We start from the raw sequence: 767,933 nt of genomic DNA, 5'->3' as shown, positions 1-767,933 counted from the left end.
GTGCCGGCCTGTCACGCCGGAGGTCGCGGGTTCGAGCCCCGTCACTCGCGCCACTCTCTCTAGAAATAGAAGAGTGGCGCACACCGCCTTCCCAAGAAGCTTCCGAAACAGCTCAAAAGTTTCGACCTGATACGCGGGTGTAGCTCAGTTGGTTAGAGTGCCGGCCTGTCACGCCGGAGGTCGCGGGTTCGAGCCCCGTCACTCGCGCCACTTCTTTTCCAGACATTGCAAAAAGAAGTGGCGCGCCCCGTTCCCGAGACGCGCCCCCTTAAACTCATCATCGGATCGCCCGCCTCAATGCAGCGGCAAGGCGGCATCCGGGTTCACGAACGCGGCTTCGCCCGTCAGCTCGCCATAGACCATGCACAGGTCCTCGAAGACACGATTCCAGGCGAACTGGCTGACCGCCTTCTCGCGCGCCGCCCGACCGATCGCCTCGATATCGCGCGCGAACAGCGCCTCGACCGCCTCGGCATAGGCCGACGCGTCGGCGCGCGTCGCCAGTTGCCCGACCGACTCATCGACCGTTTCCGCCACGCCTCCCGCGTTGACGCCGACGACGGGCCGTCCGCACGCCATGGCCTCCAGCACGATCAGGCCGAAGGGCTCCTTGTCGTTGGCGTGGACGAAGGCGTCGCAGCTGGCGATGATCTTGGCGACCGCCTTTGGATCGGTCTCATAGGGCATCGAGATCACCCGATCCTCGTCCGGCATGCCGGATCCGGCGCCCACCAGCACCAGATAGTAGGGCGCGCCCAGCTTCTGGACCGCTTCGATCAGGACATCGACGTTCTTCTCCTTGGCGGGACGGCCCGCGAAGCACAGCAGCCGGGCGTCGTCGCCCAGACCGAGTTCCTTCAGCAGCCACTGCCGGTCCCGACGCTCGGGGCGGAAGGTGTCGATCTCCACGCCCAACGGACGAATGACGATGTTCTCGACACCCGCCTCTTCCAGGCGACGCGCGATGAAACGGCTGGGCGAGACCACGCGGTCGAACTGGGAGAACAGACGGGCCCAGCGTTTCTCGACCGGCTTCTTGGCCCATTCGCCGAAATGCAGCGCTGCCAGGCCGGCGGGATCGGAATGGCAAAAGCCGACGACCGGACATCCCACGCGTTGCCCGGCCTCCAGCGCCCCCTGCCCCGGCGTGTAGGGGTCGCCGGCCTCGATGATCGACGGCTTCATCGCCGCCACCCAGGCGCTCCAGCGCTTCACCGAACTGGGCCAGCGATAGCCGTCGCCGAACGGCAGCTTGGTGGCCCGCAGACGGACTATCCCGTCCGTCGCCGCCTTGTGCCGCGCGCCGGGGACGATCAGCGAATGGCTGACGCCGGGCCGATTGGCCTCGATCCAGGCCTTCTTCGACAGCAGATAGCGCTTCACCCCGCCCGACCGCGGCGCGAACAACATGGTGGTGTCCACCAGGCGCGGCCGGTCGTCCATCGCGGCCATCTTCAGGGCCCGGAGCGTGTCCGCGACTTCGACGTCCAGCCCCGGAATCAGCCGGAGTTCGCTTTCGTGAACGTCGAGGTCGGTCATGCTCATGAAGGTGTTCTCGCCTGGTCTGGGCTGTCGAACGCCGGATGGGTTCGTTGGATGCGTCGCCCGGTCGCGGCGCTAGACCTTTCGACGGCCCTAAACCTGGGCGCGGCAAAGCTCAAGAGCGGCCCGTCGCAAATCCTTCCGTATCCGCCGCAAAGCCTTGAACGGGCGAACGTCGGTTCGTTCATAGGGGCTGCAGCCCCGGCGCGCGGCCTTGCATTCGCCTCAAATTCGATAAACTTGGAAGGCTGGCGCGGACCCTGCTAAGGGGTCGGGCGTACCATGATGCGTGACCACCAGGGGTTTCTACCGAATGCGTATTCTTCTCGCGACCGCCGTGGCGATCGCCCCCTTGATGGCCGCAACCGGGTCGCAGGCCGAGATCGTCATCTCGACCGCCCGGACGACGCCCATCCAGACGTCGAACGCCACCGGCACGGCCGCAGACAACATCCGCATCGCCAGCGGGGGCAGCATCGCCGTCGGCTCCGGCGCGGGGGTCACGCTAAACTCCAAAAACAGCGTCGACATCGACAGCGGCGGCTCCATCACCATCGCCAATGCGGCTGACGGCGCCACCGGCATTCAGGTCAACGGCGGAAACACCGGCACGGTCACCGTCGGCGGCGCGATCAACATCACCGACACCCTGACGGAACCCAAGGACGCGGACGAAGACGGCGATCTCGACGGGCCGTTCGCCGTGGGGACAGGCCGCTACGGCGTGCGTGTCTCCGGTGCGGCGCCGTTCACCGGCGACATCAACACCGAAACGTCCGGCTCCATCCGGGTCGAGGGCAACAACAGCTACGGCATCGGCATCGAAACCGATGTCGTCGGCTCGATCCAGAGTCTCGGCACGATCGGCGTGCTGGGCGACAACAGCACCGGCATCCGCGTCGCCGGCGATGTATCTGGCGACGTCGAAGTCCTCGGAAGCGTCACGGCGAACGGTGCAGGATCGCAGGGCTTGGCGGTTGAGGGCGACGTCGGGGGTGTTCTGAAACTGCAGGGCGCGATCGCGGCGACCGGCTACCGCTATACGACGCCGCCTCCCACCCGCCCCGAAACCGGCGAGTACGCCGACTCGATCGTGTTTCTCGACGAACTCGACGCCGACGATCTGCTTCAGGGCGGCCCGGCGGTTTCCGTCGCCGGCAATATCGCCGACGGCATCCTTCTGGACACAGGCCCCACCTACGCCAACGGCGTCGATGGCGACGATGACGACGACGGCGTCAAGAACGGCGACGAAGACGACGACGGCGACGGCAAGAAAAACAGCGAGGACACGGACCGCGACGGCGACGGCATTCTGGACACCGCCGAATCGACGGCGTCGATTACCTCGCTCGGCGGCGCCGCTGCGCTGCAGATCGGTTCCGCGACTCAGGCGGTCGATATCGGCGTGGTCGATGACGAATCCTTCGGCCTGATTAATCGGGGGTCCGTGACCGCCAACGGCCTGTATTCCGGCGTCGCCAGCCAAGCCTTGGTCATCGGCGTTCCAGGCGGACAGACCACGACCATTCAGGGTGGATTGTCGAACGCGGGCTCGATCACCTCCTCGGCCCTAGACGCCAATTCGACCGGCGTCCGGCTGGGCGCTGGCGCCTCGACGCCGACCATGAGCAACACCGGCACGATCCAGACGACGCTGACCAGCGACGAGGCGAGCACGGCGACCGCCCTGCAAATCGACGCAGGAGCCAATCTGCCGTCGCTCACAAACTCCGGCGTCATCCTCGCCGGGGCCGCCGGCAACCTGGTTGACGCCACAGCCATCCGCGACGCCTCCGGCACCTTGGCCAGCCTGACCAATACCGGCCGGATCACGGCTGTCGTGCAGCCGGACGCGGAAGACGACACCCCCGTCGACAGCACCGCCGTCGCGGTCGACGTCTCGGCCAATACGACGGGCGTCAACTTCGTTCAGAACGGCGTGGTCAACATTGACGAGGACGACACGACGACTGTCGACACCGACGGCGACGGCGTGTCCGACGCCACGGAGCCTGCGGTTCAGGGCAATATCCTGTTCGGCTCCGGTGCCGACACGCTGGACGTTCGCAACGGCACGGTCGTCGGCGACGTCAGCTTCGGGACCGGTGCAGACCGGCTGTCCATCACCGGCGGCGCGACCGTCTCCGGCGCGATCACCGACGCCGACGGCCTGCTGGACATCAATGTGGCGGACGGCACCCTCATTGCCGGCCAATCGACGTCGACGACGATCTCGAACCTGGACATCGGCGCGGACGGCATCCTGCTGGTCTCGCTCGATCCGGCGAACGAGACGACGCCCGGCTTCAATGTTACCGGGACGGCGAACCTGGCGGACGGCGCCGGCCTGGGCGTGCGCTTCACCTCGCTGCTCGAAGCCCCCGAACGGTTCACCATCATCGAGGCCGGCACGCTAAACGCCGGCACGATCGACCAGACGCTGGTCGAGGCGAACTCGCCCTATCTGTACGTGGTCAACGCCGCGGCCGACGAAGCCGCCGGCGAGGTCTATGTCGATGCCCGCCGCCGCACCGCCGAAGAAGCCGGTCTCATCTCCGTCGAGGCTTCAGCCTATGACGCGGTCTACGGCGCGTTGGGCGACAATGAAGCGCTGCGTAACCTGTTCTTGTCGCAGTCCTCACGTGAGGACTTCATCGACGCCTATGAGCAGATGCTGCCCGATCACTCCGGCGGCCCGCTGATGTCGCTTTCGGCTGGGGTCGATGCGGTGACGCGGGCGCTTACGGGTCGCAACGCCGCAGCAGCGCCGGGCGAGACCAGCGCCTGGCTGCAGGAGATCAATTTCTACGCCGACAAGGACAAGACCGACACCTATGGCTTCCGTTCGGAAGGCTTCGGCGTCGCGGGCGGTGTCGAAAAGGGCTCCAGCCTGGGCGCCTTCGGCATCTCCGCCGCCTTCACCTCCTCCGACATCAAGGACCCCGAGGCCGAGGCCGAAGAGGTCCTCTCAGCCAATCTGCTGGAGCTGGGCCTCTACTGGCGCGCCCAAGGCCAGTACTGGACGACCTGGGCCCGCGCGGCCGGCGGTTATGCCAGCTTCAACGCCGACCGATCGCTGGTCGCCGACGGGGTCTATCTGAACAACACCTCCGACTGGCACGGCTGGACGGCGGCGGTCGCCGGCGGGGCGTCGTATGAGCGTAACTTCGGTCGCCTGAACGTACGCCCCGAAATCTATGGCGAATATTTCCACCTGTCCGAAGGCGCCCGCACCGAACAGGGCGGCGGCGACGGCTTCGACCTGGACATCGATTCGCGCGACAGCCACATCTTCTCGGCCGTGGCGGCGATGAACATCGGCTACGGCTTCGGACGTAACCAGTGGCTGCGCCCCGAACTGCGCATCGGCTATCGCCAGAACATCTCGGTGGACGCCGGCGAGACCATCGCCCGCTTCGCCAGCGGCGGCCCGGACTTCATCCTGTCGCCCGACGCCATCGAAGGCGGCGGACCGATCCTTGGCTTCCGCGTGAACTTCGGCAACGACCTGGGCATGATCTCGCTGACCGGCGATGCGGAATTGCTCGAGGATTACGTGCGTTATTCGCTGCTGCTGCGGGCCAGCTTCCGGTTCTGATCGAAGCGATCCCCAAAAGGAAAAGGCCGCCGGAGCGATCCGGCGGCCTTTTTGTTTGGTAGGCGGCGACGGGTTCGAACCGCCGACCCTCTCGGTGTAAACGAGATGCTCTGACCAGCTGAGCTAGCCGCCCAAAATGCGAACAGGGCTTATGCCCTTGGCGCGTCAGCCGTTCAAGGCGCTTTTCAAACCTTCGCCGGGGCGAAAGCGCGCGGTGCGCGAGGCGGGGCGCGCGACGGCGGCGCCGGTCTGGGGATTGCGGGCGACGCCGGCCTTGCGATCGACCGCCACGAAGCTGCCGAAGCCGATCAGCTTGACGTCCCTACCCTGCGTCAGGGACTCGGCCACGCCGTCGGTGAAGGCCTCCAGCGCCGATTTCGCCTGGTCGCGGCTGATGTTCGCCGCCATCGCCATACGGCCGATGAGTTCCGCTTTGGTCATCTGTCCCCAAATGTCCCCCAAATGTCCCCCAAGCGAATCACTTAAGGGCAGATCGCGGGTTGCGTCAAAAGCGAAAACGCCGCCGGGAGGGTTCCCGGCGGCGCTTCGACTTCAACTCGACGTTAGTGGCTGACGGTGACCGCCGCCCCGTCGATCGGCGGCACGGGGGCCGGCAGCGGATCCGTCGCCTCGTCCCATTCCACCGGGGTCAACGTGCCGGTCAGGGCCCACTTCAGCGCCTCGTCCGCCGTGGAGATCGGCACGATCTCCAGCGCCGACTTCACATTGTCGGGCACGTCGGCCAGGTCCTTCTCGTTCTCCTGCGGGATCAGCACCGTCTTGACGCCCGAACGCAGGGCCGCGAGCAGCTTCTCCTTCAGGCCGCCGATGGCGGTGACCCGGCCGCGCAGGGTGATCTCGCCGGTCATGGCGATGTCCTTCCTGATCGGGATGCCCGTCAGGACCGAGACCATAGCCACCGTCATGGCGACGCCGGCGGACGGACCGTCCTTGGGCGTGGCGCCGTCCGGCACGTGGACGTGGATGTCGGTCTTCTCGAACACCGGCGGCTTGACGCCGAAGGCCAGCGCGCGCGAGCGGACATAGGAGGCGGCGGCGGAGATCGACTCCTTCATCACCTCCTTCAGATTGCCGGTCACGGTCATGCGGCCGCGCCCCGGCATCTTGATCGCCTCAATGGTCAGGATGTCGCCGCCGAACTCGGTCCAGGCCAGGCCCGTCACGATGCCGACCTGATCCTCCTCATCCGTCTCGCCGTAACGGAACTTCTTCACGCCCGCATAGTCCGCCAGCTTGGCGTCATCGACGGTGATCGACTTGGCGCCCGTCTTGGCCATCTCGCGCACGGCCTTGCGCGCCAGACCGCCCAGGGCGCGTTCCAGCGACCGCACGCCGGCTTCGCGGGTGTAGTAACGGATCAGGTCGCGGATCGTGTTTTCCGGCACGATCAGCTCGTCGGCCTTCAGACCGTGGTCGGTCAGCTGTTTGGGTAGGACGTGGCGCTTGGCGATCTCGACCTTTTCGTCTTCGGTGTAGCCCGAGACCCGGATGATCTCCATCCGGTCCATCAGCGGCTGCGGCATGTTCAGGCTGTTCGCCGTCGTCACGAACATCACCTGGGACAGGTCGTAGTCCACCTCCAGATAGTGGTCGCCGAAGGTCGAGTTCTGAGCCGGGTCCAGCACCTCGAGCAGGGCCGAGGACGGGTCGCCGCGCCAGTCGGAACCCAGCTTGTCGATCTCGTCGAGCAGGACGAAGGCGTTGGTGGTCTTGGCCTTCTTCATCGACTGGATGATCTTGCCGGGCATGGAGCCGATATAGGTCCGGCGGTGACCGCGGATCTCGCTCTCGTCGCGCACACCGCCCAGCGACATGCGGACGTATTCACGCCCGGTCGCCTTGGCGATGGACTTGGCCAGCGAGGTCTTGCCGACGCCTGGAGGGCCGACGAGGCACAGGATCGGCCCCTTCAGGCTGCCGGTGCGGGCCTGGACGGCCAGATATTCGACGATCCGTTCCTTGACCTTCTCCAGGCCGAAGTGGTCCTCCTCGAGGATCTCCTCCGCCTTGTTGAGGTCGATCGGCTTCTGCTTGGCTTTGCCCCACGGCACGGACAGCAGCCAGTCGAGATAGTTGCGCACCACGGTCGATTCCGCCGACATCGGCGACATGTTGCGCAGCTTCTTGACCTCGGCCTCGGCCTTGGTGCGCGCTTCCTTGGACAGGCGCGTCTTACGGATGCGCTTCTCCAGGTCCATGATCTCGTCGCGCGCGTCGTCGGTCTCGCCCAGCTCGCGCTGGATCGCCTTCATCTGCTCGTTCAGATAATATTCGCGCTGGGTCTTCTCCATCTGGCGCTTCACGCGCGAGCGGATCTTCTTCTCGACCTGAAGGACGGAGATCTCGCCTTCCATCAGGCCATAGACCTTCTCCAGCCGCTTGGGCACATCGAAGGTCTCCAGCAGGCCCTGCTTGTCGGCGATCTTGACCGACAGGTGGGCGGCGACCGAGTCGGCCAGCTTGGAGGCGTCAGTGATCTGGGGAATGGAGCTGAGAGCCTCGGGCGGCACCTTCTTGTTCAGCTTCACGTAGTTTTCGAACTGCTCGACCACGGCGCGCAGCATGGCCTCGGACTGGGAGGTCTCGCCCGGCTCATCGTCGATTTCGACGGCCTCGGCCTCGAAATACTCCTCGCGGTCGGTGAAGCGGGTCAGGCGCGCGCGGCCCTTGCCCTCGACCAGGACCTTGACGGTGCCGTCGGGCAGTTTCAGCAGTTGCAGCACGCTGGCCAGCACGCCGATGGGATAGATGGCGTCGGTCGACGGGTCGTCGTCGACGCTGTTCTTCTGGGTCGCCAGAAGAATCTGCTTCTCGCCCTTCATGATCTCGTCGAGGGCCTTCACCGACTTCTCGCGGCCCACGAAGAGCGGCACGACCATGTGCGGAAAGACGACGATGTCCCTCAGCGGCAGGACGGGCAGGATCTTGGGTTCAGTCATGATGCGTACTCCCGGGCCATTGATGATCTCCGGCCCGCCGCCACGGTCGCCCGGGCAAGAGGCCCGACCAGCGCATGACGGCCCGTCGATTCCGACGGCGTTCGGATGAGTATGTGGTTTGAAAGACCCACGGTTCAAGCGTGGCCGCCGAATGGTCCACATCTGCATGGAAAACGGCCCGATCGCGCGCTTTCGCTTCGAACCGGACCCCGCGCGAATTTGCCACACCGGCGCCAGGGGCGTAGGTCGGGCCGCTCCCATCGCTGAACGAAAGATCGAGGTATGGCGCCCCCATCCCGCGCGAGCCTGCATGCCGCCTGGCGTGAACATATCGGCCCTGTGTGGAAGAGCCGGCTGGCTGCCGGCGGCGGCGCGGTCGGCGTCGGCCTGTTCGCTTGGCTGTTCGCCATGGCCGCCGACCATGCCCAGCGACTGTTCACCGGCATGACCGATGCGGTTCCCCTGGCGCCCCTGGTCGTGACCCCGGCGGGGTTCGTGCTGCTGGCCTGGCTGACGCGGCGGTATGCGCCGCAGGCCAAGGGATCCGGCATTCCCCAGATCATCGCCGCCGCCCGGCACGTCGAAAAGGGGCGAACGGGCGGGCTGGTGTCCCTGCGCACCGGCGCCTTCAAGGCCGTGGCCACCCTGGCCGCCTTGCTGGTGGGCGGGTCGGTGGGCCGTGAAGGCCCGACGGTCCAGTTGGGCGCCTCCATCATGGTCGCCGCGCACCGGCTGCTTCGCGTGCCGGTCAACGCCGCCGTGATCATCGCCGGCGGCGCCGCGGGCGTGGCCGCCGCATTCAACACCCCGATCGCCGGCGTGGCCTTCGCGCTGGAGGAACTGGCCTCGGCCTATGAGCAGCGCCTGACCCTGCTGGTCATGGCCGCCGTCGTCATCGCCGGTCTGGTCCCCCTCAGCCTTGCGGGCGACTACGTCTATTTCGGCGTGGTCAGGGAGACGCTTCCGGGATTGCAGGCCCTGCCGGCCGCCGTGATCGTGGGGGCCGTCGGCGGCCTGGCGGGCGGGCTATTCTCGCGCGTCTCGCTGCGCCTGCTCGGCCCCGCCTCCCCGCTCGGCCGGCGCCCGATGCTGACCGCTCTGGCCTGTGGCGTGATCGTCGCCGCCATCGGCGTGGTCACGGGCCTGACCTGGGGCACGGGCTACGAAGCGGCCCGCGCCCTGGTGGAGGGCGAACAACAGCCGTTGTGGTTTGCTCCGGCCAAGTTCGTCTCGACCCTGGCCTCCAGCCTTTCGGGTGCGCCAGGCGGCGTGTTCGCCCCGTCCCTGTCGGTCGGCGCCGGTCTGGGCGGGCTGATGGCCGAACTCTTTCCGGCGGACAATCGCGGCGCCATCGTCCTGCTGGGCATGATCGCCTATTTCGTGGGCGTCGTGCGGGCCCCGCTGACGGCGGTCGTCATCATGTCGGAAATGACCGCCAATCGGACGATGATCCTGCCCCTGTTCGCCGCCGCAGTGGTCGCCGACGTCGCCGCGCGCCTGGTCTGCAAGCAGCGCCTGTATCACGGTCTCGCCGCCAACTTCGCCCCGGTGAAGACCGATGCCGAGACCGAAGCGGAACCGGCCACGAAAAAGGCCCCGGGCGACACGCCCGGGGCCTGATCTCTTGCGGTGACGACGACCGTCAGGCGGCGCCGTCAGCCTTCTTCTTGGACGCTTCGGAATAGATCAGCAGGGGCTGGGCCTTGCCGTCGATGACTTCCGCATTGACCACCACCTCTTCGACGCCCTCGAAGGTCGGCAGTTCGAACATGGTCTCCAGCAGGATGCCTTCCAGGATCGAACGCAGGCCACGCGCGCCGGTCTTGCGTGTGATCGCCTTCTTGGCGACGGCGATCAGGGCGTCGTCGGTGAAGGCCAGTTCGACATTCTCCATCTCGAACAGGCGCTTGTACTGTTTGACCAGGGCGTTCTTGGGCTCGGTCAGGATGGTGACCAAGGCCGCTTCGTCCAGGTCTTCCAGCGTCGCCAGCACGGGCAGACGGCCGATGAACTCGGGGATCAGGCCGAAACGCATCAGGTCGTCAGGCTCGACGCCCTTCAGGATGTCGCCGGTGCGACGCTCGTCGATCTCCTTGACCTGAGCGCCGAAGCCGATCGAGGCCCCTGCCCCGCGCGCCGAGATCACCTTCTCCAGGCCGGCGAAGGCGCCGCCGACGATGAACAGGATGTTGGCGGTGTCGACCTGCAGGAACTCCTGCTGCGGATGTTTGCGCCCGCCTTGCGGAGGCACGGAGGCGACGGTGCCTTCCATGATCTTCAGCAGGGCCTGCTGCACACCCTCGCCCGACACGTCGCGGGTGATCGACGGGTTGTCCGACTTGCGGCTGATCTTGTCGATTTCGTCGATGTAGACGATGCCGCGCTGGGCCCGTTCGACATTGTAGTCGGAGGCCTGGAGCAGCTTCAGGATGATGTTCTCGACATCCTCGCCCACATAACCGGCTTCGGTCAGGGTGGTGGCGTCGGCCATGGTGAAGGGCACGTCGATGATGCGCGCCAGCGTCTGGGCCAGCAGCGTCTTGCCCGAGCCGGTCGGCCCGATCAGCATGATGTTCGACTTGGCCAGTTCGACGTCGTTGTTCTTCGTCGCGTGGTTCAGGCGCTTGTAGTGGTTGTGGACGGCGACCGAGAGGACCTTCTTGGCGTGCGACTGGCCGATGACATAGTCATCCAGGACGTCGCGAATCTCCTTGGGCGTGGGAACGCCGTCGGTCGTCTTCTTGAAGCCGATCTTGTGCTCTTCACGGATGATGTCCATGCACAGTTCGACGCATTCATCGCAGATGAAGACGGTCGGGCCCGCGATGAGTTTGCGGACCTCGTGCTGGCTCTTTCCGCAGAACGAGCAGTAGAGGGTGCTTTTGGCGTCTGAGCCGGCTGCTTTGGTCATAGACCCTTATCTCACTCCCGCGGGGCGGACCGAAATGGCCCGAAACGCGCTTCCCTCACATTGATTCCAGTACTCTGGCTGCGAAGGTCTTCAAAAAATGACAATCACCCATCACACGTTCCGCGACAACCCCGAAGGCGGCATGGGATTGTTGCAGTGCGTGGATGGATCAGTGTCGGCGGGGATCAAGGCGAATGTCTGACATGGGAGGTCTGCACGATTTGCGCCAGTCCAAAACCGGCGGCCGGCCGATCGTGGCGTTCGATTTCGACGGCACGCTGACGATTCGCGACAGTTTCACCGAATTCCTGAAATGGCGCGCCGGACCGGGCGCCTGGGCGCTGGGTCTGGTCAAGTTGGCGCCCGCCGTAGCGGCCTATGCGCGGGATCGGGACCGGGGGCGGATCAAGGCGGCCTCGGTGAAGGAGTTTCTGCGGGGCGTGGATCGCGCCGCGCTGGAAGCCGACGCCCAGCGCTTCGCCGACGCGGTCTGGGACCGGTTCATGCGGCCGGATGCGCTGAAGGTCTGGAACGACTGGGGCGAACGCGGCGCGCATCGCGTAATCGTGACCGCATCGCCCGAGGCGACGGTGGCCCCGTTCGCACGCCGGTTGGGCGCGGAGGCCTTGCTGGGCACCGAACTGGTGTTCGATTCGGACGACAGGGTCACGGGGGCCTTCGCCGGTCCGAACTGTCGCGCCGAGGAGAAGGTGCGCCGGCTCAAGACCGCCTATGGCCCCGACATGGTCCTGACCGCCGCCTATGGCGACACCTCGGGCGATGCGGAGATGCTGGCGATGGCCCAGGAGCCGGGCTTTCGGGTGTTTCGCCAGAAACCGTGACGGTCAGTTGCCGTCCGCATCCACGTCAAACACCACGGCCTTGCCCCGCGATGTCGGGTCCCATCCCGCCGCGATGGCCGAGGTGATGGCGGTGCGGACGGCGTCGACGTTGACCCGCTGCTTTTCGACATCCGGTCGGCCATTGGGTCGCAGCGGCGGGGGGAACTGCACGATGGCCTCGCGCTTGAAATCGACATGGCGCAGGGACACGGCCATGCCTTCCCAGACATTGCCGCCCTTGGGCTGGGGCTGGCGACGAAGCTCCCACTCATAGGTCTCGCCGTCGACTTCGACCGTGCCGCTTGGATCTCGTGTGAATTGCATGGCGGCCTGATAGCACAAATGAAAAAGGCGCACCGGCATCGGTGCGCCTTTTCCGTTCGATCTCCGCCTCGGCTCAGCTGCCGGGCGTCTTCACGCCGTCGGCGTCGGCCTGTTCGCGGCGGTCATAGACATGGTCCACGATGCCCCAGGCCTTGGCTTCCTCGGCCGACATGAAGTGGTCGCGGTCCAGGGTCTTCTCGACTTCCTCATACGTCCGGCCGGTGTGGTGGACGTAGATCTCGTTCAGACGCTTCTTGGTGTAGCGGATGTCGGCGGCGTGCAGTTCGATGTCCGACGCCTGGCCACGGAACCCGCCGGAAGGCTGGTGCACCATGATCCGCGCGTTCGGCAGGGCGATCCGCTGGCCCGCAGCGCCGGCCGTCAGGATCAGCGAGCCGGCCGAGGCGGCCATGCCCATGACCACGGTCGAAACCGGGCTTTTGATATACTGCATGGTGTCGTAGATCGCGAGCGCCGAGGACACCTGTCCGCCGGGGCTGTTGATATACATGGAGATTTCCTTTTTCGGATTCTCCGACTCCAGGAACAGCAGCTGGGCGCAGATCAGCGACGCCATCGTGTCCTCGAACGGCCCCGTCAGGAAGATGATCCGCTCGCGCAGCAGACGCGAGAAGATGTCGAAGGAGCGCTCGCCCCGGCTGGACTGCTCCACCACCATGGGGACCAGGTTCATATTCATCAGTTCGATCGGATCGCGCATATAGCCTTCTCGAGAATGCTGGGGGCGCGCGACTCAAAGACCACACGCCTTGTTACTCTGCATATCGCGTCATGAAGGCCGCCTTACAAGGCCGGCCCTGGACACGAAAAAAGCGGAGGCCCTGCGACCTCCGCTTTTGGGATCATCAAACCCAGAAGGCGATCAGCCCTCTTCGTCTTCCTTCAGCAGCTCTTCCTTGGTGATCGGCGTGTCGGTCACCTCGGCCAGGCCGACGATCAGGTCGACGACCTTCTCTTCATAGATCGGCGCGCGCATCTGGGCGGCGGCGTTGGGGTTCTGGCGGTAGAAGTTCAGGACGGCCTGTTCCTGGCCCGGATAGTTGCGGGCTTCCTGCAGGATGGCGGCGTTCAGTTCCTGGTCGGTGACCTGGACGTTGTTGGCGCGACCGATCTCGGCCAGCACCAGACCCAGGCGCACGCGGCGCTCGGCGATCTTGCGGTATTCGGCCTTCAGATCCTCGTCCGACTTGGCGGCGTCTTCTTCCGGCAGGCGTCCGGCGGTCTTGTCGGCCTCGACCTGTTGCCAGATGCCGTCGAACTCGGCCTCGACCATCTTGGGCGGCAGCGGGAAGTCGTGGGCTTCGTCCAGTTGGTCCAGCAGGGCGCGCTTCAGCTTGAAGCGGGCGGCGCCGGCATATTGCTGGTTCAGGTTCTGGCTCAGCAGTTCCTTCAGCTTGTCCAGCGATTCCAGACCGATGCGCTTGGCGAAGTCCTCGTCGACCTTGGCTTCGACCTCGGCCTTGATGGCCTTCACCTTGACGTCGAAGGTGGCCAGTTTGCCGGCCAGGTGAGCGGCTTGATAGTTCTCGGGGAAGGTGACCTCGATGGTCTTCTCTTCACCGACCTTGGCGCCGGTCAGTTGCTCTTCGAAGCCGGGGATGAAACGGCCCGAGCCGATCACCAGGTCCGCATCCTCGGCCGTGCCGCCGTCGAAGGGTTCGCCGTCCAGCTTGCCCAGGAAGTCGATGGTCAGTTGGTCGCCCTCGGCGGCCTTGCCCTTCTTGTCCTCGTAGGACTTGGCCTGGCCGGCCAGCTCGGTCAGGGCCTCGTCCAGATCGGCGTCCGAGGCTTCGTAGGTCGGGCGGTCCAGCTTCAGGGTTTTGGGATCGACCGGGGTGAAGTCCGGCATGATTTCCAGGGCCATCTCATAGGCCAGGTCTTCCTCGCCCTTGATGACCTTGTCCATGTCGGAGGTCAGCTTCATCTCGGCCGGGGCGGCCGGACGGATCTTGGCCTCGTCCAGGGCCTTCTGGCTGGTCTCGTTCAGTTCGGCGTTGATGATCTCGCCCATGAACTCGCGGCCGAAGGTCTTCTTGACGTGGGCGACCGGCACCTTGCCCGGGCGGAAGCCCTTCAGCTTCACCTGCGGGGCGACTTCCTTGACGCGGGCTTCGAGCTTCTCGTTCAGCTCCGCGACGGGGATGGTGACCGCGAGCACGCGGCTGAGGCCTTCGTTCGACTTTTCGACGACTTGCATGGTCGGGATTTCTGACGCTCTGGGGCGCATGGACCGTCGAGACGGCCAGCGCGGAATGGATAAAGCAAGAAGGCCGCCCCTTGCAGAGCGGCGCCTCGAAGCCCGCCCTTATGTCGAGAAGGGCTCCAAAGGTCAACGCGGGCGTGGCGTCAGGCGGTGGTTTCGGTCCGGATCGGAGCTTATGTAGGGCGAATGAACCAGCCCGCCTCCCCCATCGGCGTCTTCGTCACGCCCGTCACGCCGCTTCAGCAGAACTGCACCACCGTTTGGTGCACAGCGACCAACAAGGCAGCTGTCATCGATCCGGGCGGGTCGGTCGATGCGATTCTGGGCGAGGTCCAACGGCGTGGCCTCACCCTTGACCAGATCTGGATCACCCACGGCCATCTGGATCATGCGGGCGGCGCCGCCGAGATGCAGGAGAAAACCGGTGTCCAGATCACTGGCCCTCAGAAGGCCGACCAGTTCTGGATCGATCGGATCGTGGAAAGCGGCCGGATGTACGGCCTGCCCGACGCCCGCCCCTTCACGCCCGACCGCTGGCTGGAGGACGGCGACACGGTGTCGCTGGGCGAAACGACATGGGAGGTCCGCCACTGCCCGGGCCATACGCCGGGTCATGTGATCTTTTTCAACCGCGCGGCGCGATTCGCCCAGGTCGGCGACGTCCTGTTCAAGGGCTCCGTCGGCCGCACCGACTTCCCCATGAGCGATCCGCCCGCCCTGATCCGCAGCGTCGTCGAAAAGCTGTGGCCCCTGGGCGCCGACGTCACCTTCGTACCGGGCCACGGCCCCATCTCGACCTTTGGCGAGGAACGGCGAACCAATCCGTTCGTGTCGGACGCCGCGCTTCGTCAGGCGCCGATCCAGCGGGAACCGACAGGACCTGCCTGACGGTCCTCAGCGGCGCAGGAGCATGCCGATGATCACGCCGACGCCTAGGGCGTAAAGGGTCGCCTTCATCGGGTGATCCTGAATGTCTTCCTGAGCGCGATGCAGTCGTCCTGAAACCTTTTCACGCACCAGCCCTGCGTCTTCCCGCACGGCCCGACGGATTGAGGTCGTCTTACCGAAGCTGCGGCCTTCGCCTCCAGCCAGGATGGCGTCGGCCTCCCTGTCCAGGCGTTGGGTCAGGCTGTCGTCTTCCAGAACGATGTCGTCGGGCGAAGGCGGGGCGATGGGGGTCTGTGTCATGGCGATCTCCGGGTTTGGACAATCAAACCGGCGCGGGCCTCTACAGTTCCCTTTGAACGTCGGGCTCGGGGCCGCGTTGGTTGGGCCCAAGGAGAATGCCCATGACCTATATCGAACCCACGCCCGGCGGAGCGCCCCAGCCCGAGATCCCGCCGGAGCCCTCGCCCCAACCGGAAATCCAGCCGTCAGACACCCCTGACGAGGTTCCGCCGATGGAACCGGGCGGCGGCGGCGAAGGTGATTCTCGCCCTTACGACGCGGAATGAAGTCAAGCCGCGAAAACGTTCAGACCTGCGACAGTAAAACTGGGTTCCGCACGGAACCGTCACCGAGTCACTGGGTTCAGTTCAGCAAGCGCAACGGCAGCACTGAAAGGACACCGATGGACAGTCAACCCACGCGACCCTCCGGCGTTTCCAAGCGAGGATTCGCCTCCATGGACCCAGAGCGTCAGCGCGAAATCGCAAGAAAAGGGGGCGCCAGCGTCCCCAGCGAGAAACGCAGCTTCTCCCAGGATCGCAGCCTGGCCGCACAGGCCGGCCGCAAGGGCGGAGAAGCCTCTCATGGCCCGAAGAAAGAACCCGGCTCGCCGGAGGGCGAATAAGAAGACCAAAGACGAATGAAATAAGGGCGGCTCCTTGATCGAGGAGCCGCCCTTTTTCCTGCGCGTCATCCGACGCGCCTTATGACAGCTCTAGCTACGCAGCAGGGCCACCGCGACGCTGGGCTCTGGCGAGGCGTCGAAGCGCGCCAGGGACCAGCCGGACGCGGCGGCCAACGCCTCGACCGACTCGCGGGTGAACTTGCGCGAGCTTTCCGTGTGGATCGTCTCGCCGGCCATGAAGCGGAACGGATGGTCGCCGATGCGTGCGGTCGTCGGTTCCAGCGCCTTGAGGTGCATCTCCATCCGGGACGCCTCGGCGTTCCAGACGGCGCGGTGGGCGAAGGCGTCGAGGTCGAAATCGGCGTCCAGCTCGGCGTTGGCGCGCACCAGGACATTGCGATTGAAGGCGGCGGTGACGCCCCGGCTGTCGTCATAGGCGGCGACCAGGGTCCCCGCGTCCTTGACCAGATCGACGCCCAGGATGAACAGCGCCCCCTCCCCCAGCATGCGTCGCGCGGCGGCCAGGAAACGCTCGGCCTCGACCGGTTCCAGATTACCGATGGTCGAGCCGGGGAAGAAACCGATGCGCCGACCCTGCGGCAGATCGTCCGGCAAAGGCGCCAGATGTTCGAAATCGCCCAGCACCGGCTGGACCCGAAGGCCGGGATAGTCGGCCCGGATGCGGGTCGCGGCGTCCGACAGGGCGGATTGGCTGATGTCCAGCGGCACATAGGCGGCCAGGTCGGGCGCAGCATCCAGCAGGATGCGCGTCTTCTCGCTGGCGCCCGAGCCGAACTCTATCAGAACCGCGTCCGGACCGAACTCGGCGGTCAGGGCGGCGGCGCGGTCGCGCAGCAGGGCCGTCTCCTGCCGGGTCGGATAGTATTCCGGCAGGGCGGTGATCTCTTCGAACAGGCGCGACCCCTCGGCGTCGTAGAACCATTTGGGCGGCACGGCCTTCTGGTCGCGCGACAGGCCTTCGACCAGGTCGCGCCTGAAGGCGGCGGTCTGATCGTCGTCGGCGGCGGCGGCCCGGTCGCGGGGCGCGTCTTCGGCCAGTCTCAAGCCCATGAAGGCCCACCTCTGTTGGGGATAGAAGAAATTGCGATACGTCAAACGGGCATGATCGGACGGCGTGGCGAAGGCGCCGCCGCGCAGAACCATCTGATTGGCCATGAACTTGCCGTTGTATTCCGCCGCCGTGCCCGACGTCGGCTGGAAGCCCGGGTATGGGGCGTAGGCGCTGGACGTCCACTGCCAGACCTCGCCGGACAGATTTGAAAAAGCGTCGACGGCCGTGGTCGCGGCGTGCTCCCACTCGGCCTCGGACGGCAGGCGTTTGCCGGCCCAGCGGGCATAGGCGTCGGCCTCGTAGAAGCTGACGTGACGCACCGGAGCGGCGGAATCGACAGGCGCGCGGCCGGTCAGCCCCATCACGGTCCAGTCGTCGCCGTCGCGGCGCCAGTAGAGGGGCGCGGTCCAGCCCTCGGCCTTGACCGTGGCCCAACCGTCGGACAGCCACAGGTCCGAACGGGCGTAGCCGCCGTCCGCGATGAAGGCGAGCCAGTCGCCGTTGGTCACCAGATCTGCGGCCAGGGCGAACGGCTCCAGCCAGACCTTATGCGCCGGTCCTTCGTTGTCGAAGGCGAAGCCCGCGCCGCCATGGCCGATCGTGACCAGACCGCCGTCGAAGGCGACAACGCCGCCGCGCGCCGGATCGAGCGGCTCAAGGCGCGGCTCGACCGCATAGGAAGCCGGGTCCAGCGGCGAGCGGGACATCAGGTTCAGCAGGTCCATCAGGAACAGCTCCTGATGCTGCTGATCGTGGTGCAGGCCCAGTTCGAACAGATAGCGCTGAAGCCCGCTGGACGGCCCCTCCGCCAGCCAGGCGGTCATGCGCCGGTCGATCTCGCGGCGATAGGACAGCACCTCATCGACCGATGGGCGGGTCATCAGCCCGCGCTCGGCGCGCGGCACCCGCTCGCCCAAGGCCTCATAGTAGGAGTTGAACAGCTGCTGGAAGCGCGGATCGACCGGGCGGTAATCCGGGTCCGACGCCAGGATCAGGGCTTCGAAGAACCAGCTGGTGTGGGCCAGATGCCATTTGCCGGGGCTGCAGTCGGGCATGGACTGGGCCGACAGGTCCTCGGCCGACAACCCCTCCGCCAGGGTGGGCATGGCGGCCCGAACGGCCCGAAACCGCGCCACGTCCGACGCCGCCCGCGTATCGGGCTCGAAGCGAGCATTCATGTCAGCCGATCCGTCCAGCGCAGCCCCGATGCCCCACCGGGCGTCGCATCGTTCAATGTGGTCGAACGTCACGCCACGGGCGGGGTTCCCGGTGATTTGGGAAGCGTTGCCCCAAAATCAACGGGCGGGCCGACCTCCGTGCTTGGCGTATTCCAGCCGGGCGATGGTGCGATTGTGAACCTCGTCCGGGCCATCGGCGATCCGCAGGGTACGCACCGTGGCATAGAGTTCGGCCAGGGGCGTGTCGCCCGAGACGCCGGCGCCGCCGAACGCCTGGATGGCGTCGTCGATGATCTGAAGCGCCATGCGCGGCGCCGCGACCTTGATCTGGGCGATCTCGGAACGGGCGTTTTTGGCCCCCGCCTGATCCATCATCCAGGCGGCCTTCAACACCAGCAGGCGGCACATCTCGATATTGGTGCGGGCGTCGGCGACGCGCTGTTCCCACACCGAATGTTCGGCCAGCTGCTTCTTGAACGCCGTCCGGTTCAGCAACCGCACGACCATCAGCTCCAGCGCACGCTCGGCCGCGCCGATCACGCGCATACAGTGGTGGATGCGGCCGGGACCGAGCCGCCCCTGGGCGATCTCGAACCCCCTGCCCTCGCCGGCGATCAGGTTCTCGACCGGCACGCGCACGTTTTCCAGCACCACCTCGGCGTGGCCGATGGGCCGTTCGTCATAGCCGAACACCGACAGCATCCGCTCGACGCGGAAGCCGGGCGTGTCCACGGGCACGATGACCTGCGACTGCTGGGCGTGGCTGGCGGCGTCGAAGTCGGTCTTGCCCATGACGATGGTCATGGCGACGTTCGGGTGCGCCATATTGGTCGACCACCATTTGCGGCCGTTGACGACATAGTGGTCGCCGTCGCGCTCGATCCGGGTCTGGATATTGGTGGCGTCGGACGAGGCGACCTCGGGCTCGGTCATCAGGAAGGCCGAGCGGATTTCGCCGGCCATCAGAGGCTTCAGCCAGCGGTCCTGCTGGGCGGCGTCGCCGTACATATAGAGCACTTCCATATTGCCGGTGTCGGGGGCGTTGCAGTTGAACACCTCCGACGACCACAGATGAGCGCCCATCATCTCGGCCAGGGGCGCATAGTCGAGGTTGGTCAGGCCCGCGCCCCCATTCTCACCTTCATGGCCGCCCGGCAGGAACATGTTCCACAGGCCAGCCTCGCGCGCGGCGGCCTTCATCGCCTCCATGACCGGCGGCTGTCGGGTCGAGTCCTCGCGCACCTGGGCGAAATACTCAGCCTCGCGCGGGATCACCTGTTCGTCGAGGAAACGGCGCACGCGGGCGTGCCAGTCCAGGGCGCGGTCGGAATGTTTGAAGTCCATGGCGTTATCCTCTGTCCCGTTCGCGTCTCTGCCGGACGCTCGATACGAAAACGGCGCGGCCCCGATCGGGAGCCGCGCCGCCATAATTGGTCGTTCAGACCGGCATCAGCGCTTCAGCAGCGGAGCCAGTTTCTGGGCGATCATCATGTCGCCGGCGATCTTCAGCTTGCCCTGCATGAAGGCCATCATCGGATCCAGCTTGCCTTCCGACAGGGCCATGAAGTCATCCCACTTCATCGAGACGGTGGCGTCGGCGGGCTTGTCTTCGTTCGTCACCGTGTTCGGCACCGAGGCGCCGTCGATGTAGATCTTGCCCTCGTCGCCGAGGTCGAGCTTCACGGTCTTGCCCAGACCGGAGTTGTCGCCGACGGCGCCGCGGATGTGTTCGGTGACTTGTGCGAGATCGGGCATTGGGGGCGTCTCCCTAAAAGGACGTTGTGAACTACGGGTTAGCCCGCATCGACGAGGGCGCCAAGATCACGTCGGGTAAAGCTCGCATCACTTCTCCGGATCGCCGTCCCGAAACCGCCATTTCATGGCCAGCACGGCCGAGGCCATGACCAGGGCGCAGGCGTTGGCGATGGTCACGGGCCAGGCCTGGGTCATGGCGCCATAGACGACCCACAGCGCGAAACAGGTCACCGTCAGGGAATAGGTCTTCAGACTGACCGAGGACGCATCCCGCTCCTTCCAGATCTTGATCGCCTGGGGCGCGAAACTGGTCACGGAGCAGACGGCGGCGGCTGAGCCGACCACATTGGCGATCAGGTCGCTCATTTCACGCTCGCCTGCTGGATCATGAAGGCCCAACAGCGCGCGGTCGATCAAGGTTCCTGAGCGACCGGCGCCAGCAGCGGCGCGACGTCGCGCACGCCGTTCAGCGAGGCGGGAAAGCCTGGCGCGGCCCGCTGCGGGCCCAACTGTTCGAAGGCGTGGCCCAGCGCCAGCACCCGCGCGTCCTGCCATTTGCCGCCGATGACGCTGAGCCCGACCGGCAGGCCGCCCACCTGTCCCATCGGCACGGTCAGATGCGGATAGCCCGCCACGGCCGGCAGGGTCGAGGCCGACCCCAGATAATGGTCGCCGTTGACGATGTCGGTCGTCCAGGCCGGACCCGTCGTGGGCGCGATCAGGACGACGACGTCATTGTCCTTCATCAGCCGGTCGATCCCCTCGACGCCCGCCAGGCGCAACGAGGTCTCGCGCGCGGTCACATAGGCCGGGTCGGTCAGACCGCCCGTCGCCTCGGCCTTCTCGAACAGATCCTGGCCGAACAGGGCCAGCTCGCGCGGCGTCGCACTGTTGAAGGCGATGACATCGGCCAGGGTGCGGGTCTTGACCTGGGCCGCGTCCGTGGTGGCGAGATAGGCGTTCAGATCGACCTTCAGCTCGGTCAGCAGCACGGTCAGTTCGGCGCCGCCGATGGCCCCCATGTCCGGCCCGTCCTTGATGTCGACCAGAACGGCGCCCGCCTGACGCATCCGCTCCAGATTGGCGTCGAAAACCGCGTCCGTGCCGGTGGAATAGCCGGTCAGGAAACGGGCCACGCCGATACGAACGCCGATCAGGCTCGCGCCCTCCAGCGCCGCAGCATAGTCGGTCTTGCGCGCGTCCGCCTCGACCGTCGCCGGGTCGGCGGGGTCGGAGCCGGCGATGACGTTCAGCACCAGGGCCGCGTCCCGGACCGTGCGGGTCATCGGCCCGGCCGTGTCCTGGCTGTGGCTGATGGGCACGATGCCGGTGCGCGACACCAGACCCACCGTCGGCTTGAACCCAACCAGACCGTTGATCGCCGCCGGACAGGTGATCGAACCGTCCGTCTCGGTCCCGATGGCCACGATGGCGAAGCCCGCCGCCACCGCCGCCCCCGAACCCGAGGACGAGCCGCAAGTGTTGCGATCGCGAGCGTACGGATTGCGCGTCAGCCCGCCCACGGCGCTCCAGCCGCTGATCGAGTTGGACGAGCGGATATTGGCCCATTCCGACAGATTGCTCTTGCCGATCAGCACGGCCCCCGCCTGGCGCAGGCGGGTCGTGATCGGCGCGTCGCGGTCCGGCTGGTTTGCGGCCAAGGCCAGCGAGCCCGCCGTCGTCGCCATGCCGCGCGCCTCGACATTGTCCTTGATGACCAGGGGTACGCCGTCCAGCGGCAGGGTCCGCCCGGCGATCCGCCGCGCATCCGACGCGCGCGCCTCGTCCAGCGCGGCGGGGTTGATGGCGATCAGGCTGTTGATCGCCGGGCCCGGATCGCCGAACCGGCCTTCGACGTCATAGGTGCGGATCTGGCTGAGGAAGAACCCCGTCATCTCCTCCCACGACCCATAGGGCGTGCGTTCGCGCTGCACCCAGGCGATGTCCGCGTTCGGCGGCGGAGGCGGCGCGGGAATATGCGCCGAGGCCAGCGGCGCCCCGCTGGATAGGATGACGGCGAACACGCCGGCCAGAAGCTTGGTCTTCGACATGTTCGCCCCCGCGAAGTCTTTGGCCGTCAGTCAGCCGTCTCGGCGCGCTTGCCGATGGTGCGATCCAGGAAGTCCAGATAGGTCCGCCATTGCTGCAACTGGCGCGGATCGCCCCGCACGCCGTGCCGCTGGCCCGGATACAGCATCATCTCGAACGGCACGCTCTTGGCCTGCAGCGCATCGATGACGCGGGTCGCATTGCCGAAGATGACATTGTCGTCGGCCATGCCGTGCAGGATCAGCAGATGACCCGTCATGTCGTCCAGGCGCGGCAGGATGTCGGTGGCGGCGTAACCTTCCGCGTTGTCCTGCGGCGTGGACATGTACCGTTCGGTGTAATGGGTGTCGTAAAGGCTCCACTCCGTCGGCGCCGCACCCGCCAGGGCCGCCGCCAGGTCCGCATCCTTGTCGGTCAGGGTCAGCAGGCTCAGGAAGCCGCCGAAGCTCCAGCCCATCACCGCGATATGGTCGCCATCGACGTAAGGCAGGGTCTTCAGCCATTGGGCGGCCTGGGCCTGATCCTCGACCGCCGGAATGCCCAGGCGTCGATAGATGCTGGTCTCGAACGCCTGCGACCGATCCCCCTCGCCGCGATTGTCGACGCGGAAGACGATATAGCCCGCCTCGGTCAGCAACTGGTTGGTCAGCGGCTGCCAGCTCTTCTGCACGCCCGCGCCCGTGCCCGGTCCGCCATAGACCTGCATCACCACCGGATATTTCTTGGCCGGATCGAAGTCGGGCGGCGTCGTCATGCGCCAGACCAGGGTCTGGCCGTGGCTCTGCATCGTGCCGAACTCGGGCGCGCGCAGGCGCGAGACATAGGGGGTGAAGGGGTGTGCGGCGTCGAGCCTGTTCTCCTCGATCCAGCGCACGCGCGTGCCGTCGATCCGATACAGGGCCGATTGCGGCGGGGTGGCGGGATCCGAATAGTTGCCGACATAGGCCGTCGCCGGCCCGTTGACCGACACGTTCCACCAGCCGCCGCCCGGCGTCACCGCGACCGGATCGACCGTGCGGTTCAGATTGGCGCGGAACATCTGCTGTTCGATCGGCAGTTCCTCGCCGTCGCGCATCGAGGCGGTGAAATAGACGTCGCCGGTCTGCTCGTTGACGCCGTCCAGATGTTTGACCGGATAGTCGCCGCGCGTGATCGCCCGCAGCCGCCGCCCGTTGCGGTCGTACAGATACAGGTGCCGCCAACCGCTGTCCTCGTTGGACCAGATGAACCGGCCGTCCGCCAGCACGCGGAAGTCGTTGTTCAGATCGACCCAGGCCTCGGCCTTCTGACTCAGGATCACGCGCGACGCGCCCGTGGTCGGATCGACGCTCAGCAGGTCCAGCGTCTTCTGGTCGCGCGACTGGCGCTGGACATACAGGGTCTTGCCGTCGCCGGCCCAATCGACCCGCGCCAGATAGATGTCGGTGTTGGACCCCAGGTCCACCTTGACCCGCGCGCCGCTCTGCAGATCGCGCACATAGAGTTCAACCACCGCATTGGGCCGGCCGGCGCGCGGATAGCGCTGCTCGACCATGGTCGCGCCGGCGCCGGTGATCTCGAAGCGCGGCACGATGTCCACCGAGCTTTCGTCCACGCGCGTCAGGGCGATGTAGCGTTCGTCCGGGCTCCACCAGTAGCCGGTGTCGCGGTCCATCTCCTCCTGGGCGATGAACTCGGCCGTGCCCCACGAAATCAGGCCGGCGCCGTCGTCGGTGATCGGCGTCTCCTTGGCCGTCGCCAGGTCATAGACGACCAGGTTCTGATCGCGGACATAGGAGACATAGCTGCCCTTGGGCGAGACCTTGGCGTCGATCTCGTCGGCGGGCGTCTCGGTCAGGCGACGCACCTTGCCGTCGGCCCGGTTGGCCAGGAAGATGTCGCCCTCCAGCGGCGCCAGGATGTAGCGCCCCTGCTGGTCCCACGAATATTCGACCACGCCGCGCGCGCTGATCCGCATCCGCTCGCGCCGGGCCTTTTCGGCCTCCGACAGCTCGCCTGCATCGGGAACCAGGGCCTGGGCGTCGATCAGCTTGTAGGGTTCGCCCTCGCCTGTTGGCGCCGCCCACAGATCCTGAACGTCCACATTGTCTTCGCGCGAACGCAGGAAGGCGACCAGCTGCCCGTCCGGCGACAGACTGACCCCCTTGGCCACCGGCCCGTTCAGGCTTGGGCTGGAGAACACCCGCTCGGGCGTCAATATGTTGGAGGGCGTCTCCTGGGCGAGTGCGGAACCGGCCGAGAGGAGGATGGTCGAAGCAAGAAGGACTGTGCGCATGGTCGGTGACGCTAGCGGCGCTTCTGCAAGCCGTCACGAGGAAAAGTGGTCGCCGGGCGAAAGGCTTTTCCTTCCCTGCGAAGGGTTCTCATATTAGATAGCGCACGATGACCGACGCCGCCCTCTCCCCCGCTCCCGTCAAAGCCAGCCCGTTCAACGAACTGGAGGTCCTGTGGGTCCGCCACTGGACCGACAGCCTGTTCAGCTTCGGCGTTAAACGGCCCGAGGATTTCCGCTTCCGCTCGGGCGAGTTCGTGATGATCGGCCTGCCCGGCGAGGACGGCGGCAAGCCCGTTCTGCGCGCCTATTCCATCGCCAGCCCCTGCTGGGCCGAGGAGCTGGAGTTCTTCTCCATCAAGGTCGCCGACGGCCCCCTGACCTCGCGCCTGCAAAAGATCGTCGCCGGCGACACCGTCCTGATGGGCAAGAAGCCGACCGGCACCCTGGTTCTGGACGCCCTGACCGGCGGCGAGCGCCTGTTCCTTATCGGCACGGGCACCGGCCTGGCGCCCTGGCTGAGCGTGGCGCGCGATCCCGACACCTATGCCCGCTTCGGCCATGTCTATGTGATCCACACGGTCCGCAGCGTCGCCGACCTGGCCTATCGCGACTTCTTCACCCGCGAGATCCACGACGACCCGCTGATCGGCGACGAGGCGAAGGCGCAACTGACCTATTATCCGACCGTCACGCGCGAAGATTTCGAAACGCCCAGCCCCTTGAAGAAGGGCCGCATCACCGACCGCATCAAGTCCGGCGACTTCTTCCGCGACCTGGGCCTGCTCGAAGGCTTCGACCCCGCCCGCGACCGCGTCATGCTGTGCGGCTCCATGGCCATGATCAAGGAAGCCGGCGAACTGCTGAAGACTTATGGGCTGAAGGAAGGCTCGAACGCCGAACCCGCCGACTATGTGTTGGAACGCGCCTTCGTCGGTTGACGGTCTTGGCTTGCGCGGCCTGAGCGGCTAACCCCACGGCCATGCACCACCCTGCTCTTGTCGCCGTCGATCCCCGCGTCGATCCCGCCGAATGCCAGTCCATGGCCGACGTCCGCCAGGGCGTCGACGCCCTGGACCGCGCCCTGGTCGCCCTGCTGGCCGAGCGCCAGCGCTACATGGACGCCGCCGCCCGCATCAAGCCCGACCGCGACGCCGTCTTCGACCAGGCCCGCATCGACGACGTGGTCGCCAAGGTCCTGGTCTCGGCCGAAGCGCACCATCTGTCGCCCGACATCGCCGAACCTGTCTGGCGCCTGCTCATCGACCGCTGCATCGCCCACGAATTCGCTGCGTACGACCGGACTCGCAGCTAGGCGCTGGTCCGCCAGCCATCCTATCTGCGTGAAAAGTTCGGCCTGAATTCAACCGACTAGGTCACGCCAGCGTCAATCGATCTAACACGGGTTCCGGGCGCCCTATAATGCGCGCCGGTCTTTGACATCACTGCTCGCCGCCGAAGTTGCACTTTCTTGCACCTTGCACTGTTTTTTCGAGTGCAGTGCAACTTCGAACCGCCCAGCCCCTAGCCCTTCAGGCCACGCAGCATCAGTTCGTGACGATAGGCCGCGACATCCGCCAGCGCCGCCTGGAGCGCGTCGCGGACCCGCTCCAGCGCCGGCGCCGCCAGCGTCTGATCCGCCGCTTCCGCCTCGGCGCAGATCGCCGCCAGGTCTCGCGCGCCGATGCCCGCCGCCGCACCCCGGATCGTATGGACGCCGTCGCGCCAGCCCTCGGCCTTGGGATCAAGCATGACGGACCAGAGCCCCGCCTGGTTGACGAACAGGCCCAGCACCTCCTCGTTGATGGCGTCGTCGCCGCCCGTCATGCCGTTCAGCACGGCGAAATCGACCGCCCCCGTCAGATCGCGCAACGCCATCAGGCCGCCGTCTCCTCGCCCTTGGCCAGGCGCGAGTTCTTGGACGACCACAGCAGATAGATGGCGATCCCGATCACATTCCAGACCACAAAGCCGATCTGCGTCACCGGCTTCAGGCTCAGGAAGAAGATGATACAGCCGATCACGCTGACCGCGCCCACCAGCGGCCACAACGGCGCCTTGAACACCCGCTTGCGGCCCGGCTCGCGGATGCGCAGCACGATCAGGCACACCCCGACCGAACAGAAGGCCCCCAGCGTCCCGGCGTTCGCCAGCGACGCCAACTCGTCCAGCGGCAACAGGCCCGCCAGGATCGCCACCACCACGGCGGTGAACACCGTCACCACCGCCGGTACGCCCCGGCTCGACACCTTGGCCAGGCGACGCGGCAACAGGCCGTCGCGCGCCATGCCCAGGAAGATGCGGCTCTGGCCGAACAGGAAGGCCAGCAGCACGGTCGGCAGGGCGATCACCGCCGCCGCCGCAATCCATTGGGCCGCCGTCCCCTGCCCCATCTCACGCAGAATCAGCGCCAGCGGTTCAGGGCTGTCGGCGAAGGTCGCCACCGGCCGCGCGCCGATGGCTGCAGCCGCCACGACCAGATACAGCGCCGTGCAGATCAGCATGGAGCCGACGATGCCGATGGCCAGGTCGCGCTCGGGCTTCTTGGTCTCTTCCGCCGCCGTCGAGATAGCGTCGAACCCATAGAAGGCGAAAAAGATGATCGCCGCCGCCGCCATCACCCCGGTCTGTACGAAGGGCGCGCCGAAGCCGTTGGGCATGAAGGGCGTGAAATGCTCGGGCTTGAACGCCGGCAGGGCGATGGCCACGAACACCACCAGCGCCGCGATCTTGATCAGCACCAGCACCGCGTTCAGCGTCGCGCTTTCCTTGGTGCCCAACAGCAGCAGACCCGTCACCACCCCGATGATGGCCACCGCCGGAAGGTTGATGATCCCGCCCGCATGCGGCCCGGCCACCAGCGCCAGCGGCAGGTCGATCCCCAGCCCGCTCAGGAAACCGACGGCGTAGCCCGACCAGCCCACGGCCACGGCGCTGACCACCAGCGAATATTCCAGGATCAGACTCCACCCCACGACCCAGGCGATCATCTCGCCCAGCACGGCATAGGAATAGGTATAGGCGCTGCCCGCCGCCGGCATCATGGTCGACAGTTCGGCATAGGCCAGGGCCGCGCAGGCGCAGACCAGACCCGCCAAACCAAAGCTGATCAGCACCGCCGGCCCCGCCAGCCCCGCCCCCACGCCGATCAGCGTCAGTATGCCGGTGCCGACGATGGCGCCCACGCCCAAGGCCAGCAGATGCGGCCAGCTCAGCGTCGGCTTCAGCCGCGGTCCGTCGTGCGGCGCCATCATGACATCGATCGACCGACGCCGGTTCCAGAAGGCCATGAAACGCGCTCCCCCGCCGCTTGCCGCGGCTGATTCCACGCGGACCATACCCCGTCGCAGAAAGTTTGCGAAAGCGCTTGCCAACCCTGCCCCCGCTGGGTAGTAGGAGCGCCCTTCGGCAAGGCCTCTGGCCCCCGAAGACGCAGACGATCGGTCGGGTGATTAGCTCAGTTGGTAGAGCAGCTGACTCTTAATCAGCGGGTCGTAGGTTCGAACCCTACATCACCCACCATCGTCTTTCCTTCCAACAATCCGGTTCCTGCGCCTTAGCTCTTGCTATTGGCCGTCCTGCCGCTAGGAACCCGGCTCCCCTGCCTGGAGCCCTGCCATGACGGCGACGACACCGATGACCATCGGCATCGACTTCGGCACGACCAATACGGTCGTCGCCCTGACCGATGAGCACGGCATCGCCCGGCTGGTGACCTTCGACGCGGTCGAGGGCCAGACGACCACCTTCCGCTCGGCGCTCAGCTTCCAGATCCATCAGGGCGTGGACGGTCAGCCGCCCGAGCGCGTCGTCGAGGCCGGTCCCTGGGCCATCGCCGCCTATGTCGAGGATCCGCTGGAGACCCGCTTCATCCAGTCGTTCAAGACCTTCGCCGCCAGCGCCGCCTTCACCGAGACCCGTATCGACAATCGTCGCTACGCCTTCGAGGACCTGCTGGCCGCCTTCCTGCTGCGCCTGCGCCACCATGCGGGCGACGAACTGGCGAACACCCCGCCCGCCGTTATCGTCGGCCGCCCCGTCACCTTCGCAGGCGGCAATCCCGACGAGACCCTGGCCCTGTCACGCTATCAGACGGCGTTCGAGCGGCTGGGCTTCACCGACATCCGCTATGCGCACGAGCCGGTGGGCGCCGCCTTCTATTTCGCGCGCACGCTGAAGCAGGACGCCACGGTTCTGGTCGCCGACTTCGGCGGCGGCACCAGCGACTTCTCCATCATCCGGTTCGAGCGGACGGATGACGGCCTGCGTTCGACGCCTCTGGCGCGCTCAGGCGTGGGCGTGGCGGGCGACGCCTTCGACTATCGGATCATCGACCAATTGGTCTCGCCCGAACTGGGCAAGGGCGGCCTCTACAGCTCGGTCGGCAAGCAGCTGCCGATCCCGCAGCGGTATTATTCCGCCTTCGCGCGCTGGGATCAGTTGGCCCTGCTGCGCGCGTCGCGGGATATGCGCGACATCCGATCCTTGGCCCGCACGGCGCTGGAGCCGGAGAAGATCGAACGCCTGATCGAGGTGCTGGACGACAACCACGGCCATGACCTGTACCGCGCCGTGTCCACGCTGAAGATGGCCCTGTCGGCCGAGGAGACCGCCACCTTTCTGTTCCAGGCCAGCGGCGTCCATATCGAAAAGCCGGTCGCCCGCGCCGATTTCGAACGCTGGATCGCCCCGGAACTGGCCGCCATCGAAGGCGCGGTGGATGAGGCCATGGCCCGCAGCGGCCTGGGCCCCGACGCCATCGACCGGGTCTTCCTGACCGGCGGCACCTCCTTCGTGCCGGCCGTGCGCGCCATCTTCCAGAGCCGTTTCGGCGCCGAGCGGATCGAGACCGGCGGCGAGTTCGAATCCATCGCCGCCGGCCTGGCCCTGATCGGCCGCGAGCTGGATCTGGATTTGTGGAGCGAGAAGGCGGGTTGAGCGGCCCGCCCATACCGTTGGAATTGACACCGGTGACATCAATGATCGAAGGTTGGTTCGGGACCGAGCACGCCTGAACCGGATGCAAGACCGGATGGCGGCCATGGAGGAACGCTCATGAGATCCATCGACCGCCGCACCGCCCTGACCGGCCTTCTGGGAGGCGTCGCCGCCGCCGCCCTGCCCGTCCGCGCCGCCTTCGCCCAGACCAACGAGGAGGCCGCGCCCCTGGGTCGCGAATGGGCGTCCATGAAATGGCGTCGCGGGATCGAGGGCCAGCGGATGGCCGATCTGGGGAACGGGACCTTCCTCAACCCGATCATGTCGGGCGACCATCCCGATCCGTCGATCCTGAAGGACGGCGACGACTACTACATGACCTTCTCCTCGTTCGAGTCGGTGCCGGGCATCCATATCTGGCACTCGCGCGACCTGGTGAACTGGCAGCCGGTGATCGCGGCCCTGACCACCAATATCGGCTCGGTCTGGGCGCCCGAGCTGATCAAGCACGAGGGCAGGTTCTACTGCTACATCCCCGCCCGCTTCCCCGAATACCGCTCCAACTACGTCATCTGGGCGGACCGGATCGAAGGGCCGTGGAGCGAACCCATCGACCTGAAGATCCCGGCCAACATCGATCCCGGCCATATCGTCGGCGAGGACGGCAAACGCTATCTGTTCCTGAACGGCGGCGACCGGGTCAAGCTGACCGACGATGGTCTGGCCACCGACGGCCCGCTGGAAGAGCGGGTTTATGACGCCTGGCGCTATCCAGAGGACTGGATCGTCGAAGGCCGCGCCCAGGAAGGCCCTAAGCTGCTGAAGCACGGCGACTATTTCTACATGATCACCGCCATCGGCGGCACGGCCGGCCCGCCCACCGGCCACATGGTCATCGCCGCGCGGTCCAAGTCGATCAACGGCCCGTGGGAAGACTGCCCGCACAACCCCATCGTCCGCACCGCCTCGGGCGCCGAGAAATGGTGGTCGCGCGGCCACGCCACCCTGGTCGAGGGACCGACCGACGGCGACTGGTGGATGGTCTATCACGGCTATGAAAACGCCTATTGGAGCCTGGGCCGCCAGACCCTGCTGGATCCCATCGAATGGACCGACGACGGCTGGTTCCGCGCCAAGGGCGGCGACCTGTCCCAGCCCATCGCCAAGCCCCGGGGCGGCGACGCCGTGCCGCACGGCATGGCCCTGTCGGACGACTTCTCGACCGACAAGTTCGGCATCCAGTGGAGCTTCTACGATCCGCAGCCGAACGAGAAGGATCGCCTGCGCCGCGAGAACGGCGTCCTGCACATGCGCGCCAAGGGCAAGGCGCCGGTCAACTGCTCGCCCCTGACCTTCGTCCAGGGCGAACAGGCCTATGAGATCGAGTGCGAGGTCGAGATCGATCCCGGCGCGGTCGCCGGCCTGATCCTGTTCTACGACCGCGCCCTGTATGCCGGCCTCGGTTTCGACGCGACCCGCTACGTCACCCACCAGTACGGAATCGAGCGCGGACGACCGACAAATCCGCACGGGCGGCGGATGTTCATCCGCCTGACCAACGCCTACCAGAACGTCTATTTCGACACCTCCGGCGACGGCGTGACTTGGAACCGGTTCGACCGGGGCATGGAGGTCTCGGGCTATAACCAGAACGTCCGGGGCGGCTTCATGATGCTGCGCCCCGGCATCTACGCCGCCGGCGAAGGCGAGGTCCGGTTCAAAAACTTCAAGTTCCAGGCGCTCTAAGGCCGCCTCTCAGAACCCCTGCGCCCGCGCCACCCGTTCGGCGTGGAAACCGGCGTCGCCCAGCAGTTCGTTCAGCACCCGCACCCGCTTCAGGAACAGACCGACGTCGAACTCGTCGGTCATGCCCACGCCGCCGTGCATCTGGACCGCCTCCTGCACCGCCAGTTCGGCGACGCGGCCCGCCTTGGCCTTGGCGATGGAGGCCGCCAGCGATGCATCCTCACGCCCCTCGTCGATGGCCAGTTGCGCGCCGATCGTCGCCGCCCTTGCCAGCTCCAGCTCCGAGAACAGGTGCGCGGCCCGGTGCTGCAACGCCTGGAACTCGCCGATCAGCTTTCCAAACTGCTTGCGGGTCCGCAGATAGTCCAGCGTCGTCTTGAACGCCTGATCGCCGGCGCCCGTCAGGCTGGAGGCCGCACAGGCGCGCCCCAGGCTCAGCGCGCCGTCCAGCAACGCCTCCCCGCCCCCGACCGCGCCGATCACCGCGTCCGCATCGACCGCCACGTCGCTCAGCGTAATCCGCGCGGCGTTGTGCGCATCGACCATCATCGTGCGCTCGACCGCGACGCCCGCCGTCGCCGGATCGACCAGGAACAGCGTCGTCCCTTCATCCGCCGTCGCTGCCACGATCAGGGCGTCGGCCACATGGCCGTCCAGCACGAAGGCCTTGGCCCCGTTCAGCTTGAACCCGTTGCCCGCCCGCTCGGCCCGCGTGGCGATCCGCGACGGCGCGTGCTTGGCGCCTTCGTCCACCGCCAGGGCCAGGATGGCCTCGCCGGCCGCGATCCGGGGCAGCCAAGCCTGCTGCGCCTGCGACCCGCCCTCGATCAGCACCTTGGCCGACAGAATGGACGACCCCAGATACGGCGAAGGCGTCAGGGTGCGCCCCAGGCTCTCGGCGATCACCCCCGCCTCCACAGCGCCCAGCCCCATGCCGCCCAGCGCCTCGGGAATGATGACGCCGGCGAAACCCATCTCGCCGAACGCCCGCCACAGGTCGCGCGACACCCCGTCGGCGTCGCGTCCGTCCCGCAGTTTCCTCAGATGCGCGATCGGCGCCCGTTCGTTCAGGAAGCCGTCGGCGGCGTCCTGCAACATCGTCTGTTCTTCGGTCAGGATCAGCGGCATTTTCGTCCCGGGGCTGTATGGCGGAAGATCCCCTCCACCACTTCGTGGTCCCCCTCCCCACTGACGTGGGGAGGAGACGGTCTCCTCCCTGTCGCGAAGCGATGGGGAGGTGGCGCGGCGCATCTTGCGCCGTGACGGAGGGGCTCTAGGCGCCCGGCAGTTGCAGCAGGTGTTTGGCGATGATGTTCAACTGAACCTCGCTGGTGCCGCCCTCGATGGAGTTGGCCTTGGTCCGCAGCCAGTCGCGCGCCGTCTTGCCGTCATGCGACCGCTCGCCCTCCCACTCCAGCGCATCGGACCCGCCCGCCGCCATCAGCAGCTCATGCCGCCGCTTGTTGAGCTCGGACCCATAGTATTTCAGCATCGAGGCGATGGCCGGATGCGCCTGTTTGGCCTTCACCTGATCGCCCACCCGCTCCATCGCCAGGCGGAAGGCGGCGGCGTCGATCTCCAGATCCGCGATCCGGGCGCGCAGCATCGGCTCGTCCAGCCGCCCGGTCTCGTCCGCGCCTATGGCGTCCAGCGCCACCTGCCCGACCGGCCGCCCGCCCCCGACCTCGCCCATGGCGCCGATCATCGTCCGCTCGTGCGCCAGCAGATATTTGGCCACGTCCCAGCCCCGGTTCAGCGTCCCGACCAGGTTCTCCTTCTCCACCCGCACATCGTCGAAGAAGGTCTCGCAGAAGGGCGACTTGCCGCTGATCAGGGTGATGGGCCGCGTCGTCACGCCCGGCGTCTTCATGTCGAACAGCACGAAACTGATGCCCAGGTGCTTGGGCGCCTCCGGGTCCGTCCGCACCAGGCAGAAGATCCAGTCGGCCTTGTCGGCATAGGAGGTCCAGATCTTCTGGCCGTTGACGATCCAGTGGTCGCCCCGATCTTCGGCCCGCGTCTGGATGGCGGCCAGATCAGAACCCGCGCCCGGCTCGGAATAGCCCTGGCACCATCGGATCTCGCCGCGCACGATCTCGGGCAGGAAGCGCTTCTTCTGTTCTTCGGTCCCGAACGCCAGCAGCGCCGGGCCCAGCATCCAGACGCCGAAACTGGCCAGGGCCGGCTGCGCCTTGATGCGCCGCAGTTCCGAGGCCAGCACCTTGGCCTCCTCGCGGCTCAGCCCCCCGCCGGCGTATTCCGCTGGCCATTCCGGCGCGGTCCAGCCGCGTGCGCCCATCCGCTCCAGCCACAGCCTGTGCGCCGGCGTCTTGAACGTGGCGTCGCGCCCGCCCCAGATCATCTCATCGTCGGCCATCGGCCCGCGACATTCGGCCGGGCAGTTCGCCTCCAGCCAAGCACGCGTCTCGGCGCGGAATCGCTCCAGATCGGTCATTCCTCGTCTCCCATGGCGTGCGTCGCTGACCGGCCGAAACCGATGCGAGACATCGTTGGGAGAGAGCTTATCCGCGAAATCCCCGCCTTAGAAAGCGAAACCTGAATGCCGATCACTTAGCTGACGTAACGTCAGATCAGGCCGTGCCCCTTGGGCAGTTCGGCGTAGCGGTGAACCCGCGTCGCCATCACCAGGCCGAACCCGATCATCACCGTCAGCATCACGGTGCCGCCATAGGACAACAGCGGCATCGGCACGCCCACCACGGGCGCCAGCCCCATCACCATCGCCCCGTTGATCAGCACATACAGCGCAAAGGTCGCCGTCACCCCCGACGCCGCCAGCCGTCCGAAATGGCTGTGCGACAGCGAGGCGATCCGCAGGGAAATCAGGATGATGGCGGCGTAACATGCCAACAGGGTGAAGGTGCCGACGAACCCGAACTCCTCGGCGAAGGCGGCGAAGATGAAGTCGGTCTGGCGCTCGGGCAGGAACTCCAGCTGGCTCTGGCTGCCCAGGCCGAAGCCGCGCCCCAGCAGGCCGCCCGAGCCCATGGCGATCTTGGACTGCACGATCTGATAGCCCTTGTCCGACATGTCGGCCTCGGGGTTCAGGAAGGTCAGCACGCGGTGGCGCTGATAGTCGTGCATGCCGAACATGACATAGGGCGGCACCAGCACCGCCGCCGCCACGATCAGCGGCACGATGGCCCGCCAGCTCAGGCCGGCCGCGAACATGATCGCCGCACCCGTCATGCCGATCAGCATGGCCGACCCCAGGTCCGGCTGGTGCGCCACCAGGATGAAAGGCAGGCCGATGATCCCGACCGGGAAGATCAGCTTCCAGTGGAAACTCGCCTCCTTGGCCGAGGCCCCGTGATACCAGCGCGCCAGGGCCAGCACGACGCCGATCTTCATGATCTCGGACGGCTGGATGCGGGTAAAGCCCAGGTCCAGCCAGCGCGTCGCCCCCAGGGCGTGATACCCCAGCGGCGTCTCCACCAGCGCCAGCAGCAGCAGCGCCACCCCATAGATCGGATAGGCCAGGGCGAACCAGTAGCGGATGTTGATCATCGACAGCATCAGCATCAGCGCCAGACACATGCCGAACCGGATCAGGTGTTTCGCCGCCCACGGCGACCACGATCCGCCGGCCACCGAATACAGCATCAGCGCCCCGGTCCCCGCCACGACGCACAGCAGCGCCGTCAGCCGCCAGTCGATCTGGCCGAGCTTGGTCGAGACGCGTTCGCGCTCGCCGGGGCGTGACAGGGCCGAAGCGGTCATCCGCGCGGCTCGGACAGATAGGGGCGCGGACCGCTGGTGGCGGTCGGCGCTGGGCGCGAGGGTCGCGAGGGCGGAGCCGCCGTCTCCTCGGGTTCCGGCGGGGCCACGCCTTCCAGCGCCGCCGCCTCTGCGGAGGCCGTCGGCTCAGGCGGAGGCGGCCGGGTCATGCGCGCCACCATGTCGGGATCCTTCAGCAGGGCCGTCCGCATGATCTCGCGCGCGCGCGGGGCCGCAGCCGTGGCGCCGCCCAGGCCGCCATGTTCGATGATGACCGCGATGGCGTAGCGGGGCTCGTCCACCGGCGCGAAAGCCACGAACAGATTGTGGTCCTTCAGAGCCCAGACGTTCGACTTGCGCGAACCCGTGCCATAGTTGCGGACCTGGGCCGTGCCGGTCTTGCCGGCCATCTTGATGTCGCCCAGGCCCAGCTGGCTCTGGCGATACGCCCCGCCGCCGACGTCATTGGCCACCGCCACCATGCCTTGGCGGACATATTCGATGTGGGCGGGATCGAATGGCAGATCGGGGACTTCGGCGCCGCTGGGCTGCTCCACGCCGCCGACCGACTTGATCAGCCGCGGCATGATGGACTTGCGCGCATTGGCGAACCGCGCGGTCGTCACCGCCAGCTGCAAGGCGGTCACATTGACATCGCCCTGGCCGATCGCCACCGACAGGGTCTCGCCCGGATACCAGACGCGCGAATCCGGATTGGGATTGTTGCGATTGTAATTGGCCTTCCAGGCGCGGCTCGGAATGCTGCCGGTCTTCTGATTGCCGACCCCGATATCGTAGGTCTGCATATAGCCGATCTTCTTGGCGACTTCCTGGATCTTGTCGACGCCGGCGCGGTTGCACATGTGGTAGAAATAGACGTCGCACGAGGTCTTGATGGCGTCGTGCATGTTCACCGGCCCGTGTCCGCCCGGCTTCCAGCACCGGAACGTCCGACCGCCATAGCGATAGCCGCCGGAGCAGTGCACCCGCTCGTCCGGATTGACCCCGGCCTCCAGCAGGGCCAGCGACGTCGTCAGCTTGAAGGTCGATCCGGGGTGGAAGACCCCGCCGATGGCCTTGTCCAACAGCGGCTTGCGCTCGTAGTCGGCCAAGGCGCGATAAACGTTCGACGGAATCCCGCCCACGAACATGTTGGGATCGAACGACGGCGACGACACCATGCAAAGGATGTCCCCGTTGCGGACGTCCATCACGACGCAGCCGCCAGATTCCTCGCCAAAGACCTCCAGGGCCCGGTTCTGAACGTCTGCGTCCAGCGTCAGCACGACTTCCTGCCCCGGGACAGCAGGCCGGGAGCCGCCGATGTCCTCGGCCACCACGCGGCCCCGCGCATCGACCTCGACACGATTGCCGCCGGGTTCGCCGCGCAGCGAGACATCCAGCGCCTTTTCAACACCCTGGCGGCCAATGCGGAAACTGGGATTGAACAGGAGAGCCGAAGGCTCCTCGCCTGCATCACGGATCGCCTTGACGTCGCGGTCCGACACCTTGGCCACATAGCCGATGACGTGGGCGAAGGCGCCGCCGAACGGGTAATAGCGGGCCTCGTTCATGTCGACCATCACGCCGGGCAGTTCGTTGGCGTACTGATTGACCTTGGCGAACTCTTCCCAGGTCAGGTCGCTCTTGACCGGCACGGGATTGAACTTGGACGACGCATTGACGTCGCGGATGATGGCGCGGCGGCGCTCCAGCGTGTCGGGCAGCAGCCGGCCCAGCAGGTCCAGCGTCTTGTCCAGATCCTTGGTCTCGTCGCGCACGACCAGCACCCGGAAGCTGGGGCGGTTGCCGGCGATGACCACGCCGTTGCGGTCCTTGATCAGGCCGCGCGGCGGCGGGACCATGCGGAAGTTGAACTGGTTCTGCGACGACAGGGTCGCATATTCCTGGGCCTGCACGACCTGCAACTGGCCCAGCCGGCCGATCAGCGCCGCGACCCCCAGCGCCGTCGCGCCGCCCAGTACGAAAGTCCGCCGCAGGAACGACCCCTGCCGCTCGTTGACGTCCGCAAAGAAGATGGAGGGTTCGCCGCTCATCGGAACCGAATATCCCCGTCGTCGAACCGTTCCATCATCCAGTTGGCGATGGGGAACAGGATCAGGGTGGGCAGGATCTGGCCGACCAGCGACAGGATCGACGGCGCATTGCCGGCGCGCAGCGTGACGATCACATAGGCCAGCAGGAAGCCTCCCAGGGTGCAGGCGGCATAGGCGCCGAACCGGATCACCCCCTCATGCCCCGCCAGCAGATTGCGCGACAGCAGGACCGCCCCATAGACTGCCATCAGACACAGCGGCCACAGGCCCAGCGGCGCATTCCAGAACAGGTCCAGGAACAGTCCCACCAGGAACAGCACCGCCGGCGCCGTCATCGACGGCCGGATCAGCGGCCAGGCGAAGGCCAGCACCATCGGAAAGACCGGCTCGGGCAGATGCAGGCCGAACAGCTGAAGCGGCGTGCCCAGAACGACCGTAGCGGCGATCGCCGCCAGGGCCGGATAGACGATCCATTGCAGAGGTCCGACGACGCGGACCGCGACCGGCCGTCTCAAGTCGCGCCCTCCGGCGTTTGGGCCGGGGCTGCGGCCGGGGAGGTTTCGGCGGGCGTCGCGGGCGGCGTCCGGGTCGGGGTCGGGACAGGCGTGCTGGTGCGTGCGGCAGGGCGCGCCGCGGGTGTCGCAGGCCGGGTCGCAGGCGGCGTGGCGGCGGGCGTGACCGGCGCGGCGGCCGCCCTCGCCCGCTCGGCCTGAGCCTGAGCCTGCTGGGTCGAAAGGCGACGGGCGGCGGCGTCGCCGATGGCGGCGGCCTCAGCGGCGCTGGGCTCAGGCGCGGTGGCCAGACCCGCCAGCGGCGGTGCGTTCAAGGCGTCTGGGCTGACCAGCTGGCCGAAGTTCTGGAACAGCAGCACGCGGACATAGTCCACCGCGCCGTGGTCGCTGAACAGTTTGACGCGCCATATCCCGTCGATCCCCTTGGCCGCCACCCCGACCGGCAGGCCGCGCGGCAGCCCGCCGCCGTCGCCGGAACTCAGGATGCGGTCGCCCGCCTGGATCGACCCCGCCCCGCGCACGAACTCAAGGCGCGGATTGTCCCCGCCGTCGCCGGTCAGCATGGCGCGCGCGTCGGTGCGCTCGATCATGACGGGGGTGCGCGACGCCACGTCCGTCAGCAGGACCATCCGGCTGACACCGCTGGTCACGCCGGTGATGCGGCCGACCAGACCGTGTTCGGTGATGACCGGATTGCCGATCCGCACGCCCTTGGCCGAACCGACGTCCAGCAGTTTGGCGCGATTGAACGGCCCGCGCGCGTCTGAGATCGCCCGTCCCGTCGCCATGGCCACCGCCGGTTCGGTGCGCAGCCCCAGCAGGGCCTCATAGCGGCCGTTGACGTTCTTCAGCGCGATCGCTTCATCCCGCCAGCCGCGCAGTTCGGCGATCTCGGCCTTCAGCCGGCGGTTCTCGGACACGGCGAAGAAATAGCCGCCCACATAGTCTCGAACGGCGCCGCCCCAGCGCACCGGCGCGGCGAACACGCCGCCCACCGGACCGGCCGCCTGCTCGAACCCGCCGCGCACCGCGCCGACGCTGGACCCGCCATCCGGCGTCGTCCGGTCGCTGATCAACAGCAGGATCGCGCCGATCATGGCCACGACGACGACCACCGCGGCGGTCCACGCCAGCGGCACCTTCAGGTTTTCAAAAGGGCCGTCGCGAAACGCCACGGGCGACCTTCCAGTCAGAGGGGTTGGAATCGGCAGGAGCGCCCTGCCGTCATGCCTGCCTATCGCAAAATCAGGGCCGGAATGGAACCGTCGATCACGTCAGGGGCGAAACGATTGCGGCCAGGCTTTCGCCCGGCCGCGTCATACTTCTTAGAGGGCGGAGTCGAGCACGCCCTTCATCCAGCGCGGATGCTCCAGCACGCGACCGCAGCCGATGGCGACGCACGACAGCGGATCGTCCGCCACCGAGACCGGCAGTCCGGTGTGGTCGCGGATCTCGACGTCCAGGCCGCGCAGCAGGGCGCCGCCGCCCGTCAGCATGATGCCCTTGTCGGCGATGTCGGCGGCCAGTTCCGGCGGCGTGGCTTCCAGCGCGACCTTCACGGCCTCGATGATCTGCGTGACCGGCTCGGCCAGGGCTTCAGCGGCCTGGCGTTCCGAGATGCGGACCTCGCGCGGCACGCCTTGCATCAGGTCGCGACCCTTGACCTCGATCGACAAGCCTTCGCCGTCGGCCGGGATACGGGCGGTGCCGATGTCCTTCTTGATGCGCTCGGCGGTCGTTTCGCCGATCAGAAGGTTATGGTTGCGACGCATGTAGCTGATGATGCTGTCGTCCATCTTGTCGCCGCCGACGCGGACCGAACGCGAATAGACGATGCCCGACAGAGACAGGACGGCGACTTCCGTCGTGCCGCCGCCGATGTCGACGACCATCGAACCGGTCGGCTCGTGGATCGGCAGGCCGGCGCCGATCGCGGCGGCCATCGGCTCGTCGATCAGGCCCACCCGGCGGGCCGAGGCGTTCAGGCAGCTGTCGTTGATGGCGCGACGCTCGACCGCCGTGGCGCCCGAGGGCACGCAGACGATGATCTTCGGGTTCACGAAGCCCTTGCGGTTATGAACCTTGCGGATGAAGTGCTTGATCATCTCTTCGGCGACTTCGAAGTCGGCGATGACCCCGTCGCGCATCGGGCGGATGGCTTCCATGTGGCCCGGCGTGCGGCCCAGCATCTGCTTGGCCTCGATCCCCACGGCGTGAACGACCTTGCGGCCGCCGACGTTCCTCAGCGCCACGACCGACGGCTCGTTCAGGACGATGCCCTTGCCCTTCATGTAGATCAGGGTGTTGGCGGTGCCCAGGTCCATCGCGATGTCATTGGAGATCGCGCCGAAAAGGGAAAAACTCATGGGAATTGGTACCGTTGTTAGCTGGCAGGGCGTCTTCTGTTTCGCAGTCGACCTGGCGACGCCCCAACTGCCCTGACATCCCCACGCCGGGCAGTTCCTGATCGTATGCGCCACGCCTACTCAGGCCGGTTTGCCCTCATGTTCACGCGATTACAAGCCCTGATCACCGCCTCGTCAGATGCAGGCGTGGGCCGCTTCGTCCGTCATGCGCCGCAACCCTCGAAACGCTCCGATGACGGACGCCTGGGCGGGCGTCGCGGGTCAGTCGCCGCGCGCCGCCTCGCGCCGTCTCACGACCTCGCGCACCACCAGCATCAGCGCCAGCCAGGCCAGGGCGACGCCCGCCAGTATGGCCGAGGTCCAGATCCCGTCCCCGCTGACGGCCGTCATGAACGACCCGCCGAAGAAGGCCACCAGCGCCGTCTTGGGCAGCACCCCCAGAGCGCAGCCGCCCAGGAAGCCCACGAACGAGGCCCGCGCCGCCCCGAACGCCATATTGACGACGATGAAGGGCGCCGAGGGCACATTGCGGATCATGAAGCTGGCGTAGAAGGCGTTCTTGCCGACGAATCGCGTCAACCGCCCGACCGTCCGCCCCCCGTGCCGTTCCAGCAGTCGCGCCGTCGGCCCGCGCCCCAGCCAATAGGTGACGCCCGCCGACACCACGGTGGCGATCCAGCTGTACAGAAACCCGAACCACGGCCCGAACGCCACCACGCAGGCGGCGATCAGGATGAACTGCGGCGCGCCGAAGAAGGCCGAGACCGTGAACACCACGATGGCCGCCACCAGCCCCCACGGCCCCTGTCGGAACCCGGCCAGCCAGTCCTCCAGCCGCCCCTCGGCCTCCAGCCCCAGCTGGCTCTTGCCCACGGCGAACAGGGCGATCATCGCGCCCAGCAACAGGGCCGTCGCCAGCACGGCGCGCCAGCGGCGCGCCTCCATATTCGACAGAAAATCGATGATCCAGCGCATCAGAGGCGCCGCTTATCACCCCGTCCGTGCATTGGCGAGCGTCAGCGCATTGTCCCGCGCCGCGACCGCGCGTAAACAACCCCGCCCTCCCCAGGCAAGAATCTTCCAAAACCCACGGGATAGTCATGTCCAGCCTGCAATCTTCCGCCCTCGCCCGCGTCAAGCCTTCGGCCACCATCGCCGTCACCGCCCAGGCGCGTAAGCTGAAAGCCGAAGGCCGCGACGTGATCGGCCTCGGCGCCGGAGAGCCGGACTTCGACACGCCCGAAAACATCAAACAGGCCGCCATCGACGCGATCCAGCGCGGCGAGACCAAATACACCGACGCCGACGGCATGCCCGAGCTGAAGAAGGCCATCGTGGCCAAGTTCGCCCGAGAGAACAGCCTGACCTACGACGTGTCGCAGATCCACGTCGCGCCGGGCGGCAAGCCGGTCATCTTCAACGCCCTGGTCGCCACCCTGAACCCCGGCGACGAAGTCATCGTGCCCGCCCCCTACTGGGTCTCCTATCCCGACATGGTGCTGCTGGCCGGCGGCGAGCCCGTCACCGTGATCGGTGAGGAGAAGGACGGCTTCAAGCTTCTGCCCGCCGTGCTGGAGGCCGCGATCACGCCCCGCACCAAGTGGCTGATCCTGAACAGCCCCTCCAACCCGACCGGCGCCGCCTATACCCGCGCCGAGTTGGAAGCCCTGGCCGAGGTTCTGCGTCGCCATCCGCACGTCTGGGTGCTGACGGACGACATGTATGAGCACCTCGTCTATGGCGACTTCGAATACACCACCATCGCCCAGGTGGCCCCAGACCTGATCGACCGTACACTGACGGTCAACGGCGTCTCGAAGGCCTATGCCATGACCGGCTGGCGCATCGGCTATGCGGGCGGCCCCAAGCCGCTGATCGACCTGATGCGCAAAGTCGCCAGCCAGACGACCTCAAACCCCGCCAGCATCAGCCAGTGGGCGGCGGTCGAGGCCCTGAACGGAACCCAGGACTTCATCCCCGAGCGCAAGGCCGCCTTCGAGCAACGCCGCGACCTGGTCGTGTCGATGCTGAACCAGGCCACCGGCATCACCTGCGCCACGCCGGAGGGCGCCTTCTACGTCTACCCGTCCATCGCCGGCCTGATCGGCAAGACGACGGACAACGGCGTGGTCATCGACGGCGATTCCACCTTCGCCGCCGAACTGCTGAACGCCGAGGGCGTCGCCGTGGTCCAGGGCGAGGCCTTCGGCCTCAGCCCCTATTTCCGCATCAGCTACGCCACCTCTGACGCCGTGCTGGAAGAAGCCTGCACCCGCATCCAGCGCTTCGCCGCCTCGCTGCGTTAACGCTTAAGGGCGGGGGCTTCGGTCCCCGCCCGCTGTTTACGCGGCCTTTAGGTGCTCGGCTGCGTATAGACGACCCGGCAATCGCCATCGATGGTCGTGTAGCGATTGTTCGCCGCGTCCACGAACGAGATCCGGCCGCCGTCGTCATACTCGACCTTGCCGGTCGAGCGGCCCTTGAAGTTCTCCACCCCATAGGTCCAGCAGGTGATGTCCGCCGGCTTGTCGCCCCAGGTGGCGTCGTTGCGCGCACGCTTGCTGTCGGTGCAGGCGGACAGGGCGCCGGTCAGGGCGATGGCGGTGACTGTGATGGCGAGAGCTTTCATAAGCCTAGCCTTGCATGGACGACGCCCAAGGAAAAGGCCGCCCAAGCGATGCAAGGGCGGCCTGATTTTCTTCGATGACGCCCGACCTACGGCCGGCTGGCCATGCCCAGCTTCACCGGCTTGGCGTCGTCGGCCAGCGTACCGCGTTTGACGCCCCACAGCAGGATGATCGGCGCGCCGACGTAGATCGACGAATAGGTGCCGATGATGATGCCGAACATCAGCGCGATCGAGAAGCCGAACAGGGCCTCGCCGCCGAAGATGGCCAGGGCCGCCAGCACCATGACGGCGGTCACGCCCGTGATGATCGTCCGCGACAGGGTCTCGTTCAGCGACAGGTCGATCACGTCGCGCAACGGCATGGTCTTGTATTTGCGCAGGTTCTCTCGGAGGCGGTCGAACACCACCACGGTGTCGTTCATCGAATAGCCGATGACGGTCAGGACGGCGGCGACCATGTTCAGGCTGAACTCCAGCTTGAACAGCACGATCAGCCCGAACGTCAGGATCACGTCGTGCAGCAGACCGACCACGGCGCCGAAACCGAACTGCGGCTCGAACCGGAACCAGATGTAGAGGAACATCAGGCCGATCGCGACGCCCAGCGCCAGCAGGCCCGAGGTGAACAGTTCGCCCGACACCTTAGAGCCGACGACGCTGACGCCCGAATAGGTGACTTCGCCGACCGCTTGGCTGATGGCGCCCTCGACCTGGTTGACCACCTGGGTCTGGTCGCGTCCTTCCGGCACCTGAAAGCGCAGGATGGCGGTCGAGCCGTCATCCGCATTGGTGTCGCGGCGCGCGATGCCCTGCACCTGGACGTCGCCCAGGTTTAGGCCGTTTACCGACTCGCGCACGCGATCCAGTTCGATCACCTGCCCGGCCGGCTTGGACACCTCCATCGAGGCGCCGCCCCGGAAATCGATGCCCATGTTCAGGCCCGGATAGAAGCACGACACGATCGCCGCGAGGCACAGGACCACCGACAGCACGCCGGCGAACCGGGCGTATTTGACGAAATGGAAGTTCGTCTTCTGCGGCAGCAGTTTGATGAAGGGCCATCCACGCATCGCCATCACTCCGCGATCGGCAGTTTTTTGGGCTTGGCCGTCTTGAGCCAGTAGCCGAGCAGGACCTGGGCGACCAGGACCGAAGAGAAGACCGAGGTGAAGACGCCGATGGTCAGGGTCCAGGCGAACCCGCGCACCGGCCCTTCGCCGAACACGAACATGATGCCCGCCGCGACCAAGGTCGTCAGGTTGGCGTCGATGATGGTGCCCATGGCCTTGTTGAAGCCGGCGTCCATCGAGGCGATGACGCTGCGGCCCGACCGGGCCTCATCGCGCATTCGCTCATAGATCAGCACGTTGGCGTCCACCGCGACCGCGAATGTCAGGATCAGACCCGCGATGCCCGGCAGGGTCAGGGTGGCCTGGGTCAACGACATGGCCGCCACAATCAGCACGCCGTTCAGCACCAAGCCGACCACGGACACGCCGCCGAACAGGAAGCCATAGGCCAGGATCATGAACAGCACGATGATGCCGAAGCCGACAGCCGTGGACAGGGCGCCGGCCTGCACCGCATCGGCGCCCAGCTCGGCCGTCACGGTCCGGCGTTCCTCGACGTTCAGCGGCGCCGGCAGAGCCCCGCCGTTCAACAGGTTCACCAGCGTCGCCGCTTCCTGAATGGTGAACTGCCCGGTGATCTGGCCGGATCCCGAGGTGATTGCGCTCTGGATCGTCGGAGCCGAGATGACCTTGCCGTCCAGAATGATGGCGAAGGGCTTTTGCAGGTTGGCGGCGGTCGCTTCGCCGAACCGGCGTGCGCCGGCCCCGTCGAATCGGAAGTCGATGGCCGGTCGGCCGCTCTGGTCCGAACCGACGCCTGCACGGGTCAGGTTTTCGCCCGACACCAGGACGCGCTTCTTGACCAGGTACGGCGTGCCGTCCTCGCCGACTAGCAGTTCGGAATCGGGCGGCACGCGGCCCGCCTGGGCCTCGGTGACCGAGTTTTCGACATCCACCATCTGGAACGTCAGTTGGGCCGTCTGGCCGATGACTTCTTCCAGCTTGGTCGGATCGCTCTCGCCCGGCGCCTGGACCACGATGCGGTCGGCGCCCTGACGGGTGATGGAGGGTTCGCGGGTGCCCAGGCTGTCGATCCGGCGGCGCACCACCTCGATCGACTGATCCACGGCCGTGGCGCCCATGCCGTTCAGCGCAGCATCGGTGTAGGCGAACCGGATGCGGTTGTCGCCCAGGCGCGTCGCTGCGCGTTCGACCTGCCCGCCCGCGCCGGCCTGACCGGCTAGCTGCTGCAGCGCCGTAAACGCCGCATCGTTCTGGGCCGGATTGGCCAGGGTGACGACCACGCCGCCGGCTTCACGCTGGAAACCGTTGGTGGCGATGCCTGCGCCGTTCAGCGTGACCCGAACGTCTTCGATCAGGTTGGTGATGCGCTTCTCGCGCATCGCCGGCACGTCGACTTCCAGCAGCAGATAAGACCCGCCCTGAAGATCCAGCCCCAGGTTCAGCTTGTTCTTGGGCACGAAGCCCGGCAGCGCCTCGCGTTGGGCATCCGACAGCACGTTCGGGAATGCGAACAGGCAACCGAACACGGCCGCAGCGACGACGAGTATGACTTTCCAGCGCGACAGCTGAATCATGAGGGCGGTCTCGGTTCAGCGATACGCGAGCGTATCAGGCCTTGGAATCGTTGGCGGCGATGGCGGTGCGGTTGCGCACCTCGGCGATCATGGACTTGACCACGCGCACGTTGACGCTGGGCGCGATCTCGACATTGACCTCGGCGTCCTCAACGCGCGTGACCTTGCCGATCATGCCGCTGCCCAGAACGACGGTGTCGCCGCGCTTCACGGCGGAAATGGCCGTCGCATGTTCCTTGGCGCGCTTCTGTTGCGGGCGGATCAACAGGAAGTAGAACAGGATGAAGATGCCGATGATCGGCGCAAAGCCGATCAGTTGCGCCGTCAAGCCGCCGTCAGCCGCTCCGCCCATGGGTAGTCTCCGAACATAGAGGGGGCAGCCCTCGTCGGCGCCCCCATTAAAACGAGGCGCGGAACCTAGGGCCGCGCCTCGCGGATTGCAACGCGACTAAATCGATCAGCGCGGCAATACCGTCAGGGGATCGATCGCGACGGGGTCGTCGCCGCGCATCTGGCGGGTCTCGAAGTGGATCGAGGGGCGCCCGTCGCCGGCCGTCAGGCCCACGGTGCCGATCTGCTGACCCGCCCGCACGTCGTCGCCGTCCTTCACCGTGGCCGAGCCCAGATGGCCGTAAACCGTGCGCCAGCCGTTGGCGTGGACGATCAGCACCGTCAACCCCTGCCCCACCAGATCGTCGCCGACATAGGCCACCCGCCCGGCGGCCGAGGCCACGACCTCAGCGCCGGCCGAGGCGCCGATGTTGATGCCGTTGTTGCGCTCGCCCATGCCCACGGGACCGAAGCGCCGTACGATGTCGCCCCGCACCGGCCACAACAGGTTCGGCTGCCCGGTCGCTGCGGGCGCCTGGGACACAGGCGCTTGCGAAATCGGCGGCGTCGCCGGTCGCGTCTGCACCGGCAGGGCCGCATTGCCCGAGGGCGGCGGCGGCGGCGGCGGGATCACGCCGTTGTTGGGCACCAGAACCCCGACGGGCGAGGGTCCGGTGGCATAGGGATCGTTGCCGGTATCCACCGCCGCTTCCGGCAGGATGATTCGCTGGCCCGTCGTGATGGCGCCGCGCGGCCCCAGGCCGTTCAGATCGATCAGCGTCTGCACCGGCGTCTGGAACCGCCGTCCGACGCCCGAGATGGTGTCGCCCGGCTGGATCACATAGGCCGCGCCCGGACGAACCGGCGCAGACGAGGATGGATAAGGGGCCGGCGTATAGACAGGAGGCTGCGTGGTCGGCGGCTGATAGGCGGGCTGGCTCGGCCCCACGCTGACGGTCGGCGGCAGGGCCCCGCCCTCCACCTGGCCGATCGGCGCCGTCGCCGGAGGCGGCGACTCATAGGGCGCCGGCTGATAGGGCTGGCCTTGCGGGGCGTTCGGATAGGTCGACTGGGGATAGCCCCCCGTCCCCTGGGCCGGCGCCGGATTCGCATGCGTCGAATAGCGCGGCTCGGACGGATAGCTGATGCAGGCCGCCGTGCTCAGCGACGCCCCCACGACCAGAACCGCTTTCATCCAGCCCGAAATCTTCGCCACCGGCTGCTCCTCACATGGTTAAACTCGCCCGTCGGTGTGCCCGCTCGCGCCCCATAAGCCAACCCCGCAATCATCGCGGAATTGGGGCGCGAAGGTTAACGGGGCTGCACCCGCATATCGATCCCCACCCTGCGGTTCATCCAATAGGATACGCCGTCGGCGGTCGGTCTCATGAGATTTGTCTCGCCATAAGCCGCCGTCTCGATGTCTTGAACCTGAACGCCCAGTCGAATGAAGGCGTCCGTGACAGAGTCGATCCTACGCCGGCTCAGTGCCAGATTGACCTCCGGCGATCCTGCCGTGTCGGTGAAACCATGCAACACGACCCGCATCCCAGGCTGGTAGGTCGCGGCGTAGACCCTCAAAGCCGACATCGCCTTTGGATCAACCACAGCACTGCCGCTATCGAAGAAAACGGGATAGTAGTGCCATGTTCTCAAAGACGGCGGTCGGCCGGCTTCAAGCCGTCTGACAGATATCGAAACACAGCGTGGCTCCGCGCTTTCATAGGGCTTCAGGATTTCAATCGCGGGCGAGAAGCCAGCATGAATGACTTCCAGATAGACGATAGTCAGGCGTTCTTTCGCGGCTGGATCAGCTTCATCGTAACCGGGTTGCGCATAGAGCGTAACCGTCGAAGCCCATGCAGGCCCCTGCTCGTAGGCTTCACGCGCTTCTCGAAGGGCGCGATATCCTTCCGGCGTCAGCACAGCGTTATCCTCGAAACAAACGGGCCATGTCTGCGCCCCGACGGCCGTCGCTGAAAACAGAAAAATGGCGGCGGCGAGCGATAAGCGAACCATCGGTGAACCATGCAGGCTCAACCCACGGCTGTCACCCCTCCTTCGCCGTCCCCTCAACCAAGGGCACAAAGCGCACCTCGGTCAGGCTTTCGCGATGGAACGACCCGTCGCCCTGGCCCACATAGCGGTGCAGCATCTGCACCGACGTCCGCCCCACCGGCGCGACCAGCACCCCGTTCGGCTTCAGCTGTTTCAGCAGTTCGGTCGGCTCCGTCGGCGAGGCGGCCGTGACCATGATCCGGTCGAACGGCGCCTGCTCGGCCCAGCCCAGGCCGCCGTCGCCGTGCTTGGTGATGACATTGTCGATCTGGAGCGTACGCAGTTTCGCCTCGGCCTCGACCAGCAGGCTGCGATACCGCTCCACCGAATAGACATAGCGCGCCAGCCGGCTCAGCACCGCGCACTGGTATCCGCTGCCGGTGCCGATCTCCAGCACCCGGTGGCGCGGCTGCACCTCCAGGGCCTGGGTCATCAGGCCGACGATATAGGGCTGGCTGATGGTCTGGGCGCAGTCGATCGGCAGGGCCTGATCCTCCCACGCCTGATCCAGGAACTTCTCGTGCACGAAGACCGCCCGGTCGATGCTCTCCATCGCCTTCAGCACGCGCGGGTCCGTGACCCCCTGCTGCCTCAGCGACAGGATCAGCCGCCCGGCCCGGTCGTCGCGCAGGTTCATGCAGCTGCCACCACAGTTTTAGGCGGCGCCCCGCCCAGCACCTTCTTCAGGTCATGCACGCTGGTCATATGCGTCAGGTCGATATGCAGCGGCGTGACCGAGATGCGCCCCTCCTCGATGGCCCTCAGGTCCGTGCCCTCGGCATGCTCCTGCTTCTCGCCGCGGAAGCTCATCCAGTAATAGTCGCGCCCACGCAGATCGACGCGCCGCACCGCATGCATCTCGCCCACATTTCGGAAACCCTGGGTCGTCACCTCGACCTGTTCGACCGCTTCCGGCGGACGGTTGGGGAAGTTCAGGTTCATCACCACCCCGTTCGCCCATTTCTGGTCCAGCAGCCGGCTGATGATCGCCGGCGCGAACGCCTCGGCCGTCTCCCAGTGCGCGACCACCTCGTCGTGGAACCGCTCCAGGCTCTGGCTCAGGGCGATGGAGCGGATGCCGAACGCCATCCCCTGCAGCGCGCCCGCCACCGTGCCGGAATAGCTGACGTCCTCGCCGATATTGTGCCCCCGGTTCACGCCCGACAGCACCAGATCCGGCTTGTCCGGCATCAGGTCGTTGACCGCCAGCACGACGCAGTCGGTCGGCGTCCCCGTCACCGCAAACCGCTTCTCGCCCAGGTTCATCACCCGCAGCGGCTCGGTCAGGGTGATCCCCCGCCCCTTGCCCGACTGCTCGACGGCGGGCGCGCACACCCACACGTCGTCGCTCAGCGTCCGCGCGATCCGCTCAAGACATTCAAGGCCTTCCGCCTCGATCCCGTCGTCGTTGGTCAGAAGAATTCGCATACTGTCTTTCGTCATCCTCCGGCGAGCGCAGCGAGACCGGGGGACCCAGCGGCGCCGAAGGCGAAATGGTTCAACACGACCAGCGGCCGGCCTGCGCGACAGGTTCGCGCTCTCGCGCGCCGCTGGGTCCCCCGGTCTACGCCGCTGCGCGGCTTGCCGGAGGATGACGAAAGAGAAGGGTCACCCCACATGGGTCAACCCGCCCATATACGGCTGCAACACCGTCGGCACCGCGATCCGCCCGTCTTCCTGCTGATAGTTCTCCATGATCGCCACCAGCGTCCGCCCGACCGCCAGGCCCGAGCCGTTCAGCGTATGGACGAACTCGGTCTTCTTCTCGCCAGCGCGCTTGAACCGTGCATCCATGCGCCGCGCCTGGAAGTCGCCGCAGTTCGAGCAGCTGCTGATCTCGCGATAGGTCCCCTGGCTGGGCAGCCAGACCTCCAGGTCGAAGGTCTTCTGCGCCGAAAAGCCCATATCGCCCTTGCACAGCAGCATCCGCCGGAACGGCAGCTCCAGCGCCTTCAGCACCGCCTCGGCGCAGGCGGTCATCCGCTCGTGCTCGGCGTCGGAGTCCTCCGGCCGCGCGATCGATACCATCTCGACCTTGGAGAACTGGTGCTGACGGATCAGCCCGCGCGTATCGCGCCCCGCCGACCCCGCCTCGGCCCGGAAGCACGGCGTCAGCGCCGTCATCCGCATCGGCGTCGCCACCTCGTCCTCGGACAGGATGGTCTCGCGCACGAGATTGGTCAGGGAGACTTCGGCGGTGGGGATGAGGTAGCGGCGATCAGTTTGCGTCGCAGGTTTTGCCATAAACTCAACTGGAGCGAGTGCGGCAGCGTATTCATCCTCAATCTTCGCGTTTCTCAGCTCAAGAAATTTCCTGACACCTTCCCAGATCTCAGGATCAAGTTGACGAGCTTCAGGCCGTTCGGCCATGTCTGATAGGAACTGTCGATTATGAACTTTGACTTCGCTTAGGATTTGATCGGCCAAGTTCTCAAACTTAATGTTTGTCGAGAACAAGTCCTCCTCAAACTTCGGCAACTGCCCGGTCCCGAACATCGCCTCGTCGCGCACCAGCAGCGGCGGATTCACTTCCAGATAGCCGTGCTGATCCGTCTGCAGGTCCAGCATGAACTGCCCCACGGCCCGTTCCAGCCGCGCCAGTTGCCCCTTGATCACCGCGAACCGTGCGCCCGACATCTTGGCCGCCGCCTCGAAGTCCAGCATCCCCAGGGCCTCGCCCAGGTCGGCGTGATCCTTGGCCGGACCGGTGCGACGCGGCTCGCCCCAGGTCGAGACCTCGACATTGCCCGCCTCGTCCTCGCCGTCCGGCACATCCTCGGCCGCCAGGTTCTTCAACCCCGCCAGCAGGTCGCGCAGTTCCTTGCCCACGCGCGCCTCGACCTCGGCCGCCGCCGCGATATCGCCCTTCAGCGCCTCGACCTCGGCCTTCAGCCGGTCCGCCTCGGCCATGTCCTTCTTGCCCATGGCGGCGCCGATCAGCTTGGAGGCGGCGTTGCGCTTGGCCAGGGCGTCCTGCCCCGTGGTCTGGGCGTGGCGCAGTTCGGCGTCCAGCCGCAGGATCTCGGCCACCAGCCCGTCGGCCTCCTCCACCCCGCGCGACGACCACCCCGCCACGTAAACCTGCGGGTTCTCGCGAATGGCTCTGATGTCGTGCATGGTCGGAAACTTCGGTCAGGCGTTGGAAGCCGAACGCTCTACCCGCCTGCGCAGAGTCGGGCAACGCGCCGAGGGCAGATAGCGCCGTGGCGCGAATCCCTCCGCCCCCCTATCTTCCCCATCCCATGCCCATCCGTCGCCTCTCGCCTGAAACCGTCAACCGCATCGCCGCCGGCGAGGTGGTCGAGCGGCCGGCCAGCGCCATCAAGGAGCTGGTCGAGAACGCCCTGGACGCGGGCGGTCGCAATATCGAGATCCAGGCCGACGGCGGCGGCCTGTCGCGCATCCTGATCGCCGACGACGGCAAGGGCATCCCACGGGCCGAACTGCCCCTGGCCATCGAACGCCACGCCACCTCCAAGCTGGAGCCTGACGACGCCGGCGACGTGGACCTGCTGCGCATCCACACCCTGGGCTTCCGGGGCGAGGCCCTGCCCTCCATCGGCTCGGTCGCCCGCCTGTCCATCACCACCCGCTCCCGCGACGAGACCGAGGCCTGGGCCATCACGGTCGAGGGCGGCGAGACCCGTCCCCTGGCCCCCGCCCCCTTCCCCGGCCCGCACGGCGCGCGGGTCGAGGTGCGCGACCTCTTCTACGCCACCCCCGCCCGGCTCAAGTTCATGAAGTCCGAACGGTCCGAGGCCATGGCCATCTCGGAAGAGATCAAGCGCCAGGCCATGGCGCACGAGGCCGTCGCCTTCACCCTGTCGCTGGACGGCAAGGTCACCCTGCGCCTGCCCGCCGAACACCCCGGCGACGAGGGCCGGCTGAAGCGGCTGTCGGCCCTGCTGGGCCGCGACTTCGAGGCCAACGCCCTGCTGATCGATCAGGAGCGCGACGGCGTGCGCCTGTCGGGCTATGCGGGCCTGCCCACCTATTCGCGCGGCAATGCGGCGCATCAGTATCTGTTCGTCAACGGCCGCCCGGTGAAGGACCGGCTGCTGCAAGGCGCCCTGCGCGGCGCCTACGCCGACTTCCTGGCGCGCGACCGGCACCCCGCCGCCGTCCTCTTCCTCGACATCGATCCGCTCTATGTCGACGTCAACGTCCACCCGGCCAAGGCCGAGGTCCGGTTCCGCGACCCGGCCCTGGTGCGCGGCCTGATCGTCGGCGCCCTGAGGCACGCCCTGCACGCCGCCGGCCACCGCGCCTCCACCACCGTCGCCGCCGATACGCTGTCCAGCTTCCAGCCCCACACCGGCCTGACCGCCAGCCCCGCCTACAGCCCCAGCGCCCCCTCGGCCCAGGGCTTCAGCGGCTGGACCGGCTGGTCCCAGCCCGCCGCCGCCGCGCAAGTTCTCCCCGGCCTCAACGAACGCAGCGCCCGCGTCGAACCGTCTTGGGACGGCCCCGCCTGGCCCCAGCAGCCAGCCGCAGCCCCCGCCACTCACGACTCACCCCTCACCCCTCACGCCCCCGCCGACCCCCTCGACTACCCCCTGGGCGCCGCGCGGGGCCAACTGCACGCCAACTATATCGTCGCCCAGACCCGCGACGGCCTGGTCATCGTCGATCAGCACGCGGCCCACGAGCGGCTGGTCTATGAGCGGATGAAGGCCCAGATGGCCGAGGGGTCCGTGACCCGCCAGGCCCTGCTGACGCCCGAGGTGGTCGATCTGGACCCCGCCGAGGCGGAACGCGTCGCCTCCCGCGCCGAGGAACTGGCCGAGATGGGCCTGATCGTCGAGGCCTTCGGCGCCGGCGCCGTCCTGGTGCGCGAAACCCCGGCCATGCTGGGCGATACCGACGTCCAGGGCCTGATCCGCGACATCGCCGACGACCTGTCCGAACACGGCCAAGCCCTGTCGCTCAAGGAACGCCTCGCCGCCATCTGCGGCACCATGGCCTGCCACGGCAGCGTCCGCTCCGGCCGCGTCCTCTCGGCCCCCGAGATGAACGCCCTGCTCCGCCAGATGGAAGCCACCCCGCACAGCGGCCAGTGCAACCACGGCCGCCCCACCTATGTGGAGCTGAAGCTGCACGATCTGGAGAAGCTGTTCGGGAGAAGGTGAGGCGGAAGAGGAAGTACTGACGCCATCAACCGCCGTTGTCCTTCCTCGTTTCAGTAGTCACCCATGCTAGCTTTTCGGAGCTGAAGCGGGAGGTTCTCTGTAATCCCCGGCTCTAATAAAGGCCGGGGTTTTCGTTTGATCCGGCCAAGCTTATCATCGCGGGATGACGATCAAATCGAAGACCCCTCGCTACGATGGCCAGTGGCTAGGTCGCCTCACGACTGACGACGGTGAAGCGTGGCTCGCCATCGAGTTAGAACATAAGGTCGGGGATAATCGTCTTTCTGGGTTGGCCTATTTTTACCCGGAGTCAGACGAAATCGCTTCAGGAGCCGTCGCTATTTCGATGGACGCGGGAGCAACCCACTTCGAAATGGTGCAGATGCCCGTTTCGGGCGTCGACCCGAACACCGGCTTCCTATTCCCACCGAAGGACGTCGAGAAATACTTCCCGAATTCCTACATCGCAGAGTTCGCAGACCTAGCCTTTGATCTCCATCCTGACGGGACAGCGACTATCACCCTTAGGACGGAACATCTGTTCGGTCAGGCGACACTGGTGAATGGCGACGCCAGCCCGAAATCGAAGCTCAAGGCGCGGCGGATCAGTTGGAAGAACTTCCGTGCTAAGATGTTTGAGGACAGTCGGTCGAGTTTCATCTACCGGGGCCAGTCCAAGCCCGACAAACTACGGACGACGTTTCATCGGACGAACCGCAAGACGCTTCTGGCTTATAGGGAATTGGCGATCAGCGAGGTCCACAATTTTCTGAGCGGACAACACAATCTGTCGTTCGATCTGAAAGACCCGGATGATGTCGGTGCCTTCTATAGCCTACTCCAACACCACGGTTATCCGACGCCGCTATTGGACTGGACAGAATCCCCGTTCGTGGCTGCTTACTTCGCGTTCGCCTCGATCCCGCGCCACGAAACGAAAGGGTATGTCCGTATTTTCGCCTTCGACCTTCAGTGGACGCTCGACGAAAAGCAGCGGTTCACCATCGCATTCGCGAAACCACATTTCTCGATCATGAAGCCCCGCAACACGGGCAACCCGAGGGCTGTCCCTCAACAGGCGTTGGCGGCTCTAACCAACGTCGATGACATTGAGGCATTCTTCGAAACCATTCACGTCACGCGCGGTAAGACCTACCTCCACGCCTTCGACATTCCGGTGACCGACCGGAAGGAAGCAATGGACGATCTCATGATCATGGGCATTCAGGCAGGTGCGATGATGCCGGGTCTCGACGGCTCTTGTCGGGTGCTGCGCTACAAACATTTCGGGGACTGATCGCCGGGTTAGATATCAGATGACGATCAAGATTCATCGGCCAAATCGAAGGCGAGGCACGGCCAGCAATGGGCACGCCACCAGCTTCTTTGGCCTTTCCCCACTGACGCGATCCTCTAAAATCCCTCCAGGGATAGCTAGCCGGTAGTCACTTTGATGGGTAGTTCAACTGCGTGGAGATGACCGGCAGTACGACATGCTATCCCGCAACGTGCCACTTCGCGAAGCTCCCCCCATGCCCTCCGTCCTCTTCGTCTGCCTCGGCAACATCTGTCGCTCTCCCCTCGCCGAGGCCGCCCTGCGCGCCGAGGCGGAGCGGCTCCGTCTCGATCTGATCGTCGATTCCGCCGGGACCGGGGACTGGCATGCGGGTGAGCCGCCGGACCTGCGGGCGCAGGCGACGGCGCGGCGGCATGGGGTCGAGATCTCGGGGTTGCGGGCGCGGCAGGTGACGCAGGCCGATTTCCGCCGCTTCACCCATGTGGTGGCCCTGGACCACGACAATCTGGACAACCTGCGCCGCCTGGCCCCCGCCGATGCGACCGCCGAACTCAGCCTGCTGCTCGACCACGTCCCCGGCCGCGAGGGTCAGGCCGTGACCGACCCCTATTTCGGCGACGACGCCGGGTTCGAGATCACCTGGGCCGAGGTGACGGCGGCCGCGCGCGGCCTGGTCGAAAAGCTGTAACCCTCTCCCGTTGGGAGAGGGCTTGAGGCTCGCAGAGCGCAGCGATGCGCCCAGCCGAAAGGGTGAGGGTCGGATGCTCGACTTCTGCCCCTGCGACGGCTGACGCCGACGGATGGAGCCGACCCTCATCCGGCCCTTCGGGCCACCTTCTCCCACCGGGAGAAGGACACGGAAACGCCCCACGTCCGGTTCTGACGTAGCGAGGGTGTAGGGTCCGATCCCATGGCCCATGTCTATCGCATCCATCCCGCCGAAACCTGGGTCCAGGCCCGCGACGACTATCTGGCCGGCTACAGCGCCGAGACGGTCTGCCGGCGCTATGGGCTGGGCCTGTCGGCCTTTCGCCAGCGCGCGCGCAAATACGGCTGGCGACGCAGCGATCAGGTCGCGCCGCCGCCGGGCGAGGCGGACCTGTCCCTCTATGCCGACGTCAATCTGGAGGCCCAGATCGAGATGGCGGGCCTGCGGTTCATCGAGGCGCTGGAGGTGGGCAAGGCGGTCGAGGCGCGACGGTGGCGGCGGCTATGGCTTGAACTGGACGACACCCGCGCCCAGATCAGGGCCGCGATGATGGAGCATATGACGCCGATGGAGATGGCCGCCTTCATCACCGCCGCCCCGGCCGAGGAGCCGGAGACGGAAGACGAGGCCCGGCTGCTGCCGATCCCGCCGCCCGGCTGAAAGTGCACGAAAGTGCACTCATAAAAAATGTCGCGGCCTCAGTGCACTTTGAGGAACAGCACCCGCGCCGCCCCATAGTCCCGCGCGTCCAGCCGCTGATAGCCGGGGGTGTCGATGTCCAGCTCGTCCGACCCGCGCTCGAACACCACAAGGGCGCCGGGCTTGAGCCAGTTGCCCTCGATCAGCCGCGCCAGCGTCTGCTCCCCCAGCCCCTTGCCGTAGGGCGGGTCCAGGAAGGCCAGGTCGAAGGCCTCGCCGTCCGATCCAGGCCGCACGCCCAGGTCCGTGGCGCTGCGCCGATGCACCCGCGTGCGCCCCATCACCCCATAGGCGTCGGCGTTCTCCCGGATCGCGCCGCGCGCCCCGTCGTCCGTCTCGACGAACAGGCAGAACCCCGCCCCCCGGCTGACCGCCTCGAACCCCAGGGCGCCCGATCCGGCGTACAGGTCGATGACCCGCAGCCCCTGCAGGCTCTCGGCCCACGATGCGTGCTCCAGCACGTTGAACACGGCCTGCCGCGCCCTGTCCGAGGTCGGGCGCGTGCCCTGCCCCTCCGGCGCGACGATGGCCCGCCCCTTCAGGCTTCCCGCGACGATCCGCAAGCCTCAGCTCCGGGGCGTGCGGGGCTTGCCCCCCGGCGCGCGGCCGCTGGTGCCCGACGGCCCCGCCGGCTTGCCGCCGCCGGTCCGCGGCGGCCGCGTCTCGCGCCCGCTGGGCGAGGCTGCGCCGAAGCCGCGCGGCTTGAACTCCCGCTTGCCCGCGTCGGCGCCCGCCGTGCGCGGCTTGTACTCGCGCTTGGGCCCGTCGCTGCTCCGCGCCGGAGCGCCCTCACGCGGCGTATAGGCGCGGGCCGGACGGTCGCCGTCCTCGCGGGGCTTGTAGGTCCGTGCGGGACGTTCGCCGTCGGTCGGCGCGCCCTCTCGAGGCTTGAAGGTCTTCTTCGGGTGGCCGGTCCTGGGCGTCGCCTTGGCCCAGCCCTCCTTCTTGGGCGGACGCTCGCGGCGCTCGATCGCGTCGGTCTGGGCCGTCTCGGCGGCGCGCACGCGGCTGGGCTTGCGCGACGGATCGGACATGGCCGAACCCGAGTTGCCCTTCAGGATGGGCGTGGACACGCGACGGCCGGGGATGGGCGCAGGCGTCTCGACCGTATTGCCGGTTGGCAGGTTCTCGGGCCGGATGTAGTCGGACAGCAGCTCGCGGATGACGCGCGGCCCGATCTCTTCGACCGACCCGACAGGCAGGACGTCCAGGCGGAACGGCCCATAGGCCAGGCGGATCAGGCGGTTGACCGTCAGGCCGACCGACTCCAGCACCTTGCGGACTTCGCGGTTCTTGCCCTCGGTGATCGAGACCGAGATCCACAGGTTGCTCGGAGCGCGGCCGTCCTCGGATTTGCTTTCCTTGGCCTTGTCCAGCGTCGCCACCATGGGACCGTAGGAGATGCCCTCCACGACGGCGCCGTTCTTCAGTTCGTCCAGTTGTTCCTGCGTGATCTTGCCCCGCGCCCGCGCCCGGTACTGACGCACCAACCCGGCCGAGGGCAGCTCCATCGCCCGGCTCAACTCGCCGTCGTTGGTCAGCAGCAGCAGGCCTTCGGTCGACAGATCCAGCCGTCCGATCGAGATCACGCGCGGCAGACCGGCCGGCAGGGCGTCGAACACCGTCGGCCGTCCGGTCGGATCCCTGTGGCTGGTCAGCAGGCCGGCGGGCTTGTGATAGCGCCAGACGCGCGTCGCCTGGCTCGAGCCGATGGGCTTGCCATCGACGGTTATAACGTCGTCGCGCGTCACCAGGGTGGCGGGCGTGTCCAGGATGCGGCCGTTGACCGCCACCTTGCCCAGGCCGATCAGCCGCTCGACCTCGCGGCGCGAGGCGATGCCCGCGCGCGCCATGGTCTTGGCGATTCGCTCGGCGCGCAGCGGCGCGTCGGTCTTGCCCGAACTGGACGCCGGCTTGCCGCCCTTGTCGCTGCGAGGCCGGTCCGGCTTGTCGCCGAACCGCTTGGGGCCGTCTTCGCGAGGGCTGCGCGGCTTGTCGCCGAAGGAGGTCTTCCCGTCGCCGCTCTTGCGAGGACCGGAGGATTTAAAGGGCCGGGGCGACCGTTCGTCTTGACGGGCGCGGGGCTTCTTGTCGTTGTCGTCTGTATGGCGGACCATGATGAGCGGTTCATGCGCATGGCGCTGGACCAAGCGCAAGCGGCGGCGGACGCAGGAGAGGTGCCTGTGGGCGCAATTCTTGTCGATCCTGCCTCAGGTGAGGTAATTTCGACCGGCGCCAATGGTCCCATCGCGTCACACGACCCCACCGCCCATGCCGAGATCGTCGCCATGCGACGCGCGGCGACGGCGCTCGACAACTACCGCCTTACCGGCTTGACGCTCTATGTGACGCTCGAGCCCTGCGCCATGTGCGCCGGCGCCATCAGCCACGCCCGCATCGGCCGCGTCGTCTGGGCGGCCGACGACCCCAAGGGCGGCGCCGTCATCCACGGCCCTCGCCTGTTCGAACAACCCACCTGCCACTGGCGCCCGACGACGGACTCAGGTCTTCTTGGCGAAGAGGCGTCCACCCTGCTCAAGTCCTTCTTCCGTCAACGGCGGGGAACGGCGGCAGGCGGCGCACGTTAGAACGCCGCGAAAGCTGCGCTGTTGGGCGTCGCCGTGGAGGGAATGTCGTTGTTCAAGCCGGATCTACCGCAGTCGATCGTCTTCAGCGGCCTCGCCGCCCTCGCTCTGTTGACCGCCTGCGGTCCCGACCCCGACAAGGCGCCCACCACCGGCGACGAGGTCAAGGAACGCGCCATCGACGCCCAGACCGCCCGCCAACGCACCGGCGCCGAGATCCAGGACCGCACCCTCAACCGCGTCGTCCACACCGTTTACCTGTGCGACAACGGCGAGCGCCTGTCGGTCGATTTCGACAACCCGCGCCAGATGGCGACCATCCGCAACTCGTCCGGCGAGGCCATCGACCTGTATCAGGAACGCGCCGCCGACGGCATCTGGTACCGCGCCTCCAACGTCGAACTGCGCGGCAAGGGCGTCCTCGCCACCTGGTCTGTCGAAGGCCGGCAACCGACCGAATGCCGGGCCGTGGATTAAAAGCCTAGCCCCTGCGCGACGTCGGTCGCGGCGCGAGTTGGTCCAGCGCCTCCGCATTGTCCCGCCCCCAGGCGTAGAGCAGTTCGACCGGCTCCACGAACCGCGCGCCCAGGTCCGTCAGCCGGTATTCGACGGCGGGCGGCATCGTCTCCAGCACATGGCGGCTGATCAGGCCGCTGACCTCCATCTCGCGAAGCGTCTGGGTCAGCATCTTCTTGGACACCCCCGGCAGGCTGCGCAGCAGCACGCCGGCCCTCGCACAGCCGCCGTGACGCGCATGCAGCGTGTGCAGGACCATGCTGGTCCATTTGGTCGCGAACAGCTCCAGCACCCGTCGGGGCGCGCAGTCCTCGCGCCAGTCGTCGTCTTCGCTGTTCGCCTGCATGGTGGTCGCCTTTCGGGACCCAGGTCCCCAAATGGTGCCTTCTAGCGACCCGGCGTCGCCCCCACTAGGTGATGGGCGAACGAAGAGGAGACGACCATGTCCAGAACAGCCCTTGTGGTGGGATCCAGCGGCATCGCCGGCGGCGCCGTCGCGGCCGAACTCGCAGCCCAAGGCTGGTCGGTGCTGGGCCTCGCCCGCGGTCCCGTCGCGCAGGCGGGCGTCACGCCCGTCGTCGCCGACCTGCACGATCCGCAAGCCACAGCGAAGGCCTTGGCCGACGCCCGCCCCGACGCCGTCTTCTTCACCACCTGGGCGCGTCAGGCGACGGAGGCGGAGAACATCCGCGTCAACGCCGCCATGGTCCGCACCGTGCTGGACGCCGTGCGCCCGGCGGCCTCGGTGCGCCATGTCGCCCTGGTCACCGGCCTGAAACACTACCTCGGCCCGTTCGAGGCCTATGGCCAGGGCGTCCTGCCCCAGACCCCGTTCCGCGAGGAACAGGGACGGCTGGAGATCGACAACTTCTACTACGCCCAGGAGGACGAGGTCTTCTCCGCCGCCGAACGCGACGGCTTCGCCTGGAGCATCCACCGGCCCCACACCATCATCGGCAAGGCCGTCGGCAACGCCATGAACATGGGAACCACCCTGGCCGCCTACGCCAGCCTGTGCCGCGAGACCGGCCGTCCGTTCCGCTTCCCCGGGTCCGAGGCCCAGTGGAACGGCCTGACCGACATGACCAGCGCCACCCAGCTGGCTCGTCATCTGGTCTGGGCGGCCTCCACGCCCGCCGCGGCGAACCAGGCCTTCAACGTCGTCAACGGCGATGTCTTCCGCTGGAAGTGGATGTGGGCTCGGATCGCGGACTGGTTTGGCCTGGCCTCGGCCGAGTTCGACGGATCGCCCCTGCCCCTGGAGGTCCAGATGGCCGAAGATCACGCCGTCTGGCGCCAGATCGCCGAGCGCGACAACCTGATCGAGCCCGATCTGGATCGGCTGGCCTCGCCCTGGCACACCGACGCCGACCTCGGCCGCCCCATCGAGGTGGTCACCGACATGGGCAAGAGCCGCCGCCTGGGCTTCCTCGACTACCAGCCGACCGACGACGCCTTCTTCGCCCTGTTCGAACAGCTGAGGACCGAACGCCTGATCCCCTGACGACGTCTCAGCCGAATGCCGCCAGCCGCCGATCCAGCCCGTCGCGCACCTCGGGCCAGTCGTCGTCGATCACGGCGAACATCGCCGTGTCACGCGCCCGGCCGGTCCAGGTGATCTTGTGCTTGCGCAGCACGCCTTCGGTCTTAGCGCCCAGCTTCAGGATGGCCGCCTGGCTTTGGGCGTTGACGGCGTCGGTGATGATTTCGACCCGCACCGCGCCTGCGTCGAAGGCGTGACCCAGCAACAGCCGCTTACAGCCCGGATTGATTGCCCCGCCCCGCGCCTGCGGCCGATAGAAGGTCGAGCCGATCTCGCAGCGGCGATAGGCCGGGTTGATCTCGTACAGGCTTGTCGTGCCGACCACGACGCTGTCGGACCGCCGCCGCACCGCATAGGCGATCCGCGTCCCCGCCTGCATCGCCGCCAGGGCCGCCGTCCACCAAGCCTCGAAATGCGCGCCATAGGCCGACGCGACCATGATATCCCAGGCGGCTGCGTCGCAGTCCAGCGCCGCCCGTACCTCGGCCTTCAGCCCGTCCTCGAACGGCTCCAGCCGCACGAACCGGTCCTCAAGCGGGACCGTGGCGATCCGCATCACGCGGTCGCGCCTTCCTCGATCAGGAAGGCGCGCACCTTGGCGGCGTCCACGCCCTTGGCCACGAAGGCCTGGCCGATGCCGTGCGCCAGGATCAGGGTCAGCGCCCCGCCCTCGGCCTTCTTGTCGCCCGCCATCAGGGCCAGCAGCCGGTCGGCTGTGAACGATCCCGCCTGATCCAGCCGTGTCGGCAGGCCGGCCGCCGCAACCACCGCCTCGACCCGTTCTACATCGGCGGCCGAGCACAGTCCTTCGCGCGCCGAATACCGGAAGGCCATGCAGCACCCCAGGGCCACCGCCTCGCCATGCGCCAGCGCGCCTTCGTCGAAGCCGACCTCGATCTCGACCGCATGACCGAAGGTGTGGCCCAGGTTCAGCAGGGCGCGCCGCCCGGCCTCCTTCTCGTCCTCGCCGACCACCGCGCTCTTGATCTCGACCGAGCGGATCACCGCCCGCTCCAGCGCCGCCGGATCGCCCTCGGCGCCTGCTGCGCCTTCGCTGGCCAGCCAGTCGAAGAAGGCCGCGTCGCAGATCAGCCCGTGCTTCAGCACCTCGGCCCAGCCGGACTTTACCTGGCGTTCCGGCAGGGTCGCCAGCACGTCGATATCCGCCAGCACCAGACGCGGCTGGTGAAAGGCGCCGACCAGGTTCTTGCCGCGCGGCGTATCGATGGCCGTCTTGCCCCCGACGGAGGAATCGACCTGGGCCAGCAGGGTCGTCGGGATCTGTACGAAGTCGATGCCGCGCATGAACAGCGCCGCCGCCAGGCCCGCCAGGTCGCCCACGACCCCGCCGCCCAGGGCGATCACCACATCCTTGCGGTCCAGCCCGATCTCCAGCAGCCGGTCCAGCACCCGCTCCAGCTCAGCAAAGGACTTGGAGCCTTCGCCGGCCGGCACGGCCACGATCTCGCTCTTCACGCCCGCCGCCGTCAGCGACGCCGTCAAGGCCTCGGCATGGATGCCCGCCACCGTCTCGTCGGTGACGATGACCGTCCGCCCCCTGGCCAGCGGTGCGATATGCGCGCCCGCCTGGGCCAGCAGCCCGCGTCCCACCACCACGTCATAGGCCGCAAAGGCCCCGCCGCTGACCGGAATGATCGTCACGTCTTCGTCTCCGCGCGCCGTCTGTGGCGCCAGTGCCGGCGCAGGTTCTTGTGAATGGCGTCCACCGCCTGGCCATGCGAGCCCTGGCCCACGTCCACGGTCACGTCCGCCTCGCCATAGATGGGATAGCGGGCCTCGGCCAAGCCGGTCAGCACCTCCAGCGGGTCCTTGCCACGCAGCAGCGGCCTCGTGTCGCGCCGCGCCACCCGTTCCGCGATCACCGTCAGATCGGCCCTAAGCCACACCGTGTCGGACCGCGCCTTCAACAGCGCCCGCGTTTCCGGGTTCATCATCGCCCCGCCGCCGGTGGCCAGCACGATGGGCGGCCCCTCCAGCAGGCGGCGGATCACCCGCGCCTCGCCGGCCCGGAACTCGGCCTCGCCCAGGGCGGCGAAGATTTCCGACACCGTCATCCCGGCCGCCGATTCGATCTCCACATCCCCATCGGCGAACGGCAGCCTCAGCCGACTGGCCAACCGGCGCCCCACCGACGATTTGCCCACCCCCATCAGCCCGACCAGGGCTATGGTGCGGGTCGGGCCCGGATTCGCGCGCCGCCTCATCCGGCGCCTCCGGCGGAACGGTCGGTCGAAAGGACGGCGAAGGCGGCGACGCAGGCAGGCATGATCGATCAAACCTCTACACCAAGCCCGCCCCCACGCCATCCGTTCGAAGGACGGACGGTGCGATGACGCCCCAGATCGAGGCCTTTCTGGAGATGATGGCCGTCGAACGCGACGCCTCGCTCCACACCCTGTCCGCCTATGGCCGCGATCTGGCGGACGCGGAGACGGCGCTGTCGGACGCCGGCGGTCTGATGAAGGCCGATGCCGAGGCCGTCGAAGGATGGTTCGCCGACTTGTCGCGACGCGGCCTGTCCGCCGCAACCGCCGCGCGCCGCCGGTCCTCCGCGCGGCAGTTCTATCGGTTCGCCCTGGCCGAGGGCTGGCGCACCGACGATCCGTCGCGCCGGTTAGACGCCCCGAAACAGGGCCGGTCCCTGCCGAAGGTGCTGAGCCGCGACGAGATCGACGCCCTGCTGGCCGCCTCGGCCAGCCGAGATGCGGCGGCGAGCCTGCGCCTGGTCGCCCTAGTCGAGATGGCCTACGCCTCGGGCCTGCGCGTCTCGGAACTGCTGGGGCTCAAGGTCGAGGCCATCCGCCGCGACCCCGCCTATCTGATCGTGCGCGGCAAGGGCGGCAAGGAACGGCTCGCGCCCCTGAACACCGCCGCTCGCGAGGCCATCAAGGCCTGGCTGACGGCCCGCGACGCCAAACGAAAACCTGAGACGCCCGACAGCCCCTGGCTTTTCCCCTCATCCGGCCGCACCGGCCACCTGACCCCCCGCCGCTTCGCCCAACTGCTGGACGAGGCCGCGATCACGGCCGGCATCGACCCGGCCCGCGTCAGCCCCCACGTCCTGCGCCACGCCTTCGCCACCCACCTGCTCGAGGGCGGCGCCGACCTGCGCGTTGTCCAGACCCTCTTGGGCCACGTCGATATCGCCACGACCCAGATTTACACCCACGTCGCCACCGACCGCCTGGCCCAGGTCGTCCAGCAAAACCACCCCTTGGCGCGCGACGACTGACGGCGCATATTCGGCCCATGGCCGAAGAGTTCTACGTCAAGGCGATCTGGGATCCCGAAGCGGGGGTCTGGTGCAGCGAATCGAATATCGTCGGGCTAGTACTGGAGACAGCGACGCTCGGTGAGTTCGAGAACCTCGCTCGTCATTTCGCCCCGGAACTTCTGGCGGAAAATCTTGGCGTCCACGGTGCAGTGCCTGTGCGCTTTGAAGCCGCAGGCGGCTTCGACGTCATCGCAGCGTGACATCTTTCGTCGTTGTCCGCACCGCACCACACAACAAGCGGTGCATTCTCACCTTCGCGTCGTGACGGCATCAACATTCCAGAACAACGAGTGATCTGGACATGCCCAAGGACTTCTACCCCGAACTGACCGCCCTCCTCTTCGCCGCCGGGTGGCGTCGCGTCGTTAACGCCAAGGGTAGTCACGAGAAATGGAGGCACCCGGATCAGCCGCATGCCGTCATCGTGCCGCGCTCGAAGAGCCGACACACCGCCAACACCGTCCTCAAACAGGCCGGTTTGCCAAAGGCATTCTGAACCGCCGCTTGCTCGGCGGCGTTGAGCTCTCTAGGTTCCCCCGCCTTCCCTTGGGGCGCTTTTGGCGCCCTGCTGCCCCGGACGCCTTGATGGCCACGCACTATCTCGACTTCGAAAAGCCGATCGCCGATCTGGAAGCCAAGATCGACGAGCTGTCGCTGCTGTCCGACACCTCGGGCGATTTCGACAACGAGATCGAGGGCCTGCGCAAGAAAGCCGAGCAGTTGCGCAAGAAGACCTACGCTGGCCTCGACCCCTGGATGAAGACCCAGGTCGCGCGCCACCCGCAGCGTCCGCACTTCATCGACTATGTCCAGAGCCTGTTCACCGACTGGAACGAGCTGCACGGCGACCGTCAGTTCGGCGACGACCAGGCCATCCTGGGCGGCCTGGCGCGCTTTCGCGGTCGTCCTGTCGTCATCATGGGCCATGAAAAGGGCCACGACACCGCCACCCGCATCACCCACAACTTCGGCATGGCCAGGCCCGAGGGCTATCGCAAGGCCGTGCGCCTGATGGACATGGCCGAGCAGTTTGGCCTGCCAGTCCTCAGCTTTATCGACACCGCCGGGGCCTATCCGGGCCTGGGCGCCGAGGAGCGCGGCCAGGCCGAGGCCATCGCCCGCTCGACCGAGCGCTGCCTGACCCTGGGCGTGCCCTCCATCGCCACCATTACGGGCGAAGGCGGTTCGGGCGGCGCCATCGCCATCGCGGCGACCAGCCGTGTGCTGATGCTTGAACACTCCATCTATTCGGTCATCTCGCCCGAGGGCGCGGCCGGCATCCTGTGGCGCGACGGCGCGCGGGCCAGGGACGCGGCCATGGCGATGAAGATCACCGGACCGGACCTGATGGGTCTGAAGATCGTGGATCGCCTGATCGAAGAACCCGTCGGCGGCGCCCATACCGATCGCGACGCCGCCATGGCTAATGTCGGCGACGTGCTGGCCGAAGAGCTAAGAGGCTTCGAAGGCCTGACGCCCAAGCAGATCAAGACGCAGCGCGCCGACCGTTTCTACGCCATCGGCGCCCTCTAGCCGAACAGCGTTAACGCAGCGTCCACCATCGTCTGCCACGGTCAAGCCTTCCACGGGGTTTCAGGGCGACCGGCCATGATCACGACGGCAGGACCGACCGGAGCCTTTCAGGCATGAGCGGCGGTGAATCCCTGCGCGAAAGCGCGGTCTTCAATCTGGGCGGCGCGGTGACGATGATCGTCGACGATTCGCCCTTCTCCCTGACCCTGACCGCCAACGCCTTGGCTGGGTTCGGCATTCGCCCGAACTTCACCGTCGGCAGCGGGACGGAGGCCAAGCGCCTGTTGACGGAGAAAACCATCGACCTGCTGGTGGTGGACACGGACATGCCGGACATTGACGGATTTGAGTTGGTGCGCTGGCTGCGGCGATCGGGGCCGAACCCCAACGCCTTCACCCCCGTCATCATGACCGCCAGCCATATTCGTCGCGGCCGGGTGGCCGAAGCCAGGGACTGCGGCGCCAATTTCGTCGTCACCAAACCCTTCAGCGCCGCCCTGCTGCTGGAACGCATCCTGTGGGTCGCGCGCGACACCCGCCCCTTCCTGGAGGTGGGCGACTATCTGGGACCGGATCGCCGGTTCCGACACGACGGCTACGAAGGCGTCGAGCGCCGCGCCGACATGCTGCGCAAGGCGAATGCGATGGAGACCGTGGCCCTATGACCGTCATCACCCATGTCCAGCGCCGGTCGCGCCTGTCGGAAATGGTCGATCGTCCCGGCGGCGTCAGCGTTGGCGTGGCCCTGGCCCAGGCTAAGGCCAACCTCGATGCGCTGCAGGGTCAGGCCCGGACCATCATCACCGACAATATCGCTACCCTGCTGGCCGATCCCGAACCCGGCCTGATCGAGCCGATGCGGCTGGACCTGGCCTATTCCGCCTCCAGCCAGATCATCGACGCGGCCAGCCCGTTTGCGATGGACGACCTGTGCACGGCGGCCAAGGGTCTGTGCGATCTGCTGGACGCCGCGCCGCGCCAGGGCGGATTCGACTGGCGCATCGCCACCGTTCACGCCCAGGCGATGAAGGTGCTGCTGGCCCTGCCGCCCGAGGAACAGGCCGCCCGTACCGCCATCCTGACTAATCTGCACGAGGTCCTGCGACGCAAGCTTCCGCCCAGCGATCAGACTGCGGTCTGAGGCGTCTTGCCGGCGCGGGTCTGCTTGCGCCACAGGGCGGCGTATTCCCCGCCCTGCCGGGCCACCAGTTCGTGGTGCCCGCCCCGTTCGACGATCCGGCCGGCCTTCAGCACCAGAATCTGATCGGCGTCGGCCACGGTGGACAGCCGGTGCGCCACCACCAGAGTCGTGCGGCCGTCGCGGGCCTTTCGCAGCGTCTTTTGAATCGCCGCCTCGGTGCGGCTGTCCAGGGCGCTGGTCGCCTCGTCCAGGATCAGGATGCAGGGATCGGCCAACAGGGCGCGGGCGATGCCGACCCGCTGACGCTCGCCCCCCGACAGCTTCAGCCCCCGCTCGCCCACGCGGGTCTCCATTCCGTCGGGCAGGCCGCGAATGAAGTCGGCCAGTTCCGCCGCCTCGGCCGCCGCCCAGACTTGGCTGTCGTCGGCGTCCGGCCGCGCAAAGGCAATGTTGGCGCCCAGCGTGTCGTTAAACAGGGCCACGTCCTGGGGCACCAGCGCCACCGCCGCCCTCAGCGACGCCTGGGTCACCTGTCGCACGTCATGGCCGTCGATCAGCACGCGGCCTTCCTGCGGATCGAGCAGGCGCAGCGCCAGTTTGACGATGGTGGACTTGCCCGAGCCTGACGGCCCGACCAGCGCCGTCGTCGTGCCGGGCGCAGCGAAGAAGCTGACATCCTCCAACCCGTTGGCGCGGGCGTCGTGGCGGAAGCCGACCGCCTCGAACGCCACCGAGGCGCCGCGCGCATCCACAAGTCGCGGCAGGGCGACGGCATGGGGCGCGTCGGCCACCTGCGGCGTCTGGCGTGTCACCTTCAGCATCTCCTCCATGTCGATGAAAGACTGGCGAATTTCCCGATAGGCGAAGCCCAGGATGTTCAGCGGCGCATACAGCGAGATCATGATCAGCACGGCCGCCGTCACGTCGCCCGGCCCCATCCGTCCGGCCGCCGCCTCGAACCCGGCCATCACCGCCATGACGCCCAGCCCCAGGTTCATCACCAGGGCCTGCATCCCGTTCAGCATGGCCAGCGAGCTGTTGGCCTTCAGAGAGGCCTCGGCATAGTCGCCCAGCGCCCGGTCATAGGTCTGGGCCGCGCGCGTCTCGGCGCCGAACGACTTGACCGTCTCATAGTTCAGCAGGGCGTCGACCGACACGCCGGCCGCCTCGGAATCGGCCGCGTTCATGATCCGACGATGCTCCAGCCGCCAGTTGGACATGGCGAAGGTGGCGGCGGTGTAGATGACCACCACGACCACGGCGACGGCCGCAAACCGCCAGTCGTATTTCGCGCCCAGAACCCCCGCCGCCAGTACCAGCTCGACCCCGGTCGGCACCAGGTTGAAGGCCAGAATGCGAAGCAGGAAATCGACGGCGCGCGACCCGCGATCCATCGTCCGCGACAGGGCGCCCGAGCGTTTGGTCTGGTGGAAATCCAGCGACAGGCTCAACGCATGGGCAAAGGCCTCGGCCGCTGTCGTGCGTTGAGCGGCGGCGCGCACGGGCGCGAACACCACGTCCGAAATCAGGGGAGAGGCGGCCGACAGGAACCGCACGAAAGTCCAGCCGATTGCGAAGGCCGCAAAGCCCAGTCCGACGGCGGTCGCCGCGCCCTGCCCCGCCGCCAGACGATTGACCGCCGCACCCAGCACAAGCGGCGCCATGACGCCCAGCCCCTTGCCCGCCAGGGTCAACAGGATGGCGAAGATCAGCCTCAGTTTCAGGTGCGGCGCGCCCGAACGGGCGACCAGCCGCGCAAGGTCCGCCAACGCCGTCAGCGTCGGGGGTCCGTCCGTCTTGTCCTGTGTGCTCCCGGCCTGCTGCGCCTTGACCATCGGGTCACGCCTGCCGCCGGAGCGTTCGCCTCGTATCGCCATGATCCGCATATGGAAACCCATTGCGACCGGGGAAAGGCCACGCTGGCGCGCGACCGGGGATTAGTCGCTCAACCCAGCCCGACGACCGCCTCGATCAGTTCGTCCACCACCGCCTCCTGCGTCGCCCACGAACAGACGAACCGCACCGAGCCGTCGTCGAACTGATAACAGGCCCAGCCCAGGGCGTTCAGCCGCGCATGGGCTTCGGCCGGCATTCGCACGAACACGGCGTTGGCCTCGACTGGATGAGCCAGCACGAAGGGCGAGCGCGCGGCGATCCCCGCCGCCAGCCTCTGCGCCATCAGATTTGCGTGGGCGCCGCCCGATTCCCAGTCGCCGCTTTCCAGCAGCCCGAGCATTGGTCCCGACAACATCCGCGCCTTCGACGCCGTCTGCCCGGCCTGTTTCAGCCGGTTGTCCAACCGCCGCGCCAGGCTCTTGTCGAACAGCACGATGGCCTCGGCGCAGTTGGCGCCGGCCTTGGCGCCGCCAAACACCAGCACGTCGACACCCAGCCGCGCGATGTCCTTCATGTCGAACCCGGCCGCCACCGCATTGGTCAGGCGCGCGCCGTCCATATGAACCCGATGCCCCGCCGCCTTCACGGGTTCGATCAGATGACGCAGCTCCTCCTCGGTATAGACCGCGCCGTATTCGGTCGCCTGGGTCAGCGACAGCGCGGCCGGCGGCTGGCGATGCCCGACTTCCGGCTCAGCCAGATGCGCCTTCAGAGCCATCAGATCGATCTTGCCCGAAAAACCCGGCAGGCCGATCAGACCCACGCCGTGGCCGAAAAAGGCCGGCGCGCCCGTCTCGTCGGTGCAGATGTGGGCGGCGTTGTGCGCCAGCACCGCCTCATAGGGCTGGGCCAGCATCGACAGGGCGATGGCGTTGGCGGCGGTGCCGCTGAAGACGAACCGCACCTCCGCATCCGCATCCAGCCGCTGTCGGATCTGGTCGGCGGCGCGCGCCGTGAAGTCGTCGGCGCCATAGGCGCGGGCGAAGCCGGCGTTGGCGCGCACCAAGCCCTCGACCGCGCTCGGCGCCATGCCGGCCGTGTTGTCGGATCCGAAATCGTAACGCATCAACTCTTTTTCGTCTCAAGGGGGCTGTGAGCGTCCTCGACCGTCCGCACGCGGACGACGGGCATGACGTCTTCGTCGCCATAGGGCACGGCGACCTGATGGGGGAACGGAATCTCGATGCCGGCGGTGTCCAGCGCTTCCTTGCCGGCCTGCATCAGGTCGGCCTGGGTCTGCCACCAGTCGCCGGACTGCACCCAGGCATGCAGGGTGACCTGCACCGCGCTGTCCAGCAGGCCCGTGACGCCGGTCCATGGCGCAGGATCCTCCAGCACCTTCTCGTGCGCCGTCGCCACGCCCGCCAGCACCTCGCGCGCAGGACCGATCGCCTCGCCATAGCCGATGGTGAAGTTGATCTCGATGCGGCGGGTCTGCTGGCCCGTCAGATTGGTGACGACATCACTCAGCACCTTGGAATTGGGGATGACGATCTTGTGGTTGTTGGCGTTCGACAGTTGGGTCGTGAACAGGTCCAGACGCTGCACCGATCCGGCCACGCCACCGATGTCGATGACCTCGCCGACCCGGTACGGCCGCAGGATCAGCAGCATGATGCCCGACGCCACGTTCGACAACGTCCCCTGTAGCGCAAGACCCACCGCCAGGGAGGCGGCGCCCAGAACCGCGATGATCGAGGTCGTCTGGACGCCCAGCCGCTGCAGCACTGCGATCATGCCGATGATGATGACCACGACCCGCACCACCTGTGTCGCGAAGCTCAGCACCGTCGCGTCGTGACGGAAGCCGCGCACCCGCGACAGGGCGTTGCGCGCCGCCCGGGCGGCCCACTTCGACGCGAATAGCGTGACGAAGAAGATGAGCAGAGCGATGGTCATATTGATCGCGAAGTCGCCGGCCATGTCGGTCAGCTTTGCGATCATGGCGGCGTCGACGGCGACGGCCTGTCGGCCCGTCGCCACCGCTTCAGCGATGGGGGATACATTCGAGGACATGGGTCGGGTCTAACGCCTCAGGCTGCGATTGGAACCCCGCGAACGGCAATTTCAGCCTTTCGCGATCCGTCCGCCGCCGCTTTCGATGGCGTCCAGCAGGTCCACCACGTCGTCGATGGTGTTGGCCTCTCGCGCCGGTTTGTCCCACCGGATGCGGCTGACGCGCGGGAAACGCATGGCCACGCCCGACTTGTGCCGCGTCGATCGGTTCAACCCCTCGAAGGCGATCTCCAGCACCAGGCCGAAGTCCCTCTCGGCCCGGACCGATCGCACTGGCCCGAACCGGTCGATGGTGTGATCGCGCACGAACTTGTCGAGCTGTTTCAACTCCTCGTCGGTGAAGCCGAAATAGGCCTTGCCGACCGGCGTCAGCGCCCCCTCCGGCGTCCAGACGCCGAAGGTGTAGTCGGAATAGAAGCTGGACCGTTTCCCATGTCCGCGCTGGGCGTACATCAGGACGGCGTCGATGACGTGGGGATCGCGTTTCCACTTGAACCACGGCCCCTTGGGCCGTCCCGCCAGATACGGACTGTCCCAGCGTTTCAGCATCAGGCCTTCCGCCGCCGCCCCGACCGGCGGATCGGCCCTGAGCCGCGCCAGCTGATCCCAATCGGCGTAATCGACCAACGGCGACAGATGCAGCCGCTCTCCCGTGTGACCGGCCACCAGAGCTTCCAGCCGCGCCCGGCGCTGGCGAAGCGGCAAACTCCGCAAATCCTCCCCGTCCTGGGCCAGCAGGTCATAGGCGACCACCGCCGCCGGAAAGGCTTGCATGGCCTTGGCGTCCACCGTCTTGCGGTTCAGCCGCTGCTGCAGATCCCCGAACGGCGCAACCGCCCCGTCGCGCCACACGATCAGCTCGCCATCGATAGCCCCCTGGAACGCCAGGGCCTTCATCACATCGGGAAAGGCGGCCGAAATCTCGTCGCCGGTGCGGGAGTAGAGCTTGCGGACATCGCCCTCCAGAACGGCCTGAACCCGGATGCCGTCCCACTTCCATTCTGCGGCGTAGTCGGCGGGCGACAGTTTGGGCAGATCGACCGCTTCGTCGACGGCGACGGCCAGCATGACGGGGCGGAACCGACCGGGCGCATCCGGGCTGGGCCGCTCCGCCCTGCCCTCCAGCCAGGCGAACAGATCAGCATAGGGCGGCTCGACCGCATGCCAGACCTCCTCGATGGCCGAGGCGTCGATAGCCTCCAGCGTCGTCTGAGCCTCATCCCCGTCCGGCGAGGGCGGCGCCATAACGGCGTCCGGGCGCATCATGGCCGCCGCCGTCTTGGCCAGCCGCGCCGACAAACCGACCCGCAGCCCTCCGGTCATCAGCTTCAGCAGGGCCCAGCGCGCCTTGGGCTCCAGCGCGTCGAGCCAGCCTTCCAGTAATCCCCGCACCTCGGCCCGGCTGGCGGTGCGAAGCGCCTCGACCACCTCGGCCAGCTCCGGCTCGCGGTTGGGTCGATGATCGGGCGTCACCGGCCAGATCAACGCCACCGTCTCAGCCAGATCACCGACATAGTCGTAGGACCAGCCGAACAGCACGCCGTCCACCCGCCCCTCGACCGCCTTCCTGATCATCGCCGGCTTGGCGGCGTCGAACGTCAGGTCGCCCGTCAGGGCCGCCAGCGCCCAGCCTCGGTCGGGATCGGGCGTCGCCCTCAGATAATCCCTCACCAGCACCAGTTTCGCATTGCGCGAAGCCGTCAGGGACAGGCGATCCAGAAGTTCGGCGAACGCGCGCATGCAGATCCATCTTGGGCGCTCGAAGCGTCGCCGCACCACCAGAACGAAAAACGCCCCGGAGGTTTCCCTCCGGGGCGCGTCTCCGATCCGATTGGATCAGTTGAACAGGCCGGCGATGACCGCGGTGATCAGACCCCCCGCGACGGCGGCCAGAACCACATCATTGCCGCTGCGGACATATTGATAGCCACGGGGCGGCGCGCGCAGACCATAGCGGCCGTAATCGTTCACCACATAGGTGTTCGAGCGATAGTAGGCCGGCATCGTCTGGCCATAGCGCCAGCTGCGGACCGCATAGCCGCGGGGGGCGACATAACGCGGCGCGCCGTAGCGACGCTGGGCCTGCTGCCAGCGGGCGTACTGGCGTTGGTCCTGACGATATTCCTGGCGGTCCTGGCGTTGATCCTGACGGAAGTCGCGACGATCTTCACGACGATCCTGACGATGGTCTTGGCGCTGTTCCTGGCGGTGATCATTGCGCGGGTCGTGGCGCGCTTGGGCCGAGGCGGCGCCGGCTGCGCCCAGGGCGGTGGTGGCCAGGACCGCGGCCATCGTGGCGGTGAGGATCTTGTTCATGACGATATCTCCAACTGCGGTCGAACCCGTTTCGACTTGACCCCAGTTATGGAGGACGGCGGCTGAGGCGTGTCTGAACCGCCGTCGCCGCCTGCCGTTCATCGGCGGAACACGCCTTGGCCGCAATCAGGCGGCGACCGAGGCTTCCGTCGGTTGGGCCGTCTGTCCGACCGCCTCGCGCCCGCCGCCGACGCGCCCCATCAAAGCCGCCAGGGCGGCGAAGTCGATCGGTTTGTTCAGATAGGCGTCGGCCCCGGCGTCCAGTCCCGCCTCGTGGTCCTCGGTGCGGGCCGAAGCCGAAAGCACGACAATCGGCGTCTGGGCGTTCATGCCGTCGCCTTGACGGATCAGACGGGTCGCCGTCAGGCCGTCCATCACCGGCATGTTGACGTCCATGATGATCAGGTCGAACGGCTGCGCCTGGGCGACGTCCACCGCCATCTGTCCGTTCTCCGCCGTCGAGGTGACGTGGCTCGCCGAACTCATCCAGGCTTCCAGGATCATGCGGTTGACCGGGTGATCCTCGACCACCAAGACGCGGAGCGACTCGCCACCCGCGATCTCGGCGTGGATTTCATCGGCTTCGGCCGGCTTGGCCCACTCCACCACCTCGGCTTCGATCTCGAGTGTGAAGCACGAGCCCTCGGCGAGCCTGGAGGTGACGGTGATGTCGCCGCCCATGATGTTGGCCATGCGCCGGGCGATCGTCAGGCCTAATCCCGTGCCGCCGAACCGGCGCGTCGAGGAGGTGTCGACCTGTGTAAAAGGCTGGAACAGGCGCTCCAGATCCGACGCCGCAATGCCGGCGCCGCTGTCGTTGACGATGAATTCGAACCGCACACGTTGGTCCGACACGCGGTGACCGCGCACGACATAGCGAATCTGGCCCGCTTCGGTGAACTTCACAGCGTTCGAAAGCAGGTTCTGCACCACTTGGCAGACCCGCAGGGGATCGCCGCGCACCACCGTCGGAATCTCGCCTTCGAATGTCGATACGAACTCCAGCCCCTTGGCCTCGGCCTGGGCCTCGAACGGTCCGGTGATCCGTTTGTGCAGGCTCTCGATGGCGATATCGACGACCTCGAAATTCATCTTGCCCGCCTCGATCTTGGTCATGTCGAGGATGTCGTTCAGCAAGGACAGCAAGTTGTCGCCCGAGTTGCGGATGATCGACAGATATTCGCGCTGGGTCGCCTCCAGCCGGGTGGCGCTGAGCAGCTGAGCGGCGCCTAGCACGCCGTTCATCGGCGTGCGCAGTTCGTGAGAGATCACGCCCAGGAAGTTCGACTTGGCGTCGTTCGCCGCATTGGCCTTGTCGCGGGCGGCTTCCAGTTCTTCGATCAGATGGGCCTGATGGGACTGGAAGGCCCGGATGCGCTCTTCGCGCAGCAGGGTCATGGTCACCAGCACGAACAGGCCGGCGGCCGTGAACGGCAGGACGGCCAGCATGGACCAGAACTCGCTGGTCCCCCACAGGCTGCCCAGTATGACCGCCGCCGCCGCCCCATAGGGCGACGAGATGATCAGCGCCTGGCGCGGCGAACTGCGCAGCTGGGCGAACACCAGCACATAGCCGGAGATGATCAGGGCCAGGGCCAGTGGTCGGCCGAAGTCGGAGGGGGAGAACCAGGCCAGCAAAGGCGCGATGGCCCAGGCGCCGGTCGTGACGGTGGCGACCACCGGGAACACCATGCCCCAGCCCGCGCCGACGCGGTTGCTTAGACGATGTTCGACGGCGCCCCGCACGGAGCCTGCAGCGACGGTTACGGCGAACCACAGCGCAGCCTGCCAGACGCCCACCGTGCCCAGCAGGCCCAGCGCCCATGATGCGATGATCATGTAGCGGAGGTACTGGGTCTGCAGAATGGCCGTCAGGGCCTGGGCTGCATCGCCGGCGCGTTGGTCGCCAGGAAGCGCCTTCGCGACGCCGTCCGATTCCACCATATCCCAGATCCCCACGTTCTGTTTGGTCGCGTGACGCTAGAGCGAAGGTTCTAAGACGATGTGAACGCTGCTTTTTAAGTCAGGCCGGCGTTTCGGCCTCTTGCGGCGTCAGCGCCTTGATCGACAGGGCGTGGACGGGCCCGGCCATCTCGTCCCTCAGCAAGCCGTTGACGGTTCGCTGTCGCGCCAGACGCGATTGCCCCTGGAAAGCGGCCGAGACGATCACCAGATTGAAATGGCTTTCCCCACCGGGCTTGGCATCCATCCCGCCCTCGTGATGGTGGCCGGCATGTCGCCAGCTGTCATCTTCGACCTCCAGACGTTGCGGCGAGAGCGCATCCGTCAACTTTGCACGAATAATCGCCGCCACGGGGCCTTCCGACATGATCGATTCCTTGATGCCGTCCAATTCGGCCCTACACTTCTGCTGATGTCCGCCTCCTTTCAATACAAGCCGCGCTTCACCGACATTCGGGTCAAGCCGCCCAAGCCCGAGGAAGAGGCGGCGAAGGCCGACGTCCTTCACCTCAAGCCGGGCGAGAAGCCGTGCCAATGGCCCGACTGCCGCAGGGCCGCGTCCGCCAAGGCGCCCAAGTCGCGTGAGCGGCTGAACGACTTCTACGAATTCTGTCAGGCCCACGCCGGCGAATACAACAAGGGCTGGAACTTCTACGCCGGCATGAGCGAGGGCGAGGTCCGCAACCTTCAGGAAAACGAGGCCATGACCGGCGGCCGCCCGACCTGGGAAATGCAGGCCGGCAAGTTCACGCGCGAGGCCGCCGCCTTTGCCGCCAAGATGGGCACGTCCAACACCACCGGCGCAGGCTCATGGCGCGACAGCTTCGGCCTGTTCGGGCGCAAGGGCGACCAGGCGCCTCAGTCACCGACCGAGGATCGCCGCATCGGCAAGCTGGAACGCGCCGCCCTGGCCGACCTGGATCTGGATCCCGGTGCGGACAAGACGCGGATCAAGGCCCAATATCACGACCTGCTGAAGCGGTTTCACCCCGACACCAACGGCGGCGATCGCGGCGCAGAGGCCAAGCTGCAACGCGTGATCAAGGCCTGGAAGACGCTGAAGAAGGCCGGACTGGCCTGAACTGCGCCTATTCGGCGTAGATCATCTTGCGGGTCATGCCGCCGTCCACCGTCAGCACTTGTCCCGTGATGAAGCCGGCGTCGGCTAAGTAGAGCACGGCCTGGGCGATGTCCTCGACGCGGCCGACTCTACCAACAGGATGCTGATCGTGATCGACGGGCCGCAGGTCGTCTTCGCCCGAAATCCAGCCCGGCGCGATGGCGTTCACCCGAATCTTCGCTCCCTGGCTGATCGCCAGCGCGTGAGTCAGGGCGACGATGGCGCCTTTGGACGCCGTATAGGCTTCGGTGTTCGGCTCCGACATGAAGGCGCGGGTCGAGGCCATGTTGACGATGCTTCCCCCCTCGCGCAGCAGCGGAATGGCGCCGCGGCTCATCAGGAAGGCGCCCGTCAGATGGCTGTCCACCGTCTTGCGCCAATCCTCCAGCGACAGTTCGGCCAGCGGGCCGTTGACCGGATTGGCCACGCCGCCGTTGTTCACCAGCAAATCCAGTTTCGACCAGCCGAGTTCTTCGTAGGCCTTGGCCACAGAGGATTCGTCGCCGATGTCGCACAGGATCTGGCGGGTGTCGCTCATGTCGGCCTTCAGATCGAAGGACGCCACCTCCCACCCGCGCGCAGCCAGGGCCTTGCAGACGCCGGAGCCGATCAGACCTGCGCCGCCTGTGACGATTGCTTTTCTCATGGCCTTGGAACCGGCGAAGCGGGGCTTGGTTGCGCCGCGCCTGCCCTAACCCGCCGCCCCGTCGTTCGAAGCGGTCATCAGCGGCGCGGACGGCTGGCGGAAATAGCGATCTATCCCATCTGCGACCGACTTCATCAGGCGACGCCGCGCGCGCTCGTCGGTCAGCAGCCGCTCGTCCTCGGGATTGGTGATGAAGCCCATTTCCAGCAGGACCGCCGGAACGTCGGGCGCCAGCAGAACAGCCAGACCCGCATCGCGATGGCTGCGACGCAGCAGCGGGTGGTCCGAGCCTTCCAGGTGGGTCAGCAGGACGCGCGCGAACTGGGCCGAGCGGTTCTGAGTGGCGCGCTGGGTCATGTCGAGCAGGATGCGGTCCACCGATGGGTCGCGGCCCGGCAGATGCAGTTCGCGGTGCCAGTTGTCGCCGCGCGTGAATTCGCGCACGGCCCGGCCCGCGCCCTGTTCCGACAACGTATAGACGCTGGCCCCGCGCAGCGCGGGATCGGCGCCCGCATCAGCATGCAGCGAGATGAACAGGTCGGCGTCGGCCTGGCGGGCGATGGAGACCCGGCGGTACAGGTCCACATAACGATCGTCGGAGCGGGTCAACCGCACACGATAACGGCCGTTCCGCTCCAACTCGGCCTTCAGCGCCAGGGCGGCGGCCAGGGTGACCTGTTTCTCCTGAGCGCCCGCGCCGCTGGCGCCGGGATCGTTGCCGCCATGGCCGGCGTCGATGACAATGAGAGGCCGTTCGGCGCGGCGTGGCGCGCTGGGACGGGCGGCTGGTCGGCTGGCGGGCCGCACGGCGGCTCCGGTCGCCTTCAGATCGACGACATAGCGATAGTGCCCGACCCCGTCGCCGGGCGGCAGCAGGAAGCGCCGCTCGATCTCGCTTCCGCGCGCCAGTTCCAGCTGAATCCGAGATGACCCGCCGGAAGACGTGACCTCATAGGACCGCACCAGGCCCGATCCGCCGCCGTTCAGGCCCCGTCCCGGCGCGACGCCGTTCAGGGCCAGGACCACGCGACCTTCGCCGCCCGCGTCGATGACACGGCCCTGCGCCGACTTGTCCAGATCGATGACGACGCGGGTCCGGTCGCCGTCCGCGCCGAAGCGCACGGCCAGCACATCGCTCTGCGCGCCCCAGGCGAAGCCGCGCGTCGCGAACAGACCGACCACGCAGATAACCACGAAGGCCAGGGCGGTCATCGCCCATTCCTTCGCGCCCCAGCGCCCCAGACCTGTCAAAACGCGACCGCTCATTGCGACGGCGAACCCAATTCAAGCTTACTCTGCCACCATGATGCCAGACGCTCGTATTCAGGGGGTTAAGGCGAACGCCTTTTAATTCTCCAGTTGCGTGACTATGCTGTGACCGCTCGCGAACCGATCGCGCCGATTTCGCCTCTGCGAATCTTGGCGCGCCCTCCTCGCGGCGTTGACTTTCACCAATCCTAGAACCGCCCCGGCATCGCCGATGGTTCTAAGAGCGGACCAGGGTCGCGGCCTTCCCAAGGGATTGGCGCGCCCGGTTCAGGACCGACGACTTCAATGGGCCTTTCCGCCTGCGTTCCCCAACGGCTTGATCAAGCCCGCTTCGCCGTTCTCGGCGAGGGGATGTCGCGTGCGCCGGCCCCTACCTTCATTCGGCGAGCCGCCATGACCCTGCCCAGAGATCTGGGACGGTCGGCCTGCGCGCGCCAGAGAGAGACTTTCCATGTCAAAGACAATGCTGATCGATGCGGCGCATCCCGAGGAGACCCGGGTCGCCATCGTGGACGGACGGCAAATTGAGGAATTCGATTTCGAATCCCGTGCGAAGCGCCAGCTTCGTGGCAACATCTACCTCGCCAAGGTCACCCGCGTAGAGCCCAGCCTGCAGGCCGCGTTCATCGAATACGGCGGCAACCGCCACGGCTTCCTAGCCTTCAACGAAATCCACCCGGACTATTACCAGATCCCGGTCGCCGACCGCGAAGCCATCATGGCCGAAGCGCATGACGATGAGGACGAGGACGATCTGGATCGGGAATCCACCGGCGACGACGTCGATCCGGAAGGCGCCCTGGCGGACGAGGAACGCCTGAAGCGTCGCCTGATGCGTCGCTACAAGATCCAGGACGTCATCAAGCGCCGCCAGATCCTGCTGGTTCAGGTCGTCAAGGACGAGCGCGGTGCCAAGGGCGCGGCCCTGACCACCTGGCTGTCGCTGGCCGGCCGCTACTGCGTCCTGATGCCCAACACCGGCAAGGGCGGCGGCATCAGCCGCAAGATCACCAACACCTCGGACCGTCGCCGCCTGAAGAGCGCCGTCTCGGCGCTTGAAGTGCCCAAGGGCATGGGCCTGATCATCCGCACGGCCGGCGCCAAGCGCACCAAGGCCGAAATCAAGCGCGACTATCAGTATCTGATGCGCCTGTGGGAGACGATCCGCGAGACGACGCTCTCGTCTCACGCCCCCTCGGTGATCTACGAGGAAGAGAATCTGGTCCGCCGCGCCGTGCGCGACATGTTCGACAAGGACTTCGACGGCATCCAGGTCGAGGGCGTCGAGGGCTTCAAGGAAGCGCGCGACTTCATGCGCGTTCTGATGCCCGCCCAGGCCAACAAGGTTCACCTGTACCGCGGCTCGCGGCCCCTGTTCGCCGCCAACGGCATCGAGGAACTGCTGACGCAGATCCATCAGCCGGTCGTGCCGCTGAAGTCGGGCGGCTATCTGGTCATCAACCAGACCGAGGCCCTGGTGGCCATCGACGTCAACTCGGGGCGCGCCACCAAGGAACGCAACGTCGAGCAGACGGCGTTCAAGACCAATATGGAAGCGGCCGAAGAAGCCGCCCGCCAGCTGCGCCTGCGCGACCTCGCCGGCCTGGTCGTCATCGACTTCATCGACATGGATGAGGGCAAGAACAACCGCGCCGTCGAACGTGTGCTGAAGGAGGCCCTGTCCTCCGACCGCGCCCGCATCCAGATGGGCCGCATCTCGCCCTTCGGCCTGATGGAGATCAGCCGCCAGCGTCGCCGCCTGGGCGTGATCGAGGGCGCCACCGAGGCCTGCCCACACTGCCAGGGCACCGGCCGCATCCGCTCCGCCGAATCCGCCGCCCTGATGACCCTGCGCGCGGTCGACATCGAGGCCGGCAAGAATGGCGCGGGCGTCGTGGTGCTGAAGGTCTGCACCGCCGTCGGCCTGTACATCCTGAACCACAAGCGCGCCTATCTGCAGGCGTTGCTGGAACGTCGCGGCCTGAACGTCATCGTCCAGATCGACGACAGCCTGGGCCAGGGCGAGCACAATATCGAGCGCACCGAGACCAACGAGGACTTCGTCGCGCCCGAGATCGAGATGCCCAATCTCGACGACGACTTCGACGCCTCGCTGTACGAAGACGAGGATGAGGACGACGACGAGGAGATCGTCAGTGACGATGATGACCACGACGTCGAGGCGCTGGATCGCGAGGACAGCGACGACGACGAGCCGCGCGAGCGGGCCGAACGCAGCGAGTCGGGCGGTCGTGACCGTGGTCGTGGCCGCAATCGTCGCCGCCGTGGCGGTCGTCGCGACGAGGAGACCGTCGAGGTCGCCGACACCTCGGACGCCGCTGATACGCTGAGCCTCGACGACGCCTCGGACGATGAGGAAGACGAGAACGGTCGCCGCCGTCGCCGTGGCCGCCGTGGCGGTCGCCGCGTCCGCGAGGACGGCGAGCGCGACGTCTATACCTGGGTTCGTGGCCGCACCCCGTCGCTGGACGACCCTTACGTCTGGTTCGACCCGCTGAACCCGGGCCGTTCGGAAGCTCGCCCTGAACGCACCGAGCGTCCCGAACGCGCCGCTGTGGCTCAGGCCGAGGTCGAAGGCCTGGACGCTGTCGCAGGCGAAGAAGGCGGTCGTTCGCGCCGTCGTCGTCGTCGCGGCCGGGGTCGGGGCGACGCGCCTGTCGGCCACGAGATCAAGGTCGAGAACCGCGCCACCAACGAAGGCATGCCGCCCGACGGTTCACCCGAAACGCCGATGGCCGTGAACATCGAACCGACCGAAGCGGTCGAGGCCGCTGCACCGGCGATCGCGCCCGAACCTCAGCGCCGTCGCGTCCGTCGCAAGTCGGCCAGCGCAAACGTCGAGATCGCGACCGAACCGCACCCCGAAACGGCCATCGAACCGAACGAGGCCGCGCAGGAAGGCCCGCAGGCCGAACTGGACGTGACGCCGCACGAGGCCCTGGTCGCCGAACCGGCCGAGGCCGCTCCGGTCGAGGAGCCCGTTGCGGTTCCGCTGGAACAGTCGGCCGCCGTCCTGGCCGAGCCGTTCGTGGCCCCGGCGCCCGAAATCGACGTCGAGGCGATCATCGCCGAAGACCCGAACCAGATCAGCGCCCCGCCTGAAAAGCCCAAACGTGGATGGTGGCGCCGCTGATCGGTCACGTTTAGACTGTCAGGATGCAGGCGGGGGCCGGTCGCTATTGGAGTAAAGCCATGAGGTGGCTTCCCCGATCTGCATCTCGCGTTCTGGCGGCGACGGCGGCGGGCCTTATGGCGCTCCTCGTCGCCGGCCAGGCCTCGGCCCAGAGCCTGATCCGCGACACCGAGGTCGAGGGCATCGTCCGCGAATGGATCGACCCGGTCTTCGTGTCGATGGGACTGAACCCCGGCGACGTCGAGGTGCTGCTGGTCAACGACGATGAACTCAACGCCTTCGCCACGCGGGGGCGGATCATGGGCGTCAATACGGGCCTGATCCTGCGCACCGAGACCCCCGGCGAACTGATGGGCGTGATGGCGCACGAAGCCGGCCACATCAAGAACCGCCACACCCTGCGTGACGGCGCCCAGGACGCGGGCCGCCAGCCGATGTTCATGACCATGGCCCTGGGCGCCCTGGCCATCGCCGCCGGCGCGCCGGACGCCGGTGTCGCCCTCTTGGGCTCCAGCCAGTATTTCGGCGCACTGGGCGCGCTCCATTACATGCAGAGCCAGGAAGGCGAGGCCGACCTGACCGGCGCCCGCGCTTTGGAAGGGGCCGGCGAATCGGGCGCGGGCCTGGTGTCCTTCTTCGAGAACTTCCGCTCTCAGGAGGTCTTCTCGGACGCCCGCCGCTATCCCTATTTCCGCAGCCACCCCCTGTCGTCCCAGCGCATTGAGACCCTGCGCCGCTATGTGCAGGAACAGCCGCACTATGATCACCGCGACAGTCCCGAACGCATGGCCCAGCACGCCCTGATCCTGGCCAAGATCCACGCCTTCATGGATCCGCCCAACGGCACGCTTCGGGACTATCCTTCGACCGACACCTCCCTGCCCGGCCGCTACGCCCGCGCCATCGCCTGGTATCGCGACGGCCAGACCGAAAAGGCGCTGACGGCGGTCGACGCATTGATCGCCGGCGATGTGACCAACCCCTATTTCCAGGAGTTGAAGGGCCAGATCCTGTTCGAGGAAGGCCGCGCGGCCGAGGCCGTCTCCGCCCACCGCGAAGCCGTGCGGCTGAAGCCCGACGCCCCCCTGCTGCGCATCAACCTGGCCCACGCCCTGATCGAGACCAACGACAAGGCCAATCTGGACGAGGCCATCGACCAGCTGAAACACGCCGTGGTGGCCGAGAAGGACAACACCATGGCCTGGCGCCTGCTGGCCCAGGCCTACGCCTCCCAGGGCAAGGAGGGCGAGGCGCGCCTGGCCTCTGCCGAATACTATTTCGCCGCCGGCAGCGAGCAGCAGGCGACGCAGTTCGCCCTTCGCGCCCGCTCCATGCTGGACCCCAGTTCGATCGAATGGCGCCGGGCGGTGGACATCGTCCTTGCGTCCGGCGCCACCCCGGACGATCTGCTGGACCTCGACCGACGCGACGCCGCGCGCAAGCCGGCCACCCTCAACTGACCCCCTTCCCCGACCGCGAGCCTTCATGACCGACGACGCCCCCACGCCTGCGCCCGAAACCCAGACCGCCAAGCCCGGCTGGTTCAACGGCGCGCGCGCCGGCTATGTGGCGCTCGGGGTGTCCGTCATCGCCCTGGGCCTGGCGGCCGCACCCTATGTGAGCGGCGCAAGCGACGGCACGAACGTGCGGGCCTATCTGCTGGAACATCCCGAGGTGTTGCAGGAGGTCGAGGTCGCGCTCCAGACCAAGGCCGCCGAGGCCAGCGTGGAAGAGACAAACCAGGCCGCCGCCGCCAACGCCGGCCTCCTGGCCCCCGATCCCCGCGACCCCGCCTTCGGTCCCGCGAACGCCAAGGTCACAGTGACCGAGTTCTTCGATTTCCGCTGCCCCGGATGCAAGGCGGTGGCCCACGACTATCGCGCCCTGATGGCCGCCCATCCCGAGGTCCGCTTCGTCTTCAAGGACTGGCCCATCCTGGACCGCGGCGACGACATCACCTCGCAATACGCCGCCCGCGCCGCTTTAGCCGCGCATCAGCAAGGCAAGTATCTGGAGGTCTACGACGCCCTGATGACCGAGCGCGCCCTGTCGATCGAGTCCATCGACGGCATCCTGGCCACGAACGGCGTGGACATCGCCCGCGCCAAGGCCGCCATCGCCGCGCCCGACACCACACGCCACATCGCCGACATCCACACCACGGCCGCCGCCCTGCGCCTGCGCGGCACGCCCACCTTCTTCATCAACGGCAAGGCCAGCCCCGGCATCGACCCCGCCGAGATCGCCAAACTGATCGAAGCGGCCAAGCGCTGACGCCTCAGAGGTTCGGCCGCTGTATGGCGGCCGAACCCCGAGACGGCGATCAGGCGGAGGTCGCGCCCATGCCGCCGTCGATCCGATAATAGGCGCCGGTGATGAAGGCCGCCTTGTCCGACGCCAGGAACAGCATCAGGTCCGCGATCTCGTCCGCCGTCGCATAGCGATTCAGGGGCACGGCGGCTTGGAATTTGGCGCGCGCATCGGCCTCGTGACCCGGCGCCGTATTCTTTTCGATGTCGTGGATCATGGCCGTGTCCACGCCAGACGGCGCCACGGCGTTGACCCGGATGCCATAGGGCGCAGCTTCCAGCGCGACGCTTTTGTTGATCCCGATCAGGGCGTGTTTGGAGGCGACATAGGCGCTCATGCCAGGCGACCCCAGCCAACCGCCGTTCGAGGCCGTGTTGACGATGGCGCCCGACTTCTGGGCGATCATGACCTTCATGACGTGCTTCAGCCCTAGGAAGGCGCCGATGACGTTGACGCCCAAAACCTTGGTGTAGTTCTCGACCGTTTGATCCACGATCGGGGCTGTGGCGCCGTTGATGCCCGCGTTGTTGACGAACACGTCGATGCGGCCGAACCGCTCAACCGCCTGATCGACATAGGCCTTCACGTCCGCCTCTTCGGCGACATTTGCAGCGACCAGCAGGGGGTCGCCCTCAATGCCGTCCGCAGCCTTGGTCAGGGCGTCCAGCGACAGATCGACCAACACGAGCTTTGCGCCCTCGGCAGCAAACTTCCGGGCCGCCGCAATGCCGATGCCGCCGGCCGCGCCGGTGATGAGAACGACCTGATCGTGGAACTGCATAGTCTGATACTCCGTAACGGGGGGAGTTACGGACCTATGTGCTGAACCCGTCCCTCGCTAGGCCTCGGCCAGACTCATTTGCCCGCCGATCCATTCGACGCCGGCGTGGCGCAAGGCGTCGTTCGCCGCCGGTTCGTCGCCCAACGCCTGCTCGGCGCGATAGAGCACATAGTAGCTGTAGGGATCGTTGGGCCAGTCCGCCAGCAGTTCGGCGATCTTGGCCTTGGCCCCGGCCGCATCGCCGGACGCCAGCATGGCGGCGGCCAGGCTGCGGCGCGTCGGATACCAGATCATCGGCGGATCTCCGCCCTCGGGCGCCATGGCCTGGATCGCCGCCGCCCGGCCATAGGCGGCGATGGCGGTCGGATAATCCTGATCGATCATGGCCGCGCGGCCTTCCAGCACCTTCTGGAACAGTTCGGCGAATCCGGCCTGGCGGTCCGCCATCGCGCCCTTGAACGCCTTGTCGGCCAGCAGGGCCGCGATGCCCCGGGCCTCGATCCGCACGGCCGCCGCATCGCCGCGCCGAGCCGCTGCCTCGCCACGCGCATAGCGCCAGCCGACCCGCATCAGCGGCCGCCCGACATCCGGCTCGGGCAGGGCCGCGACCTGGGCGTAAGATCCGAACCGGCCGTAAAGCGCATAGGCGTCGGCCGCCATAATCTGACGATAAACGACATAGCCGTCCTCGTCGGCTTCGGGCGCGCCCAGAAGCTGCGGATAGGTGGCCATATACCAGTCGGCCAGCTCCAGCCCCCGTTCGGCCCCGCCCGCCATCAGGGCGCCGCCCATGCCGAAATGAATATTGTGGGCGTGCAGCCTCATGCCGCGAATGCCGCCTGGCGGGCTGGCCAGCCGGTCGTAGGTCTTGTCAAGCGCCACGGCGTTGACGTTGGACATCATCGCGTCCTTGTACCGCCCCACCCGATAGAAGGTGTGCGACGGCATATGCACCAGGTGACTGGCCCCCGGCGCCAGCAGCGCCAGCCGCTCGCCATAGGCCAGCGCCCGATGCGGATCGTCCGACCATTCGGTCAGGTGGATATACAGGTGGATGGCGCCCGGATCGTTGGGCTTCACCGTAAGCCCATGCTCCAGCAGGTCCATGGCGCGGGTGACGCCGGGCGCAGCCGCCTTGCCCTGGTCATCCCACCACTCGCCCTCGACCTCCAGCATCCAGGCGTCGGCGGCGATGCTGGCGATGGACACGTTGTCGGGGTGGCGTTTTGCGATGCGGTCCATGGAGCGGGCGAACCGGGTCGCGCGGCTGTCTTCCTTGCCGGAATAGCGCTGGATCAGGGCGTCGATCATCTGGCGCTGCACCGGCGTGGCGTCACGAGCCAGACGCCGCGCCTCGCGGGCCGCCCGCAGGCCCGTTGCCCCGGATTCAGGGTCGTTTCCACCGCCGTTCAGGTTCGGCCCTATGGCCCAGGCCTCGCCCCAGGCGCACATGCCGCACGACGGATCCAGCCGCCGCGCCTTGCGAAAGGCCCGCACCGATTCCGAATGTTCGAACGCCCAGCGAAGCCGCACCCCATAATTGAACCAGGCCTGGGCTTCGGCCACCTTGGTGTCGATCGGAAAGCCTTCGTCGCCGAAGCCGTCCACCATCACCATGTCCGCCGTCGGCTGGACGCCTCCGACCGCCTCTGCACGGCCGCAGACCTGCGGATTGGCGATCAGCGCCAGGGTGGCCGCCGTCGCCGTAGCGTCGGCCAGCGCCACCGGCGCCATCAGGCAGGCGATCGAAGCCGTCGCCACCCACAGACCCTTGCGCATCCCCGCCTCCGCTATTTAGCCGACCATTGTGCGCCCAAACGCGGATCGCGCCAACATCCGCCGATCAGGGCGTGGTGACCGGCAGGGTGTCCTGCGGGCGTCCGTCGCCGGCGGGCGCGACAATGCCCAGCATGCGCGCGAGGAAGGGCTGAACGTCCACGCTGTCCAGATCGGTCAACCGACGCCCGGCGACGACGCCCGGCCCGTGCGCGATAAAGAGGGCCGCCATCTCGGGGGACTGGTTGTCATAGCCGTGGGCGCCGCCCGCACGCGTCACCGGCCGGTCCCGCGTCGCCGTCAGCCAGCCGGTTTCGACTAGGCAGACGATCTGGGCCACGCGTGGGTTCGATCCATAGACAAGGCGCGCCGGCACATCGGCCTTGTTCCAGCACTCCATGTGCGGATGCCGCCCGACCAGCTTCTGCTGGACCTCGGCTTCATGCCCCGGCGCCGGGTCCGCCGTCAGGACCGCGCCGCCATAGCCCACCTGCAGCGCCGACGGATCGATGATGTCGTCGATCCAAACCACCCGGTCCGGCGAGGTCGCCGCCATGCCGTGATCCGACACCAGCACCAGCAGGGTGCGGTCATACACGCCCCTCGCCTTCAGCCCCTCGACCAGACGCCCGATGGAGGCGTCCACCGACGCGACCGCCGCACGCGTCTCGGGCGCATCCGGGCCGTTGCGATGCCCGGCCGTATCGACGATGTCGAAATACAGGGTCTCCAGCTTCGGTCGCTGATTCACCGGAAGATCCAGCCAGGACAGCACCCGATCCACCCGCGCATCGCCGGGCACGGACTGGTCGAAGGGCATCCATTGGCTGGGCCGCACGCCGTGGATTTCGACCTCCGACCCCGGCCAGAACATCGTGCCCGTTCGGACCCCCGCCTTCTCGGCCGTAACCCAGATCGGCTCGGCCTGATCCCAGAAGCCGGTTTCCTTGCTGGCCATGGTGAAGACGCCCAGCTGCGCGTCCGTGAAACGGTTGCCCACGACCCCGTGGTGATCCGGGTGCAGGCCCGTCACCAGCGTATAGTGGTTGGGGAAGGTCACGCTGGGGAACGACGGCCGCATGGGCCCAAAGGCGCCGCCTGCGACCAGCCCGTCCATCACCGGCGTCTGCCCCTTGCCCAGATAGTCCGGCCGGAACCCGTCGATCGAAACCAGAATCACCAGATCGGGCCGCGCCGCCGGGGCCGTCGAGGCCTCGACAACCAGCAGCTGTGCGATCTTTGACGGTGAGCCCGGCCCGGCGGCGCAGGACGCAACCGCAAGGGCGGCGGCCAGGGCCAGGCCGGAGGCGAGGAAACGGGACATGGGCTTGCTCCAATGCGACATCGAACCATTGCCTAAACTTAATGGACGACAAGGACACGACGGCTTGTGGGAACGGCGTTCTCGCGCCAAGCTTGCGTCATGGAAACCGTCATCGATATTCGCGCCCTGACCAAGACCTATGGGACGGTGAAGGCGCTCGACGGCCTGACCCTGTCGATCCCGCGTGGCGGGGTCTATGGCATTCTCGGTCCCAACGGCGCGGGCAAGTCCACCCTGTTCCGCACCCTGCTGGGCCTGATTCGCCCGACGGAGGGCGAGGCCACGGTGATGGGCGGCCGGATCGGCGATCCGGCGTCCATGCGTCGCATGGGCTCGATGATCGAGACGCCGCGCTTTCCCCCCTTCATGACCGCCCGTCAGGTGCTGGTCTGGCTGGCCGGCGCCCACGGCGGCGTGGCCTCGGCCGAGATCGACAGCTGGCTGCAACGCGTCGGCCTGGCCGAGGCGTCGAACCGTCGCGTGCGGGGCTTTTCGGTCGGCATGCTGCAACGCCTCGGCGTCGCCGCCGCCCTTATGACCAAGCCGGACCTCGTCATCCTGGATGAGCCGACCAGCGGCATGGATCCGCCCGGCATCCAGGAAATGCGCGCCCTGATCCGCAGCCTGGCCGACCACGACGGCGTGACCGTCATCCTGGCCAGCCACCAGTTGCAGGAGGTCCAGCGCGTCTGCGACCGCGTCGCCATCTTCAACAAGGGCAAGGTGATCACCGAGGGCAAGGTCTCGGACCTGACCGCCTCGGGCGAGCGTCTGCGCCTGTCCGTCACCCCCCTGGCCAAGGCCATGGCGGTGCTGGGCGACCGCGCCGTGCTGGAAGGCGACGCCCTGCTCGCCGCCGTCCCGCGCGCCGAGGCCGCCGCCGCCATTAGGGCCCTGGTCGAGGGCGGCGTCGATATCGAAGAAGCCCGCTGGATCGGCGCCGACCTGGAAGACGTCTTCATGAGCGAAACCGGCTGGACCGGCGTGCAGGAGCAAAACCGTGCTGGCTGACGCGATCCGATCCGAAACCTACCGCCTGTCCAAGAACCGCACCGCCGTGTTCTGGAGCGTGCTGTTCGTGCCCATCATGGGCGTCATCCTCGCCACCCTGGGCTTCATCTTCGCCAAGGCCAATGAGGGCAAGCTGGCCGGCAAACTGCCGCCCGAACTGATGAAGGGCGGTCCGCTGGACCTGGGCCTGACCCTGGTCAAGAGCGCCGGCGATTTCGCCAACCCCGCCATCCTGATGTTCGTCCTGATCGGCGCCGCCACAATCTACGCCGGGGATTATCGCTGGGAGACCTGGCGGCTCATCAGCGCGCGCAACACCCGGCCGAACCTGCTGATCGGCAAGGTGGCGGTCGTGGCCCTGGTGATCGTGCTGGCCAGTTTCGCCGCCCTGCTCTCCGACATTATCGCCAGCCTGATCCAGGCGGCGGTGTTCGGCCGGCCTCTGACCTTTTCCATGACCGGCGCAGCCTTGGCGGACTTCGGCCTGCTGACCATGACGTCCTGGGCGCGCATCCTTCAGTTCACGATGCTGGGCCTGCTCGGCGCCGTTCTGACCCGGTCATTGCTGGCCGCCCTGTTTGCGCCCCTGGTCATCGGCGTGGGCCAGTTCTTCTTGCCGCAGATCCTGATGCCAATGGGCGTGACGACGGACGGCTGGCTGCTGCCCCTGCTGTCGCCCGGCCTCGCCACCGACTTGCTCAAGGCGGTCATCGAGGGCGGCATGGCGGCCGCCGATCTGCCCGATCACGCCGTGATAAAGGGCGTCCTCGGCCTGGCCCTGTGGATCGCCGTCCCCTTCGCCGGCGCCGTCGCCTGGTTCAGCCGCCAGGACCTGTCCAAGGAATAGGCGGCGGACTGCGCTCGCCTTGCGCGACCCGCCAGTCGCGCCAGGCGCCCACCGACCTAAAGCCCCTTCTCCATGAAGACGTCGGCTCGGGCGTAGGGCGTCGGGCGGGGCGGGGCGGCAGGTGGATGAAGCCGAAGCTGTCGTATAGGGCGATGGCCGGCGTCAGGGCGCTGTTGGTCTCGAGATACAGCCGCGACGCCCCGGCCTCGCGTGCGGCGTCCTCGCAGGCCTGCAGCAGCCGCCTGGCCAGGCCCGACCTGCGCGCGGCCGGGGTCACCGTCATCTTGGACACCTCGAACCCGTCGTCGATCCGGATCAGGGCGCAGCAGCCGATCGCCTCCCCGTACCGCTCGACGATGAAGATCCGGCCGCCGTCGGCGATGAAGACGCCGTGCGGATCGTTGATGGACCGGCGATCCTTGGCCTCGATGGAGAAGCCGCCCTCGACCAGCCAGGCGGTGTTCAGTCGCGCCCAGGCGGCCGCGTGATCGGGCCGGAAATCGACGATGGCGAAGTTCATCCGCGCCTCATGCCGCAAGTCGCCGCAAAGCAAAAGGGCGGTCGGATCACTCCGACCGCCCTTCCGGCGTTTGGTCATGCGACCAAATCTTAGTCTTCGTCGCCGCCTTCGAAGGCCAGGACCGGACCGGAGTCCTTGCCCTTGGCTTCGACGTCGCGATCGACGAACTCGATGACGGCCATAGGGGCGTTGTCGCCGTGGCGGAAGCCGGCCTTCATGATGCGGATATAGCCGCCGTTACGCTCGCTGTAGCGCGGGCCGAGCGTTTCGAACAGCTTGCCGACCTGCGGCACGTCGCGAACCTGGCTGATGGCCTGACGACGCGCGTGCAGATCGCCCTTCTTGGCCAGGGTGACCAGCTTCTCGACGAAGGGACGCAGTTCCTTGGCCTTGGGCAGGGTCGTGGTGATTTGCTCGTGCTTGATCAGCGAGGCGGCCATGTTCGCGAACATGGCGGTGCGGTGGCTGGTCGTGCGACCGAGTTTACGATGGGCGGCGCCGTGGCGCATCTGGGTCTCTCCTACTCCGAGCCCGGTATCTTCGTTGAGGAAGACCTAGGCTCGTAATCTTCTAACCGCCCCGACATTCTCCCAAGGGAGACGGGCGGAGGGTTGAACTTAGATCTGGTCGTCGAACTTCTTGGCCAGATCTTCGATGTTTTCGGGGGGCCAGTTCGGCACGTCCATGCCGAGGCTGAGACCCATCGTCGTCAGAACTTCCTTGATCTCGTTCAGCGACTTGCGGCCGAAGTTCGGGGTGCGAAGCATTTCGCCCTCGGTCTTCTGGATCAGGTCGCCGATGTAGACGATGTTGTCGTTCTTCAGGCAGTTGGCCGAACGAACCGACAGCTCCAGCTCGTCCACCTTCTTCAGAAGGGCCGGGTTGAAGGGCAGGTCGGGCTTGCCGTCCGACTGCTCGACAGCCTTCTTGGGCTCTTCGAAGGTGATGAAGATCTGCAGTTGGTCTTGCAGGATGCGCGCGGCATAGGCCACGGCGTCAACCGGCGTGACCGCACCGTTGGTTTCGACTTCCAGCAGCAGCTTGTCGTAATCCAGCGACTGGCCCTGACGGGTCGGCTCGACGCGATAGGCGACGCGCTTGACCGGCGAATACAGGGCGTCGACGGCGATCAGGCCGATCGGCGCATCTTCCGGACGGTTCAGCTCGGCGGCCACATAGCCCTTGCCGTTCTGGACGGTCAGTTCCATGCGGACCGACGCGCCGTCGTCCAGGGTGCAGATGACGTGATCGGGGTTCAGAACCTCGATGTCCGCCGGCACGTCGATCTGGCCGGCCGTCACGACGCCGGGGCCCGTGGCGCGCAGGGTCATGCGCTTGGGGCCTTCGGCGTGCATGCGCAGCGCCAGTTGCTTGATGTTCAGGACGATGTCGACCACGTCTTCGCGTACGCCTTCCAGCGACGAGAATTCATGAACGACGCCGTCGATCTGGATGGCGGTGACGGCCGCGCCTTGCAGCGAGGACAGCAGAACGCGACGGAGCGCGTTGCCGAGCGTCACGCCGAAGCCACGCTCGAGAGGTTCGGCCACCAGGCGCGCCTTGCGCTGGGCGTCGGAACCGATCTCGATCTGCGGCTTCTCGGGACGGATCAGCTCTTGCCAGTTTCTTTCGATCATTTTGTCCCTCGAACGGGTTTCGCCTGCTCCGGCCTTGTCGACGAGGCCATGGTGGAGCGGACGGAGATGGGGGTGCTTTGGGCGGGGTCGCTTAGACGCGACGACGCTTGGGCGGACGGCAACCGTTGTGCGGCATCGGGGTGACGTCGCGGATGGTCGTGATCGTCAGACCGACCGACTGCAGCGCGCGCAGGGCCGATTCACGGCCGGAACCCGGACCCGAGACGTTCACTTCCAGCGTCTTGACGCCGTGTTCCTGCGCCTTCTTGCCGGCGTCTTCCGCAGCCATTTGGGCGGCGTAAGGCGTCGACTTACGCGAGCCCTTGAAGCCCATGTGACCGGCCGACGACCAGGAAATCGCGTTTCCTTGTGCATCGGTGATGGTCACCATGGTGTTGTTGAAGCTGGCGTTCACGTGGGCGACGCCGGAGGTGATGTTCTTGCGCTCGCGCTTCTTTACGCGACCCGGTTCCTTGGCCATGTGTCTGTCTTACTTCTTCTTGCCGGCGATCGGCTTGGCGGGACCCTTGCGGGTGCGGGCGTTCGTATGGGTGCGCTGGCCGCGGACCGGCAGGCCCTTGCGGTGACGCAGGCCGCGATAGCAGGCCAGATCCATCAGACGCTTGATGTTCATCGACGTCTCGCGGCGCAGGTCGCCCTCGACGGTGTGATCCTTGTCGATCGTCTCGCGGATCGACAGGACTTCGGCGTCCGTCAGCTGGTTCACACGACGGGCGGGCTCGATGCCCACCTTTTCGGTGATGTCCTTGGCGGCGGCAGGGCCGATGCCATGGATGTACTGAAGCGCGATTTCAACGCGCTTGTTGGTCGGGATGTTGACGCCAGCAATACGGGCCACGAAATTCTCCAGATACGCGTTAGTCAGACGCAACAAACGCTCCGGTCAACAGACCAGGAGCGTGGCGCCCTTCGCGGGAAGGCGCCCTTATACATGTGATTCACGAGGCGTCAACATCTAGGGCGGCGTCAGCGTGGCGGACGGCCGAAGTCCACGCCCACAGTGACCCGCTGGCCCTCGACGGGGCGGCCGTCCTCGGTGGGGGGCTGAAACCGGAAATAGCCGGCGACCTGCAAGCCCGCCGCCCCAAAGCCCAGGCCCGGCGGCGTCTCGTCCACCACCCGGCATCCATCCAGCCGGCTGTCCAGGCGAATGACGCACGACAGCTCTACACGTCCATAGCGACTGCGTGCGCCCGAGGGATGGTTGGCGCGAATCTGGCCGATGGTGGGGCCGGTGACCAGGCGCGGTCCGGTCGAACCGCTGCCGGGGCCGGATCCCGACCCGACGCCCGAACCGTCGCCGATCCCCTGCCCGCCCTGGCCGAAGCCGGGCTGGGGCGACGGCGCTGGGGCGATACCGACGACAGGCGCAGGCTCGGGCGCCTTGACGGGCGGCGCAGGAACTTCGCGCGGGCGCTCCCTGGGCGGAGGCGGCGGCGTGTGAATGACCGAGGGCGCGGCGGGCGCCCCGCCTCCCGTCTCAGGGGCCGGCGGCTCTTCGGAGATGGGCGGCGGAGGATCGTAGAGCACGACCTCGAACGGCGGCGGCTCCGTCACAGGCGTCTGAATCGGCCCCCTCACCTGTCCCAGCAACAGGAACAGGCCGATCTCGGCGACGGCGACGGCGACGAAAACGCCCGCCATGCGCCAGCGCCGCTGGCGGGTCTTCTCAGGATTGGGGTCGGCCTGTTCGGTCATCAGGCGTTCAACGCCCGAAATCGCAAATCAGGCCAGAGCCTCGTCTATGGCCTTGGCCACGGACTCGATCGAGCCCATGCCGTCGGCCTCGGTCAGCTTGCCCTGGGCTTCGTAATAGGGAAGCAGAGGCGCGGTGTTGCGGTTGTAGGCCTCGAGCCGGACCTTGAACGATTCGGGATTGTCGTCGGGCCGTCCCTGTTCGGCGAACCGCTTGGCGATCCGTTCGGTCAGGGCGTGGTCGTCGACCTTCAGCCGCACGACGGCGTCGATCTGCACGCCGCGCTTCGCCAGCATCTCGTCCAGCGCCTCGGCCTGGGCCACCGTGCGAGGGAAGCCGTCGAATATGGCGCCGCCGGCGGCCTCGGCCTCCGTCAGGCGATCCTCGATCAGGGCGATGACGATCTCGTCGGTGACCAGGTCGCCGCGCGCCAGCACGTCCTTGACCTTGAGCCCCAACTCCGAGCCAGAGGCGATCGCCGCGCGAAGCATGTCGCCGGTGGAGAGCTGGACCATGCCCTTCTCTTCCACCAGCCGCTTCGCCTGGGTGCCCTTGCCCGCCGCCGGCGGTCCAAACAGGATCAAGTTCATGCTTCAGCCCTCCCCTGGGCGTCTGTCAGCTTAAGACCTAGCGGCGCACGGGCGTGGGCGCGCCACGACCGCCACGACCGCGCAGCTTCGCCTTCTTGATCAGGCCTTCGTACTGGTGCGCCAGCAGTTGGGACTGAATCTGAGCCACAGTGTCCATCGTGACCGACACGACGATCAAGATAGACGTTCCGCCGAAGTACAGGCTGTTGCCCATCTGGGCGACCAGGAACTCCGGCAGCAGGCAGACGGCGGTGATGTAGGCGGCGCCGATCACGGTCAGGCGGGTCAGGACATAGTCCAGATATTCCGCCGTGCGCTTGCCCGGACGAATGCCCGGCAGGAAGCCGCCGTATTTGCGCAGGTTCTCGGCCGTGTCCTCGGGGTTGAAGGTGATCGAGGTGTAGAAGAAGCAGAAGAAGACGATCAGGGCGGCGTACAGCGCCATGAACAGCGGCTGGCCGTGCGTCAGCTGCGCCGTCACCAGCGGCAGCCAGCTCATCCAGCTGGGCAGGTCGGCGTTGGCCGTCATGGTCGCCACCGTCGTCGGCAGCATCAGCAGCGACGAGGCGAAGATCGGCGGGATCACGCCTGCGGTGTTGACCTTCAGCGGCAGGAACGAACGCTCGCCGCCGGCCATGCGGTTGCCTTCCTGGCGCTTCGGATACTGGATCAGAAGCCGGCGCTGGGCGCGTTCCATGAAGACGATGAAGACCACGGTGGCCACCGCCAGCACGGCGATGAACAGCAGGGCGAAGGCCGACATCTGGCCTTGCTGGGCCAGGCCCAGCAGGCGAGCGATGGTGGACGGCAGGACCGCCACGATGCCGGCGAAGATGATCAGCGAGATGCCGTTGCCGACGCCCCGCGCCGTCACCTGCTCACCCAGCCACATCAGGAACATGGTGCCGCCGGTCAGGGTCACGACCGTCGAGGCGATGAAAAAGATGCCCGGATTGTCGACCAGGCCGGCGGTGCTGTTCAGGCCCGCCGCGATGCCGAAGGACTGCGCCAGCGCCAGGAACACCGTCAGATAGCGGGTGTACTGGTTCAGCTGCTTGCGGCCGCTTTCGCCGCCTTCCTTCTTCAGCTTCTCCCACGGCGGATACACGGTGCCCATCAGCTGCACGATGATCGAGGCCGAGATGTACGGCATCACGTTCAGCGCGAAGATGGCCATACGCTCGACGGCGCCGCCCGAGAACATGTTGAACATGTCCAGAATGCCGCGCTGACCCGACGGGTCCTGGAAGAACTGCAGGAAGGCCTGCGAGTTGATGCCCGGAATCGGCACATACGTCCCGATCCGATAGACCAGGAGCGCGCCCAGCGTGAACAGCAGGCGCTTGTGCAGCTCGGTCGCTTTCGCGAACGAGCCCATGTTCATATTGGCGGCGAGTTGTTCTGCGGCCGAAGCCATTATGCGTCCCCACGACTGATTGAGTCGTCAGATAGGCGAGAAGCGGCGCTCTTGCGAGGCCGCTTCCGTTCTTTCGTCGCTGCGATGTGTTCAGGCCACGGCCTAAGCGACCGCAACGACGCGTTGATCAGGCGTTGGCGGCGGCGCGCTTGGTGCGGGCCGAGATCTTGTTCTCGTCGCCGCGCGGCGCCTTGGGAGCCGGAGCCTTGCCCTTGGCGGCGTTGCGCTTCTCGACGCGCGCAGCGGCCTTGGCTTCGGCGGCGATGCGCTCTTGCACGACCGAACCGCCAGCGGCTTCGATGGCCTTGATGGCGCCCGAGGTGGCCGACCAGACGACCAGGTTCAGGGCTTGCTTCAGCTCACCGGTGCCCAGCAGACGCACGCCGTCCTTGACGCGACGGATCACGCCGGCGGCGACCAGGGCGTCGCCCTTCAGTTCCGACTTGGCATCCAGCTTGCCGGCGTCGACGGCGTCTTGCAGGCGCCACAGGTTCACTTCCGCCAGCTTCAGAGCGTTGGCGTTGTTGAAGCCGCGCTTGGGCATACGCATGTACAGCGGCATTTGGCCGCCTTCGAAGCCGCCGATGGCGACGCCCGAACGCGACTTCTGACCCTTGACGCCACGGCCAGCGGTCTTGCCCTTGCCCGAACCGGGGCCACGGCCGACACGCATGCGCTTCTTGTGCGCGCCTTCGTTGTCGCGGATTTCGTTCAGTTTCATATGCCTGATCCTTTCGGGTGCTAGCGCCCGGACCATTGATCCGAACTCGGCTGTAAAAAATTTAAGGGCCGCTGATAGGCGACCCTCGGGGTATTCGCAAGTGCAGAAACGCCCTCCCCCGGGTTCGGGAAAGGGCGAAACGGCTTACTTTTCGACGATCTCGGTCAGGTGGGCGACCTTGGCGATCATCCCACGAACCGAAGGCGTGTCTTCCAGGGTCGATTCACGACCCAGGCGGTTCAGACCCAGGCCCACCAGGGTGGCGCGCTGGTCGTTCTTGCGGCGGATCGGCGAACCGGTCTGCTTGACGGTGACGGTCTTGGCGTCGGTCTTCTTGGACGGGGCCATGATTTAGGACTCCACAGCTTCGGGCGTCGAAGCGCCGTCGTTGCGACGGCCCATCAGATCCGCAACCTTCTTGCCGCGCTTGGACGCAACCTGACGAGGCGAGGACTGGACCTTCAGCGCTTCGAACGTCGCGCGGATCATGTTGTAGGGGTTCGACGAACCGGTCGACTTGCCCACGACGTCCTGGACGCCGAGGGTTTCGAGCACGGCGCGCATCGGACCGCCTGCGATGACGCCGGTCCCGGGAGGGGCGGCGCGCATCATGATCTTGCCGGCGCCCCAACGGCCGTTGCCGTCGTGGTGCAGGGTGCGGTTCTCGCGGAGCGGAACGCGGATCATCGTCTTCTTGGCTTCTTCGGTCGCCTTGCGGATGGCTTCCGGCACTTCGCGCGCCTTGCCGTGACCGAAGCCGACGCGGCCCTTGCCGTCGCCGACGACCATCAGGGCTGCGAAGGAGAAACGACGGCCGCCTTTGACGGTGGCGGCGACGCGGTTGATGTGGACCAGCTTCTCGACGATGTCCGAATCCGGACCATCGGCTTGGGGGCCATTGCGGTTGTCACGACGGTTGCGGTCGTTGCCGCCGCCGCCACGTTGGGGTTGATGCGCCATCTGTCGCGTCCCTTAGAAGTTCAGGCCGGCTTCACGCGCGGCTTCCGCCAGCGCCTTGACCCGTCCATGATAGATGTACTCGCCACGGTCGAAGACGACGTCCTTGACGCCCTTCTCGATGGCGCGCTCGGCGATCAGCTTGCCGATCGCGGCGGCCGCAGCGGTGTCCGAACCACGCTTGCCCTTGCCGCCTTCCAGCGACGAGGCAGACGCGACGGTCACGCCTTGGGCGTCGTCGATGATCTGGGCCGAGATGTTCTTGTCCGAACGGCTGACCGACAGACGAAGGCGACCGTTGGCGACAGCCTTCAGGCGGCGACGAGTGCGCTCCGAGCGGCGCTTGGCTTGTTGTCGAAGAGAAAGAGCCATGACTTACTTCTTCTTGCCTTCCTTGCGACGGACCTTCTCGCCCGCGTAACGGACGCCCTTGCCCTTGTAGGGCTCCGGCGGACGCAGCTTGCGGATGACCGCGGCGATCTGACCGACGGCTTGCTTGTCAGCGCCGGAGACCTTGATCTCGGTCTGCTTCGGCACTGCGAAGCTGACGCCGGCCGGCGGAGCGATATCGACTTCATGCGAGAAGCCGAGCTGCAGCGAAAGGGCGTCGCCCTTCATCGCGGCGCGGTAACCCACGCCGACCAGCTCCAGCGACTTCTCGAAGCCCGTGGTGACGCCGACGACCATGTTGTCGACCAGGGTGCGCGACAGGCCCCACATCGCGCGACCGCGTTGCGTGTCCGACCGCAGACCCAGCGACAGTTCGTCGCCTTCCTGGGTGACTTCGATTTCTTCGGCGACGGTCCAGGAGCTTTCGCCCTTGGGGCCCTTCACGGTGACGTTCTGGCCGTCGAGCGTGACAGTCACGCCCTTCGGCACAGCGATGGTTTTCTTGCCAATACGGGACATATCAGTAGACCCTGCAGAGGACTTCGCCGCCGACGTTAGCGTCGCGGGCGGAGGCGTCGGACATGACGCCCTTCGAAGTCGAGAGGATCGAGATGCCGAGGCCGTTCTTGACGGGTTTCAGATCGCCGATCGCCGAATAGACGCGGCGGCCCGGCTTGGACACGCGAGCGATCTCGGCGATGACGGGCTGACCGTCGAAGTACTTCAGCTCGATCTCGAACTGCGGAAACTCACCCGGGTTCTGAACCAGGTTGTAGCCGCGGATGTAGCCCTCGTCCTGCAGCACGTCGAGGACGCGCTGGCGCAGACGCGAGGCCGGGGTCAGCACCTTGGAACGCTTGCGGGTCGCCGCGTTCTTGATGCGAGCGATCATGTCGCTCAGGGGATCGTTGATCATCATGTCTGTTCGCTCCCCTTACCAGCTGGACTTGGTCAGGCCAGGGATCTGGCCCTGGTTGCCGAGTTCACGCAGCGCAATCCGGCTCATCTTGAGCTTGCGATAGAACGCACGCGGACGACCGGTCACTTCGCAGCGGTTGCGAATGCGGGTCGGCGCGGAGTTGCGCGGCAGTTCAGCCAGCTTCAGGCGCGCATCGAAACGCTCCTCAAGCGGCAGGTTTTCGTCGTTGGCGGTCGCCTTCAGGGCGGCCCGCTTCGCGGCATACTTCGCAACCAGGGCCTTGACGGCTTCGTTGCGGTTTACGGCGCTTTTCTTAGCCATTGTTCTCTTCCCTTCCCGCTCAGTTCTTCACGAACGGGAACTTGAACTCGGTGAGGAGAGCCTTGGCTTCCTCATCGGTCTTGGCCGTGGTGCAGACGACAATGTCCATGCCCCACATCTGATCGATCTGGTCGTAGTTGATCTCCGGGAACACGATGTGTTCCTTCAGACCCGTGGCGTAGTTGCCGCGACCATCGAAGGACGTGCCCTTCAGACCACGGAAATCCTTCACGCGCGGCAGCGCGATCGTGATGAACCGGTCCAGGAACTCGTACATCTGGTCGCCGCGCAGGGTGACCTTGCCGCCGATGACCATGCCTTCGCGCAGCTTGAAGCCGGCGATGGAGTTACGGGCCTTGGTGGCGACGGCCTTCTGACCGGCGATGGCCGTCAGATCCTTGAGGGCGGCGTTCGCCTTCTTGGAATCCGCGACGGCTTCGCCGATGCCCATGTTCAGGACGATCTTGTCCAGCTTGGGCACCTGCATTTCGTTCGTGTAGCCGAACTTGGTCTTCATTTCCGCACGGATGCGGGCCTGATATTCGGCCTTGAGGCGCGGGGTGTATTTCTCGGTAGCCATCAGATGACGTCTCCCGTCGTCTTGGCGATGCGGACCTTGGTGTCCCCATCGATCTTGAAGCCGACGCGGGTCGCCTTGCCGTTGGCGTCGGCGATCGCGACGTTCGACAGGTGAAGCGAGGCTTCCTTGTTCTTGATACCGCCCTGCGGGTCAGCCTGGCTCGGGCGCGTGTGGCGCTGAACCATGTTGCAGCCTTCGACGAGGACGCGGTTTTCGGAAGGCAGGACCTTCAGCACGTTGCCCGTGCGGCCCTTGTCCTTGCCGGTGAGGACGACGACGCGGTCGCCCTTCTTGATCTTGGCGGCCATGTTACAGGACCTCCGGAGCCAGCGAGATGATCTTCATGTGGTTCTTGGCGCGCAGTTCGCGGGGAACCGGGCCGAAGATCCGCGTTCCGACAGGCTCGTTCTGCTTGTTGACGATGACGGCGGCCGACTTGTCAAAACGAATGACCGAGCCGTCCTTGCGTTGGATGTCCTTGGCGGTGCGCACGACGATGGCGCGAACAACGTCGCCCTTCTTCACGCGGCCGCGAGGGATGGCTTCCTTCACGGAGGCGACGATTGTGTCGCCGATCGAGGCGTAGCGGCGCTTGGAGCCGCCCAACACCTTGATGCACATGACCCGGCGGGCGCCCGAATTATCGGCCACTTCCAGGTTAGTTTGCATCTGGATCATAAGATCAGATCCTTCTGATTACGAGGCGGAGGCGTTGGAAAGGACTTCCCAGCGCTTCAGTTTGGACTTCGGGGCGCACTCGACGATGCGAGCGATGTCGCCGACTTTGAGCGCGTTGGCTTCGTCGTGCGCGTGATACTTCTTCGAAAGACGAACGATCTTCTTCAGAACAGGGTGCAGCAGCGTGCGCTCCACCTTCACGACGACGGTCTTTTCGCCCTTGTCGGACACGACCACGCCTTCAAGAATTCGCTTGGGCATATTCGTTTCCTTACGAGGCCGCACGCTTCTCGCGCAGAAGCGTCGAGATGCGAGCGATGTCTTTGCGGACTTCACCAACGCGGTGAGTCTTTTCCATTTGGCCGGTGGCCGCCTGGAAGCGCAGGTTGAACTGTTCCTTCTTGAGCTTCAGCAGCTCGTCGGACAGTTGGTCGGTCGTTTGCGACCGCAGATCGGCGATCTTGGTCATTAGGCGGCTACCTCGACATGAGCGACGCCGGCGTCGATACGGGTCACGACCTTGGTGCGGACCGGCAGCTTGGCGGCGCCGAGACGGAGCGCTTCGCGGGCGACATCGTCCGGAACGCCGTCGATTTCAAACAGGATACGGCCAGGGTGGCAGCGCGCGGCCCAGTGGTCCACGGCGCCCTTGCCCTTACCCATCCGGACTTCGGCCGGCTTGCCCGTGACGGGCAGGTCGGGGAAGACGCGGATCCAGACTCGGCCCTGACGCTTCATCTGGCGCGTGATCGCGCGGCGAGCCGCCTCGATCTGACGCGCAGTGATGCGTTCCGGCTCCAGCGTCTTCAGGCCATACGACCCGAAGTTCAGCGAGAAGCCGCCCTTGGCCGAGCCATGGATCCGGCCCTTGAAGGCCTTGCGGTACTTGGTCTTCTTCGGTTGCAACATGACTTAGTTCTCACGTCCCCGGTCGCGACGCGGACCGCGGTCGCCACGGGGGCCGCCGCGTTCGCGGCCTTCGTTCGAGGACGGACCCGACGCTTCCTGGGCCCAACGCTTGTCCTGCGCCATGGGATCGTGCTCCAGCACTTCACCCTTAAAGACCCAGACCTTCACGCCGATGATGCCGTAGGTCGTCTTGGCTTCGTAGAAACCATAGTCGATGTCGGCGCGCAGCGTGTGAAGCGGCACGCGACCTTCGCGATACCATTCCATCCGCGCGATTTCGGCGCCGCCCAGACGGCCCGAGACATTCATACGAATGCCCTTGGCGCCCAGACGCATCGCCGACTGCATCGAACGCTTCATGGCGCGACGGAAGGCCACGCGGCGTTCCAGTTGTTGCGCGATGTTCTCAGCGATCAGTTGCGCATCGGTTTCCGGCTTGCGGACTTCGATGATGTTCAGGTGAACTTCACCTTCGGTGCGCGCCGAGATGTCCTTGCGGAGCTTCTCGATGTCAGCGCCCTTCTTACCGATCACGACACCCGGACGGGCGGCGTAGATGGTGATGCGGCACTTCTTGTGCGGACGCTCGATGATGATGCGCGACACGCCGGCAGCGCCCAGACGTTCCCGCAGCCACTCGCGCAGCTTCAGGTCCTGGTGCAGCAGGCGGGAGTAGTCGGCGCCCGCGGCGAACCAACGGCTGTCCCACGTACGGTTCACGCCAAGGCGCAGACCGATCGGATTGATTTTCTGACCCATCAGGCGGCCTCGCCGGCTTCACGGACCACGATGGTGATCTCGCTGAACGGTTTCAGGATGCGCGACGAACGACCACGAGCACGGCTCGCGAAACGCTTCATCACCAGGTTCTTGCCCACATAGGCCTCGGCGACGACAAGGTTGTCGATGTCGAGGTTGTGGTTGTTCTCGGCGTTCGAGATCGCCGAATACAGGACCTTGCGGACGTCGGTCGCGATACGCTTACGGCTGAATTCCAGCTCGTTCAGCGCCTTCTGGACCGGCATGCCGCGGATCGATGCGGCGACCAGGCCCAGCTTTTGCGGGCTGATGCGTACGTTGACCAGCTTGGCGCGGGCCTCGGTCGGGGCGACCCGACGCTCATTTTTTGTCTGGGCCATCAGTTACTTCCTTTTGGCCTTCTTGTCCGCCGCGTGACCCGGGAAACTCCGGGTCGGGGCGAACTCGCCGAGCTTCATGCCGACCATCTCTTCCGAGACCGACACGGGCACGTGCTTCTGACCGTTATGGACGCCGAACGTCAGACCGACGAACTGCGGCAGGATGGTGGAGCGGCGCGACCAGGTCTTGATCACGTCCTTGCGGCCCGACGATTGAACGGCGTCGGCCTTCTTGAGCAGATACCCGTCGACAAACGGGCCTTTCCAGGAGGAGCGGGCCATTCTTAGCGAGCCTTCTTAACGTGGCGGGTACGGATGATGTACTTGTCCGTAGCCTTGTTCTTGCGGGTACGAGTGCCCTTGGTGTCCTTGCCCCACGGGGTAACCGGGGTACGACCACCAGAGGTCCGGCCTTCACCACCACCGTGCGGGTGGTCGATCGGGTTCATGGCGACGCCGCGAACGTGCGGGCGGAAGCCCATGTGACGCTTGCGACCGGCCTTGCCCAGGTTCTGGTTCATGTGGTCGGGGTTCGAAACCGCGCCCACCGTGGCGATGCAGCCGTCCAGGACCATGCGCAGTTCGCCCGAGCCGAGACGGATCTGGGCGTAGCCCTGATCGCGACCCACCAGCTGGGCGTAGGCGCCGGCCGAACGGGCCAGCTGAGCGCCCTTGCCCGGCTTCATTTCGATGTTGTGGATGATCGTACCCACCGGCATCGAACGGAGCGGCATGGCGTTGCCCGGCTTCACGTCGGTCTTTTCGCCCGCGATCACCGTGTCGCCGGCCTTAAGGCGTTGCGGCGCGATGATGTAGGTCTTCTCGCCGTCTTCGTAGGTCACGAGGGCAATGAAGGCCGTGCGGTTCGGATCGTATTCCAGGCGCTCGACCGTGCCGACCATGTCCCACTTGCGACGCTTGAAGTCGATCTTGCGGTACAGGGTCTTGGCGCCGCCGCCACGGAAGCGGACCGCGATGCGACCGCCCTGCCCGCGTCCGCCCGACTTGGTCAGGCCTTCGGTCAGCGACTTTTCCGGACGGCCCTTGTGGAGCTCCGAACGGTCGACCAGCACGAGGGCGCGACGGCCCGGCGAGGTCGGATTGTAATGTTTCAAGGCCATCTGATCAGAGCCCCGTGGTGACGTCGATCGACTGGCCGTCGGCCAGCGTCACGATCGCTTTTTTGATGTCGACCCGGCGACCCAGGATACCCCGGAAGCGCTTGGTCTTGCCCTTTTGAACCAGGGTATTGACCTTCAGGACGTTGACTTTGAACAGGCTTTCGACCGCCGCGGCGATCTCGTCCTTGGTCGCCGTGTCGGCGACGCGGAAGACGACCTTGTTCTGCTCGGACAGGATCGTGGCCTTCTCGGTGATGATCGGCGAGAGGATCGTGTCGTAGTGTTTGGCGGTAGGTTGAGCGGCCATTACGCGGCTTCCTTATCGCTGAAGCGGGCCTCGATCGCCTCGATGGCGGCCTTGGTCAGGACCAGCTTGTCAGCCCGCAGGATGTCATAGACGTTCAGGCCGGCGTTCGGCAGCACGTCGATGTGCGGGATGTTGCGAGCGGCCAGGCCGAAGTTCGTGTCGACTTCGGGACCCGCGATGATGAGAGCCTTGGTCCAGCCCAGCTTGCCGAGCGTCTCGCGCAGCGAGGCGGTTTTGGCTTCCTTGACCGAGACGGTGTCGACGATGATCAGGTCGCCCGACTTGGCCTTGGAAGACAGGGCGTGACGCAGGGCCAGCGCGCGGATCTTCTTCGGCAGCGAGAAGCCGTGATCGCGAACGATCGGACCAAAGGCGCGCGAACCACCAACGAACTGCGGTGCACGGCGCGAACCGTGACGAGCGCCGCCGGTGCCCTTTTGCTTGTACATCTTCTTGCCCGTACGAGAGTTCTCGTTGCGGGTTTGAACCTTGTGCGTACCGGCGCGGCGCTTGGCCAGTTGCCAGTTGACGGTGCGGGCCAGGATGTCGCCGCGGATGTCGGAGATGCCGAAGACGGCGTCCGACAGTTCCACGTCGCCAGCAGCCTTGCCGTCGAGCTTGATGACAGAGAGTTTCATTACGCTTCACCGCCTTCGGTCGCTTCGACGGGGGCTTCTTCAGCCGGGGTCGAGGCGGGTTGAGCAGCAGACTTGCTCGACTTCAGCGCACCGGGGAACGGAGCGTCAGCCGGACGAGCCTTCTTGATGGCGTCGCGAACCTTGACGTAGCTGCCGTCGTGACCGGGGACAGCGCCCTTGATCAGGATCAGGCCACGCTCGGCGTCCACGCGGACGACGGTCAGGTTCTGGGTGGTGACGGTTTCCGTGCCGTAATGGCCGGCCATCTTCTTGCCGGGGAACGTGCGACCCGGGTCCTGACGGTTACCCGTCGAACCGTGCGAACGGTGCGAGACCGAAACGCCGTGGGTGGCGCGAAGGCCGCCGAAGTTCCAGCGCTTCATGGCGCCGGCGAAACCCTTACCGATGGTCTCGCCCTGGATGTCGACCTTCTGGCCCACCAGGAAGTGTTCGGCCGACAGCTCGGCGCCCACGTCCAGCAGACCATCCGCATCGACGCGGAACTCGGTCACATAGGCTTTCGGTTCGACTTCCGCCTTGGCGAAGGTCTCGCGTTGAGCCTTGTTAGTGTTCTTGGCCTTCTTCGTGCCAGCACCCAGCTGGAGGGCGACGTAACCGTCACGCTCCTGGGTACGTTGGCCGACGACTTGGCAGCCGTCGAGCTGAAGCACAGTGACCGGTACGTGCGCGCCGTCATCGGCGAACACGCGGGTCATGCCCAGCTTCTTGGCGATCACGCCCGTGCGCATCGGATCCCGCCTCTTTCTACTTTAAATCTTGATCTCGACGTCCACGCCGGCGGACAGGTCGAGCTTCATGAGCGCGTCCACGGTCTGCGGGGTGGGGTCGACGATGTCGAGCACGCGTTTGTGCGTGCGGATTTCAAACTGCTCACGCGACTTCTTATCGACGTGCGGAGAGCGGTTCACGGTGAACTTCTCGATCAGGGTCGGCAGCGGAATCGGACCGCGAACGGTCGCGCCGGTGCGCTTGGCTGTATTGACGATCTCGCGCGTCGAGAAATCGAGGACGCGGTGATCAAAGGCCTTGAGCCTGATGCGGATGCTTTGATCCATATCGGTGCTTACTTCCAATGCGGTCGGAGGACCGCGTCCCTGTGAACCATTTCAAAGACCGAAGGCCTTCGGGCAAAAAGCCCTCAGGGAACGCAAATCCGCAAAAACGATCGGCCCACGCAGTCGCCCGCGAAGGCCGTTGAATCCCAAGAAGCTGCAAAGAACAGTGACTTAGGTCGTTCCTGCGGACCGCGTTTGCACCGAAGTGCACAGCCGGTCCAACAAGAGTGGTGGCTTATGCCTACCGATTCTGATTTCGTCAAGCGCGCAAACCGGTGCTGACACAGGATTTCGTCAGGCCGTTTCCAACGCCGGCGCCGGGCGCGAAATCGGCCTGGGCCGCCCGGCTTCATCGACCGCCACCATGACGAACTCGGCCGCCGCAGACCGTCGCCGCTCGCCGGTCAGCAGTCCCTCGGCCCACAGTTCGACCTCTATGGTCACCGAAGTCCGACCGACCTTCGTCGCGCGCGACGCCAGTTCGATCATGTCGCCTTCTCTTATGGGAGAGGAGAAGTCGATGCGGTTCGACGCCGCCATGACCATGACGGCCCTGGCCTTGCGGGTCGCGCAGATGAAGGCCGCCTTGCCCATCAGCTTCAGCGCATCGCCGCCGTAAAGCGTGCCGTAGTGATTGGTCCAGGTCGGAAAGACCATCTCCACAGCCCGCAGCCAGCCGTCGTCCACGGGCGTGTCTTCCTGCAAAGGCGGCAGATCGCCCTGCCCTTCCCCGCGCGGCGCCACCATATTGAAGACGCCCCGCGTGCACAGCCGCCGCTCGCCGCTGACCGGCGCCTCAGCCCAGAGTTCGACCTCGACACCCATCGACGTGCGCCCGACGCGCACGACCTTGCCCGTCGCCTCGACCATCTCGCCGATCCGGGCCGGTGCGGCGAAGTCTATCCGCTCGCACCCGGCCGTCACGGTGGGCCGCCGCGCATGACGCGCAGCGGCCAGGAAGGCGACCTTGTCCAGGTGCGCCAGACCGACGCCCCCGAACAATGTGCCGTGGTGGTTGGCGTCCCCAGGGAACACCATGTCTATAAGCGTGACGCTCACGCCCGCGCCGCCTCTTGCCGCGCGGTCTTCGCGGCCGAGACCATATTGGTCAGCGCCGCCTCGGTTTCGGGCCAGCCCCGCGTCTTCAGTCCACAGTCCGGGTTCACCCACAGCCGATCCGCCGGCAGCTTGCCCGCCGCCGCCGTCAGCAGGGCCGCGATCTCTTCCACCGACGGCACGCGCGGCGAGTGGATGTCATAGACGCCGGGCCCGATCTCTGCCGGATAGCGGTAGTCGGAGAAGGCGTCGAGCAGTTCCATCCGCGACCGCGAGGTCTCGATGGAGATGACGTCCGCATCCATGGCCCCGATGGACTGGATGATGTCGTTGAACTCGGAATAGCACATGTGGGTGTGGATCTGGGTCTCGTCCCGTACCCCGGAGGCCGTGATGCGGAAGCTCTCCACCGCCCACTCCAGATACCCCGCCCAGTCCGCCCGACGCAGCGGCAGGCCTTCGCGCAAGGCCGCCTCGTCGATCTGGATCACGGCCGCGCCCGCCGTCTCCAGGTCCGTCACCTCGTCGCGGATGGCGAAGGCGATCTGGCGGCAGGTTGTGCTGCGCGGCTGGTCGTCGCGCACGAACGACCAGTTCAGGATCGTCACCGGCCCGGTCAGCATTCCTTTCATCGGCCGGTCGGTCAGGGATTGGGCGTAACGCCACCACTCCACCGTCATCGGCCTGGGCCGCGATACGTCGCCATAGATGATCGGCGGCCGCACGCAGCGCGAGCCATAGGACTGCACCCACGCCGCCTTGGTGAAAGCAAAGCCTGACAGCTGCTCGCCGAAATACTGCACCATGTCGTTGCGCTCGAACTCGCCGTGCACCAGCACGTCCAGCCCCAGGTCCTCCTGCCATTTCACCGTCCGCGCGGTCTCCTCGCGCAGGAACCGGGCATAGGTCGCATCGTCGATGACGCCCTTGCCGTGGTCCGCCCGCGCCTTGCGGACCTCCGAGGTCTGCGGGAAGGAGCCGATGGTCGTGGTCGGATAGGCCGGCAGGTTCAGCCGGCGCTGCTGCACCCCGCGCCGGATCTCGAAGCTGGAGCTTCGGTTCGCCAGCGCCGGATCGGCATCGGCCGCCCGCGCCTGCGCCCTGGGATCATTGATGCGCGGCGAGGTGCGGCGCGAGGCGACCGAGGCCGTCGAGGCGTCCAGTTCGGCCTTCACCGCCGACCGACCTTCGTTCAGGGCCCGCGCCAGGATCGCCAGTTCGCCAACCTTCTGTACCGCGAACGCCAGCCAGTCCTTGATCTCCGCATCCAGCGCCGTCTCCCGATCAAGGTCGATGGGCGTGTGCAGCAGCGAGCAGGACGGCGCGATCACCACCTGACGACCAGCGGCCACCAGCGGCTCGACCCGGTCCAGCACGGCGTTCAGATCGGCCTTCCACACATTGCGGCCGTCGATGACGCCCAGTGACAGCACCTGATCGGGACGAGCGGCCGACGCCACCTGCGCCAGCTGTTCCGGCGCGCGGACCAGATCGATGTGCAGACCCTGCACCGGCAGCTTCAGCGCCGTCTCCAGATTGTCGCCCAGCGCCCCGAAATAGGTCGTCAGCATCACCTTGATCGGCGGCGTCACGTCCGTCAGCACGCGATAGGCCAGATCATAGGCGGCCTTCGCCTCGTCGCTCAGATCGGTGACCAGGCAGGGCTCGTCCAACTGCACCCAGGTCGCCCCCGCCCGCGCCAGCGAGCGCAGCACCTCGGCATAGACCGGCAACAAACGCGGCAGCAGGCTCAGCACGTCGAAGGCCTCGCCGCGCGTCTTGCCCAGCAGCAGATAGGACACCGGCCCCAACAGCACCGGCCGGGTCTCGATCCCCTGCGCCCTGGCTTCCAGATATTCGTCCAGCGCCTTGGTCGAACCCAGGCGGAACACCTGGTCGGCCGTAAACTCAGGCGCAAGATAGTGGTAGTTGGTGTCGAACCACTTGGTCATCTCCATCGCCGGCACGCCCCCCGAGGCGGGATTGCCTCCGCCATGAGTGTGACCGTGCTTGCAGACCTGGGCGTCGCCGCGCGACCCACGGGCCATGGCGAAATAGGTGGCCAGATCGACCCGTTCTCCGCTCCAGCCGAAGGCGGCCGGCACAGCCCCGACCATGGCCGTCAGATCCAGCACCTGATCATAAAGAGAGAAGTCGTTGGACGGCACGATGTCGGCGCCCAGCTCGCGTTGCCGCGCCCAGGTCAGGCCGCGCAGCTCGGCGGCGGTGGACAGCAGGGTCTCTGCGTCGATCTTGCCGGCCCAATGGGCTTCGAGCGCGGTCTTCAGCTCCCTCTTGGGGCCGATGCGGGGAAAGCCGAGGGTGGCGACCTGGACGGTATGGCGGGTCATGACATTCGAAACCTGTGCTGTGGCCAGGTTTCGGACAGGGTCGCGCGGACGCCGTCGCGGACGCAAAGGGTCCGGCGGCGCGCATGCGGCCTGACCGGGCACCCCGCCGGAGGACGTTATCTGTCGGGGCAGGTCTCCTGGCTCACGGGTCGACGCCTCGGGCCCGGCCTTCCCGGCGCGAACGCCAGTGACACGAGATGGACCCTCGACTCGCCGCTTACAGTTGCGGGGGCAGCGCCGGTGTCTCACCGGCTTCCCTCTTAGCTCCACGCACCCCGAGGAGCGCGCGGAGACCACGACAACCCGACATGACCCCAACCAAGCGCGGCCGTCAATACATATAAGGATATGCTTATATGATTATGCGGATTACCCAGCATTAACCGCTTGCCCCATCAAGTGCGCGCAAGTGACACATTCCGACCACAACGCGTGATTTATCCGCCACATCACAGTTTCAAGACACTTATGTAACGACGATTTATTGCTCAGCTTCGTCCGCATACTGATAGCAGGCGCCCTCCCCGGACCCCCATCCGGGCACAGACTGCTAAGGACAAAAGAAAATGAAGACGATCCTCCTCGCCTCGGCCGCCGCCGCTCTGTTCGCCGCCCCGGCCTTCGCCCAGGACGCCATCGGTTCGGTCGGCGTGACCTATTCCAACCCGTCGTATGACGCCGGCCCCGTCGATGTCGACGCCGACGTCTGGACCGTGGACGGAACCGTGGCCCTGCCGGCCGCCGACTGGACTGTGACCCTGAACGGCGCCGTCGACCACGTCGAAGCCTTCGGTGAGAACGAAACCACCGGCGCCGCCGCCGCCCACCTGACCAAGATGTGGTCCTCCGACATCCGCGCCGGCGGCTTCGTCGCCGCCAACGGCATCGGCACGGGCGATGATCCCATCTGGACCGTCGGCGCCGAAGCCCAGAAGTATCTGGCCAACGCGACCCTGACCGGTCAGGTCGCCTACACCACGGCTGATGACATCGACGCCGACATCTGGACCGTTGGTGGCGACGCCGCCTTCTACGTCATGCCGAACCTGCGCCTGAACGCCGGCGTCAGCTACAACAACGTCGACGTCACGGGCGACGACGTGGACGCCTGGACCTACGGCGTGGGCGCCGAGTACGAAATAGAGAACACCCCGTTCTCGGTCGGCGCCGCCTACACCCGCGCCGACATCGACTCGCTCGACGTCGACACCTGGTCGCTGGGCGTTCGCTACTCGTTCGGCGGCGGTCTGCAAGCGCGTGATCGCGCCGGCGCCGGCCTGGGCGTTTCGTCCATCGTCAGCGTCCTGGGCGGCCTGTAAGACACGGCCTCCCTCACGGGATGAGGACAAGCCCCGGCGGAGCGATCCGCCGGGGCTTTTTCTTGCGCGGCGCACGAAAAAGGCCCCCAGGGTTCCACGACCGGGGGCCTTTCCTCTCGCGGCGGAGAGACGGGTCTTAACGCCCGATCTGCAAGGTTCCGGATCCGACGACGGTGCGCGATACGGCGCCGGTGGCCGCGCCGACGCGGACATCGCCCGATCCGGCGATGGCGACGCTCAGGTCGCGCGTGGTCCCGCCGTAGCGGACATTGCCCGAACCGCCGATGGCGACCGACAGCTTGTCCATCCGCCCCTGACGGACATTCACCCCGCCGGAACCGCCGATCGAAATGTCGCCCTCCCCGCCAGCGCTGGCGATTTCCACGCTGCCCGAGCCGCCCACGGCCGCCTTCAGGTTTCCGGTCGCGCCGGCTGCGATCGAGCCCGACCCGCCGACATTGGCCTCCAGCGAGCGCGACGTGCCCGCGCGGATCGACCCCGAACCGCCGACGCCCAGTTCCAGATCACCGTCCACATTGGCGATGTTCCAGTTGCCGCAGCCGCCGCTGTTCAGGTCGATGGACCGCGCGCCGCGCCCGACCGAGCCGAACACTGCCCCGCCCGCGCTCAGTTCCACGTTGCGCGGCGTCCGCAACACGATCAGCGGCGCGTCCTCCAGGCGGATCCGCCCCAGGTCGCGCACCTCGGCCGTCGCGCCCTGGCCCGGCTGGGACGCATCGGCCCGGCCGGCGTTGCAGTTGCGGATGCCGCTGTTGTTCCCCCACATGCCGTTGCGACGAAGCCCGCCATCGATCCGCACGTCCCGGCCGTTGCGGCGAACCTGAATGGTCGGCAGACGTGAACGGCCTTGCGTCACCTCGACGCCGATGTCCTGGCGGTCCTCGACGATGACGACCACGCGCGCCACGGCGTCGCGGATCTCGACTTCTGCGGCCGAAGCGGGCGCGGCGGCCAGGCCCGCCAGTGTGGCGGCTGCGGCGGCGATCAGTACGGTCTTCATGTGCGGCTTCCCTTTCCCGAATGTGAGGAGAAGGTGCGCGCCGCCCACGCCCAAGTCATTTTAACTCGAGGTCATGAACTCGAATTAACGGGCGGGCCTTAGCGCCCCGGCCCCGTCCGCCGCCCCGACCTCAGGCTCGAAGTCACGCTGGAAGTTCGCGATCTTGCTCTTCATCGCCCCCGTCCGCTTCAGCGCCAGCGACGCGGCCCAACGCGCCGCCAGCTCCGGCGTCGTCATGCCGTCGGTGAAGCGTGGCCGGCCGCCCCGGCTGCGGATCACCGCATTGGTGAACAGGGCCCCATTCCTGAACCGCGACGGCCAGGTCTGGAAATCCATCGACAGGCTGACGCAGAACCGGTCCAGATTCTCCACCCGGTGCGGCGCATACAGCGGCCAGGTCAGCGCCCGCCCCGGCTCCAAATCCATGACCTGAGCGTCAGCCTCGAACGCCATTGTATAGGGCAGCTCCTCGGTCGTCTGACGCGCCACCACCTGTTCCATATTGCGCTCGGGCAGATGCCCCTCGTCGCCCGGATAGACGAACAGCCGCTTGCGCCCGCGCAGGTGGAACAGCACCACCCCCGCCGCGTCGAAATGATAGGGTACCCGCGCCTTGGGCGACGACAGGATCAGCTGGCCGGCGTTCTTGACCGCCCGCATCCCCGGATAGGTCGCCTGGATCGCTGTGAAATCCTTCATCGCCGCCGCCCACAGCTCGGGCCAGCCCGTCTCGACCCCGCGCAGATTGACCCACAGCCGACCCTGTTTGATCGCCTCCAGCAACTCCTCACCCGACAGCCGCCCGCGCGCGCCGGTGCGCAAGCTGACCTGCCCCTCGTCGTCGTAGTCATACAGGTTGATATCGAACAGCTCGGCCGGATAGCGATCCAGCACGGCCGCCAGCGCCGCGTCCTCGGCGAAGCCCTGATCGATCAGCGTATGGGCGTGCGTCTTCGCCTCGGCGATCGGTCCCGGATAGCGGGTGCGGCGTTCGGTCATGCTCATATCCTCAAGCGTGGGCGACGCGCGCCGGCGTCTTCTTGCGGGCGGCGGCCTTCTGGACGGCGGATCGCGCTGCGACCGCAGCCCCCCTCAACCGCCCGACCGGCGTGGCCTCGCAGGCTTCAATGGTGGCCCAGCGCCGACGCAGAGACGACCTTACAGCCTCGCCCCGTCCGCCGGCGCGGTCCAGCACGCCCACGGCGGCGTCTCCCAAGACCTGGGTCACGCCGGGCCGCATCACAACGGCCTCGCGCACCGTCTGGCGCGCGTTGACGAAATACTTCTTGTAGCTCTCGCCCTCGAACCCGAAGTCGAACACCCGGAACCCCTCGGCCGCCGCCAGCCGCATCGTGTCCATGCTCAGCAGTATGCCGGGTGAACAGCGCGCCAGCGCCGGCTCATAGACCGGGAACCAGAAATGATAGTGCCGCCCGGCGTGCAGCGAGAACTCCACCGCCACCAGCTTGTCGCCCGCATGCATCGCCGCCATCGAGGCGCCGAAGTCCGCGCGCGGCTCGCTCATCAGCGCCTGCAGCAAATCCCGCGTCCAGCCGCAGGCGAAGATGTCGTGCAGGCCCGACCGCCGATACTGCGCCGCCTTCAGCGCGATCAGATGATCCAGCAGCGCCGGATCGCGCAGCCCCCGCTCCACCCGGATCGGCCCCAGTTCGGCCTCCAGACTGCGGCGCGCCCGTTCCTTGTCCTTGAAATACTTGCCGAAGGTCGAGCGCCGCTCGGCGTACCAGGCGTCATATCCCGGCTCCGGCATCTCCACCTGGACCGTCTCGCGCGCCTGCCCGGTCTCGCCGGCGCCGATCCAGCCGGGCACGTTCAGCCGCTTGGCCTTCAACAGCCGCGCCACCTCTTCCAGCGTGATCGTCTCGCCTGCGGGCGCGATGACGCCGTGATAGTCGTTCATCGGCGCGCCCAGCGGCTGCACCGCTCCGCCGCGCCGCTGATGCGGGAAGAAGCCGACGATCTCGCCATCCCGCCGAAACACCGCGATCGCCGCGCCCGGACAGACCCGCGAGGCGATCTCGGCATACTCCCAACGGAAATAGGGGCTGGCCAGATCGGGATTGGCAGTTGTCCACCCACGCCACAGGGCGACGGCGGCGGCGTCCAGCGCCCCCGCCTTTATGATCTCGACCTGCAGCAATCCGGTCATGCGCGTCCTCATGCGACCTCATGCAGCAAGGTCCGTTCCAGCCTCATCCTGCGCCTCGGCCCGTTTCGGCACGGTTCACCGGCATGGTGAACGCGCGTTGACGGGAGCCGCCCCGCCCCCTGCGCGTTCCCTCGTCCCAAGGAGACGACCATGACCGATTCACGCCCCGACGACCGCAAGGTCGAAAACGAAAACCTTCGCCCCGACGCGCCGGGTCAACCGCCGCGTCCCGCCACCGAGCCCAAGGGCGCGGAAGGGTCGTCCAACTCCGGCGAGACCGAAACCGATCCCGCCACCGGCGAGCAGAACTGACCGTACCCTACCCGCCTGTTCCTCCGCCCGTGCCGAAAGTCCCGAATGAACCGATCCCCCTGTCTCGCCGCCGCCCTCGCCGTCCTGGCGCTATCCGCCTGTTCGCCCCCGTCTGAAAACGCCGAGGCGCCTGCATCCGCCCAGGTCGGAGAAACCGGCCCCCTTTCGCGCGACGCCATCGAAAACACCGCCTACACGCCGCCGCCCGCCCAGCCCTCGGGCCTGGCCCAGGACCCAGCATCCGCCCAGAACGGCCAACCTGTCCAACCGCCCCAGCCCCAGCCCGCGCTGATCCGCGCCCAGGTCCTCCTGGAGCGGGCGCGGTTCTCGCCCGGCGCCATCGACGGTCTGGCCGGATCGAACATGCGTCAGGCCGTAGCCGCCTTCCAGAAGGCGCAGGATTTGCCGGTCAACGGCGAACTGAACGCCGAGGTCTTCGGCCGCCTTCGCGCCGCGGGCCAGGGCGCGATCACCACGACCTATGAAATCACTCAGGCGGACGTCTCCGGGCCCTATCTCGGCACGGTCCCGACCGAACTGGAGGCCCAGGGCGAGGCGTCGCACATGGGGTATGCCAATGTGGTCGAGGCGCTGGCCGAACGCTTCCACGTCACCGAGCCGCTGCTGCGAGCCATGAACCCCGGCGCAGATTTCGGCCGCGCAGGCCAAAAGCTGCTCGTGCCCGCCGTCAATCGGACGCCCCTGCCCGCCGACGTCGATCATATCGACATCAACAAGGACGAGGGCTCGGTCAAGGCGTTCGACGCGGACGGAAAACTGATCGCCTATTTCCCCGCCACCATCGGCAGCGGTGACAATCCGACGCCGACCGGCACGGTCAAGGTCAACGGCGTGGCCCGCAATCCCGACTATACCTTCGACCCCTCAAAGCTCAGCTATGGCGACAGCAAGAAGAAGGTCATCGTCAAGCCTGGCCCGAACAATCCGGTCGGCGTGGTCTGGATCGACCTGAACAAGCCCAGCTACGGCATTCACGGCACGCCGGATCCGGAAAAGATCGGCAAGACCGCCTCGCACGGCTGCGTGCGCCTGACCAACTGGGACGCCTGGATGCTGGCCGACAAGGTCAAGCCCGGCGTCACCGTGCGCTTCACCTGATCAGTGGACGGCGCCGAACGGCGTCCCGTCCCAGAAGGCGCACTGGTGGCGTTCGAAGAAGTCTTCGTCCAGCCGGTCGCCCTCGGGTGCGAACACCCGCACCGGCCCCGCACCCTCCACGCGGGGCCAGTCGGCACCAAAATCCTGATGACCGAACCCGGCCCATAGCGCCTGCATCCGCTCCGATAGCGCCCTTTGCTGCGGCGTGAACCGCTTCACGTCGGCGAACACCCAGCGGGTTCCGAACACATAGGCCAGTTCGCTGGCGTGATAGGCGCCCAGGTCCAGCCCCACGATCCAGGCGGGCAAGACGAACGGGGCGTCCCGGTCCGCAAACTCATAGCCCCAGGTCGGCACATAGCGCGACAGCTGCCGCCTCAGCGCCTGTGACGGGCAGGCGAACCTTTGATCAGTGAAGTTGGCGGCGATGGCGTAGGCCGGCCCGTCCTCTCCGACCGGATAGCGGTCCAGCACCCGCTGGCCCTGATCGCCGTACATCCAGACCGTTTCCTTCTGATAGCGGTCCATGTCCTGGACCTCATTGGCGAACAGTCGCCCCTCGTCGCGGTTGGTGCCGACGATGACGGGAACCCGCGTGAACCGGCCCTGGTCGAAGGCCACGGCCGGGCTTTCAGGCACCGTCCGGTCGGTATGCACCGGCCCCCACGACCCCGGTCCGTTGATGCCCGCCCGTACCGAGGCCGCCCGCGCCACCCGCCAGGCCGGCAGCGCCTTCAGACAGACGACCTGGTCGTCGCCCGTGCATCCCAGCCGCTCGGCGAACAGGGGGCCGGACGCTGCGGCCTGTTGCGCGCTGACCAGGGATGACGGCTCCAGGCAGCCGCTGCTTTGCAGGATGACCCGCTGGTACAGCCCCTCGGACTGCGGCGACGCCATCAGATAGCAGGCGGTCCACGCACCGGCGCTTTCGGCGAACAGGGTGACGTCGGCCGGATCGCCGCCGAAGGCCGCGATATTCCGATTCACCCATTTCAGCGCCGCCTGCTGGTCCAGCAGCCCGAAATTGCCGCCGTACCCCTCGCCCTCCGCCTCGAACTGCGGATGCGCCAGCCATCCCAGCGCGCCCAGCCGATAGTTCATCGTCACGACCACCCGCCCCTGGTCGCGCGCCAGTTTCGACGGGTCGTAATTGGCCCCCGCCCCCACGGTGAAGGCGCCGCCGGGCAGATAGACCATCACCGGCCGTCGCTTGGTCGCCTCGCCCCCCGGCGCATAGACGTTCAGATACAGACAGTCCTCGGAACCGACCACGATCCCGCCGCCTCCGCCCAGGATGGAGCGCCGCCCCAGCGCTTGGGTGCAGTCCGCCCCGATCCGCGTCGCATCGCGCACGCCCGACCAGTCCTCGACCGGCTGCGGCGCCCGCCAGCGCAGATCCCCCACCGGCGGCGCGGCATAGGGCAGACCCAGAAACGCCCGCGTTCCCGCCCCGTCCACGCCGCGCACCACGCCGTCTTCCGTCGTGGCCAGCGCAGGCTTCGCGTCGCTGGCGAGCCGGACGTAATCAACCTTGCCGGGATGGGTGGCGCAGGCCGAGAGCGCCGCGAGGCACGCAAGCAACGAGATCAGACGCATCGTGAACCTTGGCTGTGGGCAGACGCCCATAACGCCCGAACGCGGGCGACGTTCAAATCTCCAACCGCCCCCGCACAGCAAAACGGCCCCCGGATTTCTCCGGGGGCCGCTCTGTTACGCTACTGTATCCATTCGGCCTCAAGCAGCGCGTGAGCGCGTTAGGCCAAAAGAATGTGTCGACTACTCGATGATCTTGGCGACGACGCCGGCGCCGACGGTGCGGCCGCCTTCACGGATGGCGAAGCGCAGGCCCTGGTCCATGGCGATCGGGGTGATCAGTTCGACGTTCAGCTCGGCGTTGTCGCCGGGCATGATCATCTCGACGCCTTCCTTCAGGTGAACGATGCCGGTCACGTCCGTCGTGCGGAAGTAGAACTGCGGGCGATAGTTCGTGAAGAACGGGGTGTGACGACCGCCTTCTTCCTTGGTCAGGATGTAGGCTTCGGCCAGGAACTTGGTGTGCGGCGTGATGGAGCCCGGCTTGCACAGCACTTGGCCGCGCTCGACGTCTTCACGCTTGGTGCCGCGCAGCAGGACGCCGACGTTGTCGCCGGCTTGACCCTGGTCCAGCAGCTTGCGGAACATTTCGACGCCCGTGCAGGTCGTCTTCTGGACCGGACGGATGCCGACGATTTCGACTTCTTCACCGACCTTGACGATACCCTTTTCGACGCGGCCCGTGACCACGGTGCCGCGGCCCGAGATCGAGAAGACGTCTTCGACCGGCATCAGGAACGGCAGGTCGACCGGACGTTCCGGCTGCGGGATGTAGGCGTCGACGGTTTCCATCAGGGCCAGCACGCGCTGCTCGCCGATTTCCGGGTTCACGCCATCGGTCGCGGCCTTGGCCGAGCCCTTGGTGATCGGAATGTCGTCGCCGGGGAACTGGTAGCTGCTCAGCAGCTCGCGCACTTCCATCTCGACCAGTTCCAGCAGTTCTTCGTCGTCGACCAGGTCGACCTTGTTCATGAAGACCACCAGGGCCGGCACGCCGACCTGACGGGCCAGCAGGATGTGCTCGCGCGTCTGCGGCATCGGGCCGTCGGCGGCCGACACCACCAGGATCGCGCCGTCCATCTGCGCGGCGCCCGTGATCATGTTCTTCACATAGTCGGCGTGGCCGGGGCAGTCGACGTGCGCATAGTGACGGTTGGCCGTCTCATATTCCACGTGGGCGGTGTTGATCGTGATGCCGCGGGCCTTTTCTTCCGGCGCAGCGTCGATGTCGGCGTAGTTCATCGCCTTGGCGCCGCCGGCCTTCGCCAGCGTCATCGTGATCGCAGCCGTCAGCGTCGTCTTGCCGTGGTCAACGTGACCAATCGTGCCGATGTTGCAGTGCGGCTTCGTGCGTTCGAACTTTTCCTTGGCCATCTTCTAGCTCCTAAGGTCCCCGAACCGGGGTTCCTGCAGTTTGGGGGTTAAGGACGCCCGGTCCTTACGGTCCGGGCGCTTTTAGGTCCGCTTTCCGAAAAGGGAAAGCTTAGGCGTACTTCTTGATCACTTCGTCGGCGACGTGCTGCGGCACCGGCTCGTAGTGGTCGTATTGCATCGTGAACTGGGCGCGGCCCTGCGACATGCCGCGCAGCGTGTTCACATAGCCGAACATGTTGGCCAGCGGCACGAAGGCGTTCACGACGGTGGCGTTGCCGCGCATGTCCTGACCCTGGATCATGCCGCGACGGCCGTTCAGGTCGCCGATGACCGAGCCGAGGTATTCCTCGGGGGTCACGACCTCGACCGCCATGATCGGCTCGAGCAGCTTCGGCGCGCCCTTTTCCTTCAGTTCGCGGAAGGCGGCGCGGGCCGCGATTTCGAACGCCAGCACGCTGGAGTCGACGTCGTGGTACTTGCCGTCCGTCAGGGTCGCCTTGAAGTCGATCAGCGGGAAGCCGGCCAGCAGACCCGAGTCCTTGATGGAGTTCAGGCCCTTTTCGACGCCGGGGATATATTCCTTGGGCACCGCGCCGCCGACGATCGAGTTCTCGAACACGAAGCCCGAGCCCGGCTCGCCGGGTTCGAAGGTCAGCATGACGCGGGCGAACTGGCCCGTACCGCCGGTCTGCTTCTTGTGGGTGTAGTCGATGTCGACCTTGCGGCCCAGCGATTCACGATAGGCGACCTGCGGCGCGCCGATGGTGGCCTCGACCTTGTAGGTGCGCTTCAGGATGTCGATCTTGATGTCCAGGTGAAGCTCGCCCATGCCCTTCAGGATGGTCTGGCCCGACTCGTGGTCGGTCGAGACGGTGAAGGACGGATCTTCCGAGGCCAGCTTGGCCAGGGCGACGCCCAGCTTCTCCTGGTCGGCCTTGGTCTTGGGCTCGACCGAGATCTCGATGACCGGCGCCGGGAATTCCATCTTCTCCAGGATGACGGGCGACTTGATCGGATCGCACAGGGTGTCCCCGGTGCGGGTTTCCTTCAGGCCGGCCAGGGCGACGATGTCGCCGGCGTAGGCTTCCTTGACGTCTTCACGGTTGTTGGAGTGCATCTGCAGCATCCGGCCGACGCGCTCTTTCTTGTCGCGGCTGGAATTCAGCAGGCTCATGCCCGTTTCCATCTTGCCCGAATACAGGCGGCAGAAGGTCAGCGAACCGACGAAGGGGTCGTCCATGATCTTGAAGGCCAGGACCGACAGGGGCTCGTCGTCCGACGCCTTGCGGACAACGGGCTCTTCCGTCTTGAAGTCGATGCCCGGCGTCGGCGGGATGTCCAGCGGCGACGGCAGGTAGTCGACGACGGCGTCCAGCAGCGTCTGCACGCCCTTGTTCTTAAAGGCCGAGCCGCACAGGATCGGATAGAAGGCGCCGGTCAGCACGGCCTTGCGGATGCACTTCTTCAGCACTTCGACCGAAGGCTCGGTGCCTTCGAGGTAGGCTTCCATCGCCTCGTCGTCCAGTTCGACGGCGTTGTCGATCAGGTACTGACGGGCTTCGTTGGCCTTGTCGACCAGGTCCGCCGGGATCTCGCCGACCTTGAAGTTGGCGCCCAGGGCGTCGTTGTCCCAGACGACCGAACGCATTTCGACGATGTCGACCAGGCCGGTCAGCGAGCTTTCGGCGCCGATCGGGAACTGGATCGGCACGGCCTTGGCGCCCAGGCGGTCGCGGATCGACTGGACCGAGGCGTCGAAGTCGGCGCCGATCTTGTCCATCTTGTTGACGAAGACGATGCGCGGCACCGAATATTTGTCAGCCTGGCGCCAGACGGTTTCGGTCTGCGGCTCGACGCCGGCGTTGCCGTCCAGCACCGTCACGGCGCCGTCGAGCACGCGCAGCGAACGTTCGACTTCAATGGTGAAGTCCACGTGGCCGGGGGTGTCGATGATGTTGAGGCGCTTTTCTTTCCAGAAGGCGGTCGTCGCGGCGGACGTGATGGTGATGCCGCGCTCCTGCTCCTGGTCCATCCAGTCCATGGTCGCGGCGCCGTCGTGGACTTCGCCGATCTTATGGTTCTTGCCGGTGTAGTACAGGATCCGCTCGGTCGTCGTCGTCTTGCCCGCATCGATGTGGGCCATGATGCCGAAGTTGCGGTAGTCCTGGAGCGCGTGCGTACGTGCCATGGAAACGTGCCTTGAAAGTTTTCAGGACGCTGAGGGCGCCCACGGAAGGATGTCGGTGTTCGGATAAGCGAGTGCGGGCGATTTAGCTCAAACCGCCCGCACCGGATAGCCTTAGATAGGAACCGCCCATTACCTTTGAAAGGGAGACGGTTGTAAGACGCTTACCAGCGATAGTGGCTGAAGGCGCGGTTCGCCTCGGCCATCTTGTGGGTGTCTTCGCGCTTCTTGACTGCGGTGCCGCGGTTGTTCGAGGCGTCCAGCAGCTCGGCGGCCAGCTTTTCGGTCATGGTGTTTTCACCGCGCTTGCGCGCGGCGTTGACCAGCCAGCGGATGGCCAGGGCGCGGCGACGGTCCGGACGGACTTCGACGGGCACCTGATAGGTGGCGCCGCCGACGCGACGCGAGCGGACTTCGACCGACGGGGCGACGTTGTCCAGCGCGGTGTGGAAGGTCTCGACCGCAGTCTGCTCCTTCTTCTTGTCCGCCAGGATGTCGAAGGCGCCGTACACGATGTTTTCGGCGACGGCCTTCTTACCTTCGTACATGACGTAGTTCATGAACTTGGTGACGATCAGGTCCCCGAACTTGGGATCCGGCAGAACTTCGCGCTTCTGGGCGCGGTGACGACGCGACATGGGTTATTCCTCTTGGGTCCCGACGGTCGCCGGGAAGGTCTCGAAAAGGTCTCCGGGCGCGACGGCCCAGAGACGAAAGTGCTGAGAATGGCTTACTTCGGACGCTTGGCGCCGTAGTGCGAACGGCGCTGCTTGCGGTCCTTCACGCCTTGCGTGTCGAGCACGCCGCGCAGGATGTGGTAGCGAACGCCGGGCAAGTCCTTCACGCGGCCGCCGCGGATCAGAACAACCGAGTGTTCCTGAAGGTTGTGGCCTTCACCGGGGATGTAGCAAACGGCTTCATAGCCGTTCTTGGCCAGACGGACCTTGGCGACCTTACGCAGAGCCGAGTTGGGCTTCTTCGGGGTCGTCGTATAAACGCGGGTGCAGACGCCGCGGCGCTGGGGCGAACCCTCCAGAGCCGGCACCTTGTTACGGGTGGGCTTGGGCTTGCGCGGCTTGCGGATCAGTTGGTTGATCGTAGGCATTCGAAACTTATCTCGACTTCTGATGGAGGCGTGTGTCTTTCGACCGAAGCGCCTCTCGCCTTCTTGTGAACGGGGGACCATCCCCTCGCCCGGGTGTCATCGAGACCGAGCGCATGACCCCCAAACAGCCCCGGTTCGCCTCGGCGAACCGAGAAACACAAAGGGCCGGAACGCGCGCTTTGGGCGTTCCGGCGGGCACAGCCCGTCCGTTAGATTGTCACGATCTCAGCAACCGGCGAACCGGCCACGCCTCGAAAGTGGGCGGCTTCTACGCGCGATAGGGGCCAAGGTCAAGAAGGCGGCGTTAACGCCTCGCCGCCGCCAACTTATCACTTAAAGCTTCGCCGTCTCCAATAGAACCGGAAGTTGCCTGAAACCCGCCACGCTTCGCGCCCAGCTTGATCTGACGGAGGGGCGATGACCGCAACGGCGATCAGTCGAACGGGACAGGTGCGGCTAGACTGGCGCAAGGCTGGGCTAGCAGCGACCGCCGTGGGCCTCAATGCGGGCGTGATCGCTCTGCTTTCACTGACGGACCTCGGTCCGCGCCATCGGCCGCTGCGAAACGAACCGATGATCATCTATCTGGACGAGCCCTGGCCACGGCTGGCGCGCGCACCGCAAGCGCTGGCTGATGACGCTGATGGACCTGCGTACGCAGCCCCGCCGCGCGACAGGAGGACTACGACGCGGGACGATTCGCCAGGACCGCAGATCGCAGATGCGGCGCCAGCCTCTGCGCCCTCGACCAATGACGCCAAGGATGACGCCATAGAGACCCGATGGCGGGTCGGTGCGGTCACGCCGGGATCAAGCGCCGCGATCCTGTCGTGCGACGCCCCGCATCGATTGTCGCCAGACGCCCGACATCGCTGCGAGGATCGATGGGCTGGAGCAGCGGCCGTTCCCACTATCCGGGGCACGGGCGATCCGCAGCGCGACGCCGCATTCGCTCGCCAAGGCGCGCGCCGTTTGGCGGCGTGGGAGGCTCAGCGCGCCGACCCGTCGCGCGTCAGGTCATCGTGCGAAAATCCGAACCCCGTGGCAGGATGTGCCGACGTGGACATTCGGATTGAACTCTTTTCCTCGCGTGACGGCCTGCTGCCCAACCTCAGAAAGCGTCGAGAATGACCGCCTTTCCCCTGCCCCGGTCCAGACAGCCCGACTGGCGAAAAGCGGGTCTGGCGGCGGCCTCGGTCGTCATCAACACCGCCTTGATCGCGGTCCTGTCCTTCACGGCCCTAGGCATCGACGGCCCCGTCGTCGTCCCCGAACAGCCGCCCGTCTATGTCGATATCACGCCCCGTCCTTTGCTGCCCGACGAGCGTCCGCGTGCGCCGGTCCAGGTCGCTCCGGCCAGTGACGCGACCCCAACAGCGTCCCAGACCGTCCGACAGACCCTATCGCCCCCCGACCGACCCAAGGACCAGCGGCAGGACGCCCGCCCCGCCCCGTTCCGTCCCCGGATCGCCGCGCCCTCGCCCCAGGGCGTTCCCGCCCCGGCCGACGCTTGGACCGTCAATCCGAATGACCGCTCGAACGCCATGGCCCGCGCCCTGCGTCAGGGCCTGATCGGCTGCTCCACGCCCCAGCAACTCAGCACCGCCGAGCGCGACCATTGCCGCGAGGAGGCCGAGCGGCGCGGCCGCAACGCCGCCCCCATCGCCGGCACCGGCAACCCCGAACGCGACGCCGCCTTCGCCCGCGAGGGCGCGCGCCGTCTGGCGGAATGGGAGCAGCGTCGACGTCCCCTGTCCGGCGGCGTGGGCGTGGTGGGTCCCGCGGACTGCGTCGGCTCCAACTTCGGCACGGGCTGCGCAGGGGCTCAGTTGCCTGACGTCCCCGGCGTGGACATGCGACAGGGCGCCGAGACGACGATCAACCGGGGCGAACGCCGCCGCCAGCAATAAAAAAAGGGCGGAGCCGTCGCCGGCGCCGCCCTCTTCATGTCTTCGCGTCCGAACCCGAAGATCAGCTTTCGCTGCTCTCCAGCTCCAGTTGCAGATCGGCCGGCAACGGCTCGATCGCATCTTCGCGGGCCGAGGTCAGCTCGGCGTCGCGATCGTTGGCGATCTTTTGCAGGGCCCGCAGATAGGCGCCCGTGCCGGCCGGGATCAGGCGGCCGACGATGACGTTCTCCTTCAGACCTTCCAGCATGTCCTTCTTGCCGTGGACCGAGGCGTCGGTGAGGACGCGGGTGGTCTCCTGGAAGGACGCCGCCGAGATGAAGCTGCGGGTTTGCAGCGACGCCTTGGTGATGCCCAGCAGGACGGGCTGGGTGGTGGCCAGACGGCCGCCGCGCTTCTCGACCTTCTGGTTTTCCAGAACGGCTTCGGCCACTTCGACGGTGTCGCCGCGGATCAGGGTGGTTTCACCCGAATCCAGGACTTCGACCTTCTGCAGCATCTGACGGACGATGACTTCGATGTGCTTGTCGTTGATCGGCACGCCTTGCAGTCGGTAAACCTCCTGCACCTCGTTCACCAGATACTCGGCCAGCGCCTCGACGCCCTGGATGCGCAGCAGGTCGTGCGGATCCGGGTTGCCGTCGATGATGTAGTCGCCCTTCTGGATCAGATCGCCGTCGTGAACGGAGATGTGCTTGCCCTTCGGGATCAGGAACTCGACCGGTTCGCCCTGCACGCCGTCGGCGTTGACTTCCGGCGTGATCTTGATGCGGCGCTTGTTCTTGTAGTCGCGGCCGAATTCGACGCGACCATCCATCTCGGCGATGACCGCGCAGTCCTTGGGACGACGCGCTTCGAACAGTTCGGCGACGCGCGGCAGACCGCCGGTGATGTCGCGGGTCTTGGCGCCTTCGGTCGGGACGCGGGCGATGATCTCGCCCGGCTTGACCTCGTCGCCGTTCGACACGGACAGAACCGCGCCCACGGGCAGCAGGTAACGAGCGTCAGAGCCCGAGGCCAGCTTGGCGTAGCCGTCGCCCAGGGTGACCCCCATGGCCGGACGCAGGTCCGAACCGCGCGGGCTGGCGCGCCAGTCGCTGACGACGCGCTGGGCGATGCCCGTCGCTTCGTCGGTTTCTTCCTTGACCGACAGACCTTCGACCAGGTCCTCGAAGCGCACGACGCCGCCGACTTCCGTCAGGATCGGGGTGGTGTAGGGGTCCCACTCCGCCAGGCGTTGGTTCTTCTTGACCTCGCTGCCTTCCTTGACCCGGATCCGGGCGCCGTAAGGCGCCTTGTGGGTCTCGCGATCCTTGCCGTCCACGACCACGGTCACGATGACGTTGCGGCTCATGGCCACCAAGTCCCCGTGCGCCGCGATGACGGTCGGGCCGGTGATCTTGGCCACGCCGGCGTTGGTCGCCTCCATGAAGGAGGTTTCCGCAACCTGCGCCGTGCCGCCGATGTGGAAGGTCCGCATCGTCAGCTGGGTGCCCGGCTCGCCGATAGACTGGGCGGCGATGACGCCGACCGCTTCACCGATGTTGACGTTGGTGCCTCGCGCCAGGTCACGTCCGTAGCAGTTGGCGCAGATGCCGGCTTCCGCCTCGCAGGTCAGGCCCGAGCGGACCTTGACCGACTGGACGCCGGCGGCCTCGACGACTTCGACCACTTCTTCCACCAGATAGGTGTCGGCGGGGAACAGGACGTTATCGGTGCCCGGCTCCTTGATGTCCTCGGCCGCATAGCGACCCAGGATGCGGGCGCCCAGCGAGACCAGCACGTCGCCGCCTTCCATGACCGCCCGCAGCGTGATGCCGCGCGTCGAGCCACAGTCGATCTCGGTGACGATCGAGTCCTGCGCCACATCCACCAGACGACGGGTCAGGTAACCCGAGTTGGCGGTTTTCAGCGCGGTGTCGGCCAGACCCTTACGGGCGCCGTGGGTGGAGTTGAAGTACTCAAGGACGGTCAGGCCTTCCTTGAAGTTCGAGGTGATCGGCGTCTCGATGATCTCGCCGGAGGGCTTGGCCATCAGGCCGCGCATGCCGCCCAGCTGCTTCATCTGCGCCTGCGAACCCCGGGCGCCGGAGTTGGCCATCATGAAGACCGAGTTGATGTCGGGGTTCTCACCCTCGATCAGCACGCGCGGTTGCGCAATCTCGCCCATCATGGCGTCGGCGATCCGGTCCGTGGCCTTGGCCCAGGCGTCAACGACCTTGTTGTACTTCTCGCCGCGCGTGATCAGGCCGTCGGCGTACTGTTGTTCGTACTCCTCGACCTGGGTGCGGGTTTCGGCGACCAGCTCGACCTTCTTGGCCGGGATCACGATGTCGTCCTTGCCGAACGAGATGCCCGCCTTGGCGGCCTCGCGGAAGCCCAGGCCCATCATCTGGTCGGCGAAGATGACCGTCGCCTTCTGACCGCAGTGGCGATAGACCACGTCGATCAGATTGCCGATTTCCTTCTTGGTTAGGTTCTTCTCGAGCAGGCGATAGCCGACGTTCGGGTTGCGCGGCAGCAGGGCCGCCAGCTTCATCCGGCCCGGCGTGGTGTCGATCACCTTCGTGATCTCCTTGCCTTCGGCGTCCTGTTCCGTCCAGCGCGCCTTGATGCGGCTGTGCAGGGTGACGACCTTGGCGTCCAGCGCGGCGTCGATCTCGCCGATGTTGGCGAACAGCTTGCCTTCACCCGGCTCGCCGTCCTTGACCAGCGACAGATAGTACAGGCCCAGGACGATGTCCTGCGACGGCACGATGATCGGCTTGCCGTTGGCGGGCGACAGGATGTTGTTCGTCGACATCATCAGGACGCGCGCTTCCAGCTGGGCCTCGAGGCTCAGCGGGACGTGAACGGCCATCTGGTCGCCGTCGAAGTCGGCGTTGAACGCCGTACAGACCAGCGGGTGCAGGCGGATGGCCTTGCCCTCGATCAGCTTGGGCTCAAACGCCTGGATGCCCAGACGGTGAAGCGTCGGCGCGCGGTTCAGCAGGACCGGGTGCTCGCGGATGACCTCGTCCAGGATGTCCCAGACGGCGGGCTGCTCGCGCTCGACCATGCGCTTGGATTGCTTGACGGTGCCCGACAGGCCCTTGGCGTCCAGGCGCGCGTAGATGAACGGCTTGAACAGCTCCAGCGCCATCTTCTTGGGCAGGCCGCACTCGTGCAGCTTCAGTTCCGGTCCCACGGTGATGACCGAACGGCCCGAATAGTCGACGCGCTTGCCCAGAAGGTTCTGACGGAAGCGGCCCTGCTTGCCCTTCAGCATGTCGGCCAGCGACTTCAGCGGACGCTTGTTGGCGCCCGTGATGACGCGACCGCGACGGCCGTTGTCGAACAGCGCATCGACGGACTCTTGCAGCATCCGCTTTTCGTTGCGGATGATGATGTCCGGCGCCCGCAGCTCCATTAGGCGCTTCAGGCGGTTGTTCCGGTTGATCACGCGGCGATACAGGTCGTTCAGGTCGGAGGTCGCGAAACGACCGCCGTCCAGCGGAACCAGAGGACGCAGTTCCGGCGGGATGACCGGCACGATGGTCAGGATCATCCACTCGGGCTTGTTGCCCGATTCCAGGAAGGCCTCGATCAGCTTCAGGCGCTTGGACGCCTTCTTGGCCTTCATTTCCGACGGGCTGTCCGCCAGCTCGCCACGGTGCTTTTCAGCCTCGGCGTGCAGGTCGATGCCCATCAGCAGGTTGCGGACGGCCTCGGCGCCGATCTCGGCGGTGAAGCCGTCATCGCCGAACTCTTCCTGATAGCGATAGAACTCGTCTTCCGTCAGCAGTTGGTTCTGCTTCAGCGGGGTCAGGCCCGGCTCGGTGACGATGTAGTTCTCGAAATACAGGACGCGTTCCACGTCCTTCAGCGCCATGTCCAGCATCAGCGAGATGCGCGACGGCAGCGACTTCAGGAACCAGATGTGGGCGACCGGGGCGGCCAGGTCGATGTGACCCATACGCTCGCGGCGAACGCGAGCCAGCGTGACTTCGACGCCGCACTTCTCGCAGATGATGCCCTTGTATTTCATGCGCTTGTACTTGCCGCACAGGCATTCGTAGTCCTTGGTTGGGCCAAAGATACGCGCGCAGAACAGGCCGTCACGCTCAGGCTTGAACGTGCGGTAGTTGATGGTTTCCGGCTTCTTGATCTCGCCGAACGACCACGACCGGATCTTCTCCGGCGAGGCCAGGGCGATCTTGATCTGGTCGAAGGTCGGGGTGACCGGGACCGGGTTGAAGATGTTCAGGACTTCCTGGTTCATCTTGTTTTCCTTCTGCGGCGGGGGCCGCGAAAATTATTCAGAGGGAGAGAGCGGATCCGTGAGTCGTGAGCCGTGAATCGTGAGGGCTGAACCCAGTCACGATTCACGATTCACCCATCACGCCTCAGCTGTTCTCCAGCTCCACGTTCAGACCCAGCGAACGCATTTCCTTGATGAGCACGTTGAAGCTCTCGGGAATGCCGGCCTCGAAGCTGTCGTCGCCGCGGACGATGGCCTCGTAGACCTTGGTCCGGCCGGCCACGTCGTCGGACTTCACCGTCAGCATCTCCTGCAGGGTGTAGGCGGCGCCGTAGGCTTCCAGAGCCCAGACCTCCATTTCCCCGAAGCGCTGACCGCCGAACTGCGCCTTGCCGCCCAGCGGTTGCTGGGTGACGAGCGAGTACGGGCCGATGGAGCGGGCGTGGATCTTGTCGTCGACCAGGTGGTGCAGCTTCAGCATGTAGATGTAGCCGACCGTGACCGGACGCTTGAACTGCTCACCCGTTTGACCGTCGTACAGGATCGACTGGGCCGACTTGTTCAGCCCCGCCTCTTCCAGCAGGCGTTCGATGTCGCCGATGTGCGCACCGTCGAAGACCGGGGTCGCGAAGGGCACGCCCTTGGAAAGGTTCTTCGCCAGTTCGATCAGCTCTTCCTCATCCTGCGGCAACGGGGTTTCCGGGCCGTAGATATGCGTCAGACGATCGATCAGGGCCTGCTTCTGACCACCACCCTGCCAGGCTTCCAGCAGACCGGAGATCTGCTTGCCCAGGCCGGCTGCGGCCCAACCCAGGTGGGTCTCGAAGATCTGGCCGATGTTCATGCGCGAAGGCACGCCCAGGGGGTTCAGAACGACGTCCACGTGCGTGCCGTCTTCCAGGTGCGGCATGTCCTCGATCGGCAGGATCTTAGAGATGACGCCCTTGTTTCCGTGACGGCCGGCCATCTTGTCGCCGGGCTGAAGCTTGCGCTTCACGGCCACGAAGACCTTGACCATCTTCATCACGCCGGGGGGCAGTTCGTCGCCGCGTTGCAGCTTCTCGACCTTGTCTTCGAAACGACGGTCCAGTTGCTTGCGAGCGTCTTCGAACTGGCGCTTCATCGCCTCCAGCTCACCCATGGCCTTCTCGTCGTCCAGGGCGATCTGCCACCACAGACCACGGCTGACCTCGGCCAGCTTCTCGTCCGTCAGCTCGCCACGGCCGATGCCCTTGGGCCCGGACACGGCGTTCTTGCCCACGATCAGCGGCTTCAGGCGGCCATAGACGTTGCGCTCAAGAATCTTGAGCTCGTCGTCGCGGTCCTTGCCCAGGCGTTCGATCTCGGCGCGTTCGATCGCCATGGCGCGCTCGTCCTTGTCGACGCCGTGACGGTTGAAGACGCGAACGTCCACGATCGTGCCGGCGACGCCGGGCGGCAGGCGCAGGGAGGTGTCGCGCACGTCCGAAGCCTTCTCGCCGAAGATGGCGCGCAGCAGCTTCTCTTCCGGGGTCATCGGGCTTTCGCCCTTCGGCGTGACCTTGCCGACCAGGATGTCGCCCGGCTGGACTTCGGCGCCGATGGCCACGATGCCCGCTTCGTCGAGGTTGCGCAGGGCTTCCTCACCGACGTTGGGGATGTCGCGGGTGATTTCTTCCGGGCCCAACTTCGTGTCACGCGCCATCACTTCGAACTCTTCGAGGTGGATGGAGGTGAAGACGTCGTCGCGCACGATGCGCTCGGAGATCAGGATGGAGTCTTCGAAGTTGTAGCCGTTCCAGGGCATGAAGGCGACGAGGGCGTTGCGGCCCAGGGCCAGTTCGCCCAGGTCCGTCGACGGGCCGTCGGCGATGACGTCGCCGGCCTTCACCTGGTCGCCCACGCGCACGATCGGGCGCTGGTTGATGCAGGTCGACTGGTTGGAACGCTGGAACTTCGACAGGCGATAGATGTCCACGCCCGAACGGGCGGCGTCCACGTCGCCGGTTGCGCGCACGACGATCCGGGTGCCGTCGATCTGTTCGACGACGCCTTCACGACGGGCGACCACGACGGCGCCGGAGTCCACGGCCACGACCGCTTCCATGCCGGTGCCGACCAGCGGCGCGTCCGACTGCACCAGAGGCACGGCCTGACGTTGCATGTTCGCGCCCATAAGCGCGCGGTTGGCGTCATCGTTTTCCAGGAACGGGATCAGGGCGGCGGCGACCGAAACGACCTGTTTCGGCGACACGTCCATCATGTCCACGGCGTCGCGGTTCAGCAGCTGGGATTCGCCGTTGATCCGGCCGGGGACCAGGTCCTCGACGATGCTGCCGTTCTTCAGTTCGATGTTGGCCTGGGCGATCGTGTATTTCGACTCTTCCATGGCCGAGATGTAGACCACCTCGCCCTGGGCCACGCCGTCCTTCACGCGACGGTACGGGCTCTCGATGAAGCCGTACTTGTTGACGCGCGCGTGGGTGGCCAGCGAGTTGATCAGGCCGATGTTCGGGCCTTCCGGCGTTTCAATCGGGCAGATGCGGCCGTAGTGGGTCGGGTGGACGTCGCGAACTTCGAAGCCCGCGCGCTCACGCGTCAGACCGCCCGGGCCAAGCGCCGAAAGGCGACGCTTGTGGGTGATTTCCGACAGCGGGTTCGTCTGGTCCATGAACTGCGACAGCTGCGACGAACCGAAGAACTCGCGAACCGCAGCGGCGGCCGGCTTGGCGTTGATCAGGTCGTGCGGCATCACCGTATCGATATCGACCGAGGACATGCGCTCCTTGATGGCGCGCTCCATCCGCAGCAGGCCGACGCGGTACTGATTTTCCAGCAGCTCGCCGACCGAACGGACCCGGCGGTTGCCCAGGTTGTCGATGTCGTCGATCTCGCCGCGGCCGTCCTTCAGGCCGACCAGGATCTGCAGCACCTTCAGCACGTCGTCCTTGCGCAGGACGCGGATCTCGTCGGAAACCTCGGGGGTCTCCAGGCGCATGTTCATCTTGACCCGGCCGACGGCCGACAGGTCGTAGCGTTCGCTGTCGAAGAACAGCGAGTTGAACATGTTCTCGGCGGCTTCGGGGGTGGGCGGCTCGCCCGGACGCATCACGCGATAGACGTCGAACAGGGCGTCCTCGCGGTTGTCGTTCTTGTCCACCCGCAGGGTGTTGCGCATGTAGGCGCCGACCGTGACGTGGTCGATGTCCAGCACGTCGATGGTGGTGAAGCCGTTTTGCTCCAGCACTTCGATGGTCGGGGCGTCCAGCTCGTCGCCGGCCTCGGCGAAGATCTCGCCGGTCTCGAAGTTCACGGCGTCATTGGCCAAGTACTTGGTGACCAGGGCGTCGGCGGCCAGCGACAGCGATGTCGTGGTGTCGCCCAGCTTCTTGGCGGCGCGTGCGCTGATCTTCTGGCCGGCCTGGGCGATCACTTCGCCGGTGTCGGCGTCGACCAGGTCGAACTCCGGCTTCACACCGCGCCAGCGCTCGGCCTTGTACGGCGTGACCCAACCCTCGCCGCGCTTCTCGTAAGGCACGGTCTCGTAGAAGGTCTTCAGGATTTCTTCGCCGTCCATGCCCAGACCCATCAGGAAGGTCGTGGCCGGCAGCTTGCGGCGGCGGTCGATGCGGACATAGACCACGTCCTTGGCGTCGAACTCGAAGTCGAGCCACGAACCGCGGTACGGGATCACGCGGGCGGCGAACAGCAGCTTGCCCGAGCTGTGCGTCTTGCCCTTGTCGTGGTCGAAGAAGACGCCCGGCGAACGGTGCATCTGCGAGACGATCACGCGCTCGGTGCCGTTGACGATGAAGGTGCCCTTGTCCGTCATGAGCGGGATGTCGCCCATGTAGACGTCCTGCTCCTTGATGTCCTTGACCGAACGGGCTCCCGTTTCCTCGTCGGTCTCGAACACGATCAGGCGCAGCTTGACCTTCAGCGGCGCGGCATAGGTCATGTCGCGCTGGATGCACTCCTCGACGTCGTACTTCGGCTCTTCGAACTCGTACGAGACGTATTCCAGGATGGCGCGTTCGTTGAAGTCCTTGATCGGGAACACCGACTTGAAGACCGCCTCGATGCCCTGCTCCTTGCGGACGCCCGGACGGACCTCACGCTGCAGGAACTGTTCGTAGGAAGCGCGCTGGACCTCGATCAGGTTGGGCATCGCCACCGCTTCGGGGATACGCCCGAAGGATTTGCGGATGCGCTTCTTGCCGGTGAACGAGGTGGCGGAAGCGATCTGACCGTTAATGGCGAGATCGTGGGCGACGTCAGTCATTCAGTGTTTCCCATGACGCGCGACCCGGGGAAGTCGCGCGTGAAATGCAGCAGCCACGGCGCGCGTTTCCGCGTCCGCAGCCAGGGTTTCGGCATCCACCCTCGGCCCGCTGCCGGGCCAGGACGCCTGAAATGTACCGGCTCCCTGGGGAAGGAGCCGCGCCTTCGCACGGTCGGAGGGCGACGGACCGGGCCTCGGCGCTTGCGCGCAGACTCATATGGAGTGTTGCGGAGAGACGCACATATACGCGCATTCGCGACGAAATAAAGGCCCCCGAGGAACCTTTTCCTCCCCGTCGCTCGCGATGGGGAGGGGGACCGCCGGCGCAGCCGGTGGTGGAGGGGCTGCATCCTCATAACCGCCGTTGCAGAGGCCAACCACGTCATCTAGCGTCGCCATATGACACGCATCGCCCTGCCTCTGCTCGCCCTTCTCGCCCTGTCCGCCTGCGCCACGCACGGCGAACCCGTCACCTATGCCGAAACCGCCTCGGCCGCCGCCCGCGCCGCCGCCCAGGTCGCGGGCCAGACCTCCCAGACCCCGCAGCAGGCCTGGGACGCCGGCAACACCGCCTATCTGGCCTGGAACGGCGCCCGGCGCGGCTGGACGACCACCGAAAGCGGCCTGCAATACCGCCGCGTCGGCAAGGCCCACCCCAACGGCGCCCAGCCCATGGCGACCGACACGGTCAAGGTCCACTATCGCGGGACCTTCATCGACGGGCGCGAGTTCGACAGCTCCTATTCCCGCAACGAGCCCGCCGAGTTCCCCCTGAATCGCGTCATCAAGGGCTGGACCGAGGGCGTCGCCCTGATGCGGGTCGGCGAAATCTATGAGTTCGTCATCCCCGCCTCGCTCGGCTACGGCTCGCGCTGGGTCGGCGGCGACGAGCTTCCGCCCAACTCGACCCTGCGCTTCTCGGTCGAACTGCTTGAGGTCAAGCCGGCGGGCTGAACGGACAAGGGGTCGCGGTGCGGAACGCCGGTCCAGCCTGCACCGTTGGCCCCATCATGATCCGCACCCTCCTCCCCGCCGCCTTCGCCGTTCTGATCGTGGCGACCACCGCCTCCGCCCAAGACTTGGGCCAGGACCGTCCGACCTACGGGCCCCGGCTGGAAGGCTACGACTACCCCTTCCCGGTCCGCACCTACGCCTTCACCTCCCAGCGCCAGCCGCTGGAGATGACCTATATGGACGTGGCCCCGACCGGGCCGACCAACGGCCGCACCGCGGTGCTTCTGCATGGCAAGAACTTCTGCGCCGCCACCTGGGCGCCCACCATCCGCGTCCTGGCCGACGCCGGTTTCCGCGTGATCGCCGTCGATCAGATCGGCTTCTGCAAGGCCTCCAAGCCCGCCGCCTATCAGTTCAGCCTCCCGCAACTGGCGACCAACACCAGGGGCCTGCTCGACAGCCTAAACATCGACCGCGCCGTCATCGTCGGCCATTCGATGGGCGGCATGCTGGCGGCCCGCTTCGCCATCCAGCATCCCGACGCCGTCGAGCGCCTGGTTCTGGTCAACCCCATCGGCCTGGAGGATTGGCAGGCCGAGGGCGTCCCCTACGCCCCGCTGGACGCCGCCTACGCCAACGAGCGCCGCACCAGCTTCGACAGCATCAAGGCCTATCAGCAGAAGGTCTATTACGACGGCCAGTGGCGACCCGAATACGACGAGCCCGTCGCCATGCTGGCGGGCATGTACGCCGGCCCAGGCGGCGAGGCCGTCGCCTGGAACCAGGCCCAGACCTCGGACATGATCTTCACCCAGCCGATCGCGCATGAGTTCGCCCGCATCGCCGCCCCCACCACATTGATCATCGGCGGAACCGACCGCACCGCCCCCGGCGCCAACCGCGCCTCGCCTGAGACTCAGGCCCGTCTCGGCCAGTATCCCGCCCTTGGCCGTCGCACCGCCGAGGCCATTCCCAACGCGACCCTGGTCGAATTCCCCGACCTCGGCCACGCCCCTCAGACCCAGGATCCGGCCCGCTTCCACGCGGCCCTTCTGGATGCGCTCGATTAGGCATTTAGGATGGCGGGAGGGCGCCAACCATCACAATGTCGCTGCTGAATAGCCGCCGTTTCAATGGCTTGGCGATTTTTCAGGGCGTTTTGCCAGCCTGAGTTAAAAGCGCGCGCATGATTATCGGCATGACCGATCACATCCGCCACCTGCCCGATTCCCCACCACCCCAGACGCGCCGCTCGGCCGAGACCTGGGCCGCCGCCCGCGCCGACTATCTGGCCGGTGGTTTCGCCGTCGAGGTCTGCGAGCGCCACGGCCTCAGCCTGTCGACCTTCCGCTGGCGCGCCCGCACCGAAGGGTGGCGACGATCGGACCAGCCGCACGGCGCGGTGTTCGAGCCGCTGGACAGCTATGAGATGGAGATCATCGATCAGAGCCTGCCCTGCAACGCCGCCGACATGGCGCGCCTGGCTTGGTCGAACGCGTCGCGCGCCATGCGAGACGGCAAGCTGATCGAAGCGCGCGGCTGGTCGCGGCTGCACAGCGACCTCGTCGAAATGGCCCGACAAGACGCCGAGCGCCTACATTTCGCCAGGCTGAAGGCGGAACGGGATCAAGGCGCCAGTCTCAGCGCCGCGCCGCCGCCCCTGCGGCCGATCGAGGAGGATTGATCAAGTTGCACTTTCTTGCACCTTGCACTGTTTTTCGGGGTGCAGTGCAACTTCGGACCGCCTCCCAAGGTTGACGCGTCGCGTCCTGCGGCAGAGTGTCACGGCCGCTTTCCCGCAGTCGCCTGAAGAGTCCGTGATGATCCGATCCCGCCTGAGCGCCCCCACCCTTGGCATGGGCCTCGCCCTTCTGCTGGCCTCTGCGGCGCCCGCCGCCCTGGCCCAGCAGGCCTCGACCTATCCGCCCGCCCTGCCCGCGCCCCTGCCCCCGATCCCCGACGCTCAGGACGTCGCCTATCCCGGCGTCGTCAAGCTGGACATCGACGCCACCAACCTGGCGCAACATATCTTCGCCGTGACCGAGACGATCCCCGTCGCCCAGGCCGGTCCGATGACCCTGTTCTTCCCGGAATGGCTGCCCGGCAACCACGGCCCCGTCGGCCCCATCACCCAGCTGGCCGGCATCGAGATCACCGCCAACGGCCTGCGGGTCGAGTGGGTGCGCGACACCCTGCATCCCTTCGCCTACCACATCACGGTTCCCGCAGGCGCGACCGAGCTGAAGCTGACCATGCAGCACCTGTCGCCGACGACCGGCAATCAGGGCCGCATCACGATGACGCCCGAGATGCTGAACATCCAGTGGGAGAAGATGCTGCTCTATCCCGCCGGCCACTGGTCGCGGAACATCACGGTCCAGCCCACGGTCAAGTTCCCGACCGGCTGGCAGTTCGGCACGGCGCTGGAGCCCGAAAGCAAGGCCGGCGACGTCCAGACCTTCAAGCCGGTGAACCTCGAGGTGCTGATCGACAGCCCCGTCTTCGCCGGCGTCCACTATCGCCAGATCGATCTGGATCCAGGCGGCCGCTCCCCGGTCCGCGCCAACTTCGTCGCCGACAAGGCCGCCAGCCTGGAGGCCACCGACGAGCAGATCCAGATCCTGCGCAATCTGGTCGACCAGATGGACCGCCTGTACGGCGCGCGCCACTTTGACCACTACGACTTCCTGATCGCCATGACCGACAAGCTGGGCGGCATCGGTCTGGAGCATCACCGCAGCTCGGAAAACTCGGTCGATCCCGAGTTCTTCACCGGCTGGGCCACACATCTCGGCGACCGCGACCTGCTCAGCCACGAGATGAACCACTCGTGGGACGGCAAATGGCGCCGCCCCGCCGACCAGTATGTGCCCAACTTCAACAGCCCGATGCAGAACAGCCTGCTGTGGGTCTATGAGGGCCAGACCCAGTTCTACGGCCAGGTGATCGCGGCCCGCTCGGGCCTGCTGACCAAACAGCAGGCGATGGACTCGCTGGCCATGACCGCCGCCGCCTACGACACCCGCGTTGGCCGCGAATGGCGCGCCATGCAGGACACCACCAACGACCCGATCATCAGCCAGCGCCAACCCAAGGGCTGGCTGTCCTGGCAGCGTGACGAGGACTACTACTCGGAAGGCCAGCTGATCTGGCTCGACGTCGATACGACGATCCGGGAGAAGACCAACGGCCGCAAGTCGCTCGACGACTTCGCCAAGGCCTTCTACGGCGTCCAGGACGGCAGCTTCGATCCCGCCCCCTACACCTTCGAGGACGTGGTCCAGACGCTGAACGGCGTGGTGGCCAACGACTGGGCGACCTTCCTGCGCACCCGCCTCGACGGTCATGGTCCCGGCGCGCCGCTGGACGGCCTGACGCGCGGCGGCTGGCGGCTGGTCTACGCCGAGACGCCCAGCGACTATCAAAAGACCCTGTACGGCGAGTTCAAGCGCAACGACTTCACCTATTCGCTGGGCATCCAGACCGGCGAGAAGAACGCGATCCGCAGCGTCCAGTGGGGCAGCCCCGCCTTCAAGGCCGGCCTCGCTGCGGGCATGGAGGTCGTGGCCGTCAACGGCCAGGCCGCCGACGCCGATCGCCTCGCCGCCGCCGTCACCGCCGCCAAGGATCCCGCGACCTCGGTGACCCTGATCGTCAAGGACGGCGACCAGTACAAGACCGTCGTCCTCGACTACCACGACGGCCTCCGCTACCCCCGCCTCGAACGCATCGAGGGAACCCCCGACCGCCTCGGCGACATCCTGACGCCCCGAAAGCGTTAAACGACTGCCCTTCTCCCATTGGGAGAAGGTGGCCCCGAAGGGGTCGGATGAGGGTCGGGTCGCGGGCCAAGTCGCACCACTCGCCCCTCACCCTTTCGCCTTGCGGATCGCCTGCGGCTCTCCGAGGCTCAAGCCCTCTCCCAAAGGGAGAGGGTTCGGGTCGCGGCCATCTGTCCCTTGACGCATCGCCCCCCGCCCCCGACGGTGTGCGCCTGCTTCACCTTCGGATGACCTGATGCCGCGTACCCGCCTGACCGCCGCCTGCCTCGCCGTTCTGATCACGGCCGCCGCCGCCCCGGCCCTGGCCCAGACCTTCCAGTCCACCCCCGTCGTCGTCGATGCGACCCAGGCCCCGCTGGCCCTGCCCCGCGCCCAGCCGGCCATCCCCGCGCCCCAGGATCAGCCCTATCCGGGCGTCATCCAGTACCGCGCCGACATCACCGATCTCGACCGCCGCATCATCAATGTCACCGAGCGCATCCCGGTGGCCGGCCCCGGCCCGCTGACGCTGCTCTATCCCAAGTTCCTGCCGGGCAACCACGCCGCCACCGGTCCGATCCAGCTACTGTCGGGCCTGACCGTGACGGCGAACGGCCAGCGGATCGAATGGCTGCGCGACACCCTGGACCCTTACGCCTTCCATCTCGACATCCCGGCGGGCGTGACGACCATCGACGTCGCCTTCCAGCAACTGACTCAGCCCGACAGCTCCAACTGGCGCGTGCTGATGACGCCCGACATGGTCAATCTTCAGTGGGAGAAGGCCATCCTCTACCCGGCCGGCTATTACAGCCGCCAGATCCAGGTCGCGCCCACCGTCGTCATGCCCCAGGGCTGGAACTACGGCACCGCCCTGTCCACCGCCTCGCATGAGGCCGGCGTCGCCACCTTCGCCCCCACCGACCTCTACACCCTGATCGACAGCCCCATCTTCGCCGGCGCCCACTATCGCCGCGTCGACATCGATCCGACCGGAGAAGCGGTCCACCTCAACATCCTCGCCGACGAGGCCAAGGGGCTCGCCGCCACCGACGACCAGTTGAAGCTGTTCGAAAACCTGGTGACCCAGGCCGACCGCCTGTTCGGCGCCCGCCATTTCGACCACTACGAATTCCTGTTCGCCCTGACCGATCAGATGGGCGGCATCGGGCTGGAGCATCACCGCTCCTCCGAGAACACCGGCGCCCCCGACTTCTTCACCGCCTGGGCCAAGAGCGCCGGCGACCGGGGCCTCTTACCTCACGAATACACCCATTCCTGGAACGGCAAGTTCATGCGCCCGGCGGACGAACTGACCGCCAACCACAACGTCCCGACCCAGAACACCCTGCTGTGGGTCTATGAGGGTCAGACCGAATACTGGGGCGACGTCCTCGCCGCCCGCTCGGGCCTGCACGCCAAGGAGATCGCCCTGGCGACCCTGGCCGGCGTCGCCGCCTTCTATGACAATCAGCCGGGCCGGGAGTGGCGCGCGCTACAGGACACCAACAACCACAACCTGCTGGGCTACCGCGTCCCCGGCCAGTTCCCCTCGTGGATGCGCGGCACCGGCGACTACTACCGCGAAAGCCTGCTGGTCTGGCTGGACGCCGACACCCTGATCCGCGCCGAGACGAACGGGCGCAAGTCGCTCGACGACTTCGCCCGGACCTTCTTCGGCCACGACGACGGCTCGTGGACGCCCCAGGGCTATACGTTCGAACAGCTGGTCGCCGCCCTGAACGCCGTCCATCCCCACGACTGGGCCGGCTTCCTGCGCAGCCGCCTCGACGCCGTCGGCCCCGACGCCAAAGCGCCCCTCGCCGGCATCGAACGTGGCGGCTGGCGCCTGACCTACACCGACGCCCCGACCGAGACCGAAAAGTCCGTCCAGCGCGGCTGGACCAACGATTTCCAGTATTCGCTGGGCTTCACCCTCAGCGGCGACAAACTGGCCAACATCCGCTGGGGCGGCCTCGCCTTCGAACAGGGGATCGGCGCCGGCTGGAGTCTGGTCGCCGTCAACGGCAAGGCCGGCTCGGCCGAAGTGTTGCGCGACGCCGTCACCGCGGCCAAGGGAACCGCCGCCCCCCTCGACCTGCTGCTCAAGTCCGGCGACCGCTTCCGCACCGTCGCCTTCGACTACCACGAAGGCCTGCGCTACCCCCGCCTGGAACGGATCGAAGGCACGCCCGACCACCTGTCGGACATCCTCGCCCCCCGCCGACGCTGACCTGACATCACCTCCCCGTTCGCGCAGGCGAACGGGGAGGACAGGCGATCGCGTCAGCGAGCGCCAGGAGGGGGCGACTCGGTGTCTGAAGCCGGCCGATTCATCACCACGGTCGGAGTCGCCCCCTCCTGATCGCTAGCGCGATCTGTCCTCCCCACGCGCCTCCGCGCGCGGAGAGGTGAACCCTACTTCAACATCCCCAGCAGCGCCTCCGCCGCCTCGCGCGACGAGGCCGGGTTCTGGCCCGTCACCAGCTTGCCGTCGACGACCACATACGACCCCCAATCCGGCCCCTTGGAATAGTCGCCCCCATTGGCGCTCAGCACGTTCTCGACCAGGAACGGCACCACCTCCGTCAGGCCCACGGCGTCTTCTTCCGAGTTCGTGAAGCCCGTCACCTTGCGACCCTCGACCAGCGGCTTGCCGTCCGCCCCATGGACCGACTTCAGCACGCCCGGCGCATGGCAGACGAAGGCCGTCGGCTTGTCCGCGCTGGTGAAGGCTTCGATCAGGGCGATGGAGTCCTTGTCGTTCGCCAGGTCCCACAGCGGACCGTGCCCGCCGGGATAGAAGACCGCGTCAAAGTCGTCCGCCTTGACCGACGCCAGTTCGACCGTCGTGGCCAGCAGGCCTTGCGCCTCCGCATCCGCCTTGAAGCGTCGCGTGTCCTCGGTCTGGGCGTCGGCGTCGTCGCTCTTGGGATCCAGGGGCGGTTGGCCGCCCTTGGGCGAGGCCAGCACGATCTCGGCGCCAGCGTCCTTCAGCGCGTAATAGGGCGCCGCCAGCTCCTCCAGCCAGAAGCCGGTCTTCTTGCCCGTATCGCCGAGCTCGTCGTGCGAGGTCAGCACCACCAGGATTTTCATGAGATCGTTCCTTGTTCGTCCGGCGTCACAGATGGGCGTCGAACCGGTCGACCGCCACTGCGAACCAGCGACTGAAACGAAAACGGGGCCGGTGGTTTCCCACCGGCCCCGCGATCTTCAGCAGTGCTGAGACCCAGATTACTTGATCTGGACCTTGGCGCCGGCTTCCGTCAGCTTCTTGGCGACTTCGTCGGCGGCTTGCTTGGAGACGTTCTCGACGACGTTCTGCGGAGCGCCTTCGACCAGGTCCTTGGCTTCCTTCAGACCCAGGTCCGAACGCACGCCACGGACTTCCTTGATCACGTTGATCTTCTTGTCGCCACCGTCGATCAGGACGACGGTGAATTCGGTTTGCTCTTCGGCGGCTTCAGCCGGAGCACCGCCACCGGCGGCCGGAGCAGCCATGGCGACGGGAGCGGCGGCGCTGACGCCCCACTTTTCTTCAAGCAGCTTCGACAGTTCAGCAGCTTCGAGAACGGTCAGAGCGGACAGGTCTTCGACGATCTTGGCGAGGTCAGCCATTGTCAGTTTTCCTTCGGAGGATTGGTTTTAGAGAGTGATGCAGAGATGAAAGGCTGGGCCGCTTACGCGGCTTCCTTGGTGGCGTAGGCGTTGAACACGCGAGCCAGCTGACCGGCGGGTGCTTGCAGCACGCCAGCGATACGAGTCGCAGGCGCGTTGAGCAGGCCGATGAGTTGGCTGCGGACTTCGTCGAGCGTCGGGAGCTTGGAAAGAACTTCCACGCCCTTCTGATCGACGACGGTGTCGCCCATGAAGCCGCCGATGATCTTGAAGCGATCATTGGCCTTGGCGAACTCGGTGGCGACCTTGGCGGCCGTACCGGGGTTCTCGGCGTATGCGATGCCCACGGGGCCCTTGAACAGGCCGTGGAATTCGCTGCCTTCTTCGGCTTCGAGCGCCTTCAGCGCCAGGCGGTTCTTGACCACCTTGAACGCGGCGCCTTCTTTACGAAGGCGGCCACGCAGATCTTCCATTTCCGCAACGGTCAGACCCAGGTTGTGGGTCACGACCACGGAGCCGGCGTCGGCGAATACGCCCTTGAGCGTCTCGATCGACTCGGCTTTTTGAGCGCGGTCCATTGCGGTCTCCAGTCTTGGTATTCGCCGCCGGGCTTATTCCCGACGACGGATTGGCCAAAGCGCAATGCATCGCTGCACAGCGTTCGGGCCGGTCGTATTGTCCGAAGGATGCGTCTGACGGCGTCCATCCCGGAATGCGGGCTGACAGCGCAGGGTCGCGTCCCCATCTCCCCACGGCGCCAGAGGGCTCTCTGACAGTTATGGCCTGGGCGACCCCCAGACCCCGAAGTTCTCGGACAGGACCGTCAAAGGATGAACCTGTGACGGGAAGCGGCGCTCTTACAGGGACATTCCCGATAAAGCAAGGAGCGGATCGCATGGCCTATGAACTCTACTACTGGCCCACCATCCAAGGCCGCGGCGAGTTCGTGCGTCTGGCGCTGGAGGCGGCCGGCGCCGACTACGCCGACGTCTCACGCCAGGACGACGGCGAGGCGATGATGAAGCTGATGAAACAGGCCGCCACGCCGTCCTTCGCCCCGCCCTTCCTGCGCCTGGGCGACCGCACCATCGGACAGGTCGCCGCCATCCTGGCCTGGATCGGCCCCCAGCTGGGTCTGGCGCCGAACGGCGACAGCGACCGCGCCTGGCTGAACCAGATCCAGCTGACCCTGGCCGACCTGGTCGCCGAGGCGCACGACACCCACCACCCGGTCGATCTGATGGCCTATTACGACGACCAGAAGCCCGAGGCCGCCCGGCGCGCCGAGGGGTTCCGCAAGGAGCGGATCAAGAAGTTCCTGGGCTGGGCTGAACGGGTGCTGGAGCGAAACCCGCACGGTTCGGCCTGGATGGTCGGCGACCGCCTGACCTATGCCGACCTGTCGCTGTTCCAGGTGGTCGAAGGCCTGACCTACGCCTTCCCAACGGCGGCTGCGCGTGTCCTGAAGACGACGCCCCACGTCGTCGCCGTCCGCGACCGCGTCGCCGCCCTGCCCCGCATCGCGGCCTATCTGGCCAGCCCACGCCGCATCCCCTTCAACGAGGACGGCATCTTCCGCCGCTATCCCGAACTGGACGGCTAACGCACGGACTTGGCGGCTGTCCGGCCTTCGTCGCCACAGTCGAACTGGGCGCAGTATTTGGCCTCGAACTCGGTCAGAAAGCCTGTCATGGTGCCTTGCATCAGCGTGTCCTGAGCGACGGCCAGGTCGATCGTCTTGGCCGCGACCTGACGTCCTACCGGCGAGCGATAGAAGGCGATCTGGGCCTCAAGCTCCTCGGCGGTGAAGGTGTCGGCATAGACCGGGGCCAGGTCCGCCAACATGCGGTTCATCATCCGCCCGATCATGGCCGGCATGTTGGCGCGCACCCAGGCGGCCTCCTCCCCGTCCTCCCCTTCGGCCGCCTTGTCGATCTCGGCGGCGACATAGCGTTCGATCCCCTTGGTCAGGTTCGGGCCTGTGGACGCTGAGATCAGCTCGCGCGCCAGCACGGTGCGGCGCTCCAGATCGGCGTCTTGGGCCAGAGCGGCGCCCGCCCCAAGCGTGAACACGGCCGCCGCGACGGCGATAAGTCTGATGATGCGCATGACGCCTCCCCCGCGCGCACTATCCGAGGGCGATCAGGACATGACCAGCCGAATCTACCGTCGGTTTCTCAATCCTCGCGCGGCGTTGCGTCGAAGTCGCGGATCAGGGCGGCCAGGTCGGGTTCATGCACCAGCTCCGCCGCCTCGGCCGGCGTCATCCAGCGGCGCTCGCGCTGATGGGCTTCCGGCCAGACGCCCAGCTGGATCAGCACCTCCAGCGGATAGACCGAGACCACGCACTGACGCACGCCGCCGTCCTTCATCCCCTTGGCGTATCGGAAGACGCCAATGGACCGGGTGTCGATGTCGCCCTTGACCCCGGCCTCCTCCAGCGCCTCCTGGGCCGCGGCCTCGGGATCGCTCTTGCCGACCATCCGCCCGCCCTTGGGAATGACCCAGCGGCGCGTCTCGCGCGAGGTGATCATCAGGATCCGCCGCTCGCCGTCCTCCCGCCGCCACGGCAGGGCCGCCACCTGGCGCGTCTCGGATCGCGCGGTGCGTTTGGACCTGGCGACCGCCAACTCTAGCCCCTGACCGATCGCTGCGGACGGGTCTGGCCGGACTTCAATGATGGCCTTGGCCCGTTGGTCACGTCTGATCCCCTTGGCTTGGCGGCCCTAAGGCGCAGCCTTCGAAACGAGATCGCGAAGCCTGCGTCAAGTTGTCAGGCCACGGACGGCTCGCTTTATTTCTCACCCGGCGCCTTGGCGTCCGGATCGCCCAGCACGTCCTGGCGATAAAGCATTGTGATCAGGGTGTGCAGCACCAGGGCCAGCGGCGTGGCGAACAACACCCCCAGCGGCCCGAACAGGGTGCCGATCCCCACCACGGCGAAGATGCCCAGCACGACCGGCAGGTTGGCCACGTTCTTCTGCACCATCGGCGTGATGAAGTTGCTCTCCAGCTGCGACACCACAACATAAAGCGCCAGCGTCATCAACGCTGTCTCCCACCCCTGGGTGGCGCCGACCAGCACCGCCGGAATGGTTGAGACGATCGGCCCCACGATCGGCACGAACTGCGCCAGTCCCGTCAGCAGGCCCAGGCCCAGCGCCGACGGCACGCCGATGATCGCCAGCCCCACGCCAGTCAGAGTGCCCACCAGCAGCATCGAGAACAGCTGCGCCTTCAGCCAGCCCTTCAACGCCTTGCCGCAACTGTTCAGGACCTCGCGCAGGCGTGGCCGGCGATCCATCGGGACCATCGACAACAGACCCTCGCGCGACTTGGCCGGCTCGATGGCCAGAAAGACGCCGGCGACGACCACCAGCAACAGGGTGGTCACGCCGGACGCGAACCCCAGCGCCACCGTCTGCGCCACCTGCAGGGCCTGGCCCGCCCGGTCCCCGAGGCCCTGAAGCTGCTCGAAAATCTGCGCCGCGTAGGGTTGCGCCTGGATCCAAGACTGCACCTGGTCCCAACCCTGCGGCACCACGGCGGACAGGGCCACGACCTGTTCGGTGATCTGCGTCCCGAACAGCGTCAGTATGCCGGCCAGCACCGCCACCACGATCAGCAGCGACAGGAAGACCGCCAGCGGGTCCGGCGCCTTCAGCCAGCGCACGATAGGATCGGCCAGGGCCCGCAGCACCACGGCCACCACGATGGCGCCGAAGATCAACAGCCACAGAGTCTGCAGCGTCACGATCAGCTGGACCGCAAAATAGGCCGCCACCAGCACCACGGCGCCGAACGCCAGCCGCCCCTTCCACGGATCGCGCCCGCCTGCGCCAGGCTTGTCGCCCATCACTCTTCCCAGTCCGAACATCACGTCCCCTTCAAGATCGCGACAGGAACGCGGTCGCAGCGTGGCCGTTCGCCGCAGGCGATAATAAACTCAGTGTGCGTCCGCTGATCGCGCATCGTAGGCGACCTGGGCCGCCGCGACCTCGGGCATCCGCGTCTCGGCCCAGTCGATCATCGACCGCATGGCCGTCATCAACGTCAGGCCCAAGGGCGTCACTGCATAGGTCACCGATATGGGCGCGGTCGGCACGACGGAGCGCGACACCAGGCCGTCGCGCTCCAGGGACTTCAGCGTCTGGCTCAGCATCTTCTGCGACACGCCGTCGATCCGCTGCTTCAGCGCATTGAACCGGATCGGCCCCTCGCCCAGCACGATCAGGATCAGCGTGCTCCACTTGTCGGCGATCCGGTCCAGCAACAGCCGCGTCGGACAGTCGGCCGCGAACACGTCGCCGCGCGTCCAGGTTTCGTCGGGGTGACCAGGTGAGGAAAAGGTGCCGTCTTGCATGGTCGATATAGCTACCGCACTTGGTCACCATTGGATACCAAAAGGAGCCTTCCATGAAAGTCGCAGTCCTCGGCGCCAGCGGTCGCGCCGGCTCGGAAATCACCAGGGAACTGGCCGCCCGCGGTCATGCGGTCACCGCAATCGCGCGCAAGCCCGACGCCATTCCTAGTGCGGCAAACGTCACACCCGTCGCCGGCGACGCCTCGGACGCCGCGGCCCTGGCGACCCTGATCAGGGGGGCGGACGCCGTCATCAGCGCCCTGCACTTCGACGTGCCCGCCGAGACCTTGCTGACCGCCTTGAAGACCGCCGGCGTCCCTCGCCTTCTGGTCACCGGCGGCGCAGCAAGCCTGGAGGTCGCGCCTGGCGTCCGCCTGATCGACACACCCGAGTTTCCCCCGGAATGGAAAGCCATCGCCGAGGACGGCATCGCCTTTCTCGACGCCCTGCAGACCGAGACCCAGATCGACTGGACCTTCTTCTCCCCCGCCGCCTTCATCGAGGAAACGCCGCGCCTGGGCCGATACCGCACCGGAACCAACCAACTCGTCGTGGACGCCTCGGGCGACAGCAAGATCAGCTTCGCCGACTACGCCATCGCCATGGTCGACGAACTGGAACAGCCCAAACATAGCCGCGCCCGCTTCACGGCAGCCTACTGAGGACTGCGTATCCGGCAAAGAAAAAGGCCCCGGAGATCGCTCTCCGGGGCCTTCGTCGTTCTAGCGTTGAGCGTTTAGGCGCCCAGCGAGGACGGATCGACCTTGAAGCCCGGGCCCATCGTCGAGGACAGGCTGATGCGCTTCACATAGGTGCCCTTGGCGCCGGTCGGCTTGGCGCGGACCAGAGCGTCCACGATGGCCTTCACGTTGGCTTCCAGGGCGTCCTGGGTGAACGAGACCTTGCCGATGCCGGCGTGGACGATGCCCGCCTTCTCGACGCGGAACTCGACGGCGCCGCCCTTGGCGTCCTTGACGGCTTGCGCCACGTTCGGGGTCACGGTGCCGACCTTGGGGTTCGGCATCAGGCCGCGCGGGCCCAGCACCTTACCCAGACGGCCGACCAGGGCCATCATGTCCGGCGACGCGATCACGCGGTCGAACTCCATGAAGCCGCCGGCGATCTTCTCGTACAGATCTTCGGCGCCGACGTGTTCGGCGCCTGCTGCGGTGGCTTCGGCGGCCTTGGCGTCCTTGGCGAAGACGGCGACGCGAACGTCACGGCCCGTGCCCGACGGCAGGTTCACCACGCCACGGACCTGTTGGTCGGCGTGACGGGGATCGACGCCCAGGTTGACGGCGATCTCAAGGGATTCGTCGAACTTCGACTTGGCGTTTTCCTTGGCCAGCTTGATGGCGTCGGAGAAAGGCAGCAGGTCTTGGCTGACGCCGGTGCGGGCTTTTTGAGCCTTGGTTTGCTTGGCCATGGTTTAGCCCTCCACCACTTCGAGGCCCATCGCGCGGGCGGAGCCTTCGATGATCTTGGTCGCGGCGTCGAGGTCGTTCGCGTTCAGATCTTTCATCTTCTTTTCAGCGATCTCGCGCAGTTGCGAAACCTTGACCGTACCGGCGGTCTCGCGACCGACCAGCTTGGAGCCCGACTTCAGGCCCGTAGCCTGCTTCAGGTACCAGGTCGCCGGCGGCGTCTTGGTCAGGAAGGTGAACGACTTGTCCTGATAGACGGTGATCACGGTAGGAAGCGGGGTGCCCTTGGCTTCCTTCTCGGTGCGCGCGTTGAACTCCTTGCAGAAGCCCATGATGTTCACGCCGCGTTGACCCAGAGCGGGGCCGATCGGGGGCGAAGGCGTGGCCGAACCGGCCGGCACTTGCAGCTTGATATAGCCGAGAATCTTCTTGGCCATTGGTCTCTCCTATGAATGACCCGACGACTGAACGCAGGGCCGGTGAGCCGTGGTGCGGCATGGCTGCCTCCCACGGATTTGCCGCCCCGCGAGCCGAGGCCCGCCGAGCGAAGGCGCGCGTGTAACAGAGGGGGGGCGGAAAGGCAAACGGCGAGGTGAAACGAGAAAAGCCGCGCCCTTTCGGACGCGGCTTCAAATCTCGACAGGTCAGAAGGCGATCAGCCCGCGACCTTCTCCACCTGAGCGTATTCCAGCTCGACCGGCGTGGCGCGGCCGAAGATCGACACGGCGACGCGCAGGCGGGCCTGTTCTTCGTCCACGCTCTCGACGGAGCCGTCGAAGCTGGCGAAGGGACCGTCGATGACCTTGACCTTCTCGCCGATGTCGAAGCGGATGGTGGGCTTGGGACGTTCGACGCCCTCCTCCACCTGGCCGATGATGTTCTGAACTTCACGTTCCGAGACCGGCAGGGGCTTGGTGCCGCCTGCGGCGCCCAGGAAGCCCGTGACCTTCGGGGTGTTCTTGACCAGGTGATAGGCCTGGTCGGTCATTTCCATCTTCACCAGCACATAACCGGGGAAGAATTTGCGTTCCGAGTTCACCTTGCGGCCGCGACGGATCTCGACGACGTCCTCGGTCGGAACCAGGATTTCGGAGAAGGCGTCTTCAAGGCCCTGTTGTTTGGCCTGATCGCGCAGTTGTTCCGCCACCTTCTTCTCGAAGTTCGAGTAGGCGTTGACGATATACCACTTGTGGCGCGGATTGGCGGGCTTTGCGGGCGCTGCATCGGTCATGGGCGCGTCTTTCTCAGGATCCGAGAGCGATGATGTAGCGGAAGGCGAAGCCCAGGCCGGTGTCCACGATCCAGAAGAAGACCGAGGCGATGATCACCATGATGAAGACCATCACCGAGGTGATCCAGGTCTCCTTGCGGCTGGGCCACACGATCTTGCGGCCCTCGGCGCGAACCTGGCTGAAGAACTGGCCGGGGCTGGTGCGGGGCTTCTTGGGCTCGGGCGAATCGACCGTGATGGCTGCACCGGCGGCAGCGACTTGAGGCTTTGCGCTGGCCTGGGGCCGCTTGCCGGGAGTTTTGGCCTTGGCCATCAGTTGCTCTTCACACAATTGTTCCTGTCGCCCCAGATGGGAAGTCCCATCCGGAAGCGACAGGGGGGATTGGCAGGAGTTGGGGGACTCGAACCCACGACCCCCGGTTTTGGAGACCGGTGCTCTACCAGCTGAGCTAAACTCCTAGACAACCGCTCGAACCCAGAAGGTCCTCGCGTTCGCCAGAGGGGCGCGTATGCCCGACACCGCCCGGCATTTCAAGGGCGATGTGACACTTGCGACTAGTCTTCCAGGTGCGCGGCGATGGCGTCCCGCTCGTCCTGGGCCTTCACCAGTTCCTTGAAGATCAGCTTGTCGATGCGGCGATCGTCCATGTCGATGACCTCGACCTCGAATCGCCCGACCTGCAGCACCTCGCCCTCGTCGGGGACGCGTGAGATCTGGTGCAGGATCAGGCCGGCGACGGTGTGGAAGCCTTCGTGCTCGCCGAAGTCCTCGCCCAGCTTGTCGGCAAGTTCGTCCAGGTCCGTCTGGCCATCGACCAGCCAGCTGCCGTCGGCGCGCTGATGGATCCAGGCCTGTTCCTCGTCGTGACCTTCGTTGAAGTCGCCGGCGATCATTTCCAGGATGTCGGTCGCGGTCACCACGCCTTCGAAGGCGCCGTATTCGTCGACGATGAAGGCCATATGTACCCGGGAGCCCTTCAGGATCTCCAGCGCCTTCAGCACCGAGGTCGACTGCGGGATGAAGGCCGGCTCGGCGACCAGAGGCTCGATGTCGAACGTGCCGTCGGTCAGCAACGCATCCAGCAGGTCCTTCTTGTGGACCACGCCCAGCGGATTATCGACGTCGCTCTCGCGCGCCACCACGATGCGCGAATAGGGGCAGGTGCGGATTTCCTCGCGCAGCACTGCCTCCGGGTCGTCCAGCGCGATCCAGAAGACGTCGTGGCGCGGCGTCATGGCCACCCGCACCGGGCGGTCGCCCAGGCGCAGGATTTCCTCGATCATGACCTGCTCTTCCGGCTCGATCAGGCCGGCGGAGGTGCCTTCCGCCAATATGGTCGCCACCTCTTCCTGGGTGACGTCCGAACCGTCGCGATCCTTGACGCCCATCAGTTTCAGTATGCCCGAGGTCGAGGCCGTCAGCAGCAGCACGAACGGCTTCAGCGCGATCGCCAGGGTCGAGATCGGCGGCGCCATCTTGGCCGCGATGGTCTCGGGGAAGATCAGCGCCAGACGCTTGGGCACCAGCTCGCCCACGATCAGCGAGATATAGGTGATGCAGACGACCACCAGGGCCGTCGAAAAGATTTCGGTATAGGCCGCCAGGGCCGGAAAGCTGACCTCCAGAATGCGGTCCAGCTCGCCAGCGATCGTCGCCTGGCCGTAGGCGCCGGCCAGAATGCCGATCAGGGTGATCCCCACCTGGACGGCGGACAGGAACTGAGTCGGTTCTTCCGACAGCTTCAGCGCCTTGCGTGCGCCGCGATCCCCTTTTTCCGCCCGGCTCTGCAGCTTGGATCTGCGCGAGGAGACGACCGCCAATTCGGTCATGGCGAACAGGCCGTTGAGCACCACCAGGAGCAGAACGACGACAATAGCGATGAGTAACATCTAAAGGGTGTGGGGACCGACGCGGCGCGACATACGGCGTCCGCGAGACGATAGTATGCGACGAATGGCGTTTACGCCACGATTTCCTTGCGCCTCAGCCCGCCCGCCCAGCCTCGACCGAACCATAGGCGCCCGACACAGGCCGCCCGTCGGCGTCATACTGGCTCGCACAGGCGCTCATCCCGATCACGGTGCCGATGAAAAGACCCAAGCGTAAGGCGCGTCGCATTTGGTTACCGAAAGATTAACGTCCGTATCGAACGTAAACTCCGGTTTGCGGTTGCGAGCAAGTCGGCTCGCCTTGCGGGCGAATGCAGCGCACAGCAAAACGGCCCCCGGATTTCTCCGGGGGCCGCTCTGTTACGCTACTGTATCCATTCGGCCTCAAGCAGCGCGTGAGCGCGTTAGGCCAAAAGAATGTGTCGACTACTCGATGATCTTGGCGACGACGCCGGCGCCGACGGTGCGGCCGCCTTCACGGATGGCGAAGCGCAGGCCCTGGTCCATGGCGATCGGGGTGATCAGTTCGACGTTCAGCTCGGCGTTGTCGCCGGGCATGATCATCTCGACGCCTTCCTTCAGGTGAACGATGCCGGTCACGTCCGTCGTGCGGAAGTAGAACTGCGGGCGATAGTTCGTGAAGAACGGGGTGTGACGACCGCCTTCTTCCTTGGTCAGGATGTAGGCTTCGGCCAGGAACTTGGTGTGCGGCGTGATGGAGCCCGGCTTGCACAGCACCTGGCCGCGCTCGACGTCTTCACGCTTGGTGCCGCGCAGCAGAACGCCGACGTTGTCGCCCGCTTGACCCTGGTCCAGCAGCTTGCGGAACATTTCGACGCCCGTGCAGGTCGTCTTCTGAACCGGACGGATGCCGACGATTTCGACTTCCTCACCGACCTTGACGATGCCCTTTTCGACGCGGCCCGTGACCACGGTGCCGCGGCCCGAGATCGAGAACACGTCTTCGACCGGCATCAGGAAGGGCAGGTCGACCGGACGTTCCGGCTGCGGGATGTAGGCGTCGACGGTTTCCATCAGGGCCAGAACGCGCTGTTCGCCGATTTCCGGGTTCACGCCGTCGGTCGCGGCCTTGGCCGAACCCTTGGTGATCGGAATGTCGTCGCCCGGGAACTGGTACGACGAGAGCAGCTCGCGCACTTCCATCTCGACCAGCTCAAGCAGTTCTTCATCGTCGACCAGGTCGACCTTGTTCATGAAGACCACCAGGGCGGGCACGCCGACCTGACGGGCCAGCAGGATGTGCTCGCGGGTCTGCGGCATCGGGCCGTCGGCGGCCGACACCACCAGGATCGCGCCGTCCATCTGCGCGGCGCCGGTGATCATGTTCTTCACATAGTCGGCGTGGCCGGGGCAGTCGACGTGCGCATAGTGACGGTTGGCCGTCTCATATTCCACGTGCGCGGTGTTGATCGTGATGCCGCGGGCCTTTTCTTCCGGCGCAGCGTCGATGTCGGCGTAGTTCATCGCCTTGGCGCCGCCGGCCTTCGCCAGCGTCATCGTGATCGCAGCCGTCAGCGTCGTCTTGCCGTGGTCAACGTGACCAATCGTGCCGATGTTGCAGTGCGGCTTCGTGCGTTCGAACTTTTCCTTGGCCATGGCCAAACTCCTGATGGCCCGGGTTGAGGGGCGCGATGCTGATCAAAAAACCTGGAGCGGGTAGACGGGATCGAACCGACATCCTCAGCTTGGAAGGCTGCTGCACTACCATTGTGCTATACCCGCGCGGAGACTGCGGAAGTTCTTAAGGGAACGCCGCAGCCGGTTCCTCTCCGTCGTCCTGATCCGTCGTATCCGTCAAGGCGCGTGGTGGGGGAAGAAGGACTCGAACCTTCGAAGCTTACGCAGGGGATTTACAGTCCCCCCCCTTTGCCACTCGGGACATTCCCCCAGCGCGCCTTGTCGAACCGTCGGACCCTCGTTTCCGCCCATAAAGAAGCGGGACGAAACAAAAGCCTTCGGCTTGTCGCCTCCTCTAGGATAGAGGGGGCGCCCAGACCCGAAAGCCCTTGGGGCTCCAAATCGGAGGGCGTCTTATAGTGTCGTCGAAATCAGAACGCAACGACCGTAAAAGCGGTAAAAAACCGGTCTTCGGAAGTCGCCCTTCCGGGCCGCGTGAAAAGAGCCAAAAGCCCGCCGCGCAAGGGTTTGGCGGGCGCGACGATGCGCCCCGTCCGCCCCGTGCGCCGGACCGGAACAAGTCGGACGCCGATAATTTCCTCTGGGGTCGCCACCCGGTTCTGGCCGCCCTGGCGAATCCTGCCCGTCGCGGCACGGGTCGCCTGCTCGCCACGGCCGAGCGCGCTGCCGAGATCGAGGAGGGCGAACTCGCCCACGGCCACAAGATCGAGGTGGTCGAAGTCCAGGCCCTGACCCGAATGCTGCCTGCCGGCGCCGTCCATCAGGGGCTGGCCTTCAAGGTCCAGCCGCTGGAAGGCGTGTCGCTGGACGAACTCGCCGATCCGGCCCAGGGCGTCATCGTCATGCTGGACCAGCTGACCGATCCGCAAAACGTCGGCGCCATCTTCCGCTCGGCCCTGGCCTTCGGCGCGCGGGGCATCATCGTCCAGGATCGCCATGCCCCCGCCCTGGCCGGCGCCCTGGCCAAGGCGGCCGTCGGCGCGACGGAACGCCTGCCCCATGCGCGGGTGACGAATCTGTCGCGTGCGCTTGAACACCTCGCCGACCTGGGCTGGCGCGCCGTCGGCCTGGACGGAACGGGCGAGCAGACGCTGGAAGAGGCGCTGGACCATCAGCCGACCGTTCTGGTGATGGGCTCGGAGGGCGACGGCATCCGCCGCCTGGTCGCCGAACACTGCGACGTCCTGGCGAAAATCCTGATGCCCGGCGGGTTCGAGAGCCTCAACGTGTCCAACGCGGCCGCCGTCGCGCTTTATGAGGCGTCGCGCGCGCAACGCGGCTGACAGAAGGCCGCACCCCGTTTATGGAGCGAGAATGGAATTCCTCTCGTCTCCCGAACTCGCCAGCCAGGCCACGGCTCTGGGCCAGGTCCTGCTGATGGATCTGGTCCTCGCCGGCGACAACGCCGTCGCCGTGGGCCTCGCCGCCGCAGCCCTGCCCCAGGACCAGCGCAAGAAGGCCATCCTGATCGGCCTGGCCGCCGCCGTGGTCATGCGGATCGGCTTCGCCCTGATCACGGTCCAGCTGTTGGCCCTGGTCGGCCTGCTACTGGCCGGCGGCCTGTTGCTGCTCTGGGTCTGCTGGAAGATGTGGCGCGAACTTCAGGAGCAGCGCACCCACGACCAGGCCGAGGCCGAGAGGGAACTCGAACTGGCCATGAGCATCGAGCATGGCTCCGGGCCGTCGCCCGAGGAACTGGGTCTGAAACGTAAGTCCTTCGGCGCCGCCCTGCTCCAGATCATGGTCGCCGACATCACCATGTCGCTGGACAATGTGCTGGCCGTCGCCGGCGCCGCCCACGAACATCCGTGGATCATGGTCTTCGGCCTTGTCCTGTCGATCGCCCTGATGGGTGTCGCCGCCACCTTCATCGCCAAGCTGCTGCATCGCTTCGCGTGGATCGGCTACATCGGCCTGGTCGTCGTGCTGTACGTCGCCCTGCACATGATCTGGGACGGCGCGCGCCAGGTGGTGGTCCGCACGGGCCACATGGACGAGTTCAACGCCTCGGCCCCGGCCTTCATCGAGATCAGCCCCGAGGAGGCTGCTAAACACCTGGGCCAGAAGCGCACCGAGACCAGCCCGACCCCCGCGCCCGCTGAACCCACCGCCCCTGCTCCTGCGCCCGCAGCATGACCGTCGCCACGGTCACCGTCGAGGAGGCCGCCGCCTGGCTGCAGTCCGGCGAGGCGATCCTGATCGACGTGCGCGAGCCCGACGAGTTCGCCGCCGCCCGCATCGACGGCGCGATCCTGGCGCCCCTCAGCCAGATGCCCGCCGCCTGGGACGCGCTGGACCTGCCCGCCGACAAAAAGATCGTTGTCCAGTGTCTGAAGGGCGGCCGCAGCCACCAGGTCTGCGCCTTCGTCGGCCCGACCGGCCCCGACGGCCAGCCCCTGTTCAACCTGACCGGCGGCATCCAGGTCTGGCATGCGGCGGGGTTGCCGATCATCGAAGGCTAGGTCGCCTCGGCGAACTGATCGAACGCCCTCAGGGCGTCGGCGGCGTACATCAGGGCCGGACCGCCGCCCATATAGACGCTCATCGCCATGACCTCGGCGATCTCCTCGCGTGTCGCGCCCAGGTCCTTCAGCGCCTTGGCGTGAAAGCCGATGCAGCCGTCGCAGCGTTGCGTCACGCCGATGGCGAGCGCGATCCACTCCTTGGTCTTCTTGTCGACCGCCCCGTCCGCAGTTGCGCTTTTCGCCAACTCGGAGAAGGCCTGCATCGGTCCCGGCTGCGCCCGCCGCAGTTCGCCGACGTAGGTCGAGATGTCGCGCGTCAGCGCCGCATAGTCCTTGGCCATGAAAGGCTCCTTTTCATTTCGTTATTTTATGATATGATCGAAACATGAAATGTAAAGACGCCATCACGATGGAGATGTCGGACGCGCTTCCCCCTCGCGCGGACGAAGCGGCGGCCTTCCTGAAGAGTCTGGCCAACCCTCATCGCCTGCTGATCCTGTGCGCCCTGGTGCAGGGCGAGCGCAACGTCACGGCCCTGATCGCCGAAACCGGCGTGGCCCCGACCTCCATGTCGCAGCATCTGTCCAAGCTGAAGGACGAGGGGGTCGTGGATTTCCGGCGCGACCACCGCACCCTGACCTATTTCATCGCCCACCCGGCGGCGGTCGAGATCATGACCGTGCTCTACGCCCACTTCTGTTCCAAGGACTGACCATGACCGACGCCGTTTCGCCGCGCCAGGCGCTGGACTGGCTGATGTCGGGCCAAGCGATTCTGATCGACGTGCGCGAACCCGACGAGTTCGCCGCCGCCCATATTCCTTACGCGCTGTCGGCCCCCTTGGCCCGCGCCGCCGCCGTCCTGGGCGATATGACCCTTCCCGCAGACCGCAAGATCGTCTTCCAGTGTCAGAAGGGCGGGCGCGGCGGACAGGCCTGCGCCGCCGTGGGCGCCCTCGCGCCCGGAGGCCAGCCGGTGTTCAATCTGGAAGGCGGCCTCGACGCCTGGGCCGCCGCCGGCCTGCCGATCGTCAGCGGCGCCGATGCACCGAAGGTGTCGATCTTCCGCCAGGTGCAGATGGCCGTCGGCCTGCTGGTGGTCCTAGGCGTGCTGACGGGCTTCCTCGTGAACGCCTTCGGCTTCATCGTCGCCGGCCTGTTCGGCGCGGCCCTGGCCACGTCCGGAGCTACCGGCTGGTGCGGGCTGGGAATGCTGTTGAGCCGCGCACCCTGGAACCGGGCCTAGCGATCAGGCGTCCGCGCCGCCGAAGCGTTCGGACCATTCCGCCACCTGAGCGTCCTCGATCTTGGCGAACAGCACGCCTTGGGCAGCGACCGGCTGACCGATGGTCAACACGTTCAGCACATCCTCGTCCGCGCCGGGCCAGCTCAGGTCGGTGACGCCCACAGAGGCGGCGATCTTCTCGGCCGAGAACGGCAGGATCGGCGCCGCCAGCCGCGCGAACAGGGCCACCAGGTTCAGGCCGGTGCGCACCCCCACGGCCGCGCGATCGCGATCGGTCTTCAGCGCCGTCCAGGGCGCGGCGACCTGCAGATATTCGTTGCCCAGCACCCAGACGGCGCGCAGGGCCTGGGCCGCCTTGCGGAACTCCATGGCCTCGAACTGTTCGGTCGCCTCGGCGATACCCGCCTTGATGTCGGCTTCCAGCTGGATCTCGACCGATCCCGCCTCGCCGCCGTCGGGCACGACGCCGTCGAACTTCGACTCGGCGAATTTGACGATCCGGTTGACGAAATTGCCCAGCACATCGGCCAGGTCCTTGTTGGTCGAGGCCTGAAAATCCTCCCAGGTGAAGGCGGAATCCGCGTGTTCCGGGCCGTAGGCCGTCAGGCGCCAGCGCCAGTAGTCGGCCGGCAGCAGTTCCAGCGCCTGGTCCATGAAGACGCCGCGCTTCTGGCTGGTCGAGAATTTTCCGCCGTACCAGTTCAGCCAGTTGAAGGCCTTCAACTGGTCCACCGTCTTCCAAGGCTCGCCCGAGCCGATGATGGTCGCCGGGAACGACACGGTGTGGAAGGCGACATTGTCCTTGCCCATGAACTGGACATAGCGAACGTCCTCCGCCCCCTCGTCCAGACGCCACCAGTCACGCCACGACCCGCCGGTCGCCTCGGCCCATTCCTCGGTTGCGGCGATATATTCGATGGGGGCGTCGAACCAGACGTAGAAGACCTTGTCCTCCATGCCGGGACGCGGGAAGCCGTCCTTCAGCACCGGCACGCCCCAGGCCAGGTCGCGCGTGATGCCCCGGTCGATCAGCCCCTCGTCCAGATGCTTGTAGGCGATGGACTTGGCCAGCACCTGCCAGCCGCTCTTGCCGTCGACCCAGGCGCGGATCTGGGGCTCGATCTTGGTCTGCAACAGATAGAGGTGACGCGTATCGCGCACCTCCAGATTCCTGGACCCCGACACCGACGAATAGGGGTCGATTAGGTCGGTCGGGTCCAGCAGACGTCCGCAGTTATCGCACTGATCGCCGCGCGCCCCGACATGACCGCAGTGCGGGCAGGTGCCCTCGACATAGCGGTCGGGCAGGAAGCGCGCGTCGTCGATCGAATAGATCATCCGATCCACCCGCTCCTCGATCAGGCCGTTCTTCTCCAACGCCTCGGCGAAATGCTGGGTCAGGCGATGGTTCTGCGGGTTCGACGACCGGCCGAACCAGTCGTAGCTCAGGCCGAACGCCTGGCCGGCCGCCTTCTGGATCTCGTGCTGCTCGTCGCAATAGGTCCGCACGTCCTGACCCGCGGCGGCGGCGGCCAGCTCGGCCGGGGTGCCGTGCTCGTCCGTGGCGCAGATATAGAGCACCTCATGGCCCTGGGCCCGCTTGAACCGCCCCCAGACGTCGGCCGGCAACATCGAGCCCGCCAGATTCCCCAGGTGCTTGATGCCGTTGATGTAGGGCAGCGCCGAGGTGATGAGGATGCGGGCCATGATCGTCCAGGAGTTCGGGGAAGCGCAGGGATATAGAGAGCGGAAGCGGCGACGTCACCTCTCCCTCCCCTTCATGGGGAGGGACGATCGCGCAGCGATCAGGGTGGGGCCCGGATAGGCCTGGGCGGAATTCTAACTTTCCTACCCCGGCTGCGCTACGCTTCGCCGCCCCTCCCCATGAAAGGGGAGGGAGAATTTATGGCAGCCGCCGCGCCACCCTAATGAAACGCCCGGTCAACAGGGTCGAGGACGCCAGGCTGGCGATCACCACCGCCCAGACCAGACCATCCACGCCCATCCGGTGCGCCAGCACCCAGCCCAGCGGCATCATCACCGCGCCATAGGCGGCGAAATGCATGATGGTGGGCCACCACACATCGCCCGCCGCCCGGTTCGCCTGGGCCGCGACGACCTGGATCCCGTCCGCCACGAAGAACAGGGTCGCCAGCACCAGGGCCGGCGCCGCGATGGCCAGAAGAGCCGGATCGCGGTTGTAAGCCCCGACGATCAGATGCGCGCTGGGCCAGACCAACAACGCCACGACCAGGGTCAGGGCCGTCACCACCCCCAGCCCGACCAGCCCCGCCCGCAGGACCCCTCGCCCGTCGCCGGCGCCATAGCTGCGGCCCACCAACACCGCCGTCGCCGACGACAGGCCCATGGGCAGCATGAAGACGATGGCCGAGACGTTCAGCACCACCGCCCAGGCCGCCGTCTCCGCCGTGCCGATCTGGCCGGCGAAGAAGGTGAAGCCGGAAAAGGCCCCGACCTCGATGAAATAGGATGCGCCGGCGCCCAGACCGACCTTGACCTGTTCGCGCGCCGCCTTGGGATCGCGCTCGGGCTTGTCGAACACGCCCAGCGACCGCGCCTCGGGCAAACGCAGGATGTAGATGACCAGGAAGATCGCCAGCGCCGCCCGCGCCCCGAACGTCGCCCAGGCCGAGGCGAAGGCCCCGTTGAACCCGACGCCCAGCAGATCGGGCACCAGCACCAGGTTCAGCGCCAGATTGACCCCGTTGGCGACCCACATCGCCACCATGCCGGGCTTGGGCCGACCCAGGGCCTCCAGGAAGAACTGCCCCGTCACCGAAATCAGATAGAAGGGCATGGACAGGGCGAACACCACCAGGGCCGGTCCCGCCCCTTGCGCCAAACCATCCTCCAACCCCAGCTGACCCAGCCCCCACGGTCCGACGGCGATCAGGGCGATCATCGAGACCACGCCGATCTGCAGCGAATAGGTCATACCCCGGCGCAGCACCGAGCCGACCGCGTGCCGACGCCCCTCGCCCAGCATCCGCGCCGTCATCACCTGCACGCCCAGCATCAGCCCAACCGCCGTCGTCACCACGATCGACGTCGGCGCCCAGGCCAGCGAGTGAAACGCCAGTTCCTTGCTGGAGAAATTCCCCACCACGATGGCGTCGGTCAGCCCCATCGTCATGATGCCGATCCGCGCCAGGATCACCGGCCATGCCAGGTTAAGCAGGTCGCGAAAGGCGGAACGGGTCTGGGGGCTGAGCGCGATCATCGGAGGCGGCACAGGCCACGACGGGGCCGGCGGGTCAACATCCAAAAGCGTTTGGATGGGGATCTCCGCTGGCTTCCCAATCTGCCCTTGCGACCGGGATCAGATCATCTAGCCTGCGAGGCTTCGAAGCGCGTGTCCGTCGGGCCCCAACCCATGATGTAGACCCGCACGGGCTCTTCCTTCGTTAAGGCGAAATGCGGATCATCGGCCGCCTCGGTGTAGAAGCTGCCGGCAGGAACGGCGCGCGTCGCCTCCTCGTCGACGACCTTGCCGTAACCGAAGTACCAGACCCCGGAAATCACCACGGCGGAGCGATGGTCGCTATGTTCGTGCGCAGCGATGCGGGTGTTGGCCGGAACCCTTATTTCAATGGCGTAAGGACCGGCAACGCCGGGATCCCCCAAAAGCACCCGCGTCTCTATGCCACTAACACCAGAGCTTCCCAAACCCGCGCCTTGATGAGTCAGTCCACTGATTTCACTCGGCGTCAGACGAACCTGATTCGAACGGTCTTCGTTCCCAGCATGTGCGGACGCAGCAATCGTCAAACCGACCATCGCTGTAAACCATACGATCGGACGCGCGCAGACGGTCATGACCAGCCCTCAAGGAAACGCACGACCATTGCGGTGGTGTCGGCGGGGTTCTCCTCCATGATCCAGTGCCCCGAACCCTGCACCACGCCTTCTGTCACGTTCGACCCTGCGGCGCGCATGACCGTCGCCATCATTGGGCCAAACGACTTTTCCCCGCCGATAGCCAGGATTGGCATAGTTAACCTGTGACCTTCGGCGAGCCAGGCGCGATTGTCGATGGCGTCCTGGTCGAGTGCGGCAAACTGAAGAAAGCCGGAATGCATTGCGCCTGGCCGGGCGTATAGGGCGGCGTAGTGCGCACGCGCAGCCTCGGTGAAATGCGCAGGATCGGCCGAGAAGTCGTTCCAGAACCGGTCCAGATAGATGCGTTCCCGCCCGGCGACCAACCGCTCCATATCCGGTCCGCCAAAGCGGAAATGCCATAACAGAGGGTTCTTGAGCACCTCTTCCCAGGGCCCAACGCCAGGCACCGGAGCATCGATCAGGACGAACCGGCTGACGTGGTTTGGCTGTTGGGTGGCCAGGGCGAACCCGACCATGTTACCAATATCGTGGGTGACCAGCGCGTAGTCTTGCACCCCCAATGTCGCCAGGACGCCGGCCATATCCCTGCCCTGGTTCATCTTGTCGTATCCCCCAGCCGGATGCGACGACAGGCCCATGCCGCGCAGGTCTGGAACGATGACGGTGTGGCTCGTGGCCAAGGCTTCGGCCATCGGCGCCCACATGTCACCGGTCTCGCCGTAGCCATGAAGCAGCAGGACCACCGGTCCGCGGCCACCGACACGCACGTGTATCGTCGTCCCATTCGTCTCTATATCCCGGCTGGCGAAACTCGCGGGAAAAGTCGGAAATTCGGCATTGGAGACGGCGGTTAAAACCCCGGTCACAGGCTGGGCGTTTGCACCACCTGCGTACAGAAATACAACAGCGACGGCCGCAACAAAGGTTCGAAACATTCTGCCATCCCCTCAATCGGAAGCTCGACAGCAATCTGAACTCGTCCCACACTCGAAACTAGACGAGCAGGACCGAACTAAGTTTCCGGAAAACCCGAACAATGCTGAAGCTCGATGCTGTCGAAGCCTTCGTCGCCATCATAGAGGCCGGCTCCATAAGCGAGGCGGCGCGCCGCCTCGGACTGTCGAAATCCCTTGTCAGCGACCGGCTGGCCGATCTCGAAACCGCCCTGGGTGTCCGGCTGCTTCACCGCACTACCCGAAGACTTGACCTTACGGACGACGGCGCGGTTTTTCTTCGGCGGGCACGGCGCCTGATTCTGGATGCCGAAACAGCGGTCGACGAGATCGCATCGATGCGCGGCGATCTGGTTGGATCTTTGCGGATTGCCGGACCGGTAACCTTCGGCGTTATGCATCTTGCGCCTGCAATATCCTCGTTTCTGACTGCTCATCCTGGTGTGGACTTGACGCTAGACCTCGACGACAGGCTGACGGATCTGACCGCTGGCGGGCATGACGCCGTGGTGCGCCACGGCCCTGTGCAGGATGCCTGGCTGACGGCGATCCGGCTGGCGACCAGCAAGCGCAAGCTCGTGGCGTCCGACGCCTATCTCGCAGTTCACGGCATGCCCAACACGCCGGCAGAGCTCGAAAGCCATCACGCGGTTCTGTATACCAACCGAGCGACCGACTGGCGGTTTCAGGGCCAAGATGGACCGATAATCGTCCACCCGCGCGCGCGCCTTCGGGTCAACAATGGCTTCGTCATGCGAGACGCAGCGTCGGCGGGGCTGGGGATCACCCTCCTCCCCAGTTTCATCGTGCACGGCGGCTACGGCGCGCGAATTCCGCACGGCTTGCGTGTTCTTGACGTGGGAGCAGAGCCCGAGGGAACAGAGATCAATCTCGTCTTCCCCAAAGATCAAGGTACGTCCATCCGGCTCAAGGCTCTGATCGCTCATCTCAAGGCGGTTTTCGGCGATCCGCCTTATTGGGACAGTCCGCCAGCCTAACTCCGCGTTTTCACCAGGCGCCCAGTTCGCGCAACTGGCGCACCAGTTCCTCCGGCGCCTCGCCTGCATCCAGCTCGGTCAGATCGACGGGCGCGTCCTTGGATTCGAAATAGCGCCAGCCCTGGAACGGGCGGCGCGCCATCGGGGCCGTGCGGATCACTCTGGGCTCCAGGGTGATCTCGCAGCGGCTCTGCTTGCCCTCGCCCAGTGTGGCGATGTCCAGCACGGGCTGGCGGCAGACGATCGTCCCCTTCACCACCCAATACAGCGATCCGCCGTCCTCGATTTCCGACGCGCGCTTGGGCGTCATCCGAGTATGGACCACCAGGGGCCCGCCCTTGGCGGCGCGGGTCTCCAGCCATTCGACGTCCGGCACCCCGACGCCCAGCTTGATCATGTGAAGCGGCATGGCGCCCACCTAGTCGTCCTTGGACGCATTGGCCAGATTCTTAATCTTCGAACGGTTAGGCATGATCCGCGCGCTCCCTCGTCAGGCGCGACACAGGACCAGTATGTACGGATTGATCACCCGCCTGACGGCGCATCCCGGCCGTCGCGACGAACTGGCCCTTTGTCTGCTGGACCCCAACGTCCGGCGCTCCGGCTGCCACAGCTATGTCGCGGCCCACGATCTGCGCGACCCGGACGCCCTTTGGGTCACCGAAATCTGGATGGACGAAGCCACCCACCGCGCCTGGTCGGCCACGCTGCGCGAGACCGGCGTGATGCGCCCCGCCCTAGCCCTCATCGCTACCTGGAGCGACACCGTCTTCACCCGCCCCATCGGCGGCGTGGGGCTTTAGTCGGCGGCCTTCACGACCGCCAGCACAGCCGCCTCGACCACCTGATCGCCGACGGACGCGACGCTCTCGACCATCCCGTCGAACGGCGCCGTCAGGGCGTGCTCCATCTTCATGGCCTCCAGCACCACGACCGGCTGACCCTTGGTCACGACGTCGCCGGCCTTGACCGGCGCCGCGACGATCTTGCCCGGCATGGGTGCGCGAAGAGCGCCGTCCGAGACCGCGCCGGCCCCTGATCCCACGGCTGCGCGATAGGGCGTCACCCGCCGCGCCTCGCCATCCACAAACAGGACGAAACCGTCCTCCACGGCCTGATAGCCGAACAGCCGATCTCCGGCCTGAACCTGATCAAAGCCGACCTGCGCCATCGCCCCTTCGGCGCCGCGCCATCCCGTCTCGACCGGCGTCACAGGCCCCGATACGCCCCGGCCGTCCACGTGCGCCCAGACCGTCGTCTGTGCGGACGCGTTCAGACGAACGCCATAGGACAGTCCCGGCTGGCCGCCCCACGGGCTGAACCGGTCGCCCTCGGCCTGCGCCCCCTCGGCCGCCGCTTCCGCGATCAAGGTCAGGGCCGCCAGCGTCGCGTCGTCGCTCTCGACCGGCTGCAACGCCGCCTCCTCAGCCGCGATGAAGCCCGTATCCACGTCGCCCGCCACGAAGCGCGGATGCTCCAGGCAGCGTTTCAGGAAGCCGGCGTTGGCCTTGACCGGCCAGACCTCGACCTCGCCGGCCGCCTCGGCCAGCCGCGCCGCCGCCGCCTCGCGCGTGCTTTCATGCACGATCAGCTTGGCGATCATCGGGTCATAGAACTGGCTGACCTCGCCCCCCTGCTCCACGCCCGTATCCACGCGGATGCCGTCCGGCATGACGAAATGCTCCAGCCGGCCGATGCTGGGCAGGAAGCCGTTCGCCGGATCCTCGGCATAGAGGCGCGCCTCCATGGCCCAGCCGTTCAGTTGGATCTGATCCTGTTTCAGCGGCAGGGGTTCGCCCGCCGCGACGCGGAACTGCCATTCGACCAGATCGACGCCGGTCACGCTCTCGGTCACCGGATGTTCGACCTGCAGCCGGGTGTTCATCTCCATGAACCAGATACCGTCGGCCTTCAGCCCGTCCGAGGCGTCGGCGATGAATTCGATGGTGCCGGCGCCGACATAGTTCACCGCCTTGGCCGCCTTGATCGCCGCACCCGTCACGGCGGTGCGCACGGCCTCGCTCATGCCCGGCGCCGGCGCCTCCTCGATCACCTTCTGGTGGCGGCGTTGCAGCGAACAGTCGCGCTCATAAAGGTGGACGACATCGCCGTGCCTGTCCCCGAACACCTGCACCTCGATGTGGCGCGGGCGGGTGATGTAGCGTTCGATCAGCACCCGGTCGTCGCCGAAGGCCGCCGCCCCCTCGCGCTTGGCGCTGGCCAGGCCGGCGGCGAAATCGGCCGGATCATCGACCCGTTTCATCCCCTTGCCGCCGCCGCCTGCGACCGCCTTGATCAGCACCGGATAGCCGATCCGAGCGGCCTCGGCCGTCAGGGTCGCCTCCGACTGGTCCGCGCCCTGATAGCCGGGCGTCACCGGCACCCCGGCCTGGATCATCAGTTCCTTGGCCGCGTCCTTCAGCCCCATGGCCCGGATTGACGCCGGATCCGGCCCGATCCAGATCAGGCCCGCTGCGGCGACCGCCTCGGCGAACTCGGCGTTCTCACTCAGGAAGCCATAGCCGGGGTGGATCGCCTCCGCCCCCGTCGCCTTGGCCGCCGCCAGCACCTTGGCGCCGTCCAGATAGCTCTCGCGCGCCGCCGCCGGCCCGATCAGCACCGCCTCGTCGGCCTCGCGCACATGCAGGGCCTGGGGGTCCGCCTCGGAATAGACGGCGATGGTGCGTAATCCCATCCGCTTGGCGGTACGGAAGATGCGGCAGGCGATTTCGCCGCGATTGGCGACAAGGACGGACTTGAACATGAAGCGTTCTTAGCCGGATCGTGCGAGGCAGGCGAGAGGCTGCGCACGACCCTTCTCAGGCGCCCCCGCAGGCGTTAAGCCAATCCCATGTCCCTGCGCCCCCTCTTCGTCACCCAGGTCTATGAAGCCAGCCTCGCCGACGGCCGGGGCTGGCCCGACTTCAACGAACAGCTGATCGACGTCATCCGCATGATGGCCGAGGAGGACGAGGCCGGCCGCCATTGGTGCAAGGCCAACGCCTATCGCGGCTACACCTCCTACGGCTCGCTGAACGACCTGCCCCAGCGCTTCCCCGAGTTCGCCGAGCTGAAACGCCACCTGGACCGTCACGCCGTCGCCTACGCCAAGGCGCTGAACTTCGACCTGGCGAGGAAGCCCCGCCTCGACAATCTGTGGGTCAATATCCTCAAGCCCGGCGGCGGCCACACCGGCCATATCCACCCGCACGCCTTCCTGTCGGGCACCGTCTATATCGACGTCCCCGACGGCGCCTCGTCGCTGAAGCTGGAGGACCCCCGCCTGCCCTTCATGATGGCGCGGCCGTCCGTCACCGACGACGCGACCGAGGCCGAACGCCCCTTCGTCTATCTGAAGCCCCAGGCCGGCACGGTGCTGATGTGGGAAAGCTGGCTGCGGCACGAGGTCCCGACCAACCTGGCCAAGGCCGACCGGATCTCGATCAGCTTCAACTACGCCTGACCGGTCAACGGCCCCCAGGCCGCCATCGCAGAGCTGATCACCGAGTCCAGTTCCTGGCGCGACGTCCCGTCCCGCGCGCTGAGGCTCAGTCCCTTATGGACGGTCGCATAGAAGGCCGCGACGGCGGCCACATCGACGCCCGCGCCCATCTCACCCTCCGACACGGCCCGCTTCAGCCGCGCCTCGATCCCCACGGCCGCGCCCTGCCGATGCTCGGCCATTTCCGCGCAGGCTTCGGGCGGCAGGGCCTCCGGCTGGGCGCCGCTCAGCATGACCATACATCCGGTCGGCGCCTCGCCCGACGTGAACCGCCTCGCCGCCCCGCGCAGCACCGCCTCGACCCCCGCCCGCGCTGTCGGTTGTTCCAGCGCGCCCCATAGGGCCCGCCCCTCGGTGTTGAGATAGAGCGCCACCGCCTCGCGATACAGGGCGGCCTTGTCGCCGAACGCGGCGTACAGGCTGGGCGCCGCCACCCCCATCGCCGCCGTCAGCTCGGCCATGGAGGCCCCGGCGTACCCCTTTTCCCAGAACACGCGCATGGCGGTGTCCAGCGCCTTGGCGCGATCGAAACTGCGGGGTCGTCCACGGCCGGACACGGCGGCTCTCCTTTTTTATAGCGATCGATAGATAATGCCCTTGCGGAGCAGAGACAACCGCGCCATCTGTTCTTTATCGATCATTACAGATAAGGCCGTCTTCCCATGTCCCTCCCCTCTCCGGCAAACGCGCCCTCGTCACCGGCGCCAGCCGCGGCATCGGCGCCGCCATCGCCCGCAAACTGGCCGCCGACGGCGCCGACGTCGCCATCACCTATGAAAAGTCCGCCGACCGCGCCGAGGCCCTCGCCGCCGAACTGCGCGCCCTGGGCCGCAAGGCCGTCGCCATCCAGGCCGACGCCGGCAGCGCGGCAGGCGCCAAGACCGCCGTCGACGGCGCCGTCTCCGGTCTGGGCGGCCTCGACATCCTGGTCAACAACGCGGGGATCAGCCGCGGCGGCCTGTTCGCCGAACAATCGCTGGAAGACATCGACGCCCTGCTCAACGTCAACTTCCGCGGCGTCCTCCTGACCACCCAGGCCGCCCTGGCCCACATCGGCGAAGGCGGCCGGATCATTTCGATCGGCAGCGTGCTGGCCAGCCGCGTGCCCTTCCCCGGCGTGACCGTCTATTCCGCCACCAAGTCGGCGCTCGAGGCCTTCAACCAGGGCCTGTCGCGCGAACTGGGCCCGCGCAAGATCACGGTCAACCTGGTCAAGCCCGGCGCCACCGACACCGACATGAACCCCTCCGACGGCCCCAACGCGCCAGCCATGCTTGGCGGCATCTCGCTCGGCCGCTTCGGCCAACCCGACGACATCGCCGCCGCCGTCGCCTTCCTCGCCGGCCCCGGCGCATCCTTCGTCACCGGCACCAGCATCCTGGTCGACGGCGGCGCAGCGGCGTAACCGAGGTTCGGATCGGCGTCTCCCCCAAATCGTGGGGATAAGACCACGCGCAGCCTGATGGAGGGGCTCTAGACGTCCCACAGACGCCTCTCCCCTTTTCACCCCGTCATCCTCGGCCTTGTGCCGAGGATCCACCCGTCCGCCGCACGATCACCAGCAAGGCGCATCCACTGTGTTGCATCGTCCTTTACGTCCGCGTCCGCCTAGCCGTGGGTCCTCGGCACAAGGCCGAGGATGACGGGAGTGGGGGTGGAATGGCGGGGGCCGGCTTCTAGCCCAACCCGCACAATGACGCTGGTGCCTTCCCAACGAATCCAGTCGCTTGGCGAATTATGTCGCCCATCTCCCATCCCCCCTCCCAAACGCGCGTATTCTGATCCCGTCTCGTCGCATGGAGGGCTCGTAAGGCCTGCGACCTTGCGGCGGCGGGAGCGGAGAGAACGGGGGCGGGTCTGAGACGGCCCGTGCGAGTTCGGCGTCTTATCGGTCGGGTCCGCCCGGTGTCTGAAGCGTCGTAACGAGGGTCGGGGTGGGAACCACGGCCGGACCAGGGATCGGGGCGCGCAGCCCCGACCTGCCCGTCGTCGGCATTGGGGGGGAGGCGTAAGAACCGCCGCTTAAAAGCCCCCTGCCTGCGGCCAACCCTTCGCGCGGAGCGTCATATCCTTCGTCGAAACGGTACTACAAACTCACACTCCGGGCGAAGGCCCGGCGCTCCGCCCAGCCCTCCGCCAACTTCGCAGCCCCTGCGCCGCGAGGCTGAAGACGCCTGTCCGTCGCCTTATTTGCTCTCAGGCCTCGGGATCGCTACATCCGCCCCATCCTCCCCGTTAGACGAACCCGAAGGGCGAAACCGCACCTCATGGCGCAGCAATATATTTTCCAGATGCAGGGTCTGACCAAGACCTTCCCCGGCGGCCGCAAGATTTTCGAGAACATCTGGCTCAGCTTCTATAACGACGCCAAGATCGGCGTCGTCGGCGTCAACGGCTCGGGTAAGTCCACCCTGCTGAAGATCATGGCCGGCCTGGACAACGAGTTCACCGGCGAGGCCCGCGCCGCCGACGGCATCAAGCGCGGCTATCTGGAGCAGGAGCCCCAGCTCGACCCCAACCTGAACGTCCGCGAGAACGTCGAATCCTGGTGCGAAGAGAAGCAGTGGGTCAACCGCTTCAACGCCGTCGCCGCCGAACTGGGCGAGAACTACACCGACGAGCTGATGGAGGAGATGACCGCCCTTCAGGAGAAGATCGACGCTGGCGACGTCTGGGACATCGACAGCCGCATCGAAATGGCCATGGGCGCCCTGCGCTGCCCGCCCGACGACTGGGAGGTCGCCAACCTGTCCGGCGGTGAAAAGCGCCGCGTGGCCCTGGCCCGCCTGCTGCTGTCCAAGCCCGACATGCTGCTGCTCGACGAACCGACCAACCACCTGGACGCCGAATCCGTCGCCTGGCTGCAGCACCACCTGGAAAACTTCCCCGGCTGCGTCATCCTGGTGACCCACGATCGCTACTTCCTGGACCTCGTCACCAAGTGGACGCTGGAGCTGGACCGCGGCAAGGGCCACCCGCACGAGGGCAACTATTCCTCGTGGCTGGAAGCCAAGACCAAGCGCGTCATTCAGGAAAACTCGGAATCCGAAGCCCGCCAGCGCGCCCTCAGCCGCGAACTGGATTGGGTCCGCTCCGGCGCCAAGGCCCGTCAGGCCAAGTCCAAGGCCCGTCTGGCCGCCTATGAGCGGATGGTGGACGAGCAGGAATCGATGCGCGGCGCCCAGACCCACGCCCACATCCAGATCCCGCCCGGACCGCGGCTGGGCAATGTCGTGCTGGAAGTCGAAGGCCTGGCCAAGACCTATGGCGACAAGACCCTGTTCGACAATCTGACCTTCAAGCTTCCGCCCAACGGCATCGTCGGCGTCATCGGCCCCAACGGCGCCGGCAAGTCGACCATGTTCAAGCTGATCACCGGCCAGGAACAGCCCGACGGCGGCACGATCAAGGTCGGCGAAACGGTCAAGCTGGCCTATGTCGATCAGTCGCGCGACGACCTGAAGCCGGACGAAACCATCTGGCAGGCCATCTCGGGCGGTACCGACGTGATGATGGTCGGCAAGCGCGAGATCAACACCCGCGCCTATGTCGGATCGTTCAACTTCAAGGGCGGCGACCAGCAGAAGAAGGTCGGGCAACTGTCCGGCGGTGAGCGCAACCGCGTCCACCTGGCCAAGACCCTGGCCTCGGGCGGCAATCTGATCCTGCTCGACGAACCGACCAACGATCTGGACATCGAGACCCTGCAGAACCTCGAAGAGGCCCTGGAAGAGTTCGCCGGCTGCGCCGTGGTCATCTCCCACGATCGCTGGTTCCTCGACCGTCTGGCCACCCACATCCTCGCCTTCGAGGGCGAAGGCCATGTCGAATGGTTCGAAGGCAACTTCGAAGCCTACGAACAGGACAAGATGCGCCGCCTGGGCGCCGACAGCATCATCCCCAAACGCCTCCAGCACCAGAAGTTCGGGCGCTGATCGCCTGATCCCACCAGAGGAGCCGCTGCATGACCCAACGCCCCGCCGTTCTCATCATGCAGCGGCATCTCGCCCCGCTCTCGCCGATTCTGGAGAGCGCCTATGACGTTTATCGCTTCTGGGAAGGCCCGCCGATCGAGGCCGCCCACGACATCCGCGCCCTGGTCGTCGCCGGCGAGGCTGCGCTGGACAAGGCGCTGATCGAACGCCTGCCCAACCTCGATCTGATCGCCTGTTTCACCTCGGGCTATGACGGGATCGACGTGGACTGGTGCCGCGAACGGGGCCTGCCCGTCACCCACGCCCCCGGCGTCAATCACGAGGACGTCGCCGACCACGCCCTGGGCCTGATCCTGGCGGCGCGTCGTCAGATCGCCTCGGGCGACCGCCAGGTCCGCGCCGGCGGCTGGACCGCCGAGACCCGCACCATCACCGCGTCCATGGGCGGCCAGAAGCTGGGGATCGTGGGCCTGGGCGCCATCGGCAAGGCTGTCGCGGACCGCGCCGAAGCCTTCCGCATGGACATCAACTGGTGGGGGCCGCGTCCGCACGACGCCGAATGGCCGCGCGCCGAGAGCCTGCTCGCCCTGGCGAAGGCGAGCGACATCCTCGTCGTCGCCTGCAAGGCCGACGAGACCAATCGCGGCCTGATCTCGCGCGAGGTGCTTGAGGCGCTGGGCCCTGACGGCCTGCTGGTCAACGTATCGCGCGGCCAGGTCGTCGACGAGGACGCCCTGATCGCGGCCCTGAGATCAGGCGCGCTCGGCCAAGCTGCGCTGGACGTCTTCATCGAGGAGCCGACCGACCCGAACCGCTGGGCCGACGTGCCCAACATCGTCCTGACGCCCCACACCGCCGGGGCCACGACGGCCGGGGTGCAGGGCATGCTGATGCTGCTGATGCAGAACCTTCAGGCGCATTTCGCGGGCGAACCGCTGAAGACGCCTGTAGGGTGATCGGCTCAGCGAGCGCCGCGTTGCGGACGTTCGTCGGCGGTCACGACGCCGTCGCCGTTCTTGTCCAGCCTCTTGAACGTCGCATCGACGCTCACGGTCATTTCCGCCTCGGTGATGCGGCCGTCGGCGTTGGCGTCGGCGCGGGCCACCATCCGGCCGCCCCGGACGTTGGCCAGTTCGGCCGCGTCCACGACGCCGTCATGATTGGTGTCGATGCGGTTGAACATCTGCTCGGTGCGCGCCTTCATCTGGGCCAGGGTTTCGCGTTCCGGAGGACGCATGTCCCCCATCTGGCCGCCCATCTGGCTGCCCGACATCTGCGGCATGGGCGGTTCGGGAAAGTCGCTCTGGGCCAGGACAGGACCGGCGAGGCCGACGGCGAAGGCGGAGATCAGAAGGACGCGCATAAGGCTGCTCCAATAAGGTGACTTCTGCTTCAACGAACGCGCGAAGTTTTCCCGTCGCCCCAATCCGAAGACCACGATTTCACTTGCATAATCATATAAGGATATCTTTATATGACCGTATGAGCCTGTCCGCTGACCAGACTGTCGAAGCCTTGCGCGCCGCCGGCGAACCCACCCGTCTGCGCGTGCTGTCGCTGCTAGCCGGCGAGGAGCTTTCGGTCATGGAGATGTCGCGTATTCTGGACCAGAGCCAGCCTCGCGTGTCGCGTCATCTGAAGCTGATGACCGACGCCGGCCTGATCGAACGGTTCCCCGATGGCGCCCGCGTCTATTACCGCCTGTCGCACGACGCCCAGGCCCGCCGCCTGATCGACACCGTGCTGGACATCCTGGCCGACGATGCCGGCGAGGCCGATCACCGCCGCCTCGACGAGGTTCGCAGGGATCGCGAGGAAGCCGCCGTCACCTATTTCGAACAGATCGCGCCCCAGTGGGATCGCCTGCGCTCGCTCTATGTCAGCGAGACCGCCGTCGAGGCCGCCCTGGAAAAGGCCGTCGGCCCCGGGCCGTTCGAACGCGTCGTCGACCTGGGCACCGGCTCGGGCCGGATGCTGACCCTGTTCGGCAAGAAGGCCAAGATGTCTGTCGGGCTGGATCTCAGCCAGAACATGCTCAACATCGCCCGCACCAATGTCACCAAGGCCGGGTTGGACAAGGTCGAGCTGCGCCACGGCGACATCTTCGCCACCCGCCTACCCGCCGCCAGCGCCGATCTGGTGATCGTGCACCAGGTTCTGCACTATCTGTCCGACCCGTCCGCCGCCGTCGCCGAGGCCGCTCGCCTGGTCAGCCCGAACGGCCGCCTGGTCATCATCGACTTCGCCCCCCACGACTTCGAACATATGCGCGAGGCGCACCAGCATCGCCGCCTGGGCTTCGCCGACAGCGAGATCAACGGCTGGCTGCTGGACGGCGGCCTGACGCCGTCCGCCCCCATCGCCCTGCCGCACGACGCCGAGGGCCTGACCGTGACCATCTGGACGGCGGAACGCCGCGTCCAGGACAGAAAGACCGCCTGATGGCCTCCTTAGCTGACGCCCGCGCCCTGCTGCTGTCGCCCCTGGGCCCTGTCGCTCGCGCCGGGTCCAACCGTGACGACGTGCGCGTCTCGTTCGAATTCTTCCCGCCCAAGACGGACGAGGCCGAGGCCAATCTGTGGAAGGCGATCCGCCGTCTGGAGCCGCTGAACCCCGCCTTCGTCTCGGTCACCTACGGCGCGGGCGGCTCGACCCGTGAGCGGACGCACCGCACGGTCCAGCGCATCATCACCGAGACCTCGCTTCGCCCTGCCGCCCACCTGACCTGCGTCGAGGCCAGCCGCGACGAGGTCGATGAGGTCATCGCGGGCTACAAGACCATCGGCGTCGATCACATCGTCGCCCTGCGTGGCGACCCGCCCGGCGGGTCCGGGATCGGCGGCGTCTATCAGCCCCGCGCCGACGGCTACGCCAACGCCACCGAACTGACCCAGGCCATCAGCCGCGCCGGCGGTTTCGACGTCACGGTCGGCGCCTATCCCGAACGCCATCCCGAAAGCCCCTCCATCGACCACGACATCGATGTGCTGAAGGCCAAGGTCGGTGCCGGCGCCACCCGCGCGGTCAGCCAGTTCTTCTTCGACATCGACGCCTTCCTGCGGTTCCGCGATCGGGTCAGGGCGGCGGGCGTCACCATTCCGCTGATCCCCGGCGTCATGCCGGTGTCCAACTTCGCCGGCCTGACCCGGATGTGCGGCGCCTGCGGGACCAGCATTCCCGACTGGCTGAAAGCCCATTTCGACGGACTGGACGACGATCCCGAGACCCGCCAACTGCTCGCCGCCTCGGTCGCCGCCGAAACCTGCGCGCGTCTGCAGGAAGAGGGCTTCTCCGACTTCCACTTCTACACCCTGAACCGCGCGGACCTGGTCTATGCGATCTGCCGGGTGCTGGGCGTGCGTGAAACCAAGGCTGTGGCGTAATGACCTCCCCCCTCACCCGTGCACAACGCATCGCCGCCCTGCATCAGGCGGCCAAGGAACGCATCCTGGTCCTCGACGGAAGCTGGGGCGTGATGATCCAGCGGCGCGGCCTGTCCGAAGCCGACTTCCGCGCCGACCGCTTTGTCGCCGCCAACGGCCATGACGAGAAGCACCAGATGAAGGGGAACAACGACATCCTCTGCATCACCCGCCCGGACATCATCTCGGACCTCCACGACCAGTATTACGCCGCCGGCGCCGACATCTCCGAGACCAACACCTTCTCAGGCACCACCATCGCCCAGGAAGACTACGCCCTGGACGCCCAGGCGGTGTGGGACATCAATCTGGAAGGCGCCAAACTGGCCCGCGCCGCCGCCGACCGCTGGACGGAGAAGGAGCCGCAAAAGCCGCGCTTCGCCGCCGGCTCCATCGGCCCGCTGAACAAAATGCTGTCCATGTCGTCCGACGTGAACGATCCCGGCGCGCGGCTGGTCACCTTCGACCAGGTCTATGAGGCCTATCGCCATCAGGTGAAGGCGCTGAACGACGGCGGCGTCGACCTCTATCTGATCGAGACCATCACCGACACGCTGAACTGCAAGGCCGCAATCAAGGCGATCAAGGACCTGGAGGACGAGGGCATGGACGCCCTGCCGATCTGGATCAGCGGCACCATCACCGACCGTTCAGGCCGCACCCTGTCGGGCCAGACGGCCGAGGCCTTCTGGAACAGCGTGCGCCACGCCAAACCCTTCGCTGTCGGCTTCAACTGCGCCCTGGGCGCCGACCTGATGCGCCCCTTCATCGCCGAACTGAGCCGCGTCGCCGACACCCTGGTCGCCGCCTATCCCAACGCCGGCCTGCCCAACGCCATGGGCCAGTACGACGAGGAACCGCACGAGACCGCCCACTTCATCGAGGAATGGGCCGCCTCCGGGCTGGTCAACATGGTCGGCGGCTGCTGCGGCACCACGCCGGACCACATCCGCCACGTGGCCGAAGAAGTCTCGCCGCTGAAGCCGCGCGCGATCCCGGAACGGCCGGTGGCCCTGCGGCTGTCAGGGCTCGAACCGTTCGAGATGGTGGCGTGATGAAGGTCAAAATTCCCAGAGAGAATTTCGAAGCGTTTTCTGACGACCTCGAAAGTTTTGTCTCCAACCTTGATACTGGTTTTCGCGCACGCTTTCGTCGCTCCCATGATGCAATCTACATCTGGACCAACCCAGTCGATCCTAGACGTCCTCGCCTGGAGGTAAGCGCGTCCGAGACGGACCTATCGCTTTCTCTTGGCAGCGCCGGTGAAGATGAAATTCCGATGACTGCCGCCAACGCCCGCTGGGTACTGGCCGTCTTGGACGCCTGCCGTGATGGCCGGGTTCGATATGTAACGATGAAGTTGAGCTTAATGCCTGCCTTCGCAGTGATGTTGACGACGAGGGGCCTGAACGAATTCTCCTGGATCGGACAAGGCGAGACAGGACAACGGTTGATCAAGGCGGGGCCACGAAAAGTGCATTCCTATCCCATCACAGGTTGGCAGGAACCACTCGCCTAATGCGCCCCACCTTCATCAACGTCGGCGAACGGACCAACGTCACCGGCTCGGCCAAATTCCGCAAGCTGGTGGTCGAGGGCGACTATTCGGCCGCACTCGACGTCGCCCGCCAGCAGGTCGAGGCCGGCGCCCAGATCATCGACATCAACATGGACGAGGGCCTGCTGGATGGCGTCGTCGCCATGCGGACCTTCCTGAACCTGATCGCGGCCGAGCCCGACATCGCCCGCGTGCCGGTGATGATCGACAGCTCCAAATGGGAGGTGATCGAGGCGGGCCTGAAGTGCGTCCAGGGCAAGCCCATCGTCAACTCGATCAGCATGAAGGAGGGCGAACAGGCCTTCCGCGATCATGCGATCAAATGCCTGCGCTATGGCGCCGCCGTCGTGGTCATGGCCTTCGACGAGGTGGGCCAGGCCGACACCGCCGCCCGCAAGATCGAGATCTGCACCCGCGCCTATAATATCCTGGTCAACGAGGTCGGCTTCCCGCCCGAGGACATCATCTTCGATCCCAATATCTTCGCCGTGGCGACGGGGATTGAGGAGCACGACAACTACGCCGTCGACTTCATCGAGGCGGTGAAGGTCATCAAGGCCACTCTTCCCTACGCCCGGATCAGCGGCGGGGTGTCCAACGTCTCGTTCAGTTTCCGCGGCAACGAGCCGGTGCGCCGGGCCATCCACAGCGTCTTCCTGTACCACGCCATCCAGGCGGGCATGGATATGGGCATCGTCAACGCTGGCGACCTGCCCGTCTATGACGACATCGACCCGACCCTGCGCGAGGCGGTCGAGGACGTGATCCTGAACCGCCCGCAGCGGACGAACGTCTCGAATACCGAACGCCTCGTCGACATCGCGCCCAACTACAAGGGCGACAAGGGCGTCGCGCGCGTCGTCGATCTGAAATGGCGCGACCAGCCTGTCGCCGCCCGCATCGCCCACGCCCTGGTCAACGGCATCACCGAATATATCGACGCCGACACGGAAGAAGCCCGCCTCTCATTCGAACGTCCCCTGCACGTCATCGAAGGGCCGCTGATGGATGGGATGAACGTGGTCGGCGACCTGTTCGGCTCGGGCAAGATGTTCCTGCCACAGGTGGTGAAATCGGCCCGTGTGATGAAGCAAGCCGTCGCCTGGCTGGAGCCCTTCATGGAGGCGGAGAAGGCCGGCAAGCCGCGCGAACAGGCGGGCCGGATCCTGATGGCCACGGTCAAGGGCGACGTCCACGACATCGGCAAGAACATCGTCGGCGTCGTGCTGCAATGTAACAACTACGAGGTCATCGACCTGGGCGTCATGGTCCCGGCCGACCGCATCCTGGACGCCGCCGTCGAGCACAACGTCGATATCATCGGCCTGTCCGGCCTGATCACCCCGTCGCTCGACGAGATGGTCTTCGTCGGCGCCGAGATGGAGCGGCGCGGCTTCGACATCCCCCTGCTGATCGGCGGCGCCACCACCAGCCGCACCCATACGGCGGTCAAGATCGAGCCCGCCTATCGCCGAGGCTCGACCACCTATGTCGTCGACGCCAGCCGCGCCGTCGGTGTGGTCTCCGGCCTGCTGTCCAAGACCGACCGGGCCAAGAACGAAGCCGCCACCCGCGACGAATATATCCGCATCCGCGAGCAGTACGCCCGTGGTCAGGAGGTCAAGGCCCGCGCGACGCTGCAACAGGCGCGCGAGAACCGCTTCCGCATTGACCCGACCCAGCCCCTGCCCGGCAAGCCGTCCTTCATCGGCGTGAAATCCTTCGACGCCTGGGATCTGAAGGACTTGGCCGACCACATCGACTGGACCCCCTTCTTCGCCAGTTGGGAGCTGGTCGGCCGTTATCCGCTGATCCTGGACGACGAGATCGTTGGCGAGGCTGCGCGAGACCTGTTCGAGGACGCCAAGGTCATGCTGAAGCGGATCATCGACGAGAAGTGGTTCACGGCCAAGGGCGTCGTCGGCTTCTGGCCCGCCCGCGCCGACGGCGACGACGTCATCGTCTTCTCCGACGAGAGCCGGGACACGGAGATCGCCCGCTTCCACACCCTGCGCCAGCAGATCAAGAAATCGAACGGCAAGCCGAACCTCGCCCTGTCCGACTTCATCGCTGAAGAGGGCGAGGACTATATCGGCGCCTTCGCCGTCACCGCCGGTCACGGCGAACTTGAAGTCGCCAAACGCTTCAAGGACGCCGGCGACGACTATTCGTCCATCCTGGCCACGTCGCTCGCCGACCGCCTGGCCGAGGCTTTCGCCGAACGCCTGCACAAGGAAGTCCGCACCCAGCTATGGGGCTACGCCGCCGACGAAACAGCCGACATCGACGCCCTCATTTCCGAACAATACCAGGGCATCCGTCCCGCCCCCGGCTATCCGGCCCAGCCCGACCACACCGAAAAGGCCACCCTGTTCCGCCTGTTGCAGGCCGAAGACAACGCCGGCATGGCGCTGACCGAGAGCTACGCCATGACGCCCCCCGCCTCGGTCTCCGGCCTCTATTTCGGCCATCCGGGCAGCCACTATTTCGGCGTCGGCAAGATCGATCTGGACCAGGTCGAGGACTATGCCCGCCGCAAGGGCTGGGATGTCGCGACCGCCGAACGCTGGCTGGCGCCCATCCTCAACTACGACCCTGCCGCCAAACGCGAAACGGCGGCCTGAGCCGAAGCTCAAGCCGCCGTCGTTCTTCGCATCAAAAACGTGAACGCCGCCTAGTTGATGCCGACGCTTTCCAGCGTGGCAGGCGGTGTCGTGACATTGTTGCGGATACGTCGTGCAGCATGTTCGCAACGGCCGGGCAGACCGAAGAACAGGCCGAAGGACTGGCTGCGCGCTTCGGCATCCGTGTTCGCCATCAACGGGGCCCACTGCGCTTTCACGGCGGCGACGGCCTGCTCGGCCTCAGCCTTGGAAGCCGCCGACTGACGCGGGGCCGCGACGGCCAGGGCGCTGCGGAAATCCTGAGCCTCCAGCCGGCCCAGGCGGACCAGTTCCACATCCTCGGGCGCATGGGCCGGCAGCGTATCGCCCAGATCGGCATGACCCGTCACCAGCGCGTCACACCAGGCCACCAAGGGATAGTCGGCGCTGGGCGCCCCACGCGGCAGCGGCCGCGCATAGGCGATCGCTTCGCGGGTCTTAAGAGCTTCGGCGCTCTCGCCCCCCTGGTTCCCGGTCACTATCGGACCGTCCTGAGCTTGGCTCGACGCCTGAGCGTGAGCGGTCGCGCCCGCGAGAGTGATGACGGCGGCGAGCGCGGCTGCAGATTTCTTCAATTTTGGCATCCCGTTGTCTTGAGCCCCCCGGCCTGAACTGGTGCCTGTAACGTTTGATCGCCGGAATGGTTTTTGTGCGGCGAAAAAAAGAAAGGGCGGCGAACCCGAAGGTTCGCCGCCCCATTTTAAAGACGTTCGCTACATCAACCAGATGTGCACGCCGTCGCGTTAGAACGAGTAGCGAACACCGAGGTAGGCGCGCCGCGGCGCGACCCAGTTATTAGCTTCGCCAAAGTCATAATCGGCGTTGCCAGCCACGTCAGTGAAGACGGATGTGGCGGACTGCTGATTAAGAACGTTGAACACGTCCAGGAACAGCTCTGCCTTACCGAAGGCCAAGTCAACATCATACGATGCCCGGACATCCAGCGTATAATACGATGGCGCCTTACCTTGGCCCGTGAAACCTGGCGACAGCCAAGTGGAAGTAGTTCCCTCGAACTCGTAGGCATCGTCACGAGGGCCAGCCACATACCCATACAGGTAGCTCACGGGAGTGAAGATGATTCCGCTGTTCCAGTTGAACACGGCGGCAACCTCTAGGCCGAAATCGAACTCATACGACCCAAAGGCCTTGAAGATGTGCTCGATATTTCCTGGTTGTTTGCCCCAGATGTTAGGCGCACGGGGGTCAAGATAGATAAAGTCACCCTGAACGCCCGCGTTGCCGTCCGAAGAACTGTTACCTTGCGCGTCATTATAAGTATATGAAATCAACGCTTGCCAGTTGTCCGTCTTGAACTTCTGCAAGGTGATTTCATAACCCATATAATCGCGCTTACCACCTCGCAACGTCCCGAGCACATAGTTAATCTCTTGATTACCTACGGCTTCGATTTGGGCGTCACTTAGCCCGAAATACGAATATGGGATGTACAGAGCACTGCCTGGAACGGCTTGACCATCTTCTCCAACACCGTTCGGATCCGAATACACTGCGAGGTCGTAATCTTCCAGGATGTTCCTGGTATCACGCTTCGTCGCAGTCAGCGTCAGACCGATGTCGTTGCCGAACGTCGTGGAATAACCAAGGACAAACTCATCCGTGTAAGGCGTTTGGGTGCTTGGAGCGAAGATGGAATCAAGGACCTGCGCACCACCTCGGGTCCGGAACGTGACCCACTCACCATTAATATTGATCTGTTCTGCATCCACAGCACCCGACAGGCTGCCGGCAAAGCCAGTCATGTCGTTACGAACGGGGTCATAATAACGACCGCCGAAAGCCCACACCTTGGAGCGACCATCTCCAAACAGATCATAGACAACGCTGACACGGGGAGCGATCTCCCAGTCGAACGTGAACAGTTCTTCCCCGTTAGACGCGATGTGGGTCCACTCTTCAGCACGCAGGCCGGCGTTAACCGTCCATTGGTCCATTGTCCAAGTGTCTTGCAGGAAAGCCGATTTGCCTTCGCTACGGACATCGTTCACGCCATCTGCTGTGCGGAGCGAACGATAAGCGTTGATCTGGCCGCCGGGGTTTCCAGAAGTGTCGGTGAATTCGATCGCGCTTATTTCGCCAACCGACAGAGCACCGTCTCCGTCGGTGTCCAGGTCTGCATATATGGCTGCACGATTGCTGCTTGCGTCGATGCCAGCGATCACTCGGGCGCGGTCGTCGTCGCTGAATACCGCGCTAGTGAACGCTCCACTCGAAATATCGCCGTAGGTTGTGCCGGAATAGCGATCAGAGATCGACGTATAGGTCGCTCCACCCGCGACTTGAGAATCGACGATGCTTTGGTTTTCCGTCGAGGTGTACCCAGCCTTGAACGTGTGGGTACCGAACCGGCCCGTATCCAGATAGTATTCCGCGCGGAGGCCCCACTCTTCACGGTTCCGGAAACGTTCGGTGTTGGTGCCAGAACCACCAATATTGGCCTCTTCATACTCGTAGTCGGCACCGCGAAGGAACACGACATTATTTCGAGTAGATTGGTCTGCGGCAAGAGTAGAAAGTTCCGACTCGTGCTTATACCAGTAGCCGCCGACTGTTAGGTCACCAAAGGTGTGAGAGTAATCGACCTTGTAATTGTCCCCACCCTGAACCTGGGAGGTATCCCGATAGTTTCGGATGGAAGCGCTCGAGCTGCCGCTGATCTCAGTGGGGTCGCTGAAGTAAGTTGCGGTAAGGCGGTCGTCTTGAGTGACCTGCCAAGTCACTTTTGCGAATCCATATTCCGCGTCATTTTCAACGGTACGCTGAACTTCACCGGTATCGAGGTTCAAGACATCATCTTCACGATGCTTTTTCTGGTAGGACCCGAATACCCACAGACGGTCTTTCCAGATGGGACCACCCAAGGTGAACGCGGTATCATAGGTCGAGAAACCTGCGGACTCGCCATGCTCATCCTCTTGGACCAGCGTGTCATTTTGAAGATAATAGTTGAGCGAACCATGCCACTCATTACCACCTGACTTCGTAATGACACTCGAAATCAGGCCGGATCCGCCTTCGTATTCTGCCGGAACGCCGGCAGTGATGACTTGCTGTTCTTGGATAATTTCGGAGTTGAAGTTTGCCCCGAATGTGCCCGTGACCGGGTCTGTAACGTTCACACCGTCAAGGACGTAGATATTGTCGGATGATGCGCCAGTTGTACCCGTCACGGACGAGTTGATGCCCGATTTCGACGAGGGGTTCGAACCTGGTTTTACGCCAGGGACCAGTTGCAGATAGCTTTGATAGCTACGTCCGGTGGGAAGCGATTCCACGATGTCGAGGTTCAGCGTCGTGCTGACAGTTGCCGACGTGACATCGACCGCAGCCAGCGCCGTGCCCGTAACGACAATATCCCCCAAGGTCGAAACGGCGCCGCTGCTCATCGCGTAACCTACCGACCGGTCCTGGCCGCTGACGACTGCGACGTTCGAAGAGCTGAATGGCTCATAGCCGGTAGCTTCCACGGCAACCGTGTAGTTGGTGGCAGGGTCCAGTCCACGCAGGCTCGCGCGACCTTCCGCATCCGTTACAGCAGTACGAGTAACCAAGCTGCTGGGCGAGCTAACAACAACGGTAGCCCCCGCCAGCGGTTGACCGGAGTCACCGGTGATGGACACACGGAGACCACCCGTCTGTGATTGGGCGTGAGCAGCCGTAGGAAGCAGAACGACCGGAGCGACAGCGAGCGCCATCAGCGCAGCGCCGCCCATCATCGTACCCGCCAACAGTCGCTCACGAATGGTTTGGATTTTCAAAAGTAGTCCTCCTGAATGCCGACCTGACGCCCTTAGGCTTCAGCGCATGAACCTCCACGCCCCCATTGCGCGTAGATTGATCATGACCATAACGGCGCTCGGAGGGGACGCCACAGCTATTACAGACCGGTAATGTCTTCGTCGCCAGGCTGTCGCAATATGGCCACACGAAGGCAACCTCTGCCATATTTGGCCACTATCGTGCGTCTCGGAGTAGTGGAATGGATTATCCTTGCGGGTAACTCGGCGTTTCTTGGGTCATTAGTGCGCGAAGATAATATTTCGCGCGTAGTTCGACCTCACCCCTCCACTACCGCTCGCGTGGCGTAGGGCGCGGGTTCCGGGGTGCAGGATGCGGCGATCATCTGAACCGCCATGAGACACAGCAGCGCCGCCACGATAGGCTGGAGCCGATTTGAAACAGCGAAGGTGGTCGAACGGGCCATGGCGGGCGCTCCAGGGATGGTTATCGAAACCTTGACGCAAAGGCTGCGCCAAGGCGGGAGATGTTCGGGATGATTCCTTTCGTCACGACCTTCGACTTCGCCTATGGGCGGTCCGATCAGGTGTCGCCGCTGGTTCAGCGCGTGATCGCTGACAATCCGGGGCCTTTCACCTTCACCGGCACGGGGACCTATGTGATTGGCCGCGCCGAGCCGGGCGCGACGGTTGCGGTGATCGATCCGGGGCCCTTGGACCAGGCGCATCTGTCTGCGCTGCTGAGGGCGGTCGAGGGGCGACGGGTCAGCCATGTCCTGGTCACCCACACCCATCGGGACCACGCGCCGCTGGCCAGGCCGTTCGCGGCGGCGACAGGCGCGCGCATTCTGGCCGCCGCGCCCCCCACGAGGGAGACGCACGCCTCCGGCGCGCTGGACGAGGAGGAAGACGCGGACTTCGCGCCCGACTTAGCGCTGACGGGGGGTGAGTTCATTGAGGGCGACGGCTGGACGCTGGAAGCGCTATTCACGCCCGGGCATGCGTCGAATCACATGGCCTTCGCCCTACGCCAGGAGAACGGGTTGTTCTGTGGAGACCATGTGATGGGCTGGTCCACCACCGTCGTGGCGCCGCCGGATGGCGACATGAACCAGTATATGGCCAGCCTTGACGCCGTAATCGCGCGAAACTTCGATGTGCTGTGGCCCACGCATGGCGCGCCGGTGAGGCAGGTGCGGCCGTTCCTTGAGGCCTATCGCGCTCACCGGCTGGAGCGCGAGGCGCAGATCGTCATGCGGATAGCGGCGGGGGATCGGACCATCGCGGAAATGGTCCCGGTCCTCTATGCGGCCGTCGATCAACGCCTGTGGCCGGCGGCGTCTCTGTCGGTGCTGGCCCATCTGATCAAGCTGGTCAAGGACGGCGCGGCGGTCAGCGATCCCGAGCCTGGACTGGGCGCAACTTTCCGGCTGGCCTAGCGCGCAGCGTCCAGGCCTGTGGCGATGCGGGCGGCCAGACGGCAGGTCGCGCCGCCGTCGGGACGCGGGTCGCGGGCGGCGACGCGGATGTCGGTGCGGCCGGGGCGGATGCGGACGATTGCGTCGCTGACGAAGCCGAACCAGGCGCCCTGATGCACGGCCTCGACCTCGAAGGTCGAGGCGCGGGTGACGACGAAGCCGGCGTCGACCAGGGCAGAGGTCGCCTGTTGGGCCAGGACCTGGGTGGGGACGGCGCTCACGTTCGGACAGGTCTGCGACGTCGAACCGCGATGGAGGGCGGCGACGCGCGAGAAGGCCGGCGGTTCGTCGGCGTTGGTGGTGACATCGAGGGGCGAAGGGGTCGCCAGTTGTCCCTGCCGCCAGACGAAGCCGCCCACCGTCGCCCCGGCCAGGACCAGGGCGACGAGGGCGTAAAGCCCCCTGCCCTTCAGGTCGCGCACCGCCAGAACCGCCGCGACCAAGGCGCCCGCCAGCCCGACCCAGGCCAGGATGCGCGCCACCGTCCAGGTCAGCAGATCATAGCTGACCGATAGATCGACCCCGCCGAACTTCGTCGCCGCGATCGCCGCCACGATCAGCACCGCCGGCGCCCCCGCGAGCGCCGTCAGCCACGGCAGGACGGCGGGTACAGGCTTTCTGGACGGCATTGCGGCTCCGGTTCGAACTCAGCCCCAGCCTTCAGGCGGGATCGGGCAGACGGTAGTCCTTCATCCGCTCGCGCAGAAGCTTCTTGTCGATCTTGCCGGTGGCGCCCAGGGGAATCTCGTCCACGGCGACCACGTCGTCGGGCATCCACCATTTGGCGATCTTGCCTTGCAGGAAGTCGAGATGCTCCTGCTTGTCCAGGGTCTCGCCGTCCTTGAGCCGCACGATCAGCACCGGTCGTTCGTCCCATTTGGCGTGGGCGGCGCCGATGACGGCGGCCAGTTCGACCTTGGGGTGGCCGACGGCGATGTTCTCGATCTCGATGGAGCTGATCCATTCGCCGCCGGACTTGATCACGTCCTTGGACCGGTCGGTGATCTGCATGAAGCCCATGGCGTCCACCGTCGCCACGTCGCCGGTGTCGAAGAAGCCTTCGTCGTCAATGATGTCGCCCTCCTCGCGGAAATAGGCGCGGGCGACGGTCGGCCCCCTGACCATCAGATGGCCGAAGGTCGCGCCGTCATGCGCCAGGGTCGCCCCCGCGTCGTTCTTGAGCTTCAGTTCCACGCCCAGCGGCGGGGTGCCCTGTTTGACGCGCCACTTCAGCTGTTCCTCGAACGGCTTGTCCGCCAGTTCGGGCGTCATGTTCGACAGGGTGCCGATGGGCGAGGTCTCGGTCATGCCCCAGCCCTGAAGCACCTCGATCCCATAGTCGTCATGGAAGGCGCGGATCAGGCTTTCGGGCACGGCCGAGCCGCCGATCAGCACCCGTTTGACGGTCGAGAGCCGCAGGTCGTTCTGCTTCATATGGCCCAGCAGGCCCTGCCAGACGGTGGGCACGGCGGCGGAGAAGGTGACCTTCTCGCTCTCCAGAAGTTCGTAGATCGAGGCGCCGTCCATCTTGGCGCCCGGCATGACCAGTTTGGCGCCGGCCGCCGGTCCGCCGAAGGCGATGCCCCAGGCGTTGGCGTGGAACATCGGCACGACCGGCAGGATCACCTCGTTGGGCGTGGCGCCCAGGACGGTCGATTGCAGGCCTAGCAGCGTATGGATGAAGTTCGAGCGGTGCGAATACAGCACGCCCTTGGGATTGCCCGTCGTGCCCGAGGTGTAGCACAGGCCGCAGGCGGTCTGTTCGTCGAAGTCACCCCAGACCACCTCGGCCGACTGACCCGCGATCACCGTCTCATAGGCCTCGGCCCGGGGCAGCTTGGTCTGCGGCATATGGGCGTCGTCGGTCATGACGATGACGCGCTCGACCTTGGGGATGTGCGGCAGGATGGCTTCCAGCAACGGCACGAAGGTCAGGTCGGTGAAGATGACCCGGTCCTCGGCGTGGTTGATGATATAGACCAGCTGCTCGGGGAAGAGACGCGGGTTCAGGGTGTGGCAGACCGCGCCGATCCCCATGACGCCGTACCAGGTCTCGATATGTTTGTCGGTGTTCCAGGCCAGGGTGGCGACGCGGTCGCCGGGCGCGACGCCCCAGGCCTTCAGGGCGTTGGAGACGCGTTTGGCGCGCTCATGGATCCGGCCATAGGTCGTGCGGACGATGGGGCCCTCGACCGAGCGGGTCACAACCTCGCGGTCGCCATGCCAATGTTTGGCGTGGTCGATGATCTTATCGACCGTCAGCGGCCAGTCCTGCATCAAGCCCAGCATGTCGTTTCCTGTTCCTTGGTTACGCCTGCTTGAATGCGACGCTTGGGACGGACGCTATCATCGGTGATCAGCGATAAGCAACGTGACGCAACGTCATGTTCCGCGCGACCGATCGTCCCCTGTGGCGTCGGTCCGTCTGGCGCTCTAGAAGGCCGGTCATGGCCATATTGATCGCGATCACGGGGGGCTCCGGCTCCGGCAAGAGCACCCTGGCGGAGGCGCTGGTTTCGGCCTTGCCGCAAGGGGCGGCCGTGCTGGTGCGCGAGGACAGCTACTATCGCGATGCGGCCTCCCTGCCCGGCTTCGACGCCGCGACCTTCGACTTCGACGATGTGGCGGCGCGCGACCACGACCTGATGATCGGGGACCTGAGGGAACTGAAGGCCGGGCGGGCGGTGACGGCGCCGGTCTATTCCTTCATCCATCACGGGCGCGAGCCGGGCGGAGAGCCGATCCCCGCCGCCGAGGTGGTGATTGTCGAGGGCACGCACGTGCTCTGCACCCCCGACCTGACCGCCCTGTTCGACATCCGGGTGTTCGTGGACACGCCGTCCGACATCCGCTTCATCCGCCGCCTGTTGCGCGACCAGACCGAGCGGGGCCGGTCGGCGGATTCGGTCGTGGCGCAATATCTGGCGACCGTGCGTCCGGGCCACGAGCGCCTGACCGAACCGTCGCGCACCCACGCCGACTTCATCGTCGCCGACGCCACAGCGGCCGTCCGCCTGGAAGACCCGCAAGCCGTGGTGCGTCTCGCCGCGCCGGTCCTGGCCCATCCGCTGCTGCAGGGTTTGCTGGACGGTTAGCGCAAGAGGTCCCTGACACGGGGGTGTTTCGATCCCGACGGCGCGCCTCTACGTCGCGTCTGGATAACCGTTCCGAAAACCCGATTTCGGTTCAAGCGCGCTATCCCGTCGGATGCTGATGCGACCGGAAGGCCGCTGATGCATTGTGGACCCGCATCTTTCGGTCCGGAGCGGCATGCCTGATCCCTATATCGTCGTCCTGTTCGTCGTCGGCGCCCTGATCGCCCTCGTCGCCTGGCTTCCGCTGGTGTTCCGCAAGGTTCCGCTCTCGCTGCCGATCGTCTGCGTCGCCCTCGGCGCCGGCCTGTTCGCCCTGCCGGGTATCGACTTCGCGCCCTTGCCGCAGCGGTTTCCCGAGATCACGGAGCGGCTGACGGAGTTCGTGGTCATCATCGCCCTGATGGGCGCCGGCTTGAAGATCGACAGCATCTTCAGCTTCAGGCGCTGGGGCGTCACCTGGCGGCTGCTGGGCATAACGATGATGCTGTCCGTCGCCGCTATCTTCCTGATCGGCTTTACGGTGTTGGGCCTCGGCGTGGCCGCCGCCGTCCTACTCGCCGGCTGTCTTGCGCCCACCGACCCGGTGCTGGCCGCCGACATCCAGGTGGGCGCGCCGCAGGAGGGGCGCGAGGACATCGTGCGTTTCGGCCTGACCTCGGAGGCCGGGCTGAACGACGGTCTGGCCTTCCCCTTCGTCCATCTGGCCATCGCCCTGGCCCTGGCGGCGTCCGGCGTGAAGCCCGACTGGTTCACCGACTGGCTGACCGTCAATGTCCTGTGGGAAGTGTTCGCCGGCCTGGCGGTGGGCTGGGCGATCGGATGGGTGTTCGGCTGGCTGACCTTCGCCATTCCGGTCAGCAGCAAACTGGCCGCCACGCGCGACGGCTTCATCGTTCTGGCGGCGACCTTCATCTCCTATTCGGTGACGGAGATGCTGCACTGTTACGGATTCCTGGCGGTCTTCATCACCGCCCTGGCCTTCCGCCACGCCGACCGCGACCACGACTTCCACGTCCAGATGCATGACTTCATCGAGCAGATCGAGCGTATGACGATGATGGTGGTGCTGGTCCTGTTCGGCGGCGCCCTGGCGTCCGGCCTGCTGGCGCCGCTTCGTCCTATCGACATCGCTGCGGCCTTTGTCGTCGTGCTGGTGGTCCGCCCCCTTGCCGGGCTTGTAGGCTTCATCGGCTGGCGCCGGCCTATGCGTGAGAAGCTGATCCTCGCCTTCTTCGGCATTCGCGGCGTGGGGTCCTTCTACTACCTCGCCTATGGCCTCAACAGCGCGTCCTTCCAGCAGGGCGACCGCCTGTGGGCGCTGGTCGGCCTGATCTGCCTGATGTCGATCCTGCTGCATGGCGTATCGGTCACGCCCGTCATGCGCATGTTCGACAAAAGCCAGGGCCGCGACCCCGACCGCGACATCGAGCCGCCGGAGACCGCCGGTCGCGGCGCCGCAGCCTAGCCGGACCGGCGGGCCTAACCCCTGGCCTTCTTCAGGTCAGCCACCATCCGCTTGCGCTGCTGGTCATGGTCGGCGTCCAGGGCGGCGCGCCGGTCGTTCAGCGCCTGCTGTTTCGCGTCCAGTTCGGCCGATGCGGCCTGATGGTCGCCGTCCAACGCTTCCAGCGCCGCCTCCAGCTTCGCGACCTTCTCGCGCCTGGCCTTCGAAGGGCCAGCCGACGTCTTCGTCCTCGCCTTGGAGATCTTGCCGACGTCGATAGTCAGGCCGCGCTCGACCACTTCGCCTGGCGAGGCAAGGGCCGCCTCATAGTCCAGCCCGCCGCTCAGTTCACTGGCCAGGCCCGTGGCGAACAGGTCCTGCTTGGATCCCCAGGCCTCCAGCGCCTTGGGCCGCGAGCTGGTCGCCACGGAGAAGGCGTGAAAACCGTCCGACCAGGTGAAGACCTTCAGCCTGGGCGCCATTCAGTCGATCAATCCGCGCCGTTGCATGTCCAGCACCACCGGGTCCATCAGGGCCGTGACCACCTCGATGTCGAAGGCGATCTCGGCCTCGGTCTCGTCGGCGAACTGGCGCGGCTGGCCGTGCCGCAAGGTGGACAGCCGCCAGGATTGCTGCACCACGCGTTGCCGTTCCGCCAGTTGCTCGACACGCATCAATCGGACGCCCGCCTGCGATCGGATCAGGGTCTTCCGGGTTGTCATGATCGGTCCTCCCGCGACATTCCTCTCACAACGAACGCGGTTTGTGGAGTCAGCCCCAACCCTCCACACCGACTTGTGTCCGACCACGCAAGTGGTTGTTTCCGCAACCGTACTTATGACAATTTTCGCAAGGGCGTGGCGCCATTTCCAGACAGGCGCATTCACGTGGCATGAGTTCAACCATCGCTTTCGTCGGCGCGGGACCGACCACCCTCTACACGCTGGCGGCCCTGCTGGATCAGGCGCCCGGCGACATCCAGATCACCGTCTTCGAGGCGGAAGCCGAGGCCGGGATCGGCATGCCTTATCGGCCCGGCTGGAACCACCCCGCCATGCTGGCCAATATCGCCAGCGTCGAAATCCCGCCCGTCACCGAGACCCTGGTGGACTGGCTCGGCCGCCAGTCGACGAGCGCCTTGGCCGCCCTGGGGATTGCGCCGGACCAGATCGACGATCGCACCTTCTTTTCCCGCCTCACCCTGGGTCGATATTACGCCGAACAATTCGACGCCCTGGTCGATCGCGCGCGGCATGCGGGGATCAGGATCGAGGTCCGCACCGGATGCCGGGTCGTGGACGCCGTCTATGACCACGACAGCGTCGGGCTGATCGTCTCGCCCGGCGGCGACTTCCTCTATCATCAGCGTTTCGACTTCGTCGTTCTGGCGACGGGCCACCAATGGCCGGTCCAGCAGCCCAGCCCCGGCTATTTCCTGTCGCCCTGGCCCGCCTCCAGTCTGACCGCCCTGCCCCCCGTCGAGGTCGGCGTTCGCGGCTCGTCCCTGACGGCCATCGACACGGCGGTCGCGATCGCCTCCGCACACGGCGCCTTCGTGCGACGCGGCGGCGTGCTGATCTATGAGCCCGCCGAGGAAACGTCAGGCCTGCGGTTCGCCCTGATGTCGCGCAAGGGCCTGCTGCCTGAGGCCGACTTCTACTTCCCCCTGCCGCACCCGCCCCTAGCGATCTGCACGACCGAGGCGATCGAGCGGCTGATCACGGCGCCGGATGGCGACCTCCTCGATGCGGCGTTCGCCCTGTTCAAACGCGAACTGACCCACGCCGACCCCGCCTATGCGCAGGCCAACGGCCTGGCGGACGCGACGGTGGAGACCTTCGCGGAATGCTATTTCGCCGCCCGGGCGCAGGCCGACCCGTTCGAATGGGCCGAAGCCAATCTCGAAGAGGCCCGGAGAAACCACCGCGATCAGGTGGTCGTGCCCTGGCGCTACGCCATCCTCAGAATGCACGAGGTCATCGGCCTGATCGCGCCGCATCTGGATGGGCGGTCGTTCGCGCGGTTCAACCAGCACCTCAAGCCGGTCTTCGTGGACGACTACAGCTCGGTCCCGCATGAATCGATCGAGCGGATGCTGGCCCTTCACCGGGCGGGCAAGCTGGAGATCCTGGCGCTGGGCGACGACTACCGGATCGACGCCGATCCCGCACGAGGCGGCGCCGTGCTTGAGACTGGCGACGGTCGCAGACATTTCCCGACCTTCGTCGAGGCCATGGGCCAGCGGCCGCTGTCCGCCGACCAGTTCCCCTTCCCCTCGCTGGTGAAGCAGGGCCTCATTCACGACGACGTATCGGCCGATGCGCCCGAGGCCCGACGCGGCATCGCCATCGACGACGCCTTCCATCCGCTGTCCGCTGCCGGCCGGATCGCGCGTCTGTACTGCCTCAGCCTGCCCTTCATCATGGGACGACATCCGTTCGTCCAGGGCATCACCAGTTCGTTCGACATGGGACGGATCGTCGGCCGCGACCTCGCCGAGGCGCTCAACGCCGAGCGCCAGACCCTCGCCCCCTCGACCGCCCAGGCCGCCTAGGCCGCCTAGGCCGCCTAGGCCGCCTAAAGGCCGATCAGGACGCCTTCAACGTCCAGTCGGGCCGCACGAAGTGGCAGGTGTAACCGGCCGGATAGCGCTCCAGATAATCCTGATGCTCGGCCTCCGCCTCCCAGAACGGCCCCACCGGCTCGACCTCGGTCACCACCTTGCCGGGCCAGACGCCCGAGGCGTCCACGTCGCGGATCACGTCTTGCGCCAACGCCTTCTGCGCCTCGTCGACATAGTAGATGGCCGAACGGTAGCTCAGGCCGATGTCGTTGCCCTGGCGGTTTAGGGTCGAGGGATCATGGATCTGGAAGAAGAACTCCAGGAGCGAGCGATAGCTGATCAGGGCCGGATCGAACACGATCTCGATCGCCTCCGCATGCGTGCCGTGGTTGCGGTAGGTCGCATTGGCCACGTCCCCGCCGGTGTAGCCGACCCGCGTCGAGACCACGCCCTTGTAGCGACGCAGCAGATCCTGCATCCCCCAGAAACACCCGCCCGCCAGCACGGCGCGTTCCGTCTTGTCCGTCATGGCTCAGGTCTTTCATTCGTTGTGGGGCGCAAGCGTGCGTTGACCCATAGCATTATTGTGCATGTGGCATGGCGACCTACGCCGATCTAGACGCGTCCGTTACATTCAGACATGCCTTCGGCAGCGAGGCGCGATGATGTCGACGTTCCAATGCATCTAACGCGTGAAGGCTTTGAACCCAGTCAGACCAGAAGCTGGAGTCCCTTGGACGTGTGAACGAAGCCCTTGGGGCAGGCCCTGGCGAGCGCCTCGATATCCAACGCCTCTGGTTCCGACAGTGCGATGCAGATGCGACCGGCCTTCTTCACAGCCGAGCGCACATTGCCGGCGCCGCCGAGCGCGTGAGTCAGGGCGTCATCGAGCAGGACGGGTTCCGCAGAGCTATTTCCCTGCGGCGCGACGCCGGCGATCTGCAGATGGTCGCGCATCTCCTGGGCCACGGCGTCGGCGGTGGCGCCGATGACGACCTGAAGCGCGCCGGGAGACGGCGCGATCAGCCCGCGAGCGCCTAGCCCCTTGAGCGCCGGCTCGTCCACGGCGGCGCGCGAAACGATCTCCAGCCTCAGGCGCGTGGTGCAGGCCGCGACGGTGCGCAGGTTCCCGGCGCCGCCCAGCGCGAGGACGAAGGCCTCGCCCCGCCCGCCGGGCGTCACGACGACCGTCCGGACCTCTTCGTCCTCCCGCCCTGGGGTCTTGAGGTCCAGAAGCTGGATGAACAACCGGAACAGGCCGTAGTAGAGGCCGAAATAGACCAGTCCCACCGGGATCAGCAGCCAGGGCCGCGTCGATTTTCCGAAGTTCAGCACATAGTCGAACAGGCCGGCCGAAAAGGTGAAGCCGAGATGGACGTCCAGCAGGTTCATCACCACCATGGCCAGACCCGTCAGCACCGCATGAATGGCGTAGAGCACCGGCGCCAGGAACATGAAGGTGAACTCGATCGGCTCGGTCACGCCGGTCAGGAAGGCGGTCAGGGCCAAAGAGGCCAACATCCCGCCCACCGCCTTGCGCCGCTCGGGCCGGGCCGCGTGATACATGGCCAGGCAGGCCGCCGGCAGGCCGAACATCATCACCGGGAAGAACCCGCTCATGAAGGCCCCCGCCGTCGGATCTCCGGCGAAGAACCGGTTCAGGTCCCCGGTCGCCCCCTGATAATCGCCCACGATAAACCAGGCGACGTTGTTCAGGATATGATGCAGGCCGGTTATGATCAGCAGCCGGTTCAGCAAGCCATAAACGAACAGGCCGACCTCGCCCGATCCGACCACGCTGCGGCTGAAGACGTCGATGGCGTGATCGATCGCCGTGAAGGAAAGCCCGACTGCGGCCGCCAGCGCCAGCGCCGCCAACCCCGAGGCGATCGGCACGAACCGTCGGCCGCCGAAGAAGGCCAGATAGTCGGGCAGCTTCAGGGTCGAGAACCGATTGTAGAAATCACCGGCGATCAGGCCCGATACGATGCCGATGGGTACGCCCAGTCGCGCCATCGCCTGGTCCTTGAACGCGGTCCCGGCCGCCTCGACCGCATCGCCCGCCAGCCCGGTGACGACCTCGGGCGGGACGGTCAGCAGCACCTTGGACGCCTCCATCGCAATCAGATAGCCGACAACGCCGGCCAGTCCGGCCGCGCCGTTGTTGTCCCGCGCCAGGCCGACGGCGACGCCCACGGCGAACAGCAGACCCAGGTTCGAAAACACCGCCTGCCCCGCCGCCGAGATGAAGGCGATGTTCAGCAGGTCCGGCTGGCCCAGACGCAGCAGAAGCCCGGCGATGGGCAGCACCGCGATGGGCAGCATCAGCGCGCGCCCCAGAGGTTGCAGGCTGGAAAGGCCGATCTTCATGCCATGGCTCCCACGGCGCGGGGTTTGAGAAGCGACGCCAGCCGGTCCGACGCCAGCGCACGGACCGCCTCGGCGCTATCCTGGCCCAGCGCCTCCGCCGCCAGGGCCCGGCAGTCGTCCAGGGTCAGGCCGCGCACGACAGCCTTGACCTCCGCGACCATTGACGGCGTCGCCGATAGTTCGCGCACGCCCAGGCCGATCAGGATTGGAACCGCCGTCAGGTCCGACGCCAGCCCGCCGCAGACGCCGATCCATTTCAGCCCGCCCGCCCCTTCGACGGACCGGGCGATCAGCCGCAGCACGGCGGGATGCAGGCCGTCCAACTGCGCCGCCAGCCCCGCGTTCTGGCGATCCATCGCCAGGGCGTATTGCGTCAGGTCGTTGGTGCCGAACGAGATGAAGTCGATGGCCGGGGCCAGCAGGTCCGTGGTCATGGCGGCCGCTGGGGTCTCGATCATCACCCCCAGCAGCGGCGTCGCGCCGCCGGTCTCGGCGACCGCGACGTCCAGCATGGCGCGCACCTGCCGCACCTCGGCCGTCGAGGCGATCATCGGCAGCATCACCGCCACCGTGCCTCTGGACCGCACCCGGCAGATCGCTCGCAGTTGGGTCAGCAGGATGTCGGGCCGGTGCAGGCCGGACCGCACGCCCCGCAAGCCCAGCGCCGGGTTTTCTTCGGGCGGGGTCGGCAGATAGGGCAAGGGCTTGTCGCCGCCTGCGTCCAGCGTCCGCACGATCAGGGGCCGCCCGTCCAGGGCGTCGGCGATGGCCTGGTACTCGGCCAGTTGCGCGTCTTCGTCGGGCGCCGTCTCCCGCTCCAGGAACAGGAATTCGGTGCGCAACAGGCCGCAGCCCTCGGCGCCGCCAGCGACGGCCGGCGCGGCTTCGGCCGCATCGCCCAGATTGGCGAACACTTCGATGCGGACGCCGTCGGCCGTGCGACAGTCGTCCGCCGCCAGGGCCCGTGCGTCGGCGCGTCGGCGCGCGCGCGCGGCCGCGTCGCTCTGGGCGCGGGCCTGGCGGGCGGCCGACGGAGCGGCGATCATCTGGCGGCCGTCGGCGTCCAGAACCACCAACACGCCGTCCTCGACCCGCTCCAGCCCCTCGCCCACCGCGACCAGGGCCGGCAGGCCCATGGCGGCGGCCAGGATGGCGACGTGCGAAGTCGGTCCTCCCCGCGCCGTGCAGATCCCCGCCAGCCGCGCTGCGTCCAGCGCCATCAGCTGAGACGGCAACAGGTCGTCGGCCACGATCACCGACCCCGGCCCGATGGCGGCGGGCGCCGGCGGCGCTTCGCCCGACAGCGCGACCAGCACCTGGCGTTCCAGGTCAAGCAGATCGTCGGCCCGCTCTGCCATGCGCGGATCGTCCATGGCGCGGAACAGGGTCGCGCCCGCCCGCGTCGCCTCGCGCCAGGCGAAACCAGCCCCCCGCCCCTCGGCGACGTGGCGCTCGGCCGCCTCGATCAGGCCGGGATCGTCCAGAAACGCCAGGTGCGCGGCCAGGATGGCGCGACGATGCGCTCCGCCCCCCGCACCGGCCCGCTCGATCTGCGCCCGCACGGCGGACAGGGCCTGATGGAGCGCGGTCGTCTCGGCCGCCACGCCCCTGCCGATCTCGGCCACGACGATTTCCCTCTGCTGCAACCGCACGGCCCGACCGACGACCAGGCCCGGCGCCGCCGTGACTCCGCTCAGGATCAGTTCGCCGTCCTCGCCCATGACCGGCGCGGCCTTCGCCGTCGGGACCGCGACCGTCGGCGCGCCGCCCTGCGCCTCTTCCAGGTCCGACAGGATCAGCGCCCGCACCGCCTCCAGCGCCTCGGCCGCCTGACGCCCTGACGCCGCCAGCCCCAGTTCGTCGCCGTCCCGGACGCCCAATCCCATCATGGCGACCAGACTGGTCGCGTCAGCCCGACGCTCCCCCAGCCTCAAGGTCACCCGCGCGTCGAAGCTTTTGGCGCAGGCCGCAATCCGGGCCGCCGGACGGGCGTGTAGGCCATGCGGCAGCGGCGCCCTGACCGTCGTGGCCAGCGTCTCTCCCTGGCTGCCAAGGGCTGCGCCGTCCTCGATCACCACGGTCAGGATCGGCTCCCCAGCCCTGACGCTGCGCCCCGGATCAATCGCCGTCGCCGCGCCGCCACCGACCACGATCACCGGCGACATCAGGCTCCGGGCGCCGTCGGTGATGACGTCCAGGTCCAGCGTCAACAGCGGATCGCCCGCCTTCACCGCCGCGCCCTCGGCCACATGGACCGTGAAGCCCGCCCCGTTCAGCGCCACCGTCTCCAGACCGACGTGGATCAGCACCTCGACGCCCTCGGCCGAGCGCACCGTCACCGCGTGGCGACTGGCGGGCAGGCCAACGACCACCCCGTCGAACGGCGCGCGCACCACGGCCTCGGTTGGATCGATGGCCGCCCCGTCGCCCACCAGGCCCTCGGCGAAGGCCGCATCGGGAACCTCGCCCAGCGGCGCCAGCCAGCCCGCCATGGGGGCCAGGACGATGACGGACGTCACTGCGCGCCTCCGATCCGCACCCAGTCGACGCCCCACATCGGATCCAGACCCGGCTGGGCGAAACGCAGGCAAAGATCGTGACGCCCCTCGCGCGCTGGCAGTTCGCCGGCCAGCACCGTCACCCCCGGATCGGCCGAGGCCGCCTTCAGCGGCAGCACCAGCGCGGGCTGGCCTTCACAGGCGCCGATGAACACCTCCAACTCGCCCTCGGGCGTAGTCGGCATCGTCAGCCGGATGTTGTCCCTGGCCGCCCCGATCTGGAAGTTGAACGGGATCTGCCCCACCGCGACCTCGATCCGCTTGCCGCCGGTCAGATCGGCGCCCTCATAGGTCCAGCACGGGTTCATGATGTCCATCATGAAGACGGACCGTTCCCCCGTCGCCGGCGCATCGTCGATCAGCGACAGCACCAGCCCGTCCGAGCAGGTGGTTAGCTGATGGCTGTAGCGCCGCTCGCCTTGCCCCGGAACGGGCGGCGCGGGCTCCAGGCCGCTGGTGGCGTAGTCGATCCCCAGCGTTCGATAGCGGGCCAGCTGCGGCTCCAGCCGCGCCCGGAAAGCATCCCAGTCGATCCGGTCATGCGCGGTCCACGCCACCTCGGCCAGGGCCGCCACGCGCGGAAAGGCCATGTATTCGACCCGGTCCTCGGTGCGCATGTGTTCGGTGAAGATGTTGGCCTGAACGCCGATCACCCGCTCGGCCTGCTCCGGCGTCAGTTCGTCCGGCGTCGGATCGAACCGATAGACGTCCTCCAGCGACGAGACGATCTTTCGCCCCGGCGCGCCGTCGGTCGGGCTCTGGCGATAGTCGAAATACAGCACCGGACCCGGCGTCATCACCGCGTCGTGGCCCAGTCGCGCCGCCTCTATCGCGCCGTCCACGCCGCGCCAGGACATGACGGTGGCGTTCGGCGCCAGCCCGCCCTCCAGGATCTCGTCCCAGCCGATCAGGCGCCGACCACGCGCATTCAGGTGTTTCTCCAGCCGCCCGATGAACCAGCTCTGCAGCGCCTCCTCGTTCGCCAGGCCCAGCTCGCGCATCCGCGCCTGGGTTCGGGGTGAGGCCTTCCATTGGTCCTTGGCCGCCTCGTCGCCGCCCACATGGACGTATTCGCCGGGGAACAGGTCCATGACCTCGTCGAACACCTGCTCGAAGAAGGCGATGGTGGACTCCTCGGTGTTGAACAGGGTCGGATAGACGCCCCAGTCCGCCGGCACCGCAGGCACGGCCGCGCCTGGTGCGTCCGTCACCCCCAGCTCCGGATAGGCGGCTACGGCCGCGCTGGCGTGACCCGGCACGTCGACCTCGGGCACGATGGTGATGTTTCGCGCGGCCGCATAGGCCACGATCTCGCGCACTGTCTCCTGTGTATAAAAGCCGCCGTACAGACGCGGCTGACTCGTCGCGGGGTCGATGTCGGCGCGCGGCCCGGCTCCCGCCTCGACCCGCCAGGCGCCGACCTCTGTCAGGCGGGGATGACGCTTGATCTCCAGCCGCCAGGCCTGGTCGTCGGTCAGATGCCAGTGGAAGACGTTCAGCTTGTGCAGCGCCATCCAGTCGATGAAGCCCATGATGAACTCCGGCGACTGGTAGTGCCGCGCGGAATCCAGCATCAGGCCGCGCCAGCCGAAGCGCGGCGCGTCCTCGATGGTCACCGCCGGAATGCGAACGTCGCCTTGACCGGCCTCGGCCGTCGCCAGCTGCCACAGGCTGATCCCGCCGTAGAGGAAACCGCCGAAGCCGCCGGCGGTGATTGTCGCGCCCTGGTCCGTGACCGACAGGCCGTAGGCGTCCTGCGCCTTATCCGCTCTCCGAAGGGCGATCCCGCCGGCGCCGGACGCGTTCTCGCGCACGGTCAGGTCCAGCCCGCGCGTGCGTTTCATCAGATCGGCGAAATAGGTCGCGGCACGGCGCGCCTCCGCGTCGCCCGCCGGAACGGACAGCACCGTCGCCTTCTCCAGGCTGAAGACGCCGCTCCCCGCCTGCACGCTCTGCGGCTCGGGGATGATCGGCGCCTGCGTCTGGGCCTGCGTCTGGGCCTGAATCTGTGCATGGGCCGCCGGCGCCAGGCCGAGACACAGGGCCAGCAGGGCGGCCGCGGTCGTGCGGACGATCGGCGTCATAGGGGATCTCGCTGAAGGAAAGAGCGCGCGGAGCCGAAGCTCCGCGCCAGTTCGGCCTCAGGAGAAGGCCAAGGGGAAACATCCGTCGAAGCGTTCATGGCCGCATCCTGAGTACGGATGCCCGGCCATGGCAATCGGCTTGCGGGGACGACGCGGCGCCGTCCCCGCTCCATCGATCAGAACTCGACGGCCAGGGTCGCCATCAGCTTGCGGCCCGTCCGGTACACGCCGCGCGGCAGGGCCACGGTGTTGGCGTAGCTGTAGTATTCGCTGTCCAGCAGGTTCTGCCCCGACACCGTCAGGCTGACGTTGTCGTTGATCCTGTAGCCCGCCGTGGCGTCCAGGGTGTCCACGTCGCGGACATAGAGGGCGTCGCCGCGGTCCAGGCCGGTGAAGTACTTCGACCGCCAGGTGTAGGTCACCCGCGCCGAGAACGGTCCGCTCTCGTAGAAGGGGCTCAGATTGACCTGGTGCTTGGAGTTGAACGGCAAATCCTGTCCGTTGTCCGCCTCGCCATCGACCAGGGTGTAGTTCGCCAGCACCCCGAAGCCATAGCCGAAGGTCTGCTGATAGGCGACCGACAGGCCCTTCAGCTTCGCCGAACCCGCGTTGGTCGGACGGCTGATTTGATAGGTGGTGACGGCGTTCTGGGCCTGGCTGAAGTGCTCCTCCGGCGCGGTCGCCTGCAGGATGTAGTTGGAGATGTCCTTGTAGAAGACCTCGGCCGACAGGATGGCCTCGGGCTGGAAATACCACTCGGCCGCCAGGTTCAGATTGGTCGACTCATACGGATCCAACTCAGGATTGCCGCCCCCGCCGGTCAGGATCTGATCCGACAGCCAGAAGTAGTTGGACATGTCGGCGTAGTTCGGACGGGCGATGACCTTCGCGGCGGCGGCGCGGATGATCAGGTCTTCGGAGGCGTTGATGGCGATGTTCACGCTGGGCAGGAAGTCGTCGTACTCCTTGCTGGTGACGCTCCATTCCCAATCCGCCTCGGTCGTGCCGCAGCCGGTCGCGGTCTGATTGACGCAGATGTAGCCGCCGCTGTCGGACTCGGTGCGGACGTAGCGCAGGCCGATGTTGCCGCGCAGCAGGTCGTTTTCGAAGTTCGCCTGGCCGTAGAAGGCGTTGATCGTCTCCTGGACGTTCCAGTTCTGGGCCGTGAACTCGGCGTTGCCGAATACGGTCGGGACCGGCGCAGCCTGCCACGGACGCAGGTAATCGCCGTTCTCGATATAGTTCGCCAGGGCGTTTCCATCGACGCTGAAGCGGTTCTTCATCTGGTCGTTCACGCCGTCGAAGCCGTCCAGATAGTTGTCCGGCACCTGACCGGGGCTGAACAGCGAGGCGTTGTCCGGCGCGCCGTAGATCTGGACCGTGACGCCCGACATCTTCTGGTCGGTCTCGTGCTTGCGGTATTTGTAGCCGAACTGGAACCGGTCGAAGAAGCCTGTGCGGTCGAAGCCCAGATCGACCTGGCCGTAGGTCTCCTCGTCCGTCGTGGGCTTGGAGACCAGGTTGCCGCCCCAGCCGGCGTTGTAGCCCGCTGGCCCCACCGACGGATCGCCCGCGCCCCAGCCGCCGTCGAACGCGAATTTCGACGCATTGCTCAACACGTCGGCGTTGGCGGGATCGGTGTAGGTCAGCGTACCCGGCGAGCCCGGGGCGCCGCGGAAATCGACCTCGTAATCGGCCCAGTTCAGGAATTCGCCGAACAGCTGGCGCTGGGTTCCGCCGTCGGCCTTGGAGTAGCCGACGTCGCCGGACAGGTCCCACCCCTCGCCCCGCCACTTGCCGTCCAGATGATAGCTGTCGGTCGTCAGCGCGGCTTCGCGGTACTGGACGTCCAGCACGCTCAACGCATTGTTGAAGGCGGCGTAGGTGATGACGCCGTCCTCGACCTCGATGTCGGTCAGGGCGCCCAGGCTGTTCCAGGTGTTGCCCTGGAAGGCGAACAGCGACTGGTTGATGTTGTCATAGGTCGCATCGACGTGCAGCCAGTCGAAATTCAGGTCCAGCTGCTCCACCGGCCGCCACTGCAGGGCGACGGTGTAGCTGTCGCGTTCGCGCGTCTGGTTGAAGAAGTGCGTGCCGAACGAGTTCAGCCCCCGCGCGTCCGGATTGGCCTGCAAGGTCGCGGCGCATTCACCCACGCAGTTGCCGTTGGCGATGGCGTCCGCGCCCGGATTCTCCGGATTGCCGCCGTTGTAATAGCTGGCCGGAATGGTGCCGTAGGATTCCAGGCCGTCGCGGCGCAGGCTGTCCTTGGCGTGCTGGGCCGAGACCAGGACCCCGAACGTGCGAGCTTCGTTACGCCAGCCGCCCAGCAGCGAATACTGGACATCACCCTCTTCCGAGCGATCGTTGTAGAGATAGGTCAGCGCGCCCGACAGGGTCGTGCCGTCCAGGTCCAGAGGCCGCCGCGTGATGATGTCCACCGTGCCGCCGATTGAGCCTTCGTCGATGCGCGGTTCAGGCGACTTGAACACCTCGACCCGGCCGACGATCTGCGGCGCCAGGAGGGCGTAGTTGAAGGTCCGGCCCGGCTGATCGAGGATGAACCAGTCGGCCGAGGCGACCGTCTGGCCGTTCAGCAGGGTGCGGTTCAGCGCCGGGTCGGTGCCCAGGATGGAGACCTTCTCGCCCTGGCCGAAGGCCCGGTCGATGGTGACCCCCGGAATGATGGTGATGGCCTCGGCCACGTTGGAGCTTGGGAACTTGCCCACATCCTCGGCCGTCACGACGTCGATGATGGCGTCGGCGTTCCGCTTCGTCGTCAGCGACTGCTGCAACGACGCCCGTATGCCAGTGACGACGACCTCATCCACTGTGCTGACCGGCGCGTCGGCGGTCTGCGCGAAGGCCTGGCCGGACGCGACCAGCGCCAAGGCGCTGACGGATCCGGCAAGCAAGGCATGACGAATACTCATGACGCCAGTTCTCCCCATCAATGGATCTGCCCCCGCAGATCCTGAAAAGCCCAATGCAAGACCAATATGGTCTATCTCTCGGCTGCGAATGCTTGATTACGCCGCCGTTGAAGGAGAGACTTTCATCAATCCATCACACCGCGCAAGACCAAAATGCGAATTGGGCCTATTCTTTTTTGTCATTGGTACTTGATTGGTCGCATGACATCGGCTCAGATGGGCGCAACACCAAGCCCGGGGGCGGGCTGATCCAGGACGGGGCGACATGTCGTTTCTTGAGGCCATAGGCGCGCTCGACGCGCAGCGCTCGGCGCCGCTGTACCAGCAGCTTCAGCACGCCGTGCGCGAGGCGATCGAACGCCACGCCCTGAGGCCCGACGAGGCGCTTCCACCCGAGCGCGACCTGGCCCAGGAGCTGTCGGTCTCGCGCATAACCATCAGGAAGGCCTTCGACGGCCTGGTCGCCGAGGGGCTGCTCACCCGCCGCCAGGGCGCCGGCACCTTCGTCGCCGCGCGGGTCGAGAAGAGCTTTTCCAAGCTGACCTCCTTCTCCGAGGACATGGCTGCGCGCGGACGCAAGGCCACCAGTTCCTGGCTAAACCGCAGCGAGGGGGCGGTGACGCCCGAGGAATCGCTGACCCTGGGCCTCAGCCCCGGCACGCCAGTGTATCGCTTCAACCGGATCCGTTACGCCGACGGCCTGCCGATGGCGCTGGAGTATTCGACCATTCCCGCCGCCTGCCTGCCGGGACTGGAGACGGTGACCACCTCGCTGTACAGCGCCCTGGCGGAGGCCGGCTATCGTCCCAACCGCGCCCTTCAGCGGCTGCGGGCCGTGCTGTTCAACGCCGAACAGGCCGACCTGCTGGGCACGACCGCCGGCGCCGCTGGCCTGCTGATCGAGCGCCGCGCCTTCCACAACGGCCAGGCGGTCGAGGTGACGCAATCCTACTATCGCGGCGACGCCTACGACTTCGTCGCCGAACTGAACGACGGACCCGCCTGATGCGCGCCGAAGACACCAGGATGTTCACCGAGGCCGCCGAGGCCCCCGCCGTGGTCCGCGCCCAGTTGAGAGACAACGCCCAGGTCATTGCGACGGCGGCGGCCCGCCTTCGCGACCACATACCCTCCGCCGCCCTGATCTGCGGGCGCGGCAGTTCCGACAACGCAGGCGTCTTCGCCCGCTATCTGATCGAATCCGGGACCGGCGTCCTGACCAGCCCGATGCCGCTGGCGGTCAGCTCGGTCTATGGCCGCACTCCTCGCATTCCCGGCGGAGTCTGTTTTGCGATCTCGCAATCGGGCAAGAGCCCGGACCTGGTCGCGGCCGCCTCTGCCGCCCGGGCCGGCGGCGCCTTCGTCATCGCCCTGGTCAACGTCGAAGGCTCGCCCCTGTCGGATGTCGCGGACCTGACCATTCCCCTGCGCGCCGGTCCCGAACTGTCGGTGGCCGCGACCAAGAGCTTCATCGCCAGCCTGACCGCCATCGCCCATTTGGTCGCCGAATGGACTGAAGACGACGCCCTGCGCGCCGGTCTGTCCGCCCTGCCCGACCAGCTGGAAGCCGCCTGGCGCCAGGACTGGAGCGCCGCCCTGCCCGTGCTGCAAGTGGCGACCAACCTCTACGTCGTCGGGCGCGGCGGCGGCTTCGGCGTGGCGCGCGAGGCCGCGCTGAAGCTCAAGGAGACCTGTGGCCTTCACGCCGAGGCCTTCTCCACCGCCGAGGTGCGCCACGGCCCCATGGCCCTGGTCAAGGCCGCATTCCCGGTGCTGATGCTGTCCCAATCGGACGCCACCCGTGAAGACGCCGAGGATCTGGCGGCTGACTTCGCCGCACGCGGCGCTCGGGTCTTTCTCTCCGGCCAGACCGGCGATTCGTGTGTCGTCCCCCTGCCCTCGACGTCCGGCCACCCGGCGCTGGAGCCGATCCTGCTGATCCAGAGCTTCTATGGCCTAGCCGCGCGATTGTCTGTCGCGCGCGGCTTCGATCCCGACCGCCCGCCCTATCTCAACAAGGTGACCGAGACCGTCTGATGGCCGTCAAGTTGATCAACGGCCGCGTGCTGACCCCGGCCGGACTGCGCGACGACCTCAGCGTCGTCATCGACGGCGGGCTCATCGTCGCGGTCGGCTCCGCCGACCAGACGCCAGACGCCGATGTCCAGGATCTCGGCGGCTGCATCCTGGCGCCCGGCTTCATCGACACCCAGGTCAACGGCGGCGGCGGCGTCCTGTTCAACGAGGACCCAAGCGTCGAGGGAATTGCGGCCATCGGCGCCGCTCATCGACGCTTCGGCACAACCGGTTTTCTGCCGACCCTGATCAGCGACGACCTGGATGTCATCGACCGCGCCATCGACGCGGTCGAGGCCGCGATCGCCCAAGGCGTGCCCGGCGTCCTGGGTATCCACATCGAAGGTCCGTTCCTGAACATTCGGCGCAAGGGCATTCACGACGCCTCGAAATTTCTCCAACTGGAAGACGCCCAGGTCGAACGGCTGACGCGTCTGAACGGCGGGCGCACCCTGATCACCCTGGCGCCGGAAATGACGACGCCCGAGATCATCCGTCGCCTGGTCGGCGCCGGCGCCCACGTCTCGGCCGGCCACACCGACGCCGACTATGCGACGTTACGCCGGGCTCTGGACGCTGGACTGACGGGCGTCACCCATCTGTTCAACGCCATGTCCCAGCTCCAGAACAGAGCCCCCGGCGTCGTCGGCGCCGTGCTTGAAGACCAGACCGCCTGGTGCGGGATCATCGTGGACGGCCACCATGTCGATCCGGTCGTCTTGACGGTGGCGCTGCGCTGCCGGCCAGCCGACCGGTTCATGCTGGTGACTGACGCCATGCCCAGTGTCGGCGCGCAGGGCGACCACTTCTTCCTTCAGGGCCGCCGCATTACGGTGAAGGATGGCCTTTGCTACGACGACAAGGGCGTCTTGGCGGGCTCCGACTTGGACATGGCGTCCGCCTTCCGCAACGCCGTCGCCATGCTGGACCTGCCCCTTGAGATCGCGTCGACCATGGCGTCGACCAATCCTGCGACATTTCTGAATATGGCAGACAGGCGAGGGTCTATCGCCGTCGGACAGATCGCCGACCTCGTCGCCCTCAATGCCGACCTGACCGTCGCACAGACCTGGATCCAAGGCCGGCCGTCCGACGCCGGTTAGCTTCGCAAAACTCGGCCATCTCCAGTGCGAAAACATCGCTCCCGGTCACTGGCCGACTCCGGTGCCTGATTTCGAACTTGGCCGATAGCAATACACGGCCACTTCGCGGCTCAGGTCGATGATGTCTTGGCATCGGCTAGGTCGATCGACGGTTGGTGGGTGAAGCCGCGCACCCCCCCGACCGCCTGCGCGTCCCGCCTGATTTCGACATCGCTCTCAGCATAGACGACCAGAAGACGGGCGACATCGACCAACGCGCTTTCGTGGATGCGCTCATAGCCGTGGCTGGCGTCGATGCCGAAGGTGACCAGGGCCGTGCGGATGTCGGCGCCGGATTCAAGAGCGGAGGCCGAGTCCGAGCGGTAGTAGCGGAACACGTCCTTCTGATGCGGGATGTCGTGATCGCGGGCCAGCTGGACCAGTTTGCGCGACAGGTGCCAGTCGAACGGTCCCGTCTGGTCAGCCATGGCGATGGTGACGCCGAACTCGGACGAGTTCTGGCCCGGCGCGGTCGTGCCATTGTCCACCGTGACCATGGCGGCCACGTCCGGGATCAGGACGGACGAGGCGCCCAGCCCCACCTCCTCGGCGATGGTGAACAGCCACCAGGTGTCGACCGTCGGCGTCCGCTCTTCGCGGATCATACATTCCAACGCGGCCAGAAGGGTGGCGACGCCCGCCTTGTCGTCCAGATGGCGCGAGACTATGAAGCCGGTGTCCATGAACTCGGGCTGAGGGTCGATGGCGACGATGTCGCCGACGTCCACGCCCAGGGCCAGGGTGTCTTCGCGACCATGGGTGACGGCGTCGATGCGCAGTTCGACCTGGGGCCAGTTCACGGGCTGGGTGTCCACCTCCTCGTTGAAGGTGTGGCCCGACGCCTTCAGCGGCAGGATGGTCCCGCGATAGGCGCCGCCTTCGGAAAAGATCGTCGCCCGCGCGCCCTCGGCGAAGCGCGAGGACCAGTGGCCGATGGCGACCAGTTCCAGCCGGCCGTTGTCCTTCACCTGTTTGACCTGGGCGCCCAGGGTATCGACGTGGGCCACGATGGCCCGCGCCGGCTTGGGCGTGCGGCCGGGCAGGCGCGCCCGGATGGCGCCACGCCGGGTCAGCTCATAATCAAGCCCGAGGCGTTCCAGCTCGCGGCACAACAGCCAGACGGCTTCGTCGGTGTAGCCCGTCGGACTGGGCGTGTTCAGCAGGTCGGCCAGCCGGGCCTTCAGATAGTCGAGGTCTATTGCGGGGCGGGCCAAGAGGCCTCCTTCAGGCTTCGGATCTCGGGGCGGTCCGCGCCGAGGTCGGGGCGGACAGTGGGAAGAGCAGATCGATGAAACGCTCGGTGGTCGGCTGGGGTTCGTGGTTGGCCAGACCAGGGCGTTCGTTGGCCTCGATGAAGGCGTAGTCGGGCTCGCGCGGCGACTTCACCATCAGGTCGATGCCGGTGACCGGAATGTCGATGGCGCGGGCGGCGGCGATGGCGGCGCGGATCAGGGTGGGATGCACCTCCTCGGTCACATCATGGATGGTGCCGCCCAGATGCAGGTTGGCCGCCTTGCGTACCAGGACCTCGGCCCCCTCCGGCGCCACGTCGTCGAGCCGATAACCCGCCTCGGCCAGGGTGCGTTCGGTCTCGCCGTCGATGGGGATGGTTGATTCCCCGCCGGTGGCTGCGGCGCGGCGGCGGCTCTGGTGTTCGATCAGGGCGCGCAGGGTGGAGCGGCCGTCGCCGATGACGCGCGGCGGGCGCCGCAAGGCGCAGGCGACGACCTTGTAGTCGATCACCACCAGACGCAGGTCCTCCCCCTGGACCTGTTCCTCGATCAGCACTTCTGAGCAGATGCGGCGCGCGCGGGTCAGAGCCGTCTGGACCTCGTTCATGGTCTTCAGGCCGACGGCGACCCCCTGACCCTGTTCGCCTCGGGCCGGCTTGACGACCAGGGCGCCGAACCTGGCCAGGGCGGCGTCGATGGCCGACGGATCGCCGGCGTCGATCCGTTCAGGGACGCGCACACCGGCAGCCTCCACGATGCGCCGCGTCATCCGCTTGTCGTCGCAGATGCTCAGCGACACCGCAGACGTCAGTTCCGACAGACTTTCCCGGCACCGCACCGAGCGACCGCCCCAATTCAGACGAAACAGCCCGCCCTCGGCGTCGATGATTTCGGTATGGATGCCCCGGCGCCGCGCCTCGTTGACGATGATCCGGGCATAGGGGTTCAGGTCGTGGTCGTCGGTCGGGCCGACGAACAAGGCCTCGTTGATCGGGTTCTTGCGCTTGACCCCGAAGAAGGACACGCGGCGGAATCCCAGCTTTTCGTACAGGGCGATGGCCTGGTCGTTGTCGTGCATGACCGACAGGTCCATGTAGGCCAGACCTTGCGTCTTAAAGTGCTCGGCCAGACGCCGGACCAGGGCCTCGCCGACGCCCGGCTGGGTCGCCTGCGGATCGACCGCCAGGCACCACAGGGACGAACCGCATTCGGGATCGTCGAAAGCCCGGCCGTGATTGACCCCCGTCACCGTGCCGATCACCGCGCCCGTCGTCGTGTCCTCGGCGACGAAATAGGTGATCGTCCGGTCGTCGCGGCGCGACCAGAAGAAGTCGGGCGGGACCGGCACCATCTTGCGCTTGGCGTAGATGTCGTTGACCGCCTGGGCGTCCATCTCGGACGTCAGGCGACGCACGGTGAAGCCCCGCGGCTGGCGGCGGCTGGCGCGATAGGTGGCCAGGTCCAGCCGATAGGTGTGCGACGGATCCAGGAACAGTTCCTGCGGCGCCTGGGCCAGCAGGACGTGCGGATTGCGGACGTAGAAGGCGATGTCGCGGCGATCCGGTCCCTCCGCCCGCAAGGCTTCGACCAGGGGTTCGGCCGAGGCGAAGGTCTGGGCGAACAGCAGCCGCCCCCAGCCGCAATCCAGCACGGCGTCCGGGCTCGGCCCCTCGCCCGCCTGCACCGGGGGCTTCAACCCCTCGTGACGCAGCCGCTTCAGGCGGTGCGCCTTGGGGCGTGAGGGGCGAGCGTCAGACCCCATGCTGCTGCATCCACATCTCGAGCACGGCGACCTGCCACAACTCCGAGCCCCGCAGTGGCGTGATGTGTTCGGTCGGATTGGCGAACAGGGTGTCCAGATAGGCCTTGTCGAACAGGCCGCGATCGCGCGCCGCCTGGTTGGTCAGGGCCTCGCGCACCATCTCCAGATACGGACCCTGAATGTATTTCAGCGCCGGCACAGGGAAATAGCCCTTCTTGCGGTCGATCACCTCGGACGGGATCACCAGCCGCGCGGCCTCCTTCAGCACGCCCTTGCCGCCCTGAGACAGCTTGTGCTCGGGCGGAATGCGCCCCGCCAGCTCGACCAATTCGTGGTCGAGGAACGGCACGCGCGCCTCCAGACCCCAGGCCATCGTCATGTTGTCGACGCGCTTGACCGGGTCGTCGACCAGCATGACCTGACTGTCCAGACGCAACGCCTGATCGACCGGGGTCGCCGCCCGGCCTTGTGCAAAATGGGCCTCGACCAGGGCGCGGCTGACGTCGGTGTCGGCCATGTATGCGCCGTTCAACTGGGTCTTCAGCGTCGCATGGCTGCGGTCGAAGAACGCCTTGGCATAGGTCTCGACCGGATCGGTCGCACCCAGCATCGGCGGATACCAGTGGTAGCCGGCGAAGACCTCGTCGGCGCCCTGGCCCGACTGCACCACCTTGATGTGTTTCGAGACTTCCTGGCTCAGCAGATAGAAGCCGACGTTGTCGTAACTGACCATCGGTTCGGACATGGCGCCGATGGTGCCCGGCAGGGCCTCCATCAGCCGCTGGTGCGGCACGAAGATCTGGTGGTGCTTGGTGACATAGTGTTTGGCGATCAGGTCGGAATAGACGAACTCGTCGCCCTTCTCGCCATTGGCCTCCTCGAAGCCGACGGAGAAGGTCATCAGATCCTTCTGGCCCAGTTCCGCCAGCAGTCCGACGATCAGGCTGGAATCCACACCGCCCGACAGCAGCACGCCGACCGGCACGTCGGCGACCATGCGGCGCTTAACCGCCTCGCGCAGGCTGTCCAGCACCCGGTCGCGCCAGTCCTCGGCCGTCAGGGCGGCGTCCTCGACGTGGCGGGTCATGTCGGGCTGCCAGTAGAGGCGGTCCTTGGCCGTGCCGTCCGCCTCGATCACGCGGATGGTCGCCGGCGGAAACTTCTTCACGCCCTTCAGTATGGTGTGCGGCGGCGGCACCACGGCGTGGAAGGTCATGTAGTGGTGCAGGCCGACCGGATCGATGGTCTTGTCCACATCCCCCGCCGCCAGCAGGGCCGGCAGGGTCGAGGCGAACCGCAGGCGCTTACCGCTTTCGGCCAGATACAGCGGCTTGATGCCGAACCGGTCGCGGGCGATCACGGTGCGGCCGGTGTCGCGTTCATGCAGGACGAAGGCGAACATGCCCTTGAACCGCTCGACGCAGGCCTCGCCCCAGGCCTTCCAAGCCTTGATGATGACCTCGGTGTCGCCGTGCGAGAAGAAGCGGAACCCCATTCCCTGCAGTTCTTCCCGCAGTTCGGGATAGTTGTAGATGCAGCCGTTGAACGCCAGGGTCACGCCCAGGTCGGCGTCCACCATCGGCTGCTGCGCGGCCTCCGACAGGTCGATGATCTTCAGGCGTCGGTGACCCAGCCCCACCGGGCCGCGCATCACGATGCCGGACCCGTCCGGTCCACGGGGCGAGAGCGCATCGGTCATGCGTTGAACGGCGCCGGCGTCCGCCGGTCGTCCGTCGAAATTGATCTCGCCGCTAAGACCGCACATGGGCCCTCCTTGAATTGTGGAAGCAGCGCGTACAAATGGTTCGTGCACGAAAGAGTTCAACCCAATGAGCGATATTTCCCTTCAGCCGCTCGCGGACGCGGCTGATCCCACGACGTCTCTGGTGCGTTCGGTCAGGCGCATCGCCCAGGCGATCGACGTCCGCTCACGTGAGATCGCGCACCTGACGGGCCTGACCCTGCCGCAGCTCCTGGTGCTGCAATCCATCCGCGCCCTGGGCGAAGTCAGCACCAGCGCCATCTCGCGCGACGTCTCCATGTCGCCCCCGACGGTGGTCGCCGTGCTGGACAAGTTGGAGACCAAGGGCATGGCCGTCCGCTATCGCTCCACGACGGACCGCCGGGTCGTCCACGTGCGTTTGACGGATCAGAGCCGCGAGGCGCTCGCCGGTTCCCCCAGCCTGTTCGGCGAGGGCTTCATGACCGCCTTCGCACGCCTCCCCCACGCCGAGCGCGTGGCGATGGCGCAGGCGGTGGAAGGCCTGGCGACCATGATGCAGCTTCGGCCGGCGCCGGCAGCCCTCGCGCCTGAAGGTGATAGCGGTGTCGCGCCACTGACGGCGTCACGCTAGCTGTCGCCAGCGCTGGCTGCTTGTGCGTCATCTCTACTAAAAACCAAAAGGTGCAGATTTCTCGGTAGCAAACAATCCATCGAGAAAACCGGGCTATGAGCGCTGTTGTGCGTTCGTCCCAATGAGACATTTCAGCAAGCCGGAGGAGATCGCGGCCCTGATCGCCTTTCTTCTGTTGGAGCATGACGCCTTCCTCACCGGCCAGACATTGCTGCTCGACTGGTGGGGCGCCATGATCGGCCGGCGGGAGCCTGAAGGGCTTCGAAGTGGTCAAGCAACCTGCGCCGACGTCGATATTCTCCCCGACCGCATCTATTGAGCAAGCGCGGGTTAAAGTCCGCGACCCGAAAGGACCCGATCTCGTCGGATGCTTCCCGCCTGCGTCGCCGTCAAACGCGCGCCCCGTGAGAAATCCGCAAGGCCGGGACCGCGAGAGTTGAAGGTCGCGAACCTCGCGTCTTCGGGCTGAAGCATGGTGCGGGGATTGCCGTCGCGCCCCGTGTACCACATTTCGGTCCATCCCGCCGGCGCGATATGGTCGTCCATCCAGCAGTCGAGGAAGGTCGCTGCGCCGACAAAGCGAGGGTCTCCGTACCGCCCGTCCGGAAAGGCGCTCGAGGGGCGCCATGGCCGGCCGAGAAAGACCGAGTGCCTGACCACGCCCGCATCTTTGGTCAGGCGGCAGTCGTGGAAGACGAAGCCGTAGGTCTGCTCAATGGGCGTGCTGGGGGCCGTGATATAGCCCTCCACCGGATCGGCGGGCCGCAGGCGTGATCGGATTTCGCAGCGCTCGAACCAGGCGCGTCCGCCGCCGAAGATGAAATCATAGCTTCCCGCGATCAGGCAGCGGTCGAACAGGGTCGCGCCGGCGTCCGGAAACAAGGTGTCCTGATAGCTGAGAATATCGCAGTTGCGCACGACCGCGCGGTCCGATCCCTTGTCCATCATCAAGGCGACGGCTTGGGGCCCGGCCCCATTGTGCGAGTGAAGCCCGTTCGGCTTCGTCATCTCCCCCATACCGTCGAAGGCGTTGTTGATGGTCAGGGTCTCGGCGCGGAAATCGGGGGCGCGCACGAACAGGGTCGGCGTGCGGAAGGTGCCCCACATGCGACCGTCCGGGGCGGCCAGACCGGAGGCGGCCAGGTGATTGATCACCGAGCCCGCGCGATCCTCGCCAATGAGGTGGATGAAGGGTTTGTCCACGACGACCTGCTCGTTCCAGATGCCTCGCGTCACCAGGATGCGAAATGGCTTTCGCCCGTCCGTCGGCGCGGCCGCGATCGCGGCGGACAGGCTGGGATAGACGGCCGCGCCAAAACGTCCGTCCGACGGACCCGACGCCACGACGGCGTCGAAACCGGTGGTCTCGGCCAAGGCCTGCGTGGACATCGCCAGCGGCAGGGCGACGCCGGAGGCGAGAAGGGCGCGCCGGGAAACGGTCTGGGACATGACGGCTCCGAATGAAAAGCGGCGCCGACCGGCGAACCGGTCAGCGCCAGGTCTCCTGGGGGGAGTTTGTGCACCTAGAACGTATAGCGAATACCGAAGTTGTACTGCCGGCCCGTATGGGAATAGACGTAGATGCTGTCGCGGCGGCTGTCGGTATATTGTTCGTTGAAGGCGTCGGTCAGGTTCAGCCCCTCGAACGTGACCTTGATCCGGTCGTTCAGGGCGTAAGACGCCGAGGCGTCCACCGTCACGATGTCGCGGACCCCGTCGATGTCATTGGTGCTGGTGCCGCTGGGCACCGCCGTCAGATAACGATCACGATAGGCCGCCGACACCCGGGCGCTGAACCGGTCGTCCTCGTAATAGAGGGTGGCGTTGTAGGCGGTCTTCGACAGGCCGAGCAGGTCGTTCTCGACGAAGCCAGTGGAGGATCGCGACGAGATGTAGCTGATCTTCGAATCCACCAGGGTGACGTTGAAGATGGCGCCGAGGTTGTCGAACGGCCCAGGCAGGAAGCTGAACGGCTGCTGATAGCTGATCTCGATCCCCTTCAGGGGCCCGCCCTCCGTATTGACCGGCTGGCTGAAGAGGAAGACGTCGCTGGGCGACACGCCCAGGCCGTCGAGCAACGCCAGCGGCAGGCCCGACTCATTGAACGGCTGCGACACCCGCGAGGTCTGAATGTAGCTGTCGATGTCCTTGTAGAAGAGCCCGACGGACAACAGCGCATCCGGCGCGAAATACCACTCGGCCGACAGGTCGTAGGTCGTGGCGCGAATGGGATCCAGATACGGGTTGCCGGAACTGACGCTGAACACCCCGACCGTGCTCAAGCTACCGCCCGGCGTCACGCTGCCGAGATTGGGGCGCGTCATGACCTTGGCCGCGCCGAAGCGTAGCAGGACGTCCGGCGTCACCTCCGCGGTTAGGTTCAGCGCCGGCAGCACGTCGTCATAGTCCCGGTCCACCGTCGTCTGCTGGGCCGCGCCGGCGACCAGCTGATAGCCGGTCGAGCTCTGTTCGGTCTTCACATAGCGGACCCCGACGTCGCCCCGCAGAGGTATGCCGCCCAACTGGGTGTTGAAGTCCAGTTGCAGATAGGCGGCTGAATCCTTCTCGGTCACATTGCGGATGTTGCCGCGCGCATTGGCGTTGGTTTCGCCGCTGAGTTCGAACAGACCCGTGCCGCTGTAGATGTCGAACAGGTCGGCGAAGGCGTTGAGGTTCGGCGCGATCCAGTTCGTCACCGTCCCGTCCGGCGCGCCCAGATTGCGGCCGAAGCCGCTGACCAGTTCGGTCAGGCTGTCCAGGGTCACGCCGGCGGGCAGTTGCGGCACGACGCTCTCGTTGACCCGCGCCAGAGCCCAGGAGTCGAATTCGTATTCCTTGTAGTTCACCCCCGCCTTCAAGGTCAGCGAAGGCGTCAGATCATAGCCGCCATCGAGTTGGGCCGTCTTGATCGTGTTCGTCACCCCTTGCGGACGGAGTCGGATTTCCGACCGCGCCGCCCCGAAATTATAGGCCAGCGGATCGGTGACGTCGTAGCCGAAGCCGATCAGCGGCGCGTCGCGGTTCTGGCGATAGTCGTAGAAATAGTCGTCCGAATTCTCGCGATTCAGGATGACCGTCGTCTGGATCGGATTGTCGAAATCGGACTTCGAATAACCGACCAGACCCTTGACCCGGAACCGGTCGCTGAACGCATGTTCGATGCTCAGTGTGCCTTGGGTGTATTTGGTGTCCAGCTCGTCGTAGCGGGTTTCGGTCTCCACATCGACGTCGTCGAACAGCCCATAGACCATGTCGCCGTTCTCATCGATGACGCCGTCGCGCACGATGATTTCCGGCCGGCCGCCCTGCGACGCGTTGCGGGCGAAAGACAGCGCCTCCAGCCAGTTCTCCTGACGTGTCGCCTTGAAGTCGGAATAGAGTAGATCGAGGTTGATCAGCGTCTGCTCTTGCGGACGGAACTGCACTGAACCGGTCAGGCCGAGCCGTTCCTGGTCATGCGTCAGCCGCCCGTAGCGCGGAAAGCGCGGCGTATAGACGTCCGCCCGACTGGCGTCGGAAAAGGGAGACGCCGGATTGAAGCCGCCCGCTTCCGTGCCGTTCAGCCAGCCGCCGGAGCCGTGGCCTTCTTCCAGCAGCTGGCGCTTGGTGTAGGCCACCGACACAAGCGCGCCGAGCCGGCCGTCCATCCAGGTGTTGCTGGCCAGCGCGGCGAACCGCGGGTCCCATTTGCGCGACAGGTCGTTGTAGCCGTACTGGCCCGACAGCACGAGGTTCGCGCCCGCGTAGTCGAAGGGTCGCCCAGTCTGCAGATCAACCGTCGCGCCCAGCGAGCCTTCTTCGGTCTCGGCCGAGGCGGTCTTGCGCACGGTGATGCTGTTGAACAGCTCGGACGCAAACACATTGAAGTCGAACGCGCGGTTGCGGTTCGCGCCGCCCGAGCTGTCCGTGCCGGACGAGGTGCTCTGGCCTTCGACCCCGTTGATGCGCACCCGCGTGAACTGCGGCCCTAGCCCCCGCACGGTGATCTGGCGTCCCTCGCCGGCGTCGCGTGCGATGGAGACGCCCGGCACGCGCTGGATCGACTCAGCCAGGTTGGCGTCCGGGAAATCCGCCATGTCTTCGGCCTTGATGACGTCCACGACGCCATTGGCGCGACGCTTGGCCGTCAGCGCGCTGCCCAGCGACGCACGGAAACCGGTTACCACAATCGTTTCAACTTCGTCGGCCTGATCTTCGACCTCGCTCCCCTGAGCGACGGTCTGCGGGGCCACGGTCGCGCCGGCGAGCACCGCCGTTCGCCCGTTGTTGGACGCGACCACCAGATTACTGCCTTGCAGCAGTCGGTTCAGACCTTGGTCGACGGAATAGACGCCCTGCACGGCGGCGGTTCGCTGTCCGGCGACCGCTTCGGTGGAGGCCAGAACCTGCAGATCGGCCTGGCGCGCGAAGGCGGGGACGCCGGTGGCTGCGGGTTGCGACGGCACATTGAACTGCCTGGCCTGCGCCTGGACTCCGCCGGCTCCGGCCAAAGCCATTGTGCTGACCGCGATCATCAGCGACGCCCTAGCGCCTTGGTTTTGCGACATGGCCATGCCTGCGCCCTCCCTTTTCTGTTTCCTGGTTCCCGGACCCTTCTGCGAGGGTTCCGAAAGTCTCGATGTGCGGCGAACGACTTTCCGTCGCCGGACCAAAAAGAATTATTCCGCGCCCCCCAGAAGAATGACGTCGTCCCCGACCTTCACCTCCGCCCCATGGGTGACGCCGACCGCCTGAGCGAAACTTTCCGGCTCGTTGGTCCGGAACCAGCCCACGACCGTGCGACCCTCAAGGTCGGGATCGACGATCACGATCTTGCGGCTGTTGTAGCGATTGAACTCGGCGGCGGCGGCGGCGATTGTGTCGCCATCCAGAACGATCTGTCCGTCCCGCCATGACAGGGCGCGATCCATCTCCAGCGGGCGCTTGACCGGGCTGGAGGCGCCGGCCTGGTCGCTGACGAAGACCTGTTCGCCGGCCACAACCCGTCGGCGCCGTCCTCCAGCACCCTTGCCGCTCCAGACCTCCACCACCCCCTCGGTCACGCGGACTTCGGCCCCCAGCGCCTTGCGACGGACCGAAAAGGCCGTGCCGACGGCCTGAACGCGCACGTCGCCGGCGGCGACGACGAACGGGCGCGTTCGGTCCTTGGCGACCTGGAACCAGGCCTCGCCGCGATCCAGCGTCACAGCACGCTCCGCCTTCTGAAAGCGGATATCCAGCGTCGTATCGGTGTTGATCGCCGCCATCGACCCATCGGCCAGCGGCACGCGACGGATTTCCCCCACCAGGGTGCGATAACGCTGCCGCGAGAGAACGGGCGTCAGCACCACGCCGGCGGCGGCCGCAGCCGCCAATCCAAGGCCTCCGAGCAGCACGCGACGATCCGGCTTCATGGACGCAAGATCCGTCTTCACCTCGGTCGGATCGACCATCAAGGCCAGCACCGCCCTGGCCCGCCACAGGGCGCCCTGACGACGACTGTCGTTCGCAAGCCAGTCGTCCAACGCGGCCTGATCGTAAGCGTCCATCCCGCCGCCGTCCAATCGTGCGGCCCACTGCGCCGCCGCTGCGTCGATCTCGGTCGAGGTTTCCCGGCTCATGCGCGCCGCTCCCCGGTCACGCCCGCGCGGCTGTCGCCGTCCGCCTCGGCCAAACCGGCCAGCACAGCCTTGAGCCCGCGTGCAGATTCGTTCTCGACCACATTCTCCGTCACGCCCAGCTGCGCCGCGATCTCTTTCTGGGACAGGCCCATGATCCGGCGCATCTCGAAAATGCGCCGGCTGCGTTCCGGCAAGGTGGCGACGATCTTCATGACGCGTGCGAGTTCCTTTCGCCCCCCGGCGATGCGCTCGGGCGACGGCTCGTCCCACTCGATGCGCAGGGCGTCGATTTCCGTCACGGCTTCGATCCGCACGATCCGGGCGCGCCGCATCTGTTCCAATACGACCGACCGCGCCGTCTGAAAGAAATAGGCCCTCGGGCTTTCGATCTGCTCGACCGCCTTCAGGTTCGCCAGCCGGCAATAGGCCTCCTGGATGACGTCATCGACGTCATTGGACGTCACAAGCGAACGCTTCAGCCAGACGCGCACATCCTGCTCATGGGGCAGCACTTCGCGCGCCAACCAGCGCACCCTCGCCTGCTCCCCATCCCGTCCGCCTTGCGCCACGATCGCTCCCCTTCGGGAGCACGATGCGTGACCGGCGATTTTCCGTCAAAGCATAGAGCGCCGAACACTGCCCTTATCAGTCAGCGTGTGCTTGACCCTTCGCGCAGGAAGGGCGCCGCCGCCAGGACCGCCTGGCTGCGGTTGTTGACCTCCAGCTTTCGCAGGATGGCGGAGACGTGCTGCTTGACCGTGCCTTCAGTCAGACGCATCTCGCCCGCGATCTCCTTGTTCAGCTTGCCGTCGGCCAGGGCGCGCAGGACGCGCAGCTGGGCGGCGGACAGGCGGGCCACGCGGCGGTGAAAGTCCGCTGCTGCGGGACTGGCGACGATCTCGGCCGGGAAAACCTCTTCGCCGCGCAGGATGGCGCCCACGGCGTTCACCAAGGTCTCGACTGGCGCGGCCTTTGAAAGATAGGCCCGCACCCCGAAGGCGCGCGCCATCGACACCGCGTGAGCGTCCAGCCGCGCCGAGACCATGGCGAACTGGCTGTCGGGCAGGGCCTGCTGGAGGCGCAGAAGGGCGTCGAACCCTGTGGCGTCCGGCAACATCAGGTCGAGCATCACCAGCTTGATTCGTCCGCCCAGGGTGCGGGCGCAGTCCAGGGCCTCGGCCGCCGACACCACGCGCGCCACGTCGAGATGGGCGTAGGCGGCGCGGATCGAGAGCTCCAGCGCCTGGCCGACCAGCGGATGATCATCGACGATGAGGACGGTCCAGCGCATGGGCGCGCTCCATTCAGGCGAAGCTGTGGGTTGCTCCTTTCGCAAAGAAGGATTGCAGGACAGGTCTTAACCGGTCGTTAGCCAGGCCGGACTGGCCCGCCGGCCGGGCCCGCCGCGAAATCGCGCCCGAACCTATAACTTTGGTTCGATTTGGCCCGTTTTGGCGGCTTGGTTTGTGGACACCCCCGCGTTTCGGGATGATTTGGGCCTCCAACACGGCGCGAACCGCCGTCACACACACCGTTGGAGATGAAGATGAACAAGTCGCTGATCGCCGCCGCCGCCCTGGTCCTGACCGCCGTCGCCGCCCCCGCCCTGGCGCAATCCGCCTCGACCACCGGCTCCGGCTCCATCACCGTGATCCGCCCGCTGACGATCACCAAGACCGCCGACCTGAAGTTCGGCACGGTCGTGCGTCCCTCGACCGGCGCCGGCACAGTGGCGGTGAGCGCCGGCGGCGCACGCTCGGTTGCAGGCGGCGTCGTCGGCCTGACCTCCGGCGATACGCCGGCTGCCGCCGGCTTTTCGGTCGCCGGCGAAGGCGGCCAGTCGGTCTCGGTCACCATTCCCGCCACCTTCTCCATGGCCAACGGCACGGACACCCTTACGGTGACCACCAGCAACAGCCTGACGGGCTCGGCGGCCAGCCAGACGCTGTCGAACGCCCTGGGGTCGGCCGGTTCGCTGGCCTTCACCGTCGGCGGCTCGGTTCCCGTGTCCTCGACGACGACAACCGGCGCCTACACCGGCGCCTTCACCGTCTCGGCGGCCTACAACTAAGCTGATGTATCCGCTCGACATGGGCGCGCGGCGCGCAGGGCCTCTTAACGAAGGGGAAGGATTGAACCGCCATCGTTTCTCGTTCTCGTTGCGCCGTCTGGGATCGGTCATGTTGCGATACCTCCTTCCCGCCCTCGTCACGCTGGCCATGGCCGAGCCCGCCCTGGCGCAGGTCGGCGCGGACCTGAACATTTCGCCCAAGCGCGTGGTGTTCGGACCCGGCGAACGCAGCGCGACCGTCTATGTCTTCAATCAGGGCGACGAGCCGGCGAGCTATTCCGTGGAACTGGTGGATCGGGTCATGACGCCCGACGGCCAGATCGTGGCTGCAGCCGACCGGCCCGACGTCACGGTCGATTCCGCCGCCGATCTGGTTCAGTACACGCCGCGTCGCATCACGCTTCAACCGCGCGAGAGCCAAGCGATCCGCGTGCGCGCGCGGCCCGGCGGCGACGGCGAACACCGCAGCCATCTGACGGTGACGGCCCTGCCGCTCGAGGACGCAGGCTTCACCGTCGACCAGGCAGCGGCGGGTCCGGGCGACGCCGTGTCGCTGCAGGTCATCGCCCTGTTCAGCGTCAGCATTCCGGTGATCGTACGGGACGGCGCGGCCGACGCGCGCGCCGCCATCGACCGCCTGTCCCTGTCGCGCGAAGCCGACCAGACGCTTCTGTCGCTTGACCTCGTGCGGCTGGGGGCGAGTTCGGTCTATGGCGATGTGGAAATCTCGGTCGCCGACGCCGACGGTTCGCGCCTGATGACGGCCGTGCGCGGCGTCGCCGTCTACCCGGAGGTCGAGCGTCGCACGGTCGTGGCCGTCCTGCCGCAGGGCGTTCAGCCCGGCCAGACCCTGAGCGTGGCCTATCGGGACGACGACGCAGCGCAAGGCGAGGTGCTGGCGACGGCGACGCTGGTCGCACCGTGACGGCCGCCCGCACCGCGGGCGCGGCCCTGGTCGCCCTGGCCAGCTCCGCATCGGCGTGGACCGTCGCGGCCCAGGATCCGCTGGTGCGCAATCTCGTCATCGCCGCCGATCCCCAGCCGTTCAGCGCCGACGACCTGCTGTGGATGGAGGTGCTGGCGGGAGAGGTCCAGCTGACCGAGTCCATGAACGTCTACGCCTCGCGCGCAGGTGTGTTCGTTCCGCTGGGGGAGTTCTCGCGGGTGCTGGATCTGGCCGTCGGCGTGTTTCCGGCGCAGCGCCGGGCGGAAGGGTGGGTGCTGGACCCGTCGAACCGCATCCTCGTCGATCTGGCCCGCCGCCAGGCCACGGTCGGGGGTCAGGTCGTGAGCTTCGGCGCCGACCAGGCCGCCATCTACGACGGCGATCTCTATGTCCGCATGGACCTGCTGGAGCAGTTGCTGCCGGTGAAGCTGAAGGCCGATCCGAGCGCTCAGATCCTGACCTTGACCTCGACCCGTCCCCTGCCGTTCGAGCAGCGCGCCGAACGCACGCGTCGGCAGGCGTCGGCGACCGGCGCGGAGGGGGAAACGGTGGTCCGGCAGGCGACGCCCTATCGCCTGGTCAGCCCCCCGGCTTTCGACGTCAACATCGGCGGTCAGTTGACGCGGGACGGCGTCGACAACGCCGGACGCTACGACATTCGCGCCGCAGGCGACCTGCTGCGCAGCGGGTTCGAGGCCTACGTCGGGTCCGATGATGACGGCCGGATCGGCGCCGTGCGCGTCGCCCTGACACGCAAGGACCCTTATGGTCGCGCGCTAGGCCCCCTCGGCGGGACGCGCGCCAGTCTGGGCGACGTCTTCTCGCCGTCCATGCCTATCGGCGCGGCTGGCGTGACCGGGCGGGGCGTTTACTATTCCTCCGCCCCGCTGGAAAGCCTGGACCTGGCGACGCCGCTGAACCTGCGCGGCGAACTCGCGCTGGGCGAAGAGGTGGAGCTGTACGTCAATGAGGTGCTGCAGCGCGCCCAGACCTCGCCCGTCCAGGGCCGCTACGAGTTCCTGGACGTGCCGCTGGCCTTCGGACTGAACACCGTCCGGCTGGTCTTCTATGGATCGCAGGGCCAGATCCGCGAGGTGGTCCGTCGCATCAACTTCGGGGCCGGCCAGTTGGAGCCTGGACGTCTGGTCGTGCGCCTCGCCGCCCTCGAACAGGGGGTGACTGTCTTCGATGTGGGGGAGCCGGCGGGGGGCGTGGACGCCGGCGCGACGCGGTTGGTGGCCACGGCCGATTACGGCCTGACGCCCGGCGTGACGGTCAGTGCGGGTGCCGCGCGCTACAATCCCGTGGGGCGTGACGCGCGTTCGCTGGCGACGGTGGGCCTTCGCGCGTCGCTGGGACCGGTCGCCGCCCAGATCGACGTCGCGTCCGACGACCAGGGCGGACAGGGCCTTACCGCCGGCATGGCGACGCGCGCCCTGGGCGTCTCCCTGATCGGCCGGCATTCCGAATACGGCGGCGGCTTCATCGACGAGACGCGGCAGTTGGGCCTCATCGGCCAGGCGCCCCTGCGTCGCGCGACCGACCTGCGCATCGACGGCCAGGTCGTAACGCCGACCGGCATGTCGGTCCCCATGTCGCTGAACGCGCGCAGGCTGGTGCGTGCCGACGGCGCCGAACTGACCAACGCCGAGCTGCGCGCATCCGCTCCGGTCGGCCGCTATTACGCGTCAAGCAGCCTGGCCTACGAGGCCGAGCGATCCGACGGCGTGGACCAGCAGCGCTGGCTGGGCGGCGTAGACATCACCACCCTGGTGTCGGCGCGACTGCAGACTCGCGCCGGGCTGACCTACGAACTATCTCCGAACGCCGATCTGGACAGCGCCTATGGGACGGCGGACTGGCAGTTGAGCGAGACCCAGGCCCTGCGCCTGGGCGTCGTGCGGACGCTGGGGCCGCAGGCGACGACCAGCCTCCAGGCGTCGCATCTGTGGCGCGCCCCACGCTTCGACCTGGCCTTGAACGTCGCCTATGAGACCGCCCGCCAGGACTGGCGGGTCGGCCTGCAACTGGGCTTCGGCTTCGGCTACGATCCGGGCCGGGCGACCTACAGGATCACGCGCCCCGGCGTCGCCGGCGGCGGATCGGCGGCGATCAACGCCTGGATCGATGAGAACGGCGACGGCGTGCGTCAGGCCGACGAGTCCGGCGTGCCCGGCGTCGTCGCCGACACCCCCGCAGGCGGGTTCGTCACCGGACCTGACGGACGCGTCTATGCCGCCGGGTTGGGCGATGCGCCGACCGCGCTGATCCGACTGAACGCCGAAGCGGTCGACGACCCATTCCTGGTCGGCGGCGGTTCCACCCTCCAGATCGTGCCCCGCCCCGGGCGGGTCGCACGCATCGACGTTCCGATGCGGCGCAGCGCCGAGGTCGAGCTGCTGGCTCAACTGGCTTCGGACGACGGCCCGGCGCGGCCACTGGCCGCCCTGTCGATCCTGCTGGTTCCCGAGAGCGGCGGCGCCCCCGTCCCGGGCCGAAGCGACCACGCCGGGGTCGTCTTTCTCGAAAGGCTGGCGCCCGGCGCCTACGCCGTTCAACTGGATCCCGACCAGGCCCGAGCCCTCGGGGTGTCCCTGGTCGCGTCGGCGCGCGTGGTCGTGCCCGCCACGGGCGGCTTCGTGGACGGCGGCGCCTTCCAGGTGCGCATCGCGGGCGCAGGAGCGGCGGCCCAATGACGCGCCCGCTCGCCCTTCTGATTCTGCTGGCGTTCGGCGCGCTCGCCGCGCCCGGTCAGGCGCTGGCCCAAGTCACCGTGACCCGCTCGCCCGCCACGGCGCCGACCCTGGGCACGACCATTCGGGGAAGTTCGGCCACGACCTTCAGCATTTCCACCTCTGGGAGCGTGAGCCGCACCTCGGGCAACGCGATCCGGCTGAGCTCCAGCGCGGTGACGCCGACGACGATCACGGTGAATTGCGGCCTGCTCAATCTGTCGGGCCTGTGCGCGCTGCGCCATGTGCGGGTCACGATTACGCCCGCGCCGGGATCGGGTCCGGCCGCCATATCACGCCTGCGGGTCGGTTCGCTGAGCGGCGCCTCCTATCGCAGCGGCTCGGCGCCGGTTGAAGGATCGAGCCTGAGCTTCGACCTCAACCCCATAGGCCTTCTGGGTTCGGCGACGTTCCGCCTCGGCATGGACGTCGTCCTGGCCGCCAACGCCGCCAGCGGGACCTACGGCTTCGACTATGTCGTGACGGTGGAGCTTGTTCCGTGATCCGGGCTGTCGCCATCGCCGTCTTGTCCGTCTGCGTCGCGGGGCTTGTCGCCGGATCGGCCGCCGCCCAGGATTCCGCGCGCGCCAGCCTGACGGTCCAGAGGGCCCTCAGCGTCGTCGCCGTGCGCCCTATTCAGCTGTCGCCCGAACAGCGGGAAGCCACCCTGACGCTGAGCGCCGACATTCGGCCCGACGCGCCCGCCGTCATCCGCGTCACCGGCGATCCGGGGCGGGTGTATCGCATCCGCGTGCCGCAGACCCTGACCTCCCCTGAAGGCGCCGCTCTGATCGAGGACCTGCGTATCTGGAGCGACAACAGCGGCGACGTATCGACGAGCCGCGCCTCCCGTATGGACGATCAGGGCCGAGACCTGCTGCGTGTGACCGGCTTCGCTCGTTCCGCACCCGGGGACGTCGCGGGGGTCGCGACGCTGCCGCTGAGCATCGACTACGAATAGTCGGCCAGCGCCCGAAGCGTCTCGATCAGGTGGTTCACCCTTGCCAGGTCCATCGGACGACCCGCAGCGAAATCCTCATCAACGGCGATCGCTGCGGCCCCGACATCGGCGAAGCCGAACAGGCCTGCGGCCCCGGCCAAGCCATGCGCGATCCGCTCCACTTCCGCCGCCTCGCCGCCCGCCAAGGCTCCCGCAAGAGCCGTCGCCTCGATTGCGGCGCGCGCCCGAAACCGGGTCCTGAGCGGCGCCAGCGGGTCGTCCGTCACGCGGCCGCCTCGGCCAGCAGATCGCGCACCTGCCGCGCCAGCGTCATCGGGTCGAACGGCTTCACGATCACCCCGATCGCGCCGATCTGCTTCAGGCGCTCGACCTCGTCGGGCTGGACGCGCGCGGTCATGAAGATCACGGGCGTCCGATCCATCCCGTCCACTTCCCGCAGGGCCGCCAGCACGCCGGGCCCATCCAGAGACGGCATCATGACGTCCAGCAGCACCACGTCGGGCCGCGCCCCCGCCTCCATTTCCGCCAGCGCTTTCGCCCCGGAGGCGTAGCTGGCGACCGCGATGTCCGGATCCAGCTCGAACGCGAAGGCCGCCACCTCGCGAATGTCAGGCTCGTCATCGACGTGCATCAGGTTCAGCGTCATCGGCTCACTCCCTGGGGTTCGTGTTCGAAAACGTCAGCCGCCGCACCGTCCGCAGCAACTGGGTCAGCGATGCGGACGACTTGACCAGGACCGCCTCCACACGCGCGCCCAGGGCGGCGTCCATCTCCTGCGCTGAATAGACCACCACGGGGATGGCGGCCTCGCCCTCGCCCAGGTCCGGCAGCAGTTCCAGACCCGAGCCGTCCGGCAGGCCCAGGTCCAGGATCACCAGGTCGGGCCGGGATCGCGCCACGAGCGCGCGCGCGCTCGCCAAGCTGGCCGCACCCGTGATCACGGCCACGCCCGCCAGGGCTTCGGCGGTCACCTGAAGGATGTCGGGATCGTCGTCAACGTGAAGGATGTGCGGCGTCGGCCGGCCCAGCCGATCGAGAACGGAGGTGATGGCGCCGCGCAGGCGACCCTGATCGAAGGGCTTCTCCAGCCAGTCCACCACCTCCAGCGACTGTCCGCGCGCCTTGCCCCGCGCGACGTCCGCCGAGACGACCACGACCGGCGTCTCGGCGGTCTGTGGGCGACCGCGCAAGGCCCGGATCAGGCCGATGCCGTCGGCGTCCGGCAGCTGAAGATCGACCAGGATGGCGGCGAACGCCTCCTCGCGAACCGCGTTCAGGGCCGCCTCGGCGCTGGGCGCGATCCGGGCGTCGAACCCGTCCTGCGCCAGCATCAGGCGGAGCACCTCCGCCGCGTCGGGATCGTCCTCGACAATCAGCAGGCGCGGGCCATCCATCGGCGCCGTCGCCGCTTCGCCGGTCGACATCGGCAGGTCGAGGTGGAAGGTCGCTCCTTCGCCCGGCGCGGATTCGAACCACAGCCGCCCGCCATGGCGCTCGGCGATCTCGCGGGAGATGGCCAGGCCCAGGCCCGTGCCGCCCTTCTGCCGCGTGTCCGAACTGTCGGCCTGGGCGAACTTGGTGAAGATCCGTGCGCGGAACGCCTCCGGGATTCCCGGACCCTGATCCTGCACGCTGAGCCGCACGATGCGCGTCTCAGGCATGACCGAAACGTGGACGCGCCCGCCGGACGGGGAGAATTTGGCCGCGTTCGACAGCAGGTTCACCACCACCTGGACCAGCCGGTCCGCATCGCCCGTCACCGGGCCGGGCGGACCGTCCTCAAGTCGAAGCTCGACCCCCAACCCGTCGGCGTAGCCGCCGACTCCTTCCACAGACCGCGCTGCGATGTCACGCATGTCCAGCGGCTGCAGGTCCAGGCTGATCTGGCCGGACTCCAGCTTCTCGATGTCCAGGATGTCGTTGATCAGACGCACCAGGCGCTGGCTGTTGGCGTTCGCGATGCCGATCAGGCGCGCCGCCCGCTCGGAAATCTCGCCCGCCGCGCCGCCGGCCAACAGGCCCAGCGAACCCGCGATGGACGTCAACGGCGTTCGCAGCTCGTGGCTGACCGTCGAGATGAACTGCCGCTTCATCTCATCGACGCGGCGGCGCTCGGTGATGTCGCGCACCACAGCCACGACATGCAGGCCGGACGGCAGCCGCATGGGGCTGAAGGCGACGTCCACCGGAAAGGTCGAGCCGTCGCGCCGACGCGCCGTCAGTTCGCGCACCAGGCCGCCCTCCGCCTCTGCCCCTGTCTTGCGAATCCGGGCCATCAAACCCGCATCGCCTTGATCGCGGGCCTCCAGCAGCACCGCCACGTCGCGACGCCCGAGATCCTGGGCCGACCAGCCGAACATGCGTGTCGCCGCCGTATTCAGGCTCTCGACCGTGCCGCTGGGGTTCAGGGTCAGTATGGCGTCGATGGCGCTGTCGAAGATCGCTTCATGACGCGCGGCCGTGGCTTGCACCGTCGCCAGTAGGGACCGACGGGTCGTCACATAGCGAACGATCAGCCAGGCGCTTGCGGCGACCATGGCGATCAGGGCGACGAACAGCGCCGTCACCATCGCCTCCGTGGTTCGTGAGCGCGCCTCCGCCCGCGCCGTCAGCGCCGACAGCCGCCCCGCATCGACAGCGCTCATGCGGTCGATCACCGACCGGATTCGGTCCATCGCCGCCTTGCCCTCGCCGCTGGACACCGCCGCGAGGCCGGCCTCGCGGCCCTCGGCGTCGCGGGCGGCCAAGGCCTCGCGCATCACCGCAAGCTTGTCCACGATCAGGGCTTCAAGCGCCGCTATGTTGGCGATTTGGGTCTCATCACCCGCATAGGCCCGCCGGAGCCGGGGGATTTCTCTTTGAAGCGCGGCGGTTGCGTTCTCGTAGGGCTGGAGAAAATCAGGTTCGCCGCTGATGATGTAGCCGCGCTGCCCGGTTTCCGCGTCCTGCATGAGCGAGAAAACCGTCTGCAACTCCCGCCGCGCCTGATGGGACTGCTCGGTCTGCACACGCAGTTCTCGGACGCGATCAAACTCATGCCGCAGCTCGATTCCCGCCAACAGCAGCGCGCAAACGACGCCTGCGGCCCCGACATAGAGCCAAGATTGCTTGTTTCCCGTACTGAACTTGTTCATCGCCGCTCCGCCTCACATGCCCATGCAATCAGAGTTCGCACGCGATCGAAAGCGGAACTGGCTGGGGAGGGGGAAACCATCCCCAAATGGACTACAGCTAACGCGCTTAGTATCGCGAGTGTGCGCGCAGAACCCGATGTCCATCGTTCGAACACCTCTTGTCCGACTCTTGACGGGTCTGGCTGACTGTACAATGCCGCTCGCCCGAACGCGCTAAGCGCCCGCGCCTCTCGTCTCCCAGCAGCGCACGGTCAAGTCTTCAGGATGGAGCGACGCGGGGGCAACGACACGGACGACGCGCCTCTGCCCACGTCCAAGGTCGAAATAGTTGTCGCTGAACCAGAGGTCGGTTCGGGTCGACAGCAGATGGACGAACGGCAGATAGGCGTCGGCCCTGATCGTGACGCGCAGTTCCACATCGCTGATCCGTTCGACCTGCGTGCTGGGTCGAGCGTCGGCGACCCGTTTCATCCGGGCGATGGGAGCGCCAAACAGCCGGTTCTCGGCAAACGCATCCGTTCGGGACCGGACCCGCAGGACGTGCCCCGGATCCTGCGGTCTTGGTCCGCTCCAGGGCTGGACATGCCCCCGGGGACCGACTTCGTAGCTCAACGGCTCAGACCAGACCGTCCCTCCCGCGATATCTTCCATTTCGACGACGACCTCGCCTTTGGAGGCCTCTGGAAGATCGTTCGTGATCCACAGTACAGCCTCGTCGTCGCGGATCTCGAACGACGCCAGCACGGGCGCAAAGGCCCGGCGGACGGCGTAATAGGCCGCCTTCTCCACCCCGTCGTAATCGACCAGGCTCCAGCTGACGCAGGGCCAGCAGTCGTTGAACTGCCAGATCAGCGCCCCCGAGCAGTGGGGGCGACGGCGCCGGAAATGCTCGATCCCGAACTTCAGGCCCTCCGCCTGGGTCCATTGGGTGAAGTCGATATAGTCCTGCATCGTTGTCGGCAGGCCCGTCACGGGTCCGACCATGGCCAGGGCCTTGCGCGCCTCGTCCTTGATCCGCTGCTGAAACCCTTCGCTCTCCGGCTCCAGATCAGCGGGATCCATCCACCTCTGAAGCGTGGCCAGGCCCGGCGCCGCCTGGATGCCGAACTCGCTGATGAACCGGCCTTTATCCTCGGCGTAGCGTTCGTATCCGATCTTTTCGGGCGAAAAGCCGAACGGCTCGGTCATTTGGTCGTCGGGGATCGGCGGGATGCCGTGCCAGACGGTCCAGTCGTGGACATCGCCCGCCTTCGTGCTGTTGGGATTGGGGCCGCCCCAAGGGCTGCTCGGCCAATAGGGAGTCGTCGGATCCAGCTGCGCCAGCAGCCCCGGGATCACCGCATCGTAGAGAACCGCGCCGGCCAGGGGCGCGTCTTCACCGGACACATCGGCGTGGATGCGGTGTATGCCCTGGTTCTCGTTGTTGCCGCACCACAGCGCCGTGCTGGCGTGGTTGCGCAGCCGGCGCACCTGTTCGTCGACCTCTCGCCCCACCGAGGCGACGAAGGCCGCGTCCTCCGGATAGGGCGCGCAGGCGAACATGAAGTCCTGCCACACCAGAACACCCTTTTCGTCGCACAGGTGGTGGAACAGGTCAGGCTCATAGACGCCGCCGCCCCAGACCCGGATCATGTTCATATTGGCGTCGACGGCCTGGGCGATCAGGCGGCGATAGGCCGCCTCATCGACGTCGGCCACGAAGGACGTGGGAGGCGCCCAGCAGGCGCCCTTGGCGAAGATCGGCCGGCCGTTCAGGACGAAGCGGAAGAAGGTCGCGCCGGGCTCGTCCAGATCGGGCGACTGGTCCAGCGTGATCGTGCGCAACCCGACCCGTTGTTCGACGGCGTCCAGCAACTGGTCTCCGTCCCTCAATCGAACCGCCAGCGTGTAGAGAGGCTGTGCGCCCTGATCGGCCGTCCACCACAGACGGGGGCGATCAAGGGCGACCTCCACGGGGTTTCCTGCCGGCCCGACATGGTCGAACACGACGACACCCTCCGGATCGGTCAGGCGGATGTCCACGGCCAGCCCCGCAGCCGCCTCGCTCAGTTCGACTTCGACCACAGCCTCCGCACGAGAGTCATCGGCGCGTGTCGTGGCGAAACGGACGCCGTCGATGCGGGCGCGTGACCGCACCTCGATCCCCACCGCCCTCCAGACGCCGACGGTCGGCAGGTCCGGCCCCCAGTCCCATCCCCAGCCGAACTGGGCCTTGCGCATCAGATTGCGCTGCGAGCCGCTGATCCGGTCCGTGAACGAACTCCACCCCGGCAAGGCCGGCCTGTTGATCGCGTTCGCCGTGGGGTCGAAACGGACGGCCAGCTGGTTTTTCGCGCCCGGTGTCACGCGGCCGGACAGGTCGTATCGCCAGCTATGGAACATATTGTCGGTCCGGCCCAGGGAGACCCCGTCCAGAAAGACCTCGGCAAAGGTGTCCAGCCCTTCGAACACCAGGGCGATCGTCTGCGCCGCCGCGGTCCAGTCGGGCGCCGTAAAGGCGGTGCGCCACCACCATTCGCGATCCCGCACCCAGCCGGCGTTGGCTTCGTTCCGTTTCTCGAAAGGGTGTTTCAGACGGTCGACGGCGATCAGCGCCTGATAGATGTCGCCGGGTGCCGCGATATCCATCCATCCGGCGGCCGACTCGGGCGGTTCGCCCGCGCCGGGATCGACGTCGTGAACCTGCCAGCGATCCAGTGAGATCCTCACCGTCATCGCGCCTGCTCGACCTCGGCGATGAACCGCTCGACCTCAGCGTTGGCCCGTTCGCCGTCGGCGACGAAATAGTTGTGACCGGCCTTGTCAAAGGTCACCAATCGGGCGTGCGGCAGCATGCCCGCCAGGCGTTCGCCCTGCGCATAGGGCACGGTCAGGTCCTGGACGCCGTGCAACACCAGCACCGGCTTGGTCACGGCGTGAACCTCGGCCGGATCGACCGAATAGTCCGAAATGGCGACGGCCTGAGCCCAGACGCCGCGACGGCGGAACGGATCCTTGGCCAGCATCGCCTGATCGCGCGCGATCCTCTCCGGTGGCGCCGCATCGCCATAGCCGTCGTTGGGCTTCTTGGGCGTCAACGCGTTCAGGATCGGCGTCGGCAGGTGGTAGACCAGCCAATGAAGCCAGGTGCGCTTCGTCGTCAGGTCCGGCGTCTTGGCCATGGTGCAGCCGAGGATCAGCGAACGGACACGGTCCGGATGACGGATGGCGAGTTCCAGCGCGATGCCACCGCCCATGGAGACGCCATAGACATGCGCATCCTTGACGCCCGCAGCGTCCAGCACGGCCAAGGCGTCTTCGGCCATTTCGTGGACCGATGTGCGACGGCGCGCGCCGCTCGCGCCTGTGCCCTGATTGTCGAAGGCGATCAGGCGATAGCGGTCGCCCAGGGCTTCAAACACCGGGTACCACATGCGCGCGCTGTAGCGGTGTCCCATGATCAGCAGGATCGGCACGCCGCGTCCCTGATCGCTCCAGGCGATGTCCACACCCCCGCGGTTCAAAACCGACATCGGGCCTTCTCCCATGTTCTCGCGGCTCTGGTTGACGGCCGCTTCGCGCCGACTGTCTCCCCGACGATCGCGCCCGTCAAGATGTTCACTCGGATTGAATGAATGTTGACGCCGCTTGAAATCGGTGAGAGCTATTCGGTCATGGCGACGCAGATCGCCGGGAAACGCAAAAGAGGGAGGCGTCCATGGCCAAGAGGCTCTGGATCACGACATCCGCCGTCGCACTGCTCGGGTGCGGCGCGTCTCAGGCCCTGGCGCAGGAGGCGTCCGCGCCTTCCGACCAGGCCTCGCAACTGGAAGAGGTCGTCGTCACGGCGGAGCGCCGGACGACCAATCTCCAGACCACGGCCGTCGCCGCCGCCGTACTGAGCGGGCAGCAGTTGCAGGATCGAGGGGTCAGCAACATCGAGACCCTGCAGTTCTCCATGCCGTCGGTGACGGTTCAGAACTCCGGCCAGGGCAACAGTTTCAACATCCGCGGCATCGGCAAGACCGAAAACAATTCGTCGGTCGGCGTCGGCGTGATCACCTATCGCGACGGCGTGGCGGTCTTCCCCGCCTATTTCCAGAACGAGCCCTTCTTCGACATTCAGAGCGTCGAGGTTCTGCGCGGTCCGCAAGGCACCTTCGCGGGCCAGAACGCCACAGGCGGCGCGGTTTTCATCACAGAACAAAATCCGGACTTCGATGGGGTCGGCGGCTATGTGACGGCCCAATACGGCAACTACGACGACGTCCGGCTTCAGGGCGCGATCAACCTTCCGCTGGGCGAGACCCTGGCCGCGCGCCTGGCCTTCAACAGCGAGAACCGCGACAGTTTCTACGACGTCCAGGGCACGCCGACGCGCGGCGAGCCGGGCGTGCTGGATTCCAAGAGCGTGCGCGGCAGCCTGCTGTGGACGCCCAACGATCGGCTGCGCGTCCTGCTGAAGTCCGACTACAGCCTGATCGACATGGACGGCTATCCGGCCAGTCCGATCTTCTCGCCCCTGCCGCTCCACACCATCGCCACCAATGGTCCCTCGTCCGCCAGGGACGAGACGGCGCGGACGGTGCTGAACATCAGCTATGAGTTCGCCAACGGCGTGACCCTGCGTTCGGTCTCGGGCGCCCAGTACGGGACCACCCTCGTGCGCTCCGACCTGGACGGCACAGCAGCCCTGCCCTTCACCTTCTACGACGAGGTCGAGCAGCGGCTGCTGTCGCAGGAGTTCACCCTGGTCTCTCCGGACACCGGCCGCCTGAACTGGGTGCTGGGCGCCTATTATCAAGACGACCTGATCACCTTCCCGCCCGGCCAGTTCGTCACGACCCAATATGTGTCGGCCAGCTTGCCGATCCTCTATGACACCTTCCTGGAGGGGCGGAATCCCAAGACCACCGTCGCGGGCTTCGGCCAGATCACCTACGACCTGACCGACGCGCTGGAGCTGCAGATCGGCGGCCGCTACACCCACTCCACGGTGGAGAACCAAGCAATCGCCTCGGCGCCGCTGCTGGGCCTCAGCCTGACGCAGGACGACCGTTACGAGGAAGACGCCGCGACCGGCAAGATCGCCCTGAACTGGACGTTGGACGACGACAACTTCCTCTACGCCTTCGTCGCGCAGGGGCATAAGGCCGGCGGCCTTAACGGCCCGAACCTGGCCTTCGTCCCGCCCAAGGCCTTTGACGGCGAGGACGTCACCGACTTCGAACTGGGGTGGAAATCGACCCTGTTCGACGGGCGCGTGCGCACCCAGCTGGGCGGCTACTACAACCTGTATCAGAACTTCCAGATCAATATCGGCGACCCGACGGTGCCGTCGATCACCTCGGTCCTGAACGTGACGGGCGACACCAAGCTCTATGGCCTGGAAGCCTCGGCCCAGGGACGGTTCGGAAACCTAGGCTTCGACGCCGGCCTGTCGGTCTCGCATTCGGAACTGGGCGACTTCTACGCCGCCGATCCGCGCCTGCCGCGGACTGGAACGTGCGACCAGGACAACGGCCCCGCCACCGCCAACTGCGTGAACCTGGCCGGCAACGCCCAGACCTATGCGCCCGAACTGACGGTCAACCTCGGCGTCGAATACGACTTCGCCTTGGGGGGCGGGACCCTGACGCCGCGCCTCGATTACAGCCACATCTCCGAGACCTGGGCGAGCGTCTTCGCCAATGAGGCGCTGGGCGACCGGCTGGAGGAACGCGACATCGTCAACGCCCAGCTGACCTACGCCACGGACGACTGGAAACTCCAAGCCTACGCCACCAACCTGGGCGATCTCGAATACATCGCCGCGGTCAAGTCGGGCCTGCGCTACGCCGGCGCGCCCCGTCAGTACGGCGTGCGCCTGACGCGATCCTTCTGAGCCTATCGGGGGCGGAGCCGACCAGGCCCCGCCCCCGCCCTCTTACTGACGTCGAGACCTGCCGATGACGGCCCAATCGCCTGCCCTTTCTCCGCGCCCCGAAGCCCTGACGGGCCCCTCATCGGCGGTCGCCGCCATGCGCGACGGCATGCAGGCCTACGCCCTCACCGTCGACAAATTCCTCACCCATGCGGCGCGGTGGTTCCCGGACATCGAGGTCGTCTCCTGCGATGTCGAGGGCGAGACCAGCCGCATGGGATACGCCGAGGTCGAGACGCGCAGTCGCCGGCTTTCCGGCGCCCTTCTAGACCTGGGCCTAAGACCCGGCGACGTGGTGGCGACCCTGGCGTGGAACACTCGTCCCCACCTGGAGATCTGGTACGCCGTCATGGGCGTCGGCATGGCCTGCCATACGCTCAATCCCCGCCTACCCGCCGCCCAGCTGGCCTCCATGGTCCAGCAGTCCGGCGCGACGGTCCTGGCCTTCGGCGCCGGTTTGTCTCCCCTGGCCGACGACATCGCCGCCCTCCATCCCGGCCTCCGGCTGATCGCGCTGGACGAACCAGCGCCCACGCCCACGGTCCTCGAGGTGGAGGATCTGATTCGTAGCGGCCGCGCCGTCGAATGGGGCGAGTTCGACGAGACGACGCCCGCCGGCGTCTGTTTCACCTCCGGCACCACCGGCGCGCCAAAGGGCGTGGTCTATACGCACCGCTCCAACTATCTGGTCACCCTGCGCTCGGTGATGGCCGACGCCCTGGGCCTGACGCGCAGCGACGCCGTCCTGGTCGCCGTGCCGATGTTCCACGCCAATGCCTGGGGCTTTCCCTTCTCGGCCCCGGCGACCGGGGCGAAACTGGTCCTGCCCGGCCGCGTCACCGATGGCGCCCGACTGGCCCGCTTGATCCGCGAGGAGGGCGTCACCCTGACCGCCGGCGTTCCCACCGTCTGGCTGGGTCTGGTGGAGCACGTCGAAGCGAACGGCGAAGGCCTGCCCACGCTGCGGCGTATCGTTCTGGGGGGAGCGGGCTGCCCGCCCAGCCTGATGAGCCGCCTTGAGCGGGTGCTCGACGTTCGTGTCCAGACCAGCTGGGGCATGACCGAACTGTCGCCGACTGGCACCCTTTCCGCGCCCGGCGAGACGGCGCAGGCCTCCGGCTACCCCTCCATCGGCCTGGATCTGCGGCTGACCGACGCTTCGGGCGACGTCCTACCCCGGCAACGGGGCGCGCCCGGCCACCTGAAGGTTCGAGGGGCCAGCGTCGTCAATCGCTACCTCGGCGCCGACGCCCCCGCCGTCGATGCCGAGGGCTGGTTCGACACCGGCGACCTGGCCGTCATCGACGACGCCGGCGCCCTGACTATCACCGGCCGCGCCAAGGATCTGATCAAGTCCGGCGGCGAATGGATCAATCCTGCCGAGATCGAGCAAATCGTGGGCGCCCTGGACGCGGTCAGCCAGGCCGCTGTGATCGCCCGCCCCGATCCGAAATGGGGCGAGCGCCCTGTCCTCGTGGTCGAGACCCGCCATCCCATCGACGACGATCGCCTGCGCGCAGCGCTGAAGGGCCGCGTCGCCGACTGGTGGATTCCCGACCGGATCGAACGGGTCGACGCCATGCCGCTCGCCCCGACCGGCAAGATCGACAAGCCGCGCCTGCGCGCCGCCTTCGGAGCGATCTGAATGGCCGCTTTGAAGATCAACGCCCGGGGTCGATCTTCGGAGGAACCGAATCCCCCCGAGACCGCCATGCCCAAGACGCCCGCCGCCCGCACCCGTCGCCCCGCCGACCGTCCCGCCACCAGCCGCACAAAGGGCCGCACAAAGGCCGAACAGCGCGCCGAGACGATCGACCTGATCCTCAATGCGGCCGAGCGCCTGTTCGCCCAGCACGGTCTGCACGGCGTGGCGCTGAAGGATGTGGCCGCCCAGGTCGGCGTCCACACCTCGCTGCTGAACTATTATTTCGCGGACAAGAAGGCCTTGTTCGACGCCGTCATCGAACGGCGCCTGCCGGTCACCGTCGGTCGTCGAATGGAGGCCATGGACGCCTACGAGGCCGCCGTTGGCGACGCCGTGACGGTGGAAGGGGCCTTGCGCGCCTATCTCGACACGGACCTCGATTCCTACATCCAGGGCGGCGAGCGCTGGCGCGACTATTCCCAGATCGGCGGCCAGATCGCCAATGCGCCCCACTATGGCTCCGAGATCATGAACCGGCTGCTCGACCCGGTCGTGAAGCGCCTGCTGGAGCTGTTGCGCAAGGCCTTGCCCGAGGCAGAAGACGAGGACATCTTCTGGGGCTATCAGTTCGTGTCGGGCGCCCTGATGATGACCCTGGCGCGGACCGGCCGGATCGATCGCCTGTCGGACGGTCTGTGCCGTTCTGACGATTTCGATGCGGTGAAGGCGCGCATGGCGCCCTTCATGGCCGGCGGCTTCCGCAGCCTGGTCGAGGAGCGGGTTCGCGCCCGTCGTGGCGATGTCTGACCGGCTCGGCGGGTTCGATATCGCGCCCTCCCCGGCCGCGCTGGGGTTCGATCCGGCCGGGATCGACCGGCTGCGCGCTTACATGGCCGACATGGTCGAGGCCGGCCGCATCGCCGGCGGAGCCTTCGTTCTCCTGCGCCACGGACAGGTCGCGGCCCTGGACTGCGTGGGCGAGGCGAGCCTCAAGACCCACCGACCGATCCGCCCAGACACCCTCTACCGCATCTATTCCATGACCAAGCCGATCACCGCCGTGGCCATGATGCAGCTTTACGAGCAGGGCCTGTGGACGTTGGACGATCCGGTCACCCGCTTTCTGCCGCAACTGTCGAAGCTTCGGGTCTGTATGGGCGTGGACGCCGCAGGCGCGATGATCACCGAGCCGGCCTCTCGTTCGCCGACGATACGGGAAGTCATGAGCCATACGGCCGGCTTCGGCTACGGCCTGTTCGACCAACACCCGGTGGACCGCGCCGTCTACGGCAGCGCCGTGCTCCAGGCGCCCGACCTGCCGACGATGATCGACCGCCTGGCCGACATCCCCCTGATGTTCGAGCCGGGAACGGAGTGGTCCTATTCCGTGTCGTCCGACGTTCTGGGCCGTCTGGTCGAGGTCATTTCGGGCCAGAGCCTGCCGGACTATTTCCGCGACCACATCTTCGGCCCCCTCGGCATGGTCGACACCGGCTTCCACGTTCCCCCGGAAAAGCTGGATCGGTTGGCGGACATCTACACGGCGGGCCCGGATGGACGCCTCGAGGAGGCCCGGACGCTGTTCGGTTTCCCGATCATCGACTTCACGCGGCCGCCGACCCTGCCGCTGGGCGGGGGCGGATTGGTCTCCACCGCCGGCGACTACGCCCGCTTCTGCCAGATGATCCTGAATCGTGGCGAGCTGGACGGCGTGCGCCTGCTCAAGGATGACACGGTCGACCTGTTGGCGACCAACCAGATTCCCGACGCCGTCCTGGCCAGGCCGAACCCCGCGCGCCTCCTCCCCTTCGGCCCGGCCTTCGGCTTCACCCTGGGCTTCTCCGTCATGCTGGACCCGGCCGCCATCGGCGCCGTCGAGGGGCGCGGAACCCTGGCCTGGGGCGGCGGCGGGGGCACCTGGTTCTGGATCGATCCGGAGAACGACCTGGCTTTCGTCGGCCTGATCCAGCGCATGGCCGACCCGGTCTCGGCCGAGTTCCGAACAGTCGCACGACAACTGACCTACGACGCCCTTATCGACAGGGGCGGCGCTCAAGCCGAGGAAATCCCATGATCACCGCGCCCCTTGAGGCGACCGTTCCCGACGGGGCCTTCCGAAAGACCCGATGGAACGTCGTCTGGCTCCTGACGCTGACCCTCTTCTCCGCCCTGACGGTCGGCGGCCTTCTGGCCCCGCTGCAGGAGGCGGCCAAGGCGGACCTGGGGATCACTGACTTCCAGCTGGCCATGATCGTCGGCAGCGCGACGGCGATCCCGGCGGCGGTGCTTTCGCTGCCGATCGCCTGGCTGGTCGACCACCACACCCGGACGCGGCTGCTGGTGATCCTGGCCTCGCTCTGGGCGCTGGGAACCATCGGCACGGCCTTTGTCCAGGACTTCTACGGCCTGTTCGCGGCGCGCCTGGTCGCCGGTGTGGGCGCGGCCACGGCCTTTCCCGTCGTCGTCTCCCTGCTGGCCGACGTCTGCATGCCCGAGCGGCGCGGCCGCTCCATGCTCCTGCTCTCGATCGGCGCCTGGGCGGGCGCTGCGGCGGCCTTCGCCATCGGCGGCATCCTGTTCGGCTGGCTGGAGGCCAACCCGACGGCGTTTGTGCCCGGCCTCCCGGCCTGGCGCGAGGCGCATCTGATCACCGGCATCGGCGCCGCCGTCCTCGTCCTGCCGCTCCTGTTCATCCGCGAGCCGGCCCGCCATGAGGTCGAACAGGCCACCGTGGCCTTCCGACCGGCGCTGCGCGCCTTCTGGAAACGGCGCTATTTCCTCGGCTCGCTCTACGTCGGCAATTTCGCTGGATCCCTGGCGGAGGGCGCAGCCGCCCTGTGGATCGGGTCCGTCCTGGTGCGTCAGTACGGCCAGACCCCTGGCCAGTTCGGCGGCTGGGTCGGTCTGGTGATCCTGTCCGCCGGCATCGTCGGCTCAATCATTGGCGGCTTCGCCGCGGACGCCGGACAGAAGCTGAAGATGCGCGGCGGCATCCTTCTGCCGGCCGTGATCGCCACCTTCATCAGCATTCCCGCCAGCGCCTATCCGATCATGCCGTCGGTGACCCTGTTCGCCTGGGTGCTGTTCGCCCTGCTGACCGGCGGCGCGGTGGTCAATCTGGTCAACACAGCCGCTATCGCCGTGCTTCTGCCTAACGAAGAACGCGCGACCAGTCTCGCGGCCCTGGCCATCATCGGCAAGTTCGTGGGCGGGCCGGTGACGGCGGCGGTGATCGCCTGGATGGCCGTGCTGTTCAAGGGTCCGGCAGGTCTGGGCCTGACCCTGACCTGGCTGGGCGTGATCACCGGGATCATTTCCCTGGTCGGTTACTGGTTCGCCATGACCTGCGCGCCCGAGCCTGCCGCTGAGTTCGCCACGCCCGAGACCGACTGACCGATGGCGAAGGTCGGGCCTGTTCACGCCGTACTCGGCATCTCCCGACTGGCGGAGATGACCGGCGCCACCCCGCGGGCGCTACGCTACTATGAAGATGCCGGTCTGTTCCAGCCGCACCGCACCCCGGCCGGCGTGCGCCAGTTCACGCCCGACCAGTGCGACCTTGTGGCCATGGTCGTCCGGCTCCGCCGCTGCGACGTCCCGCTTGAGGATATCCGTCGCCTGCTGACGGAGACAGAGTCATCCACACAACGGCAGGCGCGCCTTAGGGCCGTGCTGCAGGCCCGCGCGCGGGAGCTTTCGCGAAAGCTGGAGGTCGTGACCGCCGCCCTGGCTGAAGCCGCCTGACCCGCATGACCGGAATGGTCGATCACATCGCGGGCTACGGCGGCGCGACCGAGGAGGAGCTCACGTTCGCTCGCGCCTATCTGGCGGACGGCGACATGGACCCCGCCATCCTCGCGTTACACGCCGACCCCGACCGGCAGGCCAATCGCAGGCGTATCCAGGAACAGCGAAAGGCCGACGACTGGCCTGCGCTGGGCCACTATCGCGCCGCCAACGCCGCCCTCGCCGGCCGAAAGGTCGATGTCGTCTTCATCGGCGACTCCATCACCGAGATGTGGGCGGTCGCCCAGCCGGACCTGTTTTCGAACGGCGTGGTCAATCGCGGCGTCAGCGGCCAGACCAGCCCACAAATCCTGCTGCGCTTTATGGCCGACGTCGTCGCCTTGCGCCCACGCGCGGTCCATCTGATGTGCGGCGTCAATGACATCGCCGGCAATACGGGTCCAACCACACCCGAAGATTTCCGCAATAACATCGAAGCCATGATCGGCCTGGCTCGCGCGAACAGCGTCGCCGTGATCCTCGGTAGTCTGACTCCTGTCACTAAACTGCCCTGGGCAAACAGTGTGGCGACGCCCCGGGCCAGGGTTCTGGAACTGAACCACCGACTTGAGGCTTTGGCGGCTTATCTAGGCCTTCCCTACGCTGATTATTTCGCCAAACTTGCCGATGCCGAAGGGGCGTTTCGATCCGACCTCACGCGCGACGGGGTTCATCCTCGGAGCCAAGGCTATGAATTTATGTGGGCTGTCTTAGCCCCGATTCTGAAAGGCGCGAGCGGATTTTCCAGATTCCGATATTGAACATCGACTCGACTGTATTGACGCTGGCGTCACCTTGGCAGGACCAGATTCCTGTAAGGCAACGTTGAAAGGTCCATATTCAGCGAGCCGGGCGCGTTGCAGTAGATCATCGCGCCGGAGATCGAAGCGAACTGCGCTTGGAAGTGCTGGGTCGATTTGACTACAATCAGCTGTTTCTCGGACAGATCGATGTCCAAGGCTGTAAAACATTCCGGCGAGAACACCTGCTGGCGGATCGAGTTGATGACCACGTCGATGCCGCCGATCCGAACCGCGACAGCAAGACCGAGAGGCTCGCTAAGCTTGCCGGTCAATCCACGCTGAAAACCGTCTTTCAGGACGGCTAGAACCTCTACCTCGGCATCGACCGGCTCTCCAGACATAGGGCCTATCTTACCGCCGATGCGTAGCGGCATACGGGCGCCAACGCCGGCGTCAGCGGCGATAACGGCCGCCTGCGGATCCCAAATCATCCCTAGCGCGACGTCAGTCGCCCCGCGGTCGATCAAGGCCCGCAGAATGAATGTGCTGTCGCATGCCGCGCCCCCGCCCGGATTGTCCGCCCCGTCGGCGATCACCGTCGGACCGAGGTTCGGCAGTCGTCGATCCGACTCGGCCAGCACGTCATCGATACCACGCATCCGACCCGCCGCCGCACCCGAGCTCATCTCAGCGAAGCGCGATACCACCTCCTCTGCAATCGCCTCAGCCATGTCGGGCCGCGATCCGTCGTGGACGACAAGAGAGACCGAACCGGTGTGGGGGCTGTCGGACCACGGAAACCCATGCATCATCGAAACCGAAAGAACACCAACCCCGTCCTCAAGACGGTGAAGGCTTTCGACGAAAGATTTCATGGGATCTTCGGTGGTGCCAACCGGGCCAACGACCGGCCCTCGGCTAAAGACCGTCCTAGGCGCAATCTCGCCTCGCCTGGTCCGTTCCAGAAGTTCGTAGAGTTCGCCGACGCGGTCGGGGTAGTCGGTGTGTGGATACTGCTTGCACCCAATCAGCAGGGTCGCGCTGTCGATCATCTCGGCTGTGACGTTGCCGTGAAGATCGAGTACGGCCCCCAAGGGAACATCGGAGCCAACAACGTCACGGGTTCGGGCCAAAATGTCGCCCTCGCAGTCGTCATAACCCTCGGCCATCATGGCGCCGTGCAGGACCAACACGACCAGATCGGGCCGGGCCTCCTCTATGCCGTCCAGCAATTCCGAACGGAGGTGTTCATAGACGGGGCGCGGCAGGGGGCCGGACGGCTGGGTCCAGGCGCAGAGGCCGGCAATAACCTGGTGCCCCCTCGCCTCGCCCAGTTTGACTGCGTCGCCATAGGCGGGAAATGTCAGGGCCTGTGACAGGGTTCTAGCGTCACCCTGTCGGTGCAGGATGTCCGCCTCAAACGCGCGCAAGCTGGTGGGTATGGGCGAAAAGCTGTTGGTCTCGTGCGATATAGAGCCGACAAAGACCCGCAGCTGGCCACTCATGCCTGCCGCCGTTCAAACCGCAGGCGACGGGTGCGACCGGCGCTGAAGGCGAACCCCGTCCCGTCCGTATCGAACTCGACGAACCCGCCCAGACCGAAATGCGCCATGTCGATGGACGTCGCCCGCCACAATGGTCCGCCCATGAGGGTCAAGCTGTAACGGGCGGCGCTCCATCGCCCCTCGAAGGTCAGGGTCGTCTGATCGCCGGCCACCGTCAGCACGCCGGTCGTGCCCGTCGACGCCGAGGCATAGAGACCCGCGCGGTCGGTCATGTCAGGCTGCGGCCCTGGTTCCAGACGCACCAGCACTTCGGGCTTGCCCCATTGGCTGTAGGTCAACTGCGCCGGCGCGGGATCGCCCGCAGGGGCGTCCACCACGGCGTCGAAGATTCGGTAGGCGGAATGCAGCTTGCCGGCAGCGTCGCGCCGGGCCGGGATGGTGGCGCCGCCCAGCCCGATCAGTTGGCGGCCTTCATGCTCCAGCAACTGAAGCGTCGATCCCGTCGCCGGATCGTAATACAGGCCTGTGATATTCGTCCCCGTCACATCTTCGAGCGCCGGGCCTAGTTCGGGGACGCATGCGTCGATGATCCGGTCGGCCATGCTCATGGTGTCCACGCCTGCCCGGTTCGTCATGATGATGATGTCCAGGCCAACGCCAGGCGCCTTGATCATCTGGCAGCCGCCGCCCATCACCGTGCCGCCGTGTTCGATGGTGGCCAAGCCCCGGTAGTCTCCGGCCGACAGACCCAGGGCGTAGCGGGTCGAATAGCCGCTCTTGAGGATGAAGGGCGACGTCATCGCCGCCCAGGTTTCGGCCGTGCCGACGACGGGGCGGTCCATGTGGGCCATCCAGCGCAGCATGTCGTCGACCGTGGAGGCCATGCCGCCCTCGCCGCTTACCTCCATGCCCATATAGTCCTTCGTGAACGCCCCATCCTTGCCGAGCATATGCAGGGTCGCGCTGTTCGGCACGAAGTCGGTGTCCACGCGGCGCAACAGAGTGTCCATCATGCCGATGGGTTCGAATATCCGTTCGCGCAACACGTCCTCTAGCCGTTGTCCGGTCAGGCGCTCGATCGCGACGCTCAGGGCGGTGTAGCCCCCATTGTTGTAGGACCAGGATGTTTCGGGTTCGAAGTTGACCGTGTCCTGTGCGGCGAACAGATCCAGCGTATCGGCATGAGACATATAATGCCCCATGCCGTTCAACTGCATCGACAGGTCCAGTGAACAACGCAGACCGCTGGTGTGGCTCATCAGCTGACGCATGGTGACGCCATCCGCCACCGCCGGCGACATCTCCGGGATATGCTTGCGGACAGGATCGTCGAGCGACGCCAACCCGTCTTCGACCAACAGCATATAGGCCAGGGCGGCGAAATGCTTGGTGGTGGAGCCGATCCGCATGCGGATGCTGGGCGACAGGGTCTGATTCTGTTCCAGGTTCGCAAGCCCGAATCCCTTGCGATAGACCGGCGTGCCGCCGATCGCGATCCCGACCGCCACACCCGGGGCATGGCTCGTATCATAGTCCGCGAAGATGGCGTCGATCGTCTTGGCGTCGACCGAGGGTATGGCGGCAGCGTCGGACATTTATGATTCCACAGATGCTAAAAGCGCTTCGTCAGCGTCAGCCCGACGGTCCTGGGCCGCAAGGGGGTGATCTGTATCGGCCCTCCCGCCACGGAGAAGCTCGTTGTCGCCGACAGCTCGCCGAACTCGTCGAACAGGTTTCGGACGTACACCTGAGCACGCACGCCGTTCAGGTCGATGCCGGCGCGCAGATCGACCGTCGTGTAGCCCGGCAGGGCGTGCTGCGGCGTACCGGCGCTCAGGTCGAAGCTTGAAACCCGGTCATCGACATACCGCACTGTGGCGCCGACGTCCGCGTCACAGCCGCCCAGCGAGAATCCATAGTCGGCGGACAAGGCGACGGTGACGTTCGGACTGTCCGGCAGGGTGTCGCCCTTCAGACCGCCGAGATCCGGCGAGTCCGCATCGAGTTCAGCGTCCAGAAAACTGGCTGCGGCGACGAGGGACAGGGCGGGCGTCGGACGCGCTGTCACGGTAAGTTCCGCACCCTTGATCGCCGCCGAACTGGCGTTGGCGACGACGCCGACACCGTTACGCAGCGCCACGATCTGAAGATCCTGCCAGTCGATATAGTAGACGCCTGCGTCCACGCTGAAGCGGCCGTCGGCAGTGCTGGCCTTATAGCCCGCTTCATAGCTTTCGAGACTGTCTGAATCGAACGTGGGCGGCGCAAGCGGGTCGCCGGTCACCGGGTCATTCAGCACCATGTTGGGGCCGCCGGGACGGTAGCCAGTGGCATAGCGCAAATAGCCGATGGATCGGTCGGTCAGGCGGTAGCGCGCATTGGCCAGATAGGTCGTCACATTCTCGTTCGAACTGCGCTTCGGCGCCGGCCCGCCCAGCAGACCCGAGGCGTTTTGTTCGTAGGTCTGGTCGTTGGTCGCGTAACGAAGGCCGCCAGAGAGGTCGAGGCGATCCGTCACATGCCATGTCAGGGTCCCGAACGCCGCTGTCTCTTCGTAGAGACTCGGCAGTTCTGCCGTCAGTAGGTTCAGGGGGAAGGGCGCGCCCGTGGGATCGGTCGCCGGCAAGGTCTGCAACTGGAAGCTCTTCTCTCGCGTGTAGAAACCACCGACGATCCAGTCAAATGCGCCCACACTGCCCGCCAGCCGGGCCTCCTGAGTAAATTTGTCGGTGTTCACCGCCTTGACCAGAGGCGTGGACCCCAGCGCCAGCCCGAAGCCGCCCAACAACGGCACATAGAGCGCCGATACGTCCGTCACATAGTCGACGCCGCTGGTCTGGTAGCTGGTTATCGAGGTCAGTTGCAACGGGCCGAAATCGTAGTCGATCACGGCGCTGGCCAGACGGAACGACTGGGCGAAGGGTTCGTCGAAACGCCGCTGATCGTATTCGCTGTCGACCGGCCTGCCCGTCGCGCCGATGAAATCGACCGAACCCGATCCGTCCCGCTCGATCTCTTGGGCGAAGCCCGTCAGGCGGATCGACAAGGCGTCGGTCGGATTGAACAGGAGATCGCCTCGGCCGCCATACACTTTGGACTGGTTCACGTCCTCGACCCCGGACAGCCGGTTATCTACGAACCCGCCGTCCTCGGTGTAGAACCCGTTGAGCCTCACAGCCGCCGTATCGCCGGCGAACGGAGCGTTCACCGCGGCCGCCAGGTCGTAGCCGATCCCTCCGTGCGCGGTCGTCGACACCCCCGCGCGCAATCCCCCGCCGAAGCGGGTCGGATCGGGGGCCTTCGTAACGTACTTAAGCAGCCCGCCCATGGTGCTGGCGCCATAAAGCGTCCCCTGCGGACCGCGCAGGACTTCCACCCGATCCAGATCGAACAGCCCGACGTCCAGGGCGAGTTGCGCCGCACCGGCAAAGGAGGTGCTGGAGCCATAGGGCACTTCATCGACATAGATGCCGACGGTCGAGCCGACGTTCAGTCCGGTCGTCACGCCGCGCAGGTTGACCTGGCCCTGACCGACGCCGTTGCTTGTGAAGGACAGACCGGGGACCGTTGCAGCGAAATCCGCCAGTTGTGTCGCACCCGCGGCCTGCAGCGCTTCTCCCGTCAGGACTGAGAGCGAAAGGGGCGTCTCGCTGGCCCGCTCCTCCCGCTTCTGCGCGGTGACGATGATGTCGCCCACCTGCGTCGCGTCACTTGCCGAGTTGGCGCTTTGGGCGAGCGCCGGCGAGGCGCACAGCGCGGTCGAAGCCAGAAGGAACGCCAGGCTGATACGCGAACGGTGGTTGCGACAGACAATCATGATGGAGCCCCTCGATGATGCGCGAACCACAATCAATCATGAGATGTTTCTGTCAAGAGAAAAAGTCTCTTGCAATAGACGCTGTTACCGGTTCAGGATTTGGCATCTGACGTGCCGGAACAAGTTTACGGAATCGTCGCTCTCGAGCCTTGGGACGAAATGAAATACGATTTCATCGTGGTCGGCGCGGGAATGGCCGGCGCGTCCGTCGCCTACGAACTGTCCGAGACAGCCCGGGTCTGCCTCGTTGAGCGCGAAGCAATGCCGGGCCGCCATGCGACGGGTCGTTCGGCCGCGCTGTTCGCGCCCAGTTATGGAGGGCTCGCGGTACGCGCACTGACACGGACCAGCCGAGACTTCTTCATGCTGCCTCCCGAGGGCTTCACGGAGGAACGGCTGCTCACACCGCGGGGCGTCCTCTATATCGCCCGGCGTGATCAGCTTGATTATCTGAAGGCGATGATCACCGATATCGGCCGTTCGGGCGGTGCGATCGAACGGGTCGATGTCGCCACAGTTCTGGAAACCGTTCCCCTCCTGAAATCCAACTACGTCGCCGGAGCCGCATTCGACCACGACGCCCAGGACATCGACGTCGATGCGCTCCATCAAGGCTTTCTGCGCGGAGCTCGGACCCGCGGCGCGACGCTACTGATCGATGTCGGCGACCCGGTGATCGAGCGGATTGCTGATCTTTGGACGATCAATCTTCCGACGCAGAGCATCGAAGCGCCGGTGTTGATCAATGCGGCCGGAGCCTGGGGTGACCACGTCGCTGTAGGCGTCGGCGCGCGCCCTCTGGGCCTGCAGCCGTTGAGACGGACGGCCGTCTTGGTTGATCCGCCGGCCGGAACGAACATCGCCGCATGGCCTGCCGTGATCGACGTCGATGAGGAATTCTACTTCAAGCCCGACGCGGGCAAACTGCTGATCTCACCTGCCGACGAGACGCTCGTCGAGGCGTGCGATGTCCAGCCGGAAGAGTTGGACATCGCGATCGGAGTGGATCGGGTCCAGGCGGCCCTCACCCTGGAAGTGGAACGCATCAACCACAGTTGGGCGGGTCTGCGCACCTTTGCTCCGGACCGCGCGCCCGTCATTGGCTTCGACCCTGAGGCGCCAGGCCTGTTCTGGTCCGTCGGCCAGGGGGGCTACGGCATTCAGACGGCTCCGGCCTGGGCGCGGACCGCCGCAGCCCTCGCACGCGGTGAGCCTGTTCCTGACGACATCGCGCGCGAAGGCGTCACCGCCGCCGATCTGTCTCCCAGCCGGTTCGGGGAAACAACTTCGGGCAAGAACAAGGTCGCTCAATGAAGATTCACGGCAAACCCCTGATCGGACCCGGCGGCGCGGTCCTGCCCCTGTCGGCGGCCGTCGAGACCGACGGCCTCGTCTTCGTCTCCGGACAATTGGCGTTAGTCGACGGCCGGGTGGAGGGCGACATCACGGTGCAGACCGAACGGACCTTTGACGCAATCTCGGCCATCCTGGAAAGCGTGGGCATGGGTCTCGACAATGTGGTCAAGGCGACGGTCTGGCTCACCGACCCAGGCGACTTCAACGCCTTCAACTCTGTCTACGCCAAACGCCTTTCAGCGCCCTTCCCGGCCCGTTCGTGCGTCGGTTCTCAGCTCGTGCTACCGAATGCTCGCGTAGAGATCGAGGTCGTGGCCAGCCGCCAGCCTCGACGAAACTAATCCGGCCTTGGGCTGGATAGGCAGGACACGATGGCGAACGACAGCGGCACTCTCGGCAACCTCATCAGGATCGTGCGGCAGCGCAACGGCTGGACCCTGCGCGAGATGAGCGCTGTCGTCGGCATACCCCTATCGACCCTCGCCAAGGTCGAAACAGACAAGCTGTCTCTGACCTACGACAAGCTTCAGCAGTTCACGGCCAGGCTCGGCCTGACCATGGCCGAGTTCCTGGCGCAGGGCGAACCGGCGGGCGAGGCCGCCTCTTCGCCGGCCGTCATGGGCCGGCGAAGCCTGACCACAAGCGGCAACTCCGTCCATATCAAGACGCCGAACTACGACTATGAATACCTCTGCGCCGACCTTCGCCAGAAGCGGATGGTGCCCATCATCACTCGGGTTCACACCCGCGATATCGGCGAGTTCGGCGAGGCCGTCCGGCACAAGGGCGAGGAATTCGTCTTCGTGCTGGAAGGGGCGATCGAGGTCCATTTGGAGTTCTACACCCCCATCGTCCTTCAGACCGGACAAGGTGTCTATCTCGATAGCGCCATGAGCCACGCCTATGTCTGCAAGGACTGCGACAGCGCTCTGATCCTGGGCGTGTGTTCGAGCGAAGATCCCGATCTAGCGGGCGAGCTGATCAGCCTAGCGGAAGAAGAAGCCAAGCAGACGGCCGAGCCCGCGTAACGCCCATGAAGGGGACATCTTGAGCATCACCACACCGCCGGACGTCCCCGAAGTCGCCCCCATAGAAGCCCCAGCCCCGTTCTCGGCCTGGTTTGCCGTGGCCATACTGGTCGGCGTCACCATATTCGCCTTCGTCGATCGGCAAATCCTGGCGGTGGTCGCATCACCCCTGAAGCAATCCCTTGGCCTGACGGATCTGCAACTGGGAGCCATGCAGGGCCTGGGACTGGCCTTGTTCGCAGCGATCGCCAGCTATCCGATCGCCTGGCTCGCGGACCGCTTTGATCGTCGCCTGATCCTGTGCATCGGGATCGCGGTCTGGTCCGTCGCCACCGCCGCCTGCGCCTTCCAGACGACCTTCGAGGGCTTGCTCTTGGCGACAATAGGAATCGCTGTCGGCGAGGCGGGCCTGGGGCCGATCATCTGGGCCGTCATTCCGGATCTGTTTCCAGGCCGCCAACGCGCCACCGCCAACCTGGTGTATTTCCTCGCCGCCATTCTGGGGACGACCTTGGGCTTAAGCATAAGCGGCGCCACGTTCGGCTGGCTCGCCACGCATGGCGCGAGCCTGCCCGGCTTACTGGGCGAGATGGAGCCTTGGCGTACGACCATGCTGTTCGTCGCCTTGCCCGGTCCCCTGTTCATCGCGCTGGTCGCCAAGCTGAAACTGAAGGGCAGTCGCGCCGCAGCCTTTGCGTCCGCAGAGGCCTTCGCGACCCGGCTGGCGGATAGCGGCTTCATCGCCTACGCCAGGCGGCACTTCGCCACCCTGGCAGGCGTATTCGCCGCTGTCGCCGCCTACAATATCGGCATCGCCTCCACCCTGGTCTGGTTGCCGACCGCCCTGCCCCGGATTCTGGACATCGATCCGGCCACCGTCAGCCTCCAGCTCGGCATGGCCATCGGACCGGCCAGCCTTGTCGGCGTCGGTGTCTCCGCCCTGTGCGTCAGGTTCTGGAGAGGCGACCGATCGGTCATGGCGCCGAGAATAGCCGCCATAGCCTTCCTGATCGCCGCTGCACCGACCACCTTGCTGCCTTTCGTCACCGCGACCTGGCAGGCATTGGCGCTGATCGCCATTCAGTTCGCCGCAGGCCTCGCCGCAGCATCCGTCCTGCCCAGCATCATTCAGGACATCAGCCCGCCCCACCTGCGCGCCCGCAACTTCGGGGTCATGACAATCGTGGCCCTGGTGCCCCAAGGGCTCAGCCCCCTGATCATCGGCGCTCTCTCGGAAATGTTCGGCGGCGCCCACGGGCTGATTTCGGCGATCGCGATCGTCGGCGCCCCGGCCTGGCTTCTGGCGGCGGTGTTGATCTGGCTTTGCCAGAACGGGTTTCGCCGTACCGTTGCCGAGGTTCAGTCGATCCATTCCATCTCCACGGAGCCTCAGAATGCCGCTTCGTAAGAGGCTGCCCGACAGACGGAACTATGGACCAGCCGACACGCATAGTTCCAAGGCCGACGCATGAGCCTTTCGGACACGGTCTTTGACGGTCTCTCGCCGCAGCAACCCGACGGACTGCTGGCGCTCATCAGCGCCTACCGCGCCGACCCGCGGCCGAACAAACTGGACCTCGGCGTCGGCGTCTATCGCGATCAGTTCGGACAAACCCCTGTTTTTCGCGCGGTAAAGGCCGCCGAACGCTTGCTGGTGGAGCAGCAGCCGACCAAGGCCTATCTGGGTCCTGAAGGGGACATCGGCTTCCTCGAATGCCTGAGACCGATCGTGTTCGGGGCCCACAACACGGCCGAAGTGTTCGGGGTCCAAACCCCCGGCGGCACGGGCGCTCTTAGGTTGGCGGCCGAGCTTCTGGCTACCGGTCAACCAAACGCGCGGCTGTTCATGGGTGAGCCGACATGGCCAAACCATCCGCAAATCTTTGAGCCCGCCGGTCTTCAGATCGTCCGGTACAGCTATTTCGACGCCGTCAGACAAACCGTGCGTTTCGAAACCATGATGCAGGCGCTGGCGACAGCGTCTGCGGGCGACGCCATCTTGTTACAGGCCTGCTGCCACAATCCGACCGGGGCGGACCTTTCCGCCGACCAGTGGGACGCGGTGGCCGACCTCATCGACACACGAAGGATCACACCGATCATCGATTTGGCCTATCAGGGTCTGGGATCGGGGCTGGACAACGATGCCGCCGGCATGCGCCGCGTCCTCGAAGCCGCGCCCGAAGCACTGGTGGCCTATTCCTGCGACAAGAATTTCGGCCTTTACCGTGAGCGTACAGGGGCGCTTTTCGCCCTCGCCCGCGACAGGACGAACCTGGCGAATGCGGCATCGAACATCCTGGCTCTGGCGCGGGCGAACTGGTCAATGCCGCCGGATCACGGGGCGGCCGTTGTCCGTGTCATCCTGGAAGACGCACATCTGACGGAACTATGGACTACCGAACTCAAGGCGATGCGCCAACGCCTAGTCGATGTCCGCACGGCGCTTGCCAACCACGCGCCGAGCCTCGCGGCGGTCGAAAGACAAAACGGCCTGTTCGCCTGCCTATCCTTGGCACCAGATCAAGTGTCCGACCTGCGCGAGAAACACGCTGTATATTGCGCGTCATCCGGCCGTATCAATCTGGCTGGGCTGACGACGGAGACCATACCCGTGTTCACACGCGCCTATCAGGCGGTACAACGTGACGGCCGATCGTCATGCTGAGCATACTGGAGCCTTCTGACCGGCGGTTTTGGATGACAGGAGCCGCGACGCATAATCGGAGAGGGCGGCGACTGGCCTGTAATTCATTGACAGCGAGCAAGCAGATGTAGCTGGATCCAAAGTTACTGTTGGAATGATCAATCCGGCAGAATTACCAACGAAAGGCTACAGGACCGTTCAACCCGACGTCTATCGCTCTATTATCTCTGTATCCAATGAAGCCTTTAGTGAGAGGCCGAACCCAAATGACTGCTGCCTCTCAATCCCACTTGATGTTTTATTGACTTAGAAGGCGCTAATTTATCAGAGCCTTTTCTCTGGCCACCAAATCATACCGTCAGCATTGATGTAATAAAGTTGAGGTTGATGAAAGCAAAAACGAATTTGCCCGTCCGCAATCCACTTTAATGTGTTCAGCTTCATCGGCGCGTTCGGGATCGGTGCCCAGACCGGCAGCCTGGTCATCGGCTCGGTCTTCCATCGCCACCTTCGTCGTCTTCCTTCGGACGGTCGGCCGGGAGGAGGCCTGGTTGGCGGAGCATTTCGGCGCGCCGTATGCGGCCTATCGCGCTCGCACGCCGCGCTTCTGGCCCAATCCCGGCCGCTGGCGCGATGCCGAGGAACTGACCATCCGCCCGGCCTTCTTCCTCCGCACGCTACGAGACGGCCTGACCTTCCTGGCGGCTGTCACCGTGATGGAAGGGATCGAACACCTTCAATCAACGGGGCTGATCGGCTTCCGGATTGGGTTGTTCTGACGACCGCCTCCGCTCAGCGGCGCGGAAATGGCCACATCCGGCCCGCCGCCCACTCCCTGTCGAAGAACGGATGCTTCAGCGCGGCCCCGACATGCAGAATTATGAGAGCGTAGGTCACCTTCACCAGCAGTCCATGGACGTCCTCCATAGGTCCGTGCAGCGTGCGAGGCAGGCCCGGGATCAGCGGCCAGGACAACTCCCCGATCAGAGAGGTCATGTCGCCGGTCAGGGCAGCCCGTCCGGTCTGCGGCGATGGTGCGCTTGATCTCGAACAGACGCTCGCGCGCCTGGGCGAGGCTCAATCCGCCGCGCCCGTACCGACCCAGGGTCAGCGTCTCGCGCCGTCCGTTGAAGCGATAGTCGTAGCGAAACGAGATCGCTCCGCCGGGCGAGACATAGACATACAAGCCGTCCCTGTCGGTACTCTTGTAAGGCTTTGATTGCGCGCAAATTCTTCAGTGCAACGTCGGTAAGCACGGTAAAAACACCTCGATCCAAGCAAGTGCGGATTTGCCCGATGCGCGACCGGTATTTGTCTTTAGGATCAATATGTTGATCGAAAATAATACCGTCACCGCCTTGCGATGAGGCTGACGGTACGAGGGAGATTCCGGCATCGCAACAGGACGCGATACCGTCGCCGGTGACGACAAAACGAAAAAAAGACCCTCCGAATGATATCGAAGGGTCTCGTCGGAATTCACAATGTTGTCAGGCGCTTATCGAGCGCTTCGGAAGCGATACCGAAAGGTAGCGAGAGCCCCGAATCATTCCCACTCGATTACACAAATTACCCCAAGCCGCTGATCGGCTTGGGGTTTTTTCTCGCTTATCAACCGGCGGACCGATTGAACAACCGACAGACGGGAAGTATTCTGAAAACATTCAGAAAATTCTAAGCAATAACATTTGCGTGAATTCGTCATCTTTTGCGGTCTATCGGACTCTCTGAGCACTGAGCTGCAATGCAACGAGTTCGGTTCGCCTTGCCACTGTGCACCATCACTTGGACGTACACTGTATCTCATCCGCACGGTCGTCGTCGAGCTTACCGGCTCGATCGTATGGCGATAGCGACAAGCGTCGTCGACGCGTGTCATGCCGCGCGCGACGACCGGGATGCAAACGCCGCACTGGCTTTGCGGCCGACGGCGTCCTGATTTTCGAGGACGGCGGGACTGGCCGATCGGTCTTTCGCCACGAGGACGACAGATGGCGGATTACGCACATCGTTGGTCGTCGGACGCGGTGCGCTGATCTCGCGATCAGGCGGCGGGAGCCGCCGACGCTCCCTTCTGGGCGAGCCAGGCGTCGATCAGGGTGATTTCGCGCTCCTGCGCCGTGATCACCTCCTGGGCCAGGTCCCGCGCTTGGGCGTCCTTGCCTTGCGCGAGCTCCACACGGGCCATCGAGACGGCTGCGACGTGGTGACCTCGCATCTGCTTCATGAAGTCGATGTCGGCGTCCCCGGTGAAGGCGGGCATCGCCTCCATCATCGTGTTCATCGAGGCCTTGTAGCCTTGGGTGGCGACGGAGTCGCCGGGCGCAGGCGCAGCCATGCCGCCCTCCATTCCGCCATGGGCGTCTGCCGCTGCGGCGGCCTCAGGCGTGGCTACGGCGGGCTCTTCGGCTTGCGGGGAACAGGCCGTAGCCAAGGCGCAGGCGGCGAGGACGAGGCTGATGCGTTTCATAACGGCTCCTTGGGGTCCCGACGTTAGCGACCAGGAGGGCCCATTCGTTCCGCCGACCCTACCGTCCGGCCCGCGCCAAGAGCTCGATCAGCTCGCCGGCCTTGGCCTTGCGATCCTCGGGATCGTCGCCGGTCATGGCGCCCATGACGCAGTGGTCGAGGTGATCCCGTAGCACTTCGGTCTCCACGCGATGGAGCGCGGCTCGAACGGCCTGAAGTTGCGTCAGCAAGTCGACGCAATACCGGTCATCTTCAACCATGCGGGAGATTCCCCGCACCTGGCCTTCGATCCGACTGAGCCTGTTGAGGACTTTGGGTTTCGTGTCGGTTTGCATGCGGCCTGTCCTCCTGAGCACCCCCATATACCCCAGACGGGTATCTTGCGATATACCCCCCATGGGTATATGTGAGCCCTTCGGTCAGCCGGAGAGAGCGACATGTCCACGCATCCTCACAATCATGCCTCGGGTCACGCCTGCTGCGGGGCGAAGGCCTCGGATGGCGCGGCTACGGTCAAGGATCCCGTCTGCGGCATGTCGGTCGATCCGACGACTACCGCTCACCGAGCCAGTCATGGCGGTCAGGACTATTTCTTCTGCTCGGCGGGGTGCCGGACCAAATTCATCGGCGATCCGATGCGTTACCTGAACCCTCGCGTGGAGGCCGAGCCGGCCGTTCCCGGCGCCATCTACACCTGCCCGATGCACCCCGAGATCCGGCAGGAAGGCCCAGGCTCCTGCCCGATCTGCGGCATGGCGCTTGAGCCGGAGACGGTCACGGCGGAAGCCCCGCCCAACCACGAGCTGATCGACTTCACCAGACGCTTTTGGGTCGGTCTGGTCCTGACCCTGCCGGTCTTCGCCCTGGAAATGGGCGGACATCTGGCCAATCTCCACATGTTCATCCCGGGCCAGATGTCGAACTGGATCCAGTTCGCTTTGGCGACCCCCGTGGTTCTCTGGTGCGGCTGGCCCTTCTTCGAGCGCGGCTGGACATCGCTGCGCACCCGTCGGCTGAATATGTTCACCCTGATCGCCATGGGGGTCGGCGTGGCATGGCTTTACAGCGTCGTGGCCGTCGTCGCGCCAACCCTGTTCCCGCCCGCCTTCCTGAAGGCCGACGGCAGCGCGCCGGTGTATTTCGAGGCGGCGGCGGTTATCACCGTGCTGGTCCTCGTCGGCCAGATTCTGGAGCTGCGCGCCCGCGAACAGACCTCGGGCGCGATCCGCGCCCTGCTGGACCTCACGCCCAAGACCGCCCGCCGAATCCGGGCGGACGGCGTCGATGAAGATGTCTCGCTTGACCAGATCGCCGTCGGCGACCGCCTGCGGGTCCGGCCCGGAGAGAAGATCCCGGTCGATGGCGAACTCCTGGAGGGGCGGGTCGCTGTCGATGAATCCATGGTGACCGGCGAGTCCATGCCGGTGACCAAGGACGTCGGCGACCGCGTCGTGGCCGGCGCGCTCAACAAGACCGGATCCTTCATCATGCGCGCCGACAAGGTGGGCGCCGACACCCTGCTGGCGCAGATCGTCCAGATGGTGGCCCAGGCCCAGCGCAGTCGCGCCCCGATCCAGCGGCTGGCCGATACGGTCTCCGGATGGTTCGTTCCCACAGTGATCGCGATCGCCCTGCTCGCCGCCGTCGTCTGGGGCCTGGTCGGTCCCGAGCCCCGTTTGTCCTACGCCCTGGTCGCCGCCGTTTCGGTGCTCATCATCGCCTGTCCCTGTGCGTTGGGTTTGGCCACGCCGATCTCGATCATGGTCGGGGTGGGACGTGGCGCCCACGCCGGCGTCCTGATCAAGAACGCCGAGGCGCTCGAACGCTTCGAGAAAGTCGACACCCTCGTTCTGGACAAGACCGGCACCCTGACGGAGGGCCGTCCGTCGGTGACGGCGATCCTGCCAGCCCAGGGCTTCGTGGAAGCGGACATCCTGCGTCTGTCGGCCAGCCTCGAGCGGGGCAGCGAACATCCGTTGGCCGACGCGATTGTCCGGGCAGCCAAGGATCGGGACATCCCCCTTACCGAGGCCGTGGACTTCGACAGCCCGGTCGGTCGCGGCGTCCGCGGGACGATTGAGGGCCGCCAGGTCGCCCTGGGCAACACCCGTTTTCTCGGCGAGCTTTCAATCGACGTCTCCGCGCTGGAGCCGAAGGCGGAGGCCCTTCGCCACGACGGCGCCACCGCCATATTCGTGGCTATCGACGGAAAGGCGGCCGGGGTCATCGGCATCGCCGATCCCATCAAGGCCACCACGCCGGCTGCGATCCTCGCGCTGAAAGCGGCCGGTCTGCGGCTGGTGATGATGACCGGGGACAACCGGACGACGGCCGAAGCGGTCGCGCGTCGCCTCGGCATCGACGAAGTCCAGGCGGAGGTTCTGCCGCAGGACAAGGCGTCTGTAGTACAACAGCTTCGTTCGCAGGGTCGGATCGTCGCCATGGCGGGAGATGGCGTCAACGATGCCCCTGCCCTCGCCGCCGCCGATGTCGGCGTCGCTATGGGGGCGGGTTCGGACGTCGCCATCGAAAGCGCCGGCGTCACCCTTCTGGGCGGAGATCTGCAAGGCATCGTGCGCGCACGGCGTCTGTCCCGCGCGGTGATGGGCAACATCCGCCAAAACCTCGTTTTCGCCTTCGGCTACAACGCCCTTGGCATCCCCGTGGCGGCTGGCCTGCTTTATCCCGTCTTCGGCTGGCTTCTCTCGCCTGCCCTTGCGGCGCTCGCAATGGCGCTCTCCTCGGTCAGCGTCATCGGCAATGCGCTGAGACTGCGCGCGGTGAGGCTTTAGCCAGGATAGGCAATCACCAGTCCGCCCACCCACCCAAGGGAGGAACCGGCTGTGACGGGCCGGATTGATTTAGACGCTGACCGCAGTCTCCAGGCATTCGCAGCGGCAGGCGAAGACGAACTGAAATTTCTGAAGAGGATACGGACGATGTCTCATCAACAGATGGACCACGGCGGGCAAGGCAACGCTCGTGGACTCGGCCCTTATCGGAGCCTGTACCTCGAGTTGGCGCTCGATTTCGTCATCATGTACCTGGTCATGTACACGATGATCGCCACGCTCGGTCACTTCTATCTCAACCTGAACAACGTCTACATGACCCTGATGATGGTCGCGCCGATGGCGGTCCTCATGCTCGTCTTCATGCGGTCCATGTACCCGTCGCGCAAAACGAACCTGGTCATTGGAGCGGTCGCCGTCGTGATCTTCGTCGGCAGCTTCGTCGGCATGCGCACCCAGGCGTTCGTTGGCGACGACGAATTCCTGCGATCGATGATCCCGCACCATTCCGGGGCTGTGTTGATGTGCGAGCAAGCCTCCCTGACCGATCCGGAGATCATCGCCCTGTGCGACGGCATCGTGCGTGGTCAACAGGAGGAGATCGCCCAGATGCAGGCGCTCCTCGAGAAGCGTCGCCGCTGACCCCGGCGTGCGGGGGAAGGCCTCAGCCGCCGCCCGCTTCCTCTTCATGAGGGACGCGGTCGTGTGGCGCGTAGAGAAGCAGAAGGCCGGGACCGGCCAAACGTCTGGAGACTGAGTATGCGTTACTTCAACCCCGCGCCCTTCATCGCCGTCGCGGCGGTCGTGGCCTTCGCCGCCGGACCGGCGGCGGCCCACGCTCGCCTGGTCAGCGCCACCCCGGCGCCCGACTCCACCGTGGCCGCGACCCGGACGCTGACCCTGACCTTCAGCGAACGCAGCGTTCCCGCCTTTTCCGGCTTCGACGTCGTCAATGCGGCGGGGGAGAAGATCGCGATCCGCACCTCGGTCGCCGAGGACGGCAGGACCCTCACGGGCGCGCTGGCTCGCCCGCTGGCCGCCGGCCCCTACCGTGTCGACTGGCGTATCGCGTCGAGCGACGGCCACCGCATGACGGGATCCTACACCTTCACGGTGCGCTGACGCCGTGCTGGAAGTCGCGGTCATCGCGCTTCGCTGGCTTCAATACGCCGGCGGCGTCGTCCTTCTCGGCGCGCCGCTGTTCCTTCTCTACAGCTTCAAAGACCCCGACGCGCCGAACCTGGAATGGTCGCGACCGACATTGCGCCTCGCGGCGATCATCGTCGCGCTCGGCTCGCTCGCCGCCCTGGTGGCCCAGACGGCCGTCATGGCGGGGTCGCTGAGCGAAGCCGTCAAACCCGCGTCCCTGTCCTTCATGGTCACCGGCACGGCCCTGGGCATGGCGATGGTCGTGCGGGCCGCCGCCGCCTTGCTTGGGCTTGTCGCCTTGGTCGCCCTGAAACCCGGTCGCGCGCTCTGGAGCGTGACGGCCGCCTTGGGTCTGATCGTGGCCGCCAGCTTCGCGTGGACGGGTCATGGCGCGGCCACCGAGGGCCCTGGCGGGCCCATACATCTCGTCGCCAACATCATTCACGCGGTGGCAGCGGCCTTGTGGCTGGGCGCCCTGGCGGCGTTGACGGCCCTGCTTCTGCGCCGAGCCGGTCCGGACGATCGTGCAATCCATCGCGCCCTGCATGGCTTCGCCGGTCTGGGAACGCTGGCGGTCCTGTTGCTGGTGCTGACCGGTCTCGTGAACAGCTGGTTCCTGATCGGTCCCGAGCGCGTGGCGTCGATCGCGGGCAACCTCTACGGCCAGCTTCTGGTCGCCAAGCTCGTCCTCTTCGGTTTGATGCTGGCGCTGGCGGCGAGCAACCGGTTCCGGCTGACGCCGACACTGGGCTCTGCGCTGGAGACGGGCCAACCCTCCCTCGCCGCCATGAGCGCGCTCCGGCGCAGCCTGTTGGTCGAAACGGGTCTGGGACTCGCCCTGATCGGCGTCGTGGCGGTCATGGGAACCCTGCCGCCCCCGGCGTCTCTGTAGCCGCGATCGCGATGATCTGAATGAGGTCGTCGCTCCGCCGGCCATTGAAGTATGATCAGACGATGCCGTTCCTGCGTCATGACCTCGTCCGACTGACGACCGCGCTGCTAGCGGCGTTTGCCGTGCTGTTCGTGTCCACCGCTTCGATCGCCTGCGAAGCTCCGGTCGATCAGGATATGGCGTCCATGTCGATGAGCGGCGACGGCGTCCCTTGCGAGCCGAAGACCGTCAGGATCTCGTGCCATAAGGCGTGTCTGGCCATCTGCCAGGGCCTGGTCCCTCAGGGCGGTGAACCCACCCCCGCACGGGTCTATGCGTCTGTCCTCTATCCATCCCTTGATGCGCGGCATGCCGATTTCACCGCGGAGGCGGACGACCCGCCCCCGCGACGCTGATCCTGTTGAAGAAGACCGAACTCATTCAATCAAACAGAGATCAAAACCATGAAACGCACGCTCACCCTCGCAGCCCTGGTGCTGCTGGCTTCCGGTTCAGCCGCCTTCGCGGCCGCGCCGCACGCCGTGGCGCAGGCCGTATGCGCTTGCTGCGACGCTATCGCAGCCTGCGCGGAAGCCTGCACCTGCTGCTGATCGTATGATCGGGGACGCCCGCCCGCGAGGGCGGGCGTCTTCTCGATGTTCCTCACCGACGTCGCAGGGCCGGCGACCCGCTGGCGCGGGCCTGAGCGTCAGCCGGGCGCGCGCGACGACCAGTGAATGTGGTGGATGCGCCAGCCGTCGGCATGGCGTTTGAGGACCATGGTTTCGGTCGTCAGGCGGTCTACGGCGCGGCCGTTGAATTGGCCCGTGGTGCGGCCTTCGCTGGTGATCCAGGCGATGTCCCCGTCGGCCCATCCCGATCTGCGCGTCACCGTCGCTTCAGAGGCGGCGGCGAAGGCGGCGTCCGAGCCCAGGTGATGGGACGCATACTCGTCGCGCGATCGCTCCGCGCCACCCTCCTCGAAGATCATCACATCCGGCGCCATCAGGGCCAGGGCGACGGCCGTGTCGCCGGCCTTCAGGGCGACGTGAAAGGCGTCGACGGCCGCCGCCGCGTCCGCAGCTTCCGCGGCGACCGAGCCGGCGGCTTGGGCATGCCCGTGGGCGTGGTCCTGGGCGAAGGCGGGTGTCGCCGAAAGAACGGCGAGCGACAGGACGAGTGCGAGAGAGGTGCGGGACATGGCGAACTCCGGATTGTGGGTGATCTGAACGGGCTGAGCGCGATCTGCGTCAGGCCGGCGGGTTGTGGCGGGCGAACACGCGGGTCGCGCCCGAGCGAAGCACCAGCAGGGTGTCGTAGGGCTCCTTGTGCCCCTGCGGCGTCTCCATGCCGGGCGAACCGAGCGGCATGCCCGGGACCGCGACGCCCACCGCCGCCGGTCTCTCGGTCAGCAGTCGAATGACGTCCGGGGCCGGCACATGACCCTCGACCAGATAGCCATCGATCAGACCGGTATGACAGGAGGCGAGCGCGTCCGGCATGCCCCGGCTGCTCCGGACCGATTGAAGGCTTGGAAGGACGGTGATGGTGGTGGTGAAGCCCGCCTGGCGCATGTGCGCGATCCAGGCGTCGCAGCAGGCGCAGGTGGGCGTCTTGAAGACCGTGAGGTTTCTGGACGGACGGGTCTGGGCGCAGGCGGACCCGCCCATGCCGATGAAGACGGCCGCGCCCATCAGCAGACGACGGTTCAGATTGGTGGGATTCAAAAGGGTTCTCCCTGATCGCTGTGGACGGATCGCTGCGCCTCGACAGGGTCTGCGCGCTGCGGCGCCAGCCGCGCCCGCAGCCACCGGCGGCCGGGCCGCTCGACGAAGACATGGATGGCGGCGGCGGCGGCGAGCGTCAACACAAGCATGGCGGCCAGTTCAACCAGGCCCTTTCGATATTCGGGGCCCCAGCCGGCGAACGCCTGCGCCGCGTTGCGCCACACCATCAGGGTGGGGATGTGGACGAGATAGAGGGCGAACGAGGCCTCGCCGGCGAACAGAAGGACGGGGTGAGACAGGAAGGTCCGGACCGGAGCCTTGGCCAACAGGGCGAGCGACAGGATGAAGGGACCGGCCGCCGCCACGATGACCCGGTCGTCGGCGCCGATCTGCATGAGCGTCAGCAGCAGGGTCGTGGCGACCAGGGCGCCCATGAGGGACATTCGCGGCGAAGGCGTCCAGCGCTGACCGAGATAGTAGAGGCCAATCCCGTAAAGGAATTCGGGAACGATCCGCAGGATCCCGAGGCTGTCCTCGGCCCGAGGCAGCATCCGGCCGAACCAGGCGCGGTAGAAGGCGTCGAGGGCGACGAACAACAGCATGGCGAGTGCGATCAAGACCCACGGCCTGGCCCGCAGCCGGAGCGCGAGGGCGGCATAGGCGGGGAAGGCCAGATAGGCGAACCACTCCGCCGACAGCGACCAGGCCGGTCCGTTCCAGAGCGCCATGCTCTCGCGCGGGAACCACGCCTGGACGAGCAGAAGGGTTCCCGCGAAGTCGACGGGATTGAACCGGCCAGGCTCGAGCCCGACGCCGAACACAGGCGCGATCAGCACCAGCCCAAGCATGGCCAGGAGGATGAACAGGTGAGCCGGATAGACCCGGGCGAGGCGCGCCGCCAGGAATCGACCGCAGTTCGGGGCCCGGTCTCCCTGCAGGTAGACGTGGGTCAGGATGAAGCCCGACAGGATGAAGAAGACATCCACGCCCAGGCGCGCGCGGTTCAGCAAGCCCGCGCTCTCCGCCGGGAGCGTCCAGTAGAGCTGGAAGTGAAACAGCACGACGCCGAGGGCGAGAAAGAACCTCACGCCCGTGAGCGGATCGAGCACGTCGGGGAATGGAACCCGCGTGGGCCCTGCTCTGTCGCTCACGTCTTTTCCCCGGACGACAGGGCGCGTCCCGGTCGTTCTCTGGTATCTACGCGGGCGACGGCTCGTCCCCTCGTGAGGGGACCGGAAGGCTGGCGCGTATGGCAGATGGGGCGTGACGCAGGTGCGCAATGACTGACGACATGAATGAACTGATCGCAGCGGTCGGGCCGGGCGACGCCGGCCGGCTGGTCGGCATGGAAGACGCGGTCTGGGTGCGGATCGGCGAACGCAGGGAGCGCGCCCGCATGGGTCAGGTCCGGGTCGCGGCCGTTGCACTCGCGCTGGTGATCGGCGTTGCGAACGGAGGGCTGATGCTCATGGCTCCGCGGCCGGAGCCGTCCGAGATGCGGATTTTCACCGTCTCGGCGGGCTTGTCGCCTCTCTCCGGCCTGGACGTTCGGGGATGAGGGCCGCCTGGAAGTCGATCGTTATCACGGCCATCCTGGCCGCGCTGGCCAGCGGCGCGGCGACCTGGGCGAGCGCGACATGGGTCATGCGGGAGCGGCAGCCGCCAAGCCTGCACAGCGTCGTCCATGAGAAACTCGACCTGAGCCCTGAGCAGGATCGACGGCTCGACGTGGTCGAAGCCCGGTTCGCCGCTCAGCGGCCGGCGCTCGAAGCGGAAGTCCGCGCGGCCAATCGCGAACTGGCGGCCGCCATCGCCGCCAGTGACGGCGACACGCCCCAGGTCCAGGCCGCGGTCGATCATTTCCATGCCGCCATGGGCGATCTGCAGAAGGCGACGATCACCCATGTGTTCGAGATGCGATCCGTCCTGACCCCGGCGCAGGCCGAGGTGTTCGACGCCGCGGTCGTCGAGGCCCTGCACGACGACGCCGGCTAAGCGGCGCGCGTGGGTGCCGAGCAGAGCATCGAGGCCCGTGCGGCGACCGGAGACCGGGCCGCCTTCACCGCCTTGATGGTCGCCACAAAGGCCGATCTCTACCGGTTCGTGCGCCGCTATGTCGGCGACGAGTCCGAAGCGCATGACGTGCTTCAGGAAAGCTATGCGTCCGCTTGGCTCGCCCTGCGGCGGTATGATCCGGCGCGGCCGTTCGACGTCTGGCTGCGCTCCATCGCCCTCAACAAATGTCGAGACTGGGGCCGGCGGCGCGCGGTGCGCAGGGTCGTGCGCGGCGTCATGGGCCTGGAGGCGCCCGAGGCGGCGGCGGTGGGCGACGATGCGCCCTCACCCGAGACCCGGCTGGACGATCAGCGCAGGGCCGAAGCTCTGCAACGCGCCTTGCGGGACCTTCCCGACGCCCTGAAGGGGCCGCTTCTGCTCGCCACGCTCGAGGGACGGTCTCACGCCGAGATCGCCTCGATCCTCGGCATCACGCCCAAGGCGGTCGAGACTCGCGTCGCCCGCGCCCGCAAGACCTTGACGGCGGCTCTGGGCCAGGCATCCGGCGGAGACGCTTGACCTTGCCATGATGGGAAGCTGCACAAGCTGCGATCCCGACGTCTGTGGCGTCCTGACGCAAGGGATACGCCGCCCGGCTGCGTATCTGAACGAACGGCTGAATAGCCCGACCAAGGAATTTCTCGCCTATGTCCACGCCCCGCCTCGATCGCCGAACGCTTCTCCGTGGCGCAGCCGCCGGCGGCGGGCTGCTGGGCCTGCAGGGTTTGCTCCCCGCCTGGGCGCAAACAGGATCGGCGGGACTGCGGGCGGATCTTCCGACGCTGACGGGACCGAACATCGACCTGACCGTCGGACACACGCCCTTCACCGTGGGCGGCCGCACCGGCCATGCGGTGACCATCAACGGCGTTCTGCCGGCGCCGCTGCTCCGCCTGCGGGAGGGCCAGAACGTCCGCCTGTCCGTCGCCAACACCCTGGACGAGGACACCTCGATCCACTGGCACGGCCTGCTCGTCCCGTTCCAGATGGACGGCGTGCCCGGCATCAGCTTCCCCGGCATCCGGGCGCGTGAAACCTTCGTCTACGAGTTCCCGATCAAGCAGTCGGGCACCTTCTGGTATCACAGCCACTCCAACCTTCAGGAGGCGATGGGCCATTACGGTCCGATCGTCATCGACCCGGCGAACGCCGATCCGGTCGCCTACGACCGCGAGCATGTGCTGGTCCTGTCGGACTGGAGTTTCATGCATCCGCACGAAATCCTGGCCAAGCTGAAGAAAAGCCCGGGCTACTTCAACCAGCAGCGCACCACGCTGGCGGGGCTCATGGACGGCAGCGATCGCATGAGCCTGGAGGAACGGCGCATGTGGGGCCAGATGCGGATGGATCCGCGCGACATCCTCGACGTCAGCGGATCGACCTACACCTATCTGATCAACGGCCATGGGCCGCAGGAGAACTGGACCGGCCTGTTCCGGCCCGGCGAGCGGGTGCGGCTGCGCATCATCAACGCCTCGGCCATGTCCATCTTCAACATCCGCATTCCCGGCCTGCCGATGACCGTGGTCCAGGCCGACGGCGAGAACGTCCGCCCGGTCGAAATGGACGAGTTCCAGATCTCGGTCGCCGAGACCTACGACGTGATTGTCCGACCGACCGGGGACCGCGCCTACACCATCGTCTCCGAAGCGATCGACCGTTCGGGCATGGGGCGGGCCACCCTGGCCCCGCGCGTGGGCATGACCGCCGAGGTGCCGCCGCTGCGCGAGGTCCCGAACCTGACCATGCGCGACATGGGCATGGGCGGTATGGATCACGGCAACATGGCCGGGATGGATCATGGCGCGATGGCCGGCATGGACCACGGTTCCCCGGCCCAGGGCGCCGCTCCGGCGGGCGATGGGGCCGCGATGTCCATGGCTGGCATGAACATGCGCGATCCGGAGAATGCCCCGCCGGACATGGCCGTCGGCGTCGGCGTGGATGCGATCGCCATGGACCCCGCCAACCGTCTGGGCGAGCGTCCGATCGGTCTCACGAACGTCAATCACCGCGTCCTCGTCTACACCGATCTGGTGTCGCTCCAGCCCAACAAGGACCAGCGCCCGCCGTCGCGGACCATGGAAATCCACCTTACCGGCAACATGGAGCGGTTCATGTGGGGGTTCGACGGCCGCAAGTTCAGCGAACTGGTCGAGCCGATCCGCTTCGAACGCAACGAGCGGGTGCGGGTGACGCTGGTCAACGACACCATGATGGCCCATCCCATCCACCTGCACGGCCACTTCTTTGAACTGGTGACGGGCGGGCCGGCCGGACATCAGCCGCTCAAGCATACGGTCAACGTCGCGCCCGGCGGCAAGGTGACCTTCGACCTGACCGCCGACGCGCCCGGCGACTGGGCGTTCCACTGCCATATGCTGATGCACATGCACGCCGGCATGTTCAACGTCGTGACGGTGCGGCCCATGGACGGAGCCAACTGATGATCCGCCTCGCCGTCGCCCTCGCCCCCCTGGTCCTCGCCGCCAGCGCCTTCAGCGCCCAGGCCCAGGACCCGCACGCCGGCCATACGATGCCGGCGCCGGCCCGCCCCGCTCCGGCCCCGACGCCGCAGGCGCCCGCCCGGCCGGCGGCGCAGGACCCCCACGCGGGTCATGTCATGCCGGCGGCGCCGACCCCGCCCGCACCCGATCCTCACGCTGGCCACCGGATGCCGGCTCAGCCCGCGCCCGTCGATCCCCATGCGGGGCACGACATGGCGGCCCCGGCCCCGGCGCAGCCTGATCCCCATGCGGGCCACGACATGTCCGCCATGGCCCCCGCCCAGGCCGATCCCCACGCCGGGCATGACATGTCGGCCATGAGCATGGGGCCGCCGGACGTCCCCACCAGCGCCGACAATCCCGGCCGGCCGCCCGAAGACCCGCTCCCCGCCGCCGCCCTGGGCGGCCCGGCTCACGCGGCCGATCTCGTCTTTGGCACCGAGGCCATGGCCGCCTCTCGCCGGACCTTGGTCCGCGAGAACGGCGACGTCCGCACCACCGCCGTCATCGTCGACCGTCTCGAAGCCGGTTTCGGCGACGACGGCGAATCATATCTCTGGGACGCCCAGGGCTGGACGGGCGGCGACATCAACCGCTTCTGGTGGAAGTCCGAGGGCGAAGGCGACTTCGGCGGCGAGCTCGAGGAGGCTGAGGTCCAGGCGCTCTACAGCCGCGCGGTGACGCCCTTCTGGGACGTTCAGGCCGGCGTGCGTCAGGACTTTCGTCCCGACGGCGAGGACACCACGCATCTGGTTCTCGGCCTGCAGGGCCTGGCGCCCCACTGGTGGGAGATCGACGCCGCCGCCTTCCTGTCGACCGAGGGCGACCTGACCGCCCGCGTCGAGGCCGAATACGATCAGCGCATCACCCAGCGCCTGATCCTCCAGCCGCGCCTCGAAATCGACGTCTCGGCGAGCGACATTCCGGAGCTGGAGATCGGCTCGGGCCTGTCCTCAGTCGAGGCGGGCCTGCGGCTGCGCTATGAATTCCGCAAGGAGTTCGCCCCCTATGTCGGCGTCGAGTGGAGCCGCGCGTTCGGAGACACCGCCGACTACATCGAGGCCCGAGGCGGCGAGGCTGACGACACCCGCTTCGTCATCGGCCTCAAGGCCTGGTTCTGAGGACCGCATCCATGAAGAACACTATGCTGCCCCTGATCGCCGCGTTCGGTCTGGTCGCCTGCGAGCCGGCGCAAAAGCCGGCCGACCCGGTCGGAGTCGAAGAGACGGCCCCTGCGCCCGTCCCGACGCCGCGAGCCGTAACCGGACCGGCGGAGCCTGCGGCCTCGCCCGCGCCGGCCGCTGCGGCTCCCTCGCGGGCGGCTCCCGCGAGACCCGCGGCGAAAGCCGCCGAATCTCCGGCTCCGGCGCCGCCGCCGTCGACCGCGCCGGCCCCGGAGCCGATGACCGACCATTCCGGGCACGACATGTCCGCCATGCCCGCGCCCCCGAAACAATGAGAGGAGACCACCCCATGATCCGCACCCTGGCCTTCACCGCCGCCCTGGCTTTCGCCGGAGCCGCCGCCGCCCAGGACCCGCACGCCGGCCATGCCGGGATGCAGCACCCGACCCCGGCCGCCTCGGGCATCGTCACCACCCCCGCCGATGGCGCCATGACATCCGGTTCACCCGAACGGTTCAGCGCGACCTTCCCGCACCCGATGGTCCTCAAGACCGTCACCCTCAGCGCAGAAGGTCAGGAACCGATCGTCGTGACCGCGCCCGCCGCACCGGCCGCCGCGGCTGTCAGCGTGGCCTTGCCGCGTCTCTCGCCGGGGACCTACACTGCCGCCTGGACCGCCGAAGGTCCGGACGGTCACAAGATGTCCGGCTCCATCCGCTTCATGGTCCACTAGGAGAACGACGATGAAGGTTTCCAACCTGCTGGCCGCGGCCGGCGCGATCCTGACGCTGAGCGCCGGCACGGCCCTGGCCGCAGAAGGCTGCGCCTGCTGCAAGGACATGGCTGCGGACGCCGCCATGACCTGCTGCGACGACATGAAGACTGAGCCGGCCGCCCCGGCCGAACCGGCGCCGCCCGCGCCGGCTCCGTCGGACGCGCCCGCGCCCCAGGGCCACGCCGACCACAACTGATCCTCCGCATCGGCGCTTCCGGCGGCCGCCTCCAGGGGAGCCGCCGGAAGTGATCGGATGTCAGAGCGTCACACCGTGCGCCAGAGCGGCTGACGCCAGCGGTGAGCTCGCCGTTTCCACACGAACGAAGCGCACCGTCTCGGCCCGAATCCTGGGTTCGGCGACGAAGCCGGCTTCGGCAAAGGCGATGTGCTGGGGCATGACCGGCCCGGCCGGATCCGCGCTCCACCATCCTTCCACGGCCGCGGCCTTCGGCAGGATGCCGCCCACGATCCGTTCGATGTCCCGGAAGGTCAGGTCCACCTCGGCGCGCTTCTGGCGTCGGAGGAAGGCTGCGAGCGGGGCGTATTTGGGCATCGGCGTGTTTTCCTTTCTCTGATGGCCTCCGGTCAACCCGACTCGCGCGACCAGCCGCAAGCGGTGTAGGGTCATTGATGGCGGGTTCCGGGAACGATAGGCGCCGATCGAGAGCCAGGGGACGCGTGAGCGTCGGCGGCGATCGGCGGCGAAACGCCGGGCTTCCTCACAGAAGTTCCTGGCCCGCCCCCTCACCCTTCGCGCCTTGACCCGTCTTCGTCAGGATCGATGATGCCGGCGCGGACCGCAGCCGCGACAGCTTCGATGCGCGTCCGGACACGAAGCTTGGCGCAGGCTTTCTCGATGTAGCTGTCGACCGTCCGGGGCGACAGGCCGACGATCTGACCGATGTCCGCCGAACTCTTGCCGCGACTGACCCAAAGAAGACACTCGGTTTCGCGACCGCTGAGAAGCAGGGATGATTGGCGTTCCGCATGGGGACTACGCTGCATGGCTCGCTCCTTCCAAAGTACGCGATTCACGTTCGGCGGGAATCAACGACCGGGCAACGACAGTGAATTGCGGGCTCTCCGCCATTTTCTTGCGGGATAACCCGATCCGCGCGCCAGACCACGCCAGCGCTTGCCTCCGCCGGGGGCGGCTTCTAGACCGCCCCGGTCGGGCGCCGTGAGATAGGCCCACAGCTTGAGCCGGGGTCTGTCCGCGAGACAGAGGCGCCGCTGTGAACCGAAGCAGCGGGCCTCGCGATCGCAGAGGATTCCAACGCCCGACCCCTCCGGCTTGCGCCGGGATTCCGTTTGATTCATGCTGACGTCGCCGACGCTTGCGTTGGCGGGGCCTGGAATCCCCTGTGCGATATCAGATCATCGACGGCGGCGCGCACAGCGCGCATGCCCGTTCCCAACGCCTGACGGCGCGCGCCTGCGCGCCTGTCCCAGGCCGTGTGGACGCGTCTGGGTTCCGGACCCTCTCGTCGAGAGGCCGGAGAACCGTGGTGACCGATACGAAGCAGCTGGGCACGGAGGCGCAGGACGGTATCAACCGTCTCTATCGGCGCTATGCCGCCTGGCTGGATCGTCGCCTGCGAGCCCATGTCGACGCCGAGGCGGCGGCGGACGTCGTTCAGGAGACCTACATCCGTGCCGCGCCCTATGCGCTGGACGACATCCGTCATCCGAAGGCTTTTCTGCTCAAGATCGCCCTGAACCTGGTACGCGACGAGAGCCGGCGGGAAGGACGGCGGCGGCGGGATCGGGACTTTCAGATACCGGCCGGAGCCGAGGCCGCGCCGCAGTTCGATCAGGTTCTGCTCGAGCAGGTGATCGGATCCATGCCGCAACTCTACCGCGACGTCTTCGTCTTGAGCCGCTTTGGCGGTATGACCTATCCGGAGATCGCCCAGTCGTTCGGGATCAGCGTAAAAACGGTGGAATGGCGAATGTCCAGGGCGCTTGAGTACTGCGCGTCTCGGCTGGACCTGTAGGCAAGACGGATGACGATCGAGGCTGAAGCCGACATCAGGCGCAAGGAAGCAGCGGAATGGTTCACCACGTTGAGCCAGCGCAAGGTCACCACTGCCGATATCAAGGCCTTCAGCGTGTGGCGGCGGGATCCTGAGAACGCCCGCGCCTTCAGCCGCCTGGAGGCCATGTGGGACGCGGCCGGAACGCTGGCAAACACCCCCGGGATGGCGGCGCTGACGGAAGACGCGGCGAACCGGGCTCGCCAGGCTTCGACAAAGGGGGGAAGACGCACCTCCGGCCGCCTGGTCCCTCTCGGGGCGGCCGGGGCCATCGCATTGGCGCTCGTTGTGGGAAGCTGGTCCTGGTGGTCCGCCCAACGTTCCGACGTCTACGACACCGCCATCGGTGAGCAGCGCACGGTCCGGCTGGAAGACGGTTCACGCATCATCCTCGACACGGCGTCTCACGTGACGGTCCGGTTCAGCGGGTCCGAGCGTCTGGTCACGCTCACCTCCGGACGCGCCATGTTCGAGGTGCAGGGAGACGCCACTCGCCCCTTCCTGGTGAAGGCCGGCGATACGGAGGTGACCGCGATCGGCACCCGCTTCGACGTCCGGCGGACCGGCTCGGGCGCCCGGATTGTTCTGGTCGAGGGGCAGGTTGCCGTGCGGCAAGAGGCGTCGTCGCGGCCGGCATGGACCCTGGCGCCGGGACAACAGGTCACGACTTCGGTTCAACGCCCGGCGGTTGTGGCGGTGAACGTGCCGGCGGCGACGAGCTGGACGACCGGCCGCCTGACGTTCGAGAACACCCCGATCGCCGTCGCCGTCGCGGAGGTCAACCGCTACAGCCCCTCGCCGGTGGAACTGCGGGACGACCGGATTTCGGCCATCCGGGTCAGCGGGGTCTTCGATGCAGGCGATGTCGACGGCTTCGTCGCCGCGCTCAGGGACCTCTACGCCCTCGAAGCGGAGCGGGCGCCGGACGGCCACCTTGTTCTGACGGGACCCGCCTGAAAATAATCTGATCCCGGACTTAGGGGATGGGCCGCGACCCGACGTCTCCTCCCCGACCCGCAAAACTGCGGGTAGAGAATCGGGGGAGATCATGGGTCACAGGTTCACTTCTACCGCGCTCGCCGCACTGATGCTGGGGGTCGCCACGCCGGTGGCGGCGCAGACGGTCGAGGCCGTGCGCGCGTTCAGCATCGGAGCGGGGCCGCTCGAGCGGAGCCTGCCGGTCTTCGCCCAGCAAAGCGGCCTGCAGATCCTCTATCCCAGCGCGCTCGTCGCCGGACGTCAGTCCCAGGCCGTCACCGGCAATCTCACGGCCGAGGCCGCGCTCGCCCAACTATTGCGCGGAACGGGCCTCACCTATCGTCAGAGCCGCCCGAACGTCTTCGTGCTGATCGATCCGTCGGCCCGGGCGGAGACGGACGCTGAAGCCACCCAGCTCGAAGAGGTCGTGGTTACGGGCAGCTACTTCCGCGGCGTGGACAGTCCCTCGCCGGTCACAGTCCTGACCCAGGACGATGTAGCGCGGCAGGGGCGCGCGACGGTGGCCGAGACCTTGGCCGCCCTCCCCCAGAATTTCACCGGCGCCGCCTATGAGGGCTCCGCGAACACCGGCGCGGATCGTTCGGCCCGGAACAGCGGCGCGGCGACCGGGCTCAACCTGCGCGGACTCGGCGCAGACGCAACCCTCGTCCTCGTCAATGGCCGGCGGATCGCCGGCACGGGCATCTCCGGCGACTTCGCGGACGTCTCCAACATTCCCTCCAGCGCAATCGCGAGGGTGGATGTGCTGCTGGACGGGGCTTCAGCCCTCTACGGCGCGGACGCGGTCGGCGGCGTCGTCAACATCATCCTGAAATCCCGGTTCGAGCAGGCGGAAACCCGCGTGCGAGTGGGCGGCACGAGCGACGGCGGCGCCGAGGAAGTCCTGCTGTCCCATGTCGGCGGGTTCAACTGGTCGAGCGGAAGCCTCGTCGCGGCCTACGAGTTTCATGATCGCGGCGAGCTCCGTTCGGAGGACCGACGCGTGATCTCCAGCGCCGACCTGCGCCCGCTGGGCGGTTCGGACTGGCGGCTTGTTTACAGCGCGCCCGGCAACATCATGGCGCAGAACCCCATCTCGGGCTCCTATCAGCCCATCTTCGCCATTCCTCGCGATCAGGACGGCGCAGGGCTGACGCCGGGCGACTTTCGGGCCAATGAGGTCAACCTCACGAACCAGAACCTGGGCCAGTGGTTCCTGCCGCATCAGCGTCGGCACAGCCTCTTCGCCGCGGCGCGGCAGAGTCTTCCATTCGGCTTCAGCATCGACGGCGACATCCGCTACACAGAGCGGGACCACACCCTCCAGACGCCCGCCGACACCGGCATCGTCGTGATCACCTCCGCCAATCCTCACTTCGTGTCTCCGGTGGGCGCGACACGCCACGACATCGCCTATTCCTGGATCGACGAGCTTGGGCCGGCGCTCTCAGAAGGCCGCACGCGAAGCGTCAGCGGCGCCCTTGGGCTCAACGGCGCGATACGGGACTGGAACCTGTCGGCCTACCTCAGCGGCGGTCGGGAGTTCAGCAGCCGGACACTCTCCAACCGGGTTCAGACGACCTTCCTGCAGGAGGCCATGGGGTCCCGGGCGGATATACCGACGACGACGTTCAGAACGGCGGTCGACGGCTTCTTCAATCCCTACGGCGATCCCGCCAACACCAGCCCGGCGATGCGGGCGCATATCGGCTCGGGCTATTCCTGGACTGACCACACGACCACCGTGACCTCGGCAAACCTCAAGGCTGACGGGTCGCTTCTTGAGCTCGCAGGCGGTCCGCTGCGGGTGGCCGTGGGCGTCGATCTTCGCGGCGAACGGTTCGAAACCGAGGGCGAGAACTTCCTTTCCGGCATAGCGCCGCGCATCGTCGCCCCTCTCGTCTATGAGCGGGATGTCTCGGCGGCCTTTGTGGAGTTCCGGGCGCCCTTCGTGAGCGCCGCAAACGCCCGCCCGGGCCTGGAGCGCCTTGAGTTCTCCCTGGCGGCGCGGATCGAAGACCATGAGGGGGTCGGGCAATCCACCAACCCCAAGGTCGGTCTGCTCTACAGCCCGGCTTCCGACCTGCTGCTGCGGGCGAGCCATGGCACATCGTTCCGCGCGCCGGCGCTCCGCGAGCTGTTCACGGCCTATGCCCTCGGCCCGACCTTTCTCAACCGGGGCGGCGTCAATGTGCTCGCTGTCGTCCAGTACGGCGGAAATCCCGACCTGCGGCCGGAAACGGCCACTTCGACGACGGCGGGCTTTATCTGGACGCCGGCGGCCCTTAGCGGGTTCCGACTGGAGGGCGGCTGGTTCCGCACCCGGTTCGAGGACCGCATCGGCAATCCGGTCCTCGAGAATCTGACGAATGTTCTCAACGATCCCGCCCTGGCCCCTTTCGTCCGCTTCGTGAACCCGGCCACCAACGCCGAGGATCGCGCCCTCGTCCAATCGCTGCTGGACCACCCCGGCAATTTCAACCCGACCGTCATGCCCGTCACCGCCTATGGCGTGATCGTCGACAATCGCTTCGTCAACGCGGCCGCCGTCGAGGTCGAGGGGCTGGACCTGTCAGCGCGATATCGCTTCGACCTGGGCGCTGGTCAGATGTCGATCGACGCGTCGATGACGCATCTCCTGGCCAACGATCGCCAGATCACCGACGCGTCCCCCAATGAGGACCTGCTCGGAGACCCTCATTTCCCCGCCCGGTGGCGCGGCAGGCTCGGCGGCCAATGGGTAAGCGGCCCTCTGACGCTCGGCCTGATCGCCAACTATGTCAGCGGCGGACGAGACCCCGTTGGCGGTCGCGGCATCGACGACTGGGCGACCTTCGACGGGCAGGTCCGCTACGACTTCCCTGGCTGGGGCGAGGGCCTTTCCCTCTCCCTGAACGTGCTCAATCTCGCGAACTCGGAGCCGCCGTTCTACGACGCGTCGCGCGGGATCGGCTACGATGCGGCCAATACCAACGCGCTGGGCCGCCAAGTCTCCCTGCAACTCGTCAAGCGCTGGTGAGACGCCATGCGCAAACGTCTGTCCGGCGCGCTGGTCGCGCTGGCTCTCGCGTGCCCGACGACGGGCGCTTCGGAGCCGCTGACCCTCGACACCCTGCTCGGGCTTGAGAGCTTCGGGCGGATCGCCGTCGATCCGACCGGCCAAGTGATCGTGTTCGAGGAACGCCGCGCGCGGGACGATCTTCCCCGCTACGACCTGCAGCCCGAGGGCGCGCTCCGCTACGCCCGCCTCTATCGGGCCGATGTCGCGAGCCCTGCCCGCGTCGCGCCGCTCCTGCCGATGGAGGAGGACGCCGGCTACACCGCCGGCCCCTTCTCCCCCGCCGGCGGCAAGCTCCTCGTCTTCCGCCTGCACGCCCTGCAGTTCCACATCGGGATCGTGGATCTGGGCAGCGGCGGCGTCGTGTGGACCGACATCTCTCCGGAAACGGGCGCCTGGGGCCGATCCGTGGAATGGCTGTCCGAGGATGTTATCGTGGTGCTCGGCATGCCCGACGGGGATCTGCCGCCGCGTCTGGCGGACACCAATCGAACCCAGAGAGAACTGCCCCCGCTCTGGGACCGGGCGGCCCGTGGGGAGGCGGCCTTCGTTTCGGTCGGGCTTGGGTCGGAACCGGCGCGGCCCCTTCGCGACCTCTTGCGGATCGACGCCCGGACCGGTGCCGCGACCCGTCTCGCCCGAGGGCCGTTCCTTGACCTGGAGGCGTCCCCGGACGGCCGCCACGTCGCCCTGATTGTCGACGGCGCCCTCCAGCTCCTCCCCTCTCCGGGCGCCGCAACGGAGTTTCGGCGTACCCGCGCCCTGCGGCTGGTCGACAGTCGCTCCGGCGAAACTCGGGACCCGCCCGAGGCCCGGGACGTCTCGACAAGTCTCCTGACTTGGTCGCCGGCGTCCGACACCCTCATGGTAGCCGCGATCGATGGCGACTCTCCCCGCCTTCTCGCCGTCAGCCCGGCTGGCGCGGCGCGGGACGTCACCCCGCCGGGCGTCACCCCGCTCATCCCGCTCGATTTCCACGGATTGCCGACGGCCGAGGCCGGTTGGATCGGTGAAACGATCGTCCTGCACGGCCGTGATCGGGATGAAGAGGGTTGGTTCTTGAGCGGCGAGAGGCTCCCGGCCTTGGCGCCGGACGCCCGCCTCATCGCACAAGGAGGCCGCGGGGCTCTGTTCTCCAGTCGCGGACATGTCGTTCGCCTGACCACCGACGGGTCGTCCGATGACCTCGGTGCGTTCGCCTCGGTCGTTCGGCCGGATGGCCCGCTTGGCCAGCGGGCCCTGGCGGGGCCAATGAAACAAGACAGCGCAGTGGTGTCGGAGCCGACAGGACAGCTGTGCCGGATCCGGGCTGACCCGGGCCCCATCGTCTGCGTCACGGGTCCTTCCGGCGCGGCAGTGAGTTGGTCTCAAGGTGTGGCCGTCGCGCGCGGCGGCGAGGGTCGGGCTGTCAACCGCCTCGCCGTGACACGCGGAACGTCGACGCAGACGATCCGGAGCCTCAATCCCGAGCTCGACGACGTAGACCTCACAGCGGCCCGGCGGGTTGACGGCCCTGGAGGGGCCGGTGGATGGCTCTACGCCCCGGCTCAAGGCCATCGGCCGCTTCCGGTGATTGTCATCCCCTATCCCGACCGCGCGTATGCAACCCCGCCGCCGACCATGCGCCCCGAGGCGGGTAATCTGACGCTCAACGGCCAGCTTCTGGTCGCCGCCGGCTACGCCGTCCTCTATCCCGACCTGCCTGTCGGCCCCGAGCCGGCGGCCGGTTTGGCGGACCGGATCCTCGCCGTGGTCGACGCCGCCGCCGCCGAGAGGCTCGTCGATGGCGACAGGATCGGCCTTTGGGGACACAGTTTCGGCGCCTGGGCGGTCGTGCTGAGCGCGTCACAATCCCCCAGGTTCAAGGCTGTCGTCGCCCTGAACGGATCCTATGACCTGGCCGGATCGCTCGGCAGGCTGTCCAACCATGCGCGTCTGGCGGGCGAGAACGAGGCTGCGATCATGGGAACGGCGCGGTGGCTGGAATCCGGTCAGGTCGGGATGCGTGCGTCCTACTGGTCCGATCCCGACAGGTACCGCCGCGGCAGCGCCTTCGAACAGGCGGATCGGATCACGGCTCCCATTTTGCTGGTCTATGGCGAGATGGACCATGCGACGGGCGAGGCCGAAGGCATGTTCGCCGCCCTCAGACGCCTCCAGCGCCCGGCCGCCCTGCTCTATCTGATCGGCGAGGACCACGGGATCCACAACCCCGGCAATGCCCGGATCTACTATGAGCAGGTCATCGGCTGGTTCGATCGCCATCTCATCGCGAACGCGCCTCCAGCCGCGCCGTCCACCGTCGAACCCAGGCCTCCGTCAGCGCCAGGGTGAGCAGGCGGGAGAAGCCGCCGCGCCACAGCAGCGCCTCCCGGGAAAGGTCCGTCTCAAGGTCGTCCAGCAGGCCCGCCTGAGCCAGGGCCCCGCCCAGCAGATAGTCCCGCAGGAAGGGCAGATTGCTCGCGGCAGCCTCGCCGTAGAAGGCTCCGAGTTCGCCTTTTGAACGGCGGGCATAAATCGAGGGAGGCAGAACGTCCTGAAACGCGTTTCTGGCCGCGGCCCGATCCCGGCCGCCCCAGGTCAGATCGACAGTCGACCAGGACAGGCCGGCTTCCATCACGGGCTGGCTCAGCAGCGGGTTCACGCAGACCCCGCGCCGGCTCCGTGCGGCCTGCCCCTGGAAGGTCTGGCAGAAGGCGAGGATCGAAATCTGCAGGGCCTTCGCAGGTGGAACGCTCCGCAGGTCGTCGAGCCAGGGATGATCCCAGTCGGCGCGGCTGCGCCGGTGTTCCCGGAATGCGCGGAACCAGGCCCAAGGCCAAAGGGACCGGCGGGTCCAGCGTGCGATCCGGTGCACGGCCGCCGGCCGCGCCCTGACCCCGCGCTCCTGGATTTCGTCGAAAGCGATGAGAGGGCTCGGCATCTGGAAGAAGACCGCGTCGCCGCCCTGTCCCGTGAGCGATCCCCATGCCCCAGCCTCCCGAACGCGGGCGGCGATGTCGTCATTGTAGTCCGTATCTATGTCGTTGGTGGCCGGTCGGAAGGCGTCCGCCGTGCGCGCCAGACGCTCGGCGGACAGGCTCAGCCCTTCGCGCCGCACCTCGGTCAGCGCATGTCCCTCGCGCGCCAAGACCGCCCGCGCATAGATGCGCTCGTCGCCTTCGGGCTGCTCGACGTAGTGGTTCACCCAGGCCGCGACGCGATTCCGCTGCGACGTCTCGAGGGACGCCGCGACAATCGCAGAGTCGAGACCGCCGCTGACCTCGGCGACCCATGTGTGATCGCCGGCTAGGCTGCGCACCGCCATCTGCACCACCGACCGAAGTTCAGGCGGACGGCCGCGCCCGAGTCGATAGACGTCCGCCGGCCGCCAGATCTGCACGCCGCGAGACCCGCCGGCGCCGACCGTTCGGAGCTCTCCGCCGGCGATCGGCGTCAGTCCGTCCAGGGCGAGATCGTGACGATATTCGCCGCCGCGGCTGACCAACCGCGACACCGCCACCCAGTCCAGAGCCAGATCCTCGGGCAGGAGAGGGTCAAGAACTGGCGCCGCGCTGGAGGCGACGACGGTCACACCGGACCTGCGCCAGCAGACGGCCTCGATCGCACCGGAAGGATCGCGCAGGATCGCGGCGTCGCCGCCAGTGCGCCGGACCAGCACGTACCGGCCCCAGTGCTCTCCAATAATCCGTCGAGCGGACGCCGCATCCAGGGACCGGCAGGCCAGCGCGCCCCCCTCGGAGGCGGAAGCCGCCCGGCCCGTGTTGTCGAACATCTCGCCGATCAGGACGCCATGGCCGTCCAGCGCTGCTGTGATCCTGAGGCGGTCGGACGGCGCATAGACCTCGAGGAACGGGTGCGAGACACAGCGCGACCAGCCGGCGCCGGCCAGCCGCCGACGCAAGGGGGCCATGAGCGCATCGACCGCGCCGGCCGCGTCGCCGACGAGCGCCACGAAGGAGTCCGCGCCCATCCTCAGATGACCAGAATGGGATGGAAATGGCTGAGCGTTTCCACGGACTGGCTGACGCAGACGTCATCGACCTGCAGCCAGCAATGGGCCAGGAACGGCCAGGCGCGGACCCCGAACACCCAGTCGGCGTCGAGGTCGCCGGCGTTCAGGAAGCGCAACAGCATCTCGGCCTGGAACAGGCATGCGCCGGTCCGGGGCGCGAAGGGCAGAAGCTGGAAAAACGTCTGCGCGCGCGCCGCGATCATTTCGAGGTCATCGCGCCGCCCGGTCCGGTCGCCATGAGCGGCCGCCAGTCCGGCCAGCGTCGGGCGACGCCAGGCCCGATCGGCCCAGATCGCGCCGAACGCGGCGATCTCTGCCAGGCGCGGCCGGCGACCGGAAATCTCAGGCAAGCTGCGCAGGGGGAGCGGCGGAGGCGGGACGCACGCAGGACGCGCTGGACCGGAATGCAGCAGTTCTGCTGACGCCAGTTCGAGGAGGGTATCCATCGGTCCGCGAAGGCGTTCGCCCAAGACCGCAACGTCACCGCAGTCCGCGAACAGCAGATAGTCATCCGCCGCCAGATCCAGAAGGACCAGATCGCCTCCGATCGGAACCGCGTGGACGCCCTGCGCCAGTTGCCCCTCCTCGGTCATTCGAGCGGGAGGTCGTAGCGGTGGGTCACCTGCAACTCCACGAACTCGCCGCCCTTGCCCCGAGTCAGCCGTCGCGCCGACCCGAGGACAACCAGGCGCCCAATCTTTCGTATCAGCATGAACTATTCCTCCAATGGGAGCCGCTCGGGGCCGCCCCGAGGGACGACCCCGGCCCGCTCATTCGGGCGGCATTTCCCAGCGGAAATGCGAGTTCAGTTCGGCGAAGTCGCCTTCGTCGACGGCGCGCGTCAGGCGGCGCGCGCCGCCCAGCCGCAGGATGCGGCCCTTGTTCTGGACCTTCATGGCCAGACTCCCTTTTTCGGTGAAAGCCTCTGATCAGGACGCGCCGGGCGAGGCCGGACCGGGCGTCCGTGCCGTCCCGGAGGACGGCACGTCGCGCTCAGGCGCCGGGCGGGATCGTGTAGAGCTTGGAGGTGTTCAGCTCGGCGTAGTCGCCTTCGTCGACGGCGCGCGTCAGGTCGCGGGCGGCGCCGAGGCGCACGAGGCGCGGGGTGCGGTGGGTGGTCATGGTCGTCTCCTCGTTGAAATATCGACAAAAGGTCGACGACGGACCATCAGCGCCTCAAAGCAAATCGATTCAAACTATATTGCGCGTATACTTTGACTGGTCGGGATCGATCCGCCGCACGCGCGAAGCGATTGTTCCCGCGGTGATCCGCCAGCGGGCGTAGTAGGCGTCGATACTGTCGCCATCGGATGGCCCGGCCGGCGGCTCCGTCGAAGGGCCAAGGCCTCGAAGCGGCGCAAGACGGCGACGGACCCGCGCGAGGCTCTCCAGCAGGGGCTGATTTTCGCAGACCTCGATCAGTTCGATGATCCACGCATCGACGGCCCCGTCCGAGCCGTCGATCGGATTGGCGAACCCGGCTCCGCGCGCCGCAAGCCGAACGTGAGCAGCTTCCAGATCCAGCAGGCCGAGGATGTCTTCGAGCGGCGTCGCCCGCGTGAAGTAGCCCAAGCCTCGACGGTCTTCGATCAGTCCCTCGCCGCAGAGCCGCGACAGGGCCTCGCGCACCGGGCTGGTGCTGAGGTTGAGCGAGGCGGCGATGTCGGCCACCGACAGATGCTGACCGGGCGCCAGCCCGTCCTCGATCGCTGTTCGCAGGCTGGCGAGCGCCGTGCCAAAGGGATCCCGCTGTCTCATCCCCGTGTCCCGCACGGGCCGCCGACGATCCGCAGGCCAGCGACCGCCAGGCACTGGGGGAGTCGGTCGACGCGATAGCGTCTATACTGTCGTCCGCAAGAAACTTGCGTCATAGCCGCAGCTTTTATGTTGTTGATCTTTATCAGCTTTCATTTGACGCTTGGCTGAGTCATTTTTCAACCTGTAGGGGTGAACCTGAGTTCGTAACGCGTGGTGCCGACGGCGAGGGAGTAAACCGAGAGATGGACGCCCGGCACACCCAGTCGACGAATGCGGTGCTCTCCTCGAGCCTGCGCCTGATCCGGTCCCATCGGCGCATGCGGTCGATCGACGTGGCCCAGGCCATGAACATGGCGCTCAGGTCGTACGAGCATTTCGAGTCCGGCGCCGGACGAATCAACATCGAGCGAATCCATCGCTTCGCCGAGGTGACCAACAGCGATCCGCACGGGATCCTCGCCGCCCTCGCCCTCGGGTCGCCCGCCTTCGCCTTGCGGTGCGCCGACAATAAATTGGCGACGATCCTCGCCGTCGCCCTGCAGGAATTCGACGAGGAGGCCGGCGACGCCATCGCCGACCTCGACGCCCGGCCGATCATCAACACCTTCACGAGGATGTTCAGGGATCTCGTGGACCAATCCGTCCGGCGCGACGCGGAAGCCGAGGCCTGGCTCGAACAACGCCGCAGCCGGCTGTTGGCCCCGGACCGCGAAGACGGCGGCTGAGGCGCCCCAGCCGCTGACGCCACCGCAGATTTACGGTGAGAAGGTCACGGACTGGCGCGCGGCCGGGATTTTCCGGCTGGATTCGGCGATGAAAGCGCTCGCCTCCCATCCCGCTGAGTCATCGGCCCTTCTGGTCGAGGCCCTGACCGGACGGCAGCGCGAATGCCTGCAGCTCGCGTCCACGGGACTGACCTCCTCCGCCATCGCCGAACGGCTGGGGCTCTCCCCGAGAACGGTCGATGAGCATCTCATGACGGCCTGCAGAATCCTCGGGGTGCGGACGCGCGTGCAGGCGGTCGCGCGCCTGGCGGTCGCCGCACGACGCGCAAACGAACCCCGCAGCTTCCTACCGTAGATCTCCCACGGGACGCTCGCGGGTCGTCGCCGCCGGCCGGATCGGCTGGGATTGGGGCGGTTCCTGGAGGCCCTGATGCTCGACCTCGCGTTCGTTCTCGCCCTCTCGCAAAGCTGCGCGCCTTCCGTGGCGCCTCAGACCCTTGCCGCTATCGCGCACGTCGAGAGCCGGTTCGACCCGCTGGCGATCGGCGTCAACGGCAATGGGCCCCGCCCCGCCCGGGCGCGCGACGCAAGGGAGGCGGCGGCGACGGCCCGTCGTCTCCTGGACCGCGGCGCCAACCTCGACCTCGGCCTGGCCCAGATCAACAGCGACAACCTCGGCTGGCTGGGCCTGTCTGTCGAAGACACATTCGATCCCTGCCTAAATCTCCGCGCCGCGGCGACGGTCCTCCGCGCGGGCTACAGGCCGTCCGGCGAGGCTCCGGCGCATCGCCAGGCCGCCCTGCGCGTCGCCCTGTCCCGCTACAACACCGGCGATGCCGGGCGGGGGTTCCGCAACGGCTATGTGGCCAGAGTGGAACAGGCGGCGGTCGCCCTGGATCTGGCGACGCCGCTCACGGCCGCCGCCGTCGGAGCGACCGGCGCGACCCTGCCCGAGACACCGCCCCCGAGAACCCCGCCCGCATCCTGGGACGTGTTCGCGCGCGGGCCCGTGCAAGTCGTCTTTTCCACATCCGACGACCGGAGCCGCTGATGTTTCGTCCTCTGATCCCCTCGCCTTTCCCCCGTCACGCCGGCGCTGCGGTCTGCATCGCGCTGGCGGCGACCTGCCTCTCGGCGCAGCCCGCGCTCGCCTCGGCCAATGTCGAAGGTTTGCTCCAGAACGTCGTCGACATGCTCACGGGCAATACGGCCCGTCTGCTGGCCGTGCTGGCGGTCGTAGTCGTCGGCATCCTGTGGATGTTCGGCCTGTTCGATCTGCGCCGGGCGGCGATCGTCGTGCTCGGCATCGTCGTGGTCTTCGGCGCGGCCGAGATCGTCAATCTGATCACGGGCGGCGCGTGATGACCGCCGCCGCGCCCTGGCTGTGGATCGGGTCGGCGTCAGCCGTCGTCGCCCTGTGCCTGATGCTCGGCCTGAAGCTGATCTCGCCCAAACGGTTCGCCCAGCTCCTCGGCGGGCTCGGCATCGGCCTGACCGTCGGCCTGGCCCTGTGGCGCCTGCCCGCGGGAGGCCCCCATGGCTGACGAACGCCTGGCCGAGGACCCGCTGTTCCTGGCCTGCACGCGGCCGGCGATGATCCTGGGCGTGCCCATGGAGGCGATGGGCGTCAACGTCATCGTGTCGGGCGTGGTCTTCCTCGTCGGCGGCAGCCTGCTCTATCTGCTCGTCGCCCCGGCCCTCCACCTGGTGTTCCGGGCGATCTGCCGCGCCGATCACAACGCCTTCCGGCTGCTCTTCGTCTATGTCGACACCAAGGGCCGGTCGCGCAATGCGGCGCTCTGGGGCGGCAGTTCGGCGACGCCTCTTCCCCTCGTGCGCCGCTATCGTGCCGCGGAGCTGTCCCGTGGCTGAGGGCGGCGTCAGCGCGGCGCGTCTGCGACGGGAGGCCGAGGCGCGGCCGCATCTGCCTTACGCCCGCCACGTCTCGGACCATGTGGTCGCGCTCGACAGCGGCGCCCTGATGATGGTGTTCCAGATCGACGGCGCCAGCTTCGAGACCGCTGACGCGCGCGACCTCAACGACTGGCACGTCAAGCTGAACCAGGCCTGGCGCAACCTCGCCGACGACCGTCTGGCGGTCTGGCACCATGTGGTGCGGCGTCCGGTCGAGCTGGAGCGGTCGACCGGCTACCGCTCCGCCTTCGCCGGTGAACTCGGCGCCCTCTACGACGAGCGCGTGGCCGGGCGACAGCTCTGGGTCAACGAATTGTTCGTCACCCTCGTGCTGCATCCCGGCCGCGACACAGGCGACCGCGCCGCAGCCCTGGCGAAACGTCTCAGGGCGGCCCGCCGCAACGACGCCGAGGTCGAGGTCGCCCATATCCAGCGCATCGAGGAGGCCGGGCGCGACCTGGTCCAGTACCTCGGACGCTACGCCCCGCGCCGGCTCGGTCTCTACGAGCGCGCGGGCCTGTGGTTCTCCGAGCCGATGGAGGTGATGCGGCTGGTCCTGACCGGACGACGGTCGTCCGTTCCGATCGTGTTCGGCCACCTCGGCTCGGCGGTGTACACCGTGCGCGCCATCTTCGGGCGGGAAACGCTCGAACTGCGGGACGCCGCCGATGCGCGCTACGCCGGCGTCCTCGCCGTCAAGGAATACCCCGCCACGACCCGGCCCGGGCTGTGGGACGAGCTGCTGAGCGTCCGCTTCGGCTTCGTGATCAGCCAGTCCTTCGCCTTCCTGTCCAAGGCCTCGGCCCGCGCGGTGATGGAGCGCAAGCAGAACCAGATGGTCTCCGCGCGGGACCGCGCGGCCTCGCAGATCACCGGCCTGTCGGACGCGCTCGACGACCTCGTCAGCAATCGCTTCGTCATGGGCGAGCACCAGGCCTCGATCCTCGTGCACGGCGACACCCCGACCGCGCTGGCCGACCACCTGTCCAAGGCCCGCGCCATCCTCGCCGACTCCGGCCTCGTCGTCGCGCGCGAGGACCTCGGTCTGGAAGCGGCCTTCTGGTCCCAGTTCCCCGGGGCCTTCGCCCGTCGCACCCGGCCGGCCGCGATCACCTCGCGCAATTTCGCGGCCCTCGCGCCCTTCCACGCCCATCCGGTGGGCAAGGCGCGCGGCAACCATTGGGGCGACGCCGTCGCGGTGCTGCGCACCTCGGCCGGCTCCCCCTTCTGGTTCAACTTCCACGTCGGCGATCTCGGCCACACCTTCATCTGCGGACCCTCCGGCTCGGGCAAGACCGTGGTCCAGAACTTCATGCTGGCCCAGCTGGAGCGGTTCGACGCCCAGCAGCTGTTCATCGACAAGGACCGGGGCGCCGAGATCTTCGTCCGCGCCTGCGGCGGGACCTATCTCGCCCTGCGCAACGGCGAACCGACCGGCTTCGCCCCGTTCAAGGCCCTCTCGCCCAGCCCCGCCAACCGCGCTTTTCTGGTCCGCCTGGTCCGAGCCCTCGTCGCCCGGCCGGAGGAAACCCTGACGGTGCCGCAGGCCCGCGCCATCGATCAGGGCGTGGCCGCGCTGGAGGCCCTGCCGCGCGAGCGGCGATCCATCGCCGCCCTGCGCAGCCTGCTCGGCCAGGCGGACGCCAGCGGCGTGGGCGCGCGGCTGGAGCGTTGGCAACGAGGGGGCCCCCTGGGCTGGGTGCTCGACAACGACGAGGACGCCCTCAGCCTGGAGGCCCGCTTCGCCGGCTTCGACATCACCCAGGTGCTCGACCACGACGAGGTCCGCACGCCGGCGATGTTGTATCTGTTCCACCGCATCGCAGAGCGGGTCGACGGTCGCCGCCTCGTCCTCGACATCGACGAGTTCTGGAAGGTGCTGGGCGATCCGGCCTTTACGGAACTGGCCCGGGACGGGCTCAAGACCTGGCGCAAGCAGAACGCCCTGATGGTGTTCGGCACCCAGTCCCCGGCGGACGCCCTGCGCTCCCCGATCGCCCACGCCATCCTCGAACAGTGCGCGACCAAGATCTTCCTGCCCAACGCCCACGGCCAGGCGCGCGACTACATCGACGGCTTCGGCCTCACCCAGGAAGAGTTCCGCCTGGTGCGCGAGGTCCTGACCCCGGAGTCGCATCGCTTCCTGGTCAAGCAGGGCCACGACAGCGTGGTCGTCGAGCTCGACCTGGGCGGGATGGACGACGCCCTGTCGGTCCTGTCCGGCCGCACCGAAACCACCGCCCTGCTCGACCGGCTGCGCGCCGAGGTCGGCGACGACTACGCGGCGTGGCGCGATCCCTTCCATGACCAGAGGAGGTTCCTGTGAGAACCCGCATCTCCATCGCCGCGGCGGCCGCCGCCCTCGTCCTCGCCTGCGCGCCGGCCGTCCAGGCGCAACAGATCGTCCACGATCCGCGCGCCTTCGCCCAGATGATCGAGGAGGCCCGGACCACGCTCGATCAGCTCCGGGCGCTGCAGGCCCAGGTCGAGCAGGGCCAACAGCTCCTCGACAGCCTGAACGATCTGTCCGGCGTCAACGCCCTGGCCAGCGAACTCGGGCTGCCGACAGTGCGCAACCCGCTGCCGGACATGCGTTCGCTGCGCGCTGCGGCCAACGGCGATCTCTCCGCCCTTGGCGACCTGGCGGACCGCGCCGACGCGATCCGTCGGGAGACCCGCCTCTACTCGCCCCCGCCGGGCGACGCGAACCCGGCGGAAGCCTGGTATCGGGACAGCCTCGAACGCGCCGGCGCCCGGACCGCCCGCGACCTCGCCATCGGCGAAGCGGTGGGCGGCGCGGCGGATCGCCGCCTGCAGGGCCTGGAGACGCTCCGCTCCGCCCTGGACACCGCGCCGAACGCCCGCGCCGTCCTGGATCTCGAAGCGCGCCTCGCGGCGGAACAGGCCATGATCCAGAACGAACAGGTGCGGTTGCAGGGCCTCGCCCTGACCCAGGCGGCCGAGGCGCGCCTCGAGGAACAGCGCGCCCGGGAGCGGGCCGAAGCCGCCCGGGCGGCGCGCATGGACGTCTATCGGCGGACCTTCCAGTGAAGCGGACCGCCCTTCTCATGATCCTCGGCCTGGCCGGCTGCGGCGCGCCCGCACGGACCGCCGGGGACTTCGCCGCCGATCCGCAAGAGGCGGCCCGGGTGGTCGCCGACTGCGACGCCGGACATGAGGAGGACGAATGCGAGGCGGCCCGACGAGGCCTGGCCGAAGCGCGCCGGGAGGCGCGGATGCGCGCCTACGAGCGGGCCTTCCGAGGATCCCGACGATGAGCTTTCGCGTCTTCGAGCCCAGCTACGACTTCATCGACGAACGGCTCAACGTCTTCCTCGGCGACCGTCTGTCGTCGGTGATCGCCGAGGTCGAGGGACCGCTGCGCATCGCCCTGGTCCTCTATGTCGTGCTTTACGGGATCGCCATCCTGAGAGGGGCGATCAGCGAGCCGGTCATGGACTTCGCCGTCCGGTCGCTGAAGCTGGCCTTCCTCTATCTGCTGGCGACCACGGCCGCCTATTCGACCTTCGTCACCGAGCCACTGTTCACCGGCCTGCCCAACGCCCTGACCCGGGCCGTCAGCGGCGCGGACACGCCGAGCGTCGGCGCGGCCTTCGACCAGTTCTTCGCCTATGCGGCCTGGCTGGGCGAGGACATTTCGCGCGAGGGCTCGGCCTTCAATCCGGGCCCGTGGGTGGTGTCGGCCGCCGTCTTCATCATCGGGGCTCTCGCGGCGGCGCTCGGCTTCGGGGTGGTGCTGGTGGCCAAGCTGGCCCTGGCGCTGCTCGTCACCCTGGGCCCCATCTTCATCGCCTGCGCCCTGTTCGACGCGACCCGCCGCTTCTTCTTCGGATGGCTGAGCCAGGCGGTGAACTATCTCGTCCTGTTCGCCCTTATCATCGTCATCTTCCAGCTCGTCCTGTCGCTCGTGCGCGACCAGTGGGGCGCGATCCAGGGCGCCGATCCCATGATCGGCGGGCTGATCTTCATCGCCCTGTGCCTGCTGGGGGCGATCTTCTTTCTGCAGACCCCGGCCATCGCCGCCGGCGTCGCGGGCGGCGCCAGCGCCGGCCTCGCCGACTTCGCCAACGCCGCCGCCCTGGGCGGGAGCGGCTCCGGTCGCAGCCAGGGTCCCCAGGAAGCTGACCGCCAGCCGCCCAGGGGCGGCGGCTCCATTCGACCGAGAGGCGCCTGACATGACCTGCCGACCCCTTCTGCTCGCCGGCCTGATGCTGCTGGCCGGCTGCGCCCACCGGGGCGATCCCGTCCTGCCCGCCTGCGACGGCTCAGACCGGCGGCCGGCCAATCCACATGGTTCGGTGCTCGCCCCGGAGGCCCCGCCGCAACCGGCCGCGCCGGCGGCTGGCGCCGCGGTCAACCCGGGCGCGGGAGGCTGCGCATGAGCGGCGTGCCCTCCCCCGATCTGAAGCGCTACTTCGCGGAGGCGCGGCGCTGGGATCAGGACCGGCTGGCGTCCGCGCTGCGGTCGCGCCGTCTCGCCTGGTCGGCCGCCGCCCTGGCCACGGGTCTGGCGGTGATCTCGACCGGCGCGGTGGCCATGCTGACGCCGCTGAAATCCACCGAACCCTTCGTCATCCGGGTGGATCAGACCACGGGCGCGGTCGACGTGGTGCGCGGCCTTTCGGCCGAGGACGGCCCGGTTCGCTACGACGAGGCCGTCAGCAAATATTTCCTCGCCCAGTACGTCCGCCACCGCGAGGGCTACCTCGATCCGGCCGCCGAAGACGCCTTCCGGCTCGTCTCCATCCTGTCCGCCCCGTCGGAGCAGCGGCGCTGGGCCGACCTGTTCCGCGGCTCCAATCCGGCGAGCCCGCAGAACCTCTACGGGCGCGACGGCGAGGCGATCGTCTCGATCCGGGCCATCGGCTTCATCAACGACGGCGTCGCCAACGTCCGCTTCCACCGCACGGTCCGCCAGGCCCAGCAGACGGTGGAGAGCGACTGGATCGCCACCATCGCCTTCACCTACACCCGCGCGCCGATGTCCGAACCGGACCGGCTGAGGAACCCCCTCGGCTTCCAGGTCACGTCCTACCGCGCCGATCCGGAGGTCATCCGATGAAATCCCCCCGACCCCTCCTGACCCTCATCGCCGGGCTCGCCCTGACCTCCCCCGTGGCGGCGCAGACCCTGCCCGATCCCCGGATCCACGAGCTCACCTACGATCCGGCGGCCGTCTACCGGATCGCCGGGGCGTTCCGCACGGCGACCCAGATCGTCTTCTCGCCCGAGGAGACCATCCGTCACGCCGCGATCGGGGACAGCGTCGCCTGGGAGGTGGCCGCGGAAGGCTCGGTGCTCTTCCTCAAGCCTCGCGAACGTCACCAGCCGACCAATCTGCTGGTCGTCACCGATCGCGGCGGCGCAGCCCGGCACTACGCCTTCGAACTTGTGGCCCGCGACACCGGCGACCGCACCGCCATCGCCTATCAGGTCCGGTTCCGCTACCCGGCCGACGAACAGGCCGAGGCGGCCCGCACCCTGGCCGCCTCGGCCGAGGCGGTGGAGCAGCGCCTGATCAGTCTTGAGCTGGAGCGCGGCATCGTCGAGGGCGCCCGCAACCTGGCCTGGTCGGCCCAGGGCGACGCCGCCCTGCAGCCCAGCGAGGTCAGCGACAACGGCCGCTTCACCGTGCTGCGCTTCCCAGGCGTCCAGGCCCTGCCGGCCCTGTTCGAGGTCGGGGAGGACGGGTCCGAGCGTCTCGTCCCCTATGACGTGCGCGGCGAATTCGTGGTCATCCATGGCGTCGTGCGCGGTTTGCGGTTGAGGCGGGGGCGGTCGGTCCTCTGCCTGTTCAACGACGCCCATGACGCCCGCGGCGTGGGCCTCGGCACCGGCACGGCCTCGCCCGCCGTCGATCGCGCGCCGGCGGGGAGCCCGTCATGAGCCACCTCGATCCGACCCCGCCGCCGGAAGATCCGAAGCCGCCGTCGCCGGCGACCGACCGCGGCGTCTCGCCCATCGCCGGCCGGCTCGGCGGACGGCAGGGCAAGGTCGTCACCCTCGCTGCCTTGGCGGTCGGGTGCGGCGTCTTCCTGATCGCAAGCTGGGACCGCGGGGACGCGGACGGCGCCGAGCCGACCCGGCGCGACGAGCCGCCCCGGCAGACGGCGCCGTTCGAGCCTGCCCGCCGCGAAACACCGCCCTTGCTGGACGACGGCGCCGTCGATCCGTATGCGCCGACGCTGACCGACGGGGAGGTCGTCCCGCCCCTTGAGGCGGGTCCCCGGGACCCGGCGCCGACCGCATCCGGTCCTTCGCCGGCGGAACAGCGGCGCGCACTGGCCGAAAGCGCCCGGCGCGCGCCCGTCCTCGCCTATAGCCGCGCCGGCGGCGGCCCATCGACTGCGCCGCCGGTCGTGGCGCCCTCCCTGCCTCCGGGCGCCCCGACCTCGCTCGACCAGCTGCGTCAGATCACGCCGGTGAGCCAGGCGCGGGCGGGCCGTCTGCCGGACCGCAACCTTCTGATCACCGCAGGGACCAGCGTGCCCTGCGTCCTGCAGACCGCCATGGACAGCACCACGCCCGGCTATGTGACCTGCGTCCTGCCGCGCGACGCCTGGTCGGACAACGGCGCCGTGGTGCTGATGGAACGCGGCACCCGGGTGCTCGGCGAGTATCGCGGCGGCCTGCAACAGGGCCGGCGCCGGCTGTTCGTCCTGTGGACCCGGGCCGTGACGCCCACTGGCGTCGCCGTCGCCCTCGCCTCGCCGGCCGCCGACGCGCTCGGCCGTTCGGGCTTCGACGGCGACGTGGACACCCGGTTCTGGGACCGGTTCGGCGGCGCCCTGTTGCTTTCCATCGTCGACGACGGCGTCTACGCCGCCGTGGGTCGGAGCGACGGCGGTTCCGCCACGGCCCGCCTGCCGTCCGACGCCGCGAGCGTCGCCCTTCAGGGCTCGGTCGACATCCCGCCGACGCTGCGCAAGGGTCAGGGGGCCGAGGTGTCGATCTTCGTGGCCCAGGACCTGGATTTCTCCGGGGTCTATCAGCTGCGGCCGCGCTGATGGACGACACCTCCGTTCTGGATCACTACATCGCGCCGCTGCGCCCCTTCCTGGAGCCGGCGTCCGTCACCGAGGTCGTCATCAACCGGCCCGGCGAGGTCGGGGTCGAGGCCGACGGGGCCTGGCGCTGGTCCGAGGCGCCGGAGCTGACCGAGGCCTGGCTCCGCACCTTGGCGGTGGCGGCCGCGGCCTACACCCGGCAGGACGTCGGCCCCGAACAGCCGATCTGCTCGACCACCCTGCCCGGCGACATCCGCTGCCAGATCGTCCTGCCGCCGGTCGCGGCCGACGGAGGCCTGTCCCTGACGCTGAGAAAGCCGTCGCGGCGCCGCCTGGGTCTGAAGGATTTTTCCGCGGCCGGCCTGTTCGACCAGGTCGCCGACGCCCAGGCCGACGCGTCCGACCCCGCCGACGCCGAACTGGTGCGGCTGCGCGAGGCCCGCGACTGGCCGGGTTTTCTCACCCTGGCGGTGGCGGCCCGGCGCAACATCCTGATCTCCGGCGCGACGGGCTCGGGCAAGACCACCCTGGCCAAGGGGCTGATCGAGCTGATTCCGGATCACGAGCGCCTGCTGACGATCGAGGACACCCGCGAGTTCGTGGTGCCGCACCGCAATGTCGTCCACCTCGTCTATTCCAAGGACGGGCAGGGTCTGGCCCGGATCGGCCCCAAACAGCTTCTGGAAAGCGCCCTGCGGATGCGGCCGGACCGCATCCTGCTGCAGGAGCTTCGCGACGGCACGGCCTTCTTCTACCTGCGCAACGTCAACTCGGGTCACCCCGGTTCGATCACCACGGTGCATGCGGATTCCGCCGCCCTGGCCTTCGAACAGCTCACCCTGCTGGTGCGCGAATCCGAGGGCGGTCGCGACCTGCCGCGCGAGGACATCCGCGCCCTGCTCCACCTGCTCGTCGACGTTGTCATCCAGATGAAGAAGGTCGACGGGCGTTTCCGGGTGACGGAGGTCTGGCATGACCCGGTTCGCAAGCGCCAGCCGGGCGGCTAGGACGGCGCTGCTCGGCGCCGCCGCGCTCCTCGGCCTCGGCGTTGTCGGGGTCTTCGCCATGGCCGTCGCCCTGATCGGCCTGGGCCGGTTCTCCGGCGACATCGATCCCGCCCGCGTCCCGGCCTGGTTCCTCTACTACCGGCATGACCCCGAGGTCCGCCGCTGGCTGACGATCGGCTCAGCGTCCGGCGGCCTCGTCTGCCTGGTCCTTGCGGCCGCGGTCGCGCTCAACGCCCGCCGCCCGCTTCACGGCGCGGCCCGGTGGGCGTCCGCTTCGGAGCAGCGCCGCGCCGGTCTGCGCGCGCGTCAGGGGGTGATCCTCGGCCGGGCCGGCGACCGCCTGCTGATCGCTGACGGGCCGGATCACGTCATCCTCTATGCGCCGACCCGCACCGGCAAGGGCGTCGGCGTCGTCATTCCCAACCTGCTGGCCTGGCCCGGCTCAGTGGTGGTCCTCGACATCAAGCGCGAGAATTTCGCGGCCACGGCCGGCTACCGCGCCGAGGCCGGCCAGCGCGTCCTGCTCTTCGATCCCCTGGCGAAGGACGGGCGCACGGCCCGGTACAATCCGCTCGCCCACATCGAGCGGAGCGATCCCGCCGCCGTGCTGGACGAACTGCAGCGCATGGCCGCCATGCTGTTCACCGGCAGCGATCACGCCGACCCGTTCTGGTCCGAGGCCGCCCGGATCGGCTTCATCGGCGTCGGCGCCTTCGTCGCCGAGACGCCCGACCGGCCCTTCACCCTGGGCGAAATCTATCGCCAGCTGACCCAGGGCGATCCCCGTCTGCGCTTTCCGGCGCTGATCGAGGCGCGCCGCCGCCAGGGCCGTCCGCTGTCGCCCGGCTGCATCTCGGCCCTCACCGACTTCTGCGCCTCGAGCGAAAACACCTTCGCCTCGGTGCGCCAGTCGATCACCAGCCGGATGGGCCTGTGGCTCAACCCGGCCGTCGACGCCGCCACCAGCGCCAGCGACTTCGATCTCCGGACGGTCCGCCAGAGCGGCCTTTCGCTCTACCTGGGCGCCTCGCCGGACAACCTGTTGCGCGTCGCTCCGCTCTACGCCCTGCTGTTCCAGCAGCTCGTCGACCTGAACAGCCGCGCCCTGCCCGGTCCGACCGATCGCCCCGTGCTCGTCCTGCTCGACGAGTTCGCCCGGCTCGGACGGGCGCCGGTCCTGGCGCATGCCTTCGCCTGGGTGGCGGGCTATGGCCTGCGGCTGCTGCCGGTGATCCAGAGCCCGTCCCAGCTGCGCGGCCTCTACGGCGCGGATCTCGCCGAGGAGATCCTGACCAACTGCGGCATCGAGGTGGTCTTCGCGCCGAAGGAGCTCAAGGTCGCCCAGGACCTCAGCGAACGGCTCGGCTACTACACCTACCGCGCGCGCAGCCGCAGCCGGCCGAGCGGTCTGGCGCAAGGCCGCCGCAGCCAGACGGAGTCCGACCAGCGCCGCGCCCTGATGCTGCCGCAGGAGCTGATGCAGCTGCCGGCCGACGCCCTGCTGGTCCTCAAGGCCGGGCTGCCGCCGGTCCGGGCGCGCAAGATCCTCTACTACCGCGAGCGGGCCTTCACCGATCGTCTCCGCGATGCGCCGGTCGTTCCGCCCGCCCCGGCGCCGGCCGCGGGCTCCGACCCCTCGCCGATCGGCTCTGACACCCCGAGCCTGGATTTCGACAGCCTCGCGGCCGAACTCGCGGCCGAGGGTCTCGCCCCGCCCACGTCGGCCGCCTCGGAAGCCGAGTTCGGCGACTGGATCGACCGGATGATCGACACGGCGGGCCGGCCCGGGCCGGCCCTTATGGAGGCGCGTGACCGCTGATGGCCAGTCCGGACAAGACCGCGGCGCCGTCAAATCGCCTCTCGCCCGTCGGCGACGCCGGCGCGCGGCGGGCGCGGTCGCTGGACACGGGCGACGTCCCCGCCGCCCTGCTCGACCGCTATCTCGTCGAACGCGACCGGCAAGGCCGTCCCGAACGCTATTATCGCGACCACCGCGCCCGCGAACCCATGTTCCAGGACAAGGGCCGATCGCTTGTCGCCCGCCAGTCCTACCCCGACACCGTGGCCGACATGCTCAAGGTGGCCGAACACCGGGGATGGTCGAGCCTCCGCGTCGCCGGCGATGACGCATTCCGGCGCGAGGTCTGGGTCCAGGCCCAGGCGCTCGGCCTCGAGGTGAAAGGTCATCGACCCACCGAACGGGACCGCGCGGCGGCCGCGCCAGCCGGTCGCGACCAAGGCCCGCCCGCGGCGGACCGCGACCGATCGCTGGAGCGCAAGCCCGCCTCCCGCACGGTGGAGGCGCGCCTGGCCATGGCCGCCCAGGTCGTCCGCGCCGTGGTGGTCGATCCCGAGATGCAGGCGCGGCTGATCGCCCGCGCCTGGACCCGCGCCGCGCCCTATCTGGAGCGCTCGCGCGACGCGCAAGACCGGCCCTCCAGGGGCGGCCGCGACCGCTGACCGGGGCGCGAGCCCCTATCGAGCGCGTCCGCCCGGCGCCCGCCCGTCATCCCGCTGGCGGGATGGCGTCTCCCTGGCCGCTTCAATCCGTCGTCGCAGCAGGTCGCGGCGGGTCTCGACCTCGGGCAATGCGCGGACGAACCGTTCGATCGCCTCTCCGAACCGCTGGTCAGCGGCGTCCCCAGACTTCTGCAGGGCGACGGCCTCGGCCACGAAGGCCCTACGGACCGCCAGCTGGCGGGCGCGGATCGGCCGCCGCCAGGGCTCCGATCCCGTCCCGCCCTCGACCGCCTCGCGCCAGGCCGAGGCGAGGACGCGGGGCATGTCGGTCCCACCCGCCATCGCGCGTTCCCGCAGTTTCCGGATGGCGATCGGGTCGGCCTTGCGCACCACGCCTCGCGCCCTGCGTGGCGTGGCCTCCGCCTCGACGCCTCGCTCGCGCAGAGTCCTGGCGAACCCTTCGCGCCAGGCCTGCAGGTCCGCCTTGCGGGGGTTCAGCCTCTCCCCGTCCCGACCCAGCATCCGCACGGTGAGATGCACGTGCGGATGCCGTCCCTCGTCGTGGAGCGCGAACACATAGGCGAACCGGTCGCCGAAGGTCGCGGCGGCGAAGGCCCGCGCCGCATCGTGCAGCCGATAGGGCTCGGTCCCGGCCGGCATGCTCAGGACCACGGACAGGGACGCCGGCGAATCCTTCCGGCGATGCGGCTCCACGGCCAGCTCCGCCGCCCAGTCCCCGGCCAGCGTCCTCACCGCCTCACGGCCGACCAGCCGCTCGCCGTCCGGCCCCTCCAGAGCCAGGGCGCCGTCGCGGGAGATGTAGTCGAGATGGCGCACGAGATGGCCGCCGTCGCGCGTGCGCCCGGTGATCTTGACCATGACCTCCGGCGCGCCCCGGACCACGCGCATGAGTTGACTGCGCGCCGCGTCCGGCGCCCTGGACGAGAGCTTGCCGAGCACCGCGGGGGTCAGCCGCGCCCGCCGTAGGTCCACCGGGGGGCGCAGCGCCTCCTCGAAGCCGGACGGGGTCCGCATCGAGCTCAAGGCTCGGACGCCCAATAGGCGAGATTGCCCTCGAAGGCGTCGCGCAGCCCGAGAAGATGGCGGCGAATCTCCTCGGTGAAGGCGGCCAGCTGCGCGGTCTCCAGGTCGAGCACCTGGCCCTCCATCACCGCCGTGTTCAGGGCCCGGGCGATCTGGTTGACGTTGACGCCGATGCGCCGGAGCTCGCGCTGAACCTCGATGAGGACGATCGCGTCCGGCGGACTGAACTGCGGCGACCCATGGAGACGTCGGCGGATCAGGGCGACGCACCATTGGGTCCGGGACAGGCCCACGCCGGCGGCCACGGCCTCGACCAGGGCCAGGTCGTCCGCCCCGAGGCGCAGGGTCAGCTTGCCGGCCCCGCCGCCCGGCGGACGGTCCGGAGCTTCGGGCACGGGCGCCTGGGCGGCCGCCTCCATCAGGCTGCGCAGGAACCGCGAGCGCCCGCCGCGACCGGCCGCCGCGGCGTCGAAGCGGCGCGCCAGATCAGGTGGAAGACGAAGGGTGAGGCGGTCCATCGGTCGGGGGCTTTGTCAGACATTGCCGGCGCAAAGCCTATCCTGCCCTAGACCGTCACCCCCCTCGCCCCGTAGGCCTCAGGTGTAGCCGCCCTCCCCTCGGCGACCGAAGACGGCCGCTCGCCCGCCGTCCTGCCGGACGCCCCAGCCGGAGGGTTCAGACCCTGACGCGTCGGTAGCCGGCACCCTCGACGAAGCCCGCTGCGAGGCATCCTTCGCGCACGAACCCGGTGCGCGTTCCGTTGGAGTACAGACGGCCGTCCCGCCGATACTGCAGAAACCTCGGCCATCGGGCGGGCCGGGCGCGGAGCGTTTCGGTGTGCACGAGCACATCCCGATCGGCCTGCGGAACAATGTCGGCCAGGGGGCGCACCTCGTAGCGAACGTGCTCGCCGACGACCTCGTCCCGGACCGCATAGGTCGTCCGGTGTCGCGGGGTCTGGCGACGGTCGGCCGCCTCCCTGACCGCATCCGCGACGAGGGTCCTGTCTTCCCATCTCCGGAAATACAGGTTCGCCGCGCAGTTCAGGATCTGATGGTCGTTGAGCGCCAGCACGTCGTCCTCGCGTCGCAACTCGATCACGCCGTCCTGATGCGGAACGGCGTAGACGTCCGGATCGTGGAAGACGACGAGCAGCTGCGGAGACAGCGGCAGCAGCATGATCGCGCCGCCGCTGCGAGCCCCGAACGCCAGCCCGCGCGCCCGGGGGTTCTGCAGGTGCCAGCGATTGGTGAGGACCGCCGGATCGTCGGAGGTCACGAACGGCGTCGCGGTCCGGTTCCGGACGAGCGTCATCTGCAGATCGTCCACGATCTTCATCGAGCGCGCATAGAACAGCATCGCCGCCTGAACGGCCTCGAGCATCGCCGCCTTCGGGTCGAACGCCTCCCCGTCCGGCAGGACCCCGGGGAGTTGCGCCAGGGCGGCGGCGATCTGGCTGGCGCTGACGGACGCGGCCTCGGTCCGCAGATGCTGGAGAAGCACAAACCGGCGAAGCACGAGGCGATCGAGCCCGGTCGGGTCCGCGCCCTGGATGACCAGCCTCTGGATCGCTGACCCGTACGCCCCTTCGATCGTCTGGATGGCCCTCTCGAGCTGTGCGTCCCGACCGTAGAGATAGTCGTGGGAGCACTGCTTGCGGACGGCCGCGTTCGGGATGGCCCGGCCGGCGTCCAGATTGAACAGGTGAATGGCCTTGCCTTCGCCGTCGACCGAGAACGGCTTCAGATGGCCCTTCGGGACAAAATGCTGGTTCTTGTTGTCGGCCATCGCCACCCTCCTGGGCGAAGGCTGGCTGAAGCTGACGCCGGAGACCAGACATCATCCCGACTGGAGCGCATGGAGCCACGCCACGGCGCGTTGGGCGTGGGCGGCGGCCGAGAAGATGAACCGCGTGTCGTCGCGCAGCGCTTCGAGCCAGGAGGCGAGATAGGCGGCGTGATCCTCGCGAGGCTGCAGGGCCAGTCCGAGGTCGGCGCAGAGGAAGGCGGCGCCGAGTTCGGCCACCAGTTCCTCCCGGGCATAGCCGGCGTCTCCGTGCCGGCGGCGTCCGAAGTCGCGGTCGAGCCGGCTGGGATGCCGGGTCCAGTGCGTCAGCTCGTGGCTTAGCGTGGCGTAATAGGCTTCCGGATCGCGGAAGCTCTCGAACGCCGGCATCTGCACGAAGTCCGGCTCCGGCGCATAGAAGGCGCATCCGCCGCCATGACGGACCTCCGCCCCCGTCGCGGCGAAAAACGCCTCGGCCCGAGCGAGGCGTTGACCCGAGTTCAGGACCGGCGTCGGCGCCGGAGCGTACGACGCGGGCAGGCCCTCGATCTGCTCGACGTTGAAGACGGTGTAGGCCTTCAGGAAGGGAATTCGCCGGGTCGCCTCCTCGCCGGCGTCATCGGCGTCGGTGCGGACCAGTTGATCGGCGTAGACGACGGTGGAACCCCGCTCGCCCTTGCGGACACAGGCGTTCAGCGCCAGCGCCTGACGGAAGGTCATCCAGGTGGCGGACTGGAAGCCTCGGGCCGCGGCCTCGCCCCACAGCAGGACGACGTTGATGCCCTGGTAGGGCGTGCCGTCGTGCCTGAGCGGCCGGCTGACGCTTTCGGATGCGGCCCAGGGCTGGGTCCAGGGCCGGACGCCGGCTTCGAGCTGGGCGACGATCTGGCGGGTGATGCGGGTGTGGAGATCGGAACGTGAGGGTTCGTCGGGGCGCGACATAGCGGCCTCCTCGAAAAATGGGATGTGAAGAAGGGGCGGCGGCGCTGTCGTCAGCGCCGCCGCGGCTCGCTCAGCGGGACCAGATCAGGCTGTGTCCGCCTTCGATCTCGACCAGGGAGGCGTAGATCGGAGCGGGGAAGCTGGGATCGTCGAGCTTGACCGACAGGTAGTCGCGGTTCTGCTGGCTGGTCTTCTTCCAGGCGGCGCCGAACTCGGTCTGGCCGGAGAAGATGCGGAAGTCTGGAGCCTTGTCGTCGGTCTTCTCGTTGGCCCGGAGCTGGGCCGCCTTGACGTTGAGGGTCAGGGTCTTGATCGAACCGCTGTAGCTGCCGTCCGCCTGCTGGGTGAAGGAACCGATGGTGGCCATGGAAGTCTCTCCTTGCTGATCTCGGGCCACGCCTGCCGCGGCCTCGATGGCGATCGACGGACCGGGAGACGAACGGCCCGCAGGTCGCAGCGCCGCAGGCGTCAGAGACCCCGCAGCGCATGCGAAGGACCGGGCGGGGCGTGTTTCTTGACTTGCGCGAGGAGGCCGCCAGGCCGGGGAAGAAACTCGCCCCGCCCGGTTGCGGAAGACGGACGGCTTTCGGTCAGATCAAGCCCTTCGAGAGGCCGCGCGGGCTGGCCCGCCGGCGAGAGACCCTCACCCCGCCTCGGAGCCCTCCTAGCGCACGGCCTGCTCCGGTCGGACCTTCTGGCCCTGCACAAGTCTGGATCAGGGCCTTCTTGAACCTGCCCAGAGAAGGCCTGTAGATTGGCTACGACCGCACGCATGACCGGCGGACGCGTAAGGAGGCGATCGCTACGCGATGCACCCCGACACAATCCAGTTCACGGTGATCCGCGGCGATGGCGACTGGCGGGTTCTTCGCGACGGCCGAACCTCGGGGCATTTCGACTTCAGCGTTGACGCCATCGAGTCCGCGCTCATCAAGGCGACGACACTGATCGACAGGGGCGCGCGGGTCGAGGTCTTCGTCCAGGACGCCGCCGGCCAGCTGCGTCAGGTCGATCCCGTCGGCGGCGAAGTACTGCATTGAACTCCAGGTAGGCCACCGCCCGTCGCTCGACGGCACCGCCTCCAGCCTAGCCAGCCCATTCCAGCTCGAAGTCTGGCGTGAGCGCGAGCAAACCCGTCTCGATCTGGTTCCAGGTCAGACGGAGCGCCTTGAGGTCATCCGGTGTGAACAGATGGGCGTGATGTGAGGCGGCGCGCAGCTTCCCCGCCTGTTTGAGCAGATCGAACACCGCCTCGGGATCGTCGAAGCCGGCCTCGAAGATCGCCTGGAAATGCTCGGGATGGCTCATGATACGCGCGTAGTGGGTGTAGTCCGCGTGGTCGAAAACCTCGCCGCCCCGCTTCTTCCACTTCCCAAGCAGATCTTTGCAGTCGCACAGCGGCAGGCGCTCGTCCGCCCAGTCCTCGCCGTAGGTTTCCGCCATCACCGCATCGAGGATTTCCCGCAGGGTCAGCTCGTAGCGGTGCACCAGGGTCTTGGCCCGCTTCACGTGAGGCGGAGCCGAGTTGGCCTGGAGGCGCGCTTTCAGGCGACGCCGCTTCTCGGCCATCGTCAACAGACGCCGTTTCGGCCAGTGCGACAGCCGCAGGCCCGCCGCGTCGAGGAAACTGCGATAGCCCGCCAGATTGGCGAACTGCGGCATCTCCGTGATGGAGAAGGCCCCGACCGCTTCCCGCACGCCACGCGTCAGCCGGTCGCTCTCGGCGAACATGTCCGCCATAGCCGACGCGCGCGCGAAGGCTTCGATCTGGGCGGGCCGCCCAATCGCCAGGGCGCTCGCGCCGAGACCACTGTCATTGAGCCGCAGTATGCGATCCACGAAACTGTCCGTGGGTGTCCTGAAGCCCTCCAGAACATCCGGTAGGGCGAAGCCCCTGGATAGTTCGGCGATCCTTTCGGCCTGTTCAATCAGGCCATTCGGAAAGGCGGCCCGATAGATGCGATCCGCGTCGGCCTGAGCCCTCATCAGGGCTCCGACGCCCTGCGTCCGGTCCATGAACGGGTGTCGACCCATCGCGGCGTAGGCCAGCGGAGTGTCCATTTTCATGCGCTCGGCGATGCCGAGCGCGCCGCTCGCGCGCAGCATGTCATGCTGTCGGCGAACATCCTCGAACGGATCGGCTATCCGTCTGGCCGCGTCCAACGTCGCGCGCATGCTGGGCGGGATCAGATCACGCGGCAGGGTCATGGCTCGCCGCTTCACGCAGATGGGCCAGCCGCTCCGCACAGACGGCCGTCGCAAGGGCCCGCAACACCTCGACGCGCTGCGTCAGCCAGGTCAGTTCCTCGGCGCTGATCTTGTAGTGTTTGGAGTAGCGCGCCTTCACATAGGCTTCGCGCAGCAACTCGAAGCACCGGCGCTCGAACTTGGTCTCGCGCGGCCAAGCCTCGGCCATGCGGGGGTCTATGGCCTCGCACTTCTTGCGCAGGAAGGCGAGGTTGTGGGCCTTGCCGCTATAGAGCGTCACCACCAGCAAGACGCAGTGGTAGAGGTGCTCGCTCGCCTGATGAAGACTGAAGGCCGCCAGCTTGTTGTTGTCGCGCTCAACGTAGAAGGCGGCGCCGGCTTGGAACTCCCGCGAACTAGCCATCCAGTCGGCGAAGAACTCCTCGGCTTCGGCCAAGGCGACCTGCGCTTTCAGGTCCGCCGGTTTGCGCAGCTTGGCGCCCGGCGTGTCGAACAGAACGATCCCCTCGCGCACGATGTCGGCCCAGAAATAGCGCCCGCGATCCAGTTGTTCATTCACGTCGTCGAGGCTGTGCACGATCAGGCTCACCGGCGTGCGGATCAGGGTCTCGCCCGGCATCAGCTTGTTCTCGGCGTCGTGCCAGAACTCGCCATCGGTCAGGTCTTCATGATCGACGACGATCAGCAGATCGAAGTCAGAGAAATAGCGCCCGACCGGATCGTGGACCCAGTCGCCGCGCGCATACGAGCCGTAGAGGATGATCTTGAGGATCTTGCCGTTCTTTAGCCGCTCGGCCCGGCGGGTCGAGACGGCCTCGGCGAAGGACTCCCGGATCACCTCGACCACCCGGCGCAGTTCCACCTGCTTGCGCGGCCGCAGATGATCGATCGAAGTCTTCATCGGGCGAGTCTCGCCCAAGGCGTGCATCGGAGCAAGGCGCGAAGCCTCAGTTCTGGATCAGGCGGACCAAGGTCCCGTCCGGGTCGATCAGCGCGCCGATCCGCAGCCCTGAATCCTCGACCTTTGGCGGGTGCAAGCGGGGTTGACCCCAACAGGTTTCCGGCAGGCCGGTGACAAGGCAGGCTGCGTAAAATGCGTCCAGATCGTCGAGTCTCAGGCAGCAGCTGAAGTTGCTGGTGAGCGGATCCAGGTCAGGATGCGCGAAGAACTCGATCGTCAGCCCGCCCCGCTTCAGGATCATCCAGCCTTCGTCGCGCCAGCCCTCCTCGAAGCCGATCTTGGCGTAGAACCGGGAGGTGGTTTCGAAGTCCCGCGACGGCAGGTTGGGCGTTGCGTGGTCGGTCACGGCGAGCTCCGAATGCGGCGATGCCACCGAAGCCTAGCCGCAACAGCCCTTCCCATCCACTTGGATCGGAGGACACGGCACGTCGGCATAGGAGCAGAATACGCAGCAGTCGCCCGGCAACGGCTTCAGCTTCAAGCCGCACCCGAGACAATCATAAAACCAGATGCAAGCGTCGGTGGGCATGGTCTCCGTCGCGACATGACCGCAATGCGGGCAGGTCAGCGTCGACTCCAGAACGAAGGCGGCCGTCATCGCATCGCCGCCAGTCGGGGCATGGCCCAGGGCTCGATGTAGGGCTGCCACGCCAGGGACAGGACGATCAGCACGCTGGCGGTCACCAGCAGCCAGAACGCCAGGCGCGAAGGGCGCCGGCATGCGCCGTCCTTCTTGCACATGCGCAGACGGCGCCAATGGAGCAACCAGCCGGCGGCGAGGATGACGGCGGCCAGGAGCGTCAGCCAGTTTCTCGCGCCAGCGATGACGGCGGCCCCGGCGAAGGATACGCCCGCCACCGACAGAGCGAGGGGCAGCACGCAGCAGGCGGCCCAGGCGAACACCGAGGCGGCGGCGCCGATGGCCGCCGAGGCGCTGACGGCGAGCTCAGGATCTCTCGGTCGGTCTTGATCGATGGCCATGGAGCCTCCCGTTCGATTTCTGCTATAGGCTACAACCCGTAGCCACTACGGGATCAAGAGCCATGTCCACACGAAGTTTGACGATCGGGCGTCTCGCGGCCAGCGCGGGAGTGAACTTGGAAACGGTGCGCTATTACGAGCGGATCGGCCTGATGCCAGCCCCGGCCCGGACCTACGGCGGCCACAGGAGCTATGAGCCGGAACACGCCCAACGCCTGCGTTTCATCCGTCGGTCACGCGAGCTGGGCTTCGGCATCGACGCCATTCGGCGGCTGATCGCGCTCAGCGAGCCCGGCGTGCAGGCGTGTTGCCAAGTTCGCGACATGGCCCAGGACCACCTCGCCAGCGTGGACGCCAAGATCGCGGACCTCGAACGGCTGCGATTGGTGCTTAAGCAAGCCGTCGCAGACTGCAGTGAGGGCGGCCGAGTCCGGTGTCCGGTGATCGAAGAACTGGGCTCGATCGCATAGATGCTGGCCGGAGCGCCCCGGGGAGCGAACAGGCTCACGCCAGATCAAGCGCCGATAAAGCCCAGGTGCTCAAGCAGGATAGTCAGGCCGAGCGCGACGAGGGCAAGGCCGCCGATCAGTTCGGCCATTTTGCCGAAGCGCTGGCCGACCGCCCGACCGATCAGCATGCCGACAGTGGTCAGCAAAAAGGTCGTGACGCCGATAGAAGCGGCGATGACCCAGATATTGGCTCCAATGAACGCAAGGCCGACGCCGACGGCGGCAGCGTCGATACTGGTCCCGACAGCCGTGGCGATCAGCCCCCACGGTCCGGACCGGCGGGACGCCTCGCCCGCTTCCTCCGACCGCGGACGGGTCGCTTCCCAGATCATCTTGCCGCCGACAGCGGCCAGCAAGCCGAACGCGATCCAGTGGTCGATCCTTTCGACGAGGCCAGCGGCGACCATGCCAAGCGCCCAGCCGATCAAGGGCGTGATGGCCTCGATGACGCCGAACACCAGTCCCGCTTTGACCGCGCCTGGCAGGGTCGGTCGATGCGAAGCGCCACGGCCGACCGCGGCCGCGAACGCGTCGGTGGACATGCTGAGGGACAGGACGGCGATGGCGACGGGCGTCATGACGGGCATCCACCGGGCAACGAACAGCGCCTCCCTCCCCTGCCGGTGCGGCGGTGGGACGCGCTGGTCTCGCTAGGCGGCGGTTCCGCTGGCCGGACCACGCGCCGAAGCGCGAGTGTGTTGACCCGGCCCCGACGATGAATCGTCGGAAGCTACTCCCCAACAGGAAGCGGCCTTCTAGCGGGCGTTGCGTACAGAGGTCCATCGACAAGACGACGCATCATGATCGTGCGCTTGTTGAGATCACCGGCCCGGGCGAGGGTGCTTGGGCGACGGACATCGTCCAGCACTGTCGGGCCAAGCCTTGGCGACGACGTTCGCCTCAGTGGCGCGAAGGCGTGATCGAGGCCTCGGCGTCCCGGCAGGCGCCTTCGCAGCGGCGGCATTCATCGGCGCAGATGCGGCAATGCTCGTGCATCTCCGCGTGCTTCTCGCATTCGACAGCGCAATCGGCGCAGGCCTCGGCGCAGGTTTGGAGCATGCGCTTGATCAAGGCCTCGTTGCTGCCGGCGCGCCGCGCGGCGAGGCCTGCCGTGGCCAAGCAGACATCCGCGCAGTCGAGATCGAGGCGGATGCACTGGGTCAGATCCCTCACCATCTCCTCGGAGAGGCAGGCGTCGGCGCAGATGCGGCACACGGCGGCGCAGCCGTAGGCCGCCTCTATCGCGCGAACGAGGCTGTCATTGACGCTGCCGCGCACGTCGGGGTGGGTGCTGATCATCGGTTGGATTTGCATTGGGGGCTCCTCGGGTGATTGGAATCCAACCCGGGCGGCGTGGCGATGTTCCGAACGGTGGAGCCTGCGGCGTCTTCACGCCAGAACAGTCGCCTTCCGGCCTTCGCGGCGGACAGCCGGCGGGAAGCCCGGAAGGCGCCAGCAGCGGACATTCGCTCGCGGTCAGACAGCGGACGTTGAGGGGCGTACCCATCAGTTGCCGATCGCTTGGAGATCGCCGCGAGTGGGTGACCCAATCCAGGCCTAAAGTTGCCGAAGATTGCCGCGGAGGGGGCTTGTTGCGGGCAAGCGTTAGGAGGGCACAGCGTTCGAGGTCTGGGTTTCAAGCCTCTTACGACGAAACGCCGTGACTCTTTCGATTCGATCGAGAAGCCAGTTTTTGTAGCCCTCTAGCAGCTTGCGAGTGGGCTCCTCGGTTGCCGCAGCGAGCAATCTGTTCGTCTCGGCCAGCGCGGCGGTCAGTGTCAGCCCGCCGGATTCGTCCTCGATCAGACGATCCGTGAGCGCACGCTCCGCCTCCGCGGCAAGGGCCTCCGGAAGAACGGCGCGATTCCCGAGATAGATTAGCCGGAGGCCAAACACACGCAGCCGGTCGTCGTCAAAATGCTCGACGAGCCTGACAGCCTCAGCCCACCCCACTTCATGGAAGTCGTCACGCCGGAGTTCATCGGCCGCCCCCGGGAAGCCGTCATGGGTGCGACGCTCGGGATGAGGGGATCGTTCGTAAGGGGTCCGCCCGGCCGCCCAGGCGGCAACGATCCGGGCGCAAAGGGCGGCATCGTCCTTCACACGACGGGCGACGGTCTCAAGGTCGTCTACGGTTCGCCCGTTGAGCAGGGCGTCAGGCACGTCATAGAGGGGCGTCAGAACCGGCCCTGCATTAATGCGGAGCCGACGGACAGGTCCGGCCTTCTCAGCGAGAACCTCTTTCAAGGCTTCATCGGACAGGGCGACAAGCCCGTCGAGGTCAATATCGAGACGGAGACAGAGCCTGCCATTGGCGGCCTGCTCAGGGTCCGCGCCGACCAAAACCACGGGCGACGGGTAGGGTTCGTTGCCGTAGAACTCGGTCAGCAGGAACCCATCCTCGGAGGCGACGAACTGGGCGACGGCCGCCTTATTCGAGAAACGCACAAAGCGCTGCCAGACATCCGGCGCGCCGTCCTTCACCATGCGGCATAGAGCCAGAGTCGCGCCGACATCGGCCATCGCGTCGTGCGCCATCGCGTGGTCAAGATCGTTTGCCGCCGCCAACGCCTCGAGGCGGAACGTCAGGCGGCCTTCCGAACCGAGAGGAACGACGAGACAGCTCGGCGTATCGGCGACCGCCGCCATGACCAGGCCGAGCGCGTCGCCCCGACAGTTGTTGTTCCGGCTGGTCAGATAGGGATCGTGGAGGGTCTGGAAGAGGGCGTGGCGGATCATCTCTTCGTCGAACCGGATCGAGTTGAAGCCCACGACGATCGAGGGCGTCCAGTCCAGGAGCTTCGCGCGGACCTGACGCATCATCTCGTAGTGGGTCGGCAGACCCGGATCGGTCAGCCGCGATATCGGAATGCCATTGGTGGTTACGGCCGCGGGATGAGGAACGATGTGCACCATCAGCCGGCATCGCGCCTCGAAGCGATCGATTTCGTTCAGATCGTTGTCGGTCCGGATCGCTGCGAAGTGGACGATCTGGTCGAAGCCCTTTTGGAGGCCCGTCGTCTCGGTATCGAAGAAGACGAAACTCACCTCAGGCTCCGGTCTAGAGGCCGCTAGCCAAGCGGTACCGCATCGCGGAGGCGCTCACTCGGAACTTCCGGGCCAAGGCCTCGACGGCGTTGTCGTCATCCATGTCTATGCCGCCGCCGTCGAGCGCGGCTCTCAGCAGATCCCGTGGCATCAACAGTTCGGCCGCGAAGGCGTTCGCCTGAATTTCGACATCGTCCGTACCCTGTGCGGACACCTCGTCCCGGAACAGCACCCGCAGACCGCTGTCGACGTGAACGGCCTTCTCGATGAGAGGCGCATGAAGCTCGTGGTGGGCCAACTCGTGCGCCGCCGAAAAGCGCTGGCGGTTGGGATGATGCAGGGCATTCACCCCAATAATGCCCACCCCGTCCTTGATGTAGGCCATGCCCGAAAGGGCCTCGTCCAACGGCGCATACTGGAGCGCGATGTTGCGCGCCTTGATGATCCGCTCGATCGGCACGGGCGCGCTTTTGACGCCAAAGTCGGCAAGAACCGCGCGTGCCTTCTCCCGAGCCTGCTCTACCGTGACGGTCACGACCCTACCTTCTGGCCGCGCTGTCCCATGGCGCTCGCGATCATGTCGGTGATCTGGGCGCGTGTCTGGGAGGTGACCGCGACCGTGTCGTCCCACCTGATCACTTCAAGATCATCATGACGGATGGGGCGAACAGGGGCCGGTAGGATGTCAGCCAGCTTGGCCACGGCGAGCGCCGACGCGAGGCTGTAGACATGATGAAGCAGAACATTTTGGCGGCCACTCTCAATGTTGGCGATGGAGGCGCGCGACATCCCCACTCGCGCGGCCAGCTTGGCCTGGGTGAGATCCAGCTCCCGGCGCCGCGCAGCGACCGATCGCCCGAACGCCTTATAGATCTCATCATCCGACATGCGTGCATGTTTGCGTTGCGCCCGGCCAGCCTGTCAATGCCATGCACAAATGTGTGTATGACAAACATAAGGATGTGCTTATTTGACAGCACGGCCGTTCTCGGCGTTAATCATTCCAACGATGAGGGATAGGCCCGAGTCGTCTTGAGGAGCCAAAAATGTCGAAACGCATCCACGTCGTCCCGCATGGATCGGAATGGGCGGCCCGCCGCGAAGGCGCTTCCCGCGTCGGTTCGGTGCATTCCACCCAGGCGCAAGCTGAAGCCGCCGCCCGCTCCACCGCCAGCCGCGAACGCGGTGAAGTCATCATCCACCGTCCCGACGGTCGTATCCGCGACGCCAACTCCTACGGCTCCGATCCCTTCCCCCCGAAGGGCTGATTCAACCCGGACGCCGCAGGGCGGCGTTCCCTTCCGAAAGACCCCACTCTCGATGTCTGCTCCGACGCCCTTCCGGGATTTCCGCACCGTTGATCCCTTCGCCGATCCGCTCGACGCCCTGCTGGCCGAGATCGCCATCAACATCCAGTTGCCGCCCGGGCTCCACGCCAAAGCCGGCGACCGCTATGCTTCTGTGCGCGCTTTCATCGAACGTCCCGGCAGTCCGCTTCATGGACGGGTGCGGGCCTTCTATCCGCAAGGATCCATGGCGATCGACGCCACCATCTCCACGCGCGGCACCGACGACGAGTACGACATCGACATCATCTGCGAGATCGACGGGGCCGGCGAAACTGCCGCCCACCTGATGGACCTGCTGGAAGCGGCGCTCGCCGGCTATCCGCAGGTTCGCATCAAGCGTCAGACCCGCTGCATGACCCTCTACTACGCCGACGGCATGCATCTGGACATCACCCCCTCCCGGCGCGCGGCGCCGGCCGAGAAGGTGAGCGAGATCGTGCACCACAAGTCGGACAGCGCCGACCCCGGCCGCTATGTCCTCATGAACGCGTGGGGCTTCCTCGACTGGTACCGGGACCGCACGCCGACCGAAGACCGCTTCGCCCTCGCTATGAACAGCCGGTTTTACGAGGACGCCGGCATCGCCTTCGCCGCCGCGGATGTGGACGAGGTTCCGCCCCAGACCCCTCTGGTCATCAAGAACGTGGCGACGGTGGCGCAGCAACTCCTCAAGCGCCACCGCAACATCGCCTATGCCAACGCCGATGGCCGTATCCCGCCTTCCGTCGTCATCTCGTGCCACGCGGGCAAGGCGGCCGTTCCGGGCCTCGGCCTAGCCGACATGCTGATCCGTCAGGCGCGCTGGACGGCCCGGGCGATCGAGGAGGCCGACCGCGCCCAACGCCTGATCGCGGTCCCCAACCCCGTGCTCGAGCTCGAAAAGTTCACCGACCGCTGGCCCGAGACCCACGCCCAGCAGCGGACTTACGCCGGCCTGCTCAACACCCTCGCCGACGGTCTTGAGGCCGCGCGGCGCAATGTCGAACTGGAAGATCTCCAGGCCTGGCTGCGCAAGCAGTTCGGCGAGCGCGTCGTCACCCGGTCGGTCGTCGCCTTCAACGAGCGTCTCGGTCGCCAGGTGAAAAGCCAGCAGCACGGCTATACCCGCAACGGCGGCCTGTTCACGCCGGCGGCGCCCGCGATCATCGGGGTCGCCGCCGGCCTGTCGCCGGTCCGCGCCGTGGCTCACACCAATATGGGGGAGCGCCGCCCGTCGTGACCCGCACCATCGAGACCCAGATCGCCGACATGGCGCGGCTCTGGCCCCAGCTGGCGCTGGCGGCCAGGGCCGGAAATCGCGCCGTCTGGCAGGGCCCGTTGAAGCCCCTGCTCCAGACCTTCCAGGTTCGAATTGTCTACAGGGCGCCCCTCGTCATCGAACGCCCCGACGTGCGCAACACGCAGCCTGAGGTCACCGTTCTGACGCCGCCGCTCCGCCGCCGGCCCGGCGACGCGGAAGGTGCACTGCCCCACGTCTACTACCGGTCGGACGGCTCGGTCGTCCTTTGCATGCTCGACCCCGAGGCCGACGACTGGTCTCCTGCGGACAGTCTGGCCGAGACGACCGTCCCCTGGATCATCGAATGGCTGGCCGCATACGAGGGCTGGCGCGCCACCGGACACTGGACGGCGAGCGGTCGGCATGTGGAGGCCGCGTGATGGCGAAGACCACCATCCCCAACAAGGTCGCCAACGCCCTGTGGGCCCGCGCGGGCGGTTGCTGCCAATACCGGGGCTGTTCCGAATACCTCGTCGGCGACCTGATCGCGGGCCGTGAAGACGGGACCTTCGGCTTCCTTGCCCATATCGTGGCGGACAGTCCGGACGGTCCGCGCGGCGATGAGGTGCGGTCCGCTCTGCTGGCCAAGCGCTTGGACAACCTGATGCTGATGTGCGCGCGTCACCACAAGCTCATCGACGTGGATGCGCCCGACGATCACCCCGAGACCCTGCTGCTGGAGATGAAGGCCGAGCACGAGCGCCGTATCGTCCGAAACGTCGCCATCCGGCCGGACCTGGCCTCCCATGTGGTGCGGTTTTCGGCGAGGATTGCCGAGAACCCAGCCTTGGTGTCCACGCGAGAGATCTTCGACGCCATGCGGCCGCACAGGCATCCGGCGTCCGGCGAAACGATCGACCTGGAACTGGTGGGCGCGACCTTCAGAGACGACGAGCCGATTTACTGGGATACGCAGCGCCTCAACCTCGGCCGCCAGTTCGAGACGGCGATCCGGAACCGGATCGAACGGCAGGACATCCGCCATCTCAGCGTCTTCGCGCTCGCGCCCCAGCCCCTGCTGATCGAACTCGGACGCCTGCTCGGCGACATCGTCCCCGCCGCCATCCACCAGCGTCATCGTGAACCCGCTACATGGGCGTGGCAGGACGACCAGCCAGCGCTCGTCCTGAACGTCGGCGAACATGCGTCCGGCGCGGGTCCAATCGCGCTCAAGCTGGCCGTCAGCGCCGACGTCGACGACGCTCGGATTCGCGCTGTTTTGGGCGACGACACCGCGATCTGGTCAATTACCGCGACCGGCGCCCATAACGACATCCTGCGACGGCCGGAGGATCAGGCGAACTATCGCCGCCTTCTTCGCGGGCTGTTCAACCGGATCAAGGCGGTGCACGGCCAATCGACCCCGATCCACGTTTTTCCGGTGTTGCCAGCGTCGCTGGCGGTTGAGACCGGCCGGGTATGGATGCCGAAGGCAGACGCCCCCCTGCGTCTCTACGACCAGAACGGCGCCTCAGGTTTCGCCCACGCCTTTGACATCGGCCATGTCCCGACCGGTGCGCGGGAGATCGAGGCTGCATGACAAATCTGGGGGGACGACACACGTCCGCGACGCAGTTCTTTCGCCGTGATCGACCGGGCCACAGATCACCTTTGCTAGAAACCTTGGGCCGTGACGACGCGCCTCAGTGGAGACCATCTTGAAACGCCTGATCTTCTGCTTCGACGGTACCGGAAACACCTTGGACCGACCGCACGCAACCAACGTCGCAATTACCGCGTCGGCGGTTAAGAACACCCACAAGGGCGTCTCCCAGGTCGTCTACTACGACGAAGGTGTCGGCACAGGGAGCTGGCGCGACAAGCTCGTCGGCGGCGCGACTGGTAAGGGCCTGTTTCAGCGCATTGTTGAGGGCTACAAATTTCTTGTCTTCAACTACGAGCCCGGCGATGAGATTTTCATCTTCGGCTTTTCACGGGGCGCCTACACGGCCCGGTCGTTCGCCGGTCTGCTGCAGCACGTCGGCGTCGTGAACAGCTGTTTCGCCGACAAGATCCACGTAGCGGCCTCGCTTTACGAGCGGCGGGAGAAAAAGGACGCCATCGAGGAGCTAGACGAGATCAATCGCTTCCGGGTCCAGTTCTCGCCCGACTTGTGCGCGAGCGAACAGGATCGAGACTGGCGCGCCCGATTTCACGACGCGGCCGGGGCGGCGCAGCTGCCCGTGCTGAACATTCGCTACATCGGCGTCTGGGACACCGTGAAGACCATCGGCGATCCCATGCTCGGCGACGACGACGGCGATGGAGAGTACGACGCCGCCGAGTTCCATGATGATCGCCTCCATCCGTCGGTCGAGGCGGCCCGGCACGCGGTAGCGGTGGACGAGCGGCGCAAGAAATTCGACGTGACGCTCTGGGAAAACGTCGACGAGCTGAATACTGCCAGAGGCGCTCCGGTCGACGATCCGAACCGTCCCTACCAGCAGCAGTGGTTCCCGGGCGACCATGGCTCGGTGGGCGGCGGCGGCGAAATCCGGGGTCTCTCGGATGAGGCGCTGGAGTGGATTTGGGAAGGCGCCAAGCTACAGGGTCTCGGAATCGATATCTCTCCCTATTCAAAGGTTTGGGGTATTCGGCCCGACGTCCTCGCGCCGACCAGCAACGCCGATCCAAAGAACAAGACCTGGGATATCGCATCCGTAGTCATGCGGAATCTGCCCAAGCATGATCGCAAAGGTCCCCAGACCATCCATGAGGTGTCTAGGGCGGCGATCGTCCGATGGGCGGCGCCCGCGGACCACGCGCGTGACATCTGGCGGCCGAAGCCCCTGGAGCCGCTGGCAGCGGAGATGCAGCGGGAGGCCTCCGACTATGAGGCGTGGGAGTTCATTTCACGGGGCGGCTTCCGTGGCGATGAGCTTCCCGAGGCCGTGGATGGCGAGGGCCGGCCCCTTCGTCGTCACACCGTGACGGCTGGGACGCGGAGCCTGGCCGATATCGCCGAGCGCGAGCTCGGCAACGCGAAACGCGCCAAAGATATCGTCCGGATCAACCGCACAACAATTCTTGATGCTGATCGCTTCTATGCCGATCAGATCATCAATCTGCCCGTAGCTTGATCCAGCCGTAGCAGCGATGAGGCCTCAGCCGGCGAGACCTTTTTGCTGCGTCAGCGACGAGTCAGATCCGATTCGATCGCGCGACGCTTGCGATCGTGCTGAGAGCAGACCCCCCGACCGTCCGCTTTGAGTCACCAGCCGCCACCCAAGCGCACAAAAAGCCGCGCGCCCCCAAAGGGCGCGCGGCGAGTTTTTCCTCAATCCGGCGCGGCGGCTATTCGGCCGCGAACGCGTAGGCGTCGGCGTCGGGCGGCGTCACGGCTTCGGCCGCCTCGCCCTCGTCGTCTTCCTCCGGCGCCCCGGCCACGGCCGTCCGCAGGACAACTGGCAGCCATCCCTTGCCCTCGACCAGCCTCTCCGCCGCCTCGGCCATGTCGGCCTTCTTGAACCCGGCGATCCGGCCCGCTTCCACCGCGTTGACGGCCTCCGTCACCGCCTCCAGCACCCGCGCCTTGGACACGCGCGAGAAGTAACTGGCCGCCGTCGCCGACCACGTCCCGGTCATGTCGAGGCCGACCGCCGCCGCCAGCGTCTCCGCCTGCGCGAGGGCGCCGGGACGCCGGTCGTGCGGGTCACGCACGGCGTAGAGGCCGACCCCGGCGCAGCAGGCCATCAGGTCCAGTTGCTCGGACGGCGCCAGACCGGCGACCACGCCCCACAGGTCTCCGGCCCGCTCGGGCAGGCGCGCGCCCCACGCCTCGCACCGGTCGCGAACCCGGCGACCGGCGGGACCGTCCTCCACCCCCGGCGCCAGCCGCTCCAGTCCGCTGACCGTCATCCGAAGCTGCAGCGGCGTCCAGACGCCGTAGGTCGGATAGAAGACCTGCAGGGCCAAGGCGTGGACCACGGTCGCCAGCGCCGCCCCCGCATCGGCCTGCACCGCGTCGCGCAGGCCCATGGTTCTGTGGGCCGTCAGGTCGATGACCAGCCGGTCCGAGAGGGCCGCGCCCGCCTCCTCCGGCTCGGCCCGGCTCCGGTCCGTCTCCTGCCCGGCCCCGGTCCCGACGTCCTCGGCTGCTCCGTCCTCGAAGGGCGGCGGCGGTTCGGCGACCGCCACCGCGTCCTCGGCCCTCACCAGCCCGCGCTCGAAGCGGGCCAGACCGTCGTGGCCGAGCAGGACCACGATCCCGGCCCGCGCCCTGGCCTCGGGCGTGTAGTCGAAGTCCGGGCCGAAGGCCTGCAAGGCCTTGTCGATCTCCTCCAGCCGGGCGTCCACTCCGGGCGGCAGCATCTCCGCCGCGTCTGTTTCCGAAACCAGACGGTCGTATTCCTCCGACAGGGCCGCGATGACGGCGGCGTCCGCCTCCGACCGTTCCACAGCCACCGGATAGACCCGACCGAACCCGGACATGTCCGGATACTCCAGACTCGCCTCGGCCCATTTCCAGCCTTCCCGCTCGCGCGCCTCGTCGGCCAGCCCCGCCAGCTTTTCGCCGACCAGCCGGTCCAGCAGCGCCACGTCCTCCAGCCAGCCGCCGCCGTCCTCGGTGAAAAGGTCGCGCAGGATTCCGCCGCCTTCGGCCTCATAGGCCTCGACGCCGACGAAGCGCACCCGCCGGTCATCGACCCGGACCTTGGCCTCGGTCATGGCGCGGCGGATGGCGTAGGCCGGGGTGTGCGGCCCGACCTGCTCCAGCACCTGCCGTTGCCGCTCCCGGTCCTCGCTGACGCAGAAGGCCGTCAACTGGTCGAGCGCCAGCGTCCCGTCCCGATAGGCCGCCATCAATTCCGGCGCCGCCGACCCGAGCCGCAGCCGCTGGCGCACGACGTGGGCCGACACCCCGAACCGGGCGCCGATTTCCTCGGGGCCGTAGCCCTTCTCCACGGCCAGCCGCTGGAAGGCCTCGAACTGGTCGGCGGGATGCATGGCCTCGCGGGTCATGTTCTCGTCCAGACTGATTTCGTGGGCGTCGTTCTCGGCGTCCACGATGACGCGCACCGGATGGGTGCGCTTGATCGCCTTGCGCTTGGCCAGCAGCCGCAGCCCCTGACGGCGTCCCTCGCCGATGGTGACGAGGTAGTTCCCGGTCGGGGCGCCCTCCCCGTCCCGCTCGACCTCGACCACGGGCGGCTGCAACACCCCCTTGGCCCTGATGGAGGCCGCGAAGGCCTCGATGGTCGTCGCGTTGTGCGGGGTCTTCCTCGCATTCTTCGGCGAGGCCTTGAGCCGGTTCAGCGGCACGATCAGTTCCGCGCCGTGCTGCGGCGCGGTCGCCTCGGTCGCGGCGGTTTCGATGGATTGAGCAGTCATGTCTGCCTCCTTTGGGCATGGGTTGCAGGCACGCGAACTGCGCGCCTGAAACCCTGCCCGTCGGCGAGACCGGGGTAGCAAGGGCCAGGGCGGACCGGCCGGAGGGGGATCGCCCGACCTGCACAAGCCTGACCCTGATGACGATCGTGACGGTCGTGACCGGCGCGGAAGGTCGGGGAGACCGGCCGGTCCGGCGGGGCAGCCGCTCCACCCTGGCCCGCGCGAGGGCGGAGCCCTTAGCGCTTGCTGTCATCAGGGAGATCACCAGGACAGGCTGGAGCGCGCAGAAGTTCGTCACCCTGGGTTTTGACAGATCGCGGAGCCCTGTTACCTAGAGTTGCTGGGGAGGACGGAGGATGGCCCAAGACGAGACGGAGATCGCCCAGATCTCGTTCTATCTCTCCAAGGAGGGACGGGACTTCTCGACCGTGTTCGACCCTGAACAGAATGTCCTGGCCAAGGGTTCGACCAAGTCCTTCGACTTCGATGTCGAAGGCGCGTCGTGCCGGTTCCTCTATTTCGAGACCACCACACAACGGAAGAACCCGCCCTGGCTTGATTTCGCTAACGACAAGCTGCCTGAAGACAAACAAATCGCGTTCAAGGCCACCAGCACCAACCCCAACGGCATCTTGCTGATCCTAATGGGCGAAAGGGTCTTTGCCGCTTCATTCGGGCGTAGCGCGGCCAGCTACCTCGACCAGAGGGCGTTCGAGTCTGACTTCGGCATCAAGACCGCCATGAACATGTGTGGCAATGAGGAAATCCGTCAGACCAAGAGCCAGAGCAATACGGTCACGCCGACGCAGATCGATCGCCAGGTGAACAAGCCCGCGGACTCCTTCGCCTTTGGGCTCAGCGAAGCCGAGGACCTCCGCTACATCTCCGCCCATATGAAGGGCGACAAGAACGTCACCCTACAGGGCCGTGACAGCCTGACCATCAAGGTCATCGGCGCCAACAAGCTCACCTGGCCGCTGCTCGTCGCCCAGTGCGAGGCGTTCCTCGCCGCCTTCGAATTGAAGGACTACGCGACCCTGTTCCCCAACTACAAGAATTTCTCAGAGGCGACGCCGGAACAGGCCGCTGACCTCGACGCCGTCCTGATCGGTGTCCTTAGAGCGGGCGAGTTGGACAAGATCGGACTGGGCATCCCGGAGTTCCTGGACGACGCGGATTTCGGCTTCACCTATTCGAACCACGCCAAGCGCGCGAACGACGTCTACGCCTACCTGGACCCGAGCCAGCTAAAGGAGCTCAAGCTGGCGACCATCACCAGGGAGAAGCTCATCGCCAAGAAAATCTACGCCTACTCCACCGAGGATGATCGCGTGCTGTCGTCGAAGCGCTGGTCCCTCTACCGCTGCCTGCAGTTCGAGCACGAAATGGAGGGCCGCTATTTCGTCCTGAGCGATGGGCGTTGGTTGCAAATCGATGACGACTTCTACGTCGAGATCACCCAGTTCGTGCGTGATGTGATCCATGAGGAACCCTGCGAGGTCATCTACGCCGGGATCGACATCAGCGACGACGTCGCCAAGATGAACAAGGAAAGCATCTTCAATTCCCGGGTCTGCGAACTACGGACCCAGTGCATCTTGTTCGATCGCGCCAAGCTGAAGATCGGCTTGGGCCGCAAGGACAAGGAGTTCTGCGATATCCTCGATCTCACGGACGCCGGTCGCGTCCGCATCATCCATTGCAAGCCCTACAAGGACTCCTCGTCCCTCAACCACCTCTTCGCCCAGGCCTCGTTCTACTGCGAAGCCTTCCTGCGCGACGAGGTCTTCCTGAAGGAAATCAGGGACCATATCCGGATATCAGCGAGCCCCGCCCGCGCCGCGTATCTCGAATATATCCGCGAAGAGACGGAACACATCGCCGGCGCCGACTACGATGTCTGCCTATGGCTGCTGTACGACCATCGGGCCGCCGTTCCCGAGCGGAGTTCGATACCATTGATGGCGCAGTACGAGCTGAAGCTGATGCACGAGCGCCTGCGCAAAGTCTGGAAGTTCCATGACGTCGTGCTGCGGTTCGTCCCCGTCAAGACCACGAACTACAAGACATCGAGGCTGCCAAAGGCGGCTTGAGCTCGTGGTAGCCGGATCGAATTATCGCTCTAAAGCGTCTCACGCCAGCGTCCTGAACGTGATCGAATAGCGCAGCGTGGTCATCGGCGTGATCGAATGCTCCCAGTCCCGGCGCACCTCGCCCGACAGCAGATAGGCCGAGCCCGGCGCCAGCGGCGCGCCGGCTCGCGCCCAACCGGCGCCGCGCTTCTGTCTCAGGCGCATGGTGCAGGGCGACAGCAGCGAGACCCCGAGGATCTGGCCATACACGGGCCGGTCCCTGTGCCAGCCGATCCCGGCGCCGGGTTGGTATTCGTTGACCAGCGCCTGAACGAAGTCCTCCGCCGGCAGACCGGCCCGGTCGGTCAACCGACCCAGCAGGTCCTGCAGGAACGCCGGCCAAGGCTCGGCCGCCTCCAGCGCCTGGCGCGCCAGATCATAGCGCCGCCCGAAGGCGGCGATGCGACGATTACCCAGATAACCGAGGTGCTCGTAGGGTTTGAAGGACAAGGCCTGCAGGGCGCGCACCACCCTCGCCTGCTCGTCCTCTGAGAGAAGATCAGGTCAGTAACGGAACCCGGCCGGGGCGGCGGGCCCGGCGACAACCGGCTCGCCGAAGAGGTCTGCCTGCACGTCCATCAAGCCAGGGCGAGTTGGTCGGACGCCGAGGGCGCCGGCGCCTTGAAGTTGGACAGGCTGACGCCGACCAGGCGGATGCCTTTGGCGGGCGGATAGAGGGAGCGAACCAGCAGGAGGCTGATCTCTTCGAGCCGCTCCCTGGACGTCACCGGTTCGGGGAAGGACCGGCTGCGCGTCGCCTGCTGGAAGTCGGCCCATTTCACTTTCACCGTCACCGTGCGGCCGTAGGCGTCCGACTTCTCGCACCAGCCCCAGACATCGCCCGCCATGGCGATGACGCCCGCCTCGATCGCCGAGGGATCGGTCAGGTCGCTTCCGAAGGTCGTCTCCGATCCGGACGACTTGCGCTCCCGGTTCGGGTTCACCGCACGATGATCCTCACCGCGCGAGATGGCGTAATACCAGGCACCGGACTTGCCGAAATGCTGCTGCAGGAAGGCCAGCGACTGGCGCCGCAGGTCCTCGCCGGTCTCGATGCCCAACCGGCTCATCTTGGCGGCGGTCACCGGCCCGACCCCGTGGAAGCGTTTCACCGGCAGGGTCTCGACGAAGGCCTCGCCTCGTCCGGGCGGGACGACGAACTGGCCGTTGGGCTTGCGCTGGTCCGAGGCCAGCTTGGCCAGGAACTTGTTGTAGGAAATCCCTGCCGACGCCGTCAGGCCGGTCTCCTCCAGGATGCGGGCCCGGATCTCGACGGCGGTCTCCGAGGCGGTCGGCAGGCCGCGCAGGTTGTCGGTGATGTCGAGATAGGCCTCGTCCAGGGACAACGGCTCCACCAGAGGCGTGTAGTCCGCGAAGATCGCCTGGATCTGTTTGGAGACGGCGCGATACACCTCGAACCGGGGCGGGACGAAGACGAGGTCGGGGCACTGGCGCAAGGCCGTGGTCGAGGGCATGGCCGAACGCACGCCGAAGACCCGCGCCTCATAGCTGGCCGCCGCCACGACGCCACGCTGGGCGGCGTACCCCACCGCCACCGGCCGCCCGCGCAAGGCCGGGTCGTCGCGCTGCTCCACCGAGGCGAAGAAGGCGTCCATGTCCACGTGGATGATCTTGCGAACCGGCCCGTCGCTCATATGCCGCTGTACCAAGATCAGAACAGAAAGGGAACACACAGGCCGCGCCTATGTCCCTATCGTCTGCGCCGCCAAGCGCCCCCCTGTGACACCGGGTCGTTTCGCGGCGCGGCGGTCATCGGTCTAGGGTGTCCGTCTTCGCCGCAGCATCCGGATCGCCGCCATGACCCGTCCTTCCCGCCGCGCCCTGCTGGTCGGCCTCTCCCTGACCGCCGTGGCCTGCCCGGCCCTCGCCGCGCCGCCGAAGCGGATGACCGCCTACAAGACCCCCTGGTGCGGCTGCTGCGGCGGGTGGATCGCCCACATGCGTCAGGCCGGCTGGACCGTCGAGGTCGTCGAGCGCGAGGACCTGGCGCCGATCCGGGCCCAGCATGGCATTCCGGACCGGCTGGCCTCCTGCCACACCGCTGTGGTCGGCGCCTACGCCATCGAGGGCCATGTCCCGGCCGGCGACGTCGATCGATTGCTGGCGGAACGCCCGGCCGCCCGGGCGTTGAGCGCGCCCGGCATGCCCGCGGGCTCGCCGGGCATGGAGGCCGCCGGGCGCGAACCCTATACGACTGTCCTGATCCTCAACGACGGCTCCACCCGCGTGTTCGGCCGGCACAACGGCGCCTGACGCCCGACAGGCCGCCGGAGGTCGTCAGGCAACCGGTTCACGGCCGGTCCGCTCAATCCGCTTCGTTCCCTTCCGCCGTCCTGCCGTCGCCGCCATCGGCGCCGCGCGAAAAGTCAGCCTGATGCGGGTGACCGCCATGCTGCGCGCGGTACTCGGCCGGGCTGAGGCCCCTGCCCGTCATATGAAGCTTCGGCCGGGCCGCAGGCGTGACCGGATCAGCCCCGATGCCCATCCGCTCGCGGTTCGACGCGGCCCTGGACGGATTGAGCCAGACCTGCACCGGGCGGTCGAAGCCGTACCGGAAGACCGCCGCCGCCACGAAGGCCCCGACGAATCCGACGGCCCACAGGATCCAGCGAACGCCGGACGACCAAGCCTCCTGGCCCAGAGCGTCGAGTAGGCCGAACCAGACGATGCGGCTCACCTCATTGGTGAGGAACATCGAGAACGACATCAGGGCCAGATGCTCAATCAGCCGTGAGGGAGTGCGTACCGGCACGGCGCCGGCGGCCCAGATAATTACGGTCATCAGGCCCAGCGACAAGAGGCTGAAGGCGCCGAAGGCCTGGCACAGGACGAGCGCGACGGCGGCGGCGACGCCGATCGCTCCGGCCAGGCGCGGCCCGACATAGACCCGCGAGCCGTAGAAGGCTGCCGCGACCCCGAGCAGGAACAGCGGGAGAGCGCGCAGGATGCCGTAGCGCATCGGCAGGCGGTAGATCGGATCGCCGAGCCAGAGCGAGGCGGCGACATCGGCGGCGAGGACCAGGGCCGTCGCGCCGATCACGACGACAACCGGCGGCCAGCGCCACAGGACGCGGCAGATCCACGGCAACAGGAGATAGCAGCCGATCAGGGCCGAGAGGGTCCAGGTCGGGGCGTTCCACCCTTGCCCGCCCGGTACGCCATAGGCCTGGACCAGCAGGACCTGGGCGGGCAGCTGCGACCAGTCGAACCAGCGCGGATTGCTGGGCGCGACCCCCGCCAAGGCGGCGCCGCCGACGATCGCCACGAGGATGAGGCTGACGACGAGGTGGGCCGGGATGACACGCAGCAGCCGCTGACGCGCATAGGCGCGCAGCGACGCCTGACCGGACGCGAACCGGTCGCCGTAGATGCGGGCCAGGACATAGCCGGAGTCGATGATGAAGAAGTCGGTGAGCAGATAGCCGCGCTCGAACACCGGGTGCAGCTGCGGCAGCGGGACCGGCGAGGCCTCGCGGAAATGGTAGAGGATGATCAGCGCCCCAACGATGAAGCGCAGCGCGTCCAGCCAGCCGCCCCGCGCGATTCGGACGGGACGAGGCGACGGCGCAAGCGCGGCAAGCTCCGGCATTCAGGACGGCTCCCGACCGAAGACCACCGCCGGCTTGCGATGTTCGTGGGGGCGGAGATGAATATCGTCCCGAACGACGTAGAGGCTGGCCGTTCCCAGGATCCAGACGAGCGCCAGACCGGCCGTGATCATCACCCCTCCCCGGTCGCGCGGGCCCATCAGCAGGCTGCAGAGGGTCACGCCGGCGAGGATGACGCCATACCCCAGATGAAGGGGCAAGCCGTAGGAGCCAAACAACAGGAAGGCCATGCAGAGCACGAGTCCCCCTGCGATCAGGCTGGCGACGAGCGCGATCACCACATCAAGGACGGGCCGCGGTCTCGGCGGGCGGCTCAGCAACTGCGATCGCCGTCGCTTGCCGTAGCGGCCTTCGCGCCAGCGAATGTCGCGACTCCGGACGGTGAAGCGTTTGCCGGCCATTGACTCAGGGCCTTTCGGCGGGGACCGGGGCGTCCTCGTGGCGGGCGAGCATCACCTTCATCCGGACGATTTCGGCGTCCTGCGCGGCAATGATCTCCTCGGCGAGATTGCGGACGTCCCGGGCCTCCCCGTGCTCGACGGCGATCTTCGCCATGGCGAGGGCGCCTTCATGGTGAGCGATCATGCCGCGCAGGAAGTCGATGTCGGGATCGCCCGTGTTGTCGATGCTCATGGCCGCGTGCATCTGGGCGCTCGCTTCACGATAGGCCGCCGTCGAGGGGCTGTCGGTCGGTCCTCCGGCGTGGCTCGCCCCGGTGTCGATCGGACGGGCGTTCACGGCCGGGCCCCGATCGGGGACGTCGCGGGCCTGCCGCGAGATCATGCCGAAGGCGAAGGCCGACAGGGCGAGAAAGACGGCGATGACGGAGACCCATCCGATCCGTTTCATGTCGATGTCCTCGAGAGCGCCGGAGAGGCCGCAGGGCCCGCCGGGATTGCGGTTGAGACGGCCGTCCGGGCCGGATCGCGGTAGGCGAGCAGTCGGAGGGCGTTGAACACCACCAGCAGGGTCGAGCCTTCGTGGAGCGCGACGGCGGGGCCGATGCCAAGGCCGAGGATGGTCGCCGGCACCAAGAAGGCGACGACGCCGAGGCTCACATAGAGGTTCTGGAGGATGATCCGGCGGGTCTGCCGGCTAAGGCCGACCGTGAACGGCAGCTGCGACAGGTCGTCGGACATCAGGGCGACGTCCGCGGTCTCGAGGGCGACATCGGACCCGGCCGCGCCCATGGCGATGCCGACCGTGGCCGTGGCCATGGCGGGGGCGTCGTTCACGCCGTCGCCCACCATGGCGATCTTTCCGTCCGCGCGGAGTTTCTTGATGGCGTCGACCTTGTCCTCCGGCATGAGATCGCCCCACGCCTCGGTCAGCCCGACCTGCTCCGCGATGGCCTGGGCGGCCTTCTGGTGATCGCCCGAGATCATGATCATGCGCTGGACCCCCAGGGCCCGCAGCGCCGCGAGCGCGGCCCCGGCCGCAGCGCGCGGCGTGTCGAGCAGGCCGATGACACCGAGGTCTCGCGTCCCGCGCCGCACCACCATCAGGGTCCGCCCCTGGTCGCGCAGTTGCGCGACGACGGCCGTCGTTTCGTCGTCGAGACCCGCCACGCCGTCGGCCCCGAACATCTCGGGCTTGCCGATCCAGATCGTCTCGCCGCCGAGTTGGGCCGTCACCCCCTTGCCGGTCAGGCTCTTGAGCTCGGTCGCGGCCACGAGCGCGGTATCGCCCAGCCGTTCGGAGCCGTCGCGGGCGATCGCGTCCGCGAGCGGATGGTCGCTGAGCCGCTCGACGGCGACCGCGGTCGCCAGCAGGTCGGCTTCCGTCGTGCCGCGCACCGGCATGACGTCGGTGATCCGGGGCCGACCCTCGGTCAGGGTGCCGGTCTTGTCGAAGGCGATGGCGTTGAGCGAGCCGAGATTCTCCAACGGCGCGCCGCCCTTGATCAGAACGCCCGCGCGCGCCGCACGGGCGACGCCCGACAGGACCGCGCTCGGGGTGGCGATGGCGAGCGCGCAAGGGCTCGCGGCGACCAAAACGGCCATGGCGCGATAGAAGCTGTCGCGGAACGGCTCATCGACCACGACCCAGGCGAACAACAACACGAAGGCCAAGCCCAAAACGACAGGTACGAAGATGCGCTCGAACCTGTCCGTGAAGCGCTGGGTCGGCGACTTCTGGGTCTCGGCCTCGCTCACCATCCGGACCACCTTGGCCAGGGTGGTGTCGCTCGATTTGCGGGTGGTCTCGATCTCGATCGCACCCGTGCCGTTGATGGTGCCCGCGAACACGAGCGACGCCGATCCGACCTGGGCCGGCCGCTCGCGCGCTGCGGCGGCGTCCGGGACCGGCTGCTTGTCCACCGGCATGCTCTCGCCGGTCACCGGGGCCTGATTGATGCTTGTCGTTCCCACCACGACGAAGCCGTCGGCCGGAAGGCGCTCGTTCGGGCGCACCACAATGGTATCGCCGACCAGCAGATCCTCGACCGGCAGTTCGACGACCTGCCCGTCACGCCGCACATGGGCGGTCCGGGGCGCCAGATCCGCCAAGGCCTCGATCGCCCGTTTGGCCCGCCCCATGGCGTAGTGCTCAAGGGCATGGCCGATGCTGAACAGGAACAGCAAGAGCGCGCCTTCGGCCCAGGCGCCGAGCGCCGCCGCGCCTGCGGCGGCGACGAGCATCAGGGTGTCGATCTCGAACCGCTTCTGCAGAAGGTTCTGGACGGCCTCGCGGACGGTGAAGAAGCCGCCGAACGCGTAGGCGACAAGGTAGAGCGCGAGCGGGATCCAGGTCGGGACGCCCGGCGCGAGCTTCTCCAGCGCGAACCCCACACCCAGAGCAGCGCCCGACGAAAGCGCGAAAATCACCTCGGTGTTGGGACCGAGGATGCCGCCATGGCCGTGATCGTGGCCGTCACCGGGACCGTGGTCTGCGGCCTTGGGCTGCTCTTCGGACGAATGTGTCGACGTCATACGCCGCTCTCCTTGTCGGATTTCGCGCGAGCAGCGTCGCGCAGGATTTCGACGCCGCCCTTGGCGGCGATGGCGGCGACCAGCACCCCGACGACGAGGTCGGGCCATGCCTGGTCCAGCCACATCACCAGTCCTCCGGCGACGAGAATACCGCCGTTCGAGGCGAAGTCGTTGAAGCTGAAGGTTTCGGCCGCCTTCATGTTGACGTCGCCGCTGTTCTGGCGACGGATCAGGTGCAGGCAGATGAGGTTGACGACGGCGGCGACCACGGCCAGCCCCATCATGGTCGGGCCGATCGGCTCGGTTCCGACGAGGAACCGGCGCCCGGCGTCGAGCAGAACGCCGGCGGCGAAGATCAGCAGCATGATTCCGGACAGACGAGCCGCGCCCCGTTTCCACGACCCGGCCCGACCGATCGCCAGGAAGCTGATCAGATAGACGGCGGCGTCGGATGCATTGTCGACGGCGTTGGCCAGCAAGGCGCTGGAATCGGCGGTGACGCCGCCGACGCCCAGCGCACCCGCCAGCCCGGCGTTGAGCGCGAGGACCGTCAACAACGTGACACGCTGCTGACGGTCGGTTTGATCGCGAGCCGTCAAAACCGCTCTCCTAGTCGGCGTCCGCCGGAGCGGGGTTTGGCCAACGCAGGACCTCGACCGCCTCAAGCGTGACCGGACCGAGGTGTTCGAGATCGGAGAGGGTTTCGAGGAAACCCCTCAGCTTGGACTCATGATCGAGCAGTTCCAGGATGAGGGATTGGTCGTCGTCGAGGACGTGACGGCGATGCAGGTGCGGGGTGTGGCCGAAGCCGACGAGGGCCTGCAGCACGGTCGCGCCGGCCAGACCGGCGGACCGGGCCCGCTCGGCCACGATCTCGAAGACCTTGCGATCGCCGAAATAGGCGGCCTCGTCGGTGTAGATGCGCATCAGTTTGATGGGGTCGGACATGATCGCCTCCTGAAAGGAAGATCCCCGCCGCCGACGCGACGGCGGGGACCGGGACTATTCCGCCGGAACGGGTTCTACGGCCGGCACGTCGGTGGGCTTGGGCCGCCGTCCCTCGGTCAGGCCGAGGACCAGCCGGCTCATCGCCGGCAGGACGAGCAGCGTGAGCAGGGTGGCGGTGACCAGGCCGCCGATGACGACCATGGCCAGGGGCTTCTGCACCTCGGCGCCCGTGCCGTGGGCCAGGGCCATGGGCACGAAGCCGATGGCCGGGACCAGACCGGTCATGATGACCGGGCGCACCCGCTCCATGCAGCCCTCGATGATGGAGCGGGAGAGCTCCATTCCGGCGTCGAGCCGTTGCCGGATCGACGACATCACCACCAGGCCGTTCAGCACCGCGACCCCGGCCAGGCAGATGAAGCCCACCGCAGCCGACACCGAGAAGGAGATGCCGGTCAGCGCCAGGGCGAAGACGCCGCCCGCCAGACCGAGCGGCACGGTGAGGAAGACCGCCACCGCCCGCCCGAACGTCCCCACGGCGAGGAAGAGCACCGCGAAGATGGCCAGGAAGCAGATCGGCACGACCAGCGACAGGCGGTCGGAGGCCGCCTTGAGGTTCTGGAATTGGCCGCCCCACTCGATCCAGGAGCCGGCCGGCAGGGCGACCGTCTCCACCTTGGGCATGGCCTCCCGGACGAACGACCCGACGTCGCGGCCGCGGACGTTGGCCTGGACCACGACGCGACGCTTGCCGTTCTCGCGGCTGATCTGGTTCAGCCCCTCGGCGAAGCGGAACGACGCCACCTGCCGCAACGGGACGGACGCCCGGGTGCGGCCCTCCGCTTCCGGCAACATCACGGGGATGGCGCCGAGGGCGTCGAGGTCGTGTCGGCTGGCGTTGGGCACGCGGACCACCACATCGAAGCGGCGGTCGCCCTCGAACAACTGCCCGGCCTCGCGCCCGCCCATGGCGGCGGCGACCGTGTCGGCCACCTCTTCCACCGTCAGGCCGAACCGCGCGATCGCGGCCCGGTCGAAGGTCACGTCCAGCGACGGCGCGCCGTCGGTCTGTTCGACCTTGACGTCGGCCGCGCCCGGCGTGGCGTTCAGCTGCGCCGCGATCCGGTTGGCCGTGGCCGTCAGCTTGTCGAGATCGTCGCCATAGATCTTGATGGCGACGTCGCCGCGGACGCCGGCGATCAGTTCGTTGAACCGCAACTCGATCGGCTGGCTGAGCTCGTAGCCGTTGCCGACCTGGCCCGCGGCCGCGGCCTCGATGCGTTCGATCACGTCTTCTTTGGTGTTTACCCCGTCCGGCCACTGATCCTGCGGCTTGAGGATGATGAAGCCGTCCGAAATGTTGGGCGGCATCGGATCGGTGGCCACCTCGGCGGTGCCGGTCTTGGAGAACATCAGCTCGACCTCGGGCAAGGCGATGATCGCGCTCTCCACGCCCCGCTGCATTCGGATCGACTGCTCCACCGCCGTCGACGGCACCCGTTGGGAGGCCATGGCGAGGTTGCGTTCATCCAGGGTGGGGATGAACTCCTGACCGAGCATGGTGAAGATCACGCCGGCCACGGCGAACAGGGCCAGACCGCCGCCGACGAAGGGCCAGGGCCGGGCTACGGCCTGACGCAGCACCGGCTCGTACTTCGCCTTGATCCAGCGAATGACGAAGACGTCCTTCTCGGAGACCTTGTTGCGCATCACCAGGGCGACCATCGCCGGGATGAAGGTGATGGACAGGATGAAGGCCGCGATCAGAGCCAGCATCAGGGTGATGGCCATGGGCGAGAAGGTTTTGCCCTCGACGCCCTGGAAGGTCAGCAGAGGCGCGAAGACCAGCAGGATGATGGCCTGACCGTAGACGGTCGGCTTGATCATCTCCTGGGTGGCGATGGTGGTTTCCTCGAGCCGCTCGCGCAGGCTCAGCAGACGGCCCTCGTGGTGTTGTCGCTCGGCCAGCCGTCGCAGACAGTTCTCGATGATGATCACCGAGCCGTCGACGATGAGGCCGAAGTCGAGCGCCCCCAGGCTCATCAGATTGCCCGACACCCCCATGAAGTTCATGCCGATGGCGGTCATGAAGAAGGAGATCGGGATGATCGCCACCGCGATCAGGGCGGCGCGGACGTTGCCGAGGAGCAGGAACAGAGCCACCGCCACGAGGATGGCGCCTTCGATCAGGTTGCGCTGAACGGTGGAGATGGTGGCGTTGACCAGTTTGGACCGGTCGAGGACGGGGGTCACCTTAATCCCCGGCGGGAGAGACCGAACGGTCGTCTCAAGCTGTTCGCCGACCGAACGGGCGACCGTGCGGCTGTTCTCGCCGATCAGCATCAGGGTGGTGCCGATGACGACCTCGTGGCCGTTCATGGTGGCGCCGCCGGTGCGCAGGTCACCGCCGAGACGGACGGCGGCGACGTCACGAACGGCGACGGGCACACCGCCGCGCGTGGCGACGATGGCTTCCTCGATCTGGCTCAGGCTGCGGATACGGGCGTCGGCCCGCACCAGATAGGCTTCCCCGCCCCGCTCGACGAAATTGGCGCCGACCGAGAGGTTGGCGGCTTCCAGGCCGGCGGCCAGTTCGCTGAACGAGACGCCGTACTGGGCCAGACGCGTGGCGTCGGGCTCGACGACATACTGTTTCTCGAAGCCGCCGATGGTGTCGACGCCGGCCACGCCGTTCACCGTCCGCAGTTGCGGCGCGATGATCCAGTCCTGCACGGTCCGGAGATAGGCGGCGCGGGAGATGTCGTCGGTCAGGCGGTCGCCTTCCGGGGTCAGGAACGACCCGTCGGACTGCCAGCCCGGCTGGCCGTTGCGTACGGTCGCGCCTCGTCCGCCCGGGTTGGTGAAGTCGATGGCGTACATGAAGACTTCGCCCAGACCGGTGGTGACCGGTCCGATCTGGGGCTGGACGCCCTCGGGCAGGCTTTCCTGGGCCTGGACGAGGCGTTCGCTGACCTGCTGGCGCGCGAAATAGAGGTCGACGTTCTCCTCGAAGATCACCGTGACCTGCGAGAAGCCGTTGCGCGACAGGGACCGGGTGGACTGCAGGCCGGGGATGCCCGCCATGGCGGTCTCGACCGGGAAGGTGACGCGCTTTTCGATCTCGACGGGGGAGAGCGAGGCGTCGGAGGTGTTGATCTGGACCTGGTTGTTGGTGATGTCGGGAACGGCGTCGATGGGCAGCTGTGTCAGCTGCCAGGCGCCGTAGGTGGAGACGAGCAGCACGAGCGCGATGATCATCCACCGCGCCCGCACCGACAGGGCCATGAGGTTGGCGATCATGGGCTAGTGCTCCACTTCGCCAGCGCCGAGCGCGGCCTTCAGCAGGAAGGCGTTGCGGGTGGCGACGGTCTGCCCCGCCGTCAGGCCGGAGGTGATCTGGGCCCGGCCGGCGCTACGCTGGCCGACGATGACCGGCACGGGGTTGAAGCCCGTCGCCGTTCTGACGAAGACCACTTCGCGGCCTTCGACGGTCTGGATGGCTTCCTCGGGCACCGAAACTCCGGCGGAGGTCTGAGCGTCGCGGGTGTAGATCCGCACAGCGATGGCCTGGCCGGGACGCAAGCCCCCCACGCCGGACACGGTGAGCAGGACGGTGGCGGCGCGGCTTTCCGCATCCACGCCCGGGGTGATCGACCGCACCGTGGCCTGGACCTCGCCTTCCGGCAGGGTGATGCTGGCGCGGTCGCCCGGAGCGATCCGGCCCGCGTCGTCGGCGGAGACCGAGGCCTGGACCTCGATCTGGCTGGCGTTAGCGACACGGAACAGTTCGGTCCCGGCCGTCACGAAGGCGCCGAGCGTCGCATTGGACACGGTCACACGCCCGCTGATCGGGCTGACGACCCCGGTGCTGCGGCCATCGCCGGAGACCCGGGCGGCGGCGGCGGCGGACGAGGTCCGGCGCGCTTCCGCCTCGGCTTCCGCCAGGACGGTCTGGGCGGCTTCAAGATCCTGTCGCGCGGTGATCTGCGAGTCGAACAGCCGTTGCTCGCGGGCGAGCGCCTGCCGGGCCGCGGTCAACCGGGCCTGGGCGGTCGCCCGTTCGGCGGCGATGGACGAGGCCTCGCGGCTTTCGATCAGGGCCACGGTCTGGCCGGCGCGGACGCTGTCGCCGAGCCGCAGCGAGACGCCGGTGATCACGCCGTCGGCGCGGGCCGCGAGCACGGCCTCGCCCTGGGGCGTGCCGACGACGGTGCCCTGGGCCACGATCTCGGCGCTCAGCGAGCCGCTGCCGACGGGCGCCAGGGTGATGCCGGCCGCCTGGATGCGGGCAGCGTCCATCTCCAGGGCCTCGCCGGCGCCGTGTTCTTCTTCGGCTTCCGCAGCGGCTTCCGTCGGCGCTTCCGGACCACGGGTCATGGTCCAGACGGCGAACCCGCCGCCCAGGACGATCACGGCCGCCGCCGCGCCGCCGAGCAGGCGTTGCTGGTTTGTGAGTCTCTTCATTGGGCGGATCCTTCGGTTTCGGTGGCGCGAGTCAGGGCGGCGACGGCTTGCGCCCGCTCCAGCTCGGCGGTGATCATGTCGGCCTGAACGGTGTTGAGCGCCTCTTCGGCGTCCAGCACGTCCAGCAGGGTGAAGCGGCCGGCCGAGAAGCCTTCACGCGCGATGCGCACGGCCTCGATCGCTTCGGGTTCGGCCTGGGTTTCGAGGAAGGCCAGCTGGGCTTCGGCCGTGCGCAGAGCGGCCTGGGCGTCGCGGGTCCGCCGGATCGCGCCGGCGAGAGCGGCGTTGCGGCGAGCCTCGGCTCCGGTCCGCTCGGCGTTGGCGGCGGCGATATTGCCCTGGTTGCGGTCGAACAGACCAATCGGCATGGAGGCGCCGAAGACCAGGGCCGTGTCGTCCGTGCCCCGGAACTGCCGGGCGCCGACGCTGACGGTCACATCGGGCCGGGACAGGGTCCGTTCCCGCTCGACGACGGCGACCGAGGTGGCCACCTCCGCCTCTGCCAGGCGCACGTCCAGCGCGGTAGCCGGATCGATGACGGCGGACGGCGCCGGGAGGACCTCGGACGCGGTCGGCTCGGGCAGGTCTTCGCCACCGCCCCACAGGGCGGCGAGCGCCCGCTGGGCTTCGGCGTATTCGGCTTCGGCGGCGCGGACCCGTCCAACCGATTCCAGGGCGGCCGTCCGCGCGCGCAAGGCCCGCAGCGGCGGTTCGCGACCGGCGTCCACCAGTTCGGTGGCGATGGTCTGAAGGTTATCGGCGCGCATGAACTGATCGCGGGCCAGTTCGACCCGGCGGCTGTCCGCATAGGCCTCGGCGTAGGCGTCACGCACCTGTTGTTCCAGGTCCGCCCGCGCGACCGCGAGGCGCAGCCGGGCGGCGTCCACCTCGGCCTGGGCGGCGCGCTCGCGTGCGGGCCGCTTGCCGCCGAGTTCGAACCGCTGTCCGACGCTGAGGGTGCTTTCGGCGTCATCGACGCCGGAGAAGCCGCCCGTTCCTGCGAAATTCTCGACCTCGAGGCCGAGTTCGGGATTGGGCCGGAAGCCGGCCTGTTGCGCCCGGCCGACGGCGGCGGCGACATCGGCCTCGGCGGCCGCTAGGGTGGGCGAGGAGGCCGCGGCGCGAGACAGCGCCTCGGCCAGGGTGACGGGTTCGGCGAAGGCTGACCCTGGGGCCAGCATGGCCAGGATCGCCGCGAGGGCGACCGCGGCTCCGCCGGCCGCGGGGTGCGGCAGACGGCGTTTAGCGGATGGCATAGGTCCTGTTTCCCGGATGGTTGACGTGGAAGGCGCGCGGTCGCGCGCAGTCCCGTCAGCCTCTGGGCGGGCGGTCCGGACCGGCGGGCATGCGGGATGGCAGGCCGTCCGCCAGCGGCAGGGCGTTCAGGTCGGCCCGGGCGTGAGTCACGACCGGCTCATCTGGCGTCTGAGGCACGGCGACGCCGCTATGATGACAGTGGCCGTGAGAGCAGATGGCGTGGCTGTCCGGTCCGCCGTCGTCATTCTGTTGGTCCGTGGCGTCGCCGAGGGCGCTGGAGGCCAAGGATGTCGCCGCCTCAGGGCCGCAGGTCGCCGCATCGACGGCGGAGACCAGGACGAACAGGGACAGGAACGCCGCGAGCAGCGCCGTCATCAGTCCATGTCTGACCGTAGGGAATCCCATGCCGTCCCTTACCATGCGGCGCCGCGACATCAATCGTCTCATCGTCGCACCAGCTGGGACGTCATCACGCCGCCGCCCTCAGTTCCGCTCGCGACTGGCTGACGATGGACCAGGCGGATTGCAGGAACACCGCAGCGAGGATGCCGCCGGCGATCAGATCGGGCCAGCGCGAGGCGGTCAGCCAGACCAGTCCCCCGGCGGCGGCGACGACCAGGCTCTCGATCAGGTCGTTGCGGGTGCAGAGCCAGACGGAACGGACATTGGCGTCGCCGTCTCGGTGACGCACGAGCAGCAGGGCGGCGACCGCATTGGCGAGGAAACCGAACAGTCCAAGGCCGGTGATCACCGTCCCTTCCGGCGGCGCGCCCGACACGGCCCGCCAGATGGCGAAGCCGAGAATGAACACGGCCAGCAGCCCCAGGCTCGCCCCCTTGAGCAGGGCGGCGCCGGAACGAACCCGCACGGATTTGCCGATCGCCCACAGGCTGATGGCGTAGGTCGCGCTGTCGGCGAGGAAGTCCAGCGCGTTGGCGCCCAGAGACGCCGAGCCCTGGGCCAGGGCGCCCCCCGCCACGGCCACGAAGGCCACCGCGTTTATGGCGATCACGGCCAGCAGGATGCGGCGGTAGACGGGCGAGGCGCCATCGAATTTGACGGTCGCGCCGCAACCGCAACTGGAGGCCGCCGCTTCGGGAGGCGAGGGATGGTCAGTCATCGAGGTCCACCTTTCACCGTAAGGATGCCTCCTCCAGTCGCTAGAGGATCAAGCGCCAATTTCAGCGCACTTCTCGGATTGCTCGAAGTCCGCACGCGGACCTTGATCCTCCAGTGGCTAGAGGGTCCAGTATCGTGTCCGGCCGGGCCGCCCTCCGACCTTCAGCCGTCTGATCCGAGGTGACGCGATGCCCCTGCCCTCTCCCGCTTCGTCGGGCCTTCGCCCCATCGGCAAGCTGGCCGCCGCCACCGGCGTCAAGATTCCGACCATCCGCTTTTATGAAGAGATCGGGCTGCTTGCCGCCCCGCCGCGCACCGCCAGCGACCGGCGCATGTACGACGACGATGCGGAGCGCCGCCTGTCGTTCATCCGTCATGCCCGACAGTTGGGCTTCGATCTGGACTCGATCCGCTCTCTGCTGGATCTGTCCGATCACCCGGACCGGCCCTGCGCCGAGGCCAACGTCATCGCCGAGCGCCATCTGGCCGAGGTGAAGCAGAAGATCGCCCAGTTGCGGGCCCTTGAGGGCGAGCTGTCGCGGATGACCGCGGAATGCGCCGGAGGCCGGGTTTCCGCCTGCAAGGTGATCGAGACCCTGCACGACCCCTCGGCGTCGCTTTAGGCGCGACACTCTGTCCGCTCGAATGCTAATGCGAGCCGCTCACAACTGGCTTTCCCCCATGCAATCCCTGCTCCGTCTGCTCGCCCTGCTGTTCGCGATGGGGTTGGCGTCCCCGGCTCTCGCCCAAGCGCCGTCCGCCTCCGAGGCCCAGGTCGCCTGGCGACTGCTCGACTACGTGGCGGTCGACTACACCGGGGCGGTGGCGAACGGCCAGGTGACCAACCCGGCCGAGTACGGCGAGATGGTCGAGTTCGGCGGCCAGATCCGGACCCGGCTGGACGCTCTGCCGTCGAACCCGGCCAAGGCCGGCCTGGTGCGCGACGCGGTCGCTCTGCAGGCGGCGATCCGCGACAAGGCCGACCCGCGCGTCGTGGGTGATCAGGCCAAGGCCCTGGCCGCCGCGGTGCTGGCGGCCTATCCGAGCCCGCTCGCGCCTTCCTTTCCGCCCGACCTAGCCAGGGGCGCGACGCTCTATGCCGAGCAATGCTCGGTCTGCCATGGCGACACGGGCCGCGCCGACGGCCCGGGCGCCGAGGGGCTGGATCCGCCTCCGATCGCCTTCGCCGACGTGGAGCGCGCGCGTCAGCGCAGCGTGTTCGGCCTCTATCAGGTGATCGACCAGGGCCTCGACGGCACGGCGATGGCCAGCTTCGCCCATCTGCCGGCCGAGGATCGCTGGGCCCTGGCCTTCTATGTGGGCCGGTTCGCCTTCACAGACGCCGAAGCCGCCGAAGGCGAGCGCCTCTGGAAGGCCGACACCGCGATCCGCGCCGCCTATTCCGATCTGGCCGCCGTCACCCAGGCGACGCCGGCGGATCTGGCGAGCCGGATCGGCGAGACGAAGGCGCGGGCGGTCACGGCCTATCTGCGTCGTCACCCGGAGGCGACGGCCCGCCCGGAGGGATCGACCCTGACCCTGGCCCGCACCCGTCTGGCGGAAAGCGAGGCCGCCTATCGCCGGGGCGACCGCAAGGCCGCCACCGACCTCGCCCTCTCGGCCTATCTCGACGGTTTCGAACCGGTGGAGCCCGCGCTCGGCGCCCGCGACGGCGCGCTGCTGCGTCGGGTCGAGACGGCCATGACCGACCTGCGCGCCTCGATCGGCAAGGGGGCGCCCGCCCAGGAGATCGCGGATCGGGTCGCCCGTCTGAACGCCCTGCTGGACACGGCGGAGCGCGCGCTCGCGCCTCAGGAGGCGGACAATCTCGCCAGCTTCCTCGGTGCCTTCACCATCCTGCTGCGCGAGGGGCTGGAAGCCCTGCTTATCGTGGTGGCGATGATCGCCTTCCTCAGGAAGGCCGAACGACCCGATGTGCTGCGCTACGTCCACGGCGGCTGGGTGGCCGCGCTGGTCGCCGGCGGCGCCACTTGGGCGGCCGCGACCTTCTTCATCTCCATCAGCGGCGCCAGCCGGGAGCTCACTGAGGGCTTCGGCTCGCTTCTGGCGGCCGTCGTGCTCGTCTCGGTCGGCATCTGGATGCACGGCAAGTCGCACGCCGACGCCTGGCAGACCTATATCCGCGACAAGCTCTCCCACGCGCTGTCGAAGCGATCGGCCTGGTTCCTGTTCCTGCTGGCCTTCGTCGTGGTCTACCGGGAGGTGTTCGAGACCATCCTCTTCTATGCGGCGATCTGGAGCCAGGGCGGCCATGTCGGCATGCTGGCGGGCGCCCTGACCGCCGTGGCGATCCTGGCCGTGGTGGCCTGGGCCTTGTTGGCCTACAGCAAGCGCCTGCCGATCGGCCGGTTCTTCTCGTTGAGCTCGATCCTCATGGCTGTCCTGTCGGTCGTTCTCGTCGGCAAGGGGGTGGCGGCGCTGCAGGAGGCGGGCTGGCTCGATGTCCATCCGCTCGCCTGGATCCCCCGTATCGAGATCCTCGGTCTCTATCCGACCGTTGAAGGCGTCGCCGTTCAGCTGCTGACGATCGCCATCCTCGTGGTCGGCTTCTCCCGGCACGCGGCGCCGAAGGGCGCGCGGCCGGCCCCTTGAGCGGTCGTCTCCATCTGCGGCCCTGAGACAGCGGCCCGCGGCAAGGGTTTCGGAGCCGCCTGGGCACGACGGCGCCGACACCCGAACGGCGGCGGATACCGGACGTGCGGCGGCTGCAGCCGATAGCGTGCGAGATCCCCGCCTTGGCGTGCGGAGATTAAACTCGCTATTCTCCGCACTCTTTGCGGAGAATAGCCTTGCTCTTGCGGGGAATAACGCCCATATTTTCCGCAAGGAGTGCGGGGAATGGCGGAATACATCCACGAAATCGAAGGCTGGCCGCGTCTGGACTGGCGCGCGGACGCGCTCGCCGATCGGCTCGCCGCCGTCCGTCACCGCCAGGGCCTGCTGCTCGGCCGGATGCACGCGCTCGGCTTTGACCTGCGCGCCGAAGCGGTTCTCGAAACCCTCACCGAAGACGTCCTGAAGTCGAGCGAGATCGAAGGCGAGGTGCTCGACAAGGATCAGGTGCGATCCTCGATCGCTCGCCGCCTCGGCATGGATATCGGGGCCCTCGCCCCCGCGGATCGCAACGTCGACGGCGTGGTCGAAATGATGCTCGACGCGACCCAGAACTTTGCGTCTCCGCTCACCGAGGACCGGCTGTTCGCCTGGCACGCCGCCCTGTTTCCGACCGGGCGCAGCGGCATGACGAAGATCGTCGTCGGCGCCTGGCGCAACGAAAGCTTCGGCCCGATGCAGGTCGTCTCGGGCCCTTTCGGACGGGAGCGCGTGCATTATGAAGCGCCCCGCGCCGCCCTTTTGCAGGACGAGATGCGGGCGTTCCTCGACTGGTTCAACGACGCGCCGCGGACGGACCCGGTCCTCAAGGCCGCGATCGCCCATCTGTGGTTCGTGACCATCCACCCGTTCGACGACGGGAATGGCCGGATCGCGCGGGCGATCGCCGACATGGCGCTCGCCCGCTCCGAGAAAAGCGCCCAGCGCTTCTACAGCATGTCCGCCCAGATCCGGCTGGAGCGCAAAGACTACTACGCCACCCTGGAGACGACCCAGAAAGGCGCGCTCGATGTGACCCTCTGGCTGGACTGGTTCCTCGGCTGCCTCGATCGCGCGTTCGATGGCGCGGAAACCACCCTGACCCATGTGATGCGCAAGGCGCGCTTCTGGGAGGCGCTCACAGGTCAGACGTTGAGCGAGCGCCAGAGCGCGGTCATCAATCGGCTGCTCGACGGCTTCGAAGGCAAGCTCACCTCGACCAAATGGGCGGTGCTGACGAAGTCCTCGCCTGACACGGCCTTGCGCGACATCAACGATCTGGTGGACCGTGGCATCCTTGTGAAGGATGACGGCGGCGGGCGCAGCACAAGCTACTCCCTGGTCGATTGAGGATAGGCGGCTCCACATCGCGTCGTCGGAGCCACTACGTCGGGCGGCCTGGCTGAAAGGGTCGAGAAAGCCGGCGACTGAACGCTGACGACATGGCAGCGGATGTCCGCGACGGGTGGGACGCAGCCAATCCGTCGCGTGGCCTTGGCGGTCTAACTCGGTAAACATGCCGAACCTCGAACAAGCGAGGAGGAATGCAATCATGGCTCTGAAAAGCGGCTTCTACGGCATTCGCCAATCCGGCGCAGATCAAGACCCGATGGACGAAGAGGCTTGGGGCTTGGCGATGCTGGCCTACGTTGGAAACGGCAAGATTGTCGGTGTCGATCAGGGTGGCTGCCGGATCAGCGGGACCTACGCCGAGACTTCTGAGGCCGTCACTGTCCAGATGGCATATGCACTCAAGAGCGGATCGCATCTGCCTGACGGGTCGGTTTTGGAAAGCGACCATACCATCAATCGTGCGCTGGCGTTCAACGTAGAGACGTTTGCGGGTGCCTATCAGCTTGTCGACGCCGGTCTCGGTCCAATGTTTCTCAAGTTCGAATGGCTAGCTGAAGGGCCTTGAGAGGACGGCCGCTATGGGTCGAAAAGCGGATGCTCGGGGCGCAAGCGATCCCATTGAGTCCGGTCCAGCCGTAGACCTCCGGTGGGAAGTTGACGCCTAGCCCCTTCGACATCGTTCGGCTTCGATTCCTATAGCAACTAGGAGATCTTCGATGGCCCAAGCCGACCCGCCGCTGAAGCGCACGATCAAGAAGCCGCAACTCCGTCAGATGGTGCCGTTGGCCGACAGCACGATCTGGGAGATGGAGCAGCGCGGCCAGTTCCCCAGACGGTTCCTGCTGACACCGCGCTGCGTCGTGTGGGACCTTGCCGAGGTCGAGGCCTGGTTGGCGCTCCGTCGAGCAAAACCCATTCGACGTGCGCCGCCGCCCGATGTTCGCAAGCGGATCACCCGACCGGTCAGAGCCGCGGATCGAAACGAGGACCGGCCGTTTCCGGGATGACGAGCACAGGCGTGAACGCCCGCCCCGCTTCCCAGGCGTCCACGGCGTTCGACCACTCCTGGGCCATGTGCCGGCGCTGGGCTTCGAACTCGGCCTTGTTGTAGACGCCGCGCGACGACCGCTCCTCGTGGGCGAGGCATTTCTCGATCCAGTCCGAGTTAAAGCCCATCTCGTGCAGAAGCGTCGAGGCGGTCCGTCGCAGGTCGTGGACTGTGAAGGGGTCCAGCGGCAGGTCCCGCTCGCGCGCCCGCTCGGCGATCGCCGAGGTCACCCGGTTGAAGGTCGCCCGCGACATCGGCGCGTCGGCGTCATAGCGGGACGGCAAGATGTACCGCGAGTTCCCGGCGCAGGTCCTCAGCGCGATCAGGATGTCGAGCATTTGGGTCGAGAGATAGACGTTGTGCGGCCGCGACCGCTTCATCCGCTCCTTCGGGATCGACCAGACCGCGTTGGCGAAATCGACCTCGTCCCAGACCCCATCCTGCAACTCGCTCTTCCGCACCATGCTCAGCAGGATGAACTTCAGGCCGAGGCGGATCGTGGGCAGGGTCGCCACCTCTCCCAGAAGGTTCAGTGCGATCCGGATCTCGGTCGGCGACAGCGACCGGTCCCGCGGCCGGAAGGTGGCGATCGAGGCTGGCCCGACCCCGTCGGCCGGGTTCTCGATCTTCTCCCCGTGCAGGATGGCGTAGGCGTAGATCTGTTTGACGATGTCGCGGACATGGACGGCCGTCGCCGGCGCGCCGCGATCGACGATGGTCTTGCAGTGGGCGCGGAGGTCGTTGGGCGTGATCTCGTTCAGCAGCCGGTTGCGCCATTGCGGCAGGATTTCCCGGTTGAAGATGGACCGCCGCATGTTGCGGGTGCTGTCCGCCATGGGCGCGTGGTTCATCCAGCGTTGGGCCACATGCTCGAAGCTTCGGGCCTGCTGCAGACGCCGCTTGGCCCGCTGCTTCTCCAACGCCGGCGAGACGCCTTCTGCGATCATCCGCTTGGCGTCGATGACCTTCTCGCGTGCCTTGGCGAGGGACAGGCCCGCCGGTCCATAGGAGCCGAGCGTCACGGATTCCCGCCGCCCGTTGAAGCGGTAGTCGTACTTGAAGGCGATGCCGCCCTTGGGTGAGATCAGCAGGTACAGACCGTCCCTGTCGGTCATTTTGTAAGACTTTGATTTCGGGCGAATATTTCTCAATGCGGCGTCGGTAAGCATGCAGTTTTGACTCCAAAAGACCGTCAGGCGCTTTCGAGGTCTTTCGGGATCATTTTCTTGAAACAAGTCATAGGCTTGGCTCAAAAAAAGACCGTCAGGACGCTCTCGGCCCTCTGACGGTATGGAGCGGAGTCCGGACGGGCAATGGCTGCGGGACCGTCAGAGGGACCGACGCAGACGAAAGCAGCCCCTCGAATGGTACCGAGAGGCTGCGAAAGCATTTATCTTATAAGTCAGTGTTTTAGAGCAATTTTCGGAAGCGATCTGGAAAGTCTCAGAAGGCTCTGAATCATTCCCACTCAATCGTCCCCGGCGGCTTCGACGTCACGTCATAGACCACCCGGTTGACGCCGCGCACTTCGTTGATGATCCGTGTCGCGGTCTTTCCCAGAACGTCCCAGGGGAACTGGTAGAAGTCGGCGGTCATGCCGTCGGTGGAGCTGACCGCGCGCAGGGCCAGAACCTTTTCGTAGGTGCGGGCGTCGCCCATGACGCCGACGGTCTTGACCGGCAGAAGGACGGCGAAGGCCTGCCAGATGTCGTCGTACAGGCCGGCCTTGCGGATCTCGTCCAGATAGATGGCGTCGGCCTGTTGCAGGGTGTCGACGGCCTCGGGCGTGATCTCGCCGGGGATGCGGATGGCCAGGCCCGGTCCGGGGAAGGGGTGACGGCCCACGAAGGCGTCGGTCAGGCCCAGTTCGCGGCCCAGGGCGCGGACCTCGTCCTTGAACAGTTCGCGCAGGGGTTCGACCAGTTTCAGCTTCATATAGTCTGGCAGGCCGCCGACGTTGTGGTGGCTCTTGATGACGTGGGCCTTGCCGCTGGACGAGGAGACGCTCTCGATCACGTCGGGATAGAGGGTGCCCTGGGCCAGGAATTCCGCGCCCTCGATCTTGCCGGCCTCTCGGTCGAAGATCTCGATGAAGACGCGGCCGATGATCTTGCGCTTGGTCTCCGGGTCCGACTGACCGGCCAGCTCGCCGAGAAATTCCTTCGACGCATCAACATGCACCAGCGGGATGTTGTAGTGCTCGCGGAACAGGGTCGTGACCTGGGTCGCCTCGTCCTTACGCAGCAGGCCGGTGTCCACGAACACGCAGGTCAGCTGGTCGCCGATCGCCTCGTGGATCAGCACGGCGGCGACCGAACTGTCGACGCCGCCGGACAGGCCGCAGATGACCTTGGCCGAACCCACCTGTTCGCGGATTTGGGCGATCTTCTCGTCGCGATAGGCGGCCATGGTCCAGTCGCCCTTCAGCCCGGCGATGCCGTGGGTGAAGTTCTTCAGCATCTGGTGGCCGCGCGGGGTGTGCATCACCTCGGGGTGGAACTGGACGCCGTAGAAGCGGCGGGTCTCGTCGGCGATCACCGCATAGGGCGAGCCGGCCGAGGACGCCACGACGTCGAACCCTTCGGGAATGGCGACAATCTTGTCGCCGTGGCTCATCCAGACCGTCTCTTCCTCGCCGACGGGGGCTAGATCGGCCAGCAGGGGCGAGGCCTTCTCGACGGTGATCTCGGCGCGACCGAACTCGCGGGTGTGGCCGCCCTCGACCTTGCCGCCCAGCTGTTCGCACATGGTCATCTCGCCGTAGCAGATGCCCAGGACCGGCACGCCGGCCTCGAACACGGCCTGGGGCGCGCGGGGACTGCCCTCCTCGTGCACGCTCTCGGGACCGCCCGACAGGATGATGGCCGCCGGGTTCATGGCTGCCAGGGCGTCTTCCGCCTTCTGGAACGGATGGATCTCGCAATAGACGCTGGCCTCGCGCAGGCGGCGCGCGATCAGCTGCGTCACCTGGCTGCCGAAATCGACGATGAGAACCTTCTGGTGCGGCGTGGTCATGACGTGATCGAATCCGGGGAGAGTTGGGCGGGGTCTTGGCCTTGTGCGGCCGGGATTTCAAGGGCGACGAGGCCGTCGGCCTCCAGCACGGTGATCAGGCGGTCCAGGGCGGCGGCCAGGTTCTCGTCCACATGATGCAGGGTCGAGGTCCAGTCCTCCAGCGCCTTCAGTTCGGCGCGGCCGTCCGAAACGCCGCGCAGGGCGACGAGGGGCACACCGAAGGTCTGCGCCGACCGGACCAGGGCCCAGGTCTCCATGTCCACCATCTCGGCGTCGATGGCGTCATAGGCGGCGCCGGAGACGACATTGGCTCCGGTCGACAGGGTCGCGGTCGGCACGCCGGGGATGGGGCACGGCAGGGGCAGGATCGCAGGCTGGTCCAGCAGGGGCGTCACCCCCTTGGGAAAGCCCAGGGCGCTGGCGTCCATGTCGCGATAGGCGACGCTCGACGCTTGATAGACGGCGGCATGCTCCAGCACCCGCGACCCACACGACCCCAGCGACACGATCAGGTCCGGCAGGTCGCCCGCCGCCTCCAAGCGCGCCAGGGCGGCGGTCAGGACGATGGCCGCTTCGACCGGACCGACGCCGGTCATCAGGGGCTGGATGCGGGCTTGGAGATGCAAGCCATATTCGGCGGGCGCGGCCATGACGCACAGGACGGACACTGTTCCGAACCGGTGCAGGCCGTGGCTCACTTGCGCGACCCCGTCAGATAGGTGTTCTCAAGCCACAGGCTGCGCTCAGCCGTCCAGGTCAGCAGGCAATCGGTCCGAGCGGCTCTCGCCAAGGCCGGGTCCGACTGATCCGCCGCTCGGCTGTCGCAGGCCGCGTCGCGCGCCCGGATCCAGGCGCGTTGGCGGTCGCGCAGTTGCAGCGTCTCTGCCCGGCCCAGGCCTTGACGCGCCGCGCGATAGGTCGCGTTCAGGTCGAGATCCTCGTCCGCCAAGGCGTTGTCGAGGCAGGTCTGGAAGCCCGCGCCCTTGGACTGCGACTGGCAACTGAAATAGGCGTCCGACCGATCCTGACCCGCCATGGGGCCGTCGGTCAGGGCGAGAACCAGCGACAGGATCATGCCGTGCGCTCATAAACGGCGGCGAAGAAGCCGTCGGTGTCGGCCGAGGCCGGCGACAGGCGCAGACGGGCGCCGGACGCCAGTTCGGCGAACCTGGCGCGGGCGGCGTCGGTTAGTTGCGGCGCCGAGAGGACATCGGCGACCGGGACCGGGCGGAAGTCGGGATTGGCGGTCTCAAAGGCGTCGGCGCTGGCCTCGTTCTCGCGCGCCAGCATCGAACAGGTGACATAAACCAGACGGCCGCCCGGCTTCACCAGCTTGGTCGCCTGGCTCAGGATGCGCACCTGCAGCGCGTGCAGCTTCTCGACCTCTTCGGCCGTCAAACGCCAGGCGTCCTCGGGGCGACGCCGCCAGGTGCCCGAACCCGAACAGGGGGCGTCCACGAAGACCAGGTCGGCCTGGCCGTTGACGGCTTCCAGACCGCCGCCGTTCTGGCCGATCAGGACCAGCTCGGCCTCGACGCCCGCGCGTTGCAGGCGGGGCCGGATGTTCTCCAGCCGCTTGTTGACCACATCGGAGGCGATCAGCTTACCCTGCCCCGTCATGGCCTGGGCCAGACCCAGGGTCTTGCCGCCGCCACCGGCGCAATAGTCCACCACCGTCGTGCCGGGGGTCGCCCCGGCCAGCCAGCAAACCACCTGGCTGCCCTCGTCCTGGATCTCGAACTTGCCAGCCTTGAATCCGTCCAGCGCCTGGATGTTGGGCGGCGGTTCCGACGGCACCCGCAGGCCCAGCATAGACCAAGGGGTGCGCGACACCTCAAGCCCGGCGGCCTTCAACTCGGCTTCGACCTCTTCCACCGTAGCGACCGCATCATTGACCCGCAGGTCGATGGGCGCGCGCGGCGTCATCAAGGCGTGGGCTTCCTCGGCCCAGCGGTCGCCGAAGGTGGCCTTGAAATCCTCGACCACGAACTCGGGCAGACCGGCCGCGACCCAGCCCGGAACCTCCCCCTGACCTATGGTGATGCGGGAGCGTTCCTGCTTCGACAGCGGACGCGGACCATAGCCGTCGCCCGAGTGCAGGGCCTCGATCTCTTCCACCGACAGGCCGTCGATGGCGTGCAGCGAGCCGATCACCAGGGCCCGGCCGTCCTCGCGCCCGCCCATGATCCACGACAGTCGGCCGCGCGCGCGGAGCACCTTGTAGACATGATCGGCGATGGCCCGCCGATCCTTGGACCCGGCGTATCGGTTGGCGGCCCCCCAGGCCTTCAGGACGGTTTCGGCCGGTTGGCGGCCCTGGGCCATGGAGTCCAGGACAGAGGCGGCGGCGGCGAGACGGGCGGCTGGGGTCAACTCAGGCTTTCAGGAAAAACAGGGACGCCAGGACCATGACCAGTCCCGCAAGCGAGACCACCCAGACCAGCGACCGGACATAGGGAACGCCAAAGGCGTAAAGGGGCACATAGACGACGCGCGCCCAGAAATAGAGCGCCGTCCCCCACAGGGTCAGCGGACCGGCCGCGCCGATCACATGGGCGATCAGCACGGCGCCGATGAACAGCGGCAGGGTCTCGAACAGGTTGGCCTGGGCGCGCTCAAGACGGCCGGTCAGCGGCTTTCTCGCCGCCGGCGTCTCGTCGCGCGGACCCGCATTCCACTTCGAACCGAACTCGACCGTCCGCGCCCCGGCCGGCAGGAAGATCTGCACCAGCGCCAGGATCAGCGTCAGCGCCAGATAGGTCAGTTCGGTCGTCATGGCCTTTATCCCTGTCTGTAGTTCGGCGCCTCGCGCGTGATCATCACGTCGTGGACGTGGCTCTCCCGCAGGCCTGCGCCGGTGATGCGAACGAACCGCGCGCGCTCCTGGAAGTCGGCGATCGTGCCGGCGCCAACATAGCCCATGGAGGCGCGAAGCCCCCCGACCATCTGGTGCAGGACGGGGCTGATCGGCCCCTTGTACGGCGTCTGGCCCTCGATGCCCTCGGGCACCAGCTTCTCGGACGAGACTTCCTTCTGGAAATAGCGATCCGCCGATCCGCGCGCCATGGCGCCGACCGACCCCATGCCGCGATACGACTTGTAGCTGCGCCCCTGGTACAGGAAGACCTCGCCGGGGCTTTCGTCGGTGCCCGCGAACATCGAGCCCATCATGGCCACATTGGCGCCGGCCGCGATGGCCTTGGCCAGGTCGCCCGAATATTTGATCCCGCCGTCGGCGATGACCGAGGCGCCCGTGCCCTTGGCGGCCCGCGCCGAGTCCATCACCGCCGTCAGTTGCGGCACGCCCACGCCGGCCACGATGCGGGTGGTGCAGATGCTGCCCGGACCGATGCCGACCTTCACTGCATCGGCGCCCGCGTCGATCAGGGCCCGCGTCGCGTCATAGGTGGCGACGTTGCCGGCGATGATCTGCAGCCGGTTGTTCTCGCGCTTGATGCGCTCGACCACCTGGGCGACCGAGGCCGAATGGCCGTGGGCGGTGTCGATCACCACCACGTCGCAACCTGCTTCGGCCAGCGCCATCGCCCGCTCGTAACCGGCGTCGCCGACCGTCGAGGCTGCGCCCACCAGCAGGCGACCCTGCTCGTCCTTGGCCGCGTGGGGGAAGGCCTGGGCCTTCTCGATGTCCTTCATGGTGATCAGGCCGACGGCCCGATAATCCTCATCCACCACGATGACCCGTTCGATCTTGCGGGTCTTCAGCAGGTCGCGCGCCTCTTCACGGCTGGCGCCTTCGCGCACCGTGATCAGATCGCCCGTGGTCATCAGCGAGGCGGCCGTGACGTTCAGGTCGCTCTCGAACCGCATGTCGCGGTGGGTCAGCATGCCGACCAGCTTGCCGGTCGCCGGATCGACGACGGGGAAGCCGGTGATCTTCTTGCGCGCCACGATCTCGCGCACTTCGCCCAGCGTCGTCTGCGGGCCGACCGTCACCGGATTGACCACCATGCCGCTCTCATAGCGTTTGACGGCGCGGACCTCGTCGGCCTGCTCCTCGATGGTCATGTTGCGGTGCAGGATGCCAAGCCCGCCGGATTGGGCCATGGCGATGGCCAGGCGATGTTCCGTCACCGTGTCCATGGCGGACGACAGCAGCGGGATGTTCAGTCTGATGTCGCGTGTCAGCTGGGTCGAGACATCGACCATCGCCGGCATGAACTCGGACGGGCCGGGTTCGAGCAAAACATCGTCGAAGGTCAGTCCTTCGCGTATCTCCATAGGGAGTCTCCGTTTTGCGGGCCGCGTATAACGGGCGGCGGGGGGCCACGGCAAGGGTCTTGCTGGTTATGGGCCCAATAGATTTTATTGCTTTGCAACCCGCAGGGCCGACCACCATTCTTTTCGCATGGTCGGCGTCATCCTCAGCACCGCGCGCAAACTGGCTCTGAAGATCGCCAGCTACGGCGTCATGCACCTTGTCGTAGCCATCCTGGTGGCCTTCGCCATCACCCGCGACTGGCGCATCGCCCTGGCCGTCGGCATGGTCGAGCCGATCTTCCAGACCATCGCCTACACCGTCCACGACCGCGTCTGGCACAAGGTCGAGCGCCGACGCATGGCCTCCAACATCGAAGAGGCGACGGAAGCCTTCACCGCCCGCCTCGACATCATGTCGCCCGAGGAACAGCGCCGCTCCCACGACGCCCACGGGCATCGCGGCCACAGCCACGCCCTGCCCCGCTCCTTCAAACAGGTCGCGCTGAAGACCGTGACCTATGGGGTCATGCACTTCGCCGTCGCCGTCACGGTCGCCTATGCCCTGACCAACGACATCCGCACGGCCCTCGCCATCGGCATGATCGAGCCGCTGGTTCAGACCGTCTTCTTCACCCTGCACGACCGCATCTGGGCCAGGATCGAAGATCGCCGGGCGCGCGAGAGCACGGCGACCGCCTGACGCCTCATCGCTTGTTCAGCGCCACCAGGAAGACTTCGGCGCTGTCCTTGCGGCTGGATTCCGGCTTGACGTATTTCACCGTCTCGAACTCCTCTCGCAACCGCGCCAGAACTCCGCCGGCGTCCCCGCCCTGGAAGTTCTTGGAGACGAAGTTGCCGCCCGGCCGCAGGGTGCGGATGGCGAAGTCGGCGGCGATCTCGATCAGGGCGATGATCTTCAGGTGGTCGGTCTGGCGGTGGCCGACCGTATTGTGCGCCATGTCCGACAGCACCAGATCCGGCGCGCCCCCGATGGCGTCGATCAACTGCTGGTCCACGCCCGGATGGGTGAAGTCGGCCTGAAACAGGGTCGAACCGGGGATCGGCTCGATCATCAGCAGGTCCACGCCCGCCACCGCGCCCGCCCCGCGATTGACCGCCACCTGGATCCAGCCGCCCGGCGCGGCGCCCAGGTCGATGACCTTCGAGCCCCGCTTGATCAGGTGAAACCGATCGTCGATCTCGATCAGCTTGAAGGCCGCACGCGAGCGCCAGCCCTCGGCCCGCGCCTTCTCGGACCATTTGTCGGACAGCTGGCGCTTGATCCACTGCTGGCTCGACATGGACTTGGTGTCGGCCGTCTTCATCTTGGTGCCCATGCCGCGTCCGGCGGCGGTGCCGCCCGTGGGCGGCCTCACCATTCGACGGCGTTCTTGGGGCTTTTCGTCTTCACTCATCGTTCCCACATAGCCCCGACCGGCGTTGCGGGCTATGTCCCGCCTCAAATCAACCCTCAAGAGGACGACCGAAATGGCCGAAACCCTGACCTTCACCCTGGACACCGGCGACGGCGAAGCCCGCGACGTGGTCATCAAACTGCGCTCGGACCTGGCCCCCGGCCACGTCGAACGCATCACCGAACTGGCCTCGGAAGGCTTCTATGACGGCGTGGTCTTCCACCGCGTGATCCCGGGCTTCATGGCCCAGGGCGGCGATCCGACCGGCACCGGCACCTCGGGCTCCAAGAAGCCGAACCTGAAGCAGGAGTTCTCGGCCGAGCCGCACGTGCGCGGCGTCTGCTCCATGGCCCGCACCTCGGATCCCAACAGCGCCAACTCGCAGTTCTTCATCTGCCTGGACGACGCCACCTTCCTGGACCGCCAGTACACGGTCTGGGGCGAGGTCGAATCCGGCATGGAACACGTCGACGCCCTGCCCAAGGGCGAGCCGCCGCGCGCGCCCGGCAAGATCGTCAAGGCGACGGTCGCCTAAGATACAATCTTGACGTTCTCCGACGATCTCCTTCAGTTGCAAGACTGAACAATCGTCGGGGGACGGCTTGCGCATACTTCTGGTCATCGAGCCGTCCGGCGGCGGTTCGGGACGCCACGTGGCGGACCTCGCCCAGGCCCTGATCCAGGCCGGGCACGAGGTCTCGCTGATCTATTCCCCGCTCCGCGCCGGCAGCGGGTTCCAGGCCGCCGTCGCCGCCCTCCCCCTCAAAGCCCTGGAACGCCTGCCGATGCGCCGCAGCGTCGGCCCGTGGGACACCGGCGCCCTGTCGGCGCTGAACCGCCTGATCGCGCGCCTGGGCCCCTTCGAAGTCATCCACGGACACAGCGCCAAGGCCGGCGCCCTGGTTCGCCTCGCCAAGGCCCCCGGCGCAGCCCGCCTCTATACGCCCCACGCCCTGCCGATGATGGGACCGCTTCGCCCCGCGACGATGCTCGCCGGCGCCGTCGAGTGGCTTCTGGCCTGGACGACCCACAACGCCATCATCGCCGTCTCCGAGGAAGAGGCCGCATGCGCACGTCGCTGGGGCCTGCCCGACAGCCGCCTTCATGTCGTCCCGAACGGACTCGCCGCCTGGCCGTCCTCGGACCGTCAGGCGGCGCGGCAGGCGCTCGGCCTGCCGGATGACGCGCGGATCGTCGGCTTCGTCGGCCGCCTCTGCGCTCAAAAGGACCCGGTCCGCTTCGCCCGCGCCGTGCGGCTGGCGCAGGTGAAGGACCCGCGCGTCGTCGGCGTGATGGTCGGCGACGGCGATCTGGCTCCGGCCGTGCGAACCGCCGGCGGCGACGCCGTCCGCCTCATGGGCGCGCGCGAGGCCGGGGCGCTGATGGCGGGCTTCGACCTGTTCGCCATGACCAGCCGTTACGAAGCCGGGCCCTACGCGATGATCGAGGCCGCCGCCCTGGGCCTGCCCATCGTCACCACCGACGTCGGCGGCGTGGCGGCTCTGACCCAAGCGGGCGCACGCATCGACCGTTTGCCGGTGGACGCAACGCCCGAACGCCTGGCCGAGGCCATGCTCGCCGCCCTGAACCGCCCGGCGGTCTCATCCCCCATCACTAACCACAGCCTGTCCGCGGCTCGCATGGCCGCGCAGACCTTGCGCGTTTACCGCCACGCCTTCGTCCTGCGGAGGCTGGGTGGCTGAGACCGTTTTCATCAACGGCCGTTTCCTGACCCAGCCGCTCAGCGGGGTGCAGCGCTACGCCCGCGAAATCGTCCGCGCTTTGGACCGACGGCCCGGCGCCGCCGAACGCTATGTCCTGCTGACCCCCGTAAACGCGACCGATCCGGGCCTGACCAACATCCCCGTTCAGATCGTGCGCGGCGGCCGCGGCCACCTCTGGGAGCAGACCGCCCTGGCCTGGGCGGCGCGGCACGGCCGCCTGCTGTCGCTGGGCGGCTCCGGCCCTGTCCTGCATCCCCGACAGGTCGTCGTCATCCACGACGCCGCCGTCTTCCGTCATCCCCAACATTTCCGCCCCGGCTACGCCCGCTTCCACCGCGCCCTGAACCGCCGGCTGGCCGCGCGCGCCGTCCTGGCCACCGTGTCCGACTTCTCCCGCCGCGAACTGTCGACCGTGCTGAACCTGTCCCCCGCCGACATCGCCGTGTCCCCCAATGGCGCGGACCACCTCAGATCCCTCGTCCCCGACCCGAACGTGATCGAGACGCTCGCCCTCTCAGGCCGCCCCTACTTCGTCGCCCTGGGCAATCTCGCGCCCAACAAGAACATCGCCGTCATGATCCGCGCCCTGGCGCGCCTGCCGGACCCGAACCTCCGCCTCGTCCTGATCGGCGAGCGCCCCAGGACCATCTTCGCCGCATCGACAGCCCCCGCCGACCCCCGCCTGATCTTCGCCGGTCGCCGCTCGGACGCCGAGGTCGCAGCCCTGCTGCGCGGCGCCCAGAGCCTGCTGTTCGCCAGCCTCTACGAAGGCTTCGGCATCCCCCCGTTGGAGGCCTTCGCCCAGGGTTGCCCGGTGATCGCCTCCGACATTGCGGCCACGCGGGAAGTCTGCACCGACGCCGCCCTCTATTTCGACCCCGCCGACGACGCGGCCCTCGCCGCCCACATGGCGCGCCTAATGACCGAGCCCGACCCCGCCCGCCGCAAAGCGGGCCTGCAGCGCGCAAATCTCTACGCCTGGTCCCGGTCCGCCGAAATCCTGGAAGACCGGCTGCTCAACACCTGGCGATAGATCGCCCCATGCGCCTCCACGACCGACTCCTCGGTCCAGACCGGCCGCCCGCCCGCGCCGGACCGCCAGCGCTCCGGCGCCGCCATCACCCGCCGCATCGCCTGCGTCAGCTCCCCGACATCGCCCGGCTCGACCAGAGCCAGCCGGTCCGCCCCGTGCGCCGCCTCGGGCAGCCCCCCGATGCGTGAGGCGATGACGCCCCGCCCGTGCTGCACCGCCTCGACCACCACCCGCCCGAACGGTTCTGCCCACACCGCCGGCGCCACGACCACATCGACCGCCCCATAGAAGTCCGCCGCCTCCGCCTGCCCCAGCCAGACGATGCGCGGATCGGGATAGTCGCGCCTCAGCCGCGCCACATAGCCAGCCTCCCCCCGACCCGCGATCCGCAGCCGCCAGTCTCCCTCCAGCCCCGTCGTCGCCCGCAACAGGACCTCGATCCCCTTCTCCGGCTCCACCCGCCCCATGAAGCCGAACACCACCGTCGGCGCGTCCGCCCACGACGGCCGACGAACCGCCACCCCCTCCCCCGCCGCATTGCCGATCACCGAGGCGGGCGTCCCTCGAAAATACCCGGCGTCCACATGCCCCTCCAGCACGGGCCGGCTCAGCGCGATCACATGGTCCACCGCCTGCGAGCGCGCGCGTTTGCCCGCCGTCAGCAGCACGCACGACCCGCACCGCGCCTCGCACCGCCGCCCGCGCCGGAACATCGACGCCCGCGCGCACAGCATCGACCAATCCCGCAATGTTTGCACCAGCGGCAGCCCCCGCCGCGCCGCCGCCCTATAGACCGACGGCGAAAACCCCGTCGTCAGGTGCAGATGGATCAGATCCGGCCGCGCCCGCTCCACCGCCCGATCGACCGCCCGATCCATCAGCGGACTTGCCGCCTCCACCCCATGCCACAGCGCCCGCTGAACCCCCGGCCTGCGCGCCCCGCCATAGGGCCAATAGAGGTTCCTCAACGGCAGCCGCCGCACGGCCACCCCACCCACCGTCTCGTCCGCCGCCTCGCGCCCCGCATGCAAGGTCAGCACCGAAACCGTCGTCCCCGCGCGCGCCAGCCCCTGCGCCAACTGCGCCACGCTGCGTTCGGCGCCCCCGACCTCGGCGGGCGGATACAGGGTGTTGACGATCAGCACCCTCACGGCGTCAGCCGCCTTCGCCACGCCAGCGCCGCCACCAGACAGGCCAGGAACACCAACCCCGCCCCCTGCGTCAGGTCCTCGCTGAACATCGCCGCCAGCACATAGACCGGCAGCGGCGTCAGGGCGTCCATCCGCGCCGCCGACCAAAGGTGCAGCCCCAGAAGGACCAGCGCCGCCAGAACCCCGACCGTCCGCGCCGTGAACAGATAGCCGTTGTGGCTGACCGACGCCGCGCGATAGGCGCCCATCTCCTGCGCCGTCGTCCAGCCCGCCCCCAGCGGCCGCGCCGCCGCCTGATCGACCGCCCGCCGCCACGTCTCCATCCGCCCCGCCAGATTGTCCGCCAGCGTCGCCCGATCAAAGCGGCCGGCAAACCGCCCGCCGTCCATCTCGATCCGTCCGCTCTGCACCGCGACCAGTCCGCCCGCCAGCAGACAGACCGCCAGCATCACGCCCAAGGGGTTCGCCCGCTCGCCCCAGCGCCGCCCGACCACGACCCGCGCCAGACCCGCCAGCACCGCCGCCGCCATCCCGCCGCGCGACAGGGTGCTCACAAACCCCAGGATCGTCACGCCGAACCCCGCCGTCGCCGCCGCCCGGCCCCTCGCCAGGATCAAGGCGGCGGGAACCGCCAGGCCGATCATCGCCATGGCCGCATTCGGATGCTCCGCCAGGGTCGTCATCCGCACATGCGCCGCCGCCGTGGTCACGACCGCGCGCGGAGACGCCAGTCCTACCGCCTGCAAGGCCTCGCGCCCCACCAGCACCGCCAGCCCATAGGTCGCCAGATGAAAGACCGCCCCGATCAGGATCGCCGCAAAGAACAGCCTTCGTCGCCCCGCGTCCCTCAGGATCACGCTCGCCGCCGCCGGCGCGACCAGCACCGCCGCGATCCACCGAAACCAGAAAACGGCGTCCGCCGTATTCAGCCCCGGCCCGACCGCCGACGCCTGCACCAGCAGCGTCACGACCAAAACCAGCGCCGCCGCCGGCCCCGCCGCCCTCAAGGCCGGCGTCATCCGCCGCCATTCGACCCCCGCCATCGGCAGGGCGACCGCCAGCGCCAGATCCCCCAGCCGTGGCCCGCTGACCTGTCCCGGCGTCAGGAACACCGGCAGCGTCACGCCCAGCCCCAGCAGCGTCAGCGCCGTCCGCTCATACATTGCGCGAACGCTCGACCACCGCAGGCCGGACCGCCGCCGCCCCGTCGCTAGGGCGCGCAATGCTCGACCTCGGGATCGAACCGGGCGCCGTCCGCCACCCCGGCGACCAGCACGCCCGCCTTGCGCCACCGCCCCTGCACGGCCAGCCGCCCGGCCAGACGCAGGCGAGACGCGGCGTAGCGCAGCGCCGACCCCGCCCCTTCGTGGCGCCGCTTGGCCAGGATGACGTTGCGCGTCAGACAGCGGTGCAGCTGCTCGCGCGCCGCATCGGCCTCGGTCTCGATCGACAGCCGCCCCGGCGCCGCGCGCACATGGACGACCCGGCTGGCGGCCACCAGATGCCCCGGTCCCTCGCGCGACAGCCGCAACGTATATTCCGTATCGTCGCCCCAGATGAACATGGGCGCCAGCGGCAGGCCGTGCCGCGCCACCGCCGCCCGGCTGACCAGAACCGACACGAAGGTCGCCTGTCGCACCGGGATCAGCCCCCGCTCCAGCCGCTCGCCCCAGACCGCATAGCCCAGGGCGTTCTCGCCCCGGTCGATCTCCGGCGTATTGGTCAGCAACCCCTCGGGCGACCGCACGCTGGAACACAGGAAGGCCGGGCTCGCGCCTTCGGCCTCCAGCGTCGCTTCGGCCTGCAACAGGGCCTCCAGCGCATCGGGCGCGGCCAGGACGTCGTCATCCATCAGCCACAGCCGGTCCGCGCCCGCCTGCATCGCCGCGCGTATCCCGGCGTTGAACCCGCCCGCCCCGCCGGTGTTGACCGGCATCCGCACCACCAGCGCCTTTCCGGCCCAGGCGTCGGCCAGCATCTCGGCGGTGCCGTCGTCGCTGGCGTTGTCGACCACCACCACCCCGTCGCAATGACGGGTCTGGGCGATCAGATGCGCCAGGCACCGCTCCAGCAGTTCGCGCCGGTTCCACGTCACCACCACGGCCCAGACCGACAGGCTCATGCCGCCACCCGCGCGATCCGCCGCGGGAACAGCGACGCCCAATGCGGCCTCAGCCACACCAGACAGGCCGCCGCCACCGCCGCCTCGCCGACGATCCGCGCCCACGCCATGCCGTTCGCGCCAAACGACGGTGCCAGCAGAACCGCCGGCCCCAGCGTCGCCACGCAACCCAGCCCCACCGTCAGGGCGAAACCCCGATCCATCCTGAGCGGCGTCATCACCTGCAGCCCCAGCACCTGACTGACCGCCACCAGAGGCAGCATCCAGGCCAGCAGACGCAGCACACCGACCGCGCCGCCAAACCCGTCTCCAAACAGCACCGGCACAAGGATCGGCGCCGCCACGGCCAGACCGCCCGCTATCGCCACGAAGGCGGCCAGCGAAAGCCCCAGCGTCCACCGCGCCGTCCGAAACGCCGCCTCAGCATCCTCGACCAGCAGGCCCGCGATACGCGGCGCGATCAGCCCCGCCATCGGCCGCATCAGCGACCCCGCCGCCGCCACGATCCGGTCGGCAACGCCATAGATCGCCGCCTGCACGGGTCCGGCCAGGGCCGCGACGACCAGCACCGCCGCGCCCGTATAGGCCACGACTGCCGCCCGGCTGAGGAACAGCGGCGCCCCCTCGACCAGCGCCCGTCTCACGAACCCCCGCCCCGGCGCCGTCACCTTCTGGCGACGCAGCAGCATCACGGCCCCCACGACCACCCCGGCCCAGACGCCCGCCGCCTGCACCGCCAGCACGCCGCCAACATCCAGCGCGGGCCAGGCCAGCACCACCGCTGTCGCGGCCAGGGCCAGCCCGACCTCCGCCATCGCCAGCGGCGCCGGATCGCGCACCCCCTGAAAGAACCACAGCAGGCCCGCGCCCTGCCCGACACCCAGCAGGATCGCCATCGTCACGGCGAACCTCGCGCCCTCCAGCACCGGATGGATCGCCGCCAACCCCACGCCCAAGGCGACGGCTGGCAGGACCAGCACGGCGCGCAGGGCCAGCGCCTGACCCACGATCACGTCGCGCGCCTCGACCGCGCCTGCGATGTCGCGCGGCCCCGACAGGGTCAGGCCATAATCCACAACCACCGACACGATCAGCGCCAGGGCGACCGCCGCGGCATAGACGCCGAAACCTTCAGGCCCCAGTCTGCGCGTCAGGACCGGATAGAGCAGCAGCGGCGCGACATAGCGGGCGACATGCGCCCCATACAGCAGTCCCGCATCGGCTGCGCCTCGCGCCGACAGCACGCCATGCCCGCCGTTCCCCACCATCGCCCCCGATCAACCTGGAGGCGAGCATAGACACGCTGAAGCTCCCGACCGCAAGGGCGCGGCCGGACGGTGGGTGTCAGCCGAACTGGCCCTCGGCCCAGCGCGCGGCGAAATATCCGCCGGTCGCGGACACGCAGGTCAGGACCGTGCCCCACATCAGATCGATCACCGTCAGCTTGGTCTGCCACACCGCCAGCGTCGCCTGATTTGTCAGGTCATAGGTGGCGTAGGCCACGAACCCCAGCACGGCGCCGTTCAACGCCGCCCGCATCCAGCTTTCGTCTCTCAAGGCCGGGGCGATGGCCAGAAACACGGTCCCCGCGATGGAGATCAGATAGAACAGGACCGCCGCCTTCATGTCCGGCTTGTCCGCCATGATCGGCCCGATCACCGGCTTGTACAGGCGGTTGGTCATGGTCGTCAGCCAGACGAAGTCGATAGCGGCGAACGTCAGGCCCGCCCCGAGGTATGCCGCGACATATTTGATCATGCTCGTATCCTCATTCGGGTTTCAGGCGGCCGGTTTCAGGCGATAGTGGCTGACCGCCCAGGTGCGGCCCTCGTCGTTGCCGAACAGGCCGGCTGTCGCCAGGTAGAAACGCCGCCAGCGCCGGGTCCACAGTTTGGCGTCGTCGCCATAGGTCTCGCGCATCAACACCGCGACCCGCTCGGCGTTCCGGTCCATGTTCGCCAGCCAGCCGTTGGCCGTCCTGGCGTAATGGCCGCCGTTCCAGGTCCATTCCTGCTCGACCGCGAACAGGTCGGGGAACTGCCGGATCAAACCATGGCTGGGCATCACCCCGCCGGTGAAGAAGTGCTGGGCGATGAAGTCACCGCTGTCGGTATGGTCGAACCGGTAGGGGGCGTCGCGGTGTGTGAAGACGTGGATGAACATCCGCCCGTCGTCCTTCAACCATCCCCGCGCCTTGGTCAGCAGGGCGCGCCAGTTGGCCATATGCTCGAACATCTCCACCGAGACGATACGGTCGAACTGCTGTTCCGTCTGAAACGCGTTCATGTCGGCGGTGACGACGGTCAGGTTGGTCAGGCCCCGCGCCTTCGCCTGCGCCTCGATATGACCCCGCTGCCCATGGCTGTTCGACACCGCCGTGATCCGCGCGTTCGGATACCGCTCGGCCATCCACAGCGACAGCGACCCCCAGCCGCAGCCCATCTCGAGGATAGTCTGCCCGTCGCTCAGCTCGGCATGGGCGCAGGTCTCCGCCAGCGCCGCCTCCTCGGCCTGATCCAGCGTCTCGCGCCCCGTGGGATAAAGGCAGCACGAGTATTTCAGCCGCTCGCCCAGGCACAGCTGGAAAAATTCGGGCGGCAGTTCGTAATGCTGCTCGTTCGCCGCATCCGCGTGTTCGGCGATGGCGCGCTGGGCCATGTCGCGCGCGAACGCCGCCTCGTCGTGCGGCCCGTCGCGGTCCAGCCGCTTGCGCGCCTCCGTCACTAGACTGTCGATCGCCGGACGGGTCACGAAATCCGGGAACGGCGCGTCCTGCAACTGGCGAATGGCGACATTGGTCAGGTTCATCAGGGCGTCCATGGTCAGGCTTGTCTCCCTTTACGCCCGACCGGCCCCGACGGATGCCCCCGCCTTGAACGCCGGGCCGGAGCACCCACATCCGGGACCGAATGAACGACGTTGGATGAGGCCGCCCGCACACGGATTTTGACAAGGCTGCGAACCCCGACGGCGGGAAAAGTGCACGAAAGTGCACTCTAAAAAAAAGTGCTCGGCGTCGTGTACAAATCGCAACCCTCGCCTCAACCGCGACTTGCCCCCCGCCCTCCCCCGCGTTAGGCGTGGTCCAACGCGCCGATATTCATCAGGCAGTGAAAAGGGAGAGCGATGGGAAAGATCTACGCTGACGTCACGTCCGCGCTGGAGGGCGTCACCTTCGACGGCATGATGGTCATGTCCGGCGGCTTCGGCCTGTGCGGCATTCCCGAGAACCTGATCGCCGGCCTGCGCGACAGCGGCGTCAAGGGCCTGACGGTCGTGTCGAACAACGCCGGGGTCGACGGCTTCGGCCTGGGCCAGCTGCTCGGCACCCGCCAGATCGCCAAGATGATCTCCTCCTACGTCGGCGAGAACAAGGAGTTCGAGCGCCAGTACCTGGCCGGCGAGCTGGAGCTGGAGTTCAACCCCCAGGGCACCCTGGCCGAACGCATCCGCGCCGGCGGCGCCGGCATCCCCGCCTTCTTCACCGCCACCGGCGTCGGCACCCTGGTCGCCGAAGGCAAGGAGGTCCGCGAGTTCGACGGCCGCGACTACGTGATGGAAACCGGCCTGATCGCCGACCTGTCCATCGTCAAGGCCTGGAAGGCCGACGAGCGCGGCAACCTGGTCTTCCGCAAGACCGCCCGCAACTTCAACCCGATGATGGCCACAGCCGGCAAGGTCACCATCGTCGAGGTCGAGGAGATCGTCCCCGTCGGCTCCCTCGACCCCGACCACATCCACACGCCCGGCGTCTACGTCGACCGCCTGGTCCAGACCGTGTCCGAGAAGCGCATCGAACAGCGCACTGTCCGCCAGAGGGAGGCCGTCTGATGCCCCGCACCCGCGAACAACTGGCCGAACGCGCCGCCTTGGAGCTTCAGGACGGCTTCTACGTCAACCTCGGCATCGGCATCCCGACCCTGGTCGCCAACTACATCCCCGACGGCATGACGGTGACCCTGCAGTCCGAGAACGGCATGCTAGGCATGGGGCCCTTCCCCTATGAGGATCAGGTCGATCCCGACCTGATCAACGCCGGCAAACAGACGATCACCGAGATCCCGGAGTCGTCCTACTTCTCCAGCGCCGACAGCTTCGCCATGATCCGCGGCGGCCACATCAACCTGTCGATCCTGGGCGCGATGGAAGTGGCCCAGAACGGCGACATCGCCAACTGGATGATCCCCGGCAAGCTGGTTAAGGGCATGGGCGGCGCCATGGACCTAGTCGCGGGCGTCAAGCGCGTCGTCGTGGTCATGGAACACGCCAACAAGCACGGCCAGTCCAAGGTGCTGAAATCCTGCACCCTGCCCCTGACCGGCACGGGCGTGGTCAGCCGCATCATCACCGACCTGGCCACCTTCGACGTCAAGCCGGACGGCGCGGGCCTGGAGCTGGTCGAACTGGCCGACGGCGTCACCCTGGACGAGGTCGCCGCCAAGACCGAGGCCGCCTACACCGTCGCGGACGGGCTCGGGGCCGCCTGACCGCCAAACCTGCTCGTGGTCGAGGCGCAATTGTCGCGGCGCCTACCCCAGCCTTGTTGTGTCAAAACAGCGCAGCTAGGCTGTGCGACGAGCAGCGGGCCGTTTCGCTGGGCTAATGACGCCCTGACCGGCGGGAACAGGCGAAGCGCTTATGCTGGTTTCGTGCGAGGCGCCCCAAGGCGACGACCGTCCGGCGCAGGCTGTGGCCGAGCTGGGCGCGCGTCTGGCCTCGCGCCAGCCGGGCGATCGCCGTTTCGGCGCGCCCCTTCATGCCTGGTATCCGGTCGCCAGACAGGGGTCTATGAAAGGCGCCTCTCGCGCTCGACTTCACGGCGAATGGATCGACCTTCCGCCCGTCTCGTCCGCCCAGACCGCGATCACCGGCTGCGGCCGCTGGCGACTGACGACCGGCTTCGGCTTGATCTGGGCCTGCCCTGCTGGGGACACGGCGCCGCCGGAACTGCCCTCGGCCTCGCCGTCGGCGCTCTCGCTCATCGCCTATTCCGAGATCCCGGCGCGGGCCGACTATGATCAGGCGGTCCTGGGCCTGCTGGACCCGGCGCACGTCCCGATGATCCATGACTCGTGGTGGTGGCGAAGCCAGCCGCGACGCGCCAAGACCAAGGCCTACACCCCCTCGCCCTACGGGTTCACCGCCGTCGCCTCGGACGCCTTCGCCTCGACCCCGGCCTATGACCTCGTCTCCAGCGACCGCAAGGTCAGCATCGAATTCCGCCTTCCGTCCATCCGGCTCGAACGGGTCACGGCGCGCGACTTCGAACTCGTCAACCTGACGACCGTCACCCCTGTCGGAGACGGGGAGGTCGTCCTTCGAAATCTGATCCTCTGCTCGGCCGCCGCACTCCGGTTCGCCAGCCCGGCCCTGTCGGCGGTCGGGCGGACCTTCCTGCGCCAGGACGTGGCCATACTGGAGCGTCTGGAGGGGCGCAGCCCGCACCTTCCCCTGGTCTTCGTCGGCGACCCCGACCGGCCGTCGGCCTTCTACTTCGCCTCCAAGGCCGCCCTGGCGCGGGCCCAGCGGGAAGGCGCGCCTTACAGCAATCCCGTCGCGCCCGAAGTCCTGACGTGGCGGACTTAAGAGGCCGCCGACAGCCGGCCTGCCGCCAGGGTCAGCCCGCCGACTGAATCGTCCAGTCGGCGATCTGGGTGTTGATGTCGCGCGTCGCCGTATCGAAAGCCGAGACGATGGCCGCCACCCGGTTCTCGCCGGCCGGCTGGCTCACGGTGAAGACCCGCTCCACCGATCGCGCCTGTTCAGGTCGGATCGCCGCACCGCCCGCATGGCGTTCCGGCGTCGAGCGCAGTTGGGCCCGCGCCGTGATCACCACGTCCGGCGTCGCGCCCGGCGCGGCGTAGCGCGCCTCAAAGGTCGTCACCGTGACCTGCAACACCAGCGGCGGCGTGCCCGGCTCGCGACGGCCCAGCACGCGAATCTGGTCCGCCCGATTGGCGAAGGCCGCCTTCAGGCTGTCGTCAAACAGGGTTGAGGCCGGAGATACCCAGCGCGCCCCGCCGATATAGGCCGTCTCCGTGCCCGTGACGCCCAGAATGCGATCGTCGCCGGTCGCCTCCGGGAACTCGATGCGACGGATCGATACCGACAACGGCGCGGGCGTATCCCCCTCGGCCGACGGCGCGTCTGTCGGAAGGCCGAACCGATACAGCTGCACCGGATCGGGCGTCGATAGCAGAGAACACCCGCTCAGCACGGCGGCGGCGCCGGCGACGACCGCCAGTCGAAGGACAGGACGAAGGATCACGGCTGCACCTCCAGCTCTTTGGATTGGGGACGACCGATGAAGTCGCGCGGGCTGGCGCGCACATCGTCGATCAGGGATTGCAGCGACCGGGTGGCCTCCTGCAGTTCCTCGATGGTGCCGCTCAGTTGCGGCAGGCTCGAGGTCGCGAAATCGCCCAGCGGCCGTTCCAGCCCGCTGATCGAGCGGTTGGCCGAGGCGATGGCCGTGCGGGCCTCCGCCGTCGCCGAGTTGATATTGGCGATGGCTTCGCGGCCGTCGGTGTTGATGATCTGACGCGTATCGACCGCCAGGCCCTGGTATTCCTTCACCGCGGCATTGGCGTTGGTCACCGCCTCTTCCAACTGCTGGAAGATGGCCTTGCGGGCCTCAAGCTCGGTGGTCAGGGATTCCACGTTCTTCACGCTGGTCGAGAAGCTGCGGATGTTGTCGTCCGACATGACACGGTTGATCCGGTTCAGCGCATCCACCGTCTGGGCCAGCACCGTGCCGGAACCGCTCAACAGCTCTGCGATCGGCGACGGCTGGCTTTGCAGCACAGGCACGACATTGTCGGGATACTGGTCCTTGAGAAGGGCGCTGTTTGGCGAACCGGCGGTGATCTGGATGTAGTTCAGGCCCGTGATGCCCTGCGGCTCCAGCTGAGCGCGCGAGGTGACGCGCACCGGCGTCGTGCCGTCCACCCGCACCCGGGCTATGACCTGGTCGCCGCGCTTGGTGTCGATGTTCAGGTCCGTGACCTCGCCGACGCGGATGCCGTTGAAATGGACCTCGCCGCCTTCCGACAGACCGTTCACCGGCCCATAGAAGACGATGTCGTACATGTCGTAGTCGCTGTTGAACTGAAGCCGGGCCAGCCAGATGGTGAACACCGCCAGGGCCGCCAGAAGGCAGACGGTGGCGATCCCGACGGCGGCGTAATGTGCGTCTCGTTCCATACTCGGCTCTCCTCAGGCCGCGGTCTTGGTGGCGGCGCGACCGCGCGGCCCCAGGAAGTATTCCTTGATCCACGGGTGGTCGGAGCGTTCCAGCTCCTGCACCGTGGCCTTTTCGACAACCCGCTTGTCCGCCAGCACCGCCACCTTGTCACAGATGGCGTACAGGCTATCGAGGTCGTGCGTGATCATGAAGACGGACAGGCCCAGGTCGTCCGCCAACTGGCGGATCAGGTCGTCGAAGGCCGCCGCGCCGATGGGGTCCAGGCCCGCCGTCGGTTCGTCCAGGAACACCAGTTCGGGATCCAGCGCCAGCGCCCGCGCCAGCCCTGCCCTCTTCTTCATCCCGCCTGACAGTTCGGCGGGCTTCAGGTGATGGTGCTCGGGCTTCAACCCGACCATGGCGATCTTCAGCTCGGCCAGCTCGTAGATGACCGCCTTGGGCAGTTTGGTGTGCTCCACCAGGGGCGAGGCGACGTTCTCCAGCACGCTCAGCGACGAGAATAGCGCGCCCTGCTGAAACAGGATGCCGGTGCGCCGTTCGATATCCGCCGACTGATCGTCGGTCAGGGTCGCACGGTCATAACCCAGCACCTTGACCGACCCGCCCTCGGGCTCCTTCAGGCCGATGATGGTGTTCAGCAGCACGGTCTTACCCGCGCCGGAACCGCCGACCACGCCCATGACCTCGCCGCGTTCCAGGTCAAGGTCCAGGTCCTCGTGGATGGTCCGTTCGCCGAACTGGCTCAGCAGGCCGCGCACCTCGATCATCGGTTCAGGCCGGTCGTTCGCCGGGACGCCATCGGGCGACGTGGTCGTCGCGTCGGTCATATGTCCAGCTCCAGGAAGACCAGGGCGAAGACGGCGTCCAGCAGGATGATGGCGAAGATCGCCTGCACCACCGCCGCCGTCACCCGCCGCCCCAGGCTCTCGACGTCGCCTGCCACCGACATGCCCTGGCGGCAGCCGATGGCGGCGATCACAAGAGCGAACACCGGCGCCTTCACCAGCCCGACCATCATGTGCTGGGCCATCATCCCGTCCTCGACCAGCCGCTGGAAGAAGAAGGCCGGGCCCAGGTTCAGCGAGGTCCAGCACACCACCAGACCGCCCATCAGCCCCCCGATCATACCCATGAAGGTCAGCAGCGGAAGCATCAGCACCAGCGACGCCACACGCGGGATGACCAAGGCCTGGAATGGATTGACGCCCATCACCTGCATGGCGTCGACTTCCTGGTTCATCCGCATCGAACCGATTTCAGCCGCGAATGCGGACGCCGAACGCCCTGCCAGCAACACCGAGGCGATCACCACGGCGAACTCGCGGAACATGGCCACGCCGATCAGCTGAACAGCGAACACCTGGGCGCCGAAGTCGGTCAGCAGGTCCACGCCGATGAAGGCGACCACAGCGCCGATGAAGAAGTTGGTGATCATGACGATCGGGATGGCGTCCAGCCCGGCCCGCTCGGCCTGACTGACCCAGGCGGGCCAGCGAATGCCGCCAGGGTGTTTGGCGGCCTCGACCACGGCGGCCATCAGCCGGCCCAGGAAAGCCAGCGACAGCATCGCCTCGCCGCCGAAATCGTACACGCCCCGGCCGATCTTGGCGAAGGTGCGGGTGAAGGCGTCCGGACGTTTGGGCGGCGGGGCGCTCTTGCGCTCCAGGGTTTCGATCATCGTATAGATGCGCCCCGCCTCGGGCCGATCCATCCATGCCGACTTGGGCAGGACGCCGTCCGACGCCTGCACCAGGGCCAGGGCGCCCGCCGTGTCGAACCGGCCCAGGTCACGCGTGTCCAGGCTCTCGATCTTGCGTCCGTTCAGGTCCTTGCCCAGCCGTTGCGGCAACCGGCCCAAGGCTGTCGTCGTCCAGTCGCCAACAAGGCGCAGCTTCGCCGCGCCCTCGCCCGCATCCTCGATTTCGTAATCGGTCTGGCTCATCGCGCCCCGGAAGTCACAACGGGCATAGATCGGCTGCAAGTCCCGCAAGCAACAGCCGAAATCCCGACCAGCCTAATGGTCAAGCCAAAGAGAGAAGTCAACGCGCGTTGACATTCTCCCATTGCTTTCCTGTCGGACTGTGTCGGACCTGCGTCCCCCATCGAGCCTCCCCTAACCGCCACGCTGGCGGTCAGAGCCAAACGCAGCCGAACCGGATTCGTTCGACGCTCACCCGATCCGTCGTCGCACCGCGACCAGGTCGTCCACAAACCCCCGCCGCGCCTGCGCCTTCGCCGCCGCATCCGGCAGCCGCAGCAGATAGGAGGGGTGGACCGTCACCAAGCCCACGGCGCCGTCATCCAGGGCATGCGCCTGTCCCCTCTCCTTCGTCACCGCCGGCTTGCGCGCCAGAACCGCCAGGCCCGCCGTCGCCCCGAGGGCCAGCACCACCTTCGGCTTTATCAGCCGCCGCTCGGCGTCCAGCCACCAGCGGCAGGCCTGCACCTCGCCGGCGCTTGGCGTCTTGTGCAGCCGCCGCTTGCCGCGCGGTTCATGCTTGAAGTGTTTGACGGCGTTGGTGACATAGACGTCCGACCGATCGATCCCGGCCTCTTCCAGGGCGTCGTCCAGCACCTGGCCGGCCGGGCCGACGAAGGGGCGGCCCGCCAAATCCTCCTGATCTCCCGGCTGTTCGCCGACGATCATCAATCGCGCCGTCTTGGGGCCTTCGCCGCAAACCCCTTGCGTCGCGTCGCGGTACAGCGGACAGCGACGGCAGGCCTGAACCCCGCGTTCGACATCGGTCAGGTCGTCGGGGACCGCCTCGGCGTCCGGCCGTGAGGCGTGCAGGTCGCGCGCGACGGCGTGGGCGAAACGGGCGTTGGGTTCGGGGGCGGGCGTGGCGACCATGGCGTCGGTTCGAACCGACGAGGCCGCCACCAGTTCCGGAATTAACGCCGCCTCGGGCAGGTTCTTCCAATAGCTCTTGGCCATTTCGCCCTGCATCGTCTTCACCTTCAGCCGCGCAGGATTGAAGGTGGAGGCGTAGTAGGTCTTCCAGAATTCCTCGATCTCGTCCTCGGCCGGCGCCATGTCGCGCGTCGCGGGCGGCCCGAAGCTCAGCTGCTCTCCATCCCAATGGGCCGACCCATCCGGCGTCAGGATCGACCACCGCATCGTCGTGAACCGCCGCTGGAAGAAGGGCGCGGTCTTCTCCAACACCCGATGCGGCGGTTCGAACCAGGCGACCCAGGCTTCGCCCAGCCCGTCCTCGACCTGACGGAACCGGACAAAGGCCTTCATCTTGTGCGAGGCCCGACTGACGTTCTTTGCCCGCTCCATCGCCTCGGCCACGTCCCGATCCGAGATCACCTTGATCAGGTCCGGCTCGTCCCGCAGCCGCCACAGCAGCCGGTACATCAGGTCGAAACGGTCGGCAGAACGATGCAGGACCACCTCGCGCGCCATGTCCACGAAGGCGGCGGGAACCGAGAATTCTCGCTCCTTCGCAGGATGACGAGTTGGGGCGGGCGCGTCAGCAAGCCTAGCGGTCTCCTCGAACAAGCCGCCCTGAACAACCGCTCCCTCCACCACGAACCGCACCGCCGCAGGCTCAATCCCCGCCAGCCGCATTTCGCGCGCCGCCGTCCTCCACCCGTCGAAATCAGTCTCCGACGCCAGTACCACCGTCCGCATCAGAACAGGCTCAACTGTTCCGGCGCCCGCGTCGCCACCCGGGCCTTCAGGTCCGCCGCATCGGTCAGTCCGCCAGGAGTCCAGTCCAGCGCCGTGATCCACGGCCTCAGCTTCTCCACCGATCGCGTCAGCCGGCCGACATCCTCCAGCCTCAGGGTCCGATAGCGGCGCACCGACACGATCCGGTCCACCGCCTTCACCCCCAGCCCCGGCACCCGCAGCAGCATCTCGCGCGGCGCCCGGTTCACATCGACAGGAAACTGGGCGCGCTTGTTCAACGCCCAGGCCAGTTTCGGATCGACCGCGAGGTCCAGCATTCCATCGGCTGTCCCCTCCCCGATCTCGGGCGCGGAAAAACCGTAGAACCGCATCAGCCAGTCGGCCTGATACAGCCGGTGCTCTCGCAACAGCGGCGGCTTGGACAGCGGCAGGACCGAACTGGAATTCGGGATCGGACTGAAGGCCGAATAATAGACCCGCCTCAAACCATAGCCGCCGTAAAGCGACGCGCTCCGGTCCAGGATTTCGGTGTCGGGCGCGCCGTCCGCGCCGACGATCAACTGGGTGCTCTGGCCGCCCGGCGCGAATTTAGGCGGTTTGATCTTGTCACGCTTGCTGGGCTTGGCCGCCTCGACGCCCAGCCGCACCTGGCTCATCGCCTTCTTGATCACCCCGACGTCCTTTTGCGGGGCCAGCCGGGCGAGGGCCTCGTCGCGCGGCAGTTCGATATTGGCCGACAGCCGGTCGGCATAGAGCCCCGCCATCTCCACCAGTTTCGGATCCGCCTCGGGGATCAGCTTCAGATGGATATAGCCGCGGAAATCGTGAACCTCGCGCAGGGTCTTCGCCACAAGGACCAGCTGCTCCATCGTATAGTCGCCAGACCTGATGATCCCCGATGACAGGAACAGCCCCTCGATATAGTTGCGGCGATAGAAGTTCAGCGTCAGGTCGACGACCTCATCGACATCGAACCGCGCCCGTTCCACGTTCGACGACGCCCGATTGATGCAATAGGCGCAGTCGTAGATGCAGAAGTTGGTCAACAGGATCTTCAGCAGGCTGATGCACCGCCCGTCCGGCGTATAGGCGTGGCAGATGCCCATCCCCTCGGTCGAGCCGATCCCCTTGCCCCCGACCGAGTTCCGCTTCGACGTCCCCGACGACGAACAGGAGGCGTCATATTTGGCGGCGTCAGCCAGGACGGACAGTTTGCGACGCAGATCGAGACGAGCCATCGTTCATGATACGTTCTCGTCCTGAAAAAGGTCCAGCGTCGCCGTGGGATATTTTCTTAGCACCCACAACCAGCGCCTTCTGCGGAGGTGATTGGACACTGGATTTGCGTTAGAAATCGTTGAACTGGTTGCGCAGTTTGAATGCGCGCGACTCAATTTCAAATGATTGATCCCGTTTTCGCTGCCGAGTCTGAAATCTCGCCTGGATCCCGCCATGACCCTCTCCATCCTCGCCGCTCTTATGGTTGTCCTGCCTTCGCAGACCGCGCCGGCCGCAGCCTCGCAAGCCGACGCCGCACCGACGATGCAGTGGTCTGTCCAACCCCGCCCGACACCCGCCGACTTTCCACCCGAAGCCCTGCGCAGTCGCGTTAGCGGTTGGGTGGACGTGCGTTGCACCGCCACGACCGCCGGGATTCCAGCCTCTTGCAGCGTCGTTGAGGAAACACCGGCGAAGCTCGGCCTCGGACAGGCCGGCATCCGGGTCGTGCGACGCGGCCGTCTGAATCCGGCGACGCTCGGGCCGAGCGACGAAGACCGGTCGTTTACGGTCAGGGTGCCGTTCAACGCACCGCCGCACTGACGATTGCCTTCCCCGGCGACAGCCCGCTAAGCGTAGCGAAACGAAACCCAGGAGACGCCCGTGGCCATTCCCGCTTCGCTGCAAAAAGGCCTGATCCTGCCGATCATCTCGGCGCCCATGTTCCTGGTCTCCGGGCCGGACCTGGTGGTCGAAGCCTGCAACGCCGGTGTCATCGGAACCTTCCCGTCGCTGAACCAGCGCACGACCGAGGGCTATCGCGACTGGATTCACGAGATCAAGGGCCGGCTGAAGCCCGAGGCCGCCGCCTTCGGCGTCAACCACATCGTCCACCCGACCAATCCCCGGCTGATGGCCGACATGATGGTGTCGGTCGAGGAGAAGGTGCCGCTGATCATCACCTCCCTGGGCGCCGTGCGCGACGTCGTCGATGCGGTCCACGGCTACGGCGGTCAGGTCTTCCACGACATCGCCAACATCCGTCATGCGCGAAAAGCCGCCGAGGCGGGCGTCGACGGTCTGATCCTGGTCGCCAACGGCGCGGGCGGTCATGCGGGGATCATCAACCCGTTCGCCCTGGTCAACGAGGTCCGCAGCTTCTTCAAGGGGACCATCATCCTGTCGGGCGCCCTTTCGACGGGACAAGATGTCGCGGCGGCCCTGATGCTGGGCGCCGACTTCGCCTATATGGGCACCCGCTTCATCAACACGACCGAGGCCATGGCCTCGCCGGCCTACAAGCAGATGGTCATCGACAGCGGCGCGACCGACATCGTCCACACCCCGGCGGTGTCGGGCATCCCGGCCAACTTCATGAGCAAGTCGTTGATCGAGAACGGAATCGATCCGAAACACCTGCCCGAGCACAAGCTGGACATGGGCGACGAGGCCAAGGCCTGGAAGACCGTCTGGTCCGCCGGCCAGGGCGCCGGGGCCATCCACGACGTCCTGCCCACCGCTGAACTGGTCGCGCGCCTGCGACAAGAGTTCGCTCAGGCCACGGATGAATTCGCAATCAAGGCCGGAGCGCGCTAAAGGCGGCGCCAAATCCGCATCTTTCGCGTTGGAGCTCCCATGATCCGCACCACCGTTCTCGCCGCCCTCTCCGTCTCGGCTCTGGTCGCCGCCCTCGCGGCCCCTGCGGCGGCGCAGTCCGCTTCGGCGCCGTCCGCTCGCGACGCCTGGTCGTTCGAGGTCGGCGCCGGCACGGACAACCGCTCCAAGGGCGCGTCCAAGTCCGGCAACGACGGCTACGCCTTTGGGTCGGCGACTTGGGAAAGCGCCGACGGCCTCTTCTACATCAGCCCCGCGGCCGAAACGATCCAGGCGGGCGGCTCCAACGTCGAGGCCGAGGTCGCCTTCGGCTACCAGCCCGAGGCCTTCGGCTATCAGTTCGACTTCAACGTCGCCTACAAGAACCGCCTCGACGCCAACCCGGGCTATGACGAAGACACGTTCGAGTTCGGCGCCAACATCAGCCGCGCCATCGGCCCCGCCAGCGCGCGGCTCCAGGTCCAGTATTCGCCCGACTCCGCCGGCGCGACCGAGGCCTTCACCTGGGTCGAGGGCCGCCTGGGCTGGGCCTTTACGCCCCGCCTCGACGGCACGGTCGCCCTGGGCCGTCGCGAGCAGGACAACTCGCCCGACTACACCGCCTGGAACGCCGGAGTCACCTACGCCCTGACGGACGCCCTGGCGCTCGACGTCCGCTACTACGACACCGACGCAGCCGAGTTCGGCGAGCAGTACGAGGACGGCCTAGTGGCCGAGCTCGCCTACGCCTTCTGAGGGCGCGCCTTGCACAAAGGGCGCTGGAGGCCCATATAGGGTCTGTCGATCTCTCTGCGTAACGCCGCTGCTCCCTTTGCATCACGCACCGAGGTCCAAAAGCCGATCCCATTCAGACCCGACAGGCCGACCAGGGATCCCTCCCTGCGGTCAACGCCAGACGGAGGTCTCCAAATGGCTACCGGCACTGTAAAATGGTACAACCCCACCAAAGGCTACGGCTTCATCGCTCCCGATGACGGCGGCAAGGACGTCTTCGTCCACGCCTCGGCCGTCGAAACGTCGAGCGTTGGTTCGCTGAACGAAGGCCAGAAGATTTCCTACGAAATCGAACGTGACTCGCGCTCCGGCAAGGAATCCGCTGGTCGCCTTACGGCGGCAGAGTAGGACACGCTTCTCAACACGCACGCCATCGCCTTTGATGGCGTCGTGACGAAGCACCTGCCTCTGGGCGGCCGCAAGGTCCGCCTGGACAACGGCCACGTCGTCTCGGTCCTGCCCTCGCTCGGTTCGCCTAACGGCCTATCCCTGCTGGACGACCGCGTCGTGGTCGAGATCGCCTTCAATCAGCTGAAGGGCTGGCGCCTCGCGCGCCGGCCCTGAAGCCCGTTCCATCAGGACGTGACCCATGACGACCCTCGCCGAAAAAATCCCGACGATGACCGACGCCGACCTCAACAGCCTGCGCGCCAACGCCACGCGCCTGGCCGAAACCGGCGCCTCCACTCAGGTGATGGCCGCCGCTGACATCCTGCCTGTGATCGACACCGAGATCGCCCGCCGCGCCGCCCTGCCCAAGGCCGCCAAGGCGCCGGTGAAACGCGCCGCTCCCAAGAAGAAGCTGCCGCCCGTCACCGGCCACCAGACCGCCCTTCCCTCCAGCTGAGATCAGCCCAGGGCCTGATCCAGATCCGCGATCAGGTCCTCGACGTTCTCGACCCCGACCGATAACCGGATCAAGTTGTCGGTCACGCCGCCCGCCTCGCGGACGTCCTTGGGCACGCTCGCGTGGGTCATGATCGCCGGGTGGTTCACCAGGCTTTCGACCCCGCCCAGCGACTCCGCCAGGGTGAAGACCTCGACCCGCTCCAGCACGCGCTTCGTGCGCTCCAGGTCGCCTTCCAGGGCCACCGTCACCATCCCGCCGTAGCCGCCGCTCATCTGACGCGCGGCCAGCTCGTGCTGCGGGTGGGCGATCAGGCCGGGGTAGATGACCCTGGCCACGCCCTTGCGGGTCTCCAGCCACCGCGCCACCGTCAGGGCGTTCTCGCAGTGCGCCTTCATCCGTAACGCCAACGTCTTCAGGCCCCGGTTGGCCAGGAAGGCGTCGAACGGCCCCATGATCCCGCCGACCGAGTTCTGCAGGAACTTGATCCGCGTCGCCAGATCGGGATCGGCCGTCACCAGCACTCCGCCGATGATGTCCGAATGGCCGTTCAAATATTTGGTCGCCGAGTGCATCACCACATCCGCCCCCAGGCTCAGCGGCTGCTGGCAGAAGGGGGTGGCGAAGGTGTTGTCGACGATCAGCAGCAGGCCGTGCGCCTTGGCCACCTTGGACAGGGCGGCGATGTCGGCCAGCTTCATCAGCGGATTGGTGGGCGTCTCGACCCACAGCATCTTGGTCTTGGGCGTGATGGCCGCCTCGACCGCCGCAATGTCGCTCAGGTCCACATAGGCGAAGTCCAGCCCCATGGTGCGCCGACGCACCCGCTCGAACAGCCGCCACGAGCCGCCGTACAGGTCGTCGCCGGTGACGATGTGGTCGCCCGCGTCCAGCAACTCCAGCGCCGTCGAGGTCGCCGCCATGCCCGAGCCGAAGCCGAACCCGTGCGTGCCGCCCTCCAGGTCCGCAATACAGGCCTCGAACGCCTCCCGCGTCGGGTTCTTGCCCCGCGCATACTCGTATCCCTTGTTCACGCCCGGGCTTTCCTGGGCATAGGTCGAGGTGGCGTAGATCGGCGTCATCACCGCCCCGGTCGTAGGGTCGGGGTGCTGGCCCGCATGGATGGCGCGGGTGGAAAACCCTTGGCTGTTCTTCTTGTCGGCCATGGTTCTTACCGGTTCAGGCTGAGGTGGTTGATCAGGTCGGTGCGGGTGATCAGGCCGACGAACGTTTCGCCGTCCAGCACGATGGCCACACGGTCGCGGTCGAAGACCGGGATCAGGGCGTCCAGCGACTCCTTGACCTGAAGCGTGTCGAGGTCGCGCGTCATGGCCGAGGCGACCGGCTTGGCGAACCGTTCCTTGCGGGTGATCTCGTCGGTGTTCATCACGTGGATCAGGTCGCTCTCGTCCAGGATGCCGACCAAGCGGCCGTCCTCGATGATCGGCAGCTGGGACACGTCCGCGCCCTTCATTCGCTTGAAGGCCGTGTCCAGGGTGTCGCCCGGACCGGCGACGACCACGTCGCCCTTCTCGTATTTGCGGTTGATCAGGTCCGACAGGTCGCCGTGCAGCTCGCGCTCGCCCAGGCCCTGATCGGCCAGCCAGGCGTCGTTGTAGACCTTCGACAGATATTTGGCCCCGGTGTCGCAGACGAAGGTGACGCAGGTCTTGGCCTCGGTCTGCTCGCGGCACCAGCGCAGGGCCGTAGCGATCAGGGTGCCCGAGGACGACCCGGCCAGGATGCCTTCCTTCAGCAGCAGTTCGCGCGCCGTGGCGATCGCCTCCGCGTCAGGGATGGAATAGGCCTTGTCGATCAGGCTCATGTCCGCCGTGTCGGGCACGAAATTCTGACCGATGCCCTCGACGGTGTAGCTTCCGTCCGGTCCAGGCACGCCGTCATTGACGATGCCGGCCAGGGTCGATCCGACCGGATCGGCCAGAATGATCTGGGCGTTCGAGCCCACGCTCTTGAGGTAGCGCGCCACGCCGGTGATCGTGCCGCCCGAGCCGATGCCGGCGACGAAGGCGTCGATGTCGCCGCCCGTCTGCTCCCAGATCTCCGGCCCCGTCGTCTTCACATGGGCGTCGGCGTTCGAATGGTTGGCGAACTGGTTGACGTAATAGGCGCCGGGAATGGCTTGGGACAGGCGCTCGGCCATGTCGGTGTAATATTCGGGGTGTCCGTGCGGCACGTCCGAACGCGTCAGGCGAACATCGGCGCCCATGGCCCGCAGATGCTGAATTTTTTCCTTCGACATCTTGTCCGGGATGACCAGCAGCACCTTATAGCCCCGCGCCCGGCCGACCAGCGTCAGCGCCAGGCCCGTATTGCCCGCCGTCGCCTCGACGATGGTGCCGCCTTCCTTCAGCCAGCCTTCCTTCTCGGCCGCATCCAGCATCTCGACCGCGATCCGGTCCTTGATCGAGCCGCCGGGGTTCTGGGACTCCAGCTTGAGCAGCAGGCGGCACTTGCCGGTGTCGATCTTCGTCACCTCCACCATCGGCGTCTTGCCGATCAGATCCAGCGGCGACTTCACGGTCGCGCTCAGGGCGGGGGCATGCAGGGACATCGAAGACTCCATTCGGGGACGGCGGAAGCTGAAGCCCCGCATTCACTCGGTCAACTCACGCAAGATTTGACCCCCCAAGATTTACCCAAAGGCGCGGTTCCGCGCTACGAAAGACATAATGACCAATTCATCCAAAAGGCCGCCCGCCGGCCTGCCCGACAAAGACACCCTCCTCGCCTTCCTGCGCGAGGCCGGATCGGCCGAGAAGACCGATATCGCACGCCATTTCGGACTGAAGGGCGGCGACCGCCGGGCCCTGCGCGAAATGATCCGCGAGCTTGAAGAAGAAGGCCGGCTAGGCAAGCGCGGGCGCAAGGGCTTTTCCGAGGCCGGCGCCCTGCCCCCCGTCGGGGTCGCCGATGTGGTCGAACGCGACGGCGACGGCGAACTCTATGTCCGCCTGGTCGAGGCCAGCGCCGACGCGCCGCGCGCCATCCTGATGCCCGACAAGTCCAAACCGGGCCCGGCCCCCGGCCTGGGCGACCGGGTGCTGGTCAAGTTTCAGCGCGGCGCTGAGGGCTGGGAGGCCCGGCTGATCAAGAAGCTCGACGTGGGTACGAACCGCGTCCTGGGCGTCATCCGCAAGTCCGCGCGCGAGACCCGCGTCGAGCCGGTGGATCGTCGCTCCAAGGACGTGCTGCTGGTGCCCCAGGCCCAGTCCGGCGACCTGCGCGACGGCGACCTGGTCCTGGCCGCCATCGAAAAGGGCGAGCAGCGGTTCGGTCCCAAGCGCGGCAAGATCCTGGAACATATCGGCAAGGAGGATGACCCCCGCGCCGCCTCCCTGATCGCCATCTACGCCCACAGCATCCCGACAGGCTTCTCCGAGGCCGTCGAACGCGAGGCCGAGGATCAGGCCCTTCCGACGCTTAAGGGGCGCGAGGACCTGCGCGAGGTGCCCTTCATCACCATCGACCCCGCCGATGCGCGCGACCACGACGACGCCGTCTATGCCGCCCGTGACGACGATCCGAAGAACGAAGGCGGCTGGATCGTGTGGGTCGCCATCGCCGACGTCGCCGCCTATGTCCGCCCCGGAACCCATCTGGACCGCGAGGCGCGCGACAAGGGCAACTCGACCTATTTCCCCGACCGCGTCGAGCCGATGCTGCCGGAGGTGCTGTCGAACGGCCTGTGCAGCCTGAAAGAGGGCGAGAACCGCGCCTGCCTGGCAGTGCGCATGGTCTTCGACAAGGACGGTCGAAAGACCGGCCACAAGTTCGTGCGCGGCCTGATGCGGTCGCACGCCAAGCTCAGCTACGAACAGGCCCAGGCCGCCATCGACGGGCAACCGGAAGACGTTACCGGACCGATCATGGAGGCCATCCTCTATCCGCTGTGGAACGCCTATCACGCCATGCTGAAGGGCCGGCTGAAGCGCAGCCCGTTGCAGATCGAATCGGCCGAGCGCCGCATCCGCATGGCGCCCGACGGCGGCATCGCCTCCATCGAGAAGCGCGCCTCGCTGGAGGCGCACCGGCTGATCGAAGAGATGATGATCCAGGCCAATGTCTGCGCCGCCGAGACGCTGGAGCAGAAGAAAACGCCGCTGATCTATCGGATCCACGACACGCCCAGCCAGGAGAAGATCTTCAACCTGGCCGACTTCCTGTCCACCATCGGCAAGCCGTGGAACAAGGGCGAGCCGGGCACGACCAAGCGGTTCAACAAGCTGCTGGACGAGACGCGTGACACCGAACACGCCGATGTCGTCAACGAGGTCGTGCTGCGCAGCCAGATGCAGGCGATCTACAGCCCTGAGAACATCGGCCACTTCGGCCTGAACCTGGATCGCTACGCCCACTTCACCTCGCCGATTCGGCGCTATTCCGACCTGATCGTCCACCGCGGCCTGATCCGGGCGCTGAACCTGGGCAAGGACGGGCTGACGGACCGCGAGATCGCCGAACTGCCCGCCATCGCCGAGGGCGTGACCATGACCGAGCGCCGGTCCATGGCCGCAGAACGCGACGCCATGGACCGCTATATCGCCGCCTATCTGGAAGAGCACGTCGGGGCGACCTTCACCGGGCGGATCACCGGCGTGACCCGGTTCGGCCTGTTCATCCGGCTGGACGAGACCGGCGCAGACGGCCTGGTCCCCGTCTCGACCCTGGGCAGCGAATATTTCGTCCACGACGACCGCGCCCACGCCCTGGTCGGCGAACGCACCGGCAAGCGGTTCGCCCTGGGCCGCAAGGTCGAGGTCAAGCTGATGGAGGCCACCCCCGTCACCGGCGGCCTGGTGTTCGAAATGCTCAGCGAGCCCGAAGCCCGCGATCCAAACGCCCCGGCCCCGCGCTATGGCGTCCGAGGACGCGGCGGCGACGGCCCGCCTATGCGCGGCAAAAACCGCCCCGGCGGTCCCAAGCCTGCAAAGGGCGGCCGTCCTTCGGGCGGCCTGAAAGGTGTGCGCAAGGGCAAGCGGAAGTGACGCAAGGCCTCCGCCGAATCCTCCCCCACGGGGGAGGATTGTCGTGACTGCCCCCTTCGACGCTGCTCAGGACCTGGCCGACGCCCCGCGCGTCGGCGGCGGCCAACGCCCAAAGGACGCCGCCACGCTGATCCTGACGCGGGGTGGGTCGCGGCCCGAGGTGCTGATGGGACGGCGGGCGCCGGGGCATGTCTTCATGGCGTCGAAGTGGGTGTTTCCAGGCGGGCGGATCGACCGGAGCGACTTTACCGCCGCCGCGACAGGCGACCTGCCCTCCGATGTCGTGCGGCGGCTGGAACGCGAGCTGCCGGCCCGCCGCGCGCGCGCCCTGGCGCTGACGGCGGTGCGCGAGACCTTTGAGGAGACCGGGCTGATTCTGGGGCGGCCCGCGCCGAGCGCCTCAGTCGCCGGACCGTGGCGCGAGTATCGCCAGGCGGGCGCCCTGCCCGATCTGTCGGTCCTGTCCTACATCGCCCGCGCCATCACGCCGCCGGGCCGCACGCGACGGTTCGACGCCCGGTTCTTCATGGCGCCGGCCGAGGCCCTGCTGAGCCCTGAACCGACCGCCGGATCAGGCGAACTGGACGAGATCGCCTGGCAGCCTCTGGACGAGGCGCGCGCCCTGGACCTGCCCGCCATCACCCGGTTCGTGCTGGGGGAGTTAGCGGAGCGACTGGAACATCCGAACCGCCCCCTGCCGTTCGTGCGGATGGTGCGGGGCCGCCACACGGTCGAACACAGGGACTGACATGGCCGGATCGAAGATCACCCTGCGCCTGACCATCGCCGACCCGGTCGCGGGCGTCGCCTACAGCCTTCAGGACAAGGCCAACATGCCGGTCGAGCCGCGCATCGCCGGCGACGGCCCGATCAGCTTCGATGTCCCGATCACCCTGTCCGACGACGGACGACTGACAGGCCCGTTCATGCGGCGCGAGGGGCCGTCGCGGCGGTTCGTCTATATCGCCATCGGCACGTCGGCGGGCCAGCACGCCAGCGAATGGAGCCGACGCGCCAAGATCGACATCCACGATATTCCTGCCGATCTTCTGGCCCTGGCGCGCGAGGGTAAGGTGCTCGAAATTAGTCTGCCCGGCCGCGCCCGCGACGGCGGCCCGGCCTGCGCCACCGTGCGACCGCTTAAGCCATGGCATTCCATGTGAGCAATCATTGTCCCGCTAACGCCGGAACGGCGTCAAATTCGCAGACAGGGCGCCGATATTCTCGTGTTGCATATCTTGGCATCGCGCCCGTTGACTTTGGGGCGATCCTGAGTATGTTCCGCGCCTCTTATTTTAAGCGGCTTTCGCCGTCGCAGAGGTAATTCCGATGGCCAAACCGGCTTCCATCAAGATCCGCCTGAACTCCACGGCCGACACCGGCTTCTTCTACGTCACCAAGAAGAACGCCCGCACCATGACCGAGAAAATGGTCGTCAAGAAGTACGACCCCGTCGTGCGCAAGCACGTCGAGTTCAAGGAAGGCAAGATCAAGTAAGGCCTTCGGACCTCGTCATCCTCGGACAACGAGCGAAGCGAGGCCGATCCGAGGACCAGAATTGAAAACGCCCGGCTGGTCTCCAGCCGGGCGTTCTTCGTTGTCTGGCGGCTGGATCAGGCCGCCTTGGCGATGACCTTGTTGCGGCCTGCGGCCTTGGCTTCATAGACGCCCTCGTCGGCCCGCTTCAGCAGGACTTCGGGGGTATCCCCGTCGCCGGTCGTGGCGGCCACGCCGATCGAGATGGTGATGGTGATCTGTTCCTTGCCGCCCATGACCCGGAACGGGGCGGAGGCGACATCGCGGCGAATCCGTTCGGCGACATGGCCCGCGTCTTCCAGACTGGCGCCCGGCATGACCACAACGAACTCTTCCCCGCCCATCCGGCACGGCAGGTCCACCGCACGGACGTTGGTGGCCAGGCGCACGGCGAACTCGACCAGCACCTCGTCGCCGGCGTCATGGCCGAAGCTGTCGTTGACGGCCTTGAAGTGGTCGATGTCCAGCACCAGCAGCGCGACCTGGGTTCCCCCTTGCGCCGCGCGGCCGACCAGCGCCTGCAGCTGAGTGGTCATGTAGCGCCGGTTATGCAGACCGGTCAGGGCGTCGGTGACGGCCATCTCCATGCTGCTGTCCAGCTTCTGGCGCAGGAAGTCGGTATAGCGTTTGCGTCGGATCTGGGTGCGCACGCGCGCCGACAGCTCCTCGGTGTCGATGGGACGCGGCAGGATGTCGGCGGCGCCCAGTTCCAGCGCCTTGACCATGCGCGGCCGTTCGGCCGGTTCCACCACCGCCAGGATCGGCGCGCGGCGCGCATCGCCCGACTTGGCCTGGGCCACGATCCGCAGGCCGTCGAAACCAGCTGCGGCGACATTGACGATGATCAGATCCAGCGCCCCCTTGGCCGCGACCAGCGCCGCCTCGGGATCGGATTCGATGGTGACGCGATGTTCGCCGCTCAGCTCGGCCGACATTTTCTCGGCCTGGCGCATATCGTCATCGACGATCAGCACCCGCCCGCCCTCGCTGCGAAGCCGCGCGGCGTTGTCTGAATCGACGCCCAGGCGCCGACCGCTTTCCTCGCGCTCGCGCAGTTCGTCCATGACGTGCTTCAGCCGGGTCAGCGACTTGACCCGCGCGAACAGGATCACGTCGTCGATGGGCTTGGTCAGGAAGTCGTCGGCGCCGGCTTCCAGGCCCCGGATGCGATCCTGACGACCGTCCAGCGCGGTGACCAGCACGACGGGGATATGGCGCGTCTCGGCCTGGGCCTTCAGCCGGCGACAGGTTTCGAACCCGTCCATGCCCGGCATCATGACGTCGAGCAGGATAAGGTCCGGCTGATGTTCGGCGGCGATGGTCAGGGCCGTCGCGCCGTCGTTGCAGCTCAGCACGTCGTAATATTCGATAGTCAGCTTGGCTTCGAGCAGGCGGACGTTGACGTCCACGTCGTCGACGACGAGGATACGGGCGCTCATCCGAGGTGCTGCCGGATGGTTTCGAGGAAGTGCATCACCGAGATGGGCTTGGAGATATAGGCCTCGCAGCCTCCCTGACGGATCCGTTCCTCATCCCCCTTCATAGCGAACGCGGTGACGGCGATGACGGGGATATGGTTCAGCTCCTCGTCGTCCTTCAGCCACTTGGTGACTTCGAGACCGGAAATCTCTGGAAGCTGAATATCCATCAGGATCAGGTCGGGATGGTGGGCGCGCGCTAGGGCCAACGCTTGCAGCCCTTCGCGGGTCTGCAGCGTCTCGTAGCCCTGGGAATCAAGCAGATCATGAAAAAGCTTCATGTTCAGCTCGTTATCCTCGACGATGAGGACTTTCTTGGACATCATCACCTGACCTGCGCGTCCCTGGAACGCGGGACGCCTCGTTGGTCGCATTAGTGAACGGCCAGTCTTAAGTTGGGGTGAAGCCAACCTTACGGAGACCTTAAGCGTGGCCATCAAGGCCATCTGTCGCGACTGCCTGTGGACCGGCGAAGACCCCGCCGGGCCGGCCGACCGTCGCTGCCCGTCGTGCGGCTCGCGGCGGATCGTCGCCGATCCGGAACTGGACCAGCTGTCCATCGCCCACATGGACTGCGACGCCTTCTACGCCTCGGTGGAGAAGCGCGACCGGCCGGAGCTGCGCGACAAACCGGTCATCGTCGGCGGCGGCAAGCGCGGGGTCGTCTCCACCGCCTGTTACGTCGCGCGCCAGTACGGCGTCGGGTCCGCCATGCCGATGTTCAAGGCGCTGAAGGCCTGTCCCGAGGCGGTGGTCATCAAGCCTGACTTCACCAAATACGTCTTCGAATCGCAGCGTATCCTGGGGGCGCTCGGTCGGCTGACGCCGCTGATCCAGCCCCTGTCGCTGGACGAGGCCTGGGTCGACCTGTCGGGCACTGAACGGCTGAACGGCGGGCCGCCGGCGTTTCAACTGATCCGTTTTCAAAAGCAGATAGAGGAGGAGACCGGCCTGACCGTCTCCATCGGCCTGGCGCCCAACCGTTTCCTGGCCAAGATGGCGTCGGAGATGGACAAGCCGCGCGGCTTTTCCGTCGTGGGCGCCGCCAATGCCCAGGCCCTGCTGGCGCCGCGGCTCGTAACCACCCTGCCCGGCGTCGGCCCGGTGTTCGGAAAGGCGCTGCGCAGCGACGGCTATTCGACCATCGGCGATCTGGCCCGCGCGGACGTGCGCGATCTGGTCAAACGCTATGGCGAGTCCGGCCTGCGGCTGCACGACCTGGCTCACGCCCGCGACGCCCGCGCCGTGAACCCCGAACGCGACCGCAAGGGGATGAGCGCGGAGACCACCTTCAACGAGGACCTGACCTCAGCCGAGGCGCTGGAGGCCGAGCTGTGGCCCCTGTGCGAGAAGCTGGCGGCCAAGGCCAGGCGCGACGGCGTCGCCAGCCGCGTCCTGGTGCTGAAACTGCGCCGCGCCGACTTCAAGATCGTCACCCGCCGTGTGACCCTGGCCGACCCGGTCCAGACGGCGCGCGCCCTGTTCGCCGCCGGGCGGGATCTGCTGAAGCCGGAGCTGGGCCCGTCCTATCGGCTGATCGGCATCGGCATGGCCGACGTCCAGGACGCCGAGGATGCGCCCGTCGGCCTGTTCCAGACACCCGAGACCCGCGCCCTGAAGACCGAACGCGCCATCGACAAGCTGCGAGACAAGTTCGGCAAGGACGCCGTGGTGGCGGGGCGGGCGTTGAAGGCGTGACACACTCGTCTCCACTCATTTTACGCCCGTCATCCTAGGCCTTGTGCCTAGGATCCATAAACTCGAACGGCGGGGGTTCGCACTCACCGCCGCCCCTCTTCCGCGTTCGAGCGGCAAACACCGGGCTTATGGATCCTAGGCACAAGGCCTAGGATGACGAAGTGTGGGTGGGAGGCCGCGAAAAGGGATGCGCTCCCCCTCGCCATCCGCTCAAATGCCCCCATGGACCTCGCCAAACGCGCCTATGACCACGGCTTTCGCCTGGACCCCATCGTCCGCAGCCTGCTGGACACCGACTTCTACAAGCTGCTGATGCTGCAGATGATCTGGCGAGAGCATCGCGATACGCCCGTCACCTTTCAGGTCATCAATCGCACCAAGTCCGTCCGCCTGGCCGATGAAATCGATATCGCCGCCCTGCGCGACCAGCTGGATCACGCCCGCACCCTACGCTTCACCAACAAGGAGCTGGTCTGGCTGGCGGGCAACAGCTTCTATGGCGTCAAACAGATCTTCTCGCCCGACTTCATCGCCTGGCTGACCGACTACCGCCTGCCCGACTACGACCTGTCGGTACAGGACGGCCAGTATGTTCTGACCTTCTCCGGGGCCTGGGCCGAGGTGACCCTGTGGGAAATCCCGGCCCTGGCTATCCTGAATGAGTTGCGATGCCGGGTCGGATTACGGCGCCTCGGGCGATTTGAAATCGATATCCTCTATGCCCGGGCCAAGACACGGCTGTGGTCCAAGGTCGAGCGGCTGCGCGCCCTGCCCGATCTCGCCCTGTCCGACTTCGGCACCCGCCGTCGCCACGGCTTCCTGTGGCAGCGTTGGTGCATCCAGGCCCTGAAGGAAGGCCTGGGCCGATCCTTCATCGGCACCTCCAACGTGCTCCACGCGATGGAGAACGATCTTGAGGCCATCGGCACCAACGGCCACGAACTGCCGATGGTCATGGCCGCCCTGGCGCCGGACGACACGGCCCTGGCCCAGACGCCCTATGCGGTGCTGGACGAGTGGCGGCGGCACTACGGCGGCAATCTGCTGGTCGTCCTGCCCGATGCCTTCGGCACCGAGGCGTTTCTGGACAAGGCGCCCGACTGGGTCGCCGACTGGACCGGCTTCCGCCCCGACTCGGCCCCGCCGATCGCGGCCGGCGAACGGTTGATCGAATGGTGGCGCGACCACGGCCGCGATCCAAAAGAGAAGCTGCTGATCTTCTCGGACGGCATGGACATCGACGGCATCGAGGCCGCCCACGCCCACTTCCATGGCCGAGCGCGTCTGAGCTTCGGCTGGGGCACGAATCTAACCAACGACTTCCGCGACTGTTCGCCTGCGCCCGCCCCGGAACTGGAGCCCATCTCCCTGGTCTGCAAGGTGGTCGAGGCCGGGGGGCGGCCTGCCGTCAAACTGTCGGACAACCCGGAAAAGGCCGTCGGCGATCCGGCCGAGATCGAACGCTATCGTCGCGTCTTCGGCGTGCGCGGCCTGACCGCCCAGCCCGTCACGGTCTGAAACCCTGCCTTAAGCCCGTTGGGCCATAAGGGCGGGATGAACGCCTTTCTCGACAAGATGCGTCGCCGCGCCGGCCGCTACCTCGACGTCCGCCCCGAGACGATCCAGCCCGCGCGCGGCGTCCTCAGCCTGTCGTTCGACGACATTCCGGAATCGGCCTGGACCGAGGCCGGACTGATCCTGGCCCAGCACGGGGTCAAGGCGACCTATTATGTCTGCGGCGGCCTGGCGGGCGGTCGCAATCTGGATTTGCCGCAGTTCAAGGTGGAGCATCTGCAGGCGCTGCATGAAGCGGGGCACGAGGTCGGCTGCCACACCTATGAACACGTCTCGACCCTGACCCTGTCGCCGGCAGAGCTGGACGCCAGCCTAGCCCGCAACGCCGCCTGGGTGACCGAGCGGCTGGATGGGTATCAGATGCAGACCTTCGCCTATCCGTTCGGCGACTGCGCCCTGGGGTCCAAGGCGATCATCGACAAACGTTTCCTGTGTGGACGTGGCGTGCGCGATGGGATCAACGCCGGCCGCACCGACCGCAACCTGCTGCAGGCCATCGGCCTGGAGAGCCGTCGCCTGCCCGGCTATGATCTGGAACAGCTGGTCACGGATACGGCGGCGTCCAAGGGCTGGCTGATCGCCTATGGCCACGACGTCAGCGACGCCCCGACGCCCTACGGCTGCCGTCCCGAGGATATCGACCGGCTGATCCGCCTGGCCAAGGCGGCCGACCTGGACATCCAGCCGGTCGCGGCGGCGTGGCGGATGGCGACGGCCTGAACTCGTTAAAGATCGTCATCCTAGGCCTTGTGCCTAGGATCCATAGACTCAGACTTCGCCGATTGTTCGGGGCGTCAGACGACGGCCGTTGAGCGGCGGACACCGGGCGTATGGATCCTAGGCACAAGGCCTAGGATGACGAATTAGAGGGTGGGGTTGCCGACCTTGCGCCTATCCGCCCAGGCGATCAGCTCCTTGCGGGGCCAGATCATCAGCCACGACCGGGCGGTGTATTCCCCGCTGTCGATCAACGCCTTGCGCGACGCCGAGGCCGTCGCCGCGCGTTCGGTGTGGATCGGCGCCGGTCCCTGATGGACCATGAAGGCGCCGCCCTTCAGGGGACTGAGCCGCAGGTGCGCCAGGCGCGGGCTGATCTCGGTCAGGGGCGGGTCGTAGAACCAGCTGGAGCCGATCATGCCCGCCAGTTCCGGCCGCGCGCGGCACAGCTCCGCCGCCGTCGCCCAGGCCTCGTTCCAGCCGTCCTCGTTGAAGCCCCGCAGCCAGCGGCTTTCGGTGTGCACCTCCAGCCACGGCTCGCGCTTGGCGCCCGCCGCCAGATAGCGGAACAGAGGCTTGAAGCCCCAGCCGTCGCGGACATGTTTGACGATCTGGCCCGGTCCGACCGGCGAACTCAGGTCGATCACCTGGCTCTTGGCGCCCGGCACGCTCAGCGCCAGGGTGAAGCGCACATCCTTGGACCAGTGGTCGAAGACGTAGTCGCCCTCGGCCTTGTCCAGAAAGGCCGCCAGTTGTTCGATCCAGTAGGGATAGAGGGCCGTCACCTCGGCCGGCAGGGTCATGGTCGCCACGCGGTCGGGCAGTTGCAAGGCCCAGGTCGCGATCAATCCGCGACGCACGTCGTCGGACGCATCGGCGCCCAGCAGGCTGTCCACCGCCTTGGCCGGCATTTCGAAATCCCAGTGGGGGGCGGCCTCGGCGGCCTTCAACGCGGCCGGAACGGCGGCGGCGTCCACGCGCGCCCGATCCTGCGGCGAAAGCCGCTCCAGCACGGCCTGAAAAGCGGCGACGTCCGGGGTGAGGTGCATATCCATGATCGACAGGATGGCACGGGGCGGTTGGCGAACCTTTAAAGCGGCCAAAAGCAGGTGCGGATGGGTGACGCCGCCCTTGCCCCGCGCTAAACCGCCGCCCAGATCAAGGAGACATCATGAGCATCGAAGCCCGCATCGCCGAACTCGGCCTCACCCTGCCGGAACCCGCAAAGCCGGTGGCCAGCTATGTCTCCTATGTCCGCTCGGGCAATCAGGTCACCATCTCCGGCCAGCTGTCGAACGACGCCTCGGGCGGGATCAAGGGCACGGTCGGCGTGGACGTGACGCCGGAACAGGCCACGGAGGCGGCCCGCCTGTGCGGTCTGAACCTGATCGCCCAGATCAAGGCGGCCTGCGACGGCGATCTGGACCGGGTGGTCCGCATCGTTAAACTGGGCGGCTTCGTTCAGGCTGGCCCTGACTTCATCGCCATTCCCGCCGTGATCAACGGCTGCTCGGACATGATGGTCGAGGTCTTCGGCGACGCGGGCAAGCACGCCCGTTCGGCCGTCGGCGTCTACAAGCTGCCGCTCGGCTTCGCCGTCGAGATCGATGCGATCGTGGAGATCCGCTGATCTTTCAGATCTCGGTTCATGAAGGGATCGCCGACATCGGCCGCGAGGCGTGGGATGCGTGCGCGCGTCCCACCGGCGATCCCTTCGTCTCCTATGATTTCCTGCACGCCTGCGAAACCTCGGGCAGCGCCGCGCCTCGCCAGGGCTGGGCCCCGCGTCATCTGGCCCTGCGGGGTGACGACAACGCCGTTCTCGGCGTCATGCCCCTCTATCTGAAGGGCAACAGCCAGGGCGAATACGTCTTCGACCACAGTTGGGCCGACGCCTATGAGCGGGCTGGCGGGCGTTATTATCCCAAGCTGCTGGGCGCCGTGCCGTTCACCCCGGCGACCGGCCCTCGCTTCCTGAACCATCCCGACACCGACGCCGCCACGGTGCGTCAGGCGCTGATCCAGGGCGCGGTGACGCTGGTCGAGCGGCTGGGCGTCTCGTCCCTGCACGTCAACTTCCCCACAGAACCGGAATGGTCGGCCATGGCCGAGGCGGGCTTGCTGCCGCGCCAGGACATCCAGTTCATCTGGCGCAACAACGGCTATCAGACCTTCGACGACTTCCTCGCGGCCCTGTCGGCCAACCGCCGCAAGACCATCAAGCGCGAGCGCCGCGACGCCCAGGCCGATCTGGATATCCGCGTCCTGACCGGCGCCGACATTACCGAGGCGCACTGGGACGCCTTCTTCGCCTTCTATATGGACACCGGCTCGCGCAAATGGGGCCAGCCCTATCTGACGCGCGACTTCTTCAGCCGCGTCGGCGCAACCATGGCCGACCGGATCGCCCTGGTCATGGCGTTTAGGGACCAGACGCCCATTGCCGGCGCCCTGAACTTCATCAGCCGTGACGCACTGTATGGCCGCCAGTGGGGCACGCTGGAAGACGTGCCCTTCCTGCATTTCGAGCTCTGCTACTATCAGGCCATCGACTTCGCCATTTCGCGCGGCCTGTCCCGCGTCGAGGCCGGCGCCCAGGGCGACCACAAGATCGCGCGCGGCTACCTGCCCTCCCCCGTCTATTCCGCCCACTTCATCGCCGACCCGGCCCTGCGCGATCCCGTGGCCCGCTACCTGGGCGGCGAACGCCCGGCGATGCAGGCCGAGATGGCGGCGATGACCGAGGACCTGTCGCCCTACAAGGCCACATAGAAAAAGGCCCGGCTGTTTCCAGCCGGGCCTTCCGCCTTCGACCTTTAGGAGGATCAGGCCGTCTCTTCTTCCTCGGCCTTCGCGGGCGCGTTGGCGCTGGCGATGTCGAAGTCGATCTTGCCGTCCTTCAGCTGGACCTTGACGTGTCCGCCGCGCGTCAGACGCCCGAACAGGATGTCGTCGGCCAGCGGCTTCTTGATCGAGTCCTGGATGACCCGCGCCAGCGGACGCGCGCCGTACAGTTCGTCGAAGCCGTTCTTGGCCAGCCAGTCGGCCGCCTCGTCGGTCAGTTCGATGGTGATGTTGCGATCCGCCAGTTGGGCTTCCAGCTGAAGGATGAACTTGGTCACCACCGAGCGGATCGTGTCGGCCTGCAGAGGCTTGAAGGCCACGATGGCGTCCAGGCGGTTCCTGAACTCCGGCGCGAACAGGCGCTGGATGGCCTTGTCGTCCTCGCCCTCGACCTTGCCCCGGCCGAAGCCGATGGAGGCGCGGGCGTTGTCGGCGGCCCCGGCGTTGGTGGTCATGATCAGGATGACGTTCCTGAAATCGACCTTCTTGCCGACCGCATCGGTCAGCATGCCGTTGTCCATCACCTGCAGCAGGATGTTGTAGACATCCGGGTGCGCCTTCTCGATCTCGTCCAGCAGCACCACCGAGTGCGGGTGCTGATCGACGGCGTCGGTCAGAAGCCCGCCCTGGTCATGGCCGACATAGCCCGGAGGGGCGCCGATCAGTCGGCTGACGGTGTGGCGCTCCATGTATTCCGACATGTCGAACCGCTGCATTTCGATGCCTAGGGTGGCGGCGAGTTGCTTGGCGACCTCGGTCTTGCCGACGCCGGTCGGACCGCTGAACAGGAAGCTGCCGATGGGCTTGTTCGGATCGCGAAGACCCGCCCGCGCCAGCTTCATCGCCGCCGAGACCTGTTCGATGGCCTGCTCCTGGCCAAAGACCGCGCGCTTCAGATCGATCTCAAGTTCGCGCAAGCTCTCGGTGTCGGACTTGGACACCGACTTGGCCGGGATACGGGCCATCTTGGCGATGACGGCCTCGACCTCCTTCTGGCCGATGACCTTCTTGCGCTTGGATTCGACCAGCAGCATCTGGCCTGCCCCGGCTTCGTCGATCACGTCGATCGCCTTGTCCGGCAGTTTACGGTCGGTCATGTAACGGGCCGACAGCTCGACTGCGGTGCGGATGGCGCTGTCGGTGTAGCGGACCTTGTGGTGCTGCTCGTAGTAGGTCTTCAGACCCTTCAGGATCTTCACCGTATCCTCGACCGTCGGCTCGTTGACGTCGATCTTCTGGAAGCGACGCACCAGGGCGCGGTCCTTCTCGAAGTGCTGGCGATATTCCTTGTAGGTCGTCGATCCCATGCAGCGCAGCGAACCCGACGCCAGGGCCGGCTTCAGCAGGTTGGAGGCGTCCATGGCCCCGCCCGAGGTCGCGCCGGCGCCGATCACCGTGTGGATCTCGTCGATGAAGAGCACCGCGTTCTCGTGGTTCTCCAGCTCCTTGACCACCTGCTTCAGGCGTTCCTCGAAATCGCCGCGATAGCGGGTGCCGGCCAGCAGGGCGCCCATGTCGAGCGAATAGATGGTGGCGTCCTTGAGGACGTCGGGCACCTCTCCGTTGACGATCTTGCGGGCCAGACCTTCGGCGATGGCGGTCTTGCCGACGCCGGGATCACCAACCAGCAGGGGGTTGTTCTTGGTGCGGCGGCACAGGATCTGGATCGAGCGATCCACCTCGGCCTGGCGACCGATCAGCGGATCGACCTTGCCCTGGCGCGACTTCTCGTTGAGGTCCACGCAATAGGCTTCCAGCGCCTCACCGCCGGACTTGATGGCCGAGGCGTCCTCGGCCTCCTCGGGCGAAGAGCCCTTGGCGGGACGGGCTTCTGTGGCGCCCGCCTTCTTGGCGATGCCGTGGGCAATGAAGTTGACGGCGTCGTAGCGCGTCATATCCTGCTCTTGCAGGAAATAGGCGGCGTGGCTCTCGCGCTCGGAGAAGATGGCGACCAGAACGTTGGCGCCGGACACTTCCTCGCGACCGGACGACTGAACGTGGATCACGGCGCGCTGGATCACGCGCTGGAAGCCGGCGGTCGGCTTGGCGTCCTCGCCGTCGGCCGTGGCCAGGGCGGCGAGATCGTTATCGACATACAGGGTCAGCGCCGCTTTCAACGCAGTCAGATCGACGTTGCAGGCCTGCATCACGCCGGTCGCATCGGGATCGTCGATCAGCGCGAGCAGCAGGTGCTCAAGCGTCGCATATTCGTGCCTGCGCGCATTGGCGTATCCCACCGCGCGGTGCAGGGTTTCTTCGAGAGGACGGGAAAATGAAGGCATCGGGAGGTTCCTCTCAGTCCTTTTCCATCGTGCATTGCAGAGGGTGCTGGTGGCGGCGCGCGGTCTCGATGACCTGCGCGACCTTTGTCTCGGCGACCTCGTAGGTGAAGACGCCGCAGACGCCCACGCCATGCTGATGCACATGCAGCATGATGCGGGTGGCCTCTTCGCGGCTCTTCTGGAAGAACCGCTCCAGCACATAGACGACGAATTCCATCGGCGAATAATCGTCGTTCAGGATCAGCACCCGGTACAGCGAGGGCTTCTGAAGCTTGGGCTTTGTTTCGGTGACGGTGGCGGTGCCTTGACCGCCCCCGGCATCACCGGGCCTTTGTATGGGCATTCGTATTCCGTAATCGGGGAGTCGTCTTGTCTCTCTCAGATAGGGAATGATGGCCTGATTTGAAGCGGCGTCCAGTCACACGTTTCGTGACATCGTCCCGGCCGCAAAAAGAAAAAGGCCCCGGAGCGAACTCCGGGGCCTCAAACTCGGACGCGACCGCTGGGATCAGCGGGCGGCCTGGAAGGTTTCGACCGACGCGGTGACGCGCTCGTTGATCGGCTTGATGCTGTCCTTGACCGTGGCGGTGACGATCTCGTTCGTCTTGGTCAGTTCGGCGACGTAGCGTTCCATGGACTTCTTGGCCCAGGCGGTTTGCAGCTCGAAGAACTCCTGCACCGAGCGGGCGGTCGACAGTTCCTTGGAGGCGGCGACGCCTTCTTCCCAGGACGACTTGGCGAAGCCCAGAGCCTGTTGCGACAGGGCCTCGGCGCCCCTCTGGGCGACGGCGGCCGACTCGGCCATGGCGTCCAGGTTCTTCTTGCCGTGGGCGTTCAGCTCGGCCAGCGAGGCGGTCGATTTTTCGATTCCCTCGCGGAAAGCCTGGGCACCGGCGGCCTGCATGGTCTCGGCCTGGGCCTTGACCTTCGCGCCGGCCGAAGCGGCGGCGGTGGCTTGATCGGCGGTTTTCTTCACGGTTTCGGCGGCGTCGGCCATGGTCGTCTCTCCGATGGTTTGGCCCGCGGGGACAGGCGCTGGGCGGAAAATTTGACGCGAGGGTGATCCTCGCAGGCCTTCTTTATGCTGCAAGTGCGAAGGTTTTTCAAGTCTATTGTGCGATGCACATATTATCGATGATAACCTTGATCGACGGTTCAAATTCCCGTTGACGGGCGGTTAACCACCATGAAACCCGCCCTTCTTATGCTAACCCCTTCATCGCGGGGCCCGGGGGGCCTGTCGCACCCCGCTCACCGAGGGTCTGTACCGCCCATGATCGCCTTCCTCCGTCGCGGCCTGTTCGCCCTTCTTGCGCTTTCCATGCTGTCGCTGGGCGCGACCGTCAGGCCGATCGAGGCCCAGGCCCAGGAAAACAGCCGCTACGCCGCCATCGTCATCGACGCCGCAACCGGCGAGGTTCTGTTCGCACGCCACGCCGACAGCCGTCGCTATCCCGCGTCCCTGACAAAGATGATGACGCTTTATCTGACGTTCGAGGCCCTGTCGCAGGGCAAGGCGAACCTGGACGAGGTGCTGACGGTCTCGCCGCGCGCCGCATCCCAGCCGCCGTCCAAACTGGGCCTCGCCGCAGGCCAGACAATTACGCTGGACAACGCCATGCGCGCCACCGCCGTCCGTTCGGCCAACGACATGGCCGTGGTCATCGCCGAGCATATCGGCGGCTCCGAAGCGCGCTTCACCAACATGATGACGCTGAAGGCGGAACAGCTGGGCATGACCCAGACTCGCTACGTCACCGCCAACGGCCTACCGGACGCGCGCCAGCTGACCTCGGCCCGCGACCAGGCCATCCTGGCCCGCGCCATCATGCGCGACTTCCCCCAGTATTACACCTACTTCGGCCTTCACGACTGGGCCTACAACGGCCGCACCTATCGCAACACCAACGGCCTTTTGCCGACGGGCCGCGGCTATGACGGGATGAAGACCGGCTACACCAACGCCTCGGGCTACAATCTGGCGGCCTCGGCGGTTCGCGACGGCCGTCGCCTGATCACCATCGTGCTGGGCGGCCGTTCGACCGCCAGCCGCAACGCCCACGTCGCGGAACTGATGGACACCGGCTTTGAGGTCGAGCGTCGTCGCGCCCAGGGCGAACGCATCCAGATCGCCCAGACCTTCTTCGAACAGCGCGGATTCGGCGTCGGCAGCGAGGCTTTGTCGCCCGCTGCGCCCATCGCCTACGCCTCGATCGGCGATGACGAGGAAGGCATTGGCGACGAGTCCACCGCCGTCGCCTATACCTCGGCCCCCGCCCCCGCAGCCCTGCCGACCCGCGTGGCGCCGTCCCCGTCCGAACGCGCCGCCAGCCAGCGCGCTGCGGCTACGGCCCAAGCCGCAGGCCAGGCGGCGAACCGTTCCCCCCAGGATGTCACGGCCTCACTGAACGGCGCGCCCCGCCGTGCGACCCCGCCCCCGGCGCGCGAGCCGGCCCGTGCGGCCGCCCGCGCCGCCACCGGACGCTGGTCGGTCCAGGTCGGCGCCTTCCGCGACGAGAAGGTGGCAAACGACTGGCTGACCGAGGTCAACCGTCGTTTCCGCGCCCAGTTCGCCAGCGCCGAGCGCAACGTCCAGACCGCTGGCGACTGGTATCGCTCGCGCTTCGTCGGCCTGACCGAAACGGCCGCCAAGACCGCCTGCGAGGCCCTGGCTGAACGCCGCGTCACCTGCATGGTCATCGGCCCCGACTGAGGCGATCCAGAGCGAAAACAAATGTTCTTGCTTTGTTCCACCTGATGTCGCATCGTCCTTCCCATGGAAACCGCCAAGGGAAGAGGGGCGCGTTCGAATGCCACCGGCCGCTACGAGCCTGAACAGCATCAGTCGTTCGACGACGGCTGGACGTGCAACGACGCCGAGGCCGCGCCGCTGCGCACCACCCTCACCCCGGAGCATGCCCGCACCATCATCGCCCGGAACAACAGCCCGGACATCGGATTCGACCGCTCCATCAACCCGTACAAAGGTTGCGAACATGGCTGCATCTACTGCTACGCCCGTCCGTCCCATGCCTGGATGGGCCTATCCCCGGGCCTGGATTTCGAGAGCCGGATCTTCTTCAAGCCCCAGGCCGCAAGTCTGCTGGAACAGGCGTTCCTCGCACCCCGATACCGGTGCAAGCGCATCCACATAGGCGGCAACACGGACCCCTATCAGCCGGTCGAGCGCGAGCTTAAGTCCACGCGCTCGATCCTGGAGGTCATGCGACGCTTCAACCACCCCTTCAGCATCATCACCAAGTCGGTGCTGATCACACGCGACGCCGACATCCTCGGGCCGATGGGCAAGACCGGGCTGGCCTCGGCCTTCGTCTCCATCACCACCCTGGATCGGGGACTGGCCCGCGCGATGGAGCCCCGCGCCTCCACCCCCGCCAAACGGCTTGAGGCCATCCGCCGACTGGCGGATGCGGGCTGTCCCGTCGGCGTCGGCTTTGCGCCCGTCATCCCGGGCCTGAACGACCATGAGTTGGAAGCCATTCTGGAAGCAGCCGCCAAAGCGGGCGCGACGCGGGCCATGTACGTCACCCTGCGCCTGCCTCTGGAGATCAAGGACCTGTTCCGCGAATGGCTGGCAGATGCCCGGCCCGACCGCGCCGCCCGCGTCATGTCCCTGATCCGTCAGACGCGCGGGGGCAAGGATTACGACGCCGACTGGTCCCAGCGCATGAAAGGCACAGGCCCGGTCGCCGAACTGATCGGCGCGCGGTTCAAGGCGGCGGTCAAACGCTATGGGCTCGATACGCCGCACCGCCTGCTGGACGAGACCCAGTTCCGCGTCCCCGCCGACGCCCGGCCGCAGCTCGAACTGTTCGGCTGACTTTGGGCATCAGTCGTCGGCCGCCGAGGGATCGATGGCGCGGGTGACAAGGTCGCGCCAGGTCGGGTCGGACGCATCGACCAGATCCACGTCCTCCATCAGGGCAACCGCCCCCTCCCCGTCCGGCAGGATCAGGCCCAGCACCTCCATCTCCTCGCCGTCGGGGCCCAGGTGGCTTTCGGCCTGCACCGCCACGGCCGCCTGTTCGCCGTCCTCCTCCCACCAGATCACCGGTTGGGGCAGATCCATGGCGATGGGGCGCGGATCGTCCGTCTCGCCCAGGGCGAAGACCGCCCGGCGCGCCTGCACGTCGTCCAGAGTCGCCACCGCACCCACGAACGATTTCAGCCGCGTCCAGTCCTCGGCGTCGAAACCGCCGCCGTCCTCGTCGTTCTGATCGTCCATGGTCATCGCCGGAACACCCCCACCAGTTCGACATGCGACGACCACAGGAACTGGTCGATCGGCGCCACCGTCTCCAGCCGAAAGCCCGCGTCGATCAACACGCGGGCGTCGCGGGCGAAGGTCTGGGGATTGCACGACACCCCGACGACCACCGAGGCCTTGGTCCCTGCGATCTGGGCGGTCTGGTCTATGGCGCCCGCGCGCGGTGGATCGAATACGATCGCATCGCAGCCCTTCAGGTCATAGGGCGTCAGCGGACGTCGGAACAGGTCGCGCGCCTCGGCCGTGATCGCCTTCATCCCCTTGGCCGAGCCGACGGCGGCCTTCAGCGCGTCGATGCCGGCCTTGGACGCATCGGCCGCGACCACCGGCGCGACGGTCGCCAAGGGGAAGGTAAAGGTCCCAGCGCCGCAGAACAGGTCGGCGATCTTCCTGGCCCCCTTCACCGCCGCCACGGCGCGCGAGACCATCGCCGCCTCGGCCTGCGGCACGGCCTGCAGGAAACCGCCGGCGGGCACGGCGACGGTCGCGGGGCCAAAGGCCACCGTGGGCTGGCGCGCCATGACCAGCGTGTCCCCCGCCAGGCTGAGCCGCGCCAGATCGCCACGTTGCGCCGCCCGCACGGCCCGCACCTGAGCATCCGCAGACAGTCCGCCCGAGCGCCGCTCCACCCCCGTCACATCGACGTCCAGGCCGCTCAGCGTCCAGGTGACGTGCAGGGTCGGCGCTGATTTCGGATGCTCCAGAAAGGCCGCCGCCACCTCGGCCAGGGCCGGAATCGCGCGCATGATGCGCGGGTCGGCGACGGGGCATTCGCGCACCTCGACCAGCCGCCAGGAGCGTCGGGCCTTGAAGCCCAGCACCACGCGCCCGTCCGGCGTTCGCCGCGCGTGCAGGGCGACGCGGCGGCGCGCGCCCGGCGGCGTCGCCACGGTTGCCTCGACCTCGGTCTCGATCCGTTCGCGCGCCAGAGCCAGCCGCACCTGCTCGCGCTTCCATTCCAGGTAAGGGCTGTCGGCCCAGTGTTGCAGGGAACAGCCGCCGCAGGCGCCGTACTGCGGCGAGACCGGCGCGATCCGGTCGGCGCTGGGAGCGACGATCTGCACGTCCTCCAGCCGCCCGTCCACGACGCGGCCGCTGACCGTCTCGCCCGGCAGGGTCAGGCCGGCGAAGACCGGGCCGTTCGGCGTCTCGGCGACGCCGTCGCCTTGGCCGCCGACGCGGTCGATCGTGAAGATGTCCATCGGCGGGCTTCTAGCCGCGCGGTCCCCGGCGCTCAAGCCGCGCGCCGTTCGGGGCAGTTGAACATGAACGAAGATGAACGAACCGATCAAATCCCGTTCAGCTTCGCCGTCGTAAATCCCTCTGCAACAAGACATGAGGCTCGGCCGTTAACGATTGACGGAAAACGATCGGTCCTCAGAGGGTTGGAAAATGCGTCTCACGAAAACATCGCTCGCGGCCGTCGCCGCCTTGGCGTTCGGCGTCACCGCCGCCCCGCTCGCGGCGTCCGCCCAGAACTACTACGGCAGCGGCTACAGCCAGAACTACGGCACGGGCGCCTACGCCCGGTCCTACAACTATGGCCGTGGCTATCAGCAGCCGTATGACCCCTGCGCCCGCGAACGCCAGGGTCGCACCGGCGCCGGTGCAGTGATCGGCGGCGGCGCGGGCGCCGTCATCGGCTCGCAGCTGGCCGCGCGCGGTCGCCGCACCGAAGGCAGCATCCTGGGCGGCGTGCTCGGCGCCGTCGTCGGATCGCAGGTCGGTCGTTCCAGCTCGGACGCCTGCCGCAGCTATCAGAGCAGCTATGGCCAGAACGGCTATTACGCCCAAGGCTATAGCCAGCCGAGCTACGGCTACTACGATGATCGCTACACCGGCGACCAAGGCTATCGTTACGAGGGTTACGACCGTCGCGACGACTACGCCTACGATCGTGGCGGCTATTACGACGACCGCTCTCGCCGGGTCGAGTCCTATCAGAATTCAGACGGATGCCGTCTGGCCGAGAGCCAGGTCCGTCTGCCCGATGGTCGCACGGACACCCGCTACGTCCGAACCTGTCCCGACCAGTACGGCCGCTATCGCGTCGTCGATTAATTTTCAGCCCCCCTGTCGATCGACGACGTGACGGAGCCGCCGGAGGAGCAATCCTCCGGCGGTTTCTCTTTGTTTGGGGCTATCGCGCGTTGCGCTACTTGAGCCCGTGTTTGAGGTTACCGCGCTCCGCGTTACTTGAGCCCGTGTTTGAGGGCTATCGGCCTTCGCGCGACTTGACGATTAGCCCGGCTTCTTGGCCCACAAGAGGAACTCGACATTGCCGTCGCCGCCGGTGATGGGGCTTTCGGTCGTCGCCTTCACAGTCCAGCCCATCGCCTCCAGCCAGCCTCGAATCCGCGCCACGGCCGCCGCGTGGGCCTGGGGGTCCTTGATTACGCCCTTCTTGCCGCCGCCCGGCCCATCGGCCTCGAACTGCGGCTTCACCAGGGTGATCAGGTCTGCGCCGGGTACCGCCAGATCCAGAGCGGCGGGCAGAACCTTGATCAGGCTGATGAAGCTGGCGTCGCACACGATCAGCGACGGCCGCTCCGGGATCAGATCCGCCGTCAGGTCGCGCGCATCGGTCCGCTCAAGCGAGACCACGCGCGGATCGGCCGCGACCCGCTCGTGCATCTGGCCAAAGCCGACATCGACCGCGAACACCTTGGCCGCGCCGCGATCCAGCAGCACCTCGGTGAAGCCGCCGGTCGAAGCGCCGACATCCAGCGCCACCCGCCCCTCGACAGTCACGGGCCACAAGCCAAGCGCATGATCCAGCTTCAGCGCGCCACGCCCGACCCAGCGGTGGGCGGGCTGGGCGTCCAGCGCCGCGTCGTCTGCGAACTGCTCCGATGGCTTCTTCACCACGACGCCGTTGGCGACGACCAGCCCCGCCTCGATCGCCGCCCGCGCCTGGGACCGGCTGTCGAACAGGCCGCGCGTGACCAAAAGCTGATCGATCCGCGTCCTCACGCCCTTCTCCCCTCGGGGGAGAAGGTGGCTCGCGTAGCGAGACGGATGAGGGGGCTGCCAAAGTCGGACCGAACATCAACGAGGGGATCAGGCTGAACCAACCCCCTCATCCGGCCCTGCGGGCCACCTTCTCCCCCGAGGGGAGAAGGGATCACAGCGACGCCAACCGCGCCAGCGCCGCCTGCAGCTTGACCTTGCCCGCCTCGGCTTCGGCCAGTTTGGCGCGCTGTTCGTCCACGACCTCAGGCGCGGCGCGCGACACGAAGTTGGGATTGCCCAGCTTCTTGTTCACATGGCCGATATCGCTTTCGAAGACGGCGATCTCCTTCTCCAGGCGCGCCCGTTCGGCCGTCAGGTCGATGATCCCGGCCAGCGACAGGGCGACCGTCGATCCGCCCGAGACGAAGGTCACGGCCCCCGTCGGCGCAGCGTCCGCCGATCCGACCTCGGACACTCGGCCCAGGGTCAGGATCAGGTCGCGATGGCGCGCGATCCGCTCGGCCGTCACGGCGTCGGGCGCGACGAAGGCCAGCGGCGGCTTGGCCGCCGGCGGCACATTCATCTCGGCCCGCAGGCCCCGGATTTCCCCGACCAGATCGACCAACCAGCCGATCTCGGCCTCGGCCGAGGCGTCGATGAAGCCGTCCGGCAGCATCGGCCATTCCGCGCCGATCAGCAGGCTGTCGCGCGCCGGCCCTTCCTTGCCCAGTTCGGCCCACAGCTCCTCGGTGATGAAGGGCATGACCGGGTGCAGCAGCTTCAGCGTCTGGTCCAGCGTCCAGGCGGTCATGGCCCGCGTCTCCGCCTTGGCGGCTTCATCGGCGCCGTTGAAGACCGGCTTGGCCAGTTCCAGATACCAGTCGCAGAAGACGTTCCAGACGAACCGGTACAGCGCCCCTGCCGCATCGTCGAAACGTCCGCCCTCGATGGCCTCGGACACGGCCCGTTCGGCCTTGGTCAGCTCGCCGCGGATCCAGCGGTTGATCGTCTGTTCGACCGTCGCGGGATCGAAGCCCTCGACGCGTCGCGCCTCGTTCATCTGGCTGAAGCGGGCGGCGTTCCACAGCTTGGTGCCGAAGTTGCGATAGCCCTCGATCCGCTGCTTCGACAGCTTGATGTCGCGCGTGCCCGACAGGATGGCCATGGTGAAGCGCAGCGGGTCGGCGCCCAGTTCGTCGATGATGCCCAGGGGGTCGATGACGTTGCCCTTGGACTTGCTCATCTTCTGGCCCTTCTCGTCGCGGACCAGGCCGTTGATGATGACCCGTTTGAACGGGACCTCGCCCATGAAGTGCTGGCCCATCATCATCATCCGGGCGACCCAGAAGAAGATGATGTCCGCCGCCGTGACCAGGTCGCTGGTCGGATAAAACCGCTCCAGATCCTCGGTCTTCTCGGGCCAGCCCATGGTCGAGAACGGCCACAGGGCCGAGGAGAACCAGGTGTCGAGAACGTCCTCGTCCTGGGTCAGGGCCACCTCGGAATCATAGTCCGACATCGCCAGTTCGCGGGCGTCCCCTTCCGTTTCAGCGACATATATCTCGCCGTTCGGGCCGTACCAGGCCGGGATGCGGTGGCCCCACCACAGCTGGCGCGAGATGCACCAGGGCTCGATGTTCCTCAGCCATTCGAAGTAGATCTTCTCGTACGACTTCGGCTCGAACACAGTATCGCCCTGCTCCACCGCCTTCAGCGCGGGCTGGGCCAGGACCTTGGCGTCGACGTACCACTGGTCCGTCAGCCACGGCTCGATGACCACGCCGGAACGGTCGCCGTGCGGAACGACATGCTTGGTCTTCTCGATCTCGCGCAGCCAGCCCTCTTCCTCGGCGCGCGCGACGATGGCCTTGCGCGCTGCGAAGCGGTCGAGGCCGGCGTATTCCGACGGCACGTCCGGCGTATCGACATTGGTGATGCGACCAAAGGCGTCGAGGATGTTCAGCGATTGCAGACCGGCGCGCTTGCCCACGCCGAAGTCGTTGAAATCATGCGCGGGCGTGATCTTCACCGCGCCAGAGCCCTTTGTCGGATCGGCATAGTCGTCGGCGACGATAGGGATGCGGCGGCCGACGATTGGCAAGGTCACGAACTTGCCGACCAGGCCGGCATAGCGTTCATCCTCGGGGTGAACCGCCACGCCGGTGTCGCCCAGCATGGTCTCGGGCCGGGTGGTGGCGACGACGATGAAGTCGCGCGTCTCCCATTCCGTGGCCTTGCCGTCCTCGTCGAAGGCGATGGGGTGTTCGTATGTGACGCCATCCGCCAGCGGATAGGCGAAATGCCAATAGGCGCCGTCCACCTCGCGCTGCTCGACCTCAAGGTCCGAGATGGCGGTCTGGAAATGCGGGTCCCAGTTCACCAGCCGCTTGTCGCGATAGATCAGGCCTTCCTTGTGCAACTGGACGAAGACCTTGCGGACGGCGGCGTTCAGCCCCTCGTCCAGCGTGAACCGCTCGCGCGACCAGTCGCACGAGGCGCCCAGGCGGCGCAGCTGGCGCACGATGGTCCCGCCGCTCTCGGCCTTCCATTCCCAGACCTTCTCGATGAAGGCGTCGCGGCCCATGTCGCGGCGACCGACGTTGCCGGCCGCCGCCAGCTGACGCTCGACCACCATCTGGGTGGCGATGCCCGCGTGGTCGGTGCCCGGCAGCCACAGCACCGCCTTGCCCTTCATCCGGTGATAGCGGGCCAGGATGTCCTGCAGCGTATTGTTCAGCGCATGGCCGATGTGCAGGCTGCCCGTTACGTTCGGTGGCGGAATAACGATCGAATAGGCGTCGGCGGCGCCGTCCGTGGCCGCAGCGGCGCGCGGCGCGAACAGGCCGCTCTCTTCCCACTGGGCGTACAAGCGGGGTTCGGCGGCCTGGGGTTCGAAGGTCTTCTCGAGCATGGGACTTCTTTGATCGTTGTCGTGTGGCCGGGAGACGGCCTTGAATGACAAAGGGCGGCCCCTGCAGGAGCCGCCCCTCGATAGTCTGCGGTGAAGCGAAGGGCTAGGCGCTGCGCGCGATGCGTTCGACTTCCTTCTGCACCGCTGCCTGGACGATGCCCGGCAGGTTGTTGTCCAACCAGTCCTTCAGCAGCGGGCGCAGCATCTCGCCGACCATAGCCTCGACGGTGTTGCCACTGAGGAAAGGCAGGTCGCCCGACTGGGCCTGCGCCGGCTCCGGCTTCTTGAAAGAGGCGGCCAGGCCGGCGAAGGCGCTGGCGGCGCTTGCAGCGGCGCTGTCGCCGACCAGGGTGTCGTAAGCAGGCTCGGCCGGCTCTGAAGCGGCGTAGCTGGGCGCGGGCTCCGGTTCCGGCTCGGGCTGATAGGGTTCCGCGACCTGTTCGACCACGTCTAGGTCGCCGATGGTTTCGGTCGGCGCCTCGTAACGGTCGGTCAGCTCCAGCACATCGTCCTCGACGGCGGCGGGCTCAGGCGTCGGTTCGACCGGGGCGGCGAAGACGGTCTCGGCGGCGATGGGCTCCGGCGCGGCTTCCGGCTGAGGCTCGGGCGCAGGTTCAGGCGCGGGCGCAGCGACGGCTGCCGGCGTCTCGGCCGGGGCCTCGTCTTCGGAGATGATCCGGCGAATCGACGCCAGGATCTCTTCCATGGTCGGTTCCTGAGCGGACTGGTCGGTCATGACTTAACCCTGGCGAGGCCGGAAGAGGTTGGCTGACGGACGATTCCGCGCGCCGCGAACGGTTCGGCGTCGGAAGACGGATCGACCGACGCCTAGGCCTTGTCGTCGCATCTTCGCCCGCTGGAATCAACGGGCGGTGTTCGTCCGTATTCGCCGTCGGTCAGTTCTGCGGCGCAGTGCGGACGACCTCGCCCTTCAGCTGGGCGTCGATCGGCGCGTCTGCCGCGTCCACGGCGCCGACGATCGGCGGCGAGGCGACGCGGTCCAGCGTCTCGATGACGCCGTCCCACGGCAGGCCGCCGCGACCCTTGACCTGATCGTAGTTGGTCGCGGGGTCATAGGCGTCGAGCGTCGGGTTCAGCGACGGGCCTTCCAGTTGACCCATGGCGGCCAGCAGAGAGGCGCGGGCCACGTATTCGGCGGCGCGCGCATTGGCCAGGGCGGTCTGCGAGCTGCGCAGCGTCAGTTCCTGGTTCAATACGTCCAGGGTGGTGCGCAGACCCACCTGGGCTTCCTGGCGCACGCCCTCGGCGGCGACCGAGGCGGCGCGCACGGCTTCATCGCCGGCGGTGACGTTAGCGCGGGTCGACAGAACCTGGGCGTAGGCCGAGCTGACGTTCTGGAGCACGGTGCGGCGCTCGCCCTCGATGGCGATCTGGGCGGCGTTGGCCTGCTCCAGGGCCTGGGCGACGCGCGAGCGGTTCAGGCCGCCGGTGAACAACGGCACAGACAGGGTCGCGCCGGCGCTGAAGCTGCGACGGTCGGCCAGCTCGCCGAGGTCGTTAAGGTCGCTGGTCGATCCGCCATAGGAGGCGGTGGCGCGCACGGACGGCAGATATTCCGAACGGGCGGCGGCGACGGCGGCCTCTGCGGCCTGCAGATTATAGGTAGCGGCCAGAACGCCGGGGTTCCGCTGAAGCGCGCTTTCGATCGCCGCGTCGAAATCGGTCGGCACGGCGGGCAGGTTCGGCGCCGCTTCCAGATCGGCGGGCGACTGGCCCACGACGGCGGCGTAGGCGGCGCGCGAGGTGGACAGCTGGGCCTGGGCGTTGGCCAGGTCGGCCTCCGACTGGGCCTGCGACGCCTCGGCCTGGGCCACGTCGGTGCGGGTGATCTCGCCGACCTCGAAACGGGCGCTGGTCTCTTCCAGCTGGCGTTGCAGGACCGTCAGGTTCTCCTGGCGGATGCGCAGGATCTCCATGTCGCGGGTCACGTTCACATAGGCCTGGATCACCGACAGCATGACCGACTGTTCGATCTCGCGCAGGTTCTCGCGGCCGGCCAGAACGCCGGCGCGGGCCTGGTCGATGGCGCGCGAGGTGCGGCCGGCGGTCCAGATGTTTTGGCTGAGGCTGACGCCGACATTGCCGGTGCTGCTGTCGTCATTGCCCGACGGCACGGCGACCTGCATGTCGGGGATGCCGTCATTGTTCGAATCGATGAACTGGGTCGAGGCCGGATAATCGCTGCGGGTGTAGTCGACGCCCGCCGAGGCGCTGACGGTCGGACGCAGGCCCGAGCGGGCCTGAACCACCGTCTCGTCCAGCGCACGCTGGTTGGCGCGCTGGGCCAGCAGGTTGGGGTTGGTGCGGTAGGCCAGGGCGATCGCTTCCTGCAGCGTCTCGGCCCAGGCGGGCGCGCCCAGTCCGGTCACCAGGGCGACCACAGCGGCCGAGGCCAGCACACGCGAGCGTTTCAACATTGTCCGTCCTTGCCTGACGCCCCCCGAGGGACGCCCGAATGTTTCTCAAGCGTAACTGAGGCCTCACCAGACCACACGCCAGTTAAGTTTTCTTCACGGTTGCAGGCGGCCGTTCCGTCGCCATCCGCTTGTCTTTGCGATCTACAGCGCGAAAGTGGGGGCCGGCGTCAGCTCGGCAAGGACCGCCGGTGACGAATCGAACAGTTCGCGCCGCGAAAGCCCCTCGCGGGTCTGAACGTACATGGCCGCCTTGCCGATCGCGCCGCGACGCTCGACCACCACGATGCGACCGCCTGGACGAAGGGCCGCGCCCCACGATTCGGGCAGGGCCGTCACGCCGCCTTCGGAAATGATCAGATCCCAGCCCTCGCCCGCCGGCTGGTCCAGCGGGGCGACCACCGTTGTCACGCCCTCGGCCGCCAGCGCCTCGCCCGTGACCGCAAAGACGCCTTCGTCCGATTCCTGGGCGGTGACCGTCAGCCCCATCCGCGCCAGCAGGGCGGCCGCGTAAGGGGCGGCGATGGCCAGGGCCTTCTCGCCCGACCGCGCATCGGCGGCCTGCAACAGCTTGGCCACGTCGCGGGCCGGCATCAGCCGACGCTCGCCGGCGATGACCAGCGCTTCTTCGGAATAGGCGGCGAAGGCGCGATCGGGCGCGCAGTACGATTCACGCGGTACAGCCATCATGGCCAGGTGAATGGCGCGATCCGTCACGTCGTTCACCCGCACCTGCGAGTCGACCATAGCCTTGCGCTCGGCGGTGAAATCCATCTGTAGGCAGCCTTCAACGATAATCCGGGAGGAAAACTCGCGCGCTTATAGGTCCGTGCGTTGCAGCGGACAATCCGATCTGATAGCGAACGCCCCTCGCGATGACCGCCCCCGCGATTTCGGGGACAAAAAGCGGCCTGATGGCGGAGTGGTGACGCAGAGGACTGCAAATCCTTGCACCCGGGTTCGATTCCCGGTCAGGCCTCCATCGCGATGACGACGTGGGCCGCCCTTCGGGGCGGCCTTCGCGTTTCAGGTCTCAATCAGACAAGGCCGTCGTCGTCAGATGATGCAGGGCGACCGCGCTGGTCGCGGCCACGTTCAGCGAATCGAATCCGCCCGCCATGGCGATGCCGATGGGGCGGCACCGGTCGATCAGGTCGCGCGGCAGGCCCGGCCCCTCGGAACCCAGCATCAGGGCGACCGGCCCCATGCGTCGATAGTCCGACAGCCGTTCGGACGCCGAGGGCGTCAGCGCCAGGACCTCGACCCCCGCCGCCTGCAAGGCTTCGACGATCGCTTGCGCCGATTCGCCGACGGCGAAGGGCGTGCGCAGCACCGCGCCGACCGAGACGCGAATGGCCTTGCGATAGAAGGGGTCGCAGCAGGTGGGGTCCAGCAGCACGGCCCTGGCCCCGAACGCCGCAGCATTCCTGAACAGACCGCCGATATTGTCGTGATTGCCGATTCCGCTGGCGACCACAAAGACGTCCTGCGGCCCCACATCCGCCAACAGGTGGGCCAGCGGAGGCGGCGCGGCCTTCTCACCCACGGCCAGAATGCCTCGGTGAAGCTCGAAACCGGCGATCCGGTCCAGCACCGACTGGCGCGCCACATAGACCGGCGTCTCGACCGGCAGGGCCGCGATGACGTCCGCCAGGGCCGCCACCCGCTTTTCCGCCAGCAGCAACGAGCGCGGCCGACTGCGCGACGCCGCCGACGCCAGCCCGCGCACCACCACCTCGCCCTCGGCGATGAACAGCCCCTGGCGTCCCGTCAGATCGCGTTCGCGAATGTCGCGGTAAACCGCCACACGCGGGTCTTCGGGATAGTCGATAATTATCGGGGTCATTTGCTCATTTACCCGTTGCACGATCCGAACGCCCGCTGCTATAGGCCCGCCTCCCGAGCATGTTCCGCGGTAGCTCAGTGGTAGAGCAGCCGACTGTTAATCGGCTGGTCGTAGGTTCGAATCCTACCCGCGGAGCCACTCGGGGCGAAGGACTGGATCGAGCATTCGGCTCTCCATTTAAGGCTTCGGTCTCCCTTATAACTGCGCCAAAAAAGAAGCCCGACGCGGGCGCCGGGCTGCAGAAGGTTCGGTGATGGTTGTCCCTGAGGACGATCCTCTTCGTTAACTGAATTGGTTGCCAACACCTTAACAGCTCTAGTCTGGCAGCCACGTCGCCTGGCGGCCATCAGGCGCCACGGGCCAACTGATGCGCCATCCTTGACCTGCGCGCTCGATGAGAAAGCCTGGTGCGCCGCCTGCGCCGGGATAGTCGAAGCTTCGTCCGTTCACGGTGATCGTCGTCGCGCCCATTGGTCCCGCCATGGCGCGCCACCCCCCTCGCCCCGTCGGGGCCGCCGTCGCGCGGACACCATTGATGGTCACCACAGGCGCGGTGCCCCCGATGCGGCCGGACGCCACCAGGCTCGCCCCGTCGGAATCCACTGCGTCCAGCGCACCCGTGCCGTTCAGCCGGATTGTCGGCTGACCGGCGGCGATCAGCACCACCGGCCCGGCCCCGCCCTGGATCACCACAAGGGTCTCGGGCGAGACGGCGGCGTCTTCGCCGACCTGCACCTCGGGCGTCAGTCGGACATCGCCGCTCAGGGGGGGCAGTCGAAGCTCGAACCGGCCGGCGGCGTCCGCGCTGGCGGCCACGGCGGCGGTGTCGGCGGCGCGGAGCACGACGCGCGCATTCGGTCCCGCCGCCCCGCGAACGACCAGCACGGCGCCGTCGCGCATCACGCCGTCGATATGGGGCGGCTGGACCCAAGGCGAAGTCTCGTCCGCGCCAGCCGGGCCGGCGGCTCCGACCTGCTGATCGGAGCAGGCGGCGGCCGTTAGGACCGCGACACACGCGACGATCATCCGACGTTTCATCCTGCGCCTCGACAATATAGGACTGGCGACCCAGCGGCTCGAGACTGTGTTAGCTCGAGCGCCGTCGGTTTGGCCATGGCCAGCCGATATTCGTTTTGTCCGAGGCCCCATGTCCCTGCCCCCCGTTTCATTCCTTCCCTTCGACGGGCCGTCCGTCTGCCTGTTCTGCGGCTCTTCCGACCGCGCCGACCCGGCCTATACCGAGGCGGCCCGCGCGTTCGGCAAGGCGACGGCCCAGGCCGGCTGGCGTCTGGTCTATGGCGGCGGCGGCGTCGGCCTGATGGGCGCCTCGGCGCGGGGCGCGCACGAGGCGGGCGGGCGCGTCGTCGGCATCATGCCGGCCTTCCTGCGCAGCCGCGAACGCCTGTTCGACGAGGTCGAGACCGTGGTCGTCACCTCGATGCACGAGCGCAAACAGCTGATGTACGATCAGTCCGACGCCTTCGTCGTCGCGCCCGGCGGCATCGGCACCCTGGAAGAGGTCGTCGAACTGCTGTCGTGGAAGCGGCTGGACCTGCATCACAAGCCGGTCGTCTTCCTGAACCTCAACGGCTTCTGGGACGGCTTCTTCGCCCTGATGCGCCACAGCGTGGAGGAAGGCATGACGCCCGCCTCCTTCTTGGACGCCTGGACCGTGGCCGCCAGCGTCGAAGAGGCGATGGTTCAGATCCAGGCCGGCGACGCCACGCCTCAGTTGCAACATGATCATCGGTAAGTGAACGTCGCTAACGTATCTCTATTGACAGTTTTCAAACAAAACTGACATTGGCGTTCGACGGCATGACGCCGTTCTTCAGCTTCGGAGACTTCCCATGCGCGCCCTGCTCGCCGCCGCCTGCCTGTTCGTCGCCGCCCCGGCCTTCGCCCAGGCCCCGGCCGGCACCAGCCTGACCCTGGCGGACGCCGCCAAGGCGCCTGCCCGCGCCACCATCATCGACGGCGCCCGCTGGTCCTGCGAAAGCGCGACCTGCACCGCTTCGGGCGGCACGGAACAGCCAGCCACGCGCGCCTGCCGTCGCGTGGTTCAGAAGTTCGGTCCCGTGACCGCCTTCTCCTACAAGGGCGTGGAACTGAGCGCCGAAGAACTGGCCGTCTGCAACGCCTGATCCCGGTCGAGGCGGTTTAGGCCGCCTCGCCTCTCAGACGCCGCTGTATCGTCTCGCGACCGATCAGCGGCGCCATGGCCGCCATGTCCGGCCCATGCGGCTGGCCCGTCAGCGCCAGACGCAGCGGCATGAACAGGGCCTTGCCCTTGGCGCCCGTCTCGGCCTTGACGGCCGAGGTCCACGCCGACCAAGCGTTCTCGTCGATCACGTCCGGCAATAGACGCAGCGCCGTCTCGATGAAGGCGGCGTCTTCGATCACCGGCTGGACCGGCCCTTGAACGATCTTCGCCATTTCAGCGACATCGGCGAACTTGGTAAGGTTGCCGCGCACCACAGACCAGAAAGTCTCGCCCAGATCGGCGCCCAGCGCCTGAAGCCGCGGCTGAGCCGTCGCATAGTCCATCACATGCAGGGCCTGGGCGTTCAGCCGATCCAGATCCGCCGTGTCGTAACGCGCCGGCGACCGGCCCATCTTGGAGAAGGCGAAGCTTGCGCCCAAGGCCTCGACCGAGGCGCCGACTTCCAGCGGATCGGATGTGCCGATGCGGCCCAGGTGGCTGGTAATGGCGATGGGCTCGTAGCCCTGGTCGCGCATGTCGCTGATCGACAGGGATCCCAGACGCTTGGACAGGGCCGCGCCGTCGGCGCCGACCAGCAGCGGCATGTGGGCGAAACCCGGAACCGTCGCGCCCAACGCCTCGAAGATCTCGATCTGAGCGCCGGTGTTGGTGACGTGGTCCTCGCCCCGGATGATGTGGGTGATGGCCATGTCGATGTCGTCCACGACCGACGGCAGGGTGTAGAGGAACAGGCCGTCCTCGCGGATCAACACCGGGTCTGACATGGAGGCCGTATCGACCTCGGCATGACCGCGCGCCAGGTCTTCCCAGGCGACGCGCTTGCCATCCAGCTTGAAGCGCCAGTGCGGACGACGGCCCTCGGCCTCGTAGGCGGCCTTCTGGTCTTCGGTCAGTTCCAGCGCGGCGCGGTCGTAGACCGGCGGCAGACCGCGCGACAGTTGCACCTTGCGGCGCCGGTCCAGTTCGTCGGCCGTCTCATAGGCGGGGTACAGCCGGCCCGAAGCCTTCAGCTTGGCGGCGGCCTCCTCATAGCGGTCGAACCGCTTGGACTGGTTGTAACGCTCGTCCCACAGCATCCCCAGCCAGGTCAGATCGTCCTCGATCCCCTGTTCGAACTCGGGTGTGGAGCGCGCCAGGTCGGTGTCGTCGATCCGCAACACGAACGACCCGCCCTGCCCCTTGGCGAACATCCAGTTCACCAGGGCGGTGCGGACATTGCCGACGTGCAGCTTACCCGTGGGCGACGGGGCGAAACGGACCTTGACGGACATACGATAGCGACCTTGAAAGCGAGGCGGCTAGGTCGCCCCGCAACCCGGCGAAGTCAAGCAGTCTGGCGAACTGAACGCCTTTCGAGTAGGCTAAGTCTATGCCTCGCTGGCCCAACCCAAATCCGCTTACATTTCGGACCCGGCGGTCTGCGCCAGCATCAGGCGTATAGCACAGTCAGAGGGTGTCAGCATGACAGCCTTGATCAAGACGTTGCTCGAGGAGCGCGAAGCGCATTCACCGAGAACGCAAGCCCCGCGAGACAGCTGACTTGCTGTGACGCAGGCTTCAGAAGGCCCAACTTAGGCCGTCAGTCGTCGCGGTGGACGCGTTCGCGGCGTTCGTGGCGTTCCTGGGCTTCGACCGACAGGGTCGCGGTCGGACGGGCTTCCAGGCGCCCCAGGCCGATCGGTTCGCCGGTGTCCTCGCAATAGCCGTAGGAACCATCCTCGATCCGGCGCAGGGCGTCGTCGATCTTTGAGATCAACTTGCGCTGGCGGTCACGGGTGCGAAGCTCCAGCGCCCGGTCGGATTCCGAAGAAGCGCGATCCACCAGATCAGGGTGGTTTTCGGTTTCCGCCTTCAGATTGACGACCGTGCCCTTGGACTCGCGAAGGATGTCGTCCTTCCAGTCCAGAAGCTTCTTCTTGAAGTAGGCAAGCTGCCGTTCGCTCATGAACGGCTCGTCGTCCGACGGTCGATACGGGCCGGATTCGTCGGACACAACGGACGCCAAAGCGTTCATCGATCTCACGCTCTCTATCACGCCCCCCTGTGGCGCAAGGGCCGTATAGTCAGCCTGTCGAGTCGCGGCAACGCGCTTCTCGATTCCGTGATCCAAATCGTGCGACGCGAGGGGTCAGAGTGACAATTCTCACTCACCCAAGAAGCTTAGCCGCCTGAGATTAGAAGATTTTTCGGCTTACTCGCCTTTTCGGCGCATTTCCGCCTTGGCCAGTTCGACCGAGGCTCTCAGGTCGATCTGATCCAGAACGGCGTTCAAGCCTGCGTCGCCGTCGTCAGTGCGCTCCTCGCGGAATGTCCGTGCAAGCTGCTCCAGCGTGGCCTCGTCGGCGTTGCCTGTCAGCAGCGCCAGTTTCAGCTCGTCCAGCCGGTCCAGCAGGCCGCCGCCCCGTCGCATCGCACGGCGACGCTTCTCGAGCGGCCCCTCGATCTCCTGCAGCGCCATAAGGGCCGAGACGTCAGACACGCCGCTGGCGGCGGTGCTGGCGGGGGTGGCCGCCGCAGAGGCGGGCGCAGCCGCCTGCCCCAGCGAAAAGCCGCTGGCGGATCGCGTCGCACGCGTATTGCTGGGCGTGGTGACGCCGTTAGGCCCGACAACCTTCATGCGTAGGTGCTCCGCGTCATGGACCTATGGATGGCGCTTGGCGGTGACTGTTTGGTTAACGTCCCGGCAGATTCTGCCGCCACCTAGCCCGGCGAATGGCCGCCATCGTTGAATTCACATCGTTAATTCACAGGCACGATCTTCGCAAGGATAGACGCGTAACGCTGCGTGGACGTCTGAACCGATGCAAAATTTGCTTGCCCGCCTCGTCGCTCCCCTGGCCGCGACGCTCGCCGTCGCCGCCCTGGCGACCCCGGCGCTGGCCCAATCGCAATCCCGCATCAAGGACATCGTCGCCGTCGAGGGCGTGCGCGGCAACCAACTGGTCGGCTACGGCATGGTCATGGGGCTGAACGGCACGGGCGACAGCCTGCGCAACTGCCCCTTCACCCGCCAGTCGCTGGAAGGCATGACCGAGCGGCTGGGCGTCAACATCCGCGGGGCCAACGCCAACACCAAGAACATGGCGGCCGTCATGGTCACCGCCGACCTGCCCGCCTTCGCCACGCCCGGCTCGCGGGTCGATGTGTCGGTCGCCTCCATGTGCGACGCCAAGAGCCTGCTGGGCGGTTCGCTGGTCGTGACCAGCCTTCAGGGCGCGGATGGCCAGGTCTATGCGGTGGCGCAAGGCTCGGTGCAGACCGGGGCCGTCTCGGCCTCGGGCGGGTCCGGCTCCTCGGTCACACGCGGCGTTCCGACCGCCGGCCGCATCGCCTCGGGCGCCGTGGTCGAACGCGAGACCGGCTTCCAGATGGCCAATATGAACGAGGTGCGCCTGAACCTGCGCAACCCCGACTTCACCACCGCCCAGCGCGTCGCCGCCGTGGTGAACGCCGCCTATCCCGGATCGGCGCTGGCCGAGAACGGCACCGTCGTCGCCCTGCGCGCACCGGGACAGTTGGGCATGGCCGGCTTCATCAGCCGCATCGAGAACCTGCCGGTCAGCGTGGACACCCCCGCCAAGGTCATCATCGACGAGGTCAACGGCGTCATCGTCATGGGCGACGCCGTGCGTATCTCGCGCGTCGCTATCGCCCAGGGCAACCTGACCATTTCGGTGGACGAACAGCCCTTCGTCAGCCAGCCCGCGCCGTTCAGCCAGGGCCAGACCGCCGTCGTTCCCTCCAGCCAGGTCAGCGTCGAAGAGGACCTGGGCACCCAGATGCGGATGGTCGGCGGCGGGGCGAACCTGTCCACCCTGGTCAACGGCCTGAACGCCCTGGGCGTCAGCCCGCGCGACATGATCAGCATCCTTCAGGCCATCAAGGCCGCGGGCGCCCTTCAGGCCGACATTGAGGTGATGTGAGCATGAGCGACCTGACCGCCTCCGCCGATCTGCTCCGTCCCGTGGACGCCGCGCCCACGCCGGCGAACCGCGACAAGATCAAGGAAACCGCCCAGGCCTTCGAGGCCACCTTCATCTCGCAGATGCTGAAACCGATGTTCGAAGGCTTGTCCACGGACGGCCTGTTCGGCGGCGGCCAGGCCGAGGCGACGTGGCGCAGCTTCATGCTGGACGAAATGGCCAACACCACCGTCAAGGCCGGCGGCGTCGGCCTGAGCGACACGGTCATGTCCGAAATGATCAAGATGCAGGAGGGGCGCCGATGAGCGATTCCGAACTGGCCCAGGCGCGGGTGCGTCAACTGATCGAACTGACGCGACGCCTGACCGACCGCCTCGCCGATGAGACCCAGTCCTTTTCCGAGGGCCGTCCTCAGGACGTCGCCGTCAGCCTGGCCGAGACGCAGGAGATGGCCAATCTCTATCGTCGCGACTCCGCCCACGTGAAGGCCAACCCCGGCCTGCTGCGCGACGCCCCGCTGAACGATCGCGAGACCCTGAGGGAGGCGACCCAGACCTTCGAAGCCGTGCTGAGCCGTCACGGGCGCGCCGTCGACGCCGCCCGCCAGATCTCCGAGGGCCTGGTCCGCGCCATCGCTGAAGAGGTCACGGCCGCCCGCACCCCGGCCTCCGCCTACGCCGCCGACGGCCGCGCGGCCCAGGGCGACGGCCGCGCCGTGGCCTTCAATCGAACCGCCTGATCGGCATTGCCTAATTTTTAAGCGAAGACGTGTCAGAACGTCTTCATGACGCTGACCGTTCGTCTTCTTGGCCTGGCTTTCGCATCCGCCGACACGCTGGTCGAGGTGGATCCGAAAGGCGTCGTCTCCTTCGCCATCGGCGCGGGCGCGGTCTCGGGCGAGGACGCGGGCGCGACCTGGACCGGCAGGCCGCTGATCGATCTGCTGCACGAAGGGGCCTCGACCCTGTCGTCATTGCGCAACATGAAGCCGGGCTCACGCATCCCCGCGACCTCCATTCTCGTCTCCGCCGGCCCGGACAGGGTGCGGCGCGCCTCGTTCCGCGCCTTCATCCTGCCGCAGATGGCGCCGGCCGTGTCCTGCGCCATCTCCTACGAGGGCCCGGCCTTCGCCCTGGCCGACCTGGCTATCCGCCCCCTGCTGGAGCCGGAAGATTTCCTGGCGGACGCCGGGCGGGTGCTGGACGCCAATCCCGACCTGGCGCTGTCCTTCATCGACGTCACGGGACTGGAGAACGTCAGCGACGAAGTCGCCGACCGCCTGAACCGCCGGATCGAGGCGACTCTGCAATCCGCCGCCGTCGAGGGATCGAGCGCGGCCCAGGTGACCGGCGTCCGCTTCGCCCTGCTGCGCCCCGCCAACGACCGCCGCGACATCGCCGCCGAGATCGTCGAGGCCGGCCGCGCCGAGGGCCTGTCGCTCGGCGCCGAAGCCTTCAGCTCGCCCGTGCCGCAAGGGTCGGACTCGCTGTGTGTGCTGCGCGCCATGCGGTTCGCCATCGAAGGCTGCCTGAAGGGCGACGGCCTGGCCAATCCGCAGATCGCCTTTGCGGATTCCCTGAAACGCACCTTCCGGGACGCCGAGACCTTCCGCAGCCTGGTCAAGTCGCGCGAGTTCCAGGTCCACTATCAGCCCATCGTCCAACTCACGACACGGGCCGTGCACCATTTTGAGGCCCTGACCCGCTTCAACGCCAACAGCGGGCCCGCCGACGCCATCCGCATGGCCGAGGAACTGGATCTAATCGAATCCTTCGATCTGGCCGTGGCGGAAAAGGTGCTGAAGCGGATGCGCCAGCCGGGCGCGGGTCTGTTGAAGATGGCCGTCAACGTCTCGGGCGCCTCTCTCGGCGACGACTCCTACGTCGAACAGTTGCTGCGCATGACCGCCGGCGCGCCCGAGGAACGCCGGCGCCTGATGGTCGAGGTCACCGAAACCTCCGCCCTGGCCAATATCGAGGCGGCCGACCGGCGCCTGGCAGCCCTGCGCGAAGCCGGCATCAAGGTCTGTATCGACGACTTCGGCGCCGGCGCCGCCGCCTTCGACTATCTGCGCAAACTGTCGGTCGACGCGGTCAAGATCGACGGTGCCATCGTGCGCGATATCGAGACCGACGCGCGTTCCAAGGCCATGCTGCACAGTATCGTCGAACTGTGTCGCTCGATGAAGCTGGAAACCATCGGCGAGATGATCGAGACCGACGGCGTCGCCAACGAAATGAAAACCGCCGGCGTCGATTACGGCCAAGGCTGGCTTTTCGGCCGCGCCGAGGCCGAACCTCGCACCCAACTCAGCAGCCCGTCGATGGTCCGCCGCAAGGGCGCCGTCGAGGCCTGGGGCTGACGGCTTAGGCCTTTCCCAGGACCATGGTGCGCGTAATGCCCAGCGCGTCCAGGAAGTCCGCGTCATGGCTGACCACGACCAGGGCGCCGTCATAGGCGTTCAGCGCCGCCTCCACCGCCGCGATCGAGTCCAGGTCCAGATGGTTCGTCGGCTCGTCCAGCACCAGCAGTTGCGGCGGCGTCGTCCCGGTCATGACGCAGGCCAGAGCCGCCCTCAACCGCTCGCCGCCGGACAGGTCCGCCACCCTGCGATGCGCCGTCGTATTGCGAAACAGAAACCGCGCCAGCGCCGCCTGCGCGTCATTGACCGAACCCTCGGGGTTCAGCCGCCGCCAGGCCTCGACCAGCGTCTCATCCGGCTTCAGAATCGCTGCCTCCTGATCCAGCAGAGCCGCCCTCACAGGGCGCTCCACGACCCCCGAGGTCGGAACGGTCTCGCCCGCGATCAACCGCAGCAGCGTCGTCTTGCCCGCCCCGTTCGGGCCGGTCACCGCCACACGCTCCGGCCCGACGATCTTCAGATCCAAGGGCCCGACGATGCGCCGGCCCTCTGGCGTGGCCCAGGACGCCTGGTCCATCGCCAGAACGGTCCGTCCTGACGACAGCCCGGTCGTCGGCATGGGGATCGACAGGGACCGGGTCCGCTCGACCCGCTCGCGCGCCGACGCCAGGGCCGCCTGCGCCGCCTCAGCCTGACGCGTCGCCAGCAGCCGGTCGCGCCCGCCGCTGTTCTCCGCCCGCTCGGCTCGTGCGCCCAGCAATATCTTCGGCATGTCGCCCTGGGCGGCCTTTCGGCGCCCGGCGGCGTCGCGCCTCGCCTTGGTTTCGGCCCGTCGCTGGGCCTCGGCCCCGATCCGCGACAGGTCGCGCTCGGCCCCGGCCAGATCGCGCGCCGCAGCCTCGCGTTCCGCCGCCCTGCGCTCGACATAGGCGTCGTAACCGCCGCCATAGACCGCCGCGCCAAGGCCCGACACCTCAAGAATCCGATCCATCCGGCGCAGCAGGCTTCGATCATGGCTGACCACCACGACCCCGCCGGCCCATCGACCGATCACCTCGGCGATCAGGGCCCGCGCCTCCGCATCCAGATGGTTTGTCGGCTCGTCCAGCAGGATCAGATCAGGCCGCGCCAACGACAACGCCGCCAAGCGCAATCGCGTCTGCTCGCCCCCGCTCAATGTGGTGGTCAATCGGTCGAGTCCCAGGCCGGGCAGGCCGACGCCCTCCAGCGCTTCCGCCAGTCGCGCCTCCAGGGTCCAGTCGGCCGCCTCCAGATCGGCGGCGGCGCCTTCGCCCGCCAGCACCCGGTCGATGATCGCCAGATCGTCGGCGACGCCCAGGGTTATGGCGACCGTCTCGTCCGGCGCCGGATCGTGCCGTTGGTCCAGCACGCCGACGCTTCCTGCACGCATGACCGATCCTTCCGCCGGGGCCAGCGTACCGGAAATCAGGCGCAGCAGCGTGCTCTTGCCCACGCCATTGCGACCGACGACGCCGGTTCGTTCAGGCCCGAACGTCAGGCTCAGATTGTCGAAGAGGGTGGCGCCGTCAGGCGTCCTAGCGGCGACCTTGTCGAGTGTCGCGAGTGCGGACGGGGACGCGTTTCGGCTTGGACTGATTGGCATTGAGGATCACGAGCAGCATGGCGGACAGGGCGGAACCGGTGGCCAATGCGATGATCATGATCGTCAAACCTTCTGCAAAACGCGTCAGAACAAGGAGGATGGGTCGTAATCCTGCAATGCGCAAGTCTGGCGTCGAACACGGCCGCGTGAGCGGTGGCGCACATGAGCCATCAGTCCTTGTGGCGGGTCTGCACCGAACCCGCTACGACCCGGCGATGGAAAGCCGTTTCCGCATCGAGGATCCCGCCGGCGCGGCCGCCCGCCGCGAGGCCGCCGTCCAGCGCCTGCGCGACGAGACCGGCATAGACGAGGCCATGATCGACGCCCTGGTCGAGGGTTTCTACGCCCGCGTCCGCGACGACGCCCTGATCGGGCCGATCTTCGCGGCCCGTATCAACGACTGGGCGCCGCATCTGGCGCAAATGAAACTGTTCTGGTCGTCGGTCGCCCTGTCTACCGGCGTCTATCAGGGCCGGCCGATGCCCAAACACCTGCCCCTGCCCGTCGACGCTCGCCACTTCGACCGCTGGCTGGCGCTGTTCGCAGAGACTGCCCGAGACCTGTGCCCGCCCGTCGCCGCCGCTCATGTCATCGAACGCGCCCGCCGCATCGCCGAAAGCCTGGAACTGGGGATCGCAACCGCCAATGGAGTGATCCTGGCCAAGGGCGAGCGGTTCGTGCGACCGACGCAGGCGTGGACGCCAGACTGAGGTCGCAATGTTCACACATTGTTCTTGCTTCAATCCTGCGATTCATCCCCATATAGCGATGTCGCGCCGGACCCGACCGGCCCTTCCCGCGTTCTCCGGACAGCATGACCGAAAAGCACAATTTCATCCGCGTTCGCGGCGCCCGCGAGCATAATCTCAAGGGCGTGGACCTCGATATCCCGCGCGAACAGCTGGTGGTGATGACCGGCCTGTCGGGCTCGGGCAAATCCTCCCTGGCGTTCGACACCATCTACGCCGAAGGCCAGCGTCGCTATGTGGAGAGCCTGTCGGCCTATGCCCGTCAGTTTCTGGAGCTGATGGGCAAGCCGGATGTGGATCTGATCGAGGGCCTGTCGCCGGCCATCTCTATCGAACAGAAGACAACGTCCAAGAACCCGCGCTCGACCGTCGGCACGGTGACGGAAATCCACGACTATATGCGCCTGCTGTGGGCGCGGGTCGGGGTGCCCTATTCGCCCGCCACCGGCCTGCCCATCGAAAGCCAGACCATCAGCCAGATGGTCGATAAGCTAGTCGCTCTGCCCGACGGCGAGCGCATCCTGCTGCTGGCGCCCGTCGTGCGCGGCCGCAAGGGCGAGTACAAGAAGGAGATCGCCGAATGGCAGCGCCAGGGCTTCCAGCGCCTGAAGATCGACGGTCAGTTCTACCCCATCGACGAAGCGCCGACGCTGGACAAGAAGTTCAAGCACGACATCGACATCGTCGTGGACCGGATCGTCACCAAGCCTGACCAGGAAGCCCGCTACGCCGACAGCCTGCAGACCGCGCTCGGTCTGGCCGACGGCATCGCCAACGCCGAATGGGCCAGCACGGCCGAGGGCGAGACCGCGCCGCGCAGCCTGCTGTTCTCGGAACGGTTCGCCTGTCCGGTGTCCGGATTCACGATCTCGGAGATCGAGCCGCGGCTGTTCTCGTTCAACAATCCGTTCGGCGCCTGCCCGGTCTGCGACGGCCTGGGGGTCAAGCTGGCCTTCGACGCCGATCTGGTGATCCCGGATCGCGACAAGACCCTGCACAAGGGGGCGGTCGCGCCGTGGGCGCGCGGGCCGTCGCCCCTCTACACCCAGACGCTGCAGTCGCTCAGCCGCCACTACGGCTTCTCGATGGACGTGGCCTGGCGCGAACTGCCGGCCCAGGCGCACAAGGCGATCCTGTATGGAACCGGCGCCGAGAAGATCAAATTCACCTATGACGACAACGCCCGCAAATACGAGGTCTCAAAGCCTTTCGAAGGCGTGCTGCCGAACCTGGAGCGGCGCTGGCGCGAGACCGACAGCGCCTGGGTGCGCGAGGAGCTGGCCCGCTATCAGTCCGAGACCCCGTGCGACGCCTGCCACGGCAAACGGCTGAAGCCCGAGGCCTTGGCGGTCAAGGTCGGGGGGCAGGACATCGCAGACGTCTCCACCCTGTCAATCAAGAAGGCCTATGACTGGGTCCAGGCCCTACCCGAAGCGCTCAGCGACAAGCAGATGGAGATCGGCCGGCGCATCCTGAAGGAGATCGGCGACCGGCTGCGGTTCCTCAACAACGTCGGCCTCGACTATCTGTCGCTGTCGCGCGCGTCCGGCACCCTGTCGGGGGGCGAGAGCCAACGCATCCGCCTGGCGTCGCAGATCGGCTCGGGCCTGACCGGCGTCCTCTATGTGCTGGACGAGCCCTCCATCGGCCTGCACCAACGCGACAACACCCGCCTGCTGGAAAGCCTGAAGGGGCTGCGTGACCTCGGCAACTCGGTCTTGGTCGTCGAGCATGACGAGGAAGCCATCCTGACCGCCGACTATGTCATCGACATGGGCCCGGCCGCCGGCATTCACGGCGGCGAGGTCTGCGCCGAGGGCACGCCGGCCCAGGTCATGGCCAATCCCAAATCCCTGACCGGCAAGTATCTGACCGGCGAGCGCGAGATCGAAATCCCCGTCGATGGCCGCCGTCCCATCGACCGCAAGCGGATGCTGAAGATCAGCGGCGCCAGCGGCAACAATCTGAAGAGCGTCACCGGCGAGATCCCCGTCGGCGTCTTCACCTGCATCACCGGCGTGTCGGGCGGCGGCAAGTCGACCTTCACCATCGAGACCCTGTACAAGGCCGCAGCCCGTCGCCTGAACAATGCGTCCGAAGCGCCTGCCCCCTTCGACCGGATCGAGGGGCTGGAGCATTTCGACAAGGTCATCGACATCGACCAGTCGCCTATCGGCCGCACCCCGCGCTCGAACCCGGCGACCTACACCGGCGCCTTTGGCCCCATCCGCGACTGGTACGCCGGCCTGCCGGAATCCAAGGCCCGCGGTTACGGCCCCGGCCGGTTCAGCTTCAACGTCAAGGGCGGCCGCTGCGAGGCCTGCCAGGGCGACGGCGTCATCAAGATCGAGATGCACTTCCTGCCCGACGTCTATGTCACCTGCGACGTCTGCAAGGGCAAACGCTACAATCGCGAGACGCTGGAGATCGTGTTCAAGGGCAAGTCCATCTCGGACGTGCTGGACATGACCGTCGAGGAGGCCGCGACTTTCTTCAAGGCCGTGCCGCCGATCCGCGACAAGATGCTGACGCTGGAACGGGTGGGCCTGGGCTACGTCAAGGTGGGCCAGCCGGCGACGACCCTGTCGGGCGGCGAGGCCCAGCGGGTCAAGCTGTCCAAGGAGCTGTCGAAACGGGCGACAGGCCGCACCCTCTACATCCTCGACGAACCGACCACCGGCCTGCATTTCGAGGACACCCGCAAACTGCTGGAAGTGCTGCAAGAGCTGGTCGAGGCCGGCAACACCATTGTGGTGATCGAGCACAATCTCGATGTCATCAAGGTGGCGGATTACCTGCTGGACTTCGGTCCCGAAGGCGGTGACGGCGGCGGCGAGATCGTCGCGGTCGGCACGCCGGAACAGGTGGCCGACAACAAAGCCAGTTGGACCGGCAAATACCTCAAGGAGGTGCTGGACCGGCACGAAACCCGGCGCAAGACGCGGGTCGCAGCCCTGGGCGGATCGGTCGGCGAACCGGCGAAGAAGAAGCGGGCGAAGGCGTCGGCTTAGACCGGCGTCGTCTCCACTGCTTGGGTCATCGGCGTGGGGACTTCGGCGATCACGCCGTGATCCTGGCTGCGCCAACGCAGGGCGATCACCAGCGAGGCGGTCACGAGGACGGCTGTGGTGACGACGCTGCCCTCTGGCCCGAAGGCGGCGCCGGTCAGCCACCAGGCGGCCTCGGGACGGGTGGTCAGATCCACGACCAGCGGCTTGGTCTCGATGACCTGACCCGAAACCTGCAGACCGAAGCCGAGGCCCAACAGCCAGTTCCAGGCGGCGTGCCAGCCGCAGACGCCCCACAGCGAACCCTCGCGGGCGGCGTAAAAGCCGATCATCACGCCGAACAGCACGACATTGGCCACGCCCACGACCAGTTCTGGGGACGGCTTGATGTTGGCGGCGTGAAGCAGGCCGAACAGCGCCGAGCTCAGGCCGATGCCCCAACCCAGACCGTGGCGCGACGTGATGACCTGCATAAGCCAGCCGCGCGTGACGATCTCCTCCGTCGAGCCCTGGACGATGAAGCCCAGCAGCAGGACAAGGATCGGTCCCAGCGCCGCCAGGACGGCGGCGAAGGACGGCACGGCGAAGGCCCCGCCCGCCTCGATCCGGTAACCGCCCAGGGCCGCGATCACGCCGACGACCACCAGCAGGAAACCAAGTCCGATCCCGTAGCCACGCAGGAACCGTTTCCAGCCCGCCCCGGCGAAGCCGATGGACCTGGGGCTGCGGCGCTCGAACAGCCAGACCCAGGCGAACACCAGAAGGGCGATGACGGCGAAGCCGAACAGCGTATAGGCCGTACCGGTCCAGCCGACGGCGTCGCCTTCGGGCGAAAGGAGACCCAGCAGCAATCCCGGCACGCCGCTGATGGTCTGGCCCAGGGCGATGAAAACGACCGCCAGCACAAGCGCCGCCGCCGTCCATGTCCGCCGATGCTTCGGCGCGCGCGGCGTATAGAGTTCGATGCCGGCCATCAGCGCGCCCTCAGCGCCAGCCATGCCGCCGAGAAGGGCGCATAGAGGACGGCCAGTTGAAGGGCCGACAGGAAGGCGTTGACGGTCGACGACACCAGGATGGCCGGCCACGCCTGGGTCAGGATTTCGATCGTGCCCAGACCCGAGAAGCGCGACAGGCTTTCGACCCCGCCCGTCGCCAGGTCGGTCGCCGCGCTGATCACCATGCCCAGGATGCTGACGATCATGGCCATGACGACGGCGATCACGGCCATGCCGAGCAGCGGCCAGAACCTGCCCTTTGTGGCGGCGAAGGATTCGAACACAGTGATCTTGCGACGATCGACCGTCATCGGAACCGCCAGGCTGAGCTTGATCGCCAGCCAGATGGTCAGGGCCAGGACTACGAATACCAGCAGGACGCCCAGCAGGATCAGCAAGGGCTGGCCCATAGCCGCGCCGGCGCCGATGGCCGCGCTGGCCAGGGCCAAGCCGACCCCCGACGCCAGACCGAGGCCGAGGCTGACGATCACGCTGACGACCAACACCCGGACCTCGTCCATGCCCAGGCGCAGATAGCCCCAGCGGGTCTCATCCGGCCGCAGCACAGAACGCGCCACGGCGGCGCTCAGCACCGCGCCGATCAGCAGGCCGAGCGGGACCAGCCAGCTGAAGATCTGCACATAGATCGCGCCCAACGCCTGAAGGTCGGCCATCGACGGCTCGGACGACGCCTGCAGGGTTTCCGCCGCGGCCATTATCTGGGCCCACTGGCCGGCGCCCAGGCCGAACATGACGACGTACATCAGCAGATAGACCAGGCCCCAGGCCAGGGCGACCATGGGGCGTCTGCGAACGACCCTGAACCCTTCGAAGGCCGCGTCGGTGGCGGAAAAACTCATGTCGAACTCCGGATCAGATTCGAAGGCAGACTAGCGCATCCCGACGGCGGCGTCCTGCGGCACGCCATCCAGCAACTGACGGCAGGCCGAGGCGAAGGGCGCGTTCAGCAAGGTCATCACGGCGCCGAAGATGAAGCCGCCTGGCAGCAACAGCAGTCCCGCCGCCGCCCACAGCACCGGCGCGGACGGGAACAGCTCGCCCAGGGTCGCCGGGGCGGACACCGCCTGCAAATGGGCGATCACTCCGCCCGCGAGCAGAACCACGATGACCAGGAAGGCCAGCACGAAATAGATCAGGAGGTAGATCAGCCAGGTGCAGACCAGCAGGCCCAGCAGGCGCAGGGTCCGGCCCTTGCCCAGGTTCCAGCCCTCGACAAAGGCCAGGCGTTGCAGGATCAGGGTGGCCGGCGCGATCAGCGACAGCCGGGCCATGGCCACGGCCACGGCGACGATCAGACCCAGGACCAGCAGCGCGCCCAGAAGGACCGCCGCCCCCTCGCTGGCCTGCCACAGCAGGGCCACGACCAACGAGCCGATCAGCACCAGGACGATGACCGCCAGATAGGTCCCGACGACCAGGGCCAGCGCCACCAGTCCCAGCCGGACCTCGTCCATCCCGACCCGGAGGAAGAAATATCGCTCGGGCCGGCCGATCATCAGCGTCGCGCGCAGGGCGGCGGCCCAGACGATCAGTGTCAGCGCCAGTTGGCCCAGGTTCAGCAGCATGGAGACGCCCTGCATGGCCATGATCCGCCCCATGACCTCCGGCGACGGCTCGGCGGCGTGATCCAGCGGAATGTTGGCCAGGGCGCCGAAGATCAACAACAGAGCCGCCAGTGCGAAGACCATGGCGATGAACCCCCAGACGAAGACCGTCAGGGGATGACGCCGGATCACGCGGACAGGCGCGGCAAGGGCCTCGCCGATGGAGAAGGTCTCAGCCATGTTTGGTCTCCAGCGGCGTCCAGGGTTCGAGACGGCGATAGGCCGCACCCAGATATGCCATCGTCACCGGCGCCTGCACCACATTGAGCACGACCGCCCAGGCGATCCAGCCCGCAATGCCCGGCAACAGTCCAGCGGCGCCCAGAGCGATCAGGACCCAAGTCGGGATCGCCGTGACCGCCAGGCCGACCGTCAGGGCCCCCAGGGCGCCGCGCGTGACCGCCATACTGTTCAAGGACACCATATGCCCCCGCCCAACCGTGGCCGGCGCGAACAGCGACAGCCGCACCAGCAGGGCGACGACGGCGAACAGGGCGAATGCGGTCGCCAGCGCCAGCAGGACAAGTTTCCACGCCGGCCCCACGGCGGCCCAGTCGCGCAGCCGGATCGCCTCGGCGTCCAGACCCGCCCCGCCGAACAGCGCCAGCAGCGCCAGGGCTGCGACCGACAGGATCATGGCCATGAAGACCGCGCACAACAGGACCGCGCCCAGCAGGCGAAGTTCCGTCCGTTTCATCTGAAGCCCCGCCGGCCCCAGACCCAGACGCCGCGTCGCACCCCGATCCTGACCGACGGCGATCCGCGCCAGTGCGCCCGACAGGACGAGGCCGGCGACCACCGCCGCGCCGCCCCAGATCCAGGCCGCCAAGCCCTGTCCGACAAACGGACGCAGGCTCCAGACGATCACGCCCAGCAGGATGGCGCCCCAGGCCTCAGCCCAGCCGCGCGCCAGACCGGCGGGCGTCGCGCGCAGGGCCTCGCCCGTCCTCAATCGCCCCTCTCGCCCCGTCACCTCAGCTCGCCCCTCGATTCCGGCGCGGATATAGCAGGGGACCATGACACCGCGCCAGCCAGTGGCTAGAAGGCCGCGATGAACGCTTCTTCGTCTACGTCTTTTCCCTCTCCCGTCCATGTCATCGGCGGCGGCCTAGCCGGCTCCGAGGCCGCCTGGCAGATCGCCCAGGCCGGCGTGCCCGTGATCCTGCACGAGATGCGCGGCGTGCCCGGCGTGAAGACCGACGCCCACCAGACCGACGGCCTGGCCGAACTGGTCTGCTCCAATTCCTTCCGGTCGGACGATTGGGAATACAATGCGGTCGGCCTGCTGCACGCCGAGATGCGGGCGCTGGATTCGATCATCATGGCCTGCGGCGACGTCAACCAGGTGCCGGCGGGCGGCGCCCTGGCGGTAGACCGCGACGCCTTCTCCGACGCTGTGACCGCGAAACTGTCGGCCCATCCGCTGGTCACCGTCGTGCGCGAGGAGATCGCCGGCCTGCCGCCGCAGGAGTGGGACAATGTCATCGTCGCCACCGGCCCCCTGACCTCGCCCGCCTTGGCCGAGGCCATCCTGAAGGCGACCGGCGAGGAAAGCCTCAGCTTCTTCGACGCCATCGCCCCCATCGTCCACGCCGACTCGATCGACTTCGACATCGCCTGGCGTCAGTCGCGCTATGACAAGGAAGGCCCCGGCGGAGACGCCGCCGCCTACGTCAACTGCCCGATGGACAAGCCCCAGTACGAGGCCTTCATCGACGCCCTGGTGAACGGGCCCAAGGCCGAGTTCAAGGACTGGGAGCACGTGCCCTATTTCGACGGCTGCCTGCCCATCGAGGTCATGGCCGAGCGCGGCCGCGAGACCCTGCGCCACGGCCCGATGAAGCCCGTCGGCCTGACCAATCCGCGCGATCCGCAAGTCAAATCCTACGCCATCGTACAACTGCGCCAGGACAATGCGCTGGGCACCCTGTTCAACATGGTCGGCTTCCAGACCAAGCTGAAGCACGGGGTTCAGGCGGAGACATTCCGCATGATCCCCGGCCTGCAGAACGCCCAGTTCGCGCGTTTGGGCGGCCTGCATCGCAACACCTATCTGAACAGCCCGCAGTTGCTGGACAAGCAGCTGCGGCTCAAAGCCATGCCCCGCCTGCGTTTCGCCGGTCAGGTGACCGGGGTCGAGGGCTATGTCGAGAGCGCCGCCATGGGCCTGCTGACCGGCCGCCTCGCCGCTGCTCAAGCCTTGGGCCGCGACCTGGCCCCGCCGCCGCCAGAGACCGCCATGGGCGCCCTGGTCGAACACATCACCGGCGGACATCTGGAAGGCTCGAAGTTCCAGCCGATGAACATCAACTACGGCCTGCTGCCCCCGCTGGAGGCGCCCAAGGTCGATGAAGAGGGCAAACGCATCCACCCGAAGGAACGCGGCCGGGCGAAGAAGCGACTGATGAGCATCCGGGCGATGGAGAGCCTGAAGGCGTGGCGGGACGCGGGGTGAAGACGCAGGCCTGAGCGGGACTCGGTCCCTCACTCGCCACTCCCGTCATCCTAGGCCTTGTGCCTAGGATCCATACGCTCGGTTTGAGAGCGGGGGCCCTGCTGCCGGCGCCGGGAGTCTGGATCCTAGGCACAAGGCCTAGGATGACGTCGGTGTAGAAGGCGCGAGCTAGATTCGCCCGCCAAGGCTGGCCCAGATCAGTCGCAGGCGTTTTATCGGTTCCGGCTCGTCGACAGCCGTCAGCGCGGCGGAGGCCACGGCCGGAAACGCCACAGCCGGCAAGCCCTTCAACGCCGCGTTCGCCGCCTTTCGGGCCGCCCTCGCCTCTTCCGTCCGTCCCACCTGACCTAGCCCCCGCACCCGTCCCGCCTCGACCACCTTTTCCGCATGGCCCGGCCCGGCCAGCACCTTGACCGCCGTCTGCATCGGGCCGACGTAGAAGGCGTCGAGGGCGTGGGGCTCGCCGTGGACGCGGCCGATGTGGGCCTCGATCAGGGCGTCGAAGGGGGCGCGATCCAAACCGTGGCGGACGACGAGGTCGGTCAGGGCCTCCAGCACCGGATGGCCCTTGCGGGGGACGCCGGCGAAGACGCCGTCCATCTGTTCGGCCCACCAGGTGTAGCGCATCTCGGCCAGCAGGGGCTGGGTGACGCGCGTGGGGATCGCCATCAGCTCGGCCTCGAAGGCGTAGAGCGTGATCAGGTCGGCGCGAGCGCGGTCGTCGGCGACCAGGCGGCTGGACAGCCAACGATCGATGTCGGCGGCGCGGACCTGGGCGTCGAGGGTGTCGACGACCGGCGCCGGGTCGGATTCAGGCGGCACGCGAAACGGCGAAATCGGCGAGGTCTTCCAGGGCCGTGCGCCAGTCCGACGCCGGCAGGACAGAAAGGGCGGCCTTGGCCTGATCGGCATAGTCGCCGGCGAGGTCCAGCGTCGCGCCGATGGCGCCGGACCCGACGACCAGTTCGCGGGCGCGGGCGAAATCCTCGGGCGTGCGCTCGCCCTTGGTCACGGTCCGCTCCCAGAAGGCGTCCTCGCGGCCCCCGGTGCGGGCCACAGCCAAAAGCAGCGGCAGGGTGGCCTTGCCCTCGTTGAAGTCGTCGCCGGCGTTCTTGCCCAGTGCCTCGGCCGTCGCGCCGTAATCCAGGGCGTCGTCGGCCAGCTGGAAGGCGATGCCCAGGGCCATGCCGTAGTCGCGCAAGGCCTGCGTCGCGGCCGCATCGGCGCCGGCCCCGACCGCGCCCGCCTCGGCGGCGGCGGCGAACAGTTCGGCGGTCTTGGCCGACACGATCTGAAGATAGGTGGCCTGGTCCAGGTTCAGGTCGTGGGCGCGCGTCAGTTGGAGCACCTCGCCTTCGGAAATGACCCGCGAGGCTTCGGCCAGGATGCCCAAGGCCCGCATCGAATCGGTCTCGACCATCAGTTCGAAGGCGCGGGCGAACAGAAAGTCGCCGACGAGCACACTGGTGGGCGCGCCCCAGATCAGGTGGGCGGCGACCTTGCCGCGACGCAGTTCCGACGCATCGACGATGTCGTCATGCAGCAGGGTGGCGGTGTGGATGAACTCGACGGCCGCAGCCAGTTTGCGCGGCGCGGCGATGTCGTCCGTCGCGCCCGTGGCGCGTGCGGCGGCGACGGTCATCAAGGGGCGCAGACGCTTGCCGCCCGCCGACACCAGATGTTCGGCCAGTTTGGGGATGATCGGCACGTCCGACTGCATCCGGTCCAGGATCAGGGCGTCGACGGCGGCCATGTCGATCTCGGCCAGCCGGACAAGGGCGTTGACGTCCCCCTTCGGGCGGGGAGAGGCGGCGATGGCGACGTCCAAAGGGATACTCTTTCACTGGCGCGGCGGTCCGCGTCGAAGGATTTAGCGGACGGGCTGGCTTGCCCCGGCGCACTGCGGCGCACAATGATGTTCGCCCCCTTGAGGGTCAAGGAGATTGAGGCTTGGACGCGGTCGAAACCCTGCCGACGGACACCGTCGAGAACGGGCTGCTGAACGGTCGGGTGCGGCTGCGTCAACCCGCGCGCGGCTATCGCGCCGGCATGGATGCGGCCCTGCTGGCGGCGGCGGTTCCGGCCGAAGCGGGCCAGCGGGTCATCGAGGCCGGTTGCGGCGCGGGGGCCGTCCTGATGCAGATCGCGGCCCGGCGGCAGGGCGTGGGCCTGACCGGGCTGGAGCGCGATCCGGCCATGGCGGCGCTGGCGGTTCAGAACGCCGCGGTGAACGGCGTCGAGGCGCGCACGACCGTTCGCCAGGGCGACGTGGCGAACGGCTTTCGGGCGCTGGAGATGGAGCCGGCCGACTGGGCGGTGTCCAATCCGCCCTTCTTTGACGACGCACAGGCTCTGCGCGCCCCGGCGGAGGGCAAGCGCGGGGCGTGGATGGCCGACGACGGGCTGGAGGCCTGGACCGGCTTTCTGCTGAAGGCGGTGAAGGAAGGTGGGCGGATCGTGGTCATTCACCGGGCGGATCGGCTGGCGGACCTGTTGGCCCTGCTGGGCGAGAAGGCGGGGTCGTTCGCGGTGCGACCTGTCCATCCCTTCGCCGACGAGCCGGCGAAACGGGTGCTGGTCCATGCGATCAAGACCGGGCGGGCGCCGCTGCGTCTGCTGCCACCGCTGGTGCTGCACGAGCGCGGGGGCGGCAAGCACACAGATCAGGCCGAGGCGATCCTGCGGGGCGAGGCGGCGCTGGAGTGGTGATTTGGCGCGGCGCGGACGGTGGTCAATCGGCGACAGACCTCTTAAATGCCGCCTCCTGACGAAAACGAGCGCGATCCGTGTCACTCGACGACCTTCCGCATGACCTACAGGATGGCCTGATCGCCGTCGGCGAGGCCGCGCGCGATCTGCGCGAGCCGTGGTGGATCTTCGGCGGGGCGGCGATGGCCCTGTATGGCCTGCCCGACATCCATGTGCCCGACATCGACGTGCTGTGTGCGCCGCGCGACGCCCGCGCCCTGTTGACCGCGCTGGATGGTCATGTCGTGCCCGATCCGGGCGAAGGCCTGTTCCGCTCGACCGTCTTCGGCCGCGCCCCGGACCAGCCGATCCTGGTCGAGGTCATGGCCGATCTGGAGACCCGTGATGGGGCCGAATGGCGGCCGGTCGTCTTTACTTCGCGGCGTCGGGTGTTCATCGACGACGTCCCGCTGTTCGTGCCCGACATCCAAGACCATATCGCCCTGTACCGCCTGTTCGGCCGCCCCAAGGATCTGGCGCGGGTCGAACAGCTTGAACGACTGATCGCCTGAATGCCCTTCCCCTTCGACATTTCCGCCACCGAGGGCCGCGCCCGCACCGGCGTGCTGAAGACCGCGCGCGGCGACATCCGCACCCCCGCCTTCATGCCTGTGGGCACCGCCGCGACGGTCAAGGCCATGACGGTGGATCAGGTCAAGGCGACCGGCGCCGACATCATTCTGGGCAACACCTATCACCTGATGCTGCGCCCCGGCCCCGAGCGGATGGAGCGTATGGGCGGCCTGCACAAATTCATGGGCTGGGACAAGCCGATCCTGACCGACAGCGGCGGGTTTCAGGTCATGTCCCTGGCCGGCATTTCGAAGGTGAAAGAGGAGGCTGTGACCTTCTCCAGCCACATCGACGGCTCCAAACACGTGCTGACGCCCGAACGCTCGATCGAGATCCAGGCCGACCGGATCGGCGCCGACATCTCCATGCAACTGGACCAGTGCGTCGCCTATCCCGCCGAGAAGGATGCGGCCAAGAAGGCGATGGAGCTGTCGATCCGCTGGGGCGCCCGCTCCAAGGCCCGGTTCGGCGAGCGCGAGACCCAGGCCCTGTTCGGCATTCAGCAGGGTTCGACCTTCGAAGACCTGCGTCGCCAGTCGTCGGACCAGCTTCAGGAGATCGGCTTCGACGGCTACGCCATCGGCGGCCTGGCCGTCGGCGAAGGCCACCAGGCCATGTGCGAGGTGCTGGACTATGCGCCCGAGTTCCTGCCCGCCGACCGGCCGCGCTATCTGATGGGGGTCGGCAAGCCGGTCGATCTGGTCGAGGCGGTGTGGCGCGGCGTGGACATGTTCGACTGCGTCCTGCCGACGCGCGCGGGCCGCCACGGCCAGGCCTGGACCTGGGACGGTCCGCTGAACCTGAAGAACGCTCGCTTCGCCGAGGATCAGGACCCGCTGGACCCGACCATCGAAGGGCCGTCGTCACAGTATTCGAAGGCCTATCTGCACCACCTGATCCGCGCCGACGAGATCCTCGGCAAGGTGCTGCTGAGCTGGCACAATATCGCCTTCTACCAGGCCCTGACGGCCGCCATGCGCGCGGCGATCGCGGAGGGCCGGTTCGAAGCCTTCCGCCGCGATTTCCACGCGCGCCACACGTCGAACTGACATGCGCATCGAGAAGTCAGGCTTCCACGCCTACAGCACCTATCTGGAGGAGCCGCCCCGTCCGGACGGCAACGAGACCGCGCTGCACCGGCACGTCATCATCATTGGCGGCGACAAATATTCCTTCTTCGCCCACTGGTCCGGCAAGTTCGCGCACAAGGGCGAGCGCATCTCCTTCGACTGGGACTGGGACCGGACCGGAGAGTTCCGGAATATCGAGAAGGCGTCGTTTGAGGCCTTCGCCAAGGACGGCACGGTCCAGATCAGGGGCGACCGGCGCGACAAGCGCCGGCCAGCCGGCAGACGTTAGATCTCGTTGGTCGTGGGTCGAACGGTTAGCGACCACGCCCCTCCCCGCACACCGTCATCCTAGGGCTTGTCCCTAGGATCCAGACTCCCGGTTTCAACGATGGGGCACTCTACGGACACACCGGGCGTATGGATCCTCGCCACAAGGGCGAGGATGACGGAGTGTGGGGAACTAGCGTGCAGACGCGACCTGAAGGGCGCGAGGCGAACGAAGTGGCGGTTCTACCGCTTCGGCCGGAACCAGCTCGGCGCCGCCGGCGGGGCGCAGTTCCGCTGCATCCCCATGCCCTTCAGGAAGGCGCGGCGCATCCGGCCGGACTGGATGGCGGACTGGACATGGCGGCTGTGCTGCTCGGCCCCGCTGAGACGGCGGATCCAGCTGCGGCCGGGGATGAAGTCGGTGGTGGTGTCGCGGATGGCGTTCAGCGCCGCCTTGGCCGCCGCATCGGCCGCCCGCTCGCTGGCGAATGAGCCGTCCTGGCTAGGCGGCTCGTCGGTGTCGGGCCCCAGGGCTTCGTCCAGCCGCGCCACTTCTGCGGCTATGGTCGTGCAACGGTTCAGGTTTCGCTGATCGTAGGGATTGGCCTCGGCCTGCAACAGCACCGTGGGGATGGTCTCGCGGCGCAGGTTGAAATCCTCCAGCGGCGCCGTGGCCGCCGCGCCGAACCCGGCGCCGACCTGCTCCATGCCGCCCATGGCCGAGCGGCCGGCGTTGCAGCCCGCCAAGGTCGTCGCAGCCACGGTGGCCGCCGTCAGGCCCAGAAGAATGTTCTGTCTCATCGAACCCTTAGAGCATCCGCAAGCGGCGGATCAAAGGCGCCGGGCGATGTCCGCAAGGGAGAAATGGTACGTCTTCTCGTCAGGCGAGGCGAGGCGGATGCGGCCTTCCGGCAAAGTGCGGTCAATCAGCCATCAACTTGACACCAGCTAAGCTTCGCGGACACCGCCTAGCCATGATTGCGGCGCGTTGAGCCCTGACCTATTTGACGGCCGCCCCCTTCCCCGACTGACGCGATCTGCGCTACGCCCGGCATAGCTGAGACGAGGTCGTGCGTATGGAAGAGACTGCGAAGCGGAAGCCGGCGTCGGCCATCTTGCGAGAACTGAGGCTGTCGGGCCGCGAGGACGAGGCCGAGTTGCTGGCGCAGGACCTTCTCAACGCCCCCTCGGTCCGTGTGTCCACGCTTAAGGAGGCGGCCTATCTGGCGTTTCACCGTCAGGACTGGTCAGCCACTTGGCAACGATATCAGCGCCTGCTGGACGTCGCCCCGAGTGAGTTCAGCGACAAGTATTACCGGCGGCTCTATGAGGGGTATTGCAAGGCAGGCGAGGCCGACCGAGCGGTGCGTTGCCTGATGGATGCGGTCTACCTGTTTCCCGAAGATCCGATCTTCAAGCCCGAAGCCCAGGCCCGCAACGCCGAGATTGCTGCTCATATCGAACACTGGGCGCCCACAATCGCACGAACCGGGCCGACGGCGCAGCTGACGCAAGCCCTGCTTTTCAAGCAGATATTCACGCGCGGGGACGCCATAGCCGCCCATCGGCTGAAAGAAATCTGCGCCGAGGCATATCGACGCTGGCCCGTGCAGGGCATGCACCCGTCTCAACAATACCAGCGCGCCGCCGCGTCGGCCTACCTGGAACAGCACGGCGAGGCGCGTGACTGGCTGAGCAATCAGAGCTGGATGAAGTGGGGCAAGGATCGTTGGGTCGCGGCCCAGCTGCTGGGGTATTGTGATATCGCGTTGGGCGTTGAGCCGAAGCGGGTCTTTAGCCGCCTGTTTCGCCTGGAGCATGGCGACACCCTTGCGCCGGCGGAGGCCCATGCGCCGTGGGGTGTCGCAGAGTTTGACCGGGTCTTCCGCGGCAAATCCGTGGCGATCGTCGGACCTGCGAACACTGGACAGAATTTGGCCAAGGAGATCGACGGCTTCGACGTCGTGGTACGGACGAACGTCTTCTCTTTTGATGAGTTGGCGCGGGCGAAGGATCGTCTCGGGATGCGGGCCGACGTCTCATACTATACGAACGCGACGTTCCAGCTCAGACGGCAGGAGCTTTACAACTTGCTCGGCTCCACGCCTCTGATCCCGGTGCTGCGTCGGGGCCACAATCTGAGGGAAGCGAGGGCCGAAGCTGGCGTCGTGAACGCCCGCCTGTCTTCGCCGACGCCCCGCAACTTCCTTCCGATCTTCGGCAGCATGCACGCGATCCAGCGGATTATCTGGGATCTGTCGAAGTTCGGGCCAAGCCGCATCAAGCTGTTCAACGTCAACTTCTACGGCGGTGCGATGTACGATCCCAGCTATACGCCTCGGAACGCTGCGCCGGGGCGAAACTCTCTCGGCGTCTCACACGACCCGCTTCAGGGCTTCATGTTCGCAAAGATGATGCTTGAGAAGGGCGCCGTCGAGGCCGACCCGGTGGCGACGGAAGTCTTAAGCTGGAGCCGGTGGCAGTATATCGATATGCTGCAGCGCGATTTCGCGGACCATTGGAAGGGCCTGAAATGAGATTATCTGTGGGTCGCGAAGATGTTTCGGATCAGGAAACGGGCCTCACGCTCGCTGACTTCCGCCATGTGGCCTAGATAGAGGTTGGCGGCTGGACTGAGCCAGAAATCTTCGACGGCGAGCAGGCAAACAGGTTCGTGTTCGATCCCGAAGACGAGGGCCAGGACATCCTGAGCGCAGCGGAGATGCGCGATGAGTTGTTGCCGGTGCGGGCGAAGACGCTGAAGGCACGTCGTATTTCACGGCCGTAGTCATCAGGGTCGATCCGGTGGAGAACTCGACAGAGATGCATGAAGTCGTGATCGTGCGTCATTCGGAAGTTCTGCGGCAGAATTAAGCGACCGGTTGCCGCGACCGGCCGGGCGTGGCATTGCGACGGAATGGCTTACACCGCTACGCTTACAGCCCAGCACGTTCAGTTTTTCATCGACAACAACATCTATTTCGCCGTGAAGTCGATGACGCCCGACCGACTACACGCCGCCTTGGTCGGCAAGGCGCTGACCATGGACGACTCTGTGGTGGTCGAGCCGTTCTGTGCGTTCCCCGCCCCGGGGCTCGACACTCTTCAGCATGGGCGCACATTCCTATTCTAGAGCCCCCCTCGACGAGATTGAGGTGGGACGGTTTTGCTGGGCGCGCGAGTGATGCCGGCAGATCATCCCCTCGACCGAGTATCGACGAGCGGTTTCGACTATTCGCGGGCGCCCGTCTATTCCGCCCATCTGGCCAAGCGTGGGGTGACGCAAAAGCGCTCGCCTATCCAGGCCGCCAAACCGGCCCCCAAGATCGGGAACGACGTCTGGATCGGCATGGACGCAGTGATCGGCCGAGGTGTGACTATTGGCGACGGCGCTGTGGTCGCCGCTCGAGCTGTCGTCACCAAGGACGTCGCGCCCTATTCGATCGTCGGCGGCGTGCCTGCCAAACATATTCGCTACCGATTTGATGAGGCCGTGCGCAGCCGCCTGTTAGCATCGGCCTGGTGGGACTACGACCCGGCGACCTACGCTGATCTAGACACCACGGACCCCGAGCGCTTCCTGGATCAGTTCGAAGAGCGCAAGGCGGCCGGTCTGATCACCGAGTACCGCCCACGCCAGATCAAGTTGGCTGAGGAACTGGCGCGCATCTCCGCCGCCTAATCCTACCGTCCCCTTCCAGGCGCCGACATGATCGGCGCATGGATGACGCGCCCCTTCCTGAACCTGCCGCGCCGCGAGACTGTGCGATCAAGCCTGCCCTGGTCGAACTGTGGCACGGGCTGCGCCATTGGCTGGAGTCGTTCATCCCCGGGGCGTGGGCGCGGCCATCGTCCAGACGTGGGAGCCGGGCCTGGGCTGGCGCGACCGCGTCGACCAGCGGGTCGTGGTCCTATCGTTCGCCGTATTCCTGGTTCCTGCCATGCTCCATCCCTAGGCTAGGGCGACACCAAGGGCCGCGAACATCGGAAGCCCAAATCACAAACGTTCGCTTTTGTTCTGCCTGCCAGACGGCAAAAAGCCCGCCGAAGCGGGCTTTAAATGGTACGCCCTCTCGGGCTCGAACCGAGGACCCTCTGATTAAAAGTCAGATGCTCTAACCAACTGAGCTAAGGGCGCACCGCGCGACGTCCGGGCTGGCCCGAACCGTCGAAGGGCGCCTTCTGTTGTAATCCGGCCTTCCGGTCAAGACCCGGTCTGCTACTCATGCGCGGATGCAACCGTTAAATGGCGTCCGCATCATCGAGTTCGACGGCCTGGGGCCGGTCACCTTCGCCGGCATGATGCTGGCGGACCTGGGGGCGGAGGTGGTGCGGCTGACGCGCGACGTCTCGGCCGGGCCTGCGGTTTTCGATGAAGTGGGGGGCGCGGTGCTGCACCGGGGGCGGGCCTTTGCGCCGGTCGATCTGAAGTCGCCCGACGATCGCGAGCGTATCCTGACGCTGGTGGATGGCGCGGACGCGGTGATCGAGGGCTTCCGGCCCGGCGTGATGGAGCGGCTGGGCTATGGGCCGGAGGTGTTGCACGCGAGAAAACCCGCGCTGGTGTTCGGGCGGGTGACGGGCTGGGGCCAGACGGGGCCGCTGGCGAACGCCGTGGGGCATGACCTGAACTACATCGGCCTGTCGGGCGTGCTGTATGCCGTGGGCGAGGCGGATCGACCGCCCTCCCCGCCGCTGAACCTGGTGGGCGACTATGGCGGCGGGGCCATGTTGCTGGTGATCGGCGTGCTGGCGGCGCTGGTGGAGGCCAGGACCACCGGCAGGGGCCGAGTGGTGGATGCGGCCATGACCGACGGGGCGGCCCTGCTGGGCGGGCTGTTCCAGGCGCTGCGCGGTCAGGGGATGTGGAGCGAGCGGCGCGGGGCCAATCTGCTGGACGGGGGCGCGCCCTTCTATCGCTGCTACGCCTGTCGCGACGGCGGGTTCGTGGCGGTGGCGGCGCTGGAGCCGAGGTTCTACGCCGCCCTGCTGAAGGGGTTGGAGATCGATCCGGCCGAGGCGGTCCAGTATGACATCGGCGCATGGCCGGCGCTGCAGGCCCGGTTCGCGGCCCTGTTCGCCACCCGCGACCGGGACGACTGGAGCGCCCATTTCGCCGGGACCGAGGCCTGCGTCACGCCGGTGCTCAGCCTGGCAGAGGCCCCTGACCATCCGCACAATCAGGCCCGTGGGACCTTCCACAACGGCCTTCCCGGTCCGGCGCCGCGCTTTGACGACGAGACGCCGAACCCTGGCGGGAAGACGGCGATGACGTTGGACGACGTCGTCGCGAAATGGTCCGATCACGCCGGATGACCGACGCTGTTTTCGGCGCTATGGGAACGTCGTCGCGCCACGGGCGTTGCAAGGGCCAAGCCCCGGGGAATTTCATGAGACGCTCGACTTTCGTTCTGGCCGCCGCCGCGTTGAGCGTCCTGGCGCTTTCCGCCTGTGACGACCGCCAGTCGAGGTCGGACGAGGACTATGTTGAGACGCCGGTCGAAGAACCGGCCGCACCGCCCCCGGAACCGGCGCCCGTCGTCGCGCCCGAGGTCGAGGACACGACGCCCACGCCCCCGCCTTCCACGACCCTTCCGCCTGAAGAACGCACGTCGGAACAGTCGGTCCAACCCGAAAGCGAAACCCTGTTCTACTGAGACAGGTCGCACGGAACCGCGCCTTTGACGAAAGACAGACCTTGACGTTCAGGCCTACCCTGTTTGTGGCTGCGCTCGCCGCCGTCTCGGCTTGCGCCCACGCAGCGGCGGCCGACCCGCGCGCCCAGATTCGCGGCGATATGGACGCCGAGCTGCGCCGTGCGCTGGAACGCGCCGTGGGCGAGGTCGACGAAGCCCCCTCAAGCCGATTCGAGGCCCGCCGTCGCGCCGAGAGCGCCCTGGAAGCGGCGACCGCCTTGCTGCGGTCGGAAGGCTACTATCAGCCAACGGTGGAGGACGACGTCGACGGCGAGGACGCACCGGTCGCCATCGTCTCAGTTCAGCCCGGGCGGCGCTTTCTGCTGACCGATCCGACGGTGCAGTGGGTCGATCCGGCGCCGGCGGCGGACGCCGCCGAACAGGCCAGGGCCGCCATCGGGCTGAAGGCCGGCGATCCCGGCCGGGCCGTGGACGTCATCTCCGGCGAGGGTCGTCTGGTCGCCTCCCTGGTGCGCGACGGTTACGCCGACGCCAAGGCCAACCCCCGCCGGGTGGTGGTCGATCACGCCGCCTTCACCGTCGCGCCGGAATATCGCATCGCCTCGGGCCCGCTGGTGCGGCTGGACGGGGTGCGGGTGTCCACGCGCGGGCGCACCAACCGCGCCTGGGTCGCGGGCCTGGCGCCCTGGGATGAAGGCGACCGCTACGACCCCGAACTGGTCGCCGAGCTGGAACGTCGGCTGCTGGACACCGGGGTCTATGACGGCATCGGCGTGGCGCTGTCGCCGCGAGATCAGACGACCCCAGACGGTCTGCGTCCGGTCATCGTCAGCCTGCAGGACCGGCCGCGCCGCATCCTGGAGACCGGCGCCACCTGGTCGACGGCCGAGGGCGTCGGCGTCGACGTGATCCAGACCCGCTACAACCGCTTTGGCCGCGCCGACACCCTGCGGCTGGAAGCGCGGCTGGCGGACATCGACAGCCGCATCGGCGCGGACCTGTCCCTGCCCCATTGGCGCCGGCCGGGCCGGACGCTGAAAATGGGCGTGGCGGCGGTCAACGAGGACACCGACGCCTATGTGCGCACCGCCCTGGTCCTTTACGCCGATCTGCAGCAGCGTATCGGCAAGACCTCCTATTTCAACTACGGCATCGGGCTGGACGCGGGCCGCTACAGCGAGACGCGCTACGACTTCACCACCCTGCCCCCGCAGAGCGTCAGCTTCGACCGTGACCTGGCGATCATCACGGCCCGCACCAGCGCCTATATCGACCATTCCAACGATCCGCTGAACCCGACCAAGGGCTGGCGGGTCAATCTGGCGGTGCAGCCGACGGCGGTGACGGGCGAGAGCAACATCCTGTTCCTGCGGACGGAAACCCAGGGCACGGCCTATTTCCCGGTCGCGGGCGACCGCACCATCCTGGCGGGCCGAGTGAAGATCGGCTCCATCGTCGGCGGCAGCGAACTGAACGTGCCCGCGGATCGCCTGTTCTATTCCGGCGGCGGCGGGTCGGTGCGCGGCTATTCCTATCAGGGCGTCAATCCGCAACTGCCGGATGGGACGCCGCGCGGGGGGCTGTCGCTGTTCGAGACCTCGTTCGAGGTGCGTCAGTCGATCGGCCAGAGCTTCCAGGCCGTCGCCTTCGTGGACGCCGGGGCGGTCGGCTTTCAGGAGACGCCGAACCTGACCAACATGCGCTACGGCGCGGGGCTGGGCGTGCGCTACATGCTGCCGTTCGGGCCGATCCGGGCGGACGTGGCCGTGCCGCTGAGCAAGCGTGACGGCGATTCCGCCTTCCAGATCTACATCAGCATCGGGCAGGCGTTTTGACCGACACACCGCCTGAAACCACGCCTGAAGACGTCAAGCCGACCCAGGCCGCGCGGCCTGCGGAGCCGCGTCGCGGGCTGGTCAAGCGCATCGCCCTGATCGCGGGCGCGGTGGTCGTCGGCCTGCTGGTGCTGATCGCCGCCGCCTTGGTCGGCGGACGCTACTACATCGCCTCGGACGGCGGGCGCGAGATGGTGCTGCAGCGGATCCAGGACCTGAAGATCAGCCGGTACGGGCGGCTGAAGATCTATGGGCTGAAGGGCGACCTGCTGAGCGATTTCAGCATCGACCGCATCACCCTGGCCGACAGCGAGGGGATCTGGCTGGAGGCGAACAACCTCAGCATGGACTGGTCGTATCTGGCGCTGCTCGGTCGCAGCTTCCACGCCCGCGACATCAAGGCCGAGACCGTTCGCGTCCTGCGCCGGCCCGTGGTCGAGCCGCCCAGCGGGGAGCCGCCCAGCCCGCAGCCGATCTCGATCCGGATCGACAAGTTCGCCGCCAACATCGAACTGATGGAAGGCTTCTCCAAGGAATACGGCCGCTGGAGCCTGTCGGGCGACGCCAGCCTGCCCCGCGTCGGCGCCAAGAGCGCCACCGTCAACGCCGCCAGCCTGAATCGGCCCGGCGACTATCTGCGTCTGGCGGCGAGCTTTGGCGGCAAGCTGGAAGACACGCGCCTGAACCTGCGCGCCAACGAGGCCCAGGGCGGGCCGCTGGCCGGGGCGCTGGGCTATTCGCCGGATCAGCCGTTCTCGGCGGTCGCGTTGGTCAACGCCGATGTCGTCAACGCCCGGGTGCAGACGGGAGCATTCGTGCCCCTGATCATTCAGGGTCATTTCGGGGACGAGGGATCGCGGGTGTCGGGCTTCGCCGACTTCAGCGGCTCGGACCTGCTGGCGCCGTTCGTCGAGCGGGTCGGGCGCACCGCCCGCTTCGGCTTCGCCATGGTTCCGACGCCGGACAAGGCCCATCAGGGCGTGGCGTGGAAGCTGATCTCAGACAACGTCCAGTCCGAGGCGCGCGGCCTGGTGCGCATGTCGGATCGCAGCTCGCCTGCCGGCATCCAGCTGGAGATTCAGGCTGCATCGTTGAGCCGGCTGGTCGGGTCGGACGTCGCGGGGCCGGCGGCCTATTCCGGCCTGTTCAAGGGCGACGCGGAAACCTGGACCCTTAAAGGCCAGGCGACCCTGCTGAACGCCAATCTGGCCAGCTATCGCGCGACCCGGATCGCCGGGCCGCTGAACGTCCAGGTCAAGGGCGGCCGCATGGACTTCGACGGCGACATCCGCGCCAACGGCGGGTCGGGCGAAGGCATCATCGGCAGTCTGCTGGGCGCGACGCCGCGCGTGCAGATGCAGGCCGTACGGATGAAGGACGGCGCGATCCTGCTGGAGAAGGTCGATCTGCAGGGCCGGGGCCTGACCCTGAACGGCTCGGGATCGCGCAACCTGCTGGGCGGGATGAGCTTCCGCGGGAACGCCCAGCTGACCGACGCCTCGCGCGTCCTGCCCGAGGCGCGCGGCGCCTTCGGCGGGCCGATCCGGGCGTCGTCGGCGCGGACGGGCGCGCCCTGGGTGCTGAACTTCGACGGACGAGGACGGAACCTGACCGTGGGCATGGCCGAGCTGGACCGCCTGCTGGGCAAGACGCCGCGCCTGCAACTGGCCGGCAAGCTGAACGGCGGGCGGATCGAGGTCGATCGCGGCGAGCTGACGGGAGCGGCGGGTCGCGCCGGCGCCAAGGGCGTCATCGAGACGGCGGGTCGGCTGCGTCTGGCGCTGGACTGGAACGCGCGCGGGCCGTTCGCGGCCGGGCCGGTCGAGATCGGCGGCGACATGAACGGACGCGGCGCCCTGACCGGCACCCTGTCCCAGCCGCGCGTCGATCTGACCGCCGGCTTCCAGCAGGTCACGGCCGGCGCCCTGACGCTGAACAACGCCGATCTGACGCTGAGCTTCCGCAAGGGCGCGGATGCGTCGGACGGGCGGATCACGGTCGTCAGCGGCTCGAACTATGGCCCTGCGCGGGCCTCGGGCAACTTCTTCCTGGGCGGAAAGCGCATCCGCCTGACCGATCTGGACGTGGACGCCGGCGGCGTGACGGCCCAGGGCGCCGTCGCCCTGTCGGACAACATCCCGTCCAGCGCGGACCTGACGTTCACGGCGCGCGCCGGCGCCTTCCTGGCCTCGGGCGAGGCCAATGGGCGGGTCCGGCTGACCGACGGCGGCGGCTCGGACAGCGCCGTGCTGGACGTCAGCGGGCGCAACGTGCGGCTGGCGGGCCAGAGCTGGACCCTGCGCACCCTGGACTTGGACGGACGGGGAACGCTGGACAACCTGCCGTTCAGCGTCACCCTCGACGTCGGCGGCGGCACGCCGGCCCAGTTCAACGGCACCGGCGTCTATTCGCGCCGGGGTACCGCGCACGGCCTGACGCTGAGGGGCGACGGTCGGGTGCGCGAGGTCGCCTTTACGACCCGCAGTCCCGTCTCCGTGACCCTGGACGGCGAAAACCGGTCCGCACGGCTGGACCTGGGGGTCGGCGGCGGCGCCCTGGTGGCCGACCTGAGACAGGACGCCGGCGGCGCCGCGATCCAGGCGAACCTGACGCGCGTGGACCTGGCGTCCATCTCGCCGGATCTGCGCGGCAGCGTGACCGGCCAGGTCTCCCTGCGCGGCGCCGGCGAGGACCTGTCGGGCTCGGCCAATGTCGCGCTTCAGAACCTGCGCAGCATCGACGCCCCGCGCGGTCTGGCCGTGGACGGCCGGGTGGACGCCACCCTGGCCGGTGACCGGCTGACCATCAAGGCGACGGCCGTGGACGAGGGGGCGGTTCAAGCCTCGGCCGATGTGGTGCTGCCGGTCGAGGCCTCGGCCGCGCCGCTGCGCCTGGCTATCGCCCGGACCCGCGAGATGTCGGGCCGGGTGTCGATCAATGGTCAGATCCAGCCGATCTGGGACCTGTTCCTGGGCGGCGAACGCAGCCTGGCGGGCCAGGTGGCCGGTCAGGCGACGCTGGCGGGCACCCTGAATGCGCCGCGGCTAAACGGGCGGTTCGACCTGAGCCAGGGCTCCTATCGCGAGAATGCGGTCGGCCTGGTGCTGGGCGACCTGACCCTGAGGACCAGTTTCGACGACACCGTCGCCCAGATCGAGACCTTCACCGCCAACGACGGCGCGGGCGGCACGGTGACCGGCCAGGGCCGCGTCGGCCTGCGTCAGGGATCGGGGTCGAACGCGCAACTGACGCTGAACCGCTTCCGCGTCATCGACAACGACATCGCCGAGGCCCGCGCCTCGGGTCCGATCACCATCGTTCGCGGGGCCGACGGCAATATCCAGCTGGGCGGACAGATCGACGTGGACGAAGCCCGGATCGAGCCGGAACTGCCGGGCGCCACCGGCATCGTCTCCATGGACGTGGTCGAGATCAACCGGCCCGGCGGCGATCCCGTCGAGACCGAGGAGAAGGCGCGCGGTCCGCAGATCGGCATGGACATCAGACTGCGCTCGACCGGCGGCAAGGTGCGGGTCAGCGGACGGGGCCTGAACGTGGTGCTGGACGTGAATGCCCGGGTGCGGGGCACCATCGCCCAGCCTCAGCTGACCGGCACGGCCAATGTGGTGCGCGGCGACTATGAGTTCGCCGGCAAGCGGTTCGTGTTCGACGATACGGGCCGGGTGACCCTGTCCACCGATCCGACCCAGATCCGGCTGAACCTGGCGGCGACGCGCGAGGATACGGCCCTGACGGCCTCGATCAATGTGACGGGCACGGCGGCCGAGCCGAAGATCGCCCTGACCTCGACCCCCTCCCTGCCCCAGGACGAAATCCTGTCGCAGGTGCTGTTCGGACGGTCGGCGTCGCAGCTGTCGGCGTTCGAGGCGGCCCAACTGGCGGCCGGGGTCGCGGCCCTGGCGGGCGGCGGCGGGTTCGACGTGATCGGCAACCTGCGTGAACTGGCGGGGCTGGACCGGCTGTCCTTCGGCGGCGAGGCCTCGGCCGTCACCGTGGCGGGCGGACGCTACATCACCGACGACGTCTATCTGGAGGTCATCGGCGGCGGCGAAAACGGCGCAGCGGTCAAGGTCGAGTGGCAGCCCCGGCGCAACATCGCCGTCAGCTCGCAGTTCGGCGGCCAGGGGGACACCAGCCTGTCGATCCGCTGGCGCCACGAGAGCCGCGAGGCCGGCGACCGCCGTCCGAACCGGGGCCGTCGCACACGCTGAGCCGCCTTTCCGACCGCAGGTCGGAGGGCGGCTGAATTGCACCCATTGAAAATGGTGCAAGTGGTGCAATGGCGCGCCGTGACACGCTGTTTTCATTCATGAAAATGTCGGCGGCGAGTTGCACTGGTGCAACAAGGTGCAAGTTCGGCGGAAGTTGTGGGGGCCGAAAACTGGCCAAACGGTCAGCTTCGCAAGGCGATGGCGATGTCAAAGACCGGGCATGATCATAACCCCGTTTGACATCGTGCTGAGTAGAAAGCCGCCTGGAGCGCCTAGGCCGTTGAAAACGCAGCCTTTGCTTTGCCGATTTAGGATGGCTGGCGGGAGAAACCCATCAGGGCTCGCTGCGCAGACGGTGCAGCAGCATGGCGCCCTGGAGCGCGGCCACGTAGATCACGGCTGAGACCGCCGCCACCGGCCAGGTGGTCAAGGTGACCCAGAGCGGCAGCTCCGGCGTCGGCATCGTGCCCAGCAGCCGCATCCCAAGATTGGCCACCAGGCTGTAGGCCACCAGCGCCAGCATGATGATGGGTATGGCGCGCGTCATCATCCGCCACTGGACCACCGCCAGCACGCCGTAGAGCACGACGGTGAAAAGGGCGCCGAACGCCATGGCGTAGGGCCAGATGACCTTCATGAACTCCTGCTGCATGGCGATCTGATCGGATGACAGATTCATCCGGGCGTATTCGCTGCTCATCGCCGTTTCGAACCAGCCCGAGGTGAACATCCACCAGGTGGGGATCAGGCCGGCGACCAGGGCGATCGCCAGGCCCACGACCAGTGCGCGCGCCGAACGCTGGGCCTCGGCCATGCCGCGCGGCAGCGTCAGCGGATTCATGGCGCGGAGCCACAGGTCGATGGTCGAACGCGTCATGAAAGCTCTCTTGCTGGCAGCGGAACCTAGCCGTGATCGGCGCCGACTTACAGGCCCTGACCTTCACCTTTGTGGTCGAGGCGTCTAGGGTCCGGCCGATGCGGATTCTGACCTCTGACCAGGCCGTCCTCGATCACGTCGCCGCGCGACGCGAGGCCATCATCGGGCGCACCATCGACTGGGCCAATATCAACTCCGGCAGCCGCAATGCAGCCGGTTTGAACGCCGTGCTGGACGCGCTGGAAACGGCGGCGCAGGCCTTGCCCGCCACGCTCGAGCGTATCGCGACGCAAGGTTCGACCAGCGTCGCCGACGACGGCTCGGTGCGGACCGAGGCCCATGCCGACGCGCTGAAGATCACCGCCCGGCCGGATGCGCCGATCCAGGTCGTGCTGACCGGCCATTTCGACACCGTCTTCCCCGCCGAGAGCCGGTTCCAGACCGTGACCACGCGGCAGGACGGCGCCCTGAACGGTCCCGGCGTGGCGGACATGAAGGGCGGGATCAGCGTGCTGCTGGCCGCGCTGGAGGCGTTCGAGACCCATCCGGATCGGAACGGGGTCGGCTGGACCGTGCTGCTGAGCCCCGACGAAGAGATCGGCTCGCCCGCCTCTGCGCCGCTGTTGGCCGAACTAGGGGCGCGGGGGCATGTGGGCCTGACCTATGAGCCGGCGCTGGCGGACGGGACGCTGGCGGGGGCGCGCAAGGGCAGCGGCAACTATCATCTGATCATGACGGGTCGCGCCGCCCACGCCGGGCGGGCCTTCGAAGAGGGGCGCAATGCGGTCGCCGGCGCCGCCATCATCGCCGCCGCCCTGCATGGACTGAACGGCCAGCATGAGGGCGTCACCGTCAATGTCGCGAAGATTTCGGGCGGGGGCGCGCTGAATGTCGTCGCCGACAATGCGGTGGTGCGCTTCAATGTGCGCGTCCCGGACAAGGCCGCCGCCGACTGGATCGACGCCTCGGTGCGCGCCATCGCCGCCACGCCGCCGTTCGAGGGGTTGAGCCTGGATCTGCACGGCGGCTTCACCCGTCCGCCCAAGCCGATGGACGCCGCCCAGACCGCCCTGTTCGAAGCGGTGAAGGAAGCCGGCGCCCTGCTGGGCCAGCCCATCGCCTGGAAGCCGTCGGGCGGGGTATGCGAGGGCAACAACCTGCACGCCGCCGGCCTGCCGAATATCGACACCCTGGGCGTCCGGGGCGGCGACATCCATTCGGATCAGGAGTTCGCCTGGCCCGACAGCTTCGTCGAACGCGCCCAGCTGAGCGCCCTGATCCTGTGCAAGATCGCCTCGGGCGAGATCGATGCGGCCAAACTGAAATCCCTGCGGATGGAAACCCTATAGAATGCTTGTCGTCCGTCCCGCCGGTCCCGCCGATCTGGATTATCTGCTGGAGCTGGCCATCCTGTCCGGCCCCGGCTTCACCAGCCTGCCCGAAGATCCCGACGCCCTGTCGGACCGGCTGGCGCTGAGCCAGGCCAGTTTCCGCGGCGAGGTCACGCCGCAGGAGGCCTGGTACACACTGATGCTGGAGGACGGCGACACCGGCGACATCGACGGGGTCGGGTCGGTCAAGGCGACGGTGGGGCTGAAACGGCCGTTCTTCTCGTTCCGGGTGGTGAACAATACGGCGTCGTCCCCGTCGCTGGGCGTCAAGCTGGATCACCAGACCCTGGTGCTGGTCAATGAATGCACCGGCTGGACCGAGGTGGGGTCGCTGTTCCTGAAGGCGGATCGGCGCAAGGGCGGCGCGGGGCGGCTGCTGAGCCAGTCGCGCTATATGCTGATCGGGGCCGAGCCCGATCTGTTCGCCGAGAATGTGCTGGCCGAGCTGCGCGGGGTGTTCACGCCGGACGGCGCCTGCCCGTTCTGGGACCATGTGGCGCACAAATTCTTCCCGATGGAGTTTGACGACGCCGATCGGATGACCGGATCAACCGACAAGCAGTTCATCCTGGACCTGGCCCCACGCCACCCGATCTATGTCGAACTGCTGCCCGAACCGGCGCGCGCCGTGATCGGCAAGGTGCATCCGCAAGGGGTGCCGGCCATGGCTCTGCTGGAGAGCGAAGGCTTCCGCACCAACGGGCTGGTGGACATCTTCGACGCCGGGCCGACTGTGTCGTGCGGGCGCGACAACATCCGCACGGTGCGCGACGCCCGGCGGCTGACCGTCGAGATAGTGGACACTGTCGACGCCGAACTGCCGGCTTTGATCTCGACCGACAGCGTCGCCGCCTTCCGGGCCGTGCGGGCGAAAGCCGACATCGAGGGCGACACCGTGCGCCTGACCGCCGAAACCGCCGCCGCGCTGAAGATCAAGGCCGGCGCCACCGTCCGCGTGAAATCATGATTGTATTCCACACATCCCTTCTCCCCTCGGGGGAGAAGGTGGGCGGCGAAGCCGCTCGGATGAGGGGGCTGGTTCAGCAGTTCCTCGCGTCAAACATCAAACCCGCATCTGGCAACCCCCTCATCCGTCTCGCTCCGCGAGCCACCTTCTCCCCCGAGGGGAGAAGGGGAGTGCAATCATGACCCGTTTCACCTCCACCGACCCCGCCACCGAAGCCACCAACTGGGAGGGCGAGGCCGCCAGTTCGGCGCATGTGCAGTCCGCCGTGGACGCCGCCCGAGCCGCCTTCCCGGCCTGGGCCGATGCGCCTCGGGCCGAGCGGGTCGAGGCCGTCAAACGCTATCAGGCCGTGCTGAAGGACCGCGCGCCCCAGATCGCCGAGGCCATCGCGCGCGAGACCGGCAAGCCCCTGTGGGAAACCAAGACCGAGGCCGCCGCCATGATCGGCAAGGTGGACATCTCGATCCGCGCCTATGACGAACGCACCGGCGAGCGGTCCAACGACACAGCCTTCGGGCGCGCCACCCTGCGGCACCGTCCGCACGGGGTGGCGGCGGTGCTGGGCCCGTTCAACTTTCCCGGACACCTGCCCAACGGCCATATCGTTCCGGCCCTGCTGGCCGGCGACACGGTCGTGTTCAAGCCGTCGGAAGAGACGCCCCTGGTCGGCCAGGTGATGGCCGAGGCCTTCGCCGCCGCCGATCTGCCCAGCGGCGTGGTCAATGTGGTTCAGGGCGGGCGGGAGACGGGCGCGGCCCTGCTGGACGCCGGGATCGACGCCCTGATGTTCACCGGCTCGGGCGCGGCGGGCGCGCACTTCCGCCGCAAGTTCGCCGACGATCCGCACGTCATCCTGGCGCTGGAGCTGGGCGGCAACAATCCGTTGGTGGTCTGGGACGCGGCGGACGCCGAGGCTGTGGCCGGCATCGCGGTGCAGTCCGCCTTCATCACCACCGGCCAGCGCTGCTCGTGCGCGCGCCGCCTGATCGTGCCGGAGGGACCGCAGGGGGATGCGATCATTGAGGCGGTCGCCGCCCTGTCCGACCGGCTGGTGTTCGGCCCATGGGGCAGCGATCCCGAACCCTATGCCGGTCCGCTGATCTCGGCGCGGGCGGCCGAGGCGGCGCTGAAGGCGTTGCAGGAACGGATCGACATGGGGGCCAAGGTCATCCGGGCCTCGGGTCCGGTCGCCAACCTGCCCGGCGCCTTCGTCAAGCCGGCCATCATCGACGTAACCGGGATCGACGTGCCGGACGAGGAGATGTTCGCGCCTTTCCTGTCAGTGACGCGTGTTGCGACCTTCGACGCCGCGATCCAGGCGGCGAATGCGACCCGCTATGGCTTGTCGGCGGGCCTGGTCAGCGACGATACGGCCAACTGGGATCACTTCATCCGCCGCATCCGCGCGGGCGTGGTCAACTTCAACCGGCCGACAACCGGCGCCGCCGGCGACATGCCGTTCGGGGGGCTGGGCGCGAGCGGCAATCACCGGCCCAGCGCCTATTATGCGGCAGATTACTGCGCCTATCCGGTGGCCAGTTTCGAGGCGGACGCGGTCGCGAACATCGAGGGCGAGATCAAGGGGCTGAGGGCGTGAGGGGGGGCGATGCCTCTCCCTCCCCTTTATGGGGAGGGACGATCGCGCAGCGATCAGGGTGGGGTACGACGAGACCTGCACGACTTCATACTTCCCCACCCCGGCTCCGCTGCCGCGTCGCCGCCCCTCCCCATGAAGGGGAGGGAGAGCCTTGGTGAGCGCCGTCGAAGCCAACGCCGACGGTCTGATCGGGCCGACCCACTCCTACGCCGGTCTGTCGCCGGGCAATCTGGCGTCCAGCCTGAACAAGGGCGAGGCGTCGAATCCGCGGGCGGCGGTGCTGCAGGGGCTCGACAAGATGAAGACCCTGGCGGACCTGGGCCTGCCCCAGTTCGTCCTGCCGCCGCATGAGCGACCGAACATCCCGTTTCTGCGGACGCTGGGGTTCACGGGGTCCGACGCCCAGGTGCTGGAGCGAGCGTGGAAGGATGCGCCCAGCTTCGCCGCCGCCGCCTGTTCGGCCTCGCCCATGTGGGCCGCCAACGCCGCGACCGTGACGCCCAGCGCGGACGCGGCCGACGGCCGGGTGCATTTCACGCCCGCCAATCTGATCACCAATCTGCATCGGTCGCTGGAGCACCAGCAGACGAAGCGGGCGCTGGACGCCCTGTTTCCCGATACGTCGCGGTTCGTCGTCCACGACGCCCTGCCCTCGGTCGCGCATCTGGCCGACGAAGGCGCGGCCAACCATGTGCGGCTGTGCGCCGAGCATGGGGCGGCGGGCGTCAATCTGCTGGTGTGGGGGCGAGAGGCGTTCGAGCCCTGGGACGGCCCCTATCCGGCGCGTCAGACGCGCGAGGCGTCGCAAGCCATCGCCCGTCGCCATGAGGCGAGCGGCGTCGTTCTGGCCCAACAGTCCAAGGCCGCCATCGCCGGCGGCACCTTCCACAACGACGTGGTCTGCGTTGGAGCGCTGGAGACCCTGTTCTTCCACGACCTGGCGTTCGAGGACACGGCCGGGACGCAGGACGCCATCCGCCGTGCGGCCGAGGGTCTGTTCGAACCGATCTTCGTCGAGGTGTCGTCCGCCGACCTGCCGCTGGCCGACGCGATCAGCAGCTATCTGTTCAACTCCATGCTGATCCAGATTCCGGGCGAGGATCGCCTGACCCTGATCTGTCCGACCGAGACCCGCGACAACCCGCGCAGCCATGCGGTGGCGCAAGGCCTGGCCGCCTCCAATGGTCCCATCGGCCGGGTCCAGTATGTCGATGTGCGCCAGTCGATGCGCAACGGCGGCGGGCCGGCCTGTCTGCGGCTTCGAGTCGTGCTGAACGCGGCCGAATTGGCGGCGACCAATCCCGCCATGCGGCTGACCGACGCTCTGCACGGGCGGTTGGCGGACTGGGCCGGGCGCTGGTACCGCGTCGAACTGCGGCCGGCCGATCTGGCCGATCCCGACCTGCTGAGCGAAAGCCGGGGGGCGCTGGACGAACTGACGGCCATTCTGAAGCTTGGGAGCGACTTCTATCCCTTCCAGAGAGATTGATGCGTCCATGACGATCGCCGCGCCGATGAACCCCGCTCGCCGCCTGAGAAACATCGTCGGCGGGTCCGCCGGAAATCTGGTGGAGTGGTTCGACTGGTACGCCTATGCGGCCTTCACCCTGTATTTCGCCCCGGTCTTCTTTCCCAGCGAAGACCCCACCGCCCAGCTTCTGAGCGCCGCCGCCGTCTTTGCGGTGGGCTTCCTGATGCGGCCGATCGGGGCGTGGATCATGGGGGTCTATGCCGACCGCAAGGGGCGCAAGGCCGGGCTGACCCTGTCGGTGACGCTGATGTGCACCGGCTCGCTGATCATCGGGGTGACGCCCGGCTACGCGACCATCGGCCTGGCGGCACCGGCCCTGCTGCTGTTCGCGCGACTGTTGCAGGGGTTGAGCGTCGGCGGGGAATACGGGTCCAGCGCCACCTATCTGTCGGAAATGGCCGAGCCGCATCGGCGGGGCTTATGGTCCAGTTTCCAGTATGTCACCCTGATCTCGGGCCAGCTGATCGCCCTGCTGCTGCTGATCGTGCTGCAGAACACGCTGAGCGAGACGGCGCTGGCGTCGTGGGGCTGGCGGATTCCATTCTTCGTCGGGGCGGGTCTGGCGGTCGTCGTCTTCTGGCTGCGTCGCCGGCTGGACGAGACGCACAAGGAGTCCGACGCGAAAGACGCGCCGAAATCCAGCGCCACGCAGCTGATCCTGAAGCATCCGAAGGAGGCCTTGATGGTGCTGGGCCTGACGGCCGGCGGCACCTTGGCCTTCTATACCTACACGACCTATCTGCAGAAGTTCCTGGTCAACACGACAGGCTTTCCCAAGAACACGGCGACCGAGATCAGCGCGGCGGCCCTGTTCCTGTTCATGCTGTTGCAGCCGGCGGTGGGCGCCCTGTCGGACCGGATCGGGCGACGTCCGGTGATGATCGCGTTTGGCGTGCTGGGGATGCTGTGCACCGTGCCGATCATGACGGCGCTGTCGACGGTCGAGAGCCCGTTCGTCGCCTTCCTGCTGGCGCTGGCCGGGCTGGTGATCGTGTCGGGCTATACGGCCATCAACGCCGTGGTGAAGGCCGAGCTGTTTCCCGCCCATATCCGCGCCCTGGGCGTCGCCCTGCCCTACGCCATCGCCAATGCGGTGTTCGGCGGGACGGCGGAATATGTGGCGCTATGGCTGAAGGGCGCGGGGGTGGAGAGCGTCTTCTTCTGGTATGTCACCGGCATGATCGGCGTGTCGTTGCTGACCTTCATCCGCATGCGCGACACGAAGCACAACAGCCTGATTACGCACACGTAGTTACAACCATACCGTCATCCCAGGGCTTGTCGCTGGGATCCAGACTCCCGGTCTAGGGGTCTGTGCGCGCTACCGAAACACCGGGAGTCTGGATCCTCGCCACAAGGGCGAGGATGACGGGTTGGGAGGGGCGAGGAGGACGACAGCTTTGGGGAGGTTTAGAACGATGGGTTCAAGGGGAACCTAGGCCGCGAACCGCCCGCCGCGCTGGGCGTAGGCCTGGGTGCCGCGCGTGAAGACCTTATCGGACGGCAGAACGGTCTCGATCGGCAGGTCGTCCTGGCCCTTCAGCGCCGCATAGACTGGGCCGAAGTCCTTGAGCGTCTCGTCCTTCAGGGCTTCCAGGCTGTCGATGACGAAATAGACCTGCTGGAAGTCGTCGATCCGGTACAGGGTGCGCATCACCCGTTCCAGGTCGAAGCCCAGGCGGTTGGGCGACGGGTCGTCCAGCGCGAAGACGCTCTCGGTCGCAGAGGAGACGATGCCGGCGCCGTAGATGCGCAAGGCCCCGGCCTCCTGCATCAGGCCGAACTCGACCGTGTACCAGTAGAGGCGCGCCAAGTTGGGCAGCATGCCCAGGCCGGCCGCGCGTTGGCCGCCCTTGCCATAGGCCTCCATATAGGCGGCGAAGTCGGGGTCGGTCAGCATCGGCACATGGCCGAAGACGTCGTGGAAGATGTCGGGTTCCTGGAGGTAGTCCAGTTGGTCCGGCTTACGGATGAACTGGCCCGAGACGAAGCGGCGATTGGCCAGGTGGTCGAAAAAGACCTCGTCCGGCACCAGGCCCGGCACACACACCACGGTCCAGCCCGTCAGGGCCTGAAGCTTGGGATTGATCACGTCGAAGTCGGGAATGCCGCCGGCGTTCAGGTCCAGCGCGTCCAAGCCGCGCAGGAAGGCGTCGCAGGCGCGGCCCGGCAGGATCTTCATCTGGCGCGCGTACAGCGCATCCCAGGTCTGATGCTCGACCTCGGTATAGGCGGCCCAGTTCTGGGGAATGGTCCAGTCGGCGGCGGCGCCCTCGGGCGGCTGTTCGAAGACGTGTTCGAAGTCGGACATGGGCTTTCCTCTTTTGCCGACAGTCTAGCCCCGACCGCGCGCGCCTTCCAACCGTCAGTGCAGCCGTTCGTCCAAAGGCGCGTGGTGACCGTGGGCGTCGGTGGTGAACCACCGCTGGGCATCGTCGGGCAGCAGCACGGAATCGCCGTCCTCCAACACCCCCTCGGCGGCATAGGCGACGAAGCCGCCGTCGTCGCCCAGGGCGAAGACGCGGTAAAAGGGCTGATCAGCGGCGACCGAGCCGGTTTCGGCGATGGGGCCCTCGTAGCCGTAATCGACGTCCATCACCACGCCGCGAAAGGCGTCGTCGCGGTGGCGGACGATTTGGCCGATGGCGAAACGGGCTTTGTGAACCTGGGTCATCCCCCTTCATACGACCCGGCACATGAGCCGGACGCTGTCACCCTCGTTCATCTTCCTGACAGAATGGCTTGGCGCGGACGATCTTCGCGGGTTAGGCTGATCGGGACGGGCGCCGTTTCGGACCGCCCACATCGGAATGACGACCCATGCCGGAGACCCACGGCGCGCCCCGACGGCGCGACGAGCGGTCCCAGCCTTCCCGTTCACGGGATGCGTCGGGTCGGGATGCGCCGCTGTATGGCGCGCTCGATCTGGGGACCAACAATTGTCGGCTGCTGATCGCGCGGCCGTCGCGCGAAGGCTTTCGCGTGGTCGACAGTTTCAGCCGCATCGTGCGCCTGGGCGAAGGCCTGTCGCGCACAGGCCTTCTGGACCCGCGCGCCATGGACCGGGCCTATGACGCCCTGGCCCTGTGCGCCGAACGGATCGTCAGAAAGGGCGTGGACTCGGCCCGGCTGAGCGCCGTCGCCACCCAGGCCTGCCGCGCGGCCGAAAACGGCGCCGACTTCATCGACCGGGTGCGCAAGGGCACGGGGCTGAGGCTGCGGATCATCGATCCGGCGGAAGAGGCGCGGCTGGCGGTCGAGGGCTGTCTGAACCTGATCGACCCCAAGGCCGAGGGCGTGCTGATCATAGACGTGGGCGGCGGCTCGACCGAGCTGTCGTGGCTGAAGCGCGAGGGGACGGAGTGGAAGACCACCGCCTGGATGTCGGCGCCGCTGGGCGTCGTCACCCTGGCGGAACGGCATCCCGAGCCTGCCGGCGTAGCCGAAGCCCAACTGGAGCAATGGTACGAGGCCATGGTGGCCGACATGGGCGCGGCCATCGCGGCGGGCGGGATCGAGGACGCCGATCTGATGGCTCTGTTCCGGCAGGACCGGGCGCATCTGGTCGGGACCTCGGGCGCGATCACCAGTCTGGCGGGCATCCACCTGAACCTGCCGCGCTACAATCGCGACCGGGTCGACGGGTTGTGGATGACGCGGGCCGAATGCGAGGCGGCGGCGGATCGGCTGAAGGCCCTGGGGTCGGACGGGCGGGCCAGGGAGGCCTGCATCGGCCCCGACCGGGCGGACCTGGTTCTGGCCGGCGCCGCGATTCTGGAGGCGATCCAGAGGGCCTGGCCGTCGGAGCGGGTTCGCGTCGCCGACCGGGGCCTACGCGAAGGCCTGCTGCTGCAGCGAATGCGCGAGGACAAGGCGCCGCCGAAACGCAGGCGCCGTCGGCGGGGTAAGGGCAAAGCGTCGGCGGTCGGTTGACCCTCGTCTCCTCCCCGCTTGCGGGGAGGTGGCGCGGCGCGTCCTCGCGCCGTGACGGAGGGGTTCTGCACCGCGTCACAGGCGTCAGTGGGACTTCAAGAGCCCCTCCACCACTTCGTGGTCCCCCTCCCCATTGCATGGGGAGGATACGAGTTAGCTCGCCGGGGTGACCTGCACCGGCAGGTCGATGTCGCAGACCGAGAAATCCGCGCCTCTGGACTGACGCGCCTGCTGCGCCAAGGCCTGGAAGGTGGCGGAGCTGGTGTTCAGGACGGCCGCCGCCGGTCGCTCTGCGGCAGGCATGTCGGAGGCGACGCGGACGCGGGTCATGCGGTCGGGGTCGGCGACGATGCCGCTGGGGTCGGGGCTGGCCTTCAGCGCGCGCACGACGTCCAGCCCGGACACCACGCGCCCCCATACGGTGTAGCGTTTGTCCAGCGCCGGATAGGCCTGACGCATCAGGAAGAACTGGCTGTTGGCGGTGTCATTGCCCTCGTCGCGGGCCATGCCCGCCACGCCGGGACAGTTGAGCCCCCAGCCGTGGACCTTGCGGTCGGCGGTGCCGGCCATCAGGTCGTCGGGCTGGGTCTGGACCGGGATGGAGCCGACGAAGCCGATCAGGGCGCCGGTCGGGGCCGCGACGGGGGTGAAGGCCATGTCCGGCCCGCGACGGAAAGTGAACTCGGCGGTCAGGTCGGGATACCAGCTCTGGCCGTCGCCGGTGCCCAGCGGATCGCCGGTCTGGGCCATGAACCAGTCGATCACCCGATGCCAGGCCAGATTGTCGTAGAAGCCGCGCGAGGCCAGCAGCTTGATCCGCGCAACATGGGCCGGCGCGATCTGGGGCGCCAGTTCGACCAGGACGCGGCCCTTGCTGGTGTCGATGACCAGCAGGTTCTCGGGCGTGATCGCGCGCCATTCGTCGGGCGAGGGAGACGGCGCTGGCGGAGGCGGCGGAGCGGGCGGCGGCGCGTCCTGGGCGCTTGCGACGCCGCCGATCGTCGCCAGCATGGCTGCGGCCAATATGGTCCTGCGAATGGTCATCGGCTGTCCCCCCTCCCCTGAACCCGTCAGCCGCCAGTGACCTCAGCCACCGGCTGGATGTCGCAGATGCTGAAGGCCGCGCCGCGCTCGGCGCGGGTCGCGGCGATGCGGTCGGCGAAGGCGGCGCTGCGGCTGTCCATCACGCGCACGGTCGGACGTTCGCCCTCCGGCATCGCCGAGGCCATGCGGACGTGGGTCATGACGTCGGGATCGACGACCTTTCCGTCCTCGGCGTCCGAGCCCTTCTTCAGCTTGCCGACGACATCGAGGCCAGAGACCACGCGGCCGAAGGCGGTATAGACGCCGTCCAGTTGATCGCGCGCGCCCATCATCAGGAAGAACTGGCTGTTGGCGCTGTCGGGCGCGCCGGAGCGGGCCATGCCCAGGACGCCGGGGCAGAACAGGCCGTGGGCGTCGACCTTGAAGTCGGCGGTGACCATCATCTGGGCGTCGGGCTGGGTCTGGACCGGCAGGTCGCCCACCAGGCCCCGGATGCCCTCGCCGACGCCGGGCACGGCGACGAAGTTCGCGTCGCGCCCGCGACGGAAGCTGAACTCGGCCTTCAGGTCCGGCAGGTCGCTGCCGCCCTCGCCCGTGCCCTTGGGATCACCGGTTTGCGCCATGAATTCAGGGATGACGCGGTGGAACTTCAGACCGTCATAGAAGCCCTGGTTGGCCAGGGTGCGGATACGTTCGGCGTGGTTCGGCGCGGCGACCGGGATCAGTTCGACAAGCACGCGCCCCTTGGACGTATCGATGACCAGCAGGTTTTCCGGCGCGATGGTGCGCCAGTCGGAAGCGGCGGCCGTCTGCGCCACGGCCGGAGCCTGAGTGGCGCCGGACGCCAGAAGAGCGGCGCAGGTCGCCGCGATCACACCAAGACGCATACCCGAACTCATCCTCTGTTCTTGACCTTGTCCCGCACGCGCGCGGCGATGGCGGGGCTGACGAAACTGTCGATCGCGCCGTCCAGACGGGCGATTTCCTTGACCAGCCGCGAGGCGATGGCCTGGTGGCGGGGATCGGCCATCAGGAATACCGTCTCGATGTCCTGATTGAGGCGCTGGTTCATGGCCGTCATCTGGAACTCGTATTCGAAATCGGCCACCGCGCGCAAACCCCGCACGATGACGCTGGCGTTCAGCTCTTCGGCGAAATGCATCAGCAGGGTGGAAAAGGGCTGGACCACGATGTCGCCGCCGAAACTTGACACCTCGGCCTTCAGCATCTCGACCCGTTCGGCGGTGGAGAACAGCGGCCCCTTGTCGTCGTTCTGGGCCACGCCGATGACCAGCCGGTCCACCAGCTTCAGCGCCCGCTTGATGATGTCGGTATGCCCGTTCGTCACCGGGTCGAAAGTGCCCGGATAAAGCCCGATGCGCATGCGTGTCTCCCCAGCCTGTCGCGTGCCGTTGCGGGTCGTTTAGCAGGTGCGAAATCAGCGGCCTAGCCGGCTGACGCTATCGTCATCGTGACGGTTTCAGATCGGTTGCGGCGGTTGAGCGCTCCAGGCGGCCTCGATCCGGTCCAGCAGCGCCGGATCATTGGCGAAGACGACGCCGTCGATGGTCGTGATCGGACAGACGGGCGTGGCGCTGTTGCACAGGAAGGCGGCGTCGAAGGCCGCGATGTCCGCCACAGCAACGGACCGGGTTTCCAAGGTCAGGCCCGCCTCGGCCAGGCCGCGCTGGATCAGCACCTGGGTCACGCCCGCCAGCATCGGCGCCTGGGGCCAGACGATGCGGTCGCCCTGGATGAAGCCGATGTTCCAGGTCACGCCCTCCGACACATGGCCCTGATCGTTAACAAACAGGGCGTCGTCGAAACCGGCCGTCCGCGCCGCGCGGCGCAGGCGCGTCAGGCCATAGGTGGAGACATGTTTCAGGTGCGGCGTCTCGCGCACATAGGGCACGGCCGTCACCCGCATGGCGATCGCCAGCGGCGGCGGAGGCGGCGAGACGACGGTCATAACCTTGGGCCGACCGACGAAGGACGGATTGCGATGGCCGATCTCGGGCGAGAACAGGCTGACCCTCAGCCAGCAGGCGTCGCGGTCGGCGACGGCGAGCGCCATCAGGCGGCGAAACTCGGCCTCGCCGGGGCTTTCGCCGAACAGTTCGACGGCGGCCTGGTCCAGGCGGGCGAGATGGAGATCGAGGCCCCGAGCCGCGCCGTTCTCCACGCGGAAGGAGCTGTAGGCGCCGTAGTTCACCAGAGCTTGGTGGGCGAGGTCGTCAGGTGTGGGGGTAAGGCCGTTGATCAGGATGTCCACTGGCCGCTCCCTTTCAATCTTCCCTTCTCCCAGTGGGAGAAGGTGGCCCGGAGGGCCGGATGAGGGTCGGCAGGTGGGCCAATTCGCAGCACCTGCCCCTCACCCTTTCGCGCAGACCGATCGCTTCGCTCTCGGGCGCTCAAGCCCTCTCCCGCTGGGAGAGGGTCTTGGTTTTAGGCTTCGGTCTCGCCGCCCTCTTCGCCCGCGACGTCCGCCTCATCCGAACCGCCGCTGTCGGGCAGGCGTTCGACCGAGACGACCTTTTCGTCCTTGCCGGTGCGGAAGATGGTGACGCCCTGGCTGGAGCGGCCGACGATGCGGACCTGGTCGATGCGGGTGCGGATCATCTGACCGCCCGAGGTGACCAGCAGCAGGTCGTCGGTTTCCTCTACCGGGAAGGCCGCCGCCAGGCGCGTGCCGGCGCGACCGCCCAGGCCGTGGGCCGTCAAACCCTGACCGCCGCGACCCGTGCGGCGATACTCGTAGGCCGAGGACCGCTTGCCGAAGCCGGTCTCTGTGACCGTCAGGATGAACTGTTCGGCGGCGCCCAGTTGGGCGATCCGCTCGACGGTCAGGGCCGCGTCCGCGACCTCGTCTTCAGCCTCGGGCGGAGCCGCGACATCCTCTTCCGCGTCCGCGCCGGCCAGGGCCTTGCGCATGGCGTTGGCGTGTTTGACGTAGGCCGAGCGTTCTTCCGGCGTCGCATCAACGCGGCCCAGGATGGCCATGGAGATGACCTCGTCGCCGTCCTGCAGGCGGACGCCCCGGACGCCGGTCGAATCCCGGCCCTTGAACACCCGCACGTCGTCGGCCTTGAACCGGATCGCGCGGCCCAGCGCCGTGGTCAGCAGGATGTCGTCGTCGGCGGTGCACAGGCCGACGCCGACCATGCGGTCGTCGCCTTCCAGCTTCATCGCGATCTTGCCGGCGCGGTTGACCGTGGCGAAGTCCGACAGCTTATTCCTGCGCACGTCGCCCGCCTGGGTGGCGAACATGATGTCGTAATCGCCCCAGGTCGTCTCGTCCTCGGGCAGGGGCAGGACGTTCATGATGCTGTCGCCCGGCTCGATGGGCAGCAGGTTGACGAAGGCCTTGCCGCGCGAGGTCGGATTGCCCAGCGGCAGGCGCCAGGTCTTAAGCTTGTAGGCCTTGCCGTTGGTGGCGAAGAACAGGACCGGCGTGTGGGTCGAGGCGCTGAACACGCCGGTGATGGCGTCCTCGTCCTTCATCGACATGCCCGAACGGCCCTTGCCGCCGCGATGCTGGGTCCGATAGGCGTTCAGGGCCACGCGCTTGACATAGCCGCCGTGGGTGACGGTGACGACCATGTCCTCGCGCGGGATCAGGTCTTCGTCCTCCATCTCGCCGTCGCCTTCCCCGATCAGGGTGCGACGCGGCACGGCGAACTTGGCCTTCACGTCGATCAGGTCGTCGCGAATGATGGCCAGGACGTTCTTGCGGTCCGACAGGATGGTCAGGTGGCCCTGGATGGTGTCGGCCAGGCCGTTCGCCTCGCCGAAGATGTCGTCACGGCCCAGGCCGGTCAGGCGCGACAGGGTCAGGGCCAGGATGGCGCGGGCCTGTTCGTCGGTCAGTTGCAGGCTGTCGCCGTTGATGACCACGCTGCGGGGGTCGGCGATCAGTTCGACCAGGGCCATCATGTCGCCGACGGGCCAAGGCTTGGCCTGCAGGCGTTCGCGCGCCTCGGTCGGATCGGCCGAGGAGCGGATGATGTGGATGACCTCGTCGATGTTGGCGACGGCGACGGCGAGACCGACCAGGACGTGGCCGCGGTCGCGGGCCTTGTTCAGCTCGAACTTGACGCGGCGAACGACGACTTCCTCACGGAAGTCGAGGAAGATTTGCAGCAGTTGGCGCAGGCCCATCTGCTCGGGCCGGCCGTGGTTCAGCGCCAGCATGTTGACGCCGAACGAGCTCTGCATCGCCGTATAGCGCCACAGCTGGTTCAGGATCACATCGCCGGAGGCGTCGCGCTTCAGTTCGATGACGATCCGCATGCCCTGGCGGTCGGACTCGTCGCGGACGTCGGAGATGCCTTCCAGACGTTTCTCGCGCACCATTTCGGCGATGCGTTCGATCAGGGTCTGTTTGTTGACCTGGAACGGCAGTTCCGTGACGACGATGGCCTCGCGATCCTTGCGGATTTCCTCGACCGAGGCGCGGCCGCGCACGACGACCGAACCGCGACCGTCGCGCAGGGCGTTGCGCGGGGCGGTGCGGCCCATGATCTCGCCGCCGGTCGGGAAGTCGGGACCGGGCACGATGTCCAGCAGGGCGTCGTCGGTGACGTCGGGATCGTCCAGCAGGGCCAGGGCCGCATCGACGACTTCGCCCAGGTTATGCGGCGGGATATTGGTCGCCATGCCGACGGCGATGCCGCCCGCGCCGTTGACCAGCAGGTTCGGGATCCGGCTCGGCAGGACGACCGGCTCCAGCTCCTTCTCGTCGTAGTTCGGCTGGAAATCGACGGTGTCCTTGTCGATGTCGGCCATCAGGGCGACCGCGGCCGGGGCCATCTTGGCCTCGGTGTAACGCATCGAGGCGGGCATATCGCCGTCGACCGAGCCGAAATTGCCCTGGCCGTCGACCAGCATCAGACCCATCGAGAATGGCTGAGCCATCCGCACCAGGGCCATATAGACCGAGGCGTCGCCGTGGGGGTGGAACCGGCCCAGCACGTCGCCAACCACGCGGGCGCATTTCGAATAGCTGCGCTCGGGCGTCATGTTCAGGTCGTGCATCGAATACAGGATGCGACGGTGAACAGGCTTCAGGCCGTCACGGGCGTCCGGCAGGGCGCGGCTGACGATCACGCTCATGGCGTAGTCGAGGTACGAACGCTTCAGTTCGTCCTCGATGGTGATCGTTGAGATGTCGGAGCCGCCGCCTCCCGGAACGATCGGAGTTGCGGCGTTTTCGTAGCTGTCGTCGGTCAATGAAGCGTGGCTTTATGCGGCCGGAATCGGAACGTGATCCGTTGTGACGATTTCTAGCATCCAAGGGCCTCGGTGGCAAAGCGACGCCGCCGTGAAAGCCCGTCTCTGAAAGGACATTCGACATGCGCGCCAACCGCCTCGCCGCCGCCCTCCTTCTCGCCTCCCCGCTGGCCCTCATGACGGCCTGCGCCGCCACCGGAAACGCCCCCCAGGCTGCGGTCGTCCGATCCCCGGTCGGGGCAACCGGCCAGGCCATTCTGGTCAACGCCCAGGGCGCCAACATCGGCCGCGTCGACCTGCGTCAGGGCGCGACGGGCCTGCTGGTCAAGGTCGAGGCCTCGGGCCTGACGCCCGGCTGGCACGGCATCCACATCCATGCGACCGGCGCGTGCGAGACGCCCTTCACCTCGTCGGGCGCCCACATCAACCACGGCGACCCCAAGCCGCCGCACGGCCTGCTGAACGGCAATGGGCCGGACGACGGCGACCTGCCCAACGTCTGGGCCGGCGCTGACGGCAAGGTGAACGCCGAACTGTTCACCACCCGCGCCCGCATCTCCTCGCAAGGGCCGGGACAGTGGCTGTGGGATGCGGACGGCTCGGCCATCATCATCCACGCCAACCCTGACGACCATTCGAGCCAGCCCATCGGCGGCGCGGGCGACCGGGTGGCGTGCGCGGCGTTGAGCGCGAGCTAAGACCCGCTCAGCCCTCTGAAAATCGGCCCGCTGGACCTCGGTTCAGCGGGCTTCTTTCTGCGCAAGCAGCCGTTGGATCAGGTCCGTCTGTTCCTGCTGGCGGGCGGTCAGGGCCTCTACCTTTTCCAGCAGGGCCATGATCTCGATTTCGGCCTTCAGATTGACCTGGTAGTCGTTGCCGGCGTCCATACGATCCTTCGACGCCTGACGGTTCTGGCTCATCATGATGATGGGCGCCTGGGCCGCCGCGATCATCGACAGCATCAGGTTCAGGAAGATGAAGGGATAGGGATCGAAGGCGTCGCGTCTGAGGATCAGGTTCAGCACGGTCCAGACCACCAGGAACAGGCCGAAGGCGATCAGGAAGGTCCATGACCCGCCGAAGACCGCTACCCGGTCGGCCATGCGTTCGCCGAAGGTCTGGCGGTCGTCGAACGTCTCATTGATGTCGCGAGACACGGGTCGGCGGGCGGCGGCGCTGTCGATCGCCTGCCGTTCGTCCGCGTCCAGTTCGGCATGATCGCGTCCCAGCCAGCGCCGGGACAAATGATCGGGGTCGAGGGGATTGTGCATGGCCGGCTCCGGAAGCTCCGGGCCTAGATCAAGCCTTGGCGGCGCCCGCGCGCAAGCCCCGTTCGGCCAGGGCGACCACGGCGACCCCGCCCATGGCGATGGCCGAACCGGTCAGGATCTGCGGCGTCAGCACGTCGCCCATGAAGCCCCAGCCGATCAGCATCGACACCACCGGCGTCACCAGCAGATAGGGCGTCACCCGCCCCGCCTCGCGCCGCTGAACCAGCCAGAACAGCAGGGTGGTCGCCAGGACCGACGACACGATCCCGGCCCACAGCAGGGCCGCCCAGACCAGGGGCGTGGCGCGCTGCAACGCCGCCCACTGGCCATGCTCGAACACGGCCGAACCGAAGGCCATGACCGGAAAGGCGCCGAGCGCCAGCAGGCCCTGCATCTTCAGCGGCGGGATGGAGGTGGTGCGCCGCGCGACCACCGTCGTCACGCCCCAGGCCGCGCCCGCCGCGATGGCGACCAGAATGGCCTTCCAGTCCTGCAGCGCATGGGCGTCCAGGGTCATCCAGGCCACGCCGACGAAGGCCACCCCCATCCCGGCCAGGGCGGCCTTGCTAAGCCGCTCGCCCAGAATCAGGAACGCGAACAGGGTGGTGAACGGGATCCACAGCTGGTTGGCCACGGTCACCGGACTGACATCGGTCGCCATCCAATAGGCTGTGTAGGCCAGACCATACTGGATGGGTCCGCCGACCAGGACGATCAGCAGCAGGCTTTTCCAGTCCGGAAACGGCGGACGAACGAAGACGATCAGACAGGCGGTGGCGACGCCGAACCGGATCGCCCCCACCAGCAACGGCGGCAGGGTTTCGGTCGCCAGCTTGGCCCCGGCATTGTTCACGCCCCACACCACGATGATCGCCACGATGGCGGCGATTTCCAGCCCGGTCAGGGCGTGGGGCTTGATTGGCGGCGGAGCGGGCGCGGGGGCGACGTCGGTCATGATCCGCCTATGGCACGGTGCGCGCCCGACGTCGGCTCACTTTGAATGACCCGAGGTTTCCGCTCAAAACCACGCTCGGCGACCATTGCGCAAAACGGTCGCCGGGCCGGTCTGATCCTAGAACGGAATGTCGTCGTTGAGATCGTAGCTTTCCTTGGGACCGCTGGGCTTGTTGGCGCCGCCGGTGGAGAAGCCCGAGGAATAGTCGTCATCGCCGCGACCGCCGCCGCTTCCGGCATAACCGCCGCCTTGCGATCCGCCTTCCGAACGGCCGCCCAGCATGGTCAGTTCACCCTTGAAGCGGCTGACCACGATCTCGGTGGAGTATTTCTCGACGCCCTGCTGATCGGTCCATTTGCGGGTCTGGAGCGCGCCCTCGATATAGACGGTCGAGCCCTTCTTCACATAGTTCTCGACCACCTTGACGATGTTGTCGTTGAAGATGACGACCCGGTGCCACTCGGTCTTTTCCTTGCGCTCGCCCGAAGACTTGTCGCGCCAGGTTTCCGAGGTCGCGATCGACAGGTTGGCGATGCGGTCGCCGTTCGGCATGGACCGGATTTCCGGATCGCGGCCCAGGTTGCCGACCAAAATGACCTTGTTGACGCTGCCCGCCATGGAAACTTCCTTCTCGTATGGAGCGGCGAGTCTCTCGCCCGCCCCGTCAATTCAGTCCGATGTCTGACCGGGGCGACGCCTTATCGCCAGCCGCTTTCGACATCGCACCCGCCAAACCGGTGGATTAACGAAATGTTCCACCTTTGTTCACGCCGCGCAAGTTCTACTTCGCTTCGGGCTCCGCCGCCACGGCGACCGGACGGCCGGCGTCGTCGCGCTGGATAGCGCCGGGGATGGCCAGGCGGCCGTCGCCGGTGCGGGCCATGGCGAAGAAGCGGCTGCCGGTCAGGCTCTTGCCGAACTTGACCCCCTCGCGGTCGATGAAGATGAACCGTCCCTGATAGGCGCCCGTCACCTCCTGGTTCGACCCGCCCATCCGCAGGAAGCGCAGACGCATCTCTTCCAGGCGCGCGGCGCACTGTTCGATCTGCGGCTGGGCGTCGGCGATCTTCTGCAGGCGCGGCGGCGCATTGTCCGGCGTGGCCACGAAATAGCAGGCGCCGTCCGCGAACTCGTACTTCGGCTCGTTGGAGCAGGCCCCCAGCAGGGCGGTTCCGGCGACGGCGGCAAGAACGAGAAGGCGCATCAATTCATCCCGGGAAATTGGCAGTTGCGGTCCTGCTCGGCCAGGGTCCTGAAACGAACGTTGTCGCTCGACTGTTCCACCCGGCGCGGCACCAGCCGCAGGGTGGTGTCGCCCCAGCGGCCGTACTGGGCGTCGCCGGGCGACACGCAGGTTCCGGAATACAGGGCCTGCACGCAGGCGTTCAGGCTCATATTGCCCGACAGGGTTCGCCAGTCCGAACCGCTATGACGCAGGCAGGGCGAACCGGCGGCGGCGGGCGTGGGCCGGGGTGCGGGGCTGGGCTGGACGGACAGTGGGGGCTCGGCCTCGGCCATCTCGACCGGCGGCAGTTCCGGCGGCGGGGCGAAGGCGGCGGTGGGCGCGGCGGCCAGGGCGCCCGTCGCGTCCAGGCCCACGTCCAGGGCTTCGGTCGCCAGGCCATTGCGCTGAGCGCAGTCGGCCAGGGTCGCCATGCCCACGAACTGTCCGTCCACGAAGCAGCGCAGCTCGCGCGTCGGCTCCAGCGAGGGGGCGTCGGCCAGATTGACCACCAGCCCGCCCTTGGACGCGGGCGAGGCCTCCGGCGTCTTGTCGCCGCCGCCCGTGAAGACCAGGGCCAGCACCACGGCGGCGATGATCACCAGGCCTGCGCCGACGGCGATGATGACGCGGTTGTCGTTCGGAAGGGCCATGGAAGGGCTTTCGCGGATGAGGTCGCCAATAACCCCGAGCGGGCGCCGGGCGTCAACCGCCTTGGGCCGCCACGGACGCGATCAGGCCAGCAGACGATCCAGCGCCGCCTGGAAGTTGGCGATCTGCATCTGCTGATATGCCGTGGACGAGCCGTTTCCGGTCTGGCTGTTGGTGGTTTCGGCCTTCTGCGGTCCCAGCGACTTGTAGGCCGAGCGGATCACGGTCATCGCCTGGGACAGACCGTCGATCGCCGCCTTGATCGATTCAGGGTCGTTCAGGTTCAACGTGTTGGACAGGTTCAGGCCATAGGTGGTCGGCGCGTCCTTCTCGGGTTCGGTCGGGCCGACGAAGCCCGGCGTCAGGCCCAGGGCGGCCAGAGCATCCTTGCCCGCTGCGCCCGAAGAAATCACCGCGCCTTCACGGTTCACCGCCGTGGAGATGACGAGACGCTGCGTGGCGGGAACCGACTTCAGGTCGGAGACGACCTTGGCCTCCAGCTGGCGACCCGAGGCGTTGTTTATCTTCTTGGCCAGGCTGTCCAGCGTGTCCTTGGCCTCGATGGTCACGGTCACGGCCCGGCCGCCCCCGGCCGGCGAAATGGTGAACTGGTCGCCAGCCCTGGCCGAGGTGGCGACGGTCAACAGCTTGGAATCCGCCTGCATGATCTCACCCTGCGGCAGACCCAGGCGGTCGAGCACGCTGGCGCCGCCTGAAGCGATGCTGAGGCTGGTCGGCTTGGCCTGATCGTCGTCCGCCTGCCAGGTCTTGTTCTGCTCGACGGCGCCCGTCGCCAGGTCGATGCGCGCCAGATAGCCGCGGGTCGGATCCTCCTTGGCCGCGCCGTCCGCGCGGTTCGTGCCGGTGATCCAGACCTTTCCGTCCTTGATCTCGACATCGGCGGCGGTGTCGTCACCAGCGCCGCCGAAATAGGTCAGCCGCTCGTCGCCAGAGGCCTGGAGGTCCCCGGACAGGGTAGCGACGAAGACATCGGTCCCGCCCGCGTGGGCGTTCGTCGTCGTGCCGACGTTCAGCGCGGTGTTGTTCGTGTGCCCGGTCACGACGACCTTGCCGTCCTCGACCGAGATGCCCGCGATTTCTCCTCCGGCGTAGCCGAGGTCTCTGGTCGAGGCCAGGGTCGGCACGCCCTGCGCATCCAGGGTGAAGCGGCGGACGATCGCCTTCCCGTTCTCGACACCGGCCGTATAGAGGTCGGAGCCCGACACCGTCATCGCCTGGACGGAATCGTCGCCCGCGCTGCCGAACTGCGTCGTGGAGACGCTCACCCCAGCGATCGGCCCGATCACCGTAAGCGGCTTTTCCTGAAAGGTCTGGAGATACGAATCCCAGCCGCCCAGCGCCGCCGTGCCCGGCATGGCCGACTTGGAGCGACCGGCGACATAGACCACGCCGTCGGCGCCGAAACCGACCTCCGTCGCCTCGTCGGCCGCCTTGGCGCCGCGCCGCTGGGTCCACAACTCCTTGCCGGAGCTGTCGAATAGGGTGACGAAACTGTCCGCCGTCGCGGCGTTGTCGCCGCTCTTGCCGGGCTCCAGCGCGCCGGTGACGGAGCCGGCCAGGGCGACCCGGCCGTCGTCGTCGATGGCGATGGAGAAGCCGTTAGCGCTGGACGCCGCGCCCAGCAGCTTGGTCTGCATCAGATTGCCGGCGGAATCGTATTTCATCAGGGCGACGTCGCGCGCACCCTTGATCGGCTGATTGGCGTCGCCGGCGGTCAGATCGGCGACGACCCACACCGAGCCGTCGGGGGCCACGGCGCTGGCGCGGACGGATTCGACACCCTCGGGCAGATCGGTCTGGCCCACCCGGCCCTCGACCCAGAACGGATCATCGACGCCCCGCTGCGCCGTGGGCGCGGCGCCGCCATCGACCTGAAACTTCAGCAGCTGGCCCGCGCCGGCCTTGCCCGCGCCTTGGGTGACGTAAACCGCGTCGGAGGCTTCGACAGCCGCGAACCCGACCGTTTCGCCCGCCGATCCCCAAACCTTCAGCGCCCACTGGTCCGGCCCCGCCGGCAGGGTGATCGTCTTGTCGCCGCTCTTGACCGTCTTGGGCTCGGCGGGAACCATCTCACGGCCCATGCGGGTCGCGACGCCGGCGTCTTCCAGCTTGCCGTTCATATAGGCGACGACATTATCCATCGTCCGTTCGGTCGCGCCCATCTCGGACAGGTCCATCTCGACCGTCTGGGTTCCGTCCGCCACCTTGACGGTCATGGCGAATTTTACGTCGCCCTCGAAGGCCTTCACTGCCGAGGTGATGGCGCCGTCGTGGATCGGCGCGGTCGTGAAGGTGGTCGGGGCGCGTTCCTGGGCGTAGCCGGTTTTGACCGTCGACTGCGACACGCCCTGAACCATGCGGACGTCTTCGAACTCAGCAGTCTTCAGATAGTCGGACAGTTCGACCAGACCGGAGCCGAATCGCTTGGCGACCTGGGCGGCCTCGCCGCTGGTCAGCCCCTTGACGTTGGCGCGGTCGGCCAAGGCGCTGAGGGAATTCAGGCCCTGATACAGGGCGAACAGTTTGCGATAGTCGGCCGAGGCGCCGGCCATATCCATCTCAACGGCGGATTCGTTGATCAGTCGCCGGCCCGCCAGGGCGGAACGCAGGAGATCGCTGGGCTGGGGCGCCTCGGCCAAGGCTTCCGTGGACCAGGGCGCGGTCGGCTGAGTCTTTTTGGTCGTCGCAGCCGTCGTGGCGCCGATCAGCGACGACGTGTCCGTCGTCACTCCGTACAGACCCAGCAGATAGCTGTTGTTGATCATTCAGACGGCTCCGCCCTCATGATGCGGTCGCCGCCAATAATGAACCGTTAAGCTGGGCGTCAGCCCTGGAACAGGGACAGGATGACCTGCGGCGCCTGGTTGGCGATCGAAAGGGACTGGACGCCGAGTTGCTGCTGGACCTGCAAGGCCTGCAACCGCGCGCTTTCCTTGGCCAGATCGGCGTCCACCAGATTGCCGATGCCGGATTCCAGCGAGTCCGACAACTTGCTGACGAAGGTCGTGTGGCGCTCGATCTGCTTGGCCTGAGCGCCCAGTTCCGCCAGACGGGAGCTGGATGTGGTGATGGCGGCCCTGACCGCAGCCAGCGCTGCGGTGGCGCCCGCCTCGGTGTCCAGAGCGAGCCCCGTGAGACCCAGGCCATCGACCGTGAGATCCTGACGACTGAGTGAAATCGTCTCCGCCCCGTCCGCACTGGCCAGGAAGGGCACCGCGACCGTCGAGGAGCCGTCCAGAATATTGGCGCCGTCGAAGACCGCATTGTCGGCGAAGGACGCAATAGACCCTAAAAGAGCCTGAAATTCTTCATCGTACCGGGCGCGCGTGTCCGCGCTTTGGCTAGGATCGGCGGCCGCTGTGGCCTTGGTCTGAAGTTCCACCAGCAGATCAGAGATTTGTTCGCCTGCGGCGAGCGACACGTCGGAAATCGACGTCGCACGCTTCAGACTGGTGGTCACCGCCTCCAGCGACCCCATGTCGGCGCGCTGGCCCTGGGCGACCGCCCAGACCGCCGCATTGTCCTTGGCGCCCTGGACCTTCAGGCCCGTGCTCACTCGACCCTGGGTCAACGCCAACTGATCGTTGGTGCGGTTCAGGTTCTGCAGGGCGATCATCGCCGAGGTGTTGGTACGGATACTGGTGGTCATGGCTTCAAGCCCCGGACGTTCTGTTCCCTGCAGGATTAACCATGAGTCGTGAGCGTATGGTTAACGCAGACGAAAGCATGATTCCGCCGTCCGGCGAACCGGCGGCGTCAGGCAGGACTGAAACATCGACCGCCTCAGACGGCGGTGTCTACCACCCTACCCCCTCGATAGGTCGGGTCGCGGGTCAACTTCTCGACGTCTTCCCGAGGAAGCTGGCGGATCACCTCGCCTGTCACGCGGTCAAGGACCTTGTAGACGAAGCGGTTGCGACCCAGAGCCTCGATGGTGAGGCGGTAACGGCCAGCGTCGGCATTGTCGTTTCTGGCTGGCGGCGCTGAGGAAATATCCTCCGCGTTGATCGAAACGACGGCGGGCGGAGGTACGCTGGCTACTCTGGCGACATGGTTTGTCATGGCTCCCTGCGCGGATCAGCCCGCGTCCCTCTGACGTGCGCGACGGTCGGCCGGGGCGGTCGCGAAACCGCCCCGGCCGCTCGCTTTAGCGGAACAGGCCGAGCAGGATCGAGCTCGACGAGTTGGCGATCGACAGCGCCTGCACACCCAGCTGTTGCTTGGTTTGCAGGGCGGTCAAACGGGCGCTTTCCTTGGCCAGGTCGGCGTCCACCAGGTTGCCGATACCGGCTTCCAGGGCGTCTTCCATCTTGCCCGTGAAGGTGGTCGTACGTTCCAGCGACTTGGACTGGGTGCCCAGCGTCGCCAGGTCGGCCGTGAAGGCCTCGAGCGCTGCCTGCACTTCATCCGCAGTGGCGCCTGCGGGCGTTGCGTCCGACGGCGTGCCCATGCCGATGGTCTTTGCCGTACCGGCGGTGTCGGTGATGACCTCCACCGATGCCGTCCAAAGGTTCTGACCGTCGAAGTTTGCGCCGGCCAGAGCGGAGTCGATCTCGACCTGCAGGGCGTCATAGTCGGCCTGCAGAGCCGTGGTCGTGGCGGAAGAACCACCGGCTTCGATGGCGACGGCCAGCGACTTCATTTCGGTCAGGGCGTCGACGACGGTGTCGCCGGCGGCCAGAGCCACGTCCACGATCGATTGGCCGCGTTGCAGCGACTGCTTGACCGAACCCAGGGCGCTCATTTCAGCACGCTGGTTGGTGGCGATGGCGAAGATGGCGCCGTTGTCCTTGGCGGACGAGACGGCCATGCCGGTCGAGACACGGTTTTGGGTGGTGGAGAGCGCCTTGTTGGTGGCGTTCAGGGTCTGCAGCGCGACGTTGGCGCCGTAGTTCGTGTTGATGCTGTTAGCCATTTTGGCTGTCCTTTTCACTTCGTGATGTCCGGCGCCATTTTGGCGACCGGGGGCTTTTTGCCCACTTTCCATGGAAGCAAGTGCCGGGCCATCTTGACCGTTAACGGCGCCCCGTAATGCACTACTATCTATTTGATTTTACTAGATTATTTTCTCGTTTACGTTAAGACGCCCGGCAAAATCCGCCTGGAGCGGGCAAGAACTGCCGGGCACCCGGCAAAAACTGCTCGGCACGATATGCCGGACAAGCAAAAAGGCGGCCGGACCAGGGTCCGACCGCCTTTCGAGAGCGCTAGTTCAGAGAGTCGAGACTTAGCCTTGGAACAGGCTCAGCAGGATCTGGCTGGAGGAGTTGGCGACCGACAGGGCCTGGACGCCCAGTTGCTGCTTGGTCTGCAGAGCCGTCAGGCGGGCGCTTTCCTTGGCCAGGTCGGCGTCCACCAGATTGCCGATGCCGGCCTCGACCGCATCCTGCATCTTGCTGTTGAAGGTGGTCTGGCGCTCCAGCGACTTGGACTGGGTGCCGATGGTGGCTAAGTCGGCGGTGAAGGATTCGATCGTCGCCTGGACGCCGGCCGCCGTAGCGGTGGCGGGTGTCGGATCGACGGCGGCCGCGAAGCCGACGTCATAGGTGGTGCCCGAAGTGTCGGTCAGGACGCCGGTCACGGCGCCGTCGGTCCACAGATTCACGCCGTCGAAGTTGGCGCCGGTTAGAGCGGCGTCGATTTCACCCTGCAGGGCGTCATAGTCGTTCTGAAGGGCCGTGGTCGTGGCGGACGAGCCGCCGGCTTCGATGGCGACGGCCAGAGCCTTCATTTCGGTCAGAGCGTCGACGACGGTGTCGCCGGCGGCCAGGGCCACGTCCACGATCGACTGACCGCGCTGCAGCGACTGGCGGACCGCGTTCAGCGATCCCAGCTCGGCGCGCTGGTTGGTGGCGATGGCGTAGATGGCGCCATTGTCCTTGGCGGACGAGACGTTCATTCCCGTGGAGACACGGTTTTGCGTCACGGCCAACTGACGGTTGGACGCGTTGAGGTTTTGCAGCGCGACCATGGCGCCGACGTTCACATTGATGCTGTTAGCCATTTTGGCTTTCCTTCTTCACTTCGTGTGATGTCCGGCGCCATTTTAGCGCCAGGAGCATTTTGCTCGGGCTTCCTAAGAGCAAGGGCGGGGCCAGCCGGAAACAGGGGGGCTGGGCCAGACCTTCATTGTTTTCATTGAACTTATTTTTGATGCTCGGCGAGGCGACCCGGCAAACTCGCCCTTCATGCGGCAGAAGTTGCCGAGTCGTTTCTGCAGGGGTGTCAGTCCGACCGCCGTTTGGGTCCGGCCTGGGCGTCATGCATCGCCCGCTCGGCCAGCAACGTCTCGACCGCCAGCCGTCGCGCGCCGTCGCAGGCGACGAGCTGAGCGCCGCGCCGGGCATAGGCTGTGTCCAGATCACCCGCCGTGGGATCAGGCGGCAGGGTCGCCAGTGCGCAGGGCTGCGTCGCCGCTTCCGGCAGGATCAGCCGCACCGGCGCAACCGTCGAGATCGGGGGCGAGCCGGCACAGCTCGCGGTCATGGCCGCGCAGACGATCGGCGCGGCGGTCTTCAAGAGGATGGTCGGCATCTTCGGCGCTCCTGGCCTGTGCGACGGCTGTGGCGGTCGCCCGCTCCACCGCCGTCGTCTTGTGTTGAAAAGCGTCCACGCGGGCGGCCTGGGCGATGGCGCCCTCGGCCTCGATCCGCCTGGCGTTCGCCTGGGCCCGGGCGAGCGCGGTCGCCGAACGGGCGTCGGCCTGGGCGGCCGCAAGGCGTTTCTGCTGGAGGTTCAGCGGATCCCAGCGAAAACCCAGCCCGCCCAGCAGGGCGAAGGACACAGCCAGCGCCGCCGCCCCCGCCGCCAGCCAACCCAGCGGCGTCAGCGCGCGCAGGATCGATCCCGCGCTCATGGGAAGGCCTTTCGATCCAGCTCGAAATGCGGGCCGTCGCGCAGGCGTTTCCAGTCCCCGCCCCAGACCAGGGGCGTCTTCAGCTCCAGCGCCGCCGCCTTGAAGGCCTCGGCGATCCGGCCATACAGCGGCCAATCCCACCGCACCTGTCCGTCCACCAGGGCGGCGACGTCCACGGCGTGTCCGGTCAGGTGGCGCGAGCGGAGGGTGCGGCTGGCCCCGGCCTTCACCAGCACCGCCTGCCGTGTCGTGGTGCGCAGCCCCTCGGTGATCATGAAGTCCACGGGCGATCGCACGATGGCCGCCTTGACCACCGCCCTCAGCGCCGGATGCACGCCTTGCAGGCGCGTCTGGGAACGTATCGACAGACGGAAACTCACGGCCGACCTCCCGTCATCTTCAGTCGGGCGTTGGCCAGCAGGGCGACCAGTTGCTGGGCGGTCGGGGCCACCAGATAGAGCACCAGGATCAGCGCCAGCAGGCCCATCAGCCCGTCGGTCATCTTTGGCAGCATCTCCGGCGGCATGCGTCCCACGGTGCGCATCAGCAGCACCCATAGCCCCGCGCTGACCGCGAAGGCGTAGAGCCGGCGAAACAGCCAGCGCCCCTCCGCCAGCGGCCTTGCACCTTGCGTTCGTCGGGTCATCGTTCGTCCTCTTCATCATGGGTTTCAAAGGGGCAGCGTCCGTCCCAGCCGGACTGGGCGCGCCATTCGCCGTCGCTGAGGCTGTCGGGGACGTCCCAGGCCTCGGGCTCCAGCACCTCGACCGGCTGGGCCTGGTCTCGCCAGCGGCTCATCCGACGGCCGTGATGCGGACTAGGCCGGGACCGCCTGCGCCGCCCACGCCGGGGGCGGTCAGGCCTGCGCCCCCGCCTCCCCCGCCCGCGCCGAAGGCGGCGCCGGCGCCGCCTGAACTTCCCGCGCCGCTAGACGAGGCGTTTCCGCCGCCGCCTCCGCCGCCCGGCATGGACAGATTGGGGTTTATCGAAGCGACACCGGGCGCCCCAGCGCTTCCGCCCGCCGCACGAAGTCCCGACCAGTCGCCAGCTCCGCCTGCGCCCCCGGCACGCGCGACATCGGCCGCGCTCAGCCCCCCGCCGCCGCCGCCTCCACCCGGACCGTCGGGACAGACCGTTTCGCCGCCGCTCGCCGCCGTGGCCGTGATGGAGGAGCCACCGCCGGGATTGGCCGCGCGCAGGCCCAGACCACCTGCGCCCCCGACGCCGTTGGTCCCGCCCGCGCCGCCCAGGGCGCGCAGCAGAACGGTCCCGTCCATGCTGATCGTGCTGTCTTCGCCCGCGCCGCCGTTAGACGCGCCGCCGGCGCCGACCGTGATTGACAAGGCCCCGTCCAGATCCGCCGTGGCCCAGCGCGCCTGTGTCAGCCCGCCCGCGCCGCCGCCTCCGCCGCCGAGGCGAGCGGTTCCCGCAGGTCCGGCCTGACCCGCAGCCCCGCCGCCCCCTGCGCTCAAACAGGCGACCTCGATCCAGCGCGCCCAGGCCGGCGGCGCATAGCTGTCGTCGTTGGTGAACAGGGTGGTCTCACGACGGCTTGCGCCGGCTTCGAAGGCGATGCGACCGCTCGTCCGGTCCACGCGGAAGACCGGCCGCCACGTCCCGTCGTCGTCGCAGACCTTGAGCCCCAGATCATCCTCGCCGATCAGGCCCAGTTCGGCGCGCGCCGCGTATCCGCTCTGAAACAGCAGCGACAGGACGTCGGCCGCCGTCTGTTTGTTCAGCGTCAGGCGCAGGTCGCCGTCGCCGCCCTCCTCGACGCCGCGCGCGGTGAACAGGGCGGTGTTGATCTTGGCCGCCAAGGGATTGGCGGCGTCTGCAGTCGTTCCCACCCCCAGCCGCGTCAAGGCCTGCGCCTCGCCCATCCAATCGCCCAGCAGGACCCAGCCGGAGGCGGCGCGCGCCACCACCGTCTGCTCGTCCAGCACCGTGGCGATCATCCCGACAGGCGCCGGCGTGACGGACCAGCCGCCCGCCTCGAACCGCATAAGGGTTCCCGCCGCCCGCCCGGTCCAGGCCGCTCCTTCCGCGTCGTCAGGCAGGATGTACAGATCGCCGTCGGATGGAGCGCCCGGCTGGATCGCCGTCGTCCGGCTGACCACCGCCGTCTGCAACAGGGCGTCCAACCGGGTCAGGGCCGTGTTCAGGGTCACGTGCTTCTGCATCTGCCCCGCCGCCAGATAAGGCAGGGCCAGACGCGCGCTGAAATCGTCGCTCATCGTTCTCTCCGTTGTCGTCGGAGATCAGTCTGGGCGCGGCTCTAACTCAGGCCGGAAGATGACCTACATCATCTTACAAGCATTTGTGTTGTCGTCGTTTTCTTTGGCGAGATATGCGGCTTAAGCCCTTTCAACCCGCGTATTTCAGTCGTGCAGATACACGATCCGCTTCAGCTTGCGGTCGTCGCGAACCGTGGCCTCGTGACGCTCGTGGTCGCCGCGGGCGCGGGCGTCGGCCTCCGTGTCCTCGACCCAGTGCGTGCTTTCGATGTCCTTTTGCAGGGCGCGGGCCGCCATCAGCTGACCGGGAAAGAAGGTGTCCACCACGTCCCCGGCGATCGGCACCGCGCCGGTCGCCGTGTCGAACGCCATATAGGCCGCCATCCGCGCCAGCGCCCAGGGCGACGCCTTGGCCCGCACGGCCTGAAGCATCAGCCAACCGCCGGTCCCGACCGTATAGACCGTGCCCACGACCGGCACCCAGGTCAGCATGGCGTCGAGCCCCAGGCCGAACGGCCCGACGCCGATCACCCGGTCGGAAAGCTTCTTTACGCCCTCGACATTGGACCAGATGTTTTCGATATCCCGGATTGACCGTTTGGCCATGTCGTCCTCCAAAGCGTCGCCTTAACGCGGCACAGCGATCCGCGTTCACCACAGAAGGCAAGTCCCTGATGTCTCTGCTCAAGCTGGCGGCCAACGCCACGGTCGGCGCCCTGCTCGTCGGCCTGTCGATGTTCGGGATCGCGGCCCTGAGCGGCATAGGTCATCGCTGGGTCGATATCCTGGCCCAGTTCACGTCGCCGGTCCTGCTGGCGGCCGTCGTGGCGACGCTGGCCTGTCTGATCCTGCGGCTATGGCCCGCCTCGATCATCGGCGGGCTGGCCTGTCTGGTGCTGGTCGTCGCGGTCTGGCCCCAGTGGACGCCCAGGAAGGGCGTTCCCGTCCCCGACCAGCCCATCGTGCGGGTCTATTCGGCCAATCTGTGGGTCTGGAACACGGACGTGGCGGCCATGCGCCGCTCCATCGTCGCGGCCGACGCCGACATCCTGGTGCTGGTCGAGGTGGGCGAGGCGCCCGCCGCGCGGATCGACGCGCTGCTGGCCGGCTATCCCCATCGCACCGCCATCGGTCGGACACGCAGACCGGGCGATCATGCGCGTTCCATCATCGCTTCGCGCTATCCCATCCTCACGCAACTGCCCGATAGAAACGATGGCCTCAGCGCCGTGGGGGCGATCGTCCAGACACCTATCGGACCGATCAACGTCTTCGGCGTCCACCTGACCCGGCCCTGGCCCTACCAGTATCAGTGGGGCCAGATCACGCAGGTCATGGCCCTGACCGAGCGTCGCAAGGCGGCGCCGGATCATCCGGTCATCGCCGCCGGCGATTTCAACAGCGTCTCGAGCGCCCGCATCGGCCGCCAGATCCAGTCGGACATGGGTCTGATCCCCGCGCCTGCCTGGCCCGGCACCTGGCCCAGCCAGGCGCCCGCCTTCGCCGGCATCACCATCGATCAGGTGTATCGCTCGCCGGATCTGGCCCTGATCGTCCGCCGTCTGGGCCAGCCGACGGGGTCCGACCACCGCCCGGTCGTCACCGAGTTCACCCGCGCGCAGTCGCCGAAATAAGCGCCTTCAGCCGGGCCTCATGCCCGTCGATCGGGAAGTCGTCGGCGACCCAGCCGTCCTCGAACGCCTTGATCAGCCGGCCGGTCTCAGGCCCTGCGGCGACGCCCAGCCGCGCCAGATCCCGCCCGCCGACCGGCATCTTCGGCGGCGTCCAGTCGGCGGCCAGCGCCCGCAACGGCGCCCCGTCGCCTTCGCCGGCCGCCTCGGCGCGCTTCAGGCGATCCTCGAACACCCTGCGTCCCAGCCGATAGATCGCCGCCCGCGCCTCGGCGTCGCTCATGCGCGGCGATACAGCCGCGCCGTCGCCGACCGCCGCCTTTAGTCTGTCCCGCACGGCGTTCGACAGACGTAGAGCGCTCGCGATCCCGACCACTGCCGCTGCATCGGCGGGCAGCAAAGCCGACACCCGCATCACCGGATCGTCTGTCAGACCGCACATCGCCTCGAACAGCGGCAAGGGCTGCACCTGCGGCAGCACCTGGGCCAGCACGCCCGTCTCGGCCATCGCCCGCACCGCCGCACCCGGATCGCGCGCCGCCAGCAGTTTCAACAGCTCCTTGGACACCCGCTCGGCCGACAGCTGCGCCATGCCCGCCTTCAACGTCGCACAGGCCGCCAGCCCGACCGCGTCCGGCGCGCCCCGCCCGTACCAGGCGTAAAACCGGAAGAAGCGCAGGATACGCAGATAGTCTTCTCGGATGCGCGTCTCCGCCTCGCCGACGAAGACGATCCGCCCCGCCGCCACGTCGTCCAGCCCGCCGCCGGTCGGGTCGAACACCACCCCCGCCGCATCGGCATAGAGGGCGTTCAGGCGGAAATCGCGCCGCGCCGCATCCTCGGCCCAGTCCTCGGTGAAGGCGACGACGGCGCGGCGCCCGTCCGTCTCGACGTCTCGGCGCAACGTCGTGATCTCGTAGGGACGCCGTTCGGCCACACCCGTCACCGTGCCGTGCTCGACCCCGGTGGGCACGGCCTTCAGTCCCGCCGCCTTCAGCGCCGCCATGGTCTGTTCCGGCCTCAGCCGGGTGGCGATGTCGATGTCGTCCACCGGCTGGCCCAGCAGGCTGTTCCTGACGCAGCCGCCGACGAAACGCGCACAGCCCGGCCCGCCGGCCGCCTCCAGCGCCGCCATCACCGCATGGGTGGCCGAGGCCTCCAGCCACGGTTGGCCCGCCATCGAAACGCTCATGCCGCATCCTCGTCCGCCGCATCCTCGTCCGCCGCGACCTCGGGGGCCGGCTCGTCGCCGTACAGCCGCACATGCAGAGCCTTCAGGATTCCCGCCGTCACGCCCCAGATGTAGCGCTCGCCCCAGGGCATGGCCCAGAACCACCGCCGCAGCCCCTCGTCCATGTCATAGAAGTCGCGCCTGTGGTTTGCGGCGTCCATCAGGAAGTCCCAGGGCGTCTCGAACACCTCGGCCACCTCGTCCGGCGAGGGCGTCGTGACCGGCGCCTCGCGCAACCAGCCGATCACCGGCGTCACCAGAAAGCCTGTGCCGGTCTCATAGGCGTCGGACAGGCCCAGCACCTCAACCGCAGCCGGGTTCAGCGCCACCTCTTCGTCCGCCTCGCGCAACGCCGCCTGGACCGCGTTCTCGCCCGTATCCAGCCGCCCGCCGGGAAAGGCGATCTGGCCCGTATGCCGCGCCAGGGTGTCGGCACGCCGGGTCAGCAGAACCGTCGCTCCCTCCGGCCGCGCCACGACGGGGATCAGCACCGCCGCCGGCCGAAGCTCTTTGGCCGTGCGCGTCGCCTGGGGGTTCAGATCGAAGTCCGACCGCGCCGCAACCAGTTCCGGCCGCCAAGTCTCGACCGGCGCCAGCCGTTCGACCAGCCGGCTTCTCAGCGTCTCCAGGCTCACGTCAGCGCCCCAAGCGAGAAGGCCCGACCACCCGATCGCACGACCAGCCGCCCCTCGACCTCTTCGGCCATCTCGACCAGTTCATAGAAGACCGGGCGCGCGATCCGCGCCCACAGGTCGCGTCGCACATGGATGCGGGGCGCCGGTTCGCCTGTCGTGGGATCGGTCTCGACCACGATGGGGTCGGCCTCAGTCGCTCGGACCTCGTCCCCGACATCGGTCGTGAACACCAGGTCGTCGCCGTCGCGCGTCATCGCCACAGCCTGGAACGGCAGGTCTTCGACCTGGATCTTCAGCTTCTCGACCGGTGTGACGAGGTGATAGCCGTCCGGGTCCTTCCTCAGCACGGTCGAAAACAGTCGCACCATGTCCTTGCGGCCGATGGGCGAGCCTTCGTGCATCCAGACGCCGTCGGCGCGGACGAGAATGTCGATCTCGCCGCAGTGGTCGGGATTCCACAGATGGACCGGCGGCAGGCCGCGACCCGGCGCCTGTTTCGCCGCCTCCGCGACGGCGTTCAGTCCTGATTTGCGCTCATCCATGCGACTGACTTAGGCCCCACGCACTGTGCGGGGAAGAGTCAGCCGATGCGAACCGGCCCTGAAACCTGGTCGATCCCCGTCTCCAACCACAGCACGCGCCGACGATCCACCGGGCCCGGCAGGATCGCATCCGGCGCCGGGGCGAAGCCGAAACGCTGGAAATAGGCCTGGTCGCCGACCAGCAGCACCCCGCCGACACCCAGGCTCTGCGCACGGTGCAGACAGGCCTCGACCAGTTCCGCACCCAGGCCGTCGCTGCGGCGGTCCGCATCGACCGCGATAGGGCCGAGAAACAGGGCCGGCGTCTCGCCCACCGTCACGGGCCACAGTCGCACCGAGCCGATCACCTCTCCGTCGCGCCGCGCCACAAAGCCCACGACCGCACGCGATCCTTCGCGCAATCGCTCGGCGGTCTTGGCGAAACGGCCCGGTCCGAAGGCGGCCATGACCAAGGCGTCGACGCCTTCGGCGTCGGCCGGCGTCTCGGCTTCGATGCGGCCGTGATCCGCGGACATGACGAGGGCGTGCGACATCGGCGCTCCAACTGGAGCGCGGGCACCTAGAAGCAAAGCCGCGCCAAATCAAGGCAAGGCCTTGTGACGGTCAGCCGATCCTGGAAAAGTCCGGCGCGCGTTTTTGGGTAAAGGCCATGAAGGCCTCCATGGCTTCGGGGCTCTTCATCTGCGAGCCGAAGGCTTCGCCCTCGCGCTGCATCAGGGCCCACAGGCCTTCCGCGTCACGCATCAGCCGCTTGGTCTTGCGGATGGAGTTGGGCGCGCGCGCCGCCACCCTGGCCGCCAGGTCCGCCGCCGTGGCCTCGACCTGATCAGCCGGGACCGCGCGGTTGGCGATGCCCCAGGCCAGGGCCGTCTTGCCGTCCAGCGGCTCGCCCAGCGCGAACAGTTCGAACGCGCGCTGATGACCGATCACAGCCGGCAGCAGCAGGCTGGACGCCGCCTCGGGCGCCAGGGCCAGGTTGACGAAAGGCACGGACAGAAGCGCGTCCTCGGCCACCACCACCAGGTCGCAGTGGAGCAGCATAGTCAGGCCGATCCCGACCGCCCGCCCCTTCACCGCCGCCACCGCCGGCTTGTCCAGGTCCGCCAGGGCCTTCAGGAAGCGGAACACCGGCATCTCGCCCGGTCCCGCCCCCTGCGATCCCAGGGCGATGAAGTCCTGAATGTCGTTGCCGGCCGAAAAGCTGTCGCCCTCGGCGCGCAGCAGCAGCACCCGCACCGTATCGTCGGTCCGCGCCCGCTCGGTCGCCTCAGCCAGGGCCGAATACATGGCCTGGGTGATGGCGTTCTTCTTGTCGGCCCGGTCCAGCGTGACGCTCAGGACGCCGTCGGCCAGTTCGCTGCGGATATGTTCGCTCACGTCGTTTCCTCGTCCTGTTCGACGGCGGTCCACCAGTCGACGCCGTGCTCGTCGCGCGTCCGCGTCGCGCGGCCGCGTCGTTCCAGATAGTTCAGGTGCGCCTGGGCCTCGCCCGTGGCCATGCCCAGCACCCCGTCGCCCACCGTCCGCCCGAAGACGGCTGGAAAGGCGTCGATCACCCTAGACGGTTGACGCAAGGTCCGCTCAAGCCGTTTCAACGCCACCTCATGCCCGCGCTTCAACGCATCGAGCCGGGCGTGAACCCCGTAGAAGGGCTCGCCATGCGCGGGCAGGATGAGGGTGTGTTCGGGCAACAGGCTTCGCAGCTTGCCCAACGAGGCCATCCAGTCGCCAAGGGGATCGGCGTCCGGCTCCGTCGGCCAGACCGACACATTGGACGATATACGCGGCAGGATTTGATCCCCGGCGATGAAGAGGTCGTCGCGTCTGCGCCAAAGACAGACGTGCTCCGGGCTGTGGCCGGCCCCGACCACCACCGTCCAGACATCCTCGTCGATCGTCAGGAGGTCGCCGTCTTCCAGGCGTCGATACGCTCTCGGCATAGGCGAAACGCCCTTTGCATAGCCGCCGTAACCTTCTCGCCAAGTCGAGATCTGCGCATCGCCCCAACCCGCGGCCCGGTAGAAGACCTCGCCTTCCGCCGGCGCATCGCCCGCCGCCTCCGCAGCCAGGGTGCGTCCGGTCAGATACTCGGTCCGCGACATGGACAGCATCGCGCCTGAACGCGCGCACAGCCAACCCGCCAACCCGATATGGTCCGGATGCATGTGGGTGCAGATCAATCGCCTGATCGGTCGATCGCTCAGGGCGCCGGACAGCGCGGTCTCCCAGGCCTCGACGGTCGCCGTCGTCCGCAACCCCGTATCGATCACGGTCCAGCCATCGCCATCCGCGACGACGTAAACATTCACGTGATCCAGCTGAAAAGGCAGGGCGAAGCGTAGCCACAGAACGCCATCGGCCACGGCCGTGGTCTCGCCGGCCTGGGGGATCGACGACGATGCGTAGATCACGCTTTTTTTGGCGCCGATATCCTGTCCGCCGTCACCCAAGTCCGTCTCCAATAAAAACGCTTCCCAGTTTCTAGACCGCCTTCCCCACGCGCGTCCAGAGACGGCCGACCGCCTTGACCCCGTCGAATTCGGAAGTCATGGCTTCGATATTCCCGTTTCGAGAGGTCCCACGTGATCAGAAAGTCCATCATCGTCGCGCTCGGCGCCCTGGCGCTCTGCACCGGCGCCGCCGACGCCGCCTTCGCGCAACAGAGCCGCGCGCAAGAAGTCCAAGAGCGCAACGACCGCGAAGCAAGAACCGCGAACCGCGAGTCCCGCGGACGGCGTTCGCAAGCGCCCGCCGCGCAACCGACGCCGGAGGAAAATCTGGCCGCAGCCCAGGCGGCCCTGACTGCAATGAACGCGCCGTGCACCGTGACCGAAGCCAAGCTTCTGGGCGAAACGGCCGAGAAGATGAAGCTATACGAAGCCGTCTGTTCGACTGGCCCCGGCTATATCATCCAGGCCAGCACGCCGCCCGCCGGCGAAAACTGCCTGCTGTTGGACAGCCAGGCCCGCACCGCGCGCGAAAAGGATCCCGCCGCCGAAGTCGGCAGCCTGTGCACCCTGCCCGCCAACCAGAATCTGACGGCCGTCATGACCGATTATGCGACCCGCGCCGGCGTGCCGTGCGCGATCAACGAAAGCCTCGCGATCGGCAAGACTTCGGCCGGAGCGACCCTGTATGAAGTCGGCTGCGACGGCACGGACGGCTATCGTCTCGAACAGTCCGGCGACACCTTCACCAAGGTCTCGTGCCTTCAGCTCGCCAGCCAGAGCTACACGTGCAAGTTCACCACCAAGGAGGAGCAGATCGCCGACGTCGCCAAACTGCTGGCCGGCACCGACGCCTCCGCCTGCGCGCCGACGGCGCTGAAGTACATGGGCGGCAACGCCAACGGTGAGTTCATCGAGGCGAAATGCGCCGCCGAGGGCGAGGGCTTCATCGTCCGCGTCAAGGACAACCTGACCCAGCAGGTCTATCCCTGCGCCATCGCCCAGCGCATCGGCGGGGGTTGCACCCTGACGCCGGTTCCGGCCGCCGCTCCGGCCCCGGCCGGCGGCCGCCCGTAAGCGGACACCAGACCAAGCCTTGGGGCCGCCGGAGCAATCCGGCGGCCCTTTTGTTTGCGCGCCCCTCTTTTCCGAAACCGTGACGCAGCCTAGCGTCGCCGTCATGCGCATCGCCACCTGGAACGTGAACTCGGTCAACGCCCGCCTGCCCACCGTGCTGGCGTGGCTGGAGCAGGCCGCCCCCGACGTCGCCTGTTTCCAGGAGATCAAATGCGTGGACGAGAAATTCCCGCGCGAGGCCTTCGAGAGCCTGGGCTACAATGTCGAGACCCACGGCCAGAAGAGCTATAACGGCGTGGCTATGCTGTCGAAATACCCGCTGTCGGACATCCGGCGCGGCCTGCCGGGCGACGAGGCCGATGAACAGGCTCGCTATCTGGAAGCGGTGGTCGAGACGCCCCGGCCGATCCGGGTGGCGTCCATCTATCTGCCCAACGGCAATCCGATCGCGACCGAAAAGTTCGACTACAAGCTGGCCTGGTTCGAGCGCCTGAACCGCCACGCCCGCGACCTGCTGGCCTTCGAGGAGCCGCTGGCCTTGTGCGGCGACTATAACGTCATTCCCGAGCCGGAAGACGCCAAGAACCCGGCCGCCTGGACCGACGACGCCCTGTTCCAGCCCCAGAGCCGCCAGGCCTTCCGCGCGCTCAAGAACCTCGGCCTCGCCGACGCGCACGAGGTCGGCGGCGAGCCGGCGGGGACCTACAGCTTCTGGGACTATCAGGCCGGCGCCTGGCAGCGCGACCACGGCATCCGCATCGACTTCTCCCTGCTGTCACCCCAGGCCGCCGACCGGTTCCGGGGCATCGAGACCCACCGCGACGCCCGCGACATGGAAAAGCCCAGCGACCACGTGCCCGTGGTGGTCGATATCGATCTGGAGCTCTGAGACCGATGGCCGACGCCTTGCGGGTGGTTCTGCTGATCGCCTTGGGCGCGGCCCTGCTGACGACCCTGGCCCTGTCGCTGTCGTGGTGGATGGAGCCGCCGCGTCGCCTGCGCCGCGCCCTGCTGAAGGCGCTGGGCGCGACGCCCGAGGTCGAGGCCATGTCCCCCGGCGAAGGCCGCGCCTGCGCCCTGAACTTCGACATCGAACAGGTCGTCGTCCTGTGGGCCAACGGCAGCCACGGCCTGGCCTATGGGTTCGAGGAGGTCGAGGGCGGCGAGATCATCGTGGACGGCCATGTCGTCGCCCGCGTTCGTCGGGGCGAGGCGCGCAAGTCGCTGGACGTTCTGGCCCCCGACGCAGAACAGGTGGTGCTGCGCCTGATGTTCGCCGACGCGCGCCACCCCGAGTTCGAGCTGGCCCTGTGGGACGCCGCCCTGGCCGCCCAGACCAGTTCGCCCGGCGAGGCGCTTCGCCTGGGGCGGCGCTGGCTGTCGCATCTGGAAGCCCTGTTGAAGGGTTGAGATGCTGCGGGGCCTTCCGGTCGCCGCGATGGAGCGTTAGAAGCCCCACTCATTCCAACTGACACGCCTTTTCATGGGAGGCCGCCTTGGCCCGCCTATTCGACGCCTATGTCGTCGCCGACTGGACCGCCGCCGAGACCAAGAAGCTCGGCGACACCTCGCTGTGGATCGGCGTGGCCAAGCGCGACGTGCGGTTTCGCCTGTATGCCGAGACGCACAATGTCGCCACGCGCGCCGAGGGCGAGGCGCTGCTGGCGTCGATCCTGGCCGATCACAGAAAGCGCGGCGACCGGGTGCTGGTCGGGCTGGACTTCAACTTCGGCTATCCGGTCGGCACAGCCGAACGGCTGAATCTGGATGTCGCCTCGGGACAGGCGCCCTGGCAGGCCATGTGGAAATTCATCGCCGCCAACGTGGTGGACAAGGCCGACAACACCAACAACCGCTATCAGGTCGCGGCCAAGATGAACCGGCTGATGACCGACGAGGCCTGGCCGCTGTGGGGCGCGCCGGCCAAACAGGCGCAGCGCTGGCTGACCACCACCAAGCCGCCAAAATCTGAGGAACGGGCAGGCGCGGGCGCCGACATTCCCGAATTCCGCGCCACCGAAAACGCCGCCCGCAAGGGCCGGCTTCAGCCCAAGAGCGTGTGGCAGATGCACGGCGCGGGCGCCGTCGGCGGTCAGACCCTGGTCGGCATTCCGGCCGTGCGACGCCTGCTGGAAAACCTCGGCCCGTCTGGCGCCGTCTGGCCCTTCGGCACCGGCTGGCGCGAACTGACGCCCGACGACGTCGAGCCTCTCTCGGCCCTGGTCGTCGAGGTCTGGCCGTCCATGCACGAGACCAAGCCCGAACCCGGCGAGTTCAAGGACCAGGCGCAGGTCCGCTCCACCGCCGAGGCGCTGGCCCGCATGGACGAGGCCGGCGACCTGGCCAAGGCCTTCGGCCCGCCGAAGGACGCCACGCCAGAGCTGATCGCGCAGGTCGAAGGCGAAGAAGGCTGGATCCTGGGGGTCTGAGCGCCGGATTGGTCGGCGTCCCCGCCGCACTCTCCCTTGCATTGAAGGGCGAACCCGTCCTTCAATGTCTCCTTCACATCTGAGGGGGAACTCAAATGTCCATTCGGTCCGCCGTCGCCGCCCGCCTTCTGGTTGGCTGTTCCGTCATCTGCCTGGTCGCCGCCGCCGGCGAATCCTGGGCTCAGGAAGCGCCGATCGTCCAGCCCGGCGCACCGGGCCAGGCGTCCCGCGCCCTGACGGCGGACGACGCCACTCGGATCGCGGACAATCGCTTCTCGGTGGACGATGTCCGCTTCATGCAGGACATGATCGTCCACCACCATCAGGCCGTACAGATGGCCGCCCTGGTGAAGGACCGCACGAACCGGCAAGCGCTGATAGATGTCGCCGGACGTATAAACGTCGCCCAGGCCGACGAGATCGCCTTCATGCAGCGCTGGCTGCAGGAGCGCGGCCAGACCGCCCCCGATCCCGCTGGCGATCCCCACGCCATGCACCACGCCCAGCCAGCCCCGGCGCACGGTCACGCCGGAATGGTCGGCATGGCGACGCCGGAGCAGATGGAGGCGCTGGCCGCCGCCGAGGGCCCCGCCTTCGATCGCCTGTTCCTGGAACGGATGATCGCGCACCATGACGGTGCATTGCAGATGGTTGATCATCTGCTCGAGCGGTCCGGGTCGGCCTATGATCCGGTGCTGTTCGAGTTCATCAACGACGTCAAGAACGAGCAGCAGGGTGAAATCCGGCGCATGACCGCTTTGTCGCGCGAGATGGCGGACGATCCGCGTTCCAGCCTGACCGCAGGGTTCCGCGACGCGGGCCAGGCGATCAGCAACCTAACGCTGGTGGCCAGCCTGCCCAAGCCGGCCGGCTTCTACGATCAGAGCAATCCGGCCGGCCTGCCGCCGCCGATCCCGGCCGAGACCAAGGACGAAGCCACGGCCCGCAGCGAGGATCCCGCCGACAAGGTCGGCAAGCGGTCGCCGTTCCTCAGCTTCGCCAACACCGACATGGCCTTCTCGGGCGATCTGATGGCGGTGGGCAACTATCATGGCTTCAACCTGTATCGCCTCGTCGAGACGGAAACGCCGCAGTTGATCAGTTCGGTGGTCTGCCCGGGCGGCCAAGGCGACGTCTCCATCGTCGGCGATCTGCTGCTGATGTCGGTGGAGCAGACGACAGCGCGTGTCGACTGCGGCCGTGAAGGCATAAGCGAGGACGTCAGCCCCGATCGTTTCCGCGGGCTCCGCATCTTCGACATCAGCAACCCGGCCCAGCCCCAACAGGTCGGGCAGGTTCAGACCTGCCGCGGTTCACACACCCATTCGGTCGTTTCAGCCAACGACCAGCGGGTCATCGTCTATAACTCCGGCACCGCCTCGGTTCGCGACGAGCGCGAGCTGGAGGGCTGCATCGCTGCAGCCACGGGCGACAACCGCACGGCCCTGTTCCGCGTCGACGTGATCGAGATTCCGCTCGCTCAGCCGTCCCGCGCCCGCATCATCGACAGCCCCGGCGTCTTCGCCGACGAGGCGACCGGACGACTGGCCGGCCTGTGGCTGGGGGGGGACCATGGCGAAGGCACCCAGACCACCAGCCGCACCGACCACTGTCACGACATCACCGTTTTCCCGTCGCGAAACCTGGCGGCGGGCGCCTGCTCGGGCAATGGCCTGATCTTCGACATCTCCAATCCCCGCGAGCCCAAGCGGATCGACGTGGTGTCGGACAAGGGCTTCGCCTACTGGCACTCGGCCACTTTCAACAACGACGGCACCAAGGTCCTGTTCACCGATGAATGGGGCGGCGGGGCCCGGCCCCGTTGCCGCGTGCAGGATCCGACGAACTGGGGCGCGGACGCCTTCTACGACATCGTCGACGGCAAGCTGGAATACCGCAGCCATTACAAGCTGCCCGCCGCACAGACCGACCAGGAGAACTGCGTCGCCCATAACGGCTCGATCATCCCGGTGCCGGGCCGCGATCTCTTCGTGCAGGCCTGGTATCAGGGCGGGCTGTCGGTGGTCGATTTCACCGACTCGGCGAACCCGACAGAAATCGCCTATTTCGACCGCGGCCCGATCGACGGCGAACACGCCGTACTGGGTGGCTACTGGTCAACCTATTGGTACGGCGGCCGCATCTACGGAACCGAGATCGTGCGCGGCCTGGATGTGCTGACCCTCAAGCCGAGCGATGCGCTGAGCGAGGCCGAGATCGCAGCAGCGGGCCTGGCGAACCAGGGCGGCGTCTTCAATCCGCAACAGCAGTTCCCCGTGACCTGGCCGGCGCACCCGACGGTCGCCCAGGCCTATGTCGATCAACTGCAACGGCAGAATGCTCTGACGCCCCAGATCCTGGCGGACCTGACGACGACCTTAGCCCAGGCGGCGGCGCCCGTGTCGTCGGGCAGTAAGGACGCCGCCCTGGCCGCCAGGCTGACCACGCTGGCGAGCGCCCTTCCCTCCGATGTCGCCGATCCTGCAGCAGGCCGTCGCGTCACGGCGCTGCGCAACACCTTAGGAGGTATCGCGACCGCCCTGCGTTGACGGTTTGGTCAGGCGGCATCCTCGGGCCCTAACCGATCAAGGCCCGCGCCGCCGCCCTCGCCTCGTCGGTGATCTCCGCTCCCGAAAGCATCCGCGCGATCTCTTCCTGACGGCGCGCATCGTCTAGGGCCACCACCGTGGTTGTGGTCAGGCCGTCGCGGTCGGCCTTCATCACCTTCCAGTGGGCGTGACCGCGCGAGGCGACCTGGGGGCTGTGGGTGACGACCAAGACCTGAGCGCCGGTGGACAGGCGTTTCAGGCGTGAGCCGACGGCCTCGGCGACGGCCCCGCCGACGCCCTGATCGACCTCGTCGAAGATCATGACCGGCTGGCGCATGTCCTCGCGGCTCGCCAGGGCCGCCTTCATGGCGAGGGCGAAACGGGCCAGTTCGCCCCCGGACGCAATGGCGTCCAGCGGGCCGAAGTCGGTTCCGGCGTTGGTGGCGATCTGGAAGCGCACGGTCTCGACCCCGTCCGGGCCCCGCCGGCCCTCGATCGGCTCTAGAGCGACGCGGAACCGGGCGCGCTCCAGCTTCAGCGGGCCCAGTTCGCCCATGACGGCGGCGGTCAGGCGCTCGGCCGCCGCCTCGCGCGCCGAGGTCAGGAAGGTGGCGGCCAAATCATAGGATTCGGCGGCCTCAGCGGCCTCGCGGCCCGCATTGGCCAGGGCCTCCTCCCCGTCCTCGATCAGGCGCAACTGCTCGCGCAGGCGGATGCGCAACGACGGCAGGGCGTCGACCGTGGTGTTCAGCTTGCGGGCGGCGGCGCGCAGGGCGAACAGCCGTTCCTCGGCCTTGTCCAGGCGGCCCGGCTCATAATCGAAGGCGTCGGCGGCGGCGTCCACGGCGGCGACGGCCTCGGCCGCCTCGACCATGGTGCGGTCGATGGCTTCGACGGCGGCCGACAGTTTGACGATGACCGGGTGGTCGCCCTCTGCCCCCGCCTGGCCGGCGCGTTGGCGGGCGTGTTCGACGGCGCGAAGCGCGGCGCCCAGTTTCTGGTTCAGCTTGTCGCCGCCCAGCTGTGTGCGAGCGTCGGACAGGTCGGCGATAGCCTTTTCGGCAGCGCCCAGCAGGGCGCGTTCGCCGGCCAGTTCCGTCTCCTCGTCCGCGCGGGCATCCAGCGCGTCCAGTTCAGACAGGTTGAGGCTGATTTCCTCCACCCGCGCGGCGGCGTCGGCGGCCTGGGCCTTCAGCTCGGCGAGCTTGGCCTCGGCGGCCTTGAGCTTGGTCGAGGCGGCGGACACCGCCAGCAATTGCGGTTGCAGCCCGCCGTAAGCATCCAACGAGCCCCGATGGGTGCGCCAGTCCAGCAGGCCGACCGTCTCGTGCTGTCCATGCACCTCGACCAGGGCGGCGCCGATCTCGCGCAGGGCGGTGACACCGGCCGGCTGATCATTGACATAGGCCCGACTGCGGCCGTCGGCGCCCAGGACGCGGCGCAGGATCAGCTCCTCGCCGGGCTGGACCTCGAACCCCTTGTCGGCGATCAGGGCCAGCAGGTCGGGATCGTCTGGAGCGCTGAAAACGGCGGTGGCCACAGCCTGTTTCGCGCCGTTGCGCACCAGCCCCGCGTCGCCGCGTCCGCCCAGCGCCAGACCCAGGGCGTCCAGAATGATCGACTTGCCGGCCCCCGTCTCGCCGGTCAGCACGGTCAGGCCGGTCTCGACGTCGAGATCCAGCACGTCGACCAGAACGACGTCACGGATGGAAAGAGCGGTCAGCATGGGCGCACGCGATTCGACATCACCGCCACTCTAGCGCCGCTCGGCGAAGAACAAATCAAGAATTTCGGTCCGTCGCCCAGCGCAGGGCGGCGCTTATGCATGACCCTCAGCCCACCACCTGGCCTCAGCCCGGGATGATCCGCTGCAGCCAGCTCTCGCGCTTGCCCTCGGGCGACTTCTCCGGCTGCTGGCCGTTCTCGGTCAGCAGGGCGTAGGCCTCGGCGTACCAGGGGCTGCCGGGATAGTTGTAGCCCAGGACGGCGCCGTTGCGGGTGGCCTCTTCCTTCAGGCCCAGCTGAAGGTTCACCTCGACCAGACGGTACAGGGCCTCCGGCGTATGCGAAGTGCGCTGGAAGTCGGGGTTGGCGATGACGGCCTTGTAGCGGTTCACCGCCGCCAGCGGCTGGTTGGCGCGCTGATAGTAGCGGCCGATGTTCATTTCCTTGCCGGCCAGCTGGTCGTTGACCATGTCGATCTTGACGGCGGCGTCGGTGGCGTAGGGCGTGCCGGGATAGCGCCGCGCCACATCGCGCAGCCCGCCCAGGGCGGCGTTGGCGTAGCCCTGGTCACGCCCCACGTCGGTGATCTGTTCGAAGTTGCAGACCGCCTTCATGTAGAAGGCGTAGGCCGCCGACGGATTGCCGGGGAACAGGGCGATGAAACGGTCGGCCGCCGCGATGGCGTCGGTGTAGCTGTTGTTCTGATAGTAGGCGTAGACCTGCATCAGGATCGCGCGGCGCGCCCAGTCCGAATAGGGGTGCTGGCGTTCGACTTCCTGGAAATAGTCGACGGCGTCGGACCAGCGGTGCTGCTGCAGACGGTCATAGCCGGTGTTGTACAGGGCCTCGACGGGACGCTCTTCATACGCCAGGCGCGGCCGGGCCTTGCCCGCGCAGCCTGAAATCGTCATCGCGGCGAGCGCCGCCGCCATCAGCACCATGCCGGAACGGAACTTAGAAACGGACAAGGACGACCCCATGACGTGTGAAGGAAAGGCCTGCGGCCGCTCCCTCGTAAACCAACGCGGCGATCTCTAGCACCCGTGACCGGAGCGCGCCATGCCGAGTAAATCTCCGCATACGACTTGCCCTGCCCGGCTCCACTGGTAAAGAGCGCGCCAACCGAGCGCCGTTCATGGGGGTCGGATGACGGCGAAAGGATGACCGGCCGATGAAGCTGCTCTCAGGCAACTCCAACCGTGCGCTGTCCCAGGCCATCGCCGACCACCTGGACGCCCCGCTGACCAAGGCCCAGGTCAAGCGTTTCGCCGACAACGAGGTCTTCGCCGTCATCGAGGAGAACGTGCGCGGCGAGGATGTCTTCATCCTGCAATCGACATCCTATCCGGCCAACGACAACCTGATGGAGCTGCTGATCATCACCGACGCCCTGGTGCGGGCCTCGGCGCGACGGATCACGGCCGTCATGCCCTATTTCGGCTACGCCCGTCAGGACCGGAAGACCGGCGGCCGCACGCCGATCTCGGCCAAGCTGGTCGCCAATCTGATCACCCGCGCCGGCGCCGACCGGGTGCTGACCATGGATCTGCACGCCGGCCAGATTCAGGGCTTCTTCGACATTCCCACGGACAATCTGGTGGCCACGCCCGTGCTGGCGCAGGACATCAAGGAACACTACGCCCGGGGCGACGACCTGATGATCGTCTCGCCCGACGTCGGGGGCGTGGTCCGCGCGCGTTCGCTGGCCAGCCGTCTGGACGCCGACCTGGCCATCGTCGACAAGCGCCGCCCCAAGGCGGGCGAGAGCGAAGTCATGAACATCATCGGCGATGTCGAAGGTCGCCGCTGCATCCTGTTCGACGACATTGTCGATTCGGGCGGCACCCTGGTCAATGCGGCCAAGGCCTTGATCGACCAGGGCGCGACGGAGGTTTCGGCCTATATCAGCCACGGCGTCCTGTCCGGCCCGGCCGTCCAGCGCATCACCGACGGACCGCTGAAGGAACTGGTGATCACCAATTCCATCGAACAACCCCACGAAGTTTTGAACTGCAAGAAAATCCGGACGGTTTCGGTCGCGCCGCTCATTGGTGAAGCTATCCGACGGATTGCGAACGAGGAATCGGTTTCAAAGCTGTTCGATTAACCTTCGGGTAACCATACGGTTCGCCTTATAAGGGCCAAGAGTGTTGGCGCTGTTGTGCCCGTAATCGCCCTGAGGATGTTTCCATGAAATCGGCCCACCTGAGCCGCGGCCTCTCCGCCGTCGCCCTAGCCGCCGCCGTCCTGCTTGCAAGCTGCGAGAGCGGACCGTCGAAGGCTGAGCTGGAAGCCCAGCGGCTTGCGGCGGAACTGGCGGCCCGCAAGCCCCCGCCCGTGTCGCTGAACCAGGGCGTCGCCGAGGCCGCGTCGATCTACGTCGCCTTCCTGCGCGAGGCTCGCACCATCCAGCCCGGCGGCTTCCCCGACGCCGAATCGATCCAGGCCGCCATCCGCAAGGGCGCCGCCTATGACCCCAACCAGCTGTCGCGCGGCCTGATCGCCTATGGCTCGATCATCGCCCTGCAATCGCCCGAGTTTCTGGCCGGCGTGCGCCAATACGCCGTCGATCCGGCTCAGCGTCAGCAGATGGTGGCGCAGATCGTCGCCGACCCGGCCTATGCCGCCACCCTGCCGGGCGCTGATGCGGCGGCCGGCCTGATCGCCAGCACGATCGGCAAGGATGCGGCGGTCATGCGCGCCATCGCCGAGGCGGTCGAACAAGACGCCTATACGATCCAGGGCCGCAGCGATCCGCGCCGCAGCTGGGCGATCACGCCGATCCCTCACCGCGAAATCCGGCTGGAGAGCGCCAAGGCCCTGTCGGCGGTCACCATGCTGCCCTCGGCCGAGGAATCGGCCCTGCTGTTCATCGCCGCCAACACCGGCACGGGCCTGACGGTCGAATCATCGCGCAAGTCGCCGCCCTATACGCCGGCCGTGGTTCGCTCGCTGGCCATCGCCGCCCTGGCCGCCCTCGGCGCCGCCGGCGACGAGGCGCGCGCCAATACCGAGGCCCTGGTTCAGGAGCCGAACAGCGAGTTCTGCCTGAACATGTCCAAGCTGATGCTGTTCCAGTGCCTGGCCGCCTCGCGCCCCAGCTATGAGGACATCTTCTGCCTGGGCCGCCACATCAGCCGCGATCTGGCTACCTGCGCGACCGAGGCGACCCAGATCACCACCATCGTCGTCGGCGATCCGCAGGAAACCGGCTCTCCGCCCGCCGCTGCGGCTGTACAGACCCCGGTCGTCACCCTGGCCCCCTCCGCTGCGGCGCAGACGCCCGCTCCGGCTCAGTCGCCGACAGCGACCCTGAACACCACCCCGCCGACACGCTGAGATCAGCCGAACGAACAAAGGCCCGCTCCGATCGCTCGGAGCAGGCCTTTTTCTTTAGGCAAAGGGCCTATTCGTAACCGTGCGCCGCCTCGTTGATCACCTGGGATGGCATGGACGAGAAGTCCACGGCGATCGGATTGGCGACCTTGGCCTGATAGGTCCGCAGCACATGCGTCATGCGACGGCGCACCTCGCGTTCGGCCTCCGTGCCGGCGTCGAGCGCCAGGGGCGCCAGGCAGAAGTCGATGATAGCTTCGGTTCGGGTCAGCGGTTCCATTTGGGCGGTTCCTTTCCTGCTAAGCCGCGTGGGTGAACTGGGCGGTTTCGGTCGAGTCCTTCAGCGCCGTCGTCGAGGACGTGCCGTTTGAGATGACCGTGGCGACCTGGTCGAAATAGCCGGTGCCGACTTCGCGCTGGTGGCGCGTGGCGGTGTAGCCGATGGCCTCGTTGGCGAACTCGCGCTGCTGCAGCTCCGAATAGGCCGCCATGCCGCGATCGCGATAACCGTCCGCCAGCTCGAACATCGCGTTGTTCAGGCTGTGGAAGCCGGCCAGGGTCACGAACTGGAACCTGTAGCCCATGGCCCCGAGCTCGCGCTGGAACTTGGCGATGGTGGCGTCGTCCAGCTTGGCCTTCCAGTTGAAGGACGGCGAACAGTTGTAGGCCATCAGCTTGCCCGGATGCTCCTTCTGCACGGCCTCCGCGAACTTCTTCGCGTCGCTCAGATCCGGGTGGCTGGTTTCCCACCACAGCAGGTCGGCGATGTTGGCGTAGGACAGGCCACGCGCGATGCAGTGATCCAGGCCCGTGCCTTCCATCAGGCGGAAGAAGCCCTCGGGCGTGCGGTTGTCGCGGTCGATGAAAGGCTGATCACGCTCATCGATGTCCGATGTGATCAGTTGGGCGCTTTCGGCGTCGGTGCGGGCGACCGTGATGGTCGGCGTGCCCATGACGTCGGCGGCCAGACGGGCGGCGACCAGATTGCGCTCATGCGCCTGAGTCGGGATCAGGACCTTGCCGCCCAGGTGGCCGCACTTCTTCTCGGACGCCAGCTGATCCTCGAAGTGGACGCCGGCGGCGCCCGCCTCGATGAAGGCCTTCATGATCTCGAAGCTGTTCAGCGGGCCGCCGAAGCCGGCCTCGGCATCGGCGACGATGGGCACGAACCAGTCGCGCTTGGCCCCGCCTTCGGCGTGCTCGATCTGGTCGGCGCGTTGCAGGGTGCGGTTGATGCGGCGGCACAGTTCGGGCGCGGCGTTGGCCGGGTACAGCGACTGGTCCGGGTACATGGCGCCGGCCGTATTGGCGTCGGCCGCGACCTGCCAGCCCGACAGATAGATGGCCTTCAGCCCCGCGCGGACCATCTGCATGGCCTGGTTGCCGGTGACGGCGCCCAAGGCGTTGATGAAGGGCTCATCGTGCAGCAGCTGCCACAGGCGGTTGGCGCCGCGCTCCGCCAGCGTATGGGTGACAGGCACCGAGCCACGCAGGCGCAGGACGTCCTCCGGCGTATAGGGGCGCTCGATGCCGTCGAAACGGCCGGCGGGCGAAGGCACCAGATCGGCGAAGGTGGTCATGGTCGAACTCGGTCTCTGAAAGGCGCGGCCGCAGCCGCCGTCTCGGAGACAAGAACACGCGACAGTCACGAATGACACAGCACCGCGCAGCGCATTGATGTCACTTTGTCACATCGTGACTTTGCATTGTCGGTCATGTTGTGACAGCCTGCGGCCATGGACGCCTCCGCCGATCGCAAGCTTTTCCTCGGCGCCCGGCTGAAGCGGCTAAGGCGCGACCTGGCCCTGACCCAGACGTCGATGGCCGCCGATCTTGGGGTTTCACCCAGCTATCTCAATCACATAGAGCGGAACCAACGCCCCGTTTCGGCCCAGCTTCTGCTGCGTCTGGCCGAAACCTATGACGTCGATCTGCGCGCCCTGAACCAGGGCGGGGCCGCCGACGAAGCCCGGTTGACCGAAATCCTGGCCGACCCCCTGTTCAAGGGCCTTTCCGCCCCACGCCACGAACTGGTGCAACTGCTGGAAGAGGCCCCCGGCGTCGCCGACGCCATGCTGCGCCTATATCAGGCCTTCGACGACGGCCGCACCCGCGCACGCGCCGCCGCCGAAAACGGCGAGGGCCTGGTCGAGACCAGTCCCGCCGAATGGGTGCGCGAATATATCCAGTCGCGCGGCAACCACTTCCCCGAACTGGATCAGATGGGCGAGGCCCTGTCCGACGCCCTGTCCGCCGAGGCGCCCGCCCACGCCGACGGTTTCGAGCCCGCCGCCCGTCACCGGCTGGCGGCCAAACACGACCTGGGAGTCCGCACCCTGCCGGCCGATGTCATGGTCGAATGGACCCGCCGCTACGACCTCCACCGCCGCCGCCTGCTGCTGTCCGAGACTTTGGGGCCATCCTCGCGCGCCTTCGCCATCGCCTATCAACTGGCCCTGGTCGAACACGGACAGGCGCTGAACGACCTGGTCCAGGCCGCGAACGCCCCAGACGCGGCGACACGCGCCCTGCTGAAGGTCGCCCTGACCAACACCCTCGCCGCCGCGACCCTGATGCCCTACGCCGCCTTCCAGCGCACGGCCGAGGAGACCGGTTACGACCTCGCCCGGCTCCAGGCCCGGTTCGGCGTCAGCTACGAACAGGCGGCGCATCGGCTGACCACCCTGTCGCGCCCCACGGCTCGCGGCGTGCCCTTCTTCCTGATGCGGGTGGATCAGGCCGGCAATATCTCGAAACGCTATGCAGCCGGCGCCTTTCCGTTTTCGCGGTTCGGCGGCGCCTGCCCGCGTTGGCGGCTGCACAGCGCCTTCCGCACGCCGGGTCGGATCGTCACCCAGATCATCGAGACGCCGGACGGAAGCCGCTGGTTCACCTTCGCCCGCACCGTCGAACGCCAGGGCCACGACAGTTTTGGCGAGACCCACGACCTCGCCGTCGGCCTGGGCTGCGAACTGCGCCACGCCCACCGCCTGGCCTATGCGCTCGGCCTGGACCTGGAACGGCCGGACGTCACCCCCATCGGCCCCGCCTGCCGCCTGTGCCACCGCCACCCTTGCGCCGAGCGCGCCGCCGCCCCCGTCGACCGCCCGCTGGCCGTCGATGACTGGTCGAAGTCGGTCAGCCCCTATCCGTTCGCAGCGGCCTGAAATCTACCGCCGCTGATCGGCCGTGCGGTCGCGAATGGCGTTGAACTCGGCCGTCGGCTTCCACGCAGGCCAGCCCTCGCTGTCGGCCACCGTCAGTCCCAACCGATACAACAAATCGAGGTTTTGCAGCGCCGCCGTGAAGTCGTAGTCGGCGCGCCATTCGTCCGTCAGCTTGTGATAATACCGCTCCATCTGCCCCTCATAGTAGGGCTTGCCCGCCTCGATCCCGCCCTCGACGAAATCGCGCCCGGTCCACGGCATCAGGGCCGGCACGCCGCCCGCCGCGAAGTTGAAGTGGTCCGAACGGTAGTAGAACCCCTCCTCCGGATAGCCGTCGCCCGTCACCACCCGCCCCTGCACGGCCGCGAACCGCCCCAGGATGTCCTCCAGCTCCGACTTGCCGACCCCGAACACCGCCACGTCCCGCGTCGCAGGGGTAAAGGGCAGCATGTCGATGTTGATGTCCGCCGCCGTCTTCGCCAGCGGATAGACCGGATTTGCGGCATAGGCTTCGGACCCCAGCAGCCCCTGCTCCTCGGCCGTGACATGCAGGAAGACCACGGTGCGTTTGGGCGCCGGCCCCGCCTTGAACGCCCGCGCCATCTCGATCAGACCCGCCGTCCCCGACGCATTGTCCCAGGCGCCGTTGAAGATGTCGTCGCCCTCGGCGTTCGGCGTCTTCGCCTTGCCGACGTGGTCCCAGTGGGCGGAGTAGAAGACATATTCATCCGGCCGTTCCGTGCCGGGAATCTTGGCCAGCAGGTTGTTGGAATGGATGACCTCTGTCGTCTCGGCGATGTCCACGCTCACCCGCGCGCCCAGATCGACGACGCCGCCCAGCGCCGCCGTCTTGCCGCGCTCAGCCATGCCTATGAAGGCCTCGCCGCCGATGGCCTTTGCAGTGGCCATGTTGATCGCGCCGGTGAAGCGAGCGTCCTCCGCACCCTTGACCGTCATCTGCGGCCGGGTCGCCCCGCCCACGGCGCGCCGCCAGCGGTTGTCCTGATCCTGAAGGGTGATGACGCCGACGGCCCCGCGCTTCAGCGCCTCCTGCGTCTTGTGCGTCGTCGAGCCGTAGAAGTTCGGATCAGCCCCCATCGACGTCGGCTGACCGCGCAGGACGACGACGACCTTGCCGGTCAGGTCTGCGTTTCCATAGTCGTCCCAGGTCGGGGCCGAAATGCCGTAACCGGCGAACACCAGCGGCGCGCCATCGATCTTGACCGCAGGATCGGCCGGCCCGGCGCGCAGGGTGATGTCGGTCCCCGAGGTCAGGACGTGGCTCGCGCCGTCCGCCCCGGTCCAGGACGCCGTCGGCGCCCGCTCCGGCGTGAATCGCACCAGATCCACCGGCTGCAGCCACGAACCGTCGCGACCGCCCGGCTCCAGCCCCATCGCCTCATACTGGGCCTGCAGATAGGCCAGGGTCAGGCGCTCGCCGACGAGGCCGGGGAACCGCCCCTCCATCTCGTCCGACGCCAGGTATTTGATGTGGTCCGACAGACGCTGGGCGCTGAACTGCGGCGTCGCGGCCGAGGCGACGGCGAAGGCGTCGAGCTGGGGCGCAGGTCCGGCGACCGGGGCGGTCGCACAGGCGGCGAGGACAAGGGCCGCAAGGGCGACGACGGGCGAACGGCGAAGGATCATCAGGCGTGCTCGAGACATGGAAATGCGAAAGGGCGGGGATGCCTCCCCGCCCCTCGTTGGTCAATAAGGGTTCAGCGGCGTTCCGACGCGGTGGTCGCGCGAACCGGGCCGAACTCCGAACCGGTCTTCCACTGCGGCCAGTCGCGGCCGTCCGCCAGGGCGCGGCCAACGTCGTAGAAGACCGTCAGATCCTCGATCATGCCGCTGTAATCCCAATCCGGCGACCATTCGTCCGCCGCCTGGTGATAGCGTTTCGCGCCATATTCCGACCGGGCGGCCTCACGCTCGGCGATCGGCGCGTCGCGGAAGTCGCCCCGGCTGCCGGCATAGGCCATCGGCACGCCGCGCTTGGCCAGGGGGAAGTGGTCCGAGCGGTAATAGGTGCCGGCCGCATTCTCGTAATCGGGAACAAGGCTGCGGCCCTGCGGCTGGATCGCCGCCGCCAGGCGCTCGTCGAAGTCCGACTGGCCATAGCCGGTGACGCCCAGGCCGGTGACGCGGCCGTATACGTTCATCGAATCCATGTTGAACCCGCCGACCGTCTTGGCCAGCGGATAGACGGGATTGACGGCGTAGTATTCCGAACCGAGCAGGCCGCTTTCCTCGCCGGTGAAGCTGATGATGACGATGGACCGTTCGGTGCGCGGCGCACCGCCGAACATCCGCGCCAGTTCCAGCAGGCCCGCCGTGCCCGAGGCGTTGTCCACGGCGCCGTTGAAGATGCGATCGCCCGTCGCGTCCGGCTCGCCCATGCCGATGTGGTCCCAGTGGGCGGTATACAGCACCGTCTCGTCCGGATGGGTCGTGCCCGGCAGCCGGGCGATGACATTGTGGCTGGTGACCTGATTGGTCGCCACGTCGAATTCGGTGGAGAAGGATGCGCCGGTCAGGGCGACGGGCTGGAAGTCGCGGCTGCGGGCCTGGGCCTTCAGCGCTTCGAAATCGAGGCCGGCGCGGCGGAACAGATCGACCGCCACATCCCGCTGGATCCAGCCTTCCATCGGCACCCGCTCGGCCGCCGCATTCTGGCGCAGGATGTCGAACTGAGGCACGCCCCACGAGTTGGCGACCGTCTGCCAGCCATAGGAGGCCGGGGCCGTCTCGTGCACGATCAGCACGCCGGCCGCGCCATGCTTGGCCGCCTCTTCGTACTTGTAGGTCCAGCGGCCGTAATAGGTCATGGCCTTGCCGCCGAAGGTGTTCAGCGCCGGCTCCTCGAAATCGGCGTCATTGACCAGCACGACCAGGATCTTGTCGCGCAGGTCCTGGTCCTTGAAGTCGTTCCACTGGCGCTCGGGCGCATTGATGCCGTAGCCGACGAAGACCAGCGGCGCGTCCTTCAAGCTGACATGCTCGGCTGGGCGGCGGGTCGAGATGGCGACCTCGCGGCCTTGCGTCATCGGCAGGGTCCAGTCGCCCAGCTTCAACGAGGCCTCGACGTTGGACTGGACGAAGCGGTTCAGCACCACGTCCTGCGTCCACTGACCGTTCGGCCCGCCCGGCTCGAACCCGGCGGCGGCATAGCCCTCGCTCAAATAGCGCACGACCTTCTCTTCCGCCGGGGTGGCGATGCCGCGCCCCTCATAACTGTCGTCCGACAGGGTCTTGATGTCCTGCGAGATTCGCGCCGCGTCAAAGGTGGGCGCGGTGTGGACCGCAGCCGGGTTCGGGCTGGTCGCGCAGGCCGACAGGGCCGCGCCCGCAAGCAAAGTGGCGACAACGGAAGTGAAATGACGCATGGGAGCCCCTCAGCCGAGAAAGATGGCGAAGCCTAGGGGCGTAAGGACGGCGTGTCGATCCACCGGAGGCGGTCAGTTCGACGCGCGAGTCTCGCACACATTGGCGACGACGGTGGCGATGTCTCTATATCCGCCGGTCTGAGCGAGGCGCGCCGCGTCATCGCATCGACCTCGGCCGATAAGATGATCCAGACGTTCTGCGAGAACCTGCCGGTCGACGATCACCGCCTGACGAGCGCGTTCTCGCCGCGTCCGATCGACCATCTGGCGATATTCCATCTCAGTGAAACGCGCCATGGTGCCCGGCTCGGACCGACGGAACTCACGCTGCGGCGCCGGGGTCGATTGGCGGTGTTGAGCCACCGAAACGGTGGGGTCGCCCGCCAACAAGGCGGACAGGATTAGAGCTGAAACCAACATTCGCGCCTCCATTCAAACACGCCACGGTAGGCACGATTTCATGAACCGCGCTACCGTGGAGCGATGAAAACAGACAGCCTGCGCCAACCTTCCGTGGCTGGCGCGGCACGGCGGCGCGTCTAGGGGCGTCGGCCTAGTGGGCCACGCCCTTCCAGATGCGGCGATAGCTGGCGTAGGTCAGGCCCGCGAAGATCAGCAGGAAGATCAGCACGCCGAATCCGGCCTGCTTGCGTTCGACCATCTTGGGTTCCGACGTCCAGGCGATGAAGGCCGCGACGTCCTTGGCGTACTGGTCCACCGTCTGGGGCGAACCGTCGTCATAGGTGACGAGACCGTCCTTCAGGGGCGGAGGCATGGCGATGAAGCCGCCGGGCGGGACATGCTTGTGGTCGCCGGTCCAGAACGGCGTCAGGTCGCCGGCCATATAGGGGTTGTAGTGCTGGCCCTCGCGGATCGTCAGACCCGCCGGCGGCGCCTTGTAGCCCGACAGAAGCGAGTAGATGTAGTTCGCGCCGTCATGACGGGCCTTGGCCATGACCGACAGGTCGGGCGGCGCCGCCCCGCCGTTGCCGGCGGCCGCGGCGGTCGCGTTCGGATAGGGGCTGCGGAACTTGTCGGCGGGCGTGGCGTCGCGCTGGATCGGCTCGCCGGTTTCGCTGTCGAAGTCGCCGACCTGAACTTCCTTGGCCAGAGCCTTCACGACGGGGTTGTCGTTCGGATTCGGATACTTCGGATTCCAGAACGGCCCATGGGCGTCGCCCAGGTTCCGGTAGTGGATGAGGTTCATGCTGTGACAGGCCGAGCAGACCTCGTGATAGACCTTGTAGCCGCGTTGCAGCTGGCCCTGGTCATAGGTCCCGAAGGGCCCCTCGAAGCTGAAACCGCCCGAGCGCGGGTGAGCGGCGGCGCCCGACGCCAGCGCGGGGGCGGCGCTCATCAGGCCCACACCCAGGCTCAGGGCGATGGCGGCCGAGGCGAGGATCGTCTTGATCGACACGGTCTTCATTCCAATCGTCATGACGCTCAGCCCTTCTGCTCGACGGCGTCCGCGCCGGTCAGCACCGGCTCGGAGATCGTCGCCGGGATCGGCAAAGGCGTCTCCTTGAGACCCACCAGAGGCAGGATCACCAGGAAGAACACGAAGTAGTAGAGGGTGAACACGCGCGTCAGCCACAGGTACGAGTTCAGGTCGCCGTCAACCAGGGTGAAGGTCTTGAACGAGCCGATCACCGGGGCGTCCGGCAGTTGCCCGCCGCACCAGCCCAGACCGACGCCCACCACCAGGAAGATGAAGAAGAAGGTCCGCATCGTCGGGCGATAGCGCATCGAGCGCACCTTGGACGTATCCAGCCACGGCAGGACGAACAGCACGCCGATGGCGCTGAACATCGCCACCACGCCGCCGAACTTGTCCGGGATGGCGCGCAGGATGGCGTAGAAGGGCAGCATGTACCATTCGGGCACGATGTGCGCCGGGGTCTGCAGCGGGTTGGCCGGGATGTAGTTGTCGGCGTGGCCCAGGGCGTTCGGCTGATAGAAGACGAAGATGGCGAACAGGATCAGGAACAGGATGATCGCAAAGCCGTCCTTGACCGTGAAATACGGGTGGAAGGGCAGCATGTCCTTCTTCTCGCGATCCTTGGGGATCAGGATGCCGACCGGGTTGTTCTGACCGGCCGCGTGCAGCGCCCAAAGGTGCAGGACGACGCAGCCCAGGATGGCGAAGGGCAGCAGATAGTGCAGCGAGAAGAAGCGGTTCAGCGTCGCATTGTCGATCGCCGGTCCGCCACGCAGCCAGATCAGGATCGGTTCGCCCAGCACTGGGATCGCGCCGATCAGGTTAGTGATGACCTCCGCGCCCCAGAACGACATCTGGCCCCAAGGCAGGACGTAGCCCAGGAAGGCGGTGGCGATCATCAGGAAGAAGATCACGCAGCCGATGATCCAGATCATCTCGCGCGGCGCCTTGTAGGAGCCGTAGTAGAGCCCCCGCAGCATGTGCAGATAGACGGCGATGAAGAACATCGACGCGCCATTGGCGTGGACGTAGCGGATCAGCCAGCCGCCGTTGACGTCACGCATGATGCGCTCGACCGAGGCGAAGGCCAGGTCGACGTTCGGCGTGTAGTGCATAGCCAGAACGACGCCGGTGACGATCTGCGTCATCAGGCACAGGGCCAGGATGCCGCCGAAGGTCCACCAGTAATTCAGGTTCCGCGGCGTCGGCAGGGACATGTAGTCCGCGCCGAAGCGAATGATGGGCAGCCGGGTGTCCAGCCACTTTTCGACGCCCGTCTTCGGGACGTAGGTGCTCTCGTGATCGCTCATGATCCCCCCTTGGTCCTCAACCGATCTTGACGCGGGTGTCGGACACGTAATCGTATTCCGGCACAACCAGGTTCAGGGGCGCAGGCCCCTTACGGATACGGCCGGAGGCGTCGTAGTGCGAGCCGTGGCACGGGCAGAACCAGCCGCCGTAGTCGCCGGCGCCGAAGGTCGGGACGCAGCCCAGGTGGGTGCACGAACCGATGACGACCAGATACTTCTCGTGGCCCGGCTTGGTCCGCTCGGCGTCCGTCTGCGGCTGCTTCAGGTCCGGCGCATGATCGTCGGCGATGACCTTCTGCAGTTCGGCCGGGGTGCGATAACGCACGAACACCGGCTTGCCCTGCCATTTGATGACGACCTGCTGGCCCTCTTGGACCTTGGTCAGATCGAACTCGATGGACGCCAGCGCCAGGGTGTCGGCCGCGGGGTTCATCTGGTTGATCAGCGGCCAGGCGATCATCACCCCTGCGCCGACCGCAGCAGCGCCCGCAGCGATATGGATGAAGTCACGACGATTGGGATCACCGCCCTCGGGGCTGTGAGGGTCTTCAGTATGCACGACCGATTCGGCCACGTTTCACCTCTCGAACGCCGTGGAAGAAGCTCAGGAGCCTCCCCCAGCCACGGCACGAACCAACAAACGACGCCAGAAATCCCCGACGGTCCGGCACTTGCGCCGGTTAAGCGCAACCTGCTGACGTTTCTTGCGAAACGCTCGCAAACAGACCGCGACAAACCCCCTGGCCGCGCGTATGTCAGGCCTTAGAATGCGTCTCGCCCTTTTTCAACCTGACATTCCTCAGAACGTCGGCGCCTGCATCCGATTGTCGGCCTGCTTCGGCGTGGATCTGCATGTGATCGAGCCCACGGGCTTTCGATTCGACGACCGCGCCATGAAGCGGGCGGCGCTGGATTACGGGCCGTTGTCGCACATGAGGCGGCACGCCGACTGGGACGCCTTTCTGGCGGATCGCCCGGCGGGGCGGCTGGTGCTGTTCACGACGAAGGGCGCCACGCCCCTGCCCGACTTCATCTTCCGGCCCGACGACGTGCTGCTGTTCGGCAAGGAGAGCGCCGGGGCGCCCGACTATGTCCACACGGCCGCCGACGCCCGCGTCGTCGTGCCGCTGAGGCCCCAGGCCCGCTCGCTGAACCTTTCGGTGACCGCAGGCATCGCCCTGTGGGAAGGCCTGCGCCAGACCGGCGGGATTGGTTGAGCGCCGTTTACCTCATCTGCTAAGGCCTCTACAATCCTGCATTGATAGGCAAACATCTCGAAGCTTAGACGAGGATGCAGATCACGATGGACACAGCTCCGACCTTGGTGGCGATCATCGTCTTTCTCGTGATCGTCGGCGGCTGGGAGCTCAGTCGCAAGCGAGGCAAACGACGTGCGGCACGTCGCGCAGCCATCACCCAATTCAGGCCCGGTGCCAAGATCGCCGTGCGGCCGCAAGTCGCGACGACCCAACTGGAAGCGGTGATGGGCGCCGCCTTCCAGGCTAGGCCTCTGATGTCCCGCGCAGAAGCTTCAGTCTTCTATGCCGCCGAGCGTGCGATGAAGCAGCTCGACATCAAGGGGCGAGTGATGGCGCAGGTTTGCCTTGGCGAAGTGCTGAGATCAGCCGACGATGACGCCTTTCGCGCCATCAACAGCAAGCGCGTCGATATTCTGATCATATCCAACAGCGGCTGGCCCTTGGCGGCCATCGAATATCAGGGCGAGGGTCACTATCAGGGCACGGCCTACGCGCGGGACGCCGTCAAGAAAGCGGCGCTCCAACGTGCGGGCGTCGCCTATCTCGAAGTGACGCCGCAACATAGCGCCGACGACATAGAACGCGACCTGGCCCGCGTTCTTCAGGCGCACATGGCCCCCGCCTAAGGCTCGAGCCGCGCCATCGACGGCCGCTCGCTAGCCTTTGACGCCGCCGTCGCTTCGACGGCCCGCATGACCCGCAGCAGATTCTCGCCGGCGATCTTGCGGATGTCCGCCTCGGTCCAGCCGGCCTGCATCAGAGCCGCCAGGATGCGCGGATAGGCGTCCACGCCGGTCATGCCTTCTGGCAGGCTGCCGATGCCGTCGAAGTCGGCGCCGAGGCCGACGTGGTCGATGCCTGCGACCTGACGCACATGCTGGATGTGGGCGACGACGTCAGCCAGGGTCGCCTGCGGCGTCGGATTGGCGGTGGTCCAGGCGGTCAGACCGGCCTCCACTGCGCCGGGATCGCCGGGGTTCAGGGTCTTGAGCCGCGCCTCCTCGCCGGCCTTGGCGCCATTCCAGGCTCGTACACGCTCCGACACGAAACCGGGGGCCAGGTTGATCATCACGATGCCGCCGTCCTGGGGCATCATCCGCAGCACCCGATCCGGCACGTTGCGCGGATGGTCCGTCACCGCCCGCGCGGAGGAGTGGGAGAAGATGACCGGCGCGTCGGAAACCCGCATGGCGTCCAGCATCGTCTCTTCGGACACGTGGCTCAGGTCCACCATCATGCCCAGCCGGTTCATCTCCTTGACCACCTCTTCGCCGAAGGGGTTCAGGCCGCCCCATTTCGGCGCGTCTGTCGCGCTGTCGGCCCAGGTCGTGGTCCTGGAGTGGGTCAGGGTCATGTAGCGCGCCCCCGCGCGGTGGAACTCGCGCAGCAGGGCCAGGGAATCGTCGATGGAATAGCCGCCCTCCATCCCGATCAGGCTGGCGATCCGGCCCGAGGCGAACACCGCGTCCACCTCGTCCGCAGTCGTCGCCAGGCCGAAGGTTTCGGGATGGGCGGCGATGATCCGCTTGGCCGTGTCGATCTGTTCGAAGGTCTCCTCGACGGCCTCCAGCGGCGTCAGGCTGGCGGGGACATAGACCGACCAGAACTGGCCGCCGACGCCTCCGGCGCGCAGTCGCGCGATGTCGGTGTGCAGCGTGGTGGACGCCGCCAGATTCTTCGTCAGATCGACGGCGTAGACGTCGTTTCCGTATTGCTGCCGCAGGGCCCACGGCAGGTCGTTGTGGCCGTCGATCAGCGGCGTGGTCTTCAGGATGTCCAGCACCCGCGCCTCGTCACCCTGTTGGGCGTGGGCGGAGCCTCCCAGCGAGGCGAAGGCGACGGCGACGGACATGAGACGACGGATCATGGGCGAGGTTCCTGAAAGCGGCAGGCGGCCATTAGCGCTCTGGATTCCCCTTATGACAACCTGTCCGGATGACGGCGGGGCCGCGACGTGGTTCAAGCGCGAGATGAGCGACGCCGTCTTTTCCGATCCGCTCGACCTGAAGAAGGTCGAGACCCGCGCATGGTTCGAGCATCTGCGCGACCGCATCCATGCGGCCTTCGAGGCGCTGGAGGATGCGGCGCCCGATGATCTGTTTCCCGGCGAGCCCGGTCGGTTCGTTCGCACCGCCTGGGACAGGCCGGAGGGCGGCGGCGGGGTGATGGGGATGATGCACGGCCGGCTGTTCGAGAAGGTCGGGGTCCATGTCTCGACGGTCCACGGCGCCTTTCCGGCCGACTATGCCAAGACCGTGCCCGGCGCCGACGTCGATCCGCGCTTCTTCGCCACGGGGATCAGCCTGATCTGCCATCCGGTCAGTCCCAGGGTTCCGGCGGTGCATATGAACACCCGCTTCATCGCCACGACCCAGAGCTGGTTCGGCGGCGGGGGCGATCTGACGCCGGTGCTGATGGCGGATCGGCGGCAGGATCACCCGGACACGGTCGCCTTCCATGCGGCGATGCAGGCCGCCTGCGACGCCCACGACCCGGACTGGCATGCCAAGTACAAGGCCTGGTGCGACGAGTATTTCTACCTGCCGCATCGCAAGGAGCCGCGCGGGACCGGGGGGATCTTCTACGACCACCACGACAGCGGCGACCATGACCGGGACTTCGCCTTCACCCGCGATGTGGGGCTGGCCTTCCTAGAGGTCTATCCGAAGATCGTGGCGGGGCGGATGGGCGAGGCCTGGACGGCGCAGGAGCGCGAGGAGCAGCTGGTTCGGCGCGGACGGTATGTGGAGTTCAACCTGCTGTACGACCGTGGCACCATGTTCGGCCTGAAGACCGGCGGCAACGTCGATTCGATCCTGTCCTCCATGCCCCCGGTGGTGAAATGGCCGTGAAGTCTGCTCTGACGAAGATCCTGCTGCGGCCGGTGGCGACCTCGGCGCTGTTCGCCGTGCTGTACGGGGTCTATCTGACCCTGTCGAAACAGCCGCAGATTCCGCTGACGCTGGCCGTGGTGATCGGCTTCTACTTCGCCGCATCGCTGCTGCTGGAGCGGTTCGTGTTTCCCCGGATCGGGCTGTAGGCGCGCCCCTCGACCGAGGAGTTTGCACTGTCGCCGCACTATTTTTTTTAGTGCACAAAGGTGCACTTTTCGGCGTGGATGCGGTTTTCAAAGACCCGGCGGCTATTCTAGCCCCGGCTGGAACCGTGTCAGGTCGATTGTCGATTCTTTCCTGAAAGCCGTTTCAAAACAAAGGCCGGTCCGACCGAAATAGGATGGTTGGCGTCAGCCGATGGCGGCGACGAAGGCGTCGCCGGCCTTGCTGCGATAGCGGTCCCGATGGCGCAGCACCCGGAAGGGGCGTTCCGGCAGGCTGAAGGCGGCGGTGACCAGACGCCCGGCGGCGACCGAGCCATAGGCCACGCTTTCGGACAGGGCCGTGGCCCCCGCCCCCGCCTCGGCCGCCGCCAGCACCGCCTCGTTGGACGGCAGGGTCATGGCGATGGACAGGGCGGCGGGGTCCACGCCCGCGCTGCGCAAGGCCGCCTCCAGCGTCGAACGGGTGCCCGATCCCGCCTCGCGCAGGACCCAGGGCTGGGTCGCCAGGGTCTGGGCGTCCAGCCGACGCAGGCCCGCCCACGGGTGGTCGGGCGTGACCAGAACCGCCAGCCGGTCCGAGCCGACGACGGTCTGGTCCAGCAGGGGCTGATCGATCTCGCCCTCCACCAGCCCCAGTTCGGCCGCCCCGGTGAGCACCGCCTCGGCCGCCTCGCGCGTATTGCCGATGGCGACGTCCAGTTCGACGCCGGGGTGGGCGGCGTGGAAGGCGGCCAGGCGGCGCGGCAGCCAGGCGCTGGCGATGGTCTGGCTGGCGAAAAGGGTCAGGCGGCCGCGCCGCAGGGCGCTCATGTCCGCCAGCGCCGCCTCGGCCGCCGCTGCGCGGGCCAGCACGGCCCTGGCCTCGGGCAGGAAGGCCTGGCCCGTCTGGTTCAGGGCCACGCCGCGCCCGACACGGTCGAACAGGCGCACGTCATGCTCGGCCTCAAGCGCCGCAATGGCGTTGGAGACGGCTGACTGGGTCAGGTTCAGGGCGCGGGCTGCGGCCGTGACGTGCTGGCGTTCGGCTACAGCGACGAAGATGCGCAGGCGTTCCAGGGTCACGATTGATCTCCAAATCGGATTGAAACGACCATAACTATCCGTTGGACCGGCGTCGAGCCGGGGCGCATCAGGCTTGACCATGAAGTCCGCCGCCCTGCCCTCGCCGCCTGCCGCACCGTTTCTGGAGACGGCCCTGAATTTCGGGCGCGCGATCCGGCCTGGCCTCATCCTGTCGGTGCTGGTGACGCTGGCGGCCATCGGGCTGGGAAGCATCGAGCGCGACATGGCGGGCCATGTCTGGCTGGAGCCCCTGGTGCTGGCCATCCTGCTGGGGGCCGTGATCCGCACCGCCTGGACGCCGGACGCCCGTTTCGTCGCGGGCATCGACTTCAGCGCCAAGATCCTGCTGGAGGTCGCCATCGTCCTGCTGGGCGCCTCGGTCAGCGCGGCGACGCTGGCGTCGCTGGGCGCAGCCTTCGTTCTGGGCATCTTTCTGCTGGTTGCGGTCGTGATCGCCGTCGGCTTCGGGGTCGGGCGACTGCTGGGGCTGAACCCGCGCATGGCCCTGCTGGTCGCGTGCGGCAACGCCATCTGCGGCAACTCGGCCATCGCCGCCGTCGCCCCGGTGATCGAGGCCGACGGCGAGGAGGTCGCGGCCTCCATCGCCTTCACCGCCGTGCTGGGGGTGATCGTGGTCCTGGCCCTGCCGCTGCTGGGGGTGCTGCTGTCGATGAGCCCGATCCAGTACGGCGCCCTGGCGGGCCTCAGCGTCTATGCGGTGCCGCAGGTGCTGGCCGCCGCCGCCCCGTTCGGCGCAGTGGCCACCCAGACCGGCACGGTGGTCAAGCTGGTGCGGGTGCTGATGCTGGGTCCGGTGATCCTGGCGCTGTCGCTGATCGCGGGGCGCAGGACGACGGGGACTGAGGGTTCTGGGGCCAAGAAGGGACCGGGCCTGCACCGCCTGCTGCCGTGGTTCATTGTCGGTTTCCTGGCCATGATCGGCCTGCGGTCGCTGGACCTGATCCCGCAGGGCGCGCTGGCGCCGCTGGCGGCCGCGTCGGGCCTGCTGACGGTCGTGGCCATGGCGGCGCTGGGGCTGCAGACCGACATCCGGGCGGTGGCGCGCGCCGGGGGGCGGGTCGTGGCGGCGGTGGTCCTGTCGCTGGGCGCCCTGTTGCTGCTGGGCCTGTTGTTGATCCGGCTGCTGGGGCTTTAGATCCCGCTGCCCTGATCCTCGACCGGGGGCGGGGTGAGCAGCAGGAAGGCGCGGATCCAGGCGGTCAGAACCGCCCGGTCGTTGGGCCGCGCCAGACTGTCCAGGGCCTGGGCCGCCAAGGGCTCGGGGATGCGATGGCCGCGCCGCGTCTCGATCAGGGCGGCGGCGTATTCCGGCTGGAACTCGGGGTGGCACTGGAACGAGATGGCGTCCTCGCCCCAGGCCAGACCGGCGTAGGGGGTGAAGCCGCTGGAGGCGATGATCCGCGCATCGGGGGAGACGGCCGTGACCTGGTCCTGATGCGAGACGGGAATGGCGATCGTGCGCGCACGCGGGTGCATCCACGGCTCGTCGATCCGCACGTCATAGCGGTGCAAGCCCACGCCCCATCCCTTGTCCGACTTCTCCACCACGCCGCCGAAGGCGTGGGCCATGACCTGATGGCCGAAACAGATGCCGACCAGACGGGTGCGCCCGCGCGCCGCGCGCAGCCAGTCGATCAGCTGGGGAATCCACGGCAGGTCGTCGTAAACCCCCGCCGCCGAGCCGGTGACGACGACGCCCTGGAACGCGCCTGGATCGTCCGGCAGATGGCCGTTCTGCACGTCGAAACGGGTGGTCGGCACGCCCTCGCCCAGCAGGGCGCGGAACCGTGCGGGATAGTCGTCGAAGTCGTCCTTGAGCGCGTCAGGGGGGTGGCCGGTTTCCAGGATGGCGATGCGGGTCATGACGCCAACCTAGGGCCTGGGCTCAGAAGGTCCAGACCTCGGCCCTGGCCCCGGCCTCGCCCAGGGTCGAGGCGACCCAGCCGCAGACCGCGTTGGCCGCATCTTCCGCGCCCGGCGGCGGGTTGACGATGACCAGGGCGCAGCCGTTCATCTTCATCGGATTGGTCAGGGGGCGCAGGCGCGCCTCGGCCACCAGGGTGGGACCGGCGCGGCCGTTCAGGCGACGGATGAAGCCGTCGAACGTCTCCAGGTCCTTCAGCGGGGTCCAGATGGCGATCGCAGCGTCGGGATCGCGCGCGCGGATGGCGATGGCCGTGTCGGCGGCGCGGGCGTAGTCGTCAGGCTTTTCGAACGGCGGGTCGATCAGCACCAGAGGCGCACGGACGCGCGCCGCCTCGGCTACGGCGCCGTCATAGCCGTCGCCCTCGTGCGCCTGAGCGTTCGGATGGGTCTTCAGCGCCTCGGCCAGCAGGGACCGCACCGGCGGGTTCAGTTCGAAGCCCACGTAGCGCCCGCCCTCGCCCAAGCGGCGCGCGATCAGCAGGGGGGACCCCGGATAGAAGCGCACCCCGCCGGTCGGATTGGCGGCCTCCACCTCTTGCGCCAGGGCGTCCAGCAAAGGCGGGCGACCCTCGGCGGACATCAGGCGCTGGACCCCGGCCTCGGCCTCCCTGGAGCGCGCGCCGTCGCCGGCCAGGTCATAGAGGCCGGCGCCCGCATGGGTGTCGATCACGGTGCGGGCGCCCACGCGCGGGGCCTCCAGCAGCCACAGCAGCAGGGCGTGCTTGACCAGGTCGGCGAAGTTTCCGGCGTGGAAGCTGTGGCGATAGTTCATCCGCCCTCGTCCCTCGCGGCGGCGCGGCGGTCAAGCGGAACCGGCCGCCGGGGCGCCGCGTTCGTGGCTGGCCCCGATGCGAAGCCTCCAGACGGGCAGGAAAAAACGGAATGCCGGACGGATCCCACGCCTTCGAACCCGATCTGGACGTCCCCCAGGGTCTGAGCTGGTGCAGCGACGACCACCCCGGCCTGACGCGGCGCCGATCCGGCAAGGGCTGGTCCTACCGCGACGCCAAGGGGCGAACCATCACCGACGCCAAGGTCCTGGCCCGGCTGCGCGCCCTGGCCATTCCGCCCGCCTGGACCGACGTCTGGATCTGCCCCAAGGCCAACGGCCATATCCAGGCCATCGGCCGCGACGTGAAGGGGCGCAAACAGTATCGCTATCACGCCGACTGGAGCACCGCGCGGTCGGAGAACAAGTTCGACAAACTGCCGGCCTTCGCCCGTCGCCTGCCCCGGCTGCGCGACCAGGTGGAGCATGATCTGGCGTTGCGTGGGCCGGTGAAGGCCAAGGTCCTGGCCACCGCCGTGCGCCTGTTGGAGATCACCCTGATCCGGGTCGGCAATGCGGTCTATGCCAAGCAGAACCGCAGCTATGGCCTGACGACCCTGCACAAGCGCCACCTGGAGGTCGACGGCGCGGCCCTGACGTTCGAGTTTCGCGGCAAGAGCGGCAAGGATCACCGCGTCAGCATCCGCGATCGCCGCCTCGCCCGCGTCGTTCGCGCGCTGGAGGACCTGCCGGGCCAGCACCTGTTCAAATATCGCGCGGCCGACGGCGGCGTCTGCCCCGTGACCTCCGACGACGTGAACGCCTATATCCGCGATGCGATGGGCGAGCAGTTCTCGGCCAAGGACTTCCGCACCTGGGCCGGCACGGTCTCGGCGGCGCGGGCCCTGCGCGACATGGAGCCCCCCACCTCGCCCACCGATGCGAAACGCAAGATCACCGTCTGCGTCAAGGCGGTGTCGGGGCTGCTGGGCAATACGCCCACCGTCTGCCGGGCCTCCTATGTGCATCCCCGGGTGTTCGAGCTGTATGCGGCCGGAACCCTGCCCGAGGTCTTGCCGGGCGCGGAGACGAAGGGGTTCGAGCCGGCCTTGATGAAGCTGCTGACGGCCTAGGCCTTGGCCCAATAGTCGCGGCTCGTGGCGCTGATCGGCGCGCCGTCGGCCAGGGCCAGGATGCATTCGCGGAAACGGTCGGCCGCCGTGTCGCCGCATAGCAGCCTCAGACTGCGGATGATGCGAGTGATGCGCAGGTGGTTGTGGTCGGACGGCGTGCGCCAGGCTTCCGTCGCCCGATAGAAGGCCAGCATCCGCCTGGCCGCCCGCGCCAGCCGGGCCTGGGCCGCCTCATCGGCGCGCAACGCCTGTATGTCAGCGGCGGAGAGCACCGGCGAGCCGGGCACGGCCGCGCTGGGCTCGGTCAGGGGAAACAGCCACTGGATGAAATCGTGGCGGTGCTCCAGGCAGACGTCCGACAGGGCCAGAACATCCTCCAGCGTGCGCCCGGCCGCGTCGCGCCCGTCGCTGGCCAGAAACCGTACGATCTCGCTCTCGCCCATGCCCGCCGCTCCTTTCGCAGCCCAAGGAGGAAAGGCGAGGAGCCGGGCCGGGGTTCCCGGATCAAAAAAAGGCGGCCCGCGCGTGAGGGCCGCCTTTCTTGATCGTCGATGCGTGAAAGCGGCCTCAGGCGGCCTTGTCCCAGTCCAGCACGACCTTGCCCGACTGACCGGATTTCATGGCTTCGAAGCCTTGTTGGTAGTCGGCGTAGCCCAGGCGGTGGGTGATCAGGGGGCTGAGGTCCAGGCCGGCTTTCAGCAGGCCCAGCATCTTGCGCCAGGTGGTGAACATCTCGCGGCCATAGACGCCCTTGATGGTCAGGGCCTTCAGGATGATGGCGCCCCAGTCGGTTTCCATCGGTTTCGACGGAATGCCCAGCATGGCCATGCCGCCGCCCATGATCAGGGTGTCGACGCATTGTTTGAAGGCGATGGGGGAGCCCGACATCTCCAGCGCGACGTCGAACCCGACCTTCAGGCCCAGTTCCTTCATGACGTCGTGGATGTCTTCCTTGGTGGTGTTCACGGTGCGGACGCCCGGGGCGACCTTCTGCGCCAGTTCCAGCCGGAAGTCGTTGATGTCGGTCAGGACCACGGTGCGGGCGCCCGCGTGACGGGCCACGGCCGCCGCCATCATGCCGATGGGGCCGGCGCCGGTGACCAGGACATCCTCGCCCAACAGGTCGAACTGCTGCGCCGTGTGCACCGCATTGCCGAACGGGTCCAGGATCGAGCCGATCTCATAGGGGACGTCGTCGGGCAGTTCGATCACGTTGAAGGCGGGGGCCACCACGAACTCGGCGAAGGCGCCCTGGCGGTTCACGCCGATGCCGCGGGTGTGCGGGTCCAGGTGAAAATGACCGGCGCGGGCCGCTTCGGAGTTCAGGTCGATGACGTGGCCCTCGGCCGAGACGCGCTGGCCGATCTTCAGCGGGCGATCCACGTCCTTGCCGATGGCGACGATCTCGCCGGCGAACTCGTGTCCGGTGATCATCGGGGTCGGAACGTTCTTCTGGGACCACTCGTCCCAGTTCCAGATATGGATGTCGGTGCCGCAGACGGCGGTGCGATGCACCCGGATCAGAACGTCCTCCGGTCCAGCCTCGGGGATCGGGGCGTCAATCAGTTCCAGGCCGACGCCGGGTGCGGTCTTGGCCAAGGCTTTCATTGTTTCAGCCATGATGGCGTCTCCTGAAAAACTCTAAGATCGTCATCCTAGGCCTTGTGCCCAGGATCCATAAACTCCGTCGAGGACGGTGCGCACCGGTGAAAACCGGGAGTATGGATCCTCGGGACAAGCCCGAGGATGACGGGAATAATGTGGCGACGGTGACGGACGCAGGCGTCAGATAACGCCCAACTCCCGGCCCGCCTGGGTGAAGGCTGCGACCGTCTGGTCGATCTGGTCGAAGGTGTGGGCGGCCGACATCTGGGTGCGGATGCGGGCCTGGCCGCGCGGGACGACGGGGAAGCTGAAGCCGATGACATAGACCCCCAGCTCCAGCGCGCGGGCGGCGAAGTCCTGGGCCAGTTTGGCGTCGCCCAGCATGACCGGGATGATCGGATGTTCGCCGTCCAGCAGGGTGAAGCCCGCGTCGGCCATGGCGCCCCGATAGCGGTGGGCGTTGGCCGACAGGCGGGTGCGAAGGGCGTCGCCCTCGGACCCTTGGGCGATGCGTATGGCTTCCAGGCTGGAGCCGCAGACGGCGGGCGCCAGGGCGTTGGAGAAGAGGTAGGGGCGCGCGCGCTGTTTCAGCAGTTCGACCACCGACTTCTTCGCGCAGATGAAGCCGCCCATGGCGCCGCCAAGCGCCTTGCCGAAGGTGCCGGTGACGAAGTCGACCTCGACCCCGTGGTGGGCGAAGGAGCCCTTGCCCTGCGGACCCAAAAAGCCCGTCGCGTGGCAGTCGTCGACCATGATCAGGGCGCCGTACTGGTCGGCCAGGGCGCGAATCTGATCCAGCTTGGCGATATAGCCGTCCATCGAGAAGGCGCCGTCGGTGGCGATGATGATGTCGCGGGCGCCGGCGGCGCGGGCCTCCTTCAGCCGGGTCTCCAGCTCGTCCATGTCGGAGTTGGCGAAGCGATAGCGTTTGGCCTTGCACAGCCGCACGCCGTCGATGATTGACGCGTGGTTCAGGCTGTCGGAGACGATGGCGTCGTTCTCGCCCAGCAGGGGTTCGAACAGGCCGCCGTTGGCGTCGAAGGCGGCGGCGAACAGGATGGCGTCCTCGAAGCCCAGATAGCCGGCGATGGCGGCCTCAAGCTCCTTGTGGATCTCCAGGGTGCCGCAGATGAAACGGACCGAGGCCGTGCCGGCGCCCCATTTGTTCTGCGCGGCGATCCCGGCCTGGGTGACGCGTTCGTCGCCGGCCAGACCGAGGTAGTTGTTGGCGCAGAAGTTCAGCACGTCGCGGCCGGCGACCTGAATCACGGGCCCTTGGCGCGAGGCGATGATGCGTTCGGGCTTGGTCAGGCCCTGGGCGTCGATCTCGGTCAGTTCGCCGGCGACGCGGTCGTAGAAGCTCTGGGTCATGAGCCGCGACCTACGCCGATTTTCGATCCGTTTCCACCCGCCTCAGGTCGCCGGTGCGGGATCGGCCTCGGCGCGGATGGGGCTGACGCGGATCTTGCCGCCGCACGGCTGGAACTCGAACGGCAGGCTGACGGCGGCGGTGTCGCCCGGCGCGGTCACACGCAGGGTCGCCACGCTGGGGCAGGACTTCTGCATCGTCTCGTCCGGCACGACGCTCCAGGCCGTTTCGAAATAGGCCTTGGACCGGGGCGCGATCTCGACCGGGGTCGGCGCCTGGCCCTGACGGAAATAGCTGCCGGGGCTCTGGTCGGCGCGGATCGAGGTCACGGCGCGCCCCCGCGCATCCATCAGGGTCACGCCGGGATAGCCGGCCAGGCTGCAGGCCTGGGTCCCGACGTTCTGGAGGCTGAAGTTCCGCACCCGGTTGCCGGCGCCGGCGTCGCCGCCCTCGGCCGCCAGCTTCAGTTGCGGACCCTTGCAGGGCATGGAGGCCGGCAGCACGCCGCCCGGCGCGGGCGTCGGAGTCTGGGCGGGTATCGGGGCGGGTATCGGCATCGGACCCGGCGTCATGCCAGGACCGGCCGACGGGATGGGGCGCGAGCACCGCTCCAGCACCGCGACGCCGGTCGTGCCGTCCGGGCCGAGGCGGCTGAGCGTGCCGCTTTCCTGACCGTCGCGGGTCGCGGTCCACCATTCCACGCCGGTGCCCAGATAGCGGGCGCCGCTGGCGGCCTGGACCGAGCGCAGGGCGTAGGTCTGCTGCTTGTAGGCCAGTTGCGCGTTGTCGCTGTCGGCATACTGGACCTGAAGCGTCGCGCCGCTTTCGCAGGCGTAGCCGACCGACGGCGCATTGGACGCCGGCGCCGCCTGGGGCTCGACCGGGGCGGTCGGCTGCTCCGGCTGCGGCTGCTGACAGGCGGAGACGCCGGTCAGGGCGGCGATGGCGACGAAGGCGGTCAGGTGGCGCATCATGGTGAGGTCTTTCCCGTTCGATCAACCCAACGGTCAAGCTGGAGAAAGGCTCCGCCCGCCGCCCTTAGTGATCGCCTTTCGGCGTCTCCATCAGCTCGACCAGCACCCCGCCCATGTCGCGGGGATGCAGGAAGACGACCGGCGTGCCGTGCGCCCCGATGCGCGGCTCACCCGTGCCCAGGATGCTCACCCCCTTGGCCCGCATTTCGGCGATGGCGGCGTGGATGTCGGCGACCTCGAAACAGACGTGATGCTGGCCGCCCTTGGGGTTCTTGGCCAGGAAGCCGACGATTGGGCTGGCCTCGTCATAGGGTTCGATCAGCTCGATCTGGGCCGTCGGCGTGTCGATGAAACAGACCTTCACCCCTTGCGCCGGCAGGTCGAAGGGTTCGCCGATCTTCGTGGCGCCCAGCACGTCCCGATACAGTTTGATCGAGTCCGCGATGGAGGGCGTGGCGACCCCGACATGGTTCAGGGCGCCGATCATGCGGTCTCCTTAGGCGCGGGTTGGGCGTAGCCCAGCCGCTGGTTCAGCTTCTCGATCAGATCGACCGCCGTGTCAGCGATGGCCGAGCCGGGCAGATAGACGGCGGCGGCGCCCATATCGAGCAGGGGCTGGACGTCGGACGGCGGGATGACGCCGCCGACCACGATCATGATGTCGGGGCGACCCAGCCGTTCCAGTTCGGCCTTCAGCTCGGGGACCAGGGTCAGGTGGCCGGCCGCCAGGGACGAGGCGCCCACCGCGTGGACGCCCTTCTCGACCGCGTCCTTGGCCGCCTCGGCCGGGGTCTGGAACAGGGCGCCGGCGGTGACGTCGAAGCCCAGGTCGCCGTAGCCGGTGGCGACCACCTTCTGGCCTCGGTCGTGGCCGTCCTGGCCCAGTTTGGCGATCAGGATTCGCGGCGGACCGCCGTCGTTCTCGACGAAGGTGGCGACCATCTCGCGGGCGCGGGCGAAGCGGGGATCGGCTCCGGCCTCCTTGGCGTAAACGCCCGACACGGTCTGGACCGTCGCCACATGGCGGCCGAAGGCGGCCTCCAGGGCGTCGGAGATTTCGCCCACCGTGGCCTTGGCGCGGGCGGCCTGGACCGCCAGCTCCAACAGGTTGGCGCTGCCCCGCGCGCCGTTCGTCAGCGCCTCCAGCGCCGCATCGGTGGCCGCCTGGTCCCGCTCGGCCCGCAGCCGTTTCAGCTTGTCGATCTGGGCCGCCAGCACCGCCGCATTGTCGACCTTCAGCATCGGAATATCGTCGACGACGGGGTTCAGATATTTGTTCACCCCGACCACCGTCTGCTGGCCGGTGTCGATCCGGGCCTGGGTCTTGGCGGCGGATTCCTCGATCCTCAGCTTGGGAATCCCGGCCTCGATGGCCTTGGCCATGCCGCCCAGGGCCTCGACCTCGGCCATATGCGCCCGCGCCCGTTCGGCCAGTTCGTGCGTCAGCCGCTCGACATAGAAGCTGCCGCCCCAGGGATCGATGACCTTGGTCAGCCCCGTCTCCGACTGCAGCAAGATCTGGGTGTTGCGCGCGATCCGGGCCGAGAAGTCGGTCGGCAGGGCCAGGGCCTCGTCCAGCGCATTGGTGTGCAGGCTCTGCGTCTGGCCGCCCGCCGCCGCCATGGCCTCGACCATGGTGCGCGGCACATTGTTGAACACGTCCTGGGCTGCCAGGCTCCAGCCGGAGGTCTGGCAGTGGGCGCGCAGGGACAGGGATTTGGGGTTCTCGCCGCCCTCTTTCCGCACCGCCTCGGCCCACAGCAGGCGGCCCGCCCGCATCTTGGCCACCTCCATGAAATAGTTCATGCCGATGGCCCAGAAGAAGCTCAGCCGCGGCGCGAACCGGTCGATCGGCATCCCCGCCGCGACGCCCGCCCGCAGATATTCGATCCCGTCCGCCAGGGTGTAGGCCAGCTCGATGTCCGCCGAGGCCCCCGCCTCCTGCATGTGATAGCCGCTGATGGAGATCGAGTTGAACTTCGGCGTCTCCTGCGCAGTCCAGGCGAAGATGTCGGCGATGATCCGCATCGAGGGTTCGGGCGGATAGATGTAGGTGTTGCGGACCATGAACTCCTTCAGAATGTCGTTCTGAATGGTCCCGGTCAGGGCCGCGTGGGGCACGCCCTGCTCCTCGGCCGCGACGACATACAGGGCCAGGATCGGCAGCACCGCCCCGTTCATCGTCATCGACACCGACATCTGGTCCAGCGGGATCCCGTCGAACAGGGTGCGCATGTCATAGATGCTGTCGATGGCCACGCCGGCCATGCCGACGTCGCCCTTTACCCGCGGGTGGTCCGAGTCATAGCCCCGGTGCGTCGCCAGATCGAAGGCGATGCTCAGCCCCTTCTGCCCCGCCGCCAGATTGCGACGATAGAAGGCGTTGGACTCCTCGGCGGTCGAGAAGCCGGCGTACTGGCGGATGGTCCAGGGATTGCCCGCATACATGGTCGGATAGGGCCCGCGCACGAAGGGCGCGAACCCCGGCAGGCCGTGCGGATGGTCCAGCGCGTCCGTGCTGTCGGGACCATAGGCGGTCTCGACCGTCAGCCCCTCGGGCGTCAGCCACGGCTCACGCGTCGGCCCCTGCCCGGTCGCGTCGAGGCTCAGGGCGATCTTGCTGAAGTCAGGAAAGCTCATTGCGCCGCCTCCTCAAAGGCCGCCGGGAACCGGATCTGGCTCAGCGGTTCGCACACCCGCTCGCCCGGCGACGGCGCCGCGTCAGCCGCCTCGACCGGCGCCGGCCGCACGTCCGCGTCCACATATTTGGTCACCCCGATGATCTGGGCCGCGCCCTTCGCCAGCTCCGCCTCCCGCTGGGCGCGGGCGCGGGCGATGCGGGGCTGGATCACCGAGCCCTTCAGGGCCTCGATCAGACCGCCCTCGGCCTCGATCATCTGGAACTCGGCCCAGCCGGCCTCGGCCAGATCCCGCGTCCGGGCGTCCAGATACCAGCTCCCCGCCGCCGGATCATCGACCCGGCCCAGATGGGCCTCCTCCATCAGCACCAGCTGGGTGTTCCTCGCCTGCCGCCGAGCGAAGGCGTCGGACCGGCCCGAGGCGCGGGTGAAGCCGTCCAGCACCACCACGTCCGCGCCGCCGACCGCGCCCGCAAACCCCGCCGCCGTCAGTCGCAGCAGATTGGGCCAGGGATCGCGCGCCGCCAGCATCCGCCGCGACGACCGCGCCTCGATCACGGCCGGCGCCTCAACGCCAAACCCTCGCGTCAACGCCGCCCAGATCAGCCGCATGGCCCTGAGTTTGGCCAGGCTGTCGAAATATTCCGCATCGACCGACAGGCCGACCACCGTCCCCTTCAGGGCCGCCTCGACCGACATCCCGGCCTCGACCGCCGCCTTCACATGAGCCACCAGGCTGGCCGCCGCAAAGGCCAGCTCCTGCGCCGCCGATCCGCCCGCCTCGTGCGCCACGCGCCCGCTGGCCATGAAGAAGCTCGCGTCGGGATAGGCCCCCGCATGCCGCGCCGCCGTATTGGCCGCCAGGCTCAGATGCTCCTCCACCGAACGCGGCGCCCCGCCCGCCTCGGCGAAGGCCGAGACCGGGTCCATGTGGAATCTCAGCTGGGCGCGCGGCGATCCCTTGGCTGTGACCGCCAAGGCGTTCGCCGCATCCGGCCCGTCGATCCCCGCATCCAGCGCCACCGGCGCCAGCTCCAGCGCCACGCCTTCCAGCGCCCGGCCCAGCGGCGCGGAATCCGCCAGCACCCGCCCCCTCAGCACCACCGAGGCGGCGCCGTTCTCCAGATCGGTCAGGACGGCGTCGTTCACCGCCTCGGGATCATCCCCCTCGACCAGGGTCCGCAGATCCCAGGCCCGGCCTTCGGAGTCGGACGGACGCGGGGCGAAGATCGGCTGAACCCCGCTCGCCCCGGCATACAGCGGCCGCGTCACCAGCTGGTCCGCGTCGAGCGACATCAGCGACTCGATCGGCCGATCCTTCAACGCCTTCTGGGCCGCCTCGCGCCATTCGAGGGGGGTGGGTGTGGGGAAGCTCATGTGAGCCCCTCCCCGCCCGTGCGGCGTAAAGAGCCCCTCCACCGCTTCGCGGTCCCCCTCCCCACTGCGTGGGGAGGAGACGCATCACCTCCCTGTCTCCTCCCCATGAAATGGGGAGGTGGATCGACGCGCAGCGGCGAGACGGAGGGGCTCTTCCGCATCACCCGAACTCCACCAGCACGTCATCCGCCGCCACCGGATCCCCGTCCTTGGCCCCCACCGCCTTCACCACCCCGTCGCGCTCGGCCTTCAGGATGTTCTGCATCTTCATGGCCTCGATGATCGCCACCGTCTCCCCGGTCTTGACCTCCTGCCCCACCACCACCGGGATCGACACCACCAGCCCGGGCATCGGCGACAGCACCAGTTTCGACGTATCCGCCACCGCCTTCTCCGGCAGGCGCGCATACAGTTCGGCGACGTGGGGCCGCAGCACCCGCACCCGCGCCCGCGCCGCCCGGTGACGAATATCAAAGCCGTCGGCGACGCGTTTGACCTCGGCGGTGAAGGCCTCGCCATCCAGCTCGGCCTTGAACTGGGCCAGGCCGGGCCGCCAGTCGATGTCCGACAGGCGGATGTCGCCCCCGCCCGTCAGGGTCAGGATCATCTCCTCGTCCTCGTCATAGGACAGGCCGACGCCGTGCGGCGTCTTGTCGATCATCACGATCCAGTCGGTGCGATCCGACGGGTCGCCGTCCTGTTCGGCGATGACCTCGTGCATAGCCAGGGCCGAGGCGATCAGGATCCGCTCCTGCTCCACCGTCGGGCGCAGGCCATGGAAGCCGTCCGGGAACTCGTCCTTGATATAGCTGGTCGACAGGTTCCCCGACTTGAACCGATCCTGATCCATCACCGCCGCCAGGAAGGGCACATTATGCCCCAGGCCCGACAAGTGGGTGTCCTCCAGCGCCCGGGCCATGCCCGTCACCGCGTCCTCGCGCGTCTCGCCCCAGGCGCACAGTTTGGCGATCATGGGGTCGTAGAACATGCTGATCTCGTCGCCCTCGCGGACGCCGGAATCGTTGCGGACGGTGTAGTCCCCCCCAGAACTGGAGTGATCGCCCTCCTCCGGCTGCTCGTAGCGGACCAGCCGCCCGATGGAGGGCAGGAAGCCGCGATACGGGTCCTCGGCATAGATCCGGCTCTCGATGGCCCAGCCGTCGATCTTCAGGTCCTTCTGTTCGAAGGCCAGTTTCTCGCCCCAGGCCGAACGGATCATCTGTTCGACCAGATCGACCCCGGTGATCAGCTCCGTCACCGGATGCTCGACCTGCAACCGGGTGTTCATCTCCAGGAAATAAAACGACTTGTCCTGACCGGCCACGAACTCGACCGTGCCGGCGCTGTCATAGTTGACCGCCTGGGCCAGGGCGACCGCCTGCGCCCCCATGGCGGCGCGGGTGGCCTCGTCCAGCAGGGGCGACGGCGCCTCCTCGATGACCTTCTGGTTGCGGCGCTGGATCGAACATTCGCGCTCGAACAGATGGACCACATGGCCGTGCTTGTCGCCCAGCACCTGGATCTCGATGTGGCGCGGGTCGATGATGAACTTCTCCAGGAAGACCCGGTCGTCGCCGAAGGCGTTCAGCGCCTCGGCCTTCACCGCCGCGAACCCCTCGGCCATGTCGGCGTCCGAATGGGCCACGCGGATGCCCTTGCCGCCGCCGCCGGCGCTGGCCTTGATCATGATCGGATAGCCGATCTGGTTGGCGATCTTGACCGCCTCCTCCGGCGTCTCGATCAGGCCCATATGCCCCGGCACGGTCGAGACCCCCGCCTCGGCCGCCAGCTTCTTGGAGCTGATCTTGTCGCCCATGGCCTCGATGGCCTCGGGGTTCGGCCCGATGAAGGCGATGCCCTCGTCCCTTAGCCGCCGCGCGAACCCGGCGTTCTCGCTCAGGAAGCCAAAGCCCGGATGCACCGCCTGCGCCCCCGTCTGGCGCACCGCCTCGACGATCTTGTCCGCCAGCAGATAGGACTGCGCCGCCGGCGCCGGCCCGATCAGCACCACCTCGTCGGCCATCTCGACCGCCAACGACCCGGCGTCGGCCTCCGAATAGACCTGCACGGTCTTGATGCCCATGCGGCGGCAGGTCTTGATGATCCGAACCGCGATCTCGCCCCGGTTGGCGATGAGGATTTTGGAGAACATAGGGCTATCGTTTCAAATGTTCGAATAATTCAGGGTCAACCGATTGCGGGACCAGTGATAAGGCCAGCAATGTAGGGGCCAGTGAGCCGCAACGCGCCACCGGCCATTTCTGCCAAGTCCTTTGCACGCATCAGATCGTCTATCGCCGACCTGATTGCAGAAGCTTGACCTTTATCTGAAGATCTGAGCTCAATAGTGAGCTGGCCTATGCTCGTAAATATTGAATCACGAAACGGCCCCAAACCATCTACCGAAAAACGCGCAAGTGACCGCTTGATCAGAGCAACTTGAGCTAAAACAAGCTTACGTTGAGCATCGGACAAATCTCCATTGCCCGCCGCTGCTGCCTCAAGTTTACTCAATACAGATTCAATTTCCGGCCGCGCTTCCGTGAACTTTTTGGCGTCAAATTCTAGGTGATCAAGAAATGACATCAAATCCACAAGCGTACTTATGTTGTGTTTTTGCGATTTTTGATATTCCGCGTAGTTACTAACAAGCATGTCGGAAGAAAATAATTCTAATATTCTTTCCTTTAGGCGACGTCCAGCTCGTTGATTTTTATTCTCAATTATATCCTCTTCTATGAAGACACAAATCGTCTCGATAAGTTGGAAAAGTGCAAAAGAAGATTCAGCATGCGCAACCCCTGTAATAGAAGACAAATCTTCCGATATCGGGCCAATTGCGGCGCGTGAATCCCCTTTGTACTGAAGCATCTTCTCCAGTAGGGCGTTAAAATGATCGATCTCGGGCGGCCTGGCATGTGTCATAGCGGAATATTGTCGTGCTTCTTCCAGGGGTTCTCCTGGACCTTGTTCTTCAGTGTCCGCAGCGACTTCACCAGCCGACGCCGCGTCCCGTGCGGCATGATGACGTCGTCGATGTAGCCCAGCCCCGCCGCCACGAACGGATTGGCGAACCGGTCCTTATACTCCGCCTCGCGCGCGGCCAGGGCCGCCGGATCGCCGGCCTCCTTGCGGAAGATGATCTCGACCGCCCCCTTGGCGCCCATGACCGCGATCTCGGCGGTGGGCCAGGCGTAGTTGACGTCGCCGCGCAGGTGTTTCGAACTCATGACGTCATAGGCGCCGCCATAGGCCTTGCGCGTGATCAGGGTCAGTTTCGGCACGGTCGCCTCGGCATAGGCGAACAGCAGCTTGGCCCCGTGTTTGATCAGGGCGCCATACTCCTGTTTCGTCCCCGGCATGAAGCCCGGCACGTCCACCAGGGTCACCAGCGCAATGTCGAAGGCGTCGCAGAAGCGCACGAACCGCGCGGCCTTGCGGCTTGAATCTATGTCCAGCACCCCGGCCAGCACCTGGGGCTGGTTGGCGACGATCCCGACCGTCTGGCCGTCCAGCCGACCGAAGCCGCAGATGATGTTCTTGGCGAAGTCGGCGCCGATCTCGAAGAAGTCAGCCTCGTCGACCACCTTCAGGATCAGCTCCTTCATGTCATAGGGCTGGTTCGGATTGGCCGGGATCAATGTGTCCAGCGACGGCTCGTCCCGCTCGGGCTCGTCATAGCTCTCGCGCACCGGCGGCTTTTCGCGGTTCGACAGGGGCAGGAAGCCGATCAGGCGGCGCACCTCCGACAGGGCCTCCAGGTCGTTCTCGAACGCCCCGTCCGCCACGCCCGATTTGCCCGCATGGACCCGCGCCCCACCCAAGTCCTCGTGGCTGACCACCTCATTGGTGACGGTCTTCACCACGTCGGGGCCGGTCACGTACATATAGCTCGTGTCCTTCACCATGAAGATGAAGTCGGTGATGGCCGGCGAATAGACGTCGCCCCCCGCGCACGGCCCCATGATCACGCTGATCTGGGGAATGACGCCGCTGGCCAGGGTGTTTTGCAGAAAGATGTCGGCGTATCCGGCCAGGCTCTCGACCCCCTCCTGGATCCGCGCCCCGCCGGCGTCGAACAGGCCGATGATCGGCGCGCCGGTCGTCAGGGCCATCTTCTGCAGCTTGACGATCTTGGCCGCATGGGCGCCCGACAGGCTGCCGCCGAACACCGTGAAATCCTTGGAGAAGACATAGACCAGCCGCCCGCCGATGGTGCCGCGGCCCGTCACTACGCCGTCGCCGGGGATGCGTTGGTCCTGCATCCCGAAGTCGTGGCTGCGGTGCTCCACGAACATGTCGGTCTCCTCGAAGGAGCCCTCGTCCAGCAGCACGTCGATGCGTTCGCGCGCGGTCAACTTGCCCTTGGCGTGCTGGGCGGCGATGCGTTTTTCGCCTCCGCCCAGTTTGGCGGCGGCGCGGCGGCGCTCCAGTTCCTCGAGGATGGCTTGGCTCATCGGTCGGCGGACCTCTCTTCAGTTCGTCGCCCCTGGATTGGCGCGTTCATCGCAGCAAGGCAAACGCAACTTTGCAAATCGTGCGGACCTGTGCGCACTAGCAAAGCGATATCGCTCGATCTGCAAAACTGCGAATGGCCGAAAAACTCTTTCTGGGCGCCAAGCTGCGCAAGCTCCGCGAGGCGCGCGGCTGGACGCTGGAGGCCTGCGCGGAGCGGCTGGGCCTGTCGCCGTCCTATCTGTCGCAGATCGAGACCAATCAGCGGCCGGCGACGGCGCGCGTCTTGATCGCCCTGACCCGCGCCTTCCATATCGACGCCAGCCTGTTCGATCTCGAGGGCGACGCCCGGCTGATCGCCGACCTGCGCGAGGCCACCACCGACATCGCCGGCCCGGTCAGCGGCGGGGCCGAGCCCCCGACGGCGGCCGAGCTGAAACAGGCCGTCGCCAACACCCCGCGCCTGGCCCATCAGTTCCTGGCCCTGCACCAGGCCTTCCGCCAGCTGGACGAGCGGGTGAAGGCGCTGGACGACACCCTGGGCCGCGACGAACTGGGCGCCCGCGTCGCCCTGCTGCCCTATGAGGAGGTCCGCGACTTCTTCCACTACCGCGACAACTACGTCGACAGCCTGGACGCGGCGGCCGAGGCCCTGGCCGCAGCGGTCCCCCAGGACGGCCCGATCGAACGGGCGCTGGAGACCCTGCTGGCCGACCGGCACGGGGTGCGGACAGTCTATGTGGCCGGTCAGGAGGCCTTGCGCCGCTACGATCCCGCCAGTCGCATACTTTCCCTGGACGCTTGGCAGCCCGGCGCCACCCGGTCGTTCCAGCTGGCGCACCAACTGGCCCTGCTGTCCTTCCGCGACCTGATCGAGACCGAGTTGGACCAGGCCGCCTTCCGCACCCAGGCCGCGCGCGACGTGGCCCGCGTCGGCCTGGCCAACTACGCCGCCGGGGCCCTTTTGCTGCCTTACCGCGCCTTCCTGGAGGCCGCGCGGACGGAGAAGCACGACATCGACCGCCTGCGCACCCGGTTCCAAGTCAGTTTCGAACAGGTCTGCCACCGGCTCTCGACCCTGCAGCGGCCCGGCTGGCGCGGCGTGCCCTTCTATTTCGCCCGCGTCGACATGGCCGGCAACATCACCAAACGCCACAGCGCCACCCGCTTCCAGTTCGCCCGCTTCGGCGGCGCCTGCCCCCTGTGGAACGTCCACGAGGCCTTCGCCACGCCCGACCGGATCGGGGTGCAGTTGGCCGAGATGCCCGACGGGTCGCGCTACATCTCCATCGCCCGCTCAGTGTCCAAGCCCAGCGGCTCGTACCTGGCCAACGACCGCCGCTACGCCCTGTCCCTGGGCTGCGAGGTCGAGCATGCCGGATCACTGGTCTATGCCGCCGGTCTGGACCTGAACGGCCCCGCCGCCCGGATCGGCGTCAGCTGCCGCATCTGCGAGCGCACCGACTGCACCCAGCGCGCCTTCCCGCCCCTGGACCGCGCCCTGCACGTGCCCGAGAACGAACGCGGCGTGGTGCCCTATGTGCTGGATGGCCCGCGCTTCGACCGCCCCTAAAGCCGTCAGGCCTCGCGCCGCGACAAGCCGTCGCCACGGACGTGCAGGACTTGACACCGGTTACCGCCCTCCGCTTCCTGATCGTACAAGCGCGCAAGGCGCGGGAGGAACGACCGATGAAGCACGCCCTTTTCGCCATCGCCGCAGCCGCTGTGCTGGGCGCCTGCTCGCCCCCGCAAGAAGACAAGGCCGACGCCACGCCGACGGCCCTGCCGCCCGGCCCCGAGACCCAGATCTCCGACGTGTCGCCTGCCGATCTGCCGCCTGCGCTTGTGGCGCTGATCCAGCAGACCGTGCCGGGCATGACCGTCGCCGAGGTCGAACGAAAGGAACGCGAGGGGCGCGTCTATTACGATGTCGAAGGCGCCCGGCCGGACGGGTCCGAGGTCGAACTGGACATCCAGCAGACAGGCGACCGGTTCGAGGTGGTGGAAATCCAGCGCGACGTCGCCTTCGCCGACATGCCACAGGCGGTCCAGACGACCGCCCGCGCCGCGACCGGCGCCTTCGCCCCCGAACGCATCATCGAAAGCCGTCAGACGGACGACAGCGTGATCTACGAACTGTTCGCCGCCGGTCAACCGGCCGAGCCCGCCATGGAAGTCCGCGTCAGAGATGGTAAGGCGGAGGTCCTCACGGAACGCTGGCCGCACTGACATGACTTCACATCCTCCCATCGGCGTCGCCGTCGTCGGCTACGGCCTGGCGGGCCAGACTTTCCACGCGCCGTTGATCCAGGCCACGCCTGGCCTGCGCTTGGCGGCCGTCGTCTCGTCGCGCCCTGACGCGGTTCACGCCGACCTGCCGGAGGTCGAGGTCCTGCCCGACCTGGACGCGGCCCTGGCCCGCGAGGACATCGGCCTGATCGTCGTCGCCACGCCGGACGCCCTGCACGCCAAACAATCGATCGCCGCGCTGAAGGCCGGCAAGTCGGTGGTGGTGGACAAGCCCTTTGCGGCGACGCTCGCCGACGCCGAAGCGGTCGCCGCCGTCGCGGCCGCATCGCCCGGCGTGTTCAGCGTCTTCCAGAACCGCCGATGGGACGCCGACTTCCTGACCCTGCGCCGCCTGATCGACCAGGGCGAACTGGGCGAGATCGCCGTGTTCGAAAGCCACTATGACCGCTTCCGCCCCGCCGTCACCGACCGGTGGAAGGACAAGAGGGACGGCGGCGTCTGGGCCGATCTGGGGCCGCACCTGATCGATCAGGCGGTGCAGTTGTTCGGCCCACCGCTGGGCGTCTACGCCGATCTGCAGGCCCAGCGCGTCGGCGCCACGGCCATCGACTACGCCCACGTCCTGCTGCGCTACGACCGGCTGCGGGTCATCCTGAACATGAGCCACCTCGCGGCCGAATCCAGCCTGCGTTACGTCGTCCACGGCACGGGCGGCAGCTTCGTCAAACACGGTCTCGACGCCCAGGAGGGCCAGTCCAAGGCTGGCCTGCGCCCCGGCGACGCCGACTGGGGCCTGGACCCGTCGCCCGGCGTCCTGACGAAACAGATCGAGGGCGAGACCGTCCGCACCGCTCCGACGCCGGAGCGCGGCGACTATCCCGCTTTCTACGCCGCCATGCGCGACGCCGTTCGGGGGGAGGCTCCACCGCCGGTGACGGCGGATCAGGCCCTGGTCGTCATGCGGATCATCGACGCGGGATTGCGCAGCGCGGCCGAGGGGCGCGAGGTTTCGCTCTAGCTTTCACCTCCCCGCGCGCGAAGGCGCGGGGGGAGGACAGGTCGCGCTTGCGACCAGGAGGGGGCGACTCTGACGGTGATGATGACCACGCCGGCTTCAGACACCGAGTCGCCCCCTCCTGGCGCTCGCTGACGCGATCGCCTGTCCTCCCCGTCGGCCTTCGCCGACGGGGAGGTGAGAGAGCCCACCCTACCGCGAGTTCATTTTCCCGCCTCATTCCCGACGCAATCCGCTACGCATGTAGCGTTACAAATGTAGCGTCACCAGCCATGGGAATGCGTCGTGATCGAATCCCTGCCCCGCCGTGAACGCGAGGTCTTCGAGACCCTGTGTCGGCTTGAGAGCGGCACCGCCGCCGCCGTCCGCAACGCCCTGTCCGATCCGATCAGCGACTCGGCCGTCCGCACCCTGTTGTCGCGGCTGGAGGCCAAGGGCCTGATTGAGCGGGCAGCCGGTCCCGACGGCTTCGTCTATGGCCCGGTCCAGCGCACCGAGGCGGTGGCGGCCGGCGCCCTGCAGCGGATGATCGACACCTTCTTCGCCGGTTCGGCCGCCAGCGCCGCCACGGCCCTGCTGGGCATGGGCCAGAAGCTGACGCCGCAGGAAGCCGCTGCCCTGGAGCGGATGATCGACGACGCCGTGGAGCGCAAATCGTGACCTGGACCCTGCTGCTTTCCCTGCTGGTCAAGTCCAGTCTGGTCGCCGGGGGCGGCCTGGCCTGCGCCCGGCTTCTGACCCAGAGGCCGGTGGAGCGGGTGGACATCCTGCGGGCCACGACCTGCCTGCTGCTGGCCTTGCCGATCATCATGGCGCTGGCGCCGTCGCTGAGACTGGCCCTGCTGCCGGCGATCCCGCCTGTCCAGAGCGCCCCCGTGCCGATGTGGGCGGGGGAGATCGGTCCCATCGCCGGGGTCGAGGTCTCCGCCGCCCTGCCCTGGCCGTCGTGGGCCATGACGACGGGATTGCTGTGGCTGGTCGGGGTCGCCACCGTCGCCGGACGACTGGCCCTGGGCCTGCACACCCTGGATCGGTGGACGCGTCAGGGCCGGGCGGTGACCGCCGCCGAATGGACCGCGCCGCTGGCGCCCCTGCCTGCCAGCAAACGCCCCCTGCTGATCGCCAGCGACCGGCTGGACAGTCCGCTGAGCTGGGGGATGGCGCCGGGCTTCATCGTCGTGGATCCCGCCAGCCTGGCCGAGCGTCAGGCCGCCCCCGCCATCGTGGCGCACGAACTGGCGCATCTGCGGCGGCACGACTGGGTCTTCCTGGTCCTGTCGCGGCTGGCGCTGGCGCTGTTCTGGTTCAATCCGCTGGTCTGGCGTCTGCACGCCGCCCTGGCCGAACAGTCGGAAGAGGCCGCCGACGCCCTGGCGCTCCAGACCGTGGACCGCGCCCTCTACGCCCGGGCGCTGGTGCGCCTGGCCGCCGGCCCCACCCCTCACGCTGCGACCGCCATGGCGGCCGACGCCCGAACCCTCAAGACAAGGATCGCCTGCATCATGAACGCGCCCTCCGCCCGCCGTCGCCCCCTGACCGTCGCCCTGGCCGTCGCCGCCCTGGCCGGCGTCGCCACGCCCCTGGCGGCGCTGGAACTGAACCGCCAGGCCTGGGTCGCGCCGCCGGCGCCCCCGGCCGTCATCGCCGCGCCGCCTGCGCCGCCCGCCCCTCCGGCCCCGCCCGCGCCCCCTGCCCCGATGGAAGTCGCGGCCCTTTGGGCGCCGCCCGCTCCACCACTGCCGCCTGCCCCGCACGCTCCGCACGCTCCGCCCGCTCCGCCTTCACCGCCGGCCCCGCCCCCGGTCCCGATGGCTGGCGAAAGCTACACCGTCAGCTACAGCTATTCCGGCGACGCCGACGCCGAGCAGCGGGCAGCGGCCGCCGAAGCCCGCGCGCGCGCCGCCGAGGCCCGACGTCTGGCCGGTGAACAACGCGTCCACGACCAGGCCGCGCGCGCCGTGGCGGCCCAGGCCCGCGTCGAGGCGCAGCGCGCTCGAATGGAAGGCGACCGCGCCCGGCTGGTCGGCGAACGCGCCCAGGCCCAGGCCCGCATCCAGATGGCCGACGCCCGCATCCAGATGCGCGCCGGCGCCGAACAGATGCGAAAGGGCGCGGTGCAGATGCGCGAGGAGAGCGTGCGCCTACGCGACCCCGCCTATCGTGCGCAACAGATCGCGCGCAATCGGGCCAACGGCCAGGCGGTCACCGACGCCGAACTGCTGAACCTGTCGCGCACCCTGCCCGGCCAGGCTGTGGACCTCGAGCGTCAGGCCGATCGGCTGGAGGAACAGGGCCGCGATCCGGGCTGAGGCCCCTCAGCCCTTCTTGCGGGTCTTGGTCGTCGCCGCCGGGGCATGGGCCAGGCGCAGCAGGTTGGCGGCGCCCGGCGCCCCGAACGGGGTGCCGGCCAGGATCAGGATGCGCTGACCCGGCTCGGCCAGTCCGTATTTGACCGCGCTGTTGACCGCATCGTCCGTCACGGCTTCCAGCGAATCCGGCTGGTCGCCCAGCCGCGGCTCCAGCCCCCAGACCAGGGCCAGACGGCGGGCGGTATTGGCATTGGGCGTCAGCACCAGGATCGGCTTCAGCGGCCGTTCGCGCGCCATCCGCCGCGCCGTGCCGCCCAGGGTGGTGAACACCACCAGACAGCCGGTGGACGGCGCATTGGCCGCCATGCGCGCCGCGCCGACCAGGGCGTCCACATCATGCTCGTCCATGCCGGCGTGTTCGGCGCCCATCAGGCTGGGCCACATCGGATCGCGTTCGACCCGTTCGATGATGCGGCTCATGATGCCGACGGATTCCAGCGGATAGTCGCCCGACGCCGTCTCGGCCGACAGCATCAGGGCGTCGGCGCCCTCATAGACGGCGTTGGCCACGTCGGTCGCCTCGGCGCGGGTCGGGGCCGGGGCGCTGGTCATGGATTCCAGCATCTGGGTCGCCACGATCACCGGAACGCCGCGATTGCGAGCGGCGCGCACGATCTGTTTCTGCGCCACCGGCACGTCCTCAGGGTCCAGTTCGACGCCCAGGTCGCCGCGCGCCACCATGACGCCGTCGCAATAGTCGAGAATGGCCTCAAGGTCGGCCAGCGCCGCCGGCTTCTCGATCTTGGCCAGACAGGCGGCCTGACCGTTCACGATCCGCTTCAGCTCGGCCATGTCCTCGGGCTTCTGGACGAAGCTGAGCGCCACCCAATCGACGCCCATTCGCAGGGCGAAGGCCAGGTCCTCGCGGTCCTTGGGGGTCAGGGCAGAGACGGGAATGACAGCCTCCGGCACAGCCACGCCCTTGCGGTCCGACAGTTTGGAGCCGCTTTCGACCGTCACATCGGCCCAGTCGTCGGCGCGTTCGCCGACGCGCAGGCGAACGCGGCCGTCGTCCAGCAGCAGCAGCATGCCGGTGCGCAGGGCCTTGAAGATTTCGGGGTGCGGCATCTGCACCCGCGTCTCGTCGCCCGGCGTCGGGTCCAGGTCGAAACGCATGGTGTGGCCGGGCTTGACCGAGATCTCGACGTCTTTGAACCGGCCCAGCCGCAGCTTGGGCCCCTGCAGGTCGGCCAGCACGCCCAGCGGACGCTGCAAGGCCAATTCGGCGCCGCGCACGGCCTTCAGGGCGGCGGCGTGATCCTCATGCGAGCCGTGGCTGAAGTTCAGGCGGAACACGTCCACCCCGGCCTGGGCCAGCGCCTTGACGGTGCTGGGCGCACGGCTCGCAGGTCCCAGGGTGGCGACGATGCGCGCGCGGCGGGCTCGGTTCATGACGTTTCCTGTTGGCTCTCACGGACGACCCGAACGGGACGCCAGGGCGATTGACCCTCTTGTGCCAATGAAAGCCGTTGCACGTAAGGCCGCCTTCCGCATGGGAAACACGAGTTTACGAGCACGAAACAGGAGTTTATCGCGCCTCCGCCGGGCAGCCGGCCACCGCAAAGCCGTTCAGGTCGATGCAGCGCCCCTCGACCTTGGGCGTGGGCAGGTCGATCAGGTGCGCCAGAGTGGGGGCGATGTCGACGGTGCGGATGGGCAGGAACCGCTCCTCGCCCTGGGCGCCGGGCCACCAGAAGATGATCGGCACGCGGCGGTCGTATTCCCACGGCGAGCCGTGGCCCGACAGGGTTCCGCCGACGCGGCCGCCGGCCGAGACGTTGGGCTTGAAGGCGAACAGGATGTCGGGCGACCGCCCCGCCACCACCGACAGCCGCATGCGTTCGGCCAGGGTCAGCATTTCCGGCTGGTCGGTGTTCGGCATCGCCAGGGCCAGCACGCGCTCGCGCGTCTCGGCGTAGCCGGTGTCCGGCTGCTGGCGCAGCAGCTCGACCGCCGCCTCGGCGACCTGGGTGCGCAGGGGCTCAGGCAAGGCGCGGTCCTGGGCGTCGGCGACGATCAGGCCGCTGCCGCCCGCCTTGATCGGATCGGCGTCCAGGTTGAAACGGGCCTTCAGCGCGGCGTTCACCGTCTGGAACATCGCCATGTCGGCGCGGTGGGCCTGGGGATAGCCGTGGTCGTGCAGGCGCTCGACGAAGTCCGATCCGCCGTGGTCGGCCGTCAGCACCACGACGGCGCCGCCCGGAACCTGGGCCAGCTTGTCGAGGAGGGCGCCCAGGGCTTCGTCCAGGCGATGCTGCTGCTCGCACATCTCGGGACCCTGGGTGCCGAACGCGTGGCCGATCCGGTCGGTGGCCGACAGGCTGACGCCCAGCATGTCCACCGTATCGCGACGGCCCAGTTGCTCGCTGTCCAGCAGATATTCGGCGGCCTTCAGCGTCTGTTCGTCCAGCAGGGGCGAGTTGTCGAACTTCAGGTCCGCAGGCGGCAGGGTCGAATGGAAGGTCTGGCCGCGAATGGTCCAGTCGCCGGCCAGGGCGCGGCAGTCGTCATGCTGATAATCCCAGGCCACGGGCGTGGCCGCCATCCAGGCGTTGAACCGGGTGTTGAAGGCCGCGACCGGCGCCAGTTTCGCCTGGGCCGTCTCGCCGGGCGCGACATAGGTGGTCAGGCCGAAGCCGTCGGTGAACCAGAAGGCCTGGCCCTGATGGCCCGCCAGGTTGATGGCGCCGCGATCCTTGCCCGAGACGGCGACGATGCGGCTGTCGGGGCTGACGGCCTTCAGCCAGTCGCCCATGGTCGTCGCGCGCAGCTGGTCGGGGCCGACCGGGCCGTTGTCGGTGTCGTTGCGGCCGTGGGCCAGGGTGTTCTGCGGCGCGGACAGGCAATAGACCTCCTTGCCCGTCGCCGGATCGACCCAGTCGTTGGCGGGGATGCCGGTCTCGGCCGGGTGCATGCCGGTCAGGATGGTGGAGTGGCCGGGGCAGGTCTCGGTCGCCGCATGGGTCTGATAGCCGTTGATCGACACCAGCCCCTGGTCCGCCAGCCGACGCAGGCCGCCGGTGTAGCGGCTGCGAAACTGGTTGAAGAGGTTGGCGCTGAACTGGTCCACCACGATGGTGACGATCAGCTTCGGCGGCGCCAGGGCCGTCGAGGACACCTGCGGATCGGGCTGCTGAGGCGGCTGCGCCGAGGCGGACGCGCAGGCGGCGCTTCCCATCGACAAGGCGGCCAGGAAGGCGGCGGCGATACGCGATACGGACATGCTCGGTGACTCCAACGACAGGCGACCGGCCTCTAGACCCGCTGGATTGCATTCGCGTGACAGCGCCGGCCGGCGCGGTTTCCTAGTGCGATTCCCTGGACCGCAGCCGCGCGATCTGTTGCAGGACCACAACGACCAGGCCGCCGACGATCAGCCCGATCAGGGCCGACACCACCGCCGTGGTCAGCCAGCTCATGACGCCGCCCAAGGGTCCGAACACCGCGCCGACGCCGTGCGCCAGATGCTCCAGCGGCTCGGCCGGCCAGCGCAGCCCCAGCGTATGGGAGCCGTGGACCAGAATGCCGCCGCCGACCCACAGCATGGCCGCCGTGCCGATGGAGGACAGCGCGCTCATCACCACCGGCATGCCCTTGACCAGGCCCCGACCCAGGGCGCGGACGCCGCCGTTCGGCCGCTGGGCCAGATGCAGGCCGATGTCGTCCATCTTCACGATGAGGCCGACCGCGCCATAGACGGCCACCGTCATGGTGATTCCGACCACCGCCAGCACGGCCGCCTGGGTCAGGATCGGCTGGGCGGCGACATCGGCCAGGGCGATGGCCATGATTTCGGCCGACAGGATCAGGTCGGTGCGGACCGCCCCCGACACCGTGGTCTTCTCCAGGGCGGCCGGGTCGCCCTGCACCGGCGCGTCATCCTCATGTCCGCCGTGCCCGAAGGCCTCCAGCAACTTCTCCGCCCCCTCGAAACAAAGATAGGTCCCACCGCACATCAGGATGGGCGTGATGGCCCAGGGCGCGAAGGCGCTGAGCAACAGGGCCGCCGGCAGGATGAAGATCAGCTTGTTGCGGAACGACCCCAGGGCGATCTTGCCGATGATGGGCAGCTCGCGGCTGGGCGACAGGCCCGTGACATAGCGGGGCGTCACCGCCGCATCGTCCACGACCACGCCGGCCGCCTTGGTCGAGGCCTTGCCCGCCGCAGCCCCGACATCGTCGATCGAGGCGGCCGCCATCTTGGCGATGCCGGCGACATCGTCCAGCAGCGCGATCAGTCCAGACGGCATTCTCAGTCCTCGCGGCTGGGCGGCACATTGACGCCCATCGACTTCAGATAGGTCTTCACGTTGCGGGCGGCCTGGCGGATGCGCTGCTCGTTCTCGACCAGGGCGATGCGGACGAAGCCCTCGCCGTTCTCGCCATAGCCGACGCCTGCCGCGACCGCGACCTTGGCGTGGGTCAGCAGCTGTTTGGAGAACTCAAGGCTGCCCATATGCGCCAGGGCCGGCGGCAAGGGCGCCCAGGCGAACATGGAGGCGGCGGGCTTGGGGATGTCCCAGCCCGCGCGGCCGAAGCTCTCGACCAGGACGTCGCGGCGACGATAATAGAGCTGGCGGTTCTTCTCGACGATGTCCTGCGGTCCGTTCAGCGCCGCGCAGGCCGCCGCCTGGATGGGGGTGAAGGCGCCGTAGTCGAGATAGGACTTCACCCGCGTCATGGCCGCGATCAACTTCTTGTTGCCGACCGCGAACCCCATGCGCCAGCCGGCCATGCTGTAGGTCTTGGACAGGGAGGTGAACTCGATGGCGACGTCCTTGGCGCCCGGCACCTGAAGGATCGAGACCGTCGGCTTGCCGTCGTAGTACAGCTCCGAATAGGCCAGGTCGCTGATGATCCACAGGTCGTTCGCCTTGGCGAAGGCCACGACGCGTTCGTAGAAGGCCAGGTCCACCGTCTCGGCCGTCGGGTTGGACGGATAGTTCATCACCAGGATCTTTGGCCGGGGCACGGTGAAGGCCATGGCCCGTTCCAGCGCCTCGAAATACTTTTCGTCCGGCGTCGTCGGCACGCTGCGGATCGTGGCGCCGGCGATGATGAAGCCGAAGGTGTGGATCGGATAGGACGGATTGGGCGCCAGCACCACGTCGCCCGGCTCGGCGATGGCCGTGGCCAGGCTGGCCAGGCCCTCCTTGGAGCCCATGGTGACGATGACCTCGGTTTCGGGGTCCAGATCGACGCCGAAGCGGCGGCCGTAATAGTTGGCCTGGGCGCGGCGCAGGCCGGGGATGCCCTTGGATTGGGAATAGCCGTGAGCGTCGGGCTTGCGCGCCACCTCGATCAGCTTGTCGATCACATGCTGGGGCGGCGGCAGGTCGGGATTGCCCATCCCCAGGTCGATCACATCCTCGCCCGCCGCACGGGCCGCCGCACGCATCGCATTGGTCTCGGCGATGACATAGGGCGGCAACCGCTTCATGCGGTAGAATTCTTCGGACATGACAGGCTCGTCGTTCGGGTCTGAGGCCGGGATGGCCCTGCCTAGCGATTAGCGCGCCTAGGGCCGCGCGCAACAGGAATAAAGGTCGTTTTCACCCGCTAAGCCGCCGAAATCGCGACGACGCGCAAGAAACAGGTCCTGTCCGCGCCTCAGTAGCTGAGGCGCATCCCCACGCTGAGCGTACGCGGCGGGCCGTAGCCTTCGACGCCGGTTCCGGTTTCCGACACCTCGACCTCGGCGTCGAACAGGTTGTCGGCGGCGATCCACAGCGCGGCGCGCGGGTCCAGCATCCATTCGGCGCGTGCGTCCAGCGTCACGGCGGCGTCCAGCACCCGGCTGTTCAGGTCGTCGTCGAACCGGGCGGACTCATAGCGGGCGGCCAGCGCCAAGGTCAGGCGGTCGGAGGCGCGCCAGTCCGCCCCGGCCGTGGCGCTCCACTCCGGCGCCTGGGCGGGACGCAGTCCGGTCAGCTGAGCGGCGGCCGATCCGCCGTCGATTTCGGCGTCGGTCCAAGACACGGCGGCGTTCAGCGACACGGCCGACGACAGGTCCACGGCACCGTTCAGCTCCACGCCCCAGGCGTCGATGGTTCCCGCGTTCTGGCGCTGGCGCAGCACGCCGCCCGCCGGCACGAACCCGGCGCGCGGGAAGGTCGCGGGGCCTGCCCCGAGGGTCACATTGACGATGGCGTCCTCGATCTGGTTCCAGAACACCGTCCCGCCCCAGCGCACGCCGTTGCGATCATAGGCCAGGCCGGTTTCCACGCCCTTCAGCGTTTCCGGCTCCAGGGCGGCGTTGGCCTCGGTGATGTCGTTGCCGACGCGGAACGGGCGGTGCAGCTCGTTCAACGTCGCGGGGCGGAAGCCGGAATAGGCCGCGACGCGGGCCGCATAGCCGCCGCCCAGATCCCGCCGCACGGCCAGACGCGCGCTGACCACCTCGCCCGAACGGTCGGGGTCGGTCTCGTCCAGCAAGGGCGCGCCGTCCGCCAGATTGTATTCGTAGCGGAAGCCCGCCGTATTCTCCCAGTGATCCCAGCGCAGGCCGCCGGCGACCAGCCAGTCGCCGCCCGTCCACGAGCTGTCGACATAGGCGCCGGCCACCGACGTCTCGCCGCCGGCCCGACGGCCCTTGGTGAAGCCCACGCCGGTGGGATTGCTGAACAGTTCGTTGGTCTCGCCCTCGTTGAAGCGGGCGTCGGCGCCCAGCTCCCACTCCAGCTGTCCGCCCGCGACGTCCGCCGCACGACGACGCAGGGCCGCGTTCAGGCCCCAGCCGGTCGCGGGGGTCTTGTACTGGTCGTTGGCGGGGGTGGTGGTCGCCCGGTCGGCCGACACCGAGGCCGAACTGTTGGCCAGGTCGCTGTCGATCCGCCAGGCCTGCAAGCGCCAGCCATAGCCGTTCGCCGTCGGCGCCTGGGCTGCCGTGGCGCTGAGGCTGTGGCCGCTGGCGTTGGCGCGCGTTCCAGCCAACCCGGACCCGCGATCCTCCTCCCAGGTCGCCGCCCGGACCGACAGGTTGGCCTGGCCCAGCGCCCCATCGACCCGCAAGGCCGCGCTGCGGCTGTCCAGATCCAGCGGCGTATCCGCCGCGCCCGCCGCCGATCCTCGCACGGGCACATAGCCGTCGCTGGTCTCTCGCAGGGCGCTCAGCGTCACCGCCAGCGGCCCCAGACGGGTCGAGCCGGATCCCGCCACGCGCACGCCGCCGCGTTCGGCGAAGGTGGCGTCCAGCACTCCGCCCTTATCGCGCTCTCGCAGGGTGATCGTGCCGGTCAGGGCGCCGGCGCCATACGGCCCGGACCCCGCGCCACGGATGACGTCCAGGCTTTCCAGCGATTCCGGGCTGGCCTGGGACCAGATGACCCAGCCCCCGAACGGATCGTTCAGCGGCACGCCGTCCAGCAGCACCAGCGTCCGGCCGGCGCCCGACGGCGCGATGGCGCGCAGCGATATGCCCTGGGTCGTCGGATTGGCGGCGGCGCTGTTCGTGCGTCGAAACAGGGAGACCGCGGGCACGGACTGCAAGGCCTCGTCCAACCGCGCGGACCGCGACAGGATTTCCTGATCGATCCGCACCACCGAGAAGGCGGCGTCCGCCGCCGCCGGCGGCAGGCGCGCGGCGGTGACGACGATTTCAGGCAGGCTGGCAGGGGCGACGACGGGGGGAGGAACGTCCTGGATCATGCCGCAGTCACTAACCGCTGGCGCCCTCCCGTGAAAGCGTCGATGCCGCCGCACGCCGGCGCCCGCTCGCGCATTTGCGCATTTCCAAACAAGACACGGCGTGTTGGTCTGGCAAGGTGGCCCGAACATAACAGGAGCGGAAGATGTCGATGACCGTCGCGGATCTGCTGGCCAAGACCCTGTCCTCGGCGGGCGTGCGCCGAATATGGGGCGTCACGGGCGACAGCCTGAACGGGCTGAACGACAGCCTGAGACGGTTCGGCGACATCCAGTGGATGCATGTCCGCCACGAGGAAACCGCCGCCTTCGCCGCCGGGGCCGAGGCGGCGATCACCGGTGAGCTGGCCGTCTGCGCCGGCAGTTGCGGGCCAGGAAACCTGCATCTGATCAACGGCCTGTTCGACTGTCATCGCAACCGGGTTCCGGTGCTGGCCATCGCCGCCCACATCCCCTCCTCCGAGATCGGTCTGGGCTATTTCCAGGAGACCCATCCGCAGGAGCTGTTCCGCGAATGCAGCGACTTCTGCGAGCTGGTGTCCAATCCGGCCCAGATGCCGGGCGTCCTGGCGCGCGCCCTGAACACCGCCGTCGGCAAGGGCGGGGTGGCGGTGATCGTCCTGCCCGGCGACGTGGCCCTGGCCCAGGCGCCCGACGGCGCCTCGCCCGACTGGAGCCCGCCCGGCAAGCCGCGCATCAGCCCGGCGCCGGCCGATGTGGCGCGCACGGCAGAACTGCTGAACGGCGCCGACAAGGTCACCATCCTGGCCGGCAGCGGCTGCGCCGGCGCGCACGATCAGGTCCTGGCCCTGGCCGAGGCGCTTCAGGCCCCGGTGGTCCACGCCCTGCGCGGCAAGGAGCATGTCGAGTGGGACAATCCCTATGACGTGGGCATGACCGGCCTGATCGGCTTCTCGTCCGGCTATCACGCCATGATGAACTGCGACGCCCTGGTGATGCTGGGCACCGACTTCCCCTATCGCAACTTCTATCCGTCGGACGCGAAGATCATCCAGATCGACCATGATCCGTCCAGCCTGGGCAAGCGCACCCATCTGGCCCAGGGCGTGGTCGGGGACGTGGCCGAAACCGTCGCCGCCCTGCTGCCGCAGCTGAAGCCTGAACGCTCGTCGCGCTTCCTCGACGCCGCGCGCAAACACTATGGCGAGGCGCGCAAAGGCCTGGATGACCTGGCGCGGCCGTCGGCGAAGGGTCGGCCCATCCATCCGCAGTATGTAGCCGAGGTCGTCAGCCGCCTGGCCTCCGACGACGCCATCTTCACCGCCGATGTCGGCACCCCGACCGTCTGGGCGGCGCGCTATCTGAAGATGAACGGTCGGCGGCGGCTGCTGGGGTCGTTCAACCACGGCTCCATGGCCAATGCGATGCTCCAAGGCATCGGCGCCCAGGCCGCCGCGCCGGATCGTCAGGTGATCTCCCTGTCGGGCGACGGCGGTTTCACCATGATGATGGGCGATTTCATCAGCCTGACGCAGTTGGGCCTGCCGCTGAAGGTGGTGGTGTTCAACAACGGTTCGCTCGGCTTCGTCGCCATGGAGATGAAGGCGGCCGGCTTCCTGGACACCGGCACCGACCTTCAGAACCCCGACTTCGCCGCCATGGCCACGGCCATGGGGATCAAGGCCTTCCGGGTCGAGGAGTCCGACCAGCTAGAGGACGCCTTGGCCCAGGCCCTGGCCCACCCCGGCCCCGCCCTGGTGGATGTGGTCACCGCCAGCCAGGAACTGGTCATCCCGCCCAAGATCAAGCTGGAACAGGCCAAGGGCTTCAGCCTGTTCATGCTCAAGGCCATCATGAACGGTCGCGGCGACGAGGTGCTGGAACTGGCCCGCACCAACCTCTGAAGTCCGGACAGCAGAACGCCGCCCCGCATCGCTGCCGGGCGGCGTCTTCACGTCAGGTCGATCAGGACTGGATGAAGGCCAGCAGGTCTGCGTTCAGCACGTCGGCATGGGTCGTCAGCATGCCGTGGGGATAGCCGGCGTAGGTCTTCAGCGTCCCATTCTTCAGCAGAGCGGCCGACAGGGGACCGGCGTCGGCGTAGGGGACGATCTGGTCGTCGTCGCCGTGCATGACCAGGGTCGGAACCTGAATGGCCTTCAGGTCGTCGGTGAAGTCGGTTTCCGAGAAGGCCTTGATGCCGTCGTAGTGCGCCTTGGCGCCGCCCATCATGCCCTGACGCCACCAGTTGTCGACCACCGCTGGCATCTGCGTCGCGCCCGGACGGTTGAAGCCGTAGAAGGGTCCGCCCGCGACGGCGCGATAGAATTCGGCCCGGTTGGCGGCGAGATTGGCGCGGAACCCGTCGAACACTTCGATCGGCAGACCGCCGGGGTTGGCGGCCGTCTTCAGCATGATGGGGGGCACGGCGCTGACCAGAACGGCCTTGGCCACCCGGTCGGCGTGACGAGCGACATAGTGGGCGACCTCGCCGCCGCCGGTCGAGTGGCCGATGTGGACGGCGTTGCGCAGGTTCAGATGGGTGGTCACGGCCGCGACGTCGGCGGCGTAGTGGTCCATGTCGTGACCGTCCGACAGCTGGCTGGACCGGCCGTGACCCCGGCGGTCATGGGCGATGACGCGGAAACCCTTGAGGACGAAATACATCATCTGGGCGTCCCAGTCGTCCGAGCTGAGCGGCCAGCCGTGGTGGAAGACGATGGGCTGGGCGTCCCTGGGGCCCCAGTCCTTGTAGAAGATTTCAACGCCGTCCGAGGTGGTGACGTAGGCCATGGTGTCGTCTCCTGATGTGGATGTCGGGGCCGCCGAGGCGCGCGCCGAAGCGATTGAAGGAATGAGAGAGGAAAGTCCGAGCGCCGCGCCGCCGGCCAGAAGGCCGCGACGAGACGCCTGGGTGAAGTCGGATACGAACGCTGTCATTGGCACAGACTCCAGCAGGTCCCGCGGTGCGGCCGCGGCCGTAATCGACGCTGACAGACTGGCCGGCGCGCACAGGCCGGTCTTGGATCATACCACTCCGCTTGGACGATCGCGCGACAGATAAGCAAAGCCTTGAGCAGCCATGGCAAGGCCGTTCAGGCCGCCATGCGGCTGTCACGACGCCACTAGAAAGGAAGGTCGCGAGCATTTCGGTCATCAGGGCCTCCAGGGCTTTGTCCTGCACCCAAACTGACCGACAGCGCCCCTGGCCGCCATCGCACGATCGTCGGCGGGCCACCGACTTGTTCCTGTCCGACTAACCTTTGGTATGGGGTTGGCGCCGCGCGGGTTTTGTACAAGCGTGGAAAGCTGGCCTGGGCCATGATGGGGTCTCCGCCGCCCTCGGGAAGGATCGCCATGTCATCCGCCGACCTCGTCTTCACGGAAGATCCCTACGCCCGCACCGCCCAGGTCTATCCCCGACTGAGCGAAGAGATGATGGCGCGCATCCGCCAATACGGCGAGGAGGAGGCCGTCGCCGCAGGCCAGGTCCTGTTCCGCCGCGGCGACCGCCGGGCCGACTTCTTCGTCGTGGTCGAGGGCGAGATCGCCATCGTCCGTCAGGACGACAAGGGCGCCGAGGAGATCCTGGTCACCCATCAGAGCCGTCAGTTCACCGGCGAACTGGACCAGGTGTCGGAACGCGCGCTGCTGGTCGAGGGGCGGTCAACGACAGACGGTCGCGTGATCCGCGTCCATCACAACGACGTTGCGCGCCTGATGTCGTCCGAGCCCGACATCGGCGAACTGGTCATGCGCGCCTTCATCCTGCGACGAATGGGGTTCCTGTATCATGGTCAGGCGGGGGTGGTTCTGGTCGGCGATCCCAACGACGGCGACACCCAGCGGCTGGAGCGGTTCATCATCCGCAACGCCTATCCGCTGCGCACCGTGGACCCCAAGGCGGACCCGGCGGCCGCCAATCTGATGGAGGTCTTTGCGGTCGGCGAAGACGATCTGCCGGTCGTGATCTCGCCAGACCGCTCGGTGCTGTCCAATCCCAGCCTGCCGGATCTAGCCGATCATCTGGGCCTGACCGAACGGTTCGACCCGTCCGAGGTCTGGGACGTGGTGGTGGTCGGCGCCGGTCCCGCCGGTCTGGCGGCGGCGACCTATGCGGCGTCCGAAGGGCTGAAGACGGCCGTGATCGAGGCCCTGGCCCCCGGCGGCCAAGCCGGCACCAGTTCAAAGATCGAGAACTACCTGGGCTTTCCCACCGGCATATCGGGCCAGGCCCTGGCGGGGCGCGCCCTGGTTCAGGCGCAGAAGTTCGGGACGCGCATGGCCATCTCCCGCGCCGCCGTGGCGCTGGACTGCGCCGCCCGCCCGTTCACGATCCGGCTGGAGGACGATCAGGTCGTCCAGGCCCGCGCCGTGGTGGTGGCCAGCGGCGCCCGCTATCGCAAGCTGGACGTTCCCGACTACGACCGGTTCGAGGGGCACGGCATCCATTATGCGGCCACGGCGATGGAGGCGAAGCTGTGCAGCGGGCTGGATGTGGTGGTCGTGGGCGGCGGCAACTCGGCCGGCCAGGCCGCCATGTATCTGTCCCAGCACGTCGGCCATGTGCATCTGCTGGTGCGCGGATCAGGGCTGGCGGCGACCATGTCGGACTATCTGGTCCAGCGCATCCACCGCTCGCCCCGCATCACCCTCTACCCCCACAGCGAGGTGACCCGGCTGGACGGCGACCGCCTGCTGTCCGCCGTCGCCTGGACCGACCGCCGGACGGGCGATGTCACCGAGGTTCCCGCCCACGCCCTGTTCGTCATGATCGGCGCCCGGCCCAACACCGACTGGGTCAAGGACTGCCTGCCGCTGGACGAAAGCGGCTTCGTCATCACCGGCGCGCCGTCCGAACAGGCGCCGGGCGCATCACCCTACGAGACCGATCGCGCCGGCATCTACGCCGTCGGCGACGTTCGGTCGGGATCGGTCAAGCGCGTAGCGGCGGGCGTCGGCGAAGGCTCGGTGGTGGTTCAGGCCATCCACGCCTATCTGGCCGCCCTCGAAGAGGATTGAGCCGGAAGACGCCACCCCGCAGAGAGGCGGCCGTTTCCGAGCTTGTCCCTTTCCGCAGCAAACCGCAGGGAGATTGGTGCGGGCGGCCGGGCTTGAACCGGCAAGGACTTTCGTCCGGCAGATTTTAAGTCTGCTGCGTCTACCAGTTTCGCCACGCCCGCGGAGCCGGTCCGGCTCTATAGCCAGAACGGGCGGGCGGGGCCAAGCGGTCTCAGGGCGCGACGGTCGCGGCTGGCTTCATCGCGCGGAAATCCACGTCGGAATCGGCGATCAGCCACAGCAGGCCGGCCCAGGCGGCGACGTTCTGGTTCAGTTGCGCAGGGTCGATCTTGTCCAGGGTGTCGTTGGCGGTGTGGTGCAGGTCGAAATAGCGGGTTCCGTCCTGGGCCAGGCCGAAGAAGGGCACGCCCAGCGGGCCCATCGGGCCGACATCGACGCCGCCTTCGGTCTCGACCCGGTCCGAGGCCAGGACGCCGATCGGATAGAGGACACGCGTGGCGGCCTTCTGGAAGTCCGAACCTTGCGCGCCCGCAGGCAGGCGAAGCGCGTAGACGCGGTCGGCGCCGAAGTCGCTCTCGCCGGCGATGATGTGCTTGTCCAGCGCCGCACCCTGATTGCGGGCGTAGACGCCGCCGCCGTTGCCGGTCTCGGCGGTCGGCTGGGCCACTTCCTCGGAGCCGTAGAAGATCACCCGCAGGGTCCGGGCCGGGCGGCGGCCGCTGTCGGCGATGGCCTTGGCCGCCGCGACCGTGATGGCGCCGCCAGCCCCGTCGTCGATGGCGCCGGTGCCCAGGTCCCAGCTGTCCATGTGCGAGCCCAGCACGATGACCTCGTCCGGGCGGGTCGCGCCCGGCAGGTCGCCGATCACGTTCTGGCTGTGGGTCTGATAGGTGCGGGCGGTGGAGGTCAGGCGCATCCGCACCGGCTGGCCCAGGGCGACCAGGCGGCTGACCTGATCGGCGTCGGGTGCGGCCAGGGCGAAGGCGGGGATGGTCGGCTTGCCGTCCACGTAGCGGGTGGTGCCGGTGTGGGGCATCCGGTCTTCATCCGAACCGACCGAGCGCATGACGAAGGCCGCCGCCCCCTTGGCCGCCGCCGCGCCGGGGCCTGCGCCACGCACGCGGGTCTGGGGACCATAGCCCGAGCCGTCCTGCATGGGGTGCATCTGGCCCAGATCGACATAGACGATCTTGCCGCGCACGGCGGCGTCAGGCGCGGCCTGCAGGTCGTCGAACGAGGCGAACCGCACGATCTCCGCTTCGACGCCATTGCGCGGCGTGGCCGGCGAATGCCCCAAGGCTGCGGCGACCAGGGCCTGAGCGTTGTCGCCGACGATTGCGGCAGAGCTTTCGCCCCGCTCCCATCCGACCAGCGGGAACTGTTCGATACGGACGTTCTGGAAACCGTTGGCGCGCAGATAGTCGGCGGCCCAGGCGGCGGCGTCCTGCTCTGACCTGGAGCCGGCTGGGCGCGCGCCGAACCGGGTGGTCAGCTGAGTGACGTAGTCCATCGCGATGTTGGACCGCATCGCGGCGTCGCGCACGACGATGGCCTGTTCCACCGTCGCTGCATCCTGAGCCATGGCCGCTGGCGCGAAGGCGACAAGACCCAGGGCGACGGCGGTCGCGGTCAGCAGGCGGATGGACATGGACAGGCTCCGAACTCTGAGAAGAGCCGGACCCTAGAAAGAGTCAGTCGTTCTGGAAATAGGGTTCGACCGGACCCTGCAATTTGACCGTCAGGGCCTTGCCCTTGCGATCGACGCGGTTGCCCAGGGCCAGACGGACCCAGCCCTCGGAGACGCAGTATTCCTCGACGTTGGTCTTTTCCTCGCCCTTGAAGCGGATGCCCACGCCGCGTTGCAGCACGTCGGCGTCGTGGTGGGGGCTGGACGGATCGACCGAGAGGCGGTCGGGAGGCGTGTCGGACATGGCGTTGAACGGGCTCGGGTCTCGGGAAGGCGCGGTGATAGCCGCGCCCGGCGCCGATGCCAACCGAAACCCGCTACTGGACCGTCTGGCGCGGCTGGGCGTTGGCGCCGCCGGACGGCTGATAGGGTTGGGGACCGGCGGCAGGCGTCGAGGCCGGCGTCGCGGCGGCGCGGCGAGCAGGGGTCGCAGCCGGGCGGGCGGCCGGACGCGGACGAGCCGCAGCGGGCCGGGGCGTCGGGCGGGCGGCGGGCGGCGCTGCAGCAGGCGTCGGCTGAGCGGCAGGGGTCGCGGCGGGCGCGGCGGCCGGGGTGGCTGCGGGGGGCGTCGCCGCCTCGGCGGCGGCGGCGCGGGCGGCCATCTGCTGGGCCTGGAAGCGGGCGGCCAGCTTCTCGGTCAGTTCCTTGGCCTGGGCCGGCGTCATCTGGGCCATGATGGCGGCTAGGGTGCGCGGACGCATGGCGGCGGCGACCGGCAGACGCACCCGGTCCTCCAGCGTCGCCATGACGGGCGCGGCCTCCTTGGGCCGCATGGCGGAATAGACCTGGACCAGGCGGTCGATCTCGGCCTTCTCGCGCTCGTCCACCTGACCGAGCATCTGCTTCATCTCGGCCTTCAGCGCGGCCAGGGCCTGGATCTTGGCCTCCAGCTTCTGTTCGGCGGCCACCATCAACGGCAGGGTGGTGGCGAAGTCCTGGTCGCGCGCGTCCAGCGCCTCGCGGCGTTGCGACAGCGACTGGATGATCTTCAGCTCGGCGGGAGAGATGCCCGCCTGCTGGGCCAGTTGCTCGGGCGAAAGGGCCGAGCAGGTTCCCGGCAAGGCGGCCTTGGCCGGCGCGCCGGCGGCGGCGGGCGCGGCCTCCTCGGCCCAGGCCTTGGCGCCGTCGAACAGGCCCGGCGCGACGCCCACGGCGCGCACGGCGATCACCCCGCCGATGGCGACGGCGATCAGGGGCAGAAGGCGGGGTATGCGAGCCATGAAATGCGGTTCCGAACTCAGGCGGCGAACAGGTCGTCGTCGAGATTACGACGCGCGGCGTTGAGGCTTTGTTTGGCGGAATGGTTAGCGGACCGTCCGGCGGTCAGCGCCTGGACGATGGCGGCGACGTTGTCGCGGCCCGCAGGGGCGGCCGCCGCGCGGCGGCTGGTGGAGGGACCGGCGAGGCCCTGGATGCGTTCGGCCAGGGCCGCCATGCGCTCGGCGCGTTCCTCGTCTTCCGTCGCCTCCACGGCCGGCTGCGGCGCGCGACGGATCGGTTCGACGGCGGCTTCGGCGACACGCGGCGCCGTCGGCGTGGCGGACATCGCCGGGGCGCGGGCGATCAGCACCTCCAGCTGCGCCTTGACCTCGCGCGCCTTGATGATGCGGTCGTGCAGCAGGTCGGTTTCCTGGCCGGACGCGCGCAGGGTCGCCAGCGCGTTTTCCGCGCGGCCCGCCGCGCCGTTCAGCTCGGACACCGCTTGGGCGAAGGCGAGTTGGCCGGCGCGCAGGGCGGCCAGCTTGCGTTCCAGCTTCACCCCATAGCCGATCGCTGCGACCAGCAGCAGCATCAGCACCCCGTCCATGATCATTCCGGCCATCAGACTTTGACTCCCAGGCGGGCGGCGGCTTCGGGATTGACCGGCCCTTCGACGCGTATGGCGATGTGCTGACCCTTGCGACCCATGCGGCCGGTGGTCAGGGGGATGGAGCCGGCGCGGATCGAAACCTCCGAATCCGGCGTGGCGTTCAGCATCAGGGTGTCGCCGACCTTCAGGTCGAGCACGCTGGACAGGGGCATCATCTGCTCGTCCAGGACGGCGCGGACCTCGGTCTCGGTGGTCCAGAGCTCGGTGGCCAAGTGGCCTTCCCAGATGTTGTCGCGGCCGAACTTCTCGCCCATGAACTGCTGCAGCAGCATCTTGCGGATCGGCTCCAGCGTCGCATAGGGCAGCAGCAGCTCGATCCGGCCGCCGCGATCCTCCATGTCGATGCGCAGCTTGATCAGGATGGCGGCGTTGGCGGGACGCGCGATGGCGGCGAAGCGGGGATTGGTCTCCAGCCGGTCCAGGTTGAAGTGGACGGGCGTCAGGGGCTCGAACGCCTGGCGGGCGTCGTTCAGCACGACCTCGACCATCCGCTGCACCAGAACACGCTCGATGGTGGTGTAGGGCCGGCCTTCGATCCGCAGCGCCGCCGTGCCGCGACGTCCGCCCAACAGCACGTCCACGATCGAATAGATCAGGTTGGAATCGACCGTCAGCAGGCCGTAGTTGTCCAGCTCTTCGGCGCGGAAGACCGCGAGGATAGCCGGCAACGGGATGGAGTTCAGATAGTCGCCGAACCGGATCGAGGAGATGTTGTCCAGCGACACCTCGACGTTGTCGGAGGTGAAGTTGCGCAAGGACGTCGTCATCAACCGCACCAGCCGGTCGAACACGATCTCCAGCATCGGCAGGCGCTCGTAGCTGACGAGCGCGGAGTTGATGATGGCGCGTATGCCGGACTTTTCGGAACCGTCGTCGTCGCCCAGGTCGAAGCCCAGCAGGCTGTCGATCTCGTCCTGGTTCAGAACGCGTTCGGACAGGGCGTCGCCCGCGTCGCCTCCTAAACCGCCGAACGGATCGAGCTGGGCCGCATCGGTCATGGCCTAGTTCACCAGCATTTCTTCGATCAGCACGGCGTCGATCTTGCCCGGCGCGGCGATCAGATTGACGCGACGCAGGATTTCGGCGCGCAGCTGATAGGTGCCGGCCGAACCGCTCAGGTCCTCGGGGCGCAGTTCGCGCACAAAGCCGGTGAACATGTCCTGCAGGCGCGGCATCTCTTCCTGCAGATGGGTCGCCACCTCGGCGTCGTGCATCTCCAGCGTCAGCTTCAGCTTCAGGAAGGTCGGCCGGCCGTCGGGGGACTGAATGTTCATGACCATGTCCGGCAGGGTGTAGAAGGTGACGCCGTCAGGCCCCTCGGAGATGACGCCCAGCGACGGATCGGCCGCCTCGCCCTCTGCGCCGCCGTGACCGCCGCCTTCCTTCTTCTCTTCCTTGCCGTGACCGCCCTTGGCCTCGGCCTTTTCCTCGCCGTGGCCGGCCTCGGCTTCAGCGCCGTGCGCCTCGGCGGGCTTGGGCTTCAGCATGAAGAAAGCGGCCGCCCCGCCGCCGCCCAGCACGAGCAAGGCGACCGGCGCGATGATGAACAGCAGCGGCAGCTTCTTTTTCTTGGGCGCGCCCTCGACGCCCTCGCCGTCCTGAACGGCAGGCAGAGCGGCGTCGGCGTTCGCCTCGCCCTTCTTCTTGCCAAACTTCAACATGCGCGCGCCCCGGAGAATCCCTCACAAGAAGGATCGACCGGGTTTGGTTAACGTGACGTTTACAAACGGCAGATTTTGCCGGGTTCTCCCATGTCCACAGGCGCTCAAACCCGCATTCCGCCTGAATTAACCCTGTTGGCACGGTCGTTGCGAGGTGGTTTGGCGAAGGAGCACGCCTCTCGTGGAAAACGCCGCCTATATTGGACTGTCACGCCAGATGACGCTGCGCCGCGAGCTGGACATCGTGGCCAACAACGTCGCCAATGCGAACACGACCGGCTTCAAGGTCGAACAGCTGATGGTCGGCGCCCAGGTCGGCCAGCGCGCCCGCAACGACGCCATCCGCCCCTCGGCCAGCTTCGTGCTGGACAACGGCGTCGGCCGCGACTTCGGTCAGGGCTCGATGCAGCAGACCGGCCGCAGCCTGGACTTCGCCATCGCCGGCGAAGGCGCCTTCTTCACGGTCCGCGACGGCGCGAACGGCGAGGCCTACACCCGCGACGGCGCCTTCACCATGGACCCGGAAGGCCGGCTGACGACCAAACAGGGTCAGGCGGTTCTGGGCGGCGGCGCGGAGATCGTGCTGGACCCCAACCTCGGCGCGCCCAGCGTCGGCGGCGACGGCACCATCACCCAGGACGGCCAGATCACGGGCCGTCTGTCGGTCGTGCGGTTCGAGACCCTGGGCGTACTCGAAAAGGGCGGGGACAGCCTGTATCGCAACGCGTCGAACGCCCAGCCGATCGAGGCCATGGACGCCCAGATCCACCAGGGATCGCTGGAGTCCTCGAACGTCAATCCGTTGATGGAAATCACCAATCTCGTCGAGATCAGCCGCGCTTACGAAAGCATCACGCGGATGATCGAAAACACCAATGACCTTAGCCGTCGCGCCGTCGAGCGCCTCGGCAAGGCCGCTTAAAGGAGGGCCGGACCATGCGCGCTCTGAGAACCGCAGCTTCGGGCATGTCCGCCCAGCAGCTGAACGTGGAGGTCATCTCCAACAACATCGCCAACATGAACACGGTGGGCTTCAAGAAGCAGCGCGCCGAGTTCCAGGACCTGCTTTACCAGAACGTCGAACGCATGGGGGCCCAGTCCTCGGCCGCCGGCACCGTGGTTCCGACGGGCATCCAGATCGGCGCGGGCGTGAAGGCCGGCGCGGTCTATCGCGTCACCGAACAGGGCACGCCCCAGGCGACCGGCAACCCCTACGACATGGCCATCGACGGCAAGGGCTATTTCCAGATCACCCTGTCCTCGGGCGAGATCGGCTACACCCGCGCCGGCAACCTTCAGGTCAGCCCGGAAGGCCAGATCGTCACCGACGACGGCTATCTGCTGGAACCCGCCATCACCGTTCCGCAGGACACGACCAAGATCTCGATCTCCAAGACCGGCCTGGTCCAGGTGACCCAGGACGGCCAGACGGACCCGACCACCGTCGGCCAGATCGAACTGGCCAACTTCTTCAACGAAGCCGGCCTGGAAGCCATCGGCGACAACCTACTGCTGGAGACGGCCGCCTCGGGCCCGGCGATCGTCGGCACGCCGGGCGACATCGGCTTCGGCCAGATCCTTCAGGCCTATACCGAGGCCTCGAACGTGGACGCCGTGTCCGAGATCAGCTCGCTGATCGTGGCCCAGCGCGCCTATGAGATGAACTCCAAGGTCATCAGCACGGCCGACGAAATGCTGTCGGTCGCCGCCCAGGTTAAGAGCTGACATCATGACCGCCATCCGCCGCACCACGCTTCTCGTCACCGCAATCTGCGCCCTGGCCGGCCCCGCCCTGGCCAATCCCGTCGTCCTGCGCGCCAACCCCGTCGACGACGACGGCCGCGTCACCCTGGGCGACCTGTTCGAAGGCGCCGGCGCTGCATCCGGGGTCGTCGTGGCCGAGCGGTTCGGTCCGTCCGTGGTGCTGGAGGCCGGCCAGCTTCAGGCGCAGGCGCGTCAGGCCGGCCTGGTCTGGAGCAACCCCAACGGTCTGCGTCGCGTCGCCGTGCGCCGCTCCACCGGACCGGTCCCGACCGCATCCGACACCCCGCAGACCGCTGCGGCCCAGTCCGCCCAACCGGTCGCCCGCGCCGCCTACCGTCCGGGCGCCGCCCCGCAGGTCATCGCCCGCAACGACATGGTGCGCGTCACCTACCAGGTCGGCGGCGTGAACCTGGCCGTGATGGGCAAGGCCATGCGCAACGCCGGGCTGGGCGAGCCCGTCGCGGTCATGAACACCACCTCCAACCGCGTTATCGACGCGGTCGCCTCCGGCCCTGGCCAGGCCATCGCCGGCCCCAGCGCCGACGCCGCCCGCGCCAATCCCCAACAGTTCGCCGCCCGATAGGGAAACCTCGTCATGCGCAAGACCGTCCTGATCCTCGCCGCCCTAACGACCATGGCCCCGCTGGCCGCCTGTTCGACCGTCGCAGAGACGGTGCGCGGCCCCGAACTGGCCCCGATCGGCTATCCCGCCGCCCTGGTGCCGGTGCAGCAGGCCTATATGGCCGCGCCCTCAACCGCGCCGGCCAGCGCCAACAGCCTGTGGCGCACCGGCGCCCGCACCTTCTTCGGCGATCAGCGCGCCCGCCACATCGGCGACATCCTGACGGTCAAGATCGACATCGACGACCGCGCCCAGACACAGAACTCGACCCAGCGCTCGCGGTCGAACGACATTTCGGGCGGCGTCTCCAACCTGTTCGGCCTGGAAAGCAGCCTGGGCCGCATCCTGCCCGGCGGGTACGATCCGGCGAACATGATCGGAATGGAGGGCCAATCGAACGCCGCCGGGTCCGGCTCGGTCACCCGGGCCGAGAAGGTCTCGCTGACCATCGCCGCCGTCGTCACCGACGTGCTCGCCAACGGAAACCTGGTGATCCAGGGTCGGCAGGAAGTGCGCACCAACCGCGAGGTCCGCGAATTGACCGTCGCCGGCATCGTGCGGCCCGAGGACATCTCGTCCGCCAACGCCATCAACCACACCCAGATCGCCGAGGCCCGCATCTCCTACGGCGGACGGGGCGACATCAGCCGCGTCCAGGCCACGCCTGCGGCCCAGAGCCTGGTGGAACGGTTCAGCCCGTTCTGATGCGACGGCCGAGCTTGCGGTGAACCGATAACGGATAACCGCGTTCAGCTTCTTCACGGCAATGTGGGGAGGCTGCGGCTGTCTGGTCTATTGTGGTTGCAGCCCGGCTTGCCGACATTGATGGCGACGCGACGATGCGCGTCGTCGGCTGGGGCTGACGCATGAACCTGATCCTTTACGCCGCTCTGGCGCTCGCGTTTCAGAGCGCGCCTGCGGGCGGCTGGACCTGGAGCCTGTACGAGGGCGACGGCCCGTTGGTGCTGGCCAACGACATTCCCGACACCGCCAACCTGCGCACCACCCTGCAATGCCAGCCGGGATCGGGCGCCGTTAGGGTTGCGGTCTATGGCGAGAACCCCACGGCCGGCTTCGCCCGCATCGCTGCTGGCGGGGCTAGCGCCACAAGCGAGGCCCGCGTCGGACGCGGCGGCAAGCTGGAGACGGCCATACCCGTCGATCACCCCGCCTTTTCCGCCTTTGTCGCGGACGGGCGCATGACCATCGCCGTTGGCGATGACGCCAATACGATCACCGTCGAACGTCCCCACCTGGCCAAGCTTCGCCGCTTCGCCGACCTCTGCGCCGGATAACAAGGTCGCCCATGCGTTTGACACGACTGTTCGCCCCCATGATCGCGCTCTCTGCCCTCGCCGCCTGTGCGACCAACGCCCCTGTCCCGACCGCGACCGACGTTGCAGCGACGACGGCGCCGGCGGCCATCCCCGGCTACGACTGGTTCATGAACCGCGAGGACCAGACCGTCATCCTGGCCTATGGCGTGGCCAACAGCGACGAGGTCAAACTGCACCTGCTCTGTCAGGCAGGCTCGGGCGCGTTGGAGCTGACCGCGACCCGCGAAAAGCCCGCCCGCGAGATCCATCTGGAATCCGGCGGCGACACCGAACGCTATGCCGCGTCTTCCGAACCGGCGGGCGTGCATGACGGCGAACTGCTGAGCGCCCGCGCGACCACGAAAGACCCGGTGTTCCAGCGCTTCCGTCGCCTGGGCTGGATCGCGTCCTGGTCGGGCGATCAGCGCCAGATCTACGCCGCCCACCCCGGCGCCAAGGCCGGGATCGAGCAGTTCTTCGCCGCCTGCGGTTGACGCGACACCCCCGCTCCGCTTGCCTGTGCTGTTCAACAGGAGGGGCGTGATGAAGTTTTCCCATATGGCCGTCGCGGCCTTGCTGGCCAGCGCATCGCCGCTGGTCGCCCTCGCGCAAACGCCGCCTGCTGCGGTGGCGCCCGCGCCGGCGGACGCCGCCTTGGACGCCCTGATCGTCGATTACGAGACCTATCTGAAGTCGATCGACCCCTTCACCGCCGCCAGCGAGGGCGACGTCGAGGCGATGGGCCGCGTTCCCGACCTGTCACGGGCGTTCGAACTGGCCCAGCGCGCGCCGTTGGAGGCCTTTGTCGCCCGGCTCAAGGCCATCGACCCGGCAAGTCTTTCCCACGCCGGCGGCATCAACCACGCCTTTCTGCTCTACACCCTGAACCGCAGTCTGGAAGGGCTGGACTACGACACCTCGCGCCTGGCGTTCGACAGCGAGGGCGGCCCCGGAACCTGGGCGCTCTATATCGGCGGCGGGACGCGGCTGAACTCGGTCCCGGAGGCCGAGGCCTATATCCGTCGCATCCGGGGCTTCGGCGACATCTACGCCCAGACCACCGCGAACGCCCGGCGGGGTCTGGAAACCGGCATGGTCCAGGCCCGCTCGGTGACCGAGAGCGCGCTCGCGCTGGCGCGAAACGACGTGGCGATCACCCCGGACGCCGAGCCGCTGTTGAAGCCTCTGTCCACCCTGCCTTCGACGGCGCCCCAGGCCGAGCAGGACCGCCTGAAGGCCGAGGCTGCGTCAGCGGTGGCGGCGACCATCGCGCCCGCGCGTCAGGCTTGGCTGAGTTTCCTCGAGACCGAATATCTGCCCAAGGCCCCGGTCGAACCGGGTCTGGGAAATCGCCCCGGCGGCAAGGACATGTACGCCTATCTGGTGCGCGGCCACACCACCACCGACCTGACGCCAGACCAGATCCACCAGATCGGCCTGTCCGAGGTGGCCCGCATCCGCGCCCGGATGGATGTGGAGATGAAGGCCGCGGGCTGGACCGGCGACTTCGCCGGCTTCCTGAACTTCCTGCGCACCGATCCCCAGTTCTACGCCCCCACGCGCGAGGCCCTGATCGAGAAGGCGTCGGAGATGGCGAAACGTGCCGACGGCGGCCTGCCCGCCCTGTTCGCCACCCTGCCTCGCCTGCCCTACGACGTGCAGCCGGTTCCGCCGCAGATCGAGGAAAACTACACCACCGGCCGCTACAACGGCGGCTCAATGCAGAACGGCGTCGCCGGCCACTACATCGTCAACACGTCGAAGCTCAACCAGCGCCCGCTGTACGAACTGCCCGCCCTGACCCTGCACGAGGCCGTGCCTGGCCACCACATCCAGATCGCCTTGCAGCAAGAAGCCGAGGGCCAGCCCTATTTCCGTCGCCAGGCCAATGTCAGCGCCTTCACCGAGGGCTGGGGCCTGTACGCCGAATATCTGGGCGAGGAGATGGGCTTCTATCGCACGCCCTACGAGCGGTTCGGCCGCCTGTCCTACGAGATGTGGCGCGCCTGTCGCTTGGTGGCCGACACCGGCCTGCACTGGATGGGCTGGTCCGAGGAACAGGCTCGCGCCTGTTTCCGCGACAACTCCGCCCTGGCGCCCCACAACATCGAGACCGAGCTTCAGCGCTATATCGGCTGGCCCGGGCAGGCCACGGCCTACAAGCTCGGCGAGATCCGCCTGCGGGAAATCCGGGCGCGGGCCGAGCGCGAACTGGGGCCGAAGTTCAACGTGCGGACCTTCCACGACGCGCTGCTGGTCGAAGGCCCGCTGCCGCTGGCGCTGCTGGACCAGCGGATGGATGCATGGATCGCGGAGCAGAAATAGACATCACCTCCCCGACGGCGAAGGCCGGCGGGGAGGACAGGCGATCGCGTCAGCGAGCGCCAGGAGGGGGCGACTTGGTGTCAGACGCTGCCATGGTCACCACAACTGTTAGAGTCGCCCCCTCCTGGTCGCTTCGCGACCTGTCCTCCCCATTCGCCTTCGCGAACGGGGAGGTGAGCTCTTACGCCCACCCCGGAACCGGCAAGCCCTTCGACTGCAGGAATTCCGGATTGAACAGCTTGGACGCATACCGCGAACCCGGATCGCACAGGCAGGTGACGATGGTCTTGCCCGGCCCGATCTCGCGCGCCAACCGCAAGGCCCCGGCGACATTGACCCCGGCCGATCCGCCCAGCGACAGGCCTTCGTGCTTCACCAGGTCGAACAGGAGCGGCAGGAACTCGGCGTCCTCGATCCGATAGGCGTGGTCCGGCTTGAACCCCTCCAGATTGCCGGTGATCCGCGCCACCCCGATCCCCTCGGTGATAGACGAGCCCTCGCCCGTCATCTCGCCCAAGGTGTACCAGTTGAACAGGGCCGCGCCGGCAGGATCGGCCAGGGCGATCTTCACCTCCGGCTTGCGCTCACGCAGATAGGCGGCGACGCCGGAGATGGTGCCGCCCGAGCCGACGGCCGAGACGAAGGCGTCGATCTTGCCGCCCGTCTGCTCCCAGATCTCCGGCGCTGTCGTCATATAATGGGCGTCGCGGTTGGCGGTGTTGTCGAACTGGTTGGCCCAGATGGCGCCCGCCTCTTCGCTCTCGTTCAGTTCAGACGCCAGACGCCCCGAATAATGGACGAAATGGTTGGGGCTGGAGAAGGGGGCGGCGTCCACCTCGACCAGGCGCGCGCCCAGCGAGCGGATAGCCGATTTCTTTTCTTCCGACTGGGTGCGGGGGATGACGATCACCACCGGATGGCCCAGGGCCGCGCCGACCAGGGCCAGGCCGATGCCGGTGTTGCCGGCCGTGCCCTCGACGATGGTCCCGCCCGGCTTCAGCGCGCCGGACGCCCGCGCGCCCTGGACGATCGACAGGGCGGCGCGGTCCTTGATCGAGCCGCCGGGGTTCATGAACTCGGCCTTGCCCAGGATTTCGCAGCCCGTCTCGTCAGACAGGCGGTTCAGGCGGACCAGCGGCGTATGGCCGATCAGGTCGATGACGGACGATGTGACGGACACGTTTCAGCTTTCAGGCGAGGTCGAACGGGAGAAGATCAGGCTGCGACCTGACGCCTGCCTAGGTGGATGCCGCACTCGACCTTGTCCATCCCCGACCAACGCCCGGCGCGCGTATCTTCGCCGTCCTGAACCGCCCGCGTGCACGGCCAGCAGCCGATGGAGCGATAGCCCTGCTCGACGAGCGGGTGGCGCGGCAGGTCGTTCTCGTCCAGCCAGGCCTCGACGTCGTCGGCGTCCCAGTTCGCCAGCGGATTGATCCGCAGAACCCCGTCCAGCACCTCGAACGGCTTCAGCTTGGCCCGCGTCGCGGCCTGATAGCGTTTGCGCCCGGTGATGACGGCGTTGAACCCTGCCGTCGCCCGCGCCAGAGGCCGCACCTTCCTCAGGTCGCAGCAAGCGTCGGCGTCGGTCCGCCACAGGTCGTCGCGGGCGTCCAGCCGCGCCTTCTCATCCGCATCCGGCGTCACGAGCCGAACGTCGCTCAGCCCCAGGGCCTTGGTCAGTTGGGTGCGATAGGACAGGGTCTGGAGGAAATGCTGGCCGGTCTCCAGGAAGACCACCGGCACGTCCTTGTTCTCGCTGGCGATGATGTCGAGCAAGGCGGCGGACTCGGCGCCGAAGGAGGAGATGGCGCCGACCCGCAGACCCAGCGCCGGGTCCAGCGCCGCCTTCACGATCCCGGATGCGTCCTTGCCCGCCGTCTCGCGATTCAGCCTGTCCGCCAGCGCGTCCAGATCGCGATCGTTCGACGCCGCACGGCGACGCTGCCAGATGGTCGGCGCGGGATCGACGGCGGGTTGATAGGAGGCGCTGAACGCCTGATCCATCCGGTCCCAGGCCGCCGTGTCCGTGCCCGCCGCCAACTCCACCGCGTCGAAACCCGAGCGGCGCAGATGCCGCGCCTGATCCGGCAAGACCTTGCCCGCCGCAATCAGCCGCCCGGCATAGCCCCGCTCGCGCAGCACCGCCGCCAGCGAGAAGCCGCGCCCGTCGCGGAAGGCTTCGAACTCCAGCACCAGGGTGTCTTCGTTGGCGGCGGCGGCCTCGACCTCCTCCAGCGGGGTCATCACCGACAGGCGCAGCCCGTTCTGAATGCTTTCAAGCCGTTGCATCGAGCGTCTCGTATATGGCGTCGCGGAAGGGGTCGGGTCCGACACGGCGGACCGTGTCGATGAACCGCTCGCCGTCGGCGCGGATTTCAAGATAGCGGTCCAGGGTCCGCTGGATCGCGGGCGCGACCTCGTCTGCCGGCAGGCTCTTGCCGACGATGTCGCCCAGGGCCGCCTGTTCGTCAGGCGAACCGCCGACGGTGATCTGGTAGTATTCCTCGCCCTTCCGATCGACGCCCAGCACGCCGATGTGGCCGACGTGGTGGTGGCCGCAGGCGTTGATACAGCCGCTCATATTGATCCGGACCGGCCCCAGCCTCTCCTGATAGTCCATATCGGCCAGCCGCTTCGACAGGGCCTGGGCGACGGGGATCGACCGGGCGTTGGCCAGGCTGCAATAGTCCAGCCCCGGGCAGGCGATGACATCCGTCGCCAGATCGGCGTTGGCCGTCGCCAAGCCCGCCTCGCGCAACGCCCGCCAGAGCGTCGGCACGTCGTCCAGCTTCACATGCGGCAAGACCAGGTTCTGCTCATAGGCGGCGCGCAGTTCGTCGAAGGCGTAACGTTCGGCCAGATCCGCAACCGCGTCCATCTGGTCGGCGGTAATGTCGCCCGGCACGCCCCCGACCGGCTTCAGCGACACCACCACCGAGGCATAGCCCGCCTGGCGGTGACGCCGCACATTATTGCGCGCGAACCGGGCGAAGTCCGGATCGGCCAGCAGGGCGCGGTCGAACGGGGCGCTGGCCTTAGGCAGGGCCTCGAAGGGCGGCGGGGCGAAATAGGCCTTGATCCGCTCGGCCTCTTCCTCAGGGATCCGCAGGTCTTCATGGCGCAGGGTGGCGTAGTGCTGGTCCACCTCCTCGCGGAAGGCCTCCAGCCCAACCGAGGCGACCAGGATCTTGATCCGCGCCTTATGGATATTGTCCCGTCGCCCCAGCAGGTTCCACGCCCTCAAGATGGCCGTCAGATAGGCCAGCAGATCGGCCGCGGGCACCGCCGGCGCGATTTCCTGCGCGATATGCGGCAGACGCCCCTGCCCGCCGCCGACGAAGACGCGGAAGGCGGTTCCGCCGTCCTCGCCTTTCACGATCTGCAGGCCGACATCGTGGGTGCGGATCGCCGCCCGGTCCTTCTCGGCGCCGATCACCGCGATCTTGAACTTGCGCGGCAGGAAGCTGAATTCCGGGTGGATCGTCGACCACTGGCGGATGATCTCGCACCAGGGGCGCGGATCCTCGATCTCGTCGTCGGCGGCGCCGGCGAAGACGTCGGTCGTGGTGTTGCGGATGCAGTTGCCCGAGGTCTGGATGGCGTGCATCTCGACCTCGGCGAGATCGCGCAGCATGGCCGGCAGGTCGGTCAGGGCGGGCCAGTTGTACTGAATGTTCGTGCGCGTGGTGAAGTGGCCGTAGCCCTTGTCATAGGTGCGCGCGATATTGGCCAGCCGGCGCATCTGGCGGCTGTTGAAGGTCCCATAGGGAATGGCGACCCGCAGCATATAGGCGTGCAGTTGCAGATAGACGCCGTTCATCAGCCGCAACGGCTTGAACTCGTCCTCGGTCAGGGCGCCGGACGCGCGGCGGGCGACCTGGTCGGAAAACTCCTCGACCCGTTCACGCACCAGGGCGTGGTCGAATTCGTCATAGCGGTACATCAGGCCACGCCTCCCGCGACGCTGTGGCCCACGGTCGGCCCGGCCGAACGGATGCGCTCCTTCAGCCGGTCACGGCCCGACGGCGTATGGCCCTCCACCTCGACGGCGTAGGGATTGACGAAGATATCGGGTCGTCCGGCGACTTCGGCCAGCACGATCTCGGCCGTGGCCTCGTCCAGCACCGAGGCCTGGTCGATGCCCTCGACGGGCTGGTTGTCCAGGCCCGCATAGATGACCCGGCCGTCCGACAGACGGTTTGCGGTGACGATCTTCACGCCGCGAACTCCGCTCGCACGTCCAGCTGGGCCGCCGAAAACGCCGCCGTCTCGCCGACGAACAACAGGGCCGGCCCCGTCAGATTGGCGCCGCGCACCAGGGCGCCCAGCCCGTCCAGTCGGCCGGTCAGAACCCGCTCGTCCGGTCGGCTTCCGTTCTCTACGATGGCGACGGGGGTCGAGCCCAGTCGCCCGGCGGCGATCAGCTTGTCCGCCGTCTCCTCGGCCCGGTCCGATCCCATGTAGATGGCCAGCGTGTGGTTCGGCCCGGCCAACCGCGTCCAGTCGGCATCGATCCCACCCGGCTTGGCCTGGGCCGTCACGAATGTCACCGCCTGGGCGTGCTCCCGGTGGGTCAGCGGGATCCCCGCCGACGCCGCGCAGGCCAGGGCCGCTGTCACGCCGGGCACCACGAAGACCGGCACGCCCGCCGCACGCATCGCCTCCAGCTCCTCGCCGCCGCGACCGAAGACGAAGGGATCGCCGCCCTTCAGCCGCACGACCCGGTGGCCGGCGCGCGCCTCCTCGATCATCAGGGCCTCGATCTGGTCCTGTGGCACCGAATGTTCGCCACGCGCCTTGCCGACATACAGCCGCTTGGCGTCGCGCCGCGCCCGCTCCAGCACGGCGTCCGGCACCAGACGGTCGTGGATTATGACGTCGGCGTCCTGCAACACGCGCAACGCCTTCAAGGTCAGCAGTTCGGGGTCGCCCGGGCCCGCCCCGACGATATGGACCACGCCCTGTTCCGGCGCGGCCGAATTCAGCAGACGCAGCATCTCGCGCCGCGCCTCGGCGGTGCGGCCCGCCGCCGCCAGATCGGCCGCCGGTCCCCGGAAGGCCTTTTCCCAGAACCGACGCCGGGCCATGAAGTCCGGCACATTGGTCTTGACCGTGTCGCGCAGCTCGCGCGCCAGCCGGGCCACATTGGCCAGACCGGCCGGCAGCACGCCCTCAATCCGCGAGCGCACGTCGCGCGCCAGTATGGGCGCCGAGCCGCCGGTGGCGACACCGATCACCACCTCGTCCCGGTCGATCAGGGCCGGAGTCTGAAAGTCGCTCAGATGGGGCTTGTCGACCACATTGACCTGGGCCCCCGCCGCCCGCGCCACGGCGCCCAACCGCGTCAGTTCCTGGGCGTCGTCCAGCGCCATGAAGACCAGGCGCGCACCTGCCAGGTCGCCAGCCTCTGGCGTGCGCAGCACCGGCTCCGGCGCCGTCAGAGGCGTCTCGATCTTTGGCGGCGAGCCGTCCGGTGCGAACCAGATCACCTCGGCCGGGGTGTTCAGGAACAGTCGCAGCTTCGCGAGGGCGGGCTCGCCGCCGCCGATGATCACGATCTTTGCGGCCTCCAGCGGGATGGAGGCGAGGAATACACGCATCGTCTTGCTTTCAGGGCCGTCGGGAGAGGAAACAGGGACAACGGCAGGACGCGGACCTTCGACTTCTGCATCCAGCCCCGCAAACCAGATTGCCTTTGTCTCGCTGATAGGATTTCTAACGGCGATGGCCCGTTCCCTGCTCCCGCTCAACGCCCTCCGCGCCTTCGAGGCCGCCGCGCGTCACCTGAACTTCTCGCGCGCCGCCGACGAACTGTCGGTGACGCCCGGCGCGGTCAGCCAGCAGATCCGTCTGCTGGAGAACATCGTGGGCGGGCCGTTGTTCGTGCGCGAGGCGCGGGGCCTTCAGCTGACCGATCTGGGTCGATCCTCCGTGCCGCTGCTGCGCGAGGGGTTCGAACGGCTGATGGACGCTTCGGCCCTGTTGCGCGAGCCGCCGCGCCGCAAACAGGTGTCGATCAGCGTGGCGCCCGGCTTCGCTTCCAAATGGCTGATGCCGCGCATGGACGACTTCCACACCGCTCACCCGGAAATCGAGCTTTGGATCTCGGCCGACATGGAGCCGGCCGACCTGACCGAGGGCAAGGTGGACTTGGCCGTCCGTTATGGCCCCGGCGACTATCCGGGCCTGACGGTCGATCGGCTGATGACAGAGACGGTCCTGCCCGTCTGCGCGCCGTCGCTGATGGATGGCGACAAGCCCATTCGCAAGCCGGGCGACCTGATCGGCCATACCCTGTTGCACGACATGTCCAATGACGGCGACCCCAGCCGCCCGGACTGGGCCATGTGGCTGAAGGCGCGCGGCATTCGCCATCCCGATCCGCGTCGGGGATCGCGTTTCAACCAGTCGGGGTTGCTGATCGAGGCCGCCATATCGGGACGCGGCGTGGCCCTGGCCAAACGCACCCTGGCCCAGGCGGACCTGGCGTCGGGGCGGCTGGTGGCGCCCTTCCCCGACGGGTCGGAAGCGGTCGGGTTCGCCTATTACGTCGTCCAGCCCCGCGACCGCCCGCCGTCGCCCAGCGCGACCGCCTTCGTCGGCTGGCTGAAGAAACAGGCCGTTGATCACGACAATACGATGGGTCAGCTGTAGGCTCAGGCCTCATATTGAAAAGGACATCCGCCATGGCTGACGAAAAGGCCCCGCGCCTCGCGGTCCTGATCGACGCGGAGAACGCCTCCGCCCGCATCGCCGAGGCGCTGTTCAACGAGATCGCCACCCTGGGCGAGGCCTCGGCGCGGCGCATCTATGGCGACTTCGCCAGCCCGCAGATCGCCGGCTGGACGCGGGTCTTGGCCCGTTTCGCCATCCAGCCCCAGCAGAATTTCGCCAATACCAAGGGCAAGAACTCGGGCGACATCGCCCTGGTCATCGATGCGATGGACCTGTTGCATTCGGGGCGCTTCGACGGCTTCTGCCTGGTGTCGTCGGACGCCGACTTCACCCGGCTGGCCGCGCGCATCCGCGAGGAAGGCGTCGATGTCTATGGGTTCGGCGAGCAGAAGACGCCCGAAAGCTTCCGCCAGGCCTGCACCCGCTTCATCTATACCGAGAACCTGATCGCGCCTGTTCCGGTCGACGCCGGCGCCAAGTCGCCCGTGGCCGAGGCGCCGGCGACCAAGCGCAAACCATCGGAAGCGGCGCGCCTTATTGCTGCGATCATCGCCGACATGGACGAGGACGGCGACGGCTGGGTGGCGGTGGGCGGTATCGGCAATCGGCTGCGCAACGCCTATCCCGACTTCGACCAGCGCACCTACGGCTACGCCAAACTGTCGGACCTGATCCGCGCGACCGGCCGGTTCGAGGTGGAGACGGGCGAGCGCGGCGCGATGCGGATTCGCGACCGCGCCTGAGGACGTTAGGCGCGGACAGCCTGACTGGCGGACACGCCCAGGGCCTGAAGCGCGGCGGCGGCGATGTGGTCAGCGTTCAGACCGGCCTGGGCGTACATGGCCATCGGCGCATCCTGATCCTGGAAGACGTCGGGCAGGTTCAGGGTGCGGATTTTCAGCCCGCCGTCCAGCGCGCCCTTCTCGGCCAGCAGTTGCAGCACGAAGGCGCCGAAGCCGCCCATGGCGCCTTCCTCGACCGTGATCAGAGCCTCGTGCTCGCGCGCCAGACGCAGGATCAGGTCGGCGTCCAAGGGCTTGGCGAACCGGGCGTCCGCCACCGTCGCCGACACGCCCTTGGCCGCCAGCATGTCCGCCGCCTTCAGCGATTCCTGCAGGCGGGTGCCCAGGCTGAGGATGGCGACCGAGGTCCCCTCGCGCACGATCCGGCCCTTGCCGATCTCCAGCGGGGCGGCGAGCTCGGGAATCTCAACGCCCACGCCGTCGCCGCGCGGATAGCGGAAGGCGCTGGGCCGGTCGTCGATGGCCAAGCTGGTCGAGATCATCGCCGCCAGCTCCGCCTCGTCGGCGGCGGCCATCAGCACCATGCCGGGCAGCGCGCCCATGAAGCCGATGTCGAACGACCCGGCATGGGTCGCCCCGTCCGATCCGACCAGACCCGCACGGTCCATGGCGAACCGCACCGGAAGAGACTGGATCGCCACATCGTGCACCACCTGGTCGTAACCGCGTTGCAGGAAGGTGGAATAGATGGCGCAGACCGGCTTCATCCCGTCCGCCGCCAGCCCGGCCGCGAACGTCACCGCATGCTGTTCGGCGATGCCGACATCATAGGTGCGCTCAGGGAACGCCTGACCGAATAGGTCCAGCCCCGTGCCCGACGGCATGGCCGCCGTGATCGCCACGATCGAAGGATCGATCTTGGCGTGTTTGATCAGCTCGGTCCCGAACACCTTGGTGTAGCTGGGCGTGTTGGAGATGGCCTTGGCCTGTTTGCCCGACACCACGTCGAACTTGACCACGGCGTGCAGCTTGTCGGCGCTGGATTCGGCGGGGGCGTAGCCCTTGCCCTTCTGCGTCACGACGTGGACCAGGACTGGCCGGTCCTCGATGGCGGCCGCCTTCTTCAGGATCGGCACCAGATTGTCCATGTCGTGCCCGTCGATGGGACCGACGTAGTAGAAGCCCAGCTCCTCGAAGAAGGTGCCGCCGGTGACCATGCCGCGCGCATATTCCTCGGCCTTCTTCGCCGCCTTGCGGAACGGGCGAGGCAGGTGCTGGGCCACGGATTTCCCAAGCCGCCGGACGTTCTGATACGCCCCGCCCGACACCAGACCGGCCAGATAGGCGCTCATCCCGCCCACCGGGGGTGCGATCGACATGTCGTTGTCGTTCAGGATGACCATCAGTTGGCCGCTGGTCGCCTCGGCCGCATTGTTCATCGCCTCATAGGCCATGCCGGCGGACATGGAGCCGTCGCCGATGACGGCCACGACACGGTTCTTCTCGCCCTTCTGATCACGCGCGGCGGCGAAGCCAAGGGCGGCGCTGATCGAGGTCGAGGCGTGGGCGGCGCCGAACGGGTCGTATTCGCTCTCGCTGCGCTTGGTGAAGCCCGACAGGCCGCCGCCCTGGCGCAGGGTGCGGATGCGGTCGCGCCGTCCGGTCAGGATTTTATGCGGATAGCACTGATGCCCGACGTCCCAGATCAGGATGTCCTTGGGCGTCTCGAACACGTGATGAAGCGCCGTCGTCAGTTCGACCACGCCCAGGCCTGCGCCCAGATGGCCGCCCGTCACCGACACCGCATCAATCGTCTCGGCCCGCACCTCCTGCGCCAGCTGTTTCAGCTGGGCGATGTCGAAGCTCCGCATGTCGGCGGGAAACTTGACGGTGTCGAGCAGGGGGGTGTCGGGCATCAACCGAAAAACCTTGGAAGTCTGATTGATCAACCCGAAGGTCGGATCAACGTTTCGTATCAGGACCGGCGCTTTAGCACAAAGTCCACGCTGGCCCTGAGGATTTCGGCCTCGTGACCAAAGGGTTCGAGGTGGGATCGGGCCTGGGAAGCCAAGTGTGCGACCCTCTGCCGCGCCGCATCCAGCCCCAGCAGGGTGACGAAATTGGTCTTGCCCAGGGCGGCGTCCTTACCGCCCGCCGCCTTGCCCATTTCCTCGGCCGACCCTTCGGCGTCCAGCAGGTCGTCGACGATCTGATAGGCCAGGCCGACGTCGTGGGCGAAGCTGATCAGGGCGTGCTGATGCGACATCGACGCGTCGGCGATGATCAAAGGAATCTCGAAGGCGTAGGCGAACAGGGCGCCGGTCTTCAGCCGCTGCATCCGGGCCACGCCGCCCAGGTCGTCGCGCACGCCCAGCAGGTCGATCATCTGGCCGCCCGCCATGCCCCGTGCGCCGGACGCCAGCGACAGGCGCGCCGCCAGTTCGCACCGCACGGCCGCGTCGTCGTGGGTGTCCTCGTGCAGGATGATGTCGAAGGCCGCGGTCTGAAGCGCATCGCCCGCCAGCACCGCCGTCGCCTCGTCATAGGCGCGGTGGACGGTGGGGCGGCCCCGGCGCACGTCGTCGTCGTCCATGCACGGTAAGTCGTCGTGCACCAGGCTGTAGGCGTGGACGCATTCCAGGGCGCAGGCGGCGCGCAGCACCGACCGCTCGTCGATGTCGAACAGACGCGCGGCCTCCAGCGCGAAGAAGGGCCGCAACCGCTTGCCGGGCCCGAGCGCCGCATAGCGCATCGCCTCGGTCAGCCGCGATTCCGGGCCTTCCGCGCGCGGCAACAGCTCGTCCAGCGCGACCGTGACCAGGTCCGCGACCTCGCCCACGCGGTCGATCACCGCCTGCTCGGGCGAATTGGCGGCGATGACGCGGTTCAAGACGACCAGCCGGCCGTGCGCGGGCTGACGCGGCGAAGGCTCATTCGAACGACGCCGACTCGACGCCTTTGGCCTGGCCGTCGGGTCCGACCACGATCTTCTCGACACGCAGTTGCGCCGCCTTCAACCGCGCCTCGCAGTGGGCTTTCAGCTTGGCGCCCTCTTCGTACAGGGCGATGGATTCCTCCAGCGGCGCCTGGCCGGACTCCAGCCGGGACACGATGGTCTCCAGGCGCTGCAGGGCGTCTTCGAAGCTGAGATCGGCGGGGATGGGGGCGGCGGTGTCGGTCATGGGGCGGACCCTAAAGGCCCGCTCGTGCCGCATCAACGCCGGATGCGGCTATCGTTTCTCGTAACGCCGCTGCGACCAGTATTTGAAGCCCTGGTTCTGGACCAGTTTCCAGCCATCCGCCTTCAGCGCGCGACCGACCATATGGTTGAAATAGCCGTGGGCGAAGACCAGCACGTCCTGACCGCCTTCGGCCCGGTCGATCAGTTTCTGCGCCGCGAGCTGGGCGCGGGCCTCGGCCTGGGCGCGGGTTTCCTGGCCGTCATGGTGATCGAAGGCGTGCCACCAGAAGCGCGACACCACGCCCCACCATTTCGGCGACAGCTTGATCCATTCCGGCACCGGCGGCGGCGGCAGGGGCGCCTCGATGAACATCACGTCCGACATCACCTCGCGCCCGGCGGCGACGGCGGCGGCGGTCTCCTGCGCGCGCTGGCGCGTCGAGGCGTAGATGGCGCCGGCGCCCTGGGCCGTGGCGACCAGCTCGGCCGGCGGGGTCTGACCGGCCAGCAGCCCGCCGATCTCGTATTTCGCCCACCAGTCGCCGTACTGGCGCGCCGTGATCAGGCATTTGCGCGACAGGGCCGGCTCGCCGTGGCGCGTCAGGGTGATGGCGCCGGGCCGCACCGCCGTAAGCGCGCCGGAGGGCGCTGACGCGGGCGCCGGGAGCGCGGCGTTTTCGGTCGAATCGAGGGACAGAGCTGGGGCTGACATGACGAGCGGACGGGCCTTTGGTTTCAAGGCGTTAAGCGTCCTAGTCCTCCCCGAGCGCGGCGACGTGGGCGACCGCGGAGCGGCCTAGTCCTTCAAGGTCGTAACCGCCCTCGAGCGCCGATACAACCTTGCCCGCACACGTCTTTCGCGCGACCTCCAGAACGGCGCGGGTCGCCCAGGCGAAATCCTCGGCCTCCAGCGACTGATGCGCCAGCGGATCACGGCGATGCGCGTCGAATCCGGCCGAGATCAGGATCAGGTCCGGGCGAAACGATTCCAGCGCCGGCATCAGCCCGCCGGCGAAGGTCGCCCGCCAGGTCTCGCGCGCCGCATGGGGCTCCACCGGAGCGTTGACGATATTGCCGACGCCCGTCTCCGACGCCGCGCCGGTGCCGGGATAGAGGGGCATCTGATGGATGGAGGCCAGGAACAGGCTGTCGTCAGCCTGAAACGCCGCCTGGGTGCCGTTGCCGTGGTGAACGTCGAAATCCACCACCGCCACCCGCGCCATCCCCTCGAACTGAGCCACGCGCGCCGCAATGGCGACGGACGAGAACAGGCAAAAGCCCATCGCCTGGTCGGGCTCCGCATGATGTCCCGGCGGCCGCACGGCGGCGAAGGCGCGGTTCATCTCGCCCCGCGCCACGGCCCGGACCGCGTCGATCGCCGCCCCCGCCGCAAGCCGCGCCGCCGGGACGCTGCCGGGCGACAGCACGGTGTCGGCGTCAAGCTGGATCATCCCCTCGACCGGCGATGCGTCCAGCAGGCGCGCGACATAGGCTGCCGGATGCACTCGCTCCAGATCTTCGACCTCGGCCGGCGTCGCCCCGCGTCGGTCGCCCGCGAGCCCTGCGTCAGCCAAGGCCTCCAGCACCGCCTTCAGCCGCTCGGGACTTTCAGGATGGCCTGCGCCCGGCGCATGGGTCAGCATCGACGGATGGGTGAAGATCGGCAGAGGGTTCATGGCGGGTTGATCATTTCTCAGATGCGCCTTGCGGCCAGCCTATCGCAAGCCGATTTGCAAGGCGACGAAACAAGCCCGAGGAGATCGTCATGAAGGCCATCGGCACGACCGGCCCCCGCCCCGCGACCGACCCCGCCGCCCTGGTCGCCTTCGAGGCGCCCGAACCGATCCTGCGCCCACGCGACCTGCTGGTTCAGGTCAAGGCCGTCAGCCTGAACCCCGTGGACACGAAGGTGCGCGCCAGCCGCCAGCCCGAGGAAGGCCAGACAAGCATCCTGGGTTATGATGCGGCCGGCGTGGTGATCGGCGTCGGCGACGACGCCAGCCTGTTCAAGGTCGGGGACGAGGTCTTCTATGCCGGCCAGATCGACCGGCCAGGCTCCAACGCGGAACGCCAGGCTGTGGACGAACGAATCGTCGGCCCCAAGCCCAAGTCCGTGACATTCGCAGAGGCCGCCGCCCTGCCCTTGACCGTCATCACGGCCTGGGAGCTGTTGTTCGACCGGTTGAAAGCCGGCAAGGACGAGGACGAGAGCCTGCTGATCGTCGGCGGCGCCGGCGGCGTCGGCTCGGCCCTGATCCAGATCGCCCGCGCCGTCACCAGCTTGCGTGTCGTGGCCACCGCCTCGCGTCCCGAAACCCGTCAATGGTGCCTGGACCTGGGCGCCCACGCGGTGATCGATCACTCCGGCCCGATCGACGACGCCCTGACGGCGGCCAGCGAGCGCGCGCCGAAATATATCGCATCCCTGACCCACACACAGGCCCATTTCGAAGCCCTGGCCCGCGCGCTTGCGGTGCAGGGCGTGATCGGCGCCATCGACGACTTCAAGGGGCTGCCGGTCGAACTGCTGAAGCAGAAGGCGGCCGGCTTCGTCTGGGAGTTCATGTTCACTCGACCGGTGCAGCAGACCCCCGACATGATCGAACAGCACAGGTTGCTGACGGAGGTTTCGCGCCTGGTGGACGCCGGCGCCGTCCGCACCACCCTGACCGAAAACCTCGGCGTGCTGTCGGTCGAAAATCTGCTTGAGGGTCACCGCCGGCTGGAAAGCGGCGCGACCATCGGCAAGATCGCGCTGGACGGCTTTTGATGTCAGCCTTTATGGGCGGATCATGACCGAGATCGTGATCCGCCCTGCCCGCCTCGACGACGCCGCTGCCTTGGGCGCCCTGGGCCGCCAGACCTTCATCGACACCTTCGTCGAGGGGTTCGGCATTCTCTATCCCGAGGCCGATCTGAAGGCCTTCCTGGACGCCAGTTTCGATCCCGAGCCGACGCGGAAAAAACTCGCCGAACCAGGTTGCGCCTGGTGGGTGGCCGAGCGAAACGGCGAACTGCTGGCCTTCGCCAACGCCGGCCCGAACGGCCTGCCCCATCCAGAGGCCCAACCGGAGCATATGGAGTTGCGCCGCCTGTATGTGTCCAAGGCCGCGCAGGGTCTGGGGCTGGGCACGAAGCTGCTGACCCTGTCGCTGGACTGGATGCAGGCCCACACCCAAGGCCCGCTGTGGATCGGCGTCTGGAGCGGCAACGAAAAGGCCCAGCGCCTTTATGCCGCCTACGACTTCGAAAAGGCCGGGGAATACGACTACCCCGTCGGCGCCTGGCGCGACCATGAGTTCATCTTGCGACGCGGATAGACTATGTTGTCGATATGACCCGCGCCGAATTGCTGGAAAAGCTGCGCGACCTGAAGCCCTGGCTCGAAGAGCAAGGCATTGTGAACCTGCGCCTGTTCGGCAGCTACGCCCGCGATGAGGCCGGACCGGACAGCGATGTCGATCTGTTGGTGGACTTGTCGCAACCGCTGGGTTTGCGGTTCTATAGCCTCGCCGAGGAATTGACGGACAAGGTCGGCAAGGAAGTTGACCTCCTTACGTCGAAGGGCCTCCGCAACCCCCACGTTCGCGCGTCCGCGTTGAGGGACTGTGTTGAGGTCTGACCGCGCAGATCGCGGCCTTTTGGCGGATATCCGCGAATCGACCGACTTGATTGCGCGCTACATCGACGGACTTTCATCCGACGCGTTCGAAGCCGATTCTCTGCGACGGGACGCGACGGCTTTTAGGCTTTTGATCATCGGAGAGGCCGCAGGAAAGTTGTCATCTGCCGTCACTGGAAAGCTCCCTGACATCGACTGGCGCGGCATGTTGGGCCTTCGTCACCGATTGGCGCACGATTACGGATCAACCGACTTCAGCGTCATTTGGGCCATCGCCAGCATTGAAGTGCCCCGTTTGGCGCAAGCGCTCGAAAACCTCTGATGCTCCTGCCCTTCTTCACCGCCCTGCGCGACGCCAAGGTTCCGGTGTCGATGAAGGAATGGCTCCATCTGATGGAGGCCATGGATCGCGATCTGGCCGGACGCGAGGTCGAGACCTTTTATCACCTGTCGCGTGCGGTGCTGGTCAAGGACGAGAAACACTATGACCGGTTCGATCAGGTGTTCGGGACCGTGTTCAAGGGGGTGGAGTCGGTCGGCGCGGGCGAGGATCTGACCACGGACATCCCTGAGGATTGGCTGCGGCTGCTGAACGAGAAATACCTGACCGACGAGGAGAAGGCCCAGATCGAGGCGTTGGGCGGGTTCGACAAGCTGATGGAGACGCTGAAACAGCGGCTGGAGGAGCAGCACGAACGCCATTCCGGCGGCTCGAAATGGATCGGTACGGGCGGGACCAGCCCCTTCGGCCACGGCGGCTATAATCCCGAAGGCGTGCGCATCGGCGGGCACGGCAAGCATGGCCGGGCGGTCAAGGTGTGGGAGAGGCGCGAGTTTCGGAACCTGGACGACACGGTCGAACTGGGCACGCGCAACATCAAGGTGGCCCTGCGTCGTCTGCGCCGGTTCGCGCGCGAGGGGGCGGCGGAAGAACTGGACATCGACGGCACGATCGACGGCACGGCCCGCCAGGGCTGGCTGGACATCCGGATGCGGCCAGAGCGTCGCAACACGATCAAGGTCCTGCTGTTCCTCGACATCGGCGGCTCGATGGACGGCCATATCAAGCTGGTGGAGGAACTGTTCTCGGCCGCCAAGACCGAGTTCAAGAACCTGGAGTTCTTCTACTTCCACAACTGCCTTTACGAGGGCGTCTGGAAGGACAACCGACGGCGGCACACCGAGCGGATCGCGACCTGGGACCTGCTGCACAAATACCCCGGCGACTGGCGGGCCATCTTCGTCGGCGACGCGACCATGTCCCCCTATGAGATCACCATGCCCGGTGGCTCGGTCGAGCACTGGAACGAGGAGGCCGGCGCGGTCTGGATGAAGCGGGCGCGTCAGCAATGGGACAAGTCGATCTGGCTGAACCCGGTTCAGGAACGCTACTGGAACTACACCGCCTCCGTCGGCCTGCTGCGCGAGGTGATGGACCAACGCATGTTCCCCCTGACCATCGAGGGGCTCGACAAGGCGATGCGGGCGCTGACAAGGTAGGGTCGGGATCGGGGCGAACGCCGCCGCCGACAGCACCCAGGGGCTTCAACGATGATCGCCGCCGTCTTCGCCTTGGTTCTTTTGCAGCAATCCGCCCCGACGGTCGTCTGGGATACGCCTGCGCCGGAGCCGGTCGTCGCGGCGCAGGCGCCGGTCCATCATTCGGTCCCGGCATGGGGCATCGCCGATCCCTTCGGCTTCGAACGCGCCCGCTGCAGCCCGCTGGTGCGCGGCGCCAAGTCGATGGAGGCCTGCCAGGCCGAGGTGCGCGAACAACTGGCTCTGGCGCTGGGACCGGACCTGCCCGAGGCCCTGCGTCCCGCCGGCATGGCGGGGGATTGCCAGATGACGCAGGCGGCGGGGAACGGCTCGGCCTATTCGGTTCAGTGCGGGCCTCAGTCGCGTGCAGCGACGGCGCCGTCCGCCCTGCGCGAGATGGACTGCCGTCCACGCCCGGTCGAGGGGGGCTTCAGTTCGGAGTGCCGTCCGGTCGACGCTGAAAGCAAGGGCCTGTCCCTCACCCTCTGGGGCGACAAGGACAAGGATTGAGCGCAAATGAAAACGCCGCCCGCTTTCGCGGACGGCGTTTTCGATCATTTATCGGGTTGGATCAGGCCTTATCGCGGAGGCTGTCCTTGACGCCGCCGACGGTGTTCTGGACCTTGCCTTCGACCTGATCGGCCTTGCCTTCAGCCTGCAGCTTGGAGTCGCCGGTCACCTTGCCGGCCGTTTCCTTGATCTTGCCGCCCATGTTCTTGGCGGCGCCTTCGATACGGTCATGATCAGCCATCGGTTGTTTCCTTGTTCCGGCTTCGCCAGGACGGCGTCGCTAGTCGAGGAATAAACGAGAAAGCAGAAGGGCTTGTTCCGTAAGGCCTAGCTTGCGCGACGCAGCCACACCGCCACTGCCCAGGCATGGGCGTCGTGACGCAGGCGCGACAGGGCGAAGGTCGGATCCAGCCAGACGAGGGTGTGATCGTCCTCGCATTTGGCATCCGGATTTTCGGCCGTGACCGTCGCGGTCCAGAAGGCGCCGATGTTGTTCACCGGTTCATTCGTCGAACGCAGGAAATACTGGCTGGCCTCGGCGATGCGGTTCAGCGGTGCGATGGTCAGCCCCGTCTCCTCGACGAACTCGCGGATCAGGGCCTGAACCTCGGTTTCCTCGCCGTCGATCCCGCCGCCGGGCAGATCGAAATAGGGGCCGGTTTCGCGCTCCACCCGCACGCTAGCGATCAGCCCGTCGCGCGCGACGATGCCGAACGCCGTCTTGCGATGGCGGTAATCCAGGGTGGGTTTGCGAACGCCGAACTGCAGCATGATGCGCTATCGCCCCTAGAGGTCGAAAGCCATCCGCGCACGCACGCCCTTGTGCGCACCGTCGAACTCGACGGCGGAGCGCAGGCCCGACGCCATGGCGGAAATGATCTTGCCGCCCAGACCCGTGCCCTTGGGCGTTCCATCGCCCATGCCGGGGCCGTCGTCCTCGACAGTCAACGCCACGCGGTTCTCGCCTTCGCGCCGCAGATGAATGCGGATTTCTCCGCCCTGCCCCGGCGCATAGGCGTATTTGACGGCGTTAGTGACCAGTTCGGTGACGATGACGCCGATGGAGACGGCCTGGTCGGTCGTCACGGACAAGGGCGCGGCGTCCAGCGTGAGGCGCGGCGAGCCGCTGTCCGGCCCGATGGACTTGGACAGCTCGTCCATCAGCCCTTCGAGGTATTCGTCCATGGCCACCTGGCTCATGTCCCCGGAGGTGTAGAGGCGGCGATGGACATGGGCGACCGCCTCGATGCGGGCCTGCGATTCCCGCAGTGCATCCTTGGCGCCCTGGTCGGTCATGTGGCGCATCTGCAGCGACATGAAGCTGGACACCAGCTGCAACGAATTGCCGACGCGGTGATTGACCTCGCGCAGCATCGCCTCGGCCCGGTCGCGGGCCAGCCGGATTTCCTCCTGGGCCAGGTCGTTCTCGCGTTGCAGCCGGCGGCGCAGCACGGCGTCTTCCAGCGCCGAGCGCAGCAGGGAGGTGAAGTCCTCCGACACGTCCTTGATGACATAGTCGGCCGCGCCCGCGCGCAGCGCCGCCACCGCGATCCGCCCCTCCTGCGCGCCGGTCACATAGACGACCGGCGGCGGCGCGTTCAGCGCCATGATCTCGGGCAGCACGTCCAGGCCGTCGCGCGTCGGCATATAGTGGTCCAGGGCGCAGACATCGTAGTCATTCTGGCGCAGCAGCTCCATCCCCGCGTCCCCATCAGGGGCGCAGGTGACGGCGAAGCCGTGACGCCCCAGCTCCTTTTCGACCAGCCGGGACAGGCCCCGGTCGTCGTCGATATAGAGCAGGCGGATGAGCGGGCGCGTCTCGATCACTCGATCTCCGGCGCCTGGATGACGGACAGGAACAGGCCCAGCTGACGGATGGCGCCGGCGAAAGATTCATAATCGACCGGCTTGGTGATGTAGACGTTGCATCCCAAGTCGTAGCAGCGCTGGATCTCGACCTTGTCGTCGGTCGTCGTCAGCACCACGACGGGCGCGCGCTTCAGACGGTCGTTGCCCTTCACCTTCTCCAGGATGTCGGTGCCCGACATGTCCGGCAGATTCAGGTCCAGCAGGATCAGCAGCGGGCCGTTGGCCAGGATCTCGTCGCTGAACAGATAGTCGAGCGCCGCGCCGCCCTCATCGAAATGCTTGATTTCGTTGTTGATATTGGCCCGGCGGATGTTCTTTTCGATCAGCTTGGCGTGGCCATGATCGTCTTCGACCATGATGATTTTGACGGGTTGCGTCACAGCGCGCCTCCGGGTTCCGACAGAATGAGTCGTTTGGGGAATTTCAGCAGGAAAGTCGAGCCCTTACCGAGCTCGGACTCCACGTCGATGGTGCCGCCGATACGGCGCACGCTGTTCCTGACGAAGGCCAGTCCCAGGCCTTCGCCCGACCGGTCCTGCTTGCCCGACCGGCGGAACAGTTCGAAGATTCGCTCATGGTCGCGCGGGGCGATGCCGCGGCCGTTGTCGGCGACGCGATAGACGACCCAGCCGCCCGCCACGTCCTCGCCCGAGACGACGATTTCACCAGGGCGATCCGCATCCAGATATTTCACGGCGTTGTCGATCAGATTGCCGACGATCTGCTCCATCGACAGACGGTCGCTCTCGATGTCGGGCAGGGCCTGCACTTCGATCCGCGCGCCTGAAGCCTCCGTCTGGTGGTGGACGCTGTCGGCGACAGCCTGGGCCATGGCGGTCATGTCCAGCGGTTCGGGCAACAGGTTGCGGCGGCCCTCGCGCGACAGTTTCAGGATGGCGTTGATCAGCCGGTCCATCTTCTCGGTCGAGGCGCGGATGAAGCCGATGGCCTCGGGCATGTCCTCGCGTACCGCCATGACCACATTGGGATCGACCGTCCTGTGGGTCTCGGCTTCCTCGATCGCCTGGTTGATGACCTTGCCGGCCTGCTCCAGTTCGGAGGTGTAGCCCATGACATTGACCAAGGGGGCGCGCAGGTCGTGGCTGACGATATAGGCGAAGCGCTGGATTTCCTCGTTGGCCCGCATCAGGTCGCCGGTCCGCTCGCGCACCTTATCCTCCAGCCCGGCGTTGACCGCATCCAGAGCCGTGCGGGCGCTCTGGATTTCGGCGACATAGCGACGGACCATCCAGGCCGACAGCAAGGCCAGCACGATCACCAGCACGCCCGTCATGGCGTTCATGATCACCGTCAGCAGGCCGAATTGTTCGGACGTCCGCGTCCGTTCCGCGATGCGGTCGGACTTGATCGCGTCGAAGGCCTCCACGGCCGCGCGCAGCCTGTCCATATACAGTTTGCCTTCGCCAGAGCGGACGGCCTGGATCGCCTGCCCGATCCGCCCCTCCTGAGCCAGGACGAGGGTTCCATCCATCTCGGCCCATTTTTCGTCGGCGTGACGGTGGATGAGGGCGATCGGCGCCTTCAGCGTGGGATCCTCGACGGCGCCCTGGTCAAGGAAGGCCAGCGCCGGCTCCAGTTCCGCCCGCGCCTCCCGGTACGGCTGAAGGAAATCGCTGCGCCCGGTAAGCAGAAAGCCACGCTGGGCGGTCTCGGCGTTTAGCATCGCGATCAGAAGCGTGCGCGATTCCCTACGCATGCGTTGGGCGTGTTCGATGGTGTCGTTCACCGCCGCCGTGCGCTGGATCATTACGAACGTCGTCACATTGACCACGATCAATAGCCCGAAGGCCAGGATCAACATGGCTGAAATCGATCGCGCGAGCGACGGCGTGCGGGTGAAATCGCGGAATCGCGACCAGTGGGACCGAGGGCTGGGCGTCATGGCGACGAAGCTTTAGCGGCGCCCGGCGCGGCGTCAAACGCCATTCTCGACTGCCGCCTTCGCGGCCGTGCGATCAGACCTGGCCCAGCGTACGCAACCGCGCCTTGGGGTGGATCTCGTTCTGGCTCATGACCACGGTCTGGCCGCGGAAGCGCTCGATGATCGAGCGGACATAGGGACGGGTCATCGGACCGGTCAGCAGCACCGGATTTTCACCCGTCATGGCGATCCGCTCGAAGGTGTCGCGCACCGCGCGGATGAAATCCTGCAGGCGCGACGGCGCCATGGCCAACTGCTTGTCCTCGCCATTGCCGATCAGGCTTTCGGAGAAGGCCGCCTCCCATTCGGGCGACAGGGTGACGATGGGCAGCGCCCCTTCGCCGTCCTTGTTCTGCCAGCACAGCTGGCGTCCAAGGCGCGCGCGGACGTGTTCGACCAGGGTGGTGACGCTGGTGCTGTGGGGGGCCGCCTCGGCCAGGCCTTCGAGGATCGCCGGCAGGTCGCGGATCGACACCTTTTCGCGCAGCAGGGCCTGAAGCACGCGTTGCAGGGTGGTGACGGTGACGACGCCGGGGATCAGTTCCTCGACCAGCTTCTTCTCCTCGACACCCAGTTCCTTCAGCAGCTTCTGCACCTCGCCGTAGGACAGCAGGTCCGCCATATTGTCCTTAAGGATCTCGGTCAGGTGGGTGGTCAGCACCGTCGAGGGATCGACCAGCGTATAGCCGCGGAACGTCGCCTCCTCGCGCAGGCTCTCGTCGATCCAGGTCGCCGGCAGGCCGAAGGCCGGTTCGCGCATATGTTCGCCCGGCAGTTCGACCTGACGCCCCGACGGGTCCATCGCCATCAGATGCCCCAGTCGCACCTCGCCCGCGCCGCTCTCCATCTCCTTGATGCGGATGGCGTAGCCCTGGGTCGCCAGGCGCATGTTGTCCAGGATCCGCACCTGCGGAATGACGAAGCCGTATTCCTGGGCCAGCGAGCGTCGCAGCGCGCGGATCTGGTCGGTCAGGCGGCGGCCTTCCAGATCGTTGATCAGGCTGAGCAGAGAATAGCCCAGCTCGATCTTGACCTCGTCGATGGTCAGGATGTTGGAGATGGGCTCTTCGACGTCTTCCTTGGGCTTGGCGGCCGCTGCGGCGGCGGCCTGCTCGGCCTCGGTCGGTTTGGGCTGGAGCCGTTCGCGCCCTAGCCTCCAGGCCATGAAGCCCGCCCCGAGCGCCAGGGCCGCAAACGGGATCAGCGGCATGCCGGGGATCAGGCCGATCAGGCCGGCCGCGCCCGACACCACGCCCAGCGAGACGGGGTTGGTGGCCAGCTGGGTCACCATGGCCTTGTCGGCCGTGCCCTCGACGCCGGCCTTGGACACCAGGAAGCCGGCGGCGATCGAGATGATGATGGCCGGCACCTGCGTCACCAGACCGTCGCCGATGGTCAGCTGGACATAGGTGTTGGCGGCCTCCATCGCCGGCATGTCGTGCGTCAGGGTTCCGATCAGAATGCCGCCGATGGCGTTGATGAAGGTGATGATCAGGCCGGCGACGGCGTCGCCCCGCACGAACTTGGACGCGCCGTCCATGGCGCCGAAGAAGGTCGATTCCTGCTCCAGCTCCTTGCGGCGCAGCTTGGCCTGGTCCTCGGTGATCAGGCCCGACGACAGGTCGGCGTCGATGGCCATCTGCTTGCCCGGCATGGAGTCCAGGGTGAAGCGGGCCGAGACCTCGGCGATCCGGGTCGACCCCTTGGTGATGACGACGAAGTTCACCACCAGGATGATGGCGAAGATGATCACCCCGATGATGAAGTTGCCGCCCATCATCAACTGGCCGAAGGCGTTGATGACCTGGCCGGCACTGTCGTGGCCTTCCTGGCCGTGCGTCAGGATCAGCCGCGTCGAGGCCAGGTTCAGCCCCAGGCGGAACAGGGTCGAGACCAGCAGCACAGTTGGAAAGATGGCGAAGTCGAGCGGCCGCTTCATCATCACGGCCGTCATCAGGATCAGCACGGACGAGACCAGCGAGATCGCCAGCAGCAGGTCCAGAAGCATCTTCGGGACTGGCAGGATCAGCAGCATGATCACGCCGATGACGCTGACCGCCATCAGCACTTCGCCGCGGTTGACCCAGCCCAGGACGTCGCGCCCAGTGGGGCGCGCCATGCCGTCCTTCATCATCATCGGCGTATCAGTCACGGCCCAGCGCCTTCAGGGCCCGGCGGGTCGCCTCGGCGATCACGGCGTCGCGCTGGTCGTCCGTCGCCCCGGGCGCCTCCGTGAAATAGGCGGCCAGGATCACCGGCGATCCCGACAGGGGCGTCAGCATGCCGATGTCGTTGGTCGCGCCGTTCGCGCCGGTCCCGGTCTTGTGCGCGACGGTCCAGCCCTCGGGCGCGCCGGCCTTGATGCGATTTGGCCCGGTCGGCGAGGCCGTCATCCAGCCGCTGATCAGCTGGTCGTGCGCGGGCGTCAGCCGGTCGCTGAAGGCCAGCTCGCGGATGTTTGCGATGGTCTGGTCCGGCAAGCAGGTGTCGCGCGGATCGTTGGGCAGGGCGGTGTTCAGGTCCGGCTCCAGGCGCGAAATCAGGGTGGTGGTGTCGCCGAAGGTCGGCCACCACGAACGCCATACGGCGATTCCGCCCATTTCACGGATCAGGATATTGGCCGCCGGATTGTCGCTGACCTCGACCGCCGCCTGCATCAGTTCGCGGATCGTCAGGGTGCGCCCCACGGCCTTTTCGGTCACCGGCGCATGGGGGATCATGTCGGCCTTGGTGATCGCCACCGCCCGATCCAGCCGCTCTTCCTCGCGCTGCACCCGTTCAAGCGTGGCGACGGCGAGAAAGGCCTTGAAGGTCGAGCAGAAGGCGAACCGCTCCTGTCCACGCCAGGACACCCGGCGCTGGCTGCCGACATCCATGGCGGCCACGCCCAGCCGGCCGCCGTGACGCGTCTCCAGGTCCGCCAGCAGGAGGGGCTGTTGTTGCTCGGTCTTGGATTCGTCGCGTTTCGGATAGCAGCCGGCGAGCGCTAGCGCGCCCGCGCCGCCAATCAACGTCCTGCGATCGAAACCGGCCGCCATCCTCAGGCCGCGTAGCCCGAGGCCGAGACGCCGCTTTGCGGCGCGGGGATGGCCGTGCCCTCGTCGGCGTATTCGTTCAGCTTGTTGCGCAGCGTCCGGATCGAGATGCCCAGGATGTTGGCCGCGTGGGTGCGATTGCCCAGGCAGTGGGTCAGGGTGTCCAGGATCAGCGTCTTCTCCATCGCCGCCACCGTCTGACCGACGAAGCTGCGGGTCACCGCGTCGGCGGCCTGGGCGGCGCGAGCGGCGATGCCGCCCTGCCCGGCCTCATAGGCCTGGCCCGCCATGCCGCTGTCCGACAGCGGCTGACCGTCCGGCAGGCGAATGGCGTCCACGTCGATCTCGGGTCCCGTCGCCAGAAGCACCGCGCGGTGCATGGCGTTCTCCAGCTCACGGACGTTGCCGGGCCAGCGGTGGGCGGCGATGGCCTGGCGCGCCTGGGCCGAGATCGGACGGACCGGCACGCCGTTGGCGGCGGCGTATTTCTTGATGAAGTGGTCGGCCAGAACGACGATGTCGCCCGGACGTTCGCGCAAGGACGGCAGGCGCAGGTTCACCACGTTCAGGCGATACAGCAGGTCCTCGCGGAACACGCCTTCCGCCACGGCCTTGGACAGATCGCGGTTCGAGGTGGCGATGATGCGGATGTTGACCGAGACGGGCTTGGAGCCGCCGACGCGGTCGATGACCCGTTCCTGGATGGCGCGCAGCAGCTTGGCCTGAAGCCGGGCGTCCATTTCGCTGATTTCGTCCAGCAGCAGGGTGCCGCCGTCGGCCTCCTCGAACTTGCCGATGCGACGCGCGACGGCGCCGGTGAAGGCGCCCTTCTCGTGGCCGAACAGTTCGGATTCCAGCAAGTTGTCGGGAATGGCGGCGCAGTTGACGCTGATGAAGGGACGTTCAGAGCGGCGCGAATGCTCGTGCAGATACCGGGCCATTACCTCCTTGCCGACGCCGCTTTCGCCGGTGATCAGGATCGAGGCTTCCGAGCGCGCGACCTGGTCGGCCAGTTGCAGCACGGCCTTCATCGACGGGTCGGCCGAGATCATCGGCTTTTCGTCGTCGGCGACCGCCGACAGGACGGCGGCGATCAGTTCGGCGTCGGGCGGAAGCGGGATGAACTCCTTTGCTCCCGCCTTGATCGCGGCGGCGGCCTCGCGCGCATCGGCGTCCACGCCGAAGGCCACCACTGGAATGGTGATCCGCTCGGCCTCGTTGGCGGCGATCAGGGCGGCGATGTCGAGCTGGTAGTCGACCATCAGCAGGTCCGCGCCCTGCCCCCGTCGCAACTGCTCGGTCGCCTGGTCCGCGCGCTCGACGTGATTGACCTTGGCGCCGTGCGCCATGGCCATCTTCACCGCCGAAGCGAGCTGCCCGCTCAGTCTGCCTACCACCAGAAGACGCATCGTTCTTCTCCTCTAATCTCTATTTCGAACGCGTCGCCCTTTAGGCGCCGCTGTCCTCGGTCTTGATGATTTCCGTCATGGTCACGCCCAGCCGGTCGTCGACGACGACGACCTCGCCGCGCGCGATCAGGCGATTGTTGACGAAGATGTCGATGGCCTCGCCGACCTTGCGGTCCAGCTCCAGCACCGACCCCTTGTTCAGCTTCAGCAACTGGGCCACCGACATGTGCGACTTGCCCAGAACGGCCGAGATGTTGACCGGCACGTCGAAGACGGTGGCCAGGTCAGCGGCGGTCTTGTCGCCGTGGTCGTCGATCGGCGGCGGGCCGGAAAGGCTGGAGAACTCCTCCAGCGCCAGGTCGTCGGATGCCATCAGAACATGCTCCTATCGACGGGAAGGGATTCGGCGTGGCCGGCCTCGGCGGCCAGGGCGGCGGTCAGGGCTTCGGCGACGCGGTCGGCGGACCCTTTGGGATCATGATCGGCGCGGCCGTCGGCCCATTCCAGCTGGAAGGCCGTCTGCGCCATGCCCGGTTCGTCACGGAAGGCGACCACGCCGGTGAAGCCGCTGTCGGCGCAGGCCTGTTCGATCAGGGCGCGCGCCTCGTCGTCCAGACCCGAGGCCCGCACCACCAGGCGAGGCGAGGCGTCGATCTCCTGCGCCAGCATCTCCAGCGCGGCCTTCAGCGGCGCCTGCGGAAAACGCTCCAGCGCGGCTCCGCCGATGGCGCGAGCGGCGGCCAGGGCCAGGTCAGCGGACTGTTCGCGGTGCGCCTGAGCCACGGCCTTCAGCGTGGGCATGGCCGAAGCCACCGATTGGGCGATGTTGCTCAGCGCCATGGCGCGGATGTTCTCGATCTCGCCCAGCGCCTGCTGGCGGGCCTCCAGACGGCCTTGCGCCACCAGGGCCTCCACCTCGGCCGGCAGATAGGAACGTTTGGCCGGCTTCCAGGCGCCGGGACGCACCACCGTGCCGTCCGCGTCGAACTCGGTGTCGAAGATGAAGGGACGGCTGATTTCGGGGGATACGGTCATGTCAGTAGATCAGTTCGTCGTCGGCGCCCTGGCCGGCCAGCATGATGTCGCCCTTGGCGGCCAGGTCCTTGGCGACCTGAACCATGGCCATCTGCGCCGCATCGACGTCCTTCAGACGCACCGGTCCCATCGATTCCATGTCCTCGCGCATGATCTTGGAGGCGCGTTCGGACATGTTGGAGAAGAACATCTCGCGCAGACCTTCGGAGGCGCCCTTCAGCGCCAGGCCCAGCGAATCCTTGTCCACGCCGCGCAGCAGGGTCTGGACGCCGCCGGGATCCAGCTTGGACAGATCCTCGAACACAAACATCAGGGCGCGGATGCGCTCGGCCGACTCGCGATTGCGCTCTTCCAGGGCGCCGATGAACCGGGCCTCGGTCTGGCGGTCGAAGCTGTTGAAGATGTCGGCCATCATCTCGTGGCTGTCGCGCTTGGACGTGCGCGCCAGGTTCGACATGAATTCGGTGCGCAGCGTCGCCTCGATCTTGTCCAGGATCTCGCGCTGCACCGGCTCCATGCGCAGCATCCGCTGCACGCATTCCAGGGCGAAATCCTCGGGCAGGCTGGTCAGCACGCGGGCGGCGTGGTCCGAACGCACCTTGGACAGGATGACGGCGACCGTCTGGGGGTATTCGTTCTTCAGATAGTTGGCGAGGACCGCCTCGTTCACATTGCCCAGCTTGTCCCACATGGTGCGACCGGCCGGACCCCGGATCTCCTCCATCAGCCCGTCGACGCGATCCTTGGGCAGGAAGGCGGCCAGCAGCTTCTGGGTCTGTTCGTAGCTGCCCATGACCGAGCCCGAGCCCGACAGGCCCGAGACGAACTCGATCATCAGGGCCTCGACGGCCTCGGCGCTGACATTGCCCAGCGTCGCCATGGCCTGCGAGATCTCCTTGACCTCGTCGTCGTCCAGCCGCTCCCACAGGGCGGTGTGTTCCTCGCCCAGCGCCAGCAGGATGACGGCGGCCTTCTCCGGCCCCGTCAGCTTGTTGGGGTCGTCGATGGCGACCTTCTTGTTGACCAGCTTCGCCATCAGCCTTCCGCCACCCAGGTGCGCAGGATGCCGGCGGCCTCATCGGGATGGGCCTGAACGAAGTCGGCGACCTTCTTGACCGACGACGCCTTCACCTGTCCCTCGATCCGCGCGATGTCGATCTTCTGTTCCATCTCGGTCGGCGCAGGCAGCTGGACCAGCTGCGGCTGGCCGTCCGGGCCGATGACGGTCGTCTGGACCGTCGTCACCGGCACGCCGTCGGCACCCATCACCATCGGCAGGTTTGTCCCGCCCGCCGCCGTCTTCAGCAGAGGACGCAGGACGAAGAAGATCAGCAGCAAGGCGACCAGGGTCAGGATGCCCAGCTCAATCATCCGCATGATGTTGGCCTGGGAGAAGTCCAGCAGCGGCGGCTTCTCGTCCAACCCGCCCGCAATCCCGGTGTCGTGGTTGAAGCGGACGTTGATCACCTCGATCTTGTCGCCTCGCGTCTCGTCGATGCCTGCGGCGGCGGCGACCAGGGACTTGATCTGGTTGATCTCCTCGGCCGAGCGCGGCGCATAGGTCGGCTCGCCCTTGCCGTCGGCGGCGGGGGTCCATTTGCCGTCCACGGCGACGGCGACAGCCAGCTTCTTGACCTCGCCCGGCTCCTTGGTCGTGGTCGTGGTGGTGTTGGAGATTTCGTAATTGGTGGTTTCGGTGTTCTCGGCGCTGGTCGCTCCGGCCGGCGTCGTCGCGGGCGGCGCTCCGCCGGGGATGTTGTTGGTTGCGGTCACGCCGCCGTCAGGCTGGCCCGTCGTGTCCGACGACTGCGAACCGTTGGTCGAGGTCGAGCGCACCACCTGGCCGTCCGGGTCGAACTTCTGCTCCTGGGTGGTCGAGCGGCTGTGGTCGATGTCGGCCGTCACCTGGACGCGCGCGGCGCCGACGCCGACGACGCCCTCGACGATGTCCTTGATGCGCGACTGAAGCTGGGCCTCGGTATTGCCCTTGGCCTCTTCCGCCGAGGCCGAGTTGAAGCCTTCGTCGTCGCTGCCTGCGGCCAGGGTGCGGTTGGTCTGGTCCGCGACCGTGACCCGATCCGGCTTCAGGTTCGGCACCGAAGAGGCCACCAGGTTGCGGATCGCCCTCACCTGATCGCCGGTCAGATCGCGCCCGCCCAACCCCACCAGAACGGCGGCGGTGGGCTCCCCAGCGGCCGAGGTAAACATCTCGCGGCGCGGCATGGTGATGTGGACGCGGGCGGCGGTGATGCCGCGCATGGACATGATGGTGCGCGACAGCTCGCCCTGCAGGGCGCGCTGCTCGTTCAGCTGCTGCTGGAACTCGGTCTGACCCAGGACCGACTGGTTGTCGAACAGCTCGTATCCAACCGAGCCGGACGTGACCAAGCCCTTGCCCGCAACCAGCATCCGCGCGGTGCCGACCTCGTCGCGATTGACCATCAGGGTCGAGCCGTCGCCCTTGGAGGAATATTTGATGCCCGCCTGCTCAAGGGCGGCGGTGATCTCGCTGGCTTCGCGCAGATCGAGGTTGGAATACAGCAGCGCGTCGGGCGCCTGGCCCATGCGCAGCATGACGGCGACCAGCACGGCGGCTACGCCCGCGGCGACGCCGAGGACAGCGGCCAGACGGCCGATCCCGAACTTCTGCAACGCCGCTGTGAAGCCGCCCACGCGTCCCCGCCCCAAACTCGCGGGAGACCACTGACGCCCCGCTAGGCAGAAAATGCCGCCTGGATGGTAAACGTGGCGTTAAGAGACGTTTACGCGTGCTTCCTCACCGCCGCGCAGGTCGCTCCAGCTGGGGCAGGACCGGCGGCGCGCCCGACGGCAGCTCGGCCTTCGGATCGCGCAGGAAGGCGACCACGTCGCGATAGACCACCTCCGCCTGCAAATCCCGGTTCAACAGGTGCCAGCCGTCGGGATACCAGGCCGTCCGCAGCGTCGCGTTCGCCGGGACCTGTCGCAGCGCCCGGCGCATCGGACCGCGCTCCACCACCTCGTCATGGGCGCCGTACATCAGGATCGACGGCGTCTTGGACAGGCCCAGCCGTCGCGACGCGGTCTCCATCAGATCGACCAGGCCGTAGATGGTGTCGAACCGCGTCGACAGCAGGCTCATGGGATCGCGCCCGTTGCGATACAGCTCCAACGTATTGGACGATGCGACGATGCGGTCGGCGATGAAGGACGGCGGCTCCACCGCCTTCGATCCCGCCATCCGCGCGGCGATGTTCAGCGCGGTCGAGTTCAGCCACCCTTGCGTCGACCAGCCCCAGACGCCGGGCGCCAGCATCACCACCCGGTCCGCGTCGGGCGGATCGTCCGAACCGAAGGCCGCCGCCGTCACCGACCCGCCCATGCTCTCGCCCACCACCGCGACGATGGCGTTCGGATAGCGCGCGCGCGCCAAGGCCGTGACCTCGCGCAGGTCGTCGGTCATGCGCGGCTCTCCGGCCCATTCGCCGCGTCCGGGCGCCGCGCCGAAGCCGCGCTGGTCATAGGCCCAGGTTTCGATCCCCTGCTCGGCCCACCATGGCCCGGCCAGGCGGAAGCTGGCGTCGTGATCGTTCATCCCGTGCAGCGCCACGATCACCGCCCACGGCGCCCGGTCCTTCGGCCCCCATTGCATGTAGGGCAGCCGCGCGCCGTCCGACATGACCAGCGCATGATCGCCAATCCCCGCTCCGGCGAAATCGACCGGCGGCGTCAAAGGTGGCTGGATATAGGGCGCCGCGCAGGCCGACAGGGCCAGGGCGGCGAGGACAGGCCAGATTGTCCGGCGACCCGCCGCCTTGTGCGAAAGGCGTTTGAAGACGTTCACGATCACTCGTCCCATGGACTGCCTGATGAAATCGCTGTGTTCCGGCGCGCGCCGGCATCAGCGGATATTGGGGCGTCAAGGATCGAGCGCACCCGCTCGCGCAGGTACGGCACGACTTCGGCCTCGAACCAGGGGTTCTTCCTCAACCAGGCCGTATTGCGCCATGACGGATGCGGCAGGACCAGCAGGGCGGGCGCATAGTCCCGCCACGCCTGCACGGTCTCGGTCATGTTGCGCTTGACCCGGTCGCCCAGCGCCCAGGCCTGGGCGTAGCCGCCGACCAGCAGGGTCAGTTCCATGCCCGGCAGCGCCGCCATCAGCGACGGCCGCCACAGCTCCGCGCACCGTGTTGGCGGCGGATAATCGCCACCGCTTTTTCCATTCTTCTGGGGCGCCGTGCCCGGATAGCAGAAGGCCTGGGCCGCCACCCCGATCCGATGATCCGCGTAGAAGGTCTCGTAATCCACGCCCATCCAGTCGCGCAGGCGGTCGCCAGACGGGTCGGTGAACGGCAGGCCGCTCTCATGCACCCGCCGCCCCGGCGCCTGGCCGCAGATCAGCAGCCGCGTCTCGGGAAACACCCGCACCACCGGGCGCGGCGTATGCGGCAGCACGCCCGCGCAGGCGCGGCAGGCGCGGATGTCGCTCAGGACGGCATCGAGATCAGTCGTCATCGTCCTCGACGACCGGCGGACGACGGCTCAGGGCCAGGGCCGTCTCTTCCTCGGTCGCCTGACGCAGGCGCGTCACGCCGCGGAAGTCGTCCGGATCGACCGCCTTGCCCTTCTTGGTGATGGTCAGCTTGCCTTGGCGCATCAGGCTCAGCGCGATAGCGCGGACCTTGGGCAGCATGCGCTGCCACTGTTCCGGCTGTAGCGCCTTGGCCACTTCTGCGGGCTCGATGCTCTTGCCGGGCTCAAGCGCGGCGATTTTGTTCAGGATTGCGGTTTCGATCGGATCGCTCATTGCGCCTATATGCTGCACCGCGAGACCAGAAGTAAGGCCGAGTCGTCATGCCGAAGAAAATCACCGTCGCCGAGGGCGAGTTCGCCGGCTGGCAGACCTACGATCTGCACGACACCTTCGACACCGTCGTGGGTCCCTTCTATGGCCGACCTGATCCCGACGGCCACATGCGCTGCGCCTTCCGCGCCGAACAGAAGCATATGAACGCGGGCGGCCGCATGCATGGCGGCTGTCTGATGACCTTCGCCGACATCGCCATGTTCCAGATCGCTTATCAGGAAATGGAGGGCGCCTCGGGCGTCACGGTGCAGTTGGACTCCACCTTCATCGACGGCGCCTATGTCGGCGAACTGATCGAGGCGACCGGCCAGGTCACAAAGGCGGGCAAGAGCCTGATCTTCGTGCGCGGCCAGATCAACACCGGCGAGCGCCTGCTGATGACCTTCTCCGGCGTCATCCGCAAGTTCACGCCACGCTGATCGGCCTCAGACCCCCGCCTTCGCCGCCGGGCGTTCGCGGCACGCGTCGTACCAGCGGGCAAGATGCTCGAACTCCGCCGGCGGCCGGTATTTGATCAGACGCGCGAAATCCAGGCCGACGACGGCGACGATGTCGGCGATGGTGAAACGGTCGGCGGCGATGAAGGCCCGTTCGGCCAGGTGTCGATCCAGCGTCTGCATGAACCGTTCGGCCGACAGTCGATTGTAGTCCGCTACCTGGGGCATTTGCGTCGCCTCCAGCGCGGCCAGCGCGGGATGGGTGTGGCGGACGTTCAGCATGATCGGCGTCGCCAGATAGAACTCGCACCGCCGCGTCCACATCTCGACCACCGCCAGTTCGCGCGGATCGCGCCCGAACAGGTTCGGTTCGGGATAGAGCGCCTCCAAATAGCGGCAGATGGCGACGGATTCCGAAATGATCGTCCCGTCGTTAAGCTCCAGCGCCGGCAGGTGCGGCACGCCCACCCGGTCGCGGAAGGCGGGCTTCTTGTGCTCGCCGGTCATGATGTCGATCTCGACCATCTCGACCTCGGTGACGCCCTTCTCGGCCATGACCCAACGGACCCGACGTGGATTGGGCGCGCGATAGGAGGTGTAGAGTTTCATGACGCCGTCTCCATGATCGACTGAAACCTATCCGAACACCGCCGACGGCAGGGCGCCGACCACCGCCGCCGTCATCAACGTGGCCAGGAAGCCGGCGAACAGCCCCTTCCACACCATGCCCAGCACCTCTTCGCGCCGCTCGGGCATCAGCACCGACAGGCCGGTGACGGTGATGCCGACCGAACCGATATTGGCGAAGCCGCACAGGGCGTAGGTCATAAGCATCCGTGTCCGCTCCGTCATCTCGCCAGCCGGAACCTTGCCCAGGTCGATGAAGGCCACGAACTCGGTCAGGGTCAGTTTGACGCCCAGCAGCCAGCCGGCAACGTCGGCGTCCTTCCACTCCACCCCAATCAGCCAGGCGACCGGGGAGAAGACGACGCCCAGGATCCGCTCGACCGTCAACGGCTCGCGGAACACGACAAAGCCGCCCAGCATCACATTGACCAACGCCACCAGCGCCACGAACACGATCAGCACCGCCGAGATGTTCAGCACCACCATCAGGCCGTCCGAAGTGCCCTTGACGAGGGCGTCGATCGCGCTGTCGTATTTCAGCGCGGAATCATAGTCCGCGACCGCCCCGCCCATGCCGGGCTGTTCGGGAATGATGATCCGCGCCAGCAGCACGCCCGCCGGCGCCGAGACGATAGAGGCCACCAGCACGTGGCCCGCCGCATTGGGCAGCACCGGCGCCAATATGGTCGCATACGCCACCATGGTCGAACCGGCGACCGTCGCCAGCCCCACCACCATCATCAGGAAAATTTCGGACCGGGTCAGCTTGTCCAGATAGGCGCGGATGACGATGGGGCTCTCGATCATGCCCAGGAAGATGTTCGCCGCCACCGCCAGGGCCGAGGCGCCGCCCAGGCCCATCGTCTTCTGAAACAGGAAACCGAAGCCCAGGGTGACCCACTTCAGGATCTTCCAGTGCCACAGCAGAGCGGACAGGGCCGAGATCACCAGGATCAGCGGCAGCACCTGGAAGGCGAAGGTGAACAGGGCGCCCTGGTTCTCCACCGAATAGGGCTGATCCCCTCCGGCCAGATAGCCGAACACGAACTTGGTGCCCTCGTTGGTCGCGACCGCAAGGCCGTCGACCGCCCCCGTCACTGCGGCCAGAACGGCCTGCGAGCCAGGAATAGCGAACAGGGCCAGCACCAGCGCCGCCTGCACCGCAATGGCCCCGATGGCCAGCCGCCACGGAAACGCACGCCGGTTCTCCGAGATCGCCCAGCAGACGGCGACGATGACGACCAGACCCAACAGGCTCTGGAGGTTCAGGAGGCTGAACATGAAAGGCGATCCCCGTATCCGGCGCGCCCGCCGGTCTTCATTCGCTTCAAGGACAAAGTGACGCGGCTGGCAAGCGAAACGAAAAAGGGCGGCCCCTCGGGACCGCCCTCATCATGCCGTTCGCGGGCCGGTTCAGAGCTGGCCGCGCACCAGCTTGCCGTAATGATCCATCAGGTCCAGCGACAGGGCGCCGGGCGTGAAACGATAGTCGCCCACCTCGGCCACCGGCGTCACCTCGACGGCCGTGCCGGTCAGGAAGCATTCCGAGAAGTCCGACAGTTCTTCCGGCAGGATGTCGCGCACCACGACCTCGATGCCCTTGGCCTTGGCGATCTCGATCACCGTCTGGCGGGTGATGCCGTCCAGGATGTGATCCACCTTGGGCGTGTGGATCACGCCGTCCTTGACGAAGAAGACGTTGGCGCCGGTCGCCTCGGCCACATAGCCGCGCCAGTCCAGCATCAGGGCGTCGGCGAAACCGTTACGCTCGGCCGTGTTCTTGGACATGGTGCAGATCATGTACAGACCCGCCGCCTTGGCGGTCGTCGGCGCCGTCGCCGGATCGGGGCGGCGCCACTTGGACCACTCCAGCTTCAGGCCGCGCGCCTTGACCTCGGGGTCGAAATAGCTGGGCCAGTCCCACACGGCGATGGCCAAGTGGACCTTGTTGTTCAGGGCCGAAACGCTGGTCTGCTCAGGGCCGAGGTAGGCGACCGGACGCACATAGCAGTCCGTCAGGCCGTTCTTGGCGCAGGTTTCCTTACAGAAGGCGTCGATTTCGGCGACGCTGTAGGGTATCTCGAAATCGAGCAGGTTTGCGGACCGCTTCAGGCGCTCCGAATGTTGCGTCAGCTTGAAGATTTCGCCGCCATACATACGCTCACCCTCGAATACCGACGAGCCATAGTGCAGAGCGTGGGTCAGAACGTGCGTTTTCGCTTCCCTCCAGGGCACGAAATCGCCATTCACCCAGATGAAACCGTCACGATCGTCGAAAGGAACGAAGGCCATTGAAATACGTCTCCCGCGAAACTGATGGTCTTAGAGCCTCACGAATCGCTCAGGTCAACGCCCGGAGCGGGGGAAACGTCGCATGAGCATGACGGAATCGCGTTCGCATGGCCGCTCGGGGCCCATCGCCGGGCCAGGCGTGGGCCGACATTTGCTGATCGTCGATGACGACGATCGCATCCGCGAACTGCTGAAGGAATTTCTGGCGCGCGAAGGCTACCGGGTCACCGGCGCAGCCCATGCCGCCGCCGCCAAGCGGATGATGGAGCTGATCGAGTTCGACCTGGTCGTGCTCGACGTCATGATGCCGGGCGAAAGCGGTCTGGACCTGACGTCCTGGGTCCGCAACAAGGCCGAACTGTCCAAGACGCCGGTTCTGCTGCTGACCGCGCGGGGCGATCCGGAGGACCGGATCGAGGGCCTGTCGCGCGGGGCTGACGACTATATGTCCAAGCCGTTCGAGCCGCGCGAACTGGTGCTACGCATCGACGCCATCCTGCGCCGTACCGGCGGCAAGCCGATCGGCCCGCGCGAGATCAAGCTGGGCACGGCCGTCTTCGACATGGAACGGCTTGAGCTCATCCGCGACGGCGTGCCCCAACGCCTGACCGAGGCCGAGGCGCAACTGCTCAAGACGCTGGCGCTTCACGCCCACGCCCCGGTCGAGCGTATGAGCCTGTCGCCCGACACCGCCGACATCACCGGCCGCGCCGTGGACGTTCAGGTCACGCGCCTGCGCCGCAAGCTGGAAGTCGATCCCAAGAACCCGCGCTATCTCCAGACGGTGCGGGGCGTCGGCTATATGCTGGCGCCCGACTGATCCGATGCGGCTGCTGCCCGCCTATCTGTGGCCGCGGTTCCTGAAGCGGCGCCTGCCGACCTCGCTGTGGGGGCGGTCGCTGCTGATCATCGTCCTGCCGGTCCTGGTCATGCAGATGGCGGTGACCTGGGTCTTCTTCGACGCCCATTGGCAGACGGTGACCGCGCGCCTGTCCGAGGGTCTGGCCGGCGACATCGCCTGGGCTGTTGAAAGCTATGAGGACGACCCCAGTCCGGCCAACCTCGACAAGCTGGCCAACCGCGCCGAACGGTCGATGTCCCTGTCCATCGTGCTCCAGGACGGCCGCACCCTGCCGACCGAGGAACGGCGCGGCGCGATCGGCGTGGTGGACCGCGTGCTGGACAGGGCGCTGAGCGCGCGTCTGGACCGGCCCTACTGGTTCGACACCACCCGCTACCCCGCCTATGTCGACATCCAGGTGCAGGAACCGCAGGGGGTTTTGCGCATCATCGCTCCGCGCGAACGCGCCGTGGCGACCCAGGCCCATATCTTCGTCCTTTGGCTGGCGGTGGCGACGGTCCTGCTGATGGGCGTCGCCATCCTGTTCATCCGCAATCAGGTGCGCGCCATCGAACGGCTGGCCGATGCGGCCGAGGCCTTCGGGCGCGGCGAGACCGTGCCCCGGTTCAAGCCGCATGGCGCGCGCGAGGTCCGCGCCGCCGCCGTCGCCTTCATGGCCATGCGCGACCGCATCCAGCGCCACATCGACCAGCGCACCGCCCTGCTCGCCTCGGTTAGCCACGACCTGCGCACGCCCCTGACCCGTCTTCGTCTGGAACTGGCCCTGGCCCCGCCGTTCAAGCGCCAGGCCGCCATGCGCGGCGATCTGGACGAGATGGAGCATATGATCGACGAATATCTCGATTTCGCCCGCGGCGAGGCCGGCGAACCGCCCAAGCCGGTCTCGATTTCCGATCTGCTGAAGGCGGCCGGAGAGGACGCCCGGCGCGCTGGCGCTGAGGTCCAGGTTTCCGCGCCCGAGGGTTTGACCGCGTCGGTCCGCCCCCTCGCCTTCAAGCGCGCCCTGGTGAACCTGGCCGGCAACGCCGCCTCCCATGGCGAACACGTGCGGCTGACCGCCCGCGCCCTGGCGTCCGGCGGGCTGGAAATTGCGGTCGAGGACGACGGCCCCGGCATCCCTGAGGCCATGTACGACGAAGCCTTCCGGCCCTTTTCCCGCCTGGACGAATCCCGCAATCAGAACCGCAAGGGCGTCGGCCTGGGCCTGGCCATCGCCCGTGACGTGGCGCGCGGCCACGGCGGCGACGTGACCCTGGACCGCAGCGACATGGGCGGGCTGAAGGCGATCATCCGCGTGCCGGGACATGTCACGCTCGTCGAGAGCGCCTGACCCCTTTGCGCGCAATTCCGGTGTCGGGGCCTAGCGGAACCGCGCCGGCGTGGTCATCTTGGACTCGACAGGGCTTGGAGATGAATTCGATGCGTAAACTTGCCTTCTTCGCCCCCCTGGCCGCGACGCTCGCCGTCGCCGCCATGGCCCAGGCGCAAAATCCCGCCGTGAACGTCACGGTCGGCCCGGAACTTCAGCGTCAGGTCCAGAAACTGGGCGACCGCGCGGTCAACGAACAAATCGCCAGCCTTCAGTCCGAGGTCGGCAAGGCGCTGGAGCAACGCTATCCCGGCGCCACGGCCAATCTGGTCCTGGTCGATCTGAAGCCCAACCGCCCGACCATGGAACAGGTTCGCCAGACGCCGGGCCTGGATCCGATCCGCAGCATCTCCATCGGCGGCGCCACCATCAAGGGTGAGATCGTCACGGCCGACGGTCAGACCCGGCCGGTCGAGTTCTCCTACTATTCGCCCACCCTGCGCGACGTGTGGGGCTTCGGCATCTGGCACGACGCCGACCGCGCCTTCGAACGCTTCGGCGACCGGATCGAACAGGGTCGCTACTGACCCATCTCGCGGTTGCGCCTCACCGCCGCCGCGACCGTCTCGTCCAGCATCGCCGTCAGGCGGCCGTCCTTCGCCAAGGCGTCAAGCCCGGCGCGGGTCGAGCCGCCGGGCGAGGCGATCCGGCCGATCAGGGCTTCAAGCCCGTCATCGCCCATCGAATCCGCTGCCGAGCGCAGGGTGGCCCGCGCCAGGACGTCAGCCGTCGCCGCGTCCAGCCCGGCCGCCTCGCCTGCGCGGGCCAAGGCTTCGGTGAAGGCGTAGAAATAGGCCGCCCCCGACCCGGCCACCGCCGTCGCCGCATCCATCAGCGCCTCATCGGCCAGATCGACCGTCTCGGCCATCGGCTCGAACAGGGCCCGACCCAGCGCCCGCGCCCGCGCATCCGCTGACCAGACCGAGGCCACGCCGCGTCCACGCGACACGCCCGTCGTCGGCATGACCCGCACGATCGGCCAGCCGCCGATCCCCTCCGCCAGGGTCAGCGCCGTCAAGCCCGCCATCACCGACAGGATCACGGCCTGACCGTTCAGGAAGGGCGCCAGCGGCGTCATCACCTCGCGCCACATCGCCGGCTTGACCGCCAGCACGACCACCGCCGCCTCGGTCAGCGCCCCCAGCGGCGGATTGATCCGCGCGCCCCCGGCCCGCGCCGCCTCGGCGGCCGGTTTCTCGGAGGGGCTCAGGATGATCAGATCGGCCGGCGCCACCGTCCCAGTCAGTAACCAGCCTTCCAGAATGGCGGACCCCAGCCGGCCGCAGCCCACTAGGACGACAGGGCCGGACATAGACGCCGCGCTTGGCATCAGGCTGTGCCGACGGTCTCGAACAGGCAGGCGTCGATCGCCTCTTGTGGTTTCTTGTTCCCGCGCACCATGAAGTCGAAGGCGGGGTAATAGCGATCCGCCGCCTCGATCGCCGCATCGATCATCGACGCCGCCTGGGCCAGGGTCGGGCGCTCGCCCATGGGCAGGGCCAGCGAATGGCGGAAGACGATTTCCCCGTCCTCGGCCCAGACCTCGAAATGGCCCATCCAGGTGCGCTGGTTGATCAGGCCGACCAGCTCATAGGCGGCCGTCTTGCGGCTCTTGGCGACCTTCAGGTCCAGGGCGCAGCACAGCTGAAGGCAATCGCCCTCAGGACGCCAGGCGAACCACAGCTCGTAGTCCTTCCAGTCGCCGGCCAGCGCAAAGGCCAGATCGCCGTCGTCCGTGCGGTCGAACGGGAGGTTCTCGGCCGTCAGGACATGCTCCACGACCTCGAGCGGGTCGAAAGGCACGTCCATTTCCTCTGGCCGGGCGATGTCCATCAAGTCTCTCGATTCGAGCTGCGCCCGTGAGAATCACGGTCGTTAACAGAACGGTAAGCCTGTTCGCAGATTCGGCTCAACCGGCTGCGTCCCCGGGTTGAGTTCCATCTGTGGACGTTCCCCCGACAGGCTTGCCGGCGGGCTTTGCAGCGGGTTTTTTCGCCGCCTTGAGCTCAGCGATCTCCGCCCGCAGTGCGGCGATCTCGTCCTTCAGAACATCGAATTCGTCGCGGCGGACCAGGTCCATCTCGGCGGCGATCCGGTCGGTCTGAGCGCGCCAGGCGGTCTTGGCCTCTTCGCCCGCCGCCTGGGCCAGACCCATGGCGCCCGTGGTCAGTTTGGCGAACTCGTCCAGGATGGGATTGCGGGTCTGCATGGCGGCTCCGACCTCAACGTCGTTAACGGATGCTCACCGAATATGGTGAACGAAACCTTTCTTTCTGCTGCTTCGCAGGCGCCATCAAGGCGTCGTGATCCTTCTTCACAGGCGACGCAGGCGGCGACGCTTGCTAAACCGCCTTCAGAGACAGGCCTGCACAGGAACGCCCCTTGCCCTTTCCCGAATTCGATCCGGTTCTGATCCACCTCGGACCGCTTCCGATCCGCTGGTACGCCCTGGCCTATATCGCCGGCATCGTGCTGGGTTGGTGGTACGCCGCTCGTCTGGTCAAGACCCAGCGTCTGTGGGCGCCGGGCAAGCCGCCGATCAACACCACCCAGCTGGACGATCTGGTGCTTTGGATCGTGCTCGGCATCATCCTGGGCGGACGGTTGGGCTACGCCCTCTTCTACAAGCCGGTCATGTACGGCCAGCTGTTCACGGGCCAGACCCTGGGCGAACGGTTCGAACTGTTCCAGCTCTGGACCGGCGGCATGAGCTTCCACGGCGGCTTCCTGGGCGTGGCCCTCGCCATCGTCCTCTATTCCCGCGCCCAGAAGATCGACATGCTGCGGCTGGGCGATCTGATCGCGCCCGTCGTGCCCATCGGCCTGATGTTCGGCCGCCTGGCCAACTTCATCAATGGCGAGCTGTGGGGCCGCGAGACGACCGTCCCCTGGGCCATCCGGTTCTGCAACGCCCGTATCGAACAGATGTACGGCTTCTGCCCCGCCGGCGATGCGCCCCGCCACCCCAGCCAGCTTTACGAAGCCGGGCTGGAGGGGATCGTCCTGCTGTCCATTCTCTCCCTGGGCATCTGGAAGTTCGATCTGCTGAAGAAGCCGGGCTACATCACCGGCCTGTTCCTGGTCGGTTACGGGGTGTGCCGCGCCGCACTGGAGAACGTGCGTGAGCCCGACTTCGGAATGCCCGATTTCCCACTGGGCCTGACCATGGGGATGATGCTGTCGATCCCGATGATCCTGATCGGCGCCTGGCTGATCTGGCGCGCCTGGAAACGGCCCCCCGTCGCAGCATGAGCCATGTCGAAACCCTGAAGACCCGTCTGGCGCGCGAGATCGCCTTGACGGGGCCGATGACGGTCGCCGACTACGTCACCCGCTGCTTGCACGATCCCAAGGGCGGCTACTATGCCTCGCGTCCCGACTTAGGCGCGCGCGGCGACTTCATTACCGCCCCCCTGGTCAGCCAGATGTTCGGCGAGCTGATCGGCCTGTGGGCGGTCGAGACCTGGAACCGGCTGGGCGCGCCCGAACGCTTCCGCTTGGTCGAGGTCGGCCCCGGCGACGGCACACTGATGAGCGACGCCCTGCGCGCCGCCCGCCTGGTTCCTGGCTTCCTCGAAGCCTGCGACCTCATCCTGATCGAACCCAGCGCCCCCTTGCGCGATCTTCAGGCCAAGGCCCTGGCCGGCGCCGACCTGTCGCCCCGCTGGGTGCGCGACCTGACGCGGATCGAGACCGACGCCCCCGTCATTCTGATCGCCAACGAGGTGCTGGACTGCATGCCCGCGCGCCAGTTCGTCCGCACGGACGGCGGCTGGGCCGAACGCCGCATCGGCGTCTCCGACGACGGCGACCTGATTTTCGGCCTGACCGCCATCTCCGGCGGCTTCCACAAGCCGGACTTCAATATCGCGCCGGGCGGCATCCTGGAAATCTCGGAACAGCAGGCCCTCTTCGGCCGCGACCTGGGCCTGTTGATGAAGGCCGCCTCGGGCGCCGCCCTGCTGATCGACTACGGCCGCGCCCGGCCCGAGGCCGGAGACACCCTCCAGGCCCTGCGTCGTCACCAGAAGGTCGATCCTCTATCGACGCCGGGCGAAGCCGACCTGACTCAATGGGCCGACTTCCCCCTGGTCATGGAGGCCGCCGTCCGCACCGGCGCCGACGTCACCGGCTGCCTGTCCCAGGGCGAGTTCCTGCGCCTGCTGGGCATCCAGGCCCGCGCAGAGGCCCTAACGACCAGCCGGCCCGCAGCCGCCGCCGTCATCGCACGCCAGCTCGACCGCCTGACCGGCGACGACCAGATGGGAACCCTGTTCAAGACCGCCGCGATCTTTGCGCCCCGATCCCTGGTCGTGCCCGGCTGGGACGCCTGATATAGGTGGGGGCATGAGCGATCTGGCCCCCATCACCCACCCGCTTCTGACCGCCGCCGGCATCGCCCACGGCTTCTTCACCCGCGCGGGCGGGGTATCGACCGGCATCTACGACGGCCTGAACGCAGGCGTCGGCTCACAGGACGATCCCGCCGCCGTCGCCGAGAATCGCCGCCGCGTCGCCGCCCATTTCAATGCCGACGCCGACCATTTGAACGGCTGCTACCAGATCCATTCCGCCGTCGCCCGCGTCGCCGAGGGCCCCTGGCATGGCGACAGGCCCGAAGGCGACGCCGTCGTCTCGGCCGAGCCTGGTCTGCTGTGTTCGGTCCTGACGGCCGACTGCGCGCCCGTGCTGTTGGCCGATCCCGAGACCCGTATCGTCGCCGCCGTCCACGCCGGCTGGAAGGGCGCTCTAGGCGGCGTGATCCATTCCGCCGTCGTTGCCATGCAGGCCCTGGGCGCCGATCCCCGCCGCACCCTGGCCGTGGTCGGCCCGTGCATCGCCCCCGCCAGCTATGAGGTCGGCGTCGATTTCGAGGACCGCTTCACCCACCACGATCCCGGCGCCGACCGCTTCTTCCAGCCCGGCGAGACCGACGACAAACGCCAGTTCGACCTGCCCGGCTTCGTCCTGTGGCGCCTCCAGCAAGCCGGCGTCGGCCAGGCCGTCTGGACCGGCCACGACACCTGTGCGGACGCGGAGCGCTTCTTCTCCAACCGGCGCGCCTTCCAGCACGGCGAGCCGGATTTCGGACGGTTGATCAGCGTGATCGGGGTCTGACCAAAGCCTCGCGCCCCTTCTAAGCCGTCATCCTAGGCCTTGTGCCTAGGATCCAGAATCCCGGTGTCGGCGGCAGTGCGCACCATCTTCGAGCGAGTCTATGGATCCTAGGCACAAGGCCTAGGATGACGATTTAATAGGGGTGGTGGATTCAAAAAGTGCGCGACTGTAGGGGCGCAGAAAGCGTTGCCCGCCCTCAGCCCGCGCGAGCCAACTCCGGCACCCGCGTCACTTCGCGCCACGCATGCGGCGCAGCCATCAGTGCCCGCACCAGACGGTTGTTCAGTGCGTGACCCGCCTTATAGCCCTCATAACGGCCCAGCAGCGGCGCGCCCAGAACATACAGGTCGCCGATCGCATCCAGGGCCTTGTGACGCACGAACTCGCGCTCCATGCGCAGACCGCCGGGGTTCAGGATGTCGTCGCCGTCGATGACCACGGCGTTCTCCAGCGAGCCGCCGCGCGCCAGGCCCGCCTGACGCAAGGCCTCGACCTCATGGGCGAAGCCGAAGGTGCGGCAGGCCATGATGTCCTTGCGGAAGGTCGGCTCGTCCACGACGAAGTCGATGACCTGATTGCCGATCACCGCCGACGGGAAGTCGATCTCGAACCGCATTTCGTAACGGTCGCACGGCAGCAGGGCCGCGTGCTTGTCGCCCTCGGTGACGTGGACCGTCTCCAAAATCTCGATATAGCGTTGCGGCGTCGGTTGCGGACGGAACCCCGCCCGGTCCAGCAAGCGCACGAACTGCAGCGCCGACCCGTCCAGGATCGGCAGCTCCGGCCCATCCACCTCGACAACGGCGTTCGACACGCCCAGCGCGGCGAAGGCGGCCATCAGGTGTTCGATGGTCGACAGGCGAACGCCCGCGCCGTTCTCGATCATGGTGTTCAGGCGGGCGTCGACGACGGCCTCGCCAGACACCGGAATACGGTTGTCGCGATCGGTGATGTCGGTGCGCACGAAGACGATGCCCGTGCCCGAGGGCGCAGGCCGAACCGCCAGCCGAACACGGCGGCCGGTGTGCACCCCGACGCCGGCGATGATGGCCGGCGCGACGATGGTGCGTTCGTGATGGTCGTTCCTGACCGACAAACTCAAACTCGCTGTTCGTTATGCGCGCCGCATCGCATGCGGATTACGCCCCGCATTCCCTTTAGCGGGCATGCCGCAAGGACGAAATCAAAGTCCGGTTTCGGATTGTTTCGCTCTGGGACACCGCCTGAAATGAAGAACGCCCCGGAGCCGGGCTCCGGGGCGTTCCATCGTCACTTGGGTTGTTTAGTTGGCCAGACGGCGGAGAAAGGATGGGATTTCCAGGTCGTCATCGGCCTGTCCCGCCTCCGGTTCCGGCTGCTGAACCGGCTGGGCCACACCGCGCGTGTGCGTGGGTTGCGGCGCATAGCTGGACTCAGGATGCGGCTGGGTGCGCTTGCCGCGACCGAACAGGCTCCAGCCGCTGCGACGGTGATCGCGATCGTCGTAGGCCTCCTCGACCGGCGGCTGCGCCGGCGCGGGCGCGGCGCGTTCGGCGTAGAGATCGCCCTGCGGCGCGGCTCTCGGCGCGACGGGGGCGCGGGTCTCATATTCCTCGACCCAGGGATCGACGATGGGGTCCAGGGCGCGTGGTTGCTGTTCGGCGACGCGGATCACCGGCTCGGGGCGAGGTTCCGGCTCGCGGGCGGCAGGGGCCTGAAAGGTCGGCACGACCGGCGCCGCCTCGATGCGGGGCTGGGGCGCACGCGGCGCTTCCGCTCGGACCGGCTCGCGGTAAGTATCGCGCGACGGTTCCGGCGCCCGCGACGGCTGGGCGCCGTACAGGCCGCCGGCCGAGCGGCGGGCGTCATGTCCGGCCAGCGGCGCGCTGGCGGCCGGCGGGGCGATGGGCTCGATACGCTTGATCTCGCCTTCGTCCATGCCGGTGGCGACCACCGAGACGCGGATCTTGCCGTCCAGGGCCGGATCGAAGGCCGCGCCGAAGATGATGTTGGCGTCGCCGTCCACCTCGGCCGAGATGGCGTTGGCGGCCTCGTCGACTTCCAGCAGGGTCATGTCCAGACCGCCGGTGATGTTCACCAGCACGGCCTTGGCGCCCTTCAGCGACGTCTCGTCCAGCAGCGGGTTGGCGATGGCGTTCTGGGCGGCCAGCAGCGCCCGGTCGTCGCCAGAGGCCTCGCCCGTGCCCATCATCGCCTTGCCCATTTCGGACATGACGGCGCGGACGTCGGCGAAGTCCAGATTGATCAGGCCGGGCAGGATCATCAGGTCGGTGATCGAACGCACGCCCGAGTGCAGCACCTGGTCGGCCATGCCAAAGGCGTCGGCGAAGGTGGTGCGTTCGTTGGCGACGCGGAACAGGTTCTGGTTGGGAATGACGATCAGGGTGTCGACATAGCGCTGCAGCTCGGCGACGCCCGCGTCGGCCAGGCGCATGCGGTGACGCCCTTCGAAGGTGAAGGGCTTGGTCACGACGCCGACGGTCAGGATGCCGCGATCACGCGCGCATTTGGCGATGACGGGGGCCGCGCCGGTGCCGGTGCCGCCGCCCATGCCGCAGGTGATGAAGACCATGTGCGCACCTTCGAGGTGCTGATGGATTTCGTCGGCGGATTCCTCGGCGGCGTTCATGCCGACTTCGGGGTGGGCGCCGGCTCCCAGGCCCTGGGTGATCGTCTCGCCCAGCTGGATGCGGCGATCCGTCTTGGCGAAGCTGAGGTGTTGCGCATCGGTGTTGGCCACGACGAACTCGACCCCTTCGAGGCCGGCGTCGATCATGTTGTTCACGGCGTTGCCGCCGGCGCCGCCGACGCCGAACACGACGATGCGGGGCTTCAGTTCAGTGTGTTGCGGCTTGACCAATGAGAGCGACATTTCTGTTTTCCGACCTGCTGACCCGCCCCTTCCAACCAACCGATCGCCCCCGCCGAATCGCTTTGGTTATGAGCGCGTTAAGGATTGCACCCATGAAGGTTAAGAGAAGGTTAGGGCGATAATGTGAGTCGGACCTAAGTGAAGGCCCTTATTCCAGCGTGGCCGCAGAAATATGCAGACGTATCCACCAAGCCTTACAAGTTATCCCGCAACCACCCCGCCACGCGCCCGACCACATTGCCATGGTGGATTCGTGGTGCGTCCGCAGCCGTGATCTGCCGCGCCATCAGCTTGCGGGCCGAGACCGCCTCCCGCGGACCATAGGCGGCGCGGAGCAGGACGCCGGCGGTGGCGCAGAAGGCGGGACCAGACGCGGCGTCGGCCAAATGCGGCGCCCGTTGAGGTTTTCCGAGGCGGACGGGGCGGTCGAACACCCGCACCGCCAGTTCGCGCACGCCGTTCAGTTGGCTGGCGCCGCCGGTCAAAACGAGGCCTGCGCCGGGCTCGAGGCCTACGCCGGCGTTCTTCAGCCGGTCGCGCAGCAGTTCGAGGGTTTCCTCGACGCGAGGGGCGATGACGGTCTTCAGCATGGCGCGCGGGACGATGACCGGGCCGGCCGAGGCGTCCTCGCCGCGCGGCGGGGCCTCCAGCATCTCGCGGTCCTCGTTCGCGCTGGCCATGGCCGAGCCGTGCAGGGTCTTCAGACGCTCGGCGCCTGCCTTGGACGTGGACAGGCCCCGCGCGATGTCGGAGGTGACGTGATCGCCGCCGACATTCAGGCTTTCGATATGCAGCAAGCTGCGCCCGCCCCATACGGCGGCGCTGGTCGAGCCACCGCCCATGTCGATGCAGACGGCGCCCAGGTCCATTTCGTCTTCTTCCAGCGCAGCCAGAGACGACACGACGGGCGCGGCGGCCACGCCCTGTAGGTCCAGGTGCGCTAGCTCCAGGCAATGGCTCAGGGTCGTGAAGACGTTCTCGGCCATGGACACAACCAGCAGGTCGAGCCCCAGCGAGCCGCCGCGCATCGAACGCGGATCATGCACTCCTCGCGCGCCGTCCACCGACCAGGCGATGGGCAGGACGTGGATCGGGCGGCGGTTGGGCAGACGGATCTGCGCGAGCGCCATGCCGATGGCGCGCGCCAGGTCGGCGTCCCCGACCGGATTGGCGCCCAGGGACACCCGCGCCTGCACCCGGTGGCTGGCCATCTGGCCGATGGCGGTCGTGACGACGACGCCGGAGACCGGGCTCTGGGCCGCGCGCTCGGCGCGTTCGACGGCGTGGCCGATGGCCTGGGCGGCCTCGTCCATATTGATGATCGCTCCGCCCTTCACGCCCTTGGACTGGACATGGCTTGCGCCCGCGACGCGGATGGTGCGGTCGGCGTGGCGCACGCCGTCGGGCTTCATGATGAAGCACGAGACCTTGGACTGGCCGATATCCAACGCGGCGATCACGGGCGCGCGACCGGCGCGAGGATCCATGCCCCGACCCTGATCGTTCGCCGCTCCGCGTTGCTTGGTCATGATCTTGGCGTTCCTAGGCGTCGCCGGCAGGTCGCACCGCGACCTCGTCCGGGGTTCTGAGATCGACCCGGGCGAAGCCCAGGTCGAGCAGGCGTTCGCGCTGATCCAGCGCATCGAGGCGGATCAGGGCCGCCTCCTGTTCGGTGGCGGGCAGCTGGATCAGGCTGCCGTCCTTCAGACGCAGATCCCAGCGGCGCTCGTCCACGCGCACCAGGGCGTCCACCATCCCCATCAGGCGGGGACGCTGGGCCAGCAGCGGCAGGATCTCGCCGGCCGCGACATCGGCGCCCTTGCCCACGACCAGCGGCAGGGTCGGATATCGGCGCGCATCGGCCCCGTCGATGACCTGACCGCGCGCATCGATGACCTTGATCTGGCCGGCCTCCTGCCAGACGGCGAGGCGGTCGTGTTCCTTGACCTCGACGATCAGGGTGTCGGGCAACAGGCGCACCACGCGCGCCTCCTTGACCCAGCCCACGCCCTGAACCCGCGTGCGAATCGCGTCCAGATCCAGGCTGGTGATCGGCTGGCCGGAGTAGAGACCCAGCGCCTGCTGGATCGCCGGCTCGGCCTCGGGCGAGGCGCCGGTGATGTGCACCCGCTTCAGCGTCAGCCCCATGCCGGCCGTCAGATTATCGACCCCGTGCGAGACCGAGGCGCCGATCCGCTCGGCGCGCGCCCCCGTGGCCAGAACCCCGACCAGCAACAGCGCGCCGGCGCCCAGGGCGATCACGGCGGTGCGGGGCGAAATATCGACACGGCCGATGGCGGCCATCTTGCCGGGAATGGCGGACGCGTTCTTGGCCCCGCCACGCGACCGACCTCCGCCCTTGGGAGCCGCGCCGCGTTGGGGAGCCTGATTAGAACTCTGTCGCCGACCGCCGCGAACTACCGCGGGCATGAGGCGTCCTCCACCATCCACCGAACCAGATCGTCGTAGCTCATCCCGGTGAAGGCGGCCTGCTCGGGAGCGAGCGAAGTCGGGGTCATACCGGGCTGAGTATTGACCTCCAACAGGACCAGATCGTCCTTAACATCGTCATAACGGAAGTCGGATCGTGACACGCCCCGGCACCCCATGGCGAGATGCGCGGCCTCGGCCTGGCGCAGGGCCTTTTCGAACACAGCGGCCGGCAGGACAGCAGGCAGGACGTGAACAGACCCGCCCGGCGCGTATTTGGCCTCGTAGTCGTAGAAACCCTTGGTCGGGGTGATGTCTGTCACCGTCAGGGCGCGCGGCCCGGCCGGTTCGCCCAGCACAGTGACGCACAGTTCCTTGCCGGCGATATAGGGTTCGACCACGACCTGTTCGCCATAGGTCCAGCCCGGCTCGCCGACTTCGGCCACCGGCCGATTAGCGCCCTCGCGCACCAGGAAGACGCCGACGGATGAGCCTTCCGCGTTCGGCTTGACCACATAGGGCGGGTCGATGACGTGGCGGCTGGCGACCTCGTGGCGGTCATACAGGCCGCCGCCCGGCACCTTGATGCCCGCCGCGCGCAACACGGCCTTGGACTTGTCCTTGTCCATCGCCAAAGCCGAGGCCAGCACGCCGGAATGGGTATAGGGAATCCGCAGCGTCTCCAGCACGCCCTGAACGCAGCCGTCCTCGCCCCAGGCGCCGTGCAGGCAGTTCAGCACCACATCGGGCTTGATCAGGCCGGACAGCACATTGGCCAGGTCGCGCCCGGCGTCCACGCGACTGACGCGCACGCCCTGCCGCTCCAGCGCCTGGGCGCACTGCTCGCCGGACGATAGGGACACCTCCCGCTCGGCGGAAAGGCCGCCCATCAGGACGGCGACATGAAGGTCTGTGAAAGCGCGGGCCATGACGTCTCCGATTGCGGCCTACATGTTTAACAAGCCATCAACCTTCTCGCCTCCGCGATTGAAATTTTGTGGTTAGGTCGGCCGACCGATCCGCTTGATCTCCCACTCCAGCTGCACGCCGATCTTGGCCAGGACATCGGCGCGCACCGCCTCGCCCAGGCCCTCGATGTCGGCGGCGGTCGCCTCGCCGGGGTTGATCATGAAGTTGGAGTGCAGATCGCTGAACATCGCCCCGCCCCCCCCATACGGTGCTGGCTCGGCGTGCAGCCTCCCGCGCCACCCTGCCTCGTCCACCAGCTTCCACGACGAATGGCCGGGCGGGTTCTTGAAGGTCGAGCCGCCCGTCTTCTCCCGGATCGGCTGGGTGGTCTCGCGGCGGCTGGTGATTTCGTTGATGCGAGCGGCGACGGCCTCGGGCGCGTCGGGCGCGCCGCGATAGATCGCCTCGACCCAGATAATGTCGGCCGGCACCTGGCTATGGCGATAGGTGTAGCCGAAGTCGGCCAGGGCGTAATCGACCCGCTCACCCTTGCGGTTCAGTCCCCAGGCCGAAACCAGCACGTCCTTGGTTTCCGAACCATAGCAGCCGGCGTTCATGGTCAGGGCGCCGCCGATGGTTCCGGGAATGCCGGCATAGAATTCCAGCCCGGCGATCCCCGCCTTGGCCGAGGCCTTGGCGACCATGGAATCCAGCGCGCCCGCACCGGCCGTGATCGTATCGCCGTCCGTCGTGATCTGCGCCCAAGGCCGCCCGGCCAGGCGGATCACCACCCCCTCGACCCCGCCGTCACGGACGATGACGTTCGAGCCGACGCCCAGCACCGTCACCGGCACGGCCGGGTCCAGCGCCTTCAGAAAGTCGGCCAGATCCTCGGCGTCCGCCGGGATGAACAGGGCCTCCGCCGTCCCGCCCACGCGGAACCAGGTGAAGGGCGCAAGCGGTTCGTCGCGCAGGAGCTTGCCGCGCACGGAAGGAAGGTTGTCACGCCAGGTCATTGGTTCCTCTTCTCACATTCCTTCTCCCAGTGGGAGAAGGTGGCCCGCAGGGCCGGACGAGGGTCGGGCGGCGGGCCAGTTCGCACCACCTGCCCCTCACCCTTTCGCGCCGGAATGATCGCTTCGCTCTCGTGCGCTCAAGCCCTCTCCCCACGGGAGAGGGTGACCATCATTCCAGCGCTTCCAACTGCGCCGGCAGGCCGTAGGCCCAGCTGGTGATGTCGCCGGCGCCCAGCAGCACGACCACGTCGCCGGACTGCGCCTCTTCCTTGATCAGGCGCGGCAGGACGGCGGCGTTCTCCAGCGCCTGCACCTGTCGGTGGCCATAGCGGCGGATGCCGTCGGCCAGGGCGTGCTTGTCCACCCCCTCGATCGGCTGCTCGCCCGCCGGATAGACGTCGGCGACGATCACGCTGTCGGCGTCGGAAAAGGCTGTCGAGAAGTCTTCCATCAGATCGCGCAACCGGGTGTAGCGATGCGGCTGGACCACGGCGATCACCCGTCCCTCGGCCACCTGGCGGGCGGCCTTCAGGACGGCGACGATCTCGACCGGGTGGTGGCCATAGTCGTCAACGATCCGCACGCCGTTGACGACGCCCGTGGTGGTGAAACGCCGTTTGACCCCGCCGAACCCGGCCAGACCCTCGCGGATCGCGTCATCCGACACGTCCAGCTCGCGCGCCACGGCGATGGCGGCCAGGGCGTTGGAGACATTGTGCCAACCGGCCATCGGCAGGTGCAGGTTCTCGATCCGGTGGGTCTCGCCGTTCTGGATCACGACGTCGAACCGGGCGCCGTCCGGCCCCATCTCGCAACCCTCGGCCCGCACCATGGCCTGGGGATTGACGCCATAGGTCACCAGCCGCCGGTTATCGATCGAGGCCACCAGCTTCTGCACCTCGGGATGGTCCAGGCAGACGGCGGCGAACCCATAGAAGGGGATATTCTCCACGAAATCGACGAAGGCCTTCCGCACGGCGTCGAAGTCGCCGTAGTGATCCAGGTGTTCCGGGTCGATATTGGTCACGATGGCGACCGTCGATTTCAGGCGCAGGAAGCTGCCGTCGCTCTCGTCCGCCTCGACCACGATCCAGTCGCCGTCGCCGACCTTGGCGTTGGTGCCATAGGCGTTGATGATGCCGCCGTTGACCACCGTGGGGTCCAGGCCCGCCGCATCCAGCAGGGCCGCCACCATGGAGGTCGTCGTCGTCTTGCCGTGGGTGCCGCCGACCGCGATGGAGAATTGCAGCCGCATCAGTTCGGCCAGCATCTCGGCGCGCCGCACCAGGGGAATCCGCCGCGCGCGCGCCGTCTTCATCTCCGGGTTCTCGGCCTTGACCGCCGTCGAATAGACCACGGCCGAGACGCCTTCGCCCACATGGGCGGCGTCATGGCCGATGAAGATCTTGGCCCCCAGGCTCTCCAGCCGTTCGGTATTCGCGCTGGCCTTGGCGTCCGAGCCCTGAACCGAATAGCCGATCTTCAGCATGATCTCGGCGATGCCGCTCATGCCGATGCCGCCGATGCCGACGAAATGGACGGGACCGAGGTCGAACGGAACGGGGCGAAGGCGAGCGATCATCGAAGCGTCATAGACGCGGCTTCGTCCCCTGCGAAGGGCGCGGCGTCGTCCGAACGCACTTTTATGTGAGGCGCGCAGACGCCGATTGCGCGCTGCCGCACAGAACTTCGCCGCCGCGCCCGCGTTCCTTGATCAATGCGCGTCCGGACGCCTCGTCCGCGCCATGACCCCGAGGATTTTCAGATGGCAAAGCCCCCCACTCCCGCCGTGGCGACCACGCTCGGCAATGCCGGCGAACTGCACCAGACCGCCTCGACGCCGCAGACCCGCATGACGACCAATCACGGCGCCCCGATCAGCGACGACCAGAACTCGCTGAAGGCCGGCCCCCGCGGCTCCACCGTGCTCGAAGACTTCATCCTTCGCGAGAAGATCCAGCATTTCGACCACGAACGCATCCCCGAGCGGATCGTCCATGCGCGGGGTTCGGCCGCCCACGGCTATTTCGAACTGACCGACAGCCTGGCCGACTACACCACCGCCAAGATCCTGACCGAGGTCGGCAAGAAGACCGAGGTCTTCACCCGCTTCTCCACCGTGGCCGGGGGCGCCGGCTCCGTCGATACGCCGCGTGACGTGCGCGGCTTCGCGGTCAAATTCTATACGACCGAAGGCAACTGGGACCTGGTCGGCAACAATATCCCGGTTTTCTTCATCCAGGACGCGATCAAGTTTCCCGACCTGATCCATTCGGTAAAGATGGAGGCCGATCGCGGCTACCCCCAGGCCGCCAGCGCGCACGACACCTTCTGGGACTTCATCGGCCTGATGCCTGAGAGCACCCACATGATCATGTGGGCCATGTCGGACCGGGCCATTCCCCGCTCCCTGCGGATGATCGAGGGCTTCGGCGTCAACACCTTCCGTCTGGTCGACGCCGACGGCAAGCCGACCTTCGTCAAGTTCCACTGGCGGCCCAAGCTGGGCACGCAATCCACCTGCTGGGACGAGGCGGTCAAGATCGCCGGCGCCGATCCGGACTATCACCGCCGCGATCTGTTCGAGGCGATCGACCAGGGCGACTTCCCCGAGTGGGAGTTCGGCGTGCAGCTGCTGAGCCAGGAAGAGGCCGACGCCCTGCCCTTCGACATTCTGGACGCCACCAAACTGATCCCGGAAGAACTGCATCCGATCCGCGTGGTCGGCCGCATGGTCCTGAACCGCAACCCCGACAACTTCTTCGCCGAGACCGAACAGGTGGCCTTCCTGCCGACCAATATCGTGCCTGGCATCGACTTCTCGGAGGACCCGCTGCTGCAGGGCCGGCTGTTCTCCTATCAGGACACCCAGCTGTCGCGCCTGGGCACGGTCAACTTCCATCAGATCCCCATCAACCGGGCCAAGGGCTGCCCCTTCCAGAACTTCCAGCGCGACGGCCACATGCAGACCCAGGTCTTCATGGGCCGGGCCAACTACGAACCCAACAGCCTGGCCGATGCGGGCGAAGAGGGCGGCCCCCGCGAGGATCCCAAGGGCGGCTTCCGCAGCGCCGCCGTCCCGGTGGAGGGCGAAAAGGTGCGGCTTCGCGTGGAAAGCTTCGCCGACCACTACAGCCAGGCGCGTCTGTTCTTCCGCTCGCAGACCGAGATCGAACAGGCCCACCTGGCCAGCGCCATCGTGTTCGAACTGTCCAAGGTGTCGCTGCCGCATGTCCGCGAGCGCATCCTGGGGAACCTGCTCAATGTCGATGAGACCCTGGCCCAGCGGGTCGCCGACGGCCTGAACCTGCCGCTGCCCAAGGCGTCGGACGCCGCCGCCGAACCGTTCGACATGGACGAATCGCCCGCCCTGCGCATCGTCGGAAAATATCCCGACACGCTGAAGGGACGAAAGGTCGCCATTTTGGTGGCCGATGGCTCGGACGGCGCGGTTGTCGACGCCGTGCGTGCGACGGTCGAGGGCGACGGCGGGTCGGTCTTTATTGTCGCGCCCAAGATCGGCGGCGCCAAGATGAAGGGCGGCAAGACCCTGGCCGCCGACGGCCAGCTGGCCGGCAGCCCGTCGGTCCTTTTCGACGCGGTCGCCATCGTCCTGTCCGACGACGGTTGCGCCCACTTGATGAAGGAAGGCGCGGCGGTCGATTTCGCCAAGGACGCCTTTGGGCACCTGAAGGCCATCGGCCACACGCCGGAGGCCCAGCCCCTGCTGGACAAGGCCGGCGTCGAGCCGGACGCGGGCGTGGTCGATCTGTCCAAGGCGGCCGACGCCTTCCTCGCCCCCGCACGCACTCGTCAGTGGGATCGCGAGCCCAAGGTGCGCATGCTGGCCTAGGGAAAAACGGAACCGGCGCGATCGCTTCGCGCCGGTTACCCCACCTTAACCACAAGGATTCACCATAGCGGTCTCATTGTTGCGGGGCCGCTTTCCATGTCCGATCTGAAGACCCCAGTCCTCGCCAGGGACGTCATCCATCGTGGCGACTGCATCCAGGTGCTGAAAAGCCTGCCCGACGCCTCGGTGGACATGGTCTTCGCCGACCCCCCCTATAATTTGCAGTTGGGCGGCGACCTGCTGCGTCCCGACAACTCCAAGGTCGACGCCGTGGATGACGACTGGGACAAGTTCGCCAGTTTCGCCGACTACGACGCCTTCACCCGCGCCTGGCTGACGGAATGCCGTCGTGTGCTGAAGCCTGAGGGTTCGATCTGGGTGATCGGCTCTTATCACAACGTCTTCCGCCTGGGCGCGGCGATCCAGGACCTGGGCTTCTGGGTGCTGAACGACATCATCTGGCGCAAGTCCAACCCGATGCCGAACTTCAAGGGCACCCGTTTCACAAACGCCCACGAGACCCTGATCTGGGCCGCCCGCTCGCGCGAGCAGAAGCGCTACACCTTCAACTACGACGCCTTGAAGGCCTTCAACGAAGACACCCAGATGCGCTCCGACTGGACGTTCGCCCTGTGCACCGGCGAAGAGCGGATCAAGGACGCCGACGGCAAGAAGGCCCATCCGACCCAAAAGCCAGAAGCCCTGCTGCACCGCGTCCTGCTGTCGGCCACCCGTCCCGGCGACGTGATCCTGGACCCTTTCTTCGGCACGGGCACCACGGGCGCCGCAGCCAAACGTCTGGGCCGCCACTACATCGGTATCGAGCGTGACGAGACCTATGCCGATGTCGCCCAGGCCCGCATCGCCTCGGTCATTCCCGCCACCGCCGAAGACCTGATCGTCACCGGCTCCAAACGCGCCGAACCCAAGGTGCCCTTCGGCGCCCTGGTCGAAGCCGGCCTGCTGCAACCCGGCGACCGCCTGTACTGCCCCAAGGGCGAGCGCGAGGCGCGGGTCCGCGCCGATGGGTCCCTGGTGTCCGGCTCGCTGAGCGGCTCGATCCACAAGCTGGGCGCCCTGTTCGAGAACGCGCCCGCCTGCAACGGCTGGACCTACTGGCGCTTCAAGACCGACCAGGGCTTCAAGTCCATCGACGCCCTGCGGTCCGAGGTACGCGCAGCGATGTGACTGGGTGCGACAGGCTGTCGCACCCAGTCACTTCAACCACTTAGGCCCCAACTGGCGCCCAACTGTACGGAATCGCATCGAGAACTCGGGGCCAGCTTCGCCGTAACCGCCCGAAACCTAAGTGAAAATTCGTCATGCCGCGACGGAACTTCGCAGTTGCGGGATCATTGTGTTCTGCGGCCCCTGCTGGGCGGGTCGGAGCACAGACATCATGAAGATCGCGCAGGTCACACCGCTTTACGAGGCCGTCCCTCCAAAGCTGTACGGCGGCACCGAACGCGTCGTCGCCCACCTGACTGACGCGCTTGTCGATCTCGGCCATGACGTCACCCTGTTCGCCAGCGCCGACGCCCACACCCGGGCGCGCCTGGTGCCTGTCCGCGATCAGGCCATCCGCCTCGATCCCGCCCCGCTGAAATCCGACCTCGCCGCCCACCTGTCCATGCTGGGCGAGGTTATGGACCGCGCCGACGACTTCGATGTGATCCATTTCCACACCGACATGATCCATTTCCCGCTTTTCCGGCAGTATGCGGACAAGACCATTACCACCCTGCACGGCCGCCTGGACATGAAGGACCTGCCCAGCGTCTACGCCCGCTGGAGCGAGTTCGGTCTGGTCTCCATCTCCGACGACCAGCGCAAGCCCCTGCATTTCGCCAACTGGAAGGCGACCGTTCATCACGGCATGCCGGGCGAACAGTATCTGTTCTCGCCCAGGTCGGAGGGCTACCTCGCCTTCCTGGGCCGCATCTCGCCCGAGAAACGCCCCGACCGCGCCATCGAGATCGCCACCAAGCTCGGCAAGCGCCTGAAGATGGCCGCCAAGGTGGACGCCGCCGACAAACGTTATTGGGAGGAAACCATCCGCCCAATGGTCGAGGGCAATCCCCTGATCGAATTCATCGGCGAAATCGGCGACCACCAGAAGTCCGCCTTCTTGGGAGGCGCCGACGCCCTGCTCTTCCCAATCGACTGGCCCGAACCCTTCGGCCTGGTGATGATCGAGGCCATGGCCTGCGGCACTCCCGTCGTCGCCTTCCGCTGCGGCTCCACACCCGAAATCATCGAGGACGGCGCCACCGGCTTCCTGGTCGACACGATGGAACAAGCTGTCGCCGCTGCCGGCCGCGCCCACCTGCTGGACCGCGAGGCCGTGCGCGCCCGCTTCGACCTGCGGTTCTCCGCCACGGCCATGGCGCGCCGCTACCTCGACGTCTACGGCGACCTTCTGGCGCGGCGCCCCTTCGCCGAAGCTGCGCTGAACGACGTGGTCACGCCCTTGCGGCCCCTCAGCGAGGATCGCAGCTTCGCCGCCATAGCCTGAGCTCGACCGGGCGCGAATGTCCAAGAAAAACAGGCGGCGGAGATGAACTCTCCGCCGCCTGTTTCATTTCATCTGCCAAGCGGCCCCTCAGCGCCGCATTCGGGTGTGATACGTTCGGCCAAGGCCTCAAACGCGACGGGGAAGAGACCGCATGGACGACGCCTATTCCACCCAGCTGACGGCTGGTGAAACCGTCGAGGCCTCCGGCCTTGAACAGCTGATGGCGCTAAAGGACGGCGACACCTTCCTGGTCGCAGACGGCTGGGGCGACATGAAGGGCGGCGCGGACGGCCTGTTCGTCAATGACACGCGCGTCCTGTCGCGCTGGACCATGACGGTGGGCCTGCTGAAGCCGTCGCGCCTTTCATCGGGCGTCAGCCAGGACAATGTCTTCTTCTCCTGCCACACAACCAACCGTCCCCTGCCCCCGATGGGTGGGCGCTCCGCCCCGGCCGGGGTGCTGCATATCGAGCGTCGTCGCTTCCTGTGGGGCCGGCGGATGTTCGAGCGCATCCAGATGGTCAACCACGGCGTCGAGGACATTCTTCTGCCGCTGGCCTTCGACTTCGGGGCCGACTTCGCCGACATCTTCCAGGTGCGCGGCACGCCGAGAGCCAAGCGCGGGACCATCCACACCCCCACCAGCGACGGCCGCCGCGTCACCTTCCGCTACACCGGCCTGGACGACGTCGAACGCTCAAGCTGTCTGGCCTTCTCCGAACCGCCGGCCCGCCTGACCCACCAGCGCGCCGAGTTCATGTTCAGCCTGCCCAAGGGTCGGGCCATGGACCTCTTCATCGAATGCGGCGTCGATTCCTGCGAGGCGCCGGACGCGACCCGCTGGCGGCTGAACGCCATCCAGGCCCGGCTGGCCATGCGCGCCAAACGCCGTCGCGGCGCCTCGGTGCGTGGTCCGCGCAGTCCACGCTTCAACGACTGGCTGGATCAGTCGCGCGCCGACATGGCCCTGTTGACCACCGACCTGCCGACCGGCCCCTATCCCTATGCCGGCACGCCCTGGTTCTCGACCCCGTTCGGGCGGGACGGCATCATCGCCGCCTGGCAGATGCTGTGGCTGGACCCGTCCCTGGCCAAGGGCGTCCTGACCTACCTTGCCAGCCGCCAAGCCACCGAGACCTCGCTGTTCCAGGACAGTCAGCCCGGCAAGATCATGCACGAGACGCGCGGCGGCGAGATGAGCGTCCTGCACGAGGTGCCGTTCGGCCTCTATTACGGCGGGGTCGACACGACCTGCCTGTTCGTCGCCCTGGCCGGCGCCTACGCCAGCCGCACCGGCGATCTGGACCTGATCCGCACGCTCTGGCCCAATCTGATCGCCGCCGCCGACTGGATGCGTGACTATGGCGACAGCAACAACGACGGCCTGATCGACTATCAGCGCGGCGCCGACACCGGCCTGTCCAACCAGGGCTGGAAGGACTCGGAAGACAGCATCTTCCACGCCGACGGCCGCTTCCCCAAGGGGCCCATCGCGCTTCTGGAAGTCCAGGGCTACGCCTTCGCCGCCTGGAAGGCCCTGGCCGACCTGGGCGAGCGGCTGCACGACGACCGCACGACCGAATGGCGGATGCGCGCCGAACAGGTCCGCGCCTTGGTCGAGGACAAGTTCTGGATGGAGGACGAGGGCTTCTATGCGGTCGCCCTGGACGGCGACGGCGAGCAGTGCCGCGCCATCGCCTCCAACGCCGGACATCTGCTGTTCACCGGCCTGCCGTCGCTGGAGCGCGCGCGTCGCGTCACCAAACGCCTGCTGTCGGCCGAGTTCCGCACCGGCTGGGGCATCCGCACGCTGGAGCTGGGCCAGGCCCGCTTCAATCCGATGAGCTATCACAACGGCTCGGTGTGGCCCCACGACACCGCCATGGCCGCCGCCGGCATGGCCAACTATGGCGAGCGCGACGCCGTCGCCGCCATCCTGGCCGAGATCTACGCCGCCGCCGCCCATTTCCACCTGCGACTGCCCGAACTGTTCTGCGGCTTCCCCCGCGAACCGGGCGAGCCGCCCATCGCCTATCCGGTCGCCTGCCTGCCCCAGGCCTGGGCGGCGGGTTCGGTCTTCCTGATGCTGCAGGCGACCCTGGGCCTGTCCATCGACGCCTGGACCCAGACGATCGACCTGGCCGATCCGGTCCTGCCCGCCGGCCTGGACCGCCTGAGGATCGCAGGCCTGGAGTTGGGCGACGCCGTCGTCGATCTGAACATCCAGCACGCGGGCGGCCGCGCCGTCGTCATCCCCAATCACAAGCAGGGCAAGGTCTCGATCCGCACCCTGCGGTGAGCCCTATGTGAAAAAGTCGGGCGCACTCGCCCGATCCAGCGCCTTGGCGAACACCGTGGGCAAGGCCGCCCGCGCCGCCTCGACCGGCATCCAGCGCCAGGAGCCGTCCGCCTCGCCCCGCGCCGTCATCACCGTGAGGGTCAGGCTGAAGTGGGTGAAGACGTGCTCCACCGCCCCCGCCTCGCGCCAGTCGGCCTTGATCGGCGGCTCCCCCGTCGGCGCGTCCGTCGTCCACTCGCTGGTCGGCAGGCCCAGCATCCCGCCCAGCAGGCCCTTGTCCGACCGTGTCTCCACCGCGACCCGCCCCTCGGCATCGACCAGCACATAGGCGACGCCCCGCCGGTGCGGCCGATCCGCCTTCTTGGTCTTGAGCGGAAACCGCGCGGGTTCGCCGCTCGCCAAACCCAGGCATTCGCTAGCCACGGGACAAGCCCCGCACGACGGCGACTTGGGCCGGCACACCGTCGCCCCCAGGTCCATCAACGCCTGCGCCCAGTCGCCCGGCCGTTCGTCCGTGATGAACAGCCCCGCCAGCCGCCTCAGCTCGGGCCGCGCGGCCGGGACCGGCGTCTCGACCGCAAACAGCCGCGCCATGACCCGCTCGACATTGCCGTCCACCACATTGGCCGCCTGGTCGAAGGCGATGGAAGCCACCGCCGCAGCCGTATAGGCGCCCACCCCCGGCAGGGCCAGCAATCCGGTCTCCGTATCCGGGAACACCCCGCCATGCTCGCCCGCCACCGCCCGCGCGCAAGCCAGCAGGTTGCGTGCGCGAGCGTAGTAGCCCAGCCCCGCCCAGGCCCCCATAACCTCCGCATCCTCTGCCGCCGCCAGATCCGAGACCGTCGGCCAGCGCGTGGTGAAGGCGTGGAAATAGGGCGTCGCATGCGGCACGGTCGTCTGCTGCAGCATGACCTCGGACAGCCAGACGCGATACGGCTCTGTCCGCGCCGCGCCCACGGCCGCCCGCCACGGCAGGCTCCTCGCATGGGCGTCATACCAGGCCAGCAGCCGGGATCGGATCAGGACGATGTCGGGAGAGACGCAAGCCATGGACCGGGCTATATAGACCCATGCGCCGCACGCTGCCCACAGACGCCGAGGTCCGCGAGATCCTGTCTCGCCGCCGCACCCGTCCGGTCCCCCGGCCGGCGCCGCGCGCGGGCAAGGCGCTGACGCCGCTGATCAAGAAGCTGGACGATCAGTTTGGACGCGGCGCAGGGGCGCTGGAGCCCCGCTGGCGCGAGATCGTCGGCGACCGCCTAGCCCGCGTCACCCGCCCGCAAAAGCTGACCAAGGGCAAGGGCGGCCAGCCCGGCGTGCTGGAGCTGCGCGTCGCCGGCGCCGCCGCCCTGCTGATCCAGCACCAGTCGGAAGACATCTTGGCCCGCGTGAACCTGTTCCTCGGCGCCGGATCGGTCGATCGCCTGCGCATCGCCCAGGGGCCGGTCGCCCCCTTGAAGGCGCCCGCCGCTCGCCCCGCGCGCAGCGCCAAACCCGCCCCCCTGCCCGCCCAGGCCGAGGCCGACCTCGCCGCCTCCATCGCCGCCGTCCCCGACAATCTCAAGGCCGCCCTGGCCCGCCTGGGCCGCGCCACCCTGTCGCGTTCGAACGACCGCGACTGAAAGTACGACCGCCGGCCAGGACGAGCTGAACTATGACGCGTCGGGATATTTCCGGCGCACCAAACGCATCCGGGCCTCGCGAACCGGAGGCGTCAAGGATATCCCGGCCCCGACAAGAGACGCGACGCCCCCGACAACCATCGAGACGGTCAGGTCACGTGAGATGGCGATCGCCAACCCAAATCCGAGGATGCCCGGAAGGCCGGCGGCGAGGACGATAAGACGGTCGCGTGAGATCATCGGCGCACTTTGTCGTCGGTCCATGAACAAGTTCATAAGGCCTCCAACCCCTTCGGATGGACGGCTCGACGCCAGGGTCGCGGTGTCCTGGTCGCCCGCTTGGCTTTCCGGCCCTGAATGAGGTATCGGCGTTGGATGCTGCCCAATCTTCGCCGCACCTGTTCTCGACAAGTCTCGGGTTGCGCTGTTCCGGGGGAATCGCGCCACCATTCGCCAACGATCCGATCAAGGAAGTCCCATGGCCGACACTGAAACCCGCTTCGCCCGCATGAGCCGTCGTGCGGCCATCACCGGCGCCGCCCTGGCGACAATGGCCCTGGCCGCGTGCGGCGGCGGATCCAAGGGCGCTGCCGAGGGCGACATGGGCCTGGGCGCGCCGGAAGGCGCCAAGGTCACCGTGGTCGAATACGCCTCGGTCACCTGCCCCCACTGCGCCCTGTGGCAGAAGAACACCTGGCCGGCGTTCAAGGCCAAATACGTCGACACCAACAAGGTCCGCTACGTCTTCCGCGAACTGCCGACCCCGCCGATCGACGCCGCCACCGCGGGTTTCCTGGTCGCTCGTTGCGCCGGCCCGGACAAGTATTTCGACGTCGTCCACCAGCTGATGGCCACCCAGCAGGAGATGCTGACCTCATCGCCGCGCGACTGGCTGCTGCGCACCGCCCAGGCCGCCGGCCTGTCCGAACAGCAGTTCAACGACTGCGTCACCGACAAGGACGCCGTCGCCGCCATGGAGACCCGCGTCCAGGCCGCCCGCAGCCAGGGCGTGACCGGCACCCCGGCCTTCTACGTCAACGAAACCCAGGTCATCTCGCCCGGCGGCGAGGGCGCCAGCCTGGCCGACCTGTCCACCGCCATCGACGCCGAACTGGCCAAGTAGGATGATCCGCCGCGCCGCCCTCGCCCTGTCGGTCTTCGCCGCCCTGGCCGCCACGGCTCTGGCGGCGCCGGCCTTCGCCGCCGACGCTCCCCCGCCTGTCACGGCCCAGGATCATGTCCTGGGCCGCGCCGATGCGCCCGTGACGGTGATCGAATACGCCTCCTTCACCTGCTCGCACTGCGCAGACTTCCACAACACCGTGCTGCCGGCCTTCAAGGCCAAATACATCGACACCGGCAAGGTCCGCTTAGTTCACCGCAACCTGCCGACCCAGCCCGCCAATGTCGCCGCCGCCGCCGCTGCGGTGGCCCTGTGCGCCGCGCCCGAACGCTACTTCGACGTGGCGGCGGTCTTCATGCGCGACCAGGCCAACCTGCGCACCACAGGCCCTCAGCCCTGGTTCGCGGCCGGCATCGCCGCCAGCGGCAAGACGCGTGAAGAGATCGAGACCTGCCTGCAAGGCCCGACCATCCGCGCTGAACTAGACGCCCAGATCGCGGGCGCCGAGGCGGCCGGCGTCACCGGCACGCCCAGCTTCTTCGTCAACGGGACGGCCGTCGCCGACCACTCGCTGGACGCCCTCTCGGCCGCCATCGACCCTCTGCTCCGGTAGTCCGCCAGGACGATGCAGTTCCAGCGCCTCCGGCTCGTCGGCTTCAAGTCGTTCGTCGACCCGGCGGAGGTGCATATCGAATCCGGCCTGACCGGCGTCGTCGGCCCCAACGGCTGCGGCAAGTCCAATGTGCTTGAAAGCCTGCGCTGGGTCATGGGCGCCAACTCGGCCAAGGCCATGCGCGGCCAGGGCATGGACGACGTCATCTTCGCCGGCGCCTCGGGCCGCCCCCCGCGCAGCCATGCCGAAGTCAGCCTGACCATCGACAACGCCCAACGCCGCGCGCCCCAGCCCTTCACCGACAGCCCCATGCTGGAGGTGTCGCGCCGCATCGACCGGGGCCAGGGCTCGACCTACCGCATCAACGGCAAGGAGGTCCGCGCCCGCGACGTCCAGCTGCTGTTCGCCGACGCCTCGACCGGCGCCAACTCGCCCGCCCTGGTGCGTCAGGGTCAGATCAGCGAACTGATCGCGGCCAAGCCGCAGAACCGGCGGCGCATCCTGGAAGAGGCGGGCGGGGTCGCCGGCCTGCACACCCGCCGCCACGAAGCCGAGCTGCGGCTCAAGGCGGCCGAGACCAATCTGGACCGGCTGGACGACATCGGCCGCGAGCTGGAGACGGCGCTGAACCGGCTCAAGCGCGAAGCCCGCCAGGCCGAGAAATACAAGAAGATCTCCGCCGAGATCCGCGCCCTTCAAGCCGCGCTGCTGTTCGTCCGCTGGAACGACGCCAGACTGGCCGCCGAAGCCGCCGCCGAGGAGTTGCGCGCCGCCGACCGTGCGGTCGCTGAGACCACCACCGCATCCGCCGCCGCCCAGACCGCCGCCCTGACCGCTCAGGAAGCCCTGAAGCCCGCGCGGGAGGAGGACGCCGTCGCCTCCGCCCTGCTGCACCGGGCCAGCCTGGAGCGCGACCGGCTCGACATGGCCGAACAGGCCGCCCGCGCCGAGGTGGACCGGCTCAAGGCCGAGGCCGCCCGCATCGCCGCCGACGTCGAGCGTGAAACCAACATGTCCGCCGACGCCCAGCGCGAACTGGACCGCCTGGACCACGAACTGACGAAGCTGAAGGCCGAGATCGCCGCCGCCCCCGAACGCGGCCCCGAACTGGACAAGGCCCTGGCCGCCGCCGAGGACGCCCGCAAGGCCGCCGACGGCGAGGTCGAACGGCTGGCCGGAACCCTGGCCGCCGTCGAAGCCCGCGCCAATGCCGAGACGGCGCGCAAGCGCGACGCCGAAACTCGCCTGGCCCGCGTTACCGGCCAGCACGATCAGGCGAAGCGCGAACGCGAGGCCCTGGGTCCGCTGGAGACGCCGGAACTGGAAACGGCCCGCCAGGCGCTGGAGACCGCCCAGGCCGAACTGACCGCCGCGCGCGAGGCCGTCGAGGCGGCCGAGGTCAAGCGCGGCGACCTGGCCCGAACCGAGCAGGAGGCGCGCACCGCCGCCCGCGCCGCCGAGGACCGGTTGGGCCGGTTGCAGACCGAGGCGCGGGGCCTGGCCCAGCTGCTGGTCACCGGCAAGCGCGACCATCCGCCTGCGCTCGACAAGGTCCGCGCCGACAAGGGCTATGAGGCCGCCCTCGCCGCCGCCCTGGGCGACGATCTGGACGCGGCGCTGGACGCGAAGGCCGCAGCCTACTGGGGCGGGGCGGACGCGCCCTCCCCGTCCTGGCCCGCCGGGGTCACGCCCCTGTCCGACCATGTCCAGGCGCCCGAGCGACTGAGCGCCCGCCTTGCCCTGTGCGGCGTCGCGTCCCACGCGCAGGCGGCGGACCTCGCCAAGGCCCTGCCGCCCGGCGCGCGCCTGGTCACGACCGAGGGCGACCTCTATCGCTGGGACGGCTTCGTCAGCCGCGCCGAGGCGCCCCGCCCCGCCGCCGTCCGCCTGGCCCAGCGCACGCGGCTGGCCGAGCTGGAGGCCGAGATCGACAAGGGCAGACCCGCCCTAGATCAGGCCCAGGCCCAGCAGAAGGCCGCCACCGACGCCTTCCGCGCCGCCGAGGAGGCGGTGAAGACCGTCCGCCTCAGGCCCTTCACCGCCGAGAAGGCCGTGACCGGCGCCCGCGACCGCGTCGAGACATTGGCCCGGGACCAGGCCCGGCGGGAGGCCCGCGCCCAGGCCTTGGACGACACCGTGACCCGACTTGCGGCCGAGGTGGCCGAAGCTCAAGCCGCGCTGGACGCCGCCCAGACGACCGACGCCCCGTCCGAGACTCTGTCGGCCCTGCGCGACGAGCTGACCGCCGCCCGGGCCGCCGCCGACACGGCCCGCCTCGCCGCACAGACCGCGCGCTCGGACTGCGACGCCGAGGCGCGCGACCGCCAGGGCCGCGAACAGCGCCACGGCAGCCTCACCCGCGCCCGCGATGGCTGGGTGACGCGGTCAAAGGACAGCGCCGCCCGCATCGCCGCCCTGGCCAAGGACGCGGACAAGACCGCCGCCCAGCTGAAACAGGCCGAGGTCGCGCCCCAGGGCTTCGCCGAACAGCGCGGCAAGCTGCTGGACACGCTGACCGCCGCCGAACAGCGCAAACAGGCGTCATCGGACGCCATGGCTCTGGCCGAAACCGCAGCGACCGACGCCGACCGCGCCTCCCGCGCCGCCGAGACCGCCGCGTCGCAGGCCCGCGAGGCTCGCGCCGGCCTGTCCGCCCGCGCCGAGGCCGCCGCAGAGAAGCTGACCGAGGCCGAGACCACCCTGCGCGAGACGGCCCAGATGTCGCCCGACGAACTGGGCCGCAAACTGACCGACGACGCCATCGCCCGCCCGCCCGACGCGGCCGGGGCCGAGAGCCTGCTCTACGGGCTGGAGCGGGAACGCGAGGCCCTGGGTGCCGTCAACCTGCGCGCCGAGGACGAGGCCGTCGAATACGGCGACCGGCTGAACAGCATGAAGTCGGAACGGATCGACCTGACCCAGGCGATCGCCAAGCTGCGCGACGGCATCGACGAGCTGAACGCCGAGGGCCGCGAGCGGCTGGTCGCCGCCTTCGACGTCATCAACGCCAACTTCAAGAGCCTGTTCGAGGCCCTGTTCGGCGGTGGCCAGGCCGAGCTGAAACTGGTCGAGAGCGACGATCCGCTGGAGGCGGGGCTTGAGATCTACGCCTGCCCGCCCGGCAAGCGGCTGTCGGTCATGAGCCTGATGAGCGGCGGCGAGCAGGCCCTGACGGCGGCGGCCCTGATCTTCGGCGTCTTCCTGGCCAACCCTGCGCCGGTCTGCGTGCTGGACGAGGTCGACGCCCCGCTGGACGACGCCAATGTGGACCGCTTCTGCCGCATGCTGCACGAGATGCGCAGCCGCACCGACACCCGCTTCATCGTCATCACCCACAACCCAGTGACCATGAGCCGGATGGACCGCCTCTACGGCGTCACCATGCCCGAACGCGGCATGAGCCAGCTGGTCAGCGTGGACCTGCATCAGGCGGAGAACCTGGTCGCATGATCGCCCTGCTGCTGGCCCTGATCGATCCCCAACTGGTCGAGACCGGCGTCGGCCGGTTCGCCATCTATGCCGACGTGGCCTCCATCGAACAGAAGGGCGACATCGCCCACATGCGCGAGCTTCAGGTCACGGAGGCGGGGTTCAAGGTGGGGGACGTGACCTATGTCGGGGGCTGGTCGCGGTGGGCCTTCGACTGCCGGGCGAAGACGGCGGACCGACTGGACTTCTCTTCCTTGAAGGCGGACGGGACCGAGGGCCCGGCGACGGCCGATCCGGCCCCGGCCTATGCCGCCGCGCCCGGCGGCGATGCGGCGGAACTGCTGGCCGTGGCCTGTGGCGACAGGATCAGTCCCGAGACGCTCACGCTGGACGAAGCAATCCGTCGGGGCCAGGCGGCGCTGGCGGACTGACCGGCCTCTCCTCGCCTTGCGGCCACTCGATGCGGTCGCGCGGCAGGGCTTCGCGGCATTCGTCCCGCATGAAGGCCATCAGCTTCTCGCGTATCTCGCAGCGCAGGTCGAAGGCGACGCCCGCCGAGCGGGCGCTGGCCAGGCAGCGGACCTGGAGGACGCGCTCGGTGATGTCCGTGACCTGCATGACCTGGACGTCGCCGTCCCACAGCTTGGACGACTTCACGATCCCCTCGAAGGCAGTGCGCAGCCGGTCGATCGGCGCCTCGTAGTCGACGTAGAAGAAGGCCGAGCCGATCAGGCGGGCGTTCTCGCGCGTCCAGTTCTGGAAGGGTTTGGTGATGAAATAGGACAGGGGCAGCACCATGCGGCGCCAGTCCCACAGCTTGACCACCACATAGGTCGCGGTGATCTCCTCGACATTGCCCCACTCGTTCTCGACGATGACGGCGTCGTCAAGGCGGATGGGCTGGGTCAGGGCGATCTGGATGCCGGCGACCATGTTGGTCAGTATCGGCTGGAGCGCCAGGCCGGCGATGATGCCGACGACGCCGGCCGAGGCCAGCAGGCTGACGCCCCACTGGCGGAAGCCGGCGATGGTCATCAGGGCCAGACCGACGGTGACGATGAACAGAACCACCTTGGCCACCCGCTGCAGGATGCGGGTCTGGGTCAGGTGTTTCCTGGCCAGCAGATTGTCTTCGACGGCGACATTGTACCGCTTGAGGTGCATCACCGACCACATGTCGAGCACCCCCGAGGCCAGCCAGCCCAGGGTCAGGACGAACAGGAACTGCAGGACGTTGCGGATGTCCTGGGACGGGCCGGGGTCCATCGGCGAGACGGTCACGCCGATGCCGACGCCGATGATGATGATCAGGACGCGCAGCTTGGTGCGGGCGCGTTCGACGATGCCGCGCCAGAAGACGTCCTTGTTCTTCACGACGCGGCGCAGGATGGCGAAGGCGATCTTGTGCGTCAGCCAGCCGCCGCCGACGAACACCAGAAGAACCAGACCGATGACCGCCCATTCGGGCAGCCAGTCGAACTGGCGCCACAGGTCGCGGATCTGGCGGGTGACGGCGATGATTTCGGGAGGCATGGGCTTCCTAACGCATCAGGTCCGAGAGGGTTGAGGTCTCCTCCCTATCGCGAAGCGATGGGGAGGTGGCGCGGCGCATCTTGCGCCGTGACGGAGGGGTTCTGCACCGCATCGCAGGCGCCTGTGGCGCTTCAAGAGCCCCTCCACCCCTTCGGGGTCCCCCTCCCCACAAGTGGGGAGGAGACATTATGGGCGCCCCGCCGTCGCCTCGACCAGGTCGGCCAGGCGCTGGGCGGCGTCGGGGATGGCGACGGAGCGGGCGGCGGCGGACATGGCGGACAGGCGGGCGCGGTCTGACAGGACGGCGTTCAGGACAGCGGCGAGACGTTCGACGGTCAGGTCGTCTTCCGCAATGACCTCGGCCGCGCCGGCGTCGGTCAGGGCCTTGGCGTTCAGGCGCTGGTGGTCGTCCGTGGCGATCTTCAGCGGGATCAGAACGGACGGCAGGGCGGCGACCGCCAGTTCGGCGCAGGTCGAGGCGCCCGAGCGCCCCACCACCAGATGCGCCCTGGACAGCCGCTCGGCCATGTCGCGGAAGAAGGGGGCGACCTCGGCCTCGATCCCGGCCTCCAGATAGATCTGGCGCGCGGCCTCCAGCGTCTCGGGTCGTGACTGCTGCTGCACCTTCAGGCGGCGGCGCAAGGGCTCCGGCAGGGCCGCCAGGGCGCGGGGCGTGGTCTCGGACAGGATGCGGGCGCCTTGGCTGCCGCCCGTCACCAGCACATGGACGGGTGCGTCGTCGGCAGGGGCGACGTAGGGGCGGTCGAACAGCGCGCGAATTTCGGCGCGGACCGGCGAGCCGACGACGTGGGATCGGCCCTGGACCTTGGCCGGCGCCCGTTCAAGCGTCGGGAAGGACGAGGCGACCTGGCCGACATAGGGGGCCAGGATGCGGTTGGTGCGGCCCAGGACCGCGTTCTGCTCATGGATCACCGTCGGCCGCTGGGACGTGACGGCGGCGACCAAGGCCGGGGCGGACGGGTAGCCGCCGAAGCCCACGACGATGTCGGCGCCCAGCCGGTCGAAGGCCGTGCGCGCCTGGACCACGCCCCTGAAGATGGCGAGGCCCGCCTTGATCAGGCCCAGCGGGCCGGAGCCGGTGGCGGCGTCCAGCGCCAGCCGTTCCTCGGCCGGGAAGGCGTGGGCGTACTGCTCGCCCCGATGATCGGTCGCCAACACCACGCGCCAGCCCCGCGCCGCCATCTCGCGCGCCAGGGCCTCGGCCGGGAACATATGGCCGCCGGTGCCGCCGGCGGCGACGACGCAGAGCTTGGTCATGGGGCGGGCTCCGAAAAAAGAGAGTCTGAATAGTCTGAAACGTCTGAAGTTCAGACGGTGGAGGCGTGGAAAAACACCGTCTGAATAGTGCAATTCGTCTGAAATCGGCGGTGAACGGTGGGGTCGAGAATGGTCGGCGACAGGATCGCACGGTTTTGGGGCGTGCTAGGTCGATTGCCCTGAAAAAAGTATACGACGCTGAAAACGCGTTCTTTTTCCCTCTACCTTGTGATGACTAACCTTCTCGTCATCTTCGCCCTGGTAGCGAGGACCCATACGCCCGGTATAGACCGAACGAGTCCGAGCGGATTAGGCGGAGTCTACGGACCCTAGGCACAAGGCCCAGAATGACGGAATTCCAGTGACTACAGCAACCGCCGGCGTCTTCCCGGCAGGCTGGCGCCGGGTTCGTAGGCGCCGGGGCGGCGCCGCGTCAGGGCCAGGGCGAAGCCCATGGTCAGGCCCATGGCCAGCATGGACGAGCCGCCGTAGCTGATGAAGGGCAATGTCATGCCCTTGGTCGGAATCAGGTTCAGGTTCACCGCCACGTTGATGCAGGCCTGAAGCCCGATCAGCATGAACAGGCCCGCCGCCGCCGTCTGTTCGAACGGATCGGTCAGCTTCATGGCGCGGCGCATGCCCCGGATGACGATGAAGGCGTAAAGGCCGATCATGGTCAGGCTGAGGATCAGGCCGAACTCCTCGGCGCCGACGGAATAGATGAAGTCGGTGTGCAGGTCGGGCACGTGGCGTTTCATCACCCCCTCGCCCACGCCCCGGCCCAGCAGGCCGCCGGCGCGAATGGCCTCGGCGGCGCTGTCGATCTGGTGGGTGTCGGTGGTCTCGGGCGAGAAGAAGCGGCTGAGGCGGTCGCGCATGTGGCCGAAGACGAAGTAGAGCGACACCAGCCCCGCCATGCCCGCGCTGGCCAGGACCGCCATCCATTTGAACGGCACCCCGGCCATGAAGAAGACGGCCATGAAGGTGGTGGTGATCAGCAGCGTCTGGCCGATGTCGGGCTGGATCAGCAGCAGGCAGACCGTCAGGGCGTAGAAGCCGAAGGCGATGGTCACGCCCGGCACCCCCTGACCCTTCTGCGCCTCGGCGAACATCCAGGCGGCGAAGACGATCAGGCCGGGCTTGGCGAACTCGGACGGTTGCAGGCTGAACGGGCCGAAATTCACCCAGCGCGCCGCCCCCTTCACCGTATCGCCGATGAACGGCAGGGCCATCATCACGAGGATTGCGCCGAACAGGGCCAGGACGGCGATGCGGCGTACCCCGCGCGGCGACAGCAGCGAACTGGTCAGCATCAGGCCCAGGCCCGCGCCCGAGAAGACCATCATCCGCCAGGAATAGTGGAAGGGATCGGTGATCGATTCATCAGCCAGGATGGCGGCGGGGCTGGAGGCGAAGCTGAGCGCCACGCCCAGGCCCATCAGCGCCAGGGCCGCGCCCAGCAGGCCGCGATCCACGGTCCAGAACCACTGGGCGACCGGGCTCTGGTCGTTGCGCGAGAAGGCGGGGGTGTAGGAGGCGCTCATCGTGCCGTCTCCGGGGTTGCGCCGAGGTTGAGCACGGCGGCGCGGAAGGCTTCGCCGCGCGCCTCGAAATCTGGATACTGGTCGAAGCTGGCGCAGGCGGGCGACAGAAGGACAATCTGGTCTCCGCCGGCCGATGCGGCGTCGGCGGCGGCGGCGGCCACGGCGGCGTCCATGGTGTTCGAGATGACGTGGGGCGTGTCGCCCAGGGTGGCGGCGAAGGCTTCGGCCGCCTCCCCGATCAGATAGGCCTTGGCCACGCGCGGGAACAGGTCGGTCAGGTCGTCGATGCCGCCGTCCTTGGGCTTGCCGCCCGCGATCCAGAAGACCGACGGGTAGGAGGACAGGGCCTGACGCGCGGCGTCGGCGTTGGTGGCCTTGGAATCGTTGATGAAGCGTACCGGGCCGAGGCGGCCGACGGCCTCCATCCGGTGCGCCAGGCCGGGGAAGGACAGCAGGCCGGCGACGGCGGCGTCGTGGGAAACGCCCAGGGCGCGGGCGGTCGCATAGGCGAAGGCGGCGTTCTGGGCGTTGTGGCGGCCGGGAAGCGAGCGGACCGCGGCGAGGTCGGCGATCAGTTGGCCGTCTTTCAGAACGGTACCCGGCTGCGCAACATAGCCTTCTCCGCTCGGGGGAGAAGGTGGGCCCGAAGGGCTCAGATGAGGGGGTGGTTCCGTCGCAATATTGGTCGGAGCGTTCTCGCGGCTGACAGCCCCCTCATCCGTCTCGCTCCGCGAGCCACCTTCTCCCCCGAGGGGAGAAGGATTTGTGGAGATGGTGATCGCCTGCTGGGACAGTTGGGATGCAATCCCCTGTCCCCAGCTTTCATCAACGCCGACCAGGGCCACCGCATCCGGTCCTTGGGCCGCGAAGATCCGCGCCTTGGCCGCGACATAGCCCTCCATGCCGCCGTGGCGGTCCAGATGGTCTGGCGAGATGTTGGTCAGGATCGCCACGTCGGGGGCGAAGGTCGTGGTCAGGTCCAGCTGGTAGCTGGAGACCTCGATGACATAGACGCCGTCGGCCGTCGGGGCCGGCAGGGCCAGGACGCCGATGCCGATGTTGCCGCCGACATGGACCGTCAGGCCGGCCGACTTCAGCACCCAACCGATCAGGGCGGTGGTGGTGGACTTGCCGTTGGTGCCGGTGACGGCGACGACGCGGGGCCGCTGGTCTTTCGGCAGGGCGGCCAGGGCGCGGGCGAACAGTTCGACGTCGCCGATGACGGGGACGCCGGCCTCGCGCGCCTTGTCCACGGTCCAGTGCGGGCGTGGATGGGTCAGGGGCGCGCCGGGCGACAGGACCAGGCCGGCGAAGTCGGACCAGTCGGCGGCGGTCAGGTCCTCGACCGTGAAGCCTTCCGCCTGGGCCTGCATCCGGCCCGAGACGCCGTCGTCCCACAGGATGGGGATCGCGCCCCCGGCCTGGAGCGCGCGCGCGGCCGTGATCCCCGACCGTCCCAGGCCGAAGACCGCAACCCGCCTGCCCTCATAGCCGGGAACGGGAATCATCGGATCACCGCAGCTTCAGCGTCGACAGGCCGATCAGCGCCAGCGCCCCGGCGATGATCCAGAAGCGGATGACCACGGTGGATTCCGGCCAGCCCAGCTTCTCGAAATGGTGGTGGACCGGCGCCATCAGGAAGATGCGCTTCTTGGTCAGCTTGTAATAGCCGACCTGGATCATGACCGACGCCGCCTCGGCCACGAACAGGCCGCCGACGATGCCCAGAACCAGTTCGTGCTTGGTGGTGACGGCGATGGCGCCCAGGGCGCCCCCTAGGGCCAGCGAACCGGTGTCGCCCATGAAGATCTTGGCCGGGGGGGCGTTGTACCAGAGGAAGCCCGCGCCCCCGCCGATCATGGCCGCGCAGAAGATGGCCAGTTCGCCCGAGCCGGGGACGTGGTGGATCTGCAGATATTCCGAGAAGACGAAGTTGCCGGCCAGATAGCTGATCACGCCGAAGGCGGCGGCGGCCATCATCACCGGCACGGTCGCCAGGCCGTCCAGGCCGTCGGTCAGGTTCACCGCATTGGAGAAGCCCACGATGGTGAAGGCAGCAAAGGCCACATAGAACCAGCCGACGTTCAGCAGCACCGCCTTGAAGAAGGGAAAGGCGATCGAAGTCTCCAGCCCCGGCGAGGTCGGCGAGCGCGTCATCCACAGCACGGTCAGCACCCCGGCGATCACGGCTACGACCGTCTGGGCGACCAGTTTCTGTTTCGAGGTCAGGCCGGCCGAGGTCTGTTTGGTCACCTTGGCGTAGTCGTCGATAAAGCCCAGCAGTCCGAAGGCTGCGGTCACGCCCGACACGATCCAGATATAGGGATTGGTCAGGTCGCCCCACAGGAGGACCGCCACGCCGATGCCGGCCAGGATCATCAGACCACCCATGGTGGGGGTGCCGACCTTGGACAGGTGGGAGACGGGGCCGTCGTCGCGGATCGGCTGGCCCCGGCCCTGTTTGGCGCGCATCCAGTTGATGAAGCGGCTGCCCATCGCCACGGCCACGATCATCGCGGTGGCCAGGGCCAGGGCGGTGCGGACCGTCTGATACTGGATCAGGTTCAGCAGCGGATACTGGTGCGCGACGTCGGCGTAATAGAGATAGAGCAGGTAAAACATTCTCGTTCCCTATCGCGTGGGAGACGGCGTGTCGCCGCCTTGCAGATCGGCCAGGGCCTGGGCCACCAGCGAGGCCCTGGACCCGTTCGAGCCCTTGACCATGACGATGTCGCCCGGCGCGACCAACAGCGACGCCTCGGCCGCCAGTTCGGCGGATGTCTGACGCCAGACGCCGCGTCGCGACACCGGCAGAGCCTCATAGAGCCAGCGCATCTCGGGCCCTGCGGCGTGGACCAGATCGAGACCCGCCGCGTCGATCGGGGTGGCCAGGCCTTCGTGCAGAGCGCGGCTTTGGTCGCCGAGCTCCAGCATGTCGCTGAGCACCACGATGCGGCGGCCGGAAGCGGGGCGTGCGCCCAGGGTCTTGAACCCGGCGGCCATCGACAGCGGATTGGCGTTGTAGCTTTCGTCGATCAGGGTGAAGGCGCCGCCCGATGTGGTGACCGTGCGGGTCTGGCCTCGTCCGGCCAGGGGCTGGAACCCGGCAAGGGCCTCAAGACCCGTGTCCAGCGGCACGTCGAGCGCGTCGAGCATCAGCAGGACGCACAGGCTGTTCAGCCCCCAGTGGGCGCCGGACTGGGCCAGGCGATAGTCGATCCGCTGCCCGAACAGTTCGGCGGCGACCGATGCGCCCTCGGCGTCCGCGCGGAAATCCAGCAGGCGGGCGTCATGACCGGCGTCCGAGCCGAAGGTCAGCAGGCGCGCGCCGACGGACTTCGCCGCATCGCACAGCACGGCCGAGAAGGCGACGTCGCCGTTCGCCACAGCCGCACCCCCGGGGACAAGACCCTGGAAGATGGAGGCCTTCTCGCGCGCAACGCCGGCCTCGCCGTCGGCGAAGGCCTCGATATGGACCGGGCCGACGGTGGTGACGCAGGCGGCGTGGGGGGCGACGAAGCGCGACAGGGGCGCGATCTCGCCGGGCGCATTCATGCCGATCTCGAACACGGCGCGCTGGGTCTGGACCGGCATCCGGGCCAGGGTCAGGGGCACGCCGATGTGGTTGTTGTAGCTCTTGATCGAGGCGTGCGCGGGCCCGGCGAGGTCGAGGCCGGCCTTGATGGCTTGAGTGACGCTGGTTTTGCCGACGCTGCCGGTGACGGCGCCGCGTTTGACATGGGGGGCCCGGTCGCGGGCGGCGACGCCCAGGGCTTCCAGGCCGTGCTGCGTGTCGGGAACCACCACATAGGCGCCGCCCTCGACGGCGTGTTCGACCAGGGCGGCCGCGGCGCCGGCGGCGGAGGCGGAGGCGGCGAACTCATGCCCGTCGCGCGCGCCCTTCAGCGCCAGGAACAGGTCGCCGGGGACGATCTCGCGGCTGTTGTAGGTGAGGCCCGTGATGGGCCGGTCGTCGCCGTGCAGCACGCCGCCCGTAGCGGCGGCGACTTCGGCGGCCGTCCAGAGCGGGCGGGCGGTAGGATCAGGCATTCAAAGACAGGGCCTCGGACGCAACGGTGGCGTCGTCGAAAGGATGAGTCGTTCCGCCGACGATCTGGCCCTGTTCATGCCCTTTTCCGGCGATGACCACCACATCCCCGTCGCGCATCATCTCCACGGCCGCTTCTATGGCGGCGCGGCGATCGCCGATCTCGATGGCGTCGGCGCAGCCGGCGCGGACCTGGGCGCGGATGGCGGCGGGCTCTTCCGAACGCGGATTGTCGTCGGTGACGATGGCGACGTCGGCCAGACGGCCGGCGATGGACCCCATCAGCGGACGCTTGCCGCGATCTCGGTCGCCGCCGGCGCCGAAGACCACGATCAGGCGACCCGTGGCGTGGGGACGAAGCGCGTTCAGCACCGTCTCCAGCCCGTCGGGGGTGTGAGCGTAGTCGACATAGACCTCGCCGCGCCCGGTCTCGGCGCCGCCGATGCGTTGCAGGCGGCCCTGGGCGCCGGTCAGGCCTTCCAGGGCGCCGATCACGGCGTCGGCGGGATCGCCCGCGGCGATGCACAGACCCGCCGCCACCAGGGCGTTCGAGGCCTGGAAGGCGCCGGCCAGGGGGAGCAGGATTTCGCGGACATCGCCACGCACGTCCAGGGTCAGGCGCTGACCCTCCGGCGTCGCACGACGCCCGATCAGGGTCAGGTCGCGCCCGCGCTCGCCCACCCCCATCACGCCCAGTCCGGCCATGATCGAGGCCGAGGCGAAGGCGGAATAGGCGTCGGAATCGGCGTTCAGAACGGCGGTGCGGCCGCGCGGCAGAAGCGTCTCGAACAGGCGCATCTTGGCGGCGCGATAGTCCTCCATCGTGCCGTGATAATCGAGGTGGTCCTGGGTCAGGTTGGTGAAGGCGGCGGCCTTCAGCGCCACCCCGTCCATCCGGCGCTGGTCGATGCCGTGCGAAGACGCCTCCAGCGCGACGTGGGTCACGTCCTTTGCAGCCAGTTCGGCCATCAGGCGGGCGGCCTCGGCGGCGTCGGGGCTGGTCAGGCCGGGGCCGGTCAGGGCGTAGGTCCGCTCGCCCTTCTGACCGATGACGCCCAGGGTGCCCATGCTGGCGGACTTGTGGCCGACGCCGGCCCAGATCTGGCGGCAGAAGGTGGCGACCGAGGTCTTGCCGTTGGTGCCGGTGACGGCGACGCAGGTCTTGGGCTGGACGCCGTAGAAGCCGCGCGCGGCGATGGCGTAGGCGCGGCGCACATCGCCCGAGGTGACCAGGACCGGCGCGGCGCCATCAGGCGTATCGGTTGGGGCCAGGACCGCCGCGGCGCCTTGCGCCAGGGCCTGCGGGATGAAGGCGCGGCCGTCGGCGGCCGTGCCCGGCAGGGCGACGAACAGGGCGCCAGGGGCGACCTTGCGGCTGTCGGCGGTGACGCCGGTGATGACGGGGTCGGACGTCACGTCGCGGCGCAGCAGGTCGGACAGGCGAAGGGCGCTCACAGCCCGTCTCCCTGCACGTCCTGATATTGCGGCAGCTTGTCGCCCGTGGCCGTGCGCCAGCGGTCGGCGTGGCGTTCGACGCCCAGGAAGCCGGCGATCCGATCGGCGACATTGCGCACGGCGGGCGCGGCGACATAGGCGCCGGTCTTGGGATAGGTCCCCGGCTCGTCCATCAGGATGAAGATGGCGTAGCGTTTGGCGTCCAGCGGGCCGTCGACGGGGAAGACCGCCGCGAAGGAGCCGAGCGCACGGCTGGGATCATAACGGCCGTTGACCAGCTTGTTGGCCGAGCCCGTCTTGCCCCCGACCCGCAGGCCAGGCGCATCGGCGAACCCGCCCGAACCCTTGACGACGTTGCGGCGCAGCAGGTCCAGAATGGTGCGCGAGGTTTCCTCGGTCACAACCTGCTGGGGCTGGGCGCCACGCGCGCCGCCTTTGCGCAAGGACAGCGGCACCATGCGCCCGCCGTTGGTCAGGGCGCCCATGGCCTGAACCATCTGAGCCGGGGTGATCATGATGCCGTAACCGAACGACAGGGACGCCAGGGTCGAGTTGTCCCAGCGGCGCGGCGCCACGGGTCGGGCCGATTCCTTCAGCTCGATGGTCGAGGCGTCCAGCAGACCCAGGCGCTGGAAATAACTACGCATCGTGTCCGGCCCCATCTGCAGCGCCAGCTGCGAGGTGCCGATGTTGGACGAGTGGAGATAGACTTCCTCCAGCGTCATGACCCGGTTCTGGGCGTGGAAGTCCTTGATCTTGCGGTCGCCGATCTGGAAGGCCTGGGACGCGTCGAACAGTGTGTTCATGTCGGCGCGACCCGTGTCGAGACCAGCGGCGACGGTGAAGGTCTTGAACACCGACCCCATCTCGTAGTGGCCCGAGACGGCGCGGTTCAGGGTTGCACCTTCCGGCGCGGCCCGGCGGTCGGCCTGGGTGAAGTTGGGCCAGCTGGCCATGCCCAGGACCTCGCCGGTCTGGACGTCGGTGACGATGCCCACGGCGCCCTTGGCCTGGGCCTTGACGGCGGCGGCGGCGAGTTCGTTTTCCAGCACGCCCTGGACGCGCAGGTCGATGGACAGGGGGAAGCTCTCGCCCCGTTGGCCCGCCGCGCGGATCTCGTCGTTGAAGGCCAGTTCAGCGCCGGAAATGCCCCGGCCGCCCGTGTCGGCGTCGCCGATCAGGTGGACGGCTGACGTACCCAGCGGATAGGCGCGGCGATCCTCGGGCTCGAAGGTCACGCCGCCCAGGGCGAGGGCGTGTACCGCCGCCTTCTCCTGGGGCGTCAGGCCGTTCAGCACGATCAGGCGACGCTCGCCGCTCAGCACGCGGCGCAGGCGCGACGCTTGGGCGCGCGGCAGGGCCTTGCGGATTTGGCGCATGGCCAGGTCACGGTCCCACACCTCGGCCGGATCGATATAGAGGCCGTAGTGGGTGAGGTTGGTGGCCAGCAGTTCGCCGTTGCGGTCGGTCAGGTCGCCACGCACGAGGGCGTTGGGATTGGCGCCGGTCCAGCGCCCGCCCGTCTGGGCGAACAGGGCCTTGTACGAGGCGCCGACGGCCAGACCCGCGAAGACGCAGGAGAAGACGATCAGGATCAGGAAGATGCGGACGCGCGTGTCCTCTTCGGGCCGCGCATCGGCGCGCGCGCGTTCGAAGCCGTGCTCCAGCCGCCAGACGGTTTCCGACAGCCAGCGCCAGAAGGGCGACAGCCGACCCTGCAGATCCACGCCGGGCGCCGGCCGGTGGTAGCGGTGGTCCTGAACGCTCATTGCGCCGCCTCCGGCGAGGGGGCGGTCGCCGCGACTGCAGGCGCGGGTGTAGGCGCGGGCGCGGCGGGGACCGGCTTCAGCGCGGGAAGCTGGGTTTCCGTGGCCTGGCGATGCACTTCGACCGGCGCCATGCCGATCTGGCGCGACAGGGCCTCCAGACGCGCGGGCTGCTCCAGGCGGGCTACCTCGGCGCGCAGCAGGCGCACCCGCTGGCCATTCTCGCGGATGTCGCGTTCCAGCTGGGCGATGCGGGCGCTTTCTCGCGCCGCCGACGCCTTGGCCGCATAGACCGAGACGATCATCACCGCGACCAGGGCCGCGCCGATGATCTCGACCCAGCGCACGCCGCGCACCTTCCAGTCGAACAGGCGCTGGAGCATGGACCGGCTGTAGGCGAAGGGGGTCGTGGTCATGCCGCGCCCCTCCCGCCGATCGGGCCCCAGGCCGGCGCGTCGGTGCGGACGGCGGCGCGCAGCTTGGCCGAGCGGGCGCGGGGGTTCGTCGAGCGCTCTTCGTCGCCGGCCTCGCGCGCACCCTTGAACTGAAGCGTGAAGCTCGGCTTGCGTGGATCGACGGCCATGGGGGCGTGGCGCGAGCCGGCAGGACTGTTGCCCGTGCGCTCGGTCATGAAGGCCTTGACGATGCGGTCCTCCAGCGAATGGAAGGTGACGACGGCCAGACGCCCGCCGGGGGCCAGGGTCGCCTCGGCGGCCTCCAGACCGCGCTCCAGCTCGCCCAGTTCGTCGTTCACCGCGATGCGCAGGGCCTGAAAGACCCGCGTCGCCGGATGGATGGGCGCGCCGCGACGGCCGCCCAGGGCCTTTTCGACCACCTCGGCCAGATCCAGGGTGCGGTCGAAGGGTCGCTCGACGCGGCGGCGCAGAATGGCGGTGGCGACGCGGCCCGACTGACGCTCTTCGCCATACAGTTTGAAGATGTGGGCCAGGGGACCGTGGTCCCAGGTGTTGACGATGTCGGCGGCGGTCGCACCGTCGTCGGACATGCGCATGTCCAGCGGCCCGTCGCGCATGAAGGAAAAGCCGCGCTCGGCCTGGTCAAGCTGCATCGAAGAGACGCCGATGTCGAACACGGCGCCGCTCAGCTTCGGCTTGCCGCTTTCGGCGAAGGCGTTGGCCAGCCCCGAGAACGGGGTGCGGATCAGCTGGAACTGGCCGGGGAAGTCGTTGGCGACAGCGTCGGCGTGCGGCTGGACCGTCGGGTCGCGGTCGAGTCCGATGACGTGGGCGCCGGCGCTCAGTATGGCGCGGGTATAGCCGCCGGCGCCGAAGGTGGCGTCGATCACGACGTCGCCGGGACCGGGCGACAGGGCCTCGATCACCTCGGCCAGCAGGACGGGAGCGTGGGGTGCATTGGTGGAGACGTCGGTCACGACCCGCCTCCCGCCAGCTTCATCTGGGCCGCCAGCTTCAAGGCGCCGATCTGGGCCATGCCGGCCTTGGCCAGGGCGCGCTGTTCGGCGCGGCGGGCCGCCCATTTCTCGCGCGACCAGATCTGGAAACGGTCGTTCAGGCCGACGATGACGACGGTGTCGTCCAGGCCAGCTTCGTTGCACAGCGCTTCGGGCAGGGTGATGCGGCCGCCGGAATCATAGGCCAGGCGCACCTGCTCGCCCATGACCTGCCACTCCAGCGCCGAGCGTTCCTCGGAGCCGAACGGCAGGGCCTCGATCATTTCGGCATAGACGGCGAACAGGCGGTCGCCGCCCGCTTCCAGGCAGTCCGCTTCGATCGAGGGGAAGATGAACACGCCGCCGGCCGCGCCGTTTTCGGTCGTGCGGAAATCATTGGGGATTAAGAGACGGCGCTTGCCGTCCAGCTGCTTCTCGTAGGTCGAGAGAAACACGCCCTGCCCCATCGGACCCTTCGGCCCGTCCCTAGATGCCTGACGAACGCCCGCCGCGCCCGCCTCTCAGCCCCAAATCATGGGAATGGGATAGCATGGGACAGAATGGGCCTCAATGGGATCATGGTCGAGATTTAACCATGTTTTGACGTGTGACGACTTAAGCACGCCTCGTCGCCAGGAACATACACGGAACAATCGAAGTATTCACAGGGTGTGAAGCGTTCTAACCTTCCCTGCACAGACAAGAAGTTAACGACCGCAAACCTGCGGGAGCGCCGCCAGAACGCTGAAATGCGGGGATAATCCGAACGCGGACCAAGGCGACGCGCAAACCACCGCTGCATTGGCGGGCGTTAACCCCACCCACCGGCCCTCAAGTCGGATGAAGGCCGATAGGCCCAGGAAAAATCGGCCTCAAGCAGCGCGAAGCGCGATAGGCCCTCAGAAAAGTATGCCAGACGGCCTGTAAGCCGGGTTTTGTTCCGCTCCGAGGCCGAAGCCTGGATCGGCGACGATCATTCCTCTGGACCGTCCATTGCTGAACGGTTCTCGCGACCTACCCGGACATCTGAGGCGGTGAGCCCCGCGAAGCGAACCCCGCGCGATGTCCCTATTTGGTCTTGCTCCAGGCGGGGCTTGCCATGCCGTCCCTGTTGCCAGGCACGCGGTGGGCTCTTACCCCACCCTTTCACCCTTACCGGCCTCGCAAGGCCGGAGGTTTGCTTTCTGTGGCGCTATCCCTCGGGTCGCCCCGGGCGGAAGTTATCCGCCGCCTTTTCACCGTGGAGCCCGGACTTTCCTCGACAAGGGCGAACCCTGCCGCGACCGCCCAGCCGTCTGGCGCGCGCTAGATGCGCGTTAGCGGCGCGAACGTCAATTCAATACGCCCGTGACGCTCTCGGCGCTGGCGAGTTGGAGCAGGCCGACCAGGCGGGCGCGGGTTTCGCCGTCGGCGACGCCGTCGACGCGGGTCGGTCGCCAGTGGCGCTGGAAGGCGCGGACGGCGGTTTCGGTGTCGGCGTCATAGTGGCCGCCGGGTTTCAGCCCGTAGCCCAGACGGTGCAGGCCGGCGCGCAGGACCATGGCGCCGATGCCCTGGTCGCCCTTTTGCAGCAGGCCGCCCAGGGCCTGGATCCGTTCGGGGGCCGGTTCGAACCACAGGCCATGGCCGGCCTCGGCCAGTTGCTTCCAGGGAAAGAGTTCGCCGGGATCGGTCTTGCGATCCGGCGCCAGGTCGGAATGGGCGATGATGCGGTTGTCTGGAATGCTCCAGCGACTGCGGATGTCGTCGATCAGGGCGATGAGCGCCGCGACCTGGGCCTCGGGAAAGGCGCGGTAGCCGAACTCGTGGCCCGGATTGACGATCTCGATGCCGATGGAGGCGGCGTTGCAGTCGTCCTCGCCCTGCCAGACGCCGCGACCGGCGTGCCAGGCGCGACGTTCCTCGGGGACCAGATGGAAGATGCGGCCGTCTTCCTCGACCATATAGTGGGCCGAGACCTTGGCGTTGGGGTCGCGCAGACGCGCCAGAGCAGCCTCGCCCGTCTGCATGCCCGTATAGTGCAGAACCAGCATGTCGGGCGGCGCACGGCGCGCGTCGAAGTTAGGCGAAGGCGCGTCGATGTAGGCGGTCATGGGAAGGGCCAGCTCAGCGGCCGTTGCGTTCCCAGCCGTAGGCGACCCAGGCGCCGTCCACCTTGTGCGCCTCGATCAGGTCGGGATCGCCATTGCGGCGGCGCAGGGTCGTGTTGCGACGGGTCCGCATGACCAGTCCGACCAGGAAGACCAGCACGCCTGCGATCAGGGCGATCACGGCCACCGCTGCGGCAGTGACGACGGCCAGCACCGCACCCACGGCCATGGCGCAGACGGCGGCGATCATGCCGGCGACCCACATGACGGAGGCCACGATCCCATTGGGACGGCGGCGGGCGGCGAAACCGATGGTGGCGAGACGTTCAGGCTGGAACATGGATCATCCTTTCAGGCGATCCGAGGAACGCCTGACACGCAATGTCGGTCCATAGGGTCCTGCGGTCAATGGATGGTCGCCTCACGGCTGCGTGCGATGACGCCGCAGCTTTGCGTCAGAAGAACGGCTGATCGGCCAGCACCACCGCGCCTTCGTTGCGCATCCGCTCGCCCTCGATCCGGCGCATCACCGCCTGGGCCTGGGGATCGGCCATGACGCCGCCAAGGGTCACCAGGGCCTGGGCCGCCTCGGTCTGGACGCCGAACATGTCCGAGATCGCCTCCCAGGTCGATTGCGGCTCGGGGAAGCGTTTGAAGCGCACGGATTCGCCGGCGGAAATCTTGGCCAGGGCCTTGGCCTTGGCCACCGCCTCGGTAACGCCGCCCAGCTGATCGACCAGGCCCAGGGGCAGGGCCTGGGCCCCGGTCCAGACACGGCCCTTGGCGATCTCGCGCACACGGTCCGGCGACAGTTTGCGGCCCGTGGCCACGCGGGCGATGAAGTCGTCGTAGATCCGGTCCATCGAGCCGGCGAAGGCCGCACGCTGTTCCGGCGTGAACTCCTGCGTCGGCGAGAAGGCGTCGGCGTACTGGCCGCCCACCGTCAGCTCGCGCATGTCGACGCCGAACCGGCCCAGCGCATCGGCCAGCACGAACTTGCCGCCGAACACGCCGATCGAGCCGGTCAGGGTCGAGGGTTGGGCCACGATCCAGTCAGCTTCCGAACTGACCCAGTAACCGCCCGAGGCGGCGTAGGCGCCCATGGAGACCACCACCGGCTTGCCCGCCGCCCGCGCCGCGCGCACGGCGGCCAGGATCTGTTCCGAGGCTTCCGGCGAGCCGCCGGGCGAGGAGACGCGGAAGACGATGGCCTTGACGCTCTTGTCCTTGATGGCGTCGTAGATGGCCTCGGCCGTGTCGTCGGAATGGATGGACGATCCGCCGCCGAAGCTGCCGCCGCCGCCACGACCGGTGACGATGGCCCCCTCCCCGCCGACGATGGCGATGGCGTTCTTACCCGATCCGGTGCGTTCGCCCTTCTGGCTGGCGTAGTCGCCGAACTCGACGATCTCGGCGCCCTTGCCTGCGCGGGTCTTGATGGCGGCCTCGGCCTCCTCGACCTGGCCGACCTTGTCGATCAGTCGGTTGGCCAGAGCCTGGGGCGCCGAATAGGGGCCGGCCTCGATGATCGTCTTCAGCGCCGGCGCGGTCGTCTTGCGATCCCTGGCGGCGTTGGCCAAGGCGCTGTCGTAGATGGACGTCATCCACGCGGTCATCGCCTCGCGGTGCGGGCCAGTATAGTCGCTCTGGGTGTATTCGTTGACGGCGTTCTTGTACTCATAGCGCTGTTCGAAGTCCGGTTTGACGCCGTATTTCTCGAAGGCGCGGCCCAGGAACAGGCTGTCGGCCGAGAAGCCCGTGGCCTGGAAGCCGGCGGTGTTCTGCATCCACAGTTCCGACGCCGAGGCCCCGACCATATAGGTGGACATGACCGCGCCGACGGGCGCGAAGCCCTGGCTGTGGGCGATGACCGGCTTGCCCGAGGCGCGGAAGCGGTGGATGGCCTGGCGCAGTTCGTCGGCGGTCGCGGGCGTCATGCCGCTTTCCGGCAGGCGGATCAGCAGGGCCTTGACGCTGTTGTCGCCCTGGGCCTGATGCAGGCCGTCCACGACCTGGGTCAGGGCCAGGCCCGAACCGCCGAAGGCCGCGAACGGATTGGACGACGGCTGGTCGCTGATCCCGCCGCGCAGGTCCAGTTCCAGCACGGTGTTCGCCGGGGTCGTCGGCTTGGACGAGGAGGCGATGGCGACGGTCAGCAGGACAACGGGAATGACGACGAGGAAGAGGATCAACCCGGTGAAGACACCAAGGACCGTCAGGAAGAATTGCTTCATCGGTGGGGAAACGCGCGCTCGCAGGCCGGAAATGGCCGCGCCAGCATAGGGGGACGCGGGCCGTCGTCAAATGAAGGTCGCGCAATATCCGACGGGCCTTCGCGTTCGCACCCGCAAACCGTTTGCTGCGGCGCGGCGCCCCGATTGATGCGGGCCTCTAAAATCCCTATATGAGCCGCCTGAGAGCGAGGGCCTGCGCCCCGCGTATATTTGGAGACCGCGCCATGCTGGTCACCCTGATGAAGTCCAAGCTGCACCGCGCCACGGTGACCCAGGCCGATCTCGACTATGAGGGATCGATCGCCATCGACATGGACCTGCTGGACGCGGCGGGCATATATCCGCACGAACAGGTCGATGTGCTGAATATCACCAACGGCGCGCGGTTCACCACCTACGCCATCGAGGCTCCGCGCGGCTCGCGCGTGATCGGCGTCAACGGCGCCGCCGCCCGCCTGGTCCAGAAGAACGACAGGGTCATCGTGGTCACCTATGGCCAGATGCCCCAGGAAGAAGCCCGCCAGTGGAACCCGAACGTAGTTCTGCTGGACGACGCCAACGAGATCAAACACGCCTAGCCGCGTCTCCTCCCCACATCGTGGGGAGGGGGACCGCGAAGCGGTGGAGGGGCCCTCCACGCCCCACAGAATGCAAAAAAGGCCCGCCGTCGCCGGCGGGCCTTTCTTCGTTTCGGCCGATGGAATCAGCGGGCGATGTCGTAGACGCCCGTGATGTCGATCCGCACCGTCAGTTCGCCGGCGGCGACCGGGGTGCTTTCGTCGCGGACCGCCATGGCGCGCGCGGCGTACATCGGGGCCGGCGGCGGGGCGGAATAGCCGCCGCCTTCGGTCAGGTTGCGGATGCCCGACAGCTGGACGTTCAGCGACTGGGCGTACAGCTGAGCCTTGGCCTGCAGATTGCGCACGGCCAACTGACGCGCCTGGTTCTCGGCCGTCGTGGGGTCCTTCAGGCCGAAGCTGATGCCGTCGATCTGGTTGACGCCGGCGGCGACCACGGCGTCGGCCGTCGTACCGACCTTGGTCAGGTCGTTGATAACCACCGTCACGCGGTTGACCGCCTGATAGCCGCGCAGCTTGGGCGGTTCGTTCTGCACATAGTCATATTGCGCCGACAGGTTCAGGCCCGAGGTCTGGATGTCGCGCTCGGCGATGCCGGCGCGGCGCAGGGCGGCGACGACGCGCGTCATCTGCGCAGCGTTGTCGCGCATTGCTTCCTGGGCGGTGACGGCCTCGGTCTGGACGCCGAAGGTGATGGTGGCCATGTCGGGCGCGGCCTTGACCTCGCCATAGGCCGACAGGTTCAGCGACGGCGCAGGCTGCATCATGTGCATGGTTCCCATGGACGGATCTGCGGTCTGGGCCATGGCGCGCGGCGTGGCGGCGGCCAGGAAGGCGGCGGCGGCGACGGCTCCGCCCACCGCCAGGGTCTTCAGCGAGACGGTCTTCATCGGGGCGGCGGGTGTGCGGGTCATGCGGTCTTCTCCGTAAGCGATCCAGGACGGCGCCTTCGCCGATCCGTTGCAACGACCTTGGCCGTTCTCGCCTGAACGAACGCCCGTGCGCCCTGGCAGTTTCCGTTCATCTTCGTGAAATCGCCGAAAGACCGCCTTCTTGTCCGCCCCCGCTTGGCAAGCCGCGCTCGCGCCTGCTAGGCGAGACCCCTTCCGCCGAGGCGCGCCTTGGGGGCCTGTAGCTCAATGGTTAGAGCCGACCGCTCATAACGGTCTGGTTGGGGGTTCGAGTCCCTCCGGGCCTACCAACGCTTGTCACCACACTTCGCTCAATTCACGCAGATGCGCGCCCGGTCGTTGATCCAACAGTCGCCGTTCTGGCGCACAGTCCCCAAGCGGTCGCCGGCCTTGTCGTCGTCGGGGTCGGCATTCCAGGTCGCGTCTGCCGAGCCATCGGCCAACAAGACCACCACGGCGAAGTGAGAGTTCTTCGGCTTGCCCTCGGACCAGGCGTTCATCGTGTAGCCGCCGTCGCCGAACGGATAGACCAAGCAGGGGTCGTCGAGCAGAACGTCGCCATCGACAGAAAGATAACATTGCTTGCGCGACGCCGTCGGCGAAGTCTCGGGGCTCGTGTCGGCGCTGGCAGTTTTGGCAGGCGCTGGTGTCGGCTCTGGCGCGGACGGCGCGGGAGTCGGCGTAGGTTCCGCTTCTGCCGCTGGGGAGCCGGCGTCCTGACCGCAGCCTGCCGCCGCAGCCGACAGCATCAGGGCGGCGATCAGGCTCAGCGATCGTGAGGGGATCGATTCCACGCGACGAACTCCGTCGTTGTCTCTCAGCACCAACACGGCGGCGCTCGGAAGCGTTCCGCACCAAGGGGCAGCGATTGATGATGCCCCTCCCTTTCGGCCGGCCGCTCGCCTATATCGCCAGCCTGTTCCCTCTCGGAGTTTCCCCATGGCCTATGTCGCTCGCACCGATCGTCCCTCGGACAAGGCCGCGCGCTATCTGGAGGTTGAGGAGGAGATCCTGGCCGTGCTGGAGGGGGAGCCGAACGTGACGGCGCGGATGGCGACGGTGGCGTCGATGCTGGCGGATGCGTTCGCGCACTATTTCTGGACCGGCTTCTATGTCGTGGCGCCGGACAAGGAAGACGAGCTGGTGGTCGGGCCGTATCAGGGGACGCTGGGGTGTCTGCGGATCGCGTTCGGGCGCGGGGTGTGCGGGACGGCGGCGGCGACGCGCCAGACGCAGCTGGTCGAGGACGTTCATGCCTTTCCCGGTCACATCGCCTGCGACAGCCGCTCGGCCAGCGAGATCGTGGTTCCGGTGCTGGACGCGTCGGGCGCGCTGATCGCGGTGCTGGATGTGGATGCGACGACGCCCGCCGCCTTCGATACCGAGGATCAGGCGGCGCTGGAGCGGTTGATGGCGAAGGTGTTCGCGGCCGGTTGATCCCGCCGCCCCCGGCTCTATGGTCCCCGGCGACATGGAGGATCGGATGACACAGCGGACAGTCGCAATCACGGGCGGGCATGGCGTCCTGGGCCGGGCGGTGCTGGAGGCGGCGCTGAAGGCCGGCTGGCAGGTCGCGGTCATCGATCATGCGACAGGCCATCCCGTGCCGCAGGGCGTGCTGGAGGTCGGCGGGGTCGATCTGACGGACGCGGGCCAGGCGCAAGGGGCCGTCGATGCGGTCATCGCCCGGTTCGGGCGGCTGGACGCCCTGTTGAACATCGCCGGCGGCTTCGTCTGGCAGACGACCGACGATGCGGAACCGGCCTGGGCGCGGATGCAGGCGCTGAACGTCACGACGGCCGTCAACGCCAGCCGCGCGGCGCTGGATGCGCTGAAGGCCTCGCCCGAGGGTCGGATCGTCAATGTCGGGTCGGCCGCCGCGTTGAAGGCCGGCGCCGGCATGGGTCCCTATGGTGCGGCCAAGGCCGGGGTCCACGCCCTGACCCAGGCCCTGGCGGAGGAGCTGAAGGCCACATCCGTCACCGTCAACGCCGTCCTGCCCTCCATCATCGACACGCCCGCCAACCGCAAGGACATGCCCGACGCCGATCCGGCGACCTGGGTCGCGCCGGCCGATCTGGCGGCGGTGATCCTGTTCCTCGCCTCGCCCGAGAGCCGGGCCATGACCGGCGCCCTGGTGCCCGTGACGGGCCGCGTCTGATGCGAAGCGACCGGGTCCGCAGCGTCCTTTATCTGCCGGCCTCCAATGCGCGGGCGATCGAGAAGGCGCGGACGCTGGATTGCGATGTCGCCGTGCTGGACCTGGAGGACGCGGTGGCGCCCCAGGCCAAGGCCGCCGCGCGCGCCGCCGCCGTCGAGGCGTTTCGGGGCGGCGGGTTCGGACCGCGCCTGGGCGTGCGGGTCAATGGGCTGGACACCGAGTGGGGGCTGGACGATCTGGCGGCGATGAAGGCGGCGGGGGCGTCGCTGGTGGTCGCGCCCAAGGTGGAGACGCCCGAGGCGATCCACGCCCTGTCGGCCGGCTTGCCCAAGGGCTGCGCCCTGTGGGCCATGATCGAGACGCCGCGCGCCCTGATGGCCCTGGCCGACATTGCATCCGCAGATGGGGCGCTGGACGGGCTGATGCTGGGGGTCAACGATTTGGCTAAGACGCTGGGGACCGGGGCGTCTGCGGATCGCGAGCCGTTCAAACCGTGGCTGGCCCTGCTGGTCGCCGCCGCACGGGCCAATGGCTTGCTGGCCATCGACGGGGTGTTCAATCGGATCGACGATGCTGACGGCCTGGTGGCCGAGGCATTGCAGGGACGGCTGTACGGGTTCGACGGCAAGAGCCTGATCCACCCGGCCCAGATCGCCGGGGCCAACGCCGCCTTCTCCCCGTCGGACGCCGAGATCGCCCAGGCCCGCGCGGTGGTCGCCGCCTTTGCAGAACCGGACGCCGAAGGTCAGGGCGCGATCCGCGTGGACGGGGCCATGGTCGAGCGGCTGCATCTGGACCAGGCGAAGGCGCTGCTGGCGCGGGCGCAAGGGGCCTAGCCGCCTTCACGCAACCGCCCTAAACCTCGCGTCGAAACTTAGCGGACCCGCCTTGACCCTACCTGCCGACACGCCTTCGACAATTCCGGCCTGGGTCTGCGCGCCCGGCGTCCTGAAGGTTCCGTTTCTCGACGTCTTCCTGCCTGACTACGACCTGCGTCGCTTGCCGGGGGACGATGTGCAGGCCGTGCTGGGCTGGGGGATGAAGCCGACGGCGGCGGCGGGGCGGCGGTGGGCGCAGAAGAACGGCCGGCCCTATGTGGCGCTGGAGGACGGGTTCCTGAGATCGGTCGGGATCGGCGAGGCGGGGGCGACCAGCCTGAGCCTGATCGTCGACGATCTGGGCGTCTATTACGATGCGACGCGGCCCAGCCGTCTTGAGCAGTTGATCCAGACGGCCGACGACTGGTGCGACCCGGCCATGACCGCCCGTGCGCGGGGGCTGATCGACCGGATCGTGGCGTCAGGCGTGTCCAAGACGAACATGGGCGGGCCGCTGGATCCGGGCCTGCTGAAGCCCGGTCGGCGCGTGCTGATCGTGGACCAGACGTTCGGCGACGCCTCCATCGCCTGTGGTCTGGCGACGGCGCAGAGCTTCGACCAGATGATCGCCGCCGCCCGCCGCGACGAACCGGACGCCCAGTTGATCGTCAAACGCCACCCGGCCGTGGCGGCGGGTCGCAAGCGCGGCTGCGTGACCGACCTGGCCGGGGTCACCCTGGTGGACACGGACGTGCGGCCCGCCGACCTGCTGGCGGCGGTGGATGCGGTCTATTGCGTCACCTCGGCCCTGGGGTTCGAGGCCCTGTTGCGCGGCCTGCCGGTGCGGTGTTTCGGGGCGCCCTTCTATTCCGGCTGGGGCCTGACGACCGATGCGGTTCAGACCGGCCGACGCGGCGTAGCGCGCTCCATCGAACAGGTCGCCGCCGCCGCCCTGATCGCCTACAGCCGCTATGTCGATCCCGTCACCGGTGAGCGGTGCGAGGCCGAGCAGGCGCTGGAGCGGTTGATCGCGCTGCGCGACCGGGCCGAGCGGCTGGCGGGGTCGTGGTCGGCGGTGGGGTTTGCGCCGGCCAAGCGGCCTCCGGTGCGCCGCCTCCTGAACTCGCCCAAGGCGACGATGCGATACTTCATGTCGCCGTCGCGCGCCGCCGCCCATGCGACCGAAACCAACGGCCGGCTGATCTGGTGGGCGGGCAAGGAGAGCGACGCGACGCGACAGGCGGCGGCTGCGTTTGATGGCCCCACGGTGCGGATGGAGGACGGCTTCATCCGCTCGCGCGGCCTGGGGTCGGACTTCGTCGGCGCCCTCTCGGTCGCCCTGGACGACCAGGGCGTCTATTACGACCCGTCGCGCCCATCGCGGCTGGAGACTTTGATCGAGGCGACCGAGGCCACGCCCCACCAAGTGGCGCGCGCCGCAGCGCTGGGCGCGCGCATCGTCCAGGCCGGTCTGTCGAAATACAATCTGAAGGGCCAGGCGCCAGCTGACTGGCCTGCTGATCGCGACATCCTGCTGGTCGTCGGCCAGGTCGAGAACGACAAGTCGATCCTGCTGGGCTGCGAGCCGGACCTGGCCACCAACTCGGCCCTGGTCGAGGCCGCGCGGGCGGACCATCCCGACGCCTTCCTGATCTATCGCAATCACCCCGACGTGCTGGCGGGCAACCGGCCGGGGCGGCTGGACGCCTCGGCGATGGCGTCGGTCGATGCGAGCGCGGATGGGCTGGACATCATCGACTGCCTGAACGCCTGCGCGCGGGTGGCGACCCTGACCTCGCTGACCGGGTTCGAGGCCCTGATGCGGGGCAAGGCCGTGTCGGTCTATGGGCGGCCCTTTTATGCGGGATGGGGGCTGACCGACGACCGGCTGACGTTTGCGCGCCGCACCCGCCGGGCGAGCGTGGATCATCTGATCCTGGCGGCCCTGGTCCACTATCCGATCTATGTCACGCCGTCGGGCTGGCCCTGCGAGGCGGAAGACCTCGTCCAGGCCCTGATCGCGGCGCGCGACCAGCCCACGCCCAAGGCGCCGCGCGGTCAGGTGCAGCGCTGGGCTGCGGGGATCATCGCCAGTCTCGACCGCAGGCCGCCGCCGTCCTATTGACGCGTTCTGATAGGAAACGGACTGTCCTCAAACAGACCAAGACATCCTCAAGCAGCGAGACGCCGCGCGTCGAGCGATAGGACAAGAACAAAGTGACCCACGCCGTCATCGCCGCCACCGGCCTCTTCACCCCCGAACAGTCGGTCTCCAACGCCGAACTGGTCGACAGCTACAACGCCTGGGCCGACGGCTGGAACGCCCGCCACGCCGCCCAGATCGAGGCCGGCGAACTGGAGGCCAAGGCCCACTCCTCGCCCGAGTTCATAGAGAAGGCGTCGGGCATCAAGAGCCGGTTCGTGCTGGACAAGGCCGGGATCATCGATCCCGAGCGGATGGCCCCGAACCTGGCCGAACGCTCCAACGACGAGATCTCGATCCTGGCCGAGATGGCGGTCAAGGCCGCGCGTCAGGCGATCGCGGCCTGGGGCAAGCCGGTCAGCGAGATCGGCGCCGTCCTGTGCGCCGCCTCGAACATGCAGCGCGCCTATCCCGCCATGGCGATCGAGGTGCAGCAGGCCCTGGGCATCGAGGGTTTCGCCTTCGACATGAATGTGGCGTGCAGCTCGGCGACCTTCGGGATCAAGACGGCGACGGACTTCATCGCCGGCGGCTCGGTCAAGGCGGTGCTGATGGTCAACCCCGAGGTCTGTTCTGCCCACCTGAACTTCACCGACCGCGACAGCCATTTCATCTTCGGCGACGTGGCCACGGCGGTGATCGTGGAATCGTCCGAGACGGCGGGGCCGGGCGGCTGGGACGTGCTGGGCACGCGGCTGAAGACGACCTTCTCGAACAATATCCGCAACAACTTCGGCTTCCTGAACCGCAACGCGCGCGACACCGCGCATCTGGATACCCCAGCCGCCGACGACAGCGTCCAGAACGACAAGCTGTTCATCCAGCAAGGTCGCAAGGTGTTCCGCGACGTGGTGCCGATGGTGTCGGACATGATCGTGGATCACGCCGGCGAACTGGGCCTTGATCCACATGCCCTGAAGCGGTTGTGGCTTCACCAGGCCAACATCAACATGAACACGATGATCGGCAAGAAGGTGCTGGGGCGCGAGCCCTCGGCGGGCGAGAACGTCATCATCCTGGACGACTACGCCAACACCTCCTCGGCCGGGTCGATCATCGCCTTCCACCTGCACAACGACGGGTTTGCGCCCGGCGAGACCGGTCTGATCTGCAGCTTCGGCGCCGGCTATTCCGCCGGGACGGTCTTCGTCAGGAAACGCGGCTAGGGGCGGGAAACCAAAGTTCGGGACCGGCGTTACGCCAAGTTAATCCCTTTTCCAGATGATAATCGCGTCGGCCACGCTTGAATCCGTCACAGGATTTTGCAACGCATTGGCTTGTCGAGAACAGGGGAGTTCCCAGATGGCTCAGACGACACCGAAAACGGTGCTGGAAAGCCTGGCCCAGGATATCGCCGCCGTGCTGAAGAGCATGGGCGGTTCGGCCCACCAGAATGTGGTCGTGGACTGCGTGGCGGCGCTCAAACGGCAGCGCGGCGAGGCCGTGAACCCGCCTGACCTGCGTCAGAAGATCATCGAAGCCTTCGAACAGTATCGTGACTGGTTCACCCGTCCGTTCGGCGAAGGCTCGCAACGCTGGGCCCTGGCCGGCGACTTCGCCTGACAACCGCCGCCTGAATGCGAAAGGCGCGCTCCTTGCGGAGCGCGCCTCGTTGCGTCGGTCTGAGCGTCGGGATCAGAAGCGACGGATGTAGCTTACCGAATAGGCGTCCGCCTCGGTGGCGGCGTCATCGCGATAGTCGCGGCGCGTCCAGTCCGCCCGCACGCCGTTCACCCCATCCAGATAGTAGTTGGCGCCGGCGCCGTAGTTCCAGCTGTCGCCGCCCACGTCGGTGTTGGCGCCCGGAAACTCCTGCTTCAGCTCGGTGTGGCCGTAACCGCCGCGCGCGAACAGCTCCAGCTTGTCGCCGACCGGATATTTGCCGACCACGTAACCGGCGGCGTCCCACTCGTGCTTGATCGAGCCGTCGACGCCCGCAGCGGTGAAGTCGTCGTCCTTCACACCGACCGAGGCTTCAGTCTCGACGGCGATGTAACGGTTCAGGTTTACGCCCAGACGACCGGTGACGGCGCCCGTCGTTGCATTGTCGCCTTCAAGATGAGTGTAGCCCAGCGAGCCGTAACCGCGCGGCTCGGGATTGGTTTGAGCAAAAGCCGGAGCGGCGATTGCGGAAACGGCGACGGCGGCGAGAAGAATGTTACGCATTGTTTCTTATTAACTCCTAGATGTGATGACCGAACCGATCATCAGCCCCATCCAGCGAGTGCTTAAATAGGTCAGGACTTCATCTGTTCCAGAGGCCCGGAAACACGCCGAATGCCTGTGGACGTCGGGACACATACGTCGTTCCGCCAAGATTGGCGGTTTTGTGACAAAGAAAAAGGGCGACCTCTGCAGAGGCCGCCCTTTTCTCGTTCCTGCTGTGCAGAAGGCTTAGCGGTCCTTTTCGCGCTCCACGTTCAGTGCCGCCTGCGCCGCCGCCAGACGCGCGATCGGCACGCGGTAGGGCGAGCAGGAGACGTAGTCCAAACCGGCCTTCTCGCAGAAGGCGATGGACGACGGATCGCCGCCGTGTTCGCCGCAGATGCCCAGCTTGACCTCGGGCCGCACCGCGCGACCCCGCTCGGCGGCGATCTCGATCAGGCCGCCGACGCCGTCCTGGTCCAGACGCACGAACGGGTCGGTCTCGAAGATGCCCTTGTCCAGATAGGCCTGCAGGAACCGGCCCGAGTCATCGCGGCTGATGCCGAAGGTCGTCTGGGTCAGGTCGTTGGTGCCGAAGCTGAAGAACTGGGCGTATTCGGCCAGGTCCCCCGCGCGGATGGCGGCGCGCGGCAGTTCGATCATGGTGCCGACCAGATAGTCGATGCTCTCGCCCGTCTCCTCGAACACAGCCTTGGCGGTGCGGTCGGTCAGTTCGCGCAAGAACTTCATCTCCAGACCCAGGGCGACCAGCGGGTGCATGATCTCCGGCAGCGGGGCCTGGCCCGACGTCTTCTGCACCTCCAGCGCCGCCTCGATGATAGCGCGGACCTGCATCTCGTAGATCTCGGGATAGGCGACGCCCAGGCGACAGCCGCGATGGCCCAGCATGGGGTTGGTCTCGTGCAGTTCCTTGGCGCGCCGTTTCAGCTTGTCGGCGTCGATGCCTGACGAGGCGGCCAGGGCGTCGATGTCTTCCTCGGTGTGCGGGATGAACTCGTGCAGCGGCGGGTCCAGCAGGCGCACCGTCACCGGCAGACCGGCCATGATCTCGAACAGCTCGACGAAGTCCGACTTCTGGAACGGCGCGATCTTGGCCAGGGCGGTGCGGCGGCCGGCCTCGTCGTCGGCCAGGATCATCTCGCGCACGGCGGCGATCCGGGTGTCGTCGAAGAACATGTGCTCGGTGCGGCACAGGCCGATGCCCTCGGCGCCGAAGCCGCGCGCGGTCTTGGCGTCCAGCGGGGTCTCGGCGTTGGCGCGGACCTTCAGGCGGCGGACCTTGTCGGCCCAGGCCATCAGGGTCTGGAAGTCGCCGGTCAGCTCGGGCTCGATCATCGGCACGGCGCCGTCCAGCACCTCGCCCTTCGACCCATCGATGGTGATGATCTCGCCGGTCTTGAAGGTGCGGCCGCGCGCGGTGAACGTGCCCTTGGCCTCGTCGATATGGATTTCACCGGCGCCGGAGACGCAGGCGCGCCCCATGCCGCGCGCCACGACGGCGGCATGGCTGGTCATGCCGCCCCGCGCCGTGACGATGCCGCGCGCCGCGTGCATGCCGTGAATGTCCTCAGGACTGGTCTCCTCGCGCACCAGGATGACCGCCTCGCCCAAGCCGGACATGCGTTCGGCCTCGTCGGCGTCGAAGACGATTTTGCCGGTCGCCGCGCCGGGCGAAGCCGGCAGGCCGGCGGCGACCACAGTGCGGGCCGCATCGGGGTCCAGCGTCGGGTGCAGCAGCTGGTCCAGAGCCGACGGCTCGACCCGGCTGATCGCCTCTTCCTGGGTGATGACGCCCTCGGCGGCTAGATCCACGGCGATCTTCAGCGCCGACTTGGCCGTGCGCTTGCCGTTGCGGGTCTGCAGCATCCAGAGCCGGCCCTGTTCGACCGTGAACTCGATGTCCTGCATGTCGCGGTAATGGCTCTCCAGCGTGTTCACCACCTCGACGAACTGGCCGAACACCTCGGGCATGGCCTCTTCCATCGAGGGGGCGGTCTCGCCCATCTCCTCGCGGCCGATCCTGGTCAGGCTTTGCGGCGTGCGGATGCCCGCGACCACGTCCTCGCCCTGGGCGTTGATCAGGAACTCGCCGTACAGGCGCGCCTCTCCGGTCGAGGGGTTGCGGGTGAAGGCCACGCCGGTCGCCGAGGTCTCGCCCATATTGCCGAACACCATCGACTGGACGCTGACGGCCGTGCCCCAGCTCTCGGGGATGTCGTGCATGCGGCGATAGAATTTGGCCCGGTCGTTCATCCAGCTGGCGAAGACGGCGCCCACGGCGCCCCACAGCTGGTCATTGGGATCCTGCGGGAAGGGATGGCCCAGCTCGCGCTCGACCACGACCTTGTAGTCGGCGACCACCTTCTGCCAGTCCTCGGCCTTCAGATCGGTGTCGACGGTGACGCCCAGCCGGTCCTTGTGCTGGTCCAGCACCTCTTCGAAATCATCGTGGCTGAGGCCCAGCACGACGTTCGAATACATGGTGATGAAGCGGCGATAGCTGTCGAACGCGAAGCGGCGGTCGCCCGACAGTTTGGCCAGACCCTCGACCGTCTCGTCGTTCAGACCCAGGTTCAGGACGGTGTCCATCATGCCCGGCATCGAGGCCCGCGCGCCCGAGCGCACCGAGACCAGCAACGGGTTGTTCACGTCGCCGAACGTCTTGCCGACGATGCCCTCGACCTGATCAAGGGCGGCCTTCACCTGGGCTTCCAGGTCGGCGGGATAGGTCTCGCCGTTGGCGTAATAGTGGGTGCAGACCTCGGTGGTGACGGTGAAGCCCGGAGGGACCGGCAGACCCAGCGAAGACATTTCCGCGAGGTTCGCGCCCTTTCCCCCGAGAAGGTTCTTCATCGACGCGTCGCCGTCGGCGGAGCCTCCGCCGAAGCCGTACACCCACTTGGTCATATTGCAGTCCCTGAGCTTTTCGGATCGTCCGGCGGGTTGCCCCCGCTCGCACATGCAGCACGATCTAGCGCGGAGGAACCGGCTTGGCCATGGCGGATGTAACAATGCGTGAGCGGGTAACCGGTTTCCTGGCCCAGGTTTTCAGCACTCCTTCTCCCAGTGGGAGAAGGTGGCCCGAAGGGCCGGATGAGGGTCGGCCGGTGGGCCAACTCGCACCACCCGCCCCTCACCCTTTCGCGCAAGAACGCCGGCTTCGCCGTCGTGCGCTCAAGCCCTCTCCCAATGGGAGAGGGAGGCGGGGATGCGGCCCCTACCCCGCGATCTGACCGAAGTCCGCGACCTGGCCCATCACGTCGCGCACCTGGCCCAGCAGCTTCAGGCGGTTGTCGCGTTCGGCGGGGACGTCGGAGTTGACCAGCACGTCCTCGAAGAACCGGTCCACCGGGGCGCGCAAGGCGGCCAGGGCCGTCATGGCGGCGGCGAAGTCCTCGGTCTCCAGCGCGGCCTCGACGGCGGTGCGGGCGGCGCCGACGGCGAAGGCCAGGACGGTCTCGGGCTCGGGCTGGTTCGGCAGGCCGGTCTGGACCATGCCGGTCGGCAGCGGCCCCTTCTTCTCCTCGGCGCGCAGGATGTTGGACGCGCGCTTGTAGCCGGCCAGCAGATTGGCCCCGTCGTCCGTGGCGAGGAAGGCGGCCAGCGCTTCCACGCGGCGGACGATGCGGACGAGGTCGTCGTCGCCCAGGGCGAAGACGGCGGCGACGAGGTCGTGGCGCTGGCCCTGGTCGCGGAGCAGGACCGTCAGGCGGTCGGCGAGGAAAGGCACCAAACCATATTCGTCATCGCCTTCCCAGACGGTTTCAGGATCATTGAGAAGATCTGAAGACCTCGCCATGGCAGCATCCGACCGCCCGAGCTCAACTCGCAATCTGTCAATTTTGGTAGTCGCGAGTTCAGTGGCGGTTGTCTGAACGTGGGTTGCTGCCAGCGTCTTGCCGATCGCACTATGAATGCGAAGCTGTTGGCGCTGAATGATAACACGCAGCTTCGGTCGAACCCCATTTTCTAGCACCAGCCGGATCACGCCCAGCGCGGCACGGCGCAGAGCATACGGATCCTTCGACCCCGTGGGCTTTTCGTCGATGGCGAAGAAGCCGACCAAGGTGTCCAGCTTGTCGGCCAGGGCGACGGCGACCGTGACCGGCGCGGTCGGGACCGTGTCGGCGGGGCCTTGCGGCTTGTAGTGGTCGCGGACGGCGTCGGCGATGCGGTCCCTTCTCCCCTCGGGGGAGAAGGTGGGCGGCGAAGCCGCTCGGATGAGGGGGCTGCCGGACGCGGACTCGGCGGTCGAGGGCGAAGAGGCGGACACAGCCCCCTCATCCGTCTCGCTCCGCGAGCCACCTTCTCCCCCGAGGGGAGAAGGAGAAATCCGGGCGTAATAGCCGCCCATGATCCCCTGCAGTTCAGGGAATTCGCTGACCATGCCCGACAGCAGGTCGGCCTTGGACAGGCGAGCGGCCTCGAACGCCTCTTCAGGATCAGCGCCCACCAGCGGAGCGATCTCGCGGGCAAGCGCCGCGATGCGCTCGACGCGTTCGGCCAGCGTCCCCAGTTTGGCGTGGAAGGTGACGCCGGACAGTTTGGCGTTCCAGGCGTCGAAGCCGACCTTCTGGTCCTCGTCCCAGAAGAAGCGGGCGTCGTTCAGGCGGGCGCTCAGCACGCGGCTGTTGCCGGCGGCCAGGGCCTTGCCGCCGTCGGTGGCCTCGACATTGGCGACGACCAGGAAGTTCGGGGCCAGGCCGTCTTTTGACGGATCGCGGACGGCGAAATACTTCTGATGCACCTTCATCGACAGGCGCACGACCTCGGGCGGCAGGGCCAGGAACTGCGGGTCCATGTCGCCCAGGATCGGGGTCGGCCATTCGGCGAGCCCCGCCACCTCGTCCAGCAGGCCGTCGTCATCGACCAAGGCGAGACCCCGCGCGGCGCAGGCGGCCTTGGCCTGTTCCAGGATGCGCAGCTTGCGGTCGGCTGCGTCGATCAGGACGAAATTGCTTTCCAGCTGGGTGCGATAGTCGACGAAATCGCTGACCTTGAGCGGCTGGCCCGAGCCGAGGAAGCGGTGCCCCTCGGTGATCGCGTCGGATTGAATCCCGTCGATCTCGAACGGCACGACCTTGCCGTCAAAAATGCACAGGATGCGCTTGATCGGCCGCACCCAGCGCAGGGTGCCAGAGCCCCAGCGCATCGACTTGGGCCAGGGGAAGGTGCGGATGACCTGGTCCACCGTCTCGGCGACCAGATCGGTCGTGGCGCGGCCTTTGGACGACAGGACGGCGAACAGGACGCAGTCACGCTCGGTCAGTTGGTCGCGGGTCAGGCCGGTCTTGCGCAGGAAGCCTTCCAGCGCCTGTTCGGGGGCGGAGGCGCGGGGACCCTTGACCTCTTCCTCACGGTCGGGCGTGGCGTCGGGCAGGCCGTCGATGACCAGGGTCAGGCGGCGCGGACCGGCGTAGGTGGTCAGGGCGTCCCAGGTCAGGCCGGCGGCCTTCAGCCGGTCGGAGACCATGCGGTCGAGGTCGCGCGCGGCGCCCTGCTGCATGCGGGCGGGGATTTCTTCGGAGAAGATTTCGAGAAGAAGTTGGGGCATCAGTCGGCGGACTCTTCGGTCGTGGCGGCAGACCGCATCAAGGTGAGGGCGACGTCGCGCAGGGCCAGCGACGCGTCGGCCGCACCCGGCTCTGCGCTGAAGGCGATGTTCAGCAGGAAGGGGCGCGGGGCCAAAAAGGCGGTCTGCAGGATGGCGAACCATTCGTCGCTGACCACGACCACGCCGCGCCAGCCGCCGGGCTGCGAAGTCAGATTACCGCTCAGATCACCGGCGGGGCGGACGATGCGAACCTCGGCCCACGACTCCTGGCCTTCGATTTCCACGCGGCCGCTGGAGAACAGCGAGATCGCCTCGCCGGGGTGCTGCTCCAGATTGATGTCGGCCAGATCGAAGGAGAGAATTCCGGAAACAGTGCTCACGACGCGGCCTTTTCATTTTCGACATAGGCCAGGGCGCAGGCTTTGCAGAGGTCGCGGATGCGGCCGATGTAGCTCTGGCGTTCGGCGACGGCGATGGCGCCGCGGGCGTCCATCAGGTTGAACAGGTGGCTGGCCTTCAGGACCTGGTCATAGGCGGGCAGGACCAGGGGCTGGTTTTGCGGGCCGCGCATGTCCAGCAGGCGCTGAACTTCAGACACCATGTCCTCGAACCGGCGCTTCAGCCCGTCCACGTCATAGCCGTGGAAGTTGGCCTCGGACTGCTGGCGCTCATTCTCCAGGAAGACCTCGCCGTAAGTCAGGCCCTCCTTGGTGAACTTGAGATCGTAAACATTGTCCACACCCTGAACATACATGGCCAGACGCTCCAGCCCGTAGGTCAGCTCGCCCGAGACCACATCGACCTCGATGCCGCCCACGCCCTGGAAATAGGTGAACTGCGTCACCTCCATCCCGTCGCACCAGACCTCCCAGCCCAGGCCCCAGGCCCCCACGGTCGGGTTCTCCCAGTCGTCCTCGACGAAGCGGATATCGTGCAGCTTCGGATCGATCCCGATGGCGGCCAGCGAACCCAGATACAGCTCCTGAAGGTTGTCCGGGTTCGGCTTCAGAATGACCTGGTATTGGTAATAGTGTTGGAGGCGGTTCGGGTTTTCGCCATAGCGGCCGTCGCCGGGGCGGCGGCTGGGCTGGACATAGGCGGCCTTCCACGGCCGGGGCCCGAGCGCGCGCAGCACCGTGGCGGGGTGCAGGGTCCCTGCCCCGACCTCGATGTCATACGGCTGGAGAATGGCGCAGCCCTGCTCGCCCCAGTAGCGGTGGAGCGTCAGGATCAGGTCCTGGAACGCGAGCGGCTCGGTCGAGGTGGTCAAATCGGGCTCGTGGGGAGGGCTGCAAAAAAGACGGCGGACCATAGGGCCCGCCGCCTTCTGCTTCAACACGCTCATGGCGCGTGGGTCGAGCCTTATTGCGGCGTCGTATCGCCTTCCGTCGCGCCGTCGACGGCGTCGGGCGTGGAAACCGGCGGCGTGGCCGCAGTATCATCGACCTGGCCGTCCGTCGTGTTCGGCACCGGCGGCGAGGCCGTGGTGGTGGTCGCAGCGGCCGGCTCGCCGCTGGGGGCGGTGTCGCCCGGCATGGCCGGCGCGGTGGTTTCCGTCGCTTCAGCCGGCGTGGCTTCGTCGGCGGGCGCCGCCTCAGCCGGGGCCGCAGCCTCCTCATCGCCCATGGCGGCCATGGAGTTGGCCGGGTTCAGGACTTGGTCGATCGGATAGACGGCGCCGTTCGAGGCGTCCAGCTCGGCGCTGACCACGGTGGCGGCGTCAGCCTTGATGGCCGAGCCGGTGCCGTCCAGCAGGATCTGGCTCTCGGCGGCGGTCGGCACGCCGCCCTTCTTGCCCTCGATCTGGTCGGGCGACACGTCGGCGACGATGACGTGATACAGCAGCAGCTGACGCAGCTCGGCTGCGTTGGCCGGATCCATCAGACGGGTGCGCTCGGCCTCGGGCACGGCGGCGAAGGCGGCGTCGGTCGGGGCGAAGATCGAAATGGCCGGGCGCGAGGCCAGGGTCTCGGTCAACTGGGCCGCATCCAGCGCGGCCAGCAGGGTGGTGAACTGACCGCTGGACTTCAGCACATCGACGACGGACTCACCGGCGGCGGGCGTGGCGGCCTGGGCGGTGGTCGTCGCCGGGGCCGGCGCGGTCTGCGGCGTCATGGGCGCAGCGGCCGCAGGCGAGGCCGGCATGGACGGATCGGTTTGCGGAACCGGGGCCGGCGTCTGGGCGGCCGGGTTAGGCGTGGTCGGAGGCGTCATCTCCTGGGCGAAGGCGGGCGCGGCCATCAGGGCGACCACGGCGGTGGCGGCAAGCAAATTTGCACGAAGCATGGCTGTATCCTTTTTCCTGTTTGAGGATCGCATCCTGGGGAGGAACGACCCGTTCCAGTCATCGGAACTGCCGACTCAAATCGGATACCAGCGATCCGGTTCCGAGATTTTGAAACAAACTGTAACTTTTGTGATGAACACGGCGAAACCTAGGCGGCATGGGCGTTCTGGAGCCATGACCGCCGATATTCGGTCACAAACCTTGCGGGTTTACTGTGCAGCCAGATGGGTTGCTGTCACCCAGGCCGTCGGATGTGCGGCGGCCAGGGCCGCCGCCGCCGCATTCGCCGCCGCCGGCGTCGGATACAGGCCGAACACCGTGGCGCCGGAACCCGACATCCGGGTCATCGCGACCTCTTTCGTCGCCGCCACGGCGGCCAGGGCCTCTGCGATGACGGGCGTCAGGGCCACGGCCGGGGGCTGAAGGTCGTTTCTTTGCGCGCCCAGCCAGTCGATCACGCCCGCGACCGACCAGTGGGCGGGCGGCGCCGGCCTGTCGGCGGCGTGAACCGATCCGGCGTCATAGGCGCGATAGACGGCCCCCGTCGGGGACGGGACGCCGGGGTTGAACAGCACGGCCGGCAACGGCGGCAGGCGGGGTTCGTCGGTCAGCCCCTCTCCCCGCCCCTCGGCCCAGGCTGAGCGGGCGCGCACGCACATGGGACCGTCGGCGCCGATCACCCCCGCGACTATCTCCAGCCCCGCATCGTCGATGTCGAGCGACAGCGCCTGCTGGGCCAGTTTCAGCGCCGTCCCCGCGTCCGACGATCCGCCGCCCAGCCCCGCCGCGATCGGCAACCGCTTGTCCAGCAGGACCTTGAGCCGGGGCTCGCCAGCGCCCGTCGCGTCTCCCAGCCGCCGGAGGGCGCGCAGGATCAGATTGTCCGGCTCCCCGGCCAGCCCCGCCCCGAACGGCCCGGTGACGCTCAACGACAGACGGTCGGCCGGCTCGACCGACACCCGGTCGCCCACATCGGCGAAGGCGACCAGGCTGGCCAGCGGGTGATAGCCGTCGGCGTCCACCGCTCCGACGTGCAGGAACAGATTGATCTTGGCCGGGGCCAATGCCGTCCGAAGCATGTCTTACAGCGTGGCGGGCGTGGCGGTCTGGCCCCCGTTCGCATCATCCAGCCCATTGGCGATCTTGCGCTCGACCTCGGCCCGGCGCTCGGGCTCGGGCTCCAGCACCAGGACGCGGTTCCACAGCCAGACGGCCTCGCGCTGGCGGCCCACCCGCCAATAGGCGTCGCCGAGGTGGTCGTTGATCTCGGCGTTGGCGGGCTCCTTGTCGACGGCCTGTTCCAGGGTGTCGACGGCGGTCTCGTACTGGCCCTGTTTGAACTGGGCCCAACCCAGCGAGTCCTGGATGTTGCCGTTCTCCGGCTCCAGCGCATGGGCGCGCGCGATCATCTCGGCGCCTTCCTGAACCCGCAGCCCCTTGTCCACCCAGAGGTAGCCCAGATAGTTCAGCATGTCGGCGTCGTTCGGCGCGGCCTGAAGCGCGGCCCACAGCTCGGCCTCGGCCTCCGACGTCCGGTTCAGCGCCTCATAGGTCGCCCCGCGCAGGAAATGGACCCCCGCCCCCTGATCGGCGGTGTTCAGCACCGGGCTGTCGAGCAGGGCCAGCGCCTCTTCGTGGCGTTTCAGCTGGATCAGCTGCCCCGCCAGGGCCAGGGCGATGCGCTGATCCTGCGGTTCGGCGGCGGCGGCGCGACGCATTTCGACCAGGGCGTCGTCCGACTGGCCGTCCTCTTCCAGGCCGATCGCCAGCTGGGCGCGGGCGGCGGCGTAAAGCTGAGGGTTGTCGGTTCCCACCCGCGACAGGGCGCTGCGCGCGGCGGATTTCAGGCCGGCGCGGGACAGGACCTGAGCCAGTTGATACTCCGTCTCGTCGTTGTCCTTCAGGTTCTGCGCGAGCCGCAGATAGACGGCGGCGAACTCGTTGCCGCGTTCGGCCGAGGCCTGGGCGGCGGCGGTGGTCAGGCTTTGCGCCGCGCCTTCGCGGAAGTCGGGCAGGACCGGCGGACGACCGCCGTCGCGGATGCGCTGAAGCGCGCGGGCGATGCCGGGATCGACCGGCTGGATGGTCATCGCCGCCTCATACAGGGCCACGGCGTCGTCGCGGCGACCACGACGTTCCAGGAACTCGCCATAGGGCCGTTTGAACAGAGCCCCGGCGTTCGGGGTGTCGGCCAGCGTCTTCAGCTCGGTCTCGGCGGCCGCGTAGTCGCGGTGCTTCTCCAGCAGGGCGGCGCGGTTCACCCGCGCGAAGGCCAGGGTCAGGGCGTCGCCGCTGGTCGGTGCGGGCTGAAGGGCCCGGTCCCAATCGCCCGCAGCCGCCGCGATCCACGGCGAGACCAGCAGGCCGGCGCGCGCATGGGGGACGCCGATGGGGCGCTCGGCCAGCGCCGCATTGGGCGTCGCCGCGTCGCCGCGCACGAAATCCTGGACCGCCTGGACCAGCCGCCCGCCCTCGACGAAGGCGGGCGAGGCGCCCTCTCCGGACGGCGCCAAGGCCGCAGCCACATCGAGGTCGCCCGTCAGCAGGGCCGAGGTGAAGGCCTGTTCGCGCAGGCGCGGCTGTTCGGGCGTCAGCCGCTCGGCCTGGGCGAGATAGTCGGCGCCCGTCGCCCCCTCGCCCTGCATCAGGGCCAACTTGCCGGCGAGGTAGAGTCCATAGGCGCTGCGGCCCTCGGCGTTTGTCGGGATCGGCGCCCAGACTTCCGGGATGGGCGGCGTCGCCGGCGTGTCGGTGATGATGATGTGCGGGACGGGGGCGGCGTCCTGGCCGGGCAAGGGCGCGCCCGGTTCCTGGATGACGGCGGGCGGCATGGCGGCCGGGCCGTCCTGAGCCGGTGTGGTCGGCGTGGGTATTTGCTGGGCCGCAACCTGCCCGGCCATGGCCAGGGCGAGGACGGTCAGGGAGGCGGCGAACAGGCGCGAACAGGAGGCGATCATGCCTCGACCCTTCACGCTTTTGCGGCGGCGGGCAAGGGCGGAACGCGCCCCTGCCCTGTTCCGTCACATGTTCGGATAGTTGGGACCGCCGCCGCCCTCGGGCGTGGTCCAGACGATGTTCTGCGACGGATCCTTGATGTCGCAGGTTTTGCAGTGGACGCAGTTCTGGGCGTTGATGACGAAGCGCGGATCGGTCTTGGCGACCTCGTCCGCATAGACGACCTCGTACACGCCCGCCGGGCAGTACAGCCGCGCCGGTTCGCCGTATTTGGGCAGGTTGACCTGGATCGGCTTGGACGGGTCCAGCAGCTTAAGGTGGGCGGGCTGGTCCTCGGCGTGGTTGGTGTTGGAGATGAACACCGACGACAGCTTGTCGAACGACAGCTTGCCGTCCGGCTTGGGATAGCGGATTTCCTTGTGCTTGCCCGCCAGCTCGGTCGAGGCGGCGTCGGTCTTGTCGTGCTGCAAAGTCGGGATCGGCGACCAGCCGCCCAGCAGGGTGCGGCACCACATGTCGAACATGCCGAACGACCCGCCCAGGGTCGTGCCGAACTTGGACAGCAGGGGCTTGGCGTTCTTGACGACCGACAGTTCCTTATAGACCCAGCTCTTTTCGAAGGCGGTCTGATATTCGACCAGTTCGTCGCCCGCGCGCCCGGCCTGAACGGCGTCATAGGCGGCGTCGGCGGCCAGCATGCCGGTCTTCATCGCGTTGTGGCTGCCCTTGATGCGGGGCACGTTCACGAAGCCGGCCGAACAGCCGATCAGGACGCCGCCGGGGAAGGATAGCTTCGGAATCGACTGCAACCCGCCCTCGGTGATCGCCCGGGCGCCGTAGGAGACGCGCGTGCCGCCCTCCAGATGCGGGGCGATGGACGGGTGATGCTTGAACCGCTGGAACTCGTCGAACGGCGACAGGAACGGGTTCTTGTAGTTCAGGTGAACAACATAGCCGATGGCCACATAGCGATCGCCGAAATGATACAGGAAGCTGCCGCCGCCGGTATGTTCGTCCAGCGGCCAGCCGGTCGTGTGCTGGGCCAGGCCGGGCTGATGCTGTTCGGCGGGCACCTGCCACATTTCCTTCAGGCCGATGCCGTATTTCTGCGGCGACTTGCCGTCCTGGAGCTTGTGTTTGGCGATGATGGTCTTGGCCAGGGAGCCGCGCACGCCCTCGGCGATGAAGACATATTTGCCGTGCAGTTCGATGCCCGGCTGGAAGTCGTCGGTGGGCTTGCCCTCGCGGTCGATGCCGAAGACGCCGGCGACGACGCCCTTGACCCGGCCCGTCTCTTCTTCCCAGACCACATGGCTGGCGGCCATGCCGGGATAGACCTCGACGCCCAGGGCTTCCGCCTGTTCACCCAGCCAGCGCGACACATTGCCCAGCGAGGCGATGTAGCAGCCGTGGTTGTGCATGAAGGGCGGCAGCAGCGGCATGGGCAGCGGCAGTTCGCCCTGCGGACCCAGCAGCAGGAACTTGTCCTTGGTGACCGGCGTCTCCAGCGGCGCGCCGCGTTCCTTCCAGTCGGGGAACAGCTCGTTCAGCGCCTTGGGATCGATCACGGCGCCGGACAGGATGTGCCCGCCGATCTCGGCCGATTTCTCCAGCACGGCGACGGTGATCTCCTTGCCGTCCTTTTCCGCGCGCTGCTTCAGGCGGATGGCCGCCGACAGGCCGGCGGGGCCGCCGCCGACGATCACGACATCATATTCCATGACCTCGCGTTCGACGCCTTCAAGCGCCTCCAGCGGCGCCAGATTGTCGATGATGGCTTCCTGACGGGCGTTTTCCGCGCCGCCTTCGATGGCGTCTTCGGCCATGGTTTCCCCTGAATCCCGGTTATCTGTGTGGTTATGCCGCTTATCGGAAGGTGACGCGAGGGCGGTCAAGGCTTATCGGTAGCCCGAGACATGAACGCGCAACCCCATGACATCGCTGCAGTCGAAAGCCTGCTCGCCTTCTGGCGGGATGCGGGTGTGGACGCCTGCTATGCCGATGCGCCCGTCGATCACACCCATGTAGCGCCGCCGCCGGCCGTCAAAGCGGTGCAGAAGGCGACGGCCTCGGTCGTCATGCCCCTGGCCGGCGTCAACGCCGAAGACGCCGTCGCCGAAGCCCGGCGACTGGCGGCGAGCGCGGCGACCCTTCAGGACCTCGCCGCCGCCATCGCGGCGTTCGAGGGCTGCCCCCTGCGCGGCCTGGGCGCGACCCAATCTGTGTTCGCACGCGGCAACCCGAACGCCCCCGTCATGATCATCGGGGAAGGCCCGGGCGGCGAGGAGGACCGGGCCGGCCAGCCCTTCGTCGGCAAGGCGGGCCAGTTGCTGGACCGGATGCTGGCGGCGGCGGGCCTGACCGACAAGGTCTTCATCACCAACACCGTCTTCTGGCGCCCGCCGGGCAATCGCACGCCCAGTCCGCAGGAGCAGGCCGTCTGCGCCCCCTTCGTGGAGCGCGCCTTTGCTCTGCTGAAACCCAGGGCCGTCCTGTTGCTGGGCGCCGCTTCGGCCAAGTCGGTGCTTCAGGCCGAGGACAGCATCATGAAGCTGCGCGGAAACTGGCGCGAATGGCGTCTGAACGAAGGCGCCGTGTCCGCCCCCGTCATGCCCACGCTGCATCCCGCCTTCCTGCTGCGGCAACCCCAGGCCAAGCGTCAAGTGTGGAGCGACCTGCTTTCGCTGGCCGTTCGCCTTGAAACGGACTCGGTTGAAGAACAAGGCTAACAGTTGCATGCTCGCATGCTGACGACCGATCGCCATACACGCTCCGCTGAAGTCCGGGGCGTCGCCAACGAGGGGGCCGCCGCTTATGTATCTGTTCCGCCGCGCGCTTCTTGCGCCGACGATCGCACTCGCCCTTAGCGCCATCTCGGGCGCGGCGATTGCAGAGACGCCTTATGGTGAAACGAGCGAATCGAACGCTGGTTCCACCCGCCCCACAGCCCTCAGCTCCGCCGACCGGCTGTCCTACACCACCGCCTTCGACGCCCTGAGACGCGGCGACATCGACGCCGCCCGCACCGCCGCGCGTCAGGCGCATGATCGGGTTCTGCTGGGCCAGGTCGAGTTCGAGACCCTGTTCCACCCCGACCACGTCGCTACCTATGAAGAGCTGACGGCCTGGCTGGAGACCTATGGCGACCTGCCGTGCGCGGACCGCGTCTATACGCTGGCCCTGCGTCGTCGCCCCGACGGCGCGCCCGAGCCGGTGCGGCCCGGCGGCGTGATCGGCCGCACCTGGAACAGTCTGGTGACCGCGGTCTCAGGCGGCGGCGGGATCGACGATCCGATGAAGGCGGCGCGCGTCGCCTACAACAACGACGACATGACCGGCGCCTCGGCCATGGGCCGCCAGATCGGCGACTGGTGGACCGTCGGCCTGGCGGAATGGCGGCTGGGCCAGTTCCACGAATCCTTCGCCGCCTTCGAACGCGTGGCCAACGATCCGACCGAAGACCCCTGGGTCCGCGCCGCCGCCGCCTACTGGACCGCCCGCGCCGCCGCCCAGTCGGGCCGTCAGGATCGCGTCACCGACTACCTGCATCTGTCGGCCCAGTGGCCCGCCACCTTCTATGGCCAGATCGCCCTGCGTCAGTTGGGCGAAGAGCCGACGATCGAGAACCTGGGGCCGCGTCCCTATGAGGCCGAGCCGCGCCTGCGCCGCGCCGCCTATGTGCCCCCCAGCGCCGCCGTCGAGCCGACCGCGCTGGAAGCCTTCGTCCAGACCGACGCCCGGGCCAAGCGCACCGTCGCCTTCTACGAGGTCGGACGCCGCGACGACGCCGAGACCGAGCTGCGGTCGGGCCTGCGCACCGCCGTCGGCGATGCGGCCAAGATGTGGACGGCCCTGGCGCGCGCCATCATGCCGGCCGGCGGCGCGGAGGCGACCCGCATCGACGCGACCCGCTATCCGATGCCGGACCTTGCGCCCGAGGGCGGCTTCGTCATCGAGAAGGCGCTGGTCTACGCCCTGGCGCGCAAGGAAACCGACTTCAATCCGAACGCCCGCTCCAGCGTCGGCGCCTATGGACTGATGCAGGTCATGCCGACGACGGCTGCCGAGATGACCGGGGACCGCACCTTCGTCTCCGACCCGTCCAAGCTGCTGATCCCGGCGGTGAACATGCGTCTGGGCCAGACCTACATCAACCGGATGCTGGCCCTGCCGGCCTTCCAGGGCGACCTGCTGCGGGCCGTGGCCTCCTACAACGCCGGGCCGGGCCCGATGCTGGCGGCGGTGCGCAAGCTGGGGCCGGACGCCGATCCCCTGCTGCTGATCGAGACGATCGACGTGCCCCAGGCCCGCGACTACGTCGAAAAGGTCGTGGCCAGCTACTGGATCTACCAGCGCCTGTTCGGCGGCCCGCTGAAGACGCTGGACGCCCTGGCCTCGGGCGCCAAGGCCGTGCCGATCGCACTGGACTATGTCGCGCCGCCGCCCCAGGCCGAGCCGGTGCTGATCGCCGAGACGACCACCGTCGCCGGCGCGCAGTAAGCGCTAGAAGATCACGAACAACAGGCTGGCCCAGAAGGCCGCGCTGATGACGATGGCCAGGCCATAGCCCGTTATCGGATTGATCAGGGGGCGACGGTCCGTCGGGCGGCCTGAGACAGGCTTGGCCGGGATCGTAGGAATGGCCGGTCCCGTCATCTGCCCTCTCCGCGGAACGTGCGTTCCCTGATTTCGGCATAACGGCGTCGGCTTAACGCAGCGTCAGCCGGGATGGTTGTCGCCCGTTAACCCAGGGCTTCGATCTCCCACTGACGGAAGTCGGGATGCACCAGAAGGGCGGCCAGATAGGTGGCCGCCACGCCGTCGTCGCCATGATCGGCCAGGTCGATCTGGAAATGCCGCACCCGCGCCGCGACCGGGGTGAAGAAGGCGTCCGCGATGGACCGCTCCCCGAACAGCCACGGACCCGCCGCGCCGAAACGGCCGCGCATCTGATGGAACAGCGAAACCAGACGCGCCAGGTCGCGATCCAGCGCCGGGTCTGACGGCGTCTCGGCCCGCGCCTCGCCGACCATCGGATGATCCGGCCCCGTGCCGCAGAAGGTCCGCAAGGCGGTAAAGCCCGAATGCATCTCGGCCGTCGCCGATCGGGCGACGGCGCGCGCCGCGCGATCGGCGGGCCACAGCCCAGCCTCGGGATAGGTCTCGGCCGCCCATTCGGCGATGGCGAGCGTGTCCCAGATCACCTCGCCATCGACCCGCAGCGCCGGCACGAAGCCGGACGGCGACAGGGCCTCCAGCGCCGCCTTGTGCTCGGCCGTGTCGTAACGGGCGTCGATGACCGTGAAGTCCGCGCCGGTCGCCTTCATCACCAGCCAGCCGCGCAGCGACCAGGTCGAATAGGCGCGAGGTCCGATGATCAGTTCCATGGCCGGTCTCCTGTCGACCCGCCTTCGGGTCTGAAAAGCGCGTCCAATCAGGGACAGGAGCGGTCAAAGTCAATCGGCGACGCCCCGCAAACCTTGACTCCGAGCCCCTTGAGACCGACACGACCCGCCCATGATCACCCGCTATTCCCGCCCCGTCGCCGCCGCCCTCTGGTCGCAAGAGACCAAGTACAAGATCTGGTTCGAGATTGAGGCCCACGCCGCCACCAAGATGGCCGAGCTGGGCGTCATCCCCCAGGAGGCGGCCGACGCCATCTGGGCCAAGGGCAAGGACGCGACCTTCGACGCCGACCGCATCGACGAGATCGAGCGCACCACCAAACACGACGTCATCGCCTTCCTGACCCATGTGTCGGAGATCGTGGGCGAGGAAGCCCGCTTCCTGCACCAGGGCATGACTTCGTCGGACGTGCTGGACACCTGTTTCGCGGTCCAGCTGGCCCGCTCCTCGGACCTGCTGATCGACGGCGTCGACCGCGTCCTGGCCGCGCTGGAGACCCGCGCCAAGGAGCATAAATACACCCCGACCGTGGGCCGCAGCCACGGCATCCACGCCGAGCCCGTGACCTTCGGCCTGAAGCTCGCCGGCTATCACGCCGAGTTCCAGCGCGCCAAACGCCGCCTGATCACCGCCAAGGAAGAGATCGCCACCTGCGCCATCTCGGGCGCGGTCGGCACCTTCGCCAATGTCGATCCGGCGGTCGAACAATATGTCGCCGACCAGATGGGCCTTCAGGTCGAGCCGGTCTCGACCCAGGTCATTCCGCGCGACCGCCACGCCGCCTTCTTCGCCGCCCTGGGCGTCGTCGCCAGCTCCGTCGAACGCCTCGCCGTCGAAATCCGCCACCTGCAACGCACCGAGGTGCTGGAAGCGGAAGAGTTCTTCGACAAGGGCCAGAAGGGCTCGTCGGCCATGCCGCACAAGCGCAACCCGATCCTGACCGAGAACCTGACCGGCCTGGCCCGCCTGGTCCGTTCGGCCGTGACGCCGGCGATGGAGAACGTCGCCCTGTGGCACGAGCGCGACATCAGCCACTCCTCGGTCGAGCGCGGCATCGGCCCCGACGCCACCATCCACCTGGACTTCGCCCTGCAACGACTGGCCAATGTGGTCGAGCGGCTGAACGTCTATCCCGAGAACATGCAGAAGAACATCGACCGCCTGGGCGGCCTGGTTCACTCGCAACGGGTCATGCTGGCCCTGACCCAGGCGGGCATCTCGCGCGAAGACGCCTATGCCGCGGTTCAGGAGAACGCCATGAAGGTCTGGCGCGGCGAAGGGGTCTTCATCGACTTCCTGAAGGCCGACGACCGCGTCACCCTGCCCGCCGATCAGCTCGAAGCCCTGTTCGACCTCGACTATCACACCAAGAATGTGGACGTGGTGTTCAAGCGGGTGTTCGGAGACGCGTGAACGACAGCCGCCGCATCGGCTTCGCCCCTGTCGTCGATGCGGACACGCGCCTGCTGATCCTCGGCAGCCTGCCGGGCGACGCGTCGCTGAAGGCCGCGCAATATTACGCCCATCCGCGCAACGGCTTCTGGCCCCTGATCGGCGGGGTGCTGGGCGAAGGCCTGGCGGCCCTCTCCTACGACCAACGGCTCGAACGACTGAAGGCGCGCGGCGTCGGCCTGTGGGACGTGATCGCGTCCGCCGATCGGTCGGGCAGTCTGGACGCGGCGATCCGGTCGCCCGAGGCGGCCGATCTGCGGGGTCTGGTCGCAAGCCTGCCCGAGCTGCGCGCGGTCGCCTTCAACGGCGGGCTGGCGGCCCGGCTGGGGCGGCGCATTCTGGCCGATCTCGATGGGCTCGCGCTGGTCGATCTGCCGTCATCCAGCCCCGCACATGCAATATCCTTGTCGGCAAAGGCGGACAGCTGGGCCATACTGGGGAAGTTTCTCCCGGATAAGCCTGCCGCCTGATGATCCTGACCCTTTCCTGCCCCGACCGCCACGGCATCGTCGCGGCCGTTTCCGCCTTCCTGCTGGAGCGGGACGCCAACATCAGTGACGCCCAGCAGTTCGGCGACGCCTCCAGCGCGACCTTCTTCATGCGGGTGGTGTTCGAGCCGACGGACGGCGACGCAGAGACCGCCATCCGCGACGCCTTCGCGCCGCTCGCCAAACGGTTCGCCATGGACTGGACGCTTCGGGGACCGGAACCGCGCAACGTGATGATTCTGGCGTCCAAGTTCGACCACTGCCTGGCGGACCTGCTCTACCGCTGGCGGATCGGCGAACTGCCGATGGAGGTGACCGCCGTCGTCTCGAACCACCCGCGCGAACTGATCGGCCATGTGGATCTGGGCGACCTGCCCTTCCACCATCTGCCGGTCAGCGGTGCGGACAAGCCGGCGCAGGAGGCCGAACTGCTGCGGCTGATCGAGACGACCGGAACGGAACTGGTCGTACTGGCGCGCTACATGCAGGTTCTGTCCGACGACCTCAGCCGCCGGCTGGAGGGACGCTGCATCAACATCCACCACTCCTTCCTGCCGGGCTTCAAGGGCGCCCGCCCCTATCACCAGGCCCATTCGCGCGGCGTGAAGGTGATCGGCGCCACCGCCCACTACGTCACCGCAGACCTCGACGAAGGCCCTATCATCGAACAGGACGTCGAACGGATCAGCCACCGCGACACGCCCGAAGATCTGATCCGCAAGGGGAGAGATATCGAGCGCCGCGTGCTGGCGCGCGCCGTTCGCCGCCATCTAGAGGACCGCGTTTTGTTGCACGGCACAAAGACGGTCGTGTTCGAAGACTGAATGGTGAAGCTGCGATGTCTTGTCGCGCGGCATGCATCCATTGTGCGGTTTCGCGCGTAACGTTCCCGTTACCGCCAAGAGAGCGGGCTTAAAGGGACGAAATCCAATGACCAATCTTCGCAATCTCATGCTTGTCGCCGTATCCGGCGGCGCGCTCATGGCGCTGGGCGCCTGCGGCAACAACGAGCCGGCCGCCACGACGCCGGCGGAATCGACCGCCATGGCCCCGGCCGACGGCGCCGCGATGGCTCCCACCGCCGATCCGATGGTAGGCGGCGCGGCCATGAGCCCGAACGAGACCATCGTCGCCAACGCCTCCAAGGCGTCCAACCTCTCCACCCTGGTCTCCGCCGTCCAGGCCGCCGGTCTGGTCGAGACGCTGCAGGGTCCCGGCCCGTTCACCGTCTTCGCGCCCGACAACGCCGCCTTCGACAAGATTCCCGAAGCGACGCGCACCAGCCTGATGCAGCCGGCGATGAAGGCCGACCTGACCAAAATCCTGACCTATCACGTGGTCTCCGGCCGTCTGACCGCCGCCGACATCGCCGCCCAGGCCCAGGCCAACGGCGGGACCGCCACGCTGAAGACCGTCCAGGGCGAAGAGCTGAAGGTTTCGGCCGGCCCGAACAACACCTGGGTCATCACCGACGCCAAGGGCGGAACCTCCACCATCACCCAGGCGGACGTGGGTCAGTCCAACGGCGTCGTCCACGTCGTGGACACGGTTCTGATGCCTTAAAAAATAATCGGTCTCACCCATTTCGGGCTGAAACCAAATCTCGGCGCTTGTGTTATTGAGGGGCGCGAGACGCAAACAGCCGGCCGGGTGAGACTTTCCCCCAACGTCCCCGGCCACAAGAAAGGGCCGCACTTTCCCCCGGGTGCGGCCCTTTCGACGTCTGGCGATCAGGCCCGAAGGCCGATGTCTCTGATGATTATTCGCTGCGCGGTTCGCCGGCGCGGATCTGTTCGCGGGCGATGGAGGCCAGTTCGTCGATCTTGGAGCGGATCTCGCCTTCCGACACCGACAGGCCCGAGGCCTTGAAGTCCCCGGCGACCTTGCGGAACACGTCCTCGTCGCCCGGTTGCTCCATGTCGGCGCGCACGATGGCGGCGGCGTATTGATCCGCGCTCTCGGCAGACAGGCCCATCTTCTCGGCCGCCCACAGACCCAGCATCCTGTTGCGCCGGGCGATGGCCTTGAATTCCTGCTCCTGATCGAGGGCGTATTTGGCCTCGAAGGCCTTTTCCCGATCGTCGAAGGTCGTCATTTCGCTCAGCATAGCTCCGTACGCCCCGCTAACCTCGGGGCAAGCGCCGTCTATAGCCCGCCCATCCATGAACGCAACCAGACTTGAGTCTGGCGGGCGATGTCTCCCCAGCCTTTCCGGCCGACTTGATCCTTATTTGTATCGGGGGCCGCCTTCGGCTAAGGAGACGCCGAACGAGATTGACTGCCCGAACGATTCCGAAACGCGCCGCCAGGACCGGGTCTTCCCCATCCAAAAATGGCCGCGCGATTTTTGTTTCTGGAGGGCGCCCGTAAGCCGGGACCGGACCATGAACAGCAAGCGCAAGAAGATCTACGAAGGCAAGGCCAAAATCCTGTACGAAGGACCCGAGCCCGGCACCCTGATCCAGTATTTCAAGGACGACGCCACCGCGTTCAACGCGCAGAAGAAGGCGGTCCTCGAAGGCAAGGGCGTGGTCAACAACCAGATCAGCGAATTCATCATGTCGCGCCTGAACGGCATCGGCGTGACCAACCACTTCATCAAACGCCTGAACCTGCGCGAGCAGTTGATCCGCGAAGTCGAGATCATTCCGCTGGAAGTCGTCTGCCGCAACATCGTCGCCGGCTCCATGAGCCAGCGCCTGGGCATCGAGGAAGGCACGCCCCTGCCCCGCTCGATCATCGAATTCTACTACAAGAAGGATGAGCTCAACGACCCGATGGTCACCGAAGAGCACATCACCGCCTTCAACTGGGCCTCGACCCAGGAGCTGGACGACATGCTGGCCATGACCGTGCGCGTGAACGACTATCTGTCGGGCATGTTCAGCGCGGTCGGCATCACCCTGGTCGATTTCAAGATCGAGTTCGGCCGCGTCTGGGAGAACGACTTCAGCCGCGTGCTGCTGGCCGACGAGATCAGCCCCGACAGCTGCCGCCTGTGGGACACCACCACCGGCGAGAAGCTGGACAAGGACCGCTTCCGCCGCGATCTGGGCAATGTCATCGAAAGCTATACCGAAGTCGCGCGTCGCCTGGGCATCATGAAGGGCATGCCGACGGTGATCCAGGGAGGGCTGCATTAATGGCTAAGGTCAAGGTTCACGTCTTCCTCAAGCCCGGCGTCCTGGACGTTCAGGGCAAGGCCGTCGAAGGCGCCCTGCAGGGCCTGGGCTGGACGGGCGTCTCGAACGCCCGCGTCGGCAAGCTGATCGAGTTCGACCTCGCCGGCGCCGAAGACCCCCAGGCCGAAGCCAAGGAGATGTGCGAGCAACTGCTCGCCAATACGGTGATCGAAGGCTACCGCATCGAGGCGGCGTGAAGCCGCCGCCTCATCGGCACAGATAGTCCCGCGTCAGCGGCGCGGCGTCCGGTCGCTTCGTCAACTGGAGCTGGAACACCATCTGGCCCAGTTCGCGGAAGGCGACCTCGCTGACCGCGAGGTAGAACTCCCACATCCGGCAGAACCGCTCATCGTACATGGCCACGGCCTCGTCGCGGCGGGCTAGGAACCGCGTGCGCCACGCCCGCAGCGTCTCGGCGTAGTGCAGCCGCAGCACCTCCATGTCCGTGACCCACAGGCCGGCGCGCTCGATGGCGGGCAGCACTTCGGACAGGGCCGGGATGTAGCCGCCGGGAAAGATGTATTTGCGGACCCACGGCTGGGTGCGGCTGGGCGGCCCCTTGCGGCCGATGGAATGGACCACCGCCACCCCGTCGTCGCTCAGCAGCCGCGCCACCGTATCGAAATATTCCTGATAGTTCGGCGCGCCCACGTGTTCGAACATGCCCACGGAAATGATCCGATCGAACGGCTCGTTCAGGTCGCGGTAGTCCTGCAGCCGGAACTCGGCCCGATCGGCCAGCCCCCGTTCGCCCGCCCGCGCATTGGCGGTGCGGTGCTGTTCGGTCGACAGGGTCACGCCGGTGACGCGGGCCCCCGCCTCGGCCAGCGACAGGCCCAGGCCGCCCCAGCCGCAGCCGATGTCCAGCGCCCGCTGACCCGGCGACAGCACCAGCTTGTCGATCAGCCGCCGCTTCTTGGCGATCTGCGCCTGCTCCAGCGTCGCTTCCGGCGTCTCGAAATAGGCGCAGGAATATTGCAAGTCCGCGTCCAGGAAGAGGCGATAGAAGTCCACCGTCAGGTCGTAGTGGTGATGCACATTGGCGCGCGCATGGGCGCGGTCGTTGGCCTGTTCGATCGCCCGGCGCAGACGCCAGCCCGGCCCCAGCCGCCGCGGCGCGCGGGCCAGTTGCGAGGCGGCCAGCGCCACGAAATCGTAGATAGATCCGCCCTCGATCCGAAGCGCGCCCGCCATATAGGCCTCGCCCAGCTTCAGCTCCGGGTTCGCCCCGATCGCCAGGGCCGTCCGCGCATCGTCGATGACCACGGTCAGTTCCGGCTCGCCAGGCCCCGCCTTCAGCGTGCGGCCGCCAGGAAGCCTCACGGCGATCGCCCGTGTGCGGAATATCCTGTCGATGAGGGATTGAAGCATGCGCCCATCCTCGTCTTGACCCTATCGACAACACAGCTAGTGACAGAATGTCGCAGTGCAACGTCTCGTCATCCGACGCCGTTTAACTGACGATCACGAAACGGAGAGACGCATGACCTTCACCCTCACCTCGCGCGATGTTCAGGACGGAGGCGTCCTGTCCGATGCCCAGGTGCATGCCAAGGGCGACACCTCGCCCCATCTGGCGTGGTCGGGCGCGCCGGAGGGCACGAAGAGCTACGCCGTCACCTGTTACGACCCCGACGCCCCGACCGGTTCGGGCTTCTGGCACTGGACCGTGGCCAACATCCCCGCCGATGTCGCCGAACTGGCCACCGGCGCGGGATCGCCCGACGGCGACCTGCCCCATGGCGCGGTGCAGGGGCGCACGGACTACGGCAAGGCCGGCTTCGGCGGCGCCGCCCCGCCCCCCGGCCACGGACCGCACCGCTATATCTTCACCGTTTTCGCCGTGGATACGGAGCGGCTGGACGTCACGGCCGACGATTCCGGCGCCGTGTTCGGCTTCAACCTGCACTTCCACACCCTGGCCAAGGCCTCGATCACGGCCACCTACGAAAACAAAGCGTGATCGCGATCGGGCGGCGTCGCCCTTGTCGCGTCATGAACGCTGATTAGTTTGCAGCGCAACATGACAGACGCCGCCCTCGACACCGCCCTTCCCGTCCGCTCGCGCGGGGCGGTCGCCCTCGTGCTGATCGCCCTGGCCATGGGCGGCTTCGCCATCGGCGTGACCGAGTTCGCGGCCATGAGCATCCTGCCCGACTTCGCCGCTGGCCTGGGCGTTGATGCGCCGACCGCCGGCCATGTCATCAGCGCCTATGCCGCCGGCGTCGTCGTCGGGGCGCCGATCCTGGCGGTGCTGGGGGCGCGGTTGCCGCGCTGGCTGCTGCTGATCGGCTTCATGGCCCTGTTCGCCATCGGCAACGTGCTCAGCGCGCTGGCGCCCACCTATGGCTGGATGCTGGTGTTCCGCTTCCTTAGCGGCCTGCCGCACGGGGCCTATTTCGGGGTGGCGGCCCTGGTCGCGGCCTCCATCGTGCCGCTGCATTTCCGCACACGGGCGGTCTCGACCATCCTGATGGGACTGACGGTCGGGACGGTGCTGGGCGTGCCCGTCGTCAACATCATCAGCCATGCCTATGGCTGGCGCTGGACCTTCGCCATCGTGGGCGTGCTGGCCGTGATCACCATGGCCCTGGTCGCCCTGTTCGCCCCACGCGATCCGGCCCATCCCGACGCCAGCCCCTGGCGCGAGCTGGGCGCGCTGAAACGGAGCCAGGTCTGGCTGACGCTGGGCGTCGGCGCTGTCGGCTTCGGCGGCATGTTCGCGGTCTATGCCTATCTGGCCTCGACGCTGCAGGCGGTGACGGGCGTGGGAGCAGAGGTCCTGCCCTGGGTCTTCGCCGTGTTCGGGGTCGGCATGTTCCTGGGCAATATCCTGGGCGCCTGGGCGGCCGACCATGTGGGGTTCAAGGCGGCCGGCGGCCTGTTGCTGTGGAGCGCGGCGGCCCTGGCGCTCTATCCCCTGGCGGCGTCAAACCTGTGGGCGGTGATGGGCGTCGTCTTCCTGATCGGCGGCGGCGGCGGCCTGGGCTCGGTGTTGCAGACCCGGCTGATGGATGTCGCCGGCGACGCCCAGACCCTGGCGGCGGCGCTGAACCACTCGGCCTTCAACACCGCCAACGCCATCGGCCCCCTGCTGGGCGGCATGGCCATCGCGGCCGGCTACGGCTGGACTTCGACCGCCTGGGTCGGCGTGGGCCTGTCGCTGGGCGGATTCGCCATCTTCCTGGTGGCCTGGCTGACAGGCCGGGCGCGCGTGACGGCCTCAACCTGAGCGTTTCACTCCGCCAGCCATTCTGTTAAAGTGAGACATGGCCGAAGTGACCAATGACCTGATCTACGAAGTGCTCAAGTCCATGCAGACACGCTTGGACCGTATCGACGGCAATATGGCCGACGTGAAGGGCGAGCTTCAGGCCATGCGTCTGCACCTCAACGGTCTGAACCAGGACGTCTCCAACCTGTATCAGATCGTCGATCGTCAGGACGCCCGCCTCGGCCGGATCGAGACGCGGCTGGGACTTCTCGAACCCGCCCACTGACATTTCCCGAAAACGGTGCTAGAGGCCCGCGCCATGAGCGCAGCCGTCATCGTCTTCCCCGGTTCCAACTGTGATCGCGACTGCAAGGTCGCCGTCGAACGCTCCACCGGCGAGCCCGTCTCGATGGTCTGGCATGCCGAGACGGAACTGCCCCAGGGCCTGGACCTGATCGTCATTCCCGGCGGCTTTTCCTACGGCGACTATCTGCGCTGCGGCGCCATGGCGGCCCAGTCGCCGGTGATGCAGGCAGTCAAGCAAGCTGCTGACAATGGCGTCGCCGTGGTCGGCATCTGCAACGGCTTCCAGATCCTGTGCGAGGCCGGCATGCTGCCCGGCGCCCTGCTGCGCAACAAGGGTTTGAAATACGTCTGCAAGCCCATCGCCCTGACCGTCGCCAACGGCCAGACCCGCTTCACCGCCGGCTATCAGGGCCAGCGCGAGGTGGTCATGACCCAGGGCAACGGCGACGGAAACTTCTTCGCCGACGCCGAGACCCTGGCCCGCATCGAAGGCGACGGCCAGGTCGTATTCCGCTACGTCGACAACCCCAACGGCTCGGTCAACGACATCGCCGGCATCCAGAACAGCCGCGGCAATGTGCTAGGCATGATGCCCCACCCCGACCGGGCCTTCGAGGCCGAACTGGGCTCGGCCGACGGCGCGACCCTGTTCCAGAGCGTTTACGCGGCGGCTTGAGCCGCCGCATAGCCCCTTAGCCTTCGTCTTCGGTGACGGAAGCGCCGTCTTCCATTTCCGGGTCTTCGTCCTCGGTCACCACGCCGCCCGGATCGCGCTGGGCAGCCAGTTCGCGGGCGCCGACGCCCAGGCCTTGTTCGATGGCCAGGTTGGCTTCGACCTCGTCTTCCAGCGAGGGCGTGTCGTCTGTGTCGGGATCGGCCATGGTGTCTTCCTGTGTTGAAGGCTGACCCTGACAACCGTTCGGTCCCGGCGATTGTTCCTACCGACCGAAAAACGGCTCCAGACTGGCGCGCGACAGGGGGCGGAAGATCAGGAACTGGCCGCCGACGGTCACGGTGATCTCGTGCGCCTGGGGGCGTTGCAGCAGGGCGGGATCGTCCAGCGACACCGCGCGGCCCGAGGCGATATCGCGCGCATCCAGCGGCGGCAGGGTCGACCGACCCTCAGCCGAGGCCAAGGCCGACAGGAAGCTGCGCACTTCATTGGCCTGTTGCTCGGGCGTCAGGGCGGCGCGCACCCGCGTCCAGGCCACCTGCACGGGCGGCGTCAGGGTCGTGGTCTGCGCCCGCCCCTCGCCCGCGAACGCAAGGGCCGCGAAGGCCGCAAGGCACAGGCGAAGAAGGCAAGTTTTGTTCTTCATGGCGCGCAGGATGAGGCCGCCGTTCACCATTGCAAGCTTCACTTTTCTTTAGGCGCGGGATGAACCTTCTGACGGTCCGGTGCGTAAAGGGCCGATAAGCGTCGCACGGGAACCTTCATGTCCTCCATCATCCGCCCCACGCCCCGCCAGCGCAGCCGCCGTCTCGTGGTGCTGGCCGCCGCCGTCTTCGCCATCGTCGTGCCCCTGGTTCAGAACCTGGCCGGGCTGGGCCTGACCCAGGCCGAGTTCGCGGCTGACGGAAACAGCACCCTGCGGGTCGCGGGCTACGCCTTCTCGATCTGGGGCCTGATCTATGTCGGCATCTTGGCCTATGCGATCCGCCAGGCCCTGCCGCAAACCGGGGAGAGCCCGTTATTGAGCCGGATGGGCCTGCCGTCCGCCGTCGCCTTCTTCGGCATCGGCTTCTGGATCATCGTGGCGGCGTTGAACCTGAAGGCCGCCAGCGTGGGGGTGATCTTCGCCTCGCTGATCGCCCTGCTGCTGCCGCTGCTGGCGGTGTCGGGCCATATCCGTGCGCTACGGCTGATGGACCGCGAGCGCATCCTGCTGGTCTGGCCGCTCGCCGCCCTCGCGGGTTGGCTGACGGTGGCGGCGCCGCTAAACCTGATCACGACGGTGACGGCGTTCGACGCCCTGCCCGCCGCCCTGTCGCCCAGCCTGTGGGCCATCGTCGCCATCGTGGCTGTGGTGGTTGTCGCGCTGGCGGCGACAGCGGTTCTGCGGACCATGGCCTATCCGCTGCCGACGGCCTGGGGCCTGCTGGGCGCCTTCGTCGCGGAACAGGCGGACAAGTCCGCCGTCGCCTTCACTGCTCTGGCCGGAGCCATCGTCCTGCTGATCGGCGGGCTGCTGCTGACCTTCCGCCTGCGGCCGGGCGTCGAGCGCGCCCGCTAAGGCTCAGGGCTTGGTCGTATCGGTGACGGCGTCGCCCTGCGGCGCGTGATTGTCGGCGCCCACGTCGAAGGCGCCGTTCTCATCGAAGCCGACGCTGCCCACGCCGACCGCCGAGCCCGTCAACCGCTGACGGCGGCTGGCCATTGCGGCCTCCGGCGCGGCGGCGTCCATTTCGGCGGTGGTTTCGGGATCGTTCGAGCGATCCATCTGCTGACCAGAGGCCGGCATGATGCGGTCGGTGTGGGGCTTGCTCATGCCGCGTCCTCCTCGCCGTCTTCTGCGCGGTTCTGCACTTCTTCGGCCAGGGCGGAGGCGCCGGCATCGTCGGCGGCGATCTCGGGCAGGTCGTCGTCTTCGGGGGTTGCAGCGGGGTCGATGGGCGTATCGGTCATGGTCGGCTCCTGTGACTGTCGTCGAAATCAACCACCGGCGATGTTCGATGTTCCTGCGGGCTGACATTTGGCCCATCTGCGGCTAGAAGCGCCGCCCATGAGCGCTCCTGAAAAGACCCCCGTCAAAACGATGGCCGAACTGGCCGCCGAATACGGCCTGGCCCCCAATGAATATCAGGTCGTCCTCGACCGGCTGGGCCGAGAGCCCAACCATGTCGAACTGGGCGTCTTCTCGGTCATGTGGTCCGAGCACTGCTCGTACAAATCCTCCAAGATCCATCTGGGCAAGTTCCCGACCACCGGCGACCGCGTCATCTGCGGGCCGGGTGAGAACGCCGGGGTGATCGACATCGACGACGGCGACGCCTGCATCTTCAAGATGGAGAGCCACAACCACCCCTCCTACATCGAACCCTATCAGGGCGCGGCGACGGGCGTGGGCGGCATCATGCGCGACGTCTTCACCATGGGCGCCCGGCCCGTGGCCCTGCTGAACGCCCTGCGCTTCGGCGACCCGTCGCACGAAAAGACCAAGCGGCTGGTCAAGGGCGTCGTCTCCGGCATCGGCGGTTACGGCAACTGCGTGGGCGTGCCGACCGTGGCGGGCGAGACCAATTTCCACGCCGGCTACAACGGCAACATCCTGGTCAACGCCATGTGCGTGGGCTTGGCCAAGTCGGACAGCATCTTCTATTCGGCCGCGCCCTCGGCGGGTCTGTCGGTGGTCTATTTCGGCTCCAAGACCGGCCGCGACGGCATCCACGGCGCGACCATGTCCTCGGCCGAGTTCGACGATGAGTCGGAATCGAAACGCCCCACCGTCCAGGTCGGCGACCCCTTCGCCGAGAAACTGCTGATCGAGGCCACCCTCGAACTGATGGCCTCGGGCGCCGTCGCCGCGATCCAGGACATGGGCGCGGCCGGCCTGACCTCCTCCTCGGTCGAAATGGCCGGCAAGGGCGGCGTCGGCATCGAGCTGAACATGGATGCCGTGCCCCAGCGCGAAGAGGGCATGACCGCCTATGAGATGATGCTGTCGGAAAGCCAGGAGCGGATGCTGGCGGTCCTCAAGCCCGGCCGCGAGGCCGACGGCGAACGCATCTTCAAGAAATGGGGCCTGGACGCCGCCACCATCGGCGTCACCACCGACACCGGCCGTCTGGTGCTGAAGCATCACGGCGAGACGGTCTGCGACGTACCCCTGGCGCCCCTGTTCGACGACGCCCCCCTGTACGACCGCCCCTGGGTCCAGCCAGAGCTCCAGCCCAGGCTGAACCCTTCCGACATTCCCGCGCCCGAAAACTGGGCCGATGCGGTGATGAAGGTGATCGCCTGCCCCGACATGGCCTCCAAACGCTGGATCTGGGAACAGTACGACCGCCACGTCATGGCCGACACGCTTCAGGACTCGGCCACCGGCGCCGACGCCGGCGTGGTCCGCGTCCACGGCACGGACAAGGGTTTGGCCGTGACCTCGGACTGCACCCCGCGCTATGTCCAGAACGACCCTTACGAGGGCGGCAAACAGGCCGTGGCCGAGGCCTGGCGCAACCTGACCGCCGTCGGCTCGCGCCCCATCGCCATCACCGACAACCTCAACTTCGGCAATCCGCAACGCCCCGAGATCATGGGCCAGATCGTCCGCGCCATCGACGGCATGGCCGAGGCCTGCCGCGAACTGGTCTTCCCGGTCGTGAGCGGCAACGTGTCGCTCTACAACGAGACCAACGGCGTCGCCATTCCGCCGACCCCGACTGTCGGCGCGGTGGGCCTGCTGCCCAACTATGACGTGGTGACCAACTTCTCGACCATGGCGGCGGGCGACACCCTGGTCCTGATCGGCCAGACCGTCGGCGAACTGGGCGCCTCCATCTATCTGCGCGAGGTCCTGGGCCGCGAGGACGGCGCCCCGCCCCCCGTCGACCTGAAGCTGGAAAAGAAGACCGGCGACTTCGTGCGCGATCTGATCGAGGCCGGCGACCTGACCGTGGTTCACGACCTTTCGGACGGCGGTCTGATCGGCGCCGCCGCCGACCTGGCCCTGGCCTCCGACGTCGGCGTGACCCTGGACGCCTCCAGCGCGACCCACGCCCACATCTTCCTGTTCGGCGAGGATCAGGCCCGTTACCTGGTCGCGGTCCCCGACGCCGACGCCCTGATCGCCAAGGCCCAGGCCGCCGGCCTGCACGCCTCGGTCGTCGGCCACGCCGGCGGCGACGCCTTCGCCTCTCGCGGCGACAAAGGCGAATTGTTCAGCATCCCCGTCGCCCATCTGCGCGAATGGCACGAAGGCTGGATGCCGGGCTGGCTGGGCGACGCCGCATGATCCGCGTCCTCGCCCCCCTCGCTCTGCTCGGTCTGCTGGCCGCCTGCGACGGCGGCGGCGACCCGGTGGAGCAGGCGCTGCGCGACACGTCGGCCGCCAACCATGCGGCGGCGACCCGCACCACGGCCGAGACCCAGGCCGCCGGCCACGCCGGTCACGGCAAGGTCGGCCCTACGCCCGGCGATCAGGCCTTCGCTGCGTCCGAAGCCGAGATGCACGAAAAGATGGCCGCCGCATCCGGCCAGACGGTCGACCAGGCATATGTCGCCAAGATGATCGCCCACCACGAAGGCGCCGTCGCCATGGCCGAAGTCGCCCTGCGTGACAGCCGCGACCCCGAAATCCGCCGCATGGCCCAGAGCGTCGTCGATGCCCAGACGCGCGAGATCGCCGAAATGAAGGCCTGGGCGCCGACATCCGCGCCAGCGAAGTGAGGATGGCTAAAGGACCCTATCTCGGCGGTGGAAAACGGGCGGGTCCCTCCAAGGCCAAGGCGACGCCGACTGGACGCGCCCGGGCGCATAAGCCGGAGCGGCCTGCCGGAAGACCGTCGTCCAAGCCGTCACAGATCACCAGAGACGAGCTGAAGCATTTCGCCTTTCGCGATCGCTCCAAGGAGGCGTTCCTGGATGAGCTCGACCCTCTGCTCCGCGCCTGTTTCAAGGGCGGCTTCACCCGACCCAACGAGGTCGCCGGCCTGCTGAACAAGTCGGGGAAGACAACCGCCTGCGGCCAGCCGTGGACGCCTCACCTTGTCTGGGGTCTTCAACGCTTTCTGTTCGAGCGGCGCGAAAAGAAGAGAGCCTCTCAAACGGCTGCAGCGGCGGCCGCGGCCCCTGTTCCTAAGCCCGCAGCCTCAAGCCAACGTGCGAAGGATTTGGCCGCTGAAGACATGGCGCGGCTATTGGGTGTTATCGGCCGGGCGTCACGCCCGCGCTGACGTCATTGATAGGGATAGACGCCACTTGCAGCGTCCTCAATATTCCTCATATTGAGGAACGAGGAGAGCGTCATGCCGAACTCTATGACCTTGAACGTCCGCGTCACCGGCCCGTTGAGTGACTTCGTTTCACAAAACGTGGGCAGGGACGGCGCCTATGAGAACGTCAGCGAATACGTCCGTGACCTCATCAGACGCGACCGCGAGCGGGTGGAGGCGGCGAGTTTCGAACGGCTCAAGGCTGAACTGACGGCGGCCTTCGCTGCGCCTGAGTCCAGTTATACGGCTCTGGACGCCGACGCCGTCTTCGCTCGCAACGCCCGACGCTGAGCGTCGTGGCCGACTTTCGCATTCAGGAAGCGGCCAGTCGTCGGCTCGACGACATCTACGCCTACAGCTGCGAGACCTGGGGCGAGGCGCAAGGGCAGACCTACATCCGTCGCCTGTTCGCCTGTTTCGAGGACATCGCGGCCCGCCGGGTCGCATGGCGCGCCATCCCTGCCGAGTTCGGCGTCGATGGGTTCTACACACGATGCGAGCATCATTACATCTACTGGCGCACCCTGTCGGACGGCGCCGTCGGGATCGTGACGATCCTGCATGAACGCATGCACCAGATAGAACGTTTCAGGGACGATGCGCCCGGCTGAGCCGGCGACTTGCTTAAGGGACGGTCCTATGGACGCGACGACGGCCGACACCATCTTCCGCCCCGCCATACCGCCCCGGCGGACCGGCAAGCCCCTGTCGCTGCTTCCCTTTCTGTGGATCAGCTGGCGCGACCCGATCCAGATGTGGTCGGAGCGGCACTTCACCGAGCCGCAACTGCACGGCAACAGCGCCTTCGGCGAAATCCTGGTGGTCAGCCACCCCGAGGGCGTCCGCCACGTCCTGACTGAGAATGCCGCCAACTATGAGAAGGGCGACCTGCAACGCCGCGTGCTGGGCCCCATGCTGGCCGAGGGCCTGCTGCTGACCGAAGGCGACACCTGGCGCCGCGCGCGCCGCATCCTGGCCCCGCTCTTCACCCCCGCCAAGATGGCCACCCTGAACGCCCGCATGGCCGAGGTCTGTCACGCGCGCGTGGCTGGCTGGTCCCTGTCCGCGCGCGGGCGGGTGCTCGACATCGATTCCGAGATGTCCGGCCTGACCTTCGACATCCTGTCCGCCACCATGTTCTCCGACGAACTGGGCGGCGAGGCGCGCGGGTTCGAGCGCGCCCTGAACCAGTTCCTGGCAAACGGAGCGCGCATCGATCCGCTGGACGTGCTGGGCGCCCCGGACTGGGCGCCGCGCCTTGGCCGTCTGGCCAGCTTCCGCTCGGCCCGATTCTTCGAACAGCGCGTCACCAAACTGGTCGAGGCCCGCCGCGCCCGCATCGAAGCCGGCGACGCAGCCCCCGACGACCTGCTCAGCGCCCTTCTGCTGGCCCGCGACGAGAACGGCGGTCCCGGCCTTTCGGACGAAGAGGTCGCCGCCAACATCCTGACCTTCATCCTGGCGGGGCACGAGACCACGGCCCGCGCTCTGGGCTGGACCCTGCACCTGCTGTCGCGGCAGCCAGAATACTTGGCCCGGCTCCAGGCCGAAGCCGACGCCTTCGACGTCTCCGACCCCAAATGGGCCGACGCCCTGCCCTGGACCCGCGCCGTTCTGGACGAGACCATGCGCCTGTTCCCGCCCGCCCCGACCATGGCCCGCAAGGCCCTGGCCGACGACGAGATCGGCGGCCAGCCGATCAAGGCCGGCGCCACCGTCATCATCTCGCCGTGGATCCTGCAACGCCACAGCCTGCTGTGGGACGACCCCGACGCCTTCAGGCCGGAACGCTTCCTGCCGCAGAATCGCAAGTCCGTGGACCGCTACGCCTACATCCCCTTCAGCGCCGGTCCCCGTGTCTGCATCGGCGCCGCCTTCGCCATCCAGGAGGCGTTGATCGCCCTGGCCTCCATCCTGCGCGCCGCCGACGTCGAGCCCCTGACGACGGTCGAACCCCGCCCCGTCCATCAGATCACCCTGCGCAGCCGCGAGCCGATGCGATTGCGGCTAAGGGCGCGGCGTCGCCCCTGACGTGAACAAGACCGTCGCGGCCGGACGCCAAACCGCCTATAGGCCGCGACAACGCCTCTTCGGATGACACCTTGCGCATCGCCGTCCTGCTGCCTCCAGGCTGCCTCTTCTCGGAATCGCGACCCAATTCGATGGAGACGGTCGTGCGCACGCTTGCGGTCTCAACCGGGCCCGACGAGACGCAGATCTTCTGCTGCGAGGGGGCCGACGACCACAAGGCGCCGGGCGTCGTCGCCCTGCCGGGCCGCGACCGCGAGCGCGCGCTGGTCTCCGCGCTACAGGCGTTCCAGCCGGACCTTATCGAATACCACCAGCATGTGAAACAGGCCCTGGCCGTCTCGTCCCGCTTTCCCGACGCCGCCCATCTTCTGTATCGGCACAACGCGTTCAAGCCGGCCAGACATGCGCTGGACCGCTGGCGCTACGCCTCGCGTTACGCCCGCATGGACGGCATCGTGTTCGTCAGCGAGGCCGAGCGGCTAGCGTTCGGGCGCGCCTATCCCCGCTTCGCTGATCGCGCCTACGCCGTGCCCAACGCCATCGACGCCGCATCCTGGTTCGCCCCGGTCGAGGATCGTCAGCCGGTCATCGCCTTCGCCGGTCGCGCCATGCCGGAAAAGGGTCTGGACGTGCTGTGCGCCGCCCTGCCCCAGGTGCTGGACGCCCACCCCGACTGGCGCGCCGTGCTGATGCTGAACGACTGGGACAGGCACGCCGAATGGGCCGCGCCCCATATCGCCCCGCTGGACCGCTACGGCGCCCGCGTCACGGTCCTTCGGTCCGCTCCCTTGGCCGACGTCCGCGAACAGATGCAGTCGGCCGCCATCGCCGTCACCCCCTCGGTCTGGGCGGAGCCGTTCGGCCTGACGGCGGTCGAGGCCCATGCGGCGGGCGCGGCCCTGATCTCGTCCGGTCGCGGCGGCCTGCGCGAGGCCAGCGGCGAGCACGCCCTCTATGTCGATGCGGTCACGCCGCAGAGCCTGGCCCAGGCCATGGACCAGCTGATCCGCAACCCGCAAGAACGGGCGACCCTGGCGCGCGACGGCCAACGCTACGTCATGGAAACCCACACCCCGGCCCGACGCGCCGCCGAACTGGCGCAGGTCCGCAGAACCCTGGTGCAGGCCCGCCAGCGGTTGGCGGCCTGACCTCGGCCCATCGAAGTTTCCCGGCGTTCGAAGACGTCCCCAACGCCAGCAAATTTGTCACATTGCAACGATAAGGCCGAGCTTCAACTCAGGAAGCGATCCATGACCAGCCTCGTCCTTTCGCGCCGTTCGATACTGGCGGCTTTCGGCGGGGGCCTGGCCCTGTCGAACGGCGGCCCGGCGCTGGCCCAGGCCGTGTTCGACGTGAACCCCTTCCGACTGGGCGTGACGGCCGGCGATCCGCTGCCTGACGGCTTCGTCATCTGGACCCGCCTCGCCCCCGATCCCCTGGCCTATGGGTCAGGCATGCCGAACGCCCCCGTGGCGGTGAAGTGGGAGGTCGCGGCCGACCGCGGCTTCAACACCGTCGTCCGCTCCGGCGAGGCGATCGCCCGCCCCGAACTGGGCCACTCCATCCACGTCGAGGTCGAGGGGTTGGAGCCCGCCCGTCCCTATTTCTATCGCTTCCAGTGCGGCGACGAGCGCAGCGGCGTGGGTCGCGCCAAGACCGCGCCCGTGGTCGGGTCGTCGCTCGACGCGGTGCGGTTCGGCGTCGCCGGCTGTCAGGCCTATGAGAGCGGCTTCTACACCGCCCACCGCAAGATGGCGGAAGAGGATCTGGATTTCGTCTTCTGCTACGGCGACTACATCTACGAAGGGCGCGGCAACCCCGTCTATCAGTCGGGCGCCGGCCCGCAGGACAACACCCGTGTCCACCTGGGCGGCGAGGTTTACAGCCTGGACGACTACCGCCGCCGCTATTCCCAGTACACGGCCGACACCGACCTTCAGGCCTCGCGCGCCTCGGCCGCGTGGTTCTGCACCTATGACGACCACGAGATCGACAACAACTGGGTCGGCGACCGCGATCAGGACGACACCCCGCCTGAGATCTTCGACCTGCGCCGCGCCGCCGCCATGCAGGCCTTCTACGAGTTCATGCCGATGCGGAAGTCGGCCTTCCCGCGCGGCGTCGCCATGCAGGCCTATCGCCGCGCCCAGTACGGCGACCTGCTGGACGTCGCCTTCCTCGATACCCGCCAGTTCCGCTCGGATCAGCCGTGCGACGATCGCTTCAACGCCACCTGCGCCGGCATCAATGCGAAAGAGGCTCAGGTTCTGGGCGACGCCCAGGAAGCCTGGCTGCTGACCAACCTCGACCGGTCCAGCGCCCGCTGGAAGGCTCTGGCGCAGCAGGTCATGATGATGGACTTGAACCGCAACACCTCCGGCGGCCAGGGCGTGAATACGGACAGCTGGGCCGGCTATCGCGTGCCGCGCAACCGCCTGCTCGGCCACATCCGCGACCGCCGCATCGACAATGTCGTGGTCCTGACCGGCGACGAGCATCAGAACTACGCCGGCGGCCTGTGGCTGGACGGCAGTCAGCCGGAAGGCGCGCCCATCGCGGTGGAGTTCGTCGGCACCTCGATCAGTTCGGGCGGCGACGGCGTGGACCGCCGGGCCGACTACGATCGGTTCCTGGCCGCCAATCCCCAGCTGAAGTTCCGCAACACCCAGCGCGGCTATCTGGTGTGCGAGGCGACGCCGGAACGTTGGACCACCCAGTTCAAGGTGCTGGACAAGGTGTCGACCCGCGACGGCGTCCTGACCACCCGTCAGACCATGGTGGTCGAGGCCGGTTCGAACACGCTGAACCTGGCCTGACGCTCAGAGGACGGGCACGGCCTGGGACAGGCGGCCGCCGACGCGGATCGGCTCGACGCGCGTGGCCAGGCCCGTCTTGTCGTCGGTCTCGACGAAGACGCCGCAGATCGTCGCCGGGCCGGACGCGGGCATGTAGCGCCCGCCCGAGATCCGGGTGGTGAAGCGCCGCAAGGGCTCTTCCTTCTCGTTGCCGATGACGCTGTCATAGTCGCAGCAGCCGCCGGCGTCAGTCTGATAGGCCGTGCCGCCGGGCAGGATCTGACAGTCCGCAGTCGGGACGTGGGTATGGGTGCCGACCACCAGCGAGGCGCGCCCGTCGCAGAAATGCCCCATGGCCATCTTCTCCGAGGTCGCCTCGCAGTGCATGTCCACGATCACCGCATCGGCCACAGCCCCCAGGGGCGCGGCCGCCAGCTCGCGTTCGACGGCCCCGAACGGATCGTCCATCGGGTCCATATGCACCCGGCCCAGCACGTTCATCACCAGGACGGTGCGCCCCGAATGGGTCTCGAACAGATTGGCCCCGGCGCCCGGTGCATCCATCAGGCGCGGATAGTTGGCCGGCCGGATCAGACGCGGCTCGCGCACGATATAGGTCAGGGCCTCGCGCTGGTCCCACGAGTGATTGCCCAGCGTCAGACAGTCCGCGCCCGCCATGAACAACTCACGCGCCGTATTCTCGGTGATGCCGAACCCGCCCGCCGCGTTCTCGGCGTTGATCACCACGAAGTCGAGCTTCAGATCGCGCTTCAGGCCCGGAAGATGGTCGCTGATCCCGTCACGGCCGGACTTGCCGATGACGTCGCCGAAAAATGCCAGTCTCATTCGTGAAAGCCTTGTCCCTGGCCAAGCCAGTTTTCGACCAGCAGGCCCTCGACACGCGAGAACTCCCGGATGTTCGCTGTTACGACCGTGAGGCCAAGGCTGCGCGCCTGGCCAGCCAGTAAAGTATCGAGCGGCCCGATTTTCTGCCCGCTCCGTTCCAAGCTCGCGCGGATATCCGATGCGTGGGCTGCGGCTTGTTCGTCGAAGTCCAGAAGGTCCAGACGCGCCCGGAACCTCAGCAACTCCTCATGCCGCAAGACAGGGTTTTGCGATTTGGCCACACCGACAAGCAGTTCGGTCAGTGTGACGGTGGACATCGATATCCGACCCACCGCCTCGGCGAACTTATCGCGCAAATCCGGCCCGCGCCGACGCAGAACATGGATGCAGATATCTGCATCAAGCAAGTAATCCGTCACCTCAGAACGGCTCGCGTTCCGGCCATTCGCCTTGGGGCTCGCGATCCGGCCAATCGGGGATGCCCGGCCGATCAAAGAAGTCGTCCCACAGGGCATTCAGCGGCACCAGGCGCAGGCTCTTGCCTTCCTTGATGACGCGCAGCTCCTTCACATCGTCTGGGAATGCGACGGCCTTGGGCAGTCGCACGGCCTGCGAGCGATTGGACTTGAAGACTGTGGCTTTCAGCGGGGGGCTCATGGTGTCGATATCGCCCCAACGCGCGTATATGTCAATGGGATATGCCAAAATCCGCATAGCCCGCCTCGGTCAGAACTCCATGCAGTCGGATGTCGTGCGGTTCCAGCTCCAGCCGCTCGACCTTCTGGCCGACGTAGGCGAAGCCGATGCGGGTGACATCCGGGCGCGCGGCGAAGGTGCGGTCGTAGTAGCCGCCCCCCTGGCCCAGGCGCCCGCCCCGATCGTCATAGGCCAGCAGCGGCGTCAGGATCAGATCGGGCGTGACGACCTCCGCCAACGGCAGGGGCGCGGGGCATCCTGCGGCGTCCAGTTCCAGCGGCTCGCCCGGCGACCAGGCGCGGAACTCCATTGGGGCGTCGCGCTGGACCACGACCGGCAGGCACAGCCGACGGCCGGCGGCCTCCAGCGTCACGGCCAGAGCATCGGTATCCAGTTCAGACCCCATGGCGCGATAGAGGGCCACGATCTCGGCGGGAGGCAGGGCGTCCGCATGATCCGCCGCGCGCGACGCGGCCAGCGGATCGATCTCCGCCAGCCGCTTGCGAAGCGCCCGCGCGGCGGACCGGAACTCATGCTTGTCCTGGATCATTGCGCCGCCTTACACCCGCCGCGCTCAAGCAGCGAGCGATAGCACACGAAAGCGCTCAGGCAGCGAGCCGCCGCGCGGCGAGCGGTAGCACACAAAGCGCGCTCAAGCAGGGAGCAACCGCGTCGCGAGCGATAGCGCACAAACGTGCTCAGGCAGCGAGCCGCCGCGCGGCGAGCGGTAGCACACAAAAAAGAGAGAAGGTTGGCGGCGCCGCAAGAACCGTGAAGGGCGTTTAAATCCTCTCGAACCTGGGTAGCCAGGTGGGCTCCATATGCCCAGGCCCTCGAGCCCGGACAGGGACAGATCCCTTTGAGTGAATTAAGGTCGCGAGGAAATGTATGCCTTCGACGTGGGCCGCAGCAAGACCCGCCGTCGAGCAAGATAGGCCTTCGCCACGCCTTACGCCAGCGCCCACGATCAAATCTTGATCAGATCCCCTGGCTGATCTTCTCGATCCGCGCGGCGACGGCGTTCAGCGCCTCGGCGACCCCGTCGGTCGAAGCCGGCGCCGGAGCAAAGGAGGACGCGCCCGCCTTGCCGCCGTTCAGGCGCGCCTCGTGCAGTTCGTCGGCTAGGATCAGGGCGGACATCAAAAACAGACGCAGGTCCCCGACGTGCCCCACGTCCTGGGCCACCTGACGCACCTGGTTGTCGAACTGTTTGGCCAGGATGCGGACCCGCTCTTCCTGACCGTCGGCGCAGCCCACCGCATAGGGCCGCCCGTTGACTTCCACCGTCACCGTCGCCATCAGCCGGCCTCGCTTTCGGTCTCGTCGTCGTCCTGGGCCAAGTTGTCCTGGCTCAGGACCTCGCGCACCGCCGCCGCCGCCCGGGCCAGGGCCTGCGACGCCTCGCGCCCGGCGGCCTCCAGCTCGGCGACGCGCTGATCCCCGGCCCCCGAATCCGAAGAACGGGGCGCGAACAGGTCGTCGTCGCTGATCGCCGGCGCCGAGGCGGGGCGCGCCTTCAGCTCCAGGACCTTGCGTTCCAGTTCGGCCAGGGCGCGGTCGATACGCGCCCGTGCGGCCGTGGTGGCGTCTGCCATCGGTCGCTCCTTCAGATTCCGTATAGAACCCGAGGACGCGTCGGGGTAAAGGCGGCGCGCCCCTGAATTTCCGCATTCCGACGAAAGGTCTCGCCGTGACCGACGCCAAAACCGCTCCCAAGGCCACCCCTGAGCAGATGGCGAACGCCATTCGCGTCCTCGCCATGGACGGCGTCGAGAAGGCCAAGTCGGGCCACCCCGGCATGCCCATGGGCATGGCCGACGTCGCCACGGTGCTGTTTTCGAAGTTCCTGAAGTTCGACGCGAGCCGCCCCGACTGGGCCGACCGCGACCGCTTCATCCTGTCGGCCGGTCACGGCTCGATGCTGATTTACGCGCTTCTGCACCTGACCGGCTATAAGGCCGCGACCAAGGAAGAACTGTCCAACTTCCGCCAGTGGGGCTCCAAGACCGCCGGCCACCCCGAATACGGCCACATGCCCGGCGTCGAGGTCACCACCGGTCCGCTGGGTCAGGGCCTGGCCACCTCGATCGGCTTTGCGATGGCCGAGCGTCACCTCGCCGCCAAATACGGCGACGATCTGGTCGATCACCGCACTTGGGTCGTCGCCGGCGACGGCTGCCTGATGGAAGGCGTGTCGCAGGAAGCCATCGCCCTGGCCGGCCGCTACAAGCTGAACAAGCTGCACGTCCTGTGGGACGACAACGAGATCACCATCGACGGCAAGGTCAGCCTGTCGGACACCACCGACCAGGAGGCCCGGTTCAAGGCCGCCGGCTGGGCGGTCAAGGCCATCGACGGCCATGACATGAACGCCATCAAGGCCGCACTGAAATGGGCGACCCGCCAGGACAAGCCGACCCTGATCGCCTGCAAGACCAAGATCGGCAAGGGCGCCGCCACCATGGAAGGCAGCCACAAGACCCACGGCGCCGCCCTGGGCGCGGCCGAGATCGCCGCCACCCGCCTGGGCCTGGCCTGGGATCACGAGCCCTTCGAAATGCCCCAGACCATCGCCGACGCCTGGGCCAAGGTCGGTCGTCGCGGCGCCAAGGACCGCAAGAAGTGGGAGGCCCGCCTGGCCGCCTCGGGTCAGGCCGCCGACTTCACCCGCGCCATGAAGGGCGACCTGCCCGAGGGCGCCTTCGACGCCCTGAACGCCAAGATCGCCGAACTGATCGAGACCCAGCCGGCCCAGGCCACGCGCCAGTCGTCGGGCGCCGCCCTGGACCAGGTCTTCGCCGCCATCCCCGAACTGATCGGCGGCTCGGCCGACCTGACCGGCTCTAACAACACCTTCGTCGCCGGCACCCCGATCCTGGACGCGCCGTCGTATGAAGGTCGCTACGTCAACTGGGGCATCCGCGAGTTCGGCATGGCCGCCGCCATGAACGGCCTGGCCCTGCACGGCGGCGTCATCCCCTATGCCGGCACCTTCATGGTCTTCTCGGACTACAGCCGCCCGGCCATCCGTCTGGGCGCCCTGATGGGGGTCCGCGCCATCCACGTCCTGACGCACGACTCGATCGGCCTGGGCGAGGACGGCCCCACCCACCAGCCGGTCGAACATCTGGCCGCCCTGCGCGCCATCCCCAACCTGCTGGTCTTCCGCCCCGCCGACACGGTCGAGGCCATGGAATGCTGGAAGATCGCGCTGGAGACCCGGACCTCACCCTCGGCCATGGCCCTGTCGCGCCAGAAGACCCCGGCCGTCCGCACCGTCGCGGGCACGGAAAACCTCTCGGCCAAGGGCGCCTATGAGATCAAGGCCGCTTCGGGCGAGGCCAAGGCCACCCTGTTCGGCACCGGCACGGAACTGGCCCTGGCGCTCAAGGCCGCCGAGACGCTTGAAGCCGAAGGCGTCCCGACCCGCGTCGTCTCCGTCCCCTGTTTCGAACTGTTCGAGCAACAGGACGCCGCCTACCAGGCCTCGGTCATCGGCCGCGGCACGATCCGCGTCGCCGTCGAGGCCGCCATTAAGCAAGGCTGGGAAGGCTTCATCGGCGAGGACGGCGCCTTCATCGGCATGACCGGCTTCGGCGCCTCGGCACCCGCCGAAGTGCTGTACGACAAGTTCGGCATCACCGCCGACGCCGTCGTCGCGGCGGTCAAGGCGCGGCTGTAACCAACCGGCCCTTCTCCCGTTGGGAGAAGGTGGCCCGCAGGGCCGGATGAGGGTCGGCCGGTAGGCCAGTTCGCACCACCCGACCCTCACCCTTTCGCGCAAGAACGACGGCTTCGCCGCCGTGCGCTCAAGCCCTCTCCCAACAGGAGAGGGAAGCTTGTGGAGCAGACGATGACCCTCGGCACCCCCCTCTCCGACACCGCCGTCCGCGTCATGCTTCTCGGCTCCGGCGAACTCGGCAAGGAGGTCGCCATCGAGCTGCAACGGCTCGGCGTCGAGGTCATCGCCGTCGATCGCTACCCCAACGCCCCCGCCATGCAGGTCGCGCACCGCAGCCACGTCATCCCGATGACCGATCCTCAAGTGCTGAACGGCGTCATCCTGGCCGAGGCCCCACACTTCATCGTGCCCGAGATCGAGGCCATCGCCACCGAGGTTCTGGCCGATATCGAGGCCGCCCGCCTGGCCGTGGTCATCCCCACCGCCCGCGCCGTGCAACTGACTATGAACCGCGAGGGCATCCGCCGTCTCGCCGCCGAAGAGCTTGGCCTACCGACTAGCCCCTACGCCTTCGCCGGCTCAGCCGAGGAACTGGCGGCCGGCGCCGAGACCGTCGGCTATCCCGCCTTCGTCAAGCCGGTCATGTCCTCGTCCGGCAAGGGGCAATCCTTCGTCGAAAGCGCCGATGAGATCGCCGACGCCTGGACCTACGCCCAGGACAGCGGCCGCGTCGCCGGCGCCCGCGTCATCGTCGAGGGCCGGATCGATTTCGACTTCGAGATCACCCTGCTGACCGTCCGCTCGCGCGGCGCCGACGGCGAGACCCGCACCGACTTCTGCGCCCCCATCGGCCACCGCCAGGTCAAGGGCGACTATGTCGAGAGCTGGCAACCCCAGGCCATGACCCCCGCTGCGCTTGCCGCCTCGCAAGACATCGCCGGCAAGGTCACCGACGCCCTGGGCGGTCTCGGCGTCTTCGGCGTGGAGCTGTTCGTGAAGGGCGACCAGGTCTGGTTCTCCGAGGTCTCGCCCCGCCCCCACGACACCGGCCTGGTCACCCTGGCCAGCCAGACCATGAGCGAGTTCGCTCTCCACGCCCGCGCCATCCTGGGCTTGCCCGTCGACGTGACCCTGCGCGAACCCGCCGCCAGCGCCGTCATCTACGGCGGCATGGAGGCGCAAGGCGTCGCCTTCGAAGGCGTGGCTGAGGCCCTGTCCGTCCCCACCGCCGACCTGCGCCTGTTCGGCAAGCCGGAAGCCTATGAACGCCGCCGCATGGGCGTCGCTACCGCGCGCGGCGCCGATGTCGATGAAGCCCGCGAACGGGCCCGCGAAGCCGCCGGGCGGGTGAAGGTGGTCCGGGCTTAGCGACCGTCTCCTCCCCACTTGTGGGGAGGGGGACCGCGCGTAGCGTGGTGGAGGGCTCTTGAAGCCTCACAAACGCCAGTGATGACGCGAACAGCCCCTCCGTCGCTCCGCTCCGCTCCGAGCCGCCTCCCCATGAAATGGGGAGTAGACGTCTGACACCGCCTTTCTACGACTTTGGTCGATTGGCCTTGTCCCGCATTGTGGTGCAAATCAGAGGGGAGGGCCGCAGTCAGCCGGCCGGGAGGGATCTGTCGTGGGCAAACTCAGCACACCCATAATTTTCGGCGCCATCGCCATCCTGGGAGCGGTGTCCCTCGGCATCATCGCCCTGCATCAGGGCGAGAGCATCAGCGCGGTCTGGATGGTGGTCGCCGCCGTCTGCACCTACGCCATCGCCTATCGCTTCTACGCCCGCTACCTGGCCAACAAGGTCATGCAGTTGCAGCCGTCGCGCCTGACGCCGGCCATGCGCCGCAACGACGGGCTCGACTATGTGCCGACGCCCAGGAACGTCCTGTTCGGTCACCATTTCGCAGCCATCGCCGGCGCGGGGCCGCTGGTCGGGCCGGTGCTGGCCGCCCAGATGGGCTATCTGCCCGGCGTGCTGTGGATCCTGGTCGGCGCGGTGCTGGCGGGGGCGGTGCAGGACATGATGGTCCTGTTCATGTCCACCCGCCGCGACGGCAAATCGCTGGGCGACATGATCCGCACCGAGATGGGGAACATCCCCGGCATCATCGCCCAGGTCGGCGTCCTGATGATCATGGTCATCATCCTGGCCGTTCTGGCCCTGGTCGTGGTCAAGGCCCTGGCCGAGAGCCCCTGGGGAACCTTCACCGTCGCCGCCACCATCCCCATCGCCATCTTCATGGGCCTGTACACCCGCTTCCTGCGCCCCGGCCGCGTCGGCGAGATCTCGGTCATCGGCGTCGTCCTGCTGATCCTGGCCATCATCGGCGGCGGCCATGTCGCGGCCGACCCGTTCTGGGGTCCGGCCTTCACCCTGACTGGCCCGACCCTGGCCATCCTGATGATGGTCTACGGCTTCATCGCCTCGGTCATTCCGGTCTGGCTGCTGCTGGCGCCGCGCGACTATCTGTCGACCTTCCTGAAGATCGGCGCCATCGTCGCCCTGGCCATCGGCATAATCATCGTGCGTCCGCATCTGCAGATGCCGGCCGTCACCCCCTTCATCGACGGCACCGGCCCGGTCTTCGCCGGCGCCCTGTTCCCCTTCCTGTTCATCACCATCGCCTGCGGCGCCGTGTCGGGCTTCCACGCCCTGATCTCGTCGGGCACGACGCCCAAGCTGCTGGAAAATGAAAACCAGATCCCGCTGATCGGTTACGGCGCCATGCTGTGCGAAAGCTTCGTCGCCGTCATGGCCCTGATCGCCGCCACGGTCCTGGACCCGGCGGTCTATTTCGCCATGAACAGCCCCGTCGCCGTCATAGGCAACGATGCGGTCTCGGCCGCCGCCGCCGTGGCCCAATGGGGCTTCCACATCACCCCCGGCGAGCTGGAACAACTGGCCCGCGACGTGGGCGAGCATTCCATCCTGTCGCGCGCAGGCGGCGCCCCGACCCTGGCCGTCGGCATGGCCCACATCCTGTCGGGCGTCATTGGCGGCAAGGCCATGATGGCTTTCTGGTATCACTTCGCCATCCTGTTCGAGGCCCTGTTCATCCTGACCACGGTCGACGCCGGCACCCGTGTCTGCCGCTTCATGATTCAGGACCTGTTGGGCGTCGCCGTGCCCCGGATGCGCGAAACCAAGTCCTGGGGCGCCAATGTCGTCGCCACGGCGCTCACCGTCGCCCTGTGGGGGTATTTCCTCTACACCGGCGTGGTTGATCCGCTGGGCGGCATCAACAGCCTGTGGCCGCTGTTCGGCATCGCCAACCAGATGCTGGCCGCCGTCGCGCTGATCCTGGGGACCGTGGTCCTGTTCAAGATGAAGCGCGAGAAGTTCGCCTGGGTCATGGTCGTCCCGGCGACCTGGCTGCTGATCTGCACCCTGACGGCCGGCTTCCAGAAGCTGTTCCACCCGGACGTCCGCATCGGCTTCCTGTCCCACGCCCGCAAGTATCAGGAGGCCCTGGGCGCCGGCGAACTGATCGCCCCGGCCAAGACCGCCGGCGACATGCACCGGATCGTGGTCAACGACTACGTCAACTCGACCCTGACGGCGGGCTTCCTGTTCGTGGTGATCACCATGGTCGTCTATGGCGTGCTCGCCTGCCGCAAGGCCTATCTGAACAACCGGCCGACCGTGCGGGAGTATCCCGAAAGCCATGAACTGACGGCGGCCGACGACGCGGCGGACGTGGCCCGTGCCTGATGCTCGCCAAGAGGACCTGCTCTGCCTGTGCCGCGACACCGCCTCGCGGTGGGGCCGCGGCGTCCGGCGCACGGCCGGCGCCATGATCGGCCAGCCGGACTACGACGCCTATGTCCGCCACGCGGCGGCGACCCATCCGGACCAGCCGCCGCTGGACAAGACCGCCTTCTTCCGCCTGCACGAGCAACGCCGCTTCGGCGGCGCGGGCGGCTTCAAATGCTGCTGAACGGATCTAGATTCCGCTGACGGGGACTTCGGCCCGCGCCCGATCCTCGGCCTGAAGCGCGGCGATGGCGGCCTCCAGCGTCGGGTCCTCGCCGGCGCGGCGCTGGGTGACGGTCCGGGGCGCCGCCACGTCGGGGGTGACGCCGCGCTTTTCCAGCCGCACGCCGCCGGCCGTGACGAAGTCGGCGCGGCTGAGCGTCAGCCGCCCTCCGTCTGGCAGGTTGGTCTCCTGCGCGATCAGCACCGACCCGCCGGTCTTTTCGCCCACGACGATGCCGCGCCGCGCCTCCTGCAGGGCCGCCGGGGTCAGTTCCGCGGCGCTGCGGCTGCCCTGGTCCACCAGGACCGCCACGTCGTTGGCCGCCGGGTCGCGCTGGTCGCCGCAGTTTCCCGACGCCCGCAACACGACGCCGCGACCGTTGCGCCCCGTCCGCGTCGCCCACGCCTGATCGCGCGGCAGGAAACAGGTCAGCACCGATTCCGCCTCCCACAGACGGCCGCCCGGATTGCCGCGCAGGTCCAGCACCACATCGACATCGGCCGACAGGCCTTCCAGCTCCCCGCCCATCCACGGGCCCAGCCCCTGATCGAACTCCTCGACCCTCAGCACCAGCACCCCCGGCCGCGACTTGTCGGCCGTGAAGGGTTCGATCGCCTCCATGACGCGCGGCGTCAGCGTCGCCTCGCGCCGCTGGCCCGTCTCGTCCGTCAGGACCAGCCGCACCGTCTGTCCCTCGCGCGCCTCGATGTCCGGCCCCCACGGCTGGCCATCGACCGTGTTCAGCGTCCAGCCCAGCTCCACGCCCGCCGCCTCGGCCGGCGACCCGGCCCGAACCCGCTCCACGGTCCAGTCGTCGGGCGTCTCACCCCGCATCAGCGTCATCCCCATGACGGCGCGGCGGTCGTACTGCGTCTCCTGGCGGCGCACGGCGGCCGGCGGGCTGGCGGCGGCGTGACCGTCGTCCAGCAGGTCCAGCATCGCGTTTATGACCCGGTAAAGCCCCCGCTCGTCCGACGCCGCCAGGGCCTGCGGCCGGAACCGCGCCCGCGCCGCGTCCCAGTCCACGCCATGCAGGCTCGGATCGTAATAGCCGCGTCGGACTTCGGTCCACACCCGGTCGAACACCCGTTGGTTCAGCCGCGCCCGCTCGCGCGTCGGCGCGACCGCGACCAGGGCGGCAAGGGGCGAGCTGGAGGGCATGGCCATGGCCCCGCCGCACAGCGGCAGGCTGAGCAACAGAACGCTGAAAAGCCGGGCGGAACCTCTGAGGCGCATAGGCGGCATCTGACGCCAGACGCTCCTTTCGCTCAAGTCACGACTGCGCGTTATTCCGCTACCCGCGCCCCGTCCCAGGCGAAGACCCCGCCGCTGTCGGCCGGCGTCAGGCCCGACAGCACGGCCAGCAGACGTTCTGCCGAATGCTCCGGCGTGAACAGCCGCCCCTCGGCCACCCCCTTCTGAAACGGCGCGCTCAGGTCCGTATCCACTGTGCCGGGATGCAGGCCGGCGATCACCGCCTGCGGATGGCTGCGCCCCATCTCGATCGCCAGATTGCGCAGGATCATGTTCAGCGCCGCCTTGGACGCGCGATAGGCGTGCCACCCGCCCAGCCGATTGTCCGACATCGACCCCACCCGCGCCGACAGGGCCGCGAACACCGCCCGCCGATCGCGCGGCAGCAACGGCAGCAGGTGTTTCGCCGCCAGCGCCGGCCCGACCGCGTTGACGCGGTAGTCGCGCATCAGATGATCCGCATCGAGCTGACGCAGACTCCGTTCCGGCTGAAACCCGTCGTGCAGCACCCCGGTCGCCACGACGATCAGGGTCGGAGCCGCCCCCTGGCCGATCCGTTCGGCGGCCCGCGCCAGGCTGGCCTCGTCCTCCAGATCGGCCGCCAAGCCTTGCGCGCCCGCCACGTCTGCGCCCGCACGGGACACGGCCCAGACCGTGTCGAACGCTCCGCCGCTCACGATCCGTTCGACCATCGCCCGGCCGATCCCGCCCGTCGCCCCGATCACCACCGCCGATCCGTTCATGCCGTCTCCCCTCCGCCGTCGTCCCATGATAGGGGCGCGGCATGAGCATCACCACGGTCGGCCTCGATGCCGACGACACCCTCTGGCACAACGAGACGATCTTCCGCCTGACCCATGCGCGGTTCGTCGATCTGCTGGACGACCACGGCGACGCCGCGACCATCGAGGCGCGCTTGGCCGAGACCGAGCAACGCAACCTGCGCCTCTACGGCTACGGCGTGAAGGGCTTCACCCTGTCGATGATCGAGACGGCGATGGAGCTGTGCGACGGCGGCGCCCCGCCCGAGGTGGTGCGCGAGATCCTGGCCGCCGGCCGCGAGATGCTGGCCCACCCGGTCGAGACCCTGCCCGGCGTCGACGAGGTCGTCGCCGAACTGTCCGAGAAATACCGCCTCGTCCTGATCACCAAGGGCGACCTCTTGGACCAGGAACGCAAGCTGGCCGCCTCAGGCCTGGGCGACCGTTTCAGCGCCGTCGAGATCGTCTCCGAAAAGGACCGCGCCACCTACGACCGTGTCTTCACCCGCCACGGCACGGGCGCGGCCGAGGCCGTCATGGCCGGCAACTCGATGAAGTCCGACGTCCTGCCCGCCATCGCCGCCGGCGCCTTCGGCGTCCACATCCCCTACCATGTCACCTGGGCCCACGAACTGGCCGAAGCCCCCGAAAACGAGCCCCGCTACGTCTCCCTGTCCCGCATCGGCGAACTGCCCGACTGGATCGCGGCGATCGCCGATCAGGCGTAGCCGAGCAGCGCCCGCAGACCCGGCGCGTTGTAGTCCACCAAGGCCTTCTGGGTGGGCGACAGCTCGGCCGGGAAGGTTATGGCATTGGCCGGCTTGAGGTTTTCCCTGGCCGTGCGGCTGTAGCGCCGGTCCGCGCCGATGGTCGCCCGCTCGCGCCAGTCGTCAGGCCGCTCCATGCCGCAGGCCTCGAACAGGTCCGCAAACAGCGCATCGGCCTCTGGCGACTCGATGTCCTTAACCGCGCCCAGCAGATTCTCGTACCGGATGAGATGCACGCCCGTGCCCAGCCAGGCGGCCGCGTTGTGCGTGAAGATATCGATCAGTCCGGGCGATTTCTGATGGATGCCGAAGATCATCATGTTGATCAGGGCGTCGGCCGAGAACACGCCGGATTTGAGGTGCGCGATATTGTCCTGCTGGAACTCCTCCGACACGAAGAACCGCGCCCGCGCCAGGACCCAGTCATAGGGATCGCGCACCATCAGGATATGTTTGGCGGTCCGCACATTGGCCCAGGACTGGTCGCTGAACAGCAGGTGCGCGGCGCTGAGCCTCGGCGCATGCGGATTGAAGGCCTCCAGGTGCAGATGCATGTTGGGCACCTGAACGAAGTCGGCGTTGTAGTGCTGCTCCACCGGCACGAACATCCGCATGATGTTGCGCAGCAGGTGGGTTCCGCCCTTGGGCACGCTGTTGAGCAGCACGGGCTGCTCCAGCGGGCGTTGGGAAAAGCGGACGACCTGTTCGTCCAGGGTGTCGGGGATGCCGCCGATACGGGCCATGCCGGTTTCCTCGCGATGCCGAAAATGAAACGGGGCGGCGGATCGCTCCGCCGCCCCGTGACCTGTTCCCAGGAATGACGACCTTAGAAGGTCTTGCTCACCCGAAGGAAGCCACGACGGCCGTAGAAGGCTTCGGTGTACTGCGATCCGAAGACCGAGTTGCCCTGAACGGAGGTGGCGAACGAGCTCGCCGCCGGCGGCAGTTCGTCGAACAGGTTCGACACGCCGCCGCTGACACGCCAGCCGTTGTCGCTGTCGTAGCTCAGCGAGACGCTGTGGAAGCTGGTGAACTCGGCGACGGCCTTCACTTCGACCCGACGACCGTCGATGGTTTCGAACAGGTCGCCGTTGTCGTCGATGTAGTCGAAGCGGCTGTCCTGGTTGCCGATCCAGTCGAAGCCCCAGAAGGCCGTCCACGGACCATGCGCCAGGCTGGCGTTGATGTTGCCGACCAGTTCCGGGTTACCGATACGACCCAGCGGATCGACCGGGGCGTCCTCGAACAGGGCCGTGCGATCTTCCAGCGTCCAGGTCGTCTGGCTGTCCAGCGTCAGCTCACCCCACGGCGTGTCGGTGATGTAGCGAACGGTGAAGTCCAGACCGCGGTTCGTTTGCTCGGCGACGTTCAGATAGGAATCCCGCACCTGTGTGATGCCGCTGGAATTCTCATCGCGATCGAACTGGCTGCAGATCGGATCGGACGGGAAGTTGTCCGAGGTGTAGCAGGCGCCCAGGATACCTGCAGCGCCGAGGTTGCGAACCTCGTCCTGGATTTCGATCTCGAAGTAATCGACCGCAACGCTGAGCCCGCTGTTCGGCGGCGTGAGGATCACGCCCAGAACCGTCGCTTCGGACGTTTCCGGCTCCAGAACGCCAAGGCCGCCGCCCGTCACGATTTCCGCCGAAGAGGGAGCGCCCGCATAGGAGCCGTCAACACCGCCGCCCGGCCCGGCGGCGCTGGTGCAGTTGTTATAGACCTGTTGCGAGACGGAACCGTCCGCCAGCCTGTTGTCCAGGTTAAGGCACGGATCGATAGAACGCTGGGCCAGGAAGCCGGTCTGGTCGGCCAGATAGAGCTCGAACAGCGCCGGAGCGCGGAACGAGGTGCCGTGCGACGCGCGGAACCGGATGCCGTCCACCAGTTCCCAGTTCAGCCCGACCTTGTAGGTATTGGCGTCGCCCGAGGTCTTGGTGTCCGTGTAGCGGCCGGAGAGGGACAGATCGAGTTCACGTGCGAAAGGCACGTCTCTCAGAAGCGGGACGGACAGCTCGGCGTAAACTTCACGCGTTTCGTCCGAACCTGCAGTGATCCCCGAACCCGAGAGACCCCAGCTGTTGTCCGCCAGCGTCACGTCGCCCGGCGTGTCATTGATCTCGTCACGACGCAGATGGAAGCCCAGGGCCAAGCCGAGCGGACCAGCCGGCAGCTCCATCACATCCCCGCCGATGAAGCCTTCGACATAGGTCTGTTCGTAAAGGGTATTGCCCGTCTCGGTATCGAACAGGAAGGCGCGCTCCTCGTCCGTCAGGCGGCCGGCCAGGAAGTCGGGATCGGTGAAGTCAACATCGATGCACTGGCGTCCGCTGACGGGCAAGGTCTGTCCCACACAACTGGCAGGACGTGCTTCATTCTCCGGCGTGTCCGGATCATCAAAGATCGGTCGTTTGAAGCTGGTCGAGTCGACGGCGTCCTGCAGGATGACGTCGGACGTATAGTCGCCGTCCGAGCGGCTGTACTGGACGAAGACGTCCCACTTCCAGTTCTTCAACGGGCCGACGCTGAGGTCCCCGCGGATACCGGCGACGCCGCGCATATAGTCGACGCGTTGCGACTGGTCGAAGTGGTCGGTGATTGGCGTGGCGCTGAGAATGTTTGGGCCGGTGAAGCCAGTGACGGGGTCCCCGCCCGCCCCTGGACCATAGAAGTAGTCCAGGAAGTCAGCGGTGTAGGTGTAATTCCAGAACTGACGGAAACCGTCCGTGCGGCTCTCGCGGCGGTTCAGCAGGAACTCGCCGTAAACCTCGGCGCCGCCGAGGTCGTAAGCGCCCTCGATGAAGGCGGTGTAGCGATCCACTTCAGGAATGACCGACGCGTCCTTGGCGAATTCCGGCAGGTTGTTCGTCACGGCGCGCGAGGGCGTATCGTAGTTCACCAGATAGAAGCCGGCGGGCGCGGTCGGATACATGGCCGAAACGGCCGGGTCGGTCGGGCGCGTGGGGATATACTGACCCAGGTCGCCGTCATAGTCATACTGGAAGCGGCCGGCTCGGCCCGAGAAATCGCTGCCATAGACATAGACCTGCCCCCAGGGCGAGTCGGTGCACTGCGGCTGGCCCGTGCGGGGGTCGATGCGGTCTGCGCGGTTACGCGTGCCCGGCTCGAACACATATTGATTTGTGCAGGTCAGGTAATCGCGGTCGCCGGCGCGAAGGGCTTCCTGACGATAGTAGTCGGCCGACACGTTGATGTGGCCACGGCCGAAGGTCTTGCCGAACGAACCTGAGATGTTGAACTGCTCGCCGCCGCTCTCGAACGGTACGGTGGCGAAGGCGGACATTTCACCGCCGTCGCGGTTCTGGTCGGTGATCAGGTTCACCACGCCGGCGACGGCGTCGGAGCCGTAGATCGACGAGGCGCCGTCCTTCAGGATGTCGATGCGGTTGATGGCGGATTGCGGGATGACGTTCAGGTCGAACGACGACACGCCGCCGCGTGTGCCTGCCGGGCCTGCACGACGCCCGTTGAGAAGCACCAGCGTCCGGTTGGCGCCCAGGCCGCGCAGCGAAATGGTCGCCGCGCCCGGTCCACCGTCGGTGACGAAGGCGCTGGAGATGGCCGAGTTCACCTGCGGCGAGCCCGCCGCGAGGGTGGAGGATTGCAGGAACTGAGCCGTATCGCTGATGCCGCGTTGTTCCGCGCGCTCGGACGTCAGCACCTGAACCGGCGATGCGCTGGTGAACTCGTTACGCGGGATGCGCGAACCGGTGACGACGATTTCTTCGACTTCCTGAGCGGCCTGGTCATCGGTCGCTTGGGGATCGGCAGCAGCTGCCTGCTGCGCCAGGACAGGCGAGGCGACGACGAAGGCGGCCAGCACGCCGCCAACTAGGGCAGACGTGCCGAACAATCCGTTGCGATAGGCCATAAGGAACAATGCTCGCTGAATACGAAAGTAGTTAAGGGAGCAACGTTATGAACCTCTGCCTTCAGTTCACAATAATCACGCCACATTTCACACCACTTCATGACCCTCCTGTGTCATTTTCGCCTCACGCAAAAGACAGTGTGAATCCGCGCTGAATCGCTTGCCCCCTCGCCCCTCCCTCTCTAAACGGGCCGCTTAACCGACAAGCAGACGTGAGCGTCGCAGGGCCAGGCTCTGCGGGGACTTCTCGCGCGCGTAGAGAACGAAGGACGACGCAGCCCCTTGGACGCCTCGGACATCAGTCATGACGAACGCGACGCCATGGTGCGCGCGGCGCTGGCCGAACAGGGCGACAGCGGCGTGACCCCGCGTCACACGCGATTCTACTTCTATGGCGAAGGCGACCACGGCGACCTGAACGAGGTCGCGCGTCGCGCGGGCTTCCTGACCGGCGGCGCCGACGATTCCACCACACTTGAGACCACCATGGCGGTGGACGAGGCGTCGTTCGCCGCGACCTCCGCCATGATGCAGACCTGGGCCGCAGCGTTTCAGCTGGACTACGACGGCTGGGACTGCGCGGTCGTGACCCATTAGCGTTCAATAAGAAGAAGAGCTGGCGATGCCCAAGCGCACAGACATTCAGTCCATCCTCATCATCGGCGCCGGCCCGATCGTCATCGGCCAGGCGTGCGAGTTCGACTATTCCGGCGTCCAGGCCTGCAAGGCGCTGAAGGCGGAGGGCTACCGGGTCATTCTGGTCAACTCGAACCCCGCCACCATCATGACGGACCCGGAGGTGGCCGACGCCACCTATATCGAGCCGATCACGCCCGAGATGGTCGAGAAGATCATCGCCAAGGAACGCCCCGACGCCCTTCTGCCCACCATGGGCGGCCAGACCGCGCTGAACACCGCCCTGGCCCTGGACGCCTCGGGCGCGCTGAAGAAGTACGGCGTCGAGATGATCGGCGCGAAGGCCGACGTGATCGACAAGGCCGAGGATCGCCAGAAATTCCGCGACGCCATGGACAAGCTGGGCCTCGAATCGCCCCGCTCCAAGGCCGCCCACTCGATGGAAGAGGCGCTGGACGGGCTTGAGTTCGTCGGCCTGCCCGCCGTCGTCCGCCCGTCCTTCACCCTGGCCGGCACCGGCGGCGGCATCGCCTTCAACCGCGAGGAGTTCGAGGAGATCGTGCTGCGCGGCCTCGACCTCTCGCCGACCACCGAGGTCCTGATCGAGGAATCGGTGCTGGGCTGGAAGGAATACGAGATGGAGGTCGTCCGCGACACGGCGGACAACTGCATCATCATCTGCTCCATCGAGAACATCGACCCAATGGGCGTCCACACCGGCGACTCCATCACCGTCGCCCCTGCGCTTACGCTGACCGACAAGGAATATCAGCGGATGCGGACCGGCTCGATCAACGTCCTGCGCGAGATCGGCGTCGAGACCGGCGGATCGAACGTCCAGTGGGCCATCAACCCGGCCGACGGCCGCATGGTGGTGATCGAGATGAACCCACGCGTGTCGCGCTCGTCCGCGCTTGCGTCCAAGGCCACCGGCTTCCCCATCGCCAAGGTCGCCGCGCGTCTGGCCGTCGGCTACACCCTGGACGAACTGACCAACGACATCACCCAGGTGACGCCGGCCAGCTTCGAGCCGTCGATCGACTATGTGGTCACCAAGATCCCGCGCTTCGCCTTTGAGAAATACCCCGGTTCGGAGCCCCTGCTGGGCACCTCGATGAAGTCGGTGGGCGAGGTCATGGCCATCGGCCGCACCTTCCAGGAATCGATGCAGAAGGCCCTTCGCGGGCTTGAGACCGGCCTGTCCGGCTTCGACGAGATCGAGATCGACGGCGTGGAGGGGGCCGACGGCGACACCGCGCGCAACGCCGTGATCCGCGCCCTGGGCATCCCCACCCCCGACCGCATCCGCGTCATCGCCCAGGCCTTCCGCCACGGCCTGACGGTGGAAGAGGTCAACGCCGCCTGTTCCTACGAGCCCTGGTTCCTGCGCCAGATCGCCGACATCGTGCGCGAGGAAGGCCATATCCGGGTCAAGGGCCTGCCGACCGACCCGACCGAGTTCCGCCGCCTGAAGGCCAAGGGCTTCGCCGACGCCCGCCTGGCCCAGCTGACCGGCGCGACCGAAAAGGCCGTCCGCACCGCCCGTCGCGGCCTGAACGTCCGCCCCGTCTTCAAGCGGATCGACACCTGCGCGGCCGAGTTCGCGTCGGCCACCGCCTATATGTATTCGACCTATGAGACCGGCGCCCTGGGCCAGATCCCCGAGTGCGAGTCCGAGCCGACGAACAAGAAGAAGGCCATCATCCTGGGCGGCGGTCCGAACCGGATCGGCCAGGGGATCGAGTTCGACTACTGCTGCTGCCACGCGGCGTTCGCCTTCGCCGACATCGGCGTCGAGTCGATCATGGTCAACTGCAACCCCGAGACCGTCTCTACCGACTACGACACCTCCGACCGCCTGTATTTCGAGCCGCTGACGGCCGAGGACGTGCTGGAGCTGATCGAGGTCGAGCGTTCGAACGGCGACCTGATCGGCTGCGTCGTCCAGTTCGGCGGCCAGACCCCGCTGAAGCTGGCCCACGCGCTGCAAGAGGACAATATCCCCGTCCTGGGCACCAGCGTCGACTCCATCGACCTGGCCGAGGACCGCGAACGCTTCCAGCAGATGCTGGAAGGCATCGGCCTGCGCCAGCCGCCCAACGGCCTGGCCCGCAGCGCCGAAGAGGCAGCGCAGAAGGCCGAAGAGGTCGGCTATCCCGTCGTGCTACGCCCCTCCTACGTCCTGGGCGGTCGCGGCATGATGATCGTCCACGACCGCGAGCAGCTGGACCGCTACGTCCACGAGGCCATGCGCGTCTCCGGCTCGGACCCCGTCCTGATCGACCACTATCTGAACCGCGCCACCGAGGTGGACGTGGACGCCCTGTGCGACGACGAGACCGTCTTCGTCGCCGGCGTGCTGGAACATATCGAGGAAGCCGGCGTCCACTCGGGCGACAGCGCCTGTTCCATGCCGCCCTGGTCCCTGTCGGCCGAGACGGTGGCCGAGCTGAAGCGCCAGACCACCGAAATGGCCAAGGCCCTGAAGGTGCGCGGCCTGATGAACGTGCAGTTCGCCATCGAAGAGCCGCACAGCGAGAACCCGCGCATCTTCGTGCTGGAGGTGAACCCGCGCGCGTCCCGCACCGCGCCCTTCGTGGCCAAGACCATCGGCCAGCCCATCGCCTCGATCGCGGCCAAGGTCATGGCCGGCGTGCCGCTGAAATCCTTCGGTTTGACCGACAAGCCCTACGACCATATCGCGGTCAAGGAAGCGGTCTTCCCGTTCGCCCGCTTCGCCGGGGTCGACACCATCCTGGGCCCGGAAATGCGCTCGACCGGCGAGGTCATGGGCCTGGACTGGAAGCGTGAGGGCGAGGCCGACATGGCCCCCGCCTTCGCCCGCGCCTTCGCCAAGTCCCAGATCGGCGGCGGCGTCACCCTGCCGACCTCGGGCTGCGCCTTCATCTCGGTCAAGGACGAGGACAAGCCCTTCATCGTCGATGCAGCCCGCACGCTTCTGGCCGAAGGCTTCACCCTGATCGCCACCGGCGGCACCCACAGCTACCTAGTCGAACAGGGGCTGGAGGTCGGTCTGGTCAAGAAGGTGCTGGAAGGCCGCCCGCACATCGTGGACGCCATGAAGAACGGCGGGGTCCACCTGGTCTTCAACACCACCTCGGGCAAACAGTCGCTGCAGGACAGCTTCTCACTGCGCCGCACCGCCCTGATGATGAAGATCCCCTACTACACCACCACCGCCGGCGCCCTCGCGGCAGCCCAGGCCATCGGCGCCATCAAGGCCGGCGACCTGGACGTCCGACCGATCCAGGACTACGCCTGACGTTTACGAAATCTCTGGTTTCTGGCTGCACGCTCAGAGCAGGTGACAGCCGGAAACCAGGGACATGCCGATCTCCAATCTCGACCTCGCCCTGATCGCCATCCTGTGCGCTGAAGTCCTGGGCTTCGCCGCCTTCGCCAGGGACAAGCAAAAGGCGAAGGCCGGCCTGTGGCGCACGCCTGAATCAACCCTGCTGATGTTCGGTCTGATCGGCGGCCTGGGTGCCTGGATGGGTCAGCATCTGCTCCGCCACAAGACGCGCAAGGAGCCGTTCAGGACGCAGTTCGGCCTTGTCGTCGTCCTCCACCTGATCCTGCTGGCGGCGGGCGCGGCCTGGGTCATTCTGTAGCGGGATCATCCTCCCCCGCCACGATCCGCGTCGCCGCCAGATCGGCGGTGACGTTGCCGACGGTGCGGAAGATGTCCGGGATCACCTCGACCGCCAGCAACAGCGGCAGCACGCCCAGCGGCAGCCCCATGGCCAGGCAGATGGGGCCGATGGCGGCGAAGAAGCTGACCTGACCGGGCAGACCGACCGAGGCGATGGACACGGCGATCGCCGTCAGCCCGCCCGCGATCAGCGCCCCGAGGCTCAGCTCCACCCCGTTCAGCTGGGCGACGTACAGACAGACCGCCAGGTTGGCGACCGGGCTGGTGATGCGGAACACCGCCACCGCCAGCGGCAGCACCAGGCCCGCCGAGGTCTGGGCCACGCCCAGCCAGTCGCGCGCCCGCTCGATCATGACCGGCAGGCTGGCCAGCGACGACTGGGTCGAGACCGCCACCACCTGGGCCGGCGCCACGGCCCGCGCGAACCGGGGGAGCGATATCCGTCCCCACGCCACCGCCACGACATAGATGATCAGGATCAGGCCGATCTGGCTCAGGCAGACGATGGCGACATAGTGGGTCAGCGTCCCCGCCACCCCCAGACCCGCCCGCAAGCCGACGCCCAGCGCCAGGGCGAACACCCCGAACGGCGCGGCCAGCAACACCCAGTGGACGATCACCACCATGGTCTCGGCCACCGCCTCGAAGAAGCCCGCCAGCGGCCGGCGCAGCTCAGCCTTGATCCGCGTCGCCGCAAAGCCGAAGGCGACGGCGAACACCACGACCGCCAGCACCCCGTCGTCGGCCGCCGCCTTGACCAGGTTGGACGGCGCCAGGCTGGCCAGGAAGGCGCGCAGTCCGTCGGTGCGCGCCGCCTCGCCCACGGCGGCGATGGAATCCTGCGGAACGCCGCCCAGCAGGGCGCGCCCCGCCTCCGGGTCGATGGGCCACAGCGCCAGCAGCCCCAGGCCCGCCAGGATCGCATAGACTGTCGCCCCGACCAGCAGCACGCCGAACACCAGCAGCGACCGCACGGCGATCCGCCCCGTCGCGGCCGCATCGGCGATGGAGACGATGCCGGTCACCAGCAGGCTGAAGACCAGGGGAATGACCGTCATCCGCAGCGCGTTCAGCCACACCTGCCCCAGGCTCTCGACCACGCCCAGCGACCCGGTCAGCCAGGGCGCATCCGCCCCCTGCGCCAGGGCGCCCACGACGACGCCCGCGACCAGGGCCGCGACGACGAAGAAGCTCAGGGAGGTGAAGAAGGCGGCGACGCGAGATCTGTTCATGACGCAGGGCTAGCACCGCTTTCGGCTTTGCGCGCGCCAAACCTTCTAAGCTCGGCCTTAAGCCCATGTCGTCGCAGCGCGAAACGCCGCGTCGCCGGGCGCGTTGGGACGGGAAAGGAGAATTCCATGTCCCGTTTGCACAAGCTCGTTCCCCTCCTCGGCGGCCTGCTGCTGTCCAGGGGCGGCCGTCGCGTCGCCGGACGTCACGCCGGCAAGCTGGCGCTCGCCACCCTGGCCTATGAGGTCTGGCGCAACCACCGCGAAGGCGCCCGTCCCCAGGCGAGACCGCAGGCCGCTCCAAAGCCTCAACCCAAGACGCGCTCGCAGCCCAGGTCGCGCTGGAGCGGTCGCGCGCCGAGATAGGGCCTAGACTTCCCCGACGGCGGCGCGGAATAGTCGCGGCTCGCTGAACGGAAACGCCCCATGATCAAGGTTCACCACCTGAACGACAGCCGGTCGCAACGCGTCCTGTGGCTGCTGGAGGAGCTGGGGCTGGACTATGAGGTGATCCGTTACGAGCGCGACGCCCGCAGCCGCCTGGCGCCGCCCGAGCTTCTGGCCATCCATCCGCTCGGCAAGTCCCCGGTGATCGAGGACGGCGACGTCAAGGTCGCCGAAACCGGCGCCATCGTCGAATATCTGCTGGAGACCCACGGCCAGGGCCGCCTGCGCCCGGCGGCGGGGACCGAGGATGGTCGGCGCTTCACCTACTGGCTTCACTACGCCGAGGGGTCCGCCATGCCGCCCCTGCTGCTGAAACTGGTGTTCGGCATGCTGCCGCGCCGCGCGCCCGCCCTGCTCAAACCCCTGGTCAAAAGCATCGCCGCCAAGGCCCAGACCGGCTTCGTCGATCCGCAACTGCGCACCCATGTCGCCTTCTGGGAGGCGGAGCTGGGCCGGTCGGAATGGTTTGCGGGCGATCAGTTCACCGCTGCCGACATCATGATGAGCTTCCCCGTCGAGGCCGGCGCCGACCGCGCCTTCGACGCCTCGACCAAGCCGCGGCTGAAGGCCTTCCTCGAACGGATCCACGCCCGCCCCGCCTATGGTCGGGCGCTGGAACGCGGCGGCCCCTACACCTACGCGTGATCCGATTATGAGACGCCGGGCGCAACCCCCCGCCCCTGGGGACGTTGGTACGCCATGCGACTTCAAACCATTCAAATCGTGGCGGGCCTCGGCGCCGCCGTCGCCTTCGTTCTGGCCTTCATGGCCGCCGGGGCCGCCCTGGTGTCGGGCCTGTTCATGCTGCTGGGCCTCGCGGCCGTGGCCTGGCTGGCCTACAGCCTGATCAAGGGCGTTCTCCACCGCGACCCCAAGGCGGATCCCCCCGCCCGCGCCTGACCCGCATAGCGCGGGTTGGCGTCCGCCCTTGAAATCGAGGGCGACAACGCCTAGTATTGATGCCCGGCCGCGCCCGCCCCGCGGCCTTTTGTGTGCCTACTTCGCGTCTTTCCTATCTCCGGGCGAACCAGAAAAATCACGACACCAATGGAAAAAGTGCCGATGACGGGCGAGGGCTACCGTGTCCTCGACGATCAACTGAAGCAATTGAAGTCGGTCGAAAGGCCGAGCGTCATCGCGGCCATTTCGGAGGCCCGCGAGCACGGCGACCTGTCTGAAAACGCCGAATACCACGCCGCCAAGGAGCGGCAGGGCTGGATCGAGGGCCAGATCGCCGAGATCGAGGACAAGATCAGCCGCGCCCAGGTCATCGACGTATCCAAACTGTCGGGCAGCCAGGTCAAGTTCGGCGCCACGGTCACCGTGGTCGACGAGGACACCGAGGAAGAGGCCCGCTATCAGATCGTCGGCGAGCACGAGGCCGACGTGAAGAAGGGCAAGGTCTCCATCGCCTCGCCCATCGCCCGCGCCATGATCTCCAAGGAGGTCGGCGACGTCGTCGAGGTCAACACCCCCGGCGGCGTGAAGGCCTACGAAATCCTCAAGGTCGAGTGGAAGTAACAGCGGTGGCGGGGGCGTCGTCAGCGTGCCCCCTTTCCCTCTGGGTCGTCTCCGACGGCCGCGCCGGCATCGAGAACCAGGCGCTGGGCCTCGCCGAGGCCGTCCAGCGCCTGACCCCGGCCGAGATCGCGATCAAACACATCCGCTGGCGGCCGCTGTTTGACCGCCTGCCTTCGGCGTTGAAGACCCCGGCCATGCTGGCGTCCGCGCCTCTGACAGCCCCCAATGCCGATCAATGGCCCGACCTGTGGATCGCCACCGGTCGCGCCACACTTCCACTCTCCACCCGCGCTAAGGCCTGGAGCGGCGGCAAGACCTTCGTCGTCCAGACCCAGGATCCGCGCTGGGCCAACGACCGCTACGACCTGATCGTCGCCCCCGCCCATGACGAACTGTCGGGCGACAATGTCTTCGAGATCGTCGGCTCGCCCCACCGCGTCACGCCGCAGCGCATAGCCCAGGCTGCGCCCGCCTTCGCCGACCGCATCGCCCCCCTGCCCCATCCGCGCGTCGCCGTGCTGATCGGCGGCAAGTCCAGGGCCTTCGACCTGCCCGAGGCCCATGCCGCCGACCTGGCCGACCAGATCGCCGACGCCGTCCGCGCTTCAGGCGGCTCATTGATGCTGACCTTCTCGCGCCGCACGCCGGACGCGGCCAAGGCGGCCATGACTGCGCGCCTGTCGAACCTGCCCGGCTGGATCTGGGACGGGACCGGCGACAACCCCCTGTTCGGCTTCCTGCATTTCGCCGACCACGTGCTGGTCACCGAGGACAGCGCCAACATGGCCGCCGAAGCCGCCTCGACCGGCAAGCCGGTCCACATCCTGCCGATGATTCCGCTGAAATCCGGCGACAAGTTCGCCCGCCTGCACGACGACCTGAACGCCCGGGGCGCGACCCGTCCGTTCGACGGCACGCTGGAAAGCTGGACCTACGATCCCCTCGCCGAAACCGACCGCGCGGCGCGCGCGGTGCTGGAAGCGATGCGCGCCAGATAGGCCTCTTGCCCTCGGCCCGGCCACGCCCCACATCCGCTCCCGGCTCGCAATCGCGCGTGGCGAAAGTGCACGAAAGTGCACTTAAAAAAAAAAAGTGGCGGCGACAGTGCACTCTGTCCTGTCGCACCTGTGACGCGACGACCATCGCGCAAACGGGAATCAGCTTCTACATAGGCCCATGACCCAAGCTCGTACCGTCCGCGTCGCCATCATCGGTTCCGGCCCCGCCGGCTGGACCGCCGCCATCTACGCCGCCCGCGCCTCGCTGAACCCCGTCGTCATCGCCGGCCTCCAGCCCGGCGGCCAGCTGACCATCACCACCGACGTCGAGAACTACCCCGGCTTCGCCGACACCATCCAGGGCCCGTGGCTGATGGAGCAGATGCAGGCCCAGGCCCTGCATGTCGGGACCGAGGTCATCCACGACATCGTCGTCTCCGCCGACCTGTCGCAACGCCCCTTCAAGCTCAAGCTGGACGGCGGCGACGAGATCCTGGCCGAGACCGTCATCATCTCCACCGGCGCCCAGGCCAAATGGCTGGGGCTGGAGTCCGAGGCCGCCTACCAGGGCTTCGGCGTCTCGGCCTGCGCCACCTGCGACGGCTTCTTCTATCGCGGCAAGGAAGTCGTGGTCGTCGGCGGCGGCAACACCGCCGTGGAAGAGGCGCTGTTCCTGACCAACTTCGCCTCCAAGGTCACGGTCATCCACCGCAAGGACGAGTTCCGCGCCGAGAAGATCCTCCAGGACCGCCTGTTCGCCAATCCCAAGATCGAGGTGATCTGGAACGTCGCGGTAGAGGAGGTCGTCGGCGTCGTGGACGGCGTCGCCAGGAACGTCACCGGCGTCCGGCTCAAGAACGTCCAGGACGGCTCGACCCGCGAAATCCCCGCCGACGGCGTCTTCATCGCCATCGGCCACGCCCCCTCGTCGGAACTGTTCAAGGGCCAGCTCGAGACCAACTCCGGCGGCTACCTGCGGGTCAAGCCGGGCACCGCCCAGACCGCCATCGAGGGCGTCTGGGCCGCCGGCGACGTGACCGACGACGTCTATCGCCAGGCCGTCACCGCCGCCGGCATGGGCTGTATGGCCGCCCTGGAAGCCAGCCGCTTCCTCGCCGAAGAAGACCACGCCAAGGCCCACCACCCCATCACCCACGCCGAGGCTGAGAAGATCGGGGTCTGGTGACCCCGATCCTTCGGCATCAGTAAGCCGACGCCTCCGTCAGTTCCGCCACATCCTCGTCCGACAGCGTCAGGGTCGCCGCCTTTAGCGTGTCGGCCAGTTGCTCGGTCGTCGTCGCGCTGACGATGGGTGCCGTCACCCCCGGCTGGGCCAGCAGCCAGGCCAGGGCGACCTGGGCCGATGTCGCCTCGTTCTTCTGGGCCACAGCGTCCAGCACCGCCAGGATACGCACCCCGCGCTCGTCGAACTTGTCCTTCAGCATCCCCTCGCGCTTGGTCCCGGCGACCTGGTCGACGGTCTTGTACTTGCCGGTCAGGAAGCCGCTTTCAAGGCTGAAGTAGGTGATGACCCCCAGCCCCTTTTCGACCGCCAGATCCTGCAGCCCGCCCTCGAAGGTGTCGCGGCTGTACAGGTTGTAGTGCGGCTGGATCGTCGCATAGGCGGCCAGACCTTCGCGTTCGGAGATAGCCAACGCCTCGGAGACCTGTTCGGCCGAGTGGTTGGACGTGCCGATGGCCCGCACCTTGCCCGCCTTCACCAGCTTGTCGAGCGTGCGCAGGGTCTCTTCCTGCGGCGTCTTCGGATCGGGCCAGTGGGTCTGGTACAGGTCGATATAGTCGGTCTGGAGCCGACGCAGCGACGCCTCGACCGCCGTCTCGATCCAGGCCGGCGACAGGTCGTAATGGCCCTGGCCCATGTCCGACCCGACCTTGGTCAGGATCTTGACGTCGTCTCGGCGTCCCCGCGCCTTCAGCCATTTGCCGATGATGACCTCGCTCTCGCCGCCCGAATGGCCGGGCACCCAGCGCGAATAGGCGTCGGCGGTGTCTATGGCGTCGAACCCGGCCTCTACGAAGGCGTCCAGCAGGGCGAACGAGGTCGCCTCATCTGCGGTCCAGCCGAAGACGTTGCCGCCGAACACCAGAGGGGCGATTTCCAGGCCGCTAGGACCGAGCTTGCGTTTTGGAAGGGCTGTCATGGGGAGGTCTCCTTTGGGGAGCCCCCGACATATGCCGCATCGCAACGACCGCAACCGCCCCGGAAGCGGTTACGCGAAGAGTTGAAGACCCGGGGGCGCGTATTGCACGGGCTCGCCGTGGCGGCGGCGCAGGGCGTAATCGACCGCCGTCTGAACCGCCTGTTCGTCCGTCGGCTTGGACAAGACGCCGATCGTGCCAGCGACGCCTTCGCGCACCATGCCGGGATTGGCCGTCATGAACAGGACAGTCACCCCCATGTCCTGACCCAGTTCGCGGCCCAAGCCGATCCCGGTCGGCCCGTCGGAAAGGTGGATGTCCACCAGCGCCAGGTCCACATCATTCTCGCGCACCAGATCGCGCGCGGCCTTGGCGGTCGCGGCGACGCCCAGGACTTCATGTCCCAGATCTTCCAGTACGAAACGCAGCTCCATCGCAACCAGGGCTTCGTCTTCGATGATGAGGATACGCGCGGTCATGAGGTTACGGCTTATGCTCGGGAGCGTACACAACGCAACTTCGTCCGTTAGGTTTCACGAGAAACCCGATCACAGCGTTTTTTCCGCAGCCCTGCGGCGCGAGAGCGACGCCGCCGGAAGATCGACCAGCACCTTCAGCCCCTCGGGCCGCCATTCGCGCTCCAGTCGGCCACCCAGCTGGCCCTCCACCGACAAGGTCGCCAGCGACGAGCCGAAACCCGTCCGCGCGGGCGCGCCGGTCACATGCGGGCCGCCGCTCTCGGTCCAGGTCAAGGTGAAGCGATCGTCGTCGCGCCGGGTCTGCAGTTCCACTCGACCGCCCCTTTCGGACAGGGCGCCGTATTTGGCGGCGTTGGTCGCAAGCTCGTGGAACAGAAGCGCGACGGAGGTCGCAGCCTGGTCGTCGAACACGGCGTCGTCGCCTTCGATCCTGACGCGCGGTGCATTCTGATCGTCGGCATAGGCCTTGAACAGGTCGCCGAGGAAGGAATGCAGGGTCGTCGCGCCGACGGTCGGCTTGGAGGTTTCCGTGTGCGGCCGCACGAACTCATGCGCCCGCGCCAAGGCCGCGATCCGGGTCCGCAGCGAGGCCGCGAAGGATTTCGCCTCCGGATACTGACGCGCCGAAAGCGCCACCAGGGCGGTGATCACCGCGAAGATGTTCTTGATCCGGTGGCTCAACTCTTGGCTGACCAGTTCGCGTCCCTGCTCCAGCTTCTTCAGCTCGTCGATATCGGTGCAGGTGCCGAACCAGCGCGTGATGCGGCCCTGATCGTCCCGGATCGCCACCGCCCGCCCCAAGGTCCAGCGATAGCCGCCCGTGTGGTGCTTCAGCCGATATTCGATTTCGTAAGGTTCGCCGGTCTCCAGCGAGCGTCTCCAAGACACCCAGGCGCGCGGTTGATCGTCCGGATGGAACATGTCGTTCCAGCCCTCGCCATCCGTCGATCCGGCCGGAACGCCGGTGAACTCGTACCAGCGCGCGTTGTAGTAGTCGTGGAAGCCGTCGGGCAGGGTCGACCACACCATCTGCGGCATGGCGTCGGCCAGGATGCGGAACTTGGCTTCGCTCTCGCCCAGCGCCTTGGCGATCTCGACCAGATCGGCCTCGGCCTTCTTGCGGTCGGTGATATCGACGGCGATGCCCGGAAAGCGGACGGGGCCCCCCGCAGCGTCGAAATAGACCTGGCCGCGCGCCAGTATCCAGCGCACGTCAGGGCCTTCCACGACCCGATATTCGCTCAGGAAACGACCGTCGCCCTTCATGGCCCGATCGATATCTTCACCCACGCGGTCAGTGTCTTCGGGATGGATATTGACTGTGAAGGTGCCGATGGGGGCTCCATCCCGCGCACCAGCCGGATCGACGCCGTACATTCGCGCAAAACGCTCGTCGGCGACCACGCGGTCCTCGACGATGTCCCAGTCCCAGGCGCCGACATAGGCAGAAGCCTCCATCGCCATACGCGCGGTCTGCTCGCTTCGATCTCTCTCACGCAGGGCTCGGCGCAGTTCCAGTTGCGTCATGACCTGATCGGCGAGGGTCTTCAGCGCCATGGCCTGCAGATCCGTCAGACCCTCCGGCCGGGGCTTGTCGTCCAGCACGCAGAGAGCGCCCAGCGGCGCGCCCTCCGACGTCCTCAGCGGATAGCCGGCGTAGAATCGGATGTGCGGGGCGCCCGTGACCAAGCCATTGTCGGCGAAGCGCGCGTCCTGAAGCGCGTCAGGAACGATCATCACCGCGTCGCCGAGCATGGCGTGGGCGCAGAAGGACACGGGACGCGGCGTCTCGCGCACACCCAGGCCGACTTCCGCCTTGAACCACTGGCGTTCCGCATCGACCAAGCTGACGGCGGCCATGGGCGCGGCGCAGATGCGCGCCGCCAGGTTCGCCAGATCGTCGAACGACGACTCCGGCGCCGTGTCCAGCACGCCATACTGTTTGAGCGCAGTCAGACGTTCCGGCTCGTCCCACCTAGGACATTCGACTTCGGGGTGGGTCAAGCAGGCGTCCTCATCTGCGGGGAACGCCCCGGCACGGTCTTCAATGCCCAGACTGGCGAAGGCGTTGCAATGCACGATCTCAATTCGGCGGCCGCCCGACTTCTTCCACGTCCATCGTCGTCACGCCCGCTGGTGCGGGCGTGACCGGCTTGGGAGCAGGCGCAGTTCGGTCCAGCGCGGGTAGCCTGGCATTGATGGCGGCGACTTCCTCTCGGGTCGGCAGACGGCGTCCGCCCAGGCTGACCACGCCGACGACGCGTTGCTGGCCGTCCACCTCGACCGTCCGCAGCGGCGCGTCCTTGACCGGCGCATCAGGATCGGGTCCCCCCGTCGCCTGAACGGCGCCAGGCAGGATGCGCGGCTTGGAGAAGCGCGCCTCGTCGATCACCGGCTCGCGACCATTATAGACTTTGCGGAAGGCGGCGGTCTCGCCATAGACGCCCTTCCAGCGATAGAAGACGTGCGCCCCGATCTGCGTGACCTTGGCCACGGTCGGCGCCCACCACGGATGCACATAGTCGGCGTGATAGTGGGTGGCCGTGCCGACTTCCTGGGCCACGGCGCCGTTCAGCGCCTTTTCCGCGACCTTGCGCGCCCGCTCCCAGGCCCAGCCGACCGGCGCCTGCGACAACGACCCGTCGCAGGTGAAGCTGAACTGGCAGCCCGTCGTCCGCTCGGCGCCCTCGAACACCACGCCGCACACCGTCCCGGCGTAGTTGGGATCCCGCACGCGGTTCAGCACCACCTGGGCCACGCCCGCCTGACCCGCGTCAGGCTCCAGCGCCGCCTCGAAATAGACCGCCTGGGTCAGGCAACGCAGAGCGCGCCTGCGGTCATCGGCGCTGCCGTTGAAAACGAAGGGCATGGCCGGGCGAAGCGCGCCGGACGCCGGCGCCAGGGCTGCGTTCAGACGCTGAGCCTCCAGCCCGCTCTTGCCCAGCTCCAACCCCGGTCGACCCGCCAGCGTCAGACTTTCCCACCCCGGCGTCAGCCCATAAAGCGCCGGCTGCAACAGGTTGGGGTCGTGCCGCATGGCCAGGGCCAGTTGCGACGGCGTCAACCGTCCCTTGATCGCGTTCAGTCCGCCTTCGCCCAGATCGCCGCCCGTAATGCGCGACACCGCCTCGGCGGTGCGATCGACGTCGGGCCGCACGCTGGATCCGGCCGCCATGGCGACGCCCAGCACCGCGCCGGCTGCGGGCAAGGCCGCCGCCGAACGCCGCAGCGCCTTCCACATCGTCTTCCAGTGCGACAGCGTCATTCAACGTCCAAAATCGGCGATCGGCTGAACGGCCGCGCCTCAACGAGAGCGTATATAGCGGGACTTATAGGCCATTTTCCGGCGATACGACGACCGGCGTTATCGCGCCACCCTCATACGTCGAACCACAGCGGGGTGGTCGGCAGGAACGCAAGATGGCACACCACGTTCCTGGTATCGCGAGCGTACGCGGCTGGGGGAAGCGGGAGAGCATGAGCGCAGGCGCGTTCTCGAGGCGTATCGCCGGCACGGACCGATGGCTGATCGGCCTGTCGCTCTGGGCCGCCCGCTCGCTGCTCAGTCGCATCCTGGTCGGCGTGGGGTTCGCTTTGGCGGGCTTGGTGGTTCGCGCCGCAGCCTCCTCCTTCTATGGCGAAGTTACCGGGTTCGCGATCCTGCTGCCTGCGGTCAGCCTGGCGGCGCTGGCGGGCGGCTGGACCGCCGCCCTTGTCGCGGTAAGCGTCTGCATCGGCGGCGGTTGGATGATCCTGGCGCTGACCACGACGGGCGAGGATGGCGTGCTGGTCGCCATCGGCTGGGTGGCGACCATCAACTTCCTTGTCGTTGCGCTGGTCACCGCCTTGGTCGGCGCCTCGCTGAGGCGCACCCTGTTGCGACTGCGTGAAAGCGAGTCACGGTTCCGACTTCTCGCCGACACCGCCCCCTCCCCCATCTGGCTGCTGAATGCGAACAATCAGGTGGAGTTCATCAACGCGGCCGTCACCGAATTTCACGGCCTGACCATCGATAACCTCGGCGAAGGCTGGAAAGACTCGCTCCACCCGGAAGATCGGGACCGCGTGAATGCGGTGGAAACCGCCTCTATTCCCAATCGCCTGCCCTATGACTTCGAAGCACGAGTGAGGCGTCACGACGGCAGCTGGCGCTGGATACGCGCCACAGTTCGCCCGCGTTTCGACGAGGGCGGCGCCTTCCTGGGCTTCGCCGGGATGTCCTTCGACTTCACGGACAATCGCGAGGCGCTGGACGCCTCGGCGCGTGCCGAACGGCGGCAGGCCTTCCTTCTGGATCTCAGCGATCGCCTGCGCGACCTGACCGATTCCGAACAGATCATGACCGAGGTCGAAAGCGCCCTGGGCAGCCTGATGGACGCTGAACGCGTGGGCTACGGCGAAGTCGATCAGGAGGCGGGCGTCGTCTCCATGAGCCGCGACTGGACCGCCGGCGTGGCCAGCGCCCAGGGCCAGTTCAGCCTGCATGCCTTCGGCGAGGGCCTGATCGCCGACCTGTCCGACGGCCGCACCATCCATATCGAAGATGTCCGCCAGGACCCGCGCACGGCCGATTTCGCCGACGCTTTCGACGCCATCCAGACCCGCGCCCTGATCCGCGCGCCCCTGATCCGGGGCGGACGCCTGCGCGCCTTCCTCTATGTCCACGCCTCGGCGCCGCGACGCTGGACCGAGGCGGAGGTCAGTCTGGTCGAGGAGATCGCCGCCCGCACCTGGGCCGAGGTCGAGCGCGCGCGCGCCGAAACCGAGAGGCGCGAGAGCGAGGAACGTTTCCGGGCCATCGCCGACACCGCGCCGGTCCTGATCTGGGTCACCCAGCAGGACCGCCAACGCGCCTTCGTGAACCAGGCCTACGTCGCGTTCCATGGCGGGGATTACGAGACGGTTCGCACGCTGGACTGGCATGTGGCGCTCCATCCCGACGACCAAGCGCGAATTCTGGCTGAATCCCTAGCCGGTGAGGCGACGCGTCAGCCTTTTTCGCTGGAGGCCCGCTATCGCCGCCACGACGGCGAATGGCGCTGGCTGAAGTCCTTCTCGCGGCCGCGTTTCGCGGGGTCGGAGGTGATCGGCTTCGTCGGGGTGGCCTTCGACGTCACCGACATGCGCGCCGCCCAGGCGCGGCTGGAAGAATCCGAAAGCCGTTTCCGCACCGTCGCCGACAGTGCGCCGGCCCTGATCTGGATGTGCGACGACGCCGCCCAGCTGGTGTTCGCCAATCGTCGCTACCGCACCTTCTTCGGGCTGAAATCCAGAAGCCGGCTGGCCGACAGCTGGCGCGCCCTGATCCATCCCGACGACGAGGCCGTCTTCTCCGGCGCCTTCATGAGCGCCTTCGAGGCCAGAGATCGGTTCGAGGCTCTGACCCGCGTCATCCACCCGACGCTGGGACCGCGCTGGCTACGCAGCGAAGGCGTGCCGCGCTTCGACGCCGCGGGCGAGTTCCAGGGCTATGTCGGCGCCAGCCTGGACGTCACCGACGCCAAACGGGCCGAAGACGATCTGAAGCGGATCAACGAACTGCTGGAAGAGCGCGTCGACGAAGCGCTGCACGAGAAGGCCAAGGCCGAGGCCCAGCTGATGCACGCCCAACGGATGGAGGCGGTCGGGCGGCTGACCGGCGGCGTGGCGCACGATTTCAACAATCTGCTGACCGTGGTGATCGGCGCCCTGGACATAATCCTGCGCAGCGACGACGCCGCCAAACGCAAGAAGTTGGGCGAGGCCGCGCTCGCCGCCGCCCGTCGCGGCGAAAGCCTGACCCACCAGCTTCTGGCCTTCTCACGTCGCCAGGCCCTCCGCCCCGAAGCGATCGACCTCAACGGATTGATCCGCGAGAGCGAGCCCCTGCTGCGCCGCGCGGTCGGTGAGGCGGTGGACTTCAGGGTCAAGCTGAAACGCGGCGGCGCCCGCGCCAGCGTGGATCCGGCCCAGTTCGAGGCGGCCCTGCTGAACCTGGTCGTCAACGCCCGCGACGCCCTGGGCGACGTGACCGGGGGCCAGGTTCGCGACGGCGCCCGGATCACGATCCAGACCATGGCCTGCGAGGTCGAGCCGGGACAGGTCGCGGAGCTGGCGCCCGGCGACTATGTCTGCGTCGTCGTGTCCGACAACGGCGAGGGCATTCCGGCGGAAATCCTGGACCGGGTGTTCGAGCCCTTCTTCACCACCAAGGCCGTCGGCAAGGGCACGGGTCTGGGCCTCAGCCAGGTCTACGGATTCGCTCACCAGTCGGGCGGCGGCGTCCACATCACCTCCGCACCGGGACGCGGCGCCGAGATTCGCCTGTATCTGCCGCCCCTGCTGGCCCAGGACATCGCGCCGGTCCCGACGCCTGCGGTCCAGGGCGACGCGCCCTACGCCAAGGGCGGCCGGCTGTTGCTTGTCGAGGACGACCCCGGCGTGGCGGCCGTGGCCCTGGAAATCCTGGAAGGCTTCGGTCTGGAAGTCGAACTGGCCGAGAACGGGCCCGAGGGCCTGAAGGCGTTGCAGGCGTCGCGGTTCGAACTGATGCTGACCGACGTGGTGATGCCCGGAGGCATGAGCGGGGTCGAACTGGCGCGCGCGGCGTCGCACGAATGGCCGGATCTGCGGATCGCCCTGACCTCGGGCTATGTCGGCGAGGACGTGGACGCCGTGCTGGCGGACACCCCCTGGCCCCTGCTGCGCAAACCCTATTCGTCCGATCAATTGCGCGCGTTGCTGGACCGGCTGATCGCCATGTCCCCGGCTTAAGGCAAAGAAAAACGCGCCGCAGAAGCTGCGGCGCGTCGATCTCGTCGAACAGGATGGTCTTTAGCGGCGCGCCTTGCGCGCGGCGTAGCGGGCGTCCCGCTTGGCCTTCTGCTCTTCCTTGGTCAATTGCTTGCGCGCCTTGCGGTCAGCGCGCTTTTCGGCCTCGACCGCTTCCTGCGCCTCGAGATCGGCCGCCATGCGGGCGGCGTCCTTCTCGGCCTTCTCGCGGCGCTGTTCTGCCTTGGCCAGCTCGTGCTGCTGGCGCAGGGCTTCCTTCTCGGCGGCGCGCTTTTCGGCCAGGCGGTCGAATTCGGGGTCGGGGGCGGCGGCCTTCGGCTTGAATTTGGCGAGCAGGGCCTTCTTGGCCTCCTGCTGGGCGGTAATGCGGTCGGAAAATCCGGTCTTCAGATCTTTCATGCGAAAGCGTCAGGGTTCCTTGTGAACGGCCAGGAGCGGCCGTCGGGGGTCAGGCGAAACGTGCGGCCCGAAGCGGGGCGCACAAAGCCGATAAGCGGGCGAAAATCAAGGTTCGCGGCGCGGAAATCGGTCCCAGACACGATTTGTGGTCTGGCGGCGTCATCATCGACGCCGGGTGATGTAGATAGGTCGCGCCCGCCCGAAGGCAAGAGATCGCCGTTCGAACGGACGCGATTGGCGCGGATTCAGTTCGGCTTTTGCGCCTGTCCCACCACCGTTCCAGCGGCTCCGCCGACAGCGGCGCCGACCGGTCCGCCGACGACTGCGCCGGCGATTGCACCGCTCGCGGCCTTCTGTTCGATGGTCGTCCCGCACGCGGCCAGGGCCAGGGTTCCGGCGACGGCGGCCGTCATAACGATGATTCGCGACATGATGCTTCTCTCCAAAGGCCGCGCTTGAACGCGACCGCGAAGCCTCGGTTCCCCAAACATCTTTAGTAGCGATTACGCCGCCGTCATATTTTTGAACAGGGCATCGTCACTCTGAGGCCCGTACACGTCTATACCCGGCGACCATTGGTCAGATTTTGTGCAACCCAATACAGTATTCGATATATTGATTATGCGATTTGCGTCCGGTTTCGGCCACATCTCACTAGCCGTCTGAAAAATACCTAATCGTTTCGCCACCTTAACCATCGGATTGCGAATCGAACACATTGAGGCCATAAAAGACTGGCTATAGGCCCGTCCTCGACGCCCGGGCCAGTGAGCCGAGCGCCGGAAATTGCAGGCTGGAATGCGACCGCAGAGTCGCCTCGCCGGCAGGATTACCCCCGGGGGCCGCGTTTCTCGCCCTGCTGAACAGGACTACCTCGTTGTCGCATTCCTCGCAGACGCGCGCCATTCTGCGCGCCGATCGTGTGGCCAAGATCAAGCCCATGACGGCCGCGGCAGCCTTTGGCGGGCTGGTGGGACTGGCGATCGGATGCGCCTATCTGGGCGGCACGGCTGCGCGCGCGACGACGCTGCGCGCCCAGGCCGAACGGATTCAGGGCGCGACCGCCGCCGGCTTTACCGAAGAGGCGCTCGCCGCCGCCGCCGGCGGCCTGGACGCCAGCGCCCTGACCATCGCGCGTCGCCACGACCCCTATACCAGCGCCGGCTCGGCCCAGCGCGACCGCCAGGCCGAATTGCTGGCCGCCCGTCTCGAACAGCTTCGCGCGCCCGGCGACCCCAATCTTCGCCGCGCCAGCCTGACCGCCCCGACCGCCGCCCGCCCCTTCCAGATGGCCAACGCCCTGGACGCCAGCCGCGATCTCGATTGCCTGACCCAGGCCGTCTATTATGAAGCGCGCGGCGAGGGCCGCGACGGCATGAAGGCTGTGGCCCAGGTCGTCCTCAACCGCGTGCGCCACCCCGCCTTCCCCAAGACGGTCTGCGGCGTCGTCTTCCAGGGTGCCGCACGTCGCACGGGTTGCCAGTTCTCCTTCACCTGCTCCGGCGTGATGAAGGGCCGGGTCAACCAGACCGCCTGGAACCGTGCGCGCGCCGTCGCATCGGACGCCATGTCCGGCTCTGTCTTCGCCCGTGTCGGCAACGCCACCCACTTCCACACCACCGGCGTCGCGCCGGGCTGGCGTTCGTCGCTGGTTCAGGTCAGCCAGGTCGGCAGCCATCTTTTCTATCGCTTCGGCGGCCGTTCGGGCTCCAGCGGGGCCTTCACCTATGCCGCCCGTCCGTCGGCCCCTGCGGAACAGCCGCGCCTGATCCAGGCGGGCCTGAACCCGGTCGAGACCGCGCGTCAGGCCGGCCAGGCCGTCGCCTATTCATTGGTTCTCGCCCAGGAAGGTCTGTCGTCGCCCGCACCGGCCGCCCAGCCCGCGACGCCTGCGCCACGCGCCGCCGCGCCGGTTCAGAACCCGACCGCAGGCCGCGCCGCCACCGCTCAACCGACCGCGCGTCCTGCCCGGCCCGCCGAGACCCCGGCGTCGACCGACGTTGCAGAAACGGCCTCCAGCCCCGCCTGATTTGCGGAGGTTGGCGGCTAGAGTGCGTCCAGCCCGATGTCGAGAACCGGCGCAGAATGAGTCAGGGCGCCGACCGAGATGACGTCCACGCCCGTCTGGGCGATGCCGCGCACTGTCGTCAGATCGACGCCGCCTGACGCCTCCAGCGTGATGCGTCCGGCCACGCGGGCCACGGCTTCACGCAGGTCCGGCAGGCTGAAGTTGTCCAGCATGATCACGTCGGGCGCCGCGCCCTCTTCGATCAGGGCCAGCACGGCGTCCAGCTGATCCAGCCCATCCACCTCGACCTCGACCTTCATCAAGTGCGGGGCGAAGGCCTTGGCCCGCCGCACGGCCTCGGCCACGCCGCCGCAGACGGCGACGTGGTTGTCCTTGATCAGGATGGCGTCATCCAGGCCGAAGCGATGGTTCGTCCCCCCGCCACAGGCCACGGCGTGCTTCTCCAGCGCGCGCAGGCCCGGCGTGGTTTTCCTCGTATCCGCGATCCGCGCCCGCGTTCCCGCGACCGCATCGACATAGGCCCGCGTCAGGGTCGCCACGCCGCTCAGCCGCCCGACCAGGTTCAGCGCCGTCCGCTCGGCCGACAGGAAGGCGCGGGCGTCGGCCTCGACCACCGCCAGAACCGCGCCAGCGTCGAAGGCGTCGCCGTCCCTCAGTCGCAGATCGACCGAGGCCCTCGGGTCCATGGCCAGCACCGCCAGCCGCACGCAATCGATCCCGGCCAGCACGCCCGGCTTCCTCGCCGCAAAGGCCGCCGTCATCCGCGCATTCTCGGGAATGCAGGCCATGGCGGTCACGTCGCCGGCCCGGCCCAGATCCTCGGCCAGAGCCATGCGCACGACGGGTTCGATCAGGACATCGGGAAGCGAACGGGTCACGGGCATTAGATCCTCCCCCGTTCACGGGGGAGGGGGACCGCGCGCAGCGTGGTGGAGGGGGCGAAACCACGCACCCCTTGTCCGAGCACGACAGATTTCGATCCGACGATACAGGCCGGCGTGTGGGGTCGCCCCCTCCACCGCTTCGCGGTCACCCTCCCCCGCGCTGCGGGGGAGGATTTATGGGTCGATCTCATTCCGCCGCCTCCAGCGCCGCCGGGCGCGTGATCCGCACCCGCGTATGGTCGGCGGGTGCCGCCGTCCGAGGATAGTCCGAACGATAATGACCGCCCCGGCTCTCGCGCCGATCCAGCGCCGCCTGGGCGATCAGCCGCGCCGCCAGCAGGACGGCCGCCGGTTCGTGCTGGACCTCCAGCCGGTCGATCAGGGCGATCAGACCCGACAGCGCTGCCGCATCGCGCACCACGCCCGCATGAGCCGTCATCGCGGTGCGCAGCTCGGCCATCGCCGCCTCCGGCAGGTCGGGCGCAATTTCTCGCGGAAGAGGACGTCCCCCGCCAGCTTCCAAGGCCGCCGCCACACCCGCGCGCCGCCCGAAGGCCGCCGCTTCGAGCAGGGAGTTGGACGCCAGCCGGTTGGCGCCGTGCACCCCCGTCGCCGCGCATTCTCCGACCGCGTAGAGGCCAGCAACCGTGGAGCGCCCATCCGCATCGGCGGCGATCCCGCCCATGTGATAGTGGCAGGCCGCCATCACCGGAATGGGGCTGATGCGCGGGTCCAGGCCGCTGCGCATGCAGGCGGCGAAGACGGCGGGAAACTCGTGCGGGAAGGCCTCGCCGATGGCTGTGCGCGCATCCAGAAAGGCGCCCCTCCCCTCGGCCCGCGCCGCATGGACCGCCCGCGCCACCACATCGCGCGGCTTCAGATCGGCGTCGGCTTCGTCACCCAGCAAGAAACGCCCCTGTCCGTCGATCAGCCGCGCGCCCTCGCCTCGCAGCGCCTCGGTCGCCAGAGGCGCGGGGTCCAGACCCACGTCGATGGCGGTGGGGTGAAACTGCACGAACTCGGGATCGAGGATTTCCGCACCGGCACGCGCCGCCAGCGCCATCCCCTCGCCCTTCAGCGCCGCCGGGGTCGTGGTCGCCGCGAACAGCCCGCCCGCCCCGCCGGTGGCCAGCACCACGGCCGTCGCCGTGATCTCGACCAGACGCCCGCCGCGCATGACCACCGCCCCGACCACACGGCCGTCGGCGTCCTGCAGCAGGCCCTTCAGCCGCGCGTCGTCCCACACCTCGATCAGTTTCTCGGCCCGCACCGCCGCGACCACGGCCGACAGGATGGCCCGCCCCGCGCCGTCGCCGCCGACCCGCGCCACGCGGGGGACGGAGTGAGCCGCCTCCAGGCTGACGACGAAGCCGCCGTCTGCATCCCGGTCGAACGGCGCGCCAAGGGCCGCCAGCCACTCCACCGTCTCGCGCCCCGCCTCGGTCAAAGCCCGCGTCGCGCCCGGATCGACCAGGCCTGCGCCCGCCGCCTCGGTGTCCTTCGCATGGCGTTCAGCCGAATCCTGCGCCGTCAGGGCCGCCGCCATCCCGCCCTGCGCCCAGGCCGAGGAACAGGCGTTCAACAGCGGCTCCGGCGTCACCACCAGAACCCTGACGCCAGCCTTGGCCGCCTCCAGCGCGGCCGACAGCCCCGCCAGGCCTGCGCCGACGATCAGAGGTCCGTCATGCCGCGTCCGGTTCATCCGTGCACTCCGAGATAGTTCAGGCCCAGTTGCACCGCCCCGGCCGGGTCGCCCCCGGTCATCGGCATCAGGGCGCCGACGGCCGCCGCCGCGCACACCGCTAGGGTCAGCAGATAGAGCCCCAGGCTCTTGCCCGCCTCGGGCCAGCTCAGCGTCCCCCAGGCCGCGCGCCACACGCCGCGCTTCAGATGGCTGAACACCGACAGGGCCAGGAAGGCCGCCAGGATGAACCGCCCGGTCGTCAGACCCCACCAGACCACCGCCACGCCGATGACCAGCAGTACGATCTGCTCCAGGCGCGGATGCACCCGCGTCAGCACCGGCCCCAGGGCCTTGGACCCATCCAGCGGCGGCGCAGGCACCAGGTTCACCAGGTTCAGCATGGCGATGAAGAAGGCGCCCATCAGCCATTCGCCCTGCCCCAGCGCCATCCAGACCCCGACGAAGGGGATCATGGCCAGCAGGCCGAACGCCGGCCCGGCCAGCGACACCAGCACGCCGTCCCATTCGCTTTTAGGTTCGCGCCGCGCCTTGGCCAGTCCGCCCAGGAAGGGAATGATGTAGATGCGCGCCGGTCCCATGCCGAGCTTGTTCATCGCCAGGGCGTGCCCCGCCTCGTGGACGAACAGGCCGATCAGCACCGCGCCCGCCACGATGGCGCTGCCCGTGATCCACCACAGGAAGCCGCCCATCAGGGCCGTGGACAGCAGCGCCCAGACCAAGCTCTGGTCCTTCTCGACCGGGGCCTCAAGGGCGGCGCGCTCGACCTGCGCCTCACAAACGGCGGCGTCCTCGGGCCGAGGGTCCCAGGGACCGGGGACGGGCGTGGGGTTTGGGGTGTCAGTGTTGCTCATGGCGTCCAGATGGGCGCGGACGACCGTCCCGTCGCCGGGACCGATCGCCGCGTCACGCTCAGATCAGCTCCACATCGACGTGATGGCGCGCCTTGACTAGGTCGTAGCGCGCGGGAACCAGCGGCGGCGGCAGGTCGATCATCCGCTGCACCGCCAGGCGTCCGCGTTCGATCATATCGGCCGGCACCGTCACCTCGAACTGCATGTGCAGCAGGCAGTCGTGGATGTTCTGCAGCGTGATCCGCTTCATGTGCGGGCACAGGTTGCACGGGCCGATGAACTGCACGCCCGGCACGTCCCCGGCGACGTTCGCGGCCATCGAACATTCGGTGATCATGACCACCTGTTTGGGCCGACGCGCCTCGACATAGTCGGTCATGGCCGCCGTCGAACCGGCGAAGTCCGCCGCCGCCAGCACGTCTTCCGGGCATTCGGGATGGGCCAGAATCTCGGCTCCCGGATAGGCGGCGCGCATCTCGGCGATGTCGTCCACCGTGAACCGTTCATGCACCTCGCAGCGGCCCTTCCAGGCGATGATGCCGACCGTCGTCTGGGCCGCGACATTGCGCGCCAGATATTCGTCGGGGATCAGAATGACCCGGTCCACACCCCATTCCCTGGCCGCCCATTCCACCACCTGAACGGCGTTGGCGCTGGTGCAGCAGATGTCGGTCTCGGCCTTCACATCGGCCGTGGTGTTCACATAGGTCACCACCGGCAGGCCCGGATAGCGCTGCTTGATCAGCCGCACGTCCGCGCCCGTGATCGACGACGCCAGCGAGCATCCCGCCCGCAGATCGGGGATCAGCACGGTCTTTTCCGGGCTCAGGATCTTCGACGTCTCGGCCATGAAGTGCACGCCCGCCTGGACGATCACCTTCGCATCCGACCGCGCGGCCTCCTTGGCCAGGCCTAGGCTGTCGCCGACATAGTCGCCGACCCCGTGGAAGATTTCGGGCGTCATATAGTTGTGGGCCAGGATCACGGCGTCGCGCTCGCGCTTCAGCCGGTTGATCTCGCTGATCAGCCGCGCCTGTTCGGGCCACTCCAGCGGCGTGACGTGGTCCTTGACCTTCGCCCACACCCCGGCGGTCTCCCGCTCCAGTTCCTTCGTAAGACCAAAGGCGCCGTCCGCCATGACCCTCTCCCATACCCTTATGCTCAATGTTAGCATAAGCACATCCAATGTAGGCCGATGCGGACGCGGCGCAAGAGGAAATGCGAAGCCTTACTCCGCAAGCACCAACGGCCCGGATTTGCAAAAACCGTTCCCATGACGGCCGATTTCGCCTAGACGACAGCCCACTTCTTTGCCGCTTCAAGCCTATTCACGACATTTCCATGCAGGACACCATCCGCCGCATCCTCACCGCCCGCGTCTATGACGTGGCGGAGGAAACGCCTCTCGACCCGCTACGCCGCATGTCGGCGCGGCTGGACCGGCCCGTCCTGCTGAAGCGCGAGGATCTGCAGCCGGTGTTTTCGTTCAAGATCCGCGGCGCCTACAACAAGATCGCCGCCCTGTCGGAGGACGAACTGTCCAAGGGCGTCATCTGCGCCTCGGCCGGCAATCACGCGCAAGGCGTCGCCCTGGCCGCCGCGCGCCGCAACATCCCCGCCACCATCGTCATGCCGACCACCACCCCCGGCATCAAGGTCGCCGCCGTCCGCGCCCTGGGCGGCGAAGTCGTGCTGCACGGCGAAAGCTTCGACGAAGCCTATGCCCACGCCCGCCATCTGGAGAGCCAGACCGGCGCGGCCTTCATCCACCCCTTCGACGACCCCGACGTCATCGCCGGCCAGGGCACGGTGGGGCTGGAGATCGCCCGCCAGCACGCCGACCCGATCGAAGCCATCTTCGTGCCCATCGGCGGAGGCGGACTGGCCGCCGGCGTCGCCGCCATCGTCAAATTCCTGCGGCCAGACACCCAGGTCATCGGCGTCGAGCCTATCGACGCCCCCACGATGAAGGCGTCCATCGACGCGGGCGAGGTCGTGACCCTGAACGAGGTCGGCCTGTTCGCCGACGGCGTCGCCGTGCGCCGTGTGGGGACCGAGACCTTCCGCCTGTGCAAAGACCTGCTGGACGAGATCGTGCTGGTGGACACCGACGCCATCTGCGCCGCCATCAAGGACATCTTCGACGACAGCCGCGCCATCGCCGAGCCATCGGGCGCGGTAGCCTTGGCGGGACTGAAGGCGTGGGCCGCCGCCCATCCCGGAAACGGCAGCCTGATCGCCATCAACTCGGGCGCCAACCTGAACTTCGACCGGCTGCGACACGTCGCCGAACGGGCCGAGATCGGCGAAGGCGCCGAGGCCTTGCTGGCCGTGGCCATGAAGGACGACCGCGACGACTATCGCCGCTTCCTGGACACCCTGGACGGTCGTTCGGTGACCGAGTTCAACTATCGCTGGTCCGGCGACGGCGACGCCCAGATCTTCGTCGGGGTCGCGCTGAGAAACGGCCCGCATGAGCGCGACGATCTGATCGCAGCACTCCGCTCCGGCGGCTATGCCGTCGAGGATATGAGCGACAATGAGACGGCCAAGCTGCACGTCCGCTACATGGTCGGCGGCCGCACCGTGGGCCTGCCGCACGAACGCATCCTGCGCTTCCAGTTCCCCGAACGGCCGGGCGCCTTCCTGCGCTTCCTCAACAGCCTCCAGCCCGCCTGGGCCCTGACCCTGTTCCACTATCGCAACCACGGCGACGACGTGGGCCGGGTGCTGGCGGGCATCAGCGTGCCGCCGGATGAACAGGCCCAGCTGACCGCCGCCCTCGCCGACCTGGGCTACCCCTACGTTGACGAAACCGCCAACCCCGCCTGCCGCCTGTTCCTGGAAGGCGCCTGAAAAGCAAAAGGGCGGCGACCGTTTCCGCTCGCCGCCCCCGAACTTGCTGAGCTGAAACTCACGCCTTCTCAATCGCCGCCGCGATCTGGTCGGTGGAATGCCCCGTCAGGTCCTTGGCGATCTCGCCCGCCAGCTTGCCCTGAAGGTCCTTGTGCCAGTGCTTGCGCAACTCACCCAGGGTCTTGGGGGCCGCGATGACCAGCAATTCGTCGATCTTGTTCGTGATTGACCATTTGTTCAGCACCTCGGCGACACCCATGGCGAAACCGTCTTCGGCCTGGGTGTCGTTATCGGGGTTGGCTTCATTCGAACGACGGCCGGCCGATCCCGACACCCGATCCGCGATGGGTGGATTCTCAAGGGCCGTCAGCTTGATCTCCTGGGCGTTGGTGTTCTTGAACAGGGCCAGTTTTTCGCCGTCGATCACCGCCACCAGGGCGCCGTTGGAAAGTTTCATCGTCGATACTCCAGTCTATGGATGGACGTAACGAACCGACGCCCGGGCCGTTGCGTCCCTCGGTCGATCGCCTAGTGTCGCAGGCCGATCCTGCTGAGAGCCCGTCGATGTCCAACGCCCTCCATCCCGACCGTCGCAAGCTTCTGGCCCTGGGGGCTGCGGGTGTCGCCGGGACCCTGCTGCCCGGTTGCGCCACGGTCGCCGCGTCGTCGCCGCGCCAGACCGTCTGGACGTTCGACCGCCTGACCGACATCGGCGGCGTCCAGACCACCGCAGAGGGCGGCCCGACCCTGATCGACAGCCCGTATGGCAGGGCTGTGCAGTTCGACGGCGTTGACGACGCCCTGTTCATCGAACAACATCCCCTCGCCGGCGCCGAAACCTTCACCTTCGAGGTGATTTTCCGCCCCGACGGCGGCGTCTTCGCCCAGCGCTGGTTCCACCTCGCCGAGCAGGCGCCCGCCGGTCAGCCGCCGTCCCAGACCCGGTTCCTGTTCGAGATCCGCGTGGTTCAGGACCGCTGGTATCTGGACGCCTTTACGCGCGGCGACGGTTACAACCACACCCTGATCTTCCCGGAACGGCTCCACCCGTGCGGCCAGTGGTTCCACGTCGCCCAGACCTTCGACGGCGCGACCTATCGCGCCTATGTCGATGGCGTGCTGCAGGGCGAACATGCCCTCGCCTTCAAGCCGCAGGGGCCCGGCCGCGCCTCGGTCGGGTGCCGCATGAACCGCGTCGATTATTTCAAGGGCGCCGTCCGCCAGGCCCGCTTCACCCACGCCGCCCTCGCGCCCGATCGGTTCACGATGCGCTAGAGCAGCCGGCCGGCGGCCTCGTGCGCCAGCAGCCATCGTTTGCGCTCCAGCCCGCCGGCATAGCCCGTCAGGGTCCCGTTCGCCCCGATCACGCGGTGGCAGGGCACGATGACGCCCACGGGATTGGCGCCGTTGGCCAGACCAACCGCCCGAACCGCCTTGGGCGCCCCGATCGCCGCCGCAAGTTGGCTGTATGACCGCGTCTCGCCGGCGGGAATATCGCGCAGCGCCTTCCACACCGTCCGTTGAAAATCCGTGCCCCCGGTGCGGACCTCGATCCGGTCGAAGGCGGTCAGGTCGCCGCCGAACCAGGCCTCGACCGCGTCACGCACCGGCTCGGGCGCCCGCCCCTCCACCAGGGTCACCTCGCCATAGTGCCGACGCAGCAGGCGCAACATCCGGTCTTCGAAGTCGTGGAAGTCCAGCGCCCGCACCGCGCCGTCCGCATCGGTCGCCACCAGAACCTCGCCCACCGGCGAGGCGATCCGGTCCAGCGTCAGGACGAGTTCGGCCTGTTTCATTCCAGCGTTAACGCGCATCGGCGACCTCCTCGATCATGTTCCAGTATAGCGCCCCATAGGCTCGCCACGGCCGCCATCGTTCGGCGCGCGCCAGCAGGACTGCATCCGTCGTCAGCAGCCGGTCGCTGGGCGCGTCTTCGCCCGCGTCGATCCAGTCGCCCGGCGGCCGCAGTCCCGGCCGCGCATCCAGCGCCGCCTTCAGCGCCGGATCGGCCGACAGGTCGTGCGCGATCGCCTCGGGATCGGCTGCGAGATCGAACACGCGCCGCACCCGCGCCAGCACGCCGGGCAAGGCCCTCAACTCATCCACTCGCGCATCGACCGAGGCCTTGCCTTCAGCCTGGCGTCGCACCGACACCACGCCTTCAGTCCCGTCGATTTCGACGCGCAGGGTCCGCGTCCAGACGCCGTCCGCCACCGCCTCGTCCACTGCGCGGCGCGTCGCCAGGGCCGCCATCGTCGCCTGCCAGTCATAGGGCGGTCGATAGGTCAGGCTGATGCGCACGCTCTCGGCCCGGTCGCCGGCCACCTTGCGTCGGCGCAGGTCCGACGGCGGGCGTCCGTAAAGCGCCTGAAAGGTCTCGTTGAACCGGCGCACGCTGCCGAAGCCTGCGGCCAGCGCCACCTCGGCCATCGACAGGTCGCTGTCGTGGATCAGCTGTTTGGCCAGCAGCACCCGCCGCGTCTGGGCCACGCTGACCGGCGCCGCGCCGAGATGCTGCAGAAACAGGCGGCGCAGATGCCGCTCGCCCACCCCCAGCCGGGTCGCCAGCGCCTCGGCGTCGCCTGCGTCCAGCGCCCCCGCCTCGATCAAGGCCAGGGCGCGGCTGACCGTGTTCGACGTGCCCCGCCAGGCCCCCATCTCGGGCGCCGTCTCGGGCCGACACCGCAAGCAGGCGCGAAGCCCCGTCTCCTCCGCCGCTGCGGCCGTCGAGTGAAACACCACGTTCTCGCGTCGCGGCGTGCGCGCCGGACAAACCGGCCGACAGTATATCCCGGTCGAAGTCACGCCGGTGAAGAAACGCCCGTCGAACCGGGCGTCTCGAGCCACGAGGGCGCGCCAGCAGGCTTCCGGATCCAGCGTCTGTTCCATGCTTCGCAGGATGACCGGTCAGCGCCGCCCTGTCTCGCGGTTTTCGGACATGGACCGCATCAGTCCTTCAGGAAGAACAACGCCTCCACCGTCGTCTCCAGCGCCCGCGCCAACTCCAGCGCCAGCAGGGTGGAGGGCACGAAGACGCCGTTCTCGACCGTATTGATGGTCTTGCGCGAGACGCCGGCCTTGTCGGCCAGCCCCTGCTGCGTCAGGCCCGCGGCGGTGCGCAGTTCCTTGAGCCGTGACCCCAGTCGCGGATCACCCATCGCGGCCGGCCTCGCGGTCCAGCCAGGCGAACCGCAGGCCCGCCGACGCGCCGCCCAGCGCCAGCACATAGGGCAAGGCCATCACGCCATAGTCCGCGCGCCACAGCCCCAGACCCAGGGCCACGGTCACGCCGCTCATCAACACGACGAAGGCCAGGATCATCGACTGCGCCCGCATCACCTGGGTCAGTTCGTCATCCAGCAGGCGGCGGTTCTTCTGCGCATGCCAGTCCCACCCCATGACCAGAACGGGGATCAGCCAGCCGTACAGGACCGGCAGCAGGATCTGCACATAGGCGCCGAGGTTATGGTCCCCGCCCAAGACACGCTGCATGGCGCTGTGGGCCTGGGCCATGAACAGCAGCAGCAAGGCGGGGAAGATCACCAGTTGTTGGGTCCGCGCGCGTTGAAGCTTGTCGCGCTGGGCGCCCTCGCCGCTCGTTGCCATATCGATCGGTTGGCCTGGCCGCCCAAACCAGGCCAAGATCGACCCGATGAGGACCACAGCAAAGCCCATCCCTGCGACCACGCCGGCCGCCGTCGCCTGATCGCCCTCCGTCCCGAAAAGGATCGCGAAGCCCGTTCCGCCGACCAGCGCGACGGCGCCGACGACCGCCATGACGATCCCGCTCCACCAGCATCTGCCGCGTTTCGTCTTCATCCGCCGAACCACAGCCCCGGCGTAACCGCTTTCGTCATTGTTCATGACATCCTCCTGAAGTAACCTTGAGGTGACATATCACCTATAGGTTACACGCCGTCAAGAGGCGATCGTCACATGGGCCAGAACAGCAGGATCGTCGGCGGCCCGATCAACAGCACCAGCAGGCTGAGCGGCGCGCCCAGCTTGGGATAGTCCGAGAATTTGTAGCCGCCCGGCCCCATGACCATGGTGTTGCACTGGTGGCCGATGGGGGTCAGGAAGTCGCACGCGGCGCCCACGGCCACCGCCATCAGGAACGGATCAGGCCTGTAGCCCAGCTGTTGCGCCAGCACGCCGGCGATGGGCGCGACCACCAGAACCGTCGCGGCGTTGTTCAGGAAGGGTGTCACCGCCATCGACACGGCCATCATCCCCGCCACGGCCACGACCGGCGGAATGCCTTCGAACAGGCCTCTCAGACCGCCCGCGATCAGGTCCGCGCCGCCCGTCTGCTGAATGGCGTCGGACACCGGGATCAGCGCCGCGATCAGCACCAGCAATGGCCCATCCAGCGCGGCGTAGGCGTCGCGCATCTTCAGCCCGCCCAGCGCCACGATCACCACCGCCGCGCCGAAGAAGGCGATGGCCACGGGTATGACCCCGAACCCCACCATCAGCATCGCCGCCGCCAGCACCAAGGCGGGCAGATATTTCCGTCGTCGTCCGCCCAGCCGCACCTCGCGCTCGGCCAGGGGCAGCAGTTGCAGTTCGGTCAGCACCTTGGGCATGGCCGCCTCGGACCCCTGCAGCAGCAGCACGTCGCCCGCCTGCAGCTTGGCCGTCCGCAGATGCTGGGTCAGCTCATAGCCGCTGCGCGACACGCCCAGCAGGTTCAGCCCGTGCTGGCCGTACAGGTCCAGTTGCCGCACCGACTGGCCGGTCAGTGGCGAGTCGGCGCCCACCACCGCCTCGACCAGATGCACCTCGTCCTTGGCCTGTTCCAGCAACACCGGCCTGTCGCCCCGCACCAGGCTCAGCTTCGTCGCATCGATGAAGCCTTCCAGCGCCTCCTGGTCGCCCTTCAACAACAGGGTGTCGCCGGCGCGCACGATCGTATTGCCCCGGGGACGGGCGCGACGCTTGCCCTCGCGGATCAGGGCCATGACCCGGATCTCGTCCGGCGCCAGGGCCGACAGGGCGGTGATGGTGGTCGGCTCCAGCGTCCAGTCGTCCGGCACGCGCGCCTCGGTCAGATAGGCGTTGGCCGACAGCGCCGCCGACAGGCCCAGCGTCCCGGTCCGGTCCCTGGGCAGCAGCCGATAGCCGAAGGCCAGAAACGCCAGCGCCGCCGCCGTCAGCGCCAGACCGACCGGCGCATAGTCGAACATCTGGAACGGCTGTCCCACGATGTCCTGGCGCACCTCGGCGACCAGGATGTTGGGCGAGGTGCCCACCAGGGTCACCATGCCGCCCGCCATGGCGCCGAAGGCCATCGGCATCAGCAGGCGAGACTGGGGCGTGCCGGTCCGCCGCGCGACCTGCAGCGCCACCGGCATCATGATGGCCAGGGCGCCGACGTTCTTGGTCACCATCGACAGCAGGGTGACCGCCGCCGTCAGCACCGGCACCTGGCTGCGCTCGGTCTTCAGATGCGGCAGGACCCGCTTCAGCGCCATTTCGACAATGCCCGACCGGGCGAAGGCCGCCGACACCACCAGGGCGCAGGCGATGATCACCGTCACGTCATTGGCGAAACCCTCGAAGGCGTCCTCGGCCGGGATCACCCCGACCGCCAGGCCGGCGACCAGGGCGCCCACCGCCACCAAGTCATAGCGGAACCGGCCCCAGATGAAGGCCGCCACCGTCAGCCCGACCAGGCCGAACGCCAAACCCTGTTGTAGTGTCACGCGATAATCCAGCCCCGATGCGGGCCGGAATGGCGCCGCTTGCCCCCAACGGCGCAAACGTCCGAAGGTTCAGCCCCTGCCGTCGCGGAAGGGGCCGAACCCGTCCCCTCAGCGACCGCCGGCCAGCCGCCCCGCCGCCCGCACGATCCGCACGATCTCGGCGGCGAAGGCCCAGACCACCACGATCATCAATATGGTCGCCAGCCCGTCGACGTCGCTTGAGCGGTCGAACAGCGCCCGCACCCGATCGACGAATTCCGTGATCGTGCCGACCCAGATGATCGGCGACAGCGCCGACCACAGCCAGATCCACATTATACCCCACGCCGCCGCCACGCCGAACGCCAGGTCGCCCAGGGCGGTCAGGCGCACGTCGCCTCCAGACGCGGCCCGCATCAGGTCGAACCCGACCCGGCACACGGCGAACAGCGTCACCGGCCAATAGGCGGCCTGCACCATGTCGCCCAGGATGCGACCGTAATCGACGCCGTCGACCACGCCGGCCAGGTCCTCGGGCCGGATCGGCGCGACCTGCAGCAGGCCTGTCCACCACAGCAGAACCACCGCCCAGCCGATGGCGCTGGCCACCGCCCGCGCGACCGGCGACATCTCGGCGCTCTTGCGCACCTCGCCGCCCGACTTGGCCTTGGGCGAGGACCAGTCGCCGCGCGCCAGCTTCTGGGTCCACTGTTCGGCGTCGAAATCGCCGCCCATTTCGAACAGGCCCAGATCCTTGACCCGCCATCTGGCGATGAAGTCCGGCTTCTTCTCCTGCCGCTCCAGCACGAAGCCGGCGACGGTCAACAGGCCGATGATCGACACCGCCCCGCTGAACAGGCTGGAAAACGCCTGTCCGATGGCCTGCCCCAGATAGACATCGCCGACCAGAACCCGCACCGCCAGTCCGATCAGGGTCACGCACGCCATGACCGTCAGCCCGACCTTCACCCCGAACATCCACCAGGGATAGAGCTCGGGCCCGATCAGCGCCTGCGGCCCCGAGCGATAGCGCGCCGCCACCGTCAGCGGGTGCCCGACCTCGCGCAGCAGCGCCTCGACCTCGTCGTCGCTCGGCGCCCGGCCCAGCCGCGCCTCCAGGTCCTCGATCCGGCCCATGATGTCGTCGCGTAACTCGGCGACGATGTCTTCGCGCGTCTCCTTCGGCAACTGCGCCGCGACGGCTTTCAGATAGCGTTCGACCAGGTCCATGCCGGTCTCTCCCTCTTTCCCGATGTTCACAGCATCTTCTCCAGCGAGGCCGACAGGCCGCGCCATTCGGTCGCGAGCCGCGCCAGCATCGCCTCCCCGCGCGGCGACAGGCGGTAGAACCGCTTCTTGCGCCGCTCCTCCTCGCGCCATTCGCTGTCCAGCAGCCCCTGGCTCTCCAGCCGACGCAGCAGCGGATAGAGGGTGCTCTCCTCCATCTCGACCCCGACCTCGCCCAGGGCGACCCGCAGCGAATAGCCGTATTGCTCGCGCCTGAGGCTGGCCAGAACCGCCAGGATCAACGACCCCCGCCGCAGCTCCAGCCGCAAACTCTCGAACAGCAGCTCTTCCTCGTTCTGGCCCACGCGCCATCTCCGTGCGTCACATAGTGTGTGACGCACAGTGTATGGGACATACTGTGCGAGGGAGTCAAGCGGGATGCACGCAGCAGTCAGGCGGGCAAAGAAAAAGGCGGCGGACCGAAGTCCGCCGCCTCTTCCAGTCTTGCTGACGATCGTCCTTAGAAGGACTTGGTCAGGTTCACGAAGGCCACGCGGCCGAGGTAGTCGTAACCCGAGTACAGCGGGGCGTTGCCGACCCGGTTATACACGCCAGCCGAGATCACCGGCGGATCCTCGTTGAACAGGTTGCGAACACCGGCGGTCGCCGTCCAACCATCATGCGAGTACTGCACCGAAGCATTGTGCAGGAAGTAGTCGTCCGTCGCCAGGTCGTAATCTGACGTGGCGGGATCTTCGCCGTAGTAGTCGTAGCTGCTCATGCCATCGACCCATTCGACACCGTAGCGCACGCGCCAGTCCGACCAGGCGTAGCTGATGTCCGCCGTGCCGGTGAACTCCGGATTGTCGATCATGCCGACGTAGTCTTCCAGCGGGTCTTCATCAAACAGCTTGTTCGACACTTCCGTGTACTGGGTGATGCCCACGTTGAAGAGCACCGAGCCCGGCCCGACGTCGTTGGTGTAGCGCAGCGTATAATCCAGGCCCTTCACGATGTCCGTGGCCAGGTTCACGTAGCTGTCGATCACGGTCAGCGCGTTGTTCGACGGATCGCGCGAGACCAGGGCGCAGAAGCCCGTGTCAGCGGAGAAGTCGCCGGGATTGGAATCGTAGCAGCGGTCCAGGATCTGAGAGGCGCCGTACTGGGAAACGCCGTTCTCGACCTCGATCTCGTAATAGTCGACCGCGAAGTCCAGGTTGCCCCAGCCCGACGGAAGAGTCGGCTGGAATACCGCGCCCACGGTCAGGTTGGTCGAGGTCTCAGCGGCGAGGCCGAGATCGGCGCCGCCTTCGCTGATCACCTGCACGCTGGTGGTGGCGTAGTATTCCGGATCCAGACCCTCGGCGGCGCAGTTCGCGACGCGGTTGGGGTTCACGCCGTCCGCGCCGTACTCATTACAGGCGTCTGCGCCGGAAGACAGGAAGCCGCTGGTGGCGCCGACGAACTGTTCGAACAGCGCCGGGGCGCGGAACGACGTGCCGTAGGTGGCGCGCAGCGACAGCCAGTCGATCGGCCGATACACGGCGCCCAGCTTGTAGGTCGTATCGTCGCCGTAGGAGTCGTAATCCGTGTAACGGAACGAGCCGTTCAGGGTCAGCTCCTGGGCGAAGGGCATGTCGCGCAGGACCGGCACTTCGATTTCGCCAAAGGCTTCCCAAACCGAGTCCGAACCACGCGTGATGGCCGAGGTCGAATAGTTATAGGTGTTGCCCAGCTGGCTATCGAGACCGGGGGTGTCGTCGATCGAGGAGTCGCGCCATTCCGCACCGAAGAAGGCGTTGACTTCACCAGCAGGCAACCGGAACAGCGGCCCGTCGATGCCCACCGACACGATGGTTTCCTCGAACTCGGTCGTCCCCGTGACCGGACGGAAGACATAGTCCACCCAATCCTGCGGCAGTTCGCCGGCGATCGTGCGCGTGCTCAGCGAAGGCGCCGCGACGCAGCCGGGGTTGGACGCCAGTTCGGCGCATTGGAACTGACCCGGAGCCGTTTCAACAACGTCGAGCGTCTCGATCAGGCGATCCGTCAGGAACTGCTCGCTGGTGTAGGTCGACTTTGAGCGCGAATGGCTGACGTAGGCGTCATAGCGCCAGCCCGGCACGATGAAGTCGCCGCGCAGACCGCCGGTCAGCTTGGTGAAGTCCACTTCCTGTTCGGACGTGTCGTTGCCGAAGCCGATGAAGGCGCGGACGCCGACGTTCTGGCCCTTGCTCAGGCCCTGATCCGGCGCGAAGTTCGAGAAGGCCAGATTGTCCGGGATCAGCGGGCTGCCTTGAGCATAATCGAGCGACAGCTGACGATAGCCGGTCTGCGACGACTTGCGCTGATTGTACAACACTTCGCCGTACAGCTCAGCATTGCCTAGCGCCTGAAGGTCATAACCACCTTCGCCGTAGAGCGTGGTGATATCAACCGGAGAGATCAGCGACTCGTTCAACATCCGCTCATCGAAGGTGTCGCGGACGTTGAGGTTGTTGGCGCCGCCGCCGACGCCTTCGAAGCCCGTCGTGACGGCCGAGTTCGGACGCCAGCGGTTGAAGGTCGAACCGACCGAGCCAGGCGCGCCCACGCCCGTCGCCGTCGAAGTTCCGATCGTGTTGATCGTCACGCCGTTCGAGCCGGTCGTGGTGATCGGATAGCACTTCGATTGTCCCGTACGGGGATCGATATAGTCTTGGTCGTTGAAGAAGCCATCCGTTTGGCAGCGCGTGAACTCGCGGTCGCCCAAGGTCAGTTCATCGCGCTCATAGCGCTCGACAGACCCGGCAGCGCGCCAACGATCACCCTTGGCGCCGGCCACGAGCGACAGGCGGGTGGAGCCGCCGTTGCCGTTGGCCTCGGTCGGAGCGTTGACCTGGCCTTCCAGGGTCAAGCCCTCGAAGCCTTGGCGGGTCTGGATGTTCACCACGCCGGCGACAGCGTCCGAACCATAGACCGACGAGGCGCCGTCACGCAGCACTTCGACCCGGTCGATCATCGCTGTCGGCAGCACGTTCAAGTCGGCCGAACCGACCGAACCGCGCGAGCCGGCCGGCGAGACGCGACGACCGTTCAGCAGCACCAGGGTGCGGCTCGGGCCCATGCCGCGCAGGCCGATGGTGTTGGCGCCCGGACCACCGTCAGTGACATAACCGCCGTATGCGTTGTTGATCTGCGACGTGCCGCCGGTGACGGCCGTGCTCTGCAGCGCCTCGGTCGTGGAGGCGAAGCCTTGCAGCGTCGCTTCTTCGCGCGTCACTACCTGGGTGGGCGACGGGGCGTTGTAGTTGTCGCGGCGGATACGCGAACCGACCACCACGATTTCCTCAACCTGGGCGGCGTCTTGTTCTTGAGAAGGAACCGTCGTCTGAGCAAAAGCCGCGACAGGGTTGAGCATCACCACCGAAACGGCGGCGATGCCGCCAGCCATGGTGGATGCCAGGAGCTGAGTCTTATGAGTACGCATACGCCTCTTCACGACAAAAATTTCCAATACTCAGCACCGCTCATATAACAACGAAACATACCGTAGTTATTGCAGAAGAAGTCCTGATTACGTCTCGCTTATGGCAGTCACAAGCACAGGACAACCCTTCAATTGGAGAAAACATCATAATCTTGGGACAAAGTTGTAAGATTTACGTCGAATATCGGACACCACCGCAATGTCATTCCGCATTACAACGCTTTATAGACATTATTACGCCTTAGATGGTCCATTGCTGGGAGTCTGAAGCGTTTACGGCGGCAGCTATGGCGAAACGGTCCCCGACGCCTTAACTTTCGTTCATGAACCGTTCTTCGACGCCGAAGCCCGCCGCCGCCAAGCCGGCCAAGCCCGTCCACGTGCCCAATCCCGGCGTTCAGGAGGCGTCGGCGCAGTTCGTGCGAGACACAGGTAAGCCGGCCAAGGCCATGCCGATGTTCGCCCCCATCACCGGTCCGCGCCTGACGCCGGAAGAGCCCATCGCCGCGCCCGCCGACTGGGTGCCGCACCGCCCCTCCCACGAGGGCAAGAAGAAGGGCGGGCGCTTCCGGCTTGAGACCAAATACACCCCCGCCGGCGACCAGCCCGCCGCAATCGCCGAACTGGTGGCCCAGGCCGAGGCGGGTGACCGCGACCAGGTGCTGCTGGGCGTCACCGGCTCGGGCAAGACCTTCACCATGGCCAAGGTGATCGAGGAAACCCAGCGCCCGGCCCTGATCCTGGCCCCGAACAAGACTCTGGCGGCCCAGCTCTATTCCGAGTTCAAGAGCTTCTTCCCGGACAACGCCGTCGAATATTTCGTGAGCTACTACGACTACTATCAACCGGAAGCTTATGTTCCCCGTACCGACACCTATATCGAGAAGGACTCGTCGATCAACGAACAGATCGACCGGATGCGGCACTCGGCGACGCGGGCGATACTGGAGCGGGAGGATGTGATCGTCGTGGCGTCGGTCAGCTGCATCTACGGCATCGGGTCGGTGGAGACCTATACGGCCATGACCTTCACGCTGAAGGTCGGGGACCAGATCGATGAGGGCAAGCTGCGGGCCGATCTGATCGCGCTGCAGTACAAGCGCAACGACCTGAACTTCGACCGCGGCATGTTCAGGAAGCGCGGGGACGTGATCGAGATCTTCCCGGTCCACCTTGAGGACCGCGCCTGGCGCATCAGCCTGTTCGGGGACGAGCTGGAGGCGATCCAGGAGTTCGATCCCCTGACCGGCAAGAAGACCGCCGACCTGACCGAGATCACCGTCTACGCCGCCAGCCACTATGTGACGCCGCGCCCCACGCTGAACCAGGCCACCAACGGCATCAAGGCCGAGCTGAAGGAGACGCTCGACTGGATGGTCGAGAACGGCAAGCTGCTGGAGGCGCAACGCCTGGAACAACGCACCCGCTTCGACCTGGAGATGATGGAGGCCACCGGCAGCTGCGCCGGCATCGAGAACTATAGCCGCTGGCTGACCGGCCGCGCGCCGGGCGAGCCGCCGCCCACCTTCTTCGAATACATCCCCGACAACGCCCTGCTGTTCGTGGACGAGAGCCACGTCACCATCGGCCAGATCAACGGCATGTTCCGGGGCGACTACCGCCGCAAATCGACGCTGGCGGAATACGGCTTCCGCCTGCCCTCCTGCATCGACAACCGCCCGCTGAAGTTCGAGGAATGGGAGGCCATGCGCCCCCAGACGGTGCACGTCAGCGCCACCCCCGGCCCGTGGGAGATGGACCAGGCGGGCGGCGTCTTCGTCGAACAGGTCATCCGCCCCACCGGCCTGATCGACCCGCCGGTCGAAATCCGCCCCGTCTCGGGCAAGACCCGCAACCAGGTCGACGACGTCATCGACGAGGTCAAGGCGACGACCGCCAAGGGCTACCGCAGCCTGGTCACCACCCTGACCAAGAAGATGGCCGAGGACCTGACCGAATATATGCATGAACAAGGCATCCGCGTCCGCTACATGCACTCCGACGTCGACACGCTGGAGCGGATCGAGATCCTGCGCGACCTGCGGCTGGGCACGTTCGACTGTCTGATCGGCATCAACCTGCTGCGCGAGGGGCTGGACATCCCCGAGTGCGGCCTGGTCGCCATCCTGGACGCGGACAAGGAGGGCTTCCTGCGCTCCGAGACCTCATTGATCCAGACCATCGGCCGCGCCGCCCGCAACATCGACGGCCGCGTCATCCTGTACGCCGACCGCATGACCGGCAGTATGGAGCGCGCCATCGCCGAGACCGACCGCCGCCGCGAACGCCAGATGGCCTACAACACCGAACACGGCATCACGCCCGAAAGCGTCAAGCGCGACATCAAGGAGCTGATGGACAGCCCCTATGAGTCCCGCGAAATCGACCGCCTGACCCGCCCCGGCGTCGCCGAAGCCTCCAAACCCTTCGTCGGCTCCAACTTCCAGGCCGCCCTGCGCGACCTGGAAGGCCGCATGCGCGAAGCCGCCTCCAACCTGGAGTTCGAGGAAGCCGGCCGCCTGCGCGACGAGATCAAGCGCATGAAGCTGATGGACCTGGAGTTCGCCAACGAAGCCCTGACCGGCGCGGGAGAAGAGGTGGATAAGTCAGCGCCGAAGCGGTGGCGGGCGGATGCGGCGGCGGAGAAGGCGGAGGCGTTTAGGAAGGGGCGGCTTTAGGGCAGCATAAGAAGCGCCGCCACAAGATCGAAAGTTCGCTAGAAGGCGTAGGGAAACTAGCCCACCGCTTGTTCAATCTCTGCTGACAGCTCATCCCACTGGCTGAACACCGTCATGCATATCAGTCGATATATGAACCAACACGCGTACACGGCATCTACTGAGTAAGCTGCCGCCGAACCGACCTTTCCATGAGCCACATCGTGCCTTAACGCGGGCCCGCCCTCGAAGAGAGATATGTGATCAACCTCATTTATCACATCCTCTCCAAAAATATTGATCACGTTGTCTCTATATTTTTCGATGATCACAGACAGCGTTGGGTCCTTTTGCACCAAATCACTATCAATCTTGGACGGATCATTTCCCGTTACTTTAAGAACATGCCGAAAGCAGTTTTCGAGCTGTGGAATCAACAAATAGGTCGCGCTCATGAAGTCGCCCTGCATAAAGCGCGCGAAACCCAACGTAATAATGGCCCGATGTCCGGGCGGCACAAGCCAACTCCGCCTGACTATGGGCTCAAAATGACGTTGGGATAGTGGATGGTGGGAGCAAATGTACCGCCGGGCAGGCTCGATTTTTCCTTGAACCACCAAACTTCGGTGCAGGCTCTCGTTTCCGGCAATCTTGCTCTTGATCCATTCATCGCCGGGTTCACCGTGCAGTTCAGGCGTGGGGGTGTACGAAACGACACGTCCTTCGGCATCCAATCTTGAGCCTCCAAACATGGAGGAAAGAGGAAAGTCTCTCAAATGCTGGAGAGCTTCCGACCGGAGTTCTTCCACAGTCCTTGATCGACTTAGATCCCCAAATTGACCGAGAACTTGGGAGAGAGTCAGTCCCTCAACTTGGTGAAGCGTATAGTCCACCAACTCGGTTATGTCGGTCTTGTGGGAGACGGGAACCATCTCTTCCAGCGCTTTAGGCTGTAGCTCCCTAAGACGCTTTTCGAGTTCCGTTATGCGTTCCCTTGATCCGCGAATGCGTCTGAACTCCGCGATCGCATTCATTAAAACGTGCGCGGCCAGCATCCCCGACCCCGTAGCCGTTTCGGCTTCTCGAACGCTCTCCTCGGCAGCAAGTCGGCGCGCTTCGTTGGCCTCGACCTTACGCTCGGCTTCGTCGTGTGCCTCTGCGATCATGAAATACAGGTTCCGCATCTCATCGGAACTTGCGTCGGCTTGACGGACCTTGAGAGCCGCCTCAAGCCGCGCGACGACGTCTTCTGGCTCCAGCACGCCATAGTTGAAGGCAAGCTTCACAGCGCGAAGGAATGACCCGCTCGCCTTTTCCACACCGATCTGATCTTCAGTAGCATCAACCAATCGAAGTGCAGCCGCTGCGATAGCGGGGGACAGAGGGTCCCTTCGCTTCTTCGTCGCCGACGCGATTTGAAGTCCGCGAGCCAGATTCTGATTCGCTTCAAACATCCTAGAATGCAGCAGATCAAACCTTGGCTTTGCTTCATTCTGGACAAGCAAATCCATCATCTCGATGTACCCACTGATGGCCAATTCGGCTGCAGCGAGCTTTCGAGTGTTCAACCAAACGATGTCGGCAAGGCGAATCCGAAGCGCCAAGTTTGTCACTCTTGGAAGAATCTCCAAAAATGCTTCGCTTTGTGCGCCAGCATAATCCTCTGGGATGGCGGTTCGACTTCCATCCGAGAGAACCATCATTGGCCCATATGCCCCGCCACGCTCCTCCGGTTTGAAATGCAAATCGCAGATGCTGGACAGCGCGAAATACACGCGCCGCTCCTGCTCGCTCTTTGAATCAGTGGCGTAGGACAGCCGCGCGCGAAACCGAGTCGCTAGATGGTGGCATTCGACCATGCCTAGGTCAGAGATCACATCTTCAAATGGAACCGCAGCCAAGTCTTCCTTAGTCACGTCGCCGGGTCGCGGTGGACGCTCGTCCTCTACGGCTAAGCCTTTAACCCCAAGAGCTTCGTCGCCTGTTTCATTCATGAGCATCAACCTAGAGGTGTGGGAAGATTTGTCTATGCCCAAGCATGCCATCCTTTACCGCGTCTAACCCTATGTCTCGTCATAGCTTTCTTGTTTCTGCCGCAAGCAGAAAGGATCCGACTTCACAACTCATCCAGCGTCTCCCCCCATTCCTCTATCGACATGACCCCCCGCGCGGCGCCGAGGTAGAGGTCGAGGCCCTGGGAGATGCGGCGGTCCTCTTCGGGCTCGATGACGGGGTCCAGGCCGGCTTCGCGCAGTTGGTCTTCCAGGGCGGCGATGCGGCAGTCCAGCTGGACGCGGCGGGCCAGTTGAGCGTGGCTCCATTCGACGTCGGCGCGGTCCAGCCGTTCCCTGACCTCCCAATACCGTTCTCTCAGGTCCCAGTCGCTTCTGTCGCTGGTGTTCATGGCGAAGCGACGCGCGGCCTCCGCTTGGTTGGTCAGGATGTCGAAGACCAGTTGCAGGGGGGCGTTCGCCACCGTCATCCGGGCGGCGCCGGCGGGCCGGTCGCGGTCGGCCATCCTGCGATAGGTCTCGGCCAGGGACGCCAGGGCGCGCGCCTCGCCCCAGGCCTGGGCCATCATGGCCCGCCCCGAGGCATGGGCGGCGGCCTGGCCCAGGACGGCCGGATCGCCGCTATCGACGACAAAGCCGGGATCAAACAGGGGCGGCGGCGGGAATGGCAGCGCGGGCAGGGGCGTCGAACCGAGCGCTGTGGCTGTGGCGGTTTGGGGCGGGGCGGCGTGCATGTGCCGTGACCAGCCCTGGCGCGTGGCCCGCGCCCTCAGCGCCGGTTCGCTGATGTCATAGGTCTCGCACAGGGTGCGGGCGCTGACGCCGGCCAGATACTGGGTGCGGACCTTGTCCCACACGTCACGGGACCGAATTCGGTATGTGCGTTTTTCCATGGACCGATTATGGGTCCAATCGACATCTACGATGGAAGATCGACAAATTTCGGGGTCAAGTCGCTGAATTTGTAGAGTCTGCAATGCGAATGCATTGGCCCCAGCCATCCTATTGCATCGGTTGTCGACGCCGTGTGCAGGCGCGGCTCGCGCCCCGCCCCTTGCCGCTCCAGTTGACTTATCGGCGATAAGCGCCCATTTGCGCGGCGTCGCACAATCGCGATCTCCGGCGTCTCCAGCGCGTGTGGGTCTGATTCAGACCTGTCTGTAGAAGCCGCCGGCCCCTCATATCCATTCGCTGCCCGGACACGCGGGGCGGCGCCCGATCCACCCCGCAGGCCTCATTCCTTGAGGCCCCGTCGGGACTGGCGGTGCGCGGCCCGACGGCGTCATGCCATGGCCGAAGCGCGTCGCCGCTACGCGAAAGACATAACTGTGAGCATCACCTTCGAATCCATGGGCCTGAACAAGGCCCTTCTGCAGGCCCTGACCTCGGAAGGCTACACCACGCCGACCCCGATCCAGGAAAAGGCCATCCCCGACGTCATGGCCGGCAAGGACCTGCTGGGCATCGCCCAGACGGGCACCGGCAAGACCGCCGCCTTCGCCCTGCCGATCCTGCATCGCCTGGCCGAGAACCGCACCCCGCCGGTGCCGCGCACCACGCGCGTCCTGGTGCTGAGCCCCACGCGCGAACTGGCCACCCAGATCGGCGACAGCTTCAAGGCCTATGGCGCCCACCTGGGCTTCCGGGTCGCCGTGATCTTCGGCGGCGTCAAATACGGCGGCCAGGAGCGCGCCCTGCAACAGGGTCTGGACATCCTGGTCGCGGCGCCCGGCCGTCTGCTGGACCATATCCAGCAGAAGACGCTGGACCTGTCGCAGACCGAGATCTTCGTGCTGGACGAGGCCGACCAGATGCTGGACCTGGGCTTCATCAAACCGATCCGCCAGATCGTCTCCAAGATGCCGGCGCGCCGTCAGAACCTGTTCTTCTCGGCGACCATGCCGAGCGAGATCGGCAAGCTGGCCGGTGAGTTGCTGAAGGATCCGGTCAAGGTCCAGGTCACGCCGCAGTCGACCACGGTGCAGCGTATCAACCAGTCGGTGATCTATGTCGAACAGGGCCGCAAGCGCGCCCTGCTGACCGACATGTTCAGCGATCCGGCCTATACGCGCTGCCTGGTCTTCACCAAGACCAAGCACGGCGCCGACAAGGTCGCGGCCTATCTGGAAGCCGGCGGCGTCGAAGCCGGCGCCATCCACGGCAACAAGAGCCAGCCCCAGCGTGAACGCACGCTGGAAGCCTTCAAGAAGGGCAAGCTGCGCGTCCTGGTCGCCACCGACATCGCCGCGCGCGGCATCGACGTGGACGGCGTCTCGCACGTCGTGAACTTCGAACTGCCCTTCGTGCCGGAAGCCTATGTGCACCGCATCGGGCGGACGGCCCGCGCGGGCGCCGACGGCACCGCCATCAGCTTCGTCGCCGGCGACGAGATGAAGCTGCTGAAGGATATCGAGAAGGTCACGCGTCAGAAGATCCCGGCCATCGACCGCCGCAACGACAAGGCCCTGGGCCAGCTGGACGCCACCATCATGGCCACCGGCGTCGGCAAGAAGGCGACCATGCCGGAACGCGAAGGCGGCGACCGTAACGAAGGCGGCCGGGGTGGTCGTGGACGCAGCCGCGTCCCGCATCGCGACGGCGTGCGCCCGGAAGGCGGCGGTCAGCCTCACCGTCAGCGTCGCGCCCGTCCGGGCGAGACCCCGGCGGCCCCGCGTCCCGAACGCGCCTACAACCCCCTGGCCGGCGAGCGCGTCCCGTCGATCAACGACAACGTCAAACCGGCGGAAGGCGAAATGAAGCGCCGCCCCCGTCGCCGCCCCTCCAACGGCGGCAAGGGCTACACCGGCGCCGCCAAGGCCTGAGGATCGAACGGCGGGGTTCGCGCCCCGCCTTCATCTTGAGACAATAAAAAACGGCGGCTCCTTCGCAGGAGCCGCCGTTCTCATGTCAGGCGGGTGCAGACCTTAGAAGGCCCAGGTCGCGCCCATCGAGAAGCCGACGCCGTGGCCCTTGGCCTCGCCACGCAGGTTCGAGATGATCAGGCCATTCGCATAAACGTCGCGCGTGTCGTTTATCTGCGCGGTGTCGATGTCGATGTAGGTCACCGCGCCGTCGAAGGTCATTGCGCCGACCGTCTTGGACAGACCGGCCGCATACAGGAAGCGGTCGCCGTCCGGGATACGGGCGGTGCGATGATCGTCCGGGGTCGGGGTCGGGTCGTAGCCCACGCCCGCACGGACCGTCATGGTCGGATCGATCTTGTAGTCGAAGCCGATCGCGCCGGTGGTGACGTCGTCATAGTCCTGAACGATGGTCGAGGAACCGGTGGTTCCGTAGGCCACGCGGATGGCGTCGAACTCGCTCCAGCCGATCTGGTTGACCTGGGCGTTCAGGGTCAGGCGATCGTTGACGGCGTAACGGGCCGAGACGGTGGCGTACCAGGGGGTGTTGAAGCTGGCGACGCCGTCAGCCGAGACATTGGCGGCGGCCAGGTCACCGGTCAGGCCCGAGATGTTCACCGTGCCCTCAAGCTCGTGCTCGATCTTGGAGCGATAGGACAGACCCAGGTCCAGTTTGCCGAAATGCATCTGGGCGCCGGCGTTCCAGCCGTAATCCCAGCCGTCGCCTTCAAGGTCGTTGCGGCCGTCAGTCGAGGGAGACAGGGCAAAGGTGGGCGACAGGACAGCGGCCGACACGTTCGGCAGGGCCGAAGACAGTGTCGCCTTGGCGTACTGGGCGTCGAAGCCGGCGCCGATGTCCAGCCAGTCCGTGACCGTCATGGCGGCGACCAGGCTGACGTTGGCCGAGCGCAGTTCCGACGTCAGGGCGTCGTAACGGGCGAAGTCGGTCGGCTCGTATTTGGTGGTGAAGTTGTAGGGCGCCTGAATAGCGAGACCGACGTTAAAGCGGTCGCCGATCGGCATGGAGACGGCGAAGTTCGGCACGATGCCGCTCTCGACCACTTCGTGAACGTGCGGGTCCCCGTTGACGGGGGCGGTACGGCTGACGACGCCGACGCCGGGAACGGGGACGTTATAGGTCAGGCTGGAGCCGCGGTCATCGACGTCGGAATCGAGGATCAGGCCGTGCATGCCGACATATACTTCACGCTGGGTTCCGGCGATGGCGGCGGGGTTCCACCACAGGGACTGAACGCCCTTGTCGGCGCCCTCGCCCGAGTTGGCCCGGCCTTGGCCGCGGGTCGATTGTTCCTGAACATAGAAGGAGCCGGCCATGGCCGGAGCGGCGACGCCGGCCAGCAGGGCGGTCGTCAGGGCGAGCCCGCCCACGCGGGCGAAGTTCCTGGAGGTCATTTCAAACACCTAAGTAAACGCCGACCGCTTTACGTGCGGTCGATCCGGGGAGGAGCCCACTCAGCGTTCACGGCGCGAAAGCGTTGCGGGCAAGGCCCCCATCGGACCGGAAACGGGCGAAACCGTGGCGCCGGAGCCGCACATGATCACGGCTTCGAGAGGTTACGTAGCGGCAACATCGATGCCCAGATCACGCAGTTCGGCGATCAAATCTTGCGCCGCAGCCTCGACCAGGCCTGCGTCACGGCCACGGATGACCAGCTGGGTTCCGATCTCGCCGACGCTGCCGTGCCCAAAAGGATAGCTGCCGAACAACAGATCACGGCGCAGATTTGCGGCCGTCCGCAGCACATCGGCCACAGCCCCCTCGCCCACCCCGCTGACCTTCAGCGTGCGGGCGTGAACGACGGCGCCGGTGCGCAGACGCGGCGCCACGCCCTCCAGCATCGCCTGCATGATCCTGGGCACGCCGGCCATCACAAAGACATTGCCGATCTGGAAGCCGGGCGCGTCGGTGACCGGATTGGCGATCAACACGCCTCCATCAGGGATGCGAGCCATGCGACGGCGCGCGGCGTTGAAGTCGTCGCCATAGCGCCGCGCCAGGATCGCCAGGGCCTCAGGGTGTTCGGGCAGGGCAACGCCGAAGGCCGCGGCGACGGCGTCGGCGGTGATGTCGTCATGGGTCGGGCCGATGCCGCCGGTGGTGAAGACATAATCCCAGCGCGACCGCAGCGCGTCGAGCGCCTCGATGATCCGGTCGTGGTCGTCGCTGACGACCCGCGCCTCCATCAGGTCGATCCCCAGCGCGGCTAAGAACCGGGCAATTGTATTGGTGTTCGTGTCCTGGGTCCGGCCCGACAGGATTTCATCGCCGATGACCAGCACGGCGGCGGTGGGCCCGGCAGGAATAGGATCGACGTCGGTCATGCGGGAATCCAAACTCGGGGTTGAGGTTTCATGCTATAACGACCATCTGCGGCGAACGGATTGCGCCGTATCCCCGCCTTTTGCAGACCGATCGCCCCATGTACGAAACGCCCGAAATCGAAACCGACGTCCTGGTCCGCTCCAGCGCCATTCGTGTCCACGAAGCCGAAGACTTCGAAGGCATGCGCAAGGCCGGCCGTCTGGTCGCCGAGGCGCTGGACATGATCGCCGCCCATGTGAAGCCGGGCGTCCTGACCAGCACGATCGACGATCTGGTGCGCGAGTTCACCCTGGACAACGGCGGCCTGCCCGCCTGCCTGGGCTACAAAGGCTATGAGAAGACCGTCTGCACCTCGATCAACCACGTCGTCTGCCACGGCATTCCCGGCGACCGGGTGCTGAAGGACGGCGACATCGTCAACATCGACCACACCGTCATCGTCGACGGCTGGCACGGCGACAGCAGCCGCATGTATGCGGTGGGCGAGATCAACGCCCGCGCCAAGAAGCTGATCGACGTGACCTATCAGTCGCTGGATCTGGGCCTGGAACAGGTCAAGCCGGGCAACACCTTCGGCGACATCGGTTTCGCCATCCAGAAATTCGTCGAGGCCCAGCGCATGAGCGTGGTGCGCGACTTCTGCGGTCACGGCATCGGCCGCGTCTTCCACGACAGCCCCAACGTCCTGCACTATGGCCGTCGCGGCGAGGGGGCGGTGCTGAAGCCCGGCATGTTCTTCACCGTCGAGCCGATGGTCAACCTGGGCAAGCCGCATGTGAAGGTGCTGTCCGACGGCTGGACCGCCGTGACCCGCGACAAGTCCCTGTCCGCCCAGTGCGAGCACACCATCGGGGTGACGGAAGACGGGCTGGAAATCTTCACGGCGTCCCCGGCGGGCCTGTTCCGGCCGAACTGACTTTCATCCTTTTCTTTCGTCATCCTCCGGCGAGCGTAGCGAGACCGGTGGACCCAGCGGCGCCGAAGGCGAAATCTCTCCGCCGCTGGATGTCGAAAGAGGGCGTCTGTTGCAGGTTCGCGCTCTAGCGCGCCGCTGGGTCCCCCGGTCTGCGCCGCAAGCGGCTTGCCGGAGGATGACGAAAGAAGGTGCGCCGGCACACGTCGAGCTTGCACGCGATGCCGGATCGACCGATCCTGTGAGGGTTGCGCATCTGCGAGCCTGACGGCGTATGACCGACGAGAGTCTCACCAAACCCAAGCCGCGCCACAGCGGCCATCGCGACCGGCTGCGCGAGCGGGCGGCCAAAGGCGGGCTGGGCGCCCTGCCCGACTACGAGCTGCTGGAGCTGCTGCTATTCCGCAGCGTGCCTTACAAAGACACCAAGCCGCTGGCCAAGGACCTGCTGGCGCGGTTCGGAGGGCTGGAGGGGATCGGGGCGGCCAGCCATGAGGCGATCGAGGACCAGGCCGCGCGGTCGCTGGGCTATGTCGCCGGCAAGGCGACGCGGGCGATCGCGCTGGACCTGCAGCTGATCTTCGACGTGACGCGGCGGATCGCACGCGAGCCGACGGCGAAACGGCCGGTGATCTCGTCATGGACGGCGCTCTTGGCCTATGTGCGGGTCACCTTGCAGCACGAACCGCGCGAGCAATTTCGCGTGCTGTATCTGGACAAGAAGAACCAGCTGATCCTGGACGAGGTGCAGAACCGGGGCACCGTCGATCATGCGCCGGTCTACCCGCGCGAGGTGGTGCGGCGCGCGCTGGAGCTGTCGGCCAGCGCCCTGATCCTGGTCCACAACCATCCGTCCGGCGATCCCACACCCAGCCGCGCCGACGTCGAGATCACGAAACAGGTTGTGCAAGCCGGGCGCGCCCTTAACGTCGAGGTTCACGACCATCTGGTCGTCGGCCGCGACGGGGTGGCCAGCTTCAAGCAACTGGGCCTGATGTGACGGACTCCATTCTGACGACTGAGCGGCTGGTGCTGACGCCGGTCGCTGTGGCCGACCATGACGATCTGCTGGCCCTGTGGGGCGACGCGGAGTTCACCCGCCACATTACGGGCCGCCCCATGACGAGCGAGGAGGTCTGGTTCCGCCTGCTGCGCGACCTGGGACAATGGGCCGTGAACGGTTACGGCAGTTGGACGGTCCGGCGGGTGATGGACGGCGCCTATCTGGGAAACGTCTCGATCCTGAACCACCGACGGCTGATCGACCCGCCGTTGACCGATCCCGAACTGGGCTGGGGCCTGTCGCCGGCCTTTCACGGACATGGGTTCGCCGGTGAGGCGCTTGAGACCGTTCTGGCTTGGGCCGACGTCCACCTGACCGCGCCGCGCACCGTCTGCATGATCGCGCCGGAGAACCTGGCCTCGCTGAAGTTGGCGGCGCGGGTCGGCTATCGCCCCTATGCGACCGCGACCTACAAGGATCATACGGTGCAGTTGTTCGAGCGGCCGCGCCCGCCGGCGTAGGCGGGCATTAAGATTTATCGGTCAAACTGGCCGCGAACGAACCGCGAGTCCTTTTTCATGCCCATGTCCGTCGAAACGCTGCGCCAGCATCTGGTCGAGGCCTTTCCCGACGCCGAGATCGACATCGAGGACTTGGCCGGGGACGGCGACCACTATCGCGCCCGCATCGTCTCCAGCGCCTTCGCCGGACTGCCGCGCGTGCGCCAGCATCAGCTCGTTTATGGCGCGTTGAAGGGCCAGATGGGCGGCGAGCTGCATGCCTTGGCGCTCGAGACCTCAGCGCCGACAACGGGGAACTGATCCATGCGCTATCGCCCCTTCGGCGTCTCGGGCGCCGCCATCTCCAATCTGACGCTGAACTTCGGCTCCGACGCCCTAGCGCGCGGGCGCGCGGCGGGCCTGGACCTGCTGTATTCGGCGCTTGAAGCGGGCATCAACAGCTATCGGCTGGACAGCGCCGACCCTGTGGCCGCCGAGGTGCTGGGCGAGGCGCTGTCGCATGTGGATCGCAAGCTGGTCTATGTCGGACTGACGCTGGGCGCCGGGGACGGACAAGACGGGGAACGGGATTTCTCCGCCCAGGGCATGACGGCCGCCATTGACCGGGTGCTGCATTTCTCGGGCCTGGCCTGGATCGACATCGCGGTGCTGCACCAGCCGGGCGAGACCGAACTGCCGCAATCGTCGCTGAACGCCCTGAAGGCGCTGCGGGCCACCGGTCGCATCAAGCTGCTGGGCATCGCCGGGGACGGCGAGGTGATGGACGCCTATGTCTCGACCGGCGCCTTCGACGCCCTGCTGACGCCGTTCGACGTCAACGCCGACTGGCGGATCCGCAACCGCATCCGTGCGGCGCGGGAGCAGGACATGGCCGTCTTCGCCTATGATTTCTTCAAGGACCGGCGTTCCGGCCCACGCATCGCGCCGGTGTTCAAGAAGGGGCTGTTCGGCATCGGCGCCCAGAAGCGCCCCGCCGACACCTTGCAGAAGGACGCCTTCGGCTTCCTGTATCGCACCCCCAACTGGACCGCCGAGGCGATCTGCCTGGCCTATGTGCTGACCGATCCGACGGTGTCCAGCGTGATCGTGCGGGCCACCGACACCGATCGGCTGGCGACCCTGGCGGCGGCGCCCGAGCGCGACATGCCGCCCGGTCTGGCGGCCCAGATCGAGATGGCGCGGGTCGTCGCCAAGGCGGCCTGACGCGGGATCGACGGGACAAGTCGGCGCGGACGCCTTGACCCCGCCCTCTCCTCTCCCTAGCTGACGGGCTTCACGAAAGGCCCCTCCCGTGACTGATACTGCTCAAGCCGCTGATCCCGCCCACGCCTTCATCGGCGAAACCGTCGCCCAGCACGACGTCGTGCTGTTCATGAAGGGCACGCCCGACCAGCCGCGCTGCGGCTTCTCGTCCCTGGCGGTGCAGATCCTGGATCATGTCGGCGCCGCCTTCGTGGGCGTGGACGTTCTGCAGGATGAGGCGCTGCGTGAAGGCGTCAAGAGCTTCACCGACTGGCCCACGATCCCTCAGCTCTATGTGAAGGGCGAATTCGTCGGCGGGTCGGACATCATCCGCGAAATGTTCCAGGCTGGCGAACTTCAGGCCCTGATGGTCGAGAAGGGCGTGCCGCTCGGCGAGGCCTGATGGCTCGCAAGACGCTGAGCCCGCGCGAGGACCGCGAGGTCTTCGTCGTGCCGCTGGACGTGCGGCCAGAGCACATCGACGCTAACGGCCACGTGAACAACGTCGTGTATGTCGGCTGGCTGCAGGACGCCGGCACTGCCCACTGGAACGCGCGCTTCGACGACGAGACGCGAGCCAAATGGTCGTGGGTCGCGACCCGGCACGAGATCGACTATCTGCGCGGCATCGAACCGGGCGCCCAGGGCGTGGTTGCGCGCACCTGGGTCGGCGATCCGCAGGGGCCGCGCTTCACCCGCTATGTCCGCATCGAGGACGCCCAGGGCCGCGTCTGCGCCCAGGGCGTCACCGAATGGGTGCTGGTCGACGCCGCGACCCTGAGACCCCAGCGCATTCCGCCCACGATGCTGAGCGTGTTCGAGACGCCGAAAGGCTGACTGTTCCAATGCTCCGTCATCCTCGCCCTTGTGGCGAGGATGACGAGGTCAAAATGTATCGTGCGCGTCTTACTTCAGCGGATTGAGGATCCGCGCCGGGGTGCCGGGCTCCAGGCCCAGGTCGGCATAGGTCCAGCGCAGTTCGACGCCGTCGGCGACCAGGGCCTTGCACAGGTCTTCCTTGGTACGGCGCAGAGTGATCTCGGTCGGGGTATTGTCGGACACCGAGACTTCGAAATCGGACGCCTGGGTGCAGCCGTTGGAATCGACACGCACGACCAGGGCGCCGTCCGCAAAGCGCGCTTCGCGGATGGCCTCGGCCGGCGGGGCGTCGTTGCGCGTGACATTGACCGAGACGTTCTCGCCCGCATCGCTGTCATAGATGACGCAGGCCGACAGCAGGGGCGCGACCAGAGCCGCGACCGCCAGGCCTTTGACGACGCCGCGCATCATTGATCCGACGCCGGGGCGGTGATGACGCGCGTGGTGGGCTTTTCGGTCGAGACGATGATGCAGCCCGACAGCAACGGAGCGGCGATGGCGATGGCGAGAGCGAGACGAAGCATTTGGTTGTTCCCCTTTGAAAGCTTGACCCTTTGTGCCGCGCAGTCCCGTTCCGCACACGTGAATTATCGGCAAGCTGGATGAACAATCGGACAGGCTGGACTTGAACGCGTCTGCAACCGCCATAGCTACGGTCCCTCCCCTTCCCATCGGATCGTCTCTCATGAGCCTGCTGTTCTCGCCCCGCGCCGTGGGGCCCCTGACGCTGAAAAACCGGGTCGTCATCGCCCCTATGTGCCAATATTCCGCCGTCGACGGCGTCCCCCAGCCCTGGCACGTTCAGCACCTGGGCAAGCTGGCGCTCTCGGGCGCAAGCCTGGTCATCGTGGAGGCGACGGGGGTCGAGGCGGCAGGCCGCATCACGCCGGACGACACGGGCCTGTGGAACGACGCCCAGGAAGCCGCCTTCGCGCAGATCATCAGCGACATCCGCACCTATAGCGACACCCCCATCGGCGTTCAGCTGGGTCATGCGGGCCGCAAGGCCTCGACCACGGCGCCGTGGAAGGGCGGCCGGGCCCTGACCGCCGAGGACGGCGCCTGGGAGACCTTTGGCCCTTCCGCCCTGCCCTTCCGCGACGACTGGCACACCCCCACGGCGACGACGCAAGCCGACATGGACCGCGTGGTCGCTGCGTTCGAGGACGCGGCGCGCCGGGCGGACCGCGCCGGGTTCGACCTAGTCGAACTGCATGCCGCCCACGGCTATCTGCTCAGCGAATTCCTGTCGCCCGTCTCCAACCAGCGCACGGACGACTTCGGCGGTTCGGCCGAGAACCGCGCCCGGTTCCCGCTGCGGGTCGCCCAGGCCCTGCGCGACGCCTGGCCCCGGACCAAGGCGCTGGGCGTACGCTTCAACGGTTCGGACTGGGTCGAGGGCGGGGTGGCGCTGGACGAGGTGACCGCCTTCGGCCGCGCCCTGCACGACATGGGCTACGACTATCTGCACCTGACCTCGGGCGGCAATGTCGCGCGGGCGGATATTCCGGGCGACCAGCCCGGCTATCAGGTGCCATTCGCGCAAGCCGTAAAGGCGGCGACGCCGGACGCCAACGTCATGGCCGTGGGCATGATCTTCGATCCGAAGCAGGCCGAGGACATCGTGGCCTCGGGACAGGCGGACCTGGTCGCCATCGCCCGCGCGGCGCTGGACGACCCCAACTGGGCCCATCACGCCGCCGTCGCCCTGGGCGAGGACGAGGACCTGCCGCCGCCCTATGCGCGGGCGGGCAAGGCGACCTGGCCGGGGTACGGCCGGGCGGGCGACTGATCAGGCGGCGTCTTCCAGCCTGCGTGCGACGGCCCACATGACCATGGCCGCGTCCTGAATACGGCTGTCGGCGATCGCCTGAGGGCGGCCCAGCAGATAGCCCTGGACCTCGTCGCAGCCCTGGTCGCGCAGGAAGGTCAGTTGTTCCAGCGTCTCGACACCCTCGGCCAGCACCGGGATCTCGAGGCTCTCGCCCAGCGCCAGGACGGCGCGGACGATGGCGGCGGACTGCGGTCCGCCGTCCAGCTCGGACATGAAGGAGCGGTCCAGCTTGATCTTGTCGAAGGGGAAGGCGCGCAGGGTCGACAGCGACGAATAGCCGGTGCCGAAGTCGTCCATAGCGATGGAGACGCCCAGCAGCTTCAGCTGGCGCAGCACATGGGTGGTGCGCTCCATGTCGGTGATCATGGCCGTCTCGGTGATCTCCAGCTCCAGCCGCGAGGGCGACAGGCCGGTCTCGATCAGGATCTGATGGACCAGGCGCGGCAGATCGACATGGCCCAACTGGACCGGCGAGAGGTTGACCGCGATCTTGTGCGGCTCGGGCCAGGCGGCGGCCTCGGCGCAGGCTTTCCGTAGCACCCATTCCCCAATCGGCAGGATCAGGCCGTTCTCCTCGGCCAGAGGGATGAAGTCGGCCGGCGAGATGAAGGTCCCGTCGGGCTGGATCCAGCGCAGCAGCACCTCGTAGCCGGTGATTTCGCCCGTATCCACGGCGGCCTGAATCTGCCAGTTCAGGCTGAACTGGCCTTGGTCCAGGGCCTCGCGCATCTGCTGGGCCATGCGACGGCGGTTGCGCACCGCCTCGTCCATCTCCTCCTCATAGAAGCAGACATCCGTCGCCAGGGAGGCCTTGGCCCGGTACATGGCCAGGTCGGCATCGTTGATCAGGGCTGAGATGTCTGTCGCGTCGTCGGGCCAGACGGCGATGCCGATGCTGAGACCGCAGGCGACCTCGGCGTGGTTCAGCAAGACCGGGGCGGTGACGGCCTCACGCAGGCGATCGGCCAAGCCCAGGGCGTTCTCGCGCTGCTCCACCGGCATGACGGCGACGAACTCGTCCCCGCCCAGACGGGCGACGAACTCGCCGGGACGAAGACAATCCTTCATCCGCTCGGCGATGCGGATCAGAAGCTGATCCCCGGCGGCGTGGCCGTGAACGTCGTTGACCTCCTTGAACCGGTCCAGGTCGATGGCCAGCAGGGCCACCTTGGTCGGGCCGTCGTCGCCAGTCTGGCGGGTCAGCCATTCCAGGAAGGACGAGCGGTTAGGCAGGCCGGTCAGGCTGTCGTTGCGGGCCAGGTGGGCGATGCGGCGTTCCTGGGCCAGGCGCGCGCGCAGGTCGCGCACCGCATAGATCATCAGGTCCGCCTCGGCGGCGTGTCCGCCATCACGGCGTACGGCGATCTCGACCGGAATGGCGGAGGCGCCCTCCCCGGCCAGGGTGGATTGCGTCAGGCTGCCGGCGTTCAGATCGCCGATGCCGCCGATCCAGCGCGACAGCGGCTCGCCGATCAGGGCGTCATGGTCCAGACCGGCGAGGGCGGCGAAGGCGGCGTTGGCCGCCAGGATGCGACCGTCCTGCTCCACCACCATGCCGTCGACGCTGCCTTCAAGCAGGTGGTCCAGGCGAGCCTTGGCCTGAAGGCGGGACTGCATGTCCAGGGCGTGGCTGGCGACGCCCGTGCCGAACATCATCAGACCGACGCCGGCGACGGCGAAGGCCATGATCACATTGGCGGGGTCGATGGCGACCTTACCGGCCATGGGGGCGAACGGGATCACCGTCATGGCCGCCATGCCGGTGAAGTGCAGGGCGACGATGCCGAGAACCATCAGCAGAACGGGGGAGACCTGTCCGGGAAGACGGGCGCGATTGAAGGCCAGGGCGCCGAACAGGACCGCGCCGACCACCGAGGCAGTCACATAGGCGGGCGACCAGTGCACGACGGCGTCGGTGGCGAAGGCCGCCATGCCGATATAGTGCATGGCCACAACGGTAAGACCGAAGAGCACCCCGCCGATCTCGGAGGTGAACCGGCCCGACCGGGAAGCGATCCAAAGCGCCAGCGCGCTGCCGCCGATGGCCACACCCAGGGACATGCCCGTCAACATCGGCTGGTAAGCGATGTTGACGCCCGGCTCATAGGCGATCATGGCCACGAAATGGGTGCACCAGATCGTCGCCCCGGTGGCCACGGCGCCCATGAAAGTCCACGCCAGACGCGTGCCCTTTTCAGCTTGGCGAAGCCGCCGGAACAGGCGGAAGGTGATGATCGAACCGATCAGGCACATCGCGGCGGCGAGCCCGACCAGCCAAAGATTATGGTCGTCGGTCAGGCAGGTGAAAAAGCGCATGAAAGCTACGGGACCGTGAATGAACAACCGTCTCTGTAGCCGATGAGATTTAACCAGACGCCGCCGAACAGGCTTAACCGTTCCTTACGTGGCGGCGCGTCAGGTGCGAGGCATCTGATAGGGATTGTTGACGCTGACGGGCGAACCGGGCGCCAGGCCCAGTTCCTCGAACGACCATTTCAACTCCACCCCCTCGACCAGGTCCTGGCGGCATTTGTCCTCGTCGATGCGGCGCAGGGTGATGACGGCGTTTCCGCCCTGCAGGCTGACGATGGGGATCAGGTCTTCCTTGTCGGTGCAGCCGTTCGAACTGACCCAGAAGACGGCCTCGTCCTTGGTGAAGGCGGCCGCATGGATCGGTTCAAGCTCGCCGGGCATGCCGACGGTCGAAACGCTGGGCTCGCCGGACGTGGCGCAGGCGGCCAGACCGGCGGCGCCTGCGGCGATCAAGGCCAAGCGTCTTATGATGGAGCCGTACACCGACGACCTCCCCTGTCTCAAAGCCTGAACCGGCCGAGAATGCGCCTGTTCGCCCGTGAAGGGAACAGGGTGAAAGACAAAGGGCCCCGGACGGATCCGGGGCCCTTCCAACTCAAGTCTCCAAGACCGTCGCCTGCAGGGCTCAAGTAGCCCGAAGGGCGATAGCCCCCTGGAGACAGCTTCGTAAGCGCAGCTTACGAAGCGTAGTATTCGACGACCAGGTTCGGTTCCATCTTCACGGCGTAAGGCACGTCCGACAGTTCCGGCACGCGGACATAGCGGACGGTGAACGAACGATCCGACAGCTCCAGATAATCCGGCACGTCACGTTCCGAGGACTGCTGGGCTTCGATGACCAGCGCCATGTTGCGCGACTTTTCCTTCACCGTGACGACGTCTTCCGGCTTTACGCGATAGGAGGCGATGTCGACCTTCTTGCCGTTGACCATGACGTGGCCGTGGCTGACGAACTGGCGGGCGGCCCAGACGGTCGGGACGAACTTGGCGCGGTAGACGATGGCGTCCAGACGCGATTCCAGCAGGCCGATCAGGTTTTCCGAGGTGTTGCCCTTGCGGCGGGCGGCCTCGTCATAGGTCTTGGCGAACTGCTTCTCGGTGATGTTGCCGTAGTAGCCCTTTAGCTTCTGCTTGGCCTTCAGCTGCAGACCGAAGTCCGAAACCTTCGACTTGCGACGCTGGCCGTGCTGGCCGGGACCGTAGGAGCGCTTGTTGACCGGAGACTTGGCGCGACCCCACAGGTTTTCACCCATGGCCCGGTCGATCTTGTATTTGGCGCTGTGGCGCTTGGACATTCTATTCTCTTTTCACTGATGCGGCCCGGCATCCCCTCGATTGGGAATGCGATCTCAACGGCGGTCCACGCATCTTCCGTCATCACCCGCCCCTCCGGCGAACCGGCAGGCATGGAAGGCGGCGCTTATGGCCACCAGGACGCTGTGAGTCAAGCCGGGCGGGCCGTTAAGCACGATGGAATGGAACGATGATCCGCACCCATCCCTTTTCGATCAGGTGAAGCCTCCAATCGTGTCGATCGAGGAGGATGTCGGTGACAAATGAAACCAAAAGCTTCCAGACCGGCCTTTCCGAGCCGGCCTTCGCGACGTTGAAAAGCAAACTGATCGACCTGGTCGAGCCGTTGAACGACGGCCAGCTGCTCGAACTGGCCGACGGCATCCACGAGATGCTTCGACAGCGCCGCATGCTGCGCCAGCACCATGCCGAGCGCATGAACGAGCGCGCCCGGCATAGTCTGGACCTTCTTATCTAGTCCTTGGCGGATTGCGCCTCGGCGATGAACATCGCCCGGCCTTCGCGCGTCTGGATCTTGCCTAGCCCCGGGAAGGGGAAGTGATAGGCATAGATGTGGGCGCCTGACGACCGCAACGCGGTGATCTCGTCCATCCGACGCTCCATGCCGGCGACCTGGTCGTTGTCGTACCCGTTGCGCCAGTCGGGATGTTCGACAGACAACAGCCAGTGGTGGACGATGTCGCCGGTGTAGAGCAGCTGGTTCGGGCCGTCCTTGATCAGATAGGAGACATGGCCCGGCGTGTGGCCCGAGGTGTCCTGAGCCGTCACGCCCGGCGCGACCTCGCCGCCCGGCTCGAACGTCTGGACCTTGGGCGTTATGACCCGCACCAGATCGGCCATCTCGGCGTTGGCGCGCAGCGAAGTCCACTCGGCCTCTGACATGCGGATCGCGGCGTTGGGGAAGGCCAGGGCGCCGTTGGCGACCAGACCGCCGACGTGGTCGCCGTGCCCGTGCGAGATGAGGACGTCGGTGATGCGGGCGGGATCGATCCCGGCTGCGGTCAGGCTCTGCATCAGCTGGCCCTTGCCCTGCCCCAGCCCGGCGTCGAACAGCATGATCCGGTCGCCGTTGGTCACCAGCAGCGGATTCACCTCCAGGGTGATGGGATCCGCAGGCTGGCCGGCAGCGGTCAGGGCGGCCCCAACCTGTTGCGGGGTCAGGCCCACGCCGAAGGTCTGGTTGTCGTTCTTGACCGGGTTCTCCCCGTCGAACAGGGCGATGGCGTCAAGCGCGCCGATCTTGAAGCGATAAACCGGCTTTTCGGCCGGGGCGGCCACAGTCTGGGTCGGGTTCGGCGGCGCAGGGTCGCCCGCCTTCTGTTCATTCGCCGGCTGGCAGGCCGCCAGCATTAGGGCGGCCGTCGCGGCCCCCGCCATCGCCATCGCCATACGCATCGCGTCTCTCCCGTTTCGTGCAGCTTGAATCGAAAACGCCCGCCGGAGGTTCCGGCGGGCGTCGATCGGTCTTGTCCCGATCCGGACCGGCCTTATTTGGCGGCGGCGTACAGTTCGTTGACCTTGTTCCAGTTCACCACCGACCAGAACGACTTCAGATAGTCGGCGCGGCGGTTCTGGTATTTCAGATAGTAGGCGTGTTCCCAGACGTCGGCGCCCAGGACGACGGCGCCCTTCTGGTCGGCCACGTCCATCAGCGGGTTGTCCTGGTTCGGCGTGGAGGTGATCTTCAGCTTGCCGTCCTGCACGATCAGCCAGGCCCAGCCCGAGCCGAATTGGGCGGCGCCGGCGGCGTTGAAGTCTTCCTTGAACTTGTCCATGCCGCCCAGGTCGGCGTCGATGGCGGCCTTCAGCTCGGCCGACGGTTCGCCCGTCTGGCCTTCCGGGGCCAGCAGTTCCCAGAACAGGCTGTGGTTCCAGTGACCGCCGCCGTTGTTGCGCACGGCCTTGGGCGCCTTGGAGATGGAGGCGAACAGCTCTTCCATCGACTTGCCCTGCAGAGAGGCGTCGGCGTCGACAGCCTTGTTCAGGTTGTCGACATAGGCCTGATGGTGCTTGTCGTGGTGGAAGGTCATCGTCTCCTTGTCGATGGCCGGCTCCAGCGCGTCATAGGCGTAGGGCAGCGGGGGCAGGGTGAAGGCCATGGGAGAGCTCCTTTTCCGACAGATCTTGATAGGCAGCACATAGGCGCCCGTTCGTAAAACCCAAGCGACAACGCCCGGATTCGTTCCGACTTATCGGCCCGGAACGGTCAAGCTGGCAAGTTCGCCTTCAGGCATTCGCGCACGGCGCGCTTCACGTCGCCCGGCGCATTGGGCTCGTCCACGCCCTCGGCGGCGAAGACGGCGCGGACGGCGGCGTCCAGACCCTTGGGCAGGGCGGCGACCACCTTCTTCTGCCCCTTCTCGTGCAGGCAATAGCCCACCTCGCGGCACAGGGCGGAGAACATGGGTTCGTAGGGATCGGGAGCGCTCATGGCGCCCCTTTAGCATCAGGGGAGAAGACGCGACAGCCAGTGCATCAGGTTCAGCACGAACTGCTGATCGTCATGGCCGGTCGTATTCAGCCCCATGCGAACGGGCTCGCGATCCGGTTGGTCTGGAAAACGCACGATCTGCGCCGTGAGCATGCCGGCCTCTCCCAGCACGACGACCCGGCCCGCGCCGAAACGGAAGGCGAAACCTTGAGCAGGCAAGGCAGGTCGCGACAGCTCAGCGAGAACGACGGATGGATCCTGGCCGGCCCGCAGGCGACGTCGGATCGTCTGCAGGGCTTCGAGATCGGGAGCCTCTCGCGCGTCCACGCTCATCGCCAACAACACGGTCGCGTCTGTCGGTCCAGCGAGCGACTGCCCGGTGAAGCCCTTGACGACTGTCACGCGCTCGCTTTCATCGCGGCCTTCGATGATCGGATGATCCGCAAGCGCCGGGCGCGGAAAGACCAGATTGGCCGTGACGTCGCCGCCCACGGGCTGGAAGGCGTAACCCGTGCCCATCGAGACCCCGAACCTTGCGGCCAGGGCTTCGGCGGCTGCGCCGTGCGGCGCGTGATCGGCGGCTAAAAGCAACGCCCCGCCCTGCTCCACCCAGCGGCTGATCGCCTCGATCTCGGCGTCGTCGAAAGCCGAGGCGCGAGAGCCGTCCGCCGGGCGCGCGGGATTGGAGATGACCAGCACCGCCACCCCAACGAGCGCGCCGGGCGCATCGAGCCGCCCCCGGCTCGCTTCGATCCGATATCCGTCCGCCCGCATCAGGGCGGCGAAGGCGGCGTAGCGTCCTTCAATGGTCTGCTCGCTGCCATGGCCCTGATCGACACGGACCACAGGGCCGTCGGCCGCGTAGGCCGGCGCCGCCACCTCGGGTCGCCAGTCCAGATCGCCGACCTGCTCCTGCGCCAGGGCCGGTACAGCCGCCAGCATGACCGCGAGAACCATCCCCCCCGGGCGACGCCTCATCCGACGGTCAGCCCTTCAACCGCTTGGCGTGGAAGGCGACGTGATCGGCGATGAAGCTGGCCATGAAGAAGTAGGAGTGGTCGTAGCCCGGCTGGATGCGCAGGGTGATCTTCTGGCCGGCGGCGTCGGCGGCGGCCTGGAGCAGTTCGGGTTTCAACTGGTCGGTCAGGAAGCTGTCGGCGTCGCCCTGGTCGATCAGGATGTCGTCGTAGACGCCTCGTGCAGCGCCGGCCGCGATCAGTTTGGCGGCGTCGTGGCGGTCCCAGGCGGCGCGCCCTTCACCCTCATTGGCGCCGAGATAGGCGGTGAAGGCCTTTTCGCCCCAGGCGCACTGGGTGGGCGAGCAGATGGGGGCGAAGGCGGAGACGGACCGGAACAGGTCGGGATGGTTCAGCGCCAGGGTCAGAGCGCCGTGGCCGCCCATCGAATGGCCGCTGATGGCGCGGGCGCCGGTGGTGGGGAATGCGGCGTCGATCAGGGCGATCAGTTCCTCGGCGACATAGGTTTCCATGCGGAAATGCGGGGCCCAGGGGGCCTGCGTCGCATCCAGATAGAAGCCCGCACCCTGGCCCAGGTCATAGGCGGGGTCGTCGGCGACGCCGTCTCCGCGCGGGCTGGTGTCGGGCGCGACGATGATGACGCCGTGTTCGGCGGCGGCCCGGTAGGCGCCGGCCTTGGCGGTGAAATTGTCCTCGGTGCAGGTCAGGCCCGACAGCCAGATCAGGACGGGAAAAGGCCCGTCGCCCGCCGGCGTGAAGACCGACAGGGTCATGGCCGTGCCGGTGGCTGTGCTGTCGTGCTTCAGATAGCGGAGGGTTCCGCCGTGGACGATGTGGGTCTTGGTGGTCTCGAAGGTCATGCGACGGTTTCCGGCGAACTCAACAGGCGAACATCCATTCCCTCGACCTTGCCCAACTTCCGGGCCAGCTTGAGGTCGGCTGTGACGAGCGGGATACCCCGCCGCCGCGCCATCACGGCATACAGGCAGTCGGTCATCGAATGGTTCAGGTCGCAGGCCAGGGTGAAGGCCTCGGAGATCAGCCCCCGATGATCCACCAGATCGACCACCTGCGGGATGATGGACAGGTTCTCTGCCGCCGACGACGACTGCAACTCGTCACGAACGACATAGCGGCGAAAGACATTCGCCACCTCGATCAGCATCAGGTCAGGCGCGACCGCCGGACCATGGGTCCGACGCGCCTCTATCGCCGCATCCGCCAACGGATCATCGACGAACCATTTGACGACGACGCTGGCGTCGAAGACCGCACTCACCGGTCGCGGTCTTCGCGGATCAAAGCGGTGGAGTCGAGCGACGAGCCTCGCGTCTGCTCGCGGGATCGTCGGGAGGCTTCCTCAAAGCGGGCTTCTACGTCCATGGCCTCGCGCGCCGCCATATCCCTGAACTTCTGCTCCAGGGAGATGTTCTGAGCCTTCGCCATCACCTTTAGGCGGGCGACGATACGGTCATCCAAATCGCGTACGAGAACCTGAGCCATACATAATGATAGCGTGGCGCTATCATTGCGGCAAGCGTCGCAGCCGATATGTCCACCTGACCGGCGCTCGCAACGCGCAAGCCCGTGACACGTTCGGTTTCGGACAGGAGAGGAAGATCGCCATGATCACCGTCACCGCCTTCAAATGGGTTCCGCCCTTCGCCGCCGGCCAGGTGCGTGACCATCGGGTGCGATGGATCCTGAACGAGGCGGGCTGGCCCTATGAAATCCGGCTGCTGGACGCCGTCGATCAGAAGTCGCCCGACCACAGGGCGCGCCAGCCGTTCGGCCAGGTGCCGACGCTGGAGGAGGACGGCCGACCGCCGATGTTCGAGAGCGGGGCCATCGTCTGGGACGTCGCCGAACGCGCGGGCGTGCTGATCCCGTCCGATCCCGTAATGCGGGCGCAGGTTTTAGGCTGGTATTTCGCCGCCCTGAACAGCGTCGAAGGGGCGTTGGCCAATGTCGCGGAAGCCGAGTTCTTCCTGCCCGACGAAGCGGCCAAGGCGGTGCGGCGACCGCAGGTCCTCCCCTTCGCCAAGCAGCGCCTGGGCGAGCTTGAGGCGGCGCTGGGCGACCGGGAATGGCTGGTCGGGGAGGACTTTACAGTCGCCGACCTGATGATGAGTTCGGTGTTGAAGATCGCCGCGTCGCTGAAGCTGCTGGATGGGTTTCCTGCGCTTCAGGCCTATTACGACCGCTGCCTGGATCGCCCGGCCTATAAACGGGCCGTCGCTGATCAATGCGCCGCCATCGCCGCCCACGGGCCGCGCGACATGCGCTATCGCGAGGCCCAGGGCGCAGGCTGATCGCCGTCAGCCGACCCGGTGCATGGCGACGATCTTGTTGCCCGACGGATCGCGCAGATAGGCCAGCACAAGCGTGCCGAACGGGCCCTGACGCTCGCCGGGCGGGTCCTCGATGGCGCGGCCGCCGGCGGCGACGCCGGCGTCGTGGAAGGCCTGGACCATCTCGGGCGTCTTGGCATGAAAGCCGATGGTGCCGCCATTGGCGTGGCAGGCGGGGTCGCCGTCGATGGGCGCGCCGACGGCAAAGGCGCCCATGCGGGTGCGCCACCAGTAACGGCCCTTGGGATCGGGCCCCTGCCCCGGCTCGACGCCCAGGGCGCCGAGCGCCGCATCGTAGAACCGGCGCGACGCCTCGATGTCGTTGGCGCCGACGGTGACGTGGGTGAACATGGTCAAACCTCCCTCTTTCAGTCCGTTTCTTTAGACAACGAACTGCGCGACGTGCAAGGCGTCAGAACACCACGACGCTGCGGATGCTCTTGCCTTCGTGCATCAGGTCGAAGGCCTTGTTGATGTCTTCCAGGCCGAAGGTGTGGGTGATCATCGGGTCGATCTCGATCTTGCCGTCCATGTACCAGTCGACGATCTTGGGCGTGTCGGTGCGGCCGCGCGCGCCGCCGAAGGCGCTTCCCCGCCACACCCGCCCCGTGACCAGCTGGAACGGGCGGGTGGCGATCTCCTTGCCGGATTCGGCGACGCCGATGACGACGCTCTCGCCCCAGCCGCGGTGGCAGGCCTCAAGCGCCTGGCGCATGACGACCGTGTTGCCGGTGCAGTCGAAGGTGTAGTCCGCGCCGCCGTCGGTCAGTTCGACCAGATGGGCCACCACGTCGGACACCTCCTTCGGATTGACGAAATGGGTCATGCCGAAGCGACGGCCCCACTCTTCCTTGTCGCCGTTGATGTCCACGCCGACGATCATGTCGGCGCCGACCATCTTCAGCCCCTGGATGACGTTCAGCCCGATGCCGCCCAGACCGAAGACCACGGCGTTGGCGCCCGGCTCGACCTTGGCCGTGTTGACCACGGCGCCCACGCCCGTCGTCACGCCGCAGCCGACGTAGCAGGCCTTGTCGAAGGGCGCGTCCTTGCGGATCTTGGCCACCGCGATCTCGGGCAGGACGGTGAAGTTCGAGAAGGTCGAGCAGCCCATATAGTGGGCGATGGCCTGGCCCTTGTAGCTGAAGCGGCTGGTGCCGTCGGGCATGACGCCCTTGCCCTGGGTCGAGCGGATCGAGGTGCACAGGTTGGTCTTGCGCGACAGGCACGACTTACACTGGCGGCATTCCGGCGTGTACAGCGGGATGACGTGATCGCCGACCGCGACCGAGGTCACGCCCGGACCCACCTCGACCACCACGCCCGCGCCCTCGTGCCCCAGGATGCTCGGGAAGATGCCCTCAGAGTCCAGGCCGTCCAGCGTATAGGCGTCGGTGTGGCAGATGCCGGTGGCCTTGATCTCGATCAGCACCTCGCCGGCGCGCGGCCCTTCCAGATCGACCTCGACGATCTCGAGCGGGCGTTTGGCCTCGAAGGCGACGGCGGCGCGGGTTTTCATGGCGGGCTCCTTGATTTGCGCCTGTTTCTCACGAGCGACGGCGTGAGCGCCAGCCCGACATGTGCACTTGTGGCGTCACATTTTTTTTGAGTGCACTTTCGTGCACTTTTCCACCGGGTCCCGGTGCCGCCCTCCCCGGCGACGCGCGAGGTCTAGCAGACGCGTGCGTCAAAAGCGGTCGCCGGGGAGGGCGGCCCGGGAGAACGAAGGCCATGACCCATCGCAACCTCGTCGTCCTGACCGGCGCCGGCATATCGGCCGAGAGCGGGGTGCCGACGTTTCGGGCCGACGACGGGCTGTGGTGCGGGCACAGGGTCGAGGAGGTGGCGACGCCGCAGGGGTATGCGGCCGATCCGGGACGGGTGCAGGCCTTCTACAATCAGCGGCGGCGGCAGTTGGCCCAGGTCGAGCCGAACGCGGCGCATCGGGCGCTGGCCGATCTGGCGGCGCGGTGGGAAGGGGCGTTCCTGCTGGTGACGCAGAACGTCGATGATCTGCACGACCGGGCGCATCGTGACATGCCGCCTGCGGCCGGGTTCGACCTGATCCATATGCACGGCGAACTGCTGAAGGCCCGCTGCACCCGGTCGGGAGTGGTGGCGGACTGGCCCGGCGACATGGCGGCGGATGAGGCCTCGCCGCATCATCGGCAGGGGCGGATGCGGCCGCACATCGTCTGGTTCGGTGAGATGCCGCTGGAGATGGAGCGGATCGAGGGGGCGCTGGAGGCCTGCGACCTGTTCGTCTCCATCGGCACGTCGGGGGCGGTCTATCCCCGCGGCGGGGTTCGTGCAGGCCGCGCGCCATGCCGGGGCGCGGACGGTGGAGATCAATCTGGAGCCGACGCAGGGCGCGCGCCTGTTCGACGAAGGCGTCTATGGGCCGGCGACGCAAGCCGTGCCCGCCTTCTTCGACACGCTGTAGAAACGAAAACGGCGGCCGCTGCGAAGCGGCCGCCGTTCCGGTGTTTCAAGCGCGCAAAGACCTAGGCGAGGACCACGATGGTCACGCGGCGGTTCTGCGAACGGCCTTCCGGGGTGTCGTTGGAGGCGACCGGCTCTTCCGGGCCGTAGGAGATGGTCGACATCCGGTTCAGGGCGACGCCCTGACGGTTCAGGAAGCGACGAACGGCCTCGGCGCGCTGTTCGCCCAGTTCGTTGTTGTGCTCGACGGGGCCGGTGGCGTCCGTATAGCCCTGGATTTCCAGATAGACGTTCTTGTTCTCGCCTGCAGACGCTGGGCGAACTGGGCCAGGCGCTGCTCGGCTTCGGGCGAAAGGGCCGAGGCGTCGGTGGGGAATTTCACGGAATCGTCGGACAGGACGACCTGATAGAGGAACTTGCCCTCGGCCAGTTTGTGGGCGTCGTTGGCGCGTTGCAGGGCTTGGCCTGCGGTGCCTTCGACGGTGGTCACGCGGTTGTCGACGACCTCGACCTGATCACGCACGAAACGGTGGCTGGCGCAGCCGCTGGCCGCAAAGCCGAGGGCGATGAGGGCGCCGCCGACGACCGCCGTCCTGAGTTTCGATCTGCTCAAGTTCTGTCTCCTTCTTGCCGGGGGCGCCACGCCCAGTTCATGCGCAAGATGAAAATGGCGTAGGCGAGAAGGCGGAGTAATGACGTGCTTTGGGCAGGAAAATGTCAGCTTAGCCGTAAGGAAACGCGCTTTTCCGCACTATTATTGCGCAGGCGTGGAACCTGGGCGCGAGATCGGACGTTGGGCCGCCATAAGGCTTCGCCATGGCGGACGCGCTGATCTGGCTCTGATCTTGCGCAGCGATCGGTTGTATTTCCCCGACGCCACGTTCCTGCCGCGACCGAATGTTTTCAACAGGTCGTCGTGATTTTTTACAGGCGTTCGTTGCTGATGACCATGCGACCGATGGTTCACACCGCATCACGGTTGGGCGATTGAGCCATCCGGCGCACCCCGGCCGGAGCCGGCGATGGCCGCTCGCCGTCGCCTTCGTGGTCGCGGGTCACGCGGCCGTGGTGCTGATCATGACGGCTGTGCGGCCGACGCCGTTGCCTGCGCTGACGCCGGAAGAGCCTCCGGTGATGGTCGAACTGGTCGATCCGCCCCCTCCTCCGTCGCCCGCCCGGATCATCGCGCCCGATCCCTCGCCCCAGCCCGACGCTCCGGCGGCGGCGGCCGAGACGCCAACGCCGCTGAGGCCCGCGCCGCAGCGCCGCCCGCCCGCCGTCGCCGCAGCCCGCCCCCGGCTGGTCGTCACGAAGCGCCCCCCCGACGTCGAACCCCTGCCCGCCGCGCCCGCGCCGCCGGGACCGCCCCTGCCCTTGTTGGGCGCAGCGCAACTGGCCGGCGCCATGACCGTGGGCGCAGGTCCGGGCGGCGGGGGAGCCGGCGTGGGCGGCGGCGGCGGATCGGGCGGGACCGGCTCAGGCTCCGGGTCAGGCGGCGGATCGTGCGACATGGTGCGCTGGGTCCAGGACGCGGTGCGCGACGACCTGGCGGTGCGCCGCGCCGTCATCGCCGCCGCCCAGGAAATGGACGCCAATGGCCGCGCCATCCTGGTGTGGAACGGCGACTGGCTGCAGAGCCGCAATCAGTCGGGCAAGGGTCTGGCCGGCGTGCGCCAGGCCATCGCCCTGGAAGTCGCCTTCGCCCCGGCCGAGTGCAAGACCCAGCGGATGACTGGCCGTTCTAAAGCTGGAAGACCGGGCCGGCGGCGCGCAACTGGCGCTGGGCAAGGGCAGCTGGCGCTGGTCGGATCTGCTGGGGGCGGGCTAGTTCGCCGGGATAAAATGGTCCTTCGCCGTTGCACTTGCGCAGGGTCCGACGCACCTAGCCCCCATGCCCCCTTCCCCCGCCTATCGTCCCGAACCGCGCTTCTTCGACCTGGGGCCGGATTACGCCGACGCCGTGAAGGCGGGGGACTTCCCGCAGACCGTGGTGCGGTTCCGCAACGACCGCGCCGCCGCCGAGGTGGGGCTGGAGGGGCTGAGCGCGGCGGAATGGATCGCCGCCTTCGGTCGGTTCGAGCCGCTGCCGGGTCAGCCGGGGCCGATCGCCATGCGCTATCACGGCCATCAGTTCCGCCACTACAATCCCGACCTGGGCGACGGGCGCGGCTTCCTGGCGGCGCAGATGCGGGATGGCGCCGACCGTCTGATGGATTTGGGAACGAAAGGCTCGGGCCGGACGCCCTGGTCGCGCAGCGGGGACGGGCGGCTGACGCTGAAGGGCGGGCTGCGCGAGGTGCTGGCGGCGTCGATGCTGGAGGCGCAAGGCGTCCCCACCAGCCGCGCCTTCTCCCTGATCGAGACCGGCGAGGCGCTGGAGCGCGGGGACGAGCCGTCGCCGACGCGTTCCGCCGTTCTGGTGCGGCTGTCGCACAGCCATGTGCGGTTCGGCACCTTCCAGCGCGCGGCCTATCTGGGGCGGGTCGATCAGATCGAGACACTGATCGAGCACGTCCGCACCCTTTATCACCCGACGGTCGCCGCCGGGGATGCGCCCGGCCTGCTGACCGCCATCGTCGAGGCCTCGGCGAAACTGACCGCGCGCTGGATCGCGGCGGGGTTCGTGCACGCGGTGCTGAACACCGACAATCTGAACGTCACGGGCGAGAGCTTCGACTACGGCCCCTGGCGGTTCCTGCCCGACTACGACCCGGCCTTCACCGCCGCCTATTTCGACCAGACCGGCCTTTACGCCTTCGCGCGCCAGCCCGAGGCGGTGTTCTGGAACCTGACGCAGCTGGCGGGCTGTCTGAAACTGGTCGCCGATGTGGAGCCGTTGACCCAGGCGCTGAACGGGTTCGGGCCGGCCTATATCCGTGAACTGCGCGCCGCCTTCCTGATGCGGCTGGGGGTGCTGAGCCTGGGCGAGGCGGCGGATCAGCGGCTGGTCGATGCGACCCTGGCGCTGTTGAGAGAAGGCGGCGCGGCGATGCGGTGGGAGCCGCTGTTCTTCGACTGGTTCGGCGGCTTCGCCTCCTCGGCCCGCGCCCTGTCGGGACCGCGCGCGAAATCGTATCAGGGCGAGGCCTTCGACGCCTTCCGCTTCGCCCTGCTGGAGCATGAGCCCGACCGGGTCGAACGGCTGGAGCATCCTATGTTCGCCGCCCGCGAGCCCGAGGAGATGCTGATCGACGAGGTCGAGGCGATCTGGGCCGCCATCGACGCCAATGACGACTGGACGCCCTTCCACGCCAAGCTGGCCCGGCTGGAGGCGGCCCGCGTCGCCTGGGGCTTCAGCGCCTGATACGAACCTTACGAAAGCTTCATCTCGTTTATCGATAATGTTCTTGCCCGTTTATCGATAAATCCATATCGATAGTCACCAAGGCGGTCGCGGAGGGCGACCCGTTTGGAAGGGCTATCAAGATGAAACTCGTCGGCAAACGGTCGGCCGCCAGCGCTCTGCGGTGGCTGCTGGGCTTCCTCAACGTCTTCGTCATGATCGGCGCCATTGCTGTCGGCTGCGCGCTGATCGCCAGCATGGTCGTCGGCGTACAATGGATGGACGCGCTGCGCGAAGAGGCAACGAGTTCTGGTGGTAACGTCGAACTGACCGGCCACCTGACGCTGCTGGGGGCCTTCCTGGCCTGCGGCCTGACCTGGTGGGTCATCAACCGGCTGCGACGCATCCTGTTGTCGGTCAATCAGGGCGACGCCTTCGAGCTCGCCAACGTCAAACGGCTTCAGGCCGTGGGTTTCGGCCTGCTGGGCATCCAGCTGACCGCCCTGATGCTGGCCATCGTTGCGCCCCAGGCCATCGGCCAATCCGCGTCCGACTACGATTTCAGCCTGGGGTCCTGGCTGGGCATCCTCGTGGTCTTCATCCTGGCCGAGGTGTTCCGGCAGGGGTCGGCCATGCGCGACGAACAGATGACCACGGTCTGAGAGCGGCGCGCCATGATCATGATCCAGCTGGACCGCCTGCTGCTCGAACGCCGCATGTCGCTGACCGAACTGTCCGACCGCGTCGGCGTCACCCTGGCCAACCTGTCGATCCTCAAGACCGGCAAGGCCCGGGCCGTGCGCTTCTCCACCCTAGACGCCCTGTGCCGCGAGCTGGACTGCCAGCCCGGCGACCTGATTGTCCAGACGCCGGGACCGCAGCCCGAGGGCTGAGACGGGGGAATCGTCAGAACCCGTTGCATGGCCGGCGCGAATCGGGCATTCGCGCCGGCCCTGAAACACAAAGTCATCAACTGATGTCATCAGTTGATGTCATCGCGTGATGACAAATCTGGAGAGCGCCGCTATATACCCCTTGCGAACCGGACATCCCAATCCGATATCGCGACTGTTACGAAATCCAGGTTCCTCCCCCGATGACCACCTCGACCTTCACCACCGCCCCGTCGCGCACCGCCTATCGCAACATCGCCCTGTGGACGTTGCAGGGCTGGATCGCGATGTTCTTCATCGCCGCCGGCTACGCCAAGCTGACCGAGCCGATGACCAATCTGATCAACCTGATGGGCTGGCCCGCCGTGGCCCCCGAGAACATGGTGCGCGGCATCGGCGTCGTCGAGCTGGTGCTGGCGCTGGGCGTGCTCAGCCCGCTGATCTCGTGGCGCGTCGGCCGCCCCCTGCTGCTGACGGCTTCGGTCGGCCTGGTCGTGCTGGAATCGACCATGCTGGTCATCCATGCGCTGAGCCAGGACGTCGGCCTGGCGGTGGTCAACGCCATTCTGCTGGCCCTGACCGTCCCGGTTCTGCTGGGCCGCCGCAAGGCCTGATCGCCTTCTGAAAGAGATCGAGCGCCGGACCCCTCCCCCCTCCAGTCCGGCGTTTGCGCCCGGAACCTCCCCCCAGGTTCCGGGCTTTTTCATGCCTGAAAACCGGCCTCGCAAAAAGCTTACCCTTACGTGCGCGTAAAGCGCTTCCCTTTACGCGCACGTCAAGTTATGTTGGGTCATGGCCACCGCCGACGACCACCGCACCTATTCCATCCGCCAGCTCTGCCGCGAGTTCGGGGCCACGGCGCGCGCCCTTCGATTCTATGAAGACAAGGGCCTGCTGACCCCTGCGCGCAAGGGACAGACGCGCGTCTATGACGCCCGCGACCGCGCCCGGCTGAAACTGATCCTGAGGGGCCGCCGCATCGGCTTCACCCTTCAGGAGATCCAGGACATGATGGATCTCTATGATCAGAAGGACCACAACGTCCATCAGATGGCGGTGGCCCTGGTGCGGCACCGCGCCCAGATCGCGGCGCTGAAACAGCAGCTGGAAGACATCGAAGGCGCCATCGAGACGGCCGAACAGGCCTGCAACTGGATGGAATCCAAGCTTTCCGAACACCGCCCCGACCTGCTGCCGGGCGCCGAAGACTATGAGAAGCTGCTGCGCGCGCGTCTCAACCACGATCATCACCACCCCTTCAAAGCAAGAGCGTAATCCATGGCCTACAAGGCGCCTGTCCGCGACTTCACCTTCATCCTGAATGAAGTGCTGGAGATCGACCGCTACACCAACCAGCCGGGCTTCCAGGACGTCTCTTCGGATCTGGTCGGCCAGATCCTGGAAGAAGGCGCCAAGTTCGCCGACGAAGTGATCGCTCCGATCAACAATCCGGGCGACAAGGAGGGCTGTCACTGGTCCGAGGGCGGCGTGGTGACCGGTCCCAAGGGCTGGAAGGAAGCCTACAAGGCCATGTCGGAAGCCGGCTGGATGGCGCTGGCCGCCGACCCGGCCTACGGCGGTCAGGGCATGCCCAGCGTGGTGGCCTCGGCCTTCGGTCAGATGACGGCCGGCGCCTCGGCGGCCTTCTCGATGTATCCGGGCCTGACCGCCGGCGCCTATGCCGGCATCCACGCCAACGCCTCGGACGAGCTGAAGGCGAAATATCTGCCCAAGATGGCGACCGGCGAATGGTCCGGCACGATGAACCTGACCGAGCCCCAGTGCGGCACGGATCTGGGCATGGTGCGCACCAAGGCCGTGCCGAACGGCGACGGAAGCTATTCCATCACCGGACAGAAGATCTGGATCTCGGCCGGCGAGCACGACTTCGCCGACAACATCATCCACACGGTCCTGGCCCGCGTCGAGGGCGCGGTTCCGGGCATCAAGGGCCTGTCGCTGTTCGTCGTGCCCAAGTTCCTGGTCAACGAGGACGGGTCGCTGGGCGAGCGCAACACGCTGGAATGCGCCGGGCTTGAGCACAAGATGGGCATCCACGGCAACGCCACCGCCGTGATGCAGTACGACGGCGCCAAGGGCTGGCTGATCGGCGAAGAAGGCCGCGGCATGAACAACATGTTCGTGGTGATGAACGAGGCCCGCCTGGGCACCGGCCTGCAAGGTCTGGCCATCGGCAACGCCGCCTATCAGGCCGCCGTCGAGTTCGCCAAGGACCGCCTGCAGGGCCGCAGTCTGACCGGACCCAAGAACCCGGACGGCCCGGCTGACTCGATCATGGTCCACCCCGACGTGCGCCGCATGCTGCTGGAGGCCCGCGCCTTCGTCGAAGGCGGCCAGGCCTTCATCCTGTGGACCGCCCTGCACGCCGACCTTGAGAAGTCCGAAGACGAGGCCGTCGCGACCAAGGCCAAGGATTACATGGGCCTGCTGACGCCCGTGCTGAAGGCCTATCTGACCGACAAGGGCTTCCATGTCGCCTCGCTGGGCATGCAGGTCCACGGCGGTTCGGGCTACACCGAACACTTCCCCGCCTCGCAGTATCTGCGCGATGCCCGCATCACCATGATCTACGAAGGCACCAACGGCATCCAGGCGCTCGACCTGGTCGGCCGCAAGCTGCCCGCGGCCGGCGGTCGAGCCATCATGACCTGGTTCGGCGAGATCGACGCCTTCGTCGCCGAGAACGGCGGCAATGAAGCCATCAAGCCTTTCGTCGAAGGCCTGGCCGACACCAAGGCCAAGCTGCAGGACGGCACCATGTGGCTGATGCAGAACGGCATGGCCAACCCGGACAACGCCGGCGCCGCCTCGACCGACTATCTGAACCTCTTCGGCCTGACGGCGATGGCCTATATGTGGGCGCAGATGGCCAAGGTGGCTCAAGGACAGGTCGAGGCGGGTTCGACCGACCCGTATTACGCCACCAAGCTCCAGACCGGCCGCTACTTCGTCGAGCGCATCCTGCCCGACGCCGGCGCCCACCTGGCCAAGATGAAGACCGGCGCCGACGTCCTGATGGCCATGCCGGCCGAGGCGTTCTGAGGATAACCCGTCTCCTCCCCGCTTTGCGGGGAGGTGGCGCGGCGCCTCTTCTTCGGCGCCGTGACGGAGGGGCTCTTTCCGTCGCTCGTTCCTGAAACCCAGCGGTGGACAGAGCCCCTCCACCGCTTCGCGGTCCCCCTCCCCACGGAGTGGGGAGGAGACATGACAATGAACGTGCTGGGCAGCCCCGACCCCGATTTCATGCGCGAAGAAGAGATCACCCTCTTCTCCGACAGCGTCGGCAAATGGATCGACGAGCACGCGCCGCCGGAGAAGGTCCAGTCCTGGATCGCCAATTCCAGCGTGCCACGCGACCTGTGGACCCAGGCCGGGACCGACGGCCTCTTGGGCCTGTCCATGCCCGAGGACGACGGCGGCATGGGCGGCGACTACCGCCATGAAGTCGTGCTGATGCGCCAGCTGGGCTGGAAGGGCGCGGACCATTTCGGCATCAGCCTGCACAACGCCATCGTCGCCCCCTACATCTGGCATTACGGCACGCCGGAGCAGAAGGCGCGCTGGCTGCCCCGGCTCCAGTCCGGCGAACTGGTCGGCGCCATCGCCATGACCGAACCGGGCGCGGGTTCCGACCTGCAAGGCGTCAAGACGACGGCGGTCAAGTCCGGCAACGGCTATGTCGTCAACGGCTCCAAGACCTTCATCACCAACGGCCAGCTGGCCAACTTCATCATCGTGGTGGCCAAGACCGACCCAGCGGAGGGTGCCAAGGGCACGTCACTGATCGTGGTCGAGACGGACGGGGCCGAAGGCTTCGAACGCGGCCGCAACCTGCACAAGATCGGCATGGAGGGGAACGACACCTCCGAACTGTTCTTCAACGACGTGAAGGTCCCCGGCGACAACATCATCGGCGGCGCCGAGGGCCAGGGCTTCGTCCAGCTGATGCAGCAACTGCCGCAAGAACGTCTGAACATCGCCGTCCAGGGGGTCGCCGCAGCCGAGCGCGGGCTGGAGGCGACGCTGGCCTACGTCAAGGAACGCAAGGCCTTCGGCAAACGGGTCATCGACTTCCAGAACACCCAGTTCAAACTGGCCGAGGTGAAGACCAAGCTGACCGTCGCCAAGGTCTTCGTCGACCACTGCATCGGCCTGCACCTGAAGGGCCAGCTCGACGCCGCCACCGCCTCAATGGCCAAATACTGGGTCACGGACATCCAGGGCGAGACCCTGGACGAGATGCTGCAACTGCACGGCGGCTATGGCTATATGAACGAATACGCCATCGCCCAGCTGTACAAGGACGCGCGGGTCCAACGCATCTACGGCGGCACGAACGAGATCATGAAGCTGCTGATCGCGCGGACGCTTTAGGCCTCCCCCATCCTTGTCATCCCCGACGAAGCGAAGCGAAGATCGGGGACGGATCCAGCACCGACTTGACCGCTCCCGGACAACCCGCAAGGGTTGAGCCGGGAGACGGGGTCATGGCCAAAAGCTTCTATGTCTATCTGCTCGCCAGCGGCCCTTGCGGCTATCTTTACGTCGGTGTGACGAACGATATCGTGCGTCGTGTGGCTGAGCATAAGTCGGGGCTGATCCCCGGTTACACGGCGGACCGCGGCATCGACCAACTGGTCTGGTACGAAACGCATCAATACGTCGACCAGGCGATCCTGCGGGAAAAGCGCATCAAGCGCTGGTTGCGAGAATGGAAGTTCGCCCTGGTCGAGAAAGACAATCCACGCTGGCTGGATCTTTACGGCGAAGTGCGGGCGAAGGCTGAGCCCGGTTCGGCTGCGCCGACCGGGCTTGGGTAGGTGGTCAGTGGTGTCCGTCCCGGCTCTTCGCTTCGCTGCGGCCGGGATGACAAGTGATTGTCCACGCGTCATGTAGAGCGATGATCCGCCTTCACGTCACATCGCCCCTTTCCGCCGCCGTCGCCGTCGCCCCCACCCTCGACCAGTCGCGCTATTTGACCCAGGTCATGCGACTGAAGGTCGGAGACGAACTGCTGGTCTTCAACGGCCACGACGGCGAATGGCGCTGCACCATCGCCGAAGTCCTGAAGAAGGGCGTGATCCTGCGCGCTGAGGAGCAGGTGCGGCCCCAGACCTATGGTCCCGATCTGGAGTTGATCGTGGCCGTGGTGAAGAAGGCGCGGGTCGAGACCATCGTGGAGAAGGCCGCAGAACTGGGCGCGCGCCGGGTGCGGCTGGTCCTGACCAAGCGGACCAATGCGGACCGCATCCGCCTGGACCGTCTGGACGCCATCGCCGAAGAGGCCGCCGAACAGACGGGCCGGCTGGATGTGCCCCCCGTCGACGATCCGATGAAACTGGACGCCATTTTGGACGGCTGGGAGGCCGGGCGCCGGCTGATGTTCTGCGACGAAACGGGCGGCGCGCCGGCGATGTCGGCGCTTATTCCTCCCCCGTCGGGGGAGGGGGACCGCGCGCAGCGTGGTGGTGGGGGCCAGCCCCGAACGCCGAACTCGGATCAGGCCCCCTCCACCCCTTCGGGGTCCCCCTCCCCCGATGGGGGAGGATATTTGGGTCAACCCTGGTCCATCCTGATCGGTCCCGAAGGCGGCTTTTCGCCGGAAGAGGGCGAGCGGTTGCGGTCCCTGCCCTTCACAACCGCCGTCTCTCTGGGCCCGCGAATCCTGCGGGCGGATACCGCCGCCATCGCCGCCATGACCCTGTGGCAAGCCGCTGTGGGGGACTGGGACCGCTGAGCGCTCGCCCTCAAGGAGCGAGCCGCCGCGCGGCGAGCGATAGGGAAAGAAAAGGCGCCCCCTTGAGCCGGCCCCGAACCTCGCCCATCTAGCCGCGACACACGGTCGCTCAGGATGCGCCGGAGGGGATCTGTCGCATGACCGAAAACGCGCCGCTGAGCCGCGAGGCCCTGATCGAGGCCATGTCCAAGGGCGCCAAGCCCAAGGACCAGTGGCGGATCGGCGCCGAGCACGAGAAGTTCGGCTTCGACAAGACCACCCTGGCCCGCCCCGGCTACGAAGGCCCGAACGGCATCAAGGCCATGCTGGAGGGCCTGCAACGCTTCGGCTGGGCGCCGGTCGAGGAGAACGGCGTCCTGATCGGGCTTGAACGCCGCAACGCCGAGGGCTTCATCGCCTCGGTCAGCCTGGAGCCGGGCGGTCAGTTCGAGCTGTCGGGCGCGCCGCTTCTGACCATCCACGACATCTGCAACGAGACCGGCCAGCACCTGATGGAGGTCAAACAGGTGGCCGACCAGCTGGGCGTCGGCTTCCTGGGCGCCGGTTTCGACCCGCTGTGGACGCGCGAGCAGGTGCCGGTCATGCCCAAGGGCCGCTACGACATCATGCGCGCCTATATGCCCAAGGTCGGGACCCTGGGCCTGGATATGATGCTGCGCACCTGCACCATCCAGGCGAACCTCGACTTCGACAGCGAGGCCGACATGGTGGCCAAGTTCCGCACCTCGCTGGCGCTGCAGCCGATCGCCACCGCCCTGTTCGCCTGTTCGCCCTTCACCGAGGGCCGCCCGAACGGCTTTCTGTCGGCCCGCGCCAACGTCTGGACCGACACCGACGCCGACCGCACCGGCATGCTGGGTTTCGTGTTCGAGGACGGCTTCGGCTTCGAGCGCTACGCCGACTATGCGCTGGACACCCCGATGTATTTCGCCAAGCGCGACGGCCATTACGTGGACGCCTCGGGCCAGTCGTTCCGCGATTTCCAGGCCGGCAAACTGCCCGCCCTGCCCGGCGAATATCCGACGATCAAGGACTGGAACGACCATCTGACCACCCTCTTCCCCGAGGTGCGGCTGAAAGCCTATCTGGAAATGCGCGGCGCCGACGGCGGCCCGTGGAGCCGGATCTGCGCCCTGCCCGCCCTGTGGGCCGGCGTCCTGTACGACGCCCCATCGCTGGCCGCCGCCTGGGACCTGGTCAAGGACTGGGACATCGCCGACCACGAGCGCCTGCGCCGCGACGTGACCCGTCTTGGCCTGAAGGCCGAGGTGGCGGGCCGGTCGGTGCGCGACATCGCCGTGGACCTGGTCGACATCGCCAAACAGGGCCTGAAGAACCGCGCCAAATTCTCGGGCGGCATGGTGGACGAGCGCGGCTATCTGTCGGAACTGGAAGACATCGCCGAAAGCGGCGTCACCCCGGCCGAACGCCTGCTGGACCTGTACCACGGCGCCTGGCGAGGCGATGTGTCGCGCATCTACGCCGACTTCGCCTACTGACGAAAGTCGTCCTTAACCCGCTAAGGCTAGACAGGTCGCGAGTTTGAAGGACGCCGCAATGACCTGTCTGCCGATCGCCGCCGCGCCCTATGCCGACGCGCCCTCGGACGTGGACATGGACGCCCTGTTCGACGTCTCGCTGGACCTGATGGTGGTGCGCGAGCTGGCCGGTCCGGTGGTGCGCGCCAGCGCCTCCTGGTTCACGACCCTGGGCTATCGGCCCGAGGAACTGGTGGGGGTCCTGTTGCCCAGCCTGGTCCATCCCGACGACCTGCCCGCAACCTATTTCAGCATCGAGGAGGTCGAGCATCGCAAGGCTGGCGATCCCGTCCTGGGTCAGATCAACCGCTACCGCCACAAGGACGGCCGTTACGTCGCCCTAGAATGGCGGGCGCAACGGTTCGGAAACCGCATCTTCGGCGTCGCCCGCGACGTGACCGACAAGCTGGCCGCCGAACAGGCCCTGCGCGACGCCATGGCCGTCGCCGAGGCCGCCAACCGCGCCAAGTCTGACTTCCTGGCCAATATGAGCCACGAGATCCGTACGCCCCTGAACGGCGTGATCGGCGTCGTCGATGCTCTGTCGCGCACCGACCTCAGCCCCGAACAGGCCGAGATGGTCGCCCTGGTCGCCAGTTCGGGCGTGACGCTGGAACGGCTGGTCTCGGACATTCTGGATGTGTCCAAGATCGAGGCCGGCCAGCTGGACCTGGAGACCCGCCCCTTTGATCTGGACGAAGCCCTGGTCGCGTCGCTGGACGTCATGCGCCTGCGCGCCGAGGCCAAGGGGCTGACGCTGAACGTCCGGCGCGATCCGGACGCGCGCGGCGTCTTCGTCGGCGACAGCACACGGATCGGCCAGGTTCTGGACAATCTGCTGTCCAACGCCATCAAGTTCACCCATCAGGGCAAGGTCTGCGTCAGCGTGGTGGTGGACGAGGATTCCGACGGGCTGACGCTGCTGACCCTGACGGTCGAGGACACTGGCGTCGGCTTCTCGTCCGACCACGCCGCGCGCCTGTTCGACCGCTTCAGCCAGGCCGACAGCACCATCACCCGGCGCTTTGGCGGCACGGGCCTGGGCCTGTCGATCTGCCGGTCCCTGGTCGAGATGATGGGCGGCCGGATCGCCGCCGCCTCGACGCCGGACGTGGGCAGCCGCTTCACGGTCGAAATCCCCCTGGTCCGCGCCGGCTCCCTGACCGATTACGACACACGCGAACGGGTAAGGGCGACCGAGGCCCAGCGCGCCCTGCGCCCCTTGCGCGTGCTGCTGGCCGAGGATCATCCCGTCAACCAGCGGGTCGTGCAGCTGATCCTGGCGGCGCATGACATCGAGATCGTCACCGTCGCCGACGGCGCCCAGGCCCTGGCGGTCTTCCAGGACGAGGTCTTCGACCTGGTGCTGATGGACATGCAGATGCCGACCATGGACGGTCTGACCGCCACCCGCGCCATCCGCCGGATCGAAACCGAGCGGCCCGCCCAGGCCCGCACCCCCATCATCATGCTCAGCGCCAACGCCATGGCCGAGCACCGCGATCAGGCCCAGGCCGCCGGCGCCGACATCCATGTCCCCAAGCCCATCACGGCGGCCAGCCTGCTCGCGGGCATTCAGGCGGTCGTCGCCGGCTGACGACCCGATGTGGTCAGGAACCGCGCCGATACGGATGGGCGAAACCCCCTATTCGGCCGTACATACTCCGTACACTACGCCGTACTATACTGAGGCCCAGTGTCAGTGGATTGCGCGTAACGATCATGAAGTACGATATTCGCAGCCGCGTCTGGGATCTTGACGGGCGGACCGTCCACTACACGTCCATCGCTCAGGGCGAATACAGCGTCAGCGACGATCCCGACGCCGTGATCACCACCGTGCTTGGATCCTGCGTCGCGGCCTGCATCCGCGATCCGCGAGCGGGGGTCGGCGGCATGAACCATTTCGTCCTGCCGGAACCGGCGCAGGACTCGACCACCCCCTATGACAAGACCCGCTATGGCTCCTATCTGATGCAGCGCCTGGTCGACGACCTGCTGGAGCGCGGGGCGGACCTGCGACGGCTGGAAGCCCAGGTCTTCGGCGGCGCCAGCCCCGGCAGCTCCTATTACAATATTGGCGAGCGCAATGTGGCCTTCGCCTTGAAATTCCTGGGAGACCTGGGCATCGCAACGCGTGACGCCAGCCGTGTCGGACAGTCCGGCTGCAGGCTCGAATACTGGCCCGCGTCCGGCAAGACGGTCCACCGCCCCCTGGCGACGCCGCAAAAGCCCAAGCCGCCGCTGATCAAGCTGCGTCGCATCATGCCTCTGGTTCTGCCGCCCGTAGCGGCCTAGGCGCGATTGACAAACCTTGCCAAGGGGTCATCCTTCTGCGGAAGGAGGCCCCCATGGCGACGATGAACATTTCCCTGCCCGACCCGATGAAGGCGTGGGTGGAAGAGCAGGCGAAATCCGGCCGCTACGCCAACACGTCCGACGTCGTGCGCGACCTGATCCGGCGCGAGCAGGTCAAGGCCGAAAAGATCGCCAATATGCAAAGGCTGATCGACGAGGGGCGGGCCAGCGGGATTAGCGACATGACCATGGCGGATATTCGCACCGAAGCGCTGTCTCGCATCGCCGCACGGCGTAAGGCGGGATGAGCGGCTTTCGGCTGTCGAAGGAGGCGAGCGAGGATCTCATCGCCATCTACATCCAGGGTCACGACCAGTTCGGTCCGCGACAGGCCGACTGCTATCAAGACGATCTCGACGCCCTGTTCGTGCGCTTGGCGGCTTCGCCGGGCATGGCCCGACTGCGTCTCGAATACGATCCGCCTGTGCGCGTGTTCGCCTTCAAGGCCCATGTGATAATCTATGATCAGGAACCGGGCGGCGTTCTCATCCAGAGGGTTCGTCACGGACACGAGGATTGGCAAGGCGATCCTCATGGCAGCCGCGACGAAGGGAACGAACCATGACCCACCCCATCTACATCGGCGTCGGCGGCTGGACGTTCGAACCGTGGCGCGGGGTCTTCTATCCGGAAGGTCTGGTTCAGAAACGCGAGCTGGAATACGCCGCATCGAAACTGACCTCGATCGAGATCAACGGCACCTATTATTCGACCTTCAAGCCCGACAGCTGGCGCAAGTGGCGCGACGAGACGCCGGACGGTTTCGTCTTCTCGGTCAAGGCCAGCCGCTACTGCACCAATCGCAAGGTGCTGTCCGAAGGCGGCGAGAGCTTCGACCGGTTCCTGTCCCAGGGGCTGACCGAACTGGGCAACAAGCTTGGGCCGATCAACTGGCAGTTCATGGGAACCAAGAAGTTCGACCCCGAGGATTTCGAGGGCTTCCTGAAGCTGTTGCCCAGGGAGAAGGACGGCCTGCGGCTGCGTCATGCGCTGGAGGTTCGCAACCCGACCTTCGCCACGGAACAGTTCCATGACCTGGCCCGAAAATACGGTGCGGCCATCGTCTATGCGGTCGATGACGAGGAGCCGACCTGGCCCCAGATCGACGAGGAAACATCTGACTTTAGATACGCCCGGCTGATGTCGAGCCGCGAGGACGAACCGACCGGCATGACGGCGGCTGAACTGGACGCGGTGGCGACACAGGCCAAGGCCTGGGCCAAGCGCGGCGAGGTCTTCGCCTATTTCATATCGGGCGCGAAGGTGCGGAACCCCGCAGCGGCTCAGGCGCTGATCGAAAAGCTGAAATAGGCGTCGCCGCCTTGCGGACCTGCGCCCGCCGTCTCATCTGAGGCCGGCTCACTGCAAAGCCTGAAGGACATTCCCATGCCGATCGCCACACGCGCCTTCGCCGCAACAGCCGCCGACAAGCCGCTGGCGCCCTACAGCTTCGACCGCCGCGATCCCGGCCCGGACGACGTGCTGATCGACATCAAATATTGCGGCGTCTGCCACTCCGACATCCACATGGCGCGCAGCGAGACGGGCCCCGCCCCCTATCCGCTGGTGCCCGGCCACGAGATCGCCGGACTGGTGAAGGCCGTGGGCTCCAACGTCACCCGCTTCAAGGAAGGCGACCGCGTCGGCGTGGGCTGTATGGTCGACAGCTGCCGCGAGTGTTCGTCGTGCCAGGAGGGGCTGGAGCAATATTGCGTGCCCGGCTTCACCGGCACCTACGGCAACAAGGACAAGAAGGGCGGCACGAACGAGACGATCACCCAGGGCGGCTATTCCGACCACATCACCGTCGATCAGCATTTCGTCCTGTCCATCCCCGACAACCTGCCGCTGGACGCCGCCGCTCCCCTGCTGTGCGCCGGCATCACCACCTATTCGCCGCTGAAGGAATGGAAGATCGGTCCGGCGTCCAAGGTCGCGGTCATCGGCCTGGGCGGCCTGGGCCATATGGCGGTCAAGCTGGCGGCCGCCATGGGGGCGGAGGTCACCGTCCTGTCCACCTCGGACCGCAAGAAGGCCGACGCCGAGCGGATGGGCGCCAAACATTTCCTGATCAACTCGGACGCGGACGCCATGAAGGCCGCAGCCGAGAAGTTCGACCTGATCATCAACACGGTGTCCGCGACGCACGAGATCGCCAGCCACGTCCAGCTTCTGGCCCGCGACGGGACCATGGTCATGCTGGGCCTGACGACCGAGGGCCTGCCGGTCTATGCGGTGCCGCTGCTGTGGCGTCGTCGTCGCATCGCCGGCTCGCTGATCGGCGGCATCGCCGAAACGCAGGAGATGCTCGACTTCTGCGCCCAGCACGACATCGTCTGCGACATCGAAACCATCGCCCCGGCCGAGATCAACGACGCCTATGAGCGGATGCTGAAGTCCGATGTCCGCTATCGCTTCGTCATCGACATGGCGAAGATCGCGGCCTGATCTACGGCCTCGGCCGGAACCTGGATCTTCCCCTTGCGTAAGAATGACGACTTGCGCGAGGGGACCGGGCCGTTAACCTGAACCTCGACAAGGCCTTCTGAAAGGCCGGCAAAGGGACAGGAGACGACATGGCGCGTGTGGCGTTCGTAACCGGCGGGACTCGGGGCATAGGCAAGGCCATCGTCCAGCGACTGAGCGAGGACGGGGTGCGTGTCGCCGCCGGCTATTCCGGCAATGACGAGGCCGCCCAGGCCACGGCCAAGGCGCTGGGCGTCATGGTGGTGAAGGGCAATGTCGGCAGTTTCGACGACTGCGCCCGCGCGGTGGCCGAGGTCGAGGCCGAGTTGGGGCCCATCGACATCCTGGTCAACAACGCCGGCATCACCCGCGACGGCTTCTTCCACAAGATGAGCCACGACCAGTGGTCCGATGTGATCCGCGTCAATATGGACAGCGTCTTTAACATGACGCGCCAGGTGATCAACGGCATGCGCGACCGGGGCCACGGCCGCATCGTCAACATCTCCTCGATCAACGGCCAGAAGGGCCAGATCGGCCAGACCAACTATTCCGCCGCCAAGGCCGGGATGATCGGCTTCACCAAGGCGCTGGCGCTGGAGAATGCGCGCAAGGGCGTGACCGTGAACTGTATCGCGCCCGGCTATATCGACACCGAGATGGTCGGCGCCATGGACCCCAAGGTGCTGGAAGGCATCATCAGCCACATCCCCGTCGGCCGCCTGGGCAAGGGCGAGGAGATCGCGGACATGGTCTCCTGGCTGGTGGGCGAGCGTGCCGGATATGTCACAGGCTGCACACTCTCGTTGAACGGCGGTCAGTACCTGGTGGGTTGAGGGCCCTTCGCCCAAAATCCGCCTCGCGGCGCTTTCATCAAGACAGTCATGAAGTTGTTGGAAACGGTCAGGGCGAAAAAATCGCCAGGCGTGACCGCGATGGCGGTCGCCGCCCTCGCGGCCGTCGGCGTTTCCGTTATGGCGCCTGCTGTGGTTCCGGCAGATTGCCACGCCCAGTCCCGACGCTCGGTCCCGCCCACCGCCCGCTATGTGACCAGCACCGGCCAAGCCTTCGTTCTGGACACTTCGGGCGCGCGCGCCCTGATGCGGCTGGAGCGGTCGACCGAGGTCTGGGTGCTGCGCCCCACGCCGGCCCCGCGCGGCGACATCATCTATCGCAACGACAACGGCGATCAGGTGCTCCGCGTCACGCCGGACGGCGGCGTGACCCTGTACACCACCGCCGCCCCGCAAGGGTCGCCGGCCTCGCGCGTCGGCGAGGGGCAGAGCCTGGCCCGCGCAGCCATGACCGGCGCCCAGCTGGTCGATTACTTCATGCGCCAGAGCTACCGCGCCAGCCAGGCGATGGGACGGCTGATCGTCATCGACGTGGACATCCAGCCCGGCTCGGAACAGGTCGCCGCCGACGCCGTCTCGGCCGCCAGCGACGCCATCGTGCGCATGGCGCGATCCTCCAACCTGCGCAGCCAGGTCGATCGGGTGCGGCGCGTGGTGGTGTCCGACCAGGGCCGTCCCGCCGTCACCCTGGTCCAGGGCACCTTGCGCATCGTCATCAATCCCGGCGCGGGTCTGGCCGGCCGCCCGTCCTCGGCGCGGATCGTGCGGGTCGTGGGCGGCGACGCCCTGAACCGCTAAGACCTAGAAGGCGTCCTTGGCCGCCCGCCGCGCGGCGAACTGATCCGCATCCGTCGCAGTCATGAACGGATTGAACCGCTTTTCCACGCCCAGCGTCGTCGGCACGGTCGGTTCGCCCCGATCCCGCGCCGCGAAGATCGCCTCGGCATGGGCCAGGGTCTCGGGCCGGTCATCCAGGCTGAGGGTGAAACGGGCGTTCGAGGCCGTATATTCGTGCGCGCACCAGATCACGGTCTGGTCGGGCCAGGCCTTCAGCCGTTGCAGGCTTTCGAACATCTGTTCCGGCGTCCCTTCGAACAGCCGCCCGCAGCCCAGAGCGAACAGGGTGTCGCCGGTGAACGCCAGCTCATCCGCCGGCGCGTGGAACACGACATGGCCCAGGGTGTGGCCCGGCGTCAGCGTAACCTCGAACCGCGTCTCGCCCACCATGACCACATCGCCGTCCGCGACCACCCGGTCCAGCGGCGCGACCTTGCGCACCTCCTCCGGCCCCACGATCTCGCACCCCGTCTCGGCCTTCAGCCGCGCATTGCCCTCGGTGTGATCCGGGTGCCAGTGGGTGTTCAGGATCAGGTCCAGCCGCCCCCAGCCCAGCCCCTCCAACTCTTCCAGAATCCGCGCCGCATCCGGCGTATCGACCGCCGCCACCAGGCCGGTCGCGGCGTCGCGGATCAGGAAGCCGTAGTTGTCGCTGCGGCAGGGGAACAGATGCACATCCAAGGTCATGCGCGCATCCTAGCAGCAGGGCCGCCGACAGGCCTATAGTGCGCCCATGCGGCGCAGCATCGACGAGCTTCGGACTTTTTACGGCGAGCCGACCGGGGCGCTTGCGCGACGGCTGGTGGCGCGACGGCTGGACGACGCCTGGGGCGAGGCGGCCGATTGCGACCTGCTGGGCATCGGCTATGCGACGCCGTGGCTGGACGCCTTCGTCGGCGCCCGGCGTGTGGTCGCGGCCATGCCGGGCGGGCAAGGCGTCGAGCACTGGCCCACGGTCGGGCGCAACCGCACCCTGCTGGTGGACGACCGCCGCCTGCCCTTCCCCGCCGGATCGTTCGACCGCATTCTGCTGGTCCATGCGCTGGAGGAGGCGGACGATCCCGCCGCCCTGCTGCTGGAGGCCGTGCGGGCGCTGTCCCCGACGGGGCGGATCATCCTGGCGGCGGCGGCGCGCGGCGGCCTGTGGGCGCGGGCCGACAACACCCCCTTCGGTCATGGCCGACCCTTCACCCGGCGTCAGCTGGAAGGATTGGTGCGCGACGTGGGGCTGGAGCCCATGGCCTGGTCCCAGACGCTTTATGTCCCCCCGTGGGGACCGATGCTGCCGCTGGCCGACGGGTTCGAACAGGTGGGCCGCCGGGTCTTTCCCGGAACCGCCGGTCTGATCCTGCTGGAGGCGTCACGCCAGAGCTACGCCCGCATCCGGCCCAGCGGCCATGCCCAGCGCGTCGCCGCGCCCGTCATGACGCCCCAGCCCGCCGCCTCCGTGTCGTCACGCCGCAAAGGTCACGACTGACGCGGAGTTGACCCGCGCGCCATCTGGTCGCGGAGCGGAAACCGCCTTATGGCGAAGATCATGCACCGACTGATCCTGATGCGGCACGCCCAGGCCGAAACCTCCGCCCCGTCCGGCGGCGGCGACGAGGCCCGCTCCCTGTCCGCCGCCGGCCGCGCCGAGGCCCTGCTGATGGGCCGCGCCCTGGCCGAGCGGGGGCTGAAGCCGGACCTGGCCCTGGTCTCCGGCGCCGTGCGCACCCGCCAGACTTGGGAGCAGATGCACGACGCCTTCGGCGACGTCGAAGTGCGCGACGAGGCCGCCCTGTACAACGCCCCCTCCGACGTGATCCGCCGCTTCGTCGAGAACAGTGAGGACGAGGCCGGCTGCCTGCTGATCCTGGCCCACAATCCGGGCGTCCATGTGCTGGCGGCCGAATATCTGATCGAGAGCGCCGCCTCTCCGGCCGTGGTGGACAAGCTGTCGGGCGGGTTCCCGACCGGCGCCGCCGCCCTGTTCACCGTCGATGTGGCGGGCCGCTGCACCTACGAAGGCTTCCTGACGCCGCGGGCTCTGGGCGCGCCGTCGGCATGACAGACATCGCCTACAAGATCGTCGACGCCGCCGAATGGCGCGCGGCCGTCGCCGAGGGTCGCTATGACGGCGCGCCGGTCGATATAGCCGACGGCTACATCCACATGTCGGCCGAGGCGCAACTGGCCGAGACCGCACGGCGTCACTTCGCCGGGCGCAGCGACCTGCTGCTGCTGACCGTGGACCTGAGCCGGTTCGGCGACGACCTGGTGTGGGAGCCCTCGCGCGGCGGCGCCCTTTTCCCCCACCTCTATGCCCCCCTGCCCGTCGCCGCCGTCACGGCGTCGCGCGCCATGACGGTCACAGCCGACGGCGAGATGGCGTTCGAGGACGACCAATGAGCCTGACCGATCTGGGGGCGGCCCTGCTGCGACGGCTGGACCCCGAGCAGGCGCACCAGCTGGCGATCAAGGGGCTGGCATTCGCGCCCCTGCCTTCGCCGCCCGCCGACGATCCGATCCTGCGCACGAATCTGGCGGGTCTGGACCTGCCCAATCCGGTCGGTCTGGCGGCGGGTCTGGACAAGAACGGCGAGGCCCTGCGCGGTCTGTCGCGTCTGGGCTTCGGCTTTGTGGAGTGCGGCTCGGTCACCCCGCGCGCCCAGGCCGGAAACCCCAGGCCCCGTCTGTTCCGCCTCAGCGAGGACCGGGCCATCATCAACCGGATGGGCTTCAACAACGCCGGGCTGGACGCCTTCGCCGCGCGGCTGGACCACCGCCCCTCGGGCGTGATCGTCGGCGCCAATCTGGGGGCCAACAAGGATACCGAGGACAAGGCGGCCGATTACGTGGCGGGGCTGGAGCGACTGGCCGGTCGCGCCGCCTATTTCACCGTCAACATCTCCTCGCCTAATACGCCGGGCCTGCGCGCGCTTCAGGGCCGCGAGCAGCTGGACGACCTGTTGGGCCGCATCGACGCCGCCCGCCCCGCCAAGGGCCCCGACCGCGTGCCCGTCTTCCTGAAGATCGCGCCCGACCTGATCGCCGACGAGATCGGCATGATCGTCGAGGCCTCGCTGGCGCACCGGATCGACGGCCTGATCGTGTCCAACACCACGCTGGAACGGCCCGAGACCCTGCGCTCGCCCGACGCGCACGAGACGGGCGGCCTGTCCGGCGCGCCCATTCGTCCGTTTGCGGAAAAGGCCCTGATCGCGGCGGCCGAGGCGGCGGCCGGCCGCCTGCCCCTGGTCGCGGTGGGCGGCATCGACAGCGGGGCCGAGGCCTATGCCCGCATCCGCCTGGGCGCCACCGCGGTCCAGATCTATTCCGCCCTGATCTACGAAGGCCCCGGACTGGTCGCCCGCATCAAGCGCGACTTGGCCGCCCGTCTGCGCGCGGACGGCTTTTCCACAACCGCCGAGGCGGTCGGCGCGGGCCGTTGACGGAGCGTTAGGCTCGATCGGCCTAGTGTGGGTTCACGCGGACGGCTGACGTTCGTCATCCGAGGACCTGTATGACGTCGACCGTCGTCGATACTGCTGCCAGCGGCTGGACCGCCGCGGTGCGCCAGCGTCGCGGTGCGCTGCTGCAGCGTCTTGGCTCGACCGGCGCCGTGGCCCTGGTCGTCACCCCCATGGTCGGCGTGTGGTTCAGCCTGGGCTGGGTCTTGCTCTACCTCGCCATTCAGGGGCTGGAACTGCTGGTCTTCGCCCCCGTCACGCGCGGCGACAAGGGCGAGATGTCGACGGCCCGCAAGGTAGTCGGCTGCATCGTTCTGGCGATCAGCGCCACGGTTTTCGGCGGCCTTTCGGTGGTGATGTGGAACGCCGGCGGCGCGCTGGGCGGAGTCTGCGCGGTTCTGATGCTGCCGGCGATCATGCTGTCTTCCATGATGAACGCCGCGCGCTGCCAGCCCATCATGATCGCCAGCCAGGCGCCCCAGGTGGCCTATCTGCTGGCCACCCCCTTCTTCGCCTATGCCTTCGGCGCCTCGCCGCCCCTGGTGATGACCTCGGCGGCGACGGTGGTGCTCTACACCTTCTATGTCGTCATCACCTGGCAGCGGATGAGCGATACCACCGACAACCTGATCCGCGCCCACGCCCAGGCCGAGGAACTGCGCCTGAAGGCCGAGCGCAGCCTGGCGGACCACACCGCCTTCCTGGCCGCAATCGGCCACGACCTGCGCACCCCCATCGGGGCCATCCTGGCCGGCGCCGCCGAGCTGCGCGCGCCCGATCCCCAGTCCCGCGCCGGCGCCCATCTGATCACCGACGCCGGCCTGATGATGAAGGCCCTGCTGGACGACCTGCTGGACCACTCGCGCATCGGCGCCGGCCGGATGACGGTCGAGGCCAACGACTTCGACCTGCGCCAGATGCTGGCCCAGACCCTGCAGCTTTGGCGTGGCCTGGCCGACGCCAAGGGGCTGAAGCTGCGCGTCGAGGGCGCCGGCGGCGTCCCGCGTCACGTCAAGGGCGACGTCATGCGCATCCGTCAGGTGCTCAACAACCTGATGTCGAACGCGATGAAGTTCACCGAAGAGGGCGGCATCACCCTGCGTATCCAGTCCTGGCCCGAAGAGCCGTCTGGCTACGCCCTGCTGTTCGAGATCATCGACACCGGCCCTGGCATGACGGCGGACCAGATGAGCCGCCTGTTCACCCCCTTCGACCAGACCGCAGACGGCGTCACCGCCCGCTATGGCGGCTCGGGCCTGGGTCTGGCGATCAGCCGCAATCTGGTGGATCTGATGGGCGGCCGGCTGACCGTTCGCAGCAAGCCCGGCCAGGGCGCGCACTTCACCGTCTCCCTGGTCCTGCCCAGGGGCGACGAGACCGGAACGGTCGTCCCGGTCGTGGACGAAAGCCGCCTCGACATCGCCCGCGCCCTGACCCCCTTCACCCCCGCCGCGCCCCCGGCGCCGAAGCCCGCCGAACCGGCCGCCCCCCCGCCTCCAGCCGCACCGGTCGAGGCGGCGGCCGAGCCGGACGAGGCCGACGGCCAGCCCCTGCGCCTGCTGGTCGTGGACGATCACGACATCAACCGCCGCGCGGTGCAGTTGATCCTTCAGCCGCTGGGCTGCGAGATCACCACCGCCGCCGACGGCCTGATCGCGCTGGAACGCTGCGAGGAGGCCGTGTTCGACGTCATCTTCATGGATGTGCGGATGCCCGAGCTGGACGGCCGCGAGACCACCCGCCGCCTGCGCTCGGGGACCGGACCGAACGCCCGCACCCCGGTGGTCGCCGTCACGGCCGACACCGCGCCCGAGGATGTGGCGGCGTGTCAGGCCGCCGGCATGGCCTATTTCGTGTCCAAGCCCCTGACCCCTACGGCCCTGATCGGCGCCCTACAGCATGTGCTGGACGACACCGCGGCCCAGGCTCAGACCCGGGCCGCCTGACCCCCGACCTTCGCGACCAGACGTTCGGCGAAATCCGGGCGGCGCATGTCGCACTCCCACACCGTCACCACCCGCCAGCCGGACGCCTCCAGCGCCTGAACGGCGGCGGCGTCGCGGGCGCGATTGCGGTCGATCTTGGCGAGCCAGTAGTCGGCGTTGGCCTTGGGCCGGCGCGCGCCGCGCTTGCAGTCATGGCCGTGCCAGAAACAGCCGTGGACGAACAGGGCGACCCTGCGGCCCTTCATCGTCACATCCGGCCGACCGGGCAGACCCATGCCGCCCAGCCGATAACCGACCCCGGCCGCGCGCAGGATCCCGCGCACGGCCAGTTCCGGCGACGTGTCCTTGCCCTTCACGCGACGCATCACGGCGCTACGCTTCTCTGGGCTGAACACATCGGTGGTCATAATCGTCGGGCCGCGCTCAAGTAGCGAAGCGATAGAGCGGCCCGACAAGCATCACAGCTGCGCGAGCAGATGCTCGGCCGACGACACCTTGAACTCGCCGCCCTGTTCGATGTTCAGCTGGGTGACGGTGCCGTCCTTGACCAGCATCGAATAGCGCTGCGAACGCTCGCCCAGGCCGAAGCCCGAACCGTCCAGCACCAGGCCCAGGGCCTTGGTCAGTTCGCCGTTGCCGTCGGCCAGCATGAGGATGCTGTCGTCGGTGATGTCCTGGCTGTCGGCCCAGGCCTTCATGACGAAGGCGTCGTTGACCGAGATGCAGGCGACCGCATCCACGCCCTTGGCTTTGATATCGGCCAGATGATCCTTGAAGCCCGGCAGGTGGCGCGCCGAGCAGGTGGGGGTGAAGGCGCCGGGCACGGCGAACAGGGCCACGGTCTTGCCCGCGAAAATGTCAGCGGTGCTGACGGGCTTGGGCCCTTCGGCGGTCGCCTGGGCGAGGGTCGCGTTCGGGATGCGATCGCCGATCTGGATGGTCATGGTTGTCTCCGCTGACGTTGGGGATGAAGGTTCGAAACACCGCCTGCGACAAATAGAGGCCGCCGCCGGGACCGCAAGCGTCCGCTCGGCTTGCGCGCGCCGCTTTCGCGACCGATGATGGATTCATCATGAGCCAAGCCTCCACCCTGACCGGCCGACTGCTGGTCGCCATGCCCGGCATCAGCGACCCCCGGTTCGAACACGCCGTCATCCTGATCTGCGCCCACGGGCCGGATCACGCGATGGGGTTGCGGCTGGACCGCCCCGCCCCCGGCGTGGATCTGAAGACGGTGCTGGACAAGCTGGACGCCCCGGCGCCGGACCAGTCGATCGGCCGCGCCGTCCTTATGGGCGGGCCGGTGGAGCGCGAGCGGGGCTTCGTCCTGCACACCGACGACTGGATGGTCGGCGACGACAGCCTGCCGTTCGGCGACGGTCTGGCCATGACCGGCACGCGCGAGGCCCTGTCCGCCATGACGGACGCGGTCGCCGGTCCGCGCCGTTCGGCCCTGCTGCTGGGCTATGCAGGCTGGGGCGAAGGCCAGCTGGAGGACGAATTGGCCGAGAATGTCTGGCTGACCGCCGACGCCGATCTGGACGTCATCTTCGACGGCGAGCATGGCTCGAAATGGACCCGCGCCCTGGCCCTGATGGGCGTGAACGCGGCCATGTTGTCCAGCCAGGGCGGCCGGGCCTGAACCCGACCGCCCCGCTTGGGTCTTAGAACCGGTAGTTCATGCCGATCCGCACCATGTGCGAGCCGAAACGACCGTTGCCGCGTGTCATGTCCGTGCCCGTGGTGTTGGGCGCCAGGATGAAGGGGTTGGCCGGCGGCGTCGTGCCGGTGTTGCCGACGCGGATCACCGGGCTGTCCACGTCCAGCGAGGTGTAGAGGTATTCGCCCGTGACCGTCAGGCCGCGACCCAGGGCGTATTCCACGCCGCCGCCCGCCTGCCAGCCGTCGCCGTCATCGCCTTCGCTGGTTTCGGTGAAGCTGTTGGCGGTGTTGGAGGTGCGGAACGTGTTCTCGAACTTGCCGTAGGCGTAGCCGCCGGTGCCGTAGATCAGGGCCGGTCCATAGGCGTAACCGATCCGGGCGCGCGCCGCCGCCGTGCTCTCCAGCTCGCGCGTGAAGGTGTAGAAGGCCGGGGTGGTGCTGAAGCCGGTCACCGAATCCTGGACGTTGTTGACGCTGTATTCCGCCAGGACGCCGACGACGATATTGCCGAACTGCATGTCGTAACCGCCGCGAACGCCGGCCTCGACGCCGTCGTTGTCGTCTCGGCATCCCGTGCCGGGACCGGTGCTGGTCGCCGTGCCGCCGCAGAAGCCGGGGCTGAAGGCATTGGCGCCTACGGTGGCGCCGGCGGCCGGGGCGGTCGTGACCTGGTCGCCGTAGTTGCCGTCCAGATTGCGGTCGAAGCGCAGGATCTCGTCCTCGTCTTCGTTCGACTGGTTGTAGCCGCCGAAGATGCCGACATAGGGGCCGGACCAGTCGGGCGACATCGATTGGGCCAGGGCGGGGGTGGAGACGAGGGCCAGGGCGATAACGCTGGTGGCCAGGGCGCCGCAGGTAGCGGTCTTGATCATGGGATGACTTTCGTGCCGATGGCGGGCGTGACGTCCCCGCGTCGCCCCAAAGGCCGCAAACGCCCGCGATGTTCCTGTCGCACCCCCGCCGCTAAACGCCGCACATCCAGAAGCCAGCGCCCGACGTAGGGCCTATCGCGTGGTCATGGAAACCAGCAGGGCGAGCAGCAGCAACAGGCTGATTCCCTGCCAGAATCTGACCGGGTCGCGCTCGATCAGCGACAGCTGGCGCGGCGGCGGCGCGGCGACTGCGCTGCCCGTCTCCAGCTCGTGAATCAGTTCCTCGACATCCTCGAACCGCTCGTCGGGATCGACGGCGACGGCGCGCATGATGGCGGCCTCCAGCCAGGCGGGCATGTCCGGGCGGCGCCGCGTCGGGGGCACCGGCGCCCGGTCGAAACGCGGCGCATCGGCCGGATCGACCTCGCCCCACGGATAGGTGCGGGTGAACAGCCGATACAGCGTCACCCCCAGGGCGAACTGGTCGGTGGCGGCGTTTCCGCTCTCGCCCGCATACATCTCGGGCGCCTTGTAGCCGGCGGTGCCGGGCGCCTCGGCCTCGGCGAACTCCTCCGCATGCCTCAGGCGCGCGACGCCCAGATCGACCAGCTTCAGCCCGCCGTTCGTCTCCAGAATCACATTGTCCGGCTTGATGTCGCGGTGCGTCACCCCCGCCCGGTGCAGGGCCGAGACCGCGCGCGACAGGCGCAACGCCACGCCGATCCCCTCGGCGATCTCGAACGGCCCCTCCTCCGCCAGCCGCGCATGCAGGGTCTGACCGGCATGGAAGGGCTGGGCGATGTAGAGCCGGCTCTGGCGGCCGGCGTCCAGGCTCAGCACCTTGCCGACGAACGGGCTGTCGATCCGCCGTCCGATGAAGGCCTCGCGCAGAAAGGCGGTGCGCGCCCCGCGGTCCGACACCACGGCGGGCTTGGGAAACTTCAGCACCACCGCCCCGGCCTCGGCCAGCGTGTCCCGGGCCAGGAACAGCCGCGTATAGCGCCCGTCTGCGACCAGCCGCTGCAAGGCGAAGCCGTCGACGTTGTCGCCCACGTTCGGCGGCGGCAGGATGGCGAGGCCTTCCGCCTCGGCCGTGATCGCCTCCCAGTCGGGCGCGCCGGTGCGGACCACGTCGATGACGATGGCGGTGGCGTTGTCGCGCGCGCCCGCCGCCTCGACCTCGGCCAGGATCGCGTGTGCGTCCGCGTCGGGCGAACCGCGCCGCCCCAGCAGGCCGGCGATCACTGCATCGGTCAGCACCCCGTGCACCCCGTCGGTGGTCAGCAGCAGCCGGTCGTGCGGCTCCAGCCGGACCTGGCGCACGTCCAGCTTCACGTCGGCCTCGATGCCCACGGCGCGGTAAAGCACATGGCTGAGCCCCTGCTGCGCGCGCGTGTGATCCTCGGTCAGCCGCGTCAGCACGCCGTCGCGGAAATGCCAGGCCCGGCTGTCGCCGACATGCAGGGCCGTCGCCTCGCGCCCCCGCAGGATCACCGCCGTGAAGGTGGTCGCCGCCCCCTCCATCGCCGGGTCGATCCGCCCGCGCGAATGGAGCCAGCGGTTGAACCCCCGCAGCGCCTTAATCCCGTTGGCGGCGATGCCGTTCAGCGGGTTCTGGTCCAGATAGCCGTCGATGAAACTGCGCGTCGTCAGCTCCGCCGCCATCCGTCCGGCCTTCGACCCCGACACCCCGTCGGCGATCACGGCCACGACCCCATGCTCGCGCTGCTCGGCCGCCGTGCCGATATGGACGCCGCCGAAATCCTGATTGTCCGCCTTGGGCCCCTGCACGGTCGCAAAGCCGGCGGCGATCTCCAGTCTGGCGTCGGTCATGGCCGCTCCCCTCATCCCGTCCCGACCGTGGCGCGCCGTCCGCCCGGAGTCCATGACCGGAATCCCCGGCCCGCCGGCGACGCACCCTCTCGACGAAACCGCCCGCGTCCGCCAAGGTGATCGCCATTCATTACGGGAGATTTTCGATGCGCCGAGTTCTGGCTCTTGTCGGCATGGGCATGGTCGCGGCCTGCGCCACCGAACCCACGCGTGAAGCCCCCTTCGTCTTTCCCGAAGGCCTGAAGGTCATGGGCGAGGGCTATCCCTACGCCGGCGGCCCCTGCCGCCTTCTGGGCGAGACCTTCGCCACCTCCGAACTGCTGGACGACAGCGCCAGCCTCCTGGGCTGCCCCTCCGACGCCATGCAGGACCCCCGCATCGCCGCGATCGGCCGCGTGGTCGGCCAGTACGAAGGCGTCACCCTGATCTCGGTCCCCAAGTCCGCGATCAACTGATCGCGGCGAGGCGTCAGGCCGAGCGCTGCTTCAGCGGGGCGGTGCCGTCGGCCAGGCTTTCGGCTAAATAGACCTCGGCCTCCTGGGCCGGCAGGGCGGGGGCGTAGCCGAAGCCCTGGCCGTAGTGGCATTGGGCGTCCAGCAGCAGGCCGGCCAGTTCGGCGTTCTCGACGCCCTCGGCCACGACTTCCAGCGACAGGTCACGGCCCAGGTTGACCACCGACTTGACGATCTTGGCCGAGCCCTCGTCCTTGTTCATCGTCAGGACGAAATAGCGGTCGATCTTCAGCGTATCGAACGGCAGGCGCGCCAGATACGACAGGGACGAGAAGCCGGTGCCGAAATCGTCCAGCGCCAGCGACGCGCCGACATCTTTCAGCGATTGCAGCACTTCGGCGGCGTGTGCGGTGTCGCGCATGATGTCGCCCTCGGTGACCTCCAGCTTCAGCGCCCCCTTGGGCAGGCCGCTTTCCTTGATGATCCGCGCCACGTCCTCGCACAGGTGCGGACGTTCGATCTCGCCGACCGACAGGTTGACGCTGCAGAACAGACGCCCTGCCAGGGGATGACGCTCGATCCATTCGGCCAGTTGCCGCGCCGACTGGGTCATCATCAGCAGGCCCAGGTCGTTCATCATGCCCAGGTCGGCCGTCAGCCCCAGGAACTCGTCCGGCGGCACCAGTCCGCGACGCGGGTGACGCCAGCGCGCCAGGGCCTCGAAACCCGCCACCGCCCCGGTCTTCAGGTTCACGATGGGCTGGAAGAAGGGCACGATCTCGCCGCGCACGAAGGCGTTCCTCAGATCCGCCTCCAGCGCCAGTCGGCTGAGACTGTCGCTTTCCAGCGCCCGGCCATAGGCGGCCGATCCGCCCCGCCCGGCGCCCTTGGCTGATTCCACCGCCAGCTCGACCCGGCGCAGCAGCTCAGAGGCGTCCGGCGCATCCGGGCCGCCCTCGACCATGACGGCGCCGATGGAGACGGTCGGATAGATGTCGAACCCGGCCACGCGCAGCGGCTGCTCCAGCGCCTCGCGCACGCGATAGCTGGTGTGCGAGGCGCTGCGCGGCACGATGATGGCGAACTCGTCCTCGCCGATGCGGGCGGCCGAGGCGTCCTTGGGGAAGGCGGCGGCGAGGCGCGAGCCCAGGGCCGACAGCACCAGGTCGGTGCGTTCATGTCCCAGCGCCTCGTTCAGGCGCCGCAGCCGGTCGACGTCGCCGACCACGATCTCGTATTCGCCGGGCTGGGTCAGGACCTCGCCCACCCGGGCCAGGAAGGCGCGACGGTCCAGCAGGCCCGTCAGAGTGTCACGGTCCGTGCCTGCGAACTTGGTCTCCAGCGCCACGACGCCGGCGGCGCGCAGCCCGTCCTCCAGCCAGACACCGCGCCACAGGCAGGTTTCGGACCCGCGCATGCGCAGGCGCACGGCGACCTCGGTCCCCTCGTCCTGCGGCTTCAGCATCTTTTCGGCCAGGGAGCGGTCCTGCGGCATGGACGAGGCGACGAAGCCGGCGGCCGAACACTCCGGCGCCAGCGGCCCCAGGCCCAGGGCCCGCGTCGCTCCGGTGAACCGCAGCTGATCTTCCGACGGCGTCCAGACCCACAGGGCCGTGTCGGCGGCCGCGAGCGCCTCGATGGCGGTCGTGGCGTCCCAGGCCAGCGATCGGGATCGTGCTGTCACGCGTACCGCCCTTCCAGACGGCCCGCAGCCGTCAACGCTCGTCCTCGACCAGGCCGAACAGCAAATGGTCTGCCCACTCGCCGTTAATTTTCAAATAAGCCCTGGCCCGGCCTTCGTTGCGAAAGCCCGATTTCTCCAGAACCCGGCGCGAACCGTGGTTGGTGGGCAGGCAGGCGGCCTCCAGCCGGTGCAGTTTCAGCTTGTCGAAGGCGTAGCCGACCATGGCCTGCACCGCCGCCGTCGCCACGCCCCGGCCGGCGTGGGGCCGGCCGATCCAGTAGCCCAGCGTCCCCGTCTCGGCCACGCCGCGCCGCACGTTCGACAGGGTCACCGCTCCCGCCAGCGTGCGGGCGTCATCCACGAACACGAACAGGGGCCAGGCGTGGCCCAGCTCCATCTCGCGCGCATAGATGGACAGCCTGCGCCGGAACGCCGCCTTGGTCAGGTCGTCCTCGGGCCAGGCCGGCTCCCACGGCTGCAGATAGTCGCGCGATCCGTCGCGCAGCGTGGACCAGGCGGCGTAATCGGACGCGCGCGGGGGGCGCAGCAGCACGCCGTCGCCCCGGACCACCGGTCCGGCCACATCGCTCATCCAGTCCAGCAGGGCCATGGGACCGCAACCTAACGCGCCGACCACCGCTTGGCGACGGGCCCACGAAATTCTGATCGCGACGGAGTTTTACGCCTCGGTGCGTTGAATGATCGGGCGGGTATAGGAGACTGCATATGGCTTCATCTCCCATCGACGCGTCGATCGCCCTGACCCGGCTGGGCCTGGGCACCCGTCCCGGCGAGATCGACCGGGTCACGGCCGATCCGCGCGGCTGGGCCTTGGGCCAGATCCGTCCCGACGGCGCGCCCCAGCCCCCCGGCCAGTTCGCCGACACCACCCAGCGCATGACGCAATATATCGGCTATCAGACCGCCGGCCGCGCGCGCCGCGCCGAACGCCCTCGGGCCGCCGCGCCCGCCGCCGGTCCCGCCCCTGATGCGCAGGCCCCGGCGTCTTCTCAGGCCCAGGCCCAGCGCGAGGCCCGCCAGGCGGCCCGGCGCGACATCACCCAGGACACGGCCCAGGAATTCCTCGCCCGCACGCGGCTGGGCGCCACGACCGACGACGGCTTCGCCGAACGCTGGGCCCTGTTCTGGGCCAACGCCATCACCGTCTCCGCCGTCAAATTCACCAGCGGCGCCTTCGTGGGCCAATACGAACGCGAGGCGATCCGGCCCCATGTCTTCGGCCGTTTCGAGGACCTGGTCCTGGCCGCCGAACAGCATCCCGCCATGCTGCTGTATCTCGATCAGGCCCGCTCGGTGGGTCCCGACAGCATGGCCGGGACCCGTCGCAACGCCGGGCTGAACGAGAACCTGGCCCGCGAAATGATGGAGCTGCACACCCTGGGCGCAGACGGCCGCTATACCCAGGCCGACGTGACCGAACTGGCCCGCGCCCTGACCGGCTGGTCGATGCCCACAGCGCGCGATCAACGTCAGACCGCCCGCCCTCGCCGCGCCCGGATGGCGGCCGCACAGGCCCAGCCGGAGGCGAACGGCTTCGTCTTCCGCGCCAATGTCCATGAGCCGGGCGCCCGCACGGTCATGGGCAAGACCTATCCCGCCGCCGGCCTGGCCCAGGGTCAGGCCATCCTGCGCGACCTGGCCCGGCATCCGGCGACCGCCAAACGCCTGTCGCGCCGCCTCGCCGCCCATTTCGTCGCCGACGATCCGCCACCGGCCCTGGTCGCCCGACTGGAAGAGGCCTGGACACGTTCAGACGGCGACCTGACCCAGGTCGCCCGCGCCCTGGTCGCCGCGCCCGAGACCTGGACGCCCCAGCCCGCCAAGATCAAGACGCCCTATGAGTTCATCGTCTCGGCGCACCGCGCCCTGGGGACCGAACCCCGGCGCATTCAGCCTCTGCGCCAGGCCTTGCGGGACATGGGCCAGCCGCTCTTCGCCGCCCCCTCGCCCGAGGGCTGGCCCGACGCGGCCGCCGACTGGGCCGGTCCCGACGCCCTGGTCAAGCGGCTGAACTGGTCGCGCACCGCCGCAGACCTGGCCCAGACGGCCGACACCAACGCCGTCGCCGCCTCCGCCCTGGGGCCGCGCCTCAGCGAACGCACCCGCCTCGCCGTCGCCCGCGCTGAAAGCCGGCCCGAGGCCCTGACCCTTCTCTTCATGTCGCCGGAGTTCCAGCGCCGATGACCCACCTGAACCTGAACCGCCGCCGCCTGCTCGCCGTCGCCTCCGCAGGGGTCGGCCTGGCCTTCGCCGGCCGCGTCGCCGCCCAGTCGAACCGCCCGGCCAACAAGCTGGTCGTCGTCATCGCGCGCGGCGCCATGGACGGCCTGTCCGTCACCGTGCCCTATGGCGACGCCAACTATGTTCCCCTGCGCGGGGCCCTGGCCATCGGCGCGCCCGGCCAGGCGAACGGCGCCCTTGAACTGGGCGAGGGCTTTGGCCTGCACCCGGCGCTAGCTGGCCTGCACGACCTGTATGGCGCCGGCCAGATGCGGTTCGCCCCGGCCGTGGCCCTGCCGGTCCGCATCCGCTCGCATTTCGACGCCCAGGACGTGCTGGAGAACGGCGGCGAGGGTCTGCGTCAGCAGACCGACGGCTGGCTGAACCGCGCCATCGTCGCGGCGGGCGGCGCGTCGCTGAAGGGCCTGTCGATCGGCGCCCAGACGCCGTTGATCCTGCGCGGCGACGCCCCCGTCTCAAGCTGGGCGCCGGGCGGCCAGGTGCGCGGCGGCGACCGCATCGCCTCCCTGCTGCAGGACCTCTATGTCGAGGATCCCATGCTGGGCCAGAACCTGGCGCGCGGCCTGGCGACCGAGGAACTGGTCGCTCAGGGTCAAGATATGGAGGGCGAAGACGCCTCCGGCCAACGGCTGCGTCGCAACGACGTTCAGGGGCTGGGCCGCGCCGTGGCCCGGCTGATGAGCGGCGACGAAGGCGCCGACGTCGTCGCCGTCTCGCTGGATGGATGGGACACCCACGCGGGCCAGCGCGCGCAGCTTCAGACGCGCCTGACCGGCCTGGATCAA

At 67.3% G+C, this 767,933-nt stretch carries 747 protein-coding genes, 11 tRNA genes, 2 other RNA genes, 4 pseudogenes and 2 riboswitches (1 of these 766 only partly in view); of the genes and pseudogenes, 327 read left to right on the top strand and 437 right to left on the bottom strand.

Going from position 1 to position 767,933, the window contains the following annotated elements; all coding sequences use genetic code 11:
• The first annotated feature begins 133 nt into the window (after positions 1–133).
• Positions 134–210: transfer RNA gene (locus ACODSC_RS04395), tRNA-Asp, on the top strand.
• Positions 211–294: 84 nt separating this feature from the next.
• Here the strand turns inward: ACODSC_RS04395 and ACODSC_RS04390 are convergent.
• Complete coding sequence (locus ACODSC_RS04390) at positions 295–1,545, bottom strand: glycosyltransferase (RefSeq protein ID WP_488812110.1); 1,251 nt, start codon at positions 1,543–1,545, stop codon at positions 295–297.
• 310 nt (positions 1,546–1,855) lie between these two features.
• Here ACODSC_RS04390 and ACODSC_RS04385 point away from each other — a divergent pair, with 310 nt between their 5' ends.
• Entirely contained in the window at positions 1,856–5,143 is a 3,288-nt protein-coding gene (locus ACODSC_RS04385) for an autotransporter outer membrane beta-barrel domain-containing protein (protein ID WP_488812108.1), read from the top strand.
• A gap of 56 nt (positions 5,144–5,199) precedes the next feature.
• Here ACODSC_RS04385 and ACODSC_RS04380 read toward each other — a convergent pair.
• The 3 genes from ACODSC_RS04380 to lon all read right to left on the bottom strand — a co-directional run bounded on the left by ACODSC_RS04380 (position 5,200) and on the right by lon (position 8,103).
• Positions 5,200–5,276: transfer RNA gene (locus ACODSC_RS04380), tRNA-Val, on the bottom strand.
• A gap of 32 nt (positions 5,277–5,308) precedes the next feature.
• A complete protein-coding gene (locus ACODSC_RS04375; RefSeq protein WP_488812106.1) occupies positions 5,309–5,584 on the bottom strand; it encodes an HU family DNA-binding protein in 276 nt (91 codons plus the stop codon).
• Between the two features lie 122 nt (positions 5,585–5,706).
• On the bottom strand, positions 5,707–8,103 hold the full coding sequence (lon, locus tag ACODSC_RS04370; protein WP_488812104.1) for an endopeptidase La: 2,397 nt from the start codon (positions 8,101–8,103) through the stop codon (positions 5,707–5,709).
• 282 nt (positions 8,104–8,385) lie between these two features.
• Here lon and ACODSC_RS04365 point away from each other — a divergent pair, with 282 nt between their 5' ends.
• Entirely contained in the window at positions 8,386–9,723 is a 1,338-nt protein-coding gene (locus ACODSC_RS04365; protein WP_488812102.1) for a chloride channel protein, read from the top strand.
• 22 nt (positions 9,724–9,745) lie between these two features.
• Here ACODSC_RS04365 and clpX read toward each other — a convergent pair whose 3' ends face one another.
• Positions 9,746–11,014 carry an ATP-dependent Clp protease ATP-binding subunit ClpX gene (gene clpX, locus ACODSC_RS04360; protein WP_488812100.1) on the bottom strand — a complete coding sequence of 423 codons (1,269 nt, stop codon included), beginning with the start codon at positions 11,012–11,014 and terminating at the stop codon, positions 9,746–9,748.
• 194 nt (positions 11,015–11,208) lie between these two features.
• Between clpX and ACODSC_RS04355 the strand changes: the two genes are divergently transcribed.
• On the top strand, positions 11,209–11,856 hold the full coding sequence (locus ACODSC_RS04355; protein WP_488812098.1) for an HAD-IB family hydrolase: 648 nt from the start codon (positions 11,209–11,211) through the stop codon (positions 11,854–11,856).
• Positions 11,857–11,859: 3 nt separating this feature from the next.
• On the opposite strand, the gene ACODSC_RS04350 is transcribed toward ACODSC_RS04355, so the two are convergent.
• The 3 genes from ACODSC_RS04350 to tig form a co-directional block, all read right to left on the bottom strand.
• Positions 11,860–12,180: a hypothetical protein gene (locus tag ACODSC_RS04350; RefSeq protein ID WP_488812096.1), complete on the bottom strand. Its 321-nt coding sequence runs from the start codon at positions 12,178–12,180 to the stop codon at positions 11,860–11,862.
• Between the two features lie 73 nt (positions 12,181–12,253).
• On the bottom strand, positions 12,254–12,901 hold the full coding sequence (locus tag ACODSC_RS04345) for an ATP-dependent Clp protease proteolytic subunit (protein WP_488812094.1): 648 nt from the start codon (positions 12,899–12,901) through the stop codon (positions 12,254–12,256).
• A 162-nt stretch (positions 12,902–13,063) separates the two neighbouring features.
• Complete coding sequence (gene tig, locus ACODSC_RS04340) at positions 13,064–14,398, bottom strand: trigger factor (RefSeq protein WP_488812092.1); 1,335 nt, start codon at positions 14,396–14,398, stop codon at positions 13,064–13,066.
• A gap of 192 nt (positions 14,399–14,590) precedes the next feature.
• Between tig and ACODSC_RS04335 the strand changes: the two genes are divergently transcribed.
• On the top strand, positions 14,591–15,292 hold the full coding sequence (locus ACODSC_RS04335; RefSeq protein WP_488812090.1) for an MBL fold metallo-hydrolase: 702 nt from the start codon (positions 14,591–14,593) through the stop codon (positions 15,290–15,292).
• Positions 15,293–15,298: 6 nt separating this feature from the next.
• Here the strand turns inward: ACODSC_RS04335 and ACODSC_RS04330 are convergent, their stop codons facing one another.
• Positions 15,299–15,592, bottom strand: coding sequence for a hypothetical protein (locus ACODSC_RS04330; RefSeq protein WP_488812088.1), 294 nt, complete (start codon positions 15,590–15,592; stop codon positions 15,299–15,301).
• A 101-nt stretch (positions 15,593–15,693) separates the two neighbouring features.
• Between ACODSC_RS04330 and ACODSC_RS04325 the strand changes: the two genes are divergently transcribed.
• A complete protein-coding gene (locus ACODSC_RS04325) occupies positions 15,694–15,858 on the top strand; it encodes a hypothetical protein (RefSeq protein WP_488812087.1) in 165 nt (54 codons plus the stop codon).
• Between the two features lie 116 nt (positions 15,859–15,974).
• Positions 15,975–16,196, top strand: coding sequence for a con-10 family general stress protein (locus ACODSC_RS04320; protein ID WP_488812155.1), 222 nt, complete (start codon positions 15,975–15,977; stop codon positions 16,194–16,196).
• Between the two features lie 90 nt (positions 16,197–16,286).
• On the opposite strand, the gene egtB is transcribed toward ACODSC_RS04320, so the two are convergent.
• The 6 genes from egtB to ACODSC_RS04290 all read right to left on the bottom strand — a co-directional run bounded on the left by egtB (position 16,287) and on the right by ACODSC_RS04290 (position 24,525).
• Entirely contained in the window at positions 16,287–18,446 is a 2,160-nt protein-coding gene (gene egtB / locus ACODSC_RS04315) for an ergothioneine biosynthesis protein EgtB (RefSeq protein WP_488812085.1), read from the bottom strand.
• 117 nt (positions 18,447–18,563) lie between these two features.
• On the bottom strand, positions 18,564–19,790 hold the full coding sequence (locus ACODSC_RS04310) for an acyl-CoA dehydrogenase family protein (RefSeq protein ID WP_488812083.1): 1,227 nt from the start codon (positions 19,788–19,790) through the stop codon (positions 18,564–18,566).
• 105 nt (positions 19,791–19,895) lie between these two features.
• The gene (locus tag ACODSC_RS04305) at positions 19,896–20,201 is read right to left on the bottom strand and encodes an SCP2 sterol-binding domain-containing protein (protein WP_135195860.1); all 306 of its coding nucleotides are present in this window, start codon (positions 20,199–20,201) and stop codon (positions 19,896–19,898) included.
• Positions 20,202–20,288: 87 nt separating this feature from the next.
• On the bottom strand, positions 20,289–20,567 hold the full coding sequence (locus tag ACODSC_RS04300) for a SemiSWEET family sugar transporter (protein ID WP_476693768.1): 279 nt from the start codon (positions 20,565–20,567) through the stop codon (positions 20,289–20,291).
• A gap of 47 nt (positions 20,568–20,614) precedes the next feature.
• Positions 20,615–22,252 carry an amidase gene (locus ACODSC_RS04295; RefSeq protein ID WP_488812080.1) on the bottom strand — a complete coding sequence of 546 codons (1,638 nt, stop codon included), beginning with the start codon at positions 22,250–22,252 and terminating at the stop codon, positions 20,615–20,617.
• 26 nt (positions 22,253–22,278) lie between these two features.
• Positions 22,279–24,525: a S9 family peptidase gene (locus ACODSC_RS04290; RefSeq protein WP_488812078.1), complete on the bottom strand. Its 2,247-nt coding sequence runs from the start codon at positions 24,523–24,525 to the stop codon at positions 22,279–22,281.
• Positions 24,526–24,632: 107 nt separating this feature from the next.
• On the opposite strand from ACODSC_RS04290, the gene ACODSC_RS04285 reads away from it, so the two are divergent.
• Positions 24,633–25,463, top strand: a complete 831-nt coding sequence (locus ACODSC_RS04285; protein ID WP_488812076.1) for a ferredoxin--NADP reductase — start codon at positions 24,633–24,635, stop codon at positions 25,461–25,463.
• A 41-nt stretch (positions 25,464–25,504) separates the two neighbouring features.
• Positions 25,505–25,837 (top strand): chorismate mutase, encoded by a 333-nt coding sequence (locus ACODSC_RS04280; protein ID WP_488812075.1) that lies wholly within the window; start codon positions 25,505–25,507, stop codon positions 25,835–25,837.
• A gap of 209 nt (positions 25,838–26,046) precedes the next feature.
• Here the strand turns inward: ACODSC_RS04280 and ACODSC_RS04275 are convergent, their stop codons facing one another.
• Complete coding sequence (locus ACODSC_RS04275; RefSeq protein ID WP_488812073.1) at positions 26,047–26,400, bottom strand: Hpt domain-containing protein; 354 nt, start codon at positions 26,398–26,400, stop codon at positions 26,047–26,049.
• A complete protein-coding gene (locus ACODSC_RS04270; RefSeq protein WP_488812071.1) occupies positions 26,400–27,812 on the bottom strand; it encodes an amino acid permease in 1,413 nt (470 codons plus the stop codon). Before ACODSC_RS04270 ends, ACODSC_RS04275 begins: the two co-directional genes overlap by 1 nt.
• A 156-nt stretch (positions 27,813–27,968) precedes the next feature.
• On the opposite strand from ACODSC_RS04270, the gene ACODSC_RS04265 reads away from it, so the two are divergent.
• The 3 genes from ACODSC_RS04265 (at position 27,969) to ACODSC_RS04255 (ending at position 31,206) form a co-directional block, all read left to right on the top strand.
• Positions 27,969–28,044 (top strand) — tRNA-Lys (locus ACODSC_RS04265).
• Positions 28,045–28,140: 96 nt separating this feature from the next.
• Positions 28,141–29,460 (top strand): Hsp70 family protein, encoded by a 1,320-nt coding sequence (locus ACODSC_RS04260; RefSeq protein WP_488812069.1) that lies wholly within the window; start codon positions 28,141–28,143, stop codon positions 29,458–29,460.
• Between the two features lie 117 nt (positions 29,461–29,577).
• Positions 29,578–31,206: a family 43 glycosylhydrolase gene (locus tag ACODSC_RS04255; RefSeq protein WP_488812067.1), complete on the top strand. Its 1,629-nt coding sequence runs from the start codon at positions 29,578–29,580 to the stop codon at positions 31,204–31,206.
• A 9-nt stretch (positions 31,207–31,215) separates the two neighbouring features.
• On the opposite strand, the gene ACODSC_RS04250 is transcribed toward ACODSC_RS04255, so the two are convergent.
• The 8 genes from ACODSC_RS04250 to ACODSC_RS04215 all read right to left on the bottom strand — a co-directional run bounded on the left by ACODSC_RS04250 (position 31,216) and on the right by ACODSC_RS04215 (position 40,854).
• A complete protein-coding gene (locus ACODSC_RS04250) occupies positions 31,216–32,334 on the bottom strand; it encodes an acyl-CoA dehydrogenase family protein (RefSeq protein WP_488812065.1) in 1,119 nt (372 codons plus the stop codon).
• Positions 32,335–32,479: 145 nt separating this feature from the next.
• Positions 32,480–33,661, bottom strand: a complete 1,182-nt coding sequence (locus ACODSC_RS04245; RefSeq protein WP_488812063.1) for an acyl-CoA dehydrogenase family protein — start codon at positions 33,659–33,661, stop codon at positions 32,480–32,482.
• 131 nt (positions 33,662–33,792) lie between these two features.
• Positions 33,793–34,947, bottom strand: coding sequence for a rod shape-determining protein RodA (rodA, locus tag ACODSC_RS04240; protein ID WP_488812061.1), 1,155 nt, complete (start codon positions 34,945–34,947; stop codon positions 33,793–33,795).
• Complete coding sequence (gene mrdA, locus ACODSC_RS04235; protein WP_488812059.1) at positions 34,944–37,001, bottom strand: penicillin-binding protein 2; 2,058 nt, start codon at positions 36,999–37,001, stop codon at positions 34,944–34,946. The genes rodA and mrdA overlap by 4 nt, the downstream gene beginning before the upstream one ends.
• Complete coding sequence (locus ACODSC_RS04230) at positions 36,998–37,516, bottom strand: hypothetical protein (protein ID WP_488812057.1); 519 nt, start codon at positions 37,514–37,516, stop codon at positions 36,998–37,000. The genes mrdA and ACODSC_RS04230 overlap by 4 nt, the downstream gene beginning before the upstream one ends.
• Positions 37,513–38,688 carry a rod shape-determining protein MreC gene (gene mreC, locus ACODSC_RS04225; RefSeq protein WP_488812055.1) on the bottom strand — a complete coding sequence of 392 codons (1,176 nt, stop codon included), beginning with the start codon at positions 38,686–38,688 and terminating at the stop codon, positions 37,513–37,515. Before mreC ends, ACODSC_RS04230 begins: the two co-directional genes overlap by 4 nt.
• 150 nt (positions 38,689–38,838) lie before the next feature.
• Entirely contained in the window at positions 38,839–39,879 is a 1,041-nt protein-coding gene (locus tag ACODSC_RS04220; protein WP_017504801.1) for a rod shape-determining protein, read from the bottom strand.
• Between the two features lie 261 nt (positions 39,880–40,140).
• A complete protein-coding gene (locus ACODSC_RS04215) occupies positions 40,141–40,854 on the bottom strand; it encodes a TVP38/TMEM64 family protein (protein ID WP_488812052.1) in 714 nt (237 codons plus the stop codon).
• 125 nt (positions 40,855–40,979) lie between these two features.
• Here ACODSC_RS04215 and ACODSC_RS04210 point away from each other — a divergent pair, with 125 nt between their 5' ends.
• The gene (locus tag ACODSC_RS04210) at positions 40,980–42,185 is read left to right on the top strand and encodes a pyridoxal phosphate-dependent aminotransferase (RefSeq protein WP_488812050.1); all 1,206 of its coding nucleotides are present in this window, start codon (positions 40,980–40,982) and stop codon (positions 42,183–42,185) included.
• A 47-nt stretch (positions 42,186–42,232) separates the two neighbouring features.
• Here the strand turns inward: ACODSC_RS04210 and ACODSC_RS04205 are convergent, their stop codons facing one another.
• From ACODSC_RS04205 to serS, 9 genes are all read right to left on the bottom strand, one after another.
• Positions 42,233–42,508, bottom strand: a complete 276-nt coding sequence (locus ACODSC_RS04205; RefSeq protein ID WP_135195465.1) for a hypothetical protein — start codon at positions 42,506–42,508, stop codon at positions 42,233–42,235.
• An 86-nt stretch (positions 42,509–42,594) separates the two neighbouring features.
• Positions 42,595–43,584 (bottom strand): protein translocase subunit SecF, encoded by a 990-nt coding sequence (secF, locus tag ACODSC_RS04200; protein WP_488812048.1) that lies wholly within the window; start codon positions 43,582–43,584, stop codon positions 42,595–42,597.
• The gene (gene secD, locus ACODSC_RS04195; RefSeq protein ID WP_488812046.1) at positions 43,584–45,176 is read right to left on the bottom strand and encodes a protein translocase subunit SecD; all 1,593 of its coding nucleotides are present in this window, start codon (positions 45,174–45,176) and stop codon (positions 43,584–43,586) included. The genes secF and secD overlap by 1 nt, the downstream gene beginning before the upstream one ends.
• A gap of 34 nt (positions 45,177–45,210) precedes the next feature.
• Positions 45,211–45,528 carry a preprotein translocase subunit YajC gene (gene yajC, locus ACODSC_RS04190; protein ID WP_488812044.1) on the bottom strand — a complete coding sequence of 106 codons (318 nt, stop codon included), beginning with the start codon at positions 45,526–45,528 and terminating at the stop codon, positions 45,211–45,213.
• A gap of 105 nt (positions 45,529–45,633) precedes the next feature.
• Entirely contained in the window at positions 45,634–46,722 is a 1,089-nt protein-coding gene (locus tag ACODSC_RS04185) for a peptidoglycan DD-metalloendopeptidase family protein (RefSeq protein WP_488812042.1), read from the bottom strand.
• A gap of 95 nt (positions 46,723–46,817) precedes the next feature.
• Complete coding sequence (locus ACODSC_RS04180; RefSeq protein WP_488812040.1) at positions 46,818–47,546, bottom strand: OmpA family protein; 729 nt, start codon at positions 47,544–47,546, stop codon at positions 46,818–46,820.
• Between the two features lie 10 nt (positions 47,547–47,556).
• The gene (locus tag ACODSC_RS04175) at positions 47,557–48,201 is read right to left on the bottom strand and encodes a protein-L-isoaspartate(D-aspartate) O-methyltransferase (RefSeq protein WP_488812038.1); all 645 of its coding nucleotides are present in this window, start codon (positions 48,199–48,201) and stop codon (positions 47,557–47,559) included.
• On the bottom strand, positions 48,198–48,992 hold the full coding sequence (gene surE, locus ACODSC_RS04170; RefSeq protein WP_488812036.1) for a 5'/3'-nucleotidase SurE: 795 nt from the start codon (positions 48,990–48,992) through the stop codon (positions 48,198–48,200). The genes ACODSC_RS04175 and surE overlap by 4 nt, the downstream gene beginning before the upstream one ends.
• 180 nt (positions 48,993–49,172) lie before the next feature.
• Positions 49,173–50,681 (bottom strand): serine--tRNA ligase, encoded by a 1,509-nt coding sequence (gene serS, locus ACODSC_RS04165; protein ID WP_488812034.1) that lies wholly within the window; start codon positions 50,679–50,681, stop codon positions 49,173–49,175.
• 125 nt (positions 50,682–50,806) lie between these two features.
• Between serS and mutL the strand changes: the two genes are divergently transcribed.
• From mutL to ACODSC_RS04145, 4 genes are all read left to right on the top strand, one after another.
• On the top strand, positions 50,807–52,693 hold the full coding sequence (gene mutL / locus ACODSC_RS04160) for a DNA mismatch repair endonuclease MutL (protein WP_488812153.1): 1,887 nt from the start codon (positions 50,807–50,809) through the stop codon (positions 52,691–52,693).
• A gap of 163 nt (positions 52,694–52,856) precedes the next feature.
• Positions 52,857–53,990 (top strand): FRG domain-containing protein, encoded by a 1,134-nt coding sequence (locus ACODSC_RS04155; protein ID WP_488812032.1) that lies wholly within the window; start codon positions 52,857–52,859, stop codon positions 53,988–53,990.
• Between the two features lie 235 nt (positions 53,991–54,225).
• On the top strand, positions 54,226–54,678 hold the full coding sequence (locus tag ACODSC_RS04150) for a low molecular weight protein-tyrosine-phosphatase (RefSeq protein ID WP_488812030.1): 453 nt from the start codon (positions 54,226–54,228) through the stop codon (positions 54,676–54,678).
• 222 nt (positions 54,679–54,900) lie between these two features.
• Positions 54,901–55,359 (top strand): hypothetical protein, encoded by a 459-nt coding sequence (locus ACODSC_RS04145; protein WP_488812028.1) that lies wholly within the window; start codon positions 54,901–54,903, stop codon positions 55,357–55,359.
• Positions 55,360–55,397: 38 nt separating this feature from the next.
• Here the strand turns inward: ACODSC_RS04145 and rsmD are convergent, their stop codons facing one another.
• Positions 55,398–55,961, bottom strand: coding sequence for a 16S rRNA (guanine(966)-N(2))-methyltransferase RsmD (rsmD, locus tag ACODSC_RS04140; RefSeq protein ID WP_488812026.1), 564 nt, complete (start codon positions 55,959–55,961; stop codon positions 55,398–55,400).
• Between the two features lie 3 nt (positions 55,962–55,964).
• Positions 55,965–57,515, bottom strand: a complete 1,551-nt coding sequence (locus tag ACODSC_RS04135; RefSeq protein ID WP_488812024.1) for a pseudouridine synthase — start codon at positions 57,513–57,515, stop codon at positions 55,965–55,967.
• Between the two features lie 12 nt (positions 57,516–57,527).
• Here ACODSC_RS04135 and tadA point away from each other — a divergent pair, with 12 nt between their 5' ends.
• Positions 57,528–57,986, top strand: a complete 459-nt coding sequence (gene tadA / locus ACODSC_RS04130; protein WP_488812151.1) for a tRNA adenosine(34) deaminase TadA — start codon at positions 57,528–57,530, stop codon at positions 57,984–57,986.
• Between the two features lie 42 nt (positions 57,987–58,028).
• Positions 58,029–58,460 (top strand): MliC family protein, encoded by a 432-nt coding sequence (locus ACODSC_RS04125; RefSeq protein WP_488812022.1) that lies wholly within the window; start codon positions 58,029–58,031, stop codon positions 58,458–58,460.
• Between the two features lie 4 nt (positions 58,461–58,464).
• Here ACODSC_RS04125 and ACODSC_RS04120 read toward each other — a convergent pair whose 3' ends face one another.
• The gene (locus ACODSC_RS04120) at positions 58,465–58,845 is read right to left on the bottom strand and encodes a winged helix-turn-helix transcriptional regulator (protein WP_488812020.1); all 381 of its coding nucleotides are present in this window, start codon (positions 58,843–58,845) and stop codon (positions 58,465–58,467) included.
• Between the two features lie 96 nt (positions 58,846–58,941).
• Between ACODSC_RS04120 and ACODSC_RS04115 the strand changes: the two genes are divergently transcribed.
• Complete coding sequence (locus ACODSC_RS04115) at positions 58,942–60,003, top strand: SDR family oxidoreductase (protein WP_488812018.1); 1,062 nt, start codon at positions 58,942–58,944, stop codon at positions 60,001–60,003.
• A 7-nt stretch (positions 60,004–60,010) separates the two neighbouring features.
• Here ACODSC_RS04115 and ACODSC_RS04110 read toward each other — a convergent pair whose 3' ends face one another.
• The 3 genes from ACODSC_RS04110 to ACODSC_RS04100 are packed head-to-tail and all read right to left on the bottom strand — an operon-like array spanning position 60,011 to position 62,267.
• Complete coding sequence (locus ACODSC_RS04110) at positions 60,011–60,598, bottom strand: GNAT family N-acetyltransferase (protein WP_488812016.1); 588 nt, start codon at positions 60,596–60,598, stop codon at positions 60,011–60,013.
• A complete protein-coding gene (gene aroB, locus ACODSC_RS04105; RefSeq protein WP_488812014.1) occupies positions 60,598–61,704 on the bottom strand; it encodes a 3-dehydroquinate synthase in 1,107 nt (368 codons plus the stop codon). Before aroB ends, ACODSC_RS04110 begins: the two co-directional genes overlap by 1 nt.
• Positions 61,701–62,267: a shikimate kinase gene (locus tag ACODSC_RS04100; RefSeq protein ID WP_159844681.1), complete on the bottom strand. Its 567-nt coding sequence runs from the start codon at positions 62,265–62,267 to the stop codon at positions 61,701–61,703. The genes aroB and ACODSC_RS04100 overlap by 4 nt, the downstream gene beginning before the upstream one ends.
• A 125-nt stretch (positions 62,268–62,392) precedes the next feature.
• Between ACODSC_RS04100 and ACODSC_RS04095 the strand changes: the two genes are divergently transcribed.
• From ACODSC_RS04095 to ACODSC_RS04070, 6 genes are all read left to right on the top strand, one after another.
• On the top strand, positions 62,393–63,295 hold the full coding sequence (locus tag ACODSC_RS04095) for a site-specific tyrosine recombinase XerD (protein WP_488812012.1): 903 nt from the start codon (positions 62,393–62,395) through the stop codon (positions 63,293–63,295).
• Between the two features lie 17 nt (positions 63,296–63,312).
• Positions 63,313–63,537: a DUF1902 domain-containing protein gene (locus tag ACODSC_RS04090; protein WP_269219262.1), complete on the top strand. Its 225-nt coding sequence runs from the start codon at positions 63,313–63,315 to the stop codon at positions 63,535–63,537.
• Between the two features lie 101 nt (positions 63,538–63,638).
• A complete protein-coding gene (locus ACODSC_RS04085; RefSeq protein WP_184277871.1) occupies positions 63,639–63,833 on the top strand; it encodes a type II toxin-antitoxin system HicA family toxin in 195 nt (64 codons plus the stop codon).
• Between the two features lie 89 nt (positions 63,834–63,922).
• The gene (locus tag ACODSC_RS04080) at positions 63,923–64,870 is read left to right on the top strand and encodes an acetyl-CoA carboxylase carboxyltransferase subunit alpha (RefSeq protein ID WP_488812009.1); all 948 of its coding nucleotides are present in this window, start codon (positions 63,923–63,925) and stop codon (positions 64,868–64,870) included.
• A gap of 113 nt (positions 64,871–64,983) precedes the next feature.
• The gene (locus ACODSC_RS04075) at positions 64,984–65,535 is read left to right on the top strand and encodes a response regulator (RefSeq protein WP_488812007.1); all 552 of its coding nucleotides are present in this window, start codon (positions 64,984–64,986) and stop codon (positions 65,533–65,535) included.
• Complete coding sequence (locus tag ACODSC_RS04070) at positions 65,532–66,011, top strand: chemotaxis protein CheE (protein WP_488812005.1); 480 nt, start codon at positions 65,532–65,534, stop codon at positions 66,009–66,011. The genes ACODSC_RS04075 and ACODSC_RS04070 overlap by 4 nt, the downstream gene beginning before the upstream one ends.
• Here the strand turns inward: ACODSC_RS04070 and ACODSC_RS04065 are convergent.
• The 7 genes from ACODSC_RS04065 to ACODSC_RS04035 form a co-directional block, all read right to left on the bottom strand.
• Positions 65,996–67,846, bottom strand: coding sequence for an ABCB family ABC transporter ATP-binding protein/permease (locus ACODSC_RS04065; protein ID WP_488812003.1), 1,851 nt, complete (start codon positions 67,844–67,846; stop codon positions 65,996–65,998). The genes ACODSC_RS04070 and ACODSC_RS04065 overlap by 16 nt on opposite strands.
• Positions 67,847–67,956: 110 nt before the next feature.
• Positions 67,957–68,973: a threonine aldolase family protein gene (locus tag ACODSC_RS04060; RefSeq protein WP_488812001.1), complete on the bottom strand. Its 1,017-nt coding sequence runs from the start codon at positions 68,971–68,973 to the stop codon at positions 67,957–67,959.
• Positions 68,973–69,923, bottom strand: a complete 951-nt coding sequence (locus tag ACODSC_RS04055; protein ID WP_488811999.1) for a mechanosensitive ion channel family protein — start codon at positions 69,921–69,923, stop codon at positions 68,973–68,975. Before ACODSC_RS04055 ends, ACODSC_RS04060 begins: the two co-directional genes overlap by 1 nt.
• A gap of 51 nt (positions 69,924–69,974) precedes the next feature.
• Positions 69,975–71,663, bottom strand: coding sequence for a cisplatin damage response ATP-dependent DNA ligase (locus tag ACODSC_RS04050; RefSeq protein ID WP_488811997.1), 1,689 nt, complete (start codon positions 71,661–71,663; stop codon positions 69,975–69,977).
• Between the two features lie 96 nt (positions 71,664–71,759).
• Positions 71,760–72,239 carry an RcnB family protein gene (locus tag ACODSC_RS04045; protein WP_488811995.1) on the bottom strand — a complete coding sequence of 160 codons (480 nt, stop codon included), beginning with the start codon at positions 72,237–72,239 and terminating at the stop codon, positions 71,760–71,762.
• Positions 72,240–72,365: 126 nt separating this feature from the next.
• Positions 72,366–74,183, bottom strand: coding sequence for a response regulator (locus ACODSC_RS04040; RefSeq protein ID WP_488811993.1), 1,818 nt, complete (start codon positions 74,181–74,183; stop codon positions 72,366–72,368).
• A 79-nt stretch (positions 74,184–74,262) separates the two neighbouring features.
• Entirely contained in the window at positions 74,263–74,568 is a 306-nt protein-coding gene (locus ACODSC_RS04035; RefSeq protein WP_488812149.1) for a BolA family protein, read from the bottom strand.
• Positions 74,569–74,613: 45 nt separating this feature from the next.
• On the opposite strand from ACODSC_RS04035, the gene ACODSC_RS04030 reads away from it, so the two are divergent.
• A complete protein-coding gene (locus tag ACODSC_RS04030; RefSeq protein WP_488811991.1) occupies positions 74,614–75,282 on the top strand; it encodes a J domain-containing protein in 669 nt (222 codons plus the stop codon).
• A 7-nt stretch (positions 75,283–75,289) separates the two neighbouring features.
• Here the strand turns inward: ACODSC_RS04030 and ACODSC_RS04025 are convergent, their stop codons facing one another.
• Positions 75,290–75,967, bottom strand: coding sequence for an SDR family oxidoreductase (locus tag ACODSC_RS04025; RefSeq protein WP_488811989.1), 678 nt, complete (start codon positions 75,965–75,967; stop codon positions 75,290–75,292).
• Between the two features lie 45 nt (positions 75,968–76,012).
• Complete coding sequence (locus ACODSC_RS04020; protein ID WP_488811987.1) at positions 76,013–77,179, bottom strand: N-acetylmuramoyl-L-alanine amidase family protein; 1,167 nt, start codon at positions 77,177–77,179, stop codon at positions 76,013–76,015.
• Positions 77,180–77,687: 508 nt separating this feature from the next.
• Here ACODSC_RS04020 and ACODSC_RS04015 point away from each other — a divergent pair.
• The 3 genes from ACODSC_RS04015 to ACODSC_RS04005 are packed head-to-tail and all read left to right on the top strand — an operon-like array spanning position 77,688 to position 82,664.
• Positions 77,688–80,390: an Rne/Rng family ribonuclease gene (locus ACODSC_RS04015; protein WP_488811985.1), complete on the top strand. Its 2,703-nt coding sequence runs from the start codon at positions 77,688–77,690 to the stop codon at positions 80,388–80,390.
• Positions 80,391–80,449: 59 nt separating this feature from the next.
• Positions 80,450–81,850 carry a M48 family metalloprotease gene (locus tag ACODSC_RS04010; RefSeq protein ID WP_488811983.1) on the top strand — a complete coding sequence of 467 codons (1,401 nt, stop codon included), beginning with the start codon at positions 80,450–80,452 and terminating at the stop codon, positions 81,848–81,850.
• 25 nt (positions 81,851–81,875) lie between these two features.
• Positions 81,876–82,664, top strand: coding sequence for a DsbA family protein (locus ACODSC_RS04005; protein WP_488811981.1), 789 nt, complete (start codon positions 81,876–81,878; stop codon positions 82,662–82,664).
• A 49-nt stretch (positions 82,665–82,713) separates the two neighbouring features.
• Here the strand turns inward: ACODSC_RS04005 and ACODSC_RS04000 are convergent, their stop codons facing one another.
• The 3 genes from ACODSC_RS04000 to ACODSC_RS03990 all read right to left on the bottom strand — a co-directional run bounded on the left by ACODSC_RS04000 (position 82,714) and on the right by ACODSC_RS03990 (position 86,581).
• Complete coding sequence (locus tag ACODSC_RS04000) at positions 82,714–83,481, bottom strand: SDR family NAD(P)-dependent oxidoreductase (RefSeq protein ID WP_488811979.1); 768 nt, start codon at positions 83,479–83,481, stop codon at positions 82,714–82,716.
• A gap of 57 nt (positions 83,482–83,538) precedes the next feature.
• A complete protein-coding gene (locus ACODSC_RS03995) occupies positions 83,539–85,260 on the bottom strand; it encodes a tetratricopeptide repeat protein (protein ID WP_488811977.1) in 1,722 nt (573 codons plus the stop codon).
• 64 nt (positions 85,261–85,324) lie between these two features.
• The gene (locus tag ACODSC_RS03990) at positions 85,325–86,581 is read right to left on the bottom strand and encodes an alkaline phosphatase family protein (protein ID WP_488811975.1); all 1,257 of its coding nucleotides are present in this window, start codon (positions 86,579–86,581) and stop codon (positions 85,325–85,327) included.
• Positions 86,582–86,680: 99 nt separating this feature from the next.
• On the opposite strand from ACODSC_RS03990, the gene ACODSC_RS03985 reads away from it, so the two are divergent.
• Together ACODSC_RS03985 and ACODSC_RS03980 are read left to right on the top strand one after the other, a co-directional pair.
• On the top strand, positions 86,681–87,592 hold the full coding sequence (locus ACODSC_RS03985) for an ABC transporter ATP-binding protein (RefSeq protein ID WP_488811973.1): 912 nt from the start codon (positions 86,681–86,683) through the stop codon (positions 87,590–87,592).
• Complete coding sequence (locus tag ACODSC_RS03980) at positions 87,582–88,439, top strand: hypothetical protein (RefSeq protein ID WP_488811971.1); 858 nt, start codon at positions 87,582–87,584, stop codon at positions 88,437–88,439. Before ACODSC_RS03985 ends, ACODSC_RS03980 begins: the two co-directional genes overlap by 11 nt.
• On the opposite strand, the gene ACODSC_RS03975 is transcribed toward ACODSC_RS03980, so the two are convergent.
• From ACODSC_RS03975 to metE, 31 genes are all read right to left on the bottom strand, one after another.
• Positions 88,411–89,037 (bottom strand): GNAT family N-acetyltransferase, encoded by a 627-nt coding sequence (locus ACODSC_RS03975; RefSeq protein WP_488811969.1) that lies wholly within the window; start codon positions 89,035–89,037, stop codon positions 88,411–88,413. The two genes, ACODSC_RS03980 and ACODSC_RS03975, sit on opposite strands and share 29 nt — an antisense overlap.
• 11 nt (positions 89,038–89,048) lie before the next feature.
• Positions 89,049–89,468, bottom strand: a complete 420-nt coding sequence (rplQ, locus tag ACODSC_RS03970) for a 50S ribosomal protein L17 (protein ID WP_488811967.1) — start codon at positions 89,466–89,468, stop codon at positions 89,049–89,051.
• Between the two features lie 108 nt (positions 89,469–89,576).
• Positions 89,577–90,596, bottom strand: coding sequence for a DNA-directed RNA polymerase subunit alpha (locus ACODSC_RS03965; RefSeq protein WP_488811965.1), 1,020 nt, complete (start codon positions 90,594–90,596; stop codon positions 89,577–89,579).
• Positions 90,597–90,687: 91 nt separating this feature from the next.
• A complete protein-coding gene (gene rpsK, locus ACODSC_RS03960) occupies positions 90,688–91,077 on the bottom strand; it encodes a 30S ribosomal protein S11 (protein WP_008264180.1) in 390 nt (129 codons plus the stop codon).
• 9 nt (positions 91,078–91,086) lie between these two features.
• The gene (rpsM, locus tag ACODSC_RS03955) at positions 91,087–91,455 is read right to left on the bottom strand and encodes a 30S ribosomal protein S13 (RefSeq protein ID WP_026108555.1); all 369 of its coding nucleotides are present in this window, start codon (positions 91,453–91,455) and stop codon (positions 91,087–91,089) included.
• Positions 91,456–91,583: 128 nt separating this feature from the next.
• Complete coding sequence (locus ACODSC_RS03950; RefSeq protein WP_488811963.1) at positions 91,584–92,315, bottom strand: energy transducer TonB; 732 nt, start codon at positions 92,313–92,315, stop codon at positions 91,584–91,586.
• Between the two features lie 27 nt (positions 92,316–92,342).
• Positions 92,343–92,903: an adenylate kinase gene (locus ACODSC_RS03945; RefSeq protein ID WP_488811961.1), complete on the bottom strand. Its 561-nt coding sequence runs from the start codon at positions 92,901–92,903 to the stop codon at positions 92,343–92,345.
• A gap of 37 nt (positions 92,904–92,940) precedes the next feature.
• A complete protein-coding gene (secY, locus tag ACODSC_RS03940; RefSeq protein WP_135195337.1) occupies positions 92,941–94,320 on the bottom strand; it encodes a preprotein translocase subunit SecY in 1,380 nt (459 codons plus the stop codon).
• A 127-nt stretch (positions 94,321–94,447) separates the two neighbouring features.
• Entirely contained in the window at positions 94,448–95,041 is a 594-nt protein-coding gene (gene rplO / locus ACODSC_RS03935) for a 50S ribosomal protein L15 (RefSeq protein ID WP_488811958.1), read from the bottom strand.
• A 144-nt stretch (positions 95,042–95,185) separates the two neighbouring features.
• The gene (rpmD, locus tag ACODSC_RS03930) at positions 95,186–95,389 is read right to left on the bottom strand and encodes a 50S ribosomal protein L30 (protein WP_135195335.1); all 204 of its coding nucleotides are present in this window, start codon (positions 95,387–95,389) and stop codon (positions 95,186–95,188) included.
• Positions 95,390–95,392: 3 nt separating this feature from the next.
• Entirely contained in the window at positions 95,393–96,001 is a 609-nt protein-coding gene (rpsE, locus tag ACODSC_RS03925; RefSeq protein ID WP_135195334.1) for a 30S ribosomal protein S5, read from the bottom strand.
• 12 nt (positions 96,002–96,013) lie between these two features.
• Positions 96,014–96,370, bottom strand: coding sequence for a 50S ribosomal protein L18 (gene rplR / locus ACODSC_RS03920; RefSeq protein ID WP_135195333.1), 357 nt, complete (start codon positions 96,368–96,370; stop codon positions 96,014–96,016).
• Between the two features lie 3 nt (positions 96,371–96,373).
• Positions 96,374–96,907, bottom strand: a complete 534-nt coding sequence (gene rplF / locus ACODSC_RS03915) for a 50S ribosomal protein L6 (RefSeq protein WP_488811955.1) — start codon at positions 96,905–96,907, stop codon at positions 96,374–96,376.
• 1 nt (position 96,908) lies between these two features.
• Positions 96,909–97,307: a 30S ribosomal protein S8 gene (gene rpsH, locus ACODSC_RS03910; RefSeq protein ID WP_008262310.1), complete on the bottom strand. Its 399-nt coding sequence runs from the start codon at positions 97,305–97,307 to the stop codon at positions 96,909–96,911.
• A gap of 15 nt (positions 97,308–97,322) precedes the next feature.
• Positions 97,323–97,628 carry a 30S ribosomal protein S14 gene (gene rpsN / locus ACODSC_RS03905; protein WP_008259854.1) on the bottom strand — a complete coding sequence of 102 codons (306 nt, stop codon included), beginning with the start codon at positions 97,626–97,628 and terminating at the stop codon, positions 97,323–97,325.
• Between the two features lie 19 nt (positions 97,629–97,647).
• Positions 97,648–98,208 (bottom strand): 50S ribosomal protein L5, encoded by a 561-nt coding sequence (rplE, locus tag ACODSC_RS03900; RefSeq protein ID WP_292124260.1) that lies wholly within the window; start codon positions 98,206–98,208, stop codon positions 97,648–97,650.
• Positions 98,208–98,516: a 50S ribosomal protein L24 gene (gene rplX, locus ACODSC_RS03895; RefSeq protein ID WP_488811952.1), complete on the bottom strand. Its 309-nt coding sequence runs from the start codon at positions 98,514–98,516 to the stop codon at positions 98,208–98,210. The genes rplE and rplX overlap by 1 nt, the downstream gene beginning before the upstream one ends.
• A gap of 1 nt (position 98,517) precedes the next feature.
• Positions 98,518–98,886 carry a 50S ribosomal protein L14 gene (gene rplN / locus ACODSC_RS03890; protein WP_003164378.1) on the bottom strand — a complete coding sequence of 123 codons (369 nt, stop codon included), beginning with the start codon at positions 98,884–98,886 and terminating at the stop codon, positions 98,518–98,520.
• Between the two features lie 18 nt (positions 98,887–98,904).
• A complete protein-coding gene (rpsQ, locus tag ACODSC_RS03885) occupies positions 98,905–99,147 on the bottom strand; it encodes a 30S ribosomal protein S17 (RefSeq protein ID WP_008262472.1) in 243 nt (80 codons plus the stop codon).
• A 10-nt stretch (positions 99,148–99,157) separates the two neighbouring features.
• Positions 99,158–99,355 carry a 50S ribosomal protein L29 gene (gene rpmC / locus ACODSC_RS03880; protein WP_008263673.1) on the bottom strand — a complete coding sequence of 66 codons (198 nt, stop codon included), beginning with the start codon at positions 99,353–99,355 and terminating at the stop codon, positions 99,158–99,160.
• Positions 99,355–99,795, bottom strand: a complete 441-nt coding sequence (rplP, locus tag ACODSC_RS03875) for a 50S ribosomal protein L16 (protein WP_087119314.1) — start codon at positions 99,793–99,795, stop codon at positions 99,355–99,357. The genes rpmC and rplP overlap by 1 nt, the downstream gene beginning before the upstream one ends.
• A gap of 3 nt (positions 99,796–99,798) precedes the next feature.
• The gene (rpsC, locus tag ACODSC_RS03870) at positions 99,799–100,554 is read right to left on the bottom strand and encodes a 30S ribosomal protein S3 (RefSeq protein WP_159844791.1); all 756 of its coding nucleotides are present in this window, start codon (positions 100,552–100,554) and stop codon (positions 99,799–99,801) included.
• Complete coding sequence (rplV, locus tag ACODSC_RS03865) at positions 100,554–100,934, bottom strand: 50S ribosomal protein L22 (RefSeq protein WP_159844793.1); 381 nt, start codon at positions 100,932–100,934, stop codon at positions 100,554–100,556. Before rplV ends, rpsC begins: the two co-directional genes overlap by 1 nt.
• 3 nt (positions 100,935–100,937) lie before the next feature.
• On the bottom strand, positions 100,938–101,216 hold the full coding sequence (gene rpsS / locus ACODSC_RS03860) for a 30S ribosomal protein S19 (protein ID WP_488811947.1): 279 nt from the start codon (positions 101,214–101,216) through the stop codon (positions 100,938–100,940).
• A 2-nt stretch (positions 101,217–101,218) separates the two neighbouring features.
• Positions 101,219–102,055 carry a 50S ribosomal protein L2 gene (gene rplB, locus ACODSC_RS03855; RefSeq protein ID WP_008259904.1) on the bottom strand — a complete coding sequence of 279 codons (837 nt, stop codon included), beginning with the start codon at positions 102,053–102,055 and terminating at the stop codon, positions 101,219–101,221.
• Positions 102,056–102,059: 4 nt separating this feature from the next.
• On the bottom strand, positions 102,060–102,362 hold the full coding sequence (locus ACODSC_RS03850; protein WP_304937258.1) for a 50S ribosomal protein L23: 303 nt from the start codon (positions 102,360–102,362) through the stop codon (positions 102,060–102,062).
• The gene (gene rplD / locus ACODSC_RS03845; RefSeq protein ID WP_488811944.1) at positions 102,362–103,000 is read right to left on the bottom strand and encodes a 50S ribosomal protein L4; all 639 of its coding nucleotides are present in this window, start codon (positions 102,998–103,000) and stop codon (positions 102,362–102,364) included. Before rplD ends, ACODSC_RS03850 begins: the two co-directional genes overlap by 1 nt.
• Positions 103,000–103,749 carry a 50S ribosomal protein L3 gene (rplC, locus tag ACODSC_RS03840; RefSeq protein ID WP_055753390.1) on the bottom strand — a complete coding sequence of 250 codons (750 nt, stop codon included), beginning with the start codon at positions 103,747–103,749 and terminating at the stop codon, positions 103,000–103,002. The genes rplD and rplC overlap by 1 nt, the downstream gene beginning before the upstream one ends.
• 21 nt (positions 103,750–103,770) lie before the next feature.
• A complete protein-coding gene (gene rpsJ / locus ACODSC_RS03835) occupies positions 103,771–104,076 on the bottom strand; it encodes a 30S ribosomal protein S10 (protein ID WP_003164367.1) in 306 nt (101 codons plus the stop codon).
• A gap of 294 nt (positions 104,077–104,370) precedes the next feature.
• Positions 104,371–105,135, bottom strand: a complete 765-nt coding sequence (locus ACODSC_RS03830; protein WP_488811941.1) for an acyl-CoA thioesterase — start codon at positions 105,133–105,135, stop codon at positions 104,371–104,373.
• Entirely contained in the window at positions 105,132–107,483 is a 2,352-nt protein-coding gene (gene metE, locus ACODSC_RS03825; protein ID WP_488811939.1) for a 5-methyltetrahydropteroyltriglutamate--homocysteine S-methyltransferase, read from the bottom strand. The genes ACODSC_RS03830 and metE overlap by 4 nt, the downstream gene beginning before the upstream one ends.
• A gap of 110 nt (positions 107,484–107,593) precedes the next feature.
• Positions 107,594–107,796, bottom strand: a riboswitch (cobalamin riboswitch).
• Positions 107,797–108,049: 253 nt separating this feature from the next.
• Between metE and ACODSC_RS03820 the strand changes: the two genes are divergently transcribed.
• A complete protein-coding gene (locus ACODSC_RS03820) occupies positions 108,050–108,802 on the top strand; it encodes a porin (protein ID WP_488811937.1) in 753 nt (250 codons plus the stop codon).
• Between the two features lie 136 nt (positions 108,803–108,938).
• Here ACODSC_RS03820 and ACODSC_RS03815 read toward each other — a convergent pair whose 3' ends face one another.
• The 3 genes from ACODSC_RS03815 to ACODSC_RS03805 form a co-directional block, all read right to left on the bottom strand.
• Positions 108,939–109,823 (bottom strand): head GIN domain-containing protein, encoded by an 885-nt coding sequence (locus ACODSC_RS03815; RefSeq protein ID WP_488811935.1) that lies wholly within the window; start codon positions 109,821–109,823, stop codon positions 108,939–108,941.
• An 84-nt stretch (positions 109,824–109,907) separates the two neighbouring features.
• Positions 109,908–110,822 carry a transcriptional regulator gene (locus ACODSC_RS03810; protein WP_488811933.1) on the bottom strand — a complete coding sequence of 305 codons (915 nt, stop codon included), beginning with the start codon at positions 110,820–110,822 and terminating at the stop codon, positions 109,908–109,910.
• A gap of 10 nt (positions 110,823–110,832) precedes the next feature.
• The gene (locus tag ACODSC_RS03805; RefSeq protein ID WP_488811931.1) at positions 110,833–111,993 is read right to left on the bottom strand and encodes a GNAT family N-acetyltransferase; all 1,161 of its coding nucleotides are present in this window, start codon (positions 111,991–111,993) and stop codon (positions 110,833–110,835) included.
• A gap of 150 nt (positions 111,994–112,143) precedes the next feature.
• On the opposite strand from ACODSC_RS03805, the gene ACODSC_RS03800 reads away from it, so the two are divergent.
• Both ACODSC_RS03800 and ACODSC_RS03795 read left to right on the top strand, forming a co-directional pair.
• Entirely contained in the window at positions 112,144–112,305 is a 162-nt protein-coding gene (locus tag ACODSC_RS03800; RefSeq protein ID WP_488811929.1) for a hypothetical protein, read from the top strand.
• A gap of 45 nt (positions 112,306–112,350) precedes the next feature.
• Positions 112,351–113,424 carry a L,D-transpeptidase family protein gene (locus ACODSC_RS03795; RefSeq protein ID WP_488811927.1) on the top strand — a complete coding sequence of 358 codons (1,074 nt, stop codon included), beginning with the start codon at positions 112,351–112,353 and terminating at the stop codon, positions 113,422–113,424.
• Here ACODSC_RS03795 and ACODSC_RS03790 read toward each other — a convergent pair whose 3' ends face one another.
• From ACODSC_RS03790 to rpsL, 5 genes are all read right to left on the bottom strand, one after another.
• Positions 113,425–115,020: a carboxylesterase/lipase family protein gene (locus tag ACODSC_RS03790; RefSeq protein WP_488811925.1), complete on the bottom strand. Its 1,596-nt coding sequence runs from the start codon at positions 115,018–115,020 to the stop codon at positions 113,425–113,427.
• 180 nt (positions 115,021–115,200) lie between these two features.
• Positions 115,201–116,391, bottom strand: a complete 1,191-nt coding sequence (tuf, locus tag ACODSC_RS03785) for an elongation factor Tu (RefSeq protein WP_488811881.1) — start codon at positions 116,389–116,391, stop codon at positions 115,201–115,203.
• A 109-nt stretch (positions 116,392–116,500) separates the two neighbouring features.
• Positions 116,501–118,579, bottom strand: coding sequence for an elongation factor G (gene fusA / locus ACODSC_RS03780; RefSeq protein ID WP_488811923.1), 2,079 nt, complete (start codon positions 118,577–118,579; stop codon positions 116,501–116,503).
• A 161-nt stretch (positions 118,580–118,740) separates the two neighbouring features.
• Positions 118,741–119,214, bottom strand: coding sequence for a 30S ribosomal protein S7 (gene rpsG, locus ACODSC_RS03775; protein WP_267513794.1), 474 nt, complete (start codon positions 119,212–119,214; stop codon positions 118,741–118,743).
• A 92-nt stretch (positions 119,215–119,306) separates the two neighbouring features.
• On the bottom strand, positions 119,307–119,681 hold the full coding sequence (gene rpsL / locus ACODSC_RS03770) for a 30S ribosomal protein S12 (protein ID WP_008260482.1): 375 nt from the start codon (positions 119,679–119,681) through the stop codon (positions 119,307–119,309).
• Positions 119,682–120,808: 1,127 nt separating this feature from the next.
• On the opposite strand from rpsL, the gene ACODSC_RS03765 reads away from it, so the two are divergent.
• Positions 120,809–121,591 (top strand): hypothetical protein, encoded by a 783-nt coding sequence (locus ACODSC_RS03765; RefSeq protein ID WP_488811920.1) that lies wholly within the window; start codon positions 120,809–120,811, stop codon positions 121,589–121,591.
• A 61-nt stretch (positions 121,592–121,652) separates the two neighbouring features.
• On the opposite strand, the gene rpoC is transcribed toward ACODSC_RS03765, so the two are convergent.
• Both rpoC and rpoB read right to left on the bottom strand, forming a co-directional pair.
• Complete coding sequence (gene rpoC / locus ACODSC_RS03760; RefSeq protein WP_488811918.1) at positions 121,653–125,849, bottom strand: DNA-directed RNA polymerase subunit beta'; 4,197 nt, start codon at positions 125,847–125,849, stop codon at positions 121,653–121,655.
• 124 nt (positions 125,850–125,973) lie between these two features.
• Positions 125,974–130,089 carry a DNA-directed RNA polymerase subunit beta gene (rpoB, locus tag ACODSC_RS03755; protein ID WP_488811916.1) on the bottom strand — a complete coding sequence of 1,372 codons (4,116 nt, stop codon included), beginning with the start codon at positions 130,087–130,089 and terminating at the stop codon, positions 125,974–125,976.
• A 399-nt stretch (positions 130,090–130,488) separates the two neighbouring features.
• On the opposite strand from rpoB, the gene bamJ reads away from it, so the two are divergent.
• From bamJ to ACODSC_RS03730, 5 genes are all read left to right on the top strand, one after another.
• Positions 130,489–131,043 (top strand): BamJ family beta-barrel-assembly machinery protein, encoded by a 555-nt coding sequence (gene bamJ, locus ACODSC_RS03750; RefSeq protein WP_488811914.1) that lies wholly within the window; start codon positions 130,489–130,491, stop codon positions 131,041–131,043.
• 56 nt (positions 131,044–131,099) lie between these two features.
• A complete protein-coding gene (locus tag ACODSC_RS03745) occupies positions 131,100–132,113 on the top strand; it encodes an alpha/beta fold hydrolase (RefSeq protein ID WP_488811912.1) in 1,014 nt (337 codons plus the stop codon).
• Positions 132,114–132,241: 128 nt separating this feature from the next.
• A complete protein-coding gene (locus ACODSC_RS03740; protein ID WP_488811910.1) occupies positions 132,242–132,727 on the top strand; it encodes a hypothetical protein in 486 nt (161 codons plus the stop codon).
• 136 nt (positions 132,728–132,863) lie between these two features.
• On the top strand, positions 132,864–134,825 hold the full coding sequence (locus tag ACODSC_RS03735) for a M61 family metallopeptidase (protein ID WP_488811908.1): 1,962 nt from the start codon (positions 132,864–132,866) through the stop codon (positions 134,823–134,825).
• 235 nt (positions 134,826–135,060) lie between these two features.
• Positions 135,061–137,037 (top strand): M61 family metallopeptidase, encoded by a 1,977-nt coding sequence (locus ACODSC_RS03730; RefSeq protein WP_488811906.1) that lies wholly within the window; start codon positions 135,061–135,063, stop codon positions 137,035–137,037.
• A gap of 185 nt (positions 137,038–137,222) precedes the next feature.
• On the opposite strand, the gene ACODSC_RS03725 is transcribed toward ACODSC_RS03730, so the two are convergent.
• From ACODSC_RS03725 to rplJ, 3 genes are all read right to left on the bottom strand, one after another.
• The gene (locus ACODSC_RS03725; protein ID WP_488811904.1) at positions 137,223–137,900 is read right to left on the bottom strand and encodes a type 1 glutamine amidotransferase domain-containing protein; all 678 of its coding nucleotides are present in this window, start codon (positions 137,898–137,900) and stop codon (positions 137,223–137,225) included.
• Between the two features lie 138 nt (positions 137,901–138,038).
• A complete protein-coding gene (gene rplL, locus ACODSC_RS03720; RefSeq protein WP_292021141.1) occupies positions 138,039–138,422 on the bottom strand; it encodes a 50S ribosomal protein L7/L12 in 384 nt (127 codons plus the stop codon).
• Between the two features lie 62 nt (positions 138,423–138,484).
• Positions 138,485–139,000 (bottom strand): 50S ribosomal protein L10, encoded by a 516-nt coding sequence (gene rplJ / locus ACODSC_RS03715; RefSeq protein WP_488811902.1) that lies wholly within the window; start codon positions 138,998–139,000, stop codon positions 138,485–138,487.
• 317 nt (positions 139,001–139,317) lie between these two features.
• On the opposite strand from rplJ, the gene ACODSC_RS03710 reads away from it, so the two are divergent.
• On the top strand, positions 139,318–140,025 hold the full coding sequence (locus tag ACODSC_RS03710) for a glutathione S-transferase (protein ID WP_488811900.1): 708 nt from the start codon (positions 139,318–139,320) through the stop codon (positions 140,023–140,025).
• Here the strand turns inward: ACODSC_RS03710 and ACODSC_RS03705 are convergent.
• The 4 genes from ACODSC_RS03705 to ACODSC_RS03690 all read right to left on the bottom strand — a co-directional run bounded on the left by ACODSC_RS03705 (position 140,022) and on the right by ACODSC_RS03690 (position 142,785).
• Positions 140,022–140,531 carry a DUF2059 domain-containing protein gene (locus ACODSC_RS03705; RefSeq protein ID WP_488811898.1) on the bottom strand — a complete coding sequence of 170 codons (510 nt, stop codon included), beginning with the start codon at positions 140,529–140,531 and terminating at the stop codon, positions 140,022–140,024. The two genes, ACODSC_RS03710 and ACODSC_RS03705, sit on opposite strands and share 4 nt — an antisense overlap.
• A 68-nt stretch (positions 140,532–140,599) precedes the next feature.
• Positions 140,600–141,052, bottom strand: a complete 453-nt coding sequence (locus ACODSC_RS03700; protein ID WP_488811896.1) for an NUDIX hydrolase — start codon at positions 141,050–141,052, stop codon at positions 140,600–140,602.
• Between the two features lie 164 nt (positions 141,053–141,216).
• On the bottom strand, positions 141,217–142,278 hold the full coding sequence (locus tag ACODSC_RS03695; protein ID WP_488811894.1) for an AI-2E family transporter: 1,062 nt from the start codon (positions 142,276–142,278) through the stop codon (positions 141,217–141,219).
• A 90-nt stretch (positions 142,279–142,368) separates the two neighbouring features.
• The gene (locus ACODSC_RS03690) at positions 142,369–142,785 is read right to left on the bottom strand and encodes a winged helix-turn-helix transcriptional regulator (RefSeq protein WP_488811892.1); all 417 of its coding nucleotides are present in this window, start codon (positions 142,783–142,785) and stop codon (positions 142,369–142,371) included.
• A 53-nt stretch (positions 142,786–142,838) separates the two neighbouring features.
• On the opposite strand from ACODSC_RS03690, the gene ACODSC_RS03685 reads away from it, so the two are divergent.
• Entirely contained in the window at positions 142,839–143,447 is a 609-nt protein-coding gene (locus ACODSC_RS03685) for an NAD(P)-dependent oxidoreductase (protein WP_488811890.1), read from the top strand.
• 74 nt (positions 143,448–143,521) lie between these two features.
• Here ACODSC_RS03685 and rplA read toward each other — a convergent pair whose 3' ends face one another.
• The 9 genes from rplA to ACODSC_RS03640 all read right to left on the bottom strand — a co-directional run bounded on the left by rplA (position 143,522) and on the right by ACODSC_RS03640 (position 149,239).
• The gene (gene rplA, locus ACODSC_RS03680; protein WP_488811888.1) at positions 143,522–144,211 is read right to left on the bottom strand and encodes a 50S ribosomal protein L1; all 690 of its coding nucleotides are present in this window, start codon (positions 144,209–144,211) and stop codon (positions 143,522–143,524) included.
• Positions 144,212–144,214: 3 nt separating this feature from the next.
• On the bottom strand, positions 144,215–144,646 hold the full coding sequence (gene rplK / locus ACODSC_RS03675) for a 50S ribosomal protein L11 (protein WP_135193053.1): 432 nt from the start codon (positions 144,644–144,646) through the stop codon (positions 144,215–144,217).
• A 218-nt stretch (positions 144,647–144,864) separates the two neighbouring features.
• Positions 144,865–145,440 (bottom strand): transcription termination/antitermination protein NusG, encoded by a 576-nt coding sequence (gene nusG, locus ACODSC_RS03670; protein WP_271163931.1) that lies wholly within the window; start codon positions 145,438–145,440, stop codon positions 144,865–144,867.
• A 13-nt stretch (positions 145,441–145,453) separates the two neighbouring features.
• Complete coding sequence (gene secE, locus ACODSC_RS03665; protein WP_488811885.1) at positions 145,454–145,753, bottom strand: preprotein translocase subunit SecE; 300 nt, start codon at positions 145,751–145,753, stop codon at positions 145,454–145,456.
• A gap of 70 nt (positions 145,754–145,823) precedes the next feature.
• Positions 145,824–145,899, bottom strand: a tRNA-Trp gene (locus ACODSC_RS03660).
• 96 nt (positions 145,900–145,995) lie between these two features.
• A complete protein-coding gene (locus ACODSC_RS03655) occupies positions 145,996–147,330 on the bottom strand; it encodes a hemolysin family protein (RefSeq protein ID WP_488811883.1) in 1,335 nt (444 codons plus the stop codon).
• 426 nt (positions 147,331–147,756) lie between these two features.
• Complete coding sequence (gene tuf / locus ACODSC_RS03650) at positions 147,757–148,947, bottom strand: elongation factor Tu (protein ID WP_488811881.1); 1,191 nt, start codon at positions 148,945–148,947, stop codon at positions 147,757–147,759.
• 52 nt (positions 148,948–148,999) lie between these two features.
• Positions 149,000–149,073, bottom strand: a tRNA-Gly gene (locus tag ACODSC_RS03645).
• An 82-nt stretch (positions 149,074–149,155) separates the two neighbouring features.
• A tRNA-Tyr gene (locus ACODSC_RS03640) sits at positions 149,156–149,239 on the bottom strand.
• A 148-nt stretch (positions 149,240–149,387) separates the two neighbouring features.
• Here ACODSC_RS03640 and rlmB point away from each other — a divergent pair.
• From rlmB to ACODSC_RS03625, 3 genes are read left to right on the top strand one after another with little or no spacing between them, the layout of a single operon-like run.
• Positions 149,388–150,272: a 23S rRNA (guanosine(2251)-2'-O)-methyltransferase RlmB gene (gene rlmB / locus ACODSC_RS03635; RefSeq protein ID WP_488811879.1), complete on the top strand. Its 885-nt coding sequence runs from the start codon at positions 149,388–149,390 to the stop codon at positions 150,270–150,272.
• A gap of 31 nt (positions 150,273–150,303) precedes the next feature.
• The gene (locus ACODSC_RS03630) at positions 150,304–151,125 is read left to right on the top strand and encodes a TerC family protein (RefSeq protein WP_488811877.1); all 822 of its coding nucleotides are present in this window, start codon (positions 150,304–150,306) and stop codon (positions 151,123–151,125) included.
• Positions 151,122–151,451 (top strand): rhodanese-like domain-containing protein, encoded by a 330-nt coding sequence (locus ACODSC_RS03625; protein ID WP_488811875.1) that lies wholly within the window; start codon positions 151,122–151,124, stop codon positions 151,449–151,451. Before ACODSC_RS03630 ends, ACODSC_RS03625 begins: the two co-directional genes overlap by 4 nt.
• On the opposite strand, the gene ACODSC_RS03620 is transcribed toward ACODSC_RS03625, so the two are convergent.
• Positions 151,448–151,795 (bottom strand): carboxymuconolactone decarboxylase family protein, encoded by a 348-nt coding sequence (locus ACODSC_RS03620; RefSeq protein WP_488811873.1) that lies wholly within the window; start codon positions 151,793–151,795, stop codon positions 151,448–151,450. The two genes, ACODSC_RS03625 and ACODSC_RS03620, sit on opposite strands and share 4 nt — an antisense overlap.
• 44 nt (positions 151,796–151,839) lie before the next feature.
• Between ACODSC_RS03620 and ACODSC_RS03615 the strand changes: the two genes are divergently transcribed.
• Entirely contained in the window at positions 151,840–152,166 is a 327-nt protein-coding gene (locus ACODSC_RS03615; protein WP_488811871.1) for an ArsR/SmtB family transcription factor, read from the top strand.
• 2 nt (positions 152,167–152,168) lie between these two features.
• Positions 152,169–152,699: a rhodanese-like domain-containing protein gene (locus ACODSC_RS03610; RefSeq protein ID WP_488811869.1), complete on the top strand. Its 531-nt coding sequence runs from the start codon at positions 152,169–152,171 to the stop codon at positions 152,697–152,699.
• Between the two features lie 3 nt (positions 152,700–152,702).
• Here the strand turns inward: ACODSC_RS03610 and metG are convergent, their stop codons facing one another.
• The 4 genes from metG to ACODSC_RS03590 all read right to left on the bottom strand — a co-directional run bounded on the left by metG (position 152,703) and on the right by ACODSC_RS03590 (position 157,495).
• A complete protein-coding gene (gene metG / locus ACODSC_RS03605) occupies positions 152,703–154,406 on the bottom strand; it encodes a methionine--tRNA ligase (protein ID WP_488811867.1) in 1,704 nt (567 codons plus the stop codon).
• A 196-nt stretch (positions 154,407–154,602) separates the two neighbouring features.
• Complete coding sequence (locus ACODSC_RS03600) at positions 154,603–155,940, bottom strand: MATE family efflux transporter (RefSeq protein ID WP_488811865.1); 1,338 nt, start codon at positions 155,938–155,940, stop codon at positions 154,603–154,605.
• A 104-nt stretch (positions 155,941–156,044) separates the two neighbouring features.
• The gene (locus ACODSC_RS03595; protein WP_488811863.1) at positions 156,045–156,536 is read right to left on the bottom strand and encodes a cupin domain-containing protein; all 492 of its coding nucleotides are present in this window, start codon (positions 156,534–156,536) and stop codon (positions 156,045–156,047) included.
• On the bottom strand, positions 156,533–157,495 hold the full coding sequence (locus ACODSC_RS03590) for an alpha/beta fold hydrolase (RefSeq protein ID WP_488811861.1): 963 nt from the start codon (positions 157,493–157,495) through the stop codon (positions 156,533–156,535). Before ACODSC_RS03590 ends, ACODSC_RS03595 begins: the two co-directional genes overlap by 4 nt.
• A gap of 101 nt (positions 157,496–157,596) precedes the next feature.
• Here ACODSC_RS03590 and ACODSC_RS03585 point away from each other — a divergent pair, with 101 nt between their 5' ends.
• On the top strand, positions 157,597–158,511 hold the full coding sequence (locus ACODSC_RS03585) for a LysR family transcriptional regulator (protein ID WP_488811859.1): 915 nt from the start codon (positions 157,597–157,599) through the stop codon (positions 158,509–158,511).
• A 10-nt stretch (positions 158,512–158,521) separates the two neighbouring features.
• Here the strand turns inward: ACODSC_RS03585 and ACODSC_RS03580 are convergent, their stop codons facing one another.
• Complete coding sequence (locus ACODSC_RS03580; RefSeq protein WP_488811857.1) at positions 158,522–158,920, bottom strand: DUF1489 family protein; 399 nt, start codon at positions 158,918–158,920, stop codon at positions 158,522–158,524.
• Between the two features lie 103 nt (positions 158,921–159,023).
• Between ACODSC_RS03580 and ACODSC_RS03575 the strand changes: the two genes are divergently transcribed.
• The gene (locus tag ACODSC_RS03575; protein WP_488811855.1) at positions 159,024–159,314 is read left to right on the top strand and encodes a putative quinol monooxygenase; all 291 of its coding nucleotides are present in this window, start codon (positions 159,024–159,026) and stop codon (positions 159,312–159,314) included.
• Here ACODSC_RS03575 and ACODSC_RS03570 read toward each other — a convergent pair.
• Complete coding sequence (locus ACODSC_RS03570) at positions 159,311–161,275, bottom strand: acetyl/propionyl/methylcrotonyl-CoA carboxylase subunit alpha (RefSeq protein WP_488811853.1); 1,965 nt, start codon at positions 161,273–161,275, stop codon at positions 159,311–159,313. The genes ACODSC_RS03575 and ACODSC_RS03570 overlap by 4 nt on opposite strands.
• An 87-nt stretch (positions 161,276–161,362) precedes the next feature.
• On the opposite strand from ACODSC_RS03570, the gene ACODSC_RS03565 reads away from it, so the two are divergent.
• Entirely contained in the window at positions 161,363–161,974 is a 612-nt protein-coding gene (locus tag ACODSC_RS03565; RefSeq protein ID WP_488811851.1) for a TIGR02466 family protein, read from the top strand.
• Here ACODSC_RS03565 and ACODSC_RS03560 read toward each other — a convergent pair.
• Positions 161,965–162,570 carry a TetR/AcrR family transcriptional regulator gene (locus ACODSC_RS03560; RefSeq protein ID WP_488811849.1) on the bottom strand — a complete coding sequence of 202 codons (606 nt, stop codon included), beginning with the start codon at positions 162,568–162,570 and terminating at the stop codon, positions 161,965–161,967. The genes ACODSC_RS03565 and ACODSC_RS03560 overlap by 10 nt on opposite strands.
• Before the next feature lie 89 nt (positions 162,571–162,659).
• Here ACODSC_RS03560 and ACODSC_RS03555 point away from each other — a divergent pair, with 89 nt between their 5' ends.
• The 3 genes from ACODSC_RS03555 to ACODSC_RS03545 all read left to right on the top strand — a co-directional run bounded on the left by ACODSC_RS03555 (position 162,660) and on the right by ACODSC_RS03545 (position 166,904).
• Positions 162,660–163,418: a 3-oxoacyl-ACP reductase family protein gene (locus ACODSC_RS03555; RefSeq protein WP_488812146.1), complete on the top strand. Its 759-nt coding sequence runs from the start codon at positions 162,660–162,662 to the stop codon at positions 163,416–163,418.
• Positions 163,419–164,280: 862 nt separating this feature from the next.
• Positions 164,281–165,948 (top strand): energy-dependent translational throttle protein EttA, encoded by a 1,668-nt coding sequence (ettA, locus tag ACODSC_RS03550; protein ID WP_488811847.1) that lies wholly within the window; start codon positions 164,281–164,283, stop codon positions 165,946–165,948.
• A gap of 29 nt (positions 165,949–165,977) precedes the next feature.
• Positions 165,978–166,904, top strand: coding sequence for a 2-hydroxyacid dehydrogenase (locus ACODSC_RS03545; RefSeq protein WP_488811845.1), 927 nt, complete (start codon positions 165,978–165,980; stop codon positions 166,902–166,904).
• Between the two features lie 5 nt (positions 166,905–166,909).
• On the opposite strand, the gene ACODSC_RS03540 is transcribed toward ACODSC_RS03545, so the two are convergent.
• Positions 166,910–167,311: an EF-hand domain-containing protein gene (locus ACODSC_RS03540; protein WP_488811843.1), complete on the bottom strand. Its 402-nt coding sequence runs from the start codon at positions 167,309–167,311 to the stop codon at positions 166,910–166,912.
• Positions 167,312–167,430: 119 nt separating this feature from the next.
• Here ACODSC_RS03540 and ACODSC_RS03535 point away from each other — a divergent pair, with 119 nt between their 5' ends.
• The 5 genes from ACODSC_RS03535 to metH are packed head-to-tail and all read left to right on the top strand — an operon-like array spanning position 167,431 to position 173,552.
• Positions 167,431–168,390 carry an ArsR/SmtB family transcription factor gene (locus ACODSC_RS03535; protein ID WP_488811841.1) on the top strand — a complete coding sequence of 320 codons (960 nt, stop codon included), beginning with the start codon at positions 167,431–167,433 and terminating at the stop codon, positions 168,388–168,390.
• On the top strand, positions 168,390–169,331 hold the full coding sequence (gene metF / locus ACODSC_RS03530; protein ID WP_488811839.1) for a methylenetetrahydrofolate reductase [NAD(P)H]: 942 nt from the start codon (positions 168,390–168,392) through the stop codon (positions 169,329–169,331). Before ACODSC_RS03535 ends, metF begins: the two co-directional genes overlap by 1 nt.
• Positions 169,331–170,425, top strand: coding sequence for a homocysteine S-methyltransferase family protein (locus tag ACODSC_RS03525; RefSeq protein WP_488811837.1), 1,095 nt, complete (start codon positions 169,331–169,333; stop codon positions 170,423–170,425). The genes metF and ACODSC_RS03525 overlap by 1 nt, the downstream gene beginning before the upstream one ends.
• Positions 170,422–170,889 carry a hypothetical protein gene (locus ACODSC_RS03520; RefSeq protein WP_488811835.1) on the top strand — a complete coding sequence of 156 codons (468 nt, stop codon included), beginning with the start codon at positions 170,422–170,424 and terminating at the stop codon, positions 170,887–170,889. Before ACODSC_RS03525 ends, ACODSC_RS03520 begins: the two co-directional genes overlap by 4 nt.
• Complete coding sequence (gene metH / locus ACODSC_RS03515; RefSeq protein ID WP_488811833.1) at positions 170,889–173,552, top strand: methionine synthase; 2,664 nt, start codon at positions 170,889–170,891, stop codon at positions 173,550–173,552. Before ACODSC_RS03520 ends, metH begins: the two co-directional genes overlap by 1 nt.
• 50 nt (positions 173,553–173,602) lie before the next feature.
• Here the strand turns inward: metH and ACODSC_RS03510 are convergent, their stop codons facing one another.
• From ACODSC_RS03510 to ACODSC_RS03500, 3 genes are all read right to left on the bottom strand, one after another.
• A complete protein-coding gene (locus tag ACODSC_RS03510) occupies positions 173,603–174,070 on the bottom strand; it encodes a hypothetical protein (protein WP_488811831.1) in 468 nt (155 codons plus the stop codon).
• A 264-nt stretch (positions 174,071–174,334) separates the two neighbouring features.
• On the bottom strand, positions 174,335–177,370 hold the full coding sequence (locus ACODSC_RS03505; protein ID WP_488811829.1) for an outer membrane beta-barrel protein: 3,036 nt from the start codon (positions 177,368–177,370) through the stop codon (positions 174,335–174,337).
• Between the two features lie 299 nt (positions 177,371–177,669).
• Positions 177,670–177,816 carry a hypothetical protein gene (locus ACODSC_RS03500; protein ID WP_488811827.1) on the bottom strand — a complete coding sequence of 49 codons (147 nt, stop codon included), beginning with the start codon at positions 177,814–177,816 and terminating at the stop codon, positions 177,670–177,672.
• A 69-nt stretch (positions 177,817–177,885) separates the two neighbouring features.
• On the opposite strand from ACODSC_RS03500, the gene ACODSC_RS03495 reads away from it, so the two are divergent.
• Entirely contained in the window at positions 177,886–178,788 is a 903-nt protein-coding gene (locus tag ACODSC_RS03495; RefSeq protein ID WP_488811825.1) for an MBL fold metallo-hydrolase, read from the top strand.
• Here ACODSC_RS03495 and ACODSC_RS03490 read toward each other — a convergent pair.
• Both ACODSC_RS03490 and ACODSC_RS03485 read right to left on the bottom strand, forming a co-directional pair.
• Positions 178,785–179,456: a DUF1499 domain-containing protein gene (locus ACODSC_RS03490; protein ID WP_488811824.1), complete on the bottom strand. Its 672-nt coding sequence runs from the start codon at positions 179,454–179,456 to the stop codon at positions 178,785–178,787. The genes ACODSC_RS03495 and ACODSC_RS03490 overlap by 4 nt on opposite strands.
• Positions 179,457–179,487: 31 nt before the next feature.
• The gene (locus ACODSC_RS03485; protein WP_488811822.1) at positions 179,488–181,116 is read right to left on the bottom strand and encodes a long-chain-fatty-acid--CoA ligase; all 1,629 of its coding nucleotides are present in this window, start codon (positions 181,114–181,116) and stop codon (positions 179,488–179,490) included.
• 158 nt (positions 181,117–181,274) lie between these two features.
• Between ACODSC_RS03485 and udk the strand changes: the two genes are divergently transcribed.
• Together udk and ACODSC_RS03475 are read left to right on the top strand one after the other, a co-directional pair.
• A complete protein-coding gene (gene udk / locus ACODSC_RS03480) occupies positions 181,275–181,922 on the top strand; it encodes a uridine kinase (RefSeq protein ID WP_488811820.1) in 648 nt (215 codons plus the stop codon).
• Between the two features lie 175 nt (positions 181,923–182,097).
• On the top strand, positions 182,098–183,387 hold the full coding sequence (locus ACODSC_RS03475; RefSeq protein ID WP_488811818.1) for a cation:proton antiporter: 1,290 nt from the start codon (positions 182,098–182,100) through the stop codon (positions 183,385–183,387).
• A gap of 14 nt (positions 183,388–183,401) precedes the next feature.
• On the opposite strand, the gene ACODSC_RS03470 is transcribed toward ACODSC_RS03475, so the two are convergent.
• Both ACODSC_RS03470 and ACODSC_RS03465 read right to left on the bottom strand, forming a co-directional pair.
• Positions 183,402–183,848: a hypothetical protein gene (locus tag ACODSC_RS03470; RefSeq protein WP_488811816.1), complete on the bottom strand. Its 447-nt coding sequence runs from the start codon at positions 183,846–183,848 to the stop codon at positions 183,402–183,404.
• A complete protein-coding gene (locus tag ACODSC_RS03465) occupies positions 183,849–184,088 on the bottom strand; it encodes a hypothetical protein (RefSeq protein ID WP_488811814.1) in 240 nt (79 codons plus the stop codon). It abuts the gene before it with no gap.
• A gap of 170 nt (positions 184,089–184,258) precedes the next feature.
• Here ACODSC_RS03465 and ACODSC_RS03460 point away from each other — a divergent pair, with 170 nt between their 5' ends.
• A complete protein-coding gene (locus tag ACODSC_RS03460; protein ID WP_488811812.1) occupies positions 184,259–185,920 on the top strand; it encodes an FAD/NAD(P)-binding protein in 1,662 nt (553 codons plus the stop codon).
• 34 nt (positions 185,921–185,954) lie between these two features.
• On the opposite strand, the gene msrA is transcribed toward ACODSC_RS03460, so the two are convergent.
• The 5 genes from msrA to ACODSC_RS03435 all read right to left on the bottom strand — a co-directional run bounded on the left by msrA (position 185,955) and on the right by ACODSC_RS03435 (position 195,874).
• Complete coding sequence (gene msrA / locus ACODSC_RS03455) at positions 185,955–186,458, bottom strand: peptide-methionine (S)-S-oxide reductase MsrA (RefSeq protein WP_488811810.1); 504 nt, start codon at positions 186,456–186,458, stop codon at positions 185,955–185,957.
• A gap of 182 nt (positions 186,459–186,640) precedes the next feature.
• Entirely contained in the window at positions 186,641–188,299 is a 1,659-nt protein-coding gene (gene nagE, locus ACODSC_RS03450; RefSeq protein ID WP_488811808.1) for an N-acetylglucosamine-specific PTS transporter subunit IIBC, read from the bottom strand.
• Positions 188,296–190,818, bottom strand: a complete 2,523-nt coding sequence (gene ptsP, locus ACODSC_RS03445; RefSeq protein ID WP_488811806.1) for a phosphoenolpyruvate--protein phosphotransferase — start codon at positions 190,816–190,818, stop codon at positions 188,296–188,298. Before ptsP ends, nagE begins: the two co-directional genes overlap by 4 nt.
• Entirely contained in the window at positions 190,815–192,941 is a 2,127-nt protein-coding gene (locus tag ACODSC_RS03440; protein WP_488811804.1) for a beta-N-acetylhexosaminidase, read from the bottom strand. Before ACODSC_RS03440 ends, ptsP begins: the two co-directional genes overlap by 4 nt.
• Before the next feature lie 176 nt (positions 192,942–193,117).
• A complete protein-coding gene (locus ACODSC_RS03435) occupies positions 193,118–195,874 on the bottom strand; it encodes a TonB-dependent receptor (RefSeq protein WP_488811802.1) in 2,757 nt (918 codons plus the stop codon).
• A 265-nt stretch (positions 195,875–196,139) separates the two neighbouring features.
• On the opposite strand from ACODSC_RS03435, the gene ACODSC_RS03430 reads away from it, so the two are divergent.
• Genes ACODSC_RS03430 through nagA form a run of 3 tightly spaced genes read left to right on the top strand, consistent with a single transcriptional unit; the run spans position 196,140 to position 199,053 of the window.
• Positions 196,140–196,880: a GntR family transcriptional regulator gene (locus tag ACODSC_RS03430; protein ID WP_488811800.1), complete on the top strand. Its 741-nt coding sequence runs from the start codon at positions 196,140–196,142 to the stop codon at positions 196,878–196,880.
• Positions 196,880–197,911: an SIS domain-containing protein gene (locus ACODSC_RS03425; protein WP_488811798.1), complete on the top strand. Its 1,032-nt coding sequence runs from the start codon at positions 196,880–196,882 to the stop codon at positions 197,909–197,911. The genes ACODSC_RS03430 and ACODSC_RS03425 overlap by 1 nt, the downstream gene beginning before the upstream one ends.
• Positions 197,911–199,053, top strand: coding sequence for an N-acetylglucosamine-6-phosphate deacetylase (nagA, locus tag ACODSC_RS03420; protein ID WP_488811796.1), 1,143 nt, complete (start codon positions 197,911–197,913; stop codon positions 199,051–199,053). The genes ACODSC_RS03425 and nagA overlap by 1 nt, the downstream gene beginning before the upstream one ends.
• 110 nt (positions 199,054–199,163) lie before the next feature.
• On the opposite strand, the gene ACODSC_RS03415 is transcribed toward nagA, so the two are convergent.
• The 3 genes from ACODSC_RS03415 to ACODSC_RS03405 are packed head-to-tail and all read right to left on the bottom strand — an operon-like array spanning position 199,164 to position 203,851.
• Positions 199,164–200,306: an osmoprotectant NAGGN system M42 family peptidase gene (locus ACODSC_RS03415; protein WP_488811794.1), complete on the bottom strand. Its 1,143-nt coding sequence runs from the start codon at positions 200,304–200,306 to the stop codon at positions 199,164–199,166.
• 10 nt (positions 200,307–200,316) lie between these two features.
• On the bottom strand, positions 200,317–202,086 hold the full coding sequence (gene ngg / locus ACODSC_RS03410; RefSeq protein WP_488811792.1) for an N-acetylglutaminylglutamine synthetase: 1,770 nt from the start codon (positions 202,084–202,086) through the stop codon (positions 200,317–200,319).
• Positions 202,076–203,851, bottom strand: a complete 1,776-nt coding sequence (locus ACODSC_RS03405; RefSeq protein ID WP_488811790.1) for an N-acetylglutaminylglutamine amidotransferase — start codon at positions 203,849–203,851, stop codon at positions 202,076–202,078. The genes ngg and ACODSC_RS03405 overlap by 11 nt, the downstream gene beginning before the upstream one ends.
• A 64-nt stretch (positions 203,852–203,915) precedes the next feature.
• Between ACODSC_RS03405 and ACODSC_RS03400 the strand changes: the two genes are divergently transcribed.
• Complete coding sequence (locus tag ACODSC_RS03400; protein ID WP_488811788.1) at positions 203,916–204,440, top strand: MarR family winged helix-turn-helix transcriptional regulator; 525 nt, start codon at positions 203,916–203,918, stop codon at positions 204,438–204,440.
• A 121-nt stretch (positions 204,441–204,561) separates the two neighbouring features.
• On the top strand, positions 204,562–204,759 hold the full coding sequence (locus ACODSC_RS03395) for a hypothetical protein (protein WP_488811786.1): 198 nt from the start codon (positions 204,562–204,564) through the stop codon (positions 204,757–204,759).
• An 11-nt stretch (positions 204,760–204,770) separates the two neighbouring features.
• Here the strand turns inward: ACODSC_RS03395 and ACODSC_RS03390 are convergent, their stop codons facing one another.
• From ACODSC_RS03390 to ACODSC_RS03370, 5 genes are all read right to left on the bottom strand, one after another.
• Positions 204,771–205,889 carry a pectinesterase family protein gene (locus tag ACODSC_RS03390; RefSeq protein WP_488811784.1) on the bottom strand — a complete coding sequence of 373 codons (1,119 nt, stop codon included), beginning with the start codon at positions 205,887–205,889 and terminating at the stop codon, positions 204,771–204,773.
• A gap of 74 nt (positions 205,890–205,963) precedes the next feature.
• Positions 205,964–208,993, bottom strand: a complete 3,030-nt coding sequence (locus tag ACODSC_RS03385) for a TonB-dependent receptor (RefSeq protein ID WP_488811782.1) — start codon at positions 208,991–208,993, stop codon at positions 205,964–205,966.
• A gap of 105 nt (positions 208,994–209,098) precedes the next feature.
• Positions 209,099–210,040: a FecR family protein gene (locus ACODSC_RS03380; RefSeq protein ID WP_488811780.1), complete on the bottom strand. Its 942-nt coding sequence runs from the start codon at positions 210,038–210,040 to the stop codon at positions 209,099–209,101.
• Positions 210,037–210,609, bottom strand: coding sequence for an RNA polymerase sigma factor (locus ACODSC_RS03375; RefSeq protein ID WP_488811778.1), 573 nt, complete (start codon positions 210,607–210,609; stop codon positions 210,037–210,039). Before ACODSC_RS03375 ends, ACODSC_RS03380 begins: the two co-directional genes overlap by 4 nt.
• 80 nt (positions 210,610–210,689) lie before the next feature.
• Complete coding sequence (locus tag ACODSC_RS03370; RefSeq protein ID WP_488811776.1) at positions 210,690–211,331, bottom strand: LuxR C-terminal-related transcriptional regulator; 642 nt, start codon at positions 211,329–211,331, stop codon at positions 210,690–210,692.
• A 255-nt stretch (positions 211,332–211,586) separates the two neighbouring features.
• Here ACODSC_RS03370 and ACODSC_RS03365 point away from each other — a divergent pair, with 255 nt between their 5' ends.
• The 5 genes from ACODSC_RS03365 to ACODSC_RS03345 all read left to right on the top strand — a co-directional run bounded on the left by ACODSC_RS03365 (position 211,587) and on the right by ACODSC_RS03345 (position 216,750).
• On the top strand, positions 211,587–212,111 hold the full coding sequence (locus tag ACODSC_RS03365; protein WP_488811774.1) for a DUF4402 domain-containing protein: 525 nt from the start codon (positions 211,587–211,589) through the stop codon (positions 212,109–212,111).
• 109 nt (positions 212,112–212,220) lie between these two features.
• On the top strand, positions 212,221–213,036 hold the full coding sequence (locus ACODSC_RS03360) for a fimbrial biogenesis chaperone (protein ID WP_488811772.1): 816 nt from the start codon (positions 212,221–212,223) through the stop codon (positions 213,034–213,036).
• The gene (locus ACODSC_RS03355) at positions 213,033–215,753 is read left to right on the top strand and encodes a hypothetical protein (RefSeq protein WP_488811770.1); all 2,721 of its coding nucleotides are present in this window, start codon (positions 213,033–213,035) and stop codon (positions 215,751–215,753) included. Before ACODSC_RS03360 ends, ACODSC_RS03355 begins: the two co-directional genes overlap by 4 nt.
• The gene (locus ACODSC_RS03350; RefSeq protein ID WP_488811768.1) at positions 215,750–216,292 is read left to right on the top strand and encodes a hypothetical protein; all 543 of its coding nucleotides are present in this window, start codon (positions 215,750–215,752) and stop codon (positions 216,290–216,292) included. The genes ACODSC_RS03355 and ACODSC_RS03350 overlap by 4 nt, the downstream gene beginning before the upstream one ends.
• The gene (locus ACODSC_RS03345) at positions 216,289–216,750 is read left to right on the top strand and encodes a hypothetical protein (protein WP_488811766.1); all 462 of its coding nucleotides are present in this window, start codon (positions 216,289–216,291) and stop codon (positions 216,748–216,750) included. The genes ACODSC_RS03350 and ACODSC_RS03345 overlap by 4 nt, the downstream gene beginning before the upstream one ends.
• Here the strand turns inward: ACODSC_RS03345 and ACODSC_RS03340 are convergent.
• The 5 genes from ACODSC_RS03340 to ACODSC_RS03320 all read right to left on the bottom strand — a co-directional run bounded on the left by ACODSC_RS03340 (position 216,741) and on the right by ACODSC_RS03320 (position 223,396).
• The gene (locus ACODSC_RS03340; RefSeq protein WP_488811764.1) at positions 216,741–217,016 is read right to left on the bottom strand and encodes an Hpt domain-containing protein; all 276 of its coding nucleotides are present in this window, start codon (positions 217,014–217,016) and stop codon (positions 216,741–216,743) included. The genes ACODSC_RS03345 and ACODSC_RS03340 overlap by 10 nt on opposite strands.
• Positions 217,013–217,396 carry a response regulator gene (locus tag ACODSC_RS03335; RefSeq protein WP_488811762.1) on the bottom strand — a complete coding sequence of 128 codons (384 nt, stop codon included), beginning with the start codon at positions 217,394–217,396 and terminating at the stop codon, positions 217,013–217,015. The genes ACODSC_RS03340 and ACODSC_RS03335 overlap by 4 nt, the downstream gene beginning before the upstream one ends.
• 4 nt (positions 217,397–217,400) lie before the next feature.
• Positions 217,401–219,884, bottom strand: coding sequence for a response regulator (locus tag ACODSC_RS03330; RefSeq protein ID WP_488811760.1), 2,484 nt, complete (start codon positions 219,882–219,884; stop codon positions 217,401–217,403).
• Between the two features lie 213 nt (positions 219,885–220,097).
• Positions 220,098–222,593 carry a glycoside hydrolase family 2 protein gene (locus ACODSC_RS03325; protein ID WP_488811758.1) on the bottom strand — a complete coding sequence of 832 codons (2,496 nt, stop codon included), beginning with the start codon at positions 222,591–222,593 and terminating at the stop codon, positions 220,098–220,100.
• Between the two features lie 2 nt (positions 222,594–222,595).
• On the bottom strand, positions 222,596–223,396 hold the full coding sequence (locus tag ACODSC_RS03320) for an alpha/beta fold hydrolase (RefSeq protein ID WP_488811756.1): 801 nt from the start codon (positions 223,394–223,396) through the stop codon (positions 222,596–222,598).
• 185 nt (positions 223,397–223,581) lie between these two features.
• Between ACODSC_RS03320 and ACODSC_RS03315 the strand changes: the two genes are divergently transcribed.
• The 7 genes from ACODSC_RS03315 to ACODSC_RS03285 all read left to right on the top strand — a co-directional run bounded on the left by ACODSC_RS03315 (position 223,582) and on the right by ACODSC_RS03285 (position 231,978).
• Positions 223,582–225,747 carry a TonB-dependent receptor gene (locus tag ACODSC_RS03315; protein ID WP_488811754.1) on the top strand — a complete coding sequence of 722 codons (2,166 nt, stop codon included), beginning with the start codon at positions 223,582–223,584 and terminating at the stop codon, positions 225,745–225,747.
• Positions 225,748–225,811: 64 nt separating this feature from the next.
• Positions 225,812–227,431 (top strand): AMP-binding protein, encoded by a 1,620-nt coding sequence (locus ACODSC_RS03310; protein ID WP_488811753.1) that lies wholly within the window; start codon positions 225,812–225,814, stop codon positions 227,429–227,431.
• Positions 227,432–227,497: 66 nt separating this feature from the next.
• Positions 227,498–228,238: a TetR/AcrR family transcriptional regulator gene (locus tag ACODSC_RS03305; protein ID WP_488811751.1), complete on the top strand. Its 741-nt coding sequence runs from the start codon at positions 227,498–227,500 to the stop codon at positions 228,236–228,238.
• Positions 228,231–229,505, top strand: coding sequence for a serine hydrolase domain-containing protein (locus ACODSC_RS03300; protein ID WP_488811749.1), 1,275 nt, complete (start codon positions 228,231–228,233; stop codon positions 229,503–229,505). Before ACODSC_RS03305 ends, ACODSC_RS03300 begins: the two co-directional genes overlap by 8 nt.
• On the top strand, positions 229,502–230,824 hold the full coding sequence (locus ACODSC_RS03295; protein WP_488811747.1) for an MFS transporter: 1,323 nt from the start codon (positions 229,502–229,504) through the stop codon (positions 230,822–230,824). The genes ACODSC_RS03300 and ACODSC_RS03295 overlap by 4 nt, the downstream gene beginning before the upstream one ends.
• Positions 230,825–230,827: 3 nt before the next feature.
• Positions 230,828–231,175 carry a MerR family transcriptional regulator gene (locus tag ACODSC_RS03290; protein ID WP_488811745.1) on the top strand — a complete coding sequence of 116 codons (348 nt, stop codon included), beginning with the start codon at positions 230,828–230,830 and terminating at the stop codon, positions 231,173–231,175.
• 5 nt (positions 231,176–231,180) lie between these two features.
• Positions 231,181–231,978, top strand: a complete 798-nt coding sequence (locus tag ACODSC_RS03285) for a GDSL-type esterase/lipase family protein (RefSeq protein ID WP_488811743.1) — start codon at positions 231,181–231,183, stop codon at positions 231,976–231,978.
• 29 nt (positions 231,979–232,007) lie between these two features.
• On the opposite strand, the gene ACODSC_RS03280 is transcribed toward ACODSC_RS03285, so the two are convergent.
• The 3 genes from ACODSC_RS03280 to ACODSC_RS03270 are packed head-to-tail and all read right to left on the bottom strand — an operon-like array spanning position 232,008 to position 237,282.
• The gene (locus ACODSC_RS03280; protein ID WP_488811741.1) at positions 232,008–233,465 is read right to left on the bottom strand and encodes a M81 family metallopeptidase; all 1,458 of its coding nucleotides are present in this window, start codon (positions 233,463–233,465) and stop codon (positions 232,008–232,010) included.
• Positions 233,462–235,060, bottom strand: a complete 1,599-nt coding sequence (locus ACODSC_RS03275; RefSeq protein WP_488811739.1) for a serine hydrolase domain-containing protein — start codon at positions 235,058–235,060, stop codon at positions 233,462–233,464. Before ACODSC_RS03275 ends, ACODSC_RS03280 begins: the two co-directional genes overlap by 4 nt.
• 17 nt (positions 235,061–235,077) lie before the next feature.
• Positions 235,078–237,282, bottom strand: a complete 2,205-nt coding sequence (locus ACODSC_RS03270; RefSeq protein WP_488811737.1) for a TonB-dependent receptor — start codon at positions 237,280–237,282, stop codon at positions 235,078–235,080.
• 159 nt (positions 237,283–237,441) lie between these two features.
• Between ACODSC_RS03270 and ACODSC_RS03265 the strand changes: the two genes are divergently transcribed.
• From ACODSC_RS03265 to ACODSC_RS03240, 6 genes are all read left to right on the top strand, one after another.
• Positions 237,442–238,596, top strand: a complete 1,155-nt coding sequence (locus ACODSC_RS03265; protein ID WP_488811735.1) for an NAD(P)/FAD-dependent oxidoreductase — start codon at positions 237,442–237,444, stop codon at positions 238,594–238,596.
• On the top strand, positions 238,593–238,979 hold the full coding sequence (locus ACODSC_RS03260; protein WP_488811733.1) for a RidA family protein: 387 nt from the start codon (positions 238,593–238,595) through the stop codon (positions 238,977–238,979). The genes ACODSC_RS03265 and ACODSC_RS03260 overlap by 4 nt, the downstream gene beginning before the upstream one ends.
• A gap of 30 nt (positions 238,980–239,009) precedes the next feature.
• Positions 239,010–239,666 carry a helix-turn-helix domain-containing protein gene (locus tag ACODSC_RS03255; protein ID WP_488811731.1) on the top strand — a complete coding sequence of 219 codons (657 nt, stop codon included), beginning with the start codon at positions 239,010–239,012 and terminating at the stop codon, positions 239,664–239,666.
• Between the two features lie 19 nt (positions 239,667–239,685).
• Positions 239,686–241,074: an MFS transporter gene (locus ACODSC_RS03250; RefSeq protein ID WP_488811729.1), complete on the top strand. Its 1,389-nt coding sequence runs from the start codon at positions 239,686–239,688 to the stop codon at positions 241,072–241,074.
• 60 nt (positions 241,075–241,134) lie between these two features.
• Entirely contained in the window at positions 241,135–242,334 is a 1,200-nt protein-coding gene (locus ACODSC_RS03245; protein ID WP_488811727.1) for an aromatic amino acid transaminase, read from the top strand.
• A gap of 530 nt (positions 242,335–242,864) precedes the next feature.
• Positions 242,865–243,092, top strand: coding sequence for a hypothetical protein (locus ACODSC_RS03240; protein WP_488811725.1), 228 nt, complete (start codon positions 242,865–242,867; stop codon positions 243,090–243,092).
• A 13-nt stretch (positions 243,093–243,105) separates the two neighbouring features.
• Here ACODSC_RS03240 and ACODSC_RS03235 read toward each other — a convergent pair whose 3' ends face one another.
• From ACODSC_RS03235 to ACODSC_RS03220, 4 genes and pseudogenes are all read right to left on the bottom strand, one after another.
• The gene (locus ACODSC_RS03235; protein ID WP_488811723.1) at positions 243,106–243,309 is read right to left on the bottom strand and encodes a cytochrome b/b6 domain-containing protein; all 204 of its coding nucleotides are present in this window, start codon (positions 243,307–243,309) and stop codon (positions 243,106–243,108) included.
• An 85-nt stretch (positions 243,310–243,394) separates the two neighbouring features.
• Positions 243,395–243,499: pseudogene (locus ACODSC_RS03230) on the bottom strand (Arm DNA-binding domain-containing protein); the annotation flags it as partial.
• 858 nt (positions 243,500–244,357) lie between these two features.
• Entirely contained in the window at positions 244,358–244,783 is a 426-nt protein-coding gene (locus ACODSC_RS03225) for a DUF305 domain-containing protein (protein ID WP_183204297.1), read from the bottom strand.
• 58 nt (positions 244,784–244,841) lie between these two features.
• The gene (locus ACODSC_RS03220; protein WP_008264328.1) at positions 244,842–245,042 is read right to left on the bottom strand and encodes a metal-sensitive transcriptional regulator; all 201 of its coding nucleotides are present in this window, start codon (positions 245,040–245,042) and stop codon (positions 244,842–244,844) included.
• A gap of 177 nt (positions 245,043–245,219) precedes the next feature.
• Between ACODSC_RS03220 and ACODSC_RS03215 the strand changes: the two genes are divergently transcribed.
• The 6 genes from ACODSC_RS03215 (at position 245,220) to ACODSC_RS03190 (ending at position 250,205) form a co-directional block, all read left to right on the top strand.
• Entirely contained in the window at positions 245,220–247,574 is a 2,355-nt protein-coding gene (locus ACODSC_RS03215) for a heavy metal translocating P-type ATPase (RefSeq protein ID WP_185224721.1), read from the top strand.
• Positions 247,575–247,721: 147 nt separating this feature from the next.
• Complete coding sequence (locus ACODSC_RS03210; protein ID WP_230974793.1) at positions 247,722–248,216, top strand: DUF305 domain-containing protein; 495 nt, start codon at positions 247,722–247,724, stop codon at positions 248,214–248,216.
• 117 nt (positions 248,217–248,333) lie between these two features.
• Positions 248,334–248,696, top strand: coding sequence for a copper homeostasis periplasmic binding protein CopC (gene copC / locus ACODSC_RS03205; RefSeq protein ID WP_488811720.1), 363 nt, complete (start codon positions 248,334–248,336; stop codon positions 248,694–248,696).
• A gap of 4 nt (positions 248,697–248,700) precedes the next feature.
• Positions 248,701–249,615, top strand: a complete 915-nt coding sequence (gene copD, locus ACODSC_RS03200; RefSeq protein WP_185224720.1) for a copper homeostasis membrane protein CopD — start codon at positions 248,701–248,703, stop codon at positions 249,613–249,615.
• 62 nt (positions 249,616–249,677) lie between these two features.
• Positions 249,678–250,010 (top strand): hypothetical protein, encoded by a 333-nt coding sequence (locus tag ACODSC_RS03195; protein ID WP_191558025.1) that lies wholly within the window; start codon positions 249,678–249,680, stop codon positions 250,008–250,010.
• Between the two features lie 48 nt (positions 250,011–250,058).
• Positions 250,059–250,205: a hypothetical protein gene (locus ACODSC_RS03190; protein WP_185224718.1), complete on the top strand. Its 147-nt coding sequence runs from the start codon at positions 250,059–250,061 to the stop codon at positions 250,203–250,205.
• 98 nt (positions 250,206–250,303) lie between these two features.
• Here ACODSC_RS03190 and ACODSC_RS03185 read toward each other — a convergent pair whose 3' ends face one another.
• From ACODSC_RS03185 to ACODSC_RS03175, 3 genes are read right to left on the bottom strand one after another with little or no spacing between them, the layout of a single operon-like run.
• Complete coding sequence (locus ACODSC_RS03185; RefSeq protein WP_191558024.1) at positions 250,304–250,795, bottom strand: YybH family protein; 492 nt, start codon at positions 250,793–250,795, stop codon at positions 250,304–250,306.
• 49 nt (positions 250,796–250,844) lie between these two features.
• Positions 250,845–251,321 carry a DUF411 domain-containing protein gene (locus tag ACODSC_RS03180; protein ID WP_191558023.1) on the bottom strand — a complete coding sequence of 159 codons (477 nt, stop codon included), beginning with the start codon at positions 251,319–251,321 and terminating at the stop codon, positions 250,845–250,847.
• Complete coding sequence (locus tag ACODSC_RS03175) at positions 251,318–252,409, bottom strand: acyltransferase family protein (RefSeq protein ID WP_488811716.1); 1,092 nt, start codon at positions 252,407–252,409, stop codon at positions 251,318–251,320. Before ACODSC_RS03175 ends, ACODSC_RS03180 begins: the two co-directional genes overlap by 4 nt.
• Positions 252,410–252,612: 203 nt before the next feature.
• On the opposite strand from ACODSC_RS03175, the gene ACODSC_RS03170 reads away from it, so the two are divergent.
• The 8 genes from ACODSC_RS03170 to ACODSC_RS03135 all read left to right on the top strand — a co-directional run bounded on the left by ACODSC_RS03170 (position 252,613) and on the right by ACODSC_RS03135 (position 257,978).
• The gene (locus tag ACODSC_RS03170; RefSeq protein ID WP_205911595.1) at positions 252,613–252,879 is read left to right on the top strand and encodes a hypothetical protein; all 267 of its coding nucleotides are present in this window, start codon (positions 252,613–252,615) and stop codon (positions 252,877–252,879) included.
• The gene (locus ACODSC_RS03165; RefSeq protein ID WP_183204306.1) at positions 252,876–253,316 is read left to right on the top strand and encodes a Spy/CpxP family protein refolding chaperone; all 441 of its coding nucleotides are present in this window, start codon (positions 252,876–252,878) and stop codon (positions 253,314–253,316) included. Before ACODSC_RS03170 ends, ACODSC_RS03165 begins: the two co-directional genes overlap by 4 nt.
• Before the next feature lie 9 nt (positions 253,317–253,325).
• Positions 253,326–253,895 (top strand): RNA polymerase sigma factor, encoded by a 570-nt coding sequence (locus tag ACODSC_RS03160; protein WP_191558022.1) that lies wholly within the window; start codon positions 253,326–253,328, stop codon positions 253,893–253,895.
• A 128-nt stretch (positions 253,896–254,023) separates the two neighbouring features.
• The gene (locus ACODSC_RS03155; RefSeq protein WP_488811713.1) at positions 254,024–255,823 is read left to right on the top strand and encodes a copper resistance system multicopper oxidase; all 1,800 of its coding nucleotides are present in this window, start codon (positions 254,024–254,026) and stop codon (positions 255,821–255,823) included.
• Positions 255,823–257,004 carry a copper resistance protein B gene (locus tag ACODSC_RS03150; protein WP_488811711.1) on the top strand — a complete coding sequence of 394 codons (1,182 nt, stop codon included), beginning with the start codon at positions 255,823–255,825 and terminating at the stop codon, positions 257,002–257,004. The genes ACODSC_RS03155 and ACODSC_RS03150 overlap by 1 nt, the downstream gene beginning before the upstream one ends.
• Before the next feature lie 11 nt (positions 257,005–257,015).
• Entirely contained in the window at positions 257,016–257,342 is a 327-nt protein-coding gene (locus tag ACODSC_RS03145; protein ID WP_488811709.1) for a hypothetical protein, read from the top strand.
• A 14-nt stretch (positions 257,343–257,356) separates the two neighbouring features.
• On the top strand, positions 257,357–257,740 hold the full coding sequence (locus ACODSC_RS03140) for a copper resistance CopC family protein (RefSeq protein ID WP_185224710.1): 384 nt from the start codon (positions 257,357–257,359) through the stop codon (positions 257,738–257,740).
• 10 nt (positions 257,741–257,750) lie between these two features.
• Positions 257,751–257,978, top strand: a complete 228-nt coding sequence (locus tag ACODSC_RS03135; protein WP_488811707.1) for an ammonium transporter family protein — start codon at positions 257,751–257,753, stop codon at positions 257,976–257,978.
• A gap of 60 nt (positions 257,979–258,038) precedes the next feature.
• Here ACODSC_RS03135 and ACODSC_RS03130 read toward each other — a convergent pair whose 3' ends face one another.
• Positions 258,039–258,335 (bottom strand): DUF7662 domain-containing protein, encoded by a 297-nt coding sequence (locus ACODSC_RS03130; protein ID WP_185224708.1) that lies wholly within the window; start codon positions 258,333–258,335, stop codon positions 258,039–258,041.
• A gap of 191 nt (positions 258,336–258,526) precedes the next feature.
• On the bottom strand, positions 258,527–258,787 hold the full coding sequence (locus tag ACODSC_RS03125; RefSeq protein ID WP_185224707.1) for a response regulator transcription factor: 261 nt from the start codon (positions 258,785–258,787) through the stop codon (positions 258,527–258,529).
• Positions 258,788–259,290: 503 nt separating this feature from the next.
• Between ACODSC_RS03125 and ACODSC_RS03120 the strand changes: the two genes are divergently transcribed.
• From ACODSC_RS03120 to ACODSC_RS03105, 4 genes are all read left to right on the top strand, one after another.
• Positions 259,291–259,779: an RNA polymerase sigma factor gene (locus ACODSC_RS03120; protein WP_185224831.1), complete on the top strand. Its 489-nt coding sequence runs from the start codon at positions 259,291–259,293 to the stop codon at positions 259,777–259,779.
• A gap of 9 nt (positions 259,780–259,788) precedes the next feature.
• Positions 259,789–260,775, top strand: coding sequence for a FecR family protein (locus ACODSC_RS03115; protein ID WP_488811704.1), 987 nt, complete (start codon positions 259,789–259,791; stop codon positions 260,773–260,775).
• 130 nt (positions 260,776–260,905) lie between these two features.
• On the top strand, positions 260,906–263,815 hold the full coding sequence (locus ACODSC_RS03110) for a TonB-dependent receptor (protein ID WP_293824822.1): 2,910 nt from the start codon (positions 260,906–260,908) through the stop codon (positions 263,813–263,815).
• 6 nt (positions 263,816–263,821) lie between these two features.
• Entirely contained in the window at positions 263,822–266,188 is a 2,367-nt protein-coding gene (locus tag ACODSC_RS03105) for a S9 family peptidase (RefSeq protein WP_292079887.1), read from the top strand.
• On the opposite strand, the gene ACODSC_RS03100 is transcribed toward ACODSC_RS03105, so the two are convergent.
• The 6 genes from ACODSC_RS03100 to ACODSC_RS03075 all read right to left on the bottom strand — a co-directional run bounded on the left by ACODSC_RS03100 (position 266,121) and on the right by ACODSC_RS03075 (position 269,642).
• Positions 266,121–267,827, bottom strand: a complete 1,707-nt coding sequence (locus ACODSC_RS03100) for an asparagine synthase-related protein (RefSeq protein WP_488811701.1) — start codon at positions 267,825–267,827, stop codon at positions 266,121–266,123. The genes ACODSC_RS03105 and ACODSC_RS03100 overlap by 68 nt on opposite strands.
• 2 nt (positions 267,828–267,829) lie before the next feature.
• Positions 267,830–268,339 (bottom strand): lasso peptide biosynthesis B2 protein, encoded by a 510-nt coding sequence (locus tag ACODSC_RS03095; protein ID WP_488811699.1) that lies wholly within the window; start codon positions 268,337–268,339, stop codon positions 267,830–267,832.
• A 119-nt stretch (positions 268,340–268,458) separates the two neighbouring features.
• Positions 268,459–268,581, bottom strand: coding sequence for a hypothetical protein (locus ACODSC_RS03090; RefSeq protein WP_404413617.1), 123 nt, complete (start codon positions 268,579–268,581; stop codon positions 268,459–268,461).
• A 58-nt stretch (positions 268,582–268,639) separates the two neighbouring features.
• Positions 268,640–268,765 (bottom strand): hypothetical protein, encoded by a 126-nt coding sequence (locus ACODSC_RS03085; RefSeq protein WP_263973020.1) that lies wholly within the window; start codon positions 268,763–268,765, stop codon positions 268,640–268,642.
• Between the two features lie 97 nt (positions 268,766–268,862).
• Positions 268,863–268,991 carry a hypothetical protein gene (locus ACODSC_RS03080; protein WP_263973019.1) on the bottom strand — a complete coding sequence of 43 codons (129 nt, stop codon included), beginning with the start codon at positions 268,989–268,991 and terminating at the stop codon, positions 268,863–268,865.
• A 69-nt stretch (positions 268,992–269,060) separates the two neighbouring features.
• Positions 269,061–269,642, bottom strand: coding sequence for a GntR family transcriptional regulator (locus tag ACODSC_RS03075; protein ID WP_488811696.1), 582 nt, complete (start codon positions 269,640–269,642; stop codon positions 269,061–269,063).
• A 227-nt stretch (positions 269,643–269,869) separates the two neighbouring features.
• Between ACODSC_RS03075 and ACODSC_RS03070 the strand changes: the two genes are divergently transcribed.
• The 16 genes from ACODSC_RS03070 to ACODSC_RS02995 all read left to right on the top strand — a co-directional run bounded on the left by ACODSC_RS03070 (position 269,870) and on the right by ACODSC_RS02995 (position 282,761).
• Complete coding sequence (locus ACODSC_RS03070) at positions 269,870–270,352, top strand: helix-turn-helix domain-containing protein (protein WP_205196151.1); 483 nt, start codon at positions 269,870–269,872, stop codon at positions 270,350–270,352.
• An 88-nt stretch (positions 270,353–270,440) separates the two neighbouring features.
• A complete protein-coding gene (locus tag ACODSC_RS03065) occupies positions 270,441–270,707 on the top strand; it encodes a helix-turn-helix domain-containing protein (protein WP_185224700.1) in 267 nt (88 codons plus the stop codon).
• Between the two features lie 75 nt (positions 270,708–270,782).
• Positions 270,783–271,403 carry a lytic transglycosylase domain-containing protein gene (locus ACODSC_RS03060; protein WP_488811693.1) on the top strand — a complete coding sequence of 207 codons (621 nt, stop codon included), beginning with the start codon at positions 270,783–270,785 and terminating at the stop codon, positions 271,401–271,403.
• Positions 271,403–271,714: a TrbC/VirB2 family protein gene (locus tag ACODSC_RS03055; protein WP_488811691.1), complete on the top strand. Its 312-nt coding sequence runs from the start codon at positions 271,403–271,405 to the stop codon at positions 271,712–271,714. Before ACODSC_RS03060 ends, ACODSC_RS03055 begins: the two co-directional genes overlap by 1 nt.
• Positions 271,711–271,896 (top strand): hypothetical protein, encoded by a 186-nt coding sequence (locus ACODSC_RS03050; protein ID WP_185224697.1) that lies wholly within the window; start codon positions 271,711–271,713, stop codon positions 271,894–271,896. The genes ACODSC_RS03055 and ACODSC_RS03050 overlap by 4 nt, the downstream gene beginning before the upstream one ends.
• Positions 271,889–272,224, top strand: coding sequence for a VirB3 family type IV secretion system protein (locus ACODSC_RS03045; protein ID WP_185224696.1), 336 nt, complete (start codon positions 271,889–271,891; stop codon positions 272,222–272,224). Before ACODSC_RS03050 ends, ACODSC_RS03045 begins: the two co-directional genes overlap by 8 nt.
• Positions 272,217–274,592 carry a VirB4 family type IV secretion/conjugal transfer ATPase gene (locus ACODSC_RS03040; RefSeq protein ID WP_317134024.1) on the top strand — a complete coding sequence of 792 codons (2,376 nt, stop codon included), beginning with the start codon at positions 272,217–272,219 and terminating at the stop codon, positions 274,590–274,592. Before ACODSC_RS03045 ends, ACODSC_RS03040 begins: the two co-directional genes overlap by 8 nt.
• Positions 274,589–275,317 carry a TrbJ/VirB5 family protein gene (locus ACODSC_RS03035; RefSeq protein WP_317134023.1) on the top strand — a complete coding sequence of 243 codons (729 nt, stop codon included), beginning with the start codon at positions 274,589–274,591 and terminating at the stop codon, positions 275,315–275,317. The genes ACODSC_RS03040 and ACODSC_RS03035 overlap by 4 nt, the downstream gene beginning before the upstream one ends.
• 17 nt (positions 275,318–275,334) lie before the next feature.
• On the top strand, positions 275,335–275,544 hold the full coding sequence (locus tag ACODSC_RS03030) for an EexN family lipoprotein (RefSeq protein WP_185224694.1): 210 nt from the start codon (positions 275,335–275,337) through the stop codon (positions 275,542–275,544).
• Complete coding sequence (locus ACODSC_RS03025) at positions 275,541–276,461, top strand: TrbL/VirB6 family protein (protein WP_404413606.1); 921 nt, start codon at positions 275,541–275,543, stop codon at positions 276,459–276,461. The genes ACODSC_RS03030 and ACODSC_RS03025 overlap by 4 nt, the downstream gene beginning before the upstream one ends.
• 204 nt (positions 276,462–276,665) lie before the next feature.
• Entirely contained in the window at positions 276,666–277,349 is a 684-nt protein-coding gene (locus ACODSC_RS03020) for a VirB8 family type IV secretion system protein (RefSeq protein WP_185224691.1), read from the top strand.
• On the top strand, positions 277,346–278,173 hold the full coding sequence (locus ACODSC_RS03015; protein ID WP_185224690.1) for a TrbG/VirB9 family P-type conjugative transfer protein: 828 nt from the start codon (positions 277,346–277,348) through the stop codon (positions 278,171–278,173). Before ACODSC_RS03020 ends, ACODSC_RS03015 begins: the two co-directional genes overlap by 4 nt.
• The gene (virB10, locus tag ACODSC_RS03010) at positions 278,170–279,294 is read left to right on the top strand and encodes a type IV secretion system protein VirB10 (protein ID WP_205196147.1); all 1,125 of its coding nucleotides are present in this window, start codon (positions 278,170–278,172) and stop codon (positions 279,292–279,294) included. The genes ACODSC_RS03015 and virB10 overlap by 4 nt, the downstream gene beginning before the upstream one ends.
• Positions 279,294–280,301: a P-type DNA transfer ATPase VirB11 gene (gene virB11, locus ACODSC_RS03005; protein ID WP_404413599.1), complete on the top strand. Its 1,008-nt coding sequence runs from the start codon at positions 279,294–279,296 to the stop codon at positions 280,299–280,301. The genes virB10 and virB11 overlap by 1 nt, the downstream gene beginning before the upstream one ends.
• On the top strand, positions 280,267–282,120 hold the full coding sequence (locus ACODSC_RS03000) for a type IV secretory system conjugative DNA transfer family protein (protein ID WP_488811685.1): 1,854 nt from the start codon (positions 280,267–280,269) through the stop codon (positions 282,118–282,120). Before virB11 ends, ACODSC_RS03000 begins: the two co-directional genes overlap by 35 nt.
• Entirely contained in the window at positions 282,120–282,761 is a 642-nt protein-coding gene (locus ACODSC_RS02995; RefSeq protein WP_488811683.1) for an LPD7 domain-containing protein, read from the top strand. Before ACODSC_RS03000 ends, ACODSC_RS02995 begins: the two co-directional genes overlap by 1 nt.
• A gap of 15 nt (positions 282,762–282,776) precedes the next feature.
• Here ACODSC_RS02995 and ACODSC_RS02990 read toward each other — a convergent pair whose 3' ends face one another.
• The 5 genes from ACODSC_RS02990 to ACODSC_RS02970 form a co-directional block, all read right to left on the bottom strand.
• Positions 282,777–283,796 carry a relaxase/mobilization nuclease domain-containing protein gene (locus tag ACODSC_RS02990; protein WP_185224686.1) on the bottom strand — a complete coding sequence of 340 codons (1,020 nt, stop codon included), beginning with the start codon at positions 283,794–283,796 and terminating at the stop codon, positions 282,777–282,779.
• Positions 283,797–283,801: 5 nt separating this feature from the next.
• On the bottom strand, positions 283,802–284,323 hold the full coding sequence (locus ACODSC_RS02985; protein WP_185224685.1) for a plasmid mobilization relaxosome protein MobC: 522 nt from the start codon (positions 284,321–284,323) through the stop codon (positions 283,802–283,804).
• Positions 284,324–284,480: 157 nt separating this feature from the next.
• The gene (locus ACODSC_RS02980) at positions 284,481–285,593 is read right to left on the bottom strand and encodes a DUF4238 domain-containing protein (protein ID WP_488811681.1); all 1,113 of its coding nucleotides are present in this window, start codon (positions 285,591–285,593) and stop codon (positions 284,481–284,483) included.
• Positions 285,594–285,644: 51 nt separating this feature from the next.
• Positions 285,645–286,532 carry an ArdC family protein gene (locus tag ACODSC_RS02975; protein WP_488811679.1) on the bottom strand — a complete coding sequence of 296 codons (888 nt, stop codon included), beginning with the start codon at positions 286,530–286,532 and terminating at the stop codon, positions 285,645–285,647.
• A 70-nt stretch (positions 286,533–286,602) separates the two neighbouring features.
• Positions 286,603–286,899, bottom strand: coding sequence for a DUF736 domain-containing protein (locus tag ACODSC_RS02970; protein WP_185224682.1), 297 nt, complete (start codon positions 286,897–286,899; stop codon positions 286,603–286,605).
• Between the two features lie 442 nt (positions 286,900–287,341).
• Between ACODSC_RS02970 and ACODSC_RS02965 the strand changes: the two genes are divergently transcribed.
• Positions 287,342–287,572, top strand: a complete 231-nt coding sequence (locus ACODSC_RS02965) for a hypothetical protein (protein WP_292156123.1) — start codon at positions 287,342–287,344, stop codon at positions 287,570–287,572.
• 46 nt (positions 287,573–287,618) lie between these two features.
• Here ACODSC_RS02965 and ACODSC_RS02960 read toward each other — a convergent pair whose 3' ends face one another.
• The 5 genes from ACODSC_RS02960 to ACODSC_RS02940 are packed head-to-tail and all read right to left on the bottom strand — an operon-like array spanning position 287,619 to position 290,682.
• A complete protein-coding gene (locus ACODSC_RS02960) occupies positions 287,619–288,740 on the bottom strand; it encodes a hypothetical protein (protein WP_292156124.1) in 1,122 nt (373 codons plus the stop codon).
• Positions 288,724–289,641: a HEPN domain-containing protein gene (locus ACODSC_RS02955; protein ID WP_488811676.1), complete on the bottom strand. Its 918-nt coding sequence runs from the start codon at positions 289,639–289,641 to the stop codon at positions 288,724–288,726. The genes ACODSC_RS02960 and ACODSC_RS02955 overlap by 17 nt, the downstream gene beginning before the upstream one ends.
• Before the next feature lie 46 nt (positions 289,642–289,687).
• Positions 289,688–290,047 carry a bleomycin resistance protein gene (locus ACODSC_RS02950; RefSeq protein ID WP_488811674.1) on the bottom strand — a complete coding sequence of 120 codons (360 nt, stop codon included), beginning with the start codon at positions 290,045–290,047 and terminating at the stop codon, positions 289,688–289,690.
• Positions 290,048–290,080: 33 nt separating this feature from the next.
• Positions 290,081–290,299, bottom strand: a complete 219-nt coding sequence (locus ACODSC_RS02945) for a GDCCVxC domain-containing (seleno)protein (protein WP_276568684.1) — start codon at positions 290,297–290,299, stop codon at positions 290,081–290,083.
• The gene (locus tag ACODSC_RS02940; RefSeq protein ID WP_488811672.1) at positions 290,296–290,682 is read right to left on the bottom strand and encodes an MFS transporter permease; all 387 of its coding nucleotides are present in this window, start codon (positions 290,680–290,682) and stop codon (positions 290,296–290,298) included. The genes ACODSC_RS02945 and ACODSC_RS02940 overlap by 4 nt, the downstream gene beginning before the upstream one ends.
• A 62-nt stretch (positions 290,683–290,744) precedes the next feature.
• Between ACODSC_RS02940 and ACODSC_RS02935 the strand changes: the two genes are divergently transcribed.
• Positions 290,745–291,152: a MerR family transcriptional regulator gene (locus tag ACODSC_RS02935; protein WP_488811670.1), complete on the top strand. Its 408-nt coding sequence runs from the start codon at positions 290,745–290,747 to the stop codon at positions 291,150–291,152.
• Positions 291,153–291,196: 44 nt separating this feature from the next.
• Here the strand turns inward: ACODSC_RS02935 and ACODSC_RS02930 are convergent, their stop codons facing one another.
• From ACODSC_RS02930 to ACODSC_RS02910, 5 genes are all read right to left on the bottom strand, one after another.
• Entirely contained in the window at positions 291,197–291,769 is a 573-nt protein-coding gene (locus tag ACODSC_RS02930; protein ID WP_488811668.1) for a manganese efflux pump MntP, read from the bottom strand.
• Positions 291,770–291,939, bottom strand: a riboswitch (yybP-ykoY riboswitch). It lies immediately after the preceding gene.
• 152 nt (positions 291,940–292,091) lie between these two features.
• Positions 292,092–292,505 (bottom strand): four-helix bundle copper-binding protein, encoded by a 414-nt coding sequence (locus tag ACODSC_RS02925; RefSeq protein WP_488811666.1) that lies wholly within the window; start codon positions 292,503–292,505, stop codon positions 292,092–292,094.
• 291 nt (positions 292,506–292,796) lie between these two features.
• Complete coding sequence (locus tag ACODSC_RS02920; RefSeq protein WP_488811664.1) at positions 292,797–294,239, bottom strand: exonuclease domain-containing protein; 1,443 nt, start codon at positions 294,237–294,239, stop codon at positions 292,797–292,799.
• Between the two features lie 13 nt (positions 294,240–294,252).
• Positions 294,253–294,774 (bottom strand): ImmA/IrrE family metallo-endopeptidase, encoded by a 522-nt coding sequence (locus ACODSC_RS02915; protein ID WP_292029841.1) that lies wholly within the window; start codon positions 294,772–294,774, stop codon positions 294,253–294,255.
• Positions 294,771–295,127 carry a helix-turn-helix transcriptional regulator gene (locus ACODSC_RS02910; RefSeq protein ID WP_292029838.1) on the bottom strand — a complete coding sequence of 119 codons (357 nt, stop codon included), beginning with the start codon at positions 295,125–295,127 and terminating at the stop codon, positions 294,771–294,773. The genes ACODSC_RS02915 and ACODSC_RS02910 overlap by 4 nt, the downstream gene beginning before the upstream one ends.
• Positions 295,128–295,285: 158 nt before the next feature.
• Here ACODSC_RS02910 and ACODSC_RS02905 point away from each other — a divergent pair, with 158 nt between their 5' ends.
• The 5 genes from ACODSC_RS02905 to ACODSC_RS02885 all read left to right on the top strand — a co-directional run bounded on the left by ACODSC_RS02905 (position 295,286) and on the right by ACODSC_RS02885 (position 299,947).
• Positions 295,286–295,507, top strand: a complete 222-nt coding sequence (locus tag ACODSC_RS02905; RefSeq protein WP_488811661.1) for a DUF2188 domain-containing protein — start codon at positions 295,286–295,288, stop codon at positions 295,505–295,507.
• Between the two features lie 52 nt (positions 295,508–295,559).
• Positions 295,560–296,807: a nucleotidyltransferase domain-containing protein gene (locus ACODSC_RS02900; RefSeq protein ID WP_488811659.1), complete on the top strand. Its 1,248-nt coding sequence runs from the start codon at positions 295,560–295,562 to the stop codon at positions 296,805–296,807.
• Positions 296,804–297,247: a type II CBASS E2 protein gene (locus ACODSC_RS02895; RefSeq protein WP_488811657.1), complete on the top strand. Its 444-nt coding sequence runs from the start codon at positions 296,804–296,806 to the stop codon at positions 297,245–297,247. The genes ACODSC_RS02900 and ACODSC_RS02895 overlap by 4 nt, the downstream gene beginning before the upstream one ends.
• Positions 297,247–298,407: an SAVED domain-containing protein gene (locus ACODSC_RS02890; protein ID WP_488811655.1), complete on the top strand. Its 1,161-nt coding sequence runs from the start codon at positions 297,247–297,249 to the stop codon at positions 298,405–298,407. Before ACODSC_RS02895 ends, ACODSC_RS02890 begins: the two co-directional genes overlap by 1 nt.
• A gap of 118 nt (positions 298,408–298,525) precedes the next feature.
• Positions 298,526–299,947 carry a T6SS phospholipase effector Tle1-like catalytic domain-containing protein gene (locus ACODSC_RS02885; RefSeq protein WP_488811653.1) on the top strand — a complete coding sequence of 474 codons (1,422 nt, stop codon included), beginning with the start codon at positions 298,526–298,528 and terminating at the stop codon, positions 299,945–299,947.
• A 214-nt stretch (positions 299,948–300,161) separates the two neighbouring features.
• Here the strand turns inward: ACODSC_RS02885 and ACODSC_RS02880 are convergent, their stop codons facing one another.
• Positions 300,162–302,198, bottom strand: coding sequence for a ParB/RepB/Spo0J family partition protein (locus ACODSC_RS02880; RefSeq protein WP_404419579.1), 2,037 nt, complete (start codon positions 302,196–302,198; stop codon positions 300,162–300,164).
• Positions 302,199–302,554: 356 nt separating this feature from the next.
• On the opposite strand from ACODSC_RS02880, the gene ACODSC_RS02875 reads away from it, so the two are divergent.
• A complete protein-coding gene (locus ACODSC_RS02875) occupies positions 302,555–304,291 on the top strand; it encodes a DUF6119 family protein (RefSeq protein ID WP_488811651.1) in 1,737 nt (578 codons plus the stop codon).
• Between the two features lie 39 nt (positions 304,292–304,330).
• On the opposite strand, the gene ACODSC_RS02870 is transcribed toward ACODSC_RS02875, so the two are convergent.
• Complete coding sequence (locus ACODSC_RS02870; protein WP_488811649.1) at positions 304,331–304,798, bottom strand: alpha-ketoglutarate-dependent dioxygenase AlkB; 468 nt, start codon at positions 304,796–304,798, stop codon at positions 304,331–304,333.
• A 110-nt stretch (positions 304,799–304,908) separates the two neighbouring features.
• Positions 304,909–305,985, bottom strand: a complete 1,077-nt coding sequence (dinB, locus tag ACODSC_RS02865) for a DNA polymerase IV (protein WP_488811647.1) — start codon at positions 305,983–305,985, stop codon at positions 304,909–304,911.
• 163 nt (positions 305,986–306,148) lie between these two features.
• Between dinB and ACODSC_RS02860 the strand changes: the two genes are divergently transcribed.
• Positions 306,149–306,604, top strand: a complete 456-nt coding sequence (locus tag ACODSC_RS02860; protein ID WP_488811645.1) for a DUF411 domain-containing protein — start codon at positions 306,149–306,151, stop codon at positions 306,602–306,604.
• Between the two features lie 52 nt (positions 306,605–306,656).
• Here ACODSC_RS02860 and ACODSC_RS02855 read toward each other — a convergent pair whose 3' ends face one another.
• From ACODSC_RS02855 to ACODSC_RS02805, 11 genes are all read right to left on the bottom strand, one after another.
• Positions 306,657–307,940, bottom strand: coding sequence for an acyltransferase family protein (locus ACODSC_RS02855; protein ID WP_488811643.1), 1,284 nt, complete (start codon positions 307,938–307,940; stop codon positions 306,657–306,659).
• Positions 307,941–308,360, bottom strand: a complete 420-nt coding sequence (locus ACODSC_RS02850) for a hypothetical protein (protein WP_488811641.1) — start codon at positions 308,358–308,360, stop codon at positions 307,941–307,943.
• 4 nt (positions 308,361–308,364) lie between these two features.
• The gene (gene copM / locus ACODSC_RS02845) at positions 308,365–308,808 is read right to left on the bottom strand and encodes a CopM family metallochaperone (RefSeq protein WP_488811639.1); all 444 of its coding nucleotides are present in this window, start codon (positions 308,806–308,808) and stop codon (positions 308,365–308,367) included.
• Complete coding sequence (locus ACODSC_RS02840) at positions 308,805–310,892, bottom strand: heavy metal translocating P-type ATPase (protein WP_488811637.1); 2,088 nt, start codon at positions 310,890–310,892, stop codon at positions 308,805–308,807. Before ACODSC_RS02840 ends, copM begins: the two co-directional genes overlap by 4 nt.
• On the bottom strand, positions 310,889–311,491 hold the full coding sequence (locus ACODSC_RS02835; RefSeq protein WP_488811636.1) for a cation efflux transmembrane domain-containing protein: 603 nt from the start codon (positions 311,489–311,491) through the stop codon (positions 310,889–310,891). The genes ACODSC_RS02840 and ACODSC_RS02835 overlap by 4 nt, the downstream gene beginning before the upstream one ends.
• A gap of 10 nt (positions 311,492–311,501) precedes the next feature.
• Complete coding sequence (locus ACODSC_RS02830; protein ID WP_488811634.1) at positions 311,502–311,840, bottom strand: DUF190 domain-containing protein; 339 nt, start codon at positions 311,838–311,840, stop codon at positions 311,502–311,504.
• 54 nt (positions 311,841–311,894) lie between these two features.
• On the bottom strand, positions 311,895–315,140 hold the full coding sequence (locus ACODSC_RS02825; protein WP_488811632.1) for an efflux RND transporter permease subunit: 3,246 nt from the start codon (positions 315,138–315,140) through the stop codon (positions 311,895–311,897).
• Positions 315,141–315,143: 3 nt separating this feature from the next.
• A complete protein-coding gene (locus ACODSC_RS02820) occupies positions 315,144–316,304 on the bottom strand; it encodes an efflux RND transporter periplasmic adaptor subunit (protein WP_488811631.1) in 1,161 nt (386 codons plus the stop codon).
• Positions 316,301–317,560, bottom strand: coding sequence for a TolC family protein (locus tag ACODSC_RS02815; protein WP_488811629.1), 1,260 nt, complete (start codon positions 317,558–317,560; stop codon positions 316,301–316,303). Before ACODSC_RS02815 ends, ACODSC_RS02820 begins: the two co-directional genes overlap by 4 nt.
• A gap of 55 nt (positions 317,561–317,615) precedes the next feature.
• Positions 317,616–317,936, bottom strand: coding sequence for a hypothetical protein (locus ACODSC_RS02810; RefSeq protein ID WP_488811627.1), 321 nt, complete (start codon positions 317,934–317,936; stop codon positions 317,616–317,618).
• A gap of 94 nt (positions 317,937–318,030) precedes the next feature.
• On the bottom strand, positions 318,031–318,681 hold the full coding sequence (locus ACODSC_RS02805; RefSeq protein ID WP_488811625.1) for a cation efflux transmembrane domain-containing protein: 651 nt from the start codon (positions 318,679–318,681) through the stop codon (positions 318,031–318,033).
• A gap of 187 nt (positions 318,682–318,868) precedes the next feature.
• Between ACODSC_RS02805 and ACODSC_RS02800 the strand changes: the two genes are divergently transcribed.
• From ACODSC_RS02800 to ACODSC_RS02780, 5 genes are all read left to right on the top strand, one after another.
• Complete coding sequence (locus ACODSC_RS02800; protein WP_488811623.1) at positions 318,869–319,303, top strand: MerR family transcriptional regulator; 435 nt, start codon at positions 318,869–318,871, stop codon at positions 319,301–319,303.
• Between the two features lie 58 nt (positions 319,304–319,361).
• A complete protein-coding gene (locus ACODSC_RS02795; RefSeq protein ID WP_488811621.1) occupies positions 319,362–321,293 on the top strand; it encodes an FTR1 family protein in 1,932 nt (643 codons plus the stop codon).
• 246 nt (positions 321,294–321,539) lie between these two features.
• The gene (locus ACODSC_RS02790) at positions 321,540–322,643 is read left to right on the top strand and encodes a Fic family protein (RefSeq protein WP_488811619.1); all 1,104 of its coding nucleotides are present in this window, start codon (positions 321,540–321,542) and stop codon (positions 322,641–322,643) included.
• A 202-nt stretch (positions 322,644–322,845) separates the two neighbouring features.
• Complete coding sequence (locus ACODSC_RS02785; protein ID WP_488811617.1) at positions 322,846–323,211, top strand: hypothetical protein; 366 nt, start codon at positions 322,846–322,848, stop codon at positions 323,209–323,211.
• A 151-nt stretch (positions 323,212–323,362) separates the two neighbouring features.
• Positions 323,363–323,653: a helix-turn-helix transcriptional regulator gene (locus ACODSC_RS02780; RefSeq protein WP_488811615.1), complete on the top strand. Its 291-nt coding sequence runs from the start codon at positions 323,363–323,365 to the stop codon at positions 323,651–323,653.
• Here ACODSC_RS02780 and ACODSC_RS02775 read toward each other — a convergent pair.
• The 7 genes from ACODSC_RS02775 to guaB all read right to left on the bottom strand — a co-directional run bounded on the left by ACODSC_RS02775 (position 323,610) and on the right by guaB (position 330,948).
• A complete protein-coding gene (locus ACODSC_RS02775) occupies positions 323,610–324,863 on the bottom strand; it encodes a tyrosine-type recombinase/integrase (RefSeq protein ID WP_488811613.1) in 1,254 nt (417 codons plus the stop codon). The two genes, ACODSC_RS02780 and ACODSC_RS02775, sit on opposite strands and share 44 nt — an antisense overlap.
• A gap of 289 nt (positions 324,864–325,152) precedes the next feature.
• Entirely contained in the window at positions 325,153–326,709 is a 1,557-nt protein-coding gene (guaA, locus tag ACODSC_RS02770; RefSeq protein ID WP_488811611.1) for a glutamine-hydrolyzing GMP synthase, read from the bottom strand.
• Positions 326,706–327,407: a 5'-methylthioadenosine/S-adenosylhomocysteine nucleosidase gene (locus tag ACODSC_RS02765; protein ID WP_488811609.1), complete on the bottom strand. Its 702-nt coding sequence runs from the start codon at positions 327,405–327,407 to the stop codon at positions 326,706–326,708. The genes guaA and ACODSC_RS02765 overlap by 4 nt, the downstream gene beginning before the upstream one ends.
• On the bottom strand, positions 327,404–327,784 hold the full coding sequence (locus ACODSC_RS02760) for a lysozyme inhibitor LprI family protein (RefSeq protein WP_488811607.1): 381 nt from the start codon (positions 327,782–327,784) through the stop codon (positions 327,404–327,406). The genes ACODSC_RS02765 and ACODSC_RS02760 overlap by 4 nt, the downstream gene beginning before the upstream one ends.
• A complete protein-coding gene (locus ACODSC_RS02755) occupies positions 327,781–329,082 on the bottom strand; it encodes an RsmB/NOP family class I SAM-dependent RNA methyltransferase (protein ID WP_488811605.1) in 1,302 nt (433 codons plus the stop codon). The genes ACODSC_RS02760 and ACODSC_RS02755 overlap by 4 nt, the downstream gene beginning before the upstream one ends.
• A gap of 1 nt (position 329,083) precedes the next feature.
• Positions 329,084–329,485, bottom strand: coding sequence for an MAPEG family protein (locus ACODSC_RS02750; protein WP_488811603.1), 402 nt, complete (start codon positions 329,483–329,485; stop codon positions 329,084–329,086).
• A gap of 5 nt (positions 329,486–329,490) precedes the next feature.
• Positions 329,491–330,948 carry an IMP dehydrogenase gene (guaB, locus tag ACODSC_RS02745; protein WP_488811601.1) on the bottom strand — a complete coding sequence of 486 codons (1,458 nt, stop codon included), beginning with the start codon at positions 330,946–330,948 and terminating at the stop codon, positions 329,491–329,493.
• Between the two features lie 127 nt (positions 330,949–331,075).
• On the opposite strand from guaB, the gene ACODSC_RS02740 reads away from it, so the two are divergent.
• On the top strand, positions 331,076–331,627 hold the full coding sequence (locus ACODSC_RS02740) for a DUF2061 domain-containing protein (protein WP_488811599.1): 552 nt from the start codon (positions 331,076–331,078) through the stop codon (positions 331,625–331,627).
• A 4-nt stretch (positions 331,628–331,631) separates the two neighbouring features.
• On the opposite strand, the gene ACODSC_RS02735 is transcribed toward ACODSC_RS02740, so the two are convergent.
• Positions 331,632–332,342, bottom strand: coding sequence for an RlmE family RNA methyltransferase (locus ACODSC_RS02735; RefSeq protein WP_488811597.1), 711 nt, complete (start codon positions 332,340–332,342; stop codon positions 331,632–331,634).
• A 73-nt stretch (positions 332,343–332,415) separates the two neighbouring features.
• Here ACODSC_RS02735 and ACODSC_RS02730 point away from each other — a divergent pair, with 73 nt between their 5' ends.
• The 3 genes from ACODSC_RS02730 (at position 332,416) to ACODSC_RS02720 (ending at position 335,099) form a co-directional block, all read left to right on the top strand.
• Complete coding sequence (locus ACODSC_RS02730; protein ID WP_488811595.1) at positions 332,416–332,877, top strand: peptidylprolyl isomerase; 462 nt, start codon at positions 332,416–332,418, stop codon at positions 332,875–332,877.
• A 67-nt stretch (positions 332,878–332,944) separates the two neighbouring features.
• A complete protein-coding gene (locus ACODSC_RS02725) occupies positions 332,945–334,045 on the top strand; it encodes a glycosyltransferase family 4 protein (protein ID WP_488811593.1) in 1,101 nt (366 codons plus the stop codon).
• A complete protein-coding gene (locus tag ACODSC_RS02720) occupies positions 334,038–335,099 on the top strand; it encodes a glycosyltransferase family 4 protein (protein ID WP_488811591.1) in 1,062 nt (353 codons plus the stop codon). The genes ACODSC_RS02725 and ACODSC_RS02720 overlap by 8 nt, the downstream gene beginning before the upstream one ends.
• Here the strand turns inward: ACODSC_RS02720 and ACODSC_RS02715 are convergent.
• From ACODSC_RS02715 to ACODSC_RS02690, 6 genes are all read right to left on the bottom strand, one after another.
• Positions 335,039–336,271 carry a glycosyltransferase gene (locus ACODSC_RS02715; RefSeq protein WP_488811589.1) on the bottom strand — a complete coding sequence of 411 codons (1,233 nt, stop codon included), beginning with the start codon at positions 336,269–336,271 and terminating at the stop codon, positions 335,039–335,041. The genes ACODSC_RS02720 and ACODSC_RS02715 overlap by 61 nt on opposite strands.
• On the bottom strand, positions 336,247–337,413 hold the full coding sequence (locus ACODSC_RS02710) for an O-antigen ligase family protein (protein ID WP_488811587.1): 1,167 nt from the start codon (positions 337,411–337,413) through the stop codon (positions 336,247–336,249). Before ACODSC_RS02710 ends, ACODSC_RS02715 begins: the two co-directional genes overlap by 25 nt.
• Positions 337,414–337,460: 47 nt before the next feature.
• On the bottom strand, positions 337,461–338,372 hold the full coding sequence (locus tag ACODSC_RS02705; RefSeq protein ID WP_488811585.1) for a glycosyltransferase family 2 protein: 912 nt from the start codon (positions 338,370–338,372) through the stop codon (positions 337,461–337,463).
• A complete protein-coding gene (locus ACODSC_RS02700) occupies positions 338,369–339,640 on the bottom strand; it encodes an oligosaccharide flippase family protein (protein WP_488811583.1) in 1,272 nt (423 codons plus the stop codon). Before ACODSC_RS02700 ends, ACODSC_RS02705 begins: the two co-directional genes overlap by 4 nt.
• A gap of 76 nt (positions 339,641–339,716) precedes the next feature.
• On the bottom strand, positions 339,717–340,130 hold the full coding sequence (locus ACODSC_RS02695; RefSeq protein ID WP_488811581.1) for a DUF2177 family protein: 414 nt from the start codon (positions 340,128–340,130) through the stop codon (positions 339,717–339,719).
• A 21-nt stretch (positions 340,131–340,151) separates the two neighbouring features.
• A complete protein-coding gene (locus ACODSC_RS02690) occupies positions 340,152–341,180 on the bottom strand; it encodes an SAM-dependent methyltransferase (protein ID WP_488812144.1) in 1,029 nt (342 codons plus the stop codon).
• A gap of 318 nt (positions 341,181–341,498) precedes the next feature.
• Here ACODSC_RS02690 and ACODSC_RS02685 point away from each other — a divergent pair, with 318 nt between their 5' ends.
• From ACODSC_RS02685 to ACODSC_RS02675, 3 genes are all read left to right on the top strand, one after another.
• A complete protein-coding gene (locus tag ACODSC_RS02685) occupies positions 341,499–342,203 on the top strand; it encodes a CoA transferase subunit A (RefSeq protein ID WP_488811579.1) in 705 nt (234 codons plus the stop codon).
• Entirely contained in the window at positions 342,203–342,859 is a 657-nt protein-coding gene (locus tag ACODSC_RS02680; protein WP_488811577.1) for a 3-oxoacid CoA-transferase subunit B, read from the top strand. The genes ACODSC_RS02685 and ACODSC_RS02680 overlap by 1 nt, the downstream gene beginning before the upstream one ends.
• 151 nt (positions 342,860–343,010) lie before the next feature.
• Positions 343,011–343,958, top strand: coding sequence for a hypothetical protein (locus ACODSC_RS02675; protein WP_488811575.1), 948 nt, complete (start codon positions 343,011–343,013; stop codon positions 343,956–343,958).
• Positions 343,959–343,989: 31 nt separating this feature from the next.
• On the opposite strand, the gene ACODSC_RS02670 is transcribed toward ACODSC_RS02675, so the two are convergent.
• The 6 genes from ACODSC_RS02670 to ACODSC_RS02645 all read right to left on the bottom strand — a co-directional run bounded on the left by ACODSC_RS02670 (position 343,990) and on the right by ACODSC_RS02645 (position 350,451).
• Complete coding sequence (locus ACODSC_RS02670) at positions 343,990–344,640, bottom strand: ABC-type transport auxiliary lipoprotein family protein (RefSeq protein WP_488811573.1); 651 nt, start codon at positions 344,638–344,640, stop codon at positions 343,990–343,992.
• Entirely contained in the window at positions 344,637–345,575 is a 939-nt protein-coding gene (locus tag ACODSC_RS02665; RefSeq protein WP_488811571.1) for an MlaD family protein, read from the bottom strand. The genes ACODSC_RS02670 and ACODSC_RS02665 overlap by 4 nt, the downstream gene beginning before the upstream one ends.
• Before the next feature lie 12 nt (positions 345,576–345,587).
• Positions 345,588–346,403, bottom strand: coding sequence for an ABC transporter ATP-binding protein (locus tag ACODSC_RS02660; RefSeq protein WP_488811569.1), 816 nt, complete (start codon positions 346,401–346,403; stop codon positions 345,588–345,590).
• Positions 346,400–347,518, bottom strand: a complete 1,119-nt coding sequence (locus ACODSC_RS02655) for an MlaE family ABC transporter permease (RefSeq protein WP_488811567.1) — start codon at positions 347,516–347,518, stop codon at positions 346,400–346,402. Before ACODSC_RS02655 ends, ACODSC_RS02660 begins: the two co-directional genes overlap by 4 nt.
• Before the next feature lie 228 nt (positions 347,519–347,746).
• Positions 347,747–349,213, bottom strand: coding sequence for a UdgX family uracil-DNA binding protein (locus tag ACODSC_RS02650; protein ID WP_488811565.1), 1,467 nt, complete (start codon positions 349,211–349,213; stop codon positions 347,747–347,749).
• Positions 349,213–350,451, bottom strand: coding sequence for a putative DNA modification/repair radical SAM protein (locus ACODSC_RS02645; RefSeq protein WP_488811563.1), 1,239 nt, complete (start codon positions 350,449–350,451; stop codon positions 349,213–349,215). Before ACODSC_RS02645 ends, ACODSC_RS02650 begins: the two co-directional genes overlap by 1 nt.
• 214 nt (positions 350,452–350,665) lie before the next feature.
• Here ACODSC_RS02645 and ACODSC_RS02640 point away from each other — a divergent pair, with 214 nt between their 5' ends.
• The 6 genes from ACODSC_RS02640 (at position 350,666) to ACODSC_RS02615 (ending at position 353,666) form a co-directional block, all read left to right on the top strand.
• Complete coding sequence (locus ACODSC_RS02640; RefSeq protein ID WP_488811561.1) at positions 350,666–351,034, top strand: energy transducer TonB; 369 nt, start codon at positions 350,666–350,668, stop codon at positions 351,032–351,034.
• 60 nt (positions 351,035–351,094) lie between these two features.
• Positions 351,095–352,027: an NAD(P)H-dependent flavin oxidoreductase gene (locus ACODSC_RS02635; protein WP_488811559.1), complete on the top strand. Its 933-nt coding sequence runs from the start codon at positions 351,095–351,097 to the stop codon at positions 352,025–352,027.
• A gap of 39 nt (positions 352,028–352,066) precedes the next feature.
• Positions 352,067–352,780, top strand: coding sequence for a TorF family putative porin (locus tag ACODSC_RS02630; protein WP_488811557.1), 714 nt, complete (start codon positions 352,067–352,069; stop codon positions 352,778–352,780).
• A gap of 174 nt (positions 352,781–352,954) precedes the next feature.
• Positions 352,955–353,167, top strand: a complete 213-nt coding sequence (locus ACODSC_RS02625; protein WP_008260450.1) for a cold-shock protein — start codon at positions 352,955–352,957, stop codon at positions 353,165–353,167.
• Positions 353,168–353,209: 42 nt separating this feature from the next.
• Positions 353,210–353,383, top strand: coding sequence for a hypothetical protein (locus ACODSC_RS02620; RefSeq protein ID WP_488811554.1), 174 nt, complete (start codon positions 353,210–353,212; stop codon positions 353,381–353,383).
• Between the two features lie 25 nt (positions 353,384–353,408).
• Positions 353,409–353,666, top strand: a complete 258-nt coding sequence (locus ACODSC_RS02615; protein WP_135195276.1) for a hypothetical protein — start codon at positions 353,409–353,411, stop codon at positions 353,664–353,666.
• 2 nt (positions 353,667–353,668) lie between these two features.
• Here the strand turns inward: ACODSC_RS02615 and ACODSC_RS02610 are convergent, their stop codons facing one another.
• Together ACODSC_RS02610 and ACODSC_RS02605 are read right to left on the bottom strand one after the other, a co-directional pair.
• Positions 353,669–354,832 carry a cystathionine gamma-synthase gene (locus ACODSC_RS02610; protein ID WP_488811552.1) on the bottom strand — a complete coding sequence of 388 codons (1,164 nt, stop codon included), beginning with the start codon at positions 354,830–354,832 and terminating at the stop codon, positions 353,669–353,671.
• A 5-nt stretch (positions 354,833–354,837) separates the two neighbouring features.
• Positions 354,838–356,238, bottom strand: coding sequence for a pyridoxal-phosphate dependent enzyme (locus ACODSC_RS02605; protein WP_488811550.1), 1,401 nt, complete (start codon positions 356,236–356,238; stop codon positions 354,838–354,840).
• A 118-nt stretch (positions 356,239–356,356) separates the two neighbouring features.
• On the opposite strand from ACODSC_RS02605, the gene rnr reads away from it, so the two are divergent.
• From rnr to rpmG, 4 genes are all read left to right on the top strand, one after another.
• Positions 356,357–358,672, top strand: coding sequence for a ribonuclease R (gene rnr / locus ACODSC_RS02600; protein WP_488811548.1), 2,316 nt, complete (start codon positions 356,357–356,359; stop codon positions 358,670–358,672).
• A 43-nt stretch (positions 358,673–358,715) separates the two neighbouring features.
• Positions 358,716–359,420 carry an NUDIX hydrolase gene (locus tag ACODSC_RS02595; protein ID WP_488811546.1) on the top strand — a complete coding sequence of 235 codons (705 nt, stop codon included), beginning with the start codon at positions 358,716–358,718 and terminating at the stop codon, positions 359,418–359,420.
• Between the two features lies 1 nt (position 359,421).
• A complete protein-coding gene (locus tag ACODSC_RS02590; RefSeq protein ID WP_488811544.1) occupies positions 359,422–359,835 on the top strand; it encodes a DUF5990 family protein in 414 nt (137 codons plus the stop codon).
• Positions 359,836–360,001: 166 nt separating this feature from the next.
• Positions 360,002–360,169, top strand: a complete 168-nt coding sequence (gene rpmG, locus ACODSC_RS02585) for a 50S ribosomal protein L33 (protein WP_003164451.1) — start codon at positions 360,002–360,004, stop codon at positions 360,167–360,169.
• Between the two features lie 116 nt (positions 360,170–360,285).
• On the opposite strand, the gene ACODSC_RS02580 is transcribed toward rpmG, so the two are convergent.
• Together ACODSC_RS02580 and ACODSC_RS02575 are read right to left on the bottom strand one after the other, a co-directional pair.
• Positions 360,286–361,647: a PleD family two-component system response regulator gene (locus tag ACODSC_RS02580; RefSeq protein ID WP_488811541.1), complete on the bottom strand. Its 1,362-nt coding sequence runs from the start codon at positions 361,645–361,647 to the stop codon at positions 360,286–360,288.
• Entirely contained in the window at positions 361,644–362,009 is a 366-nt protein-coding gene (locus tag ACODSC_RS02575; RefSeq protein WP_164952723.1) for a response regulator, read from the bottom strand. The genes ACODSC_RS02580 and ACODSC_RS02575 overlap by 4 nt, the downstream gene beginning before the upstream one ends.
• Before the next feature lie 106 nt (positions 362,010–362,115).
• On the opposite strand from ACODSC_RS02575, the gene ACODSC_RS02570 reads away from it, so the two are divergent.
• The 3 genes from ACODSC_RS02570 (at position 362,116) to ACODSC_RS02560 (ending at position 365,679) form a co-directional block, all read left to right on the top strand.
• On the top strand, positions 362,116–363,384 hold the full coding sequence (locus ACODSC_RS02570) for a DNA polymerase IV (RefSeq protein ID WP_488811539.1): 1,269 nt from the start codon (positions 362,116–362,118) through the stop codon (positions 363,382–363,384).
• A gap of 222 nt (positions 363,385–363,606) precedes the next feature.
• Positions 363,607–364,902: a nicotinate phosphoribosyltransferase gene (gene pncB / locus ACODSC_RS02565; RefSeq protein ID WP_488811537.1), complete on the top strand. Its 1,296-nt coding sequence runs from the start codon at positions 363,607–363,609 to the stop codon at positions 364,900–364,902.
• A gap of 36 nt (positions 364,903–364,938) precedes the next feature.
• A complete protein-coding gene (locus tag ACODSC_RS02560) occupies positions 364,939–365,679 on the top strand; it encodes a polysaccharide deacetylase family protein (RefSeq protein WP_488811535.1) in 741 nt (246 codons plus the stop codon).
• Positions 365,680–365,822: 143 nt separating this feature from the next.
• On the opposite strand, the gene ACODSC_RS02555 is transcribed toward ACODSC_RS02560, so the two are convergent.
• A complete protein-coding gene (locus ACODSC_RS02555) occupies positions 365,823–366,725 on the bottom strand; it encodes a hypothetical protein (protein ID WP_488811533.1) in 903 nt (300 codons plus the stop codon).
• Between the two features lie 122 nt (positions 366,726–366,847).
• Between ACODSC_RS02555 and ACODSC_RS02550 the strand changes: the two genes are divergently transcribed.
• Positions 366,848–367,306, top strand: coding sequence for a RidA family protein (locus ACODSC_RS02550; protein ID WP_488811531.1), 459 nt, complete (start codon positions 366,848–366,850; stop codon positions 367,304–367,306).
• Positions 367,303–368,448, top strand: coding sequence for a GNAT family N-acetyltransferase (locus ACODSC_RS02545; protein WP_488812142.1), 1,146 nt, complete (start codon positions 367,303–367,305; stop codon positions 368,446–368,448). Before ACODSC_RS02550 ends, ACODSC_RS02545 begins: the two co-directional genes overlap by 4 nt.
• A gap of 53 nt (positions 368,449–368,501) precedes the next feature.
• On the opposite strand, the gene clpA is transcribed toward ACODSC_RS02545, so the two are convergent.
• From clpA to ACODSC_RS02530, 3 genes are all read right to left on the bottom strand, one after another.
• The gene (gene clpA / locus ACODSC_RS02540; RefSeq protein WP_488811529.1) at positions 368,502–370,802 is read right to left on the bottom strand and encodes an ATP-dependent Clp protease ATP-binding subunit ClpA; all 2,301 of its coding nucleotides are present in this window, start codon (positions 370,800–370,802) and stop codon (positions 368,502–368,504) included.
• Between the two features lie 13 nt (positions 370,803–370,815).
• Positions 370,816–371,145: an ATP-dependent Clp protease adapter ClpS gene (gene clpS, locus ACODSC_RS02535; RefSeq protein WP_488811527.1), complete on the bottom strand. Its 330-nt coding sequence runs from the start codon at positions 371,143–371,145 to the stop codon at positions 370,816–370,818.
• A 165-nt stretch (positions 371,146–371,310) separates the two neighbouring features.
• Entirely contained in the window at positions 371,311–371,799 is a 489-nt protein-coding gene (locus tag ACODSC_RS02530; protein WP_488811525.1) for a phasin family protein, read from the bottom strand.
• 276 nt (positions 371,800–372,075) lie between these two features.
• On the opposite strand from ACODSC_RS02530, the gene ACODSC_RS02525 reads away from it, so the two are divergent.
• Together ACODSC_RS02525 and ACODSC_RS02520 are read left to right on the top strand one after the other, a co-directional pair.
• Positions 372,076–373,515: a D-alanyl-D-alanine carboxypeptidase gene (locus ACODSC_RS02525; RefSeq protein ID WP_488811523.1), complete on the top strand. Its 1,440-nt coding sequence runs from the start codon at positions 372,076–372,078 to the stop codon at positions 373,513–373,515.
• 63 nt (positions 373,516–373,578) lie between these two features.
• On the top strand, positions 373,579–374,643 hold the full coding sequence (locus ACODSC_RS02520) for a PA0069 family radical SAM protein (protein WP_488811522.1): 1,065 nt from the start codon (positions 373,579–373,581) through the stop codon (positions 374,641–374,643).
• Between the two features lie 9 nt (positions 374,644–374,652).
• Here ACODSC_RS02520 and ACODSC_RS02515 read toward each other — a convergent pair whose 3' ends face one another.
• On the bottom strand, positions 374,653–375,048 hold the full coding sequence (locus ACODSC_RS02515) for a hypothetical protein (protein WP_488811520.1): 396 nt from the start codon (positions 375,046–375,048) through the stop codon (positions 374,653–374,655).
• A 2-nt stretch (positions 375,049–375,050) separates the two neighbouring features.
• The gene (locus tag ACODSC_RS02510) at positions 375,051–376,292 is read right to left on the bottom strand and encodes a class I SAM-dependent RNA methyltransferase (RefSeq protein ID WP_488811518.1); all 1,242 of its coding nucleotides are present in this window, start codon (positions 376,290–376,292) and stop codon (positions 375,051–375,053) included.
• A 190-nt stretch (positions 376,293–376,482) separates the two neighbouring features.
• Here ACODSC_RS02510 and ACODSC_RS02505 point away from each other — a divergent pair, with 190 nt between their 5' ends.
• On the top strand, positions 376,483–377,151 hold the full coding sequence (locus tag ACODSC_RS02505) for a glycine zipper 2TM domain-containing protein (RefSeq protein ID WP_488811516.1): 669 nt from the start codon (positions 376,483–376,485) through the stop codon (positions 377,149–377,151).
• A 180-nt stretch (positions 377,152–377,331) separates the two neighbouring features.
• Here ACODSC_RS02505 and ACODSC_RS02500 read toward each other — a convergent pair whose 3' ends face one another.
• The 5 genes from ACODSC_RS02500 to ACODSC_RS02480 all read right to left on the bottom strand — a co-directional run bounded on the left by ACODSC_RS02500 (position 377,332) and on the right by ACODSC_RS02480 (position 384,162).
• Complete coding sequence (locus tag ACODSC_RS02500) at positions 377,332–378,063, bottom strand: TlyA family RNA methyltransferase (RefSeq protein WP_488811514.1); 732 nt, start codon at positions 378,061–378,063, stop codon at positions 377,332–377,334.
• 151 nt (positions 378,064–378,214) lie between these two features.
• Positions 378,215–380,953 carry a valine--tRNA ligase gene (locus ACODSC_RS02495; protein ID WP_488811512.1) on the bottom strand — a complete coding sequence of 913 codons (2,739 nt, stop codon included), beginning with the start codon at positions 380,951–380,953 and terminating at the stop codon, positions 378,215–378,217.
• Positions 380,954–381,056: 103 nt separating this feature from the next.
• Positions 381,057–381,689, bottom strand: coding sequence for a DUF2497 domain-containing protein (locus tag ACODSC_RS02490; RefSeq protein WP_488811510.1), 633 nt, complete (start codon positions 381,687–381,689; stop codon positions 381,057–381,059).
• Between the two features lie 160 nt (positions 381,690–381,849).
• Positions 381,850–383,391, bottom strand: a complete 1,542-nt coding sequence (locus tag ACODSC_RS02485) for a TolC family outer membrane protein (RefSeq protein ID WP_488811508.1) — start codon at positions 383,389–383,391, stop codon at positions 381,850–381,852.
• Between the two features lie 141 nt (positions 383,392–383,532).
• Positions 383,533–384,162, bottom strand: a complete 630-nt coding sequence (locus ACODSC_RS02480) for a protein-L-isoaspartate O-methyltransferase family protein (RefSeq protein ID WP_488811506.1) — start codon at positions 384,160–384,162, stop codon at positions 383,533–383,535.
• 134 nt (positions 384,163–384,296) lie between these two features.
• On the opposite strand from ACODSC_RS02480, the gene ACODSC_RS02475 reads away from it, so the two are divergent.
• Positions 384,297–384,370 (top strand) — tRNA-Cys (locus ACODSC_RS02475).
• A 51-nt stretch (positions 384,371–384,421) separates the two neighbouring features.
• Here ACODSC_RS02475 and ACODSC_RS02470 read toward each other — a convergent pair.
• The gene (locus ACODSC_RS02470) at positions 384,422–385,234 is read right to left on the bottom strand and encodes a TrmH family RNA methyltransferase (protein WP_488811504.1); all 813 of its coding nucleotides are present in this window, start codon (positions 385,232–385,234) and stop codon (positions 384,422–384,424) included.
• Between the two features lie 63 nt (positions 385,235–385,297).
• Between ACODSC_RS02470 and ACODSC_RS02465 the strand changes: the two genes are divergently transcribed.
• Positions 385,298–385,372: transfer RNA gene (locus tag ACODSC_RS02465), tRNA-Asn, on the top strand.
• Between the two features lie 177 nt (positions 385,373–385,549).
• On the opposite strand, the gene ACODSC_RS02460 is transcribed toward ACODSC_RS02465, so the two are convergent.
• Positions 385,550–386,272, bottom strand: a complete 723-nt coding sequence (locus tag ACODSC_RS02460) for a hypothetical protein (protein WP_488811502.1) — start codon at positions 386,270–386,272, stop codon at positions 385,550–385,552.
• Positions 386,273–386,381: 109 nt separating this feature from the next.
• Here ACODSC_RS02460 and ACODSC_RS02455 point away from each other — a divergent pair, with 109 nt between their 5' ends.
• A complete protein-coding gene (locus ACODSC_RS02455) occupies positions 386,382–386,987 on the top strand; it encodes an LOG family protein (RefSeq protein ID WP_488811500.1) in 606 nt (201 codons plus the stop codon).
• A 97-nt stretch (positions 386,988–387,084) separates the two neighbouring features.
• Positions 387,085–387,378 (top strand): DUF8200 family protein, encoded by a 294-nt coding sequence (locus ACODSC_RS02450; RefSeq protein ID WP_488811498.1) that lies wholly within the window; start codon positions 387,085–387,087, stop codon positions 387,376–387,378.
• 16 nt (positions 387,379–387,394) lie between these two features.
• Here ACODSC_RS02450 and gltX read toward each other — a convergent pair whose 3' ends face one another.
• The 3 genes from gltX to ACODSC_RS02435 form a co-directional block, all read right to left on the bottom strand.
• Entirely contained in the window at positions 387,395–388,729 is a 1,335-nt protein-coding gene (gene gltX, locus ACODSC_RS02445; protein ID WP_488811496.1) for a glutamate--tRNA ligase, read from the bottom strand.
• A 308-nt stretch (positions 388,730–389,037) separates the two neighbouring features.
• Positions 389,038–389,472, bottom strand: a complete 435-nt coding sequence (gene dksA, locus ACODSC_RS02440; RefSeq protein ID WP_488811494.1) for an RNA polymerase-binding protein DksA — start codon at positions 389,470–389,472, stop codon at positions 389,038–389,040.
• A gap of 177 nt (positions 389,473–389,649) precedes the next feature.
• On the bottom strand, positions 389,650–390,075 hold the full coding sequence (locus ACODSC_RS02435; protein WP_488811492.1) for a flagellar assembly protein FliX: 426 nt from the start codon (positions 390,073–390,075) through the stop codon (positions 389,650–389,652).
• 184 nt (positions 390,076–390,259) lie between these two features.
• Between ACODSC_RS02435 and ACODSC_RS02430 the strand changes: the two genes are divergently transcribed.
• The 4 genes from ACODSC_RS02430 to ACODSC_RS02415 are packed head-to-tail and all read left to right on the top strand — an operon-like array spanning position 390,260 to position 393,743.
• The gene (locus tag ACODSC_RS02430) at positions 390,260–391,381 is read left to right on the top strand and encodes a flagellar basal body P-ring protein FlgI (RefSeq protein ID WP_488811490.1); all 1,122 of its coding nucleotides are present in this window, start codon (positions 390,260–390,262) and stop codon (positions 391,379–391,381) included.
• Between the two features lie 2 nt (positions 391,382–391,383).
• On the top strand, positions 391,384–391,686 hold the full coding sequence (locus ACODSC_RS02425; protein WP_488811488.1) for a rod-binding protein: 303 nt from the start codon (positions 391,384–391,386) through the stop codon (positions 391,684–391,686).
• Positions 391,683–392,120: a flagellar basal-body protein FlbY gene (locus tag ACODSC_RS02420; RefSeq protein WP_488811487.1), complete on the top strand. Its 438-nt coding sequence runs from the start codon at positions 391,683–391,685 to the stop codon at positions 392,118–392,120. Before ACODSC_RS02425 ends, ACODSC_RS02420 begins: the two co-directional genes overlap by 4 nt.
• A 45-nt stretch (positions 392,121–392,165) precedes the next feature.
• The gene (locus ACODSC_RS02415) at positions 392,166–393,743 is read left to right on the top strand and encodes an EAL domain-containing protein (RefSeq protein WP_488811485.1); all 1,578 of its coding nucleotides are present in this window, start codon (positions 392,166–392,168) and stop codon (positions 393,741–393,743) included.
• 4 nt (positions 393,744–393,747) lie between these two features.
• Here ACODSC_RS02415 and ACODSC_RS02410 read toward each other — a convergent pair whose 3' ends face one another.
• Positions 393,748–395,367: an ABC-F family ATP-binding cassette domain-containing protein gene (locus ACODSC_RS02410; RefSeq protein ID WP_488811483.1), complete on the bottom strand. Its 1,620-nt coding sequence runs from the start codon at positions 395,365–395,367 to the stop codon at positions 393,748–393,750.
• A 146-nt stretch (positions 395,368–395,513) separates the two neighbouring features.
• Here ACODSC_RS02410 and ACODSC_RS02405 point away from each other — a divergent pair, with 146 nt between their 5' ends.
• Entirely contained in the window at positions 395,514–396,077 is a 564-nt protein-coding gene (locus ACODSC_RS02405) for a group III truncated hemoglobin (protein WP_488811481.1), read from the top strand.
• A 104-nt stretch (positions 396,078–396,181) separates the two neighbouring features.
• Positions 396,182–399,127 (top strand): excinuclease ABC subunit UvrA, encoded by a 2,946-nt coding sequence (gene uvrA / locus ACODSC_RS02400; RefSeq protein WP_488811479.1) that lies wholly within the window; start codon positions 396,182–396,184, stop codon positions 399,125–399,127.
• Here the strand turns inward: uvrA and ACODSC_RS02395 are convergent.
• From ACODSC_RS02395 to ACODSC_RS02380, 4 genes are read right to left on the bottom strand one after another with little or no spacing between them, the layout of a single operon-like run.
• A complete protein-coding gene (locus ACODSC_RS02395; RefSeq protein WP_488811477.1) occupies positions 399,124–400,098 on the bottom strand; it encodes a CPBP family intramembrane glutamic endopeptidase in 975 nt (324 codons plus the stop codon). The genes uvrA and ACODSC_RS02395 overlap by 4 nt on opposite strands.
• Positions 400,098–400,979, bottom strand: coding sequence for a hypothetical protein (locus ACODSC_RS02390; protein WP_488811476.1), 882 nt, complete (start codon positions 400,977–400,979; stop codon positions 400,098–400,100). The genes ACODSC_RS02395 and ACODSC_RS02390 overlap by 1 nt, the downstream gene beginning before the upstream one ends.
• 30 nt (positions 400,980–401,009) lie before the next feature.
• Positions 401,010–401,924, bottom strand: a complete 915-nt coding sequence (locus ACODSC_RS02385; protein WP_488811474.1) for a hypothetical protein — start codon at positions 401,922–401,924, stop codon at positions 401,010–401,012.
• Positions 401,917–402,762 (bottom strand): hypothetical protein, encoded by an 846-nt coding sequence (locus tag ACODSC_RS02380; protein ID WP_488811472.1) that lies wholly within the window; start codon positions 402,760–402,762, stop codon positions 401,917–401,919. The genes ACODSC_RS02385 and ACODSC_RS02380 overlap by 8 nt, the downstream gene beginning before the upstream one ends.
• A gap of 33 nt (positions 402,763–402,795) precedes the next feature.
• Here ACODSC_RS02380 and trmFO point away from each other — a divergent pair, with 33 nt between their 5' ends.
• Positions 402,796–404,199: a methylenetetrahydrofolate--tRNA-(uracil(54)-C(5))-methyltransferase (FADH(2)-oxidizing) TrmFO gene (gene trmFO, locus ACODSC_RS02375; protein ID WP_488811470.1), complete on the top strand. Its 1,404-nt coding sequence runs from the start codon at positions 402,796–402,798 to the stop codon at positions 404,197–404,199.
• A 168-nt stretch (positions 404,200–404,367) separates the two neighbouring features.
• On the opposite strand, the gene ACODSC_RS02370 is transcribed toward trmFO, so the two are convergent.
• Together ACODSC_RS02370 and ACODSC_RS02365 are read right to left on the bottom strand one after the other, a co-directional pair.
• The gene (locus ACODSC_RS02370) at positions 404,368–405,021 is read right to left on the bottom strand and encodes a squalene/phytoene synthase family protein (protein ID WP_488811468.1); all 654 of its coding nucleotides are present in this window, start codon (positions 405,019–405,021) and stop codon (positions 404,368–404,370) included.
• Positions 405,011–406,027, bottom strand: coding sequence for a polyprenyl synthetase family protein (locus tag ACODSC_RS02365; RefSeq protein WP_488811466.1), 1,017 nt, complete (start codon positions 406,025–406,027; stop codon positions 405,011–405,013). The genes ACODSC_RS02370 and ACODSC_RS02365 overlap by 11 nt, the downstream gene beginning before the upstream one ends.
• A gap of 122 nt (positions 406,028–406,149) precedes the next feature.
• Here ACODSC_RS02365 and ACODSC_RS02360 point away from each other — a divergent pair, with 122 nt between their 5' ends.
• The 4 genes from ACODSC_RS02360 to ACODSC_RS02345 all read left to right on the top strand — a co-directional run bounded on the left by ACODSC_RS02360 (position 406,150) and on the right by ACODSC_RS02345 (position 408,879).
• A complete protein-coding gene (locus ACODSC_RS02360) occupies positions 406,150–406,908 on the top strand; it encodes a tRNA1(Val) (adenine(37)-N6)-methyltransferase (RefSeq protein WP_488811464.1) in 759 nt (252 codons plus the stop codon).
• Positions 406,909–406,985: 77 nt separating this feature from the next.
• On the top strand, positions 406,986–407,459 hold the full coding sequence (locus ACODSC_RS02355; protein WP_488811462.1) for a hypothetical protein: 474 nt from the start codon (positions 406,986–406,988) through the stop codon (positions 407,457–407,459).
• On the top strand, positions 407,460–408,569 hold the full coding sequence (gene tgt / locus ACODSC_RS02350) for a tRNA guanosine(34) transglycosylase Tgt (protein WP_488811460.1): 1,110 nt from the start codon (positions 407,460–407,462) through the stop codon (positions 408,567–408,569).
• A gap of 1 nt (position 408,570) precedes the next feature.
• Complete coding sequence (locus ACODSC_RS02345) at positions 408,571–408,879, top strand: hypothetical protein (RefSeq protein ID WP_488811458.1); 309 nt, start codon at positions 408,571–408,573, stop codon at positions 408,877–408,879.
• 221 nt (positions 408,880–409,100) lie between these two features.
• Here the strand turns inward: ACODSC_RS02345 and ACODSC_RS02340 are convergent, their stop codons facing one another.
• Entirely contained in the window at positions 409,101–409,658 is a 558-nt protein-coding gene (locus ACODSC_RS02340; RefSeq protein WP_488811456.1) for a hypothetical protein, read from the bottom strand.
• Between the two features lie 275 nt (positions 409,659–409,933).
• On the opposite strand from ACODSC_RS02340, the gene ACODSC_RS02335 reads away from it, so the two are divergent.
• From ACODSC_RS02335 to ACODSC_RS02325, 3 genes and pseudogenes are all read left to right on the top strand, one after another.
• Positions 409,934–411,394, top strand: a complete 1,461-nt coding sequence (locus ACODSC_RS02335; protein WP_488811454.1) for a tetratricopeptide repeat protein — start codon at positions 409,934–409,936, stop codon at positions 411,392–411,394.
• A gap of 380 nt (positions 411,395–411,774) precedes the next feature.
• The gene (locus ACODSC_RS02330) at positions 411,775–411,990 is read left to right on the top strand and encodes a hypothetical protein (RefSeq protein ID WP_488811452.1); all 216 of its coding nucleotides are present in this window, start codon (positions 411,775–411,777) and stop codon (positions 411,988–411,990) included.
• A gap of 192 nt (positions 411,991–412,182) precedes the next feature.
• Positions 412,183–412,389 (top strand): annotated as a pseudogene (locus tag ACODSC_RS02325) (DapH/DapD/GlmU-related protein); the annotation flags it as partial.
• 529 nt (positions 412,390–412,918) lie between these two features.
• Here ACODSC_RS02325 and ACODSC_RS02320 read toward each other — a convergent pair.
• Positions 412,919–412,995: transfer RNA gene (locus ACODSC_RS02320), tRNA-Lys, on the bottom strand.
• A gap of 95 nt (positions 412,996–413,090) precedes the next feature.
• Here ACODSC_RS02320 and ACODSC_RS02315 point away from each other — a divergent pair.
• The 4 genes from ACODSC_RS02315 to ACODSC_RS02300 all read left to right on the top strand — a co-directional run bounded on the left by ACODSC_RS02315 (position 413,091) and on the right by ACODSC_RS02300 (position 420,581).
• The gene (locus ACODSC_RS02315) at positions 413,091–414,173 is read left to right on the top strand and encodes a CaiB/BaiF CoA transferase family protein (protein WP_488811450.1); all 1,083 of its coding nucleotides are present in this window, start codon (positions 413,091–413,093) and stop codon (positions 414,171–414,173) included.
• 74 nt (positions 414,174–414,247) lie between these two features.
• Positions 414,248–414,514 (top strand): hypothetical protein, encoded by a 267-nt coding sequence (locus ACODSC_RS02310; protein WP_488811448.1) that lies wholly within the window; start codon positions 414,248–414,250, stop codon positions 414,512–414,514.
• Between the two features lie 41 nt (positions 414,515–414,555).
• On the top strand, positions 414,556–416,349 hold the full coding sequence (locus ACODSC_RS02305; RefSeq protein WP_488811446.1) for an autotransporter assembly complex protein TamA: 1,794 nt from the start codon (positions 414,556–414,558) through the stop codon (positions 416,347–416,349).
• Positions 416,346–420,581 carry a translocation/assembly module TamB domain-containing protein gene (locus ACODSC_RS02300; protein ID WP_488811444.1) on the top strand — a complete coding sequence of 1,412 codons (4,236 nt, stop codon included), beginning with the start codon at positions 416,346–416,348 and terminating at the stop codon, positions 420,579–420,581. Before ACODSC_RS02305 ends, ACODSC_RS02300 begins: the two co-directional genes overlap by 4 nt.
• 334 nt (positions 420,582–420,915) lie before the next feature.
• Here the strand turns inward: ACODSC_RS02300 and ACODSC_RS02295 are convergent, their stop codons facing one another.
• Complete coding sequence (locus tag ACODSC_RS02295; RefSeq protein WP_488811442.1) at positions 420,916–421,458, bottom strand: hypothetical protein; 543 nt, start codon at positions 421,456–421,458, stop codon at positions 420,916–420,918.
• A 98-nt stretch (positions 421,459–421,556) separates the two neighbouring features.
• Between ACODSC_RS02295 and ACODSC_RS02290 the strand changes: the two genes are divergently transcribed.
• The 5 genes from ACODSC_RS02290 (at position 421,557) to ACODSC_RS02270 (ending at position 428,196) form a co-directional block, all read left to right on the top strand.
• Positions 421,557–422,807: a hydrolase gene (locus ACODSC_RS02290; protein ID WP_488812140.1), complete on the top strand. Its 1,251-nt coding sequence runs from the start codon at positions 421,557–421,559 to the stop codon at positions 422,805–422,807.
• Between the two features lies 1 nt (position 422,808).
• A complete protein-coding gene (locus ACODSC_RS02285) occupies positions 422,809–423,816 on the top strand; it encodes an arginine N-succinyltransferase (RefSeq protein ID WP_488811440.1) in 1,008 nt (335 codons plus the stop codon).
• A 178-nt stretch (positions 423,817–423,994) separates the two neighbouring features.
• Positions 423,995–425,413 (top strand): succinylglutamate-semialdehyde dehydrogenase, encoded by a 1,419-nt coding sequence (gene astD / locus ACODSC_RS02280; protein WP_488811438.1) that lies wholly within the window; start codon positions 423,995–423,997, stop codon positions 425,411–425,413.
• 151 nt (positions 425,414–425,564) lie between these two features.
• On the top strand, positions 425,565–426,902 hold the full coding sequence (astB, locus tag ACODSC_RS02275) for an N-succinylarginine dihydrolase (RefSeq protein ID WP_488811436.1): 1,338 nt from the start codon (positions 425,565–425,567) through the stop codon (positions 426,900–426,902).
• A gap of 7 nt (positions 426,903–426,909) precedes the next feature.
• Positions 426,910–428,196, top strand: coding sequence for an MFS transporter (locus ACODSC_RS02270; protein WP_488811434.1), 1,287 nt, complete (start codon positions 426,910–426,912; stop codon positions 428,194–428,196).
• A gap of 183 nt (positions 428,197–428,379) precedes the next feature.
• On the opposite strand, the gene phhA is transcribed toward ACODSC_RS02270, so the two are convergent.
• Both phhA and hspQ read right to left on the bottom strand, forming a co-directional pair.
• Entirely contained in the window at positions 428,380–429,255 is an 876-nt protein-coding gene (gene phhA / locus ACODSC_RS02265; protein ID WP_488811432.1) for a phenylalanine 4-monooxygenase, read from the bottom strand.
• A gap of 54 nt (positions 429,256–429,309) precedes the next feature.
• The gene (gene hspQ, locus ACODSC_RS02260) at positions 429,310–429,618 is read right to left on the bottom strand and encodes a heat shock protein HspQ (RefSeq protein ID WP_488811430.1); all 309 of its coding nucleotides are present in this window, start codon (positions 429,616–429,618) and stop codon (positions 429,310–429,312) included.
• 146 nt (positions 429,619–429,764) lie between these two features.
• Here hspQ and ACODSC_RS02255 point away from each other — a divergent pair, with 146 nt between their 5' ends.
• On the top strand, positions 429,765–430,877 hold the full coding sequence (locus tag ACODSC_RS02255) for a Ppx/GppA phosphatase family protein (protein WP_488811428.1): 1,113 nt from the start codon (positions 429,765–429,767) through the stop codon (positions 430,875–430,877).
• 153 nt (positions 430,878–431,030) lie between these two features.
• Here the strand turns inward: ACODSC_RS02255 and ACODSC_RS02250 are convergent, their stop codons facing one another.
• The 5 genes from ACODSC_RS02250 to gyrA form a co-directional block, all read right to left on the bottom strand.
• Positions 431,031–431,921: a peptidylprolyl isomerase gene (locus ACODSC_RS02250; RefSeq protein WP_488811426.1), complete on the bottom strand. Its 891-nt coding sequence runs from the start codon at positions 431,919–431,921 to the stop codon at positions 431,031–431,033.
• Between the two features lie 26 nt (positions 431,922–431,947).
• On the bottom strand, positions 431,948–432,820 hold the full coding sequence (locus tag ACODSC_RS02245) for a peptidylprolyl isomerase (RefSeq protein WP_488811424.1): 873 nt from the start codon (positions 432,818–432,820) through the stop codon (positions 431,948–431,950).
• Positions 432,817–433,305, bottom strand: coding sequence for a pantetheine-phosphate adenylyltransferase (gene coaD, locus ACODSC_RS02240; protein ID WP_488811422.1), 489 nt, complete (start codon positions 433,303–433,305; stop codon positions 432,817–432,819). Before coaD ends, ACODSC_RS02245 begins: the two co-directional genes overlap by 4 nt.
• 96 nt (positions 433,306–433,401) lie before the next feature.
• The gene (locus ACODSC_RS02235; protein ID WP_488811420.1) at positions 433,402–434,193 is read right to left on the bottom strand and encodes an aminotransferase class IV; all 792 of its coding nucleotides are present in this window, start codon (positions 434,191–434,193) and stop codon (positions 433,402–433,404) included.
• A 173-nt stretch (positions 434,194–434,366) separates the two neighbouring features.
• Positions 434,367–437,150: a DNA gyrase subunit A gene (gene gyrA, locus ACODSC_RS02230; RefSeq protein ID WP_488811418.1), complete on the bottom strand. Its 2,784-nt coding sequence runs from the start codon at positions 437,148–437,150 to the stop codon at positions 434,367–434,369.
• Positions 437,151–437,272: 122 nt separating this feature from the next.
• Here gyrA and ACODSC_RS02225 point away from each other — a divergent pair, with 122 nt between their 5' ends.
• The gene (locus ACODSC_RS02225; protein WP_488811416.1) at positions 437,273–437,848 is read left to right on the top strand and encodes a superoxide dismutase family protein; all 576 of its coding nucleotides are present in this window, start codon (positions 437,273–437,275) and stop codon (positions 437,846–437,848) included.
• Positions 437,849–437,890: 42 nt separating this feature from the next.
• Here ACODSC_RS02225 and ACODSC_RS02220 read toward each other — a convergent pair whose 3' ends face one another.
• From ACODSC_RS02220 to ACODSC_RS02140, 17 genes are all read right to left on the bottom strand, one after another.
• Positions 437,891–438,421, bottom strand: coding sequence for a DUF1003 domain-containing protein (locus tag ACODSC_RS02220; RefSeq protein ID WP_488811414.1), 531 nt, complete (start codon positions 438,419–438,421; stop codon positions 437,891–437,893).
• Between the two features lie 28 nt (positions 438,422–438,449).
• Entirely contained in the window at positions 438,450–439,376 is a 927-nt protein-coding gene (locus tag ACODSC_RS02215) for a DMT family transporter (RefSeq protein ID WP_488811412.1), read from the bottom strand.
• A gap of 117 nt (positions 439,377–439,493) precedes the next feature.
• Positions 439,494–439,994, bottom strand: coding sequence for a single-stranded DNA-binding protein (gene ssb, locus ACODSC_RS02210; protein ID WP_488811410.1), 501 nt, complete (start codon positions 439,992–439,994; stop codon positions 439,494–439,496).
• Between the two features lie 163 nt (positions 439,995–440,157).
• A complete protein-coding gene (locus ACODSC_RS02205) occupies positions 440,158–440,580 on the bottom strand; it encodes a hypothetical protein (protein WP_488811408.1) in 423 nt (140 codons plus the stop codon).
• The gene (locus ACODSC_RS02200) at positions 440,580–441,251 is read right to left on the bottom strand and encodes a hypothetical protein (RefSeq protein ID WP_488811406.1); all 672 of its coding nucleotides are present in this window, start codon (positions 441,249–441,251) and stop codon (positions 440,580–440,582) included. The genes ACODSC_RS02205 and ACODSC_RS02200 overlap by 1 nt, the downstream gene beginning before the upstream one ends.
• A gap of 81 nt (positions 441,252–441,332) precedes the next feature.
• Positions 441,333–444,035, bottom strand: coding sequence for a transcriptional regulator (locus ACODSC_RS02195; protein WP_488811405.1), 2,703 nt, complete (start codon positions 444,033–444,035; stop codon positions 441,333–441,335).
• Positions 444,036–444,094: 59 nt separating this feature from the next.
• Positions 444,095–444,919 carry a flagellin gene (locus ACODSC_RS02190; protein WP_488811403.1) on the bottom strand — a complete coding sequence of 275 codons (825 nt, stop codon included), beginning with the start codon at positions 444,917–444,919 and terminating at the stop codon, positions 444,095–444,097.
• Positions 444,920–445,053: 134 nt separating this feature from the next.
• Positions 445,054–445,332 (bottom strand): flagellar protein FlaG, encoded by a 279-nt coding sequence (locus tag ACODSC_RS02185; RefSeq protein ID WP_488811401.1) that lies wholly within the window; start codon positions 445,330–445,332, stop codon positions 445,054–445,056.
• An 85-nt stretch (positions 445,333–445,417) separates the two neighbouring features.
• A complete protein-coding gene (locus ACODSC_RS02180; RefSeq protein ID WP_488811399.1) occupies positions 445,418–446,185 on the bottom strand; it encodes a flagellin in 768 nt (255 codons plus the stop codon).
• A 312-nt stretch (positions 446,186–446,497) separates the two neighbouring features.
• Positions 446,498–447,274, bottom strand: coding sequence for a flagellin (locus ACODSC_RS02175; protein ID WP_488811397.1), 777 nt, complete (start codon positions 447,272–447,274; stop codon positions 446,498–446,500).
• A 221-nt stretch (positions 447,275–447,495) separates the two neighbouring features.
• The gene (locus ACODSC_RS02170) at positions 447,496–447,708 is read right to left on the bottom strand and encodes a hypothetical protein (protein ID WP_488811395.1); all 213 of its coding nucleotides are present in this window, start codon (positions 447,706–447,708) and stop codon (positions 447,496–447,498) included.
• Complete coding sequence (locus ACODSC_RS02165) at positions 447,647–448,126, bottom strand: hypothetical protein (protein WP_488811393.1); 480 nt, start codon at positions 448,124–448,126, stop codon at positions 447,647–447,649. The genes ACODSC_RS02170 and ACODSC_RS02165 overlap by 62 nt, the downstream gene beginning before the upstream one ends.
• Positions 448,123–448,506 carry a M15 family metallopeptidase gene (locus tag ACODSC_RS02160; protein ID WP_488811391.1) on the bottom strand — a complete coding sequence of 128 codons (384 nt, stop codon included), beginning with the start codon at positions 448,504–448,506 and terminating at the stop codon, positions 448,123–448,125. The genes ACODSC_RS02165 and ACODSC_RS02160 overlap by 4 nt, the downstream gene beginning before the upstream one ends.
• Positions 448,503–448,772, bottom strand: a complete 270-nt coding sequence (locus ACODSC_RS02155; protein WP_488811389.1) for a hypothetical protein — start codon at positions 448,770–448,772, stop codon at positions 448,503–448,505. The genes ACODSC_RS02160 and ACODSC_RS02155 overlap by 4 nt, the downstream gene beginning before the upstream one ends.
• A complete protein-coding gene (locus tag ACODSC_RS02150) occupies positions 448,769–448,924 on the bottom strand; it encodes a hypothetical protein (RefSeq protein ID WP_488811387.1) in 156 nt (51 codons plus the stop codon). Before ACODSC_RS02150 ends, ACODSC_RS02155 begins: the two co-directional genes overlap by 4 nt.
• Positions 448,921–450,360: a DUF2793 domain-containing protein gene (locus ACODSC_RS02145; RefSeq protein ID WP_488811385.1), complete on the bottom strand. Its 1,440-nt coding sequence runs from the start codon at positions 450,358–450,360 to the stop codon at positions 448,921–448,923. Before ACODSC_RS02145 ends, ACODSC_RS02150 begins: the two co-directional genes overlap by 4 nt.
• Before the next feature lie 144 nt (positions 450,361–450,504).
• A complete protein-coding gene (locus ACODSC_RS02140; protein WP_488811383.1) occupies positions 450,505–450,966 on the bottom strand; it encodes a DUF4112 domain-containing protein in 462 nt (153 codons plus the stop codon).
• A 68-nt stretch (positions 450,967–451,034) separates the two neighbouring features.
• On the opposite strand from ACODSC_RS02140, the gene ACODSC_RS02135 reads away from it, so the two are divergent.
• Complete coding sequence (locus tag ACODSC_RS02135) at positions 451,035–451,994, top strand: endonuclease/exonuclease/phosphatase family protein (RefSeq protein WP_488811381.1); 960 nt, start codon at positions 451,035–451,037, stop codon at positions 451,992–451,994.
• Here ACODSC_RS02135 and ACODSC_RS02130 read toward each other — a convergent pair.
• The 6 genes from ACODSC_RS02130 to ACODSC_RS02105 all read right to left on the bottom strand — a co-directional run bounded on the left by ACODSC_RS02130 (position 451,969) and on the right by ACODSC_RS02105 (position 456,810).
• Positions 451,969–453,183, bottom strand: a complete 1,215-nt coding sequence (locus ACODSC_RS02130; protein WP_488811379.1) for a CCA tRNA nucleotidyltransferase — start codon at positions 453,181–453,183, stop codon at positions 451,969–451,971. The genes ACODSC_RS02135 and ACODSC_RS02130 overlap by 26 nt on opposite strands.
• Complete coding sequence (locus ACODSC_RS02125; protein ID WP_488811377.1) at positions 453,180–453,857, bottom strand: CoA pyrophosphatase; 678 nt, start codon at positions 453,855–453,857, stop codon at positions 453,180–453,182. The genes ACODSC_RS02130 and ACODSC_RS02125 overlap by 4 nt, the downstream gene beginning before the upstream one ends.
• Positions 453,854–454,399 (bottom strand): DUF1285 domain-containing protein, encoded by a 546-nt coding sequence (locus ACODSC_RS02120; RefSeq protein ID WP_488811376.1) that lies wholly within the window; start codon positions 454,397–454,399, stop codon positions 453,854–453,856. The genes ACODSC_RS02125 and ACODSC_RS02120 overlap by 4 nt, the downstream gene beginning before the upstream one ends.
• Positions 454,400–454,437: 38 nt before the next feature.
• A complete protein-coding gene (locus tag ACODSC_RS02115; RefSeq protein WP_488811374.1) occupies positions 454,438–454,932 on the bottom strand; it encodes a GNAT family N-acetyltransferase in 495 nt (164 codons plus the stop codon).
• 70 nt (positions 454,933–455,002) lie between these two features.
• Positions 455,003–455,776, bottom strand: a complete 774-nt coding sequence (locus tag ACODSC_RS02110) for an enoyl-CoA hydratase (RefSeq protein ID WP_488811372.1) — start codon at positions 455,774–455,776, stop codon at positions 455,003–455,005.
• On the bottom strand, positions 455,773–456,810 hold the full coding sequence (locus ACODSC_RS02105) for an MBL fold metallo-hydrolase (protein WP_488811370.1): 1,038 nt from the start codon (positions 456,808–456,810) through the stop codon (positions 455,773–455,775). Before ACODSC_RS02105 ends, ACODSC_RS02110 begins: the two co-directional genes overlap by 4 nt.
• Positions 456,811–456,981: 171 nt before the next feature.
• Between ACODSC_RS02105 and ACODSC_RS02100 the strand changes: the two genes are divergently transcribed.
• The 5 genes from ACODSC_RS02100 to ACODSC_RS02080 all read left to right on the top strand — a co-directional run bounded on the left by ACODSC_RS02100 (position 456,982) and on the right by ACODSC_RS02080 (position 462,901).
• A complete protein-coding gene (locus ACODSC_RS02100) occupies positions 456,982–457,923 on the top strand; it encodes a hypothetical protein (RefSeq protein ID WP_488811368.1) in 942 nt (313 codons plus the stop codon).
• A 103-nt stretch (positions 457,924–458,026) separates the two neighbouring features.
• A complete protein-coding gene (xth, locus tag ACODSC_RS02095; RefSeq protein WP_488811366.1) occupies positions 458,027–458,812 on the top strand; it encodes an exodeoxyribonuclease III in 786 nt (261 codons plus the stop codon).
• A 5-nt stretch (positions 458,813–458,817) separates the two neighbouring features.
• The gene (locus ACODSC_RS02090; RefSeq protein ID WP_488811364.1) at positions 458,818–459,333 is read left to right on the top strand and encodes a hypothetical protein; all 516 of its coding nucleotides are present in this window, start codon (positions 458,818–458,820) and stop codon (positions 459,331–459,333) included.
• Positions 459,334–459,419: 86 nt separating this feature from the next.
• Positions 459,420–460,352, top strand: coding sequence for a cobalamin biosynthesis protein CbiG (locus tag ACODSC_RS02085; RefSeq protein ID WP_488811362.1), 933 nt, complete (start codon positions 459,420–459,422; stop codon positions 460,350–460,352).
• 95 nt (positions 460,353–460,447) lie between these two features.
• On the top strand, positions 460,448–462,901 hold the full coding sequence (locus ACODSC_RS02080) for a DUF305 domain-containing protein (RefSeq protein ID WP_488811360.1): 2,454 nt from the start codon (positions 460,448–460,450) through the stop codon (positions 462,899–462,901).
• A gap of 28 nt (positions 462,902–462,929) precedes the next feature.
• On the opposite strand, the gene recN is transcribed toward ACODSC_RS02080, so the two are convergent.
• Both recN and ACODSC_RS02070 read right to left on the bottom strand, forming a co-directional pair.
• Positions 462,930–464,627: a DNA repair protein RecN gene (recN, locus tag ACODSC_RS02075; protein WP_488811358.1), complete on the bottom strand. Its 1,698-nt coding sequence runs from the start codon at positions 464,625–464,627 to the stop codon at positions 462,930–462,932.
• Positions 464,628–464,751: 124 nt separating this feature from the next.
• Positions 464,752–465,606 (bottom strand): outer membrane protein assembly factor BamD, encoded by an 855-nt coding sequence (locus ACODSC_RS02070; protein WP_488811356.1) that lies wholly within the window; start codon positions 465,604–465,606, stop codon positions 464,752–464,754.
• Positions 465,607–465,797: 191 nt separating this feature from the next.
• Between ACODSC_RS02070 and ACODSC_RS02065 the strand changes: the two genes are divergently transcribed.
• A complete protein-coding gene (locus tag ACODSC_RS02065; RefSeq protein WP_488811354.1) occupies positions 465,798–466,733 on the top strand; it encodes a ribose-phosphate pyrophosphokinase in 936 nt (311 codons plus the stop codon).
• Positions 466,734–466,816: 83 nt separating this feature from the next.
• On the top strand, positions 466,817–467,965 hold the full coding sequence (locus ACODSC_RS02060; RefSeq protein ID WP_488811352.1) for a hypothetical protein: 1,149 nt from the start codon (positions 466,817–466,819) through the stop codon (positions 467,963–467,965).
• Positions 467,966–468,032: 67 nt separating this feature from the next.
• Here the strand turns inward: ACODSC_RS02060 and ACODSC_RS02055 are convergent, their stop codons facing one another.
• Complete coding sequence (locus ACODSC_RS02055) at positions 468,033–468,242, bottom strand: hypothetical protein (RefSeq protein WP_488811350.1); 210 nt, start codon at positions 468,240–468,242, stop codon at positions 468,033–468,035.
• Positions 468,243–468,261: 19 nt separating this feature from the next.
• Positions 468,262–469,542 carry an isocitrate lyase gene (gene aceA / locus ACODSC_RS02050; RefSeq protein WP_488811348.1) on the bottom strand — a complete coding sequence of 427 codons (1,281 nt, stop codon included), beginning with the start codon at positions 469,540–469,542 and terminating at the stop codon, positions 468,262–468,264.
• Positions 469,543–469,698: 156 nt separating this feature from the next.
• On the opposite strand from aceA, the gene ACODSC_RS02045 reads away from it, so the two are divergent.
• Positions 469,699–471,129 (top strand): helix-turn-helix domain-containing protein, encoded by a 1,431-nt coding sequence (locus tag ACODSC_RS02045; RefSeq protein WP_488811346.1) that lies wholly within the window; start codon positions 469,699–469,701, stop codon positions 471,127–471,129.
• A gap of 3 nt (positions 471,130–471,132) precedes the next feature.
• On the opposite strand, the gene ACODSC_RS02040 is transcribed toward ACODSC_RS02045, so the two are convergent.
• From ACODSC_RS02040 to petA, 6 genes are all read right to left on the bottom strand, one after another.
• Complete coding sequence (locus ACODSC_RS02040; RefSeq protein ID WP_488811344.1) at positions 471,133–472,776, bottom strand: M28 family peptidase; 1,644 nt, start codon at positions 472,774–472,776, stop codon at positions 471,133–471,135.
• Between the two features lie 71 nt (positions 472,777–472,847).
• Positions 472,848–474,515 carry a M28 family peptidase gene (locus ACODSC_RS02035; protein WP_488811342.1) on the bottom strand — a complete coding sequence of 556 codons (1,668 nt, stop codon included), beginning with the start codon at positions 474,513–474,515 and terminating at the stop codon, positions 472,848–472,850.
• A gap of 72 nt (positions 474,516–474,587) precedes the next feature.
• Positions 474,588–474,935, bottom strand: a complete 348-nt coding sequence (locus tag ACODSC_RS02030) for a hypothetical protein (RefSeq protein ID WP_488811340.1) — start codon at positions 474,933–474,935, stop codon at positions 474,588–474,590.
• Positions 474,936–475,068: 133 nt separating this feature from the next.
• Positions 475,069–475,953, bottom strand: a complete 885-nt coding sequence (locus tag ACODSC_RS02025) for a cytochrome c1 (RefSeq protein WP_488811338.1) — start codon at positions 475,951–475,953, stop codon at positions 475,069–475,071.
• Between the two features lie 5 nt (positions 475,954–475,958).
• Entirely contained in the window at positions 475,959–477,263 is a 1,305-nt protein-coding gene (locus tag ACODSC_RS02020; protein ID WP_488811336.1) for a cytochrome b, read from the bottom strand.
• Positions 477,264–477,279: 16 nt separating this feature from the next.
• The gene (gene petA, locus ACODSC_RS02015) at positions 477,280–477,837 is read right to left on the bottom strand and encodes a ubiquinol-cytochrome c reductase iron-sulfur subunit (protein ID WP_488811334.1); all 558 of its coding nucleotides are present in this window, start codon (positions 477,835–477,837) and stop codon (positions 477,280–477,282) included.
• A 193-nt stretch (positions 477,838–478,030) separates the two neighbouring features.
• Here petA and ACODSC_RS02010 point away from each other — a divergent pair, with 193 nt between their 5' ends.
• Entirely contained in the window at positions 478,031–478,480 is a 450-nt protein-coding gene (locus ACODSC_RS02010; protein WP_488811332.1) for a tRNA (cytidine(34)-2'-O)-methyltransferase, read from the top strand.
• A gap of 74 nt (positions 478,481–478,554) precedes the next feature.
• On the top strand, positions 478,555–479,148 hold the full coding sequence (locus ACODSC_RS02005; protein WP_488811330.1) for a DUF2726 domain-containing protein: 594 nt from the start codon (positions 478,555–478,557) through the stop codon (positions 479,146–479,148).
• Here the strand turns inward: ACODSC_RS02005 and ACODSC_RS02000 are convergent.
• Positions 479,145–480,389, bottom strand: a complete 1,245-nt coding sequence (locus tag ACODSC_RS02000) for a dipeptidase (protein ID WP_488811328.1) — start codon at positions 480,387–480,389, stop codon at positions 479,145–479,147. The genes ACODSC_RS02005 and ACODSC_RS02000 overlap by 4 nt on opposite strands.
• Positions 480,390–480,492: 103 nt before the next feature.
• On the opposite strand from ACODSC_RS02000, the gene hemF reads away from it, so the two are divergent.
• Together hemF and ACODSC_RS01990 are read left to right on the top strand one after the other, a co-directional pair.
• A complete protein-coding gene (hemF, locus tag ACODSC_RS01995) occupies positions 480,493–481,374 on the top strand; it encodes an oxygen-dependent coproporphyrinogen oxidase (RefSeq protein WP_488812138.1) in 882 nt (293 codons plus the stop codon).
• Positions 481,371–481,562, top strand: a complete 192-nt coding sequence (locus ACODSC_RS01990; RefSeq protein ID WP_488811326.1) for a hypothetical protein — start codon at positions 481,371–481,373, stop codon at positions 481,560–481,562. The genes hemF and ACODSC_RS01990 overlap by 4 nt, the downstream gene beginning before the upstream one ends.
• Positions 481,563–481,766: 204 nt before the next feature.
• Here the strand turns inward: ACODSC_RS01990 and ACODSC_RS01985 are convergent, their stop codons facing one another.
• Positions 481,767–482,642: a LysR family transcriptional regulator gene (locus ACODSC_RS01985; RefSeq protein WP_488811324.1), complete on the bottom strand. Its 876-nt coding sequence runs from the start codon at positions 482,640–482,642 to the stop codon at positions 481,767–481,769.
• Between the two features lie 79 nt (positions 482,643–482,721).
• Here ACODSC_RS01985 and ACODSC_RS01980 point away from each other — a divergent pair, with 79 nt between their 5' ends.
• On the top strand, positions 482,722–483,798 hold the full coding sequence (locus ACODSC_RS01980) for a YeiH family protein (RefSeq protein ID WP_488812136.1): 1,077 nt from the start codon (positions 482,722–482,724) through the stop codon (positions 483,796–483,798).
• On the opposite strand, the gene ACODSC_RS01975 is transcribed toward ACODSC_RS01980, so the two are convergent.
• On the bottom strand, positions 483,795–484,526 hold the full coding sequence (locus ACODSC_RS01975; protein WP_488811322.1) for a type 1 glutamine amidotransferase: 732 nt from the start codon (positions 484,524–484,526) through the stop codon (positions 483,795–483,797). The two genes, ACODSC_RS01980 and ACODSC_RS01975, sit on opposite strands and share 4 nt — an antisense overlap.
• A gap of 22 nt (positions 484,527–484,548) precedes the next feature.
• On the bottom strand, positions 484,549–485,361 hold the full coding sequence (rlmJ, locus tag ACODSC_RS01970; RefSeq protein ID WP_488811320.1) for a 23S rRNA (adenine(2030)-N(6))-methyltransferase RlmJ: 813 nt from the start codon (positions 485,359–485,361) through the stop codon (positions 484,549–484,551).
• Positions 485,362–485,471: 110 nt separating this feature from the next.
• Between rlmJ and ACODSC_RS01965 the strand changes: the two genes are divergently transcribed.
• Positions 485,472–486,491: a DNA topoisomerase IB gene (locus ACODSC_RS01965; protein WP_488811318.1), complete on the top strand. Its 1,020-nt coding sequence runs from the start codon at positions 485,472–485,474 to the stop codon at positions 486,489–486,491.
• Here ACODSC_RS01965 and ACODSC_RS01960 read toward each other — a convergent pair.
• The 10 genes from ACODSC_RS01960 to ACODSC_RS01915 all read right to left on the bottom strand — a co-directional run bounded on the left by ACODSC_RS01960 (position 486,488) and on the right by ACODSC_RS01915 (position 498,912).
• On the bottom strand, positions 486,488–486,934 hold the full coding sequence (locus ACODSC_RS01960) for an opioid growth factor receptor-related protein (protein ID WP_488811316.1): 447 nt from the start codon (positions 486,932–486,934) through the stop codon (positions 486,488–486,490). The genes ACODSC_RS01965 and ACODSC_RS01960 overlap by 4 nt on opposite strands.
• 124 nt (positions 486,935–487,058) lie before the next feature.
• A complete protein-coding gene (gene tdh / locus ACODSC_RS01955; RefSeq protein ID WP_488811314.1) occupies positions 487,059–488,111 on the bottom strand; it encodes an L-threonine 3-dehydrogenase in 1,053 nt (350 codons plus the stop codon).
• A gap of 165 nt (positions 488,112–488,276) precedes the next feature.
• Entirely contained in the window at positions 488,277–489,467 is a 1,191-nt protein-coding gene (locus ACODSC_RS01950; protein WP_488811312.1) for a glycine C-acetyltransferase, read from the bottom strand.
• A gap of 42 nt (positions 489,468–489,509) precedes the next feature.
• Positions 489,510–490,439, bottom strand: a complete 930-nt coding sequence (locus tag ACODSC_RS01945; protein ID WP_488811310.1) for a DUF4232 domain-containing protein — start codon at positions 490,437–490,439, stop codon at positions 489,510–489,512.
• A gap of 64 nt (positions 490,440–490,503) precedes the next feature.
• Complete coding sequence (gene mce / locus ACODSC_RS01940; RefSeq protein ID WP_488811308.1) at positions 490,504–490,926, bottom strand: methylmalonyl-CoA epimerase; 423 nt, start codon at positions 490,924–490,926, stop codon at positions 490,504–490,506.
• Positions 490,923–493,079, bottom strand: coding sequence for a methylmalonyl-CoA mutase (scpA, locus tag ACODSC_RS01935; protein ID WP_488811306.1), 2,157 nt, complete (start codon positions 493,077–493,079; stop codon positions 490,923–490,925). The genes mce and scpA overlap by 4 nt, the downstream gene beginning before the upstream one ends.
• On the bottom strand, positions 493,076–494,455 hold the full coding sequence (locus ACODSC_RS01930) for a methylmalonyl-CoA mutase family protein (protein WP_488811304.1): 1,380 nt from the start codon (positions 494,453–494,455) through the stop codon (positions 493,076–493,078). The genes scpA and ACODSC_RS01930 overlap by 4 nt, the downstream gene beginning before the upstream one ends.
• A gap of 160 nt (positions 494,456–494,615) precedes the next feature.
• On the bottom strand, positions 494,616–496,607 hold the full coding sequence (locus tag ACODSC_RS01925; protein ID WP_488811302.1) for an acetyl-CoA carboxylase biotin carboxylase subunit: 1,992 nt from the start codon (positions 496,605–496,607) through the stop codon (positions 494,616–494,618).
• Between the two features lie 35 nt (positions 496,608–496,642).
• A complete protein-coding gene (locus ACODSC_RS01920) occupies positions 496,643–497,326 on the bottom strand; it encodes a hypothetical protein (protein WP_488811300.1) in 684 nt (227 codons plus the stop codon).
• Between the two features lie 50 nt (positions 497,327–497,376).
• On the bottom strand, positions 497,377–498,912 hold the full coding sequence (locus tag ACODSC_RS01915) for an acyl-CoA carboxylase subunit beta (protein WP_488811298.1): 1,536 nt from the start codon (positions 498,910–498,912) through the stop codon (positions 497,377–497,379).
• Positions 498,913–499,046: 134 nt separating this feature from the next.
• Between ACODSC_RS01915 and ACODSC_RS01910 the strand changes: the two genes are divergently transcribed.
• The 5 genes from ACODSC_RS01910 to ACODSC_RS01890 all read left to right on the top strand — a co-directional run bounded on the left by ACODSC_RS01910 (position 499,047) and on the right by ACODSC_RS01890 (position 504,484).
• A complete protein-coding gene (locus ACODSC_RS01910) occupies positions 499,047–500,483 on the top strand; it encodes a helix-turn-helix domain-containing protein (RefSeq protein WP_488811297.1) in 1,437 nt (478 codons plus the stop codon).
• 116 nt (positions 500,484–500,599) lie between these two features.
• Positions 500,600–501,139 (top strand): PepSY domain-containing protein, encoded by a 540-nt coding sequence (locus ACODSC_RS01905; protein ID WP_488811295.1) that lies wholly within the window; start codon positions 500,600–500,602, stop codon positions 501,137–501,139.
• A 1-nt stretch (position 501,140) separates the two neighbouring features.
• Complete coding sequence (locus ACODSC_RS01900; RefSeq protein WP_488811293.1) at positions 501,141–502,178, top strand: oxidoreductase; 1,038 nt, start codon at positions 501,141–501,143, stop codon at positions 502,176–502,178.
• Positions 502,179–502,460: 282 nt separating this feature from the next.
• Positions 502,461–502,835 carry a BlaI/MecI/CopY family transcriptional regulator gene (locus ACODSC_RS01895; protein ID WP_488811292.1) on the top strand — a complete coding sequence of 125 codons (375 nt, stop codon included), beginning with the start codon at positions 502,461–502,463 and terminating at the stop codon, positions 502,833–502,835.
• On the top strand, positions 502,832–504,484 hold the full coding sequence (locus ACODSC_RS01890; protein ID WP_488811290.1) for a M56 family metallopeptidase: 1,653 nt from the start codon (positions 502,832–502,834) through the stop codon (positions 504,482–504,484). The genes ACODSC_RS01895 and ACODSC_RS01890 overlap by 4 nt, the downstream gene beginning before the upstream one ends.
• A 6-nt stretch (positions 504,485–504,490) precedes the next feature.
• Here the strand turns inward: ACODSC_RS01890 and pyk are convergent, their stop codons facing one another.
• The 5 genes from pyk to ACODSC_RS01865 all read right to left on the bottom strand — a co-directional run bounded on the left by pyk (position 504,491) and on the right by ACODSC_RS01865 (position 512,191).
• The gene (gene pyk / locus ACODSC_RS01885) at positions 504,491–505,936 is read right to left on the bottom strand and encodes a pyruvate kinase (protein ID WP_488811288.1); all 1,446 of its coding nucleotides are present in this window, start codon (positions 505,934–505,936) and stop codon (positions 504,491–504,493) included.
• A gap of 136 nt (positions 505,937–506,072) precedes the next feature.
• Complete coding sequence (locus tag ACODSC_RS01880; protein WP_488811286.1) at positions 506,073–507,767, bottom strand: alkaline phosphatase family protein; 1,695 nt, start codon at positions 507,765–507,767, stop codon at positions 506,073–506,075.
• Between the two features lie 82 nt (positions 507,768–507,849).
• Positions 507,850–508,794, bottom strand: a complete 945-nt coding sequence (locus tag ACODSC_RS01875; protein ID WP_488811284.1) for a DUF808 domain-containing protein — start codon at positions 508,792–508,794, stop codon at positions 507,850–507,852.
• Positions 508,795–508,796: 2 nt separating this feature from the next.
• Positions 508,797–510,005 carry an LL-diaminopimelate aminotransferase gene (locus ACODSC_RS01870; RefSeq protein WP_488811282.1) on the bottom strand — a complete coding sequence of 403 codons (1,209 nt, stop codon included), beginning with the start codon at positions 510,003–510,005 and terminating at the stop codon, positions 508,797–508,799.
• A 149-nt stretch (positions 510,006–510,154) separates the two neighbouring features.
• On the bottom strand, positions 510,155–512,191 hold the full coding sequence (locus ACODSC_RS01865) for a TonB-dependent receptor (RefSeq protein ID WP_488811280.1): 2,037 nt from the start codon (positions 512,189–512,191) through the stop codon (positions 510,155–510,157).
• Between the two features lie 143 nt (positions 512,192–512,334).
• On the opposite strand from ACODSC_RS01865, the gene poxB reads away from it, so the two are divergent.
• Positions 512,335–514,053 (top strand): ubiquinone-dependent pyruvate dehydrogenase, encoded by a 1,719-nt coding sequence (gene poxB, locus ACODSC_RS01860; RefSeq protein ID WP_488811278.1) that lies wholly within the window; start codon positions 512,335–512,337, stop codon positions 514,051–514,053.
• A 61-nt stretch (positions 514,054–514,114) separates the two neighbouring features.
• Here the strand turns inward: poxB and ACODSC_RS01855 are convergent, their stop codons facing one another.
• Entirely contained in the window at positions 514,115–514,942 is an 828-nt protein-coding gene (locus ACODSC_RS01855; RefSeq protein WP_488811276.1) for an alpha/beta fold hydrolase, read from the bottom strand.
• Between the two features lie 564 nt (positions 514,943–515,506).
• Here ACODSC_RS01855 and ACODSC_RS01850 point away from each other — a divergent pair.
• Positions 515,507–517,171 (top strand): FAD-dependent oxidoreductase, encoded by a 1,665-nt coding sequence (locus ACODSC_RS01850; protein ID WP_488811274.1) that lies wholly within the window; start codon positions 515,507–515,509, stop codon positions 517,169–517,171.
• Between the two features lie 74 nt (positions 517,172–517,245).
• Here the strand turns inward: ACODSC_RS01850 and ACODSC_RS01845 are convergent.
• From ACODSC_RS01845 to ACODSC_RS01815, 7 genes are all read right to left on the bottom strand, one after another.
• Positions 517,246–517,332 (bottom strand) — tRNA-Leu (locus ACODSC_RS01845).
• Positions 517,333–517,382: 50 nt separating this feature from the next.
• A complete protein-coding gene (locus ACODSC_RS01840; protein ID WP_488811272.1) occupies positions 517,383–518,819 on the bottom strand; it encodes a M20/M25/M40 family metallo-hydrolase in 1,437 nt (478 codons plus the stop codon).
• A gap of 43 nt (positions 518,820–518,862) precedes the next feature.
• On the bottom strand, positions 518,863–519,102 hold the full coding sequence (locus ACODSC_RS01835) for a DUF3297 family protein (RefSeq protein ID WP_488811270.1): 240 nt from the start codon (positions 519,100–519,102) through the stop codon (positions 518,863–518,865).
• A 73-nt stretch (positions 519,103–519,175) separates the two neighbouring features.
• Positions 519,176–520,078: a MotE family protein gene (locus ACODSC_RS01830; RefSeq protein ID WP_488811268.1), complete on the bottom strand. Its 903-nt coding sequence runs from the start codon at positions 520,076–520,078 to the stop codon at positions 519,176–519,178.
• 17 nt (positions 520,079–520,095) lie between these two features.
• Positions 520,096–520,680 (bottom strand): DUF6468 domain-containing protein, encoded by a 585-nt coding sequence (locus tag ACODSC_RS01825; protein WP_488811266.1) that lies wholly within the window; start codon positions 520,678–520,680, stop codon positions 520,096–520,098.
• The gene (fliM, locus tag ACODSC_RS01820) at positions 520,680–521,726 is read right to left on the bottom strand and encodes a flagellar motor switch protein FliM (RefSeq protein WP_488811264.1); all 1,047 of its coding nucleotides are present in this window, start codon (positions 521,724–521,726) and stop codon (positions 520,680–520,682) included. The genes ACODSC_RS01825 and fliM overlap by 1 nt, the downstream gene beginning before the upstream one ends.
• Before the next feature lie 3 nt (positions 521,727–521,729).
• Positions 521,730–522,389 carry a flagellar basal body-associated FliL family protein gene (locus ACODSC_RS01815; protein ID WP_488811262.1) on the bottom strand — a complete coding sequence of 220 codons (660 nt, stop codon included), beginning with the start codon at positions 522,387–522,389 and terminating at the stop codon, positions 521,730–521,732.
• 181 nt (positions 522,390–522,570) lie between these two features.
• On the opposite strand from ACODSC_RS01815, the gene flgF reads away from it, so the two are divergent.
• The 7 genes from flgF to ACODSC_RS01780 all read left to right on the top strand — a co-directional run bounded on the left by flgF (position 522,571) and on the right by ACODSC_RS01780 (position 528,416).
• Positions 522,571–523,311, top strand: a complete 741-nt coding sequence (gene flgF, locus ACODSC_RS01810; protein WP_488811260.1) for a flagellar basal-body rod protein FlgF — start codon at positions 522,571–522,573, stop codon at positions 523,309–523,311.
• A 14-nt stretch (positions 523,312–523,325) separates the two neighbouring features.
• Positions 523,326–524,114, top strand: a complete 789-nt coding sequence (gene flgG / locus ACODSC_RS01805; RefSeq protein WP_488811258.1) for a flagellar basal-body rod protein FlgG — start codon at positions 523,326–523,328, stop codon at positions 524,112–524,114.
• A gap of 4 nt (positions 524,115–524,118) precedes the next feature.
• Positions 524,119–524,736 (top strand): flagella basal body P-ring formation protein FlgA, encoded by a 618-nt coding sequence (locus ACODSC_RS01800; protein ID WP_488811256.1) that lies wholly within the window; start codon positions 524,119–524,121, stop codon positions 524,734–524,736.
• 12 nt (positions 524,737–524,748) lie between these two features.
• Positions 524,749–525,480, top strand: coding sequence for a flagellar basal body L-ring protein FlgH (gene flgH, locus ACODSC_RS01795; protein WP_488811254.1), 732 nt, complete (start codon positions 524,749–524,751; stop codon positions 525,478–525,480).
• A 161-nt stretch (positions 525,481–525,641) separates the two neighbouring features.
• A complete protein-coding gene (locus ACODSC_RS01790) occupies positions 525,642–526,070 on the top strand; it encodes a hypothetical protein (protein ID WP_488811252.1) in 429 nt (142 codons plus the stop codon).
• Between the two features lie 11 nt (positions 526,071–526,081).
• The gene (locus ACODSC_RS01785; RefSeq protein ID WP_488811250.1) at positions 526,082–526,585 is read left to right on the top strand and encodes a hypothetical protein; all 504 of its coding nucleotides are present in this window, start codon (positions 526,082–526,084) and stop codon (positions 526,583–526,585) included.
• A gap of 49 nt (positions 526,586–526,634) precedes the next feature.
• Complete coding sequence (locus tag ACODSC_RS01780) at positions 526,635–528,416, top strand: DUF885 domain-containing protein (RefSeq protein WP_488811248.1); 1,782 nt, start codon at positions 526,635–526,637, stop codon at positions 528,414–528,416.
• A gap of 181 nt (positions 528,417–528,597) precedes the next feature.
• Here ACODSC_RS01780 and ACODSC_RS01775 read toward each other — a convergent pair whose 3' ends face one another.
• From ACODSC_RS01775 to cysG, 5 genes are read right to left on the bottom strand one after another with little or no spacing between them, the layout of a single operon-like run.
• On the bottom strand, positions 528,598–529,596 hold the full coding sequence (locus ACODSC_RS01775) for a cysteine synthase A (protein WP_488811246.1): 999 nt from the start codon (positions 529,594–529,596) through the stop codon (positions 528,598–528,600).
• Positions 529,597–529,631: 35 nt separating this feature from the next.
• Entirely contained in the window at positions 529,632–530,708 is a 1,077-nt protein-coding gene (locus ACODSC_RS01770) for a phosphoadenylyl-sulfate reductase (protein ID WP_488811244.1), read from the bottom strand.
• On the bottom strand, positions 530,695–532,362 hold the full coding sequence (locus tag ACODSC_RS01765) for a nitrite/sulfite reductase (RefSeq protein WP_488811242.1): 1,668 nt from the start codon (positions 532,360–532,362) through the stop codon (positions 530,695–530,697). Before ACODSC_RS01765 ends, ACODSC_RS01770 begins: the two co-directional genes overlap by 14 nt.
• Complete coding sequence (locus ACODSC_RS01760; protein ID WP_488811240.1) at positions 532,362–532,637, bottom strand: DUF2849 domain-containing protein; 276 nt, start codon at positions 532,635–532,637, stop codon at positions 532,362–532,364. The genes ACODSC_RS01765 and ACODSC_RS01760 overlap by 1 nt, the downstream gene beginning before the upstream one ends.
• Complete coding sequence (gene cysG / locus ACODSC_RS01755; RefSeq protein WP_488811238.1) at positions 532,634–534,019, bottom strand: siroheme synthase CysG; 1,386 nt, start codon at positions 534,017–534,019, stop codon at positions 532,634–532,636. The genes ACODSC_RS01760 and cysG overlap by 4 nt, the downstream gene beginning before the upstream one ends.
• A 124-nt stretch (positions 534,020–534,143) precedes the next feature.
• Between cysG and gcvA the strand changes: the two genes are divergently transcribed.
• Both gcvA and ACODSC_RS01745 read left to right on the top strand, forming a co-directional pair.
• Positions 534,144–535,073: a transcriptional regulator GcvA gene (gcvA, locus tag ACODSC_RS01750; RefSeq protein ID WP_488811236.1), complete on the top strand. Its 930-nt coding sequence runs from the start codon at positions 534,144–534,146 to the stop codon at positions 535,071–535,073.
• A 32-nt stretch (positions 535,074–535,105) separates the two neighbouring features.
• Entirely contained in the window at positions 535,106–535,837 is a 732-nt protein-coding gene (locus tag ACODSC_RS01745) for an NYN domain-containing protein (protein ID WP_488811234.1), read from the top strand.
• A 5-nt stretch (positions 535,838–535,842) separates the two neighbouring features.
• On the opposite strand, the gene dxs is transcribed toward ACODSC_RS01745, so the two are convergent.
• The 5 genes from dxs to ACODSC_RS01720 all read right to left on the bottom strand — a co-directional run bounded on the left by dxs (position 535,843) and on the right by ACODSC_RS01720 (position 540,694).
• Positions 535,843–537,756 (bottom strand): 1-deoxy-D-xylulose-5-phosphate synthase, encoded by a 1,914-nt coding sequence (gene dxs, locus ACODSC_RS01740; RefSeq protein ID WP_488812134.1) that lies wholly within the window; start codon positions 537,754–537,756, stop codon positions 535,843–535,845.
• A 56-nt stretch (positions 537,757–537,812) separates the two neighbouring features.
• Complete coding sequence (locus ACODSC_RS01735; RefSeq protein WP_488812132.1) at positions 537,813–538,688, bottom strand: polyprenyl synthetase family protein; 876 nt, start codon at positions 538,686–538,688, stop codon at positions 537,813–537,815.
• A gap of 79 nt (positions 538,689–538,767) precedes the next feature.
• Positions 538,768–539,019 carry an exodeoxyribonuclease VII small subunit gene (locus ACODSC_RS01730; RefSeq protein WP_488811232.1) on the bottom strand — a complete coding sequence of 84 codons (252 nt, stop codon included), beginning with the start codon at positions 539,017–539,019 and terminating at the stop codon, positions 538,768–538,770.
• Between the two features lie 48 nt (positions 539,020–539,067).
• The gene (locus ACODSC_RS01725; RefSeq protein ID WP_488811230.1) at positions 539,068–539,730 is read right to left on the bottom strand and encodes a histidine phosphatase family protein; all 663 of its coding nucleotides are present in this window, start codon (positions 539,728–539,730) and stop codon (positions 539,068–539,070) included.
• A 40-nt stretch (positions 539,731–539,770) separates the two neighbouring features.
• Positions 539,771–540,694 (bottom strand): histone deacetylase family protein, encoded by a 924-nt coding sequence (locus tag ACODSC_RS01720; protein WP_488811228.1) that lies wholly within the window; start codon positions 540,692–540,694, stop codon positions 539,771–539,773.
• An 89-nt stretch (positions 540,695–540,783) separates the two neighbouring features.
• Here ACODSC_RS01720 and ACODSC_RS01715 point away from each other — a divergent pair, with 89 nt between their 5' ends.
• From ACODSC_RS01715 to ACODSC_RS01690, 6 genes are read left to right on the top strand one after another with little or no spacing between them, the layout of a single operon-like run.
• Positions 540,784–541,788 (top strand): zinc-binding alcohol dehydrogenase family protein, encoded by a 1,005-nt coding sequence (locus ACODSC_RS01715; RefSeq protein ID WP_488811226.1) that lies wholly within the window; start codon positions 540,784–540,786, stop codon positions 541,786–541,788.
• A 22-nt stretch (positions 541,789–541,810) separates the two neighbouring features.
• The gene (locus ACODSC_RS01710) at positions 541,811–542,338 is read left to right on the top strand and encodes a GNAT family N-acetyltransferase (RefSeq protein ID WP_488811224.1); all 528 of its coding nucleotides are present in this window, start codon (positions 541,811–541,813) and stop codon (positions 542,336–542,338) included.
• 14 nt (positions 542,339–542,352) lie between these two features.
• Positions 542,353–542,640 carry a nucleotidyltransferase family protein gene (locus tag ACODSC_RS01705; RefSeq protein WP_488811223.1) on the top strand — a complete coding sequence of 96 codons (288 nt, stop codon included), beginning with the start codon at positions 542,353–542,355 and terminating at the stop codon, positions 542,638–542,640.
• Positions 542,641–542,659: 19 nt separating this feature from the next.
• Entirely contained in the window at positions 542,660–542,962 is a 303-nt protein-coding gene (locus tag ACODSC_RS01700; RefSeq protein ID WP_488811221.1) for a HepT-like ribonuclease domain-containing protein, read from the top strand.
• On the top strand, positions 542,962–544,140 hold the full coding sequence (locus ACODSC_RS01695) for a vWA domain-containing protein (protein ID WP_488811219.1): 1,179 nt from the start codon (positions 542,962–542,964) through the stop codon (positions 544,138–544,140). Before ACODSC_RS01700 ends, ACODSC_RS01695 begins: the two co-directional genes overlap by 1 nt.
• A gap of 51 nt (positions 544,141–544,191) precedes the next feature.
• Positions 544,192–544,689 (top strand): hypothetical protein, encoded by a 498-nt coding sequence (locus tag ACODSC_RS01690; RefSeq protein ID WP_488811217.1) that lies wholly within the window; start codon positions 544,192–544,194, stop codon positions 544,687–544,689.
• A gap of 61 nt (positions 544,690–544,750) precedes the next feature.
• Here the strand turns inward: ACODSC_RS01690 and ACODSC_RS01685 are convergent, their stop codons facing one another.
• The 15 genes from ACODSC_RS01685 to ACODSC_RS01615 form a co-directional block, all read right to left on the bottom strand.
• Positions 544,751–544,930: a CsbD family protein gene (locus tag ACODSC_RS01685; RefSeq protein WP_488811215.1), complete on the bottom strand. Its 180-nt coding sequence runs from the start codon at positions 544,928–544,930 to the stop codon at positions 544,751–544,753.
• An 86-nt stretch (positions 544,931–545,016) separates the two neighbouring features.
• Positions 545,017–545,460, bottom strand: a complete 444-nt coding sequence (locus ACODSC_RS01680; RefSeq protein WP_488811213.1) for an NUDIX domain-containing protein — start codon at positions 545,458–545,460, stop codon at positions 545,017–545,019.
• A gap of 15 nt (positions 545,461–545,475) precedes the next feature.
• On the bottom strand, positions 545,476–546,516 hold the full coding sequence (locus ACODSC_RS01675; protein WP_488811211.1) for a sensor histidine kinase: 1,041 nt from the start codon (positions 546,514–546,516) through the stop codon (positions 545,476–545,478).
• Positions 546,513–546,938 carry a response regulator gene (locus ACODSC_RS01670; RefSeq protein WP_463435847.1) on the bottom strand — a complete coding sequence of 142 codons (426 nt, stop codon included), beginning with the start codon at positions 546,936–546,938 and terminating at the stop codon, positions 546,513–546,515. The genes ACODSC_RS01675 and ACODSC_RS01670 overlap by 4 nt, the downstream gene beginning before the upstream one ends.
• The gene (locus ACODSC_RS01665) at positions 546,935–548,380 is read right to left on the bottom strand and encodes a sensor histidine kinase (protein ID WP_488811208.1); all 1,446 of its coding nucleotides are present in this window, start codon (positions 548,378–548,380) and stop codon (positions 546,935–546,937) included. Before ACODSC_RS01665 ends, ACODSC_RS01670 begins: the two co-directional genes overlap by 4 nt.
• Positions 548,381–548,534: 154 nt before the next feature.
• Positions 548,535–550,637: a flagellar biosynthesis protein FlhA gene (gene flhA, locus ACODSC_RS01660; RefSeq protein WP_488812130.1), complete on the bottom strand. Its 2,103-nt coding sequence runs from the start codon at positions 550,635–550,637 to the stop codon at positions 548,535–548,537.
• 7 nt (positions 550,638–550,644) lie between these two features.
• Positions 550,645–551,538, bottom strand: coding sequence for a class A beta-lactamase (gene bla / locus ACODSC_RS01655; RefSeq protein ID WP_488811206.1), 894 nt, complete (start codon positions 551,536–551,538; stop codon positions 550,645–550,647).
• A gap of 2 nt (positions 551,539–551,540) precedes the next feature.
• Positions 551,541–552,944 carry a sigma-54-dependent transcriptional regulator FlbD gene (flbD, locus tag ACODSC_RS01650; RefSeq protein ID WP_488811204.1) on the bottom strand — a complete coding sequence of 468 codons (1,404 nt, stop codon included), beginning with the start codon at positions 552,942–552,944 and terminating at the stop codon, positions 551,541–551,543.
• Positions 552,945–552,984: 40 nt separating this feature from the next.
• Positions 552,985–553,317 (bottom strand): flagellar motor switch protein FliN, encoded by a 333-nt coding sequence (fliN, locus tag ACODSC_RS01645; RefSeq protein ID WP_135195017.1) that lies wholly within the window; start codon positions 553,315–553,317, stop codon positions 552,985–552,987.
• The gene (locus ACODSC_RS01640) at positions 553,317–553,979 is read right to left on the bottom strand and encodes a FliH/SctL family protein (protein ID WP_488811202.1); all 663 of its coding nucleotides are present in this window, start codon (positions 553,977–553,979) and stop codon (positions 553,317–553,319) included. The genes fliN and ACODSC_RS01640 overlap by 1 nt, the downstream gene beginning before the upstream one ends.
• A 1-nt stretch (position 553,980) precedes the next feature.
• Positions 553,981–555,015 (bottom strand): flagellar motor switch protein FliG, encoded by a 1,035-nt coding sequence (fliG, locus tag ACODSC_RS01635; protein WP_488811200.1) that lies wholly within the window; start codon positions 555,013–555,015, stop codon positions 553,981–553,983.
• A complete protein-coding gene (fliF, locus tag ACODSC_RS01630; RefSeq protein ID WP_488811198.1) occupies positions 555,015–556,652 on the bottom strand; it encodes a flagellar basal-body MS-ring/collar protein FliF in 1,638 nt (545 codons plus the stop codon). Before fliF ends, fliG begins: the two co-directional genes overlap by 1 nt.
• 103 nt (positions 556,653–556,755) lie before the next feature.
• Complete coding sequence (locus ACODSC_RS01625) at positions 556,756–557,802, bottom strand: alpha/beta fold hydrolase (RefSeq protein WP_488811196.1); 1,047 nt, start codon at positions 557,800–557,802, stop codon at positions 556,756–556,758.
• Positions 557,803–557,804: 2 nt separating this feature from the next.
• Complete coding sequence (locus ACODSC_RS01620) at positions 557,805–558,476, bottom strand: uracil-DNA glycosylase family protein (RefSeq protein WP_488811194.1); 672 nt, start codon at positions 558,474–558,476, stop codon at positions 557,805–557,807.
• Complete coding sequence (locus ACODSC_RS01615) at positions 558,466–558,768, bottom strand: DUF3253 domain-containing protein (RefSeq protein WP_488811192.1); 303 nt, start codon at positions 558,766–558,768, stop codon at positions 558,466–558,468. Before ACODSC_RS01615 ends, ACODSC_RS01620 begins: the two co-directional genes overlap by 11 nt.
• A 47-nt stretch (positions 558,769–558,815) precedes the next feature.
• Here ACODSC_RS01615 and ACODSC_RS01610 point away from each other — a divergent pair, with 47 nt between their 5' ends.
• Positions 558,816–559,247 (top strand): PaaI family thioesterase, encoded by a 432-nt coding sequence (locus ACODSC_RS01610; protein WP_488811190.1) that lies wholly within the window; start codon positions 558,816–558,818, stop codon positions 559,245–559,247.
• Positions 559,248–559,253: 6 nt separating this feature from the next.
• Here ACODSC_RS01610 and ACODSC_RS01605 read toward each other — a convergent pair whose 3' ends face one another.
• The 3 genes from ACODSC_RS01605 to ACODSC_RS01595 all read right to left on the bottom strand — a co-directional run bounded on the left by ACODSC_RS01605 (position 559,254) and on the right by ACODSC_RS01595 (position 562,184).
• Positions 559,254–559,874 carry a glutathione S-transferase family protein gene (locus tag ACODSC_RS01605; RefSeq protein ID WP_488811188.1) on the bottom strand — a complete coding sequence of 207 codons (621 nt, stop codon included), beginning with the start codon at positions 559,872–559,874 and terminating at the stop codon, positions 559,254–559,256.
• Positions 559,875–559,901: 27 nt separating this feature from the next.
• Complete coding sequence (locus ACODSC_RS01600) at positions 559,902–561,173, bottom strand: NupC/NupG family nucleoside CNT transporter (RefSeq protein ID WP_488811186.1); 1,272 nt, start codon at positions 561,171–561,173, stop codon at positions 559,902–559,904.
• 132 nt (positions 561,174–561,305) lie between these two features.
• Complete coding sequence (locus ACODSC_RS01595; protein ID WP_488811184.1) at positions 561,306–562,184, bottom strand: branched-chain amino acid aminotransferase; 879 nt, start codon at positions 562,182–562,184, stop codon at positions 561,306–561,308.
• Between the two features lie 88 nt (positions 562,185–562,272).
• Here ACODSC_RS01595 and ACODSC_RS01590 point away from each other — a divergent pair, with 88 nt between their 5' ends.
• The 3 genes from ACODSC_RS01590 (at position 562,273) to ACODSC_RS01580 (ending at position 564,942) form a co-directional block, all read left to right on the top strand.
• Entirely contained in the window at positions 562,273–563,004 is a 732-nt protein-coding gene (locus ACODSC_RS01590; protein WP_488812128.1) for a response regulator, read from the top strand.
• A 4-nt stretch (positions 563,005–563,008) separates the two neighbouring features.
• A complete protein-coding gene (locus ACODSC_RS01585) occupies positions 563,009–564,376 on the top strand; it encodes a sensor histidine kinase (protein WP_488811182.1) in 1,368 nt (455 codons plus the stop codon).
• A gap of 89 nt (positions 564,377–564,465) precedes the next feature.
• The gene (locus ACODSC_RS01580) at positions 564,466–564,942 is read left to right on the top strand and encodes a hypothetical protein (RefSeq protein WP_488811180.1); all 477 of its coding nucleotides are present in this window, start codon (positions 564,466–564,468) and stop codon (positions 564,940–564,942) included.
• Here the strand turns inward: ACODSC_RS01580 and ACODSC_RS01575 are convergent.
• The 3 genes from ACODSC_RS01575 to ACODSC_RS01565 form a co-directional block, all read right to left on the bottom strand.
• Entirely contained in the window at positions 564,936–565,727 is a 792-nt protein-coding gene (locus tag ACODSC_RS01575; protein ID WP_488811178.1) for a pyrroline-5-carboxylate reductase family protein, read from the bottom strand. The two genes, ACODSC_RS01580 and ACODSC_RS01575, sit on opposite strands and share 7 nt — an antisense overlap.
• A 17-nt stretch (positions 565,728–565,744) precedes the next feature.
• Positions 565,745–566,248 carry a type III secretion system chaperone family protein gene (locus ACODSC_RS01570; protein WP_488811176.1) on the bottom strand — a complete coding sequence of 168 codons (504 nt, stop codon included), beginning with the start codon at positions 566,246–566,248 and terminating at the stop codon, positions 565,745–565,747.
• Between the two features lie 76 nt (positions 566,249–566,324).
• A complete protein-coding gene (locus ACODSC_RS01565; RefSeq protein WP_488811174.1) occupies positions 566,325–566,624 on the bottom strand; it encodes an accessory factor UbiK family protein in 300 nt (99 codons plus the stop codon).
• A 173-nt stretch (positions 566,625–566,797) separates the two neighbouring features.
• On the opposite strand from ACODSC_RS01565, the gene lgt reads away from it, so the two are divergent.
• Genes lgt through pgeF form a run of 3 tightly spaced genes read left to right on the top strand, consistent with a single transcriptional unit; the run spans position 566,798 to position 569,533 of the window.
• Entirely contained in the window at positions 566,798–567,667 is an 870-nt protein-coding gene (gene lgt / locus ACODSC_RS01560) for a prolipoprotein diacylglyceryl transferase (protein WP_488811172.1), read from the top strand.
• Positions 567,664–568,749, top strand: a complete 1,086-nt coding sequence (locus tag ACODSC_RS01555) for a class I SAM-dependent methyltransferase (RefSeq protein WP_488811170.1) — start codon at positions 567,664–567,666, stop codon at positions 568,747–568,749. Before lgt ends, ACODSC_RS01555 begins: the two co-directional genes overlap by 4 nt.
• 13 nt (positions 568,750–568,762) lie before the next feature.
• Positions 568,763–569,533 (top strand): peptidoglycan editing factor PgeF, encoded by a 771-nt coding sequence (pgeF, locus tag ACODSC_RS01550; RefSeq protein WP_488811168.1) that lies wholly within the window; start codon positions 568,763–568,765, stop codon positions 569,531–569,533.
• 196 nt (positions 569,534–569,729) lie between these two features.
• Here pgeF and lpxC read toward each other — a convergent pair whose 3' ends face one another.
• The 7 genes from lpxC to murC all read right to left on the bottom strand — a co-directional run bounded on the left by lpxC (position 569,730) and on the right by murC (position 578,342).
• Positions 569,730–570,629 (bottom strand): UDP-3-O-acyl-N-acetylglucosamine deacetylase, encoded by a 900-nt coding sequence (gene lpxC, locus ACODSC_RS01545; protein WP_488812126.1) that lies wholly within the window; start codon positions 570,627–570,629, stop codon positions 569,730–569,732.
• A gap of 186 nt (positions 570,630–570,815) precedes the next feature.
• Complete coding sequence (gene ftsZ / locus ACODSC_RS01540) at positions 570,816–572,405, bottom strand: cell division protein FtsZ (RefSeq protein ID WP_488811166.1); 1,590 nt, start codon at positions 572,403–572,405, stop codon at positions 570,816–570,818.
• A gap of 194 nt (positions 572,406–572,599) precedes the next feature.
• Entirely contained in the window at positions 572,600–573,934 is a 1,335-nt protein-coding gene (ftsA, locus tag ACODSC_RS01535) for a cell division protein FtsA (RefSeq protein WP_488811164.1), read from the bottom strand.
• A gap of 13 nt (positions 573,935–573,947) precedes the next feature.
• On the bottom strand, positions 573,948–574,835 hold the full coding sequence (locus tag ACODSC_RS01530; RefSeq protein WP_488811162.1) for a cell division protein FtsQ/DivIB: 888 nt from the start codon (positions 574,833–574,835) through the stop codon (positions 573,948–573,950).
• Positions 574,823–575,764, bottom strand: a complete 942-nt coding sequence (locus ACODSC_RS01525; protein WP_488811160.1) for a D-alanine--D-alanine ligase — start codon at positions 575,762–575,764, stop codon at positions 574,823–574,825. The genes ACODSC_RS01530 and ACODSC_RS01525 overlap by 13 nt, the downstream gene beginning before the upstream one ends.
• A gap of 72 nt (positions 575,765–575,836) precedes the next feature.
• The gene (gene murB / locus ACODSC_RS01520; RefSeq protein ID WP_488811158.1) at positions 575,837–576,760 is read right to left on the bottom strand and encodes a UDP-N-acetylmuramate dehydrogenase; all 924 of its coding nucleotides are present in this window, start codon (positions 576,758–576,760) and stop codon (positions 575,837–575,839) included.
• 169 nt (positions 576,761–576,929) lie between these two features.
• A complete protein-coding gene (gene murC / locus ACODSC_RS01515; protein WP_488811156.1) occupies positions 576,930–578,342 on the bottom strand; it encodes a UDP-N-acetylmuramate--L-alanine ligase in 1,413 nt (470 codons plus the stop codon).
• Between the two features lie 183 nt (positions 578,343–578,525).
• Here murC and ACODSC_RS01510 point away from each other — a divergent pair, with 183 nt between their 5' ends.
• From ACODSC_RS01510 to ACODSC_RS01495, 4 genes are all read left to right on the top strand, one after another.
• Entirely contained in the window at positions 578,526–580,613 is a 2,088-nt protein-coding gene (locus ACODSC_RS01510; protein ID WP_488811154.1) for a catalase, read from the top strand.
• 96 nt (positions 580,614–580,709) lie between these two features.
• The gene (locus ACODSC_RS01505) at positions 580,710–581,801 is read left to right on the top strand and encodes a site-specific DNA-methyltransferase (RefSeq protein ID WP_488811152.1); all 1,092 of its coding nucleotides are present in this window, start codon (positions 580,710–580,712) and stop codon (positions 581,799–581,801) included.
• 211 nt (positions 581,802–582,012) lie between these two features.
• On the top strand, positions 582,013–583,128 hold the full coding sequence (locus ACODSC_RS01500) for a glycosyltransferase family 4 protein (RefSeq protein WP_488811150.1): 1,116 nt from the start codon (positions 582,013–582,015) through the stop codon (positions 583,126–583,128).
• Between the two features lie 151 nt (positions 583,129–583,279).
• Positions 583,280–585,427, top strand: coding sequence for an amylo-alpha-1,6-glucosidase (locus ACODSC_RS01495; RefSeq protein WP_488811148.1), 2,148 nt, complete (start codon positions 583,280–583,282; stop codon positions 585,425–585,427).
• Positions 585,428–585,430: 3 nt separating this feature from the next.
• Here the strand turns inward: ACODSC_RS01495 and mutY are convergent, their stop codons facing one another.
• Complete coding sequence (gene mutY / locus ACODSC_RS01490; protein ID WP_488811146.1) at positions 585,431–586,480, bottom strand: A/G-specific adenine glycosylase; 1,050 nt, start codon at positions 586,478–586,480, stop codon at positions 585,431–585,433.
• 20 nt (positions 586,481–586,500) lie between these two features.
• On the opposite strand from mutY, the gene ACODSC_RS01485 reads away from it, so the two are divergent.
• The 5 genes from ACODSC_RS01485 to ACODSC_RS01465 all read left to right on the top strand — a co-directional run bounded on the left by ACODSC_RS01485 (position 586,501) and on the right by ACODSC_RS01465 (position 592,648).
• On the top strand, positions 586,501–587,052 hold the full coding sequence (locus ACODSC_RS01485; protein WP_488811144.1) for a DUF721 domain-containing protein: 552 nt from the start codon (positions 586,501–586,503) through the stop codon (positions 587,050–587,052).
• A 478-nt stretch (positions 587,053–587,530) separates the two neighbouring features.
• Entirely contained in the window at positions 587,531–588,175 is a 645-nt protein-coding gene (locus ACODSC_RS01480; protein WP_488811142.1) for a DsbA family protein, read from the top strand.
• 1 nt (position 588,176) lies between these two features.
• Positions 588,177–588,788, top strand: a complete 612-nt coding sequence (locus tag ACODSC_RS01475; protein WP_488811140.1) for a thioredoxin domain-containing protein — start codon at positions 588,177–588,179, stop codon at positions 588,786–588,788.
• Positions 588,789–588,800: 12 nt separating this feature from the next.
• Positions 588,801–592,238, top strand: a complete 3,438-nt coding sequence (gene smc / locus ACODSC_RS01470; protein ID WP_488811138.1) for a chromosome segregation protein SMC — start codon at positions 588,801–588,803, stop codon at positions 592,236–592,238.
• Complete coding sequence (locus tag ACODSC_RS01465) at positions 592,235–592,648, top strand: surface-adhesin E family protein (protein WP_488811136.1); 414 nt, start codon at positions 592,235–592,237, stop codon at positions 592,646–592,648. The genes smc and ACODSC_RS01465 overlap by 4 nt, the downstream gene beginning before the upstream one ends.
• Here ACODSC_RS01465 and ACODSC_RS01460 read toward each other — a convergent pair.
• The 15 genes from ACODSC_RS01460 to sppA all read right to left on the bottom strand — a co-directional run bounded on the left by ACODSC_RS01460 (position 592,599) and on the right by sppA (position 609,576).
• Positions 592,599–593,750 carry a mechanosensitive ion channel family protein gene (locus tag ACODSC_RS01460; RefSeq protein ID WP_488811134.1) on the bottom strand — a complete coding sequence of 384 codons (1,152 nt, stop codon included), beginning with the start codon at positions 593,748–593,750 and terminating at the stop codon, positions 592,599–592,601. The two genes, ACODSC_RS01465 and ACODSC_RS01460, sit on opposite strands and share 50 nt — an antisense overlap.
• A gap of 186 nt (positions 593,751–593,936) precedes the next feature.
• A complete protein-coding gene (gene murG / locus ACODSC_RS01455; RefSeq protein ID WP_488811132.1) occupies positions 593,937–595,028 on the bottom strand; it encodes an undecaprenyldiphospho-muramoylpentapeptide beta-N-acetylglucosaminyltransferase in 1,092 nt (363 codons plus the stop codon).
• Between the two features lie 365 nt (positions 595,029–595,393).
• Positions 595,394–596,572, bottom strand: a complete 1,179-nt coding sequence (locus tag ACODSC_RS01450) for an FtsW/RodA/SpoVE family cell cycle protein (RefSeq protein ID WP_488811130.1) — start codon at positions 596,570–596,572, stop codon at positions 595,394–595,396.
• Positions 596,569–598,080: a Mur ligase family protein gene (locus ACODSC_RS01445; protein WP_488811128.1), complete on the bottom strand. Its 1,512-nt coding sequence runs from the start codon at positions 598,078–598,080 to the stop codon at positions 596,569–596,571. The genes ACODSC_RS01450 and ACODSC_RS01445 overlap by 4 nt, the downstream gene beginning before the upstream one ends.
• Before the next feature lie 4 nt (positions 598,081–598,084).
• Positions 598,085–599,194, bottom strand: coding sequence for a phospho-N-acetylmuramoyl-pentapeptide-transferase (gene mraY, locus ACODSC_RS01440; RefSeq protein WP_488811126.1), 1,110 nt, complete (start codon positions 599,192–599,194; stop codon positions 598,085–598,087).
• Positions 599,195–599,203: 9 nt separating this feature from the next.
• Positions 599,204–600,622, bottom strand: a complete 1,419-nt coding sequence (locus tag ACODSC_RS01435; RefSeq protein ID WP_488811124.1) for a UDP-N-acetylmuramoyl-tripeptide--D-alanyl-D-alanine ligase — start codon at positions 600,620–600,622, stop codon at positions 599,204–599,206.
• Complete coding sequence (locus tag ACODSC_RS01430) at positions 600,615–602,075, bottom strand: UDP-N-acetylmuramoyl-L-alanyl-D-glutamate--2,6-diaminopimelate ligase (protein WP_488811122.1); 1,461 nt, start codon at positions 602,073–602,075, stop codon at positions 600,615–600,617. Before ACODSC_RS01430 ends, ACODSC_RS01435 begins: the two co-directional genes overlap by 8 nt.
• Positions 602,072–603,844: a peptidoglycan D,D-transpeptidase FtsI family protein gene (locus tag ACODSC_RS01425; protein ID WP_488811120.1), complete on the bottom strand. Its 1,773-nt coding sequence runs from the start codon at positions 603,842–603,844 to the stop codon at positions 602,072–602,074. The genes ACODSC_RS01430 and ACODSC_RS01425 overlap by 4 nt, the downstream gene beginning before the upstream one ends.
• Complete coding sequence (gene ftsL, locus ACODSC_RS01420) at positions 603,841–604,257, bottom strand: cell division protein FtsL (protein ID WP_488811118.1); 417 nt, start codon at positions 604,255–604,257, stop codon at positions 603,841–603,843. The genes ACODSC_RS01425 and ftsL overlap by 4 nt, the downstream gene beginning before the upstream one ends.
• On the bottom strand, positions 604,254–605,234 hold the full coding sequence (gene rsmH / locus ACODSC_RS01415) for a 16S rRNA (cytosine(1402)-N(4))-methyltransferase RsmH (RefSeq protein WP_488811116.1): 981 nt from the start codon (positions 605,232–605,234) through the stop codon (positions 604,254–604,256). The genes ftsL and rsmH overlap by 4 nt, the downstream gene beginning before the upstream one ends.
• Positions 605,231–605,707 carry a division/cell wall cluster transcriptional repressor MraZ gene (locus tag ACODSC_RS01410; RefSeq protein WP_159849624.1) on the bottom strand — a complete coding sequence of 159 codons (477 nt, stop codon included), beginning with the start codon at positions 605,705–605,707 and terminating at the stop codon, positions 605,231–605,233. The genes rsmH and ACODSC_RS01410 overlap by 4 nt, the downstream gene beginning before the upstream one ends.
• Positions 605,708–606,160: 453 nt before the next feature.
• Positions 606,161–606,551, bottom strand: an RNA gene (gene rnpB, locus ACODSC_RS01405) — RNase P RNA component class A.
• A gap of 32 nt (positions 606,552–606,583) precedes the next feature.
• Complete coding sequence (locus ACODSC_RS01400) at positions 606,584–607,345, bottom strand: N-acetylmuramoyl-L-alanine amidase (protein ID WP_488811113.1); 762 nt, start codon at positions 607,343–607,345, stop codon at positions 606,584–606,586.
• A gap of 13 nt (positions 607,346–607,358) precedes the next feature.
• A complete protein-coding gene (locus tag ACODSC_RS01395; protein WP_488811112.1) occupies positions 607,359–607,682 on the bottom strand; it encodes a hypothetical protein in 324 nt (107 codons plus the stop codon).
• Between the two features lie 115 nt (positions 607,683–607,797).
• Positions 607,798–609,576: a signal peptide peptidase SppA gene (gene sppA, locus ACODSC_RS01390; RefSeq protein WP_488811110.1), complete on the bottom strand. Its 1,779-nt coding sequence runs from the start codon at positions 609,574–609,576 to the stop codon at positions 607,798–607,800.
• 224 nt (positions 609,577–609,800) lie between these two features.
• Here sppA and panD point away from each other — a divergent pair, with 224 nt between their 5' ends.
• Entirely contained in the window at positions 609,801–610,154 is a 354-nt protein-coding gene (gene panD / locus ACODSC_RS01385) for an aspartate 1-decarboxylase (protein ID WP_488811108.1), read from the top strand.
• Between the two features lie 125 nt (positions 610,155–610,279).
• On the opposite strand, the gene ACODSC_RS01380 is transcribed toward panD, so the two are convergent.
• Positions 610,280–611,068 (bottom strand): SIMPL domain-containing protein, encoded by a 789-nt coding sequence (locus tag ACODSC_RS01380; protein WP_488811106.1) that lies wholly within the window; start codon positions 611,066–611,068, stop codon positions 610,280–610,282.
• 211 nt (positions 611,069–611,279) lie between these two features.
• Between ACODSC_RS01380 and ACODSC_RS01375 the strand changes: the two genes are divergently transcribed.
• A tRNA-Ile gene (locus ACODSC_RS01375) sits at positions 611,280–611,355 on the top strand.
• 21 nt (positions 611,356–611,376) lie between these two features.
• On the opposite strand, the gene ACODSC_RS01370 is transcribed toward ACODSC_RS01375, so the two are convergent.
• Positions 611,377–611,859 carry a hypothetical protein gene (locus tag ACODSC_RS01370; RefSeq protein ID WP_488811104.1) on the bottom strand — a complete coding sequence of 161 codons (483 nt, stop codon included), beginning with the start codon at positions 611,857–611,859 and terminating at the stop codon, positions 611,377–611,379.
• A gap of 145 nt (positions 611,860–612,004) precedes the next feature.
• Between ACODSC_RS01370 and ACODSC_RS01365 the strand changes: the two genes are divergently transcribed.
• The 6 genes from ACODSC_RS01365 to ACODSC_RS01340 all read left to right on the top strand — a co-directional run bounded on the left by ACODSC_RS01365 (position 612,005) and on the right by ACODSC_RS01340 (position 617,810).
• The gene (locus tag ACODSC_RS01365; RefSeq protein WP_488811102.1) at positions 612,005–612,502 is read left to right on the top strand and encodes a GAF domain-containing protein; all 498 of its coding nucleotides are present in this window, start codon (positions 612,005–612,007) and stop codon (positions 612,500–612,502) included.
• A gap of 46 nt (positions 612,503–612,548) precedes the next feature.
• Positions 612,549–613,226 carry an SDR family NAD(P)-dependent oxidoreductase gene (locus tag ACODSC_RS01360; protein ID WP_488811100.1) on the top strand — a complete coding sequence of 226 codons (678 nt, stop codon included), beginning with the start codon at positions 612,549–612,551 and terminating at the stop codon, positions 613,224–613,226.
• Positions 613,226–614,062 carry an HpcH/HpaI aldolase/citrate lyase family protein gene (locus ACODSC_RS01355; protein ID WP_488811098.1) on the top strand — a complete coding sequence of 279 codons (837 nt, stop codon included), beginning with the start codon at positions 613,226–613,228 and terminating at the stop codon, positions 614,060–614,062. Before ACODSC_RS01360 ends, ACODSC_RS01355 begins: the two co-directional genes overlap by 1 nt.
• A 52-nt stretch (positions 614,063–614,114) precedes the next feature.
• Positions 614,115–616,169, top strand: coding sequence for a capsule polysaccharide biogenesis protein (locus ACODSC_RS01350; protein WP_488811096.1), 2,055 nt, complete (start codon positions 614,115–614,117; stop codon positions 616,167–616,169).
• Positions 616,170–616,261: 92 nt separating this feature from the next.
• Positions 616,262–617,413 (top strand): beta-ketoacyl-ACP synthase III, encoded by a 1,152-nt coding sequence (locus ACODSC_RS01345; protein WP_488811094.1) that lies wholly within the window; start codon positions 616,262–616,264, stop codon positions 617,411–617,413.
• Between the two features lie 136 nt (positions 617,414–617,549).
• Positions 617,550–617,810 (top strand): hypothetical protein, encoded by a 261-nt coding sequence (locus tag ACODSC_RS01340; RefSeq protein WP_488811092.1) that lies wholly within the window; start codon positions 617,550–617,552, stop codon positions 617,808–617,810.
• A 72-nt stretch (positions 617,811–617,882) separates the two neighbouring features.
• On the opposite strand, the gene ACODSC_RS01335 is transcribed toward ACODSC_RS01340, so the two are convergent.
• From ACODSC_RS01335 to ACODSC_RS01295, 9 genes are all read right to left on the bottom strand, one after another.
• The gene (locus ACODSC_RS01335) at positions 617,883–618,413 is read right to left on the bottom strand and encodes a porin family protein (RefSeq protein WP_488811090.1); all 531 of its coding nucleotides are present in this window, start codon (positions 618,411–618,413) and stop codon (positions 617,883–617,885) included.
• Between the two features lie 228 nt (positions 618,414–618,641).
• Positions 618,642–621,320, bottom strand: a complete 2,679-nt coding sequence (gene ppdK / locus ACODSC_RS01330) for a pyruvate, phosphate dikinase (protein ID WP_488811088.1) — start codon at positions 621,318–621,320, stop codon at positions 618,642–618,644.
• Between the two features lie 310 nt (positions 621,321–621,630).
• The gene (gene glyS / locus ACODSC_RS01325) at positions 621,631–623,967 is read right to left on the bottom strand and encodes a glycine--tRNA ligase subunit beta (protein ID WP_488811087.1); all 2,337 of its coding nucleotides are present in this window, start codon (positions 623,965–623,967) and stop codon (positions 621,631–621,633) included.
• Positions 623,967–624,347 carry a hypothetical protein gene (locus tag ACODSC_RS01320; protein ID WP_488811085.1) on the bottom strand — a complete coding sequence of 127 codons (381 nt, stop codon included), beginning with the start codon at positions 624,345–624,347 and terminating at the stop codon, positions 623,967–623,969. Before ACODSC_RS01320 ends, glyS begins: the two co-directional genes overlap by 1 nt.
• Positions 624,344–625,237 carry a glycine--tRNA ligase subunit alpha gene (locus ACODSC_RS01315; protein WP_488811083.1) on the bottom strand — a complete coding sequence of 298 codons (894 nt, stop codon included), beginning with the start codon at positions 625,235–625,237 and terminating at the stop codon, positions 624,344–624,346. The genes ACODSC_RS01320 and ACODSC_RS01315 overlap by 4 nt, the downstream gene beginning before the upstream one ends.
• Before the next feature lie 92 nt (positions 625,238–625,329).
• A complete protein-coding gene (locus tag ACODSC_RS01310; RefSeq protein WP_488811081.1) occupies positions 625,330–626,253 on the bottom strand; it encodes a fasciclin domain-containing protein in 924 nt (307 codons plus the stop codon).
• A gap of 210 nt (positions 626,254–626,463) precedes the next feature.
• A complete protein-coding gene (locus ACODSC_RS01305) occupies positions 626,464–627,333 on the bottom strand; it encodes a 4-(cytidine 5'-diphospho)-2-C-methyl-D-erythritol kinase (protein WP_488811079.1) in 870 nt (289 codons plus the stop codon).
• Positions 627,334–627,336: 3 nt separating this feature from the next.
• A complete protein-coding gene (locus ACODSC_RS01300; protein ID WP_488811077.1) occupies positions 627,337–629,211 on the bottom strand; it encodes a tetratricopeptide repeat protein in 1,875 nt (624 codons plus the stop codon).
• Positions 629,212–629,274: 63 nt separating this feature from the next.
• Positions 629,275–630,930, bottom strand: coding sequence for an electron transfer flavoprotein-ubiquinone oxidoreductase (locus ACODSC_RS01295; RefSeq protein WP_488812124.1), 1,656 nt, complete (start codon positions 630,928–630,930; stop codon positions 629,275–629,277).
• 195 nt (positions 630,931–631,125) lie between these two features.
• Here ACODSC_RS01295 and ACODSC_RS01290 point away from each other — a divergent pair, with 195 nt between their 5' ends.
• Together ACODSC_RS01290 and ACODSC_RS01285 are read left to right on the top strand one after the other, a co-directional pair.
• Positions 631,126–631,938, top strand: a complete 813-nt coding sequence (locus tag ACODSC_RS01290; protein ID WP_488811075.1) for a uracil-DNA glycosylase — start codon at positions 631,126–631,128, stop codon at positions 631,936–631,938.
• 85 nt (positions 631,939–632,023) lie between these two features.
• On the top strand, positions 632,024–633,709 hold the full coding sequence (locus tag ACODSC_RS01285; RefSeq protein ID WP_488811073.1) for a lytic transglycosylase domain-containing protein: 1,686 nt from the start codon (positions 632,024–632,026) through the stop codon (positions 633,707–633,709).
• 3 nt (positions 633,710–633,712) lie between these two features.
• On the opposite strand, the gene ACODSC_RS01280 is transcribed toward ACODSC_RS01285, so the two are convergent.
• Both ACODSC_RS01280 and ACODSC_RS01275 read right to left on the bottom strand, forming a co-directional pair.
• Entirely contained in the window at positions 633,713–633,865 is a 153-nt protein-coding gene (locus tag ACODSC_RS01280) for a hypothetical protein (protein WP_488811071.1), read from the bottom strand.
• 86 nt (positions 633,866–633,951) lie between these two features.
• Entirely contained in the window at positions 633,952–634,596 is a 645-nt protein-coding gene (locus ACODSC_RS01275) for a glutathione S-transferase N-terminal domain-containing protein (RefSeq protein ID WP_488811069.1), read from the bottom strand.
• 130 nt (positions 634,597–634,726) lie between these two features.
• Between ACODSC_RS01275 and purB the strand changes: the two genes are divergently transcribed.
• The 4 genes from purB (at position 634,727) to ACODSC_RS01255 (ending at position 638,118) form a co-directional block, all read left to right on the top strand.
• Complete coding sequence (gene purB, locus ACODSC_RS01270; RefSeq protein ID WP_488811067.1) at positions 634,727–636,028, top strand: adenylosuccinate lyase; 1,302 nt, start codon at positions 634,727–634,729, stop codon at positions 636,026–636,028.
• Positions 636,025–636,537, top strand: a complete 513-nt coding sequence (locus ACODSC_RS01265; RefSeq protein WP_488811066.1) for a DNA-deoxyinosine glycosylase — start codon at positions 636,025–636,027, stop codon at positions 636,535–636,537. The genes purB and ACODSC_RS01265 overlap by 4 nt, the downstream gene beginning before the upstream one ends.
• Positions 636,537–637,379 carry a formyltetrahydrofolate deformylase gene (gene purU, locus ACODSC_RS01260; RefSeq protein ID WP_488811064.1) on the top strand — a complete coding sequence of 281 codons (843 nt, stop codon included), beginning with the start codon at positions 636,537–636,539 and terminating at the stop codon, positions 637,377–637,379. The genes ACODSC_RS01265 and purU overlap by 1 nt, the downstream gene beginning before the upstream one ends.
• 106 nt (positions 637,380–637,485) lie before the next feature.
• Complete coding sequence (locus tag ACODSC_RS01255) at positions 637,486–638,118, top strand: fasciclin domain-containing protein (RefSeq protein ID WP_488811062.1); 633 nt, start codon at positions 637,486–637,488, stop codon at positions 638,116–638,118.
• 196 nt (positions 638,119–638,314) lie between these two features.
• On the opposite strand, the gene ACODSC_RS01250 is transcribed toward ACODSC_RS01255, so the two are convergent.
• Positions 638,315–638,650: a DUF1476 domain-containing protein gene (locus ACODSC_RS01250; protein ID WP_488811060.1), complete on the bottom strand. Its 336-nt coding sequence runs from the start codon at positions 638,648–638,650 to the stop codon at positions 638,315–638,317.
• Positions 638,651–638,939: 289 nt separating this feature from the next.
• Here ACODSC_RS01250 and purC point away from each other — a divergent pair, with 289 nt between their 5' ends.
• Both purC and purS read left to right on the top strand, forming a co-directional pair.
• Positions 638,940–639,698: a phosphoribosylaminoimidazolesuccinocarboxamide synthase gene (gene purC / locus ACODSC_RS01245; RefSeq protein ID WP_135194926.1), complete on the top strand. Its 759-nt coding sequence runs from the start codon at positions 638,940–638,942 to the stop codon at positions 639,696–639,698.
• The gene (gene purS, locus ACODSC_RS01240; protein ID WP_488811057.1) at positions 639,698–639,934 is read left to right on the top strand and encodes a phosphoribosylformylglycinamidine synthase subunit PurS; all 237 of its coding nucleotides are present in this window, start codon (positions 639,698–639,700) and stop codon (positions 639,932–639,934) included. The genes purC and purS overlap by 1 nt, the downstream gene beginning before the upstream one ends.
• 10 nt (positions 639,935–639,944) lie before the next feature.
• Here purS and ACODSC_RS01235 read toward each other — a convergent pair whose 3' ends face one another.
• Positions 639,945–641,108 (bottom strand): class I SAM-dependent methyltransferase, encoded by a 1,164-nt coding sequence (locus ACODSC_RS01235; protein ID WP_488811055.1) that lies wholly within the window; start codon positions 641,106–641,108, stop codon positions 639,945–639,947.
• A gap of 112 nt (positions 641,109–641,220) precedes the next feature.
• Here ACODSC_RS01235 and ACODSC_RS01230 point away from each other — a divergent pair, with 112 nt between their 5' ends.
• From ACODSC_RS01230 to purQ, 4 genes are read left to right on the top strand one after another with little or no spacing between them, the layout of a single operon-like run.
• Entirely contained in the window at positions 641,221–641,700 is a 480-nt protein-coding gene (locus ACODSC_RS01230; RefSeq protein ID WP_488811053.1) for a YbhB/YbcL family Raf kinase inhibitor-like protein, read from the top strand.
• 60 nt (positions 641,701–641,760) lie between these two features.
• Positions 641,761–642,969, top strand: coding sequence for an MFS transporter (locus tag ACODSC_RS01225; RefSeq protein ID WP_488811051.1), 1,209 nt, complete (start codon positions 641,761–641,763; stop codon positions 642,967–642,969).
• 37 nt (positions 642,970–643,006) lie between these two features.
• Complete coding sequence (locus ACODSC_RS01220; protein ID WP_488811049.1) at positions 643,007–643,237, top strand: hypothetical protein; 231 nt, start codon at positions 643,007–643,009, stop codon at positions 643,235–643,237.
• A gap of 33 nt (positions 643,238–643,270) precedes the next feature.
• On the top strand, positions 643,271–643,933 hold the full coding sequence (purQ, locus tag ACODSC_RS01215; RefSeq protein WP_488811047.1) for a phosphoribosylformylglycinamidine synthase subunit PurQ: 663 nt from the start codon (positions 643,271–643,273) through the stop codon (positions 643,931–643,933).
• A gap of 16 nt (positions 643,934–643,949) precedes the next feature.
• On the opposite strand, the gene ACODSC_RS01210 is transcribed toward purQ, so the two are convergent.
• Positions 643,950–644,138 (bottom strand): hypothetical protein, encoded by a 189-nt coding sequence (locus ACODSC_RS01210; protein ID WP_488811045.1) that lies wholly within the window; start codon positions 644,136–644,138, stop codon positions 643,950–643,952.
• Between the two features lie 57 nt (positions 644,139–644,195).
• A complete protein-coding gene (locus tag ACODSC_RS01205) occupies positions 644,196–644,576 on the bottom strand; it encodes a hypothetical protein (RefSeq protein ID WP_488811043.1) in 381 nt (126 codons plus the stop codon).
• 117 nt (positions 644,577–644,693) lie between these two features.
• Here ACODSC_RS01205 and ACODSC_RS01200 point away from each other — a divergent pair, with 117 nt between their 5' ends.
• Positions 644,694–645,491 (top strand): hypothetical protein, encoded by a 798-nt coding sequence (locus ACODSC_RS01200; protein ID WP_488811041.1) that lies wholly within the window; start codon positions 644,694–644,696, stop codon positions 645,489–645,491.
• A gap of 3 nt (positions 645,492–645,494) precedes the next feature.
• On the opposite strand, the gene ACODSC_RS01195 is transcribed toward ACODSC_RS01200, so the two are convergent.
• Together ACODSC_RS01195 and ACODSC_RS01190 are read right to left on the bottom strand one after the other, a co-directional pair.
• Positions 645,495–645,746, bottom strand: coding sequence for a Tat pathway signal protein (locus tag ACODSC_RS01195; protein WP_488811039.1), 252 nt, complete (start codon positions 645,744–645,746; stop codon positions 645,495–645,497).
• A complete protein-coding gene (locus ACODSC_RS01190; protein WP_488811037.1) occupies positions 645,743–645,883 on the bottom strand; it encodes a hypothetical protein in 141 nt (46 codons plus the stop codon). Before ACODSC_RS01190 ends, ACODSC_RS01195 begins: the two co-directional genes overlap by 4 nt.
• Positions 645,884–645,980: 97 nt before the next feature.
• Here ACODSC_RS01190 and purL point away from each other — a divergent pair, with 97 nt between their 5' ends.
• The 7 genes from purL to ACODSC_RS01155 all read left to right on the top strand — a co-directional run bounded on the left by purL (position 645,981) and on the right by ACODSC_RS01155 (position 654,035).
• On the top strand, positions 645,981–648,209 hold the full coding sequence (gene purL, locus ACODSC_RS01185) for a phosphoribosylformylglycinamidine synthase subunit PurL (RefSeq protein WP_488811035.1): 2,229 nt from the start codon (positions 645,981–645,983) through the stop codon (positions 648,207–648,209).
• Positions 648,206–648,643, top strand: a complete 438-nt coding sequence (locus ACODSC_RS01180; protein ID WP_488811033.1) for a DUF305 domain-containing protein — start codon at positions 648,206–648,208, stop codon at positions 648,641–648,643. The genes purL and ACODSC_RS01180 overlap by 4 nt, the downstream gene beginning before the upstream one ends.
• Positions 648,644–649,221: 578 nt before the next feature.
• A complete protein-coding gene (locus ACODSC_RS01175) occupies positions 649,222–649,479 on the top strand; it encodes a ribbon-helix-helix domain-containing protein (protein ID WP_488811031.1) in 258 nt (85 codons plus the stop codon).
• 5 nt (positions 649,480–649,484) lie between these two features.
• Positions 649,485–649,799 (top strand): type II toxin-antitoxin system RelE/ParE family toxin, encoded by a 315-nt coding sequence (locus tag ACODSC_RS01170; RefSeq protein ID WP_488811029.1) that lies wholly within the window; start codon positions 649,485–649,487, stop codon positions 649,797–649,799.
• Positions 649,800–649,827: 28 nt separating this feature from the next.
• Positions 649,828–651,219, top strand: coding sequence for a cytochrome P450 (locus ACODSC_RS01165; protein WP_488811027.1), 1,392 nt, complete (start codon positions 649,828–649,830; stop codon positions 651,217–651,219).
• Positions 651,220–651,290: 71 nt separating this feature from the next.
• Complete coding sequence (locus ACODSC_RS01160) at positions 651,291–652,367, top strand: glycosyltransferase family 4 protein (protein ID WP_488811025.1); 1,077 nt, start codon at positions 651,291–651,293, stop codon at positions 652,365–652,367.
• Positions 652,368–652,469: 102 nt separating this feature from the next.
• Positions 652,470–654,035 carry an alkaline phosphatase D family protein gene (locus ACODSC_RS01155; protein ID WP_488811023.1) on the top strand — a complete coding sequence of 522 codons (1,566 nt, stop codon included), beginning with the start codon at positions 652,470–652,472 and terminating at the stop codon, positions 654,033–654,035.
• A 3-nt stretch (positions 654,036–654,038) separates the two neighbouring features.
• Here the strand turns inward: ACODSC_RS01155 and ACODSC_RS01150 are convergent, their stop codons facing one another.
• The 7 genes from ACODSC_RS01150 to ACODSC_RS01120 all read right to left on the bottom strand — a co-directional run bounded on the left by ACODSC_RS01150 (position 654,039) and on the right by ACODSC_RS01120 (position 657,151).
• Entirely contained in the window at positions 654,039–654,860 is an 822-nt protein-coding gene (locus tag ACODSC_RS01150) for a TIGR00282 family metallophosphoesterase (protein ID WP_488811021.1), read from the bottom strand.
• Positions 654,857–655,279, bottom strand: coding sequence for a type II toxin-antitoxin system VapC family toxin (locus ACODSC_RS01145; protein WP_426024225.1), 423 nt, complete (start codon positions 655,277–655,279; stop codon positions 654,857–654,859). Before ACODSC_RS01145 ends, ACODSC_RS01150 begins: the two co-directional genes overlap by 4 nt.
• A 1-nt stretch (position 655,280) precedes the next feature.
• The gene (gene vapB / locus ACODSC_RS01140; protein ID WP_488811019.1) at positions 655,281–655,517 is read right to left on the bottom strand and encodes a type II toxin-antitoxin system VapB family antitoxin; all 237 of its coding nucleotides are present in this window, start codon (positions 655,515–655,517) and stop codon (positions 655,281–655,283) included.
• A 31-nt stretch (positions 655,518–655,548) separates the two neighbouring features.
• On the bottom strand, positions 655,549–656,106 hold the full coding sequence (locus ACODSC_RS01135) for a 5-formyltetrahydrofolate cyclo-ligase (protein ID WP_488811017.1): 558 nt from the start codon (positions 656,104–656,106) through the stop codon (positions 655,549–655,551).
• 203 nt (positions 656,107–656,309) lie between these two features.
• A non-coding RNA gene (gene ssrS, locus ACODSC_RS01130) (6S RNA) lies at positions 656,310–656,472 on the bottom strand.
• Positions 656,473–656,534: 62 nt separating this feature from the next.
• Positions 656,535–656,855 carry a cell division protein ZapA gene (locus tag ACODSC_RS01125; protein ID WP_488811015.1) on the bottom strand — a complete coding sequence of 107 codons (321 nt, stop codon included), beginning with the start codon at positions 656,853–656,855 and terminating at the stop codon, positions 656,535–656,537.
• A complete protein-coding gene (locus ACODSC_RS01120; RefSeq protein WP_488811013.1) occupies positions 656,855–657,151 on the bottom strand; it encodes a hypothetical protein in 297 nt (98 codons plus the stop codon). The genes ACODSC_RS01125 and ACODSC_RS01120 overlap by 1 nt, the downstream gene beginning before the upstream one ends.
• Before the next feature lie 95 nt (positions 657,152–657,246).
• Here ACODSC_RS01120 and tkt point away from each other — a divergent pair, with 95 nt between their 5' ends.
• The 4 genes from tkt (at position 657,247) to ACODSC_RS01100 (ending at position 663,173) form a co-directional block, all read left to right on the top strand.
• The gene (gene tkt, locus ACODSC_RS01115; protein ID WP_488811011.1) at positions 657,247–659,238 is read left to right on the top strand and encodes a transketolase; all 1,992 of its coding nucleotides are present in this window, start codon (positions 657,247–657,249) and stop codon (positions 659,236–659,238) included.
• A gap of 171 nt (positions 659,239–659,409) precedes the next feature.
• On the top strand, positions 659,410–660,606 hold the full coding sequence (gene purT, locus ACODSC_RS01110; RefSeq protein WP_488811009.1) for a formate-dependent phosphoribosylglycinamide formyltransferase: 1,197 nt from the start codon (positions 659,410–659,412) through the stop codon (positions 660,604–660,606).
• Between the two features lie 253 nt (positions 660,607–660,859).
• A complete protein-coding gene (locus ACODSC_RS01105; RefSeq protein WP_488811007.1) occupies positions 660,860–662,947 on the top strand; it encodes a carbon starvation CstA family protein in 2,088 nt (695 codons plus the stop codon).
• A complete protein-coding gene (locus ACODSC_RS01100) occupies positions 662,940–663,173 on the top strand; it encodes a YbdD/YjiX family protein (RefSeq protein ID WP_488811005.1) in 234 nt (77 codons plus the stop codon). Before ACODSC_RS01105 ends, ACODSC_RS01100 begins: the two co-directional genes overlap by 8 nt.
• A gap of 6 nt (positions 663,174–663,179) precedes the next feature.
• Here ACODSC_RS01100 and ACODSC_RS01095 read toward each other — a convergent pair whose 3' ends face one another.
• Positions 663,180–664,448 carry a S41 family peptidase gene (locus tag ACODSC_RS01095; protein WP_488811003.1) on the bottom strand — a complete coding sequence of 423 codons (1,269 nt, stop codon included), beginning with the start codon at positions 664,446–664,448 and terminating at the stop codon, positions 663,180–663,182.
• A 50-nt stretch (positions 664,449–664,498) separates the two neighbouring features.
• Complete coding sequence (locus ACODSC_RS01090) at positions 664,499–665,209, bottom strand: SDR family NAD(P)-dependent oxidoreductase (protein WP_488811001.1); 711 nt, start codon at positions 665,207–665,209, stop codon at positions 664,499–664,501.
• A 41-nt stretch (positions 665,210–665,250) separates the two neighbouring features.
• On the opposite strand from ACODSC_RS01090, the gene ACODSC_RS01085 reads away from it, so the two are divergent.
• Positions 665,251–665,955 (top strand): HAD family hydrolase, encoded by a 705-nt coding sequence (locus tag ACODSC_RS01085; RefSeq protein ID WP_488810999.1) that lies wholly within the window; start codon positions 665,251–665,253, stop codon positions 665,953–665,955.
• On the opposite strand, the gene ACODSC_RS01080 is transcribed toward ACODSC_RS01085, so the two are convergent.
• Positions 665,946–666,737: a hypothetical protein gene (locus ACODSC_RS01080; RefSeq protein WP_488810997.1), complete on the bottom strand. Its 792-nt coding sequence runs from the start codon at positions 666,735–666,737 to the stop codon at positions 665,946–665,948. The two genes, ACODSC_RS01085 and ACODSC_RS01080, sit on opposite strands and share 10 nt — an antisense overlap.
• A gap of 83 nt (positions 666,738–666,820) precedes the next feature.
• The gene (locus tag ACODSC_RS01075) at positions 666,821–669,883 is read right to left on the bottom strand and encodes a TonB-dependent receptor domain-containing protein (RefSeq protein WP_488810995.1); all 3,063 of its coding nucleotides are present in this window, start codon (positions 669,881–669,883) and stop codon (positions 666,821–666,823) included.
• A 282-nt stretch (positions 669,884–670,165) separates the two neighbouring features.
• Between ACODSC_RS01075 and ACODSC_RS01070 the strand changes: the two genes are divergently transcribed.
• From ACODSC_RS01070 to ACODSC_RS01060, 3 genes are all read left to right on the top strand, one after another.
• On the top strand, positions 670,166–670,480 hold the full coding sequence (locus tag ACODSC_RS01070) for a hypothetical protein (RefSeq protein WP_236547491.1): 315 nt from the start codon (positions 670,166–670,168) through the stop codon (positions 670,478–670,480).
• A gap of 25 nt (positions 670,481–670,505) precedes the next feature.
• Positions 670,506–673,802, top strand: a complete 3,297-nt coding sequence (gene carB, locus ACODSC_RS01065; protein WP_488810993.1) for a carbamoyl-phosphate synthase large subunit — start codon at positions 670,506–670,508, stop codon at positions 673,800–673,802.
• A 64-nt stretch (positions 673,803–673,866) separates the two neighbouring features.
• Complete coding sequence (locus tag ACODSC_RS01060; protein WP_488810991.1) at positions 673,867–674,151, top strand: DUF1294 domain-containing protein; 285 nt, start codon at positions 673,867–673,869, stop codon at positions 674,149–674,151.
• Here ACODSC_RS01060 and ACODSC_RS01055 read toward each other — a convergent pair.
• Complete coding sequence (locus tag ACODSC_RS01055) at positions 674,141–675,424, bottom strand: dicarboxylate/amino acid:cation symporter (RefSeq protein ID WP_488810989.1); 1,284 nt, start codon at positions 675,422–675,424, stop codon at positions 674,141–674,143. The genes ACODSC_RS01060 and ACODSC_RS01055 overlap by 11 nt on opposite strands.
• Positions 675,425–675,550: 126 nt before the next feature.
• Between ACODSC_RS01055 and ACODSC_RS01050 the strand changes: the two genes are divergently transcribed.
• From ACODSC_RS01050 to trxB, 6 genes are all read left to right on the top strand, one after another.
• Complete coding sequence (locus ACODSC_RS01050; protein ID WP_488810987.1) at positions 675,551–675,787, top strand: cysteine protease; 237 nt, start codon at positions 675,551–675,553, stop codon at positions 675,785–675,787.
• A 60-nt stretch (positions 675,788–675,847) separates the two neighbouring features.
• Positions 675,848–676,513 carry a glutathione S-transferase family protein gene (locus ACODSC_RS01045; protein WP_488810985.1) on the top strand — a complete coding sequence of 222 codons (666 nt, stop codon included), beginning with the start codon at positions 675,848–675,850 and terminating at the stop codon, positions 676,511–676,513.
• Positions 676,514–676,567: 54 nt separating this feature from the next.
• Positions 676,568–676,768: a hypothetical protein gene (locus tag ACODSC_RS01040; protein WP_488810983.1), complete on the top strand. Its 201-nt coding sequence runs from the start codon at positions 676,568–676,570 to the stop codon at positions 676,766–676,768.
• A gap of 147 nt (positions 676,769–676,915) precedes the next feature.
• A complete protein-coding gene (greA, locus tag ACODSC_RS01035) occupies positions 676,916–677,389 on the top strand; it encodes a transcription elongation factor GreA (protein WP_488810981.1) in 474 nt (157 codons plus the stop codon).
• The gene (locus ACODSC_RS01030; protein WP_488810979.1) at positions 677,380–678,387 is read left to right on the top strand and encodes a mitochondrial fission ELM1 family protein; all 1,008 of its coding nucleotides are present in this window, start codon (positions 677,380–677,382) and stop codon (positions 678,385–678,387) included. Before greA ends, ACODSC_RS01030 begins: the two co-directional genes overlap by 10 nt.
• Positions 678,388–678,565: 178 nt before the next feature.
• On the top strand, positions 678,566–679,573 hold the full coding sequence (gene trxB / locus ACODSC_RS01025; protein ID WP_488810977.1) for a thioredoxin-disulfide reductase: 1,008 nt from the start codon (positions 678,566–678,568) through the stop codon (positions 679,571–679,573).
• A 16-nt stretch (positions 679,574–679,589) separates the two neighbouring features.
• Here the strand turns inward: trxB and ACODSC_RS01020 are convergent, their stop codons facing one another.
• The 4 genes from ACODSC_RS01020 to ACODSC_RS01005 all read right to left on the bottom strand — a co-directional run bounded on the left by ACODSC_RS01020 (position 679,590) and on the right by ACODSC_RS01005 (position 684,291).
• Positions 679,590–680,549: an aldo/keto reductase gene (locus tag ACODSC_RS01020; RefSeq protein WP_488810976.1), complete on the bottom strand. Its 960-nt coding sequence runs from the start codon at positions 680,547–680,549 to the stop codon at positions 679,590–679,592.
• A gap of 69 nt (positions 680,550–680,618) precedes the next feature.
• Entirely contained in the window at positions 680,619–681,026 is a 408-nt protein-coding gene (locus ACODSC_RS01015) for a response regulator (protein ID WP_488810974.1), read from the bottom strand.
• A gap of 69 nt (positions 681,027–681,095) precedes the next feature.
• Positions 681,096–683,030 carry a PAS domain-containing protein gene (locus ACODSC_RS01010; protein WP_488810972.1) on the bottom strand — a complete coding sequence of 645 codons (1,935 nt, stop codon included), beginning with the start codon at positions 683,028–683,030 and terminating at the stop codon, positions 681,096–681,098.
• A gap of 79 nt (positions 683,031–683,109) precedes the next feature.
• Positions 683,110–684,291, bottom strand: a complete 1,182-nt coding sequence (locus tag ACODSC_RS01005) for a cell wall hydrolase (RefSeq protein ID WP_488810970.1) — start codon at positions 684,289–684,291, stop codon at positions 683,110–683,112.
• A gap of 212 nt (positions 684,292–684,503) precedes the next feature.
• Between ACODSC_RS01005 and ACODSC_RS01000 the strand changes: the two genes are divergently transcribed.
• Positions 684,504–687,779 carry a PAS domain S-box protein gene (locus ACODSC_RS01000; RefSeq protein WP_488810968.1) on the top strand — a complete coding sequence of 1,092 codons (3,276 nt, stop codon included), beginning with the start codon at positions 684,504–684,506 and terminating at the stop codon, positions 687,777–687,779.
• 60 nt (positions 687,780–687,839) lie between these two features.
• Here ACODSC_RS01000 and ACODSC_RS00995 read toward each other — a convergent pair whose 3' ends face one another.
• Together ACODSC_RS00995 and ACODSC_RS00990 are read right to left on the bottom strand one after the other, a co-directional pair.
• On the bottom strand, positions 687,840–688,196 hold the full coding sequence (locus ACODSC_RS00995) for a DUF6481 family protein (RefSeq protein ID WP_488810966.1): 357 nt from the start codon (positions 688,194–688,196) through the stop codon (positions 687,840–687,842).
• 245 nt (positions 688,197–688,441) lie between these two features.
• Positions 688,442–688,627: a hypothetical protein gene (locus tag ACODSC_RS00990; RefSeq protein WP_488810965.1), complete on the bottom strand. Its 186-nt coding sequence runs from the start codon at positions 688,625–688,627 to the stop codon at positions 688,442–688,444.
• Positions 688,628–689,073: 446 nt separating this feature from the next.
• Between ACODSC_RS00990 and ACODSC_RS00985 the strand changes: the two genes are divergently transcribed.
• Entirely contained in the window at positions 689,074–690,225 is a 1,152-nt protein-coding gene (locus ACODSC_RS00985; protein WP_488810963.1) for a cell wall hydrolase, read from the top strand.
• A gap of 17 nt (positions 690,226–690,242) precedes the next feature.
• On the opposite strand, the gene nadC is transcribed toward ACODSC_RS00985, so the two are convergent.
• The 4 genes from nadC to nadA form a co-directional block, all read right to left on the bottom strand.
• Complete coding sequence (gene nadC, locus ACODSC_RS00980) at positions 690,243–691,109, bottom strand: carboxylating nicotinate-nucleotide diphosphorylase (RefSeq protein ID WP_488810961.1); 867 nt, start codon at positions 691,107–691,109, stop codon at positions 690,243–690,245.
• A 187-nt stretch (positions 691,110–691,296) separates the two neighbouring features.
• Positions 691,297–692,811: an L-aspartate oxidase gene (locus ACODSC_RS00975; protein WP_488810959.1), complete on the bottom strand. Its 1,515-nt coding sequence runs from the start codon at positions 692,809–692,811 to the stop codon at positions 691,297–691,299.
• Positions 692,808–693,665 (bottom strand): metalloprotease, encoded by an 858-nt coding sequence (locus ACODSC_RS00970; RefSeq protein ID WP_488810957.1) that lies wholly within the window; start codon positions 693,663–693,665, stop codon positions 692,808–692,810. The genes ACODSC_RS00975 and ACODSC_RS00970 overlap by 4 nt, the downstream gene beginning before the upstream one ends.
• 58 nt (positions 693,666–693,723) lie before the next feature.
• Positions 693,724–694,839 (bottom strand): quinolinate synthase NadA, encoded by a 1,116-nt coding sequence (gene nadA, locus ACODSC_RS00965; RefSeq protein WP_488810955.1) that lies wholly within the window; start codon positions 694,837–694,839, stop codon positions 693,724–693,726.
• 167 nt (positions 694,840–695,006) lie between these two features.
• Between nadA and ilvA the strand changes: the two genes are divergently transcribed.
• Positions 695,007–696,521 (top strand): threonine ammonia-lyase, biosynthetic, encoded by a 1,515-nt coding sequence (gene ilvA / locus ACODSC_RS00960; protein ID WP_488810953.1) that lies wholly within the window; start codon positions 695,007–695,009, stop codon positions 696,519–696,521.
• A gap of 58 nt (positions 696,522–696,579) precedes the next feature.
• Here ilvA and ACODSC_RS00955 read toward each other — a convergent pair whose 3' ends face one another.
• Positions 696,580–696,978, bottom strand: coding sequence for a host attachment family protein (locus tag ACODSC_RS00955; protein WP_488810951.1), 399 nt, complete (start codon positions 696,976–696,978; stop codon positions 696,580–696,582).
• A gap of 107 nt (positions 696,979–697,085) precedes the next feature.
• Between ACODSC_RS00955 and ACODSC_RS00950 the strand changes: the two genes are divergently transcribed.
• Entirely contained in the window at positions 697,086–697,796 is a 711-nt protein-coding gene (locus ACODSC_RS00950) for a LamG-like jellyroll fold domain-containing protein (protein WP_488810949.1), read from the top strand.
• Here ACODSC_RS00950 and ACODSC_RS00945 read toward each other — a convergent pair.
• The 8 genes from ACODSC_RS00945 to ACODSC_RS00910 form a co-directional block, all read right to left on the bottom strand.
• A complete protein-coding gene (locus ACODSC_RS00945) occupies positions 697,793–698,335 on the bottom strand; it encodes a methylated-DNA--[protein]-cysteine S-methyltransferase (protein ID WP_488810947.1) in 543 nt (180 codons plus the stop codon). The genes ACODSC_RS00950 and ACODSC_RS00945 overlap by 4 nt on opposite strands.
• Positions 698,325–699,410, bottom strand: a complete 1,086-nt coding sequence (locus tag ACODSC_RS00940; RefSeq protein ID WP_488810945.1) for a bifunctional transcriptional activator/DNA repair enzyme AdaA — start codon at positions 699,408–699,410, stop codon at positions 698,325–698,327. The genes ACODSC_RS00945 and ACODSC_RS00940 overlap by 11 nt, the downstream gene beginning before the upstream one ends.
• A gap of 59 nt (positions 699,411–699,469) precedes the next feature.
• Positions 699,470–699,679, bottom strand: a complete 210-nt coding sequence (locus tag ACODSC_RS00935; RefSeq protein WP_488810943.1) for a helix-turn-helix transcriptional regulator — start codon at positions 699,677–699,679, stop codon at positions 699,470–699,472.
• On the bottom strand, positions 699,672–700,385 hold the full coding sequence (locus ACODSC_RS00930; protein ID WP_488810941.1) for a hypothetical protein: 714 nt from the start codon (positions 700,383–700,385) through the stop codon (positions 699,672–699,674). Before ACODSC_RS00930 ends, ACODSC_RS00935 begins: the two co-directional genes overlap by 8 nt.
• Positions 700,386–700,453: 68 nt before the next feature.
• Complete coding sequence (locus ACODSC_RS00925; RefSeq protein WP_488810939.1) at positions 700,454–702,229, bottom strand: SLC13 family permease; 1,776 nt, start codon at positions 702,227–702,229, stop codon at positions 700,454–700,456.
• Positions 702,230–702,337: 108 nt separating this feature from the next.
• Positions 702,338–703,468: an HAAS signaling domain-containing protein gene (locus ACODSC_RS00920; RefSeq protein ID WP_488810937.1), complete on the bottom strand. Its 1,131-nt coding sequence runs from the start codon at positions 703,466–703,468 to the stop codon at positions 702,338–702,340.
• Positions 703,465–703,800 (bottom strand): PadR family transcriptional regulator, encoded by a 336-nt coding sequence (locus ACODSC_RS00915; RefSeq protein ID WP_488810935.1) that lies wholly within the window; start codon positions 703,798–703,800, stop codon positions 703,465–703,467. The genes ACODSC_RS00920 and ACODSC_RS00915 overlap by 4 nt, the downstream gene beginning before the upstream one ends.
• Before the next feature lie 155 nt (positions 703,801–703,955).
• Positions 703,956–706,904: a TonB-dependent receptor plug domain-containing protein gene (locus tag ACODSC_RS00910; RefSeq protein WP_488810933.1), complete on the bottom strand. Its 2,949-nt coding sequence runs from the start codon at positions 706,902–706,904 to the stop codon at positions 703,956–703,958.
• Positions 706,905–707,227: 323 nt separating this feature from the next.
• On the opposite strand from ACODSC_RS00910, the gene uvrB reads away from it, so the two are divergent.
• Positions 707,228–709,582, top strand: a complete 2,355-nt coding sequence (gene uvrB / locus ACODSC_RS00905; RefSeq protein WP_488810931.1) for an excinuclease ABC subunit UvrB — start codon at positions 707,228–707,230, stop codon at positions 709,580–709,582.
• A gap of 56 nt (positions 709,583–709,638) precedes the next feature.
• On the opposite strand, the gene ACODSC_RS00900 is transcribed toward uvrB, so the two are convergent.
• Both ACODSC_RS00900 and ACODSC_RS00895 read right to left on the bottom strand, forming a co-directional pair.
• Positions 709,639–711,597, bottom strand: coding sequence for a DUF7380 domain-containing protein (locus ACODSC_RS00900; protein WP_488810929.1), 1,959 nt, complete (start codon positions 711,595–711,597; stop codon positions 709,639–709,641).
• Positions 711,598–711,677: 80 nt separating this feature from the next.
• Positions 711,678–712,466 carry a hypothetical protein gene (locus ACODSC_RS00895; RefSeq protein WP_488810927.1) on the bottom strand — a complete coding sequence of 263 codons (789 nt, stop codon included), beginning with the start codon at positions 712,464–712,466 and terminating at the stop codon, positions 711,678–711,680.
• 456 nt (positions 712,467–712,922) lie between these two features.
• On the opposite strand from ACODSC_RS00895, the gene ACODSC_RS00890 reads away from it, so the two are divergent.
• Positions 712,923–714,395: a DEAD/DEAH box helicase gene (locus ACODSC_RS00890; RefSeq protein WP_488812122.1), complete on the top strand. Its 1,473-nt coding sequence runs from the start codon at positions 712,923–712,925 to the stop codon at positions 714,393–714,395.
• A gap of 102 nt (positions 714,396–714,497) precedes the next feature.
• Here the strand turns inward: ACODSC_RS00890 and ACODSC_RS00885 are convergent, their stop codons facing one another.
• A complete protein-coding gene (locus tag ACODSC_RS00885; RefSeq protein WP_488810925.1) occupies positions 714,498–715,847 on the bottom strand; it encodes an OmpP1/FadL family transporter in 1,350 nt (449 codons plus the stop codon).
• A gap of 162 nt (positions 715,848–716,009) precedes the next feature.
• The gene (locus ACODSC_RS00880) at positions 716,010–716,777 is read right to left on the bottom strand and encodes a competence/damage-inducible protein A (RefSeq protein WP_488810924.1); all 768 of its coding nucleotides are present in this window, start codon (positions 716,775–716,777) and stop codon (positions 716,010–716,012) included.
• Positions 716,778–716,875: 98 nt separating this feature from the next.
• On the opposite strand from ACODSC_RS00880, the gene map reads away from it, so the two are divergent.
• From map to ACODSC_RS00845, 7 genes are all read left to right on the top strand, one after another.
• Positions 716,876–717,694 (top strand): type I methionyl aminopeptidase, encoded by an 819-nt coding sequence (gene map / locus ACODSC_RS00875; protein ID WP_372693036.1) that lies wholly within the window; start codon positions 716,876–716,878, stop codon positions 717,692–717,694.
• A gap of 271 nt (positions 717,695–717,965) precedes the next feature.
• The gene (gene radC, locus ACODSC_RS00870) at positions 717,966–718,691 is read left to right on the top strand and encodes a RadC family protein (RefSeq protein WP_488810922.1); all 726 of its coding nucleotides are present in this window, start codon (positions 717,966–717,968) and stop codon (positions 718,689–718,691) included.
• Complete coding sequence (locus tag ACODSC_RS00865) at positions 718,688–719,215, top strand: GNAT family N-acetyltransferase (protein WP_488810920.1); 528 nt, start codon at positions 718,688–718,690, stop codon at positions 719,213–719,215. Before radC ends, ACODSC_RS00865 begins: the two co-directional genes overlap by 4 nt.
• A gap of 57 nt (positions 719,216–719,272) precedes the next feature.
• Entirely contained in the window at positions 719,273–719,515 is a 243-nt protein-coding gene (locus ACODSC_RS00860; RefSeq protein ID WP_488810918.1) for a BolA family protein, read from the top strand.
• Positions 719,516–719,518: 3 nt separating this feature from the next.
• Positions 719,519–720,418, top strand: coding sequence for an aldo/keto reductase (locus ACODSC_RS00855; RefSeq protein ID WP_488810916.1), 900 nt, complete (start codon positions 719,519–719,521; stop codon positions 720,416–720,418).
• Between the two features lie 88 nt (positions 720,419–720,506).
• Positions 720,507–720,860: a Grx4 family monothiol glutaredoxin gene (gene grxD / locus ACODSC_RS00850; RefSeq protein WP_488810914.1), complete on the top strand. Its 354-nt coding sequence runs from the start codon at positions 720,507–720,509 to the stop codon at positions 720,858–720,860.
• On the top strand, positions 720,860–721,294 hold the full coding sequence (locus ACODSC_RS00845; RefSeq protein WP_488810912.1) for an acyl-CoA thioesterase: 435 nt from the start codon (positions 720,860–720,862) through the stop codon (positions 721,292–721,294). The genes grxD and ACODSC_RS00845 overlap by 1 nt, the downstream gene beginning before the upstream one ends.
• 69 nt (positions 721,295–721,363) lie before the next feature.
• Here ACODSC_RS00845 and ACODSC_RS00840 read toward each other — a convergent pair whose 3' ends face one another.
• Positions 721,364–721,744 carry a hypothetical protein gene (locus ACODSC_RS00840; protein WP_488810910.1) on the bottom strand — a complete coding sequence of 127 codons (381 nt, stop codon included), beginning with the start codon at positions 721,742–721,744 and terminating at the stop codon, positions 721,364–721,366.
• 277 nt (positions 721,745–722,021) lie between these two features.
• Here ACODSC_RS00840 and ACODSC_RS00835 point away from each other — a divergent pair, with 277 nt between their 5' ends.
• Entirely contained in the window at positions 722,022–723,128 is a 1,107-nt protein-coding gene (locus tag ACODSC_RS00835; protein ID WP_488810908.1) for an NADH:flavin oxidoreductase/NADH oxidase, read from the top strand.
• On the opposite strand, the gene ACODSC_RS00830 is transcribed toward ACODSC_RS00835, so the two are convergent.
• From ACODSC_RS00830 to rpsD, 3 genes are all read right to left on the bottom strand, one after another.
• Positions 723,129–725,486, bottom strand: a complete 2,358-nt coding sequence (locus tag ACODSC_RS00830) for a bifunctional diguanylate cyclase/phosphodiesterase (RefSeq protein ID WP_488810906.1) — start codon at positions 725,484–725,486, stop codon at positions 723,129–723,131.
• A gap of 99 nt (positions 725,487–725,585) precedes the next feature.
• On the bottom strand, positions 725,586–725,966 hold the full coding sequence (locus tag ACODSC_RS00825) for a hypothetical protein (protein WP_488810904.1): 381 nt from the start codon (positions 725,964–725,966) through the stop codon (positions 725,586–725,588).
• Positions 725,967–726,160: 194 nt separating this feature from the next.
• Positions 726,161–726,778: a 30S ribosomal protein S4 gene (rpsD, locus tag ACODSC_RS00820; protein WP_488810902.1), complete on the bottom strand. Its 618-nt coding sequence runs from the start codon at positions 726,776–726,778 to the stop codon at positions 726,161–726,163.
• A 254-nt stretch (positions 726,779–727,032) separates the two neighbouring features.
• Here rpsD and ACODSC_RS00815 point away from each other — a divergent pair, with 254 nt between their 5' ends.
• Complete coding sequence (locus tag ACODSC_RS00815) at positions 727,033–727,254, top strand: hypothetical protein (protein ID WP_488810900.1); 222 nt, start codon at positions 727,033–727,035, stop codon at positions 727,252–727,254.
• Here ACODSC_RS00815 and ACODSC_RS00810 read toward each other — a convergent pair.
• From ACODSC_RS00810 to ACODSC_RS00780, 7 genes are all read right to left on the bottom strand, one after another.
• Positions 727,251–728,192, bottom strand: a complete 942-nt coding sequence (locus ACODSC_RS00810) for an MBL fold metallo-hydrolase (protein ID WP_488810898.1) — start codon at positions 728,190–728,192, stop codon at positions 727,251–727,253. The two genes, ACODSC_RS00815 and ACODSC_RS00810, sit on opposite strands and share 4 nt — an antisense overlap.
• A 92-nt stretch (positions 728,193–728,284) precedes the next feature.
• On the bottom strand, positions 728,285–728,896 hold the full coding sequence (locus tag ACODSC_RS00805; protein ID WP_488810896.1) for a superoxide dismutase: 612 nt from the start codon (positions 728,894–728,896) through the stop codon (positions 728,285–728,287).
• 107 nt (positions 728,897–729,003) lie between these two features.
• Entirely contained in the window at positions 729,004–729,228 is a 225-nt protein-coding gene (locus ACODSC_RS00800; RefSeq protein ID WP_488810894.1) for a hypothetical protein, read from the bottom strand.
• 15 nt (positions 729,229–729,243) lie between these two features.
• Complete coding sequence (locus ACODSC_RS00795; RefSeq protein ID WP_488810892.1) at positions 729,244–730,185, bottom strand: DUF4350 domain-containing protein; 942 nt, start codon at positions 730,183–730,185, stop codon at positions 729,244–729,246.
• Between the two features lie 28 nt (positions 730,186–730,213).
• The gene (fghA, locus tag ACODSC_RS00790) at positions 730,214–731,065 is read right to left on the bottom strand and encodes an S-formylglutathione hydrolase (RefSeq protein ID WP_488810890.1); all 852 of its coding nucleotides are present in this window, start codon (positions 731,063–731,065) and stop codon (positions 730,214–730,216) included.
• On the bottom strand, positions 731,062–731,484 hold the full coding sequence (locus ACODSC_RS00785; RefSeq protein ID WP_488810888.1) for a type II toxin-antitoxin system VapC family toxin: 423 nt from the start codon (positions 731,482–731,484) through the stop codon (positions 731,062–731,064). Before ACODSC_RS00785 ends, fghA begins: the two co-directional genes overlap by 4 nt.
• Positions 731,481–731,708, bottom strand: coding sequence for a FitA-like ribbon-helix-helix domain-containing protein (locus ACODSC_RS00780; protein WP_312572881.1), 228 nt, complete (start codon positions 731,706–731,708; stop codon positions 731,481–731,483). The genes ACODSC_RS00785 and ACODSC_RS00780 overlap by 4 nt, the downstream gene beginning before the upstream one ends.
• A gap of 122 nt (positions 731,709–731,830) precedes the next feature.
• Here ACODSC_RS00780 and ACODSC_RS00775 point away from each other — a divergent pair, with 122 nt between their 5' ends.
• Complete coding sequence (locus tag ACODSC_RS00775; protein ID WP_488810886.1) at positions 731,831–732,517, top strand: glutathione S-transferase family protein; 687 nt, start codon at positions 731,831–731,833, stop codon at positions 732,515–732,517.
• A gap of 6 nt (positions 732,518–732,523) precedes the next feature.
• On the opposite strand, the gene ACODSC_RS00770 is transcribed toward ACODSC_RS00775, so the two are convergent.
• Positions 732,524–732,907 (bottom strand): VOC family protein, encoded by a 384-nt coding sequence (locus ACODSC_RS00770; protein WP_488810884.1) that lies wholly within the window; start codon positions 732,905–732,907, stop codon positions 732,524–732,526.
• Positions 732,908–732,968: 61 nt separating this feature from the next.
• Positions 732,969–734,075, bottom strand: a complete 1,107-nt coding sequence (locus ACODSC_RS00765) for an S-(hydroxymethyl)glutathione dehydrogenase/class III alcohol dehydrogenase (RefSeq protein WP_488810882.1) — start codon at positions 734,073–734,075, stop codon at positions 732,969–732,971.
• 212 nt (positions 734,076–734,287) lie between these two features.
• Between ACODSC_RS00765 and ACODSC_RS00760 the strand changes: the two are divergent.
• Positions 734,288–734,999 (top strand): annotated as a pseudogene (locus ACODSC_RS00760) (NAD-dependent deacylase).
• Between the two features lie 61 nt (positions 735,000–735,060).
• On the opposite strand, the pseudogene ACODSC_RS00755 reads toward ACODSC_RS00760, so the two are convergent.
• Positions 735,061–735,611: pseudogene (locus ACODSC_RS00755) on the bottom strand (OmpA family protein).
• Between the two features lie 442 nt (positions 735,612–736,053).
• A complete protein-coding gene (locus tag ACODSC_RS00750) occupies positions 736,054–736,593 on the bottom strand; it encodes a hypothetical protein (RefSeq protein ID WP_488810880.1) in 540 nt (179 codons plus the stop codon).
• A 296-nt stretch (positions 736,594–736,889) separates the two neighbouring features.
• Here ACODSC_RS00750 and ACODSC_RS00745 point away from each other — a divergent pair, with 296 nt between their 5' ends.
• From ACODSC_RS00745 to ACODSC_RS00660, 18 genes are all read left to right on the top strand, one after another.
• Positions 736,890–738,302: a protein adenylyltransferase SelO gene (locus tag ACODSC_RS00745; RefSeq protein WP_488810878.1), complete on the top strand. Its 1,413-nt coding sequence runs from the start codon at positions 736,890–736,892 to the stop codon at positions 738,300–738,302.
• Between the two features lie 122 nt (positions 738,303–738,424).
• Complete coding sequence (locus tag ACODSC_RS00740; RefSeq protein WP_488810876.1) at positions 738,425–738,943, top strand: DUF2975 domain-containing protein; 519 nt, start codon at positions 738,425–738,427, stop codon at positions 738,941–738,943.
• A 12-nt stretch (positions 738,944–738,955) separates the two neighbouring features.
• Positions 738,956–739,174 (top strand): helix-turn-helix domain-containing protein, encoded by a 219-nt coding sequence (locus ACODSC_RS00735; RefSeq protein ID WP_184279353.1) that lies wholly within the window; start codon positions 738,956–738,958, stop codon positions 739,172–739,174.
• A gap of 203 nt (positions 739,175–739,377) precedes the next feature.
• Entirely contained in the window at positions 739,378–739,788 is a 411-nt protein-coding gene (locus ACODSC_RS00730; protein ID WP_488810874.1) for a DoxX family protein, read from the top strand.
• Between the two features lie 178 nt (positions 739,789–739,966).
• Positions 739,967–740,449: a MerR family transcriptional regulator gene (locus ACODSC_RS00725; protein ID WP_135193530.1), complete on the top strand. Its 483-nt coding sequence runs from the start codon at positions 739,967–739,969 to the stop codon at positions 740,447–740,449.
• 3 nt (positions 740,450–740,452) lie between these two features.
• The gene (locus tag ACODSC_RS00720; RefSeq protein WP_488810871.1) at positions 740,453–742,237 is read left to right on the top strand and encodes an acyl-CoA dehydrogenase C-terminal domain-containing protein; all 1,785 of its coding nucleotides are present in this window, start codon (positions 740,453–740,455) and stop codon (positions 742,235–742,237) included.
• Positions 742,238–742,405: 168 nt separating this feature from the next.
• Positions 742,406–743,569 (top strand): acyl-CoA dehydrogenase family protein, encoded by a 1,164-nt coding sequence (locus tag ACODSC_RS00715; protein ID WP_488812120.1) that lies wholly within the window; start codon positions 742,406–742,408, stop codon positions 743,567–743,569.
• A 113-nt stretch (positions 743,570–743,682) separates the two neighbouring features.
• A complete protein-coding gene (locus ACODSC_RS00710; protein ID WP_488810869.1) occupies positions 743,683–744,015 on the top strand; it encodes a GIY-YIG nuclease family protein in 333 nt (110 codons plus the stop codon).
• A gap of 80 nt (positions 744,016–744,095) precedes the next feature.
• Positions 744,096–744,932: a 16S rRNA (uracil(1498)-N(3))-methyltransferase gene (locus ACODSC_RS00705; RefSeq protein ID WP_488810867.1), complete on the top strand. Its 837-nt coding sequence runs from the start codon at positions 744,096–744,098 to the stop codon at positions 744,930–744,932.
• Positions 744,933–745,069: 137 nt separating this feature from the next.
• Positions 745,070–746,431, top strand: coding sequence for a glutamate--cysteine ligase (locus ACODSC_RS00700; protein ID WP_488810865.1), 1,362 nt, complete (start codon positions 745,070–745,072; stop codon positions 746,429–746,431).
• 58 nt (positions 746,432–746,489) lie between these two features.
• On the top strand, positions 746,490–748,067 hold the full coding sequence (locus ACODSC_RS00695) for an ATP-binding protein (protein ID WP_488810863.1): 1,578 nt from the start codon (positions 746,490–746,492) through the stop codon (positions 748,065–748,067).
• A 125-nt stretch (positions 748,068–748,192) separates the two neighbouring features.
• Positions 748,193–748,768, top strand: a complete 576-nt coding sequence (locus ACODSC_RS00690) for a chemotaxis protein CheD (RefSeq protein ID WP_488810861.1) — start codon at positions 748,193–748,195, stop codon at positions 748,766–748,768.
• A 53-nt stretch (positions 748,769–748,821) separates the two neighbouring features.
• On the top strand, positions 748,822–749,076 hold the full coding sequence (locus tag ACODSC_RS00685) for a type II toxin-antitoxin system ParD family antitoxin (protein WP_488810859.1): 255 nt from the start codon (positions 748,822–748,824) through the stop codon (positions 749,074–749,076).
• Positions 749,073–749,393 (top strand): type II toxin-antitoxin system RelE/ParE family toxin, encoded by a 321-nt coding sequence (locus ACODSC_RS00680; RefSeq protein ID WP_488810857.1) that lies wholly within the window; start codon positions 749,073–749,075, stop codon positions 749,391–749,393. The genes ACODSC_RS00685 and ACODSC_RS00680 overlap by 4 nt, the downstream gene beginning before the upstream one ends.
• Positions 749,390–750,139: a DUF72 domain-containing protein gene (locus tag ACODSC_RS00675; protein WP_488810855.1), complete on the top strand. Its 750-nt coding sequence runs from the start codon at positions 749,390–749,392 to the stop codon at positions 750,137–750,139. Before ACODSC_RS00680 ends, ACODSC_RS00675 begins: the two co-directional genes overlap by 4 nt.
• Positions 750,140–750,214: 75 nt before the next feature.
• A complete protein-coding gene (locus tag ACODSC_RS00670) occupies positions 750,215–751,276 on the top strand; it encodes an NAD(P)-dependent alcohol dehydrogenase (RefSeq protein WP_488810853.1) in 1,062 nt (353 codons plus the stop codon).
• A 128-nt stretch (positions 751,277–751,404) separates the two neighbouring features.
• The gene (gene phbB, locus ACODSC_RS00665) at positions 751,405–752,130 is read left to right on the top strand and encodes an acetoacetyl-CoA reductase (RefSeq protein WP_488810851.1); all 726 of its coding nucleotides are present in this window, start codon (positions 751,405–751,407) and stop codon (positions 752,128–752,130) included.
• A gap of 99 nt (positions 752,131–752,229) precedes the next feature.
• Positions 752,230–752,946 (top strand): DUF4908 domain-containing protein, encoded by a 717-nt coding sequence (locus ACODSC_RS00660; protein ID WP_488812118.1) that lies wholly within the window; start codon positions 752,230–752,232, stop codon positions 752,944–752,946.
• A 3-nt stretch (positions 752,947–752,949) separates the two neighbouring features.
• Here the strand turns inward: ACODSC_RS00660 and gloB are convergent, their stop codons facing one another.
• The gene (gloB, locus tag ACODSC_RS00655; protein WP_488810849.1) at positions 752,950–753,672 is read right to left on the bottom strand and encodes a hydroxyacylglutathione hydrolase; all 723 of its coding nucleotides are present in this window, start codon (positions 753,670–753,672) and stop codon (positions 752,950–752,952) included.
• Positions 753,673–753,718: 46 nt separating this feature from the next.
• Between gloB and ACODSC_RS00650 the strand changes: the two genes are divergently transcribed.
• From ACODSC_RS00650 to ACODSC_RS00630, 5 genes are all read left to right on the top strand, one after another.
• The gene (locus ACODSC_RS00650) at positions 753,719–754,462 is read left to right on the top strand and encodes a methyltransferase domain-containing protein (protein WP_488810847.1); all 744 of its coding nucleotides are present in this window, start codon (positions 753,719–753,721) and stop codon (positions 754,460–754,462) included.
• Between the two features lie 48 nt (positions 754,463–754,510).
• The gene (locus ACODSC_RS00645) at positions 754,511–755,035 is read left to right on the top strand and encodes a SixA phosphatase family protein (protein ID WP_488810845.1); all 525 of its coding nucleotides are present in this window, start codon (positions 754,511–754,513) and stop codon (positions 755,033–755,035) included.
• On the top strand, positions 755,032–755,376 hold the full coding sequence (locus ACODSC_RS00640; protein ID WP_488810843.1) for a DUF952 domain-containing protein: 345 nt from the start codon (positions 755,032–755,034) through the stop codon (positions 755,374–755,376). The genes ACODSC_RS00645 and ACODSC_RS00640 overlap by 4 nt, the downstream gene beginning before the upstream one ends.
• Positions 755,373–756,419 carry a quinone-dependent dihydroorotate dehydrogenase gene (locus ACODSC_RS00635; protein WP_488810841.1) on the top strand — a complete coding sequence of 349 codons (1,047 nt, stop codon included), beginning with the start codon at positions 755,373–755,375 and terminating at the stop codon, positions 756,417–756,419. Before ACODSC_RS00640 ends, ACODSC_RS00635 begins: the two co-directional genes overlap by 4 nt.
• 71 nt (positions 756,420–756,490) lie before the next feature.
• Positions 756,491–758,383 (top strand): ATP-binding protein, encoded by a 1,893-nt coding sequence (locus ACODSC_RS00630; protein WP_488810839.1) that lies wholly within the window; start codon positions 756,491–756,493, stop codon positions 758,381–758,383.
• Here the strand turns inward: ACODSC_RS00630 and ACODSC_RS00625 are convergent.
• Positions 758,365–758,790 (bottom strand): very short patch repair endonuclease, encoded by a 426-nt coding sequence (locus ACODSC_RS00625; RefSeq protein ID WP_488810837.1) that lies wholly within the window; start codon positions 758,788–758,790, stop codon positions 758,365–758,367. The two genes, ACODSC_RS00630 and ACODSC_RS00625, sit on opposite strands and share 19 nt — an antisense overlap.
• A gap of 51 nt (positions 758,791–758,841) precedes the next feature.
• Positions 758,842–759,327, bottom strand: a complete 486-nt coding sequence (locus ACODSC_RS00620) for a peroxiredoxin (RefSeq protein WP_488810835.1) — start codon at positions 759,325–759,327, stop codon at positions 758,842–758,844.
• Between the two features lie 128 nt (positions 759,328–759,455).
• Here ACODSC_RS00620 and ACODSC_RS00615 point away from each other — a divergent pair, with 128 nt between their 5' ends.
• Positions 759,456–760,025, top strand: a complete 570-nt coding sequence (locus ACODSC_RS00615) for a YqgE/AlgH family protein (RefSeq protein WP_488810833.1) — start codon at positions 759,456–759,458, stop codon at positions 760,023–760,025.
• Positions 760,026–760,047: 22 nt separating this feature from the next.
• Here ACODSC_RS00615 and ACODSC_RS00610 read toward each other — a convergent pair whose 3' ends face one another.
• Both ACODSC_RS00610 and ACODSC_RS00605 read right to left on the bottom strand, forming a co-directional pair.
• Positions 760,048–760,917 carry an outer membrane protein gene (locus ACODSC_RS00610; protein WP_488810831.1) on the bottom strand — a complete coding sequence of 290 codons (870 nt, stop codon included), beginning with the start codon at positions 760,915–760,917 and terminating at the stop codon, positions 760,048–760,050.
• A 132-nt stretch (positions 760,918–761,049) separates the two neighbouring features.
• Positions 761,050–762,750, bottom strand: a complete 1,701-nt coding sequence (locus tag ACODSC_RS00605; RefSeq protein WP_488810829.1) for a bifunctional protein-serine/threonine kinase/phosphatase — start codon at positions 762,748–762,750, stop codon at positions 761,050–761,052.
• 146 nt (positions 762,751–762,896) lie between these two features.
• Between ACODSC_RS00605 and ACODSC_RS00600 the strand changes: the two genes are divergently transcribed.
• The gene (locus ACODSC_RS00600) at positions 762,897–763,205 is read left to right on the top strand and encodes a hypothetical protein (protein ID WP_488810827.1); all 309 of its coding nucleotides are present in this window, start codon (positions 762,897–762,899) and stop codon (positions 763,203–763,205) included.
• Between the two features lie 13 nt (positions 763,206–763,218).
• Here ACODSC_RS00600 and ACODSC_RS00595 read toward each other — a convergent pair whose 3' ends face one another.
• Together ACODSC_RS00595 and ACODSC_RS00590 are read right to left on the bottom strand one after the other, a co-directional pair.
• On the bottom strand, positions 763,219–764,886 hold the full coding sequence (locus tag ACODSC_RS00595) for a putative bifunctional diguanylate cyclase/phosphodiesterase (RefSeq protein WP_488810825.1): 1,668 nt from the start codon (positions 764,884–764,886) through the stop codon (positions 763,219–763,221).
• 31 nt (positions 764,887–764,917) lie between these two features.
• Entirely contained in the window at positions 764,918–765,496 is a 579-nt protein-coding gene (locus ACODSC_RS00590) for a GNAT family N-acetyltransferase (RefSeq protein ID WP_488810823.1), read from the bottom strand.
• Positions 765,497–765,612: 116 nt separating this feature from the next.
• Here ACODSC_RS00590 and ACODSC_RS00585 point away from each other — a divergent pair, with 116 nt between their 5' ends.
• Both ACODSC_RS00585 and ACODSC_RS00580 read left to right on the top strand, forming a co-directional pair.
• Positions 765,613–767,091, top strand: a complete 1,479-nt coding sequence (locus ACODSC_RS00585) for a DUF1800 domain-containing protein (RefSeq protein ID WP_488810821.1) — start codon at positions 765,613–765,615, stop codon at positions 767,089–767,091.
• On the top strand, positions 767,088–767,933 hold the 5' portion of the coding sequence (locus ACODSC_RS00580) for a DUF1501 domain-containing protein (RefSeq protein WP_488810819.1). Its footprint extends 357 nt past the window's final position; the window shows 846 of its 1,203 coding nt (coding positions 1–846); the start codon lies at positions 767,088–767,090; the stop codon falls past the right edge of the window. The genes ACODSC_RS00585 and ACODSC_RS00580 overlap by 4 nt, the downstream gene beginning before the upstream one ends.

The sequence above is a fragment of the Brevundimonas sp. FG128 genome, from assembly GCF_057809775.1.
Note: the sequence above shows the minus strand (reverse complement) of the source record. Positions and strands in the feature narration are given on the sequence as shown.

Excerpts from the sequence above, each read along its gene's own strand:
- ACODSC_RS03280 (WP_488811741.1), bottom strand. The coding sequence starts at position 233,465 with ATGAGTGGCCAGCTGCGGGTCTTTGTCGGCTCTATATCGCACGAGACC.
- ACODSC_RS03425 (WP_488811798.1), top strand. The coding sequence starts at position 196,880 with ATGCGCGCCGAAGACACCAGGATGTTCACCGAGGCCGCCGAGGCCCCC.
- ACODSC_RS01785 (WP_488811250.1), top strand. The coding sequence starts at position 526,082 with ATGCGTTTGACACGACTGTTCGCCCCCATGATCGCGCTCTCTGCCCTC.
- ACODSC_RS01095 (WP_488811003.1), bottom strand. The coding sequence starts at position 664,448 with ATGCGCCTCAGAGGTTCCGCCCGGCTTTTCAGCGTTCTGTTGCTCAGC.
- ACODSC_RS03015 (WP_185224690.1), top strand. The coding sequence starts at position 277,346 with ATGAAATCCCCCCGACCCCTCCTGACCCTCATCGCCGGGCTCGCCCTG.
- ACODSC_RS03475 (WP_488811818.1), top strand. The coding sequence starts at position 182,098 with ATGCCTGATCCCTATATCGTCGTCCTGTTCGTCGTCGGCGCCCTGATC.
- ACODSC_RS03245 (WP_488811727.1), top strand. The coding sequence starts at position 241,135 with ATGAGCCTTTCGGACACGGTCTTTGACGGTCTCTCGCCGCAGCAACCC.
- ACODSC_RS04250 (WP_488812065.1), bottom strand. The coding sequence starts at position 32,334 with ATGCCGCTGATCCTGACCGAAGAACAGACGATGTTGCAGGACGCCGCC.
- ACODSC_RS02145 (WP_488811385.1), bottom strand. The coding sequence starts at position 450,360 with ATGAGCGACGATTTCAGCGCGCGTCTGGCCCTGCCTTATCTGGCGGCG.
- ACODSC_RS00990 (WP_488810965.1), bottom strand. The coding sequence starts at position 688,627 with ATGTCGCGAATCATCGTTATGACGGCCGCCGTCGCCGGAACCCTGGCC.
- ACODSC_RS01395 (WP_488811112.1), bottom strand. The coding sequence starts at position 607,682 with ATGTTCCAGCCTGAACGTCTCGCCACCATCGGTTTCGCCGCCCGCCGC.
- ACODSC_RS01005 (WP_488810970.1), bottom strand. The coding sequence starts at position 684,291 with ATGACGCTGTCGCACTGGAAGACGATGTGGAAGGCGCTGCGGCGTTCG.
- ACODSC_RS04080 (WP_488812009.1), top strand. The coding sequence starts at position 63,923 with ATGGCCACGCACTATCTCGACTTCGAAAAGCCGATCGCCGATCTGGAA.
- radC (WP_488810922.1), top strand. The coding sequence starts at position 717,966 with ATGACCGACGAGAGTCTCACCAAACCCAAGCCGCGCCACAGCGGCCAT.
- murC (WP_488811156.1), bottom strand. The coding sequence starts at position 578,342 with ATGATCGCTCGCCTTCGCCCCGTTCCGTTCGACCTCGGTCCCGTCCAT.
- ACODSC_RS04040 (WP_488811993.1), bottom strand. The coding sequence starts at position 74,183 with ATGGTGGAATCGGACGGCGTCGCGAAGGCGCTTCCTGGCGACCAACGC.
- ACODSC_RS03740 (WP_488811910.1), top strand. The coding sequence starts at position 132,242 with ATGACCGATCACATCCGCCACCTGCCCGATTCCCCACCACCCCAGACG.
- ACODSC_RS03360 (WP_488811772.1), top strand. The coding sequence starts at position 212,221 with ATGTTGCGATACCTCCTTCCCGCCCTCGTCACGCTGGCCATGGCCGAG.
- ACODSC_RS01585 (WP_488811182.1), top strand. The coding sequence starts at position 563,009 with ATGCGGCTGCTGCCCGCCTATCTGTGGCCGCGGTTCCTGAAGCGGCGC.
- ACODSC_RS01945 (WP_488811310.1), bottom strand. The coding sequence starts at position 490,439 with ATGATGCGCCACCTGACCGCCTTCGTCGCCATCGCCGCCCTGACCGGC.
- ACODSC_RS04005 (WP_488811981.1), top strand. The coding sequence starts at position 81,876 with ATGACCGACGACGCCCCCACGCCTGCGCCCGAAACCCAGACCGCCAAG.
- purQ (WP_488811047.1), top strand. The coding sequence starts at position 643,271 with ATGAGCGCAGCCGTCATCGTCTTCCCCGGTTCCAACTGTGATCGCGAC.
- ACODSC_RS01460 (WP_488811134.1), bottom strand. The coding sequence starts at position 593,750 with ATGCCTCCCGAAATCATCGCCGTCACCCGCCAGATCCGCGACCTGTGG.
- rplP (WP_087119314.1), bottom strand. The coding sequence starts at position 99,795 with ATGTTGCAACCGAAGAAGACCAAGTACCGCAAGGCCTTCAAGGGCCGG.
- ACODSC_RS02805 (WP_488811625.1), bottom strand. The coding sequence starts at position 318,681 with ATGACTGACCATCCCTCGCCTCCCGAAGCGGCGGCCTCCAGTTGCGGT.
- ACODSC_RS00890 (WP_488812122.1), top strand. The coding sequence starts at position 712,923 with ATGGGCCTGAACAAGGCCCTTCTGCAGGCCCTGACCTCGGAAGGCTAC.
- ACODSC_RS01770 (WP_488811244.1), bottom strand. The coding sequence starts at position 530,708 with ATGCAACGGCTTGAAAGCATTCAGAACGGGCTGCGCCTGTCGGTGATG.
- ACODSC_RS03365 (WP_488811774.1), top strand. The coding sequence starts at position 211,587 with ATGAACAAGTCGCTGATCGCCGCCGCCGCCCTGGTCCTGACCGCCGTC.
- ACODSC_RS03580 (WP_488811857.1), bottom strand. The coding sequence starts at position 158,920 with ATGCCGCTTCACATGATCAAGCTGGGCGTCGGGGTGCCGGACGTCGAA.
- ACODSC_RS01980 (WP_488812136.1), top strand. The coding sequence starts at position 482,722 with ATGAAGTCCGCCGCCCTGCCCTCGCCGCCTGCCGCACCGTTTCTGGAG.
- ACODSC_RS03735 (WP_488811908.1), top strand. The coding sequence starts at position 132,864 with ATGATCCGATCCCGCCTGAGCGCCCCCACCCTTGGCATGGGCCTCGCC.
- nagA (WP_488811796.1), top strand. The coding sequence starts at position 197,911 with ATGGCCGTCAAGTTGATCAACGGCCGCGTGCTGACCCCGGCCGGACTG.
- ACODSC_RS01435 (WP_488811124.1), bottom strand. The coding sequence starts at position 600,622 with ATGCCTGATCCTACCGCCCGCCCGCTCTGGACGGCCGCCGAAGTCGCC.
- ACODSC_RS02455 (WP_488811500.1), top strand. The coding sequence starts at position 386,382 with ATGTCCCTGCCCCCCGTTTCATTCCTTCCCTTCGACGGGCCGTCCGTC.
- ACODSC_RS02825 (WP_488811632.1), bottom strand. The coding sequence starts at position 315,140 with ATGATCGCCAACCTCATGGCCCTGTCGGTGCGGGCGCGGTGGATGATC.
- ACODSC_RS04365 (WP_488812102.1), top strand. The coding sequence starts at position 8,386 with ATGGCGCCCCCATCCCGCGCGAGCCTGCATGCCGCCTGGCGTGAACAT.
- rpoC (WP_488811918.1), bottom strand. The coding sequence starts at position 125,849 with ATGAACCAGGAAGTCCTGAACATCTTCAACCCGGTCCCGGTCACCCCG.
- ACODSC_RS02380 (WP_488811472.1), bottom strand. The coding sequence starts at position 402,762 with ATGGTCCCCTGCTATATCCGCGCCGGAATCGAGGGGCGAGCTGAGGTG.
- ACODSC_RS02245 (WP_488811424.1), bottom strand. The coding sequence starts at position 432,820 with ATGAGTTCGGGTATGCGTCTTGGTGTGATCGCGGCGACCTGCGCCGCT.
- ACODSC_RS02925 (WP_488811666.1), bottom strand. The coding sequence starts at position 292,505 with ATGCAAATCCAACCGATGATCAGCACCCACCCCGACGTGCGCGGCAGC.
- ACODSC_RS02310 (WP_488811448.1), top strand. The coding sequence starts at position 414,248 with ATGAGACGCTCGACTTTCGTTCTGGCCGCCGCCGCGTTGAGCGTCCTG.
- ACODSC_RS03975 (WP_488811969.1), bottom strand. The coding sequence starts at position 89,037 with ATGACCAAACGCCGGAAGGGCGGTCGGAGTGATCCGACCGCCCTTTTG.
- ACODSC_RS01020 (WP_488810976.1), bottom strand. The coding sequence starts at position 680,549 with ATGACAGCCCTTCCAAAACGCAAGCTCGGTCCTAGCGGCCTGGAAATC.
- ACODSC_RS00720 (WP_488810871.1), top strand. The coding sequence starts at position 740,453 with ATGGCCTACAAGGCGCCTGTCCGCGACTTCACCTTCATCCTGAATGAA.
- ACODSC_RS01525 (WP_488811160.1), bottom strand. The coding sequence starts at position 575,764 with ATGGCCCGCGCTTTCACAGACCTTCATGTCGCCGTCCTGATGGGCGGC.
- ACODSC_RS01710 (WP_488811224.1), top strand. The coding sequence starts at position 541,811 with ATGACCGAGATCGTGATCCGCCCTGCCCGCCTCGACGACGCCGCTGCC.
- purU (WP_488811064.1), top strand. The coding sequence starts at position 636,537 with ATGATCCTGACCCTTTCCTGCCCCGACCGCCACGGCATCGTCGCGGCC.
- ACODSC_RS01950 (WP_488811312.1), bottom strand. The coding sequence starts at position 489,467 with ATGACCCAGAGCTTCTACGACCGCGTCGCCGGCGAACTGACCGAGATC.
- ACODSC_RS01230 (WP_488811053.1), top strand. The coding sequence starts at position 641,221 with ATGACCTTCACCCTCACCTCGCGCGATGTTCAGGACGGAGGCGTCCTG.
- ACODSC_RS02080 (WP_488811360.1), top strand. The coding sequence starts at position 460,448 with ATGTCCATTCGGTCCGCCGTCGCCGCCCGCCTTCTGGTTGGCTGTTCC.
- glyS (WP_488811087.1), bottom strand. The coding sequence starts at position 623,967 with ATGCCCCAACTTCTTCTCGAAATCTTCTCCGAAGAAATCCCCGCCCGC.
- ACODSC_RS00810 (WP_488810898.1), bottom strand. The coding sequence starts at position 728,192 with ATGCGTATGGCGATGGCGATGGCGGGGGCCGCGACGGCCGCCCTAATG.
- rpsS (WP_488811947.1), bottom strand. The coding sequence starts at position 101,216 with ATGGCCCGCTCCTCCTGGAAAGGCCCGTTTGTCGACGGGTATCTGCTC.
- clpA (WP_488811529.1), bottom strand. The coding sequence starts at position 370,802 with ATGCCTTCATTTTCCCGTCCTCTCGAAGAAACCCTGCACCGCGCGGTG.
- ACODSC_RS03000 (WP_488811685.1), top strand. The coding sequence starts at position 280,267 with ATGACCCGGTTCGCAAGCGCCAGCCGGGCGGCTAGGACGGCGCTGCTC.
- ACODSC_RS01125 (WP_488811015.1), bottom strand. The coding sequence starts at position 656,855 with ATGGCGACGGTGACGGTGGAAGTCAACGGGCGGCCCTATGCGGTGGGC.
- egtB (WP_488812085.1), bottom strand. The coding sequence starts at position 18,446 with ATGAATGCTCGCTTCGAGCCCGATACGCGGGCGGCGTCGGACGTGGCG.
- ACODSC_RS00625 (WP_488810837.1), bottom strand. The coding sequence starts at position 758,790 with ATGACCACCGATGTGTTCAGCCCAGAGAAGCGTAGCGCCGTGATGCGT.
- ACODSC_RS03545 (WP_488811845.1), top strand. The coding sequence starts at position 165,978 with ATGACCCAACGCCCCGCCGTTCTCATCATGCAGCGGCATCTCGCCCCG.
- ACODSC_RS04015 (WP_488811985.1), top strand. The coding sequence starts at position 77,688 with ATGTCAAAGACAATGCTGATCGATGCGGCGCATCCCGAGGAGACCCGG.
- ACODSC_RS02890 (WP_488811655.1), top strand. The coding sequence starts at position 297,247 with ATGGCGAAGACCACCATCCCCAACAAGGTCGCCAACGCCCTGTGGGCC.
- ACODSC_RS03310 (WP_488811753.1), top strand. The coding sequence starts at position 225,812 with ATGACGGCCCAATCGCCTGCCCTTTCTCCGCGCCCCGAAGCCCTGACG.
- ACODSC_RS04045 (WP_488811995.1), bottom strand. The coding sequence starts at position 72,239 with ATGAACAAGATCCTCACCGCCACGATGGCCGCGGTCCTGGCCACCACC.
- msrA (WP_488811810.1), bottom strand. The coding sequence starts at position 186,458 with ATGACGGACAAGACGGAACGCGCCGTGCTGGCGGGCGGGTGTTTCTGG.
- tig (WP_488812092.1), bottom strand. The coding sequence starts at position 14,398 with ATGCAAGTCGTCGAAAAGTCGAACGAAGGCCTCAGCCGCGTGCTCGCG.
- ACODSC_RS01715 (WP_488811226.1), top strand. The coding sequence starts at position 540,784 with ATGAAGGCCATCGGCACGACCGGCCCCCGCCCCGCGACCGACCCCGCC.
- ACODSC_RS04320 (WP_488812155.1), top strand. The coding sequence starts at position 15,975 with ATGGACAGTCAACCCACGCGACCCTCCGGCGTTTCCAAGCGAGGATTC.
- rpoB (WP_488811916.1), bottom strand. The coding sequence starts at position 130,089 with ATGACTGACGTCGCCCACGATCTCGCCATTAACGGTCAGATCGCTTCC.
- ACODSC_RS02285 (WP_488811440.1), top strand. The coding sequence starts at position 422,809 with ATGCTTGTCGTCCGTCCCGCCGGTCCCGCCGATCTGGATTATCTGCTG.
- ACODSC_RS03145 (WP_488811709.1), top strand. The coding sequence starts at position 257,016 with ATGAAGAACACTATGCTGCCCCTGATCGCCGCGTTCGGTCTGGTCGCC.
- ACODSC_RS01300 (WP_488811077.1), bottom strand. The coding sequence starts at position 629,211 with ATGATCGCCTCCTGTTCGCGCCTGTTCGCCGCCTCCCTGACCGTCCTC.
- rplR (WP_135195333.1), bottom strand. The coding sequence starts at position 96,370 with ATGGCTCTTTCTCTTCGACAACAAGCCAAGCGCCGCTCGGAGCGCACT.
- ACODSC_RS03945 (WP_488811961.1), bottom strand. The coding sequence starts at position 92,903 with ATGAACTTGATCCTGTTTGGACCGCCGGCGGCGGGCAAGGGCACCCAG.
- ACODSC_RS01180 (WP_488811033.1), top strand. The coding sequence starts at position 648,206 with ATGATCCGCGTCCTCGCCCCCCTCGCTCTGCTCGGTCTGCTGGCCGCC.
- ACODSC_RS02190 (WP_488811403.1), bottom strand. The coding sequence starts at position 444,919 with ATGACCACCAGTATCCGTACCAACACCTCGGCGATGATCGCCCTGCAG.
- ACODSC_RS01875 (WP_488811284.1), bottom strand. The coding sequence starts at position 508,794 with ATGCCGTCTGGACTGATCGCGCTGCTGGACGATGTCGCCGGCATCGCC.
- ACODSC_RS03220 (WP_008264328.1), bottom strand. The coding sequence starts at position 245,042 with ATGGTTGAAGATGACCGGTATTGCGTCGACTTGCTGACGCAACTTCAG.
- nadC (WP_488810961.1), bottom strand. The coding sequence starts at position 691,109 with ATGCCCGTGACCCGTTCGCTTCCCGATGTCCTGATCGAACCCGTCGTG.
- ACODSC_RS03115 (WP_488811704.1), top strand. The coding sequence starts at position 259,789 with ATGACGATCGAGGCTGAAGCCGACATCAGGCGCAAGGAAGCAGCGGAA.
- ACODSC_RS02345 (WP_488811458.1), top strand. The coding sequence starts at position 408,571 with ATGCGCATCGAGAAGTCAGGCTTCCACGCCTACAGCACCTATCTGGAG.
- ACODSC_RS02425 (WP_488811488.1), top strand. The coding sequence starts at position 391,384 with ATGAGCGACCTGACCGCCTCCGCCGATCTGCTCCGTCCCGTGGACGCC.
- ftsL (WP_488811118.1), bottom strand. The coding sequence starts at position 604,257 with ATGACCACGACCCCCTTCGCCTACAGCCGGTCCATGCTCCAGCGCCTG.
- ACODSC_RS02420 (WP_488811487.1), top strand. The coding sequence starts at position 391,683 with ATGAGCGATTCCGAACTGGCCCAGGCGCGGGTGCGTCAACTGATCGAA.
- ACODSC_RS00935 (WP_488810943.1), bottom strand. The coding sequence starts at position 699,679 with ATGGGTGATCCGCGACTGGGGTCACGGCTCAAGGAACTGCGCACCGCC.
- ACODSC_RS02990 (WP_185224686.1), bottom strand. The coding sequence starts at position 283,796 with ATGCGGACCCCGTCCGGCTTCGAGGAGGCGCTGCGCCCCCCGGTGGAC.
- ACODSC_RS01915 (WP_488811298.1), bottom strand. The coding sequence starts at position 498,912 with ATGAGCCAAGCCATCCTCGAGGAACTGGAGCGCCGCCGCGCCGCCGCC.
- rplB (WP_008259904.1), bottom strand. The coding sequence starts at position 102,055 with ATGGCCTTGAAACATTACAATCCGACCTCGCCGGGCCGTCGCGCCCTC.
- ACODSC_RS01855 (WP_488811276.1), bottom strand. The coding sequence starts at position 514,942 with ATGGCCTACGTCACCACCTCGGACGGCGTTGAAATCTTCTACAAGGAC.
- ACODSC_RS01290 (WP_488811075.1), top strand. The coding sequence starts at position 631,126 with ATGAACGCGCAACCCCATGACATCGCTGCAGTCGAAAGCCTGCTCGCC.
- ACODSC_RS02485 (WP_488811508.1), bottom strand. The coding sequence starts at position 383,391 with ATGTTGAAACGCTCGCGTGTGCTGGCCTCGGCCGCTGTGGTCGCCCTG.
- rplN (WP_003164378.1), bottom strand. The coding sequence starts at position 98,886 with ATGATCCAGATGCAAACTAACCTGGAAGTGGCCGATAATTCGGGCGCC.
- ACODSC_RS00910 (WP_488810933.1), bottom strand. The coding sequence starts at position 706,904 with ATGCGTACTCATAAGACTCAGCTCCTGGCATCCACCATGGCTGGCGGC.
- ACODSC_RS04125 (WP_488812022.1), top strand. The coding sequence starts at position 58,029 with ATGTCGTTGTTCAAGCCGGATCTACCGCAGTCGATCGTCTTCAGCGGC.
- sppA (WP_488811110.1), bottom strand. The coding sequence starts at position 609,576 with ATGAAGCAATTCTTCCTGACGGTCCTTGGTGTCTTCACCGGGTTGATC.
- ACODSC_RS04325 (WP_488812087.1), top strand. The coding sequence starts at position 15,694 with ATGACCTATATCGAACCCACGCCCGGCGGAGCGCCCCAGCCCGAGATC.
- ACODSC_RS02220 (WP_488811414.1), bottom strand. The coding sequence starts at position 438,421 with ATGCACAATCCCCTCGACCCCGATCATTTGTCCCGGCGCTGGCTGGGA.
- ACODSC_RS02690 (WP_488812144.1), bottom strand. The coding sequence starts at position 341,180 with ATGAACCTGACCAATGTCGCCATTCGCCAGTTGCAGGACGCGCCGTTC.
- ACODSC_RS03125 (WP_185224707.1), bottom strand. The coding sequence starts at position 258,787 with ATGCAGCGTAGTCCCCATGCGGAACGCCAATCATCCCTGCTTCTCAGC.
- ACODSC_RS04155 (WP_488812032.1), top strand. The coding sequence starts at position 52,857 with ATGACGATCAAATCGAAGACCCCTCGCTACGATGGCCAGTGGCTAGGT.
- ACODSC_RS00940 (WP_488810945.1), bottom strand. The coding sequence starts at position 699,410 with ATGGAACAGACGCTGGATCCGGAAGCCTGCTGGCGCGCCCTCGTGGCT.
- ACODSC_RS04270 (WP_488812071.1), bottom strand. The coding sequence starts at position 27,812 with ATGGCCTTCTGGAACCGGCGTCGGTCGATCGATGTCATGATGGCGCCG.
- ACODSC_RS04030 (WP_488811991.1), top strand. The coding sequence starts at position 74,614 with ATGTCCGCCTCCTTTCAATACAAGCCGCGCTTCACCGACATTCGGGTC.
- ACODSC_RS02010 (WP_488811332.1), top strand. The coding sequence starts at position 478,031 with ATGCGTCTCGCCCTTTTTCAACCTGACATTCCTCAGAACGTCGGCGCC.
- ACODSC_RS01900 (WP_488811293.1), top strand. The coding sequence starts at position 501,141 with ATGACTTCACATCCTCCCATCGGCGTCGCCGTCGTCGGCTACGGCCTG.
- ACODSC_RS03615 (WP_488811871.1), top strand. The coding sequence starts at position 151,840 with ATGAAATGTAAAGACGCCATCACGATGGAGATGTCGGACGCGCTTCCC.
- ACODSC_RS03990 (WP_488811975.1), bottom strand. The coding sequence starts at position 86,581 with ATGTCCCGTTTCCTCGCCTCCGGCCTGGCCCTGGCCGCCGCCCTTGCG.
- ACODSC_RS01210 (WP_488811045.1), bottom strand. The coding sequence starts at position 644,138 with ATGGCCGATCCCGACACAGACGACACGCCCTCGCTGGAAGACGAGGTC.
- ACODSC_RS02295 (WP_488811442.1), bottom strand. The coding sequence starts at position 421,458 with ATGACGCGTTCGACCATCGACCTGTGGCTCCGCGCCATGAATCCGCTG.
- ACODSC_RS01090 (WP_488811001.1), bottom strand. The coding sequence starts at position 665,209 with ATGAACGGATCGGCGGTGGTGATCGGGGCGACGGGCGGGATCGGCCGG.
- secY (WP_135195337.1), bottom strand. The coding sequence starts at position 94,320 with ATGGCTTCGGCCGCAGAACAACTCGCCGCCAATATGAACATGGGCTCG.
- ACODSC_RS01825 (WP_488811266.1), bottom strand. The coding sequence starts at position 520,680 with ATGGCCGGAATGATCATGGACGGGGTGCTGATGCTGCTGCTGGTCGCA.
- ACODSC_RS03405 (WP_488811790.1), bottom strand. The coding sequence starts at position 203,851 with ATGTGCGGTCTTAGCGGCGAGATCAATTTCGACGGACGACCGGCGGAC.
- ACODSC_RS00710 (WP_488810869.1), top strand. The coding sequence starts at position 743,683 with ATGGCCAAAAGCTTCTATGTCTATCTGCTCGCCAGCGGCCCTTGCGGC.
- ACODSC_RS03020 (WP_185224691.1), top strand. The coding sequence starts at position 276,666 with ATGAGCGGCGTGCCCTCCCCCGATCTGAAGCGCTACTTCGCGGAGGCG.
- carB (WP_488810993.1), top strand. The coding sequence starts at position 670,506 with ATGCCCAAGCGCACAGACATTCAGTCCATCCTCATCATCGGCGCCGGC.
- nagE (WP_488811808.1), bottom strand. The coding sequence starts at position 188,299 with ATGAAGATCGGCCTTTCCAGCCTGCAACCTCTGGGGCGCGCGCTGATG.
- ACODSC_RS02810 (WP_488811627.1), bottom strand. The coding sequence starts at position 317,936 with ATGACGGCGCTGCTCGCGGCGTTCCTGTCCCTGTTCGTCCTGGTCTCC.
- ACODSC_RS02910 (WP_292029838.1), bottom strand. The coding sequence starts at position 295,127 with ATGTCGGATGATGAGATCTATAAGGCGTTCGGGCGATCGGTCGCTGCG.
- vapB (WP_488811019.1), bottom strand. The coding sequence starts at position 655,517 with ATGAGCCCCCCGCTGAAAGCCACAGTCTTCAAGTCCAATCGCTCGCAG.
- rpsN (WP_008259854.1), bottom strand. The coding sequence starts at position 97,628 with ATGGCTAAGAAAAGCGCCGTAAACCGCAACGAAGCCGTCAAGGCCCTG.
- ACODSC_RS00855 (WP_488810916.1), top strand. The coding sequence starts at position 719,519 with ATGCGCTATCGCCCCTTCGGCGTCTCGGGCGCCGCCATCTCCAATCTG.
- ACODSC_RS03085 (WP_263973020.1), bottom strand. The coding sequence starts at position 268,765 with ATGAAGGTCCAGAACAAGGGCCGCATCCTGCGGCTGGGCGGCGCGCGC.
- ACODSC_RS01175 (WP_488811031.1), top strand. The coding sequence starts at position 649,222 with ATGCCGAACTCTATGACCTTGAACGTCCGCGTCACCGGCCCGTTGAGT.
- gltX (WP_488811496.1), bottom strand. The coding sequence starts at position 388,729 with ATGTCCGTCAAGGTCCGTTTCGCCCCGTCGCCCACGGGTAAGCTGCAC.
- ACODSC_RS01690 (WP_488811217.1), top strand. The coding sequence starts at position 544,192 with ATGATCGCCGCCGTCTTCGCCTTGGTTCTTTTGCAGCAATCCGCCCCG.
- ACODSC_RS03045 (WP_185224696.1), top strand. The coding sequence starts at position 271,889 with ATGGCTGACGAACGCCTGGCCGAGGACCCGCTGTTCCTGGCCTGCACG.
- ACODSC_RS03135 (WP_488811707.1), top strand. The coding sequence starts at position 257,751 with ATGAAGGTTTCCAACCTGCTGGCCGCGGCCGGCGCGATCCTGACGCTG.
- rpsE (WP_135195334.1), bottom strand. The coding sequence starts at position 96,001 with ATGGCGCATCAACCCCAACGTGGCGGCGGCGGCAACGACCGCAACCGT.
- ACODSC_RS01310 (WP_488811081.1), bottom strand. The coding sequence starts at position 626,253 with ATGCTTCGTGCAAATTTGCTTGCCGCCACCGCCGTGGTCGCCCTGATG.
- ACODSC_RS01905 (WP_488811295.1), top strand. The coding sequence starts at position 500,600 with ATGAAGCACGCCCTTTTCGCCATCGCCGCAGCCGCTGTGCTGGGCGCC.
- pyk (WP_488811288.1), bottom strand. The coding sequence starts at position 505,936 with ATGAACCGAGCCCGCCGCGCGCGCATCGTCGCCACCCTGGGACCTGCG.
- tuf (WP_488811881.1), bottom strand. The coding sequence starts at position 148,947 with ATGGCCAAGGAAAAGTTCGAACGCACGAAGCCGCACTGCAACATCGGC.
- ACODSC_RS02045 (WP_488811346.1), top strand. The coding sequence starts at position 469,699 with ATGGACGCCTCCGCCGATCGCAAGCTTTTCCTCGGCGCCCGGCTGAAG.
- ACODSC_RS03370 (WP_488811776.1), bottom strand. The coding sequence starts at position 211,331 with ATGCGCTGGACCGTCCTCATCGTCGATGATCATCCGCTGGTCGGCCAG.
- fghA (WP_488810890.1), bottom strand. The coding sequence starts at position 731,065 with ATGACCTTCGAGACCACCAAGACCCACATCGTCCACGGCGGAACCCTC.
- bamJ (WP_488811914.1), top strand. The coding sequence starts at position 130,489 with ATGACACGCATCGCCCTGCCTCTGCTCGCCCTTCTCGCCCTGTCCGCC.
- ACODSC_RS03435 (WP_488811802.1), bottom strand. The coding sequence starts at position 195,874 with ATGAGTATTCGTCATGCCTTGCTTGCCGGATCCGTCAGCGCCTTGGCG.
- ACODSC_RS03655 (WP_488811883.1), bottom strand. The coding sequence starts at position 147,330 with ATGTTACTCATCGCTATTGTCGTCGTTCTGCTCCTGGTGGTGCTCAAC.
- ACODSC_RS04020 (WP_488811987.1), bottom strand. The coding sequence starts at position 77,179 with ATGACCGCCCTGGCCTTCGTGGTTATCTGCGTGGTCGGTCTGTTCGCG.
- ACODSC_RS02700 (WP_488811583.1), bottom strand. The coding sequence starts at position 339,640 with ATGGTGGGGAACGGCGGGCATGGCGTGCTGTCGGCGCGAGGCGCAGCC.
- ACODSC_RS02035 (WP_488811342.1), bottom strand. The coding sequence starts at position 474,515 with ATGCGTCATTTCACTTCCGTTGTCGCCACTTTGCTTGCGGGCGCGGCC.
- ACODSC_RS01555 (WP_488811170.1), top strand. The coding sequence starts at position 567,664 with ATGAGCCATGTCGAAACCCTGAAGACCCGTCTGGCGCGCGAGATCGCC.
- ACODSC_RS01620 (WP_488811194.1), bottom strand. The coding sequence starts at position 558,476 with ATGACGACTGATCTCGATGCCGTCCTGAGCGACATCCGCGCCTGCCGC.
- ACODSC_RS03395 (WP_488811786.1), top strand. The coding sequence starts at position 204,562 with ATGAGACATTTCAGCAAGCCGGAGGAGATCGCGGCCCTGATCGCCTTT.
- hemF (WP_488812138.1), top strand. The coding sequence starts at position 480,493 with ATGAGCGACGCCGTCTTTTCCGATCCGCTCGACCTGAAGAAGGTCGAG.
- mce (WP_488811308.1), bottom strand. The coding sequence starts at position 490,926 with ATGATCGGCGCCCTGAACCATGTCGGGGTCGCCACGCCCTCCATCGCG.
- ACODSC_RS01445 (WP_488811128.1), bottom strand. The coding sequence starts at position 598,080 with ATGATTCCCGTTCCCGGCTATGAGGGCAGGCGGGTTGCGGTCTTCGGC.
- ACODSC_RS01255 (WP_488811062.1), top strand. The coding sequence starts at position 637,486 with ATGACCAATCTTCGCAATCTCATGCTTGTCGCCGTATCCGGCGGCGCG.
- ACODSC_RS01205 (WP_488811043.1), bottom strand. The coding sequence starts at position 644,576 with ATGAAGAACAAAACTTGCCTTCTTCGCCTGTGCCTTGCGGCCTTCGCG.
- ACODSC_RS03535 (WP_488811841.1), top strand. The coding sequence starts at position 167,431 with ATGAGCCTGTCCGCTGACCAGACTGTCGAAGCCTTGCGCGCCGCCGGC.
- ACODSC_RS02000 (WP_488811328.1), bottom strand. The coding sequence starts at position 480,389 with ATGATCCGTCGTCTCATGTCCGTCGCCGTCGCCTTCGCCTCGCTGGGA.
- ACODSC_RS03390 (WP_488811784.1), bottom strand. The coding sequence starts at position 205,889 with ATGTCCCAGACCGTTTCCCGGCGCGCCCTTCTCGCCTCCGGCGTCGCC.
- ACODSC_RS02480 (WP_488811506.1), bottom strand. The coding sequence starts at position 384,162 with ATGGATTTCACCGCCGAGCGCAAGGCTATGGTCGACTCGCAGGTGCGG.
- ACODSC_RS01505 (WP_488811152.1), top strand. The coding sequence starts at position 580,710 with ATGTCCGATCTGAAGACCCCAGTCCTCGCCAGGGACGTCATCCATCGT.
- ACODSC_RS03490 (WP_488811824.1), bottom strand. The coding sequence starts at position 179,456 with ATGCCGTCCAGAAAGCCTGTACCCGCCGTCCTGCCGTGGCTGACGGCG.
- ACODSC_RS01275 (WP_488811069.1), bottom strand. The coding sequence starts at position 634,596 with ATGGAACTGATCATCGGACCTCGCGCCTATTCGACCTGGTCGCTGCGC.
- ACODSC_RS00995 (WP_488810966.1), bottom strand. The coding sequence starts at position 688,196 with ATGAAAGATCTGAAGACCGGATTTTCCGACCGCATTACCGCCCAGCAG.
- ACODSC_RS00590 (WP_488810823.1), bottom strand. The coding sequence starts at position 765,496 with ATGGCCCTGCTGGACTGGATGAGCGATGTGGCCGGACCGGTGGTCCGG.
- ACODSC_RS01965 (WP_488811318.1), top strand. The coding sequence starts at position 485,472 with ATGCCGGACGGATCCCACGCCTTCGAACCCGATCTGGACGTCCCCCAG.
- ACODSC_RS03305 (WP_488811751.1), top strand. The coding sequence starts at position 227,498 with ATGCCCAAGACGCCCGCCGCCCGCACCCGTCGCCCCGCCGACCGTCCC.
- ACODSC_RS03440 (WP_488811804.1), bottom strand. The coding sequence starts at position 192,941 with ATGACGCCGATCGTCCGCACGACCGCGGCCGCCCTGCTGGCCCTGTGT.
- ACODSC_RS03820 (WP_488811937.1), top strand. The coding sequence starts at position 108,050 with ATGAAGACGATCCTCCTCGCCTCGGCCGCCGCCGCTCTGTTCGCCGCC.
- ACODSC_RS02875 (WP_488811651.1), top strand. The coding sequence starts at position 302,555 with ATGGCCCAAGACGAGACGGAGATCGCCCAGATCTCGTTCTATCTCTCC.
- ACODSC_RS00610 (WP_488810831.1), bottom strand. The coding sequence starts at position 760,917 with ATGATCAAGACCGCTACCTGCGGCGCCCTGGCCACCAGCGTTATCGCC.
- ftsA (WP_488811164.1), bottom strand. The coding sequence starts at position 573,934 with ATGACCAAGCAACGCGGAGCGGCGAACGATCAGGGTCGGGGCATGGAT.
- ACODSC_RS01335 (WP_488811090.1), bottom strand. The coding sequence starts at position 618,413 with ATGCGTAACATTCTTCTCGCCGCCGTCGCCGTTTCCGCAATCGCCGCT.
- ACODSC_RS01780 (WP_488811248.1), top strand. The coding sequence starts at position 526,635 with ATGAAGTTTTCCCATATGGCCGTCGCGGCCTTGCTGGCCAGCGCATCG.
- ACODSC_RS03350 (WP_488811768.1), top strand. The coding sequence starts at position 215,750 with ATGACGCGCCCGCTCGCCCTTCTGATTCTGCTGGCGTTCGGCGCGCTC.
- ACODSC_RS02130 (WP_488811379.1), bottom strand. The coding sequence starts at position 453,183 with ATGAGCGTTTCGATGGCGGGCCAACCGTGGCTGGAGGCCTCGGCCACC.
- ACODSC_RS03335 (WP_488811762.1), bottom strand. The coding sequence starts at position 217,396 with ATGACGCTGAACCTGATGCACGTCGATGACGAGCCTGACATTCGCGAG.
- ACODSC_RS01865 (WP_488811280.1), bottom strand. The coding sequence starts at position 512,191 with ATGATCCAGGACGTTCCTCCCCCCGTCGTCGCCCCTGCCAGCCTGCCT.
- ACODSC_RS00605 (WP_488810829.1), bottom strand. The coding sequence starts at position 762,750 with ATGACCGACGCCAGACTGGAGATCGCCGCCGGCTTTGCGACCGTGCAG.
- ACODSC_RS03185 (WP_191558024.1), bottom strand. The coding sequence starts at position 250,795 with ATGTCCCGCACCTCTCTCGCACTCGTCCTGTCGCTCGCCGTTCTTTCG.
- ACODSC_RS04300 (WP_476693768.1), bottom strand. The coding sequence starts at position 20,567 with ATGAGCGACCTGATCGCCAATGTGGTCGGCTCAGCCGCCGCCGTCTGC.
- ACODSC_RS03525 (WP_488811837.1), top strand. The coding sequence starts at position 169,331 with ATGACCTCCCCCCTCACCCGTGCACAACGCATCGCCGCCCTGCATCAG.
- rplK (WP_135193053.1), bottom strand. The coding sequence starts at position 144,646 with ATGGCCAAGAAGATTCTCGGCTATATCAAGCTGCAAGTGCCGGCCGGT.
- ACODSC_RS03400 (WP_488811788.1), top strand. The coding sequence starts at position 203,916 with ATGAGCGATATTTCCCTTCAGCCGCTCGCGGACGCGGCTGATCCCACG.
- map (WP_372693036.1), top strand. The coding sequence starts at position 716,876 with ATGTACGAAACGCCCGAAATCGAAACCGACGTCCTGGTCCGCTCCAGC.
- ACODSC_RS04090 (WP_269219262.1), top strand. The coding sequence starts at position 63,313 with ATGGCCGAAGAGTTCTACGTCAAGGCGATCTGGGATCCCGAAGCGGGG.
- ACODSC_RS01295 (WP_488812124.1), bottom strand. The coding sequence starts at position 630,930 with ATGGAATATGATGTCGTGATCGTCGGCGGCGGCCCCGCCGGCCTGTCG.
- ACODSC_RS02165 (WP_488811393.1), bottom strand. The coding sequence starts at position 448,126 with ATGAGCGCGGGATCGATCCTGCGCGCGCTGACGCCGCTGGGTTGGCTG.
- ACODSC_RS03290 (WP_488811745.1), top strand. The coding sequence starts at position 230,828 with ATGGCGAAGGTCGGGCCTGTTCACGCCGTACTCGGCATCTCCCGACTG.
- ACODSC_RS00775 (WP_488810886.1), top strand. The coding sequence starts at position 731,831 with ATGATCACCGTCACCGCCTTCAAATGGGTTCCGCCCTTCGCCGCCGGC.
- rplE (WP_292124260.1), bottom strand. The coding sequence starts at position 98,208 with ATGGCTACCGAGAAATACACCCCGCGCCTCAAGGCCGAATATCAGGCC.
- ACODSC_RS03460 (WP_488811812.1), top strand. The coding sequence starts at position 184,259 with ATGAGTTCAACCATCGCTTTCGTCGGCGCGGGACCGACCACCCTCTAC.
- ACODSC_RS01150 (WP_488811021.1), bottom strand. The coding sequence starts at position 654,860 with ATGAGACTGGCATTTTTCGGCGACGTCATCGGCAAGTCCGGCCGTGAC.
- ACODSC_RS01380 (WP_488811106.1), bottom strand. The coding sequence starts at position 611,068 with ATGACCCGCACACCCGCCGCCCCGATGAAGACCGTCTCGCTGAAGACC.
- ACODSC_RS02510 (WP_488811518.1), bottom strand. The coding sequence starts at position 376,292 with ATGGACATCTTCACGATCGACCGCGTCGGCGGCCAAGGCGACGGCGTC.
- ACODSC_RS03065 (WP_185224700.1), top strand. The coding sequence starts at position 270,441 with ATGAAAGCGCTCGCCTCCCATCCCGCTGAGTCATCGGCCCTTCTGGTC.
- ACODSC_RS00830 (WP_488810906.1), bottom strand. The coding sequence starts at position 725,486 with ATGCGCTTTTTCACCTGCCTGACCGACGACCATAATCTTTGGCTGGTC.
- ACODSC_RS02255 (WP_488811428.1), top strand. The coding sequence starts at position 429,765 with ATGCCGGAGACCCACGGCGCGCCCCGACGGCGCGACGAGCGGTCCCAG.
- ACODSC_RS04145 (WP_488812028.1), top strand. The coding sequence starts at position 54,901 with ATGGCCCATGTCTATCGCATCCATCCCGCCGAAACCTGGGTCCAGGCC.
- trxB (WP_488810977.1), top strand. The coding sequence starts at position 678,566 with ATGACCCAAGCTCGTACCGTCCGCGTCGCCATCATCGGTTCCGGCCCC.
- ACODSC_RS02710 (WP_488811587.1), bottom strand. The coding sequence starts at position 337,413 with ATGTATGAGCGGACGGCGCTGACGCTGCTGGGGCTGGGCGTGACGCTG.
- ACODSC_RS02625 (WP_008260450.1), top strand. The coding sequence starts at position 352,955 with ATGGCTACCGGCACTGTAAAATGGTACAACCCCACCAAAGGCTACGGC.
- ACODSC_RS00705 (WP_488810867.1), top strand. The coding sequence starts at position 744,096 with ATGATCCGCCTTCACGTCACATCGCCCCTTTCCGCCGCCGTCGCCGTC.
- rplL (WP_292021141.1), bottom strand. The coding sequence starts at position 138,422 with ATGGCTGACCTCGCCAAGATCGTCGAAGACCTGTCCGCTCTGACCGTT.
- ACODSC_RS04390 (WP_488812110.1), bottom strand. The coding sequence starts at position 1,545 with ATGAGCATGACCGACCTCGACGTTCACGAAAGCGAACTCCGGCTGATT.
- copM (WP_488811639.1), bottom strand. The coding sequence starts at position 308,808 with ATGAAACGGATCGGATGGGTCTCCGTCATCGCCGTCTTTCTCGCCCTG.
- murG (WP_488811132.1), bottom strand. The coding sequence starts at position 595,028 with ATGACCAAGCTCTGCGTCGTCGCCGCCGGCGGCACCGGCGGCCATATG.
- gcvA (WP_488811236.1), top strand. The coding sequence starts at position 534,144 with ATGGCCCGTTCCCTGCTCCCGCTCAACGCCCTCCGCGCCTTCGAGGCC.
- ACODSC_RS04305 (WP_135195860.1), bottom strand. The coding sequence starts at position 20,201 with ATGCCCGATCTCGCACAAGTCACCGAACACATCCGCGGCGCCGTCGGC.
- ACODSC_RS01165 (WP_488811027.1), top strand. The coding sequence starts at position 649,828 with ATGGACGCGACGACGGCCGACACCATCTTCCGCCCCGCCATACCGCCC.
- ACODSC_RS03165 (WP_183204306.1), top strand. The coding sequence starts at position 252,876 with ATGAGGGCCGCCTGGAAGTCGATCGTTATCACGGCCATCCTGGCCGCG.
- ACODSC_RS03150 (WP_488811711.1), top strand. The coding sequence starts at position 255,823 with ATGATCCGCCTCGCCGTCGCCCTCGCCCCCCTGGTCCTCGCCGCCAGC.
- ACODSC_RS01530 (WP_488811162.1), bottom strand. The coding sequence starts at position 574,835 with ATGCCCGCGGTAGTTCGCGGCGGTCGGCGACAGAGTTCTAATCAGGCT.
- ACODSC_RS03030 (WP_185224694.1), top strand. The coding sequence starts at position 275,335 with ATGATCCTCGGCCTGGCCGGCTGCGGCGCGCCCGCACGGACCGCCGGG.
- virB10 (WP_205196147.1), top strand. The coding sequence starts at position 278,170 with ATGAGCCACCTCGATCCGACCCCGCCGCCGGAAGATCCGAAGCCGCCG.
- ACODSC_RS02315 (WP_488811450.1), top strand. The coding sequence starts at position 413,091 with ATGCAACCGTTAAATGGCGTCCGCATCATCGAGTTCGACGGCCTGGGG.
- guaB (WP_488811601.1), bottom strand. The coding sequence starts at position 330,948 with ATGGAGATACGCGAAGGACTGACCTTCGACGATGTTTTGCTCGAACCC.
- rpmD (WP_135195335.1), bottom strand. The coding sequence starts at position 95,389 with ATGGCCCCGTCCAAGAAGACCGACGCCAAGACCGTCACCGTCAAGCAG.
- ACODSC_RS02955 (WP_488811676.1), bottom strand. The coding sequence starts at position 289,641 with ATGAAGACTTCGATCGATCATCTGCGGCCGCGCAAGCAGGTGGAACTG.
- ACODSC_RS01450 (WP_488811130.1), bottom strand. The coding sequence starts at position 596,572 with ATGAGCGCCTCCTACACCCCCGCCTTCTCGCGCAACGACCAGAGCCCG.
- ACODSC_RS02005 (WP_488811330.1), top strand. The coding sequence starts at position 478,555 with ATGCAGATCACGATGGACACAGCTCCGACCTTGGTGGCGATCATCGTC.
- ACODSC_RS02905 (WP_488811661.1), top strand. The coding sequence starts at position 295,286 with ATGTCGAAACGCATCCACGTCGTCCCGCATGGATCGGAATGGGCGGCC.
- rpmC (WP_008263673.1), bottom strand. The coding sequence starts at position 99,355 with ATGACCAAGATCGCCGATCTGCGGTCGCAAACGACCGACCAACTGTCC.
- ACODSC_RS02675 (WP_488811575.1), top strand. The coding sequence starts at position 343,011 with ATGCTGGTTTCGTGCGAGGCGCCCCAAGGCGACGACCGTCCGGCGCAG.
- rplC (WP_055753390.1), bottom strand. The coding sequence starts at position 103,749 with ATGCGCACGGGCGTGATCGCCAAGAAGCTGGGCATGACCCGCGTGTTC.
- ACODSC_RS03495 (WP_488811825.1), top strand. The coding sequence starts at position 177,886 with ATGATTCCTTTCGTCACGACCTTCGACTTCGCCTATGGGCGGTCCGAT.
- ACODSC_RS03330 (WP_488811760.1), bottom strand. The coding sequence starts at position 219,884 with ATGAACAAGTTCAGTACGGGAAACAAGCAATCTTGGCTCTATGTCGGG.
- fliM (WP_488811264.1), bottom strand. The coding sequence starts at position 521,726 with ATGACCGATGCGGCCCAGCTCGATCCGTTCGGCGGTTTAGGAGGCGAC.
- ACODSC_RS01850 (WP_488811274.1), top strand. The coding sequence starts at position 515,507 with ATGTCATCCGCCGACCTCGTCTTCACGGAAGATCCCTACGCCCGCACC.
- mutL (WP_488812153.1), top strand. The coding sequence starts at position 50,807 with ATGCCCATCCGTCGCCTCTCGCCTGAAACCGTCAACCGCATCGCCGCC.
- ACODSC_RS03320 (WP_488811756.1), bottom strand. The coding sequence starts at position 223,396 with ATGTCGGTTTTGAACCGCGGGGGTGTGGACATCGCCTGGAGCGATCAG.
- ACODSC_RS01085 (WP_488810999.1), top strand. The coding sequence starts at position 665,251 with ATGAGCATCACCACGGTCGGCCTCGATGCCGACGACACCCTCTGGCAC.
- ACODSC_RS00955 (WP_488810951.1), bottom strand. The coding sequence starts at position 696,978 with ATGAAACTTTCCAACGGCGCCCTGGTGGCGGTGATCGACGGCGAAAAA.
- ACODSC_RS03025 (WP_404413606.1), top strand. The coding sequence starts at position 275,541 with ATGAGCTTTCGCGTCTTCGAGCCCAGCTACGACTTCATCGACGAACGG.
- ACODSC_RS01610 (WP_488811190.1), top strand. The coding sequence starts at position 558,816 with ATGCCGAAGAAAATCACCGTCGCCGAGGGCGAGTTCGCCGGCTGGCAG.
- ACODSC_RS02740 (WP_488811599.1), top strand. The coding sequence starts at position 331,076 with ATGGTCGGCGTCATCCTCAGCACCGCGCGCAAACTGGCTCTGAAGATC.
- smc (WP_488811138.1), top strand. The coding sequence starts at position 588,801 with ATGCAGTTCCAGCGCCTCCGGCTCGTCGGCTTCAAGTCGTTCGTCGAC.
- ACODSC_RS02860 (WP_488811645.1), top strand. The coding sequence starts at position 306,149 with ATGACCCGTCCTTCCCGCCGCGCCCTGCTGGTCGGCCTCTCCCTGACC.
- ACODSC_RS02935 (WP_488811670.1), top strand. The coding sequence starts at position 290,745 with ATGTCCACACGAAGTTTGACGATCGGGCGTCTCGCGGCCAGCGCGGGA.
- ACODSC_RS03265 (WP_488811735.1), top strand. The coding sequence starts at position 237,442 with ATGAAATACGATTTCATCGTGGTCGGCGCGGGAATGGCCGGCGCGTCC.
- ACODSC_RS03170 (WP_205911595.1), top strand. The coding sequence starts at position 252,613 with ATGAATGAACTGATCGCAGCGGTCGGGCCGGGCGACGCCGGCCGGCTG.
- ACODSC_RS02150 (WP_488811387.1), bottom strand. The coding sequence starts at position 448,924 with ATGAGCCGCTGGCGAGACCAGGCCCAGCCGGTCGAGGTGCTGGAGCCC.
- ACODSC_RS02775 (WP_488811613.1), bottom strand. The coding sequence starts at position 324,863 with ATGCTTACCGACGCCGCATTGAGAAATATTCGCCCGAAATCAAAGTCT.
- ACODSC_RS01340 (WP_488811092.1), top strand. The coding sequence starts at position 617,550 with ATGGCTCAGACGACACCGAAAACGGTGCTGGAAAGCCTGGCCCAGGAT.
- ACODSC_RS01570 (WP_488811176.1), bottom strand. The coding sequence starts at position 566,248 with ATGGACATCGCCCGGCCAGAGGAAATGGACGTGCCTTTCGACCCGCTC.
- ACODSC_RS01500 (WP_488811150.1), top strand. The coding sequence starts at position 582,013 with ATGAAGATCGCGCAGGTCACACCGCTTTACGAGGCCGTCCCTCCAAAG.
- ACODSC_RS03110 (WP_293824822.1), top strand. The coding sequence starts at position 260,906 with ATGCTGGGGGTCGCCACGCCGGTGGCGGCGCAGACGGTCGAGGCCGTG.
- ACODSC_RS02640 (WP_488811561.1), top strand. The coding sequence starts at position 350,666 with ATGACCCTCTCCATCCTCGCCGCTCTTATGGTTGTCCTGCCTTCGCAG.
- ACODSC_RS04355 (WP_488812098.1), top strand. The coding sequence starts at position 11,209 with ATGTCTGACATGGGAGGTCTGCACGATTTGCGCCAGTCCAAAACCGGC.
- ACODSC_RS01725 (WP_488811230.1), bottom strand. The coding sequence starts at position 539,730 with ATGTCAGCCCCAGCTCTGTCCCTCGATTCGACCGAAAACGCCGCGCTC.
- rplO (WP_488811958.1), bottom strand. The coding sequence starts at position 95,041 with ATGAAACTGAACGAAATCCGCGACAACGAAGGCGCGCACAAGAAGCGC.
- ACODSC_RS01060 (WP_488810991.1), top strand. The coding sequence starts at position 673,867 with ATGCCGATCTCCAATCTCGACCTCGCCCTGATCGCCATCCTGTGCGCT.
- ACODSC_RS03565 (WP_488811851.1), top strand. The coding sequence starts at position 161,363 with ATGTCCCTGCGCCCCCTCTTCGTCACCCAGGTCTATGAAGCCAGCCTC.
- ACODSC_RS00840 (WP_488810910.1), bottom strand. The coding sequence starts at position 721,744 with ATGCGCGGCGTCGTCAAAGGCCTGGCGGTCGCGGCTCTGGTCGCGCCC.
- ACODSC_RS01720 (WP_488811228.1), bottom strand. The coding sequence starts at position 540,694 with ATGAACCCTCTGCCGATCTTCACCCATCCGTCGATGCTGACCCATGCG.
- ACODSC_RS04385 (WP_488812108.1), top strand. The coding sequence starts at position 1,856 with ATGCGTATTCTTCTCGCGACCGCCGTGGCGATCGCCCCCTTGATGGCC.
- ACODSC_RS03260 (WP_488811733.1), top strand. The coding sequence starts at position 238,593 with ATGAAGATTCACGGCAAACCCCTGATCGGACCCGGCGGCGCGGTCCTG.
- flgG (WP_488811258.1), top strand. The coding sequence starts at position 523,326 with ATGCGCGCTCTGAGAACCGCAGCTTCGGGCATGTCCGCCCAGCAGCTG.
- ACODSC_RS04120 (WP_488812020.1), bottom strand. The coding sequence starts at position 58,845 with ATGCAGGCGAACAGCGAAGACGACGACTGGCGCGAGGACTGCGCGCCC.
- ACODSC_RS01695 (WP_488811219.1), top strand. The coding sequence starts at position 542,962 with ATGCTCCTGCCCTTCTTCACCGCCCTGCGCGACGCCAAGGTTCCGGTG.
- ACODSC_RS01135 (WP_488811017.1), bottom strand. The coding sequence starts at position 656,106 with ATGATCCAGGACAAGCATGAGTTCCGGTCCGCCGCGCGGGCGCTTCGC.
- ACODSC_RS00860 (WP_488810918.1), top strand. The coding sequence starts at position 719,273 with ATGCCCATGTCCGTCGAAACGCTGCGCCAGCATCTGGTCGAGGCCTTT.
- hspQ (WP_488811430.1), bottom strand. The coding sequence starts at position 429,618 with ATGACCCAGGTTCACAAAGCCCGTTTCGCCATCGGCCAAATCGTCCGC.
- ACODSC_RS03705 (WP_488811898.1), bottom strand. The coding sequence starts at position 140,531 with ATGCGCATCATCAGACTTATCGCCGTCGCGGCGGCCGTGTTCACGCTT.
- mrdA (WP_488812059.1), bottom strand. The coding sequence starts at position 37,001 with ATGAGCGGCGAACCCTCCATCTTCTTTGCGGACGTCAACGAGCGGCAG.
- ACODSC_RS03575 (WP_488811855.1), top strand. The coding sequence starts at position 159,024 with ATGTACGGATTGATCACCCGCCTGACGGCGCATCCCGGCCGTCGCGAC.
- ACODSC_RS00695 (WP_488810863.1), top strand. The coding sequence starts at position 746,490 with ATGACCTGTCTGCCGATCGCCGCCGCGCCCTATGCCGACGCGCCCTCG.
- ACODSC_RS04330 (WP_488812088.1), bottom strand. The coding sequence starts at position 15,592 with ATGACACAGACCCCCATCGCCCCGCCTTCGCCCGACGACATCGTTCTG.
- ACODSC_RS02730 (WP_488811595.1), top strand. The coding sequence starts at position 332,416 with ATGGCCGAAACCCTGACCTTCACCCTGGACACCGGCGACGGCGAAGCC.
- ACODSC_RS01250 (WP_488811060.1), bottom strand. The coding sequence starts at position 638,650 with ATGACGACCTTCGACGATCGGGAAAAGGCCTTCGAGGCCAAATACGCC.
- ACODSC_RS02055 (WP_488811350.1), bottom strand. The coding sequence starts at position 468,242 with ATGGAACCGCTGACCCGAACCGAAGCTATCATCGACTTCTGCCTGGCG.
- ACODSC_RS02560 (WP_488811535.1), top strand. The coding sequence starts at position 364,939 with ATGAACGCCTTTCTCGACAAGATGCGTCGCCGCGCCGGCCGCTACCTC.
- ACODSC_RS01045 (WP_488810985.1), top strand. The coding sequence starts at position 675,848 with ATGATCAAGGTTCACCACCTGAACGACAGCCGGTCGCAACGCGTCCTG.
- ACODSC_RS04035 (WP_488812149.1), bottom strand. The coding sequence starts at position 74,568 with ATGTCGGAAGGCCCCGTGGCGGCGATTATTCGTGCAAAGTTGACGGAT.
- ACODSC_RS01190 (WP_488811037.1), bottom strand. The coding sequence starts at position 645,883 with ATGACCGATACGCCCATCGACCCCGCTGCAACCCCCGAAGACGACGAC.
- ACODSC_RS03690 (WP_488811892.1), bottom strand. The coding sequence starts at position 142,785 with ATGCAAGACGGCACCTTTTCCTCACCTGGTCACCCCGACGAAACCTGG.
- fliG (WP_488811200.1), bottom strand. The coding sequence starts at position 555,015 with ATGGCGAAGCTGGTCAACAAGAAGGTCGCCATCGACGACCCCAACAAG.
- nadA (WP_488810955.1), bottom strand. The coding sequence starts at position 694,839 with ATGCTAACATTGAGCATAAGGGTATGGGAGAGGGTCATGGCGGACGGC.
- purC (WP_135194926.1), top strand. The coding sequence starts at position 638,940 with ATGAACAGCAAGCGCAAGAAGATCTACGAAGGCAAGGCCAAAATCCTG.
- fusA (WP_488811923.1), bottom strand. The coding sequence starts at position 118,579 with ATGGCACGTACGCACGCGCTCCAGGACTACCGCAACTTCGGCATCATG.
- ACODSC_RS02115 (WP_488811374.1), bottom strand. The coding sequence starts at position 454,932 with ATGTCGCACGCCCTCGTCATGTCCGCGGATCACGGCCGCATCGAAGCC.
- ACODSC_RS02645 (WP_488811563.1), bottom strand. The coding sequence starts at position 350,451 with ATGGCTCGTCTCGATCTGCGTCGCAAACTGTCCGTCCTGGCTGACGCC.
- ACODSC_RS03155 (WP_488811713.1), top strand. The coding sequence starts at position 254,024 with ATGTCCACGCCCCGCCTCGATCGCCGAACGCTTCTCCGTGGCGCAGCC.
- rpsC (WP_159844791.1), bottom strand. The coding sequence starts at position 100,554 with ATGGGTCAGAAAATCAATCCGATCGGTCTGCGCCTTGGCGTGAACCGT.
- ACODSC_RS04010 (WP_488811983.1), top strand. The coding sequence starts at position 80,450 with ATGAGGTGGCTTCCCCGATCTGCATCTCGCGTTCTGGCGGCGACGGCG.
- ACODSC_RS03710 (WP_488811900.1), top strand. The coding sequence starts at position 139,318 with ATGGCCTATGAACTCTACTACTGGCCCACCATCCAAGGCCGCGGCGAG.
- ACODSC_RS00600 (WP_488810827.1), top strand. The coding sequence starts at position 762,897 with ATGCGCCGAGTTCTGGCTCTTGTCGGCATGGGCATGGTCGCGGCCTGC.
- ACODSC_RS02525 (WP_488811523.1), top strand. The coding sequence starts at position 372,076 with ATGATCGCCTTCCTCCGTCGCGGCCTGTTCGCCCTTCTTGCGCTTTCC.
- secE (WP_488811885.1), bottom strand. The coding sequence starts at position 145,753 with ATGGCCAAGGCCAAAACTCCCGGCAAGCGGCCCCAGGCCAGCGCAAAG.
- rplX (WP_488811952.1), bottom strand. The coding sequence starts at position 98,516 with ATGGCCGCCAAGATCAAGAAGGGCGACCGCGTCGTCGTCCTCACCGGC.
- ACODSC_RS02930 (WP_488811668.1), bottom strand. The coding sequence starts at position 291,769 with ATGACGCCCGTCGCCATCGCCGTCCTGTCCCTCAGCATGTCCACCGAC.
- ACODSC_RS01765 (WP_488811242.1), bottom strand. The coding sequence starts at position 532,362 with ATGTACCGCTATGACGAATTCGACCACGCCCTGGTGCGTGAACGGGTC.
- ACODSC_RS02735 (WP_488811597.1), bottom strand. The coding sequence starts at position 332,342 with ATGAGTGAAGACGAAAAGCCCCAAGAACGCCGTCGAATGGTGAGGCCG.
- ACODSC_RS02495 (WP_488811512.1), bottom strand. The coding sequence starts at position 380,953 with ATGCTCGAGAAGACCTTCGAACCCCAGGCCGCCGAACCCCGCTTGTAC.
- ACODSC_RS00585 (WP_488810821.1), top strand. The coding sequence starts at position 765,613 with ATGGCTTCATCTCCCATCGACGCGTCGATCGCCCTGACCCGGCTGGGC.
- ACODSC_RS04000 (WP_488811979.1), bottom strand. The coding sequence starts at position 83,481 with ATGCAGTTCCACGATCAGGTCGTTCTCATCACCGGCGCGGCCGGCGGC.
- ACODSC_RS00765 (WP_488810882.1), bottom strand. The coding sequence starts at position 734,075 with ATGAAAACCCGCGCCGCCGTCGCCTTCGAGGCCAAACGCCCGCTCGAG.
- ACODSC_RS01580 (WP_488811180.1), top strand. The coding sequence starts at position 564,466 with ATGCGTAAACTTGCCTTCTTCGCCCCCCTGGCCGCGACGCTCGCCGTC.
- ACODSC_RS02680 (WP_488811577.1), top strand. The coding sequence starts at position 342,203 with ATGCCCCGCACCCGCGAACAACTGGCCGAACGCGCCGCCTTGGAGCTT.
- ACODSC_RS02605 (WP_488811550.1), bottom strand. The coding sequence starts at position 356,238 with ATGTCCCTGCATGCCCCCGCCCTGAGCGCGACCGTGAAGTCGCCGCTG.
- ACODSC_RS02705 (WP_488811585.1), bottom strand. The coding sequence starts at position 338,372 with ATGAGCCTGTCGGTCTGGGCCGTGGTGGTGACGTGGAACCGGCGCGAA.
- ACODSC_RS00650 (WP_488810847.1), top strand. The coding sequence starts at position 753,719 with ATGCGGCGCAGCATCGACGAGCTTCGGACTTTTTACGGCGAGCCGACC.
- ACODSC_RS01925 (WP_488811302.1), bottom strand. The coding sequence starts at position 496,607 with ATGTTCTCCAAAATCCTCATCGCCAACCGGGGCGAGATCGCGGTTCGG.
- phhA (WP_488811432.1), bottom strand. The coding sequence starts at position 429,255 with ATGTCCGACTTCGAACACGTCTTCGAACAGCCGCCCGAGGGCGCCGCC.
- ACODSC_RS03745 (WP_488811912.1), top strand. The coding sequence starts at position 131,100 with ATGATCCGCACCCTCCTCCCCGCCGCCTTCGCCGTTCTGATCGTGGCG.
- metE (WP_488811939.1), bottom strand. The coding sequence starts at position 107,483 with ATGACCCGCCATACCGTCCAGGTCGCCACCCTCGGCTTTCCCCGCATC.
- ACODSC_RS03215 (WP_185224721.1), top strand. The coding sequence starts at position 245,220 with ATGTCCACGCATCCTCACAATCATGCCTCGGGTCACGCCTGCTGCGGG.
- ACODSC_RS00745 (WP_488810878.1), top strand. The coding sequence starts at position 736,890 with ATGCCCCCTTCCCCCGCCTATCGTCCCGAACCGCGCTTCTTCGACCTG.
- ACODSC_RS03995 (WP_488811977.1), bottom strand. The coding sequence starts at position 85,260 with ATGCGCAAGGGTCTGTGGGTGGCGACGGCTTCGATCGCCTGCCTGATG.
- ACODSC_RS01285 (WP_488811073.1), top strand. The coding sequence starts at position 632,024 with ATGTATCTGTTCCGCCGCGCGCTTCTTGCGCCGACGATCGCACTCGCC.
- ACODSC_RS01225 (WP_488811051.1), top strand. The coding sequence starts at position 641,761 with ATGACAGACGCCGCCCTCGACACCGCCCTTCCCGTCCGCTCGCGCGGG.
- tadA (WP_488812151.1), top strand. The coding sequence starts at position 57,528 with ATGCGCATGGCGCTGGACCAAGCGCAAGCGGCGGCGGACGCAGGAGAG.
- ACODSC_RS01475 (WP_488811140.1), top strand. The coding sequence starts at position 588,177 with ATGATCCGCCGCGCCGCCCTCGCCCTGTCGGTCTTCGCCGCCCTGGCC.
- ACODSC_RS02065 (WP_488811354.1), top strand. The coding sequence starts at position 465,798 with ATGAAGCTGCTCTCAGGCAACTCCAACCGTGCGCTGTCCCAGGCCATC.
- ACODSC_RS03810 (WP_488811933.1), bottom strand. The coding sequence starts at position 110,822 with ATGACCGAACGCCGCACCCGCTATCCGGGACCGATCGCCGAGGCGAAG.
- rodA (WP_488812061.1), bottom strand. The coding sequence starts at position 34,947 with ATGACCGCTTCGGCCCTGTCACGCCCCGGCGAGCGCGAACGCGTCTCG.
- ACODSC_RS02205 (WP_488811408.1), bottom strand. The coding sequence starts at position 440,580 with ATGCGCCTTCTCGTTCTTGCCGCCGTCGCCGGAACCGCCCTGCTGGGG.
- astD (WP_488811438.1), top strand. The coding sequence starts at position 423,995 with ATGACCCGTTTCACCTCCACCGACCCCGCCACCGAAGCCACCAACTGG.
- ACODSC_RS02780 (WP_488811615.1), top strand. The coding sequence starts at position 323,363 with ATGGCCCAAGCCGACCCGCCGCTGAAGCGCACGATCAAGAAGCCGCAA.
- ACODSC_RS01975 (WP_488811322.1), bottom strand. The coding sequence starts at position 484,526 with ATGACCCGCATCGCCATCCTGGAAACCGGCCACCCCCCTGACGCGCTC.
- ACODSC_RS00725 (WP_135193530.1), top strand. The coding sequence starts at position 739,967 with ATGGCCACCGCCGACGACCACCGCACCTATTCCATCCGCCAGCTCTGC.
- yajC (WP_488812044.1), bottom strand. The coding sequence starts at position 45,528 with ATGGGCGGAGCGGCTGACGGCGGCTTGACGGCGCAACTGATCGGCTTT.
- ACODSC_RS02880 (WP_404419579.1), bottom strand. The coding sequence starts at position 302,198 with ATGACTGCTCAATCCATCGAAACCGCCGCGACCGAGGCGACCGCGCCG.
- ACODSC_RS00630 (WP_488810839.1), top strand. The coding sequence starts at position 756,491 with ATGACGTCGACCGTCGTCGATACTGCTGCCAGCGGCTGGACCGCCGCG.
- ACODSC_RS02840 (WP_488811637.1), bottom strand. The coding sequence starts at position 310,892 with ATGACGTCGACACATTCGTCCGAAGAGCAGCCCAAGGCCGCAGACCAC.
- virB11 (WP_404413599.1), top strand. The coding sequence starts at position 279,294 with ATGGACGACACCTCCGTTCTGGATCACTACATCGCGCCGCTGCGCCCC.
- ACODSC_RS02940 (WP_488811672.1), bottom strand. The coding sequence starts at position 290,682 with ATGGCCATCGATCAAGACCGACCGAGAGATCCTGAGCTCGCCGTCAGC.
- rplV (WP_159844793.1), bottom strand. The coding sequence starts at position 100,934 with ATGGCCCAGACAAAAAATGAGCGTCGGGTCGCCCCGACCGAGGCCCGC.
- ACODSC_RS01480 (WP_488811142.1), top strand. The coding sequence starts at position 587,531 with ATGGCCGACACTGAAACCCGCTTCGCCCGCATGAGCCGTCGTGCGGCC.
- ACODSC_RS01510 (WP_488811154.1), top strand. The coding sequence starts at position 578,526 with ATGGCAAAGCCCCCCACTCCCGCCGTGGCGACCACGCTCGGCAATGCC.
- ACODSC_RS02215 (WP_488811412.1), bottom strand. The coding sequence starts at position 439,376 with ATGACCGACGTCGCCCCCGCGCCCGCTCCGCCGCCAATCAAGCCCCAC.
- ACODSC_RS02520 (WP_488811522.1), top strand. The coding sequence starts at position 373,579 with ATGGAAACCGCCAAGGGAAGAGGGGCGCGTTCGAATGCCACCGGCCGC.
- rpsL (WP_008260482.1), bottom strand. The coding sequence starts at position 119,681 with ATGCCTACGATCAACCAACTGATCCGCAAGCCGCGCAAGCCCAAGCCC.
- aceA (WP_488811348.1), bottom strand. The coding sequence starts at position 469,542 with ATGACCACCTTCGCCGATCTGGTGCCTTCGCCCGCCGGCCGTTTCGAC.
- ACODSC_RS01040 (WP_488810983.1), top strand. The coding sequence starts at position 676,568 with ATGCGACTTCAAACCATTCAAATCGTGGCGGGCCTCGGCGCCGCCGTC.
- ACODSC_RS01235 (WP_488811055.1), bottom strand. The coding sequence starts at position 641,108 with ATGCTTCAATCCCTCATCGACAGGATATTCCGCACACGGGCGATCGCC.
- purL (WP_488811035.1), top strand. The coding sequence starts at position 645,981 with ATGAGCGCTCCTGAAAAGACCCCCGTCAAAACGATGGCCGAACTGGCC.
- ACODSC_RS03285 (WP_488811743.1), top strand. The coding sequence starts at position 231,181 with ATGACCGGAATGGTCGATCACATCGCGGGCTACGGCGGCGCGACCGAG.
- ACODSC_RS00635 (WP_488810841.1), top strand. The coding sequence starts at position 755,373 with ATGAGCCTGACCGATCTGGGGGCGGCCCTGCTGCGACGGCTGGACCCC.
- ACODSC_RS03210 (WP_230974793.1), top strand. The coding sequence starts at position 247,722 with ATGTCTCATCAACAGATGGACCACGGCGGGCAAGGCAACGCTCGTGGA.
- ngg (WP_488811792.1), bottom strand. The coding sequence starts at position 202,086 with ATGGGGTCTGACGCTCGCCCCTCACGCCCCAAGGCGCACCGCCTGAAG.
- ACODSC_RS00975 (WP_488810959.1), bottom strand. The coding sequence starts at position 692,811 with ATGAACCGGACGCGGCATGACGGACCTCTGATCGTCGGCGCAGGCCTG.
- rplJ (WP_488811902.1), bottom strand. The coding sequence starts at position 139,000 with ATGGACCGCGCTCAAAAAGCCGAGTCGATCGAGACGCTCAAGGGCGTA.
- ACODSC_RS01705 (WP_488811223.1), top strand. The coding sequence starts at position 542,353 with ATGACCCGCGCCGAATTGCTGGAAAAGCTGCGCGACCTGAAGCCCTGG.
- ACODSC_RS02630 (WP_488811557.1), top strand. The coding sequence starts at position 352,067 with ATGATCCGCACCACCGTTCTCGCCGCCCTCTCCGTCTCGGCTCTGGTC.
- ACODSC_RS03850 (WP_304937258.1), bottom strand. The coding sequence starts at position 102,362 with ATGGCCGCTCAACCTACCGCCAAACACTACGACACGATCCTCTCGCCG.
- ACODSC_RS02785 (WP_488811617.1), top strand. The coding sequence starts at position 322,846 with ATGGCTCTGAAAAGCGGCTTCTACGGCATTCGCCAATCCGGCGCAGAT.
- ACODSC_RS04260 (WP_488812069.1), top strand. The coding sequence starts at position 28,141 with ATGACGGCGACGACACCGATGACCATCGGCATCGACTTCGGCACGACC.
- ACODSC_RS03070 (WP_205196151.1), top strand. The coding sequence starts at position 269,870 with ATGGACGCCCGGCACACCCAGTCGACGAATGCGGTGCTCTCCTCGAGC.
- serS (WP_488812034.1), bottom strand. The coding sequence starts at position 50,681 with ATGCACGACATCAGAGCCATTCGCGAGAACCCGCAGGTTTACGTGGCG.
- ACODSC_RS00805 (WP_488810896.1), bottom strand. The coding sequence starts at position 728,896 with ATGGCCTTCACCCTGCCCCCGCTGCCCTACGCCTATGACGCGCTGGAG.
- ACODSC_RS01565 (WP_488811174.1), bottom strand. The coding sequence starts at position 566,624 with ATGCAGACCCGCAATCCCATCCTGGACGAGTTCGCCAAACTGACCACG.
- ACODSC_RS00690 (WP_488810861.1), top strand. The coding sequence starts at position 748,193 with ATGAAGTACGATATTCGCAGCCGCGTCTGGGATCTTGACGGGCGGACC.
- ACODSC_RS03275 (WP_488811739.1), bottom strand. The coding sequence starts at position 235,060 with ATGTCCGACGCTGCCGCCATACCCTCGGTCGACGCCAAGACGATCGAC.
- ACODSC_RS01930 (WP_488811304.1), bottom strand. The coding sequence starts at position 494,455 with ATGAGCTTCCCCACACCCACCCCCCTCGAATGGCGCGAGGCGGCCCAG.
- rplQ (WP_488811967.1), bottom strand. The coding sequence starts at position 89,468 with ATGCGCCACGGCGCCGCCCATCGTAAACTCGGTCGCACGACCAGCCAC.
- ACODSC_RS00615 (WP_488810833.1), top strand. The coding sequence starts at position 759,456 with ATGAGCCAAGCCTCCACCCTGACCGGCCGACTGCTGGTCGCCATGCCC.
- metH (WP_488811833.1), top strand. The coding sequence starts at position 170,889 with ATGCGCCCCACCTTCATCAACGTCGGCGAACGGACCAACGTCACCGGC.
- ACODSC_RS03985 (WP_488811973.1), top strand. The coding sequence starts at position 86,681 with ATGGAAACCGTCATCGATATTCGCGCCCTGACCAAGACCTATGGGACG.
- clpS (WP_488811527.1), bottom strand. The coding sequence starts at position 371,145 with ATGCCCATACAAAGGCCCGGTGATGCCGGGGGCGGTCAAGGCACCGCC.
- ACODSC_RS04115 (WP_488812018.1), top strand. The coding sequence starts at position 58,942 with ATGTCCAGAACAGCCCTTGTGGTGGGATCCAGCGGCATCGCCGGCGGC.
- ACODSC_RS02250 (WP_488811426.1), bottom strand. The coding sequence starts at position 431,921 with ATGACCATTCGCAGGACCATATTGGCCGCAGCCATGCTGGCGACGATC.
- scpA (WP_488811306.1), bottom strand. The coding sequence starts at position 493,079 with ATGAGCTTTCCTGACTTCAGCAAGATCGCCCTGAGCCTCGACGCGACC.
- ACODSC_RS02530 (WP_488811525.1), bottom strand. The coding sequence starts at position 371,799 with ATGGCCGACGCCGCCGAAACCGTGAAGAAAACCGCCGATCAAGCCACC.
- ACODSC_RS02180 (WP_488811399.1), bottom strand. The coding sequence starts at position 446,185 with ATGGCTAACAGCATCAACACGAACTACGGCGCCAACGTCGCGCTGCAG.
- ACODSC_RS01910 (WP_488811297.1), top strand. The coding sequence starts at position 499,047 with ATGGCCGAAAAACTCTTTCTGGGCGCCAAGCTGCGCAAGCTCCGCGAG.
- ACODSC_RS01595 (WP_488811184.1), bottom strand. The coding sequence starts at position 562,184 with ATGGCCTTCGTTCCTTTCGACGATCGTGACGGTTTCATCTGGGTGAAT.
- ACODSC_RS02135 (WP_488811381.1), top strand. The coding sequence starts at position 451,035 with ATGTCTCTGCTCAAGCTGGCGGCCAACGCCACGGTCGGCGCCCTGCTC.
- ACODSC_RS00895 (WP_488810927.1), bottom strand. The coding sequence starts at position 712,466 with ATGGAAAAACGCACATACCGAATTCGGTCCCGTGACGTGTGGGACAAG.
- ACODSC_RS00715 (WP_488812120.1), top strand. The coding sequence starts at position 742,406 with ATGAACGTGCTGGGCAGCCCCGACCCCGATTTCATGCGCGAAGAAGAG.
- purS (WP_488811057.1), top strand. The coding sequence starts at position 639,698 with ATGGCTAAGGTCAAGGTTCACGTCTTCCTCAAGCCCGGCGTCCTGGAC.
- ACODSC_RS03500 (WP_488811827.1), bottom strand. The coding sequence starts at position 177,816 with ATGGCCCGTTCGACCACCTTCGCTGTTTCAAATCGGCTCCAGCCTATC.
- ACODSC_RS01155 (WP_488811023.1), top strand. The coding sequence starts at position 652,470 with ATGACCAGCCTCGTCCTTTCGCGCCGTTCGATACTGGCGGCTTTCGGC.
- ACODSC_RS00675 (WP_488810855.1), top strand. The coding sequence starts at position 749,390 with ATGACCCACCCCATCTACATCGGCGTCGGCGGCTGGACGTTCGAACCG.
- ACODSC_RS02790 (WP_488811619.1), top strand. The coding sequence starts at position 321,540 with ATGGCGGAATACATCCACGAAATCGAAGGCTGGCCGCGTCTGGACTGG.
- ACODSC_RS04245 (WP_488812063.1), bottom strand. The coding sequence starts at position 33,661 with ATGACCGATCTGGAGCGATTCCGCGCCGAGACGCGTGCTTGGCTGGAG.
- ACODSC_RS01400 (WP_488811113.1), bottom strand. The coding sequence starts at position 607,345 with ATGACCGCCTACATCGACGCGCCTTCGCCTAACTTCGACGCGCGCCGT.
- surE (WP_488812036.1), bottom strand. The coding sequence starts at position 48,992 with ATGCGAATTCTTCTGACCAACGACGACGGGATCGAGGCGGAAGGCCTT.
- ACODSC_RS03790 (WP_488811925.1), bottom strand. The coding sequence starts at position 115,020 with ATGCGTCTGATCTCGTTGCTTGCGTGCCTCGCGGCGCTCTCGGCCTGC.
- ACODSC_RS01220 (WP_488811049.1), top strand. The coding sequence starts at position 643,007 with ATGGCCGAAGTGACCAATGACCTGATCTACGAAGTGCTCAAGTCCATG.
- ACODSC_RS03815 (WP_488811935.1), bottom strand. The coding sequence starts at position 109,823 with ATGAAGACCGTACTGATCGCCGCCGCAGCCGCCACACTGGCGGGCCTG.
- ACODSC_RS03465 (WP_488811814.1), bottom strand. The coding sequence starts at position 184,088 with ATGACAACCCGGAAGACCCTGATCCGATCGCAGGCGGGCGTCCGATTG.
- ACODSC_RS02040 (WP_488811344.1), bottom strand. The coding sequence starts at position 472,776 with ATGATCCTTCGCCGTTCGCCCGTCGTCGCCCTTGCGGCCCTTGTCCTC.
- ACODSC_RS04100 (WP_159844681.1), bottom strand. The coding sequence starts at position 62,267 with ATGAGGCGGCGCGCGAATCCGGGCCCGACCCGCACCATAGCCCTGGTC.
- ACODSC_RS03630 (WP_488811877.1), top strand. The coding sequence starts at position 150,304 with ATGGAATTCCTCTCGTCTCCCGAACTCGCCAGCCAGGCCACGGCTCTG.
- ACODSC_RS00770 (WP_488810884.1), bottom strand. The coding sequence starts at position 732,907 with ATGTTCACCCACGTCACCGTCGGCGCCAACGACATCGAGGCGTCGCGC.
- ACODSC_RS01050 (WP_488810987.1), top strand. The coding sequence starts at position 675,551 with ATGTCCCGTTTGCACAAGCTCGTTCCCCTCCTCGGCGGCCTGCTGCTG.
- ACODSC_RS03950 (WP_488811963.1), bottom strand. The coding sequence starts at position 92,315 with ATGACCGAACAGGCCGACCCCAATCCTGAGAAGACCCGCCAGCGGCGC.
- ACODSC_RS01305 (WP_488811079.1), bottom strand. The coding sequence starts at position 627,333 with ATGCTTCGGACGGCATTGGCCCCGGCCAAGATCAATCTGTTCCTGCAC.
- ACODSC_RS02335 (WP_488811454.1), top strand. The coding sequence starts at position 409,934 with ATGGAAGAGACTGCGAAGCGGAAGCCGGCGTCGGCCATCTTGCGAGAA.
- rpsQ (WP_008262472.1), bottom strand. The coding sequence starts at position 99,147 with ATGCCCAAGCGAATTCTTGAAGGCGTGGTCGTGTCCGACAAGGGCGAA.
- recN (WP_488811358.1), bottom strand. The coding sequence starts at position 464,627 with ATGCTGACCGCTCTTTCCATCCGTGACGTCGTTCTGGTCGACGTGCTG.
- ACODSC_RS00780 (WP_312572881.1), bottom strand. The coding sequence starts at position 731,708 with ATGGCTCAGGTTCTCGTACGCGATTTGGATGACCGTATCGTCGCCCGC.
- ACODSC_RS02175 (WP_488811397.1), bottom strand. The coding sequence starts at position 447,274 with ATGGCTAACAGCATCAATGTGAACGTCGGCGCCATGGTCGCGCTGCAA.
- ACODSC_RS01365 (WP_488811102.1), top strand. The coding sequence starts at position 612,005 with ATGGCCTATGTCGCTCGCACCGATCGTCCCTCGGACAAGGCCGCGCGC.
- ACODSC_RS00880 (WP_488810924.1), bottom strand. The coding sequence starts at position 716,777 with ATGACCGACGTCGATCCTATTCCTGCCGGGCCCACCGCCGCCGTGCTG.
- coaD (WP_488811422.1), bottom strand. The coding sequence starts at position 433,305 with ATGCGCATCGGGCTTTATCCGGGCACTTTCGACCCGGTGACGAACGGG.
- ACODSC_RS03620 (WP_488811873.1), bottom strand. The coding sequence starts at position 151,795 with ATGGCCAAGGACTATGCGGCGCTGACGCGCGACATCTCGACCTACGTC.
- ACODSC_RS00680 (WP_488810857.1), top strand. The coding sequence starts at position 749,073 with ATGAGCGGCTTTCGGCTGTCGAAGGAGGCGAGCGAGGATCTCATCGCC.
- ACODSC_RS02470 (WP_488811504.1), bottom strand. The coding sequence starts at position 385,234 with ATGACCCCGATAATTATCGACTATCCCGAAGACCCGCGTGTGGCGGTT.
- ACODSC_RS03590 (WP_488811861.1), bottom strand. The coding sequence starts at position 157,495 with ATGTTTCGAACCTTTGTTGCGGCCGTCGCTGTTGTATTTCTGTACGCA.
- ACODSC_RS02515 (WP_488811520.1), bottom strand. The coding sequence starts at position 375,048 with ATGGACGATCAGAACGACGAGGACGGCGGCGGTTTCGACGCCGAGGAC.
- ACODSC_RS02225 (WP_488811416.1), top strand. The coding sequence starts at position 437,273 with ATGCGCGCCAACCGCCTCGCCGCCGCCCTCCTTCTCGCCTCCCCGCTG.
- ACODSC_RS02800 (WP_488811623.1), top strand. The coding sequence starts at position 318,869 with ATGCCCCTGCCCTCTCCCGCTTCGTCGGGCCTTCGCCCCATCGGCAAG.
- udk (WP_488811820.1), top strand. The coding sequence starts at position 181,275 with ATGGCCATATTGATCGCGATCACGGGGGGCTCCGGCTCCGGCAAGAGC.
- ACODSC_RS03470 (WP_488811816.1), bottom strand. The coding sequence starts at position 183,848 with ATGGCGCCCAGGCTGAAGGTCTTCACCTGGTCGGACGGTTTTCACGCC.
- ACODSC_RS02550 (WP_488811531.1), top strand. The coding sequence starts at position 366,848 with ATGAGCATCGAAGCCCGCATCGCCGAACTCGGCCTCACCCTGCCGGAA.
- ACODSC_RS01000 (WP_488810968.1), top strand. The coding sequence starts at position 684,504 with ATGAGCGCAGGCGCGTTCTCGAGGCGTATCGCCGGCACGGACCGATGG.
- ACODSC_RS03100 (WP_488811701.1), bottom strand. The coding sequence starts at position 267,827 with ATGGGCGCGGACTCCTTCGTGGCGCTCGTCGGCGACGCGGCCGGCGCG.
- ACODSC_RS03090 (WP_404413617.1), bottom strand. The coding sequence starts at position 268,581 with ATGCTGATACGAAAGATTGGGCGCCTGGTTGTCCTCGGGTCGGCGCGA.
- ACODSC_RS02450 (WP_488811498.1), top strand. The coding sequence starts at position 387,085 with ATGCGCGCCCTGCTCGCCGCCGCCTGCCTGTTCGTCGCCGCCCCGGCC.
- ACODSC_RS00685 (WP_488810859.1), top strand. The coding sequence starts at position 748,822 with ATGGCGACGATGAACATTTCCCTGCCCGACCCGATGAAGGCGTGGGTG.
- ACODSC_RS04150 (WP_488812030.1), top strand. The coding sequence starts at position 54,226 with ATGCCCTCCGTCCTCTTCGTCTGCCTCGGCAACATCTGTCGCTCTCCC.
- ACODSC_RS02185 (WP_488811401.1), bottom strand. The coding sequence starts at position 445,332 with ATGACAAACCATGTCGCCAGAGTAGCCAGCGTACCTCCGCCCGCCGTC.
- ftsZ (WP_488811166.1), bottom strand. The coding sequence starts at position 572,405 with ATGTCGCTCTCATTGGTCAAGCCGCAACACACTGAACTGAAGCCCCGC.
- ACODSC_RS03765 (WP_488811920.1), top strand. The coding sequence starts at position 120,809 with ATGACCGCCTTTCCCCTGCCCCGGTCCAGACAGCCCGACTGGCGAAAA.
- fliN (WP_135195017.1), bottom strand. The coding sequence starts at position 553,317 with ATGGCATCCGACGACCTGGCGCTGGAGGAGTTCTCCAGCCTTTCCGGC.
- ACODSC_RS04070 (WP_488812005.1), top strand. The coding sequence starts at position 65,532 with ATGACCGTCATCACCCATGTCCAGCGCCGGTCGCGCCTGTCGGAAATG.
- trmFO (WP_488811470.1), top strand. The coding sequence starts at position 402,796 with ATGAACGCTTCTTCGTCTACGTCTTTTCCCTCTCCCGTCCATGTCATC.
- ACODSC_RS03540 (WP_488811843.1), bottom strand. The coding sequence starts at position 167,311 with ATGCGCGTCCTTCTGATCTCCGCCTTCGCCGTCGGCCTCGCCGGTCCT.
- gloB (WP_488810849.1), bottom strand. The coding sequence starts at position 753,672 with ATGACCTTGGATGTGCATCTGTTCCCCTGCCGCAGCGACAACTACGGC.
- flgH (WP_488811254.1), top strand. The coding sequence starts at position 524,749 with ATGCGCAAGACCGTCCTGATCCTCGCCGCCCTAACGACCATGGCCCCG.
- ACODSC_RS00845 (WP_488810912.1), top strand. The coding sequence starts at position 720,860 with ATGGCTCGCAAGACGCTGAGCCCGCGCGAGGACCGCGAGGTCTTCGTC.
- ACODSC_RS04085 (WP_184277871.1), top strand. The coding sequence starts at position 63,639 with ATGCCCAAGGACTTCTACCCCGAACTGACCGCCCTCCTCTTCGCCGCC.
- ACODSC_RS01360 (WP_488811100.1), top strand. The coding sequence starts at position 612,549 with ATGACACAGCGGACAGTCGCAATCACGGGCGGGCATGGCGTCCTGGGC.
- ACODSC_RS02030 (WP_488811340.1), bottom strand. The coding sequence starts at position 474,935 with ATGTTGGTTTCAGCTCTAATCCTGTCCGCCTTGTTGGCGGGCGACCCC.
- ACODSC_RS04275 (WP_488812073.1), bottom strand. The coding sequence starts at position 26,400 with ATGGCGTTGCGCGATCTGACGGGGGCGGTCGATTTCGCCGTGCTGAAC.
- ACODSC_RS03800 (WP_488811929.1), top strand. The coding sequence starts at position 112,144 with ATGACCGATTCACGCCCCGACGACCGCAAGGTCGAAAACGAAAACCTT.
- ACODSC_RS02975 (WP_488811679.1), bottom strand. The coding sequence starts at position 286,532 with ATGTCGCGCCCCGACGAACCCTCACGTTCCGATCTCCACACCCGCATC.
- ACODSC_RS04065 (WP_488812003.1), bottom strand. The coding sequence starts at position 67,846 with ATGGTCAAGGCGCAGCAGGCCGGGAGCACACAGGACAAGACGGACGGA.
- ACODSC_RS03195 (WP_191558025.1), top strand. The coding sequence starts at position 249,678 with ATGCCGTTCCTGCGTCATGACCTCGTCCGACTGACGACCGCGCTGCTA.
- lon (WP_488812104.1), bottom strand. The coding sequence starts at position 8,103 with ATGACTGAACCCAAGATCCTGCCCGTCCTGCCGCTGAGGGACATCGTC.
- ACODSC_RS01465 (WP_488811136.1), top strand. The coding sequence starts at position 592,235 with ATGATCGCCCTGCTGCTGGCCCTGATCGATCCCCAACTGGTCGAGACC.
- ACODSC_RS02070 (WP_488811356.1), bottom strand. The coding sequence starts at position 465,606 with ATGGGGTCGTCCTTGTCCGTTTCTAAGTTCCGTTCCGGCATGGTGCTG.
- uvrB (WP_488810931.1), top strand. The coding sequence starts at position 707,228 with ATGAACCGTTCTTCGACGCCGAAGCCCGCCGCCGCCAAGCCGGCCAAG.
- ACODSC_RS00795 (WP_488810892.1), bottom strand. The coding sequence starts at position 730,185 with ATGGTTCTCGCGGTCATGCTGGCGGCTGTACCGGCCCTGGCGCAGGAG.
- ACODSC_RS01605 (WP_488811188.1), bottom strand. The coding sequence starts at position 559,874 with ATGAAACTCTACACCTCCTATCGCGCGCCCAATCCACGTCGGGTCCGT.
- metF (WP_488811839.1), top strand. The coding sequence starts at position 168,390 with ATGGCCTCCTTAGCTGACGCCCGCGCCCTGCTGCTGTCGCCCCTGGGC.
- ppdK (WP_488811088.1), bottom strand. The coding sequence starts at position 621,320 with ATGACCAAGTGGGTGTACGGCTTCGGCGGAGGCTCCGCCGACGGCGAC.
- mraY (WP_488811126.1), bottom strand. The coding sequence starts at position 599,194 with ATGTTTTACCTGCTCTATCTCTATTACGCCGACGTCGCGCACCAGTAT.
- ACODSC_RS02290 (WP_488812140.1), top strand. The coding sequence starts at position 421,557 with ATGCGGATTCTGACCTCTGACCAGGCCGTCCTCGATCACGTCGCCGCG.
- ACODSC_RS03060 (WP_488811693.1), top strand. The coding sequence starts at position 270,783 with ATGCTCGACCTCGCGTTCGTTCTCGCCCTCTCGCAAAGCTGCGCGCCT.
- ACODSC_RS03080 (WP_263973019.1), bottom strand. The coding sequence starts at position 268,991 with ATGACCACCCACCGCACCCCGCGCCTCGTGCGCCTCGGCGCCGCCCGC.
- ACODSC_RS01640 (WP_488811202.1), bottom strand. The coding sequence starts at position 553,979 with ATGACCGTATCCCCCGAAATCAGCCGTCCCTTCATCTTCGACACCGAG.
- ACODSC_RS02435 (WP_488811492.1), bottom strand. The coding sequence starts at position 390,075 with ATGAAGGTTGTCGGGCCTAACGGCGTCACCACGCCCAGCAATACGCGT.
- ACODSC_RS01800 (WP_488811256.1), top strand. The coding sequence starts at position 524,119 with ATGACCGCCATCCGCCGCACCACGCTTCTCGTCACCGCAATCTGCGCC.
- ACODSC_RS01080 (WP_488810997.1), bottom strand. The coding sequence starts at position 666,737 with ATGGCCCGTATCGGCGGCATCCCCGACACCCTGGACGAACAGGTCGTC.
- ACODSC_RS03600 (WP_488811865.1), bottom strand. The coding sequence starts at position 155,940 with ATGATCGCGCTCAGCCCCCAGACCCGTTCCGCCTTTCGCGACCTGCTT.
- tdh (WP_488811314.1), bottom strand. The coding sequence starts at position 488,111 with ATGGCTGAAACAATGAAAGCCTTGGCCAAGACCGCACCCGGCGTCGGC.
- ACODSC_RS01745 (WP_488811234.1), top strand. The coding sequence starts at position 535,106 with ATGGCTGACGAAAAGGCCCCGCGCCTCGCGGTCCTGATCGACGCGGAG.
- ACODSC_RS01015 (WP_488810974.1), bottom strand. The coding sequence starts at position 681,026 with ATGACCGCGCGTATCCTCATCATCGAAGACGAAGCCCTGGTTGCGATG.
- ACODSC_RS01280 (WP_488811071.1), bottom strand. The coding sequence starts at position 633,865 with ATGACGGGACCGGCCATTCCTACGATCCCGGCCAAGCCTGTCTCAGGC.
- rplD (WP_488811944.1), bottom strand. The coding sequence starts at position 103,000 with ATGAAACTCTCTGTCATCAAGCTCGACGGCAAGGCTGCTGGCGACGTG.
- ACODSC_RS02980 (WP_488811681.1), bottom strand. The coding sequence starts at position 285,593 with ATGGCCGACAACAAGAACCAGCATTTTGTCCCGAAGGGCCATCTGAAG.
- ACODSC_RS01355 (WP_488811098.1), top strand. The coding sequence starts at position 613,226 with ATGCGAAGCGACCGGGTCCGCAGCGTCCTTTATCTGCCGGCCTCCAAT.
- ACODSC_RS03610 (WP_488811869.1), top strand. The coding sequence starts at position 152,169 with ATGACCGACGCCGTTTCGCCGCGCCAGGCGCTGGACTGGCTGATGTCG.
- purB (WP_488811067.1), top strand. The coding sequence starts at position 634,727 with ATGATCACCCGCTATTCCCGCCCCGTCGCCGCCGCCCTCTGGTCGCAA.
- purT (WP_488811009.1), top strand. The coding sequence starts at position 659,410 with ATGACCCTCGGCACCCCCCTCTCCGACACCGCCGTCCGCGTCATGCTT.
- ACODSC_RS03255 (WP_488811731.1), top strand. The coding sequence starts at position 239,010 with ATGGCGAACGACAGCGGCACTCTCGGCAACCTCATCAGGATCGTGCGG.
- ACODSC_RS03380 (WP_488811780.1), bottom strand. The coding sequence starts at position 210,040 with ATGAGCCGGGAAACCTCGACCGAGATCGACGCAGCGGCGGCGCAGTGG.
- ACODSC_RS02195 (WP_488811405.1), bottom strand. The coding sequence starts at position 444,035 with ATGATCAACAACAGCTATCTGCTGGGTCTGTACGGAGTGACGACGGAC.
- ACODSC_RS04060 (WP_488812001.1), bottom strand. The coding sequence starts at position 68,973 with ATGCGTTACGATTTCGGATCCGACAACACGGCCGGCATGGCGCCGAGC.
- ACODSC_RS00620 (WP_488810835.1), bottom strand. The coding sequence starts at position 759,327 with ATGACCATCCAGATCGGCGATCGCATCCCGAACGCGACCCTCGCCCAG.
- ACODSC_RS03295 (WP_488811747.1), top strand. The coding sequence starts at position 229,502 with ATGATCACCGCGCCCCTTGAGGCGACCGTTCCCGACGGGGCCTTCCGA.
- guaA (WP_488811611.1), bottom strand. The coding sequence starts at position 326,709 with ATGACCACGCCGCACCAGAAGGTTCTCATCGTCGATTTCGGCAGCCAG.
- ACODSC_RS04295 (WP_488812080.1), bottom strand. The coding sequence starts at position 22,252 with ATGTCGAAGACCAAGCTTCTGGCCGGCGTGTTCGCCGTCATCCTATCC.
- ACODSC_RS02120 (WP_488811376.1), bottom strand. The coding sequence starts at position 454,399 with ATGGATGAGCGCAAATCAGGACTGAACGCCGTCGCGGAGGCGGCGAAA.
- rpsK (WP_008264180.1), bottom strand. The coding sequence starts at position 91,077 with ATGGCCAAGGAACCGGGTCGCGTAAAGAAGCGCGAGCGCAAGAACATC.
- ACODSC_RS02200 (WP_488811406.1), bottom strand. The coding sequence starts at position 441,251 with ATGGCCCTTCCGAACGACAACCGCGTCATCATCGCCGTCGGCGCAGGC.
- ACODSC_RS03805 (WP_488811931.1), bottom strand. The coding sequence starts at position 111,993 with ATGACCGGATTGCTGCAGGTCGAGATCATAAAGGCGGGGGCGCTGGAC.
- ACODSC_RS01680 (WP_488811213.1), bottom strand. The coding sequence starts at position 545,460 with ATGCTGCAGTTCGGCGTTCGCAAACCCACCCTGGATTACCGCCATCGC.
- ACODSC_RS02385 (WP_488811474.1), bottom strand. The coding sequence starts at position 401,924 with ATGGCTGAGACCTTCTCCATCGGCGAGGCCCTTGCCGCGCCTGTCCGC.
- ACODSC_RS04285 (WP_488812076.1), top strand. The coding sequence starts at position 24,633 with ATGACCGACGCCGCCCTCTCCCCCGCTCCCGTCAAAGCCAGCCCGTTC.
- ACODSC_RS01960 (WP_488811316.1), bottom strand. The coding sequence starts at position 486,934 with ATGGGCGAGAGCGAGATCGTACGGTTTCTGGCCAGCGACGGGCGCGAC.
- ACODSC_RS00835 (WP_488810908.1), top strand. The coding sequence starts at position 722,022 with ATGAGCCTGCTGTTCTCGCCCCGCGCCGTGGGGCCCCTGACGCTGAAA.
- ACODSC_RS00730 (WP_488810874.1), top strand. The coding sequence starts at position 739,378 with ATGACCACCTCGACCTTCACCACCGCCCCGTCGCGCACCGCCTATCGC.
- ACODSC_RS01830 (WP_488811268.1), bottom strand. The coding sequence starts at position 520,078 with ATGGCTCGCATACCCCGCCTTCTGCCCCTGATCGCCGTCGCCATCGGC.
- ACODSC_RS02995 (WP_488811683.1), top strand. The coding sequence starts at position 282,120 with ATGGCCAGTCCGGACAAGACCGCGGCGCCGTCAAATCGCCTCTCGCCC.
- ACODSC_RS02965 (WP_292156123.1), top strand. The coding sequence starts at position 287,342 with ATGCACCCCGACACAATCCAGTTCACGGTGATCCGCGGCGATGGCGAC.
- pncB (WP_488811537.1), top strand. The coding sequence starts at position 363,607 with ATGGACCTCGCCAAACGCGCCTATGACCACGGCTTTCGCCTGGACCCC.
- ACODSC_RS02970 (WP_185224682.1), bottom strand. The coding sequence starts at position 286,899 with ATGGCCACCATCGGTTCCTTCACCCAGCAGGCGGACGGCAGCTACAGC.
- ACODSC_RS00645 (WP_488810845.1), top strand. The coding sequence starts at position 754,511 with ATGGCGAAGATCATGCACCGACTGATCCTGATGCGGCACGCCCAGGCC.
- ACODSC_RS01835 (WP_488811270.1), bottom strand. The coding sequence starts at position 519,102 with ATGTCCGACACGCCTCCCGACCGCCTCTCGGTCGATCCGTCCAGCCCC.
- ACODSC_RS02330 (WP_488811452.1), top strand. The coding sequence starts at position 411,775 with ATGGCTTACACCGCTACGCTTACAGCCCAGCACGTTCAGTTTTTCATC.
- ACODSC_RS03795 (WP_488811927.1), top strand. The coding sequence starts at position 112,351 with ATGAACCGATCCCCCTGTCTCGCCGCCGCCCTCGCCGTCCTGGCGCTA.
- ACODSC_RS02025 (WP_488811338.1), bottom strand. The coding sequence starts at position 475,953 with ATGACGATTGGAATGAAGACCGTGTCGATCAAGACGATCCTCGCCTCG.
- ACODSC_RS02140 (WP_488811383.1), bottom strand. The coding sequence starts at position 450,966 with ATGGCCAAACGGTCAATCCGGGATATCGAAAACATCTGGTCCAATGTC.
- ACODSC_RS02855 (WP_488811643.1), bottom strand. The coding sequence starts at position 307,940 with ATGCCGGAGCTTGCCGCGCTTGCGCCGTCGCCTCGTCCCGTCCGAATC.
- ACODSC_RS02340 (WP_488811456.1), bottom strand. The coding sequence starts at position 409,658 with ATGAGACAGAACATTCTTCTGGGCCTGACGGCGGCCACCGTGGCTGCG.
- ACODSC_RS02615 (WP_135195276.1), top strand. The coding sequence starts at position 353,409 with ATGACGACCCTCGCCGAAAAAATCCCGACGATGACCGACGCCGACCTC.
- ACODSC_RS04350 (WP_488812096.1), bottom strand. The coding sequence starts at position 12,180 with ATGCAATTCACACGAGATCCAAGCGGCACGGTCGAAGTCGACGGCGAG.
- ACODSC_RS02650 (WP_488811565.1), bottom strand. The coding sequence starts at position 349,213 with ATGCGGACGGTGGTACTGGCGTCGGAGACTGATTTCGACGGGTGGAGG.
- xth (WP_488811366.1), top strand. The coding sequence starts at position 458,027 with ATGCGCATCGCCACCTGGAACGTGAACTCGGTCAACGCCCGCCTGCCC.
- ACODSC_RS03585 (WP_488811859.1), top strand. The coding sequence starts at position 157,597 with ATGCTGAAGCTCGATGCTGTCGAAGCCTTCGTCGCCATCATAGAGGCC.
- ACODSC_RS02815 (WP_488811629.1), bottom strand. The coding sequence starts at position 317,560 with ATGCCATCCGCTAAACGCCGTCTGCCGCACCCCGCGGCCGGCGGAGCC.
- ACODSC_RS03625 (WP_488811875.1), top strand. The coding sequence starts at position 151,122 with ATGACCGTCGCCACGGTCACCGTCGAGGAGGCCGCCGCCTGGCTGCAG.
- ACODSC_RS02665 (WP_488811571.1), bottom strand. The coding sequence starts at position 345,575 with ATGGAACGAGACGCACATTACGCCGCCGTCGGGATCGCCACCGTCTGC.
- panD (WP_488811108.1), top strand. The coding sequence starts at position 609,801 with ATGCTGGTCACCCTGATGAAGTCCAAGCTGCACCGCGCCACGGTGACC.
- ACODSC_RS03140 (WP_185224710.1), top strand. The coding sequence starts at position 257,357 with ATGATCCGCACCCTGGCCTTCACCGCCGCCCTGGCTTTCGCCGGAGCC.
- ACODSC_RS00640 (WP_488810843.1), top strand. The coding sequence starts at position 755,032 with ATGACAGACATCGCCTACAAGATCGTCGACGCCGCCGAATGGCGCGCG.
- ACODSC_RS03190 (WP_185224718.1), top strand. The coding sequence starts at position 250,059 with ATGAAACGCACGCTCACCCTCGCAGCCCTGGTGCTGCTGGCTTCCGGT.
- tgt (WP_488811460.1), top strand. The coding sequence starts at position 407,460 with ATGCCCTTCCCCTTCGACATTTCCGCCACCGAGGGCCGCGCCCGCACC.
- ACODSC_RS01195 (WP_488811039.1), bottom strand. The coding sequence starts at position 645,746 with ATGAGCAAGCCCCACACCGACCGCATCATGCCGGCCTCTGGTCAGCAG.
- ACODSC_RS02270 (WP_488811434.1), top strand. The coding sequence starts at position 426,910 with ATGACGATCGCCGCGCCGATGAACCCCGCTCGCCGCCTGAGAAACATC.
- ACODSC_RS00930 (WP_488810941.1), bottom strand. The coding sequence starts at position 700,385 with ATGAACAATGACGAAAGCGGTTACGCCGGGGCTGTGGTTCGGCGGATG.
- poxB (WP_488811278.1), top strand. The coding sequence starts at position 512,335 with ATGTCGATGACCGTCGCGGATCTGCTGGCCAAGACCCTGTCCTCGGCG.
- ettA (WP_488811847.1), top strand. The coding sequence starts at position 164,281 with ATGGCGCAGCAATATATTTTCCAGATGCAGGGTCTGACCAAGACCTTC.
- ACODSC_RS04050 (WP_488811997.1), bottom strand. The coding sequence starts at position 71,663 with ATGCGCGCGTTCGCCGAACTTCTGGATCGCCTGTCCCTGACGGCTTCG.
- ACODSC_RS00950 (WP_488810949.1), top strand. The coding sequence starts at position 697,086 with ATGTCCAACGCCCTCCATCCCGACCGTCGCAAGCTTCTGGCCCTGGGG.
- rpsJ (WP_003164367.1), bottom strand. The coding sequence starts at position 104,076 with ATGGATCAAAGCATCCGCATCAGGCTCAAGGCCTTTGATCACCGCGTC.
- ACODSC_RS02395 (WP_488811477.1), bottom strand. The coding sequence starts at position 400,098 with ATGGCCGGCATCGAACTCTATACGCCGCGCGCGCCGAAGCATCGGCGG.
- ACODSC_RS04335 (WP_488812090.1), top strand. The coding sequence starts at position 14,591 with ATGAACCAGCCCGCCTCCCCCATCGGCGTCTTCGTCACGCCCGTCACG.
- ACODSC_RS04175 (WP_488812038.1), bottom strand. The coding sequence starts at position 48,201 with ATGAACCTGCGCGACGACCGGGCCGGGCGGCTGATCCTGTCGCTGAGG.
- rpsG (WP_267513794.1), bottom strand. The coding sequence starts at position 119,214 with ATGTCGCGTCGTCACCGCGCCCAGAAGCGCGAAGTTCTGCCGGATCCC.
- ACODSC_RS02945 (WP_276568684.1), bottom strand. The coding sequence starts at position 290,299 with ATGACGGCCGCCTTCGTTCTGGAGTCGACGCTGACCTGCCCGCATTGC.
- dksA (WP_488811494.1), bottom strand. The coding sequence starts at position 389,472 with ATGAACGCTTTGGCGTCCGTTGTGTCCGACGAATCCGGCCCGTATCGA.
- ACODSC_RS01730 (WP_488811232.1), bottom strand. The coding sequence starts at position 539,019 with ATGACCGACACCGCCGCCCCCATCCCCGCCGATCTCAGCTTCGAAGAC.
- ACODSC_RS02390 (WP_488811476.1), bottom strand. The coding sequence starts at position 400,979 with ATGAGTTTTTCCGCCACCGACGCGGCCTTCGAAGGGTTCAGGGTCGTT.
- cysG (WP_488811238.1), bottom strand. The coding sequence starts at position 534,019 with ATGCGTGTATTCCTCGCCTCCATCCCGCTGGAGGCCGCAAAGATCGTG.
- copC (WP_488811720.1), top strand. The coding sequence starts at position 248,334 with ATGCGTTACTTCAACCCCGCGCCCTTCATCGCCGTCGCGGCGGTCGTG.
- ACODSC_RS02985 (WP_185224685.1), bottom strand. The coding sequence starts at position 284,323 with ATGGACCGCCTCACCCTTCGTCTTCCACCTGATCTGGCGCGCCGCTTC.
- ACODSC_RS01485 (WP_488811144.1), top strand. The coding sequence starts at position 586,501 with ATGCGCCGCACGCTGCCCACAGACGCCGAGGTCCGCGAGATCCTGTCT.
- ACODSC_RS02820 (WP_488811631.1), bottom strand. The coding sequence starts at position 316,304 with ATGAAGAGACTCACAAACCAGCAACGCCTGCTCGGCGGCGCGGCGGCG.
- bla (WP_488811206.1), bottom strand. The coding sequence starts at position 551,538 with ATGGCGGCCGGTTTCGATCGCAGGACGTTGATTGGCGGCGCGGGCGCG.
- ACODSC_RS01615 (WP_488811192.1), bottom strand. The coding sequence starts at position 558,768 with ATGAGCGATCCGATCGAAACCGCAATCCTGAACAAAATCGCCGCGCTT.
- ACODSC_RS02060 (WP_488811352.1), top strand. The coding sequence starts at position 466,817 with ATGAAATCGGCCCACCTGAGCCGCGGCCTCTCCGCCGTCGCCCTAGCC.
- ACODSC_RS02555 (WP_488811533.1), bottom strand. The coding sequence starts at position 366,725 with ATGCACCTCACCCCGGACGTCGCCGCTTTTCAGGCCGTGCTGGAGCGG.
- ACODSC_RS02575 (WP_164952723.1), bottom strand. The coding sequence starts at position 362,009 with ATGTCCAAGAAAGTCCTCATCGTCGAGGATAACGAGCTGAACATGAAG.
- ACODSC_RS04110 (WP_488812016.1), bottom strand. The coding sequence starts at position 60,598 with ATGCGGATCGCCACGGTCCCGCTTGAGGACCGGTTCGTGCGGCTGGAG.
- ACODSC_RS04210 (WP_488812050.1), top strand. The coding sequence starts at position 40,980 with ATGTCCAGCCTGCAATCTTCCGCCCTCGCCCGCGTCAAGCCTTCGGCC.
- ACODSC_RS02795 (WP_488811621.1), top strand. The coding sequence starts at position 319,362 with ATGCAATCCCTGCTCCGTCTGCTCGCCCTGCTGTTCGCGATGGGGTTG.
- rpmG (WP_003164451.1), top strand. The coding sequence starts at position 360,002 with ATGGCCAAACCGGCTTCCATCAAGATCCGCCTGAACTCCACGGCCGAC.
- ACODSC_RS02960 (WP_292156124.1), bottom strand. The coding sequence starts at position 288,740 with ATGACCCTGCCGCGTGATCTGATCCCGCCCAGCATGCGCGCGACGTTG.
- ACODSC_RS04055 (WP_488811999.1), bottom strand. The coding sequence starts at position 69,923 with ATGTCCTCGAATGTATCCCCCATCGCTGAAGCGGTGGCGACGGGCCGA.
- ACODSC_RS02430 (WP_488811490.1), top strand. The coding sequence starts at position 390,260 with ATGCAAAATTTGCTTGCCCGCCTCGTCGCTCCCCTGGCCGCGACGCTC.
- ACODSC_RS02685 (WP_488811579.1), top strand. The coding sequence starts at position 341,499 with ATGGGAAAGATCTACGCTGACGTCACGTCCGCGCTGGAGGGCGTCACC.
- ACODSC_RS03270 (WP_488811737.1), bottom strand. The coding sequence starts at position 237,282 with ATGATTGTCTGTCGCAACCACCGTTCGCGTATCAGCCTGGCGTTCCTT.
- ACODSC_RS02830 (WP_488811634.1), bottom strand. The coding sequence starts at position 311,840 with ATGTCCGACCCCATCAAACTGATGCGCATCTACACCGACGAGGCCGCC.
- ACODSC_RS01685 (WP_488811215.1), bottom strand. The coding sequence starts at position 544,930 with ATGGCTGATCATGACCGTATCGAAGGCGCCGCCAAGAACATGGGCGGC.
- rpsH (WP_008262310.1), bottom strand. The coding sequence starts at position 97,307 with ATGATGATCAACGATCCCCTGAGCGACATGATCGCTCGCATCAAGAAC.
- ACODSC_RS03385 (WP_488811782.1), bottom strand. The coding sequence starts at position 208,993 with ATGGCCATGTCGCAAAACCAAGGCGCTAGGGCGTCGCTGATGATCGCG.
- ACODSC_RS01600 (WP_488811186.1), bottom strand. The coding sequence starts at position 561,173 with ATGTTCAGCCTCCTGAACCTCCAGAGCCTGTTGGGTCTGGTCGTCATC.
- ACODSC_RS02155 (WP_488811389.1), bottom strand. The coding sequence starts at position 448,772 with ATGACCCGACGAACGCAAGGTGCAAGGCCGCTGGCGGAGGGGCGCTGG.
- secF (WP_488812048.1), bottom strand. The coding sequence starts at position 43,584 with ATGGCGATGCGTGGATGGCCCTTCATCAAACTGCTGCCGCAGAAGACG.
- ACODSC_RS03105 (WP_292079887.1), top strand. The coding sequence starts at position 263,822 with ATGCGCAAACGTCTGTCCGGCGCGCTGGTCGCGCTGGCTCTCGCGTGC.
- ACODSC_RS01815 (WP_488811262.1), bottom strand. The coding sequence starts at position 522,389 with ATGTTGAAGTTTGGCAAGAAGAAGGGCGAGGCGAACGCCGACGCCGCT.
- greA (WP_488810981.1), top strand. The coding sequence starts at position 676,916 with ATGGAAAAAGTGCCGATGACGGGCGAGGGCTACCGTGTCCTCGACGAT.
- ACODSC_RS04255 (WP_488812067.1), top strand. The coding sequence starts at position 29,578 with ATGAGATCCATCGACCGCCGCACCGCCCTGACCGGCCTTCTGGGAGGC.
- ACODSC_RS01870 (WP_488811282.1), bottom strand. The coding sequence starts at position 510,005 with ATGTCCGAAGAATTCTACCGCATGAAGCGGTTGCCGCCCTATGTCATC.
- ACODSC_RS03430 (WP_488811800.1), top strand. The coding sequence starts at position 196,140 with ATGTCGTTTCTTGAGGCCATAGGCGCGCTCGACGCGCAGCGCTCGGCG.
- ACODSC_RS00740 (WP_488810876.1), top strand. The coding sequence starts at position 738,425 with ATGAAACTCGTCGGCAAACGGTCGGCCGCCAGCGCTCTGCGGTGGCTG.
- ACODSC_RS00885 (WP_488810925.1), bottom strand. The coding sequence starts at position 715,847 with ATGACCTCCAGGAACTTCGCCCGCGTGGGCGGGCTCGCCCTGACGACC.
- ACODSC_RS01590 (WP_488812128.1), top strand. The coding sequence starts at position 562,273 with ATGACGGAATCGCGTTCGCATGGCCGCTCGGGGCCCATCGCCGGGCCA.
- ACODSC_RS01840 (WP_488811272.1), bottom strand. The coding sequence starts at position 518,819 with ATGTCCATCCGCCTGCTGACCGCGACCGCCGTCGCCCTGGGTCTTGTC.
- ACODSC_RS02660 (WP_488811569.1), bottom strand. The coding sequence starts at position 346,403 with ATGACCGACGCGACGACCACGTCGCCCGATGGCGTCCCGGCGAACGAC.
- ACODSC_RS04025 (WP_488811989.1), bottom strand. The coding sequence starts at position 75,967 with ATGAGAAAAGCAATCGTCACAGGCGGCGCAGGTCTGATCGGCTCCGGC.
- murB (WP_488811158.1), bottom strand. The coding sequence starts at position 576,760 with ATGACCTGGCGTGACAACCTTCCTTCCGTGCGCGGCAAGCTCCTGCGC.
- uvrA (WP_488811479.1), top strand. The coding sequence starts at position 396,182 with ATGACCGAAAAGCACAATTTCATCCGCGTTCGCGGCGCCCGCGAGCAT.
- rpsD (WP_488810902.1), bottom strand. The coding sequence starts at position 726,778 with ATGTCCAAGCGCCACAGCGCCAAATACAAGATCGACCGGGCCATGGGT.
- ACODSC_RS03055 (WP_488811691.1), top strand. The coding sequence starts at position 271,403 with ATGTTTCGTCCTCTGATCCCCTCGCCTTTCCCCCGTCACGCCGGCGCT.
- ACODSC_RS01200 (WP_488811041.1), top strand. The coding sequence starts at position 644,694 with ATGTCCTCCATCATCCGCCCCACGCCCCGCCAGCGCAGCCGCCGTCTC.
- ACODSC_RS00945 (WP_488810947.1), bottom strand. The coding sequence starts at position 698,335 with ATGCGCGTTAACGCTGGAATGAAACAGGCCGAACTCGTCCTGACGCTG.
- ACODSC_RS01120 (WP_488811013.1), bottom strand. The coding sequence starts at position 657,151 with ATGGCAGACGCCACCACGGCCGCACGGGCGCGTATCGACCGCGCCCTG.
- ACODSC_RS04280 (WP_488812075.1), top strand. The coding sequence starts at position 25,505 with ATGCACCACCCTGCTCTTGTCGCCGTCGATCCCCGCGTCGATCCCGCC.
- flbD (WP_488811204.1), bottom strand. The coding sequence starts at position 552,944 with ATGCGTCTTCTGGTGGTAGGCAGACTGAGCGGGCAGCTCGCTTCGGCG.
- ACODSC_RS03570 (WP_488811853.1), bottom strand. The coding sequence starts at position 161,275 with ATGTTCAAGTCCGTCCTTGTCGCCAATCGCGGCGAAATCGCCTGCCGC.
- ACODSC_RS04310 (WP_488812083.1), bottom strand. The coding sequence starts at position 19,790 with ATGGACTTCAAACATTCCGACCGCGCCCTGGACTGGCACGCCCGCGTG.
- ACODSC_RS02020 (WP_488811336.1), bottom strand. The coding sequence starts at position 477,263 with ATGAGCGATCACGAGAGCACCTACGTCCCGAAGACGGGCGTCGAAAAG.
- ACODSC_RS01880 (WP_488811286.1), bottom strand. The coding sequence starts at position 507,767 with ATGTCCGTATCGCGTATCGCCGCCGCCTTCCTGGCCGCCTTGTCGATG.
- secD (WP_488812046.1), bottom strand. The coding sequence starts at position 45,176 with ATGATTCAGCTGTCGCGCTGGAAAGTCATACTCGTCGTCGCTGCGGCC.
- ACODSC_RS01920 (WP_488811300.1), bottom strand. The coding sequence starts at position 497,326 with ATGCTTCAGTACAAAGGGGATTCACGCGCCGCAATTGGCCCGATATCG.
- clpX (WP_488812100.1), bottom strand. The coding sequence starts at position 11,014 with ATGACCAAAGCAGCCGGCTCAGACGCCAAAAGCACCCTCTACTGCTCG.
- ACODSC_RS01425 (WP_488811120.1), bottom strand. The coding sequence starts at position 603,844 with ATGAGCGTTCAGGACCACCGCTACCACCGGCCGGCGCCCGGCGTGGAT.
- nusG (WP_271163931.1), bottom strand. The coding sequence starts at position 145,440 with ATGACCGATGCAGCGCCCGCAAAGCCCGCCAATCCGCGCCACAAGTGG.
- rnr (WP_488811548.1), top strand. The coding sequence starts at position 356,357 with ATGACCAATTCATCCAAAAGGCCGCCCGCCGGCCTGCCCGACAAAGAC.
- ACODSC_RS02590 (WP_488811544.1), top strand. The coding sequence starts at position 359,422 with ATGGCCGGATCGAAGATCACCCTGCGCCTGACCATCGCCGACCCGGTC.
- ACODSC_RS02610 (WP_488811552.1), bottom strand. The coding sequence starts at position 354,832 with ATGGCCGACAAGAAGAACAGCCAAGGGTTTTCCACCCGCGCCATCCAT.
- ACODSC_RS02580 (WP_488811541.1), bottom strand. The coding sequence starts at position 361,647 with ATGAGCGCCCGTATCCTCGTCGTCGACGACGTGGACGTCAACGTCCGC.
- ACODSC_RS03225 (WP_183204297.1), bottom strand. The coding sequence starts at position 244,783 with ATGAAACGCATCAGCCTCGTCCTCGCCGCCTGCGCCTTGGCTACGGCC.
- ACODSC_RS03730 (WP_488811906.1), top strand. The coding sequence starts at position 135,061 with ATGCCGCGTACCCGCCTGACCGCCGCCTGCCTCGCCGTTCTGATCACG.
- ACODSC_RS00735 (WP_184279353.1), top strand. The coding sequence starts at position 738,956 with ATGATCATGATCCAGCTGGACCGCCTGCTGCTCGAACGCCGCATGTCG.
- ACODSC_RS03315 (WP_488811754.1), top strand. The coding sequence starts at position 223,582 with ATGGCCAAGAGGCTCTGGATCACGACATCCGCCGTCGCACTGCTCGGG.
- tuf (WP_488811881.1), bottom strand. The coding sequence starts at position 116,391 with ATGGCCAAGGAAAAGTTCGAACGCACGAAGCCGCACTGCAACATCGGC.
- phbB (WP_488810851.1), top strand. The coding sequence starts at position 751,405 with ATGGCGCGTGTGGCGTTCGTAACCGGCGGGACTCGGGGCATAGGCAAG.
- ACODSC_RS02695 (WP_488811581.1), bottom strand. The coding sequence starts at position 340,130 with ATGATCAAATATGTCGCGGCATACCTCGGGGCGGGCCTGACGTTCGCC.
- ACODSC_RS04290 (WP_488812078.1), bottom strand. The coding sequence starts at position 24,525 with ATGCGCACAGTCCTTCTTGCTTCGACCATCCTCCTCTCGGCCGGTTCC.
- ACODSC_RS03685 (WP_488811890.1), top strand. The coding sequence starts at position 142,839 with ATGAAAGTCGCAGTCCTCGGCGCCAGCGGTCGCGCCGGCTCGGAAATC.
- pgeF (WP_488811168.1), top strand. The coding sequence starts at position 568,763 with ATGAGCGATCTGGCCCCCATCACCCACCCGCTTCTGACCGCCGCCGGC.
- ACODSC_RS02490 (WP_488811510.1), bottom strand. The coding sequence starts at position 381,689 with ATGACCGACCAGTCCGCTCAGGAACCGACCATGGAAGAGATCCTGGCG.
- ACODSC_RS02415 (WP_488811485.1), top strand. The coding sequence starts at position 392,166 with ATGACGCTGACCGTTCGTCTTCTTGGCCTGGCTTTCGCATCCGCCGAC.
- ACODSC_RS03485 (WP_488811822.1), bottom strand. The coding sequence starts at position 181,116 with ATGCTGGGCTTGATGCAGGACTGGCCGCTGACGGTCGATAAGATCATC.
- ACODSC_RS04135 (WP_488812024.1), bottom strand. The coding sequence starts at position 57,515 with ATGGTCCGCCATACAGACGACAACGACAAGAAGCCCCGCGCCCGTCAA.
- ACODSC_RS02850 (WP_488811641.1), bottom strand. The coding sequence starts at position 308,360 with ATGGCCGGCAAACGCTTCACCGTCCGGAGTCGCGACATTCGCTGGCGC.
- ACODSC_RS01575 (WP_488811178.1), bottom strand. The coding sequence starts at position 565,727 with ATGTCCGGCCCTGTCGTCCTAGTGGGCTGCGGCCGGCTGGGGTCCGCC.
- rlmJ (WP_488811320.1), bottom strand. The coding sequence starts at position 485,361 with ATGAACTATCGCCACAGCTTCCACGCCGGAAACTTCGCCGACCTGGTC.
- ACODSC_RS01790 (WP_488811252.1), top strand. The coding sequence starts at position 525,642 with ATGAACCTGATCCTTTACGCCGCTCTGGCGCTCGCGTTTCAGAGCGCG.
- ACODSC_RS00660 (WP_488812118.1), top strand. The coding sequence starts at position 752,230 with ATGGCGGTCGCCGCCCTCGCGGCCGTCGGCGTTTCCGTTATGGCGCCT.
- dinB (WP_488811647.1), bottom strand. The coding sequence starts at position 305,985 with ATGAGCGACGGGCCGGTTCGCAAGATCATCCACGTGGACATGGACGCC.
- ACODSC_RS02460 (WP_488811502.1), bottom strand. The coding sequence starts at position 386,272 with ATGAAACGTCGGATGATCGTCGCGTGTGTCGCGGTCCTAACGGCCGCC.
- ACODSC_RS02760 (WP_488811607.1), bottom strand. The coding sequence starts at position 327,784 with ATGATCCTGTCGCTGGTTCTCGCCCTGACCGACGGCCCCATGGCGGGT.
- ACODSC_RS00670 (WP_488810853.1), top strand. The coding sequence starts at position 750,215 with ATGCCGATCGCCACACGCGCCTTCGCCGCAACAGCCGCCGACAAGCCG.
- ACODSC_RS01075 (WP_488810995.1), bottom strand. The coding sequence starts at position 669,883 with ATGGCCTATCGCAACGGATTGTTCGGCACGTCTGCCCTAGTTGGCGGC.
- ACODSC_RS02505 (WP_488811516.1), top strand. The coding sequence starts at position 376,483 with ATGCGTCTCACGAAAACATCGCTCGCGGCCGTCGCCGCCTTGGCGTTC.
- ACODSC_RS03130 (WP_185224708.1), bottom strand. The coding sequence starts at position 258,335 with ATGCCCAAATACGCCCCGCTCGCAGCCTTCCTCCGACGCCAGAAGCGC.
- ACODSC_RS02090 (WP_488811364.1), top strand. The coding sequence starts at position 458,818 with ATGGCCGACGCCTTGCGGGTGGTTCTGCTGATCGCCTTGGGCGCGGCC.
- ACODSC_RS03595 (WP_488811863.1), bottom strand. The coding sequence starts at position 156,536 with ATGACCGTCTGCGCGCGTCCGATCGTATGGTTTACAGCGATGGTCGGT.
- ssb (WP_488811410.1), bottom strand. The coding sequence starts at position 439,994 with ATGGCGGGCAGCGTCAACAAGGTCATTTTGGTCGGCAACCTGGGCCGC.
- ACODSC_RS01495 (WP_488811148.1), top strand. The coding sequence starts at position 583,280 with ATGGACGACGCCTATTCCACCCAGCTGACGGCTGGTGAAACCGTCGAG.
- ACODSC_RS04220 (WP_017504801.1), bottom strand. The coding sequence starts at position 39,879 with ATGAGTTTTTCCCTTTTCGGCGCGATCTCCAATGACATCGCGATGGAC.
- ACODSC_RS04205 (WP_135195465.1), bottom strand. The coding sequence starts at position 42,508 with ATGAAAGCTCTCGCCATCACAGTCACCGCCATCGCCCTGACCGGCGCC.
- flhA (WP_488812130.1), bottom strand. The coding sequence starts at position 550,637 with ATGATGATGAAGGACGGCATGGCGCGCCCCACTGGGCGCGACGTCCTG.
- ilvA (WP_488810953.1), top strand. The coding sequence starts at position 695,007 with ATGCAGGACACCATCCGCCGCATCCTCACCGCCCGCGTCTATGACGTG.
- ACODSC_RS01665 (WP_488811208.1), bottom strand. The coding sequence starts at position 548,380 with ATGTTGATCCTGGCCTTCGGGCTATTGATCGTGGTCAATGTGACGACG.
- ACODSC_RS01055 (WP_488810989.1), bottom strand. The coding sequence starts at position 675,424 with ATGAACAGATCTCGCGTCGCCGCCTTCTTCACCTCCCTGAGCTTCTTC.
- ACODSC_RS02655 (WP_488811567.1), bottom strand. The coding sequence starts at position 347,518 with ATGAGCCAGACCGATTACGAAATCGAGGATGCGGGCGAGGGCGCGGCG.
- ACODSC_RS02410 (WP_488811483.1), bottom strand. The coding sequence starts at position 395,367 with ATGCCAATCAGTCCAAGCCGAAACGCGTCCCCGTCCGCACTCGCGACA.
- ACODSC_RS03695 (WP_488811894.1), bottom strand. The coding sequence starts at position 142,278 with ATGGGCGACAAGCCTGGCGCAGGCGGGCGCGATCCGTGGAAGGGGCGG.
- ACODSC_RS04215 (WP_488812052.1), bottom strand. The coding sequence starts at position 40,854 with ATGCGCTGGATCATCGATTTTCTGTCGAATATGGAGGCGCGCCGCTGG.
- ACODSC_RS00800 (WP_488810894.1), bottom strand. The coding sequence starts at position 729,228 with ATGAGCGCTCCCGATCCCTACGAACCCATGTTCTCCGCCCTGTGCCGC.
- ACODSC_RS02900 (WP_488811659.1), top strand. The coding sequence starts at position 295,560 with ATGTCTGCTCCGACGCCCTTCCGGGATTTCCGCACCGTTGATCCCTTC.
- rplF (WP_488811955.1), bottom strand. The coding sequence starts at position 96,907 with ATGTCCCGTATTGGCAAGAAAACCATCGCTGTGCCGAAGGGCGTGACT.
- ACODSC_RS03235 (WP_488811723.1), bottom strand. The coding sequence starts at position 243,309 with ATGACCTCTCTGATCGGGGAGTTGTCCTGGCCGCTGATCCCGGGCCTG.
- ACODSC_RS00970 (WP_488810957.1), bottom strand. The coding sequence starts at position 693,665 with ATGAGCAACACTGACACCCCAAACCCCACGCCCGTCCCCGGTCCCTGG.
- rplA (WP_488811888.1), bottom strand. The coding sequence starts at position 144,211 with ATGGCCAAGCAAACCAAGGCTCAAAAAGCCCGCACCGGCGTCAGCCAA.
- ACODSC_RS00700 (WP_488810865.1), top strand. The coding sequence starts at position 745,070 with ATGACCGAAAACGCGCCGCTGAGCCGCGAGGCCCTGATCGAGGCCATG.
- mutY (WP_488811146.1), bottom strand. The coding sequence starts at position 586,480 with ATGGCTTGCGTCTCTCCCGACATCGTCCTGATCCGATCCCGGCTGCTG.
- ACODSC_RS02750 (WP_488811603.1), bottom strand. The coding sequence starts at position 329,485 with ATGACGACCGAACTGACCTATCTGGCGCTGACGCTGATCCTGGCGCTG.
- ACODSC_RS03300 (WP_488811749.1), top strand. The coding sequence starts at position 228,231 with ATGTCTGACCGGCTCGGCGGGTTCGATATCGCGCCCTCCCCGGCCGCG.
- ACODSC_RS03965 (WP_488811965.1), bottom strand. The coding sequence starts at position 90,596 with ATGATCGAAAGAAACTGGCAAGAGCTGATCCGTCCCGAGAAGCCGCAG.
- ACODSC_RS04345 (WP_488812094.1), bottom strand. The coding sequence starts at position 12,901 with ATGCGCGATCCGATCGAACTGATGAATATGAACCTGGTCCCCATGGTG.
- ACODSC_RS04095 (WP_488812012.1), top strand. The coding sequence starts at position 62,393 with ATGACGCCCCAGATCGAGGCCTTTCTGGAGATGATGGCCGTCGAACGC.
- ACODSC_RS03725 (WP_488811904.1), bottom strand. The coding sequence starts at position 137,900 with ATGAAAATCCTGGTGGTGCTGACCTCGCACGACGAGCTCGGCGATACG.
- ACODSC_RS04075 (WP_488812007.1), top strand. The coding sequence starts at position 64,984 with ATGAGCGGCGGTGAATCCCTGCGCGAAAGCGCGGTCTTCAATCTGGGC.
- ACODSC_RS04375 (WP_488812106.1), bottom strand. The coding sequence starts at position 5,584 with ATGACCAAAGCGGAACTCATCGGCCGTATGGCGATGGCGGCGAACATC.
- metG (WP_488811867.1), bottom strand. The coding sequence starts at position 154,406 with ATGGCCCGCATCCTCATCACCTCGGCGCTGCCCTACATCAACGGCATC.